Below are 913,801 nucleotides of genomic sequence, written 5' to 3'. Positions count from 1 at the left end.
ATATTAATGTTAATTTTATCAAGCATTATTGTTAATTAAAACTCCGGCAACCTCATTACGTTTAATGGGGGAAATGTTATGTTGCTTATTTAGGGCAGGCAAGGTGAATTATCAGGAAAAAGTCTGAAATTACTTTCGATTTTAATAGCTGGAGATTAACTGACTTAACCAGAAAGTGCTTTACATGAAAACAGCTAAAAACAAAAACCCCCGCCGAGGCGAGGGTTCTGAATTTTGGTGGAGCTAAGCGGGATCGAACCGCTGACCTCTTGCATGCCATGCAAGCGCTCTCCCAGCTGAGCTATAGCCCCACAGGACCTCTTTACGAACCAAATCTGCTGGGTGCAGAATTTGGTGGAGCTAAGCGGGATCGAACCGCTGACCTCTTGCATGCCATGCAAGCGCTCTCCCAGCTGAGCTATAGCCCCGTAACGTAAAGCGTGTCGTGTTGACGGGCGGCATAATATGAATTCCTCGCTCAGGTGTCAACGGCAAAATTATCCTTCGCAATTCAATCGCTGAAAAAGCAGGCAACTTGCTGACATTGCGAGCCTTATCGCAGCCAGAAGTTAAACAGGTCACTTTTTCACGTAAAAGGATGCTATAACATGTGCAGCTAATTCCCATACATTTACTCAGGAAATAGTATGCTCAAGGAACGAATGACACCTGAAGAAATCGCCCACCTGACCGGCTACAGCCGGCAAACTATCAATAAGTGGGTGCGGAAAGAAGGCTGGCAAACCTCTCCGCGGCCTGGCGTCCAGGGTGGCAAAGCGCGGCTGGTCCATGTCAATGAGCAAGTCAGGGAGTTTATCCGCAGCGCTCAGCGCGTGGCAGAGACACCAGGCGCCTATTCTACCCACGACAGCGATCTGGAATCGCTGCTGCTGACCCTTAGCAAAGAGCTCACTCCCAGCGAGCAGAAGCAGCTGATGTCGCTGTTGCTGCGCGAAGGGATCACCGGGTTACTACTTCGGTTAGGGATCCGCGATCGGTAAAGCATGATGAAACTGAAAGATAAAATGACACCCGCAGAGCTCGCCGACTGCCTGGGACTGGCCAGACAAACGATCAATCGCTGGGTTCGCGAGCAAAAATGGCGCACGGAAGCGATACCCGGCGTCAAAGGAGGACGCGCGCGACTGGTGGTCATCGACAAACCGGTGCTCGAATTTCTGACCAATGCGCCTGCCAGGCGCCATCTGTTTACCGACAATCATTTGGCGGAATCGCCCGGCGCTTATCTGGTCAATGAGGCTGACGTGGTCTGGCGGCAAATCACGGAAACCCTGCAACTGATGACTCCGGCCGAACAGCTGCAGCTTCGCGATCTGCTGGCCCGGGAAGGGATTAGCGGCTTTCTTGCCCGCCTCGGCATCGCCAGCCCGGCGTAACAGACAAAAAAACGGCAGGAGTAACCTGCCGTTGTTTCATCCACGTCCCAATCAGGACGCCTGACCTTCACGTTCAGCGATAAAAGCCAGCGCTTTGTTGATACGCTCAACGCTACGGGATTTACCGATAGCGTGGACGGTGACGTCAAGCGCAGGAGACTGCCCTGCCCCGGTAACCGCCACGCGCAGCGGCATGCCGACTTTACCCATGCCGACTTCCAGCTCATCAGCGGTTGCCTGAATTGCATGGTGGACGTTCTCCGCTGTCCAGTCGCCGATCGCCGCCAGCTTGTCGCGAACCACTTCCAGCGGCTGACGCGCCACCGGACGCAGATGTTTCTTCGCCGCATCGGCGTCGAACTCATCGAACTCTTCATAGAAGTAGCGGCAGCTCTGAGCAATCTCTTTCAGCGTTTTGCAACGCTCGCCCAGCAGTTTCACCAGCTCGGCCAGCTGTGGGCCATTACGGGTATCGATATTTTCCTGCTCGATGTGCCACTGCAGATGCGTCGCCACGTATTCCGCCGGCAGCGTATTGATGTAGTGATGGTTCAGCCACAGCAGTTTGTCGGTGTTGAACGCACTCGCGGATTTGCTGACCGCCCCCAGCGAAAAGAACTCGATCATCTCTTCGCGGGTGAAGATCTCCTGATCGCCATGGGACCACCCCAGACGTACCAGATAGTTAAGCAGCGCTTCCGGCAGGTAGCCGTCGTCACGATACTGCATCACGCTCACCGCACCGTGGCGTTTGGACAGTTTTTTACCGTCATCGCCGTTGATCATCGACACGTGGGCGTAAACCGGCACCGGCGCATTCAGCGCTTTGAGGATGTTGATCTGGCGCGGTGTGTTGTTGATATGATCTTCACCACGGATCACATGGGTGATCGCCATATCCCAGTCATCTACCACCACGCAGAAGTTATAGGTCGGGGAACCATCGGTACGACGAATGATCAGATCGTCCAGCTCCTGGTTGCTGAACTCGATAGGTCCGCGGATCTGATCGTCAAAGATCACCGACCCTTCCTGCGGGTTGGCAAAACGCACCACGCACGGCTCATCGTCGGCATGATGCTCGTGGCTATGGCGGCAGCGGCCATCGTAACGCGGCTTCTCACCGTTCGCCATTTGCTCTTCGCGCAGCGCTTCCAGACGCTCTTTCGAGCAATAACATTTATAAGCGGTGCCAGCTTCCAGCATCTCATCGATCACGTTGTTATAACGGTCGAAACGTTTGGTCTGGTAATAAGGGCCCTCATCCCATTGCAGATTCAGCCAGTTCATGCCATCCATGATGGCTTCAATTGCTTCCGGGGTGGAGCGTTCGAGATCGGTGTCTTCAATACGCAGCACAAACTCACCGCCGTGGTTACGAGCAAAAAGCCAGGAATAGAGAGCAGTACGCGCACCGCCAACGTGCAGATAGCCTGTTGGGCTTGGCGCGAAGCGAGTTTTGATTTTCATGAATTGGCCTTACGTTTAATAAAGATGCCGATAGCCGGCAATGTCCGGTGGAAATTATGGGTCAATATTCTAACACCGTGGGCTGATTCCTCAATGTTGATCCCGTCGGAACGTCACGGTTTGCCATTTTTGTTTATAAATCATGCTACGCCGCCGGTTTTACGATCGCTTTGTTTAATTTTACGACGAACGAACGAATTCTTTAGAAAAGGCGTTGACTCATTTTCAACTCTCCCTATAATGCGACTCCACACAGCGGGGGTGATTAGCTCAGCTGGGAGAGCACCTCCCTTACAAGGAGGGGGTCGGCGGTTCGATCCCGTCATCACCCACCACTACTTAACGTAGTCTCCGCCGTGTAGAACAGAAAATTGAGAAGTGGGTGATTAGCTCAGCTGGGAGAGCACCTCCCTTACAAGGAGGGGGTCGGCGGTTCGATCCCGTCATCACCCACCACTTTCTCGCCAGCTGGATTTTCTGTCAAAATGTGAAGTACCGAAGTGGGTGATTAGCTCAGCTGGGAGAGCACCTCCCTTACAAGGAGGGGGTCGGCGGTTCGATCCCGTCATCACCCACCACTTCGGGTCGTTAGCTCAGTTGGTAGAGCAGTTGACTTTTAATCAATTGGTCGCAGGTTCGAATCCTGCACGACCCACCAATGTAAAAAGGCGCCCTAAAGGCGCCTTTTTGCTATGCGCAGTTTGCGGTCTTGCCGCGAGTTCCCCCGCAGCACTCCCCCTGTCAGCGCTGATACAGCGGATCTTCCACCCTCGCAGCGGTTAAATTTGCCCCTTCTTCACGCACAATTTCCCATAACGCCTGAGCGGCGGTCGACAGCGAGCGATTTTTCCGGCATGCCAGCATCAACTGCCGCTCCATCACCGGGGTCAGCCGCTTCACCGTCAGATGGCTCCCCTGCGGTAACGGCAGCGCCAGCGCCGGCAGAACGCTGATGCCAATTCCCGATTCTACCATCGGAAACAGCGTTGCCGGGTGACCAATCTCCTGCACAATGTTCGCCCGGATAGCCAGCCGGCTAAGGGCCGCATCAATCAGCGGACGGCTGCCGGAGGCATAGTCCTGCAGGATCAGTCTCTCATCCTGCAGCGCTTGCCACGGCACCTCCGTCAGGCCGGCAAAAGGATGATCCTCCCGGCAAAGCAGCAAAAAAGGTTCCGCCAGGACCACTTCACACTGCAGATCTGCCGCCGGGCCGGGGTCGATCACAATGCCGAAATCCACTTCCCCATGGCGAATACTCTCCAGCACCCACTGCTGGGGCCGATCGTGCAACACAAAATCGATATCAGGATAACGACGGTTGCTGTGAGCAATACACTGCGGAATCAGGTGGGCGGAAATCGTCTGACTGGCGGCGACCTTGACGGTACCGCTCATCTGCTGGCCGACGCGCCCGGCGTCGCGCAGGGTAATCGTCAACTCATCGAGCAAACGCTCCAGCCGCCCCGCCAGCTGCTGACCCGCTTCGGTGAGCACGACTTCGCGAGTGGTACGGTCGAGTAACCGAACGCCGGTCTGATGCTCCAGCTCTTTGACGCTATGGCTGACGGCCGACTGACTTAAGCCAATCATCTCCCCTGCCCGGCTGAAGCTTCTGGCCCGGGCGACGGTGACGAATACTTTTAACTGACGCAGAGAGTAATTCATCTTTTTTATTCATGAATAGATGCAATAAATCAATTTTATTTCTCAAATGAAAAAAAGCACAATAGCGCATCTCTTTTCAGGAGCGTTTATGAAACTTTTCCGCATTCTCGATCCGTTTACGGCAACCCTGGTCACCGTTGTCCTGCTGGCCTCATTCTTCCCCGCCCGTGGCGCTTTCGTTCCCTTCTTTGAACATCTGACCACCGCCGCCATTGCCCTGCTGTTTTTTATGCACGGCGCTAAACTCTCCCGGGAAGCGATTATCGCCGGCGGCAGCCACTGGCGTTTGCATCTGTGGGTGATGTGCAGCACCTTTATACTCTTCCCGGTACTCGGGGTTCTGTTTGCCTGGTGGGCGCCGGTGAATGTCGATCCGATGCTCTACAGCGGCTTTATCTATCTGTGCATTCTGCCGGCCACCGTGCAATCCGCTATCGCCTTTACTTCGCTGGCCGGAGGCAACGTCGCGGCGGCGGTGTGCTCAGCCTCGGCCTCCAGCCTGCTGGGGATCTTTGTTTCACCGCTGCTGGTGGGCGTCCTGATGAACCTTCATGGCGCAGGCGGCAGCCTCGAGCAGGTCGGTAAAATCATGCTGCAGCTGCTGCTGCCTTTCGTACTCGGTCACTTATCACGGCCGTGGATCGGCAACTGGGTGGCGAAGCATAAGAAGTGGATTGGTAAGACCGACCAGACCTCGATTCTGCTGGTGGTTTACTCCGCCTTTAGCGAGGCAGTGGTGAATGGCATCTGGCATAAAGTCGGTCTGGGATCGCTGCTGTTTATCGTGGTGGTCAGCCTGGTGCTGCTGGCCATTGTCATCGCCGTTAACGTGTTCGTCGCCCGCCGCTGCGGCTTTAACAAAGCCGATGAGATTACCATCGTCTTTTGCGGTTCGAAAAAGAGTCTGGCCAACGGCATCCCGATGGCCAATATTCTCTTCCCAACCTCCATCCTCGGTATCATGGTGCTGCCGCTGATGATCTTCCACCAAATCCAGCTGATGGTCTGCGCGGTGCTGGCGCGGCGCTACAAGCAGCAAACCGATGCGCGTCTCGCTGAGGAAAAGGCCAACGCCGCCAAAGCTTAACGCGCTTTCTTCAGGGGCTGAACCAGATCGCTCAGCCCCTCGGTTTTAATCAGCAGGGTCAACGCCATCAGCTCGCCGAGATGGCCGGCAGGAAACTGATCCTTACGCGCAAACCACAGTAAATACTCTTCCGGGACATCGATTAAACGACGTCCCTTGTATTTACCGAACGGCATCTCAGTATTGGCTATTTCGACCAGCTGCGCTTTATCCACGTTATTCTCCCAGCAGACGCATCATTTCGGCTTCGTCAATCACCTCAATGCCCAGCTCCTGCGCTTTCGCCAGCTTAGAACCCGCCGCTTCGCCGGCAATCACCAGGTCAGTTTTCTTCGACACACTGCCTGCCACCTTCGCCCCCAGCGCGACGAGACGCGCTTTGGCGTCATCCCGCGATAGCTGACTCAGGCTGCCGGTCAGGACCACGGTTTTACCCGCAAAAGGGCTATCAATCTCTTCCGCCTTCACCACGACTGGCGCCGGCCAGTGAACGCCTTCGGCCAGCAGCTGCGCGATGACATCGCGGTTACTCTCTTCGGCAAAGAAGTTGAAGGTATGGGTGGCAACCACGATGCCAACATCAGGGACCTTTTGCAGCTCCTCAATGGAAGCCTGCTCCAGGGCTTCAAGAGTGCCGAAATGCGCCGCCAGGGCCGCCGCTGTCGCTTCGCCTACCTCGCGAATACCCAGAGCGTAGAGGAAGCGTGCGAAGGTCGTCTCTTTGGCTTTTTCCAAAGCATTGACCACATTTTGCGCGGACTTCGGCCCCATCCGATCCAGCCCGGTGAGTTTCCCGGCGCTCAGGCGGAACAGATCCGCCGGCGTATGGACATACTCTTTCTCCACCAGTTGGTCGATGATCTTGTCACCCATGCCGTCAACGTCGAGCGCGCGACGGGAGACGAAGTGCTTAAGCGACTCTTTACGCTGCGCGCCGCAGATAAGGCCGCCCGTACAGCGGGCTACCGCCTCGCCCTCCACTCGCTCAACGTCGGACTGACATACCGGGCAGTGGGTCGGGAAGACAACATCCCGGGCATCCGCCGGACGCTCGGAAAGCACCACATTGACCACCTGCGGGATCACATCGCCTGCCCGACGAATCACTACCTTGTCGCCGATTTTCAGACCTAAGCGTTCGATTTCATCGGCGTTATGTAGGGTGGCATTGCTCACCAGCACGCCGGCGACATGGACCGGCTCCAGGCGCGCCACTGGCGTGATCGCCCCGGTGCGCCCTACCTGGAACTCCACATCCCGGACGAAAGTCATCTGCTCCTGTGCCGGGAACTTAAAGGCCACGGCCCAGCGCGGCGCGCGGGCCACAAAACCCAACTGCTCCTGCAGCGCCAGCGAATCGACTTTGATCACCACGCCATCAATGTCAAAGCCCAGATGAGGACGATCTTCCTCGACTTTACGATAGTAAGTGAGCACTTCCTCGGGAGTATGACACAGGGTGACGCGATCGCTCACCGGCAGTCCCCATGCTTTGAACTGCTGCAAACGGGCCGAGTGGCTGGCCGGCAGCTCACCGCCCTCCAGCACGCCAACGCCGTAGCAGAAGAAAGTAAGCGGTCGCTTCGCCGTGATGCGCGGATCGAGCTGGCGCAGCGAACCCGCCGCCGCATTACGCGGGTTAGCAAACACTTTTCCGCCGGTGCGGCGCGCTTCTTCATTGATTTTTTCAAACCCGGCCTGCGGAAGGAAAACCTCACCACGCGCCTCAAGACGTGCCGGGATATTCTCGCCATGCAGCTTGAGGGGGATAGTGCGAATGGTTCGCACATTGGAGGTAATATCCTCGCCGGTGGTACCGTCGCCGCGGGTCGCGGCCTGCATCAGTACGCCGTTTTCGTAGAGAATACTCACCGCGAGGCCGTCGAGCTTAAGCTCGCAGCAGTAGGTGAGATCGTCAGTGCTTTTCAGGCGATCCTGTACCCGCTTGTTGAAGGCGAGAAAGCTCTCTTCATCAAACACGTTATCCAGCGACAGCATCGGCACTTCATGGCGGATCTGGCTGAAGGCAGTTAGTGGCGCCGCCCCCACCCGCTGAGTCGGCGAGTCCGGGGTAATCAGCTCCGGATGTTGACTCTCCAGCTCGCGCAGCTCGCGCATCAGGCGGTCATATTCCGCATCGGGCACTTCCGGTGCGTCCATAACGTGGTACAGATATTCATGATGGCGAAGCGTGGTTCGCAGTTCAGTCAGTTGTTGTTCGATCGGTTCCATATCACACCATCAATGATAAAAAACCCCCGACAGGCGGGGGTTGAGAAGGAGTTGAGATAACGCGGGACGTCAGGCGTTCGCGTCTTTCACTTCGCGAATACGATCCTGGTATTCACGCAGTTTTTGCGGCGTCATCATGCGACGCTGATCGTCAAGCACCACACCGCCCACTTCATCGGCGATATACTGCGCAGACTGCAGCATCAGCTTGAAGTTCTGCAGTTCATCACCGTAGGAAGGGACCTGCATAAAAATAGTCACCCCAGGGGTCATCATATCCGCCATGCTGTCCGGATTGAAGGTCCCCGGCTTCACCATGTTGGCCAGACTGAACAGTACCGGGCCGCTGCCATCCGGACTCAGATGGCGGTGGAAAATATTCATTTCACCAAACTTGAAGCCGGCCTGCTGGATGCTGTTGATCAGCACCTCGCCGTTAAGCTGTGCGCCGTGATGGGCGGCGACGTTCATCACAATGACCGTCTCTTTACGCTCTTTCGGCTGCGGCGCGGCAGGCTGCTGCGGCTCTACCGGCTGCGGCTCGACCACGGCGGGCTGCGGCGCGGCAACAGGCTGTGGCACAGGCTGCTGCGGGGCGGCTGGCTGCGGCTGGGCAACGGTCGGCGTCACCGGCTGCGGTGCGACGGGCTGCTGCACAACGGGCTGCGGCTGATGTTGGGGTTGCACGGACGGCTGCGCGGGCTGCGGCTGTTGCCAGCCAGGCTGCGGAGCCGCATGCGGCACAGGCTGCTGTCCCTGCGGTTGAACCGGGGCCTGGCGCGGCGATTGCTGCGGCTGGCGAACCGGTTCATCAGGACGCACAGGCTGCTGCATCTGGCGCTCGTAAGGCGGCTGGTACTGGTGCTGCGGCGCCTGACGAGGGGCTTCATGCTCCCCATGCGCGCCGTGCGGGGCGTGAGTGACCGGATGAACGCGGACTTCACCTACGCCTTCAACATTATCATCAAAGTCTTCGTTTTCCGACTCATCGTCGCGCGACTTCATACGTTTCAGTGGGCGATCGCGAAACATCGAAGAACGTTCTTTACGGCTGGTCCAAAAACCATGTACCAGTAAAGCGATTATGGCGATCGCGCCAACAATGATTAATATCAGACGCAAATCCTGCATCATTATATTCTCTGTTGTTCTAACACCTTGCCACCACGGCAAACATTTACTCACTAAGAGTATTTGCCGATTACCTCAAGTGCAAGTGCGTCGGTCGCTTTCACCACATAAAGATGAACTAAATCGTGCTTTTTGCTGTTTTTTCGAACATTTCCTAACTGGTTATTGTCTGGCGACCCGATAAAATAAGCGAGCATTCACACTGGATGTTAAAAAAGGAGCATTGCCTGGCTATGGTTTCATCATCCGCACCGACCCCGCGTAGCGGCGTTTATTATTTTTCGCAGGGCTGGAAACTCATCGGGCTGCCTGGCATACGGCGTTATGTCTTTTTGCCTTTGCTGGTTAACGTGCTGCTGATGGGCGGAGCCTTCTGGTGGCTGTTTACCCGTCTCGACAGCTGGATCCCCTCGCTGATGAGCCATGTGCCGGACTGGTTGCAGTGGCTGAATTACCTGCTGTGGCCGGTGGTGGTGCTCTCGATTCTGCTGGTGTTTGGTTACTTCTTTTCGACTATCGCCAACTGGATAGCTGCGCCGTTCAGCGGCCTGCTGGCGGAACAACTTGAAGCGCGTCTGACTGGCGCCACCCCGCCGGATGTCGGCGTCTTTGGCATCATGAAGGATATTCCGCGCATCATGAAACGTGAGTGGCAGAAGCTGGCCTGGTACCTGCCCCGTGCCATCGTGCTGTTGCTGCTCTACTTTATACCCGGCGTTGGCCAGACGGTGGCCCCGGTACTCTGGTTCCTGTTCAGCGCATGGATGCTGGCAATTCAATACTGCGATTACCCCTTTGATAATCACAAGGTTCCCTTCAAAACCATGCGCGAAGCGCTGCGCAGCCGCAAAGTGATGAATATGCAGTTTGGGGCGCTCACCAGTCTGTTTACCATGATCCCGGTGTTAAACCTGGTGATCCTGCCAGTGGCCATCTGCGGCGCCACCGCAATGTGGGTCGATTGTTATCGCGATAAACACGCGGTCTGGAAATAGCCCCAACATGTTCACCCCGGGAGCGGCTGAGGCCGCTCCTTATATCTCGCTTATTCCTTCTTGCTTATCATTATTTCCCTTCCGCATATAGATATGCTAAATCCTTACTTCCGCATATTCTTTAAGCGGGTATGCTGATGCCGTACCCCCAAATTTCATACAGTTAAGGACGGGCCATGAGTAAGATTTTTGAAGACAACTCCCTGACTATCGGTCACACGCCGCTGGTACGACTGAACCGCATTGGTAACGGCCGTATCCTGGCAAAGGTAGAATCTCGTAACCCGAGCTTTAGCGTAAAATGCCGTATCGGCGCCAATATGATCTGGGATGCTGAAAAGCGCGGCGTTTTGAAACCTGGCGTGGAACTGGTCGAACCGACCAGCGGCAACACCGGTATCGCCCTCGCCTACGTGGCGGCGGCCCGCGGCTACAAGCTAACGCTAACCATGCCGGAAACCATGAGCATTGAGCGCCGCAAACTGCTGAAAGCGCTGGGCGCCAACCTGGTACTGACCGAAGGCGCAAAAGGCATGAAAGGCGCTATTCAGAAAGCGGAAGAGATCGTCGCCAGCAACCCGGAAAAATTCCTGCTGCTGCAGCAGTTCAGCAACCCGGCTAACCCGGAAATCCACGAAAAGACCACCGGCCCGGAAATCTGGGAAGACACCGATGGTCAGGTGGACGTCTTTATCTCTGGCGTAGGCACCGGCGGTACGCTGACCGGCGTCAGCCGCTACATTAAAAACACCAAGGGCAAAAAAGATCTGATCACCGTCGCGGTCGAACCGACCGATTCGCCGGTCATCTCCCAGGCGCTGGCGGGTGAAGAGCTCAAGCCGGGCCCGCACAAAATTCAGGGCATCGGCGCCGGCTTCATTCCTGGCAACCTGGATCTGAAGCTGGTGGACAAAGTGATCGGCATTACCAACGAGGAAGCTATCTCCACGGCGCGCCGTCTGATGGAAGAAGAAGGCATCCTGGCGGGTATCTCTTCCGGGGCCGCTGTTGCCGCCGCGCTGAAGCTGCAGGAAGATGAGGCCTTTACCAATAAGAATATTGTGGTTATCCTGCCTTCCTCAGGTGAGCGTTACTTAAGCACCGCGCTGTTCGCCGATCTCTTCACTGAGAAAGAATTGCAACAGTAGTGCCAGCTTGTAAATAATGTGTAAAAAAGCACCTTTTCAGGTGCTTTTTTGTGGCATACGTCAAAGTTTTACCCCTCCTGGCATTGATTCACCTCGTAGGGTCTGGTATTTAACCAGCACATTTATTTTGATGCGCGAAATTATTCAGAAGAGGATTTCCGCCAGCTGAATCGATTTTATGATTTGGTTCAAGTCTTCCTTTCGCGGCATAATGTTTAATGACGTGCTAGACGTCAATGGCCCGCAGGTCTTCGCAGCGCCAGGCGCTGCCGACGCCAAGGCCGGAAACGTAACGCCGGCGCTAACAATACAGGCTAAAGTCGAGTCGTTAGACTAGACTTTAGGTCCACAACACTAAACCTATAAGTTGGGGAAATATAATGTTCCAGCAAGAAGTTACCATTACCGCTCCGAACGGTCTGCACACCCGCCCTGCTGCTCAGTTTGTTAAAGAAGCTAAAGGCTTCACTTCTGAGATCACTGTAACCTCCAACGGCAAAAGCGCCAGCGCCAAAAGCCTGTTCAAACTGCAGACTCTGGGCCTGACCCAGGGCACCGTAGTGACCCTCTCCGCTGAAGGCGAAGATGAGCAGAAAGCTGTTGAGCATCTGGTTAAACTGATGGCTGAACTCGAGTAAGTTCACGGGTTCTTTTTCATATCAGTCACAAGTAAGGTAGGGTTATGATTTCAGGCATTTTAGCATCCCCGGGTATCGCCTTCGGCAAAGCACTGCTGCTGAAGGAAGATGAAATTGTCATCGACCGGAAGAAAATTTCTGCCGATAAGGTTGATCAGGAAGTCGAACGTTTCCTGAGCGGCCGCGCCAAGGCCTCCGCCCAGCTGGAGGTCATCAAAACCAAAGCTGGTGAAACTTTCGGTGAAGAAAAAGAAGCCATCTTCGAAGGGCATATCATGCTGCTGGAAGATGAGGAGCTTGAGCAGGAAATCATAGCCCTGATTAAAGATAAGCACATGACTGCCGACGCGGCAGCCAATGAAGTTATCGAAGGTCAGGCCACTGCCCTGGAAGAGCTGGACGATGAATACCTGAAAGAACGTGCGGCTGACGTACGCGACATCGGTAAGCGCCTGCTGCGCAACATCCTTGGTCTGTCGATTATCGATCTGAGCGCGATTCAGGATGAAGTCATCCTCGTCGCCGCCGATCTGACCCCGTCTGAAACCGCACAGCTGAACCTGAAAAAAGTGCTGGGCTTCATCACCGACGCGGGCGGCCGTACCTCTCACACCTCCATCATGGCGCGTTCCCTGGAACTGCCGGCCATCGTGGGCACCGGCAGCATCACGGCGCAGGTGAAAAACGGCGATTATCTGATTCTCGACGCGGTGAACAACCAGGTTCTGGTCAACCCGTCTAACGAGCAAATTGAAGCGCTGCGTAATCTGCAGGCTCAGGTTGCGGAAGAAAAAGCCGAACTGGCGAAACTGAAAGATCTGCCGGCGATTACCCTCGACGGCCATCAGGTTGAAGTCTGCGCCAACATTGGTACCGTTCGCGATGTCGAAGGTGCTGAGCGCAACGGCGCCGAAGGCGTTGGCCTGTATCGTACCGAATTCCTGTTCATGGACCGTGACGCGCTGCCAACTGAAGAAGAGCAGTTTGCGGCCTATAAAGCGGTGGCTGAAGCCTGTGGCTCTCAGGCCGTTATCGTGCGTACCATGGACATTGGCGGCGACAAAGAGCTGCCGTACATGAACTTCCCGAAAGAAGAGAACCCGTTCCTCGGCTGGCGTGCCGTGCGTATCGCGATGGATCGTAAAGAAATCCTGCGCGATCAGGTGCGCGCCATCCTGCGTGCCTCCGCTTTCGGTAAACTGCGCATTATGTTCCCGATGATCATCTCTGTTGAAGAAGTGCGTGCGCTGAAGAAAGAGATCGAAATCTACAAACAGGAACTGCGTGACGAAGGTAAAGCATTTGACGAATCCATTGAGATCGGCGTGATGGTGGAAACACCGGCTGCGGCGACCATTGCTCGTCATCTGGCCAAAGAAGTTGATTTCTTTAGTATCGGCACCAATGATTTAACGCAATATACTCTGGCAGTTGACCGTGGTAATGATATGATTTCACATCTTTACCAGCCGATGTCACCGTCTGTACTGAATCTGATTAAGCAAGTTATTGATGCTTCTCACGCTGAAGGTAAATGGACTGGCATGTGCGGTGAGCTTGCGGGCGATGAACGTGCTACACTTCTGTTGCTGGGTATGGGGCTGGACGAATTCTCTATGAGCGCCATTTCCATCCCGCGCATCAAGAAGATTATTCGTAATACGAACTTCGAAGATGCGAAAGTATTAGCAGAGCAGGCTCTTGCTCAACCGACAACGGACGAGTTAATGACGCTGGTTAACAAGTTCATTGAAGAAAAAACAATCTGCTAATCCAAGAGATGCGCGGCCCAAATTACTGCTTAGGAGAAGATCATGGGTTTGTTTGATAAATTGAAATCTCTGGTTTCTGATGACAAGAAAGACACCGGAACTATTGAGATTATTGCTCCCCTCTCCGGTGAGATCGTCAACATCGAAGACGTGCCGGATGTGGTTTTTGCGGAAAAAATTGTGGGCGATGGGATTGCCATCAAACCGACCGGCAACAAAATGGTCGCGCCGGTAGACGGTACCATTGGTAAAATTTTCGAAACCAACCATGCGTTCTCTATTGAATCTGATAGCGGCATCGAGCTGTTCGTTCACTTCGGTATTGATACCGTTGAACTGAAAGGCGAAGGCTTCAAGCGTATCGCTGAAGAAGGCCAGCGCGTGAAAGTCGGCGACCCGGTTATCGAATTCGATCTGCCGCTGCTGGAAGAGAAAGCCAAGTCTACCCTGACGCCGGTGGTTATCTCCAACATGGACGAGATCAAAGAGCTGATCAAACTGTCCGGTAGCGTGACGGTGGGTGAAACCCCGGTTATCCGCATCAAGAAGTAATGCTTGCTGCATAAAAATGGCGCCGAAAGGCGCCATTTTTTTATATCGCGCTGGTCACCGGCTGATAGCACTTCTCCCGGGACAAGATGCGCAATCCCTCCGGCGTGCTCTCCAGAATACGACGCTCACTGTCAGAGACCAGCAGATCGCACTGGTACCCTCCGGCCAGGCCGAACAGCGACCGCGCTACGCAAGCATCCTCCAGCGCCGCCTCCCCTGTGGTATCAAAATGACCGACAATGCGCCCCTGTTGGCGGATCACTAACCGATAGCTTTTCATCAGTTTTTCTCCCGTGGCGGCAGGATCAGTTCGTCACACCCCTGCGCGGCAGTCCAGTTCATGACCTCCAGCACGCGCCGGGCGGCACTCTGCGTCGCCGCCCCCAGCGCCAGGCCAGTGAGCAGACCGCTCACCAGCTCTGCACAGAACAGATCGCCCGTTCCCTTCAGGTCCGTTTCCACCCGCGGGTGGGCCACCACCTCCACCGCATCGGCCGTCACCACCAGCACATTTATCGTCGAACGCGCCTCTCCCGGCGCGCTGGTGATCACCACCCATTTGAGGGTATCTGACAGCAGGCTTCGCGCCGCGGCGACCGCCTCCTGCTGATTGCGACAGCGCTGGCCGCTCAGCGTTTCCAGCTCAAACAGATTGGGGGTGATCCCTTGCGCCAGTGGCAGAAGATGCTGACGATAGGCGTCCGGGATCTCAGCCTTAACGTAGATGCCGCTGTCGACATCGCCGATGACCGGATCCACCAGAATGCACAGCCCGGGATGGCGGGCCCGCACCCGCGTCAGCCACTGCGCCAGACGTTCGATTTGCACGGCGTTGCCCATATAGCCGGTGGTCACTGCACGCAGTTCGCGCAACGCGTCGCGTTCCTCCAGCGCCTGCAGATACCCGACAAACCACTCCTCCGGAATAATGCCGCCATAGAACGTCTCATAATGGGGCGTATTGCTGAACAGTACCGTCGGCACTGCCAGCACGCGCAAACCGTGCTGTTTAATGGCCGGAACCGCGATGCTGTTGCCAACGCTGCCATAGACTACCTGGGACTGCACAGCGACGATATCGACTTCCGACGCCCGGCTTGTGTCGTGAAAGAGCACTGATTGTATGTCATCTTGCTGGCCCATCTTTTCTCCCCCCGCTGGACAGCGGGTCACGCACTGATTATGATTCGTCCTATGCTAAATTTCATTTTGTCATAGGTCAATAATGTTTACCGGAAAAACCGCCAGCGATATCTTCGATCATATCCGCCATCTGGTGCAGAGCGGTGGGTTGCGGCCCGGAGAGGTTCTGCCACCGGTACGCGAGCTCGCCAGCCAGCTGGAGGTGAATCGCAATACCGTCGCCGCCGCCTATAAACGGCTGGTCACCTCCGGGCTGGCCGTCAGCCAGGGACGAAACGGCACGGCCATTAAAGCACGGGATCCGCTGCCGGCGCTGGAGGGCGGTGACCCAACGACGCCGCTGAACGATATCTCCAGCGGCAATCCGGACCCCGCCAGACTGCCTGAATTAACCCGTTATCTGGGCCAGCTTGCCCGCACACCACGCCTGTATGGCGATGCTCCCATCGAGCCGCGGCTTGGTCAATGGGCCGAGGCGTGGTTTGCCAAAGAGATAGCGGTTCCCTTTGCGGTGAATCTCGCCAGCGGAGCGATTGACGCCCTGGAGCGTCTGCTGAGCGCTCTGCTGCTGCCCGGCGACGGCGTTGTGGTGGAAGATCCCTGTTTTCTCAGCAGCATCAATATGGTGCGTTACGCCGGTTTTACCCCCTGCCCGGTGGCGGTGGATGCCGAGGGGATGGATCCTGACGGCCTGGAGGAGGCGTTACGCAACGGCGCACGGGCGGTGATCTTAACCCCGCGCGCGCATAATCCTACCGGCTGTAGCCTGACGGAAACCCGGGCGCATGCCCTGCGGGAGGTGCTGGCCCGCTATCCGCAGGTGCTGGCGATCGTCGATGACCATTTTGCCCTGCTGTCGGCCACGCCATGGTACTCCCCTCTTCCTGCAAGCACGCAACGCTGGGCGCTGGTGCGCTCAATGTCAAAAACCCTCGGGCCAGACCTGCGGCTGGCCTTTATCGCCAGCGATGCCGATACCTCAGCGGCGCTGCGCCTGCGGCTTAACGCCGGCAGCCAGTGGGTCAGCCATCTGCTGCAGGACCTGACGCTGGCCTGTCTGACCGATGAGGCGTTTATCGCCTCGATGACGGAGACCCGTCGTCATTATCGCCAGCAGAATGAGAAACTGGCGGCGGCGCTGGCCCGGCACGGCCACAGCCATGCTACGCCTGGCGATGGCCTCAATTTCTGGCTGCCGCTGCCAGCGGCGAGCCAGCCCTACGCCTTACGCCTGGCCCGCGCCGGCTGGCTGGTCCGGGAGGGGGAAATATTTGGTGTCCGAACGCCTGCGCACGGGCTGCGCCTGTCGCTGGGCCGTCTGAGTGACGCTGAGATTTCCCGCCTGGCGGCTGATATTGCGCTGGTCTTAAACCAAACCTGATGCAGGCCGTATCATTCAGCATGTTGAAGCATCTGCCGCACAGGTGAGTGATGGCAGCTGCCGATAAACTAATGAAAAAGTAAACGAAAGCAGGCACAGTCTTACCTGCATACCCTGCTCGCCCGGACGAATAAAACAGTCCCGGTGGCGGAAAAATCGCTCACAAGAAGGAGCACCAGAGATGCATCACACTGACCTGGCACTGAAGGCGGTCATTGAAGCCTGCGACCGCGCTATCTCACAGGAAGATTACGATACCCTGATGGCCTATTACGCAGAAGACGCCGCGCTGGTCGTCAAACCGGGCATGGTGGTCAGAGGGAAAGAGAATATCCGCAAAGCCTTTATCGCCATTGCCGACTATTTCCAGCACCGACTGGTGGTGACTCAGGGGAAAATGGAGGTTATTGAAGGCGGCGGCAATGCGCTGGTGATTATGGAGACCCGGCTGGATATCCCGACGGCGGACGGGATATCCCAGGTCACACGGCGCGCCACCTATGTCTTTCAGAAGCAGGGCGAGCGCTGGCTGTGTACGGTCGATAACTCCTACGGCACCGACCTGCTTGATGATTAAATGCCAGCCCCCTGGCTAAAATGTTCTTCGCCGAACACGCCGGTGGAAAGGTAACGATCGCCGCGATCGCAGACGATCGCCACCACCACCGCGCCAGGATTTTCACGGGCAATGCGTAACGCGCCCGCCACCGCGCCGCCGGAACTGACCCCGCAGAAAATGCCTTCCCGCACCGCCAGCTGGCGCATGGTATTCTCGGCATCCTGCTGATGAATATCCAGCACCGCATCCACCAGCGAAGCGTTAAAGATCCCCGGCATATACTCTGCCGGCCAGCGACGGATCCCGGGAATACTGCTGCCCTCTTCCGGCTGCAGGCCGACAATGGCCACCGGTTTACTCTGTTCGCGCAAAAAGCGCGATACGCCGGTAATGGTGCCGGTGGTCCCCATGCTGGAGACAAAGTGGGTGATACGTCCCGCGGTCTGCTGCCAGATTTCCGGCCCGGTGGTAGTGTAGTGGGCGTAGGGGTTATCCGGGTTGTTAAACTGATCGAGCAGTTTGCCCTCTCCGCGCTGCGCCATCTCAAGAGCCAGGTCGCGGGCCCCCTCCATTCCCTGCTCTTTGGTGACCAGAATCAGCTCGGCGCCGTAGGCACGCATCGCCGCCCGGCGCTCCTGGCTCATGTTGTCAGGCATCAGCAGCTTCATGTGATAGCCTTTCAGCGCGGCGATCATCGCCAGCGCAATACCGGTGTTACCGCTGGTCGCTTCGATCAGCACGTCGCCGGGCTGAATTTCGCCGCGCTTTTCCGCTTCGACGATCATTGACAGCGCGGCGCGGTCTTTCACCGAGCCGGCCGGATTATTGCCTTCGAGTTTGACCCAAACTTCACTGCCGTTGTCCGGGCCCAGACGCTGAAGCTTGACCAGAGGGGTATTGCCGATGGTGTGTTCGAGTGTATTCACGATTTTTACTCAATAAAAAAGCCGGGTTGCGCTTCGCTTACCCGGCCTACAAGACGCGTAAAAACTCCAGGCCCGGAAAGCGTAGCCTTACCGGGCGATAGACCTGCTCAATAAGCTATCAGGCCGACTCCGCCAGAGCAAGCTCGCCGCGCGGCTCGATACGCTCGGTACCGTTATACAGGCGCGCGTTTTGCAGGCCAACGAACAGCCGTTCGCCGCGGGACGGCGCCTCATCGCCCGCCAGCACCACGCTCAGCGGTTCGTCATACCACCCCAGAGGCTGAACGACTAATTGGGTGTAGTGCCCTTTCGGGCTGGCTTCCAGCACCTGCACCGGCAGCGGGGAATCCAGGCTGGTCCGGCGGCTGATGTCCACTTCCCACGGACGCAGGAACAGATCCACCAGCCCCTGGTATGTTGGGGTATAGCCTAACGGCCAGCGGTGCGCGCCAACGTGGAACTGTCCACCGCGGATAATGCCCTGCAGGCGGTTTACTTCTCCCATAAACTCCAGTACGAAACGGGTCGACGGTTCACGCCACACGCGCTCCGGGGCATCGGCTTGTTCGATGTTGCCCTGACTCATCACCACCACCCGGTCAGCAACTTCCAGCGCCTCTTCCTGATCGTGGGTGACGAACACGCTGGTGAATTTTAACTCTTCATGCAGCTGACGCAGCCAGCGGCGCAGCTCTTTACGCACCTGTGCATCCAGCGCGCCGAAGGGTTCATCCAGCAACAGAATTTGCGGCTCCACCGCCAGGGCGCGCGCCAGCGCCACACGCTGCTTCTGGCCGCCGGACAGCTGCGCCGGATAGCGATCCGCCAGATGGGCTAGCTGCACCATCTCCAGCAATTTGGTCACTTTGGCTTTAATCGCCGCCGCATTGGGTCGTTCACGGCGCGGCAGCACGGTCAGGCCAAAGGCGATGTTATCGAACACCGTCATATGGCGGAACAGCGCATAGTGCTGGAAGACGAAGCCCACTTTACGGTCGCGGGCGTGCATCCGGCTGACGTCGGTGCCGTGGAAGCGGATATGACCGCTGGTCTGATGCTCCAGCCCGGCGATAATTCGCAGCAAGGTGGTTTTTCCGGAGCCCGAGGGCCCCAGCAGCGCAACCATTTGTCCGGAAGGGATATCCAGCGAGATATCATTCAGCACCTGGGTGCGACCAAACGATTTCTTAATATTGGCAATCTCAATGCTCATGATTTCCCTCCTGTTGCGCGCGTTCTTTCTGATTGGCCAGACGCCATTGCAACATACTCTTTAAAAACAGGGTCAGAATAGCCATTAACGTCAGCAGGGCCGCAGCGGTAAACGAGCCAACGGTATTGTAATCCTGCTCCAGTAGTTCAATTTGCAGCGGCAGCGACAGCGTTTCTCCACGAATCGAACCGGAGACTACCGACACTGCGCCAAATTCGCCGATGGCGCGGGCGTTGGTCAACACCACGCCGTACAGCAGCGCCCAGCGAATATTCGGCAACGTCACCCGGCGGAACATCTGCCAGCCGGAAGCGCCCAGCAGCACCGCGGCTTCATCTTCATGGCTTCCCTGACTCATCATCACCGGCACCAGCTCGCGCACCACAAACGGACAGGTGACAAAGATGGTCGCCAGCACCATGCCCGGCCAGGCGAACATGATCTGCAGGTTATGCGCATCAAGCCAACCGCCCAGCGGGCCGTTAGAGCCATAAAACAGCAGATACACCAGACCGGCCACCACCGGCGAGACGGCGAACGGGATATCCAGTAACGTCAGCAGCAGCTGGCGGCCGGGAAAAGTAAAACGTGTCACCAGCCAGGCCAGCAGCGTACCGAACACCAGGTTCACCGGTACGGTAATCAACGCAATCATCACCGTCAGCCAGATGGCATGCAGCATGTCCGGGTTGGCCAGGTTTTCCAGCACCGGCATCAGCCCTTTGCTGAAGGCCTGGATAAAGATATAGAGCATCGGCACCACGAGGATGAAGGTGGAGACCACCATCCCGACGCCAATCAGAAACCATTTCCCCCAGTTGATGCGGGGCGCGTCGTAGCGTTTCAATTGAGTAACTTCCGCCATTAGTGACCTACCACGCGTCGACCAAAGCGACTCTGCAGGGTATTGATGGAAAAGAGCAGCAGCAGTGAGGCGGCCAGGATCACCGAGGCGATCGCGCTCGCCGCCGGATAGTCAAACTCCTGCAGACGAATAAAGATCATCAGCGAGGTCACCTCTGTCTTCCACGCGATGTTGCCAGCGATAAAAATCACCGCGCCAAACTCGCCGAGGCTACGGGTAAACGACAGGGCAATGCCCGCCAGCAGCGCCGGCGACAGCTCCGGCAGCACCACTTTGCGGAAACTCTGCCAGCGCGTCGCGCCCAGCGTTTCCGCCGCTTCCTCATACTCGGGTCCCAGCTCCTCCAGCACCGGCTGCACGGTACGTACCACGAACGGGATGCTGGTGAAGGCCATCGCCACGGCGATGCCGAGCCAGGTATAGGTCACTTTAATATCGAACTTCGCCAGCCATTCACCGTAAATTCCGTTAACCGAAAACAGCGAAGCCAGCGTCAGGCCGGCCACCGCCGTCGGCAGCGCAAACGGCAGATCCATTAAGGCATCCAGCAGCGTGCGGCCAGGAAAACGATAGCGAGTGAGGATCCAGGCCATCAGCAGACCAAAGACGCCGTTAAAAATCGAGGCCACAAACGCCGACAGCAGCGTCACCTTATAGGCCGCCACCACCTGCGGATTGGTGATCACATCCCAGTATTGCGCCCAGCTCATCTGCGCCAGCTGCATCACCAGCGCGCTGAGCGGTAATAACAAAATCAGACAGACAAACAGCAGGCTGGTGCCGAGGCTCAGGGTAAAGCCTGGCAGCACGCGCTTGGACGACACAGCAAACATTACTTACGCCCCGCCGCCAGCAGTTTGTCCAGTTCGCCGCCGCTGGCGAAGTGGGTTTTCATCACCTCAGGCCAGGAGCCAAACTTGTCCTCTACGCGGAACAGCTCGGTCTGCGGGAATTTATCCTTCAGGGCGTCCATCACTTTCGGGTTGTTTACCCGGTAGTAGTAGTCGGTAATGATGGTTTGCGCCTGCGGGCTGTAGAGCCAGTTCAGGTAGGCTTTCGCCGCCTTTTCCGTGCCATTGGCTTTGACGTTTTTATCCACCCACGCCACCGGGAACTCCGCCAGAATGTTGGTTTTCGGGATCACCACTTCAAATCCCTGCGCCTCATACTGCTTACGAATATTGTTCACTTCCGATTCGAAGCTAATCAGCACATCGCCCAGGCCGCGTTCAGCAAAAGTGGTAGTCGCCCCGCGTCCGCCGGTATCAAAGACTTCGACGTTCTTCAGAAACTGGGTCATAAACTGTTCGGTTTTGGCTTTATCGCCGCCGTCGGCTTTATCCGCCGCGCCCCATGCCGCCAGGTAGGTGTATCGGGCGTTACCCGAGGTTTTCGGGTTCGGGAAAATCAGCTTGACGTCAGAGCGAACCAGATCGTTCCAGTCATGAATGTTTTTCGGGTTGCCTTTACGCACCAGGAAACCCATCGTCGAATAGAACGGTGAGCTGTTGTTCGGCAGGCGGCTTTGCCAGTCGGCCGGGATCAGGTTGCCTTTGTCATGCAGGATCTGCACGTCCGTCACCTGGTTGTAGGTGACCACGTCCGCCTTCAGGCCCTGCAAAATAGCCAGCGCCTGCTTGGATGAACCGGCATGCGACTGCTTAATCGTCAGCGTGTCCCCGCCATTGTCCTTCGCCCACTGCTGCTCAAAAGGCGGGTTAAGGGCGGCAAACAGCTCGCGGGAGACATCATAGGAGCTGTTCAGCAGCTCTGTCGCCTGCGCCTGCGCGGCCAGCAGCATGGAAGCCGCCAGCGCCAGATATCCTTTTTTCAGTGATTTAACGGCCATTGCGCACCCTTATCAACGTTGAACATTTTCTGATGATCATCATATTTATAACGGGTACGAAAGGAGTAACGGTTTTATATACCGTTTGGCGATTTGGAAGTCGAAAAGAGAATAAGCAACTGGCAAAGCTTTGCTGAAAGCGGCTCGCAGATTAGACGTGTCATTGTGACAAACGGCAGCCAGGCGTGCACTGTGTTTATATGAAAAACACACAGATATTTGCTCGTCAGCTCAGACGTAGCTTAACGCCCGCAGAACGTCGACCAGGGTACTGACTGCGCAACCGCCATTTTGCTTGCTATAAGTTTCGCCGCCAGCATCCCGTGGGTCCCTATATTCTCGATTTTGCCTGCTGCGCAACACAGCTGGCGATTGAACTGAACGGCGGCCAACACGATGAGAGGCGTGCCTACGATGTTCGCCGCACCCGCTGGCTACAGAGCCAGGGATGGCGGGTTTTACGCTTCTGGAATAATGAGTTTGAAGAGTATGAAGATGCGGTGATGCAGAGAATACTTGAAGCGCTTGAGTCGCCGATGCCCTCACCCCGCCCCTCTCCCTGAGGGAGAGGGAGAAAGAGAGTCCGCACGCAGATTCCATAACCGCACCGAACGGTCCCCTCTCCCCCTTGGGGAGAGGGTTAGGGTGAGGGGAAAAAATTACAGCGCCTGAATACGCTCCAGGGATGGCGCGAAGTAATAGCCGCCAGTCACCGGTTTAGTGAAGCGCAGCATCGCGTCGCGTTTGCCGTCGGTATCGCCGAACATGCTCAGCAGCTGCTGCTCGATGTTATACAGGCGCGCGCAGTAGGCGCAGAAATAGAGACCATGGGTGCCGCTGGCGGTGCCGTACGGCAGGCTCTGACGGACGATTTTCAGCCCTTTGCCATCTTCTTTTAAGTCCACGCGGCTCAGGTGCGACGTGACCGGACGCTCGTCGCCATCGATCTCTTCGTTGGCTTCTTTGGTACGGCCGATCATCATCTCCTGATCCGGTACGCTCATGCGGTTCAGCTGTTTGAGATTATGCTCCCAGCGCTGGACGAACACGTAGCTGCCGCCCGCGTCCACACCGTCTTTAATGACCGCCACTTCGCGGCGGGTTTCTTCCCCCGCCGGGTTTTCGGTGCCGTCGACGAAGCCGCTGAGATCACGCTCTTCCACCCAACGGAAACCGTGGATCTCTTCTTTCACGTCGATAGCGTCGCCAAAGGTGGCCATCGCGGCCTGCGCCACCGAGAAGTTAACTTCATGGCGGGCGGATAAAATATGAATCAGCAGGTCATACTGGGTGGACGGCGCCAGCCCTTTGCCATAGACCGGAAAATCTTTTAACTCTTCCGCCCCTTCGCCGCCGCTCAGCTGACGCCAGACGTTATTGCCGAACGCCACCACCACCCCGAGTTTAGCGTCGGGGAATTTAGCCTGGAAGGTGGCCACGTTATCGACAAAATTTTTGCTCGCTTCGCGCAGGGCGTTAACGTCCCCTTTGACATTGGCTTCAATCCAAATCGCCGCGCGGCAATGTTCCGGCAAAATGCCGCTCTGAACCTGAGACATCGCTCCTCCTGAAATGATGCAACTACAACGCTGTCGCGTTGCTAACGCGCCATTGTAACCGTTTTTCAGGGCCGTCGTGTCTCTTCAGATCAATTTAGCGACGCCAGATAATTTTGCTGACCTTCCAGTTTTTCAGCGTATCGTCGGAGGGCATCAGCTCGTCCGGGCCGCTCCAGTGGCCGGTAAAGGCATAGCTGATATGCTGGCTCCCCTCGGCCTGACACTCGACGACCGCGCCATTGTCATTGCTGCCTTTCTGGCAGTTGCCGAAAGCTTTGCTGTACAGGTCGCTAAACGGTGTGCCGATTTTCACGCCGCTGGCGGTTTTGATTTCGGCATCACGCACGTCAATCCGGCTGATGGTACCGTTGTCGCCATTGATGGTCAGCGCCACGCTGTTGTCTTTCAGCGCTTCAAAATAGTGGACGATATTGCCCTTATCGGTCTTCATCCCGCTGCGTAAACGGTAGTCGCTCCCCAGCGCATCGCTAATAGCCTGTTCGTTGAGCGGCGTGGAAGCCGTCAGTTTACCCACCCCCTGCTCGGTCACCTCGGTAGAAGCGCCAAACCAGTTCCACGGATAGGCCGCCGACCAGTTGACTGCGCTCATCGTGGAGCAGCCGGTCAGCGCCAGCGGAAGCGCACAGAGCATTAAACGTAGCGATTTCATATCACAATCCTTTCTGAGTCATTCAACGCATGTTGGAGTTCACGATCGGCAAAAAGTGCCCTTAAAAGGTGGTCTGGCGAAAACAGGCGCCCAGGCGACGGCTGGTTAACAGCCACCACAGGGCATAACCATCCGCCACCAGCAGCCCGATGGTCAGCGAGGAGGGAGATTCGCCGCTCAGCCATAGCATCGGCTGCCACAGCAACAGCAGCAATTGCGATAGCACCAGCAGCCAGCGCATCGCCCGCCACGCGCGCGGCAGGCGCTGACGGTAGCCGCTAAGCAGAAAGGCCAGCACCGCCGGCACGCCGGGGAGTAAACCGAGCCAGAAGCGGTCGTGATCGGGATAGAACAGATTAAGAATCGCGTCGCCCTGCTGGCGCGATGCGCCGGCCATCAAAAACAGCACCCACGTGCGGGCCTGCAACAACAGCACGCACCAGAAGAGCAAAGGCAGGCGCAGACGGCCATGGGCATCAAAATCGGCGGGGATAAACTCAGTATTCTTCATCTTCGATCAGACGCTTGCCCAGGGTCAGGACATCGGCGTATTCATAGCCCAGCCGCTCATACATTCCCTGCACCACGTCGTTGTCTTCACGAACCATAATGTTGATTTTCGGGCAGCCGCGGGCAATCAGCTTTTTCTCGAGCCGGTTGAGCAACGCGTTCGCGATACCCCGGCCACGATATTCCGGATGGACGCCGAGATAATAGGCCGATCCGCGATGACCGTCATATCCGCCCATCACCGTGCCGACCACTTCGCCATTCACTTCCGCCACCAGAAACAGGCTGACGTCATGATTCAGCTTGCGCTCAATATCCATCTCCGGATCGTTCCACGGGCGCAGCAGATCGCAGCGCTCCCACAGCGTCACAACCTCTTCGAAATCCTGCTGGCGAAAAACGCGAATCTCCATGGTATTCCCCACCATTGACGGTTAAAAACAGTGATTATGGCGCGAATATAACTGATAGCCAATATCAGGCGAAATCAGCGACAAAAAATGGCATAATATGACTTTGTCATGTATTGAAATGAAAAGTAAAACAATTCTTATTTTGAATGGTCGTAACGGCAAACGCGATACGATATAACATTGGACATCACTTGTTTACAATTCAGGCCGAATGAGCACTTTTAAACCCTTAAAAATACTTGCTTCGCGCCGTCAGGTGCTGAAAGCCGGGCTGGCTGCGATGACGCTGAGTGGCGTCGCCGCACAGGTCAGCGCAAAAGAGCAGCCACTGAAAACATCAAATGGACACAGCAAACCCGCCGCTAAAAAGGCCGGCGCCCGCCGCGTTGTGATGCTCGACCCGGGCCACGGCGGTATCGACACCGGGGCTATCGGCCATAACGGTTCGAAAGAGAAGCATGTGGTGCTGGCGATCGCTAAGAACGTGCGCAGCATTTTGCGCAGCAACGGCATCGACGCCCGCCTGACCCGTACCGGCGATACCTTTATCCCGCTGTACGACCGCGTGGAGATTGCCCATCAGCACGGCGCCGATCTGTTTATGTCGATCCATGCCGACGGCTTCACCAACCCGAGCGCCGCCGGCGCCTCGGTGTTTGCGCTGTCAAACCGCGGCGCCAGTAGCGCCATGGCAAAATACCTCTCCGACCGCGAAAACCGCGCCGATGAAGTTGCCGGTAAGAAAGCGACCGATAAAGATCATCTGCTGCAGCAGGTGCTGTTCGATCTGGTGCAGACCGACACCATTAAAAACAGCCTGACGCTGGGCTCGCATATCCTGAAAAAGATCAAACCGGTGCATAAGCTGCACAGCCGCAATACCGAGCAGGCGGCGTTCGTGGTGCTGAAGTCGCCGTCCATTCCGTCCGTGCTGGTGGAAACCTCGTTTATCACCAACCCGAACGAGGAGAAACTGCTCGGCACCACCGCTTTCCGGCAGAAAATCGCCACCGCGATTGCCAACGGCATTATCAGCTATTTCCACTGGTTCGATAACCAGAAAGCCCATTCGAAGAGACGTTAATGAAACCCGATGCCGCGCAGGTTAAAACTTTTCTGCTCCAGCTCCAGGACAGCCTTTGCCAGCAGCTGAGCGCTGTCGATGGCGCACCGTTTATTGAAGACGCCTGGCAGCGGGAAGGCGGTGGCGGCGGGCGCAGCCGGGTGTTGCGCGACGGCAACGTGTTCGAACAGGCCGGGGTTAACTTTTCTCACGTCCATGGCGATGCGATGCCTGCCTCGGCAACGGCCCATCGCCCGGAGCTGGCCGGACGCAGCTTTGAAGCCATGGGCGTCTCGCTGGTGGTTCATCCGCTTAACCCCTATGTGCCCACCAGCCATGCCAACGTGCGGTTCTTTATTGCCGAAAAGCCTGGCGCCGACCCGGTGTGGTGGTTCGGCGGCGGCTTCGATTTAACCCCTTACTACGGCTTTGAAGAGGATGCCGTCCACTGGCATCGTACCGCCCGCGATCTGTGTCTGCCGTTCGGCGAAGCCGTCTATCCGCGCTATAAAAAATGGTGCGATGATTACTTCTATCTCAAGCACCGCCAGGAGCAGCGCGGTATCGGCGGTCTGTTCTTTGACGACCTGAATACCCCGGATTTTGACCACTGCTTCGCCTTTATGCAGGCGGTCGGGAACGGCTATGCTGACGCCTATTTACCCATCGTCGAACGCCGAAAAGCCACGCCGTACGGCGAGCGCGAGCGCCACTTTCAGCTCTATCGCCGCGGCCGCTACGTCGAGTTCAATCTGGTCTGGGACCGCGGCACCCTGTTCGGCCTGCAGACCGGCGGGCGTACGGAGTCGATTCTGATGTCGATGCCGCCGCTGGTGCGCTGGGAATATGATTATCAGCCCGAGTCCGGCAGTCCCGAGGCGGCGCTGAGCGAGTTTATTCAGGTGCGCGACTGGCTGTAACGGCCGGATGGCGACTGGCCACCCGGCAGCGGCGTCGCTTCGCTCACACCCACTGGCGCAGGCGATGGTGCAGCGTCATCGACGGTTTCTCAGCAAACAGCTGCTGATAGTCGGTGGCGAACTGCCCCAGATGCCAGAATCCCCACTGCATGGCCGCCTCCTTGACCGTCTCCCGCTCTGACCAGGGACTTATCAGCTCCCGGCGTACGGCGTTCAGACGGATCCGTTTGAGCCAGGCGTTGGGGCCAATCCCCAGAATCGCATGGAAGGCGTTTTGCAGGGTGCGACGGCTGACGTACAGCTGCTGGCACAGGTCGAGGACGGTCAGCGGCTCCGCGCTGTTTTCCAGCACATATTCACGGGCCTGCGCCAGCAGGCGGCGGTAGCTCTGGTGGCTGATACTCTCCGCGCTCACCATCGGCTGCGCCTCTTCCAGCATCGTCCCCATCGCCAGCAACAGATTATCCCGCAGCACCTTGCGCACCGCAGGCTGATGAAGGGTATCCGGATGCTCGCTGAAGGTGGCCAGCGCCTGCTGCACAAACCCCCACAGCGCGGCCTTATGCGGCTCCCGAACTGCCAGCGCTGACTGGTTGCGTAGCATATGCAGCACTCGCTCCGGGTGGTGCAGGAAACTGGCATGGCGAGAAATCACCTCCTCTGAAATCACCACACCGAGGATGGTGTAATCATCCGGCGTGCTGAGCTCGAACTCCGTACCGCCGGGACGGGTGGCGATTTCTGCCCGGCCCAGGCACTGCGAACCGATAAACCCCTGCTCTCCCCGCGCCGCCGGAATACCAAACCAAAAGGAGTTCGGCCAGACCACGCAGGACTGGCGCAGCGCCAGCCCGGTATATTCGCGAAAGACCTGGATCTCATCGAGCAGAATTTCGGTAAACTCGCCGCGAAACTGCCCCGGATGCAGCTGATCGTAAATCTGTTGCCAGGCGGTAATGGTCAGGGCGTGCTCATACACATCGGTTGTGTGTCGTTGATGAATATTGTCAATTTCAACCTGGGGCGTCAGCCGGGTATTTTCAGGTAACGCCTCGCAACAGAGATGGTGCAAATTTGCAGAACGACGCTTTTTCATAATCGTTAAAGCCGGGGGCAAGCCGCTCCCGGCACCTCCGACAGGTTATGGATTTTTGAGACGATAGCGGCTACTGCGTTTGCGTAGCGTCCCTGCGGAAAAGAGCTGATCCAGCGCCTGGCGGGCCTTATCCAGCGGCCAGGCAAAATGCGCGGCGACCTCGCCGGCCGTCATGCCCTGACGAACTGATGCCAGTAGCGTCAGTAACGCTTCCGATGATGCCGGGTCAGCAGGCGGCAGGGGCGCTGGCTGAAAGCCGCCGATCAGCCACTGGGTATCCTCTTCCGGACGGCCGATTTCCCGACGGCTGATCACACATCCGGTTCGCTCCGCCGCTACGCTTCCGGCATCCAGCGCGGCACGACAGGCCGCCAGATCCCCCTCCACCACCAGCGTCAATCTGCCGGGGTCGAGCACTTCATGACTGAGCAGGCGCACATTGGCCGCCTTGAGCATGGCATCCGCGGCGTCTACAGCGGCGACCATGCCCTCCACTTCCAGCAATCCCAGCGCATTGATCATCGCTCCCTCCGTTACGCACGCTGAACAGGATGACGGGCAATATCGAGAACGGCATCGGTAAAGGCGTTGCAGGCGGCTTTACAGGCGGCCTGACTTCCCGTCAAAAAGGCGGCCGAATAGTTGGTTTCCGACGGCGGCGGGACGTAGGTCACCAGCTGAACGTCGGCAGACTTCATCGCCGCATCGATGCCGTACGTCGCCTCCAGCGGCGGCGCCACCAGATAAGCGATCGGATCGCCCAACGCGATGCCAGCGGTGGATGAAAGATAAGAGCCGGTACGCGACACCACGTGCGCCAGAAACGCGGTATCTTGCGCGTCGTTAGCCCACTGGAACGCCGCCCCGCTTTCAATATGCGCCATCATGGCATCCAGCCCGGCGCGAACTTCCGCCGGGTTCGGGCCGCCGAGCATAATCAGCACTTCACCGGCGGTGGGCGACGGGCCGTGAGCTGCTCCGGCATACAGGGAGCGGCCATAGACCACCTCCACCATCGCCTGCTTTGTCGCTTCATCGGCGGCAATATACGTCACGTCATCAGAATCTGCCGTGATGAGTCCGAGGCTACGTATATGTGGCGGTAATTTAAGCTCCCGGGCAAAACCGTCATTCACCGAGGCAATGACGCGCATGGCAGTGACCGAGGGTCGAATCAAATCTAATGCGGGCATGATGCCTCCTTAACGGCTCATGTTGATACCGGAGGCTTTCTGCTCCAGCATGCGTTTGGCTAAATCCACGATCACCGCGGCGGCTTCTACCGGCGGGGTGCCGCCCTGGTGAATATTGGAGATACAGGTCCGGTCGGCCTCGACGGTGGTCGCCACCCGCGGGGAGTACACCGCGTAGCAGGAGAGGCTCTCTGACTGGCCAAGTCCCGGGCGCTCGCCAACCAGCAGGATCACCACCTTCGCGCCGAGGATCTCGCCGATCTGATCTTCAATCTTGACGCGGCCATAGCGCACGAAGAACGGCGTCCCGACCTTCAGACCCGCCTGTTTCAGGCCGGCAAGCAGCGGCGGCAGGATCTCTTCGTAGTTGGCGGTGATGGCATCCGTCGACAGGCCATCGGACACCACCACCTGCACATCCGGATCCATCACGCACTGCGCCTTCAGCGCATCGATGGCCTCCGGACTGAGACGGCGTCCCAGATCGGGGCGCGTGAGGTAGCGATTTTTGTCGCTGATTTCCGAACGCACTTCCAGCAGCCCCTGCGCTTTCACCCACGCCTCCGGCACCTCTTTGAGCACCGTATCTTTCGAGCGCGAGTGATCCGCCAGGAAGCGCAGCAACGCGAGGGTGCGCGGACGCGGACCGGCGCGACCGGTGCAAACGCGCGCTGCGGTGCTGCGTTTCAGTTCGGTCAGCACTTCGGCGCGGTGCGGATGTTGTACGCCAATCCAGGCTTTCGCTTCCGCAGAGCCCAGATCCAGCGCGCAGCTTTCCACTGTTGCGTCGGTGGCGCACGCGGCAGCGTGGCAGGCCGGCGTCGTCGCTACGGGGGCCTCTGGCTGTGTCTGTGGCTGTCCCATTGACGCCATTACGCTGCGTACAATGTCTTCAATCTGTTTTTGATCCATGATGTGTCATCCCCGCGTCATTAGAAGAACAGTGACGGATCGCCCGCCCGTTTGGTCAGACGACCATTTGCCATAATGCCCATCCGTTCCAGCCAGCCTTCGAACTCCGGTGACGGACGCAAACCCAGCAGCTGGCGCACGGTCGCGGTATCGTGGAAGGCGGTAGTCTGGTAGTTGAGCATGATGTCGTCGCCGAGCGGCATGCCCATGATGTAGTTGCAGCCAGCGGTCGCCAGCAGGATCATCAGGTTTTCGTTGAGGTTCTGATCGGCATCGGCATGGTTGGTGTAGCAGCAGTCGCAGCCCATCGAGATGCCGCTCAGCTTGCCCATAAAGTGGTCTTCCAGCCCGGCGCGAATAATTTGTCGGTCGTTATAGAGGTACTCCGGCCCGATAAAGCCCACCACGGTGTTGACGAGGAACGGATCGTAGTGCCGCGCCAGGCCATAGTTACGCGCTTCCATCGTCACCTGGTCGGCGCCGAAGTTAGCGCCCGCGGAGAGCGCCGAGCCCTGCCCGGTTTCAAAGTAAAGACAGTTCTCCCCGGCGATGCGGTTAAACTCCGCCCCCACCGCCCGCGCTTCATCGAGCATCTCCAGTTCGACGCCGAACTCTTTTAGCCCTTTTTCGCTGCCGCAGATGCTCTGGAAGATAAGCCCCCCCGGCGCGCCGCGGCGGATAGCTTCGATCTGGGTGGTGACGTGCGCCAGCACGCAGCCCTGGGTCGGGATGGTAAACTTGTCGATCACCCCGTACACCGTATCCAGCACGCGACTCAGGTTCTCCACGTCGTCAGTGACCGGGTTGACGCCAATCACCGCGTCGCCCGCACCGAAGGAGAGCCCTTCGTAGATTTGCGCGGCAATACTCTGCACGTCGTCGCGGGTATCGTTCGGCTGCAGGCGGCAGCTAAAGGTCCCCGGCAGACCGATGGTGGTATTGGCTTTTTTGATCACCGGCATTTTTTTGCCGCCATAGATCAGATCGGCGTTGGAGCAGATCTTGGCCACCGCCGCCACCACCTCGGAGGTCAGCCCTTTGCGGACAAAGGCGATATCGTCGCTGGTGACCTCGTCGTTGAGCACGTATTCGCGCAGGTCGCTGATGGTCCAGTGTTTGATCCGCTGATAGGCGGTTTCGTTCACGTCATCCTGGATCAGGCGCGTCACGCAATCCTCCTCATAGGGGATCACCGGGTTATTGCGGATATCGGCCACCGTCATATCGGAAAGCACCTGCTTGGCGGCCACGCGCTGCTGCGAACTCTCCGCTGCCACGCCCGCCAGCACATCCCCCGAACGCAGTTCGTTGGCTTTCGCCAGCACCTCTTTAACATCCTTAAACTGATAAACATTGCCGAACAATGTGGTCTTTAGTTTCATAAGTCGTTCCCTCAGGAAGGAAATGCGAGTGATTTCACCGTCACCGGCACAACCGATCCGCCAAAAAGAGGCGTACCAATGTCGATATAGTCCCCCGCCCGGACGCTCACCTCATCGATGACCGCCAGCGGAAGGTGTGGAAGCTGCGGCCGCAGCAGCATGCCCAGCGCTTTGCCAAAATCCTGCTCGGCCACCAGCAGCAGCGGACGCGGATTGGGAAAGCGGGCGACAAACGCCAGCAGGGCGTCAATTACGGTCAGTAAGGTGGCGTAGCGCACCGGAAGTGAAGCGGGAAGCGCCAGCACGTAAGCGTCCGCCTCGGGGGCCAGATCGAGCTGCGTCAGCGCCTGCCGCCAGGCGTTCGGCAGATCGGCGGCCTCCTGCGGGATAGCCACCGGCAGATTACGCAGCGGCAGTTGAACCCTCTCCAGCCAGATGGTGCTCCCCGACAGGGACAGCGTATGCGCCCCGGCGCCAATCACCGTGGCGCGCACGGTTTGCGTCGGAAACTGCACGTTCATTTCACGCAGGCGCGGGTGCTCGTGCAGGGCCGTGGCCAGCAGCGGCCCGATATCGGAAAAACAGAAAGGATCGGCGGGTTGATGGCGGTAGCACTCCCCCACTCCGCCGGAAAGGGTAATCACCTCCGGCTGAACACCCGCAGGCAGTACTTCGGTTTGCATCAGCCCCTGCGCCAGCGGTGAGAGCCTGCCGTCGATCACCTCAACGATCAGCCCCGCCATCCGGCGCGCCACCTGCGCCAGCTGACCCACAGTCAACGATAAAGCATCGGTTCCCGGGCCGAATACCGCATCGACAATCCGCTGTCCTGGCGAGTGCGCGTGGACCACGCGCCCCTGAGCGTCGGTTTCCAGCAGGCGGCCGCCGACGTTGAGGCAGGCGGTGGCGCTGAGGTTACCGGCGTCAAACAGGGCATAGTTCGAGGTACCGCCGCCAATATCGATATTAAGCACCCGGCACATCCGCTGCCGGGACAAGGTCTGCGCCCCGGCGCCGTGTCCGGCAATGACCGACTCCAGGTGCGGCCCGGCGCTGGCGACGACAAAATCGCCCAGCGACTGCGAGAGCGCCATCACCGCCGGGCGGGCATTGCGGGTTTTCGCGCTTTCACCAGTGATGATGATCGCCCCGGAGTCCACCGCTTGCGGGGCAATCCCGGCGGCCCGGTACTGAGCCAGAATCAGCGCCTCAAGCTCGGCCTCTTTCAGTTCTCCCTGCTTATCAACCGGCGTAAAAAAGACCGGGCTTTGCCAGCTAATGTCGCGTTTGATGAATTCGTAGCGCGGCACCTGGGAGACCGCCGCGCGGTTCACCAGCTCGAGGCGCGAGAAGATCACCTGCGTGGTGGTGGTGCCGATATCAATACCGACGCTCAACAGCTGGCGCGTGTTCACGAGTGCGCCTCCGCTTCGGTGTTGGCAGGCGCCGGTACGTTTTCATCTTTTGGCACCAGCAGCATCGCCACGCCAATCGCGGTAACGCCGCCGACCAGCTTGCCGACGATCATCGGGAAGATCATGGCGTTCATGTTGGCCGCCGCAAAACCGAGATGGTCGCCGAGGGCGAACGCCGCTGACACTGAGAAGGCGCAGTTGATCACTTTTCCACGGGTATCCATCTGCTTCATCATGCCGAACATCGGGATATTGTTCGCGAGGGTAGCGACCATGCCGCCGGCAGCCATATTGTTGATTTTGAGGAGATTACCGACACGCATCAGCGGCTTTTCAAACCAGCGGGTCAGCAGGAGCACCATCGGGTAAGCGCCGAGCAGCACGCAGGAGATAGAGCCAATGACTTCGATGGCGCGCATCACCTCGCCGGGCTGGTCACCAGGCGCCATAAAGATCGGGTCGAGTCCTGGGATCAGCTCCCAGCCGAGCAGGAACTTGATCACCGCCGCCGCCAGGCCGATGGTGATCAGCGCCACGAGGAATTTGGCGAAGATCTGGAAGCCGTTGATCATTTTTTCCGGAATGAACTTCAGCCCCAGCGCCACCAGCACGGCGACGATGATCACCGGGATCATATTCATCAGGATCAGCGCGAAGGTAAACGCTACCGGCTGGCCGTTGATCTCCACCCCGGAATACATCGCCACCAGACCGCCGGCGATACAGCCGATAGGAATAGTGACAATGCCCGCCAGCACGCCGAGCGCCAGCCAGCGACGATCGGCAGGTTCGATAATGCCGAGCGCCACCGGAATGGAGAACACAATGGTCGGCCCCATCATGGAGCCGAGGATCAGGCCCGAGTACATCCAGGCCGCCACGTCGCCGCCCGCCAGCTCTTTGGCGAGGAAGAAACCGCCCATGTCGCACGCCAGCAGCGTGCCGGCAAACATCGACGGGTTGGCGCCGAGCATCTCATACAGCGGGATAATCACCGGACCGAGCAGATGGGCCAGCACCGGCGCCAGGGCGGTCATCCCGACCATCGCCAGGCCCAGCGCGCCCATCGCCATAAACCCTTCTTCAAACTGACCGCCGGATCCCTCAATGCTTTTCCCCAGTTTGCCGAGAAAGCGCGCCGAGCCGCCGAACTGCGACAGGATCCTGTCCACGGCGGCAATCAGCATAAAGAACATCATGATGTACATGATGATTTCGTTAATTCCCATAGCCCTTACTCCCTGTCATTTATGATTGGTAGATACTGTGAATACGGGGACATTAGCCGCACTCGGGGAACTTTCCCGGGTCGCGGCGTGAACGCCTTACCCGGGCTACGGCATAGCAGACGGCTGTGATCCTGTAGCCCGGCTAAGCGCAGCGCGAGCCGGGAAAGCCACAGCCACACGCCTCCGGGAAAATCCGCATTTATTGCGCCGCCGCGTACAGCTCGATAATCTGCTCCCGGGTGGCGGTGCGTGGATTGGTGCGCAGACAGATGTCGTCCTGCGCCGCCTGTGCCCAGGTGGCGTAGTGCGCGGGCGTCGCGCCGGCATCCGACAGCCGCATCGTCAGACCGACTTCCGCAATCAGTTCGCGCACGGCGGCGATTGCCTCAAGGTCATCGGTTTTCCTGCCGGTCAGCGCCCGGCCGATCTGGCTGAAGCGCCCCCGGCACACCATACGGTTGAAGCCCATCACCGTTGGCAGCAGCATGGCGTTGGCCAGACCGTGCGGAATATGCAGCGCCGCCCCCGGCTGATGCGCCATGGCATGGCATAGCCCCAGCCCGGCGCTGGAAAACGCCATCCCCGCCATGCAGGAGGCCAGCAGCATGTTCTCCCGCGCCGCCAGATCCTGGCCGCAGCCCACCGCTTTCGGCAGCGCTTCGCCGATCATGGCTATCGCCCCCATCGCCAGACTGTCGGTAAACGGCGTGGCGTGACGGGCGCTGTAGGCCTCGACGGCGTGGGTCAGCGCATCAATCCCGGTCATCGCCGTGACAGACGGGGGAACGCCCTCAGTTAGGGCGGCGTCGAGGATCGCCACATCCGGCATCAGCGAGGCATGCGCCAGCACCTGTTTGCGTCCACTCACCGCATCGATAATCACCGTCACGTTGGTGGTTTCTGACCCGGTGCCGGCGGTGGTCGGCACCGCAATCAGCGGCAGACGTGGCTGTAATTCGCTGTGCTCCGTCATCTCCCCCAGCGTCTGCTCAGGGTTGGCGACCAGCAGCGCCACCGCTTTCGCCGCATCCAGCACCGAGCCGCCGCCGAAGGCCACCACGCCGTCGCAGCGCGCGTCCCGCAGCTGGGCGACCGCAGCGCAGACATCAGTGACGCAGGGTTCGCCGGCGGGACAGGGCCAGAGGGTCATGGCAACCCCTTTCATCGCCAGGCTACGCTCCAGCCCGGCGGTCATTCCCGCCTGATGGAGAAAACGGTCAACCATGACAAACAGATGCTTCAGGCCCCGGGCCTGCGCTTGCGGGCCGCAGGCCGCCAGCGCGCCGACGCCGTGCAGCGTCACCGGCGGCACGTTGAAGCTTTTCACTTGCTGAAGATTCAGCGTATCGAAGGCGTGGAACAGCGCCGTCTGCAGTTCAGCTTGCATAGATCCCCTCCGCTTTTTCCCTCCCGCTGTTGGCGATTGCCAGCGGGGTCATAAACAGGCTGTGCCGGGGTAAATGCACCTTCAGCGTCGGGAAACATTGGCAAAAAAGCGCCCTGACGCCCGGCTGCATGCAGGCGCCGCCTGCCAGCCACAAATCACCAATCCCTTGTCCGGTAATATGTCGGGCGACAATCTCAGCCATCTTCTCGTACACCGGTTTCACTACCGGCCAGATCTCTCCGGCATGGCGGCGCTTGTACTGCTCAGCCTCTTCCAGCCCGATGCCGCGATTCCCGGCCAGAGTCAGGGAGATATGGTGTCCGCCGGTGGCTTCATCCGCCGAATACGTCACCCTGCCCTGTTTAACGATGGCGATCCCGGTGGTGCCGCCGCCGATGTCCACCACCCCGGCATTATCGAGCTGCAGCAGATCCGCCACCGCGGTGGGCTCATCCAGCACATGACTGATCTCCAGCCCGGCGGACTCCAGGACGTTGATCGAAATGCGCGGATCGGTGCCGGGCGGAAACGAGGTCGCCGCATGCGTAAAGCGGCAGCCCAGCTGCTGTTCGAGGGTCGCGAGATGACGGCGCACGAGGGTGACGGCGCCGAAGAAGTCCCAGACGATGCCGTCGCGCACCACATCGGCCCAGTCAAGACATACCGCAACCGGCTGGCCATCACGGTCGACCACCATCGACACCACGTCGCAGGTACCTAAATCGATACCCAGCCACAGCGGCGATTCGCTGGCAGCGGGTGCCTGGTTACACAGAGCAGCGGCTTTTTGCAGTCTCGGCGAAAGCCAGCGTTGTTCGTCGTGCGCCATGTTCATCCCTTATACGATTCGAAACGCATCCACCAGCACGCAGCGGCGCAGACGAACGAAGGTCCGCGCGCTGGTCACCCCCTCCCCGGTTGGGGTGGTGATGGTCATGGTGGTCCAGCCCTCGCCGCCCAGCCCAAGCCCGGCGATGCACGGCCCGTTTTTGACGAAGATGCTGGTGTCGATGGCATTCGCCATCTGGTTCATGTTGTCGATATTGCGCGAGTGCATCGCCGCCGTATGGTGGCAGCCGCCTTCCAGTTGCACCGCCAGGGCGATGGCCTCCTCGACGTTCGCCACCCGCACCACCGGCAGCACCGGCATCATCAGTTCAGTCACCGCAAACGGATGGCTGGCGGGGGTTTCCACGAACAGCAGACGGGTTTGCGCCGGCACCTGCAGGCCAATCGCCGCGGCGATTTTGCCCGCATCGCGGCCGACCCAGTCGCGGCTGACCGTGCCTTTGCCGCGCTCGTCGATATTTTTCAGCAGCAGCGGCTGGAGCTGTTCGGCCTGCGCCGCCGTGAGTTTCACCGCCTGCTGGCCTTCCATCAGGCGCATCAGTTCGTCGGCGACGCTATCGACCACGATCAGCACCTTCTCGTCGGCGCAGATGATGTTGTTATCAAACGAGGCGCCTTTGACGATCGCTTGCGCGGCGCGCGGCAGATCGGCGGTCTCATCCACCACCACCGGCGGGTTGCCGGCCCCGGCGGCAATCAGACGTTTGTTGGTATGTTTGCGCGCCGCCTCGACCACTGCTTCGCCGCCGGTCACCACCAGCAGGCCGATACCAGGGTACTTAAACAGCCGCTGGGCGGTGTCGATATCCGGGTTCGCCACGGTCACCAGCAGGTTGGCCGGGCCGCCGGCGGCCACTACCGCCTGGTTAAGCAAGGTGATCGCCCGCTGCGAGACCTGTTTCGCCGCCGGATGGGGGGCAAAGACTACGCTGTTGCCGGCGGCAATCAGACTGATGGCGTTGTTAATCACCGTCGCCGCCGGATTGGTCGAGGGCGTGACCGAGGCCACCACGCCCCAGGGCGCGTTTTCAATCAGCGTCAGGCCGTTATCGCCGGTCAGCACCTGCGGAGTCAGACACTCCACGCCTGGCGTACCCCGTGCCTGCGCCACGTTTTTGGCAAACTTATCTTCAACGCGTCCCATGCCGGTCTCCGTCACCGCAAGCTCCGCCAGTTCACGGGCATGCTTTTCACCCGCCTCACGAATGGCCTGAATCACCTGCTGACGCATCGCCACCCGCTTTAATCCCTGCTGGGCCGCCGTTGCCGCCGCGACAGCGTCATCCAGTGAGGCAAAAACGCCCCTATCATGAACGGCGTCAGCAGGCTGACTGCTGTCTTTCATTTTCAGCAGTACCGCTTTCACTACCTGTTCAATGTCCTGTTGATTCATGATTTTTCACCCTACTTATGGAAGAGCACCTGACCATCGGCCGCAGCCTCATCCACGATGCCAATCACGCACAGATCGACCGGAGAGGCGCCATAGGCGTGCGCCTGTCGCGCCGAGCTGCCGCTGACCAGCAGCACCCACTCCCCGCATCCCGCGCCGATGTTGTCGATGGCGACCGCGCATTGCCCGTCGGGTTCGCCGCGGGCATTGAGCATCTCCACCATCAGCAGTTTGTCGTGGGCCAGCCCTTCATGGCGTACGGTGCAGACCACATATCCGGTAACAACAGCCAGCTTCATGTCCGTCTCCGCGTGTGATGTGCAGGCCGGATAAGCGCAGCGCCATCCGGCATTCATGCCTTGTCATTGCCAGATAGCGACGCGCTAGCGTCCTGTCCGACCCGGACTGTCCGGCACCCCCTCTCCCGTTAGATGTTGCTATCGCCCTTGAAGCTGATCGGGAAGACCTCTTCCAGATCGCCATGCGGGCGCGGGATGACATGTACAGAGACCAGCTCACCGATACGCTGAGCCGCCGCCGCCCCGGCATCCGTGGCGGCTTTGCACGCCGCGACATCGCCGCGCACCATGGCGGTCACCAGGCCGCCGCCGATCTGTTTCACGCCTACCAGCTTGACGCGGGCCGCTTTGACCATGGCGTCGGAGGCCTCAATCAGTGCAACCAGGCCCCGGGTTTCAATCATTCCTAATGCTTCCATTGTGTTTTCCTCTCATAAGGGGTCCTGAAGGGGACCATTCATTCAACCAGCGTGGACGAGTCGGGGATCCGGCTTGCGTCCGTCTGGCGCGGTACCGACGCCACCAGCGCCAGTTCGATAATTTCCTCTACGCTACAGCCTCGCGAGAGGTCGTGAAGCGGGGCGGCGAGGCCCTGGATCAGCGGCCCGATGGCGCGATATCCACCCAACCGCTGGGCGATTTTGTAGCCGATGTTGCCCGCCTCCAGCGATGGGAAGACCAGCACATTGGCCCGCCCCCTCAGCGGGCTGCCGGGCGCTTTGTGCGCAGCGACGTCCGGTACAAAGGCGGCGTCAAACTGCAGTTCGCCATCGACCATCAGCTGCGGCGCCCGCTGACGCACGATTTCCGTGGCCTGCTGGACGTTAGCCACACAGGGATGCCGGGCGCTGCCGTGCGTGGAGAAAGACAGCATTGCCACCCGCGGCGCTTCGCCAGCGATCGCTTGCCAGGTCTCGGCGCTGGCAATCGCGATATCCGCCAGCTGCGCCGCCGTCGGCTGCGGCACCACGCTGCAGTCGGCAAACCCCAGCGGCTGGCCGGCATACTGCGGCAGCATCAGAAACAGCGAAGAGAGCGTTTTACACCCCGGCTGCAGGCCGATAAGGCGCAGACCGGCGCGCAGCACGCTGGCGGTTGACGAGAGATTCCCGGCGATACACACCTCGGCCTCACCGCCGCTGACCATCGCCGCGGCGAACATCAGCGGGTCGGCCAGCTTGTCGACGGCGTCAGCGGGCGCTTTATCGCCGGCGCGCGCCTGCCAGGCGGCGGCAAACGCCTCGCGCATCGCCAGGTTGCTGTGCGGATCAATGATCTGCACTCCGGTCAGCGGCAGACGTTCGCCAAGGGCGAACTGCCGCAGCGCGAAGGGACTGGCGACGAGGATCGGACGCGCCAGGCCCTGCTGCTGCAGATAATGCGCCGCCTTCAGCACACGGACGTCCAGCGCATCCGGGAACACCACTCGGGCGGGGGCGCGCAGCGCCAGTTTGCGGCATTGGTCAATGATCATCTTCACCTCCCAGCTGCTGCTGCAGCTGGCTGAGGGTTGGCGGCGAATCCGTCACGCCCAGGATCATCATCACGTAGACCGCGCTGGAGAGACGGTTGAGCGCTTGCATAATATCGGCGCGCCGGACCGCAAATTGCGGCGTGATAAACACCTGCGCCGCGGTCACCTCCGCCTCGCGGACTTTGCCGCGCAGCAGATTAAGCAGCGCGACCTCGCGCCCATGGCGGGCCTCCGGCACCAGGTGATCGTGGCCCAGGAAGCGCAGCGGCTGATGGGACAGACGGTGTAACTGTCCCTCGCTGAATCCGGCTATCGACTGCGCCGCCAGCGGCTCCTCCAGCGCGTCGGCGCGCATGATGTTGCCCAGCCGCGAACGGATATCCATCAGCCACGGCTGCCAGGACTCCGCCAGTTCAATTTGCAGCCACACCGTCAGAGCGATGGTGCTGTCCAGCACCGCACGGAAGGCCAGCCGCGGATCGTTTTTCGCCACCAGGGTATCGGCCGTCAGGTGGGTCAGGGTGTCCGGCTTTTTATCCACCGGCTGGTGACAGAGCTCGCAGCAGGCCTGGGGCGGATGGTCGCGGCTGGTCAGGACATGCACCGGCTGCGGCGTCTGTTCGTCATCCTCGACAAACAGGCGCCCCTGGCGGTCGAGAAATTTGACCCGCAGATGCCGACTTTCCAGCAGCTCCCTCGCCGAGGGCGTCAGGCGAGCGTCGGCAGGAAGATGGATTTCACCGCCTTCGCTGAGCGTATGATTCGCTCTGAGCCACGCTTCGGTAATGAAATCGTTCATAGCGATTGCCAGTTTGCCGGCCAGGCGACGTACAGGAAGCGCACCGTCGACGGGGTACCGAATTCGATGCTGGCGCCTTTCGGGATAAACATGACGTCCCCTGCTTTGGCAATCAGCGTTTCCCCCTGATGGCGCACATGCAGCTCGCCCTCCAGCACCATATCGATTTCGTCGTAGTTCAGCGTCCACGGGAAGAAGGCGTTCTCCCACTGCATAAATCCGGCGGCCATGCTGCTGCCATCCTGGTCGGTCACCAGATCCGTTAAGCCAACGCAGTGCGGCTGGGCGCCGTCGAAGCGGCCAAACTTCACGCTGCTGCCGTCGATCACTTTGATGCCGCCTTTGCCGGTCACGGAGTCAAATCCTGGCTGCATCGCCTCCTGCTCCAGGGACTGCTTCTCCTTCATCACCTTTTCCATCAGCTGCGCCACCAGGCTTTCGGTAAACTGGCCTTCCGGCAACTGCGCCAGGATGGTTTCGCGGATCCGCTGGCTTTCCGTTTTGTCGCTGTCCGCCGCTGTCGCCGCCGGCGCGGCGCCATCATCCTCGGTGATAGTGAATCCCAGCAGCTCGGCGACTTCGCGCGCTTCCGGGGTGATAATGCTGGCGCGCAGAACAACTGACATCGCCTGTTCGCCGCGCGCGTGGGCGGCACGAATATCGTTAGCGGTAATGAGTTTCTTCACCTGGCCCTTCCTCCTTTTGGCTGAGCTCACTCAAATAATTTTCCAGCGACGCGACGCTTTGCGGATCGCAACCGTTGAGGGCGAAAACCGGCGCCTGAAACCCCATCCCGTCCAGCAGCTGCCGCACCGCGGCGACGTTGGCATCCGGCAGATCCGTTTTGCTGATCGCCACGATAAGGTGCTTTCGGCTGCCAATATCCAGTAACCCGGGAGGCAGGCGACTTTCGATATCATTGGCCGCATGGACATAAATCAGGGTGTCCACATCCTGCAGGGTGGTAATTAAGGCGTGATACCAGCGCGGATGGCTGAAATATTCCCCGGGTGTATCGATGTCGCCACGATCGTTAAATTCCAGCGCCTGCGTTTTTCTGGCGAGGGAATAATTTCCCTGCAGGGCATTAAATAATGTGGTTTTTCCTGCACCGACGGCGCCGACAATGGCAATACGCTTCATGGTCGCTCTCAATTAACTTTTCGTTAATTCGCACAAGGTATAATTTAATAAGCGGCCTAACCCGCCGATGGTCTGCAGGAGCGCCTCCTCCACCGCGCCGACCGAACCGTAGATCACCAGCGCGCCGCTAAACCGGTCGAGAAAACCGATGTGCACATCGGCGGCCTTCATCGCCAGATCGCCGGCGATCATCGCTGTTTCCCCCGGTGTCAGCGTCATAATGCCGATCGCGCCGGATTCGGGTACGCCGATCTTTTTCGCCAGCTCCGCTCCCGGGTGGGCAATCAGATGCGCCAGTGTGACCTGTTTGCCTGGTACGAATTCCTGAATAATGCGTTCTTTATCCATGACTGATTGCCCCCCTGAAATCTGTCCTCATGGTGACGGTATTTCAGCGCGGCAAATAACAAATTTCGGCAAGTGGGGTTAAAAGGTGAAGTGGATCACTCAGGAGAGAAAATAATAATGCGGCGGAATTAAAAAGGCAGGCTCAGCGTTTTTACTCGCCGGCCTGCCTGATATTGTGCGCGGAAAACTCTCCGCGCGTTAATGGGAAAAAAACGAGATTACAGCGGTTCGGTTTGCGCTTCGACAACCGCCAGCGCCACCATATTCACAATGCGGCGTACGGAGGCGATCGGCGTCAGAATATGCACCGGCTTCGCCACCCCCATCAGCACTGGCCCGACGGTCACCCCTTCCGAACTGGAGACACGCAGCAGGTTATAGCTGATCCGGGCGGCTTCCATATTCGGCATCACCAGAATATTGGCCGATCCCTTCAGCGGGCTGTCCGGCATGCGATCGTTGCGGATGCTTTCCACCAGCGCGGCGTCGCCATGCATTTCGCCATCGATCATCAGCTCCGGGGCGCTCGCCTTCACCAGTTCAAGGGTTTTGCGCATCTTGCTGGCTGACGGGCAGTCGGCGGAACCAAAGTTGGAGTGCGACAGCAATGCCACCCGCGGCTCAATACCGAAGCGACGCACGCTTTCCGCCGCCATCAGGGTGATCTCCGCCAGCTCTTCCGGGGAGGGATCGTGATTGACATAGGTGTCGGCGATAAAGGTGTTGCCGCTCGGCAGCAGCAGCGCATTCATCGCCCCGGCGGTGCTGACGCCGTCGCGATAGCCAAACAGCGGCTGCACCACGCGGTAGTGGTCGTGGTACTCGCCGATAGTCCCGCAGATCATCGCATCCGCTTCACCGCGATGAACCATGATGGCGCCAATCACCGTGGTGTTGCTAATCACCGCCCGCTGCGCCTGCTCCTGGGTAATGCCGCGGCGCTTCATCAGCTGGTAGTACTCGCTCCAGTACTCTTTAAACCGCGGGTCGGATTCATTATTGACGATCTCAAAGTCAACGCCGGCCTTGATCTGCAGACCCAGCTTCTGGATGCGCATTTCAATCACGCTAGGGCGCCCCACCAGAATCGGTTTGGCCAGCCCCAGCGACACCAGCTCCTGAGTGGCGTGCAGCACCCGGGTCTCCTCCCCTTCCGCCAGCACCACGCGCTTCGGCTCTTTGCGCGCCTGAGAGAAGATAGGCTTCATAAACAGGTTGGTTTTATAGACGAACTCGCTCAGCTTCTCGATATAGGCGTCAAAATCAGCGATCGGGCGCGTTGCCACGCCGGAGTCCATCGCCGCCTTCGCCACCGCAGGGGCGATTTTGACGATCAGCCTCGGGTCGAACGGTTTCGGAATGATGTAGTCCGGGCCAAAGCTTAAATCCTGATCGCCATAGGCGGAGGCCACCACTTCGCTCTGCTCGGCATGGGCCAGCTCGGCAATGGCGTGCACCGCCGCCAGCTTCATCTCTTCGTTGATCGCCGTCGCGCCGACGTCCAGCGCGCCGCGGAAGATGAACGGGAAGCAGAGCACATTGTTGACCTGGTTAGGGTAGTCGGAGCGACCGGTACAGATGATGGCGTCATCGCGGACCTGCTTCGCCAGCGGCGGCAGAATTTCCGGCTCCGGGTTGGCCAGGGCAAGGATCAGCGGCGCGCGCGCCATCTTCTTCACCATCTCCGGAGTCAGCACTTTCGGGCCAGAGCAGCCGAGGAAAATGTCGGCGCCATCGATCACATCATCAAGCGTACGTTTGCCGTCGTCTTCCACTGCGTAGGCGGCTTTGGTTTCCGCCATGTTCGGTTCACGGTCTTTATAGATGACGCCTTTCGAATCGCAGACCACGATGTTGTGCTTTTGCATCCCCAGCGCCACCAGCAGGTTCATGCAGGCGATCGCCGCCGCGCCCGCGCCGGAGACCACCATCCGCACGTCGGACAGATTCTTCTCGACGACGCGCAGACCGTTGAGGATCGCCGCGGTGCTGATGATCGCCGTGCCATGCTGATCGTCATGGAAAACCGGAATATTCATCCGCTCGCGCAGCTGCTGCTCGATGTAGAAACACTCCGGCGCTTTAATATCTTCCAGGTTGATACCGCCGAAGGTCGGCTCAAGGGCGGCGACGACGTTAATGAATTTGTCCGGATCCAGCTCATCGACTTCGATATCAAACACATCGATGCCGGCGAATTTCTTAAACAGGACGCCTTTGCCCTCCATCACCGGCTTGCCGGCCAGCGCGCCGATATTCCCCAGCCCCAGCACCGCGGTGCCGTTGGAGACGACCGCCACCAGGTTGCCGCGGGCAGTGTATTTGTAGGCGGCCAGCGGATCTTTTTCGATTTCCAGACAGGGGGCCGCGACGCCCGGCGAGTAGGCCAGCGCCAAATCGCGCTGGGTGGCGAGAGGTTTGGTCGGCGAGACCTGGATTTTTCCGGGAACCGGAAATTCGTGGAAGTCGAGGGCGCTCTGTTTTAACTGCTCATCCATTTTCTATTCCTTTCTTTCACGTATCGTTCGTAGGGGAAAAGCGTGATGACCATCCTGTCGTTCACCTTTCAGTGGCAGACAGTATCCCTCCTGGCGGGGCGATAAACTTTGAACACCGCCAAACTCTGGCCATCGCTATGATCTGGTTGTTATCAATTTATAGCGGTTATGTTACCCGGATTCGCCGCCAATAATAGCCCCGTCTGCTATGCTTTTTGGTTATGTACCTCATCACTATTTATACCGCATACCGGCAAGCACTCATGTAACACCTTGTTCCAGGAGGACTTATCTATGAATCAGCTAGACAGCATCAAGCAGTTCACCACCGTGGTCGCCGACAGCGGCGACATCGAATCCATTCGCCACTATCATCCGGAAGATGCCACCACTAACCCCTCCCTGCTGCTGAAGGCCGCCGGCCTGGCGTCCTATAGCGGACTCATTGACGACGCCATCGCCTGGGCGAAAAAGCAAGGAGGCGGCCGTGAAGCGCAGGTGACTCACGCCTGCGATAAGCTGGCGGTCAATTTTGGCGCGGAGATCCTCAAAAGCATTCCGGGCCGGGTCTCCACCGAGGTGGACGCCCGGCTCTCCTTCAACCGGGAGAAGAGCATCGAGAAGGCGCGCCATCTGGTGGCGCTGTATCAGGAGATGGGCATTGATAAGTCGCGGATCCTGATCAAACTGGCATCCACCTGGGAGGGGATCCGCGCCGCCGAGACGCTGGAAAAAGAAGGCATCCACTGCAACCTGACGCTGCTGTTTTCCTTCGCCCAGGCCCGGGCCTGCGCCGAAGCCGGGGTCTATCTGATCTCCCCTTTCGTCGGGCGTATTTATGACTGGTATCAGGCGCGTAAGCCGCTGGATCCTTACGTGGTGGAGGAAGATCCGGGGGTGAAATCGGTGCGCAATATCTATGACTACTTCAAACAGCATAAATACACCACCATCGTGATGGGCGCCAGCTTCCGCCGCACCGAACAGATCCTCGCCCTGGTCGGCTGCGACCGGCTGACCATCGCCCCGCCCTTGTTAAAAGAGCTGCAGGCCAGCGACGCCCCGGTGGTGCGCAAACTGATCCCTGCCAGCCAGATCCTGCCGCGCCCGGTGCCGCTCAGCGAGGCGGAGTTCCGCTGGGAACATAATCAGGACCCGATGGCGGTCGAAAAGCTGGCGGAGGGGATCCGCCTGTTCGCCGTCGATCAGCGCAAACTGGAAGATCTGCTTGCCGCCAAACTGTCACTTTAGTCTCACGGAGAAAACTATGTCCCGAAGAGAGCTTGCCAACGCCATCCGCGCCCTGAGTATGGACGCGGTGCAGAAAGCCAATTCCGGCCACCCCGGTGCGCCAATGGGGATGGCAGACATTGCCGAAGTGCTGTGGAACGATTTTCTCAAGCACAATCCGCAGAACCCTGGCTGGGTGGACCGCGACCGCTTTATTCTGTCCAACGGCCACGCGTCGATGCTGCTCTACAGCCTGTTGCACCTGACCGGCTACGATCTGCCGCTGTCAGAACTCAAGCAGTTCCGTCAGTTGCACTCAAAAACGCCGGGCCACCCGGAGCATGGCTATACCCCCGGGGTGGAGACCACCACCGGCCCGCTGGGCCAGGGGCTGGCGAACGCCGTCGGCATGGCCATCGCCGAACGCACCCTGGCGGCACAGTTTAACCGCCCCGGTCATGAGATTATCGACCATCACACCTGGGTTTTCATGGGCGATGGCTGCCTGATGGAGGGGATCTCCCATGAGGCCTGTTCGCTGGCCGGTACGCTCGGACTGGGTAAGCTGATCGGTTTTTACGATCACAACGGCATCTCCATCGACGGCAAAACCGAAGGCTGGTTTTCCGATGATACGGCCGAACGCTTCCGCGCCTATCACTGGCATGTGATCGGTGACATTGATGGTCACGATCCGCAGGCCATTAAACAGGCCATTGCGGAAGCGCAGGCGGTGAAAGATAAGCCGTCGCTGATTATCTGTCGGACCATCATCGGCTTCGGTTCGCCCAACAAAGCGGGGTCGGAAGAGTCTCACGGCGCGGCGCTGGGCGAAAAAGAGGTGGCCCTGGCCCGCCAGCAGCTGGGCTGGAAATATCCGCCCTTCGAGATCCCGAAAGAGATCTATCAGGGCTGGGATGCGCGTCCGCGCGGCGAAAAAGCCGAGCACGCCTGGAACGAGAAATTCGCCGCCTACCAGCAGCAGTTTCCGGAACTGGCCGCTGAGCTGACTCGCCGCATGGATGGCACCCTGCCGGAAGACTTTGCCGCGACCGCCCGCGACTACGTGGCGAAACTGCAGGCCGAGCCGGCGAAAATCGCCAGCCGCAAGGCCTCGCAAAACGCGCTGAACGCCTACGGCCCGCATCTCCCGGAACTGCTGGGCGGTTCGGCGGATCTTGCGCCGAGTAACCTGACCATCTGGTCTGGCTCGACATCGATTAAAGACGATCCTGCGGGCAACTATATCCACTACGGCGTGCGCGAATTTGGCATGACCGCGGTGGCCAACGGCATCGCCCTGCACGGGGGCTTCATTCCGTATACCTCTACCTTCCTGATGTTCGTGGAGTACGCCCGCAACGCCGCGCGCATGGCGGCCCTGATGAAGGCCCGGCAGATCATGGTCTATACCCATGACTCCATCGGTCTCGGGGAAGATGGCCCGACGCACCAGGCGGTGGAACAGCTGGCCAGTCTGCGTCTGACGCCGAACTTCAGCACCTGGCGCCCCTGCGACCAGGTGGAGACCGCCGTCGCCTGGCAGGCGGCCATTGCGCGCCAGAACGGACCAACGGCGCTGATCCTGTCGCGGCAAAACCTGGCGCAGATGCCGCGCACCCCGGAACAGGTGCAGGCTATTGCCCGGGGAGGCTACGTGCTGAAAGATGCCGGCGGGAAGCCCGACCTGATCCTCATCGCCACCGGCTCGGAAGTGGAGATCACTGTGCTGGCCGCAGAAAAACTGTTGGCGAACGGGGTGAATGTGCGGGTCGTCTCGCTCCCTTCCACCGATGTGTTTGATGCCCAGGATGAGGCCTGGCGCGAGTCGGTGCTGCCGTCGGACGTCAGCGCCCGGGTGGCGGTCGAGGCCGGGATAGCGGACTACTGGTATAAATATGTCGGCTTAAAAGGCAAGATCGTCGGCATGACCGGCTATGGCGAATCCGCCCCGGCAGAGCAGCTGTTTCCGTTCTTTGGCTTTACGGTCGACCATATCGTCGCCACCGCGGAGCAGGTGCTTAACGGGTGATCCACAGCGTGGGCCAGGCGTCTGGCCCCTGCCAGTTATCACACGTCGGCTGCTGCGCGTAGCGGGAGAGACTGAACCGCTGGCCGTCAAAACGCCAGCGGGTCTGGATCCCGCAATCGCCGGCCTCGCGGCCTTTATCCAGGGTCACCAGCTCATGGCGGCGATCATCGTAGCTGGCGTTGATAAGCTCGATCTCCCGCGGTGCCTCGCCCGGCGGCTGAAACGGCAGCGTCAGCCGCACCTGACGGGCGACATAGGGCCGCTGGCGGGAGACCAGCCAGGCCAGCCAGACGGTGTTGTACGCGCCGGATTCGCAGCTGGTCATCAGCAGCACTTTGTCATCCGTCAGCGCAGTAACGCGAATTTCACGGCGGAAGGGATCGAGGGAGCAGTTGCTGTTGGTCATCCGCTCATTACCGTAGTCCATCAGATCGTTGAGCTCCTCACGCCCCAGCGGCGACTGCGCTGTTTCCGCGGTCGCCACTGCGCGCAGCGCCGGGGCCGGCGGTACGCTGAGCGGCGGCTCTTCCCCTTTGCCGACCCAGGCCGTTTCACTGCCTACCCGCTTTTGCCGATCGTCGATAAAAAACAGAGCCGCTTTCAACCCCTGCAGGGAGATACTCTGCAGGCCATTGGCCAGCGAGAGAGCTTTCCCCTCCTGAACCTGCTGGAGAAATGCATCGATCGTCACGCTGTCGGCGGTTTTAATGAGCTTATCTTCAATGTGCCAGCGCTTGTCGGTCAGGGACACCGGTTTGCCATCCAGCAGCAGGCGCGGCGCTATCGGCGCTAGCGTCGCCACCGGATTACCGGTGCCCCCCAGTTCGATACGCAGGCTGGCGTCAGTCACTGCTCCGGCGCTGCGGCTGAGGGTCATCACCAGCCCATAATGCAGCCCCACGTTACGGGTGACGCAGAAATTTTGGTTGTTACAGGTGACCTGCCAGTCGTTGAAGCGCTGCTGCGTCGGTGCCGACCATGCCTGCGAGCAAGGCAGCACCGCCAGAAAGAGGAAATAAATGATGCGAAAAAGCATGAACCGCCCGACCCCAGATAAACCCGACCACGGCGCCTATCCTGGACAACGGCAGCCGCTTACTCAATCGGATTTGTCAGAGTTCCCCGACATCAGGCCGGAGGTTTGCAGATACTGCAGCAGAATGACCGCCTTACCGTCGCGGATCTCACCGTCAGCGACCATCTGCAGCGCCTGGCTAAAAGGCAGCTCCAGCACCTCGATGGCTTCATCATCCACCCCGCCGCCGCTGGTGGTTCGCTGCGCGTCGCTGTACTCAGCGATAAAGAAATGCACCACTTCGGTAACGCCACCTGGCGACATAAACAACTCAAACAGCTTACGCACCTCGCCCACTTCGTAGCCGGTCTCTTCCACCGCCTCTTTACGAATGCACGCTTCCGGCTCGTCGTTGTCCAGCAGCCCGGCGCAGGTTTCAATCAGCATGCCGTCATGATTGCCATTGACCCAGGTGGCGACCCGGAACTGACGCACCAGGACCACCGTTTGCTTGCGGCGATTGTACAGCAGCACGGTAGCGCCGTTGCCACGATCGTAGACCTCGCGCTTATGGCGCACGACGCTGCCATCCTCGCGCGTCAGCTCATAGGTCATGTTGCGTAACACGAACCAGTTTTCAGAGAGGATTTTATCTTTAATGACGTGAATATTGAGTGACATACCGACCCCACAGCGTAAAAGGACGTCCTCATACTACGCTGCGGGGCCGGGTTTGTCGTCAGTGAAGCGGCGTCGTTTTCAGCGCCAGATAGTCCAGGATCCCCTGCGCCGCATGACGGCCTTCCGCCATCGCCGTCACTACAAGGTCTGCGCCGCGCACGGCATCGCCGCCGGCAAAGATCTTCTCCTGACTGGTCTGGTAACGGTAACGGCTCTCGACGCCGGCTTTGATGCGCCCCTGACTGTCCAGCGCCACGCCCGCCGCTTCCAGCCAGGGCATGCGGTGCGGGTGGAAGCCAAAGGCCATGATCACCGCATCCGCCGGCATAACAAACTCACTGCCGGGGATCGGCGTCGGGCGGCGGCGTCCTCCCGCGTCCGGGGCGCCCAGCTCGGTGCGCAGAAAACGTACCCCATTCACCCGCCCGCTTTCGTCCAGCTCCAGGGTCACCGGCTGGACGTTAAACTCAAAGACCGCCCCCTCTTCGCGGGCGTTTTTGACCTCTTTTTTCGAGCCCGGCATGTTGGCTTCATCCCGCCGATAGGCGCAGGTCACCTGGCGGGCGCCGTGACGCAGCGCGGTGCGCACGCAGTCCATCGCTGTATCGCCGCCGCCCAGCACGACGACGTTCAGCCCAGCGGTGTTGATATAAGGCTCCTGAGCCGATGCCGCCAGCCCCATTACCTGTTTGGTGTTGGCGATAAGAAACGGCAGCGCATCGTAGACGCCGGGGGCCTCTTCGTTCGGCAGCCCCGCCTTCATGGAGCGATAAGTTCCGGTGCCGACGAACACCGCGTCATAGTCGGCCAGCAGCGTCGCCATGGGGATATCTTTCCCCACCTCGCAATTGAGCTCAAAGCGGATACCCATCTCGCTGAAAATGGCCCGCCGCCGGGCCAGCAGCGATTTATCCAGCTTGAACGCCGGGATGCCGAAGGTCAGCAGACCGCCAATCTCCGGATGACGGTCAAAAACCACCGGCTGGACGCCGTGACGCACCAGCACATCGGCGCAGGCCAGCCCGGCCGGCCCGGCGCCGATAATCGCCACCCGCTTACCACTCGGCTTAACCTGCGAGAGGTCCGGACGCCAGCCGCTGGCCAGCGCCTGGTCGGAAATATAGCGCTCAATGTTGCCGATGGTGACTGCGCCGCTTTCATCGCGCAGGGTGCAGGCACCTTCACACAGCCGGTCCTGGGGGCAGACGCGACCGGTGATCTCCGGCAGGCAGTTGGTCTGATGGGAAAGCGCGACCGCGGCGGCGATATCCCCCGCCTTAACCAGCTCGACCCACTGCGGGATATGGTTATGCAGCGGGCAGGTCCATTCGCAAATACTGTGTTCCCCACACGTGAGGCAGCGGGCGGCCTGCTGCTGCGCCTGCGCCGGGGTGAACGGCTGATAGATCTCCTCAAAGTGGCTCTTACGCGCCTCCGCCGCCAGCTTATCCGGCTCCCCGCGCGGCGGCGTCATCGCCATTTGCCTGACCTTCGCGCCAACATTGGGCTGGCTGCAGGTCGGCGTACCGCGCTGCCACGGCTGCACCTCCTGGCATGCCGAGCGCAGTCGCCGCTGCTTCGCCAGCGCGGTCAACGTCTCATCGTCGGCGAGGGTCAGTGCCTGCGCGGGACAGTTTTCCACACAGGCCGGTCCCGCTTCGCGGCCCTGGCACAGATCGCATTTCTGCGCGCTGGCCTTTACCAGGCCCGCAGCCTGCGGCGTCACCACCACCTGCATCACCCCGAACGGGCAGGCCACCATGCAGGATTTACAGCCAATGCATTTCTCCTGACTGACCTGAACGCTGTCGCCGGACTGGGCAATGGCGTCGTTGGGGCAACTGCGGACGCAGGGGGCGTCTTCACAGTGGCGGCAGGTGATAGCGTTACGCTGGCCCGCCGCTTTGATGACGGTGATACGAGGTAAAAAGCGCTGCGGGGTCAGCACGTGTTGCTCCTCGTTATGCGCCATTACGCAGGCCACTTCGCAGGCCTGGCAGCCGATACATTTTCGACTATCGCTCAAAATAAAGTGGTTCATGGCTTCCTTTTGTCTTCTTGGTGAATAACCCCTCAATGCGCATGACTATTTATTACCCGACAAGACGGCGCCGGAACAATGTCCAAATGCCCAGGATAAACTTTTTCTGGAGAGAATCCGTTTTGGATCAATTTTTTTGACTTAAATGAAATGAGGTTTCACACCGGCAAGGGATAATGCGCCTGTCTGAGGCTGCAAAGCAGGCTCACTGCCTGCTGGCAGGAAAGTTCGAGGTTTCTTTACGATACGGCAAAAGCAACATGATAAATTACACTATCTCCTTAATTTCTCCACGATTGCCGGAGGCGCTGGCGCTAAAGTGGCACAGGCTGTGCAATAACAAAAAAATGTGCATATGAGGTCTTTATTCTGATGGCGAATTTCTTTATCGATCGCCCCATTTTTGCGTGGGTGCTGGCAATCCTGTTATGTCTGACGGGCACCCTTGCCATTTTGTCGCTTCCCGTTGAACAGTATCCCGACCTCGCCCCGCCGAACGTGCGGATCACCGCCAACTATCCCGGCGCCTCCGCGCAAACCCTGGAGAATACCGTCACCCAGGTTATCGAACAGAATATGACCGGCCTCGATAACCTGATGTATATGTCCTCCCAGAGCAGCGCCACTGGCCAGGCGACGATCACCCTCAGCTTCACCGCCGGTACCGACCCGGACGAAGCCGTGCAGCAGGTTCAGAACCAGCTGCAGTCGGCGATGCGTAAACTGCCGCAGGCGGTGCAAAACCAGGGGGTGACGGTGCGCAAGACCGGCGACACCAATATCCTGACCCTCGCCTTCGTCTCCACCGACGGCAGCATGGATAAACAAGATATTGCCGACTACGTCGCCAGTAACATTCAGGACCCGCTCAGCCGCGTCAACGGCGTGGGGGATATCGACGCCTACGGCTCGCAATACTCAATGCGCATCTGGCTCGACCCGGCGAAGCTCAATAGCTACCAGCTGACCACCAAGGATGTGACCGACGCCATCAGTTCGCAGAACGCCCAGATTGCCGTCGGCCAGCTTGGCGGGACGCCTTCGGTCGATAAGCAGGCGCTAAACGCCACCATCAACTCGCAATCTCTGCTACAAACCCCGGAGCAGTTCCGCAATATCACCCTGCGCGTCAATCAGGATGGTTCAGAGGTGACGCTGGGCGATGTCGCCACCGTCGAGATGGGGGCGGAGAAGTACGACTACCTCAGCCGCTACAACCGGCAGGCCGCTTCGGGCCTGGGAATTAAGCTTGCTTCCGGCGCCAACGAAATGGCCACGGCGGAGCGCGTGATCAATCGCCTCAATGAGCTGTCGCAGTATTTTCCTCACGGTCTGGAATATAAAGTCGCCTACGAGACGACCTCCTTCGTAAAGGCCTCCATCACTGATGTGGTCAAAACGCTGCTGGAGGCGATCCTGCTGGTCTTCCTCGTGATGTATCTGTTCCTGCAGAACTTCCGCGCCACCCTGATCCCGACCATCGCCGTGCCGGTGGTGCTGATGGGCACCTTTGCGGTGCTGTATGCCTGTGGCTACAGCATCAACACCCTGACGATGTTCGCGATGGTGCTGGCGATCGGCCTGCTGGTGGATGACGCCATCGTGGTAGTGGAGAACGTCGAGCGCATCATGAGCGAGGAGGGCCTGTCGCCCCGCGAGGCGACCCGCAAATCGATGGGACAAATTCAGGGCGCACTGGTGGGGATCGCCATGGTGCTGTCGGCGGTGTTTGTGCCAATGGCCTTCTTCGGCGGCACCACCGGGGCCATCTATCGCCAGTTCTCAATCACTATCGTCGCGGCGATGGTCCTCTCGGTGCTGGTGGCCATGATCCTCACTCCGGCCCTTTGCGCCACGCTGCTCAAGCCGGTTAAGCCAGGTGAATCCCATGAAAGAAAAGGCTTCTTCGGCTGGTTCAACCGCACCTTCAACCTCAGCGCCAGCCGCTACGAAACCTTTGTCGGCAAAATTCTTCACCGCTCGCTGCGCTGGATGCTGATCTACGTCGTCCTGCTCGGCGGGATGGTGTTCCTGTTCCTGCATCTGCCCACCTCGTTCCTGCCGCTGGAAGATCGCGGGATGTTCACCACCTCGGTCCAGTTGCCGAGCGGCGCTACTCAGCAGCAGACGCTGAAAGTAGTGCAAAAAGCGGAAGATTACTTCCTCAATAATGAGAAGCAGAACGTCGAATCGGTATTTGCCACCGTCGGTTCCGGCCCCGGCGGCAACGGGCAGAACGTGGCCCGCATGTTTGTGCGTCTCAAAGACTGGGACCAGCGCGACCCGGAAACCGGCTCCTCCTTTGCCATTATTGAACGCGCCACCAAAGCGTTTAATCAGATCAACGAAGCGCGGGTCATCGCCAGCAGCCCGCCGGCCATCAGCGGCCTCGGCAGTTCGGCAGGCTTCGATATGGAGCTTGAGGATCACGCCGGTAAGGGGCACGATGCGCTGATGGCGGCACGCGATACGCTGCTTGAGCTGGCCGGCAAAAACCCACTGTTGACCCGGGTCCGCCATAACGGGCTCGACGACAGTCCGCAGCTGCAGGTCGATATCGATCAGCGTAAAGCACAGGCGCTGGGCGTCTCCATTGACGACATCAACGATACGCTGCAAACCGCGTGGGGGTCGAGCTACGTCAACGACTTTATGGATCGCGGCCGGGTGAAGAAAGTCTACGTCCAGGCAGCGGCGAAATACCGGATGCTGCCAGACGATATCAATCTTTGGTATGTCCGCAACAGCAGCGGCACGATGGTGCCGTTCTCGGCCTTCGCCACCTCACGCTGGGAGACCGGCTCGCCGCGGCTGGAACGCTACAATGGCTACTCGGCGGTGGAGATCGTTGGTGAGGCGGCGCCGGGTATCAGTACCGGCACCGCGATGGACATGATGGAGAAGCTGGCCGCGCAGTTGCCAACCGGCTTTGGCCTCGAATGGACCGCCATGTCCTACCAGGAACGCCTCTCTGGCGCTCAGGCGCCGGCACTGTACGCGATTTCGCTGCTGGTGGTGTTCCTGTGCCTGGCGGCGCTGTACGAGAGCTGGTCGGTGCCGTTCTCGGTGATGCTGGTGGTCCCGCTCGGGGTGATTGGCGCCCTGCTGGCGACCTGGGTGCGCGGCCTGGAGAATGATGTTTACTTCCAGGTGGGCCTGTTAACGGTGATCGGCCTGTCGGCGAAAAACGCCATTCTGATCGTTGAGTTCGCCAACGAGCTGAACGAGAAAGGCCAGGATCTGCTCAGCGCCACGCTGTCGGCCTGCCGTCAGCGCCTGCGCCCCATCCTGATGACCTCGCTGGCGTTTATCTTCGGCGTGCTGCCGATGGCGACCAGCACCGGGGCCGGTTCCGGCAGCCAGCATGCGGTCGGTACCGGGGTGATGGGCGGGATGATCTCCGCCACCGTGCTGGCCATCTTTTTCGTGCCGCTGTTCTTTGTGCTGGTACGCCGTCGCTTTCCGCTGAAGGAGCGTCCGCAATAAGCCGTCGGGCGTTGGCGGCGAGCCTTAATAACAGAAAAGGCGACCCTTAAGGTCGCCTTCTTTATGTGTTCAGAACGATGACGCGCTTATTTACTTCGCGTTATTCCCCTGCTCACATTGCGGAAATTTATTTACGAAGCATGCCTTCAATAAAATCTTTCCAGTTCCCCAGTTCATGTTCAATCATAATAGCCTCTCTTATTATTATGGTCGATTCTATATAACTTCATTGCTGATGGGAAGTTGGGCTCCCCTATTGCTCTGATTGTCTTGTGGACGTCTGACAGAGATAAAACCTCTGGTTGCCGCCACTATGCCGTTTCGTATGTAAAAATTATGTGACGCAGAGCACTCTCAGGCAACATTTTCGCAATATTGTTAATAGCCTCACATCACTTCCGCGAATGAGCAAAATTTCACCACGCCGTCAATTGAATGAGATACCCGGTAAAAAGTTATATTTATTCATCTGAATCACGTATTATTTCAGTAAGACTTATATATTCGGAAATATCTGAGTTAACCGCTTAATTGAATGTGAAAGGTTTATCTATGCTCACCATGTACGGAATTAAAAACTGCGATACCATTAAAAAAGCCCGTCGCTGGCTGGAAGCGCATCAGATTGCGTATCAGTTTCATGACTACCGCGCCGATGGCCTTGACCGCGCGCAACTGGATACCTTTATTGCCGAACTGGGCTGGCAGGCGCTGCTGAACACCCGCGGCACCACCTGGCGCAAACTCGACGAGTCGCTGCGCAACAGCATCGATAATGCCGACGCCGCCGCCGCATTGATGCTGGAAATGCCGGCGATTATCAAACGCCCATTGCTCTGTGCGCCCGGTCGTCCTATGCTGCTGGGTTTTAGTGAAGCAAGTTATCAGCAGTTTAACGAGGTATAGTCTATGTCTTGCCCGGTCATTGAGCTGGCTCAGCAGCTTATTCGCCGCCCTTCCCTTAGCCCCGATGATGCGGGATGCCAGGCGTTAATGATTGAACGCCTGCGTGCGATCGGCTTTACCGTTGAACCGATGGATTTCGGCGATACACAGAATTTCTGGGCCTGGCGCGGCCACGGCGAGACGCTGGCCTTCGCCGGCCACACCGACGTGGTCCCGGCAGGCGACGCCGACCGCTGGATCAACCCCCCGTTCGAACCGACCATCCGCGACGGCATGCTGTTCGGCCGCGGTGCAGCAGATATGAAAGGCTCGCTGGCGGCGATGGTGGTGGCGGCGGAACGTTTTGTCGCGCAGTACCCGAATCATCGCGGCAGACTGGCGTTCTTGATCACCTCAGATGAAGAGGCCAGCGCCAAAAACGGCACCGTCAAAGTGGTGGAAACGCTGATGGCGCGTAATGAGCGTCTGGACTACTGTCTGGTCGGCGAACCCTCCAGTACCGAAGTGGTCGGCGATGTGGTGAAAAACGGCCGCCGCGGCTCGCTGACCTGCAACCTGACCATTCACGGCGTGCAGGGCCATGTTGCCTATCCGCACCTTGCCGATAACCCTGTCCATCGCGCGGCGCCGATGCTGGCGGAGCTGGTCAATATCGAGTGGGATAAAGGCAATGAATTTTTCCCGCCAACCAGCATGCAGATCGCCAACGTACAGTCCGGTACCGGCAGCAACAACGTGATCCCCGGCGATATGTTCGTCCAGTTCAACTTCCGCTTCAGTACGGAACTGACGGACGAGATGATCAAAGCCCGCGTGGTCTCCCTGCTGGAAAAATACCAGCTGCGTTACAGCGTGGAGTGGTGGCTCTCCGGCCAGCCGTTCCTCACCGGGCGCGGTAAACTGGTGGATGCGGTGGTGAGCGCAATTGAGCACTATAATGAGATCAAACCGCAGCTGTTGACCAACGGCGGCACCTCTGACGGTCGGTTTATCGCCCGCATGGGGGCGCAGGTGGTTGAGCTGGGCCCCGTGAACGCAACCATTCACAAAATTAATGAATGTGTGAACGCCGCCGACCTGCAGCTGCTGGCACGGATGTATCAACGCGTAATGGAACAGCTGGTCGCCTGACGAATTGACGTAAAGAGGAAGCGCGCATGGAATGGCTTATTAAACACTGGTGGATTCTGGTTCTGGTCTTTTTGGTGGGGGTGATTATCAACGTGATCAAAGATCTGAACCGCGTTGACCACAAAAAATTCCTTAACAACAAACCCGATCTGCCGCCGCACCGCGATTTTAACGATAAATGGGACGATGACGACGACTGGCCAAAGCACGACCAGTCGAAGAAACCGTAAGTTTGCCTTTATCGCGGTACTGCCCGCCTGTAACCCCGTCCGCCGGGGTTACAGCATTTCGATGATATCGTCCCCTTTTGGCGTACTGCCGCTCAGCGCCTCATCAAAATAGTGCTTCGGCACGGTATAACGCAGACGCTCGATGGCGAACTGCATGCTGCGATCGTCAATGGCATGCCCCAGATCGTCAACAATATCTAACGTCACGTCGCCGCCCGCCTGCTGTAATGCCTCCTGAGCCGACACCGCCCACGCCAGATCGATAACCCGATCTTCCCCCCCGTGGATCAGGTGAATGGTGGTGGCAGTCGTTGCCGTCACCGGCAGCGTCGCGTAGCGGCCATTAAAGGCGATCACTCTTGAAGCCAGAGCCGGCGCCGCTTTGATACTCTCCAGCGACATAATCGCCCCCTGAGAGAAACCGATCAGCGCGGTGGCCAGTGGACTGACGCCGCTTTTCTCTTGCCAGTAGCGCACAATGTCAATGAAGGTCGGCATAATGGTATCGATGCGCTGCTGACGATTCTCTTCCGTCACTCCCTGCACCGAAAACCACTGCCGACCGTTGGGACCGCAAGGTTCGACCCCGCCGATGCTGACAATTAGCGCATCGGGAAACTGCGGCGCGAACCAGCTGCCGATTTGCCCCATAGAGACCGGGTTATCACCCACACCATGAAACAGCAGCAACAGCTGTTGCGCAGGCGTCGCAGGGCTTTGAACAATAAAATGATCGTGTTTCATGGCTGTCTCCTTAGTGTATGCCGGCAGTTTACGCCGCTCGCCAGATATGACCATGTCATTTAACTGAATGAGTTAGTTAAAAAAATTGCAGATGCGCCACCTGCTGACGCAGTGCCTCAGCACGCGCTGCATCGAGGAAGCATAAGGCGTCAGCGGCCTCCTGACGCCATCTCGCCAGCAGGGCTTTACGCCCCGTCAGCTGTAGCGCAGCGCACAGCGCGGCTTCCTCTTCTCCCTGCAGACGCCTGCGCAGGGCCGGTAACGGCATGTCGACCTGCATCAGCAGGCGGTTGAGGCAGCCCAGCGCCGCGGCCAGCGGGCGATGGGCGAAAGCAAAGCTCGCCGCTTCCAGCCAGTCCTCATCACTAAGCATAGCGTCTGCGACGGCCGGCAGCGGCGCGGATTCGTCCCGCCACGGGCGAAGCCAATATTCATCCCGCAGCAGCCGCTGCGCCTCCCGCTGCGCGAGCTGGTGCCCCGCTGCAGTCAGCGGGAACAGAGCCATCGCGGTATAGCAGCCGCTGCTGGCCTCGCGATGGGTTCCCAGCCGCACGAGGATAAACCCGCAGCGTTGCCAGAAGCGCAACAGCTCACGGGTATAGCCGAAGCTGACGGATAGATAGTCATAGCCTGCGGCATCGGCGGCGATACTGGCGATCATCTTCTGCCCGAGACCTTCGCGCTGACGGGCAGGATGGACAGCGATCCGACTGACCCGCAGACCGGACAGCGTCGCCGCCAGGGGACTGCCGCCATGCGCCGCCAGCGACTGGGCGACCAGATTCCCGCGCGGCCGGCGAAACCCTGCCCACACCGCCCGGCTAAGTTCGGGAGAAAGTCCCCCCTCGGCCACCAGCCACAGCGCGCCCGCCACCGCGCCGCTGGCGCGAGCGCAGCGAAAAGCCTGGCCGGGGGCATCCATCATGCGCCGCAGATCGAGCGGGGAAGTCCGGTAGTGCGCCCCGGACAATAGCTGGTACATCGCCTCCGGTAGCGCTGGCTGCGATTGCCAGCAGGACTGATTAACCGCTTCCAGCACCACCTCCCCCGTCGGCGCGTCGCGAAATGCCTCATCGTTAAAGATCAGCAACTGACGGATGGCTGACTCCAGCGGACAGCCCGCCGCCCAGCGGATCGGGGCGCTCAGGCTGAATGACTGCAGACGGGGCAGGCTGGCGCAAAATTTCAGCAGGAATCCGCGACCGGTGCCTTCATAACCCTGCACCGTCGTGGTGAGTAGCGTGCGGGGAAAACGGCTCACCAGCTGCCGGAGAAGCGGAGCCGGGATCGACGAGGCCTCATCGACAATCAGCCAGGCCGCCGTTTCTTGCGACGCCAACAGCGCATCGGGCGCCATAAAGCGGAACGCCTCGCCGGCAAAGCTCGCCAGCACCTCGACGGCGCTACGCGTTGGGGCGGTGACGATGGCCTCGCCCCCAAGCTGGCGCAGCAGCATGCCCGCGAGAGCGGATTTCCCTCGCCCGCGCTCTGCCGTCACCGCCGCGATACCGGGCGGCAGCCGCAACAGTTGCTCAAGGATTAGCGCCTGCTCGGCCTGGGGGTGGCCATCGGCGGGATGCCAGTCAGGGCGGGGGGCGGCCAGCGGGAAGCGCGGCCGGTCCGACTGCTGCCAGAGCAGCACCTCCGGATCGGCGATAAACTGCCGGCAGCAGCGGTGAACAAAGTTGGGGGTAACGATAGGGTCGGGAGTATCGCTCCAGCGCAGGGAGTCCTCATCCGCCCGGGTCGGCCAGTCGGCGAAGGGGGGCGTCAGCAGCACCAGCCAGCTTCCCGCCCGCAGCGTACCGCTCAGGGCCGCCAGGGCCGCCACGTCACACCCGCGCCGGGCATCGAAAAAGGCGTGCATCACTTCCCGACCCAGCAGCGTCTTCAGGGCGCCAGGCGCCACGCAGGGCGCAGAAACCGGATCGGAGCCTACCCACAGACCATCGCCGCCGAGCCGCTCCCGTAGCGCCTGCGCCTGCTGCAGCGTCCAGGCCTCATCGCCGCTGAGCACCAGCAGGCGACGGATCCCCTCCCGCGCCATCTGCGCGGTGAGGTCAAGCAGCGCGTCCATCATCGGTGGCGATTACAGCGCGCTGCCGAAGGTGTTGCACTGCGCCGGATCGCCGCTGTCGAAACCGCGTTTGAACCAGGTGTAGCGCTGTTTTGACGTGCCGTGGGTAAAGCTGTCCGGTACCACGCGCCCCTGGCTCTGCTGCTGCAGACGGTCGTCGCCGATGGCTTCGGCAGCGTTCAGCGCCTCCTGCAGATCGCCGGTTTCCAGAATATCCTGCTGCTGCATATTATGGCCCCAGACGCCGGCGAAGCAGTCCGCCTGCAGCTCCATCTTCACCGACAGACGGTTGGCTTCGGCCTCGGTGGCATGCTGCTGTTGCTGGCGAACTTTCGGCTCAATGCCCAGCAGTTTTTGCACGTGGTGGCCCACCTCATGAGCAATGACGTACCCCTGAGCAAAGTCGCCGTCGGCGCCCAGTTTATTTTTCATCTCATCGTAGAAGGACAGATCGATATAGACCGTGCTGTCGGCAGGACAGTAGAACGGCCCCATCACCGACTGACCGGTGCCGCAGCCGGTACGTGTCGCGCCGCGGTAGAGCACCAGTTTTGGCTGGGGGTACTGGCGGCCCATCTTTTCAAAGATCGGTCCCCAGGTATCTTCGGTAGTGGCCAGAATGACGGAAGTAAACTTCGCCGCTTCATCGTCTTTCGGACTGATGGAGCGCTGCGTGGAGGTCTGCTGCTGCGGCATCGGCTCCCCGGTCAGCATGCCGGTCAAATCCACGCCGTAGTAGCCCGCCACCAGCACAATAATCAGCAGTACAATGCCGCCCTTCCCGCTCGGCAGACGGAAGCCCCCGCCGCCGCCAAACGGCGAGCCTGATTGACCACGTCGATCTTCAACATTGTCGCTTTCGCGACGCCCTTGCCAGCGCATAAGCACCTCATTCCCTGTTATGTATCAATAGCAGAGATCGTAGGCGGTTCAGCGCAGGATTACCACAGGAAACAGCAAGAGACGCCAGAAGATGAGGCCATCTTCTGGCGGCGAGCGGGTTAGTCGAGCTTAACGCCCAGGCGGTGAGCCACTTCTTCGTAGGCTTCGATCAGGCCGCCCAGGCTCTGGCGGAAGCGGTCTTTGTCCATTTTATCGAGGGTATTTTTATCCCACAGGCGGCTGCCGTCCGGCGAAAACTCGTCGCCCAGCACCACTTCGCCTTTGAACAGACCAAACTCCAGCTTAAAGTCCACCAGAATCAGACCGGCGTCATCGAACAGCTTTTTCAGCACGTCGTTGGCTTTGTAGGTCAGCTCGCGCATCCGCGCCAGATTCTCTTTGCTCACCCAGCCGAAGGTTTCGCAGTAGGAGTCGTTGACCATCGGATCGTGCATAGCATCGTTTTTCAGGAACAGGTCGAACAGCGGCGGGTTCAGCTCGATACCTTCTTCAATGCCTAAACGTTTTACCAGCGAGCCTGCCGCACGGTTACGCACCACGCACTCTACCGGCACCATATCCAGTTTTTTCACCAGACATTCGGTATCGGAAAGCAGCGCTTCCATCTGGGTAGGGATGCCCGCTTCTGCCAGTTTGCTCATAATGAAATGGTTGAACTTGTTATTCACCATGCCTTTACGATCGAACTGCTCGATGCGCGCGCCATCACCTGCTGACGTATCGTTACGGAATTCCAGTACCAGCAGGTCCGGATTATCGGTGCTGTATACTGTCTTCGCCTTACCACGATACAACTCAGCTTGCTTTTTCATCTTTCACTACTCCAGTGATATTGAGCCAAAAAATGACGTGTCGGTCTTACATAACATCCTACATCGAGCCTCAGAGCAGAGGCTAAACGCTTGCGAGGCGAACTGCAGTCAGGCGACTGGAGCGGCCTTAACGCGGCGATTTACAGGGTTATGCGGCTACGCACACGTTTGCGTCACTATACATGAAAAAGGGCCGGATTGCTCCAGCCCTTTTGATTACTTGTTAAATGCGGCCTGGAATACGGCTACCAGGGCGTCATTTTGCGACTGCGTCAGAGTGTGACCTTTCGGGTCGATGAACTGCAGGCTACTGCGGTTATCGAGGTCACCGACCTGCAGTTTGTAGTCACCGGAGGCCAGCTGCGGGTCACGTGCGCCCAGCTCCTGCCAGCTGCTGTCAGACAGCGGCTTGTAGGTCAGCGCCATGCTGCCCTGAGAGCGCGTGCTGTCGGTCACTTTCATTCCCACTTTTTCGAGGGCGCCCGGCAGACGTTGCCACACCATGTTAAACGGCGCGCGAACGACAAGCATCGGCAGGCCGGTATCGTCGGCAGCGCTCTGCACGTCGAAGGTGGCGCCAGCACTGCGCTGGGCCGCGTTCTGGGCGCTGGTGGCGCTCGCATCAAGGCCTTCAGAAATGACGTTCAGCATGGCGGTGCTGTAGCGCTGCAGTGACGCCGGATCGGCAACCGGTTTACCCGCCTGCTCCAGATTCACCAGCTTAACGACCACCGCTTGCTGATAGCCCTGCGGTTTGACGGAGATTTGATAACGACCGCGATACTGCTGATCTTCATCAAGGCGGTTCCACTCAACCCAGTCGGTGTTCAGCGTCTGGCTCGCATCATCGCGTTTCGCGATAACGTAGTTCTTCGACTGAAGGATACTGGTGACCTGCGCCCACAGCGAGCCGCTGCGGCCGTTCTCAACCATCAGCGTCGCGGTATCGCCATTAAACTGGGTCCGCGCACCGCTGACCAACGCCAGCGGCTGCGCCGGCGGGCGAATGTCCAGCGCTTTGCCCACCGCGCCGGTGCTGTTGGCCACCGGAATGTTGTAATCGCCCACCTGAATCGGCAGGATCATCCCCGCCGGCGCGTGAAGTTCGCTCAACGGTGACGCCTGTAAATAGGCCTCATCACCGCTCACCTGACGCTTATAGCGCGAGTCGGAACTACAGGCCGCGAGGAGTAGAACCAGCGAAACACCCGCAACCTTCGCCAGGCGCGACTTCTGTACTGAGTAAGCCATCAAATCTCCCTAAACTTTACAGCAAACCGGCATGCTTCAGCGCGGCGGTGACGGCTTCACGACCATGGTCGGTGATGGGCGTCATCGGCAAGCGCAGCGTATCGGTCGCCACAAGACCCAACGCCTTGCATCCCCATTTCACCGGGATAGGATTGGGTTCGACAAATAATTTTGTATGCAGTGGCATCAGACGCTGATTAATCGCACGCGCTTCGGCAAATTGACCCGCCAGCGCCAGACGGCACATGTCGGCCATTTCGCGCGCCGCCACGTTGGCGGTGACGGAAATCACGCCCACGCCGCCGAGCTGCATGAAGTCCATACCGGTCGCATCGTCACCGCTCAGCAGAATAAAGTCGTCTGAAACCAGCTCTTTGATCTGGTGAACGCGACTTAAGTTCCCTGTAGCTTCCTTAATACCGACAATATTTTTAATTTCCGCCAGACGGCCAACGGTTTCCGGCAGCATATCGCAACCGGTACGGGACGGCACATTATACAGAATTTGCGGCAGGTCAGTATGTTCAGCGATAGCTTTAAAGTGCTGGAACAGGCCTTCCTGGGTCGGACGGTTATAATAAGGAGTGACCGTCAGGCAGCCGACAACACCGCTATCGTTAAAACGTTTGGTCAGGCTAATCGCCTCTGCGGTTGCATTGGCTCCCGTGCCAGCGATAACTGGAATACGCCCGTCGGCCAGTTCCAGCGTCATCATCACTACGTCGCCATGCTCTTCATGGCTCAGCGTTGCGGATTCACCGGTAGTCCCTACCGAAACGATCGCCGAGGTTCCGTTGGCGACATGGTAATCAATCAGTTTTTTCAGGCTTGTCCGGCAGACATTACCGTTTTCATCCATCGGCGTGACAAGCGCTACAATACTTCCCGTGAACATGGGCCATCCTCAGAGCAGAAGTGCGACAAGATTCTCAATGTTACGTTTGGAGCTGCAATAAAAGCAAGAGACCCGACGCCATCAGGGATGTTGTATGGCGGTTTTTTTTATGCTTTCCTAATGTTACCTCACCTTTTTAAAGGAAGAACAGGTTTGACAGCCTCATTACAACACTATCTGGTTATTACCGCCCTGGGGGCTGACCGTCCCGGCATCGTGAATACGATCACTCGCCACGTCAGCAGCTGCGGTTGTAATATCGAAGACAGCCGGCTGGCCATGCTCGGTGATGAGTTTACGTTTATCATGCTGCTTTCCGGGTCGTGGAATGCGATTAACCTGATCGAATCAACCCTGCCGCTGAAAGGTGCGGAGCTGGAATTGTTGATCGTGATGAAACGCACCACTGCGCGCCCGCCACAGGCCATGCCAAACACCGTTTGGGTCCAGGTTGAGGTGCCGGACTCACCGCATATCATCGAGCGCTTCACTGCCCTGTGCGATACCTGGAATATGAATATTGCGGAACTGGTGTCCCGCACTCAGCCGGGAGACGGCGATTCCGCGCAGCTTTTTATCCAGATAACTGCCCACAGTCCTGCGACGCAAAATGCAGCAAATATCGAACAAGCATTCAAAGCCCTATGTACAGAACTGAACGCACAAGGCAGTATTAACATCGTTAATTATTCACAGCATGATGAACAGGATGGAGTTTAACCCATGACCCCACTGAAAGCCGGTGATATCGCACCGAAATTTAGCTTACCGGACCAGGACGGCGAGGAAGTAAATTTAACCGACTTCCAGGGACAACGTGTCCTGGTTTATTTTTACCCGAAAGCCATGACCCCAGGCTGCACCGTCCAGGCGTGCGGCTTGCGTGATAATATGGACGACCTGAAGAAAGCCGGTGTAGAAGTGCTGGGCATCAGCACCGATAAACCGGAAAAGCTCTCCCGTTTCGCCGAGAAAGAGCTGCTGAACTTCACGCTGCTGTCTGATGAAAACCATCAGGTTTGCGAGCAGTTTGGCGTCTGGGGCGAAAAATCCTTCATGGGGAAAACCTACGACGGTATTCACCGTATTAGTTTCCTCGTCGATGCCGATGGCAAAATCGAACACGTCTTTGATGACTTCAAGACCAGCAATCACCACGACGTGGTGCTGAACTGGCTGAAAGAAAACGCCTGATGCAAAGCAAGACGCCGGGGGAGGAGATCCTCACCCGGCGTCTTTTTTATCCCGAACACGTCAGTCGTCGTCAACCACCAGGCCATCCGGCCAGGCATGCACTACCGCTTTAATCAGCGTGGCCAGCGGAATGGCGAAGAAGACGCCCCAGAACCCCCACAGCCCGCCAAAGATCACCACCGACAGGATAATCACCAGCGGGTGTAAATTGACCGCTTCCGAGAACAGCACCGGGACCAGCAGGTTGCCGTCCAGCCCCTGAATAATCAGATAGACCGCGAACAGGCTCCAGAACTCGGTGCCAGCGCCAAACTGAAACAGCGCCACCCCCACCACCGGAATGGTCACCACAAACGCGCCGATATAGGGGATCAGCACCGAGAAGCCCACCAGCACCGCCAGCAGCAGCGAGTAGTTGAGGCCAAAGAGAATAAAGCCGATCCAGGTGGCGACGCTGACGACAATCATCTCCAGCACCTTGCCGCGAATGTAGTTGGTGATCTGCTGATTCATCTCCTTCCAGACCTGCCCGGCAAGGCCACGATTACGCGGCAGTACGCGGCGCACCGCGTTGAGCATCTGCTCTTTATCCTTCAACAGGAAGAAGACCATCAGCGGCACCAGCACCAAATAGACCGCCAGGGTAAGCAGCCCCACCAGCGAGGCCAGAGAGTACTTCACAACCGAGTCGCCCACCGTCAACATCCGATTGCGCATATTTTCCGCCATCGCATCGATGATGCCGGCATCCATTAACGCAGGATAGCGCCGCGGCAGCGTAGCGGCAAAATCAGAGAGTTTGTTGAGCATACCCGGCATATCGCGGATGAGATAGATCCCCTGCTGCCAGGCCACCGGCAGCACCACAAAGGCCAGCAATAGCAGGATGCCCACAAAGAGAATCAGCACCAGCGAGGTCGCCCAGGTGCGCGACAGGCCAATCCGTTCCAGACGAACCGTCGGCCACTCCAGCAGATAGGCCAGTACGATAGCCACCAGTAACGGCGCTAACAGACCGCTGAAAAAGAACATGATGCCGAAACCGGCAAGCAAAATAACCAGCAGCGCTATCGCCTCAGGGTCGCTGAATCGACGGCGGTACCACTGCATTAACATCTCAAGCATAAAACCTTCCCTGAAGGGCCAAGCGGCGACAATCCGGGGAATTGTATCGAAATGTCACAAAAAAGACTTCGCTTTTTGATGCGCCGCAGACAAACCGTTCTCCGCCGTGAAGATCATATTTTCAAGGCGGCCAACGCCAGCTAAACTCGCTGGGATGCGGCCAGGGAACATTGCGTCGCACAATCGGTCAAACTGGCACACCCACATTACAGGACAGAGGTTATGTTCAGGCAGTTGAAGAAAACGCTGGTGGCGACCGTCATCGCCTCGCTGACGCTGGGTTCGATAGGCCCTGCTTTTGCTGACTCCGCAGATACGCTGCCGGACATGGGGACCTCTGCAGGAAGCACGCTGTCGATTGGTCAGGAAATGCAGATGGGGGATTACTATGTGCGCCAGCTGCGCGGCAGTGCGCCGCTGATTAACGATCCCCTGCTGGTACAATATATCAACGGGCTGGGCATGCGTCTGGTGGCACACGCCAACTCAGTGCGCACCCCGTTCCATTTCTATTTGATTAATAACGACCAAATCAACGCCTTCGCCTTCTTTGGCGGCAACGTGGTCCTCCACTCCGCCCTGTTCCGCTACTCTGATAATGAGAGCGAACTGGCCTCTGTCATGGCACACGAAATCTCCCACGTTACGCAGCGGCATCTCGCCCGCGCGATGGAAGATCAGAAGCGCAATGCGCCGCTGACCTGGGTCGGTGCCCTGGGTTCGATTCTGCTGGCGATGGCCAGCCCGCAGGCCGGGATGGCGGCGCTGACCGGGACGCTGGCCGGTACCCAACAAGGCATGATCAGCTTCACCCGCCAGAACGAAGAAGAGGCCGACCGGATTGGCATTCAGGTTCTGCAACGCTCGGGATTCGACCCACAGGCAATGCCGATGTTTATGGGTAAACTGCTTGATGAGTCGCGCTACTCGACGCGGCCGCCGGAAATGCTGCTCACCCACCCCCTGCCGGAAAGCCGACTGGCCGATGCCCGTAACCGCGCCAACCAGATGCGCCCGGTGGTGGTACAGTCCTCAGCGGACTTCTATCTGGCGAAGGCGCGTACCCTCGGGATGTACACCAACGGCGACAACAAGCTGGGCACCGATCTGCTGAACGCCTGGGATAAGGGCAATATTCGCCAACAGCATGCCGCCCAGTATGGTCGCGCTCTGCTGGCGATGGAAAGCAACAACTTTGACCAGGCACGCAAAACGCTGCAGCCGCTGCTCAGCGCCGACCCGCAAAACGCCTGGTATCTCGACCTGGCCACGGATATCGACCTCGGGCAGAAGAAAACCAGCGACGCCATCAACCGCCTTAAAAACGCCCGCGAGCTGCGCACCAATCCGGTACTGCAGCTGAACCTGGCCAACGCCTTACTGCAGGGTGGACAGCCCGGGGAAGCGGCGACCATTCTGAACCGGTATACCTTTACCAATAAAGAGGATGGCAACGGCTGGGATCTGCTGGCCCAGGCGGAAGGCGCGCTGGGCAATCGCGACCAGGAGCTGGCGGCGCGGGCAGAAAGCATGGCGCTCGTCGGTCAGCTGGAACAGGCGATTTCCCTGCTCAGCAGCGCCAGCTCGCAGGTGAAACTTGGTAGCCTGCAGCAGGCGCGTTACGATGCCCGTATCGACCAGCTACGCGATCTGCAGGCCCGCTTCCGCCCCTATCAAAAAATGTAAGGAGACCCCATGACCGACGCGGTAACAATTTACCATAACCCACGCTGCTCGAAGAGCCGCGAAACGCTGAGCCTGCTGCAGAGCCGCGGCATCGATCCACAGGTGGTGCTTTATCTCGACACACCGCCGGATGCCGATACGCTGCGTGAGCTGCTGCAGCTGCTGGGTATGGAGAGCCCCCGCGAGCTCATGCGCCAGAAGGAGGATCTGTACAAATCGCTCAATCTTGCCGACCAGGCGCTTAGCGACGCGGCGCTGATTCAGGCGATGGTCGACAATCCTAAGCTCATTGAACGCCCTATCGTCGTCAGCCGCGGCCAGGCGCGTATTGGCCGCCCGCCGGAGCAGGTCCTTGAGATCGTAAGCTAACCCACCTGCGCCGCGCTTTCGCGGCGCTTTTTTTACGTGGCCGATTCCAGATCTTCCACGCCAATCCCTCCCGCCCGCCGGACGATGCTACTGTTCATCTATCGCTCAATCCACTGGACGGATGAACATGAAAAAACCGACCTCCACGCCCCATGACGCGGTGTTTAAAACCTACCTCTCCCATCCCGATACCGCCCGCGATTTCCTGCAACTGTATCTGCCCGAAACGCTGCTTAAAGTATGCGATCTGCGTACGCTGCACCTCGAGTCGGGGCATTTTGTCGAAGACGATCTGCGTCCCTTTTATGCCGACATTTTGTATTCCCTGAAAACCACGGCGGGAGACGGTTATATTTATGCGCTTATCGAACACCAGAGCACGCCCGACCGGCATATGGCCTTTCGTCTGATGCGCTATGCCATCGCCGCCATGCAGCGTCATCTCGATGCCGGTCACGATCAACTACCGCTGGTGATCCCTGTCCTCTTCTACCACGGTCTGGCCAGCCCCTACCCATACTCTCTACGCTGGCTCGATGAATTCGCCGCCCCGGAACTGGCCAGCCGTCTTTATCACGAAGCGTTTCCGCTGGCGGACATTACCGTCATTCCGGATGACGACATTGCCACCCACCAGCGCATGGCAACGCTGGAGTTACTGCAAAAACATATTCGACAACGCGATCTGGCGCAGCTCCTCGACAAGCTGAGCGAATTATTATTGACTGGACTGGCGACACAATCGCAGGTACAAGCCCTGATGCACTATCTGGTGCAGGCAGGCAATACGCGCGAGCCGATCAAGTTCATACGCGAACTGGCGTTACGTACGCCGCAACATAAGGAGACGTTGATGACGATTGCGGAATATCTCGAGCAACAGGGACTGGAGCGGGGACTGGCGCAGGGGCGACAGGAAGGCCGACAGGAAGGCCGGAAAGAAGAGGCACAGCGTATCGCCGCCGCCATGCTACACAGTGGCCTGGCGCGCGATCTGGTCGCTCATCTGACCGGACTGACGGAGCAGGAGCTGGCCCCACTGGCGGACTAGAGCTTAAGGATCTCTTTCACGAAGGGGATCGTCAGCTTGCGCTGGGCGGTAATCGAGGCGTGATCCAGCTGATCGAGGGTCATAAACAGCGAGCGCATCTCGCGATCCAGCCGCTTCAGCAGGAAGCGGCACACGTCTTCCGGCATCTCGAAGCCGCGCAGTCTGGCGCGTAGCTGCAGCGCCTGCAGTTTGTCTTCATCCGACAGCGGCTGCAGCTTATAGATCTGCCCCCAGTCCAGCCGTGAGGCGAGGTCCGGCAGACCAAGATTCAGCTGCCGCGGCGGCCGATCGCCGGTGATCAGCAGTCGGGTTTTGCCTGATTCCAGGATCCGGTTGTAGAGATTAAAGATGGCCATTTCCCAGGGCTCATCCCCGGCGACGCATTCAATATTATCAATGCAGACCAGCGCCAGCTGTTCCATCCCCTCCAGTACCTCGGGCACAAACCACGTCCGTTTATCCAGCGGCACGTAGCCCACCGCATCCCCGCGCTGGGAAAGCTCGGCGCAGGCGGCGTGTAACAGGTGGCTGCGACCTGCCCCTTCACGTGACCAGATATAAATGTACCCGCTGTGTTCCTGGCGCAGTACGTTCTGGAGGGCAGCAAGTAGGGAAGGATTATCACCCGGCCAGAAACTTGCGAAGGTTTCGTCGTCAGGAAGATACAGTGGCAAAGAGAGCTGTGCCGGTGCGTTCAGATGGACCTCAACATAGGCTTACAGAAAAACGCGGAGAGTTTACCACAGATTTAGGTCAGGAGAGAACCGGGCGGGATCGCCGCCCGGTCAGGAGATCGTTATTTAACCTCTTCGCTATCCGCCGCGTCGAGGACCACCTCTTCCGGACGCAGGACGCTGATAAGCTTGAAAATCAGGCTCAGCGCGATGCCCACGATGGTCGCCAGCGCCATCCCTTTCAGCTCGGCGGCGCCAATGTGTACTTTAGCGCCGCTGACGCCGATGATCAGGATCACGGAGGTGAGGATCAGATTCTGCGCTTTACTGTAATCCACCTTCGATTCAATCAGTACGCGGATCCCCGAGGCGCCGATCACCCCGTACAGCAGCAGCGAAACGCCCCCCATCACCGGTACCGGAATGATTTGGATAGCCGCCGCCAGTTTGCCGACGCAGGAGAGCAGAATCGCAATGATCGCCGCGCCGCCAATAACCCAGGTACTGTAAACCCGGGTAATCGCCATCACGCCGATATTTTCACCGTAGGTGGTGTTGGGCGTCGAACCAAAGAAGCCGGAGATGATCGTCGACAGGCCGTTGGCAAACATCGAACGATGCAGACCCGGGTCGCGGATCAGATCGCGCTTAACGATATTGGCGGTCACCACCAGGTGCCCGACGTGCTCAGCAATCACCACCAGCGCGGCGGGCAGAATGGTGAAGATAGCAAACCACTCAAAGCGCGGCGTGTAGAAGGTCGGCAGCGCGAACCAGTGCGCCTCGGCGATCGGGGTGGTATCGACCACGCCCATCACAAACGACAACGCATAGCCCACCAGCACGCCAATCAGGATTGGAATAATCGCCAGGAAGCCGCGGAACAGCACAGAACCAAATACCGTCACCGCCAGCGTTACCATCGAAATAATAATGGTTTTACTGTCGGGGGCTTGACCGTCGGCTGGCAGCAGCCCGGCCATATTAGCCGCCACACCCGCCAGTTCGAGGCCGATAACCGCCACGATGGCGCCCATCGCCGCCGGCGGGAACATCACATCCAGCCAGCCGGTACCGGCTTTTTTGACAATAAAGGAGACGAGGCAGAACAGCACGCCGCACATAATAAAACCACCCAGCGCCACTTCGTAGCCCAGCGGCAACAGCAGCAGTACTGGAGAAATAAAGGCGAAACTCGATCCCAGATACGCCGGGATTTTGCCTTTACAGATAAAGAGGTACAACAGCGTACCAATACCGTTGAACAGCAGGACGGTGGCCGGGTTGATGTGGAACAGGATTGGCACCAGCACCGTTGCGCCAAACATAGCAAACAGGTGCTGCAAACTAAGCGGGATAGTCTGTAAAAGCGGTGGTCTTTCACTCACCCCGATAGCACGGCGCGTCATAGTGTTTTCCTCTGAGATGGTTAGTTATGTGTGTTTTATTCAAAAAAAAGCCGACTTTCAAAGTCGGCTTATTTATCGTTATTCGATTATTTCGTACCAAAGATCTTGTCGCCGGCATCGCCGAGACCGGGAATGATATACCCGTGTTCATTCAACCCCTTATCGACAGAGGCGGTGTACAGCTCAACGTCCGGGTGCGCTTTCTCCAGCGCGGCAATCCCTTCCGGCGCCGCCACCAGTACCAGCACCTTGATGCTGGTGCAGCCAGCGTTTTTCAGCAGATCGATAGTGGCGATCATCGACCCACCGGTGGCCAGCATCGGGTCAACCACCAGCGCCATACGCTCATCAATGTTGGACACCAGCTTCTGGAAGTAAGGTACCGGCTCGAGAGTCTCTTCATTACGATAGATACCCACCACGCTGATACGCGCGCTGGGGACGTGCTCCAGCACCCCTTCCATCATGCCAAGGCCTGCGCGGAGGATAGGCACAACGGTAATTTTCTTGCCCTTGATCTGCTCAACTTCCACCGGGCCATTCCAGCCTTCGATGGTCACTTTCTCGGTCGCCAGATCGGCGGTGGCTTCATAAGTCAGTAAGCTGCCCACTTCTGAGGCGAGTTCACGGAAGCGTTTGGTGCTGATGTCGTGCTCGCGCATCAGGCCCAGCTTGTGTTTGACGAGTGGGTGTTTGACTTCCACAATCTTCATTCTCTTTCTCCTCTGAGGGGCGGCCACAAAAAAAATCGCGGGATTATACCGCTTTTTGCGGATTGTGCCATACCCATCTTGCTTGACGTATATCAAGCAAAGTGATTTAGAGACAAAAAAACCGGAGGCAAGGCTCCGGCTTGGGTGCGGGGTGCAGTCCATACGCTTACGCGGGCCTACGTGTATTGTAGGTCGGTTAAGCGTTAGCGCCACCCGACTACGACAGGTTCTCCCCGTTGCTGGCAATCACCTGTTGATACCAGGCAAAAGACTTTTTCCGGCTGCGAGCCAGCGAGCCATTGCCTTCATTATCTTTATCAACATAAATGAAGCCGTAGCGTTTTTTCATTTCCCCTGTGCCGGCGGAAACCAGATCGATACAGCCCCACGGGGTGTAGCCCATCAGATCAACGCCATCCTCGACCACCGCCTTTTTCATCTCCGCGATATGGGCGGAGAGATAATCGATACGATACTGGTCATTGACGCTGCCGTCCGCTTCACGGACATCGATCGCGCCAAAACCGTTTTCGACAATAAACAGCGGCAACTGGTAGTGATCCCAGAACCAGTTCAGCGAATAGCGCAGGCCAACCGGGTCAATCTGCCAGCCCCAGTCCGACTTTTTCACATACGGGTTGGAGACCAGGCTGGTGGTTTCATCATAGTCGAGCAAGGGGTTATCTTCGGTGGCTTTGGTGGCGAACGACATATAGTAGCTAAAGCCAATGTAGTCGACACAGCCCTCAGTTAACGCCTGACGATCGGCTTCGGTGATATCCAGGGTAAAGCCGCGGCGGGCAAAATAGTTGAGCAGATGCTGCGGATAGCGGCCGCGCACATGAACGTCGGTAAACCAGTAACGGCGGTGCATGGCGTTCATCGCCATCATCATATCGTCTGGCGCGCAGGTCAGCGGATAGATCGGACACATAGCGATCATGCAGCCAATCTGCAGTGCAGGGTTGATCTCGCGCGCCGCTTTCACCGCCAGGGCGCTGGCCACCAGCTCATAGTGCGCGGCCTGGTACATCACCGGTTCCCGGTCTTCATCCGGCAAATATTTCAAACCGGAGTTGGTGAAGGGGGCAAAGTCCTCATGGAAGTTGGCCTGGTTGTTGATCTCGTTAAAGGTCATCCAGTACTTCACTTTATGTTGATAGCGGGTGAAGACGACCCTGGCAAAGCGCACGAAAAAGTCGATCAGCTTCCGGTTGCGCCAGCCGCCATACTCGGTGACCAGGTGATAAGGCATTTCAAAATGCGACAGCGTAATCACGGGCTCAATGCCGTGCTTCAGGCATTCGTCGAACAGATCATCGTAAAACTGCAGGCCAGCCTCGTTGGGCTCCAGCTCATCGCCCTGCGGGAAAATACGCGTCCAGGCAATCGAGGTACGAAAACATTTGAAGCCCATCTCGGCAAACAGCGCCAGGTCCTCCGGATAACGATGATAAAAATCGATCGCCTCATGGTTCGGGTAGTTTTTCCCCGCCACCACGCCGTCGGTAATTTCACGCGGCACGCCGTGGGCGCCGGCGGTCATCACATCCGCCACGCTGATCCCCTTGCCGCCCTCCTGCCAGCCGCCCTCTAACTGATGCGCGGCGACCGCGCCGCCCCACAGAAAACCTGCTTTAAATCCGGACATAGTCTCTCCCTAATGTCGATCGTCGCCAGGCGAACGATAGTGCTGATTGAAATGGTAAACCGCGCCAATCAGGCCGGCATCGTTGCCGTGACTGACGGTATCGAGATAGTCGGCAATGCCAAACCAGGCCAGATGCTGGCGCAGCAGCGCCAGAAATCCGCGACGTTCCACAATGCCGCCGCCGATAAAAATGGTCTGCGGATCGAAGATATTAACGAGGTTATAAAGGCCATGGCCCAGGCCATTGAAGAACTCGGCGACCAGACGCTGGCAAACCGGGTCGCCAGCGTCATAGCGGTCAAAAATCATTTCGCCTGTCACGCTCTCCAGCGGCGCAGCGATATGTTCCGCATAGCGATGGCGTAGCACTCGCAGGGTGCAGTTCTCATTCATCGAATAGCGACGAGGATCGCGCCCGCCGGGACGGTCAGTGAGCATGTAGCCGAACTCACCGGCGCGAAAACGCGCCCCGTGAACCAACTGATGATGGCAATAAATCGCGCCACCAATGCCGGTGCCAATGGTGAGTACCAGAAAATTGGCCATTTCCGCCGCTTTGCCCTGCCAGCGCTCTGCCAGCAGCACACAGTTGGCATCATTTTCAACTGAGACCGGCAGTCCGGTCCGGGCTTCAAGCCATGCTTTCATGGCGAAGTTATCAAATCGACGAATAGCACCGCCCATGGTGATAAAGCCGCTGTGCGGATCAACATAGCCTGGCGCGCTGATGGCGACCCCTTCACACGACGGATGGGCCGCCAGCCATGACAGCATTGCCTGTAAGATATGATCGCCATCGCTGTCATTGATCGACTGCTTCGCGCTTTCCAGTAGCCTGCCATCGCGGGTCATCACGCCCATCTTTAATGCGGTGCCACCGATATCAAATGCCGCAATTTTCATTCATCCCTCTCCTGACCAGCGTCAATCACTGGCAAAATGCGTGGCAAACCAACACAGAAACCGGTTTCAGTCTTATGATGAGGATTCCTTAAGGCTGAGGCAAGCACAAGACTGTACCCGGTTTCATTTTCGTGAGCAGTATCAAATTTGACCATCTATCCGCTGTTTCACGCCGACTGTAAAGCACGCTCGCAAACGTTTGCTTTCCCTGTTAGAATTGCGCCGATTTTTCTTGCTTACCGCAAACGCGTGGAGACTTCGCAGTGACCGACAAAACCTCTCTCAGCTATAAAGATGCCGGCGTGGATATTGATGCAGGCAACGCTCTCGTCGACCGTATTAAGGGCGTGGTGAAGAAAACCCGTCGCCCGGAAGTGATGGGGGGACTGGGCGGATTCGGCGCGCTGTGCGCACTGCCGCAGAAATACCGCGAGCCGGTACTGGTCTCCGGCACCGACGGCGTCGGTACCAAGCTGCGTCTGGCAATGGATCTGAAGCGTCACGACACCATCGGCATCGACCTGGTCGCCATGTGCGTGAACGACCTGGTGGTTCAGGGTGCTGAGCCGCTGTTTTTCCTGGATTATTACGCGACCGGTAAACTGGACGTCGATACCGCGGCCAGCGTCATTAACGGCATCGCCGAAGGCTGCCTGCAGTCCGGTTGCGCGCTGGTGGGCGGTGAAACCGCAGAAATGCCGGGGATGTATCACGGTGAAGATTACGACGTAGCGGGTTTCTGCGTCGGGGTGGTGGAAAAATCAGAAATCATCGACGGCAGCAAAGTGGCCGATGGCGACGTGCTGGTGGCGCTGGCGTCCAGCGGCCCGCACTCTAACGGCTATTCACTGGTGCGTAAGATCATTGAGGTTAGCGGCGTTGACCCGCAGACCACCGACCTTGACGGCAAACCGCTGGCCGACCATCTGCTGGCGCCAACCCGCATCTATGTGAAATCGGTGCTCGATCTGATCGCCAGCGTTGACGTCCACGCTATCGCCCACCTGACCGGCGGCGGTTTCTGGGAAAATATTCCGCGCGTGCTGCCGGATAACACCCAGGCGATCATTGATGAGTCCTCCTGGCAGTGGCCGTCCGTCTTCAACTGGCTGCAAACCGCCGGTAACGTCAGCCAACATGAAATGTACCGTACCTTTAACTGCGGCGTGGGGATGGTTATCGCCCTGCCGGCTGCAGAAGCAGACAAGGCCATTGCCCTGCTGAACGAGAAAGGTGAAAACGCGTGGAAAATCGGGTATATCAAAGCTTCCGATTCCGAACAGCGTGTGGTCATTGCATGAAAAACATCGTGGTGCTGATTTCCGGTAGCGGCAGCAATTTGCAGGCAATCATCGACGCCTGCGGCCGGAAACAGATAAACGGCACCCTGCGGGCGGTATTCAGTAACAAGGCTGATGCGTTCGGCCTTGAACGCGCGCGCGCGGCCGGCATCCCGGCCCACGCGCTGGCGCAAAGTCAGTTTGCCGACCGGGAAGCATTCGATCGTCAGCTGATGCATGAAATCGACGCCTACGCCCCGGATTTGGTAGTGCTGGCGGGCTATATGCGTATCCTGAGCCCGGCGTTCGTTAGCCATTATCAGGGACGTCTGCTGAACATCCATCCCTCGTTACTGCCGAAGTATCCTGGCCTGCATACTCATCGTCAGGTGCTGGAAAACGGTGATGAGGAACATGGGACCTCGGTGCACTTCGTCACTGATGAGCTGGACGGCGGTCCGGTTATCCTGCAGGCCAAGGTGCCGGTCTTCGTTGGCGACAGCGAAGATGAGGTGACGGCGCGGGTTCAGGCCCAGGAACATGCCATTTATCCGCTGGTCATCAGCTGGTTCGTCGATGGGCGTCTGCGCATGGCAGGCAACCACGCCTGGCTGGATGAACGACAACTTCCGCCCCAGGGCTATGCCGCTGAAGAATGAACAACAGCCCCGCCTTTTCCTGTCGCGGGGCTTTTTTTTAATTAAAATTGTTTATTAATCAATCATCTCACAGAAATATTTCTTCTTACTGTCATATTGTTGTGACACAGTAAATCGCTATGCAGAAAAATTCGTCATAATAGTCTACGTCCTGTGAGTAAAACGGAGTGTGAGCGGTAATGGGCCAGGAAAAGCTATACATCGAAAAAGAACTCAGCTGGTTGTCTTTTAACGAACGCGTGCTGCAGGAAGCGGCGGACAAAAGTAACCCGCTGATTGAGCGCATGCGCTTCTTAGGGATCTACTCCAACAACCTTGATGAGTTTTACAAAGTGCGCTTCGCTGAGCTTAAGCGCCGGATTATTATCAGTGAAGAACAAGGCAGTACCGCCCATTCTCGCCACCTGTTAGGCAAAATCCAGGCCCGCGTTCTGAAGGCCGATCAGGAATTCGATAGTCTGTATAACGAACTGCTGCTGGAGATGGCGCGCAACCAGATCTTCCTCATCAACGAGCGCCAGCTGTCCGTCAATCAGCAGGCCTGGCTGCGCAACTACTTCAAACAGTATTTGCGTCAGCATATCTCGCCGATCCTGATTAACCGTGAAACGGACCTCGTGCAGTTCCTGAAAGATGATTACACCTATCTGGCGGTGGAGATTATCCGCGGGGAAAACATCAACTATGCCCTGCTGGAAATTCCGTCAGACAAAGTGCCGCGCTTCGTAAACCTGCCGCCGGAAGCGCCTCGCCGCCGTAAACCAATGATCCTCTTGGATAACATCCTACGCTACTGCCTGGATGATATATTTAAAGGCTTCTTTGATTACGATGCGCTGAACGCCTACTCGATGAAAATGACTCGTGACGCCGAGTACGATCTGGTGCATGAGATGGAGTCGAGCCTGATGGAGCTGATGTCTTCCAGCCTCAAGCAGCGCTTAACCGCCGAGCCGGTTCGCTTCGTCTACCAGCGCGATATGCCGGACGCGATGGTCGAAATGCTGCGCGATAAGCTCTCCATCTCCAATTACGACTCGATGCTGCCGGGCGGCCGCTACCACAACTTTAAAGACTTTATCGGCTTCCCGAATGTGGGTAAGGCTAATCTGGTCAATAAGCCTATGCCGCGCCTGCGTCATCTGTGGTTTGATAAATTCCGCAACGGCTTCGACGCCATCCGCGAACGCGACGTCCTGCTCTACTATCCCTATCACACTTTTGAGCATGTGCTGGAGCTGCTGCGTCAGGCCTCGTTCGACCCCAGCGTACTGGCGATCAAAATCAACATCTACCGTGTAGCCAAAGATTCGCGCATCATTGACGCGATGATCCACGCCGCCCATAACGGTAAAAAAGTCACCGTGGTGGTGGAGCTGCAGGCACGCTTCGATGAAGAGGCTAACATTCACTGGGCGAAACGCCTGACGGAAGCGGGGGTCCACGTGATCTTCTCCGCGCCGGGTCTGAAGATCCACGCCAAGCTGTTCCTTATCTCGCGTAAAGAAGGCGATGAGGTGGTGCGCTACGCCCATATCGGTACCGGTAACTTTAACGAGAAGACCGCGCGGATCTACACCGACTATTCGCTGTTAACCGCCGATGCGCGCATTACCAATGAAGTCCGCCGCGTGTTTAACTTTATTGAAAACCCCTACCGCCCGGTCAGCTTCGATTACCTGCTGGTGTCGCCGCAGAACTCGCGCCGTCTGCTGTATGAGATGATCGATCGCGAGATCGCCAATGCGCAGAACGGGCAACCCTCCGGGATTACGCTGAAGCTGAACAACCTGGTGGATAAAGGGCTGGTGGACAGACTGTACGCCGCCTCCAGCTCCGGCGTGCCGGTCAATCTGTTGATCCGCGGCATGTGCTCGCTGATCCCTGGACTGGAAGGCATCAGCGATAATATCCGCGTCATTAGCATCGTTGACCGTTTCCTCGAGCACGACCGGGTCTACTGTTTTGAAAACGGTGGCGATAAACAGGTCTGGCTCTCCTCTGCCGACTGGATGACGCGTAACATCGATTACCGTATTGAAGTTGCCGCCCCGCTGCTCGACCCGCGTCTGAAACAGCGAGTGCTGGATATTTTTGATATCTTGTTCAACGATACGGTAAAAGCGCGCTATCTTGATAAAGAACTGAGTAATCGCTATGTGCCGCGCGGCAATCGCCGTAAAGTGCGTGCACAGATGGCGATTTACGATTATCTCAAATCACTCGAACAACCCGACTAACCTATGCCAATAAACGAAATAACCCCTCGGCCGCAGGAATTCGCTGCGGTCGACCTTGGTTCGAACAGTTTTCATATGGTGATCGCCCGTGTCGTCGATGGCGCCATGCAGATCATTGGACGCCTGAAACAGCGCGTGCATCTGGCCGATGGCCTTGATGAAAACTCGGTGTTGAGCGAAGAAGCGATGACCCGCGGGCTGAACTGCCTGTCGTTGTTTGCTGAACGTCTGCAAGGGTTCTCCCCTTCCAGCGTCTGCATCGTCGGGACGCATACGCTGCGTCAGGCGACCAACGCGGCGGAGTTTCTGAAACGCGCGGAAAAAGTGATCCCCTACCCGATCGAGATCATCTCCGGCAATGAAGAAGCGCGCCTGATTTTTATGGGCGTTGAGCATACGCAGCCGGAGCGCGGTCGTAAGCTGGTGATTGATATCGGCGGCGGTTCGACCGAGCTGGTCATCGGTGAAGATTTTGAGCCCCGCCTGGTGGAAAGCCGTCGCATGGGCTGCGTGAGCTTCTCGCAAGCCTACTTCCCTGGCGGGACAATCAATAAAGAAAATTTCCAGCGTGCTCGTCTTGCGGCGGTACAAAAACTGGAAACCCTTGCCTGGCAGTTCCGTATTCAGGGCTGGACCGTGGCGCTGGGCGCCTCCGGCACCATTAAAGCTGCGCAGGAAGTGCTGGTGGCCATGGGTGAGAAGGACGGGTTTATTACGCCGGAACGCCTCGAAATGCTGGTCAGTGAGCTGCTGAAGCATAAAAACTTCGACGCGCTCAGTCTGCCAGGCCTCTCTGAAGATCGTAAAGCGGTCTTTGCGCCGGGGCTGGCGATTCTGTGCGGCGTGTTTGACGCGCTAGCCATTAAAGAACTTCGTCTGTCCGATGGCGCCCTGCGTGAAGGCGTGCTGTACGAAATGGAAGGCCGCTTCCGCCACCAGGATATTCGTAGCCGCACAGCGCAGAGTCTGGCGAATCAGTACAATATCGATCGCGAACAGGCACGCCGGGTGCTGGAAACCACCACCCATATGCTGGAACAGTGGCAGGAACAGAACCCCAAGCTGGCAAATCCGCACCTTGCGGCGCTGTTGAAGTGGGCGGTGATGCTCCATGAGGTAGGGCTGAATATCAACCATAGCGGTATGCATCGCCACTCGGCCTACATTCTGCAGAACAGCGACCTGCCGGGCTTCAACCAGGAGCAGCAGATGCTGATGGCCACCCTGGTGCGCTATCATCGCAAAGCGATAAAACTCGACGACCTGCCGCGCTTTACGCTGTTCAGGAAAAAGCAGTTTCTGCCGCTGATCCAGCTGCTGCGCCTGGGCGTGCTGCTGAATAACCAGCGTCAGGCCACCACCACGCCGCCGACCCTGCGGCTGCAGACGGAAGCTCACCACTGGACGCTGACCTTCCCGCACAACTGGTTTAGCCAGAATGCGCTGGTGCTGTTGGATCTGGAAAAAGAGCAGCAGTACTGGGAAGGTGTGCCGGAATGGCTGCTGAAGATTGCAGAAGAAGAGCCAGACGCCTGATCGGCGCTCCTGAATATTCCCCAGGCCGGGCCATCGCGCCCGGCTTTTTTCTGCTTCAGGCAGTCATCCCTTCCGCCAGCTGCGCCAGTGGTACCGGTACGCCGATATCGTAGCCCTGCAAATAATCGATCCCCAGCGCGATGACCGCCTGGCGTATCTCCGGCGACTCGACATATTCAGCCACCACCTGCATGTTCTTCATACGCGCCAGACGACAAATAGAATCCACCACCTGGTAATCGAGACTGCTGGCAAGCAGATTGCGAATAAAGCTGCCGTCGATTTTAAGAATGTCGACGTTCATCGTTTTTAACCGGGCGTAGCTGGCGTAGCCGGTACCAAAATCATCGATCGCCACCCGGCAGCCCAGCGCCCGCAGATGCTCTAAAGTCTGACAGACCAGCTCAGGGTTACTGAGCGCATAGTTCTCGGTCAATTCGAAAATAATCTGCCATGGCTCAATGTTGTACGTCTGCAGCAGCGCTTCGACTTCCTGAGGAAACTGGCTGCGGCTCAACGTGACCGGAGAGAGATTGATCGCCAGCCGCAGACCGGGCAGTGCCCGCCGGTGGGTATCCATAAAGGCTAGCGTGTGCTCAATGACCCACTGATCCACACGAGAGGAGAGGCCAAACTCATGCGCCACCGGCAGGAACGCGTTTGGCCCCGTCAGTTCGCCCGACTCCCCTTCCATCCTCAGCAACACTTCATGGTAGTTATCGCCGCGGATGCCCTGGATAGGCTGCGCCATCAGGACGAAGTGGTCTTGCTCCAGCGCCTTGAGGATGCGATTCATCATCACCACTTTATCTTTCAGATCCTGCTGAACATGGCCGGCGCCGCGGCGCTGCATATTCTCCGGATGGCCGCTGGCCAGCGACATGTCGGCAATCGTGTTTAGTTCGCCAAGCAGCAAATACAGATGCTTGACTGGTGAGCGAACGTTGCAATAGCTCATGCCGATCCGCGGCTGGAGGGGAACCCCGTCCCAGTAGAAACGGAACTGCCGCAGGGAGCGGTCGATCAAATGAATACGCGCCTGATGCCCTTCACTGTTGAGGCGAAAAACCAAGTCATGGCCGGCAAGGTGATACACCGCTTCGTTAGGCTGCAGTAACGCGCTCAGGTGGTTCGCCAGCATTTGCTTATACTGAATGCGTAACAATACGCCGTAGTGGCGGCCCAGCAGTTCCAGCTCAGGAATGCGCAAAAAACAGAGCGTCGACCAGCTCGCGCCGTTGAGCGCCCGACTCAGCGCCCGCAGATTAGGCATATGTACGACCGGGTCGAGGAAAGCCATCTGCCGGACGCGAGCGTAGATCAGCCGCTGCTGTGTCGCCAGCATCGCCGTGTAGGCGACAATAAACGAGAAGACCAGATAGCTTGACGAGGTGATCGCCAGTTGGGTGTTATAGCTTGGATAAACCGGTAAGTAACGGTAATGAAAATGGATCACGGCAATCAGTACCGGCGTCCAGATCAGCGAGATAAAACGATAGCCAAAACGCATGGCCCCCCAGAGCATGACCGGCATAAGTAATGATAACGTATAATTCGTACTAAATATGGTGCTGGTATCATTAAGCGGCATCAATAATAGCCCCAGCAGCAGGATTAATATCGCCGCCCAGCAAATGATTTCAATTGTTTTTATTTTTGGATCAATTTGTAAGCGAACCTGAGAAATAAATCCGCGAACATGAAAAGGGTTCCGAATTATCCGTAGCAGAAAATAACACAGCGGCACGCCCGTCAGACACCCCACCATCAACGCCTGAAAGGTGATTAACGACCGTAAACTAAAGGGCGTAATCCCCGTCATCTCCGTCGTACGTGGATGCAGTCCCAGATACTCAGCGATCTGTGACAGAATAAGAAAAATGACCGAGGGAAGCAGCATCTGCCAGAACAGACGGTGCGGCATCAGTTTGACGTTACCGTGCGAGACCTGCTGGCGCCGGGGTACAAAGATGCGATATCCGCCCCAGCACAGCACGCAGGGGATGAGAAAATGAAACAACACGCCGATAGCCTGCTCGGGCGTCATTCCTCGGGCCAGCGTGAGCAGCAGGCCAATAATAATACCCGGGATCGCCGCCCAACCGAAAAACATCATCAGGCTGAGTACTAATGCCAGAGGAAGATAATAAAGGAATACCATGTGGCCATTGAGCATGGTGTAGGTATTCGCCCATCTGGCGAAGGGTAATAACAGCGAGGGCAGAACAAGCGGTAAAGCCCACCACTTGTCGCGATATTGTTGATAATATTTTAATAAATTCATAGGTGCTCTACAGAGAGCCTCTGCTCCTGCGAGGCATATTCAGGCAGGCATCCAACCACCCCATGCTGACCGCATAAGTAATAACGATACGGTAATGTTCGCTGATTTTAGTGGTCAAGAGAATGGGACTGTTGATATAAATCAACAAATACTGACGCTAACATTAATAAAACTTATTTTTTTACCTTTTTATTGCTAATAAAGTGAGCATGTAAATACGATGATTATCTTATATAACATTAATTAATGTTTTCACTGCGGCACTTTTACATCTGCATCAATTGACCCCACCTCGTTCCTGTGCCTTAATACCCCCATCGCCCATCTTCGGGTATACTTCAAGGAACCTTTTGTGAGTCAGGCACCCAGTATGCGTAAACGACATCGATTTAACCGTCGCATGACCCGTATCGTACTGCTTATCAGCTTTCTCTTCTTCTTTGGACGCTTTGTCTACTCCTCCATCGGCGCCTGGTACCATCACCAGGATAAAAAAGCGTCGCAGGAGTCTTCACTCACCGTCGAGCCCTCCGCTCGCGAGTAATCCTTTGATTCTAATACTGGAAGCGCCACACTCCGCAGACAGAGTCGCTCGCTGCTGATGTATTGTCTTTGATGCGGTAATTTTGCCGTCGGCGATTTATCAGCGCACGGCATGCAGCAGGCGCAGCATTTCCGCGATACCTTTTGTCACAATTTTGTCCTGACGCATGACTACCGCCAGCTGTCGATATAGCCGCGGCGCCAGCGAGTGCACGCTTAATCCGTCGCGATCCTTCTCCTGCTCCACCGCCATGCGGGGCACGATGCTGTAGCCCAGCCCTGCCCGCACCATCCGTTTAATCGCCTCGATGCTGCCCAACTGCATCACCGGCGTGACCGCCACTCCCGCCGAGCGGAACCAGCGGTCAATCAGATCCCGGGTGCCGCTGCCGGCTTCGAAGGCAATGAGCGGCAGCGCCAGCAGTTCAGCAGGGGTATAATCCGCCAGCGTCCCCGTCTCGTGACTGGCATGGATAACCACGAACTCCTCGTCAACCACTGAGGTCACCGCCAGACTGCGCCCCTGTACGGGCAAGGTAACCAACCCGAGATCGAGGCGATTTTCCTCCACCGCCCGGACGATATCCAGCGTGTTGCCGGTGGTCACCCCCACCGTCAACAGCGGATGCTGCTGACGAAGATGCTGCAGCAGCGGCGGGAGAAGATGAATGCAGGCCGTCGCGCCGGTCCCCAGCGTTACCGCCCCATTAACTTCCTGACTGAATGCGCTGACCGACTGCATTGCGCTATTCACCGCCCGATCGATCTGCTCGCTGTGGGCCAGCAGTGCCATTCCCGCCGCCGTCGCCTTGATCCCGCGGCCGGTACGCTCCAGCAAACGGGTCTGTAAAAACTGCTCCAGCTGACGCACCTGCAGGCTAACGGCAGGTTGGGAGATCCCCAGCGCGTCGGCGGCGGCAGAAAAGCTGCCGCGCTGTACGACCAGCCGGAAGGTCGCCAGGTTTCCCAGGTTCAGTGTTGTCATACAAAGTTTCTCTTATACCGCGCATAAGGTGGCCGCTCTGCCAGAACAATAGCCTGCCGGGTATGCTCAGGACAACTGCCTTAACGGAATGAAAACCATGGAAACACGCGCTATTCCCCGACGGCTCGCCTTCACCGCGGGCGGTCAGCAACTGATCAACTGGGGGATCTCTTTTTATATGCCCGGCACCTTTGCCCACGCCATCGAAGCCGACAAGGGATGGACATCACCGCAGATCTATCTCGGCCTGACGCTTGCGATGCTGATGATGGCCGCTGTTTCTCCGTTCGTTGCCAGGCTGCTGGCTCGCTTTGGCGGAAGGCTGGTGGTCACCAGCGGAACCTTACTGATAGCCGCCAGCTGCGCCATGATGGCCTGGCGCCCTTCGCTGGCCGGCTGGTACGGCGCCTGGCTGCTGACCGGCATCGGCATGCGGCTTTCGCTGTATGATGCGCTGTTCGCCGCAGTGGTGAATCTGTACGGTCAGCAGGCGCGGAAAACTATCTCTCATATCACTCTCGCTGGCGGTCTGGCCTCTGCCCTCTTCTGGCCGCTGGGCGAGGCGTTATTAACCATCATGCCCTGGCAGAATGCCTTGCGGATCTATGCGCTGTTTGGCCTGCTGAGCGCATGGCTGAGTTATCAACTGCCTCGCCAGCGGCTCAGTTCACCGGCGAAATCACCAGCCTCGCAAGCGACAGCAGAGGGCGACCGGCGTAACGGGGCGCGTTACGCGATCTTCATTGCGCTGATCACCTTCATCTCTAACGGCACCTCCACCCATCTGCCGGAGTTTATCAGCCACTTTGGTCTGCCGGTTGCCGTCGGTATGCTGTGGGGATTCGGCCAGACCGGCGCCCGGCTGGGGGAAGTCCTGGCCGGTCCCCGGGTCACCCCACTCACGCTGACGCGTTTTACCGCGCTCGCCATGCCGCTCTGTTTTCTCCTTGGATTGAGCAGCACGGCTTATGCCGGGTTCGCAGCCGGGTTTGTGCTGGGGTATGGCGCGATTAATGGGCTGGTGACGATTGTCAAAGCGACGCTACCGCTGGCGCTGTTTAGCGCAGAAAGCTATGCCAGCCGCACCGGTATCCTGCTGATCCCCGCGCAACTGATGGCGGCTGCCTCCCCCTTTGCCTACGCATGGCTGAACCACCGGCTGGGCATTATCGGCGGAATGTGGGTGTCCACCGGGTTAACGCTGATCGTTGCCGGACTGGCGCTGGCGATGGTGCGCGGGGCGGGCACGGTACAGCCGGGTAAACTTTCCGCGCTCCGCACGGCGGCGGCAAAAAATGGGCCAGCTGAACATCTGCCGGAACCGCAAACGGGGAATTCACAGGGAAACCTCACCCTGCCAGATAACCTTCTGGGACGACGGGATTGAAGGGATGTCTAAAATAAAAAACCCTCTGTAAAAACAGAGGGTTTCGTTTCATTCAGCTAACGACGGGGATCATTCCCACTCAATCGTTGCTGGCGGCTTACCGCTGATGTCATACACCACGCGGGAGATACCGTTCACTTCATTGATGATACGGTTAGAGACGCGGCCGAGGAAATCATACGGCAGGTGCGCCCAGTGCGCGGTCATAAAGTCGATAGTTTCCACTGCACGCAGGGAAACGACCCAGTCGTATTTACGCCCATCGCCCATCACGCCGACGGAACGAACCGGCAGGAATACGGTAAACGCCTGACTCACTTTGTTGTACAGGTCAGCTTTGTGCAGCTCTTCGATGAAGATAGCGTCCGCACGACGCAGCAGGTCGCAGTACTCTTTCTTCACTTCGCCCAGCACGCGCACGCCGAGGCCCGGGCCCGGGAACGGGTGACGGTAGAGCATATCGTACGGCAGGCCCAGTTCCAGACCGATCTTACGCACTTCGTCTTTGAACAGCTCACGCAGCGGCTCAACCAGCCCCATCTTCATCTCTTTCGGCAGGCCGCCCACGTTGTGGTGAGATTTGATGACGTGCGCTTTACCGGTAGCGGAAGCGGCAGATTCGATAACGTCAGGGTAGATGGTACCCTGCGCCAGCCATTTGACGTCGTCCAGCTTCAGCGCTTCTTCGTCGAACACTTCCACGAAGACGCGGCCGATGATTTTACGTTTCGCTTCCGGATCGTTCTCGCCTTTCAGCGCGTCGAGGAAGCGCTGCTCGCCTTCGACGTGAACAATGTTCAGGCCAAAGTGGTCGCCAAACATGTCCATCACCTGCTGCGCTTCATTCAGACGCAGGAGGCCGTTATCCACGAATACGCAGGTCAGGTTTTTGCCGATGGCGCGGTGCAGCAGCATCGCGGTCACGGAGGAGTCCACGCCGCCGGAGAGGCCGAGGATCACTTTGTCATCGCCAACCTGCTGGCGGATACGCTCGACGGCGTCGTCGATGATTTTCGCCGGGGTCCACAGGGCTTCGCACTGGCAGATGTCGCGCACGAAGCGCTCCAGCATACGCATCCCCTGACGGGTGTGGGTCACTTCCGGGTGGAACTGCACGCCGTAGAAGCGTTTTTCTTCGTTGGCCATAATGGCGAACGGGCAGTTGTCGGTGCTGGCGACGGTGACGAAGTCAGACGGGATGGCGGTGACCTTGTCGCCGTGGCTCATCCACACGTCCAGCAGCGGTTTACCGTCTGCGGTCAGGGAGTCTTCGATACCGCGCACCAGCGCGCTGTCGTTAACCACTTCAACCTGCGCGTAGCCAAACTCACGCTCGTTAGAACCTTCCACATGGCCGCCCAGTTGCATCGCCATGGTCTGCATGCCGTAGCAGACGCCAAATACCGGCACGCCGGCTTCAAACACATACTGCGGCGCGCGCGGGCTGTTCTCTTCGGTAGTACTTTCCGGGCCGCCGGAAAGAATGATGCCGCTTGGATTGAATTCGCGGATCTGTGCTTCCGTGACATCCCACGCCCACAGCTCACAGTAGACGCCCAGCTCACGCACGCGACGCGCCACCAGCTGAGTATACTGAGAGCCGAAGTCGAGGATGAGAATGCGATGTTTATGAATGTTTTCCGTCATTGACGCTAATTCCGAGGCAAGTGAAACAGAGTAAATAAATCGCCCGACGCTAGGTCGGGCGAAGAAATCAGGAGCCCAGACGGTAGTTCGGGGACTCTTTGGTGATGGTCACGTCGTGAACGTGGCTTTCCTGAATGCCCGCACCGCTGATGCGTACGAATTCAGCTTTGGTACGCAGCAGGTCAATGGTACCACAGCCGGTCAGACCCATACAGGAACGCAGACCGCCCATCTGCTGGTGAATGATTTCTTTCAGGCGACCTTTATAGGCCACGCGGCCTTCGATACCTTCCGGCACCAGTTTGTCAGCGGCGTTATCGCTCTGGAAGTAGCGGTCAGAGGAGCCTTTAGACATCGCGCCAAGAGAGCCCATGCCGCGGTAAGATTTGTAAGAACGGCCCTGGTAGAGTTCGATTTCACCCGGGGATTCTTCGGTACCCGCCAGCATAGAGCCGACCATCACCGCGGCCGCGCCGGCAGCGATGGCTTTGGCGATATCGCCGGAGAAACGGATACCGCCGTCAGCGATAACCGGAATACCGGTCCCTTCCAGTGCTTCCACCGCGTCGGAAACGGCGGTGATCTGCGGCACGCCCACACCGGTGACGATACGGGTCGTACAGATGGAGCCCGGGCCGATACCCACTTTCACCGCGCTGCAACCGGCTTCCGCCAGCGCGCGCGCGCCTGCACCGGTGGCCACGTTGCCGCCGATGATCTGCAGGTCCGGGTATTTCGCGCGGGTTTCACGAATGCGCTGCAGGACGCCTTCAGAATGACCGTGCGAGGAGTCGATCAGCAGAACGTCAACGCCCGCGGCTACCAGCGCGTCTACGCGCTCTTCGTTGCCGGCACCAGCGCCGACCGCCGCGCCTACGCGCAGACGTCCCTGCTCATCTTTACAGGCATTCGGTTTACGTTCTGCTTTCTGGAAATCTTTAACGGTGATCATGCCGCGCAGGTGGAAGCTCTCATCCACGACCAGCGCCTTCTCAACGCGTTTTTCATGCATCTTAGCGAAGACCACCTCGCGGCTTTCGCCTTCACGTACGGTAACCAGGCGCTCTTTCGGGGTCATATAGACGCTGACCGGCTGGTTCAAATCGGTGACGAAACGCACGTCGCGGCCAGTGATGATACCGACCAGCTCGTTCTCTTCGGTAACCACCGGGTAGCCGGCGAAGCCGTTACGCTCGGTCAGCTCTTTCACTTCACGCAGGGTGGTGGTTGGCAGAACGGTCTGCGGGTCGGTGACCACGCCGGACTCATGTTTCTTCACGCGACGAACTTCTTCCGCCTGGCGCTCGATGGACATGTTTTTGTGAATAAAGCCGATGCCGCCTTCCTGTGCCAGGGCAATAGCCAGACGCGCTTCCGTTACGGTATCCATGGCTGCGGAGAGCATAGGAATATTCAGACGAATGGTTTTCGTCAGCTGAGTGCTGAGATCGGCAGTATTCGGCAGAACGGTAGAATGAGCGGGAACGAGGAGGACGTCGTCAAACGTCAGGGCTTCTTTAGCGATACGTAGCATGGGCAATATCTCGACCAGGGTGGATAAATATTGCCGTGGCATTATACAGAGCGTAACCGATTGCATCTACCCTTTTTTGCAAATAATACTTGCCATCCCCTCTGAGCGCGTTACTATCGACTGAATAACCTGCTGATTTAAAGTTTGATCTTGCTCACATGTTACCCTCTCAATCCCCCGCAATTTTTACCGTAAGCCGCCTCAATCAGACGGTGCGTCTGCTGCTTGAGCGCGAAATGGGCCAGGTTTGGATCAGCGGCGAGATCTCTAACTTCAGCCAGCCCTCCTCTGGCCACTGGTACTTCACCTTAAAAGACGATAACGCCCAGGTGCGCTGCGCGATGTTCCGCAACAGCAACCGCCGGGTGACGTTTCGCCCACAGCACGGGCAGCAGGTGCTGGTTCGCGCCAACATCACCCTGTATGAGCCGCGCGGCGACTACCAGATTATCGTCGAAAGCATGCAGCCCGCCGGCGAAGGGTTATTACAGCAGAAGTATGAGCAGCTCAAAGCGCAGTTAACGGCGGAAGGACTGTTCGAGCAAAAACATAAGCAGGCGCTCCCCTCACCCGCCCACTGCGTCGGCGTCATCACCTCGAAAACCGGTGCGGCGCTGCACGATATTCTCCATGTTCTCAGGCGCCGCGATCCCGGGCTGCCGGTGATCATCTACCCAACCGCGGTCCAGGGTGACGACGCCCCCGGGCAGATTGTGCGCGCCATCGCGCTGGCCAACGCGCGCCAGGAGTGTGACGTACTGATTGTCGGACGCGGCGGCGGTTCGCTGGAGGATCTGTGGAGTTTTAACGATGAACGGGTGGCACGGGCTATTTTCGCCAGCCAGATCCCTATCGTTAGCGCCGTCGGCCATGAAACCGACGTCACGATCGCCGATTTTGTTGCCGACCTGCGAGCACCGACTCCCTCAGCCGCCGCGGAGATCGTCAGCCGCAATCAGCAGGAGCTGCTGCGCCAGCTGCAGTCCGGACAGCAGCGTCTGGAGATGGCGATGGACTATTTCCTCGCCAGTCGCCAGCGCCGTTTTACCCAGCTGTTCCATCGCCTGCAGCAACAGCATCCGCAGCTGCGCCTGGCCCGCCAGCAGACCGCCCTGGAACGCCTGCGCCAGCGGATGCGTATCGCCGTGGAATCGCAGCTTAAGCGCGCCGAACAGCGGCAAAAGCGCACCGTTCAACGTCTGGATCACTACAACCCGCAGCCACGGATCCACCGGGCGCAATCGCGGATCCAGCAGCTGGAATACCGGCTGGCGGAAAATATGCGTGGCCGCCTCAGCGAGCGGCGTGAACGGTTTGGCAACGCGGTGACCCATCTGGAGGCGGTGAGTCCCTTAGCCACTCTGGCGCGCGGCTACAGCGTCACCTCGGTGAGCGACGGTACGGTGCTGAAACAGACGAAACAGGTCAAAACCGGCGATCTGCTCACCACCCGCCTGAAAGACGGCTGGATCGAAAGCGAAGTGAAGCAGATCGCGCCGGTGAAAAAAACGCGGGCCAGAAAGCCTTCACCCGCTAAACCAGCGGAATAAATTCCACCCGTTTTTTCGAGATCAGGCCATGCCCATGCTGGCAAAAGTAATCCACCGCGCCGCACGCCTTGAGCACCTCCAGCGGCTGGTGGCATTCCGGGCAGCGGGCCTCGAGGGCAAATACCCTTTCGCACTGGGCGCAATGCGCGCTGCTGCCTTTGACATCTAACGGCGCGTGGCACAGAGGGCAATCAAGTTCCATAACCATTCCTTTCAATGTTTATCTGCACCTATTTTATCATGTTCCGGCTTCAATGAGGGCCGCGTAATTGCTGCTGCAACCTAAGCAGCCATTCCACTTCCTCAAGCCGACGTCGCGTCAACCCGGCCACGCTGTCGGGCGCCCGGATAAACAGATTATCCGCGCCGAGGATCTGCTCATCGAGGCAGTGCGAATAGATCGTCCCGGGGCGGGTCCAGCGCTGGATCCGCTCGCCGTCGTGCAGCGTCACCACTTCGCCCTCAGGGCAGCGGTCGAGGATGAGGATTCGCCCGTCCCGCAGCCCTATCCGCATTCCCTTTTGCCCGCCTGCGGGGCCCGCGTATTTGTTTAGCCAGATATTGAGCGGGATAGTGCCCAGGGTTCCCTGCAGATGCGCCTCCCCCTCTGCGGTGACCGTATCCCCAGGGGCAATGCCATGGCCGAGGCGGTCTTTCGCCACCCGAAGGGAAAGGCTCAGCGCCGTATCGCTTCCGCTGGCGTGCAGGGTTTCGCGGAGCATCGCCAGGACATGGGTGCCGATATCAAGGATCACCCCATCAGGGTGACGCAGCTGCCGGGTATCCAGCTCCCCGGTGGCAAAATTGAGCGCGACCGGCTCTCCGGCAGCGTTAAAGCCGCTTGGCTCCTGTAAATGGCCTTCGAGCCAGACGATATCCTGCGCTGACAGGTGCGGCGGCGGCTGGCGGCTGGCCTCCCCTTCCGCCCGCCACCGTGGGCCAGGAGCGTTCAGCGCAACGCCTCGCGCCATCCAGTGGTCAAGAGCCAGCACCCGCGCGGCCTGCTCAGGCGGCGCCAGCAGCGCCCGCAGCCGGGCGGCCTGCTCAAGGTTGGCCACGATCGGCTTTTCCACCACGATGCGGGAAATGCCGCTGGCTAACGCTCTCTCCAGCACGGGCAGATGCTGAAGTGATGAGGTGGTAATGAAGAGCGTATCCAGAGGTTCGGCCAGCAGTGCCGACAGCGAACTACAGCGCTGGATCCCCGGCAGCGCTCTGCTGCAGTCCAGGTCATAGCCCTGGCAGCGGTCGATGATGTTTCCCAGGCGACGCAGCGCCGGTAAATAAGCGGTTTCCACCACCGCGCCGAGGCCGATAAAACCAATCTGCATAGTAAGTCCACCTTTGAGCCGCTCTGTTCCCCGCGAAGTATCGCGGGATTATGGCGGAAGGTTTTGACATTTACCGGCATGGCGGCCACAAAAAACCCGCCGAAGCGGGTTTGATGATTATTTGCTTTTCTTGATGTGCTTGATCAGGCGCTTACGTTTACGCATCTGGTTCGGCGTCAGGGTGTTGCGCTTGTTGGCGAACGGGTTTTCCCCTTCCTTGAACTGGATCCGGATTGGCGTACCCATCACGTCCAGGGATTTACGGAAGTAGTTCATCAGGTAGCGCTTGTAGGAATCCGGCAGATCCTTCACCTGGTTACCGTGGATTACCACGATAGGCGGGTTGTAGCCCCCGGCGTGGGCATATTTCAGCTTCACGCGACGGCCACGCACCAGCGGTGGCTGATGATCTTCCGCCGCCATGTTCATGATCCGGGTCAGCATCGCGGTGCTTACGCGGCGGGTGGCGCTGTCATAGGCTTCGCGTACCGATTCAAACAGGTTGCCGACGCCGCTGCCGTGCAGGGCGGAGATGAAGTGCACCCGGGCAAAGTCGATAAAGCCCAGACGATAGTCGAGGGTCTCCTTCACCTGCTCCTTCACTTCCTGACTCAGGCCATCCCACTTGTTAACAACGATCACCAGCGAACGACCGCTGTTGAGAATAAAGCCCAGCAGCGAGAGGTCCTGATCGGAGATCCCTTCGCGAGCATCGATCACCAGCAGCACGACGTTGGCGTCTTCAATCGCCTGCAGCGTTTTGATCACCGAGAACTTTTCCACGACGTCGGTGATTTTCCCGCGCTTACGTACCCCGGCGGTATCGATGAGCACATATTCACGCTCGTCACGCTGCATCGGGATGTAAATACTGTCGCGGGTGGTGCCCGGCATATCGTAAACCACCACGCGATCTTCACCGAGGATGCGGTTGGTGAGGGTTGATTTACCGACGTTAGGGCGTCCAACAATCGCCAGCTTGATCGGCAGATCCTGCGGATTGAAGTCGTCCTCCGGCTCTTCTTCCGCTTCACCATTCTGCTCGGCTTCGAATTTTGCCCAGTATTCGGCGTCTTCATCCACCTCTTCCTGCGGGCTGATCTCATCCACCCATGGCAGCAGGGCCTGCTCCAGCAGGCTGGTCACGCCGCGGCCGTGCGAAGCAGCGATAGGATAGATATCACCCAGGCCTAAGGACCAGAAGTCCGCCATCGCCTGGTCGACATCGATGCCGTCGGTTTTATTGGCCACCAGGAAGGTGGGCTTTTCACGAGAGCGCAGATGTTTAGCGATGGCGATGTCCGCCGGCATCAGGCCTGCGCGCGCATCGACCATAAACAGCACCACATCGGCCTCTTCGATAGCCAACAGCGACTGCTCCGCCATCCGGGTTTCCACGCCCTCTTCCGTACCATCAATACCACCGGTATCGATACAGATGAATTCGCGGCCTTCGACTTCGGCCCGACCGTACTTACGGTCACGAGTCAGCCCCGGGAAATCCGCAACCAGCGCATCACGAGTGCGCGTCAGGCGGTTAAAGAGCGTGGATTTTCCAACGTTAGGGCGCCCGACAAGCGCGACCACAGGTATCATGTTAAATGCCTCATACAATCACTAAGCAACATCGTCTTAACGACGTTTTTAAAAAAGTCAAAACGGCCCCTGTCTGCCAGGGGCCGTTTCTTAATCATTCACGACAGCGGTAATTAACGCGTAATCGCGTACAGCGTACCGTCTTTCGCCTGGATCAGCAGTCGACCATCTGCAACCACCGGATCGGTCAGGAAGCCGGAACTATCGACTTTCTGCTGTGCCACAAAATGGCCATCTTCCGGATTCACCCAGTGCATGTAGCCTTCGCTATCACCGACGACCAGATTGCCATTATACAACACCGGCGCGGTCAGCAAACGGTGCAGCAGATCGCTTTGCGTCCACAGGGTCACACCACCATCGGTGGTCAGTGCCAGCAGGCGATCGTTCTGGTCAACCAGGTAGATACGGTTACCATCGACGATGAAATCATTCACCGAACCCAGCTCGCGTTTCCACATAATCTGGCCGCTACGCAGGTCCAGCGCGGTCAGGTTACCGTTATAAGCCAGCGCATAAACCACACCGTTAACGATGATCGGCGTCGTGTCGACGTCATTCAGGCGGTCAATTTCCGTCGGGCCGGTGGCCGTAGAAATACGCTGCTGCCAAATCATCTGCCCCTGCTGCATCAATACTGCACTGACGCGGCCGTTGTCGCCGCCGACGATCGCCGCGCCATAAGCGGTCGCAGGCGCAGACTCGCCGCGCAGGGAGAGTGCCGGCATATCGAGGTTAACGGTCCACTTCACGGCACCATCGGTCTCATTCAACGCCTGCAGCTGGCCGTTACTGGTATGCACCAGCACCATGCCATCGCTCACCACCGGACGCGACAGCGCCTCGCCAGCAACGCGGGTTTGCCAGGCAACGGTACCATCGCTGGTATTCAGCGCATACAGCTGCGCTTTCTCACTGCCAATATAAACATGGCCGCCAGAGACGGTCACACCGCCGGAAAGCAGCGCTGGCACGCGCGAGAACCAGCCATCTTTCTCCGCCAGGTTCACAGACCACACCTCTTTGCCGTCGTCCGCGTTCAGCGCTTTGACGGTGCCTTTACGGTCAGCAGCATACACTACGCCGTCGGCGAAGGCCGGATGAAGGTTAGAGTAAAATTCGCCGATACCATCGCCAACCGAGGTGCTCCAGGACGTGGACGGCGTAAACTGGTTTTCTACCGTCGGCAGCGGTGACATTTTCACCACATCTTCTTCGCTATTAAACAGCGAACACCCGCTCAGCAAGGTAACGGAAAGCAGCCCTGGCAAAAGTAATTTACGCAATTGCATCGAGTCCCTCTCAGATGGACAAATTATTCATTTTCATACGCATCATTTCGCTGAGCGCAGGAGAAGCATCGCTTTTCACGCCAGCTTCCCACGCCGCACGGGCCCCTTGCTTATCGCCTTTGCTCAACAGAATTTCGCCGCGCAAATCGGCCACAATGGCGGTCCAGCCCTCACCTTTGATGCTGTCGAGGGTTTTCAGCGCCGCATCAGCCTGTTTCATCTGCAGCTGAACGCGGGCAAGACGCATGCTGATAACCGATTTCAGGTTATCATCAGACGCGGCCGCCAGCCCCTGCTGCAGCTGCTTTTCAGCGTTAGGCAGATCGTTCTGTTCAACAAAATGCTGTGCCAGCTCGAGGGAGGCGAAGGCGCCGTAGGTATTTTTATTGTCAGCCGCGAATTTCTCCGCCCCTGACAGTACTTCTGGCGTATTCGATTTCAGCGCGGAAGTCGCCTGTTCGTAAGCCAGAGACGCGTCTCTGGCCGTATCCTGCTGATGGGAGGTCCAGTAGCGCCAGCCAACCAGCGCGCCAATCCCTAAAATCACCCCGACCGCCAGCGCTTTGCCGTTTTCGGCAAAGAAGCGCTTCAGCGCATCGACCTGATCGTTCTCGTTGTTAAAAGTTTCCACGCAGTCCTTCTCCTGACTAATAATTCCCGGGAGATTAACCCAGAAGTGTGCGCAAATGCGCGGCAACGCTCTCCTGCGTTACGGTAGTTTGCTCACCTGAGCGTAAATCCTTCACTACCACGTTTCCGTCAGCGATCTCTGACTCACCGACCACCAGGGCGATACGGGCGCCCCACTTATCGGCGCGGGCAAACTGCTTCTTAAAGTTGCCGCCGCCGTGGTTGGTCATCAGCTTGACGCCGGGCAGCGCATCGCGAACCTGCTCAGCCAGACGCATTGCAGCAGACTGAGTATCGGTCCCGGAGGCTACCAGGTATATATCGACAACAGGATCGGCTTTAAATTCCGGATTCACTGCCTGGACCAGTAAAACAAGACGTTCCAGCCCCATAGCAAAGCCCACGCCCGGGGTGGCACGACCGCCCAGCTGCTCAACCAGGCCGTCGTAACGACCGCCGGCGCAGACGGTGCCCTGGGAACCGAGGCTGGTGGTTACCCACTCGAACACGGTACGGTTATAGTAGTCGAGGCCGCGTACCAGACGCTGGTTGACGGTGTAGCGGATCCCGGCATCGTCGAGCAGCGCGCACAGGCCGGCAAAGTGGGCTTTCGACTCTTCGTCAAGGTAGTCGCCGAGCGCCGGCGCGTCGTTCAGCAGCGCCTGCACGTCCGGGTTCTTGGAGTCCAGCACCCGCAGCGGGTTGGTGTACATCCGGCGTTTGCTGTCTTCATCCAGTTTATCGGTAAACTGCTCCAGGTAAGCGACCAGCGCGTCGCGGTAGTTGGCACGCGCTTCCAGCGAACCGATGGAGTTCAGCTCAAGGCTGACGTGATCGGAGATGCCCAGCTCACGCCACCAGCGCGCGGTCAGCATAATCAGCTCGGCATCGATGTCCGGGCCCTGCAGGCCAAACACTTCGGCGCCAATCTGATGGAACTGGCGGTAGCGACCTTTCTGCGGACGCTCGTGGCGGAACATTGGCCCGACGTACCACAGACGCTGTTCTTGATTGTACAGCAGACCATGTTCGATGCCGGCACGTACGCAGCCCGCCGTCCCTTCCGGACGCAGCGTCAGGCTGTCGCCGTTGCGGTCCTCAAAGGTGTACATCTCTTTTTCAACCACGTCGGTCACTTCGCCGATCGCGCGTTTGAATAACGGGGTCTGCTCTACAATCGGCAAACGGATTTCGCTGTAACCGTAGCTACCGAGCACCTGCTTCAGTGAGCCTTCAATGCGCTGCCAGAGAGCGGTTTCGCCCGGCAGATAATCGTTCATGCCACGGATGGCTTGAATGTTCTTTGCCACGTTTATTCTCTTTATATATACAAAAATGAACCCCGGCGCCTTGCGCCCGCAGGTTCAATCATACACGGGAAGCGTATCGCTTCCCAACACGTTATTTTGCTTCAAGCTGTTGAACGTCAATACGACGGGCTTCATCGAGCATCGAGGCTTTGGCACGAATACGCGCTTCCAGCTGGTCGATCATGTCGTCGTTGTCCAGTCGATCTTTACGCACGCCGTCTTCATAAAGGCCGCTTTTCTTGTTGCCGCCGGTCACGCCGAGGGTGGAGACCAGCGCTTCGCCCGGACCATTCACCACGCAGCCGATGATCGAAACATCCATCGGGGTGATGATATCTTCCAGACGCTGCTCCAGGGCGTTGACCGTACCGATAACGTCAAACTCCTGACGCGAGCAGGTTGGGCAGGCAATGAAGTTAATGCCGCGAGCACGAATGCGCAGGGACTTGAGGATATCGAAGCCGACCTTGATCTCTTCCACCGGATCCGCCGCCAGCGAGACGCGCAGCGTATCGCCGATCCCCTCGGATAACAGCAGGCCCAGGCCGATCGCGGACTTCACCGCGCCGCTGCGTGCCCCACCCGCTTCGGTGATCCCGAGATGCAGCGGCTGATCGATCTGTTTCGCCAGCAGGCGATAAGACTCTACCGCCAGGAAGACGTCGGAGGCTTTAACGCTGACTTTAAACTGATCGAAGTTGAGGCGATCGAGATGATCGACGTGGCGCATAGCCGATTCGAGCAGCGCCTGCGGCGTCGGCTCGCCATATTTTTCCTGCAGATCTTTTTCCAGCGAGCCGGCGTTGACGCCGATGCGGATAGGAATGTTTTTATCGCGTGCGCAGTCCACAACCGTGCGAATGCGCTCTTCGTTGCCGATGTTGCCCGGGTTGATACGCAGGCAGTCAACACCGTATTCGGCGACTTTCAGCGCGATACGGTAGTCAAAATGGATATCGGCGACCAGCGGGACGTTGACCTGCTGTTTGATCAGTTTGAACGCTTCGGCGGCATCCATCGTCGGAACAGAGACGCGGACGATGTCCGCGCCGACGCGCTCTAACGCTTTGATTTGGCTTACCGTCGCGGCCACATCGGTGGTACGCGTATTGGTCATTGACTGGACGGCGATGGGGGCCCCATCGCCAATTGGCACATTACCAACGTAAATACGTTTAGATTTTCTACGTTGAATCGGAGCCTGGTTATGCATGAAAAATCTCCCGCGTTACCCGTCTGTTACTGCGCCGGTGATTGTTCGGCATTGAGGGTCAGACGCGCAACCTGGTTAGTTCTGATAAAACGACTCAAATCGACTGGCTTGCCGAGGAACTGGATCTGTACCGCTGCCGGGGCGCCAATTTTCAGTTTATACGGCGCCTGACCGCTCAGGTTCAGGTTGCCGCCTTTACGCTGCAGGCCGCTGAACAGTTTTTTACCGGTGGCATCGCTCACTTCCAGCCAGCAGTCGGCGGAAAAGTTCATCACCAGATCCTGTGCCGACGCCGCAGGGGTCGTGACGTTCGCCTGATCGGTCGGTAACGGCGAGGCCGGCGTTGCCGGGGTCGTCGGGGCCGTTCCGGCGGTATCGACATTAGCCTGAGAAGGTGCCACGACCGCGTTATTGTCCGCTGGCGTCTGAGCCGGGGCGCTGGTGGTCGGTGTGCTGGCGGTATCGGTTGGCGCGCTGTTCGCGGCGCTATCGGTGCCTGAGTCTACCGGTGCGCTGGTATCCAGCGGCACGTTCTGGCTGTTGGCGTCACCGCCGTTCAGCTCAGCGGAAGACTGATCGGCCATGGTCGAGATCTCTTCCTGCTGCGCCTTATGGTCTTGCCACCACCAGGCACCGCTCAGGCCGATAACCACAAACAGCACCAGCCAGGTAAAGCTCATCAGCCAGCCATCGCGCTTTTTGCGACGCTTGCCTAAAGAGAAGCTCTGCATTGGCGCGACCTTTGCCGCACGGATAGGCGCTTGCTTGGCCATCATCGGCAGCAGTTCTTCTTCAGGGATATGTACGAGGCGAGCGTAGGAGCGGATGTAACCGCGCAGGAAGGTGGAGGCGAGGTCGGCAGGTGCCTTATCGTCTTCAATATCACGAACCGTGGACACCTTCAGGCATAAGCGTTCGGCCACCGCTTGCTGGCTAAGTCCGAGTTGTTCGCGGGCGTGACGCAAACGCGCGCCCGTGGTGTTTGCTTCTTGATGATCTTGAGTGGCTTCAGTATTCATTCGCTACAACTACTGGTACGTGAAATTTAAAGTTCAGCGCGGGAAAACGCCGGCGCCGCGAGACATCTGTGGTACGTCAGCCTCACAGTATAGGACTGTCAGGCGCGCGATCACAGAGACGAATCAAAATTGAATGCTAAGCGGTTGTTGTGCCGCTACATACTGCCTCAAAGTCGACAAAAACGCACCGTAATTATTAACTGAATCAGCGTATTTCGCCTGGTTATTGGTCATAAATATGACCCGCGCCGCCTGTGCTGCACGGGTCATCATTTGTCAGACCGCTTTTACGTCAATCGCTTCACCCTGCATCCGCTTACGCAGCGTGCGCTTGGTACGGTCAATAACATCGCCCGCCAGCTGGCCGCAGGCGGCATCAATATCGTCACCGCGGGTTTTACGCACGATGGTCGTAAATCCATATTCCATCAGGACCTTGGAGAAACGGTCGATGCGGCTGTTGGAGCTACGACCGTAAGGCGCCCCCGGGAAGGGGTTCCATGGGATCAGGTTGATCTTGCACGGGGTGTCTTTCAGCAGCGCCGCCAGCTCGTGGGCATGCTCGGTACCGTCGTTGACGTGATCCAGCATGACGTACTCGATGGTCACCCGGCCCTGGTTGGCGTTGGACTTCGAAATATAACCACGCACCGAGTTGAGGAAGGTCTCGATGTTGTATTTTTTGTTGATCGGGACGATTTCGTCACGAATGGTGTCGTTCGGCGCGTGCAGGGAAATCGCCAGCGCAACGTCGATCATATCGCCGAGCTTATCCAGCGCCGGCACCACGCCAGACGTCGACAGGGTGACGCGACGTTTGGAGAGACCAAAACCGAAGTCATCCAGCATGATTTCCATCGCCGGGACGACGTTGTTGAGGTTCAGCAGCGGCTCGCCCATGCCCATCATTACCACGTTGGTGATCGGACGCACGCCGGTGGTCTTCACCGCGCCGACGATTTTCGCCGCGCGCCAGACCTGGCCGATAATTTCGGACACCCGCAGGTTGCGGTTAAAGCCCTGCTGGGCGGTGGAGCAGAATTTACATTCCAGCGCGCAGCCTACCTGTGAAGAGACGCACAGGGTGGCGCGGTCTTCTTCCGGGATATAGACGGTCTCGACGCGCTGATCGCCAACGGCGATCGCCCATTTGATGGTGCCGTCGGTTGAGCGTTGCTCTTCCACCACTTCCGGGGCACGGATCTCAGCGACTTCTTTCAGTTTGCCGCGCAGGACTTTGTTGATGTCGGTCATTTCATCAAAGTCGTCGCAGCAGTAGTGATACATCCATTTCATCACCTGATCGGCGCGGAAAGGCTTCTCGCCCATGTTTTTAAAAAACTCGCGCATCTGCTGACGGTTTAAATCCAGCAGGTTGATTTTGGCATCTTTGTTCGGCACCGTCAGAGCGGCGGTATCAGGCGTGACAATTTGTTCAGACATAATGTTTTCCGGCCTCGTTATTACACGTTATGGCCCCAGGTGGGTTGAAAAAGAAACGCCCCGGAGAGCGACTGCTCGTCCAGGGGCGCTATATTCTACAAAGTCTGGCGCATGGAAGCCATGCCTGCGCGCAGTCAATGATGAAAAAATCTGTTACTGACTGCTCAATCCTCTAAGGCTTTTCGATTGTCGCAAGGCGGCAAGCAAGTGAATCCCCGGGAGCATAGATAACTATGTGACCGGGGTGAACGCGCGCAGCCAACGCCGCGACGGTCGAAAAGACGACGAGGATTAGCGAGTGCGCGGGCAAACCTCGCCTTCAGCAAAGAAGAACGCGATTTCGCGAGCAGCGGATTCTACAGAATCGGAACCATGGGTGCCGTTCTCGGTGAAGCTGTCAGAGTAGTCAGCGCGCAGGGTACCGGCCAGGGCGTTGTCCGGGTTGGTGGCGCCCAGCAGGTCACGGTGACGCTGTACCGCGTTTTCGCCTTCCAGAACGGAAACCACGATCGGGCCGGAGGTCATGAACTCAACCAGACCGTCGAAGAACGGGCGACCTTCGTGCTCAGCATAGAAACCGCGAGCCTGTTCAACGGTCAGGTGCAGCATTTTGGTGCCGACGATTTTGAACCCTGCAGCTTCAAAGCGAGAAAAGATGCTGCCAATAACGTTTTTTGCCACCGCGTTTGGTTTGATGATGGAAAAAGTACGTTCAATAGCCATGATTACCTCTAATTAAATGTTCTGTTGTTGCGCATACGATCGTATGGCCTGGCGCGCATTATAATGAGCAACGTCGGCGATGCCTACGGATGAAGGTAACATTTTGTTAAAATAAGATGAGTATTGGAAACACAAACCGCCAACAACAAATTTACCCTGGTTATTGCAGGGTGAAACTGGCGGCCGCCGTTTGCCCAGCCTCATCCATGACCACCAGCTGCCACTCGCCAGGCTTATCCAGCGTTAGCGTGGTTGTCGCACCGGTGGCGTCTAACGGCTGGCCGTTGATAAACCACCAGCGCCGCCCTTCTCCACCGCTGGTTTGCACGGGTAACATCACCCGCGCCTCGCCCGGCAGACGTTTTATTAACGCCCCTTCGCGAATACCTGACAACACCAGCGGCGCGGCATTCTGAGTTTGCAACGGTGGGCACACTTTCGATACCGGCCCCAGACGCGCGCGACGGCGCTCCCTGGCCGGCAGCCACGGTTCCAGCGGCAGCGGCCAGACATCAATAACGACTTCAGTCGCACCCGGACAATCCGCGGCCACCCTTTCCCCTGCTGCGTTGCGCCACACCGGGAAGCGGATCCCGCGCACGCCCTCCTGCCCGGGCAGCAGCAGCGTCGGTGGCTGGCTGGCATCCAGCAGCCAGCTGGCTAAGCGCCGGCGGCAGTTGCTGTCACCGGCCGGTAGATCCTGCCCGCCTGGCCAGCAAATAGCCCCGCGGCTCACCGTTTGCGGGCGCGGGTCGACCGGCAGCCCGCCGCGGCTCATCGCCTGGCGCGCCAGCAACAGATTATTGGCCTGGTTTAACAGCGGCACGGCGCTGGCGAAGCCAAACTGGCCCACCACCGGCGTACCGTCGGGCCGTCCGGTCCAGATACCTATCAGATATCGCGCATTGAGGCCGACCGCCCACGCATCGCGATAGCCATAGCTGGTACCGGTTTTCCACGCCAGCGGCACCACTTGCGGCAGTGAGGCATCGGGAACCGGTTGCGCTTCGCCGGCCAAAATGCGCCGGACAATCCACGCCGCGCCGGGTGACATCAGCGATCTTTCCACCAGCGGGTCGTCGGGCTTCAGGCGCAGCCACGCCGCCTTGCCGTGACGGGCAAAGGCGCTGTACGCCGCGACGATATCTTCCAGCCGTGCCCCGGCCCCACCGAGGATCAGCGACAGGTTCGGCTCTGCGCCAGCGGGCAGCGTCAGGGGCAGCCCGGCGTTGCGTAAATTCGCCGCGAAACGTTTGGGCCCGTAGGCTTCAAGCACCTGCACCGCCGGCAGATTCAGGGAGCGCACCAGCGCCTCGCTGACGCTCACCGGGCCATGAAATCCGCTGTCAAAATTGCCGGGACGATAATCGCTAAAGCGTCGTGGAACATCCTGTAATAACGACGCCGGATGGATCAGCCCGTCATCCATCGCCATCGCGTAGACAAAGGGTTTCAGCACCGATCCCGGCGAACGCACCGCCGAGACCATATCAATATGGCCGAAGCGGCTGTCGTCGGTGATATCCGCCGATCCCACCCAGCCGCGGACTTTCATATCCGTGTGATCGACGACAACAATCGCCAGTGAGCTGCGCGGCGGCAGGCGCGATTTCCAGTTCAGCGCCAGATCCTCAAGCTGCCGCTGGAGCCCGGCATCGAGCGTTGTCGTCACCTTTTCGTCGCGACTGGTCGCCAGCGCCCGGCGTGAAAAAAGCGGCGCCAGCTGCGGCATCTGCCGCGGGAATAGCCATACAGGTTCTTCCATCGCTTCCTGTACCGGCCGTTGCGGCCAGACGCCCTGGCTGACCATACGCGTGAGGACTTTATCGCGCGCCGCCTGGGCCCGCTGCGGCCAGCGGTCCGGGCGCAAACGACTGGGCGCCTGGGGCAGCACCGCCAGCAGCGCCGCCTCGCCGTAGCTGAGCTGAGCGGGCGGTTTGCCAAGATAAGCCCAGCTGGCCGCGCCGATCCCCTGTAAGGTGCCGCCAAACGGCGCGCGGTTCAGATAGAGGGTAAGAATGTCGTTTTTTGACAGATGCCACTCCAGCTGCAGCGCCCGCCATAGCTGGCGTAGCTTGCCGCCGAAGGTGCGCGGATGAGGGTCGAGCAGACGCGCCACCTGCATGGTGAGCGTGCTGCCGCCGGAAATGACCCGCCCGGAGGTTAAATCCTGCCAGGCGGCGCGCAGCACCGCGAAGGGATTGACCCCAGGATGTTTCCAGAACCAGCGGTCTTCATACTGGATGAGCGCCTGCAGATAGCGCGGCGACACGTCGGCGAGAGTCACCGGATAACGCCAGACGCCCTGCGCATCGGCAAAGCGCCAGAGCGGCGTGCCGTCTTCCGCCACCACCACGCGGGCAGGCGTGACGTCCTGCAGCGGCAGCGGCCACAGGCGATCGGCGGCCAGCACCGCCAGCCACAGCAGAAAAATAAACGCCGCCAGCCAGCGCCAGCGGCGTTTAACCCGAGGCAATACGCGCATTTACGGCGTCACGGTGAGCGGACCGCTGGCCGCCCCGGTCGCCCGCCACTGCGGCACATACATCGATTCCACCTGGGGCTGCGGGACCTGATAAGTACCCGGCGTCACCGCCCGCGCCAGATAAACCAGCGTCACCGGCTGGCCTTCATTGACAGCGACAGCGGCGACGAAACGGTCGTCACGGAACTCGATATGCTGAATATCCGCCTGCTGCATCTGGTTAAGGAGATTTTGCACCGCGTCGCCATTCTCCTGCAGGCTGGCGCTGCTGTTGGCCAGATTCTGGTTTTCCAGCTCCAGACCGGCAGGCAACAGATCAACCACCAGCGCGTCAGGCACATTGCGTTTGGCGGTCACCTCCAGCTTCACCAGCACCAGTTCGCCGCTGCGCAACGAGGTCAGCGATTTCTGCTGGCCGTGGGTATCGAAAATAGCGCGTTCAATCCCCAACACGTTGCCGCCCGGCTGTGGCGCGCTTTGCGGATAGCCGCTGCTGTCGAGACGCAGCCACAGCGGCTGACTGCCGGTATTACTCACCTGCAGCGTCGCCAGCCGATCGCCGTCGAGGTTACGGGTTTGCGCTTTGTCGCCGGCCAGCGGCTCAGCCTGCAGCGAGGTTTGCGCCTGCCAGTTGCCCGGCAGGTCGGCAAGCGTACGTCCGGCAAGGAACAGGGCGTTGGTTTCCTGGGTCGACAGCCAGCGCTGGCCGTAGGCCTCTTCCGACAGCGTGCTCAACAGCGTGTTTTGCACCTCCGGCAGCAGCTTGTTCTCTTCCAGCAGCGCCAGCTTCAGGGCGTCATCGCGAAGCGGGCTACCGTAATCGCCCAGCCAACGATTCTCATCCTGGCGCGGGGTGGCAACCGCCAGCTTCATGGCCTCATCGCCGCGCGGCGCATCGCCCATGGTTTTCAGCGCAATGCCGAGCTGCAGCAGCGGCAAGCCGGATCGCGCCTGGTCGTGACGGCTCCAGATTTCACGCAATGCGCCGAGCGGGGCTTTTTGCTGACGCGCCAGCACCAGCGCGGCGTATGCCTGGGCGGCAAAGCGGCTGGCCTGGGCGTCATCGCTGTAGCGCACGGTCATCAGCCCCGGCTCCTGCAGATAGCGCAGCAGGCGTTCGTTACCTTTATTAATGGCGTTGACCGGTACGCTATAGCCCTGCTCGCCCGCGCGGACGAGGAAGTCCATGGCGTAGGCGGTCAGCCAGTACTCTTCCGGCCCCTCTTTATCCCACAACGCAAAGCCGCCGTTTTCCAGTTGCATCTGCAGCAGGCGTGAGATACCAACATCGATTGCCGCGCGGCGTTTTTCATCGCTATCGCCGCTGATGCCCAGCGCTTTTAGCTGCGCCGCGCTGGTGTACAGCGACGGGAACAGGCCGCTGGCGGTCTGCTCAAGGCAGCCGTAAGGATAGGCTTTCAGCTCACGGATATAGCGCGCGAGGTTCAACGGCGGTTTCCCGCTGAGCAGCAGTTGGCCCTGCAGCGTTTGCGGGGCGAACCCCTGGCTCTGCGCCGCCGGCGCCTGCCAGCTTTCGCCGGGCTGTAGCACCGCGCCGCTGTTGACAGTCTGGGCCGGGAACGCCGGACGGACGCCGATTCTCCACTGTTTCTGCAGCGGGGCGAAGGTTTCTCCCGGCAGACTCAGGCCGCTGATAGTAGCATTGACCTGACCATCGCCGAATCCCGCCAGCGCGCTCACCGGTATAAACAGCGTGCTGCGCCCCCCCGGCGCCAGTTGCACCGGTGGCAGTTGGCCATCGGTCAAGGTCACCAGCCCGCTGGCGGTAAGATGTACCTGCAGGGTTTGCGGTTTATCGGTCAGATTGCTGAGATCCAGCGCCAGCCGTGTGGTATCGCCGCTGGCGAGGAAGCGCGGGGTGTTCAGTTCGGCGATGACCGGGGCGGCCACCACCACTTTATCTTCGCTGCTGCCGAAGTCATCCGCCGTCCACGCCTGGGCCATCACCCGCAGCTCGCCGTTAAAATCGCCAATGGGTAACGTCACCGTGCCTTCGCCCTGATCGTTCAATACCACCGGCTGCGCCTGCTGGGCGACGATCGTCACGTGGTTGACCGGCGGTTTGCCGCCGCGTTTTAACTCGTCGCCATCGCCGCCGAAGCGCAGGCTGGCCACACGTCCCTGCCCTTCGATCACCTGGCCGTAGATGTCATAGATATCTGCGCCGTAACGCTTCTGGCCAAAGAAGGCGTTCCACGGATCCGGGGTAGCGTAATCGGTGATATTCAGTACCCCGCTATCCACCGCCGAGAGCAGGACGTTGACCTGTTTCGGCGCCTCGCCCTCTTTGACGCTGGCTTTCACTTTCACCGTCAGCGGCTGGTTGGGGCGCATTTTGTCCGGGGCCTCCAGCGCCAGCGTCAGGCGGCGGTTTTCATCGCCCAGCGGCAGATGCAGCAGGCCGACCGCGCGTTTCGGCGTCGCCGAGCGGGATTTATCGCCGGGGCGAACCACCAGCGTGCTGAGGTAGAGATCGTGGCGGTTCCAGGCTTTATCCACCGGAATAGACAAATCCATCCCCTCCGCCGGGACGTCAATTTCCTGCCACCACAGAGGCCCTTCGCTGGATTCCACCATCGCGTAGCCTTTACCCGCCGCCGGGGCGGCGATGTGCAGCTTGATGGTGTCGCCCGGTTTATAACTCGGTTTATCCAGCTTCATGGTGACCCGATCAGGACGCGCCGCGCCGGTACCTTCGCTGTTATCCTGCCAGCTATAGCCGGCCCAGAAGCGCACGCTGCTGACCACGTCGTCCGGCCCTTTCACCTCCAGGCGATATGAGCCCCACTCTACCGGGAAGCTCACTTTGCCGGTTTGTCCGGCCTGCAGATCCAGCGACTCCTCGCCCTCCTGCAGATCTTTCTGATCGAACTGCGACTGCCAGCCTTCGCTATCGGACCAGTTCCAGTAGTAGTCGCGGCGCTCGCGGATCAGCCGTACCTGCAGGCCCGAGACCGCTTTTTTCTCGCCTTTGGCGTCGGCATAGACGATATCAAACGCAGCGTTACTGTTCTCATCGACCACCGGCTGCTTCACGGTGGTATCGGTGCGGTAATCGTAAACGTCCTTCAGCGTAAATTGCGGGCGGATCCCCGGCAGCGCCCCGGCGGGCCAGATCGGCTGCTGTACGGTACGGGTCACCGGACGCCCCCCGGATTCCAGCAGGCTCGCCTGCAACACCACCTGCAGCGGCGAATGGCTATCCTGCCACTGGCTTGAGGTGGTCACTTCGCCATGGCCTTTTTCGTCCAGCGTCAGCTGGACTTCATCCAGACTACGGGAGAGGTTTTCTTCCGCAATATCGCCGAACTGGAAGCCCGGCAGCGCAGCGACGGCGTCGCGCAGCGGGCGCAGGAACAGCTTGCCCTGCAGCTGGTTGCCGCTGGCCGGCGCGCCGTAGAGATAAGCGCCGCTGACGGCAAAGGTGACCTCGGCATCCGGCGCGACTGGCGCGGCCTGCGGCGTCAGGCTCAGGGCCATGCGTTCCGGCATAAAGTCTTCGACGTGGAAGTCCCACTCGCGCGGCTGGTTATCGCCGGTGCTGGCGCGAATGTGCCACATGCCGGTAGCCGCGCCGCTGTCAAGCGGATAAGTGAACTGGTACAGACCATTCACCGGTTTGCTCATCACCGAACGGATCACCTGGCCGTCCGGCTGAACCACCTCCAGCTTCACCGGCTGCTCCGCCAGCGGCTTGCCGTCGCTATCGCGCAACAGCGCATTGAGGATCACCGTTTCGCCCGGCCGATAGAGATCGCGCGGGCCAAACATAAAGAACTGTTTGCTAAAGCCGGGCGCCCCTGCGATAGAGAATTCCGCCAGATCCAGCGCCGGCAACTTGAGATCGAGCAGCGTCGTCTGCCCCTCTTTACGCGCCAGCAGCAGCGCGGCTTCTTTATCGGTTTGCAGAGTAACGTGGCCCTGGCTGTCGCTTTTCGCCTCCGCCAGGGTCTGCCCTTTGGCGTTGAGCAGCTGGACGTCGATACCAGACTGGGCGGCGCCGTTTTCCAGGCTCTGGGTAAAGACGTCCAGCCGGTTGTGGTAGCGATGCGCCGAGACGCCGATATCGCTGAGGGTAAACAGCGTCGCCGCGTTGCTGTAGCTATAATGGCCCGCCGGGTTCATCACCGCCACGTAGACGCCCGGCTGCTGGAGCGGCTTGATATCGTTCAGCGGCAGCAGCAGCTTTTCGCGGGTATTGCGTGCCGGGTTGAGATCGAAGCGGCCGGTATAGACCAGATCCGCCATCTTCAGCAGCTCATCAGACTCCCAGTTGCTTAACGAGTTGCGGTATTCCCACTGGCTGACAAACGCGGAGAGTGATTCCGGCTTAATACGGAAGAAGTTAACGTCGACATTATCAACGTTCAGCGCCATCACCGGCAGCCCGGCGACCACGTTGCCCGGCAGCAGCGAGCCGCGGCTGGCGAAACCAACGCTCGGTGCGATATCGCGGGTGGTCAGGGTCTTCTCGAACGGTTTGTCGAGCGTGGCCTTGTTCAGGGCGGTCAGCGTCGGGTCGACCGAGACAATCAGCTCGCGCTTTGGCTCAAGGTGACGCAGACGCAGCTCTTTCAGATTCGGCGCCAGCTCCCAGGCACCGTCCACCTTACCGCTTTTCTTGTCGACCAGATGCACGCTGCGGGAGAAATCCTGGTCCGGCTGCAGCGGCACGGAAAACGTCAGCACCAGGGTCGCGGCGCCATCCAGTTGCACCTCCGAGGCGTCGAGCAGCGTCAGCGCTTTGCCCTGGCTTTTTTCCGCCAGCGCCGCCAGCTGGGCGCGGTCCGGTTTTGCCGTCGCGCCTGGGTTGCTATCCGCAGCTGGCGCCGGGGCCGTGGCCTGCGGCGTACCGCTGTCATCACACCCGGTTAATGAAAATGCGGTAAGGAGCGCCAGTGACAGCGCCGCTAAACGAAATGGTTTCATCCTTCTAACCCCTCGGCCGGTGGGCCTGATGCAAATTATCACTTTTTATTATGCGTTAAGGCGGCACTTCTCAACAGTGATGACGCGGGTTTCTGCCGATTAATCAGAAAAGTGCCGTGACGTCGTCCCCACTCTGACGTCCTTAACTTGTCAGCGTGAGATAAAACGCCGACAATTCAGTCATGAATTGTAAAACGGAGGCACCCATGTCCACCTCGTTTTTTGTCGCCGCCGACTGGCTGGCAGAACATATTGATGACCCGGAGATCCAGATTATCGACGCCCGTATGGCGCCCGCCGGGCAGGAGGCCCTGCGCGATATGGCCGCGGAATACCGCGCCGGCCACGTGCCGAACGCGCTGTTTTTCGATATCGAGGCGCTGTCCGATCACACCAGCCCGCTGCCGCATATGATGCCGCGCGCCGAGGCGTTTGCCGTCGCCATGCGCGAGCTGGGCGTCTGCAGCGATAAGCACCTGGTGGTTTATGACGAAGGCAATCTGTTTTCCGCGCCTCGCGCCTGGTGGATGCTGCGCACCTTTGGCGTGGAGAAGGTGTCCATTCTGGCCGGTGGGCTGGAGGGCTGGCGACGTGACGAACTGCCGCTGGAGCAAGGCGTGCCCGAGGTGGCCGAAGGGGAATTCGACGTGCGTTTCGATCCCCAACAAATTAAGCGCCTGACCGACGTCCTGCTGGTCAGCCATGAAGGGTCGGCGCAGATTGTCGATGCGCGTCCGGCGGCCCGGTTTAACGGCCAGGCCGACGAACCGCGCCCGGGCCTGCGTCGCGGGCATATCCCCGGCGCGCTTAACGTGCCATGGACGGAGCTGGTGATTAACGGCGAACTGAAAACCGTCGACGAGCTGAACGACATCTTTTTACGTCAGGGTGTCGATTTTGAACGGCCAATCATCGCCAGCTGCGGATCGGGGGTGACGGCGGCGGTGGTCGTGCTGGCGCTCACCACGCTTGGCGTGAACGGCGTCTGCCTGTACGACGGCTCCTGGAGCGAATGGGGCGCGCGGAGCGATCTGCCGATTGAACCGGCCTCTGCCGCTCCGTAAACACGGCGTGACCGCGGGCCTCCCGTCCCGCGGTCACTAAATAATTTCTGATTTTCCCTCTCCCCTCCTTCTGCTTCTCGCTAAACCGGTTACTCTGTGCTGCCGCAGGGTTTGTACCTGCCCTGATGAGGAGGCAGAGCACCGGTACGGAATTCCTCAGGACTGATAGCGCATCCAGTCCGTCCCAATCTGATGTCACCACAAGGAGTGAAAATGGCATTAGTCTCTAACCCACATTCTGCTGATTCACCGCGCCGTCCCTGGCTGGGAGGCATAGCTGGCCTGCTGGCGGGCGGAGTCATTCTTTATTTTTGGCCGCAATGGAACCGGACATGGTTAAGCCTGGTGCCTGTGCCGGTTTCTGTTTATACCCGCTTTCTCGGGGTCACGCTGGAAGAGGTCCCGTTAATAACCTATGGTCACCAGGCGCTGCTGGGTTTTCTGATGGTGCTGCTCGCGCCCGGTTACGGTAAGTCGACCCTTGCCGCGTGGATGATGCATAACCCTGCGTCAAGCCGGCGCTGGCCCGGCGAGGTTCTCCGCGCCTGGGGCATAAAATTTGGCCTGCTGATTATCGTCTTTTGCAATCTGTTCTTTTTATCCCGGGTCGGATCCGGGACCCTGGCGTTATATATTTTTATTCTCCAGCACGTCAGCGTTGCCGCGGCGGTGGCGTCAGGGGTGCTGCTCCTGCGTGACGCCCGACGTCTGGCCCGCACGTTCGACGCTCAGCTGGCGGACCTGCGCCTCCTCGTGATACTCACTCTGGGGTTTCAGACGATTTTGCCGGCGCAGATCGCGCTGATGAGCGCCCGGGGCGTGAATACGCCGCTGGGCTGGTACATTGTTATCGCGCAAATGGCAGGGGTGTTACTGGCGTTTATGCTGGTCGGCGGGCTGGTGGCAGCGCTACGTTCTTTGCTGGGCGAGGAGAGATGTCGGGCATGGCGTGGGGATATGGCGCTCTTCAACGGCATTGTCACGCTGTGTGTGACGGGATTTCTTATCTATAACATGGCGTCAGCCTATCCGCGGATCTTTGCTGCGCTGCATTAACCCTGGCAAAGCCGATTTTCGGCCTCACACTGGAAGCATAAAGAAACAGCGGGGGCAGCCGCCCCCGCGGTCAGATAATGCGGTTTTGTTTGAAATCGCGCAGGAAGCTGCCCCAGCGCTTTTCATAGAACGGTGTGATATGGGCAATCATAAAGTGGCTGATGCCCTTCTCGCCTTCCACCACCTGACAAATATCGATCGGCTCATCGCCGGGCAGGGTATCGGTCGCCACGCTGCCGGTGGTCTGAATAATGGACTCGATATCCCCTTCCGCTTCAATACCTATCAGCAGATTAGCGGGCGCGTCGGCGTGCTCTTTGATCGAGCACAGGAACGCCCGCTTGACGGTTTTCAGCGTTTTGAACAGCGTGGTCAGCGAATCGACCATCTGCGCCGGCGGGTCAGCGACTTCAGACAATAACAGCGCTTCGCCCCCTTCCAGCACCGTCTGGGTGCTGAGCGGGCTGCCCTCTTCCCCGAGCAGATGGCTGATTTCACGCGGGGTGAACTCTTTGCCGCTCGGCAGCTTCGGGTTGAGGAACAGCGATTCGCCCAGCGTCATCGCCATCAGCGTACGGGCCGGCATCATCACGAAAGCCTGTTCGTCTTCCACCGCCTGCTGTAGCGCCTCCAGCGAGGTAAAGAACGGGATCACCGAGCTGCCGTCATCTTTTTCCCAGTGCTGCAGATCCAGCGCGCTGTCTTCGACAATCTGCTCACCATCGGCTGCACTGCCGGGTACCCAGACGGTCGCCTCCAGCAGCGCGCTGAAAAATGCCGGACGGTGGGCGGGCTCAGTCGCCGCTTTTTCCAGCAGGGTTTCTAATTCATTTTTCGTATCAGACATAGTTTGGCTACTTCACAATGAATTGCCCGGCGGCCATTCGTCCACGCGGGCATACGGTTTTCCTGGCCGGGTAAGCGTAGCGCCCCCGGCAAGGCCGTTACTCAGCCGTCAGCAGGTTAGCAATGGTACGCACGCCAAGACCCGTCGCGCCCGCCGACCACTGCTCAACGGCAGATTTACGGTAGGTTGCCGAACAGTCGATATGCAGCCAGCCCTGATGGTAGTTTTCCACGAAGTGGGACAGGAAACCCGCCGCGGTACTGGCGCCAGCCGGATAGGCGGCACTGCCGGTGTTGTTCAGTTCAGCGAAGTTCGACGGCAGCTGGTTGCGGTGGAACTCGGCCAGCGGCAGACGCCAGAAGGCTTCGTTTTCCGCCTGGGCGCTCGCCAGCAGGCGATTCGCCAGCGCATCGTCAAAGCTGAACAGCGCGTGGTAGTCATTACCCAACGCGGTTTTCGCCGCGCCGGTCAGGGTGGCGGCATCGATGATCAGCGCCGGCTTCTGCGCCGAAGCGTCAATCAGGCCATCCGCCAGCACCAGGCGGCCTTCGGCGTCAGTGTTCATCACTTCAACGGTTTTGCCGTTACGATAATGAATAATATCGCCGAGTTTAAAGGCGTTACCGCTGATCAGGTTGTCGGCGCAGCACAGGTAGAGCTTCACGCGCTTGTTCAGCCCGCGGGTAATGGCAAAAGCCAGCGCGCCGGTGATGGTCGCCGCGCCGCCCATATCGGATTTCATTGAATCCATAAAGGCGCTCTGTTTGATGCTGTAGCCGCCGGAATCAAAAGTGATGCCTTTGCCCACCAGGCAGGCGTATACCGGGGCTTCTTTATCGCCGGTCGGGTTATAATCCAGCGCCAGCAGGACCGGCGGACGCTCGGAGCCGCGGCCTACGGTGTGCAGACCGAGATAGCCCTGCTCACGCAGATCTTCGCCTTTGGTGATGCGATAGCTCATCTGCTCGCCCGCCACGCTGCACAGCAGGTCCACGGCGCGCTGTGCCAGCTGCTCCGGGCCCAGCTCTTCCGCCGGCGCGTTGATGGTGTCGCGCACCCAGTCAATAATGGTCAGACGGTTGTCCAGCTCGCTACGCTGCGCATCGTCCAGGGTCGGCCATTCAACTTTACGGGTGCCTTTCGGACCTTTATAACCCGCCCAGAACGCCCACGCGCGGTCGGTGTCCCAGCCTTCGCCGCTTAACGCGACATGTTTGATGCCCATACCGTCAATTTTACGCGCCGCGCGTTGAATCAGGCCCAGGTCGTCTTTGCCGTTGAGATGCAGGGCGATGCCGTCGTTATTAATGCTGTAAGACGCCTTTTCTCCCCAGCGCGCATCGGCTGGCTGAGTAGAAAGCGTAATCTTCATGGCTTCGGTCATTATCATTATCCTTCTTAGCAAACGGGCCACCGTATGGCAGCCCGTAATGTTCTCTCGCTCGATGATTCATCCGACTTAATACCGTCGCATAAATCATAACGCGAAAATTATTCGGCTTCGTCTAACCAGACTAACAGAATCGCCTCGAGAATTTTTTCATTGGATGCGTTTGGGTCGTCATCGAACTCTTCCAGATCGCAAATCCACTGATGCATGTCGGTAAAGCGAACGGTTTTCGGATCGAGATCCGGATAAGCGTCGTACAGCGCTTCGCCGATTTCACGGCTGTCGGTCCATTTCAGTGCCATATTAATGCTCGCGTGCGTGGTTGATGGTGTAACGCGGGATCTCAACGACCAGATCTTCGTCGGTGACGCGCGCCTGGCAGCTCAGGCGGCTGTCAGGCTCCAGTCCCCAGGCTTTATCCAGCATATCGTCTTCATCTTCGGTACTTTCCGCCAGCGAGTCAAAGCCTTCACGCACGATGCAGTGGCAGGTGGTGCAGGCACAGGATTTTTCGCAGGCGTGTTCAATCTCGATGCCGCTACGCAGCGCCGCATCCAGAATAGTTTCACCAGTCTCAGCTTCCACAACGATGCCATCCGGACACAGGTCCTGGTGGGGCAGAAATACAATTTTTGGCATTTTAAACCTCGTCCACGGATTGGCCTTTCAGCGCGATACGGACCGACTGATCCATACGGCGGGCGGCGAATTCCTGGGTTTGTGTGTCGATATTTTTAATCGCTTCTTTAATGGCGTCGGCGTCGTCGCCTGCCGCCGCGGCGCGTACCTGCTCCGCAGCGGCATCGATAGCCTGACGCTCCGCGGCGCTTAACAGCGCGGCGTCGGCGGCCAGCGCGCTTGTCAGGCTCTCCAGGACACGGGCGGCTTCCACTTTCTGTTCAGCCAGCATGCGCGCCTGGACATCCTGTTCGGCGTAGCTCATCGAATCTTTAATCATGGTGGCGATTTCGCCATCGGTCAGACCGTAAGACGGTTTCACCTGGATAGAGGCTTCCACCCCGGTCGATTTTTCCATCGCCGTGACGCTCAGCAGACCGTCGGCATCGACCTGGAAGGTGACGCGAATATGCGCCCCGCCCGCTGGCAGAGCCGGGATCCCGCGTAGCGCAAAACGCGCCAGCGAGCGGCAATCCTGCACCAGCTCACGCTCGCCCTGCATCACATGAATGGACATCGCCGTCTGACCATCTTTGAAGGTGGTAAACTCCTGCGCGCGGGCCACCGGAATGGTGGTATTACGCGGGATCACTTTCTCCACCAGGCCGCCCATGGTCTCCAGCCCTAACGACAGCGGGATAACGTCGAGCAGCAGCAGTTCGCTGTCCGGCTTGTTGCCGACCAGAATATCCGCCTGAATCGCCGCGCCGATGGCGACGACTTTGTCCGGGTCGATGGAGGTCAGCGGGGTGCGGCCAAAGAATTCGCCAACGCGTTCGCGCACCAGCGGCACGCGAGTGGAACCGCCGACCATCACCACTTCCAGCACCTCTTGCGCCTCAACGCCGGCGTCTTTCAGCGCGCGACGGCAGGCCAGTAAAGTGCGTTTTACCAGCGGGGCAATCAGATCGTTAAACTGGCTGCGGGTGATATCGCCCTGCCAGCCGCTGACCTCGACGTGCGCTGCCTCGGCATCGCTGAGGGCGATTTTCGCCGCAATGGCGGCATCCAGCAGCTCACGCTGCAGGCGGTTATCGCTGCGGTCGCTGAAGCCCGCCTGCTCGCGCAGATAGTCGGCCAGCAGATGGTCGAAATCATCGCCGCCAAGCGCCGAGTCACCACCGGTCGCCAGCACTTCAAACACCCCGCGGCTTAAGCGCAGAATGGAAATATCAAAGGTGCCGCCGCCGAGATCGTAGACCGCAATTACCCCTTCCTGACCGGAATCGAGGCCGTAGGCGATAGCCGCCGCGGTCGGCTCATTGAGCAGGCGCAGCACGTGCAGCCCCGCCAGACGCGCCGCGTCTTTGGTCCCCTGACGCTGAGCGTCGTCGAAATAAGCGGGAACGGTGATCACCACGCCGTCGAGTTCACCAGCCAGCGCTTCGGTTGCCCGGGCAGCCAGCGCTTTCAGGATGTCGGCGGAGACGCGAATCGGGTTCAGCAGGCCGCCGGCGGTCTGGATCATCGGCAGGCCGTTTTCACTGGCCTGCAGCTGATACGGCAGATGCGGGTATCGGTTTTGAATATCGGCGAGGGAGCGCCCCATCATTCGCTTCACCGAGCTGATGGTATTGGCAGGATCCTGGGCGGCGTTAAGCCGGGCATCATAGCCGACGGTCAGCCCCGAAGCGTGGTAGTTCACCACCGACGGCAGCAGATAGCGGCCTTGATGGTCGGGCAAGGTTTCGGCCTGGCCGCTACGCACGGTAGCCACCAGAGAATTGGTGGTGCCCAGGTCGATACCGGCCGCCAGACGACGCTGGTGCGGCGCGGCGCTCAGGCCGGGCTCACTAATTTGTAATAAGGCCATAATTGCTTCCGAAAATTAAAAATCGAGCAGTTTTTCTTCGAGTTCTTCAGCACTGCTGCGCAGTTTATCAAGAAAACGGAGCTTACGTACCGTATCCGCCGCCGCCTCCCAGCTCTCATTATGCAATTGGTCAACCATCAGTTGATGGCGGGTATCAAACAGCGCTTTCACTCGTTTGATAAAGGCTTCCAGCCGCGCATCGTCTTTCGCCTTACCGATCTCGTCGAGCTCTTCGCGTAGCTCCAGCTGTTCCATCAGGAATGCGGTATCGCGAACGGTATGCTGCTCGCTGGCCAGATCGAAGCCATGAAGCGAGAGGAGGTATTCCGCCCGGGTCAACGGATGGCGCAGCGTCTGCCAGGCCTGGTTTATGGTCGCGGAATGCTGAACCGCCGCAAGCTGTTCCGCAGCAGGCGCGCTGGCAAATTTATCCGGATGGTACTGGCGCTGCAGATCCTGATACCGGACAGCCAGTTGTTCAAGCGAGAGGGTATAGCTGGCTGGTAACCCGAAGAGGGTGAAATAGTCCATAGTAACCTCAGGGTCATGCATCTAAATGAAAACCCCACGCGCGGCGTAACCGCGGTGGGGTTGGGGATGACCGATTATACGTTAAAGCTTTCGCCGCAGCCGCACTCGTCTTTGACGTTAGGGTTGGTGAACTTGAACCCTTCGTTGAGGCCTTCTTTGACGAAGTCCAGCTGAGTGCCGTCGAGGAATTGCAGACTTTTGCCGTCGATCACGACCTTCACGCCTTTGTCTTCAAACACGGTGTCTTCTGCCGCCGGCTCGTCAACAAACTCCAGTACATAGGCCATACCCGAGCAGCCGGAGGTTCTCACGCCCAGGCGCAGGCCAAACCCTTTACCGCGGTTCGCCAGAAAGGCATTGACTCGCGCTGCAGCACTGTCGCTAAGAGTAATCGACATAACAAAACCTCAACTAATTATTTTGCTTCACGTTTGCTTTTGTAATCCGCAATCGCGGCTTTAATCGCGTCTTCCGCCAGAATAGAGCAGTGAATTTTCACCGGCGGCAGTTCCAGTTCATCGGCGATATCGGTGTTCTTGATCGCCTGCGCTTCGTCCAGGGATTTGCCCTTCACCCACTCGGTAACCAGGGAGCTGGAAGCGATGGCGGAACCGCAGCCGTAGGTTTTGAAGCGCGCGTCTTCAATGATACCTTCATTGTTGACTTTAATCTGCAACTTCATCACGTCGCCGCAGGCCGGCGCGCCGACCATACCGCTGCCGACGTTCTCGTCGCTGTTGTCAAAAGAGCCGACGTTGCGCGGATTCTCGTAATGATCGATAACTTTTTCGCTGTATGCCATGTTGAATTCTCCTTATCGGTGCCGAATTAGTGATGTGACCATTCAATACTGTTCAAATCCACGCCCTGCTTAAACATTTCCCACAGCGGAGAAAGATCGCGCAGACGGCCGATGGAGTTACGAACCAGTTTGATGGTGTAGTCAATCTCTTCTTCGGTAGTGAAACGACCTAAAGAGAAACGAATAGAGCTGTGCGCCAGTTCATCAGTCATGCCTAACGCGCGCAGCACGTAGGATGGCTCAAGGCTCGCGGAAGTACAGGCTGAACCGGAGGAAACCGCCAGGTCTTTCAGCGCCATAATCAGCGACTCACCTTCAACGTAGTTGAAGCTGACGTTAAGAATGTTCGGCGCGCCCTGCTCGAGGTCGCCGTTGAGATAAACTTCTTCCATATCCTTCACGCCGTTCCACAGACGGTTGCGCAGCGTGCGCAGACGCGCCATTTCGCTTTCCATCTCTTCTTTGGCGATGCGGTAAGCTTCACCCATGCCGACGATCTGGTGAACAGGCAAAGTACCAGAACGCATACCGCGCTCGTGGCCACCGCCGTGCATCTGCGCTTCGATACGGATACGCGGTTTACGGCGAACGTACAGCGCGCCAATGCCTTTCGGACCATAGATTTTATGGCCGGAGAAGGACATCAGGTCCACCTTCAGCTGGCTCAGATCGATAGGCAGCTTGCCCACGCTCTGGGTGGCGTCTACGTGGTAAATGATACCGCGGGCGCGACACATCTCGCCGATGGTAGCGATATCCTGCACCACGCCGATTTCGTTATTCACATGCATGATGGAAACCAGGATGGTGTCGTCACGCATCGCCGCTTCCAGCTCTTTGAGATCGATAATCCCGTTGCGCTGCGGCGCCAGGTAGGTCACCTCGAAGCCTTCACGCTCCAGCTGACGGCAGGTATCCAGAACCGCTTTATGCTCGGTTTTGCTGGTGATGATGTGCTTGCCTTTTTTCTGATAAAAGTTGGCTGCACCCTTGATCGCCAGGTTGTCGGATTCAGTCGCACCAGAGGTAAAGACGATTTCGCGCGGGTCGGCACCGACCAGCTCGGCAATCTGATTGCGGGCGATATCAACCGCCTCTTCAGCCTGCCAGCCAAAACGGTGGGAACGGGAGGCCGGGTTACCAAAGGTCCCGTCCATGGTCAGGAACTGCATCATTTTCTCGGCAACACGCGGGTCCACCGGCGTGGTTGCGGAGTAATCGAGATAAATCGGTAATTTCATTGCTCTTAAACTCCGTACATCACTCAATGCAAGGAATCAGGCAACCGGCTTGATGTACGACCGAGTACACGGAATGCTGGCGCATCCCGGCCTGATTCTGAAAGCTCTTTATAATCGTTGTCCCGACCGTTTCGTGCTGCCTCGCCCTGTCAGCCGCAGTCCGAAACGGGACGGGTCACTCAGGCGCGCAGCTTAACGTTGATCGCGTCCTGGGTGCGCGCATTGCGCTGGGTTTCGTGCTGATGCTGACGGCCGGACACATCAAGGATCTCCTGGTTATTCACCAGTTCACCCAGGGTGATATTGTTCAGGAAGCCGGTCAGGCGTTCGCTCAAATCGCGCCACAGCGCGTGAGTCAGGCACTTATCGCCGCCCTGACAGCCGCCTTTGCCCTGGCAACGGGTCGCGTCAACGGATTCGTCTACCGCGCTGATCACTTCGCCGACGGCGATGCTGCTGGCATCTTTACCTAACAGATAACCACCGCCTGGACCACGAACGCTGGAAACCAGGCCATTTTTACGCAGGCGAGAGAACAGCTGTTCCAGATAGGAAAGCGAAATTCCCTGACGCTCTGAAATATCTGCCAACGGCACCGGGCCCGTTTCAGAGTTGAGCGCAACGTCAAGCATCGCGGTCACGGCATAACGCCCTTTAGATGTCAGTCTCATGTCTTACTTAACCTCAAACTCGCCCCTGGCCGGGCTTTTTATTAATATGGGTATTGCATAGCAGGGCCAAGTCTGACATTCCCGAGTAATTTGGTCAACTATTTACTTGACTGTTTTAGTCAGGTATTTGGCTTTCCGTGCCGTTATTAATTTCGAGCCGCTCCCGGGGTCGGCCAAAGGCCTCGCCCGGGCTACAACAGAGATGTAGATTCGTAGGCCGGATAAGCGAAGCGCCATCCGGCGTTAACGCGCTTACTTACCTTTATTCTGCTGCTCAATAGACGCCAGCATGCCGCGCAGAATGTTCAGCTCCTGACTTTCCGGACGCGCGCGGGTGAACAGACGACGCAGCTTGTTCATCACCTGCCCCGGATGATTCGGGCGGATGAAGCCCGTCGCCAGCAGCGTCTGCTCAAGATGGCCGTAGAAACGCTCCAGATCGTCCACCAGCGGGTACGGCGCCTCTTCATGGTCAACCGCCGGCTGCGCCTGCTCCTGCGTCGCCAGCCAGGCCATCCGCACTTCATAAGCGATAACCTGCACCGCCATCGCCAGGTTCAACGAGCTGTACTCCGGGTTCGCGGCGATCGCCACGTGGTAGTGGCACTTCTGCAGCTCTTCGTTGGTCAGGCCAACGCGTTCGCGGCCAAAGACCAGCGCCACCGGCGCATGCTGCCCCTCGGCGACGCTTTTCAGGCCGCATTCGCGCGGATCGAGCATTGGCCACGGCAGTGTGCGGGAGCGCGCGCTGGTACCCACCACCAGGCTGCAGCCCGCCAGGGCTTCATCAAGGGTATCGACGATCTGCGCGTTACCGATCACATCGCTGGCGCCCGCGGCGAGGGCTATCGCCTGTGAGTCGGGTTTGACCAGTGGGTTGACCAGCCACAGGTTAGTTAAGCCCATGGTTTTCATCGCGCGGGCTACAGAGCCCATATTGCCGGTGTGGGAGGTTTCTACCAGTACGATTCGAATATTTTGCAGCATTATGGTTCTTCGGCTAAAGATTATTCGGGCATGCTACCATAAAACGGAGACATAAGCAGATTTCGCTGTTATTATATGCGCCGTTTTTTCCCGTTCTTTAACATCCAGTGAGAGAGACCGATGCATCCGATGCTGAACATCGCCGTGCGCGCCGCGCGCAAGGCGGGTAATTTAATTGCCAAGCACTACGAAACGCCAGACACCGTAGAAACCAGCCAGAAAGGCAGCAATGATTTTGTGACCAACGTCGATAAAGCCGCTGAAGCGATTATTATCGAAACCATTCGCAAATCTTACCCGCAGCACACCATTATCACCGAAGAAAGCGGTGAACACGCTGGTGAAGAGCAGGATGTTCAATGGGTTATCGATCCACTGGATGGCACCACCAACTTCGTTAAACGTCTGCCCCACTTCTCTGTTTCCATCGCCGTACGCATCAAAGGTCGTACTGAAGTCGCGGTGGTTTACGATCCGATGCGTAACGAACTGTTCACCGCGACCCGCGGCCAGGGCGCGCAGCTGAACGGCTACCGTCTGCGCGGCAGCAACGCTCGCGACCTCGACGGCACCATCATCGCGACCGGCTTCCCGTTCAAAGCGAAGCAGCACGCCACCACTTACATGAATATTCTCGGCAACATGTTTACCGAATGTGCCGACTTCCGTCGCACCGGCTCTGCCGCGCTGGATCTGGCCTATGTAGCCGCCGGCCGCGTTGACGGTTACTTTGAGATCGCCCTGAAGCCTTGGGATTTCGCCGCAGGCGAGCTGATCGCCCGTGAAGCTGGCGCGATTGTCTGCGACTTCACCGGTGGCCATAACTACCTGCTGACGGGCAACATCGTTGCCGGTAACCCGCGCGTGGTGAAAGCGATGCTGGCGAATATGCGTGAGCAGCTGAGCGATGCGCTGAAGCGTTAATCTCTTACTGATGTCAAAAAGGAAGCCGCGGCTTCCTTTTTTTATGTCATTTTATCATGTTGAGGATCTGGCGAATCACCGCATTGCCGCCGATGCACAGTACCGTCAGGCCGCTAAACAAGGCCAGCGGCCCGCGCCAGCGCAGACAACCCTGCGGCCCCAGCCAGCGCCGGAAACACAACGCTATTCCTACTGTCGCCAGGCGGGCTAACAGCACGCCGACCATCGCCGGAACCAGCAGCAGCCATCCCCACAGCGGCAACTCGAACTGCTGCGCACTGAGTAAAATCCATACCAGCTGAAACGGCAGATAAAAGCTCAGGGCAAAGATCAGCGGAATGCGAATATTGCTTGCCGGAGCGGAAACGCCTTGAAAGTCTCGCCAGCTATCGCGCAGCAGTATCCCAGCCAGCACCAGCGTGGCCAGATAGCAGACGTCGTTAAAGATGCCCACGAACTGCATCAGCCGATAGCTGGTCAGCTTCCCCATGAAAGCAAAACGCCAGAAAATGATCACCAGGAAACCGAACTGCAATACCCAGCTGCGCAGGATCCAATCGACCATCTCCCGTGGCGAAGGCTGATTATGCACAGCCCAGGCAACAATGGGCAGTTTACTGTGCCCGGGGTGGCAAAAAGCCATGACGAAACCCGACAGCGTTAAGGTGGCGTAGGCCACCAGCGGGATATCCCCGATACGCGACACCCCGAATCCCATGACATACGACATGGCGTGGTAGACGCGCACCAGATCTGACGGCCACCAGCTGGCCAGCGCCGGAAACCAGTAGACGATCGCCAGGCCCGCCAGCAGCCCGGCGGCACCGGCGCAGCCATAATAAAACCGCCCGCTCGGTGCGGAAGAAACGATATTTGCGGCCATAGCGACTCCTTGTCATCCGCCGAAAAGCGGAAAACTAGAGCATCGCTTCGCCAGCGGCAAGCACAGGCGCCCACTTTCGGATTTGCGCCCGGCGTCTGACTAAAACGGGCGGATCCCACCGCCGGCCGGGACTGCGGTGAACCACATCACTCCTGCCGCCGCCAGCAAAATCACGCCGCCGGCCAGCGCCAGCGTCAGCCAGCCCACCTGACGCCACAGCGGCGGCGCCTGATGCTGACCCAACTTCACCGCCAGCTGGCGAAAACTGTGCACCAGCAGCGCCAGCGCCGTGATGGTCAACGAGGTTCCCGCCGCCATCGCCAGCGCCGCCGCCATTCCCCAACTGAACACCCCGATCACCTTGCTGAACAGCAGCACCATGATCGCTCCCGAGCAGGGGCGCATGCCCATCGACAGGACGATCGCGGCGCGTGCCCGCCAGTCGTCGCCGCTCTGAAGCTGATCCGGCGCCGGGAGATGCTGATGCCCGCAGCCGCAATGCTCGTGATGAGCATGATGTGGGGTAAAAGCGGTAAACGTTGGCCGGCTCAGCAGCAGACGCAGCTTTTTTAACGCCCGCCAGCACAGCAGCAAGCCTAATGCGCCCACCAGCAGATAGCTGCCCTTCTCCAGCCAGAAACTGCTGAGATGCAGCTGGCGCGCCGGCAGCTGCAGCAGCGCCAGCACCACGACCACCAGCGCGATGGCCACCAGCCCCTGTAATAAAGAGGCGGCCAGCGTCAGGTTAATGCTTGATTTCAGCTTCGAGGGATGGGTGGCGAGCCAGGTAGTAATGACAATTTTGCCATGGCCGGGCCCTAAGGCATGCACTACACCATAAACGAAACTGAACCCGAGCAGCGACAGGCCCGCCGCTGCCGGGTTCTCCGCCACCGCCTGCAGCAGGCGGCTGAGTTCCAGATTCAACGAGCGCTGCCAGACCGCGCTCTGCATCAGCACCTGCGGCCACACCCGCCATAGCCAAATGCCGCCGATGATGCTCACAGCCAGCAACAGCGCCAGCGGCCACAGCGCTTTCCAGCGCGAGGATCGCGCGCGGGGGGTGAAAATTACTGACATGTCAGGGTCACCTTCTGGGCAAAATAGCTGCCCAGCGCCATATCCTCCGGCGGCGCATCCGCTTTATCCAGCGACTGAGCGTACGAGAGCATTTTGTCGTTCGGTTTTGGCGTCATCACCGTTGCCTTACAGGCGGCCCGCAGCGCGGCGGGCAGGGAAAAATCGCTATCCTTGTCATAAAACATATCGACGTAGTAGGTCGGGTCGAAGGTGGAAAAGGTAAACGTCTGCCCGGCAACGGGTTGCGGCGTCGCCAGCGGCAGCGTAAAGGTCAGTACCGCCTGCAGTCCGTCACGCTCGAGGCCATAGCCGTCGGGACGATTTTCAAATTTCACCCGCTGGCCGTTGTGCCACAGCTCGCTGAAATAGTGCTGGCCGAGTACGTTGGCCATCACCTCCGCCGCCAGCTTTTTCCATACTTCGCTGCCCGGTTTGGCGTTACCGGCGTCATAGAGCAGATCCGATGAGGTAATTTCATCCATGGTCCAGCGCATTTTAAACCCGCTCAGCAGACCGTCTTTAACCACCGGCTCGCTCTGCAAACTAATGAAGCTATGCGGATGCGCGGCGGCTGAAAATGATAAAACCATGAAAAACGCCGCGCTGGTGCATTGTTTCACTCTGTTCATCTGTTCCTCACGTGAAAAATTCTGTGAACTTCACCAGCAATCCTGAGCTAAAGCGGGCGTTTCGCCCTGCCCCCGCCTCTGCCATTGTCTATTCTTAGCGAAAACCCTAACTGGAACTTACCAGATGATGACCGTCATTGAACCACCATCTGCGCTTTCCAGTCCACAGCGCCGTAGCCAGGTGCTCCTGATGTTTTATCTGCCCGGACAGTCGGTGACGACTGAACGGCTTGGCAGGATCAACCTCGTTGATGAGACCACGGCCCGGCAGGATATTGAGGAGACCGGACGCGAAATTCAGCGTTACCACCGTTTGACCCTCCGGTCAGAGGTGGACGGCAGCTATCGGATTGAAGGCGCCGCGCTCGACCAACGTTTATGTCTGCTGCATGCGCTGCGGCGGGGGCTACGCCTCTGCCCGCAGTTCGTCAATCATCATTTTACCCCGGCCCTGAAAACGCAGCTTAAACAGGAAGGCATTGCCCGTACCTTATACGATGATACCAATCTGCAGGCGCTGGTGAACCGCTGCGCGCGGGCGCTCAATCGCCAGTTTGACTGCCGCGACGTGCAGTTTCTGCGCTTATATCTGCAGTACTGTCTGCTTGAGCATCACCGGGGATACTCTCCGGACTTCAATGATGAACAGCAGCGTTGGGCCCAGACCGCCGCCGAGTTTACCCTGGCGCAGGAGATTGTCCGCCACTGGCAGCGCCGGGTCGGCGCTCCGCCGCATGTTGGAGAGCCCTTCTTCCTCTCGCTACTGTTTATGTTGCTCAAAACCCCCGACCCGGTCCGCGACGGTCACCCGCACGATCGCCGCCTGCGACTGGCTATCTCCGGCCTGATCCATCGTTTCCAGGTCCTCGCCGGCAGGGCTTTCAGTGATGAGCAGGGGCTCAGCGATCAACTCTATATTCATTTATCGCAGGCGTTGATCCGCAGCGTGTTTGCCATCGGCATCGACAGCACGCTCACGGAGGAAGTGAGCCGGCTCTATCCTCGCTTACTGCGTACCACCCAGGCGGCATTGAGCGAATTCGAGGAAGCCTGGCACATCCGTTTTAATGAGGAAGAGACTGGCTTAATCGCGGTGATCTTTGGCGCCTGGCTGATGCAGAAAAGCGACCTGCACGAAAAACAGGTGCTGTTGCTAACCGATGACAACCCGGCTATAGAAGAGGCTCTGGAACAGCAGCTGCGCGAACTCACGCTGCTGCCGCTGAATATCAAATACCAGACCGTAGAGCGCTTTCAGAAGGAAGGTGCGCCCAAAGGGGTGACGCTTATCGTCACCCCTTATGCGACGGCGCTACCGCTGTTTTCGCCGCCGCTGATCCACGCGGAGAACTGCTTCACTGAACGCCAACAGCAGCATATCTGCGCGATGCTTGAGGACTAGGCCGCCACCGCTTTTGGCCGGATAATCAGCGCCGGGATCGTCAGCAGGGCCATTACCCAGAACACGCCCTGGTGCAGGTGCTGATAGAGGAAACCGGCGAAGACGGTCATGATGGCAATACTCCCGCCCATCGCCACCGCGGAGTAGACGGCCTGCAGGCGGATCACTTCGCTGCCCTGACGGGCGGCGATATAGCGCATCGCCGCCAAGTGACACACCGTGAAGGTGCCACAGTGAAGGATCTGCGCAAGGAGGAGTCCCGGCAGCGCCGTGGTCCAGCCCATCAGTCCCCAGCGAATCAGCCCGCAGACGGCGGAGAGCAGCAGCAGGTCGCGTGCGCTGAAGCGGCGGAACACCTTTTTACTCAACGCGAAGATCACCACTTCCGCCACCACGCCTAACGACCACAGATAACCGACCGCCGAGGCAGAATAGCCGGCCTGCTGCCAGTAGATGGCGCTAAAGCCGTAGTAGGCGGCGTGCGCCCCCTGTAGCAAACAGACGCAGGCGAGAAAGCGCCAGCTCTGGCGTACCAGCGTCAGCCAGGCCGTCAGTCCTGCTCCCTGCTGCTGGCGCGACTCCCCGTGGGGCATCACCGACGGCTTAAGCAGCATACCCAGCAGCATCGAGGCGACACCCAGGCTTAACATCAGCAGGATCGCCCGGTAGTCAAACAGACTGACCAGCTTGCCGGTCAGCGCCGAACCGATGACAAAGGCAATGGAGCCCCATAGCCGTACCCGGCCATAGTCCATGGTGATCTGCTTTTGCCAGGTATTGGCCAGGGCATCCGTCAGCGGCACCAGCGGCGAAAAGAACAGGTTGAAGCCGATGATGACCGCCAGCAGCCATGCCACGTGACTGCCGACCCAGAAGGCCAGCGCGAAAAGCAACGTTAACAGGGCCAGCACGCGCAACGCGGCAATGAGCCGGGAGGGATCGCTGACCCGCGGGGCAATCAGCAGGCTCCCAAGAAAACGGGCCACCAGGCCGGCGCCAAGCAACAGGCCGATGGTTTCCGGAGTCAGCCCGTTTCCGGCCAGCCAGACGCTCCAGAAGGGCAGAAAAATACCGTAGCTAAAAAAGTAGGTGAAATAACTGAGCGCCAGCCAGCGCGTGGAGTGCAAGACCATGATTTCCTCCCGAATGGTGGCGATAGTCTGGCGACAAACCCCATCTTGAGTAAACCGGTGTCTCACTCTCTATATGGAAGTTGAGTACATTTGTCTTTAAATCGTGACACACATCACAGAGCGAGCACCATCCCATCGCCGGTTGTATTAAATAAAATCCGATAACCGGGCATCAAAGTGCGAGCAACCCCGCAGCCAAATCCTGATGAAACGAAGCGCAACATTATTATTTTCTCTCCATGGCGGCGGGCAAATTTGTGTATTACGTTTAGATCACACTTCTCTCATAACGAGCTGATTATGAACACACTCCGCTATTTTGATTTTGGCGCTTCCCGCTCCTTGCTGCTGCTCATCGCCCGCATCGCCGTGGTGGTCCTGTTTATCCTTTTTGGTTATCCGAAACTGTTAGGCTTTGGCGGTACGGTGCAGTACATGGCCGCCTCCGGCGCGCCGATGCCGACGCTGGCGGCGATTATCGCTGTGATAATGGAGGTCCCTGCGGCGATCTTAATTGTGTTGGGCTTTTTCACCCGCCCGCTGGCGGTCATCTTTATTTTTTATACGCTGGGTACGGCGGTGATTGGCCATCATTACTGGGATATGACCGGCGATGCGGTATTGCCGAACATGATTAATTTCTGGAAAAACGTCAGTATTGCCGGCGCTTTTCTGCTGTTGGCGATTACCGGCCCCGGCGCGATTTCGCTCGACCGCCGCTAATCGGCAGACACAAAAAAGGCCGCAATCGCGGCCTTTTTTATTGCAACGTTAACGCTTACGCATAAACCGGGAAACGTGCGCAGATATCCAGCACTTTGCCTTTCACACGTTCAATGACCGCTTCGTCATTGATATTGTCCAGCACGTCACACATCCAGCCAGCCAGCTCTTTAACTTCCGCTTCTTTGAAGCCGCGGCGAGTCACAGCCGGAGAACCGATACGGATACCGGAAGTCACGAACGGGCTCTTCGGATCGTTCGGCACGCTGTTTTTGTTCACGGTGATGTTGGCGCGGCCCAGGGCGGCGTCAGCTTCTTTACCGGTCAGGTTTTTATCCACCAGGTCCAGCAGGAACAGGTGGTTCTCAGTACCGCCAGAAACCACTTTGTAGCCGCGGTTCAGGAACACTTCCACCATTGCTTTGGCGTTTTTCGCAACCTGCTGCTGGTAAACTTTAAACTCTGGCTCCATCGCTTCTTTCAGCGCCACCGCTTTGGCCGCGATAACGTGCATCAGCGGGCCGCCCTGCGCGCTTGGGAACACGGCAGAGTTCAGTTTTTTGTACAGCTCTTCGCTACCGCCTTTCGCCAGAATCAGGCCGCCGCGCGGACCCGCCAGGGTTTTGTGGGTGGTGGTGGTCACAACGTGAGCATGCGGAACCGGGTTCGGATACACACCCGCGGCAATCAGGCCTGCCACGTGCGCCATATCGACGAACAGGTAAGCGCCGATGCTGTCAGCGATTTCACGCATTTTCGCCCAGTCAACGATACCGGAGTAAGCGGAGAAACCACCGATGATCATCTTCGGTTTGTGTTCCTGAGCCTGCTTCGCCATGTCGTCATAGTCAATTTTACCGGACTCATCAATACCGTAAGGGATGATGTTGTACAGTTTGCCGGAGAAGTTCACCGGAGAGCCGTGAGTCAGGTGGCCGCCCTGCGCCAGGTTCATACCGAGCACGGTATCGCCCGGCTGCAGCAGCGCGGTGTAGACCGCAAAGTTAGCCTGAGAGCCGGAGTGCGGCTGGACGTTAGCATAGTCAGCGCCGAACAGTTCTTTCGCGCGGTCGATAGCCAGTTGCTCAACCACGTCGACATATTCACAGCCGCCGTAGTAACGCTTGCCCGGATACCCTTCAGCATATTTGTTGGTCAGCTGAGAGCCCTGCGCCTGCATGACGCGCGGACTGGTGTAGTTTTCGGAGGCGATCAGTTCGATGTGCTCTTCCTGACGTACTTTTTCCTGCTCCATAGCCTGCCACAGTTCGGCATCATAATCGGCAATGTTCATTTCACGCTTTAACATCCGCATCTCCTGACTCAGCTAACAATAAAATTTCGGCCTAAAAAGGCGGTCCGATTGGACAACGGCCCACAGTATAACCTAATCATTCTGTGATAACAGGTCTTGACAAAGGATTTTACGCAAACGATTGGCTCCGCATGACACAAGGCTTTGAGCAATAACGTCTCTCTCATTATCAACGGATTTCTTTTCAGGTTTGTGATGCAAATTCTTCATGTTGTAACGGCATCGGGGTTAAGTGTTAAAGAACCATTTACATAGCAGGGTTATTTCTATAAGATGCATTTAAAATGCATCAATAAGATAACACACAAGGAAGCACGCTATGCTCGACGCTCAAACCATCGCCACGGTCAAAGCCACCATCCCCCTGCTGGTAGAGACCGGCCCAAAGCTCACCGCCCATTTCTACGATCGTATGTTCGCGCATAATCCGGAGCTCAAAGAGATTTTCAACATGAGCAACCAGCGCAACGGCGATCAGCGCGAAGCGTTATTCAACGCCATTGCCGCCTACGCCAGCAATATCGATAACCTGCCCGCCCTGCTGCCGGCGGTGGAAAAAATCGCCCAGAAACACACCAGCTTCCAGATCAAACCGGAGCAGTACAACATCGTTGGCAGCCATCTGCTGGCGACCCTCGATGAAATGTTCAGCCCGGGTCAGGACGTGCTTGATGCCTGGGGGAAAGCTTACGGCGTGCTGGCGAACGTCTTTATCGGCCGCGAAGCAGAAATTTATCAGCAAAACGCCAGTAAAACCGGCGGTTGGGAAGGGACCCGCGCGTTCCGCATCGTGAAGAAAACCCCGCGCAGCCAGCTTATCACCAGCTTTGAGCTCGAACCGGTTGATGGCCAGCCGGTCGCCGATTACCAGCCTGGCCAGTACCTGGCCATCTGGCTGAAACCGGAAGGCTTCGACTATCAGGAAATTCGTCAATACTCTTTAACCCGCAATGCAGACGGCAAAGGCTACCGCATTGCGGTAAAACGTGAGGACGGCGGTCAGGTTTCCAGCTGGCTGCATAACCATGCCAGCGAAGGCGATGTGGTCTATTTAGCCGCCCCGGCGGGTGACTTCTTCCTTAACGTTGAACCACAGACGCCGGTCACCCTGCTCTCCGGGGGCGTCGGGCAAACGCCGATGCTGGCGATGCTGGATGCGCTGGCGAAGAGCGGTCATCAGGGTCAGGTGAACTGGTTCCATGCGGCGGAAAATGGCGACGTTCACGCCTTTGCCGATGAAGTGAGTGCGCTTGGCGCGGCGCTGCCGGCGTTTACCTCGCACGTGTGGTATCGCAACCCGAGCGAAGCCGACCGTCAGACTGGACGTTTTGATAGCGAAGGTTTGATGGATTTAGCGGCAGTGGCGGACTATATTCGCGCCCCGCAGATGCAGTTCTATCTCTGCGGCCCGGTAGCGTTTATGCAGTTTGCAGCGAAGCAGCTGGTAGAATTAGGGGTTAATAAAGACAACATTCATTACGAATGTTTCGGCCCGCATAAGGTCCTGTAAGCCCCGACGACGCGGGGATTTGGAGGCCGGGTAAGCGCAGCCTCACCCGGCAATACTGCAGCGAGCGGCGAGGATTAAATCGCCGCGTCGTCTTCTTCACCGGTACGGATACGAATGACCCGCGCGACGTCGAAGACAAAGATCTTGCCGTCGCCAATCTTGCCGGTCTGCGCCGTACGGATGATGGTATCCACACAGGTATCGACGATATCGTCGGTCACCACGATTTCAATTTTTACTTTTGGCAGAAAATCCACCATGTACTCCGCACCGCGGTACAGCTCGGTATGACCTTTCTGGCGGCCAAAGCCCTTCACTTCCGTCACCGTCATCCCGGTGATGCCGACTTCGGCCAGCGCTTCACGCACGTCATCCAGTTTGAAAGGTTTAATAATCGCATCAATCTTTTTCATGGTGTTCCTGTCTTAGTCGCGTAACCGGTTGCTTACCGTATCATAACTTGCGCTATGTTGCGGAGCTACTCTTTAAAGTCGTTGGCGTCGAGCTCATGGCGCGACAGCAGTTTATAGAATTCGGTGCGGTTGCGCCCTGCCATCCGCGCGGCGTGGGTGACATTGCCTTTAGTAATTTGCAGCAGCTTGCGCAGGTAGTTCAGCTCAAACTGATTGCGCGCCTCCACGAAGGTCGGCAGCGCGGTATTCTCTCCTTCCAGCGCCTGCTCCACCAGCGCGTCGCCAATCACCGGCGACGAGGTCAGGGCCACACACTGCTCAATCACGTTCACCAGCTGGCGCACGTTACCCGGCCACTTGGCGGCCATCAGCCGCTTCATCGCATCGCTGGAAAACGCCCGGACAAACGGCTTATGGCGATCGGCGGACTGGCGCAGCAAATGATTAGCCAGCAGCGGGATATCCTCAGCCCGTTCGGAAAGCGGTGGGATCTTCAGATTCACCACGTTGAGTCGGTAAAACAGATCTTCGCGGAACTCGCCGCGGGCCATCGCCTTCGGCAGGTCGCGGTGGGTCGCGGAGATGATCCGCACGTTGATCTCGATATCGCGGTTGCTGCCCAGCGGACGCACCTTACGCTCCTGCAGGACGCGCAGCAGCTTCACCTGCAGCGCAACCGGCATATCACCGATCTCGTCGAGAAACAGCGTACCGCCCTCAGCGGCCTGGAATAATCCTTCACGGTTACTGACCGCGCCGGTAAAGGCGCCCCGCGCATGGCCAAACAGTTCGGATTCGAGCAGCTGTTCCGGCAGCGCGCCGCAGTTGATCGCCACGAACGGTTTATCATGACGCGGGCTGGCGTTATGGATCGCCTGGGCGACGATCTCCTTCCCGGTCCCACTCTGGCCGTTAATCAGCACGCTGACATCCGATTGCGCCACCATCCCGGCCTGCTCAAGCAGGCGCAGCATCAGCGGGCTGCGGGTGACAATCGCCTGGCGCCAGGCTTCGTCGGTGGCTGGCGAGCGCTGCTCTAACGCCTCATCAATGGCTTTATACAAGGCATCTTTATCGACCGGCTTGGTCAGGAAGCTGAACACCCCCTGCTGGGTCGCGGCCACGGCGTCGGGAATCGAACCATGGGCGGTGAGAATAATCACCGGCATGCCGGGCAGCCCCTTCTGGATCTCGCTGAACAGCTGCAGGCCATCCATTTCATCCATCCGCAGATCGCTAATCACCAGATCCACTTTCTCACGCCCCAGCACGCGCAGCGCTTCCGGCCCGCTCTCGGCGGTGACCACGCTGTAGCCTTCGCTGACCAGACGCATGCCCAGCAGCTTCAACAGTCCCGGATCGTCATCCACCAGCAGCAAACGCGCCGGTTTACGGATCGTCATGGATCACCTCCGGCACTTTTTCGCTGCCGAAGTTGCCGCCCGGCTTGCGGCTGGAGAGCTGGCGTTCGATATCCGTCAGGTTCTCCAGCTTACGGGTGGTCAGCTCCAGCTGTTCGCGCAATGCCTGCTCCTGCTGACGCAGCGTCTCCAGTTCGCTATCGCTGGACTGCTGAAGCTTCGCGTAACGGGCACGCTCTTCCACCAGCTGCAGCTGACGGGTCTGGCCGTCGCGCCAAAGCTGATACAGCGGGCGGACCTGAACGGCGATTTGCGGGCTGAAGGTATCGAGACGCGCCACCAGGTCGCGACGCTCGTCGGGAGTAATTTTGGCATCAGCAAGCAGGATGCCGCGACGGAACGCGTCCTGCCAGCTGTCGTCGGTATGGCGTTTCGCCTCCGCCCGCGCCTGCGCCGGTGCGAGGCGATCGGCACAGTCAATGCCCCGCAGCCAGTAGAGGGGATTTTTGTCGCTGGCATCGCTGCTGTGGGCCCAGATGTCCGCGCAGTCTACCGCGACAAAATCGGCCACCTGATGCTGCGCCTGCCCGGGGGCGGCGGTACCTTCCGCGGTATGCGGTGAAAAGCCGGCGGAACACCCCGCCAGCGTCAGACAAGCAATGCCTGAAAGCAGCCATCCGCGAAGGGAACGGCGCCAGGCCAGGAATTGGGACATAGTTCCCCGATATCGATTCATAAGTTGGATTATTCCGGCGCTGAGGGAAGCGTAATGCGAAAACAGACCTGCCCGGCGGGCGCGTCAACTAAGCTGAGCTCCCCTTGCATCTGCCGGACGCAGTCGCGGGCGATACTCAACCCCAGCCCACTGCCCTTAACGGCCCCTTTACGCTGGTGACTCCCCTGGTAAAAAGGCTCGAAAATCATATTCTTTTCCGCGGCCGGGATCGGTTCGCCGCTGTTGGCGACATCAATACGCACCTGCTCTCCGTGCCGGTAGCTGTGGATACGGATGTTACCGGATTCAGCGCCATAGTGCACCGCATTGGAGTAGAGATTATCCATTACGCTTATCAATAGTGCAGGCTCTGCCAGGCAACGCCGCGCCTGCAGCGTCAGTTCAGTATGCATCAGTTTAGCCCGCGCGGGCAGGCTGTGCGCCGCCACGACGTTTTCCACCAGGTCCACCAGATCCACCGCTTCGCGAGCCACCGGGCTGTCGGCCTGTTTTCGGTTGTAGTCCAGCAACTGTTCAATCAGCTTTTGCAGGTTACGACTACTGCTGTCGAGGATCTCGACGATCTCCTGCTGCTCAGGGGTCAGTGGCCCGGCGACCCGGTCGGCCAACAGCTCGGTACCTTCACGCATACTGGCCAGCGGGGTTTTCAGCTCATGCGACAGATGACGAAGAAATTGATGCCGCTGCGACTCCAGCCACGCCAGGCGCTCGCTGAGCCAGATGATGCGCTTGCCCACCGAGCGCAGCTCGCGCGGGCCGGTAAACAATGCGGCGTCGTCCAGCGACTTCCCTGCTCCCAGCTGATTGATCATTCTTTCTATGCCTTTCACCGGACCGATAATCATGCGGGTGAAGAGCAGCACCAGCGCCAGGCTCAGCAGAAACAGCACCAGCGCCTGCCAGCCGAAAAACTGGCCGCGTTCGGCAATCTCCTGCTGCAGCTGCTGGCCGCGGGAATAGACGACTGCCCGGGTCGCCTGCACCATATCGCTGTTATTGCTGGCGAAAACTTCCAGTCTGGCGGCCGCCTGGGCATCGGGGCCGCTATTTTTACATTGCAACTGCGCCAGATCGCTGACGTCCTGACGCAGCGCCTGCCAGAGTTTCTCGTCCGGTAGCACGCCGGCATGGGCATCCAGCATCTGGCTGTAGCGCTGTCGCTGATTCTGATACACCCGCGCCAGCGTCGGATCGTCCAGCACGCAGTACTGGCGATAGCTGCGCTCCATCTCCAGCGCAGCATTGATCATCGCCTCGCTGCGTCGGGCATCGACCAGCGTAGTGCGGTTAATATGCGCCGCCTGGGCGCTAAGGGCATTCAGGCTCTGCCAGGCCTGCCACGCCAGCACCAACAGCGGCAGCAGGATCAGCACAAAGGAGAGCGTCACCAGTTGACGCAGCGAACGGGGAAAAAGAGAGAGTCGCTTCAAGGATGTTGTCTCAATCATTAGCTCTGGTCGATGCTAACTGAGGAGCGCGCCGGAGAAAAGCGCTACCGCTGGTTACTGCGCCGCAGAAACAACAAAGCCAGGCGCAAGGCCTGGCTTTGTTCAGGAATGAGGCGGTGCCTTACTCGACGTTTCGCCCGATGTCTGATAAAGCCAGGCTGTTATCAGGAGTTGGACGGCAGGCACCTGTTTGTGCGTCATTCGAAGTTTATGTAGCGCGTCCCGAAGGGGCTGACATAAGAAGGTGAATGAGCCACTGGTTAATATTATGCATGAACTATGCCACCTTTCAAAACATTTTATTAACACGCTGATATATATGATATTAGCTCACGATCATTGCCATACCGGAACCGTACATTTTTTATTCACATTGTCGCTAATTGACGACACTAAACAGGCGCCGCACCACTGCTCAATAAAATCAATATGTTAAGTGTCTCCTATTGACGACACCATAACATAGGGGTTGTCGGCAATTCCCGACACCCTGGCGTGCCGGCCATCACAGATAAAAAAAGCCCCCTGCCTGAGCAGGGGGCTGATACATTCACATGAGGCGCTGCCGGAAGGTTAACCCAGCTGTTTACGCGCGTTACGGAAGATACGCATCCACGGGCTGTCCTCGCCCCAGTTCTCCGGGTGCCAGGAGTTGCTTACGGTGCGGAAGACGCGTTCCGGGTGCGGCATCATGATGGTCGCGCGCCCGCTTTCGCTGGTCACCGCGGTGATACCGTTCGGGGAACCGTTCGGGTTCGCCGGATAGGTTTCGGTCACTTTGCCAAAGTTATCCACGAAGCGCAGCGCCACCAGACCTTTGCTCTCCAGCTGGGCCAGATGCGCGCTGTCGCGCACTTCCACCTGACCTTCGCCGTGGGAGACCGCAATCGGCATCCGTGAGCCAACCATGCCTTCCAGCAGCAGGGATGGGCTTTGCGTCACTTCCACCAGGCTAAAGCGCGCTTCGAAGCGGTCAGACTGGTTACGCACAAAGCGCGGCCACAGGTCGCTGCCCGGGATCAGCTCGCGCAGGTTGGACATCATCTGACAGCCGTTGCACACGCCGAGCGCCAGCGTCTGCGGACGATGGAAGAACGTCGCGAACTCATCGCGCACGCGCTCGTTGAACAGAATCGACTTCGCCCAGCCTTCACCCGCGCCCAGCACGTCACCATAGGAGAAGCCGCCGCAGGCCACCAGGGCATGGAAATCCCCCAGACCGGTGCGGCCCGCCAGCAGGTCGCTCATATGCACGTCGATGGCGTCAAAGCCGGCGCGATGGAAGGCTGCCGCCATTTCAACGTGGGAGTTCACCCCCTGCTCGCGCAGGACGGCCACTTTCGGACGCGCGCCGGTGGCAATGTACGGCGCCGCAATGTCGTCATTAATCTCAAACGAAAGCTTCACATTGAGGCCCGGATCGGCGTCATTGGCTTTCGCCTCGTGCTCCTGATCGGCGCAGGCCGGGTTGTCGCGCAGACGCTGCATCTGCCAGGTGGTTTCCGCCCACCACATGCGCAGCGTAGTGCGGCTCTCGCTAAACACCGTCTGACCGTTGGCGGTCAGCACGAAGCGATCGCCCTCGACCGCTTTACCAAGGTAATGCACGCAGTCTGCCAGGCCGTTAACCGCCAGAATGGCTTCCACCGCCTCACGGTCTGCAGCGCGCACCTGGATCACCGCCCCCAGCTCTTCGTTGAACAGCGCGGCCAGACGATCATCGCCCAGCGCGGCGATATCTGCTTCCAGGCCACAGTGGCCGGTAAAGGCCATTTCCGCCAGAGTCACCAGCAGGCCGCCGTCGGAGCGGTCGTGGTAGGCCAGCAGTTTACGCTGCGCCACCAGGGCCTGCATCGCGTCCCAGAAGCCTTTCAGCTGGGCAACATCGCGCACGTCAGCCGGCTTGTCGCCGAGCTGGCGATAGACCTGCGCCAGGGCCGTCGCGCCCAGCGCGTTGTGCCCTTTACCGAGGTCGATCAGCAGCAGAGCGTTATCTTCTGTAGAAAGCTGCGGCGTGACGGTATGACGAACATCTTCGACACGGGCGAAAGCGGAGATCACCAGCGACAGCGGGGAGGTCATCTCGCGCTGCTCGCTGCCTTCCTGCCAGCGGGTTTTCATCGACATCGAGTCTTTACCGACCGGAATGGTCAGGCCCAGCGCCGGACACAGCTCTTCGCCTACCGCTTTCACCGCCTCATACAGGCCAGCGTCTTCGCCCGGGTGACCTGCGGCGGCCATCCAGTTAGCCGACAGCTTCACGCGATTCAGCTCGCCAATCTGCGTGGCGGCGATGTTGGTCAGCGCTTCGCCGACGGCCAGACGGCCAGAGGCCGCGAAGTCCAGCAGGGCAACCGGGGCGCGCTCGCCCATCGCCATCGCTTCGCCGTAGTAGCTGTCGAGGCTGGCGGTGGTCACCGCGCAGTTGGCCACCGGGATCTGCCACGGGCCGACCATCTGGTCGCGGGCGACCATACCGGTCACGGTGCGGTCGCCGATGGTCACGAGGAAGGTTTTCTCGGCCACCGTCGGCAGGTGCAGAACACGGTTTACCGCATCGGCAAGGGTAATCGGTTGGCGATCCAGCGCGCTGCCCTGGGCTTTCAGGGTCTGCACATCGCGGGTCATTTTCGGCGTTTTGCCGAGCAGAACGTCCAGCGGCAGGTCGATCGGCTGATCGTTAAAGTGGCTGTCGCTCAGGCTCAGGTGCTGCTCCGCGGTAGCTTCGCCGATAACGGCATAAGGCGCGCGTTCGCGGCGACACAGTTCGTCGAACAGCGGCAGTTGCTCCGGGGCGACCGCCAGAACATAACGCTCCTGCGATTCGTTACACCAGATCTCCAGCGGGCTCATCCCTGGCTCATCGCTGAGAATATCGCGCAGCTGGAATTTACCGCCGCGGCCGCCGTCGCTCACCAGCTCCGGCATGGCGTTGGAGAGACCGCCCGCGCCAACGTCGTGGATAAAGAGGATCGGGTTGGCGTCGCCCAGCTGCCAGCAGCGGTCGATCACTTCCTGACAGCGGCGTTCCATTTCCGGGTTGTCACGCTGTACGGAGGCGAAATCGAGGTCGGCATCGGACTGGCCGGAGGCCATAGAAGAGGCCGCGCCGCCGCCGAGGCCGATGTTCATCGCCGGGCCGCCCAGCACGATCAGCTTCGCCCCGACGGTAATCTCGCCCTTCTGCACATGCTCGCCGCGGATGTTGCCGATACCGCCGGCCAGCATGATCGGTTTGTGGTAGCCGCGCAACTCTTCGCCATTGTGGCTGGTGACTTTCTCTTCATAGGTGCGGAAGTAGCCGTTCAGCGCCGGACGACCAAACTCGTTGTTAAACGCCGCGCCGCCCAGCGGGCCTTCGGTCATGATGTCCAGGGCCGTGACAATGCGGTCCGGTTTACCGAAATCTTCTTCCCACGGCTGCTCGAAGCCCGGAATACGCAGGTTGGAAACCGAGAAGCCCACCAGGCCCGCTTTCGGCTTCGCGCCGCGGCCGGTGGCGCCTTCATCACGGATTTCGCCGCCGGAGCCGGTTGCCGCGCCCGGCCATGGAGAGATGGCCGTCGGGTGGTTATGGGTTTCCACCTTCATCAGAATGTGCGCCGGCTCCTGATGGAAGTCGTAGCGCCCGGTCTGGTGGTCGGCAAAATAGCGCCCCACTTCAGACCCTTCCATCACCGCGGCATTGTCTTTATAGGCCGACAGGACGTAGTCCGGCGTTTTTTCGAAGGTGTTTTTGATCATTTTGAACAGCGACTTCGGCTGCTGTTCGCCGTCGATGATCCAGTCGGCGTTGAAAATCTTGTGGCGACAATGCTCAGAGTTCGCCTGAGCGAACATATACAGCTCAATATCGTTCGGGTTGCGGCCCAGACGGGTAAACGCATCCTGCAGGTAGTCAATTTCGTCATCTGCCAGCGCCAGCCCCAGACGGAGGTTGGCGTCAATCAGCGCCTGACGGCCTTCGCCCAGCAGGTCAACGCTGGTGACCGGCGTCGGCTGATGATGGGCAAACAGCGTCTCGCCCGCTTCCAGGGCGTCGAAGACGCTCTCCATCATGCGGTCGTGCAGTTCCGCCGCCACGGCGGTCCACTGCGCTTCGGTCAGGGTTGAGGCTTCAACGTAATACGCCACGCCGCGCTCCAGGCGCACGACCTGAGTCAGACCGCAGTTGTGAGCGATATCGGTAGCTTTAGAAGACCAGGGAGAGATGGTGCCAGGGCGAGGGGTCACGAGCAGTAATTTACCGGTCGGGGTATGGCTGCTTAAGCTCGGGCCATACTGAAGCAGTCGCGCCAGGCGCTCGCGATCGTCAGCGCTCAGCGGAGCGTTCAGATCGGCAAAATGAATATACTCGGCATATATGGCGCTTACCGGAAGGTTGGCCGCCTGAAATCGTGCCAGCAGTTTATTGATACGGAATGCCGACAGTGCAGGTGAACCACGCAAAATTTCCATCATAAGTCTCTCGTCTTCGAAGCTTTCAGGGTGAGCCAGGGGGGGGAAACGGGCGTCATTATAGTGAATCCTGCGCCCCGACGAAACCGTTTGCGTAGAAATAAAATCATTGATGCTGTTTATCAATAAATGTGACGACCATCGCGAATAAGTTGCCAACTGGCGCATTCTTAAGCAGAATGCCGCACATTCGACGACAACCTTGCGTTTTTTCCGGACATCGCCTGCTGAGGAACCTGAAGCTGCAGAAGATTAACGCTCTGAAAAAATTAAAGATTAATTATCTGCTGATCGGCATTGTCACCCTTTTGCTGGCGGCGGCCCTGTGGCCGTCAATCCCCTGGTCCAGTAAACCCGAGAACCGGGTGGCGGGTATTATCGCTCGCGGCGAGCTGCGCATCAGCACCATCAACTCGCCGATGACCTTCGCCACCATGAACGATAAAACGTTCGGTCTGGATTATGAACTGGCGAAGCAGTTTGCTGACTATCTGGGCGTGACGCTTAAGATAACCGTCCGGCAGAATATCAGCCAGCTGTTTGACGACCTCGACGACGGTCAGGCCGATATGCTGGCTGCCGGTCTGGTTTATAACCAGGAGCGGGTGAAAAACTACCAGGCTGGCCCCACCTACTATTCTGTTTCCCAACAGCTGGTCTATCGTGTCGGTAATATCCGGCCGCGCACTCTCGCGTCGCTAACCGCCGAGCAACTCACTATCGCTCCGGGCCACGTGGCGATCAACGACCTGCAGGCCTTAAAAGCGGAGAAATATCCGGATCTTACCTGGCGCGTGGACGAGAAGCGCGGTACCACGGCGCTGATGCAGGCGGTGATTGACGGCAAACTCGATTACACCGTCGCCGATTCGGTGGCCGTCAGCCTGTTTCAGCGCGTCCATCCGGAGCTGGCGGTGGCCCTGGATATCACCGACGAACAGCCGGTCACCTGGTTTAGCGCCCGGGGCGAAGATAATTCGCTGTCGGCCGCAATGCTTGATTTCTTCAATAACATTAATGAAGACGGGACGCTGGCGCGCCTGGAGGAGAAATACCTCGGCCACGGCAACGACTTCGATTATGTCGACACCCGCACCTTCCTCCGTGCAGTGGAAAATATTCTCCCGGACGTGCAGCCACTATTTGAAAAGTACGCCCGCGAGATTGACTGGCGCCTGCTGGCCGCGATCGCCTGGCAGGAATCCCACTGGGATCCGCAGGCCACTTCCCCCACCGGCGTGCGCGGCATGATGATGCTGACGCGCAACACCGCGCAAAGTCTGGGACTGACTGACCGGACCGATGCGGCGCAGAGTATCGACGGCGGCATGCGCTATCTGCAGGATATGATGGATAAAGTGCCGGATTCGATTCCGAAAGACGAACGCATCTGGTTTGCGCTGGCTGCTTACAATATGGGCTATGCCCATATGCTGGACGCCATGGCGCTCACCCGCAAACAAAAAGGCAATCCCAACAGCTGGGCAGACGTTAAGCTGCGTTTACCCCTGTTGAGCCAGAAGCCCTATTACAGCAAACTTAAATACGGCTACGCGCGCGGCCATGAGGCCTACGCCTATGTGGAAAACATCCGCAAATATCAGATAAGCCTTGTCGGCTATTTGTCAGAGAAGGAGCGCCAGCAACAGCAAACGCTGGCCCTGGCGGAGGATTACCCGGCCGTGCTCCCGAATGAACTCGAACAGCCGCAGGAGACCACCCTGCCCTTTTTCAAGTTTCGCGCCGATAAGCAGATGGATAATGCCCGGTTAAAACTCCCCGGCCACCTGTATTAACCTTCTCCGGTCTGCTCCCGGGCTTTCTTCAGCGCTTTTTTCTCTTCCCGCCGCCAGCGAAAGAAGTCGCTCAGCATGGTAGAGCAGGACTCCGCCAGCACGCCTTCGCTTATTTCAACCCGATGATTCATTCCCGGATGGTGCAGGACATCTATTAGCGAGCCAGCGGCGCCGGTCTTGGCATCCCTGGCGCCAAAGACCAGGCGGGCGATACGGCTGTGCACCATGGCGCCAGCACACATGACGCAAGGCTCCAGGGTCACGTACAGCGTGGCGTCGATCAGGCGATAGTTTTGCAGCACCAGCCCGCCCTGGCGTAAAGCCATAATTTCCGCGTGAGCGGTGGGGTCGTGACGGCCGATCGGCCGGTTCCAGCCCTCGCCGATGACCTGGTTGTTATACACCAGCACCGCGCCCACCGGCACCTCGCCCTCTTCCCAGGCGCGCTTTGCCAGCGTCAGGGCATGACGCATCCAGTATTCATCATTGAGTTCGAGGTCAGACACAGCGGCCACTCCAGCAGAAAAAGCGGGGCGCATTATACATGGGCGCTATCAATTACACACTATTACTCCAGCTGCTGGAGCTCTCCCTGAGGCGTTACCCGCCAGCGATGCTGGCAAAAGCCGAGCAACGGGTTGTCCTGCTCGCTGTCGCTATAGCCGCTGTACAGCCGCAGCGGCGCGCCAATCTTTTTCTCCAGCTGCACCACTTTTTCATGCCCCAGGCAGCGCAGGGTCAATACCCAGCCGCCCCAGCGGCGCGCGGTGCGGCTGGCTATCAGATTCACCCGCGGCAGCCAGAGAGTATCGCGATAGACCTGCTCCACCAGCGACTGCGGCGAGCCGGTGATCAACCAGACGTCGGCATCGGTACTGGTCAGGTAGGCCGTGAGCCGCGCATGAACCACCGGAAACGCCGTCACATGATGGCGAAACCAGCCGACAAATTCCGCTTCCAGCCGCTTCAGTACCGCCTCGCGACGGCCAAAGGTTGACGCCCACAGCAGGAGGCTCATTGGCCAGCGCGCCGCCCGCCCACACACCGCCAGCCCGGCAAGGATCGCCGGCCCCATCGCCACCACCAGCAGCAGGTTTAGCGGCAGATTACGCAGCAGGTAGCGCAGGAAACTGCCGAACATATCCTGCTGATGCAAGGTTCCGTCCAGATCGAAAAACACCACTTTCCGTTCATTGTGCTGCAAACTGCCTCCTTATGTCAGGACTCGCTTCTCGTTAGGTTAAGCTTAACAGCCTTACGCCGCGAAGAGGGAAAACATCCCCTGCCGTTAAGGAACAATTAAATTAGCAGGCGAAGGAAAAATTGTGGCTCAAGAATTTTTAATTCGTGGTATACCCCTTATAATCGAATAAAAATTCTGTCAGTCACGAGCCGGACGGCTCCAGCGGAGCTCCAATGAACTGTTTAACGCGTATTCGTCAGCGCTATCCCACCCTGGCGGCGAGCGACAAAAAGTTGGCCGATTATATTCTGAGCCAGCCCGATGAGACCCGGCACCTCAGCTCGCAGCAGCTGGCGGCGGAAGCCGGCGTGAGTCAGTCCAGCGTGGTTAAATTTGCCCAGAAACTGGGGTTCAAAGGCTTTCCGGCTCTGAAGCTGGCGCTGAGTGAAGCGCTGGCCAGCAGCCCGGATCCGCACTCGGTTCCGGTACATAACCACATTCGCGGTGACGACCCGCTGCGTCTGGTCGGCGAGAAACTCATTAAAGACAATGTCGCCGCCATGCATGCCTCGCTGGACGTCAATACTGAAGAGACGCTGCGGGAAGCCGTCACGCTGCTGCGCAACGCCCGCCGGGTGATCGTCACCGGCATCGGCGCGTCCGGTCTGGTGGCGCGTAACTTTAGCTGGAAGCTGATGAAGATCGGCATCAACGCGGTTTCTGAGCAGGATATGCACGCCCTGCTGGCGACAGTGCAGGCCATGTCCAGCGACGATCTGCTGCTGGCGATCTCTTACTCCGGTGAGCGCCGGGAGATCAATATGGCGGCAGGTGAAGCGTTGCGCGTGGGCTGCAAGATCCTGGCGATCACCGGCTTTAGCCCTAACGCCCTGCAGCAGCAGGCAACCCACTGCCTGTATACCATTGCCGAAGAGCAGGCGACGCGCAGCGCGGCCATCTCCTCCACCAGCGCGCAAATGATGCTCACCGACCTGCTGTTTATGGGGCTGGTGCAGCAGGATCTGGAGCGGGCGCCGGAGCGCATTCGCCATAGCGAAGCGCTGGTGAAAAAGCTGGTCTGAGCAGAAAATGGGCGTATAATGCCCGCCCTGTTTGTGTTGTTTCTGAGACTTTCCTGATGGCGCTGTTAATTACCAAAAAATGCATCAACTGCGATATGTGCGAACCGGAGTGCCCGAATGAGGCCATTTCGATGGGTGATAGCATTTATGAAATTAACAGCGACCGCTGCACCGAGTGCGTGGGTCATTACGACACGCCAACCTGCCAGAAAGTGTGCCCGATCCCGAATACGATCCTGAAAGATCCGGCACACGTCGAGAGTGAAGAACAGCTGTGGGATAAATTCGTGCTGATGCACCACGCGGATAAAATTTAACCGCCATCCTGGCTAGCTTTCGACAATCACCGTGGCGCAGGCGTAGTGGCGTTCATCGGCGAGAGTAACGTGAATAGCCCTTACCCCCATTCGTTCCGCCAAAAGCTTTGCTTCGCCCCATAGCCGCAGCTTCGGCTTGCCCAGCTCGTCGTTGTATACCTCGAACTGATTAAACGCCAGTCCGTTACGGATCCCGGTTCCCAGCGCTTTCGCCGCCGCTTCCTTGACCGCAAAGCGTTTCGCCAGGAAACGCACCGGCTGCTGATGCTGCTCCCAGATGCTCCATTCATGGTCGCTCAGCACCCGGCGGGCAAGGCGATCGCCGCTGCGGGCGATCACCGCTTCGATGCGGGCGATCTCGACGATGTCGGTACCCAGCCCGAGAATGGCCATTAGCCGCGCGCTTCCAGCATCAGACGCTTCATTTCCGCGACCGCCTCTTTCAGGCCACTCATCACTGCGCGACCGATAATCGCATGGCCGATATTCAGCTCATGCATTTCCGGCAGCGCAGCAATCGCTTTCACGTTGTGATAGGTCAGACCGTGGCCGGCATTCACCTTCAGGCCAAGGCTGGCGGCATAGGTGGCCGCTTTGGCAATACGTTCCAGCTCCTTCGCCTGCCCGGCGTCGGTTTTGGCATCGGCATAGCAGCCGGTGTGAATTTCGATATAGGGCGCGCCAACGTCTGCCGCCGCTTTGATCTGCTCGTTATCCGCATCGATAAACAGGGACACCAGGATACCGGCATCCGCCAGGCGTTGGCAGGCATCGCGCATCTTGTCGCGCTGCCCGGCCACGTCCAGTCCGCCTTCGGTAGTGACTTCCTGACGTTTCTCCGGCACCAGGCAGCAGAAGTGTGGTTTGGTTTCGCAGGCGATCGTCAGCATCTCTTCGGTGACCGCCATTTCAAGATTCATCCGGGTGTGCAGCGTCTCGCGCAGGATACGCACATCGCGATCGGTAATATGGCGACGGTCTTCGCGCAGATGCACGGTGATGCCGTCGGCGCCGGCCTGCTCGGCAATGAACGCTGCCTGAACCGGATCCGGATAGGCGGTGCCGCGCGCGTTACGCAAGGTCGCGATATGGTCAATATTGACCCCTAACAGTAATTCAGCCATGACAATCCTCGTTAATCATTATTCGTATTATCCGCCCGCGCCTTTCGCGCGGGCATAAACTGGCGAAACAATTCCCGACTCTTAAGCGGTTTGCCCCCAAGATAGGGTTTCAGGGCGATACGGGTAAAGCGCTTCGCGGCGCGCAGCGTATCAACATCAGGAAATTCGCGACTCGCCAACGCTTTCAAATGGTGCCCGGTAAACGTGTTGTTATCAATCACCAGGCTGGCAATAAAGCCCTTTTCTTCGCGATAGCGATAGGTCATGGTGTCATCCACCGGCTCACCGCTGCCCGCGCAGTGAAGAAAATCCACGCCATAGCCCAGGTGCCCGAGCAGCGCCAGCTCAAAACGCCGCAACGCGGGCTCCGGCGAGCCGCTGGTTCCGGCAAGCGCCTGAATGCAGTGCAGATAGTCAAAAAAGAGTTCGGAGAAGCGTGTTTCGTGCTCCAGCACGCGGGAGATAAGCTCGTTCACATAGAGACCGCTGTAGAGCGTGATACCACTGAGCGGCAGCGCCAGCGAGACGGCTTCCGCGCTGCGCAGGGTTTTGACTTCGCCGCGGCCGCCGAAGCGAACCAGTAATGGGGTAAAGGGCTGTAAAGCGCCTTTGAGATTAGAGCGTTTGGAGCGTGCGCCTTTGGCCACCAGGCGCACACGACCCGATTCTTCCGTGAAGACGTCCAGCATCAGGCTGGTTTCGCTCCACGGTCGGCTATGCAGGACAAAGGCGCGCTGCCATCCATCCACGTTGCGTTAACTCAGAGGTCGTCAACGTAACCGAGACTGCGCAGGGCGCGCTCGTCATCGGCCCAGCCGGATTTCACTTTGACCCACAGCTCGAGGTGTACCGGCGCTTCAAACATGTCCTGCATGTCCTTACGCGCTTCGATACCGATGGTTTTAATTTTGGCGCCTTTATTGCCAATCACCATCTTCTTCTGCCCTTCGCGCTCGACGAGGATCAGGCCGTTGATATCGTAGCCGCCGCGCTCATTGGTTACGAAACGTTCGATTTCCACAGTGACGGAGTACGGCAGCTCAGCACCGAGAAAACGCATCAGTTTTTCACGGATGATCTCGGAGGCCATAAAGCGCTGGGAACGATCGGTAATATAATCTTCCGGGAAGTGATGGATCGCTTCCGGCAGATGCTTACGCACGATCGCCGCGATAGTATCGACGTTGGTGCCGGTTTCCGCAGAGATCGGCACAATGTCGAGGAAGTTCATCTGGCTGGCGAGGAACTGCAGGTGCGGCAATAGCTCCGCTTTGTCCTGCACGTTATCCACCTTATTGACCGCGAGGATCACTGGCGCTTTCGCGTCACGCAGCTTGTTGAGTACCATCTCGTCGTCTTGCGTCCAGCGAGTACCTTCCACCACGAAAATGACCAGTTCAACATCGCCAATTGAGCTGCTGGCCGCTTTGTTCATTAAGCGGTTAATGGCACGCTTCTCTTCCATATGCAGGCCCGGGGTATCGACGTAAATCGCCTGATACGGCCCTTCGGTATGGATACCGACGATGCGGTGACGCGTCGTTTGCGCTTTTCGGGAAGTGATCGAAATCTTCTGCCCAAGCAGCTTATTCAACAGCGTGGATTTGCCAACGTTTGGACGACCAACGATGGCGACAAATCCGCAATAACTTTTTTCTTCGCTCATTCCAGCTCCAGTTTTTTTAGCGCCTGTTCGGCGGCAGCCTGCTCCGCCTTGCGACGGCTGGAACCTGTGCCAACCACCGGTTCACTCAGGCCACTGACCTGGCAGTGGATAGTAAATTCCTGATCGTGCGCTTCGCCACGCACCTGGACCACCAGGTAGGACGGCAGCGGCAGATGACGTCCCTGCAGATACTCCTGCAGACGCGTCTTCGGATCCTTTTGCTTATCGCCCGGACTGATTTCGTCCAGACGGGTCTGGTACCAGGAGAGGATTAAGCGTTCAACGTTCTGAATATCGCTGTCGAGGAAAACCCCGCCAATTAACGCTTCAACGGTGTCAGCGAGAATGGATTCGCGACGGAAACCGCCGCTTTTCAGTTCGCCCGGCCCGAGGCGCAGACACTCGCCCAGTTCAAACTCGCGAGCGATCTCCGCCAGCGTGTTGCCACGCACCAGCGTCGCGCGCATGCGGCTCATATCGCCTTCGTCTACGCGAGGAAAACGATGATAGAGCGCATTCGCGATCACAAAACTTAAAATGGAGTCACCTAAAAACTCCAGGCGCTCATTATGTTTGCTGCTGGCACTGCGGTGAGTTAATGCCTGTTGCAACAGCTCCTGATGATGAAAAGTGTAGCCCAGCTTTCGTTGAAGCCGATTAATTACGATGGGGTTCATGCGTTACCAATAAATGAATGCGTCAAAGATGCAGCACACGAAACCGACCTGAGCATACGCTTCATACAGCAAGTTGAAACAGTCCAATACGCTTTCGTGTGCAGTGTCACCCGGCAGAGCGACAACCAAAAACTTCGGGGGGATATTCTATACGCAACGACACGTGATGTCGTTAGTTTGAATGGATTTAAATATTAAATAATTCACGTCGCTGCGGTTATCGCAGCGACGTGAATTCAACAGGGGAAATTAATGAATTCCACCAATGCGCGATAACCGCACGCCGGTCGGCCATTCACCTTCCTGTTTTTCAAAACTCATCCAGATAGCGGTCGCTTTTCCGACCAGGTTCGCTTCCGGCACAAAGCCCCAGTAGCGGCTGTCGGCGCTGTTATCCCGGTTGTCACCCATCATAAAATACTGACCGGGCGGTACAATCCAGGTGGCCAGCGGCAGGCCGGACTGATGGTAGTACATCCCAACCTGATCCTGGGCAATCGGCACCATCAGAATATGGTGCGTGACGTCGCCCAGCGTCTCCTGACGCTCGGTCAGACGAATGCCGTCAGCTTTGGTTTCGCCCTTCGGCAACTGCCAGAAACCGCTGGACGCTTCGCCGCCGTTGCTGCGGGAGAAGGTCTGAACGAAATCGCTCGGCTCAACATTGGAATAGGTCACCGGCAGCGCGTTGCCGCAGGCCTGTCCGGAGCTGCAGCCCGGCTGAATAGTGACCTGCTTGGCAACCGGATCGTAGGTGACTTTATCGCCCGGTAATCCCACCGCGCGCTTAATGTAGTCGAGACGCGGATCTTCCGGATATTTAAACACCACGATGTCGCCGCGCTTTGGATGACCCGTTTCGATCAGCGTTTTCTGGTAGATCGGATCTTTAATGCCGTAAGCGAATTTCTCCACCAGGATGAAATCGCCAATCAGCAGGGTCGGCATCATCGAACCTGACGGGATCTGGAAAGGTTCATAGATAAACGAACGCACAATCAGCACAATCGCCAGCACCGGGAAGACCGAGGCGCCAGTTTCCAGCCAGCCCGGTTTCGGGCCCACTTTCTTCAGCGTTTTCTTGTCCAGTTGCTCGCCGGTCGCTGCCTGAGCAGCGGCCTGACGCTCACGACGTTTTGGTGCGAAGATGAACTTATCCAGACACCACAACAGCCCTGTCACAAGGGTCGCAATGACCAAAATCAGGGCAAACATGTTCGCCATGCCAACTCCTTAATTATTTGCCGTCTTTACCAACGTGCAGAATGGCGAGGAACGCTTCCTGCGGCAGTTCAACGTTACCGACCTGCTTCATACGCTTCTTACCTTCTTTCTGCTTCTGCAGCAGCTTTTTCTTACGGCTGACGTCGCCGCCGTAGCATTTCGCCAGGACGTTTTTACGCAGCTGTTTCACAGTAGAGCGCGCGATGATGTGGTTGCCGATAGCCGCCTGAATGGCGATATCGAACTGCTGACGCGGGATCAGCTCTTTCATCTTCTCGACCAGTTCGCGACCACGATAAGGGGCGTTGTCGTTGTGGGTGATCAGCGCCAGCGCATCGACACGCTCGCCGTTGATCAGCACGTCAACGCGCACCATGTTCGAGGCCTGGAAGCGTTTGAAGTTATAATCCAGCGACGCATAGCCACGGGAGGTAGACTTCAGGCGGTCGAAGAAGTCGAGAACCACTTCCGCCATCGGGATTTCGTAGGTCAGCGCCACCTGTTTACCGTGGTAAACCATGTTGGTCTGCACGCCACGCTTCTCGATACACAGGGTGATCACGTTGCCGAGGAACTCCTGCGGCAGCAGCATGTGACACTCGGCGATAGGCTCACGCAGCTCCTGAATATTATTCAGCGGCGGCAGCTTGGACGGGCTATCGACGTAGATAACTTCTTTGGAGGTCGTTTCCACTTCATAGACTACCGTCGGCGCCGTGGTAATCAGGTCAAGATCGTACTCACGCTCCAGACGCTCCTGAATGATTTCCATGTGCAACAGGCCGAGGAAGCCGCAGCGGAAGCCGAAGCCCAGCGCCGTTGAGCTTTCCGGCTCATAGAACAAGGAAGCATCGTTCAGACTCAGTTTACCCAGCGCATCACGGAAGTTTTCATAGTCATCAGAGCTCACCGGGAACAGACCGGCATAGACCTGCGGCTTCACTTTTTTGAAGCCCGGCAGCGCTTTATCCGCTGGATTACGCGCCGCGGTCAGGGTATCGCCCACCGGCGCGCCGAGGATGTCTTTGATCGCGCAGACCAGCCAGCCTACCTCGCCGCATTTCAGCTCGGTACGGTCGACCTGTTTCGGGGTGAAGATGCCCAGACGGTCGGCGTTATAGACCTGGCCGGTGCTCATCACCTTAATTTTATCGCCCTTGCGCATGGTGCCGTTTTTAATACGCACCAGCGACACGACGCCTAAGTAGTTATCGAACCAGGAGTCGATGATCAGCGCCTGCAGCGGCGCGTCCGGATCGCCTTCCGGCGGCGGAATATCGCGCACCAGACGTTCCAGCACGTCCGGCACGCCAACGCCGGTTTTCGCCGAGCAGCGAACCGCGTCGTGAGCATCGATACCGACGATATCTTCAATCTCGTCCGCTACGCGCTCCGGATCGGCCGCGGGCAGGTCGATCTTGTTGAGCACCGGAACGACTTCGAGGTCCATTTCCATGGCGGTATAGCAGTTCGCCAGGGTCTGGGCTTCTACGCCCTGTCCGGCGTCAACCACCAGCAGCGCGCCTTCGCACGCCGCCAGGGAGCGCGATACTTCATAGGAGAAGTCAACGTGGCCCGGGGTGTCGATAAAGTTGAGCTGATAAGTTTCACCATCGCTGGCTTTATAGTCCAGGGTGACGCTCTGCGCCTTGATGGTAATCCCGCGCTCACGTTCAAGGTCCATGGAGTCCAGAACCTGGGCCGCCATTTCGCGATCAGAAAGGCCACCGCAAATCTGGATGATACGGTCAGACAGCGTCGACTTACCGTGGTCGATGTGAGCGATGATCGAAAAGTTACGTATATTCTTCATATTTAGAGTTAATTATGCCTTACGAGTATCATGAGGCCGCTGTACTGTGCCTGACGTTTTTTAATCCGAAAACGCCGCATTCTACACTACATCCGTGAAACCAGGAAATGCTGTTAGATCCAGCATAACGGCAGAAATTGTGGCGTTGTTACAGGAAGAGTAAATAAAGATGAGGGGCAGTGAAATCACTGCCCCATTTCAGAGGAGGGCGTATCAACACGCAGCAGATCCGGCGGCAAACCGACGCTTAAAATCACCGGCTGCCATGACTGGCGAGCAGCCAGCTGCGGCGACAGACCGCGCGCCACCAGGAAGCCGCCGACGCCGCCCAGCAGCGCGCCGCAAAGTGACGCGATATCGCTGGCAAACAGCACCTGGAAAATGGACGCCATCACAAACAGCCCCACCAGCGGCGCCATATAGACGAGCAGCGCTGAGCCCAGCAGGCTACTTTCAGCGATCCCCAGCTCCACTTTTTGCCCCGCGGCCAATGGCTGCTCGCAGGGCACGCTAATGGTATGGCTGGTCTGCGGCCCCAGCTTGTTTAACACCCGGCTACCGCAGCCGGCACGGGAAGCGCAGCTGCTGCAGGAGGCTTTAACGTCGCAGTGCACCTGCGCCACGCCGTTATGCCAGGAAACCACGGTGGCCCACTCTTTAATCATTGTACTGCCTTGAATTTAATACTGTCAGAGATACGCTTCGCCGTCTGCGGCGGCAGTTCGCCCACCACGGTGATCTCCGCATTATCGCGTACCGTCGTGCTGACGGTACGTCGGCCGGTGCGCAACAGCTGGTCGCTGCTGGCCGCCGTGGCGCGGTTGATATTGATCGAGAAGCTGAACAAGCCGTCGGAATAGAGACGTGATTCGACTGGACCGTCAAAAGTGGGCAGACGGCGCTGACTGCTGGAAACTTCAGCCATCCCCTGGGGAAGCCATGTTGGCGCCCAGTTGAAGTTGGCTTTGTCGCCCCCTTCAGGGACGGACAGCTGCGGCGGTAGATTCGCTTTTGCCAGCGTCTCCATGCTGGCGCTGACGTTATCGCCAACGTTGAAGGAGACAACCCGGAACTGCTCCAGCGTTTCACCGTCGCGGTCGAGCAAATCGACGCGCAGAGGCAGTTTGGTCTCGGCGTCCAGCCAGGCGATAAAGCTATAGCGCGTACCGTCGCGAGCTACGACGCGGATCACGTCGCAGAGGCGATCAGCGATACGAGTACGGCCAACGGAGATAAAATCATACGCAGCGGAGAGGCGTTTGAAATCGCTATAAACCAACGATGGCAGCGAATCGACGATGTAGTCGCCGTTGAGGGTGAAAGGATCGAGACCGGGTTCAAAATAGCTGATTTCCGTGCCGCGCAGGACCACTTCCCGGCGCGGGCCGTCCAGCTGCAGCAGTTGCGCCAGCGGTTGATTGTTCAGTCGCGCATGACGATAGCGCAGCGACTCAACGCCTTGTTTATTGATGCTGACGAAAGACAGCTCATAATTGAGGGACTGGCTGGCCAGGTTCATCTGCTGCAACAACGCCCCGGACGATGTATCAGCCGAGGCGTTGACAGAGAACAACAGGCTGCCTGCCATGAGCGACATGGCACACCAAAGTTGCTTCATTACTGCGATTGCGTTCCTAAAGTTTGATAACCCGGCACCTGGACTGCTGCCTGCTGAGTCTGGGCCTGGCCAAACTGCAGCTGCTCAGCGTGCAGGCGGCGCTGCAGTTCATAGTCCTGCAACATGGCGTTAATCCGGCGGCGCTGTTCCTGGACTTGCGCCTGCTGGCCGCTACCCGCTGATGCGTCAGCCGGCACGCCAAGGCTTACCGGGCTCGCTTTACCCATCATCGGCAGGGTATTGAACACTGGCGCCTCTGGCTGCTGAGTCGCATCAGACTGCCCATTATAGTGCTGGACGCCGACGATAACCGCAAGCGATACGCAGGCGGCAACGCCCATTTGGGTGAGTGAGCTGGCCCATGGACGCACTTTGTTCCAGAACGGCATCTGCCGCCACTGGTGGGGTGCGGGCTGAGATTCAGGAATAAGCGGCGCCGTCTGACGAACGGGCTCATTTTCAATGGCGGCCATCACCCGGGCGGAGATATCGAATTGCAGCACCTCTGCGGTATCGCCACGCAGCGTATCGCGAATGAGGTGATAGCTCTCCCAGGTTTTTTGCATCTCAGAGGAACGGCTCAGCTCGTTGAGCAGTTCTTTATCCAGCGTTTCACCATCCATTAAAGCCGAAAGTTGTTCTTTCTGCATGCCTGATACCCTTTTCCAGTATTCCGCTATCGTCAACGCCTGATAAGCGGTTGAACTTTATTATCAATAGCTTCTCGCGCCCGGAAGATACGCGAACGCACCGTCCCAACCGGACAATCCATGATAGCGGCTATCTCTTCATAGCTCAGGCCATCCAGCTCCCGTAACGTAATTGCCATGCGTAAATCTTCCGGGAGCGATTCAATGGTACGAAAAACTATTTGTCTCAGTTCTTCTGACAACATTAAGTTCTCAGGGTTCGAAATTTCTTTCAACGCCCCGCCGCTTTCGAAGTTTTCCGCCTCGTTGGCGTCAACATCGCTGGACGGCGGACGGCGTCCCTGAGCAACCAGATAATTCTTCGCCGTGTTGACGGCGATACGGTATAACCAGGTGTAAAAAGCGCTATCTCCCCGGAAAGAGTCCAGCGCACGCCATGCCTTAACGAACGATTCCTGAACAACGTCAGCGATATCGCCCGGCGGTACATAGCGGGAAACCAGACTCGCGACCTTATGCTGATAGCGCACCACCAGCAAATTAAACGCTTTCTGATCTCCTTTCTGGACCCGTTCAACAAGGACCTGATCCGTTAACTGCTCGCTCATCCGAGGTAATGTCTCCCCAAACCCAATTCCCATGCGTCTTCAAAACACCACCCAAAATCTGCATTATGAGCAAGCTGACTGTTGGAGTGCATGAAAACAATAAAGTTCCGTTACGCTTTTGTTTTTTGTCTGGCAACGGCGGCAGATCGTTATCAATCATTATATGCCCAGGTTGCTAAACAACAGGTTAGTCAATAAGAAAAAGCGCAGGCCCGACTGAAGGGTATCGTAACACAGTGTTTATTTCACTATAAAATCCAATGCTAACAACCTGCTCCACTTCTCTTTTTTACCGCACGACGCCCCTTTTCCCGGCCCCTTCTGTTTAGCCGTCACAACACCAGGCAAAAAATATGTACGATTCCTCACGCGCTGGTGCTATTGTGAGCTAAATGTGTTTAGTAAATTAAACAAAGACGATGAATACCACTCCTGACTTCTCTTGTGATGTGTTGATTATCGGCAGCGGTGCTGCCGGTCTCTCCCTCGCGCTGCGCCTGGCGGAGCACAGTTCGGTGACGGTGCTGAGTAAAGGGCCGATCAGCGAAGGTTCGACGTTCTATGCGCAGGGCGGGATTGCCGCCGTCTTCGATGAGACGGACAGTATCGAATCCCATGTTGAAGATACGCTGATCGCCGGCGCGGGACTCTGCGATCGCCATGCGGTCACCTTCGTCGCCAGCAACGCCAGACCGTGCGTACAATGGCTTATCGATCAGGGCGTGCTGTTTGACACCCAGGTCCAGGCCAATGGCGAAGAGAGCTACCATCTCACTCGCGAAGGGGGGCACAGCCATCGACGCATTCTTCACGCCGCCGACGCTACCGGCAAAGCGGTAGAGACGACGCTGGTCGATAAAGCCCTTGCTCATCCTAATATCCGCATCATTGAGCGCAGCAATGCCGTTGATTTGATCGTCTCGGACAAGATTGGCCTGCCGGGCACGCGCCGGGTGGTCGGGGCCTGGATCTGGAACCGCAATAAAGAGCGGGTAGAAACCTGCAGCGCGAAGGCGGTGGTGCTTGCGACCGGCGGGGCCGCCAAGGTTTATCAATATACCACTAACCCTGACGTCTCTTCCGGAGACGGCATTGCGATGGCCTGGCGGGCGGGCTGCCGGGTAGCGAATCTCGAATTCAACCAGTTCCACCCCACCGCGCTGTATCATCCACAGGCACGCAATTTCCTGCTTACTGAAGCGCTGCGCGGCGAAGGCGCCCACCTTAAACGCCCGGACGGCACCCGCTTTATGCCGGACTTTGACGAGCGCGGCGAGCTGGCCCCGCGCGATATCGTCGCCCGCGCCATCGACCATGAAATGAAGCGCCTGGGCGTTGACTGTATGTTCCTTGATATCAGCCATAAACCCGAGGCGTTTGTTCGCCAGCACTTCCCGATGATTTACGAAAAGCTGCTCGGTCTGGGAATTGATTTAACCAAAGATCCGGTGCCGGTCGTCCCCGCCGCGCATTACACCTGCGGCGGCGTGATGGTGGATGATAATGGCCGTACTGACGTCGATGGCTTATACGCCATCGGCGAAGTCAGCTATACCGGGCTGCACGGCGCCAACCGCATGGCCTCGAACTCGCTGCTGGAGTGTCTGGTCTACGGTTGGTCCGCCGCGGAGGATATCGCCCGGCGCCTGCCGCTGGCTCAGAAGGTCACCACCCTGCCGGCGTGGGATGAAAGTCAGGTGGAGATCCCGGATGAACTGGTGGTTATCCAGCATAACTGGCACGAGCTGCGCCTGCTGATGTGGGATTATGTCGGCATTGTGCGCACAACGCGCAGACTGGAGCGCGCCCTGCGGCGCATTACCATGCTCCAGCAGGAGCTGGATGAGTATTACGCCCGCTTCCGCGTCTCGAATAATCTGCTGGAGCTGCGCAATCTGGTGCAGGTGGCGGAGCTTATCGTACGCTGCGCGATGTTACGTAAGGAGAGCCGCGGGCTGCACTATACCCTCGACTATCCGCAGCCGCTGCCGAACAGCGGCCCGTCGATACTGTCGCCCCTGGCTCACATAAAGAGATAAAAATCCCCGGTCAGAGCAGTAAACCCTTCAGAGTACTGCTGCTCTGGCCCGCGGATCGCCAGTCTGTCGCTGAAACACTCTCCTGCCGTCGGGGAGAACGCCAGCAGCACCCGGTGCGGCGGCCGCAGTTCGGTCTCCGCCACGTCAGTGCGCAGTCGCAAATGCCACCCCATCGCCGTTGCCCGCTCGATAAACGCATTACCGATATCCACCGGCAGCACCACGCAAAAAAAACCTTCTTCGGTGATATGCTCTGCGGCACAGGTCAGCAGGGAGGCGTGATCGAGCGTCGTGGTATACCGCGCCTGCTCCCGCTGCGAGGTAGCGCATGGCACGCCTTCGGCAAAAAAAGGCGGGTTACTGATTATCAGTTCATAGCGTCGGGTTTGCGACGGCTGCCACTGATGGATATCGGCCTGGCAGACTTCTATGCGCGAAGACCACGGTGACGCGAGGGCATTTTCCCGCGCCTGAGCGGCTGCCTCCTCGTCCAGTTCGACCGCATCGACTTGCACATCGTGACCGGTACGCTGGGCGAGCATTAGCGCCAGCAGGCCGCTGCCCGCGCCAATATCCAGCACATGCTTCACCCCGGCAATCGGCGCCCAGGCGCCAAGCAAAATGCCATCAGTGCCCACCTTCATCGCGCAACGATCGTGGGCGACAAAGAACTGTTTGAAGGTAAAACCATTGCGCGGCAGCGCAAACTTCGACTGAGACATCCTCAATAACCTTGCCGACAAAACTCCTGAACGTAAGGCTATGCACAATACCGGAGAACAGATAGCCTTACAAACAGATGAACATTACGTCAGTAACGTCTATAATCGGCGGCCCACTCAGAGGTAGAACATGACTGTAACGACTTTTTCCGAACTTGAACTCGACGAAAACCTGCTGGAGGCCCTCCAGGATAAAGGTTTCACTCGCCCGACAGCCATTCAGGCCGCCGCTATTCCGCCTGCGCTCGATGGCCGTGACATTCTCGGTTCAGCGCCGACCGGCACCGGTAAAACGGCGGCGTATCTGCTGCCAGCGTTGCAGCACCTGCTCGATTTCCCGCGTAAGAAATCCGGGCCGCCGCGCATTCTTATCCTGACGCCGACCCGCGAGCTGGCGATGCAGGTGGCTGACCACGCCCGCGAGCTGGCGAAGCATACCCATCTGGATATCGCCACCATTACCGGCGGCGTAGCGTACATGAACCACGCGGAAGTGTTCAGCGAAAACCAGGATATCGTGGTCGCTACCACCGGTCGCCTGCTGCAGTATATTAAAGAAGAGAACTTTGACTGCCGCGCCGTCGAGACCCTGATCCTCGATGAAGCCGACCGCATGCTGGACATGGGCTTTGCTCAGGATATCGAAACCATCGCCGGTGAAACCCGCTGGCGTAAGCAGACCATGCTGTTCTCCGCCACGCTGGAAGGCGATGCGATCAAAGATTTTGCCGAACGCCTGCTGGAAGAGCCGGTTGAAGTCTCCGCTACCCCATCGACCCGCGAACGTAAAAAAATTCATCAGTGGTACTATCGCGCCGACGATATCGAGCATAAAACTGCGCTGCTGATTCATTTGCTGAAGCAGCCGGAAGCAACCCGCTCCATCGTTTTCGTGCGTAAGCGCGAGCGCGTTCACGAACTCGCCGCTAAGCTGCACGAAGCAGGGATTAACACCTGCTGGCTGGAGGGCGAGATGGTGCAGATTAAGCGCAACGAAGCGATTAAACGCCTGACCGATGGTCGCGTGAACGTGCTGATCGCCACCGACGTCGCCGCACGCGGTATTGATATCCCGGATGTCAGCCACGTGTTTAACTTCGACATGCCGCGCACCGCCGATATCTATTTGCACCGTATCGGTCGTACCGGCCGCGCCGGTAAAAAAGGCATCGCCATTTCGCTGGTTGAAGCGCATGACCACCTGCTGCTGGGCAAGATCAGCCGCTACGTTGAAGAACCGCTGAAAGCCCGCGTGATTGATGAATTGCGACCGAAAACCCGCGCGCCGAGCGAGAAGTTAACCGGTAAACCGTCGAAGAAAGTATTGGCGAAGCGCGCCGAGAAAAAAGAGAAAGAAAAAGAGAAACCGCGGGTGAAGAAACGCCACCGCGACACCAAAAATATCGGTAAGCGCCGTAAGCCAAGCGCGGCCGGGACGCCATCAACGTCCACTGAAGAGTAAAAAAAACGCCGGGACATCCCGGCGTTTTCACATCTGGCTTCAGCCTTACAGGCTTTCGGTAAAGGTACGGGCGATAACGTCACGCTGCTGTTCCGGAGTCAGGGAGTTGAAGCGTACCGCATAGCCGGAAACACGAATGGTCAGCTGCGGGTATTTTTCCGGGTGCTCAACCGCGTCCAGCAGAGTTTCGCGACGCAGCACGTTCACGTTCAGGTGCTGACCGCCTTCCACGCGAACTTCTGGTTTCACGTCTACCGGAATTTCACGGTATTCGATTTCACCCAGTTTGCTCACCGCCACCACGTCGTCTTCCGCAAAACCACCTTTGGCACACAGGCAGCGCGCTTCGCCTTTTTCGCTGTCCAGCAGCCAGAAAGAGTTCAGCAGGTCGTCGTTTGCCGCTTTAGTAATTTGGATACCAGTAATCATTTGATGCCTCCCAGGCAGTGTTTATTCGATTTTGGCCTCTTCGCGGCCAATTGGTAAAACCATTGTTGTATGAGTGTATATATATCAGCCGCACCCTCGGCATTCCTTGATATAAATCAATAAAAACCACTCACACAAAGTGGGTATAGGGGGATTTTATTGTTTTACATCAAGTTAGCCCATGGGGTCTCATAAATAATTTTGTAAATTTTCAATTTTTTTTGCATAAAAGCCCACATCAAGCCGTGCCGATTTTGTTCTGTAGAAAGAAGCCGTTAAGCTATAGCGATGACCCTTTGCAGGAGAGCAAGATGACCACCTCTTTAACCTGGCATGACGTGCTGGCGGATGAAAAGCAACAACCCTATTTTCTCAATACACTGAAGACCGTCGCCGAAGAGCGCCAGTCCGGGATCACCATCTACCCACCGCAAAAAGACGTCTTCAATGCGTTTCGCTTTACCGAGCTGGGCGACGTCAAAGTCGTCATTCTCGGCCAGGATCCCTATCACGGCCCGGGTCAGGCCCACGGTCTGGCATTCTCGGTTCGCCCGGGCGTCGCGATCCCGCCCTCGCTCTTGAACATGTACAAAGAGCTGGAGGCCACGATCCCCGGCTTTACTCGCCCCACTCACGGTTATCTCGAAAGCTGGGCGCGTCAGGGCGTACTTCTGCTTAATACGGTCCTGACCGTCCGCGCCGGGCAGGCGCACTCGCACGCCAGCCTCGGCTGGGAGACCTTTACCGATAAGGTTATCGCGTTAATCAATGAGCATTGCGAGGGGGTGGTATTCCTGCTGTGGGGTTCTCATGCGCAGAAGAAAGGCGCGATTATCGATCGTCAGCGCCACTGCGTGCTGAAGGCGCCGCACCCATCGCCGCTCTCTGCGCATCGCGGCTTCTTTGGCAGCAACCATTTCGTACAGACCAACCAGTGGCTGGCTGACCGCGGCGAAGCGCCGATCGACTGGATGCCGGTCCTCCCCGCCGAAAGCGAGTGATCGACAGCCATAAAAAAGCCAGCATCAGCTGGCTTTTTCGCATTCAGGCAGGCGAATTACGCCTTGTTCTGACGCCACCATTCTGCCAGCAGGACGCCGGTCGCCACAGAGACGTTCAGGCTTTCGACATTGCCGGTACCGTCGATGGCAACGCTGAGATCGGAGCTGGAAATCGCCGCATCGGACAGACCATCACGCTCCTGGCCTAACACCAGCACCATTTTCTTCGGCAGCTCGGCTTTAAAAAGCGGCGTACCATTATGGCTGGACGTTGAGACAATCGCGTAGCCCGCTTTGCGGAACTGATCCAGGGTATCGATAAAGCTGTCGCCGGTGATCGGTTCAACATGCTCTGCTCCGCCCTCCGCCGTACGGATCGCCGCCCCGGACTCCAGCACGCCAGCATCCTGAACCACCACGCCCTTCACGCCGAAGTGCGCGCAGCTGCGCATGATCGCCCCGAGGTTGTGCGGGTTACCCACGTCTTCCAGCGCCAGAACGCAATCTTCTTCTGCCGCCTTCGCGACCCACTGGGCAACAGAGGTGCCGTGGCGTTTTTTGATCAGGAAGCAGACCCCGCCGTGGTGCTCGGTGCCGGAAGCTTTCGCCAGCTCGGCTTCGTCCACCACATGATAGGCTTTACGGTTGGCCGCCATCCAGCGCAGCGCCTCTTTAAAGCGGGGCGTGACGCTCTGAATAAACCAGGCGCGAACGATAGCTTCCGGACGGCTCTGGAACAGCGCCTGGCAGGCGTTTTCGCCATACACGCGGGTCTCTTCCGCACGCTGACGACGCAGCACTTCCGGATCGATAAAGCTCTTCCCGCTGATCCCGCCGTGATCTTCTTTTACCGGCGTCTCATCGCCAGGAGCACGGGAAACGGTACGCCACGGAGACGCATCGTCACGATGAAAATCATCGCGCTTGCGATCGTCACGCTTACGGTCGTCACGTTTGCGATCGTCGCCGCGGCTGTTTCGTTCGTCACGCGCAGGGCGGCTGCGGCCGTCAACACGAGATTTTCCTGGACGACCTCCCCCTTTCCCGGTACGTGGGTTATGGGTGCGTTTGTCAGAATCATCATCACTGCGGACATACATCACTTTGACCTTGCCGCTTTTATTTTTCAGTTCGTCGCTCATCAATTTTCTCCACCTGCGCTGCGCGAAGCGCGCAGATTACCCGATGTGTCATCGCTTCGCCATGATTTCGTTTAAAAGCCGGCCTCTATTGCACTCATCGAACAAAACGCATTGTCCTTAAATAACACTTAATCGATAATATGTAACATCACAGAAACATATCGGCCACGTGCCACGTTGCAACCCATAACCAGAGGTTAGTTATGAATACCGTTTGTGCCAGTTGTCAGGTTCTGAACCGCCTCCCGGACGATCGTAGCGCGGATGGCGCAAAGTGCGGACGCTGCGGTCACGATCTTTTTGACGGCGACGTCATCAACGCGACCGGGGCAACGCTGGATAAACTCTTAAAGGACGATCTGCCGGTCGTTGTCGATTTCTGGGCGCCATGGTGCGGCCCCTGCCGTAGCTTCGCGCCGATCTTTGAAGATGTCGCGGAAGAGCGTAGCGGGAAGATGCGTTTTGTGAAAGTCAACACCGAAGCGGAACGTGAGCTTAGCGCCCGGTTTCGTATCCGCAGCATCCCGACCATTATGATGTTCAAAAATGGCGAAGTGATCGACATGCTCAATGGCGCGGTGCCAAAAGCGCCATTTGATAGCTGGCTGAACGAAGCCGGCCAACAGTAATCCTTCCGGGGCACCGCTTGTGCCCCGTTTTCACCTCTGCGACAATAGCGTTTTTCTCTAGCGACTCCCATGATTGAAAACGCAGTCCTTCGCCTGCGCGCTGAACGCCTCGCGCGTGCTACCCGGCCTTTCCTTGCTCGCGGCAACCGCATCCGCCGCTGTCAGCGCTGCCTGCTGCCGCTCAAGCAGTGCCTGTGCGCAACATTAGTGCCAGCGCAGGCCACCAGCCGCTTCTGCCTGGTGATGTTTGATACAGAACCGATGAAGCCCAGCAACACCGGCCGGCTCATCGCCGATATTCTGCCTGATACCGAGGCTTTTCAATGGTCGAGAACCGAGCCGCCGCAGGCGCTGCTCGATCTGGTCGCGCATCCTGATTATCAACCGATGGTGGTTTTCCCTGCCTCCTATGCCGGGCCGGAGCGCCAGATCCTGAGCGCGCCGCCGTCCGGCAAGCCGCCGCTATTTATTATGCTCGACGGCACCTGGACCGAAGCGCGCAAAATGTTCCGCAAGAGCCCTTATCTTGACGCGCTACCGATAATCTCCGTCGATCTGTCACGCATCTCTGCCTATCATCTGCGCGAGGCGCACGCCGACGGACAATACTGTACCGCGGAAGTAGCCATCGCCCTGCTGGATCTGGCGGGCGATGCCCCGGCCGCCGCTGCGCTTGGCGAGCACTTCACCCGCTTCCGGACCCGCTATCTGGCGGGAAAAACCCAGCATAAGGGCAGTATCACAGCGGACCAGGTGGAAAACGTTTAAAATCATTCGGTCACTGGGATGAAAGGAGACCGGTATGAGCCAACGAGGCCTGGAAGCACTGCTGCGACCAAAGTCCATCGCCGTTATTGGCGCATCAATGAAGCCGCAGCGCGCTGGCTATCTCATGATGCGCAACCTGTTAGCCGGCGGTTTCAATGGCCCGGTACTGCCGGTGACCCCCGCCTGGAAGGCGGTGCTCGGGGTGCTGGCATGGCCCACGATTGAGAGCCTGCCGTTTACGCCGGATCTGGCGGTGCTCTGTACTAACGCCCGGCGTAATATCGAATTGCTCGAAGCCTTAGGGCAGAAAGGGTGTAAAACCTGCATCATTCTCTCTTCGCAGCCGGAACAGTATCCGGCGCTGCTCGAATGCGCCGCGCGCTATCAGATGCGCCTGCTCGGCCCAAACAGCCTGGGACTGCTGGCGCCGTGGCAAGGCCTGAACGCCAGCTTCTCGCCGGTCGCGATCCATCGCGGTAAACTGGCCTTTATCTCGCAGTCGGCCGCCGTCTCTAATACCATCCTTGACTGGGCGCAGCAGCGCGAGATGGGGTTTTCCTACTTCATCGCGCTGGGCGATAGCCTGGACATTGATGTCGATGACCTGCTGGACTTTCTGGCCCGCGACAGCAAGACCAGCGCCATTTTGCTTTACCTCGAGCATCTAAGCGACGCGCGTCGGTTTGTCTCCGCCGCGCGCAGCGCTTCGCGAAACAAGCCTATCCTGGTGATTAAAAGCGGCCGTAGTCCCGCGGCGCAAAAGCTGTTGCACGTCAACTCCGGGATGGATCCGGCATGGGATGCAGCCATTCAGCGTGCTGGCCTGCTGCGGGTGCAGGACACCCATGAGCTGTTCTCCGCCGTGGAAACGCTCAGCCATATGCGCCCGCTGCGTGGTGAAAAGCTGATGATCGTCAGCAATGGCGCGGCACCGGCGGCACTGGCGCTGGATGAACTCTGGCTGCGTAATGGCAAACTGGCGGTCCTCAGCGAGGAGACCCGCGACGCCCTGCGCCAGGCGTTGCCGGTTGGCGTCGAGATCGCCAACCCATTAGATCTGCGGGATGATGCCAGCAGCGAACATTATCAGCAGGCCGTGAATATTTTGCTCAACAGTCAGGACTATGACGCGCTGCTGGTGATCCACTCGCCCAGCGCGGCCGCGCCGGGCACGGAGAGTGCGCTGGCCCTGATTGACGCTCTGAAGCATCATCCGCGCGGTAAATATGTCACCGTGCTGACCAACTGGTGCGGCGAATTTTCCTCGCAGGAAGCGCGACGTTTATTCAGCGATGCCGGCCTCCCAACCTACCGTACGCCAGAGGGCACGATCACCGCTTTTATGCATATGGTGGAATACCGTCGCAACCAGAAACAACTGCGCGAGACGCCGGTGCTACCGGATTCGTTAACCGCCAATACCAGCGAAGCGCATGCTCTGCTGCAGCAAGCGATAGATGACGGCGCCACCACGCTGGATACCCATGAGGTCAGCCCGGTGCTCCGGGCCTATGGCATCCATACTCTGCCGACATGGATTGCCGCTGACAGCGCAGAAGCAGTGCATATCGCTGAGCAGATAGGCTATCCGGTCGCGCTGAAGCTGCGTTCTCCGGATATCCCGCACAAATCGGAAGTACAGGGGGTCATGCTCTATCTGCGTACCGCCGCCGAGGTGCAGCAGGCGGCAGATGCGATGATCGATCGCGTCAGACTGGCCTGGCCCAAGGCGCGCATCCATGGTCTGCTGGTGCAGAGTATGGCTAATCGCGCCGGCGCCCAGGAGCTGAGAGTGGTGGTTGAACACGATCCCGTCTTCGGCCCGTTGATTATGCTGGGCGAAGGCGGCGTGGAGTGGCGGGCCGAGGATCAGGCCGCGGTGGCGCTGCCGCCGTTGAATATGAACCTGGCGCGTTATCTGGTGATCCAGGCGATCAAAAATAAAAAGATCCGCGGTCGCAGCGCATTGCGCCCGCTGGATATCGCGGGCCTGAGCCAGCTGCTGGTTCAGGTATCGAATCTGATCGTCGACTGCCCGGAGATCCAGCGCCTGGACATTCATCCCCTGCTCGCCTCCGGCAACGAGTTTACGGCGCTGGACGTCACGCTAGGCCTGGCCCCCTTTGACGGCGACAGTGAAAGCCGCCTTGCGATTCGTCCCTATCCGCACCAGCAGGAGGAGTGGGTGGTAATGAAAAATGGCGATCGCTGCCTGTTTCGGCCGATCCTTCCGGAAGATGAGCCGCAGCTGCTCGCGTTTATCGCTCAGGTCACCAAAGAAGATCTCTATTATCGCTATTTTAGTGAGATCAACGAATTTACCCACGACGATTTAGCCAATATGACGCAGATCGACTACGATCGTGAAATGGCGTTTGTTGCCGTCAGGACCACCGCAGAGAAGAGCGAAATTCTCGGCGTAACGCGGGCGATATCCGATCCCGACAATATTGACGCCGAGTTTGCCGTTCTGGTCCGTTCAGATTTAAAAGGGTTAGGCCTGGGGCGAAGGCTGCTGGAAAAGCTGATCGCTTATACACAAAGCCATGGCCTGCAACGCCTTAATGGCATTACGATGCCGAATAACAGAGGCATGATCGGCCTGGCCAGAAAGCTGGGATTCACCGTTGATATTCAGCTGGAAGATGGGATTGTCAGTCTATCGCTGCCCCTGAATCAGGGATAATCGCGTCACGCTGACCGCAATTGTTGACCACATTAGCGGGTAGTAATGGTATTATTGCCCGCTTACGTCGTCTGCATGGTACAGAAGACCCTTCAATAAACAGAGAAGAAACGCACTGTGATGTTGTCAAAATTTAAGCGTAATAAACATCAACAACACCTTGCCCAACTCCCTAAGCTTTCTCAGTCAGTTGATGATGTAGAGTTCTTTTACGCCCCTGCGGATTTCAGGGAAGCGTTACTGACCCGGATTGCCCACGCCACTCAGCGTATATGCATTATTGCGCTCTACCTGGAGCAAGATGATGGCGGAAAAGGAATTTTGCAGGCTCTCTACGACGCCAAACGCCAGCGTCCGGAACTGGATGTCCGCGTTCTGGTAGACTGGCACCGTGCTCAACGTGGTCGTATCGGCGCCGCCGCCTCCAACACCAATGCCGACTGGTATTGCCGGATGGCCGATGAAAACCCAGGTGTGGATATCCCCGTTTACGGCGTGCCGATTAATACCCGGGAGGCGCTCGGCGTTCTCCATTTCAAAGGCTTTATTATCGATGACAGCGTCCTCTACAGTGGCGCCAGCCTGAACGATGTTTATCTGCATCAGCACGACAAGTACCGTTATGACCGCTATCAGTGCATCCGTAACGGCAAAATGGCGGACGTCATGTTCGACTGGGTCGACAATAATCTGGTTCAGGGGCGCGGCGTTAATCGTCTCGACAGACCGGATCGGCCAAAAAGCCCGGAAATCAAAAACGACATTCGCCAGTACCGTCAGGAGCTCCGCGACCGCAGCTACCATTTTGTCGGCACCGCTGGTGACGAAGAACTCTCCGTCACCCCGCTGGTAGGACTGGGGAAATCCAGCCTGCTGAACAAAACTATTTTTCACCTGATGCCTTGTGCCGAGCACAAGCTGACGATCTGTACCCCCTACTTCAACCTCCCTGCCGTACTGGTGAGAAATATCATCCAGCTGCTGCGGGACGGTAAACAGGTGGAGATTATTGTCGGCGATAAAACCGCTAACGATTTCTACATTCCGGAAGATCAACCGTTTAAAATTATCGGTGCGCTTCCCTATCTGTATGAGATCAACCTGCGGCGTTTCCTCAGCCGACTGCAATATTATGTCAATACCGATCAGCTGATCGTTCGCCTGTGGAAGGATGACGATAACAGCTACCATCTGAAAGGCATGTGGGTTGACGATGAGTGGATGCTGCTCACTGGCAACAACCTTAACCCACGCGCCTGGCGGCTCGATCTGGAAAACGCCATTCTGATCCACGATCCAAAGCGGCAGCTGGGGGCCATGCGGGAAAAAGAGCTGAAGCTCATCCGCACCCACACCACGGTAGTGAAACATTATCGGGATCTGCAAAGTATCGCCGACTATCCGGTGAAAGTGCGAAAACTGATCCGCCGCCTGCGACGGATCCGCATTGACCGGTTGATCAGCCGTATTCTCTGACTATCAGCCCCGCGTCGACGGGGCTTTTTTCTGGAAGCGCTATGCGTTCGATAATAGTGATGACATCGCTGCTGTTAACGGGCTGCAGCCACATGGCAAATGATGCATGGTCCGGTCAGGACAAAGCCCAGCATTTTCTGGCCTCGGCGATGCTGTCTGCCGCCGGCAATGAGTATGCGCAACATCAGGGTTACAGCCGGGACCGCAGCGCCGCCATTGGCCTGATGTTTTCCATCAGTCTTGGCGCGTCAAAAGAGCTTTGGGACAGCCGCCCGGCAGGGAGCGGCTGGAGCTGGAAAGATTTCGCCTGGGATGTCGCCGGCGCGACCACCGGCTATGCTGTGTGGCAACTGGCGCACCAGTAAGCGTTACAGGCGCAGGCCTTTTCCCTTACGATGCAGCATCAGGGAAACCAGGAAGGCGATGGCCGCCATCACCGTCACATACCAGTAGAACGCGTGCTCTATCCCCGCCGACTTAAGCGACAGCGCGACATACTCCGCAGAGCCGCCGAACAGCGCGTTCGCGACGGCATAGGAAAGCCCTACCCCAAGCGCGCGGACCTGAGCCGGGAACATCTCTGCTTTCAGGATGCCGCTGATAGAGGTATAGAAACTGACGATCAGCAAGGCGCAGATCACCAGTCCGAAGGCGGCATACGGTGAGTTCACCTTCTGCAGAGCACTGAGAATAGGCACGGTAAATAACGTCGCCAGCACGCCAAAGCACAGCATGGAGGTGCGACGGCCAACTTTATCCGAAAAGGCGCCGAACAGCGGCTGAACCAGCATATAAACGAATAGCGCCGCGGTCATGATCACGCTGGCGGTGCTAGCCGTCATGCCCGCCGTGTTGACCAGATACTTTTGCATATAGGTAGTAAAGGTGTAGAAGGTCAGCGATCCGGCGGCGGTAAAGCCCAACACCATCACGAAGGCCCGGCGATTGCGCCACAACCCTTTAAATGATCCAGCCTCTTTCAGCGCCCGGGTCTCCTGCTTTGAGGTTTCGTCCAGCTGGCGACGCAGCCACAGCGCGACGATAGCCAGTACCGCCCCAAGAGCAAAAGGAATACGCCATCCCCAGGCATGGAGATCTTCATCGCTGAGCACCTGCTGGAGCGCGACAACCACTAATACCGCCAGCAGTTGACCGCCAATCAGCGTAACGTACTGGAAGGAGGCATAGAAGCCTTTCTTACCTTCCACCGCGACTTCACTCATATAGGTCGCACTGGTGCCGTATTCTCCGCCAACAGACAGCCCCTGGAACAGACGCGCCAGCAGCAGCAGCGCCGGGGCCCAGGTGCCGATGACCGCATAACCCGGCAGACAGGCAATCACCAGTGAGCCAAAGCACATCATGCACACCGAGATAAGCATGGAGGCTTTACGTCCGCGGCGGTCGGCGATTCGACCAAACAGCCATCCGCCGATGGGACGCATCAGGAATCCGGCGGCAAATACGCCTGCCGTCTGCAGCAGTTGGGTGGTGGTATTGCCAGATGGAAAAAAGATATGGGCGAAATAGAGCGAGCAGAATGAATAAACGTAAAAATCAAACCACTCAACCAGATTCCCCGAGGAAGCGCCAACTATTGCCCAAATACGACGACGGGTATCGGCCTGATCCGGCGCGCCCCGTTCGGTAATGCTACTTTCTGTCATTGTTATATTGCTCCAGCAAAGACTGCAATCTGTCTTGTCGGGCGTACCACGTCACGTAGACAAATTAGTTAGTGAACTAAATGTTATATAATTGTTATATCTTTATATGTGACTGTATTCACATTTTTTTTCGTAAGAGTGGTTTTCGCGATTAACGCCAGCGCAGGGGCAAGGAAAAAGTAGATTATGATGAAGGGATTACCACGACGGGGTTTTATGTTGCTTTGAATGAAGATAATGGGGCGGGTATGGCAGGGTTTTCCCCGGAGGCGGTGCTGCGCACCTTGTCCGGGCTACAGGTCGTGCAGGGCGGGTGCGAATCCGTAGCCCCGGTAAGCGCAGCGCCACCGGGGAGACATGCCGGCACGGTTGCCGGACCACTGAAACGCAAAAAGCCCATCCGGCAGGATGGGCTTTTTACTTGTTTGATGCCTGGCAGTTCCCTACTCTCACATGGGGAGACCCCACACTACCATCGGCGCTACGGCGTTTCACTTCTGAGTTCGGCATGGGGTCAGGTGGGACCACCGCGCTAGTGCCGCCAGGCAAATTCTTTGTGCTCGTCCTGTGTCTTTTGCGCTCATACTGCGTTGGCTGCTCTCGCGAGTGTCAGTCACATACTTATGTATGCTCCTTCCATCGCCTCGTTTGCCGCCTTGTCTCAGCGCAAAATCCTTCGGACTCTGTATCAGAGCTGAAAATCTTCTCTCAAATCGCCAAAACAGCTTCGGCGTTGTAAGGTTAAGCCTCACGGTTCATTAGTACCGGTTAGCTCAACGCATCGCTGCGCTTACACACCCGGCCTATCAACGTCGTCGTCTTCAACGTTCCTTCAGGAGACTTAAAGTCTCAGGGAGAACTCATCTCGGGGCAAGTTTCGTGCTTAGATGCTTTCAGCACTTATCTCTTCCGCATTTAGCTACCGGGCAGTGCCATTGGCATGACAACCCGAACACCAGTGATGCGTCCACTCCGGTCCTCTCGTACTAGGAGCAGCCCCCCTCAATTCTCCAGCGCCCACGGCAGATAGGGACCGAACTGTCTCACGACGTTCTAAACCCAGCTCGCGTACCACTTTAAATGGCGAACAGCCATACCCTTGGGACCTACTTCAGCCCCAGGATGTGATGAGCCGACATCGAGGTGCCAAACACCGCCGTCGATATGAACTCTTGGGCGGTATCAGCCTGTTATCCCCGGAGTACCTTTTATCCGTTGAGCGATGGCCCTTCCATTCAGAACCACCGGATCACTATGACCTGCTTTCGCACCTGCTCGCGCCGTCACGCTCGCAGTCAAGCTAGCTTATGCCATTGCACTAACCTCCTGATGTCCGACCAGGATTAGCTAACCTTCGTGCTCCTCCGTTACTCTTTGGGAGGAGACCGCCCCAGTCAAACTACCCACCAGACACTGTCCGCAACCCCGGTCAGGGGCCTACGTTAGAACATCAAACATTAAAGGGTGGTATTTCAAGGTTGGCTCCACGCAGACTGGCGTCCACGCTTCAAAGCCTCCCACCTATCCTACACATCAAGGCTCAATGTTCAGTGTCAAGCTATAGTAAAGGTTCACGGGGTCTTTCCGTCTTGCCGCGGGTACACTGCATCTTCACAGCGAGTTCAATTTCACTGAGTCTCGGGTGGAGACAGCCTGGCCATCATTACGCCATTCGTGCAGGTCGGAACTTACCCGACAAGGAATTTCGCTACCTTAGGACCGTTATAGTTACGGCCGCCGTTTACCGGGGCTTCGATCAAGAGCTTCTCCTTACGGATAACCCCATCAATTAACCTTCCGGCACCGGGCAGGCGTCACACCGTATACGTCCACTTTCGTGTTTGCACAGTGCTGTGTTTTTAATAAACAGTTGCAGCCAGCTGGTATCTTCGACTGGTCTCAGCTCCGTCCGCAGGGACTTCACCTACACACCAGCGTGCCTTCTCCCGAAGTTACGGCACCATTTTGCCTAGTTCCTTCACCCGAGTTCTCTCAAGCGCCTTGGTATTCTCTACCTGACCACCTGTGTCGGTTTGGGGTACGATTTAATGTTACCTGATGCTTAGAGGCTTTTCCTGGAAGCAGGGCATTTGTTACTTCAGCACCGTAGTGCCTCGTCATCACACCTCAGCGTTAAAAGGTACCGGATTTACCTGGAACCTCCGCCTACATGCTTAAACCGGGACAACCGTCGCCCGGCTAACATAGCCTTCTCCGTCCCCCCTTCGCAGTAACACCAAGTACAGGAATATTAACCTGTTTCCCATCGACTACGCCTTTCGGCCTCGCCTTAGGGGTCGACTCACCCTGCCCCGATTAACGTTGGACAGGAACCCTTGGTCTTCCGGCGAGCGGGCTTTTCACCCGCTTTATCGTTACTTATGTCAGCATTCGCACTTCTGATACCTCCAGCAACCCTCACAGGCCACCTTCGCAGGCTTACAGAACGCTCCCCTACCCAACAACACATAGTGTCGCTGCCGCAGCTTCGGTGCATGGTTTAGCCCCGTTACATCTTCCGCGCAGGCCGACTCGACCAGTGAGCTATTACGCTTTCTTTAAATGATGGCTGCTTCTAAGCCAACATCCTGGCTGTCTGTGCCTTCCCACATCGTTTCCCACTTAACCATGACTTTGGGACCTTAGCTGGCGGTCTGGGTTGTTTCCCTCTTCACGACGGACGTTAGCACCCGCCGTGTGTCTCCCGTGATAACATTCTTCGGTATTCGTAGTTTGCATCGGGTTGGTAAGTCGGGATGACCCCCTAGCCGAAACAGTGCTCTACCCCCGAAGATGAGTTCACGAGGCGCTACCTAAATAGCTTTCGGGGAGAACCAGCTATCTCCCGGTTTGATTGGCCTTTCACCCCCAGCCACAAGTCATCCGCTAATTTTTCAACATTAGTCGGTTCGGTCCTCCAGTTAGTGTTACCCAACCTTCAACCTGCCCATGGCTAGATCACCGGGTTTCGGGTCTATACCCTGCAACTTAACGCCCAGTTAAGACTCGGTTTCCCTGCGGCTCCCCTATACGGTTAACCTTGCTACAGAATATAAGTCGCTGACCCATTATACAAAAGGTACGCAGTCACACCCGAAGGTGCTCCCACTGCTTGTACGTACACGGTTTCAGGTTCTTTTTCACTCCCCTCGCCGGGGTTCTTTTCGCCTTTCCCTCACGGTACTGGTTCACTATCGGTCAGTCAGGAGTATTTAGCCTTGGAGGATGGTCCCCCCATATTCAGACAGGATACCACGTGTCCCGCCCTACTCTTCGAGTTCACAACCTGTGCATTTTGGTGTACGGGACTATCACCCTGTACCGTCGGACTTTCCAGACCGTTCCACTAACACACAAGCTGATTCAGACTCTGGGCTGCTCCCCGTTCGCTCGCCGCTACTGGGGGAATCTCGGTTGATTTCTTTTCCTCGGGGTACTTAGATGTTTCAGTTCCCCCGGTTCGCCTCGTTAACCTATGTATTCAGTTAACGATAGTGTGACGAATCACACTGGGTTTCCCCATTCGGACATCGCCGGTTATAACGGTTCATATCACCTTACCGACGCTTTTCGCAGATTAGCACGTCCTTCATCGCCTCTGACTGCCAGGGCATCCACCGTGTACGCTTAGTCGCTTAACCTCACAACCCGAAGATGTTTCGTAAAACACCATCGTGTCGCGAAAATTTGAGAGACTCGAACACACTTAAACAGTGTGTCGTTTCAATTTTCAGCTTGATCCAGATTTTTAAAGAGCAAATATCTCAAACGTCACCCGAAGATGAGTTTTGAGATACATCGGCACGCGTCTTTCACTCACGAACCAGCAAGTGGCGTCCCCTAGGGGATTCGAACCCCTGTTACCGCCGTGAAAGGGCGGTGTCCTGGGCCTCTAGACGAAGGGGACACTGAAGTCTCAATCGCAAGACGCCTTGCTTCTTTACTTTCATCAGACAATCTGTGTGAGCACTACAAAGGCAGGTTCTTTAAGGTAAGGAGGTGATCCAACCGCAGGTTCCCCTACGGTTACCTTGTTACGACTTCACCCCAGTCATGAATCACAAAGTGGTAAGCGCCCTCCCGAAGGTTAAGCTACCTACTTCTTTTGCAACCCACTCCCATGGTGTGACGGGCGGTGTGTACAAGGCCCGGGAACGTATTCACCGTAGCATTCTGATCTACGATTACTAGCGATTCCGACTTCATGGAGTCGAGTTGCAGACTCCAATCCGGACTACGACATACTTTATGAGGTCCGCTTGCTCTCGCGAGGTCGCTTCTCTTTGTATATGCCATTGTAGCACGTGTGTAGCCCTGGTCGTAAGGGCCATGATGACTTGACGTCATCCCCACCTTCCTCCAGTTTATCACTGGCAGTCTCCTTTGAGTTCCCGGCCTAACCGCTGGCAACAAAGGATAAGGGTTGCGCTCGTTGCGGGACTTAACCCAACATTTCACAACACGAGCTGACGACAGCCATGCAGCACCTGTCTCACAGTTCCCGAAGGCACCAATCCATCTCTGGAAAGTTCTGTGGATGTCAAGACCAGGTAAGGTTCTTCGCGTTGCATCGAATTAAACCACATGCTCCACCGCTTGTGCGGGCCCCCGTCAATTCATTTGAGTTTTAACCTTGCGGCCGTACTCCCCAGGCGGTCGATTTAACGCGTTAGCTCCGGAAGCCACGCCTCAAGGGCACAACCTCCAAATCGACATCGTTTACAGCGTGGACTACCAGGGTATCTAATCCTGTTTGCTCCCCACGCTTTCGCACCTGAGCGTCAGTCTTTGTCCAGGGGGCCGCCTTCGCCACCGGTATTCCTCCAGATCTCTACGCATTTCACCGCTACACCTGGAATTCTACCCCCCTCTACAAGACTCTAGCCTGCCAGTTTCGAATGCAGTTCCCAGGTTGAGCCCGGGGATTTCACATCCGACTTGACAGACCGCCTGCGTGCGCTTTACGCCCAGTAATTCCGATTAACGCTTGCACCCTCCGTATTACCGCGGCTGCTGGCACGGAGTTAGCCGGTGCTTCTTCTGCGGGTAACGTCAATCGATGAGGTTATTAACCTCACCGCCTTCCTCCCCGCTGAAAGTGCTTTACAACCCGAAGGCCTTCTTCACACACGCGGCATGGCTGCATCAGGCTTGCGCCCATTGTGCAATATTCCCCACTGCTGCCTCCCGTAGGAGTCTGGACCGTGTCTCAGTTCCAGTGTGGCTGGTCATCCTCTCAGACCAGCTAGGGATCGTCGCCTAGGTGAGCCGTTACCCCACCTACCAGCTAATCCCATCTGGGCACATCTGATGGCATGAGGCCCGAAGGTCCCCCACTTTGGTCTTGCGACGTTATGCGGTATTAGCTACCGTTTCCAGTAGTTATCCCCCTCCATCAGGCAGTTTCCCAGACATTACTCACCCGTCCGCCGCTCGTCACCCGAGAGCAAGCTCTCTGTGCTACCGCTCGACTTGCATTGTGTTAGGCCTGCCGCCAGCGTTCAATCTGAGCCATGATCAAACTCTTCAATTTAAGTTTGATGCTCGTGAATTAAACTTCGTAATGAATTACGTATGTTCACTCAGAGACTTGGTATTCATTTTTTGTCCGAAGACATTAAGAATCCATGTCACTTTGAGTGCCCACACAGATTGTCTGATAAATTGTTAAAGAGCAGTTGCGACGCGCTTTAGCGCTCTGTCGCGAGGTCCCGTATAATACGTTTTCCTCATTCAGAGTCAAGCGCTTATTTTGCTTTTCTCTGTCGGCTTTCAACGTCGATTTCCGTCGTTGAATCCTCCTGACCCGGCGGCTTGTTTGCCGTTGTTCCGTGTCAGTGGAGGCGCATTATAGGGAGTAATTCTGAAGTGACAAGGATAAATTCAAAAAAAGAATTCAACCGCTCACTTTTCAACCAAACCAGGTGTTGAGCTTTAATTCTTGCCTGGTTTTTAAACAAAAACGAGCCCGTTGGGCCCGTTTTTGTCGTTTTGTGATTTACTGCACTGCCACAATACGGTCGTCTTTCACCACCAGCTCGACAGCTTTCCCCGGAACCAGCTCACCGGAAAGGATCTGCTGGGCTAACGGGTTCTCAATCTGCTGCTGAATAGCGCGTTTCAGTGGCCGCGCGCCGTATACCGGATCGTAACCGTTGGCGCTCAGCAACTTCAGCGCCTCATCGGACATCCGCACTTCATACCCACGCTCTTCCAGGCGTTTATACAAACGCTGCAGCTGGATCTGGGCAATAGAAGCAATGTGTTTCTCACCCAGAGGATGGAAGACCACCACTTCGTCGATACGGTTAATAAACTCCGGACGGAAGTTCTGGCTTACCACTCCCAGTACCAGATCCTTCATATGACCGTAGTCCAGTTCGCCAAACCGTTCCTGAATCAGATCGGAACCGAGGTTCGAGGTCATGATGACCACCGTATTACGGAAGTCGACCGTTCTCCCCTGCCCGTCGGTCAGACGCCCGTCGTCGAGTACCTGCAGCAGAATGTTGAACACATCCGGGTGCGCTTTTTCCACTTCATCCAGCAGAATGACGGAATAAGGACGACGACGCACCGCCTCGGTCAGGTAACCACCCTCTTCATAGCCGACGTATCCCGGAGGCGCACCGACCAGACGCGAGACGGAGTGTTTCTCCATAAACTCGGACATATCGATACGCACCATCGCGTCGTCGCTGTCGAACATAAAGTTAGCCAGCGTTTTACACAGCTCGGTTTTACCGACCCCGGTTGGACCGAGGAACAGGAACGAACCAATCGGCCGGTTCGGATCGGATAGCCCAGCGCGGCTACGGCGAATGGCGTTCGATACCGCTTCAACCGCCTCATCCTGGCCAATCACCCGATGATGCAGCTCCTGCTCCATACGCAGCAGTTTGTCGCGCTCGCTTTCCATCATCCGGGAGACAGGGATACCGGTCCAGCGGGCCAGCACTTCGGCGATCTCAGCATCCGTCACTTTATTACGCAGCAGACGCATGGTTTTCCCTTCGGACTGAGTGGCAGCCGCCAGCTGTTTCTCCAGTTCCGGAATTTTGCCGTACTGCAGCTCGGACATCCGCGCCAGATCGCCGACGCGACGCGCCTGTTCGATAGCGATTTTCGCCTGTTCCAGCTCGGCTTTAATAGTCTGGGTGCCGGAGAGAGAGGCTTTTTCCGCTTTCCACTCTTCTTCCAGTACCGAGTACTGACGCTCTTTATCCGCCAGCTCCTCGTTGAGCATATCGAGACGTTTCAGGCTCGCTTCATCAGACTCTTTCTTCAGCGCCTGCTGTTCCAGTTTCAGCTGGATAATACGTCTATCGAGACGGTCCAGCTCTTCCGGCTTGGAGTCGATCTGCATACGAATGCTGGACGCCGCCTCATCGATAAGGTCGATGGCTTTATCCGGCAGCTGACGGTCGGCAATATAGCGATGCGACAAGGTCGCCGCCGCGACAATCGCCGGGTCAGTGATCTGCACGTGGTGGTGCAGCTCGTAACGTTCTTTCAGGCCACGCAGAATAGCGATGGTATCTTCTACCGTCGGCTCGGCGACGAACACTTTCTGGAAGCGACGTTCCAGCGCGGCGTCTTTTTCGATGTACTGACGGTATTCATCAAGCGTCGTCGCCCCGACGCAGTGCAGTTCACCACGCGCCAGCGCCGGCTTCAGCATGTTACCCGCATCCATCGCACCGTCGGCTTTACCAGCGCCCACCATGGTATGCAGTTCGTCGATAAACAGAATGACGTTGCCTTCCTGTTTTGACAGGTCAGTCAGCACGCCTTTCAGACGCTCTTCAAACTCACCGCGGTATTTCGCCCCAGCCACCAGCGCCCCCATATCCAGCGCCAATACCCGACGGCCTTTCAACCCTTCTGGTACTTCGCCGTTGACGATACGCTGCGCCAACCCTTCGACGATTGCCGTTTTACCCACCCCGGGTTCACCAATCAGAACCGGGTTGTTTTTGGTACGACGCTGCAGTACCTGGATGGTACGGCGAATCTCTTCATCACGGCCGATCACCGGATCCAGCTTGCCCTGCTCGGCTCGCTCGGTCAGATCGACGGTAAATTTCTTCAATGCCTGACGTTGGTCTTCGGCACCCTGATCGTTCACGCTTTCACCTCCGCGCATTTGTTCAATCGCCTGAGTCACGTTGGCGGTTGTTGCTCCGGCGGATTTTAAAAGGTCGGTCAGCGTACCGCGCGATTCAAGCGCCGCCAGAACGAACAGTTCCGACGAAATAAAGTTGTCCTTTTTCTTTTGCGCCAGCTTGTCGCAAAGGTTCAGGATCCGCACTAAATCCTGAGAAGGTTGTACATCGCCGCCGGTGCCTTCCACCTGCGGTAAACGGCTCAAGGCCTGCTCGATGTCAGTGCGTAGTTTCCCGGCATTGACGCCCGCCGAGGTTAATAAAGGACGTACCGATCCCCCTTCCTGATTCAGTAAGGCGCTCATTAAATGAAGAGGTTCGATGAATTGGTTGTCGTGCCCGAGTGCGAGTGACTGGGCATCGGCAAGAGCAAGCTGGAATTTATTGGTAAGACGATCCAGACGCATAACTCCTCCCATAAACAGGTCAAATTTGCTACTGGAGATTAAATGAGGTCATCCCTCAATTATTCAAGGTTAAAGACCTGAACTATGCGAAAAATAAGTTTGCCTTCTGGATCGTCTTGATTCTCTAGGTTATATCAGCCAAATGAAACTTGCCATACGACCGGTGGTCTTGTCGCGCCGGTAAGAGAAAAAATCATCCTTTTCGCTTAGCGTGCAGCGATCGCCGCCGAAAATCTGCTCAACGCCGACGTTTGCCAGACGCTGCCGAGCCAGTTGATAGATATCAGCAAAATATTTCTCGCCTGCCGGACGAAAAGCCCGGTGCGCGTTCTCGTCTTTCGCCATAAAGGCATCCCGGACTTCCGGCCCCACCTCAAATGCCTGCGGACCAATGGCCGGGCCCAGCCACGCCATCATGTTTTCGGCTTTATCGGCGAAACGGGCAACCGTCTCTTCCAGAACCCCTTCGCATAAGCCGCGCCATCCCGCATGCGCCGCGGCGACTTCGGTGCCGTCGCGGTTACAGAACAGGACCGGCAGGCAGTCGGCGGTCATCACCGCACAGACGGTGCCTGGCGTACGACTATAAGAAGCATCTGCGCGTTTCGATGGATAGGGTCCGCCGTCCAGCGTCAGAACATCGGTGCCATGAACCTGCTCCAGCCAAACCGGGTAAGACGGCAAGCCACCGGCAGCAAACATCCGCCGCCGGTTTTCTTCAACATGCTGCAGATTGTCTCCGCAATGGGCGCCCAGGTTGAGCGAGTCATAGGGCGGCAGACTCACGCCGCCAATGCGGGTCGAACTACAGGCCGCCACGCTGCGGGGCATCGGCCACTGCGGTACAATCAGTTTAGTCATAACCAGTCAATATCGTCCTTATGGGCTTCAAAATCGGCACGCATCGCCTCGATGAGCTCGACCATATCCTGTGGGATGGGCGCGTGCCACTCCATTTCAATGCCGGTGATCGGGTGATACAGACGCAACATCGTGGCGTGCAGCGCCTGACGGTCGAATTTACGCAACGCGGTGATGAACTCCTCCGACGCGCCCTTCGGCGGGCGCGGCCGGCCGCCATATACCTGGTCACCCACCAGCGGATGGGTGATATGCGACATATGCACACGGATCTGGTGCGTACGACCGGTTTCCAGGCGCAGGCGCAGGCGGGTATGGATGCGGAAATGTTCCATAATCCGGTAGTGGGTCACCGCCGGTTTGCCCATCGGATGCACCGCCATATGGGTACGTTTCGTCGGGTGACGACTGATCGGCTCTTCCACTGTGCCACCGGAAGTCATATGACCGATGGCCACCGCTTCATACTCGCGAGTGATCTCGCGCAGCTGCAACGACTCCACCAGCCGGGTTTGTGCCGGAATGGTTTTCGCCACCACCATCAGACCGGTGGTGTCCTTATCCAGACGGTGCACGATCCCCGCGCGCGGCACATCGGCGATCGGCGGATAGTAGTGCAGCAGCGCATTCAGCACAGTACCGTCAGGGTTGCCCGCGCCAGGATGCACAACCAGATCGCGCGGTTTGTTAATCACGAGGATGTCATCATCTTCGTAAACGATATTGAGCGGAATATCCTGCGGCTGGAAGCGCGCCTCTTCTTCGATTTCGACATCGATAGCGATGTGCTCTCCCCCCAGCACTTTTTCTTTCGGCTTATCGCCAATGCTGCCATTGACTAATACGCGTTGGTCCAGGATCCATTCTTTTATCCGCGATCGCGAATAATCAGGGAACAATTCGGCCAAAGCCTGATCTAAGCGTTGACCGAGTTGATTTTCGGTCACCGTTGCGGTGAGTTGTACTCGTTGTGCCATATACAGCTTCTTCGTTTAACGTTGGGTTTTACGGCTTTGCCGTTTAATATAGTGTGCTATTGTAGCTGGTCTTAATCGGGAGCAGGAACAGAGATTCTCCCGCATAAACATTTTGAGGAAGTCAAAACGTCATGACGCGCATGAAATACCTGGTGGCAGCCGCCACACTGAGCCTGGCTTTGGTGGGTTGCTCCGGCTCTAAGGAAGAGGTGCCTGATAATCCGCCGAATGAAATCTACGCGACCGCCCAGCAAAAACTGCAGGACGGTAACTGGAAACAGGCGATAACGCAACTGGAAGCGTTGGATAACCGTTATCCATTCGGCCCTTATTCCCAACAGGTACAGCTGGATCTGATTTATGCGTATTACAAAAACGCCGATCTGCCGCTGGCTCAGGCGGCCATCGATCGCTTCATGCGTTTGAACCCCACCCACCCGAATATCGATTACGTCATCTATATGCGCGGCCTGACCAACATGGCCCTGGATGACAGCGCCCTGCAGGGCTTCTTTGGTGTCGATCGCTCTGACCGCGATCCACAGCACGCGCGCGATGCCTTCAATGACTTCTCCAAACTGGTGCGTGGTTACCCGAACAGCCAGTACGCCACTGACGCCTATAAACGTATGGTGTTCCTGAAAGATCGCCTGGCCAAATATGAGCTGTCGGTCGTGGATTACTACACCGACCGTGGCGCATGGGTTGCCGTCGTGAACCGCGTGGAAGGTATGATGCGTAACTATCCGGATACCCAGGCCACCCGCGATGCCCTGCCGAAGATGGAAAACGCCTATCGTCAGATGCAAATGAACGCCCAGGCGGACAAAGTCGCGAAGATAATCGCCGCGAACAGCAAGAACACCTGAGTCTGACTCATGGATCGCAAACGGCAGCCACTGGCTGCCGTTTTTTTATACTTTATCCCGTCAAGCTGAAGCGGTTTAGCGCCGGGTTAACTCATCAAATATGGCCTGCTTTACCGGGTTCGACAAGTAAAATCTCACTTCTTCCTGCCCTGTCTCACAAAATGAATTCGTTGACAAAAAGTGACAATAAAATGTGATTTAGATCACGCTTTTTGACATTGGGAAAGGTATGCTGGATTCACCAAGACGGGAAAGACAAGAGGTAAAATTTATGACAATGAACATTACCAGTAAACAAATGGAAATTACTCCGGCAATCCGCCAGCATGTCGCAGACCGTCTCGCCAAACTGGATAAGTGGCAAACTCATTTAATCAACCCGCACATCATTCTGTCTAAGGAGCCGCAGGGTTTTATCGCTGATGCAACCATCAATACGCCAAACGGTCATCTGGTTGCCAGTGCGCGTCATGAAGATATGTACGCCGCCATTAACGAATTGATCAACAAGCTGGAACGGCAGCTGAATAAAGTGCAACACAAAGGGGAAGCCCGCCGCGCCGCAACATCGGTGAAAGAGGCAGGCTTTGTGGAAGAAGAAGAGTAATCCTTAACTTAAGTTGTGTCATGCCACGCGCCTTCGGGCGCGTTTTTTATTGACAGAGTGAAAACAGTACAGGTACTGTAATCCCCACTACCTCAAGGAATTTACCATGAAACGTGTCCCGTTCTTCTTCGCATTCTTTTTTACCTTCCCCTGACCGGGAGGCAATTCGTCGTATAAGAAAGAATGCGAAGACGAACAATAAGGCCTCCCACCCGGGAGGCCTTTTTTATTTGATAACAACAAAGGCAACATCTATGACCGAGGAAAACCCATTACTGGCGCTGCGCGATAAGATAAGCGCACTGGACGAGAAACTGCTTGCTCTGCTGGCGGAGCGCCGCGGGCTGGCTGTTGAGGTTGGTAAAGCCAAACTGGCCTCCCACCGTCCAGTGCGTGATATTGACCGCGAACGCGATCTGCTGGAGCGTCTGATGACCATCGGCAAGCGCCATAATCTGGATGCGCACTACATCACCCGCCTGTTCCAGCTGATCATCGAAGACTCCGTCCTGACCCAACAAACCCTGCTGCAGCAGCATCTGAATAAAATTAATCCGCATTCGGCCCGCGTGGCCTTCCTTGGCCCTAAAGGCTCTTATTCGCATCTGGCGGCGCGTCAGTACGCCGCTCGCCATTTTGAGCAGTTTATTGAGAGCGGCTGCGCGAAGTTCGCCGATATTTTTAATCAGGTAGAGACCGGCCAGGCCGATTACGCCGTGGTGCCGATTGAAAACACCAGCTCTGGCGGGATCAACGACGTCTACGATCTGCTGCAGCACACCAGCCTGTCGATCGTTGGCGAGCTGACGATCCCTATCGATCATTGCGTGCTGGTTAGCACCTCGACGGATGCCGATAAAATTCAGACCGTCTACAGCCATCCGCAGCCGTTCCAGCAGTGCAGCCAGTATCTGAGCCGCTACCCGCACTGGAAGATTGAATATACCGAGAGCACCTCGGCGGCAATGGAAAAAGTGGCGCAGGCTAACTCCCCGGCCGTTGCGGCACTGGGCAGCGAAGCGGGTGGCGCCCTATATAGCCTGCAGGTGCTGGAGCACTGCCAGGCCAACCAGACGCAGAACATCACGCGCTTCCTCGTCCTGGCGCGCAAAGCGGTGAACGTCTCCGATCAGGTTCCGGCCAAGACCACGCTGTTAATGGCGACCGGTCAGCAGGCGGGCGCCCTGGTGGAAGCCCTGCTGGTGCTGCGCAACCACAATCTGATCATGACCAAACTGGAATCTCGCCCGATCCACGGCAATCCCTGGGAAGAGATGTTTTATCTCGATATTCAGGCCAACCTGGACTCGCTGCCCATGCGCAAGGCATTAAAGGAGCTGGCGGAAATCACCCGCTCCATGAAGGTCCTCGGTTGCTACCCCAGCGAAAACGTGGTGCCAGTGGATCCGGTTTAACGTTCGCGGAACGGTAATTTCTTCATCCCTGCCACCGCAACCGGCAGGGTGAAGATGGCGCCTGACAGCGGGTACTTCGCCAGCTCATCGTCCTCCATGTTTTCCCGGGTTGTGGTGATATAGAGCGTTTTCATATCCGCCCCACCGAAGCAGACCATTGTCGGACAACGAACCGGCATCGGGTAAGTCTCCAGCTCCTCGCCCTGCGGCGAGAAACGAGCAATCCGCCAGCCGTCAAACATCGCGCTCCAGTAACAGCCCTCCACATCGATCGCCGCCCCGTCAGGGATGCCTTCGCCCGGCTGGAAACGGCGAAACACCTCGCGTCGTCCAGGCTCACCCTGTTCATCCAGCGGCGTACGGTAGATCACGGCGTTCGGCGTATCAGAGGTATACATCCAGCGCTGGTCGGCGCTAAACGCCAGACCGTTGGCGCCATGGATATCACACTGGATCACTTTCGGCTTCAGGTCATTATCGACTCGCATCAGCAGCGCGCCGTTGTAATCCCCCGGCCCCCAGAAGGTGCCGGCATAAAAACGCCCCTCGCGATCGGTCCCACCATCGTTAAACCGCGCCAGCTCCGGATTGCTCGGATTATCACAGACTTTCCGCCGCAGCAGGCCGTGGGCGTCGGTCAGCCAGATGCCACTGCGTAATGCAACGATAAATCCGCCCTTCTCACGCAGGGAGAAACAGCCGACCTCCTCCGGAAACTGCAGCACCTGGTGTTCGCCGCTGCGGGTATCGTAGCGGTGGATTTCACACTCCATGATATCGGCCCAGTAGAGGGCCTGTTCAGCCTCGCTCCAGGTCGGGCATTCCGGCAGGTATCCGGTGTAGTCAAACAGCGGTTGTGGTTCAGCCATCGTTGTCATCCCTATAAAAAAAGCCAGCGGTCGCTGGCTTTATTGTATACATCTTTTTCGCTTTACTGCCGATTATCGTTCGCCTGACGCAGCAGCGTGCGGCTCTCGCTCTGGAAACGCTGAGCGTAATCGCCAAACCAATGTTCGACTTTACGGAAGCTGTTGATAAACGCCTGCTTATCGCCCTGCTCCAGCAAGCCAATCGCTTCGCCGAAACGCTGGTAATAGCGCTTAATCAGCGCCAGGTTATTTTCCGATGACATAATAATGTCGGCGTACAGCTGCGGATCCTGGGCAAACAGGCGCCCCACCATCGCCAGCTCCAGCCGGTAAATAGGTGACGAAAGCGCCAGCAGTTGCTCAAGACGCACATTCTCTTCTGCCAAGTGCAGACCATAGGCGAAGGTGGCAAAGTGGCGCAGCGCCTGAATAAACGCCATGTTCTGATCGTGCTCAACGGCGCTGATGCGGTGCAGCCGCGCGCCCCAAACCTGAATTTGTTCGAGGAACCACTGATAGGCCTCCGGCTGGCGGCCATCACAATAGACCACCACCTGCTTCGCCAGGCTGCCGCTGTCCGGACCGAACATCGGGTGCAGGCCAAGAACCGGGCCCTGATGCGCTGCCAGCATCGCCTGCAGCGGCTCCGCTTTCACCGAGGCAAGGTCAACCAGAATGCAATCCGCCGGCAGCGGCGGCAGCCTGCCGATCGTCTCCACGGTGGTGTGAATCGGTACGCTGACGATGACCATGCCGGCATCGGCGACGATATCCGCCGCCCGGGCCCAATCGTCTTTTTCCAGAATACGCACCTGGTAGCCGGACAGCGTTAACATCTTCTCAAACAGACGCCCCATCTGCCCGCCGCCGCCGACGATGACCACCGGCCGCAGATTCGGGTGCAGGGTTTTGAAGCCTTTGTCGTTTTCGCTGGAATAGGATTCCCGCATCACGCGACGCAGAACATCCTCGATCAGATCCGGCGGTACGCCGAGCGCGGCCGCCTCTTCACGCCGGGAGGCAAGCATCGCCGCCTCGCGCTCCGGGACGTAAATCGGCAGACCATACTGGCTCTTCACCTCGCCGACTTCGGCCACCAGTTCCAGACGCTTAGCCAGCAGGCTAAGCAACGCTTTATCCACTTCATCAATTTGATCGCGTAACGCGGTCAGTTCAGCAACCATACTTTCCTCTTACACCAAACGGGCCGCCAGATGGCCGCGGAGATCCTTATCCAGTTCACGCAGCAGCGCATCGGTGGTTTCCCAGCTGATGCAGGCATCCGTCACCGAAACGCCGTATTTCATCGTCTCACGCGGCTGTTCAGAGGACTGATTGCCTTCGTGGATATTACTCTCGATCATCAGGCCGATAATGGAGCGGTTGCCATCTTTGATCTGTGCGACAACGGATTCAGCCACGGCTGGCTGGCGGCGGAAATCTTTATTGGAGTTCCCATGACTGCAATCTACCATCAGCGACGGTTTCAGTCCCGCCTGCGCCATCTCTTTTTCGCATTTCGCCACATCTTCCGGACCGTAGTTCGGCGCCTTACCGCCGCGCAGGATCACATGGCCGTTCGGATTACCCTGCGTTTGCAGCAGGCAGACCTGCCCGGCCTGGTTGATGCCGACGAAACGGTGCGGCATCGCCGCGGCGCGCATGGCGTTGATGGCCGTCGCCAGACTACCGTCGGTACCGTTTTTAAAGCCGACCGGCATCGACAGGCCAGAGGCCATTTCGCGGTGCGTTTGTGATTCCGTGGTACGTGCGCCGATAGCGGACCAACTGAACAGATCGCCAAGGTATTGCGGGCTGTTCGGATCCAGCGCTTCCGTCGCCAGCGGCAGTCCCATATTGACGAGCTCGACCAGCAGACGACGCGCAATCTTCAGGCCGCCTTCAACATCAAACGAACCATCCATGTGCGGATCGTTAATCAGCCCCTTCCAGCCGACAGTGGTACGGGGTTTTTCAAAGTAGACGCGCATCACCAGGTAGAGGCTATCGCTGACCTCTGCGGCAAGAGCTTTAAATCGACGAGCATATTCAATCGCGGCTTCCGGATCGTGGATCGAGCAAGGGCCGCAAACCACCAGCAGGCGCGGATCGCGGCCGGCGATAATATCGGAGATAGTCTCACGGGCATGCGCAATCTGCGCTTCCTGTTCAACGCTTAGCGGGAATTCCGCCTTCAGTTGCTCCGGGGTCATTAACACATGTTCGTCGGTAATATGTACGTTATTCAGCGCGTCTTTTTGCATGATTGCGATCCTGTGTAGCTCGTTTGCGATAAAGGGTGCCTCAGCGGGCATGGCGTAACGATACCACACAAAGTAAAGAATTCAATCCATATTCCGTAAATTTTAATTTACACCAGCAAATTAATTGCCACTTAACTCGACAAAATATGTACTAAAATGTTTACACAACCAAAATTCACAGCAAACTTGCGCGCTATCGCGATCGCGATTACGAAAAATCCTGGTGAGATTTGTCCCAAAGCAAAGGGCGCATGTAATGACGGGTTTTGTTAACAGTGGTATTCTGCGCCGGGCATCGGCAGCGGCTTTTCCCGCGCTATGGCGAATTTGACGGAAGCGTTAATGACAGTATTACACCGTCTTTTATTGACTGTATTTTTTCTCATCGCGGTATCTCCTGTTTTTGCTGCCGGACCTTCAGAACATGTTCGCGCTATTGTTTCCGGGATCGTGACCTACACCCGTTGGCCGGCATTAACAGGGGCGCCGAAGCTGTGCATTTTTGCCTCATCACGCTTCACCCATAGCCTGGCTCATGAAGATCCGGATGCCTTGCCCTATCAACCGGTGATAGTACGTAATAGTGAAGAAGCGTTAAAAACAACCTGCGATGGTTTTTATTTTGGCAGTGAATCGCCGACCCAACAGTCGGAATTAACTCGCCGCTATGGCCCGAAGCCGCTTTTACTCATCGCAGAACAAAATACGGATTGCTCCATTGGTAGCGCGTTTTGCCTGATCATCAACGACGACAGGGTCCGCTTCTCCGTTAATCTGGACGTTCTGACGCACAGCGGGGTCCGGGTTAACCCGGACGTCCTGATGCTTGCCCGGAAAAAACCACATGAATAAGGACTTTTCACAGACCGCGCGCCCGACATTTAAACGCGCGCTTCGTCGAATTAGCGTGATAAGCGTGGTGATCTCCATGACGCTGGTCTGGCTGCTGCTAAGCACAGCCTCAATCTTCACGCTCAAGCAGTACGCGCAGAAAAATCTAGAGCTCACTGCCGCGACCATGGGTCGCAGCCTCGAAGCCGCCCTGGTGTTTGGCGATAGCGCGGCGGCGGAGGAGACCCTTGCTTCACTGGGGAAGCAAGGGCAGATTTCCCAGGCGATTGTGCTCAACGGCCAGAAGCAGCACTTCGCCGCATGGCGCCATGAACCGCTGGCCAACAAAGAACAAGTGAGCGGCCTTATCAGTCAATGGCTGTTTCCGGAGCCCACGGTGCAGCCCATCTGGCACCAGGGCAAACAAATCGGCGAGCTGCGACTGACCGCGCTTGATGAACTGATCAGCCACTTTCTCGGTATCTCGATTCTGGTACTGACCGGCAGCATTCTGCTCGCCTCGTTCATCGCCCTGCTGCTGACCCACTCACTGCACCGGGGGATCGTCACCGCCCTGCAGAGCATCACCGAGGTTGTGCACGATATTCGTGAAAACCGTCATTTCTCACGTCGGGTGCCCGAGGAGCGTATTGAGGAATTCCATCTTTTCGCCCAGGACTTTAACAGCCTGCTGGGGGAGATGGAGGACTGGCAGCGCCAGCTGCAGGCCAAGAATGCCCAGCTGTTGCGTAGCTCGCTACATGACCCGCTGACCGGCCTGGCTAACCGCGCCGCCTTTCGCAACGCGCTCGCCGAACTGATGAAGAACGAGGTGGATCACCAGACCTCGGCATTACTGTTTCTTGACGGCGATAACTTCAAGCTGATCAATGACAACTGGGGGCACGCGGCAGGCGATAAAGTGCTGACGGAGGTCGCCAGCCGCCTGATGGCCTTCGCCGGAAAACGCCATCTGGCGTGGCGTCTCGGCGGCGATGAGTTTGCCGTTCTGCTGCGTGAGGTGCGCTCGGAAGCCGAAGTGCAGGCTCTGTGCCAGGCGCTGTCGGAACAATTTCTTCCGCCATTCAACCTGCACAATGGCCATAGCGCCACGCTCTCGCTGAGCGTCGGTTATGCCCTGGCGTGGGAGCACGCCACCGCGGAATCACTGCAAGAACTTGCCGATCAGAATATGTATCGCATGAAAAACCAACGTATCCAGCAGACGCTGAAATAATAAAGGACTCATTATGCTCAGAAAATATTTCGTCCCCGCCCTGATGGCGGCGGCGCTTTTGACAGGTTGCCAGGCTCCTCAGGGAAAATTTACCCCCGAGCAGGTGGCGGCGATGAAATCTTACGGCTTCACTGAAAGCAATGGCGATTGGTCCCTGGGCTTATCCGATAGCATCCTGTTTGACAAGAATGACTACCGACTACGTCCCGACAGCCGCCAGCAGATCACCACGATGGCCTCGCGGCTGGCGGCGACCGGGATCACCCATAGCCGCCTTGAAGGCCACACCGATAATTACGGTGAGGATAGCTATAACGAAGCCCTGTCGCTTAAGCGCGCCAATAGCGTAGCCGATGCCTGGGCGGAAGGCGCCCATGTCCCGCGCAGTCATTTAGTCACCCGCGGCCTTGGCAAGAAATACCCGATCGCCAGCAACGACACGGCGGCCGGGCGCGCTGAAAACCGCCGGGTCACGGTGGTCATCAGCACGCCGTAAGCCTTCGCTTAATCGCTGGACTTCGCCATCCTCATTGCCGTTGCCGCGCGCCAGCGCAGGTAGTCAACGGCAATGAACAGCACCAGACTTGCCCCCATCAATGGCATGGCCAGACCCAGGGCTAACGCTATCCCCAGTACCAGCCCACGGGCAGGCCAGGCGAGCGACAGCCATGCCTGCAGCAGCGAATGCGCCGGATCCCAGACCGCCTGAGGCGGACGACGGATCCACCACAGCCGATACCCCACGCCGATGGTGACGCACAGCGCGCAGCCGAACCCTACCAGCAGCAACTGATTCACCAGACCAAAGAGGACCCCCATGTGGAAATCGACGCCCCAGCGGGTGAGCTTCGCCATCAGCGGGAAGTCGGCGAACCGGGTGCGATCCACCACCTGCATCGTGGCGCCATCGATCGCCACCGCGTCCACCTGCGTCGGCCAGCGGCGGTCGATCTCATTTACCGTCCAGGCACGTTCCTTCGAAACCGGCGGACGGATCTCCAGCCGGCTGGCGTTCAGCCCCGCCTGACGGGCCACCGCCAGCACCAGGTCAAACTGCGCTGGCTGCAGCACTGACTGATGCTGCATGGCCATCCCGTCCATATGATGCCCGGCGTGGGGATCGTGCGCCATCGGCGCCTCACCGTGCAGCAGGGTATTCACCTGCGGCGTCCACCAGCCGAAAGCCGCCCGCATTTTATCCACATTACCGCCAGCCCATTGCGACCAGGTCAGGCCGGTGGCGGAGAAGAGCAGCATGCCCAGCAGTAAGCCCCAGCCCAGCGTCACGTGCAACCGACGATGATTCTGCAGGACGTTATTGATCCGCCGTTTTGGACGTGTCATCGCCCACAGGGCAATGCCACCCAGTGCGGCAACCCACATCCATGAGGCAGCCAGTTCGCTGTATAACCGCCCGCTGTCGCCCAGCAGCAGCGAACGATGCGCATAATCAATCCACTGGCGCAGCGGCAGGATGCCGCTGGTACCGTAGACCGTCATATCGCCCTTCACCCGCAGCGAGATCGGATCGACGAAAATGGCCCGGGATTCTGACTCGCCCAGGCTCGGGTCAACAAACATAATCCGGGTAGTCTCCCCCATCGCGGGGGCCGGCCGCACCGCCAGCAGCCGAAGATTACCCTGGGTCGCTTCTTCCGCCACTGCAATCTGGGCGCTGAGCGGCTGCGGGGTCCCGTCGGCAAGGCCATGCAGCGCGTCGTGATAGAGCCAGTTTTCCAGCTGCGGCGTCGCCACGTACAGCGTGCCGGTCAGGGCAGCGACAAAGATAAACGGTCCGATAAACAGTCCGATGTAGAAATGGAGGCGACGCAGCAGGTTTAACCATGCCGCGCGCGAGGTGCAGGTTGTCATACTCTTCCTTTTTTAAAGCAAAAGAGGTTATTGCGCCGTGCGCAGATTGATTTTTATTAAAGGAAAAAAGCAGACAGCCGCGGCGGGGCGCGGGTTTCAGGGTAGAGCCAGGGGAAGTAGTGCCAGTGTTTTAATACCGGGCGAGAAGCCGGCAGGCGAATACGCCGCAGGAGCATGGCGACGAACAGCGCCAGCGCGAAAAGCAGCCCCGGGACATGGGCTAACAGCACGCAATAGCCACACGCTTCGGCATGGTCCAGCGGCAGTTCGTGTCCGGTATGCGTGGCGCCGTCTGTGCTATGCATCATCGCTATCTCGTGGTCGGGCATTTGCGCCATGCTCGCGGACGAGCTGTCCATCATCATGGCGTGATGCATGCCGGGCATCGCGCTCATGGGGTCTTTTTGCAGGGAGATGGAGATCAGGGGGGCCACGACGATCAACAGGATCGCCAACAGTGCCAGCCAGGCGGCTCGCCGTTTAGGTGTCGTTTGCAGGAAACTGTTGCTGACCACCGCCCCTCCGAATAGAGGGCGTATTGTAAATGATTTACATCACAATGGTTACAACAAAGATAAAAAAAGGGCCAGCCATCTGGCCAGCCCTTCTGTCAGGATGTCGCGAAAGCGAATCTTAGTTAAGACGCTCTTTGATACGAGCAGACTTACCAGTACGCTCACGCAGGTAGTACAGTTTAGCTTTACGTACAGCACCACGACGTTTAACAGCAATGCTGTCAACTACCGGAGAGTGAGTCTGGAAGACACGCTCAACGCCTTCGCCGTTGGAAATTTTGCGAACAGTGAATGCAGAGTGCAGACCGCGGTTACGAATAGCGATAACCACGCCCTCGAATGCCTGCAGACGTTTTTTGGAACCTTCAACAACCCATACTTTCACTTCCACGGTATCACCCGGACGGAAGGAAGGTACGTCCTGCTTCATCTGTTCTTGTTCAAGTTGCTTAATAATGTTGCTCATAATTTAATCTCTTATCCTGGGTAAACTGATATTGGGGGCTCACGCCTGCCCATCATGTTTATGCTGCTGTTGCGCGTGTTCGCTTTTGAACTGCGCCAGCAACTTTGCTTGCTCTTCAGTCAGAGCCAGGTTTTCCAGAAGTTCAGGTCTTCTAAGCCAGGTGCGGCCCAGCGACTGCTTCAGACGCCAGCGACGTATCTCAGCATGGTTTCCCGACAGCAATACTGGCGGTACTTCCATCTCTTCTAACACTTCAGGACGGGTATAGTGCGGGCAATCCAGCAACCCATCAGCAAAGGAATCTTCCGTTGCCGAAGCTTCATGGCCCAGTACTCCCGGAATGAACCGGGAAACGGAGTCAATCAGCGTCATTGCCGGTAACTCACCACCGCTGAGAACGTAATCGCCGATTGACCATTCTTCGTCAATTTCGGTTTGGATTACGCGCTCGTCTATCCCTTCGTAGCGACCGCACACCAGAATCAGTTTCTGATTCGTTGCCAGTTCGCTGACGCCCGCTTGATCAAGCTTGCGTCCCTGAGGTGACAGATAAATCACCTTCGCGCCTTCACCTGCCGCGGCTTTTGCTGCATGAATAGCATCCCGTAAAGGTTGCACCATCATTAGCATCCCCGGTCCGCCGCCGTAAGGACGATCGTCCACGGTACGGTGCCGGTCATGAGCGAAGTCGCGAGGACTCCAGCTTTCGATGCTCAGCAGGCCATTTTTTACTGCCCGGCCAGTTACCCCGTAATCGGTAATTGCGCGGAACATTTCAGGAAACAGGCTAATTATGCCAATCCACATAGCGCCGTCTTTTACCGTTTATCCGGAGAATTTAAAAACCAGGATCCCAATCTACTTCGATAGTACGCGTAGTGAGATCGACTTTCTTGATAACCTGCCCATCGAGGAACGGAACCAACCGCTCCTTGATGCCAAATGCATCTTTCAGGTTTGCCTTGATGACGAGTACGTCATTAGACCCGGTTTCCATCATATCAATGACTTTACCGAGGCTATAGCCTTCCGTTGTCACTACCTGGCAGCCCATCAGGTCTTTCCAGTAGTAGTCACCCTCTTCCAGCTCCGGCAACTGCGATGAATCCACGATAATTTCGCAATTAGTCAGTAGATTCGCGGCATCACGATCGTCAACGCCTTTCAGCTTGATGATGATGTCCTGATTGTGGTGGCGCCAGCCTTCCAGCTCAACAACCTGCCACTGACCCGCCTTCTGGATTAACCAGGGCTGATAGTCAAAAATGCTTTCGGCGTCTTCGGTGGAGGAAAACACTCTGAGCCAACCACGGATACCGTAGGAAGAACCCATTTTCCCCAATACGATCGGATCAACAGGTGCTTGTGCGGTGTGTTGCTTGCTCATCATGACCACCGTGACAGATTAAGCTGCTTTGTTAGCGGCTTTGATCAGCGCGGCAACGCGATCGGAAACAGTAGCGCCCAGGCCAACCCAGTGAGCGATACGATCCAGATCCAGGCGAGTTTCTTCTTCCGCGCCGCTAGCGATCGGGTTGAAGAAACCAACGCGCTCGATGAAGCGACCGTTGCGTGCATTACGGCTGTCGGTGACAACAACCTGGTAGAACGGACGCTTTTTAGCGCCGTGACGTGCTAAACGAATAGTTACCATAACATCCTCTTGTGTGAATAAAACAACCGGGCCCCATCGAGGAACGGAGCCCGGTGTCATATTAAAAGCCCGAAAATTTTACTGATTTCTGGGGAAAATGCAATCAGCATCTTGGTACTGAGCATTAAACAAGGGATAGAAGGCGTATATCGGTGCAGCTAGTTTAGTTCCGGCGTGCGCGCAGAAAGCGGAGCGTACACGTAGTACGTGAGCATTTCGAGCACACCCCGGAGCTAAAATGGCAAACAAGATAGCCTTATACCCTTGTTTTTAGCGGCCCGGGAAGCCTGGCGGCATCATCCCTTTCATCCCGCGCATCATCTTCATCATGCCGCCTTTCGATTTCATCTTCTTCATCATGCGCTGCATGTCGTCGAACTGCTTGAGCAGACGGTTCACATCCTGCACCTGCATCCCGCAGCCGGCGGCGATACGGCGCTTACGTGAACCTTTGATGATTTCCGGTTTGGCGCGCTCTTTCAGAGTCATCGAGTTGATGATGGCTTCCATACGCACCAGCACTTTGTCGTCCATCTGCGCTTTCACGTTGTCCGGGATCTGGCCCATACCCGGCAGCTTGCCCATCAGGCTGGCCATGCCGCCCATGTTTTTCATCTGACGCAGCTGCTCAAGGAAGTCCGTCAGATCGAAACCGTCGCCTTTCTTCAGTTTGGAGGCCAGCTTCTCGGCCTGCGCGCGGTCAACTTTGCTCTCGATATCTTCGATCAGCGACAGCACGTCGCCCATGCCGAGGATACGGGAAGCGACGCGGTCCGGATGGAACGGCTCCAGCGCTTCGGTTTTCTCGCCGACGCCGAGGAATTTAATCGGCTTGCCGGTAATATGGCGAATCGACAGCGCCGCGCCGCCGCGGGCGTCGCCGTCCACTTTGGTCAGCACCACGCCGGTCAGCGGCAGCGCTTCGTTAAAGGCCTTCGCGGTATTCGCCGCATCCTGGCCGGTCATCGCATCGACGACAAACAGGGTTTCAACCGGATTAATGGCGGCGTGGACGTGCTTGATTTCGTCCATCATCGCTTCGTCAACGTGCAGACGACCGGCTGTATCCACCAGCAGCACGTCGTAGAATTTGAGTTTCGCTTCTTTCAGCGCCGCGTTGACGATATCAACCGGCTTCTGGCCGACGTCAGACGGGAAGAAATCGACGCCGACCTGCTCGGCCAGGGTTTCCAGCTGTTTGATCGCCGCCGGGCGGTAAACGTCCGCGGAAACGACCAGCACTTTCTTCTTGTGCTTCTCGCGCAGGAATTTCCCCAGCTTACCGACGCTGGTGGTTTTACCGGCACCCTGCAGGCCCGCCATCAGCACCACGGCCGGCGGCTGCGCGGCCAGGTCGAGCGTCTGGTTCTCTTCGCCCATCGCCGCCACCAGCTCGTTGCGGACGATTTTGACGAACTCCTGACCCGGGGTCAGGCTTTTATTGACTTCATGGCCGACCGCGCTCTCTTTCACACGGCTGATGAAATCACGAACCACCGGAAGCGCAACGTCCGCTTCCAGCAGCGCCATGCGCACTTCGCGCAGGGTGTCTTTAATATTGTCTTCTGTAAGGCGTCCGCGGCCGCTAATGTTGCGCAGCGTACGCGACAAACGATCGGTTAAATTATCAAACATTGTCTCTCGCCTGAGGTGGAAACGGTCGGTCGCCGCAGCGACACACAAAACGAATGTGGCGGAGTATAACACGACATCAATCTGAATGTGCTGCAACGGTTGGAGCAGAGGCCTGCTGACGTTATACTGCTTCTCTTTCTTATTTAGCCAACAGCCGACACCTATGCCTGTTTTTGCTCTACTCGCCCTTGTCGCCTACTCCGTCAGCCTCGCGCTGATTATCCCCGGCTTGCTGCAAAAAAACAGCAGCTGGCGGCGAATGGCGATTTTATCTGCGACTATCGCGTTGATCTGCCATGCTTTTGCGCTGGAAGCACGGATATTCCCCGGCGGCGAGAGCGGGCAAAACCTCAGCTTACTGAACGTCGGGTCGCTGGTCAGCCTGATGATCTGTACGGTGATGACTATCGTGGCCTCGCGCAATCGCGGCTGGCTGCTGCTGCCTATCGTCTATGCCTTCGCGCTGATCAATCTGGCCTTCGCCACTTTCGTGCCTAACGAATATATCACCCACCTGGAAACCACCCCGGGGATGCTGGTGCATATCGGCCTGTCGCTCTTCTCGTACGCCACGCTGATCATCGCCGCGCTGTATGCGCTGCAGCTGGCGTGGATCGACTACCAGTTAAAGAATAAAAAGCTGGCCTTCAGCAGCGAAATGCCGCCGCTGATGAGCATCGAGCGCAAAATGTTCCACATCACTCAGGTCGGCGTGGTGCTACTGACCCTGACGCTGTGCAGCGGCCTGTTCTATATGCACAATCTGTTCAGCAGCGAAAACATTGATAAAGCGGTGCTGTCGATTATTGCGTGGTTCGTCTATATCGTTCTGCTGTGGGGCCACTATCATGAAGGGTGGCGCGGACGTCGCGTGGTCTGGTTCAGCGTCGCTGGCGCCGGTCTGCTGACGCTGGCCTATTTTGGTAGCCGCGTGCTGCAGCAGTTCGTGAGCTAAGTCTTTTAAGGAATCCTACGTGGAACATATCTCCACCACCACGCTGATCATAACGCTGATCGTCATGGTGATTATCTCTGCCTATTTCTCCGGCTCCGAAACCGGCATGATGACGCTGAACCGCTATCGGCTGCGTCATATGGCGAAACAAGGCAACCGCCCCGCCAAGCGCGTGGAGAAGCTGCTGCGCAAGCCGGACCGCCTGATTAGCCTCGTGCTCATCGGCAATAACCTCGTCAACATTCTCGCCTCGGCGCTGGGCACCATCGTCGGCATGCGCCTGTACGGCGACGCCGGCGTCGCGATCGCCACTGGCGTGCTCACCTTTGTGGTACTGGTATTTGCCGAGGTGCTGCCGAAGACCATCGCCGCGCTCTATCCGGAAAAGGTCGCCTACCCCAGCAGCTTCCTGCTGGCGCCCCTGCAGGTGCTGATGATGCCGCTGGTGTGGCTGCTGAATACCATCACCCGCATGCTGATGCGCATGATGGGCATCCGCACCGATACCGTCATCAGCAGCGCTTTGAGCAAAGATGAACTGCGCACGATTGTGAATGAATCCCGTTCACAAATCTCCCGGCGCAACCAGGATATGCTGCTGTCGGTCCTGGATCTGGAAAAAGTCAGCGTTAACGACATCATGGTGCCGCGCAATGAGATTGTCGGCATCGACATCAATGATGACTGGAAATCTATCGTCCGCCAGCTGACCCACTCGCCGCATGGCCGCATCGTGCTCTACCGCGATTCACTGGACGATGCCATCAGCATGCTGCGCGTTCGCGAAGCCTACCGTCTGATGACGGAGAAGAAAGAGTTCACAAAAGAGATCATGCTGCGGGCGGCAGATGAGATCTACTTTGTTCCGGAAGGGACGCCGCTCAGCACCCAGCTGGTGAAATTTCAGCGCAATAAAAAGAAAGTCGGTCTGGTGGTCGATGAATACGGCGATATTCAGGGGCTGGTCACCGTAGAAGATATTCTTGAAGAGATTGTCGGCGACTTCACCACCTCCATGTCACCCACCCTGGCGGAGGAAGTGACCCCGCTTAACGACGGCACGGTGATTATCGACGGCAGCGCCAACGTTCGCGAAATCAACAAAGCGTTTAACTGGCACCTGCCGGAAGATGAAGCGCGCACCGTCAACGGTATCATCCTCGAAGCGCTGGAAGAGATCCCGGTCCCGGGCACCCGCGTGCGCATTGAGCAGTACGATATAGATATCCTCGACGTGCAGGACAACATGATCAAACAGGTGAAAGTGATGCCGGTGAAATCATTACGCGAGAGCGTCGCGGAGTAGCGCGAGCGAAGGAATTAACATCACGGCGGGCTGCGGCCCGCCGTTTTTTTATCTCGCGCCGGGAGCGGTGGCATAAAAAAACGGCCGCCCGCGGGCAGCCGTTGAGCAATGCAGCAGACGTTATTTCGCTTTCGCTACCGTCACCATCGCGGCGCGAATAGTACGGCCGTTCAGGGTATAACCTTTCTGCATCACGGCCAGCACGTTGCCCGCCGCCACGTCTTCAGATTCGACCATCGCAATGGCCTGGTGGACGTTCGGATCCAGCGGAACGTTGGTGTCGGCGATCACTTCCACGCCGAACTTACGCACCACGTCCAGCATGGATTTCAGGGTCAGTTCGATCCCTTCCACCATCGGCGCCAGGTCCGGATTAGCCTTGTCGGCCACTTCCAGCGCGCGGTCCAGGCTGTCGATCACCGGCAGCAGTTCATTGACGAATTTTTCCAGCGCGAATTTGTGCGCTTTCTCGATATCCTGCTCGGTACGGCGACGCAGGTTATCTTCGTCGGCTTTGGCACGCAGCATCACTTCACGTTCACGTTTCTGCGCTTCAGCCAGCTGGGCTTCCAGATTCGCAATTTTTTCATCGCGCGGATCCACCTGCTCAGCCGAAACTTCAGGCTCTACTGCCTCAACGTCGTCGTGCTGCTCCGTGATAATTTCTTCCGGGGCTTGCCCCTCAGGCGTTTTCTGTTCTTTACTACTCATGAATTTCTCCGCGTTTTTTTCGCATTCATCTCGCTAACTTCGCTTATTATGGGGATCAGTTTCCGGGTTTCAAGGGAAGCGGACAGATTGTCACTATTTCATTTAACGCAAGGACATCCAGATCATGAAGAACCATTTCAAGTGTATCGGCATTGTGGGACATCCTCGTCACCCCACCGCCCTGACCACACATGAAATGCTCTGGCGCTGGCTGTGCAGCAAAGGGTATGAAGTGCTGGTTGAACAGCAGATCGCCCATGAACTTCAGCTCAGCAACGTGAAAACCGGCACGCTGGCGGAGATTGGCCAACAGGCCGACCTCGCGGTGGTGGTGGGCGGCGACGGCAATATGCTCGGCGCGGCGCGGACCCTGGCCCGGTATGACATTAACGTCATCGGCATTAACCGCGGCAACCTCGGCTTTCTCACCGACCTTGACCCGGACAACGCCCTGCAGCAGCTCGCCGACGTGCTGGAAGGCCACTACATCGCCGAGAAACGCTTTCTGCTGGAGGCCCAGGTGTGCCAGCAGGATTGCCAGAAACGCATCAGCACCGCCATCAACGAAGTGGTGCTGCACCCAGGCAAAGTGGCGCATATGATTGAGTTCGAAGTCTATATCGACGAAGTCTTTGCGTTCTCTCAGCGCTCTGATGGCCTGATAATCTCCACCCCGACCGGCTCCACCGCCTATTCGCTGTCGGCCGGCGGCCCGATCCTCACCCCGTCGCTGGACGCTATCACCCTGGTGCCGATGTTCCCGCACACCCTTTCAGCGCGACCGCTGGTGATCAACGGCGACAGCACCATCCGCCTGCGCTTCTCTCATCGCTGCAGCGATCTGGAGATCAGCTGCGACAGCCAGATTGCCCTACCGATCCAGGATGGCGAAGACGTTCTCATTCGCCGCTGTGATTATCACCTCAATCTGATTCACCCGAAAGATTACAGCTATTTCAATACATTAAGCACCAAGCTCGGCTGGTCGAAAAAATTGTTCTGATTTACATCGCTGCCTCTTTACTGGATAAAAAACCAGTCTATACTGTACGAAAACACAGTATTGGTTTTTCATACAGGAAGGCAGCTATGTTGGCGCAACTCACCATCAGTAATTTTGCTATCGTTCGTGAACTGGAAATTGATTTCCACAGCGGTATGACCGCCATCACCGGGGAAACCGGCGCCGGGAAATCCATTGCCATCGACGCGCTGGGGCTGTGCCTCGGCGGCAGAGCGGAAGCCGACATGGTGCGTCGCGGCGCCACCCGCGCCGACCTGTGCGCGCGCTTCGCGCTGAAGGATACTCCGGCCGCCCAGCGCTGGCTGGAAGAGAACCAGCTGGAGAGCGGGCGTGAGTGTTTACTTCGTCGGGTGATCAGCGCTGACGGCCGCTCTCGCGGCTTTATCAACGGTACCGCCGTCCCGCTCTCTCAGCTGCGCGAGCTGGGCCAGCTGCTGATCCAGATCCACGGCCAGCATGCGCACCAGCTGTTAACCAAACCCGAACACCAGAAAACGCTGCTCGACGGCTATACCGGTGAGTATGCGCTCACTCAGCGCATGGCCGAGCATTATCGCCAGTGGCACCAGAGTTGCCGCGAGCTGGCCCTGCACCAGCAGCAGAGCCAGGAGCGCGCCGCCCGCGCCGATCTGCTGCAGTATCAGCTTAAAGAGCTGAACGAATTTAACCCGCTGCCGGGAGAATTCGAGCAGATTGACGAAGAGTACAAGCGCCTGGCCAACAGCGGCCAGCTGCTCAGCACCTGCCAGCACGCCCTGACGGTACTGGCGGACGGTGAAGAGGCCAATCTGCAGAGCCTGCTTTATACCGCGAAGCAGCTGGTCAGCGAGCTGGTGGGTATGGACAGCAAGCTTTCCGGCGTGCTGGATATGCTGGAAGAGGCGGCCATTCAGCTCAGCGAGGCCAGCGACGAGCTGCGCCACTATCACGACCGTCTGGATCTCGATCCTAACCGTCTGTTCGAACTTGAGCAGCGGATTTCCCGGCAAATCGCGCTGGCGCGTAAACACCAGGTAATGCCGGAAGAGCTGCCGGCGGTTTATCAGGCGATGCTGGAAGAGCAGCGTCTGCTGGACGATAGCGCCGGCTCGCTGGAATCCCTCAGCCAGCAGGTGGTCGAACATCATCAGCTGGCGCTGGAGACCGCGCGTCAGCTGCACGCCCTGCGCCAGGCCAGCGCCGACGAGCTGACCCAGCTTATCACCGAGAGTATGCACTCACTTTCGATGCCGCACGGAATCTTCGCGATTGAGGTCGCTTTCGATGAACGCCATCTCACCGCCGACGGCGCCGATCATATTGAGTTCCGCGTCACCACTAACCCCGGTCAGCCGCTGCAGCCGATCGCGAAAGTGGCCTCCGGCGGCGAACTGTCGCGCATTGCGCTGGCGATTCAGGTGATCACCGCGCGTAAAATGGAAACCCCGGCGCTGATCTTCGACGAAGTGGACGTCGGCATCAGCGGCCCGACTGCCGCCGTGGTCGGCAAGCTGCTGCGCCAGCTGGGCGAGTCCACGCAGGTGATGTGCGTGACCCACCTGCCGCAGGTTGCGGGCTGCGGCCACCATCATTTCTTTGTCTGCAAAGAGACCGATGGCGAGATGACCGAAACCCATATGCAGCCGCTGGATAAGCGCGCTCGTCTGCAGGAGCTGGCTCGCCTGCTGGGCGGCAGCGAGGTCACGCGCAACACCCTGGCGAACGCGAAAGAGTTGCTTGCGGCGTAAACTTTTTGATTTTCACAGGGTCATAGTGAACAGCAAATTGCCTGCTGACCTGCAGCCGGAGGTTTCCATCGGCGCGAAGGTCTATTATTATCGGCATATTACAGATGAGCCACGTACTGCTCGGGCCCAAAAAGGAATCAAATCACTATGCGCTGTAAAACGCTGACTGCTGCCGCAGCGGTTCTTCTTATGTTGACCGCAGGCTGTTCCACTCTGGAACGAGTGGTTTACCGTCCTGACATCAACCAGGGTAACTATCTGGCACCTAACGATGTAGCGAAAATTCGTGTCGGTATGACGCAACAGCAGGTTGCTTATGCTCTCGGAACGCCAATGATGTCGGATCCGTTCGGCACCAACACCTGGTTCTATGTATTCCGTCAGGAGCCGGGCCACGAGAAAGTGACTCAGCAGACCCTGACCCTGACGTTCAACAGCGGCGGCGTGTTAACTAACATTGATAACAAGCCCGCGCTGACCAGTCAGTAAGGCCCGGAAAAGCAAAAAGCGCTCAGTGAGCGCTTTTTTTATGGCTGATAGCCGGTCTGCTGCTGTGGGTTACTTCGCAGCGCTTTTCTCTGCCCGCTGGCGACGCAGCTCTTTCGGGTCTGCGATCAGCGGTCGATAGATTTCGACCCGGTCGCCGTCGTGAACTTCGTCATGCAGCTTAACCGGACGACTGTAGATCCCCAGCTTGTTCTTCGCCAGATCGATATCATCACGCAAGGCCAATAGCCCGCTGGCGATAATCGCCTGCTCGACCGTCGCTCCCTCATCCAGGGTGACTCGCTGCAAATACTGCTTTTCAGGCAGCGCGTAGGCGACTTCAACACGAATATTAGCTGGCACTGTAGACCTCTTTGGCGCGCGAAGTGAACGCCTGCACCATGTTGGCGGCCAGCTCTTTGAAGACCCGGCCAAAGGCCATCTCAATCAGCTTATTGGTAAACTCAAAATCGAGATGGAACTCGATTTTGCACGCCTCGGGGCTCAGCGGAATAAACTTCCAGCCGCCAATCAGCTTCTTGAACGGGCCATCCACCAGGCTCATCAAAATGCTCTGGTTGCTGGTCAGTGTATTCCGGGTCGTGAAGGTCTTACTGATGCCGGCTTTGGACACATCAACCGCCGCCGTCATTTGCGTCGGCCCGAATTCCAGCACGCGGCTACCGGTGCAGCCTGGCAGAAAATCAGGATAGGACTTCACATCGTTTACCAGTTGATACATCTGTTCCGCGCTGAAAGGCACCAGCGCAGTACGGCTAATCTGAGGCATAGCAGGTTCCACATTTAAACACAGTGCAAATAATATCATTTATCTGCTGCTAAAAAAAACGCTGTGCCGCAACTCGTGCTAAGATGCGCAGTACACCTCGCAGGATGCGATCGAGGTAACTGTGTATAAGACGATGACTTCAGGACATTATGACTAAGAAAAAAGCCCACAAACCTGGATCAGCCACCATTGCGCTGAATAAACGCGCCCGTCACGAATACTTTATCGAAGATGAATACGAGGCTGGTCTCGCCCTGCAGGGCTGGGAAGTCAAATCCCTGCGTGCAGGCAAAGCCAACATCGGCGATAGCTATGTCATCCTGAAGGATGGCGAAGCCTTCCTGTTCGGCGCCAACTTTACGCCCATGGCCGTGGCTTCCACCCACTATGTGTGCGACCCGACGCGCACTCGTAAGCTGCTGCTTAACCAGCGCGAACTCGACACGCTGTACGGCCGCATTAACCGCGAAGGTTACACCGTCGTCGCCCTGTCGCTGTACTGGAAGAACGCCTGGTGCAAAGTGAAAATCGGCGTCGCCAAAGGTAAGAAACAACACGACAAGCGTACCGATCTGAAAGATCGTGAATGGGCGCTGGATAAGGCGCGTATTATGAAGCACGCCGGACGTTAATTTCCCCTCCCCGAGGGCCAGCTCTCGCTGGCCCTTACGCTATATCCTTGTTGATGCTGCTTTTTCGTCCACCCTGCTGAAATAATCCTGCGTGATGGGGCTGGTAACGACATTCACAAATCTGTTATACTTGACCTACACATTGGGGCTGATTCTGGATTCGACGGGATTTGCGAAACCCAAGGTGCATGCCGAGGGGCGGTTGGCCTCGTAAAAAGCCGCAAAAAATAGTCGCAAACGACGAAAACTACGCTTTAGCAGCTTAATAACCTGCTCTGAGCCCTCTCTCCCTAGCTTCCGCTCTTAAGACGGGGATCAAAGAGAGGTCAAACCCAAAAGAGATCGCGTGGATGCCCTGCCTGGGGTTGAAGCGTTAAATCTAATCAGGCTAGTTTGTTAGTGGCGTGTCTGTCCGCAGCTGGCAAGCGAATGTAAAGACTGACTAAGCATGTAGTGCCGAGGATGTAGGAATTTCGGACGCGGGTTCAACTCCCGCCAGCTCCACCAAAATTCTCCATCGGTGATTACCAGAGTCATCCGATGAAGTCCTAAGAGCCCGCACGGCGCAAGCCCTGCGGGTTTTTTTGTGCCCTCAATTTGTCCCGCGAATTCCGAAGAGAACTAATTAAATCCGAACCTTTTAGGCACCTTGTTAGGCACCTCATACAGCTTTATTGTTTTTGAGGTGCCTAAAACTATGGAAACCCGGCAATGGCAAGACAAACCAAACCTCTATCCGTTAAAGAAATCGAATCCGCCAAACCCAAAGAAGCGGACTACGTTCTCTATGATGGTGATGGCCTTGAGCTACTCATCAAATCCAGCGGAAGTAAAATCTGGCAGTTTCGCTACATTCGCCCTGTCACTAAGAAACGTGCGAAAAAGAGCATAGGTCTCTACCCGTCAGTTACCCTTGCCGATGCCCGAAACTATCGGGCAGAGTCCCGTTCCCTTCTGGCGAAACAAATTGATCCCCAGGAACATCAGCAGGAACAACTGCGCAGTTCAATTGAAGCCAAAACCAATACTTTCCAGCTCGTAGCTGAACGTTGGTGGAATGTGAAGAAAGCAAGCGTGACAGCGGACTATGCAGAAGATATCTGGCGCTCTCTTGAGAGAGATGTCTTTCCTGCAATTGGGGACGTTAGCGTTACAGATATTAAAGCTCACACACTGGTTCAGGCCGTTCAACCTATTCAGGCCTGAGGAGCACTGGAAACCGTTCGTCGACTGTGCCAACGCATTAATGAGGTCATGATCTATGCCCAAAACACAGGGCTGATTGATGCTGTTCCCAGCGTTAATATCGGTAAAGCCTTCGAGAAGCCTCAGAAAAAGAACATGCCCAGCATTCGACCGGACCAGCTACCTCAACTGATGCAGACAATGCGAACAGCCAGCATTAGCCTTTCCACACGCTGCCTGTTCATGTGGCAACTTCTTACTATTACCCGCCCTGCCGAAGCGGCTGAAGCTCGCTGGGAAGAGGTAGACATAGAAGCGCGAGAGTGGAAGATTCCTGCAGCACGCATGAAAATGAACCGCGACCATACTGATCCATTGTCAGATGAAGCAATTGCGATACTGGAGATGATGAAGCCGTTAAGTGGTAATCGAGAATTTATCTTTCCCAGTCGCATTAAGCCTACCCAGCCGATGAACAGCCAGACAGTGAATGCTGCACTCAAGCGTGCTGGCTTAGGAGGCATACTCGTATCACACGGTTTACGTTCTATCGCTAGTACGGCACTCAATGAGGAAGGATTTCTGCCTGATGTCATTGAAGCAGCACTGGCTCATGTAGACAAAAATGAGGTACGTCGCGCTTATAACCGCAGTGATTACCTTGAGCAACGGCGACCGATGATGCAATGGTGGGCTGATTTTGTTATGGCTGCTGATCGCGGAAGTATGATTGAGGGAGGTATGAGGGGAGAGCGTTTAGCGGGATGACGGATAATTAATGACAGTTCCCACTTTAGTAGTGGGCCAGATGAGAATTTATATTTCAAGCGAAAGCTAATAGTTTTAGAAATAAAGCTAATTAGCATAATATCTCTTAATGGAAGGGATATGGAGCCGCAGAAATAAATGAAGACACGGCAGTATGCGCAAAAATCAATCTTCGATCTGGAAGCAATCTTCGAGCAGTCCAGCAACAATGTTAGCGAACTTGAACAGTTGTTGAGCGAGCTGACCTTTCGCAACACTGCCAAGGCGCGGACGCTGACGGCTAAAATCGAGCAATCTCTATTTGCACTTAGCGGCCACAGCGTGGTCGCCATGTCGGCTTCCAGCCCATCAACACGCCATCCCGATTCGGTGTCCATTCAATCTTCTCGAGTTGTGCCCCACAATTCGCCTGCTGCGGAAGAGCAACTGCAACTGAAGTCCATCCCAGACTCTGCCATACGAGAGCAATTCGACAAAGACCAAATCGACCTTGGTCCGATCCCGTCTTTTTCTCCATCAGGTAAGGCGAATGATGCGCGAGCAATACTGGCAGCATGGACAGCCCTCGAAGCACTGTCGCCTCAAGGTTATAAACGCCCAGAGGATATGGCAACCGGCGACCGCTCTAGGGTTGCTCTATTGGAGCGAGGTGTTCCATGGGGACCAAATGCCCGCAGCAAGCCCAGTTATAAGCTTTATTTCGAGGTCGTCCTCGGCTCCATCGCTCTCGACAAGGCGACGGACGAGCTGGTCAAGGTTTTTGGCGAGGATGAGGAGCGTTCACGCCCGGACGGTAAGAAAGCGGCCATCGGCTCGATCCTGATCGACAAAGAAGGCTATGTGCTTGAGGAAAAAGGCGTTGCCGTGTCCAGTTTTGCCTGGGCACTCAAGCCGGCTCTCGATCTGAAGCTTGGGAGTTTAGGGAATTGGCCGAATGTTGAGCCGCGCATTATCAAGCATCTGGATCGAATGATTCGCCACCACAACAAAGATGGAGAACCCATACCGATCGATCTGAATGTTGTTCATAACGCTTATAAATGGCTTGTATCGCAGTTCAGTGTACCCGAGCATTTGGTTGAGCCACCCACATTCGCGATTAAGGTGTTTCATCATTTCAAGGCTAAGGCGCCGCCTGAACCTTCGTTACTGAATTCCTTCTATCTTGAAGATCTCGGTGAAGCAACCAAATTGCTCGAGACGGGCAAAGCCGGAACCGGTTTGCGCCGCTACATGGGAATTGGCAGACCTGACCAGAAAATCGACGTGCTATCGCCCATTTCCGCAGTTGAGCCGTTCGTCGCACCGTCGCTCATGCCGCAGGCTCGTTGGCCTTCGAAAGGCGGCCATCCACTGGTGTTGCTTCAACAGGCTGCCGTGAATGCGGCGCGTGCTGAGCTGAATGATGCTCCAGGTATCATCGGCGTCAATGGGCCTCCGGGAACCGGTAAGACCACTCTTCTCCGGGATATCGTCGTTGGATGCATTCTCGATCGGGCCACGGCGATGTCCGGCTTCAACAAACCGCAGGATGCCTTTTCCACAACAGGCGAGAAGCTGGCATTCGGTTCCAATGCATTCCTGCACTTCTACAAGTTACATGCATCCTTGAGGGGCCATGAGATCGTCGTAGCCTCCTCCAATAACAAAGCGGTCGAAAACGTCAGTAAAGAGCTTCCTCTCAAGGAAGCCAATGGTCGCCATGAACAGATCGCCTACTTCCGGTCCATCAGCGACCTGATTGCGAATCCCAAACGCGCCGGCTATTTCGAAGCCGAGGCCGAGGGGGACATCCCCTCCGACACTGTCGAAACCTGGGGGCTGATCGCCGCTGCTCTCGGCAAGAGCAGCAACCGAGGCGCGTTTCAGCAAGGTTTCTGGTGGAATGAAGACGGTGGTTTCCTTACCTACCTGAAAGCAGCTCGCGGCATAAATGTCATGCGTGAGATCAAGGACGAGCGAACTGGCGAAACCATCGATCGTGTGATGCCCAGCGTGGTTGTCAATGAGCGGCCCAGCACCAACGAAGCGGATGCTGCTGCGGCCTGGCTGAAAGCGCGAACCGCCTTTCTTAAACTTAAGGAGACGGTAGACGCCGAAATCGCCAGCATCGAAGAGATGCGACGGGATATCCAGGCGCTCAAGGGAGCGATCACCGCACTTCAAAGGGCTGAACAGCGTCGACCGAGTCTGAATGAAGCCGTCGAAGAGGCACACAAGACTGCTGAATCCTGCCAACGAGAGCATGAGAAGGCAAAATCGCAGATCGAGCAGGACAAGATCATGCTCGACAGCCATCTTGCTTGCCGTCCAGGTTTCTTCTCCCGTTTGTTTGCGACTGCGGCCTGGAAGTCGTGGAGATCGACACTGCAGAAGCTCTCGACGACCTTGCAGCAATCAGTCATACGGGCGCAGGGGACGGACGGTGCCCTAGAGCTTGCAAGGGCTGAGTGGAGCAATACTGAGTCCCAGTTACAGCAACTCGACCAGGAAATTTCCAGCAAATGTCAGGCTGTCTCGAAATTGAAGGCAACCGAGGCACAGGCACGAAACCGTATGGGAGACAGGGTCGTTGATGAGAGGTTCTTCGAGCGCGAGCACGAGGCTATCCACCTCACTGCGCCATGGCTTCCCGATGAGGTTCATCGCCTGCGGGAGGATCTTTTCGCCGCTGCCCTGACTGTGCATAAAACGTTCATCGATGCTTCGGCCAGCCGCTTGCAACACAATCTTGGGTTATTGATGTCAGGCATGGTAGCTGGTGCCTTCCAGTCTTCCGCTCACCGTGAACTTCTCCCCGACCTTTGGTCAAGCCTTTTCGTGGTTGTGCCGACCGTGTCCACGACATTCGCCTCTGTTCGGACGATGTTCGGGGATCTGCCACCAGAGAGCATTGGTTGGCTTCTAGTAGATGAAGCGGGCCAAGCCGTTCCTCAGGCAGCAGTTGGAGCTATCATGCGGGCAAAGCGCTCCATTGTGGTAGGTGACCCGTTGCAAATCCCACCTGTAGTTTCACTTCCTGAAAAGCTGAACGCCGAAATCTGCAAGTTCTTTGACATTGACCAAGTCGAATGGTCTGCCCCCGCAGCATCTACGCAGACCCTTGCTGATCAGGCATCGCGCTTCAAATCCACCTTCGTCATGGACGTAGGTGATCGAGAAGTCGGGCTGCCATTGCTCGTTCACAGGCGTTGCCAGAACCCAATGTTTGATGTTTCTAACTCCATCGCCTATGCCGGGCAGATGGTCCATGCTGTCGGGCCTAAAAAACCCGGATCTATAGGCTCGGCTTTGGGGAGATCTCACTGGGTGGATATCAATGGCGATGCTGAGACGAAGTGGTGTCCCGACGAGGGCGAAGCGGTTGTGCGAATGCTCAAAGAGCTGGCAGCATCGGGCATTACAAATCCGGACGTATTTATCATCACACCATTCAAGATCGTAGAGCAGAACATGCGTCGGCGTCTCGACAGTGAAACTGATCTGCTGCGAACGTTCGGCGTAAAGCTGGATGAATGGTGCCGTGATCGTGTAGGCACAATCCACACGTTCCAGGGCCGAGAGGCGGACACGGTAATCCTGTTGCTGGGTGCGCCGAAAGCGAGTCAGCAAAGAGCACGTCAGTGGGCGGCAAGCCCACCAAACATAATCAATGTAGCCGTCTCACGCGCCAAGCAAAACCTGTATGTGGTCGGCTCGGCTGCTGCATGGACAGGGGCGGGAACTAGCCTTCAGGTCCTGCATCGGCAATTGGCGAAATCAGCCTAACAATCTCCGAGGTGGCCCTCATTATTGAGGGCTCATCGCGACTCATTTTTGGCTAACTTCAGTAATGGGCTGGCCGCTATGTGTTAAAATCTGACATTGCTCACATAATAATCAAGCAGTCACTTTTCACCGCCCATCCAAGCTTGATAATTGTTACCGCTCCCCTTATATCCACACTGAGGAATAACCTCTGACATGGCTAAGGAGTATGATTATGGGGCTTAAACCTGGTCCAAAACCAATCGCAAAATCAACAGGAAAACCCGATCAACGCAGACGTGATAATAAGGATACACCCGGCAATACCCCAGGACTGAAACCAAGCAAATCAACTGGGAAGTAATCGTTCAAGGGTATGGAGAATTCATCTATACCCTTATCTCATCAAATCAGTCTGCTTTAGCCCGTTTAGTGCTGTGAGTTCAACGGGTCGATGCAACGCTATCCTTAATCAAGGGGGACGTTGTCATGAAACGAAGAACTCGGATTAACTACACGCCAGAGCAGAAGGCAATTATCTGGGACAGATATAAGCAAGGTGATTCTCTACATGATATCGCCAGAATGTTCGACAGATATCATTCTTCCATTATGCCCACTATCCACCAGACAGGCGGCTATCGTCCTCCCGTGCGAAAACGGCACCGATTAGCGCTTTCGCTTGATGAAAGAGAGGAGATATCCAGAGGGCTGGTAGCAAAACTCAGTATCAGGGATATCGCCGCCAAATTATCAAGAGCGCCCTCAACGATTAGCCGCGAGGTCAGGAGGCACGGTGGTGCAAAACAATACCGTGCAGCAAAAGCCGATGCTACTGCGTGGGAAAATGCACTGAGACCAAAACCTTGCAAGCTAATTGAAAGCCCCGCATTGTGTAAAATCATTGCAGAGAAGATGCATCAGGACTGGTCGCCGGAACAGATCGCCGGTTGGCTGAAACGCTGTTATCCGGATAATCAGGAAATGCATGTGTCACACGAAACGATTTATAAAACGCTTTTTATACAAACCCGGGGAGCATTAAAAAAAGAGCTGCAGCAATGCCTCAGAAGCGGAAGAGCAGTGCGTAGATCCAGAACGTCATCGCTTAAAGGGAAAGGATTAGGGTCAATCCCGAACACGATACCTATCAGCGAAAGGCCACCAGAGGCGGCTGACAGAGCCATCCCAGGTCACTGGGAAGGTGACTTGATTCAGGGCTCGAAAAACTCCTATATCATCACCCTCGTAGAACGTCATTCTCGTTTTGTTATGCTGGCGAAGATCAGAGACAACAAGACCATAACGGTTATATCTGCACTCATCAGACAAGCCCGGGAATTACCTGCTGAGCTTTATAAAACATTAACTTGGGATCGTGGCGCTGAAATGACCAGCCACACACGATTTACTATAGCGACAGACATTCAGATTTATTTTTGTGATCCTCAATCTCCCTGGCAACGTGGCTCAAATGAAAATACGAACAGATTGCTCAGACAATATTTTCCAAAAGGAACTGACTTATCGGTTCACAGCCAGCAAAGACTTAACAGTGTTGCCAGACAGCTCAACGAAAGGCCGAGAAAAACGCTAGACTATGAATCACCCGCAGAACGGTTCAATCAATGTGTTGCATCCATCGGTTGAACTCACAGCACAGAGCGGACGAGATGGCTGGTTTGAAGGTCCGCTGTGAGCGAGGAGCGGAAGTTCGCAATTTTGATCACCGCACAAGGCGCATTACTAGTATTACTATGTTTTGTTAAAAAGGAAATTTTTTCTATGTCTAAACACGAAAGTTACAATGGCGTTTTTATTTCAAATAACGGACAATTCTCCGGATTTCTTAAAGTTTCGGCTCCCCAGTGCCCCAGGCGTCAGCCCAATTGCGCTAACCGGCAGAGGCGACATTTCGGGCCTGGCGGCTTGGCCTTTGCAAGAAAAAAACGACCTAAATCAAATTTTTGCAGTTAAATACTGCTCGAGTCAATAATTGATATTGTTTTAGATAATTACTTTTAATATATTACGTGTTAATGTAATTTTCTGAATCCAAACTATTCCATTTCACATTTAGCTTTCTCTGAAATGCTGTCTAGTTGCTCTTGAATAATCAAATGTTAATTATAAGGACATCAAAGTGACTAAATATATCTTCAGTATCAATGATTTAATTTTATCAAAAAATGCACAATTTTTTAAGATAAAAAAACCTTTATCTAGAAATAAAATAAAAAATCTATTTAGAAGCATATCCTCGATAAAAGATGGTGTTTTTCTTATAAATAAAATTAAATCTGAAGTTGTTGTAGATAATGGGAATTTAACTTACTCTTTGGTGTCTTTTAAAGTTATAGAAGAGCCTTCATTTCTACAAGGCACTAGCATTTCAGAAAGCAAGTATGCGTATCTAATGATCTTGGAGGTTCAGGATTTTTTAATAATTTCGAAGAAAAATGTTGATGCAATTGAAAGCGAGTTGGAAAGGTTCATAGAATACTTTGAGTTTGATAAATTTTCAAATTTTAATGGAAGGCTGAATCCTGAGTATGAAAAGATTAGCATGAGGAATATGTCACTGTCAGATTCAGTGATAAGAAATAGAACAGTGGAAGCAAAAAATCTAAGTGGCATTCTTTCTCCTAACACGACTGGACGTTCAATTCCAGGGACATTTAGAGTCAAGACAGGAAATGACATATTTACTTTAACACCAAATACTTCACGAATAGGCTACAAAGATAAAAAAGTCGATTTTTTTAATTTCTGCTCATGGGCAATAGCTACAGTTAATGAATTATCTAACACAGCCTCTTTGTCAAGTAAGCTAATGGCAGGTTTCTCTTCCCCTATTACTTTGAGTGAATTATTAGCAAAAAAAGTCAAGCCAAAAGCTATTTTTATAGATCTTAGCGAGTTGGATGATATGGTACGTGGCACGTCCCATACTTTTACACTAACAAAAAATGTGCCTCATGGAACGGTGACGTTAAATTCTGTTGAACTTGAGAAATTTTTCAATGGATTTAAATCATCATATTTCTTAGATGGTGAAACGCTAACCAATTTAAGATTCAAATTCAAATGTCGTCTGAGATTCAATACTAAGGTTGTGACTATAGTATCCAAATATCTCGATGGTATTATGATTAGTGAAAATGGTTCTCAGTTAATGTCCCTTAGTAAATATATTAACAAGGTTAAGCCATTCACTATAACCTTCGATTCCCCCCAATATTGCTATCATGGTCGTTCGTGTTTTGAAGATAAGACGATGTTAAATAATTTGAATATTTTCCTGTCCGTTTTTGATGATAGCTTTGATTTTTCAACAATCAGATCGGAAAAAGAGAAAGATGACAAACAATCTTATCCAGAAAATATTAAAAGATTTCCAGTGAGATCGCTATTTAGACGAGTGGAGAATATCTATTCAAATAAAGATGCTATTGTAATTTGTGATGATATGAATGATGAGTGGGCCGATCATATTGTGCTGGATATCACGACAGGAAATCCATCCATAAAGTTTATTCATTCTAAATATATTAAAAAAGAGAGCTATGGCGCCAGTAAGTTTCATGAAGTTATAAGTCAAGCTTTAAAAAATATTGGCAGATTACATTCACCAAAAGAACTTTACCTTGATAAATATGATAATGAATGGTCTTCAAAATATTTACAAACGCAGATTAGTAGAGTTAGACCAATTGACACTTCCAGGAATGACATTGAGTTAGCTCTTGACAAAATTAATGAGAGTCCGAAAACTAGTAGGGAGTTAATATTAGCTGCTCCATTTTTAAGAAAAGAAATGTTAATCGATGAGGTGGAAATCATCAAGAGAAATCAGTCAGCCAAACCTTATACTGTTCAGCTAATCTGGCTTATAAATACATTTTTGAGCGCATGTGTTGAGTACGGAGTCAAACCCAGTATTTTATGTAAGAAGTGAATTGAATTATCAAAGGCTGGCTGTTTATGTAGGCCAGCTTGCTTTCTTTAATATTTAGGAATTCGATTTAAAGTGAAATCAGGCCCATTCATTAACATTGCTGACTCTAACCAAATTCCTAAATCCCATCTCCCGCCTCACAATTCCTTAATTCATACTAAACGTTTCCCGCGCAATACATAGCAATCTCTTGATAACAATGGTATGGAACTGAACGTTGAGTGCCTAGTAGGTGAAGAAGATGGGGTATATGGCCTGATATTTGAGCCCTGAGGGCCGGCGCAAAGAAACAAAGATTATAATGTTTCCCTCGATTATATCATTGGACGACTTATTGATTCCGTGGTAAACAAAGGCGTTGTGTATTTGGCCTCATCATCAACCGGAAGACATATACCATCTATAGCGGAAAGAAAAATACATCCTGATGATGTGTTTTTCTTTAGTGGTAAACTACCCTTCCGATATTTCCCAAAAAATGTGTATGTATCAGACTAATTTGAGCAGTACTGCTAAAAAAGATGCACCATCAGGGGATAAAACTGAGCGAGTCATGATAAATGTTCCTAGTGTTAATAGTGCTGAATTTTGGAAACCTATCATCTACGGAGATACATCAGAGCTTTTCGATCCACTAATTATGAGAGTGTTCTAAGTAAAATGGTCAGTAAGCTAATATAAATTCCTTTAAACGAGCCCGCGGGATATAAAAAAGTGGAACATTAGAAAGAGTTCAGAAAGTTTATATTCGGGATCCTGCTGTTAAATCTTGTGTATTGCAAGAGAGTAAGGGCGTTTGTGAAAAATGTAGTGAAAATACACCGTTCTTAATAAATGGCGATATCCCATATCTCGAAGTGTATCATGTGATACTTCTTTCTTTATCTGGTGCTGACACCATAAGCAATTGTGTTGCACTATCCCACGAATTGCCATCGGGCATTGCATTACAGTCAAAATTCGGAAGAACTGATTGAGGAACTTTATATAAATATAAAAAAGATTGCAAAGATGAATGTTTCGTTTTGCTGGGATATTTATAGGTGAGCAACGTCCGCTCCTGGCACAAAGCTGCCTGCCATGCCTGCTTAAAAAACAGGCTTGGCGTAGGATATTTTCCGTTTTCCCAGCGGACCCCAAGAACGCCGACGGCGAAGATCTGCGTAAGCCTGATTCGGTGAGGTGCACAAAGGGGGCGCAATTCGTCCCAACACTCTCTCCCCTTGAGCGTTTACAGCAAGGTTAAGGCTGCAAGACACCTATAAGAAACCCGCCACTACCGGCGATTTTTTTGTTATGGCCATACAGGAGAAGCCCATATCTATTATCTAATTATAAACCCTTGCACCAGGCCCTGCGGAATCTGAGCATAGCAGGGTGAGCCGACAATCATCGCAGGGCCGGGGCCGAACCGTCCCATAGGTGTTTGGCAAAACGAGCCAACAACTACTGGCTGTAACGGCGGGTTGTTGATCGGAACATATTGCGGTGGTGGCATGTTGATAACTGGAGGCGGCATAGAAACAACCGGCTGCGGATTCTGAGGGAATCCTCTTGATTGCGCCCAGGCTGCATAACGATATTGTTTGTCATAAGCGGGTTGTTCTACTGTGCCATGGTCACGTATGTATGAAATGGCAAAGTCATGAGCACCCCATCTCGAATACTGATCAACATGAGTAAGTTCGTGTGCCCAAATCGCTGGATTATTAGCACTGGCAGTATCACGAAACACTATGACGTCTATGAGGGTCACAGCACTAGCTTGCCCGGCTTGCTCAATAACACGCGACAGATTGAGGAAACCATTATCCTCGACCTTAAATCTCGCCTTATTCATTGAGTCTTCACTTGCATACCCGGTGAGCATTTGACGAATCATAGGAGGGATTGGAGCCGTCCCATTTATAGCCGTGTTTCGAGACTGAATAATCCATTGTTCCAAGGCAGGGGCACCAGCTTGTGAGACAAGTTCATTGAGGCTTGGGCCGACTATCGGCAATCCCCCGATAACCCCACCTCCGCATGTATCGCATAAATGTCCAATAGGCCCTAGATTTATATCCATACCGTTACTGTTCGAAGCAGAGATCATTAAGGCAGTAGTTAAAAGGCAAAGCCGGATGTTCTGGTACATAGCTTCATCTCCACAGAAAGCTACATAGTTAAAAAAGGTATTGTAAGAATAGTTGCTTGGGCAATATGTTTCTGAATGAAATTATATTATTTTAATATATTAGGCTCCGCAGCTAAGAGCGGTATGAAAGGTGCCTTTTGCCGGACTTGATCCTCCGACCTCTAGTGCGAGGTTGTTAGATATCAGGCTGTTTTGAACGAGGCGCTGACTTATACTCGTATGGCCATTGCGAAACTTGATTAAGGTAAGGAGAGCGCTCTTGTCATCTTGGGCTGATATAAGAATTGACGGGTATGTGATTGAAGAATTTACTCATTATGGCTGTCATTTTTGGTACTTCAAACACTCGGAGCGAGTAAGAGAAGTGGTCGAGAGAACTTCTGACGAGGACTCAGATGATGTACGTGATTTTATAGGATATAGAGCAAGCGCTAAAACGATACAAAAGCGGCTGGAACTGAACGGTTTCAACTACCTGACTCTGAAGGAAGACTTTAACGTCAGTCTCGAACGCTATATCGATCAGCTTGAGTATGGACTCAGATCAGTACAGGAAAGACTTTCTAAAAACATTGATGACGCCTTTTATCTTAATATGAGGGATATACAAAGCAATATTATTCAAGTAATTAAAGGAACGTCACTTGACGAATGGCTTCAATTGCTACCGGCGGCGCGTAAGGAAAAAATAAGACGGAAGCACGATAAACCGTATTCAGATGCTACTCCAGAATGGAGCAGCTGTGATAGCTCCCCAGCATTACTTAATGCAATGCTGAGTACTCCGTTAATATATTCTGATAGCTATTTGGCGGCTGACTTTAATTTTCCGGTATCAAATCCTGATTTCTTCTCTCTGGCGCTGCTTTTAACCGTGCCAGATGATGCAATTTGTGAGCTTGACCTGACCGAGCTTATTGTCGCTGAATATCTTGATGATTTTACTGATCTTGCTGAAATAGCTTTGTCCGAAACCTCTCCTTGCAAAGCCTGCCGCGAATCGCTTGCTGAGCTGTCGGAACTTGCTGGGGTAGAACCATCTAACTCCACGCTTCAAAGGATGTGTTATGCCAGCATGATTACGGCAATGGAAACCTATCTTGGTGACATTATTAAAAGAGAAATCATGACGCGCCCTGCCTTAATGGAGCGTTTTGTAACTACCTATGAAGAATATAGTGAGATGAAGTTTCCACTCAGCAATATTCACTCTCAGCTTCGTAAGCTAGATAAACGAGTCCATGACACCTTAGATGGAATTGCTTTTCACAATCTTGCTAAGGCTAAAGAAATATTCCGTAATGTATTGATAGTGGAGTTTGACAATAGCAGCTTTAGCAAGCTTTGTAAGGCCGTCGGTACACGAAATGATATTGTTCATCGAAATGGGAAGGACAAAAAAGGAAACATTGTCAGTCTTAGTATTGGCGATATTCAGGCGCTTAGAGGAGTGATTTTGCAGTTTATCAGCAATATTGATCAGCAAGTGCTTGATGGCCTAGCGGCAGCGTGCGCAGAAGATTAGTTGTTGACCGTCCGCTCTGGGTGAGGAGAGGAAATCACAGTCGTTGTCACAACAGTTGAGGGTCAACTTAAGTTGTGGTCTGTTACTCAACGGTGAGCAGGTCAAGTCTGTTTTTCAGTGTGACGACTCAACTAGATATCATCACGCACAGTCACTATCTCGTCTCATTTTTCTCATCAAAGGGAGAAAAAACTTTTAGGCACCCAAATAGGCACCAGCAAAAAGTTGAACTAGTAGTTACCAAAGTAAATTCAATGGATTAAAAAACCAATTCAGACTCCGCCAGCACCAAAATTCTCCATCGGTGATTACCAGAGTCATCCGATGAAGTCCTAAGAGCCCGCACGGCGCAAGCCCTGTGGGCTTTTTTGTGCCTTGAATTTATCCCGCGAAGTCCGAAGAGAACTCATTAAATCCGAACCTTTTAGGCCCATTGATAGGCCCAACGAAAAGCTCTGTTGTTTTCGCGCTACCAATTACCCGCCAACCCCCCCTCTCAGAATTAGACCTCCCACGACACTCGCACAACCCTTTCACCCTCCGGCCGCGTCCGCGGCCGGAGAGATAGATTTACCCCTTGGCAGAATACACGTCCAGCATGGCAAGGACCGCCCGACGCGCTGCATCGTCTGCGATATTGTCAGGCAACGCATCAGCCCGCAGAGTGACATAAGCGTCAGCAGCCCTTCGAATGGCAATCCCGACGGAGTGACGATCGTGCGTTGCCAGGGTGGAAGTCAGCAGGCCATCGGGATCAATGCCGAGGGCTTCTATTCGGCGAACACCGCGTTGCGGTAGATTGGCGCGACGGAACAGCATCGGTCCCAGCACTTGTTCCCGGAAGAAAGACAGCATCCCCATCGCTTCGAAGAGTTCCCCCCTGCCCAGTTTAACCACGGCATAATGCAGCCAGATCCAGGCTCGGGACTCAAACCACTCCGGCGTCATATCCGGCCAGTGCGCGCTAAATTTTGCCAGTTGTCGCTCTAGAGCATCGTTATCTCGGGTAAATAACACGGCAGGCTCTTCAACGCGCTGAGTGAGCATGTCCAGAGTGATAAATTTCAGATCGACATGCAGAAGTTCCGGGCCAAACAGGCAGATCAGCAGGCGAGGCTCACCGACGTGTTCCCCGGTGAAAGCATGTAGCAGATGGCCGAGCGTTCCGGCGAACGCCATACGCTGAGCCATGATTTCGTCATAATAGAAAGGGTCGACCACCACCACGAAATCCAGATCGGAGTATTGATCAAACCCGCCATGGATAAACGAGCCGCCAGCGAGAAGGGAGTGGATCCGCGAATCAGACTGTAATTTAAGCTTCAGTTGCTCTGCAAAACTTCTGTGTAAATCGGGTAGCGTATTAAGCATACTTTTTCCTGTTCACAAAAAAGACAAAGCATTACAGAATATCGAGCGATTCATCCGCAGACCAGATATTTCTGCTGGAACCCTCCCCTCCCTGGCGGGGCTCCCGACGCGCTATATCGGAAGCAATACCTCCCTCAAACCACCTCGTTCATCCACTCAGCAAACGCCCGCACAGCGGGAGAGAGAAAGCGCTGGTGCGGATAGAGCAATGTGACGGGTACCGGGGGCGGCAGCCAGTCCGTCAGCACTTCCACCAGTCTCCCCTCCTGCAGGTGGTCAGCAACGATATTCTCCGCCAGCTGCGCCAGCCCGAAGCCCGCCAGGCACATTTTTATATAGAGCCCCGTTTCATTCACCGCGGCGTTGCCGCTGACGGGTACAGAAAAGGTCTCGCCGTGGCGAACAAAGCGGAACTCATCGGCCCGTCTCGCCTGGCCGGAGAAATAATGCACCGCCCGGTGCTGAGAGAGTGCCTCCGGTGACGACGGCACGCCATATTCCCTGAGATAGTCCGGCGACGCGCAGGTTACCCAGCGAAAGCGGCCCAGAGGGCGGGCCACCAGGCTGGAGTTGTTCAGCTCTCCCGTTCGTATCACGCAGTCGACGCCTTCCTGAATGAGATCGACCTGGCGATCGCTGACGCCGATCATCAGGTAGATATCGGGATAGCGCCGGTAAAAGTCCGGCAGATGCGGCATGACGATGAAATGCGCGATGCCTGCGGGCATATCAACCCGCAGGCGCCCCTGAGGCCGCGCGACAGACTCGCTCAGGCTGGATTCGCTATGTTCGATGAGGGCGAGAATTTCCCGGCACTGCGCCAGATACTGCATCCCTTCCGGGGTAAGGCTCACCCGCCTTGTGGTCCGGTTCAGCAGCCGCACCTTCAGGTATTTCTCAAGGTTTTTAATGGTACTGGTGACAGTGGAGGCAGGCAGGGAAAGGGTTTCCGCGGCGCGCACGAAGCTCCCTGCCTCCGCGACGCGCATAAACATCTGCATAGCCTGGATACGATCCACCTTCTTTCTCTCCTGAAGCAAGCAACTTACCGACAGACGGCATGATTATTCGTTAATTATGAATAATGAAAACAATTTACGCACCTTTTTGCGCTTAATAGCCTGGCGTATCGTTGCGCTATGGGTATCGCGTGAGGGGCCCAAAATGGCCATGCCCTCAATAAATATCCAGAGAATCATAACGTTAAATAACACGCATAAAGGAAAAACCATGTCCGTTCAGCCTGTCGAATTAAGTAAGGCCTATCGTTTATTGCAGGTCGGGTCCACCACCATGATTTCCGCAAAATATGATGGCGTCGAAAATGTCATGTCAGCCGCCTGGGTTGGGCTGGCAGGCGAGCGAAAAGTGGTGGCCTATATCGGCCCCCAGGCCTTCACTCGTCAGCTGGTGGAAAAGAGCGGCTATTTCGTGGTGCAGATCCCCGTAGTCAGCCAGATGGCAACCGTCCTCTACGCTGGCGGGCGCAGCTATGCCGACGCGCCGGATAAAAATGACCCCATCCCCTTCATTTATCAGCCGGGGTTCGACATCCCCCTCGTGGCAGGCTGCGCGGGCTGGCTGGTGTGCAAAGTGATGCCCTACCCGGACATTCAGCAACAACACAATCTGTTTATGGGCGATATCGTCGCCGCCTGGAGCGATGATCGGGTATTCCGTAACGGACACTGGATTTTTGATGATGCGCCGGACGAGCTGCGGACCGTTCACTATGTCGCAGGCGGGCAGTTCTATGCCATCGGCAAAGGCAGCAAATTTGATCATGGACCGGGTCAGGACTGATCCTCCCCGGTCATGAAGATCACTGACGAGATGCCTGCCCTGCAGAGCGGCTGATACTCCGGCGCCAGACGCCGGGCGCCTGGCCATACTGGCGCTTGAAGCTGCGGTTGAAGGACTGCTGGGAGTCAAAGCCGAGGGCGATCGCCACGTTGAGGATCGGCTCGTTGCTGTGGGCTAAGCGTTCGACCGACTTTTGCAGCTTTTGCGCCCGAATATATTCTCCGAGGGGCTGCCCGGTATGTTCTTTGAAGATCCGCTGCAGGTGCCACTTCGAATAGCCGGATCGTCGGGCAACGGTGTCAATATCCAGACGGCTATCAAGATGGTTGTCGATCCAGTCGATCAGATCCTGAATGATGGCGCCAGTGTTCGTCATGTTACCTCCGCGCAGCCGGTTAAAAGCATCTTTGTCAGTTGCATTTAAAGGTGGCCTGTTTTTACACAAAATGCAAGTTTTATTGTTACATTTAAATCCACGCCGGGATCGCGGTTTTTGTCTCCAGCCAGGACCGCACATAAAGTGCAACAATTATTCTTGCACTTAGTTAAGCGCCTTCCTACAATCGCCGCGATAGTGTATTCGAAATTGTTACAGTTTTGTGGCGATGATCGACACAAATGGCCTTAAGCCAGCCCGGACAAAGGAAGTGGCGCGGCCTCTCACGCTGCGTCTTGCCCGGCGGCTACAATTACCGGAATAAAAATAATGAGCCTGCAAAAAACCTGGGGAAACATTCACCTGACCGCGCTCGGCGCGATGATGCTCTCCTTTCTGCTCGTCGGCTGCGACGACAGCGTCGCGCAAAATGCCGCGCCTCCCGCCCCGACGGTCAGCGCCGCTAAGGTGCTGGTGAAGTCGATCAGTCAGTGGGATAGTTTTAACGGTCGCATTGAAGCGGTGGAGAGCGTTCAGCTTCGCCCTCGCGTCTCGGGATACATTGATAAAGTGAATTACACCGACGGTCAGGAGGTGAAAAAGGGCCAGGTGCTGTTCACGATAGATGACAGAACCTATCGCGCCGCGCTGGAGCAGGCGCAGGCGACGCTGGCGAGAGCCAAAACGCAGGCCAGCCTGGCGCAAAGTGAGGCGAACCGCACCGATAAATTAGTCCATACCAATCTTGTCTCCCGTGAAGAGTGGGAGCAGCGCCGGTCAGCCGCGGTTCAGGCGCAGGCTGATATTCGCGCCGCGCAGGCGGCGGTGGATGCCGCGCAGCTTAACCTCGACTTCACCAAAGTGACCGCCCCTATTGACGGCCGCGCCAGCCGGGCGCTGATCACCAGCGGTAACCTGGTCACCGCGGGCGACACCGCCAGCGTGCTCACCACCCTGGTCTCGCAGAAGACGGTATACGTTTACTTTGATGTCGACGAGTCAACCTACCTTCACTATCAAAACCTCGCCCGCCGTGGGCAAGGGGCGTCCAGCGATAATCAGGCGCTCCCGGTGGAGATTGGCCTGGTTGGCGAGGAGGGTTACCCCCATCAGGGCAAAGTGGATTTTCTCGATAATCAGTTAACGCCGAGTACCGGCACCATCCGCATGCGCGCGCTGCTGGATAACTCGCAGCGTCTGTTCACACCGGGGCTGTTTGCCCGCGTGCGTCTGCCGGGCAGCGCCGAGTTCAAAGCCACGCTGATCGACGACAAAGCAGTACTGACCGATCAGGATCGGAAATACGTCTATATCGTTGATAAAGATGGTAAAGCGCAGCGACGTGATATTACCCCGGGGCGTCTGGCAGACGGTTTACGCATCGTTCAGAAGGGGTTGAACCCTGGGGATAGCGTCATCGTCGACGGGTTACAAAAAGTGTTTATGCCGGGTATGCCGGTGAATGCCAAAACCGTTGCCATGACCACCAGCGCCGCCCTCAACTGATCCCTAATCAGAGAATCCAACACATGGACTTTTCCCGCTTTTTTATCGACAGGCCGATTTTCGCCGCGGTGCTGTCGATTTTAATTTTTATCACCGGGTTAATCGCTATCCCGCTGCTGCCGGTGAGCGAATATCCGGACGTCGTCCCGCCGAGCGTCCAGGTGCGCGCGGAGTATCCCGGCGCCAACCCGAAAGTGATTGCCGAGACCGTGGCGACGCCGCTGGAGGAAGCGATCAACGGCGTTGAAAACATGATGTACATGAAATCGGTCGCTGGCTCCGACGGCGTGCTGGTCACCACCGTCACCTTCCGCCCGGGTACCGACCCGGATCAGGCGCAGGTTCAGGTGCAGAACCGGGTCGCGCAGGCGGAAGCGCGTCTGCCGGAGGATGTACGCCGTCTGGGCATCACCACCCAGAAACAGTCTCCGACGCTAACCCTGGTGGTGCATCTGTTTTCGCCAAACGGTAAGTACGACTCGCTGTATATGCGCAACTACGCCACGCTGAAAGTGAAGGATGAGCTGGCGCGCCTGCCCGGCGTCGGCCAGATCCAGATTTTTGGCTCCGGTGAATATGCGATGCGCGTCTGGCTGGATCCCAATAAGGTCGCGGCCCGCGGTCTGACAGCCTCGGATGTGGTGACGGCGATGCAGGAGCAAAACGTCCAGGTGTCTGCCGGACAGCTTGGTGCCGAGCCGCTGCCGCAGGAGAGCGATTTCCTGATCTCCATTAACGCCCAGGGCCGTCTGCATACCGAAGAAGAGTTTGGCAATATCATTCTGAAAACGGCGCAGGACGGCTCGCTGGTCCGCCTGCGCGACGTGGCGCGCATCGAGATGGGTTCCGGCAGCTATGCGCTGCGTTCCCAGCTCAACAATAAGGATGCGGTCGGGATCGGTATCTTCCAGTCGCCGGGGGCTAACGCCATCGATCTGTCGAACGCGGTACGCGCCAAAATGGCCGAGCTGGCCACCCGCTTCCCGGAAGATATGAAATGGGCGGCGCCGTACGACCCGACGGTTTTCGTGCGCGACTCCATCCGCGCGGTGGTGCAGACGCTGCTGGAAGCAGTGGTGCTGGTGGTGCTGGTGGTGATCCTGTTCCTGCAGACCTGGCGCGCGTCGATTATCCCATTGATCGCCGTGCCGGTATCGGTGGTGGGTACCTTCAGCATTCTCTATCTGCTGGGCTTCTCGCTGAATACCCTGAGCCTGTTCGGGCTGGTACTGGCTATCGGTATCGTGGTGGACGACGCCATCGTGGTGGTGGAGAACGTTGAGCGTAATATCGAAGAGGGGCTTGCGCCGCTTGCCGCGGCGCATCAGGCGATGCGTGAGGTCTCCGGGCCGATTATCGCCATTGCGCTGGTGCTGTGTGCGGTGTTCGTGCCGATGGCGTTTCTCTCCGGGGTCACCGGCCAGTTCTACAAACAGTTTGCGGTGACCATCGCCATCTCGACGGTGATCTCGGCCATCAACTCGCTGACGCTCTCCCCGGCGCTGGCGGCCCTGCTGTTAAAGCCGCACGGCGCGAAGAAAGACCTCCCTACCCGGCTGATCGATCGTCTGTTTGGCTGGATTTTCCGTCCGTTTAACCGCTTTTTCCTGCGCAGCTCGAACGGCTATCAGGGGCTGGTGAGCAAAACCCTCGGACGCCGTGGCGCGGTGTTTGTGGTGTATCTGCTGCTGCTCTGCGCCGCTGGGGTGATGTTTAAAGTCGTCCCCGGCGGGTTTATTCCCACCCAGGATAAGCTGTATCTCATTGGCGGCGTGAAGATGCCGGAAGGGTCGTCGCTGGCGCGCACCGACGCGGTGATCCGCAAAATGAGCGAGATCGGGATGAATACCGAAGGGGTCGATTATGCGGTCGCTTTCCCGGGGCTTAATGCGCTGCAGTTCACCAACACGCCGAATACCGGGACGGTCTTTTTTGGCCTGAAACCGTTCGACCAGCGCAAACACACGGCGGCGGAAATTAATGCGGAGATCAACGCCAAAATCGCGCAAATCCAGCAGGGCTTTGGCTTCTCCATCCTGCCGCCGCCGATTTTAGGACTGGGTCAGGGTTCCGGCTACTCCCTGTACATCCAGGATCGCGGTGGGCTGGGCTATGGCGCGCTGCAAAGCGCGGTGAATGCGATGTCCGGGGCGATTATGCAGACGCCAGGGATGCACTTCCCGATCTCGACTTACCAGGCTAACGTGCCGCAGCTGGACGTGCAGGTCGATCGCGATAAGGCGAAAGCGCAGGGGGTGTCGCTAACCGATCTGTTCGGCACGCTGCAGACCTATCTCGGCTCGTCTTATGTCAATGACTTTAACCAGTTCGGGCGTACCTGGCGCGTGATGGCCCAGGCCGATGGGCCATTCCGCGAGAGCGTGGAAGATATTGCTAATCTGCGCACCCGTAATAATCAGGGCGAAATGGTGCCGATCGGCAGTATGGTGAATATCAGTACCACCTACGGGCCGGATCCGGTGATCCGCTACAACGGTTATCCGGCGGCGGACCTGATTGGCGATGCCGATCCGCGGGTCCTCTCTTCTTCACAGGCGATGACGCATCTGGAGGAGCTGTCGAAGCAGATCCTGCCGAATGGGATGAATATTGAGTGGACGGATCTGAGCTTCCAGCAGGCCACCCAGGGCAACACGGCGCTGATCGTCTTCCCGGTGGCGGTGCTGCTGGCGTTCCTCGTGCTGGCCGCACTGTATGAAAGCTGGACCCTGCCGCTGGCGGTGATCCTTATCGTACCGATGACGATGCTCTCCGCGCTGTTTGGCGTCTGGCTGACCGGGGGCGATAACAACGTCTTCGTGCAGGTGGGGCTGGTGGTCCTGATGGGCCTGGCCTGTAAAAACGCCATTCTGATCGTCGAGTTTGCCCGCGAGCTGGAGATCCAGGGGAAAGGCATCATGGAAGCGGCGCTGGAGGCATGCCGCCTGCGTCTGCGCCCGATCGTGATGACCTCCATCGCCTTTATCGCCGGGACCATTCCGCTGATCCTCGGCCATGGCGCGGGGGCGGAAGTCCGCGGTGTCACCGGGATCACGGTGTTCTCCGGGATGCTGGGCGTAACGCTGTTCGGTCTGTTCCTGACGCCGGTGTTTTACGTGACGCTGCGGAAACTGGTGACCCGCAGGAAGCCGCTCCAGGAGGATCTGCCCGCCTAGCCTGCAGCAGATAACAAAAAACCGCCTTCACAATGAAGGCGGTTTTTTTTCGTCATCAGATAGGAATTAAAGCGCTTTCTTAAAGCGGGCGATCATTTCCGGCACCGGATCGCAGCCGCTGGTATCGGCGTTTTTGACCGCCTCCAGCGCGCTGGCCACGGTGTGACGAGCAAGGACGTTTAGCGAAGCCTGCTCTGCTTCATCGGCAATCGATTTGAAGTACCAACAGGCGTTGGCGCTGACCACGCAGCGAGCCGGAACTTCAGGACGCGACGCCCACAGCTTTTTATCTTCAATAACCGAAAGATAGATATCACGCAGGGTGATCTTGTCCGCCGGGCGGCCAAGATGAATAGAGCCGTTGCGGCCAAGCGTGGAGACGATGATGCCGTCACGAGTAAGCGGAACCATTAGTTTACGGATAAAGCTCGGGTTCGCTTCCAGGCCGTAGGCCAGAATCGCACTCGTCGAACGTTCACCCATCTGCTCCGCCATTGCTACGCTGAGAACCATCTGCAAAGCTGTCGGGAAGCGGTAATCTAACATGGTATTGTCCTGGGTTGCGGTGAATCTTGTTCTTTTTGGCACCGCAGAGGTGAATAATCAATGAACAACAATATAACAAATACGGGAATTTTTTTGAAGCAATCTGCGGTTAGCCTGCGAAGTAAATTTTCTGATTTCGTCGGCAAAGGCAGGCTGAGAAAACGCGCCCTTCCGTACCGGTTTTCCTGAACGGCAATCGCCTCACCGCTCCCCAGTGGCTGCCCCGTGTTATAGAAATCCGCTGCCATAACGGCAGCGGATCCTGCGGGGTGTTAGGCCGTTAATTCCAGCTCGGTTTCAAAGGTGGTCACCGGCACAAACGGCAGGTAAGAGATCCGCAGCCTCTCGGCCACCTTCAGGCGATGCCATCCGGCCGGCAGGCCGCCTGGTTTGAGTACGGTGATGGTGGCCTTTTCGCCGAAGTTCCACCGGTCATCGTAGACGCTCTCCAGCTCGTCGAGCGTCCACTCCCGGCCGCGCAGCGCCAGGCGGATCGCCTGCCGTGGGATAGCTTCGCCGTTGAGGGTCACGGCGATATCTTCCACCATCGACAGCCCCAGGCCACGGTAGTAAGGCAGACGAGCCAAAAAGCGCACGCCGATAATTTCCCCGTCGCGGGTGACGTTGTCGAACCCTTCACGGCAGATAATATGCTGATCAAACATGATAATGCTCCTTACTGGCCCAGCAGCGCCGGGGGTGGGGTTTCATCTAACAGGCGGCAGAACATCAGCTGCTGGCGGCGGACCTGCTCCAGGCTGTCCACCTCCTGCGCGTCTTCCACCCAGCGGTTACCTTCGTACTCGGAGCACACATATCCCTCATAGCCACCCTTCTGCAGCACGCGGAAGATCTCATCGTAGGGAATCGACCACTCGGTTATCTCGTCGGTCATCTCATAGAATTTGGCATGGATGTTGTGGATCCGCGGCATAAAATCGAGCATCCGCTTCGGCTCGAACGCCGCGTTGTGGCGCAGGGTTTCCGCCATCGCCAGCTGCGGGCCCGGCCCCCATTTTTGCATCACATCCAGGATCACGTATTCGCTGAGCGTCCGGTCTTCATAGGCTTTCTCAATAAAGTCCGCCGCCGCCTGGGGACAACCGTTACGAATAAAGCGTTCTTTCCACACCCGCGGGAAGCGGGCTAAAAACATCCCCATATCCGGCAGGAAACCCAGCGCCCGGGTATGGGCTTTTTCATAGGCTTCGGCATGGCGAATAATCCACGGATGATCGAAATGCAGCGGGGCGTGCACTTCCAGCAGAATCGTGATCCCTTTGTCTTCCGCATAAGGTGCCGCCGCCACCAGCACCTCCGGCGCCACGGAAACCAGGGAGCGGATATAGCGCATGCCCAGCCGGGCGGCAAAGTCGATGTCGTTTTGTACGCTGCGCACCTGCTCGTCAAACGGCATCGGCCGGTCTTTATATCGCTTATAGTCGAGCATAAAGTCATGGCATACCGGCACCGTATCATGGCGCTGCATCAGGCGATGCCAGTCGGCGATCGCCGCCTCCGGCATACCGCATTCGGGCCAGCCGGCGAAGGTCTGTTCGCCGACGACTTCAATGCCGCGGGCGCCGAACGCCGCGCAGTGACCGATCGCCTGATCGAGTGACATTTTGCCGAGGTAGGTCTCATTCTGAAAACTATACAGGCTGACGCCGCGTTTTATTTTCTGAGTCATAAAAGTACCAGGTAAGTTGTTTAACAGGATAAGCCGGTCGCTTCGCGGGCGCGAGCCACCGAGGCCGCTGCGGGCAGCGACGGTTTATACTCCAGACCAATGGCCCCGTTGTAGCCCAGCCGTTGCAGCCTGGCGATCAGCGCTGGCCACTCGCCGCTGCGCGGATCCGGTTCGTTGCGATCCGGCGCCTGGGCTATCTGCACGTGCCCCACCCGATGCATTCTGCCGCCGAGCACCTCCTCCATCTCCTCTTCCATTACCATCGAGTGATAGACATCAAACAGCAGCTGCAGCCGTGGGCTGTCGACCGCCTCGATAATATCCAGCGCCAGCCGGGTATCGTTTAAGAACATCCCCGGATGATCGATGCGGGTGTTGAGCGGCTCCAGCAGCAGGGTGACCCCGGCGGCTTCCGCCAGCGTCGCTGCCTGACGCAGGATGTGGACCGCCTGCGCCCGCTGCTCGGCAATATCGACCCCTTCACGACTGAAGCCGGAGGCTACCACCAGCGGTGGCGACCCCAGCTGACGTGACACCGCCAGGCTGTCGCTCACTGCCGCCAGAAACTGCTCATGCTCCGCCGGATCCACCAGGCTGCGCCGGGGCTCCACCACGAAGCTAGACAGCGTCACGCCCGTCTCCTCCAGCGCCTGCGCCAGCGCTGCCAGCGGTTTATCGCGCCAGAGGTGAAACTCAACGTGGCTGAATCCCTGCGCTTTCGCCGCCCGGACCCGATCGCTGAAATCGGGATACTCTTCACGAAACAGCCATTCAATACATGCGGACAAATACATCCGACCCCCTTCTCTACTTGCCAGATCAAAACAAACAAAATTAGAATAAGAATTCTTATTCTGTTTCGGAGCGGCAGTGTGACGCCTTCCCCTCTGGCTTATCGGTCAACGGCAGGATCTGACGCGGCATAACCAGAATGAGTGCTCTAATTCTAATCTCTGATTGCTATAAATTGTCAATATTATTTAACAAGTATTTAACTAAATCTGAAGGTACATCATGCTCAATAACGCTTCGGCGGCCACAGTTCAGGCGCCTCCCTACACCAGCGAACGGCAGCGCACGCTGGCCACGCTGGTGGTTTCGATAGCGCTGGTGCTGGAGATCATCGACGTTTCAATCATCAATGTCGCCATCCCGGTGGTACAGCGCGACCTGCTCGCCAGCCCGCGGCAAATCGAATGGGTGGTCACCGGCTACCTGTTCTTTTTCTCCATTCTGCTGCTTACCGGCGGCCGTCTCGGCGATCTGTATGGCTACCGGCGGATGTTCATTAGCGGCCTGCTGGCGTTTGGCGCCGCGTCGGCCGGTTGCGGGCTGGCCACCAGCCCGGAAATGCTGGTCGCGATGCGTATTGTGCAGGGGGCCAGCGGGGCGATGATGGGCCCGCAAATCCTCTCCCTGATGCAGGTTCTGTATCGCCCGCACGAGCGTTTTCGGGTGATGAGTATTTTCGGCCTGCTCGGCGGCGCCGCCGGGATCCTCGGCCCGGTACTTGGCGGGATCATCATCGAAAGCAATCTTTTCGGCCTCAGCTGGCGGCCGATCTTTTTGATCAACGTGCCGGTGATCGCCATCGCCGTCGCTCTGGCGTGGCGGGTGCTCCCGGCGGTGCGCAGCCCGGAGGCGAAAGGCATCGATCCGCTGGGAACCCTGCTGGCGGTGGTAGGCGGCGGCGCGCTGCTGCTCACCCTGATCGAGGGTCCCGCTCTGCGCTGGCCGGCCTGGATGGTGCTGCCGCCGCTGCTGTCGGTCATCACGGTGTCACTCCTCTGGCGCCATCTGCTGGGACGCGAACGCCGGGGCGGCACGCTGTTGTTGCCGCCAGCCGTACTGCGCGACCGCTTTTTTCGCGCCGGGATTATCATCACCCTGCTCTATCAGCTGACCACCGCCTCGCTGCTGCTGGCCACCGCGCTGGTGCTGCAGAGCGGACTGGGCTTCAGCCCGTTCCACACTGCCCTGATGCATATCCCCTTCGCGCTTGGGGCGATGTTTTCCATCGCCGTCGCTGGACGCCGGCTGTCACTTCGTCTTGGGCGCAACGTGACGCTGGTTGGGGTGGCGGTACAGATGAGCGGCCTACTGCTGATGGGCTACGGGATCGCCGCAGCGCCGGGGACGCTGCCGCTGACCGCGCTGGGTCTTGGGTTCGGCCTGTGCGGCTGTGGGATGGGGCTTATCTCCGCCCCGCTGCCGGCCTTTGCTATGGCGGCGATACCGGTGGCCCACGCCGGCGCGGCGTCGGGATTATTTCGCACCGGCCAGCAGTTTGGCGCCGCCCTCGGCATGGCGACCCTCGGCGGATTCTATCTGGCGCAAAGCGCCTCCGCACCGGAGGCCTGGCGCGGGGCCTTTATCACCCTGCTGACCCTTGGGGCCCTGATCCTGCTGGCGATTGCCGCCCTCAGCCGCCTGCTGCCCGCCTCAGTGCTTCCCCCGGCGGGTAAGCCATGACCTATCGCGTCCGGCAATGGCTGCTATCATGAGGAACCATTTATCAGGACGCACCAGGCTGTAGTACCTATTTTCTGTACACCTGCAACGGGCATACGCCCGGAGAACAATAAAAGGTAAGAACTGATATGGATGAAAACATCGATGTACTGATTATTGGCAGCGGCCCGGTGGGCGCCGCCTTTGCCCGCCGAATTGCCGATCGCAGCGCCGCGCGGATCCTGGTGGTGGAGGCTGGCGAAGCGCTGACCCCCGCGACCGGCGTCAATATCCGTAACCTGGCGCCTGAGCAGCGGGAAGCGGCGTACGCCAGCGCCCGGGCGTTTCCGCTGGCCGCCCTGCCGGAGAGCCTGCCGGCAGACGCTCTGCAGGCGCGGCCGGGCACCCACCTCCTCGACCCGGCGTCGCCCCACAGCGGCATGCCGGCTGCAGCGCTCTCCACTAACCTCGGCGGCATGGGCGTCCACTGGACCTGCGCCTGTCCGCGGCCGGGCGGCAGCGAAGTCATTCCTTTTCTCGATCCCCGAGAGATGGCTGACGCCTGGGAATCGGCAGAGCATTATCTGCAGGTGACCCGCGAAGGATTTCCGGCCACCGCCATCGGCCGGCAAATCGTCGATGCCCTTAACCAGCACTTCGCCAGCGACCGTCCCCCGGCGCGGCTGGCGCAGCCTATGCCGCTGGCCTGCGCCGCGACGCCGGAGGGCAAACCGCGCTGGTCCGGCGTCGACGCGGTGCTCGGCGAGCTGGCGGAGGAAGAGACCCGCCGCCAGCGCGGGGTGGAGATCCGCACCGCCACCCTGTGCACCCGGATCCTCAGCGAGAACGGCGTCGCCCGCGGAGCGGAGATGCGCGATCTGCGCAGCGGTGAACAGTACGTGGTGACGGCCAAAGCGGTGGTGGTCGCCGCCGATGCGCTGCGCACCCCACAACTGCTGTACGCCTCAGGCATCCGCCCGCGGGCGCTGGGCCGCTGGCTCAACGATCAGCCACAGGTGATCGCCCTGATTGAAGTGGACGCCCCGCCTGCCGTCGCCGCGCAGGCCAACCCGGTGCGCGACGGACGGGACAATGTCTCCGGCGTCACCTGGCTGCCGTTTCATGAGCCCGATTTCCCGTTCCACGGTCAGCTGATGCAGATGGATACCTCACCGATCGCCTTTACCCAGCCGCCGGGGAGCCCGACGAAGCCGGTGGTCGGTCTGGGGCTGTTTCTCGCTAAGGAGCTACGCGAGGAGGATCGGATCGTCTTCAGTGATAACACCGACGCCGTAGGGCTGCCGAAAATGCAACTGAACTATCAGTTAACCGACGGCGATCGCCGCCGGTTACAGCAGGCGGTGGCGGTGACCGAACGCGTCGGCGTCGCGCTGGGCCGCGTGGCGCCCGGTGGAGAAGCCATTATCCTGCCGGCAGGCACCTCGCTGCACTACCAGGGAACCTGTCGCCTGGGAGAAGCAAACGACGGCAGCAGCGTGGCCGATCGTCACTCGCGGGTCTGGGATTTTCACAATCTGTACGTCGGCGGCAACGGCGTGATCCCCACCTCAACCGCCTGCAACCCGACGCTGACCAGCGTCGCCCTGGCGATCCTTGCCGCGGATGATATCGTGGCGCGGCTGCTGTAGCGCCTCTGGCTTACCGGGGTAAAAGCGGCCCTGGTTCCCCGCGAAAGGCGACATCGGTCGCCTTTTTTATTGCCGCAAAACCACAACAACTCAATGGTATTTTTGTTTGTGATGGATCACATACGTAATCACAATTTTTCCCCGCGCCGTTCCTGCTCCTACTCTTAAATCCGCGGCGATTCCCGCCGCCACCTGTATCCCTGACCTGCATACTAAAAAACCGCGCCACCGCCGACGACAGGCGACCCGCGCGATAAAAGGAGAACGTCGTGAGCCATAGCCTGAATCCGCCCCACGCGCCGCAAGCCGGCGCGATCCAGGGCATCATCATCGCCCTGACCGCCTTTCTACCCATCCTGGCGATCGTTTCCCTGGCGCCGGCGGTCCCGACGCTGATCCAGCACTTCGCCGGCGTGCCTTATGTCGAAACCCTGGTACCGCTGATGCTCACCGCGCCCGGTCTGGTGATCGCCATCGCCGGGCCCTGCACCGGCTGGCTGGCGGATAAATTTGGCCGCCGTAAACTGCTGCTCAGCGCCACGCTGCTGTATGGCATCTGCGGCACAATGCCGCTCTACATCACCTCCCTGACCGGCATCTTTTGCAGCCGCCTCGGCGTCGGACTGGCGGAGGCGGTAGTGCTGACCATCGCTAACACCATGCTGATCGATTACTTTGACGACAAACAGCGCCGCTTCTGGCTGACGGTGCAGGGGGTAATTGGCCCGGCGCTGGCGGTGCTGGTGCTGGCCAGCTCCGGCTATCTGACCGCCCTGCGCTGGAACGGCGCCTTTATGATCTACTTTGTCGCCATCCTGTTGTTCCTGGCGATGTACTTCTGGATGTTCGAACCGGCTCAGGCGGCCCGTCCGCAGCACGCTGCCCAGGCGGCGCAGCATAATCAGTTTCCGTGGCCGCGAGTGATCACCCTCAGCGTGCTGACGTTTGTCTGCGCCATCATTTATTACGTGTACACCATCAATGGCGCCAACGCCTTTCATACTCTGCAAAATGCCACTCCGCAGCGTATCGGCCTGATTATGTCGCTGGTCAGCCTCGCCGTACCTGTCGGTTCGCTGCTGTTCGGTCTGGTCTCCCGCCGCTATACGCCGGAGCGCGTGCTCGCCATCATGCTCTGCCTGATGGGGATCGGGATGCTGGTGGTGGGCGAATCGCGGACGGTGATCGCCATGGGGATCGGCTCCGCCATCCAGCAGCTGGGGGCCGGAATGGCGATTAACGCGATGATTTACTGGGTAGGGTCGCTGATTCCGCCCGCCTACTGCGGCCGGGCGATGGGCGCCTGGTCCGGGGCCTTCTTCGCGGGCATGTTCGTCAGCCCGATTATTGTCGGCGCGATCCGCCTTCGGGCCGGGAACGATGTGCTGAGCGCCTTCCTGACGCTCGGCATCGCGGCGCTGGTTCTGGCCGCCGCGATATTTCTTTATACCTTCTCCCGTCATAGCCAGCGCCTGCGTCAGCATAAGCAGGCCAGCGCCTGGCAGTTAGCGAAGTAAGATCCCGCGGCTTAGCCGGCCTCGACGGGGGTGACCAGATAGCTCAGACACATCATGCCCAGATGGCGTTTGAGCTGTTCCCAGTCGCCCTCACCGGCAGCTTCTGCCGCCGACCCCAGGCCGAGGAAGCGGGCCAGCGCGGCATACGAAACCGTAAAGCAGAAGCGGGCGGCCTGTTCCGGCTCGGGGTGGCGGATCTCCGCCGCGGCATCGAGCAGCTGGTCGATAAAGGTCTGTTCGTTTTTCTGATAAGCGGCTTTACCAATCCCCGCCACGCGCTCATCATCCGCCCGCGCCATAAACGGCCGCAGGATCCCGGCATGGCGGCGCAGATACTCCGCCTGGACATCCATCAGCGCCGGAAGCCGCTGGCGCAGCGGCAGATTGCGTGCGTGCAGCTGCTGGATCAGTTGCTGCCATTCGGCGTCCAGCTCCTGCATCACCTCCATCATGACGGCGATAAACAGATCTTCTTTGCCGCCAAAGCGGGCATAAATCGAGCCGACAGAAACGCCCGAGCGTTTACTGATTTCAGCAATGGTCAGCAGCTCAAAGGTGCCTTCATGCAGGATTTCACGGCTGGCGGCCATCAGCCGCTCCAGCGCCACCCGGCTCCGGTCCTGTTTCGGCTGGCGCATCGCGGGAAGATCGGTCATCGCAGTTCTCACCTCTTTATCCATAGAAAACCCCCGCAGTGTATTGCAGTTAGCAACCGCGCTGCAAATTACCCGCCCGACTCACCTGTGGGCCATGTGGCAAAAGTGTGATGGCGGTCATTTTCATTCTTTGATAAACAACTAGAATCATAATTCTAGTTCTATTTAATAATAACAACCACCACACAACCCAGGAGTTGCTATGCGTTTCTCTGTTTTCCTCGTCGGCCGTTCCACTGCCCCCGAGCAGGATCGTTTCGTGATGCAGTCACTGATCGATCACGCGCGCCAGGCCGAAGATCGCGGTTTCGATGCGGTCTTTATGCCAGACCATCACTTTACCGGCTATGCGCCGATGTCCAGCGATCCGTTTGTCTTCGCCGCATACCTGGCGGGACAGCTGAAAAAGATCCACTTTGGCATGTCAGTCACCACCGTCCCGCTGCACCACCCGGTGCGCTTCGCCGAGCGCGTTAACCTACTGGATCAACTCACCGAAGGCCGCCTGCTGGTGGGCATCGGCAGCGGCACCACGCCGGAAGAGATGATCGGCTTTGGCGTGAACTACAAGGACGCCTCCAGCCTGCTGCAGGAGAACCTCGATCTGGTCCAGCGGCTGTGGGAGAAAAACATTGAAGACGATCCGATCATCTTCGAGACCGGCCACTATAAGGGCGCGGTGGTCCAGCGCATTGTTCCTGCCCCCTGGCAAAAACCGTTTAACCGCATCATGCCGGTGGCCCTGCGTGAAACCAGCATGCAGCGCGCCGCCGACAACGGCTGGCCGGCCTTTATACCCGCGTTTACTCCGCCGATCCCGGCCAGCAACGATCCGTTTGGCCAGCTGACCCACTATTTCACCCGCTACCGCGATGCCCTGCTCAACGCCGACCATAGCGACGAGGTGGTGAACCACTGCCTCTCGTGGACCACCCATACCTGGCAGTGCGTCCATATCGCCCCCACCGACGAGCAGGCCCGCGAGGAGATGCTGCAGATCATGGGCTGGTACCAGCAGGCCATCGACCGGGAATATGAGTACAACAAGCGGGCGGAAGAGTTTAGCGGCGTTACGCTGCACCGCCATCCGGACTGTTTCAGCGAAGAGTGGATCAAAACCTGGTGCCTGTACGGCAGCCCGGAGACCGTCGCCGAGGAGCTGGAACGCCACCAGCAGCTGGGCATCGGCAACGTGCTGCTCGGCTTCACCAACGGCCCGCTGACCGAGGAGCGCCTGCGCCTGAGCCAGCAGTCGATCTCGTTGTTCGCGGACCAGATCCTGCCGCGCTTTCGCTAATCCGACCGGGAGATCCTGCTATGAATAAGCCTGTTTTCTCGCGCCCGCCGCTGCTGATCGGTATCGGCGGCACTACCCGCCCGGGCTCCAGCACCGAGCGCGCCCTCGCCGCCGCGCTGGCCCATGCCCGCACGCTCGGCGCGCAAACCCAGCTGTTCGGCGGCGCTGAACTGGCGGCCCTGCCGCCGTTTAACCCGGAAGTGACCACCCGCACGCCGCAGGAGGTAGCGTTTGTGGAAGCCGTGCGCCAGGCCGACGGCATTCTGCTGGCCTCGCCGGGCTACCACGGCGGCGTGTCTGGCCTGGTGAAAAACGCCATCGACCTGCTGGAAGATTTGCGCGGCGACAGCCGGGTCTATCTCGATGGCCGGGCGGTGGGCTGCATCGTTACCGCCGCCGGCTGGCAGGGGTGCAACACCACCCTCGGCGCCATGCGCGGTATCGTTCATGCCCTGCGCGGCTGGCCGACCCCGCTGGGGGTAACCCTCAACACCGCCGGCGTGTCGCTGTTCGACAGCGAGGGCCGCTGCACCGACGACGCGGTCCAGCGCGCGCTGGCCACCGTAGCCGAACAGTCGCTGGCCTTCACCCCTGACGCCCTCTTACGGAGACATGCCGATGCCTGCGCTCAGTCTGTCGCTTAGCGTTGCCGAAAAAGTACGGCTCACCGCCGGGATGGGGATGTGGTCTACCCACCCTATCCCGCACTCCACGCTGGGATCGGTCACCTTGTCCGATGGCCCGATGGGGATCACCGGCGGCCGGGTTGACGAGCGGGATATTGCCCTGCTCAGCCCCTGCGGGCTGGCGCTTGGCGCCAGCTGGGACCGCCAGCTGGTCAGCCGGGTGGGCGGCGTCATCGGTCAGGAGGCGCTGCGCACCGGGACGCAGGCGCTGCTGGCGCCTAACCTGAACCTGTTGCGCAGCCCCCTTGCCGGCCGCGCGTTTGAGCTTTTTGGCGAAGACCCGCGGCATATCGCCGAGCTGGGCGCGGCGTGGATCGACGGCGTTCAGCGCCAGGGAGTGGGCTGCATCGTCAAACATATGGTCTGTAACGATTCAGAAACCGATCGGCGGACCATGAACGTGGTCGTCGATGAAGCCACCCTGCGCGAAGTCTATTTCTGGCCGTTCGAAGTGGCGGCCAGCCGCGGCGTCTGGGGCATGCTGACCGCCTATAACCGGGTGAACGGGATCTATTGCGCCGAGCAGCATCAGGCCATCAGCCAGTGGCTGAAGCGCGATCTCGACTGGGACGGGCTGGTGATGTCCGACTGGTTCGGCACCCAGAATGGCCCGGCCAGCTTCCGCGCCGGACTGGATCTGGAGATGCCGGGCCCGGCCCGCCATATGGGCGACCACCTGCTGCCTGCGCTGATGGATACCGACAGCGATGCCCGGCGTCTCGACGATGCCGCCGCCCGGCTGGCGCGGCTGGCCGAACGGGTCAGCCATCCTCTGCCGTGGGATGGCTCTGCGGCCGCCCAGGCGCAGCGGTGCCACACGCTGGAGGAAGCCGCGGCGGCGGGGTTTGTCCTGCTGCACAATCGCCAGCGGCTGCTGCCTCTCGACGCGCAGGCGGGACAGCGGCTGGCGGTGATGGGTCCCAACGCCACGACGCCCTGCTTCCAGGGCGGGACCTTTGCCAGAGTGGCGCTGATGCCGGGACTGATCTCCCCCCTGGAGTCCATTCGTCAGCGCTTCTCCGCCGCCGGGGTTGAGATAAGCTATGCCCAGGGGGTGGAGAGCGATTACCGCATCCCGCCTCTGCATCATCTGCCGCTGCGCACCGCCGCCGGCGAACGCGGACTGGACGTTGCCTACGCCACCGCCGCCGGGGAGGTGGTTCACCGGGAGGTGCGCGATACCTCCTCGCTGATCTGGTTTCGCGATATGCCGGGCGTCGGCGACATGCTGCGCCTGACCGAACGCGCCACCGTGACAGTAAGCTGCCAGTTCACCGCGCCGGTCAGCGGCCGCTACGGCTTCTGGATCGGCGGCACCGGGGAGGTCGCCCTGCAGCTGAACGGCGAACGCGTGGCGACCTTCAATGGCGAGGCGCTGGACGGGGATATCATGGGCAAGCTGATGCAGGCCCCCCATACTCACCTTGAATTTCCGCTACAGGCCGGGGAATCCCTGACCTTCCGGGCCGAGATGGAGCTCGGTAGCAGTATCGCCCACGGCATCTGGTTTGGCTGCCAGCCCCCGCAAACCATCGATCTGCTGCAGCAGGCGGTCGACCATGCCCGGGCGGCCGACAGCGTGGTGCTGGTGATTGGCGAAACGGCCGATGCCGGTCTGGAGAGCATCGACCGGGACGCTACCGCGCTGCCGGGGCATCAGGTCGCCCTGATCCGCGCCGTCTGCGCGGCGAACCCGCGGACGGTGGTGGTGCTGAACGTTGCCCATCCGGTGGATACCGGGTGTCTCGCCGACGCGGCGGCGGTGATGGTCGTCTGGTATCCGGGCCAGGAGTTTGGCCCGGCGCTGGCCTCGGTGCTGGCCGGAGATCGTGAACCTGGCGGTCGCCTGCCGGTCACCTTCGCCCAGCGCCTGGATGACTATCCGGTACGCAGCCTGACGCCGGACGCCGCGGGCGACCTCTGGTATCACGAGCGCCAGCAGGTGGGCTATCGCTGGTTTAGCGCCCGCGAACGTCCCGCCGCCTGGGCCTTTGGCCACGGTCTGGGGTATGCCGATATCACCCTCAACGCCGCCGCGCTGACAGGCGACGAGGTGGACGGGCTGCAGCTGCGCTGCCAGCTGCAAAACCGCGCCGCCCGCGACGGGAAAGCGGTGGTCCAGCTCTACCTGCGGGGGCCGCAGACGGCGTGGTCGGCGCTGGCGGAGTTTGCGGCAGTCAGCGTCCCGGCGCACGACGAAGCCACCCTGACCCTTGACTTGCCGCGTCACGCGCTGCAGTGCTGGCAGGTGCCTGCCCAGGAATGGCAACTGGCCAGCGGCCCCTGGCAGCTGGCGGTGGGTTTCGCCAGCGACGATATCCGGGCAACCTTCGATTTCGTGCTGACCCCCGACGGGAAAATCAGCCACCGGGGCTAAACCCGGATCGATGGCAAAGAGGGTCGGCAACGTGCCGACCCTCTTTTTTTGTCCATCCGCCAACCGGTTCGCGAAAAAAACCGCCCGGCGGCAGCGTACCGGCGGGCGGGGTTAAAATCCTCAGGGGGTCTGTGGTCAGAAGTTCCAGTACATCGAGGACTGCCAGAGAACCGCCGACTCATGCTTCGGTACCAGCGTCGGGTTATCCTGCCAGGTGATACCGTTGATCCAGTAAATGCCTTTGGTCAGGCGCAGAGCGTGCGACAGGGAGATGGCGTTGATGCTCTGCGGCGCCTCCATCCCGGCCTCGCCGACATAATCGCGGAACTTTTTACTGATAAAGGAGCGGGTATAGCCCAGCGAGGTCATATCCTGCTCGCGGCCGGGAAACAGGCCGATATCAAAGAAGGTGACCTGGAAGTCGCTGGTGTAAGCGTTGCGATCGTCCGGAGCATAGTCCGCTTTCACATCAAGATACAGCCCCAGCGGAAGCCCTTTTTTCGGCTGGGTCAGCTGCACAGTGTTGGCGACATAGAACGCGTAGTTACTGCTGCTGTCGCCGGGCTGGTCAAAATACTGGTAATGCGAGGTGTTGTAGATTGCCCCGGCGCGGAACCACAGCGAGCGCTGCGACTCGCCCGCCGGCTGCTTAAAGCCAAACTCATCCACCAGGATCGGGTTGGCGCCATCAATGTGCCATTTCAGGCCCGAGGGGTTCTGCTCCACGTCGTCGAGGTGCCCGGCAGGCGACATACTGCGGCTGACGGCAAAGTTGTTATAAAACTTCTTTTCGCTATCGCGGACGATGGCGGTGAAGGTCGGCGTCGGCGCGTTAAGACTGATCCCCACCTGCACCGGGATCACGCTGGTCGGCCCCAGCGCGGCTGATGAAGAGTTGCCCCCCAGCACCATGCCGTAAAACTGGCGAATTAACGGATAAAAACCATATTGCAACTCCAGCTGGCCGTTTAATAAGGGTTGGTTCACCGCCAGCACCGCAATATTATGCAGCTCCGGATAACTGTCATGATAATTCGAGGTCGCCCACTGGGGAGAGAAAGTAAATTGCGCGTCTTTAGTAAACCCAATTCGGCTTAAATCGTAGGTGACGTTCAAAGACATATTTTGCGACCAGGTAAAACTTTGCCCGGCATATTGTTGCGGGTCGGCGGACTGGCCTTTCAGATCGTACATCACCATCGGGTTCCAGCTTAACTGAACGCCCCAGCCGCGGTCGGCCAGCGCGCTGCGAAAGCCGCCAATATCGCCGATAAGCGATTCGCAGGTCGACGGAGGGCTGACGACCTGCGCGGAGCGGGTATTCAGTTTATCCAGTTGCTCACAGGTCCAGGTATCCGCCAGCGCGGTACTGGAGAATATCGCCAGCGTCAGCGCCGAAAGGGGAAAAATTATTTTCTTACTTACGTCGGTACAGCAGAGACTCATAATAAACCCTCATTTTTATTTTTTGCAGGTAAGATGCGCCATATCGTGAAAAATAAATTCGTCACAATACGTTTATTAACAGGGATTAATTAGGCTGAAAGTTAACGCTAAATAAGGTGTAGGCTTTTTTAAATAATAACCTCCCGTTCCCGCCGGGAGGCCAGCGGGCGTATGGTGATATCGTCGTCAGGTAAAATTAGCGGGCCAGCGCGCGGCGGCCCCCCATCCGGGCGCTGGCGATGCCCGTCATACCGGCGATAGCCAGCGTCAACAGCGCAAACCACAGCAGGCTGTGCTGCAGGCTGCCGGTAACGCCATTCAGCATGTTCATCAGTACTGGACTGATGAACATGCCGAGGAAAAAGAAGGTATGCCAGATGCCGATCCCCGTCGCGCGATGCGGCGCCGGCAGGGTCTTCATCATCCAGGCCAGCATCAGGGGGATCAGCATTCCGTTACCGATTTGCGCGACGAACCCGGCCGCCACGCCGGCCAGCGGATTGCGGGCCACAGCGATAAACAACAGGCCGAAACCAAAAATGGCGTAAAACAGCAAAAACTGCCTGTCGATACGCTGCTTCGCGCTGCGGCCATACAGCCAGGCCCCCAGCGGCACCCCCACCCCAGCCATGGCGGTAGCGATGCCGATCTGGCTACTGGAGGTCAGCCCGAGCTGACTGAACACCAGGCTTATCTGCAGCGGCTCGAGAAAGTAGAGGATTGCGCTGCCAAGGGTAATCAGGCCGATCGCCGCCATTTTGCGCCGCGGAAAAGCGACGCCCTTCTCGTCAGCGATATTGTCCGCGCGATGGCGGAGTGCCGGTTCAGCGGTGAACAGACACAGGCCGATAAAGACCGGGATAGCCAGGGCATACAAATAGATCGGCCCATACCAACCCAGGGTTCCCAGCAGGCCAGCGCCCAGCACAATCAGCGTCGACAGTACCGACCCCATGCCGCTCTGCACCGCCAGCCATTTACTGCGCGCCTCGCCGGCAAAGTAGTCGCCAATCAGCGCATTGGCGGTGGTGAGGATAAAAGCGTCGGCGATGCCCATCACCAGCCGCGCCAGCAGAATGGTATGCAGATCGTCGAGCATCACCGGTAGCAGGCCAAACACCGCGTACACGCCGGTGGCGGCGATCAGCAGACGGCGACGACTCAGGCGATCGCCCACCATTCCGGCCAGCGGCGCCAGCAGCGCCATGCTCACCGCCGGTAAGGTGATGATCATCGGCACCAACAGCTGAGCGTGCGGCTGCGCGGCAAAATGGCCGAACAGGATCGGCATCACCGGCAGCATGGTCAACGTCCCCATGATCGGCAGCAGGGCCGCCAACATCAATAACATCGCCTGTACGACCCCCGCCTCGCGCGGGGTTGCTGAAACCTTGTGCATCACCATTTTCCGCTCTCCGTCACTGCCCTTTATTTAGAATATGAATTACAGTTCTATTTTTTATCGATAAAGAAAGGCGTTTTGCGCCCCGGCATACTGGCTGACAACGCATTAGCGAACTCAGCACACATACCGTTCTACCCTACCGGATGCAGGTGGCGTGGACTGCGATTGCTATCACAATTAACACAATACATTCACATTAAATTAACATAACCTTCCGTAGTTTCAGGCGTCGACAATCGCCACCGCGCGGATAAACCCGGCCGAACCGCGGCGGATCTTGTAGGGAAAGCAGCTCACCCAGAAGCCGTAGTCGGGAAGCTGCTCCAGGTTGCTCAGCTTCTCCATTTGCCCATAGGCGATCTCCCTGCCGGCTTTATGCCCCTCCCAGATCAGCCCGGCGTCGCCGCTGGCCTGAAAGCGTTCGCGGGTAAAGTGGAAGGGTGCATCCCAGCTCCAGGCGTCGGTGCCAACAACCCGCACGCCCTGCTCCAGCAGCCACAGCGTCGCCGCCCGACCAATACCGCAGCCGCGCTGGAGATAGTCCGGCTGGCCGTAGCGGGCGCCGGCTGCGGTATTGATTAACACGATATCCAGCGGCGACAGGCAATAGCCTATCCGCGCCAGCTCGCGCTGCAGATCCTCCGGCTGCAGGATCGCCCCGTCGGCGACGTGGCGGAAATCCAGCCGGACGCCTGGGCGCAGGCACCACTCCAGCGGCAGCTCATCGATGCCAAACGCCGGTTCGCCGCCGTTGGTGGTCGAGCTGTAGTGCCAGGGGGCGTCCATATGGGTGCCATTGTGCGGCGTCACGGTCAGGCGCTCGGAGGCCCAGGCCTCCTCTCCCGGCATCTGCGATTTTTCCAGTTCCGGGAACATCGCCGCCATTTCCGGCCACCCCTGCTGATGATCCTGATATTCAATGTTCGGCAGCAGAGGCGGCGGATCGGTCCAGGGATTGTTGTCCAGGGTGACGGAAAGATCGACCAGCCGACGCCCTTGTAAAAGATTGATCATGGTTTACTCCATTAACATCACAACGTGTTGATCCAGCACGCCAAACAGCGGCCGGCCATCGGGGGCGTGGGCTGCCATCGTCACCCGCTCCCCTGGGGACAAAAACGGCGTACGCGGTTCACCATGGGCCAGCATCTCCATGGCCCGCACCTCGGCGATACAGCTGGCGCCGCGGCTGGCGTCCGGCCCGGACACCGTGCCGGAGCCCACCACCGTCCCGGCGCGCAGGCGGCGGGTCTGCGCCGCATGGGCAATCAGTTCGCCAAAATGGAAATGCATGTCACTGCCTGACTGGCAGCCAAACGGCTCGCCATTGCGCATCACCTGCAGCGTCAGCGCCACCCGCCCATGCTGCCAGGCCTCCCCCAGTTCATCCGGGGTAAGGGCCACCGGCGCAAAAGCCGACGCGGGTTTGGCGTGAATAAAACCAAACCCGGTCTGCATCTCGCGCGGCGCCAGCGCCCGCAGACTGATATCGTTGAGCAAGACGATCAGGCGGATATAGCTCAGTGCCTGCTGCGGCGAGCAGCCCTGCGGCACCTCGTCGACCACCACCGCGAATTCGCCCTCAAAGTCGAGGCCATCCTCGACCCGGCGGCAGCTTATCCCGGCGTGAGGGGGAAGAAAGTCGTCCCCGCTGCCCTGATACATCAGCGGCGTCTGGTCGGCGCCGGCAATCGGCGGCAGATGAAAGGCCCGCTGCATGCGCTCGCCATGGCTGAGGAAGGCCGATCCATCCAGCCACTGCCAGGCGCGGGGCAGCGGCGCCAGCAGACGCCAGGGATCATAGGGTTGTGCCGCCGGGTAGCGGCGCGCATTGAGCGCCTGATAGCGCGCCTGCAGCGCAGGCCAGACGCACGGGGCCAGCTCCAGCGCCTGCTGGAGCGTCGGAGCGATATCCGCCGCATCGGCCATCAGCGTCAAATCACGCGAGACCACCACCAGGCAGCCGTCGCGTTCACCGTTATCTCGTGTTGCCAGTTTCATGATCTGCCTCCTCCTGCAGACAGAGCCAGCCGTCGGCGTCCACGTCGCCAGCCAGCGGACTCAGACGTTGGCCGGCGCAGGCGCCCTGCACGCAAAGGCCGCTGTCCGGCATAAAAATCGCCCCGTGGGCGAAGCAGACCAGCCGGTCGCCCCGGGCGTTGAGAAAAGCGTCCTGCCGCCAGTTCATCGGGGTATCCAGATGCGGACAGCGGTTGCGCCACAGATAGAGTGTCCCCTGATAGCGGCAGGCAATCACCGTCGCCTGCCCGCTGCCCGTAGGGTCAAATCCCCGCGCCTGGCCCTCGGCCAGGCTGTCGGCACGGCACAGACGAACCATCAGCGGGCGTTATCCGGACCGGGGGCCCACTTCTCACGATACCCCAGCAGGAAATATTGCGAGTTATCGGCCCCCGGCAGTGCTTCGCGCGGCTGCCAGTGGTCGTCGTGCTGATCCATATCGGCGTCATATTCGATATGACACCCGAGCGGGCTGTTGAAGTACCAGAACCAGTTCGATCCCAGCTGATGGCGCCCCGGCCCCCAGAAGGTCTGATACCCCTTCTGCTGAAAGCGGCTACCGGCCATCATCAGCTCGGTTGGGCCGCCGAGATGGAAGGTAAAGTGTTCAATACCGGTCATAAACGGCGGAGCCTGGATCAGAAACAGGGTATGGTGATCCTGGGTGCCGGCGGGCCGCAGGAAGGGGCCGACGTGGGTGAAGCGATCGGTACAGACAAAGCCCAGCCGTTGATAGAAGGCTTCAGCGCGCGCGGCGTCCGGCACAAAATAGACCACATGGGAAAGCGAACGCGGCTCTGCCGCCATGTCAGCGCTGGCCCCGGTCTGGTTGACCGGCCGCCCGGCGTGATCCCCCGGGGCATTGATTTTCTCCCCTTCCCGCTGCAGCGGCTGGCGCTGGCTGACGCGAAAACCAAGGGCAAAGCCGGCATCATCGACGCAGCGCAGTACGCCGTCGGCGCCAAGCTTCACCTCACGATCGCGGCGCAGCGTCTCGGCAATCGCCTCCAGCGTGGCGCTATCCGCCACGCCATAGACGGTTTCCCGCAACTGACTGCCGCTGGGCAGCGCCGCGGGCAGCGACGGATCGTCACGCTCCCGCAGCAGCACGCCGGTACCATCCAGCGCGCTAAAAAAACCGTTCTCCTGCTCGCGTAAACCGTAGTCGAGAAGAAATTGCCGGCAACCCGCCAGGTCATCGACGCCAAATACCAGATAATCCGGACCAAGAATATTCATCGCGGTTGTTCCTTATGCGTGTTCAGGCCACCCGGCCGCCGAGGGTTTCCGCCACCCAGTCAGCGATGTAGTGCCCGGCGTTAATCGAGTTGTCGAAGCTGGAGTGCTGCACACCGCCCTCGCGGTCTGTGAAAATTTTCAGCTCGCGGCGTGGGCTGTTCACCAGCTGGTCGTAGGTGCGCTGCGCCCATTTCACCGGGATCTGCGAGTCCTTTTCACCATGGGTGACGAGGAAAGGCACCCGTATGCGGTCGAGTACGCCGTCGAGATGGACGTTCTCCGCAAGGCGCATAAAAGCGTCGATATCCTCGCCGCCCCAGACCCAGCGCACGTGCTGCCAGTAGTGCGGTACCGGAAAATCCCCTTCGCGTTCGCGGCGGCGCTGCTGCACCTCACGCCAGTCGTGATTCGCCCCCCACACCACGCCGCAGGCGAAGCGCGGCTCAAACGCCACCGCCCGCGGGCAGTAATAGCCGCCCAGCGAGACGCCTTCCATGCCGATGCGCCCGGCATCCACCTCCGGGTGCTGCTCCAGCCAGTCAACGATCCGGCTGGCCCAGTGCTCGCTGTCATAGCGGGCCTTCATGTCGTGAAGACGCAGCGCTTCGCCGGTTCCCGGCTGGTCGACCACCAGCGAGGAGACCCCGCGCTGCGCCAGCCACTGCGGTAATCCCACCAGATATTTCATCTCTTTGGTGGAGTCGAGACCGTTGACCTGCACCAGCAGCGGCGCGCGGCCGGTCACCCCTTCGGCGCGGACGTAGAGTGCCGACAGGGTTTTGCCCTCGTAGGGGATGGTTACCCGCTGACAGTTGGCATGGGTATGGTGCAGCCCGGCGGCAAAGACATCGAGAAAGCGGCGGTACAGCGCATCGCGGTCCGGTGCGCCATACGCCTGCAGGCGTTCGCAGGTCAGGTAATAGTTGGCCGCCCGGAGATACTTCTCTCCCGCCGACAGCCGCCGTCCCCGCGCTTCATCTTCGCCCGCCAGCGCGCATAATTTATCGGCCATTCGGGACCAGGTTTCCCGGAACGCGCGGGTGCCTTCGGCGTCGGGATGCTCGGACGCAGCCAGCAGCGGCGCGCACATCTCTTCGATCTCACCGATGCGGGCGCCCATCTCGATGGAGAGATCCACCGACAGGTTCCAGACATAGTTTTTAGGGAAATAGCGAAACATAGGGTCATCCTTCAACATTCAGTCGCAGTCGCTTTAGCGCAGGCACTGTCACATAAAGCACCTGCGGGCGACCAATCATGTCTCAGGATGTCAGGTATCGACGGGAGCAATACCCGTGGGTTAGCGTGCGCTGGCGACGATTTTTGCCTTCAGCCAGCCGAAGATAGGATCGTTATCCAGCGAGCGGTGCCAGCCGATAAATTCGCGCATCATCGGCAGGGTCACCGGGACCGGGAAAAGACGCAGCGGCAGCATCGCCGCGTACTGCTCCGCCAACCGCCGGTGCAGCGTGGCGATCCGCGAAGTGCCGAGCAGCAGCTGCGGAACGCAATGGTAGCTGTGAGTCACCACCTCGATACGACGACTTAGCCCCGACTCGGCAAACAGATTGCCCTCCAGCCCCGGCTGCCGCTCACGGCCAAAGACCACCGACACATGCCCCAGCTGTTGCCAGGCGTCGAGGGTCAGCATCTCGCCGGTGTGGGGATTGTCCGCCCAGGCCAGGCAGACAAACTCTTCGTCAAACAGCGCTTCGGCAGGATGGTCGGCGGCCATAAAACGTTCCGGCGCCACGATGATATCCAGCTCGCCGCGGTTGAGCATGCCGGTGGACTGGGCGTCAGGCGAGAAAAACTCAAAGGTCATACTCGGCGCTTCCTGATGTACCGCCTGCAGCGCATCCTTCAACATCACGTTGATCACGTAATCCGAGGCCATAATGCGAAAATGGCGCTTGCTGGTTGCCGGCTCATCCACCGGCCGTCGGGCAATAGAGGTCTGAATTTTCATCAGCACGTCGCGAACCGGCTCCCGCAGCTCTTCCGCCAGCGGCGTGGGCCGCATCTTTCTGCCCACCTGGGTGAGCAGGTCGTCCTCAAAGTAGGTGCGCAGCCGGTTGAGTACCCCGCTGGTGGCAGACTGGGTCATATGCAACCGGCCCGCCGCGCGCGTAATGTTCTGTTCATCCAGTAACACATCCAGTGCCACCAGTAAGTTCAGGTCAAGATGTTGATAACGCATGGGTCCCCCGGCGAGAAATGGCGTGCTTATCCTGTGGCTTAATTTAACTTTTCTGCAACTTTTTGTTTTCAATTTCCACGGCGATATTGTTTTTTGCGATAGCGATCATTCTTTATCGCGATTAGTCAGCGTGCCGCTCCGTTGGTTAACGTCCTGCTCTCTGTCCCCTTGAGAAAACACCTACGATGAATATCCATAACGCATTAATCGTTGGCGGCGGCATCGGCGGATTATGCACCGCCATCGCTCTCCGCCAGGCCGGTGTCGCCGTCGATGTGGTGGAGATCCAGCCGCAGTGGCGGGTCTACGGCGTCGGTATCATTCAGCAGAACAATGTTGTGCGCGAAATGCAGCGGCTTGGCGTGCTGGAACGCTATCTGGACGCCGCCTGGCCGTTTGACAGCGTCTCGGTGCATACCCTGAGCGGCCAGCAGTTAGCCAGCTTTCCCGGCGAGCGGCTGGCGGGCGAACAGTTCCCGGCCAACGTCGGTATCTCCCGCCTGGCCCTGCACCACGTACTCTGCTCCACCGCGCAGGAGCTGGGGGCCAGGCTGACCACTGGCGAGAGCATTGACGCCTTCCGTCAGCATGATGATGCCGTGGAGGTGAGCTTCAGCCGCGGCGGCGAGGGGCGCTACGATCTGCTGGTCGGCGCCGACGGGATCTACTCCCGGGTGCGCGGCATGCTCTACGGCGAGCGCTATCAACCTCGCTTTACCGGCCAGGGCGTGTGGCGCTACAACTTTCCGCGGCCGCCGGAGGTGGATCATCTGATGTGCTTTATGGGCGAGGGCTGCAATTGTGGGCTGGTGCCGCTGGGGGAAGATCTGATGTATCTGTTTATCACCTCCCATGAAGCGGATAACCCCCGCTACACCCGCGACCAGCTGGCGGCGGAGATGCGCCGCCGTCTGCCGCCCGGCGCGGGGTTACCGGGCAGCCTGCGCGAGCATATCGTTAACAACGACGAGGTCGTCTATAAGCCGCTGGAGGAGCTGTTCGTCGACGATCCCTGGTATCAGGGACGCGTCGTGCTGGTGGGCGACGCGGTTCACGCTACCACTCCGCATCTCGGTCAGGGGGCGGGCATGGCGATTGAGGATGCCATCGTGCTGCGCGAAGCGCTGCAGCAGACCGACAGCGTAGCAGCCGCGCTGGCGCACTTTGACGCCCGCCGCCGGCCGCGCTGTCAGCAGATCTGGGCCGCCTCGCTGCAGGTGGGCGAGAGTGAGATCCACCGCGATCGCCATTTTAACCGCCAGCAGGCGATCAGCGATATGATGGCCCTGACGGCGAGGCCGATATAAGCCCTGCCCGGCCCCCTCCGCCGGCCACGCTGGCGGATTTTTCCCCCTTTCCCCAGACGCTAATCTCTTATCACCGAAGATATTCTTCCCGCGCAGCGTGATATTTGACACCTCTCCGCTCACATGGCTAAGGTATATTTCAGTTTTCCCCTTCATCATGGAAAGGAATATACGGATATGAATATTCTCTCGGCAGAGTTTTTCAAATATGCGATAGCGATTATCACGTTGATTATTCAGATTGTCGCCGTGCGTTCAGGTTGGGTATTTCCCAAAGATAAAATATTCACCTCGCGCAAAAATATCAGTGAATTCGCCGCCGCACTGCACAAAAATAGTGACGACCCCGACCTGCAACGGATCGCATACGAATATGGTATCGCCGCGCTGACCAAAGATAAAAACCTGACCATGGCGCAAAGAAAGATATTGTTGAAATGCAAAAATCCGGTCAGCGATATTGATAACTACAGTAAATGCCAGCATCTGATTTCGGTCAATGATGAGAAACGCATATTCAAATGGAAAAAATGGGGTTACCGCTTCTGGTTATACCGTAAGGCTGTCGAAGTCATCAGTCTGGTGCTCTATTTTATTGGCGGCTTCTTAACGGCGCTGCCTTTCCTGTATGAAGGCCTCGCCAGCCCGGCGGTGATTGACAGAATTAATCATTTATCGCGTCTGCATAAATTGAGTATGGCGAGTTATCTGTTTGCCTGCGGGATTTGTCTGGCGCTGATCTGCCTGCACAAACTCTCCACCATCGCGATTGCGGAAAAAACCATTAAAGCGAATCGCTAACGACTGCGCTGCCCGGCGACCTGTCCACACCAGCGGCGCCTAACCCTGTGGATAACCTGGAGGCAGTTGCCTGGCAGCCGCAGCCCGGGCGGGCTACCGGCTACTGTTCGTTTTTTAAACAGGAGAAATACCACCGCCGGGCTGCGCGCTGAGCGCCAGAGCCACCACCGCGGCGGAGGGAAGCCCCTACCCCACTCAGTAATTCCACTTCGGCCGCGCCACCGTGTTTTTCTTCAGCAGGTCGCGGAACGCTTTCAGGTAGGGCTCATTGCTGCGCCCGCGCTTACAGATAGCCGAGAACGGTGACTGAAAGCCAAACTCGTTGGGCAGCAGCACCCGCAGGCGGTTCTCTTTGATCCACGGCCAGGCGTAATGCTCCGGCAGATAGCCAATATATTTCCCCGAGAGGATCAGCAGCAGCTGGGCGTCGACGGTCTCGACGGTGGCGCTGCCTTTGCTGAAGCCCCGGCGGCGCAAATCGCTGGTGTTCCAGTAGCTGCGGGTCACCAGCGGGCACTGGCTGATCTGCTCTTTATCCAGCTGGCGGCTGAAGAACATCGGGTGCAGATCGCTGCAGTAGAGCCAGTGCTGTTCGCGGTACAGCGGCTCGCTGATGATGTTATGCACCTGCGAGTTGTAGCTACCGATGGCCAGGTCGATATGGTTGTTCAGCACGCCGTTCAGTTGCTCCGCCGGGGTGCGAATAATCAGTTTGATATGCACATGGGGAAATTTGTCGCTGAAACTGCGCAGAACCACCGGCAGCGAGAGCGCCGTTTCGGTCTCGATGGAGTCGAGCGTCGAGATGCACAAGGTGCCGCTGTGCTCCCCTTTGAGCAGCGCCGACTGCCGCTCCAGCTCATTGAGTTCACTCAGCACGCGGATCGCCTGCTGTAAAAACTGCTGACCTTTCTCAGTCAGGGAAAAACCGCCGCGCCCGCGCTGGCAGAGGGTGAAGCCAAGCTGTCCCTCCAGCTGCGACATGGCATTGCTGATGGCGGAGACCGAAATGCCCAGCTCCTGCTGGGCCCGGCTATAGCTCTCCAGGCGGGCCACCGCCTCGAAAACCTGCAGCTGTCGAATATTAAGGCTGGCGTCGTGATGCATCGTATTTAGTTCACCAATAAATGAACTGAGTATTTACGTCAGACGATGTAAAGTCCAGCGCGGGTTGCGCACTATCTCTCCTGTTACGTTTCATCCGTCAGATTCAGGAGCAGACATGGATAACCTCTTTCACCAACCGCAGGGTGGCAATGAGATGCCACGCTTCGCCGGCCGCGCCACGATGATGCGCCTGCCGTTTATTGAAGATTTACAGGGACTTGATGCGGCATTTGTCGGCATTCCGCTGGATATCGGCACCTCGCAGCGCTCAGGTACGCGCTACGGACCGCGCTATATTCGCGCCGAATCGGTGATGATCCGTCCGTACAATATGGCAACCGGCGCCGCGCCGTTCGACTCGCTGTCGGTGGCCGACATCGGCGATGTGCCGATCAATACCTACAGCCTGCTCAAATCGGTGCAAATTATCGAAGATTACTACACCGGTTTGAATAGTTATCCGCTGATCCCGCTAACTCTCGGCGGGGACCACACCATTACCCTGCCGATCCTGCGGGCGCTGACCAAAAAACATGGTCCGGTGGGGCTCATCCACGTCGACGCCCATACCGATACCAATGATGAGATGTTCGGAGAGAAAATCGCCCACGGCACCACCTTCCGCCGCGCCGTTGAGGAGGGACTGCTCGACCTCAAACGGGTGGTGCAGATTGGCCAGCGCGCCCAGGGCTACGCCGCCGGCGACTTCCAGTGGGGCGTTGACCAGGGCTTTCGCCTGGTGCAGGCGGAGCAGTGCTGGCATACCTCGCTGGCGCCGCTGATGGCCGAAGTCCGTCAGCAGATGGGCGACGGACCGGTGTATCTCAGCTTTGATATCGACAGCCTCGATCCCATCTGGGCTCCAGGAACCGGGACGCCGGAAGTCGGCGGCCTGACCTCCATTCAGGCGCTGGAGATCGTCCGCGGCTGCCGCGGCCTGAACCTGATTGGCGCCGATCTGGTCGAGGTCTCGCCCCCCTATGACGTGAGTGGTAATACCTCCCAACTGGCGGCCAACCTGCTGTACGAGATGCTCTGCGTCCTGCCCGGCGTGAAGTACGCCTGAGGAAGCCGCCATGGAGCTGAAATGCTTTCGCACCCTCTGGGGAGTCACCACCCCCTGGTCGCAAACGCTGGATGAGCTGCAGCGCGTCGGCTGCTGCGGTATCGAAGCCCGCGTGCCGTTAACGGTGGCCGAACGGCGGGAGCTCGCCGACCGCCTGCAGGCGTCGGGGCTGGAGTATATCGCCATTCTTTTCAGCGGCGGCGGAGTGCTTCCCGCCCAGCATGAAACGCCGGAGCAGCATCTGGCGCGCCTGCAGACCCGCTTCGCCGAGGCCAGCAGCCTCAACCCGCGCTTTGTCAATCTGCTGGCGGGCAACGATCGCTGGCCGCTGGCGCAGCAGGTCGATTTTCTCGGCAAGGCGCACGAGCTGGCCGCCGGGTTTGGTTTGACCTGCAGTTTTGAAACCCATCGCGCCACCTCGCTGTACAGCCCGTGGCTCACGCTGGAGATTATTCAGCAGCTCCCCCAGTTGCGCTTTACCGCCGACATCAGCCACTGGGTGGTGGTCAGCGAGCGCCTGCTGGATGACCCCAGCGATGACTTCAGCGCCTTTATCGACCGCGTGCATCACGTGCAGGCTCGGGTGGGCTACGACCAGGGGCCGCAGGTGCCACACCCGGCGGCGCCGGAGTATCAGCCGGCGCTGGCTTTTGCCGAGCGTTTCTGGCAGCAGGTCTGGTATTCACAGCGCCAGCGGGGCTACCTGCAGACCACGCTGACCCCGGAGTTTGGCGCCGACGGCTATCTGCACCATCTGCCGTTCACCAACGTCCCGGTGGCCGACCTCTGGTCGCTCAACGCCTGGATGGCCGCGCGCCAGCAGGCCCACTTTCAGCAGTTTTTAACGCTCACTGAACAGGAACCGCAGCCATGACCGCCGTGAAGCACGCTTTTACTGAACTCCCGACCATCGATATCCGCGATCTGGCCGGCGACGATCTCGCCAGGCGCCAGGCGGTGGCCGACGCCATCGGCCGCGCGGCGCGCGAGGTGGGCTTTTTCTACATCACCGGCCACGGCATCGACCCGGCGCTGATCGCCGGCGTCCGCGAGGCGGCGAAGCAGATCTTCGCCCTGCCGATGGAGGAGAAGATGAACTATTACATCGGCCACTCCAAAAGCCATAAGGGCTATGTTCCGGAAGGAGAAGAGATCTACGGCTCCGGCAAGCCGGACCATAAAGAGGCCTTCGATATCGGCTTCCAGGCAGCGGATGACCATCCGCTGGTGCTCGCCGGTACGCCGCTGATCGGCGCCAATGAGTGGCCCGATCTGCCGGATTTCCGCGCGCGGGTGCTGGCCTACTACGACGCGGTTTTCGCCCTCGGCCACCGTCTGTTCGACGCTTTCGCCCTCGCGCTCGGTCTGCCGGAAGGGTATTTCAAACCGATGGTGACCTGCCCGCCGGCCAAGCTGCGGCTGATCCATTACCCGTTCGACGCCAGCGTCGAAGATGTTCCCGGAATTGGTGCACACACCGACTATGAGTGCTTCACCCTGCTGCTCGCCGACCAGCCTGGCCTTGAAGTCCTCAATGAAGAAAGCGTGTGGATCGATGCACCTCCCGTCAAGAACGCCGCCGGAGAAGAGGCGTTCGTGATCAATATCGGCGACATGCTGGAAGTGCTCAGCGCTGGCACATTTGTTGCTACAGCCCACCGGGTGCGCAAAGTGCCGCAGGAGCGGTACTCCTTCCCGCTGTTTTTCGCCTGCGATTACCACACGCTGATCCGCCCGCTGCCGACCTTCCTCGCCGCCGGCGAAGCCGGTGAATATCAGGAGCTCAGCATCGGGGAGCATATGTGGAGCCAGGCGCTGCAAACCTATCGCTACCTGCGCGAGAAGGTCAATCGCGGTGAACTTCAGCTACCGGAGCGCGCGCGCGGCACCAATACCTTTGGCCATTTGAAAAAACAGGCACAGCAAAAAAACCCCTAACCACCCGTGAGGAACCATGATGACTAGCACCCTGAAAAAAATCTCGCGCCGTGTCGCGCTTACCCTCGCCGTCAGCGCCTGTTTTTCCCCTGTCACCCAGGCGGCGGAACTGCTGACCGAGGGCGTCTTTAAGGTGGGGATGGAGGTCACCTACCCGCCGTTTGAGTCCTATGACAGCAATAACAACATCGTCGGTCTCGACCCGGATTTCGCCGCGCTGATCGCCCAACATCTGCAGGCCAAACCGCAGCTGATCGACACCAAGTTCACCAGCCTGATCCTCGGCATCGGCAAGAAATATGATGCGGTGATCTCCGGGATGTACGTGACGCCGGAACGCCAGAAGCAGGCCGACGCCATCCCTTACGCCCTCTCCGGCGCGTCGATCATCGCCCTGAAGGGCGGCGCGGTGCAGCCGAAAACCGAAGATGAGCTGTGCGGCGTGAAGGTCGGCCTGCAGGCAGGCACCACCTGGGTGACCAGCCTGAAAAAACACTCCGATGAGTGGTGCCTGAAAAACGGCAAACCGGCCATCACCATTCAGGAGTTCCCGACGGCGCCGGAAGCCTCGCAGGCGCTGCTGTCGAAGAACATCGGCGCCCAGCTTGAGATTGCCCCGGCGGCGCAGATCATCGTCGACAAGAGCCGCGGCCGCCTGGGGATAAGCTCTACGCGCCTGGTCTACCCGCTGCCGCTGGGGATCTACGTCGCCAAAGGCAACACCGAGCTGGCGGAGGCGATTAAGGCCACCCTGGCCACGCTGAAAGCCAACGGCCAATATGCCGCGCTGATCAAAAAATACAACTTAGAAAGCATCGATTAAGACAATAAGCACTGCGCAACAGGAGTCGGTATGGCGTTCGATTGGGGATACTTTTTTTCACTGTTTAGCATTGGAGCATTCTGGCAGGCGTGCGTGACCGTGATCGTGGTCAGCACCTTGTCCTGGGGGATCGGCCTGGTGGTCGGTTTTCTGTTAGCCTGCGCGAAGCTCTCCGCGCCGCGCTGGGTCAAGATCCCCGTCGAACTCTATATCTGGTTTTTTCGCAGCGTGCCGCTGATGGTGCTGCTGGTGTTTGTCTACAACCTGCCGCAGCTGTTTCCGGTGACCCAGCCGCTACTCGGGGTGCCGTTTATCGCCGGGCTGGTGTCGATGACCGTCACCGAAGCGGCCTATATGGCGGAGATCCACCGCGGCGGCCTGCTGTCGGTGGCCAAGGGGCAGAGCGAGGCGGGCCATGCGCTGAGCTTCAGCTTTATCGGCATCCAGCGGCTGATTGTTATTCCTCAGGCGTTTCGCATCTCGCTGCCGACGCTGATCAATGAATACATCACCATCATTAAGCTGAGCTCGATTCTGTCGGTGGTCTCCTTACCCGAGCTGCTGCTCACCGGCCAGCGCTTGTATGCGCAAAATTTCCTCGTGATGGAGACCCTGCTGGCGGTGGCGGTGTACTACGTGATGGTGGTTACCGTCTTCACCTGGCTGTTCCGGGCGCTGGAAAATCGTCTCGATATTCAGCGCAAGCGTCCGCAAACCCTCAGCGAGGCGGAATGCCAGGCGCTGCGCCAGAGCCTGCCGGCGCTGACGGAGGAGATCAAAACGCCGGCCGTCAACGGCGCGCCGCCAGCGCTCGATCTGCGGGGCATCCGCAAATCCTGGGGTCAGCATGAGGTGCTGAAAGGCATCGATCTGCAGGTGGAGAACGGGGAGGTGATCAGCATCATCGGCCCGTCCGGCTCCGGAAAAACCACCCTGATCCGCACCATCAACGCCCTCGAAAGCCTTGATGGCGGGGAGATCATTCTCTACGGCGAGGACTATCTGAAGGGCGGAGCCATCGTCGACAAACGCCAGATGCGCGCCGGGGTGCGGCGCATCGGCATGGTCTTCCAGAGCTTCAACCTGTTCCCCCACCGCACGGTGCTCGACAACGTGATGCTGGCCCCGCGCTATCACCAGCTGCTTGACCAGCCGGTCGCCCGCGAGCAGGCCCTGGCGCTGCTCGACCGCGTCGGCCTGCTGGCCCATGCCCACAAATACCCCTGGCAGCTCTCAGGCGGCCAGCAGCAGCGCGTGGCGATCGCCCGGGCGCTGGCGCTGAAACCGGACATTATGCTGTTTGACGAGCCAACCTCGGCGCTGGATCCGGAGCTGGTAGGCGAAGTGTTGAAGGTCATTCAGTCGCTGGCCCGCGAAGGCATGACCATGCTGATTGTCACTCACGAGATGGAGTTCGCCCTGTCGATTTCCGACCGCGTGGTGCTAATGGAGAACGGCGTGGTGCAGGCCGATATCGCCCCGCAGGTGATCCGCAGCCCGCTGGAGGCCCCTTCTCTGCAACGAATCCGTGAATTTATGGGAGTACGCTAAATGGCAACTGAGCAACACCTGCGCCAGCAGTTGGCCGCCGCCTACCGGCTGGCGGCGCTGTTCGGCTGGGAGGATACCCTCTACACCCACTTCTCCGTGCGCCTGCCCGGCGACGGCGAGCCGCGTTTTTTAATTAATCCCTTCGGCATGATGTTTGACGAAGTCACCGCCAGCAACCTGATCGTGGTGGATATGCAGGGTAAGGTCGTAGAGGGCGACGCACCGGCTAACTCGGCGGGCTTTACCATCCACAGCGCGGTGCATATGGCCCGGGAAGATGCCCACTGCGTGATCCACACCCATACGCTGCCGGGAATGGCGGTGGCCGCCTGCGAGGACGGCCTGCTGCAGCTCAACCAGATCAGCACCGAGTTTTACCAGCGCGTCGGCTACCATCCCTATGAAGGGGTGGCCTTTGACCTCGACGAACGGGCGCGCATCCAGCGCTCGCTGGGGAATAATATCGCCATGATCCTGCAGAGCCACGGCCTGCTGTCGGTGGGCCGCACCGTGGCTGACGCCTTTTATATCATGTACTACCTGAACCGCGCCTGCGAGATCCAGATGGCCACCGCCCAGCTGGCGGCCCTCAGCCCGATCCACACCATCGCTCCGCACCTCAGCCAGCACGCCTGCGAGCAGCTGATGGGCGTGGAGCATGAACGTCAACAGGTCTGGCAGGCGTGGCTGCGCCGTCTTGACCGTCTCGATACCTCTTACAAAGACTAACGCCTATGTCTGATATCACTATCGTTGTGGATTGTAACGACGCGGATTTCGCCCGCGATATTTGCGCCGCCCTGCAGCAGTTTCCCGACGTCACGGCGCTTCTGCCCCATCACCAGGCGGCACGCGACGCCCAGTACGCCAGTTGCTGGTTCCCGGACCCGCAGCTGCTGAGCCGTTCGCCGGGGCTGAAGCTGATCCAGGCCGCGTCCGCCGGGGTCGATCATCTGCCGCCCGCGCTGTTCGCCAGCGAGATCCCGCTGTGCCGGGTGATCGATGAAGATTTTCGCCACGGCATGTTCGAATATGCTCTGTGGAGCGTCCTGTGGTTTCAGCGCCATTTCGACCGGGCGCTGGCCCACCAGCGAACCCAAACCTGGAAGCTCTATCCCCAGCGCGCCGCCGCCGACTTCCATATCGGCATTATGGGTCTGGGCGAAATTGGCGGCTATATCGCAGACCAGCTGGCCCGCCTCGGCTATCGGGTCTCCGGCTGGTCGCGCAGTGAAAAGCAGCTGGCTGGTGTCACCTGCTATCGCGGCGAGGAGGCGCTCGACCACTTTCTTGGGTCGCTTGACGGGCTGATTAACCTCCTGCCGCTCACCGCGCAGACCCGAGGTATCCTCGCCGCGCCGCTGTTCAACCGGCTACCCGCCGGGGCGGTGTTGATCAACTGCGGCCGCGGGGAGCATATGGTCAATGACGATGTGCTGGCGGCGCTGGAGAGCGGCCAGCTCGCCGGGGCGGTGCTCGACGTCTTCCCGCAGGAGCCATTGCCGGCGGACGATCCGCTGTGGCGCCATCCGCAGGTGGTCATCACCCCGCATATGGCCTCTGCGGCCCCTGCCGAGGTGATCGCCCGCCAGTTGCTGGAGAACATTCAGCGCCAGCGCCGCGGGCTGCCGCTGAAGAACCTGGTCAATAAGCACGCCGGTTACTGATCCCCAGCCATACTGCCGCTGCTACGCTTAATGGGAGATCCACAACCAGAAGGCAGGAACATGAAGATTGATTTATCGGGGAAAGTCGCGCTGGTCACCGCCTCCACGGCGGGTATTGGCTTCGCCATCGCCAAAGGCCTGGCGGAGAGCGGCGCAGAGATCATCATTAACGGGCGCAGCGAGCAGAGCGTGAACGCCGCCATCGCTCGTCTGCAAAATGAGGTGTCGGGCGCGAAGGCGCGACCCGCCATCGCCGACCTCAGCGACGCCGACGGCGCAGCCCAGCTGCTGCGGGCGGTGACCGGCGTCGATATTCTGGTCAATAACGCCGGGATCTATGGCCCGCAGGATTTCTACGCCACCGACGACGCGACATGGGACAACTACTGGCAGACCAACGTCATGTCCGGCGTACGCCTGTCACGGGGGCTGCTCCCGGCGATGGTCAGTAAAGGCTGGGGGCGGGTGGTGTTTATCTCCTCAGAATCGGCGCGCAATATCCCGGCGGACATGATCCATTATGGCGTGACCAAGACCGCGCAGCTGTCGCTGGCCCGCGGCCTGGCGAAATATGTCGCCGGCAGCGGAGTGACCGTTAACAGCGTACTGCCAGGGCCGACGATTTCCGACGGCTTTGCCGAGATGCTGAAAGACGACGTGGCGAAAACCGGCAAGTCGCTGGAGGAACTGGCGAAAACGTTTGTCATGACCCATCGTCCGAGCTCGGTGATCCAGCGGGCGGCCTCGGTGGAAGAGGTCGCCAATATGGTGGTCTACGTCTGCTCGCCGCAGGCATCGGCCACCTCCGGCGCCGCACTGCGCGTCGACGGCGGCGTGGTGGATGATATTCTCTGACGCCCACCTCATTCAGGGGAGTCACCCTCCCCTGTCGCCTTCGCCGGCGCTAAACCGCGCAAAATGTTAAAAAAACGCGGCAAAGTCGCACAAAGTGAACAGGAACATGCATTCCCAAAACTTATGATATTTCTTTTAAGTATAAGTTGTGGTGTTAATGTCTCTGTTACGAAGCTTGCTATTCTTTCTCGGCGCGGCGGTCGCAGCCGCCCTCGCGGTACTCTGTCTGTGGGTGGATATTCGGGTGTTTGGTAACGACATCCCGGAGGTGTCGCTCACCGAAGTGGTGCAGGAGAGCGTGCTGGCCGTCATCGTACTGGTTCACTTCCTGCTGGCGCGAAAATATACCCACCTGCGCTATAGCAATATCCTCATCGGCGGCTTCTTCCTCGCCATGCTGATCCGTGAACTGGATGGCCTGTTTGATTTGCTCTCCCACGGCAGCTGGGTGTGGTTTGCCCTGCTGACCACCGTAGGGTCGCTGCTGGCGCCGCTGCGCCATCTGCCTCAGACCCTGTCGCAGCTGGCGGAGTATACCCGCACGCCCTATTACGGGATGATGATCAGCGGCCTGCTGGCGATTCTGGTCTTCTCTCGGCTGTTTGGTATGCACGGCCTGTGGTACGCCGTGCTGGATGAGAACTACGCCCGGGTGGTGAAAAACACGGTCGAGGAAGGCAGCGAGTCGTTTGGCTATATGCTGTGCCTGACCGCCACCCTCGGCTACGCCTGCTACTTCCGCGGCCTCGCGCGACAGACCCTGTCGCCGCAGCGCTAACCGTGGACGATAACCACCGCCGGACGCGTCTGCCGGCGGTGGCGCGCCGCCGCGTTAACCGCGAATTTTCCACTTCCGTTTGAGAACCTCTTTGTCCTGGCTATCCAGCCACTGGTTCACTTTCTCCAGCAGCGCCGGGTTATCCTTATTCATCATATACACCTTGTCGCTGGCGGTGCCGGCGAACGGTGTTTCGTTAGCAACGCAGAACACGCCGGGCTCTTTGCTTTGGTAATAGTCGCCTTCGATCAGGTCTGTCACCATCATATCGGCTGTTTTCTGCCGCAGCGCCTCCAGATTGTCGACGTTGTTCTGTACGCGAATGATCTGCGCCTGCTTAATATGCTCATCGACAAAGCTCTGGTTTGTGCCGCCAGGGTTGACGACCACCTTCACCTCCGGGCGGTCAATCTTCGCCAGCGAGCCGAGCCGCGGGGCGGCCTGGCAGTTGGCTAAGGCGATTTTACCGTTCGCCACTACCGGATGGCTGAGGGCGAAGTCCTTCGCCCGCGCCGGAGTCTGCGTCACGCCGCCCATCGCAATATCAAACTTGTCCGCCCGCAGATCGGCGGCGAGCGCTGGCCAGCTGGTGTAGACGAAGCTCACCTTCAGCCCCAGCGTGCGCCCGAGATCGCGGGCCATGTCCACGTCATAGCCCTGCAGCTCGCCGGCGGCATTGCGAAACGCCAGCGGGGCGTAATCGCCCGGCACGCCCACTTTCAGCTCACCGCTGTGCTCGATGGTTTGCATATCGCGCGCCTGGGCGCCGCAGGTCATTATCGCCAGCGTCAGCGCCAGCCCCACCGTCAGTTTCATCTCGCCATCCTTATCGTTATCGATTTTTCGCGCCGGGGTGATCGGCCGCTTATCAGTCAACACCATCCGCAGCATACGCCAGGGCATTCATCCTATTTTTAATCATCGTGACATACAACCCGGCAGCACGGTTGCCGATCGCAAATCTGGCGATAAAAAACAGCCCCCCTCCGGTGAATGATCCCTCATCTGCCGGGCGTAGCCTTACGTGAACGATCGTATTTTCCACCATGAAGTGGGTTCGAACACCTGGCAAAAAAGAGCAATAAGCTATTTCTAATGCATTGAATTAAAATAGCAATTTATTTTATCGAGCGATATTTGGCATTCAACTCGCGTTAATAACCGTCTTATTTACGTCGCAATTCCCCCACGCTACTATCCCGACAAAAGCAGCCCCTAAATAACAAGCCAGTTTATTTCCTGGTATTAATAAATTTGTCAGTCAGATGAATTAATAAAAAACATACCTGGCGTAAATAAGACTCATCAAAATAACGGCCCTGGCGCCAGCTTTACGGGCAATAGAGAAGGAAAGAAAATGAAAATAATCACGCTGTGTCTGGCGACGGTCTTTGCCGGGCTGGCCGCTGTCCCTGCACTCGCGGCAGAGGGCAAGCTGAATTTCATCGGCAAGGTCGTGAACGCCTCCTGCAAGCTCGAAGGGGTGAGCGACAGCGGGGTCATCGACGTCAGTATGGGCGCTATTCCGCTGTCGAGACTGAAAAACAGTCAGTCTGGGACCGGGCCGGCAGTCGGCATCGACATTCGCGTTAAAGATTGTGAGAAAGGCACTTACTACATTGTGGTTGACGGCCCCTCGCCTGCCGGCACACCTGAAAATCGCGTGCTGGCGCTCGACGGCAGCGGTAAGCCGGCCAGCAAGGTAGGTATTCTGCTCACTGACCGCACGGGCACCCCGCTCAGCCTCGATGAACGCCTTGATCCGCAACACGATCCCCGCATAGAGATCCCGGTGGACGGCGGCTCCGGAACCTTCAGGCTGAACGCCTTCTATTACACCTGGGACAAAACCCACGCCGATCCCGGCGACGGCAATGCGACGGCCCGATTTACCATTATGCAGGAATAGCTTGCCGGTCAGGGATGAGACGTCAAGGGAGTGCTCATGAAAACACAGCTGGCGGTTCTGCTCTGCGCAGTGACCTTTCAGGCCTGCGCCGGGATCACCATTAATGCCACGCGGGTGGTCTATTCCGGGAAAGAAAAGGTCGCCAGCCTGAACATTCACAATCGCAGCAGCACGCCTTATAAAGTGCAGATCTGGCTGGACGCCGGACTCAATACCTCGCGCGTCGGCCTGCCGATAGTGGCGACGCCGCCGCAGGTCTATTTATCGCCGCAACAATCCGCCCAGCTGCGCTTTATCTATTTCGGCGGCGGGCTGCCCGGCGATCGGGAAAGCGTGTACTGGGTCAATATCCAGGAGACGCCTCCCGCAGCCGTCGGCACGCATACGCTGCAATTTGTCGTCCGTACCCGCCTGAAGCTCTTTTATCGTCCGCCCGCCATCACCACCACCCTCGCCAGAGAGGTGCAAAAGCTGCAGTGGCAGCAGAGCGGGAATCACCTGCGCTTTACCAACTCAGGCCCACTGCATATCACCCTGGTCAACGGGACGCTGATCGATAATAAAGGCCACCTCTCGCCGATGAGAAACGTGATGCTCCGGCCATACAGCAGCCATACCGTGATGACCACCGACAGCACTCGCCTGTACCAGCTGAACTATATCGACGACTACGGCGCGGTGGTGCCCATCCCTCTGCAGAATGCCCATGCGCCAGCGTCAGGCTAGTTATACTCCAGGGCGAAGGTCACCATGCTGTTGGCCGTGCCCGCCCCCACCGTGGCGTCAGTTTGCACATACTGGGCGTTAAAATTGATCGCCTCGGCGGTACCGGCGTTTGTGCCGGTCACCCTTTTCAGGATCGGCAAGTTGCTGGCCTCATTGATCTTAACGCTGGTGCCATCAGAGACCGCCGCGCCGGGGTTATTACCGTAGGTCAGCTTCACGCCGACGCCGCTGGCGCTGTTGCTGGCCTTGCTCAGGGCCAGGGTATCGCTCTCCACGCTGACGCCGAAAAAGCCGATGCGCACGTCGGTCGGCGACGGGCAGAACACCGGGATCGAAAAGCGCTTCGCCTGGCCGCCGGTGCTCCCTTTACCGTGAAACTCCGCCCGGTTTACCGTGCCCAGAGTGACCTGGATCGTCGACGTCGCTACCTGACAGCTGCCGCTGCTGCCGATGTCCACGTTCAGGGCCGCCATATCGATACTGACCGGCGCGCTGGCGACATAGCTGGCGCTCCCGCTGGCCTGCTGCTCAATGGTCATCTCCCCCACCTGCGGCAGCGACGGCGAGTTGGTGTGCGTCCCGTCCGCCAGCTGCACCGTCCCGGTTTTATAGAAGGTCACCGCGATCCTGACCGTGGTTTGCTGCTGCGTCATCAGCGCCGGAAGCATTGCGCTGTCGCACACCACCACCGACTCGCCGCCCGCGGAGTGGCTGCCGTCGATAGCGCGCATCGGGCCGCCCGCGCACTGAAAGCTGAGCGAGTAACCGATGCCGTCGATGGCGCTGGGGTAGACGTGCTGTCCGTTAATCACCACCGGCGAGCCGCCGGTTTTCAGTTGCTTATAGACGATGCGTTTGGCGCTCGCCGTCGGCAGCTGCAGGTCGCAGGAAAAGGGGATCCCGCTGCCGTTATCCGCCATCGCGCTGGTCATCTGGGTATTGACCGGCAGCGTGGGTAAGTATTTGATATTGGGAATATTGACCGTGGTCTGGCCGATATTCGCGCGGCAGGTTTCAGCCCGCACGCCGGGGAGGTAACCACTCAGCGCCAGCAGAAAGAGAACAGGAAGTAGACGAAAAACAGATTTCATAGCCGCCTCAGCGTGTCTGGCACAGTCCGGAGACGGTTTTCACCGTATTCAGACTCTGCTGTGGGTTATCCGGAAGTTGAAAATGCAGCGTGCAGCTCTGCGACTGGTTGTTAACGACCCAGCTCACCGCCAGGGTCCCCTCCTGCGGCACGCCGCTGAGGTACACCTGCCCACCGTCAGCCACCATGCCGCCCGGCGCATTGCCGCTCTCCTCCGCCGTGACCAGCCGCGCGCTGGCGCCAAACGGCAACGGCCCCTGGGCATTGCGCAGGGTAAACAGCACCCGGTTGCCAATGTGGGTCCGGTAGTTGGCCATCACCACCGCGCCGCCGCCGGGGATCACGGTCTGCCCCTCCTGATCGACGTCGGTATCGTCGGCCATCGACTCTGTGTCGAGGGTAATGACATTTTTTCGATAGGCGGTCAGGGATGGCACCACGGCATAGCCGCGCCAGTCGGTGTGCACATTGTTGCCGTTTTGTACCGCCACCCCAGCGGCCCCCGGCGCGCGGACGATGGCGAAGCTCTCGCCCACCGTCTGGCCGAAGGTGACGCCGTGCGGATGCGCGACCACCGAGCCGGCGCCTCCCCAAGTCAGCTGGTTGCTGGCGGCGTCATGACGATAGCCGAGCTGGGCGTTGCCGAAGCCGCCGTGGTAATCCAGCGCGACGCTGCTGTTGCTGCCTCGCCCCTGGTTGCCATAGCCCTGCTGGACCGAATAGAACAGATTTGGCCGCGTCGGCACCGCGCCATACAGCGAGACCTGCTGCGAGGTATAGCCATTGCTGTCCGAGGTGGTGTTATAGCTTACCGCGCTGTCGGACAGCGGGCCGCCCAGCGGGATGTTGATATTAAATGACCAGGAACGGTCATTTTTTTCCTGATTGCTGGCGCGGGTGTAGTAATAGCCCACGCCCCAGGAGATCCCCTTCCAGGCGCTGTAGAACCCGAGGTGTACCGTCTCATCCCGGCTCTGCCGGTGCCAGTAATCCTGCGACCAGGCGGAGATCGCCAGACTGCCGAGGCCGCCAAGGCTTTGAGTCACCGACAGCTCTTCCCGGCGACGCCGGTTGTCCACCTGCCCCTGCGCGCTTTCCAGCGCGCTGGCTTCGGCAAAATCGTAATAGCCGCTGGAGGAGTAGCGGTAGCTGGCGAGGCTGAATGAGGTCCCCGAGCTGACAAAATCTTTCTGATACTGGGCGCGCAGCGAATGGCCCGCGTAGCGCTTGCCCGACGGCGTGCGGGTGACGGCCTGGGTCACGTCGCCTCCCAGCGATCCGAACTCGCCGAAGCCGCGACCCAGGCCCAGCGCCCAGGACTGATAGTCCTGGGCCAGTTGCGTACCGCCGTAGAGAGTAAACCCCGCCGACAGACCGTAGAACAGGGTTCCCTGCAGGAATTCCGGCGAGCGGACGGTATCCGCCCCCGAATGGTAGCGCCCGGCGCTAAGGCTGAATTTGCCGCGCCCTTCGCGCAGCATAAAAGGAACTGCGGAATAGGGCTGAGTAAAGGTGCGCACCGAACCATTGCTCTCGGTCACCTTCACCTCCAGATCGCCGCTCTGCGAGGTGGGGTAAAGATCGCTGATGGCAAATGCCCCCGGCGACACGAAGGTTTCGTAGATCACATACCCGTGCTGAGAGACGGTCACTTTGGCATTGCTGTGCGCCACGCCGCGGATGGTGGGGGCAAAGCCGCGCTGGCTGTCCGGAAGCATCTCATCGTCAGACATCAGCTGGACGCCGCGAAAGGGGATGCTGTCAAACACATCGCCGGTGGTGTAGGTATCGCCGATCCGCAGCAAGCTCTTCAGCGAGCGGACGTCGCGCTGCAGCCAGGTGCTCTGGGTATCCCAGTGCCGGCGCTGCTGGTCGTACTGCATTGAGGAGACGTTGCGCAGCCGCCAGGCGCCCAGGTTCACGCCGCTGCGTAAATTGAGGTAGTTTGAGCGGCTGCTCTCCCCGTCATCGGCGTTCTTTATTTGCGCGCCGGAAAAATAGTAATCGACAAACGCGGCCGGCACGCCATCGTCCCAGCGCGAGGGATCGACATAGCCGCGGCTTTGCACGTTCATCGCCGCCTGGGGAATACTCAGCGTCAGGCGCTGGTTAGCAAAGGTGAACCGACTGCTGGCGTCGGGAATAAACTTCTCGATCCGGGTGAAGGTTTCTCCTTCATGCAGCGTTTGAAAGGCGGGAAAGGCGCTGACGTTGACCCCATAATCCGCCAGCTGACCGGGCGTCAGCACCGGCTGCAGCTTCCCGCCATCGTCAACAAACGTAATATCAGCCTGACCCAGCTCCTGATCGTTAACCACCACGGTGACAGAGTAAGTGCCCGGCTGCTGCCCGCCGGGTTTGGCGAAGTAGTGCAGGTCGGAGGTTTGCTGCTGCGGGTCGGCAAACTCCAGCGCCGCCGGGTCAAAATAGTCGTCGGCCAGCGCCCGGTTCAGCGGGCTGAGACAAAACATCATCGTCGGCACTGTCGCCAGCGCCAGCGCCCGTCCTGCGGTCACTGGCATTGCGGCATACTCCCGCACCTTCGCTGTTGTTGTTCTTTTCATGCTGGCGCCGTCCGGTCATGTCATCACAAAAGGGAATTACTGCTGGGCGAAATCGCTGACGCCACCGTAGTCGTTAATCGCCCGCCATTTGACGGCGCCGTGCCCGCTCACCGGCCACGTTTTCTGGCCGAACGGAGCCACCATGCCTGGCTCATCGATGCTCTGCCCGCCCACCGCGACGGAGTAAAAAGAGACAAAATAGGGAGTGGGGTTTGCCACCGTCAGATGACCGCCGGACTGGGTAAACTTCAGTTGCTGCCAGGCTTTTGCCGGGTCGCCTGCCAGACCGTTGGGGCGATAGAAAATTTTGAATTTCGACTTAATATTGACCTGCAGCTTATTCACCTCGCCCTGCGGCGTCGGAGAAATACTTTTGACGTTCAGCCAAAACACCGACTCACGATCGCCGGGCAGCGAGGCGCCAATAAAGTTAATACGCAGAACGTTATTCTGCTCCGGATCGAGACGGAACAGCGGTGGGGTCACAATAAAGGGCACCTTGCTCTTGTCATTTTCCGCGTAATTTTCCACCCACGACTGCACCAGATAGGGTGTGTGAGTATCGGCATTGGTGACTGAAATAGCGGCTTCACGCTTCCCTTCCTGATAAATCACACGGGTTCCCCCCATGACAATACCGGCCTGCGCTGCCGTGGAGCACAGCAGAAAAGCCGCAACGGCAATTATTTTCTTCATCATTAATAACCATCAGGTAAAGGTTGAACAGACAATAAAATAAAGCTGTGAATAACAGAGCCAGTAACCATTGAGATAATTAGCAGGAACAACAATACCGTCACGAATATATATCGCGACTGCTTCGCCATTAATATTTCAACAAACTGCTAGGGATCCAGACGCAATGGACTGGCTCTGAATAACGCGCAATAAGATTAGTTATAAATCATATTGAAATTAGCCGTACCGTTGGCATCGCCCGCCGCCACGGCCCCGGTAGAGACATAGTCGGCGTAAAACTCGAGGTCAGCAGAGCCGGTGCCGGCAGTGGCGCCCGCGACGACCGGGTGATCTTTGGACACTTTGCCGAGGCTGACCGCCGTGTTCTGGTCGTCTTCATACAGCTTGATCGCCACGCCGGTGGCGCCGCCATTGGTGGCCAGCAGAGTGGTATCAGACTGATCGCGCGCGCCGTCAAACAGCACCGCAACCTTGGCCACGCTGGCCGGGCAATCTTTGACTTTGATATGGAAGGGAGTTTTGGTGGTTTCGGAGCCGGTGCCGGTAAAATAGCTGCTGGCCCATTTGCCCAAATCCACGGTCTGGCCGGTTGAACCGCTGTCGACGTTGCAGGAGCTGTCGGTAATAGAGCCGTTAAAAATTACCTGCCCACCGGTACCCTGAGTGCCTGCGCTGGCGCCTGGGTTAACGGTCATTGTCGATCTTGCCGGTTGCGTATTGCCTGAAATTGCCGCGCCCGAAACCAGCGCGCCCATGAGAATTGCCATAATACGAAGTTGGGTTTTCATTATTTATCTCATCGTTAACGAATATATCACACAGTCATCGGCAATAGCGCTTGGCTATCGCGAAGCTGCTCATCAGTTCCTCCTTGTAAATGTTCATTGCGTTCCTTCCGCAGGATAGTAGGCACACGCCCTCTCGCTCTGCTTTATTCTGTCAAAAGGTGACCATTAATAAAAAACAGAAGCTAAAAAAGTTATTTTGGTGTGCGAAATAAATATATTACCGCACCTACCAAAAGGCAACCCGGCACAATGTTACGAATAAGTTAATGATTATCAGAGGCATAAAATTTATTTTTGAAATGCCTTTTCAATGTTAATTTACATATCTATACAAACGGTAATAAAACACTTTCAAACAACAACAGATTAAAACCATTAACAAATTTAAAGTTAATTACTCAAAAAGTTGTCTTGTTTTATTGTGCTTCCGATCGGCAGCACAGGAAAATTAGGAATTTTCCTGGTATTAATATTCATCATTTCTACATAAATGAAGCACAAGTGTCCGCCTCACTGCGCATAATTTCTTGTTGTGGAACCCTTTTTATTTTCAAGTGAAAGATATTACATCAGCCGTGTGAATGTGTTGGTCATGCCGCTCAATAAAACCGGCTAAATAGCAGGGTTATTTTGCAGTTAAAAAAATCCGCAACCCGGACGGATTGCGGACAGAGGTTGGAACAGAAGCGCGGGGTTGTATTTAGAACAGGCCCAGCGGCGCGGTGCCGTAGCTCACCAGCAGATTTTTGGTTTGCTGATAGGCATCCAGCGCCATCTTGTGCGTTTCCCGGCCGACGCCGGACTGTTTATAGCCACCGAACGCCGCATGCGCCGGGTAGACATGATAGCAGTTGGTCCATACGCGGCCGGCTTTAATCCCGCGGCCCATGCGATAGGCGAGGTTGGTATCCCGCGTCCAGACCCCGGCGCCAAGGCCAAACTGGGTCTCATTGGCGATGGTCAGCGCTTCCGCTTCGTCCTTAAAGGTGGTCACCCCGATCACGGGCCCAAAGATCTCCTCCTGGAAGCTGCGCATATCGTTGCGGCCTTTAATCAGCGTGGGCTGAATATAAAAACCGTTATCCAGCGCCGGCGCGATAGCCGCCCGCTCGCCGCCGGTCAGAATTTGCCCGCCCTCTTCCCGCGCAATCTGAATGTAGGAGAGGATCTTATCGAACTGCTGGCGGGAAGCCTGCGCGCCGATCATGGTGTCGGTATCTAACGGGTCACCACGGCGGATCTGCGCCACCTTCTCCATGACCCGCGCCATAAAGGGCTCATAGATGGATTCATGGATCAGCGCCCGCGACGGGCAGGTACATACCTCCCCCTGGTTGAAGAAGCCAAGCACCAGTCCCTCCACCGCCTTCTCAATAAACTCCTCTTCTCCCTCCATTACGTCGGCGAAGTAGATGTTGGGCGATTTGCCCCCCAGCTCGACAGTGCAGGGGATAATATTTTCCGCCGCGCAGGCGAGAATATGCCGCCCGACCGGCGTGGAGCCAGTGAACGCCAGCTTGGCGATACGCTTGCTGGTGGCCAGCGCCTCGCCTGCCTCTTTGCCGAATCCCTGTACCACGTTAAGCACCCCGGCCGGGAACAGATCGCCGATCAGCTCCAGCAGCAGGGTAATGCTCAGCGGCGTCTGTTCAGCCGGCTTGAGCACCACGCAGTTACCCGCCGCCAGGGCCGGGGCCAGCTTCCACGCGGCCATCAGCAGCGGAAAGTTCCACGGGATAATCTGCCCGACCACCCCCAGCGGTTCATGGAAATGATAGGCCACCGTCGTTTCGTCAATCTCGGCGGTGCTTCCCTCCTGGGCGCGCAGGCAGCCGGCGAAGTAGCGGAAATGGTCCACCGCCAGCGGCAGGTCGGCATTCAGGGCTTCGCGGATCGGTTTCCCGTTGTCCCAGCTCTCCGCGACGGCCAGATACTCCAGGTGCTGTTCAATACGATCGGCGACCTGTAGCAGCAGCCTGGAGCGCTGCTGCACTGACGTTTTACCCCACGCCGGCGCCGCACGGTGAGCGGCATCGAGGGCGAACTCAATGTCTTTGGCGTCCGAGCGGGGAAACTGCGCAATGTTGCTGCCGTCGACCGGGGAGGTATTCATAAAGAATTCACCGCTCAGCGGCTCGACAAATTTACCGTCAATGAAGTTGCCGTAAGCGGATTTAAATGAAACCAGGGCGCCGGGCTGGCCAGGATGTGCATAACGCATCGCAAATCTCCTTCTGTAGGGTTGAGACGCAGCGGCATATTGATTTTTTAAACTTGCCGCCGAACGCTTCTCACTTTGCAGGGGTTATGCCAGTTTTTTATTGCCAATAATTTATATTATTTATTAATGAGTTAGGATTATTTATTTACCAGGATGGCAGGCGCTGTCGCACAGATGTCCACTTCTGTGTTGCAAATCGCAACACCAAATAAACCAAATGGCTACAATATTGCAACACAGCAACATCGACCCTGAGGTGCCCTGTGCCAGGTAATCCCTATCTTCTCGCACCAGAGGTTAACGCTAACCCCCTGCTCAGCGACTCGTGGTCTCGCTGCCAGCGCTATGGTCTGGATCCCGCTACCGAGGATTTTCCCCGTCTGCGCGCCGGGGAGCTGGCAGACCGGCTCGCCAGCCACCGCAGCCTGCAGCAGCTGGCGCAGCCGGTGGTGGATGCCCTGTCGCGCCAGGTGGCGGACCTGCAGTCGGTGGTGGTCCTCTCCGACCCCAGTGGCCTGGTGCTGCACACCGTCGGCGATACTCAGGCGATGCAGAAGGCTCAGCGCGTGGCGCTGGCCCCCGGCAATCTGTGGAGCGAAAGCGGGCGCGGGACCAACGCCATTGGCACCGCGCTGGTCATTGATGACGGCTGCGAAATCGATGGCCGCCAGCATTTTCTTACCCGCAATCAGAATCTGTACTGTGCGGCGATGCCGCTCCAGCGGCCGGACGGAAGTATTGCCGGGGTGCTGGATATCTCCGGCCCGGCGGATTTTCCCCACCAGCATACCTTCGGCTGGGTGAAGGCGGCGGCAAAGCAGATTGAGTATCTGTGGGTGAAACAGAGCCTGCATCCGGAGCAGTGGCTGATGAGCCTGCACCGGCAGGTGGACAAGCTCGACAGCGTCGAGGAGCTGCTGCTGGTCTTTTCTGACAACGTCCTCACCGCCGGCAACCGACTGGCGATGCGCGAGTTCGGCCTGAGCGCGGCGCAGTTTGGCCAGCTCACCTTTGCGTCGCTTTTTCCGACGCTGGCGCAAAGGGCGGTCAGCGTCCCGCTGCCGCTGACCACCCCGCAGGGCCGCTATCACTATCGCCTGCGGGAGCCCACCCGCCGCCGGGTGGCGGTAAGCGCCCCGCCGGTCATGCATCTCCCTTTCACCAGCCCGCGCGAAGGCGAAAAGCTGCTGCGGCTGCTCAACGCCGGCATTGCGCTATGCATTGAGGGAGAAACCGGCAGCGGCAAGGAGTATGTCAGCCGTACGCTGCATCAGCACAGCCGCTGGCGCAGTGGCAAATTTGTCGCCATCAACTGCGCGGCCATCCCGGAATCGCTGATCGAATCCGAGCTCTTCGGCTACCAGCCGGGGGCATTTACCGGCGCCAGCAAAAACGGCTATATCGGTAAAATCCGCGAGGCTGAGGGCGGGGTACTGTTTCTCGATGAGATCGGCGATATGCCGCTGGCGCTGCAGACGCGGCTCCTGCGGGTGTTGCAGGAAAAAGAGGTGGCCCCGCTGGGCGCCAGCCGCAGCGTGCCGGTGAATTTCGCCTTGATCTGCGCCACCCACCGCAATCTGACACAACGGGTCAGCGCCGGCGAATTCCGTGAAGATCTGCTGTGGCGCCTGCGGGAGTATGCCCTGGCGCTGCCCCCGCTGCGCGAGTGGCCGGCGCTGGAAACCTTTATCGCCACGCTGTGGCGCGACCTGGGCGGTGTTTCACGCCGGGTGACGCTTTCAAATGCACTGCTGGTCCACCTCAGCCAGCTGCCGTGGCCGGGAAACGTGCGCCAGCTGCAGAGCGTCCTGAAGGTGATGCTGGCTCTGGCCGATGAGGGCGACACGCTGACGCCTGACGCGCTGCCGGAGGCGTATCGCACCGCGCCTGCGCCGCTGCCGCGCGGAGGATTGCAGGCCCATGACGAGCAGTTGATTGTCGATACCCTGGCCAGCGTTAACGGCAACGTCAGCCGGGCGGCACAGATACTGGGTATCGCCCGCAGCACGCTATACCGCCGCGCCGCCCGTACCGGACGGCCTCGTCGCTGAGGCTATGGCGTAAAGCGCGCCGGCAGCCAGGAGAACATCCGCCGGCTGACGGCCTCGCACAGCAGCACCAGCCGTGGGCCGACCGCCTGCCAGACCCGCTTCGCCACGATGACCCCGCCAATGGAGACCAGGGCTGCGCCCACCATATCCAGCGGAAAATGCACCCCAAGATAGATCCGCGACCAGGCCACCGGCAGCGCAGCCAGCAGCATCAGCAGACCAGGCGCCCGCAGGCGCAGCGACAGCAGCGCAAACGCGGCGCTGAACATCACCGTAGCGTGATCGCTGGGGAAGCTGTTATCCGCCGGATGACTTATCCAGGTATGGCCGAGGGGGATCATAAACGGCCGCGGATGAAACCAGAGCGTCCCGCACACCATCCCCAGCCCGAGGGAAATCATCACGGCCAGGGTCATAAACAGCGCCTGGCGGTGTCCCTCACGACCACCGAGAAACCACAGGCCGAGCGCGATCGCCGGCATCATAAACACGATGCCGCTGGCGCAAAAACGGGCCAGCGACAGCAGGCCCTCCGCGGCGCCAGGCTGCGCGTTAAGCGCGAAAAAAACAGATTGATTCAGGGTTTCCAGGGCGTTCATGGCGATAGCTCTCAGTCGTCATCTTTCTGTCATTATCGCCCGGTCGCCTTAAGATACCCTTAACCGCTGGGCGGTGTGCTTTTAGCAAGGCGCAGTCCTTCCCGCAGGGCATCGATCGTCACCCGCGTTTTTTGCGGCAGCCACGGCCCCTCCGGCCACACCGCGTGGATAGCGAAACGCACCTGAGCGCTGGGCGCCAGCACCTGCTGCAGCGTCCCGTCGGCGAGCGCCTGCGCCACCAGCCAGTCCGGCAACCAGGCGATGCCCATCCCCTGCTGCACCGCCGCCGCGATGGCGGCAAAATCATCCTGTACCAGCCCCGTCTGCGGACTGAAGCGCACTTCGCCCTGCTGCGGGTCGTACAGTTGCCATTTTTGCAGTTGGCCGTTGTGCAGATAGCCGAGGGTGCGGTGCTCGCTCAGCCCGGCGATGGTCTGCGGCGCCGGCTGGCGGCGCAGGTACTCTACCGCCGCGCACAGCACCATGCCATGCTCCCCCAGCGCCCGCGCCCGTAGCGACCCGGTATCGGCCAGGTTTCCGATACGCACCGCAAGATCAAACCCCTCCTCCAGCAGATTGACCTGCCGGTCGCTGTAGTGGAGCTCGAGCTTCAGTAACGGATAGCGCTGGCTCAGGCGGAACAGCAGCGGCGCCACGCAGCGCTGACCAAAGAGCACTGGTAGCGAGATCCGCAGCCGCCCCTGCACCTCGCCCTTCCCGCGCTGGAGCGCCTCTTCGGCCTCGCGGATGCGCGCCAGCGCTTCCCGGCACTGGTGGTAAAATTGCTCCCCCTCTTCCGTCAGCAGTTGCCGACGGGTAGTGCGCTGGAATAACGCCACGCCGAGGCGCGCTTCCAGCCGGGCAATGGTTTTACCCACCGCCGAACGCGTCACGTGGAGGATCGCCGCCGCGCTGGCAAAGTTACCGCTCTCGACCACGGTAACAAACACCGGGATCGCGTTCAGATCGTCACGCACAAATTGGTTCCTTACGGGATACAATAGAGGAAAATAATGTCACTCCAGAGAGAAAAAAGACAGTGTTAGTCTCTGCCTCTCCCCTTCACTTGAGGCACTCATCATGGCTAACGTTCTGGTATTAAAATCCAGCATTAATGGCGAAACATCCCTGACCAATCAGCTGATTAACGAATTTCTCGCGGCGCGCCGGGCGGCGGGCCACCGCGATCGGCTCACGGAACACGATCTCAGCGCCATGGCGCTGCCAACACTGGATCGCCCCCTGTTCGCCGCCCTGCGCGGGGCAGTGGATCCGCAGCCGGCCATCCGCGCGGCGGTTGCGCTCTCCGACCAGCTTATCGCCGAGTTAAAAGCCAGCGATCTGCTGGTGATCGGGGCGCCGATGTATAACCTCAACGTCCCGACCGACCTGAAGAAATGGTTCGACCTCGTGGCGCGGGCGCGGGAAACCTTTCGCTACACCAACAGCTGGCCGCAGGGGCTGGTCGAGGGCGTTCGGGCGGTGGTCGTCAGCAGCCGCGGCGGTATTCACCAGGGAGAGACCACCGACGCCATCACCCCCTATCTGCGCGCGGTACTGGGGCTGATGGGGATCCATGAGGTGGAATTTATCTATGCCGAAGGGCTGGACAATCGTCCGCATGGTCGCGACGCAGGGATCGCCAGCGCCCGGGCGCAGATTGCCCAGCTCGCCGTTCCGGCCTGAGTCACAGATAAAAAGTGCTGGCGCAGGGGATGTTTTTATTTTAGAGTTATCTAAATTTAGAAAAAGCTAAAATATATGACCACACCTGAAGACCTGCAGGCCCGCGCCGGAGAAGCCGCCGCGCTGATGAAAGCCATGAGCAATCCTCACCGATTGCTGATCCTGTGCATGCTGTGCGATGCGCCGCGGGCCAGCGCCGGTGAACTATCGCGCGCTACCGGCCTGAGCCCTTCTGCCACCTCGCAGCACCTTGCGCGGATGCGTGACGAGGGGCTGATCGACAGCGAGCGCGATGCCCAGCGTATCCACTATTTCATCACCCACCCTGCGGTACAGCAGGTGATCAACACGCTGAAAATGCTCTATTGCCCGTGAGGATCCTATGACCATCGCTACCTTAAGCCCGGCCGAAGCCCGGGCGCTGATTGCCCAGGGCGCCAGACTGATTGATATCCGTGATGCGGATGAATACGCGCGCGAACATATTCCCGATGCCGAACTGGTGCCGCTGGCCAGCCTGACCAACGGTGCGACCCTCAATGCCCGGGCCGGAGAGACAGTCATCTTTCACTGCCAGGCGGGTTCCCGGACGCAGAATAACGCGATTCGCCTGGCCGCCGCCGCCGCACCGGCGCAGGCAAGCCTGCTGGCCGGGGGGATTCAGGGCTGGAGGGCCGCGGGGTTCCCGGTTGAGGAGGATAAATCCAAGCCGCTGCCGCTGATGCGCCAGGTACAAATTGCCGCTGGCGTCCTGATTTTACTCGGTGTACTGCTGGGCTATACCGTGAGCAGCGGCTTCTTCCTGCTCAGCGGCGCGGTCGGCGCCGGGCTCACCTTCGCCGGGGTGACCGGCTTTTGCGGCATGGCGCGTCTGCTGGCGATCATGCCCTGGAACCGGCGTCATGAGGGTTAAAACGCACTCCAGATAAGCCAGGCAATGCCGCCGAACAGCAGCCATTTAACGATGTAATAGACCGTCTTATTCCATTTTTTCAGCCGCTTGCCGACAATGCGGATCTGGTAGATATAGCGAAACGCCCGGTTAATCCCGCCAATGCGATCGCCGGTATCATTGGGCGCCGAGGCGGCGCTCATCAGATGACGTCCCAGCCAGTGGTTCACCTGCTGCGCCCAGCGGTAGCGCATGGGCCGTTCAATATCACAGAACAGAATCAGCCGATTCTCACCGCTGGTATTTTCCGCATAGTGAATATAGGTCTCATCAAACAGCACCCCTTCCCCATCGCGCCAGCTGTAGCGCTGGCCATCCACCTCGATAAAGCAGCGGTCATCGTTCGGCGTCGCCAGGCCGAGATGAAAGCGCAGCGAACCGGCGTAGGGATCGCGGTGGCGCGGCAGACGGCTGCCGTCTGGCAGGGTGGCGAACATGGCCGCTTTCACCGACGGGATATCGCGCAGTAGCGCGGTGGTGTGTGGACAGAGCTGGCTGGCGGAGGGATGGGCATCCTCATACCATTTCAGATAAAAACGTTTCCAGCCGGTTTTAAAAAATGAGTTAAATCCGGCATCGTTATATTTATCGGCCGCTTTAATCTGCTCCAGCTGCTGAAGGTGGAGACCTTCATCGCGAATTACCTGCCAGTTCTGCTGCAATATCGCCAGCTCGGGAAACATCTCCGGGCGCAGATATGGCGTATTCGGCACGCGGGAAAATAAATACATAAATCCATTCAGCGGAGCAGTAAATGTTGAATGATCGGAGAGCTGTCGCCAGAAACGATAGCGCACCCGCCCGCGATAATGGACATACAGAACAGCAATAACAATGATCAATAGAACGATATACTTCATGGTGTCTTTCCTGACCTGATTGATGGTAACCCTACCCTCGCCGTCCCCCCTTCTCAGCAGCGGTATGGCGCCAGCAAAACATTAACAACATTAATACATATACCCCCAAATTGTTTTAACAAAAAACAGCACAGCCAGTGTTCACTGGCCAGTCGTTGAGCTATGGTTGAGGTTCATCCAGGATGTTAACCGTGAGGAGTGAATGATGTTTTCTGTCGGCGATCTGGTACAACCGCGTGCGGGTGGACCAAAACTGAAAGTGGTTGAAGTACAGGGAGAACAGCTGGTGGTGGTTCAGGCCGCGCAAGAGCAGGGCGAGCGCTATACGCTGAACTCAGAAGAGGTGACGCCATACCAGGAAGAGGGCGACTTTGGCGTCTGCTAAAGCCCCTCTCCCGGAGAGTGATAAGGCCGGACGGAACGGCGGGTCTCCCCCACTGTCCTGATACCGGCCGGATCGGCTTTAAATGAGGAAACTGTCCAGCGATTTGCCCTGAGCAACCGCCTGAGCAATCGGCTTCGGCATTCTTCCCTGACCGGTCCAGGTTTTTTCTGCGCCAGTATGATCGGTATAACGATATTTCGCCGGGCGCGGTTGCCGCTTTTTCCCTACCGCCATCGACGGCTGAATATCGGCCACGAGGTCGTCAGGAGAAATACCGTCGGCGCGCATCAGCTCAAGCCAGGTATTCACTTTTTCCTGATATTCCGCCTGCTGCTGCGCCGCCAGCTGCTGTTGCGTACGTTTTTCTTCAGTGACGATCCTGAGCTTTTCCAGCATCTCTTCAAGCACGTCAATGGAGAATTCACGGGACAGGGTACGCAGTGAACGGATATTATTCAGTTTGTGTAACATTAAAGACATAAAATTAAGAAATCCCAGATAACCAATTAAAAGATACAACGCGGCAAGTGTAATGGAAACACTTATTTATTTCCAGCCTTCGGTTGTCCAGATAAATATATTATGCAAAGAGTAAACCTTTTCCGCCTGCCCTATATCGGCAAATCCCCGGTTCTTTTTCGCCAGCGCAGGCCAACAAGACCATGAATAAATAAAAGCGGCGGATGGTAAGATATGAAAATATATTCAGCAGGCGATATTACCTTTATGGTCAGCGGTTTATCCTCTTATCGTCGGCGGATGCGCAGGCCCTCTCCACACGGCCTAATGAATAGTTACCCAGCCAATCAGAATAAAACGCCACACGTCATTTTAGAATTTTTCACCACAAAAACCGGCATAATGGCATAAAAACATCTTAACGAGACCTTCATCACAGGCTCACGCGATTTTGCGCCACAGCGGGCGGTCAGACGCCGCCTCCCTGGTCAGATATCATGCAAAAACGTCAAGTAACCAACTGAAATTAAAGACATTTAACAAAACCAGCAATAAAAGTAGCGTAACGGGCAGAAAACCAACTGTCGCAGAGTATTTTATCGACAAAAAGACAATAAATAAAAATTTATAGCTAGTTGCCACTTTTAATGCAGAGATATACTCTACGCACATCAAAACAGGCAGCCCAAAAACGCTATACCAACGCGCATTTTTCGGCGTTATTGACTTCATTTTCGAGGAGCACTCCGATGTTCTCTGCGCACTCCCGCTTGCGGCATGCGGTTGCAGACACCTTTGCGATGGTGGTTTACTGCACCGTCGTCAACATGATGATCGAAATTTTTCTCTCTGGTATGACGTTTGAGCAGTCGTTATCGTCGCGCCTGGTGGCGATCCCGGTCAACATTATTATTGCCGTGCCCTATGGTTTTTATCGCGACTTTGCGATGCGTCAGGCCCGGCGCATTAGCCCGGCAGGCTGGATGAAAAATATGGCCGACGTGCTGGCCTACGTCACTTTCCAGTCGCCAGTGTATGTCGCGATATTGTGGAGCGTAGGTGCAGACTGGCACCAGATTGTCGCTGCAGTGAGCTCAAACCTGGCGGTATCGATGATGATGGGCGCTGCTTACGGCTACTTCCTCGACTATTGCCGCCGCCTGTTCCGCGTGGCCCCCTACCAGCAGGCGAAAGCCTGACCGACGCTATTCCAGCGACTGGCCCTGCCAGTCGCGCTCTCATCAGCCTGCTCCGCCCCGGTTCCTCAACCACCGTATTAATTTGTCGACATCGCCGGCTGGGCTTCGCCAAATAGTCCATTCAGAAAACGCTCAAGCGCCATCCGTGAGCTAAATCCGTGCGGAATACCATAATGCTGCTGCGCATCTCCGGCTAAATACAGCGGAAATTGTTCATAATGGTCGCAGGTTTTGATATCTGAGGCCGGTTCGGCCAACATATTGCTACGCTCTTTGAGCGCTGGATGAATAATTAACGCTGTCCGCCCCATGCGCGCTTCGCGGTTCACATAAACATAATTATCGCCTCGGCGATAGCCGTACGCTTTTTGCGTCACAACATCCATGGTGAAGCCGGCTTTTTCAAGAACACGCGCCACCTCATCGGGTCTTAAATACATACTGATTCCTCGTTATCTTTTACCGCACATTGACCTTACCTTATTCGTTAAGCGCAGTGCTTTCGGAATATTCCAGAAACCACAGCAGTAAGCATAATTCAAAATCTTGTCCTACACTTACTCACTCGATGGAATTAAGGGAGATAACGATGGCTAACCATGTGAACCGCAACAATTTTGACGAGAATGCTGAGGATATCCATAACGATGTCAGTCAATTAGCGGATACGCTGGAAGAGGTGCTGAAATCGTGGGGCAGTGACGCGAAAGAGGAAGCCGAAGCGGCGCGCGTTAAAGCTCAGTCGCTGCTGAAAGAGACCCGTGCCCGCCTCAATGGTCACAACCGGGTGCAGCAGGCGGCGCTGGATGCCCGTCAGGCAGCCTGTGATGCGCTGGGCTGCGCCGATACCTACGTGCGCAATAAACCCTGGCACAGCGTCGGCGCCGCAGCCGCCGTCGGGGTATTTATTGGCGTATTGCTCAATTTACGTCGATAATAGAGACAGCGTCAGCTTCCGCGCGCGCCTGGCGAGCGGAAGCCCGCGAGCTTCACGGAATCTAATGAAGATAACAAATACGCGTCAGCCCCTGCGCGCCTCTGGCCGCAGGGGTTTTTTATGCGCCATCGTTCGCGATCGCCTCTCTGAGCCGCCGGGCCAGCGCATCGGCCATCGCCGCTGAGCGAATATTGGTAAAACTCATCAGTAATCCCCCCTCGCCTGCATGGCGAAGACGCCAGTCGCTCAGCGCCTGCACCGCCAGCCCGGCCTCAACCGCCTGCCGGGCCAGCAGGCGATCGTTGCCGCTGACCGGCATGACCAGCTGAATGCCCCCCTGCTGCGGCGTGACCTGAAAGCCCTGCGCCTGCAGGGCCGACTCCAGCCACTGTCGGCGCTGGCTATAGCTGGCGCGCATTTTTTTCAGATGACGCCAGAAATGTCCCTGCTGGATAAAATCCGCCAGCGTCTGCTGCCACAGAGTAGGAACGGTGCAGGGCTGGCGCTCCGCCGTCTGATGAAAACGCGCCGCCAGCGGGGTCGGCACCACAAGCCAGGCGGTGCGCAGCGCCGGAAACATCGACTTACTGAAAGTGCCGGCGTAGATAACCCGCTGCGGCGCATCGAGGCTTTTCACTGGCGGCAGCGGTTTGCCGTGATAGCGAAACTCACTATCGTAATCGTCCTCAATAATCCACGCGTCGCGCGCTGTCGCCCACGCCAGCAGCTGGCGACGCCGGGGCAGCGACAGCGCGACCCCCAGCGGGCTCTGGTGTGCCGGGGTGAGCAGGGCAAACCGCGCTTGAGGGTGATGCCGCAAGCCCCAGCCAACATCCATTCCTTCGTCGTCCACCGGGATCGCATCCACCACCAGCTGCCTGGCCTCAACGACCGGGCGGATAAAGGGATACCCCGGATCCTCCATCCACATATGCTGCCCCGGCTGCGCCAGCGTACGCAGGATAAGATCCATGGAGGTAGCATAGTTGCCGGTAATCAGCACCTGCTCCGGCTGGCAGTCAATACTGCGCGACAGGCGCAGATACTCCACGATCGCCTGGCGCAGAAGCGGGTCGCCGCCGGGATCGCCGGGGGCAAGGTCGAACCGCGACTGCGTCCGCAGCCGACGACCCATCACTCGCGCCCACAGCCCGCGCGGAAAGAGATCCAGCGCCGGCAGCCCCATCTGAAAGGGCAACGGGTCCGTCGAGGCGGCTGATTGCGCTGGCGTTACCGGCGCCAGCTGGCGCGGACTGAGCCGCTCGCTGACAAAGGTCCCCGCCTGCCCACGCCGCTCAAGCCACCCCTGGGCGACCAGTTCACCCCAGGCGTTTTCGATAGTCGCCCGGGAGACACCCTGCTCCTGGGCAAACACCCGGCTGGCGGGCAGACGGCTGCCCGGGGTCAGTTCGCCCCGTTCAATTGCCGATTTCAGCTGGCGGGCAATACGCTGATAAAGAGGGAGGTGGATCGCTTCCATTATGGTCTGCTTTTTTCATCACAATATGGCTATCTTTTGCAGTCCATTATAGTGCTATTTTGGCTGCCGTCTTAGAGAGGAGAACACCATGAGCCAATTACGTCAGCCATTCAGTGAACTGAGCCCGGAAGTCTATAAAGGGCTGGTACAGGCCAGCATCGCGCTGGAGAAAAGCGAGCTGGGCAGCGCCCTGGTAGAGCTGGTTTATTTACGCGTCTCGCAGATCAACGGCTGCGCCTTCTGCCTTGAGAAGCACAGCCAGGCGCTGCGCAAGGGCGGTATGGCGCAAAGCAAACTGGATGCCCTGGCGGGCTGGCGGGTAAGCGCCCACTTCACACCTGGCGAACGCGCAGCGCTGGCGTGGGCCGAGTCGGTCACCGACATTGCCGCCAGCCATGCGGAAGATGACGTTTACCTGCCGCTGCGCGAACATTTTACCCCGCGTCAGATAAGCGATCTGACCTTAGCCATCAGCCTGATGAACGCTTTCAACCGACTCGCCGTCGCCATGCGTCTGTAGTTCCGCACAGCCTTCCCCCTCCTCCGCCGAATTGTCCCGGCGGGGGATTTCCTTGCTAAAAACGCTATATATTGAGTGGTTGAACTTTCAAACAACTACATCTAGTATTTCCTTATCGAATGACCCACAACGTTCGACGCTGCGTTTAGCGCCGTGCTGTTATCTTAAATGGAAATACGAATCATGCGCATTATTATTTACACTCGAAATGACTGCGTGCAGTGCCATGCCACACGGCGAGCCATGGAGAGCCGAGGACTGGCCTTTGAAATGGTGAACGTCGACCAGCAGCCGGATGCAGCTGACACCCTGCGCGAGCAGGGATTTCGCCAGCTGCCGGTGGTGATCGCCGGTGAGCTACGCTGGAGCGGCTTCCGCCCGGATATGATCAATCGCCTGCGCCCCTCCGTCACGGCGGCCAGCGCATGAGCCTCATCGTCTACTTCTCCAGCCGTTCGGAGAATACCCATCGCTTTGTGCAGCGCCTGGGGCTGCCGGCGGTGCGCATTCCGCTGAACGAGCGCGAACATCTCCAGGTAGACGAACCCTATATTCTCATCGTTCCCAGCTATGGCGGCGGCGGTACGGCCGGCGCGGTACCGCGTCAGGCGATCCGCTTTTTAAACGACGTGCATAACCGCCAGCTGATCCGCGGGGTGATTGCCGCTGGCAATCGCAACTTTGGCGACGCCTGGGGGCGTGCCGGGGAGGTCATCGCGCAAAAATGCGCCGTGCCCTATCTCTACCGCTTCGAGCTGATGGGAACCCCCGACGATATCGACAACGTGCGTAAAGGAGTCAGCGAATTTTGGCAACGACAACCGCAGAACGTATAACCGCCGCGGCGGATTTTCACGCCCTCAACGCGATGCTGAATTTGTACGACAGCGAGGGTCGCATACCGTTTGAGAAAGATCGCCAGGCGGTGGAGGTCTTTATGACCGCCCAGATACAGCCCAACACCCTCAGTTTTGTCAGCCAGGAGGATAAACTCACCTGGCTCGTTCGTGAGGGCTATTACGATCCGCAGGTGCTGGCCGGCTATGACCGCGCGTTTGTGCTGGCATTGTTCGCCCATGCCCGGCGCGCCGCGTTTCGCTTTCAGACCTTCCTCGGCGCCTGGAAGTTCTATACCAGCTACGCGCTGAAGACCTTTGACGGCAAGCACTACCTCGAGGATTTTGCCGATCGCTGCGTAATGGTGGCGCTGACGCTGGCCCAGGGGGATGACCAGCAGGCGCGGCAGCTAATGGAAGAGATGCTCAGCGGCCGCTTCCAGCCCGCGACCCCCACCTTCCTCAACGCCGGCAAGCAGCAGCGCGGGGAGCTGATCTCCTGCTTCCTGCTGCGCATTGAAGATAATATGGAATCCATCGGCCGGGCGGTTAACTCGGCGCTGCAGCTGTCGAAGCGCGGCGGCGGCGTGGCCTTTTTACTCTCCAACCTGCGCGAGGCCGGGGCGCCGATCAAGCGCATCGAAAATCAGTCCTCCGGGGTGGTGCCGGTGATGAAGATGCTGGAGGACGCCTTCTCCTATGCCAACCAGCTTGGCGCCCGCCAGGGGGCGGGAGCGGTCTGGCTGCATGCGCACCATCCCGATATTTTGCGCTTCCTCGATACCCGGCGTGAGAATGCCGATGAGAAAATCCGCATCAAAACCTTGTCGCTGGGAGTGGTGATCCCCGATATCACCTTCCAGCTGGCAAAAGAAGACGCGCAGATGGCCCTGTTCTCGCCGTATGACGTCGAGCGGCTGTACGGTAAACCCTTCGCCGACTGCGCCATCGGCGATCTCTATCCGCAGCTGGTGGCCGACGAACGGGTCCGCAAGCGCTGGATCCGCGCCCGCGACCTTTTCCAGCGCCTGGCGGAGATCCAGTTTGAGTCCGGCTATCCGTACATCATGTTTGAAGATACCGTCAATCGCGCCAATCCGGTGGCCGGACGGATCACCATGAGCAATCTGTGTTCGGAAATTCTGCAGGTCAGTACGCCATCCACCTATGATGAGAACCTCAGTTACGCCCATATCGGCGAGGATATCTCCTGCAACCTCGGCTCGCTGAACATCGCCCATACCATGGACTCGCCGGATTTTGCCCGCACTATCGCCACCGCGGTGCGCGCCCTGACCGCGGTATCCGATATGAGCGACATACAGTCGGTTCCCTCGGTGGCGGCCGGCAATGCGGCCTCCCACGCCATCGGCCTGGGGCAGATGAATCTGCACGGCTACCTGGCGCGAGAAGGGATTGCCTACGGCAGTCCGGAGGGGCTGGACTTCACCAATATCTATTTTTACACCGTGACCTGGCATGCCCTGCACACCTCGATGCTGCTGGCCCGCGAGCGCGGCCAGCGCTTCGCTGGCTTCGAACAGTCACGCTACGCCAGCGGGGCGTACTTCGACAAATATCTGCAGGAGGAGTGGCAGCCGAAAACCGAACGGGTGCGCGCACTGTTCGCCCGCGCCGGTATCCCCCTGCCCGACCGGGAAAGCTGGCGCCAGCTGCGCGACGATGTCATGCGCTATGGCATCTATAACCGTTATCTGCAGGCGGTGCCGCCCACCGGGTCGATCTCGTACATCAACCATGCCACCTCCAGCATTCATCCGATCGTCTCGAAGATTGAGATCCGCAAAGAGGGGAAGACCGGGCGGGTGTACTACCCCGCGCCGTTTATGAATAACGACAATCTGGCCCTTTATCAGGATGCGTACGAGATAGGGCCCCAGAAGATCATTGACACCTACGCCGAGGCGACGCGCCACGTCGATCAGGGGCTGTCGTTGACGCTGTTCTTCCCGGATACCGCCACCACCCGCGATATCAACAAGGCGCAAATCTACGCCTGGAAGAAAGGCATTAAGACCCTCTACTACATCCGTCTGCGCCAGCTGGCGCTGGAAGGCACTGAAATTGAAGGCTGCGTGTCCTGCGCACTGTAAGGAGAACAGGATGACCCATTTAACGCGCATCAGCGCTATCAACTGGAACCGCATTGATGACGACAAAGATCTTGAGGTCTGGAATCGTCTCACCAGCAACTTCTGGCTACCGGAGAAAGTGCCGCTGTCAAACGACATTCCCGCCTGGCAAACCCTCAGCGCGGCGGAGCAGCAGTTGACCATTCGCGTCTTCACCGGGCTGACGCTGCTCGACACCATTCAGAACACGGTCGGCGCGCCGGCGCTGATGGCGGACGCGCTGACCCCGCATGAGGAGGCGGTGCTGTCGAACATCAGCTTTATGGAAGCGGTTCATGCCCGCTCTTACAGCTCCATTTTTTCCACGCTGTGCCACAGCAAAGAGGTGGATGCCGCCTTCGCCTGGAGTGAAAGCTGCGAACCCCTGCAGCGCAAGGCGCAACTGATGCTGGGCTACTATCAGGCCGACGAGCCGCTGAAGAAAAAAATCGCCAGCGTGTTCCTCGAATCCTTTCTCTTCTACTCCGGCTTCTGGCTGCCAATGCACTTCTCCAGCCGGGGAAAACTGACCAATACCGCGGATCTGATCCGTCTGATCATTCGCGATGAAGCGGTACATGGCTATTACATTGGCTACAAGTATCAGAAAGGACTGGAGATCGTCAGCCCCGGAAAGCGCGAAGAACTGAAAAATTTCGCCCTCGATCTGCTGATGGATCTTTACGACAACGAGCTGGCCTACAGTCGGGAACTGTACGGCGAGAGCGGCTGGTTTGACGACGTCAGCGCTTTCCTGTGCTACAACGCCAACAAAGCGCTGATGAACCTCGGTTATGAAGCGCTGTTTCCGGCGGAGATGGCAGCGGTTAACCCGGCGATCCTCGCCGCGCTGTCGCCTAACGCCGATGAAAACCACGACTTTTTCTCCGGCTCCGGCTCCTCGTACGTGATAGGCAAAACGGAAGAAACCGCCGACGACGATTGGGACTTTTAACCGTACTTTCACCAGGAATATGGCGGGCTGGTTCCTGGTGATCTATTTCGCAGAAAAGTGGGTTCATCTGCCAAATATTCTCTCCATCGCATAACCGTCATCACTCCGTCATATTTAACAGAAAACTGGTCCATTTCAGTCGAATTATCCAGAGATAATCAAAAAATATTACCCACAACAAATTGACGCTCAGCCCTTATATCACGGGGGCTGCGCCACCCTATCCCTCACGCCATTTTGCCGAGAGTTTGCCATTGAGGGTTGTCACAGAATCTGAGTATGTTAGGGTGTAAAAAGATCATAATCACCATCGGGTATCGTATCGCAATAAACAAATAACAGGAACTTCTCTATTGCATGGCAATTAAATTAGAAATCAAAAATCTTTATAAGATATTTGGCGAGCACCCAAACCGGGCTTTCAAATATATTGAGAAAGGACTCAACAAAGCGCAAATACTGGAAAAAACGGGGCTGTCGCTTGGCGTCAAAGACGCCAGTCTGGCCATTGAAGAAGGCGAGATATTCGTCATCATGGGGCTCTCCGGCTCGGGGAAATCCACCATGGTTCGCCTTCTCAATCGCCTGATTGAACCCACCCGCGGCCAGGTGCTGATTGACGGGGTCGACATCGCCAAAATGTCGGATGCCGAGCTGCGCGAGGTGCGTCGCAAGAAAATTGCGATGGTATTTCAGTCCTTTGCGCTGATGCCACACATGAGCGTGCTCGACAACACGGCGTTTGGTATGGCGCTTGCCGGCGTCCCGACCGCCGAACGAGAGCAAAAAGCGCGGGAGGCGCTGCGTCAGGTGGGGCTGGAGAATTATGCCCATGCCTGGCCGGATGAACTCTCCGGCGGGATGCGTCAGCGCGTCGGTTTAGCTCGCGCGCTGGCGATTAATCCCGATATTCTGTTAATGGATGAAGCCTTCTCCGCGCTCGACCCGCTCATTCGCACCGAAATGCAGGATGAGCTCATCAAATTACAGGCGAAGCATCAACGCACTATCGTCTTTATTTCTCATGACCTTGATGAAGCCATGCGAATTGGCGATCGCATTGCCATTATGCAAAATGGCGAAGTGGTCCAGGTCGGTACGCCGGATGAAATACTGAATAATCCGGCCAATGATTATGTGCGCACCTTCTTCCGCGGCGTGGATATTAGCCAGGTCTTCAGCGCCAAAGATATTGCCCGCCGCAGCCCGGTTGGATTGATTCGTAAAACCCCAGGTTTTGGCCCCCGCTCCGCGCTGAAATTATTACAGGATGAAGACCGGGAATATGGCTATGTCATCGAACGCGGAAATCGCTTTGTCGGGATTGTCTCGATCGATTCTCTGAAAACCGCGCTCAGCGTCGGCCAGGGGATCGAGGCGGCGCTGATTGACGCCCCGCTGGCGGTGGAGGCGCAAACGCCGCTCAGCGATCTGCTCTCCCACGTCGGCCACGCCCCGTGCGCCGTCCCGGTGGTGGATGAAGAACAACAATACATTGGCATCATTTCCAAACGAATGCTGCTCCAGGCTTTAGATCGCGAGGGGGTGAATCATGGCTGATCAAACTAATCCGTGGGACAGCGCCCCGGCAACCGACAGCGCTGCGCAGGCCGCCGACGCCTGGGGTGGCGCCTCTACTGCCGCGCCGGCCAACGGCGGCGGCGCCGACTGGCTGCACAGCGCGCCCGCGCCGCAGCCGGAATCGTTCAACATCATGGACCCGTTCCATAAAACGCTGATCCCGCTCGACAGCTGGGTCACCCACGCTATCGACTGGATCGTGCTGCACTTCCGTCCGCTATTCCAGGGGATCCGCGTGCCGATCGACTACATCCTCAGCGCCTTCCAGCAGCTGTTGTTGGGGATGCCAGCGCCGGTGGCGATTATCGTCTTCGCGCTGATCGCCTGGCAGATCTCCAGCCTCGGCATGGGGGTCGCCACCCTGGTTTCGCTGATTGCCATCGGCGCTATCGGCGCCTGGTCGCAGGCGATGGTCACCCTGGCGCTGGTCCTCACCGCCCTGCTGTTCTGCATGGTTATCGGCCTGCCGCTGGGTATTTGGCTGGCGCGCAGCCCGCGGGCGGCAAAAATTATCCGCCCGCTGCTCGATGCCATGCAGACCACGCCGGCCTTCGTCTACCTGGTGCCGATCGTGATGCTGTTCGGCATCGGCAACGTGCCTGGCGTGGTAGTGACGATTATCTTCGCCTTGCCGCCGATCGTCCGCCTGACAATTCTCGGGATAAACCAGGTGCCCGCGGATCTGATCGAAGCGTCGCGCTCGTTTGGCGCCAGCCCGCGCCAGCTGTTGTTTAAGGTTCAGCTGCCGCTGGCGATGCCCACCATCATGGCCGGGGTAAACCAGACGCTGATGCTGGCCCTGTCGATGGTGGTGATCGCCTCGATGATCGCCGTCGGCGGTCTTGGCCAGATGGTGCTGCGCGGCATCGGCCGCCTGGATATGGGTCTCGCCACCGTCGGCGGAGTGGGGATCGTGATCCTCGCGATTATTCTTGACCGCCTCACCCAGGCCGTCGGTCGCGACGCCCGCAGTCGCGGCAACCGCCGCTGGTACACCACCGGCCCACTGGGGCTTATCACTCGCCCTTTCTGTCGATAAGTCGATAACAGCGCCGCTCCCCGGCACCAGCCGAGGCCGGGGGGTCGCTCTTCCCGTTAAACAATAAGAGGAACCACCATGCGACATCGTACGATGATGGCCACCGCCGCCTTTGCCACCCTGATCGCCACCAGCACCTTCGCCGCCGACCTGCCGGGCAAAGGGATTACCGTGAAGCCTGCCCAGAGCACTATTTCGGAAGAGACCTTCCAGACCCTGCTGGTCAGTCGCGCGCTGGAGAAGCTAGGCTACACCGTCGAGAAACCGAGCGAAGTGGACTATAACGTTGCCTATACCTCGATTGCCGCCGGGGATACCACCTTTATCGCCACCAACTGGCAGCCGCTGCACGATGACATGTACGCCGCGGCAGGCGGTGATAACAAATTCTATCGTAAAGGGGTGTATGTCTCAGGTGCCGCCCAGGGCTATCTGATCGATAAAAAAACCGCCGAGCAGTACCACATCACCTCCATCGATCAGCTTAAAGATCCGCAGATCGCCAAACTGTTTGATACCAATAACGACGGTAAAGCGGATCTCACCGGCTGTACGCCAGGCTGGGGCTGCGAAGCGGTGATTAACCACCAGATTGACGCCTATGGCCTGAGCAAAACCGTCACCCATAACCAGGGCAACTACGCGGCGATGATGGCTGACACCATCGCCCGCTATAAAGAGGGTAAACCGGTGCTCTACTACACCTGGACGCCGTACTGGGTCAGCGACGTGCTGAAACCTGGCAAAGACGTCGTCTGGCTGCAAGTGCCGTTCTCCTCCCTGCCGGGCGAGCAGAAAAACATCGACACCAAACTGGCCAACGGCGCCAACTATGGCTTCCCGGTGAACACAATGCACATCGTCGCCAACAAAGCCTGGGCCGAGAAAAATCCGGCCGCCGCCACCCTGTTTAGCGTCATGAAGCTGCCGATCGCCGACATCAACGCCGAGAATGCGATGATGCACGAAGGCCATGCTTCCGAAGCCGACATTAACGGTCATGTCGATGGCTGGATCAAAGCCCACCAGCCGCTGTTCGACAGCTGGGTGAAAGCGGCGCTCGCCGCGCAGCAGTAACCCTGCCTCCCGGATAAGGCGCTCCGTCTTATCCGGGCTCCCTTTCCCTCGTTGCTCGCAGCACAGAGTATGGAAAAGCGGATTCCAGGAATTTCCATAGTGTTAAGGCGCGTCGCGCTCTGTTAAGGTGGACCCATCGGTCAATTTGTCACCTTCACATGGATCCAGCGATAAGTTATTCATATGGAAAACCCCGCGCCCTTAACCTGTGCCTTACCTGAACGTGTCGCCACCGTCGGCGAAGGCATCAAAGACAGTCTCCCCATCGTTATCAGCTACCTGCCGGTGGCTTTCGCCTTCGGACTGAACGCCACCCGGCTGGGATTCACCCCGCTGGAAAGCCTGTTTTTCTCCTGCATTATTTACGCCGGCGCCAGCCAGTTTGTGATCACCGCCATGCTGGCCGCCGGCAGTTCGCTGTGGGTCGCCGCCCTGACGGTGATGGCGATGGATGTCCGCCACGTGCTGTATGGTCCCTCATTGCGCAGCCGCATTCGCTCAGCGCTGGATAAAAAGAAAACCGCCCTCTGGGCCTTCGGCCTGACCGATGAGGTTTTCGCCGCGGCCACCGCCAGGCTGGTTCGCGATAACCGCCGCTGGAGCGAAAACTGGATGCTCGGTCTCGCTTTTACTTCCTGGGCATCGTGGGTGTGCGGCACGCTGGCCGGCGCCTGGTCCGGTAACGGCCTGCTGGTGGATTATCCCGCGGTGGAGGCCGCGCTCGGCTTTATGCTGCCGGCGCTGTTTATGAGCTTCCTGCTGGCCTCATTCCAGCGCCAGCAGTCACTCTGCGTCACGGCAGCCCTGGCGGGCGCGCTGGGTGGCATTTTGTTATTTTCCATTCCGGCGGCCATCCTCGCCGGGATTGTCTGCGGGTGTCTGACGGCGCTGGTCCAGGCCATGCTTAAGGGGATGCCGGATGAACAGTGAAGTCCTTCTGCTCGGGGTGATAGTCGGCAGCGTGAATTATCTGTTTCGCTATCTTCCCCTGCGCCTGCGCGCCGGCCATGCCCGGCCTGCCCGCCGTGGCCCGGTCAGCGTGCTGCTGGATACCATCGGCATCGCCTCGATTTGCGCGCTGCTGGTGGTCTCCAGCGTGCCGGAGATCCTCGCCGATGCCCATCGCCTGGCGCCGACGCTGATCGGCTTCCTGGTGCTGGGGGCCGCCTTCTGGAAAACCCGCAGCATTATTGTCCCGACGCTGCTGTCGGCGTTGGCCTACGGTCTGGCATGGAAAATCACCAGCGGACTCTAAGCTTTACGTATCAATTTTAGTCAATAATTCATTTGATTTATTTGTCACAATAGTTATTATATCGGCTGTAATTAATGAGGTCATACCCAAATGGATAGTTCGTTTACTCCCATTGAGCAAATGCTCAAATTCCGCGCCAGCCGCCATGAAGATTTCCCGTTCCAGGAGATCCTGTTAACTCGTCTTTGCATGCATATGCAAGGTAAGCTGCTGGAAAATCGCAATAAAATGCTCAAAGCGCAGGGAATTAACGAGACATTATTTATGGCGCTGATTACGCTGGAGTCACAGGAAAACCACAGCATCCAGCCGTCCGAGCTGAGTTGCGCGCTGGGCTCGTCGCGTACCAACGCCACCCGTATCGCTGATGAACTGGAAAAACGCGGCTGGATTGAACGTCGCGAGAGCGATAACGATCGCCGCTGTCTGCATCTGCAACTGACCGAAAAGGGTCATCAGTTTTTGCGTGAAGTCCTGCCACCGCAGCATAACTGCCTGCATCAGCTGTGGTCTTCACTCAGCACCAGCGAAAAAGATCAGCTCGAACATATCACCCGCAAACTCCTGAGCCGCCTTGACCAGATGGAAGAAGAAGGCGTGCTGGCGGACTCTCTACGCTAAGGGCGGCGTCGCTCAGCCCATTTTTACGTTGCAAGGAAAACAGCCAGGCCAGCAGATCTCTGCTGGCCTTTCTGATAAACAGGTCGGCTCAGCCGATGTGAAATAATAAGATCGTGGAGAATAACATGAGCGCAAATGCGGAGAGCCAAACCCCGCAGCAACCAGGCAGCAAAAAAGGAAAGCGCAAAGGCGCACTCCTGTTGCTGACATTGCTCTTTATTATTATTGCCGTGGCATATGGGATTTACTGGTTTCTGGTACTGCGTCATTACGAAGAGACCGACGATGCCTACGTGGCAGGGAACCAGGTACAAATTATGGCCCAGGTCTCAGGCAGCGTGACCAAAGTCTGGGCTGACAACACGGACTACGTGCAGAAAGGCGATCCGCTGGTGACGCTCGATCAGACCGATGCCCAGCAGGCGTTTGAGAAAGCCAAAACGCAGCTGGCCGCCAGCGTGCGTCAAACCCGTCAGCAGATGATCAACAGCAAGCAGTTGCAGGCGAATATTGACGTCAAAAAGACCGCCCTCGCCCAGGCGCAGGCTGACCTGAATCGCCGCATCCCGCTGGGCGCCGCGAACCTGATCGGCCGCGAAGAGTTGCAGCACGCCCGCGATACCGTCGCCAGCGCGCAGGCCGAACTCGACGTGGCAATCCAGCAATACAACGCCAACCAGGCGATCGTGCTGGGCACCAAACTGGAACAGCAGCCGGCGGTGCTGCAGGCGGCCACCGAAGTGCGTAACGCCTGGCTGGCCCTGCAGCGTACGCAAATCGTCAGCCCGATTAGCGGCTACGTTTCCCGTCGCTCGGTACAGCCTGGGGCGCAGATCGGCACCACCACGCCGCTGATGGCGGTGGTCCCGGCGACCAACCTGTGGATCGACGCCAACTTTAAAGAGACCCAGCTGGCGCACATGCGCATCGGCCAGCCGGCCACCGTGATCAGCGACATCTATGGCGATGACGTGAAATACACCGGCAAAGTGGTCGGCCTCGATATGGGCACCGGCAGCGCCTTCTCCCTGCTGCCGGCGCAGAACGCCACCGGTAACTGGATCAAAGTGGTACAGCGCCTGCCGGTCCGTATTGAGCTGGATGAAAAACAGCTGGCGGAACACCCGCTGCGCATCGGCCTCTCCACGCTGGTGGAGGTCAACACCACCGATCGCGATGGCGAAATGCTGGCCAGCCAGGTGCGAAGCTCCCCGGTTTACGAGAGCAATGCCCGCGAAATCGCGCTTGAGCCGGTTAATAAACTGATCGACGAGATCATTCAGGCCAACGCCGGATAATTCGGGGTGAGCGTAATGCAACAGCAAAAACCGCTCGAAGGCGCGCAACTGGTCATTATGACCATTGCGTTGTCGCTGGCGACGTTCATGCAGGTGCTGGACTCCACGATCGCCAACGTGGCGATCCCAACCATTGCCGGTAACCTTGGCTCGTCGCTGAGCCAGGGGACGTGGGTCATCACCTCGTTCGGGGTGGCCAACGCCATCTCCATCCCCATTACCGGCTGGCTGGCGAAGCGCGTCGGCGAGGTGAAGCTCTTCGTCTGGTCGACGGTGGCATTCGCTATCGCCTCCTGGGCCTGTGGGGTGTCGAACAGCCTGACGATGCTGATTTTCTTCCGCGTCATTCAGGGGATCGTCGCCGGTCCGCTGATCCCGCTGTCGCAGAGCCTGTTGCTCAGCAACTACCCACCGGCGAAGCGGTCGATTGCGCTGGCCCTGTGGTCAATGACCGTGATCGTCGCGCCGATCTGTGGCCCGATTCTCGGCGGCTATATCAGCGATAACTACCACTGGGGCTGGATCTTCTTCATCAACGTGCCGATTGGTATCGCAGTGGTGATCATGACGCTGCAAACCCTGCGCGGGCGCGAAACCCGTACCGAACAGCGACGTATCGACGGCGTCGGGCTGGCGTTGCTGATTATCGGTATCGGTAGCCTGCAGGTGATGCTCGACCGCGGTAAAGAGCTCGACTGGTTCGCTTCCAACGAGATTATCATCCTGACCATCGTGGCGGTGGTGGCGATAAGCTTCCTGATTGTCTGGGAGCTGACTGACGATAACCCGATAGTCGACCTGTCGCTGTTTAAGTCGCGCAACTTCACCATCGGCTGTTTGTGTATCAGCCTGGCCTATATGCTCTACTTCGGCGCTATCGTACTGCTGCCGCAGCTGTTGCAGGAGGTCTACGGCTACACCGCTACCTGGGCCGGTTTGGCGTCGGCGCCGGTGGGGGTGATCCCGGTCATTCTGTCGCCGATTATTGGCCGCTTTGCCCATAAGCTCGATATGCGTCGGCTGGTCACCTTCAGCTTTATTATGTATGCCGTCTGCTTCTACTGGCGTGCGTGGACCTTTGAACCGGGTATGGACTTTGGTGCATCGGCGTGGCCGCAGTTTATCCAGGGCTTCGCGGTGGCTTGTTTCTTCATGCCATTGACCACCATCACCCTCTCCGGCCTGCCGCCGGAGCGGCTGGCGGCGGCGTCGAGCTTGTCAAACTTTACCCGAACTCTGGCCGGCTCCATCGGGACCTCGATCACCACCACCATGTGGACCAACCGTGAGGCGCTGCACCATGCGCAGCTCACCGAGTCGGTGACGCCGTTCAACCCCAACGCCCAGCAGATGTACGATCAGCTGCAGGGCATGGGAATGACCCAGCAGCAGGCTTCCGGCTGGATAGCGCAGCAGATAACCAACCAGGGGTTGATTATCTCCGCCAACGAAATCTTCTGGGTTTCGGCGGGGATCTTTATTCTTCTGCTCAGCCTGGTGTGGTTCGCCAGGCCGCCATTCAGTGCCGGCGGCGGCGGCGGGGGCGCACACTAAGCATCAGACTAAGGGACCTGCGGGTCCCTTTTTTATGGCGTCAGATTGTCCAATTCTCGCTAGTTTCTGTCTCGTTTGCGAAAGCTCGCCACCCGGTGCTCGGGCAGGATAAAGGCTGACCATTAAGGAGAACACTATGCTGAGCCATCCTGCTGAAAAGTACCGTCCCTATCCGCCGATTGCCCTGCCCGACCGCCGCTGGCCCGACCGGCAAATCAGCCACGCCCCGCGCTGGCTGTCGACCGACCTGCGCGACGGCAACCAGGCGCTGGCGGAGCCCATGGACAGCGCCCGCAAACTGCAGTTCTGGGATCTGCTGCTGGAGTGCGGTTTTAAAGAGATTGAGGTCGCCTTCCCTTCCGCTTCGCAAACCGATTTCAACTTCGTCCGCCAGCTGATCGACGAGCAGCGCATCCCGGAAGATGTCACCATCCAGGTGCTGACCCAGGCGCGGGATCCGCTGATCCTGCGCACCTTTGAGGCACTGCGCGGCGCCCGCCAGGCCACCGTCCACCTCTACAATGCCACCGCGCCGCTGTTTCGCGAGCTGGTCTTCGGGATGGATAAAGCCGAAGTGATCGCCCTGGCGACCCGCGCCACCCGACTTATCCGCCAGCAGTGCGAACAACAGCCGGAGACCCGCTGGCAATACGAATACTCACCAGAGACCTTCTGCTTTACCGAACCCGAGTTTGCCCTTGAGATTTGCGAGGCGGTGGCGGACGTCTGGCAGCCCTGCGCCGAACGGCCGATGATCGTCAATCTGCCGGCGACGGTGGAAGTGAACACCCCCAACGTCTATGCCGATCAGATCGAGTATTTTTGCCGCCACTTCTCCCGCCGCGGCGAGGTCTGCATCAGCGTGCACCCGCACAACGACCGCGGGACCGGTGTCGCCAGCGCCGAGCTGGCGGTGATGGCCGGCGCCGATCGGGTGGAAGGCTGCCTGTTTGGCAATGGCGAACGCACCGGCAACGTCTGCCTGGTGACGCTGGCCATGAATCTCTACAGCCAGGGCATCGACCCTGAGCTTCGCTTCGAGCAGATGAACCGGGTGGTGGAGGTGGTGGAAAACTGCAACCAGATCCCCGTTCACCCACGCCACCCGTGGGCGGGAAGTCTGGCTTATACCGCCTTCTCCGGCTCCCATCAGGATGCCATCAAAAAAGGGTTTGATGCCCGTCAGCCAGGCGATCCGTGGCAGATGCCCTACCTGCCCATTGATCCACAGGATATTGGCTGTAGCTATGAGGCGGTGATCCGCGTCAACAGCCAGTCGGGAAAAAGCGGCAGCGCCTGGCTTATCGAACAAAACCATGGTCTCAAGCTGCCCCGCGGGCTGCAGCAGGACTTCAGTCAGCATGTACAGCAGGTGACCGATAGCGACGGCAAAGAGATGACCCACCACGCGCTGTGGCAGCTGTTCCGCACGCGCTACGGCCTGCTGGCGCAGCCTGCGCTGACGCTGCTTGATTATCAGAGCGCCAGCCAACAGGATGGCCAGCTTTCGCTGCAGGCGACGCTGCGACACCACGGCGAAACCCGACGCCTGCAGGGCCAGGGCAACGGCCTGCTGTCGGCCGCCGCCAGCGGCCTCAGCGCGCTGCTCAGACAACCGTTTATGATCAAGGACTACCATGAGCATACCCTTGGCGCGCGCAGCGACAGTCGGTCGGTCGCCTATATCCGCTGCGTTTTTCCACAAGGTGAAAGCTACTGGGGAGTGGGTATTGATAATGACGTGGCGCGCGCTTCGCTGCAGGCATTGTGCAATGCGATCAGCGTCGCCGATCAGGTCGAAGGGCGAAAATAGTCGCTGGGGGCGACGCCCATCACCCGACGAAACATGGCGCTGAAGGCGCTGTGGCTGCCGTAGCCCAGCTCCAGCGCCACCCGCAGCACGGAGTGACCCTGCGCCAGGCGAATCAGCGCTTCCATTAGCTTCGCCCGGCGCACCCACTCGCTCCACGTCAGGCTAGTCTGCTGCTGAAAATGGCGGTTAAGGGTTCGCTCACTCATGCTGCACACCTTTGCCGCCTGGCCGCTGCTCCAGGCTTTGCCCGGCGCCTCGCGTACCTGCTGGCACAGCCGACGCAGCGTGTCACTTTGCGGTTCCGGCAGGCCAAACGGCAGGATCGCCATCCCGCGGATCTCATCGAGGATCAGCTCATAAATCCGTTCGTCACGGCTGGCGGGGGCATAGCACTCGGCCAGTCCCAGGGATGAGACGATCAGTTCCCGCAGCAGCGGCGTGATCTGTACGATCTGGCAACCCGCCGGGAGATCGGCGCGCGCCAGCGGATCGATAAACAGGGTGCGCGCCGCCACGTTGCCGGTCATACGCAGCGCGTGCGGCGTTCCCGCCGGCAGCCAGACGCCGCGCCCGGGAGGCACCACCCAGTAACCTGCCGGTGTCGCGACCCGCACCACGCCGCTTAAAATATGCAGCAGCTGGGCGCAGTCATGCTGATGCCAGTCTTCCTGGTCACCGTGGGCATAATCATGGGCAAAAGGCACCAGCGGGCGGTGCTGAAAGGAGAAAGTCGTGGTGGTCGTCATGGCGGCGTCAGGAGAGCGGCCCGGCGACAGGCGTCGGGCCGTGGCGGAAGCACTAGATGTGCAGTTCCTGCAGTTTTTCTTTCGGCAGCGCCAGTTCGTCGTTGCTGTTGATGCGTACATCGCGCTCAATGATATGACGAGCGATGTCCTGGGCCTCTTCCAGCGAGTGCATGGTATAGGTTCCGCACTGGTAGACGTTGAGCTCCGGGATCTGGTTCTGATCTTTCACCTTCAGCACATCGGCCATCGCCGCTTTCCAGGCGTCAGCGACGCGCTGCTCGTCCGGTGTACCAATCAGGCTCATATAGAACCCGGTGCGGCAGCCCATTGGCGAAATGTCGATAATTTCCACGCCATTCCCGTTCAGGTGATCGCGCATAAAGCCCGCGAACAGGTGCTCCAGGGTGTGGATACCGCGTTCCGGCATCACTTCCTGGTTCGGCACGCAGAAGCGCAGATCGAAAACGGTGATTTCATCGCCATGCGGCGTGTTCATTTTCTTCGCGACACGCACCGCTGGGGCTTCCATTCGGGTATGGTCGACTGTGAAACTATCTAACAACGGCATTCGTCACCTCCGGGAGTGATTTTTTTTAAAATAAAATGAACTCTTTGTTCAGCCGCGAGTCTCAGTATATGAAAGACGCGCATTTATTATCATCATCATCCCTGAATCAGAGATGAAAGTTTGGCCACATTGATGTGGCCTTTTTCTTTTGTATCGTCAGCGGCTACGCGTGTCGTGCCAGCAGCGCTTCGAACGGCTCACTGTCTTCCGCTTCCACTTTCTTCTGCCGCGCCACCGATGCCTCGCGCTCGGCGATGAAATCGGCTTCGCTCAGGATCTCCAGCGGCTCTTCCCGCAGCTGCGTCCGATAGCGATCCGCCAATGCACGGCCAGTGCCGCCAATCCCTTCTTCAATCATAGAACGCAGAATGCGGGCTGAGAAGGTTAATTCCGGATCGTCAAAGCAGGCCAGCAGCTCGTCGCAGACCTGCTGATATGCCTGGCCACCGTGGATACTGTCAAGGGTCTGCGCCACGCGGCGTAAATCGCGGAACAGATCTTTGCCCACCTGAGCCAGCGGGAACTGAGCGCTTTCGCAGCCAATCCCCAGCGTTAAGCCCGGCTTACGCCCTTCCAGAATCACCCGATTCCAGTTGGTGCGAGTGCACAGCAGCTCATCGCTGCTCATCTCCGGCGCGTCGGCCAGCGCGCACCAGACCATAAACAGATCGAGGAAACGCACCTGCTGGGCGTCAACGCCGATCGGCGAGAACGGGTTGATATCCAGCGAACGCACTTCAATGTACTCAATGCCACCGCGGAGCAGCGCATCGGACGGGGTTTCGCCCCGACGGGTCACGCGTTTCGGACGGATCGGCGCATAGAGTTCGTTTTCAATCTGCAGGATATTGCTGTTGATCTGCAGATACTTGCCGTCTTTCTGCAGCCCGATTTTAGCGTACTCTTCCGACGGCGTTTTAATCGCCCGCTTCAATCCTGCCACATACTCATGCAGATCGTTAAACGTAATTCCGAGATTGCTTTGCGACTTATTGGTATAACCGAGGTCGCTGAGGCGCAGCGAGGTGGCGTACGGCAGGTAGTACATACCGTTACCCGCTTCCTCAAAAGGCAGCGTCGTCGGTTTCCCTTGCAGGAACGAGGAGCAAATCGCCGGCGAGGCGCCGAACAGATAAGGGATCACCCAGCCAAAACGATAGTAGTTACGAATCGAGCGGAAATAGCCCGCCGAGATAGCTTCTTTACCGCTTTCGACGTCTTCCACGCCACACTTCGCCTGCCAGAACGCCATCGGCAGCGAGAAATTATAGTGCACGCCGGAGATAGTCTGCATCAACGCGCCATAGCGGTTCTTCAGCCCCTCGCGATACAGCGTTTTCAGACGCCCCACGTTTGAGGTGCCGTACTGCGCCAGCTCAATATCCTGACCGGGAGCGATATAGCATGGCATACTCAGCGGCCACATCCGCTCGTCGCCCAGCTGACGCGCGGTATAGCGATGGACATCGCGCATAAAGGTCAGCATATGCTCAATATCGCCATCCACCGGCGTAATGAACTCGAGTAAAGCTTCGGCAAAATCGGTGGTAATCCATTTATGCGTCAGCGCTGAGCCTAACGCCAGAGGGTGACCGGTCGTTGCAAGGGTGCCGTCTGCGTTCACGCGCAGCGTTTCCCGCTCCAGACCACGTTGAATACCCTGCAGAGCCTGCGGATGTTTTTCCAGCCAGGCCAGCGCCTGTGATACGTCCGGGATCAATTTGACCTCCCGCCTGTCGAAATCGTTTGAATAAGCATAATTGTAATGGATGAACTATCAGTCCAATTAGTGCCACCACGTCATGCCCTGAAGCGTCGCTGCTGCAATAACGATATAGCGCAGCGCCTTACCAAGGCATAAGAAAAAGAGTACCGGTCCCCAGGAAATGCGCATCCATCCCGCCAGCAAACACAGTAAATCGCCGACAACCGGCGCCCAGCTCAGTAAGAGCGTGACCGCGCCGTAGCGCTTAAGCCAGCCTGCCGCCCGCTCCTGCCAGCGCGAGGTTTTGCGCAGCGGAAACAAGCGCCCCAGAATAACGTTAGTTACCCCTCCAAGGCTATTGCCGATTGTTGCTATTAATACTAACCACCATGGATGACTGACCCCTGCAAGTAGCATAGCCACCAGCACAACCTCCGAATTACCGGGAAGCAGCGTGGCGCTTAAAAAGCTACTGGCAAACAGCGAGGTGAGTGACAGCGCGTCGCTCACAGCAAACGCACGTCAACAGCGTCCATGCCTGCACGCTTCGCCGCCTGCAGACCAAAGTCGGCATCTTCGAAGACCACGCATTTTTCCGGCGCGACGCCCATGCGCTCGGCGCACAGCAGGAAGGTATCGGGCGCGGGTTTATGGTTGACTACATGATCGGCCGCCACCACCGCAGAGAAGTAATGACGCAGGCCCAGGTGCGCCAGCAGCGCCTCGGCGACGGCGCTTTCGCTGCCGGTACCCACCGACATCGGGCGACGACCATGCCACGCCTTGACCACCTCAATTAGCGGCAACGGGCGTACGCTGTCCAGCAGCATCGCCTTAACCGCCTGGGTTTTTTCCTGCGCCAGGCGATGTGGATCGAGATCCGCCTGGTTGAGTTCAATAATCGCCTGGGCAATCCGCCAGGTTGGTGAGCCATTGAGCGCGACCATCGCCTGTTCGTCGAAACGCATACCGTAGCGGCCCAACACCTCGTTCCATGCCTGCCGATGGGTCGGCTCGGTATCGAGAATGGTGCCATCCATATCAAAGATCAGTCCTGCGTAACCTTCGTACATTGTCTTCTCACCAACCGGTTAATGAATAGTTACTCTATCGCAAAAGCCCGTCGTTGTCGCGGCCAGCGGCTCAAACGACAAAGGCGCCCTCAGGCGCCTTCAGGCATAAACCGGGTAGTGGGTCTTATTTAATACGCAGATCGTTCTCGACCATACGCACGCCCTGCACCCGACGGGTGACTTCCACCGCACGTTTAGCGCTTTCCGCAGAGGAGACAAACCCGCTCAACTGCACGCGGCCTTTAAAGGTCTGGACGCTGATTTCTGAGGACTTGATATCTTTATCGTTAAAGAGCGCCGTTTTCACCTTAGTGGTCACCACGGTATCGTCAATGTAACCGCCGGTGCTTTCTTTGGTGGACGAACCGGCACAGCCAGTAAGGGCCGTCGCCACCAGCAGCGTCGCGCAAAAAGCAGGTATTGCTTTGAACCATTTCATGGATTTCTCTCCTTGCATTTAACTCAGCCTGATAACGCTGATATACAAGGATAAATTATAGTGGAAAGCGCGGCTTGCCAATAAAAAAGTCAGTATGAAACCGGTGATGGAAAACGAGGTTATAGGGATGGTGAGGAGAGAGTAAAGAGTGAAGATGGTGCATCCGGGAGGATGACTCGGCTAAGCCTCGCCCTTCGGGCCGTTGCTTACGCAACGTTATCCTTCCTGGTGCTGACGATAATTTCGCAGACCATGCAACAACATCGTCGCTGCTACTAAGGAGAATATGGTGCATCCGGGAGGATTCGAACCTCCGACCGCTCGGTTCGTAGCCGAGTACTCTATCCAGCTGAGCTACGGATGCATCGGGAAAGCTATTTTACTGCGGGGTTACTCTCCTGGCACTTACGATGGTTTCGCAAACCAGATAACAACAATGTTGCTGTTACTAAGGAGAATATGGTGCATCCGGGAGGATTCGAACCTCCGACCGCTCGGTTCGTAGCCGAGTACTCTATCCAGCTGAGCTACGGATGCATCGGGAAAGCTATTTTACTGCGGGGTTACTCTCCTGGCACTTACGATGGTATCGCAAACCAGATAACAACAATGTTGCTGTTACTAAGGAGAATATGGTGCATCCGGGAGGATTACTCGGCTGCGCCTCGCCCTACGGGCCGTTGCTTACGCAACGTTATCCTCCCTGGTGCTGGCGATAATTTCGCAGACCATAAAACAACATCGTCGCTGTTATCAAGGAGAATATGGTGCATCCGGGAGGATTCGAACCTCCGACCGCTCGGTTCGTAGCCGAGTACTCTATCCAGCTGAGCTACGGATGCATCGGGATTACTGCTGTAATTCTGATATCAAATTTCGCGATTTGCCATTCTTATCAAAGAATGGTGCATCCGGGAGGATTCGAACCTCCGACCGCTCGGTTCGTAGCCGAGTACTCTATCCAGCTGAGCTACGGATGCATCGGGAAACTTGCTTTACTACGCGTCAGTGTCACAACTAACACCTGCCACACTGAGTATGATGGCCTAATCGGTAGAGTGACTCGATTATGCCTCGCACTGCGGGCCGCTGCTTTCACAGCGTTCTTCTCTCTTAATTCAGAAAGAAGATGGTGCATCCGGGAGGATTACTCGGCTGCGCCTCGCCCTACGGGCCGTTGTTTACTCAACGTTATCCTCCCTGGTGCTGGCGATAATTTCGCAGCCCCTGCAACAACGATATCGCTATTACTAAGGAGAATATGGTGCATCCGGGAGGATTCGAACCTCCGACCGCTCGGTTCGTAGCCGAGTACTCTATCCAGCTGAGCTACGGATGCAAAATGGCGGTGAGGCGGGGATTCGAACCCCGGATGCAGCTTTTGACCGCATACTCCCTTAGCAGGGGAGCGCCTTCAGCCTCTCGGCCACCTCACCACACACGCCTCTTTCGAGTGCTTCGAAGAACTTGTTTCTGCTCTTCGTCGCTGCGATGGCGCACATATTACTTTCTGGTACTTATAAGTCAAACACTTTTTCGAGACCTTTTTTCGTTTGCACACTTCGCACGCAATTCGCGTGCAAAAACGGCAAAAAGGGCAATTTATCAACAGGAAATCAGACCTGGCGCAGGCATAACGCCAAACAGCCAAAGCGGCAAAGGGTGATGAAAACCGGTATTGCGCAGGGGAAAAAGTAAAAAAGGCAAAAATAACGGCGGGAAGGGATGCGCCTCACTGAACAGCGAGGCGCGGAAACCTTAGTAACTGGACTGCTGGGATTTTTCAGCCTGAATACGCTGGTAGATCTCTTCACGGTGAACAGATACTTCTTTAGGGGCGTTTACGCCAATACGAACCTGGTTACCCTTCACCCCTAAAACTGTCACAGTGACCTCATCTCCAATCATGAGGGTCTCACCAACTCGACGAGTCAGAATCAGCATTCTTTGCTCCTTGAAAGATTAAAAGAGTCGGGTCTCTCGTATCCCGGCATTATCCATCATATAACGCCAAAAAGTAAGCGATGACAAATACCTTGCGGTATAAGGCAGTCATGGCATCACATTCTGTTAAACCTAAGTTTAGCCGATATACACAATTTCAACCCGACTTTATCGTTATCAGTACTTATGACGCAAGGTGCCGTTTCCCCGAGGTTACGGCACCTATACCCGCCATACTTCAAGTTGCCTGTGTGTTGGCTTTCCTCACTCACCCCAGTCACTTACTTGAGTAAGTTACTGGGGATTCGCTGCGTCGCCGCCTTCCTGCCACTCGAATTATTTAGGGTATAGGCGTTTATAGTTATTACAGTTTTGCGCTGACCCAGCCTTTCACACTGGCTAACGCTGCAGGGAGAGCAGACGCATCGGTACCACCGGCCTGCGCCATATCCGGACGACCGCCCCCTTTACCGCCCACCTGCTGAGCGACCATACCAACCAGCTCCCCTGCCTTCACGCGATCTGTCACATCCTTAGACACACCGGCAATCAGGGAAACTTTACCGTCTGCGACCGTAGCCAACACCACAACCGTCGAACCCAGTTGGTTCTTCAGATCGTCAACCATGGTACGCAGCATCTTCGGCTCCACGCCGGCCAGCTCGCTGACCAGCAGCTTAACGCCGTTAATCTCTTCCGCTTTGCTGGAGAGGTTTGCGCTCTCCTGCGCCGCAGCCTGCTCTTTCAGCTGCTGCAGCTCTTTTTCCAGCTGACGGGTACGCTCCAGCGCGGCGCGAACTTTCTCGCCGAGATTGTGGCTGTCGCCCTTCAGCAGCTGTGCGATATCGCTGAGCTGATCGCTCTGCGCGTGCAGCATGGCTATCGCGCCTTCGCCGGTTACCGCTTCGATACGGCGCACGCCAGCGGCGGTACCGGACTCAGAGGTGATGCGGAACAGGCCGATATCACCGGTACGCGCCGCGTGAGTCCCGCCGCACAGTTCGGTGGAGAAGTCGCCCATCTGCAGCACGCGGACGCGGTCATCGTATTTCTCGCCGAACAGCGCCATGGCGCCGGATGCGCGCGCGGCATCGATATCCATAATGTTGGTTTCGATAGCCAGGTTACGACGGATCTGCGCATTGACCAGATCTTCGACTGCACGGATCTCTTCCGGCTTCATCGCTTCGAAATGCGAGAAGTCAAAGCGCAGCGCTTTATCGTTAACCAGCGAGCCTTTCTGCGCCACATGGGTGCCGAGCACCTGGCGCAGCGCCGCATGCATCAGATGCGTCGCGGAGTGGTTCAGACGGATACGCTGACGGCGAACCTCGTCCACATCGGCCTGCACCGCGTCGCCCACTTTCAGGGAACCGCTGGCGACTTTACCGATATGACCAATGGCCTGACCGTACTTCTGCGTGTCGCTGACGGCGAAGGAGAAGCCTGCGCCTTTCAGTTCGCCTTTATCGCCCACCTGGCCACCGGATTCCGCATAGAACGGGGTCTGGTCGAGGATCACTACCGCTTCCTGGCCCGCGCTGACACTATCCACCGCTTTACCGTCGATAAACAGCGCAGTCACTTTGCCGTTCAGCTCCAGATGATCGTAGCCTTTAAATTCAGAGACTCCGTCAACGCGGATCATCGCGTTATAGTCAGCGCCGAAACCGCTGGACTCGCGCGCACGGCGGCGCTGCTCTTCCATGGCGGCCTCAAAGCCAGCTTCGTCAACTTTAATGTTGCGTTCGCGGCACACGTCCGCCGTCAGGTCGACCGGGAAGCCGTAGGTGTCGTACAGACGGAAGGCCGTTTCGCCATCCAGCGTGTCGCCTTTCAGCTTCGACAGCTCTTCATCCAGCAGCGCCAGTCCGCGCTCCAGAGTACGGGCGAACTGCTCTTCTTCAGTTTTCAGTACCTGCTCAACCTGAGCCTGCTGCTGTTTCAGTTCTTCACCGGCGGAACCCATCACGGCGATCAGCGGGGCAACCAGTTTCCAGAAGAAGGTGTCCTTCGCGCCCAGCATGTTGCCGTGACGGATCGCACGACGAATGATGCGACGCAGCACGTAGCCGCGGTTTTCATTCGACGGGATCACGCCGTCAGCAATCAGGAATGCACAGGAGCGAATGTGGTCGGCAATCACACGCAGCGACTTGTTCGTCAGGTCGGTCGCGCCGGTGACTTTCGCCACGCTGGCGATCAGATCGCGGAACAGGTCGATATCATAGTTGGAGTTAACGTGCTGCAGCACGGCGGCAATACGCTCCAGCCCCATACCGGTATCGACGGACGGCTTCGGCAGCGGCTCCATGGTACCGTCAGCCTGACGGTTGAACTGCATGAAGACGATGTTCCAGATCTCGATGTAACGGTCGCCGTCTTCTTCCGGGCTTCCCGGAGGGCCGCCCCAGATGTGATCGCCGTGGTCAAAGAAGATTTCGGTGCACGGGCCGCACGGACCCGTGTCGCCCATCTGCCAGAAGTTATCAGAAGCAAACGGCGCGCCTTTGTTGTCGCCGATGCGGATGATACGCTCGCGCGGAACGCCTACTTCGTTAGCCCAGATGTCGAACGCTTCGTCATCGGTCTCGTAGACGGTGACCCACAGCTTCTCTTTCGGCAGGGCGAACCAGTTTTCACCGGTCAGCAGTTCCCATGCGTATTTGATGGCATCCTGCTTGAAATAATCGCCAAAGCTGAAGTTGCCCAGCATTTCAAAGAAGGTGTGGTGACGCGCGGTGTAACCGACGTTTTCCAGATCGTTGTGTTTACCACCCGCACGCACGCAACGCTGCGCGGTGGTCGCGCGCGAGTAATTACGTTTATCGAGGCCAAGGAAGACATCCTTGAACTGGTTCATCCCGGCGTTGGTAAACAGCAGGGTTGGATCGTTGTGCGGTACCAGGGAGCTGCTGGCAACTACCTGATGTCCCTTACTATGGAAAAAGTCGAGAAACGCCTGACGGATCTCAGCGGTGCTCTTGCTCATAATTATCCTGAAATCAAGCTACACGTCATCCTTCAAGTCGCCTCTGTCCTGGCTGCGCTTGCTCTCCCGGCACCGAACTGACGTGCGTTCCAGAAGATGTTCTCTCTTGCCGCCCTGATGCAGCTTGAATGATTTTGTGTATAAGGAATAATCGCCCTGGACGCTGTCTGTACTGTCACAACCAGCGGCCCGACGGAATAAAGTGGGAATAAGATAAGTTTTCTTTACGGCGAAGTAAAATCCCCGATGGGTCAATCTGCAAAATTTCGCCAGATTTCCTGGATATCTTCCATCAGGTAGCCGCGGTAAAGCAGGAATCGCTGAACTTTCACTTTTTCAGTAAAGGCGGAAGGTAACGGTTCGCCGTATTTACGCTGCGCCTGCTCCCTGGCAAGGCTCACCCAGTCGATATCACATTCGCGCATCGCCTGTTCAACGTCCTGGCGGGCAATCCCTTTCTGGCTGAGCTCCTGACGAATGCGCGCCGGACCATAGCCTTTGCGGCTCCGGCTGGCGATGAACTGGCCGACAAAACGGTGATCGTCGAGATAGCGGTTTTCGATACACCAGGCAACCACCTGCTCCAGCTCTTCGGGGGTGACGTCCAGCGCCTCGGGGCCATTTTTGCTCATTACTGGCGCAGCCAGTTTGCGCCGCAGCTCCTGTTCGCTGTGGTCGCGCATGGCCAGAATGCGGATAGCGCGGTCCAGCAGGCGGGCGTAGCCGGAGCGGCGTGATGAAGGTTCAGTCACAGGCACCTCAATAATCTAAGAAATGCAAAAGGGCCGCATAAGCAGCCCTTTATCACTCTGTTAGACGATATCAGAAATCTTGTTCCGTTTCTTCTGCGTCGTTGCCGTCAACGGCGAAGTCCGGCGTAGAGTCCTGGTTGTTGAGCAGCAGTTCGCGAACTTTCTTCTCAATTTCTTTCGCCGACGCCGGGTTCTCTTTCAGCCAGGTGATCGCGTTCGCTTTACCCTGACCAATTTTGTCGCCGTTGTAGCTGTACCAGGCACCCGCTTTTTCAATCAGCTTCTCTTTCACGCCAAGGTCAACCAGCTCGCCGAAGAAGTTGATGCCTTCGCCGTAGAGGATCTGGAATTCAGCCTGTTTGAACGGCGCGGCGATCTTGTTCTTCACCACTTTGACGCGGGTTTCGCTGCCGACGACATTGTCGCCCTCTTTCACCGCGCCGATGCGGCGGATGTCCAGACGCACGGAGGCGTAGAACTTCAGCGCGTTGCCGCCGGTGGTGGTTTCCGGGTTACCGAACATTACGCCGATTTTCATACGGATCTGGTTGATGAAGATCAGCAGCGTGTTGGACTGCTTCAGGTTACCCGCCAGCTTACGCATCGCCTGGCTCATCATACGCGCCGCGAGACCCATGTGAGAATCGCCGATTTCGCCTTCGATTTCCGCTTTCGGCGTCAGCGCCGCGACGGAGTCGACGACGATAACGTCAACCGCGCCAGAGCGCGCCAGCGCGTCACAGATTTCCAGCGCCTGTTCACCGGTATCCGGCTGAGAACACAGCAGGTTGTCGATATCCACGCCCAGTTTGCGCGCATAGACCGGGTCCAGCGCGTGTTCGGCATCGATGAACGCACAGGTTTTACCTTCACGCTGCGCTGCGGCGATAACCTGCAGCGTCAGGGTGGTTTTACCGGAAGATTCCGGCCCGTAGATCTCGACGATACGGCCCATTGGCAGACCGCCGGCGCCGAGCGCAATATCCAGAGAAAGCGAGCCGGTGGAGATGGTTTCTACGTCCATAGAACGGTCTTCACCCAGGCGCATGATGGAGCCTTTACCGAATTGCTTTTCGATCTGGCCCAGTGCAGCCGCCAACGCTTTCTGTTTGTTTTCGTCGATCGCCATTGTTACTCCTAATCATGCAGGGTGAAGCGTGTTCGCTTCGCCGTTAATATTTGTTCAGTTGAGGCAATTATACTGTATGGTCATACAGTATCAAGTGTTTTGTAGAAATTGTTGCCAGAGCAGATTGAGCGCATAGGCCGTCGCCTGACGACGCACCGCTTCGCGGTCTCCGGCAAAGCATTCGCGCCGCGTCACGCCTTGCCCGCTCACGCTGGCGACACCAAACCACACCGTGCCGACCGGCTTTTCGTCGCTGCCGCCATCCGGCCCGGCGACGCCGCTAACGGAGATGGCATAGTCCGCGCGCGCCGCGCGCAGTGCGCCGATCGCCATCTCGACCACCACCGGTTCGCTCACTGCGCCGTTGTCCCGCAGCGTCGCTTCGCTGACGCCGATCATTTGCGATTTGGCTTCGTTGCTGTAGGTCACAAAACCGCGTTCAAACCACGCTGAGCTGCCGGCAATATCGGTGATCGCTTTCGCTATCCAGCCGCCGGTGCAGGATTCCGCCGTGGTCACCGTCGCACCGCGCGCCTTCAGCGCCCGGCCCACCTTCTCGCTTAGCTGCATTAATTCTGAATCGGTCATTATCGCCCCGCTTTGGTCTGGATAAAGAGGCCATCAAAGATAGCACTTTCCACAGAGATATGGGGACGAGGTGTGGAATTTACGAGGGGACATCCAAAATGAATCATCCCGGCGACGCCGGGATGATAAATCGCACGATTACTTCATGCTGGCGGCGATCAGCGCCACGTTATGACGCATCATTTTCACATAGCTATCCGCGACGCCACCCGGTGCGGAGAGCGCCTCCGGATAGAGTTCGCCCCCCGGCTGGGCGCCTGTCGCGCTGGCGATTTGCTTCACCAGCCGCGGGTCAAGCTGGTTCTCCATAAACCAGGTATGGACGCCATCGGCTTTGATTTGCTTAATCAGCGCCGCCACCTGCGCCGCGCTGGCCTCGCTCTCTGAAGAGAGCCCCTGTGGCGCGAGGAATGTCACATTGTAAGCGCGGCCAAAATAGCCGAAGGCGTCATGGCTGGTCAGGACCTTGCGCTTTGCCAGCGGAATGGCGCTGAACTGCGCTTTCGCCCAGCCGTCGATATTCGTCAACTGCTCGATATAGCGCTTGCCGCTGCTGGTCAATGCCGCTTTATCTTCCGGGTCGGCTTTCACCAGACCATCGAGGATATTCTGCGCATACAACGCGCCGTTCGCCGCGCTGTTCCAGGCGTGGGGATCGGTCACCGTTTTGCCATCCTCATCAAGGGTATGGGTCTTGACGCCTTTCGACGCCACCACCAGCTCGCCTTTGAAACCAGAGGCCTTAATCAGACGATCCAGCCACCCTTCCAGCCCCAGGCCGTTGACCACCACTACGTCGGCCTTGCTGAGCAGCGCACTATCTTTCGGCGAAGGTTCGAAGGTATGTGGATCGCCGTCCGGGCCGACCAGCGTATCGACATGAACATGCTCCCCGCCGACCTGCTGCACCATATCACCCAGCACCGAAAAACTGCTTACCACGTTCAGCGTTTTTGCCATCGCCCCCTGCGCCATCAGCCCCAAAGCCAGCGCCACAACCATTGCACTACGTTTCATCATTTCCTTACCCCATCAATTTGCGCCAGCCGACCAGCAGCCGGCTATGCGTGCCAAAAAACAGCGAAATAAAAAACAGCGCGCTGGCGGTCAGCACGATGGCGGGCCCGGCGGGAAGACTGGCCGCCCAGGAGAGACTTAATCCCAGCCAGGCGCAGAGTGCGCCGGAGAGCGCCGCCAGCAGCAGAATGCCCGGCAGCGTTCGCGCCCAGCAGCGCGCGGCAACCGCCGGAAGCATCATCACCCCTACCGCCATCAGCGTGCCGAGTACCTGAAACCCCGCCACCAGATTAAGCACCAGCAGCGCCAGAAACAGTCCATGCAGCAGCGCGGGAAGGCGGGGGTGGTTCACCTGCAGCCAGGCGCTGTCGAACGCCTCGCTGACCAGACCGCGGTAGCACAGCGCAATGCACAGCAGCGTCAGGCTGGCGACGCCGCTGACAAATAGCGCCGCGTCACGATCGACCGCCAGAATAGAGCCAAATAACAGATGCAGGAGGTCGACGCTGGAGCCGCGCAGCGACACCAGGGTGACGCCCAGAGCCAGCGATCCCAGATAAAATCCGGCAAAGCTGGCGTCCTCTTTTAACGGTGTCCGCCGGCTCACCCACCCGGCCACCAGCGCCACCACGATGCCGGCGATGAAGCCGCCCAGGGTCATGGCCAGCAGCGACATGCCGCTCAGCAGATACCCCACCGCCACCCCGGGGAGAATGGCGTGCGACAGCGCATCGCCCATCAGGCTCATGCGCCGCAGTAGCAGGAAGACGCCCAGCATGGTGGTGCTCAGCGACAGCGCCAGACACACCACCAGCGCCCGGCGCATAAAACCAAATTCAATAAAAGGCTGAAAGAAGGTGTGCCAGATCATGCCGACCTCGCATGACTGAAAGCCGGAAGTACCGCCCGGGTGACGCCCCAGCAGGCGCGTTGGGGAGTCAGCAGCAGCGTCTCGGGGAAAAAGTCGGCCACCCGCTGGTTATCATGCAGCACCGCCAGGATGGTCTGCCCCTGCTGATGCATCTCGAGGATCAATTCCATCAGTTCCCGGCAGGTCGCTTCGTCGATGCCGGTGAAGGGCTCGTCGAGCATCACCAGCGGCGCCTGCTGCACCATCACCCGGGCAAACAACATGCGCTGAAACTGGCCGCCGGAGAGCGCCTCAATCGGCGATTTCGCCAGACCCGCCAGCCCGACCCGCTCCAGCACCGCGCTGATACGTCGCCGGGTATCGCCGCCCAGACCGCGTAGCAGCGACACGCCGGGCCATGCGCCCTGACTCACCACATCCTGCACGTTGAGAGGAAACTGCGACTCGAGGGCATGGCGCTGCGCCAGCCAGCCAATCACCGGCCGTTTCCCCTGCCAGCGCAGGCGGCCACTGACCGGTGGTAGAAACCCGGCGAGCGTTTTCAGCAGCGTTGATTTTCCGCAGCCATTGAGGCCAACGATTGCTGTCAGGCTGCCGGGGCATATCATCCCGCTCAACGGTGGGGTGATCGCCACCCCGTCATAGCCAGCGACCAGTTGCTCCAGCTCAATCATGGCAGCGCCACCGCCCACCAGGTCGCTAACCATAGCGCCACCAGCAGCACGCCTGCGATGGTCGCGCGCGTCGCGCCGGAGGCCATAAAAACTGATGTGAACATATTTCACCTCTTTTAATGTTATAACATAACAATACAGAAGCGAAAAAAGAATGTAAATCAGTGTCAGTGGGCAGAAATGTAACAAAGGTCAACAAGAGGCATGCGGGCGGGAAAAAACGAGAGGTTAAGCGCGGCCTCCCCGGCGTCATCCCCCGGTCGCGCTGCGCTTACCGGGGCTACCAACCGGATACCAGACCGTAGCCCGGATAAGGCGCTACGCGCCGCTATCCGGGGAGGCGCGGAATCTGTCAGCCGGATGAAAATCAGTACCCGCCACGGGCCTGCGAAACCGCCAGACCCAGCTGCCAGACGGCCATCGCGTAGTGGGTGCTGTGGTTGTAGCGGGTGATGGTGTAGAAGTTCGGCAGCCCGTACCAGTACTCATAGCCGGTGCCGACATCCAGCCGTAGCAGACTGGCCTGCTGATGGTTACCCAGCGGCTGGGTTGGGGTTAGCCCCGCCGCCGCAAGCTGCGACACGCTGTATTTGGTTTTGAAACCATTCTCCAGCCCCGGCGCCTGGCCCAGCGCCTGCACCGCCACCAAATCGCCGCTCACCCAACCATGCTGTTTGAAGTAGTTGGCCACGCTGCCGATGGCATCCACCGGGTCCCACAGGTTGATATGGCCGTCACCGTTAAAATCGACCGCATACTGCTTATAGGAGGACGGCATAAACTGGCCGTAACCCATCGCCCCGGCGAAAGAGCCTTTCAGATCCAGCGGGTCGTCGCTTTCGCTGCGCGCCATTAACAGGAAGGTTTCCAGCTCCGACGAGAAGTATTCAGCGCGGCGCGGGTAGCTAAATGACAAGGTCGCCAGCGCATCAAGGATGCGGGTTTTGCCCATCACCCGACCCCAGCGAGTCTCCACGCCGATAATGCCGACGATGATTTCCGGCGGCACGCCATAAACCTGATAAGCGCGGTTCAGCGCATCCTGATACTGGTTCCAGAACACCACGCCGTTCTGCACATTATCCGGGGTAATAAACTGTTTCTTGTAGCGCAGCCAGGCGCCGGTCGGCCCGGTCGGCGGCAGGCCGGTCGGCGCCTGACGATCCATCAGCCGCAGGACGTAATCCAGGCGCTTAGCCTGCGACAGGATCTCCTGCAGCTGCTGTCTGTCGAAACCGTGCTTCGCCACCATCTTATCGATGAACTGCGCCGCCGCCGGGTTGTTGGCGAAGTCGCCGCCCATCTGCATCACGTTATGCTGCGGTTCCAGCAAAAAGCCGCCGGTTCCACTCGCCATCTCCGTTTCCGCGGGGGTCTTGGGTTTGCTGCTGCAGGCAGCGAGGAGCACACAAAGGGGAAGTAAAGCCAGATAGCGACGCTTCAACATGGGAATTCCGTTTAACAAATTCAGCAAGGGATAATTATGGTAAAGCATGCGACAACCAACAAGAAAGCGACAATCCGTTTGTAGACAAAATAGTCCTTCATCGCCCCTTCCCTACATACTGCCATGCGCCTCATCGTTTCATCCTCTTGCCTTCAAACTTTCAAAATAAAATATTTATCTTTCATTTTGCGATCCATTTAACACTTTAAAACCTTTCAAAATGATTAAAATCAGCCTGCAGTTAGCAAGAAAAATAACACGCTGAAGGAGAGAACAATGATTGACGTCGTTACCCACGGCGCGGAGTGGTTTATCGGCCTGTTTCAGAAAGGCGGCGAGGTATTTACCGGCATGGTGACCGGGATCCTCCCCTTACTGATCAGCCTGCTGGTGATCATGAACGCGCTGATCAACTTTATCGGCCAGCAGCGGATCGAAAAACTGGCGCAGCGCTGCGCCGGAAATCCGATCTCCCGCTATCTGCTGTTGCCCTGCATCGGCACCTTCGTTTTTTGTAACCCAATGACCTTAAGTCTCGGCCGCTTTATGCCAGAGAAGTACAAGCCCAGCTATTACGCGGCGGCGTCCTATAGCTGCCACTCGATGAACGGTCTCTTTCCACATATCAACCCCGGCGAGCTGTTTGTTTATCTCGGCATCGCCAACGGCCTCACCACGCTTGGCCTGCCGCTTGGTCCCCTGGCGGTGAGCTATCTGCTGGTTGGGCTGGTGACCAACTTCTTCCGCGGCTGGGTCACCGACCTGACCACCTCTATTTTCGAGAAAAAAATGGCGATTCAGCTTGCCCGGAAAGTGCATCTGTCAGGAGCGACATCATGACCCGCATTCGTATTGAGAAAGGCACCGGCGGCTGGGGCGGCCCCCTTGAACTCGACGTCGTCGAGGGCAAAAAGATCGTCTATATCACCGCCGGCACCCGCCCGGCGATCGTTGACCGCATCGCCAGCCTGACCGGCTGGCAGGCGGTGGACGGTTTTAAAGAGGGCGAACCGGCGGAAAGCGACATCGGCGTGGCGATTATCGACTGTGGGGGTACCCTGCGCTGCGGGCTCTATCCCAAGCGCCGTATCCCTACGGTGAATATCCATGCCACTGGCAAATCGGGGCCGCTGGCGCAGTATATCGTCGAGGATATTTACGTCTCCGGGGTGAAAGAAGAGAACATCAAACTGCTGGAAGATAGCGGCGAGACGGCAGCGCAACCACTCCCTGCCGCGGGCCGCGATTATGACGCCAGCAAAAAGATCACCGAACAGAGCGACGGCCTGCTGGCTAAGGTCGGGATGGGGATGGGATCGGTGGTGGCGGTGCTGTTCCAGGCCGGACGCGACACCATCGACACGGTGCTGAAAACCATTCTGCCGTTTATGGCCTTCGTCTCGGCGCTGATCGGCATCATCATGGCCTCCGGCATCGGCGACTGGATTGCCCATGGCCTGGCGCCGCTTGCCAGCCATCCGCTGGGGCTGGTGACCCTGGCGCTGATCTGCTCCTTCCCGCTGCTGTCGCCGTTTCTCGGCCCCGGCGCCGTTATCGCCCAGGTCATCGGCGTGCTGATCGGCGTCCAGATCGGCCTTGGCAACATTCCACCGCACCTCGCCCTGCCCGCGCTGTTTGCCATTAACGCCCAGGCCGCCTGCGATTTTATCCCGGTAGGCCTGTCGCTGGCCGAGGCCCGTCAGGATACCGTGCGCGTCGGCGTGCCGTCGGTGCTGGTCAGCCGCTTCCTCACCGGCGCGCCAACCGTGCTGATCGCGTGGTTCGTTTCCGGATTTATTTACCAGTAAGAGGTTCCTGAAGATGACCGTCATTTACCACACCACCATTACCCGCATCGGCGCCTGCGCGACGATGGCGCTGGAAGAGCAGATGCTGATCACCTTCCGCGAGGGCGCCCCGGCGGATATCGAAGAGTATTGCTTTATTCACAACCACGGCGAGCTTGCCGGCCCCCTGACGCCGGGCGCAGAGCTGCAGCTCGGCGACAGGCGTTATCCGGTGACCGCCGTCGGCGAGGTCGCCGAACAAAACCTGCGCGAGCTGGGCCACATCACCCTGCGCTTCGACGGCCATCGTGAAGCGGAGTTTCCCGGAACCGTTCACGTCGCCGGCCCGGTGCCGGATGCTATCGCGACCGGCTGCGTACTGAAATTTGTTGCTTAGAAGGAGAGAAAGATGAATCAGGTTGCTGTTGTCATTGGTGGCGGACAAACCTTAGGAGAGTTTCTGTGCCGCGGTCTGGCCGCCGAGGGGTACCGCGTGGCGGTGGTCGATATTCAAAGTGAAAAAGCCAGCCGCGTCGCCCAGGAGATCAACGCTGAATATGGCGAAGGCACGGCATACGGCTTCGGCGCCGACGCCACCAGCGAAGCCAGCGTCACTGCCCTGGCTCACGGGGTGGATGAGATTTTCACGCGCGTCGATCTGCTAGTGTACAGCGCCGGGATTGCCAAAGCGGCGTTTATTAGCGACTTCGCGCTGGGGGATTTCGACCGCTCGCTGCAGGTGAACCTGGTGGGCTATTTCCTCTGCGCCCGCGAGTTCTCGCGGCTGATGATCCGCGATGGCATTAAAGGTCGCATCATTCAGATCAACTCGAAGTCCGGCAAAGTGGGCAGTAAGCACAACTCCGGCTACAGCGCGGCGAAGTTCGGCGGCGTCGGGCTGACCCAGTCGCTGGCGCTGGATCTGGCGGAGTACGGTATTACCGTCCATTCGCTGATGCTCGGCAATCTGTTGAAATCGCCGATGTTCCAGTCGCTGCTGCCGCAGTATGCCACCAAGCTCGGCATTGATGAGAGCGAAGTCGAGCAGTACTACATCGATAAGGTGCCGTTGAAACGCGGCTGCGATTACCAGGATGTGCTGAACGTGTTGATGTTTTACGCCAGCCCGCAGGCGTCGTACTGCACCGGGCAGTCAATTAACGTTACCGGCGGCCAGGTGATGTTTTAAAAGGTTCCCGGATGGCGCTGCGCTTATCCGGGCTACAAAAATGTCGGTCGGGTCAGGCGCTAGCCGCCACCCGACAAAAAACGGTACCCGGGTTTTACCCGGTACCCCACCTTCAGGAGACATTATGGTTACCACATTAATCACCGTCGCCGCTATCGCCTGGCTGACTCAGCTGGCTTTCGGCGGCTGGCAAATTCGCCGCTTCAATCGCGCTTTTGATAGCCTTTGCCAGCAGGGCCGCGTTGGCGTCGGCCGTTCCTCCGGGCGCTTTAAACCACGCGCGATTGTCGCTATCGCCGTCGATGAAAACGATCGTATTTGCGATACGCTGTTGATGAAGGGTCTCACCGTCTTCGCCAGCCCGCAAAAAATCCCCACGCTTAGCGGTAAACATCTCAAGGAATTGCAGCCTGATGTGATCTTTCCCAATGATCCGCTCTGTCAGAATGCACTATCATTAGCGCTTAATCCGAAACATGCATAATTTCGTTGTGAAAGTTAATATCTTGCGAAATTATCACTTCGAAACTTAAACGCAGGATACAACGCCTATGAAACCACGTCAGCGCCAGGCAGCCATTCTCGAGCACCTGCAATCGCAGGGCAAATGCTCGGTCGAAGAGCTGGCGCAACACTTCGACACCACCGGCACCACTATCCGCAAGGATCTGGTGATTCTGGAGAATGCCGGGACCGTCATCCGCACCTACGGCGGCGTAGTGTTGAATAAAGACGAGGCCGACCCGCCTATCGACCACAAGACGCTGATCAACACCCACAAGAAAGCGCAGATTGCCGAGGCCGCCGTGCGCTACATCCACGATGGCGATTCAATCATCCTCGACGCCGGCAGCACCGTGCTGCAGATGGTGCCGCTGCTGAGCCGCTTCAATAACATCACGGTGATGACCAACAGCCTGCATATCGTCAACGCCCTTTCCGAGTTCGATAACGAGCAGACCATCCTGATGCCGGGTGGCACCTTCCGTAAAAAATCGGCTTCATTCCACGGCCAGCTGGCGGAAAACGCATTCGAACAATTCAGCTTCGACAAGCTGTTTATGGGCACCGACGGCATTGATCTGGTGGCGGGCGTCACCACCTTTAACGAGGTCTATACCGTCAGTAAGGCGATGTGTAACGCCGCCCGCGAAGTGATCCTGATGGCCGACTCATCCAAGTTTGGCCGTAAAAGTCCCAACATTGTCTGCGGCCTTGAACGCGTGGATAAATTGATTACCGATGCCGATATTGACCCTGAATTCCAGCGGGCGCTGGAAGCCAAAGGTATTGAAGTCATTATTACTGGAGAACATCATGAGTAACTTTTTGTTAGAGGCCGGACGCCAGACCCTGATGCTTGAGCTGCAGGAGGCGAGCCGCCTGCCGGAACGCTTGGGCGACGACTTCATCCGCGCGGCGGAAACCATCATCCACTGCGAGGGCAAACTGATTGTCTCCGGTATCGGTAAATCCGGCCACATCGGTAAAAAGCTGGCGGCAACCTTCGCCAGCACCGGCACCCCGGCCTTTTTCGTCCATCCGGCGGAAGCCCTGCACGGCGATCTCGGTATGCTCGATAGCCGCGACGTGATGCTGTTTATCTCCTACTCCGGTAGCGCAAAAGAGCTGGATCTCATCGTGCCGCGGCTGGAAGAGAAATCCATTCCGCTGCTGGCGATGACCGGCAAATCCACCTCGCCGCTGGCGCTGGCGGCGAAAGCGGTGCTGGATATCGCCGTGGAGCGCGAAGCCTGTCCGATGCATCTGGCGCCGACCTCCAGCACCGTTAACACCCTGATGCTGGGCGACGCGCTGGCGATGGCGGTGATGCAGGCGCGCGGTTTCAATGAAGAAGATTTCGCCCGTTCCCACCCGGCGGGCGCCCTCGGCGCGCGTCTGCTGAATAAGGTGCATCACCTGATGCGCCGCGACGAAGAAGTGCCGCGGGTCGATGCCGGGGCCAACGTCATGGACGCCATGCTTGAACTCAGCCGAACCGGGCTCGGCCTGGTGGCGGTCTGCGATGAAACCAACCGCGTGCAGGGCGTTTTCACCGACGGCGACCTGCGCCGCTGGCTGGTTGCTGGCGGTACGCTCAACGATAGCGTCACTCGGGCGATGACCCGCAACGGCGTAACGCTGCAGGCGGAAAGCCGCGCGGTGGAAGCCAAAGAGCGGCTGATGAAACACAAAATCAGCGCCGCGCCGGTCGTGGATGAAAACGGCCAACTGGTCGGCGCCATCAACCTGCAGAACTTTTACCAGGCAGGGATCCTTTAAGCCCCAGTCGTTTCGCCAGCCGATGCAGGTTGGCGACGTCCAGTTCCAGCGCACGGGCGGTCGCCGCCCAGTTGCGCTGGTTCGCCTCCAGCGCGCGGCTAATCGCTTCTCGCTGAAAAGAGTCAGTCGCCTCGCGCAAATTGACGTTTTCCGTCGCCGGCGCCGCTGCCGCCGTCTCAGTCGGCAACATCGGCGCCGTCACCGCAAACTGGAAATGCTGCGGCTCCAGTACCACTTCATCACCGGCCTGGGTGGCCCGCGCCAGCACCACCGCCCGGTGAATAGCATGCTCCAGTTCGCGCACGTTGCCCGGCCAGGACCACTGCTGCAGCCTGTTTCGCGCCGCTTCGCTGAGTATCACCCGCGCCAGCCCCATCCGCAGGCGGCACTGCTCACAGAAATAGCCCGCCAGCAGCACCACATCGTTTTCCCGTTCGCGTAGCGCCGGAACCGACAGCGGGAAGACGCTCAGCCGATGGTACAGATCGGCGCGAAAGCGCCCTTCCACCACCTCCTGGCGCAGATCGCGGTTCGTCGCCGCCAGCACCCGCACATCGACCCGCAGGCTGCGGTCATCGCCGACGCGCTGAATATCGCCATACTGCAACACGCGCAGCAGCTTCGCCTGCAACGCCAGCGACAGTTCGCCTATTTCATCAAGGAACAGGGTGCCGTTATCAGCCATCTCAAATTTACCGCTACGGTTGCTGATAGCCCCGGTAAACGCCCCTTTCACATGGCCAAACAGCTCGCTCTCCGCCACGCTTTCCGGCAGCGCCGCGCAGTTGAGATAGACCAGCGGGTTAGCCGCCCGCGGAGAGCCCTGATGCACCGCCTTCGCCACCAGCTCTTTCCCGGTGCCGGTTTCGCCGCTGATCAGTACGTTTAGGTCCGAGGCGGCGACGATATCGATCTCTTTTTTCAGCTGCAGCATGGGCGCTGACAGGCCGATAATCTCCTGACGCTCAGGCTGCGCGTCATTCACCGGCTGCGCCGGCAACACGTTTTGCGCCTCAAGGCGGGCAATAAGCAGCGCGTTATTCAATGCCCCGGCCACCAGCGCGGCAATCAGCCGCAGCTCTTCATCGCTGAAGCTATCGAAACGGTCAGCATCCATGCCGTCAAGAGTCAGCGCGCCAATCAGCGTCTGCCCGGCAAACAGCGGCAGGCCAACGCAGGCGTGAACCTTCAGGCTCTCATGACCGGGGATCAGCCCGTCATAGGGGTCGGGCAAGTCGCTATCCGCCGGGAAGCGCACCACATCCCCGGCACGCGCAATCGCCTCAAGCCGCGGGTGTCCTTCCAGGGCAAAGCGCCGACCAAGCACATCCTGCGCCAGGCCATCGATCGCCAGCGGCACAAACTGATGAGCCTCATAGCGCAGCAGCGCCGAGGCATCGCAGCCGAGGATCTGCCGCAGGGTAGTAATCAGGCGCGAAAAGCGGTCGGTGTGACCAATATCGCTTTGTAAATCAATGGCGATTCTCGCCAGCTCGTCGACGGAAAAACTCATTGCCGCTCCATTGTCATTTTGATAACACGCATTGTCATATCGACTATTTTAGCCATTGTCATTTTGACAGCAATCAAAATCAGAAAAAATTAAAAATAGCTAATTATCAATGAATTAAAAAGTTGGCATGCAACTTGATATAAGCCAATCAACTGAGTTTAAACACACTGTATTGATTGAGGTTGCTATGTCTATTGCGGTTAAAAATAACATTCTTTGGGTTGGCCAACGTGACTGGGAAGTGCGTGATTTCCACGGCACCGAATATAAAACGCTGCGCGGCAGCAGCTACAACAGCTATCTCATCCGCGAAGAGAAAAACGTGCTGATTGATACCGTCGATCATAAATTCAGCCGCGAGTTCGTGCAGAACCTGCGCAGCGAAATCGATCTCGCCGACCTCGACTACATCGTCATTAACCACGCCGAAGAGGACCATGCCGGCGCGCTGACCGAACTGATGATGCAGATCCCGGATACGCCGATCTACTGCACCGCCAACGCCATCGACTCGATCAACGGCCACCATCATCATCCTGAGTGGAACTTCCACGTGGTGAAAACCGGCGATACTCTCGATATCGGTAATGGTAAACAGCTGATCTTCGTGGAAACGCCGATGCTGCACTGGCCTGACAGCATGATGACCTACCTGACCGGCGACGCGGTGCTGTTCAGCAACGACGCCTTCGGCCAGCACTACTGCGACGAACACCTGTTCAACGATGAAGTGGACCAGATTGAACTGTACGAACAGTGCCAGCGCTACTACGCCAACATCCTGACGCCCTTCAGCCGCCTGGTGACGCCGAAAATTACTGAAATCCTCGGCTTCAACCTGCCGGTGGAGATGATTGCCACCTCCCACGGCGTGGTCTGGCGCGATAACCCGACGCAAATCGTCGAGAAATACCTCGAGTGGGCGGCGGATTATCAGGAAGATCGCATCACGATTTTCTACGACACCATGTCCAACAACACCCGTATGATGGCGGACGCCATTGCCCAGGGGATCACCGAAGTTGACCCGCGGGTGGCGGTAAAAATCTTCAACGTCGCCCGCAGCGACAAAAACGACATTCTCACCAACGTTTTCCGCTCGAAAGGTGTGCTGGTGGGCACCTCCACCATGAACAACGTGATGATGCCGAAAATCGCCGGGCTGGTGGAAGAGATGACCGGGCTGCGTTTTCGCAATAAACGCGCCAGCGCCTTTGGCTCGCACGGCTGGAGCGGCGGCGCGGTAGACCGCCTCTCCACCCGCCTGCAGGATGCCGGCTTTGAGATGTCGCTGAGCCTGAAAGCCAAATGGCGCCCGGATATCGACGCGCTGGAATTGTGCCGCCAACACGGACGCGATATCGCTCGTCAGTGGGCCCTCTCGCCGCTGCCGGTTGCTGAAGCAGCGACAACGCCGGAACAACAGGACTGTGCCTGTGCCGCCGCCGCGGCCGCCGATCTCGGTCCCATGATGCAGTGCAGCGTGTGCCAGTGGGTCTATGACCCGGCGAAAGGCGAACCTAACCAGGATGTCCAGCCGGGTACGCCGTGGAGTGAAGTGCCGGACAATTTCCTCTGCCCAGAGTGTTCTCTTGGCAAAGATGTCTTTGACGTACTGGCGACGGAGGCAAAATGAGTGATGGCATCGTCATCATCGGCTCGGGCTTCGCGGCCCGCCAGCTGGTGAAAAATATCCGTAAGCAGGATACGCAAATCCCGCTGACGTTAATCGCCGCCGATAGCATGGATGAATACAACAAACCGGACCTCAGCCATGTCATCAGCCGCGGGCAGAAGGCCGACGATCTGACCCTGCAAAGCGCCGGCGAGTTCGCCGAGCAGTATAATCTGCGTCTGTTTCCCCATACCTGGGTGAGCGATATCGACGCCGAAAAACGGTTAGTGAAGAGCCAGGATAACCAGTGGCGCTATGACAAACTGGTGCTGGCCACCGGGGCGACGCCGTTTATCCCGCCGGTGCCGGGACGCGAGCTAATGCTGACGCTGAACAGCCAGCGCGAATATGGCGCGGCGCAGAGCCAGCTGCACGACGCGAAGCGCGTGCTGATCGTCGGCGGCGGCCTGATTGGCTGCGAACTGGCGATGGATTTCTGCCGCGCCGGTAAAGCGGTAACGGTGGTAGATAACTCAGCCAGCGTGCTGGCGGCGCTGATGCCGCCGGAGGCCAGCAGCCGCCTGCAGCATCGGCTTACCGAGATGGGCGTACATCTGATGCTGAAAACGCAGCTCGAAGGGCTGGAACACACCGCCGACGGCATTCGCGTCAGCCTCGATCGCCAGCGCGCGTTAACCGTCGATGCGGTGGTGGCCGCCGCCGGCCTGCGCCCGGAAACGTCGCTGGCGCGCCACGCTGGATTGCAGATTAACCGCGGCGTGGTGGTCAATAACCAACTGCAAACCAGCGACCCGGCGATTTATGCGCTCGGCGACTGTGCGGAAATCAACGGTACGGTACTGCCGTTCCTGCAGCCGATTTTACTCAGCGCCATGTGCCTGAGTAAAAACCTGCTGGCGCAGGCGGGGGAACTCAAGCTGCCGCCAATGCTGGTGAAAGTGAAAACCCCGGATCTGCCGCTGCATCTGGCCGGCGACACCCGCCGCGACGATCTGACGTGGAATATCGTGGCCGCCAAAGAGGGGCTGGTGGCGAAAGGCCTGGATGCAGAGAATCAACTGCGTGCCTTTGTGGTGAGTGAAGACAAAATGAAGGAAGCCTTTGCGCTGCTCAAGCAACTGGTGAGTTGATTACCGTCCAGGCAGCCCTGTTTTGCCGGGTGGCGCTACGCTTACCCGTATATGGACACCTCCCGTTATGCAAGCCATTCTGCATTTTGTGTAACGGGAGTAAGATGCTTTCGTATATCCGGCCTCTCTTTCGGTACCGTCGTACCCGGCCATGATGTTATCTGCACACCTGGTTCCATTCGGCCTAACGGCTTTGCTTCGCAGGGAGCCTTCGGGTAAACCGGAGTTTTCAGGTGTCGGTCTTACCTGTTACACATCACTGCTTAATGACTCCGCAATCTCACGACAGGATGACGCTTCTCTGACATTCAGTCAGGTCTGTATCACATCACACGATACTCTTCCCCCCGGCTCAGTACCGACCAGGCTATACGTGCATTTTTGTTCGCCATGGCGACCGTTGCGATATTCCTGTTACGTCTTTCTGCCACCGACTGAAGCCACCGGCTTCGCCGGTCCTCCTTGTGATCACACGCATTCAGCACCGCACGGGCACCGTGGATCAGCAGCGTTCGCAGGTAGCTGTCGCCCCTTTTGCTGATGTGACCCATTTTGGTTTTTCCGCCGCTCGAATGTTGCCGGGGCACCAGTCCCAGCCAGGCTGCCATCTCCCGCCCGCTCTTAAACTGTTTTGCATCACCCACTGCGGCGACCAGGGCGCTGGCGGTTACCGGACCAATCCCGCTGATCTCCTGAAGTCGTCTGATACGCTCATCTTCCTGCGCCAGCTGTCATAACGATTCAGTCGCTCATCAAGTGCCTGAAGTTCTTCTGTTAACTCACTCAGCAGACGGATAAAGCGGTTATCCCATTTTTCCTGCTGAGAAAGTATTTCCGGCAGTGCTTTACGGAGAGCGGACAACCCAGCGGGAAGTACAAAGCCAAATTCACCCAGCATCCCGCGTATTTCGTTGCTGAGCGCTGTTCTGTCGTGGATCAGGCGGGCACGAACCCGGTGTTCAGCCTGCATGCTCTGTTGTGCTTCAGACTTAATGGCAACATAGCGCATCCCCGGCCGGCTGACGGCCTCGCAGATCGCTTCGGCATCATTGGCATCATTTTTATTGCCCTTCAGATAAGGCTTAACGAACTGAGGCGGAATAATGCGAACCGTGTGACCGAGTCGGGTCAGCTCGCGTGCCCAGTAATGCGAGGAGCCGCATGCTTCGATACCAATAAGACAGGGTTCGAGCCGGGTGAAAAAGGTGAGCATCCGGGCGCGATGCAGGGTTTTGCGAAGCACAACACGTTCCTGGTGATCAACCGCATGAAGCTGAAAAACCTGTTTTGCGAGATCGAGGCCAATACGTTTAATATTCATGTGGACACCTCCCCCTGGGAACTGAAGTTAACACCTCAGTCTGGCACATTGATGCCGTAAGGTGGGAGGTGTCCATTACATCGGCCTACGGAGGCCGCCCGTAAGCTCATATACTGTAGGCCCGCGCAAGCGCAGCGCCGCCAGCGCAGGGGGCGGCGTCTGGCCGCTCCCTGCGCCACGGAAAACAGAGTGCCGAAAAATTAACCGGAAGCGCAGGTTCGGTTAACACTCAAAACGTTGTTTCTGTCTGAGCCGACTCCTGCAGCACCTGCAGAATGTTGGCTGCGGCGGCGGTCCCCATTTTCACGTAAGAGGCATCGCTAACGCCACCCACATGCGGAGACAGAATGACATTATCAATCGCCTGCCAGATATGCGGCGTGGTGAGTGGTTCACTGTGAAAGCTGTCGAGCGCCGCCCAGCGCAAGGTCCCCGCTTTTAATGCTGCGGCCAGCGCCACATCGTCAATCAACCCGCCGCGCGCAGTATTCACCAGGATAGCGCCCGGCTTACACTGCGCCAGCGTGGCGGCATTGATCATTCCTCTGTTGTGTTGCGTCAAGGGACAATGAAGGGACAGAACATCGGCCTGCATCAGCAGGTCTTTGAGTTCGTCAACACGTTCACATTCCGGCGGGACCGTTTTCGCGTAGGGATCGTAAGCCAGAACCTTCATACCAAAGGCGACGGCAATTTTCGCCACACGGCTGCCAATAGCGCCGAGGCCGACCAGTCCCAGCGTTCTGCCCTCAAGTTCGAGTGATTTATGCGTTGATTTATCCCAGTGCCCTTCACGCAGGCGGCGGTCAAGCGGAATTACCGACTTGGCACAGGCCAGAATTAACGCCCAGGTGTGTTCGGAAACCGCGGCGGCATTGGCCCCCGTCGCCGCGCGAACCATTATGCCGCGCGCGGTGGCCGCCTCAACGTCAATGACATCAATGCCGCTGCCATGTTTGGCAATCACCTTCAATGCCGGGGCGGCATCCATGACGGCGGCCGTGATTTTGCCATAGCGCACCAGTATCGCGAGCGGATTGTGCTGCTGGCACAAGGCTATCAGCTGGGATTCTGTTGGCTGGCGGCCGGCAAAGACAAGCTCGTAATCTTCCAGCATCTCCAGCGCTGCTGCAGCCAAATCGCTGCCGGTAATCAGGATGACGTTTTTAGCGCTCATGGCAGTGTCTCCCCTTCGCTCAGCATCCCTGCCTGACGCAGAGCGCTCTCCAGCCAGTGCGGACGAAGGTCGCCGTCGCGGATAGCAACCAGACGTTTTGATTCCATCGCCAGTTTGCCTTTCGCCAGTTCGATGATGGTGCGAACTTCATCGCGCGGGATAACGACCACGCCGTCAATATCCCCTACCACTAAGTCACCTGCCTGCACGGCGGCGCCACCGACTGAAATAGCGTGATTGACCCTGCCTGGAATGAACTTGGTGGGGCCGCACGGATTCAGGCCGGCGGCGAAAACCGGAAAGAGTTGGTTACTTAAGGTTTCCGCATCGCGAACGGCACCGTCAATGATAATCCCTGCGATACCGCTGGCCTGGGCCTGCGTGGCCATGATCTCTCCCAGCAGCGCGCAGGAGAGATCGCCCTTCCCGTCGATGACCAGCACATCGCCAGGTTTGGCGACGGCCATTGCGGCGTGAATAGCGAGGTTATCCCCCGGGCGGACCTCTACGGTAATCGCTGGCCCGGCAACCGCCATATGCGGCGCCAGCGGCTTGATGCGGCCATGTAATGTGCCACGGCGTCCGGCCACGTCAGCCAGAATGGCGGCCTGAAATTCGGCGGCCTGGCGGACCTCTTCCGCGTCAACACGCGCAATATCAAAGTTGATGAGTTTCTGTTGCGAAGCAGGCATGGTTACTCTCCATTTGTTTTACTAGATACAACTCACGTGTACTATATAAAACAACTATACGAGCATTGCTTCGCTTTTCGCCAGTGTTGCGAAGTTGTTTGTGATGTAAACACGAAGTTACTCACAAAATTCAGGTACAATTTTGTTCGGCAAAAAGGAGAACATGATGGGGAATGAAGGCGTAATTGCCGTTGAAAAGGCGCTGGCTTTACTTGATTGCTTCCGTCCCGGTAATGACAGTCTGACGTTAACGGAGCTGGCCCAGCTTTCGGGATATCACAAAACAACCGTTTATCGCCTGATGAATTCGCTTGAGCGAATGAACTACATCATCCGGCACGACGATGGCACCTATACGCTCGGCCACCGTCTGCTCTATCTCGGCAAGCTCTATGAGCAATCATTTGAACTTGCCAGAGTCGTACAGCCGGAATTGCAGGCGCTGTCACAGGCCTCCAGCGAAAGCGCGAGCTGGTATGTGATTGAGGGGGGACAGCGCCTGTGTCTGTTCCGCGCCGAAGCCTCCCAGGGATTACGCCACAGCAACCTGCCCGGCAGCCAGTTCCCGCTGGATGGTTCCGCTATCAGCAAGGTTTTACGCCACTGGGGATTGGGTGAATCGTTGCAGGAAGACGAACCGACGCTGCCGTTCTATACCTCCGGCGCGCGCGACCCGCACACCGCGGCCTTCGCAATGCCGGTGTTTGGCGTCCACGATAAACTGATCGCGGCGCTGGCCCTGACCGGGCCGGCATCGCGTCTGACGGAAGATCGTAAAGAAAACGGCATCAGCCAGCTCATGCAGGAGACGGCCAACCGCCTGTCGCTCAAGCTAGGCGCCAGCAAGCCATTCTGCGAAAGGTTTTACGGTCTGAAAGAGTAAGATTGGCTAAGAAGGCGGGAAAAATCCCGCCTTTGCTTATTAATGGGTCATCTGTTTTTCCTGCCTGGCAGTCTGCGAGTAACGCCGTCCCATGGCCAGCACCGCAATGCCGCCTGCCAGACACAAGGCGGCCAGCGGCAGCATCGCCAGCGTATGGCTTCCTGTCCGTTCGCTAATAATGCCATAGGCATTCACCATCACCGCGCCGCCAATCAGGTTGGCGATCGCGCCGATGGCCGCCAGCCCGGCGGCGGCTGACGTGCTGCTCATCCAGCCCGATGCCAGCGCCCAGAAGGGGCCCTTCGCCGCATAAGCGCCAATCAGTATGGTACTGAGGATCATAATGGTGGCCGGAAGCGACAGATTGATAAATGCCGCGAACACGCCAGCCGCAATCATAAAGAGGGTAAGCGCCGTGTGCCAGCGGCGTTCATTTTTCCGGTCCGAACTGCGTCCCCAGACAATCATCAGCACCGACGCCAGTCCATAGGGGATGGCATTCAGCAGCCCGGTGGTCAGGTTATCAAGATGGAACGACTTCAGCAGCTGTGGAGACCAGACGCTAAGCGTGGTGCCGGCAGACGACGCACCGGCGTAAATCAACGCCATCAGCCAGATTTGGCGATGCTTCAACAGTTGCCATGTGGTGGTATGGCCGATCTGTTTCTGCTGTTGGCGCTCCGCCTGAAGCGTGTTTTCCAGCCACGTCTTCTGCCGGTCGTTTAACCAGCCAGCCTGATGCGGGCGGTCGCGCAAAATAAAGAAAGCGGCAATCCCCAGCAGCACCGCCGGCAACCCTTCAATAATGAATAACAGATGCCAGCCGCGCAGCCCTAACCAGCCATCCAGCATCAGGATCAGCCCTGAAAGCGGTGAGCCGATAAAGTTAGCCAGCGGAATGGCCACCATAAAAGAGGCAATAATACGCGCACGGTAGCGTGACGGGATCCACCAGGTAAGATAGAGTACCACGCCCGGAAAAAAGCCCGCTTCGGCAGCGCCCAGTAAAAAACGGACGATGTAAAGGGAGGTGGTGTTCTGCACCAGCGCCATACACATCGATACCACTCCCCAACTGATCATAATGCGCGGGATCCACAAGCGCGCCCCCACCTTCTGCATCGCCAGGTTGCTGGGCACCTCAAAGATAAAATAGGCGACAAAATACAAACTGCTGGCGAAGCCAAAAGCCGCCTTACTCAGGCCCAGATCCTCATTCATCTGCAGCGCAGCCATACCAATATTGCCCCGGTCAATAATCGACACCAGGTAGCTGACAACCAGGAAAGGCAGGATGCGCCAGATAACCCGCCGCATGGTCTCTTTTTCCAGCGCATCGTTATCGATAGCGCGGTTCGGTAATTGATCGGTCATGGTTTCCTCGCAGGGTTTCATTATGTTTATCAGGAAAACGATGTAGTGACGAAATAAGTGACTTCAGCCTGATGCGTCCGTTTTGCCGCGTCCGGAGATGAGGATGGGCTACCTGGGTTGTCATGTTGCTTCACCAGGTAACGCAAGCCACACGTTTCTGGCCGCAAGGTGCGGCGCGGTAACGATCTCCATGAACATCTCGCTATTGTTGCACTCTGTACAACTTAGTTTTATTTTACAAAACTACTATAACGAGGCTGTCGTGTTTTTATCCAGTTAACGAGTGGTTTAAATTATGTAAATAAGAGGTAAATCACAGATGCTTCGGGTCGTTAAAACGAGGGAAAATGAAGGTTTGATAAAAAATACCAATTTTTCAGTGAGTTAAGTAATTGAGATTATTGACGCAGAGCGATGCATCGCCAGGACCTGGGTCAGCGCAGCGCCGCCGGGCAGATCGGGTAGCCCGGCTAAGCACAGCGCAAGCCGGGAAAATATCAGGCTAACGCGCCAGATTGTCGTAGCCGCGCCAGCGGTAGTTAAGCACCGACAGCGCCCAACAGGCGACAAACAACCCGACCACCACAAATCCGGCATCGCCAAGGTTATCGTTTAACATCCCCACCCAGCGCCATATCCCGCCACTGAGCGCAAACTTATCCATTAGCAGGCCCAGCGCTTCCAGGCCGCCGATAAACAGCGCCACCACCACCGAGGTGCCGGTGATGGTCATATTGTAATAAAGCTTGCGCTGCGGTTTGCTGAACGCCCAGCCGTAGGCGCCGACCATCAGCACGTTATCGAGGGTATCCACCAGCGCCATACCACTGGCGAACAGCGCCGGGAAGACCATAATCGACCAGACGGAAATCCCGCTCGACGCGCCGGCGGCGGAGATACCCAGCACGCCGATTTCGGTAGCGGTGTCAAAACCGAGGCCGAACAGGAAGCCGACCAGGTACATCTGCCAGCTGCGGCTGACCAGACGGAAGGTTTTGCCAAACAGCCAGCTCATCACCCCGCCGCCGCTGACGATTTCGTCGCTCACTTTCTCACCGCGCTTCCACGCCCGAAAGCTGCGCCACACGCTGCGTAAAATCACCAGGTTGATAAAAGCCATCGCCAGTAAAAACAGGGCCGACACGGCGGTGCCGATGACGCTACCGGTGTCATGCAGCCAGCTCATCTGCGCGCTGAAGGCCGTGGCGGTCGCGGCAATCGCCGCCGAGGCCAATACCACAATCGATGAGTGGCCCAGCGAGAACCAGGCCCCGACGGCGAAAGGCCGCCGCCCCTGCTGCATCATCTTCCGGGTCACGTTATCAATCGCCGCGATATGGTCGGCATCCACCGCGTGGCGCAGGCCGTAGCCCCAGGCCAGCAGGCTGGCGGCCATCAGCGCGCCGCTGTCGCCAAAGGCCTGCAGCGCCCAGCACCAGGCCAGTAAGTTTGCCGCGATCAACCCCAACACCAGTCCCGCAGCGCGCGGCTGCTGGCGTAAAACTGTCATTATCATTGTTGTGTTCCTTGAGCCTGCCCGCGGGCGGCGGCGATCACCGCCTGACCATATGCGATTGCGCCGTCGCCGGCCGGCAACTGCTGCGCAAACAGCAGAGTAAAATCCGCCAGATAAAAGGTCAATCGCGCCGCCAGCAGGCGGTTATGCAGCACCCCGCCGCTGCAGACCATCGTCTCGATACCGCGGGCAGTGGCGCAGTCGCGGGCCATCGCCGCCAGCCCACAGGCCAGGGCGTCATGGAAGGCCCAGGCTTTCTGCGCCGGGGTCGCCTGCCAGTTCAGCCACTGTCGCCAGAAGGTTGCTAAGTCCAGCACGTCGTCGCGCCACGGCAGCGTAACCGGGTGGCTGACGCCGGGGCAGCTGACGGCCAGCGCTTCCAGCCGACAGGCTGCTTCGCCTTCATAGCTCAGGCTCTCCGGCGCACAATCCAGCGCACAGGCGACGGCATCAAACAGCCGCCCGCAGGACGAGGCGCGCGGCGCGTTAATGCCGCGATCGATGGCCTGCGCCAGCAGCGGCCAGTTGCGCTGGCGGAGGGGGGCGGTCTGCGGATAATCCTGCCAGTCAGGGACAAAGGCCAGGCACTGAGCCAGCAGATTTCGCCACGGCTGGCGCGCCGCCAGGTCACCGCCCGGCAGCGCCACGGCCGGCAGTCCGCCAAGATGTTCGCACTGGCGATAGTTCACCCGCAGGCACTCCCCGCCCCACAGCGCACCGTTTTCCCCCATCCCGATGCCGTCGAGGGTCAGGGCGATAACGTCGCCGCCGTCAAGCGGCCATCGATGTTCCGCCAGGCAAGCCGCCGCGTGGGCATGGTGATGCAGCACCGCCTCCACCGGCAGCGACAGGGACGCCGCCCACTGCGTTGAGCGATAGCCGGGATGGGCATCAACCACCACCCGCTGCGGCACAAACGCGTAAATGCTTTGCATCAGCTGCAGGGTGCTGCGCCACTGCTGTTCAACGCCTTCCTCGCCAAGATCGCCAAAGTGCTGGCTCAGCAGCGCTTCGCTGCCGCGCGCCAGGCAGAAGGTATTTTTCATATCCGCGCCGAGAGCCAGCAGCGGCGGGATGTCTTGTAGCCCCGGCGGCAGCGGCAGCGCATCCGGGACGTAGCCCCGGGCGCGGCGCAGCATTTCACCGCTTGACCGCACCAGCGAATCATCCATTCGCTGCAGGATGTCGCGATTATGCAAGAGAAAGCCGTCGGCAATGTCGGCTAAGTCGTTGAGCGCCTGAGCATTACTTAACGCCGGCGGACGGCCGCTAAGGTTGCCGGAGGTCATGACGATGGGGCGCGCCAGGGCCTGCAGAAGCAAATGCTGCAGCGGATTAGACGGCAGCATCACCCCTACTTCCGCAAGTCCTGGCGCAATCTCGTCACACAGGCCGGAGACCTGCGCTTTAGCAATCAGTACGATGGGCGCCGCCGGGGAGCCCATCAGCGCCGCGGCGTCGGCGGGTAAGCCCGCCGCTGACGGCAACATCACCGCCAGCGGTTTCGCCGGACGGTGTTTCCTCGCCCGCAGCGTGGCAACGGCAGTAGGATTACCGGCATCGCAGGCCAGATGAAAGCCGCCGATGCCTTTTATCGCCACGATGTCGCCTGCCGCCAGCCGCGTGATGGCCGCCTGCAGCGCCGCCTCGCTGTTCAGCGTTTCCCCCTCTGCCCGCCATTCCAGCCGCGGTCCGCAGTCGGGGCAGGCCACCGGCTGGGCGTGAAAACGGCGATCCGCAGGATCGCGGAACTCCGCCTCACAAGGGGAACAGAGCGGGAACGGCGCCATTGCGGTGAAAGGCCGGTCGTAGGGCATGGCGCGGATAATGGTTAACCGCGGCCCGCAGTGGGTGCAGTTGATAAAGGGGTAGCGGTAGCGGCGCGCCCGGGGATCGTTCATCTCCGCGAGGCACGCCGGACAGGTCGCGGCATCGGGCACGATCTGAGTGCGCATGCATCCCGCCCCGCTCTCGCGGATGGTGAAATCCTTCGGCGTGGCCGTCCAGCAATAAGGGGTGCAGTCGGTGCTGTCGATACGCGCCAGCGGCGGGCAGTGGTCAGCCAGAGCGGCAGTAAAACCATCGTCGCCCCCGGCCAGCCGCACGAGGACGCCGTCACCGTCATTACAGACATCGCCGCAGCGGGCCTGCGTCCGGGCCAGCTGCCAGACAAAGGGGCGGAACCCCACCCCCTGCACTTTACCGCGAATGCGGATTTGCACCCCTTTCATGCCACGACTTACCAGGCCAGCGCCGTACGACGACGTTTCTCGATATTCATCTGCTCGAGTTTATTGCGGTCAACGCACACCAGGGCGTGCGTCGGGCAGACTTCCATGCAGGCCGGGCCGCTCTCGCGGTGGAAGCAGAGGTCGCACTTGTTGGCTTCGGCTTTTTCCGCCACGACGTTCAGTCCGGCGCCGCTATGGCGGATCACCGGGCGCACCACCACCTCCATCGCCCCGTACGGGCAGGCAACAACGCAGGTTTTGCAGCCGATGCAGCGCTCCTGCATCACATGGACAAAGCCTTTATCGCGGCTGATGGCGCCGTTCGGGCAGACGTTGGCGCAGGGGGCGTCTTCACACTGACGGCAGGCGGTCGCCGTGGAGACATTGACCCCTTTGATCACGTGAATACGCGGTTGAAAGGTGTGAGGCGTCAGGGCGGCGCAATCCTGATGTTCCTGATGGGACACCACGCAGGCCACTTCGCAAGTGCGACAGCCGATACATTTGCTCGCATCGGCGATAATGAAACGGTTCATCCATTTCTCCAGCAGTAAGAAGGTTAGGCGCCGGAGTATGCATAATACGTTCCAGTTTTTATATCATTGATAGTTAAGAGAATTAAATCGAACATTTGCTGTCATCGTCAGTAGTGACGATGACAGCTGACGACGTCAGGCACAGGGACCCGCCACCAGTGAATCACGCTCAATTAGCGCCCCGGGGAAGCTCTGCTGAAAGTTGAACTCCCCACCATCCAGCATAAATATCAGCCGATTGATGCTCTCTTTAATCATCTCCGTCACCGGTACCCGAACGCTGGCGAGCGACGGCACCATATACGGCGCCAGCACAATATCATCAAACCCCACCACCGAGACCTGATCCGGAACCTTAACGCCCAGCTGGTGAAGCTGCTTCATCGCTCCGATCGCCATATCGTCATTGCTCGCCACCAGCGCGCTGTAGGTCACCCCGCGCTGACGCAGGATCTCCACCGCCGCCGCGCCGGTTTCCGGCGTCCAGCGCCCCTCCGCGATGAGCGCCTCGTTCAGGGCGATGCCATGGCCAGCCAGCGCGTCTTTGTAGCCGGCAAGGCGTTCGACGCCGGTGGGTGAGTCAAGGGAGCCGGTAATAAAGGCGATATCGCGATGGCCAAGCGCAATCAGCCGCTCCACCACCCGCATCGCCGAGGCTTTTTGATCGGACCAGACGCAGTGGCTGGCGTGGCGGCGCAGGCGGCGGTTAAGCACCATGATCGGCTGCGAGTGGTTCTCAACGATCTCGTCCATCTCGTCAACGGTGAGAAAGCGCGGGTAGATGATGATCGCATCGCAGCGCAGATCCAGCAGGTACTGGATCGCCTCCCGCTCCTCTTGCGCGCTGTGCTTGCCGTCGGCCAGGATCAGCTGTCGTCCCTTGTCTTCCGTCATCCGCGCCACGTGATACAGCAGCTCGCTGAAATAGACGCCGTGGTACAGGGTGTTGGTCACCACCAGGCCCAGGGTTTGCGTCGTTTTAGTCGCCAGGTTGCGCGCCAGCAGATTAGGCCGGTAGCCGCTCTCCGCCACCGCCTTAAACACCCGGTCTTTGGTCTCCTGACTGACATAGCCGTTGCCCGACAGTACCCGCGAAACGGTTGCCTTCGATACCCCCGCGCGCTTTGCGACCTCCAGCATCGTTGCCATGTGATTCTTCCTGTTGCAAAAGTTGCAGGCAGTGTACTGCACGTTTCCCGCTTTTACAGCATTCCCCTGTTCACCACCGCGATCCGGCTCACGGCGACGCTTCGCGATCAAAATCACAAAATTGAGATCATCTTTTTTTATTCCTTGTGCAATCAAATGAAACTCACCATGATTTTGTGGAACCGGTTTCCTATATAAACATGGTATCGCCCGGCGATGCGGCGCGGTAGCAGATCAGTACCCTATTGATAAACAGGATAAAATCCGATGTCGAAAAATTATGCAGCCCTGGCGCAACAGATAGTCGAGGCAATCGGCGGAGTCGATAACGTCGCCGCCGTGACCCACTGCATGACCCGTCTGCGCTTCGTGGTCAAAGACGACGAAAAGGTCGATAGCCCCACCCTGAAAGGCCTGACCGGGGTACTCGGCGTTGTGCGCAGCGATAACCAGTGCCAGGTGATCATCGGCAATACCGTTTCCCAGGCCTACCGCGAGGTCGTGAATCTGCTGCCTGGCGACCTGCGCCCGGCTGAGCCGCAGGGCAAAGCGCCGCTAACCCTGAAACGCATCGGCGCCGGGATCCTTGACGCGCTGATCGGCACCATGTCGCCGCTGATCCCGGCGATTATCGGCGGATCGATGGTCAAGCTGCTGGTAATGATCCTTGAGATGAGCGGCGCGCTGCCGAAAGGCTCGCCGACGCTGACACTTCTGGCGCTTATCGGCGATGGCGCATTTTTCTTCCTGCCGCTGATGGTGGCCGCCTCCGCGGCGGTGAAATTCAAAACCAATATGTCGCTGGCTATCGCCATCGCCGGGGTGCTGGTGCATCCCGGGTTTATCGAATTGATGGCCAAAGCCGCCCAGGGCGAACACGTTGAATTTGCCTTTATTCCGGTTACCGCGGTGAAATACACCTACACGGTGATCCCGGCGCTGGTGATGACCTGGTGCCTGTCGTATATCGAGCGCTGGGTGGATCGCATTACCCCGGCGGTGACGAAAAACTTCCTTAAGCCGATGCTGATCGTGCTGATCGCCGCCCCGCTGGCGATCCTGCTGATTGGCCCGCTGGGCATCTGGATCGGTAGCGCCATTTCCGCGCTGGTGTATACGATCCACAGCTATCTCGGCTGGCTGTCGGTGGCGATCATGGGCGGGCTGTGGCCACTGCTGGTGATGACCGGGATGCACCGCGTCTTTACGCCAACCATCATTCAGACCATCGCCGAAACCGGCAAAGAGGGCATGGTGATGCCATCGGAGATCGGCGCCAACCTGTCGCTGGGCGGATCGTCGCTGGCGGTGGCGTGGAAAACCAAAAACCCGGAGCTGCGCCAGACGGCGCTGGCCGCCGCGGCATCGGCGATTCTGGCCGGGATTTCCGAACCGGCGCTGTACGGCGTGGCGGTGCGCCTGAAGCGCCCGCTGATCGCCAGCTTAATCAGCGGCTTTATCTGCGGCGCGGTGGCGGGAATCGCCGGTCTGGCCAGCCATTCGATGGCGGCGCCAGGGCTGTTTACCAGCGTGCAGTTTTTCGATCCAGCCAATCCGATGACTATCGTCTGGGTATTTGGCGTGATGGCGCTGTCGGTGGTGCTGTCGTTTGCCCTGACGCTGATCCTCGGCTTTGAAGATATTCCCGTTGAACAGGCCGCTGCCGACGCCAGAGCGCGCCAGGCCCGGGCCCAGGCATCCCACGCCTGAACACACAATTGATAATGAGGTAATGCATGGCGAGTTTCCCACAGGGATTTTTATGGGGCGGCGCACTGGCCGCCAACCAGTCTGAAGGCGCTTATCTTGAAGGCGGTAAGGGGCTGACCACCGTGGATACCCTCCCCCACGGCGCCCACCGCCTGCCGGTAAAATTAGGCCTGGAGAAGCGCTTTACGCTGCGTGAAGACGAATTTTACCCCAGCCATGAAGCGATCGATTTTTACCATCGCTATAAAGAAGATATTGCCCTGATGGCCGAGATGGGGTTCAGCGTCTTTCGCACCTCCATCGCCTGGAGCCGCCTGTTCCCGCGCGGCGACGAGCAGCAGCCGAATCCGCAGGGCATCGCCTTCTACCGCTCACTGTTTGAGGAGTGCAAAAAGCACGGTATTGAGCCGCTGGTCACGCTGTGTCATTTCGACGTGCCGATGCATCTGGTGATGGAGTACGGCTCCTGGCGCAACCGCAAAATGGTGGATTTTTTCAGCCACTACGCCCGCACCTGCTTTGAAGCTTTTGACGGTCTGGTGAAATACTGGCTCACCTTCAATGAAATCAACATCATGCTGCACAGCCCCTACTCCGGCGCCGGGCTGGTGTTTGAAGAGGGTGAAAATCAGGAGCAGGTGAAGTACCAGGCCGCGCATCACGAGCTGGTGGCCAGCGCGCTGGCGACAAAAATCGCCCATGAGATTAACCCGCAAAATCAGGTCGGCTGCATGCTGGCGGGCGGCAATTTCTATCCTTACTCCTGCAAGCCGGAAGATGTGTGGATGGCGCTGGAGAAGGACCGCGAAAATCTGTTCTTTATCGACGTCCAGGCGCGCGGCGCCTATCCGGTGTGGGCCGCGCGGGTGTTCCGGGAAAAAGGGGTCACGATTGCGAAACAGCCGGGCGATGACGAGATCCTCAAAAACACCGTCGATTTCGTCTCCTTTAGCTACTATGCGTCGCGCTGCGCCTCGGCGGAGATGAACGCCAGCAACACCAATGCCGCCAATATCGTCAAGTCGCTGAAGAACCCGCACATCCCGGCCAGCGAATGGGGCTGGGGCATCGACCCGCTGGGCCTGCGTATCACCATGAACATGATGTACGACCGCTATCAGAAACCGCTGTTCCTGGTGGAAAACGGGCTTGGCGCCCGCGATGAGATCGATGCCAATGGCGACATCAATGACGACTATCGCATCAGCTACCTGCGCGAGCACATCAGGGCAATGCGCGACGCTATCGGCGACGGTATTCCGGTGCTGGGCTACACCAGCTGGGGCTGCATCGATCTGGTCTCAGCGTCAACCGGCGAGATGAGCAAGCGCTACGGCTTTGTCTATGTCGATCGCGACGATGCCGGCAATGGCACCCTGGCGCGTAAGCGTAAAAAGTCATTCTTCTGGTACCAGAAGGTGATAGCCAGCAACGGCGCCGATCTCGACTAAGCGTCCTCGCCCACGCGCGCCCATTCCCCGCGATAAACGGGGGACGGGCGTCTGCTTTCTGTTGCATCTATTACATGCTTTTTTCTCGAGCCTGATTCCAGTTTCTGGTTTGCCTCCTGTTCACAATAACTGGTATTTTATCCAGTACTTTTACAGGGGTATCTTCAGCAAGGAGCACATCATGAGCGCACAGCACACTACCGCAGCCAGAGGGATAGCCAGGGCCATTCGCCAGTTAACCGTGGGATATGTCAGAAAACGCCATGAAGACCGCAAAACGCGGGAGACGCGGCGCTACACCCGCCACGCAGCCCTGAACCTGAACGGCGACTGGCTGGAGCAGGCGGGGTTTCCGGTCGGCACGCAGGTCAGAGTCTCGGTGTCACCCGGGAAATTAGTGATAGAGAATCTTGAGCTGGCGCCGCCGGGAACGGGGCTCCCGGCAGGTCAGTCGTGCGCCGGCGGAGAGCCCGGTTCGCCGCTGGGTTAATCGTCTTCAGCCTCCAGCCGGGCAAAGCCGCCCTGGCCCTGCCAGTCTGCCAGCTGCTGGTACACCCGGGCAACGGCCTCTTTTACCGGCTGGGTCATCGGATAATAAAAACCGACGATATCCGGCTGAATGCCGAGGAAAATCACCTCGCCGACGTCCTCTTTCAACTGATCGACCAGATAGTTGAGCGGCATGTTATGGGTGGTCATCATAAACATCTCGGCGATGTCGTCGGGGTCGATGACGCGAATGTCGCCGGGGTTGAGGCCCATATCGGTGGCATCGACAATCAGCAGGCGTTCGGGGCGTAATTCGCGGATCGCCACGATGTCGTTTTCCGGCGCGCTGCCGCCGTCGATGACCACCCACTGGCCGGCCGGGTTCGCCGCGCACATCTCCGCCAGCAGCGGGCCGGCACCGTCGTCGCCCATCATGCTGTTGCCAACACAGAGTAAAACGTCAGTCACGTAATCTCCTCACCATCAGATAGATGGCGCTCTCCTGGTGAATATCATGCAGCATGCTGAGCAGGGTTTTACTCCACGCCTGCTGCTGCGGGGTCTGCGCGGACTGCGCTTTATCAAAGGCGTTGGCCAGCATCGCCACATGGCTGCTGTCGATGACGATTTCGCCATACTTCGGCACACCCTCCATTTTGCGCCGCGCGGCGCTCCCGGCCTCAAGGGTGGCGATCCATGCCAGATACGCGTCCCACGGGCAGCTCAGCGCCGCCTCGAGACAGTCGATGACGCCGAGGTGGTGGCCAATCGCCAGGCTGTAATAGACCACCTGCTGCGCCTGATCCGGCGTGGCGTCGTTCTCATCAATAAATTTACGGCTCAGCTGACTGAACACCACCGTCTCGCTCATCGGATACGCGCCCCCTCGACCACCTGGTTGAGATGGGTGACGATCTCGGTCAGACGCGGATCTTTCTCCGCCTCCAGCCAGCGCAGCACCTGGCTGTCGCCCTGGCCGAGCAGACGCATATAGTCGTCAGCAATCTGCCGGCCATAGCGATAGCCCGCCAGACGCCGCGCTTCGCGATCGATGCGCACCCGCAGGGGCTGCACCATATCGGCATGCAGCAGCTCGGTCGGCTGTTCGTCGAGTTCGCCTGGCAGACGAGCATGGATTTTCTGCTCCAGCAGGCCGAGCGCCATAGCAAAGCCGTACAGGGTGGCGGCGGGCGTCGGCGGGCAGCCCGGAATATAGACATCGACCGGTACGATTTTATCGGTACCGTCCCAGACACAGTACAGGTCGTGGAAGATGCCGCCGCTGTTGCCGCAGGCGCCGTAGGAGATACAGATCTTCGGATCCGGCGCCGACTGCCAGGCGCGCAGCGCCGGGGAGCGCATGGCGCGGGTCACCGCCCCGGTAAACAGCAGGATATCGGCATGGCGCGGCGAAGGCACCACTTTAATCCCGAAGCGTTCAGCGTCGAACAGCGGCGAAAGGGTGGCGAAGATTTCAATTTCGCAACCGTTGCAGCCGCCGCAGTCGACGCGGTAGACGTAGGCCGAACGTTTAATCTTCTTCAGCAGCGAGGCCTTCATGCTGGCGATGGATTCATCCACCGTCATCGGCACGGGAATGCCGTTTTCATCGCGCGGGCCAAGTAAAGTACTCATCAGCTGGCCTCCCTCATATGGCGGGTTAGTTCAATACGATCGGACGGCACCAGGCATTTCTGGCGCTTGCATTCCGGGCAGGTTTCGAAGCTTTCGCGGTGCAGCTCGGCGCGGGTATCACCGTTATGCTTGAGCAGCGCGATGGCGTAGTCGATCTCCTTCTGCACCGCGAACGGACGCTGGCACTCCCGGCAGTGGCAGATAGCGAAGCGCGACTGCTGGAGGAAATCCTCTTTCTTCCACACCGCCAGCTCATACTCCGGCGACAGCTTAATCGCCGCCGTCGGGCACACCTCTTCACAGCGGCCGCAGAAGATGCAGCGCCCGAGGTTGAACTGCCACGCCAGCTGTTTAGTGGTCAGATCGGTCTCGACCGTCAGGGCGTTCGACGGGCAGGCGTTCACGCAGGCCGCGCAGCCGATACACTGCTGCGGCGTATGCTCCGGCTTGCCGCGAAAGTTTTTGTCTACCGGCATCGGCTCCAGCGGGTAGGCGTGCGTCGCGGTGCCGGTCTTAATAACTTTTTTAATAAAGGTAAACATGGCGATTCCTTATTTCAGCGGCGAGTTTTTACGCTCGATGCTGTAGCGCTCCAGCTCTTTGTACGGCACCACTTTGCTCTTCTTCTTGCGTACGTCGACAACGGTCATGCGGTCGGTACAGGAGTAGCACGGGTCGAGGCTGCCGATGATCAGCGGCGCATCGGAAACGGTGTTGCCGCGCAGCATATAGCGCAGGGTCGGCCAGTTGGCATAGGTCGCCGCCCGGCAGCGCCAGCGGTACAGTTTCTGGTTGTCGCCGGTCATGCTCCAGTGGATATCGTCGCCGCGCGGCGCCTCGGAGAAGCCCAGTGCGAAGCGGTGCGGAATATAGGTGAACCCTTCCACCATCAGCGGGCCGCCCGGCAGGTTATCGAGACCGAAATCAATCATATTCAGCGCGGTATAAACCTCGTTGATCCGCACCTTGAGGCGAGATATTACGTCGCAACCCTGCTCGCTGTGGACTTCCATCGGCAGCAGGCCGTAGCCGACAAACGGGTGGTCGGCGCGGGTGTCGCGGGCGTGGCCGCTGGCGCGCACCATCGGGCCGACGTTACTAAAGTCGCGGGCGATTTCCGGATCCAGACGGCCAATACCGACGGTACGCTGTTCCATATTCGGCGTGCTGAGCAGCATATCCACCAGTTCCTGCACGTCGCGGCGCATCTGCTGCGCCAGCTGACGGGTCTGGATCATGTCCTCTTTCAGCAGGTCGCGGCGGATCCCGCCGATCAGGTTCAGGCCGTAGGTTTTACGCGCGCCGGTGAGAATTTCCGCCATCTTCATTGAGGTTTCGCGCACGCGGAAGAACTGCATAAAGCCGGAGTCAAAGCCGGTAAAGTGGCAGGCCAGACCGAGGTTCAGCAGGTGCGAGTGCAGGCGTTCCACCTCCAGCAGAATGGCGCGGATCATCTGCGCCCGCTCCGGCACCACGATGCCCATCGCGTTCTCCACCGAGGTGGTGTAAGCGGTACTGTGGGCGAAGCCGCAGATGCCGCACACCCGGTCCGACAGGAAGGTCACTTCGTTATAGCCCATGCGGGTTTCCGCCAGCTTTTCCATCCCGCGATGGACGTAGAACAGGCGGTAGTCGGCATCGATAATGTTCTCGCCGTCAACGAACAGGCGGAAGTGGCCAGGTTCATCAGAGGTGACGTGCAGCGGGCCGATCGGCACCACGTTGTTTTTCTTGCTGCCGAGCTCGTTAATGAACTCGTAGGTTTCCGCGTCGGTGGTCGGCGCCGGACGCTGGCGATAGTCCATGCTGTCTTTGCGCAGCGGATAGAGTTCGTCCGGCCAGTCGTCCGGTAGCACCAGACGACGTTCGTCAGGCAGGCCGACCGGCACCAGGCCGTACATATCGCGCACTTCGCGCTCGCCCCACACCGCCGCCGGGACGCGCGGCGTCACCGACGGATATTCCGGTTTGTTGGCGTCCACTTCCACGCGCACGGTGATCCAGCATTTGGTGCCCTGCTCCATCGACAGCACGTAATAGACCGCGTAGTGGCCGTTGAGCTTACGTTCATCGTTGCCGAACAGCACCGACAGCCAGCCACCCTGCTGGTAGTAGAGAAACTCCACCACTTCCGGCAGGTAGTTGACCTTCACGGTGATGGTTAACTGGTCTTTGGTCTGCCAGGCTTCGTCCAGCACCACGCCCGGAAAGGCCTGGTGCAGCGCCGCAAGATAGTGTTGACCGATTTTTTCTTCAGACATGCTCAAACTCTCTTAATCACGCCACCAGCAAGGAGACGAAAGCTAAAAAGGCGAAACCAAACCCGGCCCAGGTGACGCGGGAGGTGGCACAAAAACGCAGACGCGCCATGCTGTTTTCAAACAACGCGATAATCAGCACCCCGACCACCAGCTTGACGACAGCGACCACCAGCGCCAACAGCAGGCCGCCGACGCTGAAGCTGGTCATCTGGCCCCACGGGAAAAAGACCCCGACAAACATCTGCAGCACCACCAGCTGTTTGAGGCTGATGCCCCACTTCAGGATGCCAAAGCCGCTGCCGCTGTATTCCGACAGGGGGCCCTCCTGCAGCTCCTGCTCCGCTTCCGCCAGATCGAACGGCAGTTTGCCCATCTCGATAAAGGTGGCGAAGGCGCAGGCGCACAGCGCCAGAATCAGTGGAATGCTGCGCGCCGCCGGCCAGTGGTAAAGGGTATCGGTGATGGTGCTGATATGGGTCGAGCCGGCGACCTGCGCCGCCACCCACAGGCCCAGCAGCAGGATCGGCTCCACCAGCACGCCGAGCATCGCTTCGCGACTGCTGCCCAGCGCGGTAAACGGGCTGCCGGTGTCCAGACCGGAAATAGCAAAGAAGAAACGGGCGATGGCGAACAGGTAGATCAGGGTGATGAGATCCCCGAGCACCGGCAGCGGAGAGTCCACCGTCACCACCGGCAGCGCGGTGGCGATGGTCAGCATCACGCCGACCATGACGTACGGCGTCAGGCGGAACACCCAGCCAGAGGCGTCAGGACCGACGCTCTGACGGCCCAGCAGTTTCAGGATATCGCGATACTCCTGCAGTACCCCCGGTCCGCGGCGGTTATGCAGCCGCGCGCGGGCGACGCGAACGATCCCGGACAACAGCGGCGCGACGGCAAACAGCACCAGCGCCTGTAGCAATGCAATTAACAGACTCATTCTCAGGCTCCTCGCGAAATGACAATCACCACCAGCACCGCCAGCTCAACCAGCGCGATCCCGCGCAGCAGCGCCGGCGCCGAGGCCGATTGCCAGCCCGGCACCAGACGCACCGGGTTCAGCCAGTGACGCAGCTTCAGCAACGGCGCAAAGGCCTCTTTCACCGGCATGGCAAAGCCGTGGGCCGTTACCACCATCGACTGCTCGTGGTCGTAACCGCAGACCCACGCCGCGCCGCGCGAGCGCGCCGCCAGGCGATCGCCTTTAAAGAAGATCATCAGCAGGAACGGCAGCAGCGGGCAGGCGATAAGCAGCAGCGCGATCATCGGCTGCGATACCACGCTCGATACCTGAGCCTGCACCGGGAAGGCGCCGCTCACCAGCGGCAGCAGCCACGGCGCGGCGATGCCGCCAACGAGGCAGAAGACCGCCGCCAGTATTACGCTCAGGGTCATCAGCCAGGGGGCGCAGGTGGCGTTTTCCGCCTCTTTCGTCCGCGGCGCGCCGAGGAAGGTCACGCCATAGACTTTCGCCATACACATCACCGCCAGTGCGCCGGTGATCGCCAGGCCGACGGCCAGCAGCGGCCCCAGCAGACGGCCAATAAACAGGTCGCCGGTGCTCATTTTGAAGAAGGACTGGTAGATAACCCACTCGCCGGCGAAGCCGTTCAGCGGCGGCAGGGCCGCCATTGCCATCAGTCCTACCAGCATGGCGAGGGAGATCAACGGCATTTTTTTACCGATGCCGCCCAGCTTCTCGATATCGCGATGGCCGGTACGGAACCACACCGCCCCGGCGCCGAGGAACAGCGTGGTTTTGAACAGGCTGTGGTTAATCAGGTGATACATGCCGCCGATAAAACCCAGCACCATCAGCGTGCTGTTGCGGGTTGCCACGCCGGTAACAAAGGCGCCCAGCCCCAGCAGGATGATGCCGATGTTCTCGAGGGTGTGATAGGCCAGCAGACGCTGAATGTTATGCTCCATCAGGGCATACAGCCCGCCGATAAAGGCGGTGATCATCCCCAGCGCCAGCAGCATGACGCCCCACCACAGCGGCGGCACGCCGCCGGCCAGCGAGACGGTCAGCATGCCGTAAAGACCGACCTTCATCACCACGGTGGAAAACAGCGCGGCGGCCGGCGCGCTGGCCCCGGCGTGAGCCTGCGGCGCCCAGCCGTGCAGCGGGATCGCCCCGGCCAGCAGGGCGAAACCCACCAGCCCCGGTAGCCACAGCAGCGGGTTCTGCATCATATCCACCGCCTGCAGGTTGATCTGCGCCAGCTCGAGGGTGCCGTAGGTCGACCATACCAGCCAGCAGGTCCAGGCCATCAGCAACGTGCCGAGACGCCCCAGGGCAAACCACAGCTTACCGGAAGCGGCGCAGCCGGTGAGAAACGCCGCGCAGAGCGCCATGATCTCCGCCATCACCACCAGCGAACCGATATTGGTCACCACCACCGCGCAGGTGGCGGCGGCCAGCAGCAGGTTGACCAGCAGGCCGTTGGCCTTCACTTGCGGATGGCGATGCCAGCTAATATTGAACAGCGACACCGGCAGCGCCGACAGGCCGATGGCCAGCAGCCACAGCGCGTTGACACCGCCCACCCGCATCGTCAGATGCAGAAACTGCAGCATGCCGCCGTGGATCCGTTCCGGCATCAAGAGCGCTGCGCCGCCGGCAACCACCAGCATGGCGCTGGCCACCGCGCCGCCGATCCCGGCAATAGCGCCGCTGAGCGGTTTACGCATGGCAAACACAAAGGCCAGCACGGCGCTGGCGGCGTACCACATCACCGCCTGATTGACTAATCCCATTACACTCATTCCCTCTCCCCCTGTTGCGCCTGGAACAGCGACAAGTCGCCAAGGTCGGTATTAAAGGTCAGCTGGCGTTTACGCTTGCTGGCCTGGGCGATATCCCGGCTATCCACCAACAGCAGCGCGTTGGTCGGGCAGGTCCGCACGCAGGCCGGGCCCTGGTCATCGAAGTGGCAGAGGTCGCATTTCACGGCAATGGCGCGCACGCCGGGCACCCAGTCGAGCAGCGAGCTGACACGGGCCGGCGCCGGCGGCGCGGGGGGCGCCAGTCGGGTATTGGCATTGGCCGGAATATCCAGCGGACGGCTGCCGGAAAATTCGATGGCGCCAAACGGGCAGGCGATGCCGCACAGTTTGCAGCTTACGCACAGGCTCTCGTTGAGCTGGACGGCGCCATCGACGCGCTGGATGGCGTTAACCGGGCAGACGGTGGCGCAGGGAGCATCTTCGCAGTGGTGGCACATCTGCGGTGCCGATTCTTTTTCATTACGCATCACCTGCAGCCGCGGCATAGCCTGCAGGCCGTGCTGGCGATGCGTCTCAGAGCAGGCGGCTTCGCAGGTGCGGCAGCCGATACAGACAGTGGAGTCAGCAATTACAAAACGGTTCACCGGGTCATCCTCGGGTGAAAGTCATTTTTGACGAAATCAGGTTGCGCAGGTGTCATTTTCGACACATGTCGACACCTCGCGATCAGTGGGTCAGGGCCAGATGGCTTAAATCCACCGGTTGGTCTTGCTCCATGGCGTCATACAGACGGTCATAGACGGTGGCGATAATCGCCAGATAGTGCTCCAGCACCTGGTCGCGGGAGCGGTTGCTGATCCGCCCGTCCACCGTGCCATCTGCCGCCAGCGAGGCCTGAGCAATCAGGTACTTATCACCGCCGCCTTTGTTTTCGACGTAGTATTCGATGGTGTGGCTGTTAAAGCCTTCCGCCAGCGCGACAAACACCTGAAAATGGCCGAACAGCACGAAGCACAGCTCTTTATCCGGCGCGCAGCTCATCGCGTGATGCAGGCGGGCCTTCGACAGGGTGATCCCCTGAACCAGCGAGTTACAGTAGATGTGCCACTGCTCCTGCTGCTGCCGGTGACGGTCGGCGATGTAATCCGCCTTTTCACTTATTTCCCAAATAGTCATATCGGTTTCTCCGTTGCATGAGATGCACCCTCTAAGCATTTTTCATGCCAGATTTTATTTAATTGATTTAACTATGTTTTTGTATTCATCCCTGCCGACGCGACATGTCGATGACAGCCCCGGGGCGTCGACATCGACATTGCCGGCCACGACGATTTCATTCTGGCATCGTTATTGCATACAAGGCGCATTGCGATACGGAGGCGACTATGCACGAAATCACCCTCAGCCAGCGGGCGCTGGAAATTATTGAACAACAGGCGCAGCAGGCCGGCGCGCGACGGGTGACCGGCGTGTGGCTCAAGGTCGGCGCATTTTCCTGCGTGGAAGCCAGCGCCCTGACCTTCTGCTTTGAGCTGGTCTGCCGCGGCACGCTGGCGGAGGGGTGCGAACTGCATATCGCCGAACAACAGGCTGAATGCTGGTGCGAACGCTGCCAGCAGTACGTCCATCTTGTCTCGCAGCACGTCCGCCGCTGCCCGCTCTGCAATAACGACCAGCTACAGATCGTGGCGGATGACGGCTTACAGATTCAGCGTTTAGAACTGGAGTAAACTATGTGTACAACATGCGGCTGTGGCGAAGGCAACCTCTATATTGAAGGAGACGAACGAAACCCGCATTCCGCGTTCCGCAGCGCCCCCTTCGCGCCCGCCCCACGCCAGACGATGACCATCACCGGTGTCAAAACCGATCACTTCGCCCCCACCCGCACGCCAGAGGGCGACCTGCATTACGGCCATGGAGAGGCTGGGACTCACGCCCCGGGGCAGAGCCAGCGGCGGATGCTGGAAGTGGAGATCGACGTGCTGGATAAAAACAACCGTCTGGCGGCGCGCAACCGCGCACGCTTTGCGGCGAAACAGCAGCTGGTGCTGAATCTGGTTTCCAGCCCCGGCTCCGGTAAAACCACCCTGCTGACCGAAACCCTCACCCGGCTGAAAGGACGCGCCGACTGCGCGGTGATTGAAGGCGATCAGCAAACGGTCAATGACGCCGCCCGCATTCGCGCCACCGGCACCCCGGCGATTCAGGTCAATACCGGGAAAGGCTGCCATCTCGATGCCCAGATGATCGCCGACGCCGCCCCGCGCCTGCCGCTGGCTGACCACGGCATTCTGTTTATCGAAAACGTCGGCAACCTGGTCTGCCCGGCCAGCTTTGATCTCGGCGAACGCCATAAGGTGGCGGTGCTGTCGGTCACCGAAGGCGAAGACAAACCGCTGAAATATCCACATATGTTTGCCGCCGCCAGCCTGATGCTGCTCAACAAAGTCGACCTGCTGCCGTATCTCAATTTCGACGTTGAGAAGTGCCTGGCCTGCGCCCGTGAGGTCAATCCGCATATTGAGATTATTCTCCTCTCGGCCACCAGCGGCGAAGGCATGGAGCAGTGGCTCACCTGGCTGGAGACGCAGCGATGTGCATAGGCATTCCGGGACAAATTTGCGCCATCGACGGCGTGCTGGCGAAGGTGGAAGTCTGTGGCATTCAGCGCGACGTCGACCTGACGCTGGTCGGTGCCGTTGATGAGCAGGGTCAGCCGCGTCTCGGCCAGTGGGTGCTGGTGCACGTTGGGTTCGCCATGAGCGTGATCAATGAAGCCGAAGCGCGCGACACTCTCGAGGCGCTGCAAAATATGTTCGATGTGGAGCCGGACGTCGGCGCGCTGCTGTATGGCGAGGAGCGATAATGCGTTACGTTGACGAATACCGCGCCCCCGAACAGGTGATGCAGCTGGTGGCGCATCTTCAGCAGCGTGCGCGTCTGCTGCCGCACACCGCCGCGCGACCGCTACGCATCATGGAGGTCTGCGGCGGCCATACTCATGCCATTTTTAAATTCGGGCTCGACCAGCTGTTGCCGGAGAATATCGAATTTATTCATGGGCCAGGCTGCCCGGTGTGCGTCCTGCCGATGGGGCGCATCGATGCCTGCATTGAGATTGCCAGCCGTCCGGGGGTCATCTTCTGCACCTTCGGCGACGCCATGCGCGTGCCAGGTAAAAACGGCTCGCTGCTGCAGGCGAAATCCCGCGGCGCCGATGTCCGCATCGTTTACTCGCCGATGGACGCCCTGCGGCTGGCGCAGCAAAACCCGCAGCGTGAGGTGGTCTTTTTCGGCCTCGGTTTCGAAACCACCATGCCCGCCACCGCCCTCACCCTGCGTCAGGCGCGGGAGCGCAACGTCGATAACTTCTACTTTTTTTGCCAGCACATCACCCTGCTGCCGACCCTGCGCAGCCTGCTGGATCAGCCGGACAACAGTATCGACGCCTTTCTCGCCCCGGGCCACGTCAGTATGGTGATCGGCACCGAAGCCTACGGCTTTATCGCCAGCGACTATCATCGTCCTTTAGTGGTCGCTGGTTTCGAACCGCTTGATCTACTGCAAGGCGCGGTGATGCTGGTTGAGCAGACAATAGCGCAGCGCAGCGATGTGGAAAATCAGTACCGTCGCGTGGTGCCGGATGCCGGCAACCCGCTGGCGCAAGCGGCGATGGCCGACGTCTTTCGCCTGGATGGCGACAGCGAATGGCGCGGCCTGGGGGTCATTAGCGACTCCGGCGTGCAGCTTACGCCAGCCTATCAGCGCTTCGATGCCGAGGCGCATTTCCGCCCGGCGCCGCAGCGCGTGTGCGACGACCCGCGGGCCCGCTGCGGCGAGGTGCTGACCGGCCGCTGTAAACCGCACCAGTGCCCGCTCTTCGCCCGCACCTGCAATCCGCAAAGCGCCTTTGGCGCGCTGATGGTCTCCTCAGAAGGGGCCTGCGCCGCCTGGTATCAATATCGCAGTCAGGAAAATGAAGCATGAAAAGCGTCCAGTTAGCCCACGGTAGCGGCGGTCAGGCAATGCAGCAGCTGATCGGCGACCTGTTTATGCAGGCCTTCGCCAACCCCTGGCTGGCGGAGCAGGAGGATCAGGCGCGCCTCGATCTGGCGGCGCTCGCCGCCCAGGGGGACCGCCTCGCCTTCTCCACCGACAGCTACGTGATTGACCCGCTGTTCTTTCCCGGCGGCAATATCGGCAAGCTGGCCGTCTGCGGTACCGCCAACGATGTGGCGGTCAGCGGCGCCATCCCCCGCTATCTTTCCTGCGGCTTTATTCTCGAAGAGGGGCTGAAGATGGCCACCCTGGAAGCGGTGGTCGCCAGCATGGCCGACACCGCCCGGGCGGCAGGGATCGCCATCGTCACCGGCGACACTAAAGTGGTGCCGCGCGGCGCGGCGGATAAGCTGTTTATTAACACCGCCGGCATCGGCGCCATCCCGGCGGACGTTCGCTGGGGGACGCAGCAGATTAGCGCCGGTGATGTGCTACTGGTCAGCGGCACGCTGGGGGATCATGGCGCCACCATCCTTAACCTGCGCGAGCAGATGGGGCTGGACGGCGCGCTGTCCAGCGATTGCGCGGTGCTGACGCCGCTTATCCAGACCCTGCGGCCACTGAGTGGAGTGAAAGCTCTGCGCGACGCCACCCGCGGCGGGGTCAATGCCGTCGCCCATGAGTTCGCCGCCGCCAGCGGCTGCGGCATCGAACTGCAGGAGGCAACGCTGCCGGTCAACGATACGGTGCGCGGCGTCTGCGAACTGCTTGGGCTGGACGCCCTGAACTTCGCCAATGAAGGCAAACTGGTGCTCGCCGTCGCCCGCGAGGCCGCGGAAAACGTGCTAGCGCATTTGCGGTCTCACCCACTGGGACGCGATGCGGCGATAATCGGCGAAGTGGTCGACCGCCCGGGCGTGCGTTCCGTTGGGCTGTACGGCGTGAAGCGTACGCTCGATCTTCCCCACGCCGAGCCGCTGCCGAGAATTTGTTAACGACGGCGTCGGGTCCCGGATAGCGGCTGGCGCCTTATCCGGGCTACAAAACTGCGCGCTCGTAGCCCGGCTAAGCGCAGCGCGAGCCGGGGTTAAAGCGGCAATAACCGCTTTATTAACATACTATTATTTGTACCATCATTTTCTTATGCGCCACGTTGTCGGCGCGTTTTGGACGTAAGCAATGTCGTATACACCGATGAGCGATCTCGGTCAGCAAGGGCTGTTCGATATCACCCGGCTTTTATTACAGCAGCCCGATCTGGCCGCGCTGAGCGAAACTCTCACCCGCCTGGTGCAACAGTCTGCGCTCGCCGACGAGGCGGCCATCATCCTGTGGAACGCGGGTAACCACCGCGCGGCCAGGTACGCCTGCGATGAAGCCGGTCACCCGGTGAGCTACGAGGACGAAACCGTGCTCGCCCACGGTCCGGTGCGCCGCTTACTCTCCCGGCCGGATGCCCTGCATTGCGACCACGAGACCTTTGCCGACACCTGGCCGCAGCTTATCCGCAGCGGGCTTTATCGCCCGTTCGGGTACTACTCGCTGCTGCCGCTGGCGGCTGATGGGCGGATCTTCGGCGGCTGTGAATTTCTGCGCCGTGACAACCGGCCGTGGAGCGAGAAAGAGTTCCAGCGGCTGCATACCTTCACGCAGATCGTCGCCGTCGTCACCGAGCAAATTCAGAACCGGGTCAGCAATAACGTCGATTACGATCTGCTGTGCCACGAGCGCGACAACTTTCGCATCCTGGTGGCGATCACCAACGCGGTGCTCTCACGCCTGGATATCGACGAGCTGGTCAGCGAGGTGGCGAAAGAGATCCATCGCTACTTCCGGATCGACGCCATCAGCGTGGTGCTGCGCAGCGACCGCAAAGGGAAGCTCAACATCTATTCCACGCATTATCTTGACGCCAGCCATCCCGTCCACGACCAGAGCGAGGTGGATGAAGCAGGTACCCTCACCGAGCGCGTGTTCAAAAGCAAAGAGATGCTGCTGCTCAACCTGCACGAGCATGACACCCTCGCGCCGTATGAGAAAATGCTCTTCGAGATGTGGGGCAATAAGATCCAGACCCTGTGCCTGCTGCCGCTGATGTCCGGCAATACCCTGCTCGGGGTGCTGAAGCTGGCGCAGTGCGACGAACAGGTCTTCACCACCACCAATCTCAAGCTGCTGCGGCAGATCGCCGAGCGGGTATCGATCGCTATCGATAACGCCCTCGCCTACCGCGAAATTCAGCGCCTGAAAGAGCGGCTGGTGGATGAGAACCTCGCCCTCACCGAGCAGCTCAATAATGTCGAGAGCGAATTCGGCGAGATCATCGGCCGCAGCGAGGCGATGAACAATGTGCTCAAACAGGTCGAGATGGTGGCGCACAGCGACAGCACCGTGCTGATCCTCGGCGAAACCGGCACCGGTAAAGAGCTTATCGCCCGCGCTATCCACAACCTCAGCGGGCGTAACGGTCGACGGATGGTGAAGATGAACTGCGCCGCGATGCCCGCCGGGCTGCTGGAGAGCGATCTGTTCGGCCACGAACGCGGCGCGTTCACTGGGGCCAGCGCCCAGCGTATCGGCCGCTTCGAGCTGGCGGACAAAAGCTCCCTGTTCCTTGATGAAGTGGGCGATATGCCGCTGGAGTTGCAACCTAAACTGCTGCGCGTCCTCCAGGAGCAGGAGTTCGAACGTCTGGGGAGCAACAAGCTGATCCAGACCGACGTCCGGCTGATCGCCGCCACCAACCGCGATCTCAAGCAGATGGTTATCGACAGGGAATTCCGCAGCGATCTCTACTATCGGCTCAACGTGTTCCCCATCCACCTGCCGCCGCTGCGCGAACGTCCCGACGATATTCCGCTGCTGGTGAAGGCCTTTACCTTTAAAATCGCCCGCCGCATGGGGCGCAACATCGACAGCATTCCGGCGGAAACCCTGCGCACCCTGACGCGGATGGAGTGGCCGGGCAACGTGCGCGAGCTGGAAAACGTTATCGAACGGGCTGTGTTACTCACCCGCGGCAACGTACTGCAGCTCTCCCTGCCGGAGCGGGAGATCGTGGAAGTTCCTCGAACGCCGGCGGTCCTGCCTGAGGAAGGTGAGGATGAATATCAGCTGATCGTCCGGGTGCTGAAGGAGAGCAACGGCGTGGTGGCCGGGCCGAAAGGCGCCGCCCAGCGGCTGGGGCTCAAGCGCACCACGCTCCTGTCGCGCATGAAGCGGCTGGGTATTAATAAAGACGAACTGGTGTAACCTCGTGCGCTCCCCCTTTCCGCGCCGGTGAGAGGGAGCGCTGGCGCAGCGCGCTATTTATCGCTGGTAAAACCGTTGCTGGTCGCCAGTTCGGCAAACCACAGCGCATTGCGTTTTATCTGTCGCTCGCCGGTCTCCAGATCCAGTCGCCAGAAGCCGTAGCGTCGTTTGAAGGCATTGATCCACGACCAGTTGTCGATAAACGTCCACTGGTGTACGCCAAAGCAGTTCGCACCGTCGGCAATGGCGCGGTGCAGCTGCACCAGATGCTCCTCCATCAGCTGGATGCGGAAATTATCGTCTATCACCCCGTCCGCCCCGGGCTCTCCCTCTGATTGTCGATCCATCGCGATGCCGATTTCCGCGAGATACCACTTAATGTTGCCGTAGTTATCGCGAATATTGGCGGCAATGTCATAGATCGCCTGCGGCAGGATCTCGTTGTTATCACGATAGGGATTAAAGCGGCCCTGCGGGTTCACCGCGTTTTCGAAATAGTATTCCGGGGTGAAATAATCGAGATCATATTCGCCCTCACGCGCTTTTACCCGCCGCGGCACGTAATAGTTCACCCCAAGAAAATCGATATCCGCGCTGAGGATCAACGCCACGTCGTCTTTGCTGGTCGTCGGCAGGCAGTCGTGGGCGGCGAGGATCTCGCACAGCGCTTTGGGGAATTCATGTTTTACCAGCGGGTCAAGGAAGCTGCGGTTAAAAAACAGGTCGGCATACCCGGCGGCTTTTTTATCCGCGTCGCTGTCGGTGAGGGTATAGCTCGGGGTCAGGTTGAGCACCACGCCGATCTCGCCCACCAGCGCCAGTTCACGATAAGCCGTTACCGCTTTGGCGTGCGCCAGCATAATGTTAAACGCCACCTGCGCCGCCAGCCGGCCATCTTTCTTACACGGATAGTGGAAGTCGTACAGGTAGCCCCCCTCAACCGGCACAATCGGCTCGTTGAAGGTTATCCAGTATTTAACCTTATGGCCAAACAGGCTAAAGGCGGTGCGGGCAAAGCGGGCAAACAGCTCGGCCACGTGCGCCGATTCAAAGCCGCCGTACTGTTTCTGCAGCGCTTCCGGCATATCAAAGTGGTAGAGATTGATCATCGGCTCAATGCCGTTGGCGATCATCTCATCGAGATAGGCGTGATAAAAACGCACCGCGTCCGGGTCCGGCGCACCGGTTTCTAAATCAGCGATCAGTCGTGACCACTGAATTGAGGTGCGAAACGAGTTGAAGCCGGTCTGTTTCATTAGCGCCACGTCCTGCGGATACTGATGATAAGTATCACATACGGTTTGCGGCCCTACCTGCTGATAAAATCGCTCCGGTTGTTCGGCAAACCAGCTATCCCAGATGGAACGATGGCGCTTATTGGTGACCCCTTCCGTTTGCGGGCCGGACGCCGCCGCCCCCCATAGAAACCCTTGCGGAAACTGATATTGCTGCATAACCTCTCCTTCGAAAAAAGGCTGCGCCCGTCTGGCGCAGCCTGAACGTACTACTCTGCGACCACTTCGATCGATTTAATGAACATATAGCCCCAGTCGCCGGCGAAGCGGCCGAAGTCAATCTGATTAGTCCCCGCGTTAAGCGTCACCGGTATCCGCAACTGCTGGCCCTGCTCATCCGTCTGCGGGAAGGCCACGGCCTGCGGAGCGCCCCCGTTGACGACAAATGAGTTCTGCTTATCGCCCCATTTGCCGTTGAAGGTTACATTGAGCAGGAACTGACCGCTCCACGGCGCCTGCACCTGCCAGCCGATCTTATCCCCCTCGTTGGCAAATGGGCCGAGGAAGCCGTCCTCGCCAACTGTCAGCGCGTCTTTATCACTCTTCATCACCGTCAGCCGACCCTCAGCCACGCCATAAACTTCGCCGTAATAACGACAAAAATCTGCTGGCGCTTTCCCCGTCGCTTCGCCCACCGTCACGGTCACGGTTTTGCTGCTTTTCAGCAGCCCATCGTCCGCCGTGAACGTCAGCGCATAGGTACCTGGCGCCGTAAACCAGGCCCGGGTTTGAGCCCGATCGGCATGGCAAAAATGCACCTGTCCCTCACCGGCGTGCTGCCAGCCCACCTTAACCTCTCGCGACGGCAGGCCATCGTCCTGCCAGCTGGCCGTAAGCTCGACGCCCTGGTCCTGCGTGGTGGTTAGGGCCGGTTCCAGCGTGACAACCGGCGGCTGATTCTCCTCGCTATGCTGCACGCTAATCACATTGGAAGGAGCCGAATGACCGCTCTCGTTTTTCGCTGTCACCCGGTAGTAGTACGTATGCCCGAGCTGAAGCTGACGATAATCGTCGCGGAACAGAACCATGGTTTCCGGATTCCATTCGTTAACGCCATCGGAGATATCCCGGCCCACCACCGTCCACGGCCCGGTCGGCGAGTCGGCGCGTTCAACATCGTAGCTGCGTCCTACCGCGGCTCCCATCCAGTTGATCGCGAAGGGCGAGGTGGTCTCGCGCAGCAAAGGCGCGTCCGGCTTCGGCAGCGGCGCCATCGTCTGCTGCCCGGCCATCTGCGCCGCGGCCGTGCGCACCAGATCGACCACCGCCTGCTCCTGGTTCGCTTCGCCTTCTTTGGCAAACCCCGGCAGGTGGTAGCTGTAGTGCCCGGTCGACTCCTTATGCCAGTAGAAGCCGCCGTCGTGACGATGGCCGCGGAAGCCCCAGATAAGCCCGCCGGCGGCTTGCGCCCCGTTGACCTCGCTGTGAACAATCGACTGCATAATGGCGTTCAGTTGATCCGCCGGCAGCAGGCCAAACTCGCCGACGAGATAGACTTTTTGCCCGCCGACGGCGCGCAGATCCTGCGTCACCTGCCCGGGATGGTTATTATCGGCATTGGTGTAATAGTGATTGCTGACGATATCCACATTGGGGTCGGTCAGCGCAAAGGAATTGATTTTCTTATAGGTACCATCTACCACCAGCTGATGAGGGGCCCATTTTTTAATCCACGCCGCGGTCTGATGCAGGAAATCGGCGTTGGTATCCTCCAGCTCGTTACCGGTTTCCCAGGCCATGATCGCCTTTTCATCATAATAGGCGCGGCCGGTGACAGTATTTGTCCGGGTGATAACCTGGCGGATCACATCCAGATAGGCTTTGAAGGTCTTGCTATCGGTCCGATAAAAGTCTTCCGCTTTTTCGTGGTAGAACGCCGCCAGCTGCTCACGCCCGCCCCACCACCACCAGTGGTCAATAAACGGCAGGATCAGTCGCAATCCCTGTTTATCCGCTTCGGCAATCATGTTGTCATACACCCGCATGGCTTTCTCATTCAGCCGCGGCATGCCGTCCGCCGTTTCCGGCGCCAGAATATGGGTCTCGCGCCCGCAGGCTTTATCAAATTCCTGCTGCACCGACAGCACGTAGACGCGCTGGGCTTTCGCCCCGGTTTGCACCATCGCCTGGATCCAGTTTTGCTGCTCCTGCGCCGTTGGCCATTTAAAGTATTGTCCCCAGCCGCGCGGGTCTGCTCTGCAGGGGCCGCGGGCGTCGTCTTCAATGCGGTGCAGCTCCGGCGCGTGGATCCCGGCGAAACGAAACATCTTGTCGCCGTCCTTGAGGGTGGCGCCGTCGCGAGTGATAAAGTGCGTAAAGTGCGAGCGCTCGGCGGCCAGCGCCCCGCCGGCCCCCAGCGCGGACAGCAGCCCCATCAGCAGCAGGTTTTTCATCGGCTTCATCGTTGTCTCTCCTTAGAACCAGACCTCGGCCTGTACGCCGAAGTTAACGGTGTCGGTAGAGCCACTGCGGGAATACCCGCCCGCGGTGATGGTATTGGTATCCCAGTTGTAGTTGCCGTCCAGCGCATCGGAGACACCTTTATCCCACTTCGCGTAGGTGACGAAGAAGCGCAGCTGCGGGCGTGCCCAGAAACCGGAGTCAAAGGTCAGCGTTGGCGCAACGGTGACTTTGGTCAGGCCGCCTTTGCCTTTGCCGTTTACCCCTTTGTAGTTTTTGTCATCCAGGTATTCGTAGCCCAGCTCGTACTGCATGGCAAAGTTGCGGGTAATCTGATGATAAGGGCGGATACCGGCGACCCACATCGAGCGTCCCCAGCCATGGTCATCTTCCGTCCACCAGCGGTAGTTTTTATCTTTCTGCCAGAAAGCGAAGGTCGAGATATCCAGGTCGCCCATCGAGGCCACGCTATCCAGCACCACTCGCCAGGACTGAGTGTTTTCCAGATTGGCCCATCCCCAGCCGTTTTTACCCAGTGAGTCACCCGCCGCCAGCCCTTTCCCGTACTGCAATGCAAGGCGGGAGTAGCCTCCGGTCAGACCATAGAAACCGTCAAAGTTATAAATACCGGTCACGCCATAGCCCTTCTCGGCGGAAGTCGGGTGGTTTTCGTTACGGTTCATATGGTGGCCGATCAGCTCCAGATCGAAGCCTGTCCCCGCGATCTTTTTCAGCCACAGGTTGAGGGAATAGTCATCCGGGTAGCCCTGATCTCCCTTATCCACCGGGTAGGCTTTGGTTTCATCGGTGGGTGAAAAGGCGTACACCCCGGCGTCGAAGCGGGCGAAGCCGAGATCCATGTTGTCGAAGCCGCCGCCGGTGCCGTTGTACTGAATGTACTCCCAGTCGAACTGATGGCTGGAGGTGTTGGAGCTGCTGTAGCGCTTACCGGCCCAGAAGGTCATCTCCGGCGCAAAATCCAGATTGCTCAGCTCGGCGAACCCTTCGCGAAACTGTACGTCATGGCCATCGTCATCCTGACAGTTCCAGTCGGAGGTGCATTTCGACTGATGAGTGAGGTTGGCCTGCACTTTCGCCACCACGCCGCTGTCCGCCGTCAGCGTCACGGTGGGGATCAGTTCGATCTTGGTGTCTTCTTCGTTGCCCAGTCGCCACTTACCGTCCGGCATCAGGCCGACGGAGTCCGCGCGGTTGCCATCGGAGTTCGCCAGGATCCCGGAGCGGATATAGCCATGCAGCGCAAAATCATACTTCGGATCGGCGCAGGCCAGGCTGCTGGCCCCTGCCAGCGAGAGGAGAGCCAGAGGTATTGAATGTTTCAGCTTTATCATTATTTTTTTCCCACGTTATGTTTGTTAACACGAACCGATAACGGAGGGGAAATTTACGGATCAAAAATGGAAATGTACATCCGTTAATGGAAAGCGCTTTCCATAATTGCCTATCTGGTTCACAAAATTCGCTCCGCGACGAATATATTCGTGAGACTGATCACATAAAATAACAAGAATGCCGCCGGGAGCCGGCAGCAGAGCGGAAGGAGGAGCAGGTGAATGAGTGCCGCCGGGGGATAAGCCGCCGACGGCGAGGGGGTCAGCGTTCGGTTTCCGCGAGCTGGCGTTCGTACACTTTGAAGAAGGGGCGATAGAGCATCCAGGCGTTAAACATCGCGAACAGGCTCATGCACAAATTTTTCCAGCTACCGTTCGCCGACCATGCTGCCCCCAGCGGGGAAGGCATCGACCATGGCAGCATCGCCACCGCGCGGTCGAGGATACCCAGCTGAGTTAAATACCATGCGATACAGGCATTTATCAGCGGAACAAAGAGAAACGGCAGTAAAAAAACCGGGTTCATGATTACCGGAAAACCAAACAGTATTGGCTCGTTGATATTAAACAGCGACGGCAGCAGGCCAATTTTTGCCACGCTTTTCAGCTGCCGCGAGCGGCTGCGCATCGCCATCAGCACCAGCGGCAAAGTGGAGCCAATACCGCCGATCAGCAGGTAAAAATCCCAGAACCCCTGCAGATAAATATGCGGCAGCGTTGGCGAACCCGCCGCCAGCGCCTGCTGATTTTCAAACAGATAGGTCATCCAGAAGGGGTTCATGATCCCGGTGATGATCAGCGCGCCGTGGATACCGATAAACCAGAGTAAGTTACAGATAAATAAAGAGATCAGTACCGCCATCAGCGTGTCGGACGCCAGCACCAGCGGCCGCACCGCTTCGCTGATCAACTCCGGTACGATGCGTCCGGTGGTCTGCAGCAGTATGGCATTCATCACGCTTATCGACAGCATCACCACCAGCAGCGGGATCAGCAGTTGAAAGCCATTGCGGGTCATCAGCGGCACTTCATCAGGCAAGCGAATACACCAGCCTTTTTTGTAGAAAAAGCGAATTATCTCAATGGAATAGGTGCTGGATATCAGAGCGGTAAATATCCCCATACCGCCGAGATAAACATTGCTCACCGCAGTCTCGCGAAAGCCGATAAACAGCAGAAAAGCCAGACACCCGGTTAAACCGCAGAGCCGTTCCGGCAGACGGTACTGCTTGGCGAGACTGGCGCTGGCGCCGAAGGCGACAATCAGCGCCACCAGGCCAATGGTTAGCTGAAAGGTCGGCAGCAGGATAGGCCGCAGTAGCAAATAGACCTGGCCGAAACGCGAGGCGCCGTCTATGGAAACGGGCGGAAACAAAATGGGCACCAACAGGCTGCCAACAATCACAAAGGGCATCGCCAGCGCAAAGCTATCGCGCATCGCCGTAATGTGGTTGTTGCGCGTCAGAACATTCGCCAGCGGCGCCAGCCGCTGCTCGATGATGTCCACGGCCACATTCATTAACTGAATGTTCATACTCCTACCTTTGCGAATGGTTGTCTCGCCGGGATGATCGCCCACAACACCGGAAAGTGAAAGCCTGCCATAGGTGATCATGGTCACAATTAATAAATCCACAAACGGAAAGCGCTTTCCGTAATGCATCCATTTTGACTATAGTCCGCTCATCCAACCTCATCAGGAGCGGTACTTATGAAAAAAATTATGTTGTGTTGTTCGGCAGGCATGTCCACCAGCCTGCTGATGAAAAAAATGATTGCCGAAGCCGAACAGCGGGGCCTGCCGGTAGAGATCAATGCCTATGGCGTAGCGGAGTTCGCCGAACAGGTTGGCCATTATCAGGTGGTGCTGCTAGGGCCGCAGGTGAAATACATGCAGCAGGATCTGCAAAAACAGGCGGATAAATACGGTATTCGCGTCGAACCCATCAATATGATGGACTACGGCATGCAAAAAGGCGCCGCGGTCCTCGATTTCGCCCTTTCCCTCATTGAAAACAAGAACTAAGGAAAGAACATGAGCTCTCTGTACGCTAAACTGATCGATGTGATCGAACGGCAGATCACGCCTATGGCGGGGGCGATCGGCCAGCAAAAATACGTCACCTCGATCCGCGACGGTTTTATTACCGCCCTGCCCTTTATGATCGTCGGCTCGTTTTTGCTGGTATTTATCTTTCCGCCGTTTTCTCCGGATACGACGTGGGGCTTTGCCCGCGCCTGGCTGCAATTTTCGCTCGATCATCGCGATGCGCTGATGCTGCCGTTCAACTTCAGCATGGGGGTGATGACCCTGTTCATTGCCGTCGGGATCGCCGCCAGCCTCGCCAAGCACCATCACCTGGACTCGCTGACCGCCGGGATGCTGTCGCTGATGTCGTTTCTGCTGGTGGCCGCGCCGCTGAAAGATGGCCAGATCTCTACGGCCTACTTCTCCGGCCAGGGGATCTTCACCGCCATTCTGGTGGCCATCTATTCCACCGAGCTGTACGCCTTCCTCAAGCGGCATAACATCACCATTCGCCTGCCGCCGGAAGTGCCTGCCGGGGTGGCGCGCTCGTTCGAGATCCTGATCCCGGTGCTGGCGATCATTCTGACGCTGCATCCGCTGAACCTGTTTATCGAGGCTCAGCTGGGGATGATCATTCCGGAAGCGATCATGTCGCTGGTCAAACCCCTGGTCGCGGCTTCCGATACGCTGCCGGCCATTCTGTTGTCAGTGCTGGTCTGTCAGGTACTGTGGTTCGCCGGGATCCACGGCGCGCTGATCGTCACCGGGATCATGAACCCGTTCTGGATGGCCAACCTGTCGGTCAATCAGGCGGCCATGGCGGCAGGCACCGCTATCCCGCACATCTATGTCCAGGGCTTCTGGGATCACTATCTGCTGATCGGCGGCGTCGGCTCCACCCTACCGCTGGCGCTGATGCTGCTGCGCAGCAAGGCCGTGCATCTGCGGACGATTGGCCGGATGGGGGTCGTGCCGGGGGTATTCAATATTAACGAACCGATCCTCTTCGGCGCGCCGATCATCATGAACCCACTGTTTTTCCTGCCGTTCGTGCTGGTGCCGATGGTCAACGCGACCCTGGCGTACTTTGCGCTGAAGCTGGATCTCGTCAGCCGCGTAGTATCGATGACGCCGTGGACAACGCCGGCGCCCATCGGCGCCTCGTGGGCGGCGAACTGGAGCTTTAGCCCGGTGATCCTGTGCCTCATTTGTATGGCCACCTCCATGGTGATGTACCTGCCATTTCTCAAAGCTTACGAAAAACAGCTGCTGGCCCAGGAGCGTGAAAACGCCGTCGGCCAGGCTGACAACGCGGCGCAAACCGCTTAACGCTAACGATTCAGAGGATAATCATGGAATTAGAAGAACAGGTGATGGGGATCATCATCAACGCCGGCCAGTCACGTAGTCTGTGCTACGAAGCGCTGCACGCCGCTAAAGCGGGTGATTTCGCCACCGCCGACGCCAAAATGCAGGAAGCGGCGCACTATTCCCGCGAAGCTCACCTTGTACAGACCCAGCTTATCGAAGCTGACGAAGGCGAGGGAAAAACCAAAATGACGCTGGTAATGGTCCATGCTCAGGATCACCTGATGACCTCCATTCTGGCGAAAGAGCTGATTGCCGAACTGATTGCGATTTACCGCGCGCAACCACTTCACGCCTAGCGCGTTCCCCGGCCAGGCGCGCTGGCCGGGTCTGATTCCCCGAGGTCACTATGTTACATCTTGGAATAGATATTGGCGGCACCAAAATGGAAGCCGTACTGCTGGACCCGGCGGGCGAATGCGTCCAGCGCCTGCGCCGGCCGACCCACAAAGAGAGCTATGACGCCTTTATGCGTCAGCTGCTGACCCTGATTGCCGATATTCGCGCGGTCAGCCCGCAGCCGTTCACCCTGGGGATCGGCCTGCCCGGGGCTATCGATCCGCAAAGCGGACGCATTAAAAACTGCAACTGCCTGGTGCTCAACGGTCACGATCTGCGCCGGGATATCATGCAGCAGCTTGGCCAGCCGGTGTGGATGGCAAACGATGCCGACTGCTTCACCCTTTCGGAGGCGGTGGATGGCGCCGGCGCCGGGGCCTCCACCGTCTTCGGGGTGATTATCGGTACCGGCTGCGGCGGGGGGATCGCCGTTCATCAACAACTGCTCAGCGGCCCCAACGCTATCGCCGGGGAGTGGGGGCATAATCCGCTGCCGGGCTATACTCCTGAGCGCGATGGTCCGCCGCAGCCCTGCTACTGCGGCAAAACGAACTGCATCGAAAGCTTTCTCTCCGGCACCGGCTTCGCCCGCCGCTATGGGGAACAAGCCCGTGCGGAAGCCATTGTCGCCGCGGCGCAAAACGGCGATCCGCGCGCGCTGGCCCACTGGCGACACTTTATCGATGCCTTTGCCCGTAGCCTGGCGTCGGTGATCAATATTCTCGACCCGCAGGTGATTGTGCTGGGCGGCGGTCTGTCCAACGTCAGCCAGATCTATCGCGATCTGCCTGCCGCCATCGTGCCGTGGATCTTCTCCGACACCTGCCGCACGCAGATCAAACCGGCCCGCTTCGGCGACGCCAGCGGCGTGCGCGGCGCGGCCTGGCTGCCCCGTCTGCCCGGCGCCGCGGACGGGCAGCGGTAGACACTTTTTTCAGCAGGTATGTTAAGCTAGGCGAAAATGTTCAGACAGAAAAAGCCATGCCAACGATTGATGATGTTTCAAGATTAGCGAATGTCTCAAGAGCGACGGTTTCCCGCGTGCTGACCGGCACCCGGGGCGTGCGCGAAGAGAGCCGGGAAGCTGTGCTGCGGGCCGTTGAAGAACTCAACTATCGCCCGAGCTTTGCCGCGCAAAACCTCGCCAGTCAGACATCCAGCCACGTTGGTCTGGTGATTTCCGCGCAGGACGAAAGCCACGGCGCGCGTCTACTGCCGCTGCTCTCTCAGGCGCTGAAAGGGCTGAATAAAAGCCTGCTGGTCCAGTATGTCAGCGATCCGGTAGAGCAGGCGGCGGCGATCGACGATCTGCAGCGCCAGTGCGTGGCGGTGGTGGTGCTGGGCGCCGTTGCCGCCGACGCGCCGCGCAACGTTATCGCCTTTGACCGCTTCGGCGTCGCCGGGAGCAACAGCCAGGGCTATGACTTCGCCTTCGCCACCGAAAGCGCCTGCCGCTATGTGATTGGCAAGGGACACCGCAACATCGCCCTGCTGATGGACAGCGATAGCGACGATGCCAGCCGTCAGATGCTGGAAGGCTACCGCAACGTCCTGCAAAACTACTCCATTCCTTTTAACCGCCAGCTGGTGCTGACGGCCAACGATGACGTCGAGCAGGCGCTGCTGACCTTAATTAACAGCTTCAGTAAATACTCAGTCATTATCGTTAAACGCGACCGCTACGCGGCTGAGGCGATGCGTCTGTTACGCGAATTCACCATCGCCGTCCCGCAGGAGGTCTCCCTGTTGAGCCTTGAGGATTCCCCGCTCGCCTCGCTGCTCTACCCGCCGCTGACCTGCATCTCCTGGCCACTGGAGGCGCTGCTGGATAACTGTATTCAGCGTATTCGCAGCCTGATTGACGACCGGCCAACCTTCACCGCCGAGGGCCGCTCGCTGGCTGGCCGCCTGATCCCGCGCCAGTCGGTCGCCGATATCTCTTGATCTTCGCCCGGTTCGCGCCGGGCCAGCCTTATCTCCCCCTTTCTTGTCGCTTTCGTTTCCCGGCTCATTATTACCCACGCATGCAAATAAGAATTATTTTCATTTGTAAATAGCTTGTGCTATATAACATAGCAATGGCTATAAACGCTGGGAAATTAACCACACCATTGCGAGGGATCCTATGCTACACCTGACACCGCTGAAATCATTGCTGCTGGCCAGCGCGCTGGCTCTGCTGGCCGCGACGCCGGCCACCGCGCAGGAGAAATTCAGGGTTATCACTACCTTCACGGTTATCGCCGATATGGCGCAGAACGTGGCCGGCGACGCCGCCGTCGTCAGTTCCATCACCAAACCGGGCGCAGAGATCCACGATTACCAGCCCACGCCGGGCGATATCAAACGCGCGCAGGGGGCGCAGCTGATCCTCAGCAATGGGCTTAATCTCGAGCGGTGGTTTGCCCGTTTTTATCAGCACTTACAGGGCGTTCCGGAGGTGGTGGTCAGCAAGGGGATCCAGCCGATGGGCATCAGCGCGGGCCCCTATAGCGGGAAGCCCAATCCCCATGCCTGGATGTCAGCAGATAACGCCTTGATCTATGTCGATAACATTCGCGATGCGCTGGTGAAGTACGATCCGCCTCACGCCGACACCTATCGCCGTAACGCCGAGGCCTACAAAGAGAAGATCCGTCAAACGATGGCGCCGCTGCAGGCCAGACTGGCGCAGCTGCCGGCGGATAAACGCTGGCTGGTCACCAGCGAGGGAGCCTTCTCCTATCTGGCCCGCGACTATGGTCTGCGCGAACTGTATCTGTGGCCGATCAATGCCGACCAGCAGGGCACCCCGCAACAGGTGCGCAAGGTTATCGACACCATGAAGAAAGAACGCATCCCGACCATCTTCAGCGAAAGCACCATCTCCGATAAACCGGCGCGTCAGGTGGCGCGCGAAGCCGGGGCCCACTACGGCGGCGTGTTGTATGTCGATTCGCTGAGCGCCGCCGACGGCCCGGTGCCGACCTGGCTCGACCTGCTGCGCGTCACCACCGAAACCATCGTCAACGGTATCCAGGACGGGATGAGGAAGCAGCCATGAATGCAGCGCAAGCGGGACTGTATGTCGACCAGCTCACCGTCACCTGGCGCAACGGCCACACTGCCCTGCGCGACGCCTCGTTCAGCGTACCGCGCGGCTCCATTGCCGCACTGGTGGGCGTTAACGGCTCGGGTAAATCCACACTGTTTAAAGCGCTGATGGGCTTTGTGCGCGTCGGCCACGGCGAGATCGCCATACTCGGCCAGCCGGTCAACCGCGCGCTGCGCCAGAACCTGGTCGCCTATGTCCCGCAGTCGGAAGAGGTGGACTGGTCCTTCCCGGTGCTGGTAGAGGATGTGGTGATGATGGGCCGCTACGGCCATATGGGCTGGCTGCGGCGGGCAAAGCCGCGCGATCGCGACATTGTCGATGCCGCGCTGGCCCGCGTGGGCATGAGCGAGTACCGCCATCGGCAAATTGGCGAGCTCTCCGGCGGGCAGAAAAAGCGCGTTTTCCTTGCCCGCGCTATCGCTCAGCAGGGTCAGGTGATCCTGCTGGATGAGCCTTTCACCGGCGTCGATGTGCAGACCGAAGCGCGGATCATCAGCCTGCTGCGCGAGCTCCGCGATGAGGGCTGTACCATGCTGGTCTCCACCCACAACCTCGGATCAGTGAGCGAATTTTGTGATTACACGGTGATGGTGAAAGGCACCGTGCTGGCCAGCGGCCCGACAGAAACCACCTTCACCGCCGAGAATCTGGAGCGGGCTTTCAGCGGCGTGCTACGCCACGTCGCGCTGACCGGCGGGGAAGCGCAGGTTATCACCGATGACGAGCGGCCGTTTATCAGCCGGCGCGCGGCAGGAGGCCCACGATGAGCTGGCTGCTGGAGCCGTTTGGCTATCACTATATGCTCAATGCGATGTGGGTGTCGGCGCTGGTAGGCGGCGTCTGCGCGTTTCTCTCCTGCTACCTGATGCTGAAGGGCTGGTCGTTGATTGGCGACGCCCTCTCCCACTCGATTGTGCCCGGCGTCGCCGGGGCCTATATGCTCGGCCTGCCTTTCGCGCTCGGCGCGTTTCTCTCCGGCGGCCTGGCGGCGGGCAGCATGATGTTTTTGCAGCAACGCTCGCGGCTGAAAGAGGATGCCATTATCGGCCTGATCTTCTCCTCCTTCTTCGGGATCGGGCTGTTTATGGTGTCGCTGAATCCGACGTCGGTGAATATCCAGACCATTATTCTCGGCAATATTCTGGCCATCGCACCGGAGGATATTATCCAGCTGGCGGCGATCGGCTTTATCTCGATGGCGATCCTGCTGCTGAAGTGGAAAGATCTGATGGTGACCTTCTTTGATGAAAACCATGCCCGCTCGATTGGCCTGAACACCCGCGGCCTGAAGCTGCTGTTCTTTACCCTGCTGGCCGCCTGCACCGTGGCGGCGCTGCAGACCGTCGGCGCCTTTCTGGTCATCTGCCTGGTGGTGACTCCCGGGGCCACCGCGTGGCTGTTAACCGACCGCTTTCCGCGCCTGCTGGCCATCGCCGTGGCTATCGGCAGTCTGACCAGTTTCTTCGGTGCCTGGCTCAGCTACTATCTCGACGGCGCCACCGGCGGCATTATCGTGGTCGCGCAAACGCTGTTGTTCCTCATCACCTTTATCTTCGCGCCGAAGCACGGCCTGCTGGCCAGCCGCCGCCGCGCCAGGGAGGCCGCATGCTGAACCTGTTCCTGGCCCCGTTCCAGTTTCCTTTTATGGTCAATGCGATAGCGGTATCGATCATCGTGGCCGTGCCCTGCGCGCTACTGTCGGTGTTTCTGGTGCTCAAAGGCTGGGCGCTGATGGGCGACGCCATGAGCCACGCGGTCTTTCCGGGCGTGGTGCTGGCCTACATTATCGGCATCCCCTTCGCCATCGGCGCGTTTATCGCCGGGCTGCTGTGCGCCGTGACGACCGGTTTTCTCGACGATAACAGCCGACTCAAGCGCGATACCATCATGGGGATTGTCTTCTCCGGCATGTTTGGCGCCGGGCTGGTGCTGTATGTAGCGATCCAGTCCGATGTTCATCTCGACCATATCCTGTTCGGCGACATGCTGGGGATATCCCTTCGCGATATTGGACAAACGGCGGCTATCGCGCTGGTGATTGCGCTGATTATCGGTCTCAAATGGCGGGATTTTTTGCTGCACGCCTTTGACCCGACGCAGGCCAAAGCCAGCGGCCTGCGCGGCGGGCTATTGCACTACGGCCTGCTGTGCATGATCGCCCTGACCATCGTCGCGACGCTGCAGTCGGTGGGGATTATTCTGTCGATTTCGCTGCTGATTGCTCCCGGGGCGATCGCGCTCCTGCTGGTGCGGCGCTTTATCCACGCCCTGCTGCTGGCGGTAGCGGTGGCCATCGGCTGCTCGGCGGGAGGGGTGTGGCTGGCGTTTTATCTCGACAGCGCGCCGGCGCCGACTATCGTGGTGCTGTTTTCCGCGCTGTTTGTGGTCGCCTTTGTGGCAAGCACGATCCGCGATAGTCAGAAACAGAGGGCTTCAGCAACCATCCCCGGTGGCGGCTAATGCCTTACCGGGGCCGACTTGTCGCCCGGCTACGCGCCGCGCTGACCAGGGAAAGGCCGCTATTTTTTCGGTCGGTATTTTTCCGGTAGCGCCGGCACCGGGCGCCTGTCGTCCAGCAGATGGCGAATAGTGAGGATCGGGTGGCGCCAGAGCATTCGCGGCCCGGCCCAGCGCATAATCTGCTTCATCTCTTCGCGCTTCGCCGGCTGGTAGCAATGCACCGGACACTGCTTGCAGGCTGGTTTATTCTCGCCAAACACGCACTTATCAAGGCGCTTGTCGGCGTAGGCGTTCAGCGCCTGATAGTGCGCATTATCGGCCAGCGCCCCGGGACAGCGCCGCTGGTAGAGGGCAATCATCCGCTGAATCGTCATCTTTTCCCGTTCGATACGCTTCCCCATCTCCCCGCCTTTCGCCTGTTATTAAGATGCATATATTATACACCTTAACGTTCGTGCCCGACCAGCCTCACTGCTTGAGATGCTGGATCAACTGCAGGGCTGCCCCGGACAGAACCCCGAAATGGCTATAGGCATAGAAATCGCGGATAAAAACGCTGCCCTCGAGTTCGAACGGACGCAGCAGGCCCAGCGCTTCCTCGTGCCGGTAAACCGGGGCCGGCATCGACGTTAACAGATCGCTCTCGCACAGAAAGGCCTTAATGGCCGAGGAGGACGCGCACTCAATCACCGGCTGCGGACAGGGTAGCTGATGGGCACGAAAGATATCCTCAAGGATGTTCATCGGGGTACTTAACGGCGGCGGCATGATCCACGGATAGTCCAGCATCGCCTCGAGGGATAAGTTCGCCGCCTGATGTAGCGGGTGGTACTGCCTGGCGACGATGCAGATCCGGTCCTGCCAGTTAATTTTACCGCGCACCACGATTTTCTCATCATGCGGTAAGGGGCCGCAGAGGGCGATATCGATGTCGTGCATCCGCAGGAGTTTAAAGAGCTCGGAGTCAATGCGGTCGACGATCCGCAGATGGATCCGGGGATGTCGCTGATGGAAAGCTGCCAGCTTATCGATGAAATGGCTGGTCAGCAGGCTGGAAACACAGCCAATCCGCAGGATACCTTTCCCGGCGCCGCGGATGAGCGCAATCTCCTCGCGGGCCTTTTGTTCGGTATTCAGCATCGTCAGCGCATAGGGTAAAAAGGCGCTGCCATATTCGCTCAACGCCATACCGTGTTTGTGTCTTTCGAATAAGGTCGCGCTCAGGTCCGCTTCCAGGCTCAATAACAGCCGGCTCAGTCCCGACTGAGTGATCCCCATCTTCTCTGCGGCCAGGGTCATATTGCCTTCGTGAGCGACAGTAATAAAAGCCTGAATCTGCTTAAATTTCATTGGCATGATATTTACTCATTGAATAAACGGTTTTTGCATTTCCCTTGCGGCCTGTTTTAGCGAATAAATGTCGCTATCAATACGCTCAAAAATAGCTACCGCGCATCAGGAAAAACGGATTTATTAACCTCATCACGCACGGCAAAAACGAATTGCGGACCCGAAGATAATTTATAACGAGAATATATCACCATGACACAGAACAATATTCTATTAATTTCAGGCGCTATATTACCGGTCATCATTACCGTCATCATCGGCTATATTAGCGGTAAACGAAAAGACTTTAACTGGCAGCAGGCAGGAGACATCAATAAAATTGTGATGCTCTATGCATTACCGCTAAGTATTTTCAGCAATATGGTGATGACGCCGCGACACATCGTCATGACCATGGGCCCGGTTGCGGTGGCCATTATCCTCGCGCTGATTCTGAGCTTCGTCATTCCCTTACTGGTCGCCCGCTATCTGTTCCGACGCGACCTCGCCCTCAGTACGCTGCAGGCGCTGGCCATCGGCTCGCCGGCGGTTCCTTTCATCGGCACCTCGGTGCTGGCCTTTTTATTTGGCACCGTCAGCGCGTCGCTGATCACCGTGTCCAGCATCACGCAAAACGTCTTCCAGCTGCCGCTGGTAATGATTCTGATGTCGGTCGCCACTGGCGATAAAAGCCAGCATATCTCCTTTGGCACACGGGTGATAAACGCCATTAAACAACCTGTGGTCTGGTCACCGGTGATCGCCCTGATCATCGTGCTGGCGGATATCCATATTCCGCAGACTATCTCGATGTCGCTGGGTCTGCTGGGTAAAGCCTCTGGCGGGCTGGCGCTGTTTGCCGCCGGGATCGTGCTCTATACACGCAGCATTGTTATCACCACCGCTACCATTATCACCGTTATCGCCCGCAATATTTTGGTGCCCGGCGCCTGCTATCTCCTGTTATTAAAAATGGGCTTCAGCATGGAGCAAATAAAGGAAGTCGTATTGACGATGGCTATCCCGGTAGGCTCCATCGCGATAATTATTGCCATGCAGTATAAAACCGGCGAGCAGGAAATGGCCTCGACGATGGCGCTGAGTATTATTGCCTCCATCATTACGATGGGCGGATTTATTTTCTTAACCTTTTAATTATCGCGATTACACCGCGTGAATACGGAGAGAATATGGCCTCTATCACATTATCGGCTGCTGAACTGTTACTGCATCGGCTACAGGCGCTGGACGTGGCATATATTTTTATTAACTCGGGCACCGATTATCCGCCAGTTATTGAAGCCTGGGCAAAGGCCCGGGCGACCGGGCAAAAGGTACCCGAGCTGGTGATCTGCCCGCATGAAAACGCCGCCATCGGCATGGCGCACGGCTACTACCTCGGCACTGGCAAGGTGCAGGCGGTAATGGTTCATACCAACGTCGGGTTAGCCAACGCCGCCTGCGGTGTCATCAATCTGGCGAACAGCAATATCCCGGTGCTGATTTTTGGTGGTCGCACGCCGATTAGCGAACATTCCCACTTCGGCTGCCGCAATACGCCGATTGGCTACGGCCAGGAGATGCGCGACCAGGCGGCGCTGATCCGTGAATCCGTGAAGTGGGATTTTGAACTGCGGCTGGCCGATCAGATCGGCGAGCATGTTGACCGGGCCTGGGCGATTGCCAGCTCCCTGCCGAAAGGGCCGGTCTACCTGAGCTTACCGCGCGAGCCATTGTGCGAGACCTTTGCTATTGATGAGGCCGCACTGCAGGCCGGTCCTTCGCAGCAGCCGGTCCGCTATGCGCCAGTCCGGGAAGATATCGCCCGGGCCGCCGAGGCAATCGCCTGCGCCAGGCATCCCGTCATCTTCGCCCAGCGCGGCGCCCGAACGGCGGGTGGCTTTGCGCGACTTAATAGCCTGGTGCGCGAATGGGCGATCCCATTGGTGGAATACTGGGGTACCGAGGTGACCCTGAGCGCCGATAACCCACTGCTCGCCGGGGCTGATCCCAGCGCCTGGCTCGCCGACGCCGATGTGATTCTGGTGGTCGACTCGCAGGCGCCATGGATGATCGCCGAGGGCGACTGTCGCCAGGACTGCACCGTGATCCAGATGGGCCCCGATCCGCTCTTCTCCCGCTACCCGGTACGTGGCTATCGCGCGGACATCAACCTGGCGGGCGAGACCGATGAAGTCTTCAGCCTGCTGGAAGAGGCGCTGCGCCCGCTGCAGGCCGCCCGCCAGCAACATGTGGCGGAGCGGGCGGCATATACGCAGAACCGCATCCAGCAACAGAAAAACCAGCGCGACGCGCTTCTCCATGCCAGCCAGACCGGGGCCATTACCAAACCCTGGCTCAGCTACTGCCTCGGTCATCTGGCGAATCAACACCGTGGCCGGATCGTTTCTGAACTGACCACGCTGCCGCAGTTTGCCGGACTGATCCATGCCGAGAGCTATTACCAGGAAGCGCTGGCCGGCGGCCTGGGCGAAGCCCTGCCTATCGCGCTGGGGCTGCAGCTTGCGCGCCGGGAAGAGCTGATTATTGCCGCCGTCGGCGACGGGTCGTACCTGTTCGCCAACCCTGCGGTCTGCCACCATATTGCGGAGGTAATGAAGCTCCCTGTCCTCGTCGTGGTCGGAAATAACGGCGGATGGGGCGCCGTCGCGGGCGGCACCAAAGCGCTCTACCCGGACGGCTACGCAGCCCGCGCGGAGACCATTCCGGCCACCGCCTTTACCACCTCGCCGGATTTCGCCGCGATCGCCGCCTCCAGCCGCGCGGCGGCCCTGTCGGTTTCCCGGGCCGAGGATCTCCCCGGCGTGCTGGAAGAAGCGGTCACCCTCATACGCACCCGCCGACAAAGCGTGCTGGTTGACGTGCAGTTAGCCCGCTAACGGCTTCTCCTCCGGGCGCTTGTCGCCCGGAGGGGGTTGTCACCCTTTCTGCTCATCTTTATCCACATGGCCCAGCGGCTTCTCCGGGAAACAGACATCGCGCACCCGGCGTTTCAGCTCGGCCGCATCCGGAAAACCGCCATCCTGCTTGCGCTCCCAGATCTGCTGACCGCCGACATCGATCGTGAAGATCCCGCCGGTCCCCGGCACCAGCGTCACTGAGGCGATGTCGGTACTGAAGGTATGTAACAGCTCCTGCGCCATCCAGCTGGCGCGCAGCATCCAGTTGCACTGGGAACAGTAGGTGATGGTGATGGCCGCTTTTGAGTTCATCGTCGTCTCGCTAAGTCTGAAAGGGCAAATTGTAAACAAAGTGCAGTTTAAATGAAGAACACATGATTATTTTGTTGCAAACGATAATACCTATCATTACCATTCGCAATCAACAAATGGAGTAAGACCCCATCCGCAACGGAAAAGACGGAGCAACCTGCAACTCTGGAAGTAACGCGTGAGCCGATACTAATAACGATCAAGGCGTGGCGACTATGTACAAATCGACTCCGTCAGCAGCATGGTGTAAAAAACGCCTGCTGGTGACCTCTTTGCTTGCAGCAATTTATCAGACTTCTGCCATCGCAGCAGACACTTCCGCCGTTAGCGGCGAGGCGGTGGATGACACCTCGGAACAAATGACCGTCACCGCCCCCGCACCGGTGCAGAAAGCCGGTAGTGAGCACAGCATCAGCGCCCGGGAGCTGGAGGATAAAGGTGCTAACGATTTTGGCTCTATCATGCGCTATGAGCCGCTCATCAGCGCCACCGGGGCCAGCGGCGGCTCCGGCAACGGCAAAAGCGGCTTCGACCGCGGAGGCTACACCGGCTACAACATCCGCGGCATGGAGAGCAACCGCGTCGGCATCGACGTGGACGGTATTGCCCAACCCAACGCCACCGGCCGCGGCTACGTCGGTCGCGCCGGGCTCAACACCTTCGGCATCGGCCGCGATTATATCGACCCGTATATGTATGGCAGTGTGGATATTCAGTCCGGTGCCACCTCGACGGAAACGGCCAACAGCGCTATCGGGGGAAATGTCTCCTTCCGCCCGAAATCGGCGGATGATTACCTGCGCCCGGGCAAGACCAGCGCCTTCGGCTACCGCAGCGGTTACGACTCTGCGGATCGCAGCTGGCACAACGGGGTGACCGTCGCCGGCGGCGATGAGTTCCTGCGCGGAATTTTGGTCTACAGCCGCCGTGACGGTCAGGAAACCGAAAACAACAGCGGCACCGTCGACGCCTACCCGGCGAACTGGCATTCCGATGCTTTTCTGGCCTCCGGGATCTGGCAGCCTAACGATGAGCACAAGCTGACCAGCACCTTCGACTATTACCATAAAACCAACCACACCCACTACGATACCTGGGACTCCAGCGGCAACAGCACCATCGGCACCGCCAACCAGACCAGCCAGACCCGGCGCTGGGGCCTGAGCCTGAAGGATGACTGGACGCCGATGAACGACTACCTCGACAGCGTCTCCACGAAAATCTACTACCAGCATACTGAAGCCCATGACTGGACTTATATGCCGGACAGCGTCACCCGCCGCATGCAGACGGTGAACTCCAACTACGACACCGACACCTGGGGCCTGCAGACCGCGCTGGCGAAAACCCTGGGCCGCCACGATCTGAGCGCTGGCTTCAACGCCAGCACGACCAAAACTCAGCGGCCGTTCAGCCAGTCGCCGATCCCCAGCGTTTACAGCGAGATCATGCAGCCGGAGGCAGACAGCCGCAGCTACACCCTCGGCGGCTTTGTCCAGGATAAGATCAACTTCGACCTTGATAGCCACAACTTCGCCATTATTCCCGGCGTGCGCGTGGTGCATCAATCGACTAAGCCGGAAAATCTGTCCGACCTTGCCGCCAACAGCAGCGTACTGACCGAATCGTCGGTGGCGAATCTGTACGGCAAAAACAGCGATACCCAGGTTCTGCCGTCGTTGACCTTCCAGTACGACCTCACCCCGCGCCTGATGACCTACCTGCAGTACCAGCGCGGCGCGCAGTTCCCCAACGCCAGCCAGCTGTATGGCTCCTGGAACCTTGGCTCCAGCTACGCCGGCAGCCAGCAGTATGCCCTGATCGGCAATACCGATCTGAAGACGGAAACCAGCGATAATCTCGAGTGGGGGCTGAAGGGGGAAGTCACCGAAGGCATCACCGTGCGCACGGCGCTGTTCTACAACAGCTATAAGAACTTTATCGCCTATACGCGCTATACCCGCGCCAATAATCCGGGCCAGTTCACGAATGTGCCGTCGAACATCTACACCATTTATCAGGCGGAAAACCGCGATAAAGCCTATATCTACGGCGGTGAGATCAGCACCAAATTTAACTTTGGCACCTGGTTTGAGCAGGTGAACGGCCTGAGCACCACCCTCGCCCTCGGCTATAGCGAAGGGAAATCGAAATCCAGCTACAGCGGCGATAAATACGTCGACCTCGACAGCGTGGCGCCGATGAAAGCCATCGTCGGCGTGGCGTGGGACGATCCGGCGAAACGCTACGGCACCGCCCTGACGGCGACCTTTGTCAAAGGGAAACAGGCGACCACCACCAACCGAGAAAGCTACAGCAACAGCGGGTCCGCCATCACCGATGCCAGCAGCGACTATATGCGCGTGCCGGGCTACGGCATGCTGGACTGGACCGCGTACTGGCAGGTGGCGAAAAACGTGCGCCTCAATGGCGGGGTCTACAACCTCACCGATCGTAAATACTGGGATTACCTGAGCAGCCGCAATATCGAGACCGGCACCAACCAGGACGCCAACGATAAAGCGCTGGCGGTGATGCCGGGCCGCACCTGGCAACTGGGCGTCAACGTCGACTTCTGATTGCCCGAATAATAACGCACCTGCCCCCGGCCCGCCGGCCGGGGATATTCATCGTCGAGAAGGATATGATTATGCCAAATGCACACCCTGACCTGTGGCAGCGCTACCAGGCCACCAAAGCGGCCAGTACCGCGAAATATGCCCGCGATATCGCCGCGGAAATGGGGATCAGCGAAGCCGAGCTGACCGCCGCCCGCCTCGGCCATGATGCCGTGCGCCTGAGCGATGACGCCCGGACGCTGATTGCCGCCCTGGAGCGCGTCGGCGAAACCAAATGCATCTGCCGCAACGAGTATGCCGTGCATGAGCAGGTGGGCCAGTTCACGCACCAGCACCTCAGCGGCCACGCCGGGCTGGTGCTGAATCCGCGCGCGCTCGACCTGCGTCTGTTCCTCAGCCAGTGGGCCAGCGCCTTCCATCTGAACGATAATGGCCGTCAGAGCATCCAGTTTTTCGACCACCACGGCGACGCCCTGCTGAAAGTCTATGCGACCACGCAGACCGACATGGCGGCCTGGGACACCCTGATCGCGGAACATCGGGTGGCGGCGCCGGCACCGCTGGCCCTGCGCCCGCTGGAGCCGGTGAAATATGCCGATACCGCCGACGGCGCCGCCCTGGAGAACGACTGGCGCGCGATGACCGACGTTCACCAGTTCTTCGGTCTGCTGCGTAAATATCAGCTTTCCCGCCAGCAGGCTTTCCGTCTGGTGAGCGACGACCTCGCCTGCCGCGTGGATCGCCATGCGCTGCCGTCGCTGCTGGAGACGGTGCGCCAGGAAGGTAATGAAATTATGATTTTCGTCGGCAATCGCGGCTGCGTGCAGATCTTCACCGGCGCCCTGGAAAAGCTGGCCCCCATGCGCGGCTGGCTGAATATCTTCAATACCACTTTTACCCTGCATCTGCGCGAAGAGAGCCTCGATGAAGTGTGGGTGACCCGTAAACCGACCTCAGATGGACACGTCACCAGCGTCGAACTGTTCGCCAAAGACGGCACCCAGATTGCCCAGCTCTATGGCCAGCGCAGCGAAGGCCACCCCGAGCAGGCACAATGGCGCCAGCAGGTAGATCGTCTGACCCGTGAAGGACTGCCCGCATGATGCGCTGGTTACTGCTCTTCATCGCTTTCCCGCTGCTGAGCCACGCTGCCGTTGAGCGACTCGTCACCCTCGGCGGAGATGTCACTGAGATCGTCTATGCCCTTGACGCGGAACAGAGCCTGGTGGCGCGGGACAGCACCAGCAGCTGGCCCCCGGCGGCGCAAAAGCTGCCGGACGTCGGCTACCTGCGACAGCTGAACGCCGAGGGGATCCTCGCGTTACGCCCGCAGCTGGTATTAGCGAGCGCCCAGGCGCAGCCCTCGCTGGTCTTACACAAAGTACAGGCGAGCGGGGTGAAGGTGGTTAACGTGCCGGGCGGCGAAAGTCTGTCCGCGATCGATAACAAAGTGGCTGTCATTGCCGAAGCGTTAGGCAAAACGGCGGCAGGCGACGCGCTGCGCCAGCAGCTTCAGCAACAGATCGCCGCCATTCCCACGCAGCCGGTTGCTAAGCGGGTGCTGTTTATTCTCAGCCATGGCGGAATGAATACCCTGGTGGCCGGACAGCACACCGCGGCCGATGGCGCCATTCGCGCCGCCGGGCTGCAGAACGCGATGCAGGGCTTCGACCACTATCGCGCCATGTCGCAGGAAGGGGTCGCCGCCAGCCAGGCGGATCTGGTGGTGATCTCCGCCGATGGTCTCAAAGGGATGGGCGGCGAAGCCGGGCTGTGGAAACTGCCCGGCCTGGCACAGACCCCGGCGGGGCGTCATAAACAGCTGCTGACGATCGACGACATGGCCCTGCTGGGCTTCGGGCCGCGCACACCGCAGGCGATAATCGCGCTGCGAAACAAAGCGGAGCAGTTGCCCTGATGCGCCCTGCCCTCGCCCGTCGTTTGCTGTTGATGACGCTGCTGCTGGTCTTCCTGACGCTGTTTGCCACCACCCTCGGCGCCATGCGCTTGCCGCTGGTCAACTTGCTGCCTTCCGGGGATGAGATGCTGCGCCACATCTGGCTGAATATCCGTCTGCCGCGGGTGCTGCTGGCCCTGCTGGTGGGCGCGGCGCTGGCCCTCTCCGGTTGCGTGATGCAGGGGCTGTTTCGAAATCCGCTTGCCGACCCGGGCCTGCTGGGCATCAGCAGCGGCGCCGCGCTGGCGGTGGCCAGCTGGCTGGTGCTTCCGTTCTCCGCTACGGGGCTGATCGCCCTGTACATGCCGATGCTGGCGGCGTTTATTGGCAGCCTGGCGGTGATGGTGGTGATTTTCATCCTCAGCCGGGCGGAGGAGGGTTCGCTGTCGCGCCTGCTGCTGGTGGGGATCGCCATCAACGCGCTGTGCGGCGCGCTGGTCGGCGTCCTGTCCTGGCTGAGCAATGACGCCCAGCTGCGCCAGCTGTCGCTGTGGGGAATGGGCAGTCTGGGGCAGGCCGAATGGCCGACGCTGCTGGTGGTCGCAACCTTGATTATCCCGGCGGCGCTGGCGGTGTGGTGGATGGCGTCCCGCCTCAATCTGCTGCAGCTTGGCGATGAAGAGGCACACTATCTCGGGGTCAACGTGCAGGCGCTACAGCGCTGGCTGCTGCTGTGCAGCGCGGTGCTGGTGGCCGCCGCGGTGGCCATCAGCGGAGTCATCGGCTTTATCGGCCTGGTGGTGCCGCACCTGATGCGCCTGTGGCTGGGACCGGACCATCGCGGACTGATCCCCGGCTCGCTGCTGGCCGGCGCGATCCTGCTTCTGCTGGCCGACACCCTGGCCCGCACCGTGGCGGCGCCGGCGGAGATGCCGGTCGGTCTGCTCACCAGCCTGCTGGGCGCCCCCTGGTTTCTGTGGCTGGTCTTTCGTCGGGAGAACTCCAGACATGGTTAATGAATATTGCGCCCAGGGGCTGTCACTTCACCTTGGTAAACGACAGGTTATCGACAACGTCTCCGTCGCGCTGCGCGGCGGCGAGATGACGGCGCTTATCGGGCCGAACGGCGCCGGGAAATCCACTCTGCTGCGGCTGTTGACCGGCTATCTGACTCCGGACAGCGGCACCCGCCGCCTTGCAGGCAAGCCGCTGGAGGCCTGGTCCCCCGAGGCGCTGTCGCGCCGTCGGGCGGTCATGCTGCAGCGAACGGCCCTGCAGGCCGACTGGACGGTGGAAACGGTCATTGCCATGGGACGCGCACCGTGGGGCGCGACGGCAGATCCGGCGGTGCTGGCGGCGGTGATGGCCGTCACCGGCTGCGATGGCCTTGCCGGTCGCCGCTATCCCGGCCTCTCCGGCGGCGAGCAGCAGCGGGTGCAGCTGGCCCGCTGTCTGGCGCAGCTGTGGCGCGACGGCGCGCCGCAGGGCTGGCTGTTTCTTGATGAGCCCACCTCGGCGCTGGATCTTTACTATCAGCAGCACCTGCTGCGTTTGCTCAAACGGCTCACCGCCGGCGGGCAACTGCATGTCTGCGTGGTGCTGCATGACCTTAACCTCGCCGCCCTGTGGGCCGACCGCATTCTGCTGCTCCACCAGGGAAATCTGGTCGCCCAGGGCACGCCGCAGGAGGTGATCCAGCAGCCGGTTATCCATCGCTGGTACGGGGCGGATGTCCGCCTCGTCCAGCACCCGGACAACGCGGCCCCCCAGGTTTATCTGGCGCCATAATCCCCGCGCGGCGCAACTGGAATCCGGATCGCGCCGCGCTTACGCTTTCTGGCAATAATTGCCTGCATTATATTATTGAGGGTCATTTATATTTAAAATCTATACCAATGGCGTAATAACCCAATGAAATATTTACGACAGCTATTTTTAAATATAAACCATCATTACAGAGAAGATATTTCCCGTATTAATCCAAAAACGACACATTGATTATTTACTGCGCTTAATCAACTCGATACACTGTTTTCTTACTAATGATAATAGAGGGAAGAAGAAGCATGGCTATTCCAGGTAATATGTGGATATACGACGACGGTGGGGCACTAATCAAAGGTGGTTGTGATGTTGCAGACAGGGAGTTCAGCATCGAATTTAAAGGGTTTCATCACAATCTCTCCATTCCCACTGATAATGCCACTGGCAAGCCTACCGGCACTCGTCAGCACTCACCAATGATCATCGTTAAAGAATTCGACTATTCCAGTCCATACCTCTACAAAGCAGTAGCTACTGGTCAGAACCTGAAATCTGCTCAAATCAAATGGTATAAATCAGCGATGCTGGTCAAGAAGTGGAATACTTCAATATGCTACTTGAAGGCGTCCGAATCGTATCAATATCTCCTACAATGGCTTCCCCAGAAGACAAGAACAACAACCATCTTGAATCTGTCGAACTTAGATATGAGAAGATCACCTGGAAACATTGTGACGGAAATATAATTTTCACCGATGCCTGGAATGAAAGACAAACAGCATAATAGATGAGCAAATGGATACGACAGAAGAACTAAATGGAACCTATTTCTATCACGGACAATCCAATCTTTCGGCTGGTGAACTTTTTGATGTCATTTTTCTTGAACAATTTTGTGACGAACTTGGCATTGGTATTGAATCTGGTGCCGCTATCCTCGCCGGGCAACCTTGGCTAAAAACCAGAACAAAGCCAGGAGAGGCAATAAAAGGAACAAGTGTTGTTTCTAAATATGGAAGGATGCTTCTGAGAAATGCAAAAACTCCATTTGGTATTAGGGTTCCTACACCCGTTGGTGTAAGAATGAGAAAAACGAATAGTCTTGCTGCTGTTATCGCCCGTTATGTTCCGTGGTTAGGTTGGATAGGACTTGTAAACTCAATTTATCAAGTTTCAAGAAAAACTCAGGAAAAATACAACCTAATAGCTCGCCCCAAAGACCGTATACAATGGACATCCTTTTAATGAAAAGCATTCAAGATCAGGTTTTAGACTTGTTTAAAGATGAGATCTCAACCCGTTTAGATAAAAATTGGAAAGAAATCCCATTGGAACTTGATTATGACTTATTTGATGCTCCCGGCGACGATCTGCATGACGCTTTAAATAAATTTGAACAAAAATTTAATGTTGATCTTTCCAGTGTTAAATGGTCGTGTTATTTCCCTTGGGAGAATACTCCAATGCTAACTCGGTGGTTTAAAGTAAAACGAGAAGATGTAGAAAAAACGCGTAAACCTTTAACTATCAAAATGTTTGCCGAATCAGCAAAAGCAGGTAAATGGCTTTACGACTAGCAACCACAAGCCGTTGTCGTAACGAGGTCTACGGCCAGAAGGCAGAACAACATCGACGGCGAACGTAATGTATGAAGACGATCGCGTGGCGGCGGTTCAATTACTGTGACGGTACCCCGCCCCCTCTGCAACTGGAATCCGGATCGCGCCGCGCGCTTTCGTCGGTTTCCCTCACCTGCCCATCTCCGTTATCATGTCTCATCCATGTGATAACGACGACAACTACAAAATCGCAGCCATTTCAAATCAGGGATCTGGATAACACCCCATGAGCACAATTGACAATCTCGACGCCCACACGCCGATGATGCAGCAGTATCTCAAGCTGAAGGCGCAACATCCTGACATTCTACTGTTTTACCGGATGGGGGATTTTTACGAGCTATTTTATGACGATGCGAAACGCGCGTCGCAGCTGCTCGATATCTCGCTGACCAAGCGCGGCGCCTCCGCGGGCGAACCCATCCCGATGGCCGGCATCCCCCACCACGCCGTGGAGAACTACCTCGCCAAACTGGTCAATCAGGGCGAGTCGGTGGCCATTTGCGAGCAGATTGGCGATCCGGCCACCACCAAGGGACCGGTCGAGCGTAAAGTGGTGCGTATCGTTACGCCGGGCACCATCAGCGATGAAGCGCTGCTGCAGGAGCGCCAGGACAACCTGCTGGCCGCCATCTGGCAGGACAGCAAGGGCTTTGGCTACGCGACGCTGGATATCAGCTCCGGGCGCTTTCGCCTGAGTGAACCGGCCGACCGCGAAACCATGGCGGCAGAGCTGCAGCGTACTAATCCGGCGGAACTGCTGTATGCGGAAGATTTTGCCGAATCGTCGCTGATCGAGGGTCGCCGCGGTCTGCGCCGTCGCCCGCTGTGGGAATTTGAAATCGACACCGCGCGCCAGCAGCTTAACCTGCAGTTCGGCACCCGCGATCTGGTCGGCTTCGGCGTGGAAAACGCCCCACGCGGCCTGTGCGCCGCCGGCTGCCTGCTGCAGTATGTCAAAGACACTCAGCGCACCTCGCTGCCGCACATCCGTTCCATCACCATGGAACGCCAGCAGGACAGCATCATTATGGATGCCGCCACCCGCCGTAACCTCGAGATCACCCAGAATCTGGCCGGCGGCACCGACAATACCCTGGCCTCGGTACTCGACTGTACGGTGACGCCGATGGGCAGCCGGATGCTCAAGCGCTGGCTGCATATGCCGGTCCGCGATACCGCCGTGCTGGTGGAGCGCCAGCAGACCATCGGCGCGCTGCAGGAGCGCTATACCGAGCTGCAGCCGGTGCTGCGCCAGGTCGGCGATCTGGAACGTATTCTGGCGCGTCTGGCGCTGCGTACCGCCCGTCCACGCGATTTAGCCCGCATGCGTCATGCCCTGCAGCAGTTGCCGCTGCTGCGTGAGCTGCTGGCCGACGTTGACCGTCAGCCGGTGCAAAAATTGCGCGAGAAAATGGGCGAGTTCACCGAACTGCGCGAACTGCTGGAGCGCGCGGTGATTGACGCGCCGCCGGTGCTGGTCCGCGACGGCGGAGTCATCGCCCCGGGCTATAGCGAAGAGCTGGACGAGTGGCGGGCGCTGGCCGATGGCGCCACCGATTATCTCGATAAGCTGGAGATCCGCGAGCGCGAGCGGCTGGGCCTCGATACTCTGAAAGTCGGCTACAACGCTGTCCACGGCTACTACATCCAGATTAGCCGCGGCCAGAGCCACCTCGCGCCGATCCACTACGTGCGCCGCCAGACGCTGAAGAACGCCGAACGCTACATTATTCCTGAGCTGAAGGAATACGAAGATAAGGTGCTGACCTCCAAGGGCAAAGCGCTGGCACTGGAAAAACAGCTTTATGACGAACTGTTCGACCTGCTGCTGCCGCATCTCGCCGACCTGCAAACCAGCGCCAGCGCGCTGGCCGAGCTGGACGTGCTGGTCAACCTGGCGGAGCGTGCGGAAACCCTGAACTACTGCTGTCCGACCTTTAGCGATAAGCCAGGTATTCGCATCAGCGAAGGCCGCCATCCGGTGGTCGAGCAGGTACTGAAAGAGCCGTTTATCGCCAACCCGCTGCAGCTGGCGCCGCAGCGGCGGATGCTGATCATCACCGGGCCGAACATGGGCGGTAAAAGTACCTATATGCGCCAGACCGCGCTGATTGCGCTGCTGGCCTATATCGGCAGTTACGTCCCGGCGCAGAAGGTGGAGATCGGGCCCATCGATCGCATCTTTACCCGCGTCGGCGCGGCGGATGACCTGGCCAGCGGCCGCTCGACCTTTATGGTGGAGATGACTGAAACCGCCAATATTCTGCACAACGCCACCGAGCATAGCCTGGTGCTGATGGATGAGATTGGCCGCGGCACGTCCACCTACGACGGGCTATCGCTGGCGTGGGCCTGTGCGGAAAATCTGGCCAACAAAATCAAGGCGCTGACGCTGTTCGCCACCCACTACTTCGAGCTCACTCAGTTGCCGGAGAAAATGGAAGGCGTCGCCAACGTCCACCTCGACGCGCTGGAGCACGGCGATACCATCGCCTTTATGCACAGCGTGCAGGATGGCGCAGCCAGCAAGAGCTATGGCCTGGCGGTCGCCGCGCTGGCCGGGGTGCCGAAAGAGGTGATCAAGCGCGCGCGGCAGAAACTGCGCGAGCTGGAGAGCATCTCGCCCAACGCGGCGGCGACCCAGGTCGACGGCACGCAGATGTCGCTGCTCGCCGCCCCGGAAGAGACCTCGCCTGCGGTTGAGGCACTGGAGAATCTTGATCCCGACTCCCTGACCCCGCGTCAGGCGCTGGAGTGGATCTACCGTCTGAAAAGCCTGGTTTAGCCACCCATTAAGGTGAAAAACGGCAGCGCCGCTCAGCGCTGCCGTTTTAACAAACTAAAAATGGGTGCTAGAGGATGCGTCCTGACAACCCATACGCGGGGTTGCCCCCGCGCGGATGCTACTTCTTCGATTCGTAAGCGAGAACAGCTTTAAACTCAATATTACGCTCTTTAATACTCAGCTCGCATAGTGAGCTGTGCACCAACAGCGTAAATCCCAGTACCGTAATACAGAGTACGATGATTGCCACAAGGGCATATTTTGTCAGCATATCTTGCCTCCCTGCAAAGAAGAGACTAACATCTGAATTGTCTATGTTCATTCGCTAGCCTCAGTTGATAGAAATATCTCCTGGGGCTTTCGTCTGTCTGGGGTCCTGGTAATGCTCAAGGCCAGACAGCCTCAAGCACCCGCCGCTATTCTATACTCGTCATGGCGTGAAATTTATCTGCAAGGAATTAATCAGACGGATTTTATAATAATCTGGAAGCAGGCTCGCAAAGTCATCCCGGTATATTAACCCCTCACGTAATCTTTTAATTTAATGAAAAAATAGCTTCCATAATTGTACTAAATATAAAAAAGGCCCGACTTAGCGGGCCCCTTTTATTAACGCTTATCTTCCGGCAATAGCGGCGGTACGTGTGGCACCTGCGGTGCCTCATCAATATCTTTCTGCGTCATGCGGAACGCTTCCGGATAGTGTTCGCGACTGGTGCGACGCAGCGGCTCGGTATCTCGCCAGGTGTAAAGACAGTGCTGGCACTGATACACGGTCCAGACCCCTTTCACCGGCGAGGTCGCCATGACTTCAATCTTTTCATCGGCGCAACGTGGACAAATCATCTTTTTCTCCTTATTTACGGTTGGCCAGCATAGCGGTCAGTTTTTCAGCCCAGGCTTTGGTTTCCGGCAGATCCTGCACCGGCTGGCTGTAGTGGCCGCGAAGGTCCGGCGCAACCGGGGTGGTGGCGTCGATAATCAGTTTGTCGGTGATGCCTGCCGGGCTGGAGCCTGGGTCAAGTTCAAGGACCGACATGTTCGGCAACTGCACCAGGTCTCCCGCCGGGTTAACCTTCGAGGAGAGCGCCCACATCACCTGTGGCAGGTTGAACGGGTCGACGTCTTCATCAACCATGATCACCATCTTCACATAGCCGAGGCCGTGCGGAGTGGTCATCGCCCGCAGGCCCACCGCGCGGGCAAAACCGCCGTAGCGTTTTTTGGTGGAGATGATCGCCAGCAGACCATGGGTGTACATGGCGTTGACCGCCTGCACTTCCGGGAACTCTGCCTTCAACTGCTGATACAGCGGCACGCAGGTCGCCGGGCCCATCAGATAGTCAATTTCGGTCCACGGCATACCGAGATAGAGCGATTCAAAAATCGGTTTTGTGCGATAAGAAACTTTATCGATACGCACCACCGTCATATTGCGGCCGCCTGAGTAGTGGCCGGTGAACTCGCCGAACGGCCCCTCGATCTCACGCTTACGCCCTTCAATGACCCCTTCGAGGATCACTTCCGAACCCCAGGGTACATCAAAGCCGGTCAGCGGCGCGGTGGCGATGGGATACGGGCTCTCGCGCAGCGCGCCAGCCATTTCATATTCTGACTGATTGTATTTCAGCGGCGTGGCGCCCATCAGGGTAATAATCGGGTCGTTACCGAGGGTGATAGCAATCGGCAGATCTTCCCCACGCTCTTCCGCTTTGTGCAGATGCAGCGCGATATCGTGCATCGGCACCGGCTGCAGACCGAGTTTGCGCTTGCCTTTCACTTCCATGCGGTAGATACCGACGTTTTGCTTACCGAAATTGTCAGGATCAAGCGGATCGCGCGAAACGACACAGGCTTTATCGAGGTAGAAACCGCCGTCACCATCGTTGAGGCGGAACAGTGGCAGAATATCGAACAGGTTGATATCGTCGCCATCCACGGTGTTTTCCGCCCACGCCGGGTTGGCGCGGCGCTCTGGCGTCACCGGGAAGTTATCCCAGCGGCGAATGAATTCATCAATCTGCTTTTTCACCGGCGTGTTGGGCGGCAGGCCCAGCGAGATGGCATGGTTCTGCCACGAGCCGATGGTGTTCATCGTCACGCGGGCGTCGGTAAAGCCGCGAATATTATCGAACCACAGCGCCGGGGCGCCGTCGCCGATGCGTCCGGTGGCATTGGCGGCCGCCGCCAGATCGGGCTCAGCGTTCACCTCTTCACTGATTTTCAGCAGTTGTCCCTGGTCATCCAGCGCCTGCAAAAAGCTGCGCAAATCATCAAAAGCCATTATTCGATCTCCTGTGCAAATTGTTCTGCCGTGCGCAAGCCGTTCCAGCGGCGCGCTTTGTGATAGTCGAGGCCAAACTGATCCAGCACCCGGGTGACGATATGATTGGTGATATCGTCAACCGTCTCCGGGTGGTTGTAGTAAGCCGGCATGGGCGGCACCATCGCCACGCCCATGCGCGACAGCGCCAGCATGTTCTCCAGATGGATCGTGCTGAGCGGCATTTCCCGCGGGACCAGCACCAGCTTGCGCCCCTCTTTGAGCACCACGTCCGCCGCGCGGCCCACCAGCCCTTCGGCATAACCCGCGCGAATGCCTGCCAGCGTTTTCATACTGCAGGGAATAACGATCATGCCGTCGGTACGAAATGAACCGGAAGAGATGGTGGCGGCCTGGTCTGCCGGGCTGTGGGAAAAGTCCGCCAGCGCGGCCACTTCGCGCGCTGTCCAGGGCGTTTCCAGCTCGATGGTGGTTTTGGCCCATTTCGACATCACCAGGTGGGTTTCCACCTCCGGCATATCACGTAGCGCCTGCAGCAATGCCACCCCAAGCGGAGCCCCGGTGGCCCCCGTCATCCCAATAATCAGTTTCATTCCAGACCTCATTCACTTTGTTCGTACACGAACTTTATATTTAAATTACCCTCTCCGGACGGGGATGACAAGATCGTTCGTATACGTGCGCATTTTTAATCAAAAACGCAGAAAGGGTATAAAATGGCGTACGAACGGCTATCATAGAGGTGACAGTTTTGTTACGGAGTATTCATGGAGTTACGAAACGAAGCATTTCACCTGCTGCGCCAGCTTTTTCAACAACATACCGCCCGCTGGCAGCAGGCGTTACCGGACCTGACTAAACCTCAGTATGCGGTGATGCGCTCGGTAGCGGAGCAGCCGGGTATTGAGCAGGTCGTGCTGATTGAAGCGGCGGTCAGTACCAAGGCCACGCTGGCGGAGATGCTCAGCCGGATGGAGGCGCGCGGCCTGGTGCGCCGGGAACACGATCCCGCCGATAAACGCCGCCGTTTTGTCTATCTGACCGAACAAGGCGAGGCGTTGCTTAACCGTTCGATTCCGCAGGGCAATGAGATCGATGACGAGTTTCTCGGCCGCCTGAGCGATGGCGAACGTGAACAGTTCACCCGGCTGGTGCGCAAAATGATGGCGCCCTGAACGGGCGCTTAACCGACCTTCTCGCGCAGGAAGTCAATAAACGCCCGCACCCGGGTCGGCATATGCTGCGCATCGGGATAAAGGGCATACACGCCCTGCTGTGGGAAATGGTATTCCGACAGGAGCGGCACCAGCTCCCGCTGCGCCACTTTTTCGGCTACCAGCCATGCCGGCAGCAAGGCGATGCCGCACCCGGCCAGGGCAAAGCTCATCAGCGCCGTAGCGCTGTCAGCTGAAAAGCGCGGCGCGCTGGCGATGGCGAAATCCACCTCTGTCTGTTGATCCGTGCGCAGCTGCCAGCGCAGCGGCGCCGACAGACGCTCATGAATAATCCAGTCAGCTTGCGCCAGATCGGACAGCGTCTGCACCGGATGGCTTGCCAGCCAGGCCGGAGAGGCGACGGGCAGGATCGCGAAACTGGCTATCCGCGTCGCCCGATAGCGGGAATCGGCCAGCGTACCGAGGCGTATCGCCACATCAAATCGTTCTGAAATGAGGTCCGCATGATGGGAGGAGGAGACGTGGCGCACCCGCAGCGCCGGGTGACGACGGGCAAACGCGGACAGCGCCGGAATGATAACCTGCGCGCCATACTCCGGCGTGGTGGTGATCCGCAGCTCGCCACTTAAGCCGGTATGGCTGGCCCGCACCTCATCCTGCAGATTTTCCGCCGCTTTCAGCAGCGCCACCCCACGCTGATAGAACAACGTCCCGGCGTCGGTGAGGCGCAGACGACGCGTTGAGCGCAGCAGCAGGGTCACCCCCAGTTCATTTTCCAGTTGCCGCACGTTAAAGCTGACCACCGCCTTGGTCTGCCCCAGCGCCGCAGCGGCCAGGGTGAAGCTGCCGGCATCCACCACGGCGATAAACATGGTCACACGCTGAAGATTAAGCATTGTCGTCCGGATGATTGTCAAAAATATTCAGACAGTATATCCCGACCAGCCCCGTTTATCCCACGCAGAACCGGGTTTACAGTAGCCGCCTGTCTGAGGGAGTGAACCATGACCTATCGCCACCGCGTTGCCACCGTTTTTCTGTTCGGCTTTTTTCTCGATTTGATCAATATGTTTATCGCCAGCATCGCCTTCCCGGCCATCAGCCGCGCGCTGACGGTTTCCGTCTCTCAGCTGGCGTGGGTCAGCAATGCTTATATTCTCGGTCTGACGGTCGTCGTACCGTTCAGTGCCTGGCTTAGTCAGCGCTGGGGGGCGAAACGACTGTTTTTACTCTCGCTGGGGCTGTTCAGCCTCGCCGCGCTGGCGGCAGGGCTTGCCAGCAGTCTCGGCGAGCTGATTTTCTGGCGGACGCTGCAGGGGATGGGCGGCGGGCTGTTAATCCCCCTTGGCCAGGCATTGACGTGGCCGCTGTTTCAGCCGCATGAGCGGGCGAAACTCTCGGCGGCGGTGATGCTGGTCGGCCTGCTGGCGCCAGCCTGCTCGCCGGCGATCGGCGGCCTGTTAGTCGAGGCCTTCAGCTGGCGCTGGGTCTTTTTCGCCAGCCTGCCTGTGGCTCTGCTAACCTTTGTGCTGGCGGTGCGATGGCTGAACGACAGCCCCGGCCCGGTTCGCCCGACTCGCTTTCTTCCGCTGTCGTTGCTGGCCGATCCCCTGCTGCGCTTCGCGATGCTGATCTACCTCTGCGTACCGGGGATGTTCATTGGCGTCAACGTGGTCGGGATGTTCTACCTGCAACGCGTCACCGGGATGGCGCCGGGGGCCATCGGTGCCCTGATGGTGCCCTGGTCGCTGGCCTCGTTTGCCGCCATCACTTTTACCGGCAGGTATTTCAACCGCTTCGGGCCCCGGCCGCTGATCGTCATCGGCTGCCTGCTTCAGGCGGCGGGGATCCTGCTGCTGCTGAAGATCGATGCGCACAGCCCGCTGGCGCTGTTGGTTCTGGCCTTTACGCTGATGGGCGGCGGAGGCAGCTTATGCAGCAGTACTGCGCAAAGCAGCGCCTTCCTGCATACGCCTGCCGAAGAGATGCCTGACGCCAGCGCGCTGTGGAATCTGAACCGCCAGCTCAGCTTCTTTGCCGGCAGCGCGCTGCTCGCCCTGCTGCTGAGGGTGTTCCCGCCGGTCTACGCCTGGCAGGGGGGGTTTATTAGCGCCGCTGCCATCACCCTGTTGCCGCTGCTGTTTTGCCTGCGGCTGAACAATCGGGCGATTATCCATCGCCTGCACACTACACTGGAGAAGTCATGAACCCTTATCTGCAGGAAGTCCTCGACGCCCATGTCCTTATCGAACGCTGGTTAAGCCAGGGGGAAGGAAGCGCTGAGGCGCTGATGACACGTTTTGCCGCCGAATTCATCATGATCCCTCCGGGCGGCGAGAAGATGGACTACCCGGCGGTGAGCCGTTTTTTCCACCATGCGGGGGCAACCCGTCCGGGATTACACATCGTGGTGGATCAGGCGAAAATCATTAGCGAGTGGCACGACGGCGCCGCAGTGCTATACCGTGAAAGCCAAACGCTGGCGGATGGCAGTGAGAACGTACGCTGGTCGACGGCGATTTTTCAGCAAGCGGAAGGAAAAATGATCTGGCGTCATCTGCAGGAAACCCGACTCGGCTAGCGCAAAGAAAAAGGCCCCGACTGTCGAGGGGGCCTTTTTGAGAGAAAAGATCTTATTCGCGGAAGAGCGCTTCGATATTCAGCCCCTGCCCCTGCAGAATTTCCCGCAGGCGACGCAGACCTTCCACCTGGATCTGCCGCACACGCTCGCGGGTGAGGCCAATTTCACGGCCCACATCTTCCAGCGTGGCTGCTTCATAACCCAGCAGACCGAAACGACGCGCCAGAACTTCACGCTGCTTGGCGTTCAGTTCGAACAGCCATTTGACGATGCTTTGCTTCATATCATCGTCCTGCGTGGTGTCTTCCGGGCCGTTCTCTTTCTCATCGGCCAGAATATCCAGCAGCGCTTTTTCTGAATCGCCACCCAGCGGAGTATCCACGGAGGTGATGCGCTCGTTCAGACGCAGCATACGGCTGACGTCATCGACCGGTTTGTCCAGCTGTTCGGCAATCTCTTCCGCACTCGGCTCGTGGTCCAGCTTATGGGACAACTCGCGCGCGGTACGCAGATAGACGTTCAGCTCTTTAACAATGTGGATCGGCAAACGGATCGTACGGGTTTGGTTCATGATCGCCCGTTCAATAGTCTGGCGGATCCACCAGGTCGCATAAGTCGAAAAACGGAACCCACGTTCCGGGTCAAACTTTTCAACGGCGCGGATCAGACCGAGGTTACCTTCTTCAATCAGATCCAGCAGCGCCAGACCACGATTGCTGTAACGACGGGCAATCTTCACCACCAGACGCAGGTTGCTTTCAATCATGCGACGGCGTGAAGCGACATCACCACGCAGTGCGCGACGCGCGAAATAGACTTCCTCTTCCGCGGTCAGCAGTGGGGAATAACCAATCTCTCCAAGATAAAGCTGAGTGGCGTCAAGTACGCGTTGTGTTGCGCCTTGCGACAGCAGCTCTTCCTCAGCCAGATCGCTATCACTGGGTTCCTCTTCTACTAAGGCCTTCTCGTCGAAAACCTCAATTCCGTTCTCATCAAATTCCGCGTCTTCATTTAAATCATGAACTTTCAGCGTATTCTGACTCATAAAGGTGGCTCCTACCCGTGATCCCTGAGCAAAGCACCTTCCACGGCACATCAACAAACGACGCCTGGACGATTTCCCCTGCCCTCTCTGCGAGAGGGACGTAGACACCGCCCTGGCGCCTGTTAGCTGATGCTTCGCTTATCCGTACTTTGCCAAATTATCGCTGCGGTAAGTACTGCAGCGGGTTGACGGATTTCCCCTTGTAACGAATTTCAAAATGTAATCTTGTTGAGCTGGTTCCGGTGCTACCCATGGTAGCGATTTTCTGCCCCGCTTTGACTTCCTGTTGCTCCCGAACCAGCATGGTATCGTTATGAGCGTAGGCACTCAGGTAATCATCGTTGTGTTTGATGATAATAAGATTACCGTAGCCGCGCAGTGCGTTACCGGCATAGACGACACGCCCATCGGCGGTCGCGACAATAGCCTGTCCCTTACTGCCTGCAATGTCGATACCTTTATTGCCGCCTTCCGCGCCGCTAAAGTTCTCGATAACCTTGCCATCAGTCGGCCAGCGCCATGATGAGATCGGCGAACTGGTTGACGTACTGCTTGCAGTCGGCTGGGTTGTGCTCACCGTTGTTGGTGCCGTCACCGGCGCGACAACCGTTGTGGTCGTGGTCGCTGGTTTATTATTAGGCAACATCTTGGTAGCACTCTGTTCACCTGAAGATTCAGAATACGTAATAGTCGGTTGTGAAGCAACCACCGCGGTCGATTTTTGTGCAGAAGTTGTGGTGGCTGTCGCACCGCCGCTCGCCCTTGCGCTGGCCTGAGAAACGGCGTTTTCACCAGTGATCGGCTGGCCTGAGGCGTTGCCGACCTGCAGCACCTGACCCACGTTCAGCGCGTACGGGGCCGGGACATTGTTGCGTTGCGCCAGGTCGCGGAAATCGTTGCCGGTGACCCACGCGATATAGAACAGCGTGTCGCCGCGTTTGACCGTATAGGTACTGCCGCCGGTGTAGCTACCTTTCGGAATATCGCCATATTTGCGGTTGTAAACGATCTTACCGTTCACCGTCTGTACCGGCTCCTGCGCCATCGGCGTCGGCTGCGGCTGAATGGTCTGGGTCTGTACCGGCTGGATCGGCTGCGCCTGAGGAGCAGACTTGACGCCGGAGGATGGCGGCGTAATCAGCATGCCGGAGTTGGTGCTGGAAGAGGCGGCACCGCCGGCAGAGCTAACCGGCGCTGGCGGATTATTGGTGTTGGTACACCCGGCCAGCCAGAGTGAAACCAGTGAAAGAGCCGCAATACGGCTGACGGTAAATTTGGTGCTTCCCGCGCTCATTTATCCCCCAGGAATATGTTAACTGCCAATATCTTGCTTACCGGGCGGCGCCCGGCCAGGACACTGAAAAATGCGTCCACCCTACGCCTAAAGTCAGGCAAAAAAAACCTGGAATAATCCGGGTCTCAGGCCAGCTCCCCCTTCACCAGGGGAACAAAGCGAACGGCCTCGACGGTATCAATGATAAATTCGTTGCCCCGGCGACGGATCCGTTTGAGAAACTGATGCTCTTCGCCAACCGGCAGCACCAGCACGCCTTCGTCATCCAGCTGCGCCAGCAGCGCGGTTGGAATCTCCGGCGGCGCCGCCGTCACAATAATGGCATCAAACGGCGCCCGTGCCTGCCAACCTTGCCACCCATCGCCATGACGGGTTGAAACATTATGTAAATCAAGTTGTTTCAGGCGACGACGCGCCTGCCACTGTAAACTCTTAATCCGCTCCACCGAGCAAACGTGATGCACCAGGTGCGCCAGGATGGCCGTCTGGTAGCCGGAACCAGTGCCGATCTCCAGCACGCGCGACTCCGGCGTCAGCGTCAGCAGCTCGGTCATCCGCGCCACCATGTAAGGCTGGGAGATGGTCTGCCCCTGGCCAATCGGCAGCGCGGTGTTTTCCCACGCTTTATGTTCAAAGGCTTCATCAACAAATTTTTCGCGCGGGACCCGCGCGATCGCCTCGAGGACACGCTCATCGACGATGCCCTGCGTGCGCAGTTGATTCAACAAACTTTCAACACGTTTACTTACCATTGCCCGTCAACCCCGACACGTTCCAGCCAATCGCTGACTACCTCATGCGCCTGATGGGCGGTTAAATCGACGTGCAATGGCGTCACGGAAACATAGCCTTCATCCACTGCCGCAAAATCGGTGCCCGGCCCGGCATCGCGCTTATCGCCCGGCGGGCCAATCCAGTACAGGGTGTTGCCGCGCGGATCTTTTTGCGGGATCACCTGGTCGGCCGGATGGCGGTTGCCGCAGCGGGTCACGCGAATGCCCTTGATTTGATCAAGCGGGAGATCCGGCACGTTGATGTTAAGGATCCGCCCGGTACGCAGCGGCTCGCGGCTTAAGGCGCGCAGAATGGTGCAGGTTACCGCCGCGGCGGTATCGTAATGCTGATAGCCGTTCAGCGACACGGCCAGCGCGGGGAACCCCAGATGGCGACCTTCCATCGCTGCGGCCACGGTGCCGGAATAGATGACGTCATCGCCCAGGTTGGGACCCGCGTTAATGCCGGAAACGACGATGTCCGGACGCGGGCGCATCAGCGCGTTCACGCCGAGATAGACGCAGTCGGTCGGGGTGCCCATCTGGACGGCGATGTCGCCATTTTCAAAGGTAAACGTACGCAGGGATGATTCCAGCGTCAGCGAATTCGAGGCTCCGCTGCGGTTACGATCGGGTGCAACAACCTGGACCTCGGCAAACTCCCTTAAGGCCTTTGCCAGGGTCTGTATCCCCGGCGCATGGATCCCGTCATCGTTACTCAGCAATATTCGCATAGTCACCCGTTGTATTGATAAGCTCCCTGACCACGCTGGTGGCGAAGCTGCCCGCCGGCAGCCAGAAACGCAGTTCAACGGTTACGTCATCCCACCAGTTCCAGCTAAGCTGCTGCGGATAGAGGAGCATCGCCCGGCGCGCCGCCTCAACTTTCTCCCGCACCAACAGCGCCTGCAGCGACGTTTCTTCGGCGATGGCGGCCTGCTCGGCGGCCAGAGCGTCGCGCTGGCTTCCCCAGTCGCCGCTGCCCGGCAGCGCAGCCGTGATCATCAGTTCGCGGTTGTGCACCCGCGCCTGCGAAACCTCGAGTTCTTCCGGTGTGACGACAAACCAGCTCCCACGCCCCGCTAATTGTAGCGCATCGCCATCAACAACCTGATTAAATTCCGTTTTTTTTAATCTAATACTGACTTGCTGATTAAACAACGCACTGCGGGCCGCCGACAACCAAAAACTGCGCTTATTGCGATCGCGCACCGGCGCGTCGCTTTCCGCCCAGCGCAACGCGCCCTGCAGATTACTGCCGCCAATGCCAAAGCGCTGCGCGCCGAAATAGTTCGGTACGCCCCGTTCAGCGATGGCCTGCAGACGCGTCTCCACGTCCTGGCGATGGCTAATCTCGCGCAGGATCACGGTAAACTGGTTGCCTTTCAGCGCGCCTAAACGCAGCTTACGCTTATGGCGGGCATATTCCAGTACCTGGCAGCCCTCGAGCTGAAATTTGCTCAGGTCCGGCATCTCTTTGCCGGGCACCCGCGCGCACAGCCACTGCTCGGTGACGGCGTGCTTATCCTTTTGCCCGGCGAAGCTCACTTCACGGGCGTGGATCTTGAGGAATTTCGCCAGCGCGTCGGCGACAAAGCGCGTATTGCAGCCGTTTTTCAGGATCCGCACCAGCACATGTTCGCCTTCGCCGTCCGGCGCAAAGCCCAGATCCTCCACTACCAGAAAATCTTCCGGATTGGCTTTCAGCAGCCCGCTGCTCTGCGGCTTGCCGTGCAGCCAGGTCAGTTGGTCAAAGGCGATCATTTTTCGGCCTTACGCAGCAGCGCGACCGCTTCGCAGGCGATCCCTTCCCCGCGGCCGGTGAAGCCCAGCTTCTCGGTGGTGGTCGCTTTCACGTTGACGTCGTCCATATGGCAGCCGAGATCTTCCGCGATAAAGACGCGCATCTGCGGAATATGCGGCAGCATCTTCGGCGCCTGGGCGATAATGGTGACGTCGACGTTGCCGAGCGTATAGCCTTTGGCCTGAATACGACGCCACGCTTCGCGCAGCAGTTCGCGGCTATCGGCGCCTTTAAACGCCGGATCGGTATCGGGGAACAGTTTGCCGATATCGCCGAGCGCCGCGGCGCCCAGCAGCGCGTCGGTCAGCGCATGCAGCGCGACGTCGCCGTCGGAGTGGGCCAGCAGCCCTTTTTCATAAGGAATGCGTACCCCGCCAATAATGATTGGGCCTTCACCGCCAAAAGCGTGTACGTCAAAACCATGTCCAATTCGCATTAAGCTTTCTCCTGGTGTCGGGAACGGGTGAGGTAAAATTCAGCCAGCGCCAGGTCTTCCGGGCGCGTCACTTTAATATTATCCGCGCGACCGGCGACCAGTTGCGGATGGAAGCCGCAGTACTCCAGCGCCGAGGCTTCATCAGTGATGGTCGCCCCCTCGTTCAGCGCCCGGGTGAGGCAATCCACCAGCAGCTCGCGAGGGAAAAATTGCGGGGTGAGCGCATGCCACAGGTCATTACGATCGACGGTATGGGCGATAGCGGTTTTGCCCGGCTCGGCGCGCTTCATGGTGTCGCGCACCGGCGCCGCGAGGATCCCCCCGACACGGCTGGTTTCGCTGAGCGCCAGCAGACGGCTGAGGTCGTCCTGATGCAGGCAGGGGCGCGCGGCGTCATGCACCAGCACCCACTGCGCCTCCGGCAACGCCTTCAGGCCCGCGAGCACGGAATCGGCGCGCTCGGCGCCGCCATCCACGACGGTAATTTGCGGGTGCTGCGCCAGCGGTAGCTGGCTGAAGCGCCGATCGCCGGGGCTGACGGCAATCACCACGCGCTGGACGCACGCATTCGCCAGCAGTGCGGCGACGGCATGTTCGAGAATCGTTTTGTTACCGATTGAGAGATATTGTTTCGGGCATTCCGTTTGCATGCGGCGGCCAAAACCGGCTGCCGGCACCACGGCGCAAACGCCCGGAAAAGTGGCTGCCATGTCGTAATCCTGGGCCTGGTTATCGATTGTTCTGCTGTTGCCCCGATGCCTGGTTGCGTTTAGACGCATCCGGTACCAGACGATAGAAGGTTTCGCCCGGGCGGGTCATACTGAGTTCATTGCGCGCGCGCTCCTCGATCGCTTCCTGCCCGCCGTTGAGGTCGTCAATTTCGGCAAATAGCTGATCGTTGCGTGCTTTTAATTTGGCGTTAGTCGCCTGCTGGGCGGTGACGTCGTCATTAACCCGCGTGTAGTCGTGCAGGCCGTTTTTACCGAACCACAGTGAATACTGTAGCCAGACCAGCAAAGCTAATAATAGCAGCGTTAGTTTACCCATCCTGCCCCCTGAAAAACGGCATCATCATCCCAAAACTCGCCCGGGTACGCTACCGGGGCGCGCGGACGATGCCGCGTAACGCGGGGACTGTACCATATTTTTGCTGCCGATACCCATGCTTGATTCATCCCGGAAACGGGTTATCCCAACAGCCAGAGGAAGAGTAGCGCAAACATCAGCCCGACGGTCAGGATAGTCGCGCTGGCGCTATAGAGCAGTTTGCCATTGAGCAGAGAGTGCAGCGCAATACCGACCACTACCGCCACCGGCATCAACGCAAGGAAGAACGGCCAGGTGTAAAGGAGGAAGAAGAGCGTATTACTGCCATAGAGAAGGAAGGGAATACCCAGCGCCAGCAGCCATGAAATAAAGCCCACGGCAGCGCCCGACAGAGACCAGGTGGTCTCGTCGCCGATCGCCGGAGGCGGTTCTGAACGAATAATACTGAGGTTCTGGGTATTGCGCATATCGAATCCTGTAGACCGGGCAACCGGCACCCCTCGATGCCGCTGCCGTTTCAGGATCTGATAATATCGCTCTGTTGCAGCAGGTCTAATAGTTGGTGCACCAAATTTGTTACCAATTGTTCACCATCCAGATGAATTTCCGCCTTTTCCGGTGCCTCATAGACCGAGTCTATGCCGGTGAAATTGCGTAATTCCCCTGCCCGCGCCTTCTTGTATAATCCTTTCGGATCCCGCGCCTCGCAAATGGCCAGCGGGGTATCGACGAACACTTCGATAAAGCGTCCCTCCCCCAGGCGCTCGCGCACCATCTGTCGCTCCGCGCGGTGCGGAGATATAAATGCCGTCAATACAACCAGCCCGGCATCGACCATCAGCCTGGCCACTTCACCGACGCGGCGAATGTTCTCTTTGCGATCCTCATCGCTGAATCCCAGGTCGCTGCACAGGCCATGACGCACGTTGTCGCCGTCCAGCAGATAGGTGCTGACGCCGCGCTCATGCAGCGCCTCTTCCAGCGCCCCGGCGACAGTGGATTTACCCGACCCCGAAAGGCCGGTAAACCACAGCACCACGCCGCGATGGCCGTGATGCTGCTCCCGCTGCTGCTGGGTCACAGGATGGGCATGCCAGACGACGTTTTCGTCATGCTGGGCCATTATTGGCCTCCCAGCAGGTCGCGGGCGTCCCAGTGCGGGAAGTGTTTACGGATCAGCTGGTTCAGCTCCAGCTCGAAGGCGCTGTACTGCGATGCCGAGGTCGACGCCTGCAGGTGCGGCTCGTTGACCATCCCGGCGCCCACGGTGACGTTGGTCAGGCGATCGATAAAGATAAGGCCGCCGGTCACCGGGTTTTGCTGATACGGATCCAGCACTAAAGGTTCGTCAAAGGTCAGCTCCACCAGCCCAATGCCGTTCAGCGGGAGAGACTCGACTTCACGCTGGGTCAGGTTGTTAATATCGACCTGGTAGCGGATAGCGTCGACGCGAGCGCGGGTCTTCTTGCCGGCGATTTTAATGTCGTAGCTCTGGCCAGGGGTCAGCGGCTGCTCGGCCATCCACACCACGTCGATGCTGGCGCTTTGCACCGCCGGCAGCGAGGCTTGCGCGTCAACCAGCAGGTCGCCGCGGCTGATGTCGATTTCATCTTTCAGCACAAGGGTAATGGCTTCGCCGGCGGCAGCTTCCTGCAGGTCGCCGTCGAAGGTGACGATACGCGCCACGCTCGATTCGACGCCCGACGGCAGCACCTTCAGACGCTGGCCAACGGTAACCGTACCGGAGGCGACCGTGCCGGAGAAGCCGCGGAAATCGAGGTTCGGACGGTTAACATACTGCACCGGGAAGCGCAGCGGCTGGCTCTCGACCACCCGCTGGATCTCCACGGTTTCGAGGACTTCCAGCAGGGTCGGGCCGCTGTACCACGGTATGTTCGCGCTCTGGCTGGCGACGTTATCGCCTTCCAGCGCCGACAGCGGTACAAAGCGGATATCGAGGTTGCCCGGCAGCTGCTCGGCGAAAGTCAGATAATCTTCCCGGATCTCGTTGAAGCGCGCTTCGCTAAACTCGACGAGATCCATTTTGTTGACCGCTACCACCAGGTGTTTAATGCCCAGCAGCGTCGAGATGAAGCTGTGACGACGGGTCTGGTCGAGCACGCCCTTGCGCGCATCGATCAGCAGGATCGCCAGGTCGCAGGTTGACGCGCCGGTGGCCATATTGCGCGTGTACTGCTCGTGCCCCGGGGTGTCGGCGATGATAAATTTGCGTTTTTCGGTCGAGAAGTAGCGGTAAGCGACATCGATGGTGATGCCCTGCTCACGCTCAGCCTGCAGGCCGTCCACCAGCAGCGCCAGGTCCAGTTTTTCGCCCTGGGTACCGTGACGCTTGCTGTCGTTGTGCAGAGACGACAGCTGGTCTTCATAGATCTGGCGCGTATCGTGCAGCAGACGGCCAATTAAGGTGCTTTTGCCGTCATCAACGCTGCCGCAGGTCAGAAAACGCAGCAGGCTCTTGTGCTGTTGCGCGTGCAGGTAAGCTTCTACGCCGCCTTCATTAGCAATTTGTTGGGCAATTGTGGTGTTCATGGCGGCTCCTTAGAAATACCCCTGACGTTTCTTCAGCTCCATCGAGCCGGCCTGGTCGCGGTCAATCACGCGGCCCTGACGTTCGCTGGTGGTCGATACCAGCATCTCTTCAATAATTTCCGGCAGCGTCTGCGCTTCAGACTCCACTGCGCCGGTCAGCGGCCAGCAGCCAAGGGTACGGAAACGCACCATCCGTTTTTCAATCACTTCGCCCGGCTGCAGATCGATACGGTCGTCATCGATCATCATCAGCATACCGTCGCGCTCCAGCACCGGGCGCTCAGCGGCCAGATACAGCGGCACGATTTCAATATTTTCCAGATAGATGTACTGCCAGATATCCAGCTCAGTCCAGTTGGAGAGCGGGAAGACGCGGATGCTTTCGCCTTTGTTAATCTGGCCGTTGTAGTTGTGCCACAGCTCCGGACGCTGATTTTTCGGGTCCCAGCGGTGGAAGCGGTCGCGGAAGGAGTAGATGCGCTCTTTCGCGCGGGATTTCTCTTCGTCGCGACGCGCGCCGCCGAACGCGGCGTCAAAGCCGTATTTGTTCAGCGCCTGCTTCAGGCCTTCCGTTTTCATGATATCGGTATGCTTAGCACTGCCGTGGACAAACGGGTTGATGCCCATCGCCACCCCTTCCGGGTTTTTATGCACCAGCAGCTCACAGCCGTAGGCTTTGGCGGTACGGTCGCGGAACTCATACATCTCACGGAATTTCCAGCCGGTATCGACGTGCAGCAGCGGGAACGGCAGGGTTCCCGGATAAAACGCTTTGCGCGCCAGATGCAGCATTACGCTGGAATCTTTCCCGATGGAGTACATCATCACCGGGTTAGAAAATTCGGCGGCCACCTCACGAATAATATGGATGCTTTCCGCCTCCAGTTGCCGCAGGTGAGTGAGTCGTTTTTGGTCCATAACCGTTCCTTAAGCCAGATTGACCACCGAAGCGTTAAACCCTTCGGCGGATGATGTATGTTGAAACCAGGCGAGCTGCTGATGCAGCTGCACCACTTCGCCGACCACCAGCAGGGCGGGCATCGGGGCGTCTTTCGCCAGGTGTTCGAGTTGTTGCAATGTGCCGGTTATCGTCTGCTGATCGTCGCGGGTACCGCGGGAAATCACCGCGACCGGCGTAGCGCTGTCGCGACCGTGGGCGATCAACTGGGCGCTGATTTCCGCCGCCTTCATGGTGCCCATGTAGATCGCCAGCGTTTGTTGGCTCTTCGCCAGCAGCGACCAGTCGAAGGGGGCGCTGTCCGGCTTGTAGTGGCCGGTGACAAAGACGGCGCTTTGCGCATAGTCGCGATGGGTCAGCGGAATACCGGCGTAGGCCGTCGCCCCGGCAGCAGCAGTGACGCCAGGCACCACCTGGAACGGGATCCCCGCTTCGGCGGCAGCCTGCAGCTCTTCTGCGCCGCGGCCAAAAATAAACGGATCCCCGCCCTTCAGACGCACGACGGTTTTCCCCGCCTTCGCCGCCGCCACCAGCAGCTGATTGGTTTCATGCTGCGGCACCGAGTGCTCGCCGGCGCGTTTGCCGACACAGATCAGCTCGGCATCACGGCGCACCAGCTCGAGAACCGGCGGGGTCACCAGATGGTCGTGGAAAACCACGTCCGCCTGCTGGATCGCCTGCAGACCACGAAGGGTCAGCAGCCCGGCATCGCCCGGCCCGGCGCCCACCAGAATAATTTCTCCCGTCTCGCGTTCGGGCTTATCCAGCTCATCCTGCAGCGCCTTTTCCGCCTCCGCATGATTGCCCGCCACCATCAGGCTGGCAAAGCGGCCGGTAAAGACGCGTTCCCAGAAGCGGCGACGCGCTTCGGTGGTCGTCAGACGGGTTTTCAGATGGTTACGCCAGTAGCTCGCCGATTCCGCCAGCCGCCCGAGGTTCGTCGGCAGCAGCGCTTCAATTTTCTCGCGCAGAATGCGCGACAGCACTGGCGCTTTGCCGCTGGAGGAGATCGCCACCAGCAGCGGCGAACGGTCGACGATAGAAGGGAAGACAAACGAGCACAGCGCCTGGTTATCCACCACGTTGACCAGCCGGTAGCGCGCGTTAGCCGCCGCAAACACCCGCTGATTAAGCGCCTCATCCTCCGTGGCCGCAATCACCAGAAAGACATCATCCACCAGCGACTCGCTAAATTCCGTCGCCCGCCAGCTAAGCGCCTGGCGCGCCGCCAGATCGGCCAGCGCCGGAGAGAGCGTCCCGGCGACCACCTGCACCTGCGCCTGAGCGCGCAGCAGGAATTTAATCTTGCGTTCAGCAATCTCATCGCCGCCGATCACCAGCACGGGCCTTTGTTTCAGTTCGGCAAAAAGGGGCAAGTAATCCACGGCGCAACAACTCTCTTACAATCAGCGATACTGCGACTATAGGGTGCGCCTGAGAGCAAATGAAATTACGAAATGGAATGAGTTGTGACGCAAAGGAATAACGCTGTGGAAATACAAATATCAAAAAGTGCTTAACGCGCTATTTTTCCGCTATTTAAGAGCAATTGAAATTGTTTAACCGCGGTCACAGTTTCATACTGTACGCGTCAAATTGTCTTGTTCGTGTAAGGACCCCTTATGTTTTCCGCGTTGTGCCGCCGTCTGCTTCCTCTGGCGCTCGGCACCGGTTTTGTTTTCGCCGCCGCCCCCGCTTTCAGCGCGCTGGGCGACACCGCCAGTAGCCAGGCCCGTCATATCGCCACCGTCTTCCCGGGACGAATGACCGGAACACCAGCCGAGATGTTGTCAGCCGAGTACCTCCGCCAGCAGTTCGCCCAGATGGGTTATCAGAGCGACGTGCGCAGCTTCAATACCCGCTACATCTATACCGATAACAATCAGCGTAAGAACTGGCATAACGCCACCGGCAGTACGGTGATCGCCGCCCATGAAGGCCAGTCCCGCCAGCAAATCATTATTATGGCGCATCTCGATACCTACGCGCCGCAGAGCGATAAAGACGTGGAGAACAACCTTGGCGGCCTGACGCTGCAGGGCATCGACGACAACGCGATGGGGCTCGGCGTGATGCTGGAGCTGGCGGATCATTTAAAGAATATCCCCACCCGCTATGGCATTCGCTTTATCGCCACCAGCGGTGAAGAGGAAGGTCGTCTCGGGGCGCAAAATCTGCTACAGCGCATGAGTGAGGCGGAAAAGAAAAATACCCTGCTGGTGATCAACCTCGATAATCTGGTGGTGGGCGATAAGCTTTACTTCAACAGTGGCCGCCGCACGCCGGCCTCGGTGCGTAAGCTAACCCGCGACCGCGCGCTGGCTATCGCCCGCAGCAAGGGGATTGTCGCGGCGACCAATCCAGGACTGAACCCAGCATACCCAAAAGGCACCGCCTGCTGTAACGACGCCAGCGTCTTCGACAGCGCGGGGATCCCGGTGCTGTCGGTCGAGGCAACCAACTGGTCACTCGGTAAAAAGGATGGCTATCAGCAGCGCCAGAAATCCCGCGCCTTCCCGGACGGCACCAGCTGGCATAGCGTGCAGATTGATAATCAGCAGTATCTCGACCACGCGCTGCCGGGACGCATAGAACGCCGCAGCCGCGAGGTAGTGAAAGTGATGCTGCCGCTGGTGAAAGAGCTGGCGAAGGTGGAGAAGAAAAGCTGATACGCACAAAAGAACGCGCGGTATCACCCGCGTGTTCTTCTTGAATTATCACCCAAAGAAAGCGCTAACAGCTTAACCCTCGTGCAATCCGCACTCGCGTTTAAGCCCGAAGAACCGAGTCTCTTCTTCTGCCATGCCTGGTTCCCATTTGCGGGTGGTGTGGGTATCGCCTACCGACAGATAACCCTGATCCCACAGCGGGTGGTATTTCAGCCCGTGCTTTTGCAGGTACTGATACACCGTCCGGTTATCCCAGTCGATAATCGGCAGCACCTTGAACACCCCGCGCTGGATAGCCAGCACCGGTAAGGTCGCCCGGCTACCGGACTGCTCGCGGCGCAGACCAGCGAACCAGGTCTGAGTATTGAGCTCTTTCAGCGCCCGGTTCATCGGCTCGACTTTGTTGATCTCATTGTATTTCTCAATGCCCTCAACGCCCTGCTCCCACAGCTTACCGTAACGCGCCTCCTGCCAGGCGGCGCTCTCCTGCGCCCGATAGACCTTCAGGTTCAGCTTGAGCTTGTCGGTTAACTCATCGATAAACTGATAGGTTTCCGGAAACAGATAGCCGGTATCGGTGAGGATCACCGGAATATCCGGGCGCAGCTGGTTCACCAGGTGCAGACTCACCGCCGCCTGAATGCCAAAGCTGGAAGATAAAGCATACTCGCCAGGCAGATTTTCCAGCGCCCATGCTACGCGTTCTTCGGCGCTGAGCTTCTCCAGCTTCGCATTGGTCTCCGCCAGCGCCAGGATACGTTCCACTTTCGGCAATGCATTAAGCGCGTTTAGATCGAGTACGGACATATAAACCTCGTTTGCCTGTTTTACCGGGCGGCACTGCGTTTGCCCGGCCTACGGGTTTTACAGGCCCGGGTCGCTACGCGCCACCGGGCACCAGGATGTTATTCCCAGAAATCGCGGGCTGGGTCGAGCACCGGGCGAATGATGCCCGCACGCACCGTAAAGTCGCCGAAGCCTTCACCCGCTTCGCGCTCTTTCGCCCAGCGCCCTACCAGTTCGTCTAGCGAGTCGAGAATTTCCGACTCGGTAATATTCTCACGGTACATCCGCGGGATGCGGGTGCCGCTGCGGTTACCGCCAAGGTGCAGGTTGTAGCGCCCCGGCGCTTTGCCCACCAGTCCCACTTCCGCCAGCATCGCGCGGCCGCAGCCGTTCGGGCAGCCGGTGACCCGGGTGACGATATGCTCATCGCTCACGCCGTGCTTGTTCATCACCCCTTCCACCTTGTCGATAAACGACGGCAGGAAACGTTCGGCTTCCGCCATTGCCAACGGGCAGGTCGGGAAGGAGACGCAGGCCATCGAGTTTTCGCGCTGCGGAGTAACGGCATTCATCAGACCATGATCCCGCGCCAGCTTCTCGATCCGCGCCTTCTGATCTTCCGGTACGCTGGCAACGATCAGGTTCTGGTTGGCAGTGATGCGGAATTCGCCTTTATGGATCTTAGCAATCTCCAGCAGGCCAGTCTTCAGCGGACGACCCGGATAATCGAGAATGCGGCCGTTTTCAATAAACAGCGTCAGGTGCCATTTGTCATCAATCCCCTTCACCCAGCCGATGCGGTCGCCACGGCCGGTGAATTCGTACGGGCGGATCGGCTCAAACTTAATGCCGGCCCGGCGCTCCACTTCCGCCTTGAAGGTTTCGACGCCAACGCGCTCAAGGGTGTACTTGGTTTTCGCATTCTTACGGTCGGTACGGTTGCCCCAGTCGCGCTGGGTAGTCACGACCGCTTCCGCCACCGCCAGAGTATGCTCCAGCGGCAGATAACCGAATTCGCTCGCCGTGCGGGCGTAGGTTTTCTTGTTGCCGTGTTCGATAGAGAGACCGCCGCCCACCAGCAGGTTAAAGCCTACCAGCTTGCCATTTTCGGCAATCGCCACGAAGTTCATGTCGTTAGCGTGCAGATCGATATCGTTCTGCGGCGGGATCACCACCGTGGTTTTAAACTTACGCGGCAGATAGGTCTGACCGAGGATCGGCTCTTCGTCAGTAGTGGCGACCTTTTTCTGATCCAGCCAGATCTCGGCATAAGCGCGGGTACGCGGCAGCAGATGCTCGGAGATCTTTTTCGCCCACTCGTAGGCCTCAGCGTGCAGCTGCGACTCGTACGGGTTGGAGGTGCACAGCACATTACGGTTCATATCGTTGGCGGTGGCCAGCGCGTCCAGCCCCACCGAGTGCAGCATCTGATGCACCGGCTTGACGTTTTTTTTCAGAATGCCGTGGAACTGGAAGGTCTGCCGGTTGGTCAGACGAATACTGCCGTAAATGGTGTTGTCCGCGGCAAACTTATCGATCGCCTTCCACTGGGTGGTGGTGATCACCCCGCCCGGCAGACGGCAGCGCAGCAGCATCGCATGGCGCGGCTCCAGCTTCTGGGCGGCGCGTTCCGCGCGGATATCGCGATCGTCCTGCTGGTACATGCCGTGGAAACGGATCAGCAGGAAGTTATCGCCTTTAAAACCGCCGGTCAGACCGTCGTTTAAATCTTCCGCAATGGTGCCGCGCAGGTAGTTGCTCTCAAGCTTCATGCGCTCGGCATCGGTCAGTTTACCTTCGACCACTAAAGGCCCCGGATGTTTTTCGCTCATTAGTAGACATCTCGCTGATAACGGCGCTCAACGCGCAGCTCACTTAAAAATTCGTCCGCCGCTTCGGCGTCCATCGCGCCGTATTCGGCAATCACTTCCAGTAAAGTATGTTCCACGTCTTTCGCCATACGATTGGCGTCGCCGCAGACATAAATGTGGGCGCCATCATTGATCCAGCGCCAGAGCTCGGCCCCCTGCTCGCGCAGTTTGTCCTGTACATAGACTTTTTGTTGTTGATCGCGGGACCAGGCCAGGTCAATACGGGTCAGCAGACCTTCCTTCACATAGCTCTGCCACTCTACCTGATAGAGGAAATCTTCAGTGAAGTGCGGGTTGCCGAAGAACAACCAGTTCTTGCCTTGCGCCCCGTCCGCTGCGCGCTGCTGCATAAAGGCGCGGAACGGCGCAATGCCGGTGCCCGGGCCAATCATGATCACCGGCGTCTCCGGGTTAGCCGGCAGACGGAAGTTGTCATTGTGTTCTATAAAGACGCGGACTTCGCCATCTTCTTCCACACGGTCGGCGAGGAAGCTGGAGGCACCGCCAGCCCGGGCGCGACCTTCAATTTCATAGCGCACCACGCCCACGGTGACATGCACTTCGCTCTCCACTTCCGCCTGTGAGGAGGCAATGGAGTACAGGCGCGGCGTCAGCGGACGCAGCAGACCGATTAACGCCTCGGCGTCCAGCTGCGCCGGCGAGAAACGGACCATATCGACGATCGGCGTCGCAGCAGCATACTGCTGCAGCTGAGCTTTATCGCCCACCAGCGGCAGCAGCGATTCGCTGCGGGTCAGGGTGGCGTAGTTTTCGACGATAGTCGCGGTGTTAACCGTCAGCTCAAAATGCCACTCCAGCGCTTCCGCCAGCGGCAGAGTTTTGCCATCAACGGTTACCGGCTCGTCGCCCTTCAGCCACAGCAGCTCCACCAGCTCTTTGACCAGCTGAGGATCGTTTTGATACCAGACGCCCAGCGCGTCGCCCGGCTGATAGCGCAGACCGGAATCACCGAGGTCAATTTCGATATGGCGCACATCTTTTTCGGAATCGCGGCCAGTGATTTTCTGGTTGACCGACAAGGTCGCCGACAGCGGAGCCTCTTTGGTGTACGGGCTGGTATGGATGTCGTTCACCGCGCCGCTGGTGGCCAGCTGAGCGGGCGCGGCAACTGGCGCACGGGCCTTCAGCACCTCAACAACGCGCGCGCGCCATTCCGCAGCCGCGGTCTGATATTCGACGTCGGCATCGACGCGATCGAGCAGGCGTTCTGCGCCGAGCTCGGCCAGCTTGCTGTCGAAATCTTTGCCGGACTGGCAGAAGAATTCATAAGAAGTATCGCCGAGGCCAAAGACAGCGAACGCGGTCCCGTCCAGCTTCGGCGCTTTTTTCGAGAACAGGAACTTATGCAATGCGACCGCTTCTTCCGGCGGCTCACCTTCCCCCTGGGTGGACGTCACGACCACCAGCAGTTTTTCCGCAGCAATTTGTTTGAATTTATAATCGCCTGCATTCACCAGCTTCACGTTCAGCTTCGCTGCCAGCAGATCGTCGCGCAGCGCTTCGGCGACGCGGCGGGCATTGCCGGTTTGCGAGGCGGAAATCAGCGTGATCGAGGGCACCTCAGCGGCCTGGGCAGGAACGGCCACAGCCGCGCCGGACTGCTGATTCAGCACGCCCCAGAAATAGCCAGACACCCAGGCAAGCTGAGTGGGCGTGAAGTCAGTGGTGGCCGCCTGAAGGCGCGCCAGTTGCTCCGGGTTGAGCGGCAGCAAGTTGGAAGGTGTGGCCTGTGTCGTCATGCGTCGTTTGTTCCAGTAAGCAAAGCTGTTGTTCGCGCCCTGTCAGCGCGACAAAAACAGAAGAGAATAGAAGGGTAACGGTGCTGATAGTAACAATTAAAGAAGGGATGGAAATAATAAATAACCAAATGGACTAACCTGTTTTAGTTGTAGTTATTAACAACAAAATCGATTAAATAACCACATGAAATATAACCATTTAATTCAGATAACCCAGATAAATGTGTCCATTTTCTGTTCAGGGCCGTTTTAGTTAATGCGAAAAAATGTGCTTTCCGGTACCCTACGGCGGTTTTTTTCGTCCTGTTGAGAGTCAATGATGTCCACCACGCTGTTTAAAGATTTCACCTTCGAAGCCGCCCACCACCTGCCGCACGTCCCGGAAGGGCACAAATGCGGTCGCCTGCATGGCCACTCCTTTATGGTGCGTCTGGAGATCACCGGTGAAGTCGATCCCCATACCGGGTGGATCATGGATTTTGCCGAGCTGAAGGCCGCCTTCAAGCCGACATACGATCGCCTGGACCACTATTATCTGAACGATATCCCCGGTCTGGAAAACCCCACCAGCGAAGTGCTGGCGAAATGGATCTGGGATGAGATGAAACCGCGGGTACCGCTGCTGAGCGCCGTGATGGTCAAAGAGACCTGCACCGCTGGCTGCGTCTATCGCGGCGAGTAAGCGAAAAAAAAGCCCGGTCAGTACGCTGCCGGGCTTTTTTATCAGGCAATATTCAAATATTTGTGCGTCTGCATGGACAGGCGCCAGTTACGGGCGATGCAGGTGTCGATACACAGGCGCGTCGCGTCTTCTTTCTGACTGATCGGCTGCAGGGCGATGATCCGCGGTTTGTCATCGCTCAGCGTTTCCAGCAGTTCGTCCAGCGCTTCGATGTCGCGGACGCGCCCTACCGGATGCTTGATCTCATCCGCCCGCTGCAGAGCCTGCGACAGCACATCATACCCGCCACGCATATTAACCTTCGGGGATACCGTCACCCAGGTGTTGTGGCTGCAGCGCACTTCATGGGTGCCGCTGGTTTCAATCTGACAGCTAAAGCCGTTTTGTTCCAGAAGCGAGGTTAACGGCGTTAAATCATGAATGCAGGGTTCACCGCCGGTAATGACCACGTGGCGGGCAGTCCACCCCTGGCGCCCAATAATCGCCAGCAGATCCTCGCTGCTTGCCGGCCCCCACTTATCGCTCTCTTTGGTTTTCGCCAGGATGCTGAACAACGACACTTCCCGATCGGCCAGCTTGTCCCAGGTATGCTTAGTGTCGCACCACGCGCATCCTACCGGGCATCCCTGCAGACGAATAAAAATGGCAGGCACGCCGGTGAAGTAACCCTCGCCTTGCAGGGTCTGGAACATCTCGTTAATCGGGTACTGCATAGTCATCTCTGTTTAGGGTCATAAACGTCCATTATCGCAGATTTCAGCGCACAGGTCTTGTCCTGCGCTGCGATCCCTTTTTTACCCCTTCGTCAATATCCGTGTCGGGAATAATATTATTGATTAAAGAAACAATCTTTTCTTTTGGCTTAATTTATTAGCATGATAAGAATTAAAATAATTAATATTCTGACACGTGGACTGAAAATGTGTAACAGAAAATGTTATTCCTGTCATTCAGGATAAAATAAAAGGTCCAGACAGCAAAATAAAAAACCTTAAAATACAGTGATGTACAAACTGATACATGAAAGAGTGAATTATCTGGCCGATCTGCGAGTCCAATTCAATCCGCCGGTGATAATAACCTTAAACTGGTCTTAATAAATCCCTGATCGGGCCCCTTCTTTATTTAATCGTCGTTTACTTTTGCCCGCCTAGAATCCCGCAGACCAACCATAATGAGATAGCGTTTATGACCACATTATTAATTACCGGCGTTACGGGGTTTCTGGGCGGTGCCGCGTTAGAGAAAATACTCCATCAGGAAACCCGGTTAGATCTGCTACTGCTCGTGCGTGCTGATAGCCCCGAGGCAGGCCTCGAACGGGTCAAAGAGAACATGCGTAAGTTCAACATCGCCGAGGAGAAGCTGGCGATGCTTCACCCGCAGCATATCCTGCTGGGCGATCTCGCTTCTCCGGAGCATTTTCTTAACGATCCGCGCCTCGATCAGGTGACGCATGTCCTCAACTGCGCCGCTGTCGCCTCGTTTGGCAGCAACCCGCTCATCTGGAAGGTTAACGTTGAGGGTACGCTGCGCCTGGCGCAACGGATGGCGCAGGTTGAGGGTCTGCAGCGTTTTCTGCACGTCGGCACAGCGATGTCATGTTCGCCTGAGCCGGATTCACTGGTCGCCGAAAGCGCGGAGTTTCGGGAACGCGCTGAGCACCTGGTGGAATACACCCACTCGAAATCAACCATCGAGCAGTTGATGCAGCAGCATTGCCCTACACTGCCGCTGGTCATTGCCCGCCCTTCTATCGTGGTGGGTCATACCCATCACGGCTGCCGGCCTTCCAGCAGTATTTTCTGGGTGTTCAGCATGGGGCTGATGCTGCAGAAATTTTTATGTTCCATGGAGGACCGAATCGATGTCATCCCGGTGGACTACTGCGCTGATGCCCTGCTGATGCTGCTTAACCAGCCGCTGGCTCACGGCGAAGTGGTGCACATCTCTGCCGGGGAGGAGAATAGCGTGAAGTTTGCCGAAATCGACCGGGCGATGGCTCAGGCCCTCGAACAGGCCCCGGTGGGGGATAAGTACGCCCAGGTCAGCTATGACACGCTGGTCAAAATGCGTCGTGAACTGAAAGGGATATTTGGGCCATGCAATGAACGTCTGATGCTGAAAGCCATGCGCTTATATGGCGCGTTCGCTACGTTGAATGTGCGCTTTAGTAACGACAAGCTGTTGAGCATGGGAATGCCAAAACCACCGCGTTTTACGGATTACATCGACCGCTGCGTGGAGACCACTCGCGGGCTGTCGATCCCCCAGCAAATGGCCGTCGATTTTAAATAATCGCCGACGAGGTAAAAAAAATGCCAGCCCTGAGGCTGGCATTATTATTTCACAAAGACAGGATTATGCCTGGCCTTTGATCTCTTTACGACCGTTGAACGGCGCTTGCTCACCCAGCGCTTCTTCGATACGAATCAGCTGGTTGTATTTAGCAACGCGGTCAGAACGGCTCATAGAACCGGTTTTGATCTGGCCTGCAGCGGTACCGACAGCCAGGTCAGCGATGGTCGCGTCTTCAGTTTCGCCAGAACGGTGAGAGATGACAGCGGTGTAGCCAGCGTCTTTCGCCATCTTGATGGCAGCCAGAGTTTCGGTCAGAGAACCGATCTGGTTGAATTTGATCAGGATGGAGTTAGCGATGCCTTTTTCGATGCCTTCTTTCAGGATCTTGGTGTTGGTTACGAACAGGTCGTCACCAACCAGCTGGATTTTGTCGCCCAGTACTTTGGTCTGGTATGCGAAACCGTCCCAGTCAGATTCGTCCAGGCCATCTTCGATGGAGACGATCGGGTACTGTTTGGTCAGGTCTTCCAGGAAGTGAGTGAACTCTTCAGAGGTGAACGCTTTGTTGCCTTCGCCAGCCAGAACGTATTTACCGTCTTTGTAGAATTCAGATGCTGCGCAGTCCATCGCCAGGGTGATGTCTTTGCCCAGCTCGTAGCCAGCAGCTTTAACCGCTTCAGCGATAACAGCCAGTGCTTCGGCGTTAGAACCCAGGTTCGGCGCGTAGCCGCCTTCGTCACCAACGGCAGTGTTCATGCCTTTGGACTTCAGCACTTTCGCCAGGTGATGGAACACTTCAGAACCCATGCGTACGGCTTCTTTCAGGGTCGGCGCGCCAACCGGCTGAATCATGAATTCCTGGATGTCGACGTTGTTGTCAGCGTGCTCACCACCGTTGATGATGTTCATCATCGGAACCGGCATGGAGTATTTGCCCGGAGTGCCGTTCAGTTCCGCGATGTGCGCGTACAGCGGCAGGCCTTTGGACGCTGCAGCTGCTTTGGCGTTTGCCAGAGAAACAGCCAGGATAGCGTTCGCACCGAAGTTAGATTTGTTTTCAGTACCGTCCAGGTCGATCATGATCTTGTCGATGCCAGCCTGATCTTTAGCATCTTTGCCCAGGATTGCCTGAGCGATCGGGCCGTTTACCGCAGCAACAGCTTTGGTTACGCCTTTACCCAGAAAACGGGATTTGTCGCCATCGCGCAGTTCCAGCGCTTCGCGGGAACCAGTAGAAGCACCTGACGGAGCAGCTGCCATACCGACGAAACCACCTTCCAGGTGTACTTCGGCTTCAACAGTCGGGTTACCACGGGAGTCGATGATTTCACGACCGATGACTTTAACGATTTTGGACATTAGGTTTTCCTCAGTACAAGTTAAACTAAAACTCCAGACAAACAATGCACCCAGTTGGGTGCATTGCCGTTCTAACTCTTTTACTTCGCCTGACGCTTCTGGTACTCGCTCGCGGCTTTCACAAAGCCAGCAAACAGCGGGTGCCCATCACGCGGCGTCGAAGTAAACTCCGGGTGGAACTGGCAGGCAACAAACCACGGATGGTTCGGCACTTCGATGATCTCGACCAACTGATCATCCCCGGAACGGCCCGCAACGCGCAGACCAGCAGCTTCAATCGGTTTCAACAACATGTTGTTGACTTCGTAGCGGTGACGATGGCGCTCGGTGATGGTCGGCTCGCCGTACAGCTGGCGCACCAGAGATTCATCATCCAGCTGGCACTGCTGTGCGCCCAGGCGCATGGTGCCGCCCAGATCGCTCTTCTCGGAGCGGACTTCAACGTTGCCATCTTCGTCACGCCATTCGGTAATCAGGGCCACAACCGGGTATTTACAGTCTGGCACAAATTCCGTCGAGTTGGCGTTTTCCATACCCGCTACGTTGCGCGCGAACTCAATCAGCGCAACCTGCATACCCAGGCAGATGCCCAGATAAGGAATATTGTTCTCACGCGCATAGCGCGCGGTGGCGATCTTACCTTCCACACCGCGGTAGCCGAAGCCGCCCGGGATAAGGATAGCATCTAAATCCTTGAGGATTTCGACGCCGCGCGTTTCCACATCCTGCGAATCGATCAGCTTGATGTTGACGGTCACGCGGTTTTTCAGACCACCGTGTTTCAGCGCTTCAATCACCGACTTGTAGGCATCCGGCAGTTCAATGTACTTACCGACCATACCAATGGTGACTTCGCCTGCCGGATTGGCTTCTTCATAGATTACCTGTTCCCATTCGGCCAGGTTTGCTTCCGGACAAGTTAAGCTGAATCGTTTACAAATATAATCGTCCAGCCCCTGAGATTTCAACAGGCCCGGAATTTTATAAATGGAATCGACGTCTTTCAGAGAAATCACAGCCTTTTCCGGAACGTTACAGAACAAAGCAATTTTGGCTCGTTCGTTGGCCGGAACCGCGCGGTCTGAGCGGCAGATCAGGATATCTGGCTGGATACCGATGGAGAGCAGCTCTTTCACGGAGTGCTGGGTCGGCTTGGTTTTGACTTCGCCCGCAGCAGCCATGTACGGCACCAGGGTCAGGTGCATAAACAGGGTATGCTCGCGGCCGATCTCTACCGCCATCTGACGAATGGCTTCGAGGAACGGCAGGGATTCGATATCGCCTACGGTACCGCCGATTTCCACCAGTACGACGTCATGGCCTTCGCCGCCCGCCAGTACGCGCTCTTTGATAGCGTTAGTGATGTGCGGAATAACCTGAACGGTGGCACCCAGATAGTCGCCACGGCGCTCTTTGCGCAGTACGTCGGAGTAGATACGGCCGGTGGTGAAGTTGTTGCGACGCGTCATCTTGGTACGGATGAAACGCTCATAGTGGCCCAGGTCCAGATCGGTTTCTGCGCCGTCTTCAGTAACGAACACTTCCCCATGCTGGATTGGGCTCATGGTGCCCGGATCGACGTTGATATACGGATCCAGTTTCATGATGGTCACGTTGAGACCACGGGCTTCAAGAATGGCTGCCAGGGAGGCTGCGGCAATGCCTTTACCCAGAGAGGATACGACCCCGCCGGTCACAAAAATATAGTTCGTTGTCATGCTGAACCTGAGAAGTTAGGGTAAAACGATGGAATAACCAGGACGGGAAAGTAGTATACCCGAACATGCGTGACGCCACAAACTTTCATTCTTCCCCTCCCCTTCGTTCTTCAAGTTGCACCTGTGTTGCGACTCGAACAACTCGAAGAGGCAGGCTACATGGTGTTTCAACGACATAACGGAAAGAGAAAATAGACGCTTTTGGCGAAATGTTTTTGACGTAAATCAAGCGCTTGTTATTTATAAAATCACACAAATCGCGCTTGATCACGAAAACTCGTTAGAGATCAGTTTCCTGGCGTTTTACTTCCTGCCACACTTCTTCCATGGTATCGAGGTCGATGCCGGTCATTTCCAGGCCGCGGGCGGCGACAATGCGCTCGACCTCGCGGAAGCGACGCTCAAATTTGCGGTTTGCTTTCTGCAGCGCCACCTCGGCTTTGACCCCTAAATGACGGGATAAATTCACCGTGGCAAACAGCAGATCGCCCACTTCCTCTTCCAGTTTTGCTTCATCCACCACCGCCTGCTGCGCTTCATGCATCACTTCATCAATTTCTTCATGCACCTTGTCGAGCACCGGTCCCAGCGAGGTCCAGTCGAAACCGACCGCCGAGCAGCGGCGCTGAATTTTGTGCGCACGCATTAGCGCCGGCAGGCTATGGGGTATATCGTCCAGCGCCGAGTGCTGGGCTTTTTCCGCCCGCTCCGCGCTTTTGATCTGCTCCCAGCGCGCCAGGACTTCGCTGCTGTTTCCTGCGGTAGCATCAGCGAAAATATGGGGATGGCGACGCTCCAGCTTATCGCTGATGGCAGCGCAGATATCGTCAAAGTTAAAGCGTTCCTCTTCCTGCGCCATTTGCGCATAGAACACCACCTGGAACAGCAGATCGCCCAGCTCACCGCGCAGGTCGTCAAAATCTTCCCGCTGGATAGCATCGAGGACCTCGTAGGTCTCCTCAAGGGTGTAAGGGGCGATAGTGGCAAAGGTCTGCTCTTTATCCCACGGGCAGCCGTTTTCCGGGTCGCGCAGGCGCTTCATAATGCCGAGCAGGCGGTCGATTTGGGTCATGTGAGGATCCTGGAAATGTAAAAAATGGTAGAAATTGATATCGGTTTGCAACTTTTGAGCCCGGGAAAAGCGTTTTTCACGTGTGACTCCAGCGTACTTTGCGCTCCCGGTAAATGTTCTGCCATATGTCTCCTGTGGTACAGGGGGCGGCCAGTCGCCGCCGCCCCCTGTACCCCCGGGCTCCGGCCAGCAAAATCGCCGCTGCGCGGTGCCTTCGACTTTTCCCTGCAGGCTTCGGGTCGGGCCGAGGCAGCGTCCCTGCAAAACACGGCCCTCAGCCCGCATCCATGCGGGCTGCCCCTGCCTTCCGGGAACGTCTCAGCGATTTTGAGGCCGCCAACGCCGGCAGTTTCAGCAGCCATTGCCCCAGCGGTCATTCATTGACCTGGCCTGGAGAGGACTTAACCGCCGTGCAGACGGCGCGCGTCGATCACATCCGGCACCTGGTTGAGCTTACCGAGCACCCGGCCCAGCACCTGCAGGTTGTAAATCTCAATGGTCATATCGATGGTTGCCAGCTGCTGACGGGTATCGCTGCGGCTGGCGACACCCAGCACGTTCACCTTCTCATTGGCGAGGATGGTGGTGATATCGCGCAGTAAACCGCTGCGATCGTTCGCCTCCACCCTGACCACCAGCGAGTAGCCCGCCGAGTAGCTTTCACCCCATACCGCATCGACGATGCGCTCCGGAGCATGCGACTGCAGTTCAGCCAGCTGATCGCAGTCGGCGCGATGCACGGAAATCCCGCGCCCCTGGGTGATAAAGCCGACGATCTCATCGCCCGGGATCGGCTGGCAGCAGCGGGCAATATGGTGCATCAGGTTGCCTACCCCTTCCACCACCACCCGGCCATTGTCCTTGGTGCGGTTCTGTGGGGCGTAGGTTTTCTGCTGCAGCTGCTTCAGCGCGGCCGCATCCTGCTCAGCGGCGCTCGGTTTATTGAACTGCGCCTGCAGGAAATTGACCATCTGGTTGAGACGGATATCGCCGCCGCCAATGGCAGCCAGCAGTTCATCGAGCTCGTTGAAGTTGTAGCGCGGCAGCAGGTGTTTTTCCGCATCCTTAAGACTGATGCCCAGATGCTCCAGCTCGTCGTCGAGGATCTGCCGACCAGCGAGAATATTCTTGTCGCGGTCCTGTTTACGGAACCAGGCGTGGATCTTCGAGCGTCCGCGACTGGTGGTCACGTAGCCGAGGTTAGGGTTCAGCCAGTCGCGGCTCGGGTTCGGCTGCTTCTGGGTAATAATTTCAATCTGATCGCCCATCTGCAGCTGATAGGTGAACGGCACGATACGGCCGCCAATTTTGGCGCCGATGCAGCGATGGCCGACGTCGCTGTGGATATGGTAGGCAAAGTCGAGCGGCGTCGACCCCGCCGGCAGGTCCACCACGTCGCCTTTCGGTGTAAAGACATACACCCGATCGTCGAAAACCTGACTGCGCACTTCGTCGAGCATTTCGCCAGAGTCGGCCATCTCTTCCTGCCAGGCAATCAGCTTACGCAGCCAGGCGATGCGGTCCTCATAGCCACGGCCACCGCCGGTGCCCGCTCCCGCCCCCTCTTTGTACTTCCAGTGCGCAGCCACGCCAAGCTCAGCATCTTCATGCATCTGCCGGGTGCGAATTTGAATCTCCACCGTCTTGCCGCTCGGGCCCAGCACCACGGTATGAATAGACTGATAGCCGTTGGGTTTCGGGTTGGCCACGTAGTCATCGAATTCATCCGGCAGGTGACGATAGTGGGTATGGACGATCCCCAGCGCGGCGTAACAATCCTGCAAACGCTCGGCCACGATGCGCACCGCGCGAACGTCAAACAGCTCGTCAAACGCGAGGTGTTTTTTCTGCATTTTGCGCCAGATGCTGTAGATGTGCTTCGGCCGGCCATAGACTTCCGCCTTGACGCCTTCGGCTTTCATCTCCGAGCGCAGGTGGCCGACGAACTCGTCGATGTAATGCTCACGGTCGATACGGCGTTCGTGGAGCAGTTTAGCAATGCGCTTGTATTCTGCCGGATGCAGATAACGGAAGCAGTAATCTTCCAGCTCCCACTTCAGCTGGCCGATACCTAAGCGGTTCGCCAGCGGCGCATAGATATTGGTGCACTCTTTCGCCGCCAGCACGCGTTCATCTTCCGGCGCGTCTTTGACCTCGCGCAGATGCGCGATCCGCTCAGCAAGCTTGATGACCACGCAGCGGAAATCGTCAACCATCGCCAGCAGCATGCGGCGAATGTTATCCACCTGCTCGGAAGATACCGAGTCGTTATGGGTGGCTTTTAGCTGGCGGATAGCGGCCATGTCCCGCACCCCGTGAATCAGGGTCACGACCGATTTACCCACGCTCTCCTGCATGACCTCTTCACTAACGACTTCACCGTCCGCCAGTGGGAACAACAGCGCCGCGCGCAGCGTATCGAGATCCATACTCAGGGTGGACAGAATCTCCACCATTTCGACGCCACGCCACAGCAGCAGGTCTGCCTGCGGGTGTCCTTGCGTTTTTTCGCGACAATAATCCCAGGTTTCGGCTAAGCGCTCACACGACTGCTGGCTGGAAATCCCCAGACTCGCGATCCATTTCTTCGGGTCAAATTCACCAGCTTTATTAAGATGTGCACTTCTTACCGCAACCATTGTCCTCTCCTTAAGGGACCGGCCTGCCGAAGTCGGCAAGCCTCAACTTTCTACATGTCATCCTGCAGGTCGCGTCAGCATTGACGGCCAGGGTGGCTCTTCTGCGACGTTGTGAATGACCTTATGTAAGCCTGCGCTCAAACAACACCATTGATTCCAGATGACCGGTATGCGGGAACATATCCAGCATCGCCAGGCGTTGAATCTGATATCCAGCCTGCAACAGGGTTTCGCTGTCTCGCGCCAGCGTCGCCGGGTTGCAGGAAACATACACCACCCGCCGCGGTGCCAGTTTTATAATATGCGGCATCACGCCCGGCGCGCCGGCGCGGGCCGGGTCCAGCAGCACTTTATCAAAGCCGTGCTTCGCCCAGGCCTGACGGGTGACATCCTCTTCCAGATTTTCATGGAAGAAAGTGACATTTGATAAACCATTGAGGGCGGCGTTTTCCCGCCCCTTTTCTACCAGCGCGGGCACCCCTTCCACCCCCACCACCTGGGCGGCTCGCGTCGCCAGCGGCAGGGTAAAGTTACCCATCCCGCAGAACAGATCCAGCACCCGGTCCTCCGGCCGCAGATCCAGCCATTCCAGCGCAGTACGCACCATCTGCTGATTCACGCCGTCGTTGACCTGGATAAAATCCCGCGGACTGAACACTAAGCGTAGTCCGTCTGAGGTGTACCATGGCGCTTCGCCATGAATATGTTCCAGTATCTCGCTTTGCGGCGCGAGGTACAGAGAAAGACCGTGAGTTTGCGAAAAGCGTTCCAGTTTTTCCCTGTCGCCCGCTGGCAGCGCGGCGGTATGGCGCAGCACCATCAGCGGGCCGTTGTCCGCCTGCACCAGCTCGACGTGGCCGAGGTGGCGTAATGCGCTCAGCGCGCTTAAGCACTCGCGCACGGCAGGCAGCAATGCCTCAAGTTGGGGCACCAAAACAGGGCATTGCACCACATCGACGATCGCTTTGGCGTTGGCCTGGCGAAAACCCATCTGCAATTGTTGGGTCTTTGGTTGATAATTCAAGCTTAAGCGCGCGCGACGGCGGTAGCCCCACGGCACGCCGGCGATGACCTCATCCACCTCACGCTTCATCAGCCGCGCCAGCGCGGCGCGTTTACTTTGCTGCTGAAGCGCGACGCTGGCATGCTGTTGTTGGCAGCCGCCGCAGACGCCAAAATGCGGGCAGCGCGGCGCCTGGCGCTGCGGGCTGTCGGTTAGACGGCGTTTCACCTGGGCGCGGGCGTACTGTTTTTTGTCTTCCACCAGCACCACCTCGGCCTGCTCCTGCGGCAGCACACCGCTCACGAACAGCGCCTTCCCCTGGTGGCGGGCAACGCCCTGACCAAAGGGATCGAGGTCATTGACTGTAACGGTTATGATCTGGCGCGTCGTCACACGCCGTTTTGCAGAGTAGAATTGCGCCATCGTAGAGAGTTGTCTCAATCAAATAAAACGAGCTCGTTCAGGGCGGCAGTGCCGCGAAGCGCACCGACGCGCACAGAACGATGATGTCTATATTCTCCCATAATGGAACCGCATGACCAACTACAGCCTGCGTGCTCGCATGATGATTCTGATACTGGCGCCAACCGTCCTGATTGGGCTGTTGCTCAGTATTTTCTTTGTCGCTCATCGTTATAACGACCTGCAACGCCAGCTGGAGGACGCCGGCGCCAGCATTATTGAGCCGCTGGCGGTCTCCAGCGAATATGGGATGAATTTGCAAAACCGCGAATCCATCGGCCAGCTGATCAGCGTCCTGCATCGGCGTCATTCGGAGATCGTGCGGGCCATCTCGGTGTATGATTCGCATAACCGGCTGTTTGTCACCTCCAATTACCAGCTCAACCCCAGCGAACTGCAGATCCCGAAAGGCGAGGCATTTCCCCGCCATCTCAGCGTCATCCGCGACGGCGACATCATGATCCTGCGCACGCCGATCGTCTCGGAAAGCTATTCGCCCGATGAGTCCCCCGAATCTGACGCCAAAATGCCGGGCAATATGCTGGGCTACGTCGCGCTGGAGCTGGATCTGAAATCAGTCCGCCTCCAGCAGTACAAAGAGATTTTCATCTCCAGTGTGATGATGCTGTTCTGCATTGGCATCGCGCTGATCTTCGGCTGGCGCCTGATGCGCGACGTCACCGGGCCTATCCGCAATATGGTCAACACCGTCGACCGCATCCGCCGCGGACAGCTGGACAGCCGGGTCGAGGGTTTTATGCTCGGCGAACTGGATATGTTGAAAAACGGCATTAACTCGATGGCCATGTCGCTGGCGGCCTACCATGAGGAGATGCAGCACAACGTCGACCAGGCGACCTCCGATCTGCGGGAAACCCTTGAGCAGATGGAGATCCAGAACGTTGAGCTGGACCTGGCGAAAAAGCGCGCCCAGGAGGCGGCGCGCATTAAGTCTGAGTTCCTGGCCAATATGTCCCACGAGCTGCGCACCCCGCTCAATGGGGTGATCGGCTTTACCCGCCTGACGCTGAAAACCGATCTCAACGCCACGCAGCGCGACCACCTTACCACCATCGAACGTTCGGCCAATAATCTGCTGGCGATCATCAATGACGTGCTCGACTTTTCCAAGCTGGAAGCCGGGAAGCTGATTCTGGAGAGTATTCCGTTCCTGCTGCGCACCTCGCTTGATGAAGTGGTCACCCTGCTGGCGCATTCCGCGCACGATAAAGGGCTGGAGCTGACGCTGAACATTAAGAACAATGTGCCGGATAACGTCATTGGCGATCCGCTCCGTCTGCAGCAGATTGTGACCAACCTCGTGGGCAATGCGATTAAATTCACCGAGCACGGCAATATCGACGTGCTGGTGGAGCAGCGGGCCATCAGCAACTCGCGGGTACAGATCGAAATTCAGATCCACGATACCGGCATCGGCATCCCCGAGCGCGACCAGTCCCGACTGTTCCAAGCCTTCCGTCAGGCCGATGCCAGCATTTCACGCCGGCACGGCGGCACCGGGCTTGGGCTGGTGATCACCCAGCGTCTGGTCAAAGAGATGGGCGGCGATATTTCGTTCCACAGTCAGCCGAACCGCGGCTCCACCTTCTGGTTCCATATCAGCCTTGATCTCAACCCGAACGCCATTCCGGATATGCTGAACACCGACGGGCTGACGGGCAAACGTCTGGCCTATGTGGAAGCCAACGCGACGGCGGCGCAATGTACGCTGGAGATGCTGGCCGCCACGCCGCTGGAGGTGATCTACAGCCCTACCTTCTCCTCGCTGGCGGAAGCGCAGTACGACATTCTGCTGGTCGGCATCCCGGTCTCAATGCGCGATTTGTCGCCGCATCGGGAAAAATTAGTCAAAGCCTGCGCGATGTCTGACAACGTGCTGCTTGCTCTGCCATGTCATGCCCAGGTCAGCGCCGAAGCCCTGAAGCGCGACGGCGTCGCTGCCTGCCTGTTGAAACCGCTCACTACCACCCGCCTGCTGCCGGCGCTGGTGGCCACCAATCATGCGCCGGCTTCCGCGCCGTTGACGCAAACCGACAGCCATAAGCTGCCGATGACCGTGATGGCCGTCGACGACAATCCGGCTAACCTGAAGCTGATTGGCGCCCTGCTGGACGACCTTGTGCAGCAGGTGATCCTCTGCGACAGCGGCCAGCAGGCCGTGGACCAGGCCAAGCGGCTGCAGATGGATCTGATCCTGATGGATATTCAGATGCCGGATATGGACGGCATCCGCGCCTGCGAGCTGATTCATCATCTGTCGCATCATCAGCAAACCCCGGTGATTGCGGTCACCGCGCACGCCCTGGAGGGCCAGCGGGAGAAGCTGTTGAGCGCCGGCATGAACGATTATCTGGCGAAGCCAATCGAAGAAGAGAAACTGCACGCTCTGCTGCTGCGCTATCAGCCCGGCCTGCTCAGCGTCGCTCCGGCGGCGCTACCGCCCGCAGAGCCGGTCATCGACCATAACCTGACGCTTGACTGGCAGCTGGCGCTGCGTCAGGCCGCCATGAAGCCGGATCTGGCGCGGGAGATGCTGCAGATGCTGATCGCCTTTATGCCGGAGGTGCGTAATAAAGTGGAAGAGCAGCTGGTGGGCGAGCAGCCGGAAGGGCTGGTGGATCTGATCCACAAGCTGCACGGCAGCTGCAGCTACAGCGGCGTGCCGCGGTTGAAAAAGCTGTGCCACACCCTGGAGAGCCAGCTGCGGTCGGGTACCGCCGCCGAGGACCTGGAGCCGGAGCTGCTCGAGCTGTTAGACGAGATGGATAATGTGGCCCGCGAAGCGTGCCGGATGGGCGTGTAAACCCCGGATAGCGGCGCTACGCGCCTCATCCAGGCTACGCCCTACGGTCCGGTATTCGGTTGGTAGCCCCGGTAAGCGTAAGCGCCACCGGGGATGGTTCCCGGATCGCGGTGCTACGCACCTTATCCGGGTTACAAATACCACTGCGCCAGCCGGGTTACCGCTTATCGCCCATCTGCAAAACCGCGGCGACGTTACGCGCCGTCATCCGCAGGTTGGCGGCGGCATTGGCCAGCGCTTCATCCAGGGTACAGATGGTATATAACACGCTGAATACCGCATCCAGTCCGTGCTGATGCACCACCCCGACATCGGCGGTAAGGCTGCCGGCAATCCCAATCACCGGAACGTTAAAACGCTTCGCCACCTTAGCTACCCCCACCGGCACCTTGCCGTGGATCGTCTGGCTATCGATACGCCCTTCGCCGGTGATCACTAAATCGGCATCCGCCACCCGCGTCGCCAGCTGCAGCGCATCGGTGACGATCTCAATGCCCGGGCGCAGCGTTGCGCCACAAAACGCATACAGCGCCGCCCCCATGCCGCCCGCCGCGCCACCGCCTTCCAGGCTCAGCACATCGATATCTAAATCACGGGCGATTATCCGGGCATAGTGCAGCAGGCCGCTGTCGAGGCGGTCGATCATCTGCGTCGTCGCCCCTTTTTGCGGGCCAAACACCGCGCTGGCCCCCTGCGGGCCGGTTAGCGGGTTGGTGACGTCGCAGGCAACCTCAATCCGGCAATCTGCCAGCCGCGGATCGAGTTCGCTAAGGTCGATACGCGCCAGCGTCTCCAGCGCGCCGCCCCCGGAGGCGATTTGCTGGCCGTCGGCGGTCAACAGTTTCGCCCCCAGCGCCTGCGCCATCCCGGCGCCGCCGTCATTGGTCGCACTGCCGCCAATGCCAATAATGATCTGTCGCACGCCGGCGTCCAGCGCGTGTCGGATCAGCTCCCCGGTTCCCCAGGAAGTGGTCAGCAGCGGATTACGCTGCGCCGGCGGGACGCTCTCCAGCCCGCTGGCTGCCGCCATTTCGATAAAGGCGCACTGGCGATCGCCGGACAGCCCATAAAATGCCTCAACCGGTTCACCCAGCGGCCCGGTGACCGTCAGCGGAACCTGATGCCCGCCGGTCGCCGCCACCATGGCTTCCACCGTCCCTTCACCACCGTCGGCAACCGGCAGCTTGACGTACTCCGCGTCAGGATAAATCTCGCGAAAGCCTTGCTCTATCGCCGTGGCCACTTCCAGCGCGCTCAGACTCTCCTTCCAGGAATCCGGTGCGATCACTATTTTCATGTGCTGTCCTTACTCTGAGCCAACCCCTGGCGCTGTCGCGCAATGCCGGCCCCGCAGAGGCCGGCGGCCTTTTAGCGCACCATGCATGGACGCTTGTTGTCAAAGGTCCAGCCCGGGATCAGATACTGCATCGCCATCGCATCGTCGCGGGCGCCAAGACCATGTTTCTTATATAGCTCATTTGCCTGCATCACGCGGTCCATATCCAGCTCAACCCCCAGGCCCGGGGTACTCGGTACCTGCACCATACCGCCTTTGATTTCAAAAGGTTGTTTGGTCAGACGCTGGTTGCCCTCCTGCCAAATCCAGTGGGTATCAATCGCGGTGATTTTGCCCGGCGCCGCTGCCGCGACATGGGTGAACATCGCCAGCGACACGTCGAAGTGGTTATTGGAGTGCGATCCCCAGGTCAGGCCGAACTCATGGCACATCTGCGCCACACGCACCGACCCCTGCATGGTCCAGAAGTGCGGGTCCGCCAGCGGGATATCCACCGACTGCAGGGACAAGGTATGGCCCATCTGTCGCCAGTCGGTGGCGATCATATTGGTCGCGGTCGGCAGGCCCGTCGCGCGGCGGAACTCGGCCATCACTTCGCGGCCAGAGAAACCTTGTTCGGCGCCGCATGGGTCTTCCGCATAGGCCAGCACGCCCTTCAGCTGTTTACCAATCTGGATGGCTTCCTCCAGCAGCCAGGCGCCGTTCGGGTCGAGAGTGACGCGGGCATTCGGGAAGCGTTTCGCCAGGGCGCTGATCGCCTCAGCTTCTTCAAAACCGGCCAGCACGCCGCCCTTCAGCTTAAAGTCGTTGAAGCCATATTTTTCATACGCCGCTTCCGCCAGGCGGACCACCGCATCCGGCGTCATCGCCTCTTCATGGCGCAGGCGATACCACTCGCACTGCTCATCCGGCTGGCTCTGATAGGCCAGCGGCGTGGCGTGGCGGTTGCCGACAAAGAACAGATAGCCCAGCATTTCGACTTCGCTGCGCTGCTGGCCATCGCCAAGCAGGGAAGCGACATTGACGCCAAGGTGCTGGCCCAGCAGGTCCAGCAGCGCCGCTTCAATCCCGGTTACCACGTGAATGGTGGTACGCAGGTCGAAGGTCTGCAGGCCGCGGCCCCCGGCGTCGCGGTCGGCAAACTGGTTGCGCACCGCGCCCAGCACATTCTTGTACTCGCCCAGCGTTTTGCCCACCACCAGCGGCGCGGCATCTTCCAGGGTCTGGCGGATTTTTTCGCCGCCGGGGATTTCGCCGACGCCGGTATGCCCGGCGTTATCTTTGATAATCACAATATTGCGGGTGAAGTACGGGGCGTGCGCGCCGCTCAGGTTCATCAGCATGCTGTCATGGCCGGCAACCGGGATCACCTGCATGGTCGTAACAACGGGCGTTGAAGTGAAAGTCGTCATAGCATCATCCTTTTTAATTAGTGGCGGCCGAAAACGGGACGTTTGCGGTCGAATGTCCAGCCGGGGATCAGGTACTGCATCGGGCCTGCGTCGTTGCGCGCGCCGCCCGGCAGCGCTTTATAGGCCTCATGGGCTTTGCGCACCTGCTCCCAGTCAAGTTCCACGCCGAGTCCCGGCGCGTCTGGCACGGCAATCTTGCCGTGAATAATCTGCAGCGGATATTTGGTCAGGCGCGCGTCGCCCTCCTGCCAGATCCAGTGGGTGTCAATGGCGGTGGGGTTGCCCGGCGCGGCGGCGCCCACGTGGGTAAACATCGCCAGGGAAATATCAAAGTGGTTGTTGGAATGGCAGCCCCAGGTGAGCCCCCAGTCGTCACACAGTTGCGCCACCCGTACCGCGCCGGAGAGCGTCCAGAAATGCGGATCCGCCAGCGGGATGTCGACGGCATTGAGCATCACCGCATGGCCCATTTCACGCCAGTTGGTGGCGATCATATTGGTGGCGACCGGCAGCCCGGTGGCACGACGGAACTCGGCCATCACCTCCCGGCCGGAGAAACCTTGCTCGGCACCGCACGGATCTTCGGCATAAGTCAGGACATCCTGCAGCCCTTTGCACAGCGCGATGGCCTCATCCAGCAGCCAGGCGCCGTTCGGGTCGACGGTGATGCGCGCCTCCGGAAAACGCTTTTTCAGCGCCCGCGCGGTGTCGATCTCCTGCTCGCCGGGCAGCACGCCGCCCTTCAGCTTAAAGTCTTTGAAACCGTAGCGATCCTGGGCGGCTTCCGCCAGACGCACTACCGCCTCGCTGCTCAACGCCTGCTGATGGCGCAGGCGGTACCATTCATGATCGCCCGGCGTATGGTCCAGATAGCCAAGGTCGGTTTTCTGCCGATCGCCAATATAGAACAGGTAGCCCAGCACGGTGACGGCATCACGCTGCTTACCCGGCCCCAGCAGCTCGCAGACCGGCACCTTCAGCACCTGGCCGAGCAGGTCGAGCAGCGCCGCTTCCAGCGCCGCCACCGCGTTAACCTTCAGTTCGAAGGTCCATGCCCCTTTGCCGAAGGTATCGAAATCCGCCGCCTGATTGCCTTTGTGCACCTGCTGCACTACGCGATTGAGTCGGGCGACCTCCTGGCCCACCACCTGCGGGATCGCCGCCAGCAGCGTCTGGTAGATAACCTCCCCGCCGGGCGCTTCGCCAACGCCGGTGTGGCCGGCATTATCGGTCAATACCACGATATTGCGGGTAAACCAGGCGTTGTGCGCCCCGCCGATGTTCAGCAGCATGCTGTCGTGCCCGGCCACCGGAATGACCTTCATCTCTGTGATAATCGGGCTGGATTGGGTAGTCATGATGAGCGCCCCACCACAGGTTTCAGTTCGATGCGTTTGATATCGCCCACCAGCACCAGGTAGCTCAGCACCGCCACCAGGGCATGGATGCCGACGTAGATCAGCGCGCCGTTGAACGAGCCGGTGGTGCCAACGATATAGCCGATGGCGATGGGAGTGACGATACCGGAGATATTGCCGAACATGTTGAACAGGCCGCCGGAGAGACCGCTAATTTCTTTCGGCGCGGTGTCCGCCATCACCGCCCAGCCGAGCGCCCCGATCCCTTTGCCGAAGAAGGCCATTGCCATAAAGCCGATCACCATCCACTCCACGTTGACATAGTTACACATCAGCATGGTCATGGAGAGCAGCATCCCCAGCACGATCGGCGTTTTGCGCGCGATGTTCAGCGAGCCGGTGCGGCGCATTAACCAGTCGGAAATCACCCCGCCCAGCACCCCGCCGACAAAGCCGCACACCGCCGGAACGGAGGCGACAAAGCCGGCTTTGAGGATCGACATGCCGCGCGCCTGCACCAGATAAACCGGGAACCAGGTGATAAAGAAGTAGGTTAAGGCGTTGATGCAATACTGACCGATATAGATGCCGATCATCATCCGCGATCCGATCAGCTGTCTGATCTGTCCCATTTTGACGCTAAACGGCACTTTCTGCGCGCTACTCTTCTGATCCATGTTGATCAGCGCCCCGCCTTCGGCGATATAGTCCAGCTCTTTCTGGTTCACGCCCGGATGGTTGTTCGGATCGTGGATCACTTTCAACCACACAAAGCTGATCACAATCCCCAGGCCGCCCATAAAGAAGAATACGTGCGACCAACCCACCTCATGCGTCAGCCAGCCCATGATCGGCGCGAAGATAACGGTGGCAAAGTACTGGGCGGAGTTAAAAATCGATACCGCCGTCCCCCTCTCCTGCGCCGGGAACCAGGCGGCGACGATACGGCTGTTGCCCGGGAATGACGGCGACTCGGCAAGGCCGACGAGGAAACGCAGAGTGAACAGCGCGATGATAATGCCAAAGCCGCTGAAGATATCGACGAAGCCCTGCAGCAGGGTAAACATCGACCAGATGAAGATCGACCAGAAATAGACGCGCTTCGAACCGAAGCGGTCAAGCAGCCAGCCGCCCGGGATCTGGCCGATGACATACGCCCATGAGAACGCGGAGAACACATACCCCATGCCAACAGGATCGAGGCCGATATCTTTGGCCATTTCCGAACCGGCGATCGACAGCGTCGCCCGGTCACCATAGTTAAAAGAAGTGACGATAAACAGCATCACCACTATCCAGTAGCGGGCGTTGGTGCGCTTTTCAGCCGCCGTCGCCGCCTGACTTAATGAACTCATTGTTGTACTCCTGAATCATAGCGTTTAGCTACGTTCATTCTGAACAGCACAACCTGTAGGGTAATCAGAATGACGTGGTCGTGTTTTGATAGTTGTCGTTATATCTGGCACTGCATTTATCACTGGCTGGAGCAGTATATGAAGAGGCACACCGCGGCTCACCGTGCATCTACACAGCTTTTACGCCGCTATTGCAGGTGGTTTGTGGCGAATGCCTGAAAGAATGGGGGGAAGTTCACGGAAATGAAAAACCAGCGCCGCTGGAGCCGCAAAGCACAGCAAAAAGGGCCGGAGTGTGAAATACCTCACTTGACCCGGTGAAACTGGCTGGCTTAAGCCATGATATTGCTAAGGATATTGTGGCGTTTGCCTAAAGGCGTGGCGCCAGGAACGCGCTACCATTTTGACGTCCGCGTATCTGGCCGCGACGTATTGAAAGAGCGCCCTCTGCGTAGGGAGAGGGCAGCGCTTTTATTCGAGCAGGGTGGCCCACTGCTCAACCCACGGATTGGAGACGCTCTCCGGCTCCGGGTCTTCGCTAGCGTCAATCTTCAGCATCTCGCCGATGCGCTTCGCGCCCTGCTCCTGCAGTAGCTGGTCGAACTTCAGCCCGCCGCCGCAAAAGTTAGCATAGGTGCTGTCGCCGAGCGCGATAATGCCGTAGCGCAGATGGGGCTGATACATATCTTTCATCCCCTCATACAGCGGAACAATGCTGTCCGGCAGATCGCCCTGCCCGGTGGTGGAGGTGACCACCAGCACATATTTACCCGTATAGGATTCCCAGTCGTTGACCTGCGGATCCTCGTACACGGTTGCCTTGTGTCCCAGTCCGCTGAGGATCGCTTCCGCTTCTTCCGCGACCAGCAGCGAGTTGCCGTACATGGTGCCGACAAAAATTCCGACTTCCGCCATGCTATTATCTCCCTGGATTGACCTTATTCCCTTCATCCTGACCGCAGTCGTCGGCAAACTCAACCCTTTCATTTAGCGGGAGAAGCCCGCGCCAGCCAAACTGCGACAGGGCGCGCATCCAGACCTCGTCAAAACCAGCGCGCAGGGTCAGCGGCTCGCCGGTAAACGGATGGGTTAACGACAGCTCGCTGGCGTGCAGCATCAGGCGGTGACAGCCGAAATGTTCTGCGGCGCTGCGGTTTTGCCGCAGATCGCCGTGCTTGCTGTCGCCAAGGATCGGATGACGCAGATGAGCAAGATGGCGGCGCAGCTGGTGCTTGCGGCCGGTTTTCGGCTCCAGTTCCACCAGCCCGTAGCGAGTGGTGGGATAACGCCCGGTTGCCACCGGCATCTCCACCGTCGCCAGGCCGCGGTAGTGGGTCACCGCCGGCTGCGGATCTTTGTCCTCACGAGCAAATTTATCGGCGATTTTATCCAGCTCTTCCACCAGCGGGTAATCCAGCAGCGCTTCGTCCATCAGCCAGCCGCGGACGATCGCATGGTAGCGCTTCTGGATCTGATGCTGTTCAAATTGCTGCGCCAGCAGGCGGCCCGCCTCGCTCGACAGCCCCATCAGCAGGACGCCGGAGGTGGGCCGGTCGAGACGATGAGCGGTAAAAACGTGCTGGCCAATCTGGTCGCGCACGGTCTGCATCACCACCACTTTCTCGTCGCGATCGAGCCAGCTGCGATGCACCAGCCAGCCCGAGGGTTTATTGACCGCCACCAGCCAGTCGTCCTGGTAGATAATCTCCAGCATCAGGCCTGCTCACCGGCAAACAGCGCGTCTAACAGCAGAAGTTCCGCCAGCATGGATTCGCGGACCGGGTGGGCCTGATCCAGAGCCATCTCGTAATAAGGCGCAACGGCAAAATTTTGCGGCAGCGGCTGACCGCTCTCCAGCAGCTGGTGCATACGCGGGATCAGGACCCACTGCAGCCACTCCAGCGGCTCCAGGGTATCCAGGCAAAACGGCTTATCGCTGGCGAAGGCGCTGCTGTCCGGCGCCGTCGCCTGCCAGTGCTCTGTTTCGCGCAGCAGGGCTTCAATGGCGCGCAGGCGATCGCGCACGCTATCGTGAAGAGTCATGGGGAAACCTCGATGAGTTAAAAACCGGGCGCAGGATAGCAAATCCGCAGAAGAAATAAAAAAAGGGAGCACTGTATAAACAGTGCTCCCGGTTCGTTTTGCAGCATTCCCGCTACATTGGTGCTCCCTGCTCGTCCTTGAAAACTTTTCCTGAGGTCTCCTGACCAATGTTCATCCATAAACTCGCGCATCCTGCTTTCACACCACCCCGATGCGAAATGACTTATCCTTAAGTTTGTCCCGATCTTCCTGATCCACCGTTCATCCTGAGCGGCTCTCGTTCTCCATCCTGGAGGTGTCCATTACGCGTTCCTGCGTTATCCTTGCTTCATCCTGAAGCCTGTCCTTGCAACGCCATCCTGGCGGGTCCTGCAGAAGCGCCATCATCCTGATGTTCGCTTCATTTCGCGACTTCCTGTCGACAGACATAGGATCACTGATTCTGCCTCGTCTTACAACCCTTCTTGAGACAATCTCTTAAGATTAGTCCCCACTCAAAAGGACGAAAAAATTAAGATCTGATTTGATACCAATGACTTATAAAAAAAAGAAGGGATTAAATTTGCCTTAAATGATGACGATCTCTTACAGGTTTTGTAAGAGATCTCTCACAAACGACCAGGTAGACTGGATTACAGAACCGGCTCAAGGTGGCTGAGGAAACTCGCAAGCGAGGGGGAAAGCGTGATGCGTTTGGCGGTGCCGAGGGTCTCTTTGATCACCTCGCCGCTGAGATTACAGACGGAAATCACATCCCGTTCACTCTCGAGGGTGGCGATAAACAGCGTCGGCGCCAGCTTCAAGCGCTTCTGTACCACCAGGTGCCCGATTAAGTTTTCCTGCACCCGCTGGAAATCCTCTTCACTCCAGGTCTGCAGCAGCGTCAGCGTTTCGTCGGCAAACCGGCCGGTCATGTCGCCGGCAAACTGAGTGGTATAATAAGAATGAAGCGGCTGTTGTACCACAATATCCAGGGCGCGTTCAACCGCGCTGATATTTTGCGCCAGCGAAAACGGCTGCGGCTGCCAGAATACGGCCTCGCCCTGGGTATCAACGACGCAAGGCGACGGAACGCCGTAAAGCTCTTCACTGCGCGGCAGGCTGTTGCGCTGTTGCTGCCAGGCGGCGCAGTAACGTTGGGTAAAAGCGCGCAGCGCTTCTGCGGTCTGATGGTCCACCGGTTTCTCTCTTCACGTTAGACAGGATACACTGGAGAGATAGTGTACCCGCTTTACTATGGTGAAACATGTCTTCTTACGATAATCATCAGGCGCTGGCCGGCCTGACGCTCGGTAAATCAACCGATTACCGCGATACTTATGACGCCTCGCTGCTGCAGGGCGTCCCGCGCAGCCTTAACCGCGATCCGCTGGGCCTGCATGCCGATAACCTGCCGTTCCACGGCGCCGATATCTGGACGCTGTACGAACTCTCCTGGCTGAACGGCAAAGGCCTGCCGCAGGTGGCCGTCGGCCACGTCGAACTCCCCGACACCAGCGTCAATCTGGTGGAGTCAAAAAGCTTTAAGCTCTATCTCAACAGCTTTAACCAGACGCGTTTCGCCAGCTGGCAGGACGTTGCAGAGACGCTGACCCGCGATCTGAGCGCCTGCGCGCAGGGAGAGGTCAAGGTGGCGCTGTATCGGCTGGATGAACTGGAAGGCCAGCCGATTGCCCACCTGCACGGTGCCTGCATCGACGATCAGGATATCGAGATCGATAACTATCAGTTCAGCACCAACTATCTGCAGGGCGCCGCCAGCGGCAAAATCGTGGAAGAGACGCTGGTCAGCCATCTGCTGAAATCCAACTGCCTGATCACCCACCAGCCGGACTGGGGCTCGGTACAGATCCAGTATCGGGGGGCGAAAATCGACCGCGAGCAGCTCCTGCGCTATCTGGTCTCATTCCGCCATCATAACGAATTCCATGAGCAGTGCGTCGAGCGCATCTTTAACGATATTCTCCGTTTCTGCCAGCCGGAATCGCTTTCCGTTTACGCCCGCTATACGCGACGCGGCGGTCTGGATATCAACCCCTGGCGCAGCAACGGCGACTTTTCCCCCGCCACTGGCCGCCTCGCCCGACAATAATAAATAATTTCACAATATGCGTGCGTTTAGGCGCGCGCAAGGTTGTGGAAACGCCGCTCGCAGGGCTATTGTAATCACAGGAAGACCATAAGCGTCCTGTAAGGAGTTCACTTGATTACACATGTTAGCCCGCTTGGTTCAATGGATATGCTGTCGCAGCTGGAAGTGGATATGCTTAAGCGCACCGCCAGCAGTGACCTGTATCAACTCTTTCGCAACTGCTCGCTTGCTGTGCTCAACTCGGGGAGCCTGACCGATAACAGCAAGGAGCTGCTCTCCCGTTTTGAAAACTTCGATATTAACGTGCTGCGTCGCGAACGTGGCGTGAAGCTGGAACTGATCAACCCGCCGGAAGAGGCTTTCGTTGACGGGCGTATTATCCGTTCCCTGCAGGCCAACCTGTTCGCCGTGCTGCGCGATATCCTGTTCGTTTACGGCCAGATCCACAATACCGTTCGCTTCCCGAATCTCGATCTGGAAAGTTCGGTCCATATCACCAACCTGGTGTTTTCGATCCTGCGCAACGCCCGCGCGCTGCACGTCGGCGAAGCACCGAACATGATCGTCTGCTGGGGCGGTCACTCCATTAATGAAAACGAATATCTCTACGCCCGCCGCGTCGGTACGCAGTTGGGACTGCGCGAACTGAACATCTGCACCGGCTGCGGGCCTGGCGCAATGGAGGCCCCGATGAAAGGCGCCGCCGTCGGCCACGCGCAGCAGCGCTACAAAGACAGCCGCTTTATCGGCATGACCGAACCGTCCATCATTGCCGCAGAACCGCCGAACCCGCTGGTCAACGAACTGATCATCATGCCGGATATCGAAAAGCGTCTGGAAGCCTTCGTGCGCATCGCCCACGGGATCATTATCTTCCCGGGCGGCGTCGGCACTGCCGAAGAGCTGCTCTATCTGCTGGGTATTCTGATGCATCCGGAGAACAAAGCGCAGGTGCTGCCGCTGATCCTCACCGGACCGAAAGAGAGCGCCGACTACTTCCGCGTGCTGGACGAGTTTATCACCCATACTCTGGGCGAGTCCGCCCGTCGTCACTATCGGATCATCATCGACGATCCGGCGGAAGTGGCGCGGCAGATGAAAAAAGCGATGCCGCTGGTGAAAGAGAGCCGTCGCGAGACCGATGATGCCTACAGCTTCAACTGGTCGATACGCATCTCGCCGGACCTGCAGATGCCGTTTGATCCGACCCATGAAAACATGGCCAATCTCAAGCTCTCCCCGGACCAACCGGTGGAAGTGCTGGCCGCCGACCTGCGTCGCGCCTTCTCCGGGATTGTCGCGGGTAACGTCAAAGAGGTGGGCATCCAGGCCATTGAGCAGTACGGTCCTTACAAGCTGCATGGCGATCCGGAGATGATGCGCCGCATGGACGATCTGCTGCAGGGCTTCGTCGCCCAGCATCGTATGAAACTGCCGGGCGGCACCGCCTATATTCCTTGCTACGAAATCATCGCCTGATTTCTCACTCTCCCGCCGGGGTATCTTCTACAGCCTGCCCCCGGCGGGCTCTCTTCCTCTGACTTCCAGAACACGCTAAAAACCTTTCTGTTATTATTCAGTCACCTGAATCATTTCTACATAGCCAATCGTTTGCGTTGGTAAAAACTGCGACAATTATCACTGCAAAAAATGGTTTTAAGCGCAAAAACGTCGACTACATCTCTTTTTTACAGTAAATCCCTCGTTATTACGCCGCTCCGCTTTTATCTCATATGCTGCAAATGGTAGCCTGCGCGCCACAAATCGCTGGCTGATCACCAGAAACAGGCTGTTGGACTAAAAATACGCACATTGAAAGTGGATTATTGCATTTGAGATCGCGATCACTGATGCATAAACCATATAAATGTATCTTTCCGGCCCAATTATTACGGAGAAAATTTCTAAAAAAACCGTAATTAAACGAATTTCATGTTACGCAATTGTATTTGTTCATTAGATTTTGTTGATTCCTCCAGGAGATACAGATGGAAACCACTCAAACCAGCACCATCGTTTCGGGCGAAACCCGCAGCGGATGGCGTAAAACCGACACCATGTGGATGCTGGGCCTGTACGGTACAGCGATCGGCGCGGGCGTCTTGTTCCTGCCGATCAACGCCGGCGTCGGCGGCATGATCCCCCTGATTATCATGGCGATTCTGGCCTTCCCGATGACCTTCTTCGCTCACCGCGGTATGACTCGCTTCGTCCTCTCCGGGAAAAATCCGGGCGAAGACATCACCGAAGTGGTGGAAGAACACTTTGGCGTAGGCGCAGGGAAGCTGATTACCCTGCTCTACTTCTTCGCTATCTACCCGATCCTGCTGGTGTACAGCGTGGCGATCACTAACACCGTCGAAACCTTCATGGCGCACCAACTGCACATGACGCCGCCGCCGCGCGCCATTCTGTCGCTGATCCTGATCGTCGGCATGATGACCATCGTGCGTTTCGGTGAGCAGATGATTGTGAAAGCGATGAGCATCCTGGTGTTCCCGTTCGTTATCGCCCTGATGATTCTGGCGCTGTACCTGATCCCGCAGTGGAACGGCGCGGCGCTGGAGACGCTCTCCCTGAACAGCGCCTCCGCAACCGGCAATGGCCTGCTGATGACCCTGTGGCTGGCGATCCCGGTGATGGTCTTCTCCTTCAACCACTCGCCGATCATCTCCTCCTTCGCGGTGGCCAAGCGTGAAGAGTACGGCGCAGGCGCCGAGAAGAAATGCTCCAGCATCCTGGCCCGCGCTCACATTATGATGGTGCTGACCGTGATGTTCTTCGTATTCAGCTGCGTCCTGAGCCTCTCTCCGGCGGACCTGGCGGCGGCGAAAGAGCAGAACATCTCGATTCTGTCTTACCTGGCAAACCACTTTAACGCGCCGGTTATCGCCTGGATGGCACCGATCATCGCGATGATCGCCATCACCAAATCCTTCCTCGGCCACTATCTGGGCGCCCGCGAAGGCTTTAACGGCATGGTGATTAAATCCCTGCGCAGTAAAGGCAAATCTATCGAAGTCAACAAACTGAACAAGCTGACCGCGCTGTTCATGCTGGTGACCACCTGGATTGTGGCGACGCTGAACCCGAGCATCCTCGGGATGATCGAGACCCTTGGCGGCCCGATTATCGCGATGATCCTGTTCCTGATGCCGATGTACGCGATTCAGAAAGTGCCGGCGATGCGTAAATACAGCGGCCATATCAGCAACGTCTTCGTGGTGATTATGGGTCTGATTGCCATCTCCGCGATCTTCTACTCGCTGTTCAGCTAATTCAGTCAATACCTCCCCCCGCGCCGCTTAACGGCGGCGCGCTTTCCGACAGCACGGGAATACATATGATCAGCGTATTCGATATCTTTAAAATCGGCATTGGCCCTTCCAGCTCCCATACCGTTGGACCGATGAAAGCGGGCAAACAATTCACTGACGATCTGATCGCACGCGGCCTGCTGGCCGACGTCAGCAAAGTCGTCGTCGACGTCTATGGCTCCCTCTCCCTGACCGGTAAAGGCCACCATACCGACATCGCGATTATCATGGGACTCGCCGGCAACCTGCCGGACACCGTCGACATCGACGCCATTCCGGGCTTTATTCAGGACGTTAACACCCATGGCCGCCTGATGCTGGCCAACGGTCAGCACGAAGTGGGCTTCCCGGTCGATCAGTGCATGAATTTCCATGCCGACAACCTGTCGCTGCATGAGAACGGCATGCGCATTACCGCCCTGGCCGGTGACAAGGTGATCTACAGCCAGACGTATTACTCTATCGGCGGCGGCTTTATCGTCGACGAAGCGCACTTCGGCCAGATCGCCGATGCGCCGGTTGCGGTTCCTTACCCTTATAAAAACGCCGCCGACCTGCAGCGTCACTGCCGTGAAACCGGGCTGTCGCTCTCTGGGCTGATGATGCAGAACGAACTGGCGCTGCACAGCAAAGAAGCGCTGGAGCAACACTTTGCCGCGGTATGGGAAGTGATGAGCGCCGGTATCGAACGCGGCATCACCACCGAAGGCGTTCTGCCGGGCAAACTGCGCGTGCCGCGCCGGGCCGCCGCGCTGCGCCGCATGCTGGTGAGTCAGGACACCACCAACAGCGATCCGATGGCGGTGGTCGACTGGATCAATATGTTCGCCCTGGCGGTGAACGAAGAGAACGCCGCCGGTGGCCGGGTCGTTACCGCGCCAACCAACGGCGCCTGCGGTATCGTGCCGGCGGTGCTGGCCTACTATGACAAGTTTATCCGCAAGGTGAACAGCAACTCTCTGGCCCGCTATATGCTGGTCGCCAGCGCGATTGGTTCGCTGTATAAGATGAACGCGTCAATCTCCGGCGCCGAAGTCGGCTGTCAGGGTGAAGTGGGCGTCGCCTGCTCGATGGCGGCGGCCGGTCTGGCGGAACTGCTGGGCGGTAGCCCGGGTCAGGTGTGCATCGCGGCAGAGATCGCCATGGAGCATAACCTCGGCCTGACCTGCGACCCGGTTGCCGGCCAGGTGCAGGTACCGTGCATCGAACGCAACGCTATCGCCGCCGTGAAAGCGGTCAACGCCGCGCGAATGGCGCTGCGCCGGACCAGCGAGCCGCGCGTCTGCCTCGATAAAGTGATCGAGACCATGTACGAAACCGGTAAAGACATGAACGCTAAGTACCGGGAAACCTCTCGCGGTGGCCTGGCGATGAAGATCGTCGCCTGCGATTAATCCTCAGACCCGGCACGCGTCGGCGTGTCGGGTCATCGTCCTGAATAACTCTTTTTGTTATATCAATAAAATTTTAGTTATTTAATGGTTATAAGCGCTGTTTGTTACCTTACGCAAAACCGCTAAGGAGAACAGACAATGTCCAACCGATTCCGCCCTGCCTGGCTGCTGGTCCTCGCCGCCCTCTCTACCTCCGCGCTGGCCAAAGCGCCGGAAACCGTCAACATCGGCTATCAAAAGGCGAATATCTTCGCGCTGCTGAAGTATCGCGGCACGCTGGATGAGAGCCTGAAAAAACAGGGTATTGCCGTACGCTGGGTCGAATTCCCCGCCGGACCGCAAATGCTGGAGGGGCTGAACGTCGGTAGTATCGATCTGGCCGCGACCGGCGATGCGCCTCCGGCCTTTGCCCAGGCGGCGCAAGCCGATCTGGTCTACCTTGCCCATTCCCCCGCTAACCCGAAAACGGAAGCGATTGTGGTGCCTGAACAGTCGGCAATCCACAGCGTGGCCGACCTGAAGGGCAAGCGCGTGGGGTTGAACAAGGGGTCTGACGTCAACTACCTGCTGGTTGCCGCACTGGAAAAAGCGGGCCTCAGCTATAAAGACATCACCCCGGTCTATCTGCCGCCGGCGGATGCCCGCGCCGCTTTCCAGCGCGGGGCGATTGATGCGTGGGTGATCTGGGATCCGTTCCTCGCAGAAGTGGAAACCAACGCGAAAGCCCGACAGATCCGCAATGCCGAGGGGCTGGTGCCGCACTACACCTTCTATCTCGCCAGCCGCAAGTTTGCAGATACCTACCCGGAGACAGCAAAGCAGGTAGTGGATGAGCTGGGTAAACTCAGCGCGTGGGCGAACAGCCATCAGGACGAGGCCGCCGGGCTGCTGTCGACCTCAACCGGACTGGATAAAGCCATCTGGCTGAAGACCCTGGCCCGCCTGCCCTACGGTGCCGAACGCATGACCCCGGCGGTGTATAACGAACAGCAGGCGCTGGCGGATACCTTTACGCGCATCGGCCTGCTGCCGGTGAAAGTCGACGTGCGCAGCGCCACCTGGTCGCTGGATAAACCTTGATTTTCCTGACGACGGGAAGCACTGCGCCTCCCGTCGCCGACAGGCTTACCCCGCCGTTTTCTCACCATTGCCTATCTGCCAGATAAAGGTGGGCGCTTCACCGTTCACCAGCCAGTTACCGATATTGCGTGCCTTATAAATCACCGGATTATGCGAGGCGACCGTCCGCGCATTGCGCCAGTGGCGATCCAGCGCAAGGCGAGTTCGCGTATCCGACGCCCCGAGGGCATTAAACAGCTCCGTCGCCGCCCGCGGGATCCAGTCGCTGGCGATCACCTGCGCCTGCGCCGCTTCCACTTCCGCCAGCTGGTTACGCCGGGCGATCAGCGCTTCGTCGTCGCTGACGTGCGCCACATAGGCCTGCTGCAGCGATTCCGCGGCCTGCAGGACCGCGGCCCGGGTCGCCCATGCCCAGCTGCTGATCTGCCCAACGACCTGCAGAACCTGAGCGTCATCGCGCGGCACGGCGGCGTTGCCGTGGCTGTACATCCGGGAGCGATGTTTGACGCCCTGCGCGGCATCCCGCTCAACCGCCAGGCCAATGCCCGCGAGGGTCGCCAGCAGCACATGCTGGTAGAAGGCGGTCTGATAGCGAAAGCGCTGGGCAAAATCATAGACATGTTCGGTTTCCACCCGAGCGCCGGTAAAGCGGGTGGTCCCGCTGCCGGTCAGCCGCTGGCCAAAGCCATCCCAGTCATCTTCCCGCGCCACGCCGGTCTGCTGGGTGCTGACCAGGGCTATCACATCGCCGGCGGTATCACTGCGCCGGGCAAACACATCGATCCAGTCGGCGTACAGCGCGCCGGTGCTGTAAAACTTCTCGCCGTCGAGTCGCCAGCCGCCCTCTGTCGGCGTCACTCTGGTGTTCACCTCTCCCAGCTTAACCGCGCCGATCTCGGTCCAGCCGCTGCCCACCAGCTCACCGTCGAGGAAGCGACGAAACCAGCGGTCGCGCCCGGCGGAATCCGGCTGATTCAGCTGATCTTCCACAAAGGCAAAGTGCGCGCGCAGGGCCTGCGGCAGGTTAGAGTCCGCTTGCGCCAGCTCGATCAGCAGCGCGCTGAGCTGCGGCAGCGAAGCGCCCCAGCCGCCCTTCTCGCGCGGGATACGCAGCGTGCCGAAGCCCGCTTCTTTCAGCCAGCGGATCGGCTCATCGGGCAGAATGCGCTGCTGTTCGCGCTCCGCAGCGCCCTGGGCGATACGGGTGAATATCGGGCGGAAGGCGGCCGCCAGCGCGTCATAATCGGTGCCAGTGGAGAGCAGGGTCATTGTCAGTTCCTTATTCATGGAGTGCGTCGATATCTTCTCGCGTCGGTTCATGACGGACCGCCAGCAGGAAGAAAATGGGAATAATGGCGGCAAGCGAGACCACCCAGAACATCTGCGTGCCGAGGGAGGCCTGCAGCAGCGGCAGAATAAACAACGCCAGCGCGCTGCCGATCCCGGAGAGTGCCCGGCTGAAACCGACCCCGGTGGCGCGAATGGCAGTAGGATAGGAGAGCGCCGGGTAGATCATCAGCTGCGCCCCCGGGCCAAACCCTTCGGCGAACAGCCACAGCCCCAGCATCGCGATAGCCAGCACGATACCTGCCGTCGCGTGCGGTTGCCCCACCAGCGCCAGCACAATCAGCGCCACAAACTGCAGGGCGAAGCCGGCTATCGCCACATGACGCGAAGGATATTTCCACGCCAGATGCATACCGAGCAGCCCGCCGGTAAAAGCAAACAGGGCGTTCAGCCCCAGCGATGCCGAAATAGTTTCGAAGACGCCAGCCCCGAGGAACTGGGCAAGAATTGACGGCAGGAAAAAGGCAATCGCCGTGTACTCGAAGGAGATACAGATATTCATCACCCCGGCGACGATAGTCCGCTCACGGTAGGGTTTTTCGAACAGCACGCGGAAGCTCACTTTCGGCGCGGGCGCGGGCTTCGCCGCCGGGACCTCATGGGCATGGATCCCCCAGGAGTCGCGTAAAATACGCACTGCAGAGGTCAGATCGCCCTGGTTCGCCGCCCACAGCGGGGATTCATTCATAAATCGACTGCGGACGGCAATAATCAGCAGTGCCGGCACGGCGCCGAACAGCAGGGAGGCGCGCCACAGCCAGTCAAGATGCTCCTGCGGCAGCAGGAAATAGAGGCCGAAGATAATGAGAAAGCAGACGGTTGAGGCGGCGTACCACATCGGGCACCACGCCGCGAGGCGAGCCGCTTTGTTGCCTTTGCCGGCAAAGCGGGAAAACTCGGCCAGATAGGACATCGCTACCGGCAGGTCGATGCCAACGCCGATGCCCATCAGGAAGCGGGCGCCAATCAACACCCAGACGTTCGGCGCCAGCCCGGCGGCGATAGCCGAAATCACGAAAAAGAACATATCGGCCATAAAAACCGAATAGCGACCATATTTATCGGTCAGCCAGCCGCCGATAATATTGCCGACGATAGTCCCGACCATAATGGACGAAGTCACCAGGCCAGTCAGCAGCGGTGAGAGCTGAAATTCACGTACAACGTCATCAATACCGTAGGAGAGCGTGGTTAAGTCATATGCGTCGAGAAAAACGCCCCCCAGCGCGAGGAAGACAATCATCCGCGCATATTTCGCTTGTTCCTTGCCGGAATTAATTAGCCGCGCCACATCCCCGACGCTACTGACCGGTACCGAAGCGATACCGGGATTATCCACTGGTAATGTACTCATTTTTTCACCTTATTATTTTGTGCAGGTCATCAGCGGTTATAGACCGCGCGCGACGAGAATCAAAACAACAAATCATTCTATAAAAATCAATATAATCAATAAGTTAATAAATATTACCAGCACAAAAAGGACGCGCTTTCGCGCATCCTCAAGGGAAATAAATAACAACGAAAATAGACGTCGTGCAGGACGCTTATTCCGCGGACACTGGAACTAATACGTCTTTTACCAGCGGGTCATCGGTGGTTTGTAACCACGTCTGGATCCGCGGGTCAGAAAAAGCCTGTTTTAATTTGACGATATTTTCCTGCGATAAATACGGTGTACCAATCACTAATTGCGAAGCAAAGGTGCGCGGCGCCGGCGGGAATAATATGCCTTTCTCACGCGGCACTTTCCCGGCGTCAAATTGCGAGACATAGCCGATGGCGGCATCCACCGAATTTAACGCCCGCGGCATGGTCAGCAGATCCAGCTCTTTAAAGACAAACTGATGCGGGTTACCGACAATATTTTTCAGCTTCGCCGTACGCGGCTCCACCGCCGGGTCGAGCGAGATCAACCCAATGCGCTGGAGCAGCCACAGGGCCTGCCCCTGATTGGCGCCATCGTCAGGCACGACAATGGTCGCGCCGTTGGGCAACGCCTGTACCGACGAGTAGCGGTCGGAATAGATGCCAAACGCCCACTGGAACACCGGCACCGTGGTCGACAGCGCAAAGCCGTTAGCGTCCACCACCTGTTTAAGCCACCACTGATGCTGATAGATCGTCCCGGCATACTGTCCTTCCGCTACCGCGCGGTCAGCCTGGACCGGATCCTGCACCCCCACCGCCTCCAGTTTCAGACCGTAATCGGGCGCAATATGCTGATTAATATACTCAATGATCCGCTGCTCGCCAGCCATCGCCGGCTCGTAGTGAATTTTTAACGTGCTGCCGAAGACCACCTGCTGGCTTTGGGTATGTCCCCGCCACCACCAGAAGGCGATGGCGAGCAGGATAATCACCGCCAGCGCCGCCAGCCAGGGCCAGCGCCGCGCTTTACGTAACTCAAATTGCTCTGTTGTCATACAAGGTTCCCCTGCGTGTGGCGTAAACGGTTGACCAGACGGTCACCCAAAAATTGAATCAACTGGATCGTGGCGATCAGGGCAACGATCGTCGCGATCATGATGTGGTTGTCGAAGCGCTGATAGCCGTACACCACGGCCAGGTAGCCGATGCCGCCGGCGCCGATGGTCCCGGCGATAGCCGAATACTCAATCATCGAGACCAGGTTCAGCGTCACCGCCGCCACCAGCGCGGGCAAGGCTTCACTGAGCTGCGCGCTGGCAATGATTTGCCAGCGCGACCCGCCGCAGACGACCCCCACTGCGGTGACCTCCGCCGGCAACTCGCGCAGCGCGTTCTCCACCAGACGGCCAAAGAACGGGACGCCGGCGGCGATCATCGGCACTACCGCGGCGGGGATGCCAATCGTGGTGCCGGTCAGCCAGTAAGTGAACGGGATAATAGCGGCCATCAGCACCAGAAACGGCAGCGAACGTCCCATATTGACCACCCAGTTCAGCAGCCGGTACAGCAGCGCGTGCGGAAATAAGCCCCGCGGCGAGGCGTTAAACAACACCACCCCCACCAGCCCCCCCAGCGTGACGACAAACAGCATCACAATGGCCACCATCAGCCAGGTTTCGCCATAGGCGGGGAGCAGCAGCGAAGGGATTTCGCCCCAGGGGGTATCCTGGCTGATGACTGTCGGTTTCATACCGCCTCCCTGAGCAACGGCGCGCTGTCGAGGATCTCCGCCGTTATGCCGAGCTGCGCCAGCAGGCCCTGCAGTCGCGCGGGCGACAGGCGTTCGCCCTGAAAGCGCACTCCGGCCTGCAGGCGACCGGCCAGCCGACCATTAATCACCTCGACGTGACCGCCAAGGAGATCGATCTGCAGCGCCCACTGCTGGCTCAGGCGGCTGATCCAGTCGGTGGCCACCGGCACATCCCAGCGGTAGCTCAGACGCAGCAGCAGATCGCTGTGGGCCGCTGCCGCCGGCGTCAGCGGCAACAGCTGCTGGCCGAGCAGAGAATCGGGGCGCGCCAGCAGATCTTCGATCCGCCCGTACTGGACGATCGTCCCGTCGCGGATCTCCGCCACCGCATCCGCCGCCGTGCGCACCGCGTCCATTTCATGGGTGATCAGGACGATCGCCAGCTGGTACTCGTCACGCAGCCGCTTGAGCAGAGCCAGCACCGAGGCCGTGGCCTGAGGATCGAGGCCGGAGGTGGCTTCATCCGCCAGCAGAACGGACGGGCGCAGCGCCAGCGCGCGGGCAATGCCGATCCGCTGGCGCTGGCCGCCTGAGAGCTGGGCCGGCCAGGCATCCGCTTTGTGGCTCAGGCCGACGCTCTCCAGCAGCTCGCCAACCCGCGCCTTGATATCGCGCTCCACCACACCCAGCCACGCCAGCGGTAGGGCGACATTCTCCCAGGCGGTCCTGCGGCTCAACAGCGCCGAAGACTGGAAAACGGTGCCAATCGCCCGCCGTTCCCGGCGCAGCGCCTCGCCGGACAGCGCCGACAGATCCTGGCCATTGATACGAATGCTGCCGCTGTCCGGTTGCTCCAGCAGGCTGATGCAGCGCGCCAGGGTTGATTTACCGGCGCCGCTCGGCCCCACCACCGCGGTGATGGAGCGCTCAGGCACCTGCAGCGTCAGCCCTTTCAGCACCGCGCTGAGCCGGCCATCCGCCGTGCGGTAACTTTTATGCAGGTCATCGATAGCGATCATGTCACCTTCTCCTCTACCGATGCCGCCGTGCGCGCATCGCGGCGGTAGCTGGCGCCCGGGTGAGGCGCGGCCAGACGCGGGCCGGCGCCGAACAGTTTTTCGCGCAGGGTCCCCTCGCGGTACTCCTGCTTAAAGACGCCGCGCTTTTGCAGCTCAGGCACCAGCAGCTCGACGACGTCGCGGAAGGTTTCGTGAGTGACGGCATAGGCGAGGTTAAAGCCATCGACGTCCGTCTCTTCGACCCAGGACTGCAGTTCGTCCGCCACGGTTTGCGCGCTGCCAACCACCAGCGGACCGAAGCCGCCGATCCCCGCCCAATCGGCCAGGGCCTGCACCGTCCACTGGCGGTTCGGATCAGCGGTCGAAAAGGCCTCCACCGCCGACTGAATGGCGTTGGTGTGCAGATACTTCAGCACCTGATCCGGCTGATACTGGCCGAAATCGATCCCCGTCCAGCCGGAGAGCAGCGCCAGCGCGCCTTCATAGCTGACGTACTGCTTATATTCCTGCCACTTCGCCTGCGCCTCGCGGTCGGTGTCGCCGACAATCACCGTCTGCAGGTTGAAGATCAGGATGCTGTGCGGATCTCGCCCCGCCTCAACTGCCCGGCGGCGAATATCCGCCACCGTCTTCTTCAGCAGCACCTTCGACGGCGCTGCGACGAAGACGCATTCGGCATGGCCGGCGGCGAACTGTTTGCCGCGGCTGGACGCCCCCGCCTGATACAGCACCGGCGTGCGCTGCGGGGATGGCTCGCAGAGGTGGATCCCCGGCACGGAAAAGAACTGTCCCTGATGGTTAATGGGATGGATTTTCCGCGGATCGCTGAAGATCTTCCTCTCTCTGTCGCGCAGCACCGCCCCGTCCTCCCAGCTTCCCTCCAGCAGTTTGTAGATCACCTGCAAATACTCATCGGCATAGTCATAGCGGGTGTCATGATCGGTCTGAGTCTGCTGGCCGATATTGCGCGCCCCGCTCTCCAGATAGGAGGTGACGATATTCCAGCCCACCCGCCCTTTGGTCAGATGATCGAGCGTCGACAGACGACGAGCGAAGGGGTAAGGATGCTCAAACGACAGCGAGGCGGTCAGGCCGAAGCCCAGATGCTCCGTCACCAGCGCCATCGGGGTGATCAGTGCCAGCGGATCGTTGACCGGAACCTGCGTCGCCTGGCGGATCGCCGCGTCGCCGCTGCCGTTCAGTACGTCATAGATCCCCAGCACGTCGGCGATAAACAGCCCGTCGAACTTGCCGCGCTCCAGCAGCCGCGCCAGATCCACCCAGTACTCCAGATCTTTATACTGCCAGGAGCGATCCCGGGGATGCGCCCACAGGCCCGGCGACTGATGGCCGACGCAGTTCATATCGAAAGCGTTAAGACGAATTTCACGTTGTGATGACATAGCAATCTCCATAGCGCGGCCCGTCGCCGGGGCGCACGCGGCAAAATGAATCAGGGAAAATAAAGGGAGGTATTCAGTACGCAGGACATCGGGAGTCCAGCGGGATCCCGAGCGTGAGTAACGCTTGCGCCGCCACGTCGGCGGCATGGTCGGCTACCTGCGGCAGGCCCATCAGTTCGCCAAAACGCCCGCGGGCGGCCGGACCGGCCACCAGCACCGGCGGCGCCTCAACGTGCGGCTCAGCCACTGCCCGGGAACGGCTGTCCACCTCCAGGCCCATGCCGAGGGCATCGGCGCGAATCAGGCCGCGGCGGGCGAGGTCCTGTAAAAATGGCTGGCTGTCGGTCAGGGCGCGGTGTGCGGGTCCGGTGGTCAGGATCAGGTGATCGACGCTCAGCGTTTGCACACCGCCGCCGCCGCGCCGCGCCAGCGTCAGTCGCAGCGTTTCGCCTTCACCGCTTATCGACAATAGCCTGGCCGCCTGCACCTGCAGACTGCCCGTGCGCTGGCGCGCCTCCAGCACCTCGGCGACCTGCGGCGCCACGCGGTAGCGGTGGACATCCCAGTAATGGCGCAGATGGCGCAGAAAACGCTGGCGATCGGCGACGCTGAGCGCCTGCCAGATCCGCTGCCCCTGTTGACGAACCGCATCCAGCACCACCTGCCAGCTCAGGCCCTGCTGCGCCGCATACGCGACGTCGAGGCGGATCTGGCGCAGGCGCTGACGCAGGCTGCCCTGCTGATAGTCGCCGGGCCAGGTTGTCCCTGTGCCGCTAAGGTTGCCGCGCGACAGCAGGCCATGGCGCGAAAAGGCGATGATACTGCCGCGGTGGCCCAGCCGGTCCAGCGTCGCGACCGTATCGGCCATGGTTAATCCGGTGCCCATCACCGCCACCCGGGCGTGCGGGGCGATGGCATCGAGCGCGCCTGGCTGCCACGGGTTGGCAATCAGCGCCGGATGATGACGCCAGGCTTCGGCCTGCGGCGGCAGCGAAGGCGGTGGATGACTGATCGCCAGCACCAGCAGATCGGCCTTAAGCTGCAGGCCGCCGTCGGTGGTCACCGTCCCCTGATGAAAAGCGAGCGCCCGATCGCGCAGGTGGCGAAGCCGTCCGCCGCTGGACGCCACGGCGTCGGCAAAACGCTGCGCCACATAGCGACCAAACTGGCCGCGCTGAGGGTAGACGGAACCGTCCGGGCGCAGCGCCTGCACATCGACGGCAAAGGCAGGCTGATGGCGGTACCAATGATCGAAGGCGCCCTCTTCGTCGCCGGCCAGCTGCATGCGAGCGGCCGGGACGTTAATCCGGTGCGTCGGCTCCGCAGTGGAGTAGGCCACCCCTGCCCCGGGGGACTGGCGCGGCTCCAGCAGTGTCACGCGCACCCCGTTCGGCGCCAGGCGCAGCAGCTCAATCGCCACCGCCGCGCCGCTAAAGCCGCCGCCGATAATCACGATATGCGGTTCTGCACTCATCGCAGCCCTCCTCCGGTATGCTGTCTCATGGTCGCGCTCCGGGCCATCAGCTGGCGCTGACCTGGCGCACCGGGCGCTTATCGCCGCCGATGGTTTCGCCAAACGGACCGGTGTTCACGCTACGCGCCTTCGACGAGGCCGCGTTTTCCAGCGGCAACAGAGGCATCACCAGCTCAGCAAAGCGGTGCGCTTCTTCCAGATGTGGGTAGCCGGAGAAGATAAAGTTGCTGATGCCGAGCGCCTGATATTCGCGGATGCGTTCCGCTACCTGCTGCGGATTACCTACCAGCGCGGTACCCGCGCCGCCGCGCACCAGTCCGACGCCGGCCCACAGATTGGGCGCAATGCGCAGATTATCGCGCGACCCCTGATGCAGGGCGCTCATCCGCGCCTGGCCGGCCGAGTCCATGCGGGCGAAGATCTTTTGCGCCTGGGCAATGGTATCGTCGTCAAGATGGGCGATCAGCCGGTCGGCGGCGGCCCATGCCTCTTCTTCCGTTTCGCGCACAATTACATGCAGACGAATGCCGTACTGCAGGGTGCGTCCGCGGGCCGCGGCGCGCTCGCGCACCACCGCCAGCTTCTCCGCCACCAGTTCCGGGGGTTCGCCCCACGTCAGATAGCTGTCAATCTGCTCGGCCGCCACATCAATGGCCGCCTCAGAAGAGCCGCCGAAATAGAGCGGCGGGCCATTCTCCTGTACCGGCGGGAACAGCACTTCAGCGCCTTCCACGTGAATATGCTCGCCGTGATAGTCCACTTTTTCCCCGCGCAACAGGCGGGTGTAAACATCAAGAAATTCGCGGGTCACCTGATAGCGCTCGCTGTGGCTGAGGAAGATACCGTCGCCTTTGTTTTCCACCGGGTCGCCGCCGGTAACGACGTTGATCAGCAGCCGACCTTCCGATAAACGGTCGAGGGTGGCCGCCATCCGTGCCGCCAGGGTTGGCGGCTGCAGGCCCGGCCTGACCGCCACCAGATAGCGCAGACGGCGGGTCAACGGCGCCAGCGCCGAGGCCACCAGCCACGAATCTTCACAGCTTTTACCGGTGGGGATCAGCACGCCGTAGTAGCCCAGACTGTCGGCCGCCAACGCCACCTGCTGCAGATAAGGTAAATCGACCGGGCGTCCACCCTCGGTGGTACCCAGATAACGGCCATCGCCATGGGTAGGTAAGAACCAGAAGACATTGATCTTGTCGGGAGCTTGCTGCGTCATTATCTATTTCCTATATAACCATATCCGATATTTATCGAAGAGATGTTTTAATTTGGTTATATGAGTGTTAGCGATAATCATGCCAATGGTGAATAAAAAATTAATCTTTTAAAATCAATGCACTGAAAACGGCTTCGCCGCGCCACGCTGTTGCAAATCGCGCAGCCGCCGCGCATCCGCTGGCGCATTTGCAACAGCCGCGGGCCTTCCCCCTCTGGTTTCTGCGGCCGCCGCAGGATAAGTTCAGAGCGTCAACGATCGGAGGCCCGCTATGCTGAACCCAGAATCCCCTTCCACCGCTCCCGCGCTGATCGACCCGGCGTCGAAGGCCTTCCAGAGCCTGCTGGACAAGCTCGCGCCAACGGAGGCGACCGTGCTGATCGTGGGCGAAACCGGCACCGGCAAGGAGGTGGTGGCCCGCTATCTCCATCATCACAGCGCCCGTCGCCAGCAGCCGTTTCTGGCCGTTAACTGCGGCGCGCTGACCGAGAGCCTCGCCGAAGCCGAACTGTTCGGCCATGAGAAAGGCGCCTTCACCGGCGCGCAGCAGGGACAGCCCGGCTGGTTTGAAGCCGCGGAAGGGGGGACGCTGCTGTTGGACGAGATCGGCGAATTAAGCCTGCCGCTGCAGGTCAAGCTGCTGCGAGTGCTGCAGGAGCGTGAAATTACCCGCGTCGGCTCACGCAAAGCGATTAAAGTGAATGTCCGGGTGATTGCCGCCACCCACGTCGACCTGGCCCAGGCGATCCGCGAGCGCCGCTTTCGCGAGGATCTCTACTATCGACTGAATATCGCGGTGGTGCCGCTGCCGCCGCTGCGCCAGCGTCGGCAGGATATCCCGCTGCTGGCGCACCACTTTTTATCACTCTATGCCCGGCGCCTAGGGCGGCCAACCCTGCGTCTGGCGCCGGAATCACTGGCCCGGCTGATGGACTATTCGTGGCCGGGCAATATTCGCGAGCTGGAAAACACCCTGCACAACGCGGTGCTCCTCAGTAAAGAAGAGGAGATCAGTCCTGCCCAGCTGCGCCTGGCGACGCTCAACGACGCCCCGGCGCCGGCGAGCGATCATGAACTGGACGACTTTATTCGCCACCAGCTGGCGCTTCCCGGCGAGCCGCTGTGGCAGCGAGTCACCAGCGCCCTGATTCGCCACGCCATGGCGCATTGCGACGATAACCAGAGCCAGGCGGCCGCGCTGTTGGGGATCAGCCGGCATACCTTGCGCACCCAGCTCGCTAACCTCGGGCTGATCAAAAGCCGCCGCCGCCCGCCTGCGCCGCCGCGGGCATTCGCCAACGCAGCCGGGGCCGATCGCGAACTGCGCATTGGCTACCAGCGCTTCGGCAGCCTCGGGATCCTGAAAGCCCGCCAGAGTCTGGAAACCGCCTTCGCCAGCCTCGGCGTCAACGTGCTGTGGAGTGAGTTTCCTGCCGGACCGCAGCTCCTCCACGCCCTCGCCTGCAACGAGATCGACTTCGGCACCACCGGGGAAGCGCCGCCGGTGTTTGCCCAGGCCAGCAATAGCGAACTGATGTACGTCGCATGGGAGCCGCCGGCACCGCGCAGCGTGGCGATGGTCGTCCCGCAGGAGAGCGACATTCGCCAGCTCAGCGATCTGCGCGGTAAACGCATCGCCCTCAATAAAGGGTCGAATGTCCACTGGCTGCTGCTGCAGATCCTCGAGGACGCCGGCTTGGGTCTGAACGACGTGCGGGTGGTCTATACCCCGCCGAAATATCCGCTGACCGCCAGCGACTACCTGGCGGTTGACGCCTGGATGATGTGGGACCCGCTGCTCAGCGACGCCGAACACACCGGCGAGCTGCGGGTGGTCGCCAGCGGCGAAGGTCGAGTCAACAACCATCAGTTTTATCTTTCGCGACGGGACTACCTCGCTCAGCATGGCGATATCATGCGCCGTCTGTTGACGGAGCTGACCCACACCGGGCAGTTTATCGACTCGCATCGTGGCGAAGCGGCCCGCTTACTCTCGGCAGAGCTGGGGATTGACGCCCGGTCGCTGAGCATGGCCCTCGCCCGCCGCAGCCATCGCCCGCGGCCGATGGATCTGTCGGTGATCCGCGCCCAGCAGACCATCGCCGATCGCTTTTACGCCCTCGGGCTTATCGCCAAACCGGTCCCGGTGCGCGAAGCGGTGTGGTACGGCGAACCCGCGCCGGGCGTCATCAGCCCGCTGATGGCGGTCAGTTAGCGAAATTTGCGCGTTATCTTCCTGATTGTTCAGGCGCAGATAGCCTCGATCCGATGGCGATGTTACCCTAAAGACGCTGAGAATAAGGGGGTATCTGTGGCTGTTCATCTGTTAATCGTCGACGCGTTAAATCTGATCCGCCGCATCCATGCGGTGCAGGGTTCGCCCTGCGTCGATACCTGCCTGCATGCGCTGGAGCAGCTGATCGTCCACAGTCAGCCCACCCACGCGGTGGCGGTGTTCGATGATGAGGATCGTGCCCACGGCTGGCGCCACCAGCGCCTGCCAGAGTACAAAGCCGGCCGCGCGCCGATGCCGGAGACGCTGGTGGCCGAGATGCCAGCGCTGCGGGCGGCCTTCGAACAGCGGGGGATCCGCTGCTGGGCCTCGCCGGGCAGCGAAGCGGACGACCTCGCCGCCACCCTGGCGGTAAAGGTGGCCCAGGCGGGCCATCAAGCCACCATTGTCTCCACCGACAAAGGCTACTGTCAGCTGCTGTCGCCCACCATCCGCATCCGCGACTACTTTCAGAAGCGCTGGCTGGATGCGCCCTTCATCGCCAGCGAGTTCGGCGTCACCCCAGAGCAGCTAGCGGATTACTGGGGGCTGGCGGGGATCAGCAGCTCGAAGGTGCCGGGCGTGGCGGGCATTGGACCCAAAAGCGCCGCCCAGCTGTTGAACGAGTTTCAGGACCTGGAGGGGCTGTACGCCCGTCTGGCCGAGGTCCCGGAGAAGTGGCGCAAAAAACTGGCCGCGCATCAGGAGATGGCCTTCACCTGCCGGGAAGTGGCCCGCCTGCAGACCGACCTCCAGCTGGATGGCAATCTGCAGCAGCTGCGGCTGACGCGCTAACCATCGTTAAGAGGTGCGCCGGTGCAGGGTAACTGCCTCCGGCACTGCCTGCTTTACCCGGGCCAGGCAATCACCAGGCCGCCTGATATAACCCGACGATATCGGCCAGGCTCGCCTCACGCGGGTTACCGCCGGTACACACATCCTCCAGCGCCGCCTGCGCCAGCGCCGGAATATCCTCTTTCCTGACGCCCACCTCTCGCAGATGGCCGGGAATACCGACATCGCGGTTTAGCTGGCAGACCGCCTCCACTGCCGCCTGGCGCGCGGCAGTCAGGCTTAACGCTTCCACCCTGACGCCCATCGCCCGGGCGATATCGCGATATTTTTCCCCCGTCGCCTCAGCATTAAAGCGCATCACGTGCGGCAAAAGGATGGCATTCGCCACGCCGTGCGGCGTGTTGTAAAAAGCGCCGAGCGGATGCGCCATGCCGTGCACCAGCCCGAGCCCGACGTTGGAAAATCCCATCCCCGCGACGTACTGGCCCAGCGCCATGGCTTCGCCCGCGCCGGCATCCCCGGCAACCGAGCCGCGCAGCGCCCCGGCAATGATCTCGATGGCCTTGAGGTGCAGCGCATCAGTCAAAGCCCAGGCGCCGCGGGTGAGATATCCTTCGATAGCGTGCGTCAGGGCGTCCACGCCGGTGGCCGCCTTCAGCGCCGGCGGCATGGCGTCCATCATATCGGCATCGATAAACGCCACCTGCGGGATATCATGCGGATCGACGCAGACGAACTTACGCCGCTGTTCTTCATCGGTGATGACATAGTTAATCGTCACCTCCGCCGCGGTACCCGCGGTGGTCGGCACCGCGAAGATCGGCACGCTGGGCTGACGGGTGGGCGACAGCCCCTCGAGGCTACGGACATCGGCGAATTCCGGGTTACGCTGAATAATACCGATCGCTTTACAGGTATCCTGCGGCGAACCGCCGCCGATGGCGATCAGGTAATCCGCCCCGCTGCGCTGAAAGGCCTGCAGTCCCTGCTGGACCACGGCAATGGTCGGGTTAGGGATCACGTCGCTGAACATATCCCATGCCAGCCCGGCGGCATCCAGTTTATCAGTGACTTTCGCCGCCACGCCGCAGCGGGCGAGGGTGCTGTCGGTGACGATCAATGCTTTACGATAGCCGCGCCGAGCTACTTCATCGGTTAATGCGTTTATCGCCCCCCGGCCAAACCACGCCGTTTCGTTGAGGATCATTCGGTTTGCCATCGCGTCTCTCCTGTTAGCGTTGCGGCATCACTCTTCAATACGTAATCCGTAGGTTTTGAACTTCTCCAGCACGATGGCGATCGCCTCCTCATCCAGCACCGGTACCGGGTCGATAATCGCCAGCGTGCTGAGGTAGAGCTGGGCCAGGACCTCCACTTCATGCGCCAGCCAGAGCGCTTTCTCCAGGCTGGCCTCGCAGGCGATCAGGCCATGATGCTGCAGCAGCGTGGCTTTGCGGTGCTTCAGCGCTACCGCGACATGCTCAGACAGCTCGCGGGTGCCGAAGGTGGCATAGGGCGCGCAGGGGATCGAATTCCCGCCGGCCGCGGCGATCATATAGTGGATGGCCGGGATGGGCCGGTTGAGGATCGACACCGCCGTACAATGGACAGCGTGATTGTGGACCACCGCCTGGGCATCGGGCCGCGTCTGGTAGGCCGCCTGATGAAAACGCCATTCGCTGGAGGGCAGTTTTCCCTGCTCATGCTGGCCGTCGGCATCAATAAAGACGATCTTGTCTTCCGTCAGCTTTTCATACGGGATACCGGTGGGGGTGATCAACATTCCTCCCTGATAGCGCACGCTGACATTGCCGGCGGTCCCCTGATTTAACCCCAGGCGGGTCATTTCCAGGCAGGTATCGATAATCTGCCGGGCCAGTCTGTTTCTTTCCATTGCGTTCCTCTTGTGGTGACTCATCATCCGTCAACGGCAGGGCAACAGAAATATCGTCGGCTACCGTGGGATAGGGTGAATAATGGTCTTCATCATCAACCTGAATAATCAAAGGGGAATTTTCATGACTATATTTTGTGAACCGCGTCAATAATTCCGCCATGAATAAAGCAACCATGCCCATTAAGAGAGTGTTTAAAATGCCCGTTCTTAATAATATTTCATCAAGCGGGCATTTTATTTCTTTGTAACATTTGCCCGTTTTCCACGATATACATTCATTCGGTCATTAGCGTTGTGGTTTTGTGAATTTATTTTCTCAAACGGTCAGCGTTTTTGAAAAATTAAAGTGACAATTATCACATAAAATGGCCCGCAGATCGTTAAGTGTGACCATCATCATATTAACAGGCGGTTTTTATTTGAAAATGAAGTCATGAGTTCCGCCGTGACTTTCATTTCACTCACCGGCGCGTCACCTGAGCTCACTTAATTTTGCGGTCTGCTGCAGCACCAGACTGCGCCCTGAATGCTGTTGTAAATGCTTCTGAACTGATGAGGACGCTATGGGAAACACAACGATACCAACGCAAAGTTACCGCGCCATGGAGAGCGGGCAGAGTAAAAGCTACATTATTCCTTTTGCTCTGCTGTGCTCCCTCTTTTTTCTGTGGGCGGTGGCTAATAATCTGAATGATATTTTATTACCGCAATTTCAACAGGCCTTTACCCTGACTAATTTCCAGGCCGGATTAATTCAGTCGGCCTTTTATTTTGGCTATTTTATTATTCCCATCCCCGCTGGGATGCTGATGAAAAAATTCAGCTATAAAGCAGGCATTCTTACGGGTCTGTTTTTATATGCCTGCGGCGCCGCGCTGTTCTGGCCTGCCGCCGAAGTGATGAACTACACTTTATTCCTGATTGGATTATTTATTATCGCCGCCGGGCTTGGCTGCCTGGAAACGGCGGCCAACCCGTTTGTGACCGTTCTCGGTCCGGAAAGCGGCGGTCACTTCCGCCTTAATCTGGCCCAGACCTTTAACTCATTTGGCGCCATTATTGCCGTGGTATTTGGCCAGAGTCTTATTTTGTCTAACGTCCCGCATCAGCCGCAGGAGGTGCTGGATAAAATGACGCCAGAACAGCTCAGCGCCTGGAAGCACAGCCTGGTCCTGTCGGTACAAACCCCCTATATGATTATCGTGGCCATCGTCCTGCTGGTTGCCCTGCTGATCGTCTGTACCCGCTTCCCCTCCCTGCAGAGCGATGACCACAACGACAGCGCGCAGAGCACCTTCCTCGCCTCGCTGACGCGCCTGATGCGCATCCGTCACTGGCGCTGGGCGGTGCTGGCCCAGTTCTGCTACGTCGGCGCGCAAACCGCCTGCTGGAGCTACCTGATTCGCTACGCTATCGAAGAGATCCCGGGCATGACGGCCGGTTTCGCCGCCAACTACCTGACCGCCACCATGGTCTGCTTCTTTATTGGCCGTTTCACCGGCACCTGGCTTATCCGCCGCTTTGCGCCGCATAACGTGCTCGCTATCTATGCGTTTATCGCCATGCTGCTCTGTTTGCTCTCCGCCTTCAGCGGCGGCCACGTCGGTCTGCTGGCCCTGACCCTGTGCAGCGCCTTTATGTCCATTCAGTACCCGACCATCTTCTCGCTGGGGATTAAGCATCTGGGCCAGGACACCAAATATGGCTCGTCCTTTATCGTCATGACCATTATCGGCGGCGGGATCGTCACCCCGGTGATGGGCTTTGTCAGCGACGCCGCCGGCAATATCCCGACCGCCGAACTGGTCCCGGCGCTGTGCTTCGCCATCATCTTTATTTTTGCCCGTTTCCGTTCACAAGCGGCGACGAACTAAACCTGTTATCCGCATAACCTGAGGGATCTGTAATGAAAAAAATCAGCTTACCGAAGATCGGTATCCGCCCGGTAATCGATGGTCGTCGCATGGGGGTCCGCGAGTCGCTGGAAGCGCAAACCATGAACATGGCGAAAGCCACCGCCGCGCTTATCAGCGAGAAACTGCGCCACGCCTGCGGCGCCCGGGTGGAGTGCGTGATTGCCGATACCTGCATCGCCGGCATGGCCGAGTCGGCCGCCTGTGAAGAGAAATTCAGCAGCCAGAACGTCGGCGTCACCATCACCGTCACCCCCTGCTGGTGCTACGGCAGCGAAACCATCGACATGGATCCGCTGCGCCCGAAGGCCATCTGGGGCTTTAACGGCACCGAACGTCCGGGGGCGGTCTATCTGGCCGCCGCGCTGGCGGCCCATAGCCAGAAAGGGATCCCGGCGTTCTCCATCTACGGACATGACGTGCAGGATGCCGATGACACCTCGATCCCGGCGGACGTCGAAGAAAAGCTGTTGCGCTTCGCGCGCGCCGGCCTGGCCGTCGCCAGTATGAAAGGGAAAAGCTATCTGTCGCTGGGCGGCGTCTCAATGGGCATCGCCGGCTCCATCGTCGACCACAATTTCTTTGAATCCTGGCTCGGCATGAAGGTCCAGGCTGTCGACATGACGGAGCTGCGCCGGCGAATCGATCAGAAAATCTATGATGAAACCGAGCTGGAGATGGCGCTGGCGTGGGCGGATAAACACTTCCGCTACGGCGAAGATCAGAACGCTGAGCAGTATAAGCGCAATGAAACACAGAGTCGCGCGGTGCTGAAAGAGAGCCTGCTGATGGCGATGTGCATCCGCGACATGATGCAGGGCAACCCGAAACTGGCGGAAAAAGGGCTGGTGGAGGAGTCGCTGGGCTACAACGCCATCGCCGCCGGTTTCCAGGGTCAGCGCCACTGGACCGATCAATACCCCAATGGCGATACCGCTGAAGCGCTGCTCAACAGCTCTTTTGACTGGAACGGGGTGCGCGAGCCATTTGTCGTCGCTACCGAAAACGACAGCCTCAACGGCGTGGCCATGCTGATGGGTCATCAGCTCACCGGCACCGCCCAGGTGTTTGCCGACGTGCGCACCTACTGGTCGCCGGACGCCGTTGAGCGGGTCACCGGGCAGCCGCTCACCGGGCGGGCGGAGCACGGCATCATTCACCTGATTAACTCCGGCTCTGCGGCGCTGGACGGCTCCTGCCAGCAGCGCGACGCGCAGGGCAACCCGACGATGAAACCTCACTGGGAGATTGAGCAGAACGAGGCGGATGCCTGCCTCGCGGCGACCGAATGGTGCCCGGCGATCCACGAATACTTCCGCGGCGGCGGCTTCTCTTCCCGCTTCCTGACCGAAGGCGGCGTACCGTTCACCATGACCCGGGTAAACATCATCAAAGGCCTGGGGCCGGTGCTGCAAATTGCCGAAGGCTGGAGCGTGGCGCTGCCCAAAGCGATGCACGACCAGCTCGACGCCCGTACCAACTCCACCTGGCCCACCACCTGGTTTGCCCCACGCCTGACCGGCAAGGGTCCGTTCAGCGATGTGTACTCGGTGATGGCTAACTGGGGCGCCAACCACGGCGTGCTGACCATCGGCCACGTTGGCGCGGATTTCATTACCCTCGCCGCCATGCTGCGCATTCCGGTCTGCATGCACAACGTGGAAGCGGCGAAAATCTACCGCCCCTCCGCCTGGGCTGCGCATGGCATGGATATCGAGGGCCAGGACTACCGCGCCTGCCAGAACTACGGGCCGCTGTATAAGCGTTAACAGGTTGGTTTCGCCCGGTGGCGCAGGCTTACCGGGCCTACAGATGCGCGCGGTCTGTAGGCCGGATAAGCGCCGCGCCATCCGGCGATGTTGTTTCGGGAGTTACTATGAAGCAAGACGTTATCCTGGTCCTCGACTGCGGCGCCACCAACGTGCGGGCGATGGCCGTTGACCGACAGGGAAACATTATCGCCCGCGCCGCAACGGCGAACGCCAGCGACATCGCGGCGGAGAACAGCGACTGGCACCAGTGGTCGCTGGAGGCCATTATGCAGCGCTTTGCCGACTGCTGTCGGCAGATCCATGACCAGCTGGCCTCCTGCACGGTGCGCGGCATCACCGTCACGACCTTTGGCGTCGATGGCGCGCTGGTGGATGAGCAGGGTGCCCTGCTGTATCCGATCATCAGTTGGAAATGCCCGCGCACCGCGGCGGTGATGGAGAATATCAGCCAGTATATGCCAGCACACCAGCTGCAGCAGATTGCCGGCGTCGGCGCGTTTGCGTTCAACACCCTGTATAAGCTGATCTGGCTGAAAGAGTGCCACCCGCAGCTGCTGGCGCAGGCCCATGCCTGGCTGTTTATTTCGTCGCTGATCAACCATCGGCTGACCGGGGAGTTCACCACCGACCTCACCATGGCGGGCACCAGCCAGATGCTCGATCTCCGGCAGCGCGATTTCAGCGCGCCAATCCTGCAGGCGACCGGCCTGCCGCACCGCCTGTTCCCGCGGCTGGTTGAAGCAGGCCAGCCGATCGGCGCCCTGCTGCCGGAGGCCGCTGCGCTGCTGGGCCTTCCCATCGGGATCCCGGTTATCTCGGCCGGGCACGACACTCAGTTCGCTCTGTTTGGCGCCGGCGCCGGGCAGGATGAGCCGGTGCTCTCCTCCGGGACCTGGGAGATCCTGATGGTGCGCAGCGCCCAGGTCGACACTTCGCTGCTCTGCGACTACAGCGGCTCCACCTGCGAGCTGGACAGCCAGCCGGGCCGCTATAACCCGGGAATGCAGTGGCTGGCCTCCGGCGTGCTCGAATGGGTGCGCAAGCTGTTGTGGAGCGCTGACACGCCGTGGCAGACGCTGATTGCCGAAGCGCAGGCGATCCCGCCCGGCGCCCAGGGCGTCAGGATGCAGTGCGACCTGCTCGCCAGCCAGCACGCCGGCTGGCAGGGCGTCACGCTCAACACCACCCGCGGCCATTTTTACCGCGCCGCGCTGGAGGGGTTAAGCGACCAGCTGGCGCAGCATCTGCAAACCCTGGAAAACATCGGCCGCTTCCGGGCGCAAGAGCTGCTGCTGGTGGGCGGCGGCAGCCGCAACGCGCTGTGGAACCAGATCAAGGCCGACCGGCTTGGAATACCGATCAAAGTTCTCGATGATGCCGAAACCACGGTGGCCGGCGCGGCGATGTTTGGCTGGTATGGCGTGGGCGAGTTCTCTTCGCCGGAACAGGCCAGAGCGCAGGTCGCGTACCGCTACCGCTATTTTTGGCCGCAAACTGAACCTGAATTAACAGAGGAAGCCTGAGATGCTCAAAACCATTTCCCCGCTGATATCGCCGGAGCTGCTGAAAGTGCTGGCCGAAATGGGCCATGGGGATGAAATCATTTTTTCCGATGCCCATTTCCCGGCGCACAGCATGGGGCCACAGGTGATCCGCGCTGATGGCCTGCGGGTCAGCGATCTGCTGCAGGCGATTATCCCGCTGTTCGAGTTAGACAGCTACGCGCCGCCGCTGGTGATGATGGCCGCCGTCGAAGGCGATGCGCTGGACCCGACGGTGGAACAGCGCTATCGGCAGGCGCTCTCGGCGCAGGCCCCCTGCCCGGATATCGTGCGGATTGACCGCTTTGCCTTCTACGACCGGGCGCAAAAAGCCTTTGCGATCGTTATCACAGGTGAGCGAGCTAAGTACGGAAATATCCTTTTAAAAAAAGGAGTCACGCCGTAATCTCATGCCGGAGCGTCTGCCTGATGCAGACGCTCAATCAATGATGGGATGAGAATAAATGAAAGCAGCCCGCCAGCAGGCGATCGTCGATCTCCTGATCACCCACAGCAGCCTGACCACCGAAACCTTGTCAAAACAGCTCAACGTCAGCAGGGAAACCATTCGCCGCGATCTGAGCGAGCTGCAGGCGCAGGGCAAAGTGCTGCGCAACCACGGCCGGGCCAAAGTGATCCATCAGCGCAGCCAGGACAGCGGCGACCCTTTTCACATGCGGCTGAAAAGCCATTACGCGCATAAAGCCGATATCGCCCGCGAAGCGCTGGCCTGGATTGACGAAGGGATGGTGATCGCCCTCGATGCCAGCTCCACTTGCTGGTATCTCGCCCGCCAGCTGCCGGACCGCCCGCTGCACGTCTTTACCAACAGCCAGCCCATCTGCCAGGAGCTGGCCAAACGCGACCAAATCACGCTCACCTGCTCCGGCGGCACTCTGCAGCGGAAATATGGCTGCTACGTGAACCCGGCGCTGATTTCCCAGCTGAAATCGCTGGAGATCGATCTGTTTATTTTTTCCTGCGAAGGCATCGACCCGCAGGGCGCGCTATGGGACTCCAATGCGTTCAATGCCGACTTTAAATCGATCCTGCTTAAGCGCGCGGCGCAGTCGCTACTGCTGATCGACAAAAGCAAGTTCAACCGCTCCGGCGAGGCGAGGATTGGTCATCTGGATGACGTGACGCATATTGTGTCGGATGCGCCGCAGCCTTAAGGGGAAGGCCGGAGGACGCGCACGCGTCTCCGGCCTGAGGGGGAAGGATTAACGCTCGTCGCGACGTCCGCCGACGGCGGCCCACAGGCGACGCACATGAACGGTCACCTCTTCACGATCGTGATACAGCTGACGCGCCTGGATCTGGGCGTTGATGCCGTGCTCGTCCAGTTGGGCCTGAATATAGGCCAGATTCTGCGACACCTCTTCATAGCGCTTTTTCATCGGCAGCTTGAGGTTGAAGATGGTCTCCCGGCACCAGCCGTTGACCAGCCACTGCGCCATCAGCGCCGCCACCTTCGCCGGTTTCTCCACCATATCGCAGACCATCCACGAGATGTTGTTGCGGTTCGGACGATAGCGGAAGCCATCTTCGCGCAGCCAGGTCACCTGGCCGGTATCCATCAGGCTCTGGGCCATCGGGCCGTTATCGACCGAAGAGACCCACATGTTGCGCTTCACCAGCTGATAGGTCCAGCCGCCCGGGCAGGCGCCGAGATCGACGGCATACATGCCGTTCGCCAGGCGCTCGTCCCACTCGTCCGCCGGAATAAAGACGTGGAACGCCTCTTCCAGCTTGAGGGTGGAACGGCTCGGGGCATCGGACGGAAACTTCAGCCGCGGAATGCCCATATAGAACGGTGAGTTGTTGTTGCTGTACGAGTAGCCGGTATAGCAGCAGCCGGGTGCGATAAAGAACACATGCACCACCGGTCGCTTTGGCGTTTCATAGTTGGTCAGCACGCCCGCCTCGCGCAGCGCCGCGCGTAACGGCACCGTGAACTTGCGGCAGAACTTCATCAGCTCTTTGCTTTCGTTGGTATCCGCCACTTCCACACGCAGCTCGCCACCCTTCTCCACCACGCCCTGCAGCATGCCGACGATCGGGGTAATGCGATCCTCCGGCGGCAGGTCGCGCAGCAGTTCGCCGACCACGAACATCTGACGGGCGAAAATCAGCGAGCTGAACGGCAGATCGCGTACCAGCTTCTCACCGTCGTCTTGCTGATAACCTTCAAAAATCACATAACCAGAGTCTTCTTTGACCCGGGCAAAACCAAACACCTCAAGGCGGGCGGCCTTATCGGTAATTTCTGCTGCGCACTCTTTCTCAAACCCAGGGCGACAATAGAGGACAACCTTATTCATGAACAACGCCCTTACGTTTCAGACGAATTGCACCAATTAACATTAAAACCCAACCGGCGAGGAAGCTTACGCCGCCCACCGGGGTCACGAACGCCCACAGACGTAAATGAGACAGCGCCAGACAATAGAGGCTGCCGCTGAACAGCACGGTCCCTAACGCCAGAAACACGCTGCTCCAGTAGAACCAGATGCTGATCCGGCGCTGCATCGCCACCGCCAGACCAAAAATCGCCAGGGTATGGAAGGCCTGGTACTCCAGGCCGGTATGGATCCAGGCCATCTCCGCCGCGCCGAGCGATTGACTTAATACATGCGCGCCAAAGGCACCCAGAGCCACAAAGATAAAGCCGCTAATCGCGGCGAATATCAGCATAAAACGGCTGGTCATGTTTTTACCCTACAAGTATTTATTGTTCATAACGAAAGCGGAATTTTTCTTGCTCACTTGCCGCTTTCGCCAGGATCCATTGCCGGAAAGCGGCTATTTTACCCAGTTCTGCCTGACTGTCATGGCAAACAAGGTAAAACGCATTCTTACTGACCAGAACATCATTAAACGGACACACCAGGCGACCGGCTTCAATTTCGGACTGCGCCATCACGTTGTTGGCCAGCGCCACACCCTGCCCGTGAATGGCCGCCTGCAGCACCATCGCGCTATGGCTGAAAATCGGCCCCTGTTGCACATTAATATGGCTTAGACCAAGCTGGCGGGTATAAGTTTGCCAGTCGCGGCGGGACGCATCGTGAAGCAGCGTATGTTGCGCCAGATCGGCAGGCGTTTTCAATGCTTTGTCGCCGGTGAGCAAGAGCGGGGAACAGACCGGCAGCAGATACTCGGCGTACAATTTTTCCACACGCAGGCCCGGCCAGTTGCCGCGGCCGTAAAAAATCGCCACATCGACATCGTCCGCCAGCTTATCCTCCTGGCGGTCTACCGCCTGGATCCTGACGTCGATTCCCGGATAAGCTGAGTTAAAGCTTGTCAGTCTCGGCACCAGCCACTGGATGGCAAAACTTGGCAATAAACTGACCGTTAATGCCCCTTTGGCGCTGCGCGCCTGAAGTTTACGCGTCGCTTCCGTCAGTTGCGAAAAAATCTCTTTAATATCCTGAAAATAGCTCTGCCCTTCTTCCGTTAACAGCAGCGAACGATTGCGCCGCCGGAACAGCTTAAGGCCCAGAAAATCCTCGAGAGACTTGATTTGATGGCTGACTGCGGCCTGCGTCACAAAAAGCTCATCGGCTGCCCGAGTGAAGCTGAGATGACGTGCGGCTGCATCAAAAACACGTAATGCATTCAGAGGTGGTAATCGCTTCGACATGGTTATTCTGGCTTAGATGTTAACTCAATTTAACAAATAGGAAACAATGATTAACCTATTAGTTTTTTTTATCTGAGCCATTATAAATTGTCCGTTGAGGTTCTACCAGCAAATACCTATAGTGGCGGCACTTCCTGAGCCGGAACGAGAAGCTTTTTTTGGAATGCGTGTTCCATCAAGCTTTTGGCTTACGGTTGTGATGTTGTGTTGTTGTGTTTGCAATTGGTCTGTCTTTGCAGACCCTGGTAGCAAAGCTACCCCTTTTCACTTCCTGTACATTTACCCTGTCTGTCCATAGTGATTTAATGTAGCACCGCAACGCGCGGTGCTTTTTTTTGCCTTTTTACTGCCTTACTCGTCCAGCTCACCCAGCTGTTTCACGTCAGAGCGATTGATCTGCTGTTTGTTGCCCCACGCGTCCTTATACGAGATCATGCCAGTATCATTATCGGTTTGCGGTTTCCCGTCGGTAACGATGGTTCGCCCATCATTGGTATGCATCACATAGTTAGAGGAACAGGCGCTCAGGCCTAAAGTCAGCATACAGGCAGAGATAATCGCAGCGGCCTTAGTCATTTTCATTTTTCTCTCCTTACGGCTATTTATACTATTCGTGACTCGTTAAGTAATAGGTTAAAACACAAACCCAACACTTTTCAGCATAACCCTCTTTGACCCACCTGAAGTCACATTCGGACAATTCCACAGGGCGCAGAGGCCTTGTCACGCCCGGCAAATTGCGCGACGATCGCGGGATTGATACGAGGAATTCCATGAACGCATTCAACCCGGCGCACTTTCGCGCGCAGTTTCCGGCTCTGGCCGATGCCGGCGTCTATCTCGACAGCGCGGCGACCGCGCTCAAACCGCAGGCGGTGATCGACGCCAGCGACCAGTTTTATCGCCTGAGCGCCGGCAACGTCCATCGCAGCCAGTTCGCCGCCGCCCAGCGGCTGACCGAGCGCTACGAGGCGGCCCGCGAGCGCGTGGCGGCGTGGCTTAACGCCCCGTCCGGCAAAGATATCGTCTGGACGCGGGGAACCACCGAGGCCATCAATATGGTGGCGCAGAGCTACGTCCGGCCGCGCCTGCAGCCTGGCGATGAAATTATCGTTAGCGAAGCCGAGCATCATGCCAACCTCGTGCCTTGGCTGATGGTAGCCGGGCAGACCGGCGCCCGAGTCGTCAAACTGCCGCTTGGCGCCGACCGCCTGCCGGATATCGCCAGCCTCAGCGCGCTCATCACCCCGCGCAGCCGGGTGCTGGCCATCGGCCAGATGTCCAACGTCACCGGCGGCTGCCCGGACCTGGCGCAGGCTATCCGCCTTGCTCACGCCGCCGGGATGGTAGTGATGGTCGATGGCGCCCAGGGCGCGGTGCATTTCCCCGCTGACGTGCAGGCGCTGGATATCGATTTTTACGCCTTTTCCGGCCATAAGCTATATGGCCCGACCGGGATCGGCGCCCTGTACGGCAAAAGCGAGCTGCTGGCGGCGATGTCGCCCTGGCTCGGCGGCGGGAAAATGATCGCCGAGGTCAGCTTTGACGGCTTTACGCCGCAGCCGGCCCCTTATGGTCTCGAGGCCGGCACGCCGAATGTCGCCGGGGTAATCGGCCTTAGCGCCGCCCTGGAGTGGCTGGCGCAGAGCGATATCGGCCAGGCGGAAAACTGGAGCCGCAGTCTGGCGAGTCTGGCGGAAGAGGCGCTGGCGAAACGGCCGGGCTTCCGCTCTTTCCGCTGCCAGCAGTCAAGCCTGCTGGCCTTTGAGTTCGACGGTGTTCATCACAGCGATCTGGTGACGCTGCTGGCGGAGTCCGGCATTGCTCTGCGCGCCGGGCAACACTGCGCCCAACCGCTGCTGGCGGCCTTAGGGGTCAGCGGCACGCTGCGGGCCTCTTTCGCCCCCTACAATACCCAAGACGATGTTGCGGCGCTGGTCCACGCGGTGGATCGCGCCCTGGAAATTCTGGTGGATTAATGACAACTCTGCACCCCTTCGGCACAACCATTACCGACGCCACGCTGCGCCAGACCTTCGCCCCGCTGAACCAGTGGGAGGATAAATATCGTCAGCTGATTTTATTGGGCAAAAAGCTGCCGACGCTGACCGATGAGCGCAAAGCGCAGGCCCGGGAGATTGCCGGGTGTGAAAACCGCGTCTGGCTGGGCTATGAGGAGGATGCCGAGGGCAGGCTGCACTTCTTTGGCGACAGCGAAGGACGGATTGTGCGCGGTCTGCTGGCGGTACTTTTGACCGCCGTGGAAGGCAAAAGCGCCGCTGAGCTGCTGGCGCAGGATCCGCTGGCGCTGTTCGTCGAGTTGGGGCTACGCGGCCAGCTCAGCGCCTCGCGCAGCCAGGGCCTCAGCGCCCTCAGCGAGGCAGTGCTCGCCGCCGCCCGCGAGGTTGAGGTTTAAGCTCATCCCGGGGGCGGCGCTTGACGCGCCTTGCCCGGGCTACGGGCTCATGCAGTTTTGTCGCCCGGACAGGTGCGCAGCGCCGCCTCCGGGGAATTGTCCTGTAGACCGGGTAAGGCGCCTGCGCCGCGACCCGGGATTTACGTCGTCTGCCGCTCCGCCTTCGCCAGCATCTTCTTCAGAGCATGCGATACCGCGACGAAGCCAAAGGTCGCGGTCACCATGGTAGCCGCGCCAAAGCCGGAAGCGCAGTCCATCCGTTTCGGCCCTTCCGCCGTGCTCTTCATCGCGCAGACGCTGCCGTCCGCTTGCGGGTAGACCAGCGCTTCCGTAGAGAAGACGCAGTCCACGCCGAGCTTGCCTTTGCTGTTTTTCACCACCCCAAACTGGCTTTTCAGCCGCTCGCGCAGTTTAGCCGCCAGCGGATCCTGGATGGTCTTCGCCAGGTCAGCGACCTGGATCTGCGTTGGGTCAATCTGACCGCCCGCCCCGCCGGTGGTGACCAGCGGCACTTTGTAGCGGCGACACCAGGCGATAAGCGCCGCTTTCGGCCGGACGCTATCGATCGCGTCGATAACATAGCTAAAGCCGACGCCAAGATATTCCGCCACGTTTTCCGGGGTCACGAAATCATCCACCACCGTCACCCGACACTCCGGGTTGATGAGACGAATACGCTCTGCCATCACTTCCGCTTTCGCCAGCCCGACGTTGCCGCTCAGGGCGTGGATCTGACGATTGGTGTTGGTGACGCAGACATCGTCCATATCGATAAGGGTGATCGCCCCGATGCCGGTTCGCGCCAGCGCTTCCGCCGCCCAGGAGCCGACCCCGCCGATCCCGACCACGCAGACGTGGGCATCGGCAAAACATTGCAGCGCTTTTTCACCATATAAACGTGCCGTACCGCCAAAACGCTGGCGCCAGGCATCGCTGATAACAACAGACATAGAACCTCAGAACAAAATGACAGCGCCCGGAGGCCGCCGTAAACGGCATCATCCGGGCGCCCTGGTCAACAGGCATGGCCAGGGGAGTTAGCCGCTAAAAACATTCCCCGCGCCCGGGGCGTTTTTCAGCACCCATACGCGGCCATAGTGGTTATACCAGCCGGCACGGTGGCCTGCGTCAGGCCCAATGCCCTGATAGATGTCGAAATGCTGGCCTTTGATGGCCCCGCCGACGTCGAGAGCGACCATCAGGCGCAGTTCGTACTGGCCGTTAAACTTGCCGTTATTATCCAGCAGAGGCACCTCGGCCAGCAAGGTGGTTCCCGGCGGAATAATCGACCGGTCAGAGGCCACCGAGGCGCGGCCGATCAGCGGCACAGCGCTGGCCCCTTTCACCGGCGCGAAAGACTGCGGTTTAAAGAACACGAACGACGGGTTCTGCTCCAGCAGCTCGCGCACTTCCGCTTCGCTGTGCTTTTCACCCCACTCGCGGATCGCCTGCATCGACATATCTTCTTTCTTCACTTCCCCGCGGTCGATCAGCACTTTGCCGATGCTGCGATAGGGCCAGCCGTTTTTCCCGGCATAGCTAAAGAAGTTGAGCGGCGAACCATCGCCAAAGTCGATATAGCCGCTGCCCTGCACGTCCATGATGAAGTTATCCATCAGCGAATTGCTGTACGCCAGCACATAGTTATCGCTCAGCGCGCCGGCATAGATGCTGGCGCGGGACGGCAGCTTACCGCGTTTCGGCGGCATCCGGTAAATGGGGTACTGGAATTCGCCCTGACGGGTGTGGCGCGCCTGCACCACCGGCGTGTAGTAGCCGGTAAACTGAACGTTGCCATAGTTGTCGACGCCCTGCATCTGCCAGGCGTCGATGCCAAACTGGCGCAGCGTACGGGTGTCGCCGCCGGCGCGCAGCCACTCCTGCAGGGCGTTATAGACGTTGCTCTGGCTATTATAGAGGCGTGGCGAGGCGTTACGAATTTGATTAACCTGCTCGGAGAAGTCGCCAGCGTTGATCGGCGCCCCGACGGCATCCGGCTGGTTTACCAGTGAAAACGGCTGGGTGAACTTGCCATCGCTATATTGCTGACCGCGGTCGGTCGGTTTTGAGGAACAGGCGGCGAGCATGGCCAGCATTGCCCCCGTCGCTACATATTTTACCCAACGTCCTTTCATGGTGTCTCATCTTTTGCTGCGAAGCCTTAGTGCGTGTTGAAGATAACAAAGCGCCGGGGCTATTGAAATGCGCGATCTCATCGATGGCACAGATTTGTGTAAAAAAACACCACAACGTGGCGTTTTATAAGCCAATTCTTACAAAAATGTCGATTTGGTCGAAAAAAGGTTGCATCATCTCGCTAGCGGAGTATAGTGCGCTTCCACGGACGCGGGGTGGAGCAGCCTGGTAGCTCGTCGGGCTCATAACCCGAAGGTCGTCGGTTCAAATCCGGCCCCCGCAACCAATTAAAATTTGATGAAGTACAAAGCAGTACGGTGACGCGGGGTGGAGCAGCCTGGTAGCTCGTCGGGCTCATAACCCGAAGGTCGTCGGTTCAAATCCGGCCCCCGCAACCAATCAAATTTGACAAAGTAAAGCAGTACGGTGACGCGGGGTGGAGCAGCCTGGTAGCTCGTCGGGCTCATAACCCGAAGGTCGTCGGTTCAAATCCGGCCCCCGCAACCAACATCATAAACACCCTCAAGGGTGTTTTTTTGTTTCTGCCGCCGGCAAACCTCTGCCGAAAACGGGAACAGCCGTTGCCGCCCCCTCGCCGGCTTACCCCTTAGGTAACACAATATTGCTTGCCGCCAGCATGCCCATGCGATGGTACATCGCGCAGGCTGCCTCGACGATCGGCATCGCCAGCGCCGCGCCGCTGCCTTCTCCCAGACGCATGCCCATATTGAGATACGGTTCGAGGCCCAGGTGCGCCAGCGCGATACGCGCCCCCTTCTCCGCCGAATAGTGGGACGGGATCAGATACGGTTTTACCTCCGGCGCTATCTGGCACGCCGCCAGCGCTGCGGCGTAGGAGAGAAAGCCATCCAGCACCACCGGCAGCCCACAGGCCGCCGCCCCCAGCATCACCCCCGCCATCCCCAGCAGATCGAAACCACCGACTTTGCTCAGCACATCGAGGCCATCCTGCGGGTCGGGCTGATTGACGGCGATAGCCCGCCGCACCACCTCCACCTTGTTGCCAACCTTCGCCAACGGCAGATTGGCGCCAATCCCGACCACCTCCTGCGCATCGCTGCCGGTCAGAACGCTGACGATCGCCGCCGCCGGCGTGGTATTGGCCATCCCCAGCTCGCCGACACCAAACAGAGTAACGCCCTCCCGGGCCAGCGCGCGGGTGTAGCGCATCACCTCCAGCAGCAATTCCTGCCCCTGCTCACGGGTCATCGCCGGGCCGCGGGCAATATTGCCGCAGCCCCGCGCCACCCGCATATTCACCACGCCGGGGAGCGGTTCGCTATCGATACCGACATCAATCACATGCACTTGCGCCCCGGCCTGGGCGGCGAGCACGCAGACGCCGGTGGTGCCGCGGGTCATATTGGCTGCCTGAATGGCGGTGACCGCTTTCGGCGAAATCGCCACCCCTTCGTCCCACACCCCATGATCGGCGCACATCACCAGCAGGGCCTTTTTCGCCACCTGCGGCTGGCCGCCCAGGCCGGGCATTCCCGCCAGCTGCACCGCCAGCGCCTCCAGACGCCCCAGGCTGCCGGGGGGCTTGAGCAAGCCGTCGATATGGTGTTGTGCCCGCACCATGGCGTCAGCGTCCGGCGCGGGGATCGCCCGCAGAACCGTGTTTAAGTTTTCCATACAGAATCCCTGCCAGGACTGGCCCGGTCAGCCAGCGATTGAGTTATTTGATTTTGACGCCGATGCCGGAGACCACCAGCCAGACCGCATCAGCCGCGGCCGCCAGGCGCTGATTGACCCGCCCGGCGATATCGCGAAAATGCCGCGCCAGGCGGTTCTCCGGCACAATGCCCATCCCCACCTCGTTGGTCACCAGCACGACGTGCGCCGGGCAGCGCTGACAGGCGGCAATCAGCACACCAATTTCGTCATCAATAGCCCGCTCCATGGCGGCGTAATCCCAGCCGTCGGGGTCGCTGTCGCCGCCGAGCGCGAACAGCAGGTTGGTGACCATGGTGGTGATACACTCCAGCAGAATCGCCTCCGCTGGGGCGATATCCGGGGTGATCAGTTCATCAAGCTGCTGCCAGCGCTCGGCGGTGCGCCAGTGGGCGGGCCTGCCGTCGCGATGGTGCTGGATCCTTGCGGCCATCTCGTCGTCAAAGATTTGCGAGGTGGCGATATATAACACCTGCGGCGCATCGGCAATCAGCGCCTCGGCATGGCGGCTTTTGCCGCTGCGCGCGCCGCCGGTAACCAGAGTCAGCATAGGGGCTCCTGATGTTGGCGCATGATGGCGTAAATTTTATCGATGGCGATATGTTCGCGCATGGCGTCCGCCAGCCGATCAAACTGCCGGGTTTTATAGCGGGCATACTCCAGGGCGCTATCCAGCGGCGCCAGCCCTTTGCGCTGGCGCAGGCCGTTGAGCAGCGCCCGGGTAAAGGCATCGCTGTCGAACAGGCCATGGAGATAGGTGCCGAATGCCAGGCCGTCGTCGCTTATCGCCCCGTCCTCTACTGACTGTCCCGCTTTATGCAGCTGCAGCAGCGGCGGGCTGCCGGCCTCACGGCGCGTCTCGCCCATATGAATTTCGTAGCCACTGACATGCAGACCTGCCGCGTCGGCTAACCATTCCGGGAGGTTAGTTCCCAGGGTCGCCTGCACCTGGGTGGTGGTTTTGTGCTGGGCGAAGTGGGTCACGGTCTTCAACACCCCCAGTCCGGGCTGGGTGCCAAGGCCAGACTCCACCTCATCGATAATGGTTTCGCCGAGCATCTGATAGCCGCCGCAGATCCCCAGCAGCGGCACCTTGCGCTGCCGGGCCTGCTCGACTGCATGCGCCATGCCGCTCTCGCGCAGCCAGCACAGATCGCCGAGGGTATTCTTACTGCCCGGGAGAATGACCAGGTCGGCGTCGGCCAGCGCCTGCGGGTCGCGGACATAGCGCACCCGGACGTCTGGCTGCGCCGCCAGGGCGTTAAAGTCGGTAAAATTGGCGATATGCGGCAGGTGAACCACGGCGATGTCGATGTCGCGCCGGTCGGTGCGATGGTATTTCCCGGCCTGCAGCGCGACGCCGTCCTCATCCTCGAGATCCACGTCAAGCCACGGCATAACGCCCAGCACCGGCACCCCGGTCAACGCCTCGATTTGCTCTATCCCCGAGCGCAGGAGCGCCACATCGCCGCGGAATTTATTGATGATCACCCCTTTCACCCGCGCCCGCTCCTGAGGCTGCAGCAGCGCCAGCGTGCCGTAAATCGCGGCAAACACCCCGCCGCGGTCGATATCGGCCACCAGGATCACCGGGCATTGCGCCATCTCGGCCATGCCCATATTGACGATATCGCGGTCGCGCAGGTTAATCTCCGCCGGACTGCCGGCCCCTTCCAGCACCAGCGCCTCATACTCTCCGGCCAGGCTCTGGTAGACCGCGAGGATCTGTTCGCGCAGGCGCGGCTTGTACTGGTGATAGCTCACCGCGTCCATGCTGGTCGCCACCTGCCCCATCAGGACCACCTGCGCCTGACGGTCGCTGGTGGGCTTGAGCAAAATCGGGTTCATGCGGACATCCGGCGCGATCCCTGCCGCTTCGGCCTGGAAAATCTGCGCCCGGCCCATCTCTTTGCCATCCGGCGTAATGCCGGAGTTCAACGCCATATTCTGTGATTTAAACGGCGCGGTACGCAGCCCATCCTGATGAAAAATGCGGCACAGTCCCGCCACCAGTACGCTTTTCCCCACGTCGGAAGCCGTGCCCTGTAACATCACTGCCAGCGTCATGACGCCTCCTTTATCGCGCCTATCGCGTTGTTGTGCATCCGCTGAAAAAACTCCGCTTCGGTTTTACACAGCGGCAATCCCAGTTCGCTATGAAGTTTCACCAGCCACGGCTGCGTCAATCCCGCCTGGGCCATGATCGCCGCGCAGGCAAATACCTCGCCGGGATCCCCCGCGGCCAGCACTTCGCCGTGACGCAGAACGTAAACGGCGTCGCTCACCTCATAGATCAGATCGATATCGTGGCTGGAGATCACCACGCGCCGCCCCTGCCCGACAATGCGCCGGATGATGGCGATCATCTGCGCCCGCCCCCGGGGATCGAGGCCCGCGGTGGGCTCGTCAAGCAGCAGGTAGCGCGCCTGCAGCACCAGCGCCCCGGCGATCGCCACCCGTTTTTTCTGCCCATGGCTGAGGCACTGGATCGGCTGCTGGCGAAACCCCTGGGCATCGACGAGGGTCAACGCTTCATCCACCCGGCGGGCGATCTCCTCTTCCGCCACCCCGAGGTTGCGCAGACTAAAAGCGATATCGCTGTCGATATCGGTATAGAAGATTTGCTGATCCGGATCCTGAAACACCGTCGCCACCTGCTGGCGCAGCGCCAGCAGACCGCGCTTGCTGTAATTCAGCGCCTCTCCCTGCCACAGCACCGCCCCCTGCTGCGGGCGCAGCAGGCCGCTCAGGTTCATAAACAGCGTCGACTTTCCGCAGCCGTTGGCCCCCACCAGGCCGGTCACCGCATGGCGGGAAAAATCCAGCGTCAGCCCTTTAAGTACCGGCTCATCCTGATAGCGAAACCAGAGATCGGTTGTGGCAAGCATACTTATCCTTAGAGGTGAAAATCACCCTGGTACAATTTGATATCCAGCGCGGTGCTCATCTGCTGATAGCGCAGGAGGACGCGAGTGAACAGCAGTCCCACCAGCATCGCCAGCGAGCGATAGCCCTGCGGCACGCTACCATAGCCAAAACGTAGGGTTTGCGCGCGGTGAATCGCCATCGCCTCGTCCAACAGAATAAAAATGAAGCGCCAGGTCAGCAGGATCTGCTCCGTCAACAGTCGCGGTACGCGACCGCGCTTGAGCAAGATAATCAGCTGTGGGAAAGGCAGATTAAGCACCAGCCAGAGCGTGGCCGCCATCGCTGCCAGGCTGCGCCAGAAGGTCTCCCCGGCCACGACCAGCCCCGGAGTGGACACTCCTATAGAGAAAGCGCCCAGCCGGATGCTGGCTAACAGTATCTGCGGGTCGCGGCTGACGCTGAACACAATGGTCAGCACGCCGACCAGCAAAAAGCCAAAGGGTAGCGCCATCCAGCGGCACCAGCGCCAGAATGAGACCCGCAGCAGCCAGCAGGTCAGCGCGGCGGTCAGCGCCAGCGTCAGCGCCTGGCCCCACGCCGGCAGCGTAAAGGCCAGCACCATCAGCAGCAGCCAGAGCAGAAACTTACGCTCTGGCGCCACCTGCAACCAGCGGCTCTGGTAGCTGAGTCGGTCAAACCCGGTCATCACGGCGCTGCCTGCCCCTCGCATACCCGAGAATGTAAAAAATCACCGCCGCGCCCAGCGAGCCCTGCAGGGTAAACAGCAGGCTCTCAATCTCGCCGCTCGCCGGTTCGTACAGCGGCTGGAACCAGGGTTGATAATCCGGCGCCACCACCTGGATCTGGCTCTCCGCTTCGCCGTCCGAGCCGCCAAACTCACCACCGTGGTTAATAAAAAAGGGCAGGATCATCAGGGCAACCACCATCGCCAACAGGATCAGCGTCTTTTTCATATTAATGTCCCTCCGCGGCGATCAGCCGCCGTTTGGTCAGTTGATCGTAGATCATCACGGTAAGCAATCCTTCCGCGATGGCGATCGGGATCTGCGTCAGGCAGAAGATCCCCATAAACTTCAGGATCGATCCACCTGCCCCGGTGGCCGGATCGGGAAAGGCCACCCCGAGCTGGACGGAGGTGACAAAATAGGTCATCAGATCCGCCAGCATGGCGCAGAGAAAGACCCCGACATCGCGACGGATCCCCGCCCGGCAGGCCAGCTTCCACACCAGATAGCCGACCATCGGGCCGATCACCGCCATCGACATCCCGTTGGCGCCAAGGGTGGTCAGGCCGCCATGCGCCAGCAGCAGCGCCTGGAACAGCAGAACGATCGCCCCCAGCACCGCCACCACGCCCGGCCCGAAGAGGATCACCGCCAGACCAACGCCGGTCGGGTGCGAGCAACTGCCGGTCACCGACGGGATCTTCAGCGCCGAAAGAACAAAAATAAACGCCCCGCAGAGGGCCAGGAGCACCTTCTGATTGCTCTCCTCCTGGACGATACGCCGCAGGCGCACCAGGCCGTACCACAGGCAGGGTAAAAACAGCAGCCACCACGCCAGCGCCCACATCGGCGGTAAAAAACCCTCCATGATATGCATGGCGAACGCCTCCTGCGGGACGATGATCAGCAGAACAGCCGCTGCCAGCCCCCCGTACGAAAGCTGCTTCAGCGATTTCACCTGATTCATTACGCCTCCTCCCACTGTTTGTTAACCAGGATGGTCGAGAAATAGGGCAGCGGCTGGTCATCGCTGACCTCGCGCAGACGGCGCCAGCACTGCTCGCCCGGCAGGGTGGCCTCTGACATCATCAGCGCCGCATCCAGCAGCCCCGCCTGCGCCAGCAGCGCCTTAATGCGGGCGAAGCGGCTATAGACTTTCATCAGCACCAGACTGTCATGCTGGCGCAGCGCCGCGGCAATGTCCGCTTCCGGCGCGGTACAGGAGATCACCGCCAGCGACTGCTGCTCCATAGCCAGCGGAGTTTTCGCCCGCGCGGCAATGGCGGCGAAGGAGGTAACGCCAGGGACAATCTCCAGCCAGTCCGGGCAGCCAATCCGCTGCAGCAGAAAGACCCAGGTGCTGAACAACATGGCGTCGCCGAGGGTGATAAATCCAACCTGCCTGCCCGCCGCCACCTCCTGGGCCAGCGCCGCGGCAACGTCGTTCCACACTGCCTCTTTTTCCGCGCTGTCGGCGCTCATCGGAAAATGGCAGCAGCGGACCTCCGTGTGTGCGCCAAGGTACTCGCGCACGATGGAGAGGGCCAGGCTGTCGCCGCCTTTGCGGCCGGCTGGCGCGTACAGCACATCCAGCTGGCCGAGTATCCGCGCCGCACGCACGGTGATCAGATCGGCCGCCCCCGGCCCGGTGCTCAGGGCGTAGAGTTTGCCGCTCATGCTGCTTTCTCCATCGCGTTATTCAGCGCCTGCTGCAGATGGGCGACAAACATCGCCCGCACCGCCGGATTTTCCCCTAACCCGTTCAGCCACGGCGTGGCAGGAATACCGGCGGCATTAAAGCGGGTTTTCCACGAATCGTCTTCGTCGGAGGCCATATCATTAATGGCATGATCGCCGGCCACCAGCATCAGGGGCATCAGATGCACGCCGGTCACGCCCTGGCGGGAGAGTTCGTTAATGACGATGTCCACTTCGGGATAGCTTTCCACCGCCCCCACCCGCGCCGGAAAACCCTGCACCGCCATCATATGATCCAGACAAGCGTAGGCCGCGAAGGCGTGGTGGCTGGCGCCGTGCCCCATAAACACCACTCGCTCCGTCGCCGCCAGCGGCGGCATCTGCTGGCGCAGGGCCTGCATCAGCTGAACATAATCGCCATGACCGCTCAGCAGCGGCACGCCCAGCGTCAGGCGCTGAAAGCGCGGGCGCAGGCTCTGCACTTCGCGAACGATCTTCTCGTACTCGTCGCCGTTGATAATGTGCAGGGACTGGATCGCCACATCCTGGTACCCCTGCTCAGCCAGCTTTTGCAGGGCCTGCAGCGGGGTATCGATATGGATACCGTCGCGCTGCCGCAGTTTGCGAATAATCATCCCCGAGGTGAAGGCGCGGAACAGCGTGCGATCCGGACAGCTGGCGGCAAGATCGCGCTCGCAGGCGGTAATGTTCTTCTCGCGGGTGTCGTGATAGCTGGTGCCGAAGCTCACCACCAGAAGTGCTTTTTTCATATCCTGTTCCTCAAGTCGCCGACAGCCAGCGCGTCAGCCGCGTAGCGAAATCGGCCTGGCTTTCCAGTAATTCATCGCCCTTCACCAGCGGCGCCGGGCGGGTAATGACGATGCAGGGGATCCCCGCATCAAGACAGGGTTGTACTTTTTCCTGATAGCCCCCTTCCGCGCCCGAGGCTTTCGTGACCACAACATCAGCCCGGCACTGGCGATAAAAGGCGGCGTTAAATTCGGCACTGAACGGCCCGCAGAGGGCAAAGATTTCCCCGACGCCAAACCCCAGATCGCTACAGTGCTGAACCACCTCCGGCACCGGCAGCACCCGGGCGAGCAGCGTTTTCTCCGCCAGTCCCGCCCGCCAGGCCGCCAGATCTTTGCTGCCGGTGGTCAGCAGGATCCGCTCCCCGAGGCGACGGGCCAGCACGCAGGCCTCGTTCAGATCGCCGACCACGTGAAGTAGCGGATGGCGCAGATCGCTCAGCTGCTCCGGCCTTTGATAGCGGCTGAGCAGGACCCCGACGCTGGCGCAGGCGCGCACAATATTCTGGCTGACCACTTCGGCGTAGGGGTGAGAGGCGTCAATCACCCAGCGGGTGCGCTGCGCCCTGAGCCACTCCGCCATCTGCTGCCACTCCATGCGCCCGCAGCGTATCCGCCCGCGGATATCGCCGGCCAGCCGCTCGCCGGTGGGGGTCGCCACCGACAGGGTGTAGCGCACGCCGGCGGCGTCCAGCTGCTGGCAGATCGCCCGCGCATCGCTGGTGCCCCCGATAACCAGCACGTCGCCGTGGTTCACAGCGCGTAGCCTCGCGGGGTGATCATCAGACCGTTGTCGATGTAAGTCGCTTTGTTGCCGACGATGACCAGACTGGTCATATCCACCGGGGCAAAATCCATCTCTCCGAGGGTGGTCAGCCATTTCTCCTGCTTTTTGCGCCCGGCGGATTTGACTACGCCGACCGGCGTGTCCGGGCTTTTGCTGGCCGCCAGCAGCGCAAAGGCGCGCGCCAGATGCCCTTCGCGGCCGCGGCTGCGGGGGTTGTAAAAACAGATAACGAAGTCTGCTTCCCCTGCGGCGACAATGCGTTTTTCAATCACTGGCCACGGCGTCAGCAGATCGCTGAGGCTGATATGGCAGAAATCATGCATCAGCGGCGCGCCGAGCAGCGAGGCGGCGGCGATACTCGCCGTCATCCCTGGGATCAGACGGACCTCAATGTCCAGCTGCTGCTTATTGACCAGCTCCAGCACCAGCCCCGCCATGCCGTAGATGCCGGCGTCGCCGCTGCTGATCAGCGCAACGTTGTTCCCGGCCTGCGCCAGCTCAATGGCGGCCTGGCAGCGTTCAATCTCTTTGCACATGCCGGTTTTGATCACCTGCTTGTCACCGGTAAAGGCTTTTACCAGGTGGGTGTAGGTCTTGTAGCCCACCACAATCTCTGCCGCCTGCAGGGCCTCCACGGCTTCCATGGTCATCATCGCCTGCGAGCCAGGGCCAATTCCGATTACGCTTAACATCAGTGTGTTACTCCCAAAGTAATGGTCACGCCCTGCTCGCGCAGGGTTTCGCCGGACAGGTTTCCCTGACTCAGCAGCCAGGCCACCGGACCGGAGACGCTGCCGACGCCGACCGTCTCCCGGACAAAAGACGAGGCCGGAAAGCGGTGCTCGTGCTCGCGCAGCGCCTCGGCGCTGAAGGTTTCGAACGGCACCCGGCAGCGGTGAGCCAACTGGCGCAACCCCGGCTCGTTTGCCTTCAGGCTCACGCTGCCGATCGCTTTCAGCGCCAGCGGGTCAAGACGCTGAGCGGCAAGCTGGCGATCCAGCAACGTACAGAGCAAGGAACAGGGGGTGTCGCGCCGACAGCCGATGCCCGCCACCACCCGCTGGGGCACCAGCTTCCAGTGAGGTACCGGCAGCGACGGCAGCGACCGGCGCAGGGTGACGCAGATCAGCGCGTCGAGCGCCGGCAAGCGCGCCAGGTCGCTTACCGGGATAAAGCCGCGTTGGTCGCACCGGCTTAGCGCCTCGGTGAATTCGCCGTCGCACCACAGCCCCACCCGCTTGCCGCTCACCAGCATCTGGTTGACGGTTTTCACCGCCGCGCGAAAATCGGTCATCCGGGCGTTCAGCTGGAAGGCCAGCGTGTCGAGGGCGGCCAGCTCGTTGACATCGGTGGCGGTGGTGATCACCGGGTCGGCGTCGAGCATCCCGGCCAGATAGCGGGTCAGCGCATTCGCCCCCCCGGCATGGCCGGAGAGCAGGCTGATGACGTGCCGGGCGCGCTCATCAATCACCACCACCGCCGGGTCGCTGAACTTGTCATTCACCAGCGGGGCCAGCACCCGCACGGCAATCCCGGTGGCGCCGATAAAAATCAGCGCCGAGAAGCTGCTGAATGCCTCGCGGGCTGCGCTGGCAAAGCCGCCGTTGAAGGGGATAAACCCCTCTTCCTGCAGCGCTTCGCTGGTGTAGCAGGTGAGCGGCAGCATGGCCGCCAGCCGTTTTGCCAACCGCACGCCGCCGGGCGTCAGGCAAAACAGGGCAATGGATTCAGGCTTTACGGTATTCATGGCTAAAATCCGCTGCGTACAGTTTTGAGTAGTGATACTCATCGCCGAGGAAGGGACCGACCAGGATCAGCGCCGTTTTGCGGATCCCGGCGTCGCGTACTTTGTCGCCGATGTCCGCGAGGGTACCGCGGACGGTCTGGCTTTCCGGCCAGGTGGCCTTGTAAATCACCGCGACCGGGGTGGTCGCGGGGTAGCCGCCCTCCACCAGCCGCTCCGCCACCCGGTGAATACGTTGCACCGACAGGTAAATCGCCATCGAGGTTTGATGGCTGGCAAAGGCCTCCAGCTGTTCGCGCGCAGGAACCGGCGTGCGCCCTTCCAGACGGGTAATAATCAGACTTTGCGATACCTCAGGCACCGTGTACTCCACCCCCAGCTCGGCCGCCGCGCCGAGGAAAGCGCTGACGCCCGGCACCACCTGCCAGCGGATCCCGCGGCGGGTCAACTCTTCGCCCTGCTCGCGCACCGAGCCGTACAGCGAAACATCGCCCGTCTGCAGACGCACCACCGTTTTTCCCGCCTTCACCCCCGCCTCCATCAGGTCGAGGATCTGCTCCAGATGCAGCGCGGCGCTGTCGTGGCACTCCGCCTGTGGCGGACAGTAGGCCAGCAGCTCGGTGTTGATCAGCGACCCGGCGTAGATCACCACCTGCGCCTGCTGCAGCAGACGGTAGCCTTTGAGAGTAATCAGTTCGCGATCGCCAGGACCGGCGCCGACGAACCACACGCAATGGGGATCAAAAGTCTCAGCCATGGTTTTCTTCCTTCTGACAGGCGATGACAAAAACGGGATTATGGGGTTTGAAATAGTGGCCGCTGCCCAGCGTGGCCAGAGTGGAGACCGCCAGCTGCTGACAGTCCACCTCGCGAATGCGGCACTGCTGCAGGTGCCCCAGGGCGCTATGAAGGTTTTCCTGCAAAATAAAAGTCATCACCAGCCGGCCGCCAGGATGCAGCTGCGCCAGCGACCAGTCGATCAGCGCCGTCAGGTGGCCGCCGCTGCCGCCCATAAAGATCGCGTCGGCTTTGTCGGCGACCGCCAGCGGCGCAACGCCCGCCACGATAGCGATATTGTCGCAGCCAAAGCGCTGCCGGTTGTCCGCCAGCAGGCGCAGCGCGTCGGCCTGACGCTCAATCGCCGTCACCCGCAGCACCGGGTTCTGCAGGGCGGCCTCAATGCTGACGCTGCCGGTGCCCGCGCCGATATCAATCAGGTGGCGCGCACGGTGCAGCTCCAGCTTCGCCAGCGCCAGCGCGCGCACGGCCTCTTTGGTCATCGGCACCTGGGCGCCGCGCAAAAACAGCTCATCTTTCATCGAGGATCACCACCGCATTCATCTCATATTCGTCCTCCACGGCGCTGACCGGCAGCCAGTGGATCCGCTCGTTTTCCATCGCCAGATTTTCGCCGATCACCATCCAGCGGTGGCCTTTGCCGCGGGCCGTCAGCTGGGCGGCAATCTCCCGCGGACCACAGCGGCCGTCGGTCACCATGGCGACTTTCCGGTGGGCGGCCAGCGCATCGAAGCTCACCGCCCGGCCATGGCTGCTGGTCAGCCACATGTCGTTCATGTCGATGCCCGCCCGGGCGCAGAGGTACTGCACCGCGCTGATGCCGGGGATCACCTGCACCCGTTCCCGGCCAAAGTGGGCAATCAGCCGGGTGCCAATGCCATAGAACAGCGGATCGCCGGAGGCCAGCACCACGACGTGGCGCCCGGCGCGGGCCTCGATCCACGCCAGCAGCGCCGGCATATCGGCCCCCAGCGCAAAGCACTCCCCGGCGAAGTCGGGAAACTGCCGGAGGTGGCGGCTGCCGCCCACCAGCGCCTCGGCGGCGGCGATTGCCTCGCGCGCGGCCGGGGCCAGCCACTGCAGCCCCGCCGGGCCCATTCCCACGACCGTCAACATGTCAGCTCCCGGGCAATCGCCGCCAGCGGACGGCTGCTGCCCAGCACCTGGTTATCAAAAGAAAACAGAACCGCGTCGCAGGCAGGCGGGTGCTGAGTGAAGCGCAGCATCTCAAGAACACGCTGGCAGATTCGCTCAGCCAGATGGTTATAGAGGCGCTGGTATCCCCAGGCGTCGATATGCTCCATTGCCGCTTCGGTGGTGTCGCACTCGCTGACCAGCGTCAGCAGCGGCAGCGGCGCGCCAAGCAGCGCCAGATGAGCGACGAGGGTTTCCATCCGCGCATCGGCGATATGGCTGTGGGTATGAAAGATCCCGGCGGCGATTTTGATCAGTTTGCCGGGGTGGCCGATGAGCACAATCTGGCGGAAACCGAGCCGGACCGCCTCTTCAATCATGTAGCCGACGAAGTTGCTCATGGTGACGACTATCTGCGGGTCGATGCCCATCTGTTCGCGGACAAAGCGCTCACCGTGGTTGCCCGGCACCAGCACTACGCGATCCAGCCCGGCGGCGCGTTTTATCTCCAGCTCGAGGGAGAGCGAGCGCTTCCAGCTCTCTTCCGACATCGGGGTGACGATCCCGGTGGTGCCGATAATCGAGATGCCGCCGAGGATCCCCAGCCGCGCGTTATAGGTTTTTTGCGCGCGAAGTACACCTTCCGGGGCAAAGATCTCCACCTGCGCGCCACGGGAAGGGCCAATCGCTTCGCGAACGGCGGTCTCGATGGTGTGCCGCGGAGTACGGTTTATCGCCGGGCTGCCTGTCGGCAGACCGATCCCTTTGCGGGTCACCGTGCCGATGCCCTCGCCGCCCTGCAGGCTAATCTCTCCGCTGTCATTGAGGGTCACCCGGGCAAAAATCAGCATGCCGTGGGTGGCGTCGACATCATCGCCGCCGTCTTTACGGATCGCGGCGACCGCCTGCTGCCCTTCGACGTGCGGAGACTCGACGTTCAGGCACAGGGTGACGCCGGAGGGGGTGACGATCGAGACCTGGTGGATCAGATGCTGGCGCATCACCATCAGCGCCGCCACTTTTGCCGCCGCCGTGGCGCAGGAGCCGGTGGTGTAGCCCTTGCGCAGCGCTTTGCCGTGATGCCACACCGGGGCGTCAAAGGTCTGATCGCTCATTGCGCCTCCCGCAGGTGGTAAAGCAGAGCGTTCACAATCGCTGCCGCCACGTTGCTTCCCCCCTTGCGGCCGAGCGCGGCGATGGCCGGCAGGCCGCTCTCGCTGAGCGCCGCTTTCGACTCCGCGGCGCCGACGAACCCGACCGGCACCCCCACCACGCCGCCGATGGCCGTCTCGCGATGTTCCAGCAGGCGAAACAGTGCGGTTGGCGCATTGCCGAAGACGAACACTTTCTCCCCGGGCTCCTGCACCGCAATATCCACCGCCGCCATCGAGCGGGTCATCCCCCGGCTTTGCGCCTCGCGCACCACCCGTGGGTCGCTGATATAGCAGCGGCATTCGCCGCCAAAGCGGGCCAGCAGGGTTTTGTTGATCCCGGACAACGCCATGGTGGTATCGGTATACAGCGTGCAGGGCCGGCTCAACGCCTCGCTCAGCGCGATCAGGGCATCCGGAGAAAACCACAGAATATCCAGCCAGTCGAAGTCAGCGGTGGTGTGGATCACCCGCTTGATAATCGCCTCGTGCAGCGGGCTGGCGAAACGGTAGTCCGGTCGCGTTTCGGCGATGATCTCGCTGATGATGTCGAAGCTTTTCGCCTCGATCGCCTGCGGTTGTTGGATGTACTGCATCAGGTTCTCCTCAGGCCGCGCCGACCAGCCAGTAGCGCACGCCGATAAATAGCGCCAGCGCCAGGCTTGACGCCACCCACATTAATCGAATGGTTCGGGAAATATCGTCCACCGCGATGTCGCGGACGGCGTCGCCTATCCAGGGCTTTTCAACGCGCTGGCCGAAGTAATCGTTCGGGCCGCCAAGGCGGATCCCCAGCGCGCCGGCGACGGTCGCTTCCGGCCAGGCGCAGTTAGGACTGCTGTGCTGATAACGATCGCGCCAGCCCGTACGCAGCGCCCGGGCGCCATCTTCCCGGCATAGCACTGCGGCAAGGCTGAGCAGCAGCCAGCTCAGCCGGGCGGGAAGGAAGTTGGCTACATCATCAAGACGGGCGCTGACCATGCCGATCGCCCGGTATTTTTCGTGTTTATAGCCGACCATGGAATCGAGGGTGTTGACCGCTTTATAGGCCATGGCCAGCGGCGCGCCGCCCAGCAGCAGGAAAAAGAGCGGCGCGATAATGCCATCCACCGTGTTTTCCGCCACGGTCTCCACCACCGCACGGTTGATCTGCGCTGGCTGGAGCTGAGAGGTGTCGCGCCCGACAATCCAGGAGAGCTTATGCCGGCTTTCGGCGAGATCCCCGGCCTGCAGCGGCCGGGCCACCGCCATCGCCGACTGTGCCAGACAGCGTCCCGCCAGCACGGTGAAGATCATCCACACCTCCACCAGCCATCCCAGCCAGGGATGGAGCCCGTGCGCCAGCGCCAGTGCGCCCCAGGCCACGCCCCATGTCAGGCCGGTCACCACCAGCCACATTACCCCGCCGCCGATGCGCAGCGCCCGGTCGCTATGGCAGACGCGCCGCACCACACGCTGGCTGACGGTGATCAGGCGACCTATCCAGCGCACCGGATGCGGCCAGTGCGGCGGATCGCCAATGAGCACATCAAGTATCCAGGCCACACACCAGGCGAGAAGAGTCATTGCGCCCTCCTTGCCGCTCGCAGCCAGTGGTTGAGCATGGTGGGGCGCTGGGCAAAGTGGACATGGAGATAGCTGGCAAAGGCGCTGCCGGACTGCCATCCTCCCGGCCACTGCTGGAGCGTCTTACCGTCTCGCTGTTTACGGCAGGCCAGTACGGCAGGGGTGGCGGGCGAAAAATCGGAGTAATGAAATTCATGGCCGCGCAGCCACTCGCCAGGAGCGGCCAGCAGCGTCTGCTGCTGCGCCTGCGCTTCGCAGTAGCCGAACCGGGTCAGACGCGTCCCCATTCGGCTGTGTCCAGGAATAATATCCGCCATGGCGTAGCGCTCGCCGCCGGTGACTTCCAGGGTCGTGCCCAGATACATCAGGCCGCCGCACTCGGCGTAGATCGCCACCCCGCGCCGGTGCGCCGCGCGAAGCTGCGCCAGCATCTCATGGTTGGCGGACAGCCCGGCCGCATGCAGCTCCGGGTAGCCGCCGCCGAGCCAGATCATCTGGCAGGCCGGCAGCTGGCGATCGCGCAGCGGGCTAAAGCGCACCATCTTCACGCCGCAGCGCGCCAGCAGCGCCAGGTTATCGGGGTAATAAAAATTGAAGGCCTCATCGTCGGCGAGGGCCAGCGTCAGTCCTTCGCCGGCGTCGGCGGCAAGCTGTTCCCCCCACTCGCCGGCCGGCATGGCGGCCAGTTCGCTGAGGGCCAGTAGCCGGTCTATGTCGAGGGTGCGCCCCAGCAGGCTGGCAAAATCCCGCCATGCCTGCTGATTGACCACCGACTCGCGGGCGGTCACCAGCCCCAGATGCCGTTCGGGCAGCGCCACGCCTTCCACGCGCGGCACATAGCCGAGCACTGGCACCTGACAGTAGCGCTCAATGGCGCTTTTCAGCAGCTGGAAGTGCGCGTCGCTGTTAACCCGATTGACGATAACGCCAGCGATGTTGAGGGCCGGATCAAAGTGTTGAAAGCCCATCACCGTGGCGGCGATGGAAGTCGACACCGCTTTGCCATCCACCAGCAAAATCACCGGGCAGCCAAGCTGTTTAGCCATCGCCGCGCTGCTGCAGTAGTTGGGGTCGATGCCGTAGCCATCATACAGGCCCATCACCCCTTCGATAACCGCGATGTCGGCCTGCTGCAGTTGTTCGGCAAACAGCGCGTTGAGTATCGGGGCGGGAAGCATAAAGCTGTCGAGATTGCGGGAGGCGACGCCGCTGATGGCGGTGTGCCAGGCGGTGTCCAGGTAGTCTGGCCCCACTTTACACGGTTGCACCCGCAAACCGCGCTGTTGGAGCAAGCTGAGCAGGCCAAGCGTAACGGTGGTTTTGCCACAACCGCTGCCGGTACCCGCAAGAATAAACGCACGCCTGGTTGCCATACCCTGTCCTGTTCAGGTGGTCGGGGTATAGCTGCGCGCATGCCTGGTCCTGCGACCACGCACCGCTAAGCCACCCACTTCCCACCGAAGTTGTTGGTCAGTTACCGGCAGGCAGGTCTTCTGGCTTAGCCTCGTTCTCGCCCGCCCTTCCCAATCTTTCGATCAGTGGTTTTTGCGGGGTCGTCAGCATCACAGCAGCGGGGGCTGCGGGGGATTTACACCCCCTTCCCTGACACCAAACTGGTGTCGAACCTGTCGGTTGTATTCGCCGATGCGCCATGCATCCGCGGTTAATGTTTCAAGCTTACTTTTACCGCCTCATCGCCTGCAAAATGACGTCAGCGAGGTGAAGCGGTGTTGTGATATTCATCAGTCTCGTATTAACGGACACTCTATCCCATCACAAAAATAAAAACTGGTGTAGTTTATCCCTCGAATATCACTATTTTGTTGCGCTATGACAATTTATTGCTCTACTGTCGTTTTTTTCATTTTATAATGATGAAGATACTCCGGGATATCAAAAATCGGCAATAGCAAAATATTGTCATTTAAAAAGACTCAGTTTGTGATCCGGCATTAATTTGCTGACGAAATGCCTGCGGCGTTACCTGATAGGTCTGGCGAAACACTTTGCAAAAATAGCTGGTTTGCGAAAAACCTAAATTCCGCGCGATGCTGGCAATGCTCCAGTCGCTGTGGCATAGCAGCTCTTTTGCGCTCGCCATCCGCTGCTGATTGACCCAGGCGTTAAAGCCGATCCCCTGATACTTTTTAAACAGTTTGCTGAAGTAGTACGGGCTGAGATAGACGTGCGCCGCCACGTCCTCCAGACGCAGCTCATCGGAGAGATGCGCGTCGATATAGCGCAGCGCCTTCTTCATTTTGCCATCGTGCGGCGAGGCCGCCCGGCAGGCCTGCGCCGGGTCGTTCTGCGGCGGGTTATCTTTGATAACCACAAAGTTGAGCTGTTTTTTCAGGCAATTCTCGACGATCAGCTTCAGCAGATCCGCCGAAGCGATAACCCGCGAATAGTCCATCTCAGGCACATCGCGAAACGCCTGGACCAGCGCCGGATCGTCCTGCCAGCGGTCATCCACGTTCAGAATATCAACCAGTTCAATATCATTGCTCAGACGCACCTGGCCGCACAGCACGAAGCCAACGAGGTGGCCGGCGATCACCAGCGGGATGGAAAAATCAGTTAACCCCGCGTGACAGCGGTAGATACACAGCTGGTCATTTTTCGAGGCTTCCAGCCCGCCGCAGCGGTCGCTCATGCGACAGCGTCCGCTGTGCTCCGGGTGCTGACGCATGAGTTGGCAAAACGGCGTGAAATTAAACAGTTCAGAAATCTCATCACCGTGAATATTGACGACCACAACCGCCAGACTGGTGGCTTGCGCAAAATCCTGTGCGATTTTATTGATGAGTTCTGAGTTCAGGGTACTCGCAGAAATCATGATAAAACCCCTCAGTTAATTTTTTGTTATAAATAAAACATATTATTCATATTTCCCTTTTTTAGCATCAGATCCCGTCGACGATAAAAAAGTGCATTGACAATAACAAAAGTCTCCCACCCCGGGGAGACTTTTTGAGCGGTTCGTGATATCGGTTCATGAAATAGTTTTGCTATTTCAGTAATACATTTTTCACTGGATGCTAACGCGTATTTTTCTCCTCAACGCAGGTATGGCAGGGAAGATTATTGGCGATGAGAAAACGATAAATTGCGGCGCCGAGGCAGGCGCCCAGCAATGGCGCGATGATGGGCACGATAAAATAGGGAATATCCCTTCCACCAGTCATCGCGATGTCGCCCCACCCGGCGAGCCAGGCAAATAATTTCGGGCCAAAATCGCGCGCCGGGTTCATCGCAAAACCGGTAAGCGGCCCGGTCGAGGCGCCGATCACCGCTACCAGAATGCCAATCAACAGCGGCGCCAGCGGGCCCTTGGGTACGCCATTGCCATCATCGGTGAGCGCCATGATCATCCCCATCAACATCGAGGTGATCACCACCTCCACCAGCGCCGCATGCCAGATGCTGAGCTCAGGCGCCGGGTAGGTACTGAAGATACTGGCCAGCTGCAGGCTTTCCAGGCTGCCACGTACCATGTGATGCACCGTTTCAAATTGCGTAAACAGGGTGCTGTAAAGTATCCAGGCTAACACGGCGCCGCCAAACGCGCCGGCGACCTGGGCCACGATATAGGGCAACACTTTTCTACCCGGGAAGCAGGCAAACAGCCACAGGGCGACGGTGACGGCGGGGTTCAGATGCCCCCCCGAAATGCCGGCCGTCAGGTACACCGCCAGAGAAATACCCAGTCCCCAGATAATACAGATCTCCCACAGCCCCAGGCTGGCGCCAGCCAGCTTCAGAGCACTCAGGCAGCAGATACCAAAAAACAGAAACAGCCCGGTGCCTAAAAACTCGGCGATACATTGCGCGCGTAAAGAACCATTCATTGTGACACCTCTTGACGAAGTTCGTGTCCAGGCCAGCCAACCATCCGCTGGCTCGTTGGGTACGGCGAGGCCCACTATAGAAACCGGCGGCAGCAAAGTGTTGGCATCCTGCGGAAAACGGGCAGCGTAAAATCGCTGAAGAAGAGCAATTTATTGCTATTTGCTCGCAAATTCATGCAGCAATGGCGGGCGTTCAGGGGATATTTTTATTTCCAACTCAATAATAAAAAATTGCAAAAGCGCAGTGTTTATTTTCCAACAAATATCACACCATGCAAAATATCGCATAGCAAAAATAATTTAAAAAATCACGCCTAAAAATGTAAATATGGAACAGCATCCGCAAGATAATCACATTAATAACAAAAATAAAAACCAATAAAAACAACAATATAAAACAAATCATGACTATTTATTATTATATAAAAACCACTATTTTTTCGCTCTACATTATCAACTCAGCCATTCTTTTTCGCCGCCCCGCCATATAGTTCCCTCACTGGAACATACCCTGCGAGGTCTTTATGCAACAAGAAGCATTAGGAATGGTAGAAACCAAAGGCTTAACCGCAGCCATAGAGTCCGCTGACGCAATGGTTAAGTCGGCCAATGTTTTATTAGTGGGCTACGAAAGGATCGGTTCAGGCCTGGTGACCGTCATCGTGCGCGGCGACGTGGGGGCAGTTAAAGCCGCTACCGACGCCGGTGCCGCCGCAGCCCGCCACGTGGGCGAGGTGAAAGCCGTACACGTCATTCCCCGCCCCCATACCGATGTTGAAAAAATCTTACCGAAGGGGAATAGCCAATGAGCAGCAATGAGCTGGTTGAACAGATCATGGCGCAAGTCATAGCCCGTGTGGCGACGCCAGAGCAGCAGGCGCTTCCCGATACCCCCCATCCCACAGGAGAAACGGCTATGGCAGAGAAAAGCTGCAGCTTAACGGAATTTGTCGGGACCGCCATTGGCGACACCCTCGGGCTGGTCATCGCCAACGTGGATGCCGCATTGCTGGAAGCCATGAAGCTTGAAAAACGCTATCGCTCTATCGGCATCCTCGGCGCTCGCACCGGCGCCGGGCCGCACATTATGGCCGCCGATGAAGCGGTCAAAGCCACCAACACCGAAGTGGTCAGCATTGAGCTTCCTCGCGACACCAAAGGCGGCGCAGGCCATGGCTCACTGATTGTGCTGGGCGGGAACGATGTTTCCGACGTCAAACGCGGGATTGAGGTCGCGCTGAAAGAGCTGGACCGTACTTTCGGCGATGTCTACGGCAACGAGGCGGGTCATATCGAGCTGCAGTATACCGCGCGCGCCAGCTACGCCCTGGAAAAAGCCTTCGGCGCTCCGCTGGGCCGCGCCTGCGGGATTATCGTCGGCGCGCCGGCGTCCGTTGGCGTGCTGATGGCCGATACCGCGCTGAAATCAGCCAACGTCGAAGTGGTGGCTTACAGCTCACCGGCCCACGGCACCAGCTTCAGCAACGAAGCCATCCTGGTGATTTCCGGCGACTCCGGCGCGGTGCGCCAGGCGGTGATCTCCGCCCGGGAGATCGGCAAAACCGTACTGGGGACGCTGGGCGCCGAACCGAAAAACGATCGCCCCTCCTACATTTAATACCCGCGAGGCTGATTCATGAGATCGAAAAGATTTGAAGCACTGGCGAAACGCCCTGTGAATCAGGATGGTTTCGTTAAGGAGTGGATCGAAGAGGGCTTTATCGCGATGGAAAGCCCTAACGATCCCAAACCCTCTATCCGCATCGTCAACGGCGCGGTGACCGAACTCGACGGCAAACCGGTTGAGCAGTTCGACCTGATTGACCACTTTATCGCGCGCTACGGTATTAATCTGGCACGTGCCGAAGAAGTGATGGCCATGGATTCGGTCAAGCTCGCCAATATGCTCTGCGACCCGAACGTTAAACGCAGCGACATCGTGCCGCTCACCACCGCGATGACCCCGGCGAAAATCGTCGAAGTGGTGTCGCATATGAACGTGGTCGAGATGATGATGGCGATGCAAAAAATGCGCGCCCGCCGCACGCCGTCCCAGCAGGCGCATGTCACTAATATCAAAGATAATCCGGTACAGATTGCCGCCGACGCCGCTGAAGGCGCATGGCGCGGCTTTGACGAGCAGGAGACCACCGTCGCCGTGGCGCGCTACGCGCCGTTCAACGCCATCGCCCTGCTGGTCGGTTCACAGGTGGGCCGCCCCGGCGTCCTCACCCAGTGTTCCCTGGAAGAAGCCACCGAGCTGAAACTGGGCATGCTGGGCCATACCTGCTATGCCGAAACCATTTCGGTCTACGGTACGGAACCGGTGTTTACCGATGGCGATGACACCCCATGGTCGAAAGGCTTCCTCGCCTCCTCCTACGCCTCGCGCGGCCTGAAAATGCGCTTTACCTCCGGCTCCGGCTCTGAAGTGCAGATGGGTTATGCCGAAGGCAAATCGATGCTGTATCTCGAAGCGCGCTGCATCTACATCACCAAAGCCGCCGGGGTGCAAGGCCTGCAGAATGGCTCCGTCAGCTGTATCGGCGTGCCGTCCGCCGTACCGTCGGGTATCCGCGCCGTACTGGCGGAAAACCTGATTTGCTCAGCGCTGGATCTGGAGTGCGCCTCAAGTAACGATCAAACCTTTACCCACTCGGATATGCGGCGTACCGCGCGCCTGCTGATGCAGTTCCTGCCAGGCACCGACTTTATCTCCTCCGGTTACTCGGCGGTGCCGAACTACGACAACATGTTCGCCGGTTCCAACGAAGATGCCGAAGACTTCGACGACTACAACGTGATCCAGCGCGATCTGAAGGTCGATGGCGGCCTGCGGCCGGTGCGTGAAGAGGACGTGATCGCCATTCGTAATAAAGCCGCCCGCGCGCTGCAAGCGGTATTTGCCGGCATGGGTTTGCCGCCAATTACGGATGAAGAGGTGGAGGCCGCCACTTACGCCCACGGTTCAAAAGATATGCCTGAGCGCAACATCGTTGAGGACATCAAGTTTGCCCAGGAGATCATCAACAAGAACCGCAACGGCCTGGAGGTGGTGAAAGCCCTGGCGAAAGGCGGCTTCCCCGATGTCGCCCAGGACATGCTCAATATTCAGAAAGCCAAGCTCACCGGCGACTACCTGCACACCTCCGCCATTATCGTCGGCGAGGGCCAGGTGCTCTCGGCCGTGAATGACGTGAACGATTATGCCGGTCCGGCAACAGGCTATCGCCTGCAAGGCGAGCGCTGGGAAGAGATTAAAAATATCCCGGGCGCGCTCGATCCCAATGAACTTGGCTAAGGGGTGAAAAATGGAAATTAACGAAACGCTGCTGCGCCAGATTATCGAAGAGGTGCTGTCGGAGATGAAATCAGGCGCAGATAAGCCGGTCTCCTTTAGCGCGCCTGCCGCTTCCGTCGCATCGGCCGCTGTTGCGCCTGTGTCCAGCGAAAGCTTCCTGACGGAAATCGGCGAAGCCAAACCCGGCACGCAGCAGGATGAAGTCATCATTGCCGTCGGGCCCGCCTTTGGCCTGGCGCAAACCGCCAATATCGTCGGCATTCCGCATAAAAATATTCTGCGCGAAGTGATCGCCGGCATTGAGGAAGAAGGCATCAAAGCCCGGGTGATCCGCTGCTTTAAATCTTCTGACGTCGCCTTCGTGGCGGTGGAAGGCAACCGCCTGAGCGGCTCCGGCATCTCGATCGGTATTCAGTCGAAAGGCACCACCGTCATCCACCAGCGGGGCCTGCCGCCGCTTTCCAATCTGGAACTCTTCCCGCAGGCGCCGCTGCTGACCCTGGAAACCTACCGCCAGATTGGCAAAAACGCCGCGCGCTACGCCAAACGCGAGTCGCCGCAGCCGGTGCCGACGCTCAACGATCAGATGGCTCGTCCCAAATACCAGGCGAAGTCGGCCATTTTGCACATTAAAGAGACCAAATACGTAGTGACCGGCAAAAACCCGCAGGAACTGAGCATGGCACTTTAACAAAGGATATCCCGATGAATACCGACGCAATTGAATCCATGGTACGCGACGTGCTGAGCCGGATGAACAGCCTACAGGACGGGGCAACGCCCGCGCCAGCCGCACCGACAAACGACACCGCTCGCCAGCCTAAAGTCAGCGACTACCCGTTAGCCACCCGCCATCCGGAGTGGGTCAAAACCGCTACCAATAAAACGCTCGATGACCTGACGCTGGAGAACGTATTAAGCGATCGCGTTACGGCACAGGACATGCGCATCACCCCGGAAACGCTGCGCATGCAGGCGGCGATCGCCCAGGATGCCGGACGCGATCGGCTGGCGATGAACTTTGAGCGGGCCGCCGAGCTCACCGCGGTTCCCGACGACCGGATCCTTGAGATCTACAACGCCCTGCGCCCTTACCGTTCCACCCAGGCGGAGCTACTGGCGATCGCTGATGACCTCGAGCATCGCTACCAGGCCCGGCTCTGTGCCGCCTTTGTTCGGGAAGCGGCCGGGCTGTACGTCGAGCGTAAGAAACTGAAAGGCGACGATTAACAGGGGGCAAGCATGCGCTATATCGCTGGCATTGATATTGGCAACTCATCGACAGAGGTCGCCCTGGCGACGGTCGATGACGCAGGTGTGCTGAACATCCGCCACAGCGCGCTGGCTGAAACCACCGGTATTAAAGGCACATTACGTAATGTGTTCGGTATTCAGGAGGCGCTAACACAGGCGGCAAAAGCGGCAGGCATTCAGGTCAGCGATATCTCGCTTATTCGCATTAACGAAGCCACGCCGGTCATTGGCGATGTGGCGATGGAGACCATCACGGAAACCATCATCACCGAGTCCACCATGATCGGCCACAACCCGAAGACACCCGGCGGCGTCGGACTGGGGGTCGGCATCACCATCACACCGGAGGCGCTGCTGTCCTGCGCTGCGGACACCCCCTATATTCTGGTGGTCTCCTCAGCCTTTGACTTTGCCGATGTCGCTGCGATGGTCAATGCGGCGACGGCAGCGGGCTATCAGATTTCCGGCATTATTTTGCAGCAGGATGACGGCGTGCTGGTCAATAACCGGCTACAGCAACCGCTGCCGGTGATCGATGAAGTTCAGCATATCGACCGTATTCCACTTGGCATGCTGGCGGCGGTCGAGGTCGCTTTACCCGGCAAGATCATCGAAACGCTCTCCAACCCCTACGGTATTGCCACCGTTTTCGATCTCAACGCCGAAGAGACCAAAAATATCGTGCCAATGGCGCGGGCGCTGATTGGCAATCGTTCGGCCGTAGTGGTGAAAACCCCCTCCGGCGACGTCAAGGCACGGACTATTCCGGCGGGGAATCTGCTGCTCATCGCTCAGGGGCGCAGCGTACAGGTTGATGTGGCCGCCGGGGCGGAAGCCATCATGAAGGCGGTTGACGGCTGCGGCAAACTGGACAACGTCGCGGGAGAAGCGGGCACCAATATCGGCGGCATGCTTGAGCACGTGCGCCAGACCATGGCGGAGCTTACCAATAAGCCAGCTCAGGAGATCCGCATTCAGGATCTGCTGGCCGTTGATACGGCGGTGCCGGTCAGCGTGACCGGTGGCCTGGCGGGGGAGTTCTCGCTGGAGCAGGCGGTGGGTATCGCCTCGATGGTCAAGTCGGATCGCCTGCAGATGGCCCTGATCGCCCGTGAAATTGAGCACAAACTGCAGATTGCGGTTCAGGTGGGTGGCGCTGAGGCGGAAGCGGCCATTCTCGGGGCGCTCACCACTCCCGGCACCACGCGCCCGCTGGCGATCCTCGATCTGGGCGCCGGGTCGACCGACGCCTCCATTATCAATGCGCAAGGAGAGATCAGCGCCACTCACCTGGCCGGCGCCGGCGATATGGTCACGATGATCATCGCCCGCGAGCTGGGGCTTGAGGACCGCTATCTGGCGGAAGAGATCAAAAAATACCCGCTGGCGAAAGTCGAAAGCCTGTTTCATCTGCGTCATGAAGACGGCAGCGTCCAGTTTTTTCCGTCGGCCTTACCACCGGCGGTATTTGCCCGCGTCTGCGTGGTGAAACCGGATGAACTGGTTCCCCTGCCCGGCGATCTGCCGCTGGAGAAAGTGCGCGCCATTCGCCGTAGCGCCAAATCACGCGTCTTTGTCACCAACGCCCTGCGGGCGTTACGCCAGGTGAGCCCTACCGGCAACATTCGCGACATCCCGTTCGTAGTGCTGGTGGGCGGCTCGTCCCTCGATTTCGAGATCCCCCAGCTGGTCACCGACGCGCTGGCGCACTACCGGCTGGTTGCCGGGCGCGGCAACATCCGCGGCAGTGAAGGCCCGCGCAATGCGGTCGCCAGCGGATTACTCCTTGCCTGGCAAAAAGGAGGTACGCATGGAGAGTAGCCTCGTCACCCCCGCCATCGTCATTGCGGTCACTGACGAATGCAGCGAACAGTGGCGCGATGTCCTGCTGGGCATTGAAGAGGAAGGCATTCCTTTCGTTCTGCAACCGCGGACCGGCGGCGATCTTGTCCATCACGCCTGGCAGGCGGCGCAGCGTTCGCCGCTGCTGGTGGGCATCGCCTGCGACCGGGAACAGCTCATCGTGCACTACAAAAATTTACCCGCATCAACTCCGCTGTTTTCGCTGAGGTATCACCAGGACAGGCTGGCCCGGCGAAACACTGGCAACAATGCGGCTCGTCTCGTCAAAGGGATCCCATTTCGGGATCGCAATGCTTAATCCACAGGAGAACACAATATGAATAACGCACTAGGACTGGTTGAAACGAAAGGCCTGGTTGGCGCCATTGAAGCCGCTGATGCAATGGTGAAATCCGCCAACGTGCAGTTGATTGGTTACGAAAAAATTGGCTCCGGGCTGATTACCGTGATGGTCCGCGGAGACGTCGGTGCAGTGAAAGCCGCCGTTGACGCCGGGAGCGCGGCGGCCAGCGTGGTCGGCGAGGTCAAGTCCAGCCATGTGATCCCACGCCCGCACAGCGATGTCGAGGCCATTCTGCCGAAATCCGTCTGACCTTGAAACAAGGAGCACTGCGTGAAGCAATCACTGGGATTACTTGAGGTCAGCGGCCTGGCCCTGGCCATCACCTGCGCCGACGCCATGGCGAAAGCGGCCGCCATCACGCTGCTCGCCCTGGAAAAGACCAACGGCTCCGGCTGGATGGTGGTGAAGATCGCCGGTGATGTGGCCTCTGTCCAGGCGGCGGTGATGACCGGGGCCGAACTCGCCGACCGGCAGCAGGGGCTGGTGGCGCAGAAGGTTATCGCCAGGCCCGGCGCAGGCCTGCTGCCAGCCCACGTCGAAGCGCCTTCACCAGCACCTGACGCTGCTCTGGAAGAGGAGAACGCCACCGTAATGGATGAGCGCAGAGATCCCGCAGACACCCTCCCCCGCCCTGCGGAGCAGGTGACCTGCAACCTGTGCCTGGACCCGCACTGTCCACGGCAAAAAGGCGAACCTCGCTCGCAGTGCCTGCACGCCGGTAAACGAGGTGACGCGTAATGGATAAACAACAGCTGGCTTCAACAGTCAACAAAGTGCTGGATGAGATGCGCCAGCGTCCCATCCCAATCGGTATCTCCAGTCGCCATATCCATTTAGCGGCGGAGGACTATGCCAGGCTCTTTCCCGCTCAGCCCATCCAGCCGAAAAAAGCGCTGCTGCAGCCCGGGCAGTATGCCGCAGAGCAGACGGTGACTCTGGTTGGCCCCAAAGGACGATTAAATAACGTGCGCCTGCTCGGCCCTTTGCGCCAGACCAGCCAGGTGGAAATCTCACGCACCGACGCCCGGACCCTCGGTATCGCCGCGCCGCTGCGCATGTCAGGCAATCTGCAGGACACGCCAGGGATCCGCCTGATAAGCCCCTTTGCCGAACTGGAGCTGAGCAGCGGGACGATCGTCGCCCAACGACATATTCATATGTCCCCGCTCGATGCCCTGATCCTGCGCGTCGCCCATGGCGATAGCGTCGCGGTGGCGATCGAAGGCAGCGACAGGCGGCTTATCTTCGACAATGTAGCGGTCCGCGTAGCCCCGGATATGCGTCTTGAGATGCACATCGATACTGACGAAGCCAATGCGGCAGGCGCTGACGCTGCGCAGGCCTGGGCTACGCTGGTGACGAAGCCATGAACCACGCGATGCTGCAGCGTATCGTCGAAGAGGTCGCCGCCCGTCTGCGCCGTCGCGCCCGGAGTACGGCCACGCTCAGCGTGGCCCAGCTCGGCGAAGCGGATATCCACAGCCTGCTGTGCCAGCACGCTTCGCTGCGCATCGTGCAGGTGGATTTACCGCTGCTGGAGCAGCTTACCGGCCAGCGCGCGCTGACGGCCGCCGGTTGCGCGTTGCATGAGGCGATGGCCTGGGGCGTTCGGGTACAGCTAACGCTGCTTCCCGCCCTGCTCCCCGCGCTGGCGGTAAAAAAACTCGCCCGTTTGCCGCTGACGTTCAGCGACCCGCCTGGCCAGCCCGTCAGACTTCACGCCGCGTCGGTGCTCACCTATGCCGATGTAGCCCGTCTCAGGGGAGGTTATCTGGTGCTGCGCCGCCGCCCCATTATCACCGCCCTCGCCCGCGAAGCGGCCGTCGCGCGGCATGTTCAATTGATTAAGCAGGAGTGAACTATGCATCTGGCACGCGTGACCGGCGCCGTCGTCTCGACGCAAAAATCGCCCTCTCTGAACGGCAAAAAACTGCTGCTGGTGCGCCGGGTAAGCACAGACGACGAACATCCATTTCAGCCCGCGAGCGGCGATGAAGTGGCGGTAGATTCGGTTGGCGCTGGCGTCGGCGAACTGGTGCTGCTCTGCAGCGGCTCGAGCGCACGCCACGTCTTTAGCGGCCCGAATGAGGCCATCGATCTTGCCGTTGTGGGCATTGTTGACTCACTTTCACGCTAAGGGGGCGCCTGTGGCTATTTATACCCGAACCGGCGATGCCGGCAGTACATCACTCTTTACCGGCCAGCGGGTCAGCAAGACGCATCCGCGCGTCGAAGCCTACGGCACCCTGGATGAACTGAACGCGGTGCTGAGCCTGTGCGTCTGCGCCGCCGCTGAAGAGGAACATCGCGTCCTGCTCGAAGCCCTGCAGCAGCATATTTTCTGGTTCAGCGCGGAGCTCGCCAGCGACAGCGAACAGCCATCACCGGGTAAGCGCTATATCAGCAGCGAAGAGATTGCCCTGCTGGAGCAGACCATCGATCGCGAGATGGCCCGCGTGCCGGCGCTGCACCAGTTTGTGTTGCCCGGACGGTGCGAAGCCGCCAGTCGCCTGCACCTGGCCCGCACCGTTGCCCGTCGGGCGGAGCGTCGGCTGGTCGAGCTGGCGGCAGAGGTCACTCTCCGTCAGATACTGCTGCGTTATCTGAACCGCTTATCTGACTGTCTGTATGCCCTGGCGCGCAGCGAGGATCATGCCGATCACCAGCGCCGGCTCGTGGCGGAGATCGCGGCCCGCTACCTGGCCGCCAGCGGGTCGCCTGCGTCCGACGCGCCCAAAGCCCAGGCCGGGGCACTCTCCTTTCACGAGCTGCATCAGCTTACCCGTCAGGCTATCGAACACGCCCGCCAGCTGCAGGTGCCGGTGGTGGTCAGCATCGTTGACGCACACGGTACCGAAACCGTGACCTGGCGAATGCCCGATGCGCTGCTGGTCAGCAGCGAGCTGGCGCCAAAAAAAGCCTGGACCGCCGTCGCCATGAAAACCGCCACCCACGAGCTCGCGACGACCGTACAGCCAGGCGCTGCGCTGTACGGTCTGGAGAGCCATCTGCAGGGCAAAGTCGTCACCTTTGGCGGCGGATATCCGCTGTGGCGCGATGGTCAGCTAATAGCCGGTCTCGGGATTAGCGGCGGCAGCGTCGAGCAGGATATGGCTATTGCACAGGCTGCCATGGCGGCCATTAACGTGAGAACACATCAATGAATACAGCAGAACTGGAAACCCTTATCCGCACCATTCTCAGCGAAAAGCTCGCGCCCGCCCCCGTTTCTCAGGAACAGCAGGGCATTTTCCGCGACGTCGGCTGCGCCATCGACGCCGCCCATCAGGCTTTTCTCCGCTATCAGCAGTGTCCGCTAAAAACCCGCAGCGCCATTATCAGCGCGCTGCGGGAGACGCTGGCCCCCGAGCTGGCGACGCTGGCGGAGGAGAGCGCCACGGAGACCGGCATGGGCAACAAAGAAGATAAATATCTGAAAAATAAAGCTGCCCTTGAGAACACACCGGGCATTGAGGATCTCACCACCAGCGCCCTCACCGGCGATGGCGGGATGGTGCTGTTTGAGTACTCGCCGTTCGGGGTTATTGGCGCCGTGGCGCCCAGCACCAACCCAACGGAAACCATTATCAACAACAGTATCAGCATGCTGGCGGCGGGTAACAGCGTCTATTTCAGCCCTCATCCCGGCGCGAAAAAGGTCTCGTTAACGCTTATTGCCAGGATCGAAGAGATCGCCTACCGCTGCAGCGGGATCCGTAACCTGGTGGTCACCGTTGCCGAGCCGACCTTTGAGGCCACCCAACAGATGATGGCCCACCCGCTGATTGCCGTTCTGGCTATCACCGGCGGCCCTGGCATTGTGGCGATGGGCATGAAAAGCGGTAAAAAAGTGATCGGCGCTGGCGCCGGCAATCCGCCGTGCATCGTTGATGAAACGGCCGATCTCGTCAAAGCCGCCGAAGATATCATCAGCGGCGCCGCCTTCGATTACAACCTGCCCTGTATCGCCGAAAAAAGCCTGATCGTCGTCGCCTCCGTCGCTGACCGCCTGATCCAGCAGATGCAGGATTTTGACGCGCTGCTGTTGAGCCCGCAGGAGACCGATACCCTGCGCGCCGTCTGCCTGCCCGACGGCGCGGCGAATAAAAAACTGGTTGGTAAGAGCCCGGCTGAGCTGCTGGCGGCCGCCGGTCTCGCCGTCCCTTCCCGCCCCCCTCGCCTGCTGATAGCCGAGGTGCAGGCGAACGACCCCTGGGTGACCTGCGAGCAACTGATGCCGGTGCTGCCGATCGTCCGGGTCGCCGATTTTGATAGCGCCCTGGCCCTGGCCCTGCGCGTTGAGGAGGGTCTGCACCACACCGCCATTATGCACTCGCAGAATGTCTCGCGGCTCAATCTGGCGGCACGCACGCTGCAGACCTCCATTTTTGTCAAAAATGGTCCGTCTTACGCGGGTATCGGCGTCGGCGGCGAAGGGTTTACCACCTTCACCATCGCCACGCCAACCGGAGAAGGCACCACCTCCGCGCGGACGTTCGCCCGCCTGCGGCGCTGCGTGTTGACCAACGGTTTTTCCATTCGCTAACCGGGGGCGCCATGCACACCTTTTCTCTGCAAACGCGCCTCTACAGCGGCCCGGGCAGCCTGGCCGCGCTGCAGCGCTTTAGCCATCAGCACATCTGGATCGTCTGCGACGGCTTCCTGGCGCGCTCGCCGCTGTTCGAGCGGCTGCGCGCCGCGCTGCCCGCCAGCAACCGCGTCAGCGTGTTCAGCGATATTACACCGGATCCGACCATTCACACCGTGGCGAAAGGGATAGCGCAGATGCAGGCCCTGCGTCCGCAAGTGGTGATCGGCTTCGGCGGCGGCTCGGCGATGGACGCCGCCAAGGCGATCGTCTGGTTCAGCCAGCAGGGCGGGCTGCCTGTCGACACCTGCGTGGCGATCCCCACCACCAGCGGTACCGGGTCGGAAGTGACCAGCGCCTGCGTCATCAGCGACCCGGAAAAAGGGATCAAGTACCCGCTGTTCCATGAGGCGCTCTGTCCCGACATGGCGATCCTCGACCCAACGCTGGTGATCAGCGTACCGCCCACCATCACAGCCCATACCGGACTGGACGTCCTGACCCACGCCCTTGAGGCATGGGTATCGCCGCAGGCCACCGATTTTACCGATGCGCTGGCGGAAAAGGCCGCCAGGCTGGTGTTTCGCGCCCTACCCGTTGCGGTTCGCCAGGGCGACTGCGTTGCGACCCGCAGCAAAATGCACAATGCTTCAACCCTCGCCGGTATGGCCTTTAGCCAGGCTGGCCTTGGGCTCAATCATGCTATCGCCCATCAGCTTGGCGGCCAGTTTCACCTTCCCCATGGCCTGGCCAACGCGCTGCTGCTGACCGCGGTGATCCGCTTTAACGCCGGCGAGCCGCGAGCGGCGAAGCGCTATGCGCGCCTGGCCAGGGCCTGCCGGTTCTGCCCGCCGGAAGCTGGCGAACAGGAGGCTCTCCAGGCACTGCTTGCCGCGGTGGAAACACTGAAACAGCAGTGCGCCATTCCCACCCTCAAGGGCGCCTTGCAGGAAAAATATCCCCTTTTCTTATCGCGAATTCCCGCCATGGTGCCGGCCGCGCTGGCCGACGCCACCCTGCGCACCAACCCGCGTCCGGCCGATGGCGCGGCCATCGCGCAACTGCTGGAGAGCCTGCAATGAGTGAAGCGATAGTGCCACTACCAGACATGGACGCGGCGGAGATCCGCGAGCGCATCCGGGCCGCCGGCGTGGTGGGCGCCGGTGGGGCGGGCTTTCCGACCCACATCAAACTGCAGGCCAGGGTGGATACCGTGCTGGTGAACGCCGCTGAATGCGAACCGATGCTGAAGGTTGATCAACAGCTGATGGCGCAGCAGGCTGACCGGCTGATTCGCGGCCTGGGTTACGCAATGACCGCCACCGGCGCCCGGGAAGGGATCATTGCCCTGAAAGCGAAATATACTCCGGCGATTGCGGCGTTAACCCCGCGACTACCGGAATGGGCCCGGCTGCATATTCTGCCTGATGTCTATCCGGCCGGGGATGAGGTGCTCACTATCTGGCTGGCGACGGGTCGTCGCGTGCCGCCTGCCGCGCTGCCGGTCAGCGTCGGCGTAGTGGTCAATAACGTGCAGACGGTGCTCAATATCGCCAGAGCCGTGGAGCAGGGCTATCCGGTGACCCGCCGGACGTTGACCGTCAATGGCGCTGTCGCCCGTCCGCTGACGCTGACTGTCCCGCTGGGCATGTCGCTGCGCGAGGTGCTGGCCCTGGCCGGCGGCGCGACGGTTGCCGAACCGGGGTTTATCAACGGCGGTCCGATGATGGGCGCACTCATCACCTCCCTCGAGACACCGGTCACCAAAACCACCGGCGGCCTGCTGGTGCTTCCGGGCAACCATCCGTTGATCCAGCGGCGGCGGCAGGATGAGCACACCCTGCTCGCCATCGCCCGCACCGTCTGTGAGCAGTGCCGCTTATGCACGGATTTATGCCCCCGGCACCTGATCGGCCATGAGCTTTCTCCCCACCTGCTGGTGCGGGCGGTGAACTATCGCCAGGCGGCCACCCCGTCGCTGCTGCTCAGCGCCCTGACCTGCTCGGAGTGCAACGTTTGCGAGAGCGTCGCCTGCCCGGTGGGGATTTCCCCTATGCGCATCAACCGTCTGCTGAAACGTGAGCTGAGAGCGAAAAATCTGCGCTACGAAGGACCGCTGCGTCCGGCGGACGAGATGGCGAAGCACCGCCTGGTGCCGGTCAAACGGCTCATCAGCAAACTGGGGCTTGATCCCTGGTATCAGGAGGCGCCGCTGACGGCGGTGGAGCCGGAGGTGGGCTGCGTCACCCTGCCGCTGCGCCAGCATATCGGCATCAGCGCCGTCCCCTGCGTCGCGCCGGGAGAGCGAGTAACGCGCGGCCAGCTACTGGCAGACATCCCTGCCGACGCCCTCGGTGCGCCGGTACACGCCAGTATTGACGGCCAGGTCTCCGCCATCACGGAGCAGTCCATTACGCTTGTAAGAGGTTAATCATGACCCAGGCTATCGGAATTTTAGAACTGACCAGTATCGCCAGGGGAATGGAGCTGGGCGACGTCATGCTGAAAAGCGCGAACGTACAGCTCCTGCTCTGCAGAACCCTTTGTCCCGGGAAATTCCTGCTGATGCTCGGCGGCGACGTCGGCGCCGTGCAACAGGCAATCGCCGCCGGCACGGCGCGCGCCGGGGAGATGCTGGTGGACAGCCTGGTGCTGGCCAACATTCACCCCAGCGTACTGCCGGCGATCAGCGGACTCAACGTGGTCGAGCAGCGGCAGGCGGCGGGGATCGTCGAAACCTGGAGCGTGGCGGCATGCATCAGCGCCGCCGACCGCGCGGTGAAAGCGGCCAACGTCACCCTGGTTCGCGTTCATATGGCGTTTGGTATCGGCGGCAAATGCTACATGGTGGTGGCGGGTGATATCGCCGATGTCGACAACGCCGTCACGGTGGCCAGCGACAGCGCAGGCGAGAAAGGATTACTGGTTTACCGGGCAGTGATCCCGCGACCGCACGATGCGCTGTGGCAACAGCTGATGGAGGGATAATGGAACCGCAAACCCCTACCGAACGCATGATCCAGGAGTATGTCCCGGGTAAACAGGTCACTCTGGCGCATCTCATCGCCAATCCGGGCAAAGATCTGTTCAAAAAGCTGGGCCTGCCGGACGCGGTCTCCGCTATCGGCATTCTCACCATTACCCCCAGTGAGGCGTCGATCATCGCCTGCGACATCGCCACCAAGTCCGGCGCGGTGGAGATCGGCTTTCTCGATCGCTTCACCGGCGCGGTGGTATTGACTGGCGATGTCTCCGCGGTGGAGTACGCGCTCAGGCAGGTCACACGCACCCTTGGTGAGCTGATGCGCTTCACCGCCTGTCCAATTACCCGGACCTGAGCCCATGAAACGCCTGATGCTTATCGGACCCAGCCAGTGCGGCAAAACCTCGCTGACCCAGGTATTGCGTGGCGAAACCCTGCGTTATCAAAAAACGCAGGCCATCGTCTGGACGCCGGCCGCCATCGACACCCCGGGGGAATATCTGGAAAACCGCTGCCTGTACAGCGCACTGCTCACCAGCGCCTGCGAGGCCGATGTCATCGCGCTGGTACTGAATGCCGATGCGCCCTGGTCACCCTTTTCTCCGGGGCTTACCGCTCCGATGAACCGCCCGGTCATCGGGGTGATCACCAAAGCCGATTTAGCCGCCCCGCCCCGTCTGCAACAGGTCCGGGCATGGCTCGAGGCAGCAGGCGCCGAACATATCTTTATCACCAGCGCGTTAACCGGCGACGGGCTTGATGACCTGCTCGCCTGCCTGAACGCAGAGGAATATCAATGACCTATAAAATCATGGCGATCAACGCCGGCAGCTCCTCCCTGAAGTTTCAGCTGCTTAACATGCCGCAGGGAGCGCTGCTCTGCCAGGGGCTGATCGAACGTATTGGCTTGCCCGAGGCCCGCTTCATGCTGAAAACGTCGGCACAGAAATGGCAGGAGACGCTGCCCATCGCCGATCACCATGAGGCAGTGACCCTGCTGCTGGAGGCGCTGACCGGCCGCGGGATCCTGAGCAGCCTGCAGGAGATAGACGGCGTTGGCCACCGCGTCGCCCACGGCGGCGAACGCTTCAAAGACGCCGCGCTGGTCTGCGACGACACCCTGCGGGAGATCGAACGCCTGGCGGAGCTGGCGCCGCTGCATAACCCGGTCAATGCGCTGGGCATTCGCCTCTTTCGCCAGCGGCTGCCGGCGGTACCGGCGGTAGCGGTCTTTGATACCGCCTTTCACCAGACCCTGGCGCCGGAGGCCTGGCTCTATCCCCTGCCCTGGCGCTATTACGCCGAGCTGGGCATTCGCCGCTACGGTTTTCACGGCACCAGCCATCACTATGTCAGCAGCGCGCTGGCGGAAAAGCTGGGCGTACCGCTGAGCGCCCTGCGGGTAGTGAGCTGCCACCTGGGCAATGGCTGTAGCGTCTGCGCCATCAAAGGCGGGCAATCGGTGAATACCTCAATGGGCTTTACCCCGCAGTCCGGGGTGATGATGGGCACTCGCAGCGGCGATATCGACCCGTCGATTCTTCCCTGGCTGGTGGAGAAAGAAGGGAAATCCGCCCAGCAGCTCAGCCAGTTGCTGAATAATGAATCCGGGCTGCTTGGCGTCTCCGGCGTGTCCTCTGATTACCGCGACGTCGAACAGGCAGCTGACGCCGGCAACGAACGGGCGGCTCTGGCGCTGTCGCTGTTTGCCGAACGCATTCGCGCGACTATCGGCAGCTATATCATGCAGATGGGAGGTCTGGACGCGCTGATCTTTACCGGCGGCATAGGCGAGAATTCCGCCCGGGCGCGGGCGGCGATCTGCCGCAATTTGCATTTTCTCGGCCTCGCGCTGGACGACGAGAAAAACCAGCGGAGCGCGACCTTTATTCAGGCGGATAATGCGCTGGTCAAAGTGGCGGTGATCAACACCAATGAAGAGCTAATGATTGCCCGCGACGTCATGCGTCTTGCATTGCCGCAGGCGCGCGAGCTGGCGGTGTCGGCATAAACGACGCGCCTCCTCTTGCGGAGAATCATGGTAACCGGCGGGTCGCCATGCCACTATGCGCCCTGGCGAAGGTAAGCGGAAAGGTGAAAACGTGGCTGTTGCACAATGTCCCGCCTCGTGCGGAGAACTTATCCAGGGCTGGATCCTCGGCAGCGAAAAGCTGGTCTCCTGTCCGGTGGACTGGTACAGCACCGTCGAGGTCGAGACCGGGGTACCGCGAAAAGACGAGCGGCCGCTGTCGCGGGCGATGGTCGACCAGCTGCTGGCCCACTGGGGCTACCCCCCAGCGCTGAGCCAGCAGATCCGCATCACCCTGCACTCAACGATCCCGGTGGCCAAAGGGATGGCCAGCAGCACCGCCGATATCGCTGCCACCGCCGTCGCCACCGCCCATCATCTGGGCCATCTACTGGATGAGCCGACGCTGGCGCGCCTGTGCGTCGCGCTGGAGCCTACCGACAGCACCCTGTTTCGCCAGCTGACGCTGTTCGACCATAATACCGCCGCCACGCAAATCGCCTGTCCCCCTCCGCCAGCGCTCGACCTGTTAGTACTGGAGAGCCCGCTGACGCTGCGCACCACCGACTACCACCAGCTGCCGCGCGAGGCGGGTCTGTTGGCTAACGCCTCCCGGCTGCAGCTGGCGTGGGAGAAAGTACAGCAGGCCTGCCATTGCGGCAGCCCACAGCTACTGGGCGAAGCGGCGACCATCAGCGCCATCGCCAGCCAGCAGCTGTTGCCCAAACCGGGGTTTGACGCGCTACTGCAACTGGTGGAAAGCGCAGGATTGTATGGCCTTAACGTGGCGCACAGCGGCAGCGTCGTCGGCCTGTTGCTGGACCGCCGTCGTCATGACGTCGAATTTCTGCAATGGCGACTGGCAGACAGCGACATCGCCGCCCACTGGCCGCAGCAGCATCTGCTGGCGATGGTGCGTGGGGGCGTCACCCTGCAGTAGCCCTCAGGCCAGCACCCGCTGCAGCGCCGCCAGCAGCTGGTCGTTTTCGCTGGCGCTACGGATCGCCACCCGGAAATAACGGCTATCCAGCCCCGGGTAGTTGGCGCAGCTGCGGATCAGCACATGCTGGCGCAACAGGGCGTATTGCAGGTCAAGCCCTGGCCTGTCGCAGCGCAAGAACAGATAGTTGGCGCGCCCGGGCCATACGGTCAGCCCGGTAATCTCTTTCAGTCGTGAACAGAAACGCGCCCCCTCCTCCTGCAGCCACTGCCAGGTGGCCCGCTGATACGCCCGGTCCTGGAGGATGATCTCTCCGGCCAGGGCGGCATAGGCATTGATGGACCACGGCATTTGTCGCTCGCGCAGCCGGGCCACTGCCTGGGCGTCAGCGTTGAGCAGGTAGCCAAGACGCAGCCCAGGAATGGCATAAAATTTGGTGAGCGAGCGCAGAACCCAGACGTGCGGGTGCTGCGCCAGCAGGGGAATAAATCCCGGCTGGTCGGGCATAAAATCGAGGAAGGCCTCGTCAAGGATCAGACTGATGTTCAGCGCCCGACAGCGCTGCGCAATGGCTTCCAGCAGGCCCCGCTCCGGCAGCAGGCCGGTGGGGTTATTCGGGGTGCAAAGAAACAGGCAGTCCAGCGCCGGAGTCAGGGCATCGAGGATGGCGTCAGTCAGCTGCCAGCCATCGCACTCCCGGAGGGCATACTCCACCACCTCGCAGTCCACCGTCTGCAGCGCCCGCCGGTACTCCGCGAAACCAGGAATGACGATCATCGCCCGCCGCGGCTTAAGGCCGTGGACGAGGGTGAAGATCGATTCAGTTTCGCCGTTGCCGGCAAGGATATGCGCCGCCGGCAGCTGATGGTGGGCAGCCAGCGCCTGATGCAGCTGTTGATATTCAACGTCAGGGTAGCGCTCGGCGCAGCCTGGGTTGTCGACGATCGCCTGCCTGAGCGAAGCTGGCATCCCCAGCGGATTGATGTTGGCGCTAAAATCCAGCAGCTCGCCGGGCGCAATACCCAGCAGGCCGGCGGCCTCGCGGATATTGCCGCCATGGGCGCTTTTCAGTAAGGCCATGTCCCTTTCCTGTGTGGTTATCCGCGACGGGCCAGCGTCGCGCCGTCGGCGAAGTAAGCTTTAATCCCGGCGAGGATCGACTCGGCCACCTCCTGCTGGAATTTGGCCGTTTTCAGCTTCCGCTCTTCTTCCACGTTACTGATAAACGCCGTCTCCACCAGAATGGAGGGGATATCCGGCGCCTTCAGCACCGCAAAGCCCGCTTGCTCTACCCGATTTTTGTGCAGGTTATTGATATTGCCCATTTTCTCCAGCACCGCCTTGCCAAATTTGAGGCTGTCGGCGATGGTCAGGGACTGCACCATATCGAACATGGTGTGGTCGACATAGCGGTCGCCGCTCTTGCTGACCCCACCGATCAGATCCGAGGCATTCTGCGTCTGGGCGAGATATTTTGCCGCGGTACTGGTGGCCCCCCTGGTGGAGAGGGCAAACACTGAGGAACCGCTGGGCTGGCGGCTGGTAAAGGCGTCGGCGTGAATCGACACGAACAGGTCGGCGCGCTGCTTCTGCGCCTTGGCGACACGCACCTTCAACGGGATAAACACGTCTTCGTTGCGGGTCATATAGGCCTTCATATTGCCTTCTTTGTCGATCAGCGCCCGGAGGCGGCGGGCAATCTGCAGCACCACATCTTTCTCGCGGGTGCGATACTTCCCCACGGCGCCGGAGTCTTCGCCGCCGTGTCCGGGATCGAGCATAATGACAATCGGCCGGTCACGCCCGGCTTTGCCCGGCTGCGGTCCGCTTTGCGCCGGCGGCACCTGACGCTCCAGATCGCCTTTGTTGTAATCCTCGAGCAGCGCCAGCAGCGGATCCTGAACATCGGTGGCGTTGGCGGGGTAGAGGTCCATCACCAGACGCTCTTTAAAGCCGGCCACCGGCGCGAGGGCAAACAGCTGCGGCTTGACGTTCTGCTTGAGCTCAAAGACCATGCGCACGGTTTGCGGATCAAACTGGCCCACGCGGGCGGACTGAATAAAGGGGTCGTCATCGCGGATCTGCCCCCCCATGCCCTTCAGTACAGAGTTAAGGTTAACCCCTTCCAGATCCACCACCACCCGCTCCGGGTTACTGAGGGCAAACTGCCGGTATTTCAGCACATGATTCGATTCTACCGTGACGCGCGTGTAGGTCGATGCTGGCCAGACGCGAACAGCGACCACCCGCGCATCGGCAGCCAGCCCCACAGGGCTCACGCTCATTAACCACATGGCGCCCGCGCCCTGCAGCAGACGGCGACGGCTTAATCCAGAGTTGTTTCCCGACATGCCACTCCCAAGCAATAAAAACGCATTTGTACCCAAAACAAACAGATTGACCAGAAACTTTAACGAAAGGCATATAACCTGTCATCTATAAAAGGGTAAACATTCATTGACACCCTGCGCCGGGTCACATGTTTTTCGTGGCTTAGCCTAAAATTGGCACTTGCGTTTAACAGCAAAACAGAATAAAAATACAATAATTACGAATAATCATGCATTGAGGGTTTGTCATGGTGAAGGAACGTCGCACTGAACTGGTAGAAGGATTCCGCCATTCTGTTCCCTATATTAATGCCCATCGGGGAAAAACGTTTGTCATCATGCTGGGCGGCGAAGCCATTGAGCATGAAAATTTCTCAAATATTGTCAATGACATAGGATTATTGCATAGCCTGGGCATTCGCCTGGTCGTGGTCTATGGCGCCCGCCCGCAGATTGACGCTAACCTCGCCGAGCACCACCACGAGCCGGTCTATCACAAGCAGACGCGAGTGACTGACGCTAAAACGCTTGAGCTGGTTAAGCAGGCGGCGGGGATGCTGCAGCTGGAGATCACCGCCCGCCTGTCGATGAGCCTCAACAACACCCCGCTGCAGGGGGCCCATATCAACGTTGTCAGCGGCAACTTTATCATCGCCCAGCCGCTGGGCGTCGATGACGGCGTCGATTATTGCCACAGCGGACGCATTCGCCGCATTGACGAAGAGGCGATTCATCGTCAGCTCGACAGCGGCGCCATTGTCCTGATGGGGCCGGTCGCGGTGTCGGTCACCGGCGAGAGCTTTAACCTGACTTCGGAAGAGATCGCCACCCAGCTGGCCATCAAGCTGAAGGCGGAGAAAATGATCGGCTTCTGTTCGTCGCAAGGGGTTTACAACCAGGCCGGGGAAATCGTCTCCGAACTGTTCCCTAATGAGGCGCAGGCCCGCGTCGAAGAGCTGGAAGCGGACGAAGATTATAACTCCGGCACCGTGCGCTTCCTGCGCGGGGCCGTGAAGGCCTGCCGCAGCGGCGTGCGGCGCTGCCACCTGATCAGCTATCAGGAAAATGGCGCGCTGCTGCAGGAGCTGTTCTCACGCGACGGCATCGGCACCCAGATCGTCATGGAGAGCGCGGAGCAGATCCGCCGGGCGACCATCAACGATATCGGCGGTATTCTTGAGCTGATAAGCCCGCTTGAGCAGCAGGGCATCCTGGTGCGCCGCTCCCGCGAGCAGCTGGAGATGGAGATCGACAAATTCACCATTATTCAGCGCGATAACACCACTATCGCCTGCGCTGCCCTCTATCCTTTCCCGGAAGAGAAGATCGGCGAAATGGCCTGCGTGGCGGTGCATCCAGATTACCGGAGCTCGTCACGGGGAGAGGTGCTTCTGGAACGTATTGCCGCTCAGGCCAGACAGATGGGACTGAGCAAGCTGTTCGTGCTAACCACCCGCAGCATCCACTGGTTCCAGGAGCGCGGCTTCACGCCGGTAGATATCGACCTGCTGCCGGAGAGTAAAAAGCAGATGTATAACTATCAGCGCCGGTCGAAGGTGCTGATGGCCGACCTCGCTTAGGCCCTTCTTCACTCTTTCTAACGGCCCGGGATAGCGCGACGCTTATCGCTTTATCCTGGGCCGGTCTCCCGCCACTCTTCGCGCCAGCGCTCGTCTGCGGAACGCGAGCTAAATTCCTGGTTTCCGCGCAGACCATTTCTTTCTCGCTGGCTCACCGATATGCTACTGGCTGTCGACAGGACGTCGACTGGCGCCACGGCCGCCACCCGCCCTGCAAGGATCGCTTAAAGAATGGAAACCAAACCGAACTGGCTGGTCAGACATATCAACCTCATTACCGCCACGGTCACCCTCTATCCGTGGTTGCTGATGATATTGCTCCTCTGGGATAACCAGCGCCATCATCAGCATGGTTATGCCGCGCTCGGCGCCGCCATCGCGATATTATTCCTGCTGGCCCTGACGTCCGGCATGAATGTTCTCATCTCCTCGCTGGTGATTTTTGTTGCCCGCTGTTCCACCCCACCGCTGGCCAGCGGCGCGGCAGTCCGCTTTTGCGCCATGAACTCGATATCGGTGCTCTGGCTCATCCCCCTGGTCTTCAGCTACTGATTTTTCTGCCAGTCCGGGCAACGGGCTGCATTATTTTCCCATCGCCCGGATGCGGCCTCTCAGGGGGCTTCGCGCCCGGCGAAAATCTCCGCCAGGCCGCTGCGCCGCTCGGTGCGCGTCACAATGGCCTGGGAGAGCACCTGCTCGTCGGCATAGAGTGACAATCGCTGTTTCGCACGGGTGATCGCCGTGTAGACCAGTTCGCGGGTCACCAGCGGGACGCTGCGCGCCGGCAGGATCAGCGCCGCATGTTCGAACTCGGAGCCCTGCGATTTATGCACGGTCATCGCCCAGGCGGTATCATGCTCCGGCAGGCGACTCGGTTGCACCGACTTGATGGTGCCGTCGGGCATCAGGAACCACACCCGCAGCTCGCCGTTGCGCTCCAGCGCTATGCCGATATCGCCGTTAAACAGCCCCAGCGCGCTGTCGTTGCGCGATATCATGATCGGTCGGCCGTCATACCAGCGGGAGTGGCGCGGCAGGGCGATCGCCCGCTGGCGGTTGAGCCGCTGCTCCAGCCGCTCATTGACGCCGCTCACGCCGTACGGCCCTTCACGCAGCGCGCACAGCAGCTGGAATTCGCTGAAAGCGGCCAGCATGGCCTGCGGTTCGGCCCGCTCGCGGCGCAGCTGCAGGTAGCGTTCATAGCCCTGCTGGGCCGCGCCGAGCATGGCCTCGTACTCTTCAGTCGTGCTGAGGGGATGAAGCGCGATATCGTCAAACGGCTGGCGCAGCGTGGCCTTCACCTCCGCGCGCGCGCCAGCATTCACCGCCCGCGCCAGGCTCCCGATGCCGGAGTGACTGCCGAAGCGATAGCTCTTTTGCAGCAGGCACAAGCTGTCTCTCAGCACGCCAGCGATAGCCCCCTCGCCCGCCGGCACCGGCGAACCGGTCAGCCGGGTCAGCTCCTGCGCCCGCGCGGCAGTGTAGCCCGAGCTCGCCCAGGCGCAGATATCCCCCAGCACCGCCCCCGCTTCCACGGAGGCCAGCTGGTCGCGATCGCCGAGGAAAATCACCCGCCCGTGGGCCGGCAGCGCGTCGATAAGCCGCGACATCATCGGCAGGTCAATCATCGAGGCTTCATCCACGACCAGCACATCCAGATGCAGCGGGTTGCCGGCGTGATAGCGCATGCGCTGGCTGCCGGGCTGGGCGCCCAGCAGACGATGCAGCGTGCTGGCCTCGGTGGGAATTAACGCTTTCTGCGCATCGGTCAGCGGCAGCTTTCTCAGCGCCGCGCCCAGCGATTCGGTCAGGCGCGCCGCCGCTTTCCCCGTCGGTGCCGCCAGGCGAATACGACAGCGTGGACTGTCGTCAATCTGGATCAGCGCCGCCAGAAGCTTCGCCACGGTGGTGGTTTTCCCGGTCCCGGGACCACCGGAGATCACCGAGATACGGCGGGTCAGCGCCACCGCCGCGGCCACTTTTTGCCAGTCGGTTTCGCCAGTGGCGGGAAACAGCGCATTTAGCGTTGACGCCAGCCGCGCCTCATCCATCTCCAGCACCCGGTTGGCTTCGTTAAAGAAGCGGGCGACGGTCAGCTCGTTGCGCCACATCCGGTTCAGATAGAGCCGGTCGCCGCATAAAATCATCGGCGCCGGAGCATCGCCGCAGCTCACTGCCGATGAAGCGAGCAGTAGCGCGGGCCAGTCCTCCGGCGCACCGGCTTCGGCCAGCAGCCGATCGCGGATCTCCCCCGCTTTTCCGCTCAGCGCCTCGTCGCCGCTCAACCGCGAGAGCGGCAGGCAAACGTGCCCCTCGCCAGCATCCCGGCTCAGCAAGGCCGCCGCCAGCATGACCGCCGGCGGGTCGTTTTGCGCCACCATCAGGGCAAACTGGACGTCCAGCGGCCGCAGCAGACGCTGCTCCACCGCCGCCAGCAGTAATTGTTCGAAAGTCATGAGGTCTCCTCCTGAGTTTCTCCGGCAAAAAGCTGATCCAGACCGTCAATCAGCGGTCTCACCGGCCGGGTGGTGAAGATCCCCTGCCCCCCCTCCTGCCCGTCCATGCCGCGCAGGAAAAGATAAATCACGCCGCCGAAGTGGCGGTCATAGTCATAATCGGCCAGCCGGTGGCGCAGATAGCGGTGCAGCGCCAGGCTGTACAACTGATACTGCAGATCGTAGCGGTGGGCACGCATCGCCTGCTCCATTGCCGGCCGGGTGTAGGCCTCGCGGTCTTCCCCCAGCCAGTTGGATTTGTAATCCAGCAGGTAATAACGGCCTTCGTGGCGGAAGACCAGATCGATAAAGCCCTTCAGCATGCCACGCACCTGGCGGAAATCCAGCGGTGGCGTGTCGGCGGAGAGGGGATCGTACTGGCGGATAAGCGCGTCAAGGCGCTCCGCCGTCAGCAGCTGAGCGATAGGCAGATAAAACGCCATCTCCACCTGTTTATCCCGCGCCGCAAGCTGATTGAGCGCAATATCCGCTCCCGGCAGGCGAGTCTTCAGCACGCCCCCCAGCCAGTCGGTCAGCACCGGCGCCCACTGCGCGTCAAACCCGCTCAGCTGCAGCTTCTCCGCCATCCACCCGTCCGGCACCGGCTGGGTGAAGTCCAGCTCCTCAAACAGGCTGTGCAGGAAGGTCCCCGGCGCGGCGCCGCGCGGAAACTGGTGCGGAGTCAGCTGCGGCTCTTCCACGACTTCGCCGACGCCGGCGGCATCGACATCCAGACGCGGCAGCAGATCCTGCCCGCCGCTGAAACCATGCTGTTGCAGTCCGGAGTAGCTGGTCACCCGCCAGTCGTCGGCGATGCGGCGCTGCAGCTCGCGCGCCGACAGCGGGGGGATGGTCGCCGCGGGCGCCTGCCACGGGGTCAGATCCAGCTCGCCCGGTCTCTGCAATGCAATATCGCCATGACAGAAGTCCGCCAGCCGCGCGGCCAGCCCGGCGGCGTCCATGGCTTCGCCCGCCTGCAACAGCCGCCCCAGCGCGCTGAGGTGGAAATCGCTGTTGCCGGATTTCCGGCTGCTTAGCGGCGCCACGCCGAGGCTGCAGTGCCAGACCGCACGGGTCAGGGCGACGTACAGCAGGCGCAGATCTTCCGCCAGCCGTTCCGCCTCCGCCAGCTCGAGGCTGGCCTCATCCTGGCCCAGATCCAGTACCGCCGCGAACGTCTCGCGATCGTGGTAGAACGCCTGGTCCTGTTTACGAAACCGGGCGATAAACGGCAGCCAGACCAGGGGGTATTCCAGCCCTTTTGACTTGTGAATGGTGACAATTTGCACCAGGTGCTTATCGCTTTCGAGACGCATCTGCTGGCTGGCGGCGTTGCTGTCCGGCTCGGCGATATGCTGCGCCAGCCAGCGCACCAGGGCATGCTCGCTTTCCAGTTGGCTGGCCGCCTCCTGCAGCAGTTCGCTGATATGCAGAATGTCGGTTAAGCGCCGCTCGCCGCCGCGGGTCGCCAGCAGATTCTCGGCGATATGCCGGGCCGTCATCAACGCCCGCAGCATCGGCATCACTCCGCGCTGACGCCAGATCTGGCGGTATTCGCTGAACTCTTCCACCAGCGCGTCCCACGCCTGCTCATCCTGGTTCAGGTTTTCAATATCCAGCGCGGTCAGGCCAAACATCGAGGTAGCCAGCGCGCTGCGCAGGGTATTTTCCCGCTCCGGGGCCAGCACCGCCTGCAGCAGCCAGAGCAGCTCCTGGGCCTCCAGCGTCTCAAAAACGCTGTCGCGGTTAGAGAGGTAGACCGAGGGGATGCCCAGCGTCTGCAGCGCTTCACGCACCTGCGCCGCCTCCAGCCGGTTGCGCACCAGCACGGTAATATCCGAGGCCTGCACCGGGCGCGAGGTTTCCCCGCGCCACAGCAGCGCGCGCCCCTGCTGACCGGCGCTCAGCCAGTCGCGAATCTGCGTGGCGCAGAGCTGCGCCATAAACGTTTGATAATCGCCAGACCCGACGGTGTCGCCGGGCATCAGCCAGACGTTCATCGCCGGTACGTCCGCCACGTCAACGGTAAAGCGCAGCCCCTGATTCTTTGCCGCCGCCTTCACCGGCAGAAACGGGATCTCGCGGAACATGAAGGGGTTATCGCTGAGGCTGAACAGCCGGTTGACGCTGCCCACCATGCCCGGCGATGAGCGCCAGTTGGTATCGAGGGTGTAGTGCGCGGCAACGTCGCCGCGCGCTTTCATATAGGTAAAGATATCGGCGCCGCGAAAGGCGTAGATGGCCTGCTTCGGATCGCCGATCAGCAGCAGCGCCGTCTCCGGCTGCTGGCGCCAGATGCGGCGAAAAATCCGGTACTGCTGGGGGTCGGTGTCCTGAAATTCGTCGATCATCGCCACCGGAAAACGCTGGCGAATGGCGCTGGCCAGCGCCTCGCCGCTGTCGCCGCGCAGCGCCTCGTCAAGCCGGCTGAGCATATCGTCAAACCCCAGCTCGCCGCGGCGGCGCTTTTCGCGGGCGACCGCATCGCGGATCTCGACCATCGCTCTCGCCAGCACCAGATCGGTGAGCGTCAGCGAGGAGGCCAGCAGCGACTCTACGGCGCTAAACAGGGGATGCACCGGTGGTTCGCCACCGGCTTTGGTGCGCTCATGCAGAAACGACTGGGCAAATTTCTCCAGCGCGTCGGGCAGCTGGTAGCTTAACGTCTCTTCCTGCGCCCAGGCGTTCACTTTCTCAAGCCATTTGCCCTGGTTGCCACGATTGTATTTCCGCCGGTCGAGCCCGGAATTTTCCAGCACGCCTTCGATCTCGCCCACCTGCTCGCGCCACTGCTGCTTGAGCGAGTCAATGCGGCCGATGATCTGCTGATGGCGTTCGGCCAGCGTCTCGTCGGGGGCCGGCGGCGACTTAAGCTGCGGCGCTTCGCCCTGCAGCCAGCGGTCAAGAGACTTCAGCAGATCGCGCGGCCCTTTCCAGACGTCGTGGATCACCGCCGCGATATCGCGGGTCAGCGGATAGCAGTGGCGGCGCCAGAAGTCAGCGCAGGCCTGATAGCGCAGGCGGGATTCATCCTCGATCAGTTGCTGCTCGAACAGCATGCCCGACTCGAAGGCGTTAAGGCTCAGCATCCGTTGGCAAAAGCCGTGGATGGTGAATACCGCCGCCTCGTCCATCTGCCGTTCAGCCAGCAGCAGCGTCTTCGCGGCGTCGTCTTTATCGACGATCTCCGCCAGCAGCGCGCTGTAGAGCGGATTGTCGGATTCGCCGCGCAGGCAGGCGATGCGCAGTTCGTGGATGTTGCTGCGGATACGCCCGCGCAGCTCTTCGGTCGCCGCCTCGGTAAAGGTCACCACCAGCAGCTCTTCGACGCTGATAGCGCGGGAATAGGCGGACTCGCCGCCCAGCCCCAGCAGCAGCCGCAGATACAGCGCGGCGATGGTAAAGGTTTTTCCGGTGCCCGCAGAGGCTTCTATCAGGCGCTCGCCCCTCAGGGGCAAGCGCAGGGGATCCAAAGACTCAGCGGTGTCGGTCATTCATTCTCTCGCATCAGGGGTAAGGATTGCTGCAATGCGCTGACGTTTTCCCACACTTTGCCGCCTTTCGGCTGGGCATAGTCCGCTTTGCCATTCTGGCTACCGGAAATCTGGGACAATATTGTCATGCCCTGCGGATCCACCACCGTCTGATGGAAGAAGTCGGCAAGTTTTTGCGGCGTCAGCAGTTTAATCTGAGCCACTACTTTATCACGTGAATCAAAACGCATATTACCGCGATCGAAATCTTTGCTCAGTTTCGAGGCTTCATCGCCCAGCGTCTGCGGCGCCTGCAGCATCTGGCTTATCACCGCCTGCTGGAGCTGAGCAAACTCTTCCGGCTTCATCGCCCGCAGCTTCGCCTCCGCGGTGGGGAAGAAGGCCTGGAACCGCTGCCAGAGGAAGGCCGGCTGCTTATCGCTACTCTGCAGCAGGAAGCCCATGCCCCACTGGCGCCCCACGTTCATCGGGAAGGCAAAGACCGCGTAGCCGAGCTGCTCTTCGGTACGCAGCTGGTTGTAGAACCACGGCTGAATAATCTGCCCCAGCAGGGTGCTGGCGGCGGTGCTGCTGAACTCATCCACGTTGGGCGGCGCGAACACCGCGGCCAGCGCGGAGTCGGTGCTGTTGCCCGCTTTGTTGAAGATCGCCAGCTGCTGCCGGTTCACCACCACGTCTTTATTACGGCACCATTCGTTGCCGTCGGCGCCCAGCTGCTGCTGGATCTGGCGGGCCAGCGTCGTGGCGGCATCGGCGGTCATATTGCCGATCACCATCAGTTCAGGACGCCCCTTGGTTTTCAGGTTGGCGCGGTAGTCGAGCACCTCTTTAAGAGTGATGGAGGGCAGCAGCGCCCGGCGCACTTCGCGCTGGAAGTACGGCACCTGGGAGACCATCTGGATCGGCATTATCGCCTGATCGTAGGCTTTGCCTTTCTCGGCGGAGTCCATCATCTGCGCATACCAGGATTTGGCCTGCTCCAGCTGCTCCTCGGTCGGCGTATAGCTGAAGTATCCCTGCAACAGATCGCTGAACAGTGCCGGAAGGTGCTGGGTATAGCCGTTGGCATTGACCATTAATCCGTTATTAGCGCCGGTGGAGAACGAAATGCCGCCGACCGCCGCCTGGTTACTGAGCTGATCGAGGGCGATGCCGGCGAGATAATCGTTGAGGGCAAACATCACCTGCCGGCGAGCGCTGTCCATCGCCTGGGGATTACGCAGCACCAGGGAGATATCCGCCTTCGGCTCGCTGGCAAAATACTGGCTCGGGGCATACACCACCCGCAGCGTCGGTTCATCAAGGATCAGCTGCGGATGCGGCCAGGCTTTATCGCTTTTGATGAGGGTGAAATCATCCGGAATATAGGGGTTGAGCACCGGCAGCTGTAGCTGGATGGCCTGCGATTTTTGCTGCCAGTCAGCGAACGTCTGCTCGCTAATCTTATCCACCTGATACGGCGCATCGACAAAATAGGCCGTCTTGTTATGCGGCTCCTGGGGGCTGATATACCAGATACGGGCGTTCTGCGGGGTCATCATCGCCAGCCGATCTTTGATCGCCTGCGGGTCGTACTGGTCGGCAATATTCACCACGTCCAGCGCATGCTCGACCGGCACCCGGATCATGGTATCCGCCAGCCATTCCACGTAGTCCATGTCGCGGTTGATCGACGGATAGCGGAAATCCAGCGCCAGCACATGCGCCAGTTCATCGAAGTACCGTTTGTCGATGCCCTGAGTACGCAGGAGGTCGAGATAGCTGAAAATGGCCGCCGTCACTTCGTCGCGGTGCGCCAGGCCTTTATCGGTGAGGGTGGCAGAGATCGCCAGCACACCGCTGTTGCCGTTTACCACCGGATCGGAATCGGCGCGGATACCTTCCGCCAGCCCCTGCTTTTGCAGCCAGTCGGAGAGCGTGCCCGGGCTGCGGTTGCCGATGAGATAGGTGACCAGCTCATCGGTTTTGCTGCGGAAGCGATCGCTGTTGTTGTCGATGCGAAACTCGACGCGCAGCACTTTGCGCGGCATCGCCGGCACATAGTGAATAATGATGCCTTTTTGCGCATCCGTTACCACCGGGACGGTAATTTCCGGCCTGCTGATCTGACGATTCGGCACGCGGCCAAAGGTGTCAGCAGCCATCCGCGCCAGCGCCGGCAACGGCTTGTTGCTGTAGATCACCGCTTTCATCAGGTTGGCGGAGTACCAGCTATCGCGGAAGGTATGCAGCGCGTCAAGTACCGGGCTGCCGGGCTTATCGCTGAGCGTCTCGAGGTTACCACCGGAGAAGTGAGCCGCCGGGTGGGCCGGGTTGATGGTCTCCGCGCTGACCTGGGCCATGCGCATCCCGTCTCGCGTCCGGGCCATCGTCAGTTCGGCGTTGACCGCGTTACGTTCGCGATCGGCATATTTCTTATCCAGCAGCGGCGCGGCGATGGCGTCGGCCAGGCGGTCTACGGCCCCGTCCAGCGCATCATTTTCCACTTCGAGATAAAACGCGGTGCGGTAAGGCGCGGTGCTGGCGTTATGGCTGCCGCCGTGCAGTTTAAGAAACTCTGCAAGGCTGTCAGGCTGGGGATATTTTTGCGACCCCATCAGCGTCATATGTTCCAGAAAATGCGCCAGCCCCTGATGATCGGCCGGATCCTGCAGGGATCCCACCGGCACCACCAGCGCCGACAGCGATTTCACCGCCTGCGGATCGGAAACCAGCAGCACGACCATGTCGTTATCAAGGCGGATCGCCTGATACTGACGCGTATCTTTTTCGCTTTTGCGGATCGTCTCCTGAATCGGCTGCCATCCGGTGTCGGCCTGACTAAACGGCGCCCAGAGGGCGGCCAGCACAACAAAAACCTTGAACCATAAACTGCGGGGCATTCACGAACCTCATCATTAACAAACTTGCGCTGCACAGCGTGCAGCCTTTTATGTCCATCAGTCCGTGATACGTTGCGCATAATAAATGAACCGCCATTCACTGCGCAATTTTTATACTATTTAAATTTGTGTGGACTGATGGTAACGATATAGCGGTAACAGATAACGCTGCGTCTGAGCAATAATTTCTTCGTAATGCGCCGGCTCCAGCGAACGCCACAGGCGTTGATACCAGATATCGGCGCCCTCCCCGCTGACCACCATATTACCTTCGTAGGTCTGCAGGAATTTGCTCCGCGCTTTCTGCTGCGTCTCTTCGTCCATTAAGATGACATCCTTTTCGGCGTCGTAACAGGCTTTCAGCCAGGCGCCACCGCTTTCCGGCAGCAGCAGCAGCGGCTGCGACATCCCCAGCAAATAGCCATCCACCAGCGCATTAAGGTACGCCTGCGCCTCGGCGGGCGCCAGCGCCGGGAAGCGCCACTCTCCCTCTTTCCGCACAAACAGCCGGCTCTCGCCGGTTCCGCCGCTGGCACAGTAGACAAGGTGTTCCAGCCAAAGTTGCATCCCCTGGGAGACGCTCAGCAGCGAAGGCCGCCAGCGCAGCAGACCGTCCGGCTGCACCTGCTGCAGCCAGCCGGTCAGGTTCACGCCGCCGCACTGCAGATCGATCTCCATGCTCTGCGCCTGCTGGCGCTCGGCCATCACCCGCTCGGCCAGGGCCTGCATCTCCAGGCGCTGCGTCTCCCAGACCAGCTCGCCAAAGGCGCCATACGGCAGCTCGCCGGCGGCGCGGAAGCGGCGGAACATGGCTGAGACGTCCTGCTCCTCGATAAGCGTATTGAGCAGTTGCTGATTCAGTTGATAACGGCTCAGCCCCTCAAGAGTGAAGGGTTCGTCGTCTGGAATATCGTCCTCTTCGGCGCGGAAATTGACCCGCAAACGCTGCTGAAAGAACGCGCGTACCGGGTGCTGCCAGAAACGCAGGAGCTGATCGAACGGCAGGCTGTCAATCGGCGGCGCGGTGAGCGGCTGTATAAAATCGCTATGCGCCTCTCCCTGCTGGCCGGCGGCGGCCAGCCATTCACGAGCGTAGCTCTTGTTCTCGTCTTCCTGGAAATTAGCGACGTCGAACGGCATGCGCGTGTGCAGATGGGTGATATGAGCTTTGACCCGGGCTTCGCTGGCGTCGCAGTCAAGCTCCTCGTCGCCAGCGAGACAGTGGCTCTGGCCGATATAATCCACCAGCTCCTGCACCAGCACCGAGGGAAAGCGCTCGCTGTTGTCCTGGATCGAACGGCCGATGTAGCTGATATACAGCGTCTGTTCGGCGGACATCAGCGCTTCGAGGAACAGATAGCGGTCATCATCGCGCCGGCTGCGGTCGCCGCGCTGCGGCTTCTGGCTCATTAAATCAAAGCCCAGCGGCGGTAGCGTTCGCGGATAGACTCCGTCATTCATCCCCAGCAGGCACACCACCTTAAAGGGGATCGAACGCATCGGCATCAGGGTACAGATGTTGACCGGGCCAGCAAGAAAGCGCTGGCTGATCCGCTGCTGATCGAGACGCTGGGCCAGCTCATCGCGCAGTAGCGTCAGCGGCACCTGGTCACCATACTGTGCTTCCAGACCGCTATCAATAACCGCCAGCCATTGTTGCTCAATCAGTGCCAGCGCCGCTTCGGTCTCGCTGTCCGGCAGGAAAAAGTCATTCAGCAGATCGCGACAGACCGGCAGCCACTCCGCCAGCGGCCGCTGCTGGGCAAGGCCGCGTCGCCACAGATTAAGCTGCATCAGCAGCGACGCGAGGTTGCCCACCAGTTCGGCGATCAAACCGCTGGATTCGTCATACGGCAGCACCGACTGCCACTCTCCCTCGCGGCTGTCCATGGCGTAGCCCAACAGCATGCGGGTGAGGCCGAACCGCCAGGTATGCTGCCCGGTCGCCGGCAGGTCCAGCTCGCGGACGTTGTCGTCATCCATTCCCCAGCGGACGCCGGACTCGTTCACCCACTGGCGCAGGTAGCGCAGCCCTTCTTCAGTGATATTAAAGCGCGCCGCCAGCACCGGCACGTCCAGCAGCGCCAGCACATCTTCGCTGGCGAAGCGGCTGTCCGGCAGCGAGAGCAGCGTGATAAACGCCTGCAGCACCGGGTGCGACTCGCGGGCGCGACGGTCGGAGATCGCCCACGGCAACCAGCGATCGCCGCTGGCCGCGCCAAACACCGCCTGAATATAGGGACTGTAGCTGTCGATATCCGCCACCATGACGATGATATCCCGCGGCGTGAGCGTCGGATCCGCCTCCAGCATCGCCAGTAGCCGATCGTGCAGAACCTCCACTTCGCGCTGCGGACTGTGGCAGACGTGAATGCTCAGGCTGCGGTCATCCAGCGCCAGCGGACGTTTGTCGCGACTGTGGGCGAACGCCTCTGCGCTCTGCCCGGCCACCGCCGCGTTGCGCAGTTCGAGGATATCCGATTGCAGGTTATGCAACAGGTTATCGGGGGCAATATCGACAAAGGCGTCCAGCTCCTCATAGCGCTCCAGCCCCGCCAACAGGTAGATATAGTCGCGCCCCAGTTTGCCCCAGGAGGCGAGCAACGGGTTGCCGACATCCTGTTCCCCAGCGTCATTAAACAACCCCGGCGCCTGCTCGGTGTCGCGAAACAGGGGTAGCGCGCGCGCCTCGCGGTGATGGCGCCGCTGGCGCGACAGCAGCTTCGCCAGGAACGCCGGATCCTTAATGTCTCCCCAGTAGTAGCGGCAGGGGTTGGTAAACAAGACATAGACATCGACATGCTTACCCAACGCCTGCAGCGCCTGAAGATAGACCGGCGGCAGCGCGGAAATCCCGCAGATGAAGACGCGCGACGGCAGCCCGGCGGGCGGTTCGTCCGCTTTTTCCAGGGTACTGATAAAGCGCTGGTAGAGATTGGCGCGGTGCCACTGCGGTTGCCCCAGCTCGGCGGTATAGCTCACCAGCGCCTGCCACAGCGGCGCCTGCCACTGCTGGGCATCGCCGAGACCTTCCACCCGCTGGCCGGCCTCCCAGCGCATCAGCCACTCCGGGCGATAGACGAGGTACTGGTCATAGAGGTCCGCCACCCGGGCGGCGAGTTGAAACAGTTTGCGCTTGTCGCCGTCATCGCTCAGATACTGGCGCAGCAAGATAAAATCGTCTTCCTCCAGGTGCTGCGGCAGGAGGGTCATCAGCTTCCAGCTCATGCTCTGCTTGCTGAAGGCGCTTTCGCCAGGAATATCTTTCAGGACGCGCACGAACATGTCCCAGATAAAGCTCGCCGGCAGCGGGAACTCGATATTGGCGGCAATTCCGAAGCGCGAGGCCAGGGTCATCTGCAGCCACTGCGCCATACCGGTACTCTGCACCAGCACCATTTCGGCCTGAAAAGGGTCATCCAGCCGCTGGCGCTCGACGATAAATTCCATCAACGCCTCGAGAACATCCAGCCGGTTTGAGTGGTATACCCTTAACATAATTGCTCCTGACTACTGACTGACCGGGCAATGCAGCCGGGTCATCTGCACCCGCTTGGCAACGGGCATACTGATCGTTACCGTGATGCTGACACATCTTTGCGTCGATGTCTGCATACGGCTTACCTGCCCGCGTGCCGGCGAGGGCGGCGCGGAGAGCTGGCTATAGCGCCACGCGTCGCGCCACAGCTGACGGGTCTGGTTCAACTGGACAATTCCTTGCGCCATTCCGCGCTGATAGCCGCCCAGCGCGGTGACCGTCAGCACCATCAGCGCCATCGCCAGCACGGTCTCCGGCAGGCTAAACCCCCGCTGATGCTTCAGGGCATTTGACATAAGCTCGCCTCCCTGAGCGGGCAAAAATCGCTCCAGCCGTGGGCGGAAAAACGCACCTGCCCGCCGCGCACCTCGCCGGACTGCCAGACCTGCACCTCGCCGCTGGCGCTGCTGAGCAACAGTGAACCGTCGCCGAAGATACGCAAGCAGGCGCGCCAGCCCTGCGGCGTCTGCTCCCGGCAGGCCAGCGGCAGCTGCGCCGACCAGGCCTGTTGTTTTCCCCACTGCAGCGCCGAATGGGCTATCGCCGTATCGCGGATCGCCTGCGTTTCGCTGGCGGTTTGCGCCAGCAGCGCCCGCTGCTGCAGGTTAAGCCCCTCGAGTAACAGGCTGCCGAGGGTCAGCAACAGGAGCACCATCAGCAGCGACGACATTCCACGCTGACGGATCACAGGTTATACCCCGTCACCCGCTGCTCCACCTCGCTCGTCAGGCCCCTCTGTTGCGCGGAGCGCGCCGCCAGCGTCACGCTCAGCTCCGGCGCGAAGCCCGAGGTGACCTGACGTTGTACCGAGAAGCGCGTCACCACGATGGCGGCCGGGTTGGTGATTTTCTCCCATCCGCCCCCGCGGCAGTCGCTGGCCCCGCGCAAGGTCTCCAGCGCGCCGTCGCGCAGGCGAAAGCCGGTGCTCTCCGCCGCTGCCGCGGGGGAGGTTTCCCATCTCCCGTTGCTGTTCGCATCCCAGCGCACAATCAGACACTCGCCATCAGCGGCTAGCTCCAGCCCGGCTCCGCTGCACGCTCCCCGGCAGTACCCGGCGCGCTGGAGATGTTTTCCCACGGCATGCACGCGCTGCCACAGCTCGTTCTCCAGGGCCAGCTGTTCGCCCTGGCGCAGAATATGACGCTGCAGGGCAGGCAGAAAACGGCAGGCCCCCATCAGCAGCAGCGAGCCGATGGCCATGGCGATAAGCGCCTCCGCCAGGGAAAATCCTCGACTGTTCACTGACACCCTCCTGCGCTGTCGCTGCGGCATAAACGAATCCGCCCCCAGTGTGAGATCACAATGCTCCAGCTGCCGGCCGCGCTCTGCAGCCGCAGATTCCCCGCCCAGGCGGTGCTACGCAGACCATAAAACCCCAGACCAGGCGTAACGCCAGCCAGCGTGATCCCCGGCCAGCGCGGGCGCAGCGTGAAGGATGTCCCCGAGGCGCATTCCGGCCCCTCCCCCTCCGCGCTCAGGCACCAGCCCACTTCGTCCTGGCCGACGCGAAGCACGCGGTCCCGGTTGTACGCGTTGGCGTCATCGCGCAGAAAGAGCAGAAAATCCCGCACCTGGACGGCGGTTTGCCACAGTTGTTGCTGCTGCTGCCAGCGCTGCCAGCCGTACAGGCCGCCGACGCTGAGGATCATCATCAGTGTCAGCGTTACCAGGGTTTCCATCAGGGTGTAGCCATGTTCTCTGTTCATGGCGTCGAGTATGCCGCGGCGGTTGACCCTGGCGCGACGACGGAAAATAGCTTTCCCGGCCAGATACGCAAAAAAGGTTTGCATACTCGACAGAGGAACATTTTTTTGCGAGCGTCTACCCAACTTCGCCCACCGCAACCGCCGGGGGGGCAGTGGGCAGGCTGAAGCGACCTTATCCCTGTGGCTATGGAGATAGCCTCCATTCTGATGGTGCAAAAGGCATAAAAAAACCGGCGCCATCGGGCGCCGGTTGATCATCTCTGCAGGGGGGGTTAAATCGCCACCGGCGCTTTAATGCCCGGGTGCGGATCGTAACCTTCAATCTCGAAGTCTTCAAAACGGTAGTCGAAAATCGACGCCGGTTTGCGTTTGATGACCAGCTTCGGCAGCGGACGCGGTTCGCGGCTCAACTGCATGTTGGTCTGCTCAAGATGGTTGCTGTACAGATGGGTGTCGCCGCCGGTCCAGACGAAATCACCGACCTGCAGATCGCACTGCTGCGCCACCATATGCACCAGCAGCGCGTAGCTGGCGATATTGAACGGCAGGCCGAGGAATACGTCGCAGGAGCGCTGATACAGCTGGCAGGAGAGCTTGCCGTCAGCGACGTAGAACTGGAAGAAGGCGTGGCACGGCGCCAGCGCCATTTTATCCAGCTCGCCGACGTTCCACGCCGAGACGATGATCCGGCGGGAGTCCGGGTCGTTTTTCAGTTGGTTCATCACCGTGGTGATCTGGTCGATATGACGACCGTCCGGCGCAGGCCAGGAACGCCACTGTTTGCCGTAGACCGGCCCCAGGTCGCCATTTTCATCTGCCCACTCGTCCCAGATGGTGACGTTGTTGTCGTGCAGATAGGCGATGTTGGTGTCGCCCTGCAGGAACCACAGCAGTTCATGGATGATGGAGCGTAAATGACAGCGCTTGGTGGTCACCAGCGGGAAGCCTTCCTGCAGGTTAAAACGCATCTGATGGCCGAAAATAGAGATCGTGCCAGTGCCGGTGCGGTCATTTTTTGGCGTGCCCTCGGTGAGCACTTTCTGCATCAAATCAAGATACTGTTTCATGGTTCCTCAAGAATTCTGTTGCTGCGGACGATGGCGGTAAGCCCAAACCATCATGATGATACCCGCAAGCACCATCGGGATCGAAAGAATCTGCCCCATGCTGATGTACTGCACCCAGCCGCCGGTGAACTGGGCGTCGGGCTGGCGGAAGAATTCCACGATGATGCGGAACAGGCCGTAGCCAATCAGGAACAGACCGGAAACGGAGCCGGTCGGGCGCGGTTTACGGATAAACAGGTTCAGGATCAGGAACAGCACCACGCCTTCCAGCGCCAGCTCGTACAGCTGCGACGCGTGACGCGGCAGCGCGCCGTAGGTATCGAACAGCGATTGCCATTCCGGATGCGTCGGCAGCAGCGCCAGGTCTTCGGCACGGGAGCCCGGGAAAATCATCGTGTAGTGGAAGCTCGGGTCCACGCGGCCCCACAGCTCACCGTTGATGAAGTTACCCAGACGCCCGGCGCCAAGGCCAAACGGGATCAGCGGCGCGATAAAATCGGAGACCTGGAAGAAGGTGCGTTTGGTGCGTCTGGCGAAGATAATCATCACCAGGATCACGCCGATCAGGCCGCCGTGGAACGACATGCCGCCGTCCCAGACGCGGAACAGATACAGCGGATCGGCAAGAAATACCGGCAGGTTGTAAAACAGCACGTAGCCGATACGGCCGCCCAGGAAGACGCCGAGGAAGCCCGCGTAGAGCAGGTTTTCCACTTCATTTTTCGTCCAGCCGCTGCCCGGACGATTCGCCCGACGGGTGGCCAGCCACATCGCAAAGACAAAGCCCACCAGGTACATCAAACCGTACCAGTGGAGGGAGACCGGGCCTAGAGAAAAAATGACCGGATCGAACTCCGGAAAATGCAGGTAGCCACTATTCATCTGTCACCATAAAGACTTGTTATTCCGCCGAAAGTGGACAGCGGTGATGATCTATGCCCGATAAAAACGGGCACGCCGAAGGAGGCGAATCATAGCATAAGCCTGGAGTGCGATCCGCGCCGAACGTGTAAAAGATATGTATACGGATGCTAACAGAATGCCGTTTTCCCGGCGGTACCCTATTTTGCCGGATGGTGCGAGCAGAGGATCCCCGGGTTACGGCTTACGCCTCACCCGGGCTACCGCTACCGCCCGCCGCGGATCAGGCCGCCGAGACCGCGACGCTCCATAAAGGCCGCCACCTGATGGCGCACCTCAGCGGTCATCTGGGCATCAAGGCTGCGACGCGACAGCTCCTGCGCCTCTTCGATATCAATGCGGCGCAGCAGATATTTCACCCTCGCCACCGAGCGGCCGTTCATCGACAGATGGCGATAACCGAGGCCGATAAGGATCGTCACGCACATCGGGTCGCCCGCCATCTCGCCGCACAGTCGCAGATCGATGCCAAAGCGCTCCGCGTCATGGGCGATCATCGCCAGCGCCCGCAATACCGCTGGATGCAGGCTGTCATACATGCTGGCGACCCGGGTATTGTTGCGGTCGACGGCCAGCAGGTACTGGGTCAGGTCGTTCGTCCCTACCGAGATAAAATCGATCCGACTGGCCAGCTGCGGCAGCATAAAGACCATCGACGGGACCTCCAGCATCACCCCCAGGCGCGGACGTGGGATGGCGTAGCCGATCATCTCTTCCACTTCCCGGCTGGCGCGGTCGATCAGCCGACGGGCCTCATCCACCTCCTCCAGACTGGTCACCATCGGCAGCAAAATGCTGAGGTTGCCGGTGGCGGCGTTGGCGCGCAGCATCGCCCGCACCTGGATCAAAAAGATCTCCGGCTGATCGAGGGTGATGCGGATCCCGCGCCAGCCGAGGCACGGGTTCTCTTCGCTGATCGGCATATACGGCAGCTGTTTATCCGCGCCGATGTCCAGGGTACGCAGGGTCACCGGTTTGCTGTTAAACATCTGCAGCATGCCCTGATACTGGGCGACCTGCTCCTCTTCAGAGGGGAAGCCGCTCTGCAGCATAAAGGGAATTTCGGTACGGTAGAGGCCAATGCCGTCAACAAAGCTGCCGAGCTTCTCTTCGTGCTCCGGGCTTAAGCCGGCGTTGAGCATGACTTTCACCCGCTCGCCGCTTTTCAGCTCCGACGCGCGCTGGAGATCGTCCTCCGCCAGGCGGCTGAGCTCGTTCTCTTCGCTAATAAGGCGCTGATATTCCTGCAACAGGACAGGTTCGGGATCCACCAGCAGCTCACCGCGATAGCCATCGACAATCAGCGTATGGCCATGCAGCAGAGAGGGCTGGATATCGGCGCCCATCACCGTCGGGATCCCGAGGGCGCGTACCATAATGGCGGCATGGGAGTTGGCGGCGCCATCGCGCACCACCACACCGACCAGACGATCCTGCGGCACTTCGGCGAGGGTGGTGGCCGACAGCTCGTCCGCCACGAGGATAATGCGCGCCGGCCAGGTGTTGGGCCCCTGAATGCTGTCGTCGAGATGGAACAGCAGACGCTGACCCAGGGTACGCAGATCGCCGGCCCGCTCTTTCAGATAACCGTCGCTGAGCGCGGCAAACTGTTCGGCGAACTTCTCAATGATCTTTTTGACCGCCCACTCGGCCACCGCGCCTTTGTCGACTTCGGCAAACAGCTCGCGACGCAGGCGGGCGTCGGAGAGGAGGTGCGAGTAGAGATCGAAGATTGCCGCCGTCTCTTTTTGCGCGCCGGCAGCATAGCGTTTGCTGTAGCGACGAAATTCGTTAGCCGCCTCTTCCAGCGCGCCGGTCAGGCGTTCGCGTTCCGAGGCGGTGTCCAGCGTCGAGGCTTCATACACCTGCTCCATCAGCGGCAGGCTGACGTCCATCCAGCCCTCGGCGATCGCCACCCCGGAAGAGGCCGGGAGGGCGCGAATGCGCGTCTGACGATACTGGCCGAACAGGGCGTTCAGCTGGGACTGGGAGAGGATCGCCGCCATCTGGGTGGCGAGGGTGACGAGGAAAGACTCTTCGCTTTCATCAAACTGACGCAGCTCGCGCTGCTGGACCACCAGCACGCCCAACAGCTGGCGGCGCTGAATGATCGGCACGCCAAGGAAGGCGCGGAAGCGGTCCTCTTTGACGGCAGGGATATATTTGAAGCTGGGGTGTTTTTGCGCATCGGCGAGGTTGATGGGCTCCGCCAGGCGGCCAACCAGACCCACCAGGCCTTCATCGAACGCCAGCGCAACGGTGCGCCCGCGAGGTTTTTTTAACCCGCGGGTGGCCATCAGGTAATAGCAGCGTCGGTCATTGTCAGCCAGGTAAACCGAGCAGACTTCCGTCTCCATCGCCTGGCAGACATCCGTCACCAGAATATCCAGCGCCTCGTTTAAACGCGGCGCACTCGCGACCTTCTCGACTATTTCTCGCAACCGAGTGAGCATAATGTGCGTGGCTTAACCTCTTTTACGTCGATAAGCAGGCGCGCTTTGCGGCTTAGGTGCACTCTCCGCCAGCGACATGGTCACGCTGGCGAACTCTTTCATCACCCGGCGGTAGACGTCGCGCTTGAACGACACCACCTGGCGGACCGGGTACCAGTAACTCACCCAGCGCCAACCATCAAATTCTGGTGTACTGCTGGTTTGCATATTGATGTCCGCATCGTTGCCGATCAACTGCAAAAGAAACCACTTTTGTTTCTGGCCGATACAAACCGGCTTTGTGTCCCAACGCACCAAACGTTTAGGCAACTTGTAACGCAGCCAGTTACGGGTTGAGGCAAGGATCCGCACATCTTTACGGCTTAACCCGACCTCTTCAAACAATTCCCGATACATCGCCTGCTCTGCGGATTCTCCTGGATTTATGCCCCCTTGCGGGAACTGCCACGAGTGCTGACCATAGCGCCGGGCCCACATGACCTGGCCCTGACGATTACAGATTACAATACCGACATTTGGGCGGTAGCCATCGTCATCAATCACCGGACTACCTCAAGATAAGCTTCAATGTGAATGATTGTTTCACACTCGCCGGAAACGGTAAACCACTCTGTTCGCACACTGAGAACGGATAACATTTGAATAACTCACAGTAATGGCCAGAGTTATAAACAACGAATGCGGCTTAGGCCCTATTTTATTCACTTTTTCTGTGGATAGAGTTGTGAAGAAGTACGGAATTACCCCGGGAAAACCCGGAGTAATCTGAACATCGCACCGCTAACACCTTAAAATAATGATAGCATATTCATCAAGTTAGAATATATTCCTTTCATTTATTACAACGTAACGTGACGATCATCACATATGCGATCCGCTGACTGATGAAAGATCGAGCAATGTCGATTTTATCCACAGATTACGCGCAGACCGCGGGCAGGTTTTCTCTAAAATTTCGATTTTCGTCGCACGTCAAGGCTGTAAATCGAACCAGTAGTGAGGCTTTTCCCCAGTTATCCCAATTTTCTGTGGATAACATGGTGTAAGATCCTGTTTATTGTCAGTGACCAGTTCTGGAAAACCTGTTTTCACGGTTTTCACCCGCGGCGCAATAAGTTTAAAAACTCATATAAATCATGACATTGGTATAGTTACTCAGAAAACGGTAAACTCTATCCACAACGCGCAAAAATAGCGCTCATTTTTTAGCCAAAGGTAGCGCCCTATGCCCACTATCGCCCCTCTCTCCTCGCCGCCGCAAAGTCAGGAACAGTTGCTGGCCCAGGCCCGTCAGCTGGCTGGCTATTCGCTGGGCGAGCTGGCGGCGCTGGCCGGGATCCCCATTCCGCGCGATCTGAAACGCGATAAAGGCTGGACGGGCATTCTGCTGGAGCTGTGGCTGGGCGCCAGCGCAGGCAGTAAACCCGAGCAGGATTTCGCCGCGCTGGGGGTCGAGCTCAAAACGATCCCCATCGACAGCCGGGGGCGTCCGCTGGAGACCACCTTCGTCTGTGTCGCCCCGTTAACCGGCAATAGCGGCGTCACCTGGGAGAGCAGCCATGTGCGGCATAAGCTGCAGCGCGTCCTGTGGATCCCGGTGGAGGGTGAGCGCACCATTCCGCTGGCGACGCGGCGCGTCGGCGCACCACTGCTCTGGAGTCCGGACGAAGACGAGGAGCGCCAGCTGCGCATGGACTGGGAGGAGCTGATGGATCTCATTGTTCTGGGCGAAGTTGAGCGCATTACCGCCCGCCACGGCGAGGTGCTGCAGTTAAGACCGAAAGCCGCCAACAGCAAGGCGCTGACCGAGGCCATCGGCGCGCACGGGGAGACGATCCTGACGCTGCCGCGCGGCTTTTACCTGAAAAAGAATTTTACCGCCGCCCTGCTCGCCCGCCATTTCTTGTTACAACACGATTAATTTTTTGTTCTGCGTTAGGGCTTGCATATAATTGCTGCTTTCTATTTTGCAGGACTTTGAACAATGTTATTTGCATGGATAACCGATCCTAACGCCTGGCTGGCGCTGGGCACGTTGACGCTGCTGGAGATCGTGCTCGGGATCGATAATATTATTTTTCTCTCTCTGGTCGTGGCCAAGCTCCCCACCGCCCAGCGCGCCCACGCGCGACGGATCGGTTTGATGGGCGCGATGGTCATGCGCCTGGCGCTGCTGGCCTCTATCGCCTGGGTAGTGAAACTGACCAACCCGCTCTTCACCGTCCTCGGTCAGGAGATTTCGTTTCGCGACCTGATCTTGCTGCTCGGTGGGCTATTCCTTATCTGGAAAGCCAGTAAAGAGATCCATGAGTCTATCGAAGGTGAAGAAGAGGGGCTGAAGACCAACGTCCACTCCTTTCTCGGCGCTATCGTGCAGATCATGCTGCTGGATATCATCTTTAGCCTCGATTCAGTGATCACCGCCGTCGGCCTGTCGGATCATCTGTTCATCATGATGGCGGCGGTGGTGATTGCGGTGGGGGTGATGATGTTCGCCGCGCGACCTATCGGCGATTTTGTTGACCGCCATCCTTCGGTGAAAATGCTGGCGCTGTCGTTTCTGATCCTCGTCGGCTTTACCCTGATGCTGGAAAGTTTCGACGTTCATGTGCCGAAGGGATACATCTATTTCGCCATGTTCTTCTCTATTGCGGTGGAGAGCCTTAACCTGCTGCGTAATAAGAAAAACCCGCTGTAAACCACAAAATTGCAGCCTGGTCACAGGCTGCAACCCTTTTTCAGACTTTACTGCTTTTTATGTCTCACAAATCAGGCTATTAATAGACGGGTATGGGGTGCAGCTACTCAAGAGGTGATGACGATGAAAAAATGGGCAGTATTGATTTCCGCCGTAGGACTGGCGTTCTCGGTTTCCGGTTGCAGCAGCGATTACGTCATGGCGACCAAAGATGGGCGAATGATCCTGACCGACGGTAAACCTACCGTGGATGACGATACCGGTTTAATCAGTTACGAAGATCAGCAGGGTAATAAAATGCAGATCAATCGTGACGACGTTTCGCAAATCATTAAGCGTTAATCTTTCCCCGTCGGCCCCAGCCTCTGTTGACGCTGCGCTTACCGACAACCAGTCTTTTGAGAAGAGTCGGGACACACCAGGACGCCGCGGGTTCCACCCACCGCCCCTCCTCGTCACCCGGCTTTTTTGATTTTTTACTTCCTCTTTTTCTCACCCTCTGCCATGTTGATACTCCTTTGTCGGGGAATGCCTGACCTTATAAATAAAAAGGAAGCTGGCTATGCAGTATCACCGTATCCCACACAGTTCACTTGAAATCAGCACCCTCGGGCTGGGGACCATGACCTTTGGCGAGCAGAACAGCGAAGCTGATGCCCATCAGCAGCTCGACTATGCGGTCGCCAACGGCATCAATCTGATCGATGTCGCCGAAATGTACCCCGTCCCGCCGCGCCCGGAAACTCAGGGGCTGACTGAAACCTACGTCGGCAACTGGCTGGCGAAACGCGGCAATCGCGAAAAGCTGGTGCTGGCCTCCAAAGTTAGCGGGCCCGCGCGCAATAACGACAGCAGCATTCGGCCCAATCACGTCCTGGACCGCAAAAATATCCGCGAGGCGCTGCACGCCAGCCTGAAGCGGCTGCAGACCGATTACCTCGACCTGTACCAGGTACACTGGCCGCAGCGCCCAACCAACTGCTTTGGCAAGCTGGGTTATACCTGGGCTGATGCCGCGCCCGCCGTGACCCTGCTGGATACCCTCGAAGCGCTGACCGAGTTCCAGCGCGCCGGGAAGATCCGCTACATCGGCGTGTCGAACGAAACCGCCTTCGGCGTGATGCGTTATCTGCACCTGGCGGATAAGCACGACCTGCCGCGGATCGTGACGATTCAGAATCCTTACAGCCTGCTGAACCGCAGCTTTGAAGTCGGCCTCGCGGAAGTGAGTCAGTTCGAAGGCGTGGAGCTGCTGGCCTACTCCTGCCTGGCTTTCGGCACACTGACCGGGAAGTATCTCAACGGCGCGAAGCCGGCAGGGGCGCGTAACACGCTGTTCAGCCGCTTTACGCGCTACAGCAGCGAGCAGTCGCAGAAAGCGGTAGCGGCCTATGTGGATATCGCCAAACGCCACGGCCTCGATCCGGCGCAAATGGCGCTGGCCTTTGTGCGTCGGCAGCCATTTGTCGCCAGCACCCTGCTGGGGGCGACGACCATGGCGCAGCTGCAGGCCAACGTGGAAAGTTTGCAGCTTGAACTGAGTGAAGAGGTATTAGCGGAGATTGAGGCGGTGCATCAGGTTTATACCTACCCGGCACCGTAAGAAAGCAAAGCCCCGGGTAGCGGCGTATACGCCACCACCCGGGCTACCGAAGAGCAGACATTGATGAACCCGTCGCCCGGTTAAGCGCAGCGCAAGCCGGGAGGTTATTTACGCCGCCCCCAGACCCACAGCGCGGCGATGGCCACGGCAAAGACCGCGCCAAACCCTATCCCAACGGCGACCGGCGGAACGCCCACGCTCACCGCCAGGGAATAGAGCCCCAGCATCAGCAGCATCGCCACGTTTTCGCCCAGGTTCTGTACCGCAATGGCGTTACCTGCCCCGACCGAATGTTTCCCACGCTCCTGCAGCAGCGCGTTCAACGGTACGATAAAGAACCCGCCGAACACCCCGAGCAGTAACAGCAGACCGAACGCCGGCAGCAGCGACTGCTGCACCGCAAAGGCCATCACCGCGATACCGATCAATATTCCCGCCGGCATACAGCGCGATACCGTCTCCAGGGTCACCAGCTTCGCCGCCGCCCCGGCCCCCAACACAATCCCCACCGCCACCATCGCATTAAGATAGGTAGGCATGGCGTTGCTGGTAATGCCCAGCGCCACCGGCACCCAGATCACCAGCAGGAAGCGCAGGGTCACGCCAGCGCCCCAGAACAGGCTGGTCCCCATCAGCGAAAAGCGGGTTTCGCCGTTGCGCCACAGCGTGCGGCAGGCGCTGAAGAAGCTGTGCGTCATTGGCTTAAAACGCCACGACTGCCCCGGGCGCGCCGCCGGCAGCTTGGGTATCCACAGGTTAGCCACTACCGCCCCGCCGTAGACCAGCGCGCAGACGATCAGCGCCGCCAGCACGTGCCAGTCGGCGAGGATCCCGCCGGCCATGGAGCCCAGCAGGATCGCCGCGATGGTCGAGGACTCCATCAGTCCGTTAGCCTTCACTAACTTATCGCCGGTAGTCAGTTCGCCGAGAATGCCATACTTGGCCGGCGAATAGGCGGCGGCGCCAATCCCCACCAGCGTATAGCCGATAAACGGATTGACACCGAAGCAGATGCAGCCGGCGCCGAGCAGCTTCAGACCGTTGGCCACCATCATCACCCGGCCTTTGGCAAAGCTATCGGCAAACTGGCCGACAAAAGGAGCAAAAAGAATGTAAGCGCCCACAAACAACATCTGCAGGACCGGCTGGCTCCACTCCGGATAATAGAGCTGCTTCATCAGCGCCAGGGTGGCGAAGAGAAGCGCATTGTCGCCGAAGGCCGACAGGAACTGGGCGCAGATCACCGCCAGCATCCCTTTCGAGTACAGCGAAGGGTTAGTATGTACTGACTCACTCATGGGTTGTTTCCGCCTCGTCGACCATGTTTTTCAGGGTGACATAGTCTGGCTTGCCGCTGCCCAGCACCGGCAGTTGCTTCAGCCAGCGTATATCTCGCGGTACCGCCAGCTCCGGTACTCCGTGCTGGCGAGCGTAGCGCAGCAGGGCTTCGCGAGTCAGTTCATTATCGGTGGTAAACAGCACCAGCGCCTCGCCTTTGCTGGCGTCCTGCTTAATCGCCGTGGCGTGCATTTTGTCCGGCGACGCGCCGAGGGCCACCTGCTCCACCATCTCGAGGGAGATCATCTCGCCGGCGATTTTGGCAAAGCGCTTCGCGCGGCCCTGGATGCGAACATAGCCCTGCTCGTCGAAGGTGACGATATCGCCGGTGTCATACCAGCCCGCTTCCTTCTCGCCGTGCTGGTTTTCCGCCGCTGGCGCTTCCAGCACCCCGGGGTTTTCCACCCGCAGGTAGCCTTTCATGATGTTCGGCCCTTTTAGCTGCAGCCGCCCCCCTTGCTCAATGCCTGGCATCGCCAGCAGGCGGGCGTCCATCCCCGGCAGGATACGGCCCACGGTGCCGACCTTCGCCGCCATCGGTACGTTAATCGATACCACCGGCGCGCACTCGGTCACGCCATAGCCTTCGAGAATGCGCAGGCCGAATTTATCCTGCCACAGCTGTTTGGTGCTCTCCTGCCGCTTCTCCGCCCCGGCGACCACATAGCGCAGGCGATAGAAATCATACGGATTAGCGAAGCGGGCATAGTTGGCGAGGAAGGTCGAGGTACCGAACAGCACCGTGCAGTTGCGATCGTAGACCAGCTCCGGCACCACGCGATAGTGCAGCGGGCTGGGATAGAGAAACACTTCTGCCCCGGTAAACAGCGGCGTCAACAGGCCGACGGTGAGGCCAAAGGAGTGGAACAGCGGCAGCGCCGACATAAAGCGGTCGTTGGCGGTAAAGTCGGCGATAGTTTTGATCTGCTCGACGTTGGCCAGCAGGCTCTTATGGCTGTGCACCACCCCTTTCGGATTGCCCTCCGAGCCGGAGGTGAAGAGGATCATCGCCGCGTCTTCCGGCTGCTGCTTAACCTGCGCCAGACGCGGCGCCAGCAGATGTCCGAAAATCCATAGTTTGTCAGCGAGGGTGATATCACCTTTAAGATCTTCGAGGAATACCCAGCGCACCTGGGTCAGTTGCTCCGGCAGATGCCAGAGTTTGCCTTTATCGAGGAAGGTGCGTGAGGTAAAAATAGTGTTGATTTCCGCGGCGGCTATCGCGCTGCTGAGCCCTTTCACCCCGGCGGTATAGTTCATCATCGCCGGAATACGCCCGCGGGCGATAGCGCCGAAAATCACCGCCGCGCTGATGCCGGCGTTAGGCAGCATCAGGCCAATCTTTTCGCCCCGCTGGCTGTATTTTTCCAGAATGCGGGCGACAAACAGGGTTTTGGTCAGCAGCTTGCGATAGGTATCCGGCTGGAAGTTGATATCCTCCACGCAGGGTTTGCGCGCGCCGAAGCGGTCCTGTGCCGCCAGCAGCGATTCATACAGGGTTTCCCGCGGACGCACTGCCATCCGGGCTTCCATCATGATTTGATGCAGCATTTCCCCGGCGATTTTCCGCCGGTCGCGGGCGCGCGGCGCCTCGGGCATCGGCAGATGGGTGGGCGGCAGCAGATGCAGCTGAATACGCGGGAACAGGCGACGCTTCACCAGCCCCTTCAGCCGGCTGAAGGGCGTCAGTTCGGCGCCGTCAATGCGTAGCGGCACGATGGTCGCCTGCGATTTGGCGGCGACAAAGGCGGCGCCGTCATAAATTTTCATCAGCGAGCCGCTAACCGAAATTCGCCCTTCCGGGAAGATAACCACCGGCCGCCCCTGCTCAATCAGCCGCACCAGATGTTTGATCGACATCGGTTTGGTCGGGTCCAGCGGTACAAAATCGATAATCGGCGTCAGCGCGCGCATAAACCAGCGCTGGCTGATTGAGGTATAGACCGCAAAAACCGGTCGGACCGGCAAAAACAGCGCCAGCAGAATGCCGTCGAGGAAAGAGACGTGGTTCGGGGTAATTAAGACCTTTTGCTGGTATAAAGCCTGCGTGTCGCCGGTCAGTCTGACCCGGTATAACCCCTTGAACAGCAGTCTGAAAAATCCCAAAAGCATAACAACTCCATGTGACCGGTGATGAGTCAAAGCAGGTTACACGAGAAGGCATGGGAAAGCAGTGCAGCGGGGAGATTTTCGGAATAAAAAAAACCTGCGCATCCGCGCAGGTCGGTGTAAGACGTTCAGTACGAAGAGCGTACCTAAGAAACTCACCTATCAATACCTCTGGGATCTCGATTGTCACGTTTTTTGGCCGTAACGGGCCAGCGGGAAAACGCAAGGGAGTGAGCCTAAGTGCAACGAGGTATTACGATTTTCGCTATCTGTAACAACGCCGATAGCGGGCAAAAAAAAACCTGCGCATCTGCGCAGGCTGGTGTAAGTAAAGTGGTCAACGTGACGTTGACTCCACCTATCAATACCTCTGGGATAGCCAGAATATCAACCGGGTCCGCGAACAAACCAGCGAACATTCGCAACAGCGCATCGCAAAGTGTAAGCAAAGGTTTGTATTTCCCTGCGTCGGTTTCAATTAGCGATGACGTCAATGTAACCAGGTTACCCATAAGCCCGGCCTGAATCACATTTGCGCCATTCCTTCGCCGCCGCGCCTTGAATCTGCCGCTCTTTCCCGTAACATAGCAGTATGTAAACGCTTACCCTATAAAAGGCATGGTATGGCGACAATTAAGGATGTAGCCCGACTCGCAGGAGTCTCCGTCGCTACCGTCTCCCGCGTCATCAATAACTCTCCCAAAGCCAGCGAAGCCTCGCGTCAGTCCGTGGGCGCGGCGATGGAAACCCTGAACTATCATCCCAACGCGAACGCCCGGGCCCTGGCCCAGCAGTCAACGGAAACCGTCGGCCTGGTGGTGGGTGATGTCTCCGACCCCTTCTTCGGCGCGATGGTCAAAGCCGTCGAACAGGTGGCTTACCGCACCGGCAACTTTTTGCTGATTGGCAATGGCTACCACAACGTGCAGAAGGAACGCCAGGCGATAGAGCAGTTGATCCGCCACCGCTGCGCGGCGCTGGTGGTACACGCCAAAATGATCCCCGATGAGGAACTGGCGGGGTTAATGAAGCAGATCCCCGGCATGGTGCTGATCAACCGCATCCTGCCCGGGTATGAAACCCGCTGCGTGGCGCTGGACGACCGCTATGGCGCCTGGCTGGCGACCCGTCATTTGATCCAGCAGGGGCACACGCGTATCGGCTATCTGTGCTCAAACCACCATATCTCCGATGCGGAAGATCGACTGCAGGGGTACTACGCGGCGCTGGAAGAGAGCGGCCTGCCGTGCAATGACCGGCTGGTCGCCTTTGCTGAACCGGATGAAAGCGGCGGCGAACTGGCAATGACCGAACTGCTTGGCCGCGGCCGCCACTTTAGCGCCGTCGCCTGCTATAACGACTCGATGGCCGCCGGCGCGATGGGCGTACTCAACGACAACGGCATCGACGTCCCGCGGGAAATTTCGCTGATTGGCTTCGACGATGTCCTGATTTCGCGCTATGTCCGTCCGCGGCTGACCACTGTCCGCTACCCGATCGTCACCATGGCGACCCAGGCGGCCGAGCTGGCCTTAGCCCTGGCGGAGTACCGCCCGGCCCCGGAGATCACCCACCTGTTCAGCCCGACGCTGGTGCGCCGTCACTCGGTGGTGGCCCCGCTGGAAGGCGATAAATCGTAGCGATAGAGATGCACGGCAGTGGCCGGGTAATCCAGCCCCTCGCCGAGGTAGCGCCAGCCGAAGCGTTCATAGAAATCCCGGCAGGCGGAGTAGAGATAGAGCTCCCGAAAGCCCGCGCGGCGGGCATAATCGATCACATGCCGCTGCAGTTTTCCGGCCAGCCCCTGACCGCGGGCGGCGGGCGCGACGTACAGCGCCGCCAGCCAGGGAAACAGATCCTGGCGGCTGATCAAGTCGCAGCGCCAGAGGCCAATCGTGCCGAGCAACTGCTCGCCTTCCACGGCAATAAAGGTCAATGGCAGCGCCTCCGCCGTCTGGCTATGCTGCACAATGCTGGCGAAAAACTCCCGCGGCAGCGTCTCGCCGCCAAAGGCGTGCCACAGCCAGTCGGTTACCTGCGGGGCGTACTGCGGCGCAGCGTACAGCGGCAGGATCGTCATACCAGCTTCCCCTGAAAAATCGGCACCGAGTCGAACAGATAGCCGTCAAAGTCGGGGGCGTCTTCATCGGACAGCTCCAGCAGACTGTTTTTGACGTTTTCCAGATGCTGCCACATCGCCTGCCAGGCGCCCATCACATCGCGACGCCGCAGCGCGGCGAGCAGCGTCTGTCGGTCACCGAGCCACTTCAGCCGCCAGGCGCGGCTGGCAATATGCACATTGAACTGCTGCCACAGTGGGCTGCTGTCCATCTGCAGCCAGATCCGCTCCACCGTCGCCAGCAGCATCTGGTTCTGCGTCGCCCCGGCCAGCACCAGATGGAACAGACGAGCGTTATCCTGCGCGGTGTCGTTGAGGGCGATAGCCCGCTGCTCCTGCTCGACAATCCGCTTCAGATTGTCGATATCGGCGCGGGTGGCCATTTTCGCGGCAAAGGCGGCGATATTGCTCTCCAGCAGCTGGCGCGCCTGCAGAATTTCAAACGGACCGACGTCGCTGCTGAGCAGTTGCTCCTCTTCGCTGTCGTTTTCATGGGGAATACGCATGACGTACACCCCGGATCCCTGACGAATATCCACCGTCCCCTGCAGCTCCAGCATCAGCAGCGCTTCGCGCACGATGGTCCGGCTGACGCCGTAGGTTTCGGCAATATGGCGTTCCGGCGGCAAACGCGACCCGACCGGGTAGCGCCCCTGCGCGATCTGGGCGCGTAAGTCATCACCAATCTCCTGATAGGGCTTCTTTTCCGGCGGAATTATCGCTTTTTCCACAAAATCACCTGTGCGTTACATGCCTGCGAGTCAAATACGCCGCTATCTTAGCAAAAATTGCCCCCCGGCTAGCGGTATTCATCATCGATATCCAGCACCATTTCACGCCGTTCGCCCAGCTGACGAAACCAGTGCGCCGAGGCTTTGGGTCGCCGGGCGCGATGGTTTTGCAGGTCGATTTCGATAAGCCCGTAGCGGTTTTTAAAGGCGTTCATCGGCGATACGTTGTCGGTAAACGCCCACAGCATATAGCCCTGGCAGTTGGCCCCTGCCTCGCGGGCGCGCAGGGTGTGCCACAGATGTTCGCTGATAAAACGGATGCGGTAACTGTCATCGATGGTGCCTTCGCGGTTACGGAACTGGTCTTCGTTTTCCACCCCCATCCCGCTCTCCGCCACGAACCAGGGGATGTTGCGATAGTCATTTTTTATCCGCATCGCCATATCAAAGATGATTTGCGGGTAGATTTCCCAGCCGCGGGAGGCGTTCATTCGCCGGCCGGGCAGCTCAAACGGCTCATAATACCAGGCCGGATGAAACGGGGTATGCGGATGCCAGGCCCGCGACGGGGCTTTGACCCGGTGCGGGTAGTAAAGATTAATCCCCAGCTCATCGACGGTGTGCTCGCGAATAATCGCCAGATCCTCCTCGCTGGCGTCCCACGTCACCTGATGCTGTTCGAGCAGTGCAAGAAGCTCCGGCGGCCAGACCCCGTGCACCAGCGGGTCGAGGAACATGCGGTTGTAGAACAGATCGTAGATCTCCGCCGCGCGCAGGTCATGGGGGGCGCGTGAGCGTGGGTAGGTCACCTCCGGATTGAGGATGCAGCCGACGGTCCCGGGATAGCCGAGCTCGCGAAACCGCTTCACGACGCTGGCGGTCGCCAGCACCTTATGATAGTTCCACTGCATCCAGGTGCTGGTGTTCTGCTCATAGGGCCAGCGCAGGGCATCCAGATAGACCCGGGTCTGTACCACAATTGGCTCATTAAAGGTAAACCAGCGGGTCACCTTCGGGTGGTAGCGGGCAAAGACCTGCTCCGCGTAGCGCACAAACAGCTCGACCACCGTTTTCGACCCCCAGCCGCCATACTTTTCCAGCAGATAGCCGGGCAATTCATAATGCTCAAGGCAGATCATCGGCGTGATGCCGTTGGCCAGCAGCGCATCGAACAGCTGGTCGTAATAGGCCGCATACTCCTCATCCACCGTGACGTTTTCATAGTCGGTCAGAAAGCGCGACCAGTTGATTGAGGTGCGGTAGTGGGTCAGCCCGGCCAGCTTCATCAACTGCACATCTTCCTGAAAGCGGTTGATAAAATCGGTGGCCACCGCCGGGCCATAGCCGTTATGCCAGACGTGGCGGTCGTTTTTGTACCAGAGATCGGGCCAGGAGTCCTGCCCCGGTTTTTTCCCGCTCCAGCCCTCGGTCTGCCAGGCGGAAGCCGCCGCGCCAAGGATAAAATCATCGGGAATGGTCATCCGTACGGTAGTCATAGGCTCCTCAGACAGGGTTGGCGGTCTGTTGATTGTCGGCCTGACGCTGTGCGGCATCGGCACGGCGGGAGGCGATTTTGACGAAAGGCAGATAGATAAGCACCGCGGTCACGATGCAGATAAACTGGGTCACCACCGCCCCCATCGAGCCGGCGGTGGAGAGCCAGGCGTTGATCAGCGGCGGCGTGGTCCAGGGCACCATCACTACCGCCTTGCCGGCGAAGCCGGTCAGGGTGGCGAAATAGCCGATGCTGCCGGTCACCAGCGGGGTGATGATAAACGGGATAGCGAGGATCGGGTTGAGCATGATCGGCATCCCGAAGATCACCGGCTCGTTAATATTGAACAGCCCCGGACCTATCGACAGCTTGGCGATCTCTTTCATCTCTTTGCGCTTCGTGGCGATCATCACCGCAATCAGCAGGCCGATGGTCAGCCCCGAGCCGCCGATGCTCATGTAGACGTCCCAGAAGGGCATCGTGATAATGTTCGGTACCTCTTTTCCCTGCTCAAAAGCGCTCATATTGACGGTGATCGCCCCCAGCAGCAGCGGCTCGCGGATCGGCTTGATCATCTGGTTGCCGTGAATGCCGATCACCCAGAACAGCTGGGCGACGAACATCAGCAGCAGGATCCCCGGCAGGCTCTGCACCACCCGCTCCAGCGGCTGCTGCACCACCTGGTAGACCGCATCGTACAGATACATTCCCGTCAGTTGGTGAAAGAGAAAACCCAGGGTGGCGATCGCGGTGGTGGTGATGATCGCCGGGATCAGTGCCGAAAAAGAGGCGGAAACGTTCGGCGGCACGGTATCCGGCATTTTGATCTTCAGTCCCTTGCGCCCCTCCAGCCAGCAGTAAATCTCCACTGACAGAATGGCGATGAACATCCCGAGGAACAGGCTGCGGGTATCGGAGAACTGGCGCAGCAGGACATCTTTCACCACGTGCATCTGGCCATCGACCATCATCTCCACCGTCGTCGGCGTGACGCAGATAAAGCAGATCACCGCCAGCAGGCCGGGAAACAGGCTTTTGATGCCGTTTATCCGCCCCAGCTCAATACCGATCAGAAACACGGCGCCGATATTGAGGAAATTGAGCGTGGCGTAGTTGAGCGCGCTGGTGATCGGCTTCAGCGCCGCAAGAAAGGAGAGCGAGGAAAAGCTGGCGAGCCCATTCTTCGGATCCAGCACCATATTGGAGATCAGTACCGAAAAGGCCCCGACGATGATCACCGGCATCAGAGTAATAAACGCCGATTTGATCGCCATAATGTAGCGATAGCTGTTGAATGTCGTCGCGAAACGCCCCAGCGCGTCGATCAGTTTGTCCTGTAATGCCATAAAAGAGTACCTCAGAGTAAAGGGCTTATTGCGGCCAGGTGAACAGCCAGAGACTTTTGGCATACCAAAACATAGTCGCCAGGCAAAAATAGTTCTGTGACAGCGCTCGCAACGCGCACTGTGGTATCCCAAATATCCGATAGAATCGACATTGGCATACCAGACTATGCCGGCTCGTCAGTTCCTGCCAAAAGCGTGATCGCGATGGTTTTTCCGCCCCGCCCCGTCGATATGTCCCTTTTCGGTCTGTGATAAACTGCGCTTTACCACGTGAAATCAGGAATCGATGAATGGCTACAATGCTGGATGTCTCAATTCGCGCAGGCGTCTCGAAAGCGACGGTTTCCCGCGTGTTGAACGGCACAGGTCAGGTGAAAGAGAGCACCCGCCAACAGGTCTTTAAAGCGATGGAAGAGCTGGGCTACCGGCCGAATTTTCTCGCACGCTCGCTGGCCAATCAGACCAGCAATAGTATCGGGCTGGTCGTCTCCACCTTCGACGGCTTCTACTTTGGCCGTCTGCTGCAGCAGGCTTCACGCCAGACGGAAGCCTGGGGAAAGCAGCTTATCGTCACTGACGGTCATGATACGCCGGAGCGCGAAGAGGAAGCGGTGCAGATGCTCGCCGACCGGCAATGCGATGCGATCATCCTCTATACCCGGCACATGAGCGAAAAGGCAATCATGTCGCTGATTAATTCGATCGCCATGCCGCTGGTGGTGATTAACCGCGATGTGGCGCAGGCCCGCGAACGCTGCGTGTTCTTCGAGCAGCAGGAAGCCGCCTTTCAGGCCGTGGAGTATCTGATTACCCAGGGCCACCGCGATATTGCCTGCATGACCGTCCCGATGCACACCCCTACCGGCCAGGCTCGCCTGCAGGGCTACCGCAACGCGCTGATAAAACATGGTATTGAGTGGGATCCGAGCCGGGTGAAGTACGGGGACTCGACGATGACCCGCGGCTACGAACTGTGCCGGGAACTGCTGGACGAGAAAGCCCGCTTCAGCGCGCTGTTTTCCTGTAACGATGATATGGCGCTGGGGGCGTCAAAGGCGCTGCATCAGGCGGGGCTGCGTATTCCGCAGGATGTGTCGCTGTTTGGCTTCGACGATGCGCCAAGCGCGAAATGGCTGGAGCCGGGGCTGTCGACGGTCTATCTGCCGATCGACAACATGATCACCACGGCTATCGATCAGGCGATCAAGCTTGCTAACCAGCAGCCGATAGAAACGATCCCGCCGTTTACCGGCACGCTGGTGTTGCGCGAGTCGGTAACGACGGGACCTTTTTTTAAATAAGCTCTAAGGCCAGCAGCTCCTGAATGGTCTGGCGACGGCGGATCAGCCGCGCCTTGCCGCCATCAAACAGCACCTCCGGCAGCAGCGGACGGCTGTTATAGTTGGATGACATCGAAGCCCCGTAGGCGCCGGTGTCATGGAGCACCAGATAGTCCCCAGGCACCACCGCCGGCAGCAGGCGGGTCTCGACTTTGCCCCCTTCCTGCTGGGTAAAGACGTCCCCGGATTCGCACAGCGGCCCGGCCACCACGGTTTCCACCTGCGGCGCGGCGCTGAGATCGCGACCATCCGCCGCCAGAGCGGTGATATGGTGATAGCTACCGTACATTGCCGGGCGCATCAGGTCGTTAAAGCCGGCGTCAATCAGCACAAAGTGACGGCTGCCCATCTCTTTCACGCTGCGCACCTGCGACACCAGCACGCCGGACTCGGCCACCAGGAAGCGTCCGGGTTCAATCTCCAGTTGCACCGGGTGCCCCAGATGGGCCGCGATCTGCTCCCTGGCGCGGTTCCACAGGCCATAATAGTGGGCGGTGTCGATGGCCTCTTCGCCTTCGCGGTAAGGAATCGACAGACCGCCGCCGGCGGAGATGGCCTGCAGATCCTGGCCAAAGTCGACGACCTGACGCACCATCGCGCCGCACACCTGCTCCAGGTGACCGTAGTCAACGCCAGAGCCAATATGCATATGGATCCCGACCAGCTGCAGCTGATAGCGACGCATCACTTCCAGCGCCGCCGGCAGGTGGCTGTACCAGATACCATGCTTGCTGTTCTCCCCGCCGGTATTGGTTTTCTGGCTGTGGCCGTGACCAAAGCCCGGGTTGACGCGCAGCCAGACGCGATGGCCCGGCGACACCTCGCCCAGCTGGCTCAGCATGTCGATCGAGCCGGCGTTCACCGGGATCTGTAACGCTTTCACCCGATCGAGGGTGGCGTCGTCGATCAGATCGGCGGTAAAGACGATGTCCTCTGGATTCTGCTGCGGATCGTAGCCCGCCGCCAGCGCCCGCTCGATCTCCCCCAGCGACACCGAGTCCACCTTCACCCCCTGCTCACGCATCAGACGCAGAATATGAATGTTAGAGCAGGCTTTTTGCGCAAAACGTACCACGTCAAACTGGCTGAGCTGGGCAATCTGGCGGCGAATAATCTGCGCATCATAGACCCAGACTGGACAGCCAAATTCCGCGGGCAGGCGCAGCAGGTTATCCGCGGTCAGGTCAGTATCGGTGGCGTAAAGCGAGTGTGGCATAAGAACTCCGGTGCAGTGCGTGTGTTGGTCGCTGTTTTTTTTCGATTACGCCACAGTGGCGGACGAATAAAAAATATCGTTTTATCGCGACTCTATGCAAAAATGATATGGTTACAGCCGAGCCTCATGGAGACCGCATGCCAGCCGTTAATTTGCGTCATATCGAAATCTTTCACGCGGTGATGACCACCGGCAATCTGACCGAAGCGGCGCGGATGCTGCACACCTCGCAACCCACGGTCAGCCGCGAGCTGGCGCGCTTTGAGAAAGTGCTCGGCCTGAAGCTGTTTGAACGGACCCGCGGTCGCCTGCAGCCGACGGTGCAGGGCCTGCGTTTGTTTGAGGAGGTTCAGCGTTCCTGGTACGGCCTGGACCGCATCGTCAGCGCCGCCGAGAGCCTGCGCGAGTTCCGCCAGGGCGAGCTGTCGATCGCCTGCCTGCCGGTCTTTTCCCAGTCCTTTCTGCCGCTGCTGTTGCCGCCGTTTCTCGCTCGCTACCCGGAGGTCAGCCTGCAGATCGTCCCCCAGGAGTCGCCGCTGCTGGAGGAGTGGCTCTCCGCCCAGCGCCATGACCTCGGCCTGACGGAGACCCTGCATACCCCGGCGGGCACCGAACGCACCCCACTGCTGACGCTGAATGAAGTCTGCGTGCTGCCTGCCGGCCATCCGCTGGCGGTGCAGACGACGCTGACCCCCGCCGATTTTCAGGGCGAAAACTACATCAGCCTGTCGCGCACCGACAGCTATCGCCAGCTGCTTGACGCCCTGTTCCTTGAGCATCAGGTTAAACGGCGGATGGTGGTCGAAACCCACAGCGCGGCCTCGATCTGCGCCATGGTGCGCGCCGGCGCCGGGATCTCGGTGGTGAATCCCTTGACCGCTCTGGACTATGCCGATAGCGGCGTGGTGGTGCGCCGCTTTAGCGTCGAGGTGCCGTTTACCGTCAGCCTGATCCGCCCCCTCCACCGCCCGCGATCGGCGCTGGTCGACGCCTTTGTTGCACACCTGCAGGAGAGTCTGCCGCAGATCCTCACGCCGCTGGCGTCGGTCCTGCAGAGAGCATAAAGTTTACCGCGTCTTCTGCGTGGATCGCCGCAGTGTCAAAGACCGGCAGCGGGCTGAGCTCGGCAGGCACCAGCAGGCCAATTTCCGTACAGCCGAAAATAACCCCTTCCGCCCCCTGCTCCGCCAGGGCGGCGATCACCTGCAGATAATAATCCCGCGACGCCTCGCTGAAAGTGCCGAGACAGAGTTCGTCGAAGATGATCTGATTGATCCGCGCCCGATCGTCAGCCTCGGGGATCAACGTCTCGATGGCAAACTGCTCCAGCAGACGACCGCGGTAAAAGGTCTGCTCCATGGTATAGCGGGTGCCCAGCAGCGCGACCCGGCGCTGGCCTTTGGCGGCAATCGCCCGCCCGGTGGCATCGGCAATATGCAGGAAGGGAACCTGGCAGCGGGCGGCGATGGCATCCGCGACTTTATGCATAGTGTTGGTGCACAGGACAATGCCTTCGGCCCCCGCCTGCTGCAGCCCAACCGCGGCTTCAGCAAGGATCTCCCCGGCGCGATCCCAGTCGCCGGCGGACTGGCAGGCTTCGATGTCGTGAAAATCGACGCTGTGCAGCACCAGGCTGGCAGAGTGCAGGCCGCCCAGTCGCGCCTTAACGCCCTCATTGATCAACCGATAATAGGGGATCGTGGACTCCCAGCTCATGCCGCCTAACAGGCCAATGGTTTTCATCTTCTGCTCCTTATGTCGTTTCTGCCAGTGAAGCAAACTTGTGATCAACTTTCCACTTCTCTGGCCGCGTATTTCTTTTTCATGAAGAGTGGGATAAGTTAAATGAAACAATGTTTCACTTTAACAACAGGACCGCCCGATGTTTATTTTCCATAAAGACACCACCCTTGAAGACCTCGGCAATGGCGTAACCCGCCGCATTCTGGCCCACGACGGAAAAATGATGGCCGTGGAGGTGAATTTTGCCGCCGGCGCCGTCGGCCCGATGCATAACCATCCCCACGAACAGCTCACCTATGTGCTCTCCGGTGAGTTTGAATTCACCATCGGCGAGGAGACGCGCGTCGTCAGTGCCGGCGATACGTTGTATAAGCAGCCAGGGATCATGCACGGCTGCGTCTGCCTGCAGCCCGGCACGCTGCTCGATACCTTCACGCCGGTCCGCGAAGATTTTCTCTCACGCTGATCCATGATGGGGGCGTTTACCGCCCCCGGTTTACGTGTTACTGCAGGCATTAAAAAAGATGCCGTCACAATCATTATCCTGGTAATAATATTTTTCACTCAGTTAACGCTGAACCTTCATTCTTTTCAGGCTCCCGCAGCCCCCTAAAATGCTTACCACCTCACCTTTTTGAAACATCGTTTCGACTTTGATCACATTTCCATCCTGATCTGCATGACGCAGAAATAAATCGCAATAAAATGAAATTAAAACGGTGTTTTATAAAAAATAGAGCAGCATAAAAGCGAGCCTGACAGCACGCCACTTGCTGGCTCACTTAAATAATAACCCATTCATTAACAAGGACATGTTAATCAGAGGAAGCGTTCAGACATTTTTGCGTTGTCAGGCGAAAAGGCCGACAGCGCCGCGTCACCGAATCCGTATTACAACTCGTAAGCCAGGTAGGTATGTATGAATGAAAACAAGCTGCTGGGATTGGCATGGATATCACCCTATATCATCGGGCTGATCGTCTTTACCGCTTTTCCCTTTGTTTCATCTTTCTTTCTCAGTTTTACTGAGTACGACTTGATGAGCCCGCCGGTATTTAACGGCATCGAAAACTATCGCTATATGTTGACCGAGGACAGCCTGTTCTGGAAATCGATGGGCGTGACCTTTGCCTACGTTTTTTTAACTATTCCCTTAAAACTGGCTTTCGCCCTCGGCATTGCTTTTGTGCTCAATTTCAAACTGCGCGGCATCGGCTTTTTCCGTACCGCCTACTACATTCCGTCGATTCTCGGCAGCTCAGTGGCTATTGCGGTACTGTGGCGCGCCCTGTTCGCCATTGACGGCCTGCTGAATAGCTTCCTCGCCGTCTTTGGCATCGATGCCGTCAACTGGCTGGGGGAGCCTTCGCTGGCGCTGATGTCGGTCACCCTGCTGCGCGTCTGGCAGTTTGGTTCCGCGATGGTCATCTTCCTCGCCGCGCTGCAGAACGTTCCGCAGTCGCAGTATGAGGCGGCGATGATCGACGGCGCCTCAAAGTGGCAGATGTTCATGAAGGTCACCGTGCCGCTGATCACTCCGGTCATTTTCTTCAACTTTATTATGCAGACCACTCAGGCGTTCCAGGAGTTTACCGGCCCGTACGTGATAACCGGCGGCGGCCCAACCTATTACACCTACCTGTTCTCACTCTATATCTACGATACCGCCTTTAAGTACTTCGACATGGGCTATGGCGCCGCGCTGGCGTGGGTGCTGTTCCTCGTCGTCGCGGTCTTTGCATCGATAGCCTTTAAATCATCGAAATACTGGGTCTTCTACTCCGCCGATAAGGGAGGCAAAAATGGCTGATATTCAACAGATGGCACCGGTAATGAGCAACGCCGATCGTGAGGTCGCTCGTACGCTGCGTCGGGAAAAGGTGAGTCGGGTGGTACGCTACGTCGTGTTGATATTCGTCGGCCTGCTGATGCTCTACCCGCTGGCGTGGATGTTCTCCGCCTCGTTCAAGCCGAACCATGAGATCTTCACCACCCTCGGACTGTGGCCTGCCCACGCGACCTGGGACGGGTTTATTAATGGCTGGAAAACCGGCACCGAATACCATTTCGGCCACTATATGCTTAACACCTTTAAGTATGTGATCCCGAAGGTGGTGTTAACGATCATCTCCTCCACCATCGTGGCGTACGGCTTTGCACGCTTTGAAATCCCGTGGAAGAAGTTCTGGTTCGCAACGCTCATCACCACCATGCTGCTGCCGAGCACCGTCCTGCTGATCCCGCAGTACCTGATGTTCCGTGAAATGGGGATGCTGAACAGCTATCTGCCGCTGTACCTGCCGCTGGCCTTCGCCACCCAGGGATTCTTTGTCTTCATGCTGATCCAGTTTCTGCGCGGCGTCCCACGCGATATGGAAGAGGCGGCGCAGATCGACGGCTGCAACTCCATCCAGGTGCTGTGGTACGTGGTCGTGCCGATCCTCAAGCCGGCCATTATCTCGGTGGCGCTGTTCCAGTTCATGTGGTCGATGAACGACTTTATCGGCCCGCTGATCTACGTCTACAGCGTCGATAAGTATCCCATCGCGCTGGCGCTAAAAATGTCCATCGACGTCACGGAAGGCGCGCCGTGGAACGAAATTCTGGCAATGGCGAGTATCTCCATTCTGCCGTCCATCATTGTCTTCTTCCTGGCTCAACGCTACTTCGTGCAGGGCGTGACCAGCAGCGGAATCAAAGGTTAAGAGGGAAATATCATGGCTGAAGTCATTTTCAACAAACTGGAAAAAGTTTACTCCAACGGGTTTAAAGCGGTGCATGGTATCGACCTGAAGATTGCCGATGGCGAATTTATGGTGATCGTCGGCCCCTCCGGCTGCGCCAAATCGACCACCCTGCGCATGCTGGCGGGTCTGGAAACCATCAGCGGCGGCGAGGTGCGGATTGGGGACAAAATCGTCAACAACCTGGCGCCAAAATCACGTGGCATCGCGATGGTGTTCCAGAACTACGCCCTCTATCCGCATATGACGGTGCGCGAAAACCTCGCCTTCGGCCTGAAGCTGAGCAAGCTGCCGAAGGCGCAAATCGACAGACAGGTGGAAGAAGCGGCGAAAATTCTCGAACTGGAAGAACTGCTCGATCGCCTGCCGCGCCAGCTCTCCGGCGGCCAGGCGCAGCGCGTGGCGGTGGGTCGGGCGATCGTCAAAAAACCGGACGTTTTCCTGTTCGACGAACCGCTCTCCAACCTTGACGCCAAACTGCGCGCCTCGATGCGGATCCGCATTTCCGATCTGCATAAGCAGTTGAAAAAATCCGGCAAACCGGCGACCACCGTCTACGTCACCCACGATCAGACGGAAGCGATGACCATGGGCGACCGCATCTGCGTGATGAAGCTCGGCCACATTATGCAGGTTGATACGCCAGACAATCTCTACCACCAGCCGAAAAATATGTTTGTCGCCGGGTTCATCGGCGCGCCGGAGATGAATATTCGCCCCAGCCAGCTGGTTGAGCACGACGGTCGCCTGCATCTGACGCTGGGCGATCAGCGACTGCCGCTCAACGACCTGCTGCAAAGCAAAGTTGAGACCCATAAGAATCAACAGGTTTTCTTTGGCGTGCGCCCGGAGTTTGTCTCTCTCTCCGATGAACCCTTTGCCGAGGGTTCCTGCACGGGTGAAATGGTACGTGTGGAAAACATGGGACATGAATTCTTTGTTTATCTGAAGGTTGCTGATTATGAGCTGACCGCCCGCGTGCCGTCCGATGAAGCGAAACCCATGATCGAGAAGGGCCTTCATCGCAAGGTGTATTTCAAATTTGATCTCAATAAGTGTCACATCTTTGACGCGAAAACCGAACAGAACCTCTCTCTGTGAACACTGGAGTATTAAAATGAAAAACGTGCTTTTAAGCGCCGTCATCTCCGCCACTCTGGGCCTTACCGCATTACCGTCAATGGCGAAGGATGTCGACCTGCGTATGTCCTGGTGGGGGGGCAACGGCCGCCATCAGGTCACCCTCAAGGCGCTGGAGGAATTCCACAAACAACATCCCGACATTAACGTCAAAGCAGAATACACCGGCTGGGACGGCCATCTTTCGCGCCTGACCACCCAGATTGCCGGCGGCACTGAGCCTGACGTGATGCAGACCAACTGGAACTGGTTGCCGATCTTTTCGAAAAATGGCGAGGGCTTTTACGATCTCAATACCCTGAAAGACGAGATCGACCTCAGCCAGTTCGATGCCAAAGAGCTGCAGTCCACCACGGTCAACGGCAAGCTTAACGGTATTCCCATTTCCGTCACCGCCCGCGTCTTCTACTTTAACGACGAAGCGTGGAAAAAGGCGGGCATCGCCTTCCCGAAAACCTGGGATGAGCTTATGGCGGCGGGCAAAACCTTCGAAAGCAAGCTCGGGAAACAGTACTACCCGGTCGTGCTCGAACACCAGGACGTGCTGGCGCTGCTCAACTCTTATATGGTGCAAAAATACAATCAGCCGGCCATCGATGAGAAGGGGCGCAAATTTTCCTACAGCAAAGCGCAGTGGGCAGATTTCTTCGGTATGTATAAGAAGCTTATCGACAACCATGTGATGCCGGACACCCGCTACTATGCCTCGTTCGGCAAGAGCAACATGTACGAGATGAAGCCGTGGATCCAGGGTGAATGGGGCGGCACCTACATGTGGAACTCCACCATCAACAAATATTCCGATAACCTGAAGCCGCCGGCGAAGCTGGTGCTGGGGGAATACCCGATGCTGCCGGGCGCCACCGACGCCGGACTGTTCTTCAAGCCCGCGCAAATGTTGTCGATTGGCAAATCGACGAAAAACCCGCAGGCGGCGGCGAAAGTGATTAACTTCCTGCTGAACAGTAAAGAAGGGGTGGATATTCTCGGACTGGAGCGTGGAGTACCACTGAGTAAAGCGGCGGTCAACTACCTGACCGAGGACGGGATCATCAAAGCCGACGATCCGGCGGTGTCTGGCCTGAAACTGGCACAATCCCTGCCCACGACCCTGCCGGTCTCCCCGTACTTCGACGACCCGCAGATTGTCGCCCAGTTCGGCACCACCCTGCAGTACATCGACTACGGTAAAAAGTCGGTGGAAGAAGCGGCCGAGGACTTCCAGCGCCAGACCGACCGCATTCTGCGCCGCGCGATGCGCTAACCTGCCCGTCTGAACTCTCCCGCGGCGTCCGCCGCGGGAGAGTCTGCCTGAGTATCCTGTCAGAAAAAATATTTAAAACGCACCCGAGCGCCGTAGCGTTCATCGGGATTCCCGCTCTTCGCTGCCGTGGAATCGAGCCACGAAGCATAGGCGCCAAGGTAAATATTGAAGTTCGGCATCGCCATAATATTCGGCAACTGCCAGGAGGTGTGCAGAGTATGGATGTCATAGCGCCCCGGCGCGAGAATTGCGCAGTCGCCATCGCATTCGCTGGTCACCCCGGCCATATTGAACTGGTCGATTTTGTTATGCGCGTAGATATAGCCCAGCTCCACGCGATGCCACAGGGCGTTAATTCCGGCGCTGAAGTCGGTTTCGTCCGCCGCGTCCAGCAGAGCGGTACTCAGATTGACCACCGCCCCATCCTGCGGGTCGCTTTTCAGGGTGTTCCAGCTCATGGTCAGCCCGTAGCCGGTGCGATTTGACTGGTCGACCCAGCGTCCGCTCTGGTTCTGATAGCCGTAAGCATTGTTGACGAGATTGCTCTCTATCGCCGCGGCCGCCGACCAGGCGCCGGACTGCCACACCGCCACCGGCCGCACGTACACCACATTTTTGCGGTTTTCCAGCGCGTTACCATGATAGTTCTGATCGACAAACAGCGAACTGCCGTCCTCCACCAGGGTGTTAACCTCGAAATACCAGTTATCCAACGTTTTGCTGAACAGAAGGTTGCCGCCGCTGCTGCTGCGCCCGCGCCCCTCTTTCATCATGTAAATATAGCCATAGCCGTCGGAATAGAGATCGTTAGCGGTATTGCCTGAATATTCAATAAAGGTGTCCTGATTCAGGGGGAACATATCCCAGGCTTCAAAGCGACCTATTTTTATTTTCCAGTCATCCTGCTGACCAAAGAAAAATACCGCATCGTCGAGATTCATTTTGCCATCCATATCCGCCAGCGGCTGCACGCTGAATCCGGCATATTTCCCGTCAGCGCCATTACGCCTGCCGTCAATCCCCAGCAGAATACGACCATTAATATCCCAGCGTTCTTTATCGCCCGGCGCCCAGCTTTTATTCGCGCTGGTTTTGACCGACGTCAGACTGCCGGTGCGGCTGGCGCCATCGAGGTTAAATTCGACGTCGCCATAAAATTTTAATTCGCCATTGTCGTTTAGCTGCAGGCGCGGCGTAGCCGGCGCCGCGCGGGCGACCGTCGTGGCCTGCTGCTGGCCTTTCAGTGTCTTAATTTCCGCCTCTGCGCTGGCGGCGCGCGCCTCCGTTGCCTTTAACCGCTGCTCCATTTGCGCCAGTCGCTCCTCCAGCGATAACGGCGCCTGCGCCATAACGGATGGCAGATACAGAGACGTGAGAAAACACCCGACCCAGATTTTATTCATCGGTAAACCCTTTTATTATGGAATGAACTGAATTTGTTATTAATGGGTAACGCACGACGATGCAGGCAATAATAACCCGCCCATCGTCAAAGACGGGTTATTAACGACAACAGCCTTATTATTATTCGAGCTGCCAGGCGCCGGCTTCAGTTAATGCAGCTGAGCCGCTCCAGGCAAATAACGCTAATTCACGGCAAGGGACCTGCGGATAGATACGGCTGCTCAGGCAGGCTTCGCCATCATTGACGAAAACCTCAACCGAAGAGCTATCGAAAAATATCCGCAGGTTGAGATCCGCCCCGGCGGTCAACGGCACGCTGCGCGTCCCACACAGGCCAAACTGCGGATAATGCCGCTCCACCACCAGACGCTGCTGTTGGGCATCCACGTAGATGCGCAGGCCATCGCCAAAGCGCAGACCATACTGCTCAGCGCTGCTGCGGGCGCAGTCCCAGCGCAGGTGCACTTCCATCGCCTCGCAGTTGTCGACCATCGTCGTCTGCTGGTTGTTCAGCGTGCTGACCGGCCACGGGAACCAGGCGCCGCGCAGGCTCTCCACTTCTTTCGCCGGGCGCATCTGCAGGCGGCCATCGGCGCTCAGGCTCAACTCGCGCGGCAGGGAGAGCATGCCCGCCCAGCCGTCCTGCTGTTCCGGTAGCGGCGATTCCCACATATCCAGCCAGCCAATTACGATCCGCCGGCCATCGGGGGTGGCGAAACTTTGCGGGGCATAGAAATCGTGGCCGTGGTCCATCTCCCTGAATTCGCCGTGGCGAATAAAACGCTGCCCCGGCTGCCACTCGCCGATCAGATAGCCGCTCTGGAACAGGTTGCGGTTGCGGAACCCTTCGGCCTGCATCCCCTGCGGGGAAAACATCAGGACGCGCTTACCGTTGAGGGTGAAGAAGTCCGGGCACTCCCACATGTAGCCCATGGTGCTTTCCGCTTCATCCAGCACGCCCGCATCCTGCCACTGGCGCAGATCGGTTGAACGGTACAGCCGCACCTGGCCGGTATCGCCTTCGCGCGCGCCGACGATCATGTACCAGCTATCCCCTTCCCGCCAGACCTTCGGGTCGCGGAAGTGGTGCATGCCTGGAGGGGTGTCGACCACCATCCCCTGGCGCTCAAAGTGGATCCCGTCGCGGCTGGTGGCCAGACACTGCACCTGATACAGATTGGCTTCGTCGCCAGGATCGCCGTGGAACTTATGCCCGGTGTAAATCAGCGCCAGGGTATCGCCATCGACCACCGCCGAACCGGAGAAGCAGCCGTCTTTATCTTCCGGCCCCTCCGGCGCCAGCGCCACCGGCAGGTGCTCCCAGTGCACCAGATCCTTACTGCGCGCGTGCCCCCAGTGCATCGGCCCCCACTGGGTGGAATACGGGTGATGCTGATAAAAGGCATGGTACCAGCCGTCGAACCACACCAGACCGTTAGGGTCGTTGATCCACCCGGCGCGGGCCGCCAGGTGATAGTGTGGATACCAGCGCAGATTGAGCGCCTGGCGTTGTGTCTGGAGTACCTGTTCAGCCCGGGAGATTGTGTAAGTCATCATTTTCACTCTTTTTGATTCAGATAGCGGTAGGTTGCGACACCAGCGGATCGGCCGAGGATTTACCGGAGCGCAACAAGAAGATGGAGATAAAGGTGGTGCAGAACACCAGCAGGCCCATGATCAGATAGGACTGGGCGAAGCCATATTTTTCATAGCTGTAGCCCGCCAGCGGCGACAAGACGCTGGCAATGATCGAGCTGGTGCAGGCGAAACCCACCAGATAGAGGGTGGAGGAGAGGCGTTTATCAAAGTTGATGCTGTTGTACTTAAAGATAGCCACCAGCAGTATCGGCAGCTCCACCGCGTGCAGCAGTTTGGTAATGGAGATCAGCAGCGGCCCCTCCACCAGGCCAGAGGCCACCATGCGCATCGCCATCACCATGCCGGCGAAAATCAGACCGTTCTTGGCGCCGATACGGTTCACCAGCCACGGCGCGCAGAACATGCCGGCCGCCTCGAGGAACACCTGGAAGGAGTTGAGATAACCATACATCTCATTGCCTTCCTGCAGGGTCGCGAACTGCGATGAGAAATAGACCGGGAACTGCTGGTCATAGACGCCGTAGATGCAGGTGCCGATGACGAAAAAGACCAGCGCCCAGAACCGCGGCAGCGTCAGCAGGCGCAGCGCATCTTCCAGCGTCACCTTACCGCCCGATACCGCCTCCTGCATCGCATGCGGCGCCGAGGAGACCCGCAGCCGCGCCAGCAGGATAAAGAACACCAGCCCTGAGCAACTGGCGACGAGGAAGTTAAGCTGCGGATTGATGTTAAACAGCAGGCCGGCGAAGAAGGTGGCCACCGCCCAGCCGAGCGAGCCCCACATCCGTGCCCTGCCGAATTCAAACTGGCTCTGACGCGCCACGCGCTCGGTGTAGGATTCCAGCACGCCAATGCCGCCGTTAAAGGTCAGGCCGATGTAGATCCCGCCGAAGATGCTGCCCAACAGGACGTTAATCTTCAGCAGGTGGCCGAACAGCAGATACGCCGGACCGGAGAGGATCAGCAGCGCGGTGATATACCAGAGCAGATGTTTGCGCAGCCCCAGTTTGTCCTGAATGAAGCCATAGCAAACTTGCGCAAACAGCGCGGAAACCGACAGTACGGCATAGATAATACCGGTATCGCCAGCCTTTAACCCAACCTCCTGGTGAAGCCAGATAGAGAGCAAGGAGCCGGATGACGACCAGGTCACGAAAAAGAAAAACAGTAAGGCACTGAGCAACGGGTAGCTGTGTGAGTGATGCGCTTTCATCATGACATTCTCGTGTTAGAGGAATGCAATTATGGTAACGTTAACAAAAAACAAAACGCAGGGGGATTCGCTGCGATACATGATGTTAATCACAAAAGTTAACGTTAACATAATGAAGATGCGATCGCGATCAAATATTAACCGCGGCAGCGTTCAGGACGGCGATAGCAGAAAATCGTTTCACTCTTTTACATCAGCGACTTAGTTGTATAGCCTGTACTCTGCACCACGGCGGAGGAAAAAATGGCGTCCCTGAAAGATGTTGCAAAACTGGCGAATGTATCTCTGATGACCGTCTCGCGGGCGCTGAACACCCCGGAGCGGCTCAAGCCGGAGACCCTGGCCCGCGTGCAGGCCGCCATCGCCGAGACCAACTACGTCCCCGACCTGTCGGCGAAGAAGATCCGCGGGGCGCGCGCCACCCCCAGCACCATCGGCGTGCTGGCGCTGGATACCGTCACCACACCCTTTTCGGTGGAGATCACCCTCTCGATCGAAGAGACCGCCCGCGCCCACGGCTGGAACAGCTTTGTGGTCAACATGTTTTCGGACGATAGTCCGGAAGCGGTGGTCGACCTGCTCCTCTCCCACCGTCCGGACGGCATTATCTTTACCACCATGGGGCTGCGCCAGGTGCCGCTGCCGGACAAACTGCTGACTCTGCCCTGCGTGCTGGCCAACTGCGAAAGCCTCAGCCAGCCGGTGGCCAGCTATATCCCGGACGATGAACAGGGCCAGTACGACGCGGTGAAAGCCCTGCTTGCCGCTGGCTATCGTCATCCGCTGTGCCTGCACTTACCCGCCAGCCAGCTGGCGACGATCCGCCGCCGCCAGGGGCTGGAGCGCGCCTGCCGGGAGGCGGGTATCGAACCGGACCATCTGATCCATTCGTATATGGGCCAGGGCGATGAGCATTACCACGATATCCCGGCGGTGGTGCTGGCGCATATCCGCGAGGGTAAACCTGGCTTTGACTCGGTGATCTGCGGCAACGATCGCATCGCGTTTATGGTCTATCAGACGCTGCTGGGTCAGGGGTTACGCATTCCCCAGGACGTGGCGGTGGTGGGATACGACAATATGGTGGGCATTGGCGATCTGTTTCTGCCGCCGCTTTCCACGGTGCAGCTGCCGCACTACGACATCGGGCGCCTGAGCGCCCTGCATATCATTCACGGCGACAACCATCGGGAGACGCGCAAAGTCGCCAGCCCGTGGTTGCCGCGCGCCTCACATTAACGGTTACCGATGTTGCGCAGCTTCTCGCCCGCCATCAGGTTGCGCTCAATGTGCTCGAGGGTGACATTCTTGGTTTCCGGGATCAGCCAGAAGGTGACGCCGATAAAGGCCACGTTGAGCACCGTGTAGAGCCAGAAGGTACCGGCGGCGCCAATCGCGTCAAGCAGCGTCAGGAAGGTGGCGCCGATGATCATGTTCGACACCCAGTTGGTGGTGGTCGAGCAGGTGATACCGAAATCGCGGCATTTCAGCGGCTGGATCTCGGAGCAGAGGATCCACACCACCGGCGCCGCGCTCATCGCATACCCGGCAATACACATCATGGTCATGCCGACGGAAAGCCAGGAGAGACCGCTGGAGGCGGTGCCATTGTCGAACTGCATCAGGCAGTAACCCAGCACCAGGGTGCCCAGCGCCATCACGCTAAAGCCGATTTTTAGCGCCGGCTTACGACCCGCTTTATCCACCGTGAACACCGCAATAAAGGTGGCAAACATAAAGGTCAGGCCCACCACCAGGGTGGCGATCATCTGCTGTTCGGTAGTGGTAAAGCCCGCCATTTTAAAGATACGCGGCGCGTAGTACATGATGATGTTCATGCCGGTGAACTGCTGCATCGCCTGCAGCAGCATGCCAAGGAACACCGCCCGGCGCACGTTACGATTGACCTTAAACAACGCCCAGCCGCCCTGCTTCAGCTTCAGGCTCTCACGGATCTCGTTAAGCTCGTCGCGCGCCTTTTCCGAGGTATCGCGCAGCATCCGCAGCACCTCTTCCGCTTCGATATGGCGTCCTTTCTCCGCCAGCCAGCGCGGGCTGTTCGGCAAAAAGACGACCAGAATAATCAGGATCACCGCCGGCAGCGCCAGCACGCCTAACATGGCGCGCCAGTTACCGCTGTAGCTAAAGGCGGTATCGGAAAGAAACGCCAGCACAATGCCGAGGGTCACCATCAGCTGGTACATACTGATCATTTTCCCGCGCACGTTCTCACTGGCCATCTCGGAGAGGTACAACGGCGCGGTATAGGAAGCGATCCCGACGGCCACCCCCAACACCACGCGGGCTATCAGCAGCACCTCCACGCTGGCGGCAAAAGCGGAGCCGATAGAGCCGGCAACAAAGAGCACAGCCCCCGCCATCAGGCTGTATTTACGGCCGAGGCGGAACGACAGCCAGCCGTTAAACAGCGCACCGATCGCCGCCCCCAACATCATACTGCTGACCACCCACTCCTGAAGCTGGCTGGATAAGGTGAAGTGGTCGGTAATAAAGGGCAGCGCCCCGGATATCACGCCGATATCCAGGCCAAAGAGCAACCCCGCTACCGCCGCAGCGATAGAAACAAACCAGTTCATCCGCCGGGTGTCACGTTGTGTCCGCGGCGTTAATGCAGAGTCGTTACTGATTGAAGTCATTTTTATTCCTGCCACACAGAGAAAGACATAGGACGAAAGTACGTGACTGGCGGAGGAGTTTGTCAGGCTGGATAAGCCAAAGATATGGACTATTTTGCTGGCAGGAGAGGTTTTGTGATGGACATTAAACTTTCTAAGGAACAAAAAATGCGTTTGTCATAGTGAATAACCCTGTCCATACAGGGCAGTAACATTAATCAGGCGATATAGAATATGGACGATTATCACTTACTGATATGGACAATAATTGCTCACTCGGCCGGTGCGATACTCACCGCCCCGGCCTCGCGGAGGGGGTTAGCGCGCCAGCCAGCCGCCGTCCACCGCCACCGTATAACCATTGATGTAATCGGAGGCTGAGGAGGCGAGGAATACCACCGGCCCCATCAGATCGGCCGGCAGGCCCCAGCGTCCGGCGGGAATGCGGTCGAGAATTTCGCTGCTACGCTGTTCGTCAGCGCGCAGCTGCTGGGTGTTATTGGTCGCCATATACCCCGGGGCGATGGCGTTGACGTTGATATTGTGTTTAGCCCATTCGTTCGCCAGCAGGCGGGTCACGCCCATCACCGCGCTTTTGGACGCCGTATACGATGGCACGCGGATCCCGCCCTGGAAAGACAGCATGGAGGCGATGTTAATGATCTTCCCGCCGCTGCCCTGGGCGATAAAGTGCTTCGCCGCCGCCTGGGACATAAAAAATACGCTCTTGATGTTCAGGTTCATGACGTCGTCCCAGTCCTTTTCGCTGAACGCCAGCGCGTCCTCGCGGCGGATCAGCCCGGCGTTATTGACCAGAATATCAATATGGCCGAACTCCGCCACCGCACGCTCCAGCAGCTGGGGGATACCGTCGATCTGGCGCAGGTCGGCGGTCAGGCTGAGAAAGCGGCGTCCCAGCGCCGTCACCCGCTCGATGGTTTCCACTGGCTCGACGATATTGATACCAACAATATCGCATCCTGCTTCCGCCAGCCCGAGGGCCATTCCCTGACCTAAACCGGTATCGCATCCGCTCACGACGGCTACTTTTCCCTGCAGGGAGAATGCATCAAGAATCATAATGTGTTCCTTAATCGTTCAGAGCCTGCTGCGTGCAGGCAAGGTTCTCTCGGCCCTGCCCACGCCGATGGCGGAGCTGAGCGTGGGGTGAACTCTCGGGCATAGCCCACCATAATGAAAATAAAACAGAGTTCCGTTTTTGCTGATGAGTGCCATCTTAGCCCTGCCCCCTGTCATTTTCAATAATATTTAAAACGATGTTTCATTTTTTATGATGGCGATTACAAAAAAAGAAAAAGCGAAGGCACCCGGCGGCACGCGCCGGGCGGGAGAGGTGTTAAAAGGACGATGATTCAACCGGTTGTCTGGAGAGGCGAACAAAGAGAGGCCAGCAGGCCGCTGAAAATGCGGGAATTACGCTGAACTGCGTGAGGCATCACAAATAATGAAACGACGTTTTGATAAATTAACACTCATCTTTTAAAACACATCACACAGCGACACGCCTCTGGTCCAGCGGCATCGCAGGAAAGAAAGGAGCACTACATGGCTAAAGGCATGCGGGTCAAACTGAATTATCAGGTCAGCCACGATCCGGATACCGGAGCGGAAGTTACCCGCTTAACCCCTCCGGAGGTCACCTGTCATCGCAACTACTTCTATCAGAAGTGTTTTTTTAACGATGGCAGCCATTTACTGTTCGCCGGCGAGTTTGACGGCCACTGGAACTACTATCTGCTGAATATCGCCAGCGCCGAGGCCATCCAGCTGACGGAAGGCGCCGGGGATAACACCTTCGGCGGCTTCCTCTCCCCGGACGATAAGTCGCTTTATTACGTGAAAAATGACCGCACCCTGCTGGAGGTGAATCTGACCACCCTCGTTGAGCGCGAAGTTTATCGCGTCAGCGATGACTGGGTCGGCTACGGCACCTGGGTGGCAAACAGCGATTGCAGCAAACTGGTGGGCATTGAGATTGCGAAAAGCGACTGGACGCCGCTCAACGACTGGCAGATTTTTCATGACTTCTTTCACAAAGGACCACACTGCCGCCTGCTGCGCGTCGATCTGCACAGCGGTGAGAGCCAGGTGATCCATGAGGAAAAAATCTGGCTGGGACACCCAATCTATCGTCCCTTCGACGACCACACCGTCGCCTTCTGCCATGAAGGGCCGCACGATCTGGTGGACGCCCGCATGTGGCTGGTCAATGAAGATGGCAGCCACGTCCGCAAAGTGAAAACGCATGCCCCGGGCGAAAGCTGCACCCATGAATTCTGGGTACCGGACGGTTCGGCGCTGATCTACGTCTCCTATCTGAAAGGTCAGCAGGGGCGGACTATCTATCGCTTTGATCCCGAAAGCGGCGTCAACGAGGCCCTGATGACGATGCCGGCCTGCTCGCATCTGATGAGCAATTTCGACGGCACGCTGCTGGTGGGCGATGGCTCAGGGACCCCGGTGGATGTCAAAGATACCGGCGGCTACTCCATTGATAACGATCCTTATCTGTATGTCTTTAACGTGGCGCAAAAACGCTACTTCCGCGTCGCACGTCATGATACCTCGTGGGCGACGGTGGCCAACAGCCGTCAGGTGACTCACCCACACCCCTCGTTTACCCCGGACGACAGCGCCATTCTGTTCAGCTCCGATAAAGACGGTAAACCGGCCATCTATATCGCGAAATTACCCGAGCATCCGCCAATGCTAAGCGCCTGATCCACGCCACACGTCTTTCTGTCACTGGCCTTGCCCTCCTTCGTGGAGGGCTTTTTTTGTCCCTTCTCTTTCCCCCATAAAAAACCCCGGCTGACGGCGCCGGGGAAAACAAACGATGAGGGCTGAATGGTCTGTCAGAACGAGTAGGCCACCCCAACGCGGAAGCGGGTCTGACGATCGCTGCGGTCGTTCACCCCGACGTTGCCAATTTCACCATACGGTGACCAGTTGTTATCCAGCTTATAAGCCACCTTCACGTTATATTCCTGCGAGTAGGGTTTGTTGTCGTTGCGGCTGACCCCTTCGGAACTGCGGGCATAGACATAGTTCAGCTCTGTACGCCAGTCACCAAGCGCAAACCCGGCCCACGCGTCGCCGCGGTTAACTTTGTCATCATCTTTACCGGCGTTGTTCGGATAACGGGTGTATTCATAGCGATAGCGAGCGGCGACATAGAAGCCGTTGTCGAAGCTGTATTGCACGTGGAGGTGCGGCTTGTAGATGGAGCGGCTGTCGTTGCTCTCAATGGTAAACCCGGGGGTGAGGAAAAAGTTCGACGTTGCTTTCCAGCGCCAGCTGATGGTGTCTTCATGTCCATTACCCACCACGTCTGAATAGGGCTGCGAACCGTTGTCGCCACCCGAGCGCCATTTGGCCTCGACGGTAAAGCCTAGCCCGTTGGCAAAACGGTGGGAAACGGAGACGCGGTCGGCATTACTTTTATCGCTCTTGCCGCCATCTATAAATTCATGACGTAAATCTATCGTTACCGCAGTCGCCGCAAAAGACATACCACAGAGGGCGGCCAGAACCAGAGATCGTTTTAACATAGGGTACCCCTTATAATAAATAAAATGTCATTTCGTTTTTATGAAACGTTATTTTATTTTTTAAGAACCTTAGTTTTAGTGACCAGGATCGTAGTTATTTGTTTCAAAAAATGTGGCACAACAAGACGTGACGGAGCTCAATAAATTCGCCAGGGGGGAAGTGAAATACGCGAGAAAAAGCAGGGTTCGGCAAAGCGCGGCGCATAAAAAAGGCCTCCCGCAGGAGGCCATGTAGATCGAGACAGAGCGTCAGGCGCGCTCTACCGCCAGCGCCACGCCCTGACCGCCGCCGATGCACAGCGTCGCCAGCCCTTTACGGGCATCACGCTTGATCATTTCATGCACCAGCGATACCAGGATCCGGCAGCCGGAGGCGCCGATGGGGTGGCCGAGAGCGATCGCGCCGCCGTTGACGTTGACCCGCCGTTCATCCCACTCCAGTACCCGGCCAACCGAGATCGCCTGAGCGGCAAAGGCCTCATTGGCTTCGATCAGATCGACGTCGTCCAGCCGCCAGCCGGCCCGCTCAAGACAGCGACGGGTGGCGTGCACCGGGGCAATGCCCATCAGCGCCGGATCGACCCCGACGCTGGCGAAGGCGCGGATCCGGGCGAGGATCGGCAGCCCCAGTTCAAGAGCTTTGGCTTCACTCATCATCATCACCGCCGCCGCGCCGTCGTTGATGCTGGAGGCGTTGCCGGCGGTCACCGACCCGAGGCGGTCGAAGGTAGGCTGCAGGCTGGCCAACCCTTCCGCGCTGGCATCCACCCGCGGTTGTTCATCGGTATCCACGGTGCGCGCCGCGCCGTTATGCTCGGTAATAACCGGGACAATCTCGTCGCGAAAGCGGCCGGAATCAATCGCCTTGCGCGCCTTATGCTGTGAGCTGAGCGCCCAGGCGTCCTGCAACTCGCGGCTGATGCCGTATTCCCGGGCGAGGTTTTCCGCCGTAACGCCCATATGATAATCGTTGAAGGCATCCCACAGTCCGTCATGCACCAGGCTGTCAATCAGCTGGCTGTTGCCCAACTGGGCGCCGGTGCGGCTGTCGGTGAGTACATGCGGAGCGCGGCTCATATTCTCCTGGCCGCCGGCGATCACCACATCCGCTTCCCCACACTGAATCGCCTGGGTGGCGAGGTGCAAAGCCTTCAGGCCGGAGCCGCAGACGTCGTTTATGGTAATGGCCGATACAGTGTTAGGCAGCCCGCCGCGAATTGCGGACTGCCGCGCGGGGTTTTGCCCGGTACCGGCGGTCAGCACCTGGCCGAGGATCACCTCATCCACACTCTGCGGATCGATCCCTGTCTGCTCAACCAGCGCTTTCAATACCACACTCCCCAGCTCGACGGCTGAATGGCGCGATAAGGCACCCTGAAAGCAGCCAATCGGCGTTCGCAGCGCCCCGACGATCACGACATCCTTCATCCTCTACCCCTGCCCATGCTTTTGCGCAAAGAAACAGCGATATACTAGATAATTGTTATCAAAAAACTTTGTAATTGTTTAAAAAAAGTGAAGCCAATCACAAAGAAACCGCTTTTTATTAACGTTCACGCCGCTGCAGATGCTCACGCAGCCAGCTGCCGGCCGCCCCCGGCGGCGCTTTCTTATTCCACAGCAGATCGACCGAAATCGCCCGCGGCCAGCCGGGAATATCAAGCGCCACCAGCCCGCCCTGCGGCGCAAACTCCGCCACCAGCGCACAGGGCAGAACGCACCAGCCGAATCCCTGCACTGCCATGCTGAGCAGCAGCAGATAGTTTGGCGCCGACCAGACCTGACCTGCGGCAGGTTCGGTGGCGCTGGCCAGAAAGGTGCTCAACCGCAGCTCACGCCAGCTGCGCAGCTCATCCCAGACGACCTTGCCCTGCGCCGCCAGCGGATGGTCAGGCGCCACGTAAATGCCCATCGCCGTCTGCAGCGGCAGGCGGGTGCTGCCGATGTCGGTCGGGTAGCGATCTCTGGCCTCAATCAGCCCCACCTGGGCGCGGGCTTTTTGCAGGAGATCGATCACATCCTCGTCTTCGCCAATCAAACACTCAAACTCGGTATGGGGAAAGCGGCGGTCAAACTGCACCAGCAGATCTTCCAGCACGTCCGGGTGCAGGGTGTCCGAGAGCACGAAGGTCAGTCGCGGTTCCGTCTCACCGGCGAGCGACACCGCCAGCTCATCCAACCGCTCGCTGGCGGCGAGGATCGCTTTGACATAGCTCAGCACCTGCTCCCCCTGCGGCGTCAGCGTCGGCTGCCGCGTTGCCCTGTCAAAGAGGGTCACGCCGAGATCGGCCTCCAGGTTGGCGATAGCGGTACTGATCGTCGACTGGCTTTTACGCAGGCGACGGGCGGCAGCGGAAAACGATCCGCAGTCAACCGCCTCCACAAAGGCGGTTAACGCTTCCGGGGAATAACGCATAATCTATCTACTTTATCGATGGTTTCTATCTTTTGTTTATCATGTTTTTCCATAAAATGCCGGGTAATTTCCTGTTCAGGCTAAAACTGGAGGTCGCTCGCCATGCAACAGATCCCTCATCAGCGCAAGACGCTTACGGAACGCGTTATCCACGCCATCACCTTCGAAGGACTGGCGACGCTGATCCTCGCCCCTACCGCCGCCTGGCTGATGCAGCGCTCGGTCGTGGAGATGGGCGGGCTGAGTATTCTGCTCGCCACCCTGGCGATGGTATGGAACATCATCTATAACGCGATGTTCGATCGCCTGTGGCCGGTCTCCCGCTTTCCCCGCCAGCTGAAAGTGCGTGCGCTGCACGCGCTGGGCTTTGAGACCGGATTCATCATCATTGGCGTCACCATGGTGGCGATCGTGCTGGGCGTATCGCTCTTGCAGGCGTTTATGCTGGAGATCGGCTTCATGCTCTTCTTCCTGCCCTACACCATGGCGTTTAACTGGGCATGGGACACCCTGCGCGAGCGCGTTATCCGCCGCCGCCGCCCACGCCAGCCGGCGCGCGGGTAGTGCCCCGGGCGGATCCTCCACGATCCGCCGCGACTTTATCACCAAAAACTATCGCAACAGACGAACCATAAATATGGTAAATTGCACTCCTTTTTTTTGGTTTACCGGTTGATAAAGTCGCATAATGTCTAAAATTTGGTCTAAAGAAGAAACTCTATGGAGTTTTGCCTTATATGGCACTGCAGTAGGCGCTGGGACGCTATTTCTACCGATCCAGCTGGGTTCGGCTGGCGCCATTGTCCTGTTCATCACCGCGCTGGTCGCCTGGCCGCTCACCTACTGGCCTCACAAAGCGCTGAGCCAGTTTATTCTCTCGGCCAATATCGCGCCGGGAACCGGGATCACCGGCGCAGTCAATCACTACTATGGTAAGAAAATCGGCAACCTGATCACCGGCCTCTATTTCCTCGCCTTCTTCGTCGTGGTGCTCATCTATGCCGTGGCCATCACCAACTCGCTGGCCGAGCAGGTGGCGCATCGTACGCCGATGACCCCCACGCTGCGCGCGCTGCTGAGCCTGAGCGTTGTGCTGGTCCTCAACCTGATCTTTCTCATGGGTCGGCAGGTCACCATCAAGGTGATGGGCTTTCTGGTCTTCCCGCTTATCGCCTGCTTCCTGTTTCTCTCCCTCTATTTAATCCGCGACTGGCATCCTGAGCACCTCACCAGCCAGATGCAGTTCAGCACGCACACGCTCCATCAGATCTGGATCTCCATTCCCGTGATGGTTTTCGCTTTTAGCCATACGCCGATCATTTCTACTTTTGCTATCGACCAGCAGGAGAAACATGGCGACCTGGCCATGGGTAAATGCAAAAAAATCATGAAGGTGGCCTACACCATCATCTGCGCCAGCGTGCTGTTTTTCGTCTTCAGCTGTCTGCTGGCGATCCCGGCGACCTATATTGAAAGCGCCCGCGATCAGGGGGTGACCATCCTTTCCGCCCTGTCGATGGTGCCGGGCGCGCCCGGCTGGCTGGCGGTAACCGGCATCATCGTTGCCGTGGTCGCCATGTCGAAATCCTTCCTTGGCACCTACTTCGGGGTGATTGAAGGCGCCAGTGAAATCGTCAAGAGTTCGCTGGGGCTGGTCGGCGTGCGTAAGAGCCGCGCCTTCAACCGGGCGATGTCGATCCTGCTGGTCTCCGCCTTCACCTTTGCGGTGTGCTTTATCAACCCGAATGCCATTTCGATGATCTACGCCATCAGCGGGCCGCTTATCGCCATGATCCTGTTTATCATGCCCACGCTGTCCACCTGGCTTATTCCGGCGCTTAAACCGTACCGCTCGGTGGGTAACGCCATTACGCTGGTGGTCGGCCTGCTCTGCGTTTCAGTGATGTTCTTTGGCTAATCGCCTCTGGCGGCAGCGGCTTACCTGAGCCGCTGCCGCACATTCTGACAACATTCTCGCCCTTCCCTTTCCCCTGAGCGGATTACACTTACGGCTTAGCCACCGTAAGGAGAGTTCGTATGTCCAGTGTCACCTTATCCGGTCGCGGCACGCTCGGCGATCGCCAGGTTTATCGGTTGGGTTATGGCGCGATGCAGCTGGCCGGCCCCGGCGTCTTCGGCCCGCCGAAAGATCCCGAGGAGGCGGTGCGCGTCCTGCAGGCTGCCGTCGAGGCCGGGGTAAACCATATCGATACCTCTGATTTTTACGGTCCGCATGTGACCAATCAATTGATCCGCAAAGCGCTCCATCCCTATCCTGACGACCTGTGTATTGTCACCAAGGTTAGCGCCCGCCGCGACGAGAAGGGCAACTGGCTGCCGGCCATGTCGCCTGCCGAACTGACCCAGGCCGTCGAGGATAATTTGCGTAACCTGGGGCTCGACGTGCTGGAGGTGGTGAACCTGCGCAGTATGCTCAGCCCTCACGGCCCGGTGGAAGGCTCGCTGGAGGCGCCGCTCACTACCCTGCTGGAGCTCAAAGCGCGGGGATTGATCCGCCATATCGGCCTAAGCAACGTGACGGCAAAACAGGTCGCGGATGCGCAGAAAATGACGCCCATCGTCTGCGTGCAAAACCTCTATAACATTGCCCATCGCGCCGACGACGCGCTGGTCGATGCGCTCGCCGCGCAGCACATCGCGTGGGTGCCCTTCTTCCCGTTGGGTGGTTTTACGCCACTCCAGGCGCAGGAGCTGAACGAGGTCGCGGCCTCGCTTGAGGCGACGCCGATGCAGGTCGCCCTGGCCTGGCTGCTTCAGCGTTCGCCGAATATTCTGCTGATCCCCGGCACGTCTTCCCGCACGCATCTGGCGGAAAATATTGCCGCCGCGCAGCTGGCCCTGCCGGGCGACGCCCTGCGCATCCTCGATAATATCGCCACCCGCGCACGCCCCTGACCCGTGGGGAGAAATGGGGGGAACGACAGCTATCCTTAATATTTGCCTGGAAAAACCTCAACACTGCTGGCACTATAGATCTTACAAATGGGGTGTGATCGACGATCGTTTTCTCATTATCCCCGTTAATCAAACTACTGTTTTTATCCTTCGACCGGTCTCCAGCATGGAGGCCGTTGTCGTTTTTGTCATGACCAAAATTTGAAACTCTTGATTACAGGAAACACAATATCAAATTCCAAGTTTATACATATCAATCTGGCTGCAAAGATAGCCAATAACATCAAACGCTCATAAAAACATCTGATTAACCCAATCAGAATGTTGCTATTGCTATAAGAAAAATCAAACGCCTCACGACAACTATTTACAAGGGAAGCACATGACAGAGGGAACGATAAAGACCAGTAAGTATGAAATTATTGCTATTTTCAGAGAGGAGTTGCGCAAACGTACTGAAATTGAAATATTTTTTAACAACACGAGTATCGTAACCCAACTGACACGTGTGGATTTTGCCGAGTTCCATATTCAGACTCACCGCAAAATCCCGCCGGGGCATAAAATTCGCTTTCTCCTGCATAGTGATTCAGGGAAAATAGAGTTTAATGCACCCCTGACAAAACATGACAATAGCGGTGTGGATAAAGGTATCCGCTACGCCTTTTCTTTGCCTGAATGTCTGCAGGTCGTACAGCGCCGCCGCGATCCCCGTTTTCGTTTACGCCACGAACATGATTTTTATTGCCGCGGTCGCCATAAAAATGGCGAAAACTATCTTTTCGACATCAAAGACATTTCAGATGGCGGTTGCGCATTGATGACCAGGACGCCGAACCTGAAATTTCTCAGCCATAACGCCTTACTGAAAAATGCTGTACTGATGCTCGCGGAATATGGTGAGATCACCATTGACCTGGTGGTAAAGAATGTCATTGTTATCACCCTTGATGACGCCAATGAAGAGAGTGAAAGCTACTATCAGATATCCTGCCAGTTTAAGTTCCGCCATCTCGATGACCAGCGCAGAATAGAGAAGATACTGCTGGACCTGATCTTAGAAGCCAAGCGCAAAAAGAGAATCTGATACCCTTGGACAGTATATTGCTGTACACCAATGATAATCTCATTGGTCACTCAATCTATCACTACCTTATTGATAGCCATGAAAATATCACCCGTCTTGGTTATGGCGACGTTATCCATGAGAAACATCTACCACTGGCTCAGACAGTTATTTTCAATTTAATTAATAAGGATATTTCTGCCATCAGAATCGTCGACCTGCTGAACGCGCTTCGCCTTTCTCTGCAGCGCTGCCAACAGCCGGTACTGGTGGTGAAAAGCGACATTGTCGCCCTGTGCAGAGAGTTGATAACTATTGATAATGCCATGATTATTAGCGAAAAATCGCCATTATCTCTTTTTTCCTCTATCGTCAAGCGCGCAGAGGGCGCCAGCGAACTGCCACCGCGAAGGTTGCGCAAACAGCTGTCGCCACGAGAGTGCCAGATCCTCGAACTGCTGATTGCCAACAATAATAACAAGCGTATTGCCGCCCTGCTCGGCATTGCTCATAAAACGGTTCACAGCCATCGTATCCATATCATGCAAAAGCTGGGCATTGATAATTCCCGCGCGATGAACCAGCGTATTGCCGCACTCCATCAATGTTAAATTATGCTCCAGTAAATCAACAGCGGATAAAGCGTACTTATTCGCTGTTGATTTACATTTCCTGCCATTCCCATTAATCATCAGGTAGCCTATAATTAGTCTATCCTCTGCCTATTGTCTGACTAACCTCGTGATGAGGGATAATGAACACTAAAATAACCGAAGACAACATTTTATCTCGTAATGATATCGCTGTACGCTACGTCTTTCAGAAAATGTTTTCCCCACAAGGTACCTTAGTCGCGGTTGAATGCCTGAGCCGCTTCGATAATCTTACCGTCTCTCCTGAGTATTTTTTTCGTCATGCTACCGCGGCGGTTCGTGAGCGTATTTTTCTCGAGCAACTGGCATTGATTGAAAAACATAAAGAATGGTTTTTACACAACAACATTTCCGCCACGATTAACGTCGACGACCATATCCTGAATCTGCTGCGTCAGAAGGAAATAAAAGATAAAATTGCCGCACTCGCCTGCGTCCATTTCGAAGTGACCGAAAACGCTGAGAATCTTCTCAATAATTCCCTGGCCGCCTGGCAAAACCCGCAAGATACCTCGCTGTGGCTCGATGACTTCGGCTCAGGCCATGCGGGGATTAACGCCATCAGAGGGTATCATTTTGACTATGTCAAAATTGATAAAGATTTTTTCTGGCATCTGATGCGCAAAGAGTCAGGCCGCCAGTTAATGGATGCCCTGGTGACCTTTTTATCCCGCAATCATCACAACGTGATTATTGAGGGGGTGGAAAGCGAAGACCATAAAAAATGGTTGCAGGGAATGGAATGGTTTGCCATTCAGGGCCATTACTGGCAGGAAGTCAGTATTGAACAACTGGTTGCTGACGATATTACCCGATAAAAAAAGCCGGGGATTCTCCGGCTTTTTTGCATTGCTTAATTATAAACTAATTCCCACGTTGCCCAACTGGTAATCGGCCCACTGGTGGCGCTTTTTGGCGTTGGCGAAACGTAGCCCACGTAATAGGTGAACAGCCCACCGCTGACCGCGTTTTCCTGCAAATGCACCTGATTTTGCTGCGGGTCCGCCGGGACAATTTTATTACTTTTATCCAGCGTATTATTATCATTGGTCGACAGCGCCAGATAAATATTCTGCGCCCCATCTGGCAAGGTATTGGCCAGATAGCCCGCATTCTCATTCCCGACCGCCGTCAGTAAAAAACCGTCAATCCAGCGAACGCTGACCCGTCGCACTTCGTCCTGCGAGGCGGCCCCACCGTCATGGCGCAACTGACAGTTTGACAGCGCCAGGGTAAATGGCTGCGGCTTCATAAACGCCCCGGCCCCGCGATCGTGCACTTCCGCCAGGCTGACCGGCGCCAGCCAGACGTTGCCATTGCCGGCATGCTGACCGCCATTCAGCGCGACGCTGCAGGAAATATCCGTCACCCGCCCGGCAAATTCGACCCGTCCGCGGTCATAATTGGTCTCGAAACCCCACGCCGAGGGGGCGGCGAGGCTGCCGCAGAATAGCAGCCACGCGATAGTGTGTTTCGGCAATCCCTTCATTCCCCCTCCCGTATTAATCGTACGTCAGGTTAAAGATCATATGCGACTCCACCTCGCCGGTGCTGGTCGTCGGGCCATACTGATAAAAGCGCGCGTGCAGCGGGATGGTGATGTAGCGAGTCTCCTGATTATTCAAGCGGCCAACGGTGTATTTCTTATTAAACTGCAGCGGCGATCCATCCTTCAGTACCTGAATACCGACGCCTTTTGCCATACCGCTACCGGCCTTTTCGTTGAGCAACGCGCCCATAGTCGCCGTCGTGCTGGTAGCCAACGTTCCGGAAAACGAGGTGCTGATGTTGGCATACCCGGTTTCGCTCAGGCCGCCGCTGCACTGCAGATCGATATTAAAATCTTTCCCGCCCGCGGTAGTGCCCACCCCTTTCAGGTCACTGCGCCGGATGGAGCCCACATCGACATTCATATTCTTCCCGCTCATCACCGTACAGGAGGGCGAGACCACGGTGATGGCGTTGGCGCTCAGATAGGTTTCGAGGATCGGGTTGCCGCCGCTCTCCCAGTCATAGGAGGTGTATTTCCCTGTTGCCAGGGTGCCGCTGCCGGTGGTTGCCGCGGTTTTGATTATCTCCAGGGTAAAGCGCGATCCCTCCAGCGAATAGTTGGTGGTACCCGATACCCGAGACGAAAAGACGTCGGGATAGACGATATTGACCGTCGCGCCGCCGCGGCTGAAACGCATGCCGATACCCGGCACGTTGGTGGAATAGATTTTATTCCCGAGATCAGTGGCCCCTGGCGCAACAATCTTCGCCGCGAAGCGGTTGGTGCCGGAGGTACAGCGATAGCTCGCGCCGCCGGGGGCGCTCATCGTCCAGTCGCGGGTGAGGATCACCGACCCCACCGGCAGATCCGGAGGCACCACCACCCTGCCCACCACCATGTCCAGCATCACCGTTGGCGAAGAAAGGCGCGTACAGACGGCCCAGGACGAGGTGGTTCCCAGCGCCATTAAGACGATAAAAAGCGTTAGTAATTTCCTCAGCGACATACGCTATCCTTTGTTGTTTGCGGTCCCAGATCCACCGAACACTGCCCGCCGCTCCACTTCACAATCGCGCGTTTGGCATTCGCATCGCTGATAAACATCATGCTGCCCTGGCCGACAACGCCGATCTCCTTACCATCAGGAGAGAAAATACTCGCCGCAAACGGCAGCGGCTCATGGTTCGCCTGGCGCACCTGCAGCGTGAGGTTGTTCTGCACCGTGGTGCCGAACGCCACCTTAACCACGCTGCCTTCCCACGGCACAACCTGCGCCACGGTGCGATCGAAGGCGACATCGTCAAGGCTACCTTTCGGGTCGATCTCGACGGCGTTAATCCGGTACGGGCGCAGATACGGCAGGATGGCGTAACCATTGCTGTCCACACGGGTGCCCGGCGACCCCGGGAGCATGGCGCCGGCAGCATCTTTGGCTTCAATCAGCGCCATCGTCGAGCCGCTTTCCGGCGAGAGCACCACGCCGCCGCTATGGGCGATCATCGTCCCGCTGGCGCCCAGGCCGCTCTGACGATAGCCTTCGCCCTGGCTGTAGCTGCCGTTGAGCGTGGTCCATGGCGTACGGTAGCTGCCGTTGAGCGCCACGTCGTGCTGGCCTCCGGTGGCCGTGGTGGTCGACACGCCGTAGTTAAGGTTGTTTTCACTGTCCAGCGAACCGTTGATACCAATCTGCGAGCTGGCAAAGCGCGAGTTGTTGAACGAGGTGTTCGACGTCAGGTTGGCGGTGCGGTTATCGCCAAACCACAGCGGGTAGCTGAAGTTAAGTGAAATACGATCGTCGCGGCGATGACCGGAGCTGTCTGGCGTGTAAACGCGCTGCGCGCTCGCCGACCAGGAGAGACGACCAAATGAGTTGTTGTAGCTGACCTGATACTGCTTCTCTGTCCCGGAGCGGTTCCAGTAGTCGGAGACGCGACCGCTCAGATAAAACCCGCCCCAGCCGTCCGGCAGGTTCTGGTTCACGGTGAAGGTCATGCCGTTTTTCTGCCGCCACAGGGTGTAGTTGCTGCGGCTGTTTTTTTCCTGATCGACGGCATACAGCGCGTCGTTGAGGTTGTAATAACCTTTCGTCGAGTAGCGATACGCCGCCAGCACGATGCTGGTCTGGGTATCGGTAAACATGCGGTTAAAGGTGGCGCGATAGCTCTGCCCCGAATCATCATGGGTATCACTCTTTAGCCGCGAATGGGTCACGTCAAAGGAGAGCGCGCCGATGCCGGTGTTCATCCCGGTCCCCACCAGGAAGGCCTGATAGTCGTCGAAACCCGTGACCCCGGTATAGCCGGTCAGCAGGTTGTTGATACCGTGCTGCCAGGTGGCCTGATAGAGCATCGGCTTGTTACGCAGAGAACTGTCGTCCACTTTACCGGCGGAGAGCGCGTAGCGGGTCATTCCCGGGCGCAACAGCTGGGCGACGGAAGCGTAAGGCACGCTAAACACTTCCACCGAACCATCCGCCTCTTTCACCGAGACCTCAAGGTCGCTGCCATAGCCGGAAGGATAGACATCCTGCAGGGTAAACGGCCCGGGCGGAACGGTGGTCTGATAGATAATGTTGCTGCCCTGGCGCACGGTGACGAGGGCGTTGCTCTGCGCCACGCCGCGAATTTCCGGGGCATACGAGCGCATGCCATCCGGGAACATATTGTCATCGGTGGAAAGGTTGACCCCACGCAGACCGATGGTGTCGAAAAATTCACCATTGGTAAAAATCTGCCCGCCGCTGACGATGGAGTTGAGCTGCGGAATGGGGCGCTGGAGATAGGTCTGGTTGCTGTTCCAGTGCGCTTTACCCTGCTGCTGTTGCCAGTTCAGGTTGCCGATGTGCTTCAGCAGCCAGCCGTCCCACGACAGGCCGGCGTTGACGCCAAGATAGGCGCTGCTGTTATCCGAGCCGCCGACCGAAGAGGTGTGGCTGTTCCAGGCGTTGGCCATCCAGCCCAGATTGAGCGCAGTAATGCCTTTGTCCCAGAACTCCGGGCTGACATAGTTTTTCAGACGTTGATCTTCATAGATCTGCGGCACCGAAATGTTCAACCGCAGGGAGGACTGGACCAGGTTGTCTTTGACGTTTTCTTCGTTACGCCAGGATTTGAGGCTACCACAGTACCCCTCCTGTTCGCTGAGCTTTGGGTTAAGCTTTTCCGCCGCGATGCCGTACTGCGTCAGCATCGCTTTGGTGTAGCAAACGCCAAGGTTACCGTCTTTGTCGCGCGCGATGCGCAGGTCGTAGCGCCCTTTCCACTCGTCGTTGGTGTAGACGTCAAGGGAGTAAGTGCCTTCGGTAATCGCGCTGGTCGAAAAGCGAGACAGATCGACCTTCTCGCGGCTACCGACAATAAAGCCGTCGTTAAATTGATATACCGTTCCCGGGTTTTCCTGTCCGCTGGAAAATGGCGGAAAGCAGCACAGCGCGATGGCTATCGCGGTGCTTAATCTTCCCGGGCAGAATGACCTCTGCTTCATTAGATTTTCCCTTATTTAACGGCCACTTTCACTGCGACATCGGCGCCATAGTCATTAATGTTGTTAACGGTCAGGGTTTCGCCGCGGTTGACGGCGGAGGAGAGTGCTACCGTCTGGCTGGACTGCGGCGCCAGCATCACGGTTTTGCTGTTCAGGGCTTTACCGCCGTCGCGGGAAATACGGCTGACGGTAATGTAGAACGGCGTCGGGTTATTGATGGCGAGACTGCTGCCGTTGGCAGTCAGCGTCAGCTTCTCGGCCGCCGCATCGCGGTTGCCCAGTCCGGCAGGGCGGTAAATAAATTTAAAGCGGGAACGGATCGCCAGCTGCAGCACGTTCTGGCCTTCATTTTTCTGATTGGCCACTACCGGTGGAATTTCCAGCAGATTCAGCCACCACAGTGTCTCTTTATCTTTCGCCAGACCGGCGCTGCTGCCGAGCTTAATACGCAGCGTCTGGCCACTTTTGGCGTCAACGCGCGAGATCGGCGGGGTGATAATAAACGGGGTGGTAATGGTATCCGGTGTGGCATCGGCATCGCCATTATCCAGCCAGGCCTGCGCCAGTGCCGGACGGTCGGCGTTATTTGAAAGCTGTACCGTTATTTCTTTTTCATTTCCTGGATAAATAAAGCGGGTACCGTTAACAATAATGTTGTTGGCATGGGCCGCAAAACTAAAAATGAAACAGAAAAAAAGGGCAATACGCTTCATGCTGACCTCAGAATAAAAATACAAGCGGCGGACATCGCCGCTTTATTATTGTTATTAACTGCCCCGGAGCGGGGCAGTTTTATTTTCTGGCGGAATTACTGATAGGTAATTTCGTAAGTCGCGTAGCTGTTGACCACACCGGTAGTTACTGTGGTCGGTGCGCTGGTCGCATAACCAACGTAGTAGGTGAAGCGCGCGCCATCGGCTACAGCAGCAGCATCGCCTTTTGCTTTCGGCTGAGTGCTGTCACCCGGGATGATTTTGTTGGTCAGCGCGGTGGCGTTGTCAGTAGACAGCACCAGCTGGATGTTCTGGGCACCGGAAGCTTCGGTGTTCGCCAGGTAACCCTGCTGTTTGCTGGTTGCGCCAGCCAGCAGGTTACCGCCGGTCCAGTTCACGCCCAGTTTGGTTACGTCATCCTGTTTGGTGCCGTCAGCAGCCTGGCAGTTAGAGACGTCAATGGTGAAAGATTTCGGTTTCAGATAAGTATCCGCTGCTGCCGCTTTAACTTCAGTCAGGGTTACCGGAGACAGGTAAACGTTCGCATCGCTGCCCTGGCCGTTAACAGAAACAGTACAGGATACATCGGTAACTTTACCGAAGAAATTAACCTGGCCGCCGCCAACATTGGTATCAGCTGCATGAGCAGCAGTCATGCCAAAAAACGCGGTTGCCATTGCTGCAGAGAGAAGAACCTTTTTCATTGCCATTTCCTTGTCAGAGTGAATTACGAATCAATGAGCACACTGTGAATTCGCATAGAACCAGAAACATCAGGCGATGCTGATTTATGCCACTGCTAATAGAATCTTCGACTGACCGGGAGCCGCAATATTTAAGGCGTCAGGTAACGAACTTAAAAATATCAGTTCGCTGGTGCTATCGGCGTCAAAGAATGCTATTTATTCGCCGACAAATATACATTTGTTCACGTTTCATTAAGTTATATAACAGATAACCATCAACTATTAATAAACAGTCATTGATAGATGAAAACGAGAGGGTGGCTGTTTACAGCGCAGCAAGCCTAACGCCAGTGCGAGAGAAAGTGACCGCAACAGCATGCAGAAAAAGCCCTCGGAAGGCCATCGCGATAAGTCTGAATCTGCCTTTGCGGTGGTGAAAACAGCACCAAACCATTCATACAACGAATGATGAAAGCATGAATGAGGCGCATTCCTCTCCCTGAACAAGGGCAGCCCATGTGATATCCCCTTCCAGAAACAAATCATTAATCCATTGTTTTTAAATTAAAAAATCGATAAACAATCATATTTCCGCCATCAAACCGCCATAAAAATGTGATCTAAATCGCACTTTTTGCAACGCACGTTATAGTTAGCAGGCTTATTATAAGTCCATCGAAAGCAAACACGCTTTCCACCATAAAAGTTAAAAGGACAAACACCATGAAAAACGTAAAATTACTCGCCGCTGCCGGTATGCTCTCCCTGGTTTCTTTTGCTAGCTTCGCGCATCCGGTGAGCGTGACTGCCGACACCCTGGACAGCGCAGAAGCGAAAATCGCGACCATTGCGAAAGAACAAGGCGCTTCCTACCACATCACCGAAGCGTACACCGGCAACCAGGTCCATATGACCGCCGAGCTGTCTAAATAAGCGAATGGTTGCAGAGGGAGCTGCCGGACAGGCCGCCTGCGGGTGGCTGGTCTGGCTCCCGCCGCCCCCCCCGCACGCAGCAATGTCGAGCCCCGTTATGGGGCTTTTTTCGTTTTTGCTCCCGCCGCCTGGCGCGCCAGCGCGCGCTGGATAGACAGCACGCTCGCCAGCACCACGATCAACCCCACCAGCGCCATCCCCTGGATCTTTTGTCCAAGGAAAATCCATCCCAGCACCACGGCGGTCACCGGGCTCAGCAGACTCATCGCCGACACCGCCACCGGCGAGAGGCGGCCAATCCCCCGGAACCACAGGCCATAGGCCAGCATGGCGCCCGCGACGCACAGCCACAGATAGCCTGCGACCTGCAGCGCTGTCACCTGATGCAGAGGGGGGTCAACGATCAGCGCCACCGGGGCCAGCACCACTCCCCCAATCGCCAGCTGCCAGCCGGTCAACGCGACAATCGGCAAGGAGAGCGCCCAGCGGCGGGAGAGCCAGGTGCCCAGCGCCATACTGATCGCGCCGAGAAACGCCGCGCCGATCCCCAGCGGGTCGAGGACGGTGTGCGGCGACAGCAGCAGCATGGCCATACCGAGTATACCGGCGATGGCGGAGAACACCGCCAGCCAGGGCGAGCGCTGCCGATCAACGCACCAGGCGAGGAGCATCACCAGCAGCGGCTGGATCGCGCCAATCACCGCCGCCAGTCCACCGGGTAAGCGATAGGCAGCGATAAACAGCAGCGCCTGGAAAGCGCCGATATTTAAAATGCCGGTAACGATAAGCTTTGCCCACTCGCCGCGCTGCGGGAAACGACGGCTCCAGATCAGCAGGGCGATGCCTGCCGGCAACACCCTCAGCAGCGCAGCGATAAATGGCCGATCGGGAGGAAGGAACTGGGAGGTGACGATATAGGTCGTCCCCCAGATAGCGGGCGCCAGCGCGGTGAGCAGTAAGTCGATCATCAGACTACGTGAGAGAAAAGCCATGATTTTATCTTCACTTCAAGCTAAATTGGTGACTGAAGTATGTACCGACAAGTATCTTGATATCAAGACAAGTGAGCACTGATGGACAAATCACCCGCGATCGACGCCGTGGATCGCATTCTCGCCCAGTGGCAGCGGGAGCGACCGGATCTGGACTGCAGCCCAATGGGACCGATAGGCCGCCTGAAACGATGCGCCATGCTGCTGGAGCCGCAGGTGGAAGTGGCCTTTACGCGCCACGATCTGGTGCGCTGGGAGTTTGATATGCTGGCGACGCTGCGCCGCGCCGGCCCCCCTTTCACTCTTTCGCCGACCCAGCTCTTCTCCACGCTGATGATCACCTCCGGCACCATGACTCATCGCCTGAAGGCGCTGGAGAAACGCGGATTTATTACCCGCCTGCCGAACCCGGAGGATGCCCGCAGTATGCTGGTCGCCCTGACTCCTGTCGGGCGTGAGCGGATCGATGAGGCGGTGGAAACGCATGTCGATAATGAACGGCAGCTGCTGGCAGGACTCAGTGACAGCGAACGCCTGCAACTGGATCAGGCGCTGCGGGTATTGATGCACCTGCTGGAAAGTCGTTAACAGCCGGCGGCGATAAAGTCGCCGTTGGCGCTGATCGGCACCACGGTGAAAAACAACCCGGCGGCAAAGAGGATCAGCGCCAGCCCGCCGAGGATCTTCACCAGCGGCACCAGCCAGGGCCGCGGACGACTCCCCACCGTCAGCCTGTTGGCCATACGGTGACGGGCATAGTGCACCGTCAGTGACAGACCGAGGATCGAAAGTCCGGTGCCCAGCGCCATGGTCATCACCGCGGCGATGCCCCAGCTGACAATCCCCAGCGCGTTGGCGAACAGCAAGATCATGATTGCCCCGCTGCAGGGGCGGGCGCCGATGGCCAGCACCACGCCAAGGCGTGTTTTCCAGTCGGCGCCGTGCAGGTTGTGCCCCACGCCGTGGTGCCCGCAGCCGCACGAGGCATCATGCTGATGCACCGGCGTCATGGCGCGAATCACTCTCTTGCCCGGCCCCAGGTTCTGCAGCGCGCGAAAGATAATGTAAATTCCAAAGGCGCCGATGGTCAGGGCGCTGATCTTCTCAACGTACCAGCGGCTGGCGCTGAGATCGCCGGCGGCCAGATTCAGTCCTACCGCGAGAATAAAGACAAAGAGGATGGCGCTGACGCCCTGCAACAGGCTGCCGAGAAAGGGCACCACCCGCGCCGCCATCAGGCTCTCCGGGTTGGTGCTCAGGTAAGTCGTGACGATAAACTTGCCGTGACCCGGCCCGATGGCGTGCAGCACGCCGTAGAGAAAGGCGCCCACTAACAGCCAGACGCCGCCGCTGTACTGGTGATTATTCAGCAGTAAAAGATACATCACCAGATAGCGATGTAAGGTTATTTGGGTGGCGAGGCACCACTGGAGAAAATCGCCCCAGTGGCTGTGCAACATGATGCCGGCCACCAGCAGAAGGAGCCCGCCGCTCCCGGCCGCCAGCAGGCGCCAGTCGCGCTGCGCAATCGGAGTATTCATCATTATGCCATTGCGTAAAGAGTTTATCTCACCGGGCGGCGAACCGTTTGCCTGCCCTGTCGGCCAGGGGAAGCGGTATGCCCCCTAACAGATAGAGATAACATTAGCCTGGGCTGGCGTCGACAGGCAAAGCGGGGTTAGTTATTGTTGACCACGATGATGACCCGGCTTTTCATCTCCCCGGTACGTATATTCTCGCCATACTTCATTGGCTTGATATTAAGGGTAATTGGGTTTTTGCCGTGCACGGCTTCCTGAGGCGTTTCGTACAGGTAGCCATTGTCATACTGGATATCCGCCCCGCTGGCATCCTGAATATGGAACCCGACCTCACCGGCGCCGGTGGCAGATAATTCCTCATCGTTAGCTAACACCTGGCCGTTTTTCAGTCCCGATGCGCTCCTGAACGAGTACTCAATCTTGCCCGGCGTCAGTTCCAGTACACCGGACTCTCCCTGGCGGCAGTCGATATAGATCACCTCCGGGCGGTACGCTACGGTTCCCTGTTTAATATCGATGAAATTATATTCACCCATGTTGATTTCCGTCGTCGGATTCTCAAAACCACAGGTCATCACGTTGATTTGCAAAATGATATGATAAATATAGGTAATGGGGATATCGGTGCACTCTTTATCCTTATTCTGACAATATCTTAGATTGAGTTTATAACTTACCGTAAAGGGCTGACCGGGGGTGATCACCGGCCTGCCTGCGACCTCTCCCTTACTGATGGCATAGCTAATCGAGGCGGTATCATTAAAAATGTCAGACAATTTATAGTGAATTTTTTCGGTCAAATCGGTGCCGGAAATATTATGCGGCGACAGGTCGAATTTAATTTTATATTTTTCGTGGCCCACCAGGAAATTATACTCGGTGCTGTGCTGCGCTTCTCCTGTCAGGGTAATCACGACGTTCTGTAATGACTGACAAACAAACAGCCAGTCATCATTGGTAAAGGTGCCTTCGCGTAACGCCAGAGTACCGGAGAGGGTGACGGGTTTGAAAATATAGGTACCGTACCCCTCAATCCCTTTCTGGATATGACTGGTGTTCAGGTCGCAGTTCCCCGCCCAGGCGCCAAAGGTACTGAAGGTGAATAGCAGAAACAGTAGCCATCTCATCGTAATATTCCTTTACCGGCAGACATAGGTCTGCTCTTCATCAATGGTTTGTTTAAAGGTGATCGTGCAGTACTGATTATTTGCTTTATCAACAGCCACTTTCAGCGTCGACGGAACAGTATCCGTGCGGATGTATAATAAGCTGCCCTGGCCCACGACCCCGACATTCTGCCCCCGGTTGTCCTCGATTTCATAACCAAACGGCAGCGGCTCACCCGCGGCTTGTCGGGCATGAATCAACCACGGCTTACGCTGGTCGGTATCAAAGTGGCTGACCACCACAGCCCCCCGATACGGAGCCACCATTTTCCGGTTGCCTTTCAGTTCCGTCGTACTGTGGGAATCCGACACATCCAGCATCAGGGCGTTTTCACGGAACGGCGTGAGGTTGTCGTAGAGCACGATCCCTTTCCCGTTGGTGGTGCGGTATTTCTGACCATTGACATAAGCCCCCTCCAGCCCCGGCGCCTGCAAAATCGCGAAGGTGTCTGATAACCGATTCGCCAAGTTCACGCCCCCGGACCAGAGCACCATGCCCCCGGACAGGCTTCCGCTGGCCTGGGTGTAGTTTGACGACTGGCTGTAACTTCCGCTCAGTGTGGCCAGCGGGGCATTCCAGGTAAGGTTGGCCCCGGCAGCGGTTTCATTATTTTGCTGCTGATGACTGAGATTAACGCCGTAGCTGAACTGATCGCGGGAGCCGGCAATGCCGTTCAGTCCGGTGTTATTGGAGGCAAAGCCACTGTTATCGAAGGTGGTGGAGTTAGACAGATTCAACCGACGGCGCGGCGCGGTCAGGTCGTCCCCCCAACTGAACGGAATGGAGAAATAAAGATTAAATCGCTTATCCTGGTGATGATATTCGTCATAGGTTTGGCTAGCCGATAGCGTATAGGTCAGCCGCTGCCAGGTATTCGAGTAGCCGAGCTGATAATCTTTATTGCTGCCGCTTTTTCCCCAGTAGTCGCGCCACAGGGCGCTCAGGGAAATCGCGCCATAGCCCGCCGGAAGCGCCTGACTCAAACTGGCCGACAGGGAATTTTTCCTGCCGAAATCATATTGATAATAATCGGCAATATCGTAGACATCATTTTCGTCGCGGTGATAGTGGGTTCTGTTCTTCGCCCACACGTGATCGTTAAAGGTGCGGTAATCGCGGCTGGAATAGCGGTAGGCCGCGAGGCCAAAACGGGTCTGGGTTGGGGTGAGGAATTTACTGTAAGCCACCTGATAGCTTTGTCCATCATAGGTGCCGTTATCCTGCTCGCTGTGCGACTGGGTGGCATCGACGGAAATAGCGCCGAGCCAGGTATTCCAGCCCGTCCCGAGGGTAAAAGCCGAATAGTGATTCGACAGCATCGAACCACCATACAGCGTCAGCAGATTGTTCAGACCATACTGATAGGTCCCCTGGATAAAATCAGCCTGCCGATCGGCCCCCTCAATATGGCTGCGTCCGGCAGCAAGATCGTATTTCGAGACGCCTGCCTGCAGCATATTGGGAACGGAAGAAAAGGGAACCAGATAGCTGGTGACCGTCCCGTCTGCTTCTCTGATGCTCACGTCAAGATCGGCCCCGCCGCCGGCCATCTGTAAATCAGCGATGGCAAAGGGACCGGGCGGCACCTCTTTCTGATAAATGACAAAGCCATTTTGCTCAATGGTGACCAGGGCATTGCTTTGCGCAATCCCCTGGACGATCGGCGTAAAGTTGCGTCTGGAGTTGGGCAACATCTGCATATCGCGATATAAGCGCACCCCGCGAAAGCGCACAGTGTCGAATATATCGCCTGATGTGTACATATCGCCAGCGCGCAGCGTACTCTCTATCTCGCCGAAGCCTCGCTCCAGATAAAGGGTGTTACTTTTCCACTCACCGGCGCCAGAATCATTATTGTTATAGCTGGCGTCAGAGTGCAGTTGCCATCCCAGGAGATTTAAACCGCTGGTAAAACGGGCAAAGGTACTCTTGTTATTCCCGGCGCTTTTATAATCGCTGTAATACTGACTGGCATAATAGGACGTATAGAAGGCGTTGACCCCGCGGTCCCAGCTTTCCGGGGAAGCATAGCCCGCCTCCAGCTCATTAACAAACGCCTGCGGGACAGTGAGCTCGAGGGTCAGGGTGGAGATATCAAAATGATATTTCCCCCCCTGCACAGCCTCGCGTAGCGTGATGCATTGCGCCAGATCCTTTTTGTCCAGCCTCTCGGCTTTAATACCGAGCTGCTGCAGCTGGGAGTGTGACAAGCAGCTTTCCCCTAGCTGCTCCTTCACTGTCAGGTCATATTTCCCACGCCACTTGTTATTGACATACACATCCAGGTTATATTCACCCGCAATCGGTGCGTCATCTGTAAACTGATAGTGACTGTCTTTGACCCCTTTCATCCCGCCGAACATAAAGTTGGTATCAAAGGTCTCTTCTGCCGCCAGGGCTTCAGCAAATAATGATGCAATAATTGCCAGGGCCAGTGATGTCATCCTTAACATAACCACCTCTTTTTATTTTACGCTGATGCTATCACTAATATAATTTCCATAATCATCAATAAGAGTTATTTTGTACTGTCTGGCAACGCTGCCGCTGAGGGTGATCATTTGCTGTGAAAATGGCGCCAGCATAATGGCTTTACTGTTTCCTTTCACATTATTCACTTTAATTTCAGGGATCGTTATCCAGTTTGCGCTGTTATTTTTAAGCAGTACATTTTTACCTTTTTGCTGCAGGTCTAAATGATGAAAACTGGCCTGCGTAACGCCAGCGACACCTTCCGGGCGATAAAACAACTTAATTCGATTTTGGATCGCAAATTTCACCACATTTTTACCATCATTCACGCTGGCATTGGGTGGGATATCGAGGACATTCAAATAAAATAAACTTTCCTGATTTTGCGGTAACGTATTGGATAATGCTTTTATTTTAAGCTGCTGACCGGTATTGGCTCTGACGCGCACCACCGGCGGTGAAATAAGAAAAGGTACGCGGATATTTTCCGGGGCAATGGAAGTATTACCGTCGTCGATCCACGCCTGTACCAGGGCGCCGCGATCGCCGCGATTCATTAACTGCACCATCACCTCATTTTTACCGGCCGGATAAATAACGCGCGTCCCATAGATCACAATACCCGCCTGCGCGGGGATAATGAAAAAGGTCAGTAGCAGCAGAATGAATCCTTTCATCTCTTTCACTCCATGTAAACAGAGACCCGGCGAACGCCCTGCGTCTCGCCGGGTGACAGCATCACTCGGTTACCACGGTCAGCGTAAGGGTTGACTCAACATCGCCCTGGGTGACTGCGTTACCTGCGGCCACCACCGCATACTGTGCTGAAAAATCAATGGTATATACACCGTTTTCATCAGGATCCCCATTAAGAGGAATCAGCGAGTTGGCGTTTAGTTCGGCGTCATTCGCTGTCACCACAAAGCCGACGCCGGATGCGCCACCCGCTACGGTATTTTTCGTAATGTTCGGGTAAGTGGTATCAAACTGGTTACGTGCCAGGCTGATTTTCGGCGCAGCACCGGTACATTTTAATTTTAATGGCACCGTGGTGCTGTTTTTAATGCCGGTATAGGTGGCGCCGGCACCCAGACTTGCAAGACTTTCCTGCCCGACCTGGTTCATCGTAATAGTGGTAGAGTTGTTGCCATCAAGAAACTGACACGTGGTTCCCACAACGCGTCCGGTGATAATAACTTCACCCTGGTCAGTATCCGCAAAAGCACCGGCACTCATAAATACGGTGGACAGGACTGCTGCAGCAACAGTTAAACGCTTCATAATATAGTTCCTTTTATTTGTTTATCCATTTGGCTTATGAGATGAGAAAAAACTCATGCGGTAAATATTGCACGCGACTTAATCATTCACAACAGACGTATTTAATTCACTTGACTAATATCAAGCCAAATAATTCATTATATCTACGACTCATCCAAAAGTTATGTTGCTTATATCGCATTAAAACACAATAAAAACATAGACATCAGAAACGACGAATTCATTTAATAAAAAACAACGTTATCGCTGGCAGCGACGCATTTTGTGCTATCCTCACTTAAGCTATATGATAATTTTATAATTACCTGCTAATTATTTATTGTGTTTATAAAAACAGAAGGCCATCTCCATGAAAAGAGGCTTACTTGCCCTGGTCTGCGTCGCGCTGCTGGCGCCATCGTTTTCGGCGCAGGCGACCTGGCGTGGCGACAAACGCCAGGACGCCCGCGATATCCGACAGGATAGCCGCGAGCAAGGTCGTGATACCAAGCAGGAATGCGTCCGCAATAACAATCAAAGCAACGCCAGCTGCCGTCACGATAAACGGGAAAACCGCCGCGAAGGTCGCCAGGAAGCACGTGACGAAAAATGGTGAAACTGAGGTTTTGGCGTCTCCAGGACGTCATTCCTCCCGCCGCCGGAGCCTTTAACGCCCCCTCATACTTCAGTTGTCTGGCTGACATTTGTGGCATGCGCCTTATTCTTAGCATAGCGCAGAATATTCCCGCGCCCCCTCAGACCGTATCCCGGTCCTCATCATATCCCCCTTTTTTCCAGCCCACTAATATCGCCGCCACTGGCGCTTACCGTGCCTGATACCACTCCACTTCGACCACATGCTTTAGATTAAACTGAATTACTGAAATACAGCGTAAAGTGCCCTCATACAGACAATGGCTATTATCCCCAGGCTTTTTGCAGTATGGTTTAATCACTGTTGTAGTTTTGCAGTGAATGCTATCCAGACGATGCAGAGTTGTATTCTGTCTGAGAAATTTCTCATGCTATTCCCGAAGGTTGTTGGCGCGGGAGGTTGGTTTGCTGGCGCAATGATGTCCAGCAGGCAGGCAATAAATCATGACGGCATTGATGGCCGCCTTGCCGCGGCCGGAAGCCCGCGCCTTCATCATCATGCGGGCATCATCAAGAGGATCAGGGATGTACAGGACGTGGAAACCACCAGGAAAGCGACGCCACTTCAACCCGCTAACCCTTTCTTTACCCTTCAGCTTGCGGCGCCTTATCGGTGGCGATGGAGATAGCCTATGATACCGCACGCTCACTCAGCGATAGCATTCAGATTTTGCCTTCACCAGGTGAAACGCTTTCGTATGAGATTAAAACGTTATCAGCACGCCGTTTCAAAATAAAAAGGCAGTCGAATTTAACAATGACCTGACGCAGGCCTGGAAAGAGAAAAATATGCCTGCAATAAAAGGGAAAACCATGACGAATAACGCCGATATAAAAAAAAGGAACTTCCTGACTCAGAATGAGATCGAGTCTTTACTTAAAGCCGCCGATACCGGTCTCTATGCCGCACGGAATTATTGCCTGACATTACTGTGCTTCATTCACGGTCTGCGAGCCAGCGAGATCTGCCGTCTACGAATATCGGATATCGACCTTGCTGCCCGCTGCGTTTACATCCATCGACTCAAAAAGGGGTTTTCAACTACCCATCCGTTGCTGGAGAAAGAGATCCACGCCCTAAAGCGATGGCTGGCCATTCGCAGCAGCTGGCCGCAGGCAGCCAGCGAATGGCTGTTTCTCTCCCGCAAAGGTAATCCCCTTTCTCGCCAGCAGTTTTATCAGATTATCGCCTCATCAGGGGATCTGGCGGGATTACCGCTGGAGATCCACCCACACATGCTGCGTCACTCCTGTGGCTTTGCGCTGGCCAATATGGGGATCGATACCCGTTTGATCCAGGATTACCTTGGGCATCGCAATATCCGCCATACCGTCTGGTATACCGCCAGCAACGCGGGACGTTTCTATGGCATCTGGGACAATACGCGCGACAAACAGCGATCGTCTTTGATCCAATAACCTTGACGCCAAGGATGGCGTTGTCTCGCAACCTGCTCGCAAATTATAACATTTATTATCATTAACCCTGCGTTAATTATGATTACTGTTCCCGCAAGTTCTTATTTATTCCTGCCAGCTCCGCGTCAATTTAACCCTGCGTTCATTCTGGATTTGACCGAATTATTTATTGCTCGAGTAAAATTTCCGCACCGTTTTTTTAATGACAACGTGCGCCAGAAAAAAATCCTTTTATTTTATGCACCTGGCGATAACATCTGGAGAGGCTATTGAGACAACGATTAAAATCTTTAAAATTAAGAATTATCGCCCGGCGATATTTTTAGTATCAGTCAATGTAATGTGCTATCTATTCGTGGTTAATCAACTTCACCCTACAACGTTTTAGCATTACGCATTCTTTTCGTCATGGCGTAAGGTTTCGCCGTGACGGTCATTCATCCTTTTTTCAGGAGCTAATATTGTGAACCGACGTCGTTTTCTTACCGCCAAAGAAGTTCAGGCAATGATGCAGGCCGCTCGCCAGGGCCCAACCGGTGAACGGGATTACTGCCTCATCCTGCTTGCCTTTCGCCACGGCATGCGCATCAGCGAACTGCTGGATCTGCACTATCACGATCTGGATCTGCATGAAGGACGGGTCAATGTGCGGCGGCTTAAGAACGGTTTTTCGACTATTCATCCGCTGCGCTTTGATGAGCGCGAGGCAATCGAACGCTGGAGTCAGGTCCGCGCCGGCTGGAAAGCGGCGGCAAAAACCGACGCGCTGTTTATCTCTCGTCGCGGTACGCCGCTCTCACGCCAGCAGGCATATCGTATTATTCGATCCGCCGGTGAAAATGCGGGCACCGTTACGCACACGCACCCTCATATGCTGCGTCACGCCTGCGGCTATGAACTGGCGGAAAGAGGTACAGATACCCGTTTGATACAGGATTATCTGGGACATCGTAATATTCGTCACACGGTACGCTACACTGCCAGCAATGCGGCGCGTTTTGCCGGGATTTGGGAAAGAAATAATCTTTTAGAGGAAAAAGGCCTGTCAAAGGAAAATGATTTAAGCGATTGATTTAATACAATAAAATCAATTGCTAACAGGTCAATTGGGGCCAAACTGTTTATATCATAAAAATGTTTTGTAATGTTTTGCAACTCACCGCGCTATATTTCTGCAGAAAAAATCATAGTTTATTGATTATTATATATTTTTAATCACGCAATCACTCACTTTTCTCCCACCATACTCCCGTTGCACCGGCGATCCTTCGCCAGCGCCATCGCTATTCCTTTTGCACTCCCGCCCACCACTCCAGATTATATACCCACAAAAAGCCAAATAAACAGAATTTAAAACCACAAATAAACCAGTCAAAAACCAAAAACAGATCATTTATCCCAACGAGTCAAAATGGCCCCAATTGTCTCATCAGTTGGGTAAAAACTGTGCAGAGCCGGCAGCCTGACTACTCGGCTGAAATCTGACATGCCTGGAAGGCACATCGGCTGCCAATCCGGTTCGTTATTTCGACATCGTTCAAAGGAAAACAGTATGAAAATCAAAACACTGGCAATGGTTGTTGTGTCAGCCCTGTCCCTGAGCTCCGCGGCGGCGCTGGCCGATACCACCACGGTCAACGGCGGGACAGTGCATTTTAAAGGGGAAGTCGTCAATGCGGCCTGTGCGGTAGATGCCGGCTCTATCGATCAAACCGTCCAGTTAGGTCAGGTGCGTTCCGCGAAACTTGCCACCGCAGGTAGCACCAGCTCCTCCGTCGGTTTCAACATTCAGCTGGATGACTGCGACACCACAGTGGCGACCAAAGCTTCTGTCGCTTTCTCCGGTACCGCTATCGACAGCAGCAACACCACCGTTCTGGCACTGCAAAACTCTGCCGCCGGCGGCGCAACCAACGTTGGCGTGCAGATCCTCGACAGCACCGGCACGCCGCTGGCGCTGGACGGGGCCACCTTCAGTGCCGCGACCACGCTGAATGACGGCACCAACATCATCCCGTTCCAGGCGCGTTACTACGCGACCGGCGCAGCGACCGCCGGTACGGCGAACGCGGATGCCACGTTCAAAGTGCAATACGAGTAAGGCCCGATCCACGCAGGGAGGCAATCAGGGCCAGGAGGGCCCGCTCTCTATTTCCAACTGGAGTGAAACGATGCAGGGAATGAAATCAGGTCTGCTGCTGCTACTACCCCCGCTGGCCCTGGCCGGTAATCAGTGGAACGTCACGCTGCCTGGGGGCAGCATGCGTTTTCAGGGCCTGATTATGGCGAGTTCCTGCCGCGTCGAAGCGGGCGATCGGCAGATGACGGTCAATCTGGGGCAGATCAGCAGTAACCGATTTCATGATGTCGGCGAAGACAGTAACCCGATCCCTTTCGCGATTCATTTACAGGATTGCAGTACCGCAGTCAGCCAGCATGTGGGGGTGGCATTTCACGGCGTGGCTGATGGTAAAAATCCCGATGTGCTCTCGGTGGGCGAAGGCCCGGGGATCGCCAGCGGGATTGGCATTGCGCTGTTCGACAGTCAGGGCCAGCAGCTGCCGCTCAATCGTCCGCCCGACCGCTGGGTGCCGCTCTACCGCGGACCGACGACGCTCAATTTTGTCGCCAAATATCGGGCGACCGGACGCCAGGTCACCGGCGGCGCGGCCAACGCCCAGGCCTGGTTCTCATTGACCTATCAGTAATTAATCCGCAGACAAACAGGACAACACGGTGAGCAGACAAGGAGATAACGTGAGAAAAATGGCAACGACGACACGCGGCATACTGGCGGGATGTTTACTTTTCGTCGCCGGTGCGTTGAGCGCCAGCGCGCAGGCGGGCGTCGCGCTGGGCGCGACCCGGGTTATCTACCCGGCGGGACAGAAGCAGGTCCAGCTCGCGGTGACCAATAATGACGACAACAGCACCTGGCTTATTCAGTCATGGGTGGAAAATGCCGATGGTCAGCGAGACGGTCGGTTTGTCATCACTCCCCCGCTGTTTGCCATGCAGGGCAAAAAAGAGAACACCCTGCGCATTATCGACGCCACCAATAACCAGCTGCCGCAGGATCGGGAAAGCCTGTTCTGGATGAACGTGAAGGCGATCCCCTCGATGGATAAATCCAAGCTCAGCGACAATACCCTGCAGCTGGCGATTATCAGCCGCATCAAGCTCTACTACCGTCCGGGAAAACTGGCCCTGCCCCCGGATCAGGCGGCGGAAAAGCTGACCTTTAGCCGCAGCGGATCGTCGCTGACGCTGACGAACCCCACCCCTTATTACCTGACGGTGACCGAACTGAACGCCGGGACGCGCATTCTGGAAAACGCCCTCGTGCCGCCGATGGGCAAAACCAGCGTCAAGCTGCCCGCGGATGCCGGGAGCACCATCACCTATCGCACGATTAACGATTACGGCGCGCTGACGCCGAAAATGAATGGCGTACTGCGTTAACCCAGAGTACCCCGCCGCGCGGGCCACGCTGCGCATGACCAGAAGCACTGACAGCCGGGCAACGTCGGACCGGAGGGATTATGTCACATCGAAAATATGGACTGGACCATTGGGGTTGCCGAAGCGCCCGGCGCCTGATTACGCCGGCGCTGACGCTGTGGCTCTGCTCACAGCCGTTTGCCACGCGGGCGGACCTCTATTTTAACCCCCGCTTCTTAGCTGACGATCCGGCGGCGGTGGCTGACCTGTCGGGATTTGAAAAAGGCCAGGAGGTGCCTCCAGGCACCTATCGCGTCGATATTTATCTCAACAATGGTTTTATGACCACCCGGGACGTCACTTTCCAGGCCGACGCGCAGGGCCATGGCTTGTCGCCCTGTCTGACGCGCGGCCAGCTGGCGAGCATGGGCGTGGATACCGGTCGGGTGCCGGGCATGGCGATGCTGGACAGCGCAGCCTGCGTGCCGCTAACGACGCTTATCAGCGAAGCCACTACACGCTTCGACGTCGGCCAACAGCGTCTGTATCTCACCGTGCCTCAGGCATTTATGGGCACCCGCGCGCGCGGCTATATTCCGCCGGAGCTGTGGGATAACGGTATCACCGCCGGGCTGATTAACTATAACTTCACGGGCAATAACGTCCATAACACCACGGGTGGCAGCAGCCGTTACGCCTATCTGAATCTGCAGAGCGGCCTGAACGTTGGCGCCTGGCGTCTGCGCGATAACAGCACGTGGAGCTACAGTAGCGGCAGCGGCAGCGCTTCCTCCAGTGAAAACCGCTGGCAGCACGTTAACAGCTGGCTTGAGCGGGACATCACGCCTCTGCGTTCGCGGCTGACCCTCGGGGACAGCTATACCAACGGCGATGTCTTCGACGGGATCAACTTCCGCGGCGCCCAGCTGGCCTCGGACGACAATATGCTACCGGACAGCCAGAAAGGCTTCGCGCCGGTGATCCACGGGATCGCCCGCGGCACGGCGCAGGTGTCAATCAAACAAAACGGCTATGAAATCTACCAGAGCACAGTGCCGCCGGGGCCGTTTACCATCGACGATCTCTACGCCGCGGGCAATGGCGGCGATCTGCAGGTCACGATTAAAGAAGCGGATGGCTCCCGCCAGGTCTTCAGCGTGCCCTGGTCAACGGTGCCGGTGCTGCAGCGTGAAGGCCATACCCGCTTCGCCCTCACCGCCGGGGAGTACCGCAGCGGCAACAGCCAACAGGAAACGCCCGATTTTTTCCAGAGCACGGCCATGCATGGCCTGCCGGCCGGCTGGACCCTGTACGGCGGCACTCAGCTGGCGGACCGCTATCGCGCCTTTAACCTTGGGGTGGGGAAAAACATGGGCTATTTCGGCGCCCTGTCGCTGGATATCACCCAGGCCAACGCCACGCTGGCGGACGACAGCGAGCATCAGGGACAGTCGGTGCGTTTCCTCTATAACAAATCCCTGGATGAGACCGGGACTAACCTGCAGCTGGTGGGCTACCGCTACTCCACCCGCGGCTACTATAACTTTGCCGATACCACCTACCGCCGGATGAGCGGCTACAGTGTGGAAACTCAGGACGGCGTTATCCAGGTGAAACCCAAATTTACCGACTACTACAATCTGGCTTACAGCAAGCGCGGCAAGGTGCAACTGAGCGTGACCCAGCAGCTGGGGCGCACCGCCACCCTCTATCTCAGCGGCAGCCACCAGACCTACTGGGGCACCGACGATGCCGATGAGCAGCTGCAGGCCGGCCTCAACGCCGCCGTAGACGATATCAACTGGTCGCTAAGTTACAGCCTGACCAAAAACGCCTGGCAGCAAGGGCGCGATCAGATGCTGGCGGTCAACGTCAATATCCCCTTCAGCCACTGGCTGCGTTCCGATAGCCGCTCAGTCTGGCGGCACGCCAGCGCCAGCTACAGCCTGTCGCACGATCTCAATGGCCGCATGACTAACCTGGCGGGCCTGTACGGCACCCTGCTGGAAGACAACAACCTCAGCTATAGCGTGCAGACCGGCTATGCGGGCGGCGGCAACGGCGACAGCGGGAGCACAGGCTATACGGCGCTCAACTACCGCGGCGGCTACGGCAACGCCAACGTCGGCTACAGCCGCAGCGACGGCTTTAAACAGCTCTACTACGGGGTCAGCGGCGGCGTGCTGGCGCACGCCAACGGCATCACCCTGAGCCAGCCGTTGAACGATACCGTGGTGCTGGTGAAAGCCCCCGGCGCCGGCGGCGTGAAGGTGGAAAACCAGACCGGGGTACGCACCGACTGGCGCGGGTATGCCGTCCTGCCCTATGCCACCGAGTATCGCGAAAACCGGATCGCGCTGGACACCAACACCCTGGCAGACAATGTCGACCTTGATGATGCAGTGGTCAGCGTGGTGCCGACCCATGGGGCGATCGTCCGCGCCAACTTTAACGCGCAGGTGGGAATGAAGATCCTGATGACGCTGACCCATCGCGGCAAACCGGTGCCGTTTGGCGCCCTCGCCACCGGCGACAGCAACCAGAGCGGCAGCATCGTCGCGGATAACGGCCAGGTCTACCTGAGCGGGATGCCGCTGGCGGGCAAGGTGCGAGTGAAATGGGGCGATGGCCCGGACGCTCAGTGCGTGGCCGATTATCGTCTGCCGCCGGAGAGTCAGCAGCAGGCGCTCAGCCAGCTGTCGGCCGCGTGCCGCTAAGGAGATCATGATGAAAACACTGCAGTATCTGCTGGGCGCCCTGCTCACCCTGGTGACGCCGTTTGCCTTCGCTGCCGATAGCACGATCACCATCAGCGGCTATGTGCGCGACAACGCCTGCGCAGTGGCCGGCGAGTCGAAGGATTTCACCGTCGATTTTCAGGACAACGCCGCGAAGCAGTTTTATGCCGTCGGGGCGACGACGCCGCCGGTGCCGTTCCGCATCGTGCTGTCGCCCTGTGGCACTTCCGTCACCGCGGTGAAGGTCGGTTTCACCGGCGTGGCGGACAGCGTCAACACCAGCCTGTTAAAACTCGATGCCGGCGCCTCGGCAGCGGCGGGAATGGGGGTGGAAATTCTCGATCAGCAGCAGTCCCGGCTGCCGGTCAATGCGCCGTCGTCAGCCATGTCCTGGACCACGCTGACGCCGGGCCAGACCAACATTCTCAACTTTTACGCCCGTCTGATGGCCACTCAGGTGCCCGTCACCGCCGGGCATGTCAATGCGACAGCGACATTCACGCTGGAATTTCAGTAAGCGGAGGCTGAAATGAAATGGACCCACGTGGGCTGGCTGCTGGCCGGCCTGTTAACCGCGAGCGCTTCCCTGCGGGCGGCCGACGTCACCCTCACCGTCAACGGGAAGGTGGTGGCCAGACCCTGCACGGTTTCCACCGTCAATGCCACCGTCGAGCTGGGCGATCTCTATACCTTTAGCCTGATCGGCGCGGGCTCGGCATCGGCCTGGCACAGTGTGGCGCTGGATCTCAGTAACTGCCCCGTGGGTACTTCACGGGTGAAGGCCACCTTCAGCGGGACGGCGGACAGTACCGGCTATTACAAAAACCAGGGAACGGCGGGCAATATTCAGCTCGAACTGCAGAGCGAGGACGGCACCACGCTGAACAATGGCAGCAGCCAGTCGGTACAGGTGGATGAGGCCAGCCAGTCCGCTCGCTTCCCGCTGCAGGTTAGAGCCCTGTCCGTCAACGGCGGCGCCACGCAAGGCACCATTCAGGCGGTGATTAACGTCACCTATACCTACGCCTGAGCCAGGAGAGCATTATGATGAAAAAAATTATCCCCCTGTTCACCACCCTGCTGCTGTTGGGCTGGTCGATGAACGCCTGGTCCTTTGCCTGCAAAACGGCCACCGGGGCGACGATCCCCATCGGCGGCGGGTCAGCCAACGTCTACGTAAATCTGACACCGGCGGTTAACGTCGGGCAAAACCTGGTGGTCGACCTCTCCACGCAGATTTTTTGCCATAACGACTATCCGGAAACGATCACTGACTACGTCACCCTGCAGCGCGGATCCGCCTACGGCGGCGTGCTGTCGAGTTTCTCCGGCACCGTGAAATATAACGGCACCTCTTACCCCTTCCCGACCACCACGGAAACGGCGCGGGTGGTTTACGATTCACGGACCGATAAGCCCTGGCCCACCGTCCTGTATCTGACGCCGGTCAGCACCGCCGGTGGGGTGGCGATCACCGCAGGATCGTTAATCGCGGTGCTGATCCTGCATCAGACCAACAACTATAATAGCGACTCCTTCCAGTTCATCTGGAACATTTACGCCAACAACGACGTGGTGGTCCCCACCGGCGGCTGCGATGTCTCCGCCCGCGATGTCACCGTCACCCTCCCCGACTACCCGGGATCGATGGCCGTGCCGCTCACCGTGCACTGCGCGCAAAGCCAGCAGCTGGGGTATTACCTCTCCGGCACCACCGCGGATAGCGCCAACGCGATCTTCACCAATACCGCCTCCGCCTCACCGGCGCAGGGGATAGGCGTTCAGCTGACCCGCAACGGCAGCGCCGTGCCGGCGAACAGCACGGTCTCGCTGGGCACCGTCAGTACCTCGCCAGTTAATCTCGGTCTGACGGCAACCTATGCCCGGACCACAGGCCAGGTCACTGCCGGCAACGTGCAGTCGATCATCGGCATCACCTTTGTCTATCAATGATGACCGACTATATCCTCTCACCCTGCTCGCTGGCCGCCCGCGGGTTGAGCCAGCTGATGGTGAACGCCGCGAAGCGGCCCGTTGAGCTGCCGGTCGAGGGCGTGTCCCTGCGGGAGCTGACCGCCGTGAAGCGGATCGTGGTGTTTCTCCCTGACGATCCCCTGTGGATGCTCACCACGCTGCGCCAGGCGGCAAGGCTGCTCGACCAGGCCTTGCAGCCGTTACCGATGTTGATTCTGAGCCGCAGCCCGGCCATCTGGCTGTGGCAAACGCTGCTTTATCAGGTGAGCCATCCGGATCGTCTGCGCAACGTCCATACCGCCCCCGCCGATCTGTCCTGCACGGAGCTGGCCGATCGGCTGGAGAACGCACCGCGACTTGAGCGGCTTGCCAGTGAAGCCGCCCTGCTCAACGACAAACGAGCCGCCGGATTGAGCCATGCCGAGTTCAAAGTGATCCTCGCCCTGCTGCAAGGGCAGACGATAGGCGAGCAGGCCCGGCGTCTCCGATTGAGCCAGAAAACGCTCTACACCCAGCGGCTGGCCGGGGTGAAAAAGCTGGTGGAATATCACCCGCATCTGGCCCCCCGCTTTCCGCGTACGCTGCTACCGCGCTCATCCGCCAGCTCACTGTCGGCGTTTGAACAGGAATGGGTACAAGCGATCCACGATCGCCAGGTCTTCCCGGTTTTTCAACCTATCGTCGATAGTCGCTCACAGCTACAGGGGGTGGAGATCCTGATCCGCTGGCGCCACCGCGGCCAGGTTCTCCATCCGCAGGCTTTTTTGCCGCAGTTCCGCGCCGACTACGCCTGGCTGCTGCTCACGGCCTTTGTCCTGCAGGAGGCCGTGCAGAATATTAATGAGCATCCGGGTACTTTCTATTTTTCGGTCAATATTCCTTCCTCGCTCGCCGCCAGCGATAGCCTGCTGCGGATGGTGGAAGCCGCTCGCCAGCAGCTCCGGCAGCCAGAGGGCGTGGAAAGGCTGGTGCTGGAATATGCTGAAACCATCGATTTTCGCCGTCAGAGCCGATCCACCGCCCAGGTGGAGGAACTGCAACGTGCTGGCGTGCGGGTGATGCTGGACGACTGCTTTTCTCAGGGGAGCGTCATCTTTCCGGCGCGTCGCCTGCACTTCAATGCCTATAAACTGGATATGAGTATCGTCAACGACGCTCAGCACGATCAGAAGGCGCTTGCGCTGATAAAAAGCCTGGCCTACTACTGCCAGTTGAGCGGCAGCCGCTGCGTGGCGGAAGGGGTGGATTCGCTGGCGAAGTTTACGCAGTTAAAATCGCTGGGTATTGACCGTTTCCAGGGCTATCTGTTTTCACCGCCGATGCGGCGCGAGCATCTCCCGGATCTGATCCGCCGCTTTTCCCATCAGCGCGATCCGGCGGATCGTTGATGGCGCGAGAAAAGCGCACCGGTTGGCACCGGTGCCGGTACGTCAGGCGCGAATATCGTCGTATTCGCGGGTGTTATCGAATTCATGTTTGGCAAACGGGCAGAGAGGGATGATCTTCCGCTGCTCCTGGCGCATTTTTTCCACCACCTTCGCCACCAGCTGTTTCCCCACGCCCTGGCCTTTCAGGCTGGGATCAACATCGGTATGTTCGATAATGCTGAGGTGGTCGCCGGTGGGAACAAAAACAATTTCCGCCACCTGGTTTCCCTGCGCGTCGTTAACATAAAACTTGTTGTGCCCTTCCAGTATTTCCATCTTCTCCTCGCTTATTTATGACGATAGTGCAGGGCGCCGCTCGGGTAGGTATCGATCACTTTTACCACCGTCGCCACATCCACTTCATCCGGGATAATCCACGGTTTACGCTTCAGGTTAAAAAGCTTCGCGCTGCCGCGCACGCAGTTCCCCGAATGCTGACAGATCGCCGTATTAAAGTAGACGTCGATTTTCTCTCCGGTGTAGGCCCGGTAGCCCGCTTCCAGTAATTCCTTATCCATGACATTGCCTCGTTCTTTTTTTATGTTTCAGGCTAAGCATAGTCCTACACGTCGCGGCTGACTACGCGTAAGCGTGGGAATTGGCGCCTCACATCATGCTTTCCCATCGGGTAAGGATCCCGCAGTCGGCGATCCGTTGACTTTCATTCCCGCAACGAGGCGATTACACTCATCACACACTGGTATGATCACTCAGGGATGCTCTATTGAATCATATTGCCACCATCGCCCGCCCGGCGCGGTTACTGCTCGTCTTGCCGCTTTCTGGCTGCTCACTTTCGCCCGCGATCCCGGTATTGGGCGCCGCGTTCCCCGGCTGGTTTTTCTGCTTATTGGGCGGTGCGTTTTTACTGATCCCCTGCCATATCCTGATTACCCGTAAAGGCTGGCAGCCGCGCTTTTCTCCTCTGGTCTTCAGCTATGTCGCGCTGATGTTCCTGTTCGCCACGCTGCTGTGGTTTCTGTTTTTTGTTCACTGATCGCTTATGACAACTTCCCGCACTCCCCTGTTACGCAAAAAGTGGCCTCTGCTGGCGCTGGTCCTTGCCGCTATCCTGGCGCTGATCCTGGTTATCTGGCAGTTGCAAACCTCGCCGGAGACCAATGACGCCTATGTCTATGCCGATACCATCGATGTGGTGCCCGAGGTCAGCGGACGCATCGTGGAGATGCCCATTCGCGATAACCAGCGGGTGAAAAAAGGCGATCTGCTGTTCCGCATCGACCCCCGTCCCTATCAGGCGATGCTCGATGACGCGAAAGCGCGGCTGACGACCCTCGACGCGCAGATCATGCTGACCCAGCGCACCATCAAAGCGCAGGAGTATAACGCCCAGTCGGTGGCGGCCGCCGTCGAGCGCGCCAGAGCGCTGGTCAAGCAGACCACCTCCACGCGCACCCGCCTTGAGCCGCTGGTGCCGCAGGGGTTTGCCTCCCAGGAAGATCTCGATCAGGCGCGCACCGCTGAGAAAGCGGCGCGGGCGGAGCTGGAGGCCACGCTGCTGCAGGCCAGACAGGCCTCGGCGGCCGTGACCGGCGTGGATGCCATGGTGGCACAACGCGCCGGGATCCTGGCGCAAATCGCCCTCGCCGAACTGCATCTGGAATTTACCGAAGTGCGTGCGCCCTTCAACGGCGTGGTGGTGGCGCTGAAAACCACCGTCGGCCAGTACGCCTCGGCGCTGAAGCCGGTCTTTACCCTGCTGGATGACGACCGCTGGTATGTGATCGCTAACTTCCGCGAGACCGATCTGAACAACGTTCGCCCCGGCGTGGCGGCGCGGATCACCGTGATGACCAACCACAACCGGACCTTTAACGGGGTGGTCGATTCGGTCGGCTCCGGGGTCCTGCCCGAAGGCGGGAGCGTCATCGAAGGGCTGCCGCTGATCCAAAAAAGCATTAACTGGGTTCACGTCTCGCAGCGCTTCCCGGTGAAAATCGCCGTCAGCGATCCCGATCCGGCGCTGTTCCGCATGGGCGCCTCGGCCAGCGCCGTGCTGCAGCCGTAGCCGGGGGACGCGATGTTTCCTCTCGCCCATTTTTTACGCCAGGAGCTGCGCGACGCGCCGGGACGCGCCAGCTACACGCTGCGCCTGACGCTGAGCTGCGCGGTGCTCATCACCCTGTTTATGACCCTGCAGATCCCCTTCCTGGCCGTTGCGCTGATCGTCGTGTTCTACGTCAGTCAGCCTAACGTGTTGATGATCAAGCTGGTCAGCGTGGTCTTTTTTGTCACCGTCACCGTGGCGCTCGGCGGCGTGCTGCTGATCATCAAGTGGACCTATGACTACCCGCTGATCCGCCTGGCGGCCTCCGTGGCGCTCTTTTTCTGCGCCATCTACCTGATGCGGGTGCTGGGTAAGCTGGGACTGGCTTTTTTCGTGGTGGCGCTGGCGGTGATTTATGCTCAGACCTTCCCGTCAATGACCAGTCAGAGCGAGATCCTGGTGCGGCTGCTGCTCTGGCTGTGGGTGGCGATTAACACCGCGATCCTCGTCACTTTGCTGGTCAACGCCTGTTTTCAGCAGGCCTTTCCCGGCAACCAGTTTAAGGCGCGCCTGGCGGGGATGCTGCACGAGGTCGCCCGGCGGCTGACGGCTCCTGGCGATGAAGCGCCACCGACCTTCGGCGAGACCGCCGCGCAGTTCAACCAGCTGCAGTCGCTGTTCGCCCAGGCCAGCCGGGCCACGCCGGAGATAGCCGCCGAACCGCAGGCCTGGCGCTCGCGGCTGGCCGCCACCCTGCGCTGCTATCAGCTGGCGGCGCTGCTGCAAGCAGACGAGGCGGATAGCGAAGATCGCCAGCAGCTGTCGCAGGCGGTACTGAAGCTGAAGAGTGCCCTCAGCGAGGAACAGTTTGACGGCGCCATTCCTCCCCTGGCGCTCAGCGGTCGTGGCATTAATCACGCGGTTCTGCAGGAGATGGCTACCCTCCTGCAGCAGCTGGCGCAGGGTGAGCCCGTCGCCCTGCCGCAGGGTGAGGTGGAGAAGGCGCCCCTGCTGGCGCCGGACGCCTGGCGCAACCCGGCTTATCTCCATTTTGCGCTCAAGACCCTGCTGGCGACGCTAATCTGCTATGTCTTCTATACCGCTGCCGACTGGCAAGGGCTGCACACCATTATGCTGAGCTGCGTCATTGTCGCCCAGCCCGGGCTGGGCGCCACGATGCAAAAGACATGGCTGCGTATCGGCGGGGCGCTGCTCGCCACCCTGCTGGCGCTGCTGTTAATCGTCTTTGTTCAGCCCTGGACCGATTCGCTGTCGGGCCTGCTGGCGATGTCTCTGCCGGTGCTGGCGCTGGCGGCGTGGATTGCCGCCGGCTCGGAGCGTATCGCCTACGCCGGGATCCAGATTGGTTTCACCTTTGCGCTGGCCTTCCTCAGCTGGTTTGGCCCGCTGACGAACCTCACCGAGCTGCGGGATCGGGTGCTCGGCATCCTGCTCGGGGTGCTGGTCTCCTCCATTGTCCATTTGTATCTCTGGCCGGACAGCGAAGCGCCGCAGCTGAAATCGCGCCTCGCCAGCCTCTATCGCCGGCTGGCGGACTGCCTCGCCGCCCCGCACGATGCGGTGCCGCTGGCCCCTCTGTTTGTCGCCTTCACCGACAGCGAAGCGCTGCTCCATCGGGTTCGCGCTGAACCGCTGGGCACCTGGGCCCATCCCTGGCCCCAGGCGAAAGGCTGGCCGATGCGCGCCACCCTCGCCCAGGCCGAGGAGATCGCCCGCCTCAGCGAAGGCTACCGGCTCAATGCCGCGCCGGGAGACCCGACGCTGGCTCGCTGCGCTGAACAGCTGCGGCGCTACGCCGAACGTATCGAACAGGAGGCGGCAGCGCCTGACGGGACGCTGGCCGCCGATCTCCGCAACCCCTTTGGCCCGGCGCTGGCTACCGCGCTGGCCGCCCTGCCCGACTGGGGCCCGACACCGATAGCGACTGAGCAACAGGCTAAAACGTCATGATGATGCTTCCTTTCCCCGCGCGATTGCGGGTCACTCTCTTTACCCTGACGCTGACGCTGCTCAGCGGCTGCGCGCTGATCCAGGATGAGCCTTCCCAGGTCGCCATCGTCAATCCGCAGCAGGCCCAGCTGGCGCAGGTGATCCACCTGGCGAACAGCGACTGGCCGGCAGCCCGCTGGTGGGAGGCCTATGATGATCCTCAGCTCAACCTGCTGATCAACCGGGCGCTGCAGAACTCGCCGACCATGCAGGCCGCCCGGCTACGCATCTCCCAGTCGCAGTCCACGGTGGAGCTCGCCCGCTCGGCGATGGGCCTGCAGGCCACCGCCGTCGCGGCGCAAAACCGCCTGCGGATCACCGACAAATCCTTTAGCTGGCCCTACTCGTACTCCCTGCCGGTGGATAAGAACGGTCCCTGGTATACGCTGAATACCGTTGGCGTCGGGGCGCAGCTGAATATCGATCTCTGGGGAGCCGATCGCGCCCGGGTCGCCGCCGCCATTGGCGAGAAAAATGCCCGGCTGGCGGAGACCGCCGGCATTGAGCTCGACATCGCCAGCAGCGTGGCGCAGCTCTATTTCACCATGCAGGCGACGTTCCAGAAAATCGCGCTGCTGCAGGAGCTGGAGGGTATTGCCCAATTCTCGGTAGCGGCCCATGAGCACCGGACCCAACGCGGCGTGGAAGACAGTGTGGATGTGGCCAATGCCCGGGCTGAGCAGCTCGCCGCTCGCCAGCAGATTATCAGCGCCGAGGGGATGCTGACCCAGTATCGTGAAACCCTGCGGGCGCTGATCGGCGCCGATGCGCAGAGCATGCCGGCGATCCATCCGGTGGCGCTGCCGGCGCTCCAGGAGACGCTGCCATCGTCGCTCTCTTTCGAGCTGCTGGCCCGCCGTCCGGACCTGCAGGCGCTGCGCGGCTACGTGACTGCCTCCCTGAGCCAGGTCGATGCGGCGAAAGCGGCCTTCTATCCTCATTTTGATATCAAAGCGTTCTGGGGATATAACGCCCTGAGCGTCGGGGATCTGTTTAAGTCCTCTTTCCAGCAGATCAACCTGCTGCCCGGGCTGTATCTGCCAATCTTCGACGGCGGTCGTCTGAACGCTAATCTGCAGTCGGTGCGCACCGCCAGCAACATCCTGATCAAACAGTACAACCAGGCGGTGCTGGACGCGGTGCGCGATGTCGCCATCAGCTCCAGCCAGCTTAACGATCTGAACCAACAGCGCGCGCTGCAGCAGCTAAAGGTCACCGCGGCGCAGACCACCACCGACAGCGCCCGCGCCCATTATCAGCGCGGCCTGCTCAGCCGCTACGCCGCCGAAGAGGCCCGGCGGGCGGTTCTCGCCCAGCAGCTGTTGCTGCTGGACATTGAAGCCCAGCGGCTGAGCACCGACATTACCCTGATCAAAGCCCTGGGCGGCGGCTATCGCGGGCAGTAACAAAAATGCCTTCCCGGATGGGGAAGGCATTTAACAGAAGAGGCGGGGTGGCTGCGCGGCGATTACACCAGGGCGCGCAGCTCCTCCTGCATATAGGTGGAAAAGAATTCCGGATGCTTGATGACCATCCGCTCGCCGGCGGCGATCCGTTCAGCCCAATCCGCCACTTTGTCGGTAAACCCGGCGCTCCAGCCCTGCTGCTGCCCGCGTTCAGCGACGTCGGCCGGGGTAGCGGGCACGCCCAGCTCTTTCAAATATTTGAGAATTCCCTTCGCGGTACTTTCATCCATAGACTGTGGTACTGGCTCAGACGTATTCATACCACCGATGAAATCCAATGCTTTATCAATGACTGCTGGCATAGGTGTGTCCTTATATTAACCACATAGTAAACCTGACTACACTATGGACCGGAAAGTGACGTGATTTCAAAGAACACGCTCACGTTATGGGACATCGCGCATTGTGAAAAAGGGATTTTGTTCTGCTGAGGCGGGTTTCGTACAAAAATAAGCCGGCCCCGTAGGGCCGGTCTGAGGATCGCGTCAGGCGTTGCTGACGGATGTTTGCCCGGCGCTGGACCGACTGTTCTCCAGCATCCGGCGGACCGGGACAATCAGCACGGCCAGCACGGCGGCGCAGATCAGCAATGCGATGGAGCAGCGGGCGAAGAGGTCCGGCAGCAGCGACAGCTGATCGGCCTTCACGTGACCGCCAATCAGGCCCGCCGCCAGGTTACCCAGCGCGCTGGCGCAGAACCACAGGCCCATCATCTGGCCGCGCATTCTCTCCGGCGCCAGCAGAGTCATGGTCGCCAGACCAATCGGACTCAGGCACAGCTCACCGAGCGTCAGCATCAGGATGCTGCCCACCAGCCACAGCGGCGACACACCGGCCCCGCCGTTGCTCAGGACGTTCTGCGCCGCCAGCATCATCAGGCCAAAGCCCGCCGCTGCGCACAGGATGCCAATCACGAATTTGGTCATACTGCCCGGACGCACGTTTTTACGCGCCAGCGCAGGCCACGCCCAGCTGAATACCGGCGCGAGCAGAATGATAAACAAGGCGTTAATCGACTGGAACCAGACCGCGGGGATCTCAAAGTCGCCGATCATCCGGTTGGTGTAGTCGTTAGCAAACAGGTTAAAGGAGGTCGGTTTCTGTTCAAACGCGGACCAGAAAAAGGCCGCCGAGACCAGCAAAATAAAGCACACCAGCAGGCGCGCCCGCTCTTTACGGTTCAGCCCCGCGAAGACGAACAGCCAGATGAAATAGAGCGCCACGGAGGCGGCAATCACATAGACCAGCACGCTGGCCACCGCCACCGGGTTAATCACGATCGTGCCCAGGCTAATCAGCGTGACCAGCACTGCCACCCCCAGGGCCAGGGCCAGCAGCCACGCTCCGACGCCATTCTTTTTCGCCACCGGGCTGTTCCAGGTGGAATCGAGGCCGACCTCCGCGTCATAGCGCTTCATCGACGGCACGGCAAAGACGCGGAAAATGACCAGCGCCACCAGCATCCCGATCCCCCCGATGCCGAAGCCCCAGTGCCAGCCATGGGATTTAATCAGCCAACCGGAGATCAAGGGCGCGATAAACGAGCCGATGTTGATCCCCATATAGAACAGCGAAAAACCGCCGTCGCGGCGCGCGTCGCCTTTTTTATACAGGGTGCCGACCATCACTGAGATACAGGTTTTAAACAACCCGGAACCCAGGACGATAAACATCAGACCGATAAAGAACAGGTCGTTGCCCAGCCATGCCGACAGGGCGATCGACAGGTGCCCCAGGGCGATCAGGATAGAGCCGTACCAGACGGCCCGCTGCTGGCCAAGCCAGTTATCCGCCAGCCAGCCGCCCGGCAGCGCGGCCAGATACATACTGCCAGCAAAAATCCCGACGATCGCCGAGGCGTTCTCCCGCGCCAGTCCCATCCCGCCGTCGTACACCGTCGCCGCCATAAACAGGATCAGTAAGGGACGGATGCCGTAAAACGAGAAGCGCTCCCACATTTCGGTGAAGAACAGGGAGCCCAGCGGATAAGGATGGCCGAAAAAGGTACGGCTTTCGTTTTTATTAACAGAGGAATGCATAAATTCTCCAGGTAAGGTGCGCCGCAGCGCAAGTTAACCGTATAAAGCGGGCTGACGATTTATAATTTGTTTGCATTAACATCAAACGCGAGCATTTTTAACCATTTGATAACCACACAATGGTTTTGTCCAGCCCCTTACCTTCCCTTTTTAGATGAAAAGTCGACAAACATCTAGTTTTACAGATTTAACGTTCATAAAAAGATAAACAGCATTGACTTTATATTAGCGCAGCAAATCCGATTATTTTTATTAAAAAACAGAAAGTTAACGCTAAGGCGACGATCTATAGCGGCTCAGTTCGGCTGCCAGGATAACGACAGAAAAAGTAAGGAAAACAGGTGGAATGATGTAGAAACCACGCTAAGTGGCAATATTTCTCTATCAGGGACTATCCTGGCCCACGGTGTTTGTCGCGGAGGATGACGGGAGGGGAAGTGAGGCAGCCGGGAGTCAAAGCCGGCGCCTTTCGCGAGTTATTTCACACGCTGCCCTGCGGCATCAATGACTGGCTCACCATCTTCCTTCACGAACGCGCCTTTTTGCGACGCCGTCAGGATCTCCAGCACCACCTCTGACGGGCGGCAGAGTCGGGTGCCCCGCGGCGTTGTCACGATCGGACGGTTAATCAGGATCGGATGCTGAAGCATAAAGTCGATTAACTGATCGTCAGTAAACCGGTCTTCCGCCAGCCCCAGCGCGTCGTAGGGTTCAACGTTTTTCCGTAGCAGGGCACGTACCGGGATCGCCATCGCGGCGATCAGCTGGCGCAGCTCATCGCGCGATGGCGGCGTCTCCAGATAATAGATAATGGTGGGCTCAGCGCCGCTGTTGCGGATCAGCGCCAGGGTATTACGCGAGGTGCCGCAGTCAGGGTTATGGTAAATGGTGATGCTCATAGTACGTTCTCATGGCTGGTTGAAGGAGAGACGCAGCGCCAGCGCGGCCAGCGTCACAAGCAGCACCGGCAGGGTCATGGTAATGCCGCAGCGGAAATAATACCCCCAACCGATGGTGATGTGCTTCTGCGCCAGCACATGCAGCCAGAGCAGCGTGGCCAGGCTACCAATTGGCGTGATCTTGGGCCCCAGATCGCAGCCGATGACGTTGGCATAAATCATGGCCTCTTTGATCGTCCCTGTTGCCGCGCTGCCATCAATCGACAGGGCGCCGACCAGTACGCTGGGCATATTATTCATTATTGAAGAGAGGAAGGCCGACAGGATACCGGTGCCCAGCGTCGCGGCCCAGAGCCCGCGCTCCGCCAGCATGTTCAGCACCGTGGTCAGATAATCCGTTAACCCGGCGTTTCGCAGGCCATACACCACCAGATACATTCCCAGCGAGAAGATCACGATCTGCCACGGGGCGCCGCGCAGCACCTTGCCGGTGTTAATCACCCGCCCGCGCTTCGCGACAGCAAACAGGATCCCCGCTCCCGGCGCCGCGATGGCGCTGACCGGGATCCCCAGCGGGTCAAGAACGAAAAAGCCGACCAGCAACAGCAGCAGCACGCCCCAGCCGGTGCGGAACGTCGCCGGATCTTTTATCGCCGTGACCGGCGCTTTCAGTAACGCCATATCCCAGGCCGGCGGGATATCCCGGCGAAAGAACAGGTGCAGCATCGCCAGGGTGGTGAGGATCGCCGCGAGATCGACCGTCACCATCACCGAAGCGTACTCCCTGAAGCCGATGGCAAAGAAATCTGCCGAAACGATATTCACCAGATTCGACACCACCAGCGGCAGGCTGGCGGTATCGGCAATAAATCCGGCGGCCATGACAAAGGCCAGCATCGTTCCCTTGCTGAATCCCAGCGCTCGCAGCATGGCAATCACGATGGGGGTGAGGATCAGCGCCGCGCCGTCGTTGGCAAACAGCGCCGCCACCGCGGCGCCGAGCAGGATAATCCAGGTAAATAGCAGACGACCCCGCCCTCTTCCCCAGCGGGAAACGTGCAGCGCGGCCCATTCAAAAAAGCCAGACTCATCAAGCAGCAGGCTGATAATGATAACGGCGATAAAGGTGGCGGTCGCATTCCAGACGATATGCCACACCACCGGGATATCGGCTAGTTGTACTCCACCGGTGGCCAGCGCCAGCGCCGCGCCAAAGGCCGCGCTCCAGCCGATCCCTAAACCCCGCGGCTGCCAGATCACCAACACCAGGGTCAGGACAAAAATCGCGCCTGCCAGCAACATGATTACCCCCGTCAATCACATTCGAAAAAACAGATATGTTTAGATAAAATTTTTACTGACAACCCGCCCCGTCAGCCAGTCTGCAAACCATCATCCGCACATCGTCCTGCTGACTGAGCCAGGCCTGCTCAATCACCTGCGCCGCCCAGGCCGGCATCTGCGGAGCGAGGCGGTAATGGACCCATTTACCCTGTTTACGATCCAGCAGCAGCCCGCTTTCCCGCAGCATCGCCAGATGGCGGGAGATCTTGGGCTGGGACTGGGCGAGCGCCGTACAGAGATCGCAAACACACAGCTCTCCACGCGCCTTGAGCAGCAATACGATCCCCAGCCGGGTTTCATCGGCGAGGTTTTTGAACAGTTGCAGGGGCAATAAAGACATGATTTCTCCTCAAGCGTGACGGACAGCATACGGAACCACCAATAAAGATCAATATACATTCGTAAAAACATATGTGTTATTTCACGCCTGCGATAAGCCCCCGTTGAGTGGCTACACGCCCTCCCTTGCGCAATAGCACGGAAAAATGCCGCGCTTTCTTTTATCCCTCATCGAAATGTGTCAGGCTGGCGATCCCATCGGATTGACAGGGTTTTCAGGATGAGTACGATTTATGTGGTTGTTTTAACGTATATAAAACCGCTCGAAGAGGTGGACGACGCCATTCCCGCCCACGTCGAATGGCTCAAAAAAGGCTATGCTGACGGCCTCTTTCTCGCCTCCGGCCGCCGCCTTCCCCGCACCGGCGGGGTGATTCTGGCGAAATGCGCCAGCCAGGAAATGCTGGAATCGCGTCTGAGTCAGGATCCCTTCCAGCAGTTGGGTCTCGCCCGTACCGAGATTATTCCCTTTGAGGCCAGCATGGCGTCACCCGTACTGCAGTCGCTGTTATAAGCGTATCCCGGAGGAAAAATGCAGCCGTCCTTTCACTGGATCAATGAACCTGCCGAGTGGCGCCGCGATACCGACGGCCTGACGGTGGTCACCGATAAGCATACCGACTTCTGGCGCCATACCTGGTATGGCTTCGAGCGTTTCTCTGGGCATCTTTATGCTACTGAGGTGGAAGGTGATTTTACCCTGCAGGCAAAAATATGTGCCGATTTCACCACGCTTTACGACCAGGCTGGACTAATGATGATGGCGGACGAGCAGACCTGGCTGAAGGCGGGGATTGAATTCAATGACGATGCCCCGGCCATCGGCAGCGTACTGACGCTAACCCACTCCGACTGGGCCACCGGGCTTTTTCCCGGCGACCCGCGCACCTTCTGGCTGCGGCTGACCCGCAAGGGAGATGCGTTAAGGCTGCAGTATTCGACCGACGGCGAGCGCTGGCCGCTGCTGCGGCTCGGCTACTTTCCGCCAGGCCCGGTGAAAGCGGGCGTCATGTGCTGCTCACCGGAGCGCGCGGGACTGGCGGTTGAGTTTCAGGATATTCAGCTTTCCCCGCCATCAGACAAAGCGCTGCACGATCTGAGCTGAACGCTAGCGGGAAGACCCGACTTTCTCTGCATCCTGGGGCCCGGGATTACAGGGTTCGCGGGTGCCGGGCAGGTAAAAATGGCCGTGCTTATCAGGATCGGTGCCGCCCGGGCACCCTGCCCGACCCGAGGAATTATCGCTATCGCCGCCGTTCGAACCGTTGCCGCCGTCGGCGCCAGCTATTACCGACTGCCCGTTATGGCCACCGTGAACGCCCTGCGCTGCACTGGCCGAAAACGCCACCAGCGCGAATATACAGACCATGAAGCGTCTGCCCATTGCTGCCTCTCCCTTATTGATATTCCCCGTCCATCGCGTTGACGATGGGATGAGCCGTTGCACGGCAAAATGCACCGCGATAAAAACGCGTTATCCGCAGGGAGTATAGGGTTAAGGCTGAGAGAAAGACAGGGCCGGTGCCTTCAGACATTTCGCACGCAAAATAGCCTCTATTCCGCGGTATGCGCTATCAGAAAATCAATCAGGGCTTTCACCCTTTTCGTTCTGCCCGCGTTTTTCGGGTAATAGAGATAAACCGGCGGATAGGTTTTCCAGTAGTCCTCCATCACCGGTAGAAACTGTTCACGATCGGGCTGTAGCCGCCAGATGGGTTCAAACAAGCGGCCAATCCCCAGTCCATGGCGGATACCGTCGGCCATGACGTCAATATCATTGCTGATTAACTGTCCGGGCATCTCGACGGTCAGTTGCTCGCCGTGGTCATTGAGGATCAGCGGCAGGATGCGGTTGTTGGTAATAAAGCGATAGCCAATCAGCCGGTGATGGTTGAGATCGGCGGGCACTGCAGGCACGCCATATTCGGCCAGATAGGCTGAGGAGGCATATAACCCTTCCCGAAACGGCTTCATTAACGGGCGGGCGACCACTCCGCCTTCGAGAATATCGCCAAAGCGGATCCCCAGGTCGAATCGTTCTTCAATAATATTGACGGTACCGTCATAGACCGATATTTCCAGCTGGATCCCCGGATATTGCTGACAAAATGCCGCCATCGCCGGTTTCAAAATAAGCAGGTAGGCAAAGCGCGAGAGGGTTATTCTCACTGCTCCGGAGGGTTCCTGATTCTGGTCGCGGAGGCTCTCCAGCGATGTTTCCAGAACCTCCACCGCCGCCGCAGTCTGCTCCAGCAGCTGTTGCCCGGTTTCCGTCAGCTCGATTCGCCGGGTAGTGCGCACAAAAAGCGGATGACCGATGTGCTCTTCCAGCAGCTTGAGGGCATTGCTGACCGAGGGCGGCGTGATTTCTAATTTCCTTGCGGCGGCCGAGATAGTGCCTTCGCGCGCAATGCTCTGAAAAATGCGTATCTGATTATAAAGCGCGTTATTCATAGCATCTCCTTAAGCCAACCTCGACTGATTATTAAGTACAGGCTAAATATTCTTAAGTCAATGACCGCCTAATCTTCGCCACCAGGGGCTCGTATACTTTTGTCTCTTCCCGCTAATAACGACTTTCCGGAGACAACGATGCGAATTTTATGTCTGGATATCCCTGCGCCCGGCGCGACGCTGGAACACTATGCGCCGCACCTTACCGCGGAAGCCCTGCATGCCTGGGGACTGTATAAGTCTGGCTTTATCCGCGACATCTATTTCCGTCAGGACCGACCCGGCGTCGCTATTTTCCTCGAATGCGACACCGTGGAAGAGGCGAATAACGTCATGGCCGAATTTCCGCTGGCAAAAGCGGGTTTATTAACCTTCGAGTGTATTCCACTCGGCTCGTTTATTAGCTGGGAAAATCTCTTCTCAGCCGAATTTAAACATCAGGAGTAACGATGGGAACGCCTCATATCCTTATCGTTTCCGGACATCCGGACCTCAACCATTCCATCGCCAACGCCACCATCCTCGACGAGGTAGAGACCGCCCTGCCCGACGCGGAAATCCGTCGTCTGGACTGGCTCTATCCGCACGGCAAATTCAACATCAGCGCAGAGCAGGAAAGCCTGCTGAAGGCCGATGTGATTGTCTGGCAGTTCCCTTTTTCCTGGTATGGGCTGCCCGGGTTAATGAAACAGTGGCTGGACGAGGTTTTTGTTCATGGCTTTGCTCACGGCTCAACGGCGAAACTGGGCGGTAAAAAACTGCTTCTCTCTTTCACCACCGGGGCGCCGCAAGCGCTCTACACTACTGACGGTTTCTTTGGCCACGCCATTGAAGAGTACCTCCTTCCTTTCGAGACCACGGCCAGGCTGTGCAATCTTGAGCTGCTGGCGCCGGTTTATACCTGCGGCATCAGCTACGCCGACCGGGATGCCGACAAAATCGCCCAGCAAAAAGCGCGTGCCCGGGAGCACGCGGCCAGACTGATCGCGCAGCTGAAAACTCTGGTGGAATAACCCAAAGGGAGAAAATAACGATGCAGTATACCCGGCTCGGTAAAAGTGACTTACTGGTCTCCCGCATCTGCATGGGATGTATGGGGTTTGGCGATCCGTTGACGGGCCAGCATCGCTGGACGCTGGACGAAACAGCAAGCCGGGACATCATTCGCTACGGCCTCGAAAAGGGCATCAATTTTTACGATACCGCCATCGCCTATCAGAACGGCTCCAGTGAGCGGTACGTTGGCCGGGCGCTGCGGGAGATGGCAAAACGCGAGGAGGTGGTGCTGGCCACCAAGTTTCTGCCACGAACCGCTGCCCAGATAGCCGAGGGGATCAGCGGAAAAGAGGCGATAGCCCGCTCGCTCGACCAGAGTCTGCGAAACCTCGGGATGGACTACATCGACCTCTACATCTACCACATCTGGGATCACAACACCCCGGTTATCGACGTGCTGGAGGCGCTGCACACCGCCGTGACCGCCGGCAAGGTGCGCGCGATTGGCATTTCCAATTGCTATGCCTGGCAGCTGGCGAAGGCGAACGCCCTTGCTGAACGCGAAGGGCTGACGCCCTTTGTCTCCATGCAAAGCCATTACAACCTGATTATGCGTGAAGACGAACGAGAACTCTTCGGGCTGTGCGCAGAAGATAATATCGCCATGACCCCCTATAGCGCGCTGGCCAGCGGCCGTCTCTCGCGTTTAGAAGGCTACACGCGGCGAGCGGTGGAAGATGATTATGCCCGGGGGAAATACGACGGCACGGCAGAGCAGGATCGGATCATTATTGCGCGCGTCGCCGAACTTGCCGAACGGCATCAGGTCTCCATGACCGAAATCTCGCTGGCCTGGCTGCTGACTAAAGTCACCGCCCCGGTGGTCGGCGCCACGCAAAAGCACCATGTTGACGGTGCGGTCAGCGCCGTGAACCTGCGGCTCAGTTCTGAGGAGATCCGCTATCTGGAAGAGGCCTACCAGCCGCACGTTCTCACAGGCGTGATGGCGCAAAACACGCCGCAAGCCAAAGACCATCATCAGGTGTGGACGCGGTAACCCTCTGTCCTGTTCAGCAGGGAGAATAAAACATGAAAAACGTGATTGCCGCGGCAGCCTTGTCGCTTGTGCTGTCTGATTTTACTTATGCCAACGAACAAAGAGATGAAGCTATGATGAAAATTACCCCCTCCACCCTTGTGGACGCTGATATTCACGCGGTCTCACCGGCGCTGGCACGCTTTGGTCGAGAAGCAATTACTGAAGATCTGTGGACACGCGAAGCCCTCTCGCCCAGGGACCGTAGCATCGTGACCGTAGCCATGCTGATTGCCCGCAACCAGCCAGGCGAGCTGAAGCACTATATTGCCGTTGCGCTCGATAGCGGCGTGACGCCAGCGGAAGTATCAGAGATCATTACCCATCTGGCGTTCTACTCAGGTTGGCCCAATGCAATGTCAGCCGTCAGCGTGACCAAAGCGATCTTTGCAGCCCGCGGCATCACGGCAGAGGCCCTGCCCGCCGCCTCGCCAACGCTGCTGCCACTCAATGAACAGGTAGAGAAACAGCGTGCAGACACCGTGGAAAAAAAATGTCGGCCCCATTTCGCCTGGCCTGGTTAAATTTACCGCCGACCCGCTGTTTCTCGACCTCTGGCAACGGCCCGCGCTTACGCCCCGCGACAGAAGTCTGGTGACGGTCAGCGCGTTAATCGCCGCCGGACAGAGCGCGCAGATTGGCTACCACCTGAACAGAGCCATGGATAATGGGCTTTCGGCTGAAGAGGCCGGAGAAGTGGTCGCCCAGGCGGCGTTCTACGCGGGATGGCCAAATGCGTTTACCGCCGCCCCGGTGGTCGGCGAGGTATTGCGAGCGCGCGAGAGCAAAGCTGAATAAAAAAGAATAAAGGACAGGTAAGCTGTCCTTTATTTATCGTTAATTGTTAATTTAAAGGTACCACGAGGGCTTCCGATTAGGTCTCGCGGAAAGAACATAAACGGTCTATCGAAGTATGGAGACTTCGATCGTGAGTCTGTTCACATCGCTCATTGAGAAAATTGCCGTTCCGTATGCCGTCATGAGTCTCATGAAAGCAGCGATCGCTGTGGCGAGACGGTAGCGCGGACATGTCTATTTGGTCAGAGATGGGCATCTCAATTTAGTTACTACACCGCTACTTCGCTTGATGTATTTTATATTAAATATCAATGAATTGAATTATTCATTTAATATAAATTGATGTTATAGCAATCGCTATACAGGCTCCTTAGTCATGACTGACCGCCCCACACCGCATATCGCAAGAATTTGCTCTCTCAGCCAGCGGTGACCGGGGTCGCGTTCCATTCTGGGGTGCCACATCTGCGATACCGTAATACGACGGCTTTTGAACGGCAGCTCGAAAACATGTACCTGGTCCGTTACCTGCTGATTGAGTAAATAGAGTGCGGGTATCATGGCGATAAGATCCGATTCCAGCGCCACGGACAGGGCTGTCGGAAATCCCGGTACGACGCTCGCAATTTTACGTTTTGTCCCCAGTTCGGCCAGCGCATCGTCAACGGATCCGTGCAACGCGCCATCGGGTGACGCTACCACATGGCCCCAGGCGACATAATCATCCACGCCTATTTCTGCCTGCTTAGCCAGCGGGTGCCCTTTACGCACGACGCCAACAAACCGATCCTCAAACAGTCGTTGCAGCCGTATTTCTGGCCCCATATTACTCTGAACGCCAATCTCCAGATCAACCAGCCCTTCCCGAAGATAGCGCGACGTTTTTTCCGGCTTAGGCGCGAAGCGTATACAGACATCCGGCGCGGCGTCGGCAACCGCTGCTATGAGCGCAGGCCCAAACGCCACCACAAAACCATCGTTTGCCCTGATGGTAAAAAGACGCGCCAGACTTCGCGCGCTGAACGTTTCCGTTGAGGGCTGCAATACCGCCCTGGCCTCGTGCACTGCACGCCTGGCACGATCCCGGGTCGCTTCGGCCCACGGAGTCAGTACCATGTTACGCCCGGCGCGCACCAGGATCGGGTCTCCTGTGACATCGCGTAACCTGCTTAATGTCCGGCTCATGGCCGAGGTGCTGAGGTTCAGACGACGTGCCGCACCTGCGACACTCGCTTCACTCAGCAATATGTCGAGTGCTACCAGCAAATTAAAATCGGGATCAGACATTACCCTTCCTCCCAGCACATTAAGATAAGGCGTTTGATGCAACAATAAAGTGAAAGTAGTGCGCCTTCCGCCCAGTAAAAGCCATCTTTATAGTTTTGTCATCCATACACTCTTCTCAGAGGACAAATGATGACGCTCTTTTCCAGCCAACCCGGCGACGAAGGACTGCCTGGCCCGGCGCGCGCACGGGTGATGGCCGCAATAATGACAACTACCTTAATGGGTGTGTTTGATGGCACCATGATCAACATTGCCCTGCCCTCAATGGCTCAGGAGATGCAGGTACCTGCCAGTATTGCCGTCTGGTTCGCCAACGGGTATCTGCTGGCGGCTGCGATGACGCTGGCGATATTCGCGGCGCTTGCGGCCCGTCTGGGTTATCGCCCCGTATTTCTGGCGGGCCTGACGACCTTTACCCTGACATCACTGGGTTGCGCGCTGGCGAATAAGCCCGAAGTGCTTATCGGTATGCGCGTGCTTCAGGGGATCGGCGGCGCGGCGACGCTGAGTATTGCCCCCGCAATACTCAGGTCCGTATTTCCCGGACGATTACTTGGCCGCATTCTGGGGTTCCATGCCCTGCTCATTGCCTCCAGCTCCGCTATCGGCCCGGTATTGGGCGGTACGATCCTTCACACCCTGAGCTGGCAATGGCTGTTTGCGATAAACGTTCTTCCCGGCACCCTCGCCTTACTGCTGGCGGTCAGAGCGCTGCCGCGGGATGCGATCCCTATGCAGGCGCCCTTCGACACCGTGGGCGCCATATTGTCGGCGCTGCTGTTGGGTTCGACGATCATGGCGGCGAACAGCCTACAGAACGCTACTTCTCAATTCGGCAGCCTTTGCTGGATGGCTCTCGCTGCGCTGAGCGGCATGGCTTTTATCTGGCAAATCCGCCGCACGGATCATCCCTTACTGCCGCCGACCATGTTTAAAAATGAACGTTTTACCCTCGCGGCCTTCACGTCGATGATTGCTTTTGTTAGCCAGGGGATCACCTTTATTACGCTGCCCTTCCTGTTTCAGAGCGAATACGGCTACAGTCCGGTAGTATCTGCCCTGCTGTTTACGCCGTGGCCGTTAGGGATCGTGCTGATTGCGCCGCATGCAGGCCGTTGGGCGGACACGATATCAGCCCCGGCGATATCCACCCTGGGGCTGGTGATTTTTGTCGTCGGTTTGATCCTGCTGGCGACGTTACCCGCCGGCCCTTCAATGTGGGATATCTGCCTGCGAAGTCTGGTGTGCGGAATAGGGTTTGGCTGCTTTCAGAGTCCCAATAACCGGGAAATGCTCTCAAACGTTATTCGTGAGCACGCGAGTTATGCGTCCGGTGTTTTATCCATTATGCGCACTTTCGGGCAGTGCCTGGGAGCCGCCGCCGTAGCCGTTCTGCTGGCAGCAGATGAAAGGTCAATTCATGTTGCGCTGTGGAGCGCTGCCGCGGCCTCTGCGGTATCGGTCATCGTCAGCGCGAGCCGGTTGCGTAAAATTACTCATCCTGCGGAAACAGGATAAATGCGAAAATATCACTAAACGCGACTACTCCAGCGCCAGCAGCGCAAAACGCTGATCCCGCAACCAAAGTGGAGTCCTCCGTCGGAGTTCAATAGACTAACAGCATGCTATAACCGCTGATTTATCAAGGGAGAAGTGAGTTTAGAAGACGTCAGGAGACTGGAGTTTGGAGCGGGCGAAGGGAATCGAACCCTCGTATAGAGCTTGGGAAGCTCTCGTTCTACCATTGAACTACGCCCGCGAAGAGGTGCGAGAAGCATTATAGCCCTTACGCACCTTGTGACAAGCCTGCCAGATGCTGACTGGCGATAAAATAACCTTTTAGCACTTAGGTTTACTGCCCTGCGGCGGCAGATAGCGCAGCGGATCGATGGCCGTGGCCCGATAGCGGATCTGGAAATGCAGGCGCACAGAGTCGGCATCCGTACTGCCCATGGTGGCAATTTGCTGGCCGGCCTTCACGCTCTGGCCATTATTCACCATCAGCTTATCGTTGTGGGCGTAGGCGGTGATGTAATCCTCGCTGTGCTTAATCATGATCAGGTTGCCATAGCCGCGCAGCTGGTTGCCGACATACACCACCTTGCCCGCCCCGGCGGCATACACCGGCTGCCCGCGGGTCCCGGCAATATCAATGCCCTTATTGCCGCCATCGGCGGTGGAATAAGGCAGGACCACTTTGCCACTGGTCGGCCAGCGCCAGCAGCGCTGTCCCACCGGCGGCCAGGAGGATTGAGGTACCGCAGATGAAGGGGTGACCGCCGCAGTGCGCGTAGAGGAAGATTTTTTCTTCGTCGTCTTTGACGCGCCGCTGCCGTTGAGCTTCAGCTTCTGCCCCACCTCAATGGTGTAAGGCGGCGAGATGTTATTCAGACGAGCCAGATCGCGAACGCTGGTGCCGGTGGTGCGCGAGATGCCGTACAGGGTATCGCCACGTTTGACGGTATAGGTGGCACCGGAGTCGGAGGTGCTGGAGCAACCGGCCAGCACCAGGCTTGTCGCCAGCATCAGTGTCATATAAAAGCGTTTCATCATCAGGCATCCTGCACTTAACACAACCACTTACCTCGCAATCAGGGCGAATATCATACCAGCCCGCGGCGCAGGGCGTCATCCCTGAAGGCTAACAGATGACCCTCTGGCATCACGTTCGGCCAGCGACGGAAAGATTCACGTTCATACCGCACGTCGTGGAGGGCACGCCCCGCAGTCCCAGGCTGCCGCTCGCAGACCAGCCTCCAGGGCTTGTTTTGGTAATGCCTTTCTCCCATTTATGGGCTACCCTAGTGGCCTGAGTACATGACCCGGCGGGTTTGTGCCGGGTCATTTTTTATTTTCAGGAGTCGTCATGGCCGGGGAACACGTCATTTTACTGGATGAGCAGGATCAACCTGCCGGTATGCTGGAGAAGTATGCCGCCCACACGCTTGATACCCCTTTACATCTCGCGTTTTCCTGCTGGTTGTTTAATCAGCAGGGTCAGTTTCTGGTCACCCGCCGTTCGCTGGGCAAAAAAGCCTGGCCCGGGGTGTGGACTAACTCGGTCTGCGGACACCCCCAGCAGGGCGAGACCTTCGAGCAGGCCGTCACGCGCCGCTGCCGCTTCGAGCTCGGCGTGGAGATCGCCGATATCGCGCCGATTCACCCGGCCTTCCGCTACCGGGCGGTCGCCCCCAACGGCATTGTTGAGAACGAAGTGTGCCCGGTGTATGCCGCACGCGTGGTCAGCCAAGTGCAGCCTAACGACGATGAAGTCATGGATTATCAGTGGGTTGACCTGGCAACGATGTTAAGCGCGCTGGCCGCCACGCCGTGGGCGTTTAGCCCGTGGATGGTACTGGAAGCGGAAAACCAGGACGCCCGCCAGGCGCTGATCGATTTCGTTGCGCGTCTGCGCGGGTAAGCTGACTATTCTCCAGGCCAGGCGCAGCTCTGTGCCTGTCATTAATGCCTGGCGGCGCTACGCTTGCACAGGCCTACGGTTCTGCGCCATTGCGTAGCCCGGATAAGGCATTTACGCCGCTATCCGGGATCCCCCGGCTTGCGCTGCGCCGGGCTACGTCAGGCTTCGGCCCTCATATCAGACATAAAAAAACCCGGCAAGCCGGGTTTTTTGTATTTCGCGAAGGGCGATTATTTCTGCGGACGCATCGCCGGGAACAGGATCACGTCGCGGATGGTGTGGCTGTTAGTGAACAGCATGACCATACGGTCGATACCGATACCCAGACCAGCGGTCGGCGGCAGGCCGTGTTCCAGCGCGGTGACGTAGTCTTCGTCGTAGAACATCGCTTCGTCGTCGCCGGCGGCTTTCGCATCAACCTGATCCTGGAAGCGCTGCGCCTGATCTTCAGCGTCGTTCAGCTCGCTAAAGCCGTTACCGATTTCACGGCCGCCGATAAAGAACTCGAAACGGTCGGTGATTTCCGGATTCACGTCGTTACGGCGCGCCAGCGGAGAAACTTCCGCCGGGTATTCGGTGATGAAGGTCGGCTGAATCAGATGCGCTTCCGCCACTTCTTCGAAGATCTCGGTCACGATACGGCCCAGACCCCAGCTCTTCTCAACTTTAATGCCGATGGACTCAGCGATCGCTTTCGCGGAATCGAAGTTATCCAGATCCGCCATCTCGGTTTCCGGACGGTATTTCTTGATCGCTTCGCGCATGGTCAGTTTTTCAAACGGCTTGCCGAAGTCGAACACCTGGTCGCCGTAAGGCACTTCAGTGTTGCCGAGGATGTCCTGCGCCAGGGTGCGGAACAGGGATTCGGTCAGCTCGATCAGATCTTTGTAATCCGCGTATGCCATATAGAGTTCCATCATGGTGAACTCTGGGTTATGACGAACGGAGATCCCTTCGTTACGGAAGTTACGGTTGATCTCGAAGACGCGTTCGAAGCCGCCAACCACCAGACGCTTGAGGTACAGTTCCGGCGCGATACGCAGGTACATGTCCAGATCCAGCGCATTGTGATGGGTGATGAACGGACGCGCGGAAGCACCGCCCGGGATCACCTGCATCATCGGGGTTTCCACTTCCATAAAGCCGCGGCCAACCATGAACTGACGAATACCCGCCAGGATCTGCGAACGCACTTTGAAAGTGTTGCGGGATTCATCGTTGGAGATCAGATCGAGGTAACGCTGACGATAGCGCGCTTCCTGATCCTGCAGGCCGTGGAATTTGTCCGGCAGCGGACGCAGGGCTTTGGTTAGCAAACGCAGCTCGGTGCAGTGGATGGACAGCTCGCCGGTTTTAGTCTTGAACAGCTTACCGCGGGCGGCGATGATGTCGCCGAGATCCCATTTTTTGAACTGGTCGTTATAAACGCCTTCCGCCAGGTCATCACGCGCGACGTACAGCTGAATACGGCCGCCAACGTCCTGCAGGGTAACGAAAGACGCTTTACCCATAATACGACGGGTCATCATGCGGCCAGCAACGGCCACTTCAACGTTCAGCGCTTCCAGCTCTTCGTTTTCTTTCGCATCGAAGTCAGCGTGCAGTTGGTCAGAGGTATGGTCACGACGGAAATCGTTCGGGAAAGCGACGCCCTGCTCACGCAGCGCGGCCAGCTTCTCACGGCGGGTTTTCAGTTCATTATTAAGGTCAATTGCCGCGTCAGCGCCCTGTGCTTGTTGTTCAGACATGTTGGTTCCTCATAACCCTGCTTTCAAACTTGCTTCGATAAATTGGTCCAGGCTGCCGTCGAGCACCGCCTGAGTGTTGCGGGTTTCCACCCCGGTACGCAGATCTTTAATACGCGAGTCGTCCAGCACGTAAGAGCGGATCTGGCTGCCCCAGCCGATGTCGGACTTGTTGTCTTCCATCGCCTGCTTCTCGGCATTTTTCTTCTGCATTTCCAGCTCATAAAGCTTCGCTTTCATCTGCTTCATGGCCTGGTCTTTGTTCTTGTGCTGCGAACGGTCGTTCTGGCACTGCGTCACCAACCCGGTCGGGATGTGGGTAATACGCACCGCGGATTCCGTACGGTTAACGTGCTGTCCACCGGCGCCGGATGCGCGATAAACGTCGATACGCAGATCGGCCGGGTTAATTTCGATATCGATATCGTCATCCACTTCCGGATAAACGAACGCCGAGCTAAAGGAGGTATGACGACGGCCACCGGAATCGAACGGGCTCTTACGCACCAGGCGGTGAACGCCGGTTTCCGTACGCAGCCAGCCGTAGGCGTAATCGCCAATGATTTTGATGGTCACGGATTTAATGCCCGCAACTTCACCTTCGGATTCTTCGATGATTTCGGTCTTAAAGCCGCGGGCTTCCGCCCAGCGCAGGTACATGCGCATCAGCATGCTGGCCCAGTCCTGGGCTTCGGTGCCGCCGGAACCGGCCTGAATATCGAGGTAGCAGTCGGCGCTGTCGTATTCGCCGGAGAACATGCGGCGGAACTCAAGCTGTGCCAGCTTCTCTTCCAGCCCGTCCAGCTCAGCAACCGCTTCGTTGAAGGTCTCTTCGTCTTCGGCTTCAACCGCCAGCTCCAGCAGACCAGCCACGTCTTCCAGCCCCTGGGACATCTGATCCAGGGTATCCACAATGGCTTCCAGGGAAGAACGCTCTTTACCCAGCGCCTGGGCGCGTTCAGGTTCGTTCCAGACGTCCGGCTGTTCCAGCTCGGCGTTTACTTCTTCGAGACGCTCTTTCTTGGCATCGTAGTCAAAGATACCCCCTAAGAACGTCGGAGCGCTCCGTGAGGTCCTGAATGCGGTTTTTTACCGGATTTATTTCAAACATGGTCGGTTTCTTTTAATGGATTTGTCAAAATGCGGTGATAAGAGCGGAATTCTACCGGATTCGCGCCCTTATTCATACACTGTTGTCAATTTGGCCAGAGGTGATCGATGATCAGCTGCAGGCTGCGGTTGCCGCGGAACTCGTTGATGTCGAGCTTGTAGGCTAACTGCACTTCGCGCACGCCGTTGTCCGGCCAAATGGAAGTATCAACGTTGAAAGCAATACCGTCCAGCAGCGGGCCGCCGCCAACCGGTTCGACCATCACTTTCAGGTGACGCTCGCCCACCAGCCGCTGCTGCAGCAGGCGAAAACGGCCATCAAACAACGGTTCCGGGAACATCTGCCCCCATGGTCCGGCATCGCGCAGCATCTGCGCCACTTCCATGCTCATCTCCGTCGCCGCCAGCGGGCCGTCGGAGACCACCTCACCCTGCAACAGTGAAGGATCCAGCCACTCGGTCACCAGCTCGCCGAAGCGCTGTTGAAACTCCTCAAAGCGCGCCTCTTCCAGCGATAAACCCGCCGCCATCGCATGGCCGCCGAACTTCAGGATCAGTCCCGGATAGAGCGTATCCAGGCGCTCCAGCGCATCGCGCATGTGCAGCCCCTGAATAGAGCGGCCGGAACCTTTGAGCGTGCCGTCGCCGGTCGGCGCAAAAGCGATAACCGGGCGATGGAAGCGCTCCTTAATGCGTGATGCCAGAATGCCAACCACCCCCTGATGCCACTGCGGATGGTACATCGCCAGCCCGCCAGGCAGGGTGTCGCTGCTGCGTTCCAGTTGCTGACACAGGGTCAACGCTTCGGCCTGCATCCCCTGTTCAATCTCTTTACGCGTCTGGTTGAGCGCATCAAGCTCATTGGCTAACACGCGCGCTTCGCCGATGTTATCGCACAGCAGCAGCGCCACGCCGACGGACATATCATCCAGCCGCCCCGCCGCATTGAGGCGCGGCCCAAGGGCGAAACCGAGGTCGCTGGCCGCCAGTTTTTGCGGGTCACGGTTGGCAATTTCCAGCAGCGCTTTAATGCCTGGCCGACATTTGCCGGCGCGAATGCGGCTTAACCCCTGCCAGGTCAGGATGCGGTTGTTGGCATCCAGCGGCACGACGTCCGCGACGGTGCCCAGCGCCACCAGATCCAGCAGCTCAGCCAGGTTCGGCGCGGCTATGCCGCGGGCGTCGAACCAGCCTTTATCGCGCAGGAAAGTACGCAGCGCCAGCATCAGATAAAACGCCACCCCCACCCCGGCCAGTGATTTCGACGGGAAGTCACAATCGCGCAGGTTAGGGTTAACGATGGCCTCGGCCGCCGGTAGCGTCTCGCCCGGCAGGTGGTGATCGGTCACCAGCACCGGAATGCCCAACGCATGGGCGTGATCGACACCGGCATGTGACGAAATGCCGTTATCAACGGTCATGATCATCTGCGCGCCGCGGGCGTGCGCCTGATCGACCACTTCCGGGCTTAAACCGTAGCCGTCTTCAAAACGGTTGGGCACAAGATAGGAGACGTTACCGTAGCCCAGCGCGCGTAGCGCCAGCACGCTAAGGGCGGTACTGGTGGCGCCGTCGGCATCAAAATCGCCGACCACCACAATATGTAACCCTTTCTCGAAAGCCTCATGCAGCATTTCAACCGCTTTTTCAACGCCGGTGAGCTGCGTCCACGGCAGCATGCCTTTGACGCTGCGCTCCAGCTCCTGCGCGCTGCGCACGCCGCGGCTGGCATACAGCCGCTGCAGCAGCGGCGGCAGGTCGGCAGGGAGATCGACGCCGTCAACCGCCTCACGGCGGCGTAGTTGTATCTGTTGTTTCACGCGAATCAGTTACCGCTTGTCTGTTTTTTATGCTCGTCGAGGAACGCTTTCAGCTCTTTCGGCCCCTGATAGCCCGGCAACACCATACCGTTGCTGAGAACCATCGCCGGGGTGCCGTTGACGCCCATCTGCACGCCGAGGGTGTAATGTTTGGCGATATCCACATTGCAGCTTGCCGGCTGCACGCCTTTGCCGTTCATGGCGTCATCCAGCGCTTTGTTGCGATCTTTCGCACACCAGATGGCCTTCATGTCCTGCTCGGCCTGGCTCTGCAGCCCCTGGCGCGGGAAGGCCAGATAGCGCACGGTGATGCCCAGCGCGTTGTAGTCGCTCATCTGCTCGTGCAATTTATGGCAGTAGCCGCAGGTGATATCGGTGAAGACGGTGATGACGTGCTGCTCCTTCGGCGCTTTATAGACAATCATCTCGTTGCTCAGCGTGTTCAGCTTACCGACCAGCAACTGGTTGGTGACGTTGACCGGCTGCGCGCCGCTCACATCGTACATCGGCCCCTGGATGATGTGTTTGCCATCGTCAGTGACGTACAGAACGCCGCTGTCGGTCAGCACCGTGCTCATCCCGGAAACCGGCGACGGTTGGATATCGGTACTCTGCACACCCAGCTTCGCCAGCGACTGTTTGATCGCCGCGCTATCGGCATGCGCCGCGCCGGAAAGCGAGGCTGCCAGCAGAGTGAACATCAATAAACCTTTTTTCATACTCAGTCCTTTTGTTCAGCACTCACGCCCGCGGGTGGTGCTGTTGATGAAGTTGTCGCAGACGCTCGGTCGCCACGTGGGTGTAGATCTGCGTGGTGGAGAGATCGCTGTGTCCTAACAGCATCTGCACCACGCGCAGGTCGGCGCCGTGATTGAGCAAATGCGTGGCGAAGGCATGGCGTAATACGTGCGGGGAGAGTTTCGCGCTGTCGATCCCCGCCAGGACGGCATAGTGTTTAATGCGGTGCCAGAAGGTCTGACGCGTCATCTGCTGTGCGCGCTGGCTGGGAAATAAGACATCCGACGCCACGCCATTCAGTAGCCACGGGCGACCATATTCGAGGTAATTTTCTACCCACATTACCGCCTCTTCGCCCAGCGGCACCAGACGTTCTTTGTTGCCTTTACCAATGACCCGCAACACGCCCTGACGCAGGCTGATATCGCTCATCGTCAGGCCAACCAGTTCCGAGACGCGCAGGCCGGTGGCATACAGCACTTCCAGCATCGCCTTATCGCGTAACTCCAGCGGCTGCTCCACCAGCGGCGCCTGCAGCAGACGTTCAACCTGCGCCTCGCTGAGATCCTTCGGCAACCGCTGCGGCAGCTTCGGCGAAGCCAGCAGCGCGCTGGGATCGTCCGGGCGAATTTTTTCCCGGTACAGATGCTGGAAGAACCGGCGCACGGCGCTGAGCAGACGTGCGGTGCTCGTTGCTTTGTAGCCGCCGGTTTGCCGCTCGGCCAGCAGCGCCTGCAGATCGTCGCTGCCGACGCTGGCCAGCGACAGGCCGCGATGGTGCAGCCACTCGACTAACATCGTCAGATCGCGACGGTAAGCGCTGAGCGTATTCTCCGCCAGATTCCGCTCCAGCCAAAGGGCATCGAGAAACTGTTCGATTTGTGCCAGATCCTGTTTCACATCGGCCTCTTTGTTCGTTATACGGTCTCATTATGCCTTAAGAGGCCGCCTTTCTGGTACACTGGGCGCAATTCACGGCAAGAATTGAGACGTTTACGCGATGAATATAGGTCTTTTTTACGGCTCCAGTACCTGCTATACCGAAATGGCTGCGGAGAAAATCCGCGATATCATCGGCCCTGAGCTGGTGACGCTGCACAATCTGAAAGACGATTCCCCCGCGCTGATGAGCCAGTACGACGTACTGATCCTCGGCATCCCGACCTGGGATTTCGGCGAAATTCAGGAAGACTGGGAGGCGGTCTGGGAGCAACTGGATACCCTGGACCTGGAAGGCAAAATCGTCGCACTGTACGGCATGGGCGATCAGCTGGGCTATGGCGAATGGTTCCTTGACGCACTGGGCATGCTGCACGACAAGCTGGCGACCAAAGGCGTGAAGTTTGTCGGCTACTGGCCAACCGAAGGCTATGAGTTCACCAGTCCAAAACCGGTTATCGCCGATGGCCAACTGTTCGTTGGCCTGGCGCTGGATGAAACCAATCAGTACGACCTGAGCGACGAGCGCATCCAGAGCTGGTGCGAGCAGATCCTCGGCGAAATGGCCGAACACTTCTCCTGACGCCGCTTACTCCTGCGCCGGTTTTTGCAGCACCAGCCGGCGCAGATCGCGCCATTCTCCGGCATCCATGCTATCCGCCGCCAGCCACAGATGCTGCCCGCGCCGGGTATCGACATGGCGTAAACGCAGCAGCATACCGCTATTGATGACCCACGGCGTCCCGAGGATCTCCCATTCGGCGTTTTGCCAGCGAAGACGGGAATCGGTGAGCAGTTTTATCTCTCCGCGACGGGCATGGATCCGCCGCTGGCTGCGCACGCAGTCAAACACTACCAGCGACAACAGCAGCAGCCAGATCGGGGTGTAGCTTAGCGGCCAGGGAACCAACAGCACCAGCGCCGCCACAACGCCGTGGAGCAGCAGGGAAAACCACTGCGCGCGCCAGGAGATACGGAGATCAGATTGCCACAGGACCACGTTCCCGATTCCGTGTCTGAATTAAGGTTACCATCCGCTGCAGCTCCGCATCGGCCGGTTTGCCGTGGTTCATCAGCCAGTTGAACAGATCCGGATCGTCATTTTCCAGCAGGCGAATGAACAGCTGTTTGTCAGCGTCGCTGAGGGTATCGTACTCATACTCAAAGAACGGCATGATGGAGATGTCGAGTTCGCGCATCCCGCGGCGGCATGCCCAGTGGATACGTGCTTTATTGTTAATGTCCATGTTGACCTTCCAGCAGCAAAATATAGGTTAGTTTAACCCGTTTTCTGCCGTAACTTTACAGGAATATCGCTGAATGCGAGCATCCTTCCATAAAAACCATAAAATAATGATGGGCTTATTGATTCCCTGCGTCAGGCGACTGTCTCACGCCAGCGCACAAATGGCCTGTTGAAAGCACTTGCAATGCACTATAGCTCTTTTACCATTGGTCACACACACTGCGTTAAGCGATTCAGGATATGACTATGGCTTTTACACCTTTTCCTCCGCGTCAGCCTTCCTCTTCCGCTCGTCTGCCGTTAACGCTGATGACCCTGGATGACTGGGCGCTGGCGACGATTAGCGGGCCGGATAGCGAAAAATATCTGCAGGGGCAGATTACCGCCGATGTGAGCAATCTCACCGATGCTCAGCATCTGCTTGCCGCCCACTGTGACGCCAAAGGCAAGATGTGGAGCAATCTGCGCGTATTCCGCCGCGACGGCGGCTTCGCATGGATCGAGCGCCGCAGCCTGCGCGACGTACAGCTGACCGAACTGAAAAAATATGCCGTCTTCTCTAAAGTCACCATCGCCGCCAACGACGATCTGGTTCTGTTGGGGGTGGCCGGCTTCCAGGCGCGCGCCGCGCTGGCGCCGCTGTTCGCTGCCCTGCCCGACGCGGCCGCCCCGGTGGTCAGCGAAGGCGCCACCAGCCTGCTGTGGTTTGAACATCCAGGTGAACGCTTCCTGCTGGTGACTGATGTCGACACCGCCAATCGCGTTACCGATGCGCTGCGCGGCGAAGCGCAGCTCAATAACAGCCAGCAGTGGCTGGCGCTGAATATTGAAGCCGGTCTGCCGGTTATCGACAGCGCCAACAGCGGGCAGTTCATTCCGCAGGCGACCAACCTGCAGGCGCTGGGCGGTATCAGCTTCAGGAAAGGCTGCTACACCGGTCAGGAGATGGTGGCGCGGGCGAAATTCCGCGGCGCCAATAAGCGCGCGCTGTGGACGCTGTCAGGGACCGCCAGCCGGGTGCCGGAAGCGGGGGAAGATCTGGAGCTGAAAATGGGCGACAACTGGCGCCGCACCGGGACGGTGCTTGCGGCGGTTCAGCTGGATGATGGCCAGTTGCTGGTGCAGGTGGTGATGAATAACGATATGGAGCCGGACAGCATCTTCCGCGTGCGCGACGATGCCGGCAGCCTGCGCATCGAACCGCTGCCCTATTCACTGGAAGACGCGTAATAAAGCGTTATGACTCCCGGCTTGCGGCGCTCGCGCCTTAGCCGGGCTACTTGACTGCAAATACCGTAGCCACGGTAAGCGCAGCGCCACCGTGGGATTTCCAGGCCGCAGATAACCGTAGCCACGGTAAGCGCAGCGCCACCGTGGGATTTCCAGGCCGCAGATAACCGTAGCCACAGTAAGCGCAGCGCCACCGTGGGATTTCCAGGCGGCAGATAACCGTAGCCACGGTAAGCGTAGCGCCACCGTGGGATTTCCAGGCCGCAGATAACCGTAGCCACAGTAAGCGCAGCGCCACCGTGGGATTTCCAGGCCGCAGAGTATCGTAGCCACGGTAAGCGCAGCGCCACCGTGGGATTTCCAGGCCGCAGATAACCGTAGCCACGGTAAGCGCAGCGCCACCGTGGAAGTTTAATCAGGACTGGCCGACGTACAGATAGATCGCCAGGAAGTGACACACGCTGCCGCCGAGCACGAAGCCGTGCCAGATAGCGTGGTTATAGGGAATACGTTTGCAGACGTAGAAGATAACCCCCAGCGAGTACACCACCCCGCCGACCGCCAGCAGCGTTACGCCGCCCACCGCCAGCTTCACTGCCAGCTGATAGACCACGATAAGCGACAGCCAGCCCATGGTCAGATAAGTCACCAGCGACAGAATTTTAAAGCGGTGCGCGATGGTCAGCTTAAACAGGATCCCCAGCAGGGCCAGGCTCCAGATGACGATCATCAGCCCCTTCGCCAGCGGTGAATTCAACCCCACCAGCAAGAACGGCGTGTAGGTCCCGGCAATCAGCAGGTAGATAGCGCAGTGGTCGAACTTTTTCAGCCACTGTTTCGCCCGCTGATGCGGGATCGCGTGATAGAGCGTAGAGGCGAGGAACAGCATAATCATGCTGCCGCCGTACAGGCTGTAGCTGGTGATCGCCGTCGCGCTGGCGTTGGTGTCTACCGCCTGCACCAGCAGCAACACGAGGCCGACAATACCGAACACCAGCCCGATCCCGTGGCTGATGCTGTTGGCAACTTCCTCTGCCAGAGAATATCCCTGAGTGATTAATGGTTTGCGCACCATATTTGACTCCGTGAAAACAAGAACGCTTTCATTGCCCACTTAGGGTAACTGAGAATGATTCCAGTGAACATCTGTTAGCTAAAATAAAACGATGTATATTTGTAAATACATTAAAATCATAATGTTACAATGTTATTTCAACTAACAGCTGTGCCGGTTTTATTTAAAGGCGTTTGAATTCAATAACATAAAACCGATCTTCCGCAGGATAGATTTCCCTAATCACCTGCCGCAGTTGTTCGAGGGTCATATTCTCCTGTTGAGCATGCTGTTCAGTTAGCGTATCGAGCGTCACCGTCGAGGTGGCGGTCACGGCGATGGTGCAAAAATAGCCGTCATCTTCATAGCGCCCAACGCGCAGGACGTCACCCGGTTTAAAATGCGATTCCGCCGCATCGCGGATAGTAATCGTTTTGCGCCCGGCAAGGATGTCCTCCTGAAAACGCTGAAAAAAGGTAATGTCATTGGCCTGCATGATATAATTCCGTCCTGGTCATTATGAATTGTGAGTTCGCCACTGTGAGTATGTTCTCCCACGCCGCTGTCGCCAGTCTCAATAATCTTGAGATGATGGTCTATCACTATGTCATTAAGAATCGTGACAAAGTGATGTACATGACCATCCGCGAACTGGCCGAGGCCGCCGGGGTCTCCACCACCACCGTGTTGCGCTTCTGCCGCAAACTGCAGTGCGAGGGCTACTCTGAATTTCGCGTACGCTTTAAATTATATCTTGAGCAGAATGAGCCTCAACAGGCAAATATCGGCGCCAGCGAAATTATGAGCTTTTTTAAAAGCGTCAATAATGACGAGTTCGATGAATTACTCGAGCAGGCCGTGGATATTATTCTCGCTTCGGAACGTATTATTTTCGTCGGCGCCGGCACCTCCGGCGCGCTGGCGAAATATGGCGCACGCTTCTTTTCCAACGTCGGTAAATTCAGCAACCATATTGACGACCCCTATTTTCCGGTAACCAATGATATGGCCCGTAACGCGCTGGCGATCGTGCTTTCCGTCTCCGGCGAAACCGAAGAGATCCTGCGCTTCGCCAGCCAGTTCAGCCTGCACCGCTGCAAGGTGATGTCGATTACCAGCCACGAGCATTCGCGACTGGCGAAACTGGCTGATTTCAATCTCTCCTGGCACGTGCCGCAGACGCGCATCGGCGGCGTCTACGATATTACAACGCAAATTCCGGTGATCTATATCCTTGAATCGCTGGGACGTAAATTAGCGCGCAAAATCAGCTAAAAATAACAGCCTGTTTTTTCGATGTAACATATTACGTTTAGCGGAATTTGTTATATCGTGACATTCAATTTCGCTTTGCTAGACTCAATCGCAATAGTTATTCAGAGAGATTAGCAAAGATGAAAAAATTGACTCTTCCCAAAGACTTTTTGTGGGGCGGCGCGGTCGCCGCGCATCAGGTTGAAGGCGGCTGGAATAAAGGCGGCAAAGGCCCGAGCATCTGCGACGTGCTGACCGGCGGGGCGCACGGCGTACCGCGCGAAATCACCCACCAGGTCGAAGCGGGTAAATATTACCCTAATCATGAAGCGGTCGATTTCTACGGCCACTACAAAGAAGACATCAAGCTGTTCGCCGAGATGGGCTTCAAGTGCTTCCGCACCTCTATTGCCTGGACCCGCATCTTCCCGCAGGGCGACGAAACTCAGCCGAATGAAGAAGGGCTGAAATTCTACGATGACATGTTCGATGAACTGCTGAAGTACAACATCGAGCCGGTGATCACCCTTTCCCACTTTGAAATGCCGCTGCATCTGGTACAGCAGTACGGCGGCTGGACCAACCGCAAAGTGGTCGATTTCTTTGTACGCTTCGCCGAAGTGGTCTTCGAGCGCTATAAGCACAAAGTGAAATACTGGATGACCTTCAACGAGATCAATAACCAGCGCAACTGGCGCGCGCCGCTGTTCGGCTACTGCTGTTCCGGCGTGGTCTATACCGAGCATGAAAATCCGGAAGAGACCATGTACCAGGTGCTGCATCACCAGTTCGTCGCCAGCGCGCTGGCGGTGAAAGCGGCCCGTCGTATCAACCCGGAAATGCAGGTCGGCTGCATGCTGGCGATGGTCGCCCTCTACCCTTATTCCTGCAAACCGGAAGATGTCATGTTCGCCCAGGAGTCGATGCGCGAACGCTACGTCTTTACCGATGTCCAGTTACGCGGTTACTACCCGAGCTATGTGTTGAATGAATGGGAACGCCGTGGCTTCAACATCAAAATGGAAGACGGCGACACGCAGATCCTGCGCGAAGGCACCTGCGCCTACCTCGGCTTCAGCTACTACATGACCAACGCGGTGAAAGCTGAGGGCGGCACCGGCGATGCCATTTCCGGTTTCGAAGGCAGCGTGCCGAACCCGCACGTCAAAGCCTCCGACTGGGGCTGGCAGATTGACCCGGTTGGCCTGCGCTACGCCCTGTGCGAACTGTATGAGCGCTACCAGAAGCCGCTGTTTATCGTGGAAAACGGCTTCGGCGCCTACGACAAAGTCGAAGCTGACGGCAGCATCAACGATGACTACCGCATCGATTATCTGCGCGCCCACGTCGAAGAGATGATCAAAGCGGTGACTTATGACGGCGTCGATCTGATGGGCTATACCCCATGGGGCTGCATCGACTGCGTCTCCTTCACTACCGGGCAGTACAGCAAACGCTACGGCTTCATCTACGTCAATAAACACGATGACGGCACCGGCGACATGTCCCGCTCGCGCAAGAAGAGCTTTAACTGGTACAAAGCGGTTATCGCCAGCAACGGTGAGAATCTGTAACTGACCGCCCTCTCCCGGCCGGGAGGGGGCAAATCACTTATCCGCCAGACACTTCTTTACAGCTTTACCATTGCCAAAACGCGTTCGCCCGATAAGATAGGCCGCGTGAATATTTGAGGCGATCATGATTAAGCGACAACGCAAAGCCATTCTTTTTGTCCTCCTGGCCTGTCTGGTGGTGCTGACCTGCACCGCCCAGCGGATGGCCGGGATGCACGCGCTGGTCATGAACCTCACCGCCGACAGCCCGTCGCTACAGCAAAACCCGGATAAGGCCGAGGCGCCGGTCACGCCGTGCGAGCTCAGCGCCAAGTCGCTGATGGCCGTTCCGCCGATGCTGTTTGAAGGGGCGCTGTTGGCTATCACTCTGCTGCTGGCGGTGCTGGCGGCGATCCCGCCGCGTATCGAACGCCAGTGGCCTCCCCGCGTTATCTCCCCACCCCGATTGCGGGTGCATCTGCGATTATGCGTCTTCCGTGAGTGATTAATTCTCCTGACAGCTCAGGTTAATTTATTACTTACGGAGAAAATTTATGTTTATGGTATTCAGGCGACTGCTGGTCTGCCTGCTTTGGCTATGGCTGCCCGTCAGCCAGGCCGCCGATAGCGGCTGGCTGCGCGTCGCCGACAATCAACACGCCAGCGTGCGCCTGCGGGCGCAAAGCGGAAGCAATGGCGACACCCGCCTGCTTTTAGACGTAGCGCTGGGAAAGGGCTGGAAAACCTACTGGCGTTCGCCGGGCGAAGGCGGCATCGCGCCAGCTATCGCCTGGCACACGCCGCTGGAGGTTAACTGGCGCTGGCCGACGCCGCAGCGCTTCGACGTCGCGGGTATTTCCACTCAGGGGTATCACGGCGACGTCAGCTTCCCGATGACCCTGCGCGGGAAAATACCGCCGACGCTTAGCGGCGTCCTGACGCTCTCTACCTGCAGCAATGTCTGCATTCTCACTGACTACCCCTTTTCGCTGGATATGACGGCTCCGGCAGGGGAGCAATTTAATTACGATTTCACCCGCGCGATGGGCACGCTGCCCCTGCGCGACGGTCTCACCTCGGCGCTTAGCGCCAGCTACGTCAGCGGAAAGCTGACGGTAACCGCCCGCCGCGATGCCGGCTGGCAGCAGCCAGCGCTGTTTATCGACAGCATGGAGGATGTCGATTTCGGCACGCCGAGTTTTACCAGCCGCGGCGATACGTTAACCGCCACCGTACCGGTCACAGATAGTTGGGGCGAGGCGGCGCCGGATCTGAGCGGCAAAACGCTGTCGCTGGTGCTGGCCGATAGCGGCCAGGCGCAGGAAAGCCAAATCGCCGTCGCCGCCGGCAGCGCCGCGGCAGGAGTGGCATTAGGCTGGGTGCTGCTGATGGCGCTGGCCGGCGGGCTTATTCTCAACGTCATGCCGTGCGTGCTGCCGGTACTGGCGATGAAGCTCGGCTCGCTGGTGCAAACCGAACGTCGCGAACGCGGCGCGGTGCGGCGGCAGTTCCTCGCCTCGGTATGCGGGATCGTCGTCTCCTTCCTGGCGCTGGCGCTGATGATGACCGCGCTACGCTTAGGTAATCAGGCGCTCGGCTGGGGGATCCAGTTCCAGAACCCGTGGTTTATCGGCGCGATGGCACTGGTGATGGTGCTGTTCAGCGCCAGTTTATTGGGACTATTCGAAATCCGTCTCTCCTCCAGCGCCAGTACCTTCCTCGCCACCCGCGGCGGCAACGGCTTGATGGGCCATTTTTGGCAGGGCGCCTTCGCCACCCTGCTGGCGACGCCCTGTACCGCGCCGTTCCTCGGTACCGCCGTGTCGGTGGCGCTGGTGGCGCCGTTGCCGCTGCTGTGGGGGATTTTCTTCGCCATGGGGATCGGCATGAGCCTGCCGTGGCTGCTTATTGTCGCCTGGCCGGGGCTGGCGCAACGACTTCCACGTCCAGGCCGCTGGATGAATCATCTGCGCGTGGTGTTGGGGCTAATGATGCTTGGTTCAGCACTATGGCTGGTTAGCCTGCTGACGATCCACATCGGCCGCACGCCGGTGCTTACCCTGCTGGTGATTCTGGCCATCGGCCTGCTATTGGCCACCGCCTGGCGCTACCGCTGGCGTACGGCGCTGCGCGCGGGCGCTCTGGCCATCGTTGTGGCGGGCGCCGTCGCCTTTGTCGCCCAACAGGACGGCCAGGGCCCGCGCCGCGACCGGGTTAACTGGCAGCCGCTCAGCGAGCAGGCTATCGCTAACGGCCTTGCGGAGCATAAACGGGTATTTATTGATGTCACCGCCGACTGGTGCGTGACCTGTAAAGCCAATAAATACAACGTGCTGCTGCGCGACGACATCCAGCAGGCGCTATCAGCGCCAGACGTGGTCGCCTTACGCGGCGACTGGAGCCGACCCTCCGCCGACATTAGTCAGTTTTTAACCGCACGCGGCAACGCCGCGGTGCCGTTTAACCAGATTTACGGACCGGGATTGCCGCAGGGAGAGATCCTGCCTGCGCTGTTAGACCGCGAACAACTTCTCGCCACCCTGTCCGCCGCTAAAGGAAAATAACATGAGAGCTATCACCGCCTTATTACTGCTGTGCGTATCGGCCTTCAGCTTCGCCGCGCCGGCGGAAAAACCGCAATCGAACGGTAATGACCAGTTAGCCCAGCTGCTGTTTAACGATCCGAATAGCCCGCGCACCGGCGCGAAAGAGCCAAAACTCACAATCGTCTCGTTTACCGATTACAACTGTCCTTACTGCAAACAGTTTGATCCGCTGCTGGAAAAAATCGTCCACGATAATCCGGATATTCAGCTCATCGTTAAGCTGCTGCCGTTTAAAGGGCAGAGTTCGGTGAATGCCGCTAAAGCCGCGCTCTCCACCTGGCGTCAGCAGCCCGATAAATTCTGGGCGCTGCATCAGCGGCTGATGGCAAAAAAAGGCTATCACGATGACGCCAGTATCGCCGCCGCACAGAAGAAAACCGCCACCGATGACGTCAGTATTGATGACAAGACCATGGATTCGCTGAAGATGAACCTGATTTTGTCGCAGGTGCTGAATATTCAGGGCACCCCGGCGACCATCATCGGCGATCAGATGGTGGCCGGCGCGATCCCTGCTGAAGACCTGGAGGGGCTGGTGAAAGAACAGCTGGGGAAAGCCCGTGGCCAGTAAAATCAGGCGCTGGCTGCGCGAGCTGGCGGTGTGGCTGCTGATTGGCGCGGCGGTAAGCCTGGCGGTGGATTATTTTCGCCAGCCCGCGCTGCCGCAAAACGTCAGCGCCACATCGCTGCAGACACTCGACGGCAGGACGCTGGATCTGAACGCCATGAGCCAGCAAAAGCCGCTGCTGCTGTACGTCTGGGCGACCTGGTGCGGAGTCTGTCGCTATACCACGCCGTCGGTGGCATCACTTGCCGCCGACGGCGGCAATGTGCTAACGGTAGCCCTGCGTTCCGGCGATGACGCCGCGCTGGAGAAGTGGCTGACCAGGAAGAAAATGACGCTGCCGACGGTGAATGACCCGAGCGGCCAACTGGCGCGGCAGTGGGACATTCGGGTGACGCCAACGCTGGTGGTGATTTATCGAGGCGAGGTTAAGTCGGTCACCACCGGCTGGACCAGCGGTTGGGGAATGCGCCTGAGGCTGTGGCTGGCCTCCTGGTAGACCGTCGGTTTCCCCGGCTCGCGCTGCGCTTAGCCGGCTACGGGTAGGCATCGTTGGGTAGCCCGGATAAGGCGTAGCCGCATGCGGGAAGGTTACCCGGCTCGCGCTGCGCTCAGCCGGGCTACGGGTACGCATCGTTGGGTAGCCCGGATAAGGCGTAGCCGCCATCCGGGAAGGTTACCCTGTAGGCCCGGCAAGCGCAGCGCCGCCGGGCAATAGACATCTACGGGTTATTTACCGCCCGCCAGTTCGAGGAAGCTGCCCGTCACATACGACGCTTTGTCGCTCAGCAGCCAGGCAATGGCCTGAGCGACCTCTTCCGGCTGGCCGCCGCGCTGCATCGGTAGCGAATTTTTTACCCGGTCCACGCGTCCCGGTTCGCCGCCGGAAGCATGCATCTCGGTATAAATCAGCCCCGGACGCACGCCGTTCACCCGGATCCCTTGCGCCGCCACTTCCAGCGCCAGCCCGGTGGTCAGGGTATCTACCGCCCCTTTCGACGCGGCATAGTCAACGTACTCGCCCGGCGCGCCAAGGCGCGAGGCCGCCGACGACACGTTAACTATCGCCCCGCCCTTGCCGCCATGCCGATGCGCCATGCGCTTTACCGCCTCACGACAACAGAGGAAGTAGCCGGTGACGTTGGTGACCAGCACGCGGTTAATACGCTCAGCGCTCAGGCTCTCCACCGTACATTGGGTAAACAGGATCCCGGCATTGTTGACCAATGCCGTCAACGGTTCGCCCATGCGGTCAACCGCCTCAAACATCGCCATCACCTGCGCTTCATCGCTGATATCCGCCCGCAGCGCCGTGGCTTTGCCGCCAGATTCAACAATGGTATTGACCACTTCGGTGGCGGCGTTAATGTTGTGATGATAATTAACCGCGACGGTATACCCTTCCTGCGCCAGCAGCAGCGCCGTCGCCCGGCCTATGCCGCGGCTCGCGCCGCTAATCAGAGCTATCGCCATACCTTCTCTCCAAAAAATAAAGGCGCCGCAGCGCCTTTAAAAGTTTAGCTAATTCACCACTTACTGGTATTCGCTCATCGGCACGCAGGAGCAGAACAGGTTGCGGTCGCCGTAGACATCATCCAGACGTTTCACCGTCGGCCAGTACTTGTTGTGCAACCCAGCCGGGAATACCGCCAGCTCGCGGCTGTACGGATGGTTCCACTCGCTCACCAGCTCACCCTGGGTGTGCGGCGCGTTCACCAGCGGGTTGTCTTCCAGCGGCCATTCACCGGCTTTGACGCGGTCGATTTCCGCGCGGATCGCCAGCATGGCGTCAATAAAGCGGTCCAGCTCTACCTTGCTTTCCGATTCTGTCGGCTCAACCATCAGCGTCCCGGCAACCGGGAAGGACATGGTCGGCGCATGGAAACCAAAGTCGATCAGGCGTTTAGCAATATCCAGCTCGCTAATGCCGGTCTCTTCTTTCAGCGGACGAATATCGAGAATACATTCGTGCGCCACGCGACCATCGCGGCCGGTATAGAGCACCGGGTAAGCCTCTTTCAGCCGGGTAGCGATATAGTTGGCGTTAAGGATCGCGTTCTGGCTCGCCTGCTTCAGGCCTTCCGCGCCCATCATGCGGATATACATCCAGCTGATCGGCAGAATGGAAGCGCTGCCGAACGGCGCGGCGGAAACCGCGCCCTGACGGGTCAGCATGCCTTCAATCTGTACCACGCTGTGGCCCGGTACAAACGGCGCCAGGTGCGCTTTCACACCGATAGGGCCCATACCCGGACCGCCTCCGCCGTGCGGAATGCAGAAGGTTTTATGCAGGTTGAGGTGCGAAACGTCGGCGCCGATAAAGCCCGGAGAAGTGATCCCGACCTGGGCGTTCATGTTGGCGCCATCGAGATAAACCTGGCCGCCGAACTGGTGCACGATCTCGCACACTTCACGGATGGTCTCTTCATACACGCCGTGGGTTGACGGATAGGTGACCATGATGCAGGAGAGATTCGCCCCTGCCTGCTCTGCTTTTTCACGCAGGTCGGCAAGATCGATGTTGCCGTTTTTGTCGCAGGCAACGACCACGACCTGCATACCCGCCATCTGCGCGGAAGCCGGGTTGGTGCCGTGCGCGGAGCTTGGGATCAGGCAGATATCGCGATGGCCTTCGTTGCGGCTTTCGTGATAGTGGCGAATCGCCAGCAGGCCAGCATACTCGCCCTGCGCGCCGGAGTTCGGCTGCATACAGACGGCGTCATAGCCGGTCAGTTTCACCAGCCAGTCAGAAAGCTGGGCGATCATCTGATGATAACCTTCCGCCTGCTCGACCGGACAGAACGGGTGCAGCTCGGCAAATTCCGGCCAGGTGATCGGGATCATCTCCGCCGCGGCGTTCAGTTTCATGGTGCAGGAGCCCAGCGGGATCATCGCCTGGTTCAGCGCCAGATCTTTACGCTCCAGCGCATGCATGTAGCGCATCATCTCGGTTTCGCTATGGTAGCGGTTAAACACCGGATGGGTGAGGATCGCATCGTCGCGCAGCATCGCCGCCGGGATCGAACGGCTATCCAGCGCCACGTCTTTATCCAGGGTATCGATATCCAGACCGTGATCGTCGCCGACGATGGCGCGGAACAGGTTCAGCACATCTTCGCGGGTGGTCGCTTCATCGAGCGTAATGCCAACCGCGCCATGAATATCGCTACGCAGGTTAATCTGCAGCGCTTCGGCACGCGCCAGCACCGCAGCTTTATCCGCCACTTCCACGCACAGGGTATCGAAGTAGTGCGCATGACGCAGCTTCAGCCCTTTCTTCTGCAGGCCGTCGGCCAGAATATCGGTCAGGCGATGAATGCGGCCAGCGATACGTTTCAGGCCCGCCGGGCCGTGGAATACCGCGTAGAGGCTGGCGATGTTGGCCAGCAGAACCTGCGAGGTACAAATGTTGGAGTTCGCTTTCTCGCGGCGGATATGCTGCTCGCGAGTCTGCATCGCCATGCGCAGCGCGGTATTACCCGCCGCATCTTTCGATACGCCGATAATCCGGCCCGGCATGGAGCGTTTGAATTCATCTTTCGCCGCGAAGAAGGCCGCGTGCGGGCCGCCATAGCCCATCGGCACGCCGAAACGTTGGGCGGAACCGAAGACAATATCCGCGCCCTGCTTGCCCGGCGCCGTCAGCAGCACCAGCGCCATAAAGTCGGCGGCGACGCTGACAATCACTTTGCGCGCTTTCAGCTCGGCGATCAGTTTGCTGTAATCGTGGATTTCACCGGTGGTGCCCACCTGCTGCAGCAGCACGCCAAAGACATCCTGGTGATCGAGCACTTTGTCGGCGTCATCGACGATCACGTCGAAGCCGAAAGTTTCCGCACGGGTGCGCACCACATCCAGGGTTTGCGGATGGACATCGGCGGCAACGAAGAAACGGTTGGCGTTCTTCAGTTTACTGACGCGTTTGGCCATCGCCATCGCTTCGGCGGCGGCGGTGGCTTCATCGAGCAGCGAAGCGGAAGCGATATCCAGCCCGGTCAGATCCAGCGTGACCTGCTGGAAGTTGAGCAGCGATTCCAGACGGCCCTGGGAGACTTCCGGCTGGTAAGGAGTATAGGCGGTATACCAGCCCGGGTTTTCCAGCATGTTGCGCTGAATGACCGGAGGCAGCTGCACGGCGGTGTAGCCCATGCCGATGTAAGACTTGAAGCGCTTGTTGCGACCGGCAATCGCCTTCAGCTCCGCCAGCGCGGCGAATTCGGTAGTCGCGTCGCCCACCTGCGGTGGGGTCGCCAGCTGGATATCCTGCGGCACAATCTGGCCAATCAGGGCGTTAAGCGAATCCGCGCCGACGGTCTTCAGCATCTCTTGCTGCTGCTGAGCGTCCGGGCCAATGTGACGTTCAATAAAGGCGTCGCGGTTTTCAAGCTGACTTAAAGTCTGAGTCATGAGCGATGGTTCCTGAAACGTGCGGTGAATCGTGATTGTCTGACTGGTTTGCCCGGCAAGCGCTGATGCTTACCGGGCCAGAATACGCAAAATCATTCGCGTTGCAGGAAGGCGGCGACACAGCGACTCCCCGGGAGCTTACAAAAGTAAGTGACCGGGGGAGCCAGGAAGCCAACACCCCTGCAGCGTGAAGGATGAAGCGTATTTATTCGTCTTCCAGTAAAGCTTCATACGCGGCGGCATCCAGCAGCGCGGCAACCTGCGCTTCGTCGCTGGCTTTAATTTTGAAGATCCAGCCGTCGCTGTACGGGTCGCTGTTGACCAGTTCCGGAGAGTCGTTTAACTCTTCGTTGACGGCAACGATTTCACCGCTAATCGGCGCGTAGATATCAGAAGCCGCTTTCACGGATTCAGCAACGGCGCAATCAGCGCCCGCTTCAACGGTGGCGCCCACTTCCGGCAGGTCAACGAAAACCATGTCGCCCAGCAGCTCCTGCGCATGCTCGGTGATCCCGACGGTATAGGTGCCGTCCGCTTCTTTACGCAGCCATTCGTGTTCTTTGCTGTATTTCAGTTCTGCTGGTACGTTGCTCATCAATTCATCTCCAAAAAAGGGAAATCACACAATGGCTTTGCCATTGCGTACAAAACCAGGTTTAGTCACTTTTACCGGCATTTCACGGTTACGAATTTGCACCACCGCGGTGTCGCCAATCCCGGCCGGCACGCGCGCCAGCGCGATGCTGTAGCCCAGGGTCGGCGAGAAGGTGCCGCTGGTGATAATGCCTTCTTTTTGATTACCGTCGCTATCGGTAAAACGGACCGGCAGGCCGCCGCGCAGGACGCCTTTCTCGGTCATCACCAGGCCAACCAGCTGCTCGGTGCCTTTTTCGCGCTGCATCTCCAGCGCTTCGCGACCGATAAAGTTACGATCGGCGGGCTCCCAGGCGATAGTCCAGCCCATGTTCGCCGCCAGCGGGGAGACGCCTTCGTCCATCTCCTGGCCATACAGGTTCATCCCGGCCTCCAGGCGTAGGGTGTCACGCGCGCCGAGACCGCACGGCTTAACGCCAGCGTCCAGCAGACCGCGCCAGAAATCAGCCGCCTGCTCGTTCGGCATCGCAATTTCATAGCCCGCTTCGCCGGTATAACCGGTGGTGGCGATAAACAGGTCGCCGGACTGCACGCCAAAGAACGGCTTCATGCCTTCCACGGCCTGACGCTGCGCATCAGTAAACAGCGTCGCCGCCTTCGCTTTCGCCTGGGGGCCCTGCACCGCGATCAGCGACAGATCGTCGCGAACGGTAATTTCAAGGCCGTAAGGTTCAGCTTGCTCGGAGATCCAGGCGAGGTCTTTTTCGCGGGTGGCGGAGTTAACAACGAGGCGGAAATAATCTTCAGAAAGGAAATAGACAATCAGGTCATCGATGACGCCAGCGGAGGCGGTAAGCATTCCCGTGTAGAGCGCTTTGCCTGGGGTGGTCAGTTTCGCCACATCGTTGGCCAGCAAATAGCGCAAGAACTCGCGGATCCGGCTGCCGTGGAAATCGACGATGGTCATATGCGACACATCGAACATCCCTGCATCGCCGCGCACCGCATGGTGCTCATCAATCTGGGATCCGTAATGCAGCGGCATCATCCAGCCATGGAAATCCACCATGCGAGCGCCGCATAGCGTGTGTTGTTCATACAACGGAGTCTGTTGAGCCATCTTTTCCTCATCGAATAAAACGGAACCAGCCACGAGATTGTCGGCGATTTTGCGCCACGAAATTCGGCGACGGCACCGCTGACGGACGCCGACGCAAACGTTCTCTTTTGCCTGAACTTACCACCGAACCCGGCGCTAAACCATAAGCTCATTCAGGGCATCACATTAGCTTATGACTAAAATCCGCCGAAAAGCCTACAGAGTTATTGACTGGAAAAAAGCGATTTATGCCACATAAAATTAACATTAAGCTTTCATCGATAAGGCAATGATGGTGTTTTATGCGATTTTACGGGCCTAATTTCTTTAACAAAAAAAAGAGCGCATTAATAAAACTAATGCGAAAAAAGAGGTGAAATTAGAATATTTCAAATGAGGGAGAAAACCCGGCACGCAGGCCGGGTAAAAGAAGTGTGACGGGGTTAACGTAACCAGGCGGGGAGATCGTTGAGGCCCATCGCCTGACGAATCAGCTGCGGTTTTACGCCAGGCAGCGAATCGGCCAGTTTGAGCCCCATGTCGCGGAGGAATTTCTTCGCCGGATGGCTGCCGGAGAACATTTCGCGGAATCCCTGCATACCCGCCAGCATCAGCGCGGCGCTGTGTTTGCGGCTGCGCTCATAGCGGCGCAGGTACAAATGCTGGCCGATATCTTTCCCCTGCGCATGCAGGCGCCTCAACTCGTCGATAAGCTCGGCGGCGTCCATAAAGCCAAGGTTCACCCCCTGCCCGGCCAGCGGGTGGATGGTATGCGCGGCATCGCCAACCAGCGCCAGACGATGGGCGGCGAACTGACGGGCATAGCGGCCGGTCAGCGGGAAGACTTCACGTTCGCTTGCCAGCTGGCAGAGGCCGAGACCATTATCGAAGGCGATATTCAGCGCCTGGTTGAAGGTGGCTTCATCAGCCTCCTGCATCCGCTTCGCTTCCGATGGCGACAGCGACCAGACGATCGAGCACAGGTGCGGATCGCTGAGCGGCAGGAAGGCCAGAATACCCTCGCCATGGAACGCCTGGCGTGCCACCGCCTGATGCGGCTCAGCGGTGCGAATCGTCGCCACCAGCGCATGATGGTGGTAATCCCAGAAGGTCAGCGGAATATCGGCCTTATTACGCAGCCATGAATTCGCGCCATCAGCGCCCACCACCAACCTCGCGGTCAACATGCTGCCGTCCTGCAGGCTGAGAAAGGCTTCGTTTTCACCCCACGCCACCTGCTGTAGTTCCGCAGGCGCCAGCAGGGTGACGTCAGCGCAGCGCTGCGCTTTCTGCCACAATGCGTGATGCACCACGGCATTTTCAATAATATGGCCCAGATGGCTGAAGCCCATGCTCTGGTCATCGAAGCTAATGCGGCCGAAGCTGTCTTTGTCCCACACTTCCATGCCGTGATAGCAGCTGGCGCGCTGGGCGACGATCTCGCGCCAGACATCCAGCTTAGTCAGCAACTTTTCGCTGGCGGCATTGATCGCCGAAACGCGCAGCGCCGGCGGCGCATCGGCGGCCAGAGGCTGCGGCGCTGCTTTCTCCAGCACCGCGACGCGCAGGCCGCTGCCCTGTAAACCGCAGGCTACCGCCAGTCCCACCATTCCACCGCCAACAATGGCAACATCAACACTTTGCACGTTTTACTCCTTAACGGGGAACCCAACCGAGGGTACGCTGCGCCAGCGCATCGCGCGCCGGGGTAATTAAGTCCATGGCCATCAGACCGACGTTGCGCCCCGCCACCAGCGGCGCCCAACGGTTGGCAAACAGATGCACCAGCCCATCGGTGACACCGATAGTGGCGGCTTTATCACCTGCCCGCCGTGCCTGGTAGCGGCACAGCAGGGAATAATCGCCCACATCGTCGCGGGCCACGTGCGCATCGGCAAGCATCTCCGCCAGGCTCATCACGTCGCGCAGGCCGAGGTTAAAGCCCTGCCCGGCGATCGGATGCAGCGTCTGCGCCGCATTACCGACCAGCGCCAGGCGATGCGACACCGCACGGGTGGCGGTGGTTAAGGCTAACGGATAGACGCTGCGCTTACCGGCATGGGTAATACGCCCCAGCCGCCAGCCGAATGCCTGCTGTAACGCCTGACAAAAATGTTCGTCAGACCAGCTCTGTACCTCGTCGCGCCGCGACTGCGGATGGCACCACACCAGCGAACAGCGCCCTTGCGACATCGGCAGCATCGCCAGCGGACCATGCTCGGTAAAGCGCTCGAAGGCGCGGCCTTCGTGCGGCAACGCAGTGCTAACGTTAGCAATGATCGCTATCTGCTCATACGGCTGCTGCTGCCAGCTGATGCCGCAGTGAGCGCCCAGCGACGAACGGGAACCGTCCGCCGCCACCAGCAGCTTACCGTTGATGATTTCGCCGCCCTCAAGCGTAAGGCTGACGCTCTCCTCGCGGCGGCTGACCGCTTCCACTTTCGCCGGACAGTGCAGGGTGACGCCCGGCGCCTCGCGCAGCAGACTAAACAGCCGCTGGCCGACATCGTGGAGTTCAACCACCTGCCCCAGCGCCGACAAGCCGTAATCGGCCGCCGCCAGGTTCACAAAACCAGCGTGACCACGGTCGCTGACATGGACCCGCTGGATGGGCGTCGCTCGTTTAGCCAGGGTCTGCCAGATACCAATGCGCGCCAGCTGCTGGCAGGTACCGGCCGCCAGGGCAATTGCCCGATCGTCAAAACCGGGATGGCGTGACGAATGCGGATCCTGCGCCTCAATCAGATGGACCGGCAGGGCGCCGCCGGTCAAACGGGAGATGGCCAGCGCGAGCGTCGCCCCGGTCATCCCGCCGCCGACGATCAGCACGCTCATGACTGGCGCGCCGCCGCCATCAGCGCCTCGATCTCATCCGCCTTCTTCACCACGCTGGCGGTGAGATTTTCGTTGCCGTCTTCGGTAATGACGATGTCATCTTCAATACGAATGCCGATGCCGCGATATTGGGCCGGCACGTCGGCATCGGTGGCGATATACAGTCCCGGCTCGACGGTCAGCACCATTCCCGGTTCCAGTACCCGCGAACGGTCGGTGTCGTAATTACCGACATCGTGCACATCCAGACCCAACCAGTGGCTCAGGCCATGCATAAAGTACGGGCGGTGGGCGTTGTTGGCGATGAGCTCGTCAATCTCGCCTTTCAGGATCCCCAGCCGCACCAGGCCGGTAATCATAATGCGCACCACTTCCTGATTAACTTCATAAATGGAGGTGCCCGGACGATACAGTTCCAGCGCAGTTTCCAGCGATTCCAGCACGATGTCGTAGATTTCACGCTGCGGTTTGCTGAATTTACCGTTAACCGGGAAGGTGCGGGTGATATCGCCCGCATAGCCGCGGTATTCGCAGCCGGCGTCAATCAGCACTAAATCGCCATCGCGCAGCTCGGATTCGTTTTCGGTGTAGTGCAGAATGCAGCCGTTTTCGCCGCCGCCAACGATGGTGTTATAGGACGGGAAACGCGCGCCGTGGCGGTTGAATTCATGGAGAATTTCGCCTTCCAGCTGATACTCGAACATGCCAGGGCGACATTTTTCCATCGCCCGGGTATGGGCAAGGGCGGAAATTTCGCCGGCGCGGCGCATCACTGCCAGCTCTTCCGCAGATTTAAACAGGCGCATCTCATGCACGATGGGCCGCCAGTCGATGACCGAGTTCGGCGCCTGCAGATTCTGGCGAGAGCCTTTGCGCAGTTTTTCGAGGGCGTTAAACACAATCTCATCGGCATAGGCATATTCACCCTGGGCGAAGTAGATAGCATCCAGGCCGTTGAGCAGCTGATACAACTGCTGGTTGATTTCGCTAAACGCCAGCGCACGATTCACACCGAGCTTCGCCGGCGCGGCATCCTGGCCCAGACGGCGACCGAACCAGATCTCAGCGGTCAGATCGCGAACCCGGTTAAACAGCACGCTATGATTGTGCGTTTCATCGCTTTTAATCAACACCAGCAGCGCTTCCGGTTCGTTAAAGCCGGTGAAGTACCAAAAATCGCTGTTCTGCCGGTAGGGATACTCTGAATCTGCGCTACGCACCGCTTCCGGTGCGGCGAAAATCAGCGCCGCGCTGCCTGGCTGCATCTGCGCCAGCAGCGCCTGGCGACGCGAGAGAAATTCCTGCTGAGTCATGACGCCCCCTGAACGAATTTTAGTTAGTGTAATGTCGGTTTGCGGACTTCCGGTGCGGTTGGCTGCTGACGAGAAAAAGTGTCGTGGCACAGCAGTGCGGCAACGCGGACATACTCGATAATCTCCTCCAGAGACATCTCCAGCTCTTCCTGATCTTCGTCTTCATCGTAGCCCAGCTGGGCAATATTACGCAGATCGTCAATCGCTTCCCCGGTCTCGTCTTTCACTTTATCCAGCTTCGGTTGGCTGACGCCAAGGCCGAGCAGGAAATGGTTGACCCAACCGGCGAGAGCGTCGGCGCGGTCGAAGACGCTTACCGCATCGCCTTCCGGCAGATACAGTTGAAAGAGGAAACCGTCGTCATCCAGTGAATCGCTGATGGCGGAATGCATGTTACGCAGCGCCTGGGCCAGTTCATGACCAAAGGCGAGCCCTTCGTTGGTCAGGTCGTGCACCAGCGGCAGCCAGCTGCTGTCCGTGTTGCCGCCGCACAGCAATCCGCTGATCAAACCGTGCATTTCGGCTGGGGTGAGGCCGACCCCTTGTTGGTTCAGTAACTGGTCTACATCGTTGTAACCAGGCATTTCGTTCTGTATAGACATGCGCATTCGTCATCGTTGGGAGGAATATTCATGATATGCTACCACTTTGGACCCTGGTGAACCAGAAAAGGGCTTGTATCCCTGCACCAGGGTAGCTATAGTGTCGCCCCTTCGCAGACCCAGGCTCGGATGTGAAGGCAGCGCAGTCAATCAGCAGGAAGGTGGCATGTCTGCACAACCCGTAGATCTCCAAATTTTCGGCCGTTCACTGCGAGTGAATTGCCCGCCTGAACAAAGGGATGCCCTGAATCAGGCAGCTGAAGACCTTAATCAGCGGTTGCAAGATTTAAAAGAACGCACTAGAGTCACAAATACTGAGCAGCTGGTCTTCATCGCCGCGTTGAACATCAGCTATGAGTTGACTCAGGAAAAAGCGAAGACCCGCGACTACGCTTCGAGCATGGAGCAGCGCATTCGGATGCTTCAGCAGACCATTGAACAGGCATTGCTTGAGCAAGGTCGCATAAGCGAAAGACCAGGGTCAAAGTTTGAATAACACTTTGCAGTTAACTGTGTTAGAGTAATTCCAGAACAAAATTTCTCTGAGATGTTTGCAAGCGGGCCAGTCCCCTGAGCCGATATTTCATACCACAAGAATGTGGCGCTCCACGGTTGGTGAGCATGCTCGGTTCGTCCGAGAAGCCTTAAAACTGTGACGACACATTCACCTTGAACCAAGGGTTCAAGGGTTACAGCCTGCGGCGGCATCTCGGAGATTCCCTTCTTTAGTTCGCATTATCCCAACACTCCTGTTTTCGGCTGCTGCCGCCCTGTATTACACTTCCTCGTACTGTTTCGCTTGCTCGTAATGAGACCTGTATGACCCTACAGCCTGATATCCCGCTCTCCAGACAGCATATTCGCCAGCAGATCCGCGAGCGTCGCCGCGCGCTCAGCCCGGAGCAACAGCGCCTGTTTGCCCAACAGGCCGCGGAGCGGATGATGGCCTGGCCGCCGGTCGTACTCGCTCATACCGTGGCGCTGTTCCTCTCCTTTGACGGCGAGCTGGACACCCAGCCGCTGATCGACCAGCTCTGGCGCGCCGGCAAACGGGTGTATCTCCCGGTGCTGCATCCGTTTAGCCCCGGAAACCTGTTGTTTTTACACTACCATCCACAGAGCCAACTGATAGTGAATCGCCTGAAAATCCGCGAACCGAAGCTCGATGTGCGGGACGTACTGCCGCTCGCTGAACTCGATGTGCTGGTGACCCCGCTGGTGGCCTTCGATGGCAGTGGCCAACGGCTGGGAATGGGCGGCGGTTTTTACGACCGGACGCTGCAAAACTGGCAGCAGTATCGCCTGCAGCCGGTAGGCTACGCGCACGACTGCCAGCAGGTGGATAGTCTGCCAAGCGAAGAGTGGGATATCCCGTTACCAGCGGTGATCACCCCGGGAAAAACCTGGAGTTGGTAGGTACGCGAGGACGAGAATTTCAGCCTGGAAAGTATTAACAAAAAAACGGGCAGGTACGCGACCTGCCCGAGAGGCAAAAATAATTAGAACAGCAGACGGGCGCGGATAGTCCCCGGGATCGCTTTCATTGCCTGCAGCGCCTGCTGGGCAACATCTTCTTCCGCTTCAATATCAATAACCACGTAGCCCATCTGCGGCGACGTTTGCAGATACTGCGCGGCAATGTTGATGCTCTGCGCGGCGAAGATCTGGTTGATGGCGGTCAGGACGCCCGGCCGGTTCTCATGGATATGCAGCAGACGGCGGCCGCCATGCAGCGGCAGAGAAACTTCCGGGAAGTTAACTGCCGACAGGGTTGACCCGTTGTCAGAGTACTTCGCCAGCTTGCCAGCCACTTCCAGACCGATGTTCTCCTGCGCTTCCTGGGTCGAACCGCCGATATGCGGAGTCAGGATCACGTTATCAAACTCGCACAGCGGCGAAGTGAAGGGGTCGCTGTTGGTGGCGGGTTCTGTCGGGAAGACGTCGATAGCCGCCCCGGCCAGATGCTTACTCGCCAGCGCATCGCATAGCGCCGGAATATCCACCACGGTACCGCGGGAGGCGTTGATCAGCAGCGCGCCCGGCTTCATCAGCGCCAGCTCTTCCGCACCCATCATGTTTTTGGTGGAAGCGTTTTCCGGCACGTGCAGGCTGACCACATCGCTCATGTTCAGCAGGTCGGAGAGATGCTGAACCTGGGTGGCGTTGCCGAGCGGCAGTTTATTTTCAATATCATAGAAGAAGACATGCATCCCCAGCGATTCCGCCAGAATGCCGAGCTGGGTACCGATATGGCCGTAACCGATAATCCCCAGTTTCTTGCCGCGCGCTTCAAAGCTGCCGACTGCCAGCTTATTCCATACGCCGCGATGCGCCTTGGCGTTGGCTTCCGGCACGCCGCGCAGCAGCAGCAGCAGCTCACCGATGACCAGCTCGGCCACCGAACGGGTATTCGAGAATGGCGCGTTAAACACCGGAATACCGCGCTTCGCGGCGGCGTTCAGATCGACCTGGTTGGTACCGATGCAGAAGCAACCCACGGCAACCAGTTTTTCCGCCGCGGCGAAAATCTCTTCAGTCAGATGGGTACGGGAACGCAGGCCGATGAAATGGGCATCACGGATCGACGCTTTCAGCTGTTCGGAGTCCAGCGCGCCTTTATGAAATTCAATGTTGGTGTAACCTGCTGCGCGAAGGCTATCGATTGCCTTTTGATGCACACCTTCAACCAGCAGAAATTTAATCTTGTCTTTTTCCAGTGATACCTTAGCCATTTCCCCGTCCTGTTTTGTCTTAACTGATGTCGTGCTGAACGAAAGTTCGTCTCAGCAACATATCAAAAAAAACTATCGCGGCAATATGAACGTTTGCGTCGCCGTCCTGAAGAAATGTCATCCAGAGGGAAATGACAGGACAAAACACCAGAAAGAAGATTAATGGTAGCGTGTTAATCAGAATGGTTGCATAAATGTGACAGAAGTCACCAAATTGCACCAGGTGAAAAAATATTTGCGAGGGAGCCGACTGGCTCCCTGCGGACAGACTATTTTACGATGGTTTTCACGCCATCGGCCGTACCGATCAGTGCCACGTCGGCCCCGCGGTTGGCGAACAGCCCTACGGTCACGACGCCAGGGATGCCGTTGATGGCATTCTCCAGCGCGACAGCATCAAGAATTTCCAGGCCATGCACGTCCAGGATGACGTTGCCGTTATCGGTCACCACGCCCTGACGGTACTCCGGACGACCGCCCAGCTTGACCAGTTGACGCGCGACGGCGCTGCGCGCCATCGGAATGACTTCAACCGGCAGCGGGAATGCGCCGAGAATATCAACCTGCTTGGAGGCATCGGCGATGCAGATAAATTTATCGGCGACCGAAGCGATGATCTTCTCACGGGTCAGCGCCGCGCCGCCGCCTTTGATCATTTGCATATGGCCGTTGATCTCATCCGCGCCATCAACATAGATCCCCAGGCGATCGACGCTGTTGAGATCGAAGACGGGGATCCCGAGGCTTTTGAGCTTTTCGGTAGAGGCATCGGAGCTGGAGACCGCGCCTTCAATCTGCCCCTTCATCGTGCCCAGCGCGTCAATAAAATGGGCCGCCGTCGAGCCGGTACCTACGCCGACAATGGTCCCTGGCTGTACGTATTGCAGCGCCGCCCAACCTACTGCTTTTTTCAGTTCATCCTGCGTCATAATTATGGTCCGAGATGTGAATGCCTGTGGCGCATTATAGAACATCGACAGTGGAAATGTCCCTGCGATGCAGATCACACAACTGAGCAGACCAATTTCGTCTGTATCAAATAAAAATTTATGTCATAGTGCGAGATAACGATTAGTTATGGGGGCACGCCAGAATAATGAAACGACCGGACTACAGGACACTACAAGCGCTGGATGCGGTGATTAGGGAACGAGGATTTGAGCGCGCCGCGCAGAAGCTATGTATTACCCAGTCCGCCGTCTCACAGCGTATTAAGCAGCTGGAAAATATGTTCGGTCAGCCGCTGCTGGTGCGCACCGTGCCGCCACGCCCCACCGAGCAGGGGCAAAAGCTGCTGGCCCTGTTACGCCAGGTTGAACTGCTGGAAGAAGAGTGGCTGGGCGACGAGCAGACCGGCTCCACGCCGCTGCTGTTGTCGCTGGCGGTGAACGCCGACAGTCTGGCCACCTGGCTGCTGCCGGCGCTGGCCAATGTTCTGTCAGACTCCCCTATTCGTCTTAACCTGCAGGTGGAAGATGAAACCCGCACCCAGGAGCGCTTGCGCCGTGGGGAAGTGGTGGGCGCAGTGAGTATCCAGCCGCAGGCGCTGCCAAGCTGTCTGGTGGATCAGCTCGGCGCGCTCGATTACCTGTTTGTCGCCTCAAAAGAGTTTGCGCAACGCTATTTCCCGAACGGCGTGACGCGTTCTGCGCTGCTGAAAGCGCCGGTCGTCGCCTTTGATCATCTGGACGATATGCATCAGGCGTTCCTGCAGCAAAACTTCGACCTGCCGCCGGGTAGCGTCCCCTGCCACATCGTTAACTCATCAGAAGCCTTCGTGCAGCTGGCGCGCCAGGGCACTACCTGCTGTATGATCCCGCATCTGCAAATCGAAAAAGAGCTGAAAAGCGGCGAGCTTATTGACCTCACGCCCGGTCTGTTCCAGCGTCGTATGCTGTACTGGCACCGCTTTGCGCCGGAAAGCCGCATGATGCGCCGGGTGACCGATGCGCTTATTGATTACGGCCACAAAGTGCTGCGTCAGGATTAAATCCCCGGCATAAAAAAAGCCACTTCCCGGAAGTGGCTTTTTTGTTTCTATCGCTTACTGCGCTGGTTTCGGCTCTTCCGCCGGTTTCGCCGGCGCGGCTGGCGCGGCGGCCTGAGCTGGCTGCAGCTCAAAGACCACGTCAACCTGGTCGTCAAACTGGATAGTCGCCTGCTCGTAGGTTTCCTGGGCTGAAACCGGCGCAGCGTCAGCGGCCTTCATCATACGCACCATCGGGCTCGGCTGATAGTTGGAGACGTGGTAGCGCACGCTGTAGACCGGCCCCAGCTTGCTGTGGAAGCCAGCCGCCAGCTCCTGTGCCTGATGCACCGCGTCATCGATCGCCGCTTTACGTGCCTTATCTTTGTAGGCATCCGGTTGCGCAACGCCCAGCGAAACGGAGCGGATTTCGTTCAGTCCCGCCTTCAGCGCGCCGTCCAGCAGGCCGTTAAGTTTATCCAGCTGGCGCAACGTCACTTCCACGGTGCGCACCGCCCGATAGCCTTTGAGAATGCTTTTCCCGTTCTGATAGTCGTAATCAGGTTGGGTACGCAGATTCGCCGAGTTGATGTCTTTTTTCGCAATGCCGCTCTTTTCGAGGAAAGAGAGGTATTGCGCAACACGATCGTCAGCCTGTTTTTTCGCCGATGCGGCATCTTTTGCCGCGACGTTCACTTCGATCGCCAGGGTAGCGATATCCGGAACCGCCGCAACGCTTGCTGTGCCTGAAGTCACAATGTGCGGACCGTCCGGCAATTCGCTGGCCTGTACCGCCATCGTGCTAAATCCGAGTGTTGCCGCCAGGGCTAAGACTTTTAACTTCACTGTCGTTTCTCCATGTTACTTAAATCGCCCTTACGGGACGCATGCCAGCAAGCTTAGCGCGTACAGCAGGAAAGTCCATCGGACAACGCTTAGTTGAGCAACGCCAGGATATGGCCGACGCCCTCTTTTGCCAGCTGAAACGCAATAAACCACATGACGGCGCCGACCACAATATTGATGATCCGCTGGGCTTTGGCGGTACGCAGCCGCGGCGCCAGCCAGGCGGCTAACAGCGCCAGGCCAAAGAACCACAGGAAAGAGGCGCTAATGGTCCCCAGCGCAAACCAGCGCTTCGGCTCCACCGCCAGCTGCCCTCCCAGGCTGCCCAGCACCACAAAGGTATCCAGGTAAACGTGCGGGTTCAGCCAGGTGACCGCCAGCATAGTTATAATGATTTTCCAGCGCCCCTGCTGCATCACCTCGGCGCTGGCGAGCTCAAGATTCTGACTGAACGCCGTTTTCAGTGCGCCGAAGCCATACCACAACAAAAAGGCCACGCCGCCCCAGGTCACTATCGCCAGCAACCATGGGGATTGCATCAGCAGCGCGCTACCGCCAAAAATACCGGCGCAGATCAACAGCAGGTCGCTGACCGCGCACAGCAGGGCAATCATCAGGTGATACTGACGACGGATCCCCTGATTCATCACAAAAGCATTTTGCGGGCCAAGCGGCAAAATCATTGCCGCTCCCAGGGCAAGGCCCTGAAAGTAATAGGTAAACATAAGGATTTTTCCGCTGTGTTCGAGAGTGGCGCTGACTATAACGCGAATGGATTATTAGCGGAAATTGAAAGTATTAATCATTAATAAGCTAAGCTAATAGTGAGCCATTAAAAAAGGCCGGCATGGCCGGCCTGACTCTGTCAGTGATGATTTACTCTGCTTTTTCCGGCAGTTGTACCACATGAACATCCATCTGCGGATACGGGAAACTGATGCCGTTAGCGTCGAAATCACGCTTAATACGCTCCAGCACGTCCCAGTAGACGTTTTGCAGATCGCTGCTTTTGCTCCACACGCGAACCACGAAGTTCACCGATGAGGCGCCAAGTTCGTTCAGGCGTACGGTCATTTCGCGATCGCGCAGAATACGATCGTCAGATTCGATAATCGAGGTCAGCAGCTGCTTCACCTTGTCGATATCGGCATCGTAGGATACGCCAATGATAAACTCATTGCGGCGCGCCGGTTCGCGGGAGAAGTTAATGATGTTGCCGGCGATGATTTTGCCATTCGGCACCACCACGATTTTGCCATCTGCGGTACGCAGGGTGGTGGAGAAAATCTGCACGTTCTGCACGGTGCCGGCGATACCGCCGAGATCGACATATTCACCCGCGCGGAACGGGCGGAACATCACCAGTAGTACGCCTGCGGCAAGGTTCGACAGCGATCCCTGCAGTGCTAAACCCACCGCCAAACCGGCGGCACCCAGCACAGCAATGACCGAGGCGGTCTGCACGCCTACCCGGCCCAGGGCGGCAATCAGGGTGAAGGCGATAACCGCGTAACGCACCAGCGCCGAGAGAAAATCAGCAACGGTGGCATCAATCTTACGCGCCAGCATCAGGCGGTTGACGGTGTTAGAGACGATGCGCGCCACGATCATCCCGATGACCAGGATAACGATCGCCGCCACGATGTTGACGGCATAGCTCAGCAGCAGCTCCTGGTTGCGTGCCAGCCACGTCCCGGCGTTGTTGATGCTATCGACAACGTTCAAATCTTCCATTTAACATTCCTTATGAATCCCCGAACGGGGAAGTAAATAACTCAGCCTGCAACAGGGCAGTCAGGTTATAGGGTAAACAATAAGTGCACGTTTTGCCAAATGGATCACAGTTTTCCTGCACGCTATCCTGTTGTTAAAGTAATAAAAAAGCCCGCATTGCTGCGGGCTTCAGGGTAAGAAACAGATTTTTCTTACAGAACGTCGATCGCGTTCAGCTCTTTAAATGCCTGCTCCAGACGGGTCACCATGGAAGTCTGTGCAGCACGCAGCCATACGCGCGGATCGTAGTATTTCTTGTTCGGCTGGTCTTCGCCTTTCGGGTTGCCCAGCTGGCCCTGCAGGTAAGCTTCGTTAGTTTTGTAGTACTGCAGGATACCGTCCCAGGTTGCCCATTGGGTGTCGGTATCGATGTTCATTTTCACTACGCCGTAGCTGACGGAGTCTTTGATTTCCTGAGCGGAAGAACCGGAACCGCCGTGGAAGACGAAGTTCAGGCTGTTGTGCGGCAGGTTGTGTTTCTTGGAAACATATTCCTGAGAGTCGCGCAGGATGGTCGGAGTCAGAACCACGTTACCCGGTTTGTACACGCCGTGTACGTTACCGAAGGAAGCGGCAATGGTGAAGCGCGGGCTGATTTTGCTCAGCTCGGTGTAGGCGTAATCCACATCTTCCGGCTGAGTGTACAGGGCGGAAGCGTCCATGTGGCTGTTGTCCACGCCGTCTTCTTCACCACCGGTGCAACCCAGTTCGATTTCCAGGGTCATGTCCATTTTGGCCATGCGCGCCAGGTATTTAGAGCAGATTTCGATGTTTTCGTGCAGGGACTCTTCAGACAGGTCGATCATGTGAGAAGAGAACAGCGGTTTACCGGTAGCAGCGAAGTGTTTTTCACCGGCGTCCAGCAGACCGTCGATCCACGGCAGCAGTTTCTTCGCGCAGTGGTCAGTGTGCAGGATAACCGGCACGCCGTAGTGCTCAGCCATCTGGTGCACGTGGTGCGCGCCAGAGATAGCGCCGAGGATAGCAGCACCCTGAGGAACGTCAGTTTTCACGCCTTTACCTGCGATGAACGCGGCGCCGCCGTTAGAGAACTGAACGATAACCGGAGAGCGAACTTTCGCAGCAGCTTCCAGAACGGCGTTGATGGAGTCAGTACCTACGCAGTTTACCGCCGGCAGTGCAAAGTTGTTTTCTTTCGCTACCTGGAACACTTTCTGAACGTCGTCGCCAGTGATGACGCCCGGTTTTACGAAATCAAAAATTTTAGACATGTTACTTAGTCCTGTATCTGTATCTTCGACCGTTGAAGAAGGTTCGCGAGCCCTTAAGCGCGCTGAAAAACAGGCGGGTTTCCCCGCCTGAACTGAATTACTGCTTAGCGCGCTCTTCGAGCATCGCTACTGCCGGCAGGACTTTGCCTTCGACGAATTCAAGGAATGCGCCGCCGCCAGTGGAGATGTAGGAGATTTTGTCAGCGATGCCGAACAGGTCGATCGCTGCCAGGGTGTCACCGCCGCCGGCGATGGAGAAACCTTCGCTGTCCGCGATAGCGTTAGCCACGATTTCAGTCCCTTTACGGAAGTTCGGGAATTCGAATACGCCAACCGGGCCGTTCCACAGGATGGTTTTGGCGTTTTTCAGGATGTCGGCCAGTTTCTGTGCGGAAACGTCGCCAAGGTCCAGAATCTGCTCGTCATCTTTGATGTCGTTGACAGATTTCAGGGTTGCCGTTGCGGTTTCGGAGAACTCGGTCGCGACGCGAACGTCAGTCGGAACCGGGATATCACAGGTGCTCAGCAGGCGCTTAGCTTCATCAACCAGGTCTGCTTCGTACAGGGATTTACCGACGTTGTGGCCCTGGGCAGCAACGAAGGTGTTGGCGATACCGCCGCCGACGATCAGCTGGTCAGCGATTTTAGACAGGGAATCCAGCACGGTCAGTTTGGTGGACACTTTAGAACCACCCACGATAGCGACCATCGGACGAGCCGGCTCTTTCAGCGCTTTACCCAGCGCGTCCAGTTCAGCGGCCAGCAGCGGGCCTGCGCACGCCACGTCAGCAAATTTGCCGATGCCGTGGGTGGAAGCCTGCGCGCGGTGCGCAGTACCGAAAGCATCCATCACGAACACGTCGCACAGCGCGGCGTATTTTTTGGACAGCGCTTCGTCGTCTTTTTTCTCGCCTTTGTTGAAGCGAACGTTTTCCAGAACCACCAGCTCACCGGCAGCCACTTCCACGCCATCCAGGTAGTCTTTAACCAGACGTACCGGGTTGGACAGTTTGTCTTTCAGGTAATTAACAACCGGCAGCAGAGAGAATTCTTCGTTGTACTCGCCTTCGGTCGGACGACCCAGGTGAGAAGTAACCATGACTTTCGCGCCCTGCTTCAGCGCCAGTTCAATGGTCGGCAGAGATGCACGGATACGTGCGTCGCTGGTTACTTTCCCGTCTTTAACTGGTACGTTCAGATCCGCACGGATAAAAACGCGTTTACCAGCCAGATCCAGATCGGTCATCTTAATTACAGACATGGTGAATCCTCTCGTTGATTCATAAAGTTTTGTCGACGTTTATGCGTCGAACCTGAAACCAATAGCCGCCATCGCTAACGTCGTGTCGAGCATTCGGTTAGCAAAGCCCCATTCGTTATCGCACCAGACCAGCGTTTTGATCAGATGCGCGCCACTGACCCGGGTTTGCGTGCCATCAACAATAGCACTGTGCGGATCGTGGTTAAAATCTGTCGAGACCAACGGTAATTCCGTATAGTCAACTATACCATGAAATGCACCTTGTGCTGCTTTTTGCAGCAACTGGTTGACTTCACATGCTTTTACCGGTTTTTTCACCGTCACGCTCAGGTCAATTGCCGTCACGTTTATCGTCGGCACCCGCACGGCAATCGCTTCAAAACGGTCATTAAACTGCGGGAAAATACGGGTGATCCCTGCCGCCAGTTTGGTATCCACCGGAATGATCGACTGGCTGGCCGCGCGGGTACGCCGCAGATCCGGATGGTAGGCGTCAATCACCTGCTGGTCATGCATCGCCGAATGAATGGTGGTGACGGTGCCGGACTCAATGCCATAGGCATCATCTAACAGTTTAATGATCGGAATAATGCAGTTGGTGGTGCAGGAGGCGTTGGAGACAATGCGGTGCTCGGCGCGGAGCTCATCCTGATTGACGCCATAGACCACCGTCGCGTCGAGATCGTTGCCGCCAGGATGGGAGAAGAGCACTTTCTTCGCGCCAGCCTGCAGATGGGCTTCGCCGTGTTCACGACTCCCGTATACGCCGGTGCAGTCGAGCACCACGTCTACCGCCAGCTCGCGCCACGGCAGCGCCGCAATGGTCGGCTCGTGTAGCAGGCGGATGGCATCATCGCCAACAAACAGCTGTTCGCGCTCCTGACGGACATCCCAGGCGAAGCGGCCATGGCTGGTATCATATTTCAACAAATGCGCGATCCCTGCCGCATCCGCCAGCTCATTGATTGCCACCACGGTGATTTCCGCACGACGCCCGGACTCATATAGCGCACGAACCACGTTGCGTCCAATACGACCGAAGCCATTAATCGCGATGCGAATGGTCATAGATCTCCTGCAAGGCTGACCCTTTTTTGAGGTGGCTGACAGAGTAATCCAGCAACGCTCTGAGGGGAACCTTACCAGCTGCAAACTGCGACTGATTGATTAATTGTCGAACATTTAAACGACTGAAACGCTTCAGCTAGAATAAGCGAAACAAGGAATAAAAGGAATGTTTGTCCAGCGCAATAAACCAGCTATATGACTTGTGTCACATTTCTTTTGGAATAATTCACAGGGTGCTTACATGTTCGAAGAATAGTGCATACAAAAAGCCGGGTGGCGAGGTAACAGCAAAACGGTAACCCAGGGGTTACCGTTTTTGGTGTTTGCACCCTCTCCTGTGGGAGAGGGCTGGGGTGAGGGCATCAGCCCGCACCGTACCAGCCATTACAGCAGCGCTTTCGCTTTAGCGACCACGTTGTCGACGGTGAAGCCGAACTCTTCGAACAGCTGCTCAGCCGGCGCAGACTCACCGAAGGTGGTCATGCCAACGATAGCGCCGTTCAGGCCAACGTATTTGAACCAGTAGTCCGCGATACCGGCTTCTACCGCGACGCGGGCAGAAACGGCTTTCGGCAGTACGGATTCACGATAAGCGGCATCCTGCTTGTCGAACGCGTCGGTGGACGGCATGGAGACCACGCGCGCCTTCACGCCTTCGGCAGTCAGTTTGTCCCACGCGGCCACTGCCAGCTCCACTTCGGAACCGGTGGCGATGAAGATCAGCTCCGGCTGGCCGGCACAATCTTTCAGCACGTAACCGCCGCGAGCGACGTTTGCCAGCTGCTCTGCGGTACGCTCCTGCTGCGCCAGGTTCTGACGGGAGAGGATCAGCGCGGTCGGGCCGTCCTGACGCTCTACGCCATATTTCCACGCAATCGCGGATTCAACCTGGTCACACGGACGCCAGGTGGACATGTTCGGCGTCACGCGCAGGGAAGCCACCTGCTCTACCGGCTGGTGAGTCGGGCCGTCTTCACCCAGACCGATGGAGTCGTGGGTGTAGACCATCACCTGACGCTGTTTCATCAGCGCGGCCATACGTACCGCATTACGCGCGTATTCCACGAACATCAGGAAGGTGGAGGTGTACGGCAGGAAACCGCCGTGCAGCGCGATACCGTTGGCGATAGCGGTCATACCGAATTCACGCACGCCGTAATGAATGTAGTTACCCGCGGTGTCTTCGTTGATCGGCTTAGAACCAGACCACAGGGTCAGGTTAGATGGCGCCAGGTCAGCGGAGCCGCCGAGGAATTCCGGCAGCAGCGGGCCGAAGGCTTCGATAGCATTCTGCGACGCTTTACGGCTGGCGATTTTCGCCGGGTTAGCCTGCAGCTTCGCGATGAACTCGTTAGCTTTGGCGTCGAAGTCAGACGGCATCTCACCTTTCATACGACGGGTGAATTCGGCCGCTTCCTGCGGGAAGGCTTTGGCATAGGCAGCAAACTTCTCATTCCACGCCGCTTCTTTCGCCTGGCCGGCTTCTTTGGCATCCCACTGGGCATAGATGTCAGACGGGATGTCAAACGGCGCGTGTTTCCAGCCCAGCGCTTCGCGGGTCAGGGCGATTTCGGCGTCGCCCAGCGGTGCGCCGTGGGAGTCGTGGGTACCGGCTTTGTTCGGCGAACCGAAACCAATGATGGTTTTGCACACCAGCAGGGACGGTTTGTCGGTAACTGCACGCGCTTCTTCTACTGCGCGTTTGATGGCGTCAGCGTCGTGACCGTCAACGCCGCGTACCACGTGCCAGCCGTAGGCTTCAAAGCGTTTCGCGGTATCGTCGGTGAACCAGCCTTCAACGTGGCCGTCGATGGAGATGCCGTTGTCATCATAGAAGGCCACCAGTTTGCCCAGTTTCAGAGTACCGGCCAGGGAGCACACTTCATGAGAAATGCCTTCCATCATGCAGCCGTCGCCCATGAAGGCGTAGGTGAAGTGGTCGACGATATCGTGGCCCGGACGGTTGAACTGCGCCGCCAGAGTTTTCTCGGCAATAGCCATCCCGACCGCGTTAGCGATACCCTGGCCCAGCGGACCGGTGGTGGTTTCCACGCCCGCGGTGTAGCCGACTTCCGGGTGACCCGGGGTTTTGGAGTGCAGCTGGCGGAAGTTTTTCAGCTCTTCAATCGGCAGATCGTAGCCAGTGAGGTGCAGCAGGCTGTAAATCAGCATCGAACCATGGCCATTTGACAACACAAAACGGTCACGGTCAGCCCAGGCCGGATTGTTCGGGTTATGGTTCAGGAAATCACGCCACAGCACTTCGGCAATGTCAGCCATACCCATCGGGGCCCCCGGGTGGCCGGATTTGGCTTTCTGTACAGCGTCCATGCTCAGCGCACGAATAGCGTTAGCAAGCTCTTTACGTGAGGACATTTTGACTCCAGTTCGGACTGTTGAAGGCCATGCCCTTAACGACTTGACGAGAGCGCGTTTTGGGCTACGCCGGAAAAAAGTGTGAACAATGTAACCCAAGCGACAAGTCATGTACATGGAGCATCCTTTTGCCCTTTAAGAAATCTCTGGAACAGGTTGTGCTACCCCGGAATCCGCTCGCCCGCATCCTGCGATACTCTTTATAATTTACGCAGAATACGGTTCCCTGCCGTCGCCGTATTGTCGGATAAACAACCATAAGATTGTGGAAGATAAAAAAATGAAAATTCGCTCAACCGTACTTGCTCTTGGGATCGCAGCAACCCTCACCGGATGTCAGAACATGGACTCCAATGGTCTGCTCAGCTCAGGCGCCGAAGCCTTCCAGGCGTACTCCCTCAGCGACGCGCAGGTGAAAACCTTAAGCGACCAGGCCTGTAAAGAGATGGACGCCAAAGCGAAAATCGCCCCGGCCAGCAGTGAATACAGCCAGCGTTTGAGCAAAATCGCGACCGCGCTGGGCGATAACATCAATGGCCAGCCAGTGAACTACAAGGTCTATGAGACCAAGGATGTGAACGCCTTCGCGATGGCGAACGGCTGCATCCGCGTTTACAGCGGGCTGATGGACCTGATGAACGATAATGAAGTTGAAGCGGTTATCGGCCACGAAATGGGTCACGTTGCGCTGGGCCACGTGAAGAAAGGCATGCAGGTCGCGCTGGGGACCAACGCCGTGCGTGCGGCGGCGGCCTCCGCCGGCGGCATCGTCGGCAGCCTGTCGCAGTCGCAGCTGGGCGATTTAGGCGAAAAACTGGTGAACTCGCAGTTCTCCCAGCGTCAGGAATCGGAAGCGGATGACTACTCTTATGACCTGTTGCGTAAGCGCGGCATCAATCCGTCGGGACTGGCCACCAGCTTCGAAAAACTGGCCAAGCTGGAAGCCGGTCGTCAGAGCTCTATGTTTGACGATCACCCGGCCTCCGAAGCTCGCGCCCAGCATATTCGCGATCGCATGAAAGCCGACGGGATTAAATAATCGACAGCGGGAGGCATTATCGCCTCCCTTTTTTATATCCCTGTAAAAATATTTAGCCGCATGAATTGATAACTTAAGCGCACAAACCGTTAATTATTGCTGCACCTCGTCACAGCCAATTATTTTAAGCGCTGTCACTCAGCAAGATATTATTTGGCAAATAAAAAACAGCGTACACAATCCGCCTTTCAGAACCGCGTTCCTCCAGATAATAAATAGTCCACCCCTCTTCGCCAAACGCAGCCGGCGTGCGCCACACAGCTTGTTTCCTGGCGATACCATTGCTCACACAATGATTGCTTTCGACATTATTTCAGGAGAATATCGCGACTGCAGTGATTCCCTTGAATATATCGACAGACAGAGAAGTGCCTTCAGTGAAAAAAGAATTATCGTTAATCGCACTTGGCATTATTGCCGCCACGCCGACTTTCGCCAGCCAACAATCCGCCAGTCAGGGCTTTATTGACGACAGCCATCTGGATCTCTTTTTGCGTAACGCTTATATCAAACGTGATTATCGCGATGGGTTGCCGGATAAAGCCGAATGGGGCCAGGGGATTATCGCCACCTTCGAATCGGGCTTTACCCAGGGACCGGTCGGCTTTGGCGTGGACGGTATCGCCCAGTATGCGGTGCGCCTTGACGGCGGTCGCGGGCGCAGCGGCGCGGGCGGGATCGACTTTTTCGCCCAGGATGACGACGGCCGCGCGAAATCCGACCTCGCCAAATTCGGCGCTACCGGCAAAATGCGCTTTTCGAATACCGTGCTCAGCTACGGCAGCCAGCGGCCGATGCTGCCCATCGTCTACGCTGACGATTCACGCCTGCTGTACGAGAGCTATACCGGCACCATGCTCACCTCGCGCGAAATCGACGGCCTGGAAATTAACGCCGGTTATCTCACCGACCAGCAGCGCAAAAGCGACGACAGCCATAACAGCGGCCTGAAAAGCCTGACCTTCGGCGGGGCAAGCTACCGGTTCAACGACCAGCTCAGCGGCGCGCTGTACGCGTCACACGTCGAAGATGTGCTGAACAAACAGTATCTTGGCCTGAACTATAAGCAGCCGTTCGCCGCCAACCAACAGCTGGTTCTCGATTTCAACGGCTATAACTCACGCCTGGATCAAGAATATGCCGATGCCAATGACACCGGTCGCAGCAATAGCATCTGGAGCCTGGCCGCCAGCTACATCTGGGATATTCATACCTTTAAAGTCGCTTATCAGCAAAGCAGCGGCAGCACCGGTTACCACTACGGCGGCTACCAGAACCAGGGCGGCGTCGGCGATGGCGGGAACACCATCTGGCTGGCCAACTCCTACTGGTCTGATTTTAACGGGGAAGATGAACGCTCCTGGCAGGCATCGTACGGACTGGATTTTGCCGGGCTGGGATTACCGGGGCTGACCTGGACCACCGCCTATGTGCGCGGTGATAACATTAAAACTTCAGAGACCAGCAACGGCAAAGAACACGAATGGTTCAACCAGGTTCAATACCAGGTACAAAACGGCGTGGCGAAAGATTTGAAATTCAGACTACGCTATTCGGTGCTGCGCGTTTCCAGCAACGCCAGCGACTATAACGTCAGCGGGAATGAAGTCCGGTTCTACGTCGAATATCCGTTTAACGTGTTTTGACGCGATAATGACCCCTCTCCTGCGCGCCGGCCCTCTCCCGGCGCACAGGAGCACTCGCCCGGCGCCTTGATAACCCCTCTGTGCCGCGCGCAACCCTCTCCCGGGAAGGGAGAGGGTCGGGGTTACCCGGCTTATTCGCCCTTCTTCGCCGCCTGGATGTAGAGCATTTCCAGAGCGAGAGTCGCCGCCGCCAGAGCGGTAATTTCGGACTGATCGTAGGCCGGAGCGACTTCCACTACGTCCATCCCCACGATGTTCAGATCCTTCAGGCCACGCACCAGTTTGATCGCCCGGTCTGAGGTCAATCCGCCGATAACCGGGGTCCCGGTGCCTGGCGCAAACGCCGGATCCAGACAGTCGATATCAAAGGTCAGGTACACCGGCATGTCGCCGACGATCTGCTTCACCTGGGCAATGACGTCATCAACGCTGCGGTCGTTAACCTGGCCGGCGTCCAGCACCGTAAAGCCATTATCTTTGTCGAACTCGGTACGGATACCAATCTGCACGGAGTGGTTCGGATCGATAAGCCCTTCGTTCGGCGCGGTGTAGAACATGGTGCCGTGGTCGAACTCGCAGCCGTTGGCGTAAGTGTCGGTGTGGGCATCGAAGTGCACCAGCGCCATTTTACCGAAGTGCTTAGCATGGGCGCGCAGCAGCGGCAGGGTAACAAAGTGGTCACCGCCGAAGGAGAGCATGCGCTTGCCCGCCGCCAGCAGCTTCTCGGCGTGAGCCTGCAGCTTCTCGCTCATTTCGCGCGCGTCGCCGAAGGCGTACACCAGATCGCCGCAGTCCACCACGTTCAGGCGTTCGCGCATGTCAAAGTTCCACGGGAAACGGTTGTGCTCCCAGGCGAGGTTAGTGGAAACCTGACGGATAGCCGCCGGGCCATGACGGCCACCCGCGCGCCCGGAGGTCGCCATATCGAACGGCACGCCGGTGATGACCCAGTCCGCATCGCTTTCATACGGCATGAAGTTCATTGGCAAACGCAGAAAGCCAAAGGCATTGGATACCAGGGAGTTATCGTATTGATGACCTAAAGTGCTCATGGATATGACCTCTTTTCGCAGTCGTGGAACGTAAAAAATAAGTATAAAAAAACCCCTCCGCGTCGTTAGGCCCGACGAGGAAGGGTTTGATAGATAAATCGCTTATTGGCGTGAATTATCGCCGGTAATGCATACGGGTTCAAGTAAGTATCGCATTCCGCCGGATGACGGCTTCGCCTTATCCGGCCTACCTTCGCAGGCCCGGTAAGCGCTAAGCCACCGGGCATCAATGGTTACTCGTCTTCCAGATAAGTATAGCCGTACAGTCCCGCCTCAAACTCTTCGAGGAACTGCTGCTGCAGCGCGTCGTCCAGGCCGGTATTTTTCACCTGATCGCGGAACTGGGTCAGCAGCGTGTTCGGATCCAGCTGCACATACTGCAGCATATCCGCCACGGTATCGCCCTCGTCGGACAGCTCAACCTCAACGCTGCCGTCAGGGAAGACGAACACGTCCACCGCCTCGGTATCGCCAAACAGGTTATGCATGTTGCCAAGGATCTCCTGATAGGCGCCGACCATAAAGAAGCCCAGCATCGGCGGGTTCTCCGGGTCGTACTCCGGCATCGGCATGGTGGTGGCGATCCCGTCGCCGTCCACGTAGTGATCGATGGCGCCATCGGAGTCGCAGGTGATGTCCAGCAGCACCGCGCGGCGCTCCGGCGACTTGTTCAGCCCTTCCAGCGGCATCACCGGGAACAGCTGATCGATCCCCCAGGCATCCGGCATCGACTGGAACAGCGAGAAGTTGACGTAGATTTTATCCGCCATCCGCTCCTGCAGCTCATCGATGATGGGACGATGCGCGCGGTTGCTCGGGTCGAGCTGCTTCTGCACTTCATGACACATGTTCAGATACAGCTGCTCGGCCCAGGCGCGCTCCTGCAGGTTGAAGGTGCCAGAGGAGTAGCCGATATGGATATCGTGCAGGTCCATCTGGCTGTCGTGCAGCCATTCGCGCAGCGAGCGGCGGTTGCCGGTCTCGTGCATCTCCAGCCAGGTTTCCCACATGCTCTGTAGCGGACGCGCGGCGTCTTCCGCCGGCGGGGTCGCCTCAGTGTATTCGTTACGCTCCACGCCGATGATGTTGGAAACCAGCACGGTATGGTGCGCGGTCACCGCGCGGCCGGATTCGGTGATCACCGTCGGGTGCGGCAGGCCGTTCTCTTCGCAGGCATCGCCGATCGCCCAGATGATGTTGTTGGCGTATTCGTTCAGACCGTAGTTCACCGAGCAGTCAGACTGCGAGCGGGTCCCTTCATAGTCCACGCCCAGACCGCCGCCGACGTCAAAGCACTGAATGTTGACGCCCAGCTTATGCAGTTCGACGTAGAAACGCGCGGATTCACGCACGCCGGTGGCGATATCGCGAATATTGGCCATCTGCGAACCGAGGTGGAAGTGCAGCAGTTGCAGGCTCTCAAGGTGCCCTGCGGCACGCAGGATCTCGACCAGCTGTAGTACCTGGGTCGCCGCGAGGCCAAACTTGGACTTCTCTCCGCCGGAGGATTGCCATTTTCCGGAGCCCTGCGAGGCCAGACGCGCACGCACGCCAAGGCGCGGCACCACGTTCAGGCGCTCGGCCTCTTCCAGCACGATGGCGATTTCCGACATCTTCTCGATGACCAGATAGACCTTGTGGCCCATCTTCTCGCCCACCAGGGCCAGACGGATGTATTCGCGGTCTTTATAGCCGTTACAGACGATGACACTGCGGGTCATCCCGGCGTGCGCCAGCACGGCCATCAGTTCGGCTTTCGAACCGGCTTCCAGTCCCAGCGGCTCGCCGGAATGGATCAGCGATTCAATCACGCGACGGTGCTGGTTAACCTTAATCGGGTAGACAAGGAAGTAATCGCCATTATAACCGTACGATTCACGCGCGCGTTTGAAGGCGGCGTTGATCGAGCGCAAGCGGTGCTGCAGGATCTGCGGGAAGCAGAACAGCGCCGGCAAACGTTGCCCTTGCGCCTCGCGGGCTTTGACTAATTCCGCGAGGTCCACGCGCGCTTCCGGGACGTCCGGATCCGGGCAAACGCTGATGTGGCCCAGTTCGTTGACGTCATAATAGTTATTGCCCCACCAGGCAATATTATAAGTACGCAGCATCTTGCTGGCTTCCTGGGAGCTCATCGCTACCTCCTGCATGGAACGTAGTACACCGTGTTCGCCTGCTGACGAAGGCGAAACCATAGACATGTCGTCAGACATAGCGAACCTCAATTTTTAATAATAAGTGTAAGACAGTTAACTACTATCGCAGTCCAAAGATGCGATAACAACCCATGAACAGTCCTAAAGCCCAGCACTATCTGCTGGTTTTGCGACTGCGCGACCGGTTTCTTATTCATATCATCGTAAAACACGTAGCCGAACAGAGTATGACAGTCCGGAGAAACCACGAGAAAACTCTTGCCTGGCAAGAGCGCCCTTGTTCAGTTTTCTAACGACCGACCGGCCCTGGAATCCTGAGAAGCGCCGAGATGGGGTGAACATCGGCTGGTTTGCATGAGAGAGATGCAGGTTGCGGAGTGCTGACGCGCGACAGAACGACGCGACGAATCAAGCGAAAAACATTGGTTCATTATCTGGTATCACCTCCACACCGCCCTGCGACAGGGTCGGCGACAAGCCAAAGCTATACATACCGGGCAACAGGCGCTACGCCGCTGCGAGATTCTGTAAATACAGACTGCTTAACCCGGCTGGAAGTGGCACCACAGGGCGATGCCCCGTGCGCTTTTTTAATGAGCCGCGCGCGGCGTTTTATACCGAGAAGCAGGGTAAAAAGCAAAATAAAAATGTGTGCGTTTGCGCGGTTGTCAGGAAAATTTGCCAGGCGGGTTTTCCCATAAATGCGACCGCCATCAAAAAAGGCTGGAAATGGGCTCAAGAATTGACCTAAAATAGCCATCCAGAAGTTAATCCGTCTATACTGATTAACACTCAGACTGCTCGTGTCGCTACCTGCGCGGCTTTGCGCTGATTATCCACCAAAGCCACATTACACAACAGTATGAGCTATCCGAATCGTCCACAGGTGAAATAAAATATGGCAAAACACCTTTTTACGTCTGAGTCCGTATCAGAAGGGCATCCTGACAAAATTGCTGACCAAATCTCTGATGCCGTGCTGGATGCGATCCTCGAGCAGGATCCGAAAGCGCGTGTCGCATGTGAAACCTATGTCAAAACCGGCATGGTGCTGGTAGGCGGCGAAATCACCACCAGCGCATGGGTTGATATCGAAGAGATCACCCGCAACACCGTCCGCGAAATTGGCTACGTGCATTCCGATATGGGCTTTGACGCCAACTCGTGTGCCGTTCTGAGCGCCATTGGTAAACAGTCTCCGGACATCAACCAGGGCGTCGACCGTGCCGACCCGCTGGAACAGGGCGCAGGCGACCAGGGTTTGATGTTTGGCTATGCGACCAACGAAACCGACGTGCTGATGCCGGCGCCGGTGACCTATGCTCACCGTCTGGTGCAGCGCCAGGCTGAAGTGCGTAAAAACGGCACCCTGCCGTGGCTGCGTCCGGATGCGAAAAGCCAGGTGACCTTCCAGTATGACGACGGCAAAATCGTCGGCATCGATGCGGTGGTTCTGTCCACGCAGCACGCGGAAGACATCGACCAGAAATCCCTGCAGGAAGCGGTGATGGAAGAGATCATCAAGCCGACCCTGCCGACCGAATGGCTGAACGCTTCGACCAAATTCTTCATCAACCCGACCGGACGTTTCGTTATCGGCGGCCCGATGGGCGACTGCGGTCTGACCGGTCGTAAGATCATCGTTGATACCTACGGCGGCATGGCTCGTCACGGCGGCGGCGCGTTCTCCGGTAAAGATCCGTCTAAAGTTGACCGTTCCGCAGCCTACGCGGCGCGCTATGTGGCGAAAAACATCGTTGCCGCGGGCCTGGCCGATCGTTGTGAAATTCAGGTCTCCTACGCTATCGGCGTCGCTGAACCGACTTCGATCATGGTGGAAACCTTCGGCACCGAGAAAGTGCCTTCTGAACAGCTGACCCTGCTGGTGCGCGAGTTCTTCGACCTGCGTCCGTACGGCCTGATTCAGATGCTGGACCTGCTGCACCCGATCTACAAAGAAACCGCGGCTTACGGTCACTTTGGTCGCGAGCATTTCCCATGGGAAAAAACCGACAAAGCGGCTCTGCTGCGCGAAGCGGCCGGTCTGAAATAACCCCTGCTTCCTCTCTTCAAGGCCAGCCTCGCGCTGGCCTTTTTGTTTCCGTCTCCCTCCCCCCTGCGCTTCGCTTCAGCGAAACGCGGTAACGCGATGAAAGCGATTACATTATGATGACTGCCCCTTTGTTTCCATAACAGGCATAGCGTGCGGGTATTTTTCACAATGTTACATATTGTTTCGGTCAACTCTGATTACCGTTTTTCAAAATGTCGACTATCCTTGTATATACTGCTGATTTAAAAAGCATTTAATGGATTACGTTTCTTTACCTTTGTGTAAACGATTACACAGCCGTGACTATAATCACGTTTTTTTACCGTCGAGTGTCCTACCCTAACCATCGACAGAATCAATAACTCAACTGGAGGGCGTTATGCCTGACAACAAAAAACAAGGGCGTTCGAACAAGACTATGACGTTCTTCGTCTGTTTCCTCGCCGCGCTGGCTGGCCTGCTGTTCGGCCTTGATATCGGTGTTATTGCGGGTGCCTTACCCTTTATTGCCAATGAGTTCCAGATTTCAGCCCACACCCAGGAGTGGGTGGTCAGCTCCATGATGTTCGGGGCTGCCGTCGGTGCGGTCGGCAGCGGCTGGCTCTCCTTCAAACTGGGCCGTAAAAAAAGCCTGATGATCGGCGCCATCCTCTTTGTCGCCGGCTCTCTGTTCTCCGCTGCCGCGCCAAACGTCGAGATCCTGCTGGTTTCCCGCGTGCTGCTGGGCCTGGCGGTGGGCGTCGCTTCATACACGGCTCCGCTGTATCTGTCGGAAATCGCGCCAGAGAAAATCCGCGGCAGTATGATTTCGATGTACCAGCTGATGATCACCATCGGGATCCTCGGCGCCTATCTCTCTGACACCGCTTTCAGCTACAGCGGCGCGTGGCGCTGGATGCTCGGCGTGATCATTATTCCGGCGGTATTGCTGCTGATCGGCGTTATCTTCCTGCCGGACAGCCCGCGCTGGTTCGCCGCCAAACGTCGCTTCGTCGATGCCGAACGCGTGCTGCTGCGCCTGCGCGATACCAGCGCCGAAGCGAAACGTGAGCTCGACGAAATCCGCGAAAGCCTGAAGGTGAAACAGTCCGGCTGGTCGCTGTTCAAAGACAACAGTAACTTCCGCCGCGCGGTGTTCCTCGGTATTCTGCTGCAGGTGATGCAGCAGTTCACCGGCATGAACGTCATCATGTACTACGCACCGAAGATTTTTGAACTGGCGGGCTATGCCAACACCACCGAGCAGATGTGGGGGACGGTGATCGTCGGTCTGACCAACGTGCTGGCCACCTTTATCGCTATCGGTCTGGTCGACCGCTGGGGCCGTAAACCAACGCTAATCCTCGGCTTTATCGTGATGGCCGCGGGCATGGGCGTGCTGGGTAGCATGATGCACATCGGCATTCACTCCTCTACCGCGCAGTACATCGCCGTCCTGATGCTGCTGATGTTCATCGTCGGTTTCGCCATGAGCGCCGGTCCGCTGATTTGGGTACTGTGTTCCGAAATCCAGCCGCTGAAAGGCCGCGACTTCGGCATCACCTGCTCCACAGCGACCAACTGGATTGCCAATATGATTGTCGGCGCCACCTTCCTGACCATGCTCAACTCGCTGGGCAGCGCCAATACCTTCTGGGTGTACGGCGGTCTGAACGTGCTGTTTATCCTGCTGACTATCTGGCTGATTCCGGAAACCAAAAACGTCTCGCTGGAACATATTGAACGTAACCTGATGCAGGGTCGTCCGCTGCGTGAAATCGGCGCCCGCGACTAACCCGCCTGAGCTTCCTCCCCTCCCGGGAGGAAGCTTCCTCTTGCTCTCCCCCGCCCGTCGCACTATCCTCTGGCGCTATGAAAACACCCCGTATTCCCATCGCTATTCAGCAGGCCGTGATGCGCAGCCTGCGGGAGCATCTCGCCAAAGCGAACCTCAAACTGGAACGCCGCTACGCTGAGCCGACGCTGGTCTACCAGCAGCGCGGTACCTCCGCCGGCACCGCCTGGCTGGAGAAAAACGAAATTCGTTTAAATCCGGTGCTGCTGCTGGAAAATCAGCAGGAGTTTATCGATGAAGTGGTGCCGCACGAGCTGGCGCACCTGCTGGTCTGGCAGCACTTTGGCCGCGTCGCGCCGCACGGTAAAGAGTGGAAATGGATGATGGAGAACGTCCTTGGCGTTCCCGCGCGTCGCACTCACCGTTTTGAACTCGATTCGGTCCGCCAGAACACCTTCCCCTACCGCTGTCGCTGTCAGCAGCATCAGCTCACCGTCCGTCGCCATAACCGGGTGGTGCGCGGCGAGGCCACCTACCGCTGCGTTCACTGCGGCGATCTGCTGGTGGCTGAAAAATAACCATCAGAATTTATTAGAAACTTTCTGATCTGACTGATTGCATCCAGCACCCTCATTCGCTACGTTGCGGGCTCGTTTTGACACGGAGTTAACGATGTCCCGTATGCATATTTTAGCCGTTGCGGTATTGAGCACGGCAGTCAGTGGCCCGCTCGCGGCCGCCGGTATTAATAGTTTTTCCCAGGCCAAGGCCGCTGGCGTCAAAGTGAACGCCGACGTTCCGGGCGACTTTTATTGCGGCTGTAAAATCGACTGGCAGGGTAAAAAAGGCGTTATCGATCTGGAATCTTGCGGCTATAAAGTGCGTAAAAATGAGAACCGCGCCAGCCGGGTTGAATGGGAACACGTGGTGCCGGCGTGGCAGTTCGGCCATCAGCGCCAGTGCTGGCAGGAAGGCGGGCGGCAAAACTGCGCCAAAGATCCGGAGTACCGCAAGATGGAAAGCGATATGCACAACCTGCAGCCGGCGGTAGGGGAAGTCAATGGCGATCGCGGCAACTTTATGTACAGCCAGTGGAACGGCGGTGAAGGCCAGTACGGCCAGTGCACCATGAAGGTCGATTTTAAAGATAAAGTCGCCGAGCCCCCTGCCCGCGCCCGCGGCGCTATCGCCCGCACCTACTTCTATATGCGCGACCGCTACCAGCTGAATCTTTCCCGCCAGCAAACTCAATTGTTTACCGCCTGGGATAAACAGTACCCGGTCACCGCCTGGGAATGTGAGCGCGATGAGCGCATCGCGAAAGTGCAGGGCAACCATAATCCGTATGTCCAGCAGGCTTGCCAGGCGCAAAAGAGCTAACCTACACTAGCGGCAATTGTTAATTTGCAGCCCTGTGCTTCCCGCCCGGTGGCGGGAAGCTGGCATCTGCGCAACGAACGGAATATCAAGCATGCGCATTCCTCGCATCCATCATCCAGAACGCCTCACTGTCGGCAGCCAGATTGCGCTGAGCGATGACGCGGCCAACCACGTCGGTCGCGTCCTGCGCATGACCGCAGGTCAGCACCTACAGCTTTTTGACGGCAGTAACCAGGTATTTGAAGCCGTCATCACCGAGGCCGGCAAGAAAAATGTCACGGTTGAAGTGCTCAGCGGCGAACCCGACGATCGTGAATCGCCGCTGCATATTCACTTAGGCCAGGTGATGTCGCGCGGTGAAAAAATGGAATTTACTATCCAGAAATCGATCGAACTCGGGGTAAGCCTCATAACGCCACTGTTTTCCGAGCGCTGCGGCGTTAAACTGGACGCCGAACGTTTGCAGAAGAAGATCCAGCAGTGGCAGAAAATCGCTATTGCCGCCTGCGAACAGAGCGGTCGTAATGTGGTACCGGAAATACGTCCGGCCATGCAGCTGGAAGAGTGGTGCGCCGAGCAGGACAGCGGGATGAAGCTCAACCTGCACCCGCGCGCCAGCGCCAGCATTAATACGCTGCCGCTACCGGTTGAACGCGTCCGTTTGCTGATTGGTCCGGAAGGTGGGCTATCGGCAGAAGAGATAGCGATGACCGCGCAATACCAGTTTACTGATATCCTGTTGGGACCGCGCGTTCTGCGTACAGAGACTACTGCGCTCACCGCCATCACCGCCCTGCAGGTGCGTTTTGGCGACTTAGGTTGAGGCGTTAACGGAGAAGAACCATGATCAAGCTCGGCATCGTGATGGATCCCATCGCAACCATCAACATCAAGAAAGACACCAGCTTCGCTATGTTGCTGGAAGCGCAACGTCGCGGCTATGAACTCCATTATATGGAGATGAACGACCTCTATTTGATCAACGGCGAAGCCCGCGCCCGTACGCGCACGCTGAGCGTCGAACAGAACTACGATAAATGGTATGACTTCACCGGTGAGCAGGATCTGCCGCTGGCCGATCTTGACGTTATTTTGATGCGTAAAGATCCGCCGTTCGATACCGAATTTATTTATGCCACCTACATCCTGGAGCGGGCGGAAGAGAAAGGCACGCTTATCGTCAACAAGCCGCAGAGCCTGCGCGACTGTAACGAGAAACTGTTCACCGCCTGGTTCTCAGAACTGACGCCGGAAACGCTGGTCACCCGCAATAAAGCCCAGCTGAAGGCCTTCTGGGAAAAACACGGCGATATCATCATGAAACCGCTCGACGGCATGGGCGGTGCCTCTATTTTCCGCGTCAAAGCCGGCGATCCGAACCTTGGCGTGATCACGGAGACCCTGACCGAGCTCGGCAGCCGCTACTGCATGGCGCAGAACTATCTGCCCGCCATTAAAGACGGCGACAAGCGCGTGCTGGTGGTGGACGGCGAGCCGGTGCCTTACTGCCTGGCGCGTATTCCGCAGGGTGGCGAGACCCGCGGTAATCTGGCCGCCGGCGGCCGTGGCGAAGCTCGCCCGTTGACCGAAAGCGACTGGGAAATTGCCCGCCGCGTCGGCCCGACGCTGAAAGCCAAAGGTCTTATCTTCGTCGGCCTGGATATCATCGGCGACCGTCTGACGGAAATTAACGTCACCAGCCCCACCTGCGTACGCGAAATCGAAGCCGCCTTCCCGGATATTTCGATCACCGGCATGCTGATGGACGCTATCGAAAGACGTATCACCAAATAAACACCAGGGCGGATAAACGTCCGCTCATGGCGCAGCGAGCGCGGTTGACCGCGCTCGTGAAACGCTGCCAGCCAGGCGCCACTCGGGCGCCAGCCAGATAAAGTGCATCGACACTATTCTACTTTGCCCGCATACTGGGTGTTGCTTTTTGAACCAGGAACAGAACCTCTGACAATGAATTTACAGCATCACTTTCTGATTGCCATGCCTGCGCTTCAGGACCCGATTTTCCGCCGCTCCGTGGTCTATATCTGCGAGTATAACGACGAGGGAGCCATGGGCATTATTATCAATAAGCCGCTGGAAAATCTGCAGGTGGAAGGGATCCTTGAGAAGCTCAAGATTGTTCCGGAGCCGCGCAATCCGGAGATCCGTCTGGATAAACCGGTGATGCTGGGCGGCCCGCTGGCGGAAGACCGCGGTTTTATTCTGCATACCCCGCCCTCTGACTTCTCCTCGAGTATCCGCATTTCGGATAACACAGTGGTCACCACCTCGCGGGATGTTCTTGAAACCTTAGGTACCGACAGGCAGCCGGGCAACGTACTGGTGGCGCTGGGCTACTCCTCATGGGAGAAAGGGCAACTGGAGCAGGAGATTTTAGATAATGCCTGGCTTACCGCCCCTGCCGACCAGAATATTCTCTTCCGCACGCCCATCGCCGATCGCTGGCGCGAGGCGGCGAAACTGATTGGTATCGACATTGTGACGATGCCAGGCGTCGCGGGGCATGCATGATGAGCGGAACCTTTCTCGGCTTTGATTTCGGCACCAAAAGCATCGGCGTGGCGGTGGGGCAACGCATCACCGCTACCGCGCGACCGTTACCGGCGCTGAAGGCGCAGGACGGTAAACCAGACTGGAATGTCATCGAAAAACTGCTCAAAGAGTGGCAGCCTGAGGCGGTGATCGTTGGCCTGCCGCTGAATATGGACGGCACCGAGCAACCGCTGACGGCGCGCGCGCGGAATTTCGCCAATAAAATTCATGGCCGCTTTGGCGTCGCGATCGTCCTTCACGATGAACGTCTGAGTACGGTGGAGGCTCGGGCAGGCTTATTTGAACACGGCGGCTACCGCGCGCTGAATAAAGGCAGCGTTGATTCGGCCTCAGCCGTGGTCATTCTGGAAAGCTACTTCGAGCAGAGCTTTTAGGCTCTGCTCTCCTGCGCCGCCGGCAAATTGCTGACGGCGCGCTTCCGACCGCTTAGTGGCGCAGATGTTCGTTCGCCCAGCTCACCGCTTGAGTGCGATTCTTCACGCTCAGTTTACGAAACACATTGTACAGGTGCGTACGCACCGTGTTCTCGCTGATAAACAGGGCACGGGCAATATCCAGATTCGTCGCCCCACAGCGCAGCTCGTTGAGGATCTCACATTCCCGCTCGGTGAGTGGCGAGTTCTCAACGGGCGCCGATGCATGGTCCGCAGCGTACATCGCCGGGTGCATCACGCTCAATTCAGCCGTCTGTTCGCCGTTTAGTACGGCCTTAACGCCCTCAATTAAGCGCGATTCATCATCGTCATGGCGGAACACGCCATATAAAGCCGGCCACTGCGCCATTTCGTATAACTCATACTTTTGTGCGCTATTAATAATCAACAAACGAGGATTATCTGCCTGCAGTCGAATAATGTCTCGCCATACCCCATTTAATTTCTTATTTGACACTGCGATATCAAATAATATTACAGAATCTTTCGCCAGGCGTTGTGCCAGTGGTTTATTAATATTTTGTAAAACCACTGGTGCCATCAGGGTTTCGCTCAGATAGCTGGCAAAAGCTTTGCTCTGAATTGACGGATGGGTAATAAATGTGACCTGACGAGAAGATAATGAATTTCCATTTAAATTAATCACTTAAAACTCTCCTTAGCTGCTACCCACCGCCATGGTGGTTAAATGAATAAAAAAATATACAAACAGTCGTGAATTTATAAATAGCCTTGGCAGTTTACAAATTGAAACGTTATTCCATGAGAATCATCCTATTCCCGTAAACAGCATAAATCGAACACCTCAAAGCTGTCAAAAGGTAATCAAACTTTTTTCCTGGAAATGCGTATTCACTGTCGACATATCGCAACTGAATGTGTTATTTGAATTGATTCAGAATGGTTATTTGTATTACCAAATAATATAAATAAACAGCCATCAAACATTCAGTTAACATATCATTTAACCCGCCCTGTCTGCTTCACGCTGCTCTTACAGCTCGCCTGCGGCGACACGTTGCTGAAAACTCTGCGTAAATGTCAGCATTCCGGCCTGCATCCCGGTCTGCATTATGCCGGGCAACTGGTGCACTTTTCCTTCACGGATCAAGTTAGCTACTGCGGGGGTATTGACCAAAAGCTCGTATAGCGCAACTCTGCCGCCCTGACGTGCAGGCAACAATTTTTGCGCCAGCACCGCGCACAGGCTTCCGGCCAGCTGACTACGAACCTGATCTTTCTCCTCTGCCGGAAAGACATCGATCAATCTCTCCACCGCCGGCGCCGCGCCGCGGGTATGTAATGTCGCCATTACCAGATGTCCGGTCTCCGCAGCCGTTAACGCCAGACGAATGGTTTCGCTGTCGCGTAGCTCCCCGAGCAGGATCACATCCGGATCCTGGCGCAGCGCCACGCGGAGCGCCGCGGCGAACGAAGGACAATGACGGCCAATCTCCCGCTGCAGGATCAGGCAGCGCTCGCTGTGATGAATAAACTCCACCGGGTCCTCCAGGGTCAGAATATGGCCATCAAGACGCTGGTTGAGATGCCCCACCATCGCCGCCAGGGTGGTCGACTTGCCGCTGCCCGTCGCTCCGGTGACCAACAGCAAACCACTCTCTTCCGCCAGCAGCTCGCTCAGCGCAGGCGGGGCGCCCAGCGTCTCCAGACGCGGGCACTGTTCAGGCAGAAGGCGTAGCACCAGCGATATTCCACGCGTATGGGCGAAAGCGCTGGCGCGCAGCCGCAAACCGCAGGCCAGGGTCAGCGCAAAGTCAATCTGGCCCTGTTCCTGCCAATGCTGTAACTGTGCGGCATCAAGCCAGCAGTTGAGTAAATCCGGGATATCCGGCGCGGGAAACGGGGCGGGCTCCAGCTTGCCCTGCCGCCGCCAGCGCGGTGCGGCGGAATTGCACAGGTGTAGATCGGAGACATTATGCTTTACACTAAGGGCTACGATTTCTTCCAGCTTCATAACTCATCCTCGGAATATGAACGATATTGCGCATAACCTGGCACAGGTCCGGGACAAAATCTCCGGTGCCGCCGCTCGTTGCGGGCGTGCGCCAGAAGAAGTGACATTGCTTGCAGTGAGTAAAACAAAACCTGCGAGCGCGATCGAAGAAGCCATCGCGGCAGGCCAGCGGGCATTTGGTGAAAACTACGTCCAGGAGGGCGTGGAGAAGATTAACCATTTCCAGCAGGCCGGCGTCAGTGGGCTGCAGTGGCACTTTATTGGCCCCCTGCAGTCCAACAAAAGCCGGCTGGTGGCAGAGCATTTTGACTGGTGCCACACCGTCGATCGGCTGAAAATCGCCACCCGCCTGAACGAACAGCGCCCGGCGCATCTGCCGCCGCTGAAGGTGCTAATTCAAATCAATATCAGCGATGAGCAGAGTAAATCCGGTATCCCGCTGGAAGCACTCGATGCATTAGCGGCGGAGATCGCTGAGTTACCTCATCTGGAGCTGCGCGGTCTGATGGCCATCCCCGCGCCTGAGTCAGAATATGTAAGGCAGTTTGCCGTCGCCCAGCAAATGGCGGTAGCATTTGCGCGATTAAAAACGCGGTACCCCACGGTCGATACGTTGTCTCTGGGAATGTCGGACGATATGGAAGCCGCAATCGCGGCGGGAAGCACGATGGTGCGCATCGGCACAGCTATTTTTGGTGCGCGCGACTACAGCAAATAATAAGGAATCTGAGGAACGCCATGAAGACGTTGACTTTCCTGCTTTCAACGGTCATTGAGCTTTACACGATGGTCGTGTTGTTACGCGTCTGGATGCAGTGGGCGCGCTGCGACTTTTACAACCCGTTTTCGCAGTTTGTGGTGAAGGCCACCCAGCCGATTGTCGGGCCGCTGCGCCGGATTATCCCGGCGATGGGGCCGATTGACAGCGCCTCGCTGCTGGTGGCATTTATTCTCTGCGTCATCAAAGCGATCGTGCTGTTTATGGTGATCACCTTCCAGCCGATCATCTGGATCTCCGCCCTGCTTATTCTGCTGAAAACCATCGGCTCATTGATCTTCTGGGTGCTGCTGTTGATGGCGATCATGAGCTGGGTCAGCCAGGGCCGTAGTCCGGTGGAGTACGTGCTGATGCAGCTGGCGGACCCGCTGCTGCGCCCTATCCGCAACCTGCTGCCGTCGATGGGCGGTATCGATTTCTCACCGATGGTACTGGTGCTGCTGCTGTACGTGATTAATATGGGCGTCGCCGAAGTGCTGCAGGCCACCGGTAACGTGCTGCTGCCGGGGCTGTGGATGGCGCTATGAGTGCCGTTGAAACCTGCGCTGAGGGGCTGGTGCTCAGGCTGTATATTCAGCCGAAGGCCAGCCGCGATAGCATCGTGGGCGTACATGGCGACGAGCTTAAAGTCGCCATTACCGCCCCGCCCGTTGATGGCCAGGCCAATGCCCACCTGGTGAAATTTCTCGCCAAACAGTTCCGCGTAGCCAAAAGCCAGGTACTGATTGAAAAAGGCGAGCTGGGTCGCCATAAGCAAGTTAAAATCATCGCCCCACAACAGATCCCGACTGCGGTCGCGGCGCTAACTGAATAAACAGGATTCATCATGCAAAAAGTCGTCCTCGCGACCGGCAACGCCGGTAAAGTGCGCGAACTGGCCTCGCTGCTGGAAGATTTTGGTCTCGATATCGTCGCTCAGACCGAGCTGGGCGTGGACTCTGCGGAAGAGACCGGCCTGACCTTTATTGAAAACGCGATTCTGAAAGCGCGTCATGCGGCGCAGATCACCGGCCTGCCGGCCATCGCTGACGATTCCGGTCTGGCCGTCGATGCGCTTGGCGGCGCACCGGGTATTTACTCCGCCCGCTATTCCGGCGTCGACGCCACCGACCAGCAGAATCTTGAAAAGCTGCTCGACGCGTTAAAGGACGTGCCGGACGACCAGCGTCAGGCGCAGTTCCACTGTGTGCTGGTCTATCTGCGCCATGCCGAAGATCCCACGCCGCTGGTGTGCCACGGCAGCTGGCCTGGGGTAATCACCCGACAAGCCGCTGGTACAGGTGGCTTCGGCTACGACCCGATCTTCTTCGTCCCGTCAGAAGGGAAAACCGCGGCCGAACTGAGCCGTGAAGAAAAGAGTGCGATTTCCCATCGTGGGCAAGCGCTAAAACTGTTACTGGAAGCATTACGTAATGGCTAATTTGCCGCCGCTGAGTCTCTATATTCATATTCCCTGGTGCGTGCAGAAATGCCCGTACTGCGACTTTAATTCGCATGCGCTGAAAGGCGAGGTGCCGCATGACGATTACGTCCAGCATCTGCTAAACGACCTGCAGGCCGATGCGCAATATGCCCAGGGACGGGAAATAGGCACTATTTTTATCGGCGGCGGTACGCCGAGCCTGCTGTCCGGCCCGGCCATGCAAACTCTGCTGGATGGCGTCCGCGCCTGCCTGCCGCTGGCCGCCGGGGCGGAAATCACCATGGAAGCCAACCCGGGCACCGTGGAGGCCGATCGCTTCGTTGATTACCAGCGCGCCGGGGTGAACCGTATCTCCATCGGCGTACAAAGCTTTAGCGAACCGAAGCTGCAGCGCCTGGGGCGGATCCACGGTCCAGAGGAGGCCAAGCGCGCAGCACGTCTCGCCAGCGGCCTCGGCCTGCGCAGCTTCAATCTCGACCTGATGCACGGTCTGCCGGACCAGTCGCTGGAGGAGGCGCTGGACGATCTGCGTCAGGCGATTGCCCTCAACCCGCCGCACCTGTCGTGGTACCAGCTGACCATTGAGCCGAACACCTTGTTCGGCTCCCGGCCGCCGGTGCTGCCGGATGACGACGCGCTATGGGATATTTTCGAGCAGGGACATCAATTGCTAAGCGCCGCTGGCTATCAGCAGTACGAGACGTCCGCCTACGCTAAACCGGGCTTCCAGTGTCAGCATAATCTCAACTACTGGCGCTTTGGCGACTACCTCGGCATCGGCTGCGGCGCGCACGGTAAGATAACCTTCCCTGACGGACGCATTCTGCGGACCGCCAAAACCCGCCACCCGCGCGGGTATATGGAAGGCCGTTACCTCGAGCGTCAGCATGATGTGGAAGAGGCGGATAAACCGTTCGAGTTCTTTATGAACCGTTTCCGCCTGCTGGAGGCCGCGCCGCGCGCAGAATTTAGTCGCTATACCGGTCTTGATGAAGCGGCGATCCGCCCGCAGCTGGACGCGGCGATAGCCCAGGGCTATCTGCAGGAAGACGAGCAGAACTGGCAGATTACCGAGCACGGTAAGCTGTTTTTGAATTCCCTTCTCGAGTTATTTCTGAACGAGTAAACGCAGAGGCGGTCCTGCCGGAAAGCGGGCCGCCATGTCTTTATTTTAACGAGCCAACCAGCGATTTCCGGCTATCCTCCAGCGAGACAACCCGGCTGCAGACGTCCTTACCAAACTGCTGGAAATCGGCCTCCTGGTTTTTCCATTCATCCTGAATGGCCGTTTGCAGGCCGCCGAGGCTGCCGAGAATGCCCTGCAGCGGGTTGCCGCCGCCTTTGAGCACTGCTTTCGCGCCCATCTCGTTAATACTGTCCTGCAGAATGCCGCCCATCGCCTGATTCACCAGCTGCTGACCATCGGCACGTACCTGGTCGATAGCTTTATAGTGGAAGGTCAGGCCATCGCTGCGGCGCTCAATGATGCGGTTCATCTGTTCTTTCAGCTGCGCATCCAGCTTGGTCAGGCGACCATGCATGCTGCTGTTGGCGCCAACCTGTTCGGTAATGATTTTATCCAGCGCCTTGCGGCCTTTTTCGACTCGCGAGCGCGCGCCTTCGTCAATCCACGGCAGGCTGCTGCGCAGACTGGCCTGATAATCCTGCGCCTGCTCGCGCTGGGCGGCGCTCAGAGTATAGGCTTTACCGTTAAAGGTCAGGTTGCCGTCCGGCTTTATCACCAGATTGCCGTTTTCCCCTTTCACCTGCACCTGCTGCGGGCTGAGGATCACATCGTCACGCGGCGTGACGCTACACTGGTAGTCCGCATGGGCAGACAAAGCGGTGACGGAGAGCGCCACCGCCAGCAGCGTTTTACGCATCATAAAACTCCCTTAAGACAAAACGGGCCGGCAGTTGCCGACCCTTGTCAAACTTAGTCCCACCAGACGTCAAAAAGTTCGCTGGTGCGCACATCCTCTAACTTACGCGCTTCCAGCCATTGGCGTACGATGGCCTGATGCTCTTCGGTGCACTTACCGATCTCCTGCATGCAGATGAGCCCTTCCCAGGAGAGATAGCCGCTACCGTCGAAGGCCAGCTTGTTCGGCTCAATCACCTCTTCGATCAGATCGTTGACCGTCTGGTCGATCTGCTCTTCGGTGGTCCCTTCCGGGAAACGCCAGGCGACGGAGAAGCCTAACTCCTGAAACTCATCGATATGCATTTTTTTACGCAGACGACGGCTACGATTCTTGGCCATTATTTCACCCTCTCGAACATTAAGTCCCATACGCCGTGGCCGAGACGATGGCCACGCTGTTCAAATTTGGTTACCGGGCGCGATTCCGGGCGCGGTACGTAATCGTTGCTTGCCGACTGGTTACGATAGCCTTCCAGCGAGGACATCACTTCCAGCATATGCACGGCATAGGCTTCCCAGTCGGTCGCCATATGGAAGACGCCGCCGAGTTTCAGTTTGCTTTTGACCAGCTCAGCGAAAGGCGGCTGCACGATACGACGTTTATTATGACGCGCTTTATGCCATGGGTCAGGGAAAAACAGCTGCACCATATTCAGTGAGTTATCCGGGATCATGGTATGCAGCACTTCCACCGCATCGTGACACATCACGCGCAGATTTTGCACACCTTCTTCTTCAGCAGAAGCCAGACAGGCGCCAACGCCCGGGGAGTGCACTTCAATGCCGAGGAAATTCTGTTCCGGTTTGGCTTTTGCCATCGCCACCAGCGAAGCCCCCATGCCGAAACCAATTTCTAAGGTGACCGGCGCGTCGCGGCCAAACAGGGCAGCGAAATCAAGTGGCGCATCGTTGAATTCAACGCCCATCACCGGCCAAATGTTATCCAGCGCATGCTGCTGCCCTTTCGTCAGGCGCCCCTGGCGACGGACGAAGCTACGAATACGGCGCAGCGGGCGACCGTTTTCATCGAATTCCGGAGAAATGACGTCGTTTTTCATAAAAGTTAAGTCTGCTAGTGAAAGTGTTCGGAAAACGGGCATTATCCAAAGTTACCCGGCGGATGCAAGGGTTTACAGCCACTCGCCCTTGTGCTGCAATCTGCCACCCTGTAATCGCGATCCCGGAGCCATAGCTTTGACTTTTCTCGCCGCGCAATTTTCAGCCCAGGTCCTGGACTGGTACGACAAATACGGGCGTAAAACCCTGCCCTGGCAAATCGCCAAGACGCCCTACAAAGTATGGCTCTCCGAAGTGATGTTGCAACAAACCCAGGTGACTACGGTAATCCCGTATTTTGAACGCTTTATGGCGCGTTTCCCAACGGTGGTTGATTTAGCCAACGCGCCGCTGGATGAGGTGCTGCATCTGTGGACCGGCCTTGGCTACTACGCGCGGGCGCGCAATTTACATAAAGCCGCCCAGCAGGTGGCGACACAGCATGGCGGCATCTTCCCGCAAACCTTTGAGGAAGTGGCCGCGCTGCCCGGCGTCGGGCGTTCAACGGCAGGGGCGATTTTGTCGCTTTCGCTCGGTCAGCATTATCCGATTCTCGACGGCAACGTGAAGCGCGTGCTCGCCCGCTGCTATGCTGTCAGCGGCTGGCCGGGAAAAAAAGAGGTCGAAAAACGGCTGTGGGATATCAGCGAAGAGGTGACCCCGGCGCAAGGGGTAGAACGCTTCAACCAGGCGATGATGGATCTCGGGGCGATGGTTTGCACCCGCTCGAAGCCGAAGTGCGAGCTGTGCCCGTTGAGCAATGGCTGCGTGGCCTACGCGAATCATTCATGGGCGGAATATCCGGGTAAAAAACCGAAGCAGACCATCCCGGAACGCACCGGCTATTTCCTGCTGATGCAGCACGGCGACGAGGTGTTTCTCTCCCAGCGTCCGCCGGTGGGTTTGTGGGGCGGACTATTCTGTTTTCCGCAGTTTGCAGACGAAGCGGAGCTGCGCGAGTGGCTGGCGCAGCGTCAGATAAAGGCCGATAATCTGACGCAATTAACCGCCTTCCGCCACACTTTCAGCCATTTCCACCTGGATATTGTGCCGATGTGGCTTACAGTGCACTCATCTGGCGCATGCATGGATGAAGGCAACGCACTCTGGTATAACTTAGCGCAGCCGCCGTCGGTCGGACTGGCGGCCCCCGTGGAGCGCTTGTTGCAACAGTTAAAAGCCGGAACGCCGGTATAAATTTTTCGGCTATCAAAGAGGAGTGATTATGAGCAGAACCATTTTTTGTACTTTCCTGCAGCGTGAAGCGGACGGCCAGGATTTCCAGCTCTATCCGGGCGAACTCGGGAAGCGCATTTACAACGAAATCTCCAAAGAAGCCTGGGCGCAGTGGCAGCACAAGCAGACCATGCTGATCAACGAGAAAAAACTCAGCATGATGAACCCGGAGCACCGCAAGCTGCTGGAGCAGGAGATGGTGCAGTTCCTGTTTGAAGGGAAAGACGTGCATATCGAAGGCTACACGCCGCCGGAAAAACAGTAAGGGCCCTGCGGCCTTTTAAAAACAAACACAACACGCACGCCCGGAATGATGAAAAAATACTTAGCGCTCGCGCTGATTGCGCCGTTGCTCGTTTCGTGTTCCAGCTCCAATAAAAAAGGCACCGAATACAACGAGGCCTGGGTCAAGGACACGAACGGATTCGATATCCTGATGGGCCAGTTTGCCCATAACATCGAGAACATTTGGGGGTATAACGAAGTCCTGCTCGCCGGGCCGAAGGACTACGTTAAATATACCGATCAATATCAAACCCGCAGCCACATTAACTTTGATGCCGGGACGATCACCGTCGAGACCATCGCGGGCACCGATCCGCGCGGACGACTGCGCCAGGCGATCATCAAAACGCTGCTGATGGGCGATGACCCCAACTCCATTGACCTCTATTCCGACGTCGATGATATTCAGATCTCCAAAGAGCCGTTCCTCTATGGTCAGGTGGTGGATAACACCGGCGCGTCGATTCGCTGGGAGTGGCGCGCCGCGCGCTACGCCGATTATTTGCTGCAAACCCGCCTCAAGAGCCGCAACAATGGCCTGCGCGTGATCTACAGCATCACCATTAACCTGGTACCAAACCACCTCGACAAACGTGCGCATAAATACCTCGGCATGGTGCGCCAGGCCTCGCGTAAATACGGCGTTGATGAGTCGCTGATCCTTGCGATTATGCAAACAGAATCATCGTTTAACCCCTATGCGGTGAGCCACGCGGATGCCATGGGGCTGATGCAGGTCGTCCAGCACAGCGCGGGGAAAGACGTCTTCCGTTCGCAGGGCAAATCCGGCCTGCCGAGCCGCAGCTATCTGTTTGACCCGGCGAATAACATCGATACCGGCACCGCTTATCTGGCGATGCTGAACAATGTTTATCTAGCCGGCATCGATAACCCCACCTCGCGTCGCTACGCGGTGATCACCGCCTATAACGGCGGCGCCGGCAGCGTACTGCGCGTGTTCTCCAGCGATAAAGTCCAGGCGGCGAACATCATTAACAGCATGGCGCCAGGCGACGTCTACCAGACGCTCACCACCCGCCATCCGTCGGCCGAATCGCGCCGGTATCTGTATAAAGTTAACACTGCGCAGAAAAGCTATCGCCGCAAATAACCCCCCTCTCTTACAGGCCCGGACATCGCACTGGGCCTCTCTTTTTTATAGGACATACTTCGTAATATCTTTTCGATTTTCTGCGGCAGTTAACAGAAGCTTCTCACCCCTGAATGATAGAATCGCATCAAAATAACGGTGGTTATGTTATTTAATAAACATAACAAGCCCACATTCGTGAGGATAAATACATGAATCTTAAGCTGCAGCTAAAAATACTGTCGTTCCTGCAGTTCTGCCTTTGGGGGAGCTGGCTGACCACGCTCGGCTCGTACATGTTTGTCACGCTGAAGTTTGACGGCGCGGCAATCGGCGCAGTGTATAGCTCGCTCGGCATCGCCGCCGTCCTGATGCCAACGCTGCTCGGCATCGTCGCCGATAAATGGATCAGCGCCAAATGGGTATACGCCATCTGCCACCTGGTCGGCGCGTTAACGCTGTATCTGGCGGCGCAGGTCACCACGCCGGGCGAGATGTTCCTTGTGATCCTCCTCAACTCGCTGGCCTATATGCCGACGCTGGGGCTGATTAACACCATCTCTTACTATCGCCTGCAGTCGGCGGGGCTGGATATCGTCACCGATTTCCCGCCAATTCGTATCTGGGGCACCATCGGCTTTATCCTCGCCATGTGGGGCGTCAGCTTCTCGGGCTTCGAACTGAGCCATATGCAGTTGTACATTGGCGCGACGCTGTCGGTCTTGCTGGCGCTGTTCACCCTGACGCTGCCGCATATTCCGGTCGCCAACGCCCAGCGCAATCAAAGCTGGACGGAGATGCTGGGGCTTAACGCCTTTGCGCTGTTTAAAAACAAGCGCATGGCTATCTTCTTTATCTTCTCGATGATGCTCGGTGCCGAACTGCAAATCACCAATATGTTCGGCAACACCTTCCTGCATAGCTTCGATAAAGATCCGCTGTTTGCCGGCAGCTTTATCGTCGAGCACGCGTCAGTGCTGATGTCGATTTCGCAGATCTCCGAAACGCTGTTTATCCTGACCATCCCGTTCTTCCTTAGCCGCTACGGCATTAAGAACGTGATGCTGATTAGTATCGTGGCGTGGATGCTGCGCTTCGGCCTGTTCGCCTTTGGCGACCCGACACCGTTCGGCACTGTACTACTGGTGCTGTCGATGATCGTCTACGGCTGCGCCTTCGACTTCTTCAACATCTCCGGTTCGGTGTTCGTTGAGAAAGAGGTTCGTCCGGAAATCCGCGCCAGCGCCCAGGGGATGTTCCTGATGATGACCAACGGCTTCGGCTGTATTCTTGGCGGGATGGTGAGCGGCAAAGTGGTTGAGCACTTTACCGTCGAGGGGATCACTGACTGGCAAAGCGTGTGGCTGATTTTCGCCGGTTATTCGCTGGTGCTGGCCTTTGCCTTCGTGGCGCTGTTCAAATACAAACACGTCAGACAACCGACCGCCGCGCAGCAGAGCGCGTGATCGTCAAAAGCAAAACGCCCCGCCTGTTCAGCGGGGCGTTTTTTTATCCCTTCAGCACGTAGCCATACAGCCGCTTAATGCCATCCGGATCCGTCTCGCTGTAAACCCCCTGCAGCTCCGGTGAGAAGCCCGGCAGCATATTGACCCCCTCCTCCAGCGCGAGGAAATAGCGCAGTACTGCCCCGCCCCAGATCTCGCCGGGCACCACGCATAATACCCCCGGCGGATAGGGCAGCGCCCCTTCAGCCGCGACGCGGCCTTCCGCTTCGCTCAGACGCACCAGCTCCACGTTGCCGCGGATAAATTCGCGGTTAGCATCCTGCGGATTCATCACCACGCGCGGGAAGCTCCGTTTACGGAACATCTCCTTTTGCAGGCTCTTCACATCAAAGCTGACGTACAGATCGTGCATCTCCTGGCACAGTGCGCGGAGGGTATAATCGCGATAGCGCACCGGATACTTGTTGTAGATGGTCGGCAGCACGTCGGCCAGCGGCGTATCCGATTCAATATGCTGTTCGAACTGTCCCAGCATCGCCACCAGCTGCGCCATTTTTTCGGCGCTCTCCGCCGGCGTCAGCAGGAACAGAATCGAGTTGAGATCGCACTTCTCCGGCACGATGCCGTTTTCACGCAGATAATGCGCCAGAATGGTCGCCGGGATGCCGAACTCACTGTACTCCCCGCTTTCAGCGTCAATGCCCGGGGTGGTCAGCAGCAGCTTGCACGGGTCGACAAAATACTGGTCGTCCGCATAGCCCTCAAAACCATGCCAGCGCGCGTCGGGTTCGAAGCTGAAGAAGCGGCGCTCCCGGGCGATCGCCTCGGTCGGGTGATCCTGCCATGGACGCCCCGCCACCACTGGCGGAATAAAGGGCTGGATCATCTTGCAGTTAGTGATGATCGCTTTCCGCGCCTCAATGCCCAGCGCCACACACTCGGCCCACAGGCGGCGGCCGCTCTCACCTTCATGAATTTTGGCGTTGACGTCCAGCGCGGCAAACAGCGGATAGAACGGGCTGGTGGAGGCATGCAGCATAAAGGCGTTATTCAGCCGCTTGTGCGGACAGAAACGCGCCTGGCCGCGCAGATGGTTATCCTTTTTATGGATCTGCGACGTCTGTGAGAAGCCGGCCTGCTGCTTGTGCACGGACTGGGTGACAAAAATACCCGGATCGTCCGGGGTCAGCTCCAGCAGCAGCGGCGAGCAGTCGGCCATCATCGGGATAAATTGCTCATAGCCCACCCACGCCGAGTCGAACAGGATGTAATCGCAGAGGTGGCCTATTTTATCCACCACCTGGCGGGCGTTATAGACCGTGCCGTCGTAGGTCCCCAGCTGGATCACCGCCAGACGAAACGGGCGGGAGGCATTGGCTTTCTCAGGCGCCGCTTCGCGGATGAGATCCCGCAGGTAATGCTCATCAAAGCAGCGCTCGTCAATGCCGCCGATAAAACCGAACGGATTGCGCGCGGCTTCAAGATAGACCGGCGTCGCCCCCGCCTGAATCAGCGCCCCGTGATGGTTTGACTTGTGGTTGTTACGATCGAACAGCACCAGATCGCCGCGGGTCAACAGCGCATTGGTCACGACTTTGTTGGCCGCCGAGGTGCCGTTGAGGACGAAGTAGGTTTTATCCGCATTGAACACTTTCGCAGCGAACTTCTGCGCGTGCTTGGCCGACCCTTCGTGGATCAGCAGATCGCCTAATTTCACGTCGGCGTTGCACATGTCGGCGCGAAAGACATTTTCGCCAAAAAAGTCATAGAACTGACGGCCTGCAGGGTGCTTTTTGAAAAACGCCCCGTGCTGATGCCCCGGACAGGCAAAAGTGCTGTTATCCATCTCGACGTACTGGGTCAGAGTATTGAAAAACGGCGGCAGCAGACGCGCTTCGTAATCACAGGCCGCCGCCTCCAGCTCCAGCCACTCCTGTTCTTTACCGGCGATCACCGCCTGCACCCCCTCTGGCCTCTCGACCGCCGTCTCACTCAGCAGGTAGACCGGCAGATTAAATCCGCTGCGTCTGAGGAGAGCAAGGATGCCGCTGCGACTGTCCGCCGCGGTGATGACGACTGCCGCCACATCGGTAAAATCGGTACTGTCCAGCGCCACAACGCGACGGTGGGTGGACAAGCGGGTGACCAGCTCGCAGCTGGCGGCAATGTGCATGGATTTCATAAGCGCAAATGCCCGTATCGGGAGTGTAAAAATCTCAGACAAGGAAACCTTGCCCAACGATGTGTCCGGGTCTGACGGATTTCAGCTCCGACCGCCGGACATCAGTAAAAGCAGACGCGTCCGATCTTACTGTTGCCCTACAGTGAGCATACGTGTCCTTCACCGCATGGTGAACAGAGGAGTAAGCGTAGCAAGATGAGGCAGCCCGCACATCTGTGCGCGACGTCGCTGGCGAGATAATGGCAGTGTCGTCATCGGCGGCCTCATATCAGGGAGGAGAAAATTCGCGCAATCATGGCACCTTTCCCGAACAGGCGCAAGATGAAAACCGTATGCACTTATATCACGGATACACAAGCTTTCACGGCGGGTTAACGTCATAATAATGCGGTTATCAGGGATATTTAACAGGAGTCAGCGTGGTTACAGGACCTTTTATTAACGCCAGCGCGGTGCTGGTCGGCGGTGTGCTGGGTGCCTTGCTCAGTCAACGGTTGCCGGAACGGATCCGCACATCAATGACCTCAATTTTTGGCCTTGCGTCATTAGGCATCGGCATTTTACTGGTCATTAAGTGCGCCAATCTGCCAGTGATGGTGCTGTCGACCCTGGTGGGGACGCTGCTCGGCGAAATATGCAATATGGAAAAAGGCATCAATACGCTGGTCAGTAAACTCCAGCAGTTGATATCAGCGAAAGGCAAGAAAAAGGCTTCGGCTCATGAGTCTTATATTCAGAGCTATGTGGCGATTATCGTCCTGTTCTGCGCCAGCGGCACCGGCGTCTTCGGCGCCATGCGCGAAGGGATGACCGGCGACGCCAGCATTCTGATTGCTAAAGCGTTTCTCGACTTTTTCACTGCCACCATTTTCGCCTGCACCCTGGGCATTGCCGTCGCCGCCATCAGCGTACCGATGCTGCTTATCCAACTGACTCTGGCGGCCTGCGCGGCGATCATTATGCCGCTTACTACCCCGATGATGCTGGCGGATTTCAGCGCCGTCGGCGGTATGCTACTGGTGGCCACCGGGCTGCGCATCTGCGGGATAAAAATGTTTGCGGTGGTGAATATGCTGCCTGCGCTGGTGCTGGCGATGCCAATTTCAGCGGCCTGGACGCTGTTTTTTGCCTGAAGACGCGTGCTTTTAGCGCAATGTGGTGATAGATTGTTCAGTCTGCTGCAAAACAGATAAATTTCGTTGACGAGGCGCGGCGATTACGGTTTAATGCGCCCCGTTGCCCGGATAGCTCAGTCGGTAGAGCAGGGGATTGAAAATCCCCGTGTCCTTGGTTCGATTCCGAGTCCGGGCACCACTTATTCAAAGCCGGTTGGTCAGATTTGCAAGATGCAATCCTGACGGACACGAAGGCGAGCCAGTAAAAACACGATGTAACGCTGTTACTTGTTGTTGAAGAAAGGCTCTTGAGAAACAGACTTGTTTGCCGCAAGTCTGTTTTTTCGCGTCTGATATTTGCAAGAAATCTTTTCAATGTCAAATAATGTAAGTATTTGACGCCATTCCTGAAGCCTTCCTCACTACATCAATTCGGTTTCCAGTATATCCCGCAGGCTATCAACACTTTCATCAATGTATTCCAGCGTCGATGTGATGCTGACATGACCCAGCAGTTTCTTCACCGCGTACAAATTGCGCTCAGGTGATTTCATCATGTGGGTTGCCACCGTATGGCGAAACCTGTGTGGCGTGATCGTAAATTTACACTCACGGGACAAGCGCCGGAAGAACGCTCTCAGCGGGTACTCGTTCATCACCTCCGGGTACTTCCTTTTTCTCATCAGGTCAAACCAGCCTACATTAAATACCTGATCGCCCGGCTCCATCCCTGCCTCACCGGCTTTTCTCACCAGTTCCTCCAGCGACGGATACAACGATGAGACAATCGGAACCCGATGCTCGCGATGGTATTTCGCTCCCTCAATGTTCAGGTCAATCCACCGTTCCTCAACAGGCACCATGCCCGGGGTTGTGTTATGCGCATGTGAACCTCCGTCAATGCGATTGCATGTACGAAGGAAGAGTGGCGAAAAGCGTCCTGGCGGGCAGTAAGAAAACAGAAGTGGAATATTGAAAATTATGGAAGGGATAAGGCGTGGCGCAGAATGCGCCATCGGGGTTCTTTGCCACCCCAGCGCAAGCAAGCTTGCTCTCCCGGCAAGGCCCGTCTAAAAGCCAGGAAGACGTACAGGCTTGCTATTCTGGTTTTTAGACCGGCTGGATTTAAGTGAGACTCATCGGTAATAACTGAAGGATAGGCTGAAATTAAAAGATATCGTAGCCAACCATAAGACAAAAAAACAGCGACCCCGCCTCCTAAATAAGTCAGTATCAGCCGAATCCTCTTTGCAATAACGGAACTGGTATTCGCAGAAAACAAATAGAATAAAATACTCGTTACTGCAAAAAGCCAACCAAAAACACGGAATAGAGTGCCAATCCCATCATATAAAGACCCATATATTCCCATCATACATTCACCCATTAAATTCCATTTCAATTACAACGTAGATAGGTTTCAGAAGTAAAAAACCGACTTAACGTCGGCTTTTACTGTTCCAGTCGAGACTGGTAACTCTGGCCGGTGTGAAGCTGTCCACATCTAACATAATCAGTATACTTATTAATCACCTTTGTATGAAATGGGTATCTAACCCCACCCATTAGAGAATCAAAAAAGTTGAGCAAGGCCGCGAGCGCGGCCTTTAAACTATTTGGAAAGAAGCTCGTATCTGGTCAGGTCGCAGATACCTTCAGAGATCGGTCGTGGCTGGCGTGTTGATTTTGCTGAATTCAACAGCACGTTGAAAACTTCGCCTTTTGAAGCGCTAATCTTCTGGCCTTTTGGGGTAGTGAACGTCACTTTTTTGCCATTACGGCCACGGACCACGCTCTCCGTACTCCCATCCTCATGAACCTGCGTCGTTTCTGGCACCTGGAAAAAAGGGGATTCAGGCGCGACTAATTTTCTCTTTCTCGTCACCATACCTAACTCCTTAGTTCGTCGCGTATGTTGTCTTACATTATCGCTCATAAATCACTCACCATCAACTAAAGCAGCGTCACGCCTGAACCAATCAACCAAGTCTGCCGCCGAACGATAGAGGATATCTCTTGAGCCATCGTCAGTAATATCCAGGAAGCCATGTTCTTCAACGTAATAGGCCGCAACCGCCTGATTAATGGGAAACATCAAACGCACACCCGAGCCTTCCGTTTCCAGAAGAAACAAAACAATGGCATAGAGTGCAAACTTCAACATGTTGCCATCAAGAATAGATGGCTGGATCTGAAAATTCTGCAACATCTCAACATTCAGTACACCATCCCCCGGGCAGTATTCACAGATACATGCACCTGCGGGTCGATGACGGGCATCCAGCAACTTAAAACAAAAATTGAAGGCGTTATCGTCTCGCAGCATCGCACCAATTTGATCCCAAGGGAGTTGTCTTTCCTCAGGCATATTCCGCACAGCGGAAATACACCATTCCAAATCCAGTTCGCTCAATAGGCAAGCAACGAGAGGCTTATCAGCCTGTCGGAATAATTCATTTGTTTGCTCGACCGCTACTTCACCAGATTCTCGTATCGTCGGTTCAGGCATTCGCGACTCCATCGCATCAAGAATAAGCCATTATAAATAAATCGATTTTTTATACCCTACAAATACTTCTTAAAACTTCCCATCGTCACTGAAATCGCCAGCCCCATCAGCAATGCCGCCGGTAACAGCAACAAGTTCGGATATACCGCGAACAGCGCAGACAGATAGAGCACGCACGGAATATACGCCACAGGCTTCACCACGCGCTTGGCATGATGATAAAGAAAGCTCGACTCATAGACCGCACCGTAGCGACGAAGATCGCGTCGTACCATTCCATCCGCGATCTCCTCAATGGCAACCAGGATAAATAACGGCACCGACAGCACCAGAATGGTGACCCGCATCAGAAAGACCAGCGCGTCGCCATCAGGTATTCATATGCAACCTGTAGCGCCCAGGCTCTCCAGGAATTCAGCTCATCCGTAACGCCATTACCGCTTCAAGCAGTCGGTGTCTGAATCGACTGCAACCAGCCCATAAATCCGCTGTTCACAAACAGCCGCTGATAGCCCAGCGCGATCCAGCCCTGTAGGGGAGCGTTATCAGCAACTATTTGGCACAGTCTAAGATTTATATTTTTACAGCATTTAAACTTAAAATAGACATATAATAAATTATCAAACCCACGTATTTAAAATCAGGTTACTGAATTAGCCCACCAAACTTTAAATCCACATTTCAATTTAAAATTCAAAGAGGAGTGACGGCTCAGCATTCCACAAGCGAGAGGTTTGTTTTCGCGGCGCTATATGTTAACCGCCTCCACGTACCACAAAGCTATTACCATTTTAGCACCGGCTTTATTGACAACCTTCAGTAAATACCGACCCCTCCATCGCCAGCTCGATCTCCTTAACTCTCTTTTCTCCACCTAACCAGTTCCTCTCCAACTACCCCCGCAGGCAAAAACTCTTGCTCCAGACGACCACGCGGTAAGCAGGTTAAGTAGCGATAAAAATCGCCTTCTTCATTAAGCAAACCATCGGGTATGGCTTCCTGTGCTTTTACCGGTTCAGGAACGGCGCTTTGGCTGGCATATTGCTCAAACAACTCACGATTCATGAGCAGAACATCAAGCGTCGGACGACAGCGCCTGGCTCTCGCCAGCATCAGTAGCCCCCAGCTATCCATGTCCCCCCAATAGGCAACGCGTTTTTTATCCAGAACAACGCTGGATAACCATTGCACGTCAAGGCCACACCCTAAAACCGCGATAGTGTCAGATAACTCTGGAAGTTGATGCAGACACTGTTCATTTTCAATCATCAGCACACGCGACGCGGGCAATGTCGTTTCCGCCAGTTCCGCTGTTGTCACCCGGCATTTTTTAAAAGGAAGCAAGCCGGGTGATAGCGGCACAACCAAAACCCAGTGGCTGGACTCATCAAAAGCATCAAGAAAGGTGGTTAACCCCTGCTCGCTGGCTTCGCCGGAAAAACGCATATCCAACAGTCGGGTTAATAACGAAATATTATTCTCAATAAATTTGGTATCCACCCCTTGCCCGGAAAGCAGTCTTAGCGGCAGCCCTTTTGCGCAGCCCGGCTCTAATCGGCTGGCCAGCCTGGCAGCGCTGATGATGTCCTGCGAGCCTTTGTTTCGCCAGAGCGAACGATGACTAATCAACAGCGGATGGAAAATGGGATCAACCTGCTCAATAATTCCCTCCAGCAAGCGAAATTCCCGGCTTACCGTCGCATCTGCCGCTGCGTTGATCCAGTCAGAAGGGCCATTCATGATCCAGCGCAATGGCATTGATACCGGTCCGTCGCTCGCCCGATAACTGACCTCTTCCCATTCCACCCGCCCAACCGCGACTTGCCGCCATAACTGCACGTGTTGTAAAACACGCTGAGGCTGCTCTGCGAATATTTTCGCGGAAGGTTTGCCAATGGTCAGACAGAGCGGCCAGTTACCGGGTGGAAGTAAACGCTCGGCCCGGAGCTTTGCGTTATCCCACTGCCGGGCAAGCTTTTCACGCAGTTCATCAGGAGAATACATTTACGCGTTCTCCCGTCGTCGGGAGTGTTGTTCAAGTTCTTCCCAGCTCAGCGAAGCCATATTTGAATCCTGACCGCGCCGGTGGACGACAATCGCCGACCGGGTATGGTCACGCAACAGGCGCATTTCCTTATTGGGGGTGATAAATACTGCATGTAAGCCAAATTCTCTGAGCGCGGCGATGATTCTGCCCGCCACGGCATGAGAGCTGCGGGAGAATGCTTCATCAAGGACAATAGTGCCGAAAAGCGGATAACGACTCCCCGCAGGACAAAGCGCATAGCTAAGTGATGCGGTCAATACGTAAGACGCGATAATCTCTTTTTCTCCACCGCTACCGCCCTGCGAGCCAGTACGCGACTCAATCACATTACCACTCTGGCGATCCATCACCGACACGGCGAACTCCAGACGAAAACGGGGATCCAGCAGCGCTTTCGCCCCCAGGGTACGGTTTCGTTCACAGGCATCCCGCAATTGCGCCACCAGCACCTGCAACGCCTTATAATGGCTCTCGCCGTTATCATCAACAAACCGAGCTGCATTTAGCTGACGCTGCGCTTTTTCAAGCGTGCGCAGGCTTTCATGGACAACTTTTTTGGTATCCAGACGCAGGTAGCGATCCGGCTGAAAATCGACCCTAAACATGGTTTCATTGAGTTCGCTGAGTCGCGCTTCAATCACCAGCACCTCATGATCGATATGGCTGAGCAGTTGCGTTACGCCATCGTCAGATGAACGGTTCAAATAGTCAAGAAAGCGGTTGAGCTTTTCCGGCAGGGCTTCTTCGGTCAGTTCCTGCAAACGCTGTAAATAGACAGGAATATCGTCCAAATCAGCCCCTGCCTCAACGAGCGCCCCAGTATCCACACGTTTGGCTTCAGACATACGTTTGGTCAACTCAATGTTCAGTCGATGCAATTCACCTTTAATACCCTCAATTTCTTGTTGAATTCCCCGCTCATGTTGACGTTCCAGATCGCGAATGTCAGGCAGTTGAACCAGAGCCACCACAGGAAAATGTGACGCGCACAACTCTCGCTCTTCATCCTGCATACCTTTTTGCGCAGTTTGCTGGGCCTTACGTTCTGCTGCCCGGGCTGAGGTGAGTTCTGTATCCAGCCCATTAGTGACTTTATTGGCGGCTCTGAGCTGCTTATCGAGTTCAGATTCAACCGTTTGAGCCTCATCAAGTTTTGCTTTCGCTACACTGGCGTCAGAATCCGGGCGGATCAGATTCTCCAGCCGCTCCCTGAGCGCGTCCAGTTGGCTCTTTGCGCCGGGAACATCGATGCTATCGTAATCAATTTGTTGTATTTTCTGGAATGAAATGGCCTGATTTTGCAAAACCCCCACCTCGCCTTTCGCAAACTCAAACGCTGCGTTTGCGGTTTTAACCTGCTCCTGAAGGGCGGCGATTTCTTTGGCAAGGAAGTTCAGGCGATCGCGGTTATCGAATCCCGTTAGCCAGTCTTCATCAAGACGTTTCTGATCGTGTTTGTCATAGAAACGCTGTTTACCAGACATTAACCCCTGCACCGTCATAGCATGAGGTGTGTCACGCAGTTGTTCAGGGCTGTCAACACAATGCCTGTCGTTTTCGGCCAATAATGCTTTGACGGCCTCTCGCCACGGATGATCTTTCCACAACAGCTTACGGGTAAAACCATCATCAAAAAACCTGGCGGGAGAGTGCGGTAATTTGACCTCCAGTAGGCGCACGTGCAGACGATTATTGCGCTGGTTTACCCAGCGAAGCGCTTCCTGTGCAGATTCAGGAGCAACCAGAATACGTAGCCTGTTACTCCCGACAGCGCGCTCAATCGCACCGCGCCATTGCGCCTCTTCCGGTTTAACCTGTATCAGTTCAGCAACGAAAGGCAGTTCAGACTCATCGACGTTCAGCGCTTCTGCCAGCTCGCTGCGAAATGCCTGATAATGGGCGGGAAGGTTAGAATCCGGACGACGCGCGATCTCGGCGCGTTCAGTTTCCCGTTCCCGAAGTTCTTCGGTCATGCGATGGCTGAGCACGCCTTTTTGATACACCTCTTCCTGTTTCAACTTTATATCATCAGCAAACTGCTCACATCGGGCCTCGGCTTCATGCTGATTCGCCTCCAGCTGTGGTTGGCTCAGGTCAGGCGGCAATCCAAGATTGCGGGTCAGCTGTTGATACTGGTGCGCCAGAATCTCCCGACTGCCGAGCGTTTTTTGCCAGTCCTTGATACGCTCGTTCAGTTCATCAATATTAGCGCCGCCGACCTGGAGATAGCGCTGTAAGCAGTCCGTCACCACTTTTTTCTGCAACTCGAGCTGCGACTGGATCTGTTCTTCGCGAGTCTGTGACTCACCAAGCTCGACTTCAATATGGCTGACCTTTTCTCGCCAGAGCTGGCTTGCCTGTTGTGCAAACCAGATTGGTAACAGCGACTCCAGCGCCTTCCTGTCAGCAAGTTGTTGCTCTTGCTTCTGATACTTATCCCAACTCAGGGCTACAGGTTGCAATGACTGCTGCTGTTTACGCGCCGTTTCCAGTTCCTGATGGATTTCTGTCAAACCATCAAAACTATTGGCTACTTCCGTCGCGCGATCAAAAGCAGAGTGATCGTCCAGTACCAGCTCGCGGAAAATCTCATCGATACTGTTGAGTTGTTTTAATCCTGCCGCCCGATTTAACAGCGTAAAGGCGTTTTCCCCCACTTCGAAGAAGTCCCGCAGGCGCGCCAGATACTGTTTTTTATTGTTCAGCCAAATCCAGATTCCGGTCGTCTCTTTTTCCATTTGCTTCAACGACCGTGCGCCACCGTCATGCCAGATATTCAGCCAGTGACCCAGCGTCTGTGTAGGGTTATCACTAAACATCCAAAGCTTTTTCAAATCTGCCGCGCTGGAACTGGTGGAATCAAACCACAATAGCGCCCCCAGACGTACCTGCTGCCCTTCACGCTCCAGCGTCGCGGCAATGCCGGTCACGGTTTTCCCCGGTCTGGCAATATGCGATTGCCCCTCCCCGCCATCGCCGGGTCCGGATACACCGCGCACGTAGGAGATAAGATCTCTGTCGCTTTCATGCCCCCCGGTTGAGGCCAGGTTGTAACGGGGATTGGCACAGAGTAGCGTCATTAAGGCATCGACCAGCGTCGTTTTTCCGCTTCCGGTTGGACCAATAACGGCGGTACCTTCCTGATGGATTGCTGCCTGATGCAATCCATGAAAACCGCCCCAGTTGAACAACTCGATACGGGTGAGAATAAAGGATTCCTTTTCAGCCAGACGCGCTATTTGATTCATACGTCCTCCTCACTACTCTCCTTTGCTGACGAATCATCCGGGGAAGTTTGTTGCGTAATTTGTTCCCACAGCCATGCCAGTAATGCCTGAAGATTCATCGGGTCGGCAAGATGAGCAATAATTGGCCGAATCACGATCCGCTCATGCGCATCCGGCGACGTGACCAGCCCATGCCCCTTTAATTGATCCACCAGGGTGAGCAACCGGGTGCGTTCTTTTGATTCGCTGCCCGGATCGCCAAGGTAAATCTGGAGCTGAGGGAGGAGATCGTCGATAGCGATCTGTGCCTGGCTGGCACCAGTTCCACTTTCTTGCTCCCAGGCAACAAAATGCTGGCGCAGTATGGCAACTAATAATGATTGTTCCAGATTAAGCCGTTGCCGCCTCACCAGAGGATGGGACCATTCATCCTGCTCTGGCGTTTCGTCAAGTCTGACTTTGACATACAGCAGGCCGCGGATCTCATCAATGCCGATATCCAGATCAAGAGGTTCCAGAATGCGAGTAACCTCTTCAGGATGGGTCAGTACGACACGGTACAGATTGGGTTTACTGGCCTCTTCCAGCAGGCCGTATTTGAGCAATTCCTGAATCGCTTCGCGTATTTTCTTCAGGGTCCGCGTTTCGCCACTGGCCGCACTGTCTTCAACCAACTCATCAGTAATTTCTTCGTCCGATGTTTCTGGTTCACTACCTGCATTTGCAGCGACGCTCCGGTTAATCAGTTTGTCAAAAAAGCCCGCCATACCTGTTACTCCCAATCGATATCCATTAATGCCTGACTTTCCAGACCGGTCGTGGGCAGATTAAATCGCCAGCGGCGACCTTCCCCATCACTAAGTTCAGCAAATTCGCGCTGTGAATCAATAACCTCAATGCCTGCTTCTCTCGCCATGCCAATCCAGACGGCGAAGGTTTCGAGATCGTGAGCCGGGGGCAACAGCGCCGCCAGTTCAGCCAGACCAACGGGGCGATTTTCTTTTGCCAGAAGCTGCAACGTCTGCTGAATCAACGCCTCACGATCAAGGCCATTGAAAGCATCCCAGAAATCATCGCCAATCTGCGTCAAATCCGTCGCATGATTACTGAGATCCAACGTTTGTTCCGCTTCATCATCCACTTCTTTAAAACGTAAACGCTCAATTGCGGGGACTCCCGTCACCGCCACACCAACGGCAGGAAGCGGAACCTCTTGTTTACGAATCATCTGGCGCTGCCAGTCGAGTTTTAACGCCAGATTCAGAAACTCGTTAAGCAGATGACCAACGCGGTGATGTTCAGCAGCAAGCCCGGTTTTCATAAAACCGCGGACATCTCGCTCGCTTCGGGCACGAGCCTGGAGTACGGTTTGCGATTCATCGACCAGGCGTTTAACCAGCCAGCGTAAATCATGACGCTGTAGACGGTTAAGCGCATTGGAAGCAGAAGGATGGCTAAGGATTACGCGCAGTCGCTCGCTCATTGCCGTTAACTCAACTGATTGGCGTAGCTGTTGCTGAAAACTGTCGAAGACTCTTCCTTCAGGGGTATTAAGCAGTGCGTCCTGATCGTTAAGCAAGCGTTCTACGATATCGCCGCGATGATACTGCTCACCAATAATGGATTGGCGAAGCGCACGGTCGGCCTCACGCCAGGAGTCTTCAACGCGACGAAAGTCAGCCCGCAGGCTGGAAGCTAAATTGAAGACCTCTCGAATATGTTCAACCGCCTGATGCGTTTCCAGCACTTCAATATGCCCGGCTTCCGCCTCCTGTAATTCACGCTCCAGTTCAGCAATACGACGACGTAAGGTTGCAACCCGGTTAGCCGGATTAGGATTAAGCCTGGTTTCCAGGTTTTCAATTTCTCGCTGTACGGTAGACAAACGGGAAGCCGTAGAGGTCATGAAACGATTATCCAGCGACTCAACAAACGTAATCGCAACCTCAAGCGCATCGGTGGCGAAGATACGGCCATCCCGTTCGACAATTAAGCGGCGTTTAATCCATTCCCGCAGTTCACGACTGGCCTGAAGAGAGGGATTGTCCTGATTAATGTCATACTGTTCCTGACTCACATGCTCGATGAGAATGCCGGAAAGAGACTGAATCGCGTCCTCAAGGGGGATACCATCATGAGCTTTTTCAAACAACGTTTTCAAGCAACTCAGCACCAACGGGGCACGGCGGGAAGCCAGAAGTATCCATGCGGGATGCTGGTTTTTGGCTGAAATATAATTTTCCGTACGCTGCCTAGTGTTTTCTTCCATATAGCAGAGCCTTCAAAAAGAGAAGCGAAATGCATAAATCACGATAATTCTACATGGCAGAGTTTTAACCTTTCCAAAGATCATTTTGCGACTTTCATCACAACATTCACTCTACCTACTTTCCGCTATTAATGAGGATTTATAAATACATGAGTTACATTTTTGCATCTGTATAAATGGTTGTATACCGATGCGATATTATATAGAAATTCGTACAACCATCTGATTATGAAAGTTGAAATTTGTCAATACTGTTGATAGAAAAGTACTGTATTTCGGAATGATAAGAAAGTTTATGATATAAATCAGATAACATCTCATAAGCGTGTGGGCTAAAGCATCCCAGTTCCAATTGTTAATGATTATCGTTGAAAAGAATGTAATTTTTATAGTTCTCATTTAATCGTAAATTCATTTTCATAAAGTACAAATAACGATAAAAAACAAATTATTGGTGGGATACTATCTACCATCCAGATATGTCTACTCCCAACAATGGTCTTTTACTTTTGTGCATCCGGACACTCCATCGAACGACGCTAACACGTGATTCCCTACTGCGCTTTTCTCCTGGCGAGCCAGCTGCCACTTAACGGCGGACACAGGCCCTATTCCCCATAGAATTTTTTCGAAAATACATTTTCAGATATCAGATAACACGCTGATTAAAATCGCCATTTTCTCGCCAAAAGCGGCTAAAAACGCCCTTTTCTGGAAATCGATCCGCCCAGGTGGCTACCCTGCTTTCCCTCCAGATGGCCAAATAGCATCTTATATTCCATTTAACGCTAACAGGCAGAGAAATGTTCTTTAAATTACCGTTTTCACAGCTCTACCATGCAAAAATATCTTAAACGAGTGGGTAAATGGTTATGTCACTGTTTCATTCCGTGAGCGACCTGATCGGTCATACTCCCCTGCTCCAGTTGCACAAACTGGATACCGGCCCCTGCAGTCTGTTTTTAAAACTGGAAAATCAGAATCCCGGCGGGTCAATTAAAGATCGCGTTGCGCTGTCGATGATTAATGAAGCCGAGCGCCAGGGAAAACTGGCGCCCGGAGGAACGATAATCGAAGCCACCGCCGGCAACACCGGCCTCGGCCTGGCGCTGATCGCGGCGCAGAAAAATTACCGGCTGATCCTGGTGGTGCCGGACAAAATGAGCCGCGAGAAAATCTTTCACCTGCGGGCGCTGGGCGCGACGGTGCTGCTCACCCGTTCCGACGTCAATAAAGGCCACCCGGCCTATTATCAGGATTATGCCCGCCGCCTTGCCGATGAAACGCCGGGCGCCTTTTATATCGACCAGTTTAATAACGACGCCAATCCGCTGGCCCATGCCACCTCCACTGCGCCGGAGCTTTATCAGCAGCTGGAGGGCGATATCGACGCCGTCGTCGTCGGCGTCGGCTCCGGCGGTACGCTGGGCGGGCTTCAGGCCTGGTTTGCTGAACACTCGCCGAAAACGGAATTTATTCTCGCCGATCCGGCGGGTTCGATCCTTGCCGATCAGGTCGATACCGGACGCTACGGCGAAACGGGATCCTGGCTGGTCGAAGGGATCGGCGAAGATTTTATCCCGCCGCTGGCCAGGCTGGAGGGGGTACATACCGCGTATCGCGTCAGCGACCGCGAAGCGTTCCAGACTGCGCGCCAGCTGCTGCAGGTCGAGGGCGTGCTGGCCGGCTCTTCCACCGGCACCTTGCTCAGCGCCGCCCTGCGCTACTGCCGGGCACAAAGCCGTCCGAAACGGGTGGTGACCTTCGCCTGTGATAGCGGCAATAAATACCTGTCCAAAATGTTCAACGATGACTGGATGCGCCAGCAAGGACTGATCGCCCGGCCCGAACAGGGCGATCTCAGTGATTTTATCGCCCTGCGCCATGACGAAGGCGCCACCGTCACGGCCGCGCCGGACGACACCCTGGCCGCAGTCTTTACCCGCATGCGGCTGTATGACATCTCCCAGCTGCCGGTGCTGGAGGATGGCCACGTGGTCGGCATTGTCGATGAGTGGGATTTGATCCGCCACGTACAGGGCGATCGCCAACGCTTCTCCCTGCCGGTCAGCGAAGCGATGAGCCGCCATGTTGAAACTCTCGATAAGCGTGCGCCAGAGAGCGAACTGCAGGCTATTCTCGATCGCGGTCTGGTGGCGGTGATCGCTGACAACGCGCGTTTTCTTGGCCTGGTCACCCGCAGCGATGTACTAACCGCCTGGCGTAACCGAGTCGCACAATAAGGAATTTTTTTATGTCATCTATCCACACCCTGAGCGTACATAGCGGAACCTTCACCGACAGCCACGGCGCAGTGATGCCGCCGATTTACGCCACCTCCACTTTTGCTCAGCCGGCGCCGGGGCAGCATACCGGCTATGAATATTCCCGCAGTGGGAACCCTACCCGCCACGCGCTGGAGACGGCGATCGCCGACCTGGAAAACGGCACGCGCGGCTACGCGTTCGCCTCCGGGCTGGCCGCCATCTCCACCGTGCTGGAGCTGCTGGATAAGGACAGTCACCTGGTGGCGGTCGATGATGTGTATGGCGGCACTTATCGCCTGCTGGAAAACGTTCGCCGCCGTAGCGCTGGTCTGCAGGTGAGCTGGGTGAAACCCGACGACCTGAAGGGGATTGAAGCGGCGATCCGCCCCGATACGCGCATGATCTGGGTGGAAACGCCCACCAACCCGCTGCTGAAGCTGGCGGATCTCAGCGCCATCGCCGCCATCGCGCGACGCCATAACCTGATCAGCGTCGCCGATAACACCTTCGCCTCGCCGGCGATCCATCGCCCGCTGGAGCATGGATTTGATATTGTGGTGCACTCCGCGACCAAATACCTCAACGGCCATTCCGATGTCGTCGCCGGCCTGGCGGTGGTTGGCGATAACTCCGAGCTCGCGGAAAAGCTTGGCTATCTGCAGAATGCGGTAGGCGGTGTACTCGACCCGTTCAGCAGCTTCCTGACGCTACGTGGTATCCGTACCCTGGCGCTGCGGATGGAGCGCCACAGCGCGAACGCGCTGCAGCTCGCCGAATGGCTGGAACAGCAGCCGGAAGTGGAGCGAGTCTGGTTCCCCTGGCTGGCCTCGCACCCGCATCATCAGCTGGCGCGCCAGCAAATGGCGCTGCCCGGCGGCATGATTTCGGTGGTGGTGAAGGGCGATGAAGGTTACGCCGAGCGCATTATCAGCAAGCTGCGCTGGTTTACGCTTGCGGAGAGCCTGGGCGGCGTGGAGAGTCTGGTGAGCCAGCCGTTCAGCATGACCCATGCCTCGATCCCGCTGGAGAAACGTCTGGCGAATGGCATCACGCCCCAGCTGATCCGCCTGTCGGTGGGGATCGAAGATCCCAACGATCTGATTGCCGACTGGCAGCAGGCGCTGCGGGAGGAGTGATTATTCCGACGCGCGGGTCATTGTCAGCGCGTCGGCCATTCCCTGCTGAAGATGGGCAATAAACTGCGTCAGCTTCGGCAGGGGCCGACGATCCTGGCGCCAGAGCAGATGCACGGGTCTCGGCTGCGGGGTCCAGGCCTCCAGCACCCGCACCAGGCTGCCGCTGGCCAGCGCATCGGCCAGCAGCACCTCCGGCTGCATCAGCAGCCCGGCCCCGGCGATTGCCGCCTGGCGCAGCGCGTAACCATCATTGCAGCGTAAAATCGCATCGCGTTTCCAGCGAACTTCCCCCTCTATGCCCGGCAGTCGCCACTCATTGCGGGCGGTCCAGACCGTATGGGACAGGCAGAGATGATCGGCGAGATCCTCTGGCGTCCCGGGGGTCCCGTAACGCGCCAGATAAGCCGGCGCGGCGCAGATCACCATCCGATACGGCGCCAGATAGCGGGCCACCAGATCCTCCTGATGGATCTCGCCAATGCGGATCGCCAGATCGACCCCCTCATCCACCAGATCGACCATCCGGTTAGTCAGATCCAGTTCCACCCGGACCGCAGGCCAGGCCTGCAGGAAGGTGGCGGTCAGGGGCGCGATCACGCTGGCGCCAAACGAGGTGGGGGCGCTCACCCGCAGGGTGCCGGCGGGCGCCAGCCGCAGCCGCTCGACCGCGCTTTCGGCGATGGAGACCTGCTCCATCACCCGTTTCGCTTCGTCAAAATAGACCCGCCCGGCGTCGGTGAGGCTCTGGCGTCGGGTGTTACGCTCCAGCAGACGCGTCGCCAGCTGGCTTTCCAGCTGGGCGATATATTTCCCGACCATCACCGCCGACAGCCCCAGGCGCGACGCCGCCCCGGTAAAGCTGCCGCACTCCACCACGGCAATAAACGTCTCCATCCCTCGCAGCTTATCCATATTGCTAACCTCTGGTTAGTAATGTTCTAACTTTTAGCCAGTTTATCCGATATTCGTTTTATTAAAGAATAGCGTCTCACCTCATCAGGAGACAGCCATGAAAATTATCGTTATCGGTGCCAGCGGCACCATCGGTCGCGCGGTCAGCGAAGAGCTGAGCCAGAGACATGACGTTATCCGCGTCGGCCGCACCCGGGGAGATTATCAGGTGGATATCACCTCGCAGGAGAGCGTCGAGGCGCTATTTGCCCAAACGGGCGAAGTAGATGCGATTGTCTCCACCACCGGCAATCTGCACTTTGGGCCGTTAAGCACCATGACCGACAGTCAGTTCAACCTCGGGCTGCAGGACAAGCTGCTGGGGCAAATTCGCCTGGCGCTGATCGGGCAGCATTTCCTGCGTGACGGCGGGTCGATTACTCTGGTCAGCGGTATTGTCGCCCAGGAGCCCATTGCTCAGGGCGTCAATGCCACGACGGTCAACGCCGGTCTGGAAGGCTTTGTGCGCGCCGCCGCCTGCGAACTGCCACGCGGGATCCGCATCAATCTCATTAGCCCCACCGTGCTCAGCGAGTCGCTGGCGGCCTACGGCGACTTTTTCCCGGGCTTTGCCAGCGTCCCCGCCGCCGCCGTGGCGCAGGCCTATCGTCGCAGCATTGAAGGCGTTCAGACCGGCCGCATCTACCCGGTCGGCTACTAGCCTGCGCCGGCCCGCCGGGGCCGGCGCTTACATCAGGCCGTCATTGCAGGTACACTGACGGCTGATTGTCTCCGACCGAAAAACTGATGTTGAAAAAATTACCTTTTATTATCCCGCTTTTGGCGCTTATCGCGCTGCTGGTCTGGTGGTTCACCCCGCATTACACCGCAGATGAAGAAGCCTACTACCGGGCAGTCTTTTGCATGATCGATCATGACGACAGCCGCCAGTTCCTCCACGATATGCAAAATATCGTCGAAGGGGGAAATTCGGACTATGCATTGCATAAAACCCATTACCTGCCGGCGCTGGGGCAGCGGATGCTGGACACCTGGCGCCAGCTCAGCGCGCAGGAGCAGCAAACACTGGGCGAAGATCGGCAGCGCTGTGGCGAGATATTGCGCGAAAAACAGCAGGGAAAATCATCCTGATGGGGGGCGAAATCGCAGTATATCTTCAGCGTCGAATGAGATTGTGCTGTTGGTAGCCAGATGACCGCCATAAAACACCCCGCTCTTGCGGGGCCGCGATATGACGTTTTTTTCTGCTGCGACATACTATAAAAAGTAGTTGATCTGGTACGAACTAACTCTTATTTTGCTTCTCAGTTTTCAAAATGAGATAAAACTGATGCCAGTCATTATTGCCAGTAGTATTAAAGAAGCCAACGCATTGATTAACGGTGGGAAATACAGGGAAATTATTCTCAACTTCGATATTGATGCCGATGACTTTTTCTCTCTCGCCAGCCATTCTGCTGGGACAAAAATCTCCATCTCCGACCGAAACGATCGCTCTCCGGTAAAATCAGAAAAATAATTAACCCGCGAGGGACATTTATGTGGTTGTTTATTGGCACCTTTGCGGTTGCTTTTCTCGCATCGCTGATGCTGGTCTGGCTGGATGACCGGATCGCCGAGACAGATTGACCCTGGCGCTGGACGCTAACGTCAGTTCCTCCCGCTCTCGCCGCGAAGGGCTGTGCGCCGTCGTTAAGCGGCGCACAGCAGAGTCATTACAGGGAGGCCGCCAGCCGCTCAACGGCCGTCAGCAACCCGGCCTCAGACACCGTGGAGTAGGAGAGACGCAGAGTACGGGTATCCGGCTTATCGTGATAGAACGCTTCGCCAGGAACGTAGACTACGCCGTTTTCCAGCGTTTTCTTCATCCATTCCATGGTATCGAACGGATAGCGGAAACGCGCCCACAGGAACATGCCCCCCTGCGGGCGGCTGAATTCCAGGTGGTCGCCAAGGCGGCTTTCCAGCGCGTCGGCCAGCGCCACACACTTCTTGCGGTAGTCTTCGCGAATCAACGCGATCTGGTTCTCCAGCCGGTTCATGCCGAGGTACTCCGCGGTGATCACCTGCGAAAGCATATTGGTATGCAGATCCGCCGCCTGCTTGACGATCACCGTCTGCTGCGCCAGCCAGTCCGGCATCACGACCCAGCCGATGCGCATCCCCGGCGCGAGGATCTTCGAAAAGGTCGAGGTGTAGACCACCTGATCTTCACAGCCCAGCTCAACCGCGTGCTGATAGAGCGGGCGTCGAACGGCGTCAGTGAAGCTAATTTCGCCATAGGGATCGTCTTCCAGAATGACGAAGTCATATTTTTTCGCCAGTTCAACCAGGCGACGACGACGCGTCTCGCTCAGCGTTTTGCCGCCGGGGTTGCCGAACGTCGGCACCAGATAAACGGCTTTGACGCGGGTGGTCTCCAGCAGGTCGGCCAGTTGCTCCACCAGCATCCCGTCATCATCGGTGTCGACACTGAGAATATTGGCCTGCGCCAGCTGAAACACCTGCAGCGCCGCCAGATAGGTGGGACGTTCAACGACGATAGTGTCACCTGGATCGAGCAGCGTACGAGCAACGATATCCAGCGATTGCTGCGAGCCGGAGGTGATATAGACCTGAGCGGGAGAACAGGTCACGCCACGGGAGTGACAGATTTCACTCACCGCCTGACGTAGCGGCGGGTAGCCCTCCGTCAGACCGTACTGGAATGCGTCATGAAAACGTTCGCTCATCACCTTCTGCACCGCCAGCTCCAGGCCTTCGGTATCAAACAATTCCGGGGCCGGAATGCCGCCGCCAAGCGAGATCACGCCGGGCAGTTTACTGTGCTTGAGAAGTTCGCGGACGGCGGAGGGCTTGAGTTCACCCGCGCGGGCGGCGAGACGCCGATCGTGCATACTATTTTCCTTTTCTGTCTTGTTGTTGTGTTAATTATCTTCGCTTCGTTGCAGGTGTTCCCCGGCGGCGCTGACCATGCCGGGGCTATCCTTTTCTGTACGTTGTCACCCGGACAGGGGTATGCCGCTACCCGGGTTTCGCACGTCATGCTTTGTCTTTCAAAACGATTAACGGCTCGATATCGCTCTCTTTTTTCACCACCAGCGACGAATCGCCGCGCAGGCAGGTACCGCCGTAGTTACCACCAACGGTAAATGTGCACACCTGAATGTACTTACCGTCCACTTTCGGCAGGCACCACAGCTGCTGGTAGATATTCTTGCGATCGACAAACTGGCCGCTGGTCTTATCCAGAACCTCATCCTGAGGACCGATCAAATCGATATTGTTCCCGCAGCGTCCGGAAATGGGCTTCACGGCATAGCCGGTTTTCGCCAGCTCGTCGTTAACCACAAAATCGGTATCCAGCAGATAGCGATGATGCGGGAACAGCGACCACAGCACCGGCAGAATCGCTTTGTTACCCGGGATCACCGTCCACAGGGGTTCGAATACCAATACTTCAGGACGCAGCAGGACGTCAATCAGCCGCACCTCATTCTGCGGATGTCCGGTACGAATCGGCACCGCCGCGTACTCATCGGCGCTGACTTCGCGCACCTGCTCAATGGCGGTTTCCCATGCCCAGGTTTTCCAGACGCAGTTGACCAGCCGCCCGTCAGCGTCAATCAGCTGGCCGGCAGCGTCCCAGCGCAGCTCATCAAGGCCAAAGAGAATTTTGCTCTCAAAACCGGCCTGGGTCAGCGAACGCTGGATAAATTTCGCGTGGTAATTCTCTTCCAGATCCTTGTCCTGCATGATGTGGACGAAGGGCCGCGCCCGGCTGTGTTTCCACGCCCCCGCCAGCTCATCGAGCAGACCTTCCGCCGGATTGTGGCCGGTGCCGTAGTAGCCCTGCTTCAGCCACTGCTCAAGGATCAACCCGCCTTCGGTATGGCAGGAGGCGGAGTCGGCATTGTATTCGTACACCTTCAGCCCGCGCTCGTCCATGCAGAAATCCATGCGCCCGGTGATCATATGATGACGACGGCGCTGCCAGGAGAGACGCAGACGCGGCCAGAGGATTTTCGGGATATCAAACAGCGCCAGCAGGTTATCATCCTTCATCACCTTATCGGTGGCGTGCAGATACATCAGGTGTAGCTCGTTAGTGGCTTTGATCAGCTCCTGTTCGGCGCTTTCGCTGATGGTGAAATACTGGTAGGGATCCTGGTTGATGAAATGGCCGTTGGCCGCCACGTAGGCTTTCTGCAGCGGATCTTTCTCGTTCAGCCATTTGCCGCGGAACTGGCCGTTGTTCGGCAGCCGCGCGCCTTTGATCGCCATCGCCTCGCCCGGCAGCACCGGCTGCGGCAGGCTGTGTTCGGTATCGGCGGTCTGGATCATCCAGCCTAAAATTTCGGTATCGGTAAAGGTATCTTTGATGGTGTACCGGCCGGCGTTGACCTCGAGGGTCAGCTCGCGGGTCCACTGCTGGCCCTGCGGCAGCGGCGAGTGAATGACGTTCTGCTCGGCGATACGCACTTTATTGCCGACAAGCTGGGTGATCACCGCGACGTGGCCGGTGTGCTTAAACTCGCCTCCCTTCTGCCAGATCAGTAACGAACCGGCGATGGGCGGACGGCGGGAACCGTTGGCGAAGGCCTGCAGCGGCAAAATATTGTCATTGACCACTTCACGCAGGAAACGCAGGGAGAAGATTTCATATGCCATCCCCACATCGGTAAAGACAAACCCGTAGGTCAGGAACAGAAAGCGGCGTGCAAACTCGACGCACTGCCATTTATGCCCCATATACTCATTGCCGATGTAGCTGCGAAACGTCGCATCATCCGGGTAGTCTTGCGGATTTAAGCTACTGTAATTCGATGAATAAATCGCCACGCCGCCGGGCGCGTAGCCTAACAATGTCCCAAACGGGGCGTCACTGCTTGTCGATCCTTTGCTCATTTAGCCTGACCTCAAATTAATGCAGCCCGGGCAGTTGGCGAAACAAAACTCCCTCTTCTTATCCTGCCGCAGGCACTTACCAGACAGAGGTGTAACGATGATACCACTCATTCGTTTCGCTAATCGTGCCGTTAAGGAAAATAACCCTGCAGCCGGAAGCAAAAGTGATATCGTTATCGGTGATATAACAAAAAAACAACGCAACATCAGGAGTCGACAATGAGCACACCCTCGCATCTGAATGCCCAACCGCTGGTCTGGGGACACGGCCCGCGGACGTTTGAGGTGTTCCTTGAGCCCACCTGCCCCTACTCTGTCCGCGCGTTTAATAAGCTCGACGACCTGCTTGATGAGGTCGGCGCCGATAACGTCACCATCAAGATACGCCTGCAGTCGCAGCCGTGGCATCTGTTCTCCGGGGTGATTGTCCGCTGCATCCTCGCCGCGTCTACCCTGCCGCACGGCAGAGAGCAGGCGCATAAAGTGATGCAGGCCGTGGCCGACCATCGGGAAGAGTTTGAGTTTATCGATCACTGCAGCGGGCCGAATATGAACGCCACGCCGCAGCAAATCATTGAACGCATTGAACGTTACAGTCACGTGCTGCTGGGGGCCGCCTTTGCCCGCCCGGAGCTGCAGGACGTGATCAAGTGGCACAGTAAATACGCCCGTCAGAACGGCATTCACGTCTCGCCGACCTTTATGGTCAATGGCCTGGTGCAGCCGGATCTGGGCAGCGGTGATGATGTCAGCGTGTGGGCTGCGCGGATTATGGCCTGAGGTCACCTGCTACACTTTTTGTACATCCACGAAAAAGGCAAACCAGCATGTCAGAGCAAAACTACCAGCCACCCAAAGTGTGGGAATGGAAGCAAAACAGCGGCGGCGCGTTCGCCAATATCAACCGTCCCGTTTCCGGCGCGACCCATGAACGCGTCCTGCCGGTCGGGACCCATCCGCTCCAGCTATACTCACTGGGCACGCCCAACGGCCAGAAGGTGACGATCATGCTGGAGGAGCTGCTGGCGCTGGGCGTCAGCGGCGCGGAGTACGACGCCTGGCTAATACGCATTGGCGAAGGGGATCAGTTTTCCAGCGGCTTTGTCGATATCAACCCGAACTCGAAGATCCCGGCCCTCAGCGACCACTCCACCACGCCGCCGACCCGGGTATTTGAGTCCGGCAACATTCTTCTCTATCTGGCGGAAAAATTTGGCTTCTTCCTGCCAAAAGATCCTGCCGGCCGCACCGAAACCCTCAACTGGCTGTTCTGGCTGCAGGGCGCGGCGCCATTCCTCGGCGGCGGCTTCGGCCACTTCTATAACTATGCGCCGGTGAAGATCGAGTACGCGATCGACCGCTTTACGATGGAAGCCAAACGCCAGCTCGACGTGCTGGACAAACAGCTCGCCCGCGGTCGCTATGTGGCCGGCGAGGAGTACACCATCGCCGATATGGCTGTCTGGCCGTGGTATGGCAACGTAGTGCTGGGCAATGTCTATAACGCGGCGGAGTTCCTCGACGCCGGGAGCTATAAAAACGTGCTGCGCTGGGCGCAGGATGTGGGCAACCGCCCGGCCGTCAAGCGCGGACGCATCGTCAACCGCACCAACGGCCCGCTCAATGAGCAGTTACATGAGCGCCACGACGCCCGCGACTTTGACACCCAAACGGAAGATAAGCGCCAGGCGTAAGGTCTTCACCCTTTCCCGCTGACGGGAAAGGGTTCCCACCACAGGACGGCTCCGCCTGCGAAGCCGTCCTGTTTAGCTTTCCAGCCGATAGCCCGCCAGAAAATAGCGCATCGCCATACCCGACCCACTTTCTTTGAAGAAATCCATCACCATATCTCTGTCAAGGCCATAGCGACGGGTCAGGATCCCCGCCTCCCACGCGCTGAGCTGACGGTCGCCGGTTTTTTCAAACATGCGGTGCGAGTAGCCGAGCACAAACCCGCGTTTATAGTCGGCGCAAAAATTCGCCGCATGCGCGGCGGTGTCAGCATAGGATGCCTGTAGCCCCGCCATTAAGCCTTTGCCAAAATGATTTTCCATCGCGCCCTCCCAATCGTTATATAATAAATTATATAGCGTTTTTTTGAGCGAGCGGTAGCGCTATTTATGACGTTTGCGCTAGCGTAAATACTTCTCAAACCATGCCAGCGTGCGTTGCCAGGCCAGATCAGCCGCAGCCCGATCGTAGCGCGGCGTGGAATCATTATGAAAGCCGTGATTCACGCCCTGATAGAGATAGGCCTCGTAGACTTTATGGTGTTCCTTCAACGCCTGTTCATAGGCGGGCCAGCCTTCATTAATGCCGCTATCGAGGCCGGCATAGTGCAGCAGCAGCGGCGCTTTAATTTTATCGACCTCCTTCAGCGGCGGCTGGCGGCCGTAAAACGGCACCGCGCAGGCTAGCTCCGGGATCGCCACCGCCGCCGCGTTGCTGACGCCGCCGCCGTAACAAAACCCGGTGATACCGACCTTCCCCGTCGCCTGTGGATGCTTCGCCATAAACGCGACCGCCGCAAAAAAATCATTCATCAGCTTCACGGGATCGACTTTCTGCTGGAGCGCGCGGCCTTCATCATCATTCCCCGGATAGCCGCCGACGGCGCTCAGGCCATCAGGCGCCAGCGCGATATATCCCGCTTTCGCGACCCGCCGGGCTACGTCTTCAATGTAGGGATTGAGGCCTCGGTTCTCATGTACCACCACAACGGCGGGCGCTTTGTCGGCTATTTTCGTCGGCGTCACCAGGTAAGCCCGCACTTCGCCGTGGCCGTCAGGAGAGGGATAATGAATATACTCCGGACGGATATCCGGATCGGTGAACAGTACCTGCTCTGCCAGGGCATAGTCGGGCTTCAGCAGATTAAACAGCGCCAGCGCGGTCATCCCGCCGACAGTATATTTCCCCGCCAGCTGGAGAAACTCGCGTTTGCTGATTTTGCCGTGGGCATAGTAGTCATAATACTCGAGCAGCTGCTGCGGGAAATCTTTGGCCGTTAATCGCGTCATCACCTTGCCTCCGTTGTTAAGCGCCCTTTAAGCAAAGCAGAAGCCCGGACATACGCCAGCGCAGAGAAGCAGAAACGGGGGAGAAAAAAGCCCAGCGGCTAACACCGCCGGGAGAGAAGAGATCAGTGTTTCACTTTGTTCAGACGATCGAGATAGCCCATCACAAAGGCCGAAAGGACGAAGGTCAGGTGGATAATCACGTACCACATCAGCTTGTTGTCCGGCACGTTTTTCGCATCCATAAACACCCGCAGCAGGTGGATAGAGGAGATCGCCACAATTGACGCCGCGACTTTATTCTTCAGAGAGGTGGCGTCCATTTTACCGAGCCAGCTCAGCTTCTCTTTCCCTTCATTGATATCCAGCTGCGACACGAAATTCTCATAGCCCGAGAACATCACCATCACCAGCAGGCCACCCACCAGGGTCATGTCCACCAGCGACAGCAGCGTCAGGATCAATTCCGACTCGCTGACGCTGAAGATATGCGGCAGAACGTGGACGATCTCCTGAAAAAATTTGATGGTCAGCGCGACCAGTCCCAGCGAAAGGCCAAAATAAACCGGTGCCAGCAGCCAGCGCGAAGTGTACATAGCGTTTTCCAGAAAGCGTTCCATATAATCCTGTTAGTTAACAAAAAGAAGCGACATTATATCTCAGACAGATAACGTGATGGCAACGCCAGGCCAACACATCGCCGGCAGACGGCCATAAAAAAGGCCGGCGCGCGGCCAGCCTTTTCAGGAACAGAATCGGATTATTTGGCTTTGACGGTCTCTTCGCCCACCAGCCCGATCTTGAGATAGCCCGCCTGATGCAGGGTATCCATCACTTTCATCATCGTCTCGTAATCGACGGTTTTATCCGCGCGGAAGAAGACAGTGGTATCTTTTTTGCCGGCGGTCAGGCTATCCAGGGCGTTAATCATATTCGCTTCGGTAATCGGGTCGTTGCCGAGGAACATGCTCTTATCCGCCTTCACCGACAGATAAATGGGTTTTTCCGGTCGCGGTTGCGGCTGGCTGGAGGAGGCCGGCAGATTCACCTTCACGTCAACCGTCGCCAGCGGCGCAGCCACCATAAAGATAATCAGCAGAACCAGCATGACGTCGATAAACGGCGTCACGTTGATCTCATGCATTTCGCCGTTATCGTCCAGATTTTCATTAAGACGCATCGCCATAGCCGATCAACCTACCCGTAATTTCTGCGCGCTACGCACCGGCTTCACACCGCTGGCGCTGAGGTCCAGGTCGCGACTTTGCAGCAGCAGCACCTGAGCGGCGACGTCGCCGAGCGAGGCCTTGTAGCTGCCAATCATGCGGGCAAAGATGTTATAGATGACCACCGCCGGGATGGCGGCGAACAGGCCGATGGCCGTCGCCAGCAGCGCTTCCGCGATGCCCGGCGCTACCACCGCAAGGTTGGTAGTCTGCGTCTGGGCGATACCGATAAAGCTGTTCATGATGCCCCAGACGGTCCCGAACAGACCCACGAACGGCGAAATGGCGCCGATGGTGGCCAGATAACCATTGCCGCGTCCCATATGGCGACCGACCGCCGCGACGCGGCGCTCAAGGCGAAAACCGGTGCGTTCCTTGATGCCTTCATTGTCTTCGGCACCGGCAGAGAGTTCGAGTTCGTTCTGTGCTTCATTGATAAGCTGGGTGGTCAGGCTCTTCGCCTCAAAGGCGCTGGCGATATCGCTGGCCTGATCGAGAGAGCGGGCTTCCGCCAGCTGCTGCTGTTCACGTTTGAGGCGTCGCTTGCTGGCGAGGATTTCCGCCCCTTTGCCGAAAAAGATGGCCCAGGTGACGACCGACGCCAGAATCAGGCCAATCATCACCACCTTAACGACAATATCGGCATGATGATACATACCCCAAACGGAGAGATCCGCCTGCATCAAATTATTACCCACGCTCTATCTCCACGACGATAATCACAAAATCTGCCCACAATAATATCAAAACGACATCGAATTGATAGTGGTTCTCATTAGTATTTACACTGTGCAGCAAATCACGTTTATTTTCCTTGCGCTCACGCAGTAAAAAAGCGGCTTAGCGCGGGCCTGGTAAAATTTTCGCCTGTATCGGCGCAGCGCTGGTACAGAAAAGAGGATTCATGCTAGTTTAGACGTCCAGACGTATAAAAACAGGTTCATCAACATGGCTGATAAACATCTTGATACCGCGCTGGTCAACGCCGGACGGAGCAAAAAATATACCCAGGGCTCAGTGAACAGCGTGATCCAGCGCGCGTCATCGCTGGTTTTCGATACCGTGGAAGCCAAAAAACACGCCACCCGCAATCGGGCCAACGGCGAGCTGTTCTACGGGCGTCGCGGCACCCTGACCCACTTCTCGCTGCAGGAAGCGATGTGCGAGCTGGAAGGCGGCGCCGGCTGCGCCCTCTTCCCCTGTGGCGCGGCCGCGGTGGCCAACACCATCCTGGCGTTCGTCGAACAGGGCGACCATGTGCTGATGACCAATACCGCCTATGAGCCAAGCCAGGATTTTTGTACCAAAATTCTCGCTAAACTCGGCGTCGCCACCAGCTGGTTCGATCCCCTCATTGGCGCCGATATTGCCCAACTTATTCGGCCGGAGACCCGCGTGGTGTTCCTTGAATCGCCTGGCTCCATCACCATGGAAGTGCATGATGTGCCAGCGATTGTCGCCGCCGTGCGTCAGGTCGCCCCGGAAGCGATTATCATGATCGATAACACCTGGGCGGCGGGGATCCTGTTCAAAGCGCTGGATTTTGGCATCGATATTTCTATTCAGGCAGGCACCAAATACCTGATCGGCCATTCCGACGCCATGGTCGGCACTGCGGTGGCGAACGCGCGCTGCTGGCCGCAGCTGCGTGAGAATGCCTATCTGATGGGACAAATGCTGGACGCCGATACCGCCTATATGACCAGCCGCGGCCTGCGCACCCTGGGCGTGCGCCTGCGTCAGCATCATGAAAGCAGCCTGCGCATCGCCGAGTGGCTGGCGCAGCATCCGCAGGTGGCGCGGGTCAACCACCCCGCCCTGCCCGGCAGTAAAGGCCATGAGTTCTGGAAGCGCGATTTTACCGGCAGTAGCGGGCTGTTCTCGTTTGTGCTCAACAAGCGTCTCAACGACGCTGAGCTGGCAGCGTATCTCGACAACTTCAGCCTGTTCAGCATGGCCTACTCGTGGGGCGGCTTTGAATCGCTGATTCTGGCCAATCAGCCGGAGCAAATCGCTCACATCCGACCGGATGCGGAAGTCGACTTCAGCGGCACGTTGATCCGTTTGCACATTGGTCTCGAAAATGTTGACGATCTGCAGGCGGATTTAGCAGCGGGCTTCGCGCGTATCGTGTAAAGTGACAGTCAGTGGCAACAATAGCGGACGCTTTTTAGCAAAGCGGCCGCTTTTGTTGCGCCCGGGATCAAGGTGCTCGGGTCTCTTCAGGAGTACACTAGTCAACAATACGGTACCACTTAGGAAAGTCCATGGTTGTCATTCAAGAGATTGTCGCCGCGTTGTGGCAACATGATTTTGCCGCATTGGCGAACCCTCACGTTGTGGGCGTTGTATATCTGGTTATGTTCGCCACCCTGTTTCTGGAAAACGGGCTGCTGCCCGCGTCCTTTTTACCGGGGGACAGCCTGCTGCTGCTCGCCGGCGCGCTGATTGCTAAAGGCGTCATGGACTTTGTGCCCACTATCGCCATTCTGACCGCCGCCGCCAGCCTCGGCTGCTGGTTGAGCTATGTGCAAGGGCGCTGGCTGGGCAATACGCAAACGGTGAAAGGCTGGCTGGCGCATCTGCCGCACAAGTACCATCAGCGCGCCACCTGTATGTTTGATCGCCACGGCCTGCTGGCGCTGCTCGCGGGCCGCTTTCTGGCATTTGTCCGCACCCTGCTGCCAACCATGGCGGGGATTTCCGGCCTGCCGAACCGCCGCTTTCAGTTCTTCAACTGGCTGAGCGCCCTGCTGTGGGTTGGCGTGGTCACGGGTCTCGGCTATGCGCTGAGCATGATCCCGTTTGTGAAGCGCCATGAAGATCAGGTCATGACCTGCCTGATGATCCTGCCGATTGCTCTGCTGCTGGCGGGCCTGCTCGGCACGCTGTTCGTGGTGATCAAAAAGAAATACTGCAGCGCCTGACGGCCACCTGCCGGGGGGCCTGCGCCCGCCCGGCTTGCCCTTCCCGATATTACATGCCCTGCATCGTGCGAATTCGTGCGGCATCTTCCCCGGGCGTCATACCGAAGTAGCGCTTAAACTCGCGGCTGAACTGCGAAGGACTTTCATACCCCACCCGCATCGCCGCCGCGCTGGCCTTCATGCCGTCATGGATCATCAGCATACGCGCCTTGTGCAAACGGTAGGTTTTCAGATACTGCAGCGGTGAAGTACTGGTCACCGATTTAAAATTATGGTGAAACGCCGAGACGCTCATATTCGCCTCTGCCGCCAGCCGATCGACGCTCAGGTTTTCGGTGTACTGGCTCTCGATGTGTTTCAGCACGCGACTTATCAAACTGAAATGGGTCTGTCGGCTGACCAACGCCAGCAGTGCGCCGCCGCAGGGGCCCGTCAGCACATAGTAGAGGATTTCACGGATAATCTGCTTGCCAAGAATGCGCGCGTCCAGCGGACGATCCATGACGTCGAGCAGCCGTTCGGCAGCGCACAAAATATCTTCGGAAAGCACTGCCGAATTTATTCCGCTGGAGGCGACGGCGGGCTGAAACAGCGGATCCTCGCCAATATCCATCAGCAGCTCCTGCAGTTGCAGGATATCGACGTTCAGACGCATCCCGGCGAGGGGCACCTCCGGGGTGGCAAAGGTTTCGCATTCGAAGGGCAGCGGCACGGTCAGCAGCAGATATTCATTTGTGTCGTAGCGAAAAGTCCGCTCATTGATATAACCAATTTTATGGCCGGAAAAGAGAAAAACGATCCCCGGCTGATACATCACCGGCGTCCGGGTACCCGGCTGCGTCCCATACAGCAGGCGGACGTCAGGCAGCAGCGAACTTAACAGTTCGTGCTTATCTTTCAGCTGGTTAATCTTCTCTGTCAATATCTGGCATATCTGTGCGTGTTGCATTGCCACCGCCTCTCCCGATGTTTCTTCACCCATACATTGTGCGCAGGCTGGCGAGAATTCTCCAGCCACATGGAGAAATAGGCAAGACATCGGCAGAAATGTGCATTGAGGGTCAACGGCGCCAGGACCACAATAACCGTCATCTGGCAGCGGTATCGTCCCTGTCGGCGGTTTTACTCTTTTGAGGACACTAGCAATGAATAATTTTGACCTGCATACCCCAACCCGCATTCTGTTTGGCAAAGGCGCGATTGAAAAGCTGCGTGAACAGATCCCGGCGGAGGCTCGCGTACTGATCACCTACGGCGGCGGCAGCGTGAAAAAAACGGGCGTCCTGGATCAGGTACTCACCGCCCTGAATGGCCTGGATGTCCTTGAATTTGGCGGCATCGAGCCGAACCCGTCTTACGAAACTCTGATGAACGCCGTGAAGCTCGCCCGTGAAGAGAAGGTCTCCTTCCTGCTGGCGGTCGGCGGCGGTTCAGTACTGGATGGCACCAAGTTCATCGCCGCGGCGGCCCATTACGACGCCGCTATCGATCCATGGGAAATTCTGGAAACTTACGGCAGTAAGATCGCCAGCGCCATTCCAATGGGTTCGGTTCTGACTCTGCCAGCGACCGGTTCTGAATCAAACAAAGGGGCGGTGATTTCGCGGAAAACCACCGGCGACAAACGCGCGTTTATGTCTTCGCACGTCCAGCCACAGTTCGCGATCCTCGACCCGGTTTACACCTACACTCTGCCACCGCGCCAGGTCGCCAACGGCGTGGTTGACGCCTTCGTCCATACCGTTGAACAGTACGTCACCTACCCGGTTGACGGCAAAATTCAGGACCGTTTCGCCGAAGGCATTCTGCTGACGCTGGTGGAAGATGGCCCGAAAGCGCTGCAGGAGCCAGAGAACTACGACGTGCGCGCTAATATTATGTGGGCGGCGACTCAGGCGCTGAACGGTCTTATCGGCGCTGGCGTACCGCAGGACTGGGCGACCCATATGCTCGGCCACGAACTGACGGCGATGCATGGTCTGGATCACGCCCAGACGCTGGCTATCGTGCTGCCGGCGCTGTGGAATGAGAAACGCGATACCAAGCGCGCGAAACTGCTGCAGTATGCCGAGCGCGTATGGAATATCACCGAGGGCTCCGAAGAACAGCGTATCGATGCCGCTATTGCCGCAACCCGTAGTTTCTTCGAGCAGATGGGGGTGCCGACCCGCCTCTCCGATTACGGTCTCGACGGTAGCTCCATCCCGGCGCTGCTGGCGAAACTGGAAGAGCACGGCATGACCAAACTGGGCGAACATCAGGATATCACCCTGGACGTCAGCCGCCGTATTTACGAGGCTGCTCGCTAATTTAACCCCGCCTGATTCACCTCTCCTTACGTTAAACAAACGTCGGGGAGAGGTGTTTTTACTACCGTTTTTAGCTATTTCGTCCAGACTTAATGCTACCCCTCGGCGGATTCTGCCTCGCCGAGTTCATTAACAGGAGGAAGGCATGACACATCCAACCGTTATAAAACTACACGACGGCAACCTGATGCCGCAGCTGGGTCTCGGCGTGTGGAAAGCTGGCAACGAGGAAGTCGTCTCCGCCATTCATAAGGCGCTGGAAGTCGGTTATCGCTCTTTTGACACCGCCGCCGCGTACCAAAATGAGGCCGGCGTCGGCAACGCGCTGCACAGCGCAGGCGTCAATCGCGATGAGCTGTTCATCACCACCAAGCTGTGGAACGACGATCAAAAACGGCCGCACGAGGCGCTGAAAGAGAGCCTCAGCAAGCTGAAGCTCGACTATGTGGATCTCTACTTAATCCACTGGCCGGTGCCGGCGATCGGCCATTACGTCGAAGCCTGGCAGGCGCTGATCGAGCTGCAGCAGCAGGGGCTGGCGAAAAGCATCGGCGTGTGTAATTTCCAGGTCCCGCATCTGCAGAAGCTGATTGATGAAACCGGCGTCGCACCGGTGATCAACCAGATTGAGCTCCATCCGCTGCTGCAGCAGCGTCAGCTGCATGCCTGGAACGCCACCCACAAGATCCAGACCGAATCCTGGAGCCCGCTGGCCCAGGGCGGTAAAGGGGTGTTCGATCAGAAAGTCATCCACCAGCTCGCCGATAAGTACGGCAAAACGCCGGCGCAAATCGTCATCCGCTGGCATCTTGATAGCGGTCTGGTGGTGATCCCGAAATCAGTGACGCCGTCGCGTATCGCGGAAAACTTTAACGTCTGGGATTTCCGTCTCGACAAAGACGAACTCAGCGAAATCGCGAAGCTGGACCAGGGCAAGCGTTTAGGGCCCGATCCGGATCAGTTTGGCGGCTAACATATAAAAAAGCCGGATAGCGCTGACGCTTATCCGGCTCTCCAACTGGCCCGGTCAGCAAAGCGCTACCGGGCACAACGTCAGGCTTAACGCCCGGCGACTTTACCGCGTTTGACCGGTTTTTTCGCCGTCGTTTCACCGTTAGAACGCTGATGTACAATCGGCGTGTGCTTGGTCAGCGCCGGACGGGTATGGCGGTTCTGGCGACGCGCTTCGCGCATCTCATCCAGCGTCGGGGCAGGCACCAGGCAGTCGCGGCGTGAGCCAATCAGGTGCTTTTTACCCATCGCCTCCAGCGCCTGACGGATCAGCGGCCAGTTTGCCGGATCGTGATAGCGCAGCAGCGCTTTATGCAGACGGCGCTGTTTATCGCCCTTCGGCACCACCACCTCTTCGCTCTTATAGCCAATCTTGCCCAGCGGGTTCTTGCCGGTGTAATACATAGTGGTCGAGTTCGCCAGCGGCGACGGATAGAAGTTCTGCACCTGGTCGAGACGGAAGCGATGTTTCTTCAGCCACAGCGCCAGGTTCACCATATCTTCATCACGGGTTCCCGGATGGGCGGAGATAAAGTACGGGATCAGATACTGTTCTTTACCCGCCTGCTTCGAATAGGTATCAAACAATTCTTTAAAGCGGTCGTAGCTGCCCATCCCCGGCTTCATCATCTTCGACAGCGGCCCCTCTTCGGTATGCTCCGGGGCGATCTTCAGATAGCCGCCGACGTGGTGGGTCGCCAGCTCTTTGATATAGCGCGGATCTTCGACGGCGATGTCATAGCGTACGCCAGAGGCAATGAGGATCTTCTTAATGCCCTTCAGCTCACGGGCGCGACGGTAAAGATTGATCGTCGGTTCGTGGTTGGTATCCATGTGCGGGCAGATATCCGGGTAGACGCAGGAGAGACGGCGGCAGGTCTGCTCGGCGCGTGGCGATTTGCAGCGCAGCATATACATGTTGGCCGTTGGTCCGCCGAGATCGGAGATCACCCCGGTAAAGCCGGGCACCGTGTCGCGAATGGCTTCGATTTCATTAATGATCGAATCTTCTGAACGGCTCTGGATAATGCGCCCTTCGTGCTCGGTGATTGAGCAGAACGAACAGCCGCCGAAGCAGCCGCGCATGATGTTGATCGAGAAACGGATCATCTCATACGCCGGGATACGCGCGTCGCCGTAAGCAGGATGCGGCACACGCTTGTAAGGCAGCGCGAAGACGCTGTCCATCTCTTCAGTCGAGAGCGGGATTGCCGGCGGGTTGATCCAGATATAGCGTTCGCCATGCTTTTGCATCAGCGCCCGGGCGCAGCCGGGGTTGGTTTCATGGTGCAGAATACGCGAAGCGTGAGCGTACAGGACCTTATCGCCTTTCACCTTCTCGAAGGAAGGCAGCAGCACATAGGTCTTTTCCCACGGTTTGGGCCGCGGCGGCTGCACGGTGATGCTTTTGGCTTCCTGCTTTTTCGGCGCAACCGGCTTGTTATCGGCACACGGCAGATCCTCACCGTACGGATGCGGGATCGGGTCAATTTTGCCAGGCGTATCCAGGCGGGTGGAATCGACGCCGCTCCAGCCCGGCAGCGCCTCTTTCACCATGATGGCGGTATTGCGCACATCGCGGATCTGGTCGATGGTTTCGCCCATCGCCAGGCGATGCGCGACTTCCACCAGCGGACGCTCGCCGTTGCCGAACATCAGCATATCGGCCTTGGAGTCCACCAGCACCGAGCGGCGCACGGTATCGGACCAGTAATCATAATGCGCGGTACGGCGCAGGCTGGCCTCGATGCCGCCAAGGATCACCGGCACGTCTTTCCACGCCTCTTTACAGCGCTGGGTGTAGACCAGGGTGGCGCGGTCCGGGCGTTTACCCGCCACGTTGCCGGCGGTGTAAGCATCGTCATGGCGCAGCTTACGGTCGGCGGTGTAGCGGTTGATCATCGAGTCCATATTGCCGGCGGTCACGCCGAAGAACAGGTTCGGCTTACCCAGGCGCATAAAGTCGTCTTTGCTGTTCCAGTCCGGTTGGGAAATGATCCCCACCCGGAACCCCTGCGCTTCCAGCATACGGCCGCAGATGGCCATCCCGAAGCTCGGGTGGTCGACGTAGGCGTCGCCGGTCACCAGAATAATGTCGCAGCTATCCCAGCCAAGTTGGTCCATCTCTTCACGCGACATCGGTAAAAATGGCGCAGGGCCAAAACAGGCAGCCCAGTATTGCGGCCAGGAAAAAAGGTCACGATCCGGTTGGATCAGGGATATTGCGCTCATATTGCTTCCGGGGAAATGATAAAAAAATAACCAAAAGGGCGTGGATTATAAGCCGGAATGATAGTGGAAATGAAGGAGGATTTTCTCAAACCCTGACCGTGTTCCGGCCAGGGTTGAAGAGATTACGGCGCGGGATTCACCAGCATCTGGCCGATCGAGCCGCGGTCGGCAAGCTCCAGCGTCTGGCTCAGATACTGGAACGGGAAGTGCGGCCACGACGGCTGAGCATAGTAGACCAGCAGTTCAACCTGCCCGTCGACCCACACGGTGTCCTTCCAGCCGCGATCTTCCGGGAAGGGCGACGAGCCGTTGACGTTACGGATCTGGAACATCACCCCTTCAATATGGAACGACTGCGGGCGGTCGGCGCGCACCGTCCAGCGCTCCCAGGTCCCCTGTTGCGCCGTGATATCGATACGCTGCGGATCCCACAGCTGGCCGTTGATGCCCGGATCGTCGCCAAGGGTGATATCCCGGCTGCGGATCGGCGTGCCGGAGAGCAGTTCGGTCGGCAGCAGACGCACCGGCAGACTGTCGGTGACCAGCGGCAGCAGCCCGGTCGGCCGCAGGGTCAACACCAGCGTGGAGACCAGGATGCTTGACGGTTCAAAAAAGCCGCGGATACGGTCGACAATACTCGCCGCTTCACCGCAGGTAATGGACACTTCATCGCCGTTGGTCATATCGACCAGTATTTCACGCCGTTCCCCCGGCCCCAGCGACAGCTGCTTGAGCGAGACCGGCGCCGGCAGGAACCCCTGGTCGCCGGAAATCACATGCAGCAGTCGGCCATCGCTCATCTGCAGCTGATAGCGCCGGGAGTTGGAGGCGTTCAGCAGGCGCAGGCGCACCCAGCCGCGCGACACTTCGACATAGGGGCTCTGCACGCCGTTAACCAGCAGCGTATCGCCAACGAAGCCGCCGCTCCCCGGTTCGCTATATTCCGGCGTGCCGAAGTTATCCAGCCGCTTGTCCTGAATGATCACCGGGAAGTCATCAACGCCGTAGTGGTTAGGGATTGGCAGGTTCTTGCTGACCTCATCTTCCACCAGCCACATGCCGGCCAGGCCGTTGTATACCTGCTTCGCCATCCGGTTCGGCGTGTTGGCCTGATACCACAAGGTGGCAGCGCTCTGGCGGATAGGCAGCACCGGCGCCCAGTCGGCGTTCGGCGACATCATACGCGCCGCGCCGCCGATCAGCGGGCCAGGCACCTGCAGGCCGCGGATGGTCATCGCGACATTCTCAGTCAGACGGTTGCTGTAGATAAGCTTGACGTCGTCCCCGCTCCAGACGCGGATCGTCGGCCCCATGTAGCGGCCATTGATCCCCCAGACGGGGGCGCGAGTGCCTGGCGTAAACGACCAGTGCGAACGCTGCAGCGTCAGAAACAGCGGCTGACCGCGACGCGATTCCAGCAGCGGCGGAACCGGCAGCGCAAGCTGCTGGCCGGCGGCATGGGCTTTCAGCGGCGCGGCGCCAGCGCACAGCGCTACGCCGGAAGCCTTAATAAACTGACGCCGACTGAGTGACATATTAACTCCATGACATACTGACAAATGAAAAAGGGAATTCGTTTCCCGCCAGCAATACGCGCGCGTTGGCGGCGTTTCCTGTCTTATGACTTTTTAGCCGCTTCGCGCGCGGCCACTTCGTTGTCCAGCTCAGCAATTTTGGCGGCCATCAGCTCGCGGCAATGCGTCGCCAGCGCGCGCACGTTGTCTTTACCGAACTGGCTGGTATCCACCGGCGGCAGCATCTCAACAATCACCAGACCGTTGTTCCAGCGGTTGAGCTTAATTTTGTTCGATGTGTTGGACACGCACACCGGAATAATCGGCACTCCGGCGGCGATCGCCGCGTGAAAGGCGCCGGTTTTAAAAGGCAGCAGGCCGCGGCCGCGACTGCGGGTCCCTTCCGGGAACATCCAGAACGAAATTTTACGCTTTTTAAAGGCATTCACCACTTCAGCAATGGTGCCATGCGCTTTGGTTCGGTTATTACGGTCAATCAGCAGGTTGCCCGTCAGCCAGTAGAGCTGGCCAAAGAACGGGATCCACAGCAGGCTTTTTTTACCTACGGTGACCGTCGGCGGCTGCACGATGTTCGACGCCGTCACCATATCATAGTTGTTCTGGTGGTTAGCGATGTAGATCGCGTTGCCATAGCTTTCCGCATCAGCAGGTTTGCGCAGTTCCACCTTCAGGCCAAATACCGGAGATAAGCGGCCAAACAGATGGCCGAAAGTGGCAACATGTTTTGGATTACGCGGGCTGAACAAGCAGTACAGACAGCCAAGTATGCACACCACGATGCAATAAATGACCACGAAAATTACTCGAAAAATGAATAGCATAGCTACCTCTAAAACCCAAACCGCTTAGAATTATTCGCTGCTGACAGAAGGCAGGCTCATCAGTTCTGCGCAGGCCGGGACCGTTCTTCCTGGGTCCCTGGTGATGGACATTGTTAATCGCAACGCCTGAATAAACAACGATTTTGCGGCATTTTTTCGCCTCCTCCCGTCAAAGACGGGAGGAGTGGCGTTTACTCTTCGCTATCGCCTGCCGCGGCGCGGCGCGGCGAGTCGATTTCAACACGGTCGATCTTCTGCAGCCCGCGCATCAGCGAACCGCGGCGACCACGCTCGCCGGTGACTTTTTGCAGCTCTTCCGGACGCAGTTTGATTTTCCGTTTGCCAACATGGATGGTGAGCGTGCTCTGCGGTGGCAGGATAAACAGATGCGCCAGGCCATCCTGCCCGGCGGCGGCTTCCGCCGCAGGAATGCTGATAATTTTGTTGCCCTTGCCTTTCGACAGCTGCGGTAGATCGCTCACCGGGAACATCAGCATCCGTCCGGCTGCCGTGATGGCCAGCAGCATATCGGACTCGTCCTCAATCACCAGCGGCGGCATCACGTGCGCGTTGTCAGGCAGGGTGATCAGCGCTTTACCGGCACGGTTGCGCGCCACCAGATCGTTGAAGGTGCAGACAAAACCGTAGCCCGCGTCGGAAGCCATCAGCAGCTTACGATCGTCGCTTTCCATCAGCATATGTTCCACGGTCGCCCCCGGCGGCAGAGTCAGCTTACCGGTAAGCGGCTCGCCCTGGCCACGCGCGGAAGGCAGGGTAATTGGATCGATGGCATAGCTGCGCCCGGTGGTATCGATAAACACCACCGGCTGGTTGCTCTTGCCTTTCGCCGAGGCCTTCCAGCTGTCGCCCGCTTTATAGCTCAAGCCCTGAGCGTCGATGTCGTGCCCTTTGGCGCTCCGCACCCAGCCCATCTGCGACAGAACGATAGTCACTGGCTCAGACGGCTGCATATCATGCTCGCTCATCGCTTTCGCTTCTTCACGTTCGTGAAGCGGCGAGCGGCGTTCGTCACCGAAAGCATCGGCATCAGCCTGCAGCTCTTTTTTCAGCAGGTTGTTCATTTTACGCTCAGAAGCCAGAATCGCCTGCAGCTGGTCGCGCTCTTTTTCCAGCTCGTCCTGCTCGCCGCGGATCTTCATCTCTTCCAGTTTGGCGAGGTGGCGCAGTTTTAATTCCAGAATCGCTTCCGCCTGGGTTTCGCTGATGCCAAAGCGCGACATCAGGGCTGGCTTCGGTTCATCTTCGGTGCGGATGATCTCGATCACTTCATCGATATTGAGAAACGCCACCAGCAAACCTTCAAGGATATGCAGGCGCTTAAGCACTTTCTCTAACCGATGGTTCAGACGGCGACGCACGGTATCGCGACGGAACACCAGCCACTCGCTGAGGATCTCCAGCAGGTTTTTCACCGCCGGGCGTCCGTCGAGGCCGATCATATTGAGGTTGATGCGGTAGCTTTTTTCCAGATCGGTAGTGGCAAACAGGTGGTTCATCACCTGTTCCATATCCACCCGGTTGGAGCGCGGAACGATCACCAGACGGGTCGGGTTTTCGTGGTCCGATTCGTCGCGCAGATCGTCAACCATCGGCAGCTTTTTATTGCGCATCTGCGCCGCAATCTGCTCCAGCACTTTGGCGCCGGAAACCTGGTGCGGCAGCGCGCTAATCACCACCGCGCCGTCCTCTTTGCTCCACACCGCGCGCATGCGCACTGAGCCGCGTCCGTTCTGGTAGATTTTGCGAATTTCCGCCCGCGAGGTGATGATCTCCGCCTCGGTCGGGAAATCCGGCCCCTGCACGATATCCAGCAGTTCGTCGAGAGTCGTTTTCGGCTGCTCAATCAGGGTAATAGCCGCTTTGGCCACTTCACGCAGGTTGTGCGGCGGAATATCAGTGGCCATACCCACCGCGATGCCGGTGGTGCCATTAAGCAGGATGTTCGGTAGACGCGCAGGCAGCATTTTCGGCTCCTGCAGCGTCCCGTCAAAGTTTGGTACCCAGTCGACCGTTCCCTGTCCCAGCTCGCTGAGCAGCAGTTCAGCATACTTCGACAGGCGGGACTCGGTGTAACGCATGGCGGCGAAGGATTTCGGATCGTCCGGCGCACCCCAGTTTCCCTGCCCGTCTACCAGCGGGTAACGGTAAGAGAACGGCTGCGCCATCAGCACCATCGCTTCATAGCAGGCGCTGTCGCCGTGCGGGTGATATTTACCCAACACGTCGCCGACGGTGCGGGCGGACTTTTTGAATTTCGCGCTGGCGTTCAGCCCCAGCTCGGACATCGCGTAGACGATGCGACGCTGGACCGGTTTTAAGCCATCGCCAATAAACGGTAATGCCCTGTCCATGATCACGTACATGGAGTAGTTCAGGTAAGCATTTTCCGTAAATTCATGCAGCGCAAGGCGCTCTGCCATATCGCTCATTAATCGTGGATCCTCAATCTGGGTACCGACCGTTCGGACGGCAAAACTACCCGCGATAATACCCGATCTCACGCCCTGAGTCACAGGCCGTGAGATCGGCTGAGGATTCCGTCACGCTTAATCAGGCCAGCGGCAGATAAATATCGGTTTGCAGTTCATGCTCAGCCACCTCATGGACAAAATTGAGGTAACGGAAGTACACCGGAAAATCCCGTAACGTCTCGCCTGACGCGGGTAACCAGTCGCGATAGAGAAACCAAACGCTGTTCGCCAGCGTGTCCAGCGAGCCGTGATGGCGCACGACGGCGCAGCGTCCGCCGGGGATTTCGCCGTTAATCACGCCAAAGGCGTTTTCACCGACCGGCCCAGCGACCGTACCGCAGATATCAAAACGAAATGCCTCCTGCGGGGTGGTCTGCGGATCGTCCCAGGCGATACCCCAGGTATCGCTGGTGGCGACGGGCGATAATCCGCTCGTCTTACGCCAGGCGATAAAACGCGCGGCGGTGGTGTTGACAAGGTCCGGGCTGCCGCGATGTTGCAGTACGGCTATCCGGGTGGTGGGGAAGGAAATGATGTTGACGTCCATCGACGTTTGCTCCTGTAGCGTATGTTTCGGTACGCGTCGATGCCACTCGGCCCAGTCCGGTTGCTGACGGAATTGGGTCGGGCTTTGGTCAAACGCGGTACGGAAGGCACGACTGAACGACTCCGCATTCTGAAATCCGGCATCAAGGGCAATATCGATGACTTTATCGCGGGGGTTGAACGCCAGGCGCCAACAGGCGCGTCGCAGACGCAACCACTGAATATACCGGTACAATGGAATACCGGTATAAGCGCTAAATTGCCGGTGAAAATGGTAAGGCGAACTGTGCGCTATCGCGCTCAGCGCCTCGAGCGACAGCGGCTCATCAAGATGGCGCGCAATGTACCTACAGACACGCTGGAAGCGCCCGACATACGCCGGGCTGGCCTTAATATCGTTCATCGTCTCCTCCTCGCGACATACTCTGACAGAGCGAGGATCGCGATGCCTGACCGATCTTGCGCTTATCTGACGAAGACTTATGGCGCGATTTTACGGATCTGTTTAACGTCGATTTCTACTGAGTTCCAGTCCTTATCGACTTCCCCCTGAATTTCTACTGTGTCCTGCGGGCCGACGGTCACGCCGTTCCAGCGCTTGTGGTCGATATCGACATTGATCACCCCGGAAGCATCCTGGAATTTATACAGATCGTCAGAAATGCGCTCGGTTATCTTGCCGCGCAGGGTCACCCAGGTATCGTCCCGCAGCGATTTGGCATTGGCGACGGTGGTCACCGCGCCGCTCGGGCCGGTGAATCCGCCAGCCTGCGCTGTGGAACTGACCTGCGTGGTCGAAGAAGGACCGGTAAACCCGCCCTGTTCGGCAGCCAGCACCGGCATGGAAACCAGGGCAACGATCGCGGTCATCGCAGCAATTTTCTTCATGATGTGTTCTCCCTTCGTGTTGATATGGCTCCTATTACGCCCGACAAAACTTAACGACTTCTTAAGCGGAAAAAAGAAATTTTAATGCTGTACATCACCCGCTTCAACGCGGTTTACTGCGCAAAGAAACAGGATCGTCGGAGGGAAACATGCGCATATTACTGGTGGAAGATGACAAGCTGATCGGCGACGGCATCAAAGCCGGGCTGAGCAAAATGGGCTTCAGCATTGACTGGTTTACCGCCGGGCTGGAGGGCAAAAATGCCTTATATAGCGCCCCCTACGACGCCGCAATCCTGGATCTCACCCTCCCCGGCATCGATGGCCTCGATATTCTGCGCGAATGGCGGGACAAGGGCCGCCATGAGCCAGTGCTGATCCTTACCGCCCGCGATGCGCTCAGCCAGCGAGTGGAGGGGCTACGGCTCGGCGCTGATGACTATCTGTGCAAGCCTTTCGCCCTGATTGAAGTGGCGGCGCGCCTCGAAGCGTTGATCCGTCGCGCGCACGGCCAGAGCAGCAGCGAGCTGCGCCACGGCAAGGTGAGCCTCGACCCGAACCGCTTAACCGCCAGCCTCGACGGCGAGAGCCTGGTGCTAAAGCCGAAAGAGTTCGCCCTGCTGGAACTGCTGCTGCGTAACACTGGTCGCGTACTGCTGCGCAAGCTTATCGAAGAAAAGCTCTACACCTGGGACGACGAGGTCTCCAGCAACGCCGTGGAAGTTCACGTCCATCATCTGCGCCGCAAACTCGGTAGCGGATTTATCCGCACTGTCCACGGCATAGGCTATACCCTGGGTGACGCATGAAACGACTTGCCCGCATGAGCCTGCGCGTCCGTCTGACGCTGCTGTTTGCTGTGCTGACCGCGGCCGCCTGGGGCGTCGCCAGCGTGATCGCCTGGCAGCAAACCAGCAAAAAGCTGGATAAGCTGTTCGATACCCAGCAGTTGCTGTTCGCCCGCCGCCTGAGCGCCATGCATTTCGATGAACTCCGCGCCCCGCCCGAATCGCTCGGTGAAAAGAAAAAGGTGCGGCATGGACACATCGACGACGACGCGCTGGCGTTCGCCATCTTCACCCGCGACGGCACCATGGTGCTCAACGACGGCGAGAATGGAGAGGATATCCAGTGGAACTCGCAGCGCGAGGGGTTCAGTGATGGCTATCTGCGCGGCGATGATGACGAGTGGCGCTTCCTGTGGTTAACCACTGCCGATGGTCGTCATCGCATCGTCGTCGGTCAGGAGTGGGATTATCGGCGCGAAATGGCGATGGATATCGTGACCTCGCAGCTCACCCCGTGGATGATCGCCCTGCCGCTGATGTTCGTGCTGCTTATCGTGCTGTTAAGCCGCGAACTGGCGCCGTTGAAAAAGCTGGCGCGCACGCTGCGCCTGCGCGCGCCGGACTCAGCGGAATCGCTCAGCGTGGAGAAGATCCCCTCCGAAGTCCGCCCGCTGGTCGAGGCTCTGAATCAGCTGTTCCAGCGCACCCATGACGCCATGCTGCGCGAACGTCGGTTTACCTCTGATGCCGCCCATGAGCTGCGCAGCCCGCTGGCGGCGCTGAAGGTACAGACCGACGTCGCCCAGCTCTCTATGGACGATGCAGAAGGACGTGAGAAAGCGCTGGCCCAGCTCCACCAGGGGATCGATCGCGCCACCCGGCTGGTCGATCAACTGCTGACGCTGTCGCGGCTGGACTCACTCGCCCAACTGGACGACGTGCAGCCGGTCGCCATCGACGACCTGCTGCAGTCGGCGGTGATGGAGATGTATCACCATGCGCAGCAGTCCGCCATTGAACTACGCCTACACCTGAATGCCAGTCATATCGTTCACACCGGCCAGCCGCTGCTGCTCAGCCTGCTGGTGCGCAACCTGCTGGATAATGCCGTACGCTATAGCCCGCGCGGCAGCCAGGTTGATATCACCCTCAACGCCCGCGAGTTTCGGGTGCGTGATAACGGCCCAGGCATTAGCCCGCAGGCGCTGGCGCGCATCGGCGAGCGTTTTTATCGCCCGCCGGGGCAGGACGCGCCGGGCAGCGGCCTGGGCCTGTCTATCGTCCGACGCATCGCCTCGCTGCACGGCATGCAGGTTGATTTCGCCAACGCGCGCGACGGCGGCTTCGAAGCCCGCGTGTACTGGTAGCGAGATTATTGCTCATTTGGCAAAAGACTTTGCACATTTTGCTCATTTTACTGCCCCGCTTCGCGGGGTAAGATCATCGGCAAATTTTCAAGATTGAGGACAAATGATGAGCAACATCCTGATTATCAATGGCGCAAAAAAGTTCGCGCACTCGAATGGCCAGCTGAACGACACCCTGACCGAGGTCGCGGAGAGTTATCTGCGCGACGCCGGGCACGATGTTAAAAGCGTTCGCGCCGAAAGCGAGTACGACGTAAAAGCAGAAGTGCAGAATTTCCTCTGGGCCGATGTGGTGATCTGGCAGATGCCGGGCTGGTGGATGGGCGCCCCGTGGACGGTGAAGAAATATATGGATGATGTCTTTACCGAAGGCCACGGCTCGCTGTACGCCAGCGACGGTCGTACCCGCTCCGACGCCAGCAAAAAATATGGCTCCGGCGGCCTGGTGCAGGGGAAAAAATATATGCTCTCCCTGACCTGGAACGCGCCGATGGAAGCCTTCACCGACGAAGACCAGTTCTTCCACGGCGTCGGCGTTGACGGCGTTTACCTGCCGTTCCATAAGGCTAACCAGTTCCTGGGAATGGAAGCGCTGCCGACCTTTATCGCCAACGACGTGATTAAAATGCCTGATGTCCCACGGTATATCGCAGAATATCGCAAGCATCTGGCGGAAATTTTTGGTTAACTACAGGTCTACGCTCTACATATTTCGAGTTATTCGAACCTGGAGTATGACGAGATACACACAGAAGGAGTTGAGTTAACCATGTTAACAGTGATTGCAGAAATCCGTACCCGCCCGGGCCAGCACCACCGTCAGGCGGTTCTCGATCAGTTCGCGAAAATCATTCCGACCGTTTTGCAGGAGGCCGGCTGCCACGGCTACGCGCCCATGGTAGATCATGCCGCCGGCGTCAGCTTCCAGACCACGGCCCCCGACTCTATCGTCATGGTGGAGCAGTGGGAAAGCGTCGCGCATCTTGAAGCGCACCTGCAAACGCCGCACATGAAAGCCTGGTCGGAAGCGGTCAAAGGCGATGTGCTGGAGACCACCATCCGTATCCTGCAGCCTGGCGTCTAAGCCCGCCGACGCAGTCGTGAAATGAAAAAGGGAGCCTGAGGCTCCCTTTTACGTCAGGCGCAGCGTACAGACTTACACTTCCAGATCCGCCATATCGCCCTTCTCCTGCAGCCAGTTGCGACGGTCTTCGGAACGCTTCTTGGCCAGCAGCATGTCCATCATCGCCGTGGTCTGCTGCTCATCCTCATCGCTGATCACCAGTTGCACCAGCCGGCGGGTATTCGGATCAAGCGTGGTTTCCCGCAGCTGCATTGGGTTCATCTCACCCAGGCCTTTAAAGCGCTGGACGTTTGGCTTGCCCTTCTTACGCTTCAGCTGCTCCAGCACGCCGGTTTTTTCTTCTTCCGTCAGCGCGTAGTAGACCTCTTTACCGAGATCGATACGGTACAGCGGCGGCAGCGCGACGTAGACGTGCCCCTCTTTCACCAGGGTACGGAAATGTCTCACAAACAGCGCGCACAGCAGGGTGGCAATGTGCAGGCCATCGGAATCGGCATCCGCCAGAATACAAATTTTGCCGTAGCGCAGCTGGCTTAAATCATCGCTATCCGGGTCAATACCAATCGCCACCGAAATGTCGTGCACTTCTTGCGAAGCTAACACTTCATCGGACGAGACTTCCCAGGTATTCAGAATCTTGCCTTTCAGCGGCATGATCGCCTGATATTCGCGATCGCGCGCCTGCTTGGCTGAACCGCCCGCCGAGTCCCCTTCGACGAGGAACAGCTCGGTGCGGTTCAGGTCCTGGGCGGTGCAGTCTGCCAGCTTACCCGGCAATGCCGGACCGCTGGTCAGCTTTTTACGCACCACTTTCTTGGCGGCGCGCAGACGACGCTGGGCGCTGGAGATAGCCATCTCCGCCAGCAGTTCGGCAGCCTGTACGTTCTGGTTCAGCCACAGACTGAAGGCATCTTTCACCACGCCGGAGACGAATGCCGCGCACTGGCGCGACGACAGACGCTCTTTGGTTTGCCCGGCGAACTGCGGATCCTGCATTTTCACCGACAGCACGTAGGCGCAGCGATCCCAGATATCTTCCGCTGACAGCTTCACGCCGCGCGGCAGGATATTACGGTATTCGCAGAACTCGCGCATCGCATCCAGCAGTCCCTGACGCAGACCGTTAACGTGCGTCCCGCCCTGCATGGTCGGGATCAGGTTGACGTAGCTTTCGGTCAGCAATTCGCCGCCTTCCGGCAGCCACAGCAGCGCCCAGTCCACGGCTTCCGTCTCGCCGGAGAAGGTGCCGACGAACGGTTTTTCCGGCAGCAGCGGCAGGCCGTTTACGGCTTCGCACAGGTAGTCGTTAAGGCCATCGGCATAGCACCAGCGCTGCTCGCTGTCGTTGACCTGATCGCGAAACACGATTTCCACGCCGGGACACAGCACCGCTTTCGCTTTTAACAGATGGGTCAAACGCGAAACGGAGAAACGCGGGCTGTCGAAGAAGCTTTCGTCCGGCCAGAAATGGACGCTGGTCCCGGTATTGCGTTTGCCACAGGTACCGGTGACGTGCAGATCTTCTACTTTTTCACCGTTTTCAAAGGCGATGCTGTAGACCTGACCGTCGCGACGAACCGTTACCTCTACGCGTTTTGACAGGGCGTTGACCACCGAGATCCCCACCCCGTGCAGGCCGCCGGAAAACTGGTAGTTTTTGTTGGAAAACTTACCGCCCGCGTGCAGTCGGCAGAGGATCAGCTCAACCGCCGGCACCCCTTCTTCCGGGTGAATGTCGACCGGCATGCCGCGCCCGTCGTCAATGACTTCCAGGGACTGGTCGGCATGAAGGATAACTTCCACGCGTTTGGCGTGGCCTGCCAGCGCTTCATCGACACTGTTATCAATAACTTCCTGACCAAGATGGTTAGGACGGGTGGTGTCGGTATACATGCCCGGACGGCGGCGCACCGGCTCTAGCCCGGTGAGTACCTCAATGGCATCAGCGTTATATGAAGATTGCGTCATGGTGTGTATTCGTAGGTCGTTCAGGGCCGTTTAGCACAGGCCGAGAAATTCGATAATCTGAGTGAAATGATCGTCAAAGCCGACAAATGCGTGATTACCGCCCTCCTCCACCGTTTGCCGGCAGGAGGCGTAGTAATGAACGGCCTGGCGGTAATCAAGCACTTCATCCCCGGTCTGCTGCAGCAGCCAGAGTAAATCCGGCGCTTCAAGCGGGTCGATTTGCATGACCTTGAGATCGTAAATATGGCGAGACTCTAGCACATATTGCTGCCCGGTGTATGGATTCTCATTGTGGCCGAGAAAATTGTTCAGCAGTTCAAACGGGCGCACCGCCGGGTTGACGACCACCGCCGGCACCATAAAGCACTGCGACAGCCAGGTCGCGTAGTAGCCACCCAGCGACGACCCCACAACCCCGAGTGGCTCGCCGCCATGCTCCAGCACAATGGATTCCAGCAGCTCTGCCGTTTCAGCCGGATAAGGCGGCAGCTCCGGTACCACCATGGTGATGTCGGGGTGCTGCTGCGACAGCCAGGTCTTTAACGCCATCGCCTTCGCCGAGCGCGGGGAACTGTTAAAGCCGTGCAGATAAAGAAGCGTCGCCATCAGTAGCCTTCTGAAGCAATATCCGGGTGGAACTCGGCGCCTTCCAGGCGGCACACTTCGGTGGTCAGCGTCCCGTCAGGATGCAGCTCCAGCCAGCGCCAGCCGGGTGAGACGGTATCCAGAGTGAAATTGGCGCAGTGTGGTTTGAACTGGACGCAGGTCGACGGCGTCGCCATCATACGCCGGCCATTCCAGTCCAGATCCAGCTCCTGATGAATATGGCCGCACAGCAGATGTCTCACCCGCGGCCAGGCGCTCAGCGCGCGGTCCAGCGCGCCAGCGTTGCGCAGGCTGTGTTGGTCCAGCCAGCTACAGCCAGCAGGCAGCGGATGGTGGTGCAGCAGGAGTAAGGTATAACGCTCCGGCGCTTCTGCCAGCTTGTGTTCGAGCCACTCCAGCTGGAAGTCGCTCAGCTCGCCATGGGGAACGCCAAACACCTGGCTGTCCAGCAGCAGGATCTGCCAGTGGTCACCGAGAAACACGCGCTTGGCGGGTGAAATGCCTGACGCCTGCAGCGTACTGTACATCGCCGGCTGGAAATCATGGTTACCCGGTAGCCAGACGCAGGGTGCAGCAAAACTCGCGATACCCTCAGCAAAATGCTGATAGGCCGCGGAGGAGTGGTCCTGCGCCAGATCGCCTGTTGCGACAATCAGATCGCATGGACGCTGTGAGGCATGAATAGCCGACAGTACGGCCTGATAACTTTCCCAGGTATTAATGCCTAACAACGTTTCATGTTTTTCAGCAAACAGGTGAGTATCAGTAATTTGTAAGATCCTGACTCTGGCCTCACCAGCCAGAGGTAGGTTTAACAGGCTTTCCAAATGGTGTCCTTAGGTTTAACGACGCTAACAAACCGGAATCGCCATCGCTCCATGTGCTAAACAGTAACGCAGCCAGTCGGCCAGAAACTGGTTAATTTGATGCTTTTCGTCGCGTTGATGCAACTTTTTATTAGGATAATCATACCGCGCTTTGAAGCGAAAGATCTGCTGACTCGAACACACTTCGGCCACCATGGCGTCATGGTAGAGGCGAACGGTCATCGACGGCAGGCTCCAGTAGCTTACCGCAGGCAGAGTCTGTTCTATCGCCACCAGAGTAGTGTAGCGGGTCGATTCAACTATCGTTAACCGATACTGCGCGCTTCCCACCTGATAACTTACCTTCTCACCCGCTGCATCCGTTCGCGGCAACAGGCGGCGCAACTGCGCGAAGTTGGTCTCGCACAGGCGCATCATCTCAGGGAAGTCAGGTGTATAACGCTTCATTTTGTCCATTCGTTTCGTAAATTGTGATAATGCAATTGCAGCCATTGCAAGGCGATGACAGAGGCTGCGTTATCGATTTTCCCCTCTTCTACCCACTGGTAAGCCTGTTCCCGGCTCACCACATGCACCCGAATATCCTCGTTTTCCTCGGCCAGGCCGTGAATGCCTTTTGCCGTGGATGCATCAACTTCTCCCACCAGGATCGATAACCGTTCGCTGGTGCCGCCAGGACTGGCCAGATAGCTTAATATTGGTTTCGTCCGCCCGACTTCAAGTCCGGCCTCCTCCAGCGCTTCCCGACGGGCAACGTCTTCCACCGTTTCCCCCGCTTCGATCATGCCGGCGACCATTTCGAGCAGCCACGGGCTCTCGCTGGTATCATAGGCGGCAATACGGATTTGTTCGACGAGCACCACTTCGTCCCGCACCGGGTCAAAGGGTAGCAAGACGGCGGCATGCCCGCGCTCAAAAATTTCACGGGTGACTTCGCCGCTCATGCCGCCGTTAAACAGGCGGTGGCGAAAACGGTATAAATCGAGCGAAAAAAAACCACGATACAGCGTTTCGCGTGCAATAATTTCTACATCATTTTTGAAGAAGGTAATTCCCTGCTGAATGGGTTTGCTCATTGTCATGTCCTGCTAATCCGAAATTAGGGATTTCCAGACCGTTTGGCTACCGTTTTACGGTCCGTATGTTAGATTGGTGCAAATTACCGCCGGATGGCACGTAACGCCAACTTTTTACGGCGGCAGAATCGATACAATCAGCGGAATTTTTCTTAGAATTAGACCAGCGCTAAATGCTTCACAACAAGGAATGCAAATGAAGAAATTGCTCCCCATTCTTATCGGCCTGAGCCTGACCGGGTTCAGCGCCATGAGCCAGGCGGAAAACCTGCTTCAGGTTTACCAGCAGGCGCGCATCAGCAACCCCGATCTGCGTAAATCGGCAGCCGATCGTGACGCCGCGTTCGAAAAGATCAATGAAGCGCGCAGTCCATTACTGCCTCAGCTTGGGCTGGGAGCGGATTATACCTATAACAATGGCTATCGCGACAGCAACGGCATCAATTCAAACGTCACCAGCGGCTCGCTGCAGTTAACGCAGGTTCTGTTTGATATGTCGAAATGGCGCGCCCTGACGCTGCAGGAAAAAACGGCAGGCATTCAGGATGTCACGTATCAGACCGATCAGCAAACGCTGATTCTGAATACCGCGACGGCCTATTTTAAAGTGCTGGCCGCCATCGACACGCTCTCCTATACCGAAGCGCAGAAACAGGCCATTTACCGCCAGTTGGATCAAACCACGCAGCGCTTTAACGTAGGCCTGGTGGCGATCACTGACGTACAGAACGCCCGTTCACAATACGACGCCGTGCTGGCGAACGAAGTCACCGCGCGTAACGATCTCGACAACGCCGTCGAAGAACTGCGCCAGGTCACCGGTAACTACTATCCGGAGCTGGCCTCGCTGAATGTGAATGGCTTCAAAACCAACAAGCCGCAGGCGGTCAACGCCCTGCTGAAGGAAGCGGAGAACCGCAACCTGTCGCTGCTGCAGGCGCGTCTGAACCAGGACCTGGCTCGCGAGCAGATTCGCCAGGCGCAGGACGGGCATTTGCCGACGCTCAGCCTATCCGCGTCGAGTGGGGTATCGAATACTAGCTACAGTGGTTCAAAAACCCATAATAATCCTCAGCAATACCAGGATAACGATGCCGGGCAGAACCAAATCGGCCTGAACTTCTCTCTGCCACTGTATCAGGGTGGCGCGGTGACCTCGCAGGTCAAACAGGCGCAATACAACTTCGTTGGCGCCAGCGAGCAGCTGGAAAGCGCCCACCGCAGCGTCGTGCAGACTGTACGTTCGTCGTTTAACAACGTGAACGCCTCCATCAGCAGCATCAATGCCTACAAACAGGCGGTGGTCTCTGCGCAAAGCTCCCTGGATGCGATGGAAGCAGGCTACTCGGTGGGTACGCGTACCATCGTTGACGTCCTCGACGCCACCACCACGCTGTATAACGCCAAGCAGCAGCTCTCCAATGCGCGCTATAACTACCTGATCAACGAGCTGAACATTAAGTCGGCGTTAGGTACCCTGAACGAGCAGGATCTGGTCGCCCTGAACAACACGCTGGGCAAACCGATCCCCACCTCCGCAGACAGCGTCGCTCCGGAAAATCCACAGCAGGATGCCACCGCCGATGGCTACGGCAACACTACCGCAGCGGTGAAACCGGCGTCCGCACGGACCACCCAGAGCAGCGGCAGCAATCCGTTCCGTCAGTAATACCCATACTGTGACGCGCATCGCCTGTCCGTCGGACAGGCGATGCGTTAAACGTAAGGCAACGTAAAGATCCCCCGCTTAGCGCCCCTCTTCGCTTCATTTTCCACCACTCATCCTCTATCCTGAGCGTTAACACACGCCATACCACTGGGTCCTGGAAGACAAATATGAAACGGACAAAAAAAATTAATCATTCGTCGTTCCGCAAAAGCTGGAGCGCACGCCATCTGACGCCGGTCGCGCTGGCCGTCACCGCGGTCTTTATGCTTGCCGGTTGTGAAAAAAGCGATGAAACGGTGTCGCTATACCAGAACGCCGATGACTGCTCCGCCGCCAATCCGGGCAAAGCAGCCGAGTGCACCACGGCTTACACCAACGCGGTAAAAGAGGCAGAACGCACCGCGCCGAAATATGCCACCCGGGAAGACTGCGTCGCCGAGTTTGGCGAAGGCCAGTGCCAGCAGACGCCAGCCCAGGCGGGCGTCGCCCCGGAAAACCAGGCGCAGGCGCAAAGCAGCGGCAGCTTCTGGATGCCGCTGATGGCCGGCTATATGATGGGCCGCCTGATGGGCGGCGGCATGGCGCAACAGCAGCCGCTGTTCAGCTCGAAAAACCCGGCCAGCCCGGCCTATGGTCAATACACCGATGCGAGCGGCAAGAGCTATGGCGCCGCCCAGCCGGGTCGCACCATGAACGTGCCGAAAACCGCGATGGCGCCGAAGCCAGCAACTACCACCACCGTTACCCGCGGTGGTTTTGGCGAGTCGGTGGCGAAGCAGTCGACTATGCAGCGTAGCGCCGCAGGCTCAACGTCCTCTTCTCGCTCGATGGGCGGCTAACTCACATGGAAAGAGTCAGTATTACCGAGCGCCCGGACTGGCGTGAGAAAGCGACCGAGTACGGTTTCAACTTCCACACCATGTACGGTGAGCCCTACTGGAGCGAAGAGGCGTATTACAAGCTGACCCTCGCGCAGGTGGAAAAACTGGAGGAAGTCACCGCCGAGCTGCATCAAATGTGCCTCCAGGTGGTGGAGAAAGTGATCGCCAGCGATGAGCTGATGACTAAATTCCGCATCCCTAAACACACCTGGGGCTTTGTGCGCCAGTCGTGGAAAACCAACCAGCCGTCGCTCTACTCGCGTCTCGACCTGGCCTGGGATGGCGTCGGCGAGCCGAAGCTGCTGGAGAACAATGCCGACACCCCGACCTCGCTGTATGAAGCGGCCTTCTTCCAGTGGATCTGGCTGGAAGACCAGCTCAACGCCGGCAAGCTGCCGGCGGGCAGCGACCAGTTCAATAGTTTGCAGGAAAAGCTCATCGATCGCTTCGGCGAGCTGCGCGAGCAGTTTGGCTTCCAGCTGCTGCATATGGCCTGCTGCCGCGATACCGTTGAAGATCGCGGCACCGTGCAGTATCTGCAGGACTGCGCCGCGGAAGCAGGCCTGGCGACGGAATTCCTCTATATCGAAGATATCGGTCTGGGCGAAAAAGGTCAGTTTACCGATCTGCAGGATCAGGTGATTGGTAACCTGTTCAAGCTCTATCCGTGGGAGTTTATGCTGCGGGAGATGTTCTCCACCAAGCTGGAAGACGCCGGCGTGCGCTGGCTGGAGCCCGCGTGGAAAAGCATTATCTCCAACAAAGCGTTGCTGCCGATGCTGTGGGAAATGTTCCCCAATCACCCGAATCTGCTGGCGGCCTACTTCAGCGAAGATGCCCACCCGGAGATGGAGAAGTTCGTCATTAAGCCGATCTTCTCTCGTGAAGGGGCCAACGTCTCCATTGTTGAGCAGGGCAAGGTCGTGGAGTCGGTGGAAGGTCCGTACGGGGAAGAAGGAACCATCGTGCAGGAGTTTTACCCCCTGCCGAAGTTTGGTGACAGCTACACACTGATTGGCAGCTGGCTCATCAACGATCAGCCCGCCGGGATCGGCATTCGCGAAGATCGGGCGCTGATCACTCAGGATCTGTCGCGCTTCTATCCGCACATTTTCGTCGAATAATGTCGCGCTCCGGCGACGATATCGCCGGAGCACACTATCATCAGGCGCCAACCACCACCGACAGCATACTCAGCGAGCCCATCTCGATGCCATCGACCGGGATCGTAATCGCTTCAACACCATCCCACGCCCCCAGGATATATAGCAGCGGCAGGAAATGCTCCGCCGTTGGGTTGGAGAGCGAGCCTCCTTCGTGTGCCAGGTAGTTAACCAGCGGGTGCTGCTCGTCCGGCCCCTGCCATTGCAGATTCGCCTTCACGTAGTTATTGAAGGACTCTGCCCATGGGTACGGCGTGTTCTCGCCGTGCCAGCGGGCGGTGCGCAGGTTATGCACCACGTTGCCGCTGGCCACCAGCATAATGCCTTCATCACGCAGCGAGGCCAGTTTCCGCCCCATTTCGAGATGCCAGGCCGGCGGTTTGGTGCTGTCGATGCTCAACTGAACCATCGGGATATCCGCCTGCGGATACATTTTAATCAGCACGCCCCACGAGCCATGGTCAAATCCCCAGGCTTCTTTATCGAGGGTGACCGGCACAGGCGAGAGCAGCTCCACCAGTCGTTGCGCCAGCGCCGGAGAGCCCGGCGCCGGATAATGGGTGTCATACAGCGCCTGTGGGAAACCGCCGAAGTCGTGAATGGTCTTCGGGGCCTCCATCGCCGTCACGCCCGTACCGCGCGTGAACCAGTGCGCAGAGACCACCACAATCGCCTTCGGACGCGGCAGGGTTTCGCCCAGGTGAGCCCAGGCGCGAGTATAAATGTTGTCTTCCAGCACGTTCATTGGGCTGCCATGGCCGAGAAACAACGCGGGCATTCGGGTAGGGGACATGATGATATCCTTAGGGTGTCAATGTGATGTGCTCACATTACGCGCTTTTGCGCCAGGATAAACTCAGATAACCATGATGATGATCGTCAGAAAATTTGAATGTAAGTCGCGGTAAAGGGACGTGTCCCGTACGCGCATCCTCAGGCAATATACTCATATGCACTTATTTTCACAGGGAGAGTAGCGATGTCATCACCCTTAATATTGACGCTGTTAGCCGGTAGCGCAACCTTTATTGGCGCCATATTCGGCGTGATTGGTCAGAAACCCTCTAACCGTCTGCTTGGCTTCTCCCTCGGCTTTGCCGCCGGGATCATGCTGTTGATTTCATTGATGGAAATGCTGCCTGCCGCGCTGACCGCCGAAGGCATGTCGCCGCTGCTCGGTTACGGGATGTTTGTCATCGGCCTGCTGGGCTATTTCGGCCTTGACCGCCTGCTGCCGCACGCTCACCCGCAGGATCTGATGACCCCCGCCACGCCGCGTCCACGTAATTTACGTCGCACCGCTATTCTGCTGACGTTGGGTATCAGCCTGCATAACTTCCCGGAAGGGATCGCCACCTATGTCACGGCCAGCAACAACCTGGAACTCGGCATGGGCGTGGCCCTCGCCGTTGCCCTGCACAATATTCCTGAAGGACTGGCCGTTGCCGGGCCAGTGTATGCCGCCACCGGGTCGCGCAGCAAGGCGGTACTCTGGGCCGGGCTTTCCGGCATGGCGGAAATTTTGGGCGGCGTGCTGGCGTGGCTGATTCTGGGGAGTCTGGTCTCACCGCTGGTGATGGGAGCGATCATGGCCGCTGTGGCCGGGATTATGGTGGCACTGTCCGTCGATGAACTGATGCCGCTGGCGAAAGAGATCGATCCGCAGAGCAACCCAAGCTATGGCGTTTTGTGCGGGATGTCGGTCATGGGGCTGAGTCTGGTGGTACTCCAGACGATGGGCATCGGTTAAAGCGCAGAAACAACACAGCCCACTAAGAAGTGGGCTGTGGTCGGGCGTAGCGAACCGCTATTTAGCTGGCTTTACGCTCATGTTCGCGACGATAGGCCACCAGATCTTCAATCGTGACTACCGCCATATTGTGCTGCTGAGCGAACTTGATGCACTCCGGCGCGCGCGCCATGGTGCCATCGTCGTTGGTCAGCTCACACAGCACGCCTGCGGGTTTAAAGCCAGCCAGGGTCACGAGGTCGATAGTGGCTTCAGTGTGGCCGCCGCGGGTCAGTACGCCACCCGGCTGCGCACGCAGCGGGAAAACGTGGCCAGGACGGTTGAGATCGGAAGGTTTCGCGCCGTCGGCAATGGCCGCGCGGACGGTGGTCACGCGGTCGGCAGCGGAGACGCCGGTGGTCACACCTTCGGCCGCTTCGATGGTCACGGTAAAGCCGGTGCCGTAGGCGCTGGTGTTGTTCTCTACCATCATCGGCAGATCCAGCTGTTTGCGGCGATCTTCGGTCAGGCACAGGCACACAATGCCGCTGCCGTGACGAATGGTCAGCGCCATCTGCTCAACGGTCATGGTTTCGGCGGCGAAGATCATATCGCCTTCGTTTTCACGGTCTTCATCATCAAGCACCATCACGCCGCGGCCTTCGCGCAGGGCGTCCAAAGCGTGTTCCACACGTTCAAAAGCGGTACCAAAAGAAGAAAGGAGCGTCTGATTCATGGTAAAAAAACCTCATTAAAATTATGGTTACCAGAATCAGGGCAGTCTTAGGAGCGCCGGTTTAGCGGCAAAAGTCAACGCGAGCGGGCCTGGACCCGACTGTGCCGTTACTCTCTCCCATCCGGACTTTAACCGTCGGCCCCGGAATTACACCGGATCTGCTGACCTTCCCGTAGTCACGGGAAGCGCTCGCGGGCTTTCAACGCAATGGTTGATTTACCGCCGGTGGGGAATTTCGCCCCGCCCTGAGAATAAGCGAGATAACTATAACGCTATTGACTATCCTCGGCAATGCATAAGCTTCAAACATTTCTGGTTTATAGGCGGCCTGGTTCGCACTACAATGATCAATCATCCGACCCGAGCAGGAAACCACCATGATTGACCCGAAAAAAATTGAACAAATCGCCCGCCAGGTCCATGAGTCGATGCCAAAAGGACTTCGCGATCTGGGTGAGGATGTTGAGAAGAAAATCCGCCAGGCGCTGCAGTCGCAGCTGACCCGCCTGGATCTGGTCAGCCGCGAAGAGTTTGACGTACAGACTCAGGTTTTGCTGCGGACCCGCGAAAAACTGGCGCTGCTGGAGCAGCGTCTGAATGACCTCGAAAACCGCCAGGCAGCGACGCCTGGCAGCGAAGAGCAGCCGTAAAAAACGGGCCCTCAGGGGTCCGTTTTGCGTTTGGCTTAGTGGGCGGCTTCCGCCGGGCTGTTTACCTGACGACAGTAAAGTTCATAACGCTGGCAAAACCATTCACGATGCTCTTCATCCATATTGCCGACAATAGCCTGAAGATCAACTGGCTGGCCTTGCGCGTGCATTCTGGCGAAACTCCGCGCCAAAAAATCAAAATTCTTCATTGAATACATATCGTTATGGTTCATGCGCATACTCCTTCAGCGGTGGATGTTCTGATCAGTCATATGCCTTTACTCACTTCAGTATTTACGCTTACCTTAACGCGATTTGTACGAAAAATGCGCTTAATATGATTATTTATTGCGCTAAATCATTTTCCACATGATTAAATAAAAACGGCCCGCGATATCTCCATCGCGGGCCGTGATGCTTCACCGTACAAGCCGGTGAATAGCGAAAAGATTATTTATCGCTATCTTTTTGTATTTTCTTAATAATATTGGTGGTCGAGCAACCATCTTCAAAGTTGAGCACCAGCACTTCGCCGCCGTTAGCCCAGACCTCTTCGCTGCCGGCGATCTGTTCCGGCTTATAATCGCCGCCTTTGACCAGCAGGTCCGGCAGGATACCGGCAATCAGCCGCTGCGGGGTGTCTTCCTCGAAGGAGACCACCCAGTCGACGGCCTCCAGCGCCCCCAGCACGATCATCCGCTGTTCCAGCGGGTTCACCGGGCGGGTTTCGCCTTTCAGACGTTTGGTTGAGGCATCGCTGTTGACCGCCACGATCAGACGGTCGCCCAGCTTGCGCGCATTCGCCAGATAGGAGACATGGCCGGCATGCAGAATGTCGAAGACCCCGTTGGTCATCACCACTTTCTCACCGCGCTTGCGCGCTGCCGCAACCGCCTGTTTGAGTTCCTCTTCGCTCATCACGCCAAAGCCGGTCTCAGCCCGGCCGCGGACCGCGTTTTCCAGCTCGACAGGGGAAACGGTGGAGGTCCCCAGCTTACCGACCACCACGCCCGCCGCGGCGTTGGCGAAATAGCAGGCCTCTTCCAGGGTGTTGCCGGAGGCCAGGGTCGCCGCCAGCACGCCAATCACCGTGTCGCCGGCGCCGGTGACATCGTACACTTCCTGGGCCTGGGTCGGCATATGCAGCGGCGGACGCCCCGGCTGCAGCAGCGTCATCCCCTGCTCAGAACGCGTCACCAGCAGCGCTGACAGTTCAAATTCGGCGATGAGCTTCATGCCGCGTTCAACGATCTCCGCTTCATCCTGACACTTGCCCACCACCGCTTCAAACTCAGAGAGGTTCGGGGTGAGCAGCGTCGCGCCGCGGTAGCGTTCGAAATCGGTGCCTTTCGGATCGATCAGCACCGGCACGCCCGCTTCACGGGCGAGCTTGATCATCGTCTGGACGCTGGTCAGCGCCCCTTTGGCGTAGTCCGAGAGGACCAGTGCGCCAATGGATCCCAGCGCCTGCTGAATGCGCTCATGCATCGGCTGCGGATCCACGCCGGAGAAGCCCTCTTCAAAGTCGAGGCGGATCAGTTGCTGATTGCGCGACAGCACCCGCAGCTTGGTGATGGTCGGGTGAGTCGGGACGGAGACGAAGTCGCACTTCACATTCACATTGGCCAGCGCCTGGCTCAGCGCGCGTGCAGCGTCATCAATCCCGGTCAATCCCACCAGGCGCGACGTTGCCCCCAGGGAGGCGATGTTCATCGCTACGTTTGCCGCGCCGCCAGGACGTTCTTCGATATTTTCCACCTTCACCACCGGCACCGGGGCTTCCGGGGAAATACGACTGGTGGGGCCGTACCAGTAGCGGTCCAGCATCACATCACCCACCACCAACACTCCTGCACGTTCAAACTCCGGCAGCGTTACTTTCATGACTCTCTCCTGCGAGACGCAAACTTTGCGCGCGATAATAGCACACCCGATTTTATAGTTAAGCCATCAGCCACTTCTGCCAGCTGGCGCTGACCTGCTGACGCTCCCGGCTGAAGGCCTCTGGCGCCACGTGTCCCGGCTGCTCCTGCAGGGCCAGGTGATGGAGCGCATCACGCAAGGTGGTGTATGCATGCGTTAAGGCGCGCGCCTCCTCCTCGTCCATGATGTCGTTCTGCGCCAGCAGCTCAAGAATACGCACGTTGTCAGACCAGCGGGTCAGCTTCGGCTTGTCACTGGCATAGCGTAGGACCAGATACTGAGTAATAAATTCAATATCGGTGATCCCGCCGGCATCGGCTTTGATATCAAAACGATCGGGATGTTTGTTGCCAAGGTGGGCGCGCATCTTCTCGCGCATCTCGCGAACCTCGGTCTGCAGGGTCGTCCCCTCCCGCGGGGTGGTCAGGATATCGCGACGAATGGCGTCAAAGCGCACCTGCAGCGCCGGGTCGCCATAGACCACGCGGGCGCGCACCAGCGCCTGATGTTCCCACGTCCAGGCTTCGTTCTGCTGATAGTCAGCAAACGCGTCGGCGGTGGTGACCAGCATCCCCGCCGCGCCAGAAGGACGCAGCCGGGCGTCCACTTCGTAGAGAATACCGGACGAGGTGCGGGTGCTGAACAGGTGCATGATCCGCTGGGCCAGCCGCAGGTAGAACTGACGGCCGTCAATCTCCCGCTCGCCGTCGGTCATCACCTCCGCCGGGCAGTCATGGAGGAACACCAGATCGAGATCGGAGCTGTAGCCCAGCTCCCAGCCGCCAAGCTTACCGTAGCCGACGACGGCGAAGCCGCGACCCTGGCGATCGTGCAGGTGGGTCGGCTGGCCGTAGCGAGCGACCATCTGCCCCCATGCCTGCTGCACCACCGCGTCGAGGATCGCTTCGGCAAGCCAGGTTAAGTGATCGCTGACCTTCATCACCGGCAGGGTACCAGCGATATCCGCCGCCGCGATATGCAGCTGCTGCGCCTGCTTAAACTGGCGCAACGCCTCCAGCTGCTGCTCTTCATCCTCTTCCGGCACGCGCAGCAGGTACTGGCGCAGCTCGTCGCGATAGGCATCGGTCGCCGTCGGCTGATAGAGAGTGTTGGGATCCAGCAGCTCATCCAGCAGCAGCGGGTGGCGCGCCAGCTGGCTGGCGACCATCGGCGACGCCGCGCAGAGCGTGATCAGGTGCTTCAGCGCGCCGGGGAATTCACTCAGCAGCTCAAGATAGGTGGTACGGGTGACGATCCCGGTCAACAGCGGCGTGATCCGCGCCAGAGGCAGCGGCGCATCGGCGCGCGAGCAGATTTCGCTCAGCAGATGCGGCATCAGCTGATCCAGCACCTGGCGGCCGCGCGGGCCGATGGTGCGCCGATCCAGCTCTTTACGAAAATCGGCAATCAGCGCCAGCACGCTACGGCGGTCGGTATCGTTTAAATGCGCCAGCGCCGGGCTGGCGTCATCTTCTTCCAGCGCATCCTGCCACAGCTCGCGCCAGTACTCGGCCAGTTGCTCATCCGGGGACTGATCCTCATCATCGCCGATCAGTTCATTAAACACTCGCCGCACGTTGGCCATCTGGCTCGCCAGCTGCGCGCTCAGCGTCTCCCAGTCTTCGGTATGCATCCCCCACGCCAGCCTGGCGCGGTTAAGTTCATCCTGCGGCAGGGTCTGGGTCTGTTCATCGTTGATGCTTTGCAGCAGGTTTTCCAGCCGGCGCAGGAACAGATAGGCCTCGCGCAGCAGCGCCGCGTCGCCTTCCGGCAGCAGATGTAGCTCATCAATCGCCGCCAGCGTCGGCAGCAGGGCGCGCTGCTGCAGTGCAGGTTCGCGACCACCGCGGATCAGCTGAAAGACCTGAACGATAAACTCAATTTCACGGATCCCGCCGGCGCCGAGCTTGATGTTGTCTTTCAGCCCGCGACGCCGCACTTCGCGGGCGATCATGCCTTTCATGTTACGCAGCGACTGGATCACGCTGAAGTCGATATAACGGCGGAAGACGAAAGGACGGAGCATCGCGCGCAACTCGCTGGCGTACACGCCGTCGTTATCGCCCATGATCCGCGCTTTCACCATCGCATAGCGTTCCCAGTCCCGACCCTGCTCCTGGTAATAATCTTCCAGTGCCGCAAAGCTGAGTACCAGCGGCCCACTGTCGCCAAACGGCCGCAGGCGCATGTCAACCCGATAGACAAAGCCGTCCTGCGTCGGCTGGTCAAGGGCCTTGATCAGCCGCTGCCCCAGACGGGTAAAGAACTGGGCGTTATCCAGCTCGCGGCGGCCGCCGCGGGTGGCGCCATGCTCAGGCCAGGCAAAGATCAGATCGATATCGGAAGAGAAGTTCAGCTCGCCGCCGCCCAGCTTTCCCATCCCGAGGATCAGCAGCGGCTGCGGCTGGCCCTCGGCATTGCATGGCGTTCCCCACTCCTTACAGCAGGCGGCGTAGAGCCAGTCGCGGGCGGCGACAATCAGGGTCTCCGCCAGGGCGCTCAGCTGCTGCAGGGTCTCTTCTTCGCTCACCAGCGACAGCGCCTGCGCCCAGGCGATGCGGACCATCATCTGGCGGCGGAAGAGACGCAGCTCTCGCATCAACCCCGCTTCGTCAGTGACGGCCTGCAGGCGATCCTGCAGCCAGGCCTCGTAATGCCGCCACTCTTCCGCCTCCGGCGAGGAGTCCGCAAGCTCATTCAGCCAGCCCGGCTGGGCGATCACACTCTGTTCGACAAAATCGCTGAACGCCATGACCGACCTGGCCTGTGGGCTCAGTTCGGCAATGGGAAAATCCGCTGGCAGACGGTCAGCGACCGTCTGCCAGTGCTGCTGTAATTGCGGAGAAAGCGGCATCATAAGGGCTCCCTGGCCTGAAATTATCGTTTTCCACTATGCAGCCAGAACGGCTCGGCAGCCAGCGCCTGGCGACGGAAATATTCAAAGACGCTGCGATCGTCATGTGCTATTGCACGGTGAAGCTCCTGCCAGTTCTCCAGCCACGGCGCGACGGCGTCGCCATAGGCGCCCGCCAGCAGCTGGACGCTGTCGATGTCACGGGACAGCTTCGGCAACTGGTCGGCGGCATCTTCAACCGCCAGATGCTGCACGGCGCCGCGCAGCTCGGCCGCCACCCGCGAGAGGTTAATATCGGCAAACCGTTTGAACGATCCGGCTATTTTTTTCTCTCCTGCCTCGTTGAGGAACGGACGCCAGCCGCGCTGGACCAGCCATTCAGTCAGGGCCAGTTTGGCGCCGACGACCTCGGTGCGGAATAACGCCTCGTCGGCGGTGTCCGCGGCCAGCAGAACGGCTTCGGCGTCGTTCAGCAACGCGCGGAGCTGGGTGGTCGCCTTACGCGGCACGATGCCGCCGAACAGCACGAGGGTATGGCGCACGCGGGCTAACGCCAGCAGGATTTCCGCTTTGGCTTTCGCATTGCCGCGCAGCCATACTTCGTCGTGATACAGCCAGTGCGCCAGGGCGCTCTCCAGCGCCGCCTCCAGCCCCTGCTCCACGCTGGCCTTCGCCGCCACCGCCAGCACCGTCAGCGAGGTGACGGGACGCTCGCCATTGCCTTGCGCCAGATGATACCCGCGCGCGGCTTTGCTCAGGCTCCCCTGACGCAGGACGCCGCTCTCCAGCAGACGGTGCGCAAGGCGCAGCAGATCGGCAGTCTCCCCGGCAAGCAGCTCCAGCTCCAGTTCGCAGATCGGCTCCTGATGTTCGCCAGCCTTCACTTCGCCGCGATCGAGGGCGATCTCAATCTCACTATTCCCTTCCTGTATCACCCAACGTTCACGGGCAAAATCAGTGCTGAACAGCGGCTGGACATGCTCCGCCAGCGCGGCCGGGAGCTCGCCTTGCGGCCAGACCTCCGCCGGCAGGCGCTCAAGCGCCAGCTCCGGTTTATCCAGTGGGATATTGTATTCCGGACGCTGGTGCAGCCCCCCTACCACCCGGCCGGCTATTTTCAGCGTCATTTCATAACGCCCCTGGTCGCCGCGGATGCGCAGCCCCATATCGTGACGACGCAGCCAGTTATCGGCGGTTTCGTAATAAATGTTCAGTAACTGGCCCGCAGGCGTATGTTTCGCCTCGAGCGCATTGAGCTGCTCGCGCAGCGTCTCTACCCCATTCTGAGCGACGATAAACTTGAGTTCGATTTCTTGAGCCATGACTGAATTCTTCCGCTTCTGTGCTGCGCCGACAAATTGCGGCGAACTTACGACGATATTTTTTGTCAGTAGATAGTATTTTGCGGCGAATCGCCATGCAACGCGCTTTTTGCCGGGCCACCTCCTGGATGATTCCGATTGTGGTGGAAAACTTTGCGTCGCTCTGGCGATGCCTCTACTATCGTTCCACTTTTTATGACCAAACGATGACCTGATGCCAAAATTACGCCTGATTACTTTTACTTTGCTCGCGCTTAGCGCCGCTACGGCGGTTCACGCAGAAGAAAAGCGCTACGTTTCCGATGAGCTGAACACCTGGGTTCGCAGCGGCCCGGGCGATAATTATCGTCTGGTCGGCACCATCAACGCCGGGGAAGAAGTGTCGGTGCTGCAAACGAACGACAGCACCAGTTACGCGCAGGTCCGCGACAGCAATGGCCGTACCGCCTGGATCCCGTTGAAAGAGCTGAGCAATGAGCCCAGCCTGCGCACCCGCGTCCCGGATCTGGAAAACCAGGTCAAAACGCTGACCGATAAGCTGAACAACATCGACGCCACCTGGAACCAGCGTACGGCGGATATGCAGAAGAAAGTCGCCGGCAGCGACAGCGCGATTAACGCGCTGAAGGACGAGAACCAGAAGTTGAAAAACGAGCTGGTGGTCGCGCAGAAGAAGGTGAATGCGGCGAATCTGCAGCTTGATGACAAACAGCGCACCATTATCATGCAGTGGTTCATGTACGGCGGCGGCGTGCTCGGCGTCGGTCTGCTGCTGGGTCTGGTGCTGCCGCATCTGGTGCCAAGCCGCAAACGTAAAGACCGGTGGATGAACTAATTCGTCTTCTCTGCCAGACTTACGTATCATCTTGCGAAAAACAGATACGGGAGAATCGGGCGTGAAGAGCTATCTGGTCGGCGGTGCGGTGCGCGATGCGCTATTAGGGCTGCCGGTCAAAGACCGAGACTGGGTGGTGGTGGGCGCCACCCCGCAACAGATGCTTGACGCGGGCTACCAACAGGTAGGCCGCGACTTTCCCGTGTTCCTCCATCCGCAAAGCCGGGAGGAGTATGCCCTGGCCCGTACCGAGCGCAAATCCGGCGCGGGCTATACCGGTTTTACCTGCTATGCCGCCCCGGACGTGACCCTCGAAGCCGATCTGCTGCGCCGCGACCTGACGGTCAACGCCCTCGCCCAGGATGCCGATGGCACGATCATCGACCCCTACGGCGGGCAAAACGATCTTCGCCTGCGCCTGCTGCGCCATGTCTCTCCCGCCTTTAGCGAAGATCCGCTGCGCGTGCTGCGTGTGGCGCGCTTTGCTGCCCGCTATGCGCATCTGGGCTTTCGCATTGCCGAAGAAACCCAGGCCCTGATGCATGCGATGGTTGAGGCCGGTGAGCTGGCGCATTTAACGCCGGAGCGGGTGTGGAAAGAGACGGAAAGCGCGTTAACCACCCGCAATCCGCAGGTCTTTTTCCAGACGCTGCGCGACTGCCAGGCTCTTAAGGTGCTGTTTCCGGAAATTGACGCGCTGTACGGCGTGCCGGCCCCGGCGAAGTGGCACCCGGAAATCGATACCGGCCTGCACACCCTGATGACCGTCACGATGGCCGCGATGCTGTCGCCGGATGTCGACGTGCGTTTCGCCACCCTGTGTCATGACCTCGGTAAAGGACTGACGCCGAAAGCGCTCTGGCCGCGTCACCACGGCCATGGCCCGGCGGGCGTCAAGCTGGTAGAACAGATCTGCGCGCGTCTGCGGGTGCCAAACGATATCCGCGATCTCGCGAAACTGGTGGCGGAGTACCATGACTTGATCCACACCCTGCCGATCCTGCAGCCGAAAACCCTCGTCAAACTCTTCGACAGCATTGACGCCTGGCGCAAACCGCAGCGCGTGCAGCAGATCGCCCTCACCAGCGAAGCCGACGTCCGCGGACGCACCGGTTTCGAGGCCAGCGATTACCCGCAAGGGCGCCTGCTTCTGGAGGCCTGGGAAGTGGCGCAGTCTGTCTCCACCAAAGAGGTCGTGGCGGCGGGCTTTAAAGGGGCGGAAATTCGCGAAGAGCTGACGCGGCGGAGAATTGCTGCGGTGGCGCAGTGGAAGGAACAGCGTTGCCCCCAGCCGCAAGGCTGAGGGCACTGGTCTTAGAAGAAGACCACGTAAACGGCTGCCGCCACGATAAAGCGGTAGATAGCGAACGGGATAAACGAGATCCGCTTGATCAGCTGCAGGAAGGTTTTAATCGCAATCAGCGCCACGATAAACGCCATCACGAAGCCGACGGCAAACATCGGCACATCGCCCATGTTCAGGAAGCCGATGCTCTTGTAGACGTCCAGCACGGTGGCGCCCATCATCATCGGTACCGCCAGCAGGAAAGAGAACTCCGACGCCGCGTAGCGGCTGACGCCCATCAGCATGCCGCCGGAGATAGTCGCCCCCGAGCGCGAGAACCCCGGCCACAGCGCCAGACACTGAAAGCAGCCGATGACAAACGCCTGACGATAGGTCATATCGTCAATCCCGACCGCGCGCGGCTGTTTCGGCTTGAGTACTTCCGCCGCAATCAGCAATACGCCGCCGACAATCAGGGCGTACATCACGTTTACCGGGTTAAATAAGGATTTAATGGTGTCGTGGAAAATCAGCCCCAGCACCACCGCGGGGATCATGCCGAGGAGGATATGGATAAGCGACAAGCGACCGCTGCCTTTGCCTTCATGCTCCGGCGGCCTGCCGAAATGGATGCCGATCAGACCGAACAAACGACGCCAGAACATCACCACTACGGCGAGTATCGAGCCTAGCTGAATAACCACTTCAAAGGTATTTGCCGTATCACCTTCAAACCCCAGCAGGTGACCAACAATAATCATATGACCGGTACTGGAAACAGGTAAAAACTCTGTCAACCCCTCAACCACACCCAATATTGCCGCCACCAGCAGCGAGTGTATATCGCTCATTCAATTAAACCCTTTAAAAAGTAAAATGAAAAAAACCAGGAACACATTATCGATCAACAGGCGCAACCCGACAGCCAGAGCGCGCGTAATCCGCAGCGTACAGGAAGTACACACGGATTCGTCCACCGTTCTGGAAGGACATCGCCAGTAAAATTGCCTGATGACCGGATGCTATGACCGGTATAAACGCAATTTGTTTAACAAGTATGACCTGAAAAGTTTTGTTTCAGATTAAGGCCACGTTCAATAATCACACCGACATTTGCCGCGCGGGCCACGGCGCCAGGTTTGCTGACTTTAATACGCACCCATGGCGACTGGAATGTTTCCAGCAGCAGGTCGGCCACTTCTTCCGCCACCCGCTCCACTAACGCGAATTTTCCCCCCTCCACATGCGCGATCACTCGCTCGCTGATATCAGCATAGCTGAGGCAGTCGCTGACATCATCGCTGGCGGCCGCCTTGCGGTTATCCCATGCAATTTCGATATCGAACACCAGCTTCTGCTCAATGGTTTGTTCCCAGTCATAAACACCAATGGTGGTGATTACCGAAAGTTGCTCTATAAATACAATATCCATCACGCCCTGCCTGCTTTTTAGCTAAACCGGATACCACTTCCGGCGAATTATGCGTATTATCCACAGATGCAGAGAATACAACGACATTTTCAAAACGGAACAGCGTTATGAGTGCAATCGCGCCTGGACTGGTACTCCTCGCCTACCTCTGCGGCTCCATTTCCAGCGCCATTCTGGTATGTCGCCTTGCTGGCCTGCCCGACCCACGCGACAGCGGCTCAGGCAACCCCGGGGCCACTAACGTACTACGAATTGGCGGAAAAGGGGCGGCCGTAGCGGTACTTATTTTTGATGTGCTGAAGGGCATGCTCCCGGTGTGGGGCGCCTGGGCGCTGGGCCTTACGCCGTTCTGGCTGGGGTTAGTGGCGATTGCCGCCTGCGTGGGCCATATCTGGCCAGTCTTCTTTCATTTCCGCGGCGGTAAAGGCGTCGCCACGGCCTTCGGCGCTATCGCCCCCATCGGTCTCGATCTGACCGGGGTGATGGCCGGTACCTGGCTGCTGACCATCCTGCTCAGCGGCTACTCATCCCTTGGCGCTATCGTCAGCGCGCTTATCGCGCCTTTCTACGTCTGGTGGTTTAAACCGCAGTACACTTTTCCGGTGTCGATGCTCTCCTGCCTGATCCTCCTGCGCCATCACGACAACATTCAGCGTCTGTGGCGCCGCCAGGAGAGCAAAATCTGGACCCGGATGAAGAAGAAAAAAGCGCCAGAGCAGAAATAATCTCCCCTCCCGGCCCCGTCTGCCGGGAGGATCCCCGGGCCTGTTTGCCCATCTCACCCGCACTTTTGCTCCACGTCGTCATGATACGCGGTAATCGCCGCATCCCCCTTTTATAACAACGCGTTATCGGCAACTAAAAGCAAAAGTTCCGCCGCCTGCTGGCATCGGGGACGGGCCCGCCCTCCCGCCTTATCCGCCGCGGCCAGTCAGCGGATAAGGATATTGACGGCAAAGATTATCCGGGTGAATAATCCGGAGCGGTTATACCGCTTTCCCCTCGCGCCCGTCGCGACGCGCCGGGTAACGAATGACATAAGCGTTTCGTATGACCGGGATAAACTCCCGCCGATCAATACTCATTGCTGCTGTTTTATCTTGATTTTGCAGGGGCGCAACATTGCACGGCACCGTGTTACCACCACTCAAAAAAGGCTGGCAGGCTACGCTGGATCTCCGCTTTCAGCAGGCCGGAGGCAAGACCGTTCTCGCCAGCGCCCAACACGTCGGCCCGCTGACCGTCCAGCGCCCGTTTTACCCGGAAGAAGAGACCTGTCACCTCTATCTGCTTCACCCGCCCGGTGGCATCGTCGGCGGTGATGAGCTGACAATTAGCGCCCACCTTGACCCCGGCTGCCATACGCTGATAACCATGCCTGGCGCCAGCAAGTTTTACCGCAGCAGCGGTGCGCAAGCGCTATTGCGCCAGCAGTTGACCCTCGCCCCGCAGGCGACCCTGGAGTGGCTCCCGCAGGATGCCATCTTCTTTCCCGGGGCCAATGCCCGGCTGTCCACCACCTTTCATCTTTGCGCCTCCAGCACGCTGCTGGCCTGGGATCTGCTCTGCCTTGGCCGCCCGGTGATTGGTGAAACCTTCAGCCACGGCACCCTCAGCAACCGGCTGGAAGTGTGGGTGGATGAGATACCGCTGCTGGTTGAGCGCCTGCACCTGCAGGAGGGAGAGCTGTCCAGCGTCGCCGAATGTCCCTGGGTCGGCACTTTGCTGTGCTATCCGGCTACCGATGCCCTGCTCGACGGGGTGCGCGACGCGCTGGCGCCGCTCGGTCTCTACGCTGGCGCCAGCCTGACCGACCGCCTGCTGACGGTGCGTTTCCTCAGTGACGATAATCTGATTTGCCAACAGGTGATGCGCGACGTCTGGCAGTTTCTGCGCCCTCATCTCACCGGCAAATCCCCCGTACTTCCCCGAATCTGGCTGACTTAAGAGAACGTTATGGAACTGACCCCCCGAGAAAAAGACAAGCTGTTGCTGTTTACCGCCGCGCTGGTGGCGGAACGCCGCCTGGCCCGCGGCCTGAAGCTCAACTATCCGGAGTCCGTGGCCCTCATCAGCGCCTTTATTATGGAAGGCGCCCGCGACGGCAAAAGCGTGGCCTCACTGATGGAGGAAGGCCGTCACGTCCTGACCCGCGAGCAGGTGATGGAGGGCGTCCCGGAAATGATCCCGGATATCCAGGTCGAAGCCACCTTTCCGGACGGTTCGAAGCTGGTCACCGTTCACAACCCGATAATCTGAGGTAGCGCCATGATCCCCGGTGAATATCACGTTAAGCCCGGTCAGATAGCCCTGAATACCGGCCGGGCGACCTGCCGCGTGGTCGTTGAGAACCACGGCGATCGACCGATTCAGGTCGGTTCGCACTACCATTTCGCCGAGGTCAACCCGGCGCTGAAGTTCGACCGTCAGCAGGTCACTGGCTATCGCCTGAATATCCCGGCCGGCACGGCGGTACGTTTTGAACCCGGCCAGAAACGCGAGGTCGAGCTGGTGGCCTTCGCCGGTCACCGCGCTGTCTTCGGCTTCCGCGGCGAGGTCATGGGCCCTCTGGAGGCAAACGATGAGTAATATTTCACGCCAGGCCTATGCCGATATGTTCGGCCCCACCGTCGGCGACAAGGTGCGCCTGGCCGATACCGAGCTGTGGATCGAGGTGGAAGATGATTTGACCACCTACGGAGAAGAGGTCAAATTCGGCGGCGGCAAAGTGATCCGCGACGGGATGGGTCAGGGACAGATGCTGGCCGCCGACTGTGTCGACCTGGTGCTCACCAACGCGCTGATCGTTGATCACTGGGGAATCGTCAAGGCCGATATCGGCGTGAAGGACGGCCGGATCTTCGCCATCGGCAAAGCCGGCAATCCCGATATCCAGCCCAACGTCACCATCCCCATCGGCGCCGCGACGGAAGTGATTGCCGCCGAAGGCAAGATCGTCACCGCCGGCGGGATCGATACCCATATTCACTGGATCTGTCCGCAACAGGCGGAAGAGGCGCTGGTCTCCGGCGTGACCACCATGGTCGGCGGCGGCACCGGCCCGGCCGCAGGCACCCACGCCACCACCTGTACTCCGGGCCCGTGGTATATCTCACGCATGCTGCAGGCGGCCGACAGCCTGCCGGTCAATATCGGCCTGCTGGGCAAGGGCAACGTTTCTCAGCCGGATGCCCTGCGCGAGCAGGTGGCGGCGGGCGTCATTGGCCTGAAAATCCACGAGGACTGGGGCGCCACGCCGGCGGCGATCGACTGTGCGTTAACCGTCGCCGATGAAATGGACATTCAGGTCGCCCTGCACAGCGACACCCTCAATGAGTCCGGTTTTGTGGAAGACACCCTCGCCGCCATCGGCGGGCGCACTATTCACACCTTCCATACCGAAGGGGCCGGCGGCGGCCATGCGCCGGACATCATCACCGCCTGCGCCCACCCGAACATTTTACCGTCGTCCACCAACCCAACGCTGCCCTACACCCTCAACACCATCGATGAACATCTCGATATGCTGATGGTCTGCCACCATCTGGACCCGGACATTGCTGAGGACGTGGCCTTTGCCGAATCGCGCATTCGCCGGGAAACCATCGCCGCGGAAGACGTGCTGCACGACCTCGGCGCCTTCTCGCTCACCTCCTCCGATTCGCAGGCCATGGGTCGCGTCGGGGAAGTGGTCCTCCGCACCTGGCAGGTGGCGCACCGCATGAAGGTGCAGCGCGGAGCGCTGGCGGAAGAGACCGGGGATAACGACAACTTCCGTGTGAAGCGCTACATCGCCAAATACACTATCAACCCGGCGCTGACCCACGGCATCGCGCACGAAGTCGGATCCATTGAGGTGGGTAAGCTGGCGGACCTCGTGGTTTGGTCACCAGCCTTCTTTGGTGTGAAACCGGCCACCGTGATCAAAGGCGGCATGATCGCCATCGCGCCGATGGGCGATATCAATGCCTCGATTCCGACCCCGCAGCCGGTGCACTACCGTCCGATGTTTGGCGCCCTGGGCAGCGCCCGCCATCACTGCCGCCTCACCTTCCTGTCGCAGGCGGCGGCGGACAACGGCGTTGCCGAACGGCTGAACCTGCGCAGCGCGATCGCCGTGGTAAAAGGCTGCCGTACGGTGCAGAAAGCCGACATGGTGCACAACAGCCTGCAGCCTAACATCACCGTCGACACGCAGACTTATGAGGTGCGGGTGGATGGCGAACTCATCACCAGCGAGCCGGCAGACGTTCTGCCGATGGCGCAACGATATTTTCTGTTTTAAGGAGAGCGGATGCTTTATTTAACTCAACGTCTGGAGACCCCCGCCGCCGCGACCGCCAGCGTTACGCTGCCGATTGACGTTCGCGTCAAAAGCCGGGTTAAGGTCACCCTCAACGATGGCCGGGAAGCCGGTCTGCTGCTGCCCCGCGGCCTGCTGCTGCGCGGCGGCGATGTGCTCAGCAACGAAGAAGGCACCGAGTTTGTGCAGGTGATTGCCGCTGATGAAGGGGTGTCGGTAGTGCGCTGCGACGATCCGTTTATGCTGGCGAAGGCCTGCTACCACCTCGGCAACCGTCACGTGCCGCTGCAGATCATGCCGGGCGAGCTGCGCTACCATCACGATCACGTGCTGGACGATATGCTGCGCCAGTTCGGCCTGACGGTGACCTTTGGCCAGCTGCCGTTCGAGCCGGAAGCCGGCGCTTACGCCAGCGAAAGCCACGGTCATCATCATGCTCATCATGCCCACCACGCTCACAGCCACTAGCATGTCGACAGCGGAACAACGCCTGCGGCTGATGCAGCTGGCCAGCAGCAACCTGCCGATAGGCGGTTACAGCTGGTCCCAGGGGCTGGAGTGGGCTGTGGAAGCCGGCTGGGTGCCGGACGTCGCGGCCTTCGAGCGCTGGCAGCGACGCCAGATGACGGAAGGCTTTTTTACCGTTGACCTGCCGCTGTTCGCCCGCCTGTACCGCGCCTGCGAACAAGGCGATATCGCTGCGGCCCAGCGCTGGACCGCCTATCTGCTGGCCTGCCGGGAAACTCGTGAACTGCGGGAGGAAGAGCGCAACCGCGGCGCGGCGTTTGCCCGTCTGCTGAGCGACTGGCAGCCGGACTGTCCGCCGGCGTGGCGCACGCTGTGCCAGCAAAGCCAGCTCGCCGGGATGGCCTGGCTCGGCGTGCGCTGGCGCATCGCGCTGCCCGAGATGGCCCTCAGCCTGGGCTACAGCTGGATTGAGAGCGCCGTGATGGCCGGCGTCAAGCTGGTGCCCTTCGGTCAGCAGGCCGCCCAGCAGCTAATTTTACGTCTTTGCGACCACTACGCGGCCGAGATGCCCCGCGCGCTGGCCGCGCCGGACGGCGATATCGGATCGGCCACCCCGCTCGCCGCTATCGCCTCGGCCCGGCATGAAACCCAATACTCCCGATTATTCCGTTCCTAGGAGAAGCCATGAACTCTTATAAACACCCGCTGCGCGTCGGCGTCGGCGGCCCGGTCGGCTCCGGTAAAACCGCTCTGCTGGAAGCGCTGTGCAAAGCGATGCGTGATACCTGGCAGCTGGCGGTGGTCACTAACGACATCTATACCAAAGAAGATCAGCGCATCCTCACCGAAGCGGGCGCGCTGGCGCCTGAACGCATCGTCGGTGTGGAAACCGGCGGCTGCCCGCATACGGCGATCCGCGAAGATGCCTCAATGAACCTCGCCGCCGTGGAAGCGCTGAGTGAAAAGTTCGGTAACCTCGACCTTATCTTCGTGGAAAGCGGCGGCGACAACCTGAGCGCCACCTTCAGCCCGGAGCTGGCGGATCTGACCATCTACGTCATCGACGTGGCCGAAGGGGAGAAGATCCCGCGCAAAGGCGGACCGGGGATCACCAAATCCGATTTCCTGGTGATCAATAAAACCGACCTTGCCCCCTATGTGGGCGCGTCGCTGGAGGTGATGGCAAGCGATACCCAGCGTATGCGCGGCGATCGCCCATGGACCTTCACCAACCTGAAGCAGGGCGACGGCCTGAGCACCATTATCGCCTTCCTTGAAGACAAAGGCATGCTCGGCAAATAGGCCTGTTGCACCAGCCGGGCGCAGGCGCGTCCGGATGGTGCAGCCCCTGCTCTCTCTTCTATCACCCTGCACCATCCTCCCCGCCACGCCTGCCCTGCAATATGGCATAAGGTTTGCTAATTCAAGTCATGCCTAACCATTAAGGAATGACTATGTCATCACTGGATCTCAACCCTGAATTACCTGCGACAACGCGGACTTCCGGCTCCCGGGAAACCTTAGAAGATTACACCTTACGTTATGCCCCGCTGAGCTTCCGCCGCTGGGGACCGGGCGTCGTCGCGGTCACGGCGCTGGGCGGCATCGCCTACCTGGCCGACTTTTCCATCGGCGCCAGCATCGGTATGGCCTGGGGCACCAGCAACGCCATCTATTCGATCCTGGTGGCGGCGCTGGTGATCTTCCTCACCGGCATTCCGCTGGCGATCACCGCCGCGCGCTACAACATTGACCTTGACCTGATCACCCGTAGCGCCGGCTTCGGCTATTTCGGCTCGGTGATCACCAGCATTATTTTTGCCGGCTTCACCTTTATCTTCTTCGCCCTCGAAGGCTCGATCATGGCCCAGGGGCTGCTGGTGGGCCTCGGGATCCCGCTGTGGATGGGGTATCTGATCGCCACCCTGATGGTGCTCCCGCTGGTGGTCTATGGCATGAAAGCCCTGACCCGCCTGCAGGTATGGACCACCCCGCTGTGGCTGGTGCTGATGGTGGTGCCGGTGGTGTGGCTGATTGTCAAAGATCCGCAGCTGGTGGACGGCTTCCTGCATTTCGCCGGTAAAAACAGCGCGTCGACGGTGGATATCACCGCCATCATGCTCGGCGCCGGGGTATGCCTGTCGCTGATCATGCAGATTGGCGAGCAAATTGATTACCTGCGCTTTATGCCGCCTAAGACCGCGGAGAACCGTAAAAGCTGGTGGCTGGCGGTCTTTTCCGCCGGCCCGGGCTGGGTGGTGTTAGGCGCGATCAAACAGATCATCGGCGCCTTCCTCGGCTTCTATCTGTTGACCCGTTTCCCGGCGGTGCACAATACCGAACCGGTGCAGCAGTTCGTCAGCGTCTTCGATAACCTGGTGCCCGGCTGGCTGGCCCTGACGCTGGCGGTGGTGCTGGTGGTGATCTCGCAGATCAAAATTAACGTCACCAATGCCTACTCCGGCTCGCTGGCGTGGACCAGCGCCTGGACCCGCACCACCAAACGCTATCCGGGACGGATTATTTTTGTGGTAGTCAACCTGGCGATTGCCCTGGCGCTGATGGAAGGCGATATGTTCAGCGCCTTGTCGTGGATCCTCGGCTTTTACTCCAACTTCGCCATCGCCTGGGTCGTGGTGGTGGCGACCGACATCACCTTTAATAAAGGCTTGCTCAAGCTGGCGCCGGCGCAGCCGGAGTATCGTCGCGGCATGATCTACAACGTTAACCCGGTAGGCGTGGTCTCCTTTGGTCTGGCCGCCGGGCTGTCGATCTGCGCCTTCTTCGGCCTGCTGGGCGCGACGCTGGCGCCGTTCTCGCCGCTGATTGCGCTGGTCGTCGCCTTTGTCATGACCCCGCTGATGGGGATCCTTACCCGCGGGCGCTACTATATTAAGCAGGTGGATGACGGCATCGCCGAGCCGCGCTATGACGCGGCGGGGAACGCCTCCACCACCGTGTATCAATGCGTTAGCTGTGAGGAAGAGTACGAGCGCCCGGATGTGATGCACTCACACAAGCATCAGGGAGCCATCTGCTCGCTGTGTAAAAGTATGGAGTAGTCAGAAAGGCAGGCCGACGTGACGTCGGCCTGTTTCAGGATGCGTTAGGCGGCAGGCAGCTCGGCCAGCGGCCAGCGCGGGCGAACCGTCACGCCGAGCTCGGCTTTGGCGCCGGTTTGCAGACGCACCATGCCGGCGTAGGCGATCATCGCGCCGTTGTCAGTACAGAACTCAGGGCGGGCGTAGAACACCTCGCCGCCGCGTTTTTGCATCATCTCCGCCAGCTTCGCCCGCAGGGTACGGTTGGCGCTCACGCCTCCCGCCATCACCAGACGCTTAAAGCCGGTTTGCTCCAGCGCGCGGCGACATTTAATCATCAGCGTATCGACGACCGCATCCTCAAATGCCCGGGCGATGTCGGCGCGGGTTTGCTCATCGTCGCCATTATTACGAATGGTGTTGGCGGCGAAAGTTTTCAGGCCTGAGAAGCTGAAATCGAGCCCCGGGCGGTCGGTCATCGGCCGCGGGAAGACAAAGCGGCCTTCGGTGCCCTGAGCGGCCATTTTCGACAGCATCGGCCCGCCGGGATAATCCAGTCCCAGCAGTTTCGCCGTCTTATCAAAGGCTTCGCCCGCCGCATCGTCAATCGACTCGCCCAGCAGTTCATACTGACCAATACCAGTGACGCTAATCAACTGGGTGTGGCCGCCGGAAACCAGCAGCGCGACGAACGGGAACGCCGGTGGGTTATCTTCCAGCATCGGCGCCAGCAGGTGCCCTTCCATATGGTGTACCGGGATCGCCGGCACGTTCCAGGCGAAGGCCAGCGACCGGCCAACGGTCGCCCCGACCAGCAGCGCGCCGACCAGGCCAGGACCCGCCGTATAGGCGACGGCGTCGATATCTTTCGCCGTCAGACCGGCTTCTTTCAGCGCCGCCTGGATCAGCGGCACCGTTTTGCGCACGTGGTCGCGCGATGCCAGCTCCGGCACCACGCCGCCGTAGTCCGCATGCAGTTTCACCTGACTATACAGTTGGTTGGCTAACAGACCTTGCTGGTCGTCATAAATCGCGATGCCGGTTTCATCGCAGGATGTTTCAATGCCCAGTACACGCATGAGTTGTTTTACCTCGCTTCAATACCGCGCAGTGTAGGTCCAATGACCGGCGATGTAAAACTTTGCTCACCCCTGGTGCTCTCTTCGTGTATACTCCTCACCCTTATAAAAGTCCCTTTCAAAAAAGGCGCCGGTGCTTTACAAAGCAGCAGTAGTTGCAGTAAAATTCCGCACCATTTTGAAATAAGCTGGCATTGCGGCCAGCGGCAAACCGAATTAATCAAAGGTGAGAGGCACATGCCGGTAATTAAAGTACGTGAAAACGAGCCGTTCGACGTAGCTCTGCGTCGCTTCAAGCGTTCCTGCGAAAAAGCAGGTGTTCTGGCGGAAGTTCGTCGTCGTGAGTTCTATGAAAAACCGACTACCGAACGTAAGCGCGCTAAAGCTTCTGCAGTGAAACGTCACGCGAAGAAACTGGCTCGCGAAAACGCACGCCGTACTCGTCTGTACTAATCTGTTGAGAGCGACGCTCTCAATTCAGACCGAGTTGTAGTTGTAAGGCCGTGCTTCCGAAAGGAATGCGCGGCTTATTTTCGTTTATAGTCATCAGAAATAACGGGGCTTATGGCTGGACGAATTCCACGTGTATTTATTAGCGATCTGCTTGCCAGAACCGACATCGTCGATCTGATCGATGCGCGGGTAAAGCTGAAAAAGCAGGGCAAAAATTTTCACGCGTGCTGTCCGTTCCATAACGAAAAAACCCCCTCTTTCACCGTCAACGGTGAAAAACAGTTTTACCACTGCTTCGGCTGCGGGGCGCACGGCAATGCTATCGACTTCCTGATGAACTACGACAAGCTCGAGTTCGTGGAAACGGTCGAAGAGCTGGCAGCCATGCACAACCTTGAAGTGCCTTATGAAGCAGGCAACGGACCCAGCCAGATAGAGCGCCATCAACGGCAGAACCTCTACCAGTTACTGGATGGGCTGAATGCGTTTTACCAACAGTCTCTGATGCAGCCCGCCGCCGACCCTGCGCGCCAGTACCTGGCAAAACGGGGGTTAAGCAGCGAGGTGATTACGCGCTTTGCCATCGGCTATGCTCCCCCGGGTTGGGATAACGTTTTAAAACGTTTTGGCGGCAATCAGGAAAACCGCCAGTCGCTTATTGATGCCGGCATGCTGGTCACCAACGATCAGGGACGCAGTTACGACCGCTTCCGCGAACGGGTGATGTTCCCCATCCGCGATAAGCGAGGCCGGGTAATTGGGTTTGGCGGACGAGTGCTGGGCGATGCCCTGCCGAAGTATCTGAACTCCCCGGAAACCGACATATTCCATAAAGGCCGTCAGCTGTATGGCCTGTATGAAGCGCAGCAGGACAATCCCGAACCACCGCGTTTGCTGGTTGTCGAAGGGTATATGGACGTCGTGGCGCTGGCGCAATACGACATCAACTATGCCGTGGCCTCGCTGGGCACCTCGACCACGGCCGACCATATCCAGCTGCTGTTTCGGGTGACCAATAACGTCATCTGCTGCTACGACGGCGACCGGGCCGGCCGCGATGCCGCCTGGCGCGCGCTGGAGACGGCGCTGCCGTACATGACCGATGGCCGCCAGCTGCGTTTTATGTTTCTGCCTGACGGCGAAGACCCGGATACGCTGGTGCGTAAAGAGGGCAAAGCGGCGTTTGAGGCGCGGATGGAGCAGGCTCAGCCGCTCTCCACGTTCTTGTTTAACAGCCTGCTGCCGCAGGTCGATCTGAGTACCCCGGACGGGCGCGCGCAGCTGAGCACGTTGGCGCTGCCGCTGATAACCCAGGTCCCGGGCGAAACGCTGCGCATCTACTTGCGTCAGGAGCTGGGCAACAAGCTGGGCATTTTAGATGACGCACAGCTTGAACGTTTAATGCCAAAACAGTCTGAAAATGGCGCGCCGCGTCCCGCGCCACAGCTAAAACGCACGACCATGCGTATACTGATAGGACTGCTGGTGCAAAACCCGGATCTGGCGCCGTTAGTCCCGCCGCTGGAGGGACTGGACTCGCGCAAAATGCCAGGCCTTAGCCTGTTCAGCGAGTTGGTGAAAAGCTGTCTGGCGCAGCCTGGTCTGACGACCGGGCAACTTTTAGAGCAATATCGCGGCACAAAAGAGGCTGCAACCCTTGAAAAACTGTCGATGTGGGACGATATAGCAGATAAAGATATCGCTGAAAAAACCTTCACCGACTCGCTTAACCATATGTTTGATTCACTGCTGGAACTGCGACAGGAAGAGTTGATAGCTCGCGATCGCACACACGGTTTAAGCAGTGAAGAACGCCGGGAACTCTGGACCATCAGCCAGGAGCTGGCGAAAAAATAAATGACAGACAATATCCTTCACGTTGTATCAAAGCAGTAAGAAAACGCAGAACAACGTGAGGGAAAAGTATTTAACGGCTTAAGTGCCGAGTATCGATCGGGAAGCCCCCGACAGCCGCGCAGAGGCGCAGCGGCAATAATATAAGTACGCCCTCGCTTTAAATGTCGACAGCCCGCCTGCCGACACCAATCAAACGAATTAAGTGTGGATACCGTCTTATGGAGCAAAACCCGCAGTCACAGCTGAAGCTTCTTGTCCAACGTGGTAAGGAGCAAGGCTATCTGACCTATGCCGAGGTCAATGACCATCTGCCGGAAGATATCGTCGATTCCGATCAGATCGAAGACATCATCCAAATGATCAACGACATGGGTATTCAGGTGATGGAAGAAGCACCGGATGCCGATGATCTGATGCTTGCCGAAAACACCGCGGATGAAGATGCTGCCGAAGCTGCCGCGCAGGTGCTCTCCAGCGTGGAATCCGAAATCGGACGCACGACCGACCCGGTGCGCATGTACATGCGTGAAATGGGTACCGTAGAGCTGCTGACCCGTGAAGGCGAAATCGACATCGCCAAACGCATCGAAGATGGGATCAACCAGGTCCAGTGCTCCGTTGCCGAATACCCGGAAGCGATCACCTACCTGCTTGAGCAGTACGACCGCGTCGAAGCGGAAGAAGCCCGTCTGTCCGATCTGATCACCGGTTTCGTCGATCCGAACGCCGAAGAAGACATGGCGCCGACCGCCACGCACGTTGGCTCCGAGCTGTCTCAGGAAGAGATGGATGACGACGAAGACGAAGATGAAGATGACGACGCCGACGACAACAGCGATGACGACAACAGCATCGACCCAGAGCTGGCCCGTGAGAAGTTCGCCGAGCTGCGTACCCAGTACGAGCTGACGCGCGACACCATCAAAGCCAAAGGTCGTAGCCATGCCGCCGCGCAGGAAGAGATCCTGAAGCTGTCTGAAGTCTTCAAGCAGTTCCGCCTGGTGCCGAAGCAGTTCGATTACCTGGTCAACAGCATGCGCAGCATGATGGATCGCGTTCGTACTCAGGAACGTATCATCATGAAGCTGTGCGTTGAGCAGTGCAAAATGCCGAAGAAAAACTTCATCACGCTGTTCACCGGCAACGAAACCAGCGAAACCTGGTTCAACGCTGCGGTAGCAATGAACAAGCCGTGGTCCGAGAAGCTGCTGGAAGTGAAAGAAGACGTGCAGCGCGGCCTGCAGAAGCTGCAGCAGATCGAAGAAGAGACCGGCCTGACCATCGAACAGGTGAAAGACATCAACCGTCGCATGTCCATCGGTGAAGCGAAAGCCCGCCGTGCGAAGAAAGAGATGGTGGAAGCGAACTTGCGTCTGGTTATCTCTATCGCCAAGAAATACACCAACCGTGGTCTGCAGTTCCTCGATCTGATTCAGGAAGGCAACATCGGTCTGATGAAAGCGGTTGATAAGTTCGAATACCGTCGCGGCTACAAGTTCTCGACCTACGCTACCTGGTGGATCCGTCAGGCGATCACCCGCTCCATCGCGGATCAGGCGCGCACCATCCGTATTCCGGTGCATATGATTGAGACCATTAACAAGCTCAACCGTATCTCCCGTCAGATGCTGCAGGAGATGGGCCGTGAACCGACCCCGGAAGAGCTGGCTGAGCGGATGCTGATGCCGGAAGACAAAATCCGTAAGGTGCTGAAGATCGCCAAAGAGCCTATCTCCATGGAAACGCCGATCGGCGACGATGAAGATTCGCATCTGGGGGATTTCATCGAGGATACCACCCTCGAGCTGCCGCTGGATTCCGCGACCACCGAGAGCCTGCGTGCGGCAACGCACGACGTGCTGGCCGGCCTTACCGCTCGTGAAGCGAAAGTCCTGCGTATGCGTTTCGGTATCGACATGAACACCGACCACACGCTGGAAGAAGTGGGTAAACAGTTCGACGTTACCCGCGAACGTATCCGTCAGATCGAAGCGAAGGCGCTGCGTAAACTGCGCCACCCGAGCCGTTCTGAAGTGCTGCGTAGCTTCCTCGACGATTAATCGTCGCGGGACATCGTCCACAGCCGGTTAAAAAGCTCCCTGCGGGGAGCTTTTTTTATGGCGTTCAGGTGGCCATCCGGGGAAAGTCGCCTCTCTCCGCTACTGGCCGCGGGTCGCCAGGGCATCATCCAGTTCACGATAGGCCGCCACCAGCTTATCGAGCGTCGCCCGGTTTAAGCCGCTGGGATTGGGCAGCACCCAGACCTGGGTCGTCCCGATGGTCATAGCCTGTTTCCCCCACTTCGCGCCGCGCTGGTTAAAGGCGAGCTCGAAGGCCTGCTTGCCGAGCACCGCCAGCGCCTGCGGCTGATACTCCTCAATCTTCCTCACCAGCTCACGGCCACCGCTGCGCAGCTCCTGCAGGGCGACCTCGCTGGCCTGCACCGTCGGTCGCTCTACCAGCATGGTGATGCCGCAGCGCGTATCCAGCAGCTGCAGCTCCTCTTCCGGCCTGAGCTGTCGATCGGTGAATCCGGCCTGATGGATGACCTTCCAGAAGCGATTGCCAGGATGGGCAAAATGAAAGCCGGTATGGGCGGAGGACTTCCCCGGGTTGATACCGCAAAAGACAACGCGCAGGCCCGGCGCAAGGATATCGCTAATCATGTTTTCTCCGGCTGTATGGCTAAAACATGATTATAAAGGATTGAAAATGCATTGTTTATAAAAACAGCAGCTGCGCGCTTTACGCTGGATTGCAACCGTCAGTTACTTTATAATCCCTCGCCACGGCCCCTTAGCTCAGTGGTTAGAGCAGGCGACTCATAATCGCTTGGTCGTTGGTTCAAACCCAACAGGGGCCACCAAATTTTAGCTTTAAAATCATATAGTAAGCCACTTCTCGCGAGGTGGCTTTTTCATATCAGAAACGCCATTGGCAGCAAAATGGCAGCAGGTTTTTCACGTACTCATACTTTTTAAGGACAGACTCGTATGAAAAAACCTCTTTTGGCCTTGCTACTTGTCGCATCTCAAAGCGCTTTCGCAGACAAAATCCCGGACTCTATTGAGAATCTAATTGCTGTTTACGATACAAGATCGCACAGCCTAGACAATGGCGAGCTAACCATTAAATACAGCAAACCAAAATTATTGATAGATGCCGCTGAATCACTTTTCAGCGGCATTTGCAATGATTACTTTATGAACAAATGGAAGCCAGAGACGATTAAAAAAATCACTCTGTTAAATGTTTCCCATGACCAAGGTTTTAGGGTTAATGGCGGTGGAGTTGAATGTAAAAAAACTGGCTCCATGGAAAACGAAAAGGCACGCGCTTACAGAACCAGTTTGATTGAACCTCTGCAATAAACTTTTGTTACGTTAAAAGTTCATATGCCCCTGCCCGGCGGCAGTGGGGTGCGGCGGGGCATTATCAATAACTCCAGGTGTCATGATGTATCGCACTACGGTTTCATGAGTGATGAAGGTGGTTCCGCAATTAATGTTCTGGCACTGACAGTAACGCTCTTTTGTCTGATCCGTTACCCGAAAGCTACTCCGCGTATGCGCCGCGTGGCCGCACTTTGGACAATTCATCATAACATTTATCTCCCACCCCGTATATTTTAATCACATAATGATACACACAACTTCCATTTTGTGAACCTCTTCAGCTCATTTCTAAATCATCAATTTTCACTTCCAGTTCGATACTGGTCGTAAATCCGCTATCCGGGTTGACCGTGTGCGTTAACGTTGTGATGGTCCATTCCGCATTATCAATGGGCTGTTTAAAGCCGCTGACCTTAACGGGCATTTCCGTATAGAGATCCGCGCGGCCTTCTGCCAGCTGAAGAGAAAATGACGCCACACCGCGCTGCAGCCGCTCCCAGTTCATTTTTGCAGCCCGTTCTGCATTACTGCGGTTCGCATAGGTACGGTTCAGAACCAGCACATTCTCATCCGTTCCGACCAGGTAATCCCCCTGCTTTGCTTCCGGCTCTTTGGGTTTTGTCGTCCTCCGGCGGCGCTTCACCTTTGCAGTTTCTTTCTTTTCCGGTTCCCGGGTATGCAGCCAGTGAGCGATAACACCCGTATATGCTCCCCTGTCAGCCAGGCTAAACCGGTGACTGTCTCCGTCCTTACGGGTAATAGTGATGACCGGCAACGGTTTACCACTTGCTGTTTTCCCCTGCCCCTGCCGGATAAATAGCAGATTACCGTCCTTGACTGAGGCAATCGCGCCATACTGCCGAGCCAGCTTCATTAAAAAGCTGGCGTCGCTTTCGTTGGTCTGGTCCAGGTGATCCAGCGCCATCGCAGCAACATCATTTCCTATAGCAACTTTAAGGCTGTGCCGTGCGGCAATGTCTTTCACCACATCGCCCACTGTCGTTTTGTGCCAGGACTTCTCACGCCGGACATTCAGCGTTTCCCTGAAATCAGCACTACGGGCACGGATTGTCAGCCTGTCCGGGCTGCCGCTATGCTCTATTTCGTCAACGGTAAACTTACCTTTTGAGTACAGCGGCTCGCCTTTCCATCCCAGCGCCAGAGAAATCACTGCGCCACGACGCGGCATAATTACCAGGCCGTCGGCGTCGTCCAGCTCCAGATCAAGCTGGTCAGCTTCAAATCCGCGGTTGTCGGTCAGTGTCATACCCAGCAGACGTTTATCCAGCGTCTGCGTGGCATCTTTACCTTCAATCACGATCCGAAAGGCCGGGGTCTTGCTTCCGAGGTTGAGTAAATCAGCCATCTCGCTCACTGCAGCAACCCTCCTACCGTGGATCTGATGTTCCCTACTGCGGCGGCGGCAGAATCCTGCAGACTGCTAAGCTGATCGTTCAGACTGCCGAACATTTCAGACAGGGACTCATCCACCCGTTTAAGCCCCAGCGAAAACTCTATTTTCCTGGCTTCCCCACTGGCGAAAAATTCCGTTTTCGTCTGGTTAAGGCTCTCAATCACATACATGCCGTAGATAGTCCCACCACCCTCGATCAGCGGCCACGCCTTCCCCTGCTCTGCCATCAGCTCCAGCGCCAGCAACGACAACCGGCCGCCGGTCACTTCCGGCATGAGGACGCCGGAGAGCGTCAGCTGATCGTTATCTGGCCCCAAAAATTGCGTTGTCGGACGGCGATTAACGCGGTTGTTAGTCACATGGCGCCAGTTCCGCTGATACTGCAGTTGCTGATAGGGAACCGTGCGCAGCTGAAACACAAACAAGCCCAGGACCATCATCATGAATCGTACCCCCCTTGATCACTGAAATTGCTGCGGGCCTTCGCCTTCATGCGTCGCTCGCGCGCATCAAGCTGCCGTGCAACTTCCTGCGCAATATCCAGCGCGCTCTGACCGGGCAGAGCCTGGATAATAATTTGCGCATGGGTTTCAAACTGGAATACAGGCTGGCTGCCTGCTGGCTTATCAGTTACAGGACGGTATGAAGCTGCCGGCAGACTCATGGGATGAAGCGGGGCGGCCTCTGCTGGCATTGCTCCCCCCATCATTCCGGCGACTACGGACGCCAGCGCGGCCGTTCTCCTGCGGCTGGTCACATAGGCCGGACCGTTAATCAGCTCCGGGCCATTCTCGCCAGCAATACCCACCTGCCCACGTGGAATATAACCACCGCTGTCATACATCCCCGCGAAAAATCCTAGGGTCTTTTTCTGCGGTGAGGCGCCCTGCGAATTATCGCCGCCGGTCATCCAGTCCGGGAGATAGCTTTTGACCGATGCCAGCTTGCTCTTAAGCGTTTCCCATTTCTCATTGATACCACTCAGGATGCCGTCAATAATCGCCCCGCCCACCGCTTTAAATTTTGCGGGCAGCGCGGCAACATCACTCAGAATTTCATCCCATTTGCTGCTTATGGTCTGCTTAATCACAGCCCAGGCTACTGACACCCCTGACGTGATGGCATCCCACATAGCTTTGAATTTTGGCCCCAGCGTTTCCCAGTTCTGCCAGATATAGATGGCTCCCATCGCAATCAGGCCAACTATCGCCAGAATGGGGTTAGCCATCATCAACCGGCCTAACCAGATGACCGCCTGGCCTGCACCGCCAATTACTCTTGTGACCAGACCAAACGCAGAAGCAAATTTCAGCTGGAGAATGCCAGCACTTACCCGCACTACCGCCATAGGACCCAAAATGGATGCCAGGGCCAGTGACACCACACCCGCTGCGGTAGCTACCACGGCAAATACGGCCGCAATTTTAAATAGCGCCGCCGTCAGTTGCGGATGACGCTTCACAAAACCATCCAGCGCGGACGCCAGATTACCCAGCCAGTCCGCAATATTTTTCAGCACCGGCGCGACGGTTTCACCGATGCTCGCCATGGCGTTGGTAAAGGAGCCGCCAGCGGCTTCCCATTTGTTGCCCAGGGTATTAAGCGATGCATCGACGCGCTCGCGCAGGGTTGCCTGGTTCTCCAGCTTCGCTACTGTTTCACGATAACCATCAATACCTTTTTGGATCATGATATCCAACGCCTGCAGCGTTTCTGAATCATTGCCAAACAGGTCTTTTTTTGTTGCCATCTGCTTTTCGGGAGTAAGTTTGCTCAGCTTACTTAGCTGGACATACATATTTTCCAGCCCGCCAAATCCTCCCTTACCATCAGAAAAATTAAACTTAATGCCGGTCCCTTTTAGATCATCATTAACAGCTTTAATTTTCTTTGCATCCAGGGCAGCCTGGAATATTTTCCGGTACGCATTCCCAGCAGACTCCCCGGCCATACTTGCCTGGTCAGCCATAACCAGCAGGGGGGCAAAGGTTTTAGCTGCATCTATCCCTTTCTTATTTAGAATACTCATCGCGCTACTAATTTTTGAAAAACCCTGCAGCATATTCCCGGGGTCTACGCCCGCATAAAAACCACGCTGGATAAGATCCATCAGGCTCATCATGTCTTTTTCGGTGGTCTGCGTGGCGTCCTGCAATTTTGCGGCAAACTCTGCGGCCTCCGTCGGCGCCATCTGCAGCTGCACGCCAAGGTAAGCCGCCGACTCACCCAGCCCGCCCAGGATAACCTGCGCTGACATCCCCTGACGTCGTAACATGGTCATCATGTTCTGAAAATCTGCCGTAGTACCGGGCAACCGGTCCCCCAGGGCTATCGCCAGCTTGTTCAGCTTCAGGAACTCAGGCGCCACCTTTCCGCCAGGTCCCATCATTGAGCCTGCCAGCTGGTTAGCGGCGTTCTCTGATTCCGAGTAGGCGCGAATGGGCGCCAGCAAGGTCGCGCCCGTTGTCACCCCGGCCGCCATCATCCCGGCCCCATTCCCCGCCAGACTGTTACGCACGTCGCGCATCTTGTCAGCTTTGGCCCTGATCGCATTCAGCTTGCGCTGGCGCTCGCCAACCTCGCGCAATCGCCGTTCCTGCTCTGCCAGTTGCTGGTTATAGCGATCCGTTTCTCGGGTAATTCTGGCCGTTTCACGGGCGCCACCGCCCGCAGAGATGCCGAGGCGGTACAGCTCCGCCCTGGTTGCCGCCATCTGCTGCGTTTCCTGCCCCTGCTTTTGTTCCAGGCGTGATACGGCACGCCATTGCGCCTCAAGCGCCTGCGTCTGTTTTTTCGTGGGGGATTCGAGCGCTGCCAGCTCGCGCGTCATCATCTGCGCACGCAGCCTCGCCTGGTCCAGCTCGTTGCTGGTCCGGTTCAGGCTCTGTGAGAGTTGATCAAAAGATTTTAACTGGCTCCCCGCGTCGTTAAGCCGTTTAAGCTGATCACGGGTCTGCCGGATGCCGGAGGCCAGCTCCTTCGAGCCAGCCAGCGCATTTTTTAAAGGGCGGGTGAGTTTATCAACCGCATTCAAAACCACCTGCAGGCGCAGGTTTTTATCACTCATCGCTGGCCCCGCTACGCATTATCGCTCTGTGCCGCCACTCCAGCACTTCCGTCAGCGGCATAACGTCAGTGACGGACGGCGGCCAGTGAAAGATCGTGGCGATATCCGCCACCAGGTCATCTACCATCAGGCTGTCGGCAAATCGGCAAGTGCCGACTTCGGCAACAAAAAAAGGACCACCTCGACAGACATCGCGGCCAGGTCTGCCGGGTCGAGGTCCGCCATTTCCTGCGGGGTCAGCGTTGGTATGGAGATGCGGGGGATCACGGTCATCATAGAGGCCACGTCCATCTCCATCACCGCCTGCAGTCGCGTACCGCGCAGCGCGCCGGATTGCGGCTTACGCAGCACAATTTCCGTAATCGTGGTATCACCGCGCTTAATCGGGCTATCCAGTTTCACCGTTGCTTCTGTTTTCTCACTCATGCTCTTTTCCTGTTATGGGTTGGCCTGGCGCGACCTCGCGCGCCAGGAAAAAATTACAGACCGATGGCGTTACGGTGTTCTTCCATCAGGTCAACACCATCAACAACTTCAATCATGTTGATCGCATCGACCTCATAGAGCACTTCACCGTTAATGGTCAGCTTCGCGTAACAGTTAACGCTGCTGACTTTGGTGGAATTGCTCTCGCCGGTTTTCCACTCGCCGGAATCCACCTCTTTGTGGCGCCCACGGACGACCAGCTCAACGGCCTGCACTTCGCCGGTGTCGTCGCGCTGAATAGACCCGGTAAAGCGCAGCTGCACGCCGTCCACCGTGGCTCTGCCCATCTGTTTAAACAGAAGTGCCTCCGTACCGCCGATGGTCATTTCCGTATCCAGCGCGCCATCATCCAGCCCCAGATCAATACCGACTGAACCGGGCATGCCGCCGCCGCGGTAGTTTTCCAGCTTGCGGGTGAATTTCGGCAGGGTGACGGATTCAGCAATGCCCATCCAGTTGTTACCTGCGTTAAAAATATTCAGGTGTTTTAACTTGCGTGGTAAGGCCATGGGTCCCCCTTATGCGCTTACGCGGGTGGTGAAATCCACCAGGTAACGGTCAGTGATGCGCTGGCGCAGCATCAGGTTTTCCAGTGGCGGCACTGGCGTATAGTCGTAGTCGATCCAGAGTTTCCCGGCTTTCAGCGTGTCTTTGTCATTCACACTGTCATCAATCCAGCAATCACCGCCGATGAGGTAGCCCTGATTTACCAGGCTGCGCATTTTGGCGCGGATACCTTCGATAATGTCGCGAGCCAGCGAAGGGTTAAGCGGCATGTCCACCGCCCACATATGCGCCTCCGCCATGGTGTCTGCCAGCACCTGCGCGGTACGGGTGTAGTTTTCAAACTGGAATAACGGGTCATCGCTCAGGCAGCGGGAACCCCAGAAGCGGAAACCATCCTTGCGGATCAAGGTGGTGACGTCGTTCTGGTTCAGCAGTCCGGCATCGGTTGCCGGGTCCTGCAGATCCCAGAACACATCCGCAGACAAGCCGGTTACGCCGTTGACGCCCACGTTAGAAAGGGTTTTGTGCCAGCCGGTCTGCTCGTCGATTTTTGCACGCAGACCCAGCGCGCGGGCAGTGGCGTAAGCAGTCGCATCCGCCTGCAGCACCGTGTCAAAGTTGATGAAATCAGGCCAGATCAACATCCCTTCTCGCTGACTGAAATTTTCGCGGTAGGCAATCGCTTCTTCCACGGTTTTACAACCGTAGGCAGACAGATACGCAAAACCGCGCAGGCTCTGCGCCACGCTTAACAGCTCAGTGGAAACAGCCTGCGTATCATGGCCCGGCACGCCCAGAATGCGCGGCTTCACGCCAAGCTGCGACTGCGCCGAAAGCAGCGCTTTGATGCCCGTTTTCTTACCGTCAGCGGTTACACCGCCGATAATATTGGAGGTGGTTTCCGCTTCGGTTTCGCCCTGGGCAACACGCACCACAACGGTGACAGGTTTTGCCTGGTCTGCGATGGCATCCAGTGAGCGGGCCAGCGTGCCGGACTCGCCTGCTTTGCCGCTGGCGGTCAGTACATCGGTAAGCAGAACCGGCTTATTGAGCGGGAACACGGAGGCATCGGCATCATCGCCGGTGCATACCATGCCTACAATCGCCGTGCTCACCGTCGTGATAGAGCGGGTGCCGTCGTTAACTTCAACAACACGCACGCCATGGTGATAGTCTTGCGCCATGAATGAATCTCCTGTTTAGGGGTTTACCCATGGTAGGGAAATCATTCACCGCAAGCCGTTGATGACCGTTGTACCGTCAATGGCACAACCGCAGACAGAAAAAAGCCCCATTCCGGGGCTGATTAGGTCAGTGATTTTACTGGCGATTCAGGCAACGCGGCTCCAGCACATCAGCAGCGTGTGAGCTTCAACCACGCTGATTGATTTCCCTTCACCGAGGTTATCGGTTTTGCCAGTGGTCGTGTGTTTGTGGGCTGGCAAGTCCACAATATGGCTATGATCGGCCACCTCATCCGTATAATTTCGTGTGCGGCGGCTGTCGTTATCCGAACCGACGATGTAATTATCATCCCAGACATCACCCGGGGCGAGCATTCCGCCTTTGTGTTTATGCCGTCCCGCCTCCCTGGTGATCAGTTCCTGCCCGGGGAGTTCACTGGTTTCGCCACTGACGTTAACCTGCACAGCGGGCAGGTTAGCGCGCTGGAGGGTGACGGTATCGCTGCCGCCAGTAGTGCCCACATTTGAGCCGTCTGCTTTTGCCACCCGGATCGTTTTGTTTTCGCCGGTGTACACCCATTGCGACCACGGCCAGCGCTCATTGGGATCGAGGTTCTGGTTAAAAAAGCGGGTGGTGCCCACCGGATTATCATCTTCCCAGAAATCTCGCTTTGCCGCCGTTATCGCATCGGCAATCACCTGCTGAATGTCGGTATTCAGTGAACCAGCCACTTCATCGGCATAATCTTTTGCCTCGTTTTTTGCCTGGTTAACTTCCTCAATCGTCGCCAGAATAACGGACGGGTCAGTTTTCAGCGTCACATAGGCCGTGCTGCTGACGGCGATCCACAGGTTGACCGCGTGAAGCCGCCCCGCCCCTTCAGCAAGCAGCGGTTTGTAAGATGGCGGAACGGTGGCGACAGCCAGGCATTCCCCCTCCTCGTCATACAATGCCGCTTCCCGAATCCAGAACCCGCCGGACTGCGGCAAAATAATCATTTCGGTACGAATGACATTATTTTCACCGTCAGCAATCACTACCCGATTTAGCGTTCCGCGATAGACCTCATTGACCAGGCTTTTCTGGCTGGCCGACAGTACAGGTGTGACCCCGCCGCCGTCGCCAACAGCCATAAACGAAAACCCCACCGGCTCACCGGTAATCGCCGATGCAGCAAATTTCTGCTCACCTGCGGGGGTCAGAAGTGTGTAATAAGGTTGCACGTTACTCTCCCCCCTCAGTTGTTACCTTCAGCCCACCACTGCAACCACGCATCAGCCATAATGTTGCAGGCAAATGTGTAATCGGAGAAGTTGGTAGACACTACAGAGTAATAATCCAAATCCCAGAGTTTAATCTGACCGTTGGTGTTGGCTCCCGCGTATTCGTCGAATGCATCCATCATGCGCTCTGCCGCTTCCAGGCAAGAATTATCCCCGGCATGAAGGAGCGGATACAGCATAAAGGCCACCGTTGACGGCACCCCGCGTCGGGATTCTGCGGCGCAGTAGTCAATCTCCCGAAGCCCGCCATAGCCGGATATAGCATTCAGGGCAAATGTGGTCATATCCAGCACGGGCCGGCGTCCGGCAATACGGCACCCGACCAGATAGTTATTCCAGGCATACATCTGATAGTGCAGATACATACGCTTTGGCACGTTCTCAACGACGTTATCGGTGATGATGTTTTTCACCCCGGCGAAATACGTCGGGCTGGAGAACTGACCGTCAACCATATCCATAGCCGCCGTATAATTTCCTGCCGGGTCGGTACCAGTTGCCACCGCCATCGCCCAGGCGCGGAATGCCGCCGCATAAAAGTTGCTGTTAGCTTTACCCACCCCGCCAAATGCCGCGTAACAGTCCGATGCCATCCGGTCGATGGCGGTCTTCAGTTCAGTCTGTTTTGCCGCATCACCTTCCATCACTGCCAGTTGATACAACCACCACAACTGCGGCAGCACCAGGCGGGAGGCAAACTGGAGGGACTGGTAAGCCTCCGGCGCGCCAAGGTGAATGCTCGCGATACCCGCGCCGCCGTACTGAGCCAGCGCCCAGGCCTGAAACTTCGCATAAACGCCTGCAAACGTCCCTGTTCGCAGGTGCAGCAGCTGGACGATATCCCCTGCGACGGTATTGAATGCGCCGTTCGCATTATCCGTCGCACTGGCATCACGTTTATTCCAGGAGGCCAGCCCGCTAATGACGTTCCCCAGACGGGACATCAGCGCCGCCTGACGAACACGGGGGTATACTGACGACTGTGACGCAAACCCGACCACCGGATTCATTTCAACATCAGACAGGGAGACGTTATCCGTGACCGGTTCATTCAGGTTGATGCTGAAACCCACCGTCCAGGTCCAGTTTTTCGGGGCGCCCAGGGTGGTCTTTGCTGCGCCGTAGGTCGCCCCGGCCTGCCACCCGCCATCAAAGCGCACGTAACTGGCATTCGCCGTCAGTCCTGCAACCGGCGGTCGATTCCCCAGCGTAGCGGCCTCAGCTTCATCCCGGATAACGTCGCCTCCGGCCACACGAATGGAAACAGAGCGCGGCATGGCATTATCTGTCCAGATAGCGTTATATTCGTTGCGGATGGTTTTTACCGCCGTCGAATTCATCTGGATGCGGGTCATACAGCCGAAAAGCACATTAGCAGGCATATCGGTAGCCAGCCGGACCGCCGCATCAATCTGGATGTAGCCGTTACGGAATATTTTTGTCCGGTAGGTGAATTTCAGCAAACCTGCCGCTATTTCCTGATTATCTCCGGCCACACCATTGGTAAACGTCGTCTCAATTTCCGTGAACACCGGACCATCACTGATAATCGTGTATTTAGCATCCTGGTACGTTGTGGCAAAAATAGACCATGCTCCGCCAGAGAGCCGGATCAACAACTGCTGGCAAATGGCGGTATAGGTCATGGCATCACGGGTCAGTTTGTAAGGAAGCCATCCCACCACGCTATCAAAACGGACCTGTGTTCCATCATCCGCGGTGACCAGAAAACTTGAGCTTGTTTCCTGGACGGTGTGATTTACCGATGATGCAAATTGCTCTGTCGGGAACGCTTTAATGATGTACTTTTTGACTTCCCCGGCAGCAAGGTTATCCATGATAAGCAGCTCGCCACTGCGCAGGGAATCATCGCCCCAGTAACTCAGGGTACGCCCGCGACGGGGGTTAAAATCCCGCTCTCCCGCCCACTGGCAGGGGTAAACCTTCCCGGTGGTATCTGTCACCACGATGCATTTATCGTTCGGGACTTCGCCTGCCTTGAATTTGCATTTCAGTTTTACCGGACGCAGGCCGGTGGCGGTTCCGCTGTTATTTTTAACAGTGGACTCATAGCGCTGGTACGTGGATGAGTTATCAGAAGACATTTTCGCTCCGTAAAAATTACCGGTCAGAGTGACAGCGGCATCGGTAGTCAGGGAAACCGCCCCGGCGCTTGCCCGGAACAGGTTGCTGAATGGGCGGGTGACGGCGTTCGCCGTCAGCTGACTGAAGACATAGCCACTGAGTTTCTCCACCGCATACTGAATCACCCCGGCACTGGTCAGCGGATACCCTGCCGTGGTGATATCGGTATTCATCAGGGCAACAATCAGGCTACCTGTCGAGGCTTCATAGGTGATGCCACGCGTGGAACCGCTGAACAGCGTTGAAGGGGTGTACGCCCCGAAATAATCCGTTCTGTCACGGATGATGCGGTTCGGATCCGCAGGCAGTGCCCCCGGCAGGGTTACGGGGATTTTGAGTGTCGTCCGCCCGGTATCGGTATTGATGGACAGGGCATAAATCCCGACGGGTTGCAGGACAAAATCCACATAGGGCGATGACAATACGCGGCCCGTCACGGACTCGCTTTCAAGCAGGGTAAATACCGACGCAGCCCCGGCGCTATCGGTCAGGCTCATGACGGCACGACGTACATTCGCTGCCAGCGACAGTTTGTCCAGGACGAAAATACTGTCACCGCTGAATGTGGCGCTGTAGGCAACGGCTGAACCATAATTTCCGACAGCCCCCAGGTGATATTTATGGTCCTGAAGTGCAGCGTTAATTTCCCGGAATTTGTCTACGGCGTAGCGGTCAGTCTGCACCCGTAAATCGGTTGATGCTGCCCGCGCCAGCATCGCGCCGGTATCCAGTGCCAGTTTTTTAGTGACCTGGACGGTTGCAGTACAGTTCTGGTCAGTGATGACAGAAACCTCACCCGCTTCAGAGAAAAAGAGGGTGTATTCCGGCAGTATCTGCGTCTCGGTGGATTTCTGACTGAGGATGAGGTCGCCGTAGGTTTTCCAGAAATAAGCCTGCGCCCCGGACTCGGTATTCTCAAAACCGGCGGCGGTCATTTTATCCTGCGCCACCGCCACGCGCAGCAGTCCTGCGGCGGCATCAAAGGTTAAGGTGTCATCGGTGTAGGTATACGCCGCTGAGGCAATACCAACCGGAATACGCCCCTCCCGGTCATATAACACGCGCCCTTCGGCAGGTGAAAACGGCTTCGGCAGTTTAATCGCCCCCTCAAGCACCCATGTTTTCTTTGTGTTATTACCGGTGACTTTCGTCAGCGTGGCTGCACGCATGGACACGTCAAAATATGGCGTGGTGAGCAGCCCGTCCCGGAGTGATTCACCACTCAGGAAGCCTTTATCAAACAGCACCCTTCCTGCGCCGGTGATGCGCAGGCGGCAGGGTCCGGTTGCAAAGTTCGTTGAGAAGGTGGTCAGCGACAGCAGGACGCGACTGGCAAAGGTGGCGCTGCTGTTCAGGCGACTCAGCCCCCCCGCAGACCAGGTATCAAGATACTGCGTAAAATCTGCGGCAATCGTCCGGCGGGCGGGCATATCGGTAGCGCGACTCATCCCCTGCCTGGAAGTGACCGCCTGAAAGTCATCGGCCATCGCGAGCCGGATTTCATTGAGCACCTTCGCACCTGCCACCTCATACAGGTAAGCGGCCGAACCGCTCTCATTGCGGTAAATTACTTCTTTCTCGTCATCAATAAAAATGACACGAAATAACTGCGCGGGGAGCGTGGCGGCGATGCCCTGCGCCGTTCCGTCAGGGTCGGCCTCTGACGGAAAAACACTGATGGCGATAGCGCGACTGTCCGCGATCACCTTCCCGGTGGCAACCGGGACACCACCCTGATTTTTATATTCGGCAACCCATATCATCGGGTCGGTGGAGCGAACGGAGAATAAAGCCCCCTCTGCGATTTTTCCCGCATTAATCGCAGCCTGTGCAGCGCTTTCATCTGTATAAGGGGCATCACCCGACTGGATCATTACGCTGAAGGATTCCAGGGATTTTTTCAGGTATGCCGTTCTGTCTGCCAGTTGACCAGCCTGAATGTTGGCGACGCCGTCTTTTCCACCGGATACTGTGTCACCCCGGCGGATTTGATAAATCTCAGAGGGCCATACTGCTTTTTCGTCGATTTTTGTCATAACACTATCCGGTGTAGTAATAATTGCTGTCATGACGGCTCTGGCCGTCATAGTGAATACTGTCATCAGGTCTGTAACCAGCCGGGTAAACCGTGATAATTTCCCCGTCAGAAACAGCGGCGCCGATACTGGCTAAACCTCTTAAATGCTGTAGTAATGTAAGTTGCGATATATGTCGGCTTACTGGCTTGGCATCACCAATAATCCGCTCAAGCTCGTAAATCATCGGCTCCGTGATACCGATTTCATTCAGATCGATTTCAAGCCGAAACGTCCCGGCGGGGTCCGCTACTTTCCACCATTCCTCAAGGGTCATTGAATAACCCAGCCCCTCGATCACTCGCTTAACCGCTGCTACCGTCCCTTTTCGCTGATGGATCCAGAAAGCATCGCTGACCGCCTGCCGCTTAGCAGTTTCTGTCCAGTTTTCCTCCCAGCGGTCAACGGAGAAAGCCCAGGCCAGATACGGCAGAAACTTTGCCGGGCATTTCCACGGGTTCCACAGGTCACGCAGCGGCACGTTTAAATCACTGATGCCAGAACAGGCCTGCGCCAGCCTGCGCTCCAGCGCAGACGACCCCGGCGGTAACAGGCTGCTACTCATCAGAGCCACCAATTCCTGCTTTAAAATCGGTGCAATATGACGCCTGCGTTTTATCTAACACCATGTCCGTCAGGGGCTTCATCAGCTCAACGCGCTGGACGCCCTGAACATGCAGAGCGGCATAGATCGCAGACAGCCGCACGTCACGCCCCAGGCGACGCTGCTCGTTGATATATGCCGTACCCTGCGCTTTCGCGGCCGCCAGGATGGGTTCCTTTGCTGGGCCGGGATAGACATAAAGAACCGCATCAATTTCATAGGGGACAATCTCAGCAGATCGGACACTCACCCGATCCGCCACCGGCCGCACAGCCTCATCATTCAGGGCCTCACCGACGACCTGCAGTAAGTCTTCCGGCGCAGTACCATCGCCGTCACGGGCCAGAATAGTCACCACGACTTCCGCCGGTGACGGGCTGAACGCCGACGCGTCCGCCACCCGCCCATCCGAGCTAAGCGCGTGATATTCATAGGCTCCGACTGGCCCGGCAACGCTCATCCCCTCAAAGGCCGCCGGGATGCGCTGGCGATAATCCGCGTCAGATTCCATGACCGCCTCCGTGGGCGGCGTTGTGGTGTCGTCCGCAGCCGTAATCACCCGGCGCTGTACGTTGTTATTCGCGCCTAAATTGTCCAGGTCATCCCCGCCGGAATAGGCCACCATCACGGCTTTCGCCGCCTCGTTAATCCGCTGGCGCAGCAGCAGCTCCCGGTACACATTTTCCTGCAGCATTTTCACCACCGGCTCAGATTCAAGCGTTAAGGTGCGGGCCACGGCCTCCTGTTCTTCTGCCGGAAATAACGCGACAAATTCAGCCTTGCGCTCAGTCAGCAGGGTTTCAAAATCCGGCACATCCACAATTTGCGGCGGCGGCAGCTGGGAAAGGTCAATAACGGCCATTGTCTGCTCCTGTCGATACGGAAAGTGACACGGGCACGCCGTCATTACGCTGGCCTGCCAGCTCAATAACCATTGAGCCATCCATGCTACTGCTGTTAACCGTGATGGTGTCCAGCTGCAGCCGCGGCTCCCAGCGCCGCAGCGCCACATACACCGCAGCCATGATCTGCAGGCGCAGCGCCGGGTTTTGCGGCTGGTCAATGAGCGCTGAAAGCAGGGAACCATACTCCCGGCGCGCAAGCCGGCTCCCTTGCGGGGTCAGCAAAATGTCACGCACCGACTGGCGCAGGTGGTCAGTTTCCGTTATGGCTCTGCCGGTATCGCGGCTCATCCCGATATAGAGCGTCAAAATGGATCTCCCGTCGTTCCGCCACTGTCGCCAGGGTGTTTATGCTTATCAGCAACGACGCCGTTTGACGTCATCGCGCCGCCGCCGTGGGTCACATCGCCGTTCAGGATCACGTTGCTGTTAATTAGGGTGGTGTCAGCCTCGATCACAAACTCACCGGTTTTGCAGGAGACAACCTGCGAAGACTCAATCAGCACGCTTTTCACGCCGCGAATAATCCAGCGCCCGGTGGCGGGGTCGTATTCGAACCAGCCACCATCCTCGTATGCGGTCACGTCCGCACTTTCAGAGTCTGACGGCGGCGGGCAGGCGTTGGAGTAGATGGCCGGAAGCGCAAAGGCTGTTTCCAGATTGCCGCCCAGGCTGAACAGCACCACCTGCTCCCCTGGAGACGGGCACCACCAGGTGCGTGATTTACCTGCACGGTAGGTCAGCCAGTTAATCCAGTTGGTTTCGAGGTCGCCCGTTTTCACCCGGCACAGCCAGCCGTCCCGGTCCACTTCGGTCACAATGCCGGTGCGGATCAGATTAGTGATAAGGCGCATGATTTCGGTTAATTGAGCATTCATGCAATTACAATCGCACACTAAACCAGATGAATGCAGCAGACATCTCTTGTATGATGGTTGGTACAAAAAATGGAGGAAATCTTTATGCCAAGGCATCGGAGAGGTTGGAGGCAGCATTTATTTGAATGGTTCGCCATTATTGCGACCACGATTCTCGCTTTGTTTTTAAGCTTTGCTTCTGAAAATAGTCCAACAATTCACGCATTATTTTTTGGGAGCTTTTTCATCATTATTGGAATATGCTCAAACATAGTTAAACGTGGAAAAGCAAAGCTATACAAAGAAATATTCAATACCATATGGAATTATGAAACTGCATTAGTATTTATTTACAGCTTATATTCATTTTTGGCACATTTAAAAGATGAAAAGCCCATTACCCAAGTGATGAACGAATTATTAGAAGGCAGCCCATACATTATTTACTCAGGTATTGCGATTCTAACAATCACAGTATCTTTTCGATTTGGTTTAGGTTTGGCAGAGTTACTTATTAAAACAGAGCCCCCCAAAAAATGAGCAATAAATCAACTATTCTATCCACCGGAATAAACTATCAAGCGTAATGTCCTCCACTTCATCATTGATGCCGAGCAACCGGCGCTCTGCATATTTGACTTCCGGCCCTTTACGACTGACCCGATCACGCAAGCCATAGTGATGCACGCGGGCTATGCGCTGCACCCGGCTCTCAAACTCAACGCTGGCCGCTTCCTGGCTGGCGAGGGCTTTCAGGTATTTTGTGGTGCGGAGTTTTGCAAACATCTGCCGACGGATGCGGCCCTGTTTCGTTCTGGCCGTCACGCGACGCGGCTCGTAAGCCGTCCCGTCGGGGTTGCGCTGCATCCTGATATTTTTCTGCTGGCTGCGGCGTAGCTGCTGCGCCAGATCCCGCATCATGCGCTTACGAGCGGCAGGTTCCAGTCCCGCCAGCAACGCATCTAACCAGGCGTCAACCTGCTGCAGCTCAGCCACGGCTCACCGCCCACATTTCGTCCGGTTCGTCCGGTTCCGGCACCGCTTCGACGCTGGACACGTCACCGTCAGCGCTGACTATCACACGCTCTGTCAGTTGCAGATTCAGGCTGATATCACAGATATCATTGCGTAAAATATCGACTTCAAAGGAAAGCAACTTTTCCCGCAGTTCCGGGTTATGAATGGCATCCGGCTGATTCTCCATGAGCCAGGCCACCACCGGCGCCATCAATAACCCCTGATCGCCGCTGAAATCCACAATCACCACATTCAGGGTGTAACGATATTCCCATGAAAGTGACGCTGCCCCGGTTGCCACCACCGATCCGTTATCAACGAACAAATGCAGCTTATCCGGGTTATCGCGAACATATGGCACCGCGTTATTCAGGGCGCGGCGTAAAGATTGAGGCTTGTTCACTGTTTCGCTCCTGACAGGAAATTATCGTGTCCACTTTGTCGGCGCAGGCCGCCCAGGCCGCCTCCGCTTCATCCAGCGCGGTCAGCAGATGACCGTTAGTGCGTGCCGCCGACTTTTCCAGGCGGCACTGCGTCACTCTGGGACAACCATTCACGGTAAGCAGCACCTCCGGCGAGGGCTGGACGTTCGCGCATCCTGATAACGTCAGCAGGCAGAAGAGTGTCAGCCCAGCGGCGTAAATCCTCATTTTCACGTTTTAACTCCTCAATTCTGCGCTGACGACTTCGCAGCAGCGCGTTTGTACTTTCTGCCGCCGCGTAAAGCCTTGCCTGTTCCCGGTTATTGGTTTCGGACAGGATGGACAAGGCGATCAGCTGGCTGTTAGTTTTTGCCAGTTTTTCGCCTGTCGTTTTCAGAACCCGCCCTTGCAGCTCGATGGTCTGGCTGGCCTCCTTCATCCGCCATGACTGCCAGCCCAACGCAGCCAGTACCAGCGCCAGAATTATCACCAGTGTCCGCGTCATATGGTTACGCTCCTTTTAAGCACCAGGACAGCTCCCGCGCGCGGCGGTTGTCCAGCCCCGGATTAAATACGCCTTTGACGTATACCCAGCGCGGCAACTGATAGCAGGCATCGCGCCAGCGCTTCTGATTGATAAACTTCACCATGGTTGAACCGCAGGCATTGCCGGTTCCCACGTTGAAGGCCAGCGATACCAGCGCGTCATAGACGTTCTGCGGTACGCTCACCAGGACACAGCGATCCAGCGCCTTCTCCACCCTTAAAATGTTGGTGATGAAACTCCCGGCGGCCTGCCGTTCCGTGATGGTCTTCCCCGGCACCACGCCGGACGTATTGCCAATGCCATCGGTCCACACCCCCGCATCACACTGATACGGCTGCAGGCGACAACCCTCGTAATCGGCTATCAGCTTCAACCCTTCCACTGAGGTATGAAGTTGCTGAAAGCCCGGCAGGGTGGCGGCAATCGCCAGCACCGCCCCTACCAGACAGCGTTTAACGGTTGAAGGATTCATATTCCCCCTGTGTAATTTTTCCGCCGCGCAGCAGCTGGTAGGTTTTGTGTTTGTAGTACCAGTTGATGGCCAGCATCAGCACGCCAATCAACACACCGCCCACTGTCGACACATCCTTAAGCGATAAATCTCCCATCCATGCCAGCAGTACAGCGATGCAGTACGTGATGAAGGCGCTGATCCGTTCAAGCGTCATATTTCAGTCCCATAACTGGACGGTCTGCACCGTGGAAGTGGTGGCAATATCCGGCAGCTCCACCTGCAGCCCGTGTGGTAAGAACGGGCCGTGCTCAGCCAGCCCCGGATTTGCCTGCAGTACCTGCTCCGTGACGCCCAGCGTGCGTCCGTAATGACGCCAGCAAAGCGCGTCCACCGTGTCACCCTGGTACGCACGCACTTTCATCAGATCAGCTCCACCGTACAGTGAGGCGCATCCTGCACCCGGCTGATTGCCCAGCGCGCATCACGCCACAGATCGCCGCTGGCCTCCGCCAGCTCATCCCCCCTTTTCACACCGGAGGCCGTGGCGTCGTAGTCCTGGTAACGCTCATTCACCTGCGCACGTGCCCAGCAATAAACGGCGTTGTGGTAGTGGTGAATGCGTTCGCTTTTACCGTCCAGCAAGTCCGCCGGTACATCGGCCAGCGTCATAAATCCCAGCGCCTGCTGGCGCTTGCGGAAGTCGTACAGCTCCGCATTGACCTCTGACATCGCAGACCGGATGAGTTGTCCGAGACGGGGTGACGTCACCGTGCCATCCGTCCGCATCACGCTGCGAAACTCTGATAAATCAACATCGGGCCAGAACGGCGTATTTTTGATAATTTCCGCCTGTTCCGGCGCCTGCTCAGGCGCAACAAACTTCATGCGGGCTTTCTCCTGAAATAGTGGGCGGTGGACGGGGTTTTGATGTGGCAAAAGCCTTTCGCCACCCCGTGCCGCCCGTGCGCGGGGCACGTTCCGTTAACGGCTGTCATCGCGCAATCTGCGCTCCAGCTGCTGTTTTTCTTTTTTGACGCCACAGCGTGGATCAAGCTGCAGCGCATGATTGATGTGATTCAGGGCGGAGGCCGGGCTGGTTTCGGTCAGTACAGCGCCAATCGCTTTATGCAGGCGTGCCCGTGACTGGTCTGGCATATCCTGGCCGTCTGTCAGCTCCAGTGTCTGCAGTAACAACCCGGCATCGAAAGATTCACCTGCCAGCAGGGCGGCCTGCGCAGCGTCTGCCATTTCCTCTGCCAGCACCGTCTGGACGTTACGGTTTCCGATGGGCATCACCCATCCGTGCCGCAGCGCATGACGCCCTGCATCCAGCGCACCTGCATAATCACCGGCATCGATACGCCAGAGCATCACAAACATCACCACGTCATCCTGCCGGGCACCATCAGCAGCCAGCACCCCCTCCACCCAGGCGGAATAACGGGGCAGCAGCTCCACTTTGATTTGGGCTTTCTTCACGGTGGACTGGATACCTTTCAGGCGGCGGCGGTCCTCCGCCAGCTGCATCAGCATCAGGTCATACCCCGTCGCGTGGCGAACATTGCCGCCCTGTCGGGCGGCCTGTTCAGCCTGGACGCGCAGGCGGTGCTGCCGTGCGGGACTCAGGCTCATGCGTTATGCCCCCTCGCCTTCCGGTACAGCTGGCGCGCTGAAATCCCCCATCTGGATGTTTTCGACCAGCGCCGCGCCGCGGTAATCCTCAACCACATACGCTTCATTGACGGACTCGAAATTCTCGATCCGGTCACGTTTCGGGTTATCGATAACAGAACGACGGCGGGTATCTTCCTGCCAGTAAATTGACAGGTTATCCAGGCGGGTGATCAGCAGTGCATTCGCAGGGAAATACGGCGCGCGTACAGCCTGCAGGCCACCCATGCGTTTCTGGCTGATGACCAGATCAGCGGCCAGCTTCTCCGTGTTCTCCTGGTCTTTGTTAACCAGCGGGAAATACTTGTCAGACAGCAGCTCACGGCCACAGACCACCACCAGATCATCATCATCCTGATACACCGGGTCGATCAGCTCGTTGACCGCATCCATCACCACGGCGTCCAGGTTGGCATAATCGCCACCCTTACCAACCTTCACGGCGCCTTTGGTGGTCACGCCTTCTTTGGTTTCGCTGCCCATGACATGATCCGGCGCATCTTCGCGGATTTTTTGCAGCCAGCCCTTATTTACGTCCTGCAGCATCGGGTTGGCTTCGCGGTCAGAGGTTTTGGCACGCTTCACGCCGTTGAACCCGATCATGATGCGGTCCAGAGCCTGGCGCTTCACGATGGCGTTACGGATCCGTACCTGGAAATCCTGGAATTTTGCCCACAGGTCCAGCTTTGCGTAGGTCAGCACCGTATCAAAGTTGGTCTGTTCGCATTTGTATTCCACGTCCGCCATCACTGTCGGGTCAGTTGGTTCGCGCTCTTTGGTGGTGGTATCCGTGGTACCGGCAATCGTGCTACCGACACCCAGACCCAGCAGCTGGCCTGACTGCTCATCCACCGGGGTGATGTTAATCAGTGTCAGAAAGGCTGCGGACTGCTGGATCTGATCTTCCAGCGTCTGCTGTACCGACGGCTCAACGGTGAATTTGCTGGAAAGTTCTTCCACTTCCACGTTATTCAGGCGTGCCAGCTGCTGCAGGTAGGCGTTAAAGGCAAAACGGGTTTTCTTTTTCATTGGTTCTTATGCTCCATCAGCAATTGGTCAGTGTGCCTGCCGGTGCGTTTCCGCCCGGCGCGCGCTGGCGATAATCTTTGCGGCTGTCTTCCTGGCTCAGCCGCTGCTCCAGTTCAGCAAAAGCGGTCTGCTGTTCCTGCAGGGAGGCTTCCAGCTCAGCAATGCGCGCATCCTGCGCAGACAGGGAGTGATCAGTACGTTCGCTCAGGTTTTGCTGTTCAGTAGCAATCAGCTCCACCGCGCGATGCACGTCAGAAAAACGCGCTTCATCGTTCTGTTCTTTTTTGGTGAACATCGCGGCAACGCGGGAAAACAGGGAGGGTTTTTCGTCCTGGACTTCTTCCCACTCGATCAGCGTTTCTTCTGCGGCGGAAAAGAGGTTTTCAGGGTTTTGCTTGCGGCCTGCCAGGGGGTTACTTCTGGCGCTGGCGCTAAACTGCAGCATTTCAGTACCGAGGCTTGCGGGATCATCCGTCGCCGCCAGGCCAACCAGGTAGGCTTTGCCGGTATCGGCAAAACTGGTATTGACCTCCATTGAGGTAAACAGCTTTTGCAGATTACTGGTATACGCCACCAGGTCCTCTGACGGGGTGATCCACGCATACAGGGCCATTTTCCCTTTCAGCGGGCCGTCTGCAATCTCCTCTGCCTCCAGCTTATCCACGGTCCCGAAACGGCGGAATGGGCTATCAGGGGTGTAACCCTTGATGTGCTCCAGATTAATCAACGCGGTATACACCTGCGGGTCATAGCTCGCCGCCATCTGTTCCAGCCAGGCACGCTCAATATTGCGCCCGTCTGTCGTTGCCCCTTCCACACCGATGCGGAAGCGCTTTGCTTTTACAGCCATGTGACCGACTCCATCAAATAACTCTGTGAGGCCTTATGGTTGCTGCGATGGAGGGGGTGAAACAACGCGCGGACCTTGTGCGGTAAACCATACAAAGGCCAGCCGGGGAAAGGCGCCAGGCAAGGCCGTATGTTTGTGCCATGGAAACGATGACCCCCGCAGACCTCGATCCCCGCAGGCAGGCATTACTGCTGTATTTTCAGGGATACCGCGTAGCCCGCATTGCTGAAATGCTGGGCGAAAAAGTTGCAACCGTTCACAGCTGGAAAAAGCGCGACAAGTGGGGCGAATATGGCCCACTCGATCAGATGCAGCTCACCACTGCCGCCCGCTATTGCCAGCTCATCATGAAGGAGCACAAGGAAGGGAAAGACTTTAAAGAAATAGACCTGCTGGCCCGCCAGTCAGAACGACACGCCCGCATCGGTAAATTTAACAACGGTGGTAATGAGGCTGACCTTAACCCCAACGTGCAAAACCGCAACCGCGGCCCCCGTAAGACACCAGAAAAGAACCTGTTTACTGACGAACAGATCGAAAAGCTGGAAGAAATTTTCCGCAACGGAATGTTTGAATATCAGCGCCACTGGTGGGAAGCAGGAATTAAGCACCGCATCCGCAACGTGCTTAAATCGCGCCAGATCGGCGCTACGTATTATTTCGCGCGTGAAGCGCTGATGGACGCCCTGATGACAGGGCGAAACCAGATTTTCCTGTCAGCCAGTAAAGCCCAGGCGCATGTTTTTAAGCAGTACATCATCGAGTTTGCCAAAGAAGTCGATGTGGAATTAAAGGGCGATCCCATGGTGCTGCCAAACGGCGCCACGCTGTATTTTCTCGGGACCAACGCCCGCACCGCACAGAGCTACCACGGCAACCTGTATCTTGATGAGTATTTCTGGATCCCGAAATTTCAGGAGCTACGTAAAGTCGCCTCCGGCATGGCGCTGCACAAGAAATGGCGCCAGACCTATTTCTCCACGCCTTCCAGCCTGACGCACAGCGCTTACCCGTTCTGGTCCGGCGCCCTGTTCAATCGCGGGCGGGCAAAAGCTGATCGCGTTGATATCGACCTGACCCACTCAGCCCTTGCAGCCGGTCTGCTTTGCGCTGACGGTCAGTTCAGACAGATCGTGACGGTGGAGGACGCCGTGCGCGGTGGCTGCAACCTGTTCGACCTCGACCAGTTGCGTCTGGAGTACAGCCCCGACGAGTACCAGAACCTGCTGATGTGTGAGTTCATCGACGATCTCGCCTCCGTTTTCCCACTGGCTGACCTGCAGGCCTGCATGGTGGACAGCTGGGAAGTCTGGGAAGACTTTCAGGCGCTGGCCCTGCGTCCCTTCGGCTGGCGCGAAGTCTGGATCGGCTATGACCCGGCGAAAGGTACCCAGAACGGTGACAGCGCTGGCTGCGTAGTCATTGCCCCGCCGACGGTGCCCGGCGGTAAGTTCCGCATCCTTGAGCGTCATCAGTGGCGCGGAATGGACTTCCGCGCCCAGGCAGAGGCCATCCGCAAACTGACTCAGCAGTATAACGTGACCTACATCGGCATTGACTCCACCGGCGTCGGTCACGGTGTTTATGAAAACGTAAAAGGCTTTTTCCCTGCCGTGCGGGAGTTTGTCTATAACCCCAACGTCAAAAACGCCCTGGTGCTCAAGGCATACGACATTATCAGCCACCGCCGTCTGGAGTTTGACGCCGGGCATACCGACATTGCGCAGTCATTTATGGCTATCCGCCGCGCCACCACCGCCAGCGGAAACCGCCCTACCTACGAAGCCAGCCGCAGCGAAGAAGTCAGCCACGCCGATCTGGCCTGGGCAACGATGCACGCACTGTTTAACGAACCGCTGCAGGGCGATGCCGCCAATACCAGCAACATTGTGGAGATTTTTTAATGACTGAGAATACCGCACAGGATGTGATGCCACCTGACGTACAACCGAATGATGCAGCGACTACCCAGGCGTTCAGCTTTGGCGATCCCATTCCGGTACTGGACCGCCGAGAACTTCTGGACTACGTAGAATGTGTTCAAATGGACCGCTGGTATGAGCCGCCGGTGAGCTTTGACGGGCTGGCGCGGACCTATCGCGCCGCCGTACATCACAGCTCACCGATTGCCGTTAAGCGTGACATTCTCAGCAGTACCTACATCCCCCACCGCCTGCTCAGCCAGCAGGCTTTTGCCCGTTTCGTCCAGGACTATCTGGTGTTCGGTAACGCCTATCTTGAAAAACGGACGAACAGGCTGGGCGGCGTCCTGTCACTGGAGCCATCACTGGCGAAGTACACCCGGCGCGGGATTGACCTTGATACTTACTGGTTCGTGCAGTACGGCATGGCCACCCAGCCTTATGAGTTCACCAAAGGCAGCGTCTTTCACCTGATGGAGCCGGATATTAACCAAGAAATCTACGGGCTGCCCGGCTATCTATCTGCCATCCCGTCAACTCTGCTGAACGAGTCTGCGACTCTATTCCGCCGTAAGTATTACATTAATGGTAGCCATGCCGGCTTCATCATGTACATGACAGACGCGGCACAGAATCAGGAGGACGTGAACAACATCCGCCAGGCCATGAAAAGCGCCAAAGGGCCGGGCAACTTCCGCAACCTGTTTATGTATTCGCCCAACGGTAAAAAGGACGGCATCCAGATCATCCCGTTGTCGGAGGTCGCGGCGAAAGATGAGTTTCTGAACATCAAGAACGTGAGCCGCGATGACATGATGGCAGCGCACAGAGTGCCGCCACAGATGATGGGGATTATGCCTAGTAATGTTGGGGGATTTGGGGATGTGGAAAAAGCCAGTCGTGTCTTTGTTCGCAATGAACTTATGCCATTACAGAAGCGCCTGCAGGAACTGAATGAATGGGTAAATGAAGAAGTAATTAGCTTTTCTCCTTATTCCCTATCTCCTGAGAACATGTGAAGTAAGCCTGCGAAAGCAGGCCTACTACACCGTGTACTAAAAATAGATCGATAAACAACAAGCACTCTAAAATTATTTTGGTAAATCTAGATCTTCTTTCAATTCAGAAATAATCTGATGCTGTAGCCAAATAAGAAACCCTTTGTCAACAACATTCAACTTTCTGTTTGTCTGATCATAATCTAAAATTATAGGCATAATGTTTTTTTTGATTTGCAGAGATGCAGTTGATTGCAATGATTGAGTTACGTTTCCTAGATTCAGCTTTTCCCCCCTAGGGTGTACATCTTGCAAAGTTGCCCTTATATCTTTGAATTTCAGCCCCAATTCCAATTGTTCAATCGTGGACGAAAGAACAGGGTAAAGTATCCATTTGTGCATCTGTAACTCTGTATCCTGAAATCCATCAGAAAAACTAATTAGAAACGAATTATAACGGGCGGTTTGGTCGTTAACTATATCAGCGATAATAGCCTTGCCATCCATCCCTTTCCCGATTTCTTTGCTGAGTTGCTGCGTTCCTGATACACCAGACTTAATGCATGCCCTTCTACAAGCCTCTTGCACAAGATAAATACTATTTAAACAATGTTTAACAATATCCGACTTAAACTGCTTATCAAAAGTGATATTTAAAAGCGCACAACCTTTATCAACTGCCGTCTCTAGCTCCGCTTCCTCCCATTTATCTGCATTGACAGAGATAATACGCCCAGTCAAATCCCCATTGTATACTATCAACCTATTATCTTCCAACCAAACACCAACAATCACAAATATAATATCAGATGTTTCATGAAATGCCTTCAATGCAATAGAGAAGTCTCGCTGTGTCTCAAATGGCATATAATGGAAATCTTCCAACACAATAATTCTATTAAAATTTATAGACTTCAATGCCGCAATTACATCGTTAACATCATCAACATCTATTTCTAAAGGTGCTGTAGTCGTTTCCTGTGATGTTGTATCTTCGACTTCGCCGCCAGCACTAGCACCGAAACCAAAAATAGAAGTTTTTAACGAAGCCAGTATCTTATTTTTCCCTGTGATACCTTTCTTACTTGATTGTGTAATTTCAAAACCTGCTCGCTTGAGAATACTTGCATTCAGTTCTGAAACATCTGAACGATTAGAACATTGAACAAGAATATAGTCCTTAGAGTTAATACAGTGCTTTCTCACACATGTTTTCCCCTGTTTGGAACCACCATATATTACAATGTGTTTTTTAGCTTGTAATTCTTGTTTCAGCTTATCATCAACAGCAGTTCGCTCTATATAATTAAGAGGCAAATCCCTTGATAAGCCAAACACTTCGTTAACTTCATAATTAGTCATATTATCACCTAAAAAAAATAATGAATATATATTTAAGATATAATGTATCCTTAATTTATGCAACTAGCCTTTAATGGCAAGCTTAACCACTCAGCGCGCGCTCGTATCCCCGCCACGCCTGCCCGCTTTGTGTAGTGGTTTTCATGCACCTGCATGAGATATGAAAAAGCCCGCCAGAACTGGCGGGCCGGAGCCAAAACGATCTTCAAACGATCATGCAGATTCATGCGGCATAGTCATGCACTCTCTTTTTTCAGGTTAGCCTGAAATCATCGTCAAAATCCATGAAGTTTTCAGACACTCGAGATGAGAGGATGATGTACTTAACCCCCTCACTAAGAGGAACGGGATGATCAAGTTCAAACATAAAAACACCATCATAGGTTTTACCCAGCCAGAACCCGCCGCCGCAGGATTTTGGCCGCTGAAACAGCACCCAGCCACCCGGGACATACTTCATTAATGGCTCATAGCGATAAACGACCTGATAATTGCTGTCTTTAGACCCCATAGCCTAACGCCTCGCCTTGCTCGTTGTTCAACCTAGCAGGAGGTAAAAACCAGTTTTATCGCCTGCTAGGTTTTGTTAATGCATCCAGCTGTCGTCTTCCCAGACCTGCTGCATAATTTCCATTACCCGCTGCTTATCCTCATCAAGTTTTAAGCCAGTCAACTCGATACCGTTGGCACTTCCTTTGCGAATGCGGATCGCCGTCTTGGGATACAAGGGGGTCAGGTTGCGGTAAAGCTCGGTTTCGAATGCTTCCAGTGTCGCTTGGCAAATTTTCTGCTCTTTATCAATCATTATTTCGACACGCATGGAGATCATCCCCCTAACTGGAAACATCCATTGACCGGCTGTACTCATGGCTACGGATTTTCGCCATTAATTCATCAGTCAGCTCTGAGACCCACTGGATAGCAAGCCGCTTCTCTTCATCGCTGCACTCACTAGCCGCTACAAGCTTGATAAAAAAATCAATACGCTGGAGCTTCAACGACTCCAAAAGATAGTCCTGCATTTTCCCTCCGATCCTCACTACAGGATATGTAATGCCACATCCCTACATACGGACAACCAAACACTGTATATACATACAGTATAATACGTTTTTTAAGTTGTAAAATACTTTTTATCATTCAATCAGATGTGTCCGATGTAGCAGAAAAAAGGCGAAAAATGCGCCCCTTCATCAGTACCACTGGCGCCATTTATCATCTTCCTGCAGCCTTTGGTTCCGGTAAAAGACACGCAGACCGGCACCGGATGGAATACTGCCGCCGCGCAGAAGCAGATCGATCTCCACCTCCGAACCATCAAAGCCTCTCGATTTAAGTTCATACTCTAGCTGCAGGCGCTGCTGATTATCCACATCCTGCCTGTACCCTTTCCGGCGCTTAGACTTAACCATGCGAAGCCGTGCGTTTAGCTCCCTCAGCTCCTTTTTGCTCATGCTATGGAGATACTCCTGCAGCTCCCGCTCATCCATACCCGTAATATCCGGTAAATCATGCCCGCTTACGGCCCCGTTTTCGTTCATTTTTTCCACAGGGGGACAGTTATTGCCACGAGTCCAAGGGGCGCAAGCGCCCTGGTCGGCTGGCGCCTCCTGAACGTCAACGGCCTTACGAACCATTTTCCACTTCATCGCATGCGTGCAAATCCGGCCCTCAATAATCGGGGACCAGATGCCATAAATACGGATGCCGTGATCGCCATAGGCTGATGGCTCGTCATTGAGTTCATAAGCCGTGCGGACCAGGTGATGCTTACGCGGAACCAGTACGCCGCCCTGTTTCATGATGTAGGTGGCAAAACACCCGGCATCGGCTGCCGCCAGCACGGCATCCAGACGCGGGTTATCCAGTACCGGCGCACCTGCTTTTTTATCGGCCTGCTGTCGCGCGGCCTGGCCTGCCAGCAAACGCAGCTCGCGATAAGCCTGGCGGCCCGGTATACCGAAAAAGCGGAATTGCTGGACGCGATGCAGCGAAGCCCAGGCATTGACATGTTCGGCATTGTCCCGCAGTGATCTGCCGGTTTCTTTGCTGATTTCATTACCCAGGCCGCGGCCGTCGATGTTCTTACTGATGTACTTCGCGATGTAGCTGGTCGGCGTCCCCTTGCGCGGGTTGATCAGCTCAGATTTAAAGCGCGGGCCGGTATTATTTCCCAGCTCCTCGCGGTCCTCACGGATGGCAAATTTACGCAGCAGCGCAGTGATGGACTTGCGGTCTTTTTTGCGCATGAAGCAAAGCAGGTGCCAGTGCACGGTGCCGTCATGGTGTGGCTCAGCAACGCGGACGCCATACCAGCGCAGCCCGGCTTTGTGCATCGCCTTACGGAAGGCGGCGAACATATTCACCAGATAATCGCTGCTCTGCCGTACCGTGGCACTGGTCCATTTCGGGTTTGGCCTGCCGTTATTGAGCGTTGCGTGAAAGCGTGACGGGCAGGTGATGGTATAGAACACTGCGCATTCACCACGCATTTCTGCGATCAGCTCCAGCCCTTTAACGCAGGCCATCATTTCGTTGCGCCGGTGCGCCGGATTGCTGCTGCTGGCGTTTACCACGTCTTCCATATTCAGCGTATCGCCCTGCTCATTGGTCAGCTCATGCGAGCGGAAGAACTCCAGCGATTTGCGGCGCTGTTCGCGTTTATGGATCACAGCCTCATAGCTGACATACGGGGACGTCTTTTTGTTAACCAGGCAGACAGCGCGCAGCTGTTCCTCGCGCCATTCACACCGCATCTGCCACAGCTTGCGATACCACCAGTCAGCACAGAGCATACGGGCAAGCGAACCCGGAATAAGTTCGTATGGGACCGGGTTACGGCGGTGCTTTTTACGGCGCAGCTTCTCGAAAGCTGGCGGGATAACATCAAGGCGCATGGCCTCAGAGGCCACCCTTTCCCATGACCGGCGGATCTCTTCCGGCGTAACGTCTTCATCCGCAAACAGCTCACCGCAGGCAGCATCCAGACACATGCTCATGTGTGCCGCCACCAAGGTAGATAACCGCTTAACCTGATCCTGGTTCATTTCCGGCAGAACCAGCAGGCCCTCCAGCCCGTCGTGGCTCGCCATAAACCGGAATGACGCAGAAATCTGGCTGGCACGCACGCGCTCCAGGCGTTCAAGGCACGGCCTGATGGTTTCACGTAGATAGCGGGAATATGCCTTCGGCTTGCCCAGGCCCTCGAAATATTTTATGCGCTCAAGCAGTGGCTTGCTGATGTGAGGTGGTTCAGCGCTTACGTCTGCCAGAATCACCAGATCGGGATTAAACCGCTGCTGCTCGCGGGCCATTTTGGCGCGGCTGATCAGCCGGTCCTGCTCTATTTCCCGCTGAACAGGATCACGGGATTCATTGAAGAAATAGCGATCCCAGACCTCATTACTCAGAGCCTCGCGGCGCAGCTGTTCCTGCTCGTTATCCGCAGCATAGAGAGTAATCAGGTTTGAAAGCGCAGAAACCGGCGCTACTTCTGCCGGGTCCAGATATGGGTTAATCGCCTTTTTAGGTATATTCCAGGCAAAAGCAGCGGCGGAATCTTCTGCTCCGCCGTAGTTTTTAACGTCGTGATGGCTCACACAAATACTCTCTTTGGAAAGTTTCGTAAGACGCACTCGCGACTGGATACGCTGCCAGATCAAACCCTGACCAGATCAGAGGTTGAGAAACAGCGATAATTTCAGTTGCAGACTTACCATCACCACCGGCAACGCCCATACTGCGTTTTGCGTTAATACGGTGGCGGGTAAAACTCTGGTAAATCGCGTTCGTCAGCTCGGTTTCACTGTTCGACACAACAACCTGATGGCCTGCTGATGCCAGTACATCAAGAGTCGTCGCCAGGCGACGCTGTTCAAGCTCATTGAAACCATCAGTGTGATAATCGGTAAATGTACCGTCATAAGGTGGGTCGCAATAAATCACATCACCTACTTTGACCATTGCTAAAGTTTCCTCATAGCTGGCACAAATGAAGGTGGCGCGTTTTGCTTTCTCTGCAAATGCTCTGATTTCGTCTTCCGGGAAATATGGTTTTTTATAATTCCCGTATGGAACGTTAAATTCACCTTTCCTGTTATAACGGCACAATCCACGATAACAGTGGCGATTTAGATAAAGGAAAAATATAGCTTTCCAGAAATCGGTGATTTCAGACGAATGATTAAAGTCCTGACGGATGTTGTAATAAGACTCTGCGCTATTTGTGCCTAAAAAGAAATGTTTTGCATTTGAAATGAACTTCTCACAATCAAATGCAATCTGCTTATAAAGATTAATCAGGTCTGAATTAATATCCGCGACAAGATAATGAGGATACTCTGTCGCCATCATCACAGCGCAGGAACCCGCGAAAGGTTCAACCAGTCGCGGGCCTGCAGGCAGGTGCTTTTTCAGCTCATGCATGACGGCAGTTTTATTGCCCGCCCATTTCAGGATGGTGCTCATACAGCCCCCCCATTGTAGTGTTTGCCTTTCAGCTCTGCGATTTCCTGACAGGTGATGCAGCACTGCACGCCAGGAATAGCGCGGCGGCGGGCTGGCGGTATTGGTGCGTCGCAGTCAATGCACAAGACACGGGAAACGCCCGGCGCTTTACTGCGAGCGGTGTGGATATGCCGCTGACGTTCTTCTTCAACGCGCTGCTGTACGAGGTCCATAGAATCAGCCATCAGTGGATCTCCTGCGCTTCGTTCTGGATGTTTTCCGCAGCAACGCGCAGCAGCTCCGCCGCCTCAACGTGATTAAGCTGGCGCGATGTGATGTGACACGCCAGGCTATCAAGGCGGGCGGCCATTGCCGCAGCACGTGCACGGCGTTCTTCCATGCGGGCCTCTGTCAGTATCTGGTTAAGACCTGCATCATCCGGGCCGATTTTGTTGGAACGGGTTTCTATATTACGCATTGTTGTTTCTCCTGAATTTTGGCAAAAGAATGCCCGGCGGGTTTACGCCATTAATTTCTGTTACTGGTTAATTCGGCATGGTTAGCCGCTTTGGAAATAAGCTCACCACTGCACGAAAATGGTTCATTGCTTTTATCAGCTCCCGCTTTTCGTCAGTCGTCAGCTCATTCATATTGACGTTATGACGATCCGCCGGAATCTTAGCCATAAAGAATATGGCGGCTAAGGCACGCTCATTTTGTTTATGGTTAATATCTCGCTGGTCCCGCATATCGCTAATAAAACGCTCCAGTTCAGGTTCTATATTCAAGCCGAACACTTTCGCCCTTAGCTCTGCAATATGATTCAGGCCATCCAGCCGATGCCCCGGACTTAGTGGAACAGACGCAGAATCGCCTTCAATAGCCATGGTTTCCCCTGTTTATTAGTACGCAGTTCAGCCAGCAGCGCATCCTGCGAGCGGCACGGGTGCCAGCGCTTGCCATCTTTACCCATGATCCAGCCATGCCCGAAATGCGGTGATGGACTTTGCTTAACGAGAAGCGATGCGATTGATGGTTGGTTATTCAACATAGCTACCTCAGATCAAACCAAACGAGGCACCCAGGCCAGTGACTGTATCAATGGTGCTGGCCATCGCTGGGCTTGCCTGCAGGCGCGCCTGCAACGTCACTGCGGTTAATGCCATCAGTCGAGTAACTGAATTGATGCTATCAACAATCTGGCGGCGCCCTGCCGTTGTGTGCGCTTCGCCGGAAACAGCGCCGGCAGCCACGCGGCCGATTTCTGCCGTAGCTTTTAGTACATAATCCGGCATCTTTTCGCGAGCGACTTCGTTTAGCGGCACGCACGGGAGGCAGTGGATCTGCGCCAGGAAGCCATCAACCAACGCTGAATCCTCGGTCAGATCAGTAAGCAGCCAGATTTCCGGTGCGGTAAGTTGGTGCGGCTGGTCCGGGTTTAGCTTGTTGCGCAGAGTCTGAACATTCATCCCGGCACGCCCTGCCAGCTTCGTCATGTTATGACGCAGTGCGAAAGCCCTGCAGGCTTCATCAAAATGCGGATGTTTGGAAATCCTGAAATCAAACATGTTTTTGGCCTCTCTATATCCCAAAATGGAACTATCAGGCTTGCATTGCGATTTCGCAGCCTTGAGCCGCTTCCATCGTCAATGCGAACATGTTTACTTCGATAAGGCTATTTACCCCTTCCTTTTTACGAATTGGAAGGCGGCCTTCACGGATCATTTGGCGGGCGTAGCTGAGTTTGTAACCGGTACGGCGGCAGAACTCATCCAGGGTAATGAATGGTTCAGACACCACAAGATTGATGCTAGGGCGCATTGATAATTGGCGACTCATGATGCACTATTCCTCGGTTTGGGTGCCTAACTCACTATTAGGCACTGTTTAACACTATTCAAATCATCTTGAATCGAGATGTTAGGATCACAAAACAATCATGTCAACACGAAACTTAACGAATGAAGATGACGTAAAGCTGATTCGAGATTTCATATTTCAAAATAGAGGTGGGAAGGAAGTCATTGCTCGTATCCTTGAAGCCTATGGTTTCACTACCCGCATAGCCCTCTGTAATCAGCTTGGCGTCTCGCAAAGCACTATGGCTAACCGATATGCACGCGATACCTTCCCCGCTGACTGGGTGATTGTTTGTCATCTTGAAACAGGAGCATCATTAATCTGGCTGAGCACAGGTATTGGTAGCAAATTCGTGGGTGTGAATGATGCAGCAACTATGCGTCTTAAATGCATAAACATCACAAATGGGAACTTAAAAACACAAAATGATATAATCGCTGATACTTCAACAATTCCAGAAGGTTTACAGTCACCATTTATTCTGATTTCGGACAAAACAACTTACCTAGCTGATCGCTACGATGGTGAATTAGTAGATGGTCTGTGGTTCATTGAAATTGATGGGATTGCCAGTGTTCGCGAGTTGTATAGATTCCCTGGTGGTCGCGTGCGAATTGAGAATGGTAAAGCATCTTTCGAATGTTTCGTAAAAGATATCGTGGTCTTAGGAAAAATCGTTTCTAAGACAGATTATATTATTTAGGAGTGAATATGACCTCTACAACTGATAAATCAAAAAAAACAGAACATGAGGAACGTACTTGTTTTGTTATAATGCCAATTGCAGACATGTCCGGGTATGAAAGTGGACATTTTAACAGAGTTTATACTCATTTAATTAAAACTGCATGCGATAATGCAGGATTTAAACCAATTCGTGCGGATGAAGTTACAAATTCTAACTTCATTGTTCTTGATATATTAAAAAGAATTGTAGAGTGTGACATAGCTATATGTGACTTAAGCGGACGAAACCCTAATGTGATGTATGAGTTAGGGCTTAGACAGGCCTTTAATAAAAAGACTGTATTGATAAAAGATGACAAAACAATAAGCCCATTTGATGTTCAGGCTTTTAGGTACTGTGAATATGATAGTAGTATGCGAATAGATAATGCACAAAATAACACCATGTCTATATCAAAAGCCCTTACATCTACTTTTGCCGCTGATGAAAATGATGTCAATTCAATAGTGCAATTACTTAAAATACAACCAGCGCAAGTCGGTGAAAAGACAGTTCTCAGCCAAGAAAATACTCTTATCCTTAAAGCAATAAGGGAACTTGAACAGCGATTCACCTCACAGGACCAACCTAGAAACTCTAATCTTTTAATTAAGATAAATAAAAGCAAATATTCTAAGATAGGCGAAACCTTGTTATCTCAACTGGAATTTTACCCTCCAGATTATTTAATAGGAAATTTCTACCATAACACTAAAGACAAAGAAGACATAGGCATTCTTGCTGATGTAATAGATAGTCAGACTGGTCAACATTTGATATTTAGAAAAAACGGACGAAGATTTAAGAGAATAGAAATTGACAGCCCTGAATTGGCTGATATTATTGAAGAGACTCCATTTTAATATGGCTGTAAATAAATTATCCAATGGGAAATGGCAAGCCCAGATTTTCCCAAACGGTAGGGATGGAAAGCGCATCCGTCGCCAGTTCGCGACCAAAGGGGAGGCTTTAGCATTTGAGCGCCACATAAAAGATCAGGCTCAAGATAAGCCGTGGCTGGGCGAGAAAACTGATAAACGCCGCGTTCGGGATTTGGTTACAGCTTGGTATAACGCACATGGCGTTACGCTTGCTGATGGTGAAAAGCGCAAAGGCGCAATGGAGTTTGCCTGTCTCGCAATGGGTGATCCCCTCGCTACAGAATTCAACGCTAAACTGTTCTCAACTTATAGAGAACAGCGGTTAAGCGGAAAAATAACCCGCTCTGATCGCGTTAAGGCTGTCACCCCTCGCACGGTTAACCTTGAACTAGCTTACTTTCGGGCTATGTTCAACGAGCTGAAAAGACTTGATGACTGGACAGCACCCAACCCTCTTGAAAACGTCAGAGAGTTTAAGATCGCAGAAATTGAGCTGGCCTGGCTTACAGTTGAGGAAGCGGCTCGCTTGCTGGAAGAATGTGAAAAAAGCAAGGCGGAGGATTTAACCATGATTGTTAAAATCTGCCTTGCAACCGGAGCAAGATGGGGTGAAGCGGAAAGTTTAACTGGAAAGCAGATAAGCCCCGGAAAAATCACTTTTATCAAAACGAAAGGTAAGAAGAACCGAGCTGTTCCTATCAGTGACGAGCTTTATGAATTACTACCCAAAAGCCGAACCTCTAAACCGCTCTTTACCGGATGTTACTCAGCATTCAGGAGCGCAGTAAAACGGGCGGGAATTGAACTTCCTGACGGTCAGCTTTCGCATGTTTTACGGCATACTTTTGCCAGCCATTTCATGATGGGCGGCGGCAATATTTTAGTCTTACAACGCATCCTCGGACATACAGATATCAAAGTCACGATGCGTTATGCTCACTTCGCCCCTGACCACCTTACAGAAGCGGTTCAACTTAACCCATTAAACCTGATAAGTGGCAGCAAAATGGCAGCACAGCGCAGCACTATGCAATACTTTTCGACAATATACGAAATGCTATGCGTTTGATTTAACTGTATATCTTTGTTTTTATTAGAATATAGTTCGGACTCATAATCGCTTGGTCGTTGGTTCAAACCCAACAGGGGCCACCAGATATCAAGGGCTTACGTGCAAACGTAGGCCCTTTTCCTTTTCAGCCTTCCCTGAAGAGAACAGCGATCGGCAAACCACCGGCTTAACCTGGACCTGCGCTTATGCCGACAGGCGCCGAAGACGCCCGCCGGGTATACCGCACTATTTCAGCCCAACGCTCAGGAGGTCGGTAATGCCATCATGTGGTACTTATTGCCATTGAAGTTAAAGAAACCGACGTCTTCAAACTGGTTGCGGGTATGAAACGCATACGAGCGCGGGTTCAGTACATTGACGAAAGTAACGATGACGGGATAACGCGGGGCGAACACCTTGCGCTGATACTCAAGCAGCAACTCGCCCACGCCCTGACCACGATACTCTTCTGCGACGCAGATGGGGCCATACTGATATGAGCTAGCCGCATCCAGTTTTTTCCCCTGGTAGCGATATTCGTTGAGAATACTTGCCATATATTTAAACATGGGCCAGGGGCTGAGAAATTCCCACGATCCGCCGAGCAACAGGCCAATAACCTTGTTACATGAACGATCAACAGCGATCACTACACCACTTTCGGCTGAACTCAGTTCGCTTAATTGCTGCTGCGTCATATCGGTGGTGACAAATCCATTCGCCCGCTGCTCGCCTGCAAGATTTTTAGCGTGATAGCGCTCCAGCAATTGTTTCACCTCAGGGATGTCTACGTCTTGCGCCAGACGAATGACGATATTTTCATTGACCATTGCCATTTCATACTCCTGTAAAATATTTTACTGAAAGCGTCACCATCATCGCACCCACGGTGACAAACAGAACTTTGCGAATGATTTCACCATTGTTTTTAATGGCGGGCAGAACCATAAGCGCCATGTACCTCTGCATTTTTTGCTTCAATATAATCAGTACAGGCGGGAATGATGGAGGACTGGGTGATTTGCCGGATATAAAATTGCGGTAGTTTCCATATTACATAACAGTCCTCTTCAAGCCTTTTCCTGAATTCGTCTGTTGGTATGGGAAGCGCGTCTTTGATACGATCGGCGATTGATAGAATAATTCCATTCTTCATAAACATACCCTGTCCTGAAGCTACCAGTATAATAAGATTTGTTTCACTATTTATCTGAATAACGCATTCAGATATTTCCATTTCATTCTAAATAGTGCGGTCAATTTATAACGCAGATTTATTAACCCCTTCAAGATAGCGGATAAAATCCAGACGATCTTTTTACCTTGCGAGCTGATTACAATCCTTTAAATTTTAACTACATAATTTTTATAAAACTTTATCCTGCCGGGATAAAGCTGAATCAGTTCAGCTAAATATTGTCAACAATTCATTAATAACAAATAGAAATAAGATATATCAACATTAGCAATGCTACTGGATACGACGTTTCTCAAGTCAGTTCAGCGATGCGGGCAATTGCGCATTTCCATCCCTGCAGCCCTCAGGATCGTGGATGTCGAACGGCCCGACCTGACGGTCGCGTTCATTCGGTCTACCACGAGGGCGTGGCGTAATACCGGCATACTCATAGACAGGTTAAGTTGTCAGGAATGAAAGACAGTGATTACCCTGCCACCGCTGCCATTGACACGATAGTTGCCGCGTCTGCATTAATAGCTAACTCAAGCAAGAAGCGGGCTTTGCGAATTTTTTAGCTGTGCCCATTCTTTTTCCTGCAGGTGGCTAGCCAGCATTAACGTGCAAGCCAAATGTTGGTGAATTGCTTATCCGCAATGAATGTGGCATAACACCGGTCCATAATAGAAAGAGTTTCCTTTTCATATTGTTGGCGCAACATCGAGGATTTGCTGATGCAATTAACGGTTCTGGTTGATAATAATACATTAATTGACAGGTATCTTGTCGGTGAGCCTGGTGTATCCTATCTGATTGAGCATGATGGACAAAAAATCCTTTTCGATACCGGATATTCGGATGTTTTTTTGCAGAATGCGCAAACGTTGCAAATTGATTTAACCACCATCGATAGTATCGTTTTATCGCATGGGCATAACGATCATACCTGGGGCCTCAATCATTTAACCCAACATTATGATCGCCTAAATTTCACGCCTGAGAGAAAGATAAACTTAGTTTGCCATCCAGATGCATTAAACCCAAAGTATTTTGATGCAAAATCTATAGGGATCAACTACAGATTCGATCAAAATGATCTCTTCTTCGATAAAATTTGCAGCAAAAAACCTTATCCACTCACTGAAAACATCATCTTTCTTGGTCAAATACCAAGGGACAATAAATTCGAGATGCTGACACCGGTAGGCCAAACGGTGGATGATAACGGCGAAATCACTGATGATTACGTTATGGATGATTCTGCGTTGGCAATAAAGACAGAAGAGGGACTGGTGGTAGTCACAGGCTGTTCTCACGCGGGAATAGCTAACATTATCGAATATGCCAAACAGGTTACCGGAGAGAATCACATTGTGTCGGTCATTGGCGGATTCCATCTGCAAAATGCCGATGAAGATCGCCTCACGCAGACAGGGGATTATCTTAAAGCATTATCCCCAGATTCCCTCTATCCATGCCATTGTACCGATCTTGCGGCTAAGATTAGCCTGGCGCGTTTTATCAAAATCAACGAGGTCGGCGTTGGGCTAAAACTAGATTTTTCTGCCGCCGGGAAATGAATGCAAAAGAAGGTAGCCGGCACGCAGGAGAGCAAACGGCAGCAGCGGCAGCAACCAGGCTCGTTAAAATTCAGGTCAATATCTGAAAAATAACCATAGCCTGCACCAGCTGATCGAAATCAATACTCCCCTCTCGCCCCTCTTATATATAACCCGTTGACTCACAAAAAGGATGAAATGATGAAAATGCGGGATATATCAATCAGTACCTGTCTGGCACTGTTATTAATGGGTTGCGTAGCTAAACCGCCAATGGCGACGGAAAGTGAAATGAAAGAGGCCGCCGCCTTTGCTTTTAATGTCGATGCTTCACAGGTGACAATTTCCGATGCGAAGCAGCAGGATGTGAAAACCAATTTTGTGGCCACCATCGGCAAAACCAGCCATCGATGCTATGTGACAAAAGCCGCCGAGCCGAAACTTTACGGGCTGATCCCACTGGGCGGCGGCAGTACCGTCTCGGATGCCATCTGTGCCGGCAGCAACCCGACGCCAGCGAGCAAAACCTGCGACGCCCTGTCGAAAAAAGCGGGCCGCTGCTGAGCCTTTGCGCAGGAGAAGGCCGCTGACTGCACACTTAGTCACTTTTCCTGCCGCTTTACCGCGGTCGCTTAATTCAGCGACCGCACCTGCTGATAAGAATTGAGCCGTTCACGCAGCGAAGTCAGCCAGGCATCTGGCTCCTGGCGGCAGATTTCGGTGAGGATCGGCGTCAGCACCAGTTCAGCTTCATGAAAGTCGGTCCACTCCGGCGGCTGCAGAGAAAAAGGATCGTTCATCAACCAGATCACCATCGGCGTCCAGGTGCGCGGGTCCAGTTGCAGATAATCCTGACAGCGCATCATATCGCGAGTCCGTACCTCATCGGGTGCGATATTCTTTCCCGCCGCGACGCTACTTATTGCCAGAATGATTATTCCTGCCATCAGACGTTTCCAACCCCATTTTCGCCAGAGGGCGCGCTTTTCTTTTGCCATTGTTATTATTTACCTGCCAGCTGTTGCCGGAGGGAATTCCGGGCTACTCACCTTAAAAAGAGCAGATTAATCGTTTGCATTTTTTTTAACAGCAGACAGCGCTGAAGTCAGTGAACGCCTGTTCCTACAGCTGTCATCCAGATATGCAAATATATTCAACAAGCACTCATCCACAATATTTTCCCGGCCGAAAACGATTTGTGTTACAATTGCGCCTTATTACGGCACCGATAAAAATAACCTCCGCCGCACCTGCACCAGGCATCGCCCTTCTTTTTTCATATCAGGATTTACGCCCCCATGAATGCGATAATCATTGACGATCATCCATTGGCACGTATCGCCATTCGCAATCTTCTCGACACCAACGGCATTACCGTCGCGGCAGAACTCGACAGCGGCGCCCATGCGGTGCAGACCGCAGAAAGCATGCAGCCTGACCTGCTGATTGTCGATGTCGATATTCCGGAGCTCAGCGGCATCGACGTTCTGGAGCAGCTGCGCAAACGCCGTTACCGGGGAAAAATTATCGTCATTTCCGCGAAGAATGAACTGTTCTACGGCAAACGCAGCGCCGACTGCGGGGCCAACGGTTTTGTGAGTAAAAAAGAGGGAATGAATAATATCCTCGCCGCAATCGACGCAGCCAATAATGGCTACAGCTATTTCCCCTTTTCACTGGAACGCTTCTGCACCCACGGCATCACCGATCAGGACCGGCTGGATACGCTGTCAACGCAGGAGATGAAGGTGTTCCGCTATATTCTCAGCGGCGTCGACTACACCACCATCGGCAGCAAAATGAATATCAGCAATAAAACGGTAAGTACCTATAAGGTCCGTCTGATGGATAAATTAGGCTGCAGCACCCTGCTTGAGCTATATGACTTTGCGCAACGCAATAAAATAGGGTGATGGCATGGCGGTTCGTCTTATTTTATCCGTCGTTGTCGGGTTGGCGCTGAGTCTCTCTCCTGCCACGTATGCCATGAAACAGCTGGAGCTGAAGAGCCATTCTCATATCGCGGCGATCGATATCCCGCTTAGCGGTAAGGAGAAAGCATGGCTGGCGGCGCAGCCTACGCTGACCGTCGGGACCTGGCTTCCCGAGAGGACGCCCATCGTCTATGACGGCGACGAGAAAAGTTATCAGGGCATTAACGCCGACTATCTGGCGCTGATGGCGCACAGCCTCGGACTGAAGGTGATTATCCGCCAGTATGACACCGAGCAGCAGGCGCTCACCGCCCTGGCCGACCGGCAGGTGGATACCCTGCTCACTCAGGTGGCGCACCGGGATGCGCTCGCCCCGGGCCTGGATCAATCCGCGCCGCTGCTTAAAACCTGGCCGGCGCTGGTGATCTCGCTGAAATCCCCCCTGCCGCCGCTGACCACTGACCGCCGCGTTACGCTGGCCTGCACCCGCGAATGCGCCTTTTTCGATATTATTCAGCAGGCGTTTCCCAACGCCAAAATCACCCTTTACGATAGCGACTATCAGGCGCTTGCCTCGGTGGTCAGCGGTGAAAATCAGTATTTCATTGGCAACAACATCACCACTGGCCACTGTATCTCGAAGTATTTCTCGCAATCGTTGGTCATTGCGCACTATTTTCGTCAGCAGGAGCAACACAACCGCTTCGTCACCCGCGACGATCGGCCGGAGTTACACCAGATCCTCGATCGTTTCATTCATGCCATCGACAGCGATACCGCGATGCGGATCATGCAAAACTGGCTCAACCGCGGCGATCTGTCGTTTCTCAATACCCCCCTCCCCTTTAGCGCCGAGGAGCAGCGCTGGCTGCAGAAGCATCGTCGCGTCCGCCTGCTGGTCAACCCCTACTTTCCGCCGTTTACCCTGGTGGATGACGAAGATGAGCTGCGCGGCATCATGGCCGATATGCTGAATATTTTCTCACTGCAGACCGGACTACAGTTTGAACCCATCCTGGTGCGCAATCGCCACGATCTGGCAAAGCGCATGGAAAAAGAGGACTGGGCGATCATGCCCGCCGCCACCCTCAATTCGCAGCCGCAGGCCTACGTCACCCTCAGCGATCCGCTCATTAACGTGGCCTTTGTGCTGGTTGCTCGCGGCAGCGCGCCCGACCCGCATCTGCTGACGCGATCGGCGCGGATCGCCCTGCCGGTGGGGCCGATTGCCGCCCACGACCTGAAAGCGCGTTTTCCGCAGATTAACTGGGTGGAGACAGATAACGTTGGTATCGCCATGAAGATGGTGGAAGAAGGCGAAGTGGATGCCGCCGTGGCCTCGGAACTCTCCGCCCGCTATATGATCGATCACTACTATCCGCAGGGCCTGCACTACACCCGCATCGACGGACTCCCGGTCGCCGCCATTCGGCTGGCTATCCCGCGCGATGAACCGGTGCTGGCCGCCATTCTTGGCAAAGCGCTGCAGGCGATTCCACCACGGGATATTCTGCAGATGACCGAGAAGTGGTCGAAAATATCCAGCCAGCAAATCGAGAACTGGAGCCAGTACAGCCGCCAGTTTTACCAGCTGATCGCCTTTGCGCTGGTGCTGATCGCCATCAGCCTCGGCTGGGGACTCTCCCTGTGCCGGGAAGTACGCAAACGCAAAGACTCCCAACAGCAGCTGGAAGACGAGCTGGCGCAGAAGGAGGCGCTCTCCTGTGCGCTGGAGCACGAGAAAGATAAAGCCGTTCAGGCGACAAAAGCGAAGAGTCGCTTTCTGGCCAGCATGAGCCACGAGCTGCGCACGCCGGTGAGCGCCATCGTCGGCTTTCTGGAGCTGCTGGCGAAACCGGAGCTGAACGTCGGCCAGCGTAAAGAGGCGATCGAGCTGGCGGGGTCGACGGCGCAAACCCTGCTGGGACTTATCGGTAATATTCTCGATATCGACAAGATTGAGTCGGGAAAATACCAGATCACCCCGCAGTGGAGCGATGTCGCACAGTTAGTGTCGCAGCAATGCCACACCTTCGACGCGCTGGCGCAGCAAAAGGGCATCGTTCTGCACCACCATAACGCGCTGCAGGAAGGGATCATGCTGTGGCTCGACCCGCAGGCGCTACGGCAAATCCTCAATAATCTCATCGGCAATGCGCTGAAGTTTACCGCCGAGGGTGCGATTCAGGTCAGTTGCCGGCTGGTGCAAGCGGATGAGACGCAGGGGGAGCTGACGCTCATCGTCAGCGACAGCGGCTGCGGGATCAGTGAAGCAGAGCAGGCTACTCTCTTCCACCGCTATGCTCAGGCGCGCCAGGGGCGTCAGCAGACCGGCTCCGGACTGGGGCTGGTCATTTGCAAAGAGCTGGTTGCGCTGATGCAGGGTCGACTGGAGATGGTCAGTCACCCGGGGATGGGGACAACTTTCACCATCACCCTGCCGGTCAAGGCGAGTCACTGCGCGCTTCATGCGCCGCAGGCATTGCCCACCAGGCCGCAGGCCCTGCCCGGGCTGGCGATATTGATAGCGGACGACCACCCCACCAACCGGCTGCTGCTTAAACGCCAGCTCAGCACCATCGGCTATAGCGTCGATGAAGCCTGCGACGGTGAAGAGGCGGAGAATAAGCTCGCCAGCAAACATTACGATCTGCTGATCACGGACCTCAATATGCCCAGGAAAGATGGTCTGGCGTTGGCGGCCTCGTTACGCCGTCGCTATCCGGGCCTGGTCATTTGGGGCGTGACCGCCAGCGCGCTGCCGCAGTCACGGGAGGCGTGTCTGGCCAACGGCATGAATATGTGTCTGTTTAAGCCGGTGTCGGTTCAGACGCTGAGCCATGAGCTTAGCCGTTTAGCGGAGGGCCGCGCATCACCTAACGTCACCCGGCACCTGAAGCTCAGCGTGCTGACCGAAAATACGGGGGGAGACCAGGCGCTGATGACTGAAATACTGGAGACGTTCCGCGATGCGTCGGCCACAGATTTGCAGGCCGCCGGACAGGCTATCGCCCGGCATGAACCGCAGACCTTTCTGCGAGCGCTGCACCGTCTGCACGGTTCAGCACAAATTCTGGGGATTACTGCGCTACAACAATTGTGCGCCCCTTTTGAGGCTAAGCGACCTGATTCGCTGACGCCGGCAAGCTGTCTGGAGGTGGTACAGCACATCACCGGCGTCATGCGCGAGATCGACGGCGAAATCAACGCCCTGATCGGCCGCTAGCCGTTCCGCTCGGGCAGTCCGCCTGCCCGAGCGTTAAGGGGACATCCATGTCAGTTTCTTCCTCTGCGCTCTCTCAGGGTGGAACGAGGATCAGTTGCCTGCCACCAGCATCTCGCTATCCACCACAATGCCCTCTTCAGCGCCCTTCAGCACCAGATTCGCTTCGTAATACTTCCCGGCTTTCAGCAGTTTTTGCGCCTGCGCCACCGCTTTACGGGTCTGGTTGAGCGGCATCAGATACTGGTTCTCGATCACGCCGATGCCGGCCAGACGCAGGGTATCAATAGCCCCTTTCTGGTCACCTTTCGCCAGCTTTTCGTTGGCAGATTTAATGGCACTCTCTTTTTCCGGTGTGGCCACGTAGTCTTCAGACAGGGCGACGGTCGCGTTGATCACCACATAGCGATCGGCGATCATTTTTGCTGTGGCGTCAGTTTTCACGAACTTCGCCCAGCTGGCGTCATCGGCGGCCAGCAGCGCGGCGGCGTCGTCTGTCAGTTTTTTGGCGCTCTCCGGCTGGCCGTGGAACAGCGCCAGACGGGCGAACTGGACGTCGCGCATCGCGTTCGCGCCCTGCACCGCCACCTGCAGCACATCGGCAGCTTCTTTCTGTACCTGCGCCGTGGCTGCCGCGGTTGGCGCTGCCGTCGCGCTGTCTGCCGCCCACACCGGAGAGGTACCCATCATGGTTGCCAGCAGGCTCGCCAGAATGACTTTTTTCATTGTTAACTCCTGATTAAAATCGGTAAGCATCACCAAACGCAGCCAGCTTAAAAAATATCGTGGTTATTGAGAATCAGAGCCCGGAAGCGATATTGCGGGCCTGGTCTGACAGCTGTCAGACCAGGCGTATAAAGTGACCTCGGCGCTCTTATTTACGCCTGGCGATACCGCGGCCTACTATTTTTCTCAGACATTTTTTTTGGCCCGCGGAATAAACCATACGTTTATTTCAGCACCAGGCCGCCTACCGGGATCTGCGGAGCAATTATGTTTATGTTTAGCCATTACACTTTAAATGCGTTTAGTCCACGCATCTTCTTACGATATAAACGGCATGCCGGCATGATGGCCGCCCTGCTGTTTATCTGCGGGGCCTGTTGCCTGGCCTGGCCGTTGGTCGCCGGTTGGTATCTCGCCGTGGTAACCGGCATGTTGTTGATGATCTGTGGCTTCTATTCACTGTACAGCTTGATTGTCTTCCGCCAGCAGCACTGGAAATCACGCCTGGTTGCGCTGATCTTCGCCATCGCCTGGATCGTGCTCGGCCTGAGCTTTGTCGTCAATCCCCTCAACGGTATGAGCAGTCTGGCCATTTTATTTGGCTTTTTATTTGTTCTCGGCGGTATTTCCCGCATCGTCAGCGGATGTAAAACCCGAAAACAAAGCGGCGCTGGCTGGAATATTTTTATTGGCCTGCTGGATTTACTTATCGCCTGTCTGTGGCTGGCCATGAATCCGCAGCAAAGCTGGTTATTTATCACCGCATTTATCGGCGTTGAAATGATATTTAGCGCCATCGGCTTTCTGGTCCTGCGCAATAAGATGAAGCACGCCCAGGCTTAAGCCGTATTTTATCACTGGAGAAGAAAATGAATTTACCTAAAGCACTCGTGTTGACCGCGGCGGCCACCACATTCTGTCTGATGACCAGCCCGGCGTTCGCGGTTCAGGAAACCACACCGCAGAATATGACCTGTCAGGAGTTTATGGATATGAACCCGAAAAGCATGACCCCCGTGGCCTTCTGGGTCGTGAATCGCAACACCGACTTCAGCGGCGGCGACTATGTCGACTGGCATGAAGTCGAGACCGTCTCGGTGCCAAAAATGTTGCAGCAGTGCCACAAGAACCCCGCCGCTAAACTCGGCGATCTCAGCGCGGTCATCAAAAAATAACCCTGCTCCCCGGCGTCCTGCCGGGGAAAGTTAACCTCGTTACCCGCCGGACCCGTCTCACTTATCGATACCGCTACGCTACAGCAATCGCCTGTCGGATGCCCTGTTCTCCATGGCGCGTATCGAGGAGACTAGGCCTGATGCTTGCGCTTGAACTGGCTGGCGTCAATATCGTACTGCTTCATTTTGCGCCACAGGGTGGTGCGGCCGATATTGAGCAGCTGCGACATCTCCTGCACCCGCCCGCTGGTCACCCGGGCGGCGTGAATAATAGCTTCCTTTTCGATGGCGCTAAAGGTCAGGCTGGCCGGCAGCAGCGATGACGCGCTATCCCCGCCCGGCCGCTCGGAAAAGAGATATTCCGGCAGATTACTCAGGCGAATGTGGCCGTTGTCGCTGCTGATGGCGATATTCTCAATGACACTGTTGAGCTCAAAATCATTCCCCGGCCACGAGTAGGCCACCAGCTGCGCCAGCGCGTCATCGTCCACTTTCAGCCGGGAAGAAAAACGCTTCTCCAGGCTTTTCAGGCGGTTATGCACCAGCGACGGAATACTGTTGCGTCGGGCGCGCAGCGGCGGGATGACGATCTCGAACGAGTGCAGCGCATAGTACAGCTGGCGGCTAAAGCGGTTCTGCTCCACCAGGTTGGCCAGATCGACGGTGGTGGTGGCGATCACCTTCACATCCACCGGGATCAGGCGCCGGGCGTCAAGGCGGGTGAGCACTCCCTGCTTAATGACCTGCAGCAGAGCCGACTGCAGCTCCGGCGCCAGATACTCAATCTTTTCCAGAAACAGGGTGCCGCCGTTGGCCAGCTCAAGCCGGCTCAGGCGGCCATTCTCATCATCAGTGGGGGCGCTGCCCATAAAGTCCTGGCCCAACACGCTGTCGGCATACAGCTGGCAGTTGACGGCGATGTAGGGGCCGCCTGCCCGCTCGCTTTCATTGTGGATGGCCTGGCTCAGCAGCTCTTTCCCGACCCCCTCTTCGCCGCACAGCAGCACCGGGAAGCCGCCGCGCGCCGCCTGGCGGCCAAAGTGGATCAGGCGCCGGGTTTCCGGATCGTCAGCAGACATCTGCTCAAAGGTGTGGCTGACTTTACCGAGCTGGCTGGTCATCAGCTGCCGCATCTGCTCCACCGGGTGCAGGAGCAGGATAAAGCTGTTGCCTTGCGTCTCGACAATCGGTTTTAAGGTGATCACCGCGTCGACAAACTGATGCTGGCTTTCAAAGGTGACTTCGACGTGATTCAGGCCGCGGGCGTGTTTGATGGCGCGGCGCAGCAGCGCCGGGAGGGTCACCAGATCGGCGATATTTTTCCCCTGGCTGGCCTGGGCATCAAGATGCAGCAGTCTCGCCGCCTGAACATTGAGAAACTGCAGGACGCCCTGCTCGTTCCACGCCATCACCCCATCGTCCATGCTCTCCAGCAGGCCGTACATCTGATTGAGGTGGCGGTTGGACTCCGCCAGCAGGCTGTCGGTGAGCAGTGAATTGCCCACCTCGCGGGCGATGGCCAGCGTCAGGGAAAGGTCGGCGCTGGACTGGTGCTCCACCAGACAGCAAAGCGAGATAGAGCCGAACAGCCGCCCGTGATTATCAAACACCGGCGTCGAACAAAAGCTCCATGGCTGCAGGGCCTGCTTAAAATGCCGATCGCCGGCGGTGTTGATCGGCTGCCCCTGCATCGCGGCCAGCGACAGCGCGCAGGTGCCGATAATGCTCTCCGCACAGTAGCTGCCGTCGCGAAACCCCAGGTCAGCCAGCTGGGCCAGCGTTTGCGGTTCGCCGCAGCGGCTCAGGATGCAGGCGGTCTCATCAAGAATAAACAGCGCGCAGGGGCGACCGTCCATAAACTCCCAGGCGTCCTCCAGCGCCGCCTGACCGATGGTCAGCAGCGCGGTTTTACGCCGACAGATCGAGTCAAAGGTCAGGCCCTGGGCCTGGTGCGGCGTTTGCCAGGTTTCACGCTGCATAAACTTGCTGCAGCGATGCCATGACTGGGCGATGACGGCAGAGACCGCCTTCCCGGTATCCTGAGTCTGAACAGTCATACTGTTTTCCGCGTTTTACCATAGAGAACCCCTCCGGCAGCCACTGCCAGAGGGGAGAAAGAAAAACCGCCGACCGGCGCCAGCGGTTTAGCCACCGCGAATTAACGCGCCAGCCACTGCTGGCCTAACAGATCGGCGGTGAGGATAGCGGCGTGCACACTCTCCGGGGTCACCGCGAACGGCATATTGTGGATGGTCTCCCCTTCCGCGCAGGTGGCTTTCGCCACCGCGGCGATTTTCGCGTCGATCCCCTCTTTGACGCCCATCTGCGCGAGGGTCACCGGCAGGCCGACGCGCTGGCAGAAGCCCAGCACCGTTTCAATCTCATCCATCGGGCTGTTCTGCAGCACCAGCTGCGCCAGGGTACCGAAGGCCACTTTCTCACCGTGATACAGATGGTGGCACTCTTCCAGAATGGTGAAACCGTTGTGGATCGCGTGGGCGGCGGCCAGGCCACTGCTTTCAAAGCCAATGCCGCTGAGGTAGGTGTTCGCCTCGATGATGCGCTCCAGCGCTTCGGTCACCACCCCGGCCTGTGCCGCCAGACGGGCCTTTTCGCCCTCCGCCAGCAGCGTATCATAGCACAGGCGGGCGAGGCTCAGCGCCGCCTCGGTGGACTGCCCCCCGGCCATGCTGGTGGCGCGCGCATCGTAGCAGGCCTTGGCCTCGAACCAGGTGGAGAGCGCATCGCCCATGCCGGAGACCAGCAGGCGTACCGGCGCTTTGGCGATAATCGCCGTGTCCATCACCACCATATCCGGGTTTTTCGGATAGATCAGATACTCTTCAAACTCACCCGCTTCGGTGTAGATCACCGACAGCGCGCTGGTTGGCGCATCGGTCGAGGCGATGGTCGGGATCACCACCACCGGCAGCTTCTGGTAGTAACCGATCGCCTTCGCGGTATCGAGGGTTTTACCACCGCCGATGCCAACCACGCCGCGGCAGCCCTGTTTTTGCAAAATCGCCATCAGACGGTTAATTTCCACATGGCTGCATTCACCGTTAAACCGTTCCGCATGGCAGCGAATATCGTGGCTCTGCAGGCCATTCACCACTTTCTCTCCCGCCAGCTTCATCACGAAATCGTCGGCGATGACGAAGAAGCTCTCCGCCAGGTTTTTGGCGTATTGACCGAACAGGACAGCAGCATCAGGACCCTGAAGATATTTGGCTGGAGATTGAATAACTTTTAGCATTCCTTTCACCCTCAAATAAGTGCGCATGTAGACATGAAGAGCCCTGGCGTTATCCGCGCCGGCCGGAAAACGCGGCCTGAACGGAACGGTACCGGAGCAGTGCGATCACTGTAGGGCCGGCAGGGAACAAAAAAATCTTTCGCCTTTTTGTTCTGATATGAAACACAGGTTAATTTTTTACGTTCCATATTGGAACAAAAAACCCTGTTCTCTGTCAGGATTGCGATCCCGATCCGCTCATCTGCCGCATAATGCCCTTACCATCTCCCCTTTTCGGCCTTTTTTTCTCCCGCAGTCGGCAGAAAATCAGCAAAAATTTTTTCCCACCCGCTTCGCCAGCCATCCTGACCGCCGCTTATAACAGAAGAAAAAAAGCGCGCCAGCTCGCATTTTCACCGTATCCTCGGCAAAAACGTTCCATAAAGAAACAAAATCAGGAAGCAATGTTTCGTAATGAAACCCGATCGTCGGGGCATTCTTTTTTTCGTCCGCTCAGCCAGAATCATCATATCGCCAGGCACGCTCCACCGTCAGACGATACCCCTACGCGATGACCGCCTCCGCCAGCAGAGAGGCCGCATCGAACCTTCTCCAACGGAGCACTGAATAATGAAAAAGCTGATTAACCGTGTTGAAGATGTACTGAATGAACAATTACAGGGGCTGGCTAAAGCCCATCCGCAGCTGACCCTGCATCAGGACCCGCTATATGTGACCCGCACCGACGCGCCGGTGGCCGGCAAGGTGGCCTTGCTCTCCGGCGGCGGCAGCGGACATGAGCCGATGCACTGCGGCTATATCGGCCAGGGCATGCTCTCTGGCGCCTGCCCGGGGGAAATTTTCACCTCGCCGACGCCGGACAAAATGTTCGAATGCGCGATGCAAATTGACGGCGGCGAAGGCGTTCTGCTGATTATCAAAAACTACACCGGCGATATCCTGAACTTCGAAACCGCTACCGAGCTGCTGCATGAGAGCGGCATTAAAGTCACCACCGTGGTGGTCGACGACGACGTGGCGGTGAAAGACAGTCTCTATACCGCTGGTCGCCGCGGCGTCGCCAATACCGTGTTGATCGAAAAACTGGTCGGCGCCGCCGCCGAGCGCGGCGACTCGCTGGAAGCCTGCGCTGAACTGGGCCGCCGCCTGAACAATCTCGGCCACTCGATTGGTATCGCCCTCGGCGCCTGCACCGTACCGGCCGCCGGGCAGCCCTCCTTTACCCTGAAAGATGATGAGATGGAGTTCGGCGTCGGCATCCATGGCGAGCCGGGTATCGACCGCCGCCGCTTCAGCTCGCTCGACCAAACCGTCGATGAGATGTTCGATACCCTGCTGGAGAATGGCGCCTACAGCCGCACGCTGCGCCAGTGGGATACCGTCAAGGGCGCGTGGCAGGAAGTGAAGCAGAGCAAAACCGCGCTGCAAAACGGCGACCGGGTCATCGCGCTGGTCAATAACCTCGGCGCCACCCCGCTGTCCGAACTGTACGGCGTGTATCACCGTCTCGCCCAGCGCTGCGAAGCGTCCGGCATCATCATCGAACGCAACCTCATCGGCAGCTACTGCACCTCGCTGGATATGTCGGGCTTCTCCATCACCCTGCTGAAAGTGGATGATGAGACGCTGGCGCTATGGGACGCCCCGGTTCATACCCCGGCGCTGAACTGGGGAAACTAAGGAGCACGACATGTCACTGAACAGAACGCAAATCGTCGACTGGCTGTACCGCTGCGGCGACATTTTCACCAAAGAGAGCGATTTTCTCACCGGCCTCGATAAAGAGATCGGCGACGCCGACCACGGTCTCAATATGCACCGCGGCTTTAGTAAAGTGGTCGAAAAGCTGCCGTCGATCGCCGATAAAGATATTGGCTTTATCCTGAAAAATACCGGCATGACGCTGCTCTCCAACGTTGGCGGCGCCAGCGGCCCGCTGTTCGGCACCTTCTTTATTCGCGCCGCGCAGGTCACTCAGGCCCACCAGAGCCTGACCCTCGACGAACTGTACCTGATGATCCGCGAAGGCGCGGACGGGGTGGTCAACCGCGGCAAAGCGGAGCCAGGGGATAAAACCATGTGCGACGTCTGGCTGCCGGTGGCGGACTCCCTGCGCCAGTCCAGCGAGCAGCACCTGTCGATCGCCGCCGCGCTGGATGCCGCCTGCGAAGTGGCCGAGCGTGCGGCCCACGCCACCATCACCATGCAGGCGCGTAAAGGCCGCGCCAGCTATCTCGGCGAGCGCAGCATCGGACATCAGGATCCCGGCGCAACCTCGGTGCTATTTATGGTTCAGATGCTGGCCGCCGCCGCCAAAGAGTAAGGAAATCGCGATGGTAAACCTGGTTATTGTTTCTCATAGCGCCCGGCTGGGCGAAGGTGTCGGAGAACTGGCCCGGCAGATGTTAATCAACGATGGCTGCAAACTGGCGATCGCCGCCGGGATCGACGATCCCGACAGCCCGATCGGCACCGATCCGCTTAAAGTCATGGAGGCGATCGAATCTGTCGCCGATACCGATCACGTGCTGGTGATGATGGATATCGGCAGCGCGTTGCTCAGCGCCGAAACCGCCCTCGATCTGCTCGATCCGACGATTGCCGCGAAGGTGCGGCTGTGCGCCGCGCCGCTGGTGGAAGGGACGCTGGCGGCCACCGTCAGCGCTGCCTCCGGCGCCGGGATCGACAAGGTGATCGCCGACGCCATGAGCGCCCTGGAGGCCAAGCGGGTTCAGCTGGGTTTACCTTCGCCAACTTCTGACGCCGCGCCGGCGCCGATGCTTGCCGACGACGGCGACACAAAATCGGTTTCAGTTATTATTAACAATCACAACGGCCTGCACGTGCGTCCGGCGTCGAAGCTGGTCGCCGCGCTGGCGGGTTTTAATGCCGATCTGCTGCTGGAGAAAAACGGGAAGTGCGTCAAACCGGACAGCCTTAACCAAATCGCGCTATTGCAGGTCCGCCGTAACGATAAACTGCGCCTGCTGGCCCGCGGTCCGGATGCCGACGCGGCGCTGGCGGCGTTTCAGACGCTGGCCGCCGATAACTTCGGTGAATCGCCTGCGGGGCAACCGGCAGCGGCTCCGGCAACGCCCGAGCGCGTCGAAGGTGCAGCCCTGCGCTATCCGCTGGCCCTGATCCAGCCGCTCCGCCCGGCTACCGCCGATGCTGCCCGCGAGCAGCAGCGCCTGCGCCAGGCCATCGACCAGACGCTGGCGGATCTTATCGTCCTGACCGAGCTGGCGGAAAATAAATTTAACGCCGATATCGCGGCGATCTTCGCCGGGCACCACACCCTGCTCGACGATGACGATCTGTTTGATGCCGCCAACGATCGTCTGCTCACCGAACAATGCTCGGCGGAATGGGCATGGCATCAGGTGTTGATGGAGCTCAGCCAGCAGTATCGCCAGCTGGATGACCCCTACCTGCAGGCGCGCTATATCGATATCGAAGATATTTTGCAGCGCACCCTGCGCCATCTGCAGGGCGTTCAGGAGAGAGTGCCGACACCCGGCGAGCCAACAATTATTATTGCCGACAACATTTATCCCTCAACCGTCTTACAGCTGGATGCCAGCTTCGTTAAAGGCCTGTGCCTGCGCGATGGCAGCGAACAGGCTCACGGCGCGATTATCGCCCGCGCGGCGGGGATCGCCTGGCTGAGCCAGCAGGGCGAGGCACTGAACAGCGTGCAGCCCGGCGAGACTATCGTGCTCGATATGCGTAACCAACGCCTTATCCGTGACTAAAATTCACGTTGACCGTTACCGCTCCGGAGGCCTGCCTCCGGAGGGTGAGTTTTCGCTTACTCTTCAGGAACCACTATGTCTCAATTCTTTTTTAACCAGCGCGCCAGCCTCGTCAACGATGTGATTGAGGGTACCATTATCGCCAGCCCGTGGAATAACCTCGCCCGTCTGGAGAGCGACCCGGCGATCCGGGTGGTGGTCCGTCGCGATCTGAATAAAAACAACGTGGCGGTGATCTCCGGCGGCGGCGCCGGCCATGAACCGGCGCACGTCGGCTTTATTGGTAAAGGCATGCTGACCGCCGCGGTCTGCGGCGATCTGTTCGCCTCGCCGAGCGTCGACGCGGTGCTTACCGCCATTCAGGCGGTGACCGGCGAGGCGGGCTGCCTGCTGATCGTCAAAAACTACACCGGCGATCGGCTTAACTTCGGCCTGGCGGCGGAGAAAGCGCGCCGTCTCGGCTACAACGTGGAGATGCTGATCGTCGGCGACGACATTTCGCTGCCGGATAACAAGCAGCCGCGCGGCATCGCCGGGACCATTCTGGTGCATAAAGTGGCGGGCTATTTCGCCGAGCGCGGCTTCAACCTCGCCACCGTCCTGCGTGAAGCGCAATACGCCGCCAGCCATACCGCCAGCATCGGGGTGGCGCTGGCCAGCTGCCACCTGCCGCAGGAAGCCGACAGCGCGCCGCGCCATCAGGCCGGTCACGCCGAGCTGGGAATGGGCATCCACGGTGAGCCGGGAGCTTCGACGATCGCCACGCAAAACAGTGCGGAAATCGTCAACCTGATGGTGGAAAAACTGACTGCCGCCCTGCCGGAAACCGGCCGCCTGGCGGTGATGCTTAATAACCTCGGCGGCGTGTCGGTGGCTGAGATGGCGATCCTCACCCGCGAGCTGGCCAACACCCCGCTGCAGGCGCGCATTGACTGGCTGATAGGCCCGGCCTCGCTGGTGACGGCGCTGGATATGAAAGGCTTCTCGCTGAGCGCCATCGTGCTGGAGGAGGGTATTGAAAAAGCGCTGCTGTCGGACGTGGAAACCGCCGGCTGGCAGACGCCGGTGCAGCCGCGGGCAGTTAACATCATGCCGTCCACTCTCGCCAGCGCGCGCGTCGACTTCATGCCATCGGGCAATCCACTGGTGGGCGATTACGTCGCGCAGGTGACCGGCGCCCTCATCGATCTTGAAGAACATCTCAACGCACTGGACGCCAAAGTGGGCGACGGCGATACCGGCTCCACCTTCGCCGCCGGGGCGCGCGAGATTGCCGACCTGCTGCAGCGCCAGCAGCTGCCGCTAAACGATCTGCCCACGCTCTTTGCGCTGATCGGCGAACGCCTGACGGTGGTGATGGGCGGCTCCAGCGGGGTATTGATGTCGATCTTCTTCACCGCTGCCGGGCAGAAGCTGGGGCAAGGCGCCAGCGTGGCCGAGGCGCTGAACGCCGGTCTGGAACAGATGAAGTTTTACGGCGGCGCCGATGAGGGAGACCGGACGATGATCGACGCTCTGCAGCCGGCGCTGGCGGCGCTGCTGGCCGAACCGGAGAACCTGCAGGCCGCTTTTGCCGCGGCGCAGGCCGGGGCGGATCGCACCTGCCAGTCGGGCAAAGCTGGCGCCGGACGCGCGTCCTATCTCAATAGCGATAGCCTGCTCGGCAACATGGACCCCGGCGCCCATGCGGTAGCGATGGTGTTTAAGGCCCTGGCGGAACGATAAGCCTTCCCCGGTGGCGCTGTGCTTACCGGGGCTACAAATCGGCGCCAACCGTAGCCCGGATAAGGCGCAAGCCGCTATCCGGGTTTTACCACGATGGCTTTTTACTTGCTGTGCCAGTACGCCTGGGAACGCACCAGTTGCTGTTCGATGCTCTCGTCTTCAAAGCGCGCCAGCAGAGATTTCACCACCGCGCCTTCGCCGGTCAGCCAGATGAAATAATCCTCCGCCGGCACCTTCACCTGGGCCAGACGCTCGGCGACGAAGGCCGGGTTGTGGCCCACCACCCACTCGATGTTAAAGCCGTCGAGATCCGCCAGATAATCTTTATACGACGCATCGGCGATAGTAACGATGGCCGTCACCTGCGGCCTTGCCGGCAGCTGGCGTAACCCCAGCAGACGACGGCGCAGCGCCGGCATGCCGGACTCATCGCAAACATACAGCTGCCAGGCATAATCTTCCGGCACCACCAGCGAGCCGCGCGGGCCGCCGATCACCAGCTTATCGCCCACTTTTGCTTCCAGCGCCCAGCGGCTGGCGATACCGCCATCGTGGATATAGAAATCGTAAGTCAGCTCGTGACGTTCGGCATCGTACAGCGGCGTATAGTCACGAGTGGCAGGCCGCACGCCCTCGCCCCAGTCAATCCCCTCCTCAGTCACCTGCGGCGGGGTAAATGCCGCGCCCGGCTCGGGGAAAAAAAGCTTGGTATGGTCGTCAAAGCCGTGAGAAGCGAAGCCTTCCAGCGCCTCGCCTCCCAGCACGATACGCTGGAACGCCGCGCCTGCGCGCTCCACGCGCAGCACCGTCAGCTCACGGAAACGCAGCTCATTGCGGACACGCTGCGGGTACTTGTCTGCTTTGGTTTTTGTCATCATCGATTGCCTTCGTGAACGGTAAATAGATATATCTAAACTTGATGCAAATGATAATGATTGCCAACTAAAAAGAATGCAAGTCTTTTTTTGATATAGTCAAAACAAACCGCATCAAAATCCACAATTAGAAAATAATTACATATATATCAATATATTAAAAAATAAATATCAACCAGCATTGCGAACATTCATTTTTTAGATATAAATTAGATATATCAAAAACAGCAGGAGGTAACCATGCGACATCATCATGAAGAGGGGCGTGGGCCACGCGGGCGCCACGGTGATCCCAGCGAACACGGCGACCATGGCCGCCGCGGCGGCGGACGCCGCCAGCGTTTCTTTGGCCACGGTGAACTGCGGCTGATCATTCTGGATATCCTCAGCCGCAACGCCAGCCATGGCTATGAGCTGATCAAAGAGATCGAAACGCTTACCCAGGGGAACTACAGCCCCAGCCCGGGGGTAATCTACCCGACGCTGGATCTGCTCCAGGACCAGGGCCTTATCAGCGTGGAAGATGACAACGGACGTAAAAAAATCGTTATCAGCGAGGAAGGAAAACAGCTGCACGCCGAGAACCAGGAGCACCTGGCCCATATCCAGGAGCGTCTGCAGGCGCGGATGGTCGGCTGCGAGCTGCGCCGGGATCCGCAGATGAAGCGCGCGCTGGAAAACTTCAAAGCGGTCCTCGACCTGAAAGTGAACCAGCAGGCCAGCAGTGCCGCCCAGCTCAAGCAGATCATCGGCATTATTGACCGGGCGGCGATGGAGATCTCTCAGCTCGACTAAGCCTCTTTTGTTACCACCGGCTGCCCCGCCCTGGGGCAGCCCGCACCACGACGGATCGGCCCGTTCATCGCCGCCAGGCAGAAAATCTCGTCAGCTCAGGAATAAAACGTGCCAATAGTGGCGCAATGAGATTAAATTTTACACATTTCGTCTTTTACTTTGCATTTATCCCGATTTTCACCGCTTCTGCCGAACTGGCGTAATCCCTGCAATACTTAATCCAGTATCGTGTGATACGTCCGCCCCAGGAGCACATTTTGAACAGGTTACCTTCCAGCGCATCGGCTCTGGCCTGCAGCGCACACGCACTGAATCTCATTGAAAAGCGCACGCTTGATCATGAGGAAATGAAAGCACTTAACCAGGAGGTCAGGGAATACTTTAAAGAGCATGTGAATCCGGGGTTTTTAGAGTATCGAAAATCGGTCACAGCCGGCGGGGATTACGGAGCCGTAGAGTGGCAAGCGGGAGGGTTAAATACGCTTGTCGACACCCAGGGACAGGAATTTATCGACTGCCTTGGTGGGTTTGGCATCTTCAATGTAGGGCACCGTAATCCAGTTGTGGTATCCGCCGTCGAGAATCAACTCGCGAAACAACCGCTTCACAGTCAGGAACTGCTGGATCCGCTACGCGCGATGCTGGCGAAAACCCTGGCAGCCTTAACGCCCGGCAAACTAAAGTACAGTTTCTTCTGCAACAGCGGTACAGAATCGGTAGAGGCGGCCATCAAGCTGGCGAAAGCCTATCAGTCGCCGCGTGGTAAATTTACCTTCATCGCCACCAGCGGCGCCTTCCACGGTAAATCGCTGGGCGCGCTGTCGGCCACCGCCAAGTCGACCTTCCGCAAACCCTTTATGCCGCTACTGCCGGGCTTCCGCCACGTGCCGTTCGGCGATATCAACGCCATGCGCACCATGCTGAGCGAGTGCAAGAAAACCGGCGACGACGTCGCGGCGGTGATCCTCGAGCCGATTCAGGGCGAAGGGGGCGTGATCCTCCCGCCGCAGGGGTATTTGCCGGCGGTGCGTAAGCTGTGCGATGAGTTTGGCGCCCTGCTGATCCTCGACGAAGTGCAGACCGGCATGGGCCGCACCGGCAAGATGTTCGCCTGCGAGCATGAGAACGTTCAGCCCGATATTCTGTGTCTGGCGAAAGCGCTCGGCGGCGGTGTGATGCCGATCGGCGCGACGGTGGCGACGGAAGAGGTCTTCTCGGTGCTGTTCGACAACCCGTTCCTGCACACCACCACCTTCGGCGGCAACCCGTTGGCCTGTGCGGCGGCGCTGGCGACGATCAACGTGCTGTTGACGCAAAACCTGCCGGCGCAGGCGGCGCAGAAAGGCGATATGCTGCTGGACGGGTTCCGCCTGCTGGCGCAGGAGTATCCGGACCTGGTGAATGAAGTGCGCGGGAAAGGCATGCTGATGGCCATCGAGTTTGTCGATAACGAGATTGGCTACGACTTTGCCAGTGAGATGTTCAGACAGCGGGTGCTGGTCGCCGGGACGTTAAACAACGCCAAGACGATCCGCGTTGAACCGCCGCTGACCCTCACCCTGGAGCAGTGTGAGCAGGTGCTGAAAGCGGCGCGTAAGGCGCTGGCGGCCCTGCGCGTCTCGGTTGAAGAAGCGTAATAAGTGCCCTTCCCCCTCTCCCACAGGGAGAGGGGGAAGGAAAATCCTCATACCTGCGGCAACAGGCCGATAAAGCTGCGTTTCTGCCGCGGCTGCGACATCATCTCCTCCAGCTTTTCGACGCAGGCTAAATAGTGCGGCGTCTTCTTATGCGCCAGCACCGCCTCATCGTCTTTATAGGCTTCGTAGATAAAAAAGCGGGTTTTCACCTCGGGATCCTGCAGGACATCAAAGCGCAGGTTGCCCGGCTCCTGCAGCGCGCCTTCGTGGTTGGCGCGAAACACCTCAAGAAACTCATCCACCCGCTCGGGTTTAATATTGATCTCCACCAGCGTCACATTCATTTCAGCTCTCCCTGTTTCTCTTCCTGCCAGAACTGATACGCTTCGCGCGCGTTCAGATTCTCATGCACCACCTTTTTCACCGCCTTCAGCATCGCGCGCGGGGCGCTGGACTGGAAAATATTGCGCCCCATATCCACCCCGGACGCCCCCTGATCGATCGCCCGCCAGCACATCTCCAGCGCCTCATGCTCCGGCAGTTTTTTACCGCCGGCAATCACGATCGGCACCGGACAGCTGGCGGTCACTTTTTCAAAGCCTTCCTCAACGAAATAGGTCTTCACAAACTGCGCCCCCATTTCGGCGGCAATCCGGCTGGCCAGCGAGAAGTAGCGCGCATCGCGGGTCATCTCTTTGCCGACGCCGGTAACCGCCAGGACCGGCATACCGTAGCGATTGCCGGCATCCACCAGTTTGATGATGTTATTGATCGACTGATGTTCGTATTCGCTGCCGATATAGACCTGCGCCGCCACCGCGCAAACGTTGAGACGCAGCGCGTCTTCCATCGCCACCGCCACGCATTCGTTGGAGAGTTCGCTCAAAATCGAATTGCCGCCGGAGGCGCGGAGCACCACCGGCTTATTGGTGGCCGCCGGTACCTGGCTGCGCAGTACGCCGCGGGTGCACATCAGCACATCGGTGTCGGCAAACAGCGGCGCAATCGACAGGTCGATACGCTCCAGCCCGGTGGTTGGCCCCTGGAAGTAACCATGATCGAAGGCCAGCATCACCGTGCGGTTGCTGTGCGGATTAAAGATGCGCGCCAGCCGCGACTGCATGCCCCAATCCAGTGAACCACAGCCTTTCAGGGTATACAGCGTATTCTGCTGCGGGCGGTCGATGCCGAAGTCCTTACCCTCTTTGATATCGTCTAAATCAGCCATCTTTTCCTCCGTCAGAAGTCGTAGTTGTTGATGTTCTCTTTGCTGAACACCACGCGCTCCGGCAGCAGCACGATACCGTTGCCCTTCGCCTCATACTGGTAGCCCTGCACGCTATTCGGTTCGACCTTCAGCGAGCCGATATCTTTCACCTCAACGCTGTCGCCGACGTTAAGATCGCCCTTTTTCAACAATCGATCGGCGACGTTAACCGCAATTTTGCCCTGCTGAACCACATCCCACAGGCCGAACGCTTTCACCGTGCCGCGCTCAACGTACGGGCGCATCACGTTCGGTGTACTAAAGCCGACGATCGCCACGCCCTGACGCTTGAGGTTCTCCGCCGCCTGCGCCGCCGCCGGCAGCGCATTGGCATCCGGCGCGATAATGGCGTCGAGATCCGGATACGCTTTTAAGATCCCCTCGGCGGTTTGCAGCGATTTGGTGGCATCGTTATAGCCAAACTGGGTGGTGACGATTTGCCACTGCGGATGCTCTTTTTCGATTTTGGCTTTGGCTTCCTTCACCCACTGGTTCTGGTCGGTCACCGTCGGGCTGGAGTAGAAAAACGCGACTTTGGCGGCAGGTTTGCTGACCTGCTTTTCCGCCATCTCCACCAGCAGGCCGCCGAGCTGCTGCGGCGTACCCTGGTTGATATAGATGCTGCGGCACTCCGGCTTGGTATCGGAATCCCAGGTCAGGACTTTCACCCCGCGCTGCATCGCCCGCTTCAGCGCCGGACACAGGCCGTCCGGCGAAACGGCGGAGACGATAATCGCGTTGTAGCCCTGGTTGACGAAGTTGTTGATAAGCTGCACCTGGCCGGAGACGCTGGGCTCGGTGGGACCGTCATAGGTGACATCCACACCCAGCGCTTTCCCCGCCTCTTTCGCGCCGTTGCCGCCGCTGGTAAAGAAGCCGACGCCGACCAGCTTAGGAATAAAGGCGATGCGGTCCGCCGCTTGCGCGGTAACCACGCTCATCGCCAGCGCCAGCGCGCTGACCTGCAGGATACGTTTTGTTTTCATTGTTGTGCTCCGATTGTTCTATGCGAGAAAAGACGCCGCCAGGTCGCGCGCACCCATTCACGGTGCAGGCTCAGCGAACGCCCCATCACCACCACAACCAACAGCGCCCCTGACAGCGCGCTCGACACCTGGTTGGGGATGCCGACCATCTGTAAACCCTGTTGCAGATACCCCACCAGCAATGCCGCCAGCGCGGTACCCAGTATCGATCCCGAGCCGCCGTAAATATTGGCCCCGCCGAGCACCGCCGCGGTCAGCGCCGGCATCAGCAGGTCGCGGCCTAAATCCGAACGCGCCGAGCCGAAATAGGAGACCATCACCAGCGCCGCGACCGCCGAGGCGACGCCCACCAGGCCATACAGCACGTACGGGATGCCGTTCACCGACAGCGCGGCATAGCGCGCGGCGCGCGGGTTTTGCCCGAGTAAAAAGAGATGGCGGCCAAAGCGCCCGCGATGGGCCAGCAGCCAGAAGAGAAAGGTGATAATCGCGAACAGCACCAGCGGCAGCGGCAGTCCGGCGAGGGTTAAATTGGCGATGGCGGTGAAGCTATCGGGAAAACCGCCAATCCCCTCGTAACCGGTCGCGCCGGCCATCCCGGAAAGCAGCAGCGCGCCGCCGCCATACAGATACAGCGTACCAAGCGTGATCACCAGCGGGCTGATGCCGGTGTAGTGGATCAGCGCGGCGTTAAATAACCCGCACAGCAGCCCCAAGAGCAACGTCAGCGATACCGCGAGCCACAGCGGCCAGCCCGCCTGGGTCATCACTCCGAGGGCGATGGCGCACAGGCCGATGGTCGAGCCCAGCGAAATATCGATCCCGCCGCTGATGATCACCAGCGTCAGCGGCAGCGCGACGATGCCGATGCAGATAAAGTCGCTGGTGCTAAAGAGCAGCATATTGAGATCCAGCATGCGCGGATTCAAGGCGCCGAACAGCAGGATTTCCGCGATCAGCAACGCCAGCAGCGCGCTTTCCCAGTTAAGCTTCAGCTTCATTTAAGCCACCTCTTTGCTTTTGCGTTCGGGAAAGCGGGCAACCTGTTTGCCCCCTTTATTACCGGGCTGGAAACGGCTGTACTTTAGCGCCCGCTGATGGCGGGCCAGCGCCTGGCGCAGGCGGCCATCGAGCACCAGCACGCCGAGCAGCACCAGGCCGGCGATAAAGTCATTCCACCAGGCGGGAAGGCGGAACAGCACCAGCACGGTGTCGATTTGGGTAAGGAAAAAGGCGCCGAGAAACGCGCCGAGCAGCGTGCCGGTACCGCCGAGCAGCGAGATCCCGCCCAGTACGCAGGCGGCGATGGCTTTCATCTCCAGCCCGCTGCCGGTCTGATTAGGCACAAAACCAATCTGCGCGGCGAAGACAATCCCGGCGCAGGCCGCCAGCATCCCGTTGAGGGTAAAGGCCAGCATCCGCGTGCGATTGACCGCCACGCCCAACTGGCGCGCGGCGGCGAGGTTATCGCCGACGGCGTAAAAATCACGACCAAAGGCGGTGCGCGACAGCAGCCAGCCGCCCGCCAGCAGCAGCGCCAGCACCAGCCAGCCCAGCGGCGACACGCCGATAAACGCCGGCTCCGAGAGCGACTTCAGGCTGTCGGGCAAGCCCTCGATCCATTTCCCGCCGGTCCACAGCAGCATCACCCCGCGATACAACCCCAGCGTGCCGAGCGTCGCGACGATCGCCGGAATGCGCAGCCCCACCACCAGCAGGCCGTTAAACGCCCCGGCCAGCGCGCCAATCGCCAGCGCGAGGGCGATAGCCGTCGCCAGCCCGTAACCGTTGTTCAGCGCCACGCCGACGGCGATGGCGCACAGCCCAACGGTGGAGCCTACCGACACGTCAATATTGCGGGTCAGCATCACCAGCGTCGCGCCCAATGCCAGCAGGCAAAGGATCTGCGAGCTGGCGAAAATCATCGCCAGGGTCTGCAGGCTGAAATAGGCTGGATTGAGCGCCACCAGCACGGCAAAGAGCGCCACGATGGCAAAGAAGGCGCTCAGTTCGCGATTCTTCAGTAACGTTTTCATGCCTGCCCTCCGAAGGCCAGGGTCATCATGCGATCGACGGTCACCGCCTGTCGCGCCAGCTCACCGCTGTAGCGGCCCTGATGCATCACCAGCACCCGGTCGGCCAGGCCAACGAACTCATCCAGATCGGAAGAGATCATCAGCACCGCCACGTTTTGCGCGGCAACGCTTTTTAGCAGTTGATAGATATCGGCGCGGGCGGAGACATCCACGCCGCGCGTCGGCTCATCGACAATCAGCAGTAACGGATTAGCTTCCAGACAGCGCGCCAGCAGCACCTTCTGCTGGTTACCGCCAGAGAGAGTGCGCACCGGCTGATCGCCATCGGCCAGCTTGATCCCCAGCGCCCGGTGATAGCGCTCAACCACCGCCGCCTCCCGTTTCCCCTGCTGCCACCACGACGGCTGATTGAACATCACCGTGTTCCAGCGCACCGGCGCATCGAGAAACAGCCCCGAGACCTGGCGGTCTTCCGGGAGATAGACCAGCCCGCTGGCCAGCCTGGCGCGGGTGCTGTCGCGGCTAATCTCGCGGTTCTCCAGCCAGATCCGCCCGGCGCGCGGTGGACGCAGGCCGTATAAGGTTTCGGCAAATTCGGTGCGCCCGGATCCCACCAGCCCGGCCAGACCGACAATCTCTCCGGCGCGGATCTCCAGATTGAGATCGATAAAACCTTCTCCGGTAAGATCTTCCACCCGCAGCACGGGAAAATCCTGCGCCTGGGTGCGGCGGTTGCCCGGCAGCGCCAGCCACAGCTTTTGCGTGTCGCTCAGCGTATGGTCGCGGCTGGCCGGCGTCATAGCGCTAATCAGTTGCTCATCGCGGTAAGTTGCGGTCTCGCCGCTCAGCACCACCGCGCCATCGCGCATCACCGAAATATGGCTGGCAAGCTGGCGGATTTCGGGCAATTTGTGTGAGATAAAGACGATCCCAACGTCAAGCGCCTGTAACGCGCGGATCTGGCTAAAGAGCCTCTCGGTTTCACCCGGCGTTAAAGAGGCGGTGGGCTCATCCAGGATCAGGATCTTGGCCTCGCGCATCAGGCCGCGCAGGATCTCGACCATCTGTTGATCGGCTACCTCGAGCGTGCTGGCGCTGGCATCGAGGTTGATCTGGCAGTTCAACTGCCGCAGTTTTTCCTGCAACCGCGGGGCGGTATCCGCCCGCTTCGGCAAACGAAAGAGAATGTTCTCGCGCACGCTGAGGTTGGGAAACAGCATCGGCTCCTGTGGCACCAGATAGATGCCCAGTTGGTGGGCCAGCGCCGGATTGAGGCGCGCAAACGCGCGGTCGCCGATCGTCAGTTCACCGCTATCCGGCGTTTCAACGCCGGCGATGATCTTCATCAACGTCGATTTACCCGCGCCGTTGCCGCCCATCAGCGCATGCACCTGGCCCGCGCCTAGCGTGAAATCAATGCCCTTGAGCACCGCAACGCCGGAGAACTGTTTGCAAATCTGGCGAGCTTCAAGCAGTGGCTTCATCATCGCGCCTCGATTGAACAAATGATTTTTAAATTTAATAATGTTCAAAAGCGTAGACGGTGAACTATATTTACAACCGTGCGAAGATCACAGTTTGGCGCTTTAGATCCTCAGGAAAAAATGGGCCAGCGATGAAAGATCCGTTTTGCCAGTCGGCTCACACTTTCCGACCGCGCAATAGCGAACATATGATCTAAATTTTTATAAGAGTTCAATTTATGAGCGAAAAACGCATTACGGAAGAGAACCGCTACGCCGGGCTGGCGTTAGCCGAGGAAGAGCTGGTGGCGCGGGTGGCGTGGTGCTACTACCACGACGGCCTGACGCAAAATGACATCGGCGAGCGTTTGGGGCTGCCGCGGCTGAAGATTTCCCGTCTGCTGGAGAAAGGCCGCCAGTCCGGGGTGATCCGCGTGCAGATCAACTCGCGCTATGAGGGCTGTCTGGCGCTGGAAAGTGAACTCCAGCAGCGCTTTGGCCTCAAGATTGCCCGCGTGCTGCCGGCGCTCAACACCCCGCCGATGAATACCCGGTTGGGGATCGGCGCGGCGCAATCGCTGATGGGCATTCTGCAGCCGGGACAGCTGCTGGCGGTCGGCTTCGGTGAGGCCACCATGAGCTGCCTGCAGCATCTCAGCGGCTTTATCGGCTCGCAGCAGGTGCGGCTGGTGACCCTCTCCGGCGGCGTCGGCCCCTATATGACCGGCATCGGCCAGCTTGATGCCGCCTGCAGCGTCAGCATTATTCCGGCGCCGCTGCGGGTCTCTTCAGCGGAGGTCGCCGAGATCCTGCGCCATGAGTCGAGCGTGCGCGACGTGATCCTCGCGGCAACGGCGGCGGACGCGGCGGTGGTCGGCATTGGCGCCATCGATCAGCGGCGCGACGCCACCATTTTACGCTCCGGCTATATCAGCGAGGGCGAACAGCTGATGTACGCGCGCAAAGGCGCGGTCGGCGACATTTTAGGTTATTTCCTGCAGGCCGACGGCCGGCCGGTAGAAGGACTGGAGATCCATCGGGAACTGCTCGGCGTAACCCTGGATGAGCTGGCGCAGCTGCCAACCATCGTCGGCGTCGCCGGGGGAGAAGAAAAAGCGCAGGCGATTTATGCCGCTCTGACTGGAAAGCGCATAAATGGCCTGGTAACGGAAGAGACAACAGCACGCGCGGTGCTTACCCTGGCCTCCTGACGGCCTGGCGCCGCGCGACAACAGCGAGGCGCATGTCATGAGTTACCTGTTAGCGTTAGATGCCGGGACCGGCAGCATTCGGGCGGTTATTTTCGATCTTAATGGCCGCCAGCTGGCGGTAGGCCAGGCCGAATGGAAACACCTGAGCGTCGATAACGTCCCCGGCTCGATGGAGTTCGACCTTACCACCAACTGGCAGCTGGCCTGCCAGTGTATTCGCCAGGCGCTCAACGCCGCCGGGCTCTCTGCCGCCGATATTCAATCCGTCGCCTGCTGTTCGATGCGCGAAGGGATCGTTCTCTATGACCGCGACGGCGAGGCCATCTGGGCCTGCGCCAACGTCGATGCCCGCGCCAGCCGCGAAGTGGCGGAGCTTAAGGAGATCCACGACTATCGTTTTGAATCCGAGGTATACGAGGTCTCGGGACAAACCCTGGCGCTTAGCGCCATGCCGCGCCTGCTGTGGCTGGCGCACCACCGCCCCGATATCTACCGCAAAGCGGCAACCATCACCATGATCAGCGACTGGCTGGCGGCGAAGCTATCCGGCGAGCTGGCGGTCGACCCGTCAAACGCCGGCACCACCGGCATGCTCGACCTGTTCAGCCGCGACTGGCGTCCGGCGCTGCTGGATATGGCCGGGCTGCGCGCCGATATGCTGTCGCCGGTCAAAGAGACCGGTACCCTGCTGGGCGCCGTCACCGAAGCGGCGGCGCATGAGAGCGGCCTGCGCGCCGGGACGCCGGTAGTGATGGGCGGCGGCGACGTCCAGCTCGGCTGCCTGGGCCTTGGGGTGGTGCGCGCCGGGCAAACTGCGGTACTCGGCGGCACTTTCTGGCAGCAGGTGGTCAACCTGCCGCAGGTGCGCACCGATCCGCAGATGAATATTCGTGTTAATCCTCATGTCATTCCCGGCATGGCGCAGGCGGAATCGATCAGCTTCTTTACCGGCCTGACCATGCGCTGGTTTCGTGACGCCTTCTGCGCTGAAGAAAAACTGATTGCCGAGCGGCTCGGCGTCGATGCCTATTCGCTGCTGGAGGAGATGGCCAGCCGCGTCCCCGCCGGTTCCCACGGCGTGATGCCTATTTTTTCTGACGCCATGCACTTTAAGCAGTGGTACCACGCCGCGCCGTCGTTTATTAACCTCTCCATCGATCCGGAGAAGTGCAACAAAGCGACCCTGTTCCGCGCGCTGGAGGAGAACGCAGCGATTGTCTCCGCCTGCAACCTCGCGCAGATCTCCCAGTTCTCCGGGGTGACATTCGAGAGCCTGGTGTTTGCCGGCGGCGGCTCTAAAGGCGCGCTGTGGAGCCAGATCCTCAGCGACGTCACCGGCCTGCCGGTGCGGGTGCCGGTCGTCCGCGAAGCCACCGCGCTGGGCTGCGCTATCGCCGCCGGAACCGGCGCCGGACTGTATGGCGATATGGCCAGTACAGGAGAACGGTTAGTGAGCTGGCACCGCGAGTTCACCCCAAATCCGCAGCATCGCGAGCTGTATCAGGAGATGATGAGCAAGTGGCAGACGGTGTACGCCGATCAGCTTGGCCTTGTCGATAGCGGGCTGACAACGTCGATGTGGCAAGCGCCGGGTCTGGAGCGCCACCAGCGCGTAGCCCCCTCACCCTAACCCTCTCCCGGTGGGAGAGGGAACCGTTCGGCACAGGCCTTGAATACCGATGCCGATCCGCCTTTCCCCCTCGCCCTTTGGGAGAGGGCCGGGGTGAGGGACAACGAGTTCCGTTCTTTGAATCCCATCACAATCACCGCACTCCCCTTTTCCCTTTTTCTTCGCGACGGCTAAATTAGTAACTCATCCGACCACATAACAATAATTTTACATTGGAAGCCACTATGAGCCGCTATCCGTCGCTTTTCGCCCCGCTTGAGCTGGGCTTCACAACGCTCAAAAACCGCGTGTTGATGGGCTCGATGCACACCGGACTGGAAGAGCTGCCGGACGGCGCGCAGCGGCTGGCGGCCTTTTACGCCGAGCGCGCCCGCCACGGCGTGGCGCTGATCGTCACCGGCGGCATCGCTCCGGCGCCCTCTGGCGTCACCATGGCCGGCGGCGCGGTACTCAACGATGCCAGCCATCTGGCGCACCATCGCCATATTACCGACGCGGTACATCAGGAAGGCGGCAAAATCGCCCTGCAGATCCTGCATACCGGGCGCTACAGCTACCAGCCCGCGCTGGTGGCCCCTTCGGCGCTACAGGCGCCGATTAACCGTTTTACGCCCCATGAACTGAGCCACGATGAGATCCTGACGCTGATCGATGATTTTGCCCACTGCGCCCAATTGGCGCGTGAAGCGGGCTATGACGGCGTCGAAGTGATGGGTTCAGAAGGCTATCTGATTAACGAATTTCTCGCCGCGCGCACCAACCAGCGCGACGACCAATGGGGCGGCGATTATGCCAGGCGCATGCGTTTCGCCATTGAAGTGGTTAAGGCGGTGCGCCAGCGCGCCGGCCACGATTTCATTATCATCTACCGCCTGTCGATGCTCGATCTGGTCAACGACGGCAGCACGCTGGCGGAAGTCACCGAACTGGCCAAAGCGATTGAAGCGGCGGGAGCGACAATTATCAACACCGGGATTGGCTGGCACGAAGCGCGCATTCCGACCATCGCCACGCCGGTACCGCGCGGAGCTTTCAGCTGGGTCACCCGCAAGCTGAAGGGCGCGGTGTCGATCCCGTTGATCACCACCAACCGCATCAACGATCCGCAGGTCGCGGAGGATATTCTCGCTCGCGGCGATGCCGATATGGTATCGATGGCCCGCCCGTTCCTCGCCGACGCCGAATTTATGTCGAAAGCGCAGCGCGATCGCGCCGGGGAGATCAATACCTGCATCGGTTGCAACCAGGCGTGTCTCGATCGGATCTTCGTCGGCAAAGTCACCTCCTGTCTGGTCAACCCGCGCGCCTGTCATGAAACCCTGATGCCGGTCCTGCCGGCCAACGCGCCTAAACGGCTGGCGGTGGTCGGCGCCGGGCCTGCCGGTCTGGCCTTCGCCGTTAACGCCGCCGCTCGCGGTCATCACGTCACGTTGTTCGATGCGCTCCCGGAGATCGGCGGCCAGTTTAATATCGCCAAACAGATCCCCGGCAAAGAGGAGTTTCACGAGACGCTGCGTTACTACCGCACCATGCTCGATCTTCATGGTGTCGATCTACGCCTGAACACCCGCGTCACGGCAGACGATCTGCTGGCGTTCGATGAGACGATCCTCGCCACCGGTATCGCCCCGCGCCTGCCGGCGATCGACGGGATCGATCATCCCAAGGTGCTGAGCTACCTGGATGTCTTGCGTGATAAAGCGCCGGTTGGCGCGAAGGTGGCGATTATCGGCTGCGGCGGCATCGGCTTCGACACCGCGATGTTTTTAAGCCAGTCGGGCATGGCCACCAGCCAGGATATCGGCGAGTTCTGCCGCGAATGGGGTATCGATACCAGCCTGCAAACGGCGGGAGGGCTGCATCCTGAAGGCCCGCAACTGAGTAAAAGCCCGCGACAGATTGTGATGCTACAGCGCAAAGCCAGCAAACCGGGCGAAGGGCTCGGCAAAACCACCGGTTGGATCCACCGCGCGACGCTGCTGGCGCGCGGCGTGAAAATGATCCCGGCGGTCAGTTATGAAAAGATCGATGATGAAGGGTTACATGTCACTATCGGCGGCGAGCGCCAACTGTTGGCGGTCGATCAGGTGGTGATCTGCGCCGGTCAGGAACCGCGCCGCGAGCTGGCGGAACCGCTGCGCGCGGCAGGGAAAACGGTGCATCTCATCGGCGGTTGCGACGTGGCGGCGGAGCTGGATGCGCGCCGGGCGATTGCCCAGGGCACTAAACTGGCGCTGGCGATTTAGCCCTGTCCCGGGGGCGGCGCGATGCGCCTTCCCCGGGCTACCACGATCATCCCGGACGGTAGCCCGGCTAAGGCGACAGTCGGTAGCCCGGCTAAGGCGACAGCCGCAAGCCGGGGGGAAACAACAAAAGGAATCAGCGCTGCTTACGCACCTTGGTTGCTTTCAAAATGACAAACTTATTGTTCGTCGCAATCGTCGTGCAATTACCAAAAGCGCGCTTCAGCTTACGGAAGTAATCGAGGTGGCGGTTGCCGACGACGTACAGCTCGCCGCCATATTTCAGGCTGCGGCGGGCATCGTTAAACATCTGCCAGGCAATATGGTCGGTAATCGCGTGCTGCTGATGGAACGGCGGATTACACAGAATCGCCGTAAAGCGGTCAGGCTCAATGCCGGAGAGCGAGTTGTTGACCATAAATTCACAGCGTGCGATATCGTCCGGCAGGTTGCGCTCGACGTTCAACCGGCTGGAAGCCACCGCCATATGCGACTCATCGGTGAACATCACGCTGGCGTTTGGGTTTTGCGCCAGCGCCTGCAGGCCAATCACCCCATTGCCGCAGCCGAGATCGGCGATCTCGCCTTCTAGATCAGACGGTAAATGCTGCAGGAAGAAACGCGCGCCGATATCCAGTCCGCTACGGGCAAAAACGTTGGCGTGGTTATGGATGGTCCACGGCGTGCCGTCCAGCTTCCAGCTGTAGGTTTGCGGCGCATCGGCAAGCTTGGGGGCGGTGAAAACGCAGTGGATCAGACGCGCTTTTTTCCACGCCAGCGAGGTGGTGGTGGTGCCGAGGATTTTTTCAAACAGCGCCAGCGTCGAGTTGTGCACATCACGGGCTTTCGCCGCGGCGATAATGCGGGTTTCCGGCGTGACCACTTCGCGCAGGGCGCGCAGCTGCTGTTCCAGTAGCGCCAGCTGTTTTGGCACCTTAATCAGCACCAGCGCCGGCGCAGCCGGTAGCGGGCTCAGGCTATCCTGAAAGCGCACGCTCTCTTCATCGATACCGTTCATCCGCAGGTTGTGGCGGGTCGCCAGCTCGGAAATAAAGGAGTCGTTGATGCTGACCGGGTTGCGCGCCGCCAGCGCGCAGGCGAGCGCGCCGAAGCCGTCGTTGAAGATGAGCGTCAGGCCGTCGACGTCATTCACCTGTTGCAGCAGATATTCATCCGCCGCTTCCCATGCCTGTAGCGCTTCTTCTTCAGCGTTAGGTGGGAACCGCTCTAATGTGAATAACTCACCGTTTAACTCTGCCTGGCTCATCGCCTCTCCGCCTCCGGAATACTAAAACCCGCGAGTTTATACGCAAACTTCGCCCAGTTGAATAGAGATCGGTCGATTATCTCCCGCTTTCCTGCGCCATATGCGACAGACGTTTATCATCCAGACTGTAGCGATTCATTATCACTATCAACAGCGCCACCAGCACACCCGGGAAGAGAGTGAACAACAATTTAATCATCTGCAGCGCTGAAGCCGATTGCTGCGCGGCGCCGCCGACGTAGTCCCCCCACGCCAGCAGATAACCCACCAGCGCGCCGCCGATGGCAATCCCTAATTTGATTGCAAACAGGTTGGTTGAGAAGACAATTCCGCTGAGCTTCTTGCCGCTGCGCTTTTCTTCCGCATCAATGATATCTGAGAGCATGCTCCACTGTAGCGGTGTTGCCGCCAGCTGAATGATATTGATGATTATCACCAACGTGAAGATGGCGGCGACGTTGCCCGCCGGGACGAAATACATCGCGATTAACAGCACCGCCTCCAGCGCCATTGACAGCTTGAAGCCCTTCACTTTATCGATGTTCTTAAATATGAACGGCGACAGCATGGCTCCCACCACTCCGGAAGCCAGCGTGGTGGTCAGCAACAAGCTGCCAAGATCCGCGCGCCCCATAATGTTATTGACGTAGTAGAGCGTGGTACCGCCTTTGAACAGCACGGCGATCAGGTTCACCACGTTCAGCGTAAATAAAATGCGCCAGTCTTTGTTCGCCAGCAGGGTTTTCAGGTCATCAAGGATGCTGCTCTGATTATTGGCCGTAATGTCTGTAGAGTAGCGCTCTTTAGTCAGGCCAAAACAGATAAAGAACAGCACGATGCTCAAGGCGCCCATCACCATCATGGTGTAGAAATACCCGTTTTGCAGATTGCCTTTCCCCAGCCAGGCTACCAACGGTAGCGCAGTCAGCGACACAATCAGGCCGCCTAAGGTACTTAGCGCAAACCGCCACGACTGCAGCGATACTCGCTCGCGGGAGTCATTGGAAATATTATTAATCATCGCGCAGTACGGGACGTTAATAGCGGTATACACTAACGATAATAAAGTATAAGAAACATAGGCATAAATTAACTTGCCGCTATAGCCTAAATCCGGGGTATAAAACGTTAAGCAGCACAATACGCCAAACGGAATGGCAAACCATAAAATATAGGGCCGGAATTGACCATATTTAGTGCGGGTTCTATCAGCCACCGCCCCCATTAATACATCGGTCACCGCATCTAATACTCTGACGGCTAAAAACATGGTTCCCATATGCGCGGGGCTTAAACCAAATACGTCAGTATAAAACCAGGCCATGAACAACATCACTGTTTGCCATACTAAATTACAACCGGTGTCGCCTAAGCCATAGCTGAATTTTTCTTTGATACTAATACGGGCAGTATTCATCGCGCCTCCGCAATAAGAGCACTGGTAGATTTGATATGCATACGTTATTGCTAAGGGCAATCCGGTTATGTATAAATTATCCTGTTAAATATAAGAAGAGTGTACCCGATGAGTGACGAATCTCCCGTTTTCGAAAAGATCCCCGTTGGCGCAGGTGAACTCTTTACGCTGCGAGCAGATAACATAAATGATTTCAATGGGATAAATGTAGTTCCACATTTCCATATGATGGACGAACTGATGTGGTTCAGAGAATCAGGGGGAAGCTATTCCATTGGCGACGAAAAATTTACCATTAAAAACAACACGCTGGTATATGTCCCTGCCCTACTCATTCATGAAATGACGCTACCGCCCGCTGCCAGCCACAAGCGTTATCTTATGCAATTCGAAAAAGAGTGGCTGGAAGGATATGATCTGTCGCTACCTGCGGCCCACTGCGGCGCGGTAGTTTATCTTTCCGGCGAGGAGGCTGAGCGCCTTGAGCTGCTGCTGAGCTGGTGCAGTGAGTTCAGCGACTTCTCCGATTCGCTGTTCCGTTCCCTGATGCAAAGCATACTACTGCATGCTTTTAATCGCCTTAAAGATTCCGTTCCTGTTACCGAACGAACCCATCATCGCTACCTGAGCGAACTTATCGAACTACTACAAGTCATTAATGCCAATGAAAATTTTGAAATGACAACAGAGGAAGCCGCCCGACGCTGTCAGTGGTCAAAATCCTGGTTTTCCCGCACCTTTAAATCCGCCTTTGGCATCAGCTTTAAGAAATTCATGCTGCTGCGCAAACTCAATATCGCTGTCAATCTGCTGACAAACACCGACCTGAAGATCAGCGATATCTCGCAAAGTGCCGGCTTCACTGACAGCGCCTACTTCTGCCTCAAGTTTAAAGAGATGATGAACGATACTCCGCAATCTTTCCGCCACAAAATCAGAAGTACCGATGCCGTAGGCAGTCGGGCGGAGAAATAAATCGTTTTTTGTGAGCAGCATCACCAGATAAGTGGACGTTTATTATATAAATAGAAACAGTCTATATATCTCCTGAGTCATCCTCCACTTAAAATTATTGCTATATTTTGAGCATTAAGGATAAATACGATGATTCAGAATCCTGTCTTTAGAGGTTTTAATCCTGACCCCTGTATATGCCGCCGCGGCGATGATTATTATGTGGCGGTATCATCATTTGAATGGTTTCCCGGACTACCGGTTTATCATTCAAGGGATCTTAAACATTGGCAATTGCTCACCCATGTGCTTACCGATGATAATAACCCAGACTTAAAAAAACTGCCTTCTGCCAAAGGTATTTGGGCCCCAAGCCTGACCTGGTGCGAAGAAGAAAAGCTGTTTTATGTCATTTATGGCGTTATGAATTCAATGAACTCCCGTTATTTTGACGTTGATAATTATCTTATTACCGCCGAGGAGATCACTGGCCCGTGGAGCGCCCCCGTTTATCTCCATTCTGCTGGATTCGATGCCTCAATTTTGCACGACCACGATGGCAGAAAATGGATCGTCTCACTGGAGTGGGAAACTCGCGAAGGCTATGAAAAACCGGGAGCGATCTGCCTGGTGGAATATTCGCCGCAGACGCACAGCGTCATCGGCTACCCGCAGCGCATCTGGCACGGCGGTACCGACCGCGGCTGCATTGAAGCGCCGCATCTGACGAGACGCGGCGACTATTACTACCTGATGGTCGCCGAAGGCGGCACCGGTTACGGGCATTCTGTCACCATGGCCCGCGCCACCGAGGTCGCTGGCCCCTATCAAGGCGATCCGCTCAATCCAATCGTCACATCCTGGCCAGAGAATTTTAACGAACGCAAAGATACAGGCCATCTCAAGCCCCACTATTTCAATCCGGAAACCTACCTGCAAAAGGCCGGGCACGGTAGCTATGTCGAGACCCCAACGGGTGAAGTCTGGCTAACCCACCTTTGCAGTCGTCCGTTTCGCCAGGAGCTACGCTGCCCGCTGGGTCGCGAAACGGCGATCCAAAGGATGGAATGGAGCGAGGATGGCTGGCTGCGCCTGGCCGCTGGGGGTCATCTCGCACAGCATCAGGTAGAAGGATCCCGTCTGCCGCCGCACCCGTTTCCACCAAAAGCGGACCTTGATGATTTTGATGAGCCAAGGGTGGATAACGCGTTTTATGCGCCGAGGATCCATTTCCAGCGTTTTACCTGCCTGACGCGTAAAGCAGGCTATCTTGCTCTACGCGGTCAGGAGTCGCTGAGCTCGCTCAATAAAGTCAGTCTGCTGGCGAAAAAGCTGGCCTCGGTATACGCCAACATCAGTACGAAGATGGATTTTAACCCGGAGATTTATCAGCACAGCGCTGGACTGGTGCTCTATTACGACAACATGAACTATCTGTTTTTACATAAAACCTGGGATGAAACCTCTGGCGCGGCGCAACTGGCTATTATCTACATGGATAACGGTGAGCGTCACGACGATCCACAGAAAATTCGCCTTGCCGAGGGAGAAATCTATCTCGCGATTGCTATTAATGGCCGAGAGGTACAGTGTTCATGGTCTGTCGACGGTGAGCACTATCACCCCATCGGAGCGGTCTACGACACATCGCATTTCTCCGATGAATACAGCCGCTACGGCGAGTTTACCGGGGCGTTTGTCGGCATGGCCTGCGTGGATAGTATGCTGCATCGCAAAGAGGCGCTGTTTGATTTCTTCTGCTACCGGGCGGATGAAGACGCGATAATCGAGTAACGATGCCTTTCTGGCATCCTGTCCGCACAGGGTGCTAGAATCCCCGGCTGTTGTCGCTTAATTACGCAAACGGGCTACATGAGCACATTACCTTATCTCCATGGCTATCCTGAATCGCTGCTGTCGCAGGTGACGACCTTAATCGAGCAAGACCGCCTCGGCGAGGTGCTGCAAAAGCGTTATCCGCAGGGGCATGACGTTAACAGCGATAAAGCGCTGTATCAGTACACCCAGGATATGAAGGCCCGCTTTCTGCGCGGAGCGGCGCCGATCAACAAAGTGATGTACGACAGTAAAATCCACGTGCTGAACAATGCGCTCGGCCTGCATACCGCGATTTCCCGCGTTCAGGGCGGTAAGCTGAAAGCCAAAGCGGAAATTCGCGTGGCGACGGTGTTTCGCGACGCGCCGGAGGCCTTTCTGCGGATGATCGTGGTCCATGAACTGGCGCATTTGAAAGAGAAAGATCACAACAAAGCCTTTTATCAACTGTGCTGCCATATGGAGCCACAGTACCATCAACTGGAATTCGATACCCGCCTGTGGCTGACGCACCTTTCGTTAAATCGTTCTGCGTAGTGACGCACTGGTTTTGTCATGATGGCATGATAGAGTGACGACAGGTTCCCTTTAATGGAGTTCGTCAACGTTTATGATACGTTTCGCAGTTGTTGGCACAAACTGGATCACCAAGCAGTTTGTCGATGCCGCCCATGAAACCGGCAAATATAAACTTACCGCCATCTACTCCCGCAGCCTCGAACAGGCGCAAGCCTTCGCCAATGACTATCCGGTCGAGCATCTGTTTACCTCGCTCGATGAGCTGGCACAGAGCCCTGACGTTGACGCGGTCTATATTGCCAGCCCGAACTCGCTGCACTTCCCGCAGACCCGGCTGTTCCTGAGCCACAAAAAGCACGTCATTTGCGAAAAGCCGCTGGCATCGAACCTGCAGGAAGTCGAGGCGGCGATAGCGCTGGCGAAAGAAAATAACGTTGTGCTGTTTGAAGCCTTTAAAACCGCCAGCCTGCCTAACTTTCTGCTACTCAAAGAGACGCTTCCTAAAGCGGGCAAACTGCGCAAAGCCTTCATCAACTACTGTCAGTACTCCTCGCGCTATCAGCGCTACCTTGACGGCGAAAACCCCAACACCTTTAACCCGGCGTTCTCTAACGGTTCGATTATGGATATCGGCTTCTATTGCCTGGCGTCCGCTGTGGCGTTATGGGGCGAACCGCGGGCCGTTCTTGCCACCGCCAGCCTGCTGGACAGCGGCGTAGACGCCCAGGGCACCGTGGTGCTGAGCTATGGCGACTTCGACGTGACGCTGCATCACTCCAAAGTTAGCGATTCCGCGATCCCCAGTGAAATCCAGGGCGAAGACGGCACATTAGTGATCGAAAAAATCTCCGAATGCCAGAAGCTGGCGTTTGTGCCGCGCGGCGGCAAAGCCCAGGACCTGACGCAGCCCCAGCACATTAATACTATGCTGTATGAGGCGGAGACCTTTGCGCGCCTGGTGGAGACACAGGATGTCAATCACCCGGGTCTGACCGTGAGCCGTATTACGGCAAAACTGTCGAGCGAAATTCGTCGCCAGACCGGAGTGATCTTCCCGGCCGATACGCAGCCGCTGGCGTAAAAGAGTGTAAAGGCCGGACCGGCCGCCATTGACGAAAACCGCCCTGTGACATATTTTGTTACGTGCAAAGGGGAGTAACTTCCTTGCCGGTTGATCGTCATTACGATGCGTGCAATACCGCATCCGGTCGCCGGGCAATAACCAAAGCCCATCGCGATGTACTTTGGTTGTTGTAAGTGAGACCTTGCCGGAAGGCGAGGTCTATGCATAAAAGCGCAGCGGCTGCCGTCTTCCGACGTCAGCCGTTTTGTTTTTATGTAAGGAATATCAAATGAATACTGTCGGCACGCCGTTGCTATGGGGTGGATTCGCTGTCGTCGTCGCGATCATGTTGGCAATCGACCTGCTGCTTCAGGGACGACGCGGTTCGCATAGCATGACCATGAAGCAGGCCGCGGGCTGGTCAATCCTTTGGGTCACGCTTTCTCTGCTGTTCAACGCCGCCTTCTGGTGGTATCTGGTACAAACCCAGGGCCGGGCCGTCGCTGACCCGCAGGCCTTAGCCTTCCTCACCGGTTATCTGATTGAGAAAGCGCTGGCGGTCGATAACGTCTTCGTCTGGTTGATGCTGTTCAGCTATTTCGCCGTACCGCCTGCTCTGCAGCGCCGGGTACTGGTGTATGGCGTGCTGGGCGCGATTGTTCTGCGTACCATCATGATCTTCGCCGGCAGCTGGCTGATTTCCCAGTTTGACTGGCTGCTGTACGTCTTCGGCGCCTTCCTGCTTTTTACCGGCGTGAAGATGGCGCTGGCGAAAGAAGATGACTCCGGCATCGGCGATAAACCACTGGTGCGCTGGATCCGCAGCCATCTGCGAATGACGGATAAAATCGAGAGCGAGCGCTTCTTCACCCGTAAAAACGGGGTGCTGTTCGCCACGCCGCTGCTGCTGGTGCTGATCCTGGTGGAACTGAGCGATGTGATTTTCGCCGTCGACAGTATCCCGGCGATCTTCGCGGTCACCACCGATCCGTTTATCGTCCTGACCTCAAACCTGTTCGCGATCCTCGGCCTGCGCGCCATGTACTTCCTGCTGGCGGGGGTCGCCGAGCGCTTCTCGATGCTCAAATACGGTCTGTCGGTGATCCTGGTGTTTATTGGCGTGAAGATGCTGATCGTCGACTTCTACCATATCCCGGTCGCCATCTCGCTGGGCGTGGTGGGAGGCATCCTGACCGTCACGCTGCTGATTAACGCCTGGGTCAACAAGCAACACGACAAGCAGCGCAAACTGCCTGAGTAATCTGCACAACGCGCCGTCGGCCATCGCCGACGGCAATCTCTGCTCATGTCACAGTTATGTTACTGCATAGTTAAAAAACAAGATCCAGATTAAAATCACAGCATTTTACGCTTCCAGCCCGCCATTCTTTCCGTATACTCGACTATGCAAACATCTACTTACATCCTGACATAAACGTAACAAATAATACGTGGCTGGGATGGCTTGCTACATCACTGGAAGGAATGAATTATGACCACACGCACTCCCCCATCGGGGTGGATCTCACGCCTGGCGCAAGGCAGCCTGGTGAAACAAATTTTAATCGGTCTGGTGCTTGGCGTGCTGCTGGCGCTGGTCTCTAAGCCAACGGCCATTGCCGTCGGTCTGCTGGGGACCCTGTTCGTCGGCGCGTTAAAGGCGGTGGCGCCGGTGCTGGTATTGATGCTGGTGATGGCCTCCATCGCTAACCATCAGCACGGACAAAAAACCAGTATTCGCCCCATTCTGTTTCTCTATCTGCTGGGCACCTTCAGCGCGGCGCTGACCGCGGTGTTGTTTAGTTTTGTCTTTCCGTCGACTCTGCATTTAACCACCGCCGCCGACAGCATCACGCCGCCGTCGGGGATTGTCGAAGTGCTGCGCGGCCTGCTGATGAGCATGGTATCTAACCCGATCGACGCCCTGCTGAACGCCAACTATATCGGCATTCTGGTGTGGGCGGTGGGGCTGGGCTTCGCCCTGCGTCACGGTAACGACACCACCAAAAACCTGATCAACGATGTCTCCCATGCGGTGACCTTCATCGTCAAAGTGGTGATCCGTTTTGCACCGCTGGGGATCTTCGGTCTGGTCTCTTCCACCCTGGCGACCACCGGTTTCGAGACCCTGTGGGGCTACGCCCAGCTACTGCTGGTGCTGGTCGGCTGTATGCTGCTGGTAGCGCTGGTGATTAACCCGCTGCTGGTGTTCTGGAAAATCCGCCGTAACCCCTATCCGCTGGTGCTGACCTGCCTGCGCGAAAGCGGCGTCTACGCGTTCTTCACCCGCAGCTCCGCCGCCAATATTCCGGTGAATATGGCGCTGTGTGAAAAGCTGAATCTGGATCGCGATACCTATTCGGTCTCCATTCCACTGGGGGCGACCATCAATATGGCGGGCGCGGCGATCACGATCACCGTGCTGACGCTGGCGGCGGTGCATACGCTGAATATTCCGGTGGATCTGCCGACGGCGCTGCTGCTGAGCGTGGTCGCTTCACTGTGCGCCTGCGGCGCCTCCGGCGTGGCGGGCGGTTCGCTGCTGCTGATCCCGCTGGCCTGTAATATGTTTGGGATCCCGAACGATGTGGCGATGCAGGTGGTTGCCGTCGGCTTTATTATCGGCGTGCTGCAGGATTCCTGCGAAACGGCGCTGAACTCCTCCACCGACGCCCTGTTTACCGCCGCGGCCTGCATAGCAGAAGATGACCAGCTGGCGAAAAACGCCCTGCGCAGCTAATGCCTTTCCCCTCCGCTATCGGGCGGAGGGGCTCTCTTCCTGGACTGCGTTTTCAACCTTAAACGGATCGATACCGCGCTTTTGCATCCGGCGGAAGCGAATGATATTCAGCCCGTTGACGATCAGAAAACTGCCTTCAATCAGCGTCCCACCAATCGAACCCAACCACAGATTATGCGTGACCCAGCAGGCGGTGGAGCACCACATCACGCAGCGGACGGTCAGCCCTTTGCAACGAAACAGCGCCCAGGTGCTGGCGACGGTGCCAATGATCGGCAGCAGCTCCATGGCATGCTGCAGTTTGCCCAAGCCGAGGATCAGCGTCAGGAGGATAAAGACGGTCATCACCCACAGGCTACGGGTGCGTAAGGAAATGACCGTACGTAGCGCATTGAGCCCGGCGCTCATTCCGGCCGACCCGGCGCCCATCAGGAAAAAATGGACGCCGATAATAGCGCTATAGACCGCCAGCTGTAGCCTGAAACGGCGTTCATCGCGGTTGATAAAGGTGGTAATGCCGATAAGAAAGGCGATGACGCCGACCCCCTGGGCCAGCCAATACGCGGTCATGAAAGCTCCCTGACTGAAAAAAACAAACGGCGCTTCACTGGCTGAAACGCCGCTGTTACGAGCCCGATGGCGTTACGCTATCAGGCCGATACACGTTCTACGCCCCTGGGCGCCAATGTGAATACACCTTTACAGGGTAACACCGCTTTTAAAGATGGCCAGTTCGCGGAAGTCATTCTGTTCATTACAGGTCGGTTTACCGTTAGCGAAAGCCACAATGGCATCCACAAACTCCTCCAGCAGCTGCGGCATCGCTTTGCCATGGAGCAGCTGCCCGGCATCGAAGTCGATCCAGTGCTTTTTCTTCGCCGCCAGTTCGCTGTTGGTGGCGATCTTCACCGTCGGCACAAAGCCGCCGTACGGCGTGCCGCGTCCGGTGCTAAACAACACCATATGACAGCCGGCGCCGGCCAGCGCGCTGGTGGCGACCGCGTCGTTGCCCGGCGCGCTCAGCAAATTCAGACCATGAACCTTCAGGCGCTCGCCGTAGCGCAGGACATCCACCACCTGGCTGGAACCCGCTTTCTGAGTACAGCCCAGCGACTTATCTTCCAGGGTGGTGATCCCCCCGGCTTTGTTACCCGGGGAAGGGTTTTCGTAAATAGGCTGGTCGTGTGCGATAAAGTACTGCTTAAAGTCATTGACCATGGTCACCAGCTTGTCGAAGGTCGCTTCGTCACGGCAGTGACTCATCAGCAGCTGTTCAGCACCGAACATCTCCGGCACTTCGGTCAGCACGGTGGTGCCGCCGTTGGCGATCACATAGTCTGAGAAGCGGCCCAGCATCGGGTTAGCGGTAATGCCCGACAGGCCGTCCGATCCCCCGCACTCGAGACCAAACTTCAGCTCGCTCAATTTACCCGGCTGGCGTTTATCCTGACGCATCACTTCATACAGCTGATGCAGATGCGCAACCCCCGCTTCCACTTCATCGTCCTGGTGCTGGCAAACCATAAAGTGCACACGCTGCGGGTCAAACTCGCCCAGCGTTTCGCGAAAGGCATCCACCTGGTTGTTTTCACAGCCAAGGCCAACCACCAGTACCGCCCCGGCGTTCGGGTGACGAACCATATTTTGCAGCATGGTGCGAGTGTTGATGTGGTCATCCCCAAGCTGCGAGCAGCCATAGGTGTGGCTGAAGAGATGCACCCCATCGATATCCTCAGCGCCATACGTCTCTTTCAGGAAACGGTTCTGCATTTGTCTGGCCATCGCGTTGACGCAGCCGACGGTCGGCAGGATCCACAGCTCATTGCGCACGCCGACGTCACCGTTGGCGCGACGATAAATCTGCACTTCGCGATCCGCAGGCTGTGGCGGTTGGGCAACCCGGTCCGGTTGATAGCGATACGCGTCAAGGTCGCTGAGATTGGTGCGCGTATTGTGCGCATGAACATGCTCGCCCGGCGCGATATCCGCCAGCGCATGGCCAATCGGCAACCCGTACTTAACGACGTTTTCCCCTTTCGCGATAGCGCGCAGTGCAAACTTGTGGCCGCGAACGATATCCTGGCCGAGGGTGACCGAATCCTTATCAATCGTCACCACACTACCGGCAGCGATATCCGCCAGCGCGACCGCGACGTTATCCTGCGAATGGATTTTAATGTATTGCATATCAACCGACCTCTGGCCTTAGTTCAGTTCAATGGCGAAATAGTCACGCGCATTGTTAAAGCAAATGTTTTTCACCATCTCGCCCAGCAGCGCGATATCCGCAGGCGCTTCGCCGGCAGCCACCCAGCGGCCGATCATCTGGCACAGAATGCGGCGGAAGTATTCGTGGCGCGTGTAGGAGAGGAAGCTGCGGCTGTCGGTCAGCATCCCGACGAAGCGGCTCAGCAGGCCGAGCTGCGCCAGCTGGGTCATCTGCCGCTCCATGCCGTCTTTCTGATCGTTGAACCACCAGCCGGAGCCGAACTGCATCTTGCCTGGCATGCCTTCACCCTGGAAGTTACCGATCATGGTGCCCAGCACTTCGTTATCGCGCGGGTTCAGGCAGTAGAGAATGGTTTTCGGCAGCAGGTTTTCTTCGTTCTGCTTGCTCAGCAGCTTAGACAGCTCTTCCGCCATCGGGCGATCGTTGATCGAATCGAAGCCCACATCCGGGCCTAACAGTTTGAACTGACGCAGGTTGTTGTTACGCAGCGCACCGATATGGTACTGCTGTACCCAACCGCGACGGGCATATTCTGCGCCGAGGAACACCAGCACCGCGGTTTTGAACTGCGCCACTTCGTGTTCGCTGAGGGGCTCGCCAGCCAGACGGCGCGCCAGAATGGCGTCCAGCTCGGCGTCGGTCGCTTCCGCAAACAGCACCACGTCCAGCGCGTGGTCGGAGACCTTGCAGCCGTGTGCGGCAAAGTGGTCCAGACGTTTGGTCAGAGCGCTTTGCAGGTCCGCAAAACGGCGAATATCGGTATCGGACACCTCACCCAGCCTCGCCATGTAGTCATTAAAGGTCGCCTGTTCAATGTTGAATGCTTTATCCGGGCGCCAGCTCGGCAGCACTTTGATATCAAAGGAGGTATCTTTGGCGACAACCGCATGGTGCTCGAGAGAATCAATCGGATCGTCGGTGGTACCGACCATCTTCACATTCATCTGCTTCATGATCCCGCGGGCGGAGAAGGCGTCCTGAGCCAGTAAATCATTGCACTGGTCCCAGATCTCATCGGCGGTGGATGGAGACAACAGCTTACCTGTAATACCAAAAGGGCGACGCAGCTCTAAATGGGTCCAGTGGTATAACGGGTTGCCAATAGTGTGCGGCACCGTTGCCGCCCAGGCGTCAAATTTCTCGCGATCGGACGCATCACCGGTACACAGACGCTCCGGTACGCCGTTAGTGCGCATTGCGCGCCATTTGTAGTGATCGCCTTTCAGCCAGATGTCATACAGATTTTTGAAGCGATAGTTTTCGGCAACCTGCTGCGGCGGAAGGTGGCAATGGTAGTCGAAAATCGGCTGATCTTTGGCGTAATCGTGGTACAGACGGCGAGCAAATTCGGTATCGAGTAGAAAATCTTCAGTCATAAACGGTGTCATTCGCGTGTCCTCTTCGCTCCGTAGCGGGAGCCTTTCAGATGATTGACTACAATGCTGACAAAGTTATCACACCAATTTCTACAGACCGAGCTGTTTTTCGTGAGTTAGATCAATAAACGTCGATAAAAAAACGACCGCCTCATTGGAAAACACCCCGGCAGGGCGCGCCATCTCTGGCTTTCCCGGTAAGGGCTAAAGACCACACTAACTTTCCCACTTTTGTGACAGCACTCAACTTTTAAAGTTGTATGACAAGTTATCTTTCTGCCGTCGCAACATATAAACCGACGGAATGCATTACCGGTGTTTATGACATCGGCTTATACGGAATGGACACCGACTTTCAACATAACAACTGATGGTAAGGTTCGGGCCAGAGGGGGATCCCCCCTCCTGAACCCTCCGTTTCGCTTTCCCGACCGCGTATTGCCGTCAGGAAAGGCCGCACCTGATGCGGAAAGATAACAGACGATGAGGTTTACATGCGTAAAATTAAAGGGTTACGTTGGTACATGATTGCGCTGGTGACGCTAGGCACCGTGCTGGGCTACCTGACCCGTAACACCGTGGCGGCGGCCGCGCCGACGCTGATGGAAGAGTTACACATCTCGACTCAACAGTACTCCTATATCATTGCAGCCTATTCCGCTGCCTACACCGTCATGCAGCCTGTCGCGGGTTACGTCCTCGATATTCTCGGGACCAAAATCGGCTATGCCTTCTTTGCTATCGCCTGGGCGATATTCTGCGGCTCAACCGCGCTGGCAGGCAGCTGGGGCGGCCTGGCGCTGGCTCGCGGCGCAGTCGGCGCAGCGGAAGCCGCGATGATCCCTGCCGGGCTGAAAGCCAGTTCTGAATGGTTCCCGGCAAAAGAGCGCTCTATCGCGGTGGGCTACTTCAACGTCGGTTCCTCTATTGGCGCCATGATCGCGCCGCCGTTGGTGGTGTGGGCGATTGTCATGCACAGCTGGCAGATGGCGTTCATCATCTCCGGGGTATTGAGCTTCGCCTGGGCCATCGCCTGGCTTATCTTCTACAAACACCCGCGCGACCAGAAAAAATTATCTGACGAAGAACGCGACTACATCATTGGCGGTCAGGAGTCTCAGCATCAGACCAATAACGCAAAAAAAATGTCGCCGTGGCAGATCCTGCGCAACCGTCAGTTCTGGGGTATCGCCCTGCCGCGCTTCCTCGCCGAGCCGGCCTGGGGGACCTTTAACGCCTGGATCCCGCTGTTCATGTTTAAGGTTTACGGCTTTAACCTGAAAGAGATCGCGATGTTCGCCTGGATGCCGATGCTGTTCGCCGACCTCGGCTGCATCGTGGGCGGTTACCTGCCGCCGCTGTTCCAGCGCTGGTTTGGCGTCAACCTGATCGTGTCGCGTAAAATGGTGGTCACCATGGGCGCCCTGCTGATGATTGGCCCGGGGATGATCGGCCTGTTCACCAGCCCGTACGTGGCGATTGCCCTGCTGTGCATCGGCGGGTTCGCTCACCAGGCGCTGTCCGGGGCGCTGATCACCCTCTCTTCCGACGTCTTTGGCCGTAACGAAGTCGCTACCGCCAACGGTCTGACCGGGATGGCCGCCTGGCTGGCGAGCACCATGTTCGCCCTGGTTGTCGGCGCGCTGGCAGACACCATCGGCTTCAGCCCGCTGTTTGCGGTACTGGCCGTCTTTGACCTGCTGGGCGCGTTGGTTATCTGGACGGTGCTGAAAAACAAACCGGCTGACGATGACTCGACGCCGCTTAGCAGCCGCAAACCCGCCACGCAGAGTTAGATCATGTGCTGATATGACCGCTTATCGAGCCGCCTTCTCAGGCGGCTTTTTCATGCCTGCCAGTGGTGGAAAGCGTGTAAAAGTGGTATAACAAATCGAATATTGTCGCCATCTTGCGGGAGCGAATATGGAAATCATTGAACCACGCCGTCTGTATCAGCAGCTTGCCGCTGAGCTGAAGACGCGCATCGAACAAGGTGTCTACCTTGTAGGGGATAAGCTGCCCGCCGAGCGCTTTATCGCCGATGAAAAAAACGTCAGCCGCACCGTGGTTCGTGAAGCCATTATCATGCTGGAAGTGGAAGGGTATGTCGAAGTCCGCAAAGGGTCGGGTATTCATGTCATCTCCAACCATCCCAAGTACCAGCAGGTGGCCGATGAAAGCCTTGAATTCGCCAACTATGGCCCTTTTGAACTCCTGCAGGCGCGGCAGCTAATTGAAAGCAATATTGCTGAATTCGCGGCGACTCAGGTGACCAAACAGGACATCATGAAGCTGATGGAGATTCAGGAGAAAGCGCGCAACGAGAAGTGTTTCCGCGACTCCGAGTGGGATCTCCAGTTCCACGTCCAGGTGGCGCTGGCCACGCAGAACAGTGCGCTGGCGGCGATCGTGGAAAAAATGTGGACCCAGCGCGTGCATAACCCGTACTGGAAAAAGCTGCATGAGCATATCGACCTGCGCACGGTCGATAACTGGTGCGACGATCACGATCAGATCCTGAAAGCCCTGCTGCGTAAAGATCCCAACGCCGCCAAGCTGGCGATGTGGCAGCATCTGGAAAATACCAAGCAAATGCTGTTTAACGAAACCAGCGATGACTTTGAATTTAATGCCGATCGCTACTTATTTGCCGATAATCCGGTAGTTCATCTCGATACGGCGGCCAACAGCGCGAAATAAGCGCTTATCCTGACGGCGCGCGGCCCCTGCGCGCCTGCCCCCCAGGCCGGCTGGAGTAAGTAAAACATATATAGTGTCAGCCTGTGTAAATCCTCTCGCCTCCCACCGCCGCAATCAGCAAAATCAACGAGCAACACCTTGCAATTTCTCTGACGTAAAGTCAGCTGATTTGTTACAATTAGATGCATTTTGCCGTTCTGGGGGTAAGTGTTTACTTACTTCAGTCTTATACAGGGAAGCGTTCAGAGCGCCTAAGCAGCGACCAAAATCTCATAAAAATCTTGTCGCCCAACATGCCACGCGCTCAGACGTGCCGTTAACCGATGTACCAGGAATCGTGAATGGAACTTTTAACCCAGTTATTGAATGCCTTGTGGGCTCAGGATTACGAAACGCTCGCGAATCCCTCCATGATTGGCATGCTGTATTTTGTCTTGTTTATGATTTTGTTCCTTGAGAACGGGTTACTGCCTGCCGCGTTTTTACCGGGGGATAGTCTGCTTGTGCTCGTGGGCGTGCTGATCGCCAAAGGGGCGATGGGCTTTCCGGAAACCTTGCTGCTGCTTACCGCCGCCGCCAGCCTCGGCTGCTGGCTGAGCTACATTCAGGGGCGCTGGCTGGGCAATACGCGGATCGTGCAAAACTGGCTGTCGCATCTGCCCTCTCACTATCATCAACGCGCGCATCACCTGTTTCATAAGCATGGGCTCTCCGCGCTGCTGATCGGCCGCTTTATCGCCTTCGTGCGTACGCTGTTGCCGACGATTGCCGGCCTTTCAGGCCTCAATAACGCTCGCTTTCAGTTCTTTAACTGGATGAGCGGCCTGCTGTGGGTGCTCATCCTGACCTCGCTGGGCTATCTGCTGGGCAAAACCCCGGTATTCCTCAAGTATGAAGATCAGCTGATGTCCTGCCTGATGCTCCTTCCGGTCGCGCTGCTGGTCTTCGGACTGATCGGCTCGCTGGTGGTGCTGTGGAAGAAAAAATACAGAAGCCGGGGCTAATGATGGTCATTAAACGCCCCTCCCTGCGCCAGCTGAGCTGGCTGCTGGGTGGCTCTCTTGTGCTCTGCGCGCTGTTCTGGCTCTGGCTGGCAGTGCAGCAGCAGGAGGCCACGCTGGCGATCCGTCCGGTTGGCCAGGGCGTCAGCATGCCGGACGGCTTCTCCGTCTGGCATCATCTCGACGCCAACGGTATCCGCTTTAAGAGCATTACGCCGCAAAAAGATGGCCTGCTGATTAAGTTCGACTCCACCGCCCAGGGCGCGGCGGCGAAAGAGGTTCTCGGTCGCGCTCTGCCACATGGTTATATTATTGCCCTGCTGGAGGACGATAACTCGGCCACCGCCTGGTTATCCCGTCTGCGCGACGCGCCTCACCGGCTCGGGTAAACTACCGCCTTACTGCGTTTTTTACGCAGTCTGGTGGTTTCCTGCATTTGTTACTATGCTTAAACCTGCGGGAATCAACGCATTCCCGTTCACCATCGGGAACGGGTATATCCTCCGGGTATACCCTCAGACAATGGAAGGTACTATCCATGAAACACCGCATCGCTCTGCTTCTGGCCCTGACTTCACTTAGCGCCAGCGCCATAGCAGCCTCTCCCTGCCAGGAAAAAGAGCAGGATATTCAACGGGAGATCAGCTATGCCGAAAAGCATCATAATCAAAGTCGCATTGATGGGCTAAATACCGCGCTACGTCAGGTACGGGAAAACTGCAGCGACAGTAAACTCAAAGCCGATCATCAGCAAAAAATTGCCAAACAGCGGGAAGAGATCGCTGAACGTCAGCGCGATCTGCAGGAAGCCCGGAAGAAAGGCGATGCGGACAAAATCAACAAACGCCAGCATAAACTCAATGAAGCGCAACAGGAGTTAAAAACGCTGGAGTCTCGGGACTACTAATAACAGTTAACTTTCGCAACACGGACCACGCTACAGGAGAACGACATGGCTAAAGAGAATGTGACTGACGACCTTCGTGCAGAACTGAAAACGCTGGCGGATACCCTGGAGGAAGTTCTGAATTCCTCAGCGGACAAGTCGAAAGAAGAGATTGGTAAACTGCGTAGTAAAGCAGAGAGCGCGCTAAAAGAGAGTCGTGCCCGCCTGGGTGAAACCAGCGATGCGATTTTGCGTCAAACGCGCGAGACCGCCGCGCGGGCGGATGATTATGTTCGCGAAAATCCGTGGACAGGAGTCGGGATTGGTGCCGCCGTCGGGCTGGTGCTGGGTGTCCTGCTGTCGCGTCGCTGATTATGGCGAATACTCAACATACGCAGGGGCCAGGCCAGCGCGTGTTCTCCATTGGCCAGCGTATCGTCACGCTGCTGGCCGAAATGGTGGAAACACGGCTGCGCCTGGTCGTCGTGGAGCTGGAGGAGGAGAAAGCCAACCTCTTCCAGCTGCTGATCATGACCGGACTGACGCTGCTGTTTGCCGCGTTTGGCCTCATGAGTCTGCTGGTGCTGGTTATCTGGGCCGTTGACGCCCAGTACCGCCTGCACGTCATGATCGCCACCACCGTCGTTCTGCTCCTCGCCGCCGCGATCGTGGGTATCCTTACCCTACGTAAGGCGCGCCGCTCCACGCTGCTGCGCCTGACGCGTAAAGAGCTGGAGAACGACCGTGCCCTTCTGGAGGACGATAAACCGTGAATGGCCGACAGGAGCGTGAACGGCAAAAGGCGCTGCTGCTGCGCCAGATCCAGCAGCAACGACTGGAGCTTAGCGCCTGTCGTCGCCACTGGCTGGAGGCGACAGCGCCCCTCGATCGCGGCTGGCATACGCTGCTGAGTTTACGTTCGTGGCTGATGGTTGGCAGCGGTTTGATGGCCGTCTGGTCCATACGACACCCGCACTTTTTGATGCGCTGGACCAAACGCGGTCTCGGACTGTGGAGCACCTGGCGGATGGTCCGCGGGATCCTGCGCCAGTCGTCAACACACTAGCAGCCCGGAGCGCGGGCGCTTATCCCGGCGCCCCGCTCTGCCATTTCCCCGTCCGATACAATACGCCGTTCGCGGCAGACGGGGCCTTCGCCGCAACCCGCGGTTAGCCCCCCTCAGATCTCAATTCATTCCGCTCAGCCACCCGATATCGGGACGGGTAGTTCCCCTCGTCGCCAGAAAATTTCTCCTCACCGCACTTATTGCTCAGAAACTTTGAAGAAGATCTACAGTTTTCCTTGCTAACAATTCCCTCTCCGCCTCGTTACTATCCTCTCCATCGACAGCAACACCGTGTAACCACGCGGGATTGCGCTAAAAAACAAAACTGCCGCCCTTTGGGTTTTCTGGAGTAAGAAATGAAAAAATTAGAAGATGTTGGTGTACTGGTAGCGCGTATTCTGATGCCGATTCTGTTTATCACTGCTGGATGGGGCAAAATCACTGGTTACGCCGGAACCCAGCAGTATATGGAAGCCATGGGCGTGCCGGGAGCACTGCTGCCGCTGACCATTCTCCTTGAATTCGGCGGCGGTCTGGCGATTCTGTTCGGTTTCCTGACCCGTACCACCGCGTTGTTCACCGCAGGCTTTACGCTGCTGACCGCGTTCCTGTTCCACAGCAACTTTGCGGAAGGCGTGAACTCGCTGATGTTCATGAAAAACCTGACCATTGCTGGCGGTTATCTGCTGCTGGCCATTACCGGACCGGGCGCATTCAGCATCGACCGCGTACTGAATAAAAAGTGGTAAGCGCACTATACTGAGTAAAATCTAATAAAAGCGAGGGGATATCTCCTCGCTTTTGCTATCTGCAGGAGGAAGTAATGGGACAATTAGTCGACGGCGTCTGGCAAGATACCTGGTATGACACCAAATCCACCGGAGGACGATTCAAGCGTTCCGTTTCGGCCTTCCGTAACTGGCTCACGGCCGATGGCGCGCCGGGGCCTGCGGGCGAAGGTGGCTTTGCCGCGGAAAAAGACCGTTATCATCTGTATGTTTCTCTGGCCTGCCCGTGGGCGCACCGCACGTTAATTCTGCGCAAGCTGAAAGGACTGGAACCCTTTATATCCGTCTCCGTGGTCAATCCGCTGATGCTGGAAAACGGCTGGACCTTCGCCGATGATTTCCCTGGTGCTACCGGCGACCAGCTCTATCATCATCAGTTCCTCTATCAGCTCTATCTGCAGGCTGACCCGCACTATACCGGTCGCGTCACGGTCCCTGTCTTGTGGGACAAAAAACAGCAGACCATCGTCAGCAATGAGTCGGCAGAAATCATCCGCATGTTTAATACCGCCTTCGATGGTCTGGGCGCCAGAGCCGGGGATTACTATCCGCCGGCGCTGCGGGAAAAAATCGATGAACTGAACGGCTGGATCTACGACAACGTCAACAACGGCGTGTATAAGGCCGGCTTTGCCACCAGCCAGCAGGCTTACGACGAAGCGGTCGGGGCGGTCTTTACTTCACTGGAGCGGCTGGAGCAGATCCTCGGTCAGCATCGTTACCTGACGGGAAATCAGCTGACGGAAGCCGATATTCGCCTGTGGACGACGCTGGTACGGTTCGACCCGGTATATGTGACGCATTTTAAATGCGACAAACGGCGCATTAGCGATTATCTCAACCTGTACGGTTTTCTGCGCGATATCTACCAGATGCCCGGCATCGCGGAGACGGTGAGTATTCCGCATATCCGCCACCACTATTACCGCAGCCATAAAACCATTAATCCAACCGGCATTATCTCCATTGGACCGCAACAGGATCTCAACGAACCCCACGGTCGCGATCAGCGCTTCCGTTGATCTTTCGGGCGCCAGTGATGGCGCCCAATAATTCAGAAAACAGATATTTACCCACCATTCATTCACGTCTATTCTTATTGCGATCGCTTAAAAAACAAGTGATTGACGGTTAATTGAGGCGTAGAAATGGACTGGTATCTCAAGGCATTAAAAAACTATATAGGATTTGGCGGCCGTGCGCGGCGCAAAGAGTACTGGATGTTTATTCTGGTCAACCTCATCCTGACCGGCGTATTGAGCATCATCGATAAAATGCTGGGCTGGCAGCGGGCGGGCGGCGAAGGCATTCTGACGACCATCTATGGCGTACTGGTCTTTTTACCGTGGTGGGCGGTGCAGTTTCGGCGTCTGCATGACACCGACCGCTCAGCCTGGTGGCTGCTGCTGCTGTTGATCCCGGTCATCGGCTGGCTGGTGATCCTGATCTTTAACTGCCAGCGCGGCACCGAAGGCAACAATCGCTTCGGACCCGATCCGAAACCCTTCTCCTATTAATCTTCCCGCTCCTCCCGTTAACGGGAGGAGCGTCTTCATCACTATCTACCAGCAAAGAGCTTGGGGATCTCACGCAGACACCAGGACTTCGCTTCGCCCATACTGTCCCGTCGCCAGGCCATGATTATGTCAATTTCATTGGTGTATTCCGGGCTGACAACCCGCAAGCGTCCTTCGGCAATATCCTTCTCCACCAGCGGATAGGGCATGGTCGCCACGCCTAGCCCGGCCAACAGGGCCTGGCGCTTATCTTCAATGGTGCTCACCGTTAAGCGCGGCTGTTTATCCAGCAGCTGAACGGTAAGGACGGGCCGCTCGCGTGCGGTATCCGCTACTGCGACGCCGCGGTATTTCACGCGGGTCACTTCCGAGAGCGGTTCCGGCTCCTGGTGGATCGGGTGATCCGGCGCCGCGACGTACACACTGAGCACCGAATAGAGTTTGCGCGAGTTAATCTCCGAGGAGGAACGAAAATGCATATCCGGCGCGACAACAATATCCGCCCGCCCCTGCTCCAGCCGCTCCCAGGCGCCGGCCAGCACCTCGGTGATAATCGACAACTGCGTATTAGATTTGGTCGCCAGTTTTTCAATTAGCGGAAACAGATCCGGGGTGGGCACCAGCGCTTCGGTGACGATTGTCAGGTGGGTTTCCCAACCGCGCGACAACGCTTCCGCATCGGTGGTGAGTTTATCCGCCGCTTCGAGCAGCACGCGCCCGCGTTCCAGGAGCATCCGTCCAACGTTGGTGAACTTCGTGCGATGACCTGAGCGGTCAAACAGCACCACGTCCAGCTCCTCTTCCAGTTTTTGCATGGTATAGCTCAGGGCGGAAGGCACGCGTCCCAGCTCATCAGCCGCGGCAGCAAAGCTCCCACGACGGTCGATCGCATCCATCACGCGCAACGCTTCCAGCGTTAATGCTCTCTCTTTGGCCATCGCTTTCTCATTCAGGAAATTTGAACATACCGGGCAGAATATCTGGCTAACAATACAGCGTCCATACCTTTACCATTGATTTAGTGTAAAGAGAGGTCAAGAACATGATTACTACCCGAACAGCCAAACAATGCGGACAAGCAGACTTCGGCTGGCTGCAGGCCCGCTACACCTTCTCCTTTGGCCACTACTTCGACCCGAAATTACTGGGCTTCGCGTCCTTGCGCGTCCTCAACCAGGAAGTGCTGGCGCCCGGCGCTTCCTTCCAGGCCAGGACGTACCCAAAAGTCGATATCCTGAACCTGATTCTGGAAGGCGAAGCAGAATATCGCGACAGCGACGGCAACCACGTGCAGGCCAAAGCCGGTGAAGCGCTGCTTATCGCCACCCAGCCTGGCGTGAGCTATAGCGAGCATAATCTGAGCAAAGAGCAGTCGTTAACGCGAATGCAGCTGTGGCTCGACGCTTGCCCGCAGCGGGAAAACCCGCTACAGCAGAAAACCGAAGTGGTGAGCGCACCGCTGCAGCTGCTGGCCTCGCCGGAGGGAGAGAACGGCAGTCTCCAGCTTCGCCAGCAGGCCTGGGTCTACCATATCGCACTGGAGAAAGGAGAGCAGATTAGCGTGCAGCTACATGGCCCACGCGCTTACCTGCAGTCAATCCACGGCACCGTCCATGCCGTCGCGCAGGAACAACAAAAACAGGCTCTCACCTGTGGTGACGGCGCATTTATTCGTGACGAAGCTAACATTACCCTCGTCGCCGATACGCCGCTGCGCGCTTTGCTGATAGATTTACCGGTGTAACAACGGAAGGGATGGAGTCTGTCAGTGAGTAAAAAGAAAAACAGAAAAAAGGCGTCCCCGACGCCATCAGCCCCGACGCAGCCGGAAACCGCCGGCGTCGTCAGCTTTGGTTATGATGAGATGCTGAGCGAACTGGAAGCCATTGTTGTCGAAGCGGAGATTCGTCTGCGGGATGAAGAAAGTCTCGCCTGAAAAGGCAATATCAATGATTCGATTTTCGTTTATAGCCTGAAGATAATATCGGCCCCGAAAGGGGCCGATGGCATTATTCGCTCAGCGCGTCGGCAAGATCTTTTTTCACCTGGGTACGCTGCTCCGGCGTCAGGACCTGATTCACATCGAAATAATACTTCACGCGGTAATAACGCACCTGCTGATCGATCTTACTGAAGGCAGCCAGCTGATCCTTGACCGCCTTTTCATCCCATTTTCCGGAATCAATCACGTTAATCAGGGCGCCATCTTTAATGTCTTGCTGCGAAATCTGTTGAACATTATTTTCCAGTTGCTGATGCAGGCTTTTAATTTTCGCAACCTGATCGCTGGTGAGTTTTAAGTGCTGGACAATAGGGTCCTGCGCCGGCGCTGGCGCCGCCTGCACGTCCGCGGCTTGCGCAGACAGAGAGAAACCGGTAGTCAGAAGGGCTGCAAACGCAATACGGGTCATTAATTTCATTGTTTTATCCTGAAGTGAAAGTGTCTGAAATAGCGGTTTATTATTTTACAGTTGGTAGTGAATAAATGTAAAAAATAATACCTAAAGATTATTCACATCGTGCACCTGATCACAAACCATTCAATACATAAGAAATTCAAATGTTCTCACCAAATGAATTCATATGAAAAATACCACGTTTATATAAAATGACTTTAGCGCTTATCACGGAAATTAATTGACAGTAGCCACGGTTGCTTTATTTAATTAGCGAGAAAGATGTCATACATAAAAGCAGGGATATCATTTTTAAAATATATAAGGAGATAGTTATGTTATTACGCACTCGCGTATTACCGCTGGTTTTTGTCATCTCGCTGTTAAGCGGCTGCGGCCTGGCGTCTAAAGCCTTTTATTCCGCGGGAGACAAATTATTTCAACCGGGAGATGACGCCGTCGCTTCGATGCAGACGTATTCAGTCGCCCAGTTCCTGCAGCCGTTTACCCTCAACCCGGCGAAGGCCAGCAGCGATTATCTGGGCAAATGGGTCAAGGTGCGCGGCGTGATTGTCGACATTCGCCGAATGAGCGGTATCGCCGGCAGCTACTATTTTACCGTGACCATGCGAGACGAACAGAATAAAACGGATAAACGTCTGACCTTCAATTTTGGCTCACATAACAGCGCAGACGTTGAGGCGTTAAGCAATGGCAGCGTCGCCACGATCGTCGGCCAGGTTCATCAGGTGCAAGATTCCACGATCCCGACGCTACAGAATCCTAAGGTGGTTAAATAACGGTAACTGACCGATAAGCCGCGTTCTTTTGGTATAGCGTCGTGGACAGTCATTCATCCTGTTCCCGCTATCCGAATAGTCAAAACCCCGCCGGAGCAGGGTTTTAGCGTAAAAGGTGAAACTGACCGATAAGCCGCGTTCTTCTGGTATAGCGTCGTGGACAGTCATTCATCCTGCTTTCGGTATTCGAATAGCAAAAACCCCGCCGGAGCGGGGTTTTGACATAAAGAGGTGAAACTGACCGATAAGCCGCGTTCTTTTGGTATAGCGTCGTGGACAGTCATTCATCCTGCTTCCGGTATTCGAATAGCAAAAACCCCGCCGGAGCGGGGTTTTTGCATAAAGAGGTGAAACTGACCGATAAGCCGCCTTCTTCTGGTATAGCGTCGTGGACAGTCATTCATCCTGCTTCCGGTATTCGAATAGCAAAAACCCCGCCGGAGCGGGGTTTTTGCATAAAGAGGTGAAACTGACCGATAAGCCGGGTTCTGTCGTGGACAGTCATTCATCTAGGCCAGCAATCGCTCACTGGCTCAAGCAGCCTACCCGGGTTCAGTACGGGCCGTACCTTATGAACCCCTATTTGGCCTTGCTCCGGGTGGAGTTTACCGTGCCGCGGACTGTTACCAGCCGCGCGGTGCGCTCTTACCGCACCCTTTCACCCTTACCTGATCCCGCTTACGCGGGCCATCGGCGGTTTGCTCTCTGTTGCACTGGTCGTGGGCTGTGACACCCCCCAGGCGTTACCTGGCACCTTGCCCTATGGAGCCCGGACTTTCCTCCCCTCCGCCCGTCTCCCCCCGAAGGAGGACGACGACGAAGCGGCGACTGTCTGGTCAGCTTCGGCGCGCAGTATAGAGGGTTTACCGCCCGTTGTCATCCTTCTGTCGTCATCCCAACCTGCAGGGTGGCGGCGATATTGCGCGACGCGCGGTAAATGTTATCAAACGCCCCGCGAAATGCCTCTTCCAGCGTCGAAACTGTGGTTAACACGCTGAAAACCGCATCGATGCCGTGATGATGAACCACGCCGACGTCGTGGGTCAGGCTGCCAGCAATACCGATCACCGGCTTACGGTATTTTTTCGCCACCCGGGCTATCCCCACCGGCACCTTACCGTGAATAGACTGGCTATCGATCCGCCCTTCTCCGGTGACCACCAGCGAGCAGTCATGGATCTGCTCTTCCAGCTTCAGCGCCTCGGTAACGATCTCAATCCCGCTACGCAGTTCCGCATTAAGAAAAGCCATCAGCGCCGCGCCCATGCCGCCGGCCGCCCCCGCCCCGGGGATCGGCTTAACGTCCACCTGCAGCGACGCCTTAATGACGTCGGCGAAGTGCGCCAGATTACGATCCAGCTCAACGATCATCGCCTCGGTCGCCCCTTTCTGCGGGCCAAAGATCCGCGACGCGCCGCGCTCGCCCACCAGCGGGTTAGTGACGTCGCAGGCCACGTGGATCATCCTGTCACGTAAGCGTGGATCGATGGCGGAAAGATCGATCCGGCTCAGACGGCTCAGGCTACCGCCGCCATGGCCGATCTCCTGCCCCTCGGCGTCGCAAAGACGGGCGCCTAGCGCCTGCATCATGCCCGCCCCACCATCATTGGTCGCACTGCCGCCGATACCGATAATGATCCGTTTCGCGCCATGTTCCAGCGCCTGTAATATCAGCTCGCCGGTACCGCGTGAAGTGGTGATGAGAGGGTTGCGTTTTTCGGGCGGAACGAGTCCCAGGCCGCTGGCCGCCGCCATCTCAATAAACGCAGTGACGCCATCGCCGGACATGCCCCAGCAGGCCTCCACTTTCTCGCCCAGCGGGCCAGTCACCCATGCGGAATGTTCCGTTCCCTGCGTCGCGGCAATCATCGCCTCCACCGTTCCCTCGCCGCCGTCGGCGACGGGCATGGAAACATACTGCGCGTCGGGGAAAATTTCACGGAATCCTTTTTCTATCGCCTGAGCTACCTCGGCGGCAGACAGGCTTTCTTTGTAAGAGTCTGGGGCAATGACGATTTTCATAAGTTTGTAGCCTGACAGTGCCGCGCAAGGCAAGAATAACAGGGCGCGTGGTGCGCCCTTCTTGTTAGCGAGTGACTTCCACTTTCGCCAGTTTTTCGTAATAGCACGCCAGCGCGCTATGGTCCGCGGTGCCCAGACCGTCCGCACGCAGCGCCTGCATCATCTCCATTACCGCCGCCGTCAGCGGTAGCTGAGCGCCCACGCCATGGGACGTATCCAGGGCGTTCGCCAGATCTTTAATATGCAGGTCGATACGGAATCCCGGCTTGAAGTTACGATCCATCACCATCGGCGCTTTGGCATCCAGCACGGTACTGCCCGCCAGGCCGCCACGGATCGCCTGATATACCAGATCCGGATTGACGCCAGCTTTGGTTGCCAGAGTCAGCGCTTCAGACATCGCCGCGATGTTCAGGGCGACAATCACCTGGTTAGCCAGTTTGGTGACGTTGCCCGCGCCGATGTCGCCGGTATGCACCACGGAGCCCGCCATCGCTTTCATCAGATCGTAGTATTTATCAAAGATCGCCTTATCGCCGCCGACCATCACCGACAGGGTGCCGTCGATGGCTTTTGGTTCGCCACCGCTCACCGGCGCATCCAGCATATCAATACCCTTGGCTTTCAGCGCTTCGCTGATTTCCCGACTCGCCAGCGGCGCGATAGAGCTCATATCAATCACCACGGTGCCCGGCTTTGCGCCTTCGATAATGCCGTTTTCACCCAGCGCCACCTCTTTCACATGCGGAGAGTTTGGCAGCATGGTGATAATGACGTCGCACTGTTCGGCAATCGCCTTCGGCGTCGTCGCGGTCTCTGCACCCGCGGCGATCACGTCGGCAATCGCTTCCGGGTTACGGTCAGACACCACCAGCGAATAACCTGCTTTCAGCAAATTTTTGCTCATCGGTTTGCCCATAATGCCAAGACCGATAAAACCCACTTTGATTGTCATAATGTTCTCTCTCTTCATCCTGGTGATTATTTTTTAAACGCATCAGCAAGTTTCTGCGTTGCTGAGCGGAAGACGCCCAGATCGCTGCCGACGGCGACGAAGGTCGCGCCCCATTCCAGATAGCGGCGCGCATCGGCTTCCACCGGCGCCAGAATGCCACTTGGCTTACCGTGTTTCTTCGCGCTGGCGAAGATATGCTGGATGGCGCGCTGTACCTCAGGATGGGCGGCATTGCCCAGATGACCTAAGGCCGCGGCCAGGTCGCTCGGGCCGACGAACAGGCCGTCGACGCCGTCGGTCGCGGCAATCGCCTCGACGTTGTCCACCCCGGTCTGGCTCTCAATCTGCACCAGAATGGAAATGTTCTTGTTGGACTGGGCGAAGTAGTCCGCCACGGTGCCAAACATATTGCCGCGGTGGGAAACGGAAACCCCGCGGATCCCTTCCGGCGGATAACGGGTCGAAGACACCGCCTGCGCCGCCTGTTCAGCCGTCTCGACAAACGGCACCAGGAAGTTATAGAAGCCGATGTCCAGCATGCGCTTGATGATGATCGGCTCATTGGTCGGCACACGGACTACCTGCGCGCTGGAGCTGCCCTTCAGCGCCATCAGCTGTGGGATAAGCGTGGTCACGTCGTTCGGCGCGTGTTCCGCATCCAGCACCAGCCAGTCGAAACCGGCCAGACCCAGCACCTCAGTGCTGATCGGGTTAGCCAGCGCGCACCAGCAGCCAATCTGCACCTGATGAGCCGCCAGCGCGGCCTTAAATTTGTTCGGGAAAATTGCGTTATCCATGATGTTTACCTTGCGTTAATCGTTGCTTACTTCTGCAATTCCAGGCGTTTAATCTCGCGAACCATAAATATAATCAGCAGAATAAAATAGCGAGTTGGTATTCCTTGTTTCTCATCCCATCCAGGATCATGAAGATATTCATCAAACACAGAACACCTTTTATTATTTTTTTAATCGGGTTCTTTATTTGTTAAATAGACGATATCAACGCTCTCTTATTGCCTATCGGCTACCTCAAAAACATGACACAGTATAATCAGCCTGCCATCGCCAGACACCATGCATAATCACAATATAAATGTCTTATCTGACGCTTTAGTTAGGCAAATGCCACAAGTCATGGGCGCTAATCCACAGTTCTCATGATTGCCTGTCGGTGCGTGAGCTTCGTCGCAAAGAGGGGTGATACAGATCACATTTTAAAGCCATTACTCCTGACATTCTTTATTTCATTATTCTTTTCTACAGCACCAGAATGACCATTTCATTCTTTTTTTAGCACCTTTTTGGAGATGACTGGACAATGGCTGACATTGCAATTCGACAACAATCGCCAACCGCGTTTTATATTAAAGTTGACCCGGCAGATAACGTGGCGATTATTGTCAACGATCGGGGATTGACCGCCGGAACACGTTTCCCGGACGGCCTGACGCTCGTCGAACACATCCCACAGGGTCATAAAGTAGCCCTGGTGGATATCCCTGCCCGCGGTGAAATCATCCGCTACGGAGAAGTGATTGGCTTCGCCGTGCGCGACATCCCACAGGGAAGCTGGATTGACGAATCGCTGGTGGAACTGCCCACCGCCCCGCCGTTGAACACCCTGCCGCTGGCGACCAAAGTGCCTGAACCCCTACCGCCGCTGGAAGGCTATACCTTTGAAGGGTACCGCAATGCCGATGGCAGCGTGGGCACCAAGAACCTGCTGGGCATCACCACCAGCGTGCACTGTGTGGCGGGCGTGGTTGATTATGTGGTGAAAATCATTGAACGCGACCTGCTGCCGAAATACCCCAACGTCGACGGCGTGGCAGGCCTGAACCACCTCTACGGTTGCGGCGTGGCGATTAATGCGCCGGCGGCGGTAGTGCCAATTCGCACTATCCACAATATCGCCCTCAACCCGAATTTCGGCGGTGAGGTGATGGTCATTGGCCTCGGCTGTGAAAAGCTGCAGCCGGAACGCCTGCTGCAGGGCACGGAAGACGTCAAAAGTATCCCGGTGGACAGCGCCAGCATCGTCAGCCTGCAGGATGAAAAGCATGTTGGTTTTAAATCGATGGTCGATGACATTCTGCAGGTGGCCGAGCGCCACCTGGCGAAACTGAACCAGCGCCAGCGGGAAACCTGTCCGGCTTCAGAGCTGGTGGTCGGCATGCAGTGCGGCGGCAGCGACGCCTTCTCCGGTGTGACCGCCAACCCGGCGGTGGGTTATGCATCCGACCTGCTGGTGCGCTGCGGCGCGACGGTGATGTTCTCGGAAGTGACCGAAGTCCGCGACGCCATCCATCTGTTAACCCCGCGGGCGATTAACGAAGAGGTCGGCAAACGCCTGCTGGAAGAGATGGCCTGGTACGATAACTATCTCGACATGGGCAAAACCGACCGCAGCGCCAACCCCTCCCCCGGCAACAAAAAAGGCGGCCTGGCCAACGTGGTGGAAAAAGCATTGGGTTCTATTGCTAAATCAGGGAAAAGCGCCATCGTCGAGGTGCTCTCTCCAGGCCAGCGTCCGACCAAACGCGGCCTGATTTATGCCGCTACCCCCGCCAGCGATTTTGTCTGCGGCACCCAGCAGGTCGCCTCTGGCATTACCGTGCAGGTGTTCACCACCGGTCGCGGCACGCCGTATGGCCTGATGGCGGTACCCGTAATAAAAATGGCGACCCGTACCGAGCTGGCCAACCGCTGGTATGACTTAATGGACATTAACGCCGGGACCATCGCCACTGGCGAAGAGACGATTGAGGATGTCGGGCGGAAGCTGTTCGAATTTATTCTCGACGTCGCCAGCGGACGCAAGAAAACCTTCTCCGATCAATGGGGCCTGCACAACCAGCTGGCGGTGTTTAACCCGGCGCCGGTGACCTGATCGAGAGCGTGAGAATTTAACTACTTTTAGCCCGGATTTATCCGGGCTTGTTGGTTACGGATGCTGTGCGGCAAGGAAAGCGCGGATCTGCGCCTGCGTCGAGGTGCCTTCCATGGGGCCGCGTTGGCTAATCGCCAACGAGCCGCTGGCGTTTGCCCATCTCAGCGCCTCCTGCGGCGTGGCGCCATTGAGGAACAGGCTGACAAAGGTGGCGCCAAAGCAATCCCCGGCACCAGTCGGATCCACCACCGGCACGTTGAAGCCGGCGACATGGTGTGTCTCGTTGGCGCTAAAGTAGCTGGCGCCACGCGGCCCACGTTTAATCACCACATGCTTCACGCCGCGTTTCAATAGCTTATCAACCAGGATCTGCTCATTGCGCTCCGGATTGAGGCCAAAATAATCCAGCTCACCGTCGCTCGGCAGGAAAATATCGGTGTAATCGAGAATGTATTCAAACGCCTGCGACATCTCGGGAATGTTCAGCATCTCTTTGCGAATGTTTGGGTCGAACGACACCGTACCGTTGCGGCCTTTAATGTTTTCAATCGCTTTACGCATCGCATCGATAATACGGAACGAGAACAGCGACGATCCCATAATATGAAAATGCTGACACTGATTTAGCAGCGCCTCATCAATGTGGTCGGCAGTCAGCAAACCGCAGGCGCTGTTAGGCATATTAAAAATAAAATCGCGCTGCGCCTGGCTACGATAGCTGACGAAGGCGCTACCGGTGGTCGCTTTCTGCAGCATGGCGATACCGTTGACGTTAACGCCATCTTTCTCCAGACGCGCAATATTCATCTCGCCAAATGCGTCGTTGCCCACGCAGCTAAACAACACAGAGCCAAAACCCAGCTTTGCCACCTGATCGGCAAAGATTGCCGGCGCCCCGCTGGGATAGGGCCCCCAAAATTCACCGGGGCGGGAAAAACCCTGATTCTCTTCCTTGGCGAGAAACTCCACCAGCAGTTCGCCGATGGTGCAAATGGTTACGTTCATCACCGCTCCTGGTTTGTCTTATGCAAAGCCGTGTTGAGCCATGTCAGGCATTCATTGTTGGTATAGCTGTTGGTCAAACCCGCAGCGAGGAAGCAGGCATGGTACTCTGCCGCGACGACCTGCGGGGTCACCACGCTGCTGATCTGTTGCAATTCACCGACAGCATAACGTTTCTCACCGTAGACCGGTCTGGACGCAACAATCGCGATAGCTCTTTCGCTCTGCGCCACAGCCTCATTCAGTAGATGTGCTGTGGCCTCGTTACGCACGCTCAGCGTACCGTCTTCGGCAATATGATCCACCGCAATCAGCGCATGTGATGGCCGGTAATGACCTAACGCTTTCAGCGCCAGATCGCCCTCCACAATCCGCCCCTGCCCGGACAGCACCCCACCAAGCAGAACGGTTTCCCCATTTAAAAACTCCTGCGCCAGCGCGACATGGCCCAGATCGTTTAACAGCAGGCAAAGTTCTTCTCTGTTGGCCAGAAAGGGGATCACTTTACGCAAAATGGAACCTTGGCCTAAAAATAGCGTTTCGCCATCTTCTATCTGCGCCGCCACCTGGCGAGCCATTTCCGTCTCCAGCGCTTTATCCCTGACGGCTGGTGCTTCCCGCATCACCGCAACCGGCGCGCCAGCCTGGGCGGTATAAATCGCCCCGCCGAAGGAGCGTTTTAAGTAGCCCTGCTGCTCGAGGTAGTTGAGATCGTTACGGATTGTCACTCCGGAAACAGCCAGCATTTCGGCCAGATCGTCGACTTTGATCTCGCCGTTCTTACGAACGATCTCTGCGATGTCCAAGCGCCTTTTCAGCAGGCTGGTTGACGGTTTTGCCACGGTTTATGCCTTATTATTTTCTCCTGGAATAACTTTCATTTTTAAATTTCCCTATCGTAATGTCAAACCGCGGCTGAACTTCCATCTTGCCATAAATAAATTAATTAATATTAATCATATAGTTACAAAGAAAGCGCTTCCCTGCTAAAACTTTAAAAAAGAAATATTAAAAATATTATTAACTTTCATTTTAAAAATCAATTCATCATTGTGTGCGGTGGATCACACCTAAAAGTCGAGACGATCGTTACATTACTTTCAAATTGAAGGTTATTTAATGTAAATAACTTACAAATTGAAAAGAGGACTAAAATGTACATCATTTCCAGTAAAAACATGCTGTTAAAAGCTCAACGACAGGGTTATGCCGTGCCGGCTTTCAATATCCATAACCTCGAAACCATGCAGGTCGTCGTTGAAACGGCGGCTGAATTACGCTCTCCCTTGATCCTTGCCGGCACGCCCGGTACCTACAGCTATGCCGGCACCGGCAACGTGGTGGCGATCGCCCGCGATCTGGCGAAAAAGTGGGATCTCCCGCTCGCCCTGCACCTCGATCATCACGAGGATCTGGCTGATATCACGCGCAAAGTCCAGGCAGGGATCCGCTCGGTCATGATCGATGGCTCTCACTCACCGTTCGAGGAAAATGTGGCACTGGTAAAAAGCGTGGTGGAGTTGAGCCACCGCTATGATGCCAGCGTAGAAGCCGAGCTGGGCCGTCTGGGCGGAATCGAAGACGATCTGGTGGTCGATGCTAAAGATGCGCTCTATACCAACCCCGAACAGGCCCGTGAATTTGTCGCTCGTACCGGTATTGATTCGCTGGCCGTCGCCATCGGTACCGCTCACGGTCTTTACACCGCCGAACCGAAGCTTGATTTTGAGCGCCTGGCGGCTATTCGCGACTGCGTTGATGTTCCACTGGTTCTGCACGGCGCTTCCGGCCTGCCGGATAGTGATATTCGCCACGCCATTTCTCTGGGCGTATGCAAAGTCAACGTCGCCACCGAACTTAAAATCGCCTTCTCGGATGCACTGAAAGCCTACTTCCTGGAAAATCCGGGCGCCAACGATCCTCGTCACTATATGAAACCGGCGAAAGCGGCAATGAAAGAGGTCGTTCGCAAAGTCATTCACGTCTGTGGCTGCGAAGGACAACTGTAATCAGCGGATCGAAGGAGCCTTGTCGTGATCCACACCCTGACACTGAACACCGCGATTGATATGAATATCTTTTGCGATCCGCTCCAGCCGGCGGCAGTCAACCGCACCCGGCAGACGGAATATTGCCCGAATGGTAAAGGGGTTAACGTCTCGCTGGTATTACATCATTACCAGCAGCCAACCCATGTTATGGGCATATTCGGCGGTTTTACCGGCCGCTATATCGTTGAGGAACTACGCAAACAACATATTAACGTCACGCCGGCATGGGTCGCTGAACCCACCCGTATTAATATCTTTATTAACGACGGCAGAGATGAATATAAACTGGTAAATCCCGGCGCGCGGATTAACGATGAAGGGAAAGAACAAATTCTTCATCATTTACAGTGCGTCACGCCTGGTGATTATTTAGTTATCAGCGGCAGTCTGCCACCGGGAATAGAGAGCCGGTTCTATAGCGAGATTCTGGTGCTGTGTCAGCAAAAAGGGTGTGAAGTCATCTTAGATATCAGCCACCCGGTGCTGCGCCAGCTTTTGGAGTGGCATCCGCTATTGATTAAACCCAATGACGACGAGCTGAACGAGATCTTTGGTCTGGATGTCAGCAGCCCCCAGCGGGTACGCGAAGCAATGCAAACGCTCCACCAGCTTGGGGCTCGCAATGTTCTGCTGACCCTTGGCGCACAAGGGCTCTATTTTTCGAACGGCGAGCAACTGTGGTTCTGCTCGGCACCGAAAATCGAACTGGTCAGCTCGGCCTGCGCCGGCGATGCCGCGCTGGGCGCGTTCCTCAGCCGATGGCTTAACGCAGGCGATATTCCTCAGGCGCTGGCGCTGGCCAGCGCCACCGGCGCCGATGTTGCCGCCTCCGCCGGGCTTGGCAAATTAAACCGTACGCAAGAATTATTACAACAACTTCAGATCGTCCAATTATAAAGGTCCGATTATGAAAAAAATTATTGCCGTTACCGGCTGCCCTACAGGTATTGCTCATACATTTATGGCTGAAGAGGCCTTAAAAACCGCAGCGAAAAAATTAAACGTTGAAATAAAAGTCGAAACCAATGGCGCTTCCGGCGTAGAAAATGCCATTACGCCGGAAGACCTGACGGATATTTATGGTGTGATTATCGCTGCCGATAAAGATGTTAATGCCGAACGTTTTAATGGCTTACCGGTTATTGAGGTGCCAGTTAAAGAAGCCATTCACCATCCGGCGGAATTAATTAATAAAGTTGTTAACGGTCAGGCGCAGCGTCGCCAGGGACACTCCGCGACGACGGATCTCGCCGAGAAATATGAGCGAGAATCGTTCGGCCGACAGATTTACAAACATCTGATGAGCGGTGTTTCCAACATGCTGCCGTTCGTTGTCGCCGGCGGGATCTTAATCGCCGTTTCTTTCCTGTGGGGCATCTACTCCGCCGATCCGAATTCACCGCAGTATAACGTGGTTGCCGCCACCCTGATGAAAGTCGGTCAGCAGGCGTTCTCGATCATGGTGCCGGTGTTTACCGCCTACATTGCCTGGTCGATATCTGGCCGCCCGGGCATGGTCGCCGGTTTTGTCGGCGGCCTGCTGGCGAACGCCACCGGCGCCGGGTTCCTCGGTGGGATCATCGCCGGTTTTGCCGCCGGGTATTTTATGCTGCTGATCCGTCATCTGCTCGACGGTCTGCCGCGCCAGTACGAAGGGCTGAAGTCGATCTTCATTATGCCGCTGATCGGCGTCCTGGTGATTGGCGTGATGATGGTCCTGCTCGGCCAGCCAGTGGCAGCGATCAACAATGGCATGATGAACTGGCTCAGCTCTCTGCAGGAAGCCAACCCCATCCTGCTGGGGATCGTGGTCGGCGCAATGTGCTCCTTCGACTTCGGCGGGCCGGTCAACAAAGCGGCCTATGTCACCGGTACGCTACTGCTGGGGCAAGGTAACTATTTCTTTATGGCCGGTGTGTCTGCCGCCTGCATCACGCCGCCGCTGGTCATCGCTCTGGCGACCACGTTCTTTCCGAAAGGCTTTAGCGAGGAGGAACGCGCCGCCGGGATGGTCAACTATATCCTCGGCTGCACACACATTACCGAAGGTGCGATTCCCTTTGCCGCCAAGGATCCGCTGCGGGTGATCCCGATGATGATGATCGCCTCATCAATTTCTGCGGTACTCAGCTACAGCCTGCATATTCAGGTTCCAGCACCGCACGGCGGCTTCTTAATCCTGCCGCTGGTCAGTAAACCGTTGATGTGGGTGCTGTGCATTCTCGCCGGTTCCGCCTGCGGGGCACTTATGCTGGGATGCTGGCGGCTATGGCAGAAACGCACTGACAAAGCGACAGCCCTTGCTGGCGCCATGAAATAAGGAGCAAGCTATGCAACTGACTTCTGCCGATATTGGTTTCGATCGTCAGGTCAAAACGAAAGACGAGGCGCTACAACGTGTCGTTGCAGCCCTGACTGAGGCCGGACATACGCAAGCAGCCTATCTACAAGGCATGCGCGAGCGCGAGGGGCAAATCAGCACCTATCTGGGCAACGGCATCGCTATTCCCCACGGCACGCCGCACAGTCGCGACGCAGTGCTCAAAACGGGTGTTAAGGTGCTGGCTTGTCCGCAGGGGGTTGACTGGGGTGAGGAGCAAACCGCCTATCTGATTGTCGGTATCGCGGCTCAGGACAACGAGCATCTCGATATTTTGCGCCAACTCACCCATGCCCTGGGCGATGATCGGGTGCCTGACGCGCTTACGCGCGCCGATACCCCCCAGGCGGTGCTGGAAATTCTCGCTGGTGATATCCCTCTGCCAGCAGGCGAAGAACCACAACCCGCGCCGCACTTTGACGAAGAGGCCACCTTTACCCTGCGCAATCCGCACGGTCTTCATGCCCGCCCCAGTGCGGTGCTGGTGAAAGCCGTCAAGCAGTGGCGATCGCAAATCCAGGTCGAAAACCTTGATACGCGCTCCGCCATTGTTGATGCCAAAAATCTGATGCGCGTCGTATCACTGGGCGCCAAACAGGGTCATCGTCTGCACTTTATGGCCAGCGGCAACGATGCGCAGCAGGCGTTAAAAGCCATTGGCGACGCTTTTAACGCCGGTCTCGGCGAAATCGCCGCCCAGCCGCAGCAGGCCACTCAGGAAGCCGTCAAAACGAAACGTAGCTGGCTTTCCCAACTATTTAGTTAATTTTCAACAAATTAAAAACGCCCTGTCTTTCTGGCCAGGGCGTTTTTGTCTTGAAAGACGATACCTTTCACTGCGTTACACGACTATTTATCGATGCAGATCACAATTCAAAACAAAGCCATTTGCGACCAAAACAAAACATAACGAATATATTCGAAAGAAAACGGAGGTTGTAAATGAAAGACATTATCTCTCGCCATAAGTCCGGCGAACACATCGGCATCTGTTCAGTTTGTTCAGCGCATCCGCTGGTTATCGAAGCGGCGTTACGTTTCGATCTGTCGACTAACAACAAGGTGCTGATCGAAGCGACATCCAACCAGGTGAATCAGTTTGGCGGCTACACCGGCATGCAGCCGGCCGATTTCCGTGACTTCGTCTACAACATTGCCCGTACCGTCGGTTTCCCGGCTGAACGTATTATTCTTGGCGGCGATCATCTGGGCCCGAACTGTTGGCAAGACGAACCGGCCGCCGTGGCGATGGAAAAATCTGTCGACCTCATCAAGGCCTACGTCGCGGCCGGCTTTAGCAAAATCCATCTCGATGCGTCAATGTCCTGTGCTGACGATCCGGTGCCTTTGGATCCTGGTGTGGTTGCTGAGCGCGCCGCTCGCCTGTGTCAGGCTGCCGAAGAGACCGCCAGCGCTGAGCAAAAGCGCCACCTGACCTACGTCATCGGGACCGAAGTTCCGGTGCCCGGCGGCGAGGCCTGCACCATCGGCAGCGTACATGTCACCCGGGCGCAGGATGCCGCGGCGACACTCGAAACCCATGAGGCTGCTTTCCGTAAGCTGGGACTCGAGGCTGCGCTGGAGCGAGTTATCGCTATCGTCGTGCAGCCTGGGGTGGAGTTCGACCATACGCAAATCATTCATTACCAGCCGCAGGAAGCGAAAGCGCTTTCCGCCTGGATCGAAAGTACCCCGATGGTCTACGAAGCGCACTCCACCGACTACCAAACTCGCCAGGCTTATCGCGCGCTGGTTCGCGACCACTTCGCCATCCTGAAAGTCGGCCCGGCGCTCACCTTTGCCCTGCGTGAAGCCATCTTTGCCCTCGCCCAAATGGAAAATGAGCTGATCGCCCCGGAGTCTCGCAGTCGCGTGATGGAGGTGATCGACGAAGTGATGCTTAACGAACCCGGCTACTGGAAAAAATACTATCGCCCCACCTGGAGCCAGGCGATGGTCGATATCCACTTCAGTCTTTCCGACCGTATCCGTTATTACTGGCCGCATCCGCGTATTCGCCAGAGCGTTGAGAAACTTATCGCTAATCTGACCGACGCTAAGCTGCCGCTGGGGCTTATCAGCCAGTATATGCCGGTGCAGTTTGAACGACTGTCGCTGAATGCACTGAACGCCGAGCCGCACGCGCTGATCCTCGACAAAATCCAGGATGTTCTGCGTGCCTACCGCTACGGCTGTTCTTCTGAAATCGCCTGAAGTTAAGAGGATATATGAGTCAACTGTTTGTTCGTACCGGCATTCATTTCAGTTCCAGCCAGCAGGCGCTGGAACACATTGGCGCAGAGATGCTGGCGCGAGGCGTCGTACACGACAGCTATCCCGCCGCCCTGCTCGAACGCGAAGCGACTTTTCCCACCGGCATCGCCCTGGAGCAGCATGCTGTCGCTATCCCGCACTGTGAAGCCGTCCACGCCAAATCGCCGGCCATTTACCTGATTCGTCCGGATGCGCCGGTTCCTTTTCAGCGCGCTGATGACGACGGCGAAATCGACGTTTCGCTCATCATCGCGCTGATTGTTGAAAACCCGGCGGCACAGCTGAAGCTACTGCGCCGGTTATTTAGTGAGCTACAAAATCCGCACACGCTGGAGGCACTGCTCGCCGCTTCCGACGATCAGCTGCCGGTGCGGTTCCAGCAATTTATCCTTGAGCCTGAGCTTAACGCCGTGGCTTCATAAGATACTGATAATAAAAGGGGTACCCTATGAAACGTAAAGTTATCGTCGCCTGCGGCGGTGCCGTCGCCACCTCCACGATGGCGGCTGAAGAGATTAAAGAGCTGTGTGCAGACCACAATATTGAACTGGATTTGGTGCAGTGCCGGGTCAATGAAATCGAAACCTACATGGACGGGGCGGACCTGATCTGCACCACCGCGCGCGTGGAGCGGACCTTTGGCGACATTCCGGTGGTACACGGCATGCCATTCGTTTCGGGCGTCGGCATTGAAGCCTTACAACAGAAAATCCTCGGCATCCTCGCGGAGTAAACGCCATGTTTAGCGAAATCATGCGTTATATCCTCGATCTCGGTCCGACGGTGATGCTGCCGATCGTGATCATTATTTTCTCCAAGTTACTGGGGATGAAGCTCGGGGATTGTTTCAAATCTGGTCTGCATATCGGGATCGGTTTCGTCGGTATCGGCCTGGTCATTGGCCTGATGCTCGACTCCATCGGCCCGGCGGCAAAGGCGATGGCGGAGCATTTCCAGATTAATCTTCACGTGATCGATATCGGTTGGCCGGGTTCATCACCGATGACCTGGGCGTCGCAAATCGCCCTGGTGGCGATCCCGGTGGCCATCGTGGTTAATATCGTGATGCTGGTTACCCGTATGACCCGCGTAGTGAATGTCGATATCTGGAACATCTGGCATATGACCTTTACCGGCGCGATGCTGCATATCGCTACCGGATCGTACTGGATAGGTATTCTCGGCGTGGTAGTGCATGCCGCCTTTGTGTATAAGCTGGGCGACTGGTTTGCCAAAGATACCCGCGATTTCTTTGGCCTCGAGGGTATTGCGATCCCGCATGGCAGTTCGGCGTATTTAGGGCCGGTTGCCGTGCTTGTCGATACCATCATCGACAAGATCCCCGGTCTTAACCGTATTCACTTTAGCGCCGATGATATCCAGAAACGCTTCGGTCCCTTCGGTGAACCGGTTACCGTTGGCTTCGTCATGGGCCTTGTGATTGGCGCGCTGGCGGGTTACGACCTGAAGAGCATTCTCCAGCTTGCGGTGAAAACCGCAGCGGTGATGCTGCTGATGCCACGGGTGATCAAACCGATTATGGATGGCCTCACACCGATAGCCAAACAGGCGCGTAAACGTCTGCAGGCCAAATTCGGCGGCCAGGAATTTCTGATTGGTCTCGACCCGGCGCTGCTGCTCGGTCATACCTCGGTGGTCTCCGCCAGCCTGATCTTCATCCCGCTGACCATTCTTATCGCCGTCGTGGTTCCTGGCAACCAGGTCCTGCCGTTTGGCGACCTGGCCACCATCGGCTTCTTCGTGGCGATGGCAGTCGCGGTACATCAAGGGAACCTGTTCCGCACATTGATTTCCGGGGTCATCATTATGGGTATCACCCTATGGATCGCCACCCAGACCATAGGCCTGCACACCCAGCTGGCGGCAAACGCCGGGGCCCTGAAAGCCGGCGGTATGGTGGCCTCAATGGACCAGGGCGGTTCACCGATTACCTGGCTGCTGATCCAGCTCTTTACCTGGCAGAACGTGGTGGGCTTCGCGGTCATCGGCATTATCTATCTGACTGGCGTTCTGCTGACCTGGCGTCGTGCCCGTCGCTTCATCGCGGTGGAAAAAGCAGAAAAAAGCGCTGCCCCACAACAAAGTACAGGCATGTCTTGATCTAAAAGGGGAGCGGTCGCTCCCCTGAATCTTATAGCTGGAGAATGTTATGAAATCAGTGGTAATCCATGCTGAGGGGAACGTCTGCGTTGAAGAACGCCCTATCCCTACGCTGCAAACGGAAAACGATGTCCTGGTCAAAGTGGTCAGTTCCGGATTATGCGGCTCCGACATCCCGCGCATTTTCGCCAAAGGCGCGCATTACTACCCTATTACGCTGGGGCACGAATTCAGCGGCTATGTGGAATCCTACGGCGCGGCGGTAACTGATCTGCAGCCCGGCGATGCCGTCGCCTGCGTGCCACTGCTGCCCTGCTTTCAGTGTCCGCAGTGCCAGCGCGAGTATTTCTCTTTATGTAAACAATATCAGTTTGTCGGCTCACGCAGCGAAGGTGGCAACGCCGAATATGTGGTGGTGAAGCGCGCCAACCTGTTCCGCCTGCCGGATCAGATGCCGATTGATGACGGCGCGTTTATCGAGCCGATAACCGTTGGCCTCCACGCCTTCCACCTGGCGCAGGGTTGCGAAGGTAAAAACGTGATTATTATCGGTGCGGGCACCATTGGCCTGCTGGCATTACAGTGCGCCCGCGAACTGGGCGCCAACAGCGTCACGGCGATCGATATCAATCCTCAGAAACTGGAGCTGGCCAAAGCCCTTGGCGCAACCCGAGTGTTCAACAGCCGCGAAATGAGCGGCCAGGCGATTCAGCAGGCGCTGGAAGCCATTCAGTTCGACCAGTTAGTCCTTGAGACCGCCGGCACGCCGCAGACCGTCACGCTGGCGATTGAGGCCGCCGGTCCGCGGGCGCAGTTGGCGCTGGTCGGCACGCTTCATCACGATTTAACCCTCCCGGCCGCCACCTTCGGGCAGATCCTGCGTAAAGAGTTGAATATTGTCGGTAGCTGGATGAATTACTCTGGTCCGTGGCCAGGAGAAGAGTGGCAAACGGCCACCCGCCTGCTGACAGAAAAACGCCTGCAGCTGGCACCGCTAATAGCCCACCGCGGTGACGCGGAGAGCTTTGCGCGTGAAGTTCAGGCGCTAAACGGCGCACCGATGCAGGGTAAAATCCTGCTCAAACTCTCCTGACTGCATGAGCCAGCCCTGAGGGCTGGCTCATGTAACCTTTCGAAAATTATCGTTCAACTTTCGTTATCCTTCGATTACACTGAGATGAGTTAATTATCAGGCAAATCAAGATGAACTCATTTGAACGAAGGAACAAAATTGTCGATATGGTGAATACGCAGGGCAGCGTATTGGTTCTAGACCTTTCGAATCTCTTTGGCATCTCTGAGGTAACGATCCGTGCCGATCTTCGCTTACTGGAAGAAAAAGGGCTGTTAACCCGCTTTCACGGCGGCGCCGCCCGCGCGGGCAGCGACCTGACCGACGCAGAGAATCAGGAAGTGGTGCTGGAAGACCGTTATCAGCTTGCCAGCGATCCCAAAAAGCGCATCGCCCAGGCCGCGGTAGCCATGATCCGTGAAGGTATGACGGTGATCCTCGATAGCGGCAGCACCACCCTGCTGATTGCCGAGGCACTGGTGCGGATGACCAATATCACCGTCATCACCAACAGCCTGCCCGCCGCGTTTACCCTGGCGGAAAATAAAGATATCACCCTGGTGGTTTGCGGCGGCACCGTGCGGCATAAAACGCACTCCATGCACGGGACGATTGCCGAACGTTCTCTGCAGGGAATCTGCGCCGATTTGATGTTTGTCGGCGCCGACGGTATCGACGCCACCAACGGTATCACCACCTTTAACGAAGGTTACTCCATCAGCAGCGTGATGGCCGCCGCCGCGCATCAGGTGATCGCCGTGCTCGACGCCAGCAAATTCAATCGCCGGGGCTTTAACCAGGTACTGCCGATGGAAAAGATAGACTGCGTAATCACCGATGACGGTATCAGTGAAAATGACCGCGCAGCGTTAAGCAGCAAGAAGGTGGAACTGAAGATAGTGTGATTGCACGCTGAGTGGAACACCATGGCTGCTGGTTCTACTTAACCAGCCAGCTTCCACCTTTTTTAGCGCCTATGCGAATCAATCTCCCTTTCGCCTGTAGCCCTTGCAGATGGCGCTCAACCGTACGTGCTGATATCCCCAAGATCTCCGCCAGCGCTCTCGCCGTCAATTCCGGGTTTCCGGTTAGCAAACGCAAAATTGCGTTTTCCGGTGGAACTACTTTAACGTCGATTTCTTCCGACATTTCTTCCGACATTTCTTCCGACATTTCTTCCGACACGACGAATGAAGTCTCCAGACCTTCTTTCAGCGCCGCCAGGATATTTTGCAACATCCAGGTCACGAATAGCGTGCAATCACTGGTTTTGTCACAAACACCTAAAATGTCGTAATAACGTTCTTGCTGATGGTGGATCAGCGTTTCAACGGGCAGCCAGGCCAATTCCTGACGCCACTGGCTTAGAATCAACGTCTGCCATAAACGCCCCATCCGACCATTGCCATCAGCGAAAGGGTGAATGAACTCAAACTCATAGTGGAAAACTGAACTGGCAATCAAAGGATGAAGCTCGGTGTGTTCCAGCCAGCTGAGTAAATCAGCGATCAATCTTGGGACTTGAGCAGCAGGTGGAGCCATATGTACCACCTGCGTACCGCGATAAATGCCGACGTTTCCGCCACGTAAAGCGCCAGGACGATCAACCAGCCCTGTCATCAGCGTTTTATGCGCCGTCAGAAGATCCCTAATATTTGCCGCATGCCATCCGGGCATTAATTCATAAGCACGAATGGCATTTCTCACTTCCTGAATATCCTTAGCCGGCGCGAGAACCCGTTTGCCTTCCAGCAGCGCCGTTACCTGTTCCATGCTCAGGCTATTATGTTCAATCGCGAGTGACGCCTGAATAGTACGAATGCGGTTTTCTTTACGCAGCAACGGCGATGTTTGTCCACGTTTCGCCGACCAATGCCCAAGCAATTCCCCAATCTCAACGACAAGGTTGAGGACCGTGGGTGTGATGCTAAACGGCGGTTGGTAACGGCTCATCGCTTACTCCCCCTGCTGCTCCAGGGCGTACTTATACAACGCATTTTTCTTCACGCCGTGGATCTCCGCGGCCAGCGCGGCGGCTTTCTTCAGCGGCAGCTCCGCTTGCAGCAGCGCCAGGGTACGCAGCGCGGCTGCCGGCAGCGCCTCTTCCTGGGCCTTAAAGCCTTCGACAATCAACACCATCTCGCCTTTGCGGCGGTTTTCGTCTTCCTTCACCCACGCCACCAGCTCGCCAATCGGCGCGCCGTGGATAGACTCCCAGGTTTTGGTCAGCTCGCGGGCCAGCACCACGTAGCGGGATTCTCCCAGTACCGCGCAGATATCTTCCAGACTCTCCACCAGACGGTGCGTTGACTCATAGAAGATGAGAGTGCGCGGTTCTTCTTCCAGCGCCTTCAGGGTATCGCGGCGGCCTTTCGATTTCGCCGGCAGGAAGCCTTCATAGCAGAAACGGTCGGAAGGCAGACCGGCGGCGCTCAGGGCGGCGATGGCCGCACAGGGACCCGGCAGCGGCACCACGCGAATATTCGCTTCTCGGCAGGTGCGCACCAGATGATAGCCAGGGTCGTTAATCAGCGGCGTGCCGGCATCGGAGACCAGCGCGATGTTTTGCCCTTCTTTCAGTTTAGCGAGAAGTGTTTCCGCCTTTTGCTGCTCGTTATGGTCGTGAAGCGCAAATAAGCGGGCGTTAATCGCAAAATGTTGCAGCAGCAAACCGGTGTGGCGGGTATCTTCCGCAGCAATTAAATCAACAGCTTGCAACACTTCCAGTGCGCGCTGCGTGATATCAGACAGATTCCCTATCGGAGTGGGCACAATATAGAGCTGCCCCTGAGAATTATCCGCTGATTCGTGTTGTTTCATTGTCTCGTCCGTATTGCCGATTTAATATTGAGCATTGAGCCAAAAAAATATCACTGGACACTTATGGTACCGTCAACATTTCTTCGTTCTAAGCCCGCGCGCTGTCTGCCCGTATTGCTGGCGACGCTTCTTTTTGCTGGCTGCGGCACCCACACGCAGGATCAAAGCACGGCGTTTATGCAGGGTACATCGCAGGCCAACTCCAGTTTCTACCTACAGCAGATGCAGCAAAGCACGAATGATAGCAAGACCAACTGGCAATTACTCGCCATTCGTGCACTGCTGCAGGAAGGGAAGAAGCAGCAGGCCATCGACCTGTACAACCAGCTGCCGTCGAACCTGAACAGCACCCAGGCCCGTGAACAGTCGCTGCTGGCGGTGGAAGTGAAGCTGGCGCAAAACGACTATCAGGGCGCTCGTACTCTGCTGGCAAAGCTCGACCCGACAAGCCTGGATCAACCCCAGCAGGCGCGCTACTGGCAGGCGCAAATCGATGCCAGCCAGGGCAAACCATCGCTGACCCTGCTGCGCGCCTTAATCGCCCAGCAGCCGCTGCTGAGCGACGCGAAACAGCGTCAGAAAAATATTGATGCGACGTGGCAAGCGCTCACCTCGATGCCCCAGGACCAGGCCAATGCGCTGGTGATCAACGCCGATGAAAATACCCTCCAGGGCTGGCTGGATCTGCAGCGGATGTGGTTTGACAACCGCAACGATCCGACGCTGCTGAAAGCAGGCGTTAAAGACTGGCAGACGCGCTATCCGCAAAATCCGGGCGCCAAAATGCTGCCGACGGCGCTGGTGAACATGCAAAACTATAAGCCCGCGTCCACCAACAAGATTGCGCTTTTTCTGCCGCTGAACGGTCAGGCGTCGATCTTCGGCCGCACTATCCAGCAGGGCTTTGAAGCCGCCAAAAATGGTGCGCCGTCGGTGACGGGTAGCGCGGTTCCCGCGCAGGTTGCCCAGGCGGCGAATGTCTCCGGTAATGATGATGTAGTGAGTCCGTCGCAGGCAGAAGTCAGCGATCTAACCGCCACCGGAAGCCGCGCTGAACCGGTGCAAGCCCCGGCACAAGACCAGGCGGCGCCTGCCGCGGAACCTACAGCCCAGGCGCCGGCAGCGTCCGCCACGCCGCAGACCACCGCTTCCCCGGTCACTCAGCCGGTCACCGCCCCGACCGCACAGCCTCAGCCCGCAGTCGCCAGCGCCGCCAACCCCTCTGCGGAACTGAAAATTTACGACACCACCAGCCAGCCCATCAGTCAGTTGCTTGCCCAGGCTCAGCAGGATGGCGCCACTTTAGTCGTCGGGCCGCTGCTGAAAGAGAACGTGGATGATGTGATTAAGAGCAACACGCCGCTCAATGTGCTGGCCCTCAACCAGCCGGAGAAAGTCGAAAGCCGCGCTAACCTCTGCTATTTCGCGCTTTCCCCTGAAGACGAAGCGCGTGACGCGGCCCGACATATCCACCAACAGGGCAAGCAGACGCCACTGCTGCTGGTTCCGCGCGGTGCGCTGGGCGATCGCGTGGTTAGCGCGTTTGCCGACGAATGGCTGAAGCTGGGCGGCGCCAGCGTCCTGCAGCAGCGTTTTGGATCCACGGCCGAGCTGCGCGCCAGCGTCAACGGCGGAGGGGGCATTGCGCTGACCGGCACCCCGGTCTCCACCCTGCCTTCGGCCCAGAACAGTTCCCTCGGCAGTGCGGATGAGATGCCGGTGAGCAGCGGCGGCAGCGTGGACGCCGCCTATATCCTCGCCACCCCGGAACAGATTGCCTATATCAAACCCATGATCGCCATGCGCAACGGCAGTCAAAACAATGTCACCCTGTACGCCAGCTCGCGCAGCGCCCAGGGCACCGCAGGGCCGGATTTCCGTCTGGAGATGGAAGGGCTGCAGTATAGTGAGATCCCGATGCTGGCCGGCAGCAACCCGGCGCTGATGCAGCAGGCGCTGTCCGCTGTACGTAATGACTACTCGCTGGCGCGCCTGTATGCCATGGGGGCTGACGCCTGGTCACTGGCGAACCACTTCACGCAAATGCGCCAAACGCCGGGCTTCGAGCTGAACGGCAATACCGGCGATCTGACGGCCACCCAGGACTGCGTGATTAACAGGAAACTGTCATGGCTCAAGTACCAGCAGGGAAAAATCGTTCCGGCCAGCTAAGCAAACAGACTGGCGATGCCTGGGAAAACCAGGCTCGCCGCTGGCTGGAAGGCCAGGGCCTGCGTTTTATCGCCGCCAATGCCCGCGAGCGTGGCGGCGAAATTGACCTCATCATGCGCGACGGCGCCGTCACCGTTTTTGTCGAGGTGCGCTACCGCCGTAGCGCCCGGTACGGTGACGCGGCGGCCAGCGTCACCCCGCAAAAACAACAACGACTGCTTAAAGCCGCCCGTTTGTGGCTCTGCCGACAGAATGGGAGCTTTGAGACTGTGGATTGCCGTTTCGATGTGGTAGCCTTCACCGGAAACGACATCCAATGGCTAAAAAACGCCTTTGGCGAATAGCGTAATACCAGAAGTAAGGGATCCCGTGCTCGACAGAATCAAAGCCTGCTTTACCGAAAGCATTCAAACCCAAATTGCCGCAGCGGAAGCACTCCCGGACGCCATCTCCCGGGCGGCGATGACGCTCGTGCAGTCCCTGCTCAACGGCAACAAAATCCTCTGTTGTGGTAATGGCACCTCCGCCGCCAACGCACAGCATTTTGCTGCCAGCATGATTAATCGTTTTGAAACGGAACGCCCTGGTTTACCCGCCATTGCACTTAATACCGATAATGTGGTCTTAACCGCCATCGCCAACGATCGCCTGCATGACGAGATCTACGCCAAGCAGGTGCGCGCTCTGGGACACGCCGGCGATGTGCTGCTGGCGATCTCTACGCGCGGTAACAGCCGGGATATCGTCAAAGCGGTGGAAGCCGCTGTGACTCGCGACATGACTATCGTCGCGTTAACCGGCTATGACGGCGGTGAGCTGGCTGGCCTCTTAGGTCAGCAGGATGTCGAAATCCGCATCCCCTCGCATCGCAGCGCGCGTATTCAGGAGATGCATATGCTAACCGTCAACTGTCTGTGCGATTTGATAGATAACACCCTTTTTCCACACCAGGACGATTAAGGAGAACACATGAAGGCTCTCTCGCCCCTCGCCATCCTGCTTTCTGCACTATTGCTGCAGGGCTGCGTTGCCGCCGCGGTAGTCGGAACGGCAGCTGTCGGCACTAAAGCCGCAACGGACCCGCGTACGGTGGGAACCCAGGTCGATGACAGCACCCTGGAACTGCGCGTCAATAGCGCCTTGTCGAAAGATGAACAGATTAAGAAACAGGCCCGCATCAACGTCACGGCTTATCAGGGCAAAGTCCTGCTGACCGGCCAGTCGCCGACGCCGGACCTCTCCGCCCGCGCCAAGCAAATCGCCATGGGCGTGGAAGGGACCACGGAAGTGTTTAATGAAGTGCGCCAGGGCCAGCCGATTGGTTTAGGGACCGCCTCGTCTGATACCTGGATTACCACCAAGGTGCGTTCGCAGCTGCTGAGCACCGATCAGGTCAAATCCTCGAACGTGAAGGTGACCACGGAAAACAGCGAAGTCTTCCTGATGGGGCTGGTGACCGAGCGCGAAGGCCGGGCGGCCGCGGATATTGCCAGCCGGGTGAGCGGCGTGTCCCGGGTGACTACCGCCTTTACCTACATCAAATAAACCTGCAGTCTCCCGGCTGGCGCTGCGCTTAGCCGGGCTACCGTCCCCTGTCCGTTGTGTGCCGGGTAAGGCGTAGCCGCCGCCCGGCAGCCAATCCGGCTATCCATACGTTTACGGCAAACTACACCAGCGCCAGCGCACCGACAATCGCCCCGCACAGCGCCACCAGTCCGCCCGTCAGCCACAGCGCTTTGGCCGGGAAGGCTTTGCGCAGCATAATCAGCGACGGCACGCTCACCGCCGGCAGAGTGATGAGCAGCGCCAGCGCGGGCGCTGTCCCCATGCCAGCCAGCATCATCGTCTGCACAATCGGAATTTCCGCCGCGGTAGGGATCACAAACAGGCAGCCGGCGATCGCCATCGCGATGACCCAGAACAACGTGTTATCCACCGCGCCATCGGCGTGCGGGAACAGCCAGACCCGCGCCGCTCCCAGCACCAGTACCGCGAGGATATAAACCGGGATCGTGTTCCAGAACAGGGTCCACAGCGCCCGCAGCCAGCGGCTAAAGAAGCTGTCTCTGGCCGCTTCAGACGGTGCAGCAGGCACCGCTACCGGCTGCGTCGCCGCCTCTTTCACCCATTTCTGCACCAGGGTCGCAACAATCAGCACCGTCGCCAGGCCAGCGACCAGGCGAACCAGCGCAAACTGCCAGCCCAGGACAAAGCCCATAAACACCAGTGTCGCCGGGTTGAGCAGCGGGTTACCCATCCAGAACGCCAGCGCCCCGCCCATCGACACCTGTTGTTTTCGCATGCCGGCCGCGACCGGCGCGGCGCAGCAGGTGCACATCATGCCAGGCAGTGAAAAAATCGCCCCCAGCAGCGTGCCCTGAAAACGCGATTGTCCCAGGGTGCGCAGCAGCCAATCGCGCGGGATGAGCACCTGAATCAGCGACCCGAGCAGCACGCCGAGCACTGCCGCTTTCCAGACGGCGAGGAAGTAAACCATCGCATAGTCCCACGCGGCTTTCAGCGGATTGGCGTCGGCCTGGGCGAGAATGGATTTACCGATACTGTGGGTTTCCGCGGCGGTGAAGGCTTTCCCGTAATAGGGCTGCCATTTGACGAACCACAGGCCGACAATCACGACGAGAAAGAAAAGCGCGGGTTTCCACCATTGAAACGGTGACGCCGCCTGAGATGAAGACTGACCAGTCATAGCATTCCCCAGCAAGAAATGTGGATATGAATTGAAGCCGTGAATAGTACGCCGGATATTTGCGTTTGCAAAACGCTATTCAGCCTGCTGCGCGGCGCGCTCCCGCAGCTGGGATGACGTCAGAATTTGCACGCCTTCCTGGGAGGGCGACAGCGCCTCCGCCAGCAGGGCAATCGCCACGTCACGGGCCGGAATCGCTTTCCAGTTTCCTGGCAGCAGCCGGAACAGCGGTTCGAGGAAAGTCTCATTGGCCCGTTTTTTTTCCCGCTCGCCTGACAGCATCGACGGCCGGGCGATGGTCAGCCGCGGCCAGGCCTGTTCAATCAACGCCGCCTCCATTTCCCCCTTCACCCGATTGTAGAAAAACGGCGAGTGGGCATTGGCGCCCATCGCGCTGACCACCAGCATATGCTGCGCGCCAAGCCGTTTTCCGGCCAGTGCCGTATCGATAACCAGCGTGTAATCAGCATGGACAAAGGCCTCTTTGCTTCCCGCTTCCTGACGCGTCGTCCCCAGACAGCAGAAGACGATATCGACCGGGTCGACTACCTGCGCCAGGGCATCGGTCAGCTGGGGATCGTGGGGATTAAAGACACCTTCCGCCGGCGCCAGAGGGCGACGCGTCGGCGCGGCGATGGTGCTGATGCTCGGCTCATTCTGCAGCAGCCGGAGTAAGTGACCGCCAACTAACCCGGTCGCACCGGTTAATAATACCTGACTCATTGATTCTCCTTTACAGAATTCTCCGCCTTGCACTTTCGGGCTCATGTTCCAGGCTTAATACCTTACAAGGTAAGTATCCACCATCATCATGGAATTACCTCATTGACCATCCAGATAGCGGAGGAAGCATGAGTAAAAAGATAGCCGTGCTCATTACCGACGACTTTGAAGATTCTGAATTTACCTCTCCCGCCGACGCGTTCAAGCTCGCCGGGCATCAGGTCGTCACGATCGAAAAGCAGGCTGGCAAGACGGTGAAGGGTAAACAGGGAGAAGCGGAGGTCGCCATCGACAGAGCCATCGATGACGTCACACCGGGCGAATTTGATGCCTTGCTGCTGCCCGGGGGCTATTCCCCTGATCAGTTGCGCGGGGATGAACGCTTCGTCACCTTTACCCGCGATTTCGTCAACGGCGGGAAGCCGGTCTTCGCCATCTGCCATGGCCCACAGCTGCTGATCAGCGCCGATGTGATCCGCGGGCGTAAGCTCACGGCGGTGAAGCCTATCGTGGTGGATGTGAAAAACGCCGGGGGCGAGTTTTACGACCAGGAGGTGGTGGTCGATAACGAACAGCTGGTCACCAGCAGAACGCCGGACGATCTGCCGGCCTTCAATCGCGAAGCGCTACGCCTGCTCGGCGCCGGCATCACGCCGCCAGTGTAACTTTTTCCCGAAGCCCAGCGTGTTATCGGTAAACTTGATTTCGTCCGGACGAATCTCCCATACCGGCGCCGACAGCATGCGGGCCACCGGAAAGCGCTTGACGTAGCGCTGGCGCATCCGCGCCTCTTCGTCACCGCTCAGACGACGGATCTCGCCTTTGAACTGCACGCCGCGGATCAGGGCCACGGTTTTTGGCTGGCCATTAACCGTACCGGCCACTTTCGCCCGTTCGCCGGTCATCTGACCGTGGCGGGTGTGCTCATCGCTGAGCAGATAAAAGGCCACGGTATCCGGGTCATAGACGTAAAAGGCATTCGCACACCACAGTTCGTCGTCGCGGGAGACGCACCAGGTGACGACGTGCTGCTTACTCAGCCAGCGACCAATGGCAGCAAGGGTTTCCATCTTTCTTCTCCATTATGCTATGGTGCACACACCTTACCATAGTGACTTTGTGACCGTGTGCTGGTTTCTGTATCTCATTCGAACCGCGGATAATCGCCTTTATACCGGCATCACCACCGATGTGCCGCGCCGCTTTCGCCAGCATCAGGCGGGAAAAGGCGCGAAGGCGTTGCGCGGTAAAGGCGACCTGCTGCTGGCCTTTAGCCACGAGGTTGGTGAACACTCACTTGCATTGCGACTGGAATATCGCGTTAAGCAGCTAACGAAGCGCGAAAAAGAGCGCCTCGTTGCCGGAGAGGATGCCTTCGATACCCTGCTGGAGAGGCTCAAAGATGATTAAAATGGTCGCTGTATTCTACCTGGCCGTGGACGCCTTCGAGAGCGTCATCCGCCAGACGGTGAACCTGGAACGCCTCCGCGCTGTCCGGCCAGCGGCAGCGGAGATCGAAGCGCGCGGCCGGCTCAAAGCCGAAGCGACGGTATAAATCCGGGTCGCCCAGCGTCACCACCGCGGCATAGCCGAACTCATTCAGCGAATCCAGCCCTTCATAGACCAGTTGCCGGCCAATGCCCTGTCCACGATAGTGTTCATCCACCGCCAACGGCGCCAGACCGACCCACTGCAGCTCTTCACCTTCCACTGCAACCGGGCTGAAGGCAACGTAGCCGATCACCTGGCCTTCATCATCCGTTGCCACCACCCCCAGCGTGATCAGTCCATCTTCACGCAGATCGTGCACCAGCTGCGCTTCGGCATCGCGGCCGAAGGTACGACGCAGCAGCGCGTCGATTCCCGGTGCATCAATCCCAATCTCCACTCGAATCAGCATGCCTCACCTACCGATGTCTGTTCAGGTTTCTGCGGGCTCTTCAGTCCAGCTTCGACAAAATCCGCCAGTTGCAGCAACATCACGCGCAGCGCTTTTGGCATCTGCTCGAGCTCAATGGCGTCCATCAAATTTTTTACGTACAGCCCCAGCTCCGTATCGCCTTCAATCACCAGACGACGCTGGAAGAATAGCGTATCCGGATCCTGCTTGCGCGCGGCAATCATTAACAGATCGCTGGCGTCGGCGCTGAAGCTGACGTCGGCGTCGGCCTGCTGGCTGACCACCAGGCGACCATCGACTACCGAGGTATACCACAGCAGACCGATGTCACGCACATGAATACTTAACCAGCGCCCCTCGAGAAACTCCAGTTCTCCCTCTGCCAGCGCCTGACGGAACTGCCAGCTTAGCACCTGCTCCAGCACCTGGCGCTTGAGGGCAAAAGGCGCCAGCTTAACCGGCACGCTCAGTAAAGACGGGCCAAAGTGGACCAGCCGGGAACGCAGTTTATCCAACACAAGCTTTACTCCATGAATGCAATTGTTCCGCTATTGTGCCATATCACATAAACAACATAGCGGCGTAAATCAACAAAAACGCGATGACGGCCGCCAGTTATTGGCGCCACCAATACACTTTTAACTGCCTCAAATCAAAAATTGTCACCAGAAGGTTAACTAAAATCCCTGCTCGTTAACCATTCAGCGTCCCTGACGGGCCGCATTTTTCAGGAAAAATTATGGAGCTGCTCTGCCCAGCCGGTAACCTTCCGGCGCTTAAGGCGGCCATCGAAAACGGCGCCGATGCCGTCTATATCGGGCTGAAAGATGACACTAACGCCCGCCACTTTGCCGGCCTTAATTTCACCGAAAAGAAACTGCAGGAAGCCGTCAGCTTTGTGCATCAGCACCGTCGTAAGCTACATATTGCGATCAACACCTTCGCCCATCCCGACGGCTACGCCCGCTGGCAGCGCGCGGTGGACATGGCCGCCCAGCTGGGCGCCGATGCGCTGATCCTGGCCGATATCGCCATGCTGGAGTATGCCGCGGAGCGTTATCCACACATTGAGCGTCACGTTTCGGTGCAGGCTTCCGCCACCAATGAAGAGGCCATTCGCTTCTATCATCGCAACTTTGACGTGGCACGCGTCGTACTACCACGAGTGTTATCTATTCACCAGGTGAAGCAGTTGGCCCGTGCCACGCCGGTGCCGCTGGAAGTCTTCGCCTTCGGTAGCCTGTGCATCATGGCGGAAGGCCGCTGCTATCTCTCTTCCTACCTGACCGGCGAATCGCCGAATACCGTCGGCGCCTGTTCACCTGCCCGCTTCGTGCGTTGGCAGCAAACGCCGCAGGGGCTGGAATCTCGCCTTAATGAGGTGCTGATCGACCGCTATCAGGATGGCGAAAACGCCGGCTATCCGACGCTGTGCAAAGGCCGCTATCTGGTCGATGGCGAGCGCTATCACGCACTGGAAGAACCCACCAGCCTAAACACCCTGGAGCTGTTGCCGGAGCTGATGGCCGCCAATATCGCCTCGGTGAAAATCGAAGGCCGTCAGCGCAGCCCGGCGTACGTCACCCAGGTGGCGAAAGTCTGGCGCCAGGCGATCGACCGCTGCAAAGCCGATCCGCAGAATTTTGTGCCGCAATCCGCCTGGATGGAAACCCTTGGTTCGATGTCCGAAGGGACGCAAACCACCCTTGGCGCCTATCACCGTAAATGGCAGTGAGAAACATGAAATATTCATTAGGGCCGGTGCTGTACTACTGGCCAAAAGAGACGCTGGAAGATTTTTACCAGCAGGCGGCAAACAGCAGCGCCGACACCATTTATCTCGGCGAAGCCGTGTGCAGCAAACGCCGCGCCACCAAAGTTGGCGACTGGATCGAGATGGCAAAAGCGCTGGCCGGTAGCGGCAAACAGGTGGTGCTGTCTACCCTCGCGCTGGTGCAGGCCTCTTCCGAACTGGGCGAACTGAAGCGCTATGTCGCTAACGGCGAGTTCCTGATTGAGGCCAGCGACCTTGGCGTGGTGAACCTCTGCGCCGAACGCAAGCTGCCGTTCGTTGCCGGGCATGCGCTGAACTGCTATAACGCCGTCACTCTGCGCCTGCTGCTGAAACAAGGCATGATGCGTTGGTGCATGCCGGTAGAGCTTTCCCGCGACTGGCTGGCAAATTTACTGACCCAGTGCGAAGAGCTGGGTATTCGCAACCAGTTTGAAGTGGAAGTGCTGAGCTACGGCCATCTGCCGCTGGCCTATTCCGCGCGCTGCTTTACCGCCCGCTCGGAAGACCGACCAAAGGACGAATGCGAAACCTGCTGCATCAAGTACCCGACCGGACGCAGCATGCTGTCGCAGGAGAACCAGCAGGTGTTCGTGCTCAACGGTATCCAGACGATGAGCGGCTACGTCTATAACCTTGGCAACGAGTTAACCTCGATGCACGGCCTGGTGGATATGGTGCGCCTGTCGCCGATGGGCAACGAAACCTTCGCTATGCTAGAGGCCTTCCGCGCCAACGAAAACGGTGCTGCGCCACTGGATCTTACCAGCAATAGTGATTGCAACGGCTACTGGAAACGGCTGCCCGGTCTGGTGCTGCAAGCCTGATAAACCGCTCACTTTGTTAACAACAGTGCTCAGATTTTAATGCATTATTAAAGATGCAGCTTTTCTGGCTGGCGCGTCCAGGATGCGCCAGGCTGGAAGAAGACCTTCAATCTGATGACGATGCTGTAGCAAAGTGAGCCTTTATGACTGACAAATCTGTTCCGTTCTCGGTGCTCGACCTGGCGCCGATCCCGCAAGGATCTTCTGCCAAAGAAGCCTTTACCCACTCTCTGGATCTCGCCAGGCTGGCCGAATCGCGCGGCTATCACCGCTACTGGCTGGCGGAGCACCATAATATGGTCGGCATTGCCAGCGCGGCGACCTCAGTGCTGATAGGCTATCTCGCCGCCAATACCACCACTCTGCATCTCGGTTCCGGCGGGGTGATGCTGCCCAACCACTCACCGCTGGTGATCGCCGAGCAGTTCGGCACCCTGAATACCCTTTATCCCGGGCGTATCGAACTCGGCCTTGGCCGCGCGCCAGGCAGCGATCAGCCGACCATGCGCGCCCTGCGCCGCCATATGAGCGGCGATGTCGATAACTTCCCGCGCGACGTGGCGGAACTGGTGGACTGGTTTGACGCCCGCGATCCGAACCCGCACGTGCGTCCGGTTCCCGGCTATGGCGAACGAATTCCGGTGTGGCTGCTGGGCTCAAGCCTGTACAGCGCCCAGCTGGCGGCGCAGCTCGGCCTGCCGTTTGCTTTCGCCTCGCATTTCGCGCCGGATATGCTGTTCCAGGCGCTGCATCTGTATCGCAGCAATTTCAAACCTTCGGCGCGGCTGGAAAAACCGTACGCGATGGTGTGTATCAATATTATCGCCGCCGACAGCAACCGCGATGCGGAGTTCCTCTTTACCTCTATGCAGCAGGCGTTCGTTAAGCTGCGGCGCGGCGAAACCGGACAGCTGCCGCCGCCGGTGGAAAATATGCATCAGCTGTGGTCAGCGTCCGAGCAGTATGGCGTGCAGCAGGCGTTAAGCATGTCGCTGGTCGGCGATAAAACGAAAGTTCGCCACGGCTTAGAGTCCATTCTTCGCGAAACCGAGGCGGACGAAATCATGGTCAACGGCCAGATCTTCGACCATCAGGCTCGCCTGCATTCGTTTGATTTGGCGATGCAGGTGAAAGAGGAGCTGTTGGGATAACACAAACGTCAGCCCGGTGGATGTTATGCCACCGGGCATTAACCTTACTGATAAACCGGCAGCAGATTAAAGCTCGACAGGAAGTGCACCACCGCGTTGCCGAGACCAAAGAGCAGGATCAGCACAATCATCGCTTTTCCGCCCCACACGCGGAACTGTGGGCTGCCGAAGCGTTTACGCGAAGCGCGGGCCAGCAGCGCCGGCACAATGGCCGCCCATACCGTCGCCGCCAGGCCGGCATAGCCGATGGCGTAAAGGAAACCATCTGGTTTCACCAGCCCACCGAGCATCGGCGGGATAAAGGTCAACAGCGCGGTTTTAAAGCGCCCCATCGCGCTATCGTCAAAGCCAAACAGATCCGCCAGATAGTCGAACAGACCCAGCGTCACGCCGAGGAACGAACTCGCGACGGCAAAGTTGGAGAACACTACCAGCAGCAGATCCAGGCCGCGGTTATTCAGTACGCCGCTCAGGGCCTGTACCAGTACATCAATGTTACCGCCCTTCTGCGCAATATCGATAAACTGCGGACGCGGGATATTGCCCATCGTCACCAGCAGCCAGACCACGTACAGACCCAGCGCCAGCAGCGTACCGTAAATCAGACAGCGGGTAATGGTGCGCGGATCCTTACCATAATATTTCATCAGGCTCGGCACGTTACCGTGATAGCCAAACGAGGCCAGGCAGAACGGCAGCGTCATCAGCAGGTAGGGCGCATAGGAGGCATTCTTCTCCGCGACGTTAAACAGCGTCGTCGGTTCGACGTGTCCCAGCAGGCTGCCGAAGGTCAGGAAGAAGGTGATGACCTTGGCGCCGAGCACGATAGCTGTCATGCGGCTCACCGCTTTGGTGCTCATCCAGACAATAAATGCCACCAGAAGCGCAAAGCCGAAGCCCGCCGCGCGCGCCGGTACGTTCAGCGACATTTCACTGAAGGTATGGTGCAGGATCGAACCGCTCGCCGAAATATAGGCGTAAGTCAGGATATACAGCACAAAGGCGATCGACACGCCGTTCACCAGGTTCCAGCCCTTGCCGAGCAGGTCTTTGGTGATGGTGTCGAAACTGGAGCCAATCCGGTAGTTGAGGTTGGCTTCCAGGATCATCAGACCGGAGTGCAACATGCAGAACCAGGTAAAAACCAGCGCCGCCAGCGACCAGAAGAACCACGCGCCGGACATCACCACCGGCAGCGAGAACATGCCCGCGCCAATAATCGTGCCGCCGATAATCACCACGCCGCCAAATAGGGACGGCCGGGTGGTTGTAGTGGTTAGTGTCGCCATTTACCGAAATCTCCAGTCAAAAAAACTTTCCCACAGTGGGTGCGACGCACTGTACCAGTACACGAGTACAAAAGGAATAAAAAAAGCCCCAATCATGGCGATCGGGGCTGTATTATTTACTTTACGCTAGCGTGTTGCGCTAATTACGCATCGCCACCGAAACGACGACGACCAGCGGAGTCATCACGGCGCGGCGCAGCTGCATCGTCACGACGCGGCGCACGGCCTTCACGACGTTCGCCGCTGAAACGACGACCATCACCACGACCGCCTTCACGACGTTCGCCACCGAAGCTACGGCCGCCTTCACGACGCTCACCGCCGAAACCACGACCGCCTTCACGACGTTCACCGCCGCCACGACGTTCAGTGCGCGGCTGCGCATCGCCCATCAGCTGCATGTTCATCGGTTTGTTCAGGATGCGGGTGCGAGTAAAGTGCTGCAGTACTTCGCCCGGCATACCTTTCGGCAGTTCGATGGTGGAGTGAGAACCGAACAGCTTGATGTTACCGATGTAACGGCTGCTGATATCGCCTTCGTTAGCGATCGCGCCAACGATATGACGAACTTCAACGCCGTCATCACGGCCTACTTCAATGCGGTACAGTTCCATCTCGCCAACATCACGACGCTCACGCTTCGGACGATCTTCACGATCGCCACGCGGGCCGCGGTCATTACGGTCGCCACGACGCTCGAAACGGTCATCACGATCGCGGAACTCACGCTTAGGACGCATCGGCGCATCCGGCGGGACGATCAGAGAACGTTCGCCCTGGGCCATTTTCAGCAGCGCAGCGGCCAGCGTTTCCACGTCCAGCTCTTCGCCTTCCGCCGTCGGCTGGATTTTCGCCAGCAGCGCACGGTACTGGTCCAGATCGCTGCTTTCCAGCTGCTGCTGAACTTTAGCCGCGAATTTTTCCAGGCGACGCTTGCCCAGCAGTTCTGCGTTTGGCAGTTCTACTTCAGGGATCGTCAGTTTCATCGTACGTTCGATGTTACGCAGCAGGCGACGCTCGCGGTTCTCAACGAACAGCAGTGCGCGGCCAGCACGACCCGCACGACCGGTACGGCCGATACGGTGAACGTAAGACTCGGAATCCATCGGGATGTCATAGTTAACAACCAGGCTGATACGCTCAACGTCCAGACCACGGGCCGCAACGTCGGTAGCGATCAGAATGTCCAGACGACCGTCTTTCAGACGCTCCAGCGTCTGCTCACGCAGCGCCTGGTTCATATCGCCGTTCAGCGCGGCGCTGTTATAGCCGCTACGCTCCAGCGCTTCAGCCACTTCCAGAGTCGCGTTTTTGGTACGCACGAAGATAATCGCCGCATCAAAGTCTTCCGCTTCCAGGAAGCGCACCAGCGCTTCGTTTTTACGCATGCCGTAGGCCGTCCAGTAGCTCTGGCTGATGTCCGGGCGCGTGGTGACGCTGGACTGAATGCGCACTTCCTGCGGCTCTTTCATAAAGCGGCGGGTAATGCGACGAATCGCTTCCGGCATGGTGGCAGAGAACAGCGCGGTCTGATGACCTTCCGGGATCTGCGCCATAATGGTTTCTACGTCTTCGATAAAGCCCATGCGCAGCATTTCATCGGCTTCGTCCAGTACCAGACCGCTCAGTTTAGAGAGATCCAGCGTGCCGCGCTTCAGGTGGTCCAGCAGACGACCCGGGGTACCGACAACGATCTGCGGACCCTGACGCAGGGCGCGCAGCTGCACGTCATAACGCTGGCCGCCGTACAGGGCAACCACGTTTACGCCGCGCATATGTTTAGAGAATTCCGTCATTGCTTCAGCAACCTGTACCGCCAGTTCGCGGGTCGGCGCCAGCACCAGAATCTGTGGTGCTCTCAGCTCAGGATCAATGTTGTTCAGCAGCGGTAAAGAGAACGCTGCGGTTTTACCGCTACCGGTCTGGGCCATACCCAGAACATCGCGGCCGTCCAACAGATGCGGAATGCACTCAGCCTGGATCGGAGATGGTTTTTCGTAACCCAGATCGTTAAGCGCTTCAAGGATGGGAGCCTTCAGGCCCAGATCTGCAAAAGTGGTTTCGAATTCAGCCATGTAGTACGTGTGCCTCAAAATTAATGGCGGCCAGTCTACATAACTCATCGTGAAAATTTACGGTAATTTTCATTGAAAAGTGTGAACCGGCTCAAAGTAGGTGTATTAACGAACAACAACGCCCTCACCCGCAAAGGTGATGGCAAGCAAAAAACTATGGGCTGATGTGTTCGTCAGCTATTGCTGGTCCGATTCTGCCAGGTCATCTTGCTCCTGGCCCAAGAGCGATAATTCCAACAATGCGTATCGGTGCTCAACGTAGTTATGTACGTTGTTAGCGACCGCCAGTTTGAACAGTGCCGTAGCGCTGTCCTTGTCCCCCAGACTTAGGTAGTACTTACCTAAATAGAAGTTGGTTTCACTGAGATGCTCAGCGAGCGAGGTGTTATCCGTTGCGTCTGCCTTCAGACGAGTCATCAGCTCTTTTTCGCTAATGTCGCCAAGGTAGAACTCGACAATGTTCCATCCCCATTGCTCTTTGTCCGACTTGTTTAAGCGCTCTCTGAGTGCTTCAAGCGCCCGCTTCTCGTCGAGTTTACGCTCGGCGATATAAAGCCACAGGCTACGGAAAGGATCATTGGGATCGTCTTGATAAAACGCCAGCAGATCATCTTGCGCTAACTTAGCCCGGCCGCCGTAATACAGGGCGATACCGCGGTTCAAGTGCGCGTAGTTGTAAGTTGGATCAAGCTCAAGTACAGAATCAAACGCTTCATAGGCAGCATCAAAATTGCCTGCCTGCGTTAAGTAAATGCCTAAGTAATTGAATACTTCAGGCATATCGGGTCGGATTGCCAGCGCTTGTGAAAAATCATTTCGCGCTAATGCCCTCAGACCGAGACTATCATACAACACTCCGCGCTCATATAAAAGCTGTGCGCGTTCGTCATCGGATAAAGCCCGACTGGCAAGAATTTGTTCCATGCGTGCCAGAATCACTTCTTGCTGTAAAGTCGGTTGCAATGGTACTGCGAGGACGGCGTCCTTACGCCAGGCGGTGCTACTGCATCCTGCCAGCGTGAGAGCTGTCGCCACGAAACACCAGCGCAAAAAAGGCTTCATTTCCCACTCCCGAAGACAACGATTGGATGAACGTCCTGTTCCCCGGCTGCAAACGAGGCGTCCTGCCCGTAAAACGCCCTCCGCAAAGCGGAGGGCTAACGGCAACCTTACTCGCCCTGCTCGGCGACCGGAGCTTCCGGCGCTGCGGCAGACGGAGTCTGTTCAGTTGCTTCTTTGATGCTCAGACGAACACGGCCCTGGCGGTCAACTTCCAGAACCTTAACCGGCACTTCCTGACCCATCTGCAGGTAATCGGTCACTTTCTCAACGCGCTTATCAGCGATCTGCGAGATGTGAACCAGACCTTCTTTACCGCCGCCGATAGCAACGAACGCGCCAAAGTCAACGATACGGGTCACTTTACCATTGTAGATGCGGCCAACTTCGATCTCAGCGGTGATCTCTTCGATACGACGGATAGCATGCTGTGCTTTATCGCCGTCGGTCGCTGCGATCTTCACGGTACCGTCATCTTCGATTTCGATGGTGGTGCCGGTTTCTTCGGTCAGGGCACGGATAACAGAACCGCCTTTACCGATAACGTCTTTGATCTTGTCCGGGTTGATCTTGATGGTGTGGATACGCGGTGCGAATTCAGAGATATCGCCGCGCGGCGCATTAATCGCCTGCTCCATCACGCCCAGGATGTGCAGACGCGCACCTTTAGCCTGGTTCAGAGCAACTTGCATGATTTCTTTGGTGATACCTTCGATTTTGATATCCATCTGCAGCGCAGAGATACCGTCGCGGGAACCCGCAACTTTGAAGTCCATATCGCCAAGGTGGTCTTCGTCACCCAGGATGTCAGACAGAACGACGAAGTTGTCGCCTTCTTTCACCAGACCCATTGCGATACCCGCAACGGCGGCTTTCACCGGCACACCCGCATCCATCAGCGCCAGAGAGGCGCCACAGACGGAGGCCATGGAAGAAGAACCGTTGGATTCGGTGATTTCAGACACCACGCGAACGGTGTACGGGAATTCGTCGATAGTCGGCATCACGGCCAATACGCCGCGCTTAGCCAGACGACCGTGACCGATTTCACGACGCTTCGGAGAACCCACCATGCCAGTTTCGCCTACGGAGTACGGAGGGAAGTTGTAGTGGAACAGGAAGGAGTCGGTGCGCTCGCCCATCAGTTCGTCGATGTTCTGCGCGTCGCGTGCGGTACCCAGAGTCGCGGTAACCAGCGCCTGCGTTTCGCCACGGGTGAACAGTGCGGAACCGTGAGTACGCGGCAGTACGCCGGTACGAACGTCCAGACCACGGATCATGTCTTTTTCGCGGCCATCGATACGCGGCTCGCCTGCCAGTACGCGGCTACGAACCACGTTTTTCTCGATGGCGTGCAGGATTTCACCCAGCTCGTTAGCGTCCAGGGTTTCATCTTCGGCTACCAGCGTGGCGATGGTTTCAGATTTGATCACGTCAACCTGAGCGTAACGCTCTTGTTTGTCGGTGATACGGTAAGCATCGCTCAGGCGGGATTCAGCCAGCGCAGCCACGCGCGCGTTCAGCGCTTCGTTGACGGCTTCCGGCTGCCAGTCCCAACGCGGTTTACCGGCTTCTTTCACCAGGTCGTTGATGTTCTGAATAACAATCTGCTGCTGCTCGTGGCCGAAGACCACCGCGCCCAGCATCTGGTCTTCGCTCAGCAGTTCAGCCTCGGATTCAACCATCAGCACGGCCGCTTCAGTACCGGCAACCACCAGATCCAGTTTGCTGGACTTCAGTTCTTCCTGGGTTGGGTTCAGTACGTACTGGTCGTTGATGTAACCCACGCGCGCGGCGCCGATTGGGCCATTGAACGGAATACCAGACAGGGACAGCGCAGCGGAAGCGCCGATCATCGCGACGATATCCGGGTTAACCTGCGGGTTAACGGAAACGACGGTGGCGATAACCTGAACTTCGTTAACGAAGCCTTCCGGGAACAGCGGGCGAACCGGGCGGTCAATCAGACGCGCGATCAGGGTTTCGCCTTCGCTTGGACGGCCTTCACGACGGAAGAAACCACCCGGGATTTTACCGGCAGCGTAAGTACGCTCCTGGTAGTTAACAGTCAGCGGGAAAAAGTCCTGGCCTGGCTTCGCTTTTTTCTGACCCACAACGGTCACGAATACCGCGGTGTCATCCATGCTAACCATCACAGCGGCCGTTGCCTGGCGCGCCATCATGCCGGTTTCCAGGGTTACGGTATGCTGGCCGTACTGGAATTTACGAACGATCGGATTAAGCAAAATTCTATCCTTTTTATCTATAAATCACGCCATATCAAAGATATAGCGTCTATTGACCCGATCCTCTGCATCCTCGCGACTAATGACAACCTTTACCCGCCCCTGCGGATGAAGCCTCTCATTAGCCGCGCGAACCTCTGCATGAAGATCATTACTAGCAACAATACATGAGTTTTGAATGAATTGCTGCCGCCCGGTCGAAAAAAGGGGCCGTCAGGCCCCTTTTTCTGAAACTCGCAGAATTAGCGACGCAGACCCAGACGCTCGATCAGCGCAGCGTAACGTGCAACATCTTTACGTTTCAGGTAGTCGAGCAGTTTACGACGCTGAGAAACCATGCGCAGCAGACCACGACGGCTGTGGTGATCTTTTTTGTGCTCTGCAAAGTGGCCCTGCAGGTGGTTGATCTGTGCAGTCAGCAGTGCAACCTGAACTTCGGTAGAACCGCTGTCGTTTTCGCCACGACCAAACTCAGAAACGATTTTTGCTTTAGCTTCAACGCTTAGAGACATTTTAGAACTCCAAAAATTAAAAGAAAGAAAGGGTGCCGATCTCTAATTCAGCGACCCCTGATGCAACGCCCGAAAATGTTAAAACACTTTAGCGGACGTTAAGCGGCGATATTCTACTCGTAGCAGGCTTTTATCGCAAGAAAAGCGCTTACGCCGGGTATTCCACCACCAGACGACGCGGCGCCACGCGGCCTTCATCGTCAATTTCGCCCATGCCGAGAAACTTGCCGGATTCGTTTTCCATCACCCGCACCAGCCCGTTAAGCGGCGCGCCTGACTGACGAACCGGGTTACCGTTTTTAAAGTAAACCGCGGAGGTCTCCGGAATCGCCACCAGCGGATAGTCCGATGCCGGGCTGTCCATCGGCATCAGCAGCGGATCAAGCAGCTGCGCGGCAGGAATATCCTGCGCTGCCGCCTGATCGACCAGCGCCTGCAGCTGCTCGAGGGTCACCATCCGCTCAACCGGGTATTTGCTCACCGCCAGGCGACGCAGGAAAATCACGTGCGCGCCGCAGCCGAGCTTTTCACCTAAATCATCGATAATCGTCCGGATGTAGGTGCCTTTCGAGCAGTGGATCTCCAGCTCCAGTTCATCGCCTTCATGGCGAATAAACAGCAGCTCATAGACCGTAATCGGCCGAGCTTCACGCGGGACCTCAATGCCCTGACGAGCATACTCGTACAGCTTCTTGCCCTGATACTTCAGCGCCGAGTACATCGACGGTACCTGCTGAGTCTCGCCGCGGAAACTATCCAGCGCCGCCGCCAGCTGCTCGTCGCTAAAGGTTAGCGGACGCTCTTCCACCACCTGACCGTCGGCATCGGAGGTATCCGTGCGCTGGCCCAGTTTGGCGATCACGCGATAACGCTTATCGGAGTCCAGCAGATACTGGGAAAACTTGGTCGCTTCGCCAAGACACACTGGCAGCATACCGGTCGCCAGCGGATCCAGCGCGCCGGTGTGGCCAGCGCGGTTGGCGTTATAAATACGCTTTACTTTCTGCAGCACATCGTTGCTGGAAGCGCCCTGAGGCTTGTCCAGCAACAATACGCCGTGCACGTCGCGGCCGCGACGACGAGGACGACTCATCAGTCCTCCTTGCTGTCGTCCGGGTTCACACGACGTTCATCGTCGTGTTTCACCACGCTGGTGACCAGGTTGGACATACGCATCCCTTCCACCAGCGAGTTGTCGTAGAAGAAAGTCAGTTCCGGCACAATACGCAGGCGCATCGCTTTACCCAGCAGGGAGCGGATAAAACCAGAAGCTTCCTGCAGCGCTTTGATGCCCGCTTTCACCGCGGCTTCATCTTTGTCGTTGAGGAAGGTGACATACACCTTGGCATAGGCCAGGTCACGGGACATTTCCACACCGGAAACGGTGGTCATCATACCCAGACGCGGATCTTTGATTTCACGTTGCAGGATGATGGCAATCTCTTTTTGCATCTCCTGGGCCACACGCTGCGGGCGACCAAATTCTTTCGCCATAATAAGTTCTCCAGAATAAAGACAAAAAAGGGGCCAAAAGCCCCTTTTTAAAATGATTGCCGGGTGGCGCTTCGCTTCCCCGGCTGCTTAGCCATCAAATGATTAATCGATGCTACGCTGGATTTCGATGATTTCGAACACTTCGATCATATCGCCAACGCGAACGTCGTTGTAGTTCTTCACACCGATACCACATTCCATGCCGTTACGGACTTCGTTAACGTCATCTTTGAAGCGGCGCAGGGATTCCAGCTCGCCTTCATAGATAACCACGTTGTCGCGCAGGACGCGGATTGGGTTGTGACGTTTGATCGTCCCTTCGGTAACCATACAGCCCGCGATGGCGCCGAATTTCGGCGATTTGAACACATCACGCACTTCAGCCAGACCGATGATCTGCTGTTTCAGTTCCGGAGACAGCATGCCGCTCATCGCCGCTTTCACTTCGTCGATCAGGTTATAGATGACGGAGTAGTAACGCAGATCCAGGCTTTCCGCTTCGATAACTTTACGCGCAGAGGCATCGGCACGAACGTTGAAGCCAACCAGAATCGCGTTGGATGCTGCTGCCAGGGTCGCGTCGGTTTCGGTGATACCACCTACGCCGGAACCGATGATCTTCACTTTCACTTCGTCGGTAGACAGTTTCAGTAAGGAATCGGAAATCGCTTCGACAGAACCCTGTACGTCCGCTTTCAGCACGATGTTCACTTCGTGAACTTCGCCTTCGGTCATGTTAGCGAACATGTTTTCCAGCTTAGATTTCTGCTGACGCGCGAGCTTAACTTCACGGAATTTGCCCTGACGATACAGTGCCACTTCACGCGCTTTTTTCTCGTCACGAACCACAGTCACTTCATCACCCGCAGCCGGCACACCGGACAGACCGAGGATTTCCACCGGAATGGACGGACCCGCCTCCAGCACTTCGCGACCCAGTTCGTCACGCATCGCACGCACGCGGCCATATTCAAAGCCACACAGGACAATATCGCCCTTATGCAGAGTACCTTCGCGAACCAGAACGGTAGCCACCGGGCCACGACCTTTATCGAGGAAGGACTCGATGACCGCGCCGCTCGCCATACCGTTACGTACAGCTTTCAGTTCGAGAACTTCAGCCTGCAGCAGAATCGCGTCCAGCAGGTCGTCGATGCCGGTACCGGCTTTCGCGGAAACGTGGACGAACTGGCTCTCGCCGCCCCACTCTTCCGGCAGGATGCCGTACTGGGACAGTTCATTCTTCACGCGATCCGGATCAGCTTCTGGCTTATCGATTTTGTTCACCGCAACCACCACCGGTACCTGCGCCGCTTTAGCGTGCTGGATAGCTTCGATGGTCTGCGGCATCACGCCGTCGTCTGCCGCCACCACCAGAACCACGATATCCGTCGCCTGCGCACCACGAGCACGCATGGAGGTAAACGCGGCGTGGCCCGGGGTGTCCAGGAAGGTGATCATGCCGTTGTCGGTTTCTACGTGGTAAGCACCGATGTGCTGGGTAATACCACCCGCTTCGCCGGAGGCAACCTTAGTAGAACGAATATAGTCCAGCAGCGAGGTTTTACCGTGGTCAACGTGACCCATGATGGTCACGACCGGTGCGCGCGGTTCAGCCGCAGCGCCGGTGTCACGGTCGCTCATTACCGCTTCTTCCAGTTCGTTTTCACGACGCAGGATAACTTTGTGGCCCATCTCTTCGGCAACCAGCTGCGCGGTTTCCTGGTCGATGACCTGGTTAATGGTCGCCATGGCGCCCAGTTTCATCATCGCTTTGATGACCTGAGAACCTTTCACCGCCATCTTGTTAGCCAGTTCACCAACGGTGATGGTTTCGCCGATGATAACGTCACGGTTAACGGCCTGCGCCGGCTTCTGGAAGCCCTGCTGCAGAGCGGAACCTTTACGGTGCTTACCGCCTTTACCACCGCGAACGGCCGCACGGGCTTCTTCACGATCAGCTTTAGATTCAGCGTGTTTGTTGCCTTTCTTCGCCGGACGCGCCGCTTTGCTGCTACGGCTACGGCCGCGACCGCCTTCAACTTCACGATCGTTATCATCTTCAGCCTGACGAGCATGCTGTGACGTAGTGACGTGATAGTCGCTGCTATCTTCCGGGCTGTCTGAGGTTTCAGACCAATTTTTTTCGTTTTCTTCTGCCATACGGCGTGCTTCTTCCGCTACACGGCGCGCTTCTTCTTCAAGTTTGCGGCGTGCTTCTTCTTCCGATTTGCGCTTCAGTTCCGCGGCTTCGTTCTCACGGCGGATCTTTTCAGCCTGGGCGGTTTTGGTCATTTCGTCGGTATGTTGATTGCTCACTTTGTCTTTTTCCGCAGCTTCACGTTTCGCTTTATCAGCGACTTCACGTTTAGCTTGTTCTGCGGCCTCACGTTCAGCTTTTAATTGCGCCTCGCGTTTCGCTGCTTCTTCAGCTTCACGACGGGCCTGCTCTTCCGCTTCACGCTGCGCCTGCTCTTCCGCGGCCAGACGTTCAGCCTCTTGCGGATCGCGTTTCACAAAGGTGCGTTTCTTGCGGACTTCGATTTGTACCGATTTACTCTTTCCACCGGTACCTGGAATATTCAACGTGCTGCGTGTTTTACGCTGCAACGTCAGCTTGTCGGGCGCCGAGCCGTGTTCACGGTTCAGGTGCGTCAACAAAGTTTGTTTCTCTTGCGCGGTCACAGAATCATCAGCCGATTTGCGGATGCCTGCGTCAGCAAATTGCTGTATCAGGCGATCCACAGAGGTCTGAATCTCTGAGGCCAGCGCTTTAATAGTCACATCTGTCATGCTGTTCCTTCCTGCTACAGTTTATTACGCTTCGTCGCCGAACCAACAAATGTTGCGAGCGGCCATGATGAGCTCGCCAGCTTTCTCGTCGGTCATCCCTTCGATATCAGCCAGGTCATCAACGCCCTGCTCGGCGAGATCTTCCAGCGTACAAACACCACGGGCAGCCAGTTTGAATGCCAGGGCACGATCCAGACCTTCCAGATTCAACAGATCATCGGCAGGTTTGTTATCTCCCAGGCTTTCTTCCTGAGCCAGCGCCAGCGTAGTCAGTGCGTTTTTCGCACGCTCACGAAGTGCTTCAACGGTGGCTTCATCCAGACCGTCGATTTCCAGCAGTTCTTTCATCGGCACATAGGCCAGCTCTTCCAGCGAGGAGAAGCCTTCTTCAACCAGCACTGTCGCGAAATCTTCATCAATATCGAGATATTTGGTGAAGGTATCGATAGCGGCATGCGCTTCCGCCTGGTGCTTAGCCTGCAGGTCGTCAACGGTCATCACGTTGAGTTCCCAGCCGCTGAGCTGCGAAGCCAGACGAACGTTCTGACCGTTACGGCCAATCGCCTGCGCCAGGTTGCCCGCTTCTACCGCGATATCCATGGTGTGTTTATCTTCATCCACCACGATAGACGCGACGTCTGCCGGCGCCATGGCGTTGATCACGAACTGCGCCGGGTTATCATCCCACAGGACGATATCGATGCGTTCGCCGCCCAGCTCAGTAGAGACGGCCTGCACGCGCGCACCGCGCATACCGACGCAAGCGCCAACCGGGTCGATGCGCTTGTCATTGGTTTTCACCGCGATTTTGGCACGAGAGCCCGGATCGCGAGCCGCCGCTTTGATCTCCAGCACTTCTTCACCGATTTCCGGCACTTCAATGCGGAACAATTCGATCAGCATCTCAGGTTTGGAACGGGTCACGAACAGCTGGGCGCCACGCGCTTCCGGACGGACAGCGTACAGTACGCCGCGGATGCGGTCGCCCGGACGGAAGTTTTCACGCGGCAGCATATCTTCACGCAGGATCACGGCTTCAGCGTTGTTGCCCAGATCCAGGGTGATGTTGTCGCGGTTCACTTTTTTCACCACGCCGGTGATGATCTCACCTTCGTGCTCGCGGAACTGATCGACCACCATCGCGCGCTCGGCTTCGCGGACTTTCTGCACGATAACCTGTTTAGCGGTCTGCGTGGTGATACGGTCGAAGGTAACAGATTCAATCTGATCTTCGACATAGTCGCCGACGTTCATGCTTTCATCTTCGTAACGCGCTGCTTCCAGCGTGATCTCGCGCGTCGGCTGAGTCACCTCTTCAACAACCAGCCAGCGACGGAAGGTGTCGAAATCGCCGCTCTTACGGTCGATTTCTACGCGAACGTCGATCTCTTGTTCGTATTTTTTCTTGGTGGCCGTTGCCAGCGCGCTTTCCAGCGCTTCGAAAATTTTCTCGCGCGGCAGCGCTTTTTCGTTGGAAACGGCTTCAACAACAGCCAAAATTTCTTTGTTCATCGGGGCCTTTCACCTCAATCCAGACTGTTAAAAGTGGGGAACCAGGTTCGCCTTCTGGATGTTACTCAGCGCGAACACTTCATCTTTGCCTTCGACGGTTACCGTGATCATTTCACCGTCTACCGCTTTGATAATGCCCTGCCATTTGCGACGGTTCTGAACCGCCATGCGCAGCACCAGCGCAACTTCTTCGCCAGTGAAACGTTGGTAGTGTTCGGCGGTGAACATCGGACGGTCGAGACCAGGCGAAGAGACTTCCAGGTTGTAAGCGACAGTGATCGGGTCTTCAACATCCATGACGGCGCTTACCTGGTGGCTCACATCAGCACAATCATCAACGTTGATGCCATCTTCACTATCAATATAGATGCGCAGTGTGGATGTGCGACCGCGAATAAATTCGATGCCGACCAGCTCAAAGCCAAGCGCTTCAACCGGCGCTGTGAGCATCTCTGTCAATTTTTGCTCTAATGTGGACAAACCCACCCCCAAGACATAAAAAAAGGGCGTATAGCCCAGTTATTCTGAAGTCAGATAACAAAAAACCCCGATAAATCGGGGCTTTAGATAACTGAACCCTGAGATCGCCATGGCGATCTGGAACACCTTCCGCAAGAATTCTTTCAAATTCGGCTACGAAGGACACTTAGTCCTCACAGTATATTTGAAAAAGTACTTAATGGGAAAGTGGTTGCGGGGGCCGGATTTGAACCGACGACCTTCGGGTTATGAGCCCGACGAGCTACCAGGCTGCTCCACCCCGCGCCTGAAACGTGGCATATTTTACTCTTATTGAGCAAAAGACGCAAATACTGCTGGGATTTGGTACCGAAGACGGGACATAAAATCGGGGTGAATTGTATCGGCAATTAGTATATTTTGTCAACATGCTTTTTATCGCCCCCGATTGCCGTTTGTGCTGGTATTTCAGGCTTTTTTAGCAAAAAGATGATGAAGCCCTTCCTGTCGCCAGTAAAAGATGGTTAAATGAATACTCACAATTAATGCATAAAAATGCAGTTAAGGTTGTTGAGTCGAACTCACCACAGTCTATCGAGCAGGGTTTTATTTTATGACGACGATTCTCAAGCATCTCCCGGTTGGTCAACGTATTGGTATCGCTTTCTCTGGTGGACTGGATACCAGCGCCGCGCTGTTATGGATGCGCAAAAAAGGCGCCGTGCCTTATGCATATACCGCTAACCTGGGTCAACCGGACGAAGACGACTACGATGCTATTCCGCGCCGCGCGAAAGAGTATGGCGCTGAAGGTGCCCGTCTGATCGACTGCCGCAAACAGCTGGTCGCAGAAGGGATCGCGGCGATTCAGTGTGGCGCTTTCCATAACACCACCGGTGGGTTGACCTACTTCAACACCACGCCGCTGGGCCGCGCGGTCACCGGCACCATGCTGGTGGCGGCAATGAAAGAAGATGGCGTCAACATCTGGGGCGATGGCAGCACCTATAAAGGCAACGATATCGAACGTTTCTATCGTTACGGCCTGCTGACCAATGCTGAACTGCAGATTTACAAGCCGTGGCTGGACAGTGATTTCATCGATGAGCTCGGCGGCCGTCACGAAATGTCCGAATTTATGATCGCCTGCGGCTTTGACTACAAGATGTCGGTTGAAAAAGCCTATTCCACCGACTCCAACATGCTCGGCGCCACCCACGAAGCGAAAGACCTCGAATTCCTCAATTCCAGCGTGAAAATCGTCAACCCGATTATGGGCGTGAAGTTCTGGGACGAAAACGTGAAGATCCCTGCGGAAGAGGTAACCGTACGCTTTGAGCAAGGCCATCCGGTGGCGCTGAATGGCAAAACCTTCGCTGATGACGTCGAGATGATGCTGGAAGCCAACCGCATCGGCGGCCGCCACGGTCTGGGGATGAGCGATCAGATTGAAAACCGCATTATCGAAGCGAAAAGCCGCGGTATTTATGAAGCCCCCGGGATGGCGCTACTGCATATCGCCTACGAGCGTCTGCTGACCGGTATCCATAACGAAGACACAATCGAGCAATACCATGCCCACGGTCGTCAGCTGGGCCGCCTGCTGTATCAGGGACGCTGGTTCGATTCCCAGGCGCTGATGCTGCGTGATTCTCTGCAGCGCTGGGTCGCGAGCCAGATCACCGGCGAAGTTACCCTTGAGCTGCGTCGCGGTAACGACTACTCGATCCTCAATACCGTTTCAGACAACCTGACCTATAAAGCAGAGCGTCTGACCATGGAAAAAGGCGATTCCATGTTTACCGCCGAAGACCGTATCGGTCAGCTGACCATGCGTAATCTGGATATCACCGATACCCGCGAGAAGCTGTTCGGCTATGCCCAGTCAGGCCTGCTGAGCGCCTCCTCAGCAACCGGTTTACCGCAGGTTGAGAATCTGGAAAACAAAGGCAAATAATCGCCTGACGATGTTTGCTCCCCGCCGGCGGCCCTCCGCCGGCTTTTTATTTTTTGTTCCCTGTCAGCGCCAGAAAAATTGAAAAGAGGCATTTTTTCCTTATCGCCCGGTCAGCAAAATTGTTGATTATAATAGCCTCAATTGATTAATTCATATCTGGTGATAAACATCATGAATATTAAACCGCCGATCAGGCCGCAAAAGGCCATTGACCGACTGATCGATGTGCTTGAGCCACACGCGACGCCCGTTAACGCGATCGCCAGAAAAAGACTCACCTGGGAATATAAAGGCAAAACCCAGCTCTTTATTTTTAAAAAAGGCGAGCTATCGATTATTCGGAATTCCGACAAGCTATTGATGGTGACCGTCTATGAGCCCCACCTTTTCGGCGTGGCGGAAATGCTACAGCCCAGCCGCAGCCATAGCCTGCGAGCGGAAGTCTCTTCCGAACTGCTACGCATCGACTATGACCTGGCTTCCGCGCTCTTTCGTCAGCATAACCTGTGGGAGGAGGTGACCAGCCTGCTGGCCTATCATACTTCTTACCTGGTATATCGTGACGATCTGGTCCTGCAACAGCGAACCTATTCAGTGATCCGTAACCATCTGCTGGAAATGATGCTATTAACCGCAGAGACCCGACTGCGCGTGTCTATTCTTGAATATATTCAGGACAGGACCCACCTGTCGCGCAGCAGTATTCTCAATGTCTTGTCAGCATTAAAGAAAGGCGGTTATATTGCTTTCGCCCGCGGCGGTTATTTGCAAAGTATCACCTCACTTCCTGAAAAATTTTGACCGCGTCAGTCACCTTTATTTGTTGTTACTCGCCTCAATGTTGAAAATGTTTAAATTTAAATTAATAAACGCTAACGGTAAAAAAAGAAAAATTTTATGCTGAGCACCTGAATTTACCGGCGGACAACATGTCCCTGGGCTCGACCAGCAGGCAACCACTCACGGCGTTAACCGCCGGGCCTGCACCGGCTCAGGATATGCCCCGGAAATCGGCCAGGCGTGAGCAGCGGTAGCGGGAGTTGACCCCCTCGCCTGCCGTCTGCAGCGACCATAACGATGAGATCCAAGAACCCGTTAATTTTGCCCGAACGCCCGTATCGGGCTTTTTTTTATCTGAAGGAATTCAACAATGAAGTCGATTGCTCCAAAATTGTTTGCCGTGATGATCGCCCTGGGGGCCAGCAGCGCCGTCTGCGCATCCGTTAACCTGCATGGTGAAGCCGGTGCCGAGTTCACCAATCTGTCCGCCAGCTTTGGCGCCGGGGAACCGGGTATGACGTTCAATACCCAGTGGGCTCACAGCGACAATGACGGGGACAGCGTAGGGCTGGGAATGGGCTACAACTTTAACCTTGGACCTTTTCTGATGACGCTGGGCGGTAAAGGCGTCTATCTGAATCCCAAAGATGGTGATGAAGGCTATGCCATCGCCGCTGGCGGCGGCGCAGAGCTGCCCCTCGGCCAGTACTTCACGCTCTTCGGTGAGGGGTATTACTCGCCGGACTCAATGTCCAGCGGCGTCGATGATTATGTGGAGGCCAATGCCGGATTACGTATTAACGTACTCCCGTCTCTGAATATCGAAGCAGGCTATCGTTATATCGATATGGCGGGGAAAGATGGCAATCGTGACAATACCCTTGCCGACGGGGCCTATGCCGGGGTTAATTTCCGCTTTTAATCCTTACACAGGGATTGCTGTCCGGCAGTCCCTGTCTTCTCTCAGCTGGCCAACGGCACGCTTTTCAGCACGCGGTTGATCTCCTGCAGACCGGCAACATTATTCTCTTTACGGTAAACATCATTCATGGACGCCATCTGCTCCAGACGGGTCAGGGCGCCATACACCTGGTACGCCTCACTATGTCTGTCAAACACATCGCGGCGCTCCACATCCTGCAAATAATGATTTTTCAACGAATGGTTAAGGCGACCAATCAGCGCCGTATTGTCCTGGAAATAGCGCGTCACCGCCTGGGCATTATTCGCTGTAGCCCCAGGCTCACTGTGCGATACCGGTACCGTTAGCGCATTAATCGTCTCCACCGTTTGGGAGGGCGATGTTGAACTGCACCCTGCTAAACCGAGCACACCGGCGACGATAAGCAACCCGATCTTGTTCATTATGTCACTTCACCTCTGTTAATTTGACGAGGCGACTTTAACGACAGTAAAAGAAGGGAACCAGCAAAGAGATGTTTATAATTAAATGGCCGGAGGGGACAAAAACAAAAAAAGACGCTTTTCAGCGTCTTTTTTCTGGAATATTGGTACCGAGGATGGGACTCGAACCCACAAGCCCGTTAGGGCACTACCACCTCAAGGTAGCGTGTCTACCAATTCCACCACCTCGGTACAGAATACTTAGTGCGGGATGTCGCTGGTCGGCTGAGCCGGCGCAGTTGGCTGAGTTTGCTCCGTTTTCGGTGCACTCAGGTTATCCCACTCACTTCCTTTACTGGTCTTGTTGCTGTTGATGTTACCCAGCGCCAGACTGATGATGAAGAACAGCGCAGCCAGGATACCGGTCATACGGGTCATGAAGTTGCCAGAACCGCTGGACCCAAACAGTGTGCCGGAAGCGCCTGCACCGAAGGAGGCTCCCATATCAGCGCCTTTACCTTGCTGCAGCATAACCAGACCAACAAGGCCAATCGCTACAATAAGGAAAACAACCAAAAGAGCTTCGTACATAATCAACCTGTTCCTTGCGGATTTGCCGCATACCAAGTGCTTCGACCAATAAAGCGGGACGTTTTAACGTTTCCCACTGAAGCGGGTGTGAATACTAACCAAAGCGAATGACCTTCGCAAGGGCAATTTCGACACATTGTATCAACTGCAGAAAAAAACAGCAAAAAGTCGGTTTTCTATCATAAAAAAGGCGGCAAGCGCCGCCTTTTTAACCACTTAGCCGGCAAGCTTAGACGCTTTTTACCGCTTCGGCGATGCGATGCGCAAACTCGTGCACCTGATCTTCATGCTCGCCTTCTACCATGACGCGGATCAGCGGCTCCGTTCCGGATTTACGCAGCAGGACACGGCCGCGTTTCCCTAACGCTGCTTCCACTTCTGCGGTCACCGCTTTGACATGCTCGTTCTCCAGTGGGTTACCGCTGCCTTCGGTAAAACGCACATTCACCAGCAACTGAGGGAACATCTTCATGCCACTGCAAAGGTCATGCAGACTCATATGGTTACGTACCATCGCCGCGACCACCTGCAGACTGGCGACGATGCCATCGCCGGTGGTGGTTTTATCCAGCAGGATCACGTGGCCTGAGTTTTCCGCACCAATGCGCCAGCCTTTTTCCTGCAGCATCTCCAGTACATAACGGTCACCGACCTTCGCGCGGGCAAACGGGATGCCTAACTGCTTGAGCGCCAGCTCCAGTCCCATATTACTCATCAGGGTACCAACGGCGCCGCCGCGCAGCTGCCCCTGACGCAGCCCTTCCCGGGCGATGATGTAGAGGATCTGGTCGCCATCGACTTTATTGCCTTCATGGTCAACCATGATCACCCGATCGCCATCGCCGTCGTAGGCAATACCCAGATCGGCTTTCTCCGCCAGCACGCGCGCCTGCAACGCACGCACGTCGGTGGCGCCGACCTCTTCGTTGATGTTGAGGCCGTCAGGCTCGCAGCCCATCGCGATAACCTGAGCGCCCAGCTCGCGGAAGACATTGGGGGCAATGTGATAGGTCGCACCGTGCGCGCAGTCCACCACCACTTTCAGCGTGCCGAGGCTCAGTTCGTTGGGAAAGGTGCCTTTACAAAATTCAATGTAGCGCCCGGCGGCATCAACGATACGGCTGGCTTTGCCCAGCTCTGCCGAATCCACGCAGGTGAGTTCTTTCTCCATTTCGGCTTCAATCGCCTCTTCCACATCATCCGGCAGCTTGGTGCCCTCAATGGAGAAGAATTTAATACCGTTGTCGTAGAAAGGGTTATGCGAAGCTGAAATAACGATCCCCGCCTCGGCGCGGAAGGCGCGCGTCAGGTAGGCGATGGCCGGTGTCGGCATGGGTCCGGTGAACGATGCAGAAAGCCCCGCTGCCGCCAGCCCAGCTTCCAGCGCAGACTCCAGCATATAGCCGGAAATACGGGTATCCTTGCCGATGATAATTTTACGCGAGCCGTGGCGCGCTAACACTTTCCCCGCTGCCCAGCCCAGCTTAAGCACAAATTCCGGAGTGATCGGCGCATCGCCGACGCGGCCACGAATACCATCGGTGCCAAAATACTTGCGGTTACTCATAACGTTTTTTTCCCTTAGCGGCGAGGGTGGCTTCCACCACGCGCAGCGCTTCTACCGTTTCTTTGACATCATGGACGCGGATTATCTGCGCGCCCTGCATTGCTGCAATGACGGCACACGCCAGGCTGCCGTTCAGCCGTTCTGACGGCCCGACGTTCAGCAACTGACCTACCATCGACTTCCGCGACATACCAACCAACAAAGGCAGCCCAAAGTGGTGAAATTCACCCAGTCTGGCCAGCAGCTGATAATTGTGGGAGAGATTTTTACCGAAACCGAATCCCGGGTCGAGCAGCAATTTTTCTTTTGCGATCCCCGCCTGCTCGCAGCGCACAATATGTTCTGCAAAAAAGCGCTCGACATCGGCGAAGACATCCTCATATTTCGGCGCCTCCTGCATGGTTTTCGGCTGACCTTGCATATGCATCAGACACACCGGCAGCCCGGTTTCCGCAGCGGCCTGCAGCGCGCCAGGTTCGGTCAGCGAACGAATATCGTTAATGATATGCGCCCCTGCCCGGGCCGATTCGCGGATAACCTCCGGTTTGGAGGTATCCACCGAGATCCACACTTCAAAGCGCTGAGCGATCGCTTCGACAACCGGGATCACCCGCGCGAGTTCCTCTTCTACGCTCACCTCAGCCGCCCCTGGCCGCGTGGATTCACCGCCGATATCAATGATGGTCGCCCCGGCGTTAATCATCAGATTGGCATGCTTCACCGCCTCAACCAGCGAGTTGTGAGCGCCGCCATCGGAGAAGGAGTCGGGAGTCACATTAAGAATGCCCATCACATGCGGATGAGAGAGATCGAGGGTTGAGCCCTGGGCTACAAGTTTCATCACAAAATCCCTGAGACTGAAGAGGTTAAAAAAAGAAAAACCCCGGAGCGGGCGCCCCGGGGTTTTTAAGGTTAAAACAAGACATCAACAGCGGTAGCTTACTTGTCGCCCAGCTGCTCTGACATGGTGTTGCCCGGGTTCGGCGTACGCGGTTCATCAACCGGACGCGGCGCACGAGGCGTGCCATTGTTGTCAGAGTTATTCGAAGAACCCGGTTCTTCCCAACCCGCCGGCGGACGAACATCGCGACGAGCCATCAGGTCGTCAATCTGCGGCGCATCGATAGTCTCATATTTCATGAGCGCATCTTTCATCGCGTGCAGGATATCCATGTTGTCGTTCAGCAGCTGGCGAGCACGACCGTAGTTACGCTCGATCAGCGATTTCACTTCCTGGTCGATGATACGCGCGGTTTCATCGGACATATGCTTCGCTTTCGCTACGCTACGGCCGAGGAAGACTTCGCCTTCTTCTTCCGCATACAGCAGCGGACCGAGTTTGTCGGAGAAGCCCCACTGGGTCACCATGTTACGCGCCAGGTTCGTCGCCACTTTAATGTCGTTGGACGCGCCGGTAGAAACATGTTCCGGACCGTAGATAATCTCTTCCGCCAGACGACCGCCGTACAGGGTGGAGATCTGACTTTCCAGTTTCTGACGACTGGCGCTGATCGCATCGCCTTCCGGCAGGAAGAAGGTCACACCCAGCGCACGACCGCGCGGGATAATCGTCACTTTATGGACCGGATCGTGTTCCGGAACCAGACGGCCGATAATGGCGTGGCCTGCTTCGTGATAAGCGGTCGATTCTTTCTGCGCTTCCGTCATCACCATGGAGCGACGTTCCGCACCCATCATGATTTTGTCTTTCGCTTTTTCGAACTCAACCATCGAAACAACACGTTTGTTGCCGCGAGCAGCAAACAGCGCCGCTTCGTTGACCAGGTTCGCCAGGTCCGCACCAGAGAAGCCAGGGGTACCGCGCGCAATGATCGCCGCGTCGATATCCGGCGCCAGCGGTACGCGACGCATATGCACTTTCAGGATCTGTTCACGACCGCGAACATCCGGCAGACCAACGACAACCTGACGGTCGAAGCGGCCTGGACGCAGCAGCGCGGGGTCCAGAACGTCCGGACGGTTAGTCGCCGCGATAACGATAATACCTTCGTTACCTTCGAAGCCGTCCATTTCAACCAGCATCTGGTTCAGGGTCTGCTCACGTTCATCGTGACCACCGCCAAGACCCGCGCCACGCTGGCGGCCGACGGCGTCGATTTCATCGATGAAGATGATGCAAGGCGCTGCTTTCTTAGCCTGCTCGAACATGTCACGCACACGAGATGCACCGACACCGACGAACATTTCGACGAAATCAGAACCGGAAATTGTGAAGAACGGTACTTTTGCTTCGCCAGCGATCGCTTTCGCCAGCAGCGTTTTACCGGTACCCGGAGGGCCGACCATCAGGACGCCTTTCGGGATCTTACCGCCCAGTTTCTGGAAGCGGCTCGGCTCACGCAGGTATTCCACCAGCTCACCGACTTCCTCTTTCGCTTCGTCACACCCGGCAACGTCGGCAAACGTGGTTTTGATCTGGTCTTCCGTCAGCATACGGGCTTTGCTTTTGCCGAAGGACATCGCGCCCTTCCCGCCGCCGCCCTGCATTTGCCGCATAAAGAAGATCCAGACGCCGATCAACAGCAGCATTGGGAACCAGGAGATGAAGATGGAAGCCAGCAGGCTTGGCTCTTCTGGTGGTTCGCCAATAACTTTGACGTTTTTAGTCAACAGGTTATCGAGCAGCTTCGGATCGTTAACCGGAATGTAAGTCGTGTAACGGTTACTATCTTTCTTGGTAACGTTGATCTCACGTCCGTTGATACGCGCTTCGCGAACCTGGTCCTGATTGACCTCTTGCAGGAAGGTAGAATAATCCACCTTGCGGCCATTCGACTCGCTGGGCCCAAAGCTCTGGAATACTGACATCAGCACAACGGCAATGACCAGCCAGAGTATTAGGTTTTTCGCCATGTCACTCAAGGGATTAACCTCTTATTACAACTGTGTTAAAAACAGCGTCAGGATACTCTATATCCAGTTTCTTTCAAACTTTCGTTTGAAATCTGCCGGTTATGGTTTACGCCCGGTCGCTACAATATACACTTCACGCGAACGAGCGCGGGAAGAGTCCGGTTTACGAACTTTGACCTTCGTAAACAGGGAGCGAATTTCTCGAAGATACTCATCGAAGCCTTCGCCCTGGAACACCTTCACTACAAAACTACCACCTGGCGCTAATACATCACGAGACATTTCAAGCGCCAGTTCTACCAGATACATAGCCCGGGGAATATCCACCGCCGGTGTTCCGCACATATTCGGCGCCATATCGGACATGACAACTTGGACTTTACTGTCGCCCACTCGCTCAAGTAACGCTTTCAGGACTAATTCATCACGAAAATCGCCCTGAAGGAAGTCCACACCAACGATTGGATCCATTGGTAAAAGATCGCAAGCGATGATGCGGCCGCTGTTGCCGATCTGCGTGACCGCATACTGCGACCAGCCACCGGGGGCAGCACCGAGATCGACTATCGTCATCCCCGGCTTAAAAATTTTGTCACTTTGCTGTATTTCATCAAGTTTAAACCAGGCACGGGAACGTAACCCCTTTTTCTGTGCCTGTTGAACATATTTATCGCTAAAGTGTTCCTGAAGCCAGCGGCTTGAGCTGGCAGAACGCTTTTTACCTGTCATTTAACATTCCCGTTCGGGTTCATCGTACTTTACTGCGTAAAAATCGACGCGGTAGTTTGGCGATATATGGGAGATGGCGGTAGAATGACCCGTTTTCAATCCCAACGTAAGCAAAAAAACACGATGAATCTGAGTACTAAACAAAAACAGCACCTGAAAGGTCTGGCACATCCGCTCAAGCCGGTAGTTATGCTTGGCAATAATGGTTTGACCGAAGGGGTACTGGCCGAGATCGAACAAGCGTTAGGGCACCATGAGCTCATCAAGGTGAAGATCGCCTCAGAAGATCGCGAAACTAAAGCCTTGATCGTGGAAGCCATCGTACGTGAAACCGGCGCCTGTAACGTACAGGTCATCGGTAAAACGCTGGTTCTGTACCGCCCAACGCCAGAGCGTAAGATCTCGCTGCCACGCTAAGAATATCCTGAATCTCGACACAACTTTGTGTAAAACGAGGGATTTCTGCGGCCAGGCGAGCAAAATGCCATGCTCCTGACGTTGATAAAAGGCCGCTATGCGGCCTTTTTCCTTTCTTTACAATCTATAAACATCGTAGCGGGAAATACGCCTTACAGGTATTCAACCTTAGTAATTTCGTATTCCACTTCACCACCCGGGGTACGGATAGTCACGACGTCATCCTGCTCTTTGCCGATCAGACCACGGGCGATCGGCGAGTTCACGGAGATCAGATTCTGCTTAAAATCAGCTTCATCATCACCCACGATGCGGTAGGTCTGTTCCTCATCGGTATCGAGGTTGAGCACGCTGACGGTTGAGCCAAAAATTACCCGGCCATTGTTCGGCATTTTGGTGATATCGATCACCTGGGCATTGGACAGCTTCGCTTCAATATCTTTGATACGCCCTTCGCAGAAGCCCTGCTGCTCACGCGCAGCATGATACTCAGCATTCTCTTTCAGATCGCCGTGTTCACGAGCGTCAGCAATAGCGGCAATGATTTCAGGACGACGCACAGACTTCAGATAATCCAGTTCTTCGCGCAGTTTCTCAGCGCCACGTAAGGTCATCGGAATCGCTTGCATTAGTTATACCTCTTTATCATTCCTTCAGGGAACGGAGAGCTCCGCCCCGCCACCTGCCCTGCCCACAGGCAGGACACGAGCAAAAAGAAACCGACCCGGGAAACACTCCCCAGGTCAGCAGCAATTTTTCATTTGATAGGTATTTTACCCCGAAGTTCATTATGGGTCATCGTTTACTTTACTGGGCGTTGCACCGTAGTATGACGGCCTGGCTTCAGGTTGTTAGCGCGAGATTATGCGATTTCCCAGATTTATCATCGGATTGACTGCCGGTATAGCGCTTAGCGCTCAGGCGGCGAATATTGACGAGTACATCAACCAGCTTCCCGCCGGTGCGAACCTTGCCTTTATGGCGCAAAAGGTCGGCGCATCGACGCCGGAAATCGACTATCACAGCCAGCAAATGGCGCTCCCGGCCAGTACGCAAAAGGTTATCACCGCGCTGGCGGCTCTGCTGCAGCTGGGGCCCGATTTCCGCTTTACCACCACGCTGGAAACCAAAGGCTCACTTGACGGCGGCGTGCTGAAAGGCGATCTGATTGCGCGCTTCGGCGGCGATCCGACGCTCAAACGGCAGGATATTCGCAATATGGTGGCGACGCTGAAAAAAGCTGGCGTGCAGCGTATCGAAGGCAATGTGCTCATCGATACCTCGGTCTTCGCCAGCCATGACAAAGCGCCGGGCTGGCCGTGGAACGACCTGACGCAGTGCTTCAGCGCCCCGCCGGCGGCCGCAATTGTCGACCGTAACTGCTTCTCTGTCTCGCTGTATAGCGCGCAGAAACCGGGCGATCTCGCCTTCATTCGCGTTGCGTCCTATTATCCGGTCACCATGTTCAGCCAGGTGCGAACGCTGGCGCGCGGCTCAGCAGAAGCACAGTACTGCGAGCTCGACGTAGTGCCAGGCGATCTCAATCGCTATACCCTCACTGGCTGCCTGCCGCAGCGTAGCGAGCCGCTGCCGCTGGCCTTCGCCATTCAGGACGGCGCCAGCTACGCCGGGGCGATCCTCAAAGCGGAGCTGACCCAGGCGGGGATCACCTATAGCGGCACGCTGTTGCGCCAGACGCTGGCCAATGACCCCGGAACGGTATTAGCCACCACCCAGTCGGCTCCACTGCACGATCTGCTGCGGATCATGCTGAAGAAGTCAGATAACATGATTGCCGACACCGTCTTTCGTACCATCGGCCACGCCCGCTTCGGCGTACCAGGCACCTGGCGGGCAGGATCCGATGCCGTACGCCAGATCCTGCGTCAACAGGCTGGGGTCGATCTCGGCAACACGATCATCGCCGACGGCTCTGGCTTGTCGCGCCACAACCTGATCGCCCCGGCGACCATGATGCAGGTGCTGCAGTATATCGCCCAGCACGATACCGAGCTCAACTTCATCTCCATGCTGCCGCTGGCGGGCCACGACGGGTCGCTGCAATACCGCGCCGGTCTCCACCAGGCGGGCGTGGATGGCAAAGTCTCGGCGAAGACAGGTTCGTTGCAGGGGGTTTATAACCTTGCAGGCTTTATCACTACCGCCAGCGGACAAAAGGTGGCCTTCGTGCAATATCTCTCCGGCTACGCCGTGGAACCCGCCGACCAGCGTAATCGCCGCATCCCGCTGGTCCGCTTTGAAAGCCGCTTGTATAAAGATTTGTACCAGAACAACTAAAACAAAAGGGCCGCATCAGATGCGGCCCTTTTTGATCCAGCGAAGTCAGGATTAGCGTTTGTAGATGAATTCGACGCCTTCTTCGTCGTCTTCGTCCCAGTCGTCATCCCAGTCTTCGTCATCTTCCACTTCGACTTCGGCTTCTTCAAGCTGCTGACGGTGATAGTCGTCCCACATGAACTCGACTTTCTCCGGCTTCTGCTCTTCTTCCACATGCACGATCGGGTTTTCGATGATAAAGGTCATCACGTCCCAGCACAGCTCTTTCACGCCCTGCTGGCTGGCCGCGGAGATCAGGTAGAATTTATCTTCCCAACCCAGCGCTTCGGCAATCGCCTTCGCTTTGGCTTCGGCTTCCGCTTTGTCCATCAGGTCAATCTTGTTAAAGACTAACCAGCGTGGCTTGGAGGCCAGCTTCTCGCTGTATTTCTCCAGCTCGCCAATGATAATGCGGGCATTCTCAACCGGATCGGAACCATCGATAGGCTCGATGTCGATGAGATGCAGCAGCACACGGCAGCGCTCAAGGTGCTTGAGGAAGCGGATACCAAGGCCTGCGCCTTCCGCTGCGCCTTCAATCAGCCCCGGGATATCGGCGACCACGAAGCTCTTCTCGTTGTCCATACGCACCACGCCCAGGCTTGGCACCAGGGTGGTAAACGGATAGTCAGCCACTTTCGGCTTGGCGGCGGAGACCGCGCGGATGAAGGTGGATTTGCCGGCGTTCGGCATCCCCAGCATCCCGACATCGGCCAGCAGCATCAGCTCCAGCTGCAGGTCGCGTTTATCACCCGGGGTACCCATGGTCTTCTGACGCGGGGTGCGGTTAACGGATGATTTGAAACGGGTGTTGCCCAGACCGTGCCAGCCACCTTTCGCCACCATCAGACGCTGACCGTGTTTGGTCATGTCGCCCATGGTCTCGCCGGTTCCCTGGTCGATAACCCGGGTCCCGACCGGCACTTTCACCGTCACGTCTTTACCACGCTTACCGGTACAGTCGCGGCTCTGGCCATTCTGCCCGCGTTCGGCGCGGAACGATTTTTCAAAACGGTAGTCGATCAGGGTGTTCAGGTTCTCGTCCGCTTCCAGCCAGACATCGCCGCCGTCACCGCCATCGCCGCCGTCCGGACCGCCTTTCGGAATATACTTTTCGCGGCGGAAGCTTACGCAACCATTGCCGCCGTCACCTGCTACGACCAGGATCGTTGCTTCATCTACAAACTTCATTTTACTCTCCGTAAATCATTCGCCTGAGCGGGGCAGCGGTACTACCGCCTCTCGCTTACGCCAACGCCCCCAAAGACGATGGCCGATGGCGGAATACATCGCGCCCGCAACCACGACAAACGCACCGAGATAACCAATCAGGTTTAACATCGGTCTGGCGAAAACATCGGGCCAGGCCATTGATAATAAATCAGAAAACAGTAGCGTAAACAGTGGCGTCAAGGTGATTAACGCGCTGACCTGCGCCGCCTGCCAGCGCGCCATGGCTTCCGCCAGCGCCCCGTAGCCGACCAGGGTATTTAGCCCGCAAAAAATCAGGCATGCCAGTTGCCAGTCGCTTAGCTGGGATATCACCCCGGGCTTAGCGAGCGGCAGTAATGCAATCGTACATAAAGTGTACAGCAAAAATAGTATCTGCTGTGATGCCAGACGGCGCAATAACACCTTTTGCGCGACGCCATAGCTTACCCACACCGTTGCAGCAGCAACGCCGAAAATTACCCCCCATGTGTAATCCGTCAGGCGGGTAAAGATTTCAATCAGGCTGGTGTTGAAAAACATCACCAGCCCGCTGAGCAACATCAACGCGCCCACCACCTGGGTACCGCGCATGCGCTCTTTCAGAATCACGACGCTTGCCACCATCATGCCCACCGGCGATAGCTGGCCGATGACCTGAGAAGCAGTGGGGCTGAGATATTGCAGGGAAGAACTGAACAGAATGAAGTTACCGAACAGGCCACCGGTGGCAATGGCTAACAAAACCAGCCAGCGCGGCTTGCGAAAAATTCGCAGCGGCGGCAGTTTGCCTTTGATCGCGAGGATCGCGCCAAGCCCAATGCTGGCCATCAGGAAGCGATAAAACACCACCGTAGGCGGCTCCATCACCTCAAGAACCTGTTTCATCGCAATCGGCAACGCTCCCCAACACATCGCGGTGGTAAGCGCCAGAATAATGCCAATCCCAGCCTGCTGCTTCATGCCTGTTTCCCTGCAAAATTTTCCAGTAGACGAATGTAAAAAGCCCCGCAACGTGTTGCGGGGCTTTCATCCGTTACCGGGACGCGAAAAACTTATTCAGCAACGATGCTGATGAATTTGCGGTTTTTCGGGCCTTTAACTTCGAACTTGACTTTACCGTCAGTCAAAGCGAACAGAGTGTGGTCACGGCCGCAACCAACGTTGGTGCCAGCGTGGAATTTGGTACCACGTTGACGAACGATGATGCTACCTGCCAGAACTGCTTCACCGCCGAAACGTTTTACGCCCAGACGTTTAGCTTCTGAATCGCGACCGTTACGAGTCGAGCCGCCAGCCTTTTTATGTGCCATTTAAATCTACTCCTCAGGTCTTAGGCGCTGATGCCAGTGATTTTCACATCAGTGAACCACTGACGATGGCCCTGCTGCTTACGATAGTGTTTACGACGACGAAACTTAACGATTTTAACTTTCTCGCCACGACCGTGAGCAACAACTTCAGCTTTGATTACGCCGCCCTCAACGAAAGGAACGCCGATCTTGATTTCTTCACCGTTTGCGATCATCAGCACTTCAGCGAATTCAACAGCTTCGCCAGTTGCGATGTCCAGCTTTTCCAGGCGAACGGTCTGACCTTCGCTTACTCGGTGTTGTTTACCACCACTTTGGAAAACCGCGTACATATAAAACTCCGCTTCCGCGCACCTCTTTATGTGATTCAGAGTGCGCTATAAATATTCACAATAGGGCGCGAATATTACGCAAAACGCGAGCCTTTGACAAGAGCGATTAGCGATCAATGCAGAAAAAAAACACAACTTTCACGACAACGTTTATCTACGGCAATTTTTCAGTACAATCATATCTTCTTTTAATTCTGTCTTAATCCTTCTGTGATCCCACCTGGATTCATGGTAACAGGACATTTGGCCCGGCTTTTGCGATGAATTTAGAAAAAATCAATGAGTTAACCGCGCAAGATATGGCGGGTGTCAATGCGACGATTCTTGAGCAACTCAACTCCGATGTTCAGCTTATCAATCAGTTAGGCTATTACATCGTCAGCGGCGGCGGCAAACGCATTCGCCCGATGATTGCTGTGCTTGCCGCGCGCGCGGTGGGCTATCAAGGGAGCGCGCATGTCACTATTGCTGCGCTGATTGAATTTATTCATACCGCCACGCTACTGCATGACGACGTCGTCGATGAGTCTGACATGCGTCGCGGCAAAGCCACGGCCAATGCGGCGTTCGGCAATGCCGCCAGCGTGCTGGTTGGCGATTTCATCTATACCCGCGCCTTCCAGATGATGACCCAGCTAGGCTCACTGAAGATCCTCGAGGTCATGTCGGAGGCGGTGAACGTCATTGCCGAAGGCGAAGTGCTGCAGTTGATGAACGTCAACGATCCGGATATCACGGAAGAGAACTATATGCGCGTCATCTACAGCAAGACGGCGCGCCTGTTTGAGGCGGCCTCGCAGTGTGCGGGAATGCTGGCCGACTGCTCCGCGGAAGAAGAGCGCGCGTTGCAGGATTATGGTCGCTATCTCGGCACCGCTTTCCAGCTGATCGACGATTTACTCGACTACAGCTCCGACGGAGAGCGACTCGGTAAAAACGTCGGTGATGACCTGAACGAAGGCAAACCGACGCTACCGCTGCTGCATGCTATGCATCATGGCACCCCCGATCAGGCGGCGATGATCCGCGGGGCGATCGAGCAGGGCAATGGTCGCCATCTGCTGGATGCTGTTCTGGAAACCATGGCCACCTGCGGTTCGCTGGAGTGGACGCAGAAGCGTGCTGAAGAAGAAGCCGATAAAGCGATTGCAGCCCTGCAGATCCTCCCGGACACACCGTGGCGCGAAGCTTTGATTGGACTGGCACATATTGCGGTCCAGCGCGATCATTAATCCCCCCTCCTTTCCCGCGCGATGCGCGGGAAAGTTCCAGTAAAATGCCACTTCTCTCCCTAAACTTCCGAATATCTTGATAGATTCTGAATATTCTGGCGCCTTAACAGAACTTGTTAGAACCCTACATAGTACGCGGGTATAGTGTCCCCATCGCCCATGTGGACGATCTGGACCTTTAACACCAGGAGAATTTATGGATAAGTTCATCGACTGGCATCCCGCCGATATTGTTGCTGGGTTACGTAAACGGGGAACATCGCTGGCGGCAGAGTCGCGACGGCACGGCCTGAGTTCTTCAACGCTGGCGAACGCCCTGACCCGCCCCTGGCCGAAAGGCGAGTTGATTATCGCCACGGCGCTGGAAACGCAGCCGTGGGTCATCTGGCCGTCACGCTACCACGACCCGGTGACTCATGAGTTTATCGACAGAACGCAGATGATGCGTCAAAAGAAGACAGACAGGTGATGTGATAATCGACAGGGTCCCGAAGCAACGCCCCGGGGCCCTGTCAGGACACGGTTACTCGCCCTTCACGCGCTGAATATTGGCACCCAACGCCTGCAGTTTATCCTCGATACGCTCATAGCCACGATCGATGTGGTAGATGCGATCAACGATGGTGGTCCCTTCAGCGATACAGCCTGCCAGCACGAGGCTCGCCGACGCACGCAAATCGGTCGCCATCACCTGCGCGCCCGAAAGCTGCTTCACGCCGTGACAGATAGCGGTATTGCTCTCGATCTCTGCGTGCGCGCCCATACGGATCAGTTCCGGAATGTGCATGAAGCGGTTTTCAAAGATCGTTTCGGTGATCACGCCGGTCCCTTCCGCCACCAGGTTAAGCAGCGTGAACTGGGCCTGCATATCGGTCGGGAAGCCCGGGTGCGGAGCGGTACGCACGTTGACCGCTTTCGGACGGTTGCCGTGCATATCGAGGCTAATCCAGTCTTCTCCCGTTTCGATGTCAGCCCCGGCGTCACGCAGTTTCGCCAGAACGGCATCCAGAGTATCCGGCTGCGCGTTACGGCAGAGGATCTTGCCGCCGGAAATCGCCGCGGCCACCAGGAAGGTGCCGGTTTCGATACGGTCCGGCAGTACACGGTATACGCCGCCACCCAGACGCTGCACGCCTTCGATGGTAATGCGATCGGTGCCCTGGCCTTTGATTTTCGCGCCCAGCGCGTTAAGGAAGTTGGCGGTATCGACAATTTCCGGCTCGCGCGCGGCGTTTTCGATAATCGTCGTCCCCTCCGCGAGGGTCGCTGCGCTCATGATAGTTACGGTAGCGCCGACGCTCACCTTATCCATCACGATATGCGCGCCTTTCAGGCGACCGTTGACCGAGGCTTTGACATAACCTTCTTCCAGTTTGATCTCGGCGCCCAGCTGTTCCAGACCGCTAATGTGCAGGTCGACCGGACGCGCGCCGATGGCGCAGCCGCCTGGCAGAGAAACTTGTCCCTGACCAAAACGCGCTACCAGCGGGCCCAGCGCCCAGATGGAGGCACGCATGGTTTTCACCAGGTCGTACGGAGCACAGAATACATCAACCGGACCGGCGTCAATCCATACCGAACCATTGCGCTCAACCTTCGCGCCCAGCTGGCTCAGCAGCTTCATGGTGGTATCGATATCTTTCAGCTTAGGTACGTTCTGGATCTCTACCGGCTCTTCGGCAAGCAGCGCGGAAAAGAGGATTGGCAGGGCGGCGTTCTTTGCACCAGAAATGGTGACTTCGCCCTGAAGGCGAGTCGGCCCCTGAACACGGAATTTATCCATTGATTCTGTTCTCTATTAAAAATTCACATACGCTGCAGGGGACCCCCCACAGCTTAGAAGCCATTTAGTTTGCGGTCTCGCGCCCACTCCTGCGGAGTGAAGGCCTTGATCGACAGCGCATGGATACGGTTGTCAGCAATATATTCCATCAGCGGCGCGTAGACGCTCTGCTGCTTTTTAACCCGACTCATGCCATCGAACATCTCACCCACAGCAATAACCTGAAAGTGGCTGCCATCGCCAGAGACGTGGACTTCCTGGAGGGGGAGTGCGTTCATCAGCACGGTCTGAATTTCATGATTTTCCATGGGCTCAAATTTATCTGATAGTGAAAACAGCCCAACATCTTAGAGGAAAGTGGCGCGGTCTTAAACAAGCAAAAAGCCCCGACGAAAAGATTGCCGGGGCTTTCGGAATAGCTTCAACGCTAAGACACTGAAAAGATTATGGGATAATATCGACAGGCAGGTTGTAAAGACCGATCAGCGTTTGCAGATTTTCGCTCTTCGCGATCAGCTGCGCTTCCCGCCCCTGACGGCGGATCAGTGCCACAAAATGCACTAACAGCGCCAGGCCCGCCGTGTCCACGCGCGTAGTCTGGCTGAGATCGATGATCGTCGCCCCCTCCGTCGCCCTGGCGCGTGCTTCCCAGAGCGGGACCAGCAGATCCTGGTCCAGCTCTCCGTGCAGCGCCAGCGTCTCGCCCTCGCGAGTCCAGCTCAGCTGCCCGGTCATTATTTTTTCTGTTCCAGCGTGATCGGCTGAGCGGAGATCGCTTTCAGCTGCGCGGTCAGGCCGTCAACGCCCTTGGTGCGCAGCAGATCGCTCCACTCATTCTGTTTGGTAGTGATCATACTGACGCCTTCGGCGATCATATCGTAGGCCTGCCAGTTACCGGTCTGGGTATTTTTACGCCACTGGAAGTCCAGACGCACCGGCGGACGACCGTTCGGGTCGATGATAGTGACGCGGATCGGAACGATGGTTGCGCTGCCCAGCGGCTGCTCCGGCGCAATCTGGTAAGTCTGCCCGTGGTACATCGCCAGCGCCTGGCCGTAGGCCTGCTTCAGATATTCACGGAAGGCGGCAAAGTAGGCCTCACGCTGCGCGGGGGTCGCTTCTTTGTAATAGCGGCCCAGCACCAGCGCGCCAGCATATTTCACCTGCACATACGGCAACAGCTCCTGGTCGACGATGTCGCGCAGATAGTTAGGGTTGGCTTTGATCTTCGGCTGTTCATTCTTCAGGCGATCGAAGGTTTTCTGCGCCGCTTCATTCATCAGCTTATACGGGTTGGACTGGTCTGCCGCCTGGACAGCGGTCAGCGGGGCAATCACCAGCATGGCGACCATGAGTAAGCGTTTAAACATATCGTGTTTCTCCTGAAATTAATGCGTCGTGCCGGCTGCCGGCGTCGCGTCAGTATGACCTTCTGCCTCGGCCTTATCATTGCCAGAATTCTGATTGTCGCCGCCCTTGCTGTTATAAAGGAACTGACCAATCAGATCTTCCAGCACCATGGCGGACTTGGTGTCCTGGATAGTACCGCCGTCTTTAAGGATAGTCGTCCCAAGGTCCGGGTCTTCAAAACCGACGTTCAGCGCCAGATACTGTTCGCCCAGCAGGCCCGAGGTGCGGATCGCCAACGAACTGGTATCCGGGATGTGGTTGTAGCGCTCATCGATATCGAGCTCCACGCGTGGCAGATAGGTTTTCGGGTCGAGAGTGATGTCCGCTACCCGTCCCACAACCACACCGCCGATGCGTACCGGCGAACGCGCCTTCAGGCCGCCGATGTTATCGAAGGTCGCGTAAAGGCGGTAAGTCGGCTCGGTACGTAGCGAGGTGACGTTCGCCGCCTTCAGGCAGACAAACAGCGCCGCCAGCAGCGCCACCAGTAAGAACACCCCTACCCAGATTTCATTTTTTTTCGTTTGCATGAACTCAATTCCCAAACATCAGCGCAGTCAGCACAAAATCCAGCCCCAGAACCGCCAGCGACGCATGCACCACGGTGCGTGTTGTCGCCCGGCTAATCCCGGCGGAAGTGGGGATAGCGTCATAACCGTTAAATAACGCAATCCAGGTTACCGTAATGGCGAATACCAGACTCTTAATCAGGCAGTTCACCAGGTCCATTCGCCAGTCGACGGCATTTTGCATCGCGGTCCAGAAAAAACCACCGTCAATGCCTTTCCAGCTTACGCCTACCAGCGCACCACCCCAGATCCCTACCGCGACAAAGATAATCGTCAACAGCGGCAGCGAAATGACGCCAGCCCAGAAGCGTGGAGAAATCACGCGACGCAGCGGGTCCACCGCCATCATCTCCATACTCGAGAGCTGCTCCGTGGCCCGCATCAGGCCAATCTCGGCGGTCAGCGCCGATCCGGCGCGCCCGGCAAACAGCAGCGCAGCGACAACCGGCCCCAGCTCGCGCAGCAGCGACAGCGCCACCAGCATGCCAAGACTGGTCTCTGCGCTGTAGGTGGTTAAGACCAGATACCCCTGCAGCCCGAGCACCATACCGATAAACAAGCCCGATACAATGATAATCAGCATCGACAGAACGCCAACGTTATAGAGCTGACGAACCAGCAGCGGCGCGTGCTTGCGAAACTCTGGTTTGCCCACAACGGCGTTGAAAAGCATTAATCCGGCGCGTCCAAACGTCGCGGTGGTTTTAATCCCGCGATGTCCTAGCGCGGCCAGCGCATTAAACAGCATGAGTCGCTCAACTCCCTATGCCTAATAAATCATGGTGATAGTCGCCAGCCGGATAACGGAACGGCACCGGGCCGTCGGCAATACCATCAATAAACTGACGAACCCGAGGATCGGTATTCTCCCGCAGCGACTGGGCGCTACCGTGGGCGACAATCTTTTTATCCGCCACGATATACGCGTAGTCCGCAATGCTAAGCACCTCAGGCACATCGTGCGAAACCACGATGCAAGTGACACCCAACGTGTTGTTGAGTTCAGAAATCAGCTTCACCAGCACGCCCATGGTGATGGGATCCTGCCCGACAAACGGTTCGTCGAACATAATCAGATCCGGCTCAAGGGCAATCGCTCTCGCCAGGGCGGCACGGCGCGCCATCCCGCCGGAAAGCTCGGAGGGCATTAACTTCGCCGCCCCACGCAACCCCACCGCTTCCAGCTTCATCATCACCGTCGTATGCAGCAGCGCAGGCGGCAGCTGCGTATGCTCGCGCAGCGGATAGGCAACGTTATCAAAGACATTGAGATCGGTGAACAGCGCGCCAGACTGGAACAGCATGCTCATCCGCTTACGCACCGTATAAAGACGCGATCGCGTCATCTGCGGCACGTTCTCGCCATCAAACAGGATCTCTCCCCTGTCCGGCGGGATCTGGCCGCCGATCAGGCGTAACAGGGTAGTCTTGCCGATCCCCGAAGGTCCCATGATCGCAGTAATTTTACCGCGCGGCACCGACAGCGAGATGTCGTCGAAGATCACACGATCGCCGCGTGAAAAGCGGATACCGCGCACTTCAACTAAATTCGCCTGAGTTTGGCTCATAAAATCATCCTTACTAAACACCTGACGGGCAAGCATGGCCCTTTCTTGCGCCACAATCACAACATTTTTACAGAATCTTACCTGCACAGGTTAGCGAAAGCTGGCATTTGTTTTACTTTTGGCACACATAAAGTCAAAATCAAGAATTCGTTACGCTGCGTAGGGATAACCCAGCGAGGCGACGATTATACCTGAAGAAAGGACTTTAGATGCTCTTAGCGACGGCTCTGTTAATTATTGGTTTACTGCTGGTTGTCTACAGCGCCGATCGTCTGGTCTATGCCGCTTCCATCCTGTGTCGTATGTTGGGGATCCCGCCGCTGATCATCGGTATGACGGTGGTGAGTATCGGCACCAGCCTGCCCGAGATCATGGTTTCCACCACGGCCTCGCTGCATGGGCAGATCGATCTGGCGGTCGGCACCGCGCTCGGCTCCAACATTACCAATATTCTTCTGATCCTCGGACTCGCCGCCTTACTCAGGCCATTTACCGTGCATTCTGATATTCTGCGCCGCGAATTACCGCTAATGTTGCTGGTCAGTGTGCTGGCCGGGCTGGTGCTCTACGATGGACAGCTGTCCCGTCTCGACGGGCTGTTTTTACTGGCGTTAGCGCTTCTGTGGCTGCTGTTTACCATCAAAATCGCCCGTCTGGCGGAGCGCCAGGGCAGCGATAGCCTGACTCGCGAACAGCTGGCGGAGCTGCCGCGTGAAGGATCGCTGCCGGTCGCTCTGCTCTGGTTAGGGGTCGCGATGATTGTCATGCCCATGGCTACCCGTATGGTGGTGGATAACACCACGGTATTGGCAAACTTTTTTGCCATTAGCGAGCTGACCGTCGGTCTGACGGTGGTGGCGATAGGTACCAGCCTGCCAGAGCTGGCCACCGCTATCGCCGGGGCGCGGAAAGGGGAAGATGACATTGCTATCGGCAATATCATCGGCGCCAATATCCTCAATATTGCGCTGGTGCTGGGTTTACCGGCGCTGATCGCGCCGGGGAGCTTTGCGAGCGAAGCCTTCACTCGCGATTATGGCGTGATGCTGCTGGTCAGCCTGATCTTCGCGGTGCTGTGCTGGCGCCGCCAGCAGCAGCCGGGACGGCTGGTTGGCGCACTGCTGGTCGGCGGCTTTGTGGTTTGGTTGGCGATGCTGTTCTGGACAGCGCCGCTCTTCGTTGAATGACTCGGGATAACATCATGTCGCAAATAGATTTGCCCACGGATTTTGACTTTCAACAGGCAGGCCGTCAGGTGCTGGAAATTGAACGTGAAGGTCTGGCCCAGCTCGATCAATATATAAATGAAGACTTTACCCATGCTTGCGAAACGATTTTCCGCTGCGGCGGCAAAGTCGTGGTGATGGGGATGGGCAAATCCGGCCACATCGGCCGCAAAATGGCGGCGACGTTCGCCAGTACCGGCACCTCGGCTTTTTTTGTCCACCCCGGCGAAGCGGCGCACGGCGATTTAGGAATGGTCACTCCACAGGATGTGGTGATTGCGCTGTCGAATTCCGGCGAATCGAATGAAATTCTGGCGCTGATCCCGGTCCTGAAGCGCCAGCAGGTGAAGCTTATCTGCATCACCAGCCGGCCTGAGAGCAGCATGGCGCGCGCAGCGGATATCCATCTGTGCGTGAAAGTGCCCAAAGAGGCCTGCCCGTTAGGGCTGGCGCCCACCTCCAGCACCACCGCGGCGCTGGTGATGGGTGATGCCCTCGCCGTCGCTCTGCTGGAAGCCCGTGGCTTTACCGCCGAAGATTTCGCCCTGTCTCATCCTGGCGGCGCACTCGGTCGTAAGCTGTTGCTGCGCGTCAATGATATTATGCATACCGGTGATGAAATCCCGCACGTCGGCCTGCAGGCCACCCTGCGCGATGCGCTGCTGGAAATCACGCGTAAAAATTTAGGCATGACCGCCGTCTGCGATGACGATATGAACATCATCGGGATCTTCACCGATGGTGACCTGCGCCGGGTCTTTGATACCGGCGTCGATATGCGTAATGCCAGCATTGCCGATGTCATGACCCGGGGAGGGATCCGCATCCGTCCCGGCACCCTGGCGGTAGATGCGCTAAACCTGATGCAATCCCGTCATATCACCTGCGTGCTGGTTGCCGATGGCGACCACCTGCTAGGTGTGGTACATATGCACGATCTCCTGCGCGCGGGCGTAGTGTAAGTAAGGAAAAAATAATGAATAATGCTGATGCTCAGTTAGCGACATGCTATGGGCCGGTAAGCCAGGCGTTTCTCGATCGCGCGGCTAAGATCCGTCTACTGATCCTCGATGTTGACGGTGTATTATCCGACGGACTTATCTATATGGGTAATCACGGCGAGGAGCTGAAAGCGTTCAACGTCCGCGATGGCTATGGTATCCGCTGCGCGCTGACCTCCGGCATCGAAGTGGCGATTATTACCGGGCGAAAAGCTAAACTGGTAGAAGACCGCTGCCAGACGCTGGGCATTACGCATCTCTATCAAGGTCAGTCGGATAAGCTGTTGGCGTTTCGCGAATTAGTCAGCAAACTGGCGGTTCGTCCGGATGAAGTGGCGTATATCGGCGACGATCTGATCGACTGGCCGGTGATGGCGGAAGTGGGTTTAAGCGTCGCCGTCGCCGATGCGCATCCGCTGCTGCTGCCGCGGGCGAATTATGTCACGCGCATTAACGGCGGACGCGGCGCGGTACGCGAAGTCTGCGATTTGTTACTATTGGCGCAGGGCAAGTTGGATGAGGCCAAAGGGCAATCAATATGAGTAAAACCAGACGTTGGGTTATCATTTTACTGTCGCTGCTCGCGCTGATCCTCATCGGCCTGAATCTGGCGAATACGGACGACACGGCCCAGCCGGAGGTCAATCCCAACGACCCGACGTATAAAAGCGAACATACCGACACCGTCGTGTACAGCCCGGAAGGCGCCCTGAGCTATCGGCTGATTGCCGAGCATGTGGAATACTTTTCCGATCAGGAGGTTTCCTGGTTTACCAAGCCGGTGATGACCACCTTTGATACCAATAAGGTGCCAACCTGGTCAATCAGGGCAGATAAAGCGAAGCTGACGAATGACCGTATGCTCTATCTTTACGGGCACGTTGAGGTGAATGCGCTCGCGCCTGACTCTCAACTGCGCAAAATTACGACGGATAACGCCCAGATAAATCTGGTCACACAGGACGTTACCTCCGATGACATGGTGACGTTATACGGCACCACATTTAATTCCAGCGGCCTGAAAATGCGTGGAAACCTTCGCAGCAAAAATGCCGAGCTGATTGAAAAGGTGAGAACCTCTTATGAAATTCAGAACAAACAAACTCAGCCTTAAGATTGCGCTCGCCGGCGCTTTACTGGCCGCCAGCCTGCCGGCCCTGGCCAAGACGGGAGATACCGATCAGCCGATCCATATCGAGTCCGATCAGCAGTCACTGGATATGCAGGGCAACGTCGTCACTTTCACCGGTAACGTGGTCGTCACCCAGGGGACGATCAAAATTAACGCTGATAAAGTGGTGGTCACCCGTCCGGGCAATGAGAAAGGTAAAGAGGTGATCGAAGGCTTCGGTAACCCGGCCACCTTCTACCAGATGCAGGATAACGGCAAGCCGGTAAAAGGCCGGGCGTCGAAAATGCGCTACGAGCTGCAGAATGATTACGTCGTGCTGACCGGCAACGCTTACCTTGAGCAGCTCGACAGCAATATCAAGGGCGATAAGATCACCTATCTGGTGAAAGAGCAAAAAATGCAGGCCTTCAGCGACAAAGGTCGACGCGTCACCACCGTTCTGGTGCCGTCTGAGCTGCAGGATAAAAGCGGCAATCAGCAAAAGAAGAGTAACTAATTCGTTATGGCAACCTTAACTGCGAAGAACCTCGCCAAAGCTTATAAAGGCCGCCGCGTGGTGGAAGATGTCAGTCTCACCGTTAACTCCGGAGAGATTGTCGGCTTGCTCGGCCCGAACGGCGCCGGTAAAACCACCACCTTCTACATGGTGGTCGGCATTGTGCCGCGCGACGCGGGCAATATTATTATCGATGACGAAGACATCAGTCTGCTACCGCTGCACGCGCGCGCGCGCCGGGGCATCGGCTATCTGCCGCAGGAAGCCTCTATTTTTCGTCGTCTGAGCGTCTATGACAACCTGATGGCGGTCCTGCAGATCCGTGACGATTTAACCAGCGAACAGCGGGAAGATCGCGCCAAAGAGCTGATGGAAGAGTTTCATATTGAGCACCTGCGCGACAGCCTCGGTCAGGCGCTCTCCGGTGGTGAACGCCGCCGTGTCGAAATTGCTCGCGCGCTGGCGGCGAACCCGAAATTTATCCTTCTGGATGAACCCTTTGCCGGTGTTGACCCCATCTCCGTTATCGATATCAAACGCATCATTGAACACCTGCGCGACAGCGGCCTCGGCGTACTGATCACCGACCATAACGTCAGAGAGACCCTCGCCGTCTGCGAACGGGCGTATATTGTCAGTCAGGGACACCTTATTGCTCATGGTACGCCGCAGCAGATCCTCGAAGATGAGCAGGTTAAGCGCGTGTATCTTGGGGAAGACTTCAGACTCTGATAGGGTAGAGGTTACAGACGTTTTAGCCGGAGATATTTACCCTGAACATGAAGCAAGGTTTGCAATTAAGGCTTAGCCAACAGCTTGCCATGACGCCGCAACTGCAGCAGGCTATTCGTTTGCTGCAGTTGTCCACGTTAGAACTCCAGCAAGAGCTCCAGCAAGCGCTGGAAAGTAACCCATTGCTTGAGCAAACCGATCTTCACGACGAGGTAGAGGCGAAAGAAGTGGAGGACCGCGAGTCCCTCGATACCGTCGATGCGCTTGAGCAAAAAGAGATGCCGGACGAGCTCCCTCTCGATGCCAGCTGGGATGAAATCTATACCGCCGGTACGCCGTCAGGCAACGGCGTGGATTATCAGGACGACGAGCTGCCCGTCTATCAAGGCGAAACCACTCAGACGCTGCAGGATTATCTGATGTGGCAGGTCGAGCTGACGCCCTTCACCGACACTGACCGCGCCATTGCCACCTCCATCGTCGACGCCGTCGACGATACGGGCTATCTCACCATTCAGATTGAAGACATCGTCGACAGCATTGGCGATGACGAAATCGGCCTGGAAGAGGTGGAGGCCGTTCTGAAGCGCATCCAGCGTTTTGATCCGGTTGGCGTCGCGGCGAAAGATCTGCGCGACTGCCTGCTGATCCAGCTGTCGCAATTCGCTAAAGAGACGCCGTGGCTGGAAGAGGCCCGGTTGATTATCAGCGACCATCTCGATCTGCTGGCTAACCACGATTTCCGCACCCTGATGCGAGTAACGCGCCTGAAAGAAGAGGTGCTGAAAGAGGCGGTGAATCTGATCCAGTCGCTGGATCCCCGCCCTGGCCAGTCCATTCATACCAGTGAACCGGAATATGTCATTCCCGACGTACTGGTCCGCAAGGTCAGTGGCCGCTGGACCGTGGAGCTCAACGCCGACAGCATTCCCCGGCTGAAGATTAATCAGCAATATGCGGCAATGGGCAACAGCGCCCGCAATGACGCCGACGGCCAGTTCATTCGCAGCAATCTGCAGGAAGCCCGCTGGCTAATCAAAAGTCTCGAAAGCCGCAACGATACGCTGCTGCGCGTCAGCCGCTGCATCGTTGAACAGCAGCAGGCTTTTTTCGAACAGGGTGAAGAGTATATGAAGCCGATGGTGCTGGCCGATATCGCCCAGGCTGTCGAGATGCATGAATCCACCATTTCCCGTGTCACCACGCAAAAATATCTGCACAGTCCGCGCGGTATTTTTGAACTGAAGTATTTCTTCTCCAGCCATGTGAATACCGAAGGCGGCGGCGAAGCCTCGTCGACGGCCATTCGCGCGTTGGTGAAGAAGTTAATCGCCGCGGAAAACCCCGCGAAGCCGTTGAGCGACAGTAAGCTCACCTCCATGCTGTCCGAGCAGGGTATCATGGTCGCGCGCCGCACTGTCGCGAAGTACAGAGAGTCTTTATCCATTCCGCCGTCAAACCAGCGTAAACAACTGGTCTGACACAACCGATAAGGAAGACACTATGCAGCTCAACATTACAGGACACAACGTCGAGATCACCCCCGCGATGCGCGACTTCGTCACGGCGAAGTTCAGCAAACTGGAGCAATTTTTCGACCGGATCAATCAGGTCTATATTGTGTTAAAAGTAGAGAAAGTGACGCAAATTGCGGACGCGAATCTGCATGTCAACGGTGGCGAAATCCATGCCAGTGCGGAAGGGCAGGATATGTATGCAGCTGTCGATGGTCTTATCGACAAGCTGGCAAGGCAGTTAACGAAGCACAAAGATAAACTAAAACAACACTAATTGTCCGGGCCCCCCTGCGTCCGTCGTGGTTTAACATCGGCGGCGGGCGCGGGGGCGCTCAGGTGAAATTATGATGAACAACGATTCGGCTCTACAACTGAGCAACGTCCTGAACCAGGAATGTACCCGTAGCCAGGTTCACTGCCAGAGCAAGAAGCGTGCTCTGGAAATCATTAGCGAACTGGCCGCCAAACAGTTAAGTTTGCCGCCGCAGGTGGTGTTCGAAGCGATCCTCACCCGCGAAAAAATGGGCAGTACCGGGATTGGCAATGGTATTGCCATTCCTCACGGTAAACTGGAAGAGGATACGCTGCGTGCTGTCGGCGTTTTTGTCCAGCTGGAAACCCCCATCGCCTTCGACGCGATCGACAATCAGCCTGTCGACCTGCTGTTCGCGCTGCTGGTGCCAGCCGACCAGACAAAGACTCACCTGCATACGCTCTCCTTGGTGGCCAAACGGCTGGCGGACAAAGCGATTTGCCGTCGCCTGCGCGCGGCGCAGAGCGATGAAGAGTTGTATGAGATCATCACCGAAGCAGGAAGCAGCGATGACGCATAACGGCAGTCGCACCTTATCCTTTATCGTACTGAGGAGAAACGGTACATGGTACTGATGATCGTCAGCGGCCGCTCGGGCTCGGGGAAATCCGTCGCTCTGCGAGCGCTGGAAGATATGGGCTTTTACTGCGTGGATAACCTGCCGGTCGTGCTGCTGCCCGATCTGGCGCGGTCGCTGGCTGACCGCAATATCTCCGCGGCCGTCAGCATCGACGTGCGTAACATGCCGGAATCACCGGAAATCTTTGAACAGGCGATGCAGAACCTGCCGGAATGCTTTTCTCCGCAATTGCTGTTCCTTGATGCCGATCGTAATACCCTGATCCGCCGTTACAGCGATACCCGTCGCTTACACCCGCTCTCCAGCAAGAACCTGTCGCTCGAAAGCGCCATCGACGAAGAGAGCGACTTGCTGGAGCCACTGCGCTCCCGTGCGGATCTGATCGTCGATACGTCCGAAATGTCGGTGCATGAGCTGGCGGAAATGCTGCGTACTCGCTTGTTAGGCAAACGCGAGCGCGAACTGACGATGGTCTTCGAATCCTTCGGCTTCAAGCACGGTATTCCGATCGATGCTGATTACGTCTTTGACGTGCGCTTTCTGCCAAACCCGCACTGGGATCCGAAACTGCGTCCAATGACCGGTCTGGATAAACCGGTGGCCGCCTTCCTTGACCGGCACACCGAAGTGCACAACTTTATTTACCAGACCCGGAGCTATCTTGAGCTATGGTTACCGATGCTGGAGACTAACAATCGCAGCTATCTGACGGTGGCCATTGGCTGCACCGGCGGTAAACATCGTTCGGTTTATATTGCTGAACAACTGGCTGACTACTTCCGCTCCCGCGGCAAGAACGTACAGTCTCGTCATCGGACGCTGGAAAAACGTAAATCATGACCGTAAAGCAGACCGTTGAAATCACCAATAAGCTGGGCATGCACGCCCGCCCGGCGATGAAGCTGTTTGAGCTGATGCAGAATTTCGATGCCGAAGTACTGCTGCGCAACGATGAAGGCACGGAGGCGGAAGCAAACAGCGTGATTGCCCTGCTGATGCTGGACTCCGCGAAAGGGCGGCAGATAGAGGTGGAAGCCAGCGGTCCGCAGGAAGTTGAGGCGCTCGCCGCGGTGATTGCTCTTTTTAATGCCGGATTTGATGAAGACTAAGCGTCACGCTTCCCGGCGACGGCCGACTGGCGACAGTGCCAGCCCCGGCGCCGGATTCACGCGCTAATACAGCTTATGCTCGCGCATAAACCCTTCCCCGCCCAGCTGTCGCATCTGGCGTAAGATCCAAGCCTGGCGGCTGCGCACATAGCCCGAAGGCGCGTCAGCGCGATAGCGGATCGGATTTGGCAGTACCGCGGCCAGCAGAGCCGCTTCCCCCGGCGTCAGCTGCCTGGCAGGCTTATGAAAATAGCGCTGCGCGGCCGCTTCCACACCAAATATCCCATCGCCAAACTCGGCAATATTCAGGTAGACGGTCAGGATCCGCTTTTTACTCCAGACGGTTTCTATACCGACCGTCAGCCCGGCTTCCAGCCCCTTACGCAACCAGCTGCGGCCATCCCATAAAAACAGGTTTTTCGCCGTCTGCTGCGACAGCGTTGACGCGCCGCGGATGCGGGTATCATGACGCTCATTGTGCGCCAGCGCTTTTTCTATCGCCGATACGTCGAACCCCCAATGTTCCGGGAACTTTTGATCTTCGGCGGCAATCACCGCCAGCCCCATCCACGGAGAGATCTCATCCATGCCGACCCAATCAGAGTGCGCCAGATAGTGGACATCTCCGGAGAGCCAGGCGCTCACCTGCCGCTCAAGCATCACCGCCGAAAACGGCACCGGCAGCACGCTAAACAGCGCGATCCCCCCGCCCCAGAAGACGGCGGCGATCAGCAGCAGACGCAGCGCCAGTCGTTTTAGCAGCGCAAAGGGCGCAACGCGGAGCCTCATGCGCTCAGCGCCAGCACGCGGGCGACCAGCTTTTCGATCCCGGTGGCGGCTTGAGCAATATTATCTGCCAGCATATACGCCGGGGTGGTGACCACTTTGTTCTCTTCATCCACCACGATGTCGTCGACCGGACAAGGCACGTGCTCCGCCCCCATCTCTTCGACCACATCGGCAGTATCGAGATCGGTCCCGATGGTTATGCGCAGCGGAAACGCAAAAATCTTCGGCAGCAGCGCCGGGGCAATGCACATGAAACCCAGCGGTTTGCCGGCCTGATGCATCGCCAGTGCCAGAGCCTGCAGATCGCGGTCCACCTGACATTCGCTGCCCTCGGCGGCGAAGCTGCTTAAATTTTTCGCCGCGCCGAAGCCGCCGGGGACGATCAGCGCGTCCAGCGTCTCCGCACGCGCCTGCGTCAGCGGTAAGATGTCGCCGCGGGCAATTCGCGCCGCTTCCACCAGCACATTGCGTTGCTCCGTCAGTGGTTCCCCCGTCAGATGGTTGATGACGTCGCGCTGCGGTTTATCGGGTGCAAAGCACACCGCCTGCGCGCCGTTGCGCGCGATCGCCAGCAGGGTAATCACCGCTTCATGAATTTCACTGCCGTCGTACACGCCGCAGCCGCTCAGTACCACACCAATTTTTTTCATCGCTTTCGCTCCTCCATGCAACTCGCTGAAACCAGTCAAAAATGTCGATTTACTCGCTATGCTTCACATATTTTACTGATTCATGTAACAAATTAGTTAAGCTTTGCTATCTTAATGAGCGAGCAATCCACTTCTCAGGTTGCGCCACGTAACAACATCACTCAAATAACACTGGCTCAACCACCAGTTCCCTGGTGTTGGCGCAGTATTCGCGCACCCCGGTCTGTCCGGGGTCATTTTTTCTCGGCCTTCGCCACCCACGCCTTCAGTACCGCCACGTCGTTTTGCCACTCAGATTTCATCTCTTCAACCCATTCAGCGACATTATCAGACCAGGCTGGCAGATCCGGCGTCTGGATCTGCTGCCCCAGCTGCTGGATGTGGCGCAGACCAATAGAACCCGCCGCCCCTTTGATCTTATGCCCCTCTTCGACAATCCCTTTTTGATCGCGGGCGGTGAGATTGGACTCGAGGACAGACATATAGCCCGGCATCATCTTCTCAAACACCGCGAGGCCATCGTTGATAAGCTTCGGTCCCACCAGTTCGATATATTGCTCCAGCATATCGGTATCCAGCACCGCGTCGGCTTTATGCAGATCGGCCGCCGGCGCTTCCTGCGCTTCCTCTTCCGGCGCATCCCAGAATTTCTTGATCATGGCCGTGAGCGCTGGCACCGACAACGGCTTGCTCAGCACATCGTCCATCCCGGCGTCGAGATACTCTTTCTTATTCTTCAGTACGTTGGCGGTCAGGGCCACCAGCGGCGGCAGCTCATCCGCGGCAAAGTTCTGTTTTAGCTGGCGAGAGATATCCAGCCCCGTCATATCCGGCAATTGAATATCCAGCAACACCAGGTCGTACTCGCCTGGCTCAAACATCTCCAGCGCGGCTTTCCCGGTCATGGCGACATCCACGCTGTTGCCCAGCTTTTCCAGCACCGAACGGGCCACAATGACGTTGAGCTCAATGTCTTCCACCAGCAGCACGTTAAGCGCGGGTAATGGCATGTCGTCTTCCGCCAACGTATCTTCCACTTCTTCCGCAATGGCAGGCGCATGGACGGTGAGCGTAAAGGTCGCCCCTTTACCCGGCTGGCTGGTTACGCTGATATCGCCGCCCATATTGCGCGCCAGGCGACGCGAGACGGCGAGACCAATGCCGGTTCCGGTGGCTGGTTTGCCGCCGTGGCTGTCTTTGACCTGGTAATACATGGCGAAAATTTTGTCCTGTTCCGCTTCAGGAATACCGATACCGGAGTCTTCCACTTCGAAGTGCAGGATATCGCCTTCGTCATAGCGCACGCGGACATTCACCCCGCCGCCCTGGGGGGTAAACTTCACGGCGTTGCTGATAAGGTTCCACAGGATCTGGCGCAAACGCGTACCGTCGGTGATCACTTTATGCGGTAGCGGCAGGCTCGGCTCCAGCACAAAGCGCAGGCCCTTCTGCTGGGCCTGCAGACCGGAGAGGTTTTCAAGGTCGGCAAGGAAGCTGGTGAAGTCCACCGGCTGGTTATCGAGCTGTACCTTACGGCGCTCCATTTTATCCATGTCGATAATATCATTGAAGATATTCCCCAGCGTCACCGCCGAGACATGGATGGTTTTCAGGTATTTCTCCTGCTCGCTGGTCAGTTCGGTATCCAGCAAAATACGGCTCAGCCCGACGATCCCGTTTAGCGGGGTACGCAGCTCATGGCTGATGGTCGAAATAAAGGTAGTTTTATCCCGGCTGGCGCGCTCGAGGGCGTCCTGATAGCGTTTTCGTTCAGTGATATCTCGCCCGAAGCCCATCAGGCCGCGACGCTTACCGACGCGATCGTAGTACGGGACCTTGCGGATTTCGAAGCACGCTTTGCGGCCATCGGGATAGTCCAGCCACTGCTCATAGGTCAGCGATACATTGTGGCGGAACACCTTCTCGTCGGTTTCCAGCACCTTTTCCGCGGCCTCTTCGCTATAGACGTCCTGCGGTTTGAGATGGATCAGCTGTTTCTCACTTTTGCCGGTCAACAGCTCCATCGCCCGGTTACAGCCTGAAAACTCCTTATCTTCATTGCGATAGAAGACCAGGTCCGGGGAAGCATCAAGGAAAGAGCGCAGAAAGGAGGATTGCTGTTCGAGTTGGATCTGCGTCTCTTCACGCTCTTTCATCTCGATCTTCAACTGCTCGAGAGTGGTCTCGCGCTCGGCTTCCGCCTTTTCACGTTCGCCAATCTCCTGATTCAACTGCGCGATGTTATCTTTCAGCTGCACGTTCAGCTTCAGATCGCGCTCTCGCATCTCCTCCAGCTTGTCCACCAGCCGCGAAAGACGCTGGCGGGACTCTTCGAGCTGCTCCACCACCACCGAGAGAAAGTAGACCGCCCAGGGGGTGATCAGCAGACCGAAGAAGATAGAGCGGATAACGTCGATACTTTCAACCTGGCCATGCAGCACCATGGTGACCGCCATCTGTACCACAATGGCCAGCACCACCAGCGCAAGAGCCAACAGCATCGAAAAGCGGACCAGACCCAGCTTCATCATCAGGTCGACATAATACTGCGCCAGCATACGAATTTGCTTCATAGGGGATTCCTTCACGACAACTCCGCACAATAATACTCAATTCTGAGCAATGCGCTGTAAGTTGTGCAAAAAATGCGGGAAGGAGCTGATATGACGGCTGGTCGCCAAGGCGAACCAGCCGCTAAAAAGAGGCAAGGTCAGGAGAACGATTAGCGCTTGCTTAACGCCTCCCAGAGCCCCTTCAGGTAGGTCACGCCGAGAGCGCGGTCGTACAAGCCATAGCCTGGCCGTCCGGTCTCTCCCCAGATAAAGCGGCCATGATCCGGGCGAATATAGCCGTCGAACCCGTTGTCATACAGCGCTTGCATCACCTTGTACATATCCAGGGAACCGTACTCTGACGGATGGGCGCACTCGTAAAAATCTTTATCCCGTATCAGCTTAATATTGCGGACGTGGGCAAAGTGGATCCGTTTGCGCCGGGTAAACTCTGCCAGGATGGCGTACACATCGTTATCCGGATCTTCGGCAATCGAGCCGGTGCAGAGCGTGATGCCGTTAGCGGGCGAATCGACGGCCCGGCAGATCCAGTCCAGATCGTCGCGGTTTTTGACCACCCGCGGCAGGCCAAAAATGGAGTACGGCGGATCGTCCGGATGGATCGCCATTTTCACCCCGACCTCTTCACAGACCGGGATCACCGCCCGCAGAAAATAGACCAGGTTCTCCCGCAGCTTGTGGTCATCCACCGCGCTATATTTGGCAAACAGGGTCTGCACCTCCGCCAGCCTTTCTGGCTCCCAGCCCGGCAAGGCGAAGCCGTTTGAGTTCTCCAGTACCTCTTTCACTACGTCTTCCAGCCGTTTATCGATATCTTTCTTCTCAAAAGCCATCGTCAACGAACCATCCGGCAGGACGTAGTTCATATCCGTCTTCATCCAGTCAAAAACCGGCATGAAGTTATAACAGATAACTTTGACGCCGAAGCGGGCAAGGTGGCGAATGGTCTGCTGATAGTTGGCAATATAGCGGTCACGGGAAGGAAGGCCGATTTTAATGTCATCATGAATGTTGACGCTCTCTATCACCTCCATTTTCAGGCCCGCGGCATGGGCCTGGCTGACCAGACGCTCAATTTTATCGACTGGCCATACCTCACCCACCGCGACGTCATAGAGCGCGCCGACGACCCCCTCCACGCCGGGCACCTGTCGTATATGCTCTAATGAAACCTTGTCTTCCTCTGGCCCAAACCAGCGCATTGTCATCTGCATCGTTATCACCTGCTTCATAATTTGTGTTTTTACCCTACTACCATACCAGCAATCATAATCGAATTGCCCTTTCCTGTCGTGATAACGATCACATTCCTGCACCGGGCAAGCCCATCCCGGCGCATTCATATTTTTTTTCAATTTATTTCAATAGATTAATAATAGTCTGGCTTTTTCTGACGACCTCTTCCAAATGTGATCCAGAGCTATTTATGATCAAATGCATACTTGTATGGTAATAAAAACAGGCGAAATTCGTTCGCGAAACAGACAATGGAAGGAACAGAAATGAGAAGCGTCATCGTCAAAGAGCCAGGCCAACTGAACATTGCATCACGTCCGGTTCCCGTTCCGGGCAGCCATGAAGTACGGGTGAAAATCGCCTTTGCCGGGATCTGCGGTTCCGATGTACACATCTATCAGGGCCACAACCCCTTCGCGAAATATCCCCGCGTTATTGGTCATGAATTCTTCGGCATTGTCGATGCCGTCGGCGAGCAGGTCTCTCCGGCGCGTATTGGCGAACGCGTCGCGGTCGATCCGGTGGTCAGCTGCGGCCATTGTTATCCCTGCTCGGTTGGCCGGCCGAATGTTTGCGCGCAGCTCCAGGTCATCGGGGTGCACCGCGATGGGGGATTCAG

Annotated in this window: 873 protein-coding genes, 21 tRNA genes, 3 rRNA genes, 3 other RNA genes, 14 pseudogenes, 2 riboswitches and 1 other annotated feature (2 of these 917 cut by a window edge); of the genes and pseudogenes, 399 read left to right on the top strand and 515 right to left on the bottom strand. The window is 57.8% G+C overall.

Translation table 11 applies throughout. The annotated features are described in order from the left end of the window. The 3 genes from DTA24_RS07450 to DTA24_RS07440 form a co-directional block, all read right to left on the bottom strand. A protein-coding gene (locus DTA24_RS07450) for an EAL domain-containing protein (protein ID WP_023340589.1) crosses the window boundary here: on the bottom strand, nt 1-26 show its beginning. It extends 2,146 nt beyond the left edge of the window; 26 of the gene's 2,172 nt are visible here — the first part of the coding sequence; the start codon lies at nt 24-26; its stop codon lies beyond the left edge, outside the window. Between the two features lie 209 nt (nt 27-235). Continuing rightward, nucleotides 236-311 (bottom strand) — tRNA-Ala (locus DTA24_RS07445). A 41-nt stretch (nt 312-352) separates the two neighbouring features. Next, nucleotides 353-428: transfer RNA gene (locus DTA24_RS07440), tRNA-Ala, on the bottom strand. A 219-nt stretch (nt 429-647) separates the two neighbouring features. Here DTA24_RS07440 and DTA24_RS07435 point away from each other — a divergent pair. Both DTA24_RS07435 and DTA24_RS07430 read left to right on the top strand, forming a co-directional pair. Then, nucleotides 648-1,001, top strand: coding sequence for a YfeC-like transcriptional regulator (locus DTA24_RS07435; protein ID WP_008803883.1), 354 nt, complete (start codon nt 648-650; stop codon nt 999-1,001). A gap of 3 nt (nt 1,002-1,004) precedes the next feature. Beyond that, entirely contained in the window at nt 1,005-1,397 is a 393-nt protein-coding gene (locus tag DTA24_RS07430) for a MerR family transcriptional regulator (RefSeq protein WP_023340590.1), read from the top strand. A gap of 51 nt (nt 1,398-1,448) precedes the next feature. Here DTA24_RS07430 and gltX read toward each other — a convergent pair whose 3' ends face one another. Beyond that, nucleotides 1,449-2,867, bottom strand: coding sequence for a glutamate--tRNA ligase (gene gltX / locus DTA24_RS07425; protein ID WP_123836623.1), 1,419 nt, complete (start codon nt 2,865-2,867; stop codon nt 1,449-1,451). Between the two features lie 259 nt (nt 2,868-3,126). On the opposite strand from gltX, the gene DTA24_RS07415 reads away from it, so the two are divergent. From DTA24_RS07415 to DTA24_RS07400, 4 genes are all read left to right on the top strand, one after another. Further along, a tRNA-Val gene (locus tag DTA24_RS07415) sits at nt 3,127-3,202 on the top strand. A 45-nt stretch (nt 3,203-3,247) separates the two neighbouring features. Further along, nucleotides 3,248-3,323, top strand: a tRNA-Val gene (locus tag DTA24_RS07410). A 46-nt stretch (nt 3,324-3,369) separates the two neighbouring features. Then, nucleotides 3,370-3,445: transfer RNA gene (locus DTA24_RS07405), tRNA-Val, on the top strand. 4 nt (nt 3,446-3,449) lie between these two features. Beyond that, nucleotides 3,450-3,525: transfer RNA gene (locus DTA24_RS07400), tRNA-Lys, on the top strand. Nucleotides 3,526-3,608: 83 nt separating this feature from the next. Here DTA24_RS07400 and DTA24_RS07395 read toward each other — a convergent pair. Further along, a complete protein-coding gene (locus DTA24_RS07395; RefSeq protein WP_008803880.1) occupies nt 3,609-4,535 on the bottom strand; it encodes a LysR family transcriptional regulator in 927 nt (308 codons plus the stop codon). A gap of 88 nt (nt 4,536-4,623) precedes the next feature. Here DTA24_RS07395 and DTA24_RS07390 point away from each other — a divergent pair, with 88 nt between their 5' ends. After that, nucleotides 4,624-5,622, top strand: coding sequence for a bile acid:sodium symporter family protein (locus tag DTA24_RS07390; protein WP_008803879.1), 999 nt, complete (start codon nt 4,624-4,626; stop codon nt 5,620-5,622). Here DTA24_RS07390 and DTA24_RS07385 read toward each other — a convergent pair. The 3 genes from DTA24_RS07385 to zipA form a co-directional block, all read right to left on the bottom strand. Continuing rightward, the gene (locus tag DTA24_RS07385) at nt 5,619-5,837 is read right to left on the bottom strand and encodes a DUF3820 family protein (RefSeq protein ID WP_002913440.1); all 219 of its coding nucleotides are present in this window, start codon (nt 5,835-5,837) and stop codon (nt 5,619-5,621) included. The two genes, DTA24_RS07390 and DTA24_RS07385, sit on opposite strands and share 4 nt — an antisense overlap. Before the next feature lies 1 nt (nt 5,838). Beyond that, nucleotides 5,839-7,854 (bottom strand): NAD-dependent DNA ligase LigA, encoded by a 2,016-nt coding sequence (gene ligA, locus DTA24_RS07380; protein ID WP_123836622.1) that lies wholly within the window; start codon nt 7,852-7,854, stop codon nt 5,839-5,841. Nucleotides 7,855-7,923: 69 nt separating this feature from the next. Beyond that, nucleotides 7,924-8,988 carry a cell division protein ZipA gene (gene zipA / locus DTA24_RS07375; RefSeq protein WP_044649661.1) on the bottom strand — a complete coding sequence of 355 codons (1,065 nt, stop codon included), beginning with the start codon at nt 8,986-8,988 and terminating at the stop codon, nt 7,924-7,926. A 230-nt stretch (nt 8,989-9,218) separates the two neighbouring features. Here zipA and cysZ point away from each other — a divergent pair, with 230 nt between their 5' ends. The 5 genes from cysZ to crr all read left to right on the top strand — a co-directional run bounded on the left by cysZ (nt 9,219) and on the right by crr (nt 14,090). After that, complete coding sequence (gene cysZ, locus DTA24_RS07370; RefSeq protein WP_012540943.1) at nt 9,219-9,980, top strand: sulfate transporter CysZ; 762 nt, start codon at nt 9,219-9,221, stop codon at nt 9,978-9,980. A 176-nt stretch (nt 9,981-10,156) separates the two neighbouring features. Further along, nucleotides 10,157-11,128, top strand: a complete 972-nt coding sequence (gene cysK / locus DTA24_RS07365) for a cysteine synthase A (RefSeq protein WP_012540942.1) — start codon at nt 10,157-10,159, stop codon at nt 11,126-11,128. A 380-nt stretch (nt 11,129-11,508) separates the two neighbouring features. After that, nucleotides 11,509-11,766, top strand: a complete 258-nt coding sequence (gene ptsH / locus DTA24_RS07360; protein ID WP_002913505.1) for a phosphocarrier protein Hpr — start codon at nt 11,509-11,511, stop codon at nt 11,764-11,766. Between the two features lie 44 nt (nt 11,767-11,810). Further along, nucleotides 11,811-13,538: a phosphoenolpyruvate-protein phosphotransferase PtsI gene (gene ptsI / locus DTA24_RS07355; RefSeq protein WP_008803874.1), complete on the top strand. Its 1,728-nt coding sequence runs from the start codon at nt 11,811-11,813 to the stop codon at nt 13,536-13,538. 42 nt (nt 13,539-13,580) lie between these two features. Further along, nucleotides 13,581-14,090 (top strand): PTS glucose transporter subunit IIA, encoded by a 510-nt coding sequence (gene crr, locus DTA24_RS07350; protein ID WP_008803873.1) that lies wholly within the window; start codon nt 13,581-13,583, stop codon nt 14,088-14,090. A gap of 40 nt (nt 14,091-14,130) precedes the next feature. On the opposite strand, the gene DTA24_RS07345 is transcribed toward crr, so the two are convergent. Continuing rightward, entirely contained in the window at nt 14,131-14,370 is a 240-nt protein-coding gene (locus DTA24_RS07345) for a hypothetical protein (protein ID WP_012540941.1), read from the bottom strand. After that, nucleotides 14,370-15,233: a pyridoxine/pyridoxal/pyridoxamine kinase gene (gene pdxK / locus DTA24_RS07340; protein WP_123836621.1), complete on the bottom strand. Its 864-nt coding sequence runs from the start codon at nt 15,231-15,233 to the stop codon at nt 14,370-14,372. The genes DTA24_RS07345 and pdxK overlap by 1 nt, the downstream gene beginning before the upstream one ends. An 82-nt stretch (nt 15,234-15,315) precedes the next feature. Between pdxK and ptsJ the strand changes: the two genes are divergently transcribed. Both ptsJ and DTA24_RS07330 read left to right on the top strand, forming a co-directional pair. Continuing rightward, entirely contained in the window at nt 15,316-16,614 is a 1,299-nt protein-coding gene (gene ptsJ / locus DTA24_RS07335) for a transcriptional regulator PtsJ (RefSeq protein WP_123836620.1), read from the top strand. Nucleotides 16,615-16,795: 181 nt separating this feature from the next. Beyond that, on the top strand, nt 16,796-17,191 hold the full coding sequence (locus tag DTA24_RS07330) for a YybH family protein (protein ID WP_008803870.1): 396 nt from the start codon (nt 16,796-16,798) through the stop codon (nt 17,189-17,191). Here the strand turns inward: DTA24_RS07330 and cysM are convergent. From cysM to cysP, 5 genes are all read right to left on the bottom strand, one after another. Beyond that, nucleotides 17,188-18,099 carry a cysteine synthase CysM gene (gene cysM, locus DTA24_RS07325; RefSeq protein WP_012540938.1) on the bottom strand — a complete coding sequence of 304 codons (912 nt, stop codon included), beginning with the start codon at nt 18,097-18,099 and terminating at the stop codon, nt 17,188-17,190. The genes DTA24_RS07330 and cysM overlap by 4 nt on opposite strands. A gap of 118 nt (nt 18,100-18,217) precedes the next feature. Continuing rightward, nucleotides 18,218-19,312, bottom strand: a complete 1,095-nt coding sequence (gene cysA, locus DTA24_RS07320) for a sulfate/thiosulfate ABC transporter ATP-binding protein CysA (protein ID WP_123836619.1) — start codon at nt 19,310-19,312, stop codon at nt 18,218-18,220. Beyond that, nucleotides 19,302-20,177, bottom strand: a complete 876-nt coding sequence (gene cysW, locus DTA24_RS07315; RefSeq protein ID WP_123836618.1) for a sulfate/thiosulfate ABC transporter permease CysW — start codon at nt 20,175-20,177, stop codon at nt 19,302-19,304. The genes cysA and cysW overlap by 11 nt, the downstream gene beginning before the upstream one ends. Next, entirely contained in the window at nt 20,177-21,010 is an 834-nt protein-coding gene (gene cysT / locus DTA24_RS07310; RefSeq protein ID WP_002913626.1) for a sulfate/thiosulfate ABC transporter permease CysT, read from the bottom strand. Before cysT ends, cysW begins: the two co-directional genes overlap by 1 nt. Next, nucleotides 21,010-22,026, bottom strand: a complete 1,017-nt coding sequence (gene cysP, locus DTA24_RS07305) for a thiosulfate/sulfate ABC transporter substrate-binding protein CysP (protein WP_008803866.1) — start codon at nt 22,024-22,026, stop codon at nt 21,010-21,012. Before cysP ends, cysT begins: the two co-directional genes overlap by 1 nt. A 200-nt stretch (nt 22,027-22,226) precedes the next feature. On the opposite strand from cysP, the pseudogene DTA24_RS07300 reads away from it, so the two are divergent. Continuing rightward, nucleotides 22,227-22,589: pseudogene (locus DTA24_RS07300) on the top strand (endonuclease domain-containing protein). Between the two features lie 96 nt (nt 22,590-22,685). Here the strand turns inward: DTA24_RS07300 and DTA24_RS07295 are convergent. From DTA24_RS07295 to DTA24_RS07280, 4 genes are all read right to left on the bottom strand, one after another. Next, complete coding sequence (locus DTA24_RS07295) at nt 22,686-23,585, bottom strand: Dyp-type peroxidase (protein ID WP_086512037.1); 900 nt, start codon at nt 23,583-23,585, stop codon at nt 22,686-22,688. Nucleotides 23,586-23,679: 94 nt separating this feature from the next. Next, nucleotides 23,680-24,255, bottom strand: a complete 576-nt coding sequence (locus DTA24_RS07290) for an RpoE-regulated lipoprotein (RefSeq protein ID WP_008803863.1) — start codon at nt 24,253-24,255, stop codon at nt 23,680-23,682. A gap of 61 nt (nt 24,256-24,316) precedes the next feature. Further along, nucleotides 24,317-24,766 carry a DUF2919 domain-containing protein gene (locus tag DTA24_RS07285; protein WP_008803862.1) on the bottom strand — a complete coding sequence of 150 codons (450 nt, stop codon included), beginning with the start codon at nt 24,764-24,766 and terminating at the stop codon, nt 24,317-24,319. After that, complete coding sequence (locus DTA24_RS07280; RefSeq protein WP_002913637.1) at nt 24,753-25,178, bottom strand: GNAT family acetyltransferase; 426 nt, start codon at nt 25,176-25,178, stop codon at nt 24,753-24,755. Before DTA24_RS07280 ends, DTA24_RS07285 begins: the two co-directional genes overlap by 14 nt. Before the next feature lie 211 nt (nt 25,179-25,389). Between DTA24_RS07280 and amiA the strand changes: the two genes are divergently transcribed. Then, nucleotides 25,390-26,262, top strand: a complete 873-nt coding sequence (amiA, locus tag DTA24_RS07275; protein WP_008803861.1) for an N-acetylmuramoyl-L-alanine amidase AmiA — start codon at nt 25,390-25,392, stop codon at nt 26,260-26,262. Next, the gene (hemF, locus tag DTA24_RS07270) at nt 26,262-27,161 is read left to right on the top strand and encodes an oxygen-dependent coproporphyrinogen oxidase (protein ID WP_123836617.1); all 900 of its coding nucleotides are present in this window, start codon (nt 26,262-26,264) and stop codon (nt 27,159-27,161) included. The genes amiA and hemF overlap by 1 nt, the downstream gene beginning before the upstream one ends. A 43-nt stretch (nt 27,162-27,204) precedes the next feature. On the opposite strand, the gene eutR is transcribed toward hemF, so the two are convergent. The 18 genes from eutR to maeB all read right to left on the bottom strand — a co-directional run bounded on the left by eutR (nt 27,205) and on the right by maeB (nt 44,578). Continuing rightward, on the bottom strand, nt 27,205-28,257 hold the full coding sequence (gene eutR / locus DTA24_RS07265) for an HTH-type transcriptional regulator EutR (protein ID WP_016161617.1): 1,053 nt from the start codon (nt 28,255-28,257) through the stop codon (nt 27,205-27,207). A gap of 45 nt (nt 28,258-28,302) precedes the next feature. Further along, on the bottom strand, nt 28,303-28,779 hold the full coding sequence (gene eutK / locus DTA24_RS07260; RefSeq protein WP_064142916.1) for an ethanolamine utilization microcompartment protein EutK: 477 nt from the start codon (nt 28,777-28,779) through the stop codon (nt 28,303-28,305). Between the two features lie 11 nt (nt 28,780-28,790). Beyond that, nucleotides 28,791-29,450 (bottom strand): ethanolamine utilization microcompartment protein EutL, encoded by a 660-nt coding sequence (gene eutL / locus DTA24_RS07255; protein ID WP_008803857.1) that lies wholly within the window; start codon nt 29,448-29,450, stop codon nt 28,791-28,793. A gap of 9 nt (nt 29,451-29,459) precedes the next feature. Further along, nucleotides 29,460-30,362, bottom strand: a complete 903-nt coding sequence (gene eutC, locus DTA24_RS07250) for an ethanolamine ammonia-lyase subunit EutC (RefSeq protein WP_012967471.1) — start codon at nt 30,360-30,362, stop codon at nt 29,460-29,462. A gap of 20 nt (nt 30,363-30,382) precedes the next feature. Further along, nucleotides 30,383-31,744 (bottom strand): ethanolamine ammonia-lyase subunit alpha, encoded by a 1,362-nt coding sequence (gene eutB, locus DTA24_RS07245; RefSeq protein WP_008803855.1) that lies wholly within the window; start codon nt 31,742-31,744, stop codon nt 30,383-30,385. Between the two features lie 11 nt (nt 31,745-31,755). Further along, on the bottom strand, nt 31,756-33,159 hold the full coding sequence (eutA, locus tag DTA24_RS07240; protein ID WP_114500496.1) for an ethanolamine ammonia-lyase reactivating factor EutA: 1,404 nt from the start codon (nt 33,157-33,159) through the stop codon (nt 31,756-31,758). Next, complete coding sequence (gene eutH, locus DTA24_RS07235; protein ID WP_008803853.1) at nt 33,156-34,388, bottom strand: ethanolamine utilization protein EutH; 1,233 nt, start codon at nt 34,386-34,388, stop codon at nt 33,156-33,158. Before eutH ends, eutA begins: the two co-directional genes overlap by 4 nt. Nucleotides 34,389-34,587: 199 nt before the next feature. Continuing rightward, a complete protein-coding gene (gene eutG, locus DTA24_RS07230; protein ID WP_012967468.1) occupies nt 34,588-35,775 on the bottom strand; it encodes an ethanolamine utilization ethanol dehydrogenase EutG in 1,188 nt (395 codons plus the stop codon). Beyond that, nucleotides 35,765-36,604 (bottom strand): ethanolamine utilization protein EutJ, encoded by an 840-nt coding sequence (gene eutJ / locus DTA24_RS07225; RefSeq protein WP_012967467.1) that lies wholly within the window; start codon nt 36,602-36,604, stop codon nt 35,765-35,767. Before eutJ ends, eutG begins: the two co-directional genes overlap by 11 nt. A gap of 9 nt (nt 36,605-36,613) precedes the next feature. Further along, entirely contained in the window at nt 36,614-38,017 is a 1,404-nt protein-coding gene (locus DTA24_RS07220; protein ID WP_016161620.1) for an aldehyde dehydrogenase family protein, read from the bottom strand. Nucleotides 38,018-38,028: 11 nt separating this feature from the next. Continuing rightward, a complete protein-coding gene (gene eutN / locus DTA24_RS07215) occupies nt 38,029-38,316 on the bottom strand; it encodes an ethanolamine utilization microcompartment protein EutN (RefSeq protein ID WP_123836616.1) in 288 nt (95 codons plus the stop codon). 128 nt (nt 38,317-38,444) lie between these two features. Continuing rightward, a complete protein-coding gene (eutM, locus tag DTA24_RS07210) occupies nt 38,445-38,735 on the bottom strand; it encodes an ethanolamine utilization microcompartment protein EutM (RefSeq protein WP_000387720.1) in 291 nt (96 codons plus the stop codon). 38 nt (nt 38,736-38,773) lie between these two features. Then, nucleotides 38,774-39,790, bottom strand: a complete 1,017-nt coding sequence (gene pta / locus DTA24_RS07205) for a phosphate acetyltransferase (RefSeq protein WP_012540923.1) — start codon at nt 39,788-39,790, stop codon at nt 38,774-38,776. Next, nucleotides 39,780-40,589 carry an ethanolamine utilization cob(I)yrinic acid a,c-diamide adenosyltransferase EutT gene (eutT, locus tag DTA24_RS07200; protein WP_012967464.1) on the bottom strand — a complete coding sequence of 270 codons (810 nt, stop codon included), beginning with the start codon at nt 40,587-40,589 and terminating at the stop codon, nt 39,780-39,782. The genes pta and eutT overlap by 11 nt, the downstream gene beginning before the upstream one ends. Then, nucleotides 40,586-41,275, bottom strand: a complete 690-nt coding sequence (eutQ, locus tag DTA24_RS07195; RefSeq protein WP_008803846.1) for an ethanolamine utilization acetate kinase EutQ — start codon at nt 41,273-41,275, stop codon at nt 40,586-40,588. Before eutQ ends, eutT begins: the two co-directional genes overlap by 4 nt. Then, nucleotides 41,253-41,732, bottom strand: coding sequence for an ethanolamine utilization acetate kinase EutP (gene eutP, locus DTA24_RS07190; protein WP_023298056.1), 480 nt, complete (start codon nt 41,730-41,732; stop codon nt 41,253-41,255). The genes eutQ and eutP overlap by 23 nt, the downstream gene beginning before the upstream one ends. A gap of 12 nt (nt 41,733-41,744) precedes the next feature. Further along, nucleotides 41,745-42,080, bottom strand: a complete 336-nt coding sequence (gene eutS / locus DTA24_RS07185; RefSeq protein WP_002913729.1) for an ethanolamine utilization microcompartment protein EutS — start codon at nt 42,078-42,080, stop codon at nt 41,745-41,747. Between the two features lie 218 nt (nt 42,081-42,298). After that, nucleotides 42,299-44,578 (bottom strand): NADP-dependent oxaloacetate-decarboxylating malate dehydrogenase, encoded by a 2,280-nt coding sequence (gene maeB, locus DTA24_RS07180; protein WP_008803844.1) that lies wholly within the window; start codon nt 44,576-44,578, stop codon nt 42,299-42,301. A gap of 294 nt (nt 44,579-44,872) precedes the next feature. Here maeB and tal point away from each other — a divergent pair, with 294 nt between their 5' ends. Both tal and tkt (DTA24_RS07170) read left to right on the top strand, forming a co-directional pair. After that, nucleotides 44,873-45,829 carry a transaldolase gene (gene tal / locus DTA24_RS07175; protein WP_008803843.1) on the top strand — a complete coding sequence of 319 codons (957 nt, stop codon included), beginning with the start codon at nt 44,873-44,875 and terminating at the stop codon, nt 45,827-45,829. A gap of 16 nt (nt 45,830-45,845) precedes the next feature. Further along, entirely contained in the window at nt 45,846-47,840 is a 1,995-nt protein-coding gene (gene tkt, locus DTA24_RS07170) for a transketolase (protein WP_008803842.1), read from the top strand. Here the strand turns inward: tkt (DTA24_RS07170) and DTA24_RS07165 are convergent. The 3 genes from DTA24_RS07165 to aegA all read right to left on the bottom strand — a co-directional run bounded on the left by DTA24_RS07165 (nt 47,830) and on the right by aegA (nt 51,577). Next, the gene (locus DTA24_RS07165) at nt 47,830-48,876 is read right to left on the bottom strand and encodes a DUF1176 domain-containing protein (protein ID WP_012540917.1); all 1,047 of its coding nucleotides are present in this window, start codon (nt 48,874-48,876) and stop codon (nt 47,830-47,832) included. The genes tkt (DTA24_RS07170) and DTA24_RS07165 overlap by 11 nt on opposite strands. A gap of 63 nt (nt 48,877-48,939) precedes the next feature. Further along, a complete protein-coding gene (gene nudK / locus DTA24_RS07160) occupies nt 48,940-49,536 on the bottom strand; it encodes a GDP-mannose pyrophosphatase NudK (protein WP_044613795.1) in 597 nt (198 codons plus the stop codon). Nucleotides 49,537-49,594: 58 nt separating this feature from the next. After that, nucleotides 49,595-51,577: a formate-dependent uric acid utilization protein AegA gene (gene aegA, locus DTA24_RS07155; RefSeq protein WP_123836615.1), complete on the bottom strand. Its 1,983-nt coding sequence runs from the start codon at nt 51,575-51,577 to the stop codon at nt 49,595-49,597. 372 nt (nt 51,578-51,949) lie between these two features. Here aegA and acrD point away from each other — a divergent pair, with 372 nt between their 5' ends. After that, nucleotides 51,950-55,063 carry a multidrug efflux RND transporter permease AcrD gene (gene acrD, locus DTA24_RS07145; RefSeq protein WP_123836614.1) on the top strand — a complete coding sequence of 1,038 codons (3,114 nt, stop codon included), beginning with the start codon at nt 51,950-51,952 and terminating at the stop codon, nt 55,061-55,063. Nucleotides 55,064-55,190: 127 nt separating this feature from the next. Here acrD and ypfM read toward each other — a convergent pair whose 3' ends face one another. Then, a complete protein-coding gene (gene ypfM / locus DTA24_RS07140) occupies nt 55,191-55,250 on the bottom strand; it encodes a protein YpfM (RefSeq protein ID WP_100181659.1) in 60 nt (19 codons plus the stop codon). 365 nt (nt 55,251-55,615) lie between these two features. Here ypfM and DTA24_RS07135 point away from each other — a divergent pair, with 365 nt between their 5' ends. Genes DTA24_RS07135 through DTA24_RS07125 form a run of 3 tightly spaced genes read left to right on the top strand, consistent with a single transcriptional unit; the run spans nt 55,616 to nt 57,330 of the window. After that, nucleotides 55,616-55,969 (top strand): ArsC family reductase, encoded by a 354-nt coding sequence (locus tag DTA24_RS07135; RefSeq protein WP_008803838.1) that lies wholly within the window; start codon nt 55,616-55,618, stop codon nt 55,967-55,969. 3 nt (nt 55,970-55,972) lie between these two features. After that, entirely contained in the window at nt 55,973-57,100 is a 1,128-nt protein-coding gene (gene dapE / locus DTA24_RS07130) for a succinyl-diaminopimelate desuccinylase (protein WP_012540914.1), read from the top strand. Nucleotides 57,101-57,126: 26 nt separating this feature from the next. Beyond that, complete coding sequence (locus tag DTA24_RS07125; RefSeq protein WP_002913768.1) at nt 57,127-57,330, top strand: YpfN family protein; 204 nt, start codon at nt 57,127-57,129, stop codon at nt 57,328-57,330. Between the two features lie 48 nt (nt 57,331-57,378). On the opposite strand, the gene ypfH is transcribed toward DTA24_RS07125, so the two are convergent. The 6 genes from ypfH to dapA form a co-directional block, all read right to left on the bottom strand. Beyond that, a complete protein-coding gene (gene ypfH, locus DTA24_RS07120) occupies nt 57,379-58,074 on the bottom strand; it encodes an esterase (RefSeq protein WP_123836613.1) in 696 nt (231 codons plus the stop codon). A gap of 76 nt (nt 58,075-58,150) precedes the next feature. Next, on the bottom strand, nt 58,151-60,154 hold the full coding sequence (locus tag DTA24_RS07115; RefSeq protein WP_123836612.1) for a tRNA(Met) cytidine acetyltransferase TmcA: 2,004 nt from the start codon (nt 60,152-60,154) through the stop codon (nt 58,151-58,153). Between the two features lie 9 nt (nt 60,155-60,163). Beyond that, nucleotides 60,164-61,033 carry a neutral zinc metallopeptidase gene (locus tag DTA24_RS07110; protein WP_023298061.1) on the bottom strand — a complete coding sequence of 290 codons (870 nt, stop codon included), beginning with the start codon at nt 61,031-61,033 and terminating at the stop codon, nt 60,164-60,166. Between the two features lie 119 nt (nt 61,034-61,152). Beyond that, complete coding sequence (gene purC / locus DTA24_RS07105; RefSeq protein ID WP_002913801.1) at nt 61,153-61,866, bottom strand: phosphoribosylaminoimidazolesuccinocarboxamide synthase; 714 nt, start codon at nt 61,864-61,866, stop codon at nt 61,153-61,155. Nucleotides 61,867-62,082: 216 nt separating this feature from the next. Next, nucleotides 62,083-63,117: an outer membrane protein assembly factor BamC gene (bamC, locus tag DTA24_RS07100; protein ID WP_008803834.1), complete on the bottom strand. Its 1,035-nt coding sequence runs from the start codon at nt 63,115-63,117 to the stop codon at nt 62,083-62,085. Nucleotides 63,118-63,133: 16 nt separating this feature from the next. Continuing rightward, nucleotides 63,134-64,012 carry a 4-hydroxy-tetrahydrodipicolinate synthase gene (gene dapA, locus DTA24_RS07095; RefSeq protein ID WP_002913803.1) on the bottom strand — a complete coding sequence of 293 codons (879 nt, stop codon included), beginning with the start codon at nt 64,010-64,012 and terminating at the stop codon, nt 63,134-63,136. 153 nt (nt 64,013-64,165) lie between these two features. On the opposite strand from dapA, the gene DTA24_RS07090 reads away from it, so the two are divergent. Next, nucleotides 64,166-64,732: a glycine cleavage system transcriptional repressor gene (locus tag DTA24_RS07090; protein WP_002913804.1), complete on the top strand. Its 567-nt coding sequence runs from the start codon at nt 64,166-64,168 to the stop codon at nt 64,730-64,732. Between the two features lie 3 nt (nt 64,733-64,735). Next, entirely contained in the window at nt 64,736-65,206 is a 471-nt protein-coding gene (bcp, locus tag DTA24_RS07085; RefSeq protein ID WP_008803833.1) for a thioredoxin-dependent thiol peroxidase, read from the top strand. Between the two features lie 60 nt (nt 65,207-65,266). Here bcp and DTA24_RS07080 read toward each other — a convergent pair whose 3' ends face one another. Both DTA24_RS07080 and DTA24_RS28015 read right to left on the bottom strand, forming a co-directional pair. Next, nucleotides 65,267-66,331, bottom strand: coding sequence for an AI-2E family transporter (locus DTA24_RS07080; protein WP_008803832.1), 1,065 nt, complete (start codon nt 66,329-66,331; stop codon nt 65,267-65,269). Between the two features lie 54 nt (nt 66,332-66,385). Next, a complete protein-coding gene (locus tag DTA24_RS28015; RefSeq protein WP_012540910.1) occupies nt 66,386-66,502 on the bottom strand; it encodes a hypothetical protein in 117 nt (38 codons plus the stop codon). A gap of 51 nt (nt 66,503-66,553) precedes the next feature. Here DTA24_RS28015 and bepA point away from each other — a divergent pair, with 51 nt between their 5' ends. From bepA to DTA24_RS07065, 3 genes are all read left to right on the top strand, one after another. Continuing rightward, nucleotides 66,554-68,017, top strand: a complete 1,464-nt coding sequence (gene bepA, locus DTA24_RS07075; protein ID WP_008803831.1) for a beta-barrel assembly-enhancing protease — start codon at nt 66,554-66,556, stop codon at nt 68,015-68,017. Between the two features lie 9 nt (nt 68,018-68,026). Next, complete coding sequence (arsC, locus tag DTA24_RS07070) at nt 68,027-68,386, top strand: arsenate reductase (glutaredoxin) (protein WP_008803830.1); 360 nt, start codon at nt 68,027-68,029, stop codon at nt 68,384-68,386. 127 nt (nt 68,387-68,513) lie between these two features. Further along, the gene (locus DTA24_RS07065) at nt 68,514-69,437 is read left to right on the top strand and encodes an Rpn family recombination-promoting nuclease/putative transposase (RefSeq protein ID WP_109849092.1); all 924 of its coding nucleotides are present in this window, start codon (nt 68,514-68,516) and stop codon (nt 69,435-69,437) included. Here DTA24_RS07065 and DTA24_RS07060 read toward each other — a convergent pair. The 5 genes from DTA24_RS07060 to bglK form a co-directional block, all read right to left on the bottom strand. Beyond that, the gene (locus DTA24_RS07060) at nt 69,434-70,135 is read right to left on the bottom strand and encodes a DnaA inactivator Hda (protein WP_020947395.1); all 702 of its coding nucleotides are present in this window, start codon (nt 70,133-70,135) and stop codon (nt 69,434-69,436) included. The genes DTA24_RS07065 and DTA24_RS07060 overlap by 4 nt on opposite strands. 98 nt (nt 70,136-70,233) lie before the next feature. Next, complete coding sequence (uraA, locus tag DTA24_RS07055; RefSeq protein WP_012540908.1) at nt 70,234-71,520, bottom strand: uracil permease; 1,287 nt, start codon at nt 71,518-71,520, stop codon at nt 70,234-70,236. An 86-nt stretch (nt 71,521-71,606) separates the two neighbouring features. After that, a complete protein-coding gene (gene upp, locus DTA24_RS07050) occupies nt 71,607-72,233 on the bottom strand; it encodes a uracil phosphoribosyltransferase (protein WP_004201927.1) in 627 nt (208 codons plus the stop codon). Nucleotides 72,234-72,450: 217 nt separating this feature from the next. Beyond that, entirely contained in the window at nt 72,451-73,884 is a 1,434-nt protein-coding gene (locus DTA24_RS07045) for a 6-phospho-beta-glucosidase (protein WP_023340606.1), read from the bottom strand. A 9-nt stretch (nt 73,885-73,893) separates the two neighbouring features. Next, a complete protein-coding gene (gene bglK, locus DTA24_RS07040) occupies nt 73,894-74,787 on the bottom strand; it encodes a beta-glucoside kinase BglK (RefSeq protein WP_023323093.1) in 894 nt (297 codons plus the stop codon). Nucleotides 74,788-75,050: 263 nt separating this feature from the next. Here bglK and purM point away from each other — a divergent pair, with 263 nt between their 5' ends. From purM to ppx, 4 genes are all read left to right on the top strand, one after another. Then, nucleotides 75,051-76,088 carry a phosphoribosylformylglycinamidine cyclo-ligase gene (purM, locus tag DTA24_RS07035; RefSeq protein WP_008803825.1) on the top strand — a complete coding sequence of 346 codons (1,038 nt, stop codon included), beginning with the start codon at nt 75,051-75,053 and terminating at the stop codon, nt 76,086-76,088. Further along, nucleotides 76,085-76,726: a phosphoribosylglycinamide formyltransferase gene (gene purN, locus DTA24_RS07030; RefSeq protein ID WP_117134694.1), complete on the top strand. Its 642-nt coding sequence runs from the start codon at nt 76,085-76,087 to the stop codon at nt 76,724-76,726. The genes purM and purN overlap by 4 nt, the downstream gene beginning before the upstream one ends. A 179-nt stretch (nt 76,727-76,905) precedes the next feature. Next, nucleotides 76,906-78,966 (top strand): polyphosphate kinase 1, encoded by a 2,061-nt coding sequence (gene ppk1 / locus DTA24_RS07025; RefSeq protein WP_004890441.1) that lies wholly within the window; start codon nt 76,906-76,908, stop codon nt 78,964-78,966. Between the two features lie 3 nt (nt 78,967-78,969). Next, nucleotides 78,970-80,502, top strand: coding sequence for an exopolyphosphatase (gene ppx / locus DTA24_RS07020; RefSeq protein ID WP_008803823.1), 1,533 nt, complete (start codon nt 78,970-78,972; stop codon nt 80,500-80,502). A gap of 55 nt (nt 80,503-80,557) precedes the next feature. Here the strand turns inward: ppx and DTA24_RS07015 are convergent, their stop codons facing one another. Further along, a complete protein-coding gene (locus DTA24_RS07015; RefSeq protein WP_012967452.1) occupies nt 80,558-82,786 on the bottom strand; it encodes an EAL domain-containing protein in 2,229 nt (742 codons plus the stop codon). A gap of 370 nt (nt 82,787-83,156) precedes the next feature. Here DTA24_RS07015 and DTA24_RS07010 point away from each other — a divergent pair, with 370 nt between their 5' ends. Next, complete coding sequence (locus DTA24_RS07010; protein ID WP_012967451.1) at nt 83,157-83,330, top strand: YfgG family protein; 174 nt, start codon at nt 83,157-83,159, stop codon at nt 83,328-83,330. Nucleotides 83,331-83,429: 99 nt separating this feature from the next. Here DTA24_RS07010 and DTA24_RS07005 read toward each other — a convergent pair. Further along, nucleotides 83,430-84,339, bottom strand: a pseudogene (locus DTA24_RS07005) (LysR family transcriptional regulator). Between the two features lie 72 nt (nt 84,340-84,411). Between DTA24_RS07005 and DTA24_RS07000 the strand changes: the two are divergent. Further along, the gene (locus tag DTA24_RS07000) at nt 84,412-85,701 is read left to right on the top strand and encodes an MFS transporter (RefSeq protein WP_032733525.1); all 1,290 of its coding nucleotides are present in this window, start codon (nt 84,412-84,414) and stop codon (nt 85,699-85,701) included. A 69-nt stretch (nt 85,702-85,770) separates the two neighbouring features. Here the strand turns inward: DTA24_RS07000 and guaA are convergent, their stop codons facing one another. Both guaA and guaB read right to left on the bottom strand, forming a co-directional pair. After that, nucleotides 85,771-87,348 (bottom strand): glutamine-hydrolyzing GMP synthase, encoded by a 1,578-nt coding sequence (gene guaA, locus DTA24_RS06995; RefSeq protein WP_008803811.1) that lies wholly within the window; start codon nt 87,346-87,348, stop codon nt 85,771-85,773. A gap of 67 nt (nt 87,349-87,415) precedes the next feature. After that, nucleotides 87,416-88,882, bottom strand: coding sequence for an IMP dehydrogenase (gene guaB / locus DTA24_RS06990; RefSeq protein WP_004151980.1), 1,467 nt, complete (start codon nt 88,880-88,882; stop codon nt 87,416-87,418). Between the two features lie 158 nt (nt 88,883-89,040). On the opposite strand from guaB, the gene xseA reads away from it, so the two are divergent. Continuing rightward, nucleotides 89,041-90,432 carry an exodeoxyribonuclease VII large subunit gene (gene xseA, locus DTA24_RS06985; RefSeq protein ID WP_016161631.1) on the top strand — a complete coding sequence of 464 codons (1,392 nt, stop codon included), beginning with the start codon at nt 89,041-89,043 and terminating at the stop codon, nt 90,430-90,432. Here the strand turns inward: xseA and DTA24_RS06980 are convergent. The 12 genes from DTA24_RS06980 to DTA24_RS06925 form a co-directional block, all read right to left on the bottom strand. Next, nucleotides 90,416-90,634: a zinc ribbon domain-containing protein gene (locus tag DTA24_RS06980; RefSeq protein WP_004201901.1), complete on the bottom strand. Its 219-nt coding sequence runs from the start codon at nt 90,632-90,634 to the stop codon at nt 90,416-90,418. The genes xseA and DTA24_RS06980 overlap by 17 nt on opposite strands. A gap of 49 nt (nt 90,635-90,683) precedes the next feature. Continuing rightward, nucleotides 90,684-91,763, bottom strand: a complete 1,080-nt coding sequence (locus DTA24_RS06975) for a Gfo/Idh/MocA family oxidoreductase (protein ID WP_123836611.1) — start codon at nt 91,761-91,763, stop codon at nt 90,684-90,686. Nucleotides 91,764-91,880: 117 nt separating this feature from the next. Then, nucleotides 91,881-93,359: a ribosome biogenesis GTPase Der gene (gene der, locus DTA24_RS06970; protein WP_008803808.1), complete on the bottom strand. Its 1,479-nt coding sequence runs from the start codon at nt 93,357-93,359 to the stop codon at nt 91,881-91,883. Between the two features lie 113 nt (nt 93,360-93,472). After that, a complete protein-coding gene (gene bamB / locus DTA24_RS06965) occupies nt 93,473-94,651 on the bottom strand; it encodes an outer membrane protein assembly factor BamB (RefSeq protein WP_008803807.1) in 1,179 nt (392 codons plus the stop codon). Between the two features lie 10 nt (nt 94,652-94,661). Next, nucleotides 94,662-95,282: a YfgM family protein gene (locus DTA24_RS06960; RefSeq protein WP_004201892.1), complete on the bottom strand. Its 621-nt coding sequence runs from the start codon at nt 95,280-95,282 to the stop codon at nt 94,662-94,664. A 34-nt stretch (nt 95,283-95,316) separates the two neighbouring features. Beyond that, complete coding sequence (gene hisS / locus DTA24_RS06955) at nt 95,317-96,591, bottom strand: histidine--tRNA ligase (protein ID WP_012540880.1); 1,275 nt, start codon at nt 96,589-96,591, stop codon at nt 95,317-95,319. A gap of 91 nt (nt 96,592-96,682) precedes the next feature. Further along, complete coding sequence (gene ispG / locus DTA24_RS06950) at nt 96,683-97,804, bottom strand: flavodoxin-dependent (E)-4-hydroxy-3-methylbut-2-enyl-diphosphate synthase (RefSeq protein WP_008803805.1); 1,122 nt, start codon at nt 97,802-97,804, stop codon at nt 96,683-96,685. A gap of 26 nt (nt 97,805-97,830) precedes the next feature. Continuing rightward, nucleotides 97,831-98,823, bottom strand: a complete 993-nt coding sequence (gene rodZ / locus DTA24_RS06945; RefSeq protein ID WP_008803804.1) for a cytoskeleton protein RodZ — start codon at nt 98,821-98,823, stop codon at nt 97,831-97,833. 276 nt (nt 98,824-99,099) lie between these two features. Then, on the bottom strand, nt 99,100-100,266 hold the full coding sequence (locus tag DTA24_RS06940) for a bifunctional tRNA (adenosine(37)-C2)-methyltransferase TrmG/ribosomal RNA large subunit methyltransferase RlmN (protein WP_008803802.1): 1,167 nt from the start codon (nt 100,264-100,266) through the stop codon (nt 99,100-99,102). A gap of 291 nt (nt 100,267-100,557) precedes the next feature. Continuing rightward, complete coding sequence (gene ndk / locus DTA24_RS06935) at nt 100,558-100,989, bottom strand: nucleoside-diphosphate kinase (RefSeq protein ID WP_123836610.1); 432 nt, start codon at nt 100,987-100,989, stop codon at nt 100,558-100,560. A 160-nt stretch (nt 100,990-101,149) separates the two neighbouring features. Then, complete coding sequence (gene pbpC / locus DTA24_RS06930) at nt 101,150-103,474, bottom strand: peptidoglycan glycosyltransferase PbpC (RefSeq protein WP_123836609.1); 2,325 nt, start codon at nt 103,472-103,474, stop codon at nt 101,150-101,152. Then, on the bottom strand, nt 103,475-108,424 hold the full coding sequence (locus DTA24_RS06925; RefSeq protein WP_123836608.1) for an alpha-2-macroglobulin family protein: 4,950 nt from the start codon (nt 108,422-108,424) through the stop codon (nt 103,475-103,477). Nucleotides 108,425-108,630: 206 nt separating this feature from the next. Here DTA24_RS06925 and sseA point away from each other — a divergent pair, with 206 nt between their 5' ends. Together sseA and DTA24_RS06915 are read left to right on the top strand one after the other, a co-directional pair. After that, nucleotides 108,631-109,488 (top strand): 3-mercaptopyruvate sulfurtransferase, encoded by an 858-nt coding sequence (gene sseA / locus DTA24_RS06920; protein WP_012967442.1) that lies wholly within the window; start codon nt 108,631-108,633, stop codon nt 109,486-109,488. A 213-nt stretch (nt 109,489-109,701) separates the two neighbouring features. After that, nucleotides 109,702-110,544: a hypothetical protein gene (locus tag DTA24_RS06915; protein ID WP_008803796.1), complete on the top strand. Its 843-nt coding sequence runs from the start codon at nt 109,702-109,704 to the stop codon at nt 110,542-110,544. 70 nt (nt 110,545-110,614) lie between these two features. On the opposite strand, the gene sseB is transcribed toward DTA24_RS06915, so the two are convergent. From sseB to trmJ, 11 genes are all read right to left on the bottom strand, one after another. Then, complete coding sequence (gene sseB / locus DTA24_RS06910) at nt 110,615-111,391, bottom strand: enhanced serine sensitivity protein SseB (RefSeq protein ID WP_008803795.1); 777 nt, start codon at nt 111,389-111,391, stop codon at nt 110,615-110,617. Between the two features lie 97 nt (nt 111,392-111,488). Next, nucleotides 111,489-112,775: an aminopeptidase PepB gene (gene pepB / locus DTA24_RS06905; RefSeq protein ID WP_012967441.1), complete on the bottom strand. Its 1,287-nt coding sequence runs from the start codon at nt 112,773-112,775 to the stop codon at nt 111,489-111,491. Nucleotides 112,776-112,882: 107 nt separating this feature from the next. Beyond that, nucleotides 112,883-113,083 (bottom strand): Fe-S cluster assembly protein IscX, encoded by a 201-nt coding sequence (gene iscX / locus DTA24_RS06900; protein WP_002913954.1) that lies wholly within the window; start codon nt 113,081-113,083, stop codon nt 112,883-112,885. A gap of 1 nt (nt 113,084) precedes the next feature. After that, a complete protein-coding gene (gene fdx / locus DTA24_RS06895) occupies nt 113,085-113,420 on the bottom strand; it encodes an ISC system 2Fe-2S type ferredoxin (RefSeq protein WP_004201872.1) in 336 nt (111 codons plus the stop codon). Nucleotide 113,421: 1 nt separating this feature from the next. Further along, the gene (hscA, locus tag DTA24_RS06890) at nt 113,422-115,272 is read right to left on the bottom strand and encodes a Fe-S protein assembly chaperone HscA (RefSeq protein WP_050887470.1); all 1,851 of its coding nucleotides are present in this window, start codon (nt 115,270-115,272) and stop codon (nt 113,422-113,424) included. 15 nt (nt 115,273-115,287) lie between these two features. Further along, nucleotides 115,288-115,803: a co-chaperone HscB gene (hscB, locus tag DTA24_RS06885; protein WP_008803792.1), complete on the bottom strand. Its 516-nt coding sequence runs from the start codon at nt 115,801-115,803 to the stop codon at nt 115,288-115,290. A gap of 74 nt (nt 115,804-115,877) precedes the next feature. Then, the gene (gene iscA / locus DTA24_RS06880; protein ID WP_002913979.1) at nt 115,878-116,201 is read right to left on the bottom strand and encodes an iron-sulfur cluster assembly protein IscA; all 324 of its coding nucleotides are present in this window, start codon (nt 116,199-116,201) and stop codon (nt 115,878-115,880) included. A 17-nt stretch (nt 116,202-116,218) separates the two neighbouring features. Beyond that, nucleotides 116,219-116,605 carry a Fe-S cluster assembly scaffold IscU gene (iscU, locus tag DTA24_RS06875; protein WP_002913991.1) on the bottom strand — a complete coding sequence of 129 codons (387 nt, stop codon included), beginning with the start codon at nt 116,603-116,605 and terminating at the stop codon, nt 116,219-116,221. A gap of 26 nt (nt 116,606-116,631) precedes the next feature. After that, a complete protein-coding gene (gene iscS / locus DTA24_RS06870; protein WP_008803791.1) occupies nt 116,632-117,846 on the bottom strand; it encodes a cysteine desulfurase in 1,215 nt (404 codons plus the stop codon). A gap of 179 nt (nt 117,847-118,025) precedes the next feature. Then, nucleotides 118,026-118,517: a Fe-S cluster assembly transcriptional regulator IscR gene (iscR, locus tag DTA24_RS06865; RefSeq protein ID WP_008803790.1), complete on the bottom strand. Its 492-nt coding sequence runs from the start codon at nt 118,515-118,517 to the stop codon at nt 118,026-118,028. Nucleotides 118,518-118,769: 252 nt separating this feature from the next. Beyond that, nucleotides 118,770-119,504: a tRNA (cytosine(32)/uridine(32)-2'-O)-methyltransferase TrmJ gene (gene trmJ / locus DTA24_RS06860; RefSeq protein WP_008803789.1), complete on the bottom strand. Its 735-nt coding sequence runs from the start codon at nt 119,502-119,504 to the stop codon at nt 118,770-118,772. A 120-nt stretch (nt 119,505-119,624) separates the two neighbouring features. Between trmJ and suhB the strand changes: the two genes are divergently transcribed. Continuing rightward, nucleotides 119,625-120,428, top strand: coding sequence for an inositol-1-monophosphatase (gene suhB, locus DTA24_RS06855; protein ID WP_008803788.1), 804 nt, complete (start codon nt 119,625-119,627; stop codon nt 120,426-120,428). Between the two features lie 46 nt (nt 120,429-120,474). Here the strand turns inward: suhB and DTA24_RS06850 are convergent, their stop codons facing one another. The 3 genes from DTA24_RS06850 to DTA24_RS06840 all read right to left on the bottom strand — a co-directional run bounded on the left by DTA24_RS06850 (nt 120,475) and on the right by DTA24_RS06840 (nt 123,020). Then, nucleotides 120,475-121,311, bottom strand: a complete 837-nt coding sequence (locus DTA24_RS06850; RefSeq protein ID WP_022064874.1) for a hypothetical protein — start codon at nt 121,309-121,311, stop codon at nt 120,475-120,477. Nucleotides 121,312-121,410: 99 nt separating this feature from the next. Beyond that, nucleotides 121,411-122,391 carry a nickel/cobalt transporter gene (locus DTA24_RS06845; RefSeq protein ID WP_123836607.1) on the bottom strand — a complete coding sequence of 327 codons (981 nt, stop codon included), beginning with the start codon at nt 122,389-122,391 and terminating at the stop codon, nt 121,411-121,413. Further along, a complete protein-coding gene (locus tag DTA24_RS06840; RefSeq protein ID WP_012967437.1) occupies nt 122,382-123,020 on the bottom strand; it encodes a DUF1007 family protein in 639 nt (212 codons plus the stop codon). The genes DTA24_RS06845 and DTA24_RS06840 overlap by 10 nt, the downstream gene beginning before the upstream one ends. A gap of 124 nt (nt 123,021-123,144) precedes the next feature. On the opposite strand from DTA24_RS06840, the gene csiE reads away from it, so the two are divergent. Next, nucleotides 123,145-124,422 (top strand): stationary phase inducible protein CsiE, encoded by a 1,278-nt coding sequence (csiE, locus tag DTA24_RS06835; protein WP_012967436.1) that lies wholly within the window; start codon nt 123,145-123,147, stop codon nt 124,420-124,422. Here csiE and DTA24_RS06830 read toward each other — a convergent pair. Next, complete coding sequence (locus DTA24_RS06830) at nt 124,419-125,555, bottom strand: 3-phenylpropionate MFS transporter (protein WP_008803783.1); 1,137 nt, start codon at nt 125,553-125,555, stop codon at nt 124,419-124,421. The genes csiE and DTA24_RS06830 overlap by 4 nt on opposite strands. 300 nt (nt 125,556-125,855) lie before the next feature. Here DTA24_RS06830 and DTA24_RS06825 point away from each other — a divergent pair, with 300 nt between their 5' ends. Continuing rightward, nucleotides 125,856-126,278, top strand: coding sequence for a DoxX family protein (locus DTA24_RS06825; protein WP_012540860.1), 423 nt, complete (start codon nt 125,856-125,858; stop codon nt 126,276-126,278). A gap of 55 nt (nt 126,279-126,333) precedes the next feature. Here the strand turns inward: DTA24_RS06825 and glyA are convergent, their stop codons facing one another. Continuing rightward, complete coding sequence (glyA, locus tag DTA24_RS06820) at nt 126,334-127,587, bottom strand: serine hydroxymethyltransferase (RefSeq protein ID WP_008803781.1); 1,254 nt, start codon at nt 127,585-127,587, stop codon at nt 126,334-126,336. A 325-nt stretch (nt 127,588-127,912) separates the two neighbouring features. Between glyA and hmpA the strand changes: the two genes are divergently transcribed. Next, nucleotides 127,913-129,103: an NO-inducible flavohemoprotein gene (gene hmpA, locus DTA24_RS06815; RefSeq protein WP_100751088.1), complete on the top strand. Its 1,191-nt coding sequence runs from the start codon at nt 127,913-127,915 to the stop codon at nt 129,101-129,103. 74 nt (nt 129,104-129,177) lie between these two features. Here hmpA and glnB read toward each other — a convergent pair whose 3' ends face one another. The 5 genes from glnB to purL all read right to left on the bottom strand — a co-directional run bounded on the left by glnB (nt 129,178) and on the right by purL (nt 137,522). Then, nucleotides 129,178-129,516 (bottom strand): nitrogen regulatory protein P-II, encoded by a 339-nt coding sequence (gene glnB / locus DTA24_RS06810; protein WP_002914032.1) that lies wholly within the window; start codon nt 129,514-129,516, stop codon nt 129,178-129,180. Between the two features lie 65 nt (nt 129,517-129,581). Then, on the bottom strand, nt 129,582-130,919 hold the full coding sequence (gene glrR, locus DTA24_RS06805) for a two-component system response regulator GlrR (protein WP_008803779.1): 1,338 nt from the start codon (nt 130,917-130,919) through the stop codon (nt 129,582-129,584). Further along, nucleotides 130,906-131,592, bottom strand: coding sequence for a two-component system QseEF-associated lipoprotein QseG (gene qseG / locus DTA24_RS06800; protein WP_023298077.1), 687 nt, complete (start codon nt 131,590-131,592; stop codon nt 130,906-130,908). The genes glrR and qseG overlap by 14 nt, the downstream gene beginning before the upstream one ends. A gap of 29 nt (nt 131,593-131,621) precedes the next feature. Continuing rightward, on the bottom strand, nt 131,622-133,043 hold the full coding sequence (locus DTA24_RS06795) for a sensor histidine kinase (RefSeq protein ID WP_012967434.1): 1,422 nt from the start codon (nt 133,041-133,043) through the stop codon (nt 131,622-131,624). A gap of 591 nt (nt 133,044-133,634) precedes the next feature. Next, on the bottom strand, nt 133,635-137,522 hold the full coding sequence (gene purL, locus DTA24_RS06790; RefSeq protein ID WP_012540856.1) for a phosphoribosylformylglycinamidine synthase: 3,888 nt from the start codon (nt 137,520-137,522) through the stop codon (nt 133,635-133,637). 176 nt (nt 137,523-137,698) lie between these two features. Here purL and mltF point away from each other — a divergent pair, with 176 nt between their 5' ends. Beyond that, on the top strand, nt 137,699-139,315 hold the full coding sequence (mltF, locus tag DTA24_RS06785; RefSeq protein WP_008803775.1) for a membrane-bound lytic murein transglycosylase MltF: 1,617 nt from the start codon (nt 137,699-137,701) through the stop codon (nt 139,313-139,315). Here mltF and tadA read toward each other — a convergent pair. Both tadA and yfhb read right to left on the bottom strand, forming a co-directional pair. After that, nucleotides 139,312-139,821: a tRNA adenosine(34) deaminase TadA gene (gene tadA, locus DTA24_RS06780; RefSeq protein ID WP_032700879.1), complete on the bottom strand. Its 510-nt coding sequence runs from the start codon at nt 139,819-139,821 to the stop codon at nt 139,312-139,314. The two genes, mltF and tadA, sit on opposite strands and share 4 nt — an antisense overlap. 62 nt (nt 139,822-139,883) lie before the next feature. Then, a complete protein-coding gene (gene yfhb, locus DTA24_RS06775) occupies nt 139,884-140,519 on the bottom strand; it encodes a phosphatidylglycerophosphatase C (protein WP_008803773.1) in 636 nt (211 codons plus the stop codon). A 212-nt stretch (nt 140,520-140,731) separates the two neighbouring features. Here yfhb and DTA24_RS06770 point away from each other — a divergent pair, with 212 nt between their 5' ends. Both DTA24_RS06770 and DTA24_RS06765 read left to right on the top strand, forming a co-directional pair. Beyond that, nucleotides 140,732-141,580 carry a MurR/RpiR family transcriptional regulator gene (locus DTA24_RS06770; RefSeq protein WP_004144349.1) on the top strand — a complete coding sequence of 283 codons (849 nt, stop codon included), beginning with the start codon at nt 140,732-140,734 and terminating at the stop codon, nt 141,578-141,580. Nucleotides 141,581-141,636: 56 nt separating this feature from the next. Next, nucleotides 141,637-141,897: a YfhL family 4Fe-4S dicluster ferredoxin gene (locus DTA24_RS06765; RefSeq protein ID WP_004144350.1), complete on the top strand. Its 261-nt coding sequence runs from the start codon at nt 141,637-141,639 to the stop codon at nt 141,895-141,897. 12 nt (nt 141,898-141,909) lie between these two features. Here DTA24_RS06765 and acpS read toward each other — a convergent pair whose 3' ends face one another. The 12 genes from acpS to rseD form a co-directional block, all read right to left on the bottom strand. Continuing rightward, nucleotides 141,910-142,290: a holo-ACP synthase gene (gene acpS, locus DTA24_RS06760; protein WP_008803771.1), complete on the bottom strand. Its 381-nt coding sequence runs from the start codon at nt 142,288-142,290 to the stop codon at nt 141,910-141,912. Further along, nucleotides 142,290-143,021 carry a pyridoxine 5'-phosphate synthase gene (pdxJ, locus tag DTA24_RS06755; protein WP_008803770.1) on the bottom strand — a complete coding sequence of 244 codons (732 nt, stop codon included), beginning with the start codon at nt 143,019-143,021 and terminating at the stop codon, nt 142,290-142,292. Before pdxJ ends, acpS begins: the two co-directional genes overlap by 1 nt. A gap of 11 nt (nt 143,022-143,032) precedes the next feature. Continuing rightward, nucleotides 143,033-143,770, bottom strand: a complete 738-nt coding sequence (gene recO / locus DTA24_RS06750; protein WP_008803769.1) for a DNA repair protein RecO — start codon at nt 143,768-143,770, stop codon at nt 143,033-143,035. Between the two features lie 11 nt (nt 143,771-143,781). Further along, complete coding sequence (gene era, locus DTA24_RS06745) at nt 143,782-144,687, bottom strand: GTPase Era (RefSeq protein ID WP_008803768.1); 906 nt, start codon at nt 144,685-144,687, stop codon at nt 143,782-143,784. Continuing rightward, nucleotides 144,684-145,364: a ribonuclease III gene (rnc, locus tag DTA24_RS06740; RefSeq protein ID WP_002914065.1), complete on the bottom strand. Its 681-nt coding sequence runs from the start codon at nt 145,362-145,364 to the stop codon at nt 144,684-144,686. Before rnc ends, era begins: the two co-directional genes overlap by 4 nt. Nucleotides 145,365-145,613: 249 nt before the next feature. Beyond that, nucleotides 145,614-146,588: a signal peptidase I gene (lepB, locus tag DTA24_RS06735; protein ID WP_123836606.1), complete on the bottom strand. Its 975-nt coding sequence runs from the start codon at nt 146,586-146,588 to the stop codon at nt 145,614-145,616. Nucleotides 146,589-146,601: 13 nt separating this feature from the next. After that, nucleotides 146,602-148,401, bottom strand: a complete 1,800-nt coding sequence (gene lepA, locus DTA24_RS06730) for a translation elongation factor 4 (RefSeq protein ID WP_008803765.1) — start codon at nt 148,399-148,401, stop codon at nt 146,602-146,604. A 185-nt stretch (nt 148,402-148,586) separates the two neighbouring features. Continuing rightward, on the bottom strand, nt 148,587-149,066 hold the full coding sequence (gene rseC, locus DTA24_RS06725) for a SoxR-reducing system protein RseC (protein WP_008803764.1): 480 nt from the start codon (nt 149,064-149,066) through the stop codon (nt 148,587-148,589). Continuing rightward, the gene (rseB, locus tag DTA24_RS06720; protein WP_012540854.1) at nt 149,063-150,019 is read right to left on the bottom strand and encodes a sigma-E factor regulatory protein RseB; all 957 of its coding nucleotides are present in this window, start codon (nt 150,017-150,019) and stop codon (nt 149,063-149,065) included. Before rseB ends, rseC begins: the two co-directional genes overlap by 4 nt. Beyond that, on the bottom strand, nt 150,019-150,669 hold the full coding sequence (gene rseA / locus DTA24_RS06715; protein WP_008803762.1) for an anti-sigma-E factor RseA: 651 nt from the start codon (nt 150,667-150,669) through the stop codon (nt 150,019-150,021). The genes rseB and rseA overlap by 1 nt, the downstream gene beginning before the upstream one ends. Before the next feature lie 32 nt (nt 150,670-150,701). Next, the gene (rpoE, locus tag DTA24_RS06710) at nt 150,702-151,277 is read right to left on the bottom strand and encodes an RNA polymerase sigma factor RpoE (RefSeq protein ID WP_002914074.1); all 576 of its coding nucleotides are present in this window, start codon (nt 151,275-151,277) and stop codon (nt 150,702-150,704) included. After that, nucleotides 151,274-151,369, bottom strand: a complete 96-nt coding sequence (gene rseD / locus DTA24_RS29025) for a rpoE leader peptide RseD (protein WP_121980491.1) — start codon at nt 151,367-151,369, stop codon at nt 151,274-151,276. The genes rpoE and rseD overlap by 4 nt, the downstream gene beginning before the upstream one ends. Before the next feature lie 327 nt (nt 151,370-151,696). Here rseD and nadB point away from each other — a divergent pair, with 327 nt between their 5' ends. Then, nucleotides 151,697-153,316 carry an L-aspartate oxidase gene (gene nadB, locus DTA24_RS06700; protein WP_008803761.1) on the top strand — a complete coding sequence of 540 codons (1,620 nt, stop codon included), beginning with the start codon at nt 151,697-151,699 and terminating at the stop codon, nt 153,314-153,316. On the opposite strand, the gene trmN is transcribed toward nadB, so the two are convergent. Further along, nucleotides 153,301-154,038: a tRNA(1)(Val) (adenine(37)-N(6))-methyltransferase TrmN gene (gene trmN / locus DTA24_RS06695; protein ID WP_023323112.1), complete on the bottom strand. Its 738-nt coding sequence runs from the start codon at nt 154,036-154,038 to the stop codon at nt 153,301-153,303. The two genes, nadB and trmN, sit on opposite strands and share 16 nt — an antisense overlap. Nucleotides 154,039-154,168: 130 nt before the next feature. Between trmN and srmB the strand changes: the two genes are divergently transcribed. After that, nucleotides 154,169-155,500, top strand: coding sequence for an ATP-dependent RNA helicase SrmB (gene srmB, locus DTA24_RS06690; RefSeq protein WP_123836605.1), 1,332 nt, complete (start codon nt 154,169-154,171; stop codon nt 155,498-155,500). A 45-nt stretch (nt 155,501-155,545) separates the two neighbouring features. Here the strand turns inward: srmB and grcA are convergent, their stop codons facing one another. Then, on the bottom strand, nt 155,546-155,929 hold the full coding sequence (gene grcA / locus DTA24_RS06685) for an autonomous glycyl radical cofactor GrcA (protein ID WP_002914084.1): 384 nt from the start codon (nt 155,927-155,929) through the stop codon (nt 155,546-155,548). Nucleotides 155,930-156,240: 311 nt separating this feature from the next. On the opposite strand from grcA, the gene ung reads away from it, so the two are divergent. Further along, nucleotides 156,241-156,930, top strand: coding sequence for a uracil-DNA glycosylase (ung, locus tag DTA24_RS06680; RefSeq protein ID WP_012540850.1), 690 nt, complete (start codon nt 156,241-156,243; stop codon nt 156,928-156,930). A gap of 56 nt (nt 156,931-156,986) precedes the next feature. On the opposite strand, the gene DTA24_RS06675 is transcribed toward ung, so the two are convergent. Then, entirely contained in the window at nt 156,987-158,072 is a 1,086-nt protein-coding gene (locus tag DTA24_RS06675; protein WP_012967429.1) for a tRNA/rRNA methyltransferase, read from the bottom strand. Between the two features lie 203 nt (nt 158,073-158,275). On the opposite strand from DTA24_RS06675, the gene trxC reads away from it, so the two are divergent. The 5 genes from trxC (at nt 158,276) to DTA24_RS06650 (ending at nt 163,996) form a co-directional block, all read left to right on the top strand. Further along, complete coding sequence (gene trxC / locus DTA24_RS06670; protein WP_123836604.1) at nt 158,276-158,701, top strand: thioredoxin TrxC; 426 nt, start codon at nt 158,276-158,278, stop codon at nt 158,699-158,701. 69 nt (nt 158,702-158,770) lie between these two features. Next, nucleotides 158,771-159,469, top strand: a complete 699-nt coding sequence (tapT, locus tag DTA24_RS06665; protein ID WP_012540848.1) for a tRNA-uridine aminocarboxypropyltransferase — start codon at nt 158,771-158,773, stop codon at nt 159,467-159,469. Nucleotides 159,470-159,503: 34 nt separating this feature from the next. Continuing rightward, nucleotides 159,504-162,155: a bifunctional acetate--CoA ligase family protein/GNAT family N-acetyltransferase gene (locus tag DTA24_RS06660; RefSeq protein ID WP_110204161.1), complete on the top strand. Its 2,652-nt coding sequence runs from the start codon at nt 159,504-159,506 to the stop codon at nt 162,153-162,155. Between the two features lie 120 nt (nt 162,156-162,275). Beyond that, entirely contained in the window at nt 162,276-163,631 is a 1,356-nt protein-coding gene (pssA, locus tag DTA24_RS06655; RefSeq protein WP_008803754.1) for a CDP-diacylglycerol--serine O-phosphatidyltransferase, read from the top strand. Nucleotides 163,632-163,672: 41 nt separating this feature from the next. Then, on the top strand, nt 163,673-163,996 hold the full coding sequence (locus DTA24_RS06650) for a YfiM family lipoprotein (protein WP_008803753.1): 324 nt from the start codon (nt 163,673-163,675) through the stop codon (nt 163,994-163,996). 3 nt (nt 163,997-163,999) lie between these two features. Here the strand turns inward: DTA24_RS06650 and DTA24_RS06645 are convergent, their stop codons facing one another. The 8 genes from DTA24_RS06645 to rluD form a co-directional block, all read right to left on the bottom strand. Next, complete coding sequence (locus DTA24_RS06645) at nt 164,000-165,298, bottom strand: MFS transporter (protein WP_082227928.1); 1,299 nt, start codon at nt 165,296-165,298, stop codon at nt 164,000-164,002. A 430-nt stretch (nt 165,299-165,728) separates the two neighbouring features. After that, nucleotides 165,729-165,844, bottom strand: a 5S ribosomal RNA gene (rrf, locus tag DTA24_RS06635). Nucleotides 165,845-166,035: 191 nt separating this feature from the next. After that, nucleotides 166,036-168,939: ribosomal RNA gene (locus DTA24_RS06630) — 23S ribosomal RNA — on the bottom strand. A gap of 190 nt (nt 168,940-169,129) precedes the next feature. After that, a tRNA-Glu gene (locus DTA24_RS06625) sits at nt 169,130-169,205 on the bottom strand. Nucleotides 169,206-169,290: 85 nt separating this feature from the next. Beyond that, a 16S ribosomal RNA gene (locus DTA24_RS06620) occupies nt 169,291-170,831 on the bottom strand. The 16S, 23S and 5S rRNA genes sit together here with 1 tRNA gene alongside, the layout of an rRNA operon. Nucleotides 170,832-171,296: 465 nt before the next feature. After that, a complete protein-coding gene (gene clpB / locus DTA24_RS06615) occupies nt 171,297-173,870 on the bottom strand; it encodes an ATP-dependent chaperone ClpB (protein ID WP_008806080.1) in 2,574 nt (857 codons plus the stop codon). Nucleotides 173,871-173,999: 129 nt separating this feature from the next. Beyond that, entirely contained in the window at nt 174,000-174,731 is a 732-nt protein-coding gene (yfiH, locus tag DTA24_RS06610; protein WP_008806081.1) for a purine nucleoside phosphorylase YfiH, read from the bottom strand. Beyond that, nucleotides 174,728-175,708: a 23S rRNA pseudouridine(1911/1915/1917) synthase RluD gene (gene rluD / locus DTA24_RS06605; RefSeq protein ID WP_012967426.1), complete on the bottom strand. Its 981-nt coding sequence runs from the start codon at nt 175,706-175,708 to the stop codon at nt 174,728-174,730. The genes yfiH and rluD overlap by 4 nt, the downstream gene beginning before the upstream one ends. A gap of 131 nt (nt 175,709-175,839) precedes the next feature. Here rluD and bamD point away from each other — a divergent pair, with 131 nt between their 5' ends. From bamD to pheA, 4 genes are all read left to right on the top strand, one after another. Continuing rightward, nucleotides 175,840-176,577 (top strand): outer membrane protein assembly factor BamD, encoded by a 738-nt coding sequence (bamD, locus tag DTA24_RS06600; protein WP_004145664.1) that lies wholly within the window; start codon nt 175,840-175,842, stop codon nt 176,575-176,577. Between the two features lie 271 nt (nt 176,578-176,848). After that, on the top strand, nt 176,849-177,184 hold the full coding sequence (raiA, locus tag DTA24_RS06595; RefSeq protein ID WP_002914111.1) for a ribosome-associated translation inhibitor RaiA: 336 nt from the start codon (nt 176,849-176,851) through the stop codon (nt 177,182-177,184). Nucleotides 177,185-177,289: 105 nt separating this feature from the next. Next, nucleotides 177,290-177,414 (top strand) — a sequence feature (Phe leader region). Next, complete coding sequence (pheL, locus tag DTA24_RS06590) at nt 177,291-177,338, top strand: pheA operon leader peptide PheL (RefSeq protein ID WP_100632159.1); 48 nt, start codon at nt 177,291-177,293, stop codon at nt 177,336-177,338. It overlaps the preceding feature by 48 nt. 24 nt (nt 177,415-177,438) lie before the next feature. After that, nucleotides 177,439-178,599, top strand: coding sequence for a bifunctional chorismate mutase/prephenate dehydratase (pheA, locus tag DTA24_RS06585; RefSeq protein ID WP_012540845.1), 1,161 nt, complete (start codon nt 177,439-177,441; stop codon nt 178,597-178,599). Here the strand turns inward: pheA and DTA24_RS06580 are convergent. The 3 genes from DTA24_RS06580 to aroF all read right to left on the bottom strand — a co-directional run bounded on the left by DTA24_RS06580 (nt 178,596) and on the right by aroF (nt 181,732). Beyond that, nucleotides 178,596-179,468, bottom strand: coding sequence for an SMP-30/gluconolactonase/LRE family protein (locus DTA24_RS06580; protein ID WP_012540844.1), 873 nt, complete (start codon nt 179,466-179,468; stop codon nt 178,596-178,598). The two genes, pheA and DTA24_RS06580, sit on opposite strands and share 4 nt — an antisense overlap. Before the next feature lie 62 nt (nt 179,469-179,530). Continuing rightward, nucleotides 179,531-180,652 (bottom strand): bifunctional chorismate mutase/prephenate dehydrogenase, encoded by a 1,122-nt coding sequence (gene tyrA / locus DTA24_RS06575; RefSeq protein ID WP_063266667.1) that lies wholly within the window; start codon nt 180,650-180,652, stop codon nt 179,531-179,533. Nucleotides 180,653-180,661: 9 nt separating this feature from the next. Continuing rightward, nucleotides 180,662-181,732, bottom strand: coding sequence for a 3-deoxy-7-phosphoheptulonate synthase AroF (gene aroF / locus DTA24_RS06570; RefSeq protein WP_008806086.1), 1,071 nt, complete (start codon nt 181,730-181,732; stop codon nt 180,662-180,664). Between the two features lie 342 nt (nt 181,733-182,074). Here aroF and DTA24_RS06565 point away from each other — a divergent pair, with 342 nt between their 5' ends. The 3 genes from DTA24_RS06565 to DTA24_RS06555 are packed head-to-tail and all read left to right on the top strand — an operon-like array spanning nt 182,075 to nt 184,296. Continuing rightward, nucleotides 182,075-182,584 carry a YfiR family protein gene (locus DTA24_RS06565; protein ID WP_012540842.1) on the top strand — a complete coding sequence of 170 codons (510 nt, stop codon included), beginning with the start codon at nt 182,075-182,077 and terminating at the stop codon, nt 182,582-182,584. Next, a complete protein-coding gene (gene dgcN, locus DTA24_RS06560; RefSeq protein ID WP_008806088.1) occupies nt 182,577-183,800 on the top strand; it encodes a diguanylate cyclase DgcN in 1,224 nt (407 codons plus the stop codon). Before DTA24_RS06565 ends, dgcN begins: the two co-directional genes overlap by 8 nt. Before the next feature lie 13 nt (nt 183,801-183,813). After that, a complete protein-coding gene (locus DTA24_RS06555; protein ID WP_008806089.1) occupies nt 183,814-184,296 on the top strand; it encodes an OmpA family protein in 483 nt (160 codons plus the stop codon). An 8-nt stretch (nt 184,297-184,304) separates the two neighbouring features. Here DTA24_RS06555 and DTA24_RS06550 read toward each other — a convergent pair whose 3' ends face one another. The 7 genes from DTA24_RS06550 to ffh all read right to left on the bottom strand — a co-directional run bounded on the left by DTA24_RS06550 (nt 184,305) and on the right by ffh (nt 189,942). Next, nucleotides 184,305-185,672 (bottom strand): PepSY-associated TM helix domain-containing protein, encoded by a 1,368-nt coding sequence (locus DTA24_RS06550; protein WP_008806090.1) that lies wholly within the window; start codon nt 185,670-185,672, stop codon nt 184,305-184,307. A 56-nt stretch (nt 185,673-185,728) separates the two neighbouring features. After that, nucleotides 185,729-186,187: a DUF2946 domain-containing protein gene (locus tag DTA24_RS06545; protein WP_080782677.1), complete on the bottom strand. Its 459-nt coding sequence runs from the start codon at nt 186,185-186,187 to the stop codon at nt 185,729-185,731. A 118-nt stretch (nt 186,188-186,305) separates the two neighbouring features. Beyond that, entirely contained in the window at nt 186,306-186,653 is a 348-nt protein-coding gene (gene rplS, locus DTA24_RS06540; protein ID WP_002914145.1) for a 50S ribosomal protein L19, read from the bottom strand. A 39-nt stretch (nt 186,654-186,692) separates the two neighbouring features. After that, the gene (trmD, locus tag DTA24_RS06535; RefSeq protein ID WP_008806092.1) at nt 186,693-187,460 is read right to left on the bottom strand and encodes a tRNA (guanosine(37)-N1)-methyltransferase TrmD; all 768 of its coding nucleotides are present in this window, start codon (nt 187,458-187,460) and stop codon (nt 186,693-186,695) included. Between the two features lie 31 nt (nt 187,461-187,491). Then, on the bottom strand, nt 187,492-188,040 hold the full coding sequence (rimM, locus tag DTA24_RS06530; protein ID WP_008806093.1) for a ribosome maturation factor RimM: 549 nt from the start codon (nt 188,038-188,040) through the stop codon (nt 187,492-187,494). 18 nt (nt 188,041-188,058) lie between these two features. Next, nucleotides 188,059-188,307, bottom strand: a complete 249-nt coding sequence (gene rpsP / locus DTA24_RS06525; RefSeq protein ID WP_012540839.1) for a 30S ribosomal protein S16 — start codon at nt 188,305-188,307, stop codon at nt 188,059-188,061. A gap of 270 nt (nt 188,308-188,577) precedes the next feature. Continuing rightward, nucleotides 188,578-189,942: a signal recognition particle protein gene (gene ffh / locus DTA24_RS06520; protein ID WP_002914152.1), complete on the bottom strand. Its 1,365-nt coding sequence runs from the start codon at nt 189,940-189,942 to the stop codon at nt 188,578-188,580. Between the two features lie 163 nt (nt 189,943-190,105). Between ffh and DTA24_RS06515 the strand changes: the two genes are divergently transcribed. Then, on the top strand, nt 190,106-190,897 hold the full coding sequence (locus DTA24_RS06515) for an inner membrane protein YpjD (protein ID WP_002914153.1): 792 nt from the start codon (nt 190,106-190,108) through the stop codon (nt 190,895-190,897). Between the two features lie 19 nt (nt 190,898-190,916). Then, nucleotides 190,917-192,203: an HlyC/CorC family transporter gene (locus DTA24_RS06510; protein WP_012540838.1), complete on the top strand. Its 1,287-nt coding sequence runs from the start codon at nt 190,917-190,919 to the stop codon at nt 192,201-192,203. A 120-nt stretch (nt 192,204-192,323) separates the two neighbouring features. Here DTA24_RS06510 and grpE read toward each other — a convergent pair whose 3' ends face one another. After that, a complete protein-coding gene (gene grpE, locus DTA24_RS06505) occupies nt 192,324-192,914 on the bottom strand; it encodes a nucleotide exchange factor GrpE (RefSeq protein WP_008806096.1) in 591 nt (196 codons plus the stop codon). A 124-nt stretch (nt 192,915-193,038) separates the two neighbouring features. Here grpE and nadK point away from each other — a divergent pair, with 124 nt between their 5' ends. The 3 genes from nadK to bamE all read left to right on the top strand — a co-directional run bounded on the left by nadK (nt 193,039) and on the right by bamE (nt 196,154). After that, nucleotides 193,039-193,917 (top strand): NAD(+) kinase, encoded by an 879-nt coding sequence (gene nadK / locus DTA24_RS06495; protein ID WP_002914158.1) that lies wholly within the window; start codon nt 193,039-193,041, stop codon nt 193,915-193,917. 86 nt (nt 193,918-194,003) lie between these two features. Beyond that, the gene (gene recN, locus DTA24_RS06490) at nt 194,004-195,665 is read left to right on the top strand and encodes a DNA repair protein RecN (protein WP_012540837.1); all 1,662 of its coding nucleotides are present in this window, start codon (nt 194,004-194,006) and stop codon (nt 195,663-195,665) included. A gap of 147 nt (nt 195,666-195,812) precedes the next feature. Then, nucleotides 195,813-196,154: an outer membrane protein assembly factor BamE gene (gene bamE, locus DTA24_RS06485; protein WP_008806098.1), complete on the top strand. Its 342-nt coding sequence runs from the start codon at nt 195,813-195,815 to the stop codon at nt 196,152-196,154. A gap of 69 nt (nt 196,155-196,223) precedes the next feature. Here bamE and DTA24_RS06480 read toward each other — a convergent pair whose 3' ends face one another. Together DTA24_RS06480 and DTA24_RS06475 are read right to left on the bottom strand one after the other, a co-directional pair. Next, nucleotides 196,224-196,514, bottom strand: a complete 291-nt coding sequence (locus tag DTA24_RS06480) for an RnfH family protein (protein WP_004145682.1) — start codon at nt 196,512-196,514, stop codon at nt 196,224-196,226. Then, on the bottom strand, nt 196,504-196,941 hold the full coding sequence (locus DTA24_RS06475) for a type II toxin-antitoxin system RatA family toxin (RefSeq protein ID WP_008806099.1): 438 nt from the start codon (nt 196,939-196,941) through the stop codon (nt 196,504-196,506). The genes DTA24_RS06480 and DTA24_RS06475 overlap by 11 nt, the downstream gene beginning before the upstream one ends. Nucleotides 196,942-197,090: 149 nt before the next feature. Between DTA24_RS06475 and smpB the strand changes: the two genes are divergently transcribed. The 6 genes and pseudogenes from smpB to DTA24_RS06445 all read left to right on the top strand — a co-directional run bounded on the left by smpB (nt 197,091) and on the right by DTA24_RS06445 (nt 207,231). Continuing rightward, nucleotides 197,091-197,573 (top strand): SsrA-binding protein SmpB, encoded by a 483-nt coding sequence (gene smpB, locus DTA24_RS06470; RefSeq protein ID WP_002914164.1) that lies wholly within the window; start codon nt 197,091-197,093, stop codon nt 197,571-197,573. Nucleotides 197,574-197,717: 144 nt separating this feature from the next. Continuing rightward, nucleotides 197,718-198,080: a transfer-messenger RNA gene (gene ssrA / locus DTA24_RS06465) on the top strand. Between the two features lie 204 nt (nt 198,081-198,284). Beyond that, nucleotides 198,285-199,526, top strand: a pseudogene (locus tag DTA24_RS06460) (integrase). A 138-nt stretch (nt 199,527-199,664) separates the two neighbouring features. Continuing rightward, the gene (locus tag DTA24_RS06455) at nt 199,665-203,294 is read left to right on the top strand and encodes a DEAD/DEAH box helicase (RefSeq protein ID WP_123836603.1); all 3,630 of its coding nucleotides are present in this window, start codon (nt 199,665-199,667) and stop codon (nt 203,292-203,294) included. Between the two features lie 468 nt (nt 203,295-203,762). Next, nucleotides 203,763-204,923, top strand: a complete 1,161-nt coding sequence (locus tag DTA24_RS06450; protein ID WP_023296974.1) for an IS30-like element ISCfr4 family transposase — start codon at nt 203,763-203,765, stop codon at nt 204,921-204,923. Nucleotides 204,924-205,416: 493 nt separating this feature from the next. After that, nucleotides 205,417-207,231 carry a hypothetical protein gene (locus DTA24_RS06445; RefSeq protein ID WP_123836602.1) on the top strand — a complete coding sequence of 605 codons (1,815 nt, stop codon included), beginning with the start codon at nt 205,417-205,419 and terminating at the stop codon, nt 207,229-207,231. Nucleotides 207,232-208,555: 1,324 nt separating this feature from the next. Here DTA24_RS06445 and DTA24_RS06435 read toward each other — a convergent pair. Continuing rightward, on the bottom strand, nt 208,556-209,368 hold the full coding sequence (locus DTA24_RS06435) for a DUF4157 domain-containing protein (protein ID WP_123836601.1): 813 nt from the start codon (nt 209,366-209,368) through the stop codon (nt 208,556-208,558). 259 nt (nt 209,369-209,627) lie between these two features. On the opposite strand from DTA24_RS06435, the gene DTA24_RS06430 reads away from it, so the two are divergent. Then, a complete protein-coding gene (locus tag DTA24_RS06430; RefSeq protein WP_123836600.1) occupies nt 209,628-210,893 on the top strand; it encodes a HEPN/Toprim-associated domain-containing protein in 1,266 nt (421 codons plus the stop codon). A 570-nt stretch (nt 210,894-211,463) separates the two neighbouring features. On the opposite strand, the gene DTA24_RS06425 is transcribed toward DTA24_RS06430, so the two are convergent. Together DTA24_RS06425 and DTA24_RS06420 are read right to left on the bottom strand one after the other, a co-directional pair. Next, nucleotides 211,464-212,264, bottom strand: a complete 801-nt coding sequence (locus DTA24_RS06425) for a hypothetical protein (RefSeq protein ID WP_023340629.1) — start codon at nt 212,262-212,264, stop codon at nt 211,464-211,466. Between the two features lie 134 nt (nt 212,265-212,398). Then, entirely contained in the window at nt 212,399-213,283 is an 885-nt protein-coding gene (locus DTA24_RS06420; protein ID WP_123836599.1) for a LysR family transcriptional regulator, read from the bottom strand. Nucleotides 213,284-213,494: 211 nt separating this feature from the next. On the opposite strand from DTA24_RS06420, the gene DTA24_RS06415 reads away from it, so the two are divergent. Further along, nucleotides 213,495-214,067 carry a flavin reductase family protein gene (locus tag DTA24_RS06415; RefSeq protein WP_047666859.1) on the top strand — a complete coding sequence of 191 codons (573 nt, stop codon included), beginning with the start codon at nt 213,495-213,497 and terminating at the stop codon, nt 214,065-214,067. Between the two features lie 19 nt (nt 214,068-214,086). Here DTA24_RS06415 and DTA24_RS06410 read toward each other — a convergent pair whose 3' ends face one another. Continuing rightward, nucleotides 214,087-214,443: a helix-turn-helix domain-containing protein gene (locus DTA24_RS06410; RefSeq protein ID WP_123836598.1), complete on the bottom strand. Its 357-nt coding sequence runs from the start codon at nt 214,441-214,443 to the stop codon at nt 214,087-214,089. A gap of 330 nt (nt 214,444-214,773) precedes the next feature. Here DTA24_RS06410 and oqxA point away from each other — a divergent pair, with 330 nt between their 5' ends. Together oqxA and oqxB are read left to right on the top strand one after the other, a co-directional pair. Next, complete coding sequence (oqxA, locus tag DTA24_RS06405; RefSeq protein ID WP_008806106.1) at nt 214,774-215,949, top strand: multidrug efflux RND transporter periplasmic adaptor subunit OqxA; 1,176 nt, start codon at nt 214,774-214,776, stop codon at nt 215,947-215,949. 23 nt (nt 215,950-215,972) lie between these two features. Beyond that, the gene (oqxB, locus tag DTA24_RS06400; protein ID WP_123836597.1) at nt 215,973-219,125 is read left to right on the top strand and encodes a multidrug efflux RND transporter permease subunit OqxB; all 3,153 of its coding nucleotides are present in this window, start codon (nt 215,973-215,975) and stop codon (nt 219,123-219,125) included. Nucleotides 219,126-219,191: 66 nt separating this feature from the next. Here the strand turns inward: oqxB and DTA24_RS06395 are convergent, their stop codons facing one another. The 4 genes from DTA24_RS06395 to DTA24_RS06380 form a co-directional block, all read right to left on the bottom strand. Beyond that, nucleotides 219,192-219,671: an RrF2 family transcriptional regulator gene (locus DTA24_RS06395; RefSeq protein ID WP_032736298.1), complete on the bottom strand. Its 480-nt coding sequence runs from the start codon at nt 219,669-219,671 to the stop codon at nt 219,192-219,194. 272 nt (nt 219,672-219,943) lie between these two features. Beyond that, the gene (locus DTA24_RS06390; protein WP_012967411.1) at nt 219,944-220,336 is read right to left on the bottom strand and encodes a DUF6379 domain-containing protein; all 393 of its coding nucleotides are present in this window, start codon (nt 220,334-220,336) and stop codon (nt 219,944-219,946) included. An 11-nt stretch (nt 220,337-220,347) separates the two neighbouring features. Further along, entirely contained in the window at nt 220,348-221,361 is a 1,014-nt protein-coding gene (locus DTA24_RS06385) for a sugar phosphate isomerase/epimerase family protein (protein WP_032731114.1), read from the bottom strand. Between the two features lie 20 nt (nt 221,362-221,381). Further along, the gene (locus tag DTA24_RS06380; protein WP_012967409.1) at nt 221,382-222,155 is read right to left on the bottom strand and encodes a TIM barrel protein; all 774 of its coding nucleotides are present in this window, start codon (nt 222,153-222,155) and stop codon (nt 221,382-221,384) included. Between the two features lie 220 nt (nt 222,156-222,375). Here DTA24_RS06380 and DTA24_RS06375 point away from each other — a divergent pair, with 220 nt between their 5' ends. The 3 genes from DTA24_RS06375 (at nt 222,376) to DTA24_RS06365 (ending at nt 226,978) form a co-directional block, all read left to right on the top strand. Beyond that, nucleotides 222,376-223,833: an MFS transporter gene (locus tag DTA24_RS06375; protein WP_023298093.1), complete on the top strand. Its 1,458-nt coding sequence runs from the start codon at nt 222,376-222,378 to the stop codon at nt 223,831-223,833. Nucleotides 223,834-223,961: 128 nt separating this feature from the next. Then, nucleotides 223,962-225,461, top strand: coding sequence for a GMC oxidoreductase (locus tag DTA24_RS06370; RefSeq protein ID WP_012967407.1), 1,500 nt, complete (start codon nt 223,962-223,964; stop codon nt 225,459-225,461). A 269-nt stretch (nt 225,462-225,730) separates the two neighbouring features. Further along, complete coding sequence (locus tag DTA24_RS06365; RefSeq protein ID WP_012967406.1) at nt 225,731-226,978, top strand: MFS transporter; 1,248 nt, start codon at nt 225,731-225,733, stop codon at nt 226,976-226,978. Between the two features lie 11 nt (nt 226,979-226,989). Here DTA24_RS06365 and DTA24_RS06360 read toward each other — a convergent pair whose 3' ends face one another. After that, nucleotides 226,990-227,634: a TetR/AcrR family transcriptional regulator gene (locus DTA24_RS06360; RefSeq protein ID WP_012967405.1), complete on the bottom strand. Its 645-nt coding sequence runs from the start codon at nt 227,632-227,634 to the stop codon at nt 226,990-226,992. Nucleotides 227,635-227,836: 202 nt separating this feature from the next. Between DTA24_RS06360 and DTA24_RS06355 the strand changes: the two genes are divergently transcribed. The 3 genes from DTA24_RS06355 to DTA24_RS06345 are packed head-to-tail and all read left to right on the top strand — an operon-like array spanning nt 227,837 to nt 231,994. Then, complete coding sequence (locus DTA24_RS06355; RefSeq protein ID WP_064323812.1) at nt 227,837-228,931, top strand: LLM class flavin-dependent oxidoreductase; 1,095 nt, start codon at nt 227,837-227,839, stop codon at nt 228,929-228,931. Between the two features lie 20 nt (nt 228,932-228,951). After that, nucleotides 228,952-229,575, top strand: coding sequence for an NADPH-dependent FMN reductase (locus DTA24_RS06350; protein WP_012967403.1), 624 nt, complete (start codon nt 228,952-228,954; stop codon nt 229,573-229,575). Continuing rightward, the gene (locus tag DTA24_RS06345) at nt 229,550-231,994 is read left to right on the top strand and encodes a glycoside hydrolase family 3 protein (protein WP_123836596.1); all 2,445 of its coding nucleotides are present in this window, start codon (nt 229,550-229,552) and stop codon (nt 231,992-231,994) included. The genes DTA24_RS06350 and DTA24_RS06345 overlap by 26 nt, the downstream gene beginning before the upstream one ends. A gap of 135 nt (nt 231,995-232,129) precedes the next feature. On the opposite strand, the gene DTA24_RS06340 is transcribed toward DTA24_RS06345, so the two are convergent. The 8 genes from DTA24_RS06340 to DTA24_RS06305 form a co-directional block, all read right to left on the bottom strand. Then, on the bottom strand, nt 232,130-233,440 hold the full coding sequence (locus DTA24_RS06340; protein WP_012967401.1) for a carbohydrate porin: 1,311 nt from the start codon (nt 233,438-233,440) through the stop codon (nt 232,130-232,132). Nucleotides 233,441-233,636: 196 nt separating this feature from the next. Continuing rightward, on the bottom strand, nt 233,637-234,839 hold the full coding sequence (locus DTA24_RS06335) for an MFS transporter (RefSeq protein WP_223168617.1): 1,203 nt from the start codon (nt 234,837-234,839) through the stop codon (nt 233,637-233,639). 228 nt (nt 234,840-235,067) lie between these two features. Continuing rightward, nucleotides 235,068-235,859, bottom strand: a complete 792-nt coding sequence (locus DTA24_RS06330; protein ID WP_123836595.1) for a cyclase family protein — start codon at nt 235,857-235,859, stop codon at nt 235,068-235,070. Nucleotides 235,860-235,862: 3 nt separating this feature from the next. Next, the gene (locus tag DTA24_RS06325) at nt 235,863-236,846 is read right to left on the bottom strand and encodes a fumarylacetoacetate hydrolase family protein (RefSeq protein WP_012967398.1); all 984 of its coding nucleotides are present in this window, start codon (nt 236,844-236,846) and stop codon (nt 235,863-235,865) included. Further along, a complete protein-coding gene (locus DTA24_RS06320; RefSeq protein ID WP_012967397.1) occupies nt 236,824-237,183 on the bottom strand; it encodes a Rieske (2Fe-2S) protein in 360 nt (119 codons plus the stop codon). The genes DTA24_RS06325 and DTA24_RS06320 overlap by 23 nt, the downstream gene beginning before the upstream one ends. Then, nucleotides 237,183-238,103 (bottom strand): VOC family protein, encoded by a 921-nt coding sequence (locus DTA24_RS06315; RefSeq protein WP_012967396.1) that lies wholly within the window; start codon nt 238,101-238,103, stop codon nt 237,183-237,185. The genes DTA24_RS06320 and DTA24_RS06315 overlap by 1 nt, the downstream gene beginning before the upstream one ends. A gap of 22 nt (nt 238,104-238,125) precedes the next feature. Then, nucleotides 238,126-239,283: an alpha/beta hydrolase family protein gene (locus tag DTA24_RS06310; RefSeq protein ID WP_064166202.1), complete on the bottom strand. Its 1,158-nt coding sequence runs from the start codon at nt 239,281-239,283 to the stop codon at nt 238,126-238,128. Between the two features lie 120 nt (nt 239,284-239,403). Continuing rightward, complete coding sequence (locus tag DTA24_RS06305; RefSeq protein ID WP_032731117.1) at nt 239,404-240,303, bottom strand: LysR family transcriptional regulator; 900 nt, start codon at nt 240,301-240,303, stop codon at nt 239,404-239,406. 185 nt (nt 240,304-240,488) lie between these two features. On the opposite strand from DTA24_RS06305, the gene DTA24_RS06300 reads away from it, so the two are divergent. Both DTA24_RS06300 and DTA24_RS06295 read left to right on the top strand, forming a co-directional pair. Further along, nucleotides 240,489-241,610: an FAD-dependent oxidoreductase gene (locus DTA24_RS06300; protein WP_023298097.1), complete on the top strand. Its 1,122-nt coding sequence runs from the start codon at nt 240,489-240,491 to the stop codon at nt 241,608-241,610. Nucleotides 241,611-241,787: 177 nt separating this feature from the next. Further along, a complete protein-coding gene (locus tag DTA24_RS06295) occupies nt 241,788-242,411 on the top strand; it encodes a hypothetical protein (RefSeq protein ID WP_123836594.1) in 624 nt (207 codons plus the stop codon). Nucleotides 242,412-242,606: 195 nt separating this feature from the next. Here DTA24_RS06295 and DTA24_RS06290 read toward each other — a convergent pair whose 3' ends face one another. Further along, a complete protein-coding gene (locus tag DTA24_RS06290) occupies nt 242,607-243,518 on the bottom strand; it encodes a LysR family transcriptional regulator (RefSeq protein ID WP_002914199.1) in 912 nt (303 codons plus the stop codon). 115 nt (nt 243,519-243,633) lie between these two features. On the opposite strand from DTA24_RS06290, the gene speB (DTA24_RS06285) reads away from it, so the two are divergent. The 9 genes from speB (DTA24_RS06285) to DTA24_RS06245 all read left to right on the top strand — a co-directional run bounded on the left by speB (DTA24_RS06285) (nt 243,634) and on the right by DTA24_RS06245 (nt 252,196). Then, entirely contained in the window at nt 243,634-244,584 is a 951-nt protein-coding gene (gene speB, locus DTA24_RS06285; protein WP_004145693.1) for an agmatinase, read from the top strand. A gap of 10 nt (nt 244,585-244,594) precedes the next feature. Continuing rightward, nucleotides 244,595-245,458, top strand: a complete 864-nt coding sequence (locus tag DTA24_RS06280) for a sugar phosphate isomerase/epimerase family protein (RefSeq protein ID WP_123836593.1) — start codon at nt 244,595-244,597, stop codon at nt 245,456-245,458. Continuing rightward, complete coding sequence (locus tag DTA24_RS06275; protein ID WP_004145695.1) at nt 245,455-246,522, top strand: isopenicillin N synthase family dioxygenase; 1,068 nt, start codon at nt 245,455-245,457, stop codon at nt 246,520-246,522. The genes DTA24_RS06280 and DTA24_RS06275 overlap by 4 nt, the downstream gene beginning before the upstream one ends. A 19-nt stretch (nt 246,523-246,541) precedes the next feature. Beyond that, nucleotides 246,542-247,345, top strand: a complete 804-nt coding sequence (locus tag DTA24_RS06270) for an ABC transporter substrate-binding protein (RefSeq protein ID WP_016161662.1) — start codon at nt 246,542-246,544, stop codon at nt 247,343-247,345. Nucleotides 247,346-247,375: 30 nt separating this feature from the next. Further along, nucleotides 247,376-248,896 (top strand): amino acid ABC transporter permease/ATP-binding protein, encoded by a 1,521-nt coding sequence (locus tag DTA24_RS06265; RefSeq protein ID WP_012967389.1) that lies wholly within the window; start codon nt 247,376-247,378, stop codon nt 248,894-248,896. Continuing rightward, nucleotides 248,897-249,625, top strand: coding sequence for a class II aldolase/adducin family protein (locus DTA24_RS06260; protein WP_004899997.1), 729 nt, complete (start codon nt 248,897-248,899; stop codon nt 249,623-249,625). 5 nt (nt 249,626-249,630) lie between these two features. Next, nucleotides 249,631-250,563: a 2-hydroxyacid dehydrogenase gene (locus DTA24_RS06255; RefSeq protein ID WP_008806113.1), complete on the top strand. Its 933-nt coding sequence runs from the start codon at nt 249,631-249,633 to the stop codon at nt 250,561-250,563. A 60-nt stretch (nt 250,564-250,623) separates the two neighbouring features. Then, on the top strand, nt 250,624-251,418 hold the full coding sequence (locus tag DTA24_RS06250) for an SDR family NAD(P)-dependent oxidoreductase (RefSeq protein ID WP_012967388.1): 795 nt from the start codon (nt 250,624-250,626) through the stop codon (nt 251,416-251,418). A gap of 157 nt (nt 251,419-251,575) precedes the next feature. Next, nucleotides 251,576-252,196 carry a hypothetical protein gene (locus tag DTA24_RS06245; protein WP_046622092.1) on the top strand — a complete coding sequence of 207 codons (621 nt, stop codon included), beginning with the start codon at nt 251,576-251,578 and terminating at the stop codon, nt 252,194-252,196. Nucleotides 252,197-252,250: 54 nt separating this feature from the next. Here the strand turns inward: DTA24_RS06245 and DTA24_RS06240 are convergent, their stop codons facing one another. Further along, nucleotides 252,251-253,087: a transporter substrate-binding domain-containing protein gene (locus tag DTA24_RS06240; RefSeq protein WP_012967386.1), complete on the bottom strand. Its 837-nt coding sequence runs from the start codon at nt 253,085-253,087 to the stop codon at nt 252,251-252,253. A gap of 466 nt (nt 253,088-253,553) precedes the next feature. On the opposite strand from DTA24_RS06240, the gene DTA24_RS06235 reads away from it, so the two are divergent. Further along, nucleotides 253,554-254,105: a fimbrial protein gene (locus DTA24_RS06235; RefSeq protein WP_023298103.1), complete on the top strand. Its 552-nt coding sequence runs from the start codon at nt 253,554-253,556 to the stop codon at nt 254,103-254,105. A gap of 36 nt (nt 254,106-254,141) precedes the next feature. Further along, nucleotides 254,142-254,831 (top strand): molecular chaperone, encoded by a 690-nt coding sequence (locus tag DTA24_RS06230; protein ID WP_008806118.1) that lies wholly within the window; start codon nt 254,142-254,144, stop codon nt 254,829-254,831. Here DTA24_RS06230 and DTA24_RS06225 read toward each other — a convergent pair. From DTA24_RS06225 to DTA24_RS06205, 5 genes are all read right to left on the bottom strand, one after another. Further along, nucleotides 254,828-255,922: a fimbrial protein gene (locus DTA24_RS06225; RefSeq protein ID WP_008806119.1), complete on the bottom strand. Its 1,095-nt coding sequence runs from the start codon at nt 255,920-255,922 to the stop codon at nt 254,828-254,830. The genes DTA24_RS06230 and DTA24_RS06225 overlap by 4 nt on opposite strands. A gap of 7 nt (nt 255,923-255,929) precedes the next feature. Next, nucleotides 255,930-258,443 carry a fimbria/pilus outer membrane usher protein gene (locus DTA24_RS06220; RefSeq protein WP_012967384.1) on the bottom strand — a complete coding sequence of 838 codons (2,514 nt, stop codon included), beginning with the start codon at nt 258,441-258,443 and terminating at the stop codon, nt 255,930-255,932. 78 nt (nt 258,444-258,521) lie between these two features. Further along, on the bottom strand, nt 258,522-259,184 hold the full coding sequence (locus tag DTA24_RS06215) for a molecular chaperone (RefSeq protein ID WP_008806121.1): 663 nt from the start codon (nt 259,182-259,184) through the stop codon (nt 258,522-258,524). A gap of 194 nt (nt 259,185-259,378) precedes the next feature. Continuing rightward, on the bottom strand, nt 259,379-259,972 hold the full coding sequence (locus DTA24_RS06210) for a fimbrial protein (RefSeq protein ID WP_008806122.1): 594 nt from the start codon (nt 259,970-259,972) through the stop codon (nt 259,379-259,381). Nucleotides 259,973-260,672: 700 nt separating this feature from the next. Further along, nucleotides 260,673-262,193 carry an aldehyde dehydrogenase family protein gene (locus tag DTA24_RS06205; protein WP_123836592.1) on the bottom strand — a complete coding sequence of 507 codons (1,521 nt, stop codon included), beginning with the start codon at nt 262,191-262,193 and terminating at the stop codon, nt 260,673-260,675. Between the two features lie 263 nt (nt 262,194-262,456). Between DTA24_RS06205 and DTA24_RS06200 the strand changes: the two genes are divergently transcribed. Then, the gene (locus tag DTA24_RS06200; protein WP_016161670.1) at nt 262,457-264,244 is read left to right on the top strand and encodes a sigma-54-dependent Fis family transcriptional regulator; all 1,788 of its coding nucleotides are present in this window, start codon (nt 262,457-262,459) and stop codon (nt 264,242-264,244) included. Nucleotides 264,245-264,246: 2 nt separating this feature from the next. Here DTA24_RS06200 and DTA24_RS06195 read toward each other — a convergent pair whose 3' ends face one another. Next, nucleotides 264,247-264,843, bottom strand: a complete 597-nt coding sequence (locus DTA24_RS06195) for an undecaprenyl-diphosphatase (RefSeq protein ID WP_008806125.1) — start codon at nt 264,841-264,843, stop codon at nt 264,247-264,249. A gap of 59 nt (nt 264,844-264,902) precedes the next feature. Continuing rightward, nucleotides 264,903-265,820 carry a LysR family transcriptional regulator gene (locus DTA24_RS06190; protein WP_032733665.1) on the bottom strand — a complete coding sequence of 306 codons (918 nt, stop codon included), beginning with the start codon at nt 265,818-265,820 and terminating at the stop codon, nt 264,903-264,905. A 103-nt stretch (nt 265,821-265,923) separates the two neighbouring features. On the opposite strand from DTA24_RS06190, the gene DTA24_RS06185 reads away from it, so the two are divergent. From DTA24_RS06185 to DTA24_RS06175, 3 genes and pseudogenes are all read left to right on the top strand, one after another. Further along, complete coding sequence (locus DTA24_RS06185) at nt 265,924-266,529, top strand: FMN-dependent NADH-azoreductase (RefSeq protein ID WP_082227675.1); 606 nt, start codon at nt 265,924-265,926, stop codon at nt 266,527-266,529. A 75-nt stretch (nt 266,530-266,604) separates the two neighbouring features. Beyond that, nucleotides 266,605-266,904 carry an ArsR/SmtB family transcription factor gene (locus tag DTA24_RS06180; protein WP_039102458.1) on the top strand — a complete coding sequence of 100 codons (300 nt, stop codon included), beginning with the start codon at nt 266,605-266,607 and terminating at the stop codon, nt 266,902-266,904. 7 nt (nt 266,905-266,911) lie between these two features. Further along, nucleotides 266,912-267,458, top strand: a pseudogene (locus tag DTA24_RS06175) (rhodanese family protein). Here DTA24_RS06175 and lpxO read toward each other — a convergent pair. Next, entirely contained in the window at nt 267,439-268,341 is a 903-nt protein-coding gene (gene lpxO, locus DTA24_RS06170; protein WP_012967381.1) for a lipid A hydroxylase LpxO, read from the bottom strand. The pseudogene DTA24_RS06175 and the gene lpxO overlap by 20 nt on opposite strands. A gap of 205 nt (nt 268,342-268,546) precedes the next feature. Here lpxO and DTA24_RS06165 point away from each other — a divergent pair, with 205 nt between their 5' ends. Then, the gene (locus DTA24_RS06165) at nt 268,547-268,726 is read left to right on the top strand and encodes a hypothetical protein (protein ID WP_012540801.1); all 180 of its coding nucleotides are present in this window, start codon (nt 268,547-268,549) and stop codon (nt 268,724-268,726) included. 78 nt (nt 268,727-268,804) lie between these two features. On the opposite strand, the gene stpA is transcribed toward DTA24_RS06165, so the two are convergent. Next, entirely contained in the window at nt 268,805-269,206 is a 402-nt protein-coding gene (stpA, locus tag DTA24_RS06160) for a DNA-binding protein StpA (RefSeq protein ID WP_008806130.1), read from the bottom strand. Between the two features lie 728 nt (nt 269,207-269,934). Between stpA and alaE the strand changes: the two genes are divergently transcribed. Continuing rightward, entirely contained in the window at nt 269,935-270,384 is a 450-nt protein-coding gene (gene alaE / locus DTA24_RS06150) for an L-alanine exporter AlaE (protein WP_008806131.1), read from the top strand. A 77-nt stretch (nt 270,385-270,461) separates the two neighbouring features. Here alaE and DTA24_RS06145 read toward each other — a convergent pair whose 3' ends face one another. Next, nucleotides 270,462-270,824, bottom strand: coding sequence for a DUF2002 family protein (locus DTA24_RS06145; RefSeq protein WP_008806132.1), 363 nt, complete (start codon nt 270,822-270,824; stop codon nt 270,462-270,464). 149 nt (nt 270,825-270,973) lie between these two features. Here DTA24_RS06145 and DTA24_RS06140 point away from each other — a divergent pair, with 149 nt between their 5' ends. Next, nucleotides 270,974-271,321, top strand: coding sequence for a DUF883 domain-containing protein (locus DTA24_RS06140; protein ID WP_002914293.1), 348 nt, complete (start codon nt 270,974-270,976; stop codon nt 271,319-271,321). A gap of 118 nt (nt 271,322-271,439) precedes the next feature. Here the strand turns inward: DTA24_RS06140 and DTA24_RS06135 are convergent, their stop codons facing one another. Next, entirely contained in the window at nt 271,440-272,801 is a 1,362-nt protein-coding gene (locus DTA24_RS06135) for a PLP-dependent aminotransferase family protein (RefSeq protein ID WP_022065773.1), read from the bottom strand. Between the two features lie 88 nt (nt 272,802-272,889). Here DTA24_RS06135 and DTA24_RS06130 point away from each other — a divergent pair, with 88 nt between their 5' ends. From DTA24_RS06130 to leuA, 14 genes are all read left to right on the top strand, one after another. Beyond that, entirely contained in the window at nt 272,890-273,321 is a 432-nt protein-coding gene (locus DTA24_RS06130) for a carboxymuconolactone decarboxylase family protein (RefSeq protein ID WP_012540797.1), read from the top strand. A gap of 183 nt (nt 273,322-273,504) precedes the next feature. Further along, nucleotides 273,505-273,750 carry a glutaredoxin-like protein NrdH gene (gene nrdH / locus DTA24_RS06125; RefSeq protein WP_012540796.1) on the top strand — a complete coding sequence of 82 codons (246 nt, stop codon included), beginning with the start codon at nt 273,505-273,507 and terminating at the stop codon, nt 273,748-273,750. Further along, nucleotides 273,747-274,157: a class Ib ribonucleoside-diphosphate reductase assembly flavoprotein NrdI gene (gene nrdI / locus DTA24_RS06120; RefSeq protein WP_008806136.1), complete on the top strand. Its 411-nt coding sequence runs from the start codon at nt 273,747-273,749 to the stop codon at nt 274,155-274,157. The genes nrdH and nrdI overlap by 4 nt, the downstream gene beginning before the upstream one ends. Continuing rightward, nucleotides 274,130-276,271 (top strand): class 1b ribonucleoside-diphosphate reductase subunit alpha, encoded by a 2,142-nt coding sequence (gene nrdE / locus DTA24_RS06115; RefSeq protein ID WP_008806137.1) that lies wholly within the window; start codon nt 274,130-274,132, stop codon nt 276,269-276,271. The genes nrdI and nrdE overlap by 28 nt, the downstream gene beginning before the upstream one ends. A 10-nt stretch (nt 276,272-276,281) precedes the next feature. Further along, nucleotides 276,282-277,244, top strand: coding sequence for a class 1b ribonucleoside-diphosphate reductase subunit beta (nrdF, locus tag DTA24_RS06110; RefSeq protein ID WP_008806138.1), 963 nt, complete (start codon nt 276,282-276,284; stop codon nt 277,242-277,244). Between the two features lie 357 nt (nt 277,245-277,601). Beyond that, nucleotides 277,602-278,804 (top strand): glycine betaine/L-proline ABC transporter ATP-binding protein ProV, encoded by a 1,203-nt coding sequence (gene proV, locus DTA24_RS06105; RefSeq protein ID WP_008806139.1) that lies wholly within the window; start codon nt 277,602-277,604, stop codon nt 278,802-278,804. After that, nucleotides 278,797-279,864 carry a glycine betaine/L-proline ABC transporter permease ProW gene (gene proW, locus DTA24_RS06100; RefSeq protein WP_008806140.1) on the top strand — a complete coding sequence of 356 codons (1,068 nt, stop codon included), beginning with the start codon at nt 278,797-278,799 and terminating at the stop codon, nt 279,862-279,864. Before proV ends, proW begins: the two co-directional genes overlap by 8 nt. A gap of 78 nt (nt 279,865-279,942) precedes the next feature. Beyond that, nucleotides 279,943-280,941 carry a glycine betaine/L-proline ABC transporter substrate-binding protein ProX gene (proX, locus tag DTA24_RS06095; RefSeq protein ID WP_008806141.1) on the top strand — a complete coding sequence of 333 codons (999 nt, stop codon included), beginning with the start codon at nt 279,943-279,945 and terminating at the stop codon, nt 280,939-280,941. 183 nt (nt 280,942-281,124) lie between these two features. Then, nucleotides 281,125-281,871 (top strand): AzlC family ABC transporter permease, encoded by a 747-nt coding sequence (locus DTA24_RS06090; protein WP_008806142.1) that lies wholly within the window; start codon nt 281,125-281,127, stop codon nt 281,869-281,871. Then, nucleotides 281,861-282,196, top strand: a complete 336-nt coding sequence (gene ygaH / locus DTA24_RS06085) for an L-valine transporter subunit YgaH (RefSeq protein WP_008806143.1) — start codon at nt 281,861-281,863, stop codon at nt 282,194-282,196. The genes DTA24_RS06090 and ygaH overlap by 11 nt, the downstream gene beginning before the upstream one ends. Before the next feature lie 90 nt (nt 282,197-282,286). After that, a complete protein-coding gene (gene mprA / locus DTA24_RS06080; RefSeq protein WP_002914337.1) occupies nt 282,287-282,817 on the top strand; it encodes a transcriptional repressor MprA in 531 nt (176 codons plus the stop codon). 125 nt (nt 282,818-282,942) lie between these two features. Next, complete coding sequence (gene emrA / locus DTA24_RS06075; protein WP_008806144.1) at nt 282,943-284,115, top strand: multidrug efflux MFS transporter periplasmic adaptor subunit EmrA; 1,173 nt, start codon at nt 282,943-282,945, stop codon at nt 284,113-284,115. Between the two features lie 15 nt (nt 284,116-284,130). Beyond that, nucleotides 284,131-285,669, top strand: a complete 1,539-nt coding sequence (gene emrB / locus DTA24_RS06070; RefSeq protein ID WP_008806145.1) for a multidrug efflux MFS transporter permease subunit EmrB — start codon at nt 284,131-284,133, stop codon at nt 285,667-285,669. Between the two features lie 136 nt (nt 285,670-285,805). Beyond that, nucleotides 285,806-287,482: a 2-isopropylmalate synthase gene (gene leuA / locus DTA24_RS06065; RefSeq protein WP_008806146.1), complete on the top strand. Its 1,677-nt coding sequence runs from the start codon at nt 285,806-285,808 to the stop codon at nt 287,480-287,482. On the opposite strand, the gene DTA24_RS06060 is transcribed toward leuA, so the two are convergent. The 21 genes from DTA24_RS06060 to mltB form a co-directional block, all read right to left on the bottom strand. Then, on the bottom strand, nt 287,461-288,228 hold the full coding sequence (locus DTA24_RS06060; RefSeq protein ID WP_032736324.1) for an AraC family transcriptional regulator: 768 nt from the start codon (nt 288,226-288,228) through the stop codon (nt 287,461-287,463). The two genes, leuA and DTA24_RS06060, sit on opposite strands and share 22 nt — an antisense overlap. 52 nt (nt 288,229-288,280) lie before the next feature. Further along, nucleotides 288,281-288,796: an S-ribosylhomocysteine lyase gene (gene luxS / locus DTA24_RS06055; protein ID WP_002914351.1), complete on the bottom strand. Its 516-nt coding sequence runs from the start codon at nt 288,794-288,796 to the stop codon at nt 288,281-288,283. Nucleotides 288,797-288,959: 163 nt separating this feature from the next. Beyond that, nucleotides 288,960-290,516, bottom strand: a complete 1,557-nt coding sequence (gene gshA / locus DTA24_RS06050) for a glutamate--cysteine ligase (RefSeq protein ID WP_008806148.1) — start codon at nt 290,514-290,516, stop codon at nt 288,960-288,962. 66 nt (nt 290,517-290,582) lie between these two features. Beyond that, the gene (locus DTA24_RS06045; RefSeq protein ID WP_008806149.1) at nt 290,583-291,011 is read right to left on the bottom strand and encodes a YqaA family protein; all 429 of its coding nucleotides are present in this window, start codon (nt 291,009-291,011) and stop codon (nt 290,583-290,585) included. Continuing rightward, the gene (gene yqaB / locus DTA24_RS06040) at nt 291,008-291,574 is read right to left on the bottom strand and encodes a fructose-1-phosphate/6-phosphogluconate phosphatase (RefSeq protein WP_004174701.1); all 567 of its coding nucleotides are present in this window, start codon (nt 291,572-291,574) and stop codon (nt 291,008-291,010) included. The genes DTA24_RS06045 and yqaB overlap by 4 nt, the downstream gene beginning before the upstream one ends. Nucleotides 291,575-291,698: 124 nt before the next feature. Next, entirely contained in the window at nt 291,699-292,013 is a 315-nt protein-coding gene (locus DTA24_RS06035; protein ID WP_008806150.1) for a BON domain-containing protein, read from the bottom strand. 287 nt (nt 292,014-292,300) lie between these two features. Then, nucleotides 292,301-292,377, bottom strand: a tRNA-Arg gene (locus DTA24_RS06030). Nucleotides 292,378-292,473: 96 nt separating this feature from the next. Then, a tRNA-Arg gene (locus DTA24_RS06025) sits at nt 292,474-292,550 on the bottom strand. Nucleotides 292,551-292,778: 228 nt separating this feature from the next. Further along, nucleotides 292,779-292,855, bottom strand: a tRNA-Arg gene (locus DTA24_RS06020). Between the two features lie 61 nt (nt 292,856-292,916). Beyond that, a tRNA-Arg gene (locus DTA24_RS06015) sits at nt 292,917-292,993 on the bottom strand. A 282-nt stretch (nt 292,994-293,275) separates the two neighbouring features. Further along, nucleotides 293,276-293,352, bottom strand: a tRNA-Arg gene (locus DTA24_RS06010). A 4-nt stretch (nt 293,353-293,356) separates the two neighbouring features. Next, a tRNA-Ser gene (locus tag DTA24_RS06005) sits at nt 293,357-293,449 on the bottom strand. Nucleotides 293,450-293,771: 322 nt separating this feature from the next. Next, entirely contained in the window at nt 293,772-293,957 is a 186-nt protein-coding gene (gene csrA / locus DTA24_RS06000) for a carbon storage regulator CsrA (RefSeq protein WP_000906486.1), read from the bottom strand. A 364-nt stretch (nt 293,958-294,321) separates the two neighbouring features. Continuing rightward, nucleotides 294,322-296,949 (bottom strand): alanine--tRNA ligase, encoded by a 2,628-nt coding sequence (gene alaS / locus DTA24_RS05990; protein ID WP_038421686.1) that lies wholly within the window; start codon nt 296,947-296,949, stop codon nt 294,322-294,324. Nucleotides 296,950-297,200: 251 nt separating this feature from the next. Then, complete coding sequence (gene recX / locus DTA24_RS05985) at nt 297,201-297,701, bottom strand: recombination regulator RecX (protein WP_008806152.1); 501 nt, start codon at nt 297,699-297,701, stop codon at nt 297,201-297,203. Between the two features lie 70 nt (nt 297,702-297,771). Next, nucleotides 297,772-298,830, bottom strand: a complete 1,059-nt coding sequence (gene recA, locus DTA24_RS05980) for a recombinase RecA (RefSeq protein ID WP_123836591.1) — start codon at nt 298,828-298,830, stop codon at nt 297,772-297,774. Between the two features lie 90 nt (nt 298,831-298,920). After that, nucleotides 298,921-299,418: a nicotinamide-nucleotide amidase gene (gene pncC, locus DTA24_RS05975; protein WP_012540790.1), complete on the bottom strand. Its 498-nt coding sequence runs from the start codon at nt 299,416-299,418 to the stop codon at nt 298,921-298,923. Between the two features lie 138 nt (nt 299,419-299,556). Continuing rightward, nucleotides 299,557-300,435 (bottom strand): metal ABC transporter substrate-binding protein, encoded by an 879-nt coding sequence (locus tag DTA24_RS05970; protein ID WP_016161684.1) that lies wholly within the window; start codon nt 300,433-300,435, stop codon nt 299,557-299,559. 7 nt (nt 300,436-300,442) lie between these two features. Next, a complete protein-coding gene (locus tag DTA24_RS05965) occupies nt 300,443-301,306 on the bottom strand; it encodes a metal ABC transporter permease (protein ID WP_012540788.1) in 864 nt (287 codons plus the stop codon). Next, the gene (locus DTA24_RS05960; protein ID WP_162493235.1) at nt 301,303-302,013 is read right to left on the bottom strand and encodes a metal ABC transporter ATP-binding protein; all 711 of its coding nucleotides are present in this window, start codon (nt 302,011-302,013) and stop codon (nt 301,303-301,305) included. Before DTA24_RS05960 ends, DTA24_RS05965 begins: the two co-directional genes overlap by 4 nt. A 334-nt stretch (nt 302,014-302,347) precedes the next feature. Then, nucleotides 302,348-303,427, bottom strand: coding sequence for a lytic murein transglycosylase B (gene mltB, locus DTA24_RS05945; RefSeq protein WP_012540785.1), 1,080 nt, complete (start codon nt 303,425-303,427; stop codon nt 302,348-302,350). A 276-nt stretch (nt 303,428-303,703) separates the two neighbouring features. On the opposite strand from mltB, the gene DTA24_RS05940 reads away from it, so the two are divergent. The 7 genes from DTA24_RS05940 to gutQ all read left to right on the top strand — a co-directional run bounded on the left by DTA24_RS05940 (nt 303,704) and on the right by gutQ (nt 308,686). Continuing rightward, on the top strand, nt 303,704-304,267 hold the full coding sequence (locus DTA24_RS05940; RefSeq protein ID WP_022065932.1) for a PTS glucitol/sorbitol transporter subunit IIC: 564 nt from the start codon (nt 303,704-303,706) through the stop codon (nt 304,265-304,267). Then, nucleotides 304,264-305,235, top strand: a complete 972-nt coding sequence (locus DTA24_RS05935; RefSeq protein WP_012540783.1) for a PTS glucitol/sorbitol transporter subunit IIB — start codon at nt 304,264-304,266, stop codon at nt 305,233-305,235. The genes DTA24_RS05940 and DTA24_RS05935 overlap by 4 nt, the downstream gene beginning before the upstream one ends. Before the next feature lie 13 nt (nt 305,236-305,248). Further along, nucleotides 305,249-305,611: a PTS glucitol/sorbitol transporter subunit IIA gene (srlB, locus tag DTA24_RS05930; protein ID WP_008806160.1), complete on the top strand. Its 363-nt coding sequence runs from the start codon at nt 305,249-305,251 to the stop codon at nt 305,609-305,611. Nucleotides 305,612-305,623: 12 nt separating this feature from the next. Continuing rightward, nucleotides 305,624-306,403, top strand: a complete 780-nt coding sequence (gene srlD / locus DTA24_RS05925; RefSeq protein WP_008806161.1) for a sorbitol-6-phosphate dehydrogenase — start codon at nt 305,624-305,626, stop codon at nt 306,401-306,403. A gap of 124 nt (nt 306,404-306,527) precedes the next feature. After that, the gene (gutM, locus tag DTA24_RS05920) at nt 306,528-306,887 is read left to right on the top strand and encodes a transcriptional regulator GutM (protein WP_023298118.1); all 360 of its coding nucleotides are present in this window, start codon (nt 306,528-306,530) and stop codon (nt 306,885-306,887) included. 67 nt (nt 306,888-306,954) lie between these two features. Continuing rightward, on the top strand, nt 306,955-307,728 hold the full coding sequence (srlR, locus tag DTA24_RS05915) for a glucitol operon DNA-binding transcriptional repressor SrlR (RefSeq protein ID WP_008806163.1): 774 nt from the start codon (nt 306,955-306,957) through the stop codon (nt 307,726-307,728). Continuing rightward, nucleotides 307,721-308,686, top strand: a complete 966-nt coding sequence (gene gutQ / locus DTA24_RS05910) for an arabinose-5-phosphate isomerase GutQ (protein WP_008806164.1) — start codon at nt 307,721-307,723, stop codon at nt 308,684-308,686. The genes srlR and gutQ overlap by 8 nt, the downstream gene beginning before the upstream one ends. Here the strand turns inward: gutQ and norR are convergent. Further along, entirely contained in the window at nt 308,649-310,199 is a 1,551-nt protein-coding gene (gene norR / locus DTA24_RS05905) for a nitric oxide reductase transcriptional regulator NorR (RefSeq protein ID WP_110215705.1), read from the bottom strand. The genes gutQ and norR overlap by 38 nt on opposite strands. Before the next feature lie 187 nt (nt 310,200-310,386). Here norR and norV point away from each other — a divergent pair, with 187 nt between their 5' ends. Then, nucleotides 310,387-311,835, top strand: coding sequence for an anaerobic nitric oxide reductase flavorubredoxin (gene norV, locus DTA24_RS05895; RefSeq protein ID WP_032731130.1), 1,449 nt, complete (start codon nt 310,387-310,389; stop codon nt 311,833-311,835). Beyond that, nucleotides 311,832-312,965 (top strand): NADH:flavorubredoxin reductase NorW, encoded by a 1,134-nt coding sequence (norW, locus tag DTA24_RS05890; protein ID WP_032740879.1) that lies wholly within the window; start codon nt 311,832-311,834, stop codon nt 312,963-312,965. The genes norV and norW overlap by 4 nt, the downstream gene beginning before the upstream one ends. A gap of 323 nt (nt 312,966-313,288) precedes the next feature. Here the strand turns inward: norW and DTA24_RS05885 are convergent. From DTA24_RS05885 to DTA24_RS05875, 3 genes and pseudogenes are all read right to left on the bottom strand, one after another. Further along, nucleotides 313,289-314,286 (bottom strand): annotated as a pseudogene (locus DTA24_RS05885) (IS110 family transposase). Between the two features lie 229 nt (nt 314,287-314,515). After that, nucleotides 314,516-315,463, bottom strand: a complete 948-nt coding sequence (locus DTA24_RS05880; protein ID WP_008806168.1) for a hydroxyacid dehydrogenase — start codon at nt 315,461-315,463, stop codon at nt 314,516-314,518. Then, nucleotides 315,460-316,155, bottom strand: coding sequence for a diguanylate cyclase (locus tag DTA24_RS05875; protein ID WP_012967367.1), 696 nt, complete (start codon nt 316,153-316,155; stop codon nt 315,460-315,462). The genes DTA24_RS05880 and DTA24_RS05875 overlap by 4 nt, the downstream gene beginning before the upstream one ends. 166 nt (nt 316,156-316,321) lie before the next feature. Here DTA24_RS05875 and DTA24_RS05870 point away from each other — a divergent pair, with 166 nt between their 5' ends. Then, nucleotides 316,322-317,038, top strand: a complete 717-nt coding sequence (locus DTA24_RS05870) for an IclR family transcriptional regulator (RefSeq protein WP_008806170.1) — start codon at nt 316,322-316,324, stop codon at nt 317,036-317,038. A 39-nt stretch (nt 317,039-317,077) separates the two neighbouring features. On the opposite strand, the gene DTA24_RS05865 is transcribed toward DTA24_RS05870, so the two are convergent. From DTA24_RS05865 to DTA24_RS05845, 5 genes are all read right to left on the bottom strand, one after another. Next, on the bottom strand, nt 317,078-318,412 hold the full coding sequence (locus DTA24_RS05865) for an MFS transporter (protein WP_022065928.1): 1,335 nt from the start codon (nt 318,410-318,412) through the stop codon (nt 317,078-317,080). Between the two features lie 502 nt (nt 318,413-318,914). Next, nucleotides 318,915-319,928 carry a HoxN/HupN/NixA family nickel/cobalt transporter gene (locus tag DTA24_RS05860; RefSeq protein WP_008806172.1) on the bottom strand — a complete coding sequence of 338 codons (1,014 nt, stop codon included), beginning with the start codon at nt 319,926-319,928 and terminating at the stop codon, nt 318,915-318,917. Continuing rightward, nucleotides 319,925-322,159, bottom strand: coding sequence for a carbamoyltransferase HypF (gene hypF / locus DTA24_RS05855; RefSeq protein WP_123836589.1), 2,235 nt, complete (start codon nt 322,157-322,159; stop codon nt 319,925-319,927). Before hypF ends, DTA24_RS05860 begins: the two co-directional genes overlap by 4 nt. 8 nt (nt 322,160-322,167) lie before the next feature. Further along, nucleotides 322,168-322,695 carry an electron transport protein HydN gene (gene hydN / locus DTA24_RS05850; RefSeq protein ID WP_008806174.1) on the bottom strand — a complete coding sequence of 176 codons (528 nt, stop codon included), beginning with the start codon at nt 322,693-322,695 and terminating at the stop codon, nt 322,168-322,170. A gap of 135 nt (nt 322,696-322,830) precedes the next feature. Next, complete coding sequence (locus DTA24_RS05845; RefSeq protein WP_022065321.1) at nt 322,831-323,844, bottom strand: LacI family DNA-binding transcriptional regulator; 1,014 nt, start codon at nt 323,842-323,844, stop codon at nt 322,831-322,833. A 267-nt stretch (nt 323,845-324,111) separates the two neighbouring features. On the opposite strand from DTA24_RS05845, the gene ascF reads away from it, so the two are divergent. The 3 genes from ascF (at nt 324,112) to DTA24_RS05825 (ending at nt 327,495) form a co-directional block, all read left to right on the top strand. After that, entirely contained in the window at nt 324,112-325,554 is a 1,443-nt protein-coding gene (ascF, locus tag DTA24_RS05835; RefSeq protein ID WP_123836588.1) for a PTS cellobiose/arbutin/salicin transporter subunit IIBC, read from the top strand. A gap of 26 nt (nt 325,555-325,580) precedes the next feature. After that, nucleotides 325,581-327,005, top strand: a complete 1,425-nt coding sequence (locus DTA24_RS05830) for a 6-phospho-beta-glucosidase (RefSeq protein WP_022065322.1) — start codon at nt 325,581-325,583, stop codon at nt 327,003-327,005. A 181-nt stretch (nt 327,006-327,186) separates the two neighbouring features. Beyond that, a complete protein-coding gene (locus tag DTA24_RS05825; protein WP_012967361.1) occupies nt 327,187-327,495 on the top strand; it encodes a SymE family type I addiction module toxin in 309 nt (102 codons plus the stop codon). On the opposite strand, the gene hycI is transcribed toward DTA24_RS05825, so the two are convergent. The 9 genes from hycI to hycA form a co-directional block, all read right to left on the bottom strand. Beyond that, nucleotides 327,492-327,962 (bottom strand): hydrogenase maturation peptidase HycI, encoded by a 471-nt coding sequence (gene hycI, locus DTA24_RS05820; RefSeq protein WP_008806179.1) that lies wholly within the window; start codon nt 327,960-327,962, stop codon nt 327,492-327,494. The genes DTA24_RS05825 and hycI overlap by 4 nt on opposite strands. Continuing rightward, nucleotides 327,955-328,365, bottom strand: a complete 411-nt coding sequence (locus DTA24_RS05815; protein WP_002914887.1) for a formate hydrogenlyase maturation HycH family protein — start codon at nt 328,363-328,365, stop codon at nt 327,955-327,957. Before DTA24_RS05815 ends, hycI begins: the two co-directional genes overlap by 8 nt. Beyond that, nucleotides 328,362-329,129 carry an NADH-quinone oxidoreductase subunit B family protein gene (locus DTA24_RS05810; protein WP_064189542.1) on the bottom strand — a complete coding sequence of 256 codons (768 nt, stop codon included), beginning with the start codon at nt 329,127-329,129 and terminating at the stop codon, nt 328,362-328,364. The genes DTA24_RS05815 and DTA24_RS05810 overlap by 4 nt, the downstream gene beginning before the upstream one ends. Next, complete coding sequence (locus DTA24_RS05805; protein WP_032731138.1) at nt 329,129-329,671, bottom strand: formate hydrogenlyase complex iron-sulfur subunit; 543 nt, start codon at nt 329,669-329,671, stop codon at nt 329,129-329,131. Before DTA24_RS05805 ends, DTA24_RS05810 begins: the two co-directional genes overlap by 1 nt. Before the next feature lie 9 nt (nt 329,672-329,680). Continuing rightward, a complete protein-coding gene (hycE, locus tag DTA24_RS05800; protein ID WP_004151044.1) occupies nt 329,681-331,390 on the bottom strand; it encodes a formate hydrogenlyase subunit HycE in 1,710 nt (569 codons plus the stop codon). 16 nt (nt 331,391-331,406) lie between these two features. Continuing rightward, a complete protein-coding gene (locus DTA24_RS05795) occupies nt 331,407-332,330 on the bottom strand; it encodes a respiratory chain complex I subunit 1 family protein (RefSeq protein ID WP_046882467.1) in 924 nt (307 codons plus the stop codon). Between the two features lie 2 nt (nt 332,331-332,332). Beyond that, nucleotides 332,333-334,159 (bottom strand): formate hydrogenlyase subunit 3, encoded by a 1,827-nt coding sequence (hycC, locus tag DTA24_RS05790; RefSeq protein WP_012967357.1) that lies wholly within the window; start codon nt 334,157-334,159, stop codon nt 332,333-332,335. Further along, a complete protein-coding gene (locus tag DTA24_RS05785; RefSeq protein ID WP_012540764.1) occupies nt 334,156-334,764 on the bottom strand; it encodes a 4Fe-4S dicluster domain-containing protein in 609 nt (202 codons plus the stop codon). The genes hycC and DTA24_RS05785 overlap by 4 nt, the downstream gene beginning before the upstream one ends. An 82-nt stretch (nt 334,765-334,846) precedes the next feature. Continuing rightward, a complete protein-coding gene (gene hycA, locus DTA24_RS05775; protein ID WP_042946759.1) occupies nt 334,847-335,296 on the bottom strand; it encodes a formate hydrogenlyase regulator HycA in 450 nt (149 codons plus the stop codon). A gap of 209 nt (nt 335,297-335,505) precedes the next feature. On the opposite strand from hycA, the gene hypA reads away from it, so the two are divergent. From hypA to flhA, 6 genes are all read left to right on the top strand, one after another. Then, nucleotides 335,506-335,850, top strand: coding sequence for a hydrogenase maturation nickel metallochaperone HypA (hypA, locus tag DTA24_RS05770; protein ID WP_012540763.1), 345 nt, complete (start codon nt 335,506-335,508; stop codon nt 335,848-335,850). A gap of 3 nt (nt 335,851-335,853) precedes the next feature. Continuing rightward, the gene (gene hypB / locus DTA24_RS05765) at nt 335,854-336,726 is read left to right on the top strand and encodes a hydrogenase nickel incorporation protein HypB (RefSeq protein WP_008806186.1); all 873 of its coding nucleotides are present in this window, start codon (nt 335,854-335,856) and stop codon (nt 336,724-336,726) included. Further along, the gene (locus DTA24_RS05760; RefSeq protein ID WP_002914934.1) at nt 336,717-336,989 is read left to right on the top strand and encodes a HypC/HybG/HupF family hydrogenase formation chaperone; all 273 of its coding nucleotides are present in this window, start codon (nt 336,717-336,719) and stop codon (nt 336,987-336,989) included. Before hypB ends, DTA24_RS05760 begins: the two co-directional genes overlap by 10 nt. Further along, entirely contained in the window at nt 336,989-338,110 is a 1,122-nt protein-coding gene (gene hypD, locus DTA24_RS05755) for a hydrogenase formation protein HypD (RefSeq protein WP_012967355.1), read from the top strand. The genes DTA24_RS05760 and hypD overlap by 1 nt, the downstream gene beginning before the upstream one ends. Beyond that, the gene (hypE, locus tag DTA24_RS05750) at nt 338,107-339,117 is read left to right on the top strand and encodes a hydrogenase expression/formation protein HypE (RefSeq protein ID WP_110196515.1); all 1,011 of its coding nucleotides are present in this window, start codon (nt 338,107-338,109) and stop codon (nt 339,115-339,117) included. Before hypD ends, hypE begins: the two co-directional genes overlap by 4 nt. 184 nt (nt 339,118-339,301) lie before the next feature. Next, nucleotides 339,302-341,374: a formate hydrogenlyase transcriptional activator FlhA gene (gene flhA, locus DTA24_RS05745; protein ID WP_008806189.1), complete on the top strand. Its 2,073-nt coding sequence runs from the start codon at nt 339,302-339,304 to the stop codon at nt 341,372-341,374. A 53-nt stretch (nt 341,375-341,427) separates the two neighbouring features. Here flhA and DTA24_RS05740 read toward each other — a convergent pair whose 3' ends face one another. The 4 genes from DTA24_RS05740 to DTA24_RS05720 all read right to left on the bottom strand — a co-directional run bounded on the left by DTA24_RS05740 (nt 341,428) and on the right by DTA24_RS05720 (nt 347,955). Then, entirely contained in the window at nt 341,428-342,828 is a 1,401-nt protein-coding gene (locus DTA24_RS05740; protein ID WP_032731143.1) for a glycoside hydrolase family 1 protein, read from the bottom strand. A 50-nt stretch (nt 342,829-342,878) separates the two neighbouring features. Beyond that, on the bottom strand, nt 342,879-345,071 hold the full coding sequence (locus DTA24_RS05735; RefSeq protein WP_123836587.1) for a CBM35 domain-containing protein: 2,193 nt from the start codon (nt 345,069-345,071) through the stop codon (nt 342,879-342,881). A gap of 12 nt (nt 345,072-345,083) precedes the next feature. Then, nucleotides 345,084-346,421, bottom strand: a complete 1,338-nt coding sequence (locus DTA24_RS05730; RefSeq protein ID WP_023323180.1) for a maltoporin — start codon at nt 346,419-346,421, stop codon at nt 345,084-345,086. Nucleotides 346,422-346,683: 262 nt separating this feature from the next. Beyond that, nucleotides 346,684-347,955, bottom strand: a complete 1,272-nt coding sequence (locus DTA24_RS05720; protein WP_004151052.1) for a PTS sugar transporter subunit IIC — start codon at nt 347,953-347,955, stop codon at nt 346,684-346,686. 177 nt (nt 347,956-348,132) lie between these two features. On the opposite strand from DTA24_RS05720, the gene DTA24_RS05715 reads away from it, so the two are divergent. The 9 genes from DTA24_RS05715 to DTA24_RS05675 all read left to right on the top strand — a co-directional run bounded on the left by DTA24_RS05715 (nt 348,133) and on the right by DTA24_RS05675 (nt 355,711). Continuing rightward, nucleotides 348,133-348,447 carry a PTS sugar transporter subunit IIB gene (locus DTA24_RS05715; RefSeq protein ID WP_002914979.1) on the top strand — a complete coding sequence of 105 codons (315 nt, stop codon included), beginning with the start codon at nt 348,133-348,135 and terminating at the stop codon, nt 348,445-348,447. Nucleotides 348,448-348,456: 9 nt separating this feature from the next. Next, complete coding sequence (locus tag DTA24_RS05710) at nt 348,457-349,779, top strand: PTS cellobiose transporter subunit IIC (RefSeq protein ID WP_012967351.1); 1,323 nt, start codon at nt 348,457-348,459, stop codon at nt 349,777-349,779. A 23-nt stretch (nt 349,780-349,802) separates the two neighbouring features. Then, on the top strand, nt 349,803-350,117 hold the full coding sequence (locus DTA24_RS05705; protein WP_002914983.1) for a PTS lactose/cellobiose transporter subunit IIA: 315 nt from the start codon (nt 349,803-349,805) through the stop codon (nt 350,115-350,117). 50 nt (nt 350,118-350,167) lie between these two features. Beyond that, nucleotides 350,168-351,082 carry an ROK family protein gene (locus tag DTA24_RS05700; RefSeq protein ID WP_012540756.1) on the top strand — a complete coding sequence of 305 codons (915 nt, stop codon included), beginning with the start codon at nt 350,168-350,170 and terminating at the stop codon, nt 351,080-351,082. Nucleotides 351,083-351,138: 56 nt separating this feature from the next. Continuing rightward, nucleotides 351,139-352,101, top strand: coding sequence for a LacI family DNA-binding transcriptional regulator (locus DTA24_RS05695; RefSeq protein ID WP_123836586.1), 963 nt, complete (start codon nt 351,139-351,141; stop codon nt 352,099-352,101). A 181-nt stretch (nt 352,102-352,282) separates the two neighbouring features. Then, nucleotides 352,283-353,200 carry a metal ABC transporter substrate-binding protein gene (locus DTA24_RS05690; protein WP_023298133.1) on the top strand — a complete coding sequence of 306 codons (918 nt, stop codon included), beginning with the start codon at nt 352,283-352,285 and terminating at the stop codon, nt 353,198-353,200. Beyond that, a complete protein-coding gene (locus DTA24_RS05685) occupies nt 353,197-354,018 on the top strand; it encodes a manganese/iron ABC transporter ATP-binding protein (protein WP_012540754.1) in 822 nt (273 codons plus the stop codon). Before DTA24_RS05690 ends, DTA24_RS05685 begins: the two co-directional genes overlap by 4 nt. Next, a complete protein-coding gene (sitC, locus tag DTA24_RS05680) occupies nt 354,015-354,863 on the top strand; it encodes an iron/manganese ABC transporter permease subunit SitC (protein WP_032731146.1) in 849 nt (282 codons plus the stop codon). The genes DTA24_RS05685 and sitC overlap by 4 nt, the downstream gene beginning before the upstream one ends. Beyond that, nucleotides 354,857-355,711, top strand: a complete 855-nt coding sequence (locus DTA24_RS05675; RefSeq protein ID WP_012540752.1) for a metal ABC transporter permease — start codon at nt 354,857-354,859, stop codon at nt 355,709-355,711. The genes sitC and DTA24_RS05675 overlap by 7 nt, the downstream gene beginning before the upstream one ends. A gap of 59 nt (nt 355,712-355,770) precedes the next feature. Here the strand turns inward: DTA24_RS05675 and DTA24_RS05670 are convergent, their stop codons facing one another. Both DTA24_RS05670 and DTA24_RS05665 read right to left on the bottom strand, forming a co-directional pair. Then, nucleotides 355,771-356,112, bottom strand: a complete 342-nt coding sequence (locus tag DTA24_RS05670) for a nitrous oxide-stimulated promoter family protein (protein WP_008806199.1) — start codon at nt 356,110-356,112, stop codon at nt 355,771-355,773. A gap of 67 nt (nt 356,113-356,179) precedes the next feature. Further along, entirely contained in the window at nt 356,180-357,067 is an 888-nt protein-coding gene (locus tag DTA24_RS05665) for a LysR family transcriptional regulator (protein WP_032731147.1), read from the bottom strand. A 186-nt stretch (nt 357,068-357,253) separates the two neighbouring features. Here DTA24_RS05665 and DTA24_RS05660 point away from each other — a divergent pair, with 186 nt between their 5' ends. Further along, the gene (locus tag DTA24_RS05660) at nt 357,254-358,195 is read left to right on the top strand and encodes an AEC family transporter (protein WP_008806201.1); all 942 of its coding nucleotides are present in this window, start codon (nt 357,254-357,256) and stop codon (nt 358,193-358,195) included. A gap of 35 nt (nt 358,196-358,230) precedes the next feature. After that, nucleotides 358,231-359,940 (top strand): thiamine pyrophosphate-requiring protein, encoded by a 1,710-nt coding sequence (locus tag DTA24_RS05655; RefSeq protein ID WP_023298135.1) that lies wholly within the window; start codon nt 358,231-358,233, stop codon nt 359,938-359,940. A 39-nt stretch (nt 359,941-359,979) separates the two neighbouring features. Here DTA24_RS05655 and DTA24_RS05650 read toward each other — a convergent pair whose 3' ends face one another. Further along, on the bottom strand, nt 359,980-360,273 hold the full coding sequence (locus DTA24_RS05650) for a SelT/SelW/SelH family protein (protein WP_012967347.1): 294 nt from the start codon (nt 360,271-360,273) through the stop codon (nt 359,980-359,982). A 215-nt stretch (nt 360,274-360,488) separates the two neighbouring features. On the opposite strand from DTA24_RS05650, the gene DTA24_RS05645 reads away from it, so the two are divergent. From DTA24_RS05645 to mutS, 9 genes and pseudogenes are all read left to right on the top strand, one after another. Continuing rightward, nucleotides 360,489-362,852, top strand: a complete 2,364-nt coding sequence (locus DTA24_RS05645) for a TonB-dependent receptor domain-containing protein (protein ID WP_023340659.1) — start codon at nt 360,489-360,491, stop codon at nt 362,850-362,852. Nucleotides 362,853-362,923: 71 nt separating this feature from the next. Next, on the top strand, nt 362,924-363,955 hold the full coding sequence (locus DTA24_RS05640; protein ID WP_012540747.1) for a hemin-degrading factor: 1,032 nt from the start codon (nt 362,924-362,926) through the stop codon (nt 363,953-363,955). After that, the gene (locus DTA24_RS05635; protein ID WP_012540746.1) at nt 363,952-364,770 is read left to right on the top strand and encodes a heme/hemin ABC transporter substrate-binding protein; all 819 of its coding nucleotides are present in this window, start codon (nt 363,952-363,954) and stop codon (nt 364,768-364,770) included. The genes DTA24_RS05640 and DTA24_RS05635 overlap by 4 nt, the downstream gene beginning before the upstream one ends. Beyond that, nucleotides 364,770-365,765 (top strand): FecCD family ABC transporter permease, encoded by a 996-nt coding sequence (locus tag DTA24_RS05630; RefSeq protein ID WP_023323187.1) that lies wholly within the window; start codon nt 364,770-364,772, stop codon nt 365,763-365,765. Before DTA24_RS05635 ends, DTA24_RS05630 begins: the two co-directional genes overlap by 1 nt. Beyond that, entirely contained in the window at nt 365,758-366,537 is a 780-nt protein-coding gene (locus DTA24_RS05625; protein ID WP_008806208.1) for a heme ABC transporter ATP-binding protein, read from the top strand. The genes DTA24_RS05630 and DTA24_RS05625 overlap by 8 nt, the downstream gene beginning before the upstream one ends. Before the next feature lie 278 nt (nt 366,538-366,815). Beyond that, a pseudogene (locus DTA24_RS05620) lies at nt 366,816-367,297 on the top strand (Hcp family type VI secretion system effector). Nucleotides 367,298-367,308: 11 nt separating this feature from the next. Then, on the top strand, nt 367,309-367,758 hold the full coding sequence (locus DTA24_RS05615) for an STM2901 family protein (RefSeq protein ID WP_004188736.1): 450 nt from the start codon (nt 367,309-367,311) through the stop codon (nt 367,756-367,758). Continuing rightward, nucleotides 367,743-368,090: a DUF1493 family protein gene (locus DTA24_RS05610; RefSeq protein WP_008806210.1), complete on the top strand. Its 348-nt coding sequence runs from the start codon at nt 367,743-367,745 to the stop codon at nt 368,088-368,090. Before DTA24_RS05615 ends, DTA24_RS05610 begins: the two co-directional genes overlap by 16 nt. A gap of 268 nt (nt 368,091-368,358) precedes the next feature. Beyond that, the gene (mutS, locus tag DTA24_RS05605; RefSeq protein WP_012967342.1) at nt 368,359-370,920 is read left to right on the top strand and encodes a DNA mismatch repair protein MutS; all 2,562 of its coding nucleotides are present in this window, start codon (nt 368,359-368,361) and stop codon (nt 370,918-370,920) included. A gap of 118 nt (nt 370,921-371,038) precedes the next feature. Here the strand turns inward: mutS and DTA24_RS05600 are convergent, their stop codons facing one another. From DTA24_RS05600 to DTA24_RS05580, 4 genes are all read right to left on the bottom strand, one after another. Beyond that, on the bottom strand, nt 371,039-371,191 hold the full coding sequence (locus tag DTA24_RS05600; protein WP_002915097.1) for a Hok/Gef family protein: 153 nt from the start codon (nt 371,189-371,191) through the stop codon (nt 371,039-371,041). A 338-nt stretch (nt 371,192-371,529) separates the two neighbouring features. Continuing rightward, the gene (locus DTA24_RS05590) at nt 371,530-371,766 is read right to left on the bottom strand and encodes a non-oxidative hydroxyarylic acid decarboxylases subunit D (protein ID WP_002915098.1); all 237 of its coding nucleotides are present in this window, start codon (nt 371,764-371,766) and stop codon (nt 371,530-371,532) included. Nucleotides 371,767-371,776: 10 nt separating this feature from the next. Next, nucleotides 371,777-373,204, bottom strand: a complete 1,428-nt coding sequence (locus tag DTA24_RS05585) for a non-oxidative hydroxyarylic acid decarboxylases subunit C (RefSeq protein WP_043876151.1) — start codon at nt 373,202-373,204, stop codon at nt 371,777-371,779. Then, on the bottom strand, nt 373,204-373,797 hold the full coding sequence (locus tag DTA24_RS05580; protein ID WP_002915099.1) for a non-oxidative hydroxyarylic acid decarboxylases subunit B: 594 nt from the start codon (nt 373,795-373,797) through the stop codon (nt 373,204-373,206). Before DTA24_RS05580 ends, DTA24_RS05585 begins: the two co-directional genes overlap by 1 nt. Nucleotides 373,798-373,971: 174 nt before the next feature. On the opposite strand from DTA24_RS05580, the gene DTA24_RS05575 reads away from it, so the two are divergent. After that, nucleotides 373,972-374,379, top strand: coding sequence for a MarR family winged helix-turn-helix transcriptional regulator (locus DTA24_RS05575; RefSeq protein ID WP_008806213.1), 408 nt, complete (start codon nt 373,972-373,974; stop codon nt 374,377-374,379). An 8-nt stretch (nt 374,380-374,387) separates the two neighbouring features. Here DTA24_RS05575 and DTA24_RS05570 read toward each other — a convergent pair whose 3' ends face one another. Beyond that, nucleotides 374,388-375,275 carry a LysR family transcriptional regulator gene (locus DTA24_RS05570; protein ID WP_008806214.1) on the bottom strand — a complete coding sequence of 296 codons (888 nt, stop codon included), beginning with the start codon at nt 375,273-375,275 and terminating at the stop codon, nt 374,388-374,390. Nucleotides 375,276-375,383: 108 nt separating this feature from the next. On the opposite strand from DTA24_RS05570, the gene DTA24_RS05565 reads away from it, so the two are divergent. After that, nucleotides 375,384-376,586 (top strand): MFS transporter, encoded by a 1,203-nt coding sequence (locus DTA24_RS05565; protein WP_043876149.1) that lies wholly within the window; start codon nt 375,384-375,386, stop codon nt 376,584-376,586. Next, the gene (locus DTA24_RS05560) at nt 376,583-376,960 is read left to right on the top strand and encodes a DUF4440 domain-containing protein (RefSeq protein ID WP_012540739.1); all 378 of its coding nucleotides are present in this window, start codon (nt 376,583-376,585) and stop codon (nt 376,958-376,960) included. The genes DTA24_RS05565 and DTA24_RS05560 overlap by 4 nt, the downstream gene beginning before the upstream one ends. A 52-nt stretch (nt 376,961-377,012) precedes the next feature. Here DTA24_RS05560 and rpoS read toward each other — a convergent pair whose 3' ends face one another. The 13 genes from rpoS to cysG form a co-directional block, all read right to left on the bottom strand. After that, nucleotides 377,013-378,005 carry an RNA polymerase sigma factor RpoS gene (gene rpoS / locus DTA24_RS05555; RefSeq protein ID WP_002915106.1) on the bottom strand — a complete coding sequence of 331 codons (993 nt, stop codon included), beginning with the start codon at nt 378,003-378,005 and terminating at the stop codon, nt 377,013-377,015. 157 nt (nt 378,006-378,162) lie between these two features. After that, nucleotides 378,163-379,299 (bottom strand): murein hydrolase activator NlpD, encoded by a 1,137-nt coding sequence (gene nlpD / locus DTA24_RS05550; protein WP_008806218.1) that lies wholly within the window; start codon nt 379,297-379,299, stop codon nt 378,163-378,165. Nucleotides 379,300-379,424: 125 nt separating this feature from the next. Continuing rightward, nucleotides 379,425-380,051 carry a protein-L-isoaspartate(D-aspartate) O-methyltransferase gene (locus tag DTA24_RS05545; protein WP_008806219.1) on the bottom strand — a complete coding sequence of 209 codons (627 nt, stop codon included), beginning with the start codon at nt 380,049-380,051 and terminating at the stop codon, nt 379,425-379,427. Then, nucleotides 380,045-380,806, bottom strand: a complete 762-nt coding sequence (gene surE, locus DTA24_RS05540) for a 5'/3'-nucleotidase SurE (protein WP_012540737.1) — start codon at nt 380,804-380,806, stop codon at nt 380,045-380,047. Before surE ends, DTA24_RS05545 begins: the two co-directional genes overlap by 7 nt. Further along, nucleotides 380,787-381,836 carry a tRNA pseudouridine(13) synthase TruD gene (gene truD, locus DTA24_RS05535; protein WP_012540736.1) on the bottom strand — a complete coding sequence of 350 codons (1,050 nt, stop codon included), beginning with the start codon at nt 381,834-381,836 and terminating at the stop codon, nt 380,787-380,789. The genes surE and truD overlap by 20 nt, the downstream gene beginning before the upstream one ends. After that, on the bottom strand, nt 381,833-382,312 hold the full coding sequence (gene ispF, locus DTA24_RS05530) for a 2-C-methyl-D-erythritol 2,4-cyclodiphosphate synthase (protein WP_008806222.1): 480 nt from the start codon (nt 382,310-382,312) through the stop codon (nt 381,833-381,835). Before ispF ends, truD begins: the two co-directional genes overlap by 4 nt. Continuing rightward, entirely contained in the window at nt 382,312-383,022 is a 711-nt protein-coding gene (gene ispD, locus DTA24_RS05525) for a 2-C-methyl-D-erythritol 4-phosphate cytidylyltransferase (protein WP_008806223.1), read from the bottom strand. The genes ispF and ispD overlap by 1 nt, the downstream gene beginning before the upstream one ends. A 19-nt stretch (nt 383,023-383,041) precedes the next feature. Next, complete coding sequence (gene ftsB / locus DTA24_RS05520; RefSeq protein WP_002915156.1) at nt 383,042-383,359, bottom strand: cell division protein FtsB; 318 nt, start codon at nt 383,357-383,359, stop codon at nt 383,042-383,044. 140 nt (nt 383,360-383,499) lie between these two features. Further along, nucleotides 383,500-383,826, bottom strand: a complete 327-nt coding sequence (locus tag DTA24_RS05515; protein ID WP_008806224.1) for a DUF3561 family protein — start codon at nt 383,824-383,826, stop codon at nt 383,500-383,502. Nucleotides 383,827-383,876: 50 nt separating this feature from the next. Then, the gene (cysC, locus tag DTA24_RS05510) at nt 383,877-384,482 is read right to left on the bottom strand and encodes an adenylyl-sulfate kinase (RefSeq protein WP_002915158.1); all 606 of its coding nucleotides are present in this window, start codon (nt 384,480-384,482) and stop codon (nt 383,877-383,879) included. Continuing rightward, entirely contained in the window at nt 384,482-385,909 is a 1,428-nt protein-coding gene (gene cysN / locus DTA24_RS05505) for a sulfate adenylyltransferase subunit CysN (RefSeq protein WP_012967340.1), read from the bottom strand. Before cysN ends, cysC begins: the two co-directional genes overlap by 1 nt. A 9-nt stretch (nt 385,910-385,918) precedes the next feature. After that, the gene (gene cysD / locus DTA24_RS05500) at nt 385,919-386,827 is read right to left on the bottom strand and encodes a sulfate adenylyltransferase subunit CysD (RefSeq protein WP_002915160.1); all 909 of its coding nucleotides are present in this window, start codon (nt 386,825-386,827) and stop codon (nt 385,919-385,921) included. A gap of 9 nt (nt 386,828-386,836) precedes the next feature. After that, the gene (cysG, locus tag DTA24_RS05495; protein ID WP_162494494.1) at nt 386,837-388,243 is read right to left on the bottom strand and encodes a siroheme synthase CysG; all 1,407 of its coding nucleotides are present in this window, start codon (nt 388,241-388,243) and stop codon (nt 386,837-386,839) included. A 246-nt stretch (nt 388,244-388,489) separates the two neighbouring features. Between cysG and DTA24_RS05490 the strand changes: the two genes are divergently transcribed. Continuing rightward, entirely contained in the window at nt 388,490-389,536 is a 1,047-nt protein-coding gene (locus DTA24_RS05490) for an aminopeptidase (protein ID WP_012540734.1), read from the top strand. Between the two features lie 72 nt (nt 389,537-389,608). Here the strand turns inward: DTA24_RS05490 and cysH are convergent, their stop codons facing one another. The 3 genes from cysH to cysJ form a co-directional block, all read right to left on the bottom strand. Beyond that, complete coding sequence (cysH, locus tag DTA24_RS05485; protein ID WP_008806238.1) at nt 389,609-390,343, bottom strand: phosphoadenosine phosphosulfate reductase; 735 nt, start codon at nt 390,341-390,343, stop codon at nt 389,609-389,611. 98 nt (nt 390,344-390,441) lie between these two features. Next, nucleotides 390,442-392,154: an assimilatory sulfite reductase (NADPH) hemoprotein subunit gene (cysI, locus tag DTA24_RS05480; protein ID WP_008806239.1), complete on the bottom strand. Its 1,713-nt coding sequence runs from the start codon at nt 392,152-392,154 to the stop codon at nt 390,442-390,444. Then, a complete protein-coding gene (cysJ, locus tag DTA24_RS05475; RefSeq protein WP_012540733.1) occupies nt 392,154-393,953 on the bottom strand; it encodes an NADPH-dependent assimilatory sulfite reductase flavoprotein subunit in 1,800 nt (599 codons plus the stop codon). Before cysJ ends, cysI begins: the two co-directional genes overlap by 1 nt. 316 nt (nt 393,954-394,269) lie before the next feature. Here cysJ and queD point away from each other — a divergent pair, with 316 nt between their 5' ends. Beyond that, nucleotides 394,270-394,635 carry a 6-carboxytetrahydropterin synthase QueD gene (queD, locus tag DTA24_RS05470; protein WP_004174641.1) on the top strand — a complete coding sequence of 122 codons (366 nt, stop codon included), beginning with the start codon at nt 394,270-394,272 and terminating at the stop codon, nt 394,633-394,635. A 41-nt stretch (nt 394,636-394,676) separates the two neighbouring features. On the opposite strand, the gene queE is transcribed toward queD, so the two are convergent. Then, nucleotides 394,677-395,348 carry a 7-carboxy-7-deazaguanine synthase QueE gene (gene queE / locus DTA24_RS05465; RefSeq protein WP_008806241.1) on the bottom strand — a complete coding sequence of 224 codons (672 nt, stop codon included), beginning with the start codon at nt 395,346-395,348 and terminating at the stop codon, nt 394,677-394,679. Between the two features lie 475 nt (nt 395,349-395,823). Here queE and DTA24_RS05460 point away from each other — a divergent pair, with 475 nt between their 5' ends. Beyond that, nucleotides 395,824-396,933 (top strand): SDR family oxidoreductase, encoded by a 1,110-nt coding sequence (locus DTA24_RS05460; RefSeq protein ID WP_008806242.1) that lies wholly within the window; start codon nt 395,824-395,826, stop codon nt 396,931-396,933. Between the two features lie 63 nt (nt 396,934-396,996). Here the strand turns inward: DTA24_RS05460 and eno are convergent, their stop codons facing one another. From eno to rlmD, 5 genes are all read right to left on the bottom strand, one after another. Then, the gene (eno, locus tag DTA24_RS05455) at nt 396,997-398,295 is read right to left on the bottom strand and encodes a phosphopyruvate hydratase (protein WP_008806243.1); all 1,299 of its coding nucleotides are present in this window, start codon (nt 398,293-398,295) and stop codon (nt 396,997-396,999) included. A gap of 80 nt (nt 398,296-398,375) precedes the next feature. Further along, a complete protein-coding gene (gene pyrG, locus DTA24_RS05450; RefSeq protein ID WP_008806244.1) occupies nt 398,376-400,013 on the bottom strand; it encodes a glutamine hydrolyzing CTP synthase in 1,638 nt (545 codons plus the stop codon). A gap of 280 nt (nt 400,014-400,293) precedes the next feature. Further along, a complete protein-coding gene (gene mazG / locus DTA24_RS05445; protein ID WP_008806245.1) occupies nt 400,294-401,085 on the bottom strand; it encodes a nucleoside triphosphate pyrophosphohydrolase in 792 nt (263 codons plus the stop codon). Between the two features lie 401 nt (nt 401,086-401,486). Beyond that, a complete protein-coding gene (gene relA, locus DTA24_RS05435) occupies nt 401,487-403,724 on the bottom strand; it encodes a GTP diphosphokinase (protein WP_008806246.1) in 2,238 nt (745 codons plus the stop codon). Between the two features lie 121 nt (nt 403,725-403,845). Then, entirely contained in the window at nt 403,846-405,150 is a 1,305-nt protein-coding gene (rlmD, locus tag DTA24_RS05430; RefSeq protein ID WP_032731167.1) for a 23S rRNA (uracil(1939)-C(5))-methyltransferase RlmD, read from the bottom strand. 112 nt (nt 405,151-405,262) lie between these two features. Here rlmD and barA point away from each other — a divergent pair, with 112 nt between their 5' ends. Then, nucleotides 405,263-408,013, top strand: coding sequence for a two-component sensor histidine kinase BarA (barA, locus tag DTA24_RS05425; protein ID WP_012540726.1), 2,751 nt, complete (start codon nt 405,263-405,265; stop codon nt 408,011-408,013). A 157-nt stretch (nt 408,014-408,170) separates the two neighbouring features. Here barA and DTA24_RS05415 read toward each other — a convergent pair whose 3' ends face one another. The 8 genes from DTA24_RS05415 to syd form a co-directional block, all read right to left on the bottom strand. After that, complete coding sequence (locus DTA24_RS05415; protein ID WP_008806249.1) at nt 408,171-409,310, bottom strand: glycerate kinase; 1,140 nt, start codon at nt 409,308-409,310, stop codon at nt 408,171-408,173. 71 nt (nt 409,311-409,381) lie between these two features. Next, nucleotides 409,382-410,722: a glucarate dehydratase gene (gene gudD, locus DTA24_RS05410; RefSeq protein ID WP_008806250.1), complete on the bottom strand. Its 1,341-nt coding sequence runs from the start codon at nt 410,720-410,722 to the stop codon at nt 409,382-409,384. Between the two features lie 17 nt (nt 410,723-410,739). Then, nucleotides 410,740-412,080 (bottom strand): enolase C-terminal domain-like protein, encoded by a 1,341-nt coding sequence (locus DTA24_RS05405; RefSeq protein WP_012540724.1) that lies wholly within the window; start codon nt 412,078-412,080, stop codon nt 410,740-410,742. Then, complete coding sequence (locus tag DTA24_RS05400; RefSeq protein WP_008806252.1) at nt 412,077-413,435, bottom strand: MFS transporter; 1,359 nt, start codon at nt 413,433-413,435, stop codon at nt 412,077-412,079. Before DTA24_RS05400 ends, DTA24_RS05405 begins: the two co-directional genes overlap by 4 nt. A gap of 471 nt (nt 413,436-413,906) precedes the next feature. Then, nucleotides 413,907-414,350 carry a flavodoxin gene (locus DTA24_RS05395; protein ID WP_008806253.1) on the bottom strand — a complete coding sequence of 148 codons (444 nt, stop codon included), beginning with the start codon at nt 414,348-414,350 and terminating at the stop codon, nt 413,907-413,909. A 4-nt stretch (nt 414,351-414,354) separates the two neighbouring features. Continuing rightward, a complete protein-coding gene (gene truC / locus DTA24_RS05390) occupies nt 414,355-415,149 on the bottom strand; it encodes a tRNA pseudouridine(65) synthase TruC (protein WP_008806254.1) in 795 nt (264 codons plus the stop codon). Then, complete coding sequence (locus DTA24_RS05385) at nt 415,149-415,478, bottom strand: YqcC family protein (RefSeq protein WP_008806255.1); 330 nt, start codon at nt 415,476-415,478, stop codon at nt 415,149-415,151. Before DTA24_RS05385 ends, truC begins: the two co-directional genes overlap by 1 nt. A gap of 632 nt (nt 415,479-416,110) precedes the next feature. Continuing rightward, complete coding sequence (gene syd / locus DTA24_RS05380; protein WP_008806256.1) at nt 416,111-416,656, bottom strand: SecY-interacting protein; 546 nt, start codon at nt 416,654-416,656, stop codon at nt 416,111-416,113. Nucleotides 416,657-416,724: 68 nt separating this feature from the next. Between syd and queF the strand changes: the two genes are divergently transcribed. The 5 genes from queF to DTA24_RS05355 all read left to right on the top strand — a co-directional run bounded on the left by queF (nt 416,725) and on the right by DTA24_RS05355 (nt 423,361). Continuing rightward, nucleotides 416,725-417,570 (top strand): NADPH-dependent 7-cyano-7-deazaguanine reductase QueF, encoded by an 846-nt coding sequence (gene queF / locus DTA24_RS05375; protein WP_032755398.1) that lies wholly within the window; start codon nt 416,725-416,727, stop codon nt 417,568-417,570. 111 nt (nt 417,571-417,681) lie between these two features. Next, nucleotides 417,682-419,049 carry a nucleotide 5'-monophosphate nucleosidase PpnN gene (gene ppnN, locus DTA24_RS05370; RefSeq protein WP_008806258.1) on the top strand — a complete coding sequence of 456 codons (1,368 nt, stop codon included), beginning with the start codon at nt 417,682-417,684 and terminating at the stop codon, nt 419,047-419,049. Between the two features lie 509 nt (nt 419,050-419,558). Beyond that, the gene (locus DTA24_RS05365; protein ID WP_084441580.1) at nt 419,559-420,848 is read left to right on the top strand and encodes an HAAAP family serine/threonine permease; all 1,290 of its coding nucleotides are present in this window, start codon (nt 419,559-419,561) and stop codon (nt 420,846-420,848) included. A gap of 65 nt (nt 420,849-420,913) precedes the next feature. Next, on the top strand, nt 420,914-422,281 hold the full coding sequence (locus DTA24_RS05360; protein WP_049140070.1) for an L-serine ammonia-lyase: 1,368 nt from the start codon (nt 420,914-420,916) through the stop codon (nt 422,279-422,281). A 138-nt stretch (nt 422,282-422,419) separates the two neighbouring features. Further along, a complete protein-coding gene (locus DTA24_RS05355; protein ID WP_002915261.1) occupies nt 422,420-423,361 on the top strand; it encodes an aliphatic sulfonate ABC transporter substrate-binding protein in 942 nt (313 codons plus the stop codon). Nucleotides 423,362-423,406: 45 nt separating this feature from the next. On the opposite strand, the gene DTA24_RS05350 is transcribed toward DTA24_RS05355, so the two are convergent. The 9 genes from DTA24_RS05350 to DTA24_RS27975 form a co-directional block, all read right to left on the bottom strand. Then, a complete protein-coding gene (locus DTA24_RS05350) occupies nt 423,407-424,630 on the bottom strand; it encodes an acyl-CoA dehydrogenase family protein (protein WP_016161727.1) in 1,224 nt (407 codons plus the stop codon). Between the two features lie 10 nt (nt 424,631-424,640). Then, nucleotides 424,641-426,062, bottom strand: a complete 1,422-nt coding sequence (locus tag DTA24_RS05345) for an MFS transporter (RefSeq protein ID WP_004151071.1) — start codon at nt 426,060-426,062, stop codon at nt 424,641-424,643. Nucleotides 426,063-426,255: 193 nt separating this feature from the next. Then, the gene (locus DTA24_RS05335; RefSeq protein WP_008806262.1) at nt 426,256-427,134 is read right to left on the bottom strand and encodes a MetQ/NlpA family ABC transporter substrate-binding protein; all 879 of its coding nucleotides are present in this window, start codon (nt 427,132-427,134) and stop codon (nt 426,256-426,258) included. After that, the gene (locus DTA24_RS05330; RefSeq protein ID WP_008806263.1) at nt 427,131-427,829 is read right to left on the bottom strand and encodes a methionine ABC transporter permease; all 699 of its coding nucleotides are present in this window, start codon (nt 427,827-427,829) and stop codon (nt 427,131-427,133) included. The genes DTA24_RS05335 and DTA24_RS05330 overlap by 4 nt, the downstream gene beginning before the upstream one ends. Further along, nucleotides 427,826-428,848 (bottom strand): methionine ABC transporter ATP-binding protein, encoded by a 1,023-nt coding sequence (locus DTA24_RS05325; protein WP_071583153.1) that lies wholly within the window; start codon nt 428,846-428,848, stop codon nt 427,826-427,828. Before DTA24_RS05325 ends, DTA24_RS05330 begins: the two co-directional genes overlap by 4 nt. After that, nucleotides 428,845-430,251 carry an LLM class flavin-dependent oxidoreductase gene (locus DTA24_RS05320; RefSeq protein ID WP_012540717.1) on the bottom strand — a complete coding sequence of 469 codons (1,407 nt, stop codon included), beginning with the start codon at nt 430,249-430,251 and terminating at the stop codon, nt 428,845-428,847. The genes DTA24_RS05325 and DTA24_RS05320 overlap by 4 nt, the downstream gene beginning before the upstream one ends. A 73-nt stretch (nt 430,252-430,324) precedes the next feature. Next, entirely contained in the window at nt 430,325-431,725 is a 1,401-nt protein-coding gene (locus DTA24_RS05315) for an FAD/NAD(P)-binding protein (RefSeq protein ID WP_032731173.1), read from the bottom strand. A 46-nt stretch (nt 431,726-431,771) separates the two neighbouring features. Then, nucleotides 431,772-432,944, bottom strand: coding sequence for an FMNH2-dependent alkanesulfonate monooxygenase (gene ssuD, locus DTA24_RS05310; protein WP_008806267.1), 1,173 nt, complete (start codon nt 432,942-432,944; stop codon nt 431,772-431,774). Nucleotides 432,945-433,021: 77 nt separating this feature from the next. Continuing rightward, nucleotides 433,022-433,138 (bottom strand): hypothetical protein, encoded by a 117-nt coding sequence (locus tag DTA24_RS27975; RefSeq protein ID WP_046882366.1) that lies wholly within the window; start codon nt 433,136-433,138, stop codon nt 433,022-433,024. Nucleotides 433,139-433,215: 77 nt separating this feature from the next. Between DTA24_RS27975 and DTA24_RS05305 the strand changes: the two genes are divergently transcribed. Further along, nucleotides 433,216-435,159 carry a sigma-54-dependent Fis family transcriptional regulator gene (locus DTA24_RS05305; RefSeq protein WP_008806268.1) on the top strand — a complete coding sequence of 648 codons (1,944 nt, stop codon included), beginning with the start codon at nt 433,216-433,218 and terminating at the stop codon, nt 435,157-435,159. Between the two features lie 96 nt (nt 435,160-435,255). Continuing rightward, nucleotides 435,256-436,011, top strand: a complete 756-nt coding sequence (gene xni, locus DTA24_RS05300) for a flap endonuclease Xni (RefSeq protein ID WP_004142871.1) — start codon at nt 435,256-435,258, stop codon at nt 436,009-436,011. Nucleotides 436,012-436,081: 70 nt separating this feature from the next. Here the strand turns inward: xni and fucO are convergent, their stop codons facing one another. Then, nucleotides 436,082-437,230: a lactaldehyde reductase gene (gene fucO / locus DTA24_RS05295; protein WP_023298150.1), complete on the bottom strand. Its 1,149-nt coding sequence runs from the start codon at nt 437,228-437,230 to the stop codon at nt 436,082-436,084. Between the two features lie 27 nt (nt 437,231-437,257). Further along, a complete protein-coding gene (fucA, locus tag DTA24_RS05290; protein WP_100697287.1) occupies nt 437,258-437,905 on the bottom strand; it encodes an L-fuculose-phosphate aldolase in 648 nt (215 codons plus the stop codon). Between the two features lie 566 nt (nt 437,906-438,471). On the opposite strand from fucA, the gene fucP reads away from it, so the two are divergent. The 5 genes from fucP (at nt 438,472) to fucR (ending at nt 444,309) form a co-directional block, all read left to right on the top strand. Next, a complete protein-coding gene (gene fucP, locus DTA24_RS05285; protein WP_101837351.1) occupies nt 438,472-439,782 on the top strand; it encodes an L-fucose:H+ symporter permease in 1,311 nt (436 codons plus the stop codon). 32 nt (nt 439,783-439,814) lie between these two features. Beyond that, nucleotides 439,815-441,590 carry an L-fucose isomerase gene (fucI, locus tag DTA24_RS05280; RefSeq protein ID WP_012540713.1) on the top strand — a complete coding sequence of 592 codons (1,776 nt, stop codon included), beginning with the start codon at nt 439,815-439,817 and terminating at the stop codon, nt 441,588-441,590. Between the two features lie 107 nt (nt 441,591-441,697). Next, nucleotides 441,698-443,116, top strand: coding sequence for an L-fuculokinase (gene fucK / locus DTA24_RS05275; protein WP_094285035.1), 1,419 nt, complete (start codon nt 441,698-441,700; stop codon nt 443,114-443,116). Between the two features lies 1 nt (nt 443,117). Then, complete coding sequence (gene fucU, locus DTA24_RS05270; protein WP_008806274.1) at nt 443,118-443,540, top strand: L-fucose mutarotase; 423 nt, start codon at nt 443,118-443,120, stop codon at nt 443,538-443,540. A gap of 58 nt (nt 443,541-443,598) precedes the next feature. Next, on the top strand, nt 443,599-444,309 hold the full coding sequence (gene fucR / locus DTA24_RS05265) for an L-fucose operon activator (RefSeq protein ID WP_004142883.1): 711 nt from the start codon (nt 443,599-443,601) through the stop codon (nt 444,307-444,309). A 48-nt stretch (nt 444,310-444,357) separates the two neighbouring features. Here the strand turns inward: fucR and rlmM are convergent, their stop codons facing one another. The 4 genes from rlmM to DTA24_RS05245 all read right to left on the bottom strand — a co-directional run bounded on the left by rlmM (nt 444,358) and on the right by DTA24_RS05245 (nt 447,359). Further along, a complete protein-coding gene (gene rlmM / locus DTA24_RS05260; protein WP_008806275.1) occupies nt 444,358-445,458 on the bottom strand; it encodes a 23S rRNA (cytidine(2498)-2'-O)-methyltransferase RlmM in 1,101 nt (366 codons plus the stop codon). Beyond that, complete coding sequence (locus tag DTA24_RS05255) at nt 445,451-445,846, bottom strand: DUF423 domain-containing protein (protein ID WP_002915543.1); 396 nt, start codon at nt 445,844-445,846, stop codon at nt 445,451-445,453. The genes rlmM and DTA24_RS05255 overlap by 8 nt, the downstream gene beginning before the upstream one ends. A gap of 19 nt (nt 445,847-445,865) precedes the next feature. Continuing rightward, nucleotides 445,866-446,783 (bottom strand): glycine cleavage system transcriptional regulator GcvA, encoded by a 918-nt coding sequence (gene gcvA, locus DTA24_RS05250; RefSeq protein WP_002915545.1) that lies wholly within the window; start codon nt 446,781-446,783, stop codon nt 445,866-445,868. A 351-nt stretch (nt 446,784-447,134) separates the two neighbouring features. Next, the gene (locus DTA24_RS05245; protein ID WP_002915549.1) at nt 447,135-447,359 is read right to left on the bottom strand and encodes a YgdI/YgdR family lipoprotein; all 225 of its coding nucleotides are present in this window, start codon (nt 447,357-447,359) and stop codon (nt 447,135-447,137) included. A gap of 197 nt (nt 447,360-447,556) precedes the next feature. Between DTA24_RS05245 and csdA the strand changes: the two genes are divergently transcribed. Continuing rightward, nucleotides 447,557-448,762, top strand: coding sequence for a cysteine desulfurase CsdA (csdA, locus tag DTA24_RS05240; protein WP_008806276.1), 1,206 nt, complete (start codon nt 447,557-447,559; stop codon nt 448,760-448,762). Then, entirely contained in the window at nt 448,762-449,199 is a 438-nt protein-coding gene (gene csdE, locus DTA24_RS05235; RefSeq protein WP_086070723.1) for a cysteine desulfurase sulfur acceptor subunit CsdE, read from the top strand. Before csdA ends, csdE begins: the two co-directional genes overlap by 1 nt. Nucleotides 449,200-449,339: 140 nt before the next feature. On the opposite strand, the gene tcdA is transcribed toward csdE, so the two are convergent. Together tcdA and mltA are read right to left on the bottom strand one after the other, a co-directional pair. Continuing rightward, nucleotides 449,340-450,149 carry a tRNA cyclic N6-threonylcarbamoyladenosine(37) synthase TcdA gene (tcdA, locus tag DTA24_RS05230; RefSeq protein WP_008806278.1) on the bottom strand — a complete coding sequence of 270 codons (810 nt, stop codon included), beginning with the start codon at nt 450,147-450,149 and terminating at the stop codon, nt 449,340-449,342. 87 nt (nt 450,150-450,236) lie between these two features. Then, nucleotides 450,237-451,334 (bottom strand): murein transglycosylase A, encoded by a 1,098-nt coding sequence (mltA, locus tag DTA24_RS05225; RefSeq protein ID WP_023287947.1) that lies wholly within the window; start codon nt 451,332-451,334, stop codon nt 450,237-450,239. Nucleotides 451,335-451,544: 210 nt separating this feature from the next. Between mltA and DTA24_RS05220 the strand changes: the two genes are divergently transcribed. From DTA24_RS05220 to DTA24_RS05210, 3 genes are all read left to right on the top strand, one after another. Then, nucleotides 451,545-451,621 (top strand) — tRNA-Met (locus DTA24_RS05220). A 35-nt stretch (nt 451,622-451,656) separates the two neighbouring features. Continuing rightward, nucleotides 451,657-451,733: transfer RNA gene (locus DTA24_RS05215), tRNA-Met, on the top strand. 32 nt (nt 451,734-451,765) lie between these two features. After that, nucleotides 451,766-451,842 (top strand) — tRNA-Met (locus tag DTA24_RS05210). 93 nt (nt 451,843-451,935) lie between these two features. On the opposite strand, the gene cobT is transcribed toward DTA24_RS05210, so the two are convergent. The 21 genes from cobT to pduF form a co-directional block, all read right to left on the bottom strand. Continuing rightward, complete coding sequence (gene cobT, locus DTA24_RS05205; protein WP_023298155.1) at nt 451,936-452,991, bottom strand: nicotinate-nucleotide--dimethylbenzimidazole phosphoribosyltransferase; 1,056 nt, start codon at nt 452,989-452,991, stop codon at nt 451,936-451,938. Between the two features lie 43 nt (nt 452,992-453,034). After that, nucleotides 453,035-453,580 carry a bifunctional adenosylcobinamide kinase/adenosylcobinamide-phosphate guanylyltransferase gene (gene cobU / locus DTA24_RS05200; RefSeq protein WP_016161746.1) on the bottom strand — a complete coding sequence of 182 codons (546 nt, stop codon included), beginning with the start codon at nt 453,578-453,580 and terminating at the stop codon, nt 453,035-453,037. Continuing rightward, nucleotides 453,574-455,097: a cobyric acid synthase gene (locus DTA24_RS05195; RefSeq protein ID WP_012540692.1), complete on the bottom strand. Its 1,524-nt coding sequence runs from the start codon at nt 455,095-455,097 to the stop codon at nt 453,574-453,576. Before DTA24_RS05195 ends, cobU begins: the two co-directional genes overlap by 7 nt. Continuing rightward, complete coding sequence (locus tag DTA24_RS05190) at nt 455,094-455,918, bottom strand: energy-coupling factor ABC transporter ATP-binding protein (RefSeq protein ID WP_012540691.1); 825 nt, start codon at nt 455,916-455,918, stop codon at nt 455,094-455,096. Before DTA24_RS05190 ends, DTA24_RS05195 begins: the two co-directional genes overlap by 4 nt. Before the next feature lie 8 nt (nt 455,919-455,926). Continuing rightward, nucleotides 455,927-456,604: an energy-coupling factor ABC transporter transmembrane protein gene (locus DTA24_RS05185; protein WP_086070704.1), complete on the bottom strand. Its 678-nt coding sequence runs from the start codon at nt 456,602-456,604 to the stop codon at nt 455,927-455,929. Then, nucleotides 456,591-456,872, bottom strand: a complete 282-nt coding sequence (locus DTA24_RS05180; protein ID WP_012967312.1) for an energy-coupling factor ABC transporter substrate-binding protein — start codon at nt 456,870-456,872, stop codon at nt 456,591-456,593. Before DTA24_RS05180 ends, DTA24_RS05185 begins: the two co-directional genes overlap by 14 nt. A gap of 1 nt (nt 456,873) precedes the next feature. Further along, nucleotides 456,874-457,611, bottom strand: a complete 738-nt coding sequence (gene cbiM / locus DTA24_RS05175; RefSeq protein WP_008806286.1) for a cobalt ECF transporter S component CbiM — start codon at nt 457,609-457,611, stop codon at nt 456,874-456,876. Continuing rightward, the gene (locus tag DTA24_RS05170) at nt 457,611-458,321 is read right to left on the bottom strand and encodes a cobalt-factor II C(20)-methyltransferase (RefSeq protein ID WP_023287952.1); all 711 of its coding nucleotides are present in this window, start codon (nt 458,319-458,321) and stop codon (nt 457,611-457,613) included. Before DTA24_RS05170 ends, cbiM begins: the two co-directional genes overlap by 1 nt. Beyond that, a complete protein-coding gene (gene cbiK / locus DTA24_RS05165; RefSeq protein WP_008806288.1) occupies nt 458,318-459,112 on the bottom strand; it encodes a sirohydrochlorin cobaltochelatase in 795 nt (264 codons plus the stop codon). Before cbiK ends, DTA24_RS05170 begins: the two co-directional genes overlap by 4 nt. A gap of 10 nt (nt 459,113-459,122) precedes the next feature. After that, nucleotides 459,123-459,908 carry a cobalt-precorrin-6A reductase gene (locus DTA24_RS05160; RefSeq protein WP_012540688.1) on the bottom strand — a complete coding sequence of 262 codons (786 nt, stop codon included), beginning with the start codon at nt 459,906-459,908 and terminating at the stop codon, nt 459,123-459,125. Continuing rightward, nucleotides 459,905-460,630 carry a precorrin-3B C(17)-methyltransferase gene (locus DTA24_RS05155; RefSeq protein WP_008806290.1) on the bottom strand — a complete coding sequence of 242 codons (726 nt, stop codon included), beginning with the start codon at nt 460,628-460,630 and terminating at the stop codon, nt 459,905-459,907. Before DTA24_RS05155 ends, DTA24_RS05160 begins: the two co-directional genes overlap by 4 nt. Further along, nucleotides 460,630-461,685 carry a cobalt-precorrin 5A hydrolase gene (gene cbiG, locus DTA24_RS05150; protein ID WP_039102505.1) on the bottom strand — a complete coding sequence of 352 codons (1,056 nt, stop codon included), beginning with the start codon at nt 461,683-461,685 and terminating at the stop codon, nt 460,630-460,632. Before cbiG ends, DTA24_RS05155 begins: the two co-directional genes overlap by 1 nt. Beyond that, on the bottom strand, nt 461,666-462,439 hold the full coding sequence (locus DTA24_RS05145) for a cobalt-precorrin-4 methyltransferase (protein ID WP_004149602.1): 774 nt from the start codon (nt 462,437-462,439) through the stop codon (nt 461,666-461,668). Before DTA24_RS05145 ends, cbiG begins: the two co-directional genes overlap by 20 nt. Beyond that, the gene (locus DTA24_RS05140) at nt 462,432-463,001 is read right to left on the bottom strand and encodes a decarboxylating cobalt-precorrin-6B (C(15))-methyltransferase (protein ID WP_012540685.1); all 570 of its coding nucleotides are present in this window, start codon (nt 462,999-463,001) and stop codon (nt 462,432-462,434) included. Before DTA24_RS05140 ends, DTA24_RS05145 begins: the two co-directional genes overlap by 8 nt. Beyond that, nucleotides 462,991-463,596 carry a cobalt-precorrin-7 (C(5))-methyltransferase gene (locus DTA24_RS05135; protein ID WP_012540684.1) on the bottom strand — a complete coding sequence of 202 codons (606 nt, stop codon included), beginning with the start codon at nt 463,594-463,596 and terminating at the stop codon, nt 462,991-462,993. The genes DTA24_RS05140 and DTA24_RS05135 overlap by 11 nt, the downstream gene beginning before the upstream one ends. After that, entirely contained in the window at nt 463,590-464,729 is a 1,140-nt protein-coding gene (cbiD, locus tag DTA24_RS05130; protein ID WP_049153399.1) for a cobalt-precorrin-5B (C(1))-methyltransferase CbiD, read from the bottom strand. The genes DTA24_RS05135 and cbiD overlap by 7 nt, the downstream gene beginning before the upstream one ends. Further along, nucleotides 464,726-465,361, bottom strand: a complete 636-nt coding sequence (locus tag DTA24_RS05125) for a cobalt-precorrin-8 methylmutase (protein ID WP_002915711.1) — start codon at nt 465,359-465,361, stop codon at nt 464,726-464,728. Before DTA24_RS05125 ends, cbiD begins: the two co-directional genes overlap by 4 nt. Nucleotides 465,362-465,371: 10 nt before the next feature. Beyond that, nucleotides 465,372-466,331 (bottom strand): adenosylcobinamide-phosphate synthase CbiB, encoded by a 960-nt coding sequence (cbiB, locus tag DTA24_RS05120; protein ID WP_008806296.1) that lies wholly within the window; start codon nt 466,329-466,331, stop codon nt 465,372-465,374. Beyond that, nucleotides 466,328-467,704: a cobyrinate a,c-diamide synthase gene (locus tag DTA24_RS05115; RefSeq protein ID WP_023340680.1), complete on the bottom strand. Its 1,377-nt coding sequence runs from the start codon at nt 467,702-467,704 to the stop codon at nt 466,328-466,330. Before DTA24_RS05115 ends, cbiB begins: the two co-directional genes overlap by 4 nt. Before the next feature lie 92 nt (nt 467,705-467,796). Next, nucleotides 467,797-467,975, bottom strand: a riboswitch (cobalamin riboswitch). 280 nt (nt 467,976-468,255) lie between these two features. Then, nucleotides 468,256-469,167 (bottom strand): transcriptional regulator PocR, encoded by a 912-nt coding sequence (gene pocR, locus DTA24_RS05110; protein WP_012967304.1) that lies wholly within the window; start codon nt 469,165-469,167, stop codon nt 468,256-468,258. 202 nt (nt 469,168-469,369) lie between these two features. After that, complete coding sequence (gene pduF / locus DTA24_RS05105; RefSeq protein ID WP_012967303.1) at nt 469,370-470,179, bottom strand: propanediol diffusion facilitator PduF; 810 nt, start codon at nt 470,177-470,179, stop codon at nt 469,370-469,372. Nucleotides 470,180-470,703: 524 nt separating this feature from the next. Here pduF and pduA point away from each other — a divergent pair. The 21 genes from pduA (at nt 470,704) to DTA24_RS05000 (ending at nt 487,480) form a co-directional block, all read left to right on the top strand. Next, on the top strand, nt 470,704-470,988 hold the full coding sequence (gene pduA, locus DTA24_RS05100) for a propanediol utilization microcompartment protein PduA (RefSeq protein WP_049139868.1): 285 nt from the start codon (nt 470,704-470,706) through the stop codon (nt 470,986-470,988). Next, nucleotides 470,985-471,797 (top strand): propanediol utilization microcompartment protein PduB, encoded by an 813-nt coding sequence (gene pduB, locus DTA24_RS05095; protein WP_008806300.1) that lies wholly within the window; start codon nt 470,985-470,987, stop codon nt 471,795-471,797. Before pduA ends, pduB begins: the two co-directional genes overlap by 4 nt. A gap of 18 nt (nt 471,798-471,815) precedes the next feature. Beyond that, on the top strand, nt 471,816-473,480 hold the full coding sequence (gene pduC, locus DTA24_RS05090; protein ID WP_002915744.1) for a propanediol dehydratase large subunit PduC: 1,665 nt from the start codon (nt 471,816-471,818) through the stop codon (nt 473,478-473,480). A gap of 10 nt (nt 473,481-473,490) precedes the next feature. Next, entirely contained in the window at nt 473,491-474,171 is a 681-nt protein-coding gene (pduD, locus tag DTA24_RS05085; protein WP_012967302.1) for a propanediol dehydratase medium subunit PduD, read from the top strand. Nucleotides 474,172-474,185: 14 nt separating this feature from the next. Further along, the gene (gene pduE / locus DTA24_RS05080; RefSeq protein ID WP_012540674.1) at nt 474,186-474,710 is read left to right on the top strand and encodes a propanediol dehydratase small subunit PduE; all 525 of its coding nucleotides are present in this window, start codon (nt 474,186-474,188) and stop codon (nt 474,708-474,710) included. 12 nt (nt 474,711-474,722) lie between these two features. Further along, nucleotides 474,723-476,555 carry a diol dehydratase reactivase subunit alpha gene (locus DTA24_RS05075; protein WP_038421744.1) on the top strand — a complete coding sequence of 611 codons (1,833 nt, stop codon included), beginning with the start codon at nt 474,723-474,725 and terminating at the stop codon, nt 476,553-476,555. Further along, nucleotides 476,545-476,895 carry a glycerol dehydratase reactivase beta/small subunit family protein gene (locus tag DTA24_RS05070; RefSeq protein ID WP_012540672.1) on the top strand — a complete coding sequence of 117 codons (351 nt, stop codon included), beginning with the start codon at nt 476,545-476,547 and terminating at the stop codon, nt 476,893-476,895. The genes DTA24_RS05075 and DTA24_RS05070 overlap by 11 nt, the downstream gene beginning before the upstream one ends. A gap of 18 nt (nt 476,896-476,913) precedes the next feature. After that, nucleotides 476,914-477,189, top strand: coding sequence for a propanediol utilization microcompartment protein PduJ (pduJ, locus tag DTA24_RS05065; RefSeq protein ID WP_002915806.1), 276 nt, complete (start codon nt 476,914-476,916; stop codon nt 477,187-477,189). Between the two features lie 21 nt (nt 477,190-477,210). Next, nucleotides 477,211-477,678 carry a BMC domain-containing protein gene (locus DTA24_RS05060; protein WP_038421746.1) on the top strand — a complete coding sequence of 156 codons (468 nt, stop codon included), beginning with the start codon at nt 477,211-477,213 and terminating at the stop codon, nt 477,676-477,678. After that, nucleotides 477,678-478,310, top strand: a complete 633-nt coding sequence (locus DTA24_RS05055) for a phosphate propanoyltransferase (RefSeq protein ID WP_012540670.1) — start codon at nt 477,678-477,680, stop codon at nt 478,308-478,310. The genes DTA24_RS05060 and DTA24_RS05055 overlap by 1 nt, the downstream gene beginning before the upstream one ends. After that, nucleotides 478,307-478,798 (top strand): microcompartment protein PduM, encoded by a 492-nt coding sequence (gene pduM, locus DTA24_RS05050; protein WP_012540669.1) that lies wholly within the window; start codon nt 478,307-478,309, stop codon nt 478,796-478,798. The genes DTA24_RS05055 and pduM overlap by 4 nt, the downstream gene beginning before the upstream one ends. Nucleotides 478,799-478,801: 3 nt before the next feature. Further along, entirely contained in the window at nt 478,802-479,077 is a 276-nt protein-coding gene (locus tag DTA24_RS05045; protein ID WP_012540668.1) for a EutN/CcmL family microcompartment protein, read from the top strand. Between the two features lie 10 nt (nt 479,078-479,087). Beyond that, the gene (pduO, locus tag DTA24_RS05040; protein WP_032740962.1) at nt 479,088-480,104 is read left to right on the top strand and encodes a two-domain cob(I)yrinic acid a,c-diamide adenosyltransferase PduO; all 1,017 of its coding nucleotides are present in this window, start codon (nt 479,088-479,090) and stop codon (nt 480,102-480,104) included. After that, nucleotides 480,101-481,486 carry a CoA-acylating propionaldehyde dehydrogenase PduP gene (pduP, locus tag DTA24_RS05035; RefSeq protein ID WP_032740963.1) on the top strand — a complete coding sequence of 462 codons (1,386 nt, stop codon included), beginning with the start codon at nt 480,101-480,103 and terminating at the stop codon, nt 481,484-481,486. Before pduO ends, pduP begins: the two co-directional genes overlap by 4 nt. An 11-nt stretch (nt 481,487-481,497) precedes the next feature. Continuing rightward, nucleotides 481,498-482,610 carry a 1-propanol dehydrogenase PduQ gene (pduQ, locus tag DTA24_RS05030; protein ID WP_032740964.1) on the top strand — a complete coding sequence of 371 codons (1,113 nt, stop codon included), beginning with the start codon at nt 481,498-481,500 and terminating at the stop codon, nt 482,608-482,610. Continuing rightward, nucleotides 482,607-483,959 carry a 4Fe-4S dicluster domain-containing protein gene (locus DTA24_RS05025; protein WP_086070702.1) on the top strand — a complete coding sequence of 451 codons (1,353 nt, stop codon included), beginning with the start codon at nt 482,607-482,609 and terminating at the stop codon, nt 483,957-483,959. The genes pduQ and DTA24_RS05025 overlap by 4 nt, the downstream gene beginning before the upstream one ends. Nucleotides 483,960-483,961: 2 nt before the next feature. Further along, nucleotides 483,962-484,516: a propanediol utilization microcompartment protein PduT gene (pduT, locus tag DTA24_RS05020; protein WP_012967293.1), complete on the top strand. Its 555-nt coding sequence runs from the start codon at nt 483,962-483,964 to the stop codon at nt 484,514-484,516. Further along, nucleotides 484,516-484,866 carry a propanediol utilization microcompartment protein PduU gene (gene pduU / locus DTA24_RS05015; protein WP_002915850.1) on the top strand — a complete coding sequence of 117 codons (351 nt, stop codon included), beginning with the start codon at nt 484,516-484,518 and terminating at the stop codon, nt 484,864-484,866. Before pduT ends, pduU begins: the two co-directional genes overlap by 1 nt. 4 nt (nt 484,867-484,870) lie before the next feature. Further along, nucleotides 484,871-485,311, top strand: coding sequence for a propanediol utilization protein PduV (pduV, locus tag DTA24_RS05010; protein ID WP_008806315.1), 441 nt, complete (start codon nt 484,871-484,873; stop codon nt 485,309-485,311). Continuing rightward, nucleotides 485,308-486,522, top strand: coding sequence for an acetate/propionate family kinase (locus DTA24_RS05005; protein WP_042947451.1), 1,215 nt, complete (start codon nt 485,308-485,310; stop codon nt 486,520-486,522). The genes pduV and DTA24_RS05005 overlap by 4 nt, the downstream gene beginning before the upstream one ends. A gap of 91 nt (nt 486,523-486,613) precedes the next feature. Continuing rightward, nucleotides 486,614-487,480: an L-threonine kinase gene (locus DTA24_RS05000; RefSeq protein WP_032737189.1), complete on the top strand. Its 867-nt coding sequence runs from the start codon at nt 486,614-486,616 to the stop codon at nt 487,478-487,480. A gap of 3 nt (nt 487,481-487,483) precedes the next feature. On the opposite strand, the gene cobD is transcribed toward DTA24_RS05000, so the two are convergent. Continuing rightward, nucleotides 487,484-488,560, bottom strand: coding sequence for a threonine-phosphate decarboxylase CobD (cobD, locus tag DTA24_RS04995; protein ID WP_043876116.1), 1,077 nt, complete (start codon nt 488,558-488,560; stop codon nt 487,484-487,486). A gap of 17 nt (nt 488,561-488,577) precedes the next feature. Beyond that, nucleotides 488,578-489,831, bottom strand: coding sequence for an N-acetylmuramoyl-L-alanine amidase AmiC (gene amiC, locus DTA24_RS04990; RefSeq protein WP_008806319.1), 1,254 nt, complete (start codon nt 489,829-489,831; stop codon nt 488,578-488,580). Between the two features lie 227 nt (nt 489,832-490,058). Here amiC and argA point away from each other — a divergent pair, with 227 nt between their 5' ends. After that, entirely contained in the window at nt 490,059-491,390 is a 1,332-nt protein-coding gene (gene argA, locus DTA24_RS04985; RefSeq protein WP_004149616.1) for an amino-acid N-acetyltransferase, read from the top strand. Nucleotides 491,391-491,621: 231 nt separating this feature from the next. Continuing rightward, nucleotides 491,622-491,942 (top strand): hypothetical protein, encoded by a 321-nt coding sequence (locus tag DTA24_RS04980; protein WP_012540661.1) that lies wholly within the window; start codon nt 491,622-491,624, stop codon nt 491,940-491,942. A 59-nt stretch (nt 491,943-492,001) separates the two neighbouring features. Here the strand turns inward: DTA24_RS04980 and recD are convergent, their stop codons facing one another. The 12 genes from recD to rppH all read right to left on the bottom strand — a co-directional run bounded on the left by recD (nt 492,002) and on the right by rppH (nt 510,489). Then, on the bottom strand, nt 492,002-493,846 hold the full coding sequence (gene recD / locus DTA24_RS04975) for an exodeoxyribonuclease V subunit alpha (RefSeq protein ID WP_042947447.1): 1,845 nt from the start codon (nt 493,844-493,846) through the stop codon (nt 492,002-492,004). Then, nucleotides 493,843-497,379, bottom strand: a complete 3,537-nt coding sequence (gene recB, locus DTA24_RS04970; RefSeq protein ID WP_123836585.1) for an exodeoxyribonuclease V subunit beta — start codon at nt 497,377-497,379, stop codon at nt 493,843-493,845. Before recB ends, recD begins: the two co-directional genes overlap by 4 nt. Continuing rightward, the gene (ptrA, locus tag DTA24_RS04965; protein ID WP_008806323.1) at nt 497,376-500,261 is read right to left on the bottom strand and encodes a pitrilysin; all 2,886 of its coding nucleotides are present in this window, start codon (nt 500,259-500,261) and stop codon (nt 497,376-497,378) included. The genes recB and ptrA overlap by 4 nt, the downstream gene beginning before the upstream one ends. A 120-nt stretch (nt 500,262-500,381) precedes the next feature. After that, complete coding sequence (recC, locus tag DTA24_RS04960) at nt 500,382-503,759, bottom strand: exodeoxyribonuclease V subunit gamma (RefSeq protein WP_012540657.1); 3,378 nt, start codon at nt 503,757-503,759, stop codon at nt 500,382-500,384. Between the two features lie 12 nt (nt 503,760-503,771). Then, a complete protein-coding gene (locus tag DTA24_RS04955; protein WP_008806325.1) occupies nt 503,772-504,095 on the bottom strand; it encodes a prepilin-type N-terminal cleavage/methylation domain-containing protein in 324 nt (107 codons plus the stop codon). Beyond that, entirely contained in the window at nt 504,080-504,487 is a 408-nt protein-coding gene (locus tag DTA24_RS04950; protein WP_012967286.1) for a DUF2509 family protein, read from the bottom strand. Before DTA24_RS04950 ends, DTA24_RS04955 begins: the two co-directional genes overlap by 16 nt. Further along, entirely contained in the window at nt 504,484-505,041 is a 558-nt protein-coding gene (locus DTA24_RS04945; protein ID WP_012967285.1) for a prepilin peptidase-dependent protein, read from the bottom strand. Before DTA24_RS04945 ends, DTA24_RS04950 begins: the two co-directional genes overlap by 4 nt. Further along, entirely contained in the window at nt 505,038-505,589 is a 552-nt protein-coding gene (locus DTA24_RS04940) for a prepilin peptidase-dependent protein (RefSeq protein ID WP_016161770.1), read from the bottom strand. The genes DTA24_RS04945 and DTA24_RS04940 overlap by 4 nt, the downstream gene beginning before the upstream one ends. A 188-nt stretch (nt 505,590-505,777) precedes the next feature. Beyond that, nucleotides 505,778-506,572: a thymidylate synthase gene (gene thyA / locus DTA24_RS04935; RefSeq protein ID WP_123836584.1), complete on the bottom strand. Its 795-nt coding sequence runs from the start codon at nt 506,570-506,572 to the stop codon at nt 505,778-505,780. A gap of 6 nt (nt 506,573-506,578) precedes the next feature. Then, complete coding sequence (lgt, locus tag DTA24_RS04930) at nt 506,579-507,454, bottom strand: prolipoprotein diacylglyceryl transferase (protein ID WP_002915934.1); 876 nt, start codon at nt 507,452-507,454, stop codon at nt 506,579-506,581. A 245-nt stretch (nt 507,455-507,699) separates the two neighbouring features. Continuing rightward, entirely contained in the window at nt 507,700-509,946 is a 2,247-nt protein-coding gene (gene ptsP / locus DTA24_RS04925) for a phosphoenolpyruvate--protein phosphotransferase (protein ID WP_008806330.1), read from the bottom strand. 12 nt (nt 509,947-509,958) lie between these two features. Then, nucleotides 509,959-510,489, bottom strand: a complete 531-nt coding sequence (gene rppH / locus DTA24_RS04920; RefSeq protein ID WP_004205443.1) for an RNA pyrophosphohydrolase — start codon at nt 510,487-510,489, stop codon at nt 509,959-509,961. Between the two features lie 453 nt (nt 510,490-510,942). Between rppH and DTA24_RS28990 the strand changes: the two genes are divergently transcribed. The 5 genes from DTA24_RS28990 (at nt 510,943) to DTA24_RS04895 (ending at nt 514,247) form a co-directional block, all read left to right on the top strand. Beyond that, nucleotides 510,943-511,086 (top strand): hypothetical protein, encoded by a 144-nt coding sequence (locus DTA24_RS28990; protein ID WP_012540652.1) that lies wholly within the window; start codon nt 510,943-510,945, stop codon nt 511,084-511,086. Between the two features lie 85 nt (nt 511,087-511,171). After that, on the top strand, nt 511,172-511,867 hold the full coding sequence (gene mutH / locus DTA24_RS04910; protein WP_012967282.1) for a DNA mismatch repair endonuclease MutH: 696 nt from the start codon (nt 511,172-511,174) through the stop codon (nt 511,865-511,867). Nucleotides 511,868-511,930: 63 nt separating this feature from the next. Beyond that, nucleotides 511,931-512,644, top strand: a complete 714-nt coding sequence (locus DTA24_RS04905) for a TerC family protein (RefSeq protein WP_004205441.1) — start codon at nt 511,931-511,933, stop codon at nt 512,642-512,644. A gap of 123 nt (nt 512,645-512,767) precedes the next feature. Beyond that, on the top strand, nt 512,768-512,986 hold the full coding sequence (locus DTA24_RS04900) for a YgdI/YgdR family lipoprotein (RefSeq protein WP_002915974.1): 219 nt from the start codon (nt 512,768-512,770) through the stop codon (nt 512,984-512,986). Between the two features lie 220 nt (nt 512,987-513,206). After that, the gene (locus DTA24_RS04895) at nt 513,207-514,247 is read left to right on the top strand and encodes an NADP(H)-dependent aldo-keto reductase (protein ID WP_008806332.1); all 1,041 of its coding nucleotides are present in this window, start codon (nt 513,207-513,209) and stop codon (nt 514,245-514,247) included. A gap of 104 nt (nt 514,248-514,351) precedes the next feature. Here the strand turns inward: DTA24_RS04895 and lplT are convergent, their stop codons facing one another. Both lplT and aas read right to left on the bottom strand, forming a co-directional pair. Beyond that, nucleotides 514,352-515,545, bottom strand: coding sequence for a lysophospholipid transporter LplT (lplT, locus tag DTA24_RS04890; protein WP_012967281.1), 1,194 nt, complete (start codon nt 515,543-515,545; stop codon nt 514,352-514,354). Further along, nucleotides 515,538-517,697: a bifunctional acyl-ACP--phospholipid O-acyltransferase/long-chain-fatty-acid--ACP ligase gene (gene aas, locus DTA24_RS04885; RefSeq protein WP_123836583.1), complete on the bottom strand. Its 2,160-nt coding sequence runs from the start codon at nt 517,695-517,697 to the stop codon at nt 515,538-515,540. The genes lplT and aas overlap by 8 nt, the downstream gene beginning before the upstream one ends. Before the next feature lie 620 nt (nt 517,698-518,317). On the opposite strand from aas, the gene galR reads away from it, so the two are divergent. Then, complete coding sequence (galR, locus tag DTA24_RS04875; protein WP_008806335.1) at nt 518,318-519,334, top strand: HTH-type transcriptional regulator GalR; 1,017 nt, start codon at nt 518,318-518,320, stop codon at nt 519,332-519,334. On the opposite strand, the gene DTA24_RS04870 is transcribed toward galR, so the two are convergent. The 4 genes from DTA24_RS04870 to DTA24_RS04855 all read right to left on the bottom strand — a co-directional run bounded on the left by DTA24_RS04870 (nt 519,295) and on the right by DTA24_RS04855 (nt 523,385). Next, on the bottom strand, nt 519,295-519,774 hold the full coding sequence (locus DTA24_RS04870) for a GNAT family N-acetyltransferase (protein ID WP_012967280.1): 480 nt from the start codon (nt 519,772-519,774) through the stop codon (nt 519,295-519,297). The two genes, galR and DTA24_RS04870, sit on opposite strands and share 40 nt — an antisense overlap. Then, nucleotides 519,771-520,544: a GntR family transcriptional regulator gene (locus DTA24_RS04865; protein WP_008806337.1), complete on the bottom strand. Its 774-nt coding sequence runs from the start codon at nt 520,542-520,544 to the stop codon at nt 519,771-519,773. Before DTA24_RS04865 ends, DTA24_RS04870 begins: the two co-directional genes overlap by 4 nt. 68 nt (nt 520,545-520,612) lie before the next feature. Next, entirely contained in the window at nt 520,613-522,040 is a 1,428-nt protein-coding gene (locus tag DTA24_RS04860; RefSeq protein WP_110195128.1) for a glycoside hydrolase family 1 protein, read from the bottom strand. A 7-nt stretch (nt 522,041-522,047) separates the two neighbouring features. Beyond that, nucleotides 522,048-523,385 (bottom strand): PTS sugar transporter subunit IIC, encoded by a 1,338-nt coding sequence (locus tag DTA24_RS04855; protein ID WP_110211051.1) that lies wholly within the window; start codon nt 523,383-523,385, stop codon nt 522,048-522,050. A 299-nt stretch (nt 523,386-523,684) separates the two neighbouring features. Between DTA24_RS04855 and DTA24_RS04850 the strand changes: the two genes are divergently transcribed. After that, a complete protein-coding gene (locus tag DTA24_RS04850) occupies nt 523,685-524,686 on the top strand; it encodes a LacI family DNA-binding transcriptional regulator (protein ID WP_162493303.1) in 1,002 nt (333 codons plus the stop codon). Here the strand turns inward: DTA24_RS04850 and lysA are convergent. Beyond that, nucleotides 524,679-525,941, bottom strand: a complete 1,263-nt coding sequence (gene lysA / locus DTA24_RS04845; protein ID WP_123836582.1) for a diaminopimelate decarboxylase — start codon at nt 525,939-525,941, stop codon at nt 524,679-524,681. The two genes, DTA24_RS04850 and lysA, sit on opposite strands and share 8 nt — an antisense overlap. A gap of 137 nt (nt 525,942-526,078) precedes the next feature. On the opposite strand from lysA, the gene DTA24_RS04840 reads away from it, so the two are divergent. Beyond that, nucleotides 526,079-527,005: a LysR family transcriptional regulator gene (locus tag DTA24_RS04840; protein WP_008806342.1), complete on the top strand. Its 927-nt coding sequence runs from the start codon at nt 526,079-526,081 to the stop codon at nt 527,003-527,005. On the opposite strand, the gene DTA24_RS04835 is transcribed toward DTA24_RS04840, so the two are convergent. Continuing rightward, the gene (locus DTA24_RS04835) at nt 526,971-527,684 is read right to left on the bottom strand and encodes an aspartate/glutamate racemase (protein WP_008806343.1); all 714 of its coding nucleotides are present in this window, start codon (nt 527,682-527,684) and stop codon (nt 526,971-526,973) included. The genes DTA24_RS04840 and DTA24_RS04835 overlap by 35 nt on opposite strands. Before the next feature lie 139 nt (nt 527,685-527,823). On the opposite strand from DTA24_RS04835, the gene DTA24_RS04830 reads away from it, so the two are divergent. The 5 genes from DTA24_RS04830 to DTA24_RS04810 all read left to right on the top strand — a co-directional run bounded on the left by DTA24_RS04830 (nt 527,824) and on the right by DTA24_RS04810 (nt 532,832). Then, the gene (locus DTA24_RS04830; RefSeq protein ID WP_012540645.1) at nt 527,824-528,150 is read left to right on the top strand and encodes a cupin domain-containing protein; all 327 of its coding nucleotides are present in this window, start codon (nt 527,824-527,826) and stop codon (nt 528,148-528,150) included. Between the two features lie 453 nt (nt 528,151-528,603). Beyond that, nucleotides 528,604-529,494 carry a carbohydrate ABC transporter permease gene (locus DTA24_RS04825; protein ID WP_004205419.1) on the top strand — a complete coding sequence of 297 codons (891 nt, stop codon included), beginning with the start codon at nt 528,604-528,606 and terminating at the stop codon, nt 529,492-529,494. Further along, nucleotides 529,487-530,389 carry a carbohydrate ABC transporter permease gene (locus DTA24_RS04820; protein ID WP_008806346.1) on the top strand — a complete coding sequence of 301 codons (903 nt, stop codon included), beginning with the start codon at nt 529,487-529,489 and terminating at the stop codon, nt 530,387-530,389. The genes DTA24_RS04825 and DTA24_RS04820 overlap by 8 nt, the downstream gene beginning before the upstream one ends. Nucleotides 530,390-530,401: 12 nt before the next feature. Next, the gene (locus DTA24_RS04815; RefSeq protein WP_022064919.1) at nt 530,402-531,529 is read left to right on the top strand and encodes an ABC transporter ATP-binding protein; all 1,128 of its coding nucleotides are present in this window, start codon (nt 530,402-530,404) and stop codon (nt 531,527-531,529) included. A gap of 16 nt (nt 531,530-531,545) precedes the next feature. Beyond that, entirely contained in the window at nt 531,546-532,832 is a 1,287-nt protein-coding gene (locus DTA24_RS04810) for an ABC transporter substrate-binding protein (RefSeq protein WP_008806348.1), read from the top strand. A gap of 59 nt (nt 532,833-532,891) precedes the next feature. Here DTA24_RS04810 and DTA24_RS04805 read toward each other — a convergent pair whose 3' ends face one another. From DTA24_RS04805 to DTA24_RS27965, 4 genes are all read right to left on the bottom strand, one after another. Beyond that, nucleotides 532,892-534,235 (bottom strand): carbohydrate porin, encoded by a 1,344-nt coding sequence (locus tag DTA24_RS04805; protein ID WP_012967275.1) that lies wholly within the window; start codon nt 534,233-534,235, stop codon nt 532,892-532,894. Nucleotides 534,236-534,356: 121 nt separating this feature from the next. Beyond that, nucleotides 534,357-535,790: a glycoside hydrolase family 32 protein gene (locus tag DTA24_RS04800; protein WP_032747069.1), complete on the bottom strand. Its 1,434-nt coding sequence runs from the start codon at nt 535,788-535,790 to the stop codon at nt 534,357-534,359. A gap of 19 nt (nt 535,791-535,809) precedes the next feature. Beyond that, entirely contained in the window at nt 535,810-537,051 is a 1,242-nt protein-coding gene (locus tag DTA24_RS04795) for an MFS transporter (protein ID WP_012540640.1), read from the bottom strand. A 12-nt stretch (nt 537,052-537,063) separates the two neighbouring features. After that, complete coding sequence (locus DTA24_RS27965) at nt 537,064-537,198, bottom strand: hypothetical protein (RefSeq protein ID WP_046621754.1); 135 nt, start codon at nt 537,196-537,198, stop codon at nt 537,064-537,066. A 93-nt stretch (nt 537,199-537,291) separates the two neighbouring features. Between DTA24_RS27965 and DTA24_RS04790 the strand changes: the two genes are divergently transcribed. Beyond that, nucleotides 537,292-538,287 (top strand): LacI family DNA-binding transcriptional regulator, encoded by a 996-nt coding sequence (locus DTA24_RS04790; RefSeq protein WP_008806352.1) that lies wholly within the window; start codon nt 537,292-537,294, stop codon nt 538,285-538,287. Here the strand turns inward: DTA24_RS04790 and DTA24_RS04785 are convergent. After that, on the bottom strand, nt 538,284-539,705 hold the full coding sequence (locus DTA24_RS04785; protein WP_008806353.1) for a sugar porter family MFS transporter: 1,422 nt from the start codon (nt 539,703-539,705) through the stop codon (nt 538,284-538,286). The genes DTA24_RS04790 and DTA24_RS04785 overlap by 4 nt on opposite strands. A gap of 297 nt (nt 539,706-540,002) precedes the next feature. Next, complete coding sequence (gene kduD / locus DTA24_RS04780; protein WP_002916003.1) at nt 540,003-540,764, bottom strand: 2-dehydro-3-deoxy-D-gluconate 5-dehydrogenase KduD; 762 nt, start codon at nt 540,762-540,764, stop codon at nt 540,003-540,005. Nucleotides 540,765-541,250: 486 nt separating this feature from the next. Between kduD and DTA24_RS04775 the strand changes: the two genes are divergently transcribed. Further along, nucleotides 541,251-542,426: an oligogalacturonate lyase family protein gene (locus DTA24_RS04775; RefSeq protein WP_008806355.1), complete on the top strand. Its 1,176-nt coding sequence runs from the start codon at nt 541,251-541,253 to the stop codon at nt 542,424-542,426. 134 nt (nt 542,427-542,560) lie between these two features. Here the strand turns inward: DTA24_RS04775 and ompK26 are convergent, their stop codons facing one another. The 3 genes from ompK26 to DTA24_RS04760 all read right to left on the bottom strand — a co-directional run bounded on the left by ompK26 (nt 542,561) and on the right by DTA24_RS04760 (nt 545,672). Continuing rightward, entirely contained in the window at nt 542,561-543,256 is a 696-nt protein-coding gene (gene ompK26, locus DTA24_RS04770; RefSeq protein ID WP_012967271.1) for a KdgM family porin OmpK26, read from the bottom strand. A 249-nt stretch (nt 543,257-543,505) separates the two neighbouring features. Further along, on the bottom strand, nt 543,506-544,684 hold the full coding sequence (locus tag DTA24_RS04765; RefSeq protein WP_008806357.1) for an acetyl-CoA C-acetyltransferase: 1,179 nt from the start codon (nt 544,682-544,684) through the stop codon (nt 543,506-543,508). Between the two features lie 118 nt (nt 544,685-544,802). Then, nucleotides 544,803-545,672 carry a LysR family transcriptional regulator gene (locus tag DTA24_RS04760; protein ID WP_123836581.1) on the bottom strand — a complete coding sequence of 290 codons (870 nt, stop codon included), beginning with the start codon at nt 545,670-545,672 and terminating at the stop codon, nt 544,803-544,805. Between the two features lie 102 nt (nt 545,673-545,774). On the opposite strand from DTA24_RS04760, the gene DTA24_RS04755 reads away from it, so the two are divergent. The 6 genes from DTA24_RS04755 to DTA24_RS04730 all read left to right on the top strand — a co-directional run bounded on the left by DTA24_RS04755 (nt 545,775) and on the right by DTA24_RS04730 (nt 551,125). After that, nucleotides 545,775-546,236, top strand: a complete 462-nt coding sequence (locus DTA24_RS04755) for a multidrug/biocide efflux PACE transporter (protein ID WP_008806359.1) — start codon at nt 545,775-545,777, stop codon at nt 546,234-546,236. Nucleotides 546,237-546,360: 124 nt separating this feature from the next. Beyond that, nucleotides 546,361-547,590 carry an amino acid permease gene (locus DTA24_RS04750; protein WP_123836580.1) on the top strand — a complete coding sequence of 410 codons (1,230 nt, stop codon included), beginning with the start codon at nt 546,361-546,363 and terminating at the stop codon, nt 547,588-547,590. Nucleotides 547,591-547,709: 119 nt separating this feature from the next. Beyond that, nucleotides 547,710-548,588 (top strand): aldo/keto reductase family oxidoreductase, encoded by an 879-nt coding sequence (locus DTA24_RS04745; protein WP_012540635.1) that lies wholly within the window; start codon nt 547,710-547,712, stop codon nt 548,586-548,588. Between the two features lie 382 nt (nt 548,589-548,970). After that, a complete protein-coding gene (gene mrkH / locus DTA24_RS04740; RefSeq protein WP_008806362.1) occupies nt 548,971-549,675 on the top strand; it encodes a transcriptional activator MrkH in 705 nt (234 codons plus the stop codon). A 17-nt stretch (nt 549,676-549,692) separates the two neighbouring features. After that, nucleotides 549,693-550,265: a LuxR C-terminal-related transcriptional regulator gene (locus DTA24_RS04735; RefSeq protein ID WP_022064922.1), complete on the top strand. Its 573-nt coding sequence runs from the start codon at nt 549,693-549,695 to the stop codon at nt 550,263-550,265. A gap of 143 nt (nt 550,266-550,408) precedes the next feature. Beyond that, nucleotides 550,409-551,125, top strand: a complete 717-nt coding sequence (locus DTA24_RS04730; RefSeq protein ID WP_012967268.1) for an EAL domain-containing protein — start codon at nt 550,409-550,411, stop codon at nt 551,123-551,125. A 35-nt stretch (nt 551,126-551,160) separates the two neighbouring features. Here DTA24_RS04730 and mrkF read toward each other — a convergent pair whose 3' ends face one another. From mrkF to mrkA, 5 genes are all read right to left on the bottom strand, one after another. Next, the gene (gene mrkF, locus DTA24_RS04725) at nt 551,161-551,796 is read right to left on the bottom strand and encodes a type 3 fimbria minor subunit MrkF (protein WP_012540633.1); all 636 of its coding nucleotides are present in this window, start codon (nt 551,794-551,796) and stop codon (nt 551,161-551,163) included. A 13-nt stretch (nt 551,797-551,809) separates the two neighbouring features. After that, entirely contained in the window at nt 551,810-552,805 is a 996-nt protein-coding gene (mrkD, locus tag DTA24_RS04720; protein ID WP_012967267.1) for a type 3 fimbria adhesin subunit MrkD, read from the bottom strand. Continuing rightward, nucleotides 552,796-555,282, bottom strand: coding sequence for a type 3 fimbria usher protein MrkC (gene mrkC, locus DTA24_RS04715; RefSeq protein ID WP_008806367.1), 2,487 nt, complete (start codon nt 555,280-555,282; stop codon nt 552,796-552,798). The genes mrkD and mrkC overlap by 10 nt, the downstream gene beginning before the upstream one ends. Before the next feature lie 11 nt (nt 555,283-555,293). After that, entirely contained in the window at nt 555,294-555,995 is a 702-nt protein-coding gene (gene mrkB / locus DTA24_RS04710) for a type 3 fimbria chaperone MrkB (RefSeq protein WP_012967265.1), read from the bottom strand. Between the two features lie 95 nt (nt 555,996-556,090). Continuing rightward, complete coding sequence (mrkA, locus tag DTA24_RS04705) at nt 556,091-556,699, bottom strand: type 3 fimbria major subunit MrkA (RefSeq protein ID WP_008806369.1); 609 nt, start codon at nt 556,697-556,699, stop codon at nt 556,091-556,093. Between the two features lie 705 nt (nt 556,700-557,404). Here mrkA and DTA24_RS04700 point away from each other — a divergent pair. After that, nucleotides 557,405-557,614, top strand: coding sequence for a DUF1471 domain-containing protein (locus DTA24_RS04700; RefSeq protein ID WP_002916131.1), 210 nt, complete (start codon nt 557,405-557,407; stop codon nt 557,612-557,614). A gap of 95 nt (nt 557,615-557,709) precedes the next feature. On the opposite strand, the gene DTA24_RS04695 is transcribed toward DTA24_RS04700, so the two are convergent. Continuing rightward, on the bottom strand, nt 557,710-558,606 hold the full coding sequence (locus tag DTA24_RS04695) for an EamA family transporter (protein ID WP_012540631.1): 897 nt from the start codon (nt 558,604-558,606) through the stop codon (nt 557,710-557,712). An 81-nt stretch (nt 558,607-558,687) separates the two neighbouring features. Here DTA24_RS04695 and DTA24_RS04690 point away from each other — a divergent pair, with 81 nt between their 5' ends. Next, nucleotides 558,688-559,194, top strand: a complete 507-nt coding sequence (locus DTA24_RS04690; RefSeq protein ID WP_012540630.1) for a MarR family winged helix-turn-helix transcriptional regulator — start codon at nt 558,688-558,690, stop codon at nt 559,192-559,194. Here DTA24_RS04690 and DTA24_RS04685 read toward each other — a convergent pair. The 5 genes from DTA24_RS04685 to yehD form a co-directional block, all read right to left on the bottom strand. Next, nucleotides 559,191-560,147 (bottom strand): nickel/cobalt transporter, encoded by a 957-nt coding sequence (locus DTA24_RS04685; protein WP_032691458.1) that lies wholly within the window; start codon nt 560,145-560,147, stop codon nt 559,191-559,193. The genes DTA24_RS04690 and DTA24_RS04685 overlap by 4 nt on opposite strands. 137 nt (nt 560,148-560,284) lie before the next feature. Then, a complete protein-coding gene (locus DTA24_RS04680; protein ID WP_012967263.1) occupies nt 560,285-561,274 on the bottom strand; it encodes a fimbrial protein in 990 nt (329 codons plus the stop codon). A 12-nt stretch (nt 561,275-561,286) separates the two neighbouring features. Then, nucleotides 561,287-563,767 (bottom strand): fimbrial biogenesis outer membrane usher protein, encoded by a 2,481-nt coding sequence (locus DTA24_RS04675; RefSeq protein WP_123836579.1) that lies wholly within the window; start codon nt 563,765-563,767, stop codon nt 561,287-561,289. Between the two features lie 12 nt (nt 563,768-563,779). Further along, entirely contained in the window at nt 563,780-564,463 is a 684-nt protein-coding gene (locus DTA24_RS04670) for a fimbria/pilus periplasmic chaperone (RefSeq protein WP_012540626.1), read from the bottom strand. 61 nt (nt 564,464-564,524) lie between these two features. Then, entirely contained in the window at nt 564,525-565,067 is a 543-nt protein-coding gene (gene yehD, locus DTA24_RS04665) for a fimbrial protein YehD (RefSeq protein ID WP_008806376.1), read from the bottom strand. 349 nt (nt 565,068-565,416) lie between these two features. Here yehD and DTA24_RS04660 point away from each other — a divergent pair, with 349 nt between their 5' ends. Further along, complete coding sequence (locus DTA24_RS04660) at nt 565,417-565,662, top strand: hypothetical protein (RefSeq protein ID WP_008806377.1); 246 nt, start codon at nt 565,417-565,419, stop codon at nt 565,660-565,662. Nucleotides 565,663-566,071: 409 nt separating this feature from the next. On the opposite strand, the gene DTA24_RS27960 is transcribed toward DTA24_RS04660, so the two are convergent. Beyond that, nucleotides 566,072-566,269, bottom strand: a complete 198-nt coding sequence (locus DTA24_RS27960) for a hypothetical protein (protein WP_153242724.1) — start codon at nt 566,267-566,269, stop codon at nt 566,072-566,074. A gap of 244 nt (nt 566,270-566,513) precedes the next feature. Between DTA24_RS27960 and fimB the strand changes: the two genes are divergently transcribed. The 10 genes from fimB (at nt 566,514) to DTA24_RS04605 (ending at nt 576,660) form a co-directional block, all read left to right on the top strand. After that, nucleotides 566,514-567,119: a type 1 fimbria switch DNA invertase FimB gene (fimB, locus tag DTA24_RS04650; RefSeq protein ID WP_012967261.1), complete on the top strand. Its 606-nt coding sequence runs from the start codon at nt 566,514-566,516 to the stop codon at nt 567,117-567,119. Nucleotides 567,120-567,582: 463 nt separating this feature from the next. Next, a complete protein-coding gene (gene fimE / locus DTA24_RS04645) occupies nt 567,583-568,191 on the top strand; it encodes a type 1 fimbria switch DNA invertase FimE (protein ID WP_012540621.1) in 609 nt (202 codons plus the stop codon). Between the two features lie 480 nt (nt 568,192-568,671). Beyond that, nucleotides 568,672-569,220, top strand: a complete 549-nt coding sequence (gene fimA, locus DTA24_RS04640) for a type 1 fimbrial major subunit FimA (protein ID WP_008806380.1) — start codon at nt 568,672-568,674, stop codon at nt 569,218-569,220. Between the two features lie 70 nt (nt 569,221-569,290). Further along, nucleotides 569,291-569,827: a fimbrial protein gene (locus DTA24_RS04635; protein ID WP_012967260.1), complete on the top strand. Its 537-nt coding sequence runs from the start codon at nt 569,291-569,293 to the stop codon at nt 569,825-569,827. Nucleotides 569,828-569,876: 49 nt separating this feature from the next. After that, entirely contained in the window at nt 569,877-570,581 is a 705-nt protein-coding gene (locus tag DTA24_RS04630) for a fimbria/pilus periplasmic chaperone (protein WP_012540619.1), read from the top strand. Nucleotides 570,582-570,661: 80 nt separating this feature from the next. Next, nucleotides 570,662-573,277, top strand: a complete 2,616-nt coding sequence (locus DTA24_RS04625; RefSeq protein WP_123836578.1) for a fimbrial biogenesis usher protein — start codon at nt 570,662-570,664, stop codon at nt 573,275-573,277. Nucleotides 573,278-573,287: 10 nt separating this feature from the next. After that, nucleotides 573,288-573,815, top strand: a complete 528-nt coding sequence (locus DTA24_RS04620) for a fimbrial protein (protein WP_012540617.1) — start codon at nt 573,288-573,290, stop codon at nt 573,813-573,815. A gap of 27 nt (nt 573,816-573,842) precedes the next feature. Continuing rightward, entirely contained in the window at nt 573,843-574,328 is a 486-nt protein-coding gene (locus tag DTA24_RS04615; protein WP_074194464.1) for a fimbrial protein, read from the top strand. 17 nt (nt 574,329-574,345) lie between these two features. Then, a complete protein-coding gene (locus tag DTA24_RS04610; protein ID WP_012540615.1) occupies nt 574,346-575,251 on the top strand; it encodes a fimbrial protein in 906 nt (301 codons plus the stop codon). After that, nucleotides 575,248-576,660, top strand: coding sequence for a cyclic diguanylate phosphodiesterase (locus DTA24_RS04605; RefSeq protein ID WP_023323248.1), 1,413 nt, complete (start codon nt 575,248-575,250; stop codon nt 576,658-576,660). Before DTA24_RS04610 ends, DTA24_RS04605 begins: the two co-directional genes overlap by 4 nt. Before the next feature lie 42 nt (nt 576,661-576,702). On the opposite strand, the gene DTA24_RS04600 is transcribed toward DTA24_RS04605, so the two are convergent. Both DTA24_RS04600 and yjdI read right to left on the bottom strand, forming a co-directional pair. Beyond that, complete coding sequence (locus DTA24_RS04600) at nt 576,703-576,975, bottom strand: GNAT family N-acetyltransferase (RefSeq protein WP_008806388.1); 273 nt, start codon at nt 576,973-576,975, stop codon at nt 576,703-576,705. 11 nt (nt 576,976-576,986) lie between these two features. After that, nucleotides 576,987-577,217: a 4Fe-4S mono-cluster protein YjdI gene (yjdI, locus tag DTA24_RS04595; protein ID WP_123836577.1), complete on the bottom strand. Its 231-nt coding sequence runs from the start codon at nt 577,215-577,217 to the stop codon at nt 576,987-576,989. A gap of 206 nt (nt 577,218-577,423) precedes the next feature. Between yjdI and DTA24_RS04590 the strand changes: the two genes are divergently transcribed. The 4 genes from DTA24_RS04590 to DTA24_RS04575 are packed head-to-tail and all read left to right on the top strand — an operon-like array spanning nt 577,424 to nt 582,123. Further along, the gene (locus DTA24_RS04590) at nt 577,424-577,696 is read left to right on the top strand and encodes a YtcA family lipoprotein (protein WP_008806389.1); all 273 of its coding nucleotides are present in this window, start codon (nt 577,424-577,426) and stop codon (nt 577,694-577,696) included. 6 nt (nt 577,697-577,702) lie between these two features. Next, nucleotides 577,703-578,728, top strand: coding sequence for a multidrug transporter subunit MdtN (gene mdtN / locus DTA24_RS04585; RefSeq protein WP_008806390.1), 1,026 nt, complete (start codon nt 577,703-577,705; stop codon nt 578,726-578,728). A 12-nt stretch (nt 578,729-578,740) separates the two neighbouring features. Continuing rightward, entirely contained in the window at nt 578,741-580,678 is a 1,938-nt protein-coding gene (gene mdtO, locus DTA24_RS04580) for a multidrug efflux transporter permease subunit MdtO (RefSeq protein ID WP_032733790.1), read from the top strand. Beyond that, the gene (locus DTA24_RS04575) at nt 580,675-582,123 is read left to right on the top strand and encodes an MdtP family multidrug efflux transporter outer membrane subunit (RefSeq protein WP_117143308.1); all 1,449 of its coding nucleotides are present in this window, start codon (nt 580,675-580,677) and stop codon (nt 582,121-582,123) included. The genes mdtO and DTA24_RS04575 overlap by 4 nt, the downstream gene beginning before the upstream one ends. Nucleotides 582,124-582,185: 62 nt before the next feature. Here DTA24_RS04575 and DTA24_RS04570 read toward each other — a convergent pair whose 3' ends face one another. The 5 genes from DTA24_RS04570 to DTA24_RS04550 all read right to left on the bottom strand — a co-directional run bounded on the left by DTA24_RS04570 (nt 582,186) and on the right by DTA24_RS04550 (nt 586,805). After that, nucleotides 582,186-582,485: a DUF1889 family protein gene (locus DTA24_RS04570; protein ID WP_008806393.1), complete on the bottom strand. Its 300-nt coding sequence runs from the start codon at nt 582,483-582,485 to the stop codon at nt 582,186-582,188. Between the two features lie 183 nt (nt 582,486-582,668). Then, nucleotides 582,669-584,222, bottom strand: coding sequence for a peptide MFS transporter (locus DTA24_RS04565; protein ID WP_008806394.1), 1,554 nt, complete (start codon nt 584,220-584,222; stop codon nt 582,669-582,671). A gap of 476 nt (nt 584,223-584,698) precedes the next feature. Beyond that, nucleotides 584,699-585,121: a glutaredoxin-dependent arsenate reductase gene (gene arsC / locus DTA24_RS04560; protein ID WP_008806395.1), complete on the bottom strand. Its 423-nt coding sequence runs from the start codon at nt 585,119-585,121 to the stop codon at nt 584,699-584,701. Nucleotides 585,122-585,130: 9 nt separating this feature from the next. After that, the gene (locus DTA24_RS04555; RefSeq protein WP_012967253.1) at nt 585,131-586,423 is read right to left on the bottom strand and encodes an arsenic transporter; all 1,293 of its coding nucleotides are present in this window, start codon (nt 586,421-586,423) and stop codon (nt 585,131-585,133) included. 52 nt (nt 586,424-586,475) lie between these two features. Further along, nucleotides 586,476-586,805 carry a metalloregulator ArsR/SmtB family transcription factor gene (locus DTA24_RS04550; protein WP_123836576.1) on the bottom strand — a complete coding sequence of 110 codons (330 nt, stop codon included), beginning with the start codon at nt 586,803-586,805 and terminating at the stop codon, nt 586,476-586,478. A gap of 219 nt (nt 586,806-587,024) precedes the next feature. Here DTA24_RS04550 and DTA24_RS04545 point away from each other — a divergent pair, with 219 nt between their 5' ends. Continuing rightward, the gene (locus DTA24_RS04545; protein ID WP_012967252.1) at nt 587,025-587,318 is read left to right on the top strand and encodes a YciI family protein; all 294 of its coding nucleotides are present in this window, start codon (nt 587,025-587,027) and stop codon (nt 587,316-587,318) included. An 18-nt stretch (nt 587,319-587,336) separates the two neighbouring features. Further along, nucleotides 587,337-587,909, top strand: a complete 573-nt coding sequence (locus DTA24_RS04540; protein WP_023323252.1) for a DUF1349 domain-containing protein — start codon at nt 587,337-587,339, stop codon at nt 587,907-587,909. Nucleotides 587,910-587,912: 3 nt separating this feature from the next. On the opposite strand, the gene DTA24_RS04535 is transcribed toward DTA24_RS04540, so the two are convergent. Both DTA24_RS04535 and DTA24_RS04530 read right to left on the bottom strand, forming a co-directional pair. Beyond that, complete coding sequence (locus tag DTA24_RS04535; protein WP_043876093.1) at nt 587,913-588,188, bottom strand: hypothetical protein; 276 nt, start codon at nt 588,186-588,188, stop codon at nt 587,913-587,915. 170 nt (nt 588,189-588,358) lie between these two features. Further along, nucleotides 588,359-589,258, bottom strand: coding sequence for a LysR family transcriptional regulator (locus tag DTA24_RS04530; protein WP_012540606.1), 900 nt, complete (start codon nt 589,256-589,258; stop codon nt 588,359-588,361). 138 nt (nt 589,259-589,396) lie between these two features. On the opposite strand from DTA24_RS04530, the gene DTA24_RS04525 reads away from it, so the two are divergent. The 4 genes and pseudogenes from DTA24_RS04525 (at nt 589,397) to DTA24_RS04510 (ending at nt 592,148) form a co-directional block, all read left to right on the top strand. Continuing rightward, on the top strand, nt 589,397-589,705 hold the full coding sequence (locus DTA24_RS04525; protein ID WP_004151785.1) for a superoxide dismutase: 309 nt from the start codon (nt 589,397-589,399) through the stop codon (nt 589,703-589,705). Between the two features lie 2 nt (nt 589,706-589,707). After that, nucleotides 589,708-590,271: an NAD(P)H-dependent oxidoreductase gene (locus DTA24_RS04520; protein WP_110191070.1), complete on the top strand. Its 564-nt coding sequence runs from the start codon at nt 589,708-589,710 to the stop codon at nt 590,269-590,271. A gap of 20 nt (nt 590,272-590,291) precedes the next feature. Next, nucleotides 590,292-591,311, top strand: a complete 1,020-nt coding sequence (locus DTA24_RS04515; RefSeq protein ID WP_040968858.1) for an aldo/keto reductase — start codon at nt 590,292-590,294, stop codon at nt 591,309-591,311. Between the two features lie 32 nt (nt 591,312-591,343). Beyond that, nucleotides 591,344-592,148, top strand: a pseudogene (locus DTA24_RS04510) (carboxymuconolactone decarboxylase family protein). Between the two features lie 357 nt (nt 592,149-592,505). Here DTA24_RS04510 and DTA24_RS04505 read toward each other — a convergent pair. After that, on the bottom strand, nt 592,506-593,435 hold the full coding sequence (locus tag DTA24_RS04505) for a LysR family transcriptional regulator (RefSeq protein ID WP_047666912.1): 930 nt from the start codon (nt 593,433-593,435) through the stop codon (nt 592,506-592,508). 129 nt (nt 593,436-593,564) lie between these two features. Here DTA24_RS04505 and DTA24_RS04500 point away from each other — a divergent pair, with 129 nt between their 5' ends. After that, nucleotides 593,565-594,953, top strand: a complete 1,389-nt coding sequence (locus DTA24_RS04500) for an MFS transporter (RefSeq protein ID WP_086631384.1) — start codon at nt 593,565-593,567, stop codon at nt 594,951-594,953. A 167-nt stretch (nt 594,954-595,120) separates the two neighbouring features. Here DTA24_RS04500 and DTA24_RS04495 read toward each other — a convergent pair. Together DTA24_RS04495 and actS are read right to left on the bottom strand one after the other, a co-directional pair. Beyond that, nucleotides 595,121-595,194, bottom strand: a tRNA-Gly gene (locus DTA24_RS04495). Nucleotides 595,195-595,274: 80 nt separating this feature from the next. Then, nucleotides 595,275-595,988, bottom strand: a complete 714-nt coding sequence (gene actS, locus DTA24_RS04490) for an amidase activator ActS (protein ID WP_016161813.1) — start codon at nt 595,986-595,988, stop codon at nt 595,275-595,277. A 313-nt stretch (nt 595,989-596,301) separates the two neighbouring features. Here actS and idi point away from each other — a divergent pair, with 313 nt between their 5' ends. Next, on the top strand, nt 596,302-596,856 hold the full coding sequence (idi, locus tag DTA24_RS04485) for an isopentenyl-diphosphate Delta-isomerase (RefSeq protein WP_044614464.1): 555 nt from the start codon (nt 596,302-596,304) through the stop codon (nt 596,854-596,856). A gap of 230 nt (nt 596,857-597,086) precedes the next feature. On the opposite strand, the gene lysS is transcribed toward idi, so the two are convergent. The 5 genes from lysS to xerD all read right to left on the bottom strand — a co-directional run bounded on the left by lysS (nt 597,087) and on the right by xerD (nt 603,169). Then, nucleotides 597,087-598,604 carry a lysine--tRNA ligase gene (gene lysS, locus DTA24_RS04480; RefSeq protein WP_008806422.1) on the bottom strand — a complete coding sequence of 506 codons (1,518 nt, stop codon included), beginning with the start codon at nt 598,602-598,604 and terminating at the stop codon, nt 597,087-597,089. Nucleotides 598,605-598,613: 9 nt separating this feature from the next. Beyond that, a protein-coding gene (gene prfB / locus DTA24_RS04475; RefSeq protein ID WP_012540595.1) for a peptide chain release factor 2 occupies nt 598,614-599,712 on the bottom strand; the annotation gives its coding sequence in 2 pieces (ribosomal slippage) (nt 598,614-599,636 and nt 599,638-599,712; 1,098 coding nt in all). Nucleotides 599,713-599,797: 85 nt separating this feature from the next. Then, a complete protein-coding gene (gene recJ / locus DTA24_RS04470; protein WP_012540594.1) occupies nt 599,798-601,531 on the bottom strand; it encodes a single-stranded-DNA-specific exonuclease RecJ in 1,734 nt (577 codons plus the stop codon). 5 nt (nt 601,532-601,536) lie between these two features. Next, the gene (dsbC, locus tag DTA24_RS04465) at nt 601,537-602,250 is read right to left on the bottom strand and encodes a bifunctional protein-disulfide isomerase/oxidoreductase DsbC (RefSeq protein ID WP_072124461.1); all 714 of its coding nucleotides are present in this window, start codon (nt 602,248-602,250) and stop codon (nt 601,537-601,539) included. A gap of 22 nt (nt 602,251-602,272) precedes the next feature. Further along, on the bottom strand, nt 602,273-603,169 hold the full coding sequence (xerD, locus tag DTA24_RS04460) for a site-specific tyrosine recombinase XerD (protein WP_008806426.1): 897 nt from the start codon (nt 603,167-603,169) through the stop codon (nt 602,273-602,275). Nucleotides 603,170-603,269: 100 nt separating this feature from the next. Between xerD and fldB the strand changes: the two genes are divergently transcribed. Beyond that, entirely contained in the window at nt 603,270-603,791 is a 522-nt protein-coding gene (fldB, locus tag DTA24_RS04455) for a flavodoxin FldB (protein WP_008806427.1), read from the top strand. A 6-nt stretch (nt 603,792-603,797) separates the two neighbouring features. On the opposite strand, the gene DTA24_RS04450 is transcribed toward fldB, so the two are convergent. Beyond that, nucleotides 603,798-604,208, bottom strand: a complete 411-nt coding sequence (locus DTA24_RS04450) for a protein YgfX (protein WP_002916310.1) — start codon at nt 604,206-604,208, stop codon at nt 603,798-603,800. Then, on the bottom strand, nt 604,189-604,455 hold the full coding sequence (sdhE, locus tag DTA24_RS04445; RefSeq protein WP_002916312.1) for an FAD assembly factor SdhE: 267 nt from the start codon (nt 604,453-604,455) through the stop codon (nt 604,189-604,191). The genes DTA24_RS04450 and sdhE overlap by 20 nt, the downstream gene beginning before the upstream one ends. Before the next feature lie 245 nt (nt 604,456-604,700). Here sdhE and ygfZ point away from each other — a divergent pair, with 245 nt between their 5' ends. Next, the gene (gene ygfZ / locus DTA24_RS04440; protein ID WP_012967246.1) at nt 604,701-605,684 is read left to right on the top strand and encodes a tRNA-modifying protein YgfZ; all 984 of its coding nucleotides are present in this window, start codon (nt 604,701-604,703) and stop codon (nt 605,682-605,684) included. A 415-nt stretch (nt 605,685-606,099) separates the two neighbouring features. Here the strand turns inward: ygfZ and trhA are convergent, their stop codons facing one another. Both trhA and yqfB read right to left on the bottom strand, forming a co-directional pair. Further along, nucleotides 606,100-606,759: a PAQR family membrane homeostasis protein TrhA gene (trhA, locus tag DTA24_RS04435; RefSeq protein WP_008806429.1), complete on the bottom strand. Its 660-nt coding sequence runs from the start codon at nt 606,757-606,759 to the stop codon at nt 606,100-606,102. Nucleotides 606,760-606,922: 163 nt separating this feature from the next. Further along, a complete protein-coding gene (gene yqfB, locus DTA24_RS04430) occupies nt 606,923-607,234 on the bottom strand; it encodes a N(4)-acetylcytidine aminohydrolase (RefSeq protein ID WP_008806430.1) in 312 nt (103 codons plus the stop codon). A 50-nt stretch (nt 607,235-607,284) separates the two neighbouring features. On the opposite strand from yqfB, the gene DTA24_RS04425 reads away from it, so the two are divergent. The 6 genes from DTA24_RS04425 (at nt 607,285) to DTA24_RS04400 (ending at nt 613,215) form a co-directional block, all read left to right on the top strand. Continuing rightward, complete coding sequence (locus DTA24_RS04425; RefSeq protein WP_012967245.1) at nt 607,285-608,013, top strand: MurR/RpiR family transcriptional regulator; 729 nt, start codon at nt 607,285-607,287, stop codon at nt 608,011-608,013. A 119-nt stretch (nt 608,014-608,132) separates the two neighbouring features. After that, nucleotides 608,133-609,566 carry a 6-phospho-beta-glucosidase BglA gene (gene bglA, locus DTA24_RS04420; RefSeq protein WP_038421785.1) on the top strand — a complete coding sequence of 478 codons (1,434 nt, stop codon included), beginning with the start codon at nt 608,133-608,135 and terminating at the stop codon, nt 609,564-609,566. Nucleotides 609,567-609,690: 124 nt separating this feature from the next. Further along, nucleotides 609,691-610,050, top strand: a complete 360-nt coding sequence (locus tag DTA24_RS04415; protein ID WP_012967243.1) for a hypothetical protein — start codon at nt 609,691-609,693, stop codon at nt 610,048-610,050. A gap of 49 nt (nt 610,051-610,099) precedes the next feature. Continuing rightward, nucleotides 610,100-612,109, top strand: coding sequence for a protein-disulfide reductase DsbD family protein (locus DTA24_RS04410; RefSeq protein WP_123836575.1), 2,010 nt, complete (start codon nt 610,100-610,102; stop codon nt 612,107-612,109). A gap of 1 nt (nt 612,110) precedes the next feature. Then, nucleotides 612,111-612,722 carry a DsbA family protein gene (locus DTA24_RS04405; protein WP_040968864.1) on the top strand — a complete coding sequence of 204 codons (612 nt, stop codon included), beginning with the start codon at nt 612,111-612,113 and terminating at the stop codon, nt 612,720-612,722. Then, nucleotides 612,712-613,215, top strand: a complete 504-nt coding sequence (locus DTA24_RS04400; protein ID WP_110196468.1) for a protein disulfide oxidoreductase — start codon at nt 612,712-612,714, stop codon at nt 613,213-613,215. Before DTA24_RS04405 ends, DTA24_RS04400 begins: the two co-directional genes overlap by 11 nt. A gap of 230 nt (nt 613,216-613,445) precedes the next feature. Here the strand turns inward: DTA24_RS04400 and DTA24_RS04395 are convergent, their stop codons facing one another. From DTA24_RS04395 to DTA24_RS04360, 8 genes are all read right to left on the bottom strand, one after another. Next, nucleotides 613,446-614,189: an SDR family oxidoreductase gene (locus tag DTA24_RS04395; RefSeq protein ID WP_114500636.1), complete on the bottom strand. Its 744-nt coding sequence runs from the start codon at nt 614,187-614,189 to the stop codon at nt 613,446-613,448. 60 nt (nt 614,190-614,249) lie between these two features. Beyond that, nucleotides 614,250-617,123 carry an aminomethyl-transferring glycine dehydrogenase gene (gene gcvP, locus DTA24_RS04390; protein WP_012540583.1) on the bottom strand — a complete coding sequence of 958 codons (2,874 nt, stop codon included), beginning with the start codon at nt 617,121-617,123 and terminating at the stop codon, nt 614,250-614,252. A 205-nt stretch (nt 617,124-617,328) separates the two neighbouring features. Next, the gene (gene gcvH / locus DTA24_RS04385) at nt 617,329-617,718 is read right to left on the bottom strand and encodes a glycine cleavage system protein GcvH (protein ID WP_020077973.1); all 390 of its coding nucleotides are present in this window, start codon (nt 617,716-617,718) and stop codon (nt 617,329-617,331) included. A gap of 24 nt (nt 617,719-617,742) precedes the next feature. Next, on the bottom strand, nt 617,743-618,837 hold the full coding sequence (gene gcvT, locus DTA24_RS04380; RefSeq protein ID WP_008806440.1) for a glycine cleavage system aminomethyltransferase GcvT: 1,095 nt from the start codon (nt 618,835-618,837) through the stop codon (nt 617,743-617,745). A 422-nt stretch (nt 618,838-619,259) separates the two neighbouring features. Then, entirely contained in the window at nt 619,260-620,462 is a 1,203-nt protein-coding gene (gene ubiI, locus DTA24_RS04375) for an FAD-dependent 2-octaprenylphenol hydroxylase (RefSeq protein WP_110193078.1), read from the bottom strand. 10 nt (nt 620,463-620,472) lie between these two features. Continuing rightward, nucleotides 620,473-621,651: a 2-octaprenyl-6-methoxyphenyl hydroxylase gene (gene ubiH / locus DTA24_RS04370; RefSeq protein WP_072046101.1), complete on the bottom strand. Its 1,179-nt coding sequence runs from the start codon at nt 621,649-621,651 to the stop codon at nt 620,473-620,475. Beyond that, nucleotides 621,648-622,964 carry a Xaa-Pro aminopeptidase gene (gene pepP / locus DTA24_RS04365; protein WP_123836574.1) on the bottom strand — a complete coding sequence of 439 codons (1,317 nt, stop codon included), beginning with the start codon at nt 622,962-622,964 and terminating at the stop codon, nt 621,648-621,650. Before pepP ends, ubiH begins: the two co-directional genes overlap by 4 nt. Before the next feature lie 23 nt (nt 622,965-622,987). Continuing rightward, nucleotides 622,988-623,566, bottom strand: coding sequence for a YecA family protein (locus DTA24_RS04360; protein WP_008806444.1), 579 nt, complete (start codon nt 623,564-623,566; stop codon nt 622,988-622,990). Nucleotides 623,567-623,732: 166 nt separating this feature from the next. Between DTA24_RS04360 and zapA the strand changes: the two genes are divergently transcribed. The 3 genes from zapA (at nt 623,733) to DTA24_RS04345 (ending at nt 624,982) form a co-directional block, all read left to right on the top strand. Next, nucleotides 623,733-624,062, top strand: coding sequence for a cell division protein ZapA (zapA, locus tag DTA24_RS04355; protein WP_004205298.1), 330 nt, complete (start codon nt 623,733-623,735; stop codon nt 624,060-624,062). A gap of 40 nt (nt 624,063-624,102) precedes the next feature. Further along, nucleotides 624,103-624,286, top strand: a non-coding RNA gene (ssrS, locus tag DTA24_RS04350) — 6S RNA. Nucleotides 624,287-624,385: 99 nt separating this feature from the next. Continuing rightward, the gene (locus DTA24_RS04345) at nt 624,386-624,982 is read left to right on the top strand and encodes a 5-formyltetrahydrofolate cyclo-ligase (protein WP_049008741.1); all 597 of its coding nucleotides are present in this window, start codon (nt 624,386-624,388) and stop codon (nt 624,980-624,982) included. 83 nt (nt 624,983-625,065) lie between these two features. Here DTA24_RS04345 and serA read toward each other — a convergent pair whose 3' ends face one another. Together serA and rpiA are read right to left on the bottom strand one after the other, a co-directional pair. Continuing rightward, on the bottom strand, nt 625,066-626,298 hold the full coding sequence (gene serA / locus DTA24_RS04340; RefSeq protein WP_008806446.1) for a phosphoglycerate dehydrogenase: 1,233 nt from the start codon (nt 626,296-626,298) through the stop codon (nt 625,066-625,068). A 269-nt stretch (nt 626,299-626,567) separates the two neighbouring features. Further along, nucleotides 626,568-627,227 (bottom strand): ribose-5-phosphate isomerase RpiA, encoded by a 660-nt coding sequence (gene rpiA, locus DTA24_RS04330; protein ID WP_008806447.1) that lies wholly within the window; start codon nt 627,225-627,227, stop codon nt 626,568-626,570. A gap of 167 nt (nt 627,228-627,394) precedes the next feature. Here rpiA and argP point away from each other — a divergent pair, with 167 nt between their 5' ends. Then, a complete protein-coding gene (argP, locus tag DTA24_RS04325; RefSeq protein ID WP_008806448.1) occupies nt 627,395-628,288 on the top strand; it encodes a DNA-binding transcriptional regulator ArgP in 894 nt (297 codons plus the stop codon). 54 nt (nt 628,289-628,342) lie between these two features. Here the strand turns inward: argP and DTA24_RS04320 are convergent, their stop codons facing one another. The 7 genes from DTA24_RS04320 to tkt (DTA24_RS04290) form a co-directional block, all read right to left on the bottom strand. Beyond that, nucleotides 628,343-629,110 (bottom strand): oxidative stress defense protein, encoded by a 768-nt coding sequence (locus DTA24_RS04320; protein WP_038421789.1) that lies wholly within the window; start codon nt 629,108-629,110, stop codon nt 628,343-628,345. Nucleotides 629,111-629,199: 89 nt separating this feature from the next. Continuing rightward, nucleotides 629,200-629,835: an arginine exporter ArgO gene (argO, locus tag DTA24_RS04315; RefSeq protein WP_008806450.1), complete on the bottom strand. Its 636-nt coding sequence runs from the start codon at nt 629,833-629,835 to the stop codon at nt 629,200-629,202. 151 nt (nt 629,836-629,986) lie between these two features. Beyond that, nucleotides 629,987-630,844, bottom strand: coding sequence for a small-conductance mechanosensitive channel MscS (locus DTA24_RS04310; RefSeq protein ID WP_012967232.1), 858 nt, complete (start codon nt 630,842-630,844; stop codon nt 629,987-629,989). Between the two features lie 191 nt (nt 630,845-631,035). Then, entirely contained in the window at nt 631,036-632,115 is a 1,080-nt protein-coding gene (fbaA, locus tag DTA24_RS04305) for a class II fructose-bisphosphate aldolase (protein WP_008806452.1), read from the bottom strand. A 97-nt stretch (nt 632,116-632,212) separates the two neighbouring features. Further along, a complete protein-coding gene (pgk, locus tag DTA24_RS04300) occupies nt 632,213-633,376 on the bottom strand; it encodes a phosphoglycerate kinase (protein ID WP_008806453.1) in 1,164 nt (387 codons plus the stop codon). A 39-nt stretch (nt 633,377-633,415) separates the two neighbouring features. Continuing rightward, entirely contained in the window at nt 633,416-634,444 is a 1,029-nt protein-coding gene (epd, locus tag DTA24_RS04295; protein WP_004205289.1) for an erythrose-4-phosphate dehydrogenase, read from the bottom strand. Between the two features lie 384 nt (nt 634,445-634,828). Further along, nucleotides 634,829-636,820, bottom strand: coding sequence for a transketolase (tkt, locus tag DTA24_RS04290; protein WP_123836573.1), 1,992 nt, complete (start codon nt 636,818-636,820; stop codon nt 634,829-634,831). A 280-nt stretch (nt 636,821-637,100) separates the two neighbouring features. Here tkt (DTA24_RS04290) and DTA24_RS04285 point away from each other — a divergent pair, with 280 nt between their 5' ends. Next, nucleotides 637,101-637,859, top strand: a complete 759-nt coding sequence (locus DTA24_RS04285) for a M48 family metallopeptidase (protein WP_012540572.1) — start codon at nt 637,101-637,103, stop codon at nt 637,857-637,859. Between the two features lie 377 nt (nt 637,860-638,236). Then, a complete protein-coding gene (locus tag DTA24_RS04280; protein WP_008806455.1) occupies nt 638,237-639,505 on the top strand; it encodes an OprD family outer membrane porin in 1,269 nt (422 codons plus the stop codon). 131 nt (nt 639,506-639,636) lie between these two features. Here DTA24_RS04280 and speB (DTA24_RS04275) read toward each other — a convergent pair whose 3' ends face one another. The 4 genes from speB (DTA24_RS04275) to DTA24_RS28700 all read right to left on the bottom strand — a co-directional run bounded on the left by speB (DTA24_RS04275) (nt 639,637) and on the right by DTA24_RS28700 (nt 643,470). Next, nucleotides 639,637-640,557 (bottom strand): agmatinase, encoded by a 921-nt coding sequence (speB, locus tag DTA24_RS04275; protein WP_002916572.1) that lies wholly within the window; start codon nt 640,555-640,557, stop codon nt 639,637-639,639. A 233-nt stretch (nt 640,558-640,790) separates the two neighbouring features. Continuing rightward, nucleotides 640,791-642,767, bottom strand: coding sequence for a biosynthetic arginine decarboxylase (speA, locus tag DTA24_RS04270; RefSeq protein ID WP_008806456.1), 1,977 nt, complete (start codon nt 642,765-642,767; stop codon nt 640,791-640,793). Nucleotides 642,768-642,775: 8 nt separating this feature from the next. After that, a complete protein-coding gene (yqgB, locus tag DTA24_RS04265) occupies nt 642,776-642,907 on the bottom strand; it encodes an acid stress response protein YqgB (RefSeq protein WP_002916578.1) in 132 nt (43 codons plus the stop codon). 287 nt (nt 642,908-643,194) lie between these two features. Beyond that, nucleotides 643,195-643,470: a hypothetical protein gene (locus DTA24_RS28700; protein WP_136047534.1), complete on the bottom strand. Its 276-nt coding sequence runs from the start codon at nt 643,468-643,470 to the stop codon at nt 643,195-643,197. A 138-nt stretch (nt 643,471-643,608) separates the two neighbouring features. Here DTA24_RS28700 and metK point away from each other — a divergent pair, with 138 nt between their 5' ends. The 8 genes from metK (at nt 643,609) to ruvX (ending at nt 650,865) form a co-directional block, all read left to right on the top strand. Then, nucleotides 643,609-644,763 (top strand): methionine adenosyltransferase, encoded by a 1,155-nt coding sequence (gene metK, locus DTA24_RS04255; RefSeq protein ID WP_008806457.1) that lies wholly within the window; start codon nt 643,609-643,611, stop codon nt 644,761-644,763. Between the two features lie 379 nt (nt 644,764-645,142). After that, nucleotides 645,143-646,537 carry a sugar porter family MFS transporter gene (locus tag DTA24_RS04250; RefSeq protein ID WP_008806458.1) on the top strand — a complete coding sequence of 465 codons (1,395 nt, stop codon included), beginning with the start codon at nt 645,143-645,145 and terminating at the stop codon, nt 646,535-646,537. A 77-nt stretch (nt 646,538-646,614) separates the two neighbouring features. Beyond that, entirely contained in the window at nt 646,615-647,115 is a 501-nt protein-coding gene (locus tag DTA24_RS04245; RefSeq protein WP_008806459.1) for a SprT family zinc-dependent metalloprotease, read from the top strand. A 94-nt stretch (nt 647,116-647,209) separates the two neighbouring features. Next, entirely contained in the window at nt 647,210-647,917 is a 708-nt protein-coding gene (gene endA, locus DTA24_RS04240) for a deoxyribonuclease I (protein WP_008806460.1), read from the top strand. Nucleotides 647,918-648,008: 91 nt separating this feature from the next. Then, complete coding sequence (gene rsmE / locus DTA24_RS04235; protein ID WP_123836572.1) at nt 648,009-648,740, top strand: 16S rRNA (uracil(1498)-N(3))-methyltransferase; 732 nt, start codon at nt 648,009-648,011, stop codon at nt 648,738-648,740. 20 nt (nt 648,741-648,760) lie between these two features. After that, nucleotides 648,761-649,711: a glutathione synthase gene (gshB, locus tag DTA24_RS04230; protein WP_008806462.1), complete on the top strand. Its 951-nt coding sequence runs from the start codon at nt 648,761-648,763 to the stop codon at nt 649,709-649,711. A gap of 174 nt (nt 649,712-649,885) precedes the next feature. After that, a complete protein-coding gene (locus tag DTA24_RS04225; protein WP_012540566.1) occupies nt 649,886-650,449 on the top strand; it encodes a YqgE/AlgH family protein in 564 nt (187 codons plus the stop codon). Then, complete coding sequence (ruvX, locus tag DTA24_RS04220) at nt 650,449-650,865, top strand: Holliday junction resolvase RuvX (RefSeq protein WP_012540565.1); 417 nt, start codon at nt 650,449-650,451, stop codon at nt 650,863-650,865. The genes DTA24_RS04225 and ruvX overlap by 1 nt, the downstream gene beginning before the upstream one ends. A 52-nt stretch (nt 650,866-650,917) precedes the next feature. On the opposite strand, the gene DTA24_RS04215 is transcribed toward ruvX, so the two are convergent. Continuing rightward, nucleotides 650,918-651,571, bottom strand: coding sequence for a LuxR family transcriptional regulator (locus DTA24_RS04215; RefSeq protein WP_086631387.1), 654 nt, complete (start codon nt 651,569-651,571; stop codon nt 650,918-650,920). A 348-nt stretch (nt 651,572-651,919) separates the two neighbouring features. Next, entirely contained in the window at nt 651,920-652,900 is a 981-nt protein-coding gene (locus DTA24_RS04210) for a type IV pilus twitching motility protein PilT (RefSeq protein WP_042948086.1), read from the bottom strand. A gap of 16 nt (nt 652,901-652,916) precedes the next feature. Here DTA24_RS04210 and DTA24_RS04205 point away from each other — a divergent pair, with 16 nt between their 5' ends. The 5 genes from DTA24_RS04205 to hemW are packed head-to-tail and all read left to right on the top strand — an operon-like array spanning nt 652,917 to nt 656,227. After that, complete coding sequence (locus DTA24_RS04205; RefSeq protein ID WP_004205181.1) at nt 652,917-653,618, top strand: YggS family pyridoxal phosphate-dependent enzyme; 702 nt, start codon at nt 652,917-652,919, stop codon at nt 653,616-653,618. Between the two features lie 20 nt (nt 653,619-653,638). Then, entirely contained in the window at nt 653,639-654,205 is a 567-nt protein-coding gene (locus DTA24_RS04200) for a YggT family protein (protein WP_004205182.1), read from the top strand. After that, nucleotides 654,202-654,492: a DUF167 family protein YggU gene (yggU, locus tag DTA24_RS04195; RefSeq protein WP_008806468.1), complete on the top strand. Its 291-nt coding sequence runs from the start codon at nt 654,202-654,204 to the stop codon at nt 654,490-654,492. Before DTA24_RS04200 ends, yggU begins: the two co-directional genes overlap by 4 nt. Before the next feature lie 12 nt (nt 654,493-654,504). After that, entirely contained in the window at nt 654,505-655,098 is a 594-nt protein-coding gene (locus tag DTA24_RS04190) for an XTP/dITP diphosphatase (protein WP_012540562.1), read from the top strand. After that, nucleotides 655,091-656,227, top strand: coding sequence for a radical SAM family heme chaperone HemW (hemW, locus tag DTA24_RS04185; protein WP_016161832.1), 1,137 nt, complete (start codon nt 655,091-655,093; stop codon nt 656,225-656,227). The genes DTA24_RS04190 and hemW overlap by 8 nt, the downstream gene beginning before the upstream one ends. 40 nt (nt 656,228-656,267) lie before the next feature. Here the strand turns inward: hemW and DTA24_RS04180 are convergent, their stop codons facing one another. The 3 genes from DTA24_RS04180 to trmB are packed head-to-tail and all read right to left on the bottom strand — an operon-like array spanning nt 656,268 to nt 658,083. Continuing rightward, entirely contained in the window at nt 656,268-656,987 is a 720-nt protein-coding gene (locus tag DTA24_RS04180; RefSeq protein WP_012540560.1) for a DUF2884 domain-containing protein, read from the bottom strand. A gap of 50 nt (nt 656,988-657,037) precedes the next feature. Then, nucleotides 657,038-657,364: a YggL family protein gene (locus DTA24_RS04175; protein WP_012967224.1), complete on the bottom strand. Its 327-nt coding sequence runs from the start codon at nt 657,362-657,364 to the stop codon at nt 657,038-657,040. Further along, nucleotides 657,364-658,083, bottom strand: a complete 720-nt coding sequence (trmB, locus tag DTA24_RS04170; RefSeq protein WP_002916627.1) for a tRNA (guanosine(46)-N7)-methyltransferase TrmB — start codon at nt 658,081-658,083, stop codon at nt 657,364-657,366. Before trmB ends, DTA24_RS04175 begins: the two co-directional genes overlap by 1 nt. Before the next feature lie 136 nt (nt 658,084-658,219). On the opposite strand from trmB, the gene mutY reads away from it, so the two are divergent. The 4 genes from mutY (at nt 658,220) to DTA24_RS04150 (ending at nt 662,158) form a co-directional block, all read left to right on the top strand. Then, nucleotides 658,220-659,278 (top strand): A/G-specific adenine glycosylase, encoded by a 1,059-nt coding sequence (gene mutY / locus DTA24_RS04165; RefSeq protein ID WP_049139247.1) that lies wholly within the window; start codon nt 658,220-658,222, stop codon nt 659,276-659,278. Nucleotides 659,279-659,306: 28 nt separating this feature from the next. Beyond that, complete coding sequence (locus DTA24_RS04160) at nt 659,307-659,582, top strand: oxidative damage protection protein (protein ID WP_004105744.1); 276 nt, start codon at nt 659,307-659,309, stop codon at nt 659,580-659,582. Nucleotides 659,583-659,630: 48 nt separating this feature from the next. Then, nucleotides 659,631-660,713: a membrane-bound lytic murein transglycosylase MltC gene (gene mltC, locus DTA24_RS04155; protein WP_012540557.1), complete on the top strand. Its 1,083-nt coding sequence runs from the start codon at nt 659,631-659,633 to the stop codon at nt 660,711-660,713. 191 nt (nt 660,714-660,904) lie between these two features. Then, nucleotides 660,905-662,158, top strand: a complete 1,254-nt coding sequence (locus tag DTA24_RS04150; RefSeq protein ID WP_008806476.1) for a nucleoside permease — start codon at nt 660,905-660,907, stop codon at nt 662,156-662,158. A gap of 43 nt (nt 662,159-662,201) precedes the next feature. Here the strand turns inward: DTA24_RS04150 and DTA24_RS04145 are convergent, their stop codons facing one another. Then, the gene (locus DTA24_RS04145; RefSeq protein ID WP_123836571.1) at nt 662,202-664,340 is read right to left on the bottom strand and encodes an ornithine decarboxylase; all 2,139 of its coding nucleotides are present in this window, start codon (nt 664,338-664,340) and stop codon (nt 662,202-662,204) included. A gap of 419 nt (nt 664,341-664,759) precedes the next feature. Between DTA24_RS04145 and DTA24_RS04135 the strand changes: the two genes are divergently transcribed. Next, nucleotides 664,760-665,473, top strand: a complete 714-nt coding sequence (locus DTA24_RS04135) for a DUF554 domain-containing protein (protein ID WP_043876039.1) — start codon at nt 664,760-664,762, stop codon at nt 665,471-665,473. Nucleotides 665,474-665,578: 105 nt separating this feature from the next. After that, nucleotides 665,579-665,654, top strand: a tRNA-Phe gene (locus DTA24_RS04130). Between the two features lie 223 nt (nt 665,655-665,877). Here the strand turns inward: DTA24_RS04130 and DTA24_RS04125 are convergent. The 9 genes and pseudogenes from DTA24_RS04125 to DTA24_RS04090 form a co-directional block, all read right to left on the bottom strand. Beyond that, nucleotides 665,878-666,471, bottom strand: a complete 594-nt coding sequence (locus DTA24_RS04125) for a site-specific integrase (RefSeq protein WP_110196224.1) — start codon at nt 666,469-666,471, stop codon at nt 665,878-665,880. 596 nt (nt 666,472-667,067) lie between these two features. Then, nucleotides 667,068-667,343 (bottom strand): hypothetical protein, encoded by a 276-nt coding sequence (locus tag DTA24_RS04120; RefSeq protein WP_023323268.1) that lies wholly within the window; start codon nt 667,341-667,343, stop codon nt 667,068-667,070. Nucleotides 667,344-667,394: 51 nt separating this feature from the next. Further along, entirely contained in the window at nt 667,395-667,964 is a 570-nt protein-coding gene (locus tag DTA24_RS04115) for a hypothetical protein (RefSeq protein ID WP_023323269.1), read from the bottom strand. 56 nt (nt 667,965-668,020) lie between these two features. Beyond that, nucleotides 668,021-668,490 (bottom strand): annotated as a pseudogene (locus DTA24_RS28985) (TIGR03747 family integrating conjugative element membrane protein); the annotation flags it as partial. 329 nt (nt 668,491-668,819) lie between these two features. Beyond that, entirely contained in the window at nt 668,820-669,968 is a 1,149-nt protein-coding gene (locus tag DTA24_RS04105) for a DUF3322 domain-containing protein (protein WP_008806483.1), read from the bottom strand. Further along, nucleotides 669,969-671,315 (bottom strand): SbcC/MukB-like Walker B domain-containing protein, encoded by a 1,347-nt coding sequence (locus DTA24_RS28980; protein ID WP_219995343.1) that lies wholly within the window; start codon nt 671,313-671,315, stop codon nt 669,969-669,971. Nucleotides 671,316-673,055: 1,740 nt separating this feature from the next. Beyond that, nucleotides 673,056-673,259, bottom strand: a pseudogene (locus DTA24_RS28975) (ATP-binding protein); the annotation flags it as partial. Next, on the bottom strand, nt 673,256-674,005 hold the full coding sequence (locus DTA24_RS04095) for a DUF4194 domain-containing protein (protein ID WP_008806485.1): 750 nt from the start codon (nt 674,003-674,005) through the stop codon (nt 673,256-673,258). The pseudogene DTA24_RS28975 and the gene DTA24_RS04095, both read right to left, overlap by 4 nt. Before the next feature lie 5 nt (nt 674,006-674,010). After that, entirely contained in the window at nt 674,011-675,507 is a 1,497-nt protein-coding gene (locus tag DTA24_RS04090; protein ID WP_008806486.1) for a DUF3375 domain-containing protein, read from the bottom strand. 866 nt (nt 675,508-676,373) lie between these two features. Between DTA24_RS04090 and DTA24_RS04085 the strand changes: the two genes are divergently transcribed. Next, nucleotides 676,374-677,750 carry a pyridoxal-phosphate dependent enzyme gene (locus tag DTA24_RS04085; protein ID WP_016161835.1) on the top strand — a complete coding sequence of 459 codons (1,377 nt, stop codon included), beginning with the start codon at nt 676,374-676,376 and terminating at the stop codon, nt 677,748-677,750. Between the two features lie 11 nt (nt 677,751-677,761). Beyond that, nucleotides 677,762-678,910: a trans-sulfuration enzyme family protein gene (locus tag DTA24_RS04080; protein ID WP_008806488.1), complete on the top strand. Its 1,149-nt coding sequence runs from the start codon at nt 677,762-677,764 to the stop codon at nt 678,908-678,910. Here DTA24_RS04080 and DTA24_RS04075 read toward each other — a convergent pair whose 3' ends face one another. Further along, nucleotides 678,911-679,822 (bottom strand): LysR family transcriptional regulator, encoded by a 912-nt coding sequence (locus DTA24_RS04075; protein WP_012540554.1) that lies wholly within the window; start codon nt 679,820-679,822, stop codon nt 678,911-678,913. It abuts the gene before it with no gap. Nucleotides 679,823-679,919: 97 nt separating this feature from the next. Between DTA24_RS04075 and DTA24_RS04070 the strand changes: the two genes are divergently transcribed. The 3 genes from DTA24_RS04070 to DTA24_RS04060 all read left to right on the top strand — a co-directional run bounded on the left by DTA24_RS04070 (nt 679,920) and on the right by DTA24_RS04060 (nt 681,341). Then, a complete protein-coding gene (locus tag DTA24_RS04070; protein WP_012540553.1) occupies nt 679,920-680,522 on the top strand; it encodes a short chain dehydrogenase in 603 nt (200 codons plus the stop codon). A gap of 86 nt (nt 680,523-680,608) precedes the next feature. After that, nucleotides 680,609-680,953 carry a hypothetical protein gene (locus DTA24_RS04065; RefSeq protein ID WP_012540552.1) on the top strand — a complete coding sequence of 115 codons (345 nt, stop codon included), beginning with the start codon at nt 680,609-680,611 and terminating at the stop codon, nt 680,951-680,953. A 199-nt stretch (nt 680,954-681,152) separates the two neighbouring features. Then, nucleotides 681,153-681,341, top strand: coding sequence for a hypothetical protein (locus tag DTA24_RS04060; protein ID WP_008806492.1), 189 nt, complete (start codon nt 681,153-681,155; stop codon nt 681,339-681,341). A gap of 196 nt (nt 681,342-681,537) precedes the next feature. On the opposite strand, the gene DTA24_RS04050 is transcribed toward DTA24_RS04060, so the two are convergent. From DTA24_RS04050 to DTA24_RS27940, 3 genes are all read right to left on the bottom strand, one after another. Next, nucleotides 681,538-682,719: a PLP-dependent aminotransferase family protein gene (locus DTA24_RS04050; protein ID WP_012540551.1), complete on the bottom strand. Its 1,182-nt coding sequence runs from the start codon at nt 682,717-682,719 to the stop codon at nt 681,538-681,540. A 145-nt stretch (nt 682,720-682,864) separates the two neighbouring features. Further along, entirely contained in the window at nt 682,865-684,730 is a 1,866-nt protein-coding gene (gene gss / locus DTA24_RS04045) for a bifunctional glutathionylspermidine amidase/synthase (RefSeq protein ID WP_008806494.1), read from the bottom strand. A gap of 76 nt (nt 684,731-684,806) precedes the next feature. Then, nucleotides 684,807-684,929, bottom strand: a complete 123-nt coding sequence (locus DTA24_RS27940; protein WP_046881918.1) for a hypothetical protein — start codon at nt 684,927-684,929, stop codon at nt 684,807-684,809. 20 nt (nt 684,930-684,949) lie between these two features. Here DTA24_RS27940 and DTA24_RS04040 point away from each other — a divergent pair, with 20 nt between their 5' ends. Then, nucleotides 684,950-685,510 carry a DsbA family protein gene (locus DTA24_RS04040; protein ID WP_008806495.1) on the top strand — a complete coding sequence of 187 codons (561 nt, stop codon included), beginning with the start codon at nt 684,950-684,952 and terminating at the stop codon, nt 685,508-685,510. Nucleotides 685,511-685,557: 47 nt separating this feature from the next. After that, nucleotides 685,558-686,424 (top strand): glutathione-dependent disulfide-bond oxidoreductase, encoded by an 867-nt coding sequence (yghU, locus tag DTA24_RS04035; protein WP_008806496.1) that lies wholly within the window; start codon nt 685,558-685,560, stop codon nt 686,422-686,424. A gap of 72 nt (nt 686,425-686,496) precedes the next feature. Here yghU and DTA24_RS04030 read toward each other — a convergent pair whose 3' ends face one another. The 5 genes from DTA24_RS04030 to exbB all read right to left on the bottom strand — a co-directional run bounded on the left by DTA24_RS04030 (nt 686,497) and on the right by exbB (nt 689,671). Next, nucleotides 686,497-686,784 carry a DUF2623 family protein gene (locus DTA24_RS04030; RefSeq protein WP_094917576.1) on the bottom strand — a complete coding sequence of 96 codons (288 nt, stop codon included), beginning with the start codon at nt 686,782-686,784 and terminating at the stop codon, nt 686,497-686,499. Between the two features lie 78 nt (nt 686,785-686,862). Beyond that, complete coding sequence (gene yghX / locus DTA24_RS04025) at nt 686,863-687,750, bottom strand: YghX family hydrolase (RefSeq protein ID WP_023298222.1); 888 nt, start codon at nt 687,748-687,750, stop codon at nt 686,863-686,865. A 122-nt stretch (nt 687,751-687,872) separates the two neighbouring features. Beyond that, nucleotides 687,873-688,367, bottom strand: coding sequence for a TIGR00645 family protein (locus DTA24_RS04020; protein ID WP_008806498.1), 495 nt, complete (start codon nt 688,365-688,367; stop codon nt 687,873-687,875). Between the two features lie 140 nt (nt 688,368-688,507). Further along, nucleotides 688,508-688,933: a TonB system transport protein ExbD gene (gene exbD, locus DTA24_RS04015; protein WP_012967219.1), complete on the bottom strand. Its 426-nt coding sequence runs from the start codon at nt 688,931-688,933 to the stop codon at nt 688,508-688,510. Between the two features lie 6 nt (nt 688,934-688,939). Then, a complete protein-coding gene (gene exbB / locus DTA24_RS04010) occupies nt 688,940-689,671 on the bottom strand; it encodes a tol-pal system-associated acyl-CoA thioesterase (RefSeq protein ID WP_004174395.1) in 732 nt (243 codons plus the stop codon). Nucleotides 689,672-689,921: 250 nt separating this feature from the next. Here exbB and metC point away from each other — a divergent pair, with 250 nt between their 5' ends. After that, nucleotides 689,922-691,109, top strand: coding sequence for a cystathionine beta-lyase (gene metC, locus DTA24_RS04005; RefSeq protein WP_022064944.1), 1,188 nt, complete (start codon nt 689,922-689,924; stop codon nt 691,107-691,109). A gap of 131 nt (nt 691,110-691,240) precedes the next feature. After that, nucleotides 691,241-691,900: a DedA family general envelope maintenance protein YghB gene (gene yghB / locus DTA24_RS04000; RefSeq protein WP_004205217.1), complete on the top strand. Its 660-nt coding sequence runs from the start codon at nt 691,241-691,243 to the stop codon at nt 691,898-691,900. A gap of 49 nt (nt 691,901-691,949) precedes the next feature. On the opposite strand, the gene DTA24_RS03995 is transcribed toward yghB, so the two are convergent. Further along, complete coding sequence (locus DTA24_RS03995; RefSeq protein WP_012967218.1) at nt 691,950-692,849, bottom strand: AraC family transcriptional regulator; 900 nt, start codon at nt 692,847-692,849, stop codon at nt 691,950-691,952. Nucleotides 692,850-693,045: 196 nt separating this feature from the next. Between DTA24_RS03995 and yqhD the strand changes: the two genes are divergently transcribed. Both yqhD and dkgA read left to right on the top strand, forming a co-directional pair. Beyond that, complete coding sequence (gene yqhD / locus DTA24_RS03990; protein ID WP_071583189.1) at nt 693,046-694,209, top strand: alcohol dehydrogenase; 1,164 nt, start codon at nt 693,046-693,048, stop codon at nt 694,207-694,209. Nucleotides 694,210-694,354: 145 nt separating this feature from the next. Next, on the top strand, nt 694,355-695,182 hold the full coding sequence (gene dkgA, locus DTA24_RS03985) for a 2,5-didehydrogluconate reductase DkgA (protein ID WP_008806502.1): 828 nt from the start codon (nt 694,355-694,357) through the stop codon (nt 695,180-695,182). A 119-nt stretch (nt 695,183-695,301) separates the two neighbouring features. Here dkgA and DTA24_RS03980 read toward each other — a convergent pair. The 6 genes and pseudogenes from DTA24_RS03980 to DTA24_RS03955 all read right to left on the bottom strand — a co-directional run. After that, a pseudogene (locus tag DTA24_RS03980) lies at nt 695,302-697,541 on the bottom strand (YgiQ family radical SAM protein); the annotation flags it as partial. A 33-nt stretch (nt 697,542-697,574) separates the two neighbouring features. Further along, entirely contained in the window at nt 697,575-698,987 is a 1,413-nt protein-coding gene (gene ftsP, locus DTA24_RS03975) for a cell division protein FtsP (protein WP_008806504.1), read from the bottom strand. Nucleotides 698,988-699,070: 83 nt separating this feature from the next. After that, nucleotides 699,071-699,808 (bottom strand): 1-acylglycerol-3-phosphate O-acyltransferase, encoded by a 738-nt coding sequence (gene plsC / locus DTA24_RS03970; RefSeq protein WP_008806505.1) that lies wholly within the window; start codon nt 699,806-699,808, stop codon nt 699,071-699,073. Nucleotides 699,809-699,999: 191 nt separating this feature from the next. After that, nucleotides 700,000-702,258, bottom strand: coding sequence for a DNA topoisomerase IV subunit A (parC, locus tag DTA24_RS03965; RefSeq protein WP_008806506.1), 2,259 nt, complete (start codon nt 702,256-702,258; stop codon nt 700,000-700,002). Between the two features lie 121 nt (nt 702,259-702,379). Further along, nucleotides 702,380-703,249 carry an AraC family transcriptional regulator gene (locus tag DTA24_RS03960; RefSeq protein ID WP_008806507.1) on the bottom strand — a complete coding sequence of 290 codons (870 nt, stop codon included), beginning with the start codon at nt 703,247-703,249 and terminating at the stop codon, nt 702,380-702,382. A gap of 77 nt (nt 703,250-703,326) precedes the next feature. Beyond that, a complete protein-coding gene (locus DTA24_RS03955; RefSeq protein ID WP_008806508.1) occupies nt 703,327-703,734 on the bottom strand; it encodes a YgiW/YdeI family stress tolerance OB fold protein in 408 nt (135 codons plus the stop codon). Nucleotides 703,735-703,883: 149 nt separating this feature from the next. Between DTA24_RS03955 and qseB the strand changes: the two genes are divergently transcribed. From qseB to DTA24_RS03935, 4 genes are all read left to right on the top strand, one after another. Next, nucleotides 703,884-704,543: a quorum sensing response regulator transcription factor QseB gene (gene qseB / locus DTA24_RS03950; protein WP_123836570.1), complete on the top strand. Its 660-nt coding sequence runs from the start codon at nt 703,884-703,886 to the stop codon at nt 704,541-704,543. Then, a complete protein-coding gene (qseC, locus tag DTA24_RS03945) occupies nt 704,540-705,889 on the top strand; it encodes a quorum sensing histidine kinase QseC (protein WP_042946649.1) in 1,350 nt (449 codons plus the stop codon). Before qseB ends, qseC begins: the two co-directional genes overlap by 4 nt. Nucleotides 705,890-705,995: 106 nt before the next feature. Beyond that, complete coding sequence (locus DTA24_RS03940; protein WP_008806511.1) at nt 705,996-706,577, top strand: NAD(P)H-dependent oxidoreductase; 582 nt, start codon at nt 705,996-705,998, stop codon at nt 706,575-706,577. A gap of 81 nt (nt 706,578-706,658) precedes the next feature. Next, a complete protein-coding gene (locus DTA24_RS03935; protein ID WP_008806512.1) occupies nt 706,659-706,973 on the top strand; it encodes a putative quinol monooxygenase in 315 nt (104 codons plus the stop codon). A 72-nt stretch (nt 706,974-707,045) separates the two neighbouring features. On the opposite strand, the gene parE is transcribed toward DTA24_RS03935, so the two are convergent. From parE to nudF, 5 genes are read right to left on the bottom strand one after another with little or no spacing between them, the layout of a single operon-like run. Further along, the gene (gene parE, locus DTA24_RS03930; RefSeq protein ID WP_008806513.1) at nt 707,046-708,941 is read right to left on the bottom strand and encodes a DNA topoisomerase IV subunit B; all 1,896 of its coding nucleotides are present in this window, start codon (nt 708,939-708,941) and stop codon (nt 707,046-707,048) included. Nucleotides 708,942-708,971: 30 nt separating this feature from the next. Continuing rightward, entirely contained in the window at nt 708,972-709,547 is a 576-nt protein-coding gene (yqiA, locus tag DTA24_RS03925) for an esterase YqiA (RefSeq protein WP_008806514.1), read from the bottom strand. Then, a complete protein-coding gene (gene cpdA, locus DTA24_RS03920; protein WP_008806515.1) occupies nt 709,547-710,374 on the bottom strand; it encodes a 3',5'-cyclic-AMP phosphodiesterase in 828 nt (275 codons plus the stop codon). Before cpdA ends, yqiA begins: the two co-directional genes overlap by 1 nt. 24 nt (nt 710,375-710,398) lie before the next feature. After that, entirely contained in the window at nt 710,399-710,821 is a 423-nt protein-coding gene (locus DTA24_RS03915; RefSeq protein ID WP_002916847.1) for a DUF1249 family protein, read from the bottom strand. Then, the gene (gene nudF, locus DTA24_RS03910; RefSeq protein WP_008806516.1) at nt 710,818-711,450 is read right to left on the bottom strand and encodes an ADP-ribose diphosphatase; all 633 of its coding nucleotides are present in this window, start codon (nt 711,448-711,450) and stop codon (nt 710,818-710,820) included. The genes DTA24_RS03915 and nudF overlap by 4 nt, the downstream gene beginning before the upstream one ends. A 196-nt stretch (nt 711,451-711,646) precedes the next feature. Here nudF and tolC point away from each other — a divergent pair, with 196 nt between their 5' ends. The 3 genes from tolC to DTA24_RS03895 all read left to right on the top strand — a co-directional run bounded on the left by tolC (nt 711,647) and on the right by DTA24_RS03895 (nt 715,124). Further along, nucleotides 711,647-713,119: an outer membrane channel protein TolC gene (tolC, locus tag DTA24_RS03905; RefSeq protein WP_008806517.1), complete on the top strand. Its 1,473-nt coding sequence runs from the start codon at nt 711,647-711,649 to the stop codon at nt 713,117-713,119. A gap of 167 nt (nt 713,120-713,286) precedes the next feature. Next, the gene (locus DTA24_RS03900) at nt 713,287-713,958 is read left to right on the top strand and encodes a DUF1190 family protein (RefSeq protein WP_008806518.1); all 672 of its coding nucleotides are present in this window, start codon (nt 713,287-713,289) and stop codon (nt 713,956-713,958) included. Between the two features lie 5 nt (nt 713,959-713,963). Beyond that, nucleotides 713,964-715,124, top strand: coding sequence for a glutathionylspermidine synthase family protein (locus tag DTA24_RS03895; RefSeq protein ID WP_016161840.1), 1,161 nt, complete (start codon nt 713,964-713,966; stop codon nt 715,122-715,124). A 40-nt stretch (nt 715,125-715,164) separates the two neighbouring features. On the opposite strand, the gene ygiD is transcribed toward DTA24_RS03895, so the two are convergent. After that, a complete protein-coding gene (gene ygiD, locus DTA24_RS03890) occupies nt 715,165-715,956 on the bottom strand; it encodes a 4,5-DOPA dioxygenase extradiol (protein WP_008806520.1) in 792 nt (263 codons plus the stop codon). 186 nt (nt 715,957-716,142) lie between these two features. On the opposite strand from ygiD, the gene zupT reads away from it, so the two are divergent. After that, nucleotides 716,143-716,913, top strand: a complete 771-nt coding sequence (gene zupT / locus DTA24_RS03885; RefSeq protein WP_008806521.1) for a zinc transporter ZupT — start codon at nt 716,143-716,145, stop codon at nt 716,911-716,913. 61 nt (nt 716,914-716,974) lie between these two features. On the opposite strand, the gene ribB is transcribed toward zupT, so the two are convergent. Further along, nucleotides 716,975-717,628 (bottom strand): 3,4-dihydroxy-2-butanone-4-phosphate synthase, encoded by a 654-nt coding sequence (ribB, locus tag DTA24_RS03880; RefSeq protein WP_004174356.1) that lies wholly within the window; start codon nt 717,626-717,628, stop codon nt 716,975-716,977. A 105-nt stretch (nt 717,629-717,733) separates the two neighbouring features. Then, nucleotides 717,734-717,885: riboswitch (FMN riboswitch) on the bottom strand. A gap of 120 nt (nt 717,886-718,005) precedes the next feature. Between ribB and ubiK the strand changes: the two genes are divergently transcribed. Continuing rightward, the gene (gene ubiK, locus DTA24_RS03875) at nt 718,006-718,278 is read left to right on the top strand and encodes a ubiquinone biosynthesis accessory factor UbiK (protein WP_008806522.1); all 273 of its coding nucleotides are present in this window, start codon (nt 718,006-718,008) and stop codon (nt 718,276-718,278) included. A gap of 35 nt (nt 718,279-718,313) precedes the next feature. On the opposite strand, the gene glgS is transcribed toward ubiK, so the two are convergent. Continuing rightward, on the bottom strand, nt 718,314-718,511 hold the full coding sequence (gene glgS, locus DTA24_RS03870) for a cell surface composition regulator GlgS (RefSeq protein ID WP_004205248.1): 198 nt from the start codon (nt 718,509-718,511) through the stop codon (nt 718,314-718,316). Here glgS and DTA24_RS27935 point away from each other — a divergent pair. Beyond that, nucleotides 718,503-718,651: pseudogene (locus DTA24_RS27935) on the top strand (hypothetical protein). The gene glgS and the pseudogene DTA24_RS27935 overlap by 9 nt on opposite strands. A gap of 77 nt (nt 718,652-718,728) precedes the next feature. Here DTA24_RS27935 and hldE read toward each other — a convergent pair. From hldE to DTA24_RS03855, 3 genes are read right to left on the bottom strand one after another with little or no spacing between them, the layout of a single operon-like run. Next, nucleotides 718,729-720,162, bottom strand: a complete 1,434-nt coding sequence (hldE, locus tag DTA24_RS03865) for a bifunctional D-glycero-beta-D-manno-heptose-7-phosphate kinase/D-glycero-beta-D-manno-heptose 1-phosphate adenylyltransferase HldE (RefSeq protein WP_012540541.1) — start codon at nt 720,160-720,162, stop codon at nt 718,729-718,731. A gap of 58 nt (nt 720,163-720,220) precedes the next feature. Then, nucleotides 720,221-723,058 carry a bifunctional [glutamate--ammonia ligase]-adenylyl-L-tyrosine phosphorylase/[glutamate--ammonia-ligase] adenylyltransferase gene (gene glnE, locus DTA24_RS03860; protein ID WP_039102553.1) on the bottom strand — a complete coding sequence of 946 codons (2,838 nt, stop codon included), beginning with the start codon at nt 723,056-723,058 and terminating at the stop codon, nt 720,221-720,223. 20 nt (nt 723,059-723,078) lie between these two features. After that, the gene (locus DTA24_RS03855) at nt 723,079-724,377 is read right to left on the bottom strand and encodes an inorganic triphosphatase (RefSeq protein WP_022064948.1); all 1,299 of its coding nucleotides are present in this window, start codon (nt 724,375-724,377) and stop codon (nt 723,079-723,081) included. A gap of 214 nt (nt 724,378-724,591) precedes the next feature. Between DTA24_RS03855 and DTA24_RS03850 the strand changes: the two genes are divergently transcribed. Together DTA24_RS03850 and DTA24_RS03845 are read left to right on the top strand one after the other, a co-directional pair. After that, nucleotides 724,592-725,212, top strand: coding sequence for a TIGR04211 family SH3 domain-containing protein (locus tag DTA24_RS03850; RefSeq protein ID WP_008806527.1), 621 nt, complete (start codon nt 724,592-724,594; stop codon nt 725,210-725,212). Between the two features lie 61 nt (nt 725,213-725,273). Then, entirely contained in the window at nt 725,274-726,515 is a 1,242-nt protein-coding gene (locus tag DTA24_RS03845; protein WP_008806528.1) for a multifunctional CCA addition/repair protein, read from the top strand. A gap of 11 nt (nt 726,516-726,526) precedes the next feature. Here DTA24_RS03845 and bacA read toward each other — a convergent pair whose 3' ends face one another. Continuing rightward, nucleotides 726,527-727,348, bottom strand: a complete 822-nt coding sequence (gene bacA, locus DTA24_RS03840; RefSeq protein WP_008806529.1) for an undecaprenyl-diphosphate phosphatase — start codon at nt 727,346-727,348, stop codon at nt 726,527-726,529. 197 nt (nt 727,349-727,545) lie between these two features. Then, the gene (folB, locus tag DTA24_RS03835; protein WP_004150923.1) at nt 727,546-727,929 is read right to left on the bottom strand and encodes a bifunctional dihydroneopterin aldolase/7,8-dihydroneopterin epimerase; all 384 of its coding nucleotides are present in this window, start codon (nt 727,927-727,929) and stop codon (nt 727,546-727,548) included. 107 nt (nt 727,930-728,036) lie between these two features. Here folB and plsY point away from each other — a divergent pair, with 107 nt between their 5' ends. Together plsY and DTA24_RS28970 are read left to right on the top strand one after the other, a co-directional pair. After that, complete coding sequence (plsY, locus tag DTA24_RS03830; RefSeq protein ID WP_008806530.1) at nt 728,037-728,654, top strand: glycerol-3-phosphate 1-O-acyltransferase PlsY; 618 nt, start codon at nt 728,037-728,039, stop codon at nt 728,652-728,654. Between the two features lie 155 nt (nt 728,655-728,809). After that, nucleotides 728,810-728,905, top strand: coding sequence for a hypothetical protein (locus DTA24_RS28970; protein ID WP_046881937.1), 96 nt, complete (start codon nt 728,810-728,812; stop codon nt 728,903-728,905). Between the two features lie 10 nt (nt 728,906-728,915). On the opposite strand, the gene DTA24_RS03825 is transcribed toward DTA24_RS28970, so the two are convergent. After that, nucleotides 728,916-729,062, bottom strand: a complete 147-nt coding sequence (locus DTA24_RS03825) for a hypothetical protein (protein WP_012540536.1) — start codon at nt 729,060-729,062, stop codon at nt 728,916-728,918. Here DTA24_RS03825 and DTA24_RS03820 point away from each other — a divergent pair. The 8 genes from DTA24_RS03820 (at nt 729,052) to DTA24_RS03785 (ending at nt 735,762) form a co-directional block, all read left to right on the top strand. After that, a complete protein-coding gene (locus DTA24_RS03820; protein WP_012540535.1) occupies nt 729,052-729,876 on the top strand; it encodes an urease accessory protein UreD in 825 nt (274 codons plus the stop codon). The genes DTA24_RS03825 and DTA24_RS03820 overlap by 11 nt on opposite strands. A gap of 9 nt (nt 729,877-729,885) precedes the next feature. Further along, nucleotides 729,886-730,188 carry an urease subunit gamma gene (locus tag DTA24_RS03815; RefSeq protein ID WP_002916871.1) on the top strand — a complete coding sequence of 101 codons (303 nt, stop codon included), beginning with the start codon at nt 729,886-729,888 and terminating at the stop codon, nt 730,186-730,188. 9 nt (nt 730,189-730,197) lie between these two features. Next, on the top strand, nt 730,198-730,518 hold the full coding sequence (locus DTA24_RS03810; RefSeq protein ID WP_008806532.1) for an urease subunit beta: 321 nt from the start codon (nt 730,198-730,200) through the stop codon (nt 730,516-730,518). Then, nucleotides 730,511-732,214 (top strand): urease subunit alpha, encoded by a 1,704-nt coding sequence (ureC, locus tag DTA24_RS03805; protein ID WP_012540534.1) that lies wholly within the window; start codon nt 730,511-730,513, stop codon nt 732,212-732,214. Before DTA24_RS03810 ends, ureC begins: the two co-directional genes overlap by 8 nt. Nucleotides 732,215-732,223: 9 nt before the next feature. Beyond that, nucleotides 732,224-732,700 (top strand): urease accessory protein UreE, encoded by a 477-nt coding sequence (gene ureE / locus DTA24_RS03800; RefSeq protein ID WP_008806534.1) that lies wholly within the window; start codon nt 732,224-732,226, stop codon nt 732,698-732,700. A 1-nt stretch (nt 732,701) separates the two neighbouring features. Beyond that, nucleotides 732,702-733,376, top strand: coding sequence for an urease accessory protein UreF (locus tag DTA24_RS03795; RefSeq protein WP_008806535.1), 675 nt, complete (start codon nt 732,702-732,704; stop codon nt 733,374-733,376). An 8-nt stretch (nt 733,377-733,384) separates the two neighbouring features. After that, entirely contained in the window at nt 733,385-734,002 is a 618-nt protein-coding gene (gene ureG / locus DTA24_RS03790; protein WP_002916877.1) for an urease accessory protein UreG, read from the top strand. 152 nt (nt 734,003-734,154) lie between these two features. After that, entirely contained in the window at nt 734,155-735,762 is a 1,608-nt protein-coding gene (locus DTA24_RS03785; protein WP_032731264.1) for a purine-cytosine permease family protein, read from the top strand. 44 nt (nt 735,763-735,806) lie between these two features. Here DTA24_RS03785 and tsaD read toward each other — a convergent pair whose 3' ends face one another. Beyond that, nucleotides 735,807-736,820, bottom strand: a complete 1,014-nt coding sequence (gene tsaD / locus DTA24_RS03780) for a tRNA (adenosine(37)-N6)-threonylcarbamoyltransferase complex transferase subunit TsaD (protein WP_008806537.1) — start codon at nt 736,818-736,820, stop codon at nt 735,807-735,809. 237 nt (nt 736,821-737,057) lie between these two features. On the opposite strand from tsaD, the gene rpsU reads away from it, so the two are divergent. The 3 genes from rpsU (at nt 737,058) to rpoD (ending at nt 741,190) form a co-directional block, all read left to right on the top strand. After that, entirely contained in the window at nt 737,058-737,273 is a 216-nt protein-coding gene (gene rpsU, locus DTA24_RS03775; RefSeq protein ID WP_001144069.1) for a 30S ribosomal protein S21, read from the top strand. Nucleotides 737,274-737,384: 111 nt separating this feature from the next. Continuing rightward, on the top strand, nt 737,385-739,130 hold the full coding sequence (gene dnaG, locus DTA24_RS03770) for a DNA primase (RefSeq protein WP_008806538.1): 1,746 nt from the start codon (nt 737,385-737,387) through the stop codon (nt 739,128-739,130). 218 nt (nt 739,131-739,348) lie between these two features. Further along, nucleotides 739,349-741,190 (top strand): RNA polymerase sigma factor RpoD, encoded by a 1,842-nt coding sequence (gene rpoD / locus DTA24_RS03765; protein WP_008806539.1) that lies wholly within the window; start codon nt 739,349-739,351, stop codon nt 741,188-741,190. A 99-nt stretch (nt 741,191-741,289) separates the two neighbouring features. On the opposite strand, the gene mug is transcribed toward rpoD, so the two are convergent. Then, nucleotides 741,290-741,796, bottom strand: coding sequence for a G/U mismatch-specific DNA glycosylase (gene mug, locus DTA24_RS03760; RefSeq protein ID WP_002917636.1), 507 nt, complete (start codon nt 741,794-741,796; stop codon nt 741,290-741,292). A gap of 124 nt (nt 741,797-741,920) precedes the next feature. On the opposite strand from mug, the gene DTA24_RS03755 reads away from it, so the two are divergent. After that, nucleotides 741,921-741,996, top strand: a tRNA-Ile gene (locus DTA24_RS03755). A gap of 127 nt (nt 741,997-742,123) precedes the next feature. After that, on the top strand, nt 742,124-742,501 hold the full coding sequence (locus DTA24_RS03750; RefSeq protein WP_100127494.1) for a hypothetical protein: 378 nt from the start codon (nt 742,124-742,126) through the stop codon (nt 742,499-742,501). 12 nt (nt 742,502-742,513) lie between these two features. Here the strand turns inward: DTA24_RS03750 and DTA24_RS03745 are convergent, their stop codons facing one another. The 14 genes and pseudogenes from DTA24_RS03745 to DTA24_RS03680 all read right to left on the bottom strand — a co-directional run bounded on the left by DTA24_RS03745 (nt 742,514) and on the right by DTA24_RS03680 (nt 757,071). After that, the gene (locus DTA24_RS03745) at nt 742,514-742,732 is read right to left on the bottom strand and encodes an ogr/Delta-like zinc finger family protein (RefSeq protein ID WP_004174338.1); all 219 of its coding nucleotides are present in this window, start codon (nt 742,730-742,732) and stop codon (nt 742,514-742,516) included. A 70-nt stretch (nt 742,733-742,802) separates the two neighbouring features. Continuing rightward, nucleotides 742,803-743,891 carry a phage late control D family protein gene (locus DTA24_RS03740; RefSeq protein WP_274523144.1) on the bottom strand — a complete coding sequence of 363 codons (1,089 nt, stop codon included), beginning with the start codon at nt 743,889-743,891 and terminating at the stop codon, nt 742,803-742,805. 5 nt (nt 743,892-743,896) lie between these two features. Next, on the bottom strand, nt 743,897-744,382 hold the full coding sequence (locus DTA24_RS03735) for a phage tail protein (RefSeq protein WP_100127492.1): 486 nt from the start codon (nt 744,380-744,382) through the stop codon (nt 743,897-743,899). Further along, nucleotides 744,379-747,006: a phage tail tape measure protein gene (locus DTA24_RS03730; RefSeq protein ID WP_123836568.1), complete on the bottom strand. Its 2,628-nt coding sequence runs from the start codon at nt 747,004-747,006 to the stop codon at nt 744,379-744,381. Before DTA24_RS03730 ends, DTA24_RS03735 begins: the two co-directional genes overlap by 4 nt. Then, on the bottom strand, nt 746,999-747,118 hold the full coding sequence (locus DTA24_RS03725) for a GpE family phage tail protein (RefSeq protein WP_002896220.1): 120 nt from the start codon (nt 747,116-747,118) through the stop codon (nt 746,999-747,001). Before DTA24_RS03725 ends, DTA24_RS03730 begins: the two co-directional genes overlap by 8 nt. 14 nt (nt 747,119-747,132) lie before the next feature. Next, nucleotides 747,133-747,432 (bottom strand): phage tail assembly protein, encoded by a 300-nt coding sequence (locus DTA24_RS03720; protein ID WP_019704603.1) that lies wholly within the window; start codon nt 747,430-747,432, stop codon nt 747,133-747,135. 53 nt (nt 747,433-747,485) lie between these two features. Beyond that, nucleotides 747,486-748,001 (bottom strand): phage major tail tube protein, encoded by a 516-nt coding sequence (locus tag DTA24_RS03715; RefSeq protein ID WP_123836567.1) that lies wholly within the window; start codon nt 747,999-748,001, stop codon nt 747,486-747,488. Between the two features lie 9 nt (nt 748,002-748,010). Further along, nucleotides 748,011-749,183, bottom strand: coding sequence for a phage tail sheath protein (locus tag DTA24_RS03710; protein WP_004185685.1), 1,173 nt, complete (start codon nt 749,181-749,183; stop codon nt 748,011-748,013). A gap of 147 nt (nt 749,184-749,330) precedes the next feature. Continuing rightward, the gene (locus DTA24_RS03705; protein WP_123836566.1) at nt 749,331-750,407 is read right to left on the bottom strand and encodes a phage tail protein; all 1,077 of its coding nucleotides are present in this window, start codon (nt 750,405-750,407) and stop codon (nt 749,331-749,333) included. 3,441 nt (nt 750,408-753,848) lie between these two features. After that, a pseudogene (locus DTA24_RS27925) lies at nt 753,849-754,648 on the bottom strand (hypothetical protein). Nucleotides 754,649-754,652: 4 nt separating this feature from the next. Continuing rightward, nucleotides 754,653-755,252: a phage tail protein I gene (locus tag DTA24_RS03695; protein ID WP_123836565.1), complete on the bottom strand. Its 600-nt coding sequence runs from the start codon at nt 755,250-755,252 to the stop codon at nt 754,653-754,655. Further along, nucleotides 755,245-756,153 (bottom strand): baseplate assembly protein, encoded by a 909-nt coding sequence (locus DTA24_RS03690; protein ID WP_123836564.1) that lies wholly within the window; start codon nt 756,151-756,153, stop codon nt 755,245-755,247. The genes DTA24_RS03695 and DTA24_RS03690 overlap by 8 nt, the downstream gene beginning before the upstream one ends. Further along, nucleotides 756,140-756,502, bottom strand: coding sequence for a GPW/gp25 family protein (locus DTA24_RS03685; protein ID WP_004206864.1), 363 nt, complete (start codon nt 756,500-756,502; stop codon nt 756,140-756,142). Before DTA24_RS03685 ends, DTA24_RS03690 begins: the two co-directional genes overlap by 14 nt. After that, a complete protein-coding gene (locus DTA24_RS03680) occupies nt 756,499-757,071 on the bottom strand; it encodes a phage baseplate assembly protein V (RefSeq protein WP_110212939.1) in 573 nt (190 codons plus the stop codon). Before DTA24_RS03680 ends, DTA24_RS03685 begins: the two co-directional genes overlap by 4 nt. 84 nt (nt 757,072-757,155) lie before the next feature. On the opposite strand from DTA24_RS03680, the gene DTA24_RS03675 reads away from it, so the two are divergent. Next, on the top strand, nt 757,156-757,590 hold the full coding sequence (locus DTA24_RS03675; protein ID WP_123836563.1) for a hypothetical protein: 435 nt from the start codon (nt 757,156-757,158) through the stop codon (nt 757,588-757,590). Between the two features lie 12 nt (nt 757,591-757,602). Here DTA24_RS03675 and DTA24_RS03670 read toward each other — a convergent pair whose 3' ends face one another. From DTA24_RS03670 to DTA24_RS03625, 11 genes are all read right to left on the bottom strand, one after another. After that, entirely contained in the window at nt 757,603-758,046 is a 444-nt protein-coding gene (locus tag DTA24_RS03670) for a phage virion morphogenesis protein (RefSeq protein ID WP_019704199.1), read from the bottom strand. Next, on the bottom strand, nt 758,039-758,470 hold the full coding sequence (locus DTA24_RS03665) for a phage tail protein (protein WP_002896172.1): 432 nt from the start codon (nt 758,468-758,470) through the stop codon (nt 758,039-758,041). Before DTA24_RS03665 ends, DTA24_RS03670 begins: the two co-directional genes overlap by 8 nt. Continuing rightward, a complete protein-coding gene (lysC, locus tag DTA24_RS28685; RefSeq protein ID WP_233436452.1) occupies nt 758,433-758,678 on the bottom strand; it encodes an Rz1-like lysis system protein LysC in 246 nt (81 codons plus the stop codon). The genes DTA24_RS03665 and lysC overlap by 38 nt, the downstream gene beginning before the upstream one ends. Next, nucleotides 758,566-758,994 carry an Rz-like lysis system protein LysB gene (gene lysB / locus DTA24_RS03660; RefSeq protein WP_100157468.1) on the bottom strand — a complete coding sequence of 143 codons (429 nt, stop codon included), beginning with the start codon at nt 758,992-758,994 and terminating at the stop codon, nt 758,566-758,568. Before lysB ends, lysC begins: the two co-directional genes overlap by 113 nt. 4 nt (nt 758,995-758,998) lie before the next feature. After that, nucleotides 758,999-759,508, bottom strand: a complete 510-nt coding sequence (locus tag DTA24_RS03655) for a lysozyme (protein ID WP_100157469.1) — start codon at nt 759,506-759,508, stop codon at nt 758,999-759,001. Next, nucleotides 759,489-759,704, bottom strand: coding sequence for an HP1 family phage holin (locus DTA24_RS03650; protein WP_004144702.1), 216 nt, complete (start codon nt 759,702-759,704; stop codon nt 759,489-759,491). Before DTA24_RS03650 ends, DTA24_RS03655 begins: the two co-directional genes overlap by 20 nt. Nucleotides 759,705-759,707: 3 nt before the next feature. Then, nucleotides 759,708-759,911 (bottom strand): tail protein X, encoded by a 204-nt coding sequence (locus tag DTA24_RS03645; protein ID WP_123836562.1) that lies wholly within the window; start codon nt 759,909-759,911, stop codon nt 759,708-759,710. Further along, nucleotides 759,911-760,375 carry a head completion/stabilization protein gene (locus DTA24_RS03640; protein WP_019704961.1) on the bottom strand — a complete coding sequence of 155 codons (465 nt, stop codon included), beginning with the start codon at nt 760,373-760,375 and terminating at the stop codon, nt 759,911-759,913. The genes DTA24_RS03645 and DTA24_RS03640 overlap by 1 nt, the downstream gene beginning before the upstream one ends. A gap of 96 nt (nt 760,376-760,471) precedes the next feature. Continuing rightward, a complete protein-coding gene (locus tag DTA24_RS03635) occupies nt 760,472-761,122 on the bottom strand; it encodes a terminase endonuclease subunit (RefSeq protein ID WP_123836561.1) in 651 nt (216 codons plus the stop codon). Nucleotides 761,123-761,125: 3 nt separating this feature from the next. Beyond that, nucleotides 761,126-762,190: a phage major capsid protein, P2 family gene (locus tag DTA24_RS03630; RefSeq protein WP_123836560.1), complete on the bottom strand. Its 1,065-nt coding sequence runs from the start codon at nt 762,188-762,190 to the stop codon at nt 761,126-761,128. 16 nt (nt 762,191-762,206) lie between these two features. Beyond that, nucleotides 762,207-763,040: a GPO family capsid scaffolding protein gene (locus tag DTA24_RS03625; protein ID WP_123836559.1), complete on the bottom strand. Its 834-nt coding sequence runs from the start codon at nt 763,038-763,040 to the stop codon at nt 762,207-762,209. Nucleotides 763,041-763,180: 140 nt separating this feature from the next. On the opposite strand from DTA24_RS03625, the gene DTA24_RS03620 reads away from it, so the two are divergent. Both DTA24_RS03620 and DTA24_RS03615 read left to right on the top strand, forming a co-directional pair. After that, nucleotides 763,181-764,944 (top strand): terminase ATPase subunit family protein, encoded by a 1,764-nt coding sequence (locus tag DTA24_RS03620; RefSeq protein WP_123836558.1) that lies wholly within the window; start codon nt 763,181-763,183, stop codon nt 764,942-764,944. 26 nt (nt 764,945-764,970) lie between these two features. Further along, a complete protein-coding gene (locus DTA24_RS03615) occupies nt 764,971-765,981 on the top strand; it encodes a phage portal protein (protein WP_227540395.1) in 1,011 nt (336 codons plus the stop codon). Between the two features lie 72 nt (nt 765,982-766,053). Here the strand turns inward: DTA24_RS03615 and DTA24_RS03610 are convergent, their stop codons facing one another. The 12 genes from DTA24_RS03610 to DTA24_RS03555 form a co-directional block, all read right to left on the bottom strand. Beyond that, the gene (locus DTA24_RS03610; RefSeq protein WP_117047523.1) at nt 766,054-767,322 is read right to left on the bottom strand and encodes a hypothetical protein; all 1,269 of its coding nucleotides are present in this window, start codon (nt 767,320-767,322) and stop codon (nt 766,054-766,056) included. A 253-nt stretch (nt 767,323-767,575) separates the two neighbouring features. Continuing rightward, on the bottom strand, nt 767,576-767,833 hold the full coding sequence (locus DTA24_RS03605; protein ID WP_114262767.1) for a hypothetical protein: 258 nt from the start codon (nt 767,831-767,833) through the stop codon (nt 767,576-767,578). A gap of 75 nt (nt 767,834-767,908) precedes the next feature. After that, a complete protein-coding gene (locus tag DTA24_RS03600) occupies nt 767,909-768,142 on the bottom strand; it encodes a DinI family protein (protein WP_117047535.1) in 234 nt (77 codons plus the stop codon). A 13-nt stretch (nt 768,143-768,155) separates the two neighbouring features. Continuing rightward, entirely contained in the window at nt 768,156-768,344 is a 189-nt protein-coding gene (locus tag DTA24_RS03595) for a hypothetical protein (protein WP_004144689.1), read from the bottom strand. A gap of 171 nt (nt 768,345-768,515) precedes the next feature. Further along, on the bottom strand, nt 768,516-770,921 hold the full coding sequence (locus DTA24_RS03590) for a replication endonuclease (protein ID WP_123837161.1): 2,406 nt from the start codon (nt 770,919-770,921) through the stop codon (nt 768,516-768,518). Continuing rightward, nucleotides 770,902-771,789 (bottom strand): DNA adenine methylase, encoded by an 888-nt coding sequence (locus DTA24_RS03585; RefSeq protein WP_123836557.1) that lies wholly within the window; start codon nt 771,787-771,789, stop codon nt 770,902-770,904. Before DTA24_RS03585 ends, DTA24_RS03590 begins: the two co-directional genes overlap by 20 nt. Further along, nucleotides 771,786-772,013 (bottom strand): TraR/DksA family transcriptional regulator, encoded by a 228-nt coding sequence (locus tag DTA24_RS03580; RefSeq protein WP_023318930.1) that lies wholly within the window; start codon nt 772,011-772,013, stop codon nt 771,786-771,788. The genes DTA24_RS03585 and DTA24_RS03580 overlap by 4 nt, the downstream gene beginning before the upstream one ends. After that, nucleotides 772,013-772,246 (bottom strand): DUF2732 family protein, encoded by a 234-nt coding sequence (locus DTA24_RS03575; protein ID WP_024623053.1) that lies wholly within the window; start codon nt 772,244-772,246, stop codon nt 772,013-772,015. Before DTA24_RS03575 ends, DTA24_RS03580 begins: the two co-directional genes overlap by 1 nt. A gap of 67 nt (nt 772,247-772,313) precedes the next feature. After that, nucleotides 772,314-772,655 (bottom strand): DUF5347 domain-containing protein, encoded by a 342-nt coding sequence (locus tag DTA24_RS03570; RefSeq protein ID WP_100127471.1) that lies wholly within the window; start codon nt 772,653-772,655, stop codon nt 772,314-772,316. Beyond that, nucleotides 772,619-772,819 carry a phage filamentation protein Fil family protein gene (locus DTA24_RS03565; protein ID WP_019704179.1) on the bottom strand — a complete coding sequence of 67 codons (201 nt, stop codon included), beginning with the start codon at nt 772,817-772,819 and terminating at the stop codon, nt 772,619-772,621. Before DTA24_RS03565 ends, DTA24_RS03570 begins: the two co-directional genes overlap by 37 nt. A gap of 7 nt (nt 772,820-772,826) precedes the next feature. Next, nucleotides 772,827-773,336 (bottom strand): phage regulatory CII family protein, encoded by a 510-nt coding sequence (locus DTA24_RS03560; protein ID WP_038421829.1) that lies wholly within the window; start codon nt 773,334-773,336, stop codon nt 772,827-772,829. 34 nt (nt 773,337-773,370) lie between these two features. Beyond that, a complete protein-coding gene (locus tag DTA24_RS03555; protein WP_004144798.1) occupies nt 773,371-773,607 on the bottom strand; it encodes a hypothetical protein in 237 nt (78 codons plus the stop codon). Nucleotides 773,608-773,707: 100 nt separating this feature from the next. On the opposite strand from DTA24_RS03555, the gene DTA24_RS03550 reads away from it, so the two are divergent. Genes DTA24_RS03550 through DTA24_RS03540 form a run of 3 tightly spaced genes read left to right on the top strand, consistent with a single transcriptional unit; the run spans nt 773,708 to nt 776,305 of the window. Then, the gene (locus DTA24_RS03550) at nt 773,708-774,331 is read left to right on the top strand and encodes a phage repressor protein CI (RefSeq protein ID WP_123836556.1); all 624 of its coding nucleotides are present in this window, start codon (nt 773,708-773,710) and stop codon (nt 774,329-774,331) included. An 8-nt stretch (nt 774,332-774,339) separates the two neighbouring features. Continuing rightward, nucleotides 774,340-775,218, top strand: a complete 879-nt coding sequence (locus DTA24_RS03545) for a hypothetical protein (RefSeq protein WP_123836555.1) — start codon at nt 774,340-774,342, stop codon at nt 775,216-775,218. A gap of 1 nt (nt 775,219) precedes the next feature. After that, on the top strand, nt 775,220-776,305 hold the full coding sequence (locus DTA24_RS03540; protein ID WP_123836554.1) for a tyrosine-type recombinase/integrase: 1,086 nt from the start codon (nt 775,220-775,222) through the stop codon (nt 776,303-776,305). A 245-nt stretch (nt 776,306-776,550) separates the two neighbouring features. On the opposite strand, the gene DTA24_RS03535 is transcribed toward DTA24_RS03540, so the two are convergent. Beyond that, on the bottom strand, nt 776,551-777,123 hold the full coding sequence (locus DTA24_RS03535) for a GNAT family N-acetyltransferase (protein WP_008806541.1): 573 nt from the start codon (nt 777,121-777,123) through the stop codon (nt 776,551-776,553). Between the two features lie 92 nt (nt 777,124-777,215). Beyond that, nucleotides 777,216-777,443 carry a hypothetical protein gene (locus tag DTA24_RS03530; RefSeq protein ID WP_223168545.1) on the bottom strand — a complete coding sequence of 76 codons (228 nt, stop codon included), beginning with the start codon at nt 777,441-777,443 and terminating at the stop codon, nt 777,216-777,218. A gap of 755 nt (nt 777,444-778,198) precedes the next feature. Here DTA24_RS03530 and DTA24_RS03525 point away from each other — a divergent pair. Beyond that, nucleotides 778,199-779,044, top strand: a complete 846-nt coding sequence (locus DTA24_RS03525; protein WP_008806543.1) for an MBL fold metallo-hydrolase — start codon at nt 778,199-778,201, stop codon at nt 779,042-779,044. Between the two features lie 270 nt (nt 779,045-779,314). Further along, nucleotides 779,315-779,587 carry a hypothetical protein gene (locus tag DTA24_RS03520; RefSeq protein ID WP_032691249.1) on the top strand — a complete coding sequence of 91 codons (273 nt, stop codon included), beginning with the start codon at nt 779,315-779,317 and terminating at the stop codon, nt 779,585-779,587. 68 nt (nt 779,588-779,655) lie between these two features. On the opposite strand, the gene DTA24_RS03515 is transcribed toward DTA24_RS03520, so the two are convergent. Further along, on the bottom strand, nt 779,656-780,021 hold the full coding sequence (locus DTA24_RS03515; protein WP_162494467.1) for an HdeA/HdeB family chaperone: 366 nt from the start codon (nt 780,019-780,021) through the stop codon (nt 779,656-779,658). Nucleotides 780,022-780,321: 300 nt separating this feature from the next. Here DTA24_RS03515 and evgA point away from each other — a divergent pair, with 300 nt between their 5' ends. Together evgA and DTA24_RS03505 are read left to right on the top strand one after the other, a co-directional pair. After that, on the top strand, nt 780,322-780,936 hold the full coding sequence (gene evgA / locus DTA24_RS03510; RefSeq protein WP_008806546.1) for an acid-sensing system DNA-binding response regulator EvgA: 615 nt from the start codon (nt 780,322-780,324) through the stop codon (nt 780,934-780,936). 4 nt (nt 780,937-780,940) lie between these two features. Next, nucleotides 780,941-784,183, top strand: a complete 3,243-nt coding sequence (locus tag DTA24_RS03505) for an ATP-binding protein (protein ID WP_123836553.1) — start codon at nt 780,941-780,943, stop codon at nt 784,181-784,183. Nucleotides 784,184-784,273: 90 nt separating this feature from the next. On the opposite strand, the gene DTA24_RS03500 is transcribed toward DTA24_RS03505, so the two are convergent. Beyond that, nucleotides 784,274-784,936, bottom strand: a complete 663-nt coding sequence (locus DTA24_RS03500; RefSeq protein WP_162493302.1) for a YfdX family protein — start codon at nt 784,934-784,936, stop codon at nt 784,274-784,276. Between the two features lie 237 nt (nt 784,937-785,173). Here DTA24_RS03500 and DTA24_RS03495 point away from each other — a divergent pair, with 237 nt between their 5' ends. From DTA24_RS03495 to DTA24_RS03485, 3 genes and pseudogenes are all read left to right on the top strand, one after another. Next, a complete protein-coding gene (locus tag DTA24_RS03495; RefSeq protein ID WP_012967205.1) occupies nt 785,174-785,749 on the top strand; it encodes an HdeD family acid-resistance protein in 576 nt (191 codons plus the stop codon). A 26-nt stretch (nt 785,750-785,775) separates the two neighbouring features. Then, the gene (hdeB, locus tag DTA24_RS03490; RefSeq protein ID WP_012540524.1) at nt 785,776-786,081 is read left to right on the top strand and encodes an acid-activated periplasmic chaperone HdeB; all 306 of its coding nucleotides are present in this window, start codon (nt 785,776-785,778) and stop codon (nt 786,079-786,081) included. Between the two features lie 76 nt (nt 786,082-786,157). Next, nucleotides 786,158-786,235 (top strand): annotated as a pseudogene (locus DTA24_RS03485) (cobalamin adenosyltransferase); the annotation flags it as partial. Here the strand turns inward: DTA24_RS03485 and dhaR are convergent. Together dhaR and DTA24_RS03475 are read right to left on the bottom strand one after the other, a co-directional pair. Next, nucleotides 786,213-788,138, bottom strand: coding sequence for a dihydroxyacetone kinase operon transcriptional regulator DhaR (gene dhaR, locus DTA24_RS03480; RefSeq protein WP_012967204.1), 1,926 nt, complete (start codon nt 788,136-788,138; stop codon nt 786,213-786,215). The pseudogene DTA24_RS03485 and the gene dhaR sit on opposite strands and share 23 nt — an antisense overlap. Nucleotides 788,139-788,239: 101 nt before the next feature. Further along, nucleotides 788,240-789,337 (bottom strand): glycerol dehydrogenase, encoded by a 1,098-nt coding sequence (locus tag DTA24_RS03475; RefSeq protein ID WP_012967203.1) that lies wholly within the window; start codon nt 789,335-789,337, stop codon nt 788,240-788,242. Between the two features lie 251 nt (nt 789,338-789,588). Between DTA24_RS03475 and DTA24_RS27915 the strand changes: the two are divergent. From DTA24_RS27915 to DTA24_RS03450, 5 genes and pseudogenes are all read left to right on the top strand, one after another. Beyond that, a pseudogene (locus DTA24_RS27915) lies at nt 789,589-789,791 on the top strand (hypothetical protein). Nucleotides 789,792-789,946: 155 nt separating this feature from the next. Continuing rightward, nucleotides 789,947-791,017 (top strand): dihydroxyacetone kinase subunit DhaK, encoded by a 1,071-nt coding sequence (gene dhaK, locus DTA24_RS03465; protein WP_008806557.1) that lies wholly within the window; start codon nt 789,947-789,949, stop codon nt 791,015-791,017. 10 nt (nt 791,018-791,027) lie between these two features. Continuing rightward, complete coding sequence (gene dhaL / locus DTA24_RS03460) at nt 791,028-791,660, top strand: dihydroxyacetone kinase subunit DhaL (protein ID WP_008806558.1); 633 nt, start codon at nt 791,028-791,030, stop codon at nt 791,658-791,660. A gap of 10 nt (nt 791,661-791,670) precedes the next feature. Continuing rightward, entirely contained in the window at nt 791,671-793,092 is a 1,422-nt protein-coding gene (gene dhaM / locus DTA24_RS03455) for a dihydroxyacetone kinase phosphoryl donor subunit DhaM (RefSeq protein ID WP_123836552.1), read from the top strand. A 75-nt stretch (nt 793,093-793,167) separates the two neighbouring features. Next, nucleotides 793,168-794,817: a glycerone kinase gene (locus tag DTA24_RS03450; protein WP_032736447.1), complete on the top strand. Its 1,650-nt coding sequence runs from the start codon at nt 793,168-793,170 to the stop codon at nt 794,815-794,817. Between the two features lie 101 nt (nt 794,818-794,918). Here DTA24_RS03450 and DTA24_RS03445 read toward each other — a convergent pair whose 3' ends face one another. Continuing rightward, a complete protein-coding gene (locus tag DTA24_RS03445) occupies nt 794,919-795,695 on the bottom strand; it encodes a siderophore-interacting protein (protein WP_164481318.1) in 777 nt (258 codons plus the stop codon). 237 nt (nt 795,696-795,932) lie between these two features. Here DTA24_RS03445 and DTA24_RS03440 point away from each other — a divergent pair, with 237 nt between their 5' ends. Together DTA24_RS03440 and ygjG are read left to right on the top strand one after the other, a co-directional pair. Continuing rightward, on the top strand, nt 795,933-796,487 hold the full coding sequence (locus DTA24_RS03440; protein ID WP_008806562.1) for a PadR family transcriptional regulator: 555 nt from the start codon (nt 795,933-795,935) through the stop codon (nt 796,485-796,487). A gap of 257 nt (nt 796,488-796,744) precedes the next feature. Beyond that, nucleotides 796,745-798,124 carry a putrescine aminotransferase gene (gene ygjG, locus DTA24_RS03435; RefSeq protein WP_012540512.1) on the top strand — a complete coding sequence of 460 codons (1,380 nt, stop codon included), beginning with the start codon at nt 796,745-796,747 and terminating at the stop codon, nt 798,122-798,124. Between the two features lie 47 nt (nt 798,125-798,171). On the opposite strand, the gene lsrG is transcribed toward ygjG, so the two are convergent. The 6 genes from lsrG to lsrA are packed head-to-tail and all read right to left on the bottom strand — an operon-like array spanning nt 798,172 to nt 803,897. Further along, nucleotides 798,172-798,468, bottom strand: a complete 297-nt coding sequence (gene lsrG, locus DTA24_RS03430; RefSeq protein ID WP_002917723.1) for a (4S)-4-hydroxy-5-phosphonooxypentane-2,3-dione isomerase — start codon at nt 798,466-798,468, stop codon at nt 798,172-798,174. Further along, a complete protein-coding gene (gene lsrF, locus DTA24_RS03425) occupies nt 798,465-799,352 on the bottom strand; it encodes a 3-hydroxy-5-phosphonooxypentane-2,4-dione thiolase (RefSeq protein ID WP_002917724.1) in 888 nt (295 codons plus the stop codon). Before lsrF ends, lsrG begins: the two co-directional genes overlap by 4 nt. A gap of 11 nt (nt 799,353-799,363) precedes the next feature. Further along, on the bottom strand, nt 799,364-800,377 hold the full coding sequence (gene lsrB, locus DTA24_RS03420; RefSeq protein WP_008806564.1) for an autoinducer 2 ABC transporter substrate-binding protein LsrB: 1,014 nt from the start codon (nt 800,375-800,377) through the stop codon (nt 799,364-799,366). Continuing rightward, nucleotides 800,374-801,378, bottom strand: coding sequence for an autoinducer 2 ABC transporter permease LsrD (lsrD, locus tag DTA24_RS03415; RefSeq protein WP_023323308.1), 1,005 nt, complete (start codon nt 801,376-801,378; stop codon nt 800,374-800,376). Before lsrD ends, lsrB begins: the two co-directional genes overlap by 4 nt. Continuing rightward, nucleotides 801,379-802,413 carry an autoinducer 2 ABC transporter permease LsrC gene (gene lsrC / locus DTA24_RS03410; protein ID WP_096834315.1) on the bottom strand — a complete coding sequence of 345 codons (1,035 nt, stop codon included), beginning with the start codon at nt 802,411-802,413 and terminating at the stop codon, nt 801,379-801,381. After that, a complete protein-coding gene (lsrA, locus tag DTA24_RS03405) occupies nt 802,410-803,897 on the bottom strand; it encodes an autoinducer 2 ABC transporter ATP-binding protein LsrA (protein WP_123837160.1) in 1,488 nt (495 codons plus the stop codon). Before lsrA ends, lsrC begins: the two co-directional genes overlap by 4 nt. A 218-nt stretch (nt 803,898-804,115) precedes the next feature. Between lsrA and lsrR the strand changes: the two genes are divergently transcribed. The 3 genes from lsrR to DTA24_RS03390 all read left to right on the top strand — a co-directional run bounded on the left by lsrR (nt 804,116) and on the right by DTA24_RS03390 (nt 808,963). Next, nucleotides 804,116-805,087, top strand: a complete 972-nt coding sequence (gene lsrR, locus DTA24_RS03400) for a transcriptional regulator LsrR (RefSeq protein WP_046881905.1) — start codon at nt 804,116-804,118, stop codon at nt 805,085-805,087. A 37-nt stretch (nt 805,088-805,124) separates the two neighbouring features. Then, nucleotides 805,125-806,717: an autoinducer-2 kinase gene (gene lsrK / locus DTA24_RS03395; RefSeq protein ID WP_109956262.1), complete on the top strand. Its 1,593-nt coding sequence runs from the start codon at nt 805,125-805,127 to the stop codon at nt 806,715-806,717. A gap of 224 nt (nt 806,718-806,941) precedes the next feature. Next, complete coding sequence (locus DTA24_RS03390) at nt 806,942-808,963, top strand: NADPH-dependent 2,4-dienoyl-CoA reductase (protein WP_012967194.1); 2,022 nt, start codon at nt 806,942-806,944, stop codon at nt 808,961-808,963. Between the two features lie 133 nt (nt 808,964-809,096). Here DTA24_RS03390 and rlmG read toward each other — a convergent pair whose 3' ends face one another. Together rlmG and DTA24_RS03380 are read right to left on the bottom strand one after the other, a co-directional pair. Next, on the bottom strand, nt 809,097-810,227 hold the full coding sequence (rlmG, locus tag DTA24_RS03385; protein ID WP_012967193.1) for a 23S rRNA (guanine(1835)-N(2))-methyltransferase RlmG: 1,131 nt from the start codon (nt 810,225-810,227) through the stop codon (nt 809,097-809,099). Nucleotides 810,228-810,303: 76 nt separating this feature from the next. Next, nucleotides 810,304-811,644, bottom strand: a complete 1,341-nt coding sequence (locus DTA24_RS03380; protein WP_008806572.1) for an MFS transporter — start codon at nt 811,642-811,644, stop codon at nt 810,304-810,306. A 108-nt stretch (nt 811,645-811,752) separates the two neighbouring features. Between DTA24_RS03380 and DTA24_RS03375 the strand changes: the two genes are divergently transcribed. The 6 genes from DTA24_RS03375 to sstT all read left to right on the top strand — a co-directional run bounded on the left by DTA24_RS03375 (nt 811,753) and on the right by sstT (nt 818,756). Further along, on the top strand, nt 811,753-812,619 hold the full coding sequence (locus DTA24_RS03375) for a helix-turn-helix domain-containing protein (RefSeq protein ID WP_008806573.1): 867 nt from the start codon (nt 811,753-811,755) through the stop codon (nt 812,617-812,619). A gap of 129 nt (nt 812,620-812,748) precedes the next feature. Continuing rightward, nucleotides 812,749-814,392 carry a glycoside hydrolase family 43 protein gene (locus DTA24_RS03370; RefSeq protein WP_123836551.1) on the top strand — a complete coding sequence of 548 codons (1,644 nt, stop codon included), beginning with the start codon at nt 812,749-812,751 and terminating at the stop codon, nt 814,390-814,392. Between the two features lie 78 nt (nt 814,393-814,470). Next, the gene (locus DTA24_RS03365; RefSeq protein WP_100751453.1) at nt 814,471-814,971 is read left to right on the top strand and encodes a M48 family metallopeptidase; all 501 of its coding nucleotides are present in this window, start codon (nt 814,471-814,473) and stop codon (nt 814,969-814,971) included. A gap of 73 nt (nt 814,972-815,044) precedes the next feature. Further along, a complete protein-coding gene (locus tag DTA24_RS03360; protein WP_012967191.1) occupies nt 815,045-816,034 on the top strand; it encodes a Gfo/Idh/MocA family protein in 990 nt (329 codons plus the stop codon). Between the two features lie 271 nt (nt 816,035-816,305). Beyond that, nucleotides 816,306-817,277 carry a TerC family protein gene (locus tag DTA24_RS03355; RefSeq protein WP_004188496.1) on the top strand — a complete coding sequence of 324 codons (972 nt, stop codon included), beginning with the start codon at nt 816,306-816,308 and terminating at the stop codon, nt 817,275-817,277. Between the two features lie 231 nt (nt 817,278-817,508). Next, complete coding sequence (gene sstT, locus DTA24_RS03350; RefSeq protein ID WP_008806578.1) at nt 817,509-818,756, top strand: serine/threonine transporter SstT; 1,248 nt, start codon at nt 817,509-817,511, stop codon at nt 818,754-818,756. A 15-nt stretch (nt 818,757-818,771) separates the two neighbouring features. Here the strand turns inward: sstT and DTA24_RS03345 are convergent, their stop codons facing one another. The 3 genes from DTA24_RS03345 to uxaC form a co-directional block, all read right to left on the bottom strand. Further along, on the bottom strand, nt 818,772-819,326 hold the full coding sequence (locus DTA24_RS03345; RefSeq protein WP_008806579.1) for a YgjV family protein: 555 nt from the start codon (nt 819,324-819,326) through the stop codon (nt 818,772-818,774). 129 nt (nt 819,327-819,455) lie between these two features. Further along, entirely contained in the window at nt 819,456-820,943 is a 1,488-nt protein-coding gene (locus DTA24_RS03340) for a UxaA family hydrolase (protein ID WP_022066320.1), read from the bottom strand. 18 nt (nt 820,944-820,961) lie between these two features. After that, nucleotides 820,962-822,374: a glucuronate isomerase gene (gene uxaC / locus DTA24_RS03335; RefSeq protein WP_022066321.1), complete on the bottom strand. Its 1,413-nt coding sequence runs from the start codon at nt 822,372-822,374 to the stop codon at nt 820,962-820,964. Nucleotides 822,375-822,856: 482 nt separating this feature from the next. Here uxaC and DTA24_RS03330 point away from each other — a divergent pair, with 482 nt between their 5' ends. From DTA24_RS03330 to DTA24_RS03280, 11 genes are all read left to right on the top strand, one after another. Further along, the gene (locus tag DTA24_RS03330; RefSeq protein WP_008806582.1) at nt 822,857-824,158 is read left to right on the top strand and encodes an MFS transporter; all 1,302 of its coding nucleotides are present in this window, start codon (nt 822,857-822,859) and stop codon (nt 824,156-824,158) included. A gap of 127 nt (nt 824,159-824,285) precedes the next feature. After that, on the top strand, nt 824,286-825,062 hold the full coding sequence (exuR, locus tag DTA24_RS03325; RefSeq protein WP_012967188.1) for a transcriptional regulator ExuR: 777 nt from the start codon (nt 824,286-824,288) through the stop codon (nt 825,060-825,062). Nucleotides 825,063-825,403: 341 nt separating this feature from the next. Further along, entirely contained in the window at nt 825,404-826,066 is a 663-nt protein-coding gene (yqjA, locus tag DTA24_RS03320) for a DedA family general envelope maintenance protein YqjA (protein WP_004206121.1), read from the top strand. A gap of 8 nt (nt 826,067-826,074) precedes the next feature. Beyond that, entirely contained in the window at nt 826,075-826,452 is a 378-nt protein-coding gene (gene mzrA / locus DTA24_RS03315; protein WP_162493301.1) for an EnvZ/OmpR regulon moderator MzrA, read from the top strand. A gap of 149 nt (nt 826,453-826,601) precedes the next feature. Continuing rightward, entirely contained in the window at nt 826,602-826,970 is a 369-nt protein-coding gene (locus DTA24_RS03310) for a DUF1090 domain-containing protein (RefSeq protein WP_008806585.1), read from the top strand. A gap of 45 nt (nt 826,971-827,015) precedes the next feature. Continuing rightward, entirely contained in the window at nt 827,016-827,321 is a 306-nt protein-coding gene (locus tag DTA24_RS03305; protein ID WP_008806586.1) for a DUF883 family protein, read from the top strand. A gap of 2 nt (nt 827,322-827,323) precedes the next feature. Then, entirely contained in the window at nt 827,324-827,722 is a 399-nt protein-coding gene (locus DTA24_RS03300; protein WP_008806587.1) for a phage holin family protein, read from the top strand. Then, nucleotides 827,719-828,015, top strand: a complete 297-nt coding sequence (locus DTA24_RS03295; RefSeq protein WP_008806588.1) for a YqjK-like family protein — start codon at nt 827,719-827,721, stop codon at nt 828,013-828,015. The genes DTA24_RS03300 and DTA24_RS03295 overlap by 4 nt, the downstream gene beginning before the upstream one ends. Before the next feature lie 356 nt (nt 828,016-828,371). After that, nucleotides 828,372-828,764 (top strand): DoxX family protein, encoded by a 393-nt coding sequence (locus tag DTA24_RS03290; RefSeq protein ID WP_002917920.1) that lies wholly within the window; start codon nt 828,372-828,374, stop codon nt 828,762-828,764. A gap of 74 nt (nt 828,765-828,838) precedes the next feature. Continuing rightward, nucleotides 828,839-829,825, top strand: a complete 987-nt coding sequence (locus tag DTA24_RS03285) for a glutathione S-transferase family protein (RefSeq protein ID WP_016161864.1) — start codon at nt 828,839-828,841, stop codon at nt 829,823-829,825. 126 nt (nt 829,826-829,951) lie between these two features. Beyond that, entirely contained in the window at nt 829,952-830,320 is a 369-nt protein-coding gene (locus DTA24_RS03280; protein ID WP_008806590.1) for a DUF805 domain-containing protein, read from the top strand. Between the two features lie 41 nt (nt 830,321-830,361). Here DTA24_RS03280 and DTA24_RS03275 read toward each other — a convergent pair whose 3' ends face one another. Beyond that, nucleotides 830,362-831,258, bottom strand: coding sequence for a LysR family transcriptional regulator (locus DTA24_RS03275; protein ID WP_004144865.1), 897 nt, complete (start codon nt 831,256-831,258; stop codon nt 830,362-830,364). Between the two features lie 104 nt (nt 831,259-831,362). Between DTA24_RS03275 and DTA24_RS03270 the strand changes: the two genes are divergently transcribed. Further along, nucleotides 831,363-832,064: a pirin family protein gene (locus DTA24_RS03270; RefSeq protein WP_008806591.1), complete on the top strand. Its 702-nt coding sequence runs from the start codon at nt 831,363-831,365 to the stop codon at nt 832,062-832,064. Nucleotides 832,065-832,088: 24 nt separating this feature from the next. Continuing rightward, nucleotides 832,089-832,256: a hypothetical protein gene (locus DTA24_RS27905; RefSeq protein WP_008806592.1), complete on the top strand. Its 168-nt coding sequence runs from the start codon at nt 832,089-832,091 to the stop codon at nt 832,254-832,256. 73 nt (nt 832,257-832,329) lie between these two features. On the opposite strand, the gene DTA24_RS03265 is transcribed toward DTA24_RS27905, so the two are convergent. Further along, on the bottom strand, nt 832,330-832,740 hold the full coding sequence (locus tag DTA24_RS03265; protein WP_008806593.1) for a Spy/CpxP family protein refolding chaperone: 411 nt from the start codon (nt 832,738-832,740) through the stop codon (nt 832,330-832,332). A 311-nt stretch (nt 832,741-833,051) separates the two neighbouring features. On the opposite strand from DTA24_RS03265, the gene DTA24_RS03260 reads away from it, so the two are divergent. Continuing rightward, complete coding sequence (locus DTA24_RS03260) at nt 833,052-833,516, top strand: OB-fold putative lipoprotein (RefSeq protein WP_012540494.1); 465 nt, start codon at nt 833,052-833,054, stop codon at nt 833,514-833,516. A gap of 461 nt (nt 833,517-833,977) precedes the next feature. Here the strand turns inward: DTA24_RS03260 and rnpB are convergent. From rnpB to garL, 4 genes are all read right to left on the bottom strand, one after another. Beyond that, nucleotides 833,978-834,360: RNase P RNA component class A (rnpB, locus tag DTA24_RS03255), an RNA gene on the bottom strand. 32 nt (nt 834,361-834,392) lie between these two features. Next, a complete protein-coding gene (gene garK, locus DTA24_RS03250) occupies nt 834,393-835,538 on the bottom strand; it encodes a glycerate 2-kinase (protein WP_032741020.1) in 1,146 nt (381 codons plus the stop codon). A gap of 64 nt (nt 835,539-835,602) precedes the next feature. Then, nucleotides 835,603-836,493, bottom strand: coding sequence for a 2-hydroxy-3-oxopropionate reductase (gene garR / locus DTA24_RS03245; protein WP_012540492.1), 891 nt, complete (start codon nt 836,491-836,493; stop codon nt 835,603-835,605). Between the two features lie 26 nt (nt 836,494-836,519). Beyond that, entirely contained in the window at nt 836,520-837,290 is a 771-nt protein-coding gene (gene garL / locus DTA24_RS03240) for a 2-dehydro-3-deoxyglucarate aldolase (protein ID WP_016161867.1), read from the bottom strand. Nucleotides 837,291-837,813: 523 nt separating this feature from the next. On the opposite strand from garL, the gene garD reads away from it, so the two are divergent. Next, nucleotides 837,814-839,385 carry a galactarate dehydratase gene (garD, locus tag DTA24_RS03235; RefSeq protein ID WP_123836550.1) on the top strand — a complete coding sequence of 524 codons (1,572 nt, stop codon included), beginning with the start codon at nt 837,814-837,816 and terminating at the stop codon, nt 839,383-839,385. Nucleotides 839,386-839,439: 54 nt separating this feature from the next. Here the strand turns inward: garD and DTA24_RS03230 are convergent, their stop codons facing one another. Next, on the bottom strand, nt 839,440-840,390 hold the full coding sequence (locus tag DTA24_RS03230; RefSeq protein ID WP_012967182.1) for a sugar kinase: 951 nt from the start codon (nt 840,388-840,390) through the stop codon (nt 839,440-839,442). Next, nucleotides 840,390-841,193: a DeoR/GlpR family DNA-binding transcription regulator gene (locus tag DTA24_RS03225; RefSeq protein ID WP_164481360.1), complete on the bottom strand. Its 804-nt coding sequence runs from the start codon at nt 841,191-841,193 to the stop codon at nt 840,390-840,392. Before DTA24_RS03225 ends, DTA24_RS03230 begins: the two co-directional genes overlap by 1 nt. 348 nt (nt 841,194-841,541) lie before the next feature. Here DTA24_RS03225 and DTA24_RS03215 point away from each other — a divergent pair, with 348 nt between their 5' ends. The 10 genes from DTA24_RS03215 to DTA24_RS03170 all read left to right on the top strand — a co-directional run bounded on the left by DTA24_RS03215 (nt 841,542) and on the right by DTA24_RS03170 (nt 851,190). Next, on the top strand, nt 841,542-842,396 hold the full coding sequence (locus tag DTA24_RS03215) for a tagatose bisphosphate family class II aldolase (RefSeq protein WP_012967180.1): 855 nt from the start codon (nt 841,542-841,544) through the stop codon (nt 842,394-842,396). Between the two features lie 24 nt (nt 842,397-842,420). After that, entirely contained in the window at nt 842,421-843,335 is a 915-nt protein-coding gene (gene pfkB, locus DTA24_RS03210; protein ID WP_008806604.1) for a 1-phosphofructokinase, read from the top strand. 10 nt (nt 843,336-843,345) lie between these two features. Next, on the top strand, nt 843,346-844,758 hold the full coding sequence (locus tag DTA24_RS03205) for a PTS fructose transporter subunit IIC (RefSeq protein WP_008806605.1): 1,413 nt from the start codon (nt 843,346-843,348) through the stop codon (nt 844,756-844,758). Nucleotides 844,759-844,768: 10 nt separating this feature from the next. After that, nucleotides 844,769-845,584 carry an HPr family phosphocarrier protein gene (locus DTA24_RS03200; protein ID WP_123836548.1) on the top strand — a complete coding sequence of 272 codons (816 nt, stop codon included), beginning with the start codon at nt 844,769-844,771 and terminating at the stop codon, nt 845,582-845,584. Between the two features lie 176 nt (nt 845,585-845,760). Further along, nucleotides 845,761-847,032: a tagatose-bisphosphate aldolase subunit GatZ gene (gatZ, locus tag DTA24_RS03195; protein ID WP_022066327.1), complete on the top strand. Its 1,272-nt coding sequence runs from the start codon at nt 845,761-845,763 to the stop codon at nt 847,030-847,032. Nucleotides 847,033-847,046: 14 nt separating this feature from the next. After that, nucleotides 847,047-847,514, top strand: a complete 468-nt coding sequence (gatA, locus tag DTA24_RS03190; protein ID WP_008806608.1) for a PTS galactitol transporter subunit IIA — start codon at nt 847,047-847,049, stop codon at nt 847,512-847,514. A gap of 26 nt (nt 847,515-847,540) precedes the next feature. Further along, nucleotides 847,541-847,825 carry a PTS galactitol transporter subunit IIB gene (gene gatB / locus DTA24_RS03185; RefSeq protein ID WP_002918119.1) on the top strand — a complete coding sequence of 95 codons (285 nt, stop codon included), beginning with the start codon at nt 847,541-847,543 and terminating at the stop codon, nt 847,823-847,825. A gap of 5 nt (nt 847,826-847,830) precedes the next feature. Further along, on the top strand, nt 847,831-849,213 hold the full coding sequence (locus tag DTA24_RS03180) for a galactitol-specific PTS transporter subunit IIC (RefSeq protein ID WP_008806609.1): 1,383 nt from the start codon (nt 847,831-847,833) through the stop codon (nt 849,211-849,213). 49 nt (nt 849,214-849,262) lie between these two features. After that, complete coding sequence (gene gatD, locus DTA24_RS03175) at nt 849,263-850,306, top strand: galactitol-1-phosphate 5-dehydrogenase (protein ID WP_012967178.1); 1,044 nt, start codon at nt 849,263-849,265, stop codon at nt 850,304-850,306. 110 nt (nt 850,307-850,416) lie between these two features. Further along, complete coding sequence (locus DTA24_RS03170) at nt 850,417-851,190, top strand: DeoR/GlpR family DNA-binding transcription regulator (RefSeq protein WP_008806611.1); 774 nt, start codon at nt 850,417-850,419, stop codon at nt 851,188-851,190. A gap of 34 nt (nt 851,191-851,224) precedes the next feature. Here DTA24_RS03170 and DTA24_RS03165 read toward each other — a convergent pair whose 3' ends face one another. Then, complete coding sequence (locus DTA24_RS03165; RefSeq protein ID WP_162550800.1) at nt 851,225-852,127, bottom strand: Fic family protein; 903 nt, start codon at nt 852,125-852,127, stop codon at nt 851,225-851,227. Between the two features lie 114 nt (nt 852,128-852,241). Then, complete coding sequence (rsmI, locus tag DTA24_RS03160) at nt 852,242-853,105, bottom strand: 16S rRNA (cytidine(1402)-2'-O)-methyltransferase (protein ID WP_004144878.1); 864 nt, start codon at nt 853,103-853,105, stop codon at nt 852,242-852,244. Nucleotides 853,106-853,168: 63 nt separating this feature from the next. Here rsmI and DTA24_RS03155 point away from each other — a divergent pair, with 63 nt between their 5' ends. From DTA24_RS03155 to dolP, 4 genes are read left to right on the top strand one after another with little or no spacing between them, the layout of a single operon-like run. Then, complete coding sequence (locus tag DTA24_RS03155) at nt 853,169-855,277, top strand: penicillin-binding protein activator (protein ID WP_048964577.1); 2,109 nt, start codon at nt 853,169-853,171, stop codon at nt 855,275-855,277. Continuing rightward, nucleotides 855,235-855,621 carry a YraN family protein gene (locus DTA24_RS03150; RefSeq protein ID WP_008806614.1) on the top strand — a complete coding sequence of 129 codons (387 nt, stop codon included), beginning with the start codon at nt 855,235-855,237 and terminating at the stop codon, nt 855,619-855,621. Before DTA24_RS03155 ends, DTA24_RS03150 begins: the two co-directional genes overlap by 43 nt. 25 nt (nt 855,622-855,646) lie before the next feature. Further along, nucleotides 855,647-856,237: a DnaA initiator-associating protein DiaA gene (gene diaA / locus DTA24_RS03145; RefSeq protein WP_002918211.1), complete on the top strand. Its 591-nt coding sequence runs from the start codon at nt 855,647-855,649 to the stop codon at nt 856,235-856,237. 9 nt (nt 856,238-856,246) lie between these two features. After that, nucleotides 856,247-856,822: a division/outer membrane stress-associated lipid-binding lipoprotein gene (gene dolP / locus DTA24_RS03140; protein WP_008806615.1), complete on the top strand. Its 576-nt coding sequence runs from the start codon at nt 856,247-856,249 to the stop codon at nt 856,820-856,822. A gap of 121 nt (nt 856,823-856,943) precedes the next feature. On the opposite strand, the gene DTA24_RS03135 is transcribed toward dolP, so the two are convergent. Both DTA24_RS03135 and DTA24_RS03130 read right to left on the bottom strand, forming a co-directional pair. Then, the gene (locus tag DTA24_RS03135; protein ID WP_008806616.1) at nt 856,944-857,984 is read right to left on the bottom strand and encodes a permease; all 1,041 of its coding nucleotides are present in this window, start codon (nt 857,982-857,984) and stop codon (nt 856,944-856,946) included. 75 nt (nt 857,985-858,059) lie between these two features. Next, a complete protein-coding gene (locus tag DTA24_RS03130) occupies nt 858,060-858,707 on the bottom strand; it encodes an NAD(P)H-binding protein (RefSeq protein WP_123836547.1) in 648 nt (215 codons plus the stop codon). Between the two features lie 128 nt (nt 858,708-858,835). Between DTA24_RS03130 and DTA24_RS03125 the strand changes: the two genes are divergently transcribed. After that, nucleotides 858,836-859,372: a type 1 glutamine amidotransferase domain-containing protein gene (locus DTA24_RS03125; RefSeq protein ID WP_008806618.1), complete on the top strand. Its 537-nt coding sequence runs from the start codon at nt 858,836-858,838 to the stop codon at nt 859,370-859,372. Here the strand turns inward: DTA24_RS03125 and DTA24_RS03120 are convergent. Then, nucleotides 859,334-859,777: a YhbP family protein gene (locus tag DTA24_RS03120; RefSeq protein ID WP_008806619.1), complete on the bottom strand. Its 444-nt coding sequence runs from the start codon at nt 859,775-859,777 to the stop codon at nt 859,334-859,336. The genes DTA24_RS03125 and DTA24_RS03120 overlap by 39 nt on opposite strands. Nucleotides 859,778-859,826: 49 nt before the next feature. Between DTA24_RS03120 and DTA24_RS03115 the strand changes: the two genes are divergently transcribed. Continuing rightward, nucleotides 859,827-860,117, top strand: a complete 291-nt coding sequence (locus DTA24_RS03115; protein ID WP_032737192.1) for a GIY-YIG nuclease family protein — start codon at nt 859,827-859,829, stop codon at nt 860,115-860,117. On the opposite strand, the gene DTA24_RS03110 is transcribed toward DTA24_RS03115, so the two are convergent. Both DTA24_RS03110 and ubiT read right to left on the bottom strand, forming a co-directional pair. Further along, nucleotides 860,104-860,607: a GNAT family N-acetyltransferase gene (locus tag DTA24_RS03110; RefSeq protein ID WP_023298265.1), complete on the bottom strand. Its 504-nt coding sequence runs from the start codon at nt 860,605-860,607 to the stop codon at nt 860,104-860,106. The genes DTA24_RS03115 and DTA24_RS03110 overlap by 14 nt on opposite strands. Then, nucleotides 860,601-861,125, bottom strand: coding sequence for a ubiquinone anaerobic biosynthesis accessory factor UbiT (gene ubiT, locus DTA24_RS03105; RefSeq protein WP_008806622.1), 525 nt, complete (start codon nt 861,123-861,125; stop codon nt 860,601-860,603). Before ubiT ends, DTA24_RS03110 begins: the two co-directional genes overlap by 7 nt. 221 nt (nt 861,126-861,346) lie before the next feature. Between ubiT and ubiU the strand changes: the two genes are divergently transcribed. The 3 genes from ubiU (at nt 861,347) to DTA24_RS03090 (ending at nt 864,377) form a co-directional block, all read left to right on the top strand. Beyond that, on the top strand, nt 861,347-862,342 hold the full coding sequence (ubiU, locus tag DTA24_RS03100; RefSeq protein WP_004206164.1) for a ubiquinone anaerobic biosynthesis protein UbiU: 996 nt from the start codon (nt 861,347-861,349) through the stop codon (nt 862,340-862,342). Nucleotides 862,343-862,347: 5 nt separating this feature from the next. Continuing rightward, nucleotides 862,348-863,226 (top strand): U32 family peptidase, encoded by an 879-nt coding sequence (locus DTA24_RS03095; RefSeq protein ID WP_008806623.1) that lies wholly within the window; start codon nt 862,348-862,350, stop codon nt 863,224-863,226. A gap of 143 nt (nt 863,227-863,369) precedes the next feature. After that, nucleotides 863,370-864,377: a luciferase-like monooxygenase gene (locus DTA24_RS03090; protein WP_123836546.1), complete on the top strand. Its 1,008-nt coding sequence runs from the start codon at nt 863,370-863,372 to the stop codon at nt 864,375-864,377. 44 nt (nt 864,378-864,421) lie between these two features. On the opposite strand, the gene mtr is transcribed toward DTA24_RS03090, so the two are convergent. From mtr to DTA24_RS03025, 12 genes are all read right to left on the bottom strand, one after another. Then, on the bottom strand, nt 864,422-865,666 hold the full coding sequence (gene mtr / locus DTA24_RS03085) for a tryptophan permease (RefSeq protein ID WP_012540482.1): 1,245 nt from the start codon (nt 865,664-865,666) through the stop codon (nt 864,422-864,424). A gap of 143 nt (nt 865,667-865,809) precedes the next feature. Beyond that, on the bottom strand, nt 865,810-867,741 hold the full coding sequence (gene deaD, locus DTA24_RS03080) for an ATP-dependent RNA helicase DeaD (RefSeq protein WP_012540481.1): 1,932 nt from the start codon (nt 867,739-867,741) through the stop codon (nt 865,810-865,812). After that, nucleotides 867,734-867,814 (bottom strand): protein YrbN, encoded by an 81-nt coding sequence (gene yrbN / locus DTA24_RS03075; protein WP_085903200.1) that lies wholly within the window; start codon nt 867,812-867,814, stop codon nt 867,734-867,736. The genes deaD and yrbN overlap by 8 nt, the downstream gene beginning before the upstream one ends. 104 nt (nt 867,815-867,918) lie before the next feature. Further along, nucleotides 867,919-868,803 carry a lipoprotein NlpI gene (nlpI, locus tag DTA24_RS03070; protein ID WP_002918241.1) on the bottom strand — a complete coding sequence of 295 codons (885 nt, stop codon included), beginning with the start codon at nt 868,801-868,803 and terminating at the stop codon, nt 867,919-867,921. 107 nt (nt 868,804-868,910) lie between these two features. Next, nucleotides 868,911-871,046, bottom strand: a complete 2,136-nt coding sequence (pnp, locus tag DTA24_RS03065; RefSeq protein ID WP_008806626.1) for a polyribonucleotide nucleotidyltransferase — start codon at nt 871,044-871,046, stop codon at nt 868,911-868,913. A gap of 242 nt (nt 871,047-871,288) precedes the next feature. Next, complete coding sequence (rpsO, locus tag DTA24_RS03055; RefSeq protein WP_012540479.1) at nt 871,289-871,558, bottom strand: 30S ribosomal protein S15; 270 nt, start codon at nt 871,556-871,558, stop codon at nt 871,289-871,291. 148 nt (nt 871,559-871,706) lie between these two features. Further along, a complete protein-coding gene (gene truB / locus DTA24_RS03050) occupies nt 871,707-872,651 on the bottom strand; it encodes a tRNA pseudouridine(55) synthase TruB (protein WP_008806628.1) in 945 nt (314 codons plus the stop codon). Beyond that, a complete protein-coding gene (rbfA, locus tag DTA24_RS03045) occupies nt 872,651-873,052 on the bottom strand; it encodes a 30S ribosome-binding factor RbfA (RefSeq protein ID WP_002918248.1) in 402 nt (133 codons plus the stop codon). Before rbfA ends, truB begins: the two co-directional genes overlap by 1 nt. Nucleotides 873,053-873,154: 102 nt before the next feature. Continuing rightward, entirely contained in the window at nt 873,155-875,845 is a 2,691-nt protein-coding gene (gene infB / locus DTA24_RS03040) for a translation initiation factor IF-2 (RefSeq protein ID WP_008806629.1), read from the bottom strand. A 24-nt stretch (nt 875,846-875,869) separates the two neighbouring features. After that, nucleotides 875,870-877,357, bottom strand: coding sequence for a transcription termination factor NusA (nusA, locus tag DTA24_RS03035; RefSeq protein WP_008806630.1), 1,488 nt, complete (start codon nt 877,355-877,357; stop codon nt 875,870-875,872). Nucleotides 877,358-877,384: 27 nt separating this feature from the next. Next, nucleotides 877,385-877,837, bottom strand: a complete 453-nt coding sequence (rimP, locus tag DTA24_RS03030) for a ribosome maturation factor RimP (RefSeq protein WP_002918364.1) — start codon at nt 877,835-877,837, stop codon at nt 877,385-877,387. 208 nt (nt 877,838-878,045) lie between these two features. Continuing rightward, nucleotides 878,046-878,122, bottom strand: a tRNA-Met gene (locus DTA24_RS03025). Between the two features lie 307 nt (nt 878,123-878,429). On the opposite strand from DTA24_RS03025, the gene argG reads away from it, so the two are divergent. The 3 genes from argG to DTA24_RS03010 all read left to right on the top strand — a co-directional run bounded on the left by argG (nt 878,430) and on the right by DTA24_RS03010 (nt 881,475). Next, complete coding sequence (argG, locus tag DTA24_RS03020) at nt 878,430-879,773, top strand: argininosuccinate synthase (protein WP_008806631.1); 1,344 nt, start codon at nt 878,430-878,432, stop codon at nt 879,771-879,773. 171 nt (nt 879,774-879,944) lie between these two features. Beyond that, nucleotides 879,945-880,574, top strand: a complete 630-nt coding sequence (locus DTA24_RS03015) for a winged helix-turn-helix transcriptional regulator (RefSeq protein WP_012540476.1) — start codon at nt 879,945-879,947, stop codon at nt 880,572-880,574. 349 nt (nt 880,575-880,923) lie between these two features. Beyond that, on the top strand, nt 880,924-881,475 hold the full coding sequence (locus DTA24_RS03010; RefSeq protein ID WP_008806633.1) for a YfaZ family outer membrane protein: 552 nt from the start codon (nt 880,924-880,926) through the stop codon (nt 881,473-881,475). A gap of 41 nt (nt 881,476-881,516) precedes the next feature. On the opposite strand, the gene DTA24_RS27895 is transcribed toward DTA24_RS03010, so the two are convergent. The 7 genes from DTA24_RS27895 to rlmE form a co-directional block, all read right to left on the bottom strand. Then, on the bottom strand, nt 881,517-881,765 hold the full coding sequence (locus tag DTA24_RS27895) for a hypothetical protein (protein ID WP_162493299.1): 249 nt from the start codon (nt 881,763-881,765) through the stop codon (nt 881,517-881,519). Between the two features lie 297 nt (nt 881,766-882,062). Then, nucleotides 882,063-882,149, bottom strand: a tRNA-Leu gene (locus tag DTA24_RS03000). A gap of 9 nt (nt 882,150-882,158) precedes the next feature. Continuing rightward, complete coding sequence (gene secG, locus DTA24_RS02995; protein ID WP_002918369.1) at nt 882,159-882,488, bottom strand: preprotein translocase subunit SecG; 330 nt, start codon at nt 882,486-882,488, stop codon at nt 882,159-882,161. A 229-nt stretch (nt 882,489-882,717) separates the two neighbouring features. Continuing rightward, nucleotides 882,718-884,055: a phosphoglucosamine mutase gene (glmM, locus tag DTA24_RS02990; RefSeq protein ID WP_002918370.1), complete on the bottom strand. Its 1,338-nt coding sequence runs from the start codon at nt 884,053-884,055 to the stop codon at nt 882,718-882,720. Further along, nucleotides 884,048-884,896 carry a dihydropteroate synthase gene (folP, locus tag DTA24_RS02985; RefSeq protein ID WP_012540474.1) on the bottom strand — a complete coding sequence of 283 codons (849 nt, stop codon included), beginning with the start codon at nt 884,894-884,896 and terminating at the stop codon, nt 884,048-884,050. Before folP ends, glmM begins: the two co-directional genes overlap by 8 nt. A 98-nt stretch (nt 884,897-884,994) precedes the next feature. Then, nucleotides 884,995-886,929, bottom strand: a complete 1,935-nt coding sequence (gene ftsH, locus DTA24_RS02980) for an ATP-dependent zinc metalloprotease FtsH (RefSeq protein WP_008806637.1) — start codon at nt 886,927-886,929, stop codon at nt 884,995-884,997. A gap of 99 nt (nt 886,930-887,028) precedes the next feature. Continuing rightward, nucleotides 887,029-887,658, bottom strand: coding sequence for a 23S rRNA (uridine(2552)-2'-O)-methyltransferase RlmE (gene rlmE, locus DTA24_RS02975; protein WP_008806638.1), 630 nt, complete (start codon nt 887,656-887,658; stop codon nt 887,029-887,031). A gap of 123 nt (nt 887,659-887,781) precedes the next feature. Between rlmE and yhbY the strand changes: the two genes are divergently transcribed. Further along, a complete protein-coding gene (gene yhbY / locus DTA24_RS02970; RefSeq protein ID WP_002918374.1) occupies nt 887,782-888,075 on the top strand; it encodes a ribosome assembly RNA-binding protein YhbY in 294 nt (97 codons plus the stop codon). Nucleotides 888,076-888,227: 152 nt separating this feature from the next. Here the strand turns inward: yhbY and greA are convergent, their stop codons facing one another. After that, nucleotides 888,228-888,704: a transcription elongation factor GreA gene (gene greA, locus DTA24_RS02965; protein ID WP_008806639.1), complete on the bottom strand. Its 477-nt coding sequence runs from the start codon at nt 888,702-888,704 to the stop codon at nt 888,228-888,230. Between the two features lie 235 nt (nt 888,705-888,939). On the opposite strand from greA, the gene dacB reads away from it, so the two are divergent. Further along, nucleotides 888,940-890,373 (top strand): serine-type D-Ala-D-Ala carboxypeptidase, encoded by a 1,434-nt coding sequence (gene dacB / locus DTA24_RS02960; protein WP_008806640.1) that lies wholly within the window; start codon nt 888,940-888,942, stop codon nt 890,371-890,373. A gap of 51 nt (nt 890,374-890,424) precedes the next feature. Here the strand turns inward: dacB and cgtA are convergent, their stop codons facing one another. From cgtA to rplU, 4 genes are all read right to left on the bottom strand, one after another. Then, nucleotides 890,425-891,603, bottom strand: a complete 1,179-nt coding sequence (cgtA, locus tag DTA24_RS02955; protein WP_008806641.1) for an Obg family GTPase CgtA — start codon at nt 891,601-891,603, stop codon at nt 890,425-890,427. Between the two features lie 15 nt (nt 891,604-891,618). Further along, complete coding sequence (locus DTA24_RS02950) at nt 891,619-892,584, bottom strand: DMT family transporter (RefSeq protein ID WP_008806642.1); 966 nt, start codon at nt 892,582-892,584, stop codon at nt 891,619-891,621. Between the two features lie 92 nt (nt 892,585-892,676). Then, nucleotides 892,677-892,934, bottom strand: coding sequence for a 50S ribosomal protein L27 (gene rpmA, locus DTA24_RS02945; RefSeq protein WP_002434222.1), 258 nt, complete (start codon nt 892,932-892,934; stop codon nt 892,677-892,679). 20 nt (nt 892,935-892,954) lie between these two features. After that, a complete protein-coding gene (rplU, locus tag DTA24_RS02940) occupies nt 892,955-893,266 on the bottom strand; it encodes a 50S ribosomal protein L21 (protein ID WP_002918379.1) in 312 nt (103 codons plus the stop codon). Nucleotides 893,267-893,526: 260 nt separating this feature from the next. On the opposite strand from rplU, the gene ispB reads away from it, so the two are divergent. Further along, on the top strand, nt 893,527-894,498 hold the full coding sequence (ispB, locus tag DTA24_RS02935) for an octaprenyl diphosphate synthase (RefSeq protein ID WP_008806643.1): 972 nt from the start codon (nt 893,527-893,529) through the stop codon (nt 894,496-894,498). 196 nt (nt 894,499-894,694) lie between these two features. After that, complete coding sequence (gene sfsB, locus DTA24_RS02930; protein WP_008806644.1) at nt 894,695-894,967, top strand: DNA-binding transcriptional regulator SfsB; 273 nt, start codon at nt 894,695-894,697, stop codon at nt 894,965-894,967. Nucleotides 894,968-895,021: 54 nt separating this feature from the next. Here sfsB and murA read toward each other — a convergent pair whose 3' ends face one another. From murA to mlaF, 7 genes are all read right to left on the bottom strand, one after another. Further along, a complete protein-coding gene (gene murA / locus DTA24_RS02925) occupies nt 895,022-896,281 on the bottom strand; it encodes a UDP-N-acetylglucosamine 1-carboxyvinyltransferase (RefSeq protein WP_008806645.1) in 1,260 nt (419 codons plus the stop codon). A 53-nt stretch (nt 896,282-896,334) separates the two neighbouring features. Further along, nucleotides 896,335-896,589, bottom strand: a complete 255-nt coding sequence (gene ibaG, locus DTA24_RS02920) for a BolA family iron metabolism protein IbaG (protein WP_004144910.1) — start codon at nt 896,587-896,589, stop codon at nt 896,335-896,337. A gap of 136 nt (nt 896,590-896,725) precedes the next feature. Beyond that, nucleotides 896,726-897,016, bottom strand: a complete 291-nt coding sequence (gene mlaB / locus DTA24_RS02915) for a lipid asymmetry maintenance protein MlaB (protein WP_044613664.1) — start codon at nt 897,014-897,016, stop codon at nt 896,726-896,728. After that, nucleotides 897,016-897,651, bottom strand: a complete 636-nt coding sequence (mlaC, locus tag DTA24_RS02910; RefSeq protein WP_002918386.1) for a phospholipid-binding protein MlaC — start codon at nt 897,649-897,651, stop codon at nt 897,016-897,018. The genes mlaB and mlaC overlap by 1 nt, the downstream gene beginning before the upstream one ends. An 18-nt stretch (nt 897,652-897,669) precedes the next feature. Further along, a complete protein-coding gene (mlaD, locus tag DTA24_RS02905) occupies nt 897,670-898,221 on the bottom strand; it encodes an outer membrane lipid asymmetry maintenance protein MlaD (RefSeq protein ID WP_004206195.1) in 552 nt (183 codons plus the stop codon). Nucleotides 898,222-898,225: 4 nt separating this feature from the next. After that, the gene (gene mlaE, locus DTA24_RS02900) at nt 898,226-899,008 is read right to left on the bottom strand and encodes a lipid asymmetry maintenance ABC transporter permease subunit MlaE (RefSeq protein ID WP_004150949.1); all 783 of its coding nucleotides are present in this window, start codon (nt 899,006-899,008) and stop codon (nt 898,226-898,228) included. A gap of 7 nt (nt 899,009-899,015) precedes the next feature. Then, complete coding sequence (mlaF, locus tag DTA24_RS02895) at nt 899,016-899,828, bottom strand: phospholipid ABC transporter ATP-binding protein MlaF (protein WP_012540470.1); 813 nt, start codon at nt 899,826-899,828, stop codon at nt 899,016-899,018. A gap of 209 nt (nt 899,829-900,037) precedes the next feature. Between mlaF and DTA24_RS02885 the strand changes: the two genes are divergently transcribed. The 11 genes from DTA24_RS02885 to npr all read left to right on the top strand — a co-directional run bounded on the left by DTA24_RS02885 (nt 900,038) and on the right by npr (nt 907,934). After that, entirely contained in the window at nt 900,038-901,015 is a 978-nt protein-coding gene (locus tag DTA24_RS02885) for a calcium/sodium antiporter (RefSeq protein ID WP_008806648.1), read from the top strand. Continuing rightward, nucleotides 901,012-902,016 (top strand): arabinose-5-phosphate isomerase KdsD, encoded by a 1,005-nt coding sequence (gene kdsD / locus DTA24_RS02880; RefSeq protein ID WP_075206807.1) that lies wholly within the window; start codon nt 901,012-901,014, stop codon nt 902,014-902,016. Before DTA24_RS02885 ends, kdsD begins: the two co-directional genes overlap by 4 nt. Nucleotides 902,017-902,030: 14 nt before the next feature. Further along, nucleotides 902,031-902,597 carry a 3-deoxy-manno-octulosonate-8-phosphatase KdsC gene (gene kdsC / locus DTA24_RS02875; protein WP_008806650.1) on the top strand — a complete coding sequence of 189 codons (567 nt, stop codon included), beginning with the start codon at nt 902,031-902,033 and terminating at the stop codon, nt 902,595-902,597. After that, nucleotides 902,594-903,169 carry an LPS export ABC transporter periplasmic protein LptC gene (gene lptC / locus DTA24_RS02870; RefSeq protein WP_008806651.1) on the top strand — a complete coding sequence of 192 codons (576 nt, stop codon included), beginning with the start codon at nt 902,594-902,596 and terminating at the stop codon, nt 903,167-903,169. The genes kdsC and lptC overlap by 4 nt, the downstream gene beginning before the upstream one ends. Continuing rightward, on the top strand, nt 903,138-903,683 hold the full coding sequence (gene lptA, locus DTA24_RS02865; RefSeq protein ID WP_002918415.1) for a lipopolysaccharide ABC transporter substrate-binding protein LptA: 546 nt from the start codon (nt 903,138-903,140) through the stop codon (nt 903,681-903,683). Before lptC ends, lptA begins: the two co-directional genes overlap by 32 nt. Before the next feature lie 6 nt (nt 903,684-903,689). After that, a complete protein-coding gene (gene lptB, locus DTA24_RS02860; RefSeq protein WP_002918417.1) occupies nt 903,690-904,415 on the top strand; it encodes an LPS export ABC transporter ATP-binding protein in 726 nt (241 codons plus the stop codon). Nucleotides 904,416-904,462: 47 nt separating this feature from the next. Continuing rightward, the gene (gene rpoN, locus DTA24_RS02855; protein ID WP_012540467.1) at nt 904,463-905,896 is read left to right on the top strand and encodes an RNA polymerase factor sigma-54; all 1,434 of its coding nucleotides are present in this window, start codon (nt 904,463-904,465) and stop codon (nt 905,894-905,896) included. Nucleotides 905,897-905,918: 22 nt separating this feature from the next. Next, the gene (gene hpf / locus DTA24_RS02850; protein WP_004206206.1) at nt 905,919-906,206 is read left to right on the top strand and encodes a ribosome hibernation promoting factor; all 288 of its coding nucleotides are present in this window, start codon (nt 905,919-905,921) and stop codon (nt 906,204-906,206) included. Nucleotides 906,207-906,276: 70 nt separating this feature from the next. Continuing rightward, nucleotides 906,277-906,765 (top strand): PTS IIA-like nitrogen regulatory protein PtsN, encoded by a 489-nt coding sequence (ptsN, locus tag DTA24_RS02845; protein ID WP_004144926.1) that lies wholly within the window; start codon nt 906,277-906,279, stop codon nt 906,763-906,765. 45 nt (nt 906,766-906,810) lie between these two features. Continuing rightward, nucleotides 906,811-907,665: an RNase adapter RapZ gene (gene rapZ, locus DTA24_RS02840; RefSeq protein WP_002918428.1), complete on the top strand. Its 855-nt coding sequence runs from the start codon at nt 906,811-906,813 to the stop codon at nt 907,663-907,665. After that, a complete protein-coding gene (gene npr, locus DTA24_RS02835; RefSeq protein WP_002918431.1) occupies nt 907,662-907,934 on the top strand; it encodes a PTS phosphocarrier protein NPr in 273 nt (90 codons plus the stop codon). Before rapZ ends, npr begins: the two co-directional genes overlap by 4 nt. A 63-nt stretch (nt 907,935-907,997) precedes the next feature. On the opposite strand, the gene mtgA is transcribed toward npr, so the two are convergent. The 4 genes from mtgA to uxuA all read right to left on the bottom strand — a co-directional run bounded on the left by mtgA (nt 907,998) and on the right by uxuA (nt 913,160). After that, the gene (gene mtgA / locus DTA24_RS02830) at nt 907,998-908,723 is read right to left on the bottom strand and encodes a monofunctional biosynthetic peptidoglycan transglycosylase (RefSeq protein ID WP_023298274.1); all 726 of its coding nucleotides are present in this window, start codon (nt 908,721-908,723) and stop codon (nt 907,998-908,000) included. Beyond that, complete coding sequence (elbB, locus tag DTA24_RS02825; RefSeq protein ID WP_023298275.1) at nt 908,720-909,373, bottom strand: isoprenoid biosynthesis glyoxalase ElbB; 654 nt, start codon at nt 909,371-909,373, stop codon at nt 908,720-908,722. Before elbB ends, mtgA begins: the two co-directional genes overlap by 4 nt. Before the next feature lie 233 nt (nt 909,374-909,606). Continuing rightward, nucleotides 909,607-911,946 (bottom strand): aerobic respiration two-component sensor histidine kinase ArcB, encoded by a 2,340-nt coding sequence (arcB, locus tag DTA24_RS02820; RefSeq protein WP_123836545.1) that lies wholly within the window; start codon nt 911,944-911,946, stop codon nt 909,607-909,609. Nucleotides 911,947-912,095: 149 nt separating this feature from the next. Continuing rightward, on the bottom strand, nt 912,096-913,160 hold the full coding sequence (gene uxuA / locus DTA24_RS02815) for a mannonate dehydratase (protein WP_008806656.1): 1,065 nt from the start codon (nt 913,158-913,160) through the stop codon (nt 912,096-912,098). 288 nt (nt 913,161-913,448) lie between these two features. Here uxuA and DTA24_RS02810 point away from each other — a divergent pair, with 288 nt between their 5' ends. Beyond that, nucleotides 913,449-913,801, top strand: the start of a protein-coding gene (locus DTA24_RS02810; protein WP_012967168.1) for a Zn-dependent oxidoreductase. It continues 664 nt past the right edge of the window; the window shows 353 of its 1,017 coding nt (coding positions 1-353); it begins with the start codon at nt 913,449-913,451; its stop codon lies beyond the right edge, outside the window.

Origin of the sequence: Klebsiella sp. P1CD1, assembly GCF_003790505.1 — a bacterium.
Classification (GTDB): domain Bacteria; phylum Pseudomonadota; class Gammaproteobacteria; order Enterobacterales; family Enterobacteriaceae; genus Klebsiella; species Klebsiella variicola.
Note: the sequence above shows the minus strand (reverse complement) of the source record. Positions and strands in the feature narration are given on the sequence as shown.

Excerpts from the sequence above, each read along its gene's own strand:
- csdA (WP_008806276.1), top strand. The coding sequence starts at position 447,557 with ATGAACGCATTCAACCCGGCGCACTTTCGCGCGCAGTTTCCGGCTCTG.
- proX (WP_008806141.1), top strand. The coding sequence starts at position 279,943 with ATGCGACATCGTACGATGATGGCCACCGCCGCCTTTGCCACCCTGATC.
- hscA (WP_050887470.1), bottom strand. The coding sequence starts at position 115,272 with ATGGCCTTATTACAAATTAGTGAGCCCGGCCTGAGCGCCGCGCCGCAC.
- DTA24_RS05350 (WP_016161727.1), bottom strand. The coding sequence starts at position 424,630 with ATGACCCTGCTCTCCACTGGCACCGATTATGACGCGCTGGCGGCCGCC.
- fucO (WP_023298150.1), bottom strand. The coding sequence starts at position 437,230 with ATGGCAAACCGAATGATCCTCAACGAAACGGCGTGGTTTGGCCGGGGG.
- ptsJ (WP_123836620.1), top strand. The coding sequence starts at position 15,316 with ATGTTTACCGGAAAAACCGCCAGCGATATCTTCGATCATATCCGCCAT.
- lepA (WP_008803765.1), bottom strand. The coding sequence starts at position 148,401 with ATGAAGAATATACGTAACTTTTCGATCATCGCTCACATCGACCACGGT.
- emrB (WP_008806145.1), top strand. The coding sequence starts at position 284,131 with ATGCAACAGCAAAAACCGCTCGAAGGCGCGCAACTGGTCATTATGACC.
- DTA24_RS06980 (WP_004201901.1), bottom strand. The coding sequence starts at position 90,634 with ATGGAACTTGATTGCCCTCTGTGCCACGCGCCGTTAGATGTCAAAGGC.
- DTA24_RS04175 (WP_012967224.1), bottom strand. The coding sequence starts at position 657,364 with ATGGCCAAGAATCGTAGCCGTCGTCTGCGTAAAAAAATGCATATCGAT.
- pocR (WP_012967304.1), bottom strand. The coding sequence starts at position 469,167 with ATGATTTCTGCGAGTACCCTGAACTCAGAACTCATCAATAAAATCGCA.
- maeB (WP_008803844.1), bottom strand. The coding sequence starts at position 44,578 with ATGGATGAGCAGTTAAAACAGAGCGCCCTCGACTTCCACGAATTTCCG.
- DTA24_RS04800 (WP_032747069.1), bottom strand. The coding sequence starts at position 535,790 with ATGACTTACACAATCTCCCGGGCTGAACAGGTACTCCAGACACAACGC.
- cbiM (WP_008806286.1), bottom strand. The coding sequence starts at position 457,611 with ATGAATCAGGTGAAATCGCTGAAGCAGCTTTCGTACGGGGGGCTGGCA.
- DTA24_RS04080 (WP_008806488.1), top strand. The coding sequence starts at position 677,762 with ATGTCATCTATCCACACCCTGAGCGTACATAGCGGAACCTTCACCGAC.
- rsmE (WP_123836572.1), top strand. The coding sequence starts at position 648,009 with ATGCGCATTCCTCGCATCCATCATCCAGAACGCCTCACTGTCGGCAGC.
- DTA24_RS28015 (WP_012540910.1), bottom strand. The coding sequence starts at position 66,502 with ATGTTCCCTGGCCGCATCCCAGCGAGTTTAGCTGGCGTTGGCCGCCTT.
- gudD (WP_008806250.1), bottom strand. The coding sequence starts at position 410,722 with ATGACGACTTTCACTTCAACGCCCGTTGTTACGACCATGCAGGTGATC.
- DTA24_RS05695 (WP_123836586.1), top strand. The coding sequence starts at position 351,139 with ATGCCAACGATTGATGATGTTTCAAGATTAGCGAATGTCTCAAGAGCG.
- DTA24_RS05460 (WP_008806242.1), top strand. The coding sequence starts at position 395,824 with ATGACCACATTATTAATTACCGGCGTTACGGGGTTTCTGGGCGGTGCC.
- lepB (WP_123836606.1), bottom strand. The coding sequence starts at position 146,588 with ATGGCGAACATGTTTGCCCTGATTTTGGTCATTGCGACCCTTGTGACA.
- lysB (WP_100157468.1), bottom strand. The coding sequence starts at position 758,994 with ATGACGCGGACACTGGTGATAATTCTGGCGCTGGTACTGGCTGCGTTG.
- yehD (WP_008806376.1), bottom strand. The coding sequence starts at position 565,067 with ATGAAGCGTTTAACTGTTGCTGCAGCAGTCCTGTCCACCGTATTTATG.
- yqiA (WP_008806514.1), bottom strand. The coding sequence starts at position 709,547 with ATGGCGACGCTTCTTTATCTGCACGGCTTTAACAGTTCCCCGCGCTCG.
- surE (WP_012540737.1), bottom strand. The coding sequence starts at position 380,806 with ATGCGAATATTGCTGAGTAACGATGACGGGATCCATGCGCCGGGGATA.
- DTA24_RS04785 (WP_008806353.1), bottom strand. The coding sequence starts at position 539,705 with ATGACTTCAATCAGTAACGACTCTGCATTAACGCCGCGGACACAACGT.
- DTA24_RS03595 (WP_004144689.1), bottom strand. The coding sequence starts at position 768,344 with ATGCAGGACTATCTTTTGGAGTCGTTGAAGCTCCAGCGTATTGATTTT.
- DTA24_RS06455 (WP_123836603.1), top strand. The coding sequence starts at position 199,665 with ATGAAGACACGGCAGTATGCGCAAAAATCAATCTTCGATCTGGAAGCA.
- mrkH (WP_008806362.1), top strand. The coding sequence starts at position 548,971 with ATGACAGAGGGAACGATAAAGACCAGTAAGTATGAAATTATTGCTATT.
- parC (WP_008806506.1), bottom strand. The coding sequence starts at position 702,258 with ATGAGCGATATGGCAGAGCGCCTTGCGCTGCATGAATTTACGGAAAAT.
- DTA24_RS03695 (WP_123836565.1), bottom strand. The coding sequence starts at position 755,252 with ATGAGTAGCAGCCTGTTACCGCCGGGGTCGTCTGCGCTGGAGCGCAGG.
- DTA24_RS06185 (WP_082227675.1), top strand. The coding sequence starts at position 265,924 with ATGGCTAACGTTCTGGTATTAAAATCCAGCATTAATGGCGAAACATCC.
- DTA24_RS03370 (WP_123836551.1), top strand. The coding sequence starts at position 812,749 with ATGATTCAGAATCCTGTCTTTAGAGGTTTTAATCCTGACCCCTGTATA.
- DTA24_RS04065 (WP_012540552.1), top strand. The coding sequence starts at position 680,609 with ATGTTGAAAAAATTACCTTTTATTATCCCGCTTTTGGCGCTTATCGCG.
- npr (WP_002918431.1), top strand. The coding sequence starts at position 907,662 with ATGACCGTAAAGCAGACCGTTGAAATCACCAATAAGCTGGGCATGCAC.
- DTA24_RS04955 (WP_008806325.1), bottom strand. The coding sequence starts at position 504,095 with ATGTCAAATGCCCTGAAGCATCAGCGGGGGTTTAGCCTGCCGGAGACC.
- DTA24_RS06645 (WP_082227928.1), bottom strand. The coding sequence starts at position 165,298 with ATGACAGAAAGTAGCATTACCGAACGGGGCGCGCCGGATCAGGCCGAT.
- ureG (WP_002916877.1), top strand. The coding sequence starts at position 733,385 with ATGAACTCTTATAAACACCCGCTGCGCGTCGGCGTCGGCGGCCCGGTC.
- DTA24_RS03960 (WP_008806507.1), bottom strand. The coding sequence starts at position 703,249 with ATGAACGATATTAAGGCCAGCCCGGCGTATGTCGGGCGCTTCCAGCGT.
- pyrG (WP_008806244.1), bottom strand. The coding sequence starts at position 400,013 with ATGACAACGAACTATATTTTTGTGACCGGCGGGGTCGTATCCTCTCTG.
- mltF (WP_008803775.1), top strand. The coding sequence starts at position 137,699 with ATGCCGCACATTCGACGACAACCTTGCGTTTTTTCCGGACATCGCCTG.
- DTA24_RS04765 (WP_008806357.1), bottom strand. The coding sequence starts at position 544,684 with ATGAAGGATGTCGTGATCGTCGGGGCGCTGCGAACGCCGATTGGCTGC.
- ygiD (WP_008806520.1), bottom strand. The coding sequence starts at position 715,956 with ATGTCCCCTACCCGAATGCCCGCGTTGTTTCTCGGCCATGGCAGCCCA.
- qseG (WP_023298077.1), bottom strand. The coding sequence starts at position 131,592 with ATGTCCCAATTCCTGGCCTGGCGCCGTTCCCTTCGCGGATGGCTGCTT.
- serA (WP_008806446.1), bottom strand. The coding sequence starts at position 626,298 with ATGGCTAAGGTATCACTGGAAAAAGACAAGATTAAATTTCTGCTGGTT.
- ftsH (WP_008806637.1), bottom strand. The coding sequence starts at position 886,929 with ATGGCGAAAAACCTAATACTCTGGCTGGTCATTGCCGTTGTGCTGATG.
- idi (WP_044614464.1), top strand. The coding sequence starts at position 596,302 with ATGGCCGGGGAACACGTCATTTTACTGGATGAGCAGGATCAACCTGCC.
- DTA24_RS04850 (WP_162493303.1), top strand. The coding sequence starts at position 523,685 with ATGCTGGATGTCTCAATTCGCGCAGGCGTCTCGAAAGCGACGGTTTCC.
- sfsB (WP_008806644.1), top strand. The coding sequence starts at position 894,695 with ATGGATAAGTTCATCGACTGGCATCCCGCCGATATTGTTGCTGGGTTA.
- srmB (WP_123836605.1), top strand. The coding sequence starts at position 154,169 with ATGACTGTAACGACTTTTTCCGAACTTGAACTCGACGAAAACCTGCTG.
- fimB (WP_012967261.1), top strand. The coding sequence starts at position 566,514 with ATGACGAATAACGCCGATATAAAAAAAAGGAACTTCCTGACTCAGAAT.
- DTA24_RS06435 (WP_123836601.1), bottom strand. The coding sequence starts at position 209,368 with ATGTACCAGAACATCCGGCTTTGCCTTTTAACTACTGCCTTAATGATC.
- pncC (WP_012540790.1), bottom strand. The coding sequence starts at position 299,418 with ATGACCGATTCAGAATTAATGCAGCTAAGCGAGAAGGTGGGCCGGGCG.
- DTA24_RS03915 (WP_002916847.1), bottom strand. The coding sequence starts at position 710,821 with ATGAAGCGTTATACACCTGACTTCCCTGAGATGATGCGCCTGTGCGAG.
- DTA24_RS03270 (WP_008806591.1), top strand. The coding sequence starts at position 831,363 with ATGATTACTACCCGAACAGCCAAACAATGCGGACAAGCAGACTTCGGC.
- pepB (WP_012967441.1), bottom strand. The coding sequence starts at position 112,775 with ATGACCGAAGCCATGAAGATTACGCTTTCTACTCAGCCAGCCGATGCG.
- ygfZ (WP_012967246.1), top strand. The coding sequence starts at position 604,701 with ATGGCTTTTACACCTTTTCCTCCGCGTCAGCCTTCCTCTTCCGCTCGT.
- DTA24_RS03380 (WP_008806572.1), bottom strand. The coding sequence starts at position 811,644 with ATGAATACTGCCCGTATTAGTATCAAAGAAAAATTCAGCTATGGCTTA.
- csrA (WP_000906486.1), bottom strand. The coding sequence starts at position 293,957 with ATGCTGATTCTGACTCGTCGAGTTGGTGAGACCCTCATGATTGGAGAT.
- mltA (WP_023287947.1), bottom strand. The coding sequence starts at position 451,334 with ATGAAAGGACGTTGGGTAAAATATGTAGCGACGGGGGCAATGCTGGCC.
- DTA24_RS05070 (WP_012540672.1), top strand. The coding sequence starts at position 476,545 with ATGGAGAGTAGCCTCGTCACCCCCGCCATCGTCATTGCGGTCACTGAC.
- DTA24_RS06295 (WP_123836594.1), top strand. The coding sequence starts at position 241,788 with ATGAATATTCTCTCGGCAGAGTTTTTCAAATATGCGATAGCGATTATC.
- DTA24_RS04695 (WP_012540631.1), bottom strand. The coding sequence starts at position 558,606 with ATGGCTTTTCTCTCACGTAGTCTGATGATCGACTTACTGCTCACCGCG.
- ptsN (WP_004144926.1), top strand. The coding sequence starts at position 906,277 with ATGATGAACAACGATTCGGCTCTACAACTGAGCAACGTCCTGAACCAG.
- sseA (WP_012967442.1), top strand. The coding sequence starts at position 108,631 with ATGTCCACCTCGTTTTTTGTCGCCGCCGACTGGCTGGCAGAACATATT.
- kduD (WP_002916003.1), bottom strand. The coding sequence starts at position 540,764 with ATGATTCTTGATGCATTCTCCCTGCAGGGAAAAGTAGCCGTCGTGAGC.
- DTA24_RS06130 (WP_012540797.1), top strand. The coding sequence starts at position 272,890 with ATGAGCCAATTACGTCAGCCATTCAGTGAACTGAGCCCGGAAGTCTAT.
- plsY (WP_008806530.1), top strand. The coding sequence starts at position 728,037 with ATGAGTGCAATCGCGCCTGGACTGGTACTCCTCGCCTACCTCTGCGGC.
- DTA24_RS03500 (WP_162493302.1), bottom strand. The coding sequence starts at position 784,936 with ATGCTTACCGATTTTAATCAGGAGTTAACAATGAAAAAAGTCATTCTG.
- DTA24_RS07010 (WP_012967451.1), top strand. The coding sequence starts at position 83,157 with ATGCGTAAACGACATCGATTTAACCGTCGCATGACCCGTATCGTACTG.
- cysP (WP_008803866.1), bottom strand. The coding sequence starts at position 22,026 with ATGGCCGTTAAATCACTGAAAAAAGGATATCTGGCGCTGGCGGCTTCC.
- lptB (WP_002918417.1), top strand. The coding sequence starts at position 903,690 with ATGGCAACCTTAACTGCGAAGAACCTCGCCAAAGCTTATAAAGGCCGC.
- DTA24_RS06825 (WP_012540860.1), top strand. The coding sequence starts at position 125,856 with ATGAACACACTCCGCTATTTTGATTTTGGCGCTTCCCGCTCCTTGCTG.
- DTA24_RS04605 (WP_023323248.1), top strand. The coding sequence starts at position 575,248 with ATGATGACCGACTATATCCTCTCACCCTGCTCGCTGGCCGCCCGCGGG.
- speA (WP_008806456.1), bottom strand. The coding sequence starts at position 642,767 with ATGTCTGACGACATGTCTATGGTTTCGCCTTCGTCAGCAGGCGAACAC.
- DTA24_RS05700 (WP_012540756.1), top strand. The coding sequence starts at position 350,168 with ATGTTACATCTTGGAATAGATATTGGCGGCACCAAAATGGAAGCCGTA.
- yqgB (WP_002916578.1), bottom strand. The coding sequence starts at position 642,907 with ATGAATAAGAAACCGGTCGCGCAGTCGCAAAACCAGCAGATAGTGCTG.
- DTA24_RS05305 (WP_008806268.1), top strand. The coding sequence starts at position 433,216 with ATGCTGAACCCAGAATCCCCTTCCACCGCTCCCGCGCTGATCGACCCG.
- mazG (WP_008806245.1), bottom strand. The coding sequence starts at position 401,085 with ATGACCCAAATCGACCGCCTGCTCGGCATTATGAAGCGCCTGCGCGAC.
- eutJ (WP_012967467.1), bottom strand. The coding sequence starts at position 36,604 with ATGGCGCACGACGAACAACGCTGGCTTTCGCCGAGACTGCAAAAAGCC.
- ffh (WP_002914152.1), bottom strand. The coding sequence starts at position 189,942 with ATGTTTGATAATTTAACCGATCGTTTGTCGCGTACGCTGCGCAACATT.
- nrdH (WP_012540796.1), top strand. The coding sequence starts at position 273,505 with ATGCGCATTATTATTTACACTCGAAATGACTGCGTGCAGTGCCATGCC.
- aegA (WP_123836615.1), bottom strand. The coding sequence starts at position 51,577 with ATGAACCACTTTATTTTGAGCGATAGTCGAAAATGTATCGGCTGCCAG.
- DTA24_RS06180 (WP_039102458.1), top strand. The coding sequence starts at position 266,605 with ATGACCACACCTGAAGACCTGCAGGCCCGCGCCGGAGAAGCCGCCGCG.
- hypA (WP_012540763.1), top strand. The coding sequence starts at position 335,506 with ATGCACGAAATCACCCTCAGCCAGCGGGCGCTGGAAATTATTGAACAA.
- rseD (WP_121980491.1), bottom strand. The coding sequence starts at position 151,369 with ATGCACTCCAACAGTCAGCTTGCTCATAATGCAGATTTTGGGTGGTGT.
- yghU (WP_008806496.1), top strand. The coding sequence starts at position 685,558 with ATGTCAGAGCAAAACTACCAGCCACCCAAAGTGTGGGAATGGAAGCAA.
- amiC (WP_008806319.1), bottom strand. The coding sequence starts at position 489,831 with ATGTCGGGAAACAACTCTGGATTAAGCCGTCGCCGTCTGCTGCAGGGC.
- lptA (WP_002918415.1), top strand. The coding sequence starts at position 903,138 with ATGAAATTCAGAACAAACAAACTCAGCCTTAAGATTGCGCTCGCCGGC.
- DTA24_RS06290 (WP_002914199.1), bottom strand. The coding sequence starts at position 243,518 with ATGCATCACGACGCCAGCCTTAATATTCGACAGCTGCAGGTTTTCGAG.
- era (WP_008803768.1), bottom strand. The coding sequence starts at position 144,687 with ATGAGCGAAGAAAAAAGTTATTGCGGATTTGTCGCCATCGTTGGTCGT.
- DTA24_RS03150 (WP_008806614.1), top strand. The coding sequence starts at position 855,235 with ATGGCTCAAGTACCAGCAGGGAAAAATCGTTCCGGCCAGCTAAGCAAA.
- zapA (WP_004205298.1), top strand. The coding sequence starts at position 623,733 with ATGTCTGCACAACCCGTAGATCTCCAAATTTTCGGCCGTTCACTGCGA.
- gcvA (WP_002915545.1), bottom strand. The coding sequence starts at position 446,783 with ATGTCGAAGCGATTACCACCTCTGAATGCATTACGTGTTTTTGATGCA.
- pduJ (WP_002915806.1), top strand. The coding sequence starts at position 476,914 with ATGAATAACGCACTAGGACTGGTTGAAACGAAAGGCCTGGTTGGCGCC.
- dhaK (WP_008806557.1), top strand. The coding sequence starts at position 789,947 with ATGAAAAAGCTGATTAACCGTGTTGAAGATGTACTGAATGAACAATTA.
- DTA24_RS03265 (WP_008806593.1), bottom strand. The coding sequence starts at position 832,740 with ATGAAATTAATGACCCGTATTGCGTTTGCAGCCCTTCTGACTACCGGT.
- gshB (WP_008806462.1), top strand. The coding sequence starts at position 648,761 with ATGATCAAGCTCGGCATCGTGATGGATCCCATCGCAACCATCAACATC.
- mprA (WP_002914337.1), top strand. The coding sequence starts at position 282,287 with ATGGATAGTTCGTTTACTCCCATTGAGCAAATGCTCAAATTCCGCGCC.
- norW (WP_032740879.1), top strand. The coding sequence starts at position 311,832 with ATGAGTGATGGCATCGTCATCATCGGCTCGGGCTTCGCGGCCCGCCAG.
- DTA24_RS03680 (WP_110212939.1), bottom strand. The coding sequence starts at position 757,071 with ATGAATGCTCAATTAACCGAAATCATGCGCCTTATCACTAATCTGATC.
- mrkC (WP_008806367.1), bottom strand. The coding sequence starts at position 555,282 with ATGAAGCAGAGGTCATTCTGCCCGGGAAGATTAAGCACCGCGATAGCC.
- gatZ (WP_022066327.1), top strand. The coding sequence starts at position 845,761 with ATGAAAGACATTATCTCTCGCCATAAGTCCGGCGAACACATCGGCATC.
- argP (WP_008806448.1), top strand. The coding sequence starts at position 627,395 with ATGAAACGACCGGACTACAGGACACTACAAGCGCTGGATGCGGTGATT.
- DTA24_RS04245 (WP_008806459.1), top strand. The coding sequence starts at position 646,615 with ATGAAAACACCCCGTATTCCCATCGCTATTCAGCAGGCCGTGATGCGC.
- aroF (WP_008806086.1), bottom strand. The coding sequence starts at position 181,732 with ATGCAAAAAGACGCGCTGAATAACGTACATATTACCGACGAACATGTG.
- DTA24_RS04120 (WP_023323268.1), bottom strand. The coding sequence starts at position 667,343 with ATGGTGACGAGAAAGAGAAAATTAGTCGCGCCTGAATCCCCTTTTTTC.
- DTA24_RS04565 (WP_008806394.1), bottom strand. The coding sequence starts at position 584,222 with ATGCATTCCTCTGTTAATAAAAACGAAAGCCGTACCTTTTTCGGCCAT.
- DTA24_RS05255 (WP_002915543.1), bottom strand. The coding sequence starts at position 445,846 with ATGACCAGCCGTTTTATGCTGATATTCGCCGCGATTAGCGGCTTTATC.
- ppk1 (WP_004890441.1), top strand. The coding sequence starts at position 76,906 with ATGGGCCAGGAAAAGCTATACATCGAAAAAGAACTCAGCTGGTTGTCT.
- ureC (WP_012540534.1), top strand. The coding sequence starts at position 730,511 with ATGAGTAATATTTCACGCCAGGCCTATGCCGATATGTTCGGCCCCACC.
- sseB (WP_008803795.1), bottom strand. The coding sequence starts at position 111,391 with ATGTCTGATACGAAAAATGAATTAGAAACCCTGCTGGAAAAAGCGGCG.
- pdxK (WP_123836621.1), bottom strand. The coding sequence starts at position 15,233 with ATGGGCCAGCAAGATGACATACAATCAGTGCTCTTTCACGACACAAGC.
- infB (WP_008806629.1), bottom strand. The coding sequence starts at position 875,845 with ATGACAGATGTGACTATTAAAGCGCTGGCCTCAGAGATTCAGACCTCT.
- DTA24_RS03095 (WP_008806623.1), top strand. The coding sequence starts at position 862,348 with ATGAAATATTCATTAGGGCCGGTGCTGTACTACTGGCCAAAAGAGACG.
- truD (WP_012540736.1), bottom strand. The coding sequence starts at position 381,836 with ATGATCGCCTTTGACCAACTGACCTGGCTGCACGGCAAGCCGCAGAGC.
- recB (WP_123836585.1), bottom strand. The coding sequence starts at position 497,379 with ATGACCGACACCGCTGAGTCTTTGGATCCCCTGCGCTTGCCCCTGAGG.
- exbD (WP_012967219.1), bottom strand. The coding sequence starts at position 688,933 with ATGGCGATGCGTCTTAATGAAAATCTGGACGATAACGGCGAAATGCAT.
- nlpD (WP_008806218.1), bottom strand. The coding sequence starts at position 379,299 with ATGAGCGCGGGAAGCACCAAATTTACCGTCAGCCGTATTGCGGCTCTT.
- tcdA (WP_008806278.1), bottom strand. The coding sequence starts at position 450,149 with ATGTCTGTTGTTATCAGCGATGCCTGGCGCCAGCGTTTTGGCGGTACG.
- pduP (WP_032740963.1), top strand. The coding sequence starts at position 480,101 with ATGAATACAGCAGAACTGGAAACCCTTATCCGCACCATTCTCAGCGAA.
- DTA24_RS05860 (WP_008806172.1), bottom strand. The coding sequence starts at position 319,928 with ATGATAATGACAGTTTTACGCCAGCAGCCGCGCGCTGCGGGACTGGTG.
- DTA24_RS06335 (WP_223168617.1), bottom strand. The coding sequence starts at position 234,839 with ATGCACAAGGTTTCAGCAACCCCGCGCGAGGCGGGGGTCGTACAGGCG.
- mlaC (WP_002918386.1), bottom strand. The coding sequence starts at position 897,651 with ATGTTTAAACGCTTACTCATGGTCGCCATGCTGGTGATTGCCCCGCTG.
- lsrC (WP_096834315.1), bottom strand. The coding sequence starts at position 802,413 with ATGAAAACGTTACTGAAGAATCGCGAACTGAGCGCCTTCTTTGCCATC.
- DTA24_RS06255 (WP_008806113.1), top strand. The coding sequence starts at position 249,631 with ATGTCTGATATCACTATCGTTGTGGATTGTAACGACGCGGATTTCGCC.
- eutN (WP_123836616.1), bottom strand. The coding sequence starts at position 38,316 with ATGAAGCTGGCTGTTGTTACCGGATATGTGGTCTGCACCGTACGCCAT.
- acpS (WP_008803771.1), bottom strand. The coding sequence starts at position 142,290 with ATGGCCATTCTCGGGCTGGGTACCGACATCGTCGAGATCGCCCGCATC.
- DTA24_RS06140 (WP_002914293.1), top strand. The coding sequence starts at position 270,974 with ATGGCTAACCATGTGAACCGCAACAATTTTGACGAGAATGCTGAGGAT.
- DTA24_RS03360 (WP_012967191.1), top strand. The coding sequence starts at position 815,045 with ATGATACGTTTCGCAGTTGTTGGCACAAACTGGATCACCAAGCAGTTT.
- DTA24_RS06280 (WP_123836593.1), top strand. The coding sequence starts at position 244,595 with ATGGAGCTGAAATGCTTTCGCACCCTCTGGGGAGTCACCACCCCCTGG.
- DTA24_RS04900 (WP_002915974.1), top strand. The coding sequence starts at position 512,768 with ATGAAAAAATGGGCAGTATTGATTTCCGCCGTAGGACTGGCGTTCTCG.
- cgtA (WP_008806641.1), bottom strand. The coding sequence starts at position 891,603 with ATGAAGTTTGTAGATGAAGCAACGATCCTGGTCGTAGCAGGTGACGGC.
- eutH (WP_008803853.1), bottom strand. The coding sequence starts at position 34,388 with ATGGGAATTAACGAAATCATCATGTACATCATGATGTTCTTTATGCTG.
- DTA24_RS06305 (WP_032731117.1), bottom strand. The coding sequence starts at position 240,303 with ATGCGTTATCAACATCTTGACCTGAACTTACTGGTGGCACTGGATGTG.
- rpsU (WP_001144069.1), top strand. The coding sequence starts at position 737,058 with ATGCCGGTAATTAAAGTACGTGAAAACGAGCCGTTCGACGTAGCTCTG.
- DTA24_RS03135 (WP_008806616.1), bottom strand. The coding sequence starts at position 857,984 with ATGACTGGTCAGTCTTCATCTCAGGCGGCGTCACCGTTTCAATGGTGG.
- suhB (WP_008803788.1), top strand. The coding sequence starts at position 119,625 with ATGCATCCGATGCTGAACATCGCCGTGCGCGCCGCGCGCAAGGCGGGT.
- dkgA (WP_008806502.1), top strand. The coding sequence starts at position 694,355 with ATGACACATCCAACCGTTATAAAACTACACGACGGCAACCTGATGCCG.
- mutS (WP_012967342.1), top strand. The coding sequence starts at position 368,359 with ATGAGCACAATTGACAATCTCGACGCCCACACGCCGATGATGCAGCAG.
- trxC (WP_123836604.1), top strand. The coding sequence starts at position 158,276 with ATGAATACCGTTTGTGCCAGTTGTCAGGTTCTGAACCGCCTCCCGGAC.
- DTA24_RS05185 (WP_086070704.1), bottom strand. The coding sequence starts at position 456,604 with ATGACCGGGTTTGACCGACTCAGCTACCAGAGCCGCTGGTTGCAGGTG.
- proV (WP_008806139.1), top strand. The coding sequence starts at position 277,602 with ATGGCAATTAAATTAGAAATCAAAAATCTTTATAAGATATTTGGCGAG.
- DTA24_RS06250 (WP_012967388.1), top strand. The coding sequence starts at position 250,624 with ATGAAGATTGATTTATCGGGGAAAGTCGCGCTGGTCACCGCCTCCACG.
- hmpA (WP_100751088.1), top strand. The coding sequence starts at position 127,913 with ATGCTCGACGCTCAAACCATCGCCACGGTCAAAGCCACCATCCCCCTG.
- DTA24_RS03505 (WP_123836553.1), top strand. The coding sequence starts at position 780,941 with ATGGCGGTTCGTCTTATTTTATCCGTCGTTGTCGGGTTGGCGCTGAGT.
- mtr (WP_012540482.1), bottom strand. The coding sequence starts at position 865,666 with ATGGCGACACTAACCACTACAACCACCCGGCCGTCCCTATTTGGCGGC.
- bglA (WP_038421785.1), top strand. The coding sequence starts at position 608,133 with ATGAAAAAATTGACTCTTCCCAAAGACTTTTTGTGGGGCGGCGCGGTC.
- ompK26 (WP_012967271.1), bottom strand. The coding sequence starts at position 543,256 with ATGTTAAAACGATCTCTGGTTCTGGCCGCCCTCTGTGGTATGTCTTTT.
- DTA24_RS03515 (WP_162494467.1), bottom strand. The coding sequence starts at position 780,021 with ATGGCAAAAGAAAAGCGCGCCCTCTGGCGAAAATGGGGTTGGAAACGT.
- DTA24_RS06410 (WP_123836598.1), bottom strand. The coding sequence starts at position 214,443 with ATGACGAACACTGGCGCCATCATTCAGGATCTGATCGACTGGATCGAC.
- DTA24_RS03750 (WP_100127494.1), top strand. The coding sequence starts at position 742,124 with ATGAAAAAACCTCTTTTGGCCTTGCTACTTGTCGCATCTCAAAGCGCT.
- DTA24_RS04895 (WP_008806332.1), top strand. The coding sequence starts at position 513,207 with ATGCAGTATCACCGTATCCCACACAGTTCACTTGAAATCAGCACCCTC.
- hemW (WP_016161832.1), top strand. The coding sequence starts at position 655,091 with ATGGCTAATTTGCCGCCGCTGAGTCTCTATATTCATATTCCCTGGTGC.
- DTA24_RS03280 (WP_008806590.1), top strand. The coding sequence starts at position 829,952 with ATGGACTGGTATCTCAAGGCATTAAAAAACTATATAGGATTTGGCGGC.
- fimA (WP_008806380.1), top strand. The coding sequence starts at position 568,672 with ATGAAAATCAAAACACTGGCAATGGTTGTTGTGTCAGCCCTGTCCCTG.
- DTA24_RS05635 (WP_012540746.1), top strand. The coding sequence starts at position 363,952 with ATGATGCGCTGGTTACTGCTCTTCATCGCTTTCCCGCTGCTGAGCCAC.
- eutP (WP_023298056.1), bottom strand. The coding sequence starts at position 41,732 with ATGAAGCGTATTGCCATTGTCGGCGCCGTCGGTGCAGGAAAAACCACA.
- lsrR (WP_046881905.1), top strand. The coding sequence starts at position 804,116 with ATGAGCGAAAAACGCATTACGGAAGAGAACCGCTACGCCGGGCTGGCG.
- DTA24_RS05045 (WP_012540668.1), top strand. The coding sequence starts at position 478,802 with ATGCATCTGGCACGCGTGACCGGCGCCGTCGTCTCGACGCAAAAATCG.
- rseB (WP_012540854.1), bottom strand. The coding sequence starts at position 150,019 with ATGAAGCAACTTTGGTGTGCCATGTCGCTCATGGCAGGCAGCCTGTTG.
- DTA24_RS03940 (WP_008806511.1), top strand. The coding sequence starts at position 705,996 with ATGAGCAACATCCTGATTATCAATGGCGCAAAAAAGTTCGCGCACTCG.
- DTA24_RS03445 (WP_164481318.1), bottom strand. The coding sequence starts at position 795,695 with ATGATGACAAAAACCAAAGCAGACAAGTACCCGCAGCGTGTCCGCAAT.
- DTA24_RS04835 (WP_008806343.1), bottom strand. The coding sequence starts at position 527,684 with ATGAAAACCATTGGCCTGTTAGGCGGCATGAGCTGGGAGTCCACGATC.
- DTA24_RS04795 (WP_012540640.1), bottom strand. The coding sequence starts at position 537,051 with ATGATGAAAGCGCATCACTCACACAGCTACCCGTTGCTCAGTGCCTTA.
- DTA24_RS05645 (WP_023340659.1), top strand. The coding sequence starts at position 360,489 with ATGTACAAATCGACTCCGTCAGCAGCATGGTGTAAAAAACGCCTGCTG.
- sstT (WP_008806578.1), top strand. The coding sequence starts at position 817,509 with ATGACCACACGCACTCCCCCATCGGGGTGGATCTCACGCCTGGCGCAA.
- DTA24_RS05515 (WP_008806224.1), bottom strand. The coding sequence starts at position 383,826 with ATGCGCAATACCCAGAACCTCAGTATTATTCGTTCAGAACCGCCTCCG.
- DTA24_RS06355 (WP_064323812.1), top strand. The coding sequence starts at position 227,837 with ATGCGTTTCTCTGTTTTCCTCGTCGGCCGTTCCACTGCCCCCGAGCAG.
- DTA24_RS04775 (WP_008806355.1), top strand. The coding sequence starts at position 541,251 with ATGGCTAAAGGCATGCGGGTCAAACTGAATTATCAGGTCAGCCACGAT.
- DTA24_RS04425 (WP_012967245.1), top strand. The coding sequence starts at position 607,285 with ATGTTCTCCCACGCCGCTGTCGCCAGTCTCAATAATCTTGAGATGATG.
- DTA24_RS04050 (WP_012540551.1), bottom strand. The coding sequence starts at position 682,719 with ATGCACGATCGGCGTCTCGCCGCCCGCGCGGGTGAACTCAAGCCCTCC.
- DTA24_RS03475 (WP_012967203.1), bottom strand. The coding sequence starts at position 789,337 with ATGCTAAAAGTTATTCAATCTCCAGCCAAATATCTTCAGGGTCCTGAT.
- DTA24_RS04030 (WP_094917576.1), bottom strand. The coding sequence starts at position 686,784 with ATGGAAAATCATTTTGGCAAAGGCTTAATGGCGGGGCTACAGGCATCC.
- DTA24_RS05960 (WP_162493235.1), bottom strand. The coding sequence starts at position 302,013 with ATGGTTAGCGACCTGGTGGGCGGTGGCGCTGCCATGATTGAGCTGGAG.
- DTA24_RS04190 (WP_012540562.1), top strand. The coding sequence starts at position 654,505 with ATGCAAAAAGTCGTCCTCGCGACCGGCAACGCCGGTAAAGTGCGCGAA.
- lsrA (WP_123837160.1), bottom strand. The coding sequence starts at position 803,897 with ATGAAGCCACTGCTTGAAGCTCGCCAGATTTGCAAACAGTTCTCCGGC.
- DTA24_RS05720 (WP_004151052.1), bottom strand. The coding sequence starts at position 347,955 with ATGAACATTCAGTTAATGAATGTGGCCGTGGACATCATCGAGCAGCGG.
- DTA24_RS06580 (WP_012540844.1), bottom strand. The coding sequence starts at position 179,468 with ATGGCTGAACCACAACCGCTGTTTGACTACACCGGATACCTGCCGGAA.
- iscA (WP_002913979.1), bottom strand. The coding sequence starts at position 116,201 with ATGTCGATTACTCTTAGCGACAGTGCTGCAGCGCGAGTCAATGCCTTT.
- DTA24_RS05880 (WP_008806168.1), bottom strand. The coding sequence starts at position 315,463 with ATGAGCGCTAAAAACGTCATCCTGATTACCGGCAGCGATTTGGCTGCA.
- DTA24_RS05545 (WP_008806219.1), bottom strand. The coding sequence starts at position 380,051 with ATGGTAAGTAAACGTGTTGAAAGTTTGTTGAATCAACTGCGCACGCAG.
- DTA24_RS03640 (WP_019704961.1), bottom strand. The coding sequence starts at position 760,375 with ATGAAGTTTGTTGCGCCTGAGCAGGCGCCGGAACAGGCGGAAATTATC.
- rimM (WP_008806093.1), bottom strand. The coding sequence starts at position 188,040 with ATGAGCAAGCAACACACCGCACAAGCACCTGTTGATCCGATCGTATTG.
- DTA24_RS03305 (WP_008806586.1), top strand. The coding sequence starts at position 827,016 with ATGGCTAAAGAGAATGTGACTGACGACCTTCGTGCAGAACTGAAAACG.
- DTA24_RS03300 (WP_008806587.1), top strand. The coding sequence starts at position 827,324 with ATGGCGAATACTCAACATACGCAGGGGCCAGGCCAGCGCGTGTTCTCC.
- DTA24_RS06265 (WP_012967389.1), top strand. The coding sequence starts at position 247,376 with ATGGCGTTCGATTGGGGATACTTTTTTTCACTGTTTAGCATTGGAGCA.
- rplS (WP_002914145.1), bottom strand. The coding sequence starts at position 186,653 with ATGAGCAACATTATTAAGCAACTTGAACAAGAACAGATGAAGCAGGAC.
- eno (WP_008806243.1), bottom strand. The coding sequence starts at position 398,295 with ATGTCCAAAATCGTTAAAGTCATCGGTCGTGAAATCATCGACTCCCGT.
- grpE (WP_008806096.1), bottom strand. The coding sequence starts at position 192,914 with ATGAGTAGTAAAGAACAGAAAACGCCTGAGGGGCAAGCCCCGGAAGAA.
- DTA24_RS06270 (WP_016161662.1), top strand. The coding sequence starts at position 246,542 with ATGACTAGCACCCTGAAAAAAATCTCGCGCCGTGTCGCGCTTACCCTC.
- eutS (WP_002913729.1), bottom strand. The coding sequence starts at position 42,080 with ATGGATAAAGAACGCATTATTCAGGAATTCGTACCAGGCAAACAGGTC.
- DTA24_RS05345 (WP_004151071.1), bottom strand. The coding sequence starts at position 426,062 with ATGAGTACATTACCAGTGGATAATCCCGGTATCGCTTCGGTACCGGTC.
- DTA24_RS05335 (WP_008806262.1), bottom strand. The coding sequence starts at position 427,134 with ATGACAACAGAGCAATTTGAGTTACGTAAAGCGCGGCGCTGGCCCTGG.
- mrkD (WP_012967267.1), bottom strand. The coding sequence starts at position 552,805 with ATGTCGCTGAGGAAATTACTAACGCTTTTTATCGTCTTAATGGCGCTG.
- DTA24_RS06230 (WP_008806118.1), top strand. The coding sequence starts at position 254,142 with ATGAAAACACAGCTGGCGGTTCTGCTCTGCGCAGTGACCTTTCAGGCC.
- yggU (WP_008806468.1), top strand. The coding sequence starts at position 654,202 with ATGAGTGCCGTTGAAACCTGCGCTGAGGGGCTGGTGCTCAGGCTGTAT.
- DTA24_RS05190 (WP_012540691.1), bottom strand. The coding sequence starts at position 455,918 with ATGCTTGCCACAACCGATCTCTGGTTTCGCTATCAGGATGAGCCGGTA.
- DTA24_RS03110 (WP_023298265.1), bottom strand. The coding sequence starts at position 860,607 with ATGCTGATTCGAGTGGAGATTGGGATTGATGCACCGGGAATCGACGCG.
- DTA24_RS03285 (WP_016161864.1), top strand. The coding sequence starts at position 828,839 with ATGGGACAATTAGTCGACGGCGTCTGGCAAGATACCTGGTATGACACC.
- DTA24_RS06555 (WP_008806089.1), top strand. The coding sequence starts at position 183,814 with ATGCTCAGAAAATATTTCGTCCCCGCCCTGATGGCGGCGGCGCTTTTG.
- DTA24_RS07395 (WP_008803880.1), bottom strand. The coding sequence starts at position 4,535 with ATGAATTACTCTCTGCGTCAGTTAAAAGTATTCGTCACCGTCGCCCGG.
- DTA24_RS04555 (WP_012967253.1), bottom strand. The coding sequence starts at position 586,423 with ATGTTGCTGGCAGGCGCGATTTTTGTCCTGACCCTGGTGTTGGTGATC.
- DTA24_RS05615 (WP_004188736.1), top strand. The coding sequence starts at position 367,309 with ATGGATACGACAGAAGAACTAAATGGAACCTATTTCTATCACGGACAA.
- fucP (WP_101837351.1), top strand. The coding sequence starts at position 438,472 with ATGGGAAACACAACGATACCAACGCAAAGTTACCGCGCCATGGAGAGC.
- DTA24_RS03010 (WP_008806633.1), top strand. The coding sequence starts at position 880,924 with ATGAAGTCGATTGCTCCAAAATTGTTTGCCGTGATGATCGCCCTGGGG.
- DTA24_RS07000 (WP_032733525.1), top strand. The coding sequence starts at position 84,412 with ATGGAAACACGCGCTATTCCCCGACGGCTCGCCTTCACCGCGGGCGGT.
- pduD (WP_012967302.1), top strand. The coding sequence starts at position 473,491 with ATGGAAATTAACGAAACGCTGCTGCGCCAGATTATCGAAGAGGTGCTG.
- barA (WP_012540726.1), top strand. The coding sequence starts at position 405,263 with ATGACCAACTACAGCCTGCGTGCTCGCATGATGATTCTGATACTGGCG.
- DTA24_RS07330 (WP_008803870.1), top strand. The coding sequence starts at position 16,796 with ATGCATCACACTGACCTGGCACTGAAGGCGGTCATTGAAGCCTGCGAC.
- cbiK (WP_008806288.1), bottom strand. The coding sequence starts at position 459,112 with ATGAAAAAAGCACTTCTGGTGGTGAGCTTCGGCACCAGCTATCACGAC.
- DTA24_RS06205 (WP_123836592.1), bottom strand. The coding sequence starts at position 262,193 with ATGCGTTATGCACATCCTGGCCAGCCCGGCGCCCTGGTTTCATTTAAA.
- fucR (WP_004142883.1), top strand. The coding sequence starts at position 443,599 with ATGAAAGCAGCCCGCCAGCAGGCGATCGTCGATCTCCTGATCACCCAC.
- DTA24_RS07115 (WP_123836612.1), bottom strand. The coding sequence starts at position 60,154 with ATGATGGACGCGCTGCTTGACCTCACCGCGCAGATGGCGCGGGAGGGG.
- mdtN (WP_008806390.1), top strand. The coding sequence starts at position 577,703 with ATGACAACTTCCCGCACTCCCCTGTTACGCAAAAAGTGGCCTCTGCTG.
- hypE (WP_110196515.1), top strand. The coding sequence starts at position 338,107 with ATGAAAAGCGTCCAGTTAGCCCACGGTAGCGGCGGTCAGGCAATGCAG.
- epd (WP_004205289.1), bottom strand. The coding sequence starts at position 634,444 with ATGACCATTCGCATCGCGATTAATGGCTTCGGTCGTATTGGACGCAAC.
- DTA24_RS05760 (WP_002914934.1), top strand. The coding sequence starts at position 336,717 with ATGTGCATAGGCATTCCGGGACAAATTTGCGCCATCGACGGCGTGCTG.
- cysI (WP_008806239.1), bottom strand. The coding sequence starts at position 392,154 with ATGAGCGAAAAACATCCGGGGCCTTTAGTGGTCGAAGGTAAACTGACC.
- galR (WP_008806335.1), top strand. The coding sequence starts at position 518,318 with ATGGCGACAATTAAGGATGTAGCCCGACTCGCAGGAGTCTCCGTCGCT.
- DTA24_RS04160 (WP_004105744.1), top strand. The coding sequence starts at position 659,307 with ATGAGCAGAACCATTTTTTGTACTTTCCTGCAGCGTGAAGCGGACGGC.
- tyrA (WP_063266667.1), bottom strand. The coding sequence starts at position 180,652 with ATGGTTGCTGAACTGACCGCGTTACGCGATCAAATTGATGAAGTGGAT.
- iscR (WP_008803790.1), bottom strand. The coding sequence starts at position 118,517 with ATGAGACTGACATCTAAAGGGCGTTATGCCGTGACCGCGATGCTTGAC.
- DTA24_RS03585 (WP_123836557.1), bottom strand. The coding sequence starts at position 771,789 with ATGAGCACCATCCTGAAATGGGCGGGCAATAAAACTGCCGTCATGCAT.
- DTA24_RS03605 (WP_114262767.1), bottom strand. The coding sequence starts at position 767,833 with ATGGGGTCTAAAGACAGCAATTATCAGGTCGTTTATCGCTATGAGCCA.
- DTA24_RS04825 (WP_004205419.1), top strand. The coding sequence starts at position 528,604 with ATGAATGAAAACAAGCTGCTGGGATTGGCATGGATATCACCCTATATC.
- DTA24_RS05405 (WP_012540724.1), bottom strand. The coding sequence starts at position 412,080 with ATGACTACCCAATCCAGCCCGATTATCACAGAGATGAAGGTCATTCCG.
- DTA24_RS03720 (WP_019704603.1), bottom strand. The coding sequence starts at position 747,432 with ATGAGTGAGAAAACAGAAGCAACGGTGAAACTGGATAGCCCGATTAAG.
- DTA24_RS28700 (WP_136047534.1), bottom strand. The coding sequence starts at position 643,470 with ATGGCTATTTTAGGTCAATTCTTGAGCCCATTTCCAGCCTTTTTTGAT.
- DTA24_RS05810 (WP_064189542.1), bottom strand. The coding sequence starts at position 329,129 with ATGAGTACTTTACTTGGCCCGCGCGATGAAAACGGCATTCCCGTGCCG.
- ftsB (WP_002915156.1), bottom strand. The coding sequence starts at position 383,359 with ATGGGTAAACTAACGCTGCTATTATTAGCTTTGCTGGTCTGGCTACAG.
- DTA24_RS03520 (WP_032691249.1), top strand. The coding sequence starts at position 779,315 with ATGAAAGAGGCCGCCGCCTTTGCTTTTAATGTCGATGCTTCACAGGTG.
- DTA24_RS06925 (WP_123836608.1), bottom strand. The coding sequence starts at position 108,424 with ATGAAACCATTTCGTTTAGCGGCGCTGTCACTGGCGCTCCTTACCGCA.
- uraA (WP_012540908.1), bottom strand. The coding sequence starts at position 71,520 with ATGACGCGCCGTGCTATCGGGGTGAGTGAAAGACCACCGCTTTTACAG.
- pduM (WP_012540669.1), top strand. The coding sequence starts at position 478,307 with ATGAACCACGCGATGCTGCAGCGTATCGTCGAAGAGGTCGCCGCCCGT.
- rlmG (WP_012967193.1), bottom strand. The coding sequence starts at position 810,227 with ATGAGCCAGGCAGAGTTAAACGGTGAGTTATTCACATTAGAGCGGTTC.
- DTA24_RS04395 (WP_114500636.1), bottom strand. The coding sequence starts at position 614,189 with ATGGCGATAGCTCTGATTAGCGGCGCGAGCCGCGGCATAGGCCGGGCG.
- rpoD (WP_008806539.1), top strand. The coding sequence starts at position 739,349 with ATGGAGCAAAACCCGCAGTCACAGCTGAAGCTTCTTGTCCAACGTGGT.
- DTA24_RS05740 (WP_032731143.1), bottom strand. The coding sequence starts at position 342,828 with ATGCAGCAATATCAGTTTCCGCAAGGGTTTCTATGGGGGGCGGCGGCG.
- stpA (WP_008806130.1), bottom strand. The coding sequence starts at position 269,206 with ATGTCTTTAATGTTACACAAACTGAATAATATCCGTTCACTGCGTACC.
- DTA24_RS06475 (WP_008806099.1), bottom strand. The coding sequence starts at position 196,941 with ATGCCTCAGATTAGCCGTACTGCGCTGGTGCCTTTCAGCGCGGAACAG.
- DTA24_RS06235 (WP_023298103.1), top strand. The coding sequence starts at position 253,554 with ATGAAAATAATCACGCTGTGTCTGGCGACGGTCTTTGCCGGGCTGGCC.
- DTA24_RS03205 (WP_008806605.1), top strand. The coding sequence starts at position 843,346 with ATGAAAAAAATTATTGCCGTTACCGGCTGCCCTACAGGTATTGCTCAT.
- DTA24_RS05675 (WP_012540752.1), top strand. The coding sequence starts at position 354,857 with ATGCTGAACCTGTTCCTGGCCCCGTTCCAGTTTCCTTTTATGGTCAAT.
- DTA24_RS03815 (WP_002916871.1), top strand. The coding sequence starts at position 729,886 with ATGGAACTGACCCCCCGAGAAAAAGACAAGCTGTTGCTGTTTACCGCC.
- DTA24_RS03650 (WP_004144702.1), bottom strand. The coding sequence starts at position 759,704 with ATGACGCTTGAACGGATCAGCGCCTTCATCACGTACTGCATCGCTGTA.
- DTA24_RS06275 (WP_004145695.1), top strand. The coding sequence starts at position 245,455 with ATGACCGCCGTGAAGCACGCTTTTACTGAACTCCCGACCATCGATATC.
- pdxJ (WP_008803770.1), bottom strand. The coding sequence starts at position 143,021 with ATGGCTGAATTACTGTTAGGGGTCAATATTGACCATATCGCGACCTTG.
- arsC (WP_008806395.1), bottom strand. The coding sequence starts at position 585,121 with ATGAGCATCACCATTTACCATAACCCTGACTGCGGCACCTCGCGTAAT.
- DTA24_RS03200 (WP_123836548.1), top strand. The coding sequence starts at position 844,769 with ATGCAACTGACTTCTGCCGATATTGGTTTCGATCGTCAGGTCAAAACG.
- DTA24_RS05320 (WP_012540717.1), bottom strand. The coding sequence starts at position 430,251 with ATGTCATCACAACGTGAAATTCGTCTTAACGCTTTCGATATGAACTGC.
- DTA24_RS03995 (WP_012967218.1), bottom strand. The coding sequence starts at position 692,849 with ATGCAACACGCACAGATATGCCAGATATTGACAGAGAAGATTAACCAG.
- nudK (WP_044613795.1), bottom strand. The coding sequence starts at position 49,536 with ATGTCACTCAATATTCACGTCATTAAAGATAAAATCCTCTCTGAAAAC.
- rlmE (WP_008806638.1), bottom strand. The coding sequence starts at position 887,658 with ATGACAGGTAAAAAGCGTTCTGCCAGCTCAAGCCGCTGGCTTCAGGAA.
- DTA24_RS07110 (WP_023298061.1), bottom strand. The coding sequence starts at position 61,033 with ATGCGCTGGCAAGGGCGTCGCGAAAGCGACAATGTTGAAGATCGACGT.
- cysA (WP_123836619.1), bottom strand. The coding sequence starts at position 19,312 with ATGAGCATTGAGATTGCCAATATTAAGAAATCGTTTGGTCGCACCCAG.
- purC (WP_002913801.1), bottom strand. The coding sequence starts at position 61,866 with ATGAAAAAGCAAGCTGAGTTGTATCGTGGTAAGGCGAAGACAGTATAC.
- DTA24_RS03260 (WP_012540494.1), top strand. The coding sequence starts at position 833,052 with ATGTTATTACGCACTCGCGTATTACCGCTGGTTTTTGTCATCTCGCTG.
- rpoN (WP_012540467.1), top strand. The coding sequence starts at position 904,463 with ATGAAGCAAGGTTTGCAATTAAGGCTTAGCCAACAGCTTGCCATGACG.
- dhaR (WP_012967204.1), bottom strand. The coding sequence starts at position 788,138 with ATGACTGTTCAGACTCAGGATACCGGGAAGGCGGTCTCTGCCGTCATC.
- DTA24_RS06915 (WP_008803796.1), top strand. The coding sequence starts at position 109,702 with ATGGCATTAGTCTCTAACCCACATTCTGCTGATTCACCGCGCCGTCCC.
- DTA24_RS04225 (WP_012540566.1), top strand. The coding sequence starts at position 649,886 with ATGAATTTACAGCATCACTTTCTGATTGCCATGCCTGCGCTTCAGGAC.
- proW (WP_008806140.1), top strand. The coding sequence starts at position 278,797 with ATGGCTGATCAAACTAATCCGTGGGACAGCGCCCCGGCAACCGACAGC.
- gatB (WP_002918119.1), top strand. The coding sequence starts at position 847,541 with ATGAAACGTAAAGTTATCGTCGCCTGCGGCGGTGCCGTCGCCACCTCC.
- lsrF (WP_002917724.1), bottom strand. The coding sequence starts at position 799,352 with ATGGCTGATTTAGACGATATCAAAGAGGGTAAGGACTTCGGCATCGAC.
- DTA24_RS05330 (WP_008806263.1), bottom strand. The coding sequence starts at position 427,829 with ATGAAACCGACAGTCATCAGCCAGGATACCCCCTGGGGCGAAATCCCT.
- mtgA (WP_023298274.1), bottom strand. The coding sequence starts at position 908,723 with ATGAGGCTCCGCGTTGCGCCCTTTGCGCTGCTAAAACGACTGGCGCTG.
- DTA24_RS05640 (WP_012540747.1), top strand. The coding sequence starts at position 362,924 with ATGCCAAATGCACACCCTGACCTGTGGCAGCGCTACCAGGCCACCAAA.
- rbfA (WP_002918248.1), bottom strand. The coding sequence starts at position 873,052 with ATGGCGAAAGAATTTGGTCGCCCGCAGCGTGTGGCCCAGGAGATGCAA.
- fbaA (WP_008806452.1), bottom strand. The coding sequence starts at position 632,115 with ATGTCTAAAATTTTTGATTTCGTAAAACCGGGCGTCATCACTGGCGAC.
- pbpC (WP_123836609.1), bottom strand. The coding sequence starts at position 103,474 with ATGCGCGTATTGCCTCGGGTTAAACGCCGCTGGCGCTGGCTGGCGGCG.
- truB (WP_008806628.1), bottom strand. The coding sequence starts at position 872,651 with ATGAGTCGTCCTCGTCGTCGCGGCCGCGACGTGCACGGCGTATTGTTG.
- lplT (WP_012967281.1), bottom strand. The coding sequence starts at position 515,545 with ATGAGTGAGTCAGTACATACTAACCCTTCGCTGTACTCGAAAGGGATG.
- dnaG (WP_008806538.1), top strand. The coding sequence starts at position 737,385 with ATGGCTGGACGAATTCCACGTGTATTTATTAGCGATCTGCTTGCCAGA.
- xseA (WP_016161631.1), top strand. The coding sequence starts at position 89,041 with ATGTTACCCTCTCAATCCCCCGCAATTTTTACCGTAAGCCGCCTCAAT.
- DTA24_RS05965 (WP_012540788.1), bottom strand. The coding sequence starts at position 301,306 with ATGATCTGGCACACCTTCTTTCAGCCTTTTATTGAATTTGGTTTTATG.
- ispB (WP_008806643.1), top strand. The coding sequence starts at position 893,527 with ATGAATTTAGAAAAAATCAATGAGTTAACCGCGCAAGATATGGCGGGT.
- DTA24_RS06840 (WP_012967437.1), bottom strand. The coding sequence starts at position 123,020 with ATGAACAGAGTGAAACAATGCACCAGCGCGGCGTTTTTCATGGTTTTA.
- DTA24_RS04210 (WP_042948086.1), bottom strand. The coding sequence starts at position 652,900 with ATGAAGCTGGAAGAAATCGTAGCCCTTAGTGTAAAGCATAATGTCTCC.
- rpiA (WP_008806447.1), bottom strand. The coding sequence starts at position 627,227 with ATGACGCAGGATGAACTGAAAAAAGCAGTAGGTTGGGCGGCGCTGCAA.
- pduQ (WP_032740964.1), top strand. The coding sequence starts at position 481,498 with ATGCACACCTTTTCTCTGCAAACGCGCCTCTACAGCGGCCCGGGCAGC.
- DTA24_RS05795 (WP_046882467.1), bottom strand. The coding sequence starts at position 332,330 with ATGAGTCTGTTAATTGCATTGCTACAGGCGCTGGTGCTGTTTGCCGTC.
- nudF (WP_008806516.1), bottom strand. The coding sequence starts at position 711,450 with ATGAGCAAACCCATTCAGCAGGGAATTACCTTCTTCAAAAATGATGTA.
- pepP (WP_123836574.1), bottom strand. The coding sequence starts at position 622,964 with ATGACTCAGCAGGAATTTCTCTCGCGTCGCCAGGCGCTGCTGGCGCAG.
- DTA24_RS06340 (WP_012967401.1), bottom strand. The coding sequence starts at position 233,440 with ATGAGTCTCTGCTGTACCGACGTAAGTAAGAAAATAATTTTTCCCCTT.
- DTA24_RS03230 (WP_012967182.1), bottom strand. The coding sequence starts at position 840,390 with ATGAACGTAACCATTTGCACCATCGGCGAACTGCTGGTGGAGTTTCTC.
- DTA24_RS05135 (WP_012540684.1), bottom strand. The coding sequence starts at position 463,596 with ATGTTGACGGTCGTGGGAATGGGCCCGGCGGGGCTGCAGTGGCTGGCC.
- DTA24_RS04620 (WP_012540617.1), top strand. The coding sequence starts at position 573,288 with ATGAAAACACTGCAGTATCTGCTGGGCGCCCTGCTCACCCTGGTGACG.
- ribB (WP_004174356.1), bottom strand. The coding sequence starts at position 717,628 with ATGAATCAGACGCTCCTTTCTTCTTTTGGTACCGCTTTTGAACGTGTG.
- rpoS (WP_002915106.1), bottom strand. The coding sequence starts at position 378,005 with ATGAGTCAGAATACGCTGAAAGTTCATGATTTAAATGAAGACGCGGAA.
- DTA24_RS04730 (WP_012967268.1), top strand. The coding sequence starts at position 550,409 with ATGAACACTAAAATAACCGAAGACAACATTTTATCTCGTAATGATATC.
- DTA24_RS06350 (WP_012967403.1), top strand. The coding sequence starts at position 228,952 with ATGAATAAGCCTGTTTTCTCGCGCCCGCCGCTGCTGATCGGTATCGGC.
- yqhD (WP_071583189.1), top strand. The coding sequence starts at position 693,046 with ATGAATAATTTTGACCTGCATACCCCAACCCGCATTCTGTTTGGCAAA.
- DTA24_RS06330 (WP_123836595.1), bottom strand. The coding sequence starts at position 235,859 with ATGATCAATCTTTTACAAGGGCGTCGGCTGGTCGATCTTTCCGTCACC.
- DTA24_RS03090 (WP_123836546.1), top strand. The coding sequence starts at position 863,370 with ATGACTGACAAATCTGTTCCGTTCTCGGTGCTCGACCTGGCGCCGATC.
- ygaH (WP_008806143.1), top strand. The coding sequence starts at position 281,861 with ATGAACAGTGAAGTCCTTCTGCTCGGGGTGATAGTCGGCAGCGTGAAT.
- hypD (WP_012967355.1), top strand. The coding sequence starts at position 336,989 with ATGCGTTACGTTGACGAATACCGCGCCCCCGAACAGGTGATGCAGCTG.
- DTA24_RS06325 (WP_012967398.1), bottom strand. The coding sequence starts at position 236,846 with ATGAAACTGGCAACACGAGATAACGGTGAACGCGACGGCTGCCTGGTG.
- fldB (WP_008806427.1), top strand. The coding sequence starts at position 603,270 with ATGAATATAGGTCTTTTTTACGGCTCCAGTACCTGCTATACCGAAATG.
- DTA24_RS05805 (WP_032731138.1), bottom strand. The coding sequence starts at position 329,671 with ATGTTTACCTTTATTAAAAAAGTTATTAAGACCGGCACCGCGACGCAC.
- DTA24_RS04635 (WP_012967260.1), top strand. The coding sequence starts at position 569,291 with ATGCAGGGAATGAAATCAGGTCTGCTGCTGCTACTACCCCCGCTGGCC.
- tkt (WP_008803842.1), top strand. The coding sequence starts at position 45,846 with ATGTCCCGAAGAGAGCTTGCCAACGCCATCCGCGCCCTGAGTATGGAC.
- DTA24_RS04360 (WP_008806444.1), bottom strand. The coding sequence starts at position 623,566 with ATGTCTATACAGAACGAAATGCCTGGTTACAACGATGTAGACCAGTTA.
- DTA24_RS03535 (WP_008806541.1), bottom strand. The coding sequence starts at position 777,123 with ATGGCAATGGTCAATGAAAATATCGTCATTCGTCTGGCGCAAGACGTA.
- trhA (WP_008806429.1), bottom strand. The coding sequence starts at position 606,759 with ATGGTGCGCAAACCATTAATCACTCAGGGATATTCTCTGGCAGAGGAA.
- deaD (WP_012540481.1), bottom strand. The coding sequence starts at position 867,741 with ATGGCTGAATTCGAAACCACTTTTGCAGATCTGGGCCTGAAGGCTCCC.
- DTA24_RS07290 (WP_008803863.1), bottom strand. The coding sequence starts at position 24,255 with ATGAAATCGCTACGTTTAATGCTCTGTGCGCTTCCGCTGGCGCTGACC.
- garD (WP_123836550.1), top strand. The coding sequence starts at position 837,814 with ATGGCTGACATTGCAATTCGACAACAATCGCCAACCGCGTTTTATATT.
- DTA24_RS06515 (WP_002914153.1), top strand. The coding sequence starts at position 190,106 with ATGCCTGTTTTTGCTCTACTCGCCCTTGTCGCCTACTCCGTCAGCCTC.
- ureE (WP_008806534.1), top strand. The coding sequence starts at position 732,224 with ATGCTTTATTTAACTCAACGTCTGGAGACCCCCGCCGCCGCGACCGCC.
- folB (WP_004150923.1), bottom strand. The coding sequence starts at position 727,929 with ATGGATATTGTATTTATAGAGCAACTTTCGGTAATCACCACCATTGGT.
- rluD (WP_012967426.1), bottom strand. The coding sequence starts at position 175,708 with ATGGCACAACGAGTACAACTCACCGCAACGGTGACCGAAAATCAACTC.
- DTA24_RS05670 (WP_008806199.1), bottom strand. The coding sequence starts at position 356,112 with ATGGGGAAGCGTATCGAACGGGAAAAGATGACGATTCAGCGGATGATT.
- DTA24_RS06345 (WP_123836596.1), top strand. The coding sequence starts at position 229,550 with ATGCCTGCGCTCAGTCTGTCGCTTAGCGTTGCCGAAAAAGTACGGCTC.
- kdsC (WP_008806650.1), top strand. The coding sequence starts at position 902,031 with ATGAATAATGCTGATGCTCAGTTAGCGACATGCTATGGGCCGGTAAGC.
- dapE (WP_012540914.1), top strand. The coding sequence starts at position 55,973 with ATGTCTTGCCCGGTCATTGAGCTGGCTCAGCAGCTTATTCGCCGCCCT.
- ndk (WP_123836610.1), bottom strand. The coding sequence starts at position 100,989 with ATGGCTATTGAACGTACTTTTTCCATCATCAAACCAAACGCGGTGGCA.
- DTA24_RS04550 (WP_123836576.1), bottom strand. The coding sequence starts at position 586,805 with ATGTCTTTATTGCCCCTGCAACTGTTCAAAAACCTCGCCGATGAAACC.
- pssA (WP_008803754.1), top strand. The coding sequence starts at position 162,276 with ATGTTGTCAAAATTTAAGCGTAATAAACATCAACAACACCTTGCCCAA.
- qseC (WP_042946649.1), top strand. The coding sequence starts at position 704,540 with ATGAAACGACTTGCCCGCATGAGCCTGCGCGTCCGTCTGACGCTGCTG.
- DTA24_RS04180 (WP_012540560.1), bottom strand. The coding sequence starts at position 656,987 with ATGATGCGTAAAACGCTGCTGGCGGTGGCGCTCTCCGTCACCGCTTTG.
- DTA24_RS05710 (WP_012967351.1), top strand. The coding sequence starts at position 348,457 with ATGAGCTCTCTGTACGCTAAACTGATCGATGTGATCGAACGGCAGATC.
- rpmA (WP_002434222.1), bottom strand. The coding sequence starts at position 892,934 with ATGGCACATAAAAAGGCTGGCGGCTCGACTCGTAACGGTCGCGATTCA.
- yqfB (WP_008806430.1), bottom strand. The coding sequence starts at position 607,234 with ATGCAGGCCAATGACATTACCTTTTTTCAGCGTTTTCAGGAGGACATC.
- DTA24_RS05315 (WP_032731173.1), bottom strand. The coding sequence starts at position 431,725 with ATGAGTGCAGAACCGCATATCGTGATTATCGGCGGCGGCTTTAGCGGC.
- lpxO (WP_012967381.1), bottom strand. The coding sequence starts at position 268,341 with ATGAAGTATATCGTTCTATTGATCATTGTTATTGCTGTTCTGTATGTC.
- DTA24_RS04200 (WP_004205182.1), top strand. The coding sequence starts at position 653,639 with ATGAAGACGTTGACTTTCCTGCTTTCAACGGTCATTGAGCTTTACACG.
- recA (WP_123836591.1), bottom strand. The coding sequence starts at position 298,830 with ATGGCGATCGACGAAAACAAACAGAAAGCGTTGGCGGCTGCACTGGGC.
- srlB (WP_008806160.1), top strand. The coding sequence starts at position 305,249 with ATGACCGTCATTTACCACACCACCATTACCCGCATCGGCGCCTGCGCG.
- ibaG (WP_004144910.1), bottom strand. The coding sequence starts at position 896,589 with ATGGAAAATCATGAAATTCAGACCGTGCTGATGAACGCACTCCCCCTC.
- ptsI (WP_008803874.1), top strand. The coding sequence starts at position 11,811 with ATGATTTCAGGCATTTTAGCATCCCCGGGTATCGCCTTCGGCAAAGCA.
- ptsP (WP_008806330.1), bottom strand. The coding sequence starts at position 509,946 with ATGCTCACTCGGTTGCGAGAAATAGTCGAGAAGGTCGCGAGTGCGCCG.
- mltB (WP_012540785.1), bottom strand. The coding sequence starts at position 303,427 with ATGTTGAAGCGTCGCTATCTGGCTTTACTTCCCCTTTGTGTGCTCCTC.
- yhbY (WP_002918374.1), top strand. The coding sequence starts at position 887,782 with ATGAATCTGAGTACTAAACAAAAACAGCACCTGAAAGGTCTGGCACAT.
- DTA24_RS06375 (WP_023298093.1), top strand. The coding sequence starts at position 222,376 with ATGCTCAATAACGCTTCGGCGGCCACAGTTCAGGCGCCTCCCTACACC.
- gcvH (WP_020077973.1), bottom strand. The coding sequence starts at position 617,718 with ATGAGCAACGTACCAGCAGAACTGAAATACAGCAAAGAACACGAATGG.
- iscS (WP_008803791.1), bottom strand. The coding sequence starts at position 117,846 with ATGAAATTACCGATTTATCTCGATTACTCCGCAACCACGCCGGTGGAC.
- gcvT (WP_008806440.1), bottom strand. The coding sequence starts at position 618,837 with ATGGCTCAACAGACTCCGTTGTATGAACAACACACGCTATGCGGCGCT.
- ligA (WP_123836622.1), bottom strand. The coding sequence starts at position 7,854 with ATGGAACCGATCGAACAACAACTGACTGAACTGCGAACCACGCTTCGC.
- dolP (WP_008806615.1), top strand. The coding sequence starts at position 856,247 with ATGAAGGCTCTCTCGCCCCTCGCCATCCTGCTTTCTGCACTATTGCTG.
- cysZ (WP_012540943.1), top strand. The coding sequence starts at position 9,219 with ATGGTTTCATCATCCGCACCGACCCCGCGTAGCGGCGTTTATTATTTT.
- DTA24_RS05180 (WP_012967312.1), bottom strand. The coding sequence starts at position 456,872 with ATGAAAAAGACGCTGATCCTGTTGGCGATGGTGGTTGCCCTGATGATC.
- oqxB (WP_123836597.1), top strand. The coding sequence starts at position 215,973 with ATGGACTTTTCCCGCTTTTTTATCGACAGGCCGATTTTCGCCGCGGTG.
- DTA24_RS06850 (WP_022064874.1), bottom strand. The coding sequence starts at position 121,311 with ATGGCCGCAAATATCGTTTCTTCCGCACCGAGCGGGCGGTTTTATTAT.
- DTA24_RS07165 (WP_012540917.1), bottom strand. The coding sequence starts at position 48,876 with ATGCTTTTTCGCATCATTTATTTCCTCTTTCTGGCGGTGCTGCCTTGC.
- trmB (WP_002916627.1), bottom strand. The coding sequence starts at position 658,083 with ATGAAAAACGACGTCATTTCTCCGGAATTCGATGAAAACGGTCGCCCG.
- lysA (WP_123836582.1), bottom strand. The coding sequence starts at position 525,941 with ATGCCACACTCGCTTTACGCCACCGATACTGACCTGACCGCGGATAAC.
- guaB (WP_004151980.1), bottom strand. The coding sequence starts at position 88,882 with ATGCTACGTATCGCTAAAGAAGCCCTGACGTTTGACGACGTCCTCCTC.
- DTA24_RS07285 (WP_008803862.1), bottom strand. The coding sequence starts at position 24,766 with ATGAAGAATACTGAGTTTATCCCCGCCGATTTTGATGCCCATGGCCGT.
- ubiU (WP_004206164.1), top strand. The coding sequence starts at position 861,347 with ATGGAGCTGCTCTGCCCAGCCGGTAACCTTCCGGCGCTTAAGGCGGCC.
- norV (WP_032731130.1), top strand. The coding sequence starts at position 310,387 with ATGTCTATTGCGGTTAAAAATAACATTCTTTGGGTTGGCCAACGTGAC.
- cobD (WP_043876116.1), bottom strand. The coding sequence starts at position 488,560 with ATGGCCTTACTGAAAAGCGCCCATGGCGGCAATATCCGCGAGGCCGCC.
- gutQ (WP_008806164.1), top strand. The coding sequence starts at position 307,721 with ATGAGTAACTTTTTGTTAGAGGCCGGACGCCAGACCCTGATGCTTGAG.
- DTA24_RS06320 (WP_012967397.1), bottom strand. The coding sequence starts at position 237,183 with ATGGTTCGTCTGTGCCGTGCCGACAGCCTGGCCGAGGGCCAGGCGCGG.
- lsrK (WP_109956262.1), top strand. The coding sequence starts at position 805,125 with ATGAGTTACCTGTTAGCGTTAGATGCCGGGACCGGCAGCATTCGGGCG.
- DTA24_RS05730 (WP_023323180.1), bottom strand. The coding sequence starts at position 346,421 with ATGATAAAGCTGAAACATTCAATACCTCTGGCTCTCCTCTCGCTGGCA.
- DTA24_RS06240 (WP_012967386.1), bottom strand. The coding sequence starts at position 253,087 with ATGCTGCGGATGGTGTTGACTGATAAGCGGCCGATCACCCCGGCGCGA.
- DTA24_RS04820 (WP_008806346.1), top strand. The coding sequence starts at position 529,487 with ATGGCTGATATTCAACAGATGGCACCGGTAATGAGCAACGCCGATCGT.
- DTA24_RS03130 (WP_123836547.1), bottom strand. The coding sequence starts at position 858,707 with ATGAGTCAGGTATTATTAACCGGTGCGACCGGGTTAGTTGGCGGTCAC.
- nrdI (WP_008806136.1), top strand. The coding sequence starts at position 273,747 with ATGAGCCTCATCGTCTACTTCTCCAGCCGTTCGGAGAATACCCATCGC.
- DTA24_RS03330 (WP_008806582.1), top strand. The coding sequence starts at position 822,857 with ATGCGTAAAATTAAAGGGTTACGTTGGTACATGATTGCGCTGGTGACG.
- DTA24_RS05395 (WP_008806253.1), bottom strand. The coding sequence starts at position 414,350 with ATGGCGGAAGTCGGAATTTTTGTCGGCACCATGTACGGCAACTCGCTG.
- hemF (WP_123836617.1), top strand. The coding sequence starts at position 26,262 with ATGAAACCCGATGCCGCGCAGGTTAAAACTTTTCTGCTCCAGCTCCAG.
- hypF (WP_123836589.1), bottom strand. The coding sequence starts at position 322,159 with ATGAAAGGGGTGCAAATCCGCATTCGCGGTAAAGTGCAGGGGGTGGGG.
- DTA24_RS04125 (WP_110196224.1), bottom strand. The coding sequence starts at position 666,471 with ATGGCGCATTCTGCGCCACGCCTTATCCCTTCCATAATTTTCAATATT.
- DTA24_RS03390 (WP_012967194.1), top strand. The coding sequence starts at position 806,942 with ATGAGCCGCTATCCGTCGCTTTTCGCCCCGCTTGAGCTGGGCTTCACA.
- DTA24_RS05685 (WP_012540754.1), top strand. The coding sequence starts at position 353,197 with ATGAATGCAGCGCAAGCGGGACTGTATGTCGACCAGCTCACCGTCACC.
- ubiH (WP_072046101.1), bottom strand. The coding sequence starts at position 621,651 with ATGAGCGTGCTGATCGTCGGCGGCGGGATGACCGGGGCGACGCTCGCG.
- DTA24_RS06395 (WP_032736298.1), bottom strand. The coding sequence starts at position 219,671 with ATGTTAGATTACCGCTTCCCGACAGCTTTGCAGATGGTTCTCAGCGTA.
- DTA24_RS07015 (WP_012967452.1), bottom strand. The coding sequence starts at position 82,786 with ATGAATTTATTAAAATATTATCAACAATATCGCGACAAGTGGTGGGCT.
- DTA24_RS05650 (WP_012967347.1), bottom strand. The coding sequence starts at position 360,273 with ATGAACTCAAAAGCGGCCATCACCATCACCTACTGTTCCCAGTGCAAC.
- DTA24_RS05665 (WP_032731147.1), bottom strand. The coding sequence starts at position 357,067 with ATGCCAATGAAATTTAAGCAGATTCAGGCTTTTATTACTGTCGCTCAC.
- rsmI (WP_004144878.1), bottom strand. The coding sequence starts at position 853,105 with ATGAAACAACACGAATCAGCGGATAATTCTCAGGGGCAGCTCTATATT.
- DTA24_RS04525 (WP_004151785.1), top strand. The coding sequence starts at position 589,397 with ATGCGAATTTTATGTCTGGATATCCCTGCGCCCGGCGCGACGCTGGAA.
- bamD (WP_004145664.1), top strand. The coding sequence starts at position 175,840 with ATGACGCGCATGAAATACCTGGTGGCAGCCGCCACACTGAGCCTGGCT.
- garR (WP_012540492.1), bottom strand. The coding sequence starts at position 836,493 with ATGACAATCAAAGTGGGTTTTATCGGTCTTGGCATTATGGGCAAACCG.
- rplU (WP_002918379.1), bottom strand. The coding sequence starts at position 893,266 with ATGTACGCGGTTTTCCAAAGTGGTGGTAAACAACACCGAGTAAGCGAA.
- DTA24_RS03935 (WP_008806512.1), top strand. The coding sequence starts at position 706,659 with ATGTTAACAGTGATTGCAGAAATCCGTACCCGCCCGGGCCAGCACCAC.
- fucI (WP_012540713.1), top strand. The coding sequence starts at position 439,815 with ATGAAAAAAATCAGCTTACCGAAGATCGGTATCCGCCCGGTAATCGAT.
- clpB (WP_008806080.1), bottom strand. The coding sequence starts at position 173,870 with ATGCGTCTGGATCGTCTTACCAATAAATTCCAGCTTGCTCTTGCCGAT.
- DTA24_RS04020 (WP_008806498.1), bottom strand. The coding sequence starts at position 688,367 with ATGGAACGCTTTCTGGAAAACGCTATGTACACTTCGCGCTGGCTGCTG.
- DTA24_RS06215 (WP_008806121.1), bottom strand. The coding sequence starts at position 259,184 with ATGATGAAGAAAATAATTGCCGTTGCGGCTTTTCTGCTGTGCTCCACG.
- DTA24_RS04675 (WP_123836579.1), bottom strand. The coding sequence starts at position 563,767 with ATGTTAAGGATGACATCACTGGCCCTGGCAATTATTGCATCATTATTT.
- DTA24_RS05600 (WP_002915097.1), bottom strand. The coding sequence starts at position 371,191 with ATGCTGACAAAATATGCCCTTGTGGCAATCATCGTACTCTGTATTACG.
- DTA24_RS05400 (WP_008806252.1), bottom strand. The coding sequence starts at position 413,435 with ATGAGTTCATTAAGTCAGGCGGCGACGGCGGCTGAAAAGCGCACCAAC.
- uxaC (WP_022066321.1), bottom strand. The coding sequence starts at position 822,374 with ATGACACCGTTTATGACTGAAGATTTTCTACTCGATACCGAATTTGCT.
- elbB (WP_023298275.1), bottom strand. The coding sequence starts at position 909,373 with ATGAAAAAAATTGGTGTGGTACTGAGCGGCTGCGGCGTGTACGACGGC.
- DTA24_RS05560 (WP_012540739.1), top strand. The coding sequence starts at position 376,583 with ATGAACCCTTATCTGCAGGAAGTCCTCGACGCCCATGTCCTTATCGAA.
- DTA24_RS05865 (WP_022065928.1), bottom strand. The coding sequence starts at position 318,412 with ATGACCGATCAATTACCGAACCGCGCTATCGATAACGATGCGCTGGAA.
- DTA24_RS03600 (WP_117047535.1), bottom strand. The coding sequence starts at position 768,142 with ATGCGTGTCGAAATAATGATTGATAAAGAGCAGAAAATTTGCCAAGCG.
- bamE (WP_008806098.1), top strand. The coding sequence starts at position 195,813 with ATGCGCTGTAAAACGCTGACTGCTGCCGCAGCGGTTCTTCTTATGTTG.
- yqjA (WP_004206121.1), top strand. The coding sequence starts at position 825,404 with ATGGAACTTTTAACCCAGTTATTGAATGCCTTGTGGGCTCAGGATTAC.
- eutM (WP_000387720.1), bottom strand. The coding sequence starts at position 38,735 with ATGGAAGCATTAGGAATGATTGAAACCCGGGGCCTGGTTGCACTGATT.
- DTA24_RS03675 (WP_123836563.1), top strand. The coding sequence starts at position 757,156 with ATGCCAAGGCATCGGAGAGGTTGGAGGCAGCATTTATTTGAATGGTTC.
- DTA24_RS04060 (WP_008806492.1), top strand. The coding sequence starts at position 681,153 with ATGCCAGTCATTATTGCCAGTAGTATTAAAGAAGCCAACGCATTGATT.
- DTA24_RS07080 (WP_008803832.1), bottom strand. The coding sequence starts at position 66,331 with ATGCTTGAGATGTTAATGCAGTGGTACCGCCGTCGATTCAGCGACCCT.
- amiA (WP_008803861.1), top strand. The coding sequence starts at position 25,390 with ATGAGCACTTTTAAACCCTTAAAAATACTTGCTTCGCGCCGTCAGGTG.
- grcA (WP_002914084.1), bottom strand. The coding sequence starts at position 155,929 with ATGATTACTGGTATCCAAATTACTAAAGCGGCAAACGACGACCTGCTG.
- trmD (WP_008806092.1), bottom strand. The coding sequence starts at position 187,460 with ATGTGGATTGGCATAATTAGCCTGTTTCCTGAAATGTTCCGCGCAATT.
- DTA24_RS04980 (WP_012540661.1), top strand. The coding sequence starts at position 491,622 with ATGGAAACCAAACCGAACTGGCTGGTCAGACATATCAACCTCATTACC.
- cobT (WP_023298155.1), bottom strand. The coding sequence starts at position 452,991 with ATGGAAAACTTAAACACGGTTCTGCGGGCGATCCCCGCGCCGGACGCT.
- DTA24_RS04575 (WP_117143308.1), top strand. The coding sequence starts at position 580,675 with ATGATGATGCTTCCTTTCCCCGCGCGATTGCGGGTCACTCTCTTTACC.
- lsrG (WP_002917723.1), bottom strand. The coding sequence starts at position 798,468 with ATGAATGTGACGCTGGTGGAGATCAATATTAAACCCGAGCGGGTGGAT.
- DTA24_RS04830 (WP_012540645.1), top strand. The coding sequence starts at position 527,824 with ATGTTTATTTTCCATAAAGACACCACCCTTGAAGACCTCGGCAATGGC.
- ung (WP_012540850.1), top strand. The coding sequence starts at position 156,241 with ATGACCACCTCTTTAACCTGGCATGACGTGCTGGCGGATGAAAAGCAA.
- DTA24_RS03625 (WP_123836559.1), bottom strand. The coding sequence starts at position 763,040 with ATGGCTGTAAAAGCAAAGCGCTTCCGCATCGGTGTGGAAGGGGCAACG.
- DTA24_RS03355 (WP_004188496.1), top strand. The coding sequence starts at position 816,306 with ATGAATACTGTCGGCACGCCGTTGCTATGGGGTGGATTCGCTGTCGTC.
- DTA24_RS06035 (WP_008806150.1), bottom strand. The coding sequence starts at position 292,013 with ATGAAATGGTTCAAAGCAATACCTGCTTTTTGCGCGACGCTGCTGGTG.
- yrbN (WP_085903200.1), bottom strand. The coding sequence starts at position 867,814 with ATGAAAATTACCGTAAATTTTCACGATGAGTTATGTAGACTGGCCGCC.
- DTA24_RS02885 (WP_008806648.1), top strand. The coding sequence starts at position 900,038 with ATGCTCTTAGCGACGGCTCTGTTAATTATTGGTTTACTGCTGGTTGTC.
- bglK (WP_023323093.1), bottom strand. The coding sequence starts at position 74,787 with ATGAAAATTGCGGCATTTGATATCGGTGGCACCGCATTAAAGATGGGC.
- crr (WP_008803873.1), top strand. The coding sequence starts at position 13,581 with ATGGGTTTGTTTGATAAATTGAAATCTCTGGTTTCTGATGACAAGAAA.
- pheA (WP_012540845.1), top strand. The coding sequence starts at position 177,439 with ATGACCGAGGAAAACCCATTACTGGCGCTGCGCGATAAGATAAGCGCA.
- DTA24_RS04070 (WP_012540553.1), top strand. The coding sequence starts at position 679,920 with ATGAAAATTATCGTTATCGGTGCCAGCGGCACCATCGGTCGCGCGGTC.
- DTA24_RS05815 (WP_002914887.1), bottom strand. The coding sequence starts at position 328,365 with ATGAGCGAGACGGTGGTGTTCAGTCAGCTGAGCCGTAAATTTATTGAT.
- DTA24_RS05195 (WP_012540692.1), bottom strand. The coding sequence starts at position 455,097 with ATGACGCTGGCAGTGATGTTACAGGGCACGGCTTCCGACGTGGGGAAA.
- DTA24_RS07045 (WP_023340606.1), bottom strand. The coding sequence starts at position 73,884 with ATGTCCGGATTTAAAGCAGGTTTTCTGTGGGGCGGCGCGGTCGCCGCG.
- pduB (WP_008806300.1), top strand. The coding sequence starts at position 470,985 with ATGAGCAGCAATGAGCTGGTTGAACAGATCATGGCGCAAGTCATAGCC.
- DTA24_RS04545 (WP_012967252.1), top strand. The coding sequence starts at position 587,025 with ATGAGTACGATTTATGTGGTTGTTTTAACGTATATAAAACCGCTCGAA.
- yjdI (WP_123836577.1), bottom strand. The coding sequence starts at position 577,217 with ATGGATAAGGAATTACTGGAAGCGGGCTACCGGGCCTACACCGGAGAG.
- DTA24_RS05145 (WP_004149602.1), bottom strand. The coding sequence starts at position 462,439 with ATGGCTGAGACTTTTGATCCCCATTGCGTGTGGTTCGTCGGCGCCGGT.
- gatA (WP_008806608.1), top strand. The coding sequence starts at position 847,047 with ATGAGTCAACTGTTTGTTCGTACCGGCATTCATTTCAGTTCCAGCCAG.
- DTA24_RS05715 (WP_002914979.1), top strand. The coding sequence starts at position 348,133 with ATGAAAAAAATTATGTTGTGTTGTTCGGCAGGCATGTCCACCAGCCTG.
- ptrA (WP_008806323.1), bottom strand. The coding sequence starts at position 500,261 with ATGCCCCGCAGTTTATGGTTCAAGGTTTTTGTTGTGCTGGCCGCCCTC.
- DTA24_RS04685 (WP_032691458.1), bottom strand. The coding sequence starts at position 560,147 with ATGAATACTCCGATTGCGCAGCGCGACTGGCGCCTGCTGGCGGCCGGG.
- DTA24_RS05115 (WP_023340680.1), bottom strand. The coding sequence starts at position 467,704 with ATGGCAACCAGGCGTGCGTTTATTCTTGCGGGTACCGGCAGCGGTTGT.
- DTA24_RS04905 (WP_004205441.1), top strand. The coding sequence starts at position 511,931 with ATGTTATTTGCATGGATAACCGATCCTAACGCCTGGCTGGCGCTGGGC.
- secG (WP_002918369.1), bottom strand. The coding sequence starts at position 882,488 with ATGTACGAAGCTCTTTTGGTTGTTTTCCTTATTGTAGCGATTGGCCTT.
- alaS (WP_038421686.1), bottom strand. The coding sequence starts at position 296,949 with ATGAGCAAGAGCACCGCTGAGATCCGTCAGGCGTTTCTCGACTTTTTC.
- DTA24_RS03345 (WP_008806579.1), bottom strand. The coding sequence starts at position 819,326 with ATGACCGCGTATTGGCTGGCCCAGGGGGTCGGCGTCATCGCCTTTCTT.
- DTA24_RS03785 (WP_032731264.1), top strand. The coding sequence starts at position 734,155 with ATGTCATCACTGGATCTCAACCCTGAATTACCTGCGACAACGCGGACT.
- bacA (WP_008806529.1), bottom strand. The coding sequence starts at position 727,348 with ATGAGCGATATACACTCGCTGCTGGTGGCGGCAATATTGGGTGTGGTT.
- DTA24_RS03730 (WP_123836568.1), bottom strand. The coding sequence starts at position 747,006 with ATGAGTGATAAAAACCTGCGCCTGCAGGTGGTTTTGAATGCGGTTGAT.
- DTA24_RS03530 (WP_223168545.1), bottom strand. The coding sequence starts at position 777,443 with ATGAAGAATGGAATTATTCTATCAATCGCCGATCGTATCAAAGACGCG.
- DTA24_RS03570 (WP_100127471.1), bottom strand. The coding sequence starts at position 772,655 with ATGGCTATTGAAGGCGATTCTGCGTCTGTTCCACTAAGTCCGGGGCAT.
- DTA24_RS05590 (WP_002915098.1), bottom strand. The coding sequence starts at position 371,766 with ATGATTTGTCCACGTTGCGCCGATGAAAAGATTGAAGTCATGGCGACC.
- flhA (WP_008806189.1), top strand. The coding sequence starts at position 339,302 with ATGTCGTATACACCGATGAGCGATCTCGGTCAGCAAGGGCTGTTCGAT.
- upp (WP_004201927.1), bottom strand. The coding sequence starts at position 72,233 with ATGAAGATTGTGGAAGTCAAACACCCACTCGTCAAACACAAGCTGGGC.
- truC (WP_008806254.1), bottom strand. The coding sequence starts at position 415,149 with ATGCTGGAGATTATCTACCAGGACGACTGGCTGGTGGCGGTCAATAAA.
- hycC (WP_012967357.1), bottom strand. The coding sequence starts at position 334,159 with ATGAGTGTAATGGGATTAGTCAATCAGGCGGTGATGTGGTACGCCGCC.
- eutB (WP_008803855.1), bottom strand. The coding sequence starts at position 31,744 with ATGAAACTAAAGACCACATTGTTCGGCAATGTTTATCAGTTTAAGGAT.
- DTA24_RS06360 (WP_012967405.1), bottom strand. The coding sequence starts at position 227,634 with ATGACCGATCTTCCCGCGATGCGCCAGCCGAAACAGGACCGGAGCCGG.
- DTA24_RS06565 (WP_012540842.1), top strand. The coding sequence starts at position 182,075 with ATGACAGTATTACACCGTCTTTTATTGACTGTATTTTTTCTCATCGCG.
- DTA24_RS05585 (WP_043876151.1), bottom strand. The coding sequence starts at position 373,204 with ATGGCTTTTGATGATTTGCGCAGCTTTTTGCAGGCGCTGGATGACCAG.
- cobU (WP_016161746.1), bottom strand. The coding sequence starts at position 453,580 with ATGCTGACTCTGGTTACCGGCGGCGCGCGCAGCGGCAAAAGCCGCCAT.
- exuR (WP_012967188.1), top strand. The coding sequence starts at position 824,286 with ATGGAAATCATTGAACCACGCCGTCTGTATCAGCAGCTTGCCGCTGAG.
- fucK (WP_094285035.1), top strand. The coding sequence starts at position 441,698 with ATGAAGCAAGACGTTATCCTGGTCCTCGACTGCGGCGCCACCAACGTG.
- purN (WP_117134694.1), top strand. The coding sequence starts at position 76,085 with ATGAAAAACATCGTGGTGCTGATTTCCGGTAGCGGCAGCAATTTGCAG.
- eutR (WP_016161617.1), bottom strand. The coding sequence starts at position 28,257 with ATGAAAAAGCGTCGTTCTGCAAATTTGCACCATCTCTGTTGCGAGGCG.
- queD (WP_004174641.1), top strand. The coding sequence starts at position 394,270 with ATGATGTCCACCACGCTGTTTAAAGATTTCACCTTCGAAGCCGCCCAC.
- DTA24_RS06225 (WP_008806119.1), bottom strand. The coding sequence starts at position 255,922 with ATGAAATCTGTTTTTCGTCTACTTCCTGTTCTCTTTCTGCTGGCGCTG.
- DTA24_RS05170 (WP_023287952.1), bottom strand. The coding sequence starts at position 458,321 with ATGAGCGGCAAACTCTACGCCCTGAGCACCGGGCCGGGGGCGGCCGAT.
- DTA24_RS04805 (WP_012967275.1), bottom strand. The coding sequence starts at position 534,235 with ATGAATAAAATCTGGGTCGGGTGTTTTCTCACGTCTCTGTATCTGCCA.
- DTA24_RS04690 (WP_012540630.1), top strand. The coding sequence starts at position 558,688 with ATGGACAAATCACCCGCGATCGACGCCGTGGATCGCATTCTCGCCCAG.
- rseC (WP_008803764.1), bottom strand. The coding sequence starts at position 149,066 with ATGATTAAAGAGTGGGCCACCGTGGTTTCCTGGCATAACGGCGTGGCG.
- DTA24_RS04840 (WP_008806342.1), top strand. The coding sequence starts at position 526,079 with ATGCCAGCCGTTAATTTGCGTCATATCGAAATCTTTCACGCGGTGATG.
- glmM (WP_002918370.1), bottom strand. The coding sequence starts at position 884,055 with ATGAGTAACCGCAAGTATTTTGGCACCGATGGTATTCGTGGCCGCGTC.
- guaA (WP_008803811.1), bottom strand. The coding sequence starts at position 87,348 with ATGACGGAAAACATTCATAAACATCGCATTCTCATCCTCGACTTCGGC.
- DTA24_RS04310 (WP_012967232.1), bottom strand. The coding sequence starts at position 630,844 with ATGGAAGATTTGAACGTTGTCGATAGCATCAACAACGCCGGGACGTGG.
- parE (WP_008806513.1), bottom strand. The coding sequence starts at position 708,941 with ATGACGCAATCTTCATATAACGCTGATGCCATTGAGGTACTCACCGGG.
- DTA24_RS04870 (WP_012967280.1), bottom strand. The coding sequence starts at position 519,774 with ATGACGATCCTGCCGCTGTACGCTGCGCCGCAGTACGCCCCGCAGGTA.
- lysS (WP_008806422.1), bottom strand. The coding sequence starts at position 598,604 with ATGTCTGAACAACAAGCACAGGGCGCTGACGCGGCAATTGACCTTAAT.
- dapA (WP_002913803.1), bottom strand. The coding sequence starts at position 64,012 with ATGTTCACGGGAAGTATTGTAGCGCTTGTCACGCCGATGGATGAAAAC.
- DTA24_RS04600 (WP_008806388.1), bottom strand. The coding sequence starts at position 576,975 with ATGGAAATACTGGAAGGGCACAACAAGTTTTATGTTAACGACGCGCAG.
- mltC (WP_012540557.1), top strand. The coding sequence starts at position 659,631 with ATGAAAAAATACTTAGCGCTCGCGCTGATTGCGCCGTTGCTCGTTTCG.
- DTA24_RS03340 (WP_022066320.1), bottom strand. The coding sequence starts at position 820,943 with ATGCAATACATTAAAATCCATTCGCAGGATAACGTCGCGGTCGCGCTG.
- DTA24_RS05875 (WP_012967367.1), bottom strand. The coding sequence starts at position 316,155 with ATGCCTGCTTCGCAACAGAAACTCATCAACTTTGATATTGCGCGTGTT.
- zupT (WP_008806521.1), top strand. The coding sequence starts at position 716,143 with ATGTCATCACCCTTAATATTGACGCTGTTAGCCGGTAGCGCAACCTTT.
- yfiH (WP_008806081.1), bottom strand. The coding sequence starts at position 174,731 with ATGACTAAACTGATTGTACCGCAGTGGCCGATGCCCCGCAGCGTGGCG.
- DTA24_RS06830 (WP_008803783.1), bottom strand. The coding sequence starts at position 125,555 with ATGGTCTTGCACTCCACGCGCTGGCTGGCGCTCAGTTATTTCACCTAC.
- cysT (WP_002913626.1), bottom strand. The coding sequence starts at position 21,010 with ATGTTTGCTGTGTCGTCCAAGCGCGTGCTGCCAGGCTTTACCCTGAGC.
- DTA24_RS05580 (WP_002915099.1), bottom strand. The coding sequence starts at position 373,797 with ATGAAACTGATTATTGGGATGACGGGGGCCACCGGGGCTCCGCTTGGG.
- DTA24_RS03310 (WP_008806585.1), top strand. The coding sequence starts at position 826,602 with ATGAAACACCGCATCGCTCTGCTTCTGGCCCTGACTTCACTTAGCGCC.
- nadB (WP_008803761.1), top strand. The coding sequence starts at position 151,697 with ATGAATACCACTCCTGACTTCTCTTGTGATGTGTTGATTATCGGCAGC.
- norR (WP_110215705.1), bottom strand. The coding sequence starts at position 310,199 with ATGAGTTTTTCCGTCGACGAGCTGGCGAGAATCGCCATTGATTTACAA.
- mrkA (WP_008806369.1), bottom strand. The coding sequence starts at position 556,699 with ATGAAAAAGGTTCTTCTCTCTGCAGCAATGGCAACCGCGTTTTTTGGC.
- metK (WP_008806457.1), top strand. The coding sequence starts at position 643,609 with ATGGCAAAACACCTTTTTACGTCTGAGTCCGTATCAGAAGGGCATCCT.
- DTA24_RS03740 (WP_274523144.1), bottom strand. The coding sequence starts at position 743,891 with ATGGCTGATTTACTCAACCTCGGAAGCAAGACCCCGGCCTTTCGGATC.
- hldE (WP_012540541.1), bottom strand. The coding sequence starts at position 720,162 with ATGAAAGTAACGCTGCCGGAGTTTGAACGTGCAGGAGTGTTGGTGGTG.
- DTA24_RS05055 (WP_012540670.1), top strand. The coding sequence starts at position 477,678 with ATGGATAAACAACAGCTGGCTTCAACAGTCAACAAAGTGCTGGATGAG.
- uxuA (WP_008806656.1), bottom strand. The coding sequence starts at position 913,160 with ATGCAGATGACAATGCGCTGGTTTGGGCCAGAGGAAGACAAGGTTTCA.
- hpf (WP_004206206.1), top strand. The coding sequence starts at position 905,919 with ATGCAGCTCAACATTACAGGACACAACGTCGAGATCACCCCCGCGATG.
- DTA24_RS07125 (WP_002913768.1), top strand. The coding sequence starts at position 57,127 with ATGGAATGGCTTATTAAACACTGGTGGATTCTGGTTCTGGTCTTTTTG.
- DTA24_RS04530 (WP_012540606.1), bottom strand. The coding sequence starts at position 589,258 with ATGAATAACGCGCTTTATAATCAGATACGCATTTTTCAGAGCATTGCG.
- luxS (WP_002914351.1), bottom strand. The coding sequence starts at position 288,796 with ATGCCGTTGTTAGATAGTTTCACAGTCGACCATACCCGAATGGAAGCC.
- purL (WP_012540856.1), bottom strand. The coding sequence starts at position 137,522 with ATGATGGAAATTTTGCGTGGTTCACCTGCACTGTCGGCATTCCGTATC.
- DTA24_RS03850 (WP_008806527.1), top strand. The coding sequence starts at position 724,592 with ATGCCAAAATTACGCCTGATTACTTTTACTTTGCTCGCGCTTAGCGCC.
- DTA24_RS03440 (WP_008806562.1), top strand. The coding sequence starts at position 795,933 with ATGCGACATCATCATGAAGAGGGGCGTGGGCCACGCGGGCGCCACGGT.
- rpsP (WP_012540839.1), bottom strand. The coding sequence starts at position 188,307 with ATGGTAACTATTCGTTTAGCACGTCACGGCGCTAAAAAGCGTCCGTTC.
- DTA24_RS07135 (WP_008803838.1), top strand. The coding sequence starts at position 55,616 with ATGCTCACCATGTACGGAATTAAAAACTGCGATACCATTAAAAAAGCC.
- DTA24_RS04285 (WP_012540572.1), top strand. The coding sequence starts at position 637,101 with ATGAAAATTCGCTCAACCGTACTTGCTCTTGGGATCGCAGCAACCCTC.
- eutL (WP_008803857.1), bottom strand. The coding sequence starts at position 29,450 with ATGCCCGCATTAGATTTGATTCGACCCTCGGTCACTGCCATGCGCGTC.
- DTA24_RS03495 (WP_012967205.1), top strand. The coding sequence starts at position 785,174 with ATGTTTATGTTTAGCCATTACACTTTAAATGCGTTTAGTCCACGCATC.
- DTA24_RS04755 (WP_008806359.1), top strand. The coding sequence starts at position 545,775 with ATGCAACAGATCCCTCATCAGCGCAAGACGCTTACGGAACGCGTTATC.
- DTA24_RS02950 (WP_008806642.1), bottom strand. The coding sequence starts at position 892,584 with ATGAAGCAGCAGGCTGGGATTGGCATTATTCTGGCGCTTACCACCGCG.
- DTA24_RS04940 (WP_016161770.1), bottom strand. The coding sequence starts at position 505,589 with ATGCAAACCTTTTTTGCGTATCTGGCCGGGAAAGCTATTTTCCGTCGT.
- bepA (WP_008803831.1), top strand. The coding sequence starts at position 66,554 with ATGTTCAGGCAGTTGAAGAAAACGCTGGTGGCGACCGTCATCGCCTCG.
- DTA24_RS03575 (WP_024623053.1), bottom strand. The coding sequence starts at position 772,246 with ATGCGTAATATAGAAACCCGTTCCAACAAAATCGGCCCGGATGATGCA.
- DTA24_RS06675 (WP_012967429.1), bottom strand. The coding sequence starts at position 158,072 with ATGAGCGACGAACTGAAAAATAAAAGCGGCAAGGTCAAAGTGATGTAT.
- queF (WP_032755398.1), top strand. The coding sequence starts at position 416,725 with ATGTCTTCTTACGATAATCATCAGGCGCTGGCCGGCCTGACGCTCGGT.
- srlD (WP_008806161.1), top strand. The coding sequence starts at position 305,624 with ATGAATCAGGTTGCTGTTGTCATTGGTGGCGGACAAACCTTAGGAGAG.
- dsbC (WP_072124461.1), bottom strand. The coding sequence starts at position 602,250 with ATGAAAAAAGGTTTATTGATGTTCACTCTGCTGGCAGCCTCGCTTTCC.
- speB (WP_004145693.1), top strand. The coding sequence starts at position 243,634 with ATGGATAACCTCTTTCACCAACCGCAGGGTGGCAATGAGATGCCACGC.
- DTA24_RS03525 (WP_008806543.1), top strand. The coding sequence starts at position 778,199 with ATGCAATTAACGGTTCTGGTTGATAATAATACATTAATTGACAGGTAT.
- kdsD (WP_075206807.1), top strand. The coding sequence starts at position 901,012 with ATGACTCGGGATAACATCATGTCGCAAATAGATTTGCCCACGGATTTT.
- yqaB (WP_004174701.1), bottom strand. The coding sequence starts at position 291,574 with ATGTACGAAGGTTACGCAGGACTGATCTTTGATATGGATGGCACCATT.
- cysJ (WP_012540733.1), bottom strand. The coding sequence starts at position 393,953 with ATGACGACACAGGCCACACCTTCCAACTTGCTGCCGCTCAACCCGGAG.
- cysN (WP_012967340.1), bottom strand. The coding sequence starts at position 385,909 with ATGAACACCACAATTGCCCAACAAATTGCTAATGAAGGCGGCGTAGAA.
- DTA24_RS04520 (WP_110191070.1), top strand. The coding sequence starts at position 589,708 with ATGGGAACGCCTCATATCCTTATCGTTTCCGGACATCCGGACCTCAAC.
- DTA24_RS03550 (WP_123836556.1), top strand. The coding sequence starts at position 773,708 with ATGTCAACACGAAACTTAACGAATGAAGATGACGTAAAGCTGATTCGA.
- leuA (WP_008806146.1), top strand. The coding sequence starts at position 285,806 with ATGCTGAGCCATCCTGCTGAAAAGTACCGTCCCTATCCGCCGATTGCC.
- DTA24_RS05360 (WP_049140070.1), top strand. The coding sequence starts at position 420,914 with ATGATCAGCGTATTCGATATCTTTAAAATCGGCATTGGCCCTTCCAGC.
- DTA24_RS04855 (WP_110211051.1), bottom strand. The coding sequence starts at position 523,385 with ATGGCATTACAGGACAAACTGATCGACGCGCTGGGGCGTTTCGCGACG.
- rodZ (WP_008803804.1), bottom strand. The coding sequence starts at position 98,823 with ATGAATACTGAAGCCACTCAAGATCATCAAGAAGCAAACACCACGGGC.
- DTA24_RS03900 (WP_008806518.1), top strand. The coding sequence starts at position 713,287 with ATGAAACGGACAAAAAAAATTAATCATTCGTCGTTCCGCAAAAGCTGG.
- mrkB (WP_012967265.1), bottom strand. The coding sequence starts at position 555,995 with ATGAAGCGTATTGCCCTTTTTTTCTGTTTCATTTTTAGTTTTGCGGCC.
- DTA24_RS05565 (WP_043876149.1), top strand. The coding sequence starts at position 375,384 with ATGACCTATCGCCACCGCGTTGCCACCGTTTTTCTGTTCGGCTTTTTT.
- DTA24_RS05025 (WP_086070702.1), top strand. The coding sequence starts at position 482,607 with ATGAGTGAAGCGATAGTGCCACTACCAGACATGGACGCGGCGGAGATC.
- pduU (WP_002915850.1), top strand. The coding sequence starts at position 484,516 with ATGGAACCGCAAACCCCTACCGAACGCATGATCCAGGAGTATGTCCCG.
- DTA24_RS03710 (WP_004185685.1), bottom strand. The coding sequence starts at position 749,183 with ATGGCGCAAGACTATCACCATGGCGTGCGTGTTGTTGAAGTTAACGAC.
- DTA24_RS05005 (WP_042947451.1), top strand. The coding sequence starts at position 485,308 with ATGACCTATAAAATCATGGCGATCAACGCCGGCAGCTCCTCCCTGAAG.
- ptsH (WP_002913505.1), top strand. The coding sequence starts at position 11,509 with ATGTTCCAGCAAGAAGTTACCATTACCGCTCCGAACGGTCTGCACACC.
- ppx (WP_008803823.1), top strand. The coding sequence starts at position 78,970 with ATGCCAATAAACGAAATAACCCCTCGGCCGCAGGAATTCGCTGCGGTC.
- DTA24_RS06390 (WP_012967411.1), bottom strand. The coding sequence starts at position 220,336 with ATGTTTGATCAGCATATTATCTGCCGTGAAGGGTTCGACAACGTCACC.
- cysK (WP_012540942.1), top strand. The coding sequence starts at position 10,157 with ATGAGTAAGATTTTTGAAGACAACTCCCTGACTATCGGTCACACGCCG.
- mlaB (WP_044613664.1), bottom strand. The coding sequence starts at position 897,016 with ATGACCGGGCAGCTGAGCTGGACTCGCGAGGGCGAGACGCTGGCGCTG.
- glgS (WP_004205248.1), bottom strand. The coding sequence starts at position 718,511 with ATGAACCATAACGATATGTATTCAATGAAGAATTTTGATTTTTTGGCG.
- rpoE (WP_002914074.1), bottom strand. The coding sequence starts at position 151,277 with ATGAGCGAGCAGTTAACGGATCAGGTCCTTGTTGAACGGGTCCAGAAA.
- lgt (WP_002915934.1), bottom strand. The coding sequence starts at position 507,454 with ATGAATAGTGGCTACCTGCATTTTCCGGAGTTCGATCCGGTCATTTTT.
- aas (WP_123836583.1), bottom strand. The coding sequence starts at position 517,697 with ATGCTTTTGGGATTTTTCAGACTGCTGTTCAAGGGGTTATACCGGGTC.
- queE (WP_008806241.1), bottom strand. The coding sequence starts at position 395,348 with ATGCAGTACCCGATTAACGAGATGTTCCAGACCCTGCAAGGCGAGGGT.
- acrD (WP_123836614.1), top strand. The coding sequence starts at position 51,950 with ATGGCGAATTTCTTTATCGATCGCCCCATTTTTGCGTGGGTGCTGGCA.
- cbiB (WP_008806296.1), bottom strand. The coding sequence starts at position 466,331 with ATGACTCTTCTCGCCTGGTGTGTGGCCTGGATACTTGATGTGCTCATT.
- rapZ (WP_002918428.1), top strand. The coding sequence starts at position 906,811 with ATGGTACTGATGATCGTCAGCGGCCGCTCGGGCTCGGGGAAATCCGTC.
- pduE (WP_012540674.1), top strand. The coding sequence starts at position 474,186 with ATGAATACCGACGCAATTGAATCCATGGTACGCGACGTGCTGAGCCGG.
- DTA24_RS06415 (WP_047666859.1), top strand. The coding sequence starts at position 213,495 with ATGTCCGTTCAGCCTGTCGAATTAAGTAAGGCCTATCGTTTATTGCAG.
- DTA24_RS05660 (WP_008806201.1), top strand. The coding sequence starts at position 357,254 with ATGACACAGAACAATATTCTATTAATTTCAGGCGCTATATTACCGGTC.
- DTA24_RS03375 (WP_008806573.1), top strand. The coding sequence starts at position 811,753 with ATGAGTGACGAATCTCCCGTTTTCGAAAAGATCCCCGTTGGCGCAGGT.
- gutM (WP_023298118.1), top strand. The coding sequence starts at position 306,528 with ATGGTTACCACATTAATCACCGTCGCCGCTATCGCCTGGCTGACTCAG.
- DTA24_RS05870 (WP_008806170.1), top strand. The coding sequence starts at position 316,322 with ATGGGGAATGAAGGCGTAATTGCCGTTGAAAAGGCGCTGGCTTTACTT.
- zipA (WP_044649661.1), bottom strand. The coding sequence starts at position 8,988 with ATGATGCAGGATTTGCGTCTGATATTAATCATTGTTGGCGCGATCGCC.
- hycA (WP_042946759.1), bottom strand. The coding sequence starts at position 335,296 with ATGACTATTTGGGAAATAAGTGAAAAGGCGGATTACATCGCCGACCGT.
- DTA24_RS03635 (WP_123836561.1), bottom strand. The coding sequence starts at position 761,122 with ATGAGCCTGAGTCCCGCACGGCAGCACCGCCTGCGCGTCCAGGCTGAA.
- DTA24_RS04760 (WP_123836581.1), bottom strand. The coding sequence starts at position 545,672 with ATGCGTTATTCCCCGGAAGCGTTAACCGCCTTTGTGGAGGCGGTTGAC.
- DTA24_RS04090 (WP_008806486.1), bottom strand. The coding sequence starts at position 675,507 with ATGGAAGAAAACACTAGGCAGCGTACGGAAAATTATATTTCAGCCAAA.
- DTA24_RS04540 (WP_023323252.1), top strand. The coding sequence starts at position 587,337 with ATGCAGCCGTCCTTTCACTGGATCAATGAACCTGCCGAGTGGCGCCGC.
- DTA24_RS03015 (WP_012540476.1), top strand. The coding sequence starts at position 879,945 with ATGAATATTAAACCGCCGATCAGGCCGCAAAAGGCCATTGACCGACTG.
- thyA (WP_123836584.1), bottom strand. The coding sequence starts at position 506,572 with ATGAAACAGTATCTTGATTTGATGCAGAAAGTGCTCACCGAGGGCACG.
- DTA24_RS04040 (WP_008806495.1), top strand. The coding sequence starts at position 684,950 with ATGAGCACACCCTCGCATCTGAATGCCCAACCGCTGGTCTGGGGACAC.
- nadK (WP_002914158.1), top strand. The coding sequence starts at position 193,039 with ATGAAGAACCATTTCAAGTGTATCGGCATTGTGGGACATCCTCGTCAC.
- DTA24_RS07345 (WP_012540941.1), bottom strand. The coding sequence starts at position 14,370 with ATGAAAAGCTATCGGTTAGTGATCCGCCAACAGGGGCGCATTGTCGGT.
- DTA24_RS05655 (WP_023298135.1), top strand. The coding sequence starts at position 358,231 with ATGGCCTCTATCACATTATCGGCTGCTGAACTGTTACTGCATCGGCTA.
- DTA24_RS03155 (WP_048964577.1), top strand. The coding sequence starts at position 853,169 with ATGGTACCGTCAACATTTCTTCGTTCTAAGCCCGCGCGCTGTCTGCCC.
- DTA24_RS04610 (WP_012540615.1), top strand. The coding sequence starts at position 574,346 with ATGAAAAAAATTATCCCCCTGTTCACCACCCTGCTGCTGTTGGGCTGG.
- DTA24_RS05245 (WP_002915549.1), bottom strand. The coding sequence starts at position 447,359 with ATGACTAAGGCCGCTGCGATTATCTCTGCCTGTATGCTGACTTTAGGC.
- lsrB (WP_008806564.1), bottom strand. The coding sequence starts at position 800,377 with ATGAAAACAAAACGTATCCTGCAGGTCAGCGCGCTGGCGCTGGCGATG.
- bamC (WP_008803834.1), bottom strand. The coding sequence starts at position 63,117 with ATGGCTTACTCAGTACAGAAGTCGCGCCTGGCGAAGGTTGCGGGTGTT.
- DTA24_RS03690 (WP_123836564.1), bottom strand. The coding sequence starts at position 756,153 with ATGGCCGTTATTGACCTTTCCCAGCTGCCGCCGCCGCAAATTGTGGAT.
- dhaM (WP_123836552.1), top strand. The coding sequence starts at position 791,671 with ATGGTAAACCTGGTTATTGTTTCTCATAGCGCCCGGCTGGGCGAAGGT.
- eutC (WP_012967471.1), bottom strand. The coding sequence starts at position 30,362 with ATGGATCAAAAACAGATTGAAGACATTGTACGCAGCGTAATGGCGTCA.
- DTA24_RS05735 (WP_123836587.1), bottom strand. The coding sequence starts at position 345,071 with ATGAAGCCGATGAAAAACCTGCTGCTGATGGGGCTGCTGTCCGCGCTG.
- hypB (WP_008806186.1), top strand. The coding sequence starts at position 335,854 with ATGTGTACAACATGCGGCTGTGGCGAAGGCAACCTCTATATTGAAGGA.
- tsaD (WP_008806537.1), bottom strand. The coding sequence starts at position 736,820 with ATGCGTGTACTGGGCATTGAAACATCCTGCGATGAAACCGGCATCGCG.
- pduT (WP_012967293.1), top strand. The coding sequence starts at position 483,962 with ATGACCCAGGCTATCGGAATTTTAGAACTGACCAGTATCGCCAGGGGA.
- dhaL (WP_008806558.1), top strand. The coding sequence starts at position 791,028 with ATGTCACTGAACAGAACGCAAATCGTCGACTGGCTGTACCGCTGCGGC.
- DTA24_RS04205 (WP_004205181.1), top strand. The coding sequence starts at position 652,917 with ATGAACGATATTGCGCATAACCTGGCACAGGTCCGGGACAAAATCTCC.
- DTA24_RS07390 (WP_008803879.1), top strand. The coding sequence starts at position 4,624 with ATGAAACTTTTCCGCATTCTCGATCCGTTTACGGCAACCCTGGTCACC.
- DTA24_RS03630 (WP_123836560.1), bottom strand. The coding sequence starts at position 762,190 with ATGAAAAAGAAAACCCGTTTTGCCTTTAACGCCTACCTGCAGCAGCTG.
- DTA24_RS05625 (WP_008806208.1), top strand. The coding sequence starts at position 365,758 with ATGGTTAATGAATATTGCGCCCAGGGGCTGTCACTTCACCTTGGTAAA.
- nlpI (WP_002918241.1), bottom strand. The coding sequence starts at position 868,803 with ATGAAGCCTTTTTTGCGCTGGTGTTTCGTGGCGACAGCTCTCACGCTG.
- DTA24_RS06260 (WP_004899997.1), top strand. The coding sequence starts at position 248,897 with ATGGCAACTGAGCAACACCTGCGCCAGCAGTTGGCCGCCGCCTACCGG.
- mrkF (WP_012540633.1), bottom strand. The coding sequence starts at position 551,796 with ATGAAGGGATTGCCGAAACACACTATCGCGTGGCTGCTATTCTGCGGC.
- fucU (WP_008806274.1), top strand. The coding sequence starts at position 443,118 with ATGCTCAAAACCATTTCCCCGCTGATATCGCCGGAGCTGCTGAAAGTG.
- DTA24_RS05075 (WP_038421744.1), top strand. The coding sequence starts at position 474,723 with ATGCGCTATATCGCTGGCATTGATATTGGCAACTCATCGACAGAGGTC.
- gcvP (WP_012540583.1), bottom strand. The coding sequence starts at position 617,123 with ATGACTCAGACTTTAAGTCAGCTTGAAAACCGCGACGCCTTTATTGAA.
- DTA24_RS04790 (WP_008806352.1), top strand. The coding sequence starts at position 537,292 with ATGGCGTCCCTGAAAGATGTTGCAAAACTGGCGAATGTATCTCTGATG.
- DTA24_RS07430 (WP_023340590.1), top strand. The coding sequence starts at position 1,005 with ATGATGAAACTGAAAGATAAAATGACACCCGCAGAGCTCGCCGACTGC.
- DTA24_RS05630 (WP_023323187.1), top strand. The coding sequence starts at position 364,770 with ATGCGCCCTGCCCTCGCCCGTCGTTTGCTGTTGATGACGCTGCTGCTG.
- metC (WP_022064944.1), top strand. The coding sequence starts at position 689,922 with ATGGCTGATAAACATCTTGATACCGCGCTGGTCAACGCCGGACGGAGC.
- DTA24_RS05125 (WP_002915711.1), bottom strand. The coding sequence starts at position 465,361 with ATGCAGTACATCCAACAACCGCAGGCGATCGAGGCGAAAAGCTTCGAC.
- iscU (WP_002913991.1), bottom strand. The coding sequence starts at position 116,605 with ATGGCATACAGCGAAAAAGTTATCGATCATTACGAGAATCCGCGCAAC.
- DTA24_RS03955 (WP_008806508.1), bottom strand. The coding sequence starts at position 703,734 with ATGAAGAAAATTGCTGCGATGACCGCGATCGTTGCCCTGGTTTCCATG.
- ssuD (WP_008806267.1), bottom strand. The coding sequence starts at position 432,944 with ATGACGCAGCAAGCTCCCGACAAGATCAATGTCTTCTGGTTCTTACCT.
- DTA24_RS06380 (WP_012967409.1), bottom strand. The coding sequence starts at position 222,155 with ATGTATTTGTCCGCATGTATTGAATGGCTGTTTCGTGAAGAGTATCCC.
- folP (WP_012540474.1), bottom strand. The coding sequence starts at position 884,896 with ATGAAACTTGTAGCCCAGGGCTCAACCCTCGATCTCTCTCATCCGCAT.
- DTA24_RS03715 (WP_123836567.1), bottom strand. The coding sequence starts at position 748,001 with ATGGCCTTACCACGCAAGTTAAAACACCTGAATATTTTTAACGCAGGT.
- DTA24_RS03275 (WP_004144865.1), bottom strand. The coding sequence starts at position 831,258 with ATGGCCAAAGAGAGAGCATTAACGCTGGAAGCGTTGCGCGTGATGGAT.
- DTA24_RS03895 (WP_016161840.1), top strand. The coding sequence starts at position 713,964 with ATGGAAAGAGTCAGTATTACCGAGCGCCCGGACTGGCGTGAGAAAGCG.
- DTA24_RS03565 (WP_019704179.1), bottom strand. The coding sequence starts at position 772,819 with ATGTTGAATAACCAACCATCAATCGCATCGCTTCTCGTTAAGCAAAGT.
- DTA24_RS05575 (WP_008806213.1), top strand. The coding sequence starts at position 373,972 with ATGGAGTTACGAAACGAAGCATTTCACCTGCTGCGCCAGCTTTTTCAA.
- DTA24_RS03560 (WP_038421829.1), bottom strand. The coding sequence starts at position 773,336 with ATGTTTGATTTCAGGATTTCCAAACATCCGCATTTTGATGAAGCCTGC.
- DTA24_RS03620 (WP_123836558.1), top strand. The coding sequence starts at position 763,181 with ATGGAAACGATGACCCCCGCAGACCTCGATCCCCGCAGGCAGGCATTA.
- DTA24_RS05935 (WP_012540783.1), top strand. The coding sequence starts at position 304,264 with ATGACCCGCATTCGTATTGAGAAAGGCACCGGCGGCTGGGGCGGCCCC.
- argA (WP_004149616.1), top strand. The coding sequence starts at position 490,059 with ATGGTGAAGGAACGTCGCACTGAACTGGTAGAAGGATTCCGCCATTCT.
- mlaE (WP_004150949.1), bottom strand. The coding sequence starts at position 899,008 with ATGCTGTTTAATGCGCTGGCCGCGCTAGGACATCGCGGGATTAAAACC.
- arsC (WP_008803830.1), top strand. The coding sequence starts at position 68,027 with ATGACCGACGCGGTAACAATTTACCATAACCCACGCTGCTCGAAGAGC.
- DTA24_RS04095 (WP_008806485.1), bottom strand. The coding sequence starts at position 674,005 with ATGGCGGGCTTTTTTGACAAACTGATTAACCGGAGCGTCGCTGCAAAT.
- DTA24_RS06135 (WP_022065773.1), bottom strand. The coding sequence starts at position 272,801 with ATGGAAGCGATCCACCTCCCTCTTTATCAGCGTATTGCCCGCCAGCTG.
- DTA24_RS04505 (WP_047666912.1), bottom strand. The coding sequence starts at position 593,435 with ATGTCTGATCCCGATTTTAATTTGCTGGTAGCACTCGACATATTGCTG.
- hydN (WP_008806174.1), bottom strand. The coding sequence starts at position 322,695 with ATGAACCGTTTCATTATCGCCGATGCGAGCAAATGTATCGGCTGTCGC.
- DTA24_RS03125 (WP_008806618.1), top strand. The coding sequence starts at position 858,836 with ATGAGTAAAAAGATAGCCGTGCTCATTACCGACGACTTTGAAGATTCT.
- DTA24_RS05155 (WP_008806290.1), bottom strand. The coding sequence starts at position 460,630 with ATGTTAAGCGTAATCGGAATTGGCCCTGGCTCGCAGGCGATGATGACC.
- DTA24_RS05385 (WP_008806255.1), bottom strand. The coding sequence starts at position 415,478 with ATGACTCTTCACGATAGCGTGCGCGATCGCCTGCGCGCCATTGAAGCC.
- DTA24_RS04075 (WP_012540554.1), bottom strand. The coding sequence starts at position 679,822 with ATGGATAAGCTGCGAGGGATGGAGACGTTTATTGCCGTGGTGGAGTGC.
- DTA24_RS03555 (WP_004144798.1), bottom strand. The coding sequence starts at position 773,607 with ATGAGTCGCCAATTATCAATGCGCCCTAGCATCAATCTTGTGGTGTCT.
- fucA (WP_100697287.1), bottom strand. The coding sequence starts at position 437,905 with ATGGAAAGAAACAGACTGGCCCGGCAGATTATCGATACCTGCCTGGAA.
- hdeB (WP_012540524.1), top strand. The coding sequence starts at position 785,776 with ATGAATTTACCTAAAGCACTCGTGTTGACCGCGGCGGCCACCACATTC.
- DTA24_RS04700 (WP_002916131.1), top strand. The coding sequence starts at position 557,405 with ATGAAAAACGTAAAATTACTCGCCGCTGCCGGTATGCTCTCCCTGGTT.
- actS (WP_016161813.1), bottom strand. The coding sequence starts at position 595,988 with ATGATGAAACGCTTTTATATGACACTGATGCTGGCGACAAGCCTGGTG.
- rpsO (WP_012540479.1), bottom strand. The coding sequence starts at position 871,558 with ATGTCTCTAAGCGTTGAAGCTAAAGCAAAAATCGTTTCTGAGTTTGGT.
- eutK (WP_064142916.1), bottom strand. The coding sequence starts at position 28,779 with ATGATCAATGCGCTGGGATTGCTGGAAGTGGAGGGCATGGTCGCCGCT.
- DTA24_RS04570 (WP_008806393.1), bottom strand. The coding sequence starts at position 582,485 with ATGCCAGCAGTCATTGATAAAGCATTGGATTTCATCGGTGGTATGAAT.
- alaE (WP_008806131.1), top strand. The coding sequence starts at position 269,935 with ATGTTCTCTGCGCACTCCCGCTTGCGGCATGCGGTTGCAGACACCTTT.
- glnE (WP_039102553.1), bottom strand. The coding sequence starts at position 723,058 with ATGATGCCGCTTTCTCCGCAATTACAGCAGCACTGGCAGACGGTCGCT.
- DTA24_RS03215 (WP_012967180.1), top strand. The coding sequence starts at position 841,542 with ATGTACATCATTTCCAGTAAAAACATGCTGTTAAAAGCTCAACGACAG.
- hscB (WP_008803792.1), bottom strand. The coding sequence starts at position 115,803 with ATGGACTATTTCACCCTCTTCGGGTTACCAGCCAGCTATACCCTCTCG.
- pduC (WP_002915744.1), top strand. The coding sequence starts at position 471,816 with ATGAGATCGAAAAGATTTGAAGCACTGGCGAAACGCCCTGTGAATCAG.
- mlaD (WP_004206195.1), bottom strand. The coding sequence starts at position 898,221 with ATGCAAACGAAAAAAAATGAAATCTGGGTAGGGGTGTTCTTACTGGTG.
- smpB (WP_002914164.1), top strand. The coding sequence starts at position 197,091 with ATGACTAAGAAAAAAGCCCACAAACCTGGATCAGCCACCATTGCGCTG.
- DTA24_RS05490 (WP_012540734.1), top strand. The coding sequence starts at position 388,490 with ATGTTTTCCGCGTTGTGCCGCCGTCTGCTTCCTCTGGCGCTCGGCACC.
- yghX (WP_023298222.1), bottom strand. The coding sequence starts at position 687,750 with ATGACGCGATTAACGGCCAAAGATTTCCCGCAGCAGCTGCTCGAGTAT.
- trmN (WP_023323112.1), bottom strand. The coding sequence starts at position 154,038 with ATGTCTCAGTCGAAGTTTGCGCTGCCGCGCAATGGTTTTACCTTCAAA.
- DTA24_RS03655 (WP_100157469.1), bottom strand. The coding sequence starts at position 759,508 with ATGAATCCTTCAACCGTTAAACGCTGTCTGGTAGGGGCGGTGCTGGCG.
- glrR (WP_008803779.1), bottom strand. The coding sequence starts at position 130,919 with ATGACGATCCGTAAACCGGCGCGTTTGCTGCTGGTGGATGACGATCCG.
- cysD (WP_002915160.1), bottom strand. The coding sequence starts at position 386,827 with ATGGACCAAAAACGACTCACTCACCTGCGGCAACTGGAGGCGGAAAGC.
- evgA (WP_008806546.1), top strand. The coding sequence starts at position 780,322 with ATGAATGCGATAATCATTGACGATCATCCATTGGCACGTATCGCCATT.
- mutH (WP_012967282.1), top strand. The coding sequence starts at position 511,172 with ATGCCCACTATCGCCCCTCTCTCCTCGCCGCCGCAAAGTCAGGAACAG.
- DTA24_RS05325 (WP_071583153.1), bottom strand. The coding sequence starts at position 428,848 with ATGATCGCTATCGATGACCTGCATAAAAGTTACCGCACGGCGGATGGC.
- DTA24_RS03170 (WP_008806611.1), top strand. The coding sequence starts at position 850,417 with ATGAACTCATTTGAACGAAGGAACAAAATTGTCGATATGGTGAATACG.
- mlaF (WP_012540470.1), bottom strand. The coding sequence starts at position 899,828 with ATGAGCCAAACTCAGGCGAATTTAGTTGAAGTGCGCGGTATCCGCTTT.
- tal (WP_008803843.1), top strand. The coding sequence starts at position 44,873 with ATGAATCAGCTAGACAGCATCAAGCAGTTCACCACCGTGGTCGCCGAC.
- DTA24_RS03580 (WP_023318930.1), bottom strand. The coding sequence starts at position 772,013 with ATGGCTGATTCTATGGACCTCGTACAGCAGCGCGTTGAAGAAGAACGT.
- argG (WP_008806631.1), top strand. The coding sequence starts at position 878,430 with ATGACGACGATTCTCAAGCATCTCCCGGTTGGTCAACGTATTGGTATC.
- DTA24_RS05825 (WP_012967361.1), top strand. The coding sequence starts at position 327,187 with ATGAGCGCACAGCACACTACCGCAGCCAGAGGGATAGCCAGGGCCATT.
- DTA24_RS03645 (WP_123836562.1), bottom strand. The coding sequence starts at position 759,911 with ATGAAAGTGCGTGCGTACCAGGGTGACACGGTGGACGCGCTTTGCTGG.
- DTA24_RS04660 (WP_008806377.1), top strand. The coding sequence starts at position 565,417 with ATGAAAAGAGGCTTACTTGCCCTGGTCTGCGTCGCGCTGCTGGCGCCA.
- ftsP (WP_008806504.1), bottom strand. The coding sequence starts at position 698,987 with ATGTCACTCAGTCGGCGTCAGTTTATTAAGGCTTCCGGCGTAGCGCTG.
- DTA24_RS06210 (WP_008806122.1), bottom strand. The coding sequence starts at position 259,972 with ATGAAAACCCAACTTCGTATTATGGCAATTCTCATGGGCGCGCTGGTT.
- relA (WP_008806246.1), bottom strand. The coding sequence starts at position 403,724 with ATGGTTGCGGTAAGAAGTGCACATCTTAATAAAGCTGGTGAATTTGAC.
- DTA24_RS06310 (WP_064166202.1), bottom strand. The coding sequence starts at position 239,283 with ATGTTTCGCTATTTCCCTAAAAACTATGTCTGGAACCTGTCGGTGGAT.
- DTA24_RS04810 (WP_008806348.1), top strand. The coding sequence starts at position 531,546 with ATGAAAAACGTGCTTTTAAGCGCCGTCATCTCCGCCACTCTGGGCCTT.
- DTA24_RS05365 (WP_084441580.1), top strand. The coding sequence starts at position 419,559 with ATGGAAACCACTCAAACCAGCACCATCGTTTCGGGCGAAACCCGCAGC.
- DTA24_RS03745 (WP_004174338.1), bottom strand. The coding sequence starts at position 742,732 with ATGATGAATTGTCCAAAGTGCGGCCACGCGGCGCATACGCGGAGTAGC.
- DTA24_RS06315 (WP_012967396.1), bottom strand. The coding sequence starts at position 238,103 with ATGAATATTCTTGGTCCGGATTATCTGGTATTTGGCGTCGATGACCTG.
- pta (WP_012540923.1), bottom strand. The coding sequence starts at position 39,790 with ATGATCATTGACCAATGCCGCAAACTGGCGCTGCGCGCCCCCGCCCGA.
- recD (WP_042947447.1), bottom strand. The coding sequence starts at position 493,846 with ATGACTTTCGAACAATTACTGCTGGCGGCGGTGGAGCAGCGTCTGCTG.
- fdx (WP_004201872.1), bottom strand. The coding sequence starts at position 113,420 with ATGCCAAAAATTGTATTTCTGCCCCACCAGGACCTGTGTCCGGATGGC.
- DTA24_RS05690 (WP_023298133.1), top strand. The coding sequence starts at position 352,283 with ATGCTACACCTGACACCGCTGAAATCATTGCTGCTGGCCAGCGCGCTG.
- iscX (WP_002913954.1), bottom strand. The coding sequence starts at position 113,083 with ATGGCACTGAAATGGACCGACAGCCGTGAAATCGGCGAAGCGCTGTAC.
- srlR (WP_008806163.1), top strand. The coding sequence starts at position 306,955 with ATGAAACCACGTCAGCGCCAGGCAGCCATTCTCGAGCACCTGCAATCG.
- DTA24_RS03615 (WP_227540395.1), top strand. The coding sequence starts at position 764,971 with ATGCCACCTGACGTACAACCGAATGATGCAGCGACTACCCAGGCGTTC.
- DTA24_RS03735 (WP_100127492.1), bottom strand. The coding sequence starts at position 744,382 with ATGATGATGGTCCTGGGCTTGTTTGTGTTTCAGCTGCGCACGGTTCCC.
- DTA24_RS07065 (WP_109849092.1), top strand. The coding sequence starts at position 68,514 with ATGAAAAAACCGACCTCCACGCCCCATGACGCGGTGTTTAAAACCTAC.
- speB (WP_002916572.1), bottom strand. The coding sequence starts at position 640,557 with ATGAGCACTTTAGGTCATCAATACGATAACTCCCTGGTATCCAATGCC.
- rnc (WP_002914065.1), bottom strand. The coding sequence starts at position 145,364 with ATGAACCCCATCGTAATTAATCGGCTTCAACGAAAGCTGGGCTACACT.
- hycE (WP_004151044.1), bottom strand. The coding sequence starts at position 331,390 with ATGTCTGAAGAAAAAATCGGTCAACACTATCTTGCGGCGCTGCACCAG.
- endA (WP_008806460.1), top strand. The coding sequence starts at position 647,210 with ATGTCCCGTATGCATATTTTAGCCGTTGCGGTATTGAGCACGGCAGTC.
- glyA (WP_008803781.1), bottom strand. The coding sequence starts at position 127,587 with ATGTTAAAGCGTGAAATGAACATTGCCGATTATGATGCCGAACTGTGG.
- DTA24_RS05355 (WP_002915261.1), top strand. The coding sequence starts at position 422,420 with ATGTCCAACCGATTCCGCCCTGCCTGGCTGCTGGTCCTCGCCGCCCTC.
- DTA24_RS04105 (WP_008806483.1), bottom strand. The coding sequence starts at position 669,968 with ATGTATTCTCCTGATGAACTGCGTGAAAAGCTTGCCCGGCAGTGGGAT.
- recC (WP_012540657.1), bottom strand. The coding sequence starts at position 503,759 with ATGTTAAGGGTATACCACTCAAACCGGCTGGATGTTCTCGAGGCGTTG.
- DTA24_RS03855 (WP_022064948.1), bottom strand. The coding sequence starts at position 724,377 with ATGGCTCAAGAAATCGAACTCAAGTTTATCGTCGCTCAGAATGGGGTA.
- DTA24_RS06165 (WP_012540801.1), top strand. The coding sequence starts at position 268,547 with ATGTTTTCTGTCGGCGATCTGGTACAACCGCGTGCGGGTGGACCAAAA.
- dacB (WP_008806640.1), top strand. The coding sequence starts at position 888,940 with ATGCGATTTCCCAGATTTATCATCGGATTGACTGCCGGTATAGCGCTT.
- gss (WP_008806494.1), bottom strand. The coding sequence starts at position 684,730 with ATGAGCAAAGGATCGACAAGCAGTGACGCCCCGTTTGGGACATTGTTA.
- ruvX (WP_012540565.1), top strand. The coding sequence starts at position 650,449 with ATGAGCGGAACCTTTCTCGGCTTTGATTTCGGCACCAAAAGCATCGGC.
- pgk (WP_008806453.1), bottom strand. The coding sequence starts at position 633,376 with ATGTCTGTAATTAAGATGACCGATCTGGATCTGGCTGGTAAACGCGTT.
- csiE (WP_012967436.1), top strand. The coding sequence starts at position 123,145 with ATGATGACCGTCATTGAACCACCATCTGCGCTTTCCAGTCCACAGCGC.
- pduA (WP_049139868.1), top strand. The coding sequence starts at position 470,704 with ATGCAACAAGAAGCATTAGGAATGGTAGAAACCAAAGGCTTAACCGCA.
- DTA24_RS06770 (WP_004144349.1), top strand. The coding sequence starts at position 140,732 with ATGAACTGTTTAACGCGTATTCGTCAGCGCTATCCCACCCTGGCGGCG.
- ispF (WP_008806222.1), bottom strand. The coding sequence starts at position 382,312 with ATGCGAATTGGACATGGTTTTGACGTACACGCTTTTGGCGGTGAAGGC.
- bcp (WP_008803833.1), top strand. The coding sequence starts at position 64,736 with ATGACCCCACTGAAAGCCGGTGATATCGCACCGAAATTTAGCTTACCG.
- DTA24_RS04085 (WP_016161835.1), top strand. The coding sequence starts at position 676,374 with ATGGTTATGTCACTGTTTCATTCCGTGAGCGACCTGATCGGTCATACT.
- eutG (WP_012967468.1), bottom strand. The coding sequence starts at position 35,775 with ATGCAAGCTGAACTGCAGACGGCGCTGTTCCACGCCTTCGATACGCTG.
- DTA24_RS04145 (WP_123836571.1), bottom strand. The coding sequence starts at position 664,340 with ATGAAATCCATGCACATTGCCGCCAGCTGCGAGCTGGTCACCCGCTTG.
- DTA24_RS06245 (WP_046622092.1), top strand. The coding sequence starts at position 251,576 with ATGTCTCTGTTACGAAGCTTGCTATTCTTTCTCGGCGCGGCGGTCGCA.
- DTA24_RS06370 (WP_012967407.1), top strand. The coding sequence starts at position 223,962 with ATGGATGAAAACATCGATGTACTGATTATTGGCAGCGGCCCGGTGGGC.
- DTA24_RS06765 (WP_004144350.1), top strand. The coding sequence starts at position 141,637 with ATGGCGCTGTTAATTACCAAAAAATGCATCAACTGCGATATGTGCGAA.
- cysC (WP_002915158.1), bottom strand. The coding sequence starts at position 384,482 with ATGGCCCAGCATGACGAAAACGTCGTCTGGCATGCCCATCCTGTGACC.
- DTA24_RS06385 (WP_032731114.1), bottom strand. The coding sequence starts at position 221,361 with ATGACTCAGAAAATAAAACGCGGCGTCAGCCTGTATAGTTTTCAGAAT.
- ubiK (WP_008806522.1), top strand. The coding sequence starts at position 718,006 with ATGATTGACCCGAAAAAAATTGAACAAATCGCCCGCCAGGTCCATGAG.
- DTA24_RS04680 (WP_012967263.1), bottom strand. The coding sequence starts at position 561,274 with ATGAGATGGCTACTGTTTCTGCTATTCACCTTCAGTACCTTTGGCGCC.
- plsC (WP_008806505.1), bottom strand. The coding sequence starts at position 699,808 with ATGCTATTCATTTTTCGAGTAATTTTCGTGGTCATTTATTGCATCGTG.
- glnB (WP_002914032.1), bottom strand. The coding sequence starts at position 129,516 with ATGAAAAAGATTGATGCGATTATTAAACCTTTCAAACTGGATGACGTG.
- DTA24_RS04345 (WP_049008741.1), top strand. The coding sequence starts at position 624,386 with ATGACCCTACAGCCTGATATCCCGCTCTCCAGACAGCATATTCGCCAG.
- ascF (WP_123836588.1), top strand. The coding sequence starts at position 324,112 with ATGTCGAAAAATTATGCAGCCCTGGCGCAACAGATAGTCGAGGCAATC.
- DTA24_RS07220 (WP_016161620.1), bottom strand. The coding sequence starts at position 38,017 with ATGAATCAACAGGACATTGAACAGGTAGTGAAAGCGGTACTGCTGAAA.
- DTA24_RS04405 (WP_040968864.1), top strand. The coding sequence starts at position 612,111 with ATGAGAGCTATCACCGCCTTATTACTGCTGTGCGTATCGGCCTTCAGC.
- tolC (WP_008806517.1), top strand. The coding sequence starts at position 711,647 with ATGAAGAAATTGCTCCCCATTCTTATCGGCCTGAGCCTGACCGGGTTC.
- nusA (WP_008806630.1), bottom strand. The coding sequence starts at position 877,357 with ATGAACAAAGAAATTTTGGCTGTTGTTGAAGCCGTTTCCAACGAAAAA.
- oqxA (WP_008806106.1), top strand. The coding sequence starts at position 214,774 with ATGAGCCTGCAAAAAACCTGGGGAAACATTCACCTGACCGCGCTCGGC.
- DTA24_RS06145 (WP_008806132.1), bottom strand. The coding sequence starts at position 270,824 with ATGTATTTAAGACCCGATGAGGTGGCGCGTGTTCTTGAAAAAGCCGGC.
- DTA24_RS04815 (WP_022064919.1), top strand. The coding sequence starts at position 530,402 with ATGGCTGAAGTCATTTTCAACAAACTGGAAAAAGTTTACTCCAACGGG.
- cbiG (WP_039102505.1), bottom strand. The coding sequence starts at position 461,685 with ATGAATACCGTAAAGCCTGAATCCATTGCCCTGTTTTGCCTGACGCCC.
- DTA24_RS03795 (WP_008806535.1), top strand. The coding sequence starts at position 732,702 with ATGTCGACAGCGGAACAACGCCTGCGGCTGATGCAGCTGGCCAGCAGC.
- DTA24_RS04150 (WP_008806476.1), top strand. The coding sequence starts at position 660,905 with ATGAATCTTAAGCTGCAGCTAAAAATACTGTCGTTCCTGCAGTTCTGC.
- DTA24_RS06975 (WP_123836611.1), bottom strand. The coding sequence starts at position 91,763 with ATGCAGATTGGTTTTATCGGCCTCGGCGCGGTGGTGGAAACCGCTTAT.
- garL (WP_016161867.1), bottom strand. The coding sequence starts at position 837,290 with ATGGATAACGCAATTTTCCCGAACAAATTTAAGGCCGCGCTGGCGGCT.
- DTA24_RS04535 (WP_043876093.1), bottom strand. The coding sequence starts at position 588,188 with ATGGGCAGACGCTTCATGGTCTGTATATTCGCGCTGGTGGCGTTTTCG.
- DTA24_RS06195 (WP_008806125.1), bottom strand. The coding sequence starts at position 264,843 with ATGAACGCCCTGGAAACCCTGAATCAATCTGTTTTTTTCGCGCTTAAC.
- DTA24_RS06650 (WP_008803753.1), top strand. The coding sequence starts at position 163,673 with ATGCGTTCGATAATAGTGATGACATCGCTGCTGTTAACGGGCTGCAGC.
- greA (WP_008806639.1), bottom strand. The coding sequence starts at position 888,704 with ATGCAAGCGATTCCGATGACCTTACGTGGCGCTGAGAAACTGCGCGAA.
- DTA24_RS05140 (WP_012540685.1), bottom strand. The coding sequence starts at position 463,001 with ATGAAAGATGAGCTGTTTTTGCGCGGCGCCCAGGTGCCGATGACCAAA.
- DTA24_RS03290 (WP_002917920.1), top strand. The coding sequence starts at position 828,372 with ATGAAAAAATTAGAAGATGTTGGTGTACTGGTAGCGCGTATTCTGATG.
- DTA24_RS05845 (WP_022065321.1), bottom strand. The coding sequence starts at position 323,844 with ATGGCAACGATGCTGGAGGTCGCAAAGCGCGCGGGGGTATCGAAGGCA.
- DTA24_RS04750 (WP_123836580.1), top strand. The coding sequence starts at position 546,361 with ATGTCTAAAATTTGGTCTAAAGAAGAAACTCTATGGAGTTTTGCCTTA.
- DTA24_RS06550 (WP_008806090.1), bottom strand. The coding sequence starts at position 185,672 with ATGACAACCTGCACCTCGCGCGCGGCATGGTTAAACCTGCTGCGTCGC.
- qseB (WP_123836570.1), top strand. The coding sequence starts at position 703,884 with ATGCGCATATTACTGGTGGAAGATGACAAGCTGATCGGCGACGGCATC.
- DTA24_RS04250 (WP_008806458.1), top strand. The coding sequence starts at position 645,143 with ATGCCTGACAACAAAAAACAAGGGCGTTCGAACAAGACTATGACGTTC.
- lptC (WP_008806651.1), top strand. The coding sequence starts at position 902,594 with ATGAGTAAAACCAGACGTTGGGTTATCATTTTACTGTCGCTGCTCGCG.
- mug (WP_002917636.1), bottom strand. The coding sequence starts at position 741,796 with ATGATTAGCGATATCCTTGCGCCGGGCCTGCGCGTTGTCTTTTGCGGT.
- gatD (WP_012967178.1), top strand. The coding sequence starts at position 849,263 with ATGAAATCAGTGGTAATCCATGCTGAGGGGAACGTCTGCGTTGAAGAA.
- DTA24_RS04670 (WP_012540626.1), bottom strand. The coding sequence starts at position 564,463 with ATGAAAGGATTCATTCTGCTGCTACTGACCTTTTTCATTATCCCCGCG.
- ispG (WP_008803805.1), bottom strand. The coding sequence starts at position 97,804 with ATGCATAACCAGGCTCCGATTCAACGTAGAAAATCTAAACGTATTTAC.
- murA (WP_008806645.1), bottom strand. The coding sequence starts at position 896,281 with ATGGATAAATTCCGTGTTCAGGGGCCGACTCGCCTTCAGGGCGAAGTC.
- DTA24_RS04115 (WP_023323269.1), bottom strand. The coding sequence starts at position 667,964 with ATGCCTGAACCGACGATACGAGAATCTGGTGAAGTAGCGGTCGAGCAA.
- rlmD (WP_032731167.1), bottom strand. The coding sequence starts at position 405,150 with ATGGCGCAATTCTACTCTGCAAAACGGCGTGTGACGACGCGCCAGATC.
- recN (WP_012540837.1), top strand. The coding sequence starts at position 194,004 with ATGTTGGCGCAACTCACCATCAGTAATTTTGCTATCGTTCGTGAACTG.
- sdhE (WP_002916312.1), bottom strand. The coding sequence starts at position 604,455 with ATGGACATTAACAATAAAGCACGTATCCACTGGGCATGCCGCCGCGGG.
- DTA24_RS04625 (WP_123836578.1), top strand. The coding sequence starts at position 570,662 with ATGTCACATCGAAAATATGGACTGGACCATTGGGGTTGCCGAAGCGCC.
- DTA24_RS04500 (WP_086631384.1), top strand. The coding sequence starts at position 593,565 with ATGACGCTCTTTTCCAGCCAACCCGGCGACGAAGGACTGCCTGGCCCG.
- eutT (WP_012967464.1), bottom strand. The coding sequence starts at position 40,589 with ATGAACGATTTCATTACCGAAGCGTGGCTCAGAGCGAATCATACGCTC.
- cbiD (WP_049153399.1), bottom strand. The coding sequence starts at position 464,729 with ATGAGCGATCAGACCTTTGACGCCCCGGTGTGGCATCACGGCAAAGCG.
- DTA24_RS04415 (WP_012967243.1), top strand. The coding sequence starts at position 609,691 with ATGATTAAGCGACAACGCAAAGCCATTCTTTTTGTCCTCCTGGCCTGT.
- DTA24_RS06060 (WP_032736324.1), bottom strand. The coding sequence starts at position 288,228 with ATGACGACCACCACGACTTTCTCCTTTCAGCACCGCCCGCTGGTGCCT.
- rlmM (WP_008806275.1), bottom strand. The coding sequence starts at position 445,458 with ATGAATAAGGTTGTCCTCTATTGTCGCCCTGGGTTTGAGAAAGAGTGC.
- tapT (WP_012540848.1), top strand. The coding sequence starts at position 158,771 with ATGATTGAAAACGCAGTCCTTCGCCTGCGCGCTGAACGCCTCGCGCGT.
- DTA24_RS06220 (WP_012967384.1), bottom strand. The coding sequence starts at position 258,443 with ATGCCAGTGACCGCAGGACGGGCGCTGGCGCTGGCGACAGTGCCGACG.
- DTA24_RS03810 (WP_008806532.1), top strand. The coding sequence starts at position 730,198 with ATGATCCCCGGTGAATATCACGTTAAGCCCGGTCAGATAGCCCTGAAT.
- DTA24_RS03545 (WP_123836555.1), top strand. The coding sequence starts at position 774,340 with ATGACCTCTACAACTGATAAATCAAAAAAAACAGAACATGAGGAACGT.
- csdE (WP_086070723.1), top strand. The coding sequence starts at position 448,762 with ATGACAACTCTGCACCCCTTCGGCACAACCATTACCGACGCCACGCTG.
- DTA24_RS04515 (WP_040968858.1), top strand. The coding sequence starts at position 590,292 with ATGCAGTATACCCGGCTCGGTAAAAGTGACTTACTGGTCTCCCGCATC.
- cysH (WP_008806238.1), bottom strand. The coding sequence starts at position 390,343 with ATGTCCGTACTCGATCTAAACGCGCTTAATGCATTGCCGAAAGTGGAA.
- DTA24_RS05970 (WP_016161684.1), bottom strand. The coding sequence starts at position 300,435 with ATGAAACGTAGTGCAATGGTTGTGGCGCTGGCTTTGGGGCTGATGGCG.
- arcB (WP_123836545.1), bottom strand. The coding sequence starts at position 911,946 with ATGAAGCAAATTCGTATGCTGGCGCAGTATTATGTCGACCTGATGATG.
- ypfH (WP_123836613.1), bottom strand. The coding sequence starts at position 58,074 with ATGAAACACGATCATTTTATTGTTCAAAGCCCTGCGACGCCTGCGCAA.
- pduF (WP_012967303.1), bottom strand. The coding sequence starts at position 470,179 with ATGAATGGTTCTTTACGCGCGCAATGTATCGCCGAGTTTTTAGGCACC.
- DTA24_RS03120 (WP_008806619.1), bottom strand. The coding sequence starts at position 859,777 with ATGGAAACCCTTGCTGCCATTGGTCGCTGGCTGAGTAAGCAGCACGTC.
- DTA24_RS03450 (WP_032736447.1), top strand. The coding sequence starts at position 793,168 with ATGTCTCAATTCTTTTTTAACCAGCGCGCCAGCCTCGTCAACGATGTG.
- rseA (WP_008803762.1), bottom strand. The coding sequence starts at position 150,669 with ATGCAGAAAGAACAACTTTCGGCTTTAATGGATGGTGAAACGCTGGAT.
- DTA24_RS07435 (WP_008803883.1), top strand. The coding sequence starts at position 648 with ATGCTCAAGGAACGAATGACACCTGAAGAAATCGCCCACCTGACCGGC.
- DTA24_RS06425 (WP_023340629.1), bottom strand. The coding sequence starts at position 212,264 with ATGCTTAATACGCTACCCGATTTACACAGAAGTTTTGCAGAGCAACTG.
- raiA (WP_002914111.1), top strand. The coding sequence starts at position 176,849 with ATGACAATGAACATTACCAGTAAACAAATGGAAATTACTCCGGCAATC.
- gltX (WP_123836623.1), bottom strand. The coding sequence starts at position 2,867 with ATGAAAATCAAAACTCGCTTCGCGCCAAGCCCAACAGGCTATCTGCAC.
- DTA24_RS07295 (WP_086512037.1), bottom strand. The coding sequence starts at position 23,585 with ATGTCTCAGGTTCAGAGCGGCATTTTGCCGGAACATTGCCGCGCGGCG.
- DTA24_RS03540 (WP_123836554.1), top strand. The coding sequence starts at position 775,220 with ATGGCTGTAAATAAATTATCCAATGGGAAATGGCAAGCCCAGATTTTC.
- DTA24_RS06450 (WP_023296974.1), top strand. The coding sequence starts at position 203,763 with ATGAAACGAAGAACTCGGATTAACTACACGCCAGAGCAGAAGGCAATT.
- DTA24_RS03365 (WP_100751453.1), top strand. The coding sequence starts at position 814,471 with ATGAGCACATTACCTTATCTCCATGGCTATCCTGAATCGCTGCTGTCG.
- DTA24_RS05570 (WP_008806214.1), bottom strand. The coding sequence starts at position 375,275 with ATGCTTAATCTTCAGCGTGTGACCATGTTTATCGCCGTGGTGGATGCC.
- DTA24_RS04410 (WP_123836575.1), top strand. The coding sequence starts at position 610,100 with ATGTTTATGGTATTCAGGCGACTGCTGGTCTGCCTGCTTTGGCTATGG.
- yghB (WP_004205217.1), top strand. The coding sequence starts at position 691,241 with ATGGTTGTCATTCAAGAGATTGTCGCCGCGTTGTGGCAACATGATTTT.
- trmJ (WP_008803789.1), bottom strand. The coding sequence starts at position 119,504 with ATGCTGCAAAATATTCGAATCGTACTGGTAGAAACCTCCCACACCGGC.
- DTA24_RS06090 (WP_008806142.1), top strand. The coding sequence starts at position 281,125 with ATGGAAAACCCCGCGCCCTTAACCTGTGCCTTACCTGAACGTGTCGCC.
- der (WP_008803808.1), bottom strand. The coding sequence starts at position 93,359 with ATGATACCTGTGGTCGCGCTTGTCGGGCGCCCTAACGTTGGAAAATCC.
- DTA24_RS06845 (WP_123836607.1), bottom strand. The coding sequence starts at position 122,391 with ATGTCAGTAATTTTCACCCCCCGCGCGCGATCCTCGCGCTGGAAAGCG.
- DTA24_RS06940 (WP_008803802.1), bottom strand. The coding sequence starts at position 100,266 with ATGTCTGAACAAATTGTCACGCCTGATACCGCCGCTCTGACGGTGCCG.
- DTA24_RS03610 (WP_117047523.1), bottom strand. The coding sequence starts at position 767,322 with ATGACTAATTATGAAGTTAACGAAGTGTTTGGCTTATCAAGGGATTTG.
- DTA24_RS04860 (WP_110195128.1), bottom strand. The coding sequence starts at position 522,040 with ATGACTACCGTACGGATGACCATTCCCGATGATTTTATCCTTGGCGCG.
- DTA24_RS05705 (WP_002914983.1), top strand. The coding sequence starts at position 349,803 with ATGGAATTAGAAGAACAGGTGATGGGGATCATCATCAACGCCGGCCAG.
- DTA24_RS05610 (WP_008806210.1), top strand. The coding sequence starts at position 367,743 with ATGGACATCCTTTTAATGAAAAGCATTCAAGATCAGGTTTTAGACTTG.
- sitC (WP_032731146.1), top strand. The coding sequence starts at position 354,015 with ATGAGCTGGCTGCTGGAGCCGTTTGGCTATCACTATATGCTCAATGCG.
- lsrD (WP_023323308.1), bottom strand. The coding sequence starts at position 801,378 with ATGAAGCTGAAGCTTAACTGGGAAAGCGCGCTGCTGGCGTTGCTGATC.
- emrA (WP_008806144.1), top strand. The coding sequence starts at position 282,943 with ATGAGCGCAAATGCGGAGAGCCAAACCCCGCAGCAACCAGGCAGCAAA.
- DTA24_RS05830 (WP_022065322.1), top strand. The coding sequence starts at position 325,581 with ATGGCGAGTTTCCCACAGGGATTTTTATGGGGCGGCGCACTGGCCGCC.
- pduV (WP_008806315.1), top strand. The coding sequence starts at position 484,871 with ATGAAACGCCTGATGCTTATCGGACCCAGCCAGTGCGGCAAAACCTCG.
- garK (WP_032741020.1), bottom strand. The coding sequence starts at position 835,538 with ATGAAAATCGTCATTGCCCCAGACTCTTACAAAGAAAGCCTGTCTGCC.
- DTA24_RS06660 (WP_110204161.1), top strand. The coding sequence starts at position 159,504 with ATGAGCCAACGAGGCCTGGAAGCACTGCTGCGACCAAAGTCCATCGCC.
- DTA24_RS04745 (WP_012540635.1), top strand. The coding sequence starts at position 547,710 with ATGTCCAGTGTCACCTTATCCGGTCGCGGCACGCTCGGCGATCGCCAG.
- DTA24_RS05415 (WP_008806249.1), bottom strand. The coding sequence starts at position 409,310 with ATGAAAATAGTGATCGCACCGGATTCCTGGAAGGAGAGTCTGAGCGCG.
- cysW (WP_123836618.1), bottom strand. The coding sequence starts at position 20,177 with ATGGCGGAAGTTACTCAATTGAAACGCTACGACGCGCCCCGCATCAAC.
- ispD (WP_008806223.1), bottom strand. The coding sequence starts at position 383,022 with ATGGCAGCCACTTTTCCGGGCGTTTGCGCCGTGGTGCCGGCAGCCGGT.
- tkt (WP_123836573.1), bottom strand. The coding sequence starts at position 636,820 with ATGTCCTCACGTAAAGAGCTTGCTAACGCTATTCGTGCGCTGAGCATG.
- DTA24_RS05940 (WP_022065932.1), top strand. The coding sequence starts at position 303,704 with ATGATTGACGTCGTTACCCACGGCGCGGAGTGGTTTATCGGCCTGTTT.
- bamB (WP_008803807.1), bottom strand. The coding sequence starts at position 94,651 with ATGCAATTGCGTAAATTACTTTTGCCAGGGCTGCTTTCCGTTACCTTG.
- nrdF (WP_008806138.1), top strand. The coding sequence starts at position 276,282 with ATGACCCATTTAACGCGCATCAGCGCTATCAACTGGAACCGCATTGAT.
- DTA24_RS06300 (WP_023298097.1), top strand. The coding sequence starts at position 240,489 with ATGAATATCCATAACGCATTAATCGTTGGCGGCGGCATCGGCGGATTA.
- argO (WP_008806450.1), bottom strand. The coding sequence starts at position 629,835 with ATGTTTACCTATTACTTTCAGGGCCTTGCCCTGGGAGCGGCAATGATT.
- DTA24_RS07280 (WP_002913637.1), bottom strand. The coding sequence starts at position 25,178 with ATGGAGATTCGCGTTTTTCGCCAGCAGGATTTCGAAGAGGTTGTGACG.
- DTA24_RS03180 (WP_008806609.1), top strand. The coding sequence starts at position 847,831 with ATGTTTAGCGAAATCATGCGTTATATCCTCGATCTCGGTCCGACGGTG.
- mdtO (WP_032733790.1), top strand. The coding sequence starts at position 578,741 with ATGTTTCCTCTCGCCCATTTTTTACGCCAGGAGCTGCGCGACGCGCCG.
- dgcN (WP_008806088.1), top strand. The coding sequence starts at position 182,577 with ATGAATAAGGACTTTTCACAGACCGCGCGCCCGACATTTAAACGCGCG.